Below are 909,060 nucleotides of genomic sequence, written 5' to 3' on the forward strand. Positions count from 1 at the left end.
CGTCGTCCCGCGCGAGGTGACGGTGGTCGCGCAGCGCTGGTCGCCGCGCGCCCACGAGCTGCGCAGCCTGCTGGTCCGCAACGGCGTCCAGCACCAGTTCCACGCCTCCGACACCGACGAGGGCCGCGTGGCGCTCGCTGCGGCCGGCCTGGCGGACGTGACGGCGCCGGTGGTGCTGCTGCACGACGGCCGGGTGCTGGTCGACCCCACGAACAGCCAGCTCGCCGACGCGTACGGGGTGAGCACGACCCTCGGGGACGAGACCGACTTCGACGTCATCGTCGTCGGCGCCGGGCCGGCCGGGCTCGCGGCCGCCGTCTACGCGTCGTCGGAGGGACTGCGCACGCTGGTGGTGGAGCGCGAGTCGATCGGCGGGCAGGCCGGGTCCAGCTCGCTGATCCGCAACTACCTCGGCTTCGCCCGCGGCATCAGCGGCGCCGAGCTGGCCCAGCGCGCCTACCAGCAGGCCTGGGTCTTCGGCACGACGTTCCTGCTGATGCGCGAGCTGGTCGGCCTCACACCCGAGGACGGCTGGCACGTGCTGACGGCGGCCGACGGGCAGCAGGCCCGGGGCCGCGCCGTGGTCCTGGCCACCGGCGTCAGCTACCGGCGCATCGGCCTGCCGGCGCTGGAGGCGTTCGAGGGCGCCGGGGTGTACTACGGCGCGTCGGTGTCGGAGGCGCGGGCCATGCTGGGCCAGCCGGTGTACGTCGTCGGTGGCGGGAACTCGGCCGGGCAGGCCGCCATGCACCTGTCCCGCTATGCCGCGTCGGTGACCCTGCTCGTCCGCGGCGCGTCGCTGGCCGACAGCATGTCCCGGTACCTCGTCGACGCCATCGAGGCGGCCGGCGTGCGGGTGCGGCTGCGCACCGAGGTCGTCGACGGCGGCGGCACCGGCCGGCTGGCGTGGCTGGAGCTGCGCGACCGCGACACCGGCGAGACCCGCACCGAGCCGGCGGCCGGGCTGTTCGTGCTGATCGGCGCCGAGCCGCACACCGCCTGGCTGCCCGAACGCATCGAACGCGACCAGTGGGGCTACCTGCTCACCGGCGCCGACGTCATGGACAGCCACGCCGCGCGGCGCTGGCCGCTGCAGCGCCAGCCGCTGATGCTCGAGACCTGCGTCCCGGGCGTGTTCGCCGTCGGCGACGTCCGCCGCCGGTCGGTGAAGCGGGTTGCGTCCGCCGTCGGGGAGGGGTCGGTGGTGATCCAGCAGGTGCACCAGGTGCTCGCCGCCGCGGACCGCCCGTGACCGGCCCGGCCGAGACCCCGTCGCGCGCCGTCCCACGGCCGTGGGCCGCCGCCCTGCTGGTCGCGCCCGTCGCCGGGCTGGTCGTGCTGCTGGCCCGGCCGGCGTGGGACGTGATGTGGCAGCACCACCGGGCGCACTTCTGGCTGGTGCTCGGCGCCGCCGCGGTCAGCGCGGCGCTGGCGTACGCGACGGGGACGGCGGCGCGGCGGCGCAACGACGCGCGGGTGTTCCTGGTCTCGCTGGCGTTCCTGGCCGCTGCCGGGTTCCTCGGCCTGCACGCGCTGGCGACGCCCGGCGTGCTGCTGGACGGCTCGAACGCCGGGTTCGCGCTGGCGACGCCGGTCGGGCTGCTGGTGGCGGCGGTGTTCGCGGCCGTCTCGGCGACCGAACTGGGCGGCGGCCGGGCGCACGCGGTGATGCGGCGGTCCGCGCTGATCCGCGGCGCCCTGCTGGCGGTGATGGTGCTGTGGGGCGCGGCGTCGGTGGGCGGGCTGGCGCCGCTGGACGACCCCGCGCCGCCGGAACGGGCGTCCGGGCCGCTGGTCTGGCTCGCGGTGGCCGCGCTCGTGCTGTACCTGTTCGCCGTCGTCCGGTACCTGCGGCTGCCCAGCCACCCGGGCTCGGTGACGCTGCTGCTGGCGATGGCGTCCGCGTTCGTGTTGCTGGCGGAGGCGTCGGTGGCGGTGGCGCTCGGCCGGAACTGGCACGCCAGCTGGTGGGAGTGGCACCTGCTGATGCTCGCCGCGTTCGCGCTGGTCGCCGTCAGCGCGCAGCGCCAGTGGTACGAGGAGCGGTTCGCCGGCCTCTACCTCGGCGAGACCGCGCGGGCGACCCGCGAGGTGTCCATCCTCTTCGCGGACCTGCAGGGGTTCACGTCGTTCTCCGAGCGGAACCGCCCCGAGGACGTCACCGAGATGCTCAACGCGTACTTCACCAGCGCCATCCCGCCCGTCGTCGAGCGGCACGGCGGCACCGTCGACCGGCTGGTCGGCGACGCGCTCATGGTGACGTTCAACCGCGACGGCGGCCAGCCCGATCACGCGCGGCGGGCGGCCGCGGCCGGGCTGGCGATCCAGGAGGTGACGGCGGCGGTCGCGGGCGCGCATCCCGGCTGGCCGCGCTTCCGCGTCGGCGTCAACACCGGCGAGGTCGCCGTCGGGATCCTCGGCACCGCCGGGGGCCGCACGTTCACCGTCATCGGAGACGCCGTCAACCTCGCCGCCCGGCTGGAGAGCGCCGCGCCCGTCGGCGGCGTGCTGATCGGCGCCGAGACCGCGCGGCAGCTGGCCGGCGCGCGGACCGAGCGGGTCGAGGGCCTGGAGGTCAAGGGCAAGACCGGCGTCGTCGAGGCGTACCGCCTGCTGGGACTCTGAGCGGCCGGGCTACCCTCGCAGGGTGCGTCGAGATGCCCTGCCCTTCTACCGCGTCATGGCCTACACCACCGGCGTGGTGCTGCTCCTGCTCTGCACAGCGATGTTCGTCCGCTACGGCCCGCCCGGCGACGCCACCATGAGCCGCACGGTCTCGCCGATCCACGGCTGGCTCTACGTCATCTACCTGGTCGCGACCGGCCTGCTGGTGCACCAGCGCGGCTGGAAGGCCAGCTGGGCGGTGCTCATCGGGCTGGCCGGCACGGTGCCGTTCGCGTCGTTCTTCGCCGAGCGGTTCGTGGTCAGGAAGGCGCGTGAGACGGAGCGGGTGCGCTGACGTCGTCGCCGTCCTGCTCCTCCGCGGCCGCGGCCTCGGCCTTGCGGCGGGTGCGGACGCCGTTGCGGACGATGCTCACCCAGAAGATCACCGCCGCCAGCGCGAACACCCACCACTGGGCCCAGTAGGAGAGGTTCTGCCACGGGCTGACGTCGCGGATGGGCGCGACGGCGTCGACGTCGAGCGCGACGGGCGCGGCGGCCGGCTCGGGCGACTCCTCGCGCAGCAGCAGGTACCCGTGCAGGGCGGTGGACTCGCTCACGCCGGCCCGCTGGGCCAGCTGGTCCGGCGCGATGTAGGGAACGCGGCCCTCGTCGACCTGCTGCCCGGTGCGGACGGTCGCGTGGTCGGGCGTCTCGGGCGGCAGCAGGTAGCCGGTGACGGTGACCTCGCCGGACGGGACGGCCACGCCGGCGTCGTCGGGATCGTCGACCCAGCCGCGCAGCACCGGCACCACCATGCCGTCGTCCGTCAGCAGCGGCGTGACAACGAACGAGCCGAGCGTGCCGTCGTGCACCCGGCCGGGGACGAGCTGCTGCTGGGCGGCGACGTACGTGCCGGAGGCGACGGCCTGCCGGTCGGCGGAGTCGCCCAGCTCGGCGCCGGGCGCGGCCAGCTCGGCGACGGCGACCGGCTCGCGGTCGCGCAGTTCGTGCCGTCCGCTGCTGTCCTGGTAGACGTCGGCCTGCCACCAGCCGAGCAGCAGGCAACCCGCGACCGCCGCCACCGCGACGACGTGTAACAGCAGCCAGCGTGGCGTCAGCAGGAACCGGTACACACTCACACCGTAGCCGCCGGGTGGGTGGCCCGGTGCGTGCGGGGGAGCGGCGGTGGGCAAGATCAGACATTTATGTCCGGATGGGCCAATGATCGCCGTCGCCGGTTGGGTAGGCTTCGAACAGTCTCGTTCGGGGGACGGGCAACGTGCACCCTGGTGAACGATCACGATGGAGAGAAGATCGAGATGAGCCGACCGCACCCGCTGAGCGCGATGAAGGAGTGGGAGTGGTCGCAGGCATGGGAGCAGCAGCAGGAGATCGTCGATCGGCTGCACGCCAAGCGCGGCTCGTGGCTGCCCAACGTCGTCGAGAAGCGTCCCTGGGGCGCCGTCCGGTGGACCTCGGGACGGCCCACGCATGCGGCCACGTCCGGTCAGGCGGTCCCCGAGACGTTCGCGGTGCTGCGGCCCGGGCTGAACGACCAGCCGCTGCGTGACCGCGTCGCCGAGGCGCTCGCCCAGCCGGCCCCCATGTTCCAGGTCGTCGGCATCGGGCTGCGCCGCCACCAGCTGATCCCGGCCATCGCCGGCGCGGCGGCCGGGGCGGTGCTGCTGATCGTGCTGGCGCTGCTGCTCGGCCTCGGCGCCGTCGGCGCCATCCTCGGCCTGCTCATCGGCGTCGCCGGCGGCGGCGTGGGCGGCGCGGCGCTCGGCCAGTACCTGTTCGACCGCGAGCGCGACGCCGTCCTCAAGGAGGGCGAGCGCGTCCGCGTCGTCACCGGCCGCTACGCCCCCACCTCCTGGTCCCGCCTCGTCGACGCGACCACCGGCCTCGAGACCGCCGCCACTGCCGCGGCCGACGACCAGACCGGCAACGCGGTGCAGACGGCGCTCTGGGAGGCGGCGGGTCTGCTGCTGCGCTCCTCCGACCACACCGGCGTCGAGGTCCTGGCCGACGGCATGGAGCGGCTGGCCCAAGCCCACCGCGGCATCAGCGGCGGCCGCTGACCGATCGCCCTCGCGCCGACCGACCGCACGCTGGCCGACCGCACGCTGGCCGACCGCACGCTGGCCGACCGCACGCTGGCCGACCGCACGCTGGCCGACCGCACGCTGGCCGACCGCACGCTGACCGGCCGTCGGCGGGATCGACCCGGCCGGCGGATCGGCGCGGGTTCGTGGCGCGACGTAGTCGGTGCCCGCCCGTAGGGTGGGCCCCACCCGGGCCGGGAGGGGTCTACCTACCACCGCGCGACGCCTGCGCAGTGTCGTTGCTGAACCCCGCGTGGCTTTCGGCACCGTGCGGCTGCGGCCCGGCCCGCTCGCCATGATCATCAACCTTTTGTGCTGCTATGACAACGCAGAAGGTTGATGAAACTCGCAGGCGGCCAGTGGACCGGGGCCAGCAGCGAAGCCGGTAGCCGAACCGACCGACGCAGGCCAGAGGTGGCCAGCGGACCGCGACGAGCGGCGGAGCCGGTAGCCGACTCACGAGCGCACCCGGCGGCGGCCAGCGGACCGGGACCCGCAGCGAGCCGGCAGCCGAACCGACGCAAGCCAGAGGCGGCCAGCGGACCGCGACGAGCAGCGGAGCCGGTAGCCGAAACACCGCCCAGCAACGGTGAGAGGCCAGCGGACCCGAACCCGAGCAGAGCTGGAAGCCGGGCCCATTTTCGGCCGGCCCCCTGACGCTGCTTGAACGGGAGCGCGGGTGGCCGGGTCAAGCGGTCCTCCATCGCGCGAAGCGCCCAACCACGAGGTCCGCTTGAGGCGGCCACCCGCGCCCCCGACACTGGAGAGCAGCAGGGGCAGGCCCACGCGGCAACCCCAAAGAACGAGCGCCCCGCCTACCCGGACACCGGCCCGCGGATCTCCAGCACCGACTCGATGGTGTCGGCTTCGGCGGCCGGTTTGTCGGGACGGTGCCGCAGGACGCGGGCGAACCGCAGCGCCACCCCGGCCGGATAGCGGGGCGACGTCTGGACGCCGTCGAAGGCGATCTCGACCAGCAGCTCCGGCCGCACCTGGACCACCCAGCCGTCGGTGGGCCCGGACGCCAGCGCCTGCAGCTCGGCCGTCTGCCACGTCAGCATGGCGTCGGTGAGCCCCTTGAACGTCTTGCCGAGCATGACCCACCCGCCGGCCGGGCCGTACGCGCCGGACGGGTCGCGCGCGCCGAGGTGCAGGTTGGACAGCCACCCCTGCCGCCGCCCGTGACCCCACTCGGCGGCGAGGATCGCGAGGTCGAGGGTGTGCCGCGGCTTCACCTTCAGCCAGCCGGCCCCGCGCCGCCCCGCCTCGTAGGGGACGTCGAGGCCCTTGACGATGACGCCCTCGTGGCCCTGGGCGATGGCGTCGTCGAAGAAGGCCCGCGCCTCGGGGACGGAGGCCGTGACCAGCCGCGGCACCCGAAGCGGCGCGGGCACGACGGAGGACAGCGCGGCCCAGCGCTCGGTGCCGGGCGCGCCGATGAGGTCGGCGCCGTCGACGTGGAGGGCGTCGAAGACGAAGAGGGACAGCGGCACCTTGGCCCGCGCCGCCGCGACGTCGACCCGGCTGCTGACGCGCGAGCCGGTGCGCTGGAACGGCAGCGGCCGGCCGGCCGGGCCTAGCGCGATGGTCTCGCCGTCGAGCACCACGGACCGGACGGGCAGCGCCAGCGCCGCCTCGACCAGCTCGGGCACGTTGGCGGTGATGTCGTCGAGCGTGCGGGTGAACACGGCGACGTCGCTGCCGTCGCGGTGGATCTGCACCCGGACGCCGTCGACCTTCCACTCGACGGCGGCCTCGCCGGTGCGCCCCAGCGCCTCGGTGATGTCGGGCGCGGGGGAGGCCAGCATGGGCCGCAGCGGCGACCCGACCGTCAGCCGGAAGGACGCCAGCCCGTCGGCCCCCGACGCCAGCACGGCGGCCGCGACGGGCACCAGCGCCCCCGCGACGGTGACGGCCCGGCGCACGTCGACGGCCGGTACGGACGAGGCGCGCGCGACGGCCTCGGTCAGGACGCCGTCGAGCGCTCCCTGGCGCAGCTCACCGGAGACCAGCCCGGCCAGCAGCCGCTGCTCGGACGCGGTGGCGCGGGCCATCAGCTCCCGGAACCGCTCGCGCCGCGCTGCGGTGGAGCCCTTCCCCGACAGCTCGGCCAGAGCGCCGAACGAGGCGTCGACCTCCAGCACCGACAGCGACGCCGACGAGGACGGCGGCGGCAGGTCGCGCAGCGACGCGTAGCCGAGGCCGGTGCGCCGCTGCCGCAGCTCTCCGGCGAGGTAGCTGGCGACCACCGCGGCCTCGCCGGGCGCGGCCCGGCGCAGGCAGCCGGCGAGCAGGTCGGTCTTCGCCAGCCGCCCGGAGACCCCGGCGACGGCGGCGGAGGTGTCGGCGACGTCCTTCAGCAGCACGATCCCAGTCTGCCCGCCGGCACTGACAAACGGCGACGCCCCCAGAGCACGCACCAGGCTCTGGGGGCGTCGGTCTCCCGGACGACGGCGTGGTTCAGCTGCTCTGCGCGTCACTGCCCAGGGTCACCGTGGCGGTGTGCTCCTGGCCATCGCGGACGTACGTGAGCTCGATGTCGTCGCCGGGACGGTGCGACCGGACGGCCGCGATCAGGGAGGTCGCGTCGGTGACGACGCGGTCGCCGACGTGGGTGACGACGTCACCCTCCTGCAGCCCGGCCTCGGCACCGGCGCTGCCCTCGTTGACCTGGGCGATCTCGGCGCCGCGGACGTCGCCCCGGGCATCGCCGACGCCCACGCCGATCTGCGCGTGGGTCGGCTGGTCGCCGTTGCGCAGCTCCTCGATGATCGGCTTGGCCTGGTCGATCGGGATGGAGAAGCCCAGGCCGATCGAGCCGTTGCCGCTGCCGGTGGTGAGGATCGCGCTGTTGATGCCGACCACCTGGCCGTCCATGTTCACCAGCGGCCCGCCCGAGTTGCCCGGGTTGATCGGCGCGTCGGTCTGGACGGCGTCGATGACGGAGTTCACGCCGGCCTGCGGCTGGCCCTCGCTGCTGGCCGCCATCGGGCGGTTCAGCGCGGACACGATGCCGGTGGTGACGGTGCCGTCGAGGCCGAGCGGCGAGCCGATCGCCACTACCTGCTGGCCGACGGAGAGGTCGCCGGAGTTGCCGAGCTCGGCCGCCTGCAGGCCGGAGACGTCCCGCGCCTTGATGACGGCGAGGTCGGTGAGCGGGTCGGTCCCCACGACCTCGGCCTCGGCGGTGGTGCCGTCGGAGAACGTCACCTGGACGGTGCCGCCCTCGCCGACGCTCTCGACCACGTGGTTGTTCGTGACGATCTCGCCGTCGGAGGAGATGATGAAGCCGGTGCCACCGGCCTCACCGAACTGGCTCTGCGCGCTGATCGACACCACGCTCGGCAGCACGTCGGCGGCGACGGCCGAGACGCCCGTCAGGTCCGACGCCTGCTGGCTGTTGCCGCTGGTGTTGCTGAGGTCGCTGCGGGTGACGGCGTCGTTGCCGTTGCCGCCGTCGTCGTCGTTGACGTAGGCCGCGACACCGGCTCCGGCCGCGCCACCGATGATCGCGCCGAGCGCGACGCCTGCCAGCACGAGCGGCGCGCGACGGCGCTTCGGCTCGGGCTTGCGGTCGCCGTCGCCGAGCACGGGCTCGTGCGGCGGCGGGGAGCCGGCGGCGCCGGCCTCGGTGGGCTCGGCCGCGGCGGGCTGCTCGCCGGCCGTCGGCGGTGTGCTCCAGCCGCTGCGCGGGAGCTCGGTGGTGGGAGCCTGAGCAGGCGCGGCGCCGGCCGGGGTCCCCGCGGGCGGCGGGGGCACGGGTGCGGTCGGCAGCGTCGTGGTGCTGGCCGAGCCCTGGGGCTCGCCGGAGGTGCGGTTCACGTCGTCCATGTCTCCACCGTGCCCGGCGTCTCTGAGAGCAGGCTGAGAGTCAGTCAAGAGCAGCCGAAGAAGCGGCCGGCAGCCGCATCGTCAGGCGCGCGCCGCCCGACGGGGCCCGTCCGGCCTCGACGCTGCCGCCGTGCCGCTCGGCCGCCGCTTTGACGATGGCCAGCCCCAGCCCGGACCCGGGCAGCCCGCGCGCCTCCGACGACCGGTAGAAGCGGTCGAAGACGCGGGGGAGGTCCTCGTCGGCGATGCCCGGTCCCTCGTCGCAGACGTCGAGGACGCCGTCGTGCAGGGTGACGGTGACGGTGCCGTGCGGCGGGCTGAACTTGGCGGCGTTGTCGAGCAGGTTGGTGGCCGCGCGGCCGAGCTGGGTGGCGTCGCCGGCGACGACCCAGCTCCGCAGGTCGGCGGAGAACGCGACGCCCGGCGCGCGGCGGCGCACCCGGCTGAGCGCGTCGCGGACCACGTCGGCGACGTCGACCTGTTCGTGCGACGCGGCCGGCGCGTCCTCGCGGGACAGCTCGACGAGGTCGCCGACCAGCGTGGACAGCTCGACGGCCTGGGCGCGGGTGTCGGCGATCAGCTGGGCGCGATCGGCGTCGGACAACCCGCCGCTGGCCTCGCTCTGCGCCAGCAGGTCGAGGTTGGTGCGCATGCTGGTCAGGGGGGTGCGCAGCTCGTGCCCGGCGTCGGCGACCAGCCGCGACTGGCGCAGCCGGGCCTCGCTCAGCGCCGCCAGCATGGCGTTGAAGGCGTGCGCGAGGCGGGCGATCTCGTCGCTTCCGGTGACCTCGATCGGCTCGAGCTGTCCCGTGGCGGCGACGTGCTCGGCGGCCTGGGTGAGCTGGCGGACGGGGCGCAGCCCGGCCCGCGCGATGGACAGCCCGGCCCAGGTGGCGAGCACGATGCCGACGCCGCCGGCGATGAACGACACCAGCCGCAGGCGGTCGAGCAGCTGCTCGGTCTGGGCGGTCGGCTGGCCGAGCACCAGCGCGAACCCCGGCTGGCCCGGCACGGCGACGACGCGGTAGCTGTCGCCGGCGAGGTCGGCGGTGCGGACGCTCTCGCGGCTCTCGCCGCGGGCGACCGCGAGCTCCTGGTCGCCCATGGGCGGGGTGGTGTCGACGCCGCGAGCGATGACGGCCGTGCCGTTGGCCTGGAGCAGCGCGATGCGGACGTCGGTGGCCACGATGGCCGCGCCGGGGATGTCGGCCAGCTGCTGAGGGTCGCCGAGCGTGGTCGAGACGGCGCTGCGGGCGCGGTCGAGCAGGTTCTGGTCGACGCTCGACTGCAGCTGCGACGACACCGTCAGGTAGGCCGCCAGCGCCGTCAGCGTGACGGCCAGGCCGACGCCGAGGGCGGCCAGCGCGCCGACCCGGGTGCGCAGCGACAGCCGGGACGCGAACCCGGTGGACTGCGCGTCGGGCGGCGGACCGGACGGCGCGCCGTCGGGCGGACCCGGCGGCACGGACGAGCGCCTGGCCGGCGGCGGGGGTGGGACGGCGTTCGACGGCGACCAGACGCGGCGGGCGGCGTCGCTGGTCACGGCGGATCCTCGCGGGCGACGTAACCGACCCCGCGGACGGTGTGGATGAGCCGCGGCTCGCCCTGTTCCTCGGTCTTGCGGCGCAGGTACCCGACGTACACCTCGAGCGAGTTCGCCGTGGTCGGGAAGTCGTAGCCCCACACCTCCTCGAGGATGCGGTCGCGGGTGAGCACCTGCCGCGGGTGCCGCAGCAGCAGCTCGAGCAGCGAGAACTCGGTGCGGGTGAGCCGGATGGCGCGGCCGCCGCGGGTGACGTCGCGGGTGCCGGGGTCGAGGACGAGGTCGCCCATGCGCAGCTGCGGGCCGGTCGACGGGTCGGCGGCGGGCGCGGCCCGGCGCAGCAGCGCCCGCAGCCGGGCCAGCAGCTCCTCGAGCGCGAACGGCTTGGGCAGGTAGTCGTCGGCGCCGGCGTCGAGCCCGGACACGCGGTCGGAGACCTCGTCGCGAGCCGTGAGCATGAGGATGGGGAGGTCGTTGCCGGCGGCACGCAGCGCGCGGCAGGTGGCGAGGCCGTCGAGGCGCGGCATCATGATGTCGAGGACGACGGCGTCGGGCGGATCGGTGCTGATGGCGCGCAGCGCCTCCTCGCCGTCGCCGGCGAGGTCGATCTGGTAGCCGTTGAACGCCAGCGACCGGCGCAGCGACTCGCGCACGCCGGGATCGTCGTCGACGACAAGTACTCGCATGCCCTCAGTCTGCCCGTCCGACGTGAGAAACGCCTGAGAGCGGCGGAAGAACGACGACGGCGGGCGGCCTCCCGAAGGAGACCGCCCGCCGCCGGTGTGTCAGTGACGGATGGCCCGGGTTCAGCTGAACGCGGGGCCCGCCGCCTCGGCCGCGTCGGACGCGACCGTGGAACGCGCCTCGGCGTCGGCCTTGGCCTGCGCCTTGCGGTCCGCCGCCACGTCGGACGGAACCGCCGCGGTGCGGGAACGCGCCGCCGCGGCAGCCGCCGCGCCGGAGTTGTCCTCGCCGCGGACGCGGTTGTTCTCGGCGACGACGGTGCCCGTGTTGCCCGAGACGTTGAAGTCGCCACGGACCACGTTGTCGGACACGTACACGTCGGCGCTGTTGTCGGTGATGCTGAGGTTGCCGCCGAAGGCGTTGTAGCCGCACCCGGTCAGCGGGGCCGACGCGCCGATCTGGAGGATCTCGCCGCTGCCGCTGAACGAGGCATCGCCGTCGATCTCCGACAGGCACAGGACGCCGCCCTGCTCGGCGCCGGTCACCGAGTAGGTGCCCTCGATGACGGTGTCGTACACGTCGGTCAGGGTGTCGCCGGTGGTCGCGAGGTTCCGGGTGACCCAGCCACTCTCGATGAAGGTCTCACCGTTCGTGGAGGTGACGCTGCGGGCGTGGTCCGAGCCGACCGAGTAGAAGAACCCGGAGTCGGTGGCGGTGACGTTGTTGCCGAGCGTGCTGTTCTCGGTGTACGCGCCGTACGCCGCGCTCAGGACGGTGCTGCCGCTGACCGAGGTGCCGACGACGTCAGCGAAGCCGTTCGCCAGGACGCGGACGTTGCCGTTGACGGTCGCACCGTCGAGCAGCAGGTTCGCGTCGGCACGAACGGTCACGTTGCCGTTGATGACGACGTTGGTCAGCTCGCACGACTTGCCGGCGGCCACGACGAGGTCACCGGGGACGGTGACGTCGGCTGCGACGCCGTCACAGAACGTGGTCAGCGCGGCCTGGGACGGCGCGGCGAACCCGACGGCCATGAGGCCGGCGGCTGCCGCCGTCAGGGCGATCTTGCGGTAGCGCATGTGCGCTCCTCTCTGCGGATGCTGCGGATGATCCGGAGGCTCTGTGCGCAAGGATTCAGTTGTCGAGACCGAGCCGAAGCGACAGACACCCCCTACTCCTGCCGGAGACTTGGTACGACGTGCACTCTTTCCGGGAAATGACGATCATGTCAAGGTTTAGCCCGTATTTCGGGGCACTTGTCGACATGAGTTCGCCTCGCCGACACGAGAGAAACCGGCGTTCATTGCGGCGACATTTGTCCGACGTGTCGCGCGCGGTCGAGGTGGTCCTGAGCCCGGACCAGGACGTCCAGGACCCGGGCGCCGAATTCCAGGCCGTACGGATGCGCCGGGGCGCCGGGCCGGGCGGCAGCCGTCAGCTCGGTGATCGCCGTGCTGAGCGCGTCGACGACGGTGGTGTGCGGGTCGGGGAGCACGGCGTGCCCGGCGCCGCCCCACACGCGCGCGTAGAAGAGACGGGCCGCGGCGGGGAGGTTCTGGGAGACGCTGACGGTGCTGGAGGCGCCGCCGCGGTGGCCGAGCACGAGGTGGAGGGTGCCCAGCGGGTCCTCGTGCGCGGCGACCGTCTCGACCGGCTCCAGGAGGTTCAGCAGGATCGACAGCGCATGCGGCCCGAGGTCCCAGAGCCCGCCGTCGCGCTCCAGCCGCCACGGCGTGGAGAAGGCGCCGTGCTCGCGCTGCACCGAGCCCAGCGTCAGCGCCGTGCCGCCCTCCCACGGGTGCTCGACCGCGGCGGCCTGGCAGGACGCCAGCCAGTCGCGCACCTCGGGCCGGTACAGCTGGGTGAAGAACACTGCGCTGGCCACGCCGGACGCCGCGGCCGCGTCGGTGAGTGCACGGCCGGTGGCGGCGTCGTGCGCGATCGGCTTCTCCAGCAGCAGGTGCTTGCCGGCGGACGCGGCGGCCGTGGCATACCCGGCCTGGACGTCGGGCGGGACGGAGAACTCGACGGCGTCGACGTCGGACAGCAGCTCCTCGAAGGATCCGTACGCCCGCACACCGAACTCGTCGGCCAGCGCGGCCGTGCGGGCCGGGTCGCGGCCCCAGACGCCGGCGAACGTGACGTCCGCCGTCGCCGCGAGCGCGGGCGCGTGGGTCACGCGGGCCCAGTGTCCGGTGCCGACCAGTCCGAAGCGCATGGAAGGGGACACTACCGGCGCGTCGGCACCCGCCCGCGCGGCCGTCCGGCGGCTAGCCTGAACACCGTGGACGAAGCGGCGGTCTATCCCGCGCACTGGGAGGCCGACGTCGTGCTGTCCGACGGCGCGACGGCGCACCTGCGGCCCATCGTGCCAGCCGACGCCGAGCGGCTGGTCGAGTTCTACGCGCGCGTCAGCGACCGCTCCAAGTACTACCGCTTCTTCGCCCCCTACCCGACGCTGACCGGCCGCGACGTCGAGCGGTTCACGAACGTCGACCACCGCGACCGGGTGGCGCTGATCCTGCTCATCGGCGACGCCATGATCGCCGTCGGCCGGTACGAGCGGCTGGACGACACCGACGCCGAGGTGTCGTTCCTGGTCGAGGACGAGCACCAGGGCCGCGGCGTGGGCAGCGTGCTGCTGGAGCACCTCGCCCAGGCCGCCCGCGAGCGCGGCGTGCGCCGGTTCGTCGCCGACATCCTGCCGGCGAACCACAAGATGATCGACGTCTTCGCCGACGCCGGCTACACCGTCGACAACAGCTACGAGGACGGCGTCGTCCACGTGGAGTTCGAGATCGCCCCGACCGGCAGCTCGCTTGAGGTCATGGCGGCGCGCGAGCACCGGGCCGAGGCGCGCTCGATCGAGCGGCTGCTGACGCCGCGGTCGGTCGCGGTCGTCGGCGCCAGCCGCTGGCGCGAGAAGATCGGCCAGACGCTGGTCCGCAACCTCGTGCTGGGCGGCTTCACCGGCCCGGTCTACGCGGTCAACCGCGAGGCGACGGCGATCACCGGCCTGCCGGCCTACAAGAGCGTCCGCGACGTCCCCGGCGAGATCGACCTCGCGCTGGTCGCCGTCCCCGCCGACGCAGTCGCCGAGGTGGTCCTCGACTGCGCCGCGAAGGGCGTGCGCGGGCTGGTCGTGGTGTCGTCCGGGTTCGCCGAGACGGGCGAGCCGGTGGGCCGGTCGCGGCAGGCCGAGCTGGTCCGGCTGGCCCGGGCCCACGGCATGCGCATCGTCGGGCCGAACTGCCTGGGCATCGTCAACACCGACCCCGTGTTCTCGCTGAACGCGTCGCTGGCCACCACGCTGCCGCCGGCCGGGCGCGTCGGGTTCTTCGCCCAGTCCGGCGCGCTGGGCAGCGCCATCCTCGCCGACGGCGCCGCCCGCGGCCTGGGCGTGTCGACGTTCGTGTCGGCCGGCAACCGCGCCGACGTGTCCGGCAACGACCTGCTGCAGTACTGGCGCGACGACCCCGCCACCGAGGTTGTCCTGCTGTACCTCGAATCGCTGGGCAACCCGCGCAAGTTCTCCCGGCTGTCCCGCGCGGTCGCCGAGGTCAAGCCGGTGGTGGCGGTCAAGAGCGGACGGTCCACCCAGGGCGTGCCGCTCGGGCACACCGTCCGGCCGATCGAGGCGCCGGCCGACGCGCTGGACGCGATGTTCCGGCAGTCCGGAGTCGTCCTGGTCGACACCATCCCGGAGATGTTCGACGTCGCGCAGGTGCTGGCGTTCCAGCCGCTGCCCACCGGCCGCACGGTCGCCGTCATGGGCAACTCCGGCGCCCTGTGCCTGCTGGCCGCCGACGCCGCCGTCAGCGCCGGTCTGGACGTCTACGGCGACCCGGTCGGCTTCGGCGCCGGCGCCACTGCCGACGACTACCGCAAGGCGCTGCGCACGTTCGTCGACGAGCCCGCCGTCAGCTCCATCCTCGTCGTCTACGCGCCGGCCGTCGACGGGCCCGGCGGCGAGGACGTCGCCGCGGCGCTGGCCGAGGTCACGGCGGCCGGGAAGCCGGTCGTCACGACGTTCCAGGGCCAGCGCGGCGTCCGCGGCCCGGCCGGGGTGCCGTCGTACCCGTCGCCCGAGGAGGCCGCCCGGGCGCTCGGCCACGCCACCGCGTACGCCGAGTGGCGCCGGCGCAGCCACGGCAAGGTGCCGCGGCTCGAGGGCTGCGACGCCGCGGGCGCGCGCAAGCTGGCCCGCGGCGCGCTGAGCGCGGTCGGCACCGACCCGCAGACCGGCGCCGACCTCCCGCCCGCGCGGCTACGTGAGCTGCTCGCCGCCTACGGCGTCGACCTGCTGCCCATGGTCGACGCGCCGACGCTCGACGCCGCGCTGGGCGCCCTGGACGTCCTGGGCGGCGAGGTGGTGCTGAAGGCGACGTCGCCGCGGCTGCGGCACCGGCCCGACCTCGCCGCCGTCTGGCGCAACATCGACACCGCCGACGAGATGCGCGACGCCTGGGCGACCATGGCGCAGACGCTGGCCGACCCCGTCGAGGCCGGGTTCGTGGTGCAGCCGATGGCGCCGGGCGGGGTGCCGGTGTCGATCCGGGCCTGGGAGGACCCCCTGTTCGGCCCGGTGGTCTCGTTCGGGCTGTCCGGCGTGGCGTCGGAGCTGCTGGGGGACCGGTCGTACCGCATCCCGCCGCTCACCGACCGCGACGCGGCCGAGATGGTGCGGGAGGTGAAGGCGGCCGCCTTGCTCATGGGCTACCACGGCGGCATCATGGCCGACCTGGGTGCGGTCGAGGACCTCGTGCACCGCATGTCGCGGCTGGTCGACGAGGTGCCGGAGGTCGGCTCCGTGGAGCTCGACCCGGTGCTCGCCGGCGAGTCCGGCCTGACGGTCGTCAACGGCTCCGCCCGGGTCGCCGCCCCGGCCGGGCGACAGGACTGGTACACCCGGCGACTGCCGTGAGGCAGCGGCCACGAGCGTGGGAAGATGGAGGAATGGCGGATACAGGGACGCGTGAGGGTCTTCGCCTGGCCATCCAGGAGGCCGGCTATTACCCCGATCTCGTCGCGGACATGCTCGAGACCTCGCTGGCCGGCGAGGCCGTCGACTCCTACGTCGTGCACCACGAGCCGCACTTCGACCGCGACGAGTTGCGCCGGCACGTCAGCGTGCTGGTCCTCACCCCGACGAGGCTGATCGTCGGCCACACCGACGAGTACCCCTCCGACGACACCCACGACGTGCCGTACGCCACCACGTCCACCGAGGCGGTGCCGCTCGACCGCGTCACGTCGGTGGTGGTCAGCCGCACCGTCACCGCGCCCGCCTCCTACCGCACCGGCGCACCGGCGCTCGACGTCGTGCTCACGGTCGGCTGGGGCGCCATGAGCCGCATCGACCTCGAGCCCGCCACCTGCGGCGACCCCGAGTGCGAGGCCGACCACGGCTACACCGGCGCGCTGACGTCCGACGACTTCACGCTGCGGGTCAGCGAGGCCGGCGACGGCAGCGGCCGGGTCCGCGACCTCCTGACGTTCGCCCGCGCGCTGTCCGCCGCCACCATCAGCGTGCGGTGACCGGTGCCGCTGCCGCGTTACGGCGAGGACGCCCTCGCTGACCTCCTGCCGTCCGTGCTGGCCGCCCTCGGCGTACCCGACGAGATCGACGTGCTGGGACTGCCGCCGGCCCGCCGCTACTGCATCCTGCTGGTCGACGCGCTCGGCTGGAACCTGCTGCGCGCCCACCCGGCGCAGGCGCCGTTCCTGACGTCGCTGACCGGCCGGTCCATCACCGCCGGCACGCCCACCACCACGGCCACCAGCCTGGCCAGCCTCGGCACCGGGCTGCCGCCGGGCAAGCACGGCATCGTCGGCTACACCTCGCGGGTGCCGGGCGGCGACGGCATCTTCAACGCGCTCAAGTGGGATCCGCCGCTGGACCCGCTGACGTACCAGCCGTACCCGTCGCTGTTCGACCGCGCCGCGCGGGCCGGGGTGGCGACGACCGTCATCGGGCAGAGCAGCTTCCGCGACACCGGGCTGACCCGCGCCGCCATGGGCGGCCCGTTCCGCTCCGCCAACACCTACGGCCAGCGGGTCGCGGCCGCCGTCGAGGGGTCGTCCGGCGCCACGCCGTCGCTGGTGTACGTCTACGACGGCGACCTCGACTACACCGGCCACCAGCACGGCTGGCGCTCCGCCGCCTGGCGCTACCAGCTGGCCATGGTCGACCGCTTCGCCGAGCAGCTCTACGACGAGCTGCCGCCCGAGACCGTCCTCGTCGTCACCGCCGACCACGGCATGGTCGACGTCGAGCCCGACCGCCGGATCGACGTCGACGACGTGCCTGCGCTGCGCGAGGGCGTGGCGCTGGTGGCCGGCGAGGCCCGGTTCCGGCACGTCTACGCCGCCTCCTCGGGAGTGGCCGACGACGTCGCCGCCGCGTGGCGGTCGGTGCTGGGCGACCGCGCCGCGGTGCTGACCCGCGCCGACGCCATCGCGGCCGGCTGGTTCGGCGCGGTGGAGGCGCGGGTGGCCGAGCGCATCGGCGACGTCGTCGCCAGCGTGCACGGCGACTGCGCGGTCGAGCGGCGCAGTGTGTTCCCCGTCGAGACCCGGCTGCGCGGCCTACACGGCGCGCTGACCGACGACGAGTTGATGGTGCCGTTGCTGGTCGGGGAGGCGTGATCCCGGCGTGGCGGAGCTGACGTTCTTCACCGGGACCATGGACTGCGGCAAGTCGACGCTGGCGCTGCAGACCGACTACAACCACCGCCGCCGCGGGCTGTCCGGGCTGCTGCTGACCTCGCACGACCGCGCCGGCGAGGCGACAGTGTCCAGCCGGCTGGGGTTGTCCGCCGACGCCGTCGAGGTCACTCCGTCGACGCAGCTGTGGGCGCTGGTGGCGGCCCGGCTGACGTCCGGCGCCCGCATCGACTACGTCATCGCCGACGAAGCCCAGTTCTACACGTCCGAGCAGGTCGACGACCTTGGCCGCATGGCCGACGAGCTGGACGTCCCGGTGTATGCGTTCGGCATCCTCACCGACTTCCGCACCCGGCTGTTCCCGGGGTCGGCGCGGCTGGTCGAGCTCGCCGACCGCGTCGAGACCCTGCAGGTCGAGGCGCTGTGCTGGTGCGGGCGGCGGGCGACGCACAACGCCCGCACGGTCGGCGGCATCATGGTGACGGAGGGCGAGCAGGTGGTCGTCGGCGACACCGACGGCGCGGGCGTGGTCGGCTACGAGGTGCTGTGCCGGCACCACCACCGCCGCCGCATGACCGCCGTCAGCGCCCGGGTCGCCGAGACCGGCGCCGAGCCGCTCCCGTTCGCCGCCGGCTGAGGTCGTCACGGACGACGTCCGGTCAGATGCTGACCCAGCTGGTGACGACGGCCGGGCGGGCGTCGTCCTCGAAGCGGCAGCTGACCGAGATGGGGCCGGGCGCGACCGGCGCGGCCCGGAACCGGCCGTCGGCGTCGGTGGTGACGGTGACGACGCCGTCGACGTGGCGCACCTCGACCGTGGCCGGCGCCGGCGCGACGATCTGGCCCATGACGCGGTGTGCGCCGGCCTCGCGGGTGACCTCGAGGACCACGACGGTGTCGCCGGAGGTGAACGTCAGCAGCCGCGGCGCCTCGGTGCCCGAGCGGACGGCGGCGGCCGGCTCGGCGCTGGAGTCGCCGACGAGCTCGGCCAGTTCGGCGTCGGCCGTACGCCACACCAGGCTCGCCTTGGCGATGTCGACCAGCCGCCGCGGCGGCGGGTCGGTGGCCTCGATGATCTCGCGGAGCTGGTCGACCAGGTGGTCGTCGTCAGCCATGGATGCCCCCTTCAGCGCCGGCCCGTGCGCGGGCGGGCGCTGGCCGGGCCGGTGTCGTTCGTCTCGCGGGCGGTCTCGGTGCCGCCGGTGTCGTCGCCGTCGTGGATGATGCGGCGCAGGTGGTCGAGGCAGCGCTGCCGCGTGGGTCCGACGCTGCCGACGGGCATGTCGAGCTCCGCGGCGACGTCGGCGTAGCGCGGGTCGGCAGCGGCGACCGTGAGCCGCAGGAGGTCCTGGCAGCGTGGCCGCAGCCGCTGGAACGCGCGCAGTACCGCGACCTGCTCCTCGCGGGCGAGCAGCGCCTCGACCGGGCCGGGATCTGGGGTAGCGGCATCGTCAGCGCGATCGGCGACGTGGAGGTCGGGCAGCTCGGTGCCGACCTTGCGCAGCAGCCGCAGGCACTCGCGGCGCGCGGTGGTGACCAGCCAGGCCGCCAGCCGCTCCGGTTGGGCCAGCCGGCCGAGGTGCTCGACCAGCCGCAGCCAGGTGCTCTGGAACGCGTCCTCGGCGTCGCCGCCGTGCAGCCGATGGCTGCGGACCACCGCCCACACCAGCGACGCGTGGTCGTCGACCAGGCGGTCCCAGGCGCGTTGATCGCCCCTGGACGCCGCCTCGACCAGCTCACTGACGGACAGTTCGGCCACCGCCCCGAGTATAGATGCAGGTAGATCGCCGTCAGTGACGGGCACGCGCCCCCGGGCGTGGCGAACCACGCCCTGCCCACGTACCCGTCACCCCCCGTTGTGCCGATCATCGCAGCAGCCCCCCGGCTTCACAGACGTTGTACGAGCAGACGTCGTGGACGCCTGCGTCGCCTGGCTGCGAGGATCTCGACGACGCGGTTTCTCGAAAGAGCCCGCCACGGTTCCAAGGGAGCGAGGCCGCCGCGCACGGGCTGGTCGGGTGCGGCCGGACGTCGTGCTGGTGTCATGGCCGCCTCCCCTAGGTGTGCGCGACACGGCCGGAGGTTCCTGGTCCGTGGAACGCCGACTGGTGGCCTAGCTCGGCGTTCACAGATACAGAGCGCGAAGCGGCCGCCCAGATACGTGCGAAGGGGAAATTTCTCGGATTTCTTCGTTTCCGCAGGTCAGGCCTTGGGGGAGCGGGCGGCGTCCCGCCCGCTCCCCGTCCGGTCAGCCCTGCGCCGGCGCCGCCTCAGGCGCTGCCTCGGCGCCCGTCAGGGGCACCTCGACGGCGCCGCCGGGCGCGTTGGACTCGACGACGAGGTCCGCGCTCGTGCGTCCACCGGCGGCCGGCGGCGTGAACCGGACCGCCACGTCGCACGAGGCGCCCGGCGCGACCGGCGCCGCGGTGCACGCCCGCGCGTCGGCCACCGCGAACGCGTCCGCCGTCACCGTCAGCCCGGACACCGTCAGCGGCCGGTCGCCGGTGTTCGTCAGCGTCACCGGACGCACCGCGGCGTCGGCCGCCACGGCGGTGAACACCGGCGCGTCCGCGTCGACCCGGGCACCCGGACCGGCGGCGGCCACCACCCGGACCGTCGTCCGTCCCGTCACCGGCGCCAGCGACTCGTCGCCGGTGTAGGGGCGCATGGAGTCGGCGGTGACCTCCAGCGTCACCTCGCCGGTGCGCAGGCCGGTCAGCTGCCGCGTCACCGGGTCCAGGATCGCCACCTTGCCCTGGTCGCGGGCCCGGCGGACGGCCTGCTCGCCGGAGCCGACGGCCAGGCCGTCGTCGCCGGACCAGCGCACGGACATCGGGTAGGCCAGCGGCACGACCCGGCTGCCCGGCAGCACGCCGGACGGTTGGACGACGTGCCCGCCGACGGTCACCGCGTGGCCCGCCTCGACCGTCTCCGGCGCCTCGACGACGACCTGCTGGGCGAACGCGCGGACGTTGGCGTTGAGCCACTGCTGCGCGCCGGACCCGTCGCGGTCGACGTTCCACTCGACCCAGCCGGTGAAGCCGCCGCGGTCCGGGGTGCCGTACGGCGCCTTGCCCGACGACGGGTGCACGACGTACTGGACGCCCTCCTGCCGCTGGACGTTCGTGATCTGGGCGTGCGAGCCGACCATCGCGGCGCCCTTGTTGCTGCCGGACCGGAAATCGGCCAGCAGCCGTTCGACCAGCTGGACCTCCATGCGGTCGCCGAGCTGGCTGGACTTCGTCTCCGCCGGGTCGTCGACGGGGTGGTGGGCGAAGACCATGACGTTGCTGACGGCGTCGTCCTCGGCGGCGGTCGCCAGCGCCTCCTCGAGCATCGGCAGCTGGTCCCAGTCCGAGCCGCGCAGGCTGCCCAGCGCGCTGTTGAGCAGGATGAACCGGGTGCCCTTGTGGTCGAAGGTCCGGTATGGACGGCCGAACTCGGCCTCCCACGCGTCCAGCGTCGACTGCGTGTTGCCCACGCCGTAGGACTCGTGGTTGCCCGGCACGTAGTAGCAGGGGACGGTGTCGGGGTCGTCGTCCGGCTCGGCGCCGACGGCGACGAGGTCGCAGCCGCCCTCTTCCAACGTCTGGCGGGCCAGCGCGAGGTCCTCGGGCAGGCCGCGGTCGACGATGTCGCCGTTGAGCACGACGAGGTCCGGCTCCTCGGCGCGGATGCGGTGCAGCGCGGCGACGGCGACCTGCGTGAGGTCCGGCGACGCGGCGGTGAACTGGACGTCGGAGAGCGTGGCGAAGGACCAGTCGGCGCCCGGCTGCGGCCGCCCGTCGGCGGACACCAGCGGGTCGGCGCGCAGCGGCTCCTGCGGGGGCAGGTCGATCTGCGACGGGACGTCCGCCTCCAGCCCGCCGATGACGAACCGGCCAGGCACTTGCTGGTCGACGGCGGTGTTGATGCCCTGGAACGAGTTGAACCGGATCGGGAACACCGCCGTCGACGGGATGGTGAACGTCGCGTACTGCCACTCGTCCGACGGCTGCAGGCCGGTGCCGTAGACGCCGATCGAGGTGCCCTCGGCGTCCCAGAAGCCGGCGTAGGTCAGTCCGCTCGGCACGAACACGTCCGACTTGAGCTTGAGCCGGACCCGCAGCGGCTGGCCCGGGATCTCCACCCAGCGGCTCGGGTTGCTGGCGGCGGTGATGCCCTTGTTGCGGGCGGCGCCGAACTCCAGCCGGATGCCGTTGGGGGTCGTCGAGGATGTCCATGCGCACGCCGGCGGTGCCGTTGCGGGTCCAGCGTCCGGTGGCGGCGTGCTCGTCCTGGAAGTCGTAGACCTGGACGGTCTGGACGCCGACCGTCACGGGCAGCCGGATCGTCCGGCCGGCCGCGCTCAGCTCGACGACGGTGCCGCCGGCGGCCAGCGGGGTGACCAGCAGGCCGGCGCCGTCCGCGGTGATGTCGACGACGCTCTCGTCGTAGCTGAGGTCGAGGTCGACCAGCTCGACGGGGGCGGCGAAGCCCTGCGCGTCGCGGCCGGTGACCTCGACCCGCACCGCGTTCTCCGGTCGCGCGTCGCCGATCGAGAGCCGGCTCGTGGACAGCTCCAGCGAGTGCAGTTCGCCGAGGATGTCGATGCTGCGCACGCCCTGGGCTGCGCCTGCGGTCGCATGCACGACGACGCGGCCGCGCCGGTTCGCCGGCACCTCGAGCACCGAGCCGTCGACGGTGCCGCCGCTGCTGCGCCAGCGGACGCTGTTCGGGTCCAGTTCGACCGGGGTGAGGTGGTCGTCGACGGCCTTCGCGGTGAGCGTGCGGTGCAGGCCGGGGAACGCGCGGGCGTCGTCCTCGCCGGGCGTGATGACCAGCTGCTTCGCCGTGCCGCTGCCCGGCGCCACGAACAGGCCGACGCCGTTCGGGTCCGGCCGCTCGGCGCCGTCGGAGGGGCTGTTGCGGACGGTCGCGGCGTCCTCGCCGAGCGGGCGCGCCACCATCGACGTCGAGCCGCCGCCGTCGAGGTTCCAGGCCTGTTCCGCGCCCAGGCGCACCATGAACCGGGCCAGCTCGCGCATCGTCATGCCGTTGACCGGCGACTGCCGCCCGTCGTTCGTCATGAGGATCATCGTGCGGCCGTCGTCCTTGAAGCCGATGACGGTGCGCGGGTGGACGGCGTTGTCGAGCTCGGAGTCCGGGCGGGCGACGCCGTCGCGGACCAACTCGCGGTTGGAGCCGATGACGAAGCGCATCTGCCGGGCGATCTCGTCGCTGAGCTCGTAGCTGAGCGTCACGCCGTCGCCCGGCTGCAGGGTGCGGATCGCGGCCGCGCCGGCCTCCCGTCCGACCAGCACGAAGGCGCCGTCGGGGATGGGGCCTTCGCCTGCCCTGCTGGCGTCGACGGTGACCACCCGCTCGTCCTGGACCAGCACCGACGCGACGTCGGTGGCGCCGCTGACGCCGATGGCGCGGCTGTAGCTGCCCCAGGCGGGCGTGTAGGCGACGATGGCGTTCGCGGGGGAGCCGGACATCGTGTTCGACGCGTTCAGCGAGGTCACCGGGTGCGCGCTGCCCCCGAACGTCGCCGTCGCGTCGAGCGTCATGTCGACCGCGCGGCCGATGCCGTCCCTGCCGACGCCGATGTGCGACCACGTCCCGTGGTCCGACGACTTCAGCAGCTCGCCGTCGCGGACCTCCGCGCCCAGCGGCGCGCCGGAGTTGTTGATGTCGAAGAAGTCGCCGTTGACCCCGGCGACCGCCCCGGCCTCGTTCACCATGACGCTCGTCGCCTGGCGGTCGGTGACGTGCTCGCCGGCCAGCAGGTCGCTGGTGACGGCCGGGTTGGCGAGGTCGGCGGTGAGGATGTGCTGGTCGTACCAGCCGGTCGGGGTGACGGAGGTCAGCTCGCGCAGCGTGATGCCGGGCCCGATCTGCTCGGTCCGGTCCACCAGCTCGATCGCGTCGTCCGTCAGCGGCGGCTCGTCCTGTGCTGTGGCGGGCACGCCGGTGAACCCGCCGACCACGACGGCGGACACCGTCAGAGCGGACAACGACGTCACCCATCGACGTCGTACGTTGGTGCTCGACATTGGCATCGAGTCCTTGGATAGAGGTATAGGCCAATGCCATTGAAGTGGTTCGATGCACCTTGTCCTAGTCATCCCATTTGCGGCGGATGGAATTCTGGATGAACCGGGGTCGTGGGTGCGCCCTGGGTTGTCGCTCGGCAGCGATTGGGGTGGTGGTGTTCCGGGCGCTGGCTCGGCGTCGGTACGGCGACCTGGCCCGGACCCCCGTGATCATGTCCGCTGACGGCATGCCAGCGACCGCCACCGAACATGATCATGAAATCCCCGGCTCGGTTCGCACCGTCGCGGGGGGCTCGTGTCCGGTCGCCGTGGGGGCGGCGCGCTTCGCCGTGGGGGGTGCTGCGGTGGGCGGTGCGGTGCGGTGGGCGGTGCGGTGCGCGGTGGGCGGGGTACGGTCCCCGGTCCCCTCCCGGCCGGGAGGGCTCCCACCCTACGGGCGGGCGGCGTTAACCCGGCGTGAACGGCCGTCCGTCGTTGCCTGTCGCCGGGGCTCGGTCTGGGGTGCGGCTCCCTGGGGCCGGCCCTTCGTCGCGGTGCGGCTCGGGGTCGGCGGCGAGGTCGCCACGGGTCGGCCTCCGGCGCCGTGCGGCTCGGAACCGTCGGCGCGGTCAGGGGCGGGGCTCTGGCGCGGTGCGGCTCGGGGTCGGCGGCGAGGTCGCTACGGGTCGGCCTCCGGCGCCGGTGCGGCTCGGTGCGCGGTGGGCGAGGTTCGGTCCCCGCCCGGCCGGGAGGGCCCCCACCCTACGGGCGGGCGGCGTTAACCCAGCGTGAACGGCCGCCCACAGATGTCCGCCGCCGGGGCTCGGTCTGGGGTACGGCTGCTCACGGCCGGCCCGCCAGCGCGGTGCGGCTCGGGGTGGCCGGCGAGGTCGCTACGGGCCGGGCCTCCGGCGCGGTGCGGCGCGGTGCGCGGTGGGCGGGGTTCGGTCCCCGCCCGGCCGGGAGGGCCCCCACCCTACGGGCGGGCGGCGTTAACCCAGCGTGAACGGCCGCCCACCGACGTGCCCAGCCCGCCGACGGTCCCTGCCCACCGACGGGCCCGACCGCCGACGGTCCCTGCCTACCGAGGGGCGGAGGCGGCGGGGCGGGGGAGCGGTCAGTCGTTCTTGCGGCGCCCGAACATGATCTCGTCCCAGCTGGGGACGCTGGGCCGGCGGGAGCGGGAGGAGCTGGTCTTGCGGGCCGGCGGCGCCGGCTCGTCGGCCGTGGGGGCGAGGTCGGCGGCCTGCTCGTCGTCGGTTTCGACGTGCTGGGCGATGTCGCTGAGCCGCAGCCGCTCGCTCGTGACCGCGTCGTCGGCCTCATCCTCGACGGCCGAGGCGCCCGAGGCGGAGGCGGACGGACCGGCAGCAGCGGGCGGCTCGGCGGGCTCAGGCGTGTGGTCGTGGAACAGGTCGGGCTCGCGACGACGGCGCTCGCGGCCGGTGCGGGTGGTGCGCCGCTGGCGGCGGGCCGCGGCCGGGATCGGCGTGGTGTCGTCGAACTCGTCCTCATCGTCAGCGGAGGCGGACGAGGACGTGGACGACGACGCAGAAGCGTCGCGCACGAGACCGCGCACCGGCCCCACCCCGGCCGGCTTGAGGAACGCCGGCAGGTCGGGGCCCTCGTCGTCTTCGGCGGGCGCCGCGGCGCCGGACGAACCGCCCACGACGGACAGCCGGGCCGGGCCGGCGGGGACCTCGGGCTCGGGGTCGGCGGGCGCCTCGGCCGGCAGCACGCCGGCGATGGAGCGGGCGTTGTGGTCCTCGGGCACGACGGTGCGGCCGGACGGGTCGAACGAGAAGAGGGCGGAGTCCTCCTCCTCGCCGGCCCACGCGAACCGGACCAGCCAGCGGCCGTCCTCGCGCCGCCACGCGTCCCACTCGACGAGGTCGGGGTCGGCGCCGTGCGTCTTGGCGGTCGCCCCCGCGGCGGCCTCCAGTGTCTGCGGCGGGCCGTCGCCGCCCAGCCGGCGCACCGTGGCCTGCCGGGCGCGGCCCGCGATGTGCTCGCGTTCGGCGAGGACGGGGCCGGCGAAGCGCTCGACCTTCTCGCGTGGCATGCCCGCCACGGCGGCGACGGAGTCGACGGACTCGCCCGCCCGGATGCGTGCCTGGATGTCGCGTGGACGTAGCTGGCTTTCGAGCCGGATATCCAACTGTCCCAACCTCGCTCGGTCGCCTCGGATCGCGGCGAGCAGGCGATCGTCCACCCGCAACGCCAGCTGTTCACCGTCGTGGCCGGAGAGGATGAGGTGAGCGCCGTCCTCACTGACCGCGATCAGCCGAAGCTCACGCATCATCCTCACCTCCGATCACGACTGCCATCCATCGTCACCCGCGGCACCGGGTCCGACCAAGCCGCCACGCCGCCACCGGCCGGTCTGACGAGCACTTTTCTACTCGCCCAGCACCTGGTCGAGGTACTCGTTGGCCATGATCCGCTCCGGGTCGACCCGGTCGCGGACCGCCCGGAACGTCCCCATTCGCCGGTAGTGATCGAGAAGATACCCCGAATCGCGGGTATGGAGCTTTCCCCAGTGCGGCCGCCCACCGTACTCGGTCCACAGCTTCTCGACGGCGGAGAACCAGCCGGTGTAGTCCGTCCGGGGGTAGGCGTGCGTCGCGACGTAGACGGTGTCGCGCTCGTAGGCGGGGGAGAGCCACACGTCGTCGGCCGGTGCGAGGCGGACCTCGACCGGGAACGCCACCCGCCACGGCCCGCGCGCCGTCAGGTCGCGCAGCGCCCGCAGCGCCCCGGGCGCCGCCGAGCGGGGCAGCGCGTACTCCATCTCGTGGAACCGGACCCGCCGCGTGCTGGTGAACACCTTCGGCGCGGCGTCGACGAAGCTGCGGGCGCCGATCAGCCGGGCGGCGACGGCGTTGACGGCCGGTGTGGTCTTGGGCGCGGCCCGGGTCACCCGCTGCACCAGCGCCAGTCCGGCGTTCTCGACGACGTCGCCGGACCACCAGGCGGCGACGGGGTTCGGCGGCGCGGCCGGCTCGCCGGTGCGGCGGTTGACGGTGAGCTGGACGGCGTCGGTGAACGGCAGCCAGTAGAGGTCGCAGTGGTCGGCCGCCTCGAGGTCGGCGAACCGCTCGACGACGGCGTCCAGTGTCGTCCGCTCCACCGTCGACCGCAGCGTGAAGGCCGGTTCGACCCGGAACGTGACACTGGTCACGATGCCCAGCGCGCCGAGGCCCAGCCGCGCGGCCTGGAACAGGTCGCCGTCGTCGGTGGCCGACACGCGCCGCACCGTGCCGTCGGGCAGCGCGATCTCCAGCGCCACCACCTGCTCGGACAGCGACGCGCTGGCCCGGCCGCTGCCGTGGGTGCCGGTCGCGATGGCCCCGGACACCGTCTGGACCGCGATGTCGCCCATGTTCGTCAGGCCGTAGCCGCGCTCGGTGAGCAGCGCGTTGAGCTCGTGCAACCGGGTGCCGGCGCCGACGGTCGCCGTGCCCGCCTCCGTGTCGAGGGCGAGCAGGCCGCTGAGGCCGTCGAGCCGGACCTGCACGCCGTCCGTCGCCGCGACGGGGGTGAAGCTGTGGCCCGCGCCGACCGGCTTGACCCGCAGCCCGTCGCGTGCGGCGGCGGTGAGCACGGCGGCGGCCTCGTCGGCGCCGGCCGGCCGCTCGACGCGGACCGGGCGCGCCTGGACGGTACGCGCCCAGTTCTGCCAGACCATGGGCGTTAGGCTCTCATGGTGAGCATCACCGATCCGTACGACGCCCTCCTGGTCGTCTCCTTCGGCGGTCCGGAGGGGCAGGACGACGTCATCCCGTTCCTCGAGAACGTCACGCGCGGCAAGGGCATCCCGCGCGAGCGGCTGGAAGAGGTCGGCGAGCACTACCGCCTGTTCGGCGGGCGCAGCCCGATCAACGACCAGAACCGCGCGCTGATCGCGAACCTCGAGCACGAGCTGGCCGAGCGGCGCATCTCGCTGCCGGTCTACTGGGGCAACCGCAACTGGGACCCCTACCTCGCCGACGAGCTGGCCCGCATGCGCGACGACGGCGTCGAGCGCGTCGCGGCGTTCGTGACCAGCGCGTACGACTCCTACTCCGGCTGCCGGCAGTACCGCGAGGACCTCTGGCGCGCCGTGCAGGAGGTCGGGCCGGGGGCGCCGCGCATCGACCGGCTGCGGCACTCGTTCGACCACCCCGGCTTCGTGACGGCCAACGCCGACGGCGTCGTGGGCGCGCTCGGCGACCTCCCGCGCGACGTCGCCGACCGGGCCCGCATCGTCTACGTGACGCACTCCATCCCCGACGCCATGGCCGAGACGTCCGGGCCGACGGGCGGGGCGTACGTCGCGCAGCACCTGGCCGTCGCGTCCGCCGTCAGCGCGCAGGTGCAGGCCCGCACGGGCGTGGAGCGCCCGCACGACCTCGTCTACTGCTCGCGCAGCGGCCCGCCGTCGATGCCGTGGCTGGAGCCCGACGTCAACGACCACCTGGCCGCGCTGGCGTCCGAGGGCGTCGAGGCGGTCGTGCTGGCGCCCATCGGGTTCCTGTCCGATCACATGGAGGTCGCGTACGACCTCGACACCGAGGCGCTGGCGACGGCGAAGGAGCTGGGCATCGCGGCGGCCCGCGCGGCCACCGCCGGCACCCACCCCGACTTCGTCGACACCGTCATCGACCTCCTGCTCGAGCGGGCCGCCGTCGAGCGCGGCGAGCCCGTCGTCCGGGCCAGCATCGGCCCGCCCGGCCCCGCCGCCGACGTCTGCCCGGCCGGCTGCTGCCCGAACCTGCGCGAGGACCTCCCCGCGCTCTGCGGCGTCGACTCGCCCCCGTACCCGTGACCCCTGTGGAGGAATCCCCGTGACGGCCGACCCCGCCGACCTGCTCGTCCTGGCCGAGAAGACCGCCCGTGAGGCCGGTGACCTCGTCCGCGACAAGCGTGAGGCGGTCGAGCGCATGGCCGTCGCCGGCACCAAGTCGACGCCCACGGACGTCGTCACGGAGTCCGACACCGCAGCGGAGGCGCTGATCCGCTCGCGCCTCTTCGCCGCCCGCCCCGACGACGGCTTCCTCGGCGAGGAGGACGGTTCGGTCGCCGGCTCGACCGGCGTCGAGTGGGTGGTCGACCCGATCGACGGCACCGTCAACTACCTCTACGGGATCCCGCAGTACGCGGTCTCCATCGCCGCCCGCGTCGACGGCGTGGTCCGCGCCGGCGTCGTCCACAACCCCGCCAGCGGCGAGACGTGGACGGCGGTGTCCGGTGGCGGCGCCTTCCTCGACGGCGGCCCGGTGCGCGTCTCGTCCTGCACGTCGCTGTCGCTGGCGCTGGTCGGGACCGGTTTCGGCTACGACGCGGTGCGGCGGGCGCGGCAGGCGGCGGTGCTGCTGGAGGTCGTCCCGGCCGTCCGCGACATCCGCCGGGCCGGCGCCGCCGCGCTCGATCTGTGCGCCGTGGCGACCGGCCGGCTGGACGCCTACTACGAGCGCGGCCTGAACCCGTGGGACCTCGCGGCGGGCGGGCTGATCGCCGCCGAGGCCGGCGCGGTGGTCAGCGGCCTGCGCGGTGCGGAGGCCGGCAACGACCTCGCCCTGGCCGCGACGCCCGGCGTGGCGGCCGAGCTGACGGCGCTCCTGGAGCGGCTCGGCGCCGACCACGACTGATCCGCTCCCATGATCATCAATGATCCAACCACCCATAGGGGGTCGGATCATTGATGATCATCGGGCGGTGCGGCGGCGGGCGGCCCACGCGTCCTTCAGCGACACCTTGGCGCCCATGCGCAGCACGGCCCCCTCGTAGACGCGCGCCGCCAGCACGACGAGGACGGCGATCAGCGCGAGCATGAGCCCCAGCGCCAGCCCGATCTCCCAGCCAGCGGCGTCGCCCCGGGCCATGCGCAGCGGCATGATCAGCGCGCTGAACGGCGGCACGATGCTCAGCACCCCCGCGGCGGCGGCGTCCTGGTTGAGGAACACGTAGAACGCGCCGAAGTACGAGACCATCATCAGCGTGTTCACCGGTGTGGTGACGTTCTGCAGGTCCTCCTGCCGCGAGATGCGGGCCGCGGCCGCCGCCGACAGCGACGCGTAGGCGGCGAAGCCGAGGACGAACCAGCCGAGGGCGGTGAGGACCGGCGTGATCATGGGCCCGCTCAGGCTCACCGCGCCCAGCGCCGCCGCGATGCCCAGCCCCAGCCCGCCGATCAGCGTGAGCTGCAGCAGTCCGAGCAGCCCGATGCCGATGATCTTGCCGGCCAGCAGCGCCCGCGCCGGGATGGTGGCGAGGATCACCTCGACCACCCGGCTGGACTTCTCTTCGACGACGCCCATGGCCACCCACATGGAGTAGGTGATGAGCTGGCCGAACAGCACGATGGTGCCGAAGAACGCGATGCCGCCGCGGGTCTCGCGCTCGTCGGCGTCGGGGTCGAGGGTGACGGTCCGCAGCGTGGCCGACGTGAGCGCGGCGGACACGTCGGCGGGGTCGATGCCGGCCGATTCCAGCGCCCGCGCGCCCTCGACCTGGCTGTACGCGTTCTGGAGGACGGCGCGCAGCGTGTCGTCGAGGGACTGGTCGACGACGACGGAGTCGCCGTCGACGTAGGCGTCGAGGTCGCCGTCGCGGACGGCCTGCTCGGCCTCGGCGGCGTCGGGCACCGACTGGAAGCTCACCTCGATGTCCGCGACGGAGGCCTGGTGCGCGACCGCCTCCTGCAGGCCCGACGGCTCGCCGACCAGCGCGACGTCGTAGCTGCCGGCGCCGAAGTCGGTGAACCGGGGGAGCAGCACGACCACCGCGATGATGCCGAGCGTGATGAGCAGCGAGATGAAGAACGAGCGCTCACGGATGCGCTGCCCGAACTCGCGGCGGGCGACGAGCGTGGCGGCCTCACGGAACGACAGTGGGCGCGACATCAGGCGGCCTCGACCTTCTCGGGGCCGGACGGCGCCTCGGCCGGCTCGGCGACGACGGAGCGGAACAGGTCGGCCAGGGTGGGCCGGACCGGCGTGAACTGGTGGACGGGGCCGAGGGCGCGGGCGGCGTCGAGCAGGGCTTGGTCGTCGCCCGACGGCGCCAGCTCGACGACCACGGTCTGCTCGGCGTCCTCGACGACGCTCAGCCCGGGCACCGCGGCCGTCAGCGCGGCCACCCAGCCGGGCGCGGCGTCGACGGACAGCCGGAACCGGTTCGCGGCCGTGCCGCGCAGCTCGTCGACGGTGCCGTCGGCGACCAGGCGGCCGGCCCGGATGATGCCGACGGCGTCGCACAGCCGCTCGACCAGCTCGAGCTGGTGGCTGGAGAACACCACGGCGGCGCCGGCGTCGACGCGGGCGCGCAGCACCGCGGCCATGGAGTCGACGCCCATCGGGTCGAGGCCGCTGAACGGCTCGTCGAGGACCATGACGGCGGGATCGTGCACCAGCGCGGCGGCCAGCTGCACCCGCTGCTGGTTGCCGAGCGAGAGCGATTCGACGCGATCTGACGCACGTTCGCTCAGAGCGAGCGCCTCGAGCAGGCCGGATGCGGCCCTGTCGGCTGTGATGCCTGCCACACCGTGCAGCCGCGCGAGGTACACGAGATGCTCGTGCACCTGCATCTTGGGGTACAGCCCGCGCTCCTCGGGCATGTAACCGAACTCACGCCTGATGTCCTGGTCGAGGGGGTGCCGTTCCACCGGACCTCGCCGCTGTCGGGTTCGAGGACGCCCAGCACGATGCGCATGGCGGTGGTCTTGCCGGCGCCGTTGGTGCCAACGAAACCGTACATCTGCCCAGGTCGGACCGTGAACGAGAGATCGTCGAGAGCCACGACGTCGCCGTAGCGGCGGGACAGCCGGTCGAGCTCGAGCATGCGGTTCCTCTCGGTGGGACGATCCGTTGACAGCTTCTCGCCTGGAATGGTGACATCCCTCGTCCCGGAGAACGGTGTGATCCGTCGGTCCAGAGGACGACACGAACTCCCACTGTGTGGGGTGCCGTGCCAACGGGGTACCGCATCAGGCAGAATCTCCCGCTCGGAGCGGGCACAACCGCGGGCCGTCGTGCGTTACGGAGGGGCACGGTGTCCAAACCGGCCCGGCCACCGACATCATGACGCGCCCAGTGAGGGGGAATAGATCATGGCAACCGACTACGACGCGCCACGCAAGACCGACGACGATCTGTCCGAGGACTCGCTGGAGGAACTGAAGAACCGGCGCATGGACAAGACGTCGGGCATCGTCGACGTCGACGAGTCCGACCTGAACGAGTCCATGGAACTGCCGGGAGCAGATCTGTCCAACGAGGAGCTGGCGGTCCGGGTGCTGCCGCGGCAGGCTGACGAGTTCACCTGCTCGCAGTGCTTCCTGGTGCACCACCGCAGCCAGCTGGCGAAGGAGAAGGACGGGATGCTCATCTGCCGCGACTGCGCGGCCTGAGCACCTCCGGACCCCTCACCGGCCGGCCGTCTGACGCGCCGCCTCGAGCTCGGCCACGAGCCGCTCGGGGCGGCGCGTCGACACCAGCCAGTAGGGGGTGGGGTCGGCGTCGTCGTCGACCCCGATGCGCACCACCCCCGGCACGTACCCGCGGATCGCCACGTAGGCGCGGCGGTCGAGGCCGGGGCCACGCGCCGCCCGCGCGTCGTCGCCGGTGAGCGCCTCGGCCGTGCCGACGGCCGTCAACGGCAGCCGCGCCCGCCCCACGCGGACGCCGTCGGGCCCGACGGCGACGCAGAGCCGGCCGTACAGCAGCAGCGCGGCGCCGCCGAGCAGCAGCACGGCGGCCGCCGACGGCAGCGACACCCGCGGCCCGAACGGCAGCTCGTAGACGAGCCAGACCGACGCGGCCAGCCCGGCCAGCAGCAGCCACCATCGAGCCGGCACCACCAGGCGTTCGCGGTAAGCAGTCACTCCAGCAGGGTGCCACGGATCGCCGGAGCCGAGCGGGTAGGGTCGTCGATCGTGACCGAACGGCAGCACGGGGCGCCGCGTCCCGCCGACGCGATCGAGCGGCATCCCGGCGCGCCGGCGCCCGGCAGCACCATCGCCTCGCACTACCGCATGTGCGTGGGCTGCGGACCGGACCACCCGACGGGGCTGCACGTCACCGTTGTCGCGGGCGAGGGCCTCACCGTGGCCGGCACGTTCACCGTCACCGACGACCACCAGGGCGCGCCCGGCCTGGCCCACGGCGGCATCCTGTCGCTGGCCTTCGACGAGGTGCTCGGCTCGCTGATCTGGCTGATCGGCAAACCGGCCGTCACCGGCCACCTCGAGACCAGCTACCGCCGCCCGGTCCCGGTCGGCACGACGCTGCACATCGGCGCCGCGGTCGACCGCGCCGAGGGCCGCAAGATCTTCATGTCCGCGACCGGCCGCGAGAACGCGCCCGACGGCCCGGTCAGCGTCACCGCGTCGGCCGTCTTCGTCGTCGTCCCGCCCACCCACTTCACCGACCACGGCCGCCCGGTGGCCGTGTCGGAGCTCTCGGAAGCGGCCGCGAAGGTCGCGGAGGTGAACCCGTGACGGACCCCGTCGACGTCCTCATCACCCGGCTGGACCCGGACGTGCCGCTGCCCGGCTACGCCCATCCCGGCGACGCCGGCGCCGACCTGATCACGACCAGCGACGTCAGCATCGCGCCGGGTGAGCGGGCCATGGTGGGCACGGGCATCGCGATCGCCCTGCCCGCGGGTTACGCTGCATTCGTCCACCCGCGGTCGGGGCTCGCGCACCGGCTCGGCGTCAGCATCGTCAACACACCGGGCACGGTCGATGCGGGCTACCGGGGCGAGATCAAGGTGCTGCTGGTCAACCACGACCTGCGGGAGCCGGCGGTGTTCGCGCGTGGCGACCGCATCGCCCAGCTGGTCGTCCAGCGGGTCGAGCGGGCCCGGTTCCACGAGGTGGAGCGGCTGCCCGGCTCGGCGCGGGGCGACGGCGGGTACGGGTCGACGGGCACGGCAAGCCAGGCCGGCGGCAACGCCGGCGTCCGATAGACGAAGGGGACGGTCAGGGTGTGGGGACGGCGGCGCCGCGACGGCGATGAGGACGAGGCCGCGGTCGAGGAGACCGTGGAGGCCACCTCGACGGCGTCCGGTTCGGACGGGTCCGGCGAGGACGACGAGGCCAAGAGCGACCGCTCCGGCGGCCCGCTCGACGAGTCCGAGGTCGACCTCGACGAGGCGCGCAAGGGCCGCGTCGACCTCGGCGGCCTGCTGGTGAAGGCCGCGCCCGGCATGAAGCTGCAGCTGCAGGTCGACCAGCGCACCGGCAACGCCACCAGCGCCGTCCTCGCCATCGACGACGCCGCGGTGCAGCTGATCGCCGTCGCCGCGCCGCGCAGCTCCGGCATGTGGGGCCAGACGCGGCTGCAGATCAGCCAGGACGCCCAGCGCCGCGGCGGCCGCGCCGAGGAGGCGCCCGGGCCGTTCGGCACCGAGGTCCGGCTGGTCGTGCCGGTGCAGGCGCCCGACGGCAAGCAGGTGCTGCAGCCGTCGCGGGTGTCGGCCATCGACGGCCCGCGCTGGATGCTGCGCGCCACGTTCCTGGGCAAGGCCACCAATGACGCCGCCACGTTCCAGCGCTTCGTCGCGCTGGTGAAGGAGACGGTGGTCGTCCGCGGCCAGTCGCCGATGGCGCCGGGCGACGTCATCGTGCTGAAGCCGCCGGCCGGCACCCGCCCGCCGGCCGACCCGTCCCAGCCGCTCCAGGCCTGAGCTGCTGGTTTGCCTCGGCGGACTACTCTCATAGCTGTGGAAGAGAACACCGGGCGCCGCGGCATCTGGGGCGCCATCACGCGGTGGGTCGCCTCCGACGAGGAGGTCGAGGCCGAGGAGTTGCGCGACGACGCGCGCGAGGCCGGCTGCCAGCCGCTCGCCGACGTCCAGGACCGCACCACGGTGCGGGTCCGCGGCGTGCTGCAGTCGGTCACGCTGCAGCCGCGCCTGGGCACGCCCGCCCTCGAGGCCGATTTGTACGACGGCTCCGGCGCGGTGACACTGGTCTGGCTCGGCCGGCGGCGCATCGCCGGCATCAGCTGCGGACGCCGGCTGGTCGCGACCGGACGGGTGGCCACCCTCGACGGCCGCAGGGTCATGTACAACCCGCGATACGAGCTGCTGCCCGCAGGCATGGAGTGAGATGAGTCAGAGCGATCCCGGCGCCCCCGACCGTGCCGGCCGGCAGGGCTGGGTCCAGGCCCTCACCTCCGACGAGCGGTTCCGCGCCCAGAACGTGCTCGGCCCGGCCGCGCTGCTCGACGCCGGCCTGCCGCTCGCCCTGTTCACCGTCGTGTACACCGCGGCCGGGCGCGACCTCACGCTGTCGCTGTGGGTCGCGCTCGCCTCGGGCGCGCTGCTGGCCGTCGTCCGGCTGCTGCGCAAGGAACAGCTGCAGAACGTCATCGCCGGCTTCCTCGGCGTCGGCCTCGCCGCGTTCATGGCCAACCGGACCGGCCGGGCCGAGGACGTGTTCCTGCCCGGCCTTCTGATCAACGTCGGCTACGGGCTGGCCTACCTGGTCTCGATCGCCGTCCGCTGGCCGCTGCTCGGCGTGTTCGTCGGGCTGGTCACCGGCCAGGGCACGGCCTGGCGCCACGACCCCGCGCTGCTGCGCGCGTACACCCGGGCCAGCCTGCTGTGGGTGGGCATGTTCGCGCTGCGGCTGGCGGTGCAGGTGCCGCTCTACCTGTCCGGCGAGGACCAGATCGGCTGGCTGGCCGGCGCCCGGCTGGTCATGAGCTGGCCGCTGTTCCTGCTGGTCGCCTACCTCTCCTGGCTGATCATCCGGCCCGCGTACCGCGCCCACCAGGAACGGACGGCGGCCGCGAAGCCCGGCCCCGTCGAGGGCTGATATATACTCTCGCCGTAAGATGGATATATCGAAGGGCGGGTCGGCATGACGAAGATGCTCATCGACATCGACGACGATGCGCTCGCCGAGGCAGCCGAGGTTCTGGGCACCACGACGAAGAAGGACACCGTCAACGCTTCGCTGCGGGAAACGACGGCCCGATTGCGCCGCGCCCGGGCGTTCGCCGAGTTGCAGCGCCTGGCCGAGGACGGCGCGGTCGATCTGGATGTGCTCAGGGACAAGCAGAACTACCGTCGATGAGCTCCACCGTCGACTTTCTGGTCGACACCAGCGCCGTCGTCCGATGGATGTCTGGTGAGGCCATCGGAGAATGGCGCGAGGCGGTTGCGAACGGTCAGGTCGGGATGTGCGACCTCACCGAACTCGAGTTCCTCTACTCGGCTCGTTCGCCGGACGAACGGGCACATGTCCTCGCCGTCCTGGAAGCCACGTTTCCCTGGATGCCGATACCCGATCGGATCTACGGGCGCGCTCGTGAGGTGCAGGGGTACCTGACCCACCGCGGGTGGCACCGCAGCGCCGGCACCGTCGACCTCCTCCTGGCCGCGGCCGCCGAGCTGCAGGGCCTGATCCTGCTGCATGAGGACCGTGACTTCGAGACGATCGCCGAGGTCACCGGGCAGCGGACACAACGGCTGCTTCCGCCCGCGAAGCCAGGCCCCGTCGAGGGCTGAACCCCGGCGGCTCAGCCGGCGTGCGGCGAGAGCAGGTCCTCGAGCTGCTTCTCCCGCTCCGGCGCGGCGACGAACAGCAGCTCGTCGCCGGCTTCCAGCGGGAGGTCGGGCAGCGGGCTGTGCACGTGCTTGCCGCGGATGATCGACACCAGGGAGGTGTCGACCGGCCAGGCGACGTCCGCGACCGCCGTGCCGACGATGGGGGAGTCGCCCGGCAGCGTCAGCTCGACCAGGTTCGCCTCGCCCTGCCGGAAGCTGAACAGCCGGACGAGGTCGCCGACGCTGACGGCCTCCTCGACCAGCGCGCTCATGATGCGCGGCGTCGACACCGACACGTCGACGCCCCAGGACTCGTTGAACATCCACTCGTTGCGCGGGTGGTTCACCCGGGCCACCACGCGCGGCACGCCGAACTCCGTCTTGGCCAGCAGCGACACCACGAGGTTGACCTTGTCGTCGCCGGTGGCGGCGATGACGACGTTGCAGCGGTCGAGCGCCGCCTCCTCGAGCATGGACAGCTCGCAGGCGTCGGCCAGCAGCCACTCGGCCTCGGGCACGCTGGCGGCCTTGATGGCCTTGGTGTCCTTGTCGATGAGCAGGACGTCGTGGCCGTTGGCCAGCAGCTCCGACGCGATCGAGCGGCCGACGTTGCCGGCGCCGGCGATGGCGACGCGCATCAGACCTCCACCTCCGGGTCCTTGGCGAGCACCTGCGCGACGTAGGAGACGCGCTCGGTGTTGACGAGGACGTGGACGAGGTCGGCGTCCTGGATGACGGTGGACGCGGTGGGCAGCACGCCCTCGCCGTAGCGGGTGAGGAACGCGATCCGGGCGCCGGTCGCCTCCTCCAGCTTGTCGACCGTGAGGCCGACCCAGCCGTTGCTGAGGTGGAACTCGGCCAGTTGGACGGTGCCGGTGGGGTCGACCCACTCCGTCTGCGCGCCCTCGGGGAAGAGCCGGCGCAGGATCTGGTCGGCCGTCCACCGCACCGTCGCCACCGTGGGGATGCCGAGGCGCTGGTACACCTCGGCCCGGCCGGGGTCGTAGATGCGGGCCACCACGTTGTCGACGCCGAACGTCTCGCGGGCCACCCGGGCGGCGAGGATGTTGGAGTTGTCGCCGCTGCTGACCGCGACGAACGCATGGGCACGCTCGATGCCTGCCTCGATGAGCACGTCGCGGTCGAAACCGACCCCGGCCACCGTCGAGCCCTCGAAGCCCGGCTGCAGCCGCCGGAACGCCTCGGGGTTCTGATCGACGATCGCGACCGTGTGGTCGTGCGATTCGAGGATGTGCGCGACGGTCGAGCCGACCCTGCCGCAGCCCATGATGACGACGTGCATGTGGTCCTCTCACACTCACCGTGCGACGCGGGGGCTCGCCGTGTCGCTGCCGACGTTACACGTCCGCCCCGAAAGGCATACCATTGCCGATCGTGCCGAGCCTCGGCGATCTGTCCAAGCGGCTCCTCATCGGTCGCAAACTTCCCAGCGAGCGCATGGGGCACACGCTGCTACCCAAGCGGCTGGCCCTGCCGGTGTTCGCCAGCGACCCGCTGTCGTCGGTCACGTACGCCACGCAGGAGATCCTGGTCATCCTGACGCTGGGCGGCCTGGCCTATCTGACGTACACCCCGTGGGTCGCCGCGGTCGTCGTGTTGCTGCTGATCACCGTCGTGGCGTCGTACCGCCAGCTGGTGCGCGCGTACCCGAGCGGCGGCGGCGACTTCGAGGTGGCCAACACCAACCTCGGCCCGACCGCCGGACTGGTCGTCGCCAGCGCGCTGCTGATCGACTACATCCTGACGGTCGCGGTGTCGGTGTCCGCGGGCGTCGACAACCTGATCTCGGCCGTCCCGGAGCTGAACGACTACCGGGTGCCCATCGCCATCGGCATCGTCGTGCTGCTCTCGGCGATGAACCTGCGCGGCATCCGCGAGAGCGGCATCGCCTTCGCGATCCCCACCTACCTGTTCATCGTCGGCATGGCCGGGCTGATCGTGTGGGGCCTGGGCCGGACGCTCTTCGGCGACGACCCGGTCGCCGAGTCGGCGCAGTACGACGTCCATGCCGAGATGACCGATCTCGGCGGCATCGCGCTGATGCTGCTGGTGCTGAGAGCGTTCGCGTCCGGTTGTACGGCGCTGACCGGCGTCGAGGCGATCGCCAACGGCGTGCCGGCGTTCCGCAAGCCGAAGGCGAAGAACGCGGCCGCCACGCTGGCCATCATGGGCACGCTGTCGATCACGATGTTCAGCGGCATCACCGCGCTGGCCGTCGTCGCCGACGTCCGCTACGTGGAGAACTCCTGCGACCTGGTCGGCTTCGACTGCACCCAGCCGCAGCCGACCGTCATCTCGCAGCTGGCCGAGGCGGTGTTCGGCGGCGACACCATCCCCTTCTACTACATCCAGGGCGCCGCGGCGCTGATCCTGATCCTGGCCGCGAACACCGCGTTCAACGGGTTCCCGCTGCTCGGCTCGATCCTGGCGCAGCACCGGTACGCGCCGCGCCAGCTGCACACCCGCGGCGACCGCCTGGTGTTCAGCAACGGCATCCTCGTGCTGGCGGTGCTGGCCGGCCTGCTGATCGTCGCGTTCGACGCGTCGGTGACGCGGCTGATCCAGCTCTACATCGTCGGCGTGTTCACGGCGTTCACGTTCGGCCAGACCGGCATGGTGCGGCACTGGAACCGCCTGCTGGCGGCCGGTCCGAGCGGGCCGGAGCGACGGCAGATCCTGCGTTCGCGGGCCATCAACGGCACCGGCGCCGTTCTGACCGGCGTCGTGCTCGTCGTCGTGCTGATCACGAAGTTCACCCACGGCGCCTGGCTGGTCGTCGCGATGATGCCGCTGCTGTTCCTGGTCATGCGGGGCATCCGCCGGCACTACGACACCACCTCGGAGGAGCTCGCGGTCGAGGACTGGCCGTCGGAGTCGCTGCTGCCGTCGCGGGTGCACGCGGTCGTGCTGGTGTCGCGGCTGCACAAGCCGACGGTGCGGGCCATCGCCTACGCGCGGGCGGCCCGGCCGGACATCCTCGAGGCGATCACCGTCGACGTCGACGAGTCGGCCACGGCCGCGCTGCTGGACGAGTGGGACCGCCACGACATCCCGGTGCCGTTGCGGGTGCTCGACTCGCCGTACCGCGAGATCGCCCGGCCGGTGGTGGAGTACGTGCGGGCGATCCGCCGGGCCAGCCCGCGCGACGTCGTCACGGTGTACGTGCCCGAGTACGTGGTCGGGCACTGGTGGGAGCGCATCCTGCACAACCAGAGCGTCTTCTGGCTCAAGGGCCGGTTGCTGTTCACACCGGGCGTCATGGTGACGAGCGTGCCGTGGCAGCTGCGCTCGGCGGCGGCCGCGAAGGCCAGGGTCAAGGCGAAGCAGGCGCCCGGCGACGTCCGGCGGGGTGGTCCGCGCTGAGCGGGCGGACGCGCGCGGCCCGCGGCGAGTCCGTCGTGGGGACGCAGGTCGTGGTCGACGTCGGCGCCGTCGCGCACGGCGGCGTCTGTGTCGCGCGGCACGAGGGCCGGGCGGTCTTCGTCCGGCACGCGCTGCCCGGCGAGCGGGTCCGCGTCCGCGTCACCGAGGGCGGCACCGAGGACCGGTTCTGGCGCGCCGACGCGGTGGCCGTGCTGACGCCGTCGCCGGCCCGGGTCGAGCCGCCGTGCCCGTGGGCCGGACCTGGCAAGTGCGGCGGCTGCGACTGGCAGCACGTGCTGCTGCCGGCCCAGCGCTCGCTGAAGGCGGCCGTCGTCGCCGAGCAGCTGGAGCGGCTGGCCGGCCTGCGCCGCGAGGTCGTCGTCGAGCCCGTCCCCGGTGACGACGACGGTCTGGGCTGGCGCACGCGCGTCACGTACGCCGTCGACGCTGGTGGGCGCGCCGGGCTGCGGGCGCACCGCTCGCACGACGTGGTGCCGATCGACTACTGCCGCATCGCGCACCCCGAGGTCCGCGCGGCCCGGGTCGAGGACGGCGAGTGGCCCGGCGCCGCCTCGGTCGAGGTCGTCGCGGCGAACACGGGGGAGCGGCAGGTGTTGGTCGACGGCGAGGTGGCCGAGGGCCGCCGCTACGTCGTCGAGGAGGCGGCCGGACGGCGCTGGCGGGTCAGCGGCGGCGGGTTCTGGCAGGTGCACCCGGGTGCGGCGAACACGCTGGTCAGCGCCGTGCTGGAGGGCGTCGAGACGCGGCCGGGCGAGACCGTCCTCGACCTCTACTGCGGCGTCGGCCTGTTCGCCGGCGCGCTGGCGCCGCTGGTCGGCTCGTCGGGCACCGTTGTCGGCGTCGAGGGGGCGCGGCAGGCCGTCGCCGACGCGCGGCGCAACCTGCACGACGTCCCCTGGGTGCGGCTGCTGACCGGCCGGGTCGACCGCGTGCTGTCCGGTACCGGGCCGGCCGGGGTGCCGCCCGCCGCCGACGTCGTCGTGCTGGACCCGCCGCGCGAGGGCGCCAAGGCCGCCGTCGTCCGCCAGATCGCCGCCCGCCGGCCGCGGGTGGTCGCCTACGTCGCCTGCGATCCCGCCGCGCTGGCACGCGACCTCGCCACCTTCGCCGCCCACGGCTACCGCCTCACCGGCCTGCGCGCGTTCGACCTGTTCCCGATGACGCACCACGTCGAGTGCGTCGCGATCCTGCACCCCGCAACTGAAGTGGACTAGGCTTGGGGGCGGCGAAAGCGGCGACGACCAGGAGGTGAGGCGGCCATGCGCAGTGAGCCTCCTAGTCATGCGTCGCAGGGCGCCGAGGTCCGGGGCAGCTGATGCCTGACGGCCGGGTGGTCCTGCGTCGCACGACCCCCGTCTCCGTCCGCCTCATCGCCATGGGAGCGACGCCATGCCTCCTCGCCGTCAGCGCGCCCTGCGCGTCATCCGTCCCGCTCTGCGCCGGCAGGGCCGGCACGATTCCGTGACCGATCGCCCCGCCGACCAGCCCGCGGCCGCCGAGCGGCGCTCCAGCATCGTCGACGCCGCGCTGTACCGCGACGGCAAGCGCATCAGCACGCCCAGCTCGCTGGCCGAGACGTACCGCCAGCTGCGCGCCGACTCCGAGGCCATGGCGTGGATCGGGCTGCACAAGCCGAGCGACGCCGAGCTGCTGTCGCTGGCCGACGAGTTCGACCTGCACGAGCTCGCCGTCGAGGACGCCATGGAGGCGCACCAGCGGCCCAAGCTCGAGCGGTACGGCGAGACCCTGTTCGTGGTGCTGCGCGCGGCCCGCTACCTCGACGCCGTCGAAGAGGTCGACTTCGCCGAGCTGCACCTGTTCGTCGGGCCCGGCTTCGTCATCACCGTCCGGCACGGCGCGGCGCCCGACCTCTCCAGCGTCCGGCGCCGCATGGAGGACGACCCCGACCTCCTGCGGCTGGGCCCCGAGGCCGTCCTGTACGCCGTCCTCGACGCCGTCGTCGACGGCTACGTGCCGGTCGTCAACGGCGTCAGCAACGACGTCGACGAGATCGAGGTCCAGGTGTTCGGCCGCGACCCCAAGGTCTCGCGGCGCATCTACGAGCTGTCCCGCGAGGTGCTCGAGTTCCAGCGGGCCACCCGGCCGCTGTCGGGCATGCTGGCCGGGCTCGAGGGCGGCTTCGAGAAGTACGGCACCGACGAAGAGCTGCAGCGCTACCTGCGCGACGTCGCCGACCACGCCACGGAGGTCACCGAGCGGGTCGACGGCTTCCGGCAGGTACTCTCCGACATCCTCGCCGTCAACGCCACGCTGGTCACCCAGCAGCAGAACGAGGAGATGAAGGCGCTCACCGAGGCCAGCTTCACGCAGAACGAGGAGCTCAAGAAGATCTCGTCGTGGGCGGCCATCCTGTTCGCCCCGACCCTGGTCGGGACGATCTACGGCATGAACTTCGACAACATGCCCGAGACGCACTGGTCGTTCGGCTACCCGTTCGCGGTGCTGCTCATGGCGATCGTCTGTGTCAGCCTGTTCGTCATCTTCCGGAAGAAGGACTGGCTCTGAGGCCGCTGGCCCGGCCGTGAAAGGCTGGGCCCATGCAGCTGCGCATCTTCACCGAACCCCAGCAGGGCGCGAGCTACGACGACCTGCTCGCCGTCGCGCAGGCGACCGAGCGGCTCGGCTTCGACGCCTTCTTCCGTTCCGACCACTACCTGAAGATGGGTTCCGTCAGCGGGTTGCCCGGCCCCACCGACGCGTGGACGACGCTGGCCGGGCTGGCCCGCGAGACGTCGCGCATCCGGCTGGGCACGCTGGTCACGTCGGCGACGTTCCGCAACCCCGGCGTGCTGGCCATCCAGGTCGCCCAGGTCGACCAGATGTCCGGCGGACGGGTCGAGCTGGGGCTGGGCGCGGGGTGGTATGCGCGCGAGCACGAGGCCTACGGCATTCCGTTCCCCGAGAAGCGCTTCGGCCTGCTCGAAGAGCAGTTCGACGTCATCACCGGGCTGTGGAACACGCCGTCCGACTCGACGTTCTCGTACGCCGGTCAGCACTACACGGTGAGTGAGTCGCCGGGGCTGCCCAAGCCCACGCAGCGGCACGTCCCGCTGATCGTCGGCGGCAACGGCCCGCGGCGCACGCCCGCGCTGGCGGCGAAGTACGCCGCCGAGTACAACTCGTCGTTCCCGGCGAAGTCCGACATCGCCGAGCGGTTCGCCGTCGTCCGCAAGGCGTGCGAGGACGCCGGCCGCGACCCCGACTCGCTGGTGTACTCGGTGGCGCTGGTGGCCTGCGTCGGTTCCGACGAGGCCTCGTTCGCTCGCCGGGCCGCGGCGATCGGGCGCGAGCCGGCCGAGGTGCGGACCAGCGGGCTGGCGGGGACGCCGCAAGAGGTCGTCGACAGCATCAACGCGATCCGCGAGCTCGGCGGCGGCCGCGTCTACCTGCAGATCCTCGACCTCTCCGACCTCGACCACCTGGAGCTCATCGCGGCCGAGGTCGCGCCGCACGTGTGACTACTCGACGGTCACCGACTTCGCGAGGTTGCGCGGCTTGTCGACGTCGTGGCCGAGGGTCAGCGCGGCGTGGTAGGCGAGCAGCTGGAGCGGGATCGTCAGCAGCAGCGGGTCCAGCTCCGGCTCGCTCTTCGGCACGGTGATGACGTGCGCGGGCTCGACGCCGAGGTCGACGCCGTCGTGCGTCACCACGGTGAGCGGGCCGGAGCGGGCGGTGATCTCCTGCAGTGTGCCGAGGTTGCGGTCCAGCAGCTCGTCGTCCGGCACGATCGCGACGGTCGGCAGCTCCGGGCCGACCAGCGCGAGCGGGCCGTGCTTCAGCTCGGACGTCTGGTAAGCCTCGGCGTGCCGGTAGGAGATCTCCTTCAGCTTCTGTGCGCCCTCGCGGGCCACCGGGAAGCCGCGGGTGCGTCCGACGAAGAACAGGCTGCTGGCCGCGGCGAGCTCCTTGGCGACGGCGGCCAGGTGCTCCTCGTCACCGATGATCGCCTCGATCTGCTCCGGCAGTGCCTGCAGCGCCTGGATGAGGCGGCGCCCGTCCGCCGGTGACACGTCGCGGATGCGGCCCAGGTGCAGGCCGAGCAGCGCGAACCCGACGAGCATGTTCGTCAGCGCCTTCGTCGACGCGACCGCGATCTCCGGGCCCGCGTGCAGGTAGACGCCGCCGTCGCACTCCCGCGCGATGCTCGACCCGACCGCGTTGACCAGGCCGATCACCCGCCCGCCCTTCCGCTTCAGCTCCTGGACGGCGACCAGCGTGTCGTACGTCTCGCCGGACTGGCTGACCGCGACGTAGAGGGTGTCCTTCTCGATCACCGGGTTGCGGTAGCGGAACTCCGAGGCCGGCTCGGCGTCGGCGGGGACGCGGGCGATCTCCTCGATGAACTGCGCGCCGGCCTGCCCGGCGTAGTAGGCCGAGCCGCAGCCGAGGATCTTCACCCGGCGGAACTCGCGCAGCTCGCGCGCGTCCATCTCCAGCCCGCCGAGGCGGACGGTGTGGAAGCGCTCGTCCAGGCGGCCCTTGAGGATGCGGCGGACGGCGTCGGGCTGCTCGGCGATCTCCTTGTGCATGAAGTGCTCGTGGCCGTCGGTGCCGTAGTCGGAGGCGTCCCAGTCGACGGTGACCGCGGTCTTCGTCGTGCGGGCCTCGCGGGTGAACGTCTGGTAGCCATCCGCCCGGAGCGTGGCCAGCTCGCCGTCGTCGAGATGGACGACCTGCTTGGTGTAGCGGACCAGGGCGGCGGTGTCGCTGGCGACGTGCATCTCGCGGTCGCCGAGGCCGAGGATGATCGGGCTGCCGTTGCGGGCGACGACGATGCGGTCCGGGTGCGCCTGGTCGAGGACGGCGATGCCGTAGGTGCCCTCGATCCGGTCGAGGGCGGCGAGGACGGCCTGCTCGAGGGTGGTCTCGCTGCTTCTCGCGATGAGGTGCGCCAGCACCTCGGTGTCGGTGTCCGACGTCAGCTCGACGCCGTCGGCCTGCAGCTCGGCGCGCAGCTGAGCGGCGTTGTCGATGATGCCGTTGTGCACGACCGCGACCCGGCCGTCGGCGCTGAGCTGCGGGTGCGCGTTGCGCTGCGACGGGACGCCGTGCGTGGCCCAGCGCGTGTGGCCGATGCCGGTCTTGCCGCCGAACCGCTTCGGCAGGCCCGCCTCCAGCTCGCGCACCCTGACGGCGTCGCGGTGTAGCCGGATCTCGCTCGGCCCCAGGACCGCGACGCCGGCGGAGTCGTAACCGCGGTACTCCAGCCGCGCCAGGCCGTCGACCAGGATGGGGGCGGCCGGCTTCGCGCCGACGTATCCGACGATTCCGCACATGGCGTGGGTCCTCTCGTTGCTCTCTGTGTTCTAGCGCTGTGGCCGGGTGCGGACCAGGGGTCGGCGTCAGCCTGTGCTGTTCGGCGTCGGCGTCGGCGCCGGCCGCTTGCTGTGGCGTCAGCCGTAGACGATGCGGCGCAGCTGCCGCGTGGACAGGTCGGGCGCGCGGACCGGCCGGTGCGTCAGCTCGGCGCGGATCCGCTCGAAGATCTCCTCGTTCTTCCCGCCGCGCAGTTGCAGCTCCTGGTGCCGGCGTCGCACGTAGTCCTCCACCGGCTCGGCGAAGTACGCCGCGACGTCCGCGACGACCCGCCGCGCCACCCCCGCCGGCAGCCCCGTCGTCCGGATGATCTGCTCGACGAGCTCCGCGGCGGTGTGCGTCACGCGGTCAACCATGCCGTTGGCTGACCGGAAGCGGCAAGAATCTGCCCGGAATCGGGCAAGGATATGGTCCTTACCCGCCCGGCTGCACGAGCCCGGTCTCGTAGGCGATGACGACGGCCTGGGCGCGGTCGCGCAGGTCCAGCTTCATGAGGATGCGCCCGACGTGCGTCTTGACCGTCTGCTCGGCCAGCACCAGCGTCTCGGCGATCTCGCCGTTCGACCGGCCGGCGGCGATGAGCTTGAGCACCTCGGTCTCCCGCGGCGTCAGCGCACGCAGCTGGTCGGGCCGGGGCCGGTTCTGCTGCGGGCGGCGGGCGAAGTCGGCGATCAGTGTCCGCGTCACCGACGGCGCCAGCAGCGCGTCCCCGGCGGCCACGACCCGGACCGCGTGCACCAGGTCGGCCGCCGGCGCGTCCTTCAGCAGGAAGCCGCTGGCGCCGGCCCGCAGCGCCTCGTACACGTAGTCGTCCAGGTCGAACGTCGTGAGCATGACGACGCGCGGGTGCCGGTCGCCGGGCGCTTTGAGGATGCGCCGGGTCGCTTCCAGCCCGTCCAGCACCGGCATCCGCACGTCCATCAGCACCACGTCCGGATGCTTCCTCCACACCGCGTCGACCGCTTCGGCCCCGTTGGCGGCGCTCCCGGCCACCTCGATGTCCTCCTGCGCGGCGAGCAGCGCACCGAAGCCTTCGCGCACCATCGCCTGGTCGTCCACGATCAGCACCCGTATCGTCATCCGGCTCCCTCGTCGTCCATCGTCCCCGCGCCCCGCCCACCGTCGTCGCCCCGTTCAGCGGCCCCGGCCGCTCCCTGCCCGCCGTCGCCTCGCCCGTGATCCTCGTCCGTCCCGGCCGCAGCGTGTCCTTCGCCGGGCGCTGCGCCCTCGTCCGTTCCGGCCGCCACCGGCCGGCCGCCGCGTTGCACGTCCTCGGCCGTTCCCTGCCCGCCGTCGCCGGGCACAGGGGCCTCGCCGGATACGTCGCGGCGCCGGTCGTCCTCCTCGGCGGGGGAAGCCGGCCGACAGGGGAGCACCGCCGTCACGGCGAACCCGCCGTCCGCTGTCGGCCCGGCCGCGAGCGTCCCACCCACGACGGCCGCACGTTCCCGCATGCCGGGCAGTCCGTGCCCGCTCGCCTCCGTCGCCGGATGCGCGGCGGCGACGGCGGGCGCCGTGTTCGAGATGCGCAACTCCACCGACCGCGCCGCGTACGACACCCGCACCGTCACTTCGCTGCCGGGCGCGTGCCGGACCGCGTTGGCCAGCGACTCCTGCACGATCCGGTACGCCGACAGCCCGACCGTCGCGGGCACCTCCGCCGCCGGCGTCCCGGCTGTCGTCAGTTCCGCCGCGACCCCCGACCGCCGCGCGCCGTCGACCAGGTCGCCGAGCTCGGCGAGCCCCGGCTGCGGCGCCAGCGTGACCGTCTCGTCGGTCCCACGGAGCACGCCGAGCAGGCCGCGGATCTCGTCCAGCGCCTGCCGGGCCGACCCGCTGATCGACGCGAACTCCGCGCGCGCGGGCTCGGACAGGCCGTCGATCCGGTACGGGGCGGTCTCGGCCTGGACGACGACCATCGACATGTGGTGGGCGACGACGTCGTGGAGGTCGCGGGCGATGCGGCTGCGTTCCTCCAGGACCGTGCGGCGGGCCTTCTCCAGTTCGCTGAGCTCGGTCTGCCGCTCGAGGTCGCGGCTGGTGCTGCGGCGGGCGCGCACGAGGTCGCCGATGACGGTGACCGCCGTGGCCGCGACGATCATCGTGGCCGCCGTGCCCGCGTTGTCGCCCGTGCCGGTGAGCATCGCGGCGACGGTGATCGCCCACACGCACACCGTCGACCACCGGTCGTATCGCACCGCAACGAAATACAACGCGACGAGCCAGGACCACTGGAAGATCACCGGCCAGGCGCCGTCGTACTCGCCGTCGCTCGGCGGGCCCAGCAGCGGCAGGACGACCCCGAGGACGGTGGCGACGCGCCAGCCCACCAGCGGGTAGCGGTCGATCAGCCCGACCGGCAGCGCGATGGCAGTGCCCGCGACCGGCACCAGCAGCGGATGGATCCGGACCGACGCCTCGATGGTCGCGGTCGCCGCCCAGAACACGACGAACGCGGCCAGCCACGGGACGTAGCGGCGCACCCACGGCGCGATGCCGCTCGGCTCGACGGCCGGGGGCGGACGCCAGTCGAGCACGGCCTGACGGAGTCCGGCGCGCAGCAGCTGCGGCAGCTCACCGGGCGGCACGGAGGACCCGTCCGGCGGCGTCAGGATCGGCCGGAACGTCCGGAGGGCCCGGACTCGCCGGACCACGGCCCCTGCCACGATGCCCGCAAGCCCGATCAGCGCCGCGCCGACCGCCCAGCCCGCACGCAGGTCGTCCGGCACCGAGACGGCGAACAGGAACGCGGTCGCGACCGTCGCCACCCCCGGGACCGCGAGGTCGCCGAGCACGCCCGCCACTCGCGATCGCCACCCCGTTTTGGTGCCGCCGTCGAGCCACCGCGGATCCCTGCCGCCGTCGACGGGCGTCCGTGGCCTCGCGCTGTCGCCGTCAGGGGAGTGCGGTTGCCCGCCGTCGTCGCCGGGCGTCCGCAGCCCCGCGCTGTCGCCGGGTGACGGCTGTTCCGCGCCCCCGTCGGCGCCGGGTGCCTGCGGCCTCGCGCTGGTGCCGTCGTCGCCGGGCGACCGCCGTTCCTCGCCGTCGGCAGGGGAGCGCGACCAGGGCCGCGGCTGGAGCCCGGTCGCGAACAGCAACGCCAGCAGGACGACCCCGTGCACGGTCGGCCACGGCCACGGATCACCGTCGACCACGTCGTACACGCGCGACACCAAGAGCGCCGCGCCGGCCGACAGCAGCCAGCCGAGCGCCGGCAGCGTCGTGATCAGGCCGAGTGGCACCGCAGCGGCCGCCGCGACCAGCGGGGTCGCGCCGACCGGCACGTCCAGCACATCGTCGGCCGTCTGCAGAGTCACGACGAACGCCGCCGCGGCGCAGAGCCACGGCAGCCACGACCGGGCAGTGCGCGGTTCGCCGTTCACGCGAATCACACTAGGGCGGCGGCCGTGCCCGCGCGTCGTACTACGGAGGTGTCCCTCGGGGGATACCAGCGGGGTACGCCGAACCTGGCTCCGCAGCGGGACGATCGGCGCCGGCCGCGTTCCTAGCGTCCGGCGGCATGAGGAATCGCATCGGACTTCTCGTTGCCGCGATACTCGCGTCATTCGCGCTGACGGGCGCCGGGCAGGTGGCGACGCCGTCCGAGCCCGAGAACCAGCCCGCCGCCCACGCCGTCGCCGTCATCACCGGTCGGTCCGGCGGCGACCTCGCGGCGGCGCTCCCGGCGGACTTCGCCGCGGTCATGGGGTACCGGCCGGTCGCGGTGACCGACCCGGATAGCTCGGTGCACCTGACCGACCCGTCCGGCGGCTGCTCCTGGCTCGGCGACACGACGTACGGGTTCGGCCGGGCCTGCCGGTCGCACGACCTCGGGTACGACGTGCTCCGCTACGCGACGTTGCAGGGCGGCGAACTGGGCCCGTGGGCGCGTCATGCGATCGACGACCGGTTCGCCGCGGACCTGCGAGCGCGCTGCTCGTTGGTGGACGGTGGGGCCGGCTGCTCGTCGCTCGCCCGAGCCACGACCAGCGCCGTCGGGTTCAACTCGTGGCGGCAGGGCTACGGCAACCCCGGCGACGAGGCGGTCTGGCCGTACCTGGCGTCCGGCGTCCTCATCCTCGCCGCCGCTGCCGGTCCGTCGATCGTCGGTTGGTTTCGTCCTCGGCGCCCGCGATGAGGCGGCCGACGCGGACGGCCGTCGCGGCGCCGGCGCTCGACGCGGCGTCGGGCATCGGTCCTGGGGCCAGCACCGCCTGGGCCGCCGGCTCCGCCCGGCCCGCCGCGCCGGTCGCCGTCCGGCAGGGTTCCGCCGACCCTGAGACTCGGCCGGGCCGTGATCGGCTGGTCGACGCGGTCCGGGCGGCGAGCCTGGCGGTGGTGGTGCTCGGTCACTGGCTGATGGCGTCGGTGTCCGTGTCGGCGGACAGCCGGGTGGTGCCGGCGAACGCGCTGACCGACCTCACCGCCCTCCGCCCGGCGACGTGGGTGTTGCAGGTGATGCCGTTGTTCTTCATGGCCGGCGGGTTCGCCAACCTGACGGTCTGGCGGCGGACGATTGCCACCGGCGGCGGGCACGGCGTATTCGTGCGGTCGCGGCTGACCCGGCTGTGGCGGCCGGCCCTGACCTTCGTGCCGATAGTTCCGGTGGTCGGTGCGATCGGGTTCGTGGCCGGTCTGCACGCGTCCGACGCCGCGCGACTGGTGGTGCTGCTGGTGCAGCCGCTGTGGTTCCTGGCCGTCTACACGGGGATCATCGTGGTCGCTCCGATCGTGCTGCGCTGTCATGCGGTCGCACCCCGGACGGTGCTCGCCGCGCTGGCGATCGGGGCGGTTCTCGTGGACGTGGCCCGGTTGACGGGCGGCCCGCCGGTCGTCGCGGTCGCCAACCTGGCGCTGGTGTGGGTCTTCGCCCACCAACTCGGCGTCTGGTACGGCGACGGCCGTCTGGCGACGGTGCCACGGCGGCTGTTGTGGGCCGTGCTGGCCGCCGCCGTGCTGGCGCTGGTGCTGCTGACCGGACCCGGGCCATACCCGGTGAGCATGGTCGGTCTGCCCGGCCAGCTGTCGAACATGTCGCCGCCGACCGTGTGCCTCCTGGTCCTGGGCGTCGGCCAGGGCGCGGCGATCCTGCTGGTCCGTCCCCTTCTGCTGCGCATGCTCGGGCGACCGGCGCCGTGGGCCGCCGTGCAGCGGTTCGGGTCGGTGGCGATGACGGTGTACCTGTGGCACCTCCTCGTGCTGGTGCTGGCCTTCGGTGCGTTGCTGGCGGCGGGGGAGTCGCCGCCGGAGCCGGGCAGTGCCGTCTGGTGGCTGACCCGCCCGCTGTGGTTGCTGGCACTGACGGCCGTGTTGGCGGCGGTCGTGGCGCTGGTCGCTCGGCGCGGTCGCCGGAGCAGGGGCCCACTCCAGTGATCGCGGCCGTTGCGGAGGCCGACGGCGCCCGCACCGCCGTCCGTTCGGGGGGACACGAACGGACGGCGGCCAGCCCGATGCGGCAACCGAGGAGGGCGCACGGGCTGCGCCGACATGGGGTGCGGGGCGGCACCACCGTCGGCGGGCTTGGCGGGTGGCGACGTAGCCGGGCAGGGTATGGCGCCCGGCGTGTCGCTGAGGTGAGGTGCGATGGGGTGCGGCTGACGTGAGGTATGCGGAGGGTAGGACCGCGGTCGGCGGGCTTGGTAGATGGCGACGTGGTCGGGGCGGAGTGGGGCGCAGGGGGTGTCGCTGAGGTGAGGTGTGCCGGGGATGCGGCTGATGTGAGGTGTGGGGAGGGTGCGGGTCGCGGCAGGCGGGCTTGGCGGTGGCGGCGTGGTCGGTCGGGGACGGGAGCACGAGCTCGGCCGACGCGGGACGGCGACAACAAGAGGCGCTATCACGAGGCGCCACGACGACCGGTGGGTTTGGCAGCGGCCGCGGCGTGGGGCTGGCAGGGCGTAGATCGTGCCAGCGCCGCGGCCCGTCGATGCACTCGGCTCGGCGCCGAGGGGTAAGGCCGACCGGTACGTCTAACCCGGGTATGGGCGTCGACGACGTCCTCAGGGCAGCGACGACCGGGGCGCCGTCGGGCGGATGTCGGCGGGTCATGGCAGCGGGATCTCGACGGTGAGCGGATTGGGCGCCTGGAACTCGTACTGGGCGTCGGGAGGGAGGCCGACGGTGCCGGTGGGGCGGTAGGCGAGCGTCACTGATCGCACGTCGTCGGGGACGAGGAAGGCCAGGACGTGCGGCGGGGCGGGCGGGTAGGCCGGCGTGGCGATTCCGGCGTCGTGGGTGACGGTCCAGCTGGCAGCGGCGTCGAGGTCGGCCCGCCAGGAGGTGTTGGGCGGCTGGCGGAGGTGATCGTCGACCCGGAGGAGCAGCCAGGCGTGGCCCGGCGGCGCCCAGCCCTCGAACCGGTCGAACGGCGCCAGGTACGCCTTGGTGATGCGGCCGCCGTAGCCGACGTCGAGGCCGCCGCGGGTGAGGTCGCCGGCGCCGGTGCCGAACTCAGCCTCTAGCTGGGCCTCGGTGCGCACGGCGATGGTCCGCGGCGGCCAGGCCGGCACCGACACCGGCACGGCGGTGGGCCGGTCGTACGCGACCCGGGACACCGACGACGTCACCTCGCCGGTGCGGAGGTCGAGCCGCTGGTCGGCACCGTCGGCCGTGGCGATCAGCGCCGGCCGGGCGTCGTCGGCGAGCGCGGCGACCAGGAGGTGCTCCTCGGCCCGGCGATCGCCGCAGGGCAGGTCGTCGCACGGGAACACGAGCGGATCGCCGTTGCCCGGCAGTGTGACCGGCAGCCGCTCGGACCCGGTGTCGAGCCAGAGCGTCGTCGAGGCGTCGCGAGGCGCCCGGTCCGGACCAGTGCCGACGAGGAACGGGTCGGCCGACGGCGCGAGCGCCGGGGGAGCGGCGACCCTGACCCGCCACGCCCGCGCGACGAGATCGGAACGGGCGCCGAGACCCCACCCACCCACCGCGTGCACCGTCACCGTGACGGCGGGCGTGACCAGCCGCAGCGGCGGCGACACCGGTTTCAGCCCGTCGACGCCGCCGCCCGGACGCAACACCGCCGCACCCGGCGTGACCTGGGCCGCGACCGGCGCCGAGCCCGACCCTGACGCCGTCGCCGCACCCGCCTTCACCACCGGCGCACCCGCACCCGCCACCGGGCCCGCGTCGCCGGGGACCGAAGGTGACTCACCCGCGCACCCGGCGACGACCAGGGCGACGACGATCAGCAACATCCATGCCTTCATGCCTTCTATGGGTCAATCGGGAAGGGCGAATGTGACAGCGGGAGCGAAGAAAATTCGCGCGTGATATCTTGAAGTCAAGAGACTTCCGGTTAGGCGAGCCTCAGCGCGCGGGCGATCACCGCCGTGCGCGACGATGAGCGCAGCGAACCATGACGCGAGAGGTTGGGGATCGAACGTGACCAGCAAGGACAGCTTCGGCGCGAAGGGAAAACTGCAGGTCGGTGACGCCTCGTACGAGGTGTACCGGCTGGCTGCCGCGGGTGACGTGGGCCGGCTGCCGTACAGCCTGAAGATCCTGCTGGAGAACCTGCTGCGCACCGAGGACGGCGCCAACATCACCGCCGACCACGTCCGTGCGCTGGTCGACTGGGACGCCGCGGCGCAGCCGAACACGGAGATCCAGTTCACGCCCGCGCGCGTCGTCATGCAGGACTTCACCGGCGTGCCGTGCGTCGTCGACCTCGCCACCATGCGCGAGGCCATGAGCGACCTCGGCGGCGACCCGTCGAAGATCAACCCGCTGGCCCCGGCCGAGCTGGTCATCGACCACTCCGTCATCGCCGACGTGTTCGGCGCGCCCGACGCGTTCGTCCGCAACGTCGAGCTCGAGTACGGCCGCAACAAGGAGCGCTACCAGTTCCTGCGCTGGGGCCAGGGCGCGTTCGACGACTTCAAGGTCGTCCCGCCCGGCACCGGCATCGTCCACCAGGTCAACATCGAGCACCTGGCCCGCACCGTCATGGTGCGCGACGGCGTCGCCTACCCCGACACCTGCGTGGGCACCGACAGCCACACCACCATGGTCAACGGCCTGGGCGTCGTCGGCTGGGGCGTCGGCGGCATCGAGGCCGAGGCGGCCATGCTCGGCCAGCCGGTCAGCATGCTCATCCCGCGCGTCGTCGGCTTCAAGCTCAACGGCAGCCTGCCCGACGGCGCCACCGCCACCGACCTCGTGCTCACCATCACCGAGCAGCTGCGCAAGCACGGCGTGGTCGGCAAGTTCGTCGAGTTCTACGGCCCGGGCGTCGCCGAGGTGCCGCTGGCCAACCGCGCCACCATCGGCAACATGAGCCCCGAGTACGGCTCCACCATCGCGGTCTTCCCCATCGACGACGAGACCATCCGCTACCTGCGCCTCACCGGCCGGACGGACGAGCAGGTCGCGCTGGTCGAGGCGTACGCGAAGGAGCAGGGCCTCTGGCACGACCCCGCGCACGAGCCGACGTACTCCGAGTACCTCGAGCTCGACCTCGGCACCGTCGTCCCGTCCATCGCCGGCCCCAAGCGCCCGCAGGACCGCGTGTCGCTCACCGACGCGAAGACGGCGTTCCGCACCTCGCTGCGCGACTACGTGGCGCACGACGAGGGCCCCCACACCGCGCTGGACGACGCCGTCGAGGACACCTTCCCGGCCAGCGACCCCGTCGCGGTGCACCCGAACGGCGGCGGCGCCGAGGAACCGGCAGCCGTCCTGGCGTCGGCCGCCGCCGGTGCCGAGGGACGAGCGTCCGCGCCGGTCACGATCACGCTCGACGACGGCACCGAGTGCGAGGTCGACCACGGCGCCGTCGTCATCGCGGCCATCACGTCCTGCACGAACACGTCCAACCCGTCCGTCATGATCGGCGCGGCGCTGCTGGCCAAGAAGGCCGTCGAGCGCGGCCTGAACCGCAAGCCGTGGGTCAAGACGACGCTCGCGCCCGGCTCGAAGGTCGTCATGGACTACTACGAGCGCGCCGGCCTGACGCCGTACCTCGAGAAGCTCGGCTTCCACCTGGTCGGATACGGCTGCACGACGTGCATCGGCAACTCCGGCCCGCTGCCCGAGGCGGTGTCGGCCGCCGTCGACCAGAACGACCTCGCCGTCGTCTCCGTCCTGTCGGGCAACCGCAACTTCGAGGGCCGCATCAACCCCGACGTCAAGATGAACTACCTGGCGTCGCCGCCGCTGGTCGTCGCGTATGCGCTGGCCGGCAGCATGGACATCGACATCACCACCGAGCCACTGGGCACCGGCAGCGATGGCGAGCCCGTCTACCTGAGCGACCTGTGGCCGTCGCCGGCCGAGGTCGAGGAGGTCGTCGAGTCGGCCATCGCCAGCGAGATGTTCACCCGCGACTACGCCGACGTCTTCGCCGGCGACCAGCAGTGGCAGTCGCTGCCGACGCCGTCGGGCAACACGTTCGCGTGGTCCGCCGACTCCACCTACGTCCGCAAGCCCCCGTACTTCGACGGCATGGGCGTGTCGCCGTCGCCCGTGGGTGACATCTCGGGCGCGCGGGTGCTGGCCAAGCTGGGCGACTCGGTGACGACCGACCACATCAGCCCGGCGGGCGCCATCAAGGCCGACTCTCCGGCGGGTCAGTACCTCTCCTCGCACGGAGTGCAGCGGCGCGACTTCAACTCGTACGGGTCGCGGCGGGGCAACCACGAGGTCATGATCCGCGGGACGTTCGCCAACATCCGGCTGCGCAACCAGATCGCACCCGGCACGGAGGGTGGCTTCACCAGGGACTTCACGGCGCCGGAGGCGCCCGTGACGACGATCTACGACGCGTCGGTGGCCTACGCGGCCGCCGGTGTGCCGCTGGTCATCCTGGCCGGCAAGGAGTACGGCTCCGGCTCGTCGCGCGACTGGGCGGCGAAGGGGACGGCGCTGCTGGGGGTGCGCGCGGTCATCGCCGAGTCGTACGAGCGCATCCACCGCTCCAACCTCATCGGCATGGGCGTCCTGCCGCTGCAGTTCCCCGAGGGTCAGAACGCCGAGTCGCTGGGGCTGACCGGCGAGGAGACGTTCGAGATCACCGGCGTGACGGCGCTGAACGACGGCTCGACGCCCTCGACGGTGCACGTGCGGGCCGGGGACGTCGAGTTCGACGCGGTGGTGCGCATCGACACGCCGGGGGAGGCCGACTACTACCGCCACGGCGGGATCATGCAGTACGTGCTGCGCAGCCTGCTCTGACGGGGCTTGCCGCCTGGTCGGCTGGCTAGCCTTCCGCTCGATGGGCGCCGCCGGCCGGTCTGTTTCCACAGGCCGGCCGGCGGTGGCGCGTTGTCCACATTTCCGGGATCGGCGGTGGCGGCGACCGGCCGCATCTGTTGATCTTGGTCGCATGCGAACCACACTCGACGACATCAGCCGCCTGCGGGGCGGGAATCACCGGGCCGCCGGTGCGTACCGGAGCGGGCGCCTGCCGCGGGGACGCGCTGCGCCTCTCCCGCGGGGACGCGCCGCGCACTTGCCGCGGGGACGCGCCGCGCCCCTGCCGTGCGGGTCGGACGGGTCAGGCGGCGGGCGGCGGGACGGGGTCGACGCGCTCGACGGTCTCGTCGCGGGAGCGGGCGCCGCGGCCCATGCCGATGATGCCCACCAGGTAGACCAGCAACGCGACGCCGCAGATCCAGACGCCCGACTGCAGGTCGCCGGCCGACACCGACAACGTGTCGTCGTTGGCCGACATCACCAGCCAGAGCGCCAGCGTCGCCGCACCGACCAGCCAGCCGAGAATCAGGACGAACCGCGACAACAGCAGGGCGCCGAGCACGCCCAGCAGACTGACCACCGCGAGCGCCAGCGCCATCGAGTTCCAGTACGAGGACGGCTCACCGACCGAGGAGGTCTGGAACAACCGCTCGAGCGGGATCTCGGTGGCGTCGCGACCGTCGAACCAGTCGAGGTAGCCGCTGGCGGTGACGCCGAGCGCGCCGATCACGGCGACGACGGCCCCGGTGGCACGTTGACGTGTGGTCATGTGGATCGCCTCCTCAATGAGGGTCCAGACGACTCGTCCGCGGCCTCGTGCCGGGCGGCACCGGCCGCACTTCCACTGTGCCACGCGGTTCACAACCGCGCACGTCAGAACGTGAAGTGCGCCTCAGTCGTCGTCAGACCGCGAAGTGCGACCTCAGTCGTCGTCGCCGAACATGGAGAGGGGAGCGTCGACCTCTTCCTTGCGCGGGCCCATGATCACGACGCCGGCCAGGATCGCCAGCAGCCCGATCCCGCACACCCACACACCGGCGCCGACGCCCATGCCGGCGGGCGCGTTGTCCGTGGCGTTGCCGATGGCGCGCATCAGCCCCCAGAGGGCGAGCGTCGCCACCCCGACCATCCAGGCCAGCACGAGGAGGAACCTGAACCGCAGCAGCGCCCCCAGCGCACACAGCGCCCCGACCACCGCCAGCGGCGCCGCCACCGACGCCCAGTAGCCGCTCGCCACGCCCGGGGCTCCGGTCTCGGCGAGGTGCCTGATGGGCAGCTCGTGCGGCGCTCGGCCGCCGTACCAGGCGACGTAGGCGCTGATCGCGCACAGCAGGCCGCCCGCGGCGGCGACGATGGCGCCGGTGGTCCGGCGTCCCAGTCGGCCGACCCGCCCCCACACCCGTTCCTCGTCAGACACAGCGGAAGGGTAGTGGCCCGCACGGCACGCACTCAACAAAGACACCTGAACGTGATCGAGAGGCATTCGCCCTCTAGACTCGGCACTCAGCACCGACGCGACTTGGAGGCAGCACGCGTGGGACTTCTCGACCGCATCAAGGACCCCCGCGACCTGCGGGCACTGTCCGATGACGAGCTCGAGTCGCTGGCCGCGGAGATCCGCGACCGGCTGGTGGCGACCTGCGCTTCGAACGGCGGGCATCTCGGGCCGAACCTCGGCGTGGTCGAGCTGACGATCGCGGCGCACCGGGTGTTCGACTCGCCGCGCGACCCCATCGTGTTCGACACCGGGCACCAGGCCTACGTGCACAAGATGCTCACCGGGCGGCACGACTTCACCCGGCTGAAGCAGTCCGGCGGGCTGTCGGGTTACCCGAGCCGCGCCGAGAGCGAGCACGACTGGGTCGAGAACTCGCACGCCTCCACGGCGCTGTCGTACGCCGACGGCATGGCGAAGGCGTTCTCGGTGCGCGGCGAGCGCGACCGCACCGTCGTCGCGTTCATCGGCGACGGCGCGCTGACCGGCGGCATGGCCTGGGAGGCGCTCAACAACATCGCCGGCGGGCCGCAGACCGGCCCCGACCGCCGCCCGCTCGTCATCGTCGTCAACGACAACGGCCGTTCGTACTCGCCGACGGTCGGCGGGCTCGCCAGGCACCTGACGGGGCTGCGCACCGACCCGCGGTACGAACAGGCGCTCGACGTCGTCAAGCGGACGCTCGGCCGCACCGCGCTGGTCGGCCAGCCGCTCTACGACGCGCTGCACGGGGTCAAGAAGGGCCTGAAAGACCTCCTCGCGCCGCAGGGCATGTTCGAGGACCTCGGCCTCAAGTACATCGGACCCATCGACGGGCACGACCGCGCGCAGGTCGAGCAGGCGCTCACGCAGGCGAAACGGTTCGGCGGGCCGGTGCTGGTGCACTGCCTCACGCAGAAGGGGTTCGGCTACGACCCCGCCGTCCGCGACGAAGCCGACCAGATGCACAGCCCGCGGCCGTTCGACCCCGCCACCGGCGCCCCCGCGGGCAAGCCGGTGCGCGAGTGGACCGACGTGTTCAGCGAGGCGCTCGTGCGGGCCGGCCGGCAGCGGGCCGACGTCGTCGCCGTCACGGCCGCCATGCTCGGGCCGACCGGGCTCGAGCCGTTCGCCCGGGCGTTCCCCGACCGCTGCTTCGACGTCGGCATCGCCGAGCAGCACGCGGCCACGTCGGCGGCAGGCATGGCGGCCATGGGCCTGCACCCGGTCGTCGCCGTCTACGCGACGTTCCTCAACCGCGCGTTCGACCAGGTGCTGATGGACTGTGCGCTGCACAAGGCCGGCGTCACGTTCGTGCTCGACCGCGCCGGTGTCACCGGCAGCGACGGGCCGTCGCACAACGGCATGTGGGACATGTCGATCCTGCAGGTCGTGCCTGGGCTGCGGCTGGCCGCCCCGCGCGACGGCGCGCAACTGGTCGAGCAGTTCACCGAGGCCCTCGACGTCGACGACGCGCCCACGGTGGTGCGGTTCTCGAAGGGCGCCGTCGGGCCCGACGTCCCGGCGCTGGAACGCCTCGGCGGCGTCGACGTACTGGCCAGGGGCGAGACGCGCGACGTGCTGCTGGTGGCCGTCGGGGCCATGGGCAAGGTCGGCGTCGACACCGCGAAGCGGCTGCAGGCTCAGGGCGTCGGCGTCACCGTCGTCGACCCGCGCTGGGTGAAGCCGCTCGACGACGTGATCATCGACCTGGCGCGGCAGCACCGGCTGGTCGTCACCGTCGAGGACAACGGCCGGGTCGGCGGCGTCGGCTCGGTGCTGGCGCAGCAGTTGCGCGACGCCGGCGTCACGGTGCCGGTGCACGACCACGGCCTGCCGCAGCGCTTCCTCGACCACGCCAAGCGTGACGAGATCCTGGCCGCCGCCGGGCTCACCGCGCAGGACCTCGCGCGCGAGGTGTCCGGGCTGGTCGCGGCGCTCGACAGCACGCCGCACGACCGGACGACGACGGTGTGATCGGTGACCACCACCCCTTCCGGGCGCCGCCCGGACCCTGACTGGCTGCGGCCCGAATCCATCATCGCGATGCGGCTGCTCATCATCGGCGTGGCCGTCGCCGCCGCCATGTGGCTTGTCCTGCAGGTGCAGTTCATCGCCACGGCGGTCGTGCTCGGCTTCGCCGAGGTGGCGCTGCTGTGGCCGCTGGCCCGCTGGCTGCGGAGCAAGCGCGTACCCGCCGTGTTCGCGGCGTTGCTGTGTGTGCTCTTGTTCCTGGCGTTCTTCGCCGGGCTGCTGGTGTTCGTCATCACCGAGGTGGTCGATTCCTGGCCGCGGATGGTCGACGCCGTCACCGGGTCGATCAACGAGATCAACGACTGGCTCGAGGGCGGGCCGTTCGGCATGGACACGCAGAGCGTCCAGGACCTCCTGGGCGAACTGCAGTCCCGGCTGGGCGACGTGCTCGGCGACGTCACCAGCGCGGCGGTCGGCGGCCTGTCGCTGGTCGGGAACTTCGCGACCGTCATCCTCATCGCCACGTTCTTCACGATCTTCGCGTTGACCAGCGGCGACAAGCTGTGGAAGCAGTTCGTGGGCACGCTGGCCCCGGGGCACCGCGAGCCGGCCGACGCCGCCTTCCGGGCCTCCATGCGCACGGTCGGAAACTGGTTCTACGCCTCGACGCTGACCGGTCTGGTCGACGGCGTGCTGATCGGGGTCGGGCTGCTGATCCTCGACGTGCCGCTGGCGGTCCCGATCGGCGCGCTGACGTTCATCATGGCCTACATCCCGCTGGTCGGCGCCACGCTGGCGGGCGCGGTCGCGGTGCTGGTCGCGCTGTTCTCCGGCGGCTTCACCACGTCGCTGTGGGCCCTGGCGATCGTGGTCCTCGTGCAGCAGATCGAGGGCAACGTCCTGTCGCCGCTGCTGATGTCCCGGGCGCTGAACTTCCACCCCGTCGTCACCCTCATCCTGACGACGGCCGCGGGGACGGCGTTCGGGTTGATCGGGCTGTTCCTCGCCGTGCCCGCGACGGGCGCCATCGTCGCGGCGGTGCTGGCCTGGCGGCGGATCGTCAGGGCGCGCGAACTCGCCGAGAACGGCGGACCACCCGGCGACAACGGCGATCCACCGCCGGCCGACGCCACCGCGCCGCCGTCCGCCGACCCGCCGTCGCCGCTCGAGTCGCCGTCGCGCTGAGGCCTGGCGCCCGTCGTTCGTCCGGACTGCCGCAGGCGCACCGGTTCGAGGGTGCGTTTCCGGCCTGTTGACATGCGCGCCAATGGTTGGCGCGCATGTCAACACGCCAGATCGAGTCACGACGCGGCCCATGGCGCATGGCAGTGTGGTCCGAGCCGAACGACGACGGCGGCCGTCAGCCGGCTACGGCCGGACGGATGACGCCGGTCGGCCGGCTCATCCCGGATCGCCTGGTGCCGCCGCATCGTGGTCGGTCAGCGGGACGGGCTCCACGCCGCCGCTCACCCGGAACACACCGGGCGAACCCAGAGCGCACGGGTGCGCCGAGTCGACGGGCGACCACGCCACGTCGTTGTCGACCGAGCCGCCGCCGACGCTGACCGAGCTGCCTTCGCGCGCTCGCGGCCGTCCGTCGGCGTCGTACAGGACGGCCCGGCCGTCCTCACCACGCGCGGCCGTCCAGCCGAGTGGCCAGGCCACTGGGATGATGCGGTCGTCGCCGAGCTCGATCGTGACGCAGCCGTAGTCGGCCACGGTCAGCACACCGCTGAGATGGGCCTGCATCGCGATCTCAGGCACCGTGGTCTGGGCCAGCAACTGGACAGGGTGGGCGTCCGTGCCGGCACTGCCCGCCGCCGGTGGATCGCCGGGCAGCCAGGACAGGCCCGCCGCCGCGGAACCGGTGATCGCCAAGGCGAGCACCGGAACCGCCGCGAGCAGCGTCGTCCGCCGCCGTCGCCGGCGCGCGCGACCACCCTCGACGGCGCGGCCGACCACGTCCGGGTCGAACGTCTGCTCCGCCGCCCGGACGTGCAACGCCTCGCGCAGTGCCTGTTCGTCCATACGTCCTCCGCTCAACCCAGTTCCTCGGCCGCCGCCGTCTCGCGCAGCCGGGCCAGGGCGCGCGACGCCTGGCTGCGCACGGTCCGCGGGCTGCACCCGAGGGCGTCGGCGATCTGCTCGTCGGAGAGGTCGCAGTAGTACCGCAGCACGACGCGGCACGCTGCCGGACGCCGAGCCCGGCCAGCGCGTCGGCGAGCGCCGACCGGTCGACGACGGCGGGCTCGCTGTCGTCGACGGCGGCCGGAGCGCCGGGCCAGCGCCGGCCCCGTCGCTCCCGGCTCTGCGACCGTCGCATCGACACGTGCTGATTGACCAGCATCGTCCGCACCTAGGGTGTGTCTCCCGGGTCCGTGGCCTACTGCGCGACGCCCAGGCGGCGCCTCGCTGCGTTCTCGTCAGTCGAGATAGAACCCCGCTATGACTCCCTCCTCGGCCTTGCGAGGCATCCACCTGGACGCCGCTCGCTACGGCCGAGACCCGGGAGACACACCCTGGCCATCCGGACGCTCCAGCCGGCTGATCCGCGACCAGCGGAGATACACCTTGACCAGCGTCTCCTGGACGAGGTCGTCGGCGTCGGCGGGGTGGTCGCAGAGCAGGCCGGCGACGCGGCGCAGACCGGGACCGGCCCGGTGGGCCCACTCCTCGAACGGCGGCGTGCTCACCCGGCCGGCTCCTCTCCCTCTACCTTGTCAACGCCACCCTCAGGGCCGGGCGCTGCAGGCGGATGAGAGAAACCGGCCGGTGACGGCGTCAGGCGCGGGCGACGCTCGCGAGGCCCGGCGGGAGGAAACGCCGCCCGGTGGCGCGCTCGGCCACGCCGCTGCGGTCGAGGTACGGCGTGATGCCGCCCAGGTGGAACGGCCAGCCGGCGCCGAGCAGCATGCACAGGTCGATGTCCTGCGCCTCGGCGACCACGCCTTCGTCGAGCATGATGCGGATCTCCTCGGCGACGGCGGCCAGCGCCCGCTCGCGCACCTCGTCGGCGGTGAGGACGGCCGAACCCTGCTCGAACAGGGCGGCGGTGGCGTCGTCGAGGTAGGGCTTGCCCTGCTCGTTCCACGACCAGATGCCGGGCTTGCCGGCCGCGACCAGGCGGCGCAGGTTCTCGGACACCGGGAAGCGGCCGGGGTAGGCGTCGTGCAGGGTCTCGGCGACGTGCAGAGCGACGGCCGGGCCGACGAGCTGCAGCAGGACGAACGGCGTCATCGGCAGGCCGAGCGGCGCCAGCGCGTTGTCGGCGACCTCCAGCGGCGTCCCCTCGTCGGCGGCGCGGGTGATCTCGCCGATGAACCGCGTCAGCACCCGGTTGACGACGAACGCGGGGGCGTCCTTGACCAGCACGCACGACTTCTTCAGCGTCTTGCCGACGGAGAGCGCGGTCGCCAGCGTGGCGTCGGACGTCGCCCCGGCGCGGACCACCTCGACCAGCGGCAGCACGGCCACCGGGTTGAAGAAGTGGAACCCGACGACGCGCTCTGGGTGGCGCAGGCCCGACGCCATCTCGGTGACCGACAGCGACGACGTGTTCGTGGCCAGCACGCAGTCGGGGGAGACGACGGCCTCGAGGTCGGCGAAGACCTGCTGCTTGACCTTCAGCTCCTCGAACACGGCCTCGATGACGAAGTCGGCGTCGGCGAAGACGCTCTTGTCCGTCGACCCCGTGACCAGCGCGGTCAGCTTGTTCCGCGCGTCGGGCGACAGCCGCCCGCGCGCCGCGAGCTTGTCGATCTCGGCGTGCACCCAGCCGACGCCCTTCTCGACCCGCGCGGCGTCGAGGTCGGTGAGGACGACGGGGACCTCGAGCCGGCGGACGAACAGCAGCGCCAGCTGGCTGGCCATCAGCCCGGCGCCGACGATGCCCACCTTCGTCACCGGCCGGGCCAGCGACTTGTCGGGCGCGCCGGCCGGGCGCTTGGCCCGCCGCTGGGTGAGGTCGAACGCGTAGACGCCGGCGCGCAGGTCGTCGCCCATGATGAGGTCGCCGAGGGCGTCGTCCTCGGCCGCGAAGCCCTCCTCGCGCGTGACCGTACGCGCCGCGGAGATCAGGTCCAGCGCGCGGTACGGCGCCGGCGTGGCGCCGTGCAGCCGTCCGTCGGCGGCCGCCCGCCCACGCTCGACCGCCGCCGACCACGCGGCCTCCGACCGGTCGATCTCCGGCCGCGTCACCTCGACGTCGCCGCGTAGCACCTGCGCCGCCCAGTGCAGCGACCGCTCGATGAAGTCGGCGCCGTCGAACGCGGCGTCGGCGATGCCCAGCGCGGCGACCTGCGGGCCGCGCAGCATGCGGTTCTGGTTGAGCGCGTTCTCGACGATGACGGTGACGGCGTTGTCGGCGCCGACGAGGTTCGGCAGCAGCCACGCGCCGCCCCAGCCCGGCACGAGGCCGAGGAACACCTCGGGCAGCGCGATGCCCTGCGCCGCCTTGGACACCGTGCGGTAGGTGCAGTGCAGTCCGAGCTCCAGGCCGCCACCCAGCGCCATGCCGTTGATCAGCGCGAACGTCGGCACCGGACCGTCGGCGAGCTTGCCGAACACGCGGTGCCCGAGCTGCCCGAGCGCGACCGCCTGGGCGCGCTGCGTCACCAGCGCCATGCCCTTGAGGTCGGCGCCGGCGGCCAGGATGAACGGCTTGCCGGTGACGGCGACGGCGACGACGCCCGGCTCGGCGTACGCGGCGTCGATGGCCTGCTCGAGACCCAGCAGGGTGGCCGGGCCGAGCGTGTTGGGCTTCGTGTGGTCGTGGCCGTTGTCGAGCGTGATCAGCGCGGCCTTGCCTGCGCCCAGCGGCAGGTCGACGAAGCGCAGGTGCGAGGTGGTGACGACTTCGTCGGGGAAGACGGTGGCGAGGTCGGTGGTCATCAGGCCGCGGCCTCCTCGGCGTAGTCGGCGTGGTGCGGGTTCTCCCAGACGACGGTGCCGCCCATGCCGATGCCGATGCACATGGTGGTGACGCCGTAGCGAACCTCGGGGTGCTCCTCGAACTGGCGGGCCAGCTGGTTCATCAGCCGGACGCCGGACGAGGCGAGCGGGTGGCCGACGGCGATGGCGCCGCCGTACTGGTTGACGCGGGGGTCGTCGTCGGCGATGCCGAAGTGGTCGAGGAAGGCCAGCACCTGCACGGCGAACGCCTCGTTGATCTCGAACAGCCCGATGTCGTCGATGCTCAGGCCGGCCCTGGCCAGCGCCTTCTCCGTGGCCGGGACCGGGCCGACGCCCATGACCTCGGGCTCGACGCCGGCGAAGGAGTACGAGACCAGCCGCATCTTCGCCGTCAGCCCGAACTCGGCGGCGGCGTCGTCGCTGACCAGCAGCGCAGCTGTGGCGCCGTCGTTCAGGCCCGCCGCGTTGCCGGCGGTGACCCGTCCGTGCGGGCGGAATGGCGTCTTCAGCCCGGCGAGGTCGTCGACGGTGGTGCCGGGGCGCGGCGGCTCGTCGGCCGTCGCGAGGCCCCAGCCCTGCTCGACGGAGCGGGTGGCGACGGGGACGAGGTCGGGCTGGATGCGGCCGTCGGCGGCCGCCTTGGCGTACTTGGCCTGGCTGGCCGCGGCGAACGCGTCGGCGCGCTCCTTGGTGAGGTGCGGGAAGCGGTCGTGCAGGTTCTCGGCGGTGCTGCCCATGACCAGCGCGGACGGGTCGACCAGCTTCTCGGCGAGGATGCGCGGGTTGGGGTCGACGCCCTCGCCCATGGGGTGGCGGCCCATGTGCTCGACGCCGCCGGCGATGACGACGTCGTAGGCGCCGAACGCGATGCCGCCGGCCGTCGTCGTCACGGCCGTCATGGCGCCGGCGCACATGCGGTCGATGGCGTAGCCGGGCACCGACTTCGGCAGCCCGGCCAGCAGCGCCGCCGTGCGCCCGATGGTCAGGCCCTGGTCGCCGAGCTGGGTGGTCGCGGCGATGGCGACGTCGTCGACGCGCTCGGGCGGCAGGCCCGGGTTGCGGCGCAGCAGCTCGCGGATGCAGTTGATGACGAGATCGTCGGCGCGGGTCTCGTGGTACATGCCCTTGGGTCCGGCCTTGCCGAACGGCGTACGCACGCCGTCGACGAACAGCACGTCGCGAACAGGCCTGGTGGAGCGTGGCACGTGGCCCTCCTCGGATCGGAAGCTACCCACGAGTAACAATACTCGGTGGGTCGATGTTACGCAGTGCCTCGCGGCGTGACAACGGCGACAGGTCGGCCTCGTGCGCGGCGACGAACGCGCGCACCCAGCCGGGGTCGCGTTTGGCGTGCTCGCGCAGTGCCCAGCCGATGCCCTTGCGCAGGAAGAAGTCCTTGACGTGCACGTTGGCCTCGATCGCCTCGGCCAGCAGGTCGACGTCGGTGCCGGCCTTCGAGCCGATCTGGCAGATGACGGCGGTGCGACGGCGCCAGAGGTCGGCGTCGCGGGCCCAGGCTCTGATGGTCGGGGTCGTCCGGTCCGGGTGGGCGCGCAGCACCGGGCCGACGGAGCGGATGGCGAGCTCGTCGACGAGGTCCCACCAGGCGCCGGTGACGACCATGTGGTCGTAGAGGTCGAGCGCGTCCGGCTGCGTCGCATAGGCGGCGTACGGTTTCAGCTGCGCCAGCGTGGTGGCCGCGTAGCGCTCCTCGCGGAACTCCGCGCCGTCCCACAGCTCCAGCACCGTGGCCCGCCAGCTGCCCTCGTCGCGCAGCCGGTGCGCCGCGAACACCGGTTTCAACGCGGCCGTGCGGGCCGGCTTCTTGACGCCGAGCAGCGGCATCGCGGACTTCACGTACGCCCGCATCGGCTCGGCGGCCTCCGGGTCGGCGGCCGCGCGCAACGCCGTCCGCACGGCGTCGACGAGTGCGGTGTCGGTGGCGCTCATGACCGCAACCGTAGGCCGTCACAATTGGCAGTCGTGACGATCATCGGCGCGGACGGCGGCGTGTCGCGGGGGCGAGTGTCGTTAGGCTGAGCCTTCACATGACCGGCTCGTACGATCTCATCGTCATCGGCGCCGGGCCCGCTGGGCTCGCCGCCGCGTGGCGGGCTGCCCAGCGGGGCCTGAAGGTGACGCTGCTCGAGCGGGCCGACCACGTCGGCGGGCTGGCCGCGTCGTTCGAAGTGGGCGGGGTGCGGGTCGACCAAGGGTCGCACCGGCTCGACCCCGGCACGCCGCCGGCCATCCTGCACGACCTGCGCGCCCTGCTCGGCGACGACCTCCAGCAGCGGCGGCGGACGAGCCGCATCCGCGTCGGCGACCAGTGGCTGGCGCTGCCGCTGCGGGCCGACGAGGTCGCGCGGCGGCTGCCGCCGTCGTTCCTGGCCCGGGTCGCGCGCGACTCCGCGGTGTCGAGGTTCCGCCGCGAAGAGGCCGACACCTACGGCGGGCTGGTGCGCAACCGCGTCGGGCCGGCGCTGTACGAGTCCATCTACGGGCCGCTGGCCGAGAAGCAGTGGGGCATGCCGGGCGACCGCATCAGCGCCGAGCAGGCCCGCCGCCAGACCGACCGGCTGGGCACCTGGCGGGTCGCGGCCCGGGCGCTGCGCCGCAGCCGCAAGCGCGGTACGTCCGCGACCGGCGGGGGCTACTACTACCCGCGCACGGGGTTCGGGCAGCTGGTCGAGGCGCTGGCCGACGCCGCGGTCACGGCGGGGGTGGAGATCCGCTGCGAGGCCGAGGTCGACCGCGTCCGCGTCACCGAGGACGAGGTCGAGGTCAGCACCCAGGACGGCGACGTCATCACCGGCGGGCTGGTGTTCTCGACGCTGCCGCTGCCGGTGCTCGCCCGCATCGCCCGCCCGGCGCCGTCGCTGACGTCCATCGAGTCGTCGGCGCGGCTGCGCTACCGCGCCATGCTGCTGGTCTACGTCGTGCACCAGGGCGGCCGGTGGAGCCCGCACGACTCCCACGACATCCCCGACCCGCGCACGCCGGTGTTGCGCATCTCCGAGCCGGCGAACTACCGCAACAACCCCGACGACCCCGTCGACCGGTCGGTGCTGTGCGCCGAGATCCCGTGCTCGATGACCGACGACGTGTGGGGCCTCGACGACGAGTCCCTCGCCGACCTCGTCGACGAGGCGCTGGGGCTGACCGGGCTGCCGAAGCTCAACCGCGTGCACGTCGAGAGCCGCCGCATCGGCCAGTCGTACCCGATCTACCGGGTCGGCTACGAGCAGGACCTCACCGACGTCGACACCTGGGCCCGCATGATCCGCCGCGTCGTCACCCTCGGCCGTCAGGGCCTGTTCGTGCTGGAGAACATCGACCAGGCGCTGCTCCTGGCCTACGGCGCCGTCGACGCCATCCGCGACGACGGTCGCTTCGACCGCTACGCCTGGACGGTGGCGCGCGAACGCTTCGCCCGCTCCGGCTACGTCGACGGGCTCAGCTGAGTCTTTTTATTCGCTGGCGCCGCCCGCGTTCACGGGACACACTGCGACGATGCCGCCTGGCGCTCGCCGGGCCGGGTCGCCGGAAAGGACTGTCGCCATGCGTCTCGAGAACGTCGAACCCCCGAGCGGACTGACGACGGACGGGTTCGTCCTGCGGCCGATCCTCGCCGCCGACGCCGAGCTGGACTACGCCGCCGTCATGGAGAGCCGGGAGTACCTGCGCACCTGGGAGCAGACCAGTTGGCCCGCGGACGACTTCACCGTGGCGGACAACCGGGCGGACCTCGAAGGGCTCGAGCGGCGGCACCAGGCCCGCCAGGCCTACACCTACACCGTCATGAACCCGGCCGGCACGGAATGTCTCGGCTGCGTCTACCTGATGCCGACCGACGCGCGATCGTTCGCCGGGGCGCGCATCACGCCGGTCGGCGACCGGCGGTGGGACGACTACGCCGCCGCGGTCTACTTCTGGGTGCGCAAGTCGCAGCTGGCGGCCGGGACCGACCGGGCGCTGCTCGACGCCCTGCGCAGCTGGCTGGCGCGCGACTGGAGTCTGGGCGGCCATCTCTTCGTCACCAACGAGCAGTTCACCCAGCAGGTCGGCCTGATCGGGCAGACGGATCTTCAGCTGCGGTTCGAGGTCCTGGAGAAGGACAAGCCGGGCAGGTACCTCGCCTACGACTGATGTCGCGTCGCCCCGGTGTCGAGAACGCGCGATCGGCTCCGTCCCAGGATCACACGGGCCACGACAGGCCGCGGACCAGAGGGAGGATCATCATGCGCAAGCTCATCGTCCAGCAGTGGGTGACCGTCGACAACATCGCCGCGGAGGAGGACGGCGGGCTCGGCTTCGTGTCCGTGGAGCCGTTCTCGGAGAAGTCGGACCCCGCGTTCAAGGCGGCCGTGATGGGCTTCATCGACACCGTCGACACCATGATCCTCGGCGCCACCACCTACGCCCAGTCCGTCGGCTACTGGCCGACCGTCGACGACCAGGGCGAATACGGGCAGAAGCTCAACGGCCTCACGAAATATGTCGCCTCGTCGAGGTTGACCGAGGCCCCGTGGGGCGCCTTTCCCGCCGCGACCGTGACGCCGGACCCCGTCGGCACCGTCCGCGAGCTCAAGGAGCAGAGCGGCAAGGACCTCTGGCTGTGGGGGAGCCTGAGCCTCATGCACTCGCTGCTCGACGCCGGGGTGGTCGACGAGGTCCGCATGCTGGTCTGCCCGGTGTCGCGCGGCAAGGGAACGCGCGTCTTCGAGGGCGCGCACGACCTCCAGCTGGTCGAGGCGACCGGGTTCGGCAACGGCCTGGCCCTGGTGCGCTACGCGATCAAGACCACCTGACCCGCGTGGCGCGATGTTGTCGGTGCCCGCCCGTAGGGTGGGCCCCACCCGGGCCGGGAGGGGTCGACCTACCACGGTGCGACGCCCGCGCAGCGGCGTCACTGGACCTCGCCGCTTCCACACGTGGGCGCTGCGCCGCAGTCGGCCATGATCATCAACCTTCTGTGCTGCTCTGACAACGCAGAAGGTTGATGAAACCCGCTGGCGGCCAGCTGGGAGCTGGGCCCATTTTCGGCCGGCCCCCTGACGCTGCTTGAACGCCCCCGACAATCGGAAGCGGCAGGGGGCTGGCCAGCGCGGCAAGCAAAGCCGACGAGAGCCCGGCGAACCGGGAAGCTACACCGACTCGGCAGGCGGCGCCGGTGGCTCCGGCGCAGGCGCAGGAGCGGGCTCCGGCGGCTCCGGGTTCGCGAACGCCTCCGCCACCGCCTCCGCCGTCAACCCGATCTGCCACTCCCGGGCGCCGCGCCCGCGGAACAGCTCGGCCACGGTCTCGGCGGTGAGCGGCGTCGGCGGCGTCCAGGCGGCCCGCCGGAGGGTGTCGGGGGTGAGCAGGTTCTCGACCGGCAGCTGGTTGGCCTCGGCGATCGCCGTGACGCGGGCACGGGCGGCGGCCAGGCGGGCGGCGGCGTCGGGCTGGCGGGCGGCCCAGGCGCGCGGCGGCGGCGGGCCGTCGTACGGGGCGGTCTGCGGGGGCAGCTCCTTGTCGGGCAGGGCACGCGCGTCGGCGACGGCGCCGAACCAGCGGGAGAGCTCGCGCCGCTGCGACCGGCCCCGGTACACCGGCATGGCCGACATGGCCTCGGCGCTGGTCGGCATGGTCAGCGCGGCCTCGACGATGGCGGCGTCGGGGAGCACCCGGCCGGGGGAGAGGTCGCGCTGCCGGGCCAGCTCGTCGCGCGCGTACCAGAGCTGACGGACGACGGCGAGGCGGCGGCGGTCGCGGACGCGGTGCAGCCCGGACGTGCGCCGCCAGGGGTCGGGGCGCGGCTCCTGCTGCGGCGCCGCGGCGATGGCGGCGAACTCCTCGTGCGCCCAGTCGAGCTTGCCGGCCGCGATCAGCCGCTCCTCGAGCGCGTCGCGCAGCTCGATCAGCAGCTCGACGTCGAGGGCGGCGTAGCGCAGCCAGTCCTCGGGCAGCGGCCGGGTGGACCAGTCGGCGGCCGAGTGGCCCTTCTCCAGCGTGTAGCCGAGCACGCTGTCGACCAGCGGGCCGAGCCCGACGCGGGGGAGGCCGAGCAGCCGGCCGGCCAGCTCGGTGTCGAACAGCCGGGCCGGCTTCATGCCCACCTCGGCGAGGCAGGCGAGATCCTGCGACGCGGCGTGCAGCACCCACTCGGCGTCGGCGAGGGCGGCGCCCAGCGCGGACAGGTCGGGGACGGCGATGGGGTCGATCAGCGCGGACCCGGCGCCGTTGCGGCGCAGCTGGATGAGGTAGGCGCGGTGCCCGTAGCGGTAGCCGGACGCGCGCTCGGCGTCGACGGCGACCGGCCCGTCGGCGGCCGCGAACGCCGCGATGGTGGCCTTCGCGGCGTCGGTGTCGGTGACGACGTCCGGAAGGCCGTCGCGCGGCTCCAGCAAGGGAGTCGAGGCGTCGTCCGTCAACGGTCCCGCCTACGACGAGTCGGTGGCATCGCGACGACGCCGGCCGGCAGCGGCACCAGCCCGGCCGCCGTCGTCAACGCGTCGCCCCAGGCCAGGGCGTGTGCGGTGAGGTCGGCCTCGAGCGGTGTCCAGGACGCGCGGATCTCGATCTCGGCGCTGGCCAGCTCGCCGGCCATGCCGCCGAATCCCTCGGACGCGACCCGGGTGACGGTGCCGCTGGCCGCGGTGTACGGCGCGGACCGGCCGGCCAGCGACTCGACGATCCACGTCCAGCCGACGGCGAGCAGCAGCGGGTCGGCGCCCATCTCGGGCTCGAGGCTGGCGCGCAGGTACGTGACCAGGCGGAACTCCCCGTGCCAGGCCTCCTGGCCGGCGGGGTCGTAGAGCAGCACGAGCCGCCCGGTGGCGGTGGCATCCTCGTCGGCTTCGTCGACGAAGACGTCGGCGCTGAGCGCGTGCGTATGCGGCGCCAGCCGCTTCGGGGCCGGGGTCTGCTCGAGGCGGACCTCCCGCCGGAACTGGGCGGACGTCAAGGAACGCACGGCACGCTCGAAGACAGCCGGTACCCCCGGCTGGAGACCCTCGGTGTCCCTTGCCACAATTGGCAGACTAGGCCCGTTTGACGGTCGCGTCAGGCAGGCACGCCCGCCATGCGACGATCAGTGATGTGACCGTGACCTTCGACGACAACGCCACCGCGCCCGCGGATCCGTCCGACAGCCTGTTCCTGCGCGCCTGCCGCGGCGAGCGCACGAGCCGTCCACCTGTGTGGTTCATGCGCCAGGCGGGACGTTCGCTGCCCGAGTACCGGCGGCTGCGCGAGGGCGTGCCGATGCTGGAATCGTGCACGCGGCCCGACATGGTGACCGAGATCACCCTGCAGCCGGTCCGCCGGTACGGCGTCGACGCCGCCATCTTCTACTCCGACATCGTGGTGCCGCTGCGGGCGGTCGGCGTGGACGTCGACGTGAAGCCGGGCATCGGGCCGGTGCTGGGCCACCCGATCCGGTCCCGCGCCGACCTCGACCAGCTGCGCCCGCTCGAGCCCGACGACGTCGCGTTCGTCGACGAGGCGGTGCGCACGCTGGTCGGCGAGCTGGGCGGCACGCCGCTGATCGGCTTCGCGGGCGCGCCGTTCACGCTGGCCTCGTACCTCGTCGAGGGCGGGCCGTCGAAGAACCACGAGGTCACGAAGGCGCTCATGCACAGCGATCCGGAACTGTGGCACGAGCTGCTCAGCCGGGTCGCCGGCATCTCCGCGTCGTTCCTCGACGTCCAGGTGCGTGCCGGGGCGAGCGCCGTCCAGCTGTTCGACTCGTGGGCCGGCGCGCTGTCGGCCGCCGACTACGCCAAGTTCGTCCACCCGCACAGCGCCGAGGTCCTCGACAGCGTCATCGACGTGCCGCGCATCCACTTCGGCGTCGGGACGTCCGAGTTCCTGCCGCTCATGGCGTCGGCCGGCGCGGACGTCGTCGGCGTCGACTGGCGGCTGCCGCTGGACGAGGCCGCCCTGCGGGTGCCGGGCAAGCCGCTGCAGGGCAACCTCGACCCCGCGCTGCTCGGCGCCGACTGGCCGGTCATCGAGCGTGAGGTGCACCGCATCGTGGCCGAGGGCCGGCGGGCGCCGGCGCACATCTTCAACCTCGGCCACGGCGTGCTCCCGACCACCGACCCGGACGTGCTGGCCCGCGTGGTCGAGACGGTTCAGGCGGCCGGCGAGTCCGGCAGCGGCGCCGGCTGACGCTGGCCCCGTCGCCGCTTGGCGATCTGCCAGGCGGGGACGCCGACCAACGCGGCGACGGCGGCGAACGGCAGCACCGCGCCGAGCGCTGTGAGGAACCCGCCGCCGACCGTCACGAACGCGTCCCAGCCGCCGGCCAGCCCGGCGAGGAAGCCGTCATCGTCGTCCTCCTCCTGCGGCGGCTCCTCGCCCTGCTCGTACAGGTGCAGGGTGACGGTGGCCATCGCGGTCAGCCCGGCCAGCTGCTCCTTCCGGCTCAGCAGCGCGTCGAGGTCGGCCTCGCGGGTGGCCAGCTCGGACTCGATGCTGACGACGTCGGCGAGCGCGCTCGCGTCGGCCAGCAGGGCGCGGATGCGGGCGATGCTGGCGCGCTGCGACTCGATCCGCGACGCGACGTCGACGACCTCCTGCGTGACGTCCTCGGTGCCGCGGTCGCGGCTGGTGACCTCGCCGAGGGACTCCAGCTCGGTGACCGCCTGCTGGTGCCCGGTCGACGGGACCTTCAGCGTGAGGACGGCGTCCTGGTCGCCTGAGACCTGCTCGCTGGCGACGAATCCGCCGGCCGTCGTCGCGATGGCCGACGCCCGGTTCGCCGCGGCGAGGACGTCGTCGGTGCCGATGGTGAGGTCGACCGTGTAGATGATCGACCGGCCGTCGACCGCGTTGGCCACGTTGGTGAGGACTCCGCCGTCGCTGCTGGCCTGGTCGCCTTTGCCTCCGTCTTCGCCTTCGCCGGCGGCCTGGTCGCCGTCGCCGGCCGCGTTCTGCTCCGGCGCCTCGGCGGCCGGCGCGGGCTCGTCGGCGGCCGAGGAGCCGCCGCTGTCGCTGTCGTCCGCGCCGCCGCAGCCGGCCAGTGCGAGGGCCGCGAGCAGCGCGACCGCTGTCCCGAACGTCGTCCGTCGTGTCATGACGCCTCCCGAGGTCGGTGTTGCCAGGTTCGACGGGACGGGCCGCGGCCGGGTTGCGGACCGGCTGGTCACGATCGGGGAACGACCTGGTCACGGGCGTGAGATGGGCCCATGCGATGCTGGGGCGCGTGAGCGGAGTGCGCGTGGCGGTCGTCGGTGGCGGGATCAGCGGACTGGCGGCGGCGTGGTTCCTGCGGCAGTCGCTCGGGCCGTCGGCGCAGATCGTGGTGCTGGAGAAGCAGCCGGTCGTGGGCGGGCACCTGCGGGTGTCCGAGGTGGCCGGGCTGCCCGTCGACGAGGGCGCGGAGTCGCTGCTGGCGCGCCGGCCCGAGGCGGTCGAGCTGGCCCGCGACGTCGGCCTCGGCGACGACATCGTGCACCCCGCGGCCGTCGGCGCCGGACTGTGGAGCCGCGGCTCGATCGTCGCGCTGCCGGCCGGGACGGTCATGGGCGTGCCCGCCGACCCCGCGCAACTGGGCGGCGTGCTGACGGCGGCGGAGATGACGTCGGCGATCGTCCGCGACGCCGCGGACCCGCTGAGCGTGGACGGCGACGTCGCGATCGGGCGGCTGGTGCGTTCGCGGTACGGCGACGCGGTGGCCGACCGGCTGGTCGAGCCGCTGCTCGGCGGCGTGTACGCGGGGCGGGCGGACGAGCTGTCGCTGGACGCGACGGTGCCGGCGTTGGGCGCGGCGGTGCGGACGGCGCAGTCGCTGGGCGAGGCGGTGGCTCTGACGGCGCCGCGCCCGGCCGGGCCGGCGCCGGCTGCTGGGCCGGTGTTCGCCGGGCTGACCGGCGGCGTCGGCCGGTTGCCGGGCGCGGTGGCAGCGGCGTCCGGGGCCGAGGTGCGCACCGGCGTGACGGTGCGCTCCATCGAGCGGACGGCGGACGGCTGGCGGCTGGTGACCGGGCCGGTCCCGGAGCCGTCGGTGCTGGACGTCGACGCGGTCGTGGTGGCGACGCCGGCGGTGGCGGCGGCCCGGCTGCTGGCGTCGGCGGCCCCGGCGGCCGCAGCGGAACTGGGCGGCGTCGAGGCGGCCAGCATGGCGATCGCCACGCTCGCGCTGCCGGCGGGCGGGTTCCCGGCGGCGCCGTCGTCCTCGGGCTTCCTGGTGCCGCCGGTGGACGGGCGGACGGTCAAGGCGGTGACGTACTCGTCGGTGAAGTGGCCGTGGCTGGGCGGGCGGGCCGAGGCCGGTGGGCTGGTGCTGCTGCGCGCGTCCCTCGGCCGGCACGGCGAGTCCCGTGACCTGCAGCGCGACGACGACGACCTGGTCGCGGCCGCGCTGGCCGACGTCCGGGCGGCGACGGGCTACGCGGGCGGCGTCGTCGACTCGCGGGTGACCCGGTGGGGCGGGGCGCTGCCCCAGTACGCCGTCGGGCACCTGGACCGCGTCGCGCGCATCAGGGCCGCCGTCGAGCCCGTCCCCGGGCTGGCCGTGTGCGGCGCCGTGTACGACGGCGTCGGCGTCGCGGCCTGCGTCGGGGCCGCCCACGACGCCGCGGGGAGGGTGGCCGCGTACCTGTCGGAGCGGCGTGCCAGGATCGAGACATGAGCGACACCGCGTCCAAGCCGAAGGCCCGCGAGCTGAACCAGGTCATCCGCTACACCATGTGGTCGGTGTTCCGGCTGCGTGCGCCGCTCGGCGCCACGTCGCGGTCCGACCTCGCCGACGAGGTCACGGCGCTGTTCGCCGAGCTCGCCGCCAAGGACGTCGTCATCCGCGGCACCTACGACGTCGCCGGCCTGCGCGCCGACGCCGACCTGCTGATCTGGTGGCACGCGCCGGCCATCGAGGACCTCCAGACGGCGTACCACCGGTTCCGCGGCACCGCGTTCGGCCGCCAGCTCGATCCCGTCTGGTCGCAGGCCGCCATCCACCGCCCGGCCGAGTTCAACAAGAGCCACATCCCCGCCTTCCTCGCCGACGAGGAGCCGCGCGCGTACGTGTCGGTGTACCCGTTCGTGCGCTCGTACGAGTGGTACCTGCTGCCCGACGCCGAGCGCCGCCAGATGCTCGCCGACCACGGCAAGATGGCCCGCGACTACCCCGACGTGCGCGCCAACACCGTCGCGTCGTTCTCCCTCGGCGACTACGAGTGGATCCTCGCCTTCGAGGCCGATGAGCTGCACCGCATCGTCGACCTCATGCGCCACCTGCGCGGCTCGACGGCACGGCGGCACGTCCGCGAAGAGGTCCCGTTCTACACCGGCCGTCGGCTGGCGCTGCCCGACCTCGTGGCGGCGCTGCCCTAACCGCTCACCTCGACGTCGATCGGCCCGCTGTAGAGCGTGAACGCGTCGACGAACTCGAGCTCGACGTAGACCTGGTAGGTGCCGGGCTCGAGCGGTTCGTGCTGCGGCTGGGTCACGTCCCCCGGCGTGCACTGCCGGAGGAACGAGTGCACCGGGTAGGTGACGCTCTGGCCCTGCGCCAGCATGACGCCGTGGAGTGAGGCCTGCTGTGGTCCCGGTTCCGTGACCACCGAGCCGTCGTGCGCGACCAACGTCTCGGGGAACCGGCCCGTGGCGCCGGTGAACGGCTGCTCGCTGACGTTGGTGATGGTGGCGGTGCCGATGGGCTCGTCCCAGTCATCGGGGTCCACCGAGTCGTCGAGTTCGACGGTCATCTGCAGCGGTGAGTCGGGCGCCGGACCCTGTTCCTTGACGATCCAGCCGCAGCCGCGCGTAGTGAACGCCTGCTGCGGACCCGGCGCCGGCGACTTCTCCACGGTGGGCAGGCCGCTGGGCGTCGGCGACGGGTCGCCGGCCACCGGGGGAGTGAGTGGCCCGTCCTGGTCGAGCAGGCCCACCGCGGCCACGGAGGCGGCCGTCGCGGTGAGCACGACCGCGGCGCCGGCGGAGGCGATCCGGGTGCGACGGCGGCGGGCGATGCGGCCGTGGAGCCGGTGAAGGTCCAGCGCACCGGGGCCGGGGGCGTCGGCGGCGAGATCGTCGAGGCGGGAGCGCAGGGTCATCGCAGTTCCTCCGGCGCGTCGGTGAGCAGGGGTTCGAGCCGGGCGCGGGCGTCGCTGAGGTGCCGCTTCACCGCGCCGGGCGTGCAGCCCAGCACGTCGGACACCTGCGCCACCGAGAGGTCCTCGTAGTAGTGCAGCACCACACAGGCTCGCTGCCGCGGCGACAGCGAGGCCAGCGCGGACCGCAGGTCGGCGCCGTTGACGACGGCACCCTCGGGTCCGGCGACGTCGGAGCGGCCGGCGACGAGGTGCCGGACCCGCAGCCACCGGCCCGACCTCCGCCGCCCGTCGACGTGGATGGTGAGGATCGCCCGCCGCACGTACGCCTCGGCCGACTCCAGCGTCAGCCCGCGCGTCGTCCGGCCGAAGGCGCGCAGCAGCGCCTCCTGCACCAGGTCGGCCGCCTCGGCGGCGTCACCGGTCAGCAGGTACGCGTAGCGAAGCAGCGCCTGGCCACGGGTCTCCGCCAGATCGGTGAAGACGTGCTCCCAGCTCGCCACCGGCCACCTCCGCCCTCTCACCCACTAGGACGAACGGCGGGCCGATCCGGTTGGGGTGCCGTGCATCAGCGCAGGTCGATCCCGGCCGGGCCGGCGTAGAGCGCGATCTCGTCGCCGTCGTCGGGGCGCAGGTCCCAGCGGACGTACACCTCGTAACGGCCGGGCGCGAGGGCAACGTCGGCCGCAGCGGAGTCGCACTGCCGCAGCACCGAGTGCAGGTCCGCCGACAGCGACTCGCCGGGCGCCAGGTCGACCCGCACGTTCACGGCCGGCATGGCGCCGGGTTCGGTGACGACGACGCCGCCGCGGGCGATCCAGACCCAGGCCGCCGGTCCGCTCATGCCGGTGATCCGCCGGTCGCCCGTGTTCATGACGGTGAAGGTGCCGAGCGGGCCGCGGTGGTCACGGGCGTAGCCGGCGACCAGACGCACCGTCAGCGCCAGCGGCACGTTGGGCGCCGGGCCGAGCATCATCACCCGGCCGCCGCACTGGCCCGCGCGAAACGCCTGTGCGTCGACACGCGTCATGACGGCGCCGGGCGGTCCATCGGCAGGTGCGGGATGTGGCCGTCGAGGAATTCGGGGCCGGTGACGGTGAAGCCGTAGCGGCCGTAGAAGCCGGTCAGCTGGACCTGGGCGGCCAGCACGCATCGACGCGCGCCGATGCGGTCGAGGGCGGCGTCCATCAGCCGCCCGGCCAGGCCGGCTCCGCGGGCCGACGGCGCCACGACGACCCGGCCGATGCGGGCCGCGCCGTCGGGGTCGTCGAGGATGCGCAGGTAGCCGACCGGCTCGTCGCCGCGGGCCAGCCACAGGTGGACGGCGGACGGCTCGAGGTCGCGGCCGTCCAGCTCGGGGTAGGGGTCGCCCTGCTCGACGACGAACACGTCGGAGCGCAGGCGCAGCAGCCGGTACAGCGTCGTCGCGTCGAGCCGGTCGATGGTGGCGGAGTGCAGGATGAGGTCCACCGGCTCAGTGTGCCGGATCGGCCTCCCGCCGCTGCAGCGAGATGCCGTTGATGCAGTAGCGCAGGTCGGTCGGGGTGGCGAAGCCCTCGCCCTGGAAGACGTGGCCCAGGTGCGAGCCGCAGCGGGCGCAGCGGACCTCGGTGCGGACGGTGCCGAAGCTGCGGTCCTCGATGTACTCGACGCGGTCCTCGGCCAGCGGCGCGTAGAACGACGGCCAGCCGCACTGGGCGTCGAACTTGGTGGCGGACTCGAACAGCTCGGCGCCACAGGCGCGACAGGAATAGACGAACGGCTGGTCGTCGGCGTGCTCGAGCGGGCTGGTGAAGGCGCGCTCGGTGCCGGCCTCGCGCAGGACGTGGTACTCCTCGGGCGTCAGCTCGGCCCGCCACTCGGCGTCGGACTTCTCGATCTCGTAGCTCATATCTGGTGAACCCCCTGGAAGACGGCCGGATTCCCAGGTGTGAGCGTACGCCGCGAGGGAATGATGGAGGTGAACTCCTCACCCCGGAGGCGCGACATGGACGTCGTGTTCCTGATCGGCCGCATCCTCTTCGTCGGGCTCTTCCTGGGCAGTTCGGCCGCCCACCTCACCGACCGCGGCGCGATGGCCGGCTACGCGGAGAGCCGCGGCGTGAAACCGGGGCAGCCGGCGGTGTGGATCACCGGCGCGCAGATCCTGATCGGCGGGCTGTCCGTGCTGCTCGGCGTCTGGATGGACGTCGGCGCGATCCTGCTGGGCCTGTTCACGCTCTCCGCGGCGCTGCTCATGCACCGCTTCTGGCCCGAGAAGGACCCCATGGTGCGCCAGCAGGAGATGACCCAGTTCATGAAGGACATCGCCCTGACCGGCGCGTCGCTGATGCTGCTCTTCCTTGTCTGGGAACTGGGCGACGCGACGCCGCTGACGCTGACCGACCCGCTGTTCGACGTCGACTGACGGGCCTCAGTCGAAGGTCGCGCGGCGCGACGGCTGCACGCGCAGCGGCTCGCCGGGCATCTTGGGGTACTCCGGCGGGTACGGGAGGTCGCCGAGGTCGTGGTCCTTCTCGTCGCGGGCGGCGAGCTCGAGCAGCGGCTCCAGCGAGTACGCCACCTCGGCCACACCGGCGTGGAGGTCGCCGACGGCGGCGAAGCGGGCCGGCATGGTGGTGATGTCGAAGTCCTCGGGCCGGGCGTCGTCGACCTCGTCCCAGGACAGCGGCGCCGACACGGTGGCGCGCGGGCGGGGCCGCACGGAGTAGGCGGAGGCGATGGTGCGGTCGCGGGCCATCTGGTTGAAGTCGATGAAGATGCGCTCGCCCCGCTCCTCCTTCCACCAGTCGACGGTGACGCGGTCGGGCATCCGCCTCGCCAGGGCGCGGCCGAACGCGATGACGGCACGGCGGGCCTGGACGAAGTCCCACTCGGGCCGGACGGGGACGTACAGGTGCATGCCGCGGCCGCCGGACGTCTTTGGGAAGGCGTCCATACCGAGCTCGCGCAGCAGCGCCCGGGCCTCGTGCGCGACGACGACGGCGTCGGCGTAGTCGGTGCCGGGCTGCGGGTCGAGGTCGATGCGCAGCTGGTCGGGGTGGTCGGCGTCGGGGCGGCGGACCGGCCACGGGTGGAACGTCAGCGTGCCGAGGTTCGCCGCCCACACGACGACGGCCAGCTCGGTGGGGCAGACCTCGTCGGCGGTGCGGCCGCTGGGGAACGCGACTGTCGCGGTCTCGACGTAGTCGGGCGCGCCCTTGGGGATGCGCTTCTGGTAGAACGCGTCGCCGCGGTTGTCCTGCCGCGTCGACAGCTTCGCGCCCTCGAAGACGCCGCCGGGCCAGCGCTCGAGCGTGGTCGGCCGCTCGCGCAGCGCGCCCAGGATGCCGTCGCCGACCGCGATGAAGTACTGGACGACGTCGAGCTTGATGAGGCCGCGCTCGGGGAAGTAGACCTTGCTGGGGCTGGACACCCGGACCTTGCGGTCACCGACCTCCAGCTCGATGGCCTCCCTCATGCCGTCCCCGAGGTGGTGCCGTTGTCGGCCGGACGCTCGGCCGGACGTTCGGCCGCGCGCCGGTCGCGTTCGGCCGCGTGCTCGGCCTCGACCTCGGATTCCCAGTCGGGCTCGCCCTTGGCCAGCAGGTGCAGCACCGGCACCTTGAGCCGGCGGCGCGCGCGGGCGGTCCAGTCGACGTGGAACAGCTCGGCGACGACGTGCGGGCGGGTGAGGATGATGATCTCGGCCGCGCCGCACTCCTGCGACAGCGCGCAGAGGCGGTCGAGCGGGTCGGTGGCGGTGACCTCGCCGCCGGCCTGTGCGCCCGCCTTCGCGAACGCCTCCAGCGACTGCGCCAACGAGCGCTTGCTGGCGGCGCGGATCTCCTCGTGCACGCGCTCGAGGTCGGCTTCGTCGACGTACATGGCGGCGGTGCCCATGACCTCGCTGGCGGCGAGCGATCCGATGGTCGACTCGACCCGGCTGGCGGCGTCCTCGACCGGGATCAGGACGTGGTAGCGCACCGGTTCGGGTGTGTCGGCGTGCAACGCCACGATCTGGCGCGCGTCCCAGTCGGCAACGGGCTCTTCGACGAGCACCACGATGTTGTACGACATGGCGACCTCCCAGGGGTCGGCACCGGCGGGGCTGCACACCATACCGGCCTCGGTTCCATTCTCGCGCAAGGGCGGCGGATCAGCCCAGCACGTCCGCGAGGTCGAACTTGACCGGTTCCTCCAGTTGCGCGTAGGTGCACGACGCGGGCTCGCGGTCGGGACGCCAGCGGACGAACTGCGCGGTGTGCCGGAACCGGACGCCCTCCATGTGGTCGTAGCGGACCTCGACGACGCGTTCGGGGCGCAGCGGGACGAACGAGAGGTCCTTGCCGTTGCTCCACCGGCTGTACTCGGCGTTGCGCGGCGTGCGCGTGCCCTCTTCCTGCTTCGTCCACGACCACGGGTGGTCGTCGAACGACGTGACCAGCGGCTGCAGCTCCTCGAACAGCTCTTCGCGCCGCTTCATGGGGAACGCCCCGATGACGCCGACGCTGGCCAGCACGCCGTCGTCGCCGTAGAGGCCGAGCAGCAGCGAGCCGATGCGGTCGGGCCCGCTCTTGTGCACGCGGTAGCCGGCGACGACGCAGTCGGCGGTGCGCTCGTGCTTGATCTTGAACATCACCCGCTTGTCGGGCTCGTAGACGCCGTCCTGCGGCTTGGCGATGACGCCGTCGAGGCCGGCTCCCTCGAACTGGTGGAACCACTGCTCGGCCAGCGACCTGTCGGTGGTGGCGGTGGTGACGTGGATGGGCGCCTGCGCGGCGGCGAACGCCTCGACGAGGGCGGCGCGGCGCTCGCGGAACGGCCGCTGGGTGTAGTCGACGTCGCCGAGGGCGAGGAGGTCGAACGCGACGAACTTGGCGGGGACGGTCTCGGAGAGCATGGTGACGCGGCTGGCGGCGGGGTGGATGCGCTGCTGCAGCATCTCGAAGTCGAGGCGGTCGCCGGCCTCGCCGACCAGCACGATCTCGCCGTCGACGACCGCACGCTCCGGGAAGTTCGCCCTGACGGCCTCGACCAGCTCGGGGAAGTACCGCGTCATCGGCTTCTCGTTGCGGCTGCCGATCTCGACGTCGTCGCCGTCGCGGAAGATGATGGACCGGAAGCCGTCCCACTTGGGCTCGAAGCTGAGATCGCCGTCGGGGATGCCCTTGACGGGCTTGGCCAGCATCGGCGGCACGGGCGGCAGGACCGGGAGTCGCATGGCCCCAGTGTGTACCACCGCACCGACAACGGTCAGGACCGGCGCGCCACCCAGCGCATCAGCAGCGTGCCGCCGTCCTCGAGGATGTGGCCGAGCGACCAGTCGCTGTGCAGCGACGACGGCGCCTCCAGCAGACGGTGCGACCGGCCGCCGACCATCGACGGCGTCAGCGTGTAGCAGAGCTCGTCCAATGCGCCGGCCGCGACGATCGAGGCCAGCAGGTGCGGGCCGCCCTCGCACAGGATGCGGGTCAGGCCGCGCTCGGCCAGCGCCCGCACGGCGGCGGGGACGTCCAGCGACGCCTCGCCCGCCACGACGACGTCGGCGACCCGGCGGAGCGCCGCGAGCCGGTCGGGCGGTGCGGACGCGCAGGTCAGCACGATGGTGCGGTGCTCGGCCGCGGCGAACAGCGGCGCCGACGGGTCGAGGTCGAGACTGCGGCTGGCCACCGCGATGGGCCGGTCGACCGGGCCGTAGTGCTCCGCGCGGACGGTGCCGGCGCCGGCCAGGACGACGTCGGCCAGCCGCCGCAGCAACGCCAGCACGACGCGGTCGGGCGGGCTGGACACCGTCGCCGAGCGCCCGTCGGGCCCCTGCACGGCGCCGTCGAGGCTGGTCACCATGTTCGCCCGGAGCCAGGTGGCGCCGCCGGACAGCGGCGGGTAGGCGTAGGCGGCGTCGAGGCCGGCGGCGCCGCCGGGCGGATAGAGCTGCTGCACGGGAAGAACCTTACGATTGCTGCCATGCCGGACCGCCTCGCCGACCGTCGTCCGGACGTGCCGGCTGGACGGCTCGTCACCGACATGGTGCCACCGCCGCGGTTCCGCCACGTCGGATTCGACGGCTACCGCGCCGACCCCGCCGTCCCCAGCCAGGCCGAGGCGGTCGCGGCGGCGCGGGCGTTCGCCGCGGCCCTGGGCGACGGCGACGGCGGGCGGCGCCGCGGGTGGTTCCGGCGTGCGGAGGCGGCGGCTCCGGGCGCCGGGCTGTACCTCGACGGCGGCTTCGGCGTCGGCAAGACGCACCTGCTGGCGTCGCTGTGGCACGCCGCGCCGGTGCCGCCGGAGCGCAAGCTGTTCGCCACCTTCGTCGAGCTGACCAACCTCGCCGGCGCGCTCGGCTTCGCCGCGACCGTCGAGGCGCTGTCCGCGCACCGCCTGGTCTGCGTCGACGAGTTCGAGTTGGACGATCCCGGCGACACCGTGCTGGTGTCGACGCTGCTCGGCCGGCTGTCCGAGCGCGGCGTCCGGCTGGCCGCGACCAGCAACACGCTGCCCGGCCAGCTCGGCGAGGGCCGGTTCGCGGCGGCCGACTTCCTGCGCGAGATCCAGGCGCTGGCCGCCAGATTCGCCGTCGTCCGGGTCGACGGCGACGACTACCGCCACCGCGGGCTGCCGGCGGCGCCCGAGCCGGTGCCCGACGACCTCGTCGCCGCGAGCGCGACGGGGGAGGGCGTCACCCTCGACGACTTCGACGCGCTGGCCGCGCACCTGGCCACCGTCCACCCGTCCAGGTACGGACCACTGCTCGACGGCGTGCGGCGGGTGCACCTGCGCGGCGTGCGCACCGTCGACGACCAGTCGACGGCGCTGCGGCTGGTGGTGCTGGCCGACCGGCTCTACGACCGCGACCTGCCCGTCGTCGCCGGCGGCGTGCCGCTGGACCGGCTGTTCACGCCGGAGCTGCTGGCCGGCGGCTACCGGAAGAAGTACTTCCGCGCGGTGTCGCGGCTGACGGCGCTGGGCCGCGACGGCGCTGCCACGCTCACGTCGCACCGGCCGCCCTGGCGGTGACGGACGGCGCGGGTGGAGACTGGCGAGGTGCCCAGTCCGTAGCACGACGAGGAGGTCCGGCCCATGCCCAAGGTGCTCATCCTGACCGGTGACGCGGCCGAGGATCTGGAGTTCTTCTACCCCTACCAGCGGCTGCTCGAAGAGGGCTACGAGGTCGACGTCGCGGCGCCGTCGGCGAAGAAGCTGCAGTTCGTCGTGCACGACTTCGTCGACGGGTTCGACACGTACACCGAGAAGCCGGGCCACAGCTGGCCCGCCGACCTCGCCTTCGCCGACGTGAACGTCGACGACTACGTGGCCGTCGTGGTGCCCGGCGGGCGGGCGCCGGAGTACATCCGCAACGACCCCGACGCGCAGCGCATCGTCAAGCACTTCATGGACGGTGGCCTGCCGACGGCCGCCCTGTGCCACGGCCCGCTGCTGCTGGCGGCCGCCCAGACCCTGTCCGGACGCCGCTCGTCGGCCTATCCGGCCCTCGCCGTCGACGTCGAGACCGCGGGCGGCACCTACGTCGACGGCGCCGGCGTGGTCGACAGCAACCTGGTGACCGGGCGCGCCTGGCCCGACCACCCGCAGTGGTTCGGCGCGTTCATGGACCAGCTGCGCAAGGCCGCGCCCGCCTGATCGGGACGCCTGTGGATGACGCGGTGACATATTTATGTCACCGCGTTATCCTTGATCCATGCGAACGACGGTGCGCCTCGACGAGGACCTCATGCGCCAGGTCAAGGAGTACGCCGCCCGCAGCGACCGGACCATCACCTCGATCCTGGAGGACGCCTTGCGCCAGCTGCTCGAACGAGAGCGCCGCGACCTCGGCGGCCTGCGACCCGACATCGTCGAGCTCGTCACCTTCGACGGCGACGGGCTGCGCGTCGGCATCGACCTGGACGACCGCTCCACCTGGGCCGACCTGGCCGAGGCGGAGGACGCCGAGCACTTCCGGGCCATCGACCATGCTGATGCCTGATGTCAACGTCCTGGTCTACGCTCACCGCGGCGAGCTGCCGCAGCATGCGCCGCACCGCGACTGGATGCGGGGTCTGCTGGAGGGGATGGAGAGCTACGCGGTCAGCGACGCCGTCGTCAACGGGTTCCTGCGGCTGGTGACGAACCGGCGCGTCTTCCGGACGCCGACCCCGCTCGACGACGCGCTCCGATTCGCCGACGTCTTCCGCCATCGGCCGCAGGCGATCATCGTGGCGCCGGGGCCGCGGCACTGGCCGATCTTCCAGCGGCTCTGCCACGACACCGGCGCCGCCGGCCGCGACCTCCCCGACGTGCAGCTCGCGGCGGTGGCCATCGAGCACGGCTGCGAGTTCGTCACCGCCGATCGCGGGTTCGCCCGATTCAAGGGCCTGCGGCTGCAGCCGGTTCCGGCCGCCTAGTCCGCCCTCAGGTGAGCATCGGCGGCAGCGGCTCGGCGTGCAGCAGCACCAGCCGCTGGGTGGGCCGGGTGACGGCGACGTAGAGGTCGGTGGCGCCGCGGACCGACTCGGCCAGCAGCTCGGCCGGCTCGACCACCACGACGGTGTCGAACTCGAGGCCCTTGGCCTGGCCGGCCGTCAGCACCGCCACCGGCGCGTCCAGCGCGTCGGCCGTCGACGCGCGCGAGACCGGCACCGGCAGCGCCGTGGCCAGCCCGCCGTGCACGTCGTCGAGCAGCGCCGCCGGCACCAGCACCGCCAGCCGCCCGGAGCCGACCGCGTCGAGCTCGGCCGACACCTCGGTGACCAGCGACTCGACGAGGTCCAGCGACGACCAGACCGGCACCGCGCGTGGCTGTTCGCCGGTCGAGCGCACCGACGCCGGCGGCTCCAGCGCGGGGTCGATGGTGTGCAGCACCCGGGCCGCGAGGTCCATGACCTCGCTCGGCGTGCGGTAGTTGACGCTCAGCGTCTCCTGCCGCCAGCGGCCCGGCACGTGCGGCTCGAGCACGTCGGCCCACGACCGCGCGCCCGCCGCTGCCCCCGTTTGCGCGATGTCGCCGACGACGGTCATCGAGCGGCCCGGCGCCCGGCGCATGACCATGCGCCACGCCATGGGCGACAGCTCCTGCGCCTCGTCGACGATGACGTGCCCGAACGCCCACGTGCGGTCCAGCCCGGCCCGCTCCGCGACGCTGCGCCGGGTCTCGCCGCCCCGGTACCGCTGCGCCACCAGGGACGGGTCGACCGGGATCTCCAGCTCCAGCTCGTCCAGCAGCTCGCGGGCGTACTGGATCTCGGCCTCCTCGCGCTGGCGCGCCAGCCGGGCCGCCTCGTCGGGGTCGTCGACCTCGCCGAGCAGTTCGGCGGCCTCGTCCAGCAGCGGCACGTCCGACGTCGTCCACGGCTCGCCGGGGGACCGCGCCAGCAGCGAACGCTCGGCCGCCGTCAGGTCGGCGCCGGCCGAGGCCAGCAGCGACGGCGTCGCGAACAGCTCGTCCAGCAGCCGCTCGGGCGTCAGCGCCGGCCACAGCTCGTCGAGGACGGCGGCGACGGCGGGCTCGGCGGCGAGGTCGGCGCGGATCTCCGCGAGGTCGTCGTCGTCCAGCGACTCGCCCAGCACCCGGGCCTGCTCGTCGGCGAGGTGGTGCAGCAGCTCGCGGACGAACACGCGGCGGGCGACGTTGTGCGGCTTGCGTGCGCGGCGGGCACGGGTGCGGGCCGCCCGGACCGCCGACGGCGCCAGCGTCAGCTCGACGCGGTCGACCTTCAGCTCGACCGGTCCCGGCAGCAGCCGCTGACGGTCGCGGACGGCGACGGCGATGACGGTGGCCATGCGGGGGTCGCCCTTGACGACGGCGACGTCGGCGGGGTCGTCGCCGCCGGCCTCGACGCCGGGCACCAGTTCGCCGACGGTGGCCAGCACGACGCCGGTCTCGCCCAGCGACGGCAGCACCTGGTCGATGTAGTGCAGGAACGTGCGGTTCGGACCGACCACCAGCACACCGCTGGAGCCCAGGCGGTCGCGGTGGGTGTAGAGCAGGTACGCCGCGCGGTGCAGCGCCGCGACCGTCTTGCCGGTGCCCGGCCCGCCCTGCACGACCAGCACGCCGCCCAGCGGCGACCGGATGATGCGGTCCTGCTCGGCCTGGATGGTCGCGACGATGTCGGACATGCGGCCGGTGCGGTGCTCCGTCAGCGCCGCCAGCAGCGCCGCCTCACCGCGCAGCGTGCCCTGGCCGCCGGCCGGCATGGCCGCGAGGTCGAACACCTCGTCGTCGACGGCGAGCACCCGGCGCAGGCGGGTCTGGATGTGCCGCCGCCGGACCAGCTCGCCCGGGTCGGCGGCCGTGGCCCGGTAGAACGGCTCGGCCGCGGGCGCCCGCCAGTCGACCAGCAGCTGGTCGTAGTCGTCGTCGGTGAGCCCCATGCGGCCGATGTAGCTGGTCTGTCCGTCGCGGAAGTCGAGCCGGCCGAAGCACAGCCCGCGGTCGACCGACCCCAGCCGTTCCAGCCGCTCGACGTCGCGGGCGACGAACGCCTCGCGGTCCCATACCGACGCGTGGGTGCCGCCGTGCTCGCGGTACAGCGTGGCCAGCCGCTCCGTGAGCCGCTTCTTCAGCTCGTCGAGCCGGTCGTACAGATGGGTGATGTACGGCTGTTCCTCGTCGACGGCGTCGTCGTGACCGGCCGCCGGCCGGATGGCCGCGTCGTGCTTCTCGGCGTCGATGTCGTTCCCTTTCCGAAGCCGTCCGGTCCAACCGGACCGAATCGTCAAGTGTAGCGGCCCCCGCCCTGACCCCCTCCGTTACGCTGAATCGATGACTCAGCCGACGTGGTCGTCGCTCCTTCGTCTCCCGTCCGGGCCGGTCGACCTCTCGGCGCTCGACACCCGTGCCACGCCGGGCTTCGACGGCAAGAAGGCCGACGGCCAGGCGGCGCTGCAGGAGCTCGGCCCGGCCATCTCCGACCTGCAGGAGCGGCTGTTCGCGGCCGGCCGCAGCGGCGGTGACCAGCGGCTGCTGCTGGTCCTGCAGGGCATGGACACCTCCGGCAAGGGCGGCACCATGCGCCACGCCGTCGGGCTGATGGACCCGCAGGGCGTCAGCATCCGGGCGTTCAAGGCGCCGACGCCCGACGAGCGGCGCCGCGGCTTCCTCTGGCGCATCCGCCAGGCGCTGCCCGAGGCCGGCCAGGTCGGCGTGTTCGACCGCAGCCACTACGAGGACGTGCTGGCCGCGCGGGTGCGCAAGCTGGTGCGGCCGGCCGTCATCGAGTCGCGCTACGACGCGATCAACGACTTCGAGGGCGAGCTGGCCGCGTCCGGCTGCGTCGTCGTCAAGGTCATGCTGCACATCTCCGCCGGCGAGCAGCGCGACCGGCTGGCCGAGCGGTTGGAGAACCCGGCGAAGTACTGGAAGTACAACCCCGGCGACATCGACGACCGCAAGCTCTGGCCCGACTTCCAGCACGCCTACGAGCTCGCGCTGGAGCGCTGCAACACCGGCGCCGCGCCCTGGCACGTCGTACCCGCGGACCGCAAGTGGTACCGCAACCTCGCGGTGACGAACCTGCTCATCGAGCACCTGCAGGCGCTGGATCTGGGCTGGCCACCGGCCGATTTCGACGTCGACGCCGAGAAGGCGCGGCTCGCGGCGTCCTGACCCGCGTACGCCGGCGGGCGTAGCCGGCGGCGGCCGGAGTACGCAGATCTGCGTACTCGGAGCCGTTCCGGAGCGGACGACCCGCACCCCCGCACGGGCGAATGATCACACCCGAGGTCCGGCGACGTCGCCGGCCCGGAGGGAGCGATCATGCGTAAGGTCTTCCTCGGCTTCGCGGTGCTGGTGCTCGCGGCGGTCGTGGTGCAGTTCTATCTGGCGGCGGTCGGCGCGTTCGACACCGCGCCCAACGACGAGGCGTTCGACGCCCACGCCATCCTCGGCACGGTGATCCTGCTGCTCGCGGTGCTGGCGACGATCACGGCGGCGGTGGCCAAGCTCGGCGGGCGGCTGATCGGCATGACGGCCGGGATCGCCGGCCTCGTGCTGCTGCAGAGCCTGATCCGGGTGCTCGCGGACGCGCTGAACGACTCCGGCGACACGTCGTCGACCGCCGGCACGCTGGTGTTCGGGCTGCACGCCCTGAACGGGCTGGCGATCCTGGGTCTGAGCGCCCGTGTGCTCGCCGAGGCGCGCCGTCCGGCGGCGACCCAGCAGCCGCCCGTCGCGGCGTGAGCACCGGCCAGCTGGTCGTCCTCGATCACGTCGTCGCGGTCCTGACGGCGGCGCTCTGGCTGGCCGCGGGCGCGGTGGCGGCGGCCGGCCGGACGCGGGTGGCGCTGGGGCTGGCGGCGGGCGGCGTGCTGGCCGTCGCCGGACGACTGACGCTGGTGGGGGTGCTGGCCGATCGCGGCTGGTGGTTCGTCCAGGAGAAGGTGCTGGTGGGCGTGCCGCTGCTGGTCGTGACGGTGGCGGCCGCGGCGGTGCTGGCGGGACGGCCGCTGCTGCGCGGCGGCGACCTGCCGCCGGCGGCGGTGACGTCGCTGTTCGCGGTGGGCTACGCGGCGCTGGCCGGGTTCGTCGTGACGTACGTCGGCGGCTATCCGCTGACGTGGAGCGTCGCCCTGCTCGCGCTGGCGGGCGTCGGCGGTGCGGTGCTGGTGACGGCGCAGGCGGTGACGGGGCCAGCGGTGGCGTCGGCGGAGGCTGCGTCGGGGCAGGTCGCGGCGGCGTCGCGGACGTTGTCGGTGCCCGCCCGTAGGGTGGGTGCCCTCCCAGCCGGGCGGGGACCGAACCCGGCGGAACAGCAGGCCGCGGCGGAACAGCAGGCCGCAGCGGAACAGCAGGCAGCGGCGGAACAGCCGGCCGCAGCGGAACAGCAGAGCGCAGCCGAGCAGCCGGCCGCAGCCGAGCAGCCGGCCGCTGGCGGGCCGCTGACCCGGCGCCGGTTCCTCGGCGTCGCGGCCGCCGGAGCCGGAGCGGCCGGAATCGGGCTGGCGTTCGTCCGGGCGCCGTCGGCCGACGCGGGCGGGGGAGCGGCCGCCGTTCACCCGGCCGAGCACGGCACGCCCGTCACCGACCTGCGCGGCCCCACGACGCCGGCCGCCGGTGGCGGCGTCCAGACCTACAGCGTCACGGCGCGACGCTCTGCCGTCGCGCTGACGTCGGGGCGGGAGGTCGACGCGTGGACGTTCGACGGCCGGCTGCCCGGGCCGCCGCTGACCGCCGTGCAGGGCGACCTCGTCGAGGTGACGCTGCGCAACGAGGACATCGACGACGGCGTCACGATCCACTGGCACGGCTACGACGTCGCGTGCGGCGAGGACGGCGCGCCCGGCGCCACGCAGGACGTCGTCGCGGCCGGCGCGGAGTTCGGCTACCGGTTCCGGGCCGACCAGGCCGGCACGTTCTGGTACCACACACACCAGGTGTCGCACATCGGTGTGCGGCGCGGCCTGTTCGGCACGCTGGTCGTCACCCCGCGCGACGCCGCGCCCGACGACGTCGACCTCGTCCTGCCGGTGCACACCTACGACGGCGTGCTGGCCATCGGCGACGACGACGGCGTGCTGGAGCCGGACGCCGCGCCGGGGGCGTCGGTTCGGCTGCGGCTGCTGAACACCGACTCCGAGCCGCACCGGTTCGGGCTGGCCGGGACGGCGTTCCGGCTGGCCGCGGTCGACGGGCGCGACGTGCACGAGCCCGGCGAGGTGTCCGAGCGGGCGCTGCGGCTGCCCGCGGGCGGCCGGTACGACCTCACGTTCACGATGCCGGACGGGCCGGTGGCGCTGACGGTGGACGGCGACGTTCGGCTGCGCCTGGGCGGCGACTCCGACCCGTCGACGGGCGGCTGGCCGGAGCTGGACCCGCTGCACTACGGCGGGCCGGACGACGTCCCGTTCACCCTGGACACCGAGTACGACCGGCACTTCACCATGGTGCTGGACCGCGGCGCGGCGATGGTCGACGGCCGTCCGGCGTTCGCCCAGACGGTGAACGGCCGCGGCCACCCGTCCATCCCGGAGCAGCTGGTGGCCGAGGGCGACCTCGTCCGCTTCACCGTCGTCAACCGCAGCCTCGAGACGCACCCGTGGCACCTGCACGGCCACGGCGTCCTCGTGCTGGCCCGCGACGGCCGCGCGGCGACCGGCAGCCCGCTGTGGGTCGACACCTTCGACGTCCGGCCGGGCGAGGTGTGGGACGTCGCGTTCGAGGCGAACAACCCGGGCGTCTGGATGAACCACTGCCACAACCTGCCGCACGCCGAGCAGGGCATGATGCTGCGGCTGCGCTACGACGGCGTCACCGCGGTGGGGGGCGGCCATGCAGGGCACTGAGGAACGGCTGCGCCGCCGCAGCGACGCGATCATCGGGCGCGAGCTGACCCGGCTGGCCGGCCGGGCTCGCACCCTCGGCCCGCGCGACCTCGCCGTCGTCGAGGAGGCCCTCAACGACCTCGTCGAGCACCTCGTGCTGGCCCGCCTGCGCGCCGTCCCGCACCGCGCCGCCGAGGTCGAGCGGCTCTTCGACGACGGGCTCGGGGCGCGGCCACCGAGCTGAATCGGCCGGCTGCGGGCGGGTCACTCAGCCCGCAACCGGCCGTTCGATCGAAGATACAGGATCTAATCTGTCGTGACTAGGGTGCTCGCGAGCGCTGCGACGTCGCCGACGACGATGACGGCCGGCGGCTGGGCGCCGGCCTCGGCGGCTGCCGCCGCGATGCCGGAGAGCGGCGCCGTCGTCACCCGCTGGCCCGGGCCGAAGCCGTCCTCGACGACGGCCGCGGGGGTGCCGGGGTCCATCCCGTGCGCGACGAGTTGCGCGGCGGTGTCGGCGAGCAGGCTGACGCCCATGAGGAAGACCAGCGTGCCCTCGGTGCCGGCGAGGTGGGCCCAGTCGAGGCCCTCGTGCCCGGAGACGACGGTGAACTGCTTGGCCAGTCCGCGGTGCGTCACGGGGATCCCGGCGGCCGCCGGCACGGCGACCGCGCTGGTGACGCCGGGGACGACCTCGACGGGGACGCCGGCGGCCCGGCAGGCGGCCACCTCCTCGCCGCCGCGGCCGAGCACGAACGGGTCGCCGCCCTTGAGCCGGACGACCTGCCGGCCGGCCTGGGCGTGCTCGACCAGGATGCGGTTGATCTCGTGTTGCGGGACCGGGTGGTGGCCGGGGGTCTTGCCGACGTCGATGACCTCGACGTCGTCGTCCAGCTCGGCCAGCAGCGCGCGCGGCCCCAGCCGATCGACCACGACGACGTCGGCGGCGGCCAGCAGCTGACGGCCACGGGTGGTGATCAGCCCGGTGTGGCCGGGCCCGCCGCCCACGAGGGCGACGCGGCCCCGTCCGTCCGGCCGGGAGCGGCGCAGTGGCAGCTCGCCGGTCTCCAGGGCGGTCTGCACGGCGTTGCGCAGCCGGACGGCGCGCCGGGGGTCGCCGCCCGCCGTCACCGCCACCAGCACGTCGCTGACCCGCGCCACGGCCGGCGTCCACGCGGACGAGCGCGCGGCGTCGTCGGCGCGCACGCACCAGGTGCGCTGGGCGTCGGAGGCCGCGGCGACGGCGTTGTCGACCCGGGGATCGCCGGTCGCGGTGTGCACCAGCCAGGCGCCGTCGAGATCGCCGGCGGCGTAGTCGCGCGGCGACCAGGTGACCCGTCCGGCCGCGACCAGCTCGGCCAGCGGCTCGCACAGGTACGGCGCCACAACGTGCACCTCGGCGCCGGCGTCGACCAGCGGCGTCGCGCGGCGGGCGGCGACCGGGCCGCCGCCGACGACGACGACCCGCCGGCCGGCGACGTCGAGCTGCACCGGGTACATCAGATGTTGATCCCGCACTCGGTCTTCGACGAGCCCGACCAGCGGCCGGCGCGCGCGTCCTCGCCGGGCGCGACCGGGCGGGTGCACGGCTCGCAGCCGATGGACAGGAAGCCCAGCTCGCGCAGCGGGTTGACCAGGATGCTGTGCTGCTCGACGTACGCGTCGACCTGCTCGTCGGTCCAGGTGGCCAGCGGGTTCACCTTGACCTTGCCGCGTTTGGGGTCCCAGGCGACGACCGGCGTGTTGGCGCGGGTCGGCGACTCGGAGCGGCGCACGCCGCCGGCCCAGGCGTCGTACGGCTTGAGCGCGCGGTCCAGCGGCCACACCTTGCGGATGGCGCAGCACAGGTCGGAGTCGATCTCGTACAGCTTCCCGTACTCGGCCTCGTGCTCCGGGACGCGCAGCGGGTGCGTGATCGTCTCGACCTCGACGTCGTACGTCGCCGCGATGGCGTCGCGGGTGCCGATGGTCTCGGCGAAGTGGTAGCCGGTGTCGAGGAACAGCACCTTGATGCCCGGCACCGCCGTCGATGCCACGTGCGACAGCACGCCGTCGGCCATCGAGGCCGTGATGGCGAACCGGTCGCCGAAGGTCTCGTGCGCCCAGCGGACGATCTCGCCGGCCGGCGCGTCCTCCAGGTTCCGGGCCGCGTCCAGCGCGAGCGCCTCGAGGGAGTTCGTCGGGCAGAGGGTCATCCTGCGCTCCTTCTGGTCGAGAGGCCGAGCAGTTTCACCGCGAACACCCGCAGACAGGACCGGCACTCCCACGCGCCGTGCGGCTCCTCCACCGGGTGGAGGTCCTCGTCCGCACAGAACGGGCAGTGCATGATCGCGGCCCTGGTCTCGCTCATTACTGCAGCGCCTCCTCGTCGGCGCGGGCCACCCACTGGGCGAAGCGCTCGCCGTCGGTGCGCTGATCGATGAAGCGCCGGACGACGCGCTCCACGTACTCGGGCAACTCCGCCGTCGTCACCTTCAGGCCGCGCAGCTTCCGGCCGAAGCCGGCGTCCAGGCCGAGGCCGCCGCCGAGGTGCACCTGGAATCCCTCCTCGCCCTTGACGATCTGGCCCTTGAGGCCGATGTCGGCCACCTGGATGCGGGCGCACGAGTTCGGGCAGCCGTTGAGGTGCAGCGAGATCGGCACGTCCAGCTGGTCGGTGAGGTCGGCCAGCCGCTGCTCCAGCTGGGCGATGGTGTCGACGGCGAGCTGCTTCGTCTCGACGATGGCCAGCTTGCAGTACTCGAGGCCGGTGCAGGCCATCGTGCTGCGGCGGAACACGCTCGGCCGCGCCTGCAGCCCGATCGCGTCGAGCGCCGTCACCAGCGACTCGACCTGGTCGCCGTCGACGTCGAGGATGACGAGCTTCTGGTGCGGCGTCGTGCGCAGCCGGCCCGACCCGTGCGCCTCGACGACGTCGGCCAGCTTGCTCAGCATGGTGCCGGACACCCGACCGACCAGCGGCGCGACGCCGACGTAGAACCGGCCGTCCTTCTGCTCGTGGACGCCGACGTGGTCGATCGGCTCGACGTGCGGCGGGGGAGGCGGGCCGTCGATCAGCTTGCGGCCCAGGTACTCGTCGCTCTCCAGGACTTCCCGGAACTTCTCCGGGCCCCAGTCGTCGACGAGGAACTTCAGCCGCGCGCGGTGCCGCAGCCGGCGGTAGCCGTAGTCGCGGAAGATGCCGGTGACGCCGGCCCAGACCTCCGGCGCCTCCTCCAGCGGCACCCACGCGCCGAGCCGGACGGCCAGCTTCGGGTTCGTCGACAGCCCGCCGCCGACCCAGAGGTCCAGGCCGGGGCCGTGTTCGGGGTGGTTCACGCCGACGAACGCGATGTCGTTCGCCTCGTGCACGATGTCGGGCAGCCCGCTCAGCGCCGACTTGAACTTGCGCGGCAGATTCGAGAACTCCGCCGACCCGATGTAGCGGCGCTGGATCTCCTCGACCGCCCACGTCGGGTCCAGCACCTCGGCGGCGCTGATGCCGGCGACGGGGGAGCCCAGGATCACCCGCGGCACGTCACCGCAGGCCTCCGTCGTGCTGAGCCCGACGGCCTCCAGCTTCTCCCAGATCACCGGCACGTCCTCGACCCGGATCCAGTGCAGCTGGATGTTCTGCCGGTCGGTGACGTCGGCGGTGTCGCGCGCATACGTCGTCGAGATCTCGGCGACCGTGCGCAGCTGCTCCAGGCTGAGCGCGCCGCCGTCGATGCGCACCCGCAGCATGAAGTACTCGTCGTCCAGCTCGTGCGGTTCCAGCACCGCCGTCTTCCCGCCGGGGATGCCGGGGCGGCGCTGCGTGTAGAGGCCCCACCAGCGGAACCGTCCGCGCAGGTCCTGCGGGTCGATGCTGGCGAACCCGCGCTTGCTGTAGATGGTCTCGATCCGCTTGCGGACGTTGAGGCCGTCGTCGTCCTTCTTGACCCGCTCGTTCGGGTTCAGCGGCTCCAGGTGGCCGAGGGCCCACTGCCCCTGGCCCTTGGGGCGCTTGGGGGCCGGCGTCTGCGTAGGCGACATGTGCAGTGCAGTCCTCGAGGGGTCGGGGACGCACGGTGCGTTACGGCTCGGGACCGGGTGCCCGGGGTGCCTGCCGGCGCGACCGCGCGCCCGGCTGGTGAATCCGGGGCGGTCAGAACGCCAGACAGAGCATGCTGTCCATGCGGCCGTAGTCGACGTGACGCCGACTCACGAGCAGCAGTGGAATGACGGACAACATGCAGAGCATCGTGCCATGCGCACTTTCCCGCCGCGAACGGCATGTCCATCATTCGGGCAATCTTGTCTTGCATGGCGAGATTCCATAGTGATTGAGTAGGTTTTAATGCGGCGCCTGTAGGGTCGGCGCCGTGTTACGACTCCTGCGCCCCGTCGTCCTGCTCGCCGCTGGTGTCCTGGCGCTGACGGCTTGCTCCGAACAGCTCGACCAGGGTCTCAACGACCTCGCCGCCACCGCCCTCGAGGACGCCGTCGCGCGGCAGCTGTCCGACGCCGGCGTGACGTTGTCGAGCGGCCCTGACTGCTCCACCGACCTGTCCCGCTCCGGCACGTCGCTGTCCGGCGACGCCTCCTGCACCGGCACCGCGTCGGACGGGCGGGCGGTCCGCGCCGACTTCGACGGCACCCTGTCCAGCTCCGGCTGCACCGGCTCCCTCGGCGTCTTCGTCGACGACGAAGCCATCGCCCAGGTCGACGAGATTCCCGACTGCTCGGTGAACGTCCAGTTCTGATCGCCGGCCGGGCGCCCGTTCTCCTCGTCGGGCGCCCGCGCCGCCGTCGTTCGCCGGCCCCGAGTGAAGGCCGGCGGGCGCCGTTGTAACATACATTCATGAACGTATGTAGGTGGCCGGTCGCGTGACGCCGGCGCGGAGGAACGCCGGGGATCGCCTTACACAGGCCGATCGCCGGGCGCGTAGCCGCGACGCGCTGCTGGAGGCGGCCGCGCGGGGGCTGTCGCGCTACGGATACGGGCACCTCTCGCTGGAGCGAGTCGCCCGCGACGCCGGATACACGCGCGGCGCGCTGTATCACCAGTTCAAGGACAAGCAGGATCTCGCGCTCGCCGTCATCGACTGGGGCATCGGAACCTGGGAGCACGAGGTCGGCCGGCTCGTCGAGCAGGAGACCGAGCCCGTCGCGGCGCTCCTGACGCTGGCCCGGGGCCACGCCGTGTACTGCCGTCGCGACATCGCCCGGATGGCGATCGCGTTGCGGCTGGAGTTCAGCGGCCAGGACCATCCGGTCGGGCGTGAGATCGAGCGCGGCTACGAGGCGCTGGTCTGTCTCTGCGAACGGCTCATCGACGAGGGGCGATCGGCCGGCGCGATCGCGCCGACGCCGACGCCGACTCGGACACTGGCGCTGGCGTTCATCGGCGCCCTGGAAGGGACGGTCATCGCGCTGGCCGGCCAGGACCCGCACGACGAGCTGATCGCACCGCGCGCCGTCGCCGGTGTGCTCGGACTCGACCCGGCAACGACCGTACGGAGGACCGCCCCATGAAGCTGCCCGACTCCGCCCACACGTCCCGGCCCTGGCGCATCCACGAGATCGCCCCCGACTTCCGCCTCTACGACGTCTGGGCGCTGCCGACGCCCGGCGGCCCGGACGATTTCGCCCGGCTGGTGCGGCAGTCGGCCACCGGCGACACGTCCGGCAGCCCCTCGCGGGTGGCTCGCGCGCTGTTCGCGATCAGGTGGAAGCTCGGCGAGTGGTTCGGCTGGGACGACCCCGAGGCCGGCGTCGGCGGCCGGGTCGCGACGCTGCGCGACCGGTTGCCGGACGACCTGCGCGATGGCCCGGCCGGCCCCGAGTTCGACCGGCTCCCGTTCAGGTCCGTCTTCCTGACCGCCGACGAGTGGGCCGCCGAGCTCGCCAACCGCACCGTCCACGCCGTGATGCACCTGACCTGGGTCGAAGACGGCGACGGCGGGCACCGCGGCCAGATGGCCGTGCTGGTGAAGCCCAACGGCTGGTTCGGGCGCGCGTACATGGGACTCATCGCGCCGTTCCGCCACCTGTTCGTGTACCCGCCGCTGATGCGCCAGATCGACCACGACTGGCGCACGGCTCCCTAGCACCGAGCAGCGGGGCGCCTACTCGGAGGCGTGGCCGGTCGCCGGCTCCACGGGACGGCTGGAGGCCTGGTGCTGGCAGTCGCACCAGGACCGGCCCTTCTCGTGCGCCGGGCAGTCCTCATGGCGTTGTTCGCCGCATGCTGAGCAGATCATGGCGCCTCCGGGGTCGCTCGACTGACGGGACGACGAACGCAGTGACCGCGACCGGGGCTGACGGAAGGGCGCGGACCGCTGCCGAGACAGCGTGGATCGCCGTGACCGCTGCGGACCTGGGCAGCCTGACGGTCGCGCGGCGTGGAAGGCGGACACCGCGATGCCGGGCCGGCGGCGCAGGTCGTGGTGTCTTCGGGTGGTCCGGTAGACGTCATGGCGCCCCCGGGGTCGCTCGGTCGACGATCGCGGCGGTGTCGAGGCCGGCGGGCAGCGCGCCGTAGACGCCGTGGCGGGCGTCGAGGCGACTGGCGCAGAACGCGTCGGCGACGGCGGGCGGGGCGAACCGCACCAGCAGGCTGGCCTGCAGCAGCACCGCCATCTGCCCGGCCAGCACCCGCGCCTGCCCTGCTGCGCCGGCTCCGTCGACGCCGGCTGCGGCGGTACGGACCCCGACTCCGGCGCCGCCCGCCTCGGCAGCGCTGACACGGCCGTCGCCGACGTCGCCGCCACGACGGCCGCCGTCGGGGTGGGAGGCGCCGGCACGGCCGGCCGGCGCGCGGAGGCCGCCGCGATCGCCGGCCATCAGGGTGGCCGTGACCCCGGCCAGCGCGTCGTCGAGGCGGCGGTCGTGGCCCTTCGCGGCCTCGACCTCCGCGCGCCAGGCGGCGACGGCGTCGGGCTCGCGGGCGAGCACGCGCAGGAGATCGAGTGCCTGAATGTTGCCCGCCCCCTCCCAGATCGAGTTCAGCGGCGCCTCGCGATACAACCGCGGCATCGCGCTCTCTTCGACGTACCCGTTGCCGCCCAGACACTCCAGCGCCTCGGCGACCGCGCCCGGCGTCCGCTTGCACACCCAGTACTTCGCCAGCGGCAGCCCGATGCGCCGCAACGCCCGCTCGTGCGGATCGTCGGCGGCGTCGACGGACGCGGCGAGGCGCATGGCGAGGGCGGTGGCCGCCTCGGACTCGACGGCGAGGTCGGCGAGGACGGCGCGCATCAGCTCGGAGTCGGCGAGCCGGGCGCCGAACGCGGACCGGTGCGCCGCATGCCACGTGGCCTCGGCGACCGAGCGGCGCAGCAGCGCGGCCGACCCGAGCACGCAGTCGAGCCGGGTGGCGGCGACCATCTCGATGATCGTGGCCACGCCGCGGCCTTCGTCGCCCAGCCGCTGCGCCAGCGCTCCGTCGAGCTCGATCTCGGCCGACGCGTTCGCGCGGTTGCCCAGCTTGTCCTTGAGCCGCTGCAGCCGCACCGCGTTGCGGCCGCCGTCGTCGAGGACGCGGGGGAGGACGAAGCACGTCAGCCCTCCCGGCGCCTGCGCGAGCACCAGGAACACGTCGTTCATGGGCGCCGAGCAGAACCACTTGTGGCCGGTGAGGCGGTACCACCCGTCGCCGGCCGGCTCGGCGCGCGTGGTGTTGGCGCGGACGTCGGAGCCACCCTGCTTCTCCGTCATGGCCATGCCGGCCAGCGCGCCGGCCTTCGCCGCGGGCGGACGCAGGCCGGGATCGTACGCCGGCGACGTCAGCAGCGGCTCCCACCCGGCGGCGACGGAGGCGTCGGTGCGCAGCGCCGGGACCGCGGCGTACGTCATGGACACCGGACACAGATGGGCCGCCTCGAGCTGGCTCCACACCAGGAACTTCGCGGCCCTGACGGCGTGCGCGCCCGGCTCGGGCGACGCCCACGGCGCCGCGTGCAGCCCGTGCTCGACGGCGGTGGCCATGAGCCGGTGCCATGAGGGGTGGAAGTCGACCTCGTCGACGCGGTGACCGTAGCGGTCGTGCGTGCGCAGGACCGGCCCGTTCGCGTCCGCCTCGCGAGCCCACCGCTGCGCCTCGGCCGACCCCGCCAGCCGCCCGAGCGCGCGCAGCTCGGCCCGCCCGGCGGCGGGCGCGTGGCGGCCGAACGCCTCGACGAGCGCGGCGTCGGCGCCGAACACGTCGTAGCCGGTGAGCGGCGGCGGCTGATTGGTGACCTCGTGTGTCGCTTCCACGAGATCAACGGTAGACCGGGCGGGCGGTTATTCGCTGGCCGCGAAGGCCCGCCTGTGGATAACGTGACGATCGTCGTCAGGCTGTGGACAACGGAGGAGGTGAGTAGGCATGCACGCGATCAGATCCGTTCGCTCCACTACTCTCCGGCCCGCACGCCGCCGCTGACACCGTCGAGCGTGAGGCCGCACCCGAAGAAGGTCTCACATGTCTGCTTCCCAGCAACGCCTGCTCGACCTGGGCTGGACGCCCGAGGTCGGCCGGGCCTTCCGTCCCTACCGGGGCGCCCACCGGCTGGCCCGGGTCTGCCGCGTCGACCGCGGCGGCGCCCAGCTCGCCGGCGGCATGGGCGCCGTCCGCGCCTCGTTCGGGGGCGACGTGCTGCGCTCGGTCGCCGCCGACCGCATGGCGCTGCCCGCCGTCGGCGACTGGGCCGCGGTCCGCGACTGGCCCGACGACCGGGTCACGCTCGAGGCGGTGCTCCCGCGGCGGACGGCGATCGTGCGCGACAGCGCCGACCGGACGTCACACGGCCAGGTCGTCGCGGCGAACGTGGACGTCGTGGTGATCGTCGAGCACCTCGATCCCGACCCCGACCTCGGCCGCATCGAACGGCTGCTGGTGCTGGCGTGGGGGAGCGGCGCGCAGCCGGTCGTCGTCCTCACCAAGCCCGATCTCGTTCCCGACCCGGACGGCATGCGCGCCGAGGTCGCCGAGGTCGCGCCCGGCGTCGAGATCCTGCTGGTCAGCGGGGTGTCCGGGACGGGGGCGGACGAGCTCGGCGGGCTGCTGCGCAACGGCCGGACGCTGGCGCTGGTCGGACCGTCCGGCGCGGGCAAGTCGACGCTCACCAATGTGCTGGCCGGTGTGTCGCTCATGCCGACGGGCGCCGTCCGAGCCCGCGACGGCCGCGGCCGGCACACCACCACCCGTCGCGAGCTGGTCGTCCTGCCCGGCCGTGGTGTCCTGATCGACACACCGGGTCTGCGCGCCGTCGGTCTGGTCGCCGACGACGCCGCCGTCGCCGGCGCGTTCGCGGACGTCGAGGAGCTGGCGGCGCGCTGCCGGTTCCGCGACTGCGCCCACGTGGCCGAGCCCGGCTGCGCCGTCCTGCTCGCGGTCGAGGACGGGGAGCTGGACGAGGACCGGCTCGCGCGGTGGCGCAAGCTGCGCCGCGAGGCCGAGCTGAACGCGGCCCGCCGGACGCCCGGCCACCGGCGCGCCGTCATCGCCGACCTGGAGGCGAAGCGGCACCGGCGCTGACCCGCGGGCGACGACAACGGGCGGCGGGCGCGCACGGACGACGGCGGCCACGCGGGACACCGTCAACGGGAGCGCGGCGCGCCCGTCAGCGCGGGGCCGGCGCCGTCACCGCGAGCGGGCGTCGTCGCTGGCGACGCGGGCCGCGACGACGCCGCGCCGGGCGCCGATCAGCACGCACACCAGCAGCACGCCCACCCCGGCCAGCACCGGGACCGCCAGCAGCCCTTCCGGGTCGGCCGGCACGACGAACACGGCGAGCGCCGCGACGACCGCCGCCCACCCACCCGCCTCGGTAGCGGGCCGGGCCGCCCGGTGCGCCGCCAGCCAGGCGTCGTCGCTGGCGAGGGTCGCCTGGGTGCGGACGCCGGCCCAGTAGTTGCGCCGCAGCCGGCCGGACGCCGTCGCCCGGGCCATCCATACGATCGCCGCGCCCGACGCCGCCACGATGGCCGCCAGCAGCAGCCGGACCCCCACCAGTTCCATGCCGCCCATTCTCCCGCAGGTGGTTGTCGGCGCCACGACCGTCGGCCAGGATGGCGACGCGGGCACGCACAGCTCGATCGGGGACGCCATGACGCTCGAAGACACCGCACGCCACGTCATCGACACCACGCGGTACATGAGTCTCGGCACCGTCGACCCGGACGGCCGCGCCCGCGTGTCGCCCGTCTACTACGCGCCCGACGGCTACGACGTCGTCTACTGGATGTCGGTGCCCGAGGCGCAGCACTCGCAGAACATCGTGCGCCGGCCCGAGGTGAGCATGGTGATCTACGACTCCACCCAGCCGCTCGGCAGCGACGTCCGCGCCGTCTACCTGAAGGCCACCGCCGGCCGGGTCCCGGACGACGAGCTGGCGGCGTGCGCCCCGGTGGCGTGCCGGGCGCGGTTCCCGGAGCGGACCGAGCCGTTCCCCGTCGAGTGGCTCTACCCGCCCGAGCGGTTGCGGCTGTGGCGGGCGCGGGTGACGGAGCACTCGGTGCACGTGCGGGGGAGCGACCCCGAGTACGGCACGGGGATCGACTCGCGGCGCGTCGTTGCGCTATGAAGTGGTGTCATGGGCTGCTGTGATCCGCGCGGCTGCGACCGCATGTTCACGTCCGGGTTCGCCCGCCACGTCGCCCGGCGCTACCGCAAGCGCGGGCTCGACCGCACGGCGGCGCGCATGGTCGCGTTCCTGCAGCAGCGCGGCATCGAGGGCGCGACGGTGCTCGAGATCGGCGGCGGGGTCGGCGAGATCCAGGTCGAGCTGCTGCGCCGCGGCGCCGCGTCCGCCGTCGGCCTCGAGCTGTCGCCGTCCTACCGCGATGAGGCCGCCCGGCTGCTCGCGGACGCGGGGCTGACGGGGCGCGCGCAGTACCGCGTCCACGACATCGCCGCCGACCCCGCCGGCGCGCCCGCCGCCGACGTCGTCGTGCTGCACCGGGTGGTGTGCTGCTACCCGGACTACGAGCGGCTGCTCGCGGCCGTGGCCGACCACGCGGGCCGGCTGGTGGTGTTCAGCCACCCGCCGCGCAACCTGGCCGGACGGGTCTTCGTCGGGGTGACGAACCTGGTGATGCGGCTGCGGCGGGAGCAGTACCGCGCGTTCGTCCACCCGCCGCGGGCCATGCTCGACGTGCTGCGGGAGCGGGGGCTGCGCCCGGCGTACGCGCACCGCGGGCTCACGTGGCAGGTCGCCGGTCTGGAGCGGAGCGGTCCGGCCTGACCGGCTCGTGGAGCACCCAGTCGCCGGGGTAGGCGTACGGCACGGCCACGACCTGGACGGCGTCCTCGTAGACGACGCGGCCGGGGCTCGTGGTGGTCAGCTCGACCCAGGGGACGGCGTACCGGTCGAGCAGGGCGAGGTACCCGGACACGAACTCGAGCAGCTCGCCGGCCGGGTCCTTGAACCAGGCCCGCGCGCCGGGGTTGAGGTCGCGGTCGTAGCAGTGCGGATCGGCGGCGGACGGGTCCGCGTGCAGGTCGTAGGCCCGGCGGTTCGCGGCCCGCAGCCAGGCGTGGTCGTCGGCGTCGAGCAGGCCGTGCTCGGCCAGGCCGTTGGCGAGGGCGAAGACGCCCGGATACGTTCCGCGCCGGTTCGGAACGGCGCTCTGATAGCGGCGGAACCTCGGCATGCGGCGGCAGCCTACCGATGAGTTCGCCCGCCCCGCCCGGTCAGCACAGCAACGATCCGATGGCCGAGAGAGGACGAGGAATGTCTGACGTGTACCTGACCATGGCGATGTCGCTCGACGGGTTCATCACCGGGCCGGACGACAACGCCGAGAACCCCGCGGGCACCAACGGGATGCGGCTGATGAACTGGCTCGGCGGCGGGGCCGAGCCCGGCGCGGACGGACCCCAGGCGTATCGGCCCAAGCATCCCCACAGCCAGCAGGTGTTCGACGAGAGCATGGCCACCGGCGCCGTGATCGCCGGACGGCGGACCGCGGACTTCGCCGGCTACTGGGGCGGCGACCACCACAACGGGGTGCCGATCTTCGTGCCGACGCACCAGCCGCCGGCCGAGAACCCGTACGAGCGGGTGCATTACGTCACCGACGGCATCGCCTCCTGCGTCGAGCAGGCCAAGCAGGCCGCCGGGGGCAGCGACGTGATGATGCACGGCGCCTACACCGGCCAGGAGGCCCTGAAGGCCGGCGTCCTGGACCGGATCGAGATCCAGCTCCGGCCGGTGCTGCTCGGGCGCGGCCGGCGACTGTTCGACGGGCTCCCGTCCGAGCACACGGACCTCGAACTGGTGCGCACGCTGGAGGACCCAGGCGTCCTGCACCTGCGCTACGCGGTGCGTAGGTAGCTCGCGGGCTACGCGAGGGCGGCGGCGCAGCTCATGGCGTCGCCCGGAGTGGTCTCGCCGTGGGTGCGGGCCAGGTGGGCCTCGCCCCAGGCACGGACGTGCTCGACGACCGGCAGCACCGTCGTGCCGTACGGGGTGAGCCGGTAGATGACCGGCGCCGGCACGGGCCCGGTCTCGACCCGCTCGACCAGCCCGTCGGCCTCGAGCTCGCGCAGCTGCTCGGCCAGCACCTTCGGGGTGATCGGCGCGCCCCGGCGGCGCAGGCCGGCGAAGTGGCACTCGCCGTGGGCCAGCCAGTACAGCAGCGTCAGCTTCCACTTCCCGCCGACGGCGGCGAACGCCGCGGCCATCGGGCAGCCGGGGAGGGGGTTGGGGCGCGCCGGCGAGGGGTTACCTGGAGGTGCCTTCTTGTTCACGGGCATGCTCGGCTCCGATATTCGCAGCATGAACACTCACGGGAAGATCACCATGCCACAGCGGCGGTTCGTGGTCGCGTGCCTGTCGCTGCTCGCGCTCACCGCCGGCGCGGCGTCGGGCGAGGCCGCGCCGACGCCGTCAACGAGCGCCGTCACGGACGGACAGCACGACTTCGACTGGGAGATCGGCACCTGGCGCTCGCACGTGCGGGTCCTCGCCGAGCCGCTCTCGGAGTCCCCGGACGAGTGGCTCGGCTTCGAGGGCACGAGCGTCGTCAGTCCGCTGATGGACGGCCGGTCGAACGTCGTCGAGTTCGACGTGCGGGGGCCGGCCGGGCGGATCGAGGCGCTCAACCTGCGGCTGTACGAGCCCCAGGCCGATCGCTGGAGCCTGACCTTCGTCAACCTGCGCGACGGGCTGCTCGCGCCGGCCGTGTACGGCGGCTTCCACGACGGGGTGGGCGAGTTCTACGGCGACGACCAGCTCGACGGACGCCCGATCGAGGTGCGCTTCCGCATCGTCCGGCAGGGACCGGACAAGGCGAGGTTCGAGCAGGCCTTCTCCGACGACGGCGGGCAGACGTGGGAGACGAACTGGATCGTGGTGGACAAGCGGATCTGACCGGCGACCCTCGAACATGCGAAAGGCCCCACCGCGTGGGTGGGGCCTGATTCGCGTGGTGGGCGATACTGGGATTGAACCAGTGACCTCTTCCGTGTCAGGGAAGCGCTCTCCCGCTGAGCTAATCGCCCGGGATTTCGTACCGAGGTGGAGACGGGATTTGAACCCGTGTAGACGGCTTTGCAGGCCGTTGCCTCGCCTCTCGGCCACTCCACCGTGATGAGGGCCAGAGCCCCGCTCCGAGCGGACGACGGGACTCGAACCCGCGACCCTCACCTTGGCAAGGTGATGCGCTACCAACTGCGCTACGTCCGCACTGCATCGGGCCGGTTTCCCGGAACCGCGGTGCGGGTGAAACATTAGCCCATCGAAGCCGCCGTCGCCAAACGCGGTAGCGTCGCGTGTTGTGGACGAGCCCCCGGGACCCCTGGCCCACCTCGGCGGGAAGCTGGCCACCGGGCTGGCGGAGGTGTCGTCCGACCTGCGGGTCCTCGACGGATCCGGGCGGTGGGCCGTGGTCGTCACGTTCGAGGGCGAGGTCGTGTGCGCCCGGTTCGACCACTGGGAGGACGCGCCGCTGCCGCCGGCCGGACGGCGCTGGAACGGGCCCGCTGCCGCCGCCTGGACGTCGTCGCTGGACCGCGACGGCTACCTCGGCGCCGTCCGCGACGTGCGGGAACGCATCGCGGCCGGGACGGTGTACCAGGTCAACGTGTGCCGGGTGCTCGAGGCGGCGCTGCCGGACGGGACGGACGATCTTCTGCCGCTGGCGAACATCCTGAGCGACCGGCACGACGCGCCGTTCGCGGGCGCCGTCCTGCTGCCGGACCTGCAGGTCGTGACGGCGTCGCCGGAGCTGTTCCTGCGCCGCCGCGGCGACCAGGTGACGTCGTCGCCGATCAAGGGGACCGGACGGACCGCCGCCGACCTCACCGGGAAGGACGGCGCCGAGAACGTCATGATCGTCGACCTCGTCCGCAACGACCTCTCCCGCGTGTGCGTCACCGGCAGCGTCGCCGTCGACGAGCTGCTCAGCGTCGAGAAGCACCCCGGCCTGGTGCACCTGGTGTCGACGGTGCGCGGGCGGCTGCTGCCCGGCGCCGGGTGGGCGGAGCTGTTCGCCGCGACGTTCCCGCCCGGGTCGGTGTCCGGCGCGCCGAAGTCGACGGCGCTGCGGGCGATCGCCGACCTCGAGCCGGCGCCGCGCGGCCCGTACTGCGGCGCCGTCGGCTGGGTCGACGCCGGGACGGGGGAGGGCGAGCTGGCGGTCGGCATCCGGACGTTCTGGGCGCAGGGCGGCGTGCTGCGGTTCGGGACCGGCGCCGGCATCACGTGGGGCTCCGATCCGGACCGGGAATGGGCCGAGACGGAGCTGAAGGCGGAGCGCCTCGTAGGCTTGGCCTCGTGCTGACTTGGGTGAACGGGGAGCTGCTGGACGAGTCCGAGGCGACCGTCAGCGTGTTCGACCACGGCCTCACGGTGGGCGACGGCGTCTTCGAGACGGTGAAGGTCGTCGGCGGCGTGTCGTTCGCGCTGGGCCGCCACCTCGCCCGGCTCGGCCGCTCCGCCGCCGGGCTGGGCCTGCCGGCGCCCGACCCCGTCGAGGTGGTCAAGGCCTGCGAGCAGGTCGCGGCGCAGGCCACCGGCGACGCCGTCCACCGGCTGCGCATCACCTATACCGGTGGCGTCGCGCCGCTCGGCTCGCAGCGCGGCGACGCCGGCCCGACCCTCGTCATCGCGCTCGCGCCGGCCGCGCCGCAGCCCGACGTCGCGACGGTGGCGGTGGTGCCGTGGCCGCGCAACGAGCGGGGTGCCCTGGCCGGCCTCAAGACCACGTCGTACGCCGAGAACGTCATCGCGCTCGACCGCGCCGCGGCCGCCGGGGCCGGCGAGGCGCTGTGCGCCGACACCCGCGGCCGGCTCTGCGAGGGCACCGGCAGCAACGTGTTCGTCGTCGTCGGCGGCCGGTTGCTGACGCCGTCGACGGCCACGGGCTGCCTCGCGGGCGTCACCCGCGACCTCGTCATCGAGTGGTGCGACGCCGCCGAGGCCGACCTCGACCTCGGTGTGCTCGACACCGCCGACGAGATCTTCCTCACGTCGACGACGCGCGACGTGCAGGCCGTGTCGGCCGTCGTCTGGGACGACGGGCGGCGGCGCGAGCTGCCCGCGCCCGGCCCCGTCACCGTACAGGCGGCGGCGACGTTCGCCGCGCGGGCGGGCGCCGACCCCGAGCCGTAGCCGCGCTCAGACGGCGGCGGCGCGCTGCCGCTCGCGGTACGCGGCGACGTGCAGGCGGTTGCCGCAGGTGCGGCTGTCGCAGTAGCGCTTCGAGCGGTTGCGCGAGAGGTCGACCAGGACGCGTCCGCAGTCGGGCGCCGAGCACACCTGCAGCCGCTCCTGCTCGCCCGCGACCACGACGAACGACAGCGCCATGCCCGCGTCGATGAGCAGGTGCTCGGCCGGCGCCGCGCCGGGAGCGAAGTAGTGGGTGTGCCAGTCGTAGCCGTCGTGGTTCGTCAGCCGCGGGCATACGCGCGTGCCGTCGAGCAGCCCGTTCACGAGGTCGGCGGCCTCGGCGGTGTCGACGGCCTCGAAGATCGAGCGCAGCCGCGGCCGCAGCGCGCGGACGGCGCGGAGGTCGGCCTCGGTGATGGTGGGCAGATCGCTGATCTTGTACCCGTCGATGAACGACCGCAACGAACCGACGTCGGGCAGCCCTTCGCTGCCGCCCGCTGCCGGATCTGAGTTCACCAGATCGACGACAACCTCGAGCGAGTGTTCGACGTCGTGGCTGAAGGTCACGTGCCTGCCCTTACCTCGGATACCTGGGTCGCAAGTGCTGACGACCGTAATCCACCGTTGCGCGGGGCACAACAGGCGAGGGACACGTGGTGAGGTCAGGTACGGTCCAGCAGGGAGTCGAGGACGGCGTCGATGCTGAGCAGCCGCCCTTCGATCCCCGTCGGCACCAGCGCCCACGTCTGGACCAGGAAGTCCTCGACCGCCGACGCCGGCGCCTCCAGCACCGCGTCGCCGTCGGGGGAGCGCAGCCGCAACCGCACCGTCGGCGTGCCGTGGGGATCGAGGGCCGGCCAGACGTTGATGTCGCCGCGCCCGCTCGCCTCGTCGAGCCCGGCGCTGAGCAGATCGCGGGCGAACACCCACGGCACCGGCTCGCGCGCCGTGGTGTCGAACACCGCCGTGACCGCCAGCGGGTCGGTGGCGCTGTAGCGCAGCTCCGCCTGGATATACCGCTCGCCGTCACCCTCGTCGAGCAGGCGCAGGGCCAGAGGGTACGAGATGGTCGACGCGCTCATGGCCAGTAGTGTCAGCCCATTCCGGACATCGCGCAACGCGAAACTCAGGCGGTGGTTTCCGTCGCGGCCCGGCGGTGCGGTATGGTTCTGCTCGCGCCCGGGCGATTAGCTCAGCGGGAGAGCGCTTCGTTCACACCGAAGAGGTCACTGGTTCGATCCCAGTATCGCCCACCCAGGTCAGCCCCTATTGTGATCATCACGCCTCAGGCTTTCGCGGGCGTTTGTGTGACATCTGTGTGATGATCTTGGTCGATCGGTGCGACAGGCTTGTCTGAGTCGCCGGGCGGCCGACCCATTGATCAGATCGTTCCAATCCGTTCGCAATGGTCCTGGGTGGGGGGCGGGGCCGGCAGCCGGACGCTTCGACTGCAGCCTCCTGCGCGTACGGCCCGGTGCCGCAAGTTCCACGGCGTCAGCGCTCCGCCCGCGGGCCCTGTGTTCCTGCAGCAGACGATCGAGGACGGCGACAGGTGACGTCGGCCTCATCGCGAGGCGGGCGTCGAGTACGGACAGCCAGCGGTCGGTCAGGGCGCGTATCAGCTCATCGACCATGGTCGCGCTGACGTGGGAATACCTACCGCCGATGCCGGCGCGAACGGTGCGGTCCTCGCCCGCAAACCGTGACGCCCTGTTCGTCGTCAGGAGAGTCAGTGTCTCGTGGCGCAAGTCAGCTCGCCCGCCAGGGAGTGCTGCATCTGCGCGATGCCCGTCGATGCCTGCGCTGGCACGTGTCCGACTGTGAGCGACGACGTCCGGCCACCTACGACATGGGTTGGCGAATACGTGTCCAAGTTCGCCCGGTGGTCGCTGGTTCGTTCGCATTGCAGCAGGTCAGGGGGAGTCCGCTGACTGCCGGCTAACCGCTCTCTCAAGGCGGCTGCGCGGGCTCGACGCGCTCAGCGCGGCCGTGCCCGGCGACGGCAGGCCCTCCGATCACTCACGCTGTACCGCTACCCGTGATCAGGTGAGATCTGTGTGATGATCTTGCTGGTCGACCTGGGTCAGGAGGGGCGAACCTGGCCCAGTCGGGGGCGCTGACCAGGGAAGATGTGAATAGCGCCAGGTGCAGCGCGTCGGGTTTCCTTCTTCACACCGAAGAGGTTCTGGTTCGATCCCGGTATCGACCCCACAGGCCAGTGCGTTGTTGACCTCGTCTAGCTCGGTCCGACCGCTCGGGCGCGGGCCCGTCATCGCAGCACCAGCACGACGACGGCGGTGACGCCGACGACCACGATCACGACGCGCAGCACCAGCGGCGACAGCCGCCGCCCGATCCGCGCGCCGACCAGACCGCCGGTCGCGGCGCCGAGCGCGATCAGCCCGGCCACCGCCCAGTCGACGTCGGCCACCACCATGAACACCAGCCCCGCGACCAGGTTCACCAGCCCGGCCTGCACGTTCTTGACGGCGTTGAGCCGCTGCAGCGAGTCCGACAGTCCCAGCCCCAGCACGGCGAGCAGCAGCACGCCCTGCGCGGCGCCGAAGTAGCCGCCGTAGACCGCGGTCAGCAGCACCAGCAGCCAGATGACCGGCCCGCCGTGCTCACGTCCGGACGGGCGCTGCTTGAGCCGCCGCGCGATCCACGGCTGCGCCGCCACCAGCACACAGGCCAGCACGATCAGCACCGGCACGATCGCCTCGAACGCGCCGGGCGGCAACGCCAGCAGCAGCACCGCGCCGCCGGCGCCACCCACGAGCGCGGCCAGCCCGAACCGGAGCACCCGGTCGCGCTGGCCGCGCAGTTCCCGCCGATAGCCCCAGGCCCCCATGAGCGAGCCCGGGACCAGCCCGACGGTGTTGGACACGTTGGCCACCACGGGCGGGTAGCCCAGCGCCAGCAACGTCGGGAACGTGATCATCGTCCCGGAGCCCACGACGACGTTGATCGCACCCGCGGCGAACCCGGCCGCGACGATCGCGACGACGTCGAGCAGGCTCACCCCGCGCGGACCCAGTCGCCCTCGTGCATGACCGCCACCACCTGGTACTCGGCGTCGAGCACGACGAGGTCGGCGGTGAGCCCGGGCCGCAGCGCGCCGGTGCGGCCGGAGATGCCGAGGAGCCGGGCGGGCGTCGTCGAGGTGGCGCGGACGGCGTCCTGGACGGTGAAGCCGGCGCGGGTGACCGCGAACCGGAAGGCGGCGTCCATGGTCAGTGCGCTGCCTGCGAGCGTGCCGTCGGGGAGCCGGGCAGCGCCGTCGCGGACCGTGACGCCGATGTCACCGCGCGGGTAGTGCCCGTCGCCCCGGCCGGCCGCCTGCATCGCGTCGGTGACCAGCGCGATCCGGTCCGGGCCCGCGCTGATGAGGGTGTGCCGTGCGATGGCCGGATCGAGGTGGATGCCGTCGAGGACGAGTTCCACCGTGACGCGGTCGTCGGCGAGCAGCGGGACGATCGGCCCGGGCTCGCGATGGTGGATCGGCGCCATGCCGTTGAACAGGTGCGTCGCGACGGTCGCGCCGGCCTCGAGAGCGGCGCGCGTGGTGCCGGCGTCCGCGTCGGTGTGCCCGACCGCGGCGATCGCTCCCGCGTCGGCTACCGCGCGGACGGCGTCGAGTCCGTGCTCGAGTTCCGGCGCCAGGGTCACCATGCGGATCGCCCCGCGGCCCGCGCTCAGCAGCCGCGCCACCATCGCGGGCTCGGGGACGCACAGGGCACTGGCCGGGTGCGCACCCTTCCGCCGCGGCGACAGCCAAGGGCCTTCGAGGTGGATGCCGGCGATGACGCCGTCCTCGGCCAGCTCGGCGAGCGCGCGCAGGTCGCGGTCCAGAGCGGCCTCGCCAGCGCTGGACAGGCTGGCCACGATCGACGTGGTCCCGTGCTGGAGGTGGGTGGCGGCGAAGGTCGCGACCTGCGCCGGGTCGGCACCGGTGACGCTCGCGCCGCCGCCGCCGTGTGCGTGCAGGTCGACGAACCCGGGCACGATCCAGCCGCCGCCGACGTCCAGGTCGACGCGGCCTGGCGACGGGAGGGTGCCGAGCGCGGTGATGCGGTTGCCGCCGACCTCGATCCATCCGTCGCTCACGACGCCGTTCGGCGTCACGAGGGACGCTCCGGCGATGATCACGCCGACCCCGCTCAGCGACCGCTGAAGGCGGGCGTCGCGGCGCACAGGCGCCGGGCCAGGGCCAGCGTGTCGGTGATCGCGGTGCCGACGACGATGGCGTGGGCGCCTGCGGCGAAGGCCACCGCCACCGCCTCGGGTGTGGCGTACCGGCCCTCGGCGACGATCGGGGCGTCGATGCCGCTCTCTGCCAGCCGCCGCACGAGGCCGACGTCCGGCGCGTCCGGGTCGGACGGATCGGGGCTGGGCGCGAGGGTGGTCGCCACCAGCGCGGCTCCGGCACCGGCGGCGGCCACACCGCGGCGGAAGTCGCCGACGTCGGCCATCACCGGCACACCGCGCGCGTCAAGGGCGGCGATGAGCTCGGAGACGCGTTCGCCGCCCGGCCGCGGGCGGTCCGAGGCATCGAGTGCGATGAGGTCGGCGCCGGCGTCGAGCAGGGGGAGGGCGTCTGCGAGCGTCGGGGTGATCCTGACGTCGCTCCCGGGCACCTGACGCTTCCGGATGCCGATCACCGGCAGCGTGCAAGCGTTCTTGATGGCCGCGATGTCCGCCGCACCCTCCGCTCGGATGCCGACGGCACCGGCCAACTCGGCGGCGGACGCCATCGCGGCCATCACCGCCGGCTGGCGCAGCGGACTGCCGACCGGCGCCTGGCAGGACACGATCAGTCCGCCTGCCAGCCTCGAGATGACGCTCACTGTTCTTCGACCTCCGAGATCGTCGTGACGGTGATGAGCGTTCCGAACGGCGGCGCCGGCATCGGTGCCGCCAGCCGGCAGGCACCGTCGAGGCTGGAACCGGCCGGGTCGACCCAGGACGCGTCCGGCATCCTGCGCGTCAGCAGGTCCACGAGCCGGGCGGCGAGCACGCCGGTCCGGGTGAGCAGCCGGCCCGTGCCCGCGATCCGCGGGGGTGCGCCGGCTCGGTCCAGGGCGGCGGCGATCGCGATCGCGAGATGTGCGGCCGCCGCACCGACGATGTTCGAACTGGCCTCGTCTCCGGCTGCCGCAGCGTCGAGTACGACCGGGGCGAAGCCCGACACGATCGCCTTGGCGTCCTCGGTCGTCGTGACCTCGTGGGCGAATCGGGCCGGATCGCCGTGTCGTTCGATCATCGCGGCCAGCAGTGCCGCCGAGCCGCGCTCGATCCGTCCGTCATGAGCGCAGAACGCCGCCGCCAGCCCCGCGCGGCCGATCCAGTAGCCGCTGCCGAGGTCGCCGGCCATGGCGCCCCAGCCGTCGACCTTCGCGTACCGGCCCACGCCGTCGCTCGCCACCGTCACGACGCCGGTTCCCGCCGCGCAGACGACGCCCGGCCGGTCGCCGAGCGCTCCGACGTACGACGTCACGCAGTCGTCGGCGAGCACCAGCCGCCGGGCGCCCAGTTCGGTGTGCAACAGCCGAAGGGCGGAATCGGCCGACGGAAGCGATCCATGCAGGCCGGAGAGGCCGAAAGCGACCGTAGACAATGCGCTGATCCGAAGTTCGCGGCAACGATTCAAAAGGAACGCGGCGGCATATCGCAACGGATCTCCGGCATTGGCCGATTTGACGCTCGGGCCGGTTGTCTCGTGGAGGACCCGTCCCTCCGGGCTGGAAATGCGGAGCCGGATTCCCGATCCGCCGAGGTCCAGTCCAGCCGATGGCATCGCGCCTCCTTCCGCCGGTGGTCGTCGCCGTCGCGTCGATGCTAGGCCTGGGCCAGGTGTGGCGTACAGCCGCTAATAATCCGCATTGGCACCTTGCGGGCGAGCTTTTCCGGTCCCAGACTGTGCGGACCGGAAGCCACAACAAAAAGGCGGGTTCAGCGATGGTCGTTGTGCGCCAAATCGATGTCGCTCGGGTGGCCGGGGTCAGTCAGACGACGGTATCGATGGTCTTGAATGAGCGGACCGGCGGCAGTGCCCGGATCTCCGAAGACACCAGAGCGAGAGTTCTCTCGGCGATCAAGAAAACCGGCTATGTGGCCAATCCGATTGCGCAATCATTGGCCGGCCATCGCACCGGCATGTTCGGCGTCTTCGCGTTCGAGCCGATGTTCACAGCGGAGGCGGGCGGCTTCTACACCGACTTCCTCGGCGGCATCGAGGCGGCCGGTGAGGCGGCCCGCAAGGACCTGCTGCTGTTCACCAGCACGGTGCTCGACGAGCCGGACAACCACATCTACCGGCGCAACGAGAACCGGCTCCGGCTCACCGACGGCGCGATCCTCCTGGGCAACGGCGAGCCGAAGATGGAGCTGGCGCGGTTGCACGAGGACGGCTTCCCGTTCGTGTACATCGGCCGCCGCGAGATCCCCAACGGCGAGATCTCCTACGTGTCGGCCGACTACGCCGCGGCCACGGCCGACCTCGTCGAGCGGCTGGTCGCCGTGGGGCACGAGCGACTCTGCTACGTCGGCACCGGCGCCGACGCGTCGGCCAGCATCGATCGTCGCCGCGCGTTCGTCGACACCCTGCGCGACGCCGGTCTGCCGGTCGACCGGCCGGTCCCGGCCGGACACGGCGACTACGCGGCGGTCCGGCAAGCGGTGGAAGCCGGCGCCACCGCCCTGCTCGTGGAGCCGCCAGTGGGCATCGATCAGCTGACCGCGGTGATCGAACGCGCCGGTTATCGGGTGCCCGCCGACGTCAGCGTGGCGCTGCTGGGCGACGTTCACGGACACAGCGTCCGGCCAGACGACTGGTCGGGCTACCGACTGCCCCGATGGGAGATGGGAATGCAGGCAGTGAAACTGCTCGTCCGCCTGATGGAGGAGCCCGGCGGACCGGCGCGACGCGTCGTCGTGCCCTGCCTCCCGCATGACGGCTCCACGGTGGCGCCCGCGTCGCGACCGGGTCGGGGGCGCCGGTGAGCCGCATCGCGGACCACCGCTGCGACGTCCTGGTGGTCGGCGGTGGGGTCGGCGGCGTGGCGGCCGCGCTGGCGGCAGCCCGCCGCGGGGCGACCGTCTCGCTGGTCGAGGAGAACTCGTGGGTCGGTGGCCAGCTCACCAGCCAGGCGGTGCCGCCCGACGAGCATCCGTGGATCGAGCAGTTCGGCTGCACCGCCTCGTACCGCGCATTCCGTACCGCCGTCCGGGACCACTACCGAGCCTTCTACCCGCTGACCGAACGGGCGCTGCGCGACCCGGCGCTGAACATCGGCAATGCGACCGTCAGCCGGATCTGCCACGAGCCGGCGGTGTCGCACCTGGTGCTGCGCGCGATGCTGTCGCCCTGGCAGGCTCGCGGCCTGATCACCGTGGTCACCCTGGCCCGGGTCCGCTCGGTCCAGGTCGACGGCGACGCCGTGGGGCCGATGACCTTCGACGACTTGGCGGATGGCGGCACCTTCACCGTCGACGCGCCGTACGTGCTCGACGCCACCGAGACCGGCGAGCTGCTCGCACTGGCGGGCGTGGAGCACGTGACGGGGGCGGAATCGCACGCGGACACGGGAGAACCGCACGCCCCGGCAGTCGCCGACCCCGCGAACATGCAGGCCGTCTCGTGGTGCTTCGCCGTCGACCATCGCGCCGGCGAGGACCACACGATCGACCGTCCCGCCGAGTACGCGCGGTGGCGGGAGTTCCGGCCGGACTTCTGGCCGGACAAGTACCTGAGCTTCACCTACCCCGAGCCGCGGACCCTGGAGCCACGGACCACCTACCTCGATCCGAACAACGACACCGCGGACGACGTCATCATCGCCGACCAGAGCCGGGTGACGAGCGGGTCGAACCTGTGGGTGTACCGCCGGGCGCTCTGGCGCCACCACCTCGGCCCGGGCGCGGCGGCCAGCGACATCGTCCTGGTGAACTGGCCGATGACGGACTACATCGGCGGTCCGATCTTCGGAGGCACGCCCGAGGAGAACGACCGCCACGCTCAGTCCGCCCGGGAGCTGAGCCAGAGCCTGCTGTACTGGCTGCAGACCGAGGCGCCGCGCCCCGACGGTGGCACCGGATGGCCCGGGCTGCGGCTGCGCGGCGACGTCGTCGGCACGGCCGACGGCCTCGCCATGGCGCCCTACATCCGCGAGTCACGACGGATCCGCGCCCAGTACACCGTCACCGAACAGGACCTGTCGCATGCCGAGCGTGGCGACCACGGCGCCGTCTCCTACAAGGACTCCGTCGGCATCGGCGCCTACCGAATCGACCTGCACCCGAGCACCGGCGGGGACAACTTCATCGACATCGCCTCGTGCCCCTTCCAGATTCCGTTGGGTGCGCTGCTCCCGCTCCGGGTCGCCAACCTGCTGCCGGCCGCGAAGAACATCGGGACGACCCACATCACCAATGGCTGCTACCGGCTGCATCCGGTGGAGTGGAACGTCGGCGAGGCCGCCGGCGCGCTGGCCGCGATGTGCGTCGCACGTGGCGTCGCCCCGCACGCGGTCGGCGAGTCAGCCGCGCTGACAGCGGACCTGCAGGCAGAGCTGGAGCGGCACGGCGTCGAGCTGGCCTGGCCGCAGGTGGGTGCGTACTGATGAGTGCGCACCGAGAGTTCCGCAGCGGTCGCGACCTGCTGGACGGCGTCGTGGTCCCGCTGGTGACGGCGATGTCCGAGCCGGGCCGCCCGGACGCCGGCCTGATGGACCCGCTGCTCGAGCGGCTCGCCGCCGCAGGGGTCGACGCGCTGATGCTGTTCGGCAGCAACGGCGAGGGACCGGTGCTGCCGCTGGACGCGGCCGACGCGTTCGCGACCCGGGTGGTGGCCCGGTGGCGGGCGCTCGCCGGCTCCGACGGCAGGATCACGGCCGCGATCTCCGGCGTCGGCACCGACGATGCGATCGCGCGCGGCCGGGTGCTCGCGAACACAGGGGTGGACGCGGTGGTGGCGTGCCCGCCGTTGTTCTTCGCGCACCGGCCCGGCGAGCTCGTCGCGCACTACGACGCGCTGAAGGTGCTGCGAGTCCCGGTGATCGCCTACAACAACCCCCGCTACACCGGCAACCCGATCACCCCCGAGGTGCTGACCAGGCTGCTGGGGCTGGAGCACGTCGTCGGCGTCAAGGAGTCGTCCGGCGACCTCGCCACGCTGTCGCGGTTCGTGGACGTGGTCGCGGCGCGCGCGGACTTCGGCCTGAGCCAGGGCAACGAGCGCGCCATGGTCGATGGCCTGCTGGCCGGCGCCCACGGCGTCACACCGGGCATCGCCAACTTCGCGCCGTCCGTCGCCGTGGCGACCGTGGCGGCGGTGCGTCTGAGCCGGACCGATCATGCCGCCGACCTGCAGAGCCTCGCTGCCGAGCTCGCCGGGATCCATCGAATCCGCCCCGGCGTGCCGACCACCAAGGCGGTGCTCGACCTCCTCGGCCTGATCCCGCCGCATGCCGCCGCCCCGTTCCTGCCCTGCGACGACGCCGACCGTGCGGCGATCCGCGCCCACCTGTGGGAGCACCGCCGGCACCTGATCGACGGCGACCGGCTCGGCGGCGGCGCGCAGCCGATCGAGTCTGACGGAGCCCGGCCGTGATCGCCGTCATCCGCCGCGTCCTCGTCGCCCTGATCGTGCTGTGGGGCGTGGCCACCGTCGTGTTCTTCATCGTCCGCGCCGCCCCAGGCGATCCCGCGACGGCCGTACTCGGCCCGGATGCCAGCGCCGATCAGGTTGCCGCGCTGCGGGAGTCGATGGGCCTGAACCGTCCGCTCGTGGGTCAGTACGCCGCCTACCTCGGCGACCTGGTCAGCCTCGACCTGGGCGATTCGCACCGGCTGGGCCGGCCGGCGATCGACGCGGTGGCCGAACGGCTGCCCGCGACGGTCGAACTGACCCTCGCCGCGACGCTGATCGCGGTGGCCGCCGGGCTGGTGCTGGGTGCACTGGCCGGACGGCGGGCGGGCAGCATCTGGGACCGGCTGGTGTCGACCGCGACCATCGGCCTGCAGTCCTTCCCGACGTTCTGGGTGGGCATCATGTTCATCCTGCTCTTCGCGCTGACGCTGGGCGTCCTGCCCAGCGCGGGCGCCGGGACACCGGCGCACCTGGTGCTGCCCGCGGTGACACTGGCGCTGCCGTTCACGGCGATCGTCGCCCGGCTGACCCGGAGCAGCATGGCCGACACCCTGACCGAGTCGTACATCCTCACCGCCCGGGCCAAGGGCCTCACCGAGCGCCAGGTGCTCACCGGGCACGTGCTGCGCAACTCCCTGGTGCCGGTCGTCACGATCGTCGCCCTGCAGATGGGGGCGCTCATGGGCGGTGCGGTCGTCGTCGAGAACGTCTTCGCCTGGCCCGGTCTCGGGTCACTGATCGTCGATGCGATCGGTAACCGCGACTACGCCGTCGTGCAGGCGGCCACCCTGGTCATCGCCACCATCGTCGTCGCGCTGAACCTGCTCGTCGACCTCGCCTACCGCGCCATCGACCCGCGGATCCGGACGGGAGACCGCGCATGAACCCGATCCCGGAGACCCTCGAAGCCGCGACTCCAGCGGTCACGGTCCCACCCGTCCGTCCGCGCCGGCCGCGACATCTGCTGGCCCGCGCGTTCGCCGCCGCGCCCTACGTGGTCCTGGGCTGCTACCTGATCGCCGCCGTCGTCGGGCCGCTGCTGATCGACTACGACCCGGTCGACACACCACTGATGGATCGGCTCCTGGCGCCGGGCAGCCGGACCTCGACAGGGGAGCTCGCCGTCCTGGGTACGGACCACCTCGGACGTGACGTACTCGCGCAGGTCGTCTACGGCGCCCGGACCTCGGTGCTGATCGGCGCGGCGACCGTCGTCGTGGCGAGCGTGGTCGGGTGCTGCGTCGGTGTGATCGCCGGCTACCACGGTGGCCTGGTCGACACCGTCCTGGCCCGGATCATGGACATCACCCTGGCCTTCCCGGGCATTCTGCTGGCCATCGTCATCGCCGGCGTGCTGGACGGCGGCGCCGTCGTCGTGGTGGCCGCGCTGGCCGTCTCCAGCTGGATCGGCATCGCCCGGGTGGCGCGCGGCGTCGCGGTCTCCGTCCGATCCCGGCCGTGGACGGACGCGGCCCGGATGCTGGGCATCCGGCCGGCCCGGATGATCGTCCGCCACATCGTCCCCTTCGCCGTCGGCCCGGTGGTGGCGTTGGCCACGGTCGAGTTCGCCCTGGTGGTGCTGGCCGAGGCCGGGCTGAGCTTCCTCGGCGTGGGGCTCCCGGCGTCCGCGGTCTCATGGGGCCAGACCATCGCGAACGGCAAGGAGTATCTCGCGTCGGCGTGGTGGATCTCCGCGTTCGCCGGAGTCGCCCTCGCCGGGCTCGTCGTCAGCGTCGGCCTGATCGGCGACGCCTTCACCCAGCGATACGGACGCGGATTCGGCCGCTGACCGGTACGCCCGGTCCGGCCGCCCGTCCCCACACAAGAGGAGCGTTGAGAATGTCCCAACGAGGAACCCGAACCGCGGCGCTGACGATCGGCGCGCTGCTCGCCCTGACCGGGTGCTCGACCACCACCTCGGGCGACACCGCCGACACCGGCGGGGCGGCCGAGCGCACCATCGAGGTGGCCGGCCAGTACCCGATCGAGGACCTGGACCCGCACGGCGTCCAGGGCGCCTCGGCGGCCACCGGGTTGTCCAGCAAGGCGATCTTCAGCCGGCTGGTGCAGCCGGACCCGGACGGCACCATCGTGGGCGATCTGGCCATCGACTGGACCGTCGACGACGACGCCACCGAGTGGGTGTTCACCCTCCGCGACGACCTCGTCTTCTCCGACGGAACCCCTGTGACCAGCGCCGACGTTGTGGCATCGTTCGAACGACTGGCCGCGGGGGACAGCCCGCTCGCGCCGTCGTTCGCCGACATCGTCGCCACCGCCGACGGCGACGCCACGGTGGTCTTCACCGCACCCGCGCCCGACCCGGCGCTGGCCGGGAAGCTCACCCAGTTCTTCGTGCTTCCGGCGAGCGCCGGCGCCGACCCGGCGGCCTTCTTCGCCGACCCAGTGGGCTCGGGGCCGTTCACCGTCGAGACCTTCGTGCCCGGCGAGGCGCTCGAGCTGGCCCGCAACGAGAACTACTGGGGCGACCACGCGCGGGTGGCGTCAGTGCGGATCAGTGACATCCCCGAGATGGCCGCCCGGCTGACCGCGCTGCGCACCGGCGAGGTGGACCTCACCTGGGGTGTCCCCGACGACCAGCTGGAGCCGCTGATGACGGCGGACGACCTCGTGGTCGAGACGGTGCCGAGCACGCTCGTCTACACGATGTGGTTCAACTCGTCGACGCCCGCGCTGGCCGACGCCGCGGTGCGGCGGGCGCTGTGGAAGGCGGTGGACTTCGAGACGATCATCGCCACCCTCAACCCGGAGACCGGCGAGCCGGCCAAGTCGCCGGTCGCGCCGGTGGTGTTCGGCTACGCGCCGCAGGAGCCGGTCGCCTTCGATCCGGACGCGGCGCGGGACGAGCTGGCGGCGGCCGGGTTCGACTTCGCCGGCCCGCCGCTGCGGCTGCACTTCTCCGGCGCCCAGTTCCGGCCGTTCCTGCAGGCGGTGGTCTCCGACCTGACCGAGGTCGGCGTGCCGGTCGAGCTGCTGGAGAAGGAGCAGGCGGTCTTCACCGAGGACCTACTGGCGCTGAACTGGGACATCAACTTCCAGCAGGTCGGCGCCGCGACGTACGACGCCGCCACCAACCTCGGCCGGCTGTACCCCTGCGCGGCCGGCCGCAACGGCTACTGCAACGAGGAACTGGACGCCGCGCTGCTCGAGGGCAACACCAGCAACGACCCCGAGGTCCGCCAGGACGCCTATCGGCGGGCCACCGAGATCATCTGGTCGGAGGCCGTGGGCATGTACCCGATGCAGGTCAAACTCGCCTACGCGTGGCGGGGCGATCTGGAGGGCGTGACGCCGGATCCGAGCGGCTTCCCGGACTTCTCCACCATCGAGATCGCCGAATGAGCATGGTGCCGAACTCGACCGCACCGCGGGTCGCCGGTGCGTCCGCCGGCCCGGGGCAGTCGTCCCTGGACAACGGTCTGCGGGTGTGTGAGCTGACCGTCGACCTGTGGGTCGACGGCCGGCTCCGGCGGGTCGTCGACGGCATCTCCTTCGCAGTCGCGCCACGCGGCACCCTCGGCATCATCGGCGAGTCCGGCAGTGGCAAGAGCGTCACCGCGCTGGCGCTGCTGGATCTTCTTCCGGAGTCCGCCCAGGTCGGCGGGGAGATCCGGTGGCGCGGCGAGGACCTCGTCGGTGCCTCCGCGGCCCGCCGCCGCCGGATCCGTGGCCAGGAGATCGCCATGGTGTTCCAGGACCCCCTCGCAGCGCTCAACCCGACCCGGCCCGTCGGCCGCCAGATCGGCGAGATCCTGCGGCGCGGCGGCATGCGCCGGGCACAGGTCGGCGAGCGCGTCGTCGAGCTGATGACCATGGCCGGCATCCCCGACCCGACGAGCCGCCGTCGCGCCTACCCGCACCAGCTCTCCGGCGGACTGCGTCAGCGGGTCGTCATCGCGATGGCGCTGGCGGGCGAACCGTCGCTGCTGCTGGCCGACGAGCCGACGACCGCTCTCGACCTCACCGTGCAAGCGCGCATCCTCGAGCTGCTCGGCAGCATCCGGGCCGAGACCGGCCTCGCGATGATCCTGGTGAGTCACGACCTGCGCGTGGTCTCGCACGTGACCGACGAGGTGGCGGTGATGTACGCCGGGCGGCTGGCCGAGTACGGGCCGACCCGGGACGTCCTGCGGCACCCGCGGCATCCGTACACCCGGGCACTGATCCAGAGCGTCCCGGCGGTGCACTCGCGATCGGCGCTGACGCGCCCGCTGCCGGGAACACCGGTGGGCCCGGCGAACAGGCCGGCCGGGTGCGCCTTCCACCCGCGCTGCCCGCTGGCGATCGACCGGTGTGCGGTCGAGCAGCCGGCGTGGAGATCGGTGCCGCCGGGGCGCTGGGTCGCCTGTCACCGGGCCGAGGAGGTCGTCGGGTGACCGGCACGAGACTGCGGGTGGACAACGTCTCGGTGGCGTTCGGCGCGCGGCGACGCCTGGTAGGACGGGCGGACCCGCTGCGTGCCGTCGACGACGTCAGCTTCGACGTCCGCGACGGGGAGATCCTGGGCGTGGTCGGTGAGTCGGGTTCGGGCAAGACCACGGTGGCGCGCTGCATCGCCGGGCTGCAGCGCTACGCCGAGGGGACGATCAGCTTCGACAACGTACCGATCGGGCCGGTGAGCGAGCGGCCGCCGCAGTTGCTGCGCGCCATTCAGATGGTGTTCCAGGATCCGCGCTCGTCGCTGAACCCACGGCGGACCGTCACGCAATGCGTCGGGGAGGCATGGACGTCGTTCCCCCTGCCGGGGTCGGCCGACCGGCCGCAGGCGACGGCCGACCTGCTGGCCGACGTCGGGCTGGACCCCGACGTCGCCGGCCGGTACCCGGCGCAACTGTCCGGCGGCCAGTGCCAGCGGGTCAGCATCGCGCGGGCCCTCGCGGCCCGGCCGTCGATGCTGGTCTGCGACGAGGCGGTCTCGGCCCTGGACGTCTCGGTGCAGGCCCAGATCCTGCGCCTGCTGGTGGACCTACGTGAACGACACGGCCTGTGCATGGTCTTCATCACCCACGATCTCGGCGTCGTGCGCCAGGTCGCCGACCGGGTGGTCGTCATGCAACACGGCGCGATCGTCGAACAGGGCCCGGTGGACGACGTCTTCGCCGCGCCCGAGCAGCCGTACACCCGGGAACTGCTCGGAGCGGCCCTGGATCTGCACAGCTGACTCACCTACAGGAGGTCATTGTGATCATTGCGTCCAGCCGGCGCGCCTTGGCGACGGCGATCGTGTTGCTCATGGCCATCACGGGGGTGTCCGCGGCCGGGTTGCCGGCTCGCGCCGGCGCTGAGCCCGTCCCCAAACTCTTCGAGAGGGTCACCGTCTGGGCGGCCGGCGAGAACGGCATGGAGGCGCACCGCATTCCAGGGATCGCCGTCACCACTCAGGGAACCGTGCTGGCGGTCAGCGAGGCCCGCATCGGCATCGGCGACCGTGCCAGCCACGAGCTGGTCTACAAGCGCAGCCTCGACGGCGGGCGCACCTGGCTGTCGACGGGCATCATCGAGCCGGCCCCGAACGGCGAGTCCTGGCTCAACCCGACCCTCCTCGTGGAGCGCGAGACCGGCCGGATCTTCCTGTTCTACAACATCAGCGACGGCGTCACCTCCGAGGTGTTCTACCGCTCCAGCGACGACGACGGCGTGAGCTGGTCGGACCGGGTGAACGTCACGCCGATGTTCGACGAGCTGCCGTACGGGTGGACCAGCCATTCGCCCGGACCGGGCCACGCGATCCAACTCGCCGATGGGCGGCTGCTGCTCCAGGTGTGGCATCGCAAGAGCGTCGAACTGCCCGTCGGCGAACGCGACTACGGGATCTCCACGATCTACAGCGACGATCAGGGCACGACCTGGCACAACGGCGGCGCCATCGCACCGGATCCGGCCTACCCGATCAACGAGTCGCGGCTGATGGAGCGCTCCGACGGATCGATCGTGGTGATCGGCCGTTTCGCCACCGGGACGCCGTTGAGCCGCATCGTCTCGGTGAGCCATGACCAGGGCATGACGTGGTCGCCGTTCTACCTGCACGGCTCGTTCCGTCCCGCCGTCGCCGCCGACGCCGGGATGGCCCGCCTCTCCGGCGGCCCTGCCAGTGCCGACATCTCGCGCGTCCTGTTCAGTCGATTGGACAACCGGGCCCGGCGAGACCTGACGGTGGCGCTGTCGTACGACGACGGTGACAGCTTCCCGCGCGAGAAGGTGATCCAGGCGGGCAGCGCCGGCTACTCCGACATCGCCGTCCTCGGCGACGGCACGGTCCTGGTGCTGTACGAAGTGATCCCGGAGATCGTCGTGGCCAGGTTCGACGTGGAGTGGCTGACCGGTGGGCAGGATTCGCTCGAAGCCGGACCAGGCCTCACCCGTCACCTGATCGAGGCGGAGGACGCGGACGTCGCCGGATCGGCGCCGGTGTCCGTGGCCGAGGACCCCAACGCCCATGGCGGCCAGCGCGTGGACCTCGCCGCCGGGGGAGCGGGTGACCACCTGGAAGTCACGTTGGACGTCCCCGACGCCGGTGCCTACGACGTGCACCTGCGGATGCCCACCCAGCCCGACCGTGGCACGGTCCAGGTCTCCATCGACGGCGTCGATCTCGGCGACGTCGTGGACGCGGCAACCGAGCGCCGCGGCTACCCGGAGATCACCATTCCTGACGTCAGTCTGTCCGCCGGCCAGCACGTCGTCCGGCTCACCGTGGTGGGCCAGGGCCCGTTGTCGACCGGCTTCGGTGTGGGCCTCGACTACGTCAGCCTGACCAGGTTCGACCCGCCGGCGCCGCGGCCGGCCTGCGAGCAGACGGTGTCGGGGACACACACCGGCCCGCTCACCGTGACCGGCCGCATGCTCTGCCTCGACGGGGCCACGGTCACCGGCCCGGTGACGGTGACGGGCGGCGGCGGCCTCCGGGTCACCGACTCGGTCATCCACGGTCCGGTCCGAGTGACCGGAACCGAGGACGTGAGCGTCTGCGACACCGACCTCACCGGGCCGCTGTCGATCACGGATGCGACCGAGACGGTGATCCTGGGCGGTGTCGCCTGCGCGCCGAACGTCCTGCGTGGCCCGGTCGCGGTGCAGGATTCGGCCGCGCTCGTCCGCATCGTGGGCAACGAGGTCTGGGGGCCACTACGGGTGTCCGGCACCACCGCCCGCACGGCGGCGGTGCTCGCCGCCAACCGGGTTCACGGGCCGCTGGCCTGTTCCGGCAACGCCCCCGCGCCCGGCAACGACGGTCATCCGAACTCCGTGACCGGGCCGAGCCAAGGCCAGTGCGCCGGGCTGTGACCCGCACCTGACGTGTGTGGGCCGGCCGGAGCCCCCCGCCGGCCCACTGGGCCCGGATCTGACCTGAACCCCCATCCACAAGGAGACACGGTCATGGCAGCGAATGGTCGATCGGACACCCCTTCCCCAGCCGGAGAGTCACGTTCGCGCATCACGGTGGCGAGCCGGATGCGCCGGGCCCTCGCAGCGGTGGTCGTGACGGCCTGTGCGGTCGCCGGCACCGTCCCGGGAGGGACACCGGCCACGGCAACCGACACCGGGCCGGCCACGCCCACCTGGGCCGCACCCGAGCTGTTCGAGAAGGTGACGGTGTGGGCAGACGGAGAGTCAGGCACGGAGGCGCACCGCATCCCCGGCATCGTCGTCACCAACGAGGGCACCGTGCTCGCCGTCAGCGAGGCGCGGCACGGAATCACCGACACGGCCGTCCATGAGCTGGTCTTCAAGCGCAGTCTCGACGGCGGCCGGACCTGGCCGTCCGCGGGCACCATCGAGGCCAGCCCGAACCGCGAGTCCTGGGTGAACCCGACGCTCCTCGTGGAGCGGCAGACCGGCCGGATCTTCCTCTTCTACAACCTCAACCACCAGGGCGTCACGGGCGACGTCTTCTACCGCCACAGCGACGACGACGGCCGCACCTGGTCCGAGCGGACCGAGATCACGTCGATGTTCCGGGAGCTGCCACAGGGCTGGACCAACCACTCGCCCGGCCCGGGTCACGGGCTGCAGCTCTCCGACGGCCGGCTGATGCTCCAGGTCTGGCATCGCAGGAGCGTCGAGCTGCCGGCAGCGGAGCGTGGCTACAGCACGTCGGTCATCTACAGCGACGACCTGGGTGCGACCTGGCACCATGGTGGCGCCATCCCGATCGACCCGGCCTATCCGAACGGCGAGACCCGGCTCCTGGAGAGAGCGGACGGCACCCTCGCGCTGTACGCCCGGTATGCGGTCGGCTCGCCGAACCGCCGGATCGTCTCGGTCAGCGACGACCGGGGCATGACCTGGTCCGAGCCGTACCTGCACGGGTCCTTCCCGCCTGCGGCAGGTGCCGACGCCGGGCTGGACCGCCTGTCCGGCGGGCCGGGCAGCGTTGACGTCTCCCGGGTCGTGTTCAGCCGGCCCAGCACGCCCTCGCGCCGTGACCTGACCCTGGCGCTGTCCTACGACGACGGCTACTCGTTCCCGCGGGAGAAGGTCGTCCACGCGGGCCGCGCGGGGTACTCCGACGTCGCGGTCCTCGACGACGGCACCGTTCTGGTGCTGTACGAGGTGGTCCCCGAGATCATCGTCGCCCGGCTCAACGTGGAGTGGCTGACCGACAGCCAGGACACGCTCATCGCCGGGCCGGGGCTGACCCGGCACCTGTTCGAAGCCGAAGACGCCGGCGCCGCAGCGTCCCCTGCGCTGTCCGTCGTCGACGACCGCAACTCCAGCGGCGGGCAACGGCTGGAGTTCGCCGGCACAGAGATCGGTGACCACCTGGACCTGGAGATCGAGGTTCCCGACACGGGCACCTACGATCTGAATCTCCGCCTGCTCCACCAGGCTGACCGGGCCAGCGTCCAGGTCTCGCTCGATGGCCAGGACCTCGGCGACCCGGTCGACGCCGGTGCCGAGAAGCGGATCTACGCAGAGGCGCGCATGGACGACGTCGAGCTCGCCGCCGGCACGCACACGATCCGGCTCTCGGTCACCGGCCAGGGATCTGGGTCCACCGGCCTCGGCGTCGGCCTGGACTATGTGAGCCTGACCCGGTTCGACCCGCCGCCACCACCGCCCGCCTGCGACGAGACGGTGACCGGGCGGCACCATGGGCCGCTCAGGGTCACCGGCGTGCTCTGTCTCGATGGGGCGTCCGTACAGGGCCCGGTCGTGGTGACCGGCGGCGCTCTGCTGGTCACCGACTCCAGGCTCGACGGCCCGATCCGGATCGCGGGCGCCCGGCAGGTGATCCTGTGCGCCTCCGAGATCACCGGGCCGCTGGCCATCCAGGACGTCACCGAGACGGTGGTGCTGGGCGGTGTCGCGTGCGCGCCGAACACTCTGCGTGGGCCGGTCGCCGTAGAGGACTCGAACGCGCTGATCCGGATCGTGGGCAACACGGTGAATGGGCCGGTGGACGTCGCCGGCAACTCCGGGACCACCGCCGCGGTCGTCTCGGCGAACGAGATCACGGGGTCGCTGGCGTGCGCCGGGAACACCCCTTCACCGGTCAACGGTGGGCACCCGAACTCAGTTGCGGGCCCGCGCGGCGGCCAGTGCGCCGAGCTGTGAACCTGCCCCAGATGGCATGAGTACGCGGTGCGTGACCGGAGGCACCGGTCACGCACCGCGCTGCGGGCCCGTGGAGAACGGTGTGACGCGTTCCATTGCTCCACCTGCCACGGATGACAGCGGTGGCCGTCTGCGGAGAGGTTGAGGGCTGATCGCCTACCGGAAGCGCTCTGGTATCACGAGGAGCTGGTCTGGATCCGACCTACGAGGCCCTGGCGCAGCAGCTCCGAGCGGAGCTGCTGCCATGGGATGAGATCCAGAAGAGTGTCCGAGGGCTACTCGCCCACCTGGACTCACCCTGCGAACGACCTTCGACCTGGCTCGGTGACGTCCAATGCTGTTCACGACAACCCTGTGTCGTTCGCCTCATCCGGCTCCGGCACGTGGCGCGCTGGAGCCGGATGAGGGACCTTGCCGTGACCACGGGAGTTCGGCCGCGCAGATGCCTACGACGTGGCTGCCGCCATGAACCGCAACTGGAACGTCACGTCACCCGCCTGCAGTTGGTGCTGCGGCAGGGGGATCGGGCCGCACGACGCGCTGCCGAGACCGTGGTGGGCGTGGTCGAGATTCACGAAGATCTGGTCACGGGGCTTCAGCTCATGGGCGTGCGTGGCCTGATCGAGGTCGCCGCTGGTCCATCGGCGGACGGTGAAGTCGAACACCGGGTCGCCGTCGATCCGCAGGCCGTGGCCGGAGTCGTCGGTCAGTCGCAGCCAGCGGGTATCGGTGCGGTTGCCGTTCTCCTGCGGGAACACGTACGGGGTCTGCATGGCGTCGACGTCGGCGCGGTACCGGCCGATGCCGGCCGCGGCGCGGCTGTCGCGGTAGGCCTCTCCGGGCCCGGCGCCGTACCACTCGACCTGGTCGAGCGTTTCGGGCAGCGCCAGCAGGAGCCCGATCCGGGGGATCGGGACCGGCCATTCGCCGTCGGGGCGGACGGACACCTCGACCGCGACTGTGTCGTCGGCGCCGGTCCATCGGTACGCGACGTCGAATCCGAAGCGGGTGGCCGAGGCGCCCACCTTCGTCCGCACGAGCAGGGAGTCGTCCGCGGGAGCGACGCTGACGATCCGGTGCCGCATCCGGTCCAGGCCGAAGCGGCGCCAGTCGTCCTCGACCCGTTGGGGGGCCCGGCGGCTGGCGCGGTCGTTGTCGGTCGGCGCGCGCCACACGTCGAGCCGCGGTCCGGTGACGTCGTACCCGTGGATTGACGTCATGAGCCCGTCGGCGTCGAACTCGGCGGCACCGACCCGATACCCGGACGTCGTCGGGGTCACCGGAACCGGGGCGCCGCCGACTCGGGCGGGCGCGGATCGCACCTGGACCTGCCCCCACGCGACGCGGTGGCCGGACGGGGCATAGTCGTGGTCCGACGCCAGTGCCGCCTCGACCGTGAGCCAGGCGTCGCCGTCCACGGCGGGTAGCTCGGGCCGGCGGACCTCGATCGAGCGGCCGGCCGGGATCGGTGGCACCGGCAGGGACCCGCTGGCCACCTCGATGCCCTCGTCCTCGAGCCGCCAGGTGAAGGCGAGATGGGCGGTGTCGACGTGGTGGTATCGGTTCCGGATGCCGATCGTTCCCGGCGTCGATCCGGCCGTGATGCGCACCGGTTCGCTCACCTTCGCGAACTCGATCAGGCCGGGCGACGGTGTGCGGTCGGGGAAGACGAGACCGTCGATCACGAAGTTGCCGTCGTGGATCTCCTCGCCGAAGTCGCCGCCGTAGGCGAAGTACTCGTCGCCTGTTTGGGGGCGGGCGCGGATGCCGTGGTCGATCCATTCCCAGATGAAGCCGCCGTGGCATCGGGGGTGGGCGTCGAAGAGCGCGTCGTAGTCGCTGAGGCCGCCCGGGCCGTTGCCCATGGCGTGGCCGTACTCGCACAGGATGAACGGCATGGCGCGTCGCCGCGCGTCGAGCACCGGATCGTCCTCGGCGTCGGGATGGGCCGGTTCCTCCCGTCGGCCGATCGCCGCGAGCGCGTCGTGCGAGGTGTACATGAGGCTGTAGACGTCGACGTAGCGGCCCGCACGGTCGCCCTCGTAGTGGATCGGGCGACTCGGGTCGCGGCGCCGGGTCCACTGCGCCATCCGTTCGAAATTCTGGCCGGTGTTCGCCTCGTTGCCGAGTGACCACATCACGATGCTCGGGTGGTTCTTGTCCCGCTCGACCATGCGTTGCATGCGGTCGAGGTAGGCCGGTTCCCAGGCCGGGTCGTCGCTGGGGTTGCCGACCCAGGCGTTGTCGACGCCGTGGGCCTTGCCGAAGCCGTGGGTCTCGATGTCGCATTCGTCGATGACCCACAGGCCGAGCTCGTCGCACAGGTCGAGGAAGTCCGGGTGCGGCGGGTAGTGGCTGGTCCGCACCGCGTTGAAGTTGTGCCGCTTCATCAGCTCGACGTCGGCGCGTGCGTCCTCGCGGGTCAGCACTCGCCCGGTGTCCGGATGGAACTCGTGGCGGTTGACGCCGCGAAACACGATCCGCACGCCGTTGACGCGGAACTCGCCGTCGACGATCTCGACCCGCCGGAACCCGACCCGGATCGGCACGCGTTCGGTGTCGGTGGCGACGACGCCATCGTAGAGCCGCGGCCGCTCGGCGCTCCACGGCTCGATGTCCGGGAACGCGATCTCCGTACCGGACGGGTGCCCGTCGAGGCCGAGCTCCGGGATGGACACCCGGGCCGGCCGATCGGTCGCGACCAGCAGGCGTCCGGCGCCGGTGGCCGCGTCGTAGTCCGCCTGCACGAACAGGTCGTCCAGGGAACCTTCCGGCCGGGCGACGAGCGTGACCGAGCGGAAGATCCCCGGCAGCCACCACATGTCCTGGTCCTCGACGTAGCTGCCGGCGGACCACTGGTGGACGCGGACCGCGAGGACGTTCCCGGCCGGCCGCAGGATCGGCCCGACGTCGAACTCCGTCGGCAACCGGCTGCCGGTCGACCACCCCAGTTCCTCGCCGTTCAGCCACGCCTTGAAGCAGGACTCCACGCCCTCGAACCGCAGCACGGCAGCGCCGTCGGTCCACGAGTCGGGGAGGTCGAAGACGTGTCGGTAGTCGCCGGTGGGGTTCTCGGTCGGCACGTGCGGGGGATCGACCGGGAACGGGTACCGGACGTTGGTGTAGATCGGGTGGCCGTGACCGTGCATGACCCAGTGGGACGGCACGGGCAGCAGGTCCCAGCCGGCGTCGTCGGCGTCGGGCTTCCAGAATTCCGGTCCGGTGCCCTCGGCCCGGTCGCTCAGGCGGAATCGCCAGTCACCGGCCAGGTCGACGGCCGCGGAGTCGCTGCGGAAGAAGGCCCGGGGCGCGCGGCGGGTCGGTGAACCGGGGCTGACGTCTTCGTAGTACCGGTATGCCACAGAGATGTCCTTTCCAGGGTGGTCGCCGGGCGGGCTCCACCTGCCGGAGGTGGAGCCCGCCCGGCGCTGCAGTGCGCTGGCGACCGCCGATCAGTTGTAGAAGAACTGCGCGCTCGCCTGGGTGTCGACGTCGCTGACCAGCCGGATCCAGTGCGCGCCGAACCCTGGCGGGAAGGCGTGGTGCGCGGACGCGCCAGCCTCGACGGTGAGCGTCGTGTACCTCGAGAACCGTCCGTGGCCGTGGAAGTCGACCTCGAGGGCGATGGTCGCGGTGCGGTCGCCCTGGTTCTCGAGGTGCACCGACTTCTGGTCGAACCCTGTCATCAGGTACGGGTCGGACGGCTGACCGGCCTCGACGGCGGAGAGCCACCAGGGGCCGCCCCAGCCGGACGGCCTGCCGAACTGCCACAGGTCGTCGGTCTTGCCGAACCAGAGCCCCGACTGCGGCTCCGCCGTGGTCGGGTTCAGCCCGTGGCTGGGCGAGGCGTTGTCGCCGCCGAGCACGAGCATCCCGCGCCACGAGCAGAAGTCGGCCAGCGCCGAGAGGTGAGTCGAGATCGGCCGCACGCCCCAGATCCGGCCGCCGTACGCCCACGGCGAGAGCTCGTAGAACATCCCGTGGTGGTCCATGAGCAGGCGCTCGTGCTCGACCTCGCGGATGCGCGGCCACTCGGTCTGCCACTTGTGGTCGAAGCAGTGTGACGCCTTCGGCAGCCGGTAGGTGGTCCAGCTGCCGTCGGCCTCGGTGAACACCTCGAGGATGGCCGATGCCTGGTCCCAGCCGGTGGCGAAGATCGTGCCGCCGAACTCGTGCCGTCCACTGATGGCGGTGAACGGCTTGCGCTGCAGGATGCGCCACTCAGTGCCGTCGAACTCGGCCAAACGGCCCTCGGCCTGCTCGCCGGCCCAGTCGGGCTCGTGGTACTCGTTCGAGCACACCACCAGCCGGCCGAAGCTGGTGTAGCAGTCCTTGTAGTGGATCTCGCCGCGGACGCCGGCGGTGCCGAGCTCGACGTTGAGGTCGGCGACCTGGCGGCACTCGAGGGTGTGCACGTTCAGCTCGAACAGCTCGCCCTCCATGCACAACACGTAGACGAGGTTCTCGGGGTCGGTCAGGTGCCGAGACGTGCCGCATACCCGTAGCGGCTGCAGCTCCGGCACGGTGCGGATCTTGTGCTCGGTGTCGATGACATGCGGACCGATCACCAACTGGTTCGACGGGTAGTGCACGAACCGGTTCGTGTAGGTGCCGTCGACCCCGAGGGTCTCCGGGACGATCTCCATCGACAGGTCCGGGCTGATCCGGCGCAGGCTCACCCCGCGTCCGCTGGCCTCCTGGTGCGAGTTGTAGTTCTGCACGTACAGAGAGCCGGCCCACGGCATCAGCGCGCCGACGCCGATCTCCGAGCGTGGCGGGCCCAGCTCGGCCACCTGCGCGAGGTGCGGGAAGATGCCGGAGACCTGGGTATGGCCGGACGTGCGTGTGGTCACTGCTGCTCCTTCTGGACGATCTGGTCGGCGACGTCGTGCAGTGCTCCCAGCAGTTCGTCGATCTGGTGATCGCCGAACCGGCCGGAGACACCGATCCCGGCGTCGGGCTGGTCACCCAGCCCGACGGCGAGCGTTCGGTTGGGACTTCCGGGAATGGGCGCCAGTGCCCATCCGTCGGCGCGGATGCGTGCCAGGCGGGCGAGCAGGCCGTTGCTGCCGTCGAGGTCCGGAACGACCTCCTCCGGCGGGATCGAGCGCTCGAGCCGCACCGGCGGATCGGCATAGAGGGCGCGGATCTCGTCCTCGGTGCGATGGGCGAGCAGGATCAGGCCGATGCCCGAGGACGCGGCCGGGTAGAGGCGTTCGTGCCCGAGTCCGTGCGAGGCCGGGTGCGACGGGTGCCCGTGGAACAGATAGGCCGTCTTGTCCCGCCACAGCACGCCGAGCGCGACCACATGGCCGAAGGTGTACAGCGACTCCATCGGCCCGATGGCCCGGCGCAGCAGCCCCGAGCCGAACAGGCTCTGTGCCGCCAGCACGTGGATGGCCGGTCCCGGCCGGTATTTCCGGCGCTCGTCCTGCTCGGCCAGGCCGAGCGCGGCGAGCGTCTTGAGCAGGCGATTGACCCTGGTGATCTCGAGTCCGAGCAGGCGCGCCATCTCACGCGATCCGATCGGAGCTTCGCTGGACGCCAAAGTCTGGAGGCAGGCCAGCCCGTCGATCAAGGACTGGTTGGGTTGCGCTGGCAGCATGTTGCTATGTTAGCATCGCCGCGCCGATGGCAAGGAGATCGGTGAAGGACTCGGAACGAGTCACCCCGCGGAAGGGCAGGTGCGATGGCATCGTCGGACGCGAACGTGCTCGAAGGCCGGTGGTACGGGGCCCTGCAGCGATTCAGCGACACGGTGCTGCTCAGTGCCGTGTGGGCGGTCGCTTGCCTGCCGGTGCTCACCGCCGGGCCGGCCACCGCGGCGATGTTCGCAGTCGTGCGCGGCTGGGAGACGGGCCGCGATGTCTCGGCCGTCCCGGCGTTCGCCCGGTACTTCCGGGCGAACCTGCGGCAGGGCCTGGTCAGCGGCCTGGCCGGTGTCGCGGTGGCGGCGTTGCTCTTCGCCGACCTCGTGATCGCCGGTGCGCTGGCCCCGCTGGCCGCGTCCACCCTCGGTGTGGTCGCGGCGGTCGCCGGCGTCCTCGTCGTGGCGACCGCGGTCTACCTCTTCCCGTTGATGGTGACGTACGACCTGCCGCTCGGCCGGCTGGTGCGATCGGCCCTGATGTTCGCCGTCGGTAAGCCGGCGACGACCCTGGCGTGCCTGGCGGTGGTCGCCGCCGGCTGCGCGGCGACCTACGTGTTCCCGTTGACGCCGGTGCTGGCGGGGAGTCTCGTGGCCGCGGTCCTGTACCGCTGGTCCTTGCGTGCGGTCGCCACGACCATGCGGTCCGAGGTGCCGGCCTCGTGAGCGCCCAGGTCACCGCCACCGTCGACCACGGCGCGTCGCAGCACCGGCGCCGCGCGTCGGGCAGTGGGACCCCCACGCGCGGGGAGCGGCTCCGCAGGTCGCGCTTCTGGCGGTATCGGGCGCTCTACCTCATGATGGCGCCGGCGCTCATCTGGTTCGTCGTCTATCGCTATGCCCCGATGGCCGGACTGGTCATCGCGTTCAAGGACTACAACCTCGGCCTGGGGATCATGGACAGCCCTTGGGCGGACCCGTGGTTCAAGTACTTCCGTCAGTTCTACGAGTCGCCGTACTTCGGTCAGCTGCTCACGAACACCGCGCTGATCTCGGTCTACAAGATGTTCTGGGGCACGGTTCCGTCGATCCTCCTGGCGTTGCTCCTCTACGAATGCCGGCTGACGTGGATGCGCCGGTGGGTGCAGACGCTGAGCTACATGCCGCACTTCCTGTCATGGGTGATCATCTTCGGGATCGCGCTGGCGTTCCTGTCGCCGAGCACCGGCCTGGTGAACCGCTGGCTGGACACCGTGGACATCGGCCCGATCGCCTTCCTCACGTCCACAGACTGGTTCCGCTCCGTCCTGGTCGGGACCGACATGTGGAAGGACCTGGGGTGGGGCGCCATCATCTACTTCGCCGCGATGATGGGCATCGACCAGGAGCTCTATGAGGCGGCGCGCGTCGACGGGGCGAGTCGCCTGCGGCAGATCTGGCACATCACCCTGCCCGGCATCCGGTCGGTCATCATCCTGCTGTTCGTTCTCAAGCTCGGGCAGATCCTGGAAGCGGGATTCGAGCACGTCTACGTCTTCTACAACCCCCAGGTGTATCCGGTCGGCGACATCATCGACACCTGGGTCTTCCGGACCGGTCTGGAAGACCTCAACTTCTCCCTGGCCGCGGCCGTGGGCATGTTCAAGTCCGTGATCGGGCTGGGCCTGGTCCTGATCGCCAACCGGCTGGCACGACGATGGGACGGCCAGCTGTGGTGACGTCCAGAGAAGATCGCATTGTCAACGGCGGCGTCAACCTCGCGCTGATCCTGGTCGCGGTGGTCTCGGTCTTCCCGCTGCTGTTCGTGGTGTCCGCGTCGTTGACGCCGTACAGCGAGATCCTCCGCAACGGCGGCTACGTGGTGATCCCGCGCGAGTTCACCCTCGACGCCTACCGGAGCCTGTTCGCCGAGCCGGCGATTCCCCGGGCGCTGGGCGTGACGGCGTTCATCACCGTCGTGGGGACCGCGCTCAACATGGTGCTCACCACGCTCCTGGCCTATCCGCTGTCGATCAAGAACCTGCCGGGTCGCGGCTTCATCTTGTTCGGCGTGTTGTTCACCATGCTGTTCAACGCCGGCATGATCCCGACGTTCCTCGTGGTCCAGGCGACGGGACTGGTCGATTCGATCTGGTCGCTGATCATCCCGAACGCCGTGTGGGTGTTCAACCTCCTGGTGATGAAGGCGTTCTTCGAGCGGCTGCCGCAGGAGTTGTTCGAATCGGCGCGTATTGACGGGGCTGGTGAGTTCCGCATTCTCGTCCGGATCGTGCTTCCCCTCTCGGTGCCGGTAGCTCTGACGCTCACGCTGTTCTACGGCGTCGGTCACTGGAACGAGTTCATGCAGGCGATCCTGTACATCCGCGACGACAGCCTCTACCCGCTGCAGGTCGTGATCCACAACTTGCTCGCGAGGGCGCAGTCCTCGCAGAACCTCGAGGCCGCGGTCCCGACCGTGACGCTGCAGATGGCAGCGATCGTCGTGGCGGCCGCCCCGATGATCGCCGTCTACCCGTTCATTCAGAAGCACTTCCAGAAGGGCGTCACCCTCGGCTCCGTCAAGGGCTGACCCACCGCCGGCACCGACCGTGCCCCACTTCATCGGAGGACTCATGACCAGGGCTGTTCGACGAGTTCCGCTGTTCTTCATCATTGCTGCGGTGCCACTGGCGTCGTGCGGTTCCGGCGACGGCGACGGTTCGGGCGACGGCGGTATCGCCTCGCTGCGCATCAGCGTGCAGGCCGCCGATCCGGTACCGGGTGACGACCCGCTCAAGGCGGCGTTCGACGAGGAGCTCGGGATCGACCTCGACATGGTCACGACCGCCGCCGCGGAGTACTACACCCAGCTCTCCGCGGACTCGGCGGCCGGCAACCTCTCCGACATGTTCCAGATCGACCGGCCGCGACTGGAGCAGCTGGCCGAACAGGGCCTGCTGCTGGACATCTCCGACTACCTGGACGATGAGCTGGCCGCATACACCGACGCCGTCGCGCCCGACCTCCGGGCGCTGGGCAACATCGACGGCACCGACTACGGCATCGTGACGCCGTCGGGCTACAACTACAGCTCCTACTGGATCCGCAAGGACTGGCTGGACAACCTCGGGCTCGAGGTGCCCGAGACCACCGATGACTTCTTCGACGTCGCGGTCGCCTTCGCCCAGGAGGACCCCGACGGCAACGGCCATGACGACACGTACGGCCTCACCGGTGGCAACAGCGGGGGACTGTGGAACCCGCTGTGGGCGGCGTTCGGCTCCGGCGGGATCGGCCCGTCGTACGGTGAGCGCGGCGGCTCCTTCTACCTGGACGGCTCCGAGCTGGTCAATGGGTTCTACGACCCGGACACCGTCGACGCGCTGGAGTACTTCCGCAGCCTGGTGGAGAGTGGCGCGGTCGATCCGGACTTCATGACCCAGGACGACGCCCAGGCGCAGGAACGCGCGATGCAGGGCATGGCCGGCATCATGAACACGACCTGGCCGAACATGACCAAGCCGGAGTTCGTCGACCAGTACAAGACGGTGCAGCCCGACGCCGAATGGATCCAGATCAACCCTCCGTCCGGACCCGGCGGCGAGGGCGCGTACCCGTGGGACAACACGGCCACCCGGATGTACGGCATTCCGCGCACTCTGGAGAACGAGCCGGAGAAGCTGGAGAAGCTGTTCGAGCTGATCGCGTACTCGACCACCGAGGACGGCCGGCGGCTCAGCTCGTTCGGCATCGAAGGTGAGCACTACAACCTCGACGGCGACACCGTGGTGCCGACCGACCTGCTCGACAGCGACGGCGGGTACTTCTGGATCTACCAGTTCACCGGTCGCGATGAAGCCGAGTACATGCAGGTGAAGTTCGCCGACGACATCGACGTGATCGAGTTCGCGGAGAACCAGCCGAAGCTGCAGATCTACAACAGCCTGGTCCTGGCGCCCGAGGGCTACAACCCGGCCGACGCCGGTCGGTTCGCCCAGGAGGGGATCATCGCGTTCATCACCGGACAGCGGCCGCTGGCCGAGTACGACGCCTTCCTCGAAACCCTCTCCGGCCAGTTCGGCCTCCAGCAGTTCGTCGACAGCGGGATCGACCAGCTGACCGAGCTCGGCATCTCCTGAGCCGGTCGCGTCGCACCTACCGGACAGGGCGTGCGTCAGCATGCCCGCACGATGGGAGATCTGCCATGGAACACCAGCCGCTTCTTCCTGCCCTCAGCCGCCGGCGGTTCCTCACGTACTCGGCCGCCGCCGCGACCACGCTCGTCTTCGCGAGGAACCTGCCCGCGGCTCATGCCACGGACGTCGTCGACGTCGTCGTCGACAACCCACAGGCCGAGCTCCTCCCCGCCGGCTCGTGGTCGACCTCGAGCTACGCGAACGGCTTCTACGGGACGAACTACGCGAACACCGCATGGGGCTCGTCGTCGACGGCGGTCGCCCGCTGGACCCCGGAGCTTCCGTCGCCCGGCGAGTACGTCGTCCAGCTGTGGCTGCCCGACGGCGACCGGAACCGCTCCACCGCCGCCGTCTACCGCGTCCACCATGCGGGGCAGGTGACGACGCTCGAGCTGGATCAGACGATCGGTGGTGGCTACTGGCGTGGCTCGACCGGGCCGCTGACGTTCGCCGCCGACGGCTCGGAGTACGTGGAGCTGGTCGTGGCCGACGCCCGGCCGCCGGTGGTGCACGTCAACGCCGACGCGGCCCGGTTCGTGGAACCGTACGTACCCGCCGCGCCGGCCGATGTCGCGGCCACCTGGGTCGTCGGCGGCGGCATCGAGGTCGCATGGGAGGTCGCCGCCGAGGCCGACTACTACGTCGTACGGCGCAGCACCACACCCACCGGGCCGCTCGAGATCGTCGCCGGCCTCGTGCTCGCCGGGTCGTATCTCGACGAGGACACCGACACCGGTGACTTCACCTACACGGTGGCCGCTGCCGGACCCGGCGGCGAAGGCGCGCAGTCGGCGCGGGTGGACGTCCAGCGCCCCGCGCCGCCCGACGAGGCGCCCGGCGACGCGACCGCCACGCCCGGCAATCAGCAGGTCACCCTGACCTGGCAGCCGGTCGACCGGGCGAGTCACTATGTCGTGCGGCGCCACGCTTCGGACGGCACGTCCGTCGTCGTCGCCGACCGGGTCGTGCGCACCACGTTCACGGTCATGCGGCTGGAGAACGGGGCCGACGCCCGCCTCACCGTGGCCGCCGCCAACGCCGGTGGTGAGGGCCCCGCGACGAACCCGCTGGTCGCTCGCCCGGCCGGCCCGCCGCTGCTCACGCCGCACGGGCTCGTGGCGACGGCGGCGGCCGGCGCTGTGCACCTCGCCTGGCATCCGACCGGCGACGCGCAGAGCTACCAGGTGCAGCGGGCGGTCGGGATCGGCCGCCGGGCCCTGGCGTTCACGACGGTCGCCGAGACCACCGAGCCGTCGTATGTCGACCACGACGTGGAGCCCGGATTCGTCCACCACTACGTCGTGCGCGCCGCGGGACCCGACGGTGCGGCGGTGCGCGCGTCGTACCAGGCGTCGGCCGTCCCCGGCACCAGCATCGAGCTCGTCATCGACCACGCCGACGCGGAGTTCACCGGCACGTGGGCCGCCTCCGCGGTCATGCCCGGGTACCGACGACACGACGCGATGGTCGCACAGCCGGGTTCGGACGCCGTGGCGACGTTCACCCCGGGTCCCGGCACGAGCGGCGAGTTCAGCGTCTGGGTGTGGTTCCCCCACGGCGCCGCGGACGCCGCGAGCGACGCCCCCTTCACCGTGGTGCACGCCGGCGGCGAGGACACCTTCACTGTCGACCAGCGCGGCGCCGGATGCCACTGGGTCAGGCTGGGCGACGGGTTGTTCACCATCGACGGGTCGGCGGGGCACCACGTTCGGCTCGCGAGCGCCGCCGGCGGGCACGTCGTCGCCGACGCGGTCCGTCTGTTGCCCGCCGCCGAGACGCCCGCCGCCGGCTACCGCGTCGATTGGACCGATCCCCAGCAGCTCATCGAGGGCCTAGGAGTGGAGATCCTCTACGACTGCCTCCAGCCGGGTGGCCAGCTGGGGTGCACCATCGAGCGGGTCCCGCAGTCGTTGACCGACGCCGAGCGCCAGCGGTGGTACGACGAGATGCTCACTGGGTTCCGGCACATCCGCCTGGCCATGGGGTTGTACCTGCGCGGGACCGACGACGAGGGCCGGCAGACCATCGATGCCTACCCGGGGCAGATCGACGACATCGCCGAGTCGGCACAGCGCTCCGGCGCCACGGTGACCCCGACTTACTGGTCCCCGCCGCCGTACTTCAAGTCCACCGGCAACCTGCTCGGCGGGCAGCTCGTCTCGTACGACCCGTCCTTCCTCGGTGACCTGGCCGACGCGATGTCCGCGGACATCGACACGCTGAAGGCGCGCGGCGTGCCCGTGGGTGCATGGTCGCTGCAGAACGAGCCGCAGAACCGCCCGCCGAACCAGTCCGCCGGCCCGTACTCGATGTGCTACTACGCGCCGTCGGACTACGTCACGACGTTCAACGCCGTCGCCCGGCGAATCCGCTCGGACCACCCGGAGCTGCACATCTTCGGCCCGGACAGCGGCCACAGCCGGACCTGGATCGACGAGATCACCCCGGACGCCGAGGCAGCGAGCCTGATGGAGTCCTGGTCGTGGCACAACGGCGGCCTCGCACACGATCCCGAGGCGCTGATCGAACCCGGGGGCACCTGGCAGAACCTTGGCGACCGGCCCGTGGTCAACACCGAGTACTCCTATTCGGGCGACGACGGGGCGGACTTCGTCAACACGGCGAAGAACATCCTGTTCCACTTCCTCTACTACGGATCGCCGACCTGGTACTGGCTGCACGCGCTCCAGCCGACGAACTCCAACTTCGGCGAGACCCGAGCGCTCGGTGTGTGGCGGCCGGAGACCGACGACTCGGTCGGCGGCGAGTACGGCCACCTCGAGGTCGGCCACTGGGACTACGTCGGGATCAACTGGCACCCCATCGCCGGCTTCGTGAAGCTGATGCCGCACGACGCCGTGCGGTACTCCGTCCTCGGCGACGTCGCCGCCGACCCCGACCACAAGGTCATGGCGTTCGAGGCGCCGGACGGCAGCCGCGGGATCGTCGTCCTCAACGGGGCCACCGAACCGGCGGAGATCTCGATCGACGTGGCAGCGCCAGACCGTCTCGCCGGCCACGGATTCTCGCGCGAGCAGCGCTTCACCGACCTCGGAACGGCGTCGGGGCCCACCCTGACCTGCCAACTCGCGCCGGAGAGTCTCCAGTTCTGGGTGACCGCCCGGCCCGTGTATCGACGGAGGAACTCATGATGCGTCAGCGAGTGATCGCGCTGTTCACGATGTCCGCCCTCCTGGCCGGCGCGCTGTCGACGGCGGCAGCGGCGGAGGACCCGCCCGGCGCCGCGCCCCGCCCCACCGTCGTGGTCGACAACACCGACGCGGCCCTGACCCCGGACGGCGCGTGGAGCCGGTCGTCGTCGCTCCCCGGCTACTACGGCGCCAACTACTCGCACGCGCGGCCCGGCCCGGACGACCCGATCGCGCGGTGGCAACCGCTACTGCCCGGCGCCGGCGACTACGCCATCGCGATATGGCTGCCGCACGGCAACGACCAGCGGTCGCCGGCGGTGACCTACCGGGTCCACCACGCGGGCCAGGTGACCACGTTCGAGGTCGATCAGCAGCAGGCCGGAGGCTACTGGCAGCGGGGACCGAACTCGTTGCCCTTCGACGGCAGCGGCGACGAGTACGTCGAACTGGTGGTGAACGACGCCGCCGCGTCGGGCTCGTCGCAGACCTACGTCATCGCCGACGCCGTGCGCTTCAGCGATCCCGCCGATCCGCCGCAGCCGCCGGGCGTCCCCACCGGCCTGACGGTCACGCAGGAGTACGGGTTCGCGACCGTGGCCTGGGACCCGGTCGAGACGGCGAACGAGTACCAGATCGAACGCACACCCATGGACGGCGACCAGCCGGCCGGCCCGGGCGCGGTCGTCGGCCGATGGCTGCCGGACCGTCACGTCGGCGCCGACGGCGAACCGGTCGGCGTCACGACCTTCGCCGACTCCGGCTTCGTCCTGGGCGAGCGCTATCGCTGGCGGGTGCGCGCCGTCACCGACGGCGTCGCCGGCGAGTGGTCGGAGCCCGTCGACGGTGCGACCGAGGCCATGACGGCGCCGCCGGAACTGCGGACCGGGTTCGAACTCAGCAACGCGTCGTCGTGGACCTCCCACGAGGACGAGCTGGCCGTCCTGGAGTCGATCGCGGCCGCAAGCGACCGGGTGCGCCTGGAGACGATCGGCGAGACCTACGAGGGGCGGCCGATCCACCTCGCCGTCGTCGGCGACGGGGGAGCGGACAAGCCGTCGGTCCTCATCAGCTGTACGGTGCACGGGGCCGAGCGGTCCGGGCGCGAGGCGTGCCTGATCCTGCTCCGCGACCTGGCGTTCTCCGACGATCCATGGGTCACGGCCGTGCTCAGCCGGACGACCGTCCTCATCAACCCGACCGCCAACCCCGACGGCCAAGCCGTCGGGCGCCGGACGAACGCGGCGGACCAGGATCTCAACCGGGACAACCTGCCGCTGCGGCACCCGGAGTCGTTCGCCCTGGCCGAGGTGATCCGCGACCACCGGCCCGACCTCGTCGTCGACGCTCACGAAGCGCCGGCCGGTGCGGACACCGCGCCCATGTGGCCGCGCAGCCTGACCGTCGACGAGCCGCTGTGGCGGCTGAGCCAGGACGACATGACACTCGGCGCGCACTTCACCGCCGGTCACGCGGCCGGCTGGTCGTTGCTTCCCTACGACGGCTGGGGCTACGACAACTGGGAGAACTGGCTGCACAACGTCGCCGGCCTGAAGAACGCCATGGGGCAGTTGCTCGAGACCCCGAGCGGTTCGTCCGTGACCCGGCCGGAGGCGCCGACCAACTCGCCGCCGAATCTGCGCCGGCGGGTCTACACGCAGCTGTGGTCGTTCCGCACCCTTCTCGACTACCACCACGAGAACCTGGACGCGATCAGGGCGGCCATCACCGCCGCTGAGACGGCGCAGGAGGCGAACGACGGACCGGTCTACCTCGATGGCGCCTACGAGCCGCCGTTCCACCCGCCGCGCAACGAGCGGAACACCGTGTCGCTGGACCCGCCGCCGTGTGGCTATCGCCTGACGGACGAGCAGCTCGCCGTCCGCGAGAGCGGCACCCTCATCGGGGAGCGGGCCGGGGAGGCATGGACGTCGCACACCGTCGGCGAGCGTCTCGCCGCCCATGGCGTGGAGGTCGAGGAGATCGGTGGCGGGTTCGCGCAGGTGCTGCTCGGCCAGCGGATGCGGGCCGTCATCCCGTTCCTGCTGGACCCGGAGCTGGACACCGCGGTGCGTCCGGTCGGCACCCCCAACCTCGGGATGGTCGACGCCGTCCGGCTGGACGACCGCCGCGCGACCGTCGTGGTGGGCGATGCCGACACCGGAGTGCCGAACCAGGTCGATCAGGCCGGCTGCTCGATCAACGACCTCATCGCCGACGAGCAGGTCTGGCCGAGCCAGGGCGCCTTCGTCCGCCACGTCGATGACGTTCTTGGCGACCTCGTCGACGACGGGACCATCGACGACCGGCAAGCGGCCGGCATCACCCGTGCCGCCGCCAGGTCCGGCGTCGGTCGCTGACACGTCCTATCGGTGCACACAGAGAGGCACTCATATGCGTCCCACGAGCGTGTCCCGCCGAGGCCTGCTGGCCGGAGGTGCGGCGCTGGCCGCCTCGACGAAGGTCGGTACCGCCGCCGGCGGCCCGTCACCTGCGCAGGCATCGGCACCTGCGGCGGGGAACGAGCTGTCCTGGTACGACGTCTCCACGTGGGGCGTCGAGGGCCGGGCCTGGGCCGACACCGCGTCCTTCTACGACCGGTTCCCGGCTCGGGCGCAGGAGGCCGTGCCGGAGCCGGTCTGGCAGCTCAGTCGTGAGTCGGCGGGCCAGCTCACCCGGTTCAGCACCGACTCGCCCGTCGTGCGGGTCCGCTACACGCTCGGCGACGAGCGCATCACCAGGGCGACGATGGCCGCCACCGGCTCCAGCGGCGTGGACCTGTACGCGCGCGACGACACCGGGCGGGACCGGTGGGTGTCCACGGCCCGCCCGGAGAGTCCGTGGCTGACCGGTCTCACGGTGGACTACGGCCTGGTGTCGGACCTGGCGCCGGGACCGCACGATTACACACTGCACCTCCCGCTGCGCAACCAGGTCCTCCGCCTGGAGCTCGGGGTCGCCGCCGACGCGACGTTCACGCCGGTGGCGCCCCGTACCGACAAGCCGATCGTGTTCTACGGAACGTCGATCATGCACGGCTCCTGCGCGTCCCGGCCGGGCATGGCGATCACCGCACAGGTCGGCCGCCGCCTGGGGGTGCCGACGGTCAACCTCGGATTCGCGGCCGCGGGACGCATGGACGCACCGGTCGTCGAGCTCCTGGCGGAGCTCGACCCCGCCGTGTACGTGATCGACTGCCTGCCCAACATGAATGCGGCGCAGGTGGCCGAGCGCACCGAACCCCTGGTACGCACGTTGCGACAAGCGCGGCCCGAGACGCCGATCGTGCTGGTCGAGGACCGCACCCTCCAGCGGGCCTGGCTGTCGCCGGTGACGCACGACCAGCACGACGTGCGCCGGCAGGCACTGCGCGACGCGTTCCGGCGGCTCCGTCAGGAAGGGGTCGAGCACCTGCGCTACCTCGCGGGCGACGATCTGCTGGGCGACGACGGCGAGGCCACCACCGACGGGTCCCATCCCAGCGACCTCGGGATGGTTCGGTACGCCGACGCCTACGAGCGGGCGCTGCGTCCGTTGGTCCGGGGGACGACATGACCGATCGTCAGACGCGTCCACCGAACCTCCTGATCTTCAACCCGGACCAATGGCGCGGGGACGTTCTCGGCCACGCGGGCAACCCGGCCGCGGTGACGCCGACTCTCGATCGGCTCGCCGCCGAAAACGCCGTCTCCTTCACCAGCGCCTTCGCCCAGAACCCGGTGTGCACGCCGTCCCGGTGCTCGTTCATGACCGGGTGGTACCCGCATGTGCGCGGGCATCGCACCATGCACCACATGCTGCAGCCCGACGAGCCCAACCTGCTCCGCGCGTTGCGCGACGCGGGCTACTTCGTCTGGTGGGGCGGCAAGAACGACCTCGTCCCGGCCCAGAACGGCTTCGACGACTACTGCGACGTCAAACACGTCGTGCCACCGGGCACCCTGCCGATGTTCGGCCCGCGTCCCGACCCGGCGAGCACGCCCGACCTCTACGGCTTCCACGTCGGCCGGCTCGACATCCCCGACGGGCACTCGCACTACCCGGACAGCGACTGGGCGCACGTCCAGGCGGCGATCGACCTGATCACGTCCTGGGATCGGGACCAGCCGTTCTGCATCTACCTGCCGTTGACGTATCCTCACCCGCCCTACGCCGTCGAGGACCCGTGGTTCTCCATGATCGACCGCGCCGCGATCCCGGACCGGCTTCCGGTGCCGGATCGGGCCGGCAAGCCGAGCATCCTCGCCGGCATCCGCGACCGCCAAGGGCTCAGGGCCTGGAGCGACGACCAGTGGACGGAACTGCGGGCTACCTACTACGGCAAGTGCGCGAGGGTCGACCACCAGCTGGGTCTGCTCCTCGACGCGCTGCGCCGCGCCGGCAGCTATGACGACACCGCCGTGTTCGTCTTCCCCGACCACGGCGACTTCACCGGCGACTACGGGCTGGTGGAGAAGACCCAGAACACGTTCGAGGACTGCCTGACCCGCGTACCGCTGGTGATCAAACCGCCGACGTCGACCCCGGTGCGCCCCGGCACCGCCGACGCCCTCGTGGAGCTCGTCGACCTACCGGCGACGATCGAGGACCTGGCCGGATTGACGCCCGGGCACACGCACTTCGGCCGATCACTGGTCCCGCTCCTCACCGGCGCGGCCGACGACCACCGCGACGCGGTGTTCAGCGAAGGCGGCCGGCTCGCCGGCGAGCAGCAGGCGATGGAACTGCAGAGCACCTCGCATGGCGGCCGGCCGGAGGACAGCCGCTATTGGCCACGACTCCAGCTCCAACGTGGCCCCGGGCCCGAACACACCAAGGCCGTCATGTGCCGCACCCGGGACCACAAGTACGTCCGCCGCCTCTACGAGCAGGACGAGCTCTACGACCTCCGCGCCGACCCGGGCGAACTGGTCAACCGCATCGACGATCCCGGCCTCGCCCACGTCCGGGCGGAGCTCGGGGACCGCTTGCTCACCTGGTTCCACGAGACCTGCGACGCCGTTCCACACCGCACCGACCGACGCTGAGCCTCCCGATGATGCACACACTGCGATCCGGCCTTCTTCGCGCGGCGGCTCGACTGCCCGACAGTGAGGCGCGCTGACGCTGGCAGGTCGGGAGTCAGCCTGGCCGACGATGGGAGAATGTGATGCCGCAGTTCATCGTCAGTGACCAATTGCCCACGCCCACCGGGCCCCACAGCCACGTCGTACAGGCCGGCCCGACGGTGTGGACGGCCGGGTTCGGTCCGGCCGGACGGGTTCGTCGCCTGGCGAAGCGGTCACGGCGCCAGCTGGACCGACGCCGAGCTCCGCAAGGTCAAGACAGGTCGAGACCGAGCGCGTCAGGTGCTATGCGCGGTTTCATCGCCGGTTGAGGACACCGCCGCGAATGCGAGGTGCTCGTCGCATGCCCCGATACTCAAGACAGTCGATAGCGCCGATTCGTGCGCGCTACGTCGTCCGATCCGGCTCGATCCGGTTGACTCCGGAGCCAGCGAGCAAGGTCGCCTGGGCTGATCACGAGGGCGACGACTGGTCGCCAGGTGGGGGACGGCCCGCTGCGGTCTGTCGAGGCTTCCAGCCGGGGAGGTCCGGTGACATCGGCGAGCGGTTGGTCATGGGCGGGTTGGTTCGCTGGTGAGCTTCGTGGTGATCATCTCGCGGTGGGTTTCCGGATCGTCGGTGTGCTCGGCTCCGAGCTCGGTGAGCAGGGTGAGGGCGGTCTGCCAGTGTCGCCTGGCCTTGGCTCGATCGCCCAGGATGGCGTGGGCGTCTCCGAGCCCGTCTTCGGCACGGGCGAGGTCGACACGCATCCGCTGATGCTCGGCCAGCAGCTGAGCGTGCGTGTGGTGATCGAGCGCCGATCGGCCGTCGCCGAGGTCGGCGTAGGCGCGGCCCATTCCCTGGTGGGCCTCGTACTGCCAGTTGAGGTCTCCGGTCCGCTGGGCGATCATGAGCACGTCGCGGTAGGCGACCAGGGCGGCCGACGGATCGCCGCCGCGGCGCACGGCGTGGCCCAGGTTGGTCAGGCCGGCGAGCTCGCCGACAGGGATGCCCTCGCGTCGGGACAGCACCACGGCCCGACGGAACTCGTCGATGGCGGCGCTCGGTCGGCCGAGCTGGGCGTCGGCCAGGCCACGGCCGATCAGCGCGCCGGCTTCTCGTCCTCGGTGGCCTAGTCGCCGAGCCAGAGTCAGCGCCTGGTCGAAATGGTGTGCTGCCGACCGGTAGTCGCCGTCACTCAGCAACCGGACGGCGGCGATCTCCGAGTGATATTCCAGCTGTCCCAGGTCGTCTCCGGCCTGCTGCGCGAGCCGCAGCGCTCGCTGGAAATGCTCGTCGGGATCCACGGAACTGGCGCCGTGTCGCACGATTGCGGCGAGTTCGAGATGGGCGTCCACCTGCACGGTTGTCAGTCCCTCGGGCGCCGCCAGCGACAACGCGCGATCGAAGTGATGTGCCGCCTCCGGATAGTCGTGTTGATGTCGCCGCACCCTGCCCAGGTCTCGGTGGGCTCGGGCTGTGGCGGCGCGGTCGCCGAGGTCTTCGGCGGACTGCAAAGCCATCTGGTGCAGGAGTTCGGCCTCGCCGAGCTGGTGACGCGTGATCAGCCGCCGGTGCACGATGCCAGCCAGATCCATGCCGTAGCGGTGCAGCTCGAGCTCGCGGGCGGCCCGGGCGCAGGCCAGGATGTTCGGCAGCTCGGTGTCGAGCCACGCGATCGCTTGTTCGACGGTCCATGCCCCCGAGTCCACCGAGTACCGGGGGATCTGGTCGTCGACTGCGGGTGTACGGGTGCGCGATGTCCATGGCGGCGCTCGCCCAGGCGCGGTAGTGGTCGATCAGCCGAACCAGGGCTTCCGATCGCTCACCCTCGGCCTCGGCGGCCCGCACGAGCCGGGCCGCATGGCTCCGGGTCAGGTCGTGGAAGCTGTACCGCCCGGCCGGCGCCTCGTCGAGCAGGTGCAGATCCTGCAGGCTCTCGAGTGCGGCGCCGGCGACGGCAAGGTCGGTCGCGAACAGCGCCGCGGCTGCGCCCGCGTCGAGGTCCGGGCCGGGGACCAGCCCAAGCATCCGGTACGCGCGCCGGATCGGCTCGTCCAACGCGGCGTAGGACAGGTCGAGGGCTGCGGAGACTCCGAGCGTCTGGTCGTCGGGTCGGTCGAGGACCGCGGCGCGCTGCTCGCGTAACCGACCTACCAGGTCGGTCAGTCGCCAGGACGGCCGGGATCGCAGCCGGGCAGCGGCGATCCGCAGCGCGAGCGGGAGACGACCGCACAGCTCGGCCACCTCCGTCAGTTCCGAGCCGGCTTCGGGTGGCGCACTGAGCTCCGCGGCCCGGGCGAACAACTCGACGGCCGTCGACGGCGGCAGGATGCCCAGCCGGATGGTCGCGCCACGGTCGAGGCCGGCGAGCCCGTGGCGGCTGGTGGTGAGAACCTGGCAGCCCGGGGTCGCCGGCAGCAGCGGCGCGACCTGGCCGGCGTAGGCGACGTTGTCGTAGACGAACAGCAGCCGCCGGTCGGCGACCAGGCTGCGGAACAGGGCGGCGCACTCCTCGACCTCGGCCGGGAGCTGGTCGCCCGGCACGCCGAGCGCCCGCATCATCCGCGCCAGCCCCTCCCTCGGATCGAGTGGGCGGGTCCGGTCGCTGAAGCCATGCAGGTCGAGGTAGAGCTGGCCGTCGGGGAACTCCGGTGAAAGCAGTCGGCCCGCCTGCACCGCGAACGCCGTCTTGCCCACACCGGCCATGCCGTCGACGACGATGACGGACCGGCCCGCCACCACGTGCGTCCGCAGGGCGTCCAGTTCCTCGCGCCGCCCGACGAAGTGCGACGGCGCCGACGGCAGCTGGTGCGGTCGATCGGGCATCGCGGAGGTCACCGTGGCGGCCGACGTCGTGGCGCCCCGCGCGGCCGCCACCAGCGCCGCGGACTCGTCGTCGTCGAGCGCGAGGATGTCGGCGACCAGTCTCAGGGACCGGCCGTGCGGACGGACGGACTCGCCAGACTCCCAGCGGCGCAGGGTCCGTGGATCGAGCCCGGCCCGGCGCCCGAGCTCCTCCTGGGTCAGCATCGCGCGCTCACGCCAAGCGCGCAGGAGCTCCCCGAAGCCCGACGGTCCCGGTCCGGTCACTTCTGCCTCCCCGCCGGAGTCTAGAGGCCGCAGGTCCCCGTGGACATGGACATGCCTTACCACCGTCGCCGTGGGCTGCCGGGACGGAGCGGAAGTGTCCGCCAGATGCCCGGTCGGCGACCTGTCGCCAGTGAGGCGGTCGGCAAAGAGTGGGGTGGGAAGGTCGCGCCCAACGATCGACGCCGACCGTCGCGGGAGGACAGATGAGAATCGACGTACTGATGACTGTGACCCATGACCACCACTGGACGACGAAGTCCCGGCACCGGACCAGTGAGGGCATCGTCGTGTACGACGGCTGCACCTGCGGCCGCTTTCGGGTCCGCCACGAGACCACGCTTCAGGTCGAGAAGACCCTGGCCGTCACGCACGTCACCGCCCCGGTCCGGTCAACGACGTGACACGGCTCGCCGATGAGGCAGTCAGCCGTAGTCCGCTCTCGGTCCGACGTATGCAGGAGAGTTCATGCGCAACACCTCTGATCAGACCCCGTTCACCGCATCCGGCACGAACGCAGCGGCCGAACCGCACGTCCCCGACCACCATCTCCCCACGGTCTCGCCGCTGCCGCTGATGCAGCTCTCGATCGGCTTCTGGTCGTTCAAGACGCTCGCGAGCGCCTACGAGCTGGGCCTCTTCGCCCGTCTGTCCGGAACCGACGGTCACACCGTCGACGAACTCGCCCGGATGCTGGGCGTCGGCCAGCGGCCCGCCGAGCTGCTGGTGACCGCGTGCGCGTCCATCGGTTTGCTCGAGCTCCGGAACGGGCGCTACGTCAACAGCGCGGTGGCCGACGAGTTCCTCGTGCCCGGCAAGGCCTACCACTTCGGGGGCTGGGTGCAGATGCTCGACCGCAGGCTCTACCCGGCTTGGGGAAGGCTGAGTGAGGCGGTGCGAACCAACCGGCCGACGAGCTGGAACCCCGACGAACAGGCGCACCTGTTCGACAGCGAGGACCCTGAGCTGCTGGCCCTGTTCTGGGAGGCGATGCACTCGCTGTCGACGCTCACCGCGCGCGAGCTCGCCGCACACGTCGAGCTGTCCGGCTCCGCCGCCCTGCTTGACGTCGGCGGCGGTTCGGGGGCCTACGACATCGAGCTGTGCCGCCGATACCCCCACCTGCGGGCAACGGTGCTCGATCTGCCGCCGGTCTGCGAGATCGCCGCGGAGAAGATCAAAGCAGCAGGCCACGCGGACCGCATCGCGGTCGCCCCGGGCGACTTCCTCGCCGATCCCGAGCTCCCGGCAGGCCATGACGTCGTGCTGCTGTCCATGATCATGCACGACTGGTCGGACGAACAGGACCTGGCGATCCTGCGCAAGTGCTTTGCGGCCTTGCCTCCCGGCGGGCAGATCGTGATCAGCGAGTTGCTGGTCGACGAGGAGAAGGCCGGACCACCCGCCGCCGCCCTGATGGGCCTGAACATGCTGGTGGAAACGACCGGCGGGCGCAACTACACCGCGGCAGAGTACGAGCAGTGGCTGCGCGCCACCGGGTTCGTGGACGTCCGGACAGTGTCGTTCGAGGCTGCCGGCGCGAACGGTGCGGTCCTCGCCCGTAAACCGTGATGCCCTGTTCGTCGTCAGGAGAGTCAGTGTCTCGTGGCGCAAGTCAGTTCGCCCGCCAGGGAGTGCTGCATCCGCGCGATGCCCGTCGATGCCTGCGCTGGCACGTGTCCGACTGTGAGCGACGACGTCCGGCCACCGACGACATGGGTTGGCGAATACGTGTCCAGGTTCGCCCGGTGGTCGCTGGTTCGTTCGCATTGCAGCAGGTCAGGGGGAGTCCGCTGACTGCCGGCTAACCGCTCTCTCAAGGCGGCTGCGCGGGCTCGACGCGCTCAGCGCGGCCGTGCCCGGCGACGGCAGGCCCTCCGATCACTTGCGCTAGACCTCTACCCAAGATCAGGCGAGACTTGTGTGATGATCTTGCTGGTCGACCTGGGTCAGGAGGGGCGAACCTGGCCCAGACAAGGTGCTGGCCAGGGGAGATGCGAATCGCGCCAGGTGTAGCGCGTCGGGTTTCCTTCTTCACACCAAAGAAGTCGCTGTTCGATGCGATTCATGGACCTGGGCCTACGCCCCGCTGGTCGGCGGTCGCCCGATCGTCGACCAACCTCGCCGGTGACCCGCGGCGCGAACGTGTCCCAAGTCGACCTGCGTGATCAAGAGATGGCGGCCTTGATGCAGGTCAGCGCCAACTGCGCCGGAATTGCAGGGTGGCGTCCCGTGGAGTGGTGGAGTTCGTGGCCCGCTTGAGCGTCGTCGTGTCGACGGTGGTGTTGGGCGGCCATCGTGCGACGGTCAGTGAGACCTAGCGATGGAACTCACGGAAGGACACGACGCACGATGGCCTTGGACCATGCTGCCCTACTTGAGGTGCTCGAGGTGATGCGGGCCGCTGATGTGGATGATCGGGTCCGTACCGCGGCGCAGGGGATGTATCAGGCGTTGATCGATGCCGAGGCGACGGCGGTGATCGGTGCTGGCCCGTGGGAGCGCAGCGCGGAGCGGACCGCGCAGCGCAACGGCTCGCGACCCAGGGTCCTGACCACGACCGCGGGGGATCTGGAGTTGCGGATCCCGAAGCTGCGCACGGGGTCGTTCTTCCCGTCGCTGTTGGAGCGGCGCCGGCGGGTGGACCAGGCCCTGTTCGCGGTGATCATGGAGGCGTATCTGCATGGGGTGTCGACCCGCAAGGTCGATGACCTGGTCAAGGCGCTGGGCGCGGACAGCGGGATCTCCAAGTCGGAGGTGTCGCGGATCTGCGCCGATCTCGACGAAGAAGTGGGTGCGTTCCGGGACCGGTCGCTGGGCGAGACGACCTATCCGTACGTGTTCCTCGACGCGACCTACTGCAAGGCCCGGGTGAACCGCCGCGTGGTGTCCCAGGCGGTGGTCATCGCTACCGGCGTCACCGCCGACGGGCGGCGCGAGGTGCTCGGGTTCGACGTCGGCGACAGCGAGGACGGCGCGTTCTGGACCGCGTTCCTGCGCTCGTTGAAGGCCCGCGGGCTGGGCGGTGTCCAGCTGGTCATCTCCGACGCCCACACCGGCCTCAAGCACGCCATCGCCTCGGTGCTGATCGGCGCGGCCTGGCAGCGCTGCCGGGTGCACTTCCTACGCAACGTGCTCGCCCAGGTCCCCAAGGGCAACGCCGAGATGGTGGCCGCGGCGATCCGCACGATCTTCGCCCAGCCCGACGCCGAGCACGTGCACGAGCAGTTCGACGTCATCGCCACCATGCTCGGCCGGCAACTACCCAAGGTCGAACAGATGCTGCGCGACGCCAAGGACGATCTCCTCGCGTTCACCACGTTCCCGATCAGCCACTGGAAGAAGATCTGGTCCACCAACCCGCTGGAACGGCTGAACAAGGAGGTCAAACGCCGCACCGACGTCGTCGGAGTGTTCCCCAACCCCGCCGCCCTGCTCCGCCTGGCCGGATCGGTCCTCGTGGAGGCCCACGACGAATGGCAAGTCACCGCCGAACGCCGCTACCTCTCCGAAACCTCCATGGCCCTGCTCAACGCGCCGGCAACCAACAAGGAGGTGGCCAAACCCGAACTCATGACGGCATGATCAGCACACTGACCCCGCACAGTGGTCGAAGAACTCCACCACCCAGCGGGACGTCACCAATTGCAGGCCAACCTCTCATGAGGTTACCGGGCGCGCGGTCTGCCTGACGCACCTTCCCTCCACACTGTCATGAGGGAGCGTGGTGGGGTGGTGGCAGGTGCGGGCGATTCGACGAAGCCGGCTGATCTGCGGCTGATCGTCGGCGGAACGTCAGGCAGGAGGCGACCTCCAGGGGCGGCTAGGGCCATACTGAAGCTACTCATAGGCGTCAGCGATCGTCGACGGTCAGCTGCATGCCGTTGTGCCGACCAGCCACTGGGGGAGACGTGCGATTCGCGTTCTACGGCCGATGCTCGACCGAGGACGCCCAGGACCCGGACTCCAGTCGAGGGTGGCAGCTCCGACAAGCCGGCCAGCTGATCGCCGCGGTCGACGGCGAGGTCGTCAAGGAGTACTTCGACGTCGGGCAGTCGCGGTCGCTGCCGTGGAAGCGCCGGCCGCGGGCAACTGAGTTGCTGGTGGATCTCGAGGATCCTGGTCGGGGATGGAGCGAGCTGGTGATCGGCGAGCCGCAGCGGGCGTTCTATGGTCCGCAGTTCTCGCTGACGTTTCCGCTGCTGACGCACTACGGGGTGAACCTGTGGGTGCCGGAGGTTGGCGGACGTGTGGATCCGGGGTCTGAGGCGCACGACATGGTGATGTCGTTGTTCGGTGGGATGTCGAAGGCCGAGCGGATGCGGATCCAGACCCGGGTGAAGTCGTCGATGTTCGCGCTCGCTGAGACCACCGGCCGCCACCTGGGCGGGCGCCCGCCGTACGGCTATCGCCTTGACGATGCGGGGCCGCATCCGAATCCGGCGAAGGCGTCGATGGGGCAGCGCCTGCATCGGCTGGAGCCGTATCCGGTGACGGCGCCGACGGTGGTGGAGATCTTCGAGATGTACGTCGCCGGGTACGGGTTGCGGGCGATCGCGCAGGCGCTCACCGACAAGGGTGCGCCGTCGCCGTCGGAGTACGACCGACGGCGCAACCCGCATCGTGATCCGAGAGGGTGGGGGCATTCGGCGGTGCGCGCGATCCTGAAGAACCCGGTCTACACCGGGGTGCGGATGTGGGGAAAGCAGGAGAAGTTCGAGCGTCTGATCGATCCGAATGACGTCGCGATGGGCTACCAGACTCGGATGCGGTGGCGAGACCGGGATATGTGGGTGGCGCCAGCGAACCGTACGCACGAGCCGATCGTGGATGACGAACTGTTCCTCGCCGCGCAGCACCGTCTACAGGCCAGGGCCAAGCCAGACACCACAAGACCCAGGACGGCCAATCGCCGATACCCGCTGTCTGGGCGATTGTCCTGTGGGCTCTGCGGATTCCGCATGATCGCTGACTACCGACCGCCGAAGAGCGCGAACGCCTCGCCGATGATCCGCTATCGCAGCCGGCTCCGGTCGGATCGGGCGGTTCCTGAAGGACTCGAGGGCCACCCGGGCAACATCTACCTGCATCAGGACCTGGTGATGGCCAGCGTCGACCGATGGTTGTCGACCGAGCTGAACGATCCGGCGTGGATCGCGGCCGCGAGCGGGCCAGACGAGGCAGAGGCAGCGCGAATCGAGGCGCTCCAGGAGAGTCTCACCGCTCTCGAACGCAAGATCGCCAACCTCGTGTCGGCAGTCGAGGGATCGGATGACGCGCCCGAGATCCTGATCTCTCAGCTGTCGGCCCGCTCGCTCGAACGGGACCACCTGAAGAGCGAGATCACCAGGCTCGCCGCACGGCAGACCATGGCGGCTGAAGATGTTCAGGAGCTGATCGACCATGTCGGCGGCCTTGCCTCAGCCCTGGAGCGCGCGACGGACGACGAAAAGGCTGACCTGTATCAAGAGCTTGGCTTGAGCCTGACCTACGAACCCCTGGCACATCAGCTCCGAGCGGAGCTGCTGCCATGGGATGAGATCCAGAAGAGTGTCCGAGGGGGGACTTGAACCCCCACCCCCTTGACGGGGACTAGCACCTCAAGCTAGCGCGTCTGCCTATTCCGCCACCCGGACTTTGCGGCGCCTTCGTGCAGCGCCAGCGGCTGCGTAACCATACCAAACTTGCGGGGTCCTCTGTCCAACCAGGGACCGGACGACGCGCCGAGGGGAGTTGGCGGGATGGGCCGCCCGGCCACGTGATCATGTCTATGCTCGAACCCAACGCCCCGCGCAGGGGACAGGCGGGGCTGCCGACCACGAGGAATCGAGGGGCGGATGGCCGGACCGGCGCGCGAACGAGGGGTGGACGGGCCGGCATCGGCGGCCCTGTTGAAGGCCGGCAGGTTCTTCACCCGCTGGGACGAGTCCGGCGACGGGCGCATGGTGTTCCGCGACGGGGGCCGGCAGGGCGACGTCTTCTATCGGGACCGGTGGAGCCACGACAAGGTGGTCCGGTCGACCCACGGGGTGAACTGCACGGGGTCGTGCTCGTGGAAGGTGTACGTCAAGGACGGCATCATCACGTGGGAGACCCAGCAGACGGACTATCCGTCGGTGGGGCCGGACCGGCCGGAGTACGAGCCGAGAGGCTGCCCGCGGGGCGCCGCCTTCAGCTGGTACACGTACTCGCCGACGCGGGTGCGGTACCCGTACGTGCGTGGCGTCCTGCTCGACCTCTACCGCGAAGCCAAGCAGCGCCTCGGCGACCCCGTCCTGGCCTGGGCGGACATCACCGGCGACGCGGAGAAACGACGAAGCTACCAGCGGGCACGGGGCAAGGGCGGACTGGTGCGAGCCGGCTGGGACGAGGCCATCGAGATCGCCGCCGCGGCGCACGTGCACACGATCAAGGAGTACGGCCCGGACCGGTGCGCCGGCTTCTCGCCCATCCCGGCCATGTCGATGGTCTCGCACGCCGTCGGGACGCGGTTCGTGCAGCTCATCGGCGGCGTCATGACGTCGTTCTACGACTGGTACGCCGACCTCCCGGTGGCCAGCCCGCAGGTCTTCGGTGACCAGACGGACGTGCCGGAGTCGGGGGACTGGTGGGACGCGACGTACCTGATGATGTGGGGCTCGAACGTCCCGGTGACGCGCACGCCCGACGCCCACTGGATGGCGGAGGTCCGCTACCGCGGCACGAAGGTCGTCACGGTCAGCCCCGACTACGCCGACAACACCAAGTTCGCCGACGAGTCGATGCCGGCCCAGGCGGGCACCGACGCGGCGCTGGCGATGGCGATGGGCCACGTCGTGCTGAAGGAGCACTTCGTCGACAAGCGGACGCCGTTCTTCGCCGACTACGTCCGCACCTACACCGACCTCCCGATGCTGATCAGGCTCGAGCCGCACGAGCAGGGCGGCCTCACGCCCGGCAAGTTCCTCACCGCGGCCGACCTCGGGCAGGAGACGGCAGAGGACCAGTGGAAGACGGTCGTCCTCGACGAGGCCACCGGCGCACCGATCGTCCCCAACGGCTCCATCGGCTTCCGGTACGCCGACTCCGGCAAGGGCCGCTGGAACCTCGACCTCGACGGCGTCACGCCGGCCCTCAGCATGGAGGGCGATGAGACGACGGAGAACGTCGAGGTCCTCCTCCCGGCCTTCACGAAACCCGACGGCTCCGGCGACGTGCTGCGGCGCGGCGTACCGGCCCGCCGCGTCGGCGGCCACCTGGTCACGACGGTGCTGGACCTCATGCTCGCCCAGTACGGGGTCGAACGACCGAACCTCCCCGGGCGGTGGCCAGAAGGCTACGACGACGCCGCCACGCCCTACACGCCGGCCTGGCAGGCCGAGATCACCAGCGTGCCGGCGGAGCAGTGCGTCCGCATCGCCCGCGAGTTCGCCGCCAACGCCGAGGAGTCCGGCGGCCGCTCGATGATCATCCTCGGCGCCGGCGTCTGCCAGTGGTTCCACGGCGACGCCACCTACCGGGCGATCCTGTCGCTGCTCATCCTGACGGGGTGCATGGGCCGCAACGGCGGCGGCTGGGCGCACTACGTCGGCCAGGAGAAGTGCCGCCCGATCACCGGCTGGATCTCGCTGGCCAACGCGCTGGACTGGTCGCGCCCGCCGCGCACCATGATCGGGACGGCGTACTGGTACATGCACACGGACCAGTGGCGCAACGACGGCTACTCGACGGCGTCACTGGCGTCGCCGCTCAGCGCGAACGCGGAGGAGAAGCACACCGCCGACGCCATCGCGGAGTCCGCGAAGCTCGGCTGGATGCCGTTCTACCCGCAGTTCGAGACGAACCCGCTGCAGGTGGCCGACGACGCCGCGGCAGCGGTCGAGAAGGGCGCAGCGAAGGACGCGGCCGACTACGTCGCCCGGGCCCTGGACGACGGCAGCCTGAAGCCCGCCATCGCCGACGTCGACGCGCCCAGGAACTGGCCGCGGACGCTGGTGCTGTGGCGCTCGAACCTCATGGGGTCGTCGGCGAAGGGCAACGAGTACTTCCTCAAGCACCTGCTCGGCACCCACTCCAACGTCATGGGCGGCGAGAACCCCCAGGCCCCGCGCCCCAAGGACGTCACATGGCACGACGAGGCCCCCGAGGGCAAGCTCGACCTGCTGGTCTCGGCCGACTTCCGCATGACGTCGACGACGCTGCTGTCCGACATCGTGCTGCCGGCGGCGACGTGGTACGAGAAGCACGACCTCTCGTCGACGGACATGCACCCGTTCGTGCACGCGTTCACCCCGGCCATCGACCCGCCGTGGGAGGCGAAGACCGACTTCGACGCGTTCCACCTGCTGGCCCGCAGGCTGTCCGCCATGGCGAGGACGCACCTGGGCACCCGCCGCGACCTCGTCACCGTCCCGCTGCAGCACGACACCCCCGGTGAGGCGAAATACCCGGGCGGCCGGGCCGACGGCAGTAGGCCGGTGGTCACCGTCGTCGAGCGCGACTACACCGCCATCGCGGACAAGCTGGCCGCCGTCGGCCCGCTGGCCGACACCCTCGGCTTCACCGTCAAGAACGTCACCTACCGCCTCACCGAACAAACGGACAAGCTCGCGAAACAGAACGGCGTCATGCTCGGCGGCGCCGCCGACGGCCGCCCGGCCATCGACACCGACGAGAAGCTGGCCGAGGCGATCCTGACGTACTCCGGGACGACGAACGGCGAGCTGGCCGTGCAGGGCTTCCGCACCCTCGAGGAGCGCGTCGGCAAGCCGCTCGCGGACCTCGCGGAGGGCTCCGAGGAGAAACGCATCACCTTCGCCGACACCCAGACCGCGCCCGTCCCCGTCATCACGTCGCCGGAGTGGTCCGGGTCCGAGACGGGCGGCCGGCGGTACGCGCCGTTCACCGTCAACATCGAGCGGCTGAAGCCGTTCCACACGCTCACCGGCCGCATGCATTTCTACCTCGACCACGACTGGATGCTGGAGTACGGCGAGGCGCTGCCGATCTACCGTCCGCCGCTGGACTTCCACCGGCTCTTCGGCGAGCCCCGGCTGGGCCCCGACGGCGCCAGCCAGATCACCGTCCGCTACCTGACGCCGCACTCGAAGTGGTCGATCCACTCCGAGTACCAGGACAACCTGCTCATGCTGTCGCTGTCGCGCGGCGGCCCGGTGGTGTGGATGAGCCCGGGCGACGCGGAAGCGATCGACGTCCGCGACAACGACTGGGTCGAATGCGTCAACGCCAACGGCGTCTTCGTCGGCCGCGCGATCGTCTCCCACCGCATGCCGCAGGGCGTCGTCTACGTGCACCACGCGCAGGAACGCACCATCGACGTGCCGAAGTCCGAGGCGACCGGGCGGCGCGGCGGCATCCACAACTCGGTGACGCGGCTGCTGGTGAAGCCGACGCACCTGATCGGCGGGTACGCGCAGCTCTCCTACACGTTCAACTACCTCGGCCCGACGGGGAACCAGCGCGACGTGGTCTCGACCATCCGGAAGCGGTCGCAGGAGGTGACGTACTGATGCGGGTCATGGCGCAGCTGGCGATGGTGATGAACCTCGACAAGTGCATCGGCTGCCACACCTGCTCGGTCACCTGCAAGCAGGCGTGGACGAACCGCGCCGGCACCGAGTACGTCTGGTTCAACAACGTCGAGACGCGGCCCGGCCAGGGCTATCCGCGCCGGTACGAGGACCAGGAGCGCTGGCAGGGCGGCTGGACGCTGAACAAGCGCGGCAACCTCGAGCTGCGCACCGGCGGACGGCTGAAGCGGCTGCTCGGCATCTTCGCCAGCCCCGTGCAGCCGGAGCTGGCCGACTACTACGAGCCGTGGACCTACGACTACAAGATGCTCACCGAGGCGCCGCTGGGCGACGACTTCCCGGTGGCGCGGCCGAAGTCGCTGATCACCGGCGAGGACACCAAGGTCACGTGGTCGGCGAACTGGGACGACAACCTCGGTGGCACCAGCGAGCTGGGCCACCTCGACCCGGTGGTCGAGAAGGTGCGGCGCGAGTCGGAGGACAAGATCCGCTTCGAGTTCGAGCGGACGTTCATGTTCTACCTGCCGCGCATCTGCGAGCACTGCCTGAACCCGTCGTGCATGGCGTCGTGCCCGTCCGGCGCCATCTACAAGCGCAGCGAGGACGGCATCGTGCTGGTCGACCAGGACCGCTGCCGCGGCTGGCGGCAGTGCGTCACCGGCTGCCCGTACAAGAAGATCTACTTCAACCACCGCTCCGGCAAGGCGGAGAAGTGCACGTTCTGCTACCCGCGGGTCGAGGTGGGGCTGCCGACGGTGTGCGCGGAGACCTGCGTGGGGCGGCTGCGCTACCTCGGCCTGTTCCTGTACGACGCCGACCGGGTGACGGCGGCCGCGTCGACGCCGGACCCGCAGGACCTCTACGAGGCGCAGCTCGACCTCATGCTGGACCCGTCCGACCCCGAGGTCGTCGCCGCGGCGCGAGCGGGCGGCGTGCCGGACGACTGGATCGATGCCGCGCGGCGCTCGCCGGTGTACGCGCTGGCCAAGACGTACCGCGTCGCTCTGCCGCTGCATCCGGAGTACCGCACGATGCCGATGGTCTGGTACGTGCCGCCGCTGTCGCCGGTGGTCGACCTGCTGTCCGAGCAGGGCCACGACGCCGAGGACCGCGCGACGCTGTTCAGCGCCATCGACGCGCTGCGCATCCCCGTCGAGTACCTGGCCGAGCTGTTCACCGCCGGGAGGACGTCGACGGTGACGGAGGTGCTGCGCAAGCTCGCGGCCATGCGGGCGTACATGCGCGACGTCACGCTCGGCCGCGACCCGGACCCGTCCATCCCGGCGTCGGTCGGCATGACGGAGGAGTCGCTGTACGCGATGTACCGGCTGATGGCGATCGCCAAGTACGACGAGCGGTACGTCATCCCGACGGCGCACGCCGAGCAGGCGCACGACCTCGAGGAGATCGGCTGTGCGCTGGACGTCGACGACGGTCCCGGCATGTACGAGTCCGGCCCGTTCGGCGAGGCCAGCGGGCGGCCCGTGCCGGTCGCCGTCGAGACGTTCCAGGCGCTGAAACAGCGGCAGACCACCGCCAGCCCGCCGGGCGGCGACCTCAGCGGCCGCGTCAACCTGCTGAACTGGGACGGCAGCGGCACGCCGGAGGGCCTGTTCCCGCCGAAGAAGGACGGCGCGCCATGATCCGCCGCCGGGGGCACGCCGCCGGCCACCGCGTCGTCCACCAGGTCGCGTCCTGGTGCCTCGACTACCCCGACGGCGCGCTGGCCGAGCGGCTGCCGCAGCTGGGCGCCGCACTGGCCGAGCAGCCGCCGTCCGACGCCGTCACGCGGCTGTCCGCGCTGGTCGATCACCTGGCCGGGCGGCCGCTGGCCGACCTGCAGCGCGACTACGTCGACGTGTTCGACCTCAGCCGCGAGCGGGCGCTGCACCTGTCGTACTGGACCGACGGCGACACCCGGCGGCGCGGCGAGGTGCTGGCCCGGTTCAAGGCCGCCTACCGGGCCAGCGGCTTCGTCGTCGACCTGCGCGGCGAGCTGCCCGACCACCTGCCGACGGTGCTCGAGTTCGCCGCGGTCGCCGACCCCGCCGCCGGCGTCGCGCTGCTGCAGGAGTACCGCGCGTCGCTGGAGCTGCTGCGGTTCGCGCTGCTCGACCTCGGCACGCCGTACGCCGGCGGGGTCGCCGCGGTCTGCGCGACGCTGCCGGGGGAGTCGCCGCCTGACCGGGCCGCCGTCCACGCCCAGGCCGGGCCGCCGCCCGTCGAGACCGTCGGGCTGGAACTGCTGCCGTACGGGAGCCGGCCGTGAACACCGTGCTGTGGGGCGTGCTGCCGTACCTCATGGTGGTCGTGCTGGTGGCCGGGTCGATCTGGCGGTACCGGTACGACAAGTTCGGCTGGACGACGCGGTCGTCGCAGCTCTACGAGTCGCGGCTGCTGCGCATCGGGTCGCCGCTGTTCCACTTCGGCATCCTCGTCGTGATCATCGGGCACATCGGCGGGCTGGTGATCCCGGAGTCGTGGACCGAGGCCGTGGGCGTCAGCGAGGGGGTCTATCACGTCAACGCGCTGCTGTTCGGCGGTCTCGCCGGGGCGTGCACGCTGGCCGGCATCGCGATCCTGATCTACCGGCGCCGCCGCACCGGGCCGGTGTTCATGGCCACCACCCGCAACGACAAGGCGATGTACGTCGTCCTGGTCGGCGCCATCGCGCTGGGGCTGTGGACGACGCTGGTCAGCGTGGGCGCCGGGCACGAGGCGCACAACTACCGCGAGTCGGTGTCGCCGTGGTTCCGGTCGCTGTTCGTGCTGCAGCCCGACATCGACTCGATGGCCGCGGCGCCCGTGCAGTTCCACCTCCACACGCTGGTCGGGATGCTGCTGTTCGCGATCTGGCCGTTCACCCGGCTGGTGCACGCGTTCACCGCGCCGGTGCACTACCTGTTCCGTCCCTACATCGTCTACCGCAGCCGCGACGCCGGTCCGCGCCGCCGGGGCTGGGACACCGTCGGCAGCGCCGACCGGGACCGTTGAAGGAGACGCGCATGACCACCGACATCCGGGCGGGCCAGACCCGCAACCTGGTGCTGGCGACCGTCGCGTTCGCGGTCAGCTTCTGGGCCTGGAACATGGTCGCGCCGCTCGGGGTGCGCTACACCGGCGAGCTCGGGCTGTCGTCGGGGGAGAAATCGCTGCTGGTGGCGACGCCGGTGCTGGTCGGCTCGGTCGGCCGGATCCTGGTCGGCGCGCTCACCGACCGGCTCGGCGGCCGGCTGATGTTCCCCGTCCTCATGGTGCTGTCGGCGCCGTTCGTCGTGCTCGTGGCGGCGGCCGGCGAGGCGGAGTCGTACGGCCTGCTGCTGCTGTTCGGGTTCTTCCTGGGCATCGCGGGGACGACGTTCGCCGTCGGCATCCCGTTCGTCAACGCCTGGTACGAGACGTCCCGGCGCGGCTTCGCGACCGGCGTGTTCGGTGCCGGGATGGGCGGGACGGCGCTGTCGGCGTTCTTCACGCCGCGGTTCGTGGACTGGTTCGGCTACGTGGCGACGCACGTCATCGTCGCGGTGGCGCTGGTGGCGACGGCGGCGATCTGCTGGACGCTCATGCGCGACTCGCCGGCGTGGGCACCGAACACGGCGCCGGTGCTGCCGAAGCTGTCCGCGGCGGTCAGGCTGCCGGTGACGTGGCAGATGTCGTTCCTGTACGCGGTGGCGTTCGGCGGGTTCGTCGCGTTCTCCACCTACCTGCCGACATACCTCAAGGACATCTACGACTTCGACCTGACGGCGGCCGGCACCCGCACCGCGGGCTTCGCGCTGGCCGCCGTCGTCGCCCGTCCCATCGGCGGTGTGCTGTCCGACCGCATCGGGCCGCGCATGGTCGTCGCGATCTCGCTGGCCGGGACCGCCGTGCTGGCGATCGTCGTCGCGTTCCAGCCGCCGGTCGAGGTGCCGGCCGGCATCGCGTTCGTCCTGCTCGCGTTCTTCCTCGGCCTCGGCACCGGCGGCGTGTTCGCGTGGGTGGCGAAGCTGGCGCCGCCGGAGAAGGTCGGCACGGTGACGGGGGTCGTCGGCGCGGCCGGCGGGCTCGGCGGGTTCTTCCCGCCGCTGGTCATGGGCGCGACGTACGAGGTGCTGCTGGACGGCTACGGCGTCGGGCTGACGCTGCTGGCGATCACCGCCGCGGGAGCACTGGCGTTCACGCTGCTCGGGGTCGGGGCCCGGGCGGCGTCGTCGGCCCGCCGGACGTGACACCGCCGCACTCTTGCACGCACGTTCACGACGGGTTCGGTCGTCGGTCAGGGCACGTTAGGACGTCCGCGCGACGATCCGGAGCACCCCGCCCATCCGCCGAGAGGATCTGATCCATGACGACCCTGCACCGATGCATCGGCGCGCTCGCCTGCACGGGACTGCTCGCGGGCCTGGTGACCGCCGCCCCCGCCGGCGCGCAGCCGGCGCCGTCGCGTGAGAGCACCGGCTTCCTGGACAACGGCGTCACCGCGCATCGCGGGTACTCCAGTGCCTACCCGGAGAACACCATGCGTGCGTTCACCGAGGCGCTCGAGCTGGGGGTGGACTGGATCGAGCTGGATGTCTTCACCACGGCCGACGGCCAGGTCGTTGTGGCGCACGACGCCACCACCGGCCGGTTCGCCGACCGCGACCTGCGCATCGCCGACCACACCTACGCCGAGCTGAGCACCCTCGACGTCGCCTACGGGTTCCGCGCGGCGAACGGCCTCACGAAGAAGGAGGTGCCGCCGGCGCGGATGCCGCTGCTGTCCGAGGCGCTGGAGCTGATCCGGTCCCAGGACCGCACCCGGGTCTCGATCCAGCCGAAGGACGGCTCGACCGCGGCCGCCGTCGCGATGGTGCAGGAGCTCGGCGCTCAGGCGTGGGTGGGCTTCAACGACGGCAACCTCGCCAAGATGAGCTTGGTCAAGGAGCTGGATCCGAGCATCCACGTCTTCTGGGACCTGCCGGCCAGCGGTGACATCGCCGCCGAGATGGCCATCGCCCGCGACCGCGGGTTCGAGTCGCTGATCGTCAACCAGGCCCGCATCAGCCCGGAGCTGATCGCGACCATCGAGGCGGGCGGCTTCGAGTCCGGCGCGTGGACGGTCAACGACACCGAGGTCATGCGGCGGTTCATCGGCTGGGGCATCGACCGCCTCTACACCGACAGCGTCGACCAGGCGCTGCTGCTGTTCGGGCACGACCCGCGCGAGGGCCTCGGCCGGGGGCTGCTCGGCCACTGGGCCTTCGACGAGGGCCGCGGCTCCGTCGCCGACGACGACGGGTCGCCGAACCCACTGCGCAACGGCCGGCTCCGGGCCGACGCCGACCTGACGCCGCCCGGGCACGGCCACCTCAGGGGAGCGGTGGAGCTGGACGGGCACGGCGACCACGTCGACGTGCCGTTCCAGGTGCTCCCGGACCAGGCGCCCGCCTACACCGCGTCGGCCTGGTTCCGGCCCGAGCAGCCCGGCCGGGGCCGCCAGTTCATCCTCGAGACCGCCGGGTCGTGGGCCGTCTCCGTCGAGCTCGCCGACGTCAGCGGGCACCTGAAGTACTCCGTGCAGACCGATGGCACGTCGGTCGTCGCCGAGTCCGGCATCACCCCCGCCGCCGGCCGCTGGCACCACGTGGCGGTCAGCTACGACGCGGCGACCGGCGTCTCGCGGCTCTACCTGGACGGCGCCGAGGTGACGTCGTTCGCCGACCCCAAGGAGACCGGAAGCGGCGCCCTCGCGGACACCACCGGGCTGCACATCGGCACGTACCGCGGCGCCGACGGCCGGTTCTTCTCCGGTGCCATCGACGACGTCGCCGTCTGGAACCGCGTGCTGGACGCCGACGAGCTGGCCACGCTGTGGAACGACGGCGACGGCGCGGCCGTCCCCGGCGACTTCACCGAGCCGCGCCACACGCCCGGCTCGTGGAGCCCGCGCGGCTGACGTGCGACGGCGCCGCTCGGATAGGGGCTGAGCGGCGCCGCCGGCCGGGGGAGGGTCAGCAGTACGGCGGGGCCGAGCCGACGTTCGTCACGTAGCGGGCCGCCACCCACTGGCCGCCGCCGTCACCGGTCAGCTGGTACCAGCGCCGGTTGCCGTCGATGGACTGGGAATCGACCTTGCACACGATGGCCAGCGTCGCGCCGCGCGGGGCCGAGCTGACCTTGGGGTTCGACGTGTGCGGGCCGCTGCGCACCGCCAGCGACGTCGAGGACGACACTCGGCCGGCGTACTCGTGGCCGTCGCCGCAGAACCGCGGCGCGGCGCCGATGTTGGCGATGTAGCGGGCGCTCACCCAGCGGCCGTTCGCCAGCTTGTACCAGAGACTGTTGCCGCTGACCGTCGGGCCGTACACCTTGCACTGGATGGTGATCGTCGCGCCCTTCGCGTACGAACCGACCTTGGGGGAGTATTGCGTGGGAGCGCTGCGCACGTTGATGCCCTCGGTGACGCGGCCCTTGTAGGTGGTCGTCGCCGCGTCCGCGGCCGTGCTGGTCGCGAGCAGGCCGAGCGGGACGATCGTGGCCGTGGCGAGCGCGATCGCCGCCCGCCGGAGCCGTTGCCGGATGATCATGATGGACCTCCTGACTGCCGTCCCGGACGGTGCGACCGGGTATCGGCTCTCACCATCAATCACTCCTCAGCGTGCCCGCCGGTTGCACGGCGCGGGGGAGTTTCCGGCCGAATCGGCCGTCGTATCGGCGCAGGTCAGAGGACGGACCGTTACGTAGTGCGACAAGACGGTCACGCTCGGCTACCATGGATGCAACGGGGGCCGCTCCGCCTCTTGCCCCCCAACTGGCGGAGCGGCCTTCTCGTGCGTCCGGGCCTCGTAGCGTCTGGTAGGGACGGATCGGCGGCGGTGTGACCGTGGTGACCGGCGCCGCACAGGTCGGTCACAGTGAGCTGCCAACGATCGCTGAGCCCGCAGCCGCCCAACGTCGGGAGCATCGTCACGGTCACGGACCCCGCATGGATCGCCTACCCGCCGCCGATCCGGCCCGTGCACGTAAGACGCGCCAGGGTGTCGCCTGGTTCACACGATCGCTTGACTTTTCTTGGCCGATTTCGTACTTTCCTGTGTAGTTAATTAACCGGAGGGGAAAATGACGGTCGACGCCGAGTCGCTCACGGCGACGTTCACCGCTCTGGCCGACCCGACGCGGCGCGCCATCCTGGCCCGGCTGACCCGCGGCGAGGCGACCGTCGGCCAGCTGGCCGAGCCGTTCGACGTCTCGCTGCCGGCCATCTCGAAGCACGTGAAGGTGCTGCAGAAGGCCGGGCTGATCGAGCAGACCCGGCAGGCGCAGTGGCGCTCGTGCCGGCTGCGCCCAGAGCCGCTGCGCGACGTCGTCACGTGGATGGAGCAGTACCGCGCGTTCCTGGGCGACAGCCTCGACCGGCTGGACCAGTACCTCACCGACCTGCAGAAGGGAGAACGGCCATGACCCGACGCGAGCTGGGCGACGCCGCCACCACCGTCGTCGCCGAAGGATCGGACCTGCTGATCGAGCGGGTGTTCGCCGCGCCGCGCGAGCTGGTGTGGACCGCCATGACGACGGCCGAGCACCTCGCCCGCTGGATCGGCCCGCACGGCACCACCACCGAGGTGGTCGAGCTGGACCTGCGTCCCGGCGGCCGCTGGAAGTGGATCAACGGCGAGGTCGCGTTCCTGGGCGAGTACCTCGAGGTCGACCCGCCGAAGCGGCTGGTCCGCACGACGGCGCCGGACGGGGGACCGCCCGGCCCGCCCGCCGTCGAGACCATCACGTTCGACGAGGTCGACGGCGGCACCCGGGTGCACTGGCTGACCACGTTCCCGTCGCCGGACGTGCTCGACTTCGCCGTGTCCACGGGCATGGCCAAGGGCATCGTCGAGCAGTACGAGCGGCTGGCCGGCCTGCTGGCTCAGGGCTGACGACTGCGGCGCAACGCGCGGGGGAGCGCGACGGCCACGGCGACGGTGGCGAGCGTGCCGCCCGCGCCCGCGACGACGAACGTCACGGGCGCCGACGTCGCGTCCAGCAGCAGGCCGCCGCCCACGTAGGACAGGCCGGCGGCCAGCCCGATCGCCCCGTAGAGGTTGCCGAACACCCGCCCGAGCAGCGCGTCCGGCGCCAGCCGCGGCAGCAGCGTGTTGGTGGCGACGTCCATGGCGGCGATGCCGAGGCCGCGCACCGCCTGCAGGGCGAACGCCATCCCGACGGCCCACGCCAGCCCGGTGAGCAGGTTGCCGACGCTGCTGACGGCGAACCCGGCGACCAGCAGCCACGGCAGCGCCGCCCGCGACGACCAGCGCGCCAGCAGTGCGTACCCGGCGAACAGCCCGAGCCCGACGGCGGCCAGCAGCAGCGCGGCCGCGGACGAGCCGGCGTCGAAGGTGTCGCGGGCCAGCACGACCAGCGCGACGTCGTCGATGCCGTTGAACGCGACGACGACGCAGAAGCCGAGGCCGATGATCCGCAGCGCCGGTTCCCGCCAGAGGTACCCGAGGCCGGCGCGGGCGTCGTCGAGCAGCCCGGCCCGCGCACCAGCCGGCCCCGACGGCGGCAGCGCGGGCAGCCGGAGCAGCAGCAGCACCGACAGCAGGAACGTCGCGGCGTCCACCAGCAGCACGCCGCGCACCCCCACCAGCGGGAACAGCGCCGCCGCGACCAGCGGGCCGGCCGCCTCGCCGCCGTTCGTCGCGAGGCCGAGCGCCGAGTTGGCCGCGGCCTGCTCGCGCTGCGGCACCAGCGTGGCCACCGCGGCCCGCGACGCCGGCAGGAACACCTGCCCCGACACCGCCCGCGCCCCGGCCAGCACCAGCAGCAGCGGCAACGGCGGCAGCGCCAGCGCGATCGCGACCAGCAGCCCGGCCTGCACCAGCTCGCAGCCGATCATCACCCGGCGCCGGTCCCACCGGTCCGCGATCGCGCCGGCGAGCGGGCTGAACAGCGCCGGCGCGAGGTCGCCGACGAGCAGCAGCAGCGCCACCGCGAGCGCCTGGCCGGCGGTCTCGGCCACATGCAGCATCAGCGCGACCAGGCTGAGGGAGTCGCCGAGGAAGGAGATGGTCCGCGCCGCGAACAGGGACCGGAACGCGGGGTCGCGGCGCAGCGGGCCGGGCACGACGACAGCATCGGGCATCGGACGACACCGCTCAACCGGATTTGCGGCCGAACCCGGCGGCCGCCGCGACGACCCCGAGCACGGCCAGGACGGCGACGAACCCGAACGCCGCGCGGAACCCGTCCAGCCCGGACCCTGACACCAGCACCGCCGCCACGACGGCGACCCCGGCGGCCCCGCCCAGCTCACGCGCCGTCTCGACCAGCCCGGACGCCAGACCGGCGGCCGGCTGCGACACCCCGGTCAGCGCGCCGATCTGCACCGCCGGCCCGCACAGCCCGAACCCGACGCCGGCCAGCAGGAAGGCGGGCAGCAGGTCGGCCGCGTACCCGGCGTCGGCGGGGACCCGGGCCAGCCACAACGCCCCGACGGCGAGCAGCGTCAGGCCGAGGACCAGCGACGCCCGCACGCCGGCCCGGGTGACCAGCCGCCCGCCGGCCATCGCCACGACGACGATGGTCACCGTCGTGGCCAGCCAGGCCAGCCCCGTCGTCACCGGCGAGTAGCCGAGCACCTGCTGCATCAGCAGCGAGCCGACGAAGATGAAGGCCATCAGCGCGCCGAAGGCCAGGATGCCGGTGACGTTGGCGGCGACCAGCGGCCGGTTGCGCAGCATCGGCAGCGGCAGCAGCGGGTCGGGGCTGCGGCGCTCGATCCGTACGAAGGCCGCCAGCAGCGCCGCGGCGGCCCCGAACAGCGCCAGCGTCGTCCCGGCCAGCCAGCCGTGGCCGGTGGCGTGGTGCAGGGTGTAGGCGAGCAGCAGCAGGGCGGCCGTCGCCGTGGTCGCGCCGGCGACGTCGAACCGGGCGGCGCGCTCCTCGGGGCGGTCGGCCACGAGGAACGCCGCCGTCAGCGCGATGAGCAGCAGACCGACCGGGACGTTCATCAGGAACGCCCAGCGCCAGCCGGGTCCTCCGGTGAGCAGCCCGCTCAGCACCACCCCGGCCGCGCCGGCCGCGCCGTCGACGGAGCCGACCACCGCGAGCGCGCGATGCCGGTCGCGTCCGTCCGGGAACGTGACCGCCAGCAGCGAGAGGGCCGCGGGCACGAGCAGCGCGGCGCCGAGCCCCTGCAGGCCGCGGGCCGCGATCAGCAGGCCGGGACCATGGGCGGCGCCCGCGGCCAGCGACGACGCGGTGAACACGGCGAGTCCGGCGAGGAGGACCCGGCGGCGGCCCAGCCGGTCGGCCAGCCGGCCGCCGAGCAGCAGGAACCCGCCCAGCAGCAGGCCGTAGGCGACGACCACCCACTGCAGGACGGCGTAGCCGGTGCCGAGATCGCGCTGGATGGACGGCAGCGCCACGTTCACGATCGCGGTGTCCAGGCCCACCATCGCCGTGGTGGCGCAGGTGAGTGCCAGCACCAGCCGCGGCCGGGTGGCGGTCGGGGAGAGCGTGGTGGTGTGCGACATCGTCGGTCCTTCGTCAGGGGTGTCGGTCGCCCCACCGACGAAGGAACCGGCCGCGGATCGACATCGGGGCCGAAAAATGTCAGAGCGCGTTCAACCGGCCGGTCAGGTAACGGCGATCGGCCTCCGACGGCGCCAGCCGCAGCGCCTCCTCGTACGCCGACCGCGCCTCGGCGGTGCGGCCGTCGCGGCGCAGCAGGTCGGCCCGGGTGGCGGGCAGCAGGTGGTACCCGTCCAGCCGGCCCGACGCCGCGAGCTCGTCCACCAGCGCGAGGCCGGCCGCGATGCCGTCGGCCATCGCGACCGCCACGGCCCGGTTCAGCTCCACCACCGGCGACGGCGCCAGCCGGGCCAGCTCGGCGTAGAGCGCGGCGATCTGCGCCCAGTCGGTGCCGGCGGCGTCGGGCGCGGTGGCGTGGCAGGCGGCGATGGCGGCCTGCAGCTGGTACGGCCCGCGGCGGCGCAGCGCGATGGCGTCGTCGAGGACGGCGACACCCTCGTCGATCAGCGCGCGGTCCCAACGGGACCGGTCCTGCCGCTCCAGCGGGACGAGCACGCCGTCGTCGACGCGGGTGGCCCGGCGGGCTTCGTGCAGCAGCATGAGCGCGAGCAGGCCGCGCGGCTCGGGCTCGTCCGGCAGCAGCCGGGCCAGCACCCGGGCGAGGTGGATGGCCTCCGCGGCCAGCGCGCGGCGACCGTCGCGCTCGTCGTAGCCCTCGTTGAAGATCAGGTAGAGCACGGCCAGCACCGCCGCGAGCCGTTCCGGCAGCAGCTCGGCCGGTGGGACGCGGTACGGGATGCCGGCGTCGGCGATCTTGCGCTTGGCCCGGACGATGCGCTGCGCCATGGCCGGCTCGGCGGTGAGGAACGCCCGGGCGATCTCGGCGGTGCTCAGCCCGGCCAGCGTCCGCAGTGTCAGCGCGACCCTGGCCTCGAACGGCAGCGCCGGGTGGCAGCAGGTGAAGATCAGCCGCAACCGCTCGTCCGGGATCTCCTCGGCCGGCGACTCGTCCGGCTCGCGCGCCAGCACGGCCAGCTGACGCAGTTTCGCCCGGCCGGTGGCGTCGCGGCGCAGGCGGTCGGTCGCGCGGTGCTTGGCGGTCGTGGTCAGCCAGGCGCCCGGCCGGTCCGGGACGCCGTCGCGCGGCCACGCCGTCAACGCCGCCGCGAACGCCTCCTGCGCGCAGTCCTCGGCGAGGTCCCAGTCGCGGGTCAGGCCGATCAGGGTCGCGACGACCTGCCCCCACTCCTCCCGGTAAGCGGCGTCGACCGCGGCGCGGACGGCGTCGGCCGTCATTCCCAGACCGGGCGGATCTCGACGCCGCCCCACTGGGCGTTGGGATGGCCGGCCGCGATGGCGATGGCCTCGTCGAGGTCGGCGCACTCGATGAGCACGACGCCGCCGACGAAGTCCTTGGTCTCGGCGAACGGCCCGTCGGACACCAGCGTCTCGCCCTTGCGGACCCGCACCGTGGTGGCGGACGCGACCGGCCGCAGCCGCACGCCGAGCCGTTCGGCGTCGCGTCGTCGCAGGTCGGCCTCCCACGCCTGGTGGACGGGGTCGGCGTCCATCTCGGCCATGGACGGCGAGATGGTTTCGTCGTCACAGATCAGCAGCACGTATTTCATGCGCCGAGTCTGGCACCGCCCGGGCCGTGACGTCAGCGTTCGCTGAGCCGGACGACCGGGTACTGGCGGTCGCTCTTCTTCTGGTACTTCGCGAACCGCGGGTTGGCGGCGACGATGCGCTGCCACGCCTCGTCGCGGTCGGCGCCGTCCAGGGTGTGCGGGGTGACCGGGCGCGCCTGCTCACCGGGCAGCTCGACCGCGGCGCGGTCGGGGTGCGCCGTCAGGTTGAGGTACCAGTTCGGGTCGCCGCTGCCGCCGCCCGACGCGACGACCAGCCGGGCGCCGTCGTCGTCGGCGTACCAGGCGACCGGCGTCTCGAACGGCTGGCCGGACCGGCGTCCGGCGGTGTGCAGGATCAGCATGTCCATGCCCATCATCCGGGCGGTGCCCTTCCGGCGGATCTTGCCGACCGTCCTCGCGTTCATCCGCCGCTGGAACCACAGCGACAACCGGCCGGGGGCGCCCTTCTTGCTGGTCTGGTCCGAGGTCTCGTTGTCCATGGTCGGAACGCTAGGAGCGAGCGGCGTCCGGCCGCTTCTCGATTCCTGACCGATCCGGCCGCCAGCGCGCGGCGGCCGCGTCGGCGTAGCGTTGGGTCATGGCGGACATCGACAGCGCCGCGACCACGCCCGGCGAACTGGCCGGGCGGCTCGACGCCGCGGGGTATCTGGCCGACGACGGGCTGGCGACGGCCGCGTTCCTGGCGCTGCGCATGGGCCGGCCGCTGTTCCTCGAGGGCGAGGCCGGTGTCGGCAAGACGTCGCTGGCGCAGGCGCTGGCCCAGGTGCTCGACGCGCCGCTCATCCGGCTGCAGTGCTACGAGGGCGTCGACGCCGCCCAGGCGCTGTACGACTGGGACTTCCCGCGCCAGCTGCTGCACCTGCGCGCCGCCGAGGCGGCCGGCGTCACCGACGTCGACCGCCTCGAGCACGAGCTGTACGACCGCCGTTTCCTGCTGGCCCGGCCGCTGCTGCGGGCGCTGGAGACGACGCCGTCGGTGCTGCTGGTCGACGAGATCGACCGCGCCGACGACGAGTTCGAGGCGTTCCTGCTCGAGGTGCTGTCCGACTTCACCATCTCCATACCCGAGCTCGGCACCGTCCGCGCCGAGACGCCACCGGTCGTCGTCGTCACCAGCAACCGCACCCGCGAGGTGCACGACGCGCTGAAGCGGCGCTGCCTCTACCACTGGCTGGCGCACCCGACGTTCGAGCGCGAGGTCGCGGTCATCCGGCGGCACCTCCCGGACGTCAGCGCGCGGCTGGCCGATGACGTCGCCCGCGCGGTGCAGCGGCTGCGCGCGGCCGGCCTGCTCAAGCCGCCCGGGCTGGCCGAGTCGATCGACTGGGTCACGGCGCTGACGGCGCTCGGCGCCACCGAGCTGTCGGCCGACCTCGCCACCCGCACGCTGGGCGCGGTGCTCAAGTACCAGGAGGACACCGAGCGCATCATGGGCGAGGTCGCGGAGCTGGCCGGCCGGCCATGAGTATCGAGGTCGACGCCGAGGTGGCCGGGTTCGCCCGGCGGCTGGCCGCGGCCGGCGTCGACGTCCCGCCCACGCGGGTGCACGCCATGCTCGAGGCGCTGGACGTGCTCGGCGCCGGTTCGCTGCGGTCGGTGTACTGGGCCGGCCGGGTCACGCTGTGCGCGTCGCCCGAGGACGTCGAGCGGTACGACCGCGTGTTCGCGGCGCACTTCGGCGGCCGCCCGGACCGCCCGCCGCGCCGCGTCACCGTCCCGCCGGTCACCAGGATGATCGCGCTGCCCGACGACCCCGGTTCCGCCGGCGACCGCGACGGCGGCGACCCCGACCAGGAGCGGCAGCGCATCGCCACCGCCAGCCGGGTCGAGGTGCTGCGCCACCGCGACGTGTCGACGCTGAGCCCGGCCGACCGCGCCGAGGTCGACCGCTACGTCAGCACGCTGCTCCCGGCCGCGCCCGACCGCACCACCCGCCGGCTGCGCCCGTCGCCGTCCGGGCCGGTCGACGCCCGCCGCACCGTGCGCAGCATGCTGCGCCACGGCGGCGAGCCGGTCGACCTGCGCCGGCACCGGCACGGACGCCGGCAGCGGCGGCTGGTATTCCTCGTCGACGTCAGCGGGTCCATGGCGCCGTACGCCGAGACGCTGCTGCGCTTCGCCCACGCCGCCTGCCGCGTGCGTCCCGGCACCGAGGTGTTCACCGTCGGCACCCGGCTCACCCGCGTGACCCGTGAGCTGCGGCGACGCGACCCCGCGGCCGCGCTGGCGGCGGCGTCGGCGGCCATCGACGACTGGAGCGGCGGCACCCGGCTGGGCGACGAGCTCAAGGAGTTCCTGGACCGCTGGGGGCAGCGCGGCACCGCCCGCGGCGCCGTCGTCGTCATCGGCAGCGACGGCTGGGAGCGCGGCGACCCGGCGCTGCTGGCCGAGCAGATGGCCCGGCTGGCGCGGCTGGCCCGGCGCATCGTGTGGGTCAACCCGCACCGTGGATATCAAGGATACAGTCCTAGTACGGGTGGCATGCGTGCGGCGCTTCCGCACGTCGACCGGCTCGTCGCCGGCCATTCGCTGGGCGCGATGGAGGAGCTGGCGGGTCTGCTCGGCGGACGCGAACCGGCCCGGAGGGGTGGTGACCGTGCAGGAAGTGCTGCGTGAGCTGGTGACGGCGGTCGGCGACGGCGAGCGGGCCGGGCTGGTCACCGTCGTCAGCACGTTCCAGTCCGCGCCGCGCCAGCCCGGCGCGTCGATGGCCGTCACCGCCTCCGGCGAGGCGGTCGGGAGCGTGTCCGGCGGCTGCATCGAGGGTGCGGTGTACGAGCTGGCGCAGGAGGTCATGGCCGGCCGGCCGCCGGTCCTGCAGCGCTACGGCGTCAGCGACGACGACGCGTTCGCGGTCGGGCTGACCTGCGGCGGCATCATCGACGTGTTCGTCGAGGCGGTCGACCGCTCGACGTTCCCGGTGCTGGCCGACGTCGCCGCCAGCATCGACGGCGCCGAGCCGGTCGCCGTCGCCACCGTCGTCGCCGGGCCGGGCCCCGCCGGCGCGCACCTCGTCGTCTGGACCGACCGCGTCGCGGGGTCGCTGGGCGGGCAGCGCCTCGACGACGCCGTCGCCGACGACGCCCGCGGCATGCTCGACCAGGGCCAGACCGGCATCCGCCGCTACGGCGCCTCGGGCGAGCGCCGGCTCGACGACCTGCAGGTGTTCGTCCAGTCGTTCGCGCCGCGGCCGCGCATGCTGGTGTTCGGCGCCATCGACTTCGCCGCCGCGCTGGTCCGGGTCGGCCGGTTCCTCGGCTACCACGTCACGGTGTGCGACGCGCGGCCGGTGTTCGCGACGCCGCGGCGCTTCCCCGACGCCGACGAGGTCGTGGTCAAATGGCCGCACGACTACCTCGCATCGACCACCGTCGATGCCCGCACCGTCATCTGCGTGCTCACCCACGACCCCAAGTTCGACGTGCCGCTGCTGGCCGCCGCGGTCCGCACCCCGGCCGCGTACATCGGGGTCATGGGGTCGCGGCGCACCCACGACGACCGGCTGGCGCGGCTGCGGGCCGAGGGTCTGTCCGACGACGAGCTGGCCCGGCTGGCCTCGCCGCTGGGCCTCGACCTCGGCGCCCGCACGCCCGAGGAGACGGCCGTGTCGATCGCCGCCGAGATCATCGCGGCGCGCTGGGGCGGCTCCGGCCGGCGGCTGAGCGACACCAGCGGGCCGATCCACCGCGAGCACCTCGCCGCCGATGCCGTCTGACGTCGCCGGGCTGGTCCTCGCCGCCGGCTCGGGCTCCCGGTTCGGCGGGCCGAAGGCGCTGGTCGAGTACGAGGGGTCGCGGCTGGTCGACCGCGCGGTCGCGCTGCTGTCCCGGGGCGGCTGCGCGCCGGTGGCCGTCGTGTCCGGCGCGGTGCCGCTGACCGTGCCGGGCGCGGTCGTCGTGCACAACCCCGACTGGGCCACCGGCATGGGGTCGTCGCTGCGGGCCGGGCTGCGGGCGCTCAGCTGGGCGCCCGTCGAGGCCGTGGTCGTCGCCCTCGTCGACCAGCCGTGGGTCGGCGTCGAGGCCGTGACGCGGCTGCGCGCGGCCTGGGCGGCGGGCGGCGTGTCGGTGGCGGTGGCCACCTACGACGGCCGCCGCGGCAACCCCGTCCTGCTGGCCCGTCCGGTGTGGGCGGAGGTCGCGTCCCTCGCCGAGGGCGACGTCGGCGCCCGCCCGTTCCTGCGCGCCAACCCCGACCTGGTCACCCCCGTCGACTGCACCGGCACCGGCTCGCCCGCCGACGTCGACGTGCCCGCCGACCTCTAGGGCGGGGGAGCGGCGGCCGCCAGCGCGGCCAGCGCCGCCGTGAAGCAGTCCATCGGCGGCTGGACGAGGCCGGCGCCGACCTGGCCGGTGCCGGCGACCCGGCCGGCGATGCCGGTGTTGATCTGCGGCAGCACCCCCGTGCGCGTCACCAGCGTGACGTCGATGCCGGTGGGCGCGCCGCGGAACTCCAGGATCGGGATCGCGTACGCCGGGTTCTCACCGACGGTGATCTCGTACATCAGCCGGCTGGTCGCGAGCGCGTCCGGCACCGACCCGCCGACGAAGCGGACGATGGCGGGTGCGGCGGCCATCGCGAAGCCGCCGAGGCCCATCGTCTCGGTGATCGCGGAGTCGCCGATGTCCGGGTTGGCGTCGTCCGGGCCGTAGGCGCCCAGATACAGCCCGGACGGGGTGTTGGCCGGCGCGGTGAACCAGGTCGACCCGGTGCCGGACACCTGGATGCCGAAGTCGGTGCCGTTGCGGGCCATGGTGGTGACGACGGTGCAGCCGGGGAGGTCCGCGGCGGCCGCCGTCTGCAGCTTCCCGGCCGGCATGACGAGGTTGAGGAAGAAGTGGTCGTTCCCGCCGATGAACGCCGCCACGTCCGCGACGTCCGACGACGGCGCGCCGCTGGAGGCCAGCGCGGGCAGCAGGTCGCGCAGCAGCATGAGCGTCCCGGCGCGGTTGCGGTTGTGCCCCTCGTCGCCCATCTGGACCATCTGCGCGACGATCGCCTTGACGTCCACCGGCCCGTGCCGCCGCACGGCGGCCTGCAGCAGCGGACCCAGGACCGACGACATCCACCGCAGCCGGTCGATGACCTCCGGCCCGTACGCGCCGTAGCGCAGCACCGTCCCGAGGCCCTCGTTCAGCGAGCACCACGCCGTCCGCTCGCCGTCGCGCAGCTCGAACAGCCACATCGACGGCGACACGACCCCGGCCATCGGGCCGACGCCGCCGTGGTCGTGGCACGGCGACCACTCGACGCCGTCGCCGGCGGCCAGCAGGGCCTCGGCCGCGTCCGGTGTCGCCGCCAGGCCCTCGAACAGGGCAGCGCCGATCAGCGCGCCGCGCAGCGGCCCGGACGCCCGCTCCCAGGTGATCGGCGGCCCGGCGTGCAGGAACTGGCCCGGCCGCAGCCCGAGCACCTCGCTGGCCGGGCGGACGTCGACGAGGTCGGCGCCCGCGGCCAGCATGCGCGTCACGGCCGCGGCGTTGGCGTCGGGACGGCGCGGGTCGGCCAGCACGCGGGCGAGATCGTCCTCCGTCCCGGCGACGGGGGGCCGCCAGTCGACCGTCGTCACCGGCACCGCCTGGGCGGTCAACGCGGCCGCGAACAGGTCGACGCCGGCACTGACGACGCGCGGCTCGTCGCGCAGCAGGTCGTTCACGCGGCACCCCCGGAGCACAGCGCGATGGCCGTCCGCGCCGCCGCCGCGTTGGACAGGTGCACCGACGCGCCCGCGTCGCGCAGCGCCCGCGCCTGCTCCTCCAGCCCCTGTGGGTCGTCGGCGGTGCCGACCAGCGCCACGACGACGGCGAGGTCGCGGCCGCGCGCCCCGGCGATGTTGCGGGCGCGGACGATCGCCGGCGCCAGCTCCGCGGCCGGGTCGGGGTGCGCGCCGTGACCCAGCACGACGTCGAGCAGGACGACGCCGCAGGACGGGTCGCGGGCCTCGGCCAGCAGCCGCTCGACCCGCAGCGAGTTGTCGATCATCGGGTGCGGCCGGCCGCGGGTCAGCGTGTCGTCGCCGAAGTCGATGAACGTGTGCCCGCTGGTCGCGAGCTCCGCGTTTACCACCAGCCGCGCCTCCTCGCAGAGCGTGCCGCCGGCGTACAGACCGCGGATCGACGGGTACGGCCCGGTCGCGGGCGCCGTAGACGGCCACGCGCGCGGCGGCCGCCACTGCGCCCCGGCCGTGGTGACGATGGTCTCGGCGACGGCGGTGAGGTCGCGCTGCCCGGGCCCGAGCAGCGCGAGCACGACCGGCTTGCGCAGCTTCTCGGCCCGCTCGCGGACGGCGTCGGCGACCTGCGGCGCGGGCGGCTTGCTGACCACGACCACCACCTCGGTCGCGTCGTCCTCGGCCAGCAGGTCCAGCGCCGCCAGCGTCGACGCGCCGCCCACCTCGGCGGACAGGTCGCGCCCGCCGACGCCGAGGCAGTGGCTGATGCCGACGCCCGCACCGTCGACCAGGCTGAGCAGCTGCTGCGCGCCGGTGCCGGACGCCGCGACGATGCCGACCGGTCCGGGCCGCACGACGTTGGCGAACCCGAAGCCGACGCCGCCGACCACCGCCGTGCCGCAGTCGGGCCCCATGACCAGCAGGCCGCGGTCGTGCGCCTCGCGTTTGAGCCGCACCTCCTGCTCCACCGGCACGTTGTCGGAGAACACGACGACGTGCAGGCCGTGCTGCAGCGCGTCCATCGCGTCGGCGAACGCGTACGGGCCGGGCGTCGAGACGAACGCGATGGTCCCGGCGTCGCGGCGAGCGGCCGAGCCGATGGTGAGCGGGGCCGGCGCGGCGCCGAAGCCGCCCTGATCGGCGGACGGCCGCGCGGTCAGCGCCGCCTCCAGGCGGCCCAGCGCCCGGCCCAGCGCGGCGTCGTCGTCCGCCGTCACGCCGACGACGAGGTCGTTCGGGCTCGCGGCGGGGACGTCGAAGCCCATGCCGCCGAGGAGGTCGAGGTTGAGCTGCGTGGCCATCGCGACGAGCGCGCCGCCGACCCCGTCCTCACCCTGGATCGCCTGGCTGACCTGCATCAACGTGACTGAGTCGTGGTAGGTGCCGGTGCGCACCTCGACGTGGCGGATCACCGCGTGGCCCCCGCGAGCGCCGTCAGCGCGACCCGGACGCCCAGCTGCAGCGCGGCGCCGGACGTGTGCCCGACGGCGAGCAGCCCGCGCTGCGCGGCGCGGACGTCGCCGCGGGCGGAGCCGAGCGCGGCGAGGTAGGCGGTGAGCTGCGGGACGGCCAGCCCGCGGGCGGCGTAGGGGAGGAGCCCGGCCGAGACGGCGGTGGTGCGGTGCAGCGGCCCGGCGGCCTCGACGGCGGCGGCCAGCCGCACGGCGCCTCGGGACTCGACGGCGGCGCCGACCACCAGCGCGCCGGCCAGGACGTCGTCGCCGGCCGGGGTCAGGCCGGGGCCGAGCCCCAGCAGCCCGCCCGCGGCGTCGGCGAGCTCGTCGTCGTCGCCGCACAGCAACGCCAGGCCGAGCCGCCCCGCGGCCGCGACGACGGCGCCGTCCAGCCCGGGATGGTCGTCCTGCGCGGCGGCGCGGCGGCGGGCCAGCGCGACGTCGGCGACGACGGCCGGGTGCACCCGCCACCAGCGGCCCACGGTGACGACCGCGCCGTCGTCGTCACCGATGCGCAGCTCGCCGCCGCCCACCAGCGCGCGTTCGCCGGACCGCAGCCCGGACACCGGCCACGGCGTGACCACCGCGCACGGCAGGCGCACGGCGGCCGGGCCGGTGAGGCACAGCAGCACCGGCCCGGCGCCGTGGTCGACCAGGACGGCGGTCATGGTGCGGGTCGCGGCCACGACCTCCCCGGCGAGCCGTGGACCTCCCACGAGAGCGGCGACGGCGGTGCTGGCGGCGCCCGGCAGGACCTGCCGGGACGCGTCGCCCGGCCACGGCCGGGTGGCCCGGACCCCGGTCGGGACCGTCGGTGCCGGCACTCGCGACCTCCGTTCCGTCCAAGATCACCTGAACTGGGACTGCCACGAACGTAGCCGGGACGACTACCGTCATCGCATGGGCAAACTTGCCAACGATCCGGCCCAGGGTTCGCCGGAGTTGCCAGCCGGCGGCGGCAGGGTGCCGTCCCGGGCCGTGGCCGGGCTGACGGTGCGCAAGGCGATGGAGATCCCCGCGCTGGCCGGTGCGCGGCTGCTTGCGGGCGAGCGCGGCCTCGACCGCGTCGTCCAGCGCGCCAACATCATGGAGGTCCCCGACATCCTGCCGTGGGTGAAGCCGCACGAACTGCTGCTCACCACCGGCTACCCGCTGCGCAACACCCCGCAGGGGCTGCCCGGCCTCGTCACCGAGCTGGACGCGCGCGGGCTGGCCGCGCTCGCCGTCAAGCTGCACCGCTACCTCGACGCGCTGCCCGACGAGATGATCCACGAGGCCGACCGGCTCGGCCTGCCGCTGCTGCTCCTGCCCGACGCCGTCGGGTTCGACGACATCCTCAACCAGGTGCTCACCGGTGTGCTGAACAAGCAGGCGGCGGCGCTGGAGCGGTCGTGGGAGGTGCACCACGCGCTGCTGTCCGTCGTGCTGGAGGGCGGCGGGCTGACCGAGCTGGTCACGAAGACCTCCGCCGTGCTCGGCGTGCCGGTCATGGTGACGACGGCCGACGGCCGGGTGCTGGCCGAGGGCGGCAACGTCGACGACCTCGCGTCCTGGCGGCACACGCCGTGCTTCGACACGTCCGGCCGGTTCCGCACCGAGTACGAGCCCGGCGGCGTCCACTCCCACGTCGACGTGCCAGGCTGGCACGCCGTCGTCCCGATCGTGGCCGGGCGGGTCGACCACGGGCGCATCGTCGCGTTCGCCCGGCATCGCGCCCTCGACGGCGCCGACGTCAATGTGCTGGAACGGGCCGCGACGGTGGCCGCGCTCGCCGTGAACAAGCAGCTCGCCGTCACCGCCGTCGAGAGCAAGTACCGCGGCGACTTCCTCCGCGACGTCCTGTCCGGCCGGGCCGGCGACCGCGAGCGCATCGTGGCGCACTGCGAGTCGCTCGGCTGGGACGTCGGCCGCGACCTCGTCGTCGTCGTGGCCGAGCTGGACCCCGAGGCCGGGCCGGCCGCGTCGTCGGGGCTGCAGCTGCGGCCCGTGCAGGAGCGGTTCACCGTCGCTTGGCAGTCGGTCGTGGGACGGCGCGACCCGCGCGCCGCCGTCGTCGGGTTCGCGCAGGAGGTGGTCGCCCTGCTGCCGGCCGGCCCGGACCCCTCGGCCGCGGTCCGCGACGTCGTCCGCCAGGTCTCCGGCGACGGCGGTGGCGGCCGGCGCTCCTTCTCCACCGGCGTCAGCCGCATCGTCGACGACCCCTCCCGGCTGCCCGTCGGGTACGAGCAGGCCCGCCGCGCTGTCGACGTCGGGCGGCAGATGAACGGCCGCGGCTCGCTCGCCCACTTCGACAGCCTGGGCTCGTTCCGGCTGCTCAGCCAGATCGAGGACCGCGACGAGCTGCGCGGCTTCGTCCGCGAGACCCTGCACGGCCTCGCCGCCGACGACGACCCCGAGATGGAGGACCTGCGCCACACCCTCAAGGTGCTGCTCGACACCAACCTCAACGTCGCCGAGGCCGCCAGGCAGCTGCACTTCCACTACAACACGCTGCGGTACCGCATCTCCAAGCTGGAGCGCATGCTCGGCCCGTTCACCACCGACCCCGAGCTGCGGCTGGACCTCGCGCTGGCGCTGAAGGTGCTGCAGATGCGCGGGCTCAGCTGAGCGTCCCGGGCAGCTCGAACCACGGGTACAGCGTGTCGTCCATGAACCGCGTGACGCCGGCGACCCGGTCGCCGTCCAGGGTGAGGACGACGAGGCCGGCGGGCGCGCCGTCCAGGTAGAGGCCGAACGCCGGCTGGCCGTTCGCCCGCGCCGGCCGCTGCGTGTACCGGCGGCCGGCCCGCCAGCCGGCGCTGGCGCGCAGGAAGCCGGCGATCGCGGCCGCGCCGTCGTACTGGTGCGGCGCCGGCGGCATCGCCAGCCACGCGTCGTCCGTCAGCAGCTCGATGACCGCCGCGACGTCGTCGGCGACGAACGCGCGGGTGAACCGCGCGGTGAGGTCGCGCTCGGCCGCGCCTCCCGCGGGCGGCGGCCGGTGCGCCGTCGTCCGCAGCGTCGAGCGGGCCCGCTGCAGCGTCCCCTTCACCGCCGTCGCCGACGTGTCCAGGAGCTCTGCCGCCTCCGCGAGCGGGAAGCCGAGCACGTCGCACAGCACCAGCGCCGCCGTCTGCCGGGGCGGGAGCTGCTGCAGCGCCTCGACGAAGGCGAGTTCGACCTGCTCGCGGCGCAGCGCCGCCGGCTCCGGGAGCAGCGCGTCGGGGTACGGCTGCACCCACGGGACCTCGTGGTGGCGGGTCGGCTCCGGCGCGTCGAACGGCGGCGTGGGCGCGAGCGGCGGCCGGCGGCCCGCGTCGCGGATGGCGTTGAGGCAGCGGCGGGTCGCGATGCGGTACAGCCAGCCGCGCACCGACGCCCGTCCCTCGAACTCCGGCAGCCCGCGCCACGCCGCCAGCAGGGTCTCCTGCACCGCGTCCTCGGCGTCGGAGAGGCGGCCGAGCAGGCGGTAGCAGTGCACCTGCAGCTCGCGCCGGAACGGGTCGACGAGCTGGGCGAACGCGTCATGGTCGCCGGCTCGTGCGCGGGTCAGGAGCGCCTCGGCCACGGTCCGATCGTCGCACGACCGTTCCGTCGCGGGTGCCGCCGGTGTCTACACATCCGTACGACCCACTCGAGAAGGGAACGATCATGACCCGTGCCGCCCTGGACGTCGCGCTCGCCTACCACCACGCGTGGGCCGGCGGCGACCTGGACGCCGCCATGCGCTACATCGCCGACGACGTCGTCTGCGAGGCCCCGCCCGGCCTGCTGACGGGCGCCGACGCCTACCGAGGGTTCCTGGAGCCGTACGTGTCGCAACTGGTCAGCGCCACGCTGATCGCCGCGTTCGGCGACGACGACACCGCCCTCGTCATGTACGACTCCGTCACCCGGCTGGTCGACCGGGCGCCCGGCGCCGAATGCGTCCGCGTCGAGGGCGGCCGCATCGTCCACGGCTGGTTCATCTTCGACCGCGCGCCGTTCATGGCCGCCCGCGCGGCCGTGGTTGGATCGGGAGATGCCGAAGGCACCGCTTCCTGACGACGTCAGCGCGTTCCTCGCCGGGCCGCACCCGGCCGTCATGGCGACCATCGGGCCGGCCGGCCCGGTCAGCGTCGCCACCTGGTACCTGTGGGAGGGCGGGCGGGTGCTGGTCAACCTCGACGAGTCGCGGAAGCGGCTGGACCACCTGCGGGCCGACCCGCGGGTCAGCCTCACCGTCCTCGCCGACGGCGACTGGTACACCCACGTCAGCGTCCAGGGCCGCGTCGTCGACGTCCACGACGACGCGGACCTGGTCGACATCGACCGGCTGGCCCGCCACTACACCGGCTCGGCGTATAAGCGCCGCGACCGCCGTCGCATCAGCGTGTGGATCGACGTCGACCGCTGGCACGGCTGGGGTCGCCTCGAGAACACCGACGTCGACCACCACCGCCGCTGAGCGGTTGCTCGCCGGGCGGTCAGCGCAGGCCGACGGCGTCGTGGTTCCAGAAGACCTCCGAGTACACGAGGGTTCCGGTCATCCACGGCTCGTATGTGCTGAGCAGCCGCACCTGGAACGCGGCGTCCGGGATGCGCAGCGACGGCTTGCGGAAACCGAGCGGCCCGCCCGGCCGGAACCCGAAGCGCGGGTAGTACCCCGGCGAGCCCTCCAGGAACACCGCCGGCGCCCCCTGCTCGTCGGCGAGGTCGAGGCCGCGGTTGATCAGGCGCGTGCCGACGCCGCCGCGCTGGTGGCTCGGCAGCACCCCGACCGGGCTCAGCACCAGCACGTCCACCAGCCGTTCCGCCGCGTCGAGGACGCTGCGCGTGAACATCACGTGACCGACGACCTCGCCGCGGTCGACCGCGACCAGCGAGAGGCCGCTCGTGGGGGAGAGCAGGTCGCGCAGGCCGCGGGCCAGCCCGGCTACATGCTCGCCGTCGTCGCCGAACGCCTGCCGATGCACCTCATCGACGGCCTCGTGGTCGGCGGGTCGCTCGGCACGCAGCTCCATGGCGGTCACCGTAGCCGCGGCGGCCGGGCGGCCGCCCCGGATTTTCGCCGCCGTCTACCGTCGCTGCTCCATCAGGTCGTCGTAGTACTGGAGGAGCGACCTCGGCAGTGAGTTCCGGCCGATGGTCTCGAGCCGGTCGAAGGTCGCCCTCGGGAGGTCGTGCCGCTCGGTCATCGCGCCGAGCGCGTTCAGCTGCGCCTCCAGGCAGTCCTCGTCCGCCTCCTCGGCTGCGAGGCTGACCAGCACATACGAGACGATCAGCACGTCCGTCCCGTCGAACCCGCCGTGGACGTCGGTGACCACGTCGGCGGCGAGCCGGCGGGCAGGCTTGTCGTGGCTGGTCAGGCCGCGCAGCTGTTCGAGCAGGGCGGCGCTCGGCATGGTCATCGCAGCTCCATGGTGGTCACGTGCCGAACTCGATGAGGTCCTCGACGGCCTGGCGCAACCAGGCGTCGACCGAGACCCGGCGGGAGGGCGTGCACGGGCGGCAGATCGATCATCTCGCGATGAAATCACGCCGTCCTGTCACATTCGGCCTCCGAAAAGTACCCATAGGAAGTGAGCGGCCAGCCGGGCCGCCGGGAGAGGAGCCGACATGGAGGCAGAGACCGGAGTGGCCGAACCGCCGGCCGGGGAGGTGCGCGACGAGCTGCGCGAGGCGTACGACCCCGACGACGACGAGGAGGGCGACGACGAGGAGGCGGACGAAGAACCGGCGGCGGTGTGACGGGGCCGACAGCGCGGCGTGGGTCGATGCGCCCAGGGCCGCTGATACGCTCGCAGGTGGAAACCGACGTCCTTTAAGTCCCGTCCCGTGAGGCGGGGAAGGGGGTCCTGCGACGCATGTCTCGCGACCTGTCCGGCGCGCGTGAAGTGCTCGACGGCGACGATGTCGCTCGGGCGCTGACGCGAATCGCTCACGAGGTGGTCGAGCGCAACAAGGGCGCTGCCGACCTCGTTCTGCTCGGCATCCCCAAACGCGGCGTACCGCTGGCGTACCGGCTGGCCGATCGCATCTCCGCGGTCGAGGGCACCGAGGTCCCGGTGGGGGCGCTCGACGTCACGATGTACCGCGACGATCTGCGGTTGCGGCCGGCTCGGGCGCTCGAACGCACCGACATCCCGCCGGGCGGCGTCGACGACCGCATCGTGGTGCTGGTCGACGACGTGCTGTTCTCGGGGCGGACGATCCGCGCCGCGCTCACGGCGCTGGAGGACATCGGGCGGCCGCGCGCCGTCCGGCTGGTCGTCCTCGTCGACCGCGGGCACCGGCAGCTGCCCATCCGTGCCGACCACGTCGGCAAGAACATCCCGACGTCGCTGGCGGAGAGCGTGAAGGTCCGGCTCGCCGAGTCCGACGGCCACGACGGCGTCGTGCTCGGGAGACCGGCCGGCGACCAGAGCGCGCCGGAGAGTGCTCCGGGTGCCGGGAACGGGTCCGGCGGCGATATGGGCGCGGCGGCCGAGGGGGAGGTGCGGCAGCGATGATCCGCCACCTGTTGTCGGCGGGCGACCTGTCGCTGGAGGACGCGACGCTGGTGCTCGACACCGCCGACGAGATGGCCCGGCTGACCGAGGGGCGCGCGGTGAAGAAGCTGCCGACGCTGCGGGGCCGCACCGTGGTGAACCTGTTCTTCGAGGACTCCACCCGCACCCGCACGTCGTTCGAGCTGGCGGCGAAGCGACTGTCCGCCGACGTCGTGAACTTCTCGGCGAAGGGGTCCAGCTTGTCGAAGGGCGAGAGCCTCAAGGACACTGCGCTGACGCTCGAGGCGATGGGCGCCGACGGTGTCGTCGTGCGGCACTCCGCCAGCGGCGCGCCGTACCGGCTGGCGACGTCGGGCTGGATCAACGCCTGCGTGGTCAACGCCGGCGACGGCACCCACGAGCACCCGACGCAGGCGCTGCTCGACGCGTTCACCATGCGACGCCACCTGGGCGACCTGGCGGGCAAGCAGATCGTCATCGTCGGCGACGTGCTGCACAGCCGGGTCGCGCGCAGCAACGTCCTGCTGCTGGCGACGCTCGGGGCGAAGGTCACGCTGGTGGCCCCGCCGACGCTGCTGCCCAACGGCGTCGAGCACTGGCCGTGCGAGACCAGCCTCCACCTCGACGACGCGCTGGGCGGGGCCGACGCGGTCATGATGCTGCGGGTTCAGAACGAGCGCATGAACGACGCCTTCTTCCCGTCGGCGCGCGAGTACAGCCGCCGCTACGGCCTCGACTCCCGGCGCCAGGCGCTGATGCCGCCCGGCGCGCTGGTGCTGCACCCGGGCCCGATGAACCGCGGCATGGAGATCACGGCCGAGGTCGCCGACAGCGCCCGCTCGGTCATCGTCGAGCAGGTCACGAACGGCGTCTACGTGCGCATGGCGGTCCTGTACCTGATGCTCGCCGGCACGACCACCGAGGAGGCAGCGTGACCACCACGCTCATCACCAACGCACGCGTCCTCGGCGGCGAGCCGCAGGACATCCGCATCGAGGACGGCGTCATCGTCGCGCTCGGCGCGGACGCACGAGCAGAAGCCGGCGCCGGCGGGGGAACGGACGGGGCTCGCGGTGCGGTCGACTCCGGTGGCATCACCGTCGTCGACGCGACGGGGCTGATCGCGCTGCCGGGCCTGGTCGACCTCCACACGCACCTGCGCGAGCCCGGCCGCGAGGACGCCGAGACCGTCGAGACGGGCACGAGGGCGGCGGCCCGCGGCGGGTTCACCGCCGTCCACGCCATGGCCAACACCGACCCCGTCGCCGACACCGCGGGCGTCGTCGAGCAGGTGTGGCGGCTCGGGCGCGAGGCCGGGCACGCCGACGTCCGCCCGGTCGGCGCCGTCACCGTCGGACTGAAGGGCGAGCGGCTGGCCGAGCTCGGCGCCATGGCCGAGTCCGCCGCCGGCGTGCGGGTGTTCTCCGACGACGGCATCTGCGTCCACGACGCCATGCTCATGCGCCGGGCGCTGGAGTACGTGAAGGCGTTCGACGGGGTCATCGCGCAGCATGCGCAGGAGCCGCGGCTGACCGAGGGCGCGCAGATGAACGAGGGCGAGCTGTCCGGCCGGCTGGGCCTGCGCGGCTGGCCGAGCGTCGCCGAGGAGGCCATCGTCGCCCGCGACGTGCTGCTGGCGGCGCACGTCGGCTCGCGGGTGCACATCTGCCACCTGTCGACGAAGGGGTCGGTCGAGATCGTCCGGCTGGCGAAGGAGCGCGGCCTGCCGGTGACGGCCGAGGTGACGCCGCACCACCTGCTGCTGACGGACGAGCTGGTGGCCGGCTACGACCCGCGCTACAAGGTCAACCCGCCGCTGCGCTCCGCCGACGACGTCGCCGCGCTGCGGGAGGCGCTGGCCGACGGCACCATCGACATCGTCGCCACCGACCATGCGCCGCACCCGGTCGAGGCCAAGGACTGCGAGTGGGACGCGGCCGCGTTCGGCATGCTCGGGCTCGAGACGGCTCTGTCGGTCGTGCAGCACACCATGGTCGACACCGGGCTGCTCGACTGGGCCGGCGTCGCCGACCGCATGTCATTCGCCCCGGCCCGCATCGGCCGCTGCGACACCGGCGACCACCCGCACGGCCGGCCCATCGCCGCCGGCGAGCCGGCCAACCTCACCCTCGTCGACCCGACCACCACCACCACGGTCGACCCGTCGGCATCGGCGTCGCTGTCGCGGAACACGCCCTACGAGGGCATGAAGCTGCCGGGCACCGTCGTCGCGACGTTCCTGCGCGGCCGGCCCACGTTCCTGCGCGAAGGCGCCACGCCGTGACCGTGCGAGCGGCATCGATGCGGGTCGAGACGAAGCATCCGGCTGCCTTTGCGATGAGCACCCATGCGCATCGATGCGTATCGGTGCTCATTGCAAAGCGGTCCGAAAGGGGAGAACCATGACGACGAGCGCACCGGCGCTGCTCGTGCTCGAGGACGGCCGGACGTTCCGCGGCCGCTCGTACGGCGCGCCCGGCGAGACGTTCGGCGAGGCCGTCTTCTCGACCGGCATGACCGGCTACCAGGAGACGCTGACCGACCCGTCCTACCACCGCCAGGTGGTGGTGCAGACGGCGCCGCACATCGGCAACACCGGGGTGAACGACGACGACCCCGAGTCCGGCCGCATCTGGGTGGCCGGCTACGTCGTCCGCGACCCCGCCCGCCGCGCGTCGTCGTGGCGCAGCCGGCGCGGCCTCGACGAGGAGCTGGCGGCCCAGGGGGTCGTCGGCATCAGCGGCATCGACACCCGCGCGCTCACCCGCCACCTGCGCGAACGCGGCGCCATGCGGGTCGGCATCTCCACCGTCGAGACCGACCCCGACGCGCTGCGCCGGCGTGTCCTCGACAGCCCGGAGATGCTCGGCGCCGACCTCGCCGCCGAGGTCAGCACCCAAGAGCCGTACGTGGTCAAGGCCGAGGGCGAGCCGAGGTTCACCGTCGTCGCCCTCGACCTCGGCATCAAGACCATGACGCCGCGGCGCATGGCCGAGCGCGGCATCGAGACGCACGTACTCCCGGCGACGGCGACCATCGACGACGTCCTGAGCCGGCAGCCCGACGGGCTGTTCCTGTCCAACGGCCCCGGCGACCCGGCCACGGCCGACCACCCGATGCGCGTCGTCCAGGCGGCGCTCGAGCGCGACCTGCCGTTCTTCGGCATCTGCTTCGGCAACCAGGTGTTCGGCCGCGCGCTCGGCTTCGGCACGTACAAACTCGGCTACGGCCACCGCGGCATCAACCAGCCGGTCCAGGACCGCTCCACCGGCAAGGTCGAGGTGACGGCGCACAACCACGGCTTCGGGGTCGACGCCCCGCGCGACGTCGCCACCGACACACTGTACGGAAAGGCCGAGGTCAGCCACGTCTGCCTCAACGACGACGTCGTCGAGGGCCTGGCGCTGCGCGACGGGGCAGGCCGGCTGAAGGGCTTCTCCGTCCAGTACCACCCCGAGGCCGCGGCCGGCCCGCACGACGCCGCCTACCTGTTCGACCGGTTCACCGAGGTCATGACAACGAAGAAGGAGGCCTGATGCCCAGGCGCACGGACATCGACAGCGTCCTGGTCATCGGCTCGGGCCCGATCGTCATCGGCCAGGCGTGTGAGTTCGACTATTCGGGGACGCAGGCGTGCCGGGTGCTGCGGGCCGAGGGCCTGCGGGTGATCCTGGTGAACAGCAACCCGGCGACGATCATGACCGATCCCGACATCGCCGACGCCACCTACGTCGAGCCGATCACGCCGGAGTTCGTCGAGAAGGTCATCGCGCTGGAGCGTCCCGACGCGCTGCTGGCGACGCTGGGCGGGCAGACGGCGCTGAACACGGCGGTCGCGTTGCACGAGCGTGGCGTGCTCGAGCGGTTCGGGGTCGAGCTGATCGGCGCGTCCATCGACGCCATCGAGCGGGGCGAGAACCGCGAGTCGTTCAAGAAGATCGTCGAGGAGGTCGGTGGCGAGACCGCGCGGTCGGAGATCTGCCACTCGATGGACGACTGCCTGGGCGCGGTCGAGAAGCTGGGCTACCCGGTGGTGGTGCGGCCGTCGTTCACGATGGGCGGCGCCGGTTCGGGCATGGCCTTCGACGAGGACGACCTGCGCCGCATCGCCGGCGCCGGGCTCGACGCGTCGCCGACGACCGAGGTGCTGCTGGAAGAGAGCATCCTCGGCTGGAAGGAGTACGAGCTCGAGGTCATGCGCGACGGCGCGGACAACGTCGTCATCGTCTGCTCCATCGAGAACGTCGACCCGATGGGCGTGCACACCGGCGACTCCGTCACCGTGGCCCCGGCGCTGACGCTGACCGACCGCGAGTACCAGGTCATGCGCGACCAGGCCATCGCGATCATCCGTGCGGTCGGTGTCGACACCGGCGGCTGCAACATCCAGTTCGCGGTCGACCCCGCCGACGGGCGGCTCATCGTCATCGAGATGAACCCGCGGGTGTCGCGCTCGTCCGCGCTGGCCAGCAAGGCGACCGGATTCCCGATCGCGAAGATCGCGGCGAAGGTCGCGCTCGGCTACACGCTGGACGAGATCCCCAACGACATCACCGGCGAGACCCCGGCGTCGTTCGAGCCGACGCTCGACTACGTGGTCGTGAAGGCGCCGCGGTTCGCGTTCGAGAAGTTCCCGGCCGCCGACTCCACGCTGACCACGCACATGAAGAGCGTGGGCGAGGCGATGGCCATCGGCCGCAACTTCACCGAGGCGCTGCAGAAGGCGCTGCGGTCGTTGGAGAAGTCCGACGGCGCGCTCGACTTCGCGACGCCGCCCGGCGACAAGGCCGAGCTGACCGAGAAGGTGAAGCGCCCCTACGACGGGCGGCTGCGCGACGTCCTCGACGCGTTGCGCGCCGGCGCCACCGTCGACGAGCTGTACGAGGCCACCCGCATCGACCCGTGGTTCCTCGATCAGCTGCTGCTGCTCACCGAGGTCGCCGACGAGGTCCGCGTGGCGGCGGAGCTGACGCCTGACCTGCTGCGCGAGGCGAAGCGGCACGGCTTCTCCGACGTCCAGCTGGCGGCGCTGCGCGGCACGCCGGCCGAGGTGGTCCGCGGCGTCCGGCACGCGCTGGGCATCCGGCCGGTGTTCAAGACCGTCGACACCTGCGCCGCGGAGTTCGCGGCGAAGACGCCGTACCACTACTCGTCCTACGACGAGGAGACCGAGGTCGGGCCGCGCGAGCGCGAAGCGGTGATCATCCTGGGGTCCGGGCCGAACCGCATCGGCCAGGGCATCGAGTTCGACTACTCCTGCGTGCACGCGGCCATGGCGCTGCACGACGCTGGCTACGAGACCGTCATGGTCAACTGCAACCCCGAGACGGTGTCGACCGACTACGACACCTCCGACCGCCTCTACTTCGAGCCGCTGACGCTGGAGGACGTCCTCGAGGTCGTGCACGCCGAGCGGCAGGCCGGGCCGGTCGCCGGGGTCATCGTGCAGCTCGGCGGGCAGACCCCGCTGGGTCTGGCGGCGGCGCTGGCCGAGGCCGGCGTCCCCATCGTCGGCACCAGCCCCCAGGCCATCGACCTCGCCGAGGACCGCGGATCGTTCGGCCGGGTGCTCGCCGAGGCGGGGCTGCCCGCGCCGAAGCACGGCACGGCCAGCTCGTTCGACGAAGCGCGCGACATCGCCCACACCATCGGCTACCCGGTGCTGGTGCGCCCGTCGTACGTGCTGGGCGGGCGCGGCATGGAGATCGTCTACGACGACGACACGCTGGCCGACTACATCGGCCGCGCCACCCAGGCCAGCCCGGAGCACCCGGTGCTGGTCGACCGGTTCCTCGACGACGCCGTCGAGATCGACGTCGACGCCCTGTTCGACGGCGACGAGCTCTACCTCGGCGGCGTCATGGAGCACATCGAGGAGGCCGGCATCCACTCCGGCGACTCCGCCTGCGCGCTCCCGCCCATCACGCTGGGCCGCGACGAGCTGGCCCGCATCAAGGCGTCCACCGAGGCCATCGCCCGCGGTGTCGGCGTCCGCGGCCTGCTCAACGTGCAGTACGCGCTGGCCGGCGACGTCCTCTACGTGCTCGAGGCGAACCCGCGGGCGTCGCGGACGGTCCCGTTCGTGTCCAAGGCCACCGGCGTCGCGCTGGCCAAGGCCGCGGCCCGGGTCATGCTCGGCGCCACCATCGCCCAGCTCCGCGACGAGCACCTGCTGCCCGCGACCGGCGACGCCGTCGACCTGCCCGCCGACGCGCCCGCCGCGGTCAAGGAGGCGGTGATGCCGTTCAACCGGTTCCGCACCCCCGACGGCCGCAGCGTCGACACCCTGCTCGGCCCGGAGATGCGCTCCACCGGCGAGGTCATGGGCATCGACGAGCAGTTCGGCACCGCGTTCGCCAAGTCCCAGACCGCGGCGTTCGGCGCGCTGCCCACGTCCGGCACGGTGTTCGTGTCGCTGGCCAACCGCGACAAACGGCACATGATCTTCCCGGTCAAGCGGCTGGCCGACCTCGGCTTCACCATCCTGGCGACCGCCGGCACCGCCGAGGTGCTGCGCCGCAACGGCGTCGAGGCCGAGGTCGTCCGCAAACGCTGGGTCGGCCACGAACCCGACGGCACCCCGACCATCATCGGGCGCATCCTCGCCGGCGACGTCGACCTCATCATCAACACCCCCAGCGGGACGACGACCGGCGGCAGCCCGCGCGCCGACGGCTACGAGATCCGCCGCGCCGCCATCCAGGGCAACATCCCCTGCATCACGACGACACAGGGACTGGCCGCGGCGGTGCAGGGCATCGAGTCGCTGCGGGCCGAGTCGGTGGGTGTCCGGTCGCTGCAGTCCTGGGCCGACCGGTCGTGACGGCGTACGACCAGCTGTTCCGGCGGGTCCTGTCGCGGCTCGACGCCGAGACCGCGCACAAGGGCGCGTTCACGGCGATGCGCGTGGCGGCCCGGGTGCCGGGGCTGGCGGCGTACGGACGGCGCCGGCTCGGCCCGCGCGGGCCGGGTGTCGAGGCGTTCGGGCTGCACTTCCCGGGACCGCTGGGGCTGGCCGCCGGGTTCGACAAGAACGCCGTCGGCATCGACGCCCTGGCCGCGCTCGGCTTCGCGTTCGTCGAGGTGGGGACGGTCACCGGCCGCCCGCAGCCGGGCAACCCGAAGCCGCGGCTGCACCGTCTGGTCGCCGACCGCGCCGTCGTCAACCGCATGGGCTTCAACAACGACGGCGCCGCCGTGGTGGCCGCCCGGCTGGCCCGGCGACGCCGCCGGCGCGGCGCGCTGCCGGTCGTCGTCGGCGTCAACATCGGCAAGTCGAAGGTCGTGCCGGAGGCCGAGGCCGTCGGCGACTACGAGGCCAGCACCCGGCTGCTCGCCCCGTACGCCGACTATCTGGTCGTCAACGTCAGCTCGCCGAACACGCCCGGCCTGCGCGACCTCCAGGCGGTCGAGAAGCTGCGCCCGCTGCTCACCGCCGTCCGGGCGCAGGCCGACGCCGTCACGTCGCGCCGGGTGCCGCTGCTGGTGAAGATCGCGCCCGACCTCGGCGACGATGACGTCCTGGCGGTCGCGAAGCTGGCGCTCGAGCTCGAGCTGGACGGCATCATCGCCACGAACACCACCATCGGCCGCGACGGGCTGCGCTCCACGCCGCTGGCGGTCGAGCGGGCCGGCGCCGGCGGGCTGTCCGGCGCGCCGCTGGCCGACCGGTCGCTGGCGGTGCTGCGGCTGCTGCACGGCGCGGTGGGGGACCGGCTGACGCTGGTCGCGGCCGGCGGCATCGGCTCCGCCGCCGACGCGCACGAGCGGCTGCGGGCCGGCGCCACGCTGGTCCAGGCGTACACCGCGTTCATCTACGGCGGGCCGTTCTGGCCGGCCCGCGTGCAGCGCGAGCTGGCGCGACTGATCGAGGAGGAGCCGTGACGGAGACGTTCGGGCGGCGGCTGCACGCCGCGATGGCCGCCCGCGGCCAGTTCTGCGCGGGCATCGACCCGCACCCCGGCCTGCTCGCCGCCTGGGGTCTCGACGACGACGCCGCCGGGCTGGAGCGGTTCGCCCGCACCGCCGTCGAGGCGCTGGGCAAGACGGTCGCGCTGCTCAAGCCGCAGTCGGCGTTCTTCGAGCGGCACGGCTCGCGCGGCGTCGCCGTGCTGGAACGGGTCATCGCCGACGCGAAGGCGGCCGGCGCGCTGGTGCTGCTGGACGTCAAGCGCGGCGACATCGGCTCGACGATGCAGGCCTACGCCGACGCCTACTGCGACCCCGCGTCGCCGCTGTGCGCCGACGCCGTCACCGTGTCGCCGTACCTGGGCTTCGAGTCGCTGCGCCCGGTGCTCGACACCGCCGCGGCCCACGGCAACGGCGTGTTCGTGCTGGCATTGACGTCGAACCCGGAGGGCCCGGAGGTCCAGCACGCGACGACCGCCGGCGGGCGCACCGTCGCCGGGACGATGCTGGCACACGTCCGTGCCGCCAACGCCGCCGCGCTGGCCGCCGGCGACCCGCTGGGCAGCGTCGGCGTCGTCGTCGGCGCCACCACGGGAGCCACGGGCGAGGACCTCGCCGTCGGCGGGCCGCTGCTGGCGCCGGGCATCGGGGCCCAGGGCGCCACCGTCGCGGACCTCGCGACGGTGTTCGGCGCGGCGCTGCCGCAGGTCGTGCCGGCGGTGTCGAGGGAGGTCCTGGGCGCCGGTCCGGCCCTCGACGCGCTCCGCGCGGCGGCGGTCCGCACCATCGAGGACGTCCGTGACCTGCTGTTTCGTGCCTCCACCCGGGCCTGACCGGCGCAAATCCGCGGACTTCCAGCGCGACACGCGGGGGACCTCGTACCGTGGATTCGTCCGGACAGGTACGGTGGATTACGTTGCTGACCTGGTGGTTCACTCGCTAGGTTCCTGAAACAAGGTTGCCGGAAGCGGTGGCCGGACCCACATCCACACAACGACACAACAGAGGTGACCCGCTCGTGGCGCTCCCTAACCTGACTCCCGAACAGCGCGCGGCCGCTCTCGAGAAGGCTGCCGAAGCTCGCCGGGAGCGTGCGGAGGTCAAGAACCGCCTGAAGAACGCCGGAGCCCGTCTCGGTGACGTGCTCAAGGAAGGCGAGAAGAATGAGGTCATCGGCAAGATGAAGGTTTCCGCCCTCCTCGAGTCGATGCCCGGCGTCGGTAAGGTCCGCGCCAAGCAGATCATGGAGGAGATCGGCATCGCCGAGACCCGTCGCGTGCGCGGCCTGGGTGCCAACCAGTCGGCGGCGCTGATCGAGCGTTTCGGCGGTTGAGCCTGCACACGTCCCATCCGCGGTCGGCCCCGCGGATCATCGTCCTGTCGGGGCCGACGGCGGTCGGAAAGACGACCGTCGTCAAGAAACTGCGCGCCGCCCATCCGGAGCTGTGGATCTCGGTGTCCACGACCACCCGGCCGGCGCGGCCGCGTGAGATCGACGGCGAGCACTACCACTTCGTGGACGACGCCACGTTCGACAAGATGATCGAGCAGGGCGAGTTCCTCGAGTGGGCGGTCGTGCACAAGCGGGCCAAGTACGGCACGCCGCGCGGCCCGATGGAACGTGCGCTGGCCAACGGCGACTCCGTGCTGCTCGAGATCGACCTGCAGGGCGCCCGCCAGGTCAGGGAGACCATCCCCGACGCGCTGTTCGTGTTCCTCGCACCACCGAGCTGGGACGAGCTGGTCCGCCGGCTCGTCGGCCGCGGCACCGAGACCGAGGCCGAGCGCGAGCGCCGGCTGGCCACCGCGCGCGAGGAGCTGGCCGCGGAGGCCGAGTTCGACGTCACGCTCGTGAACACCGACGTCGAGACGGTTTGCGAAGAGTTGGTAGCCTTGATGCGTACACCCCACTTGACAAGCCCGGAGGCATGAACGTGGCCGGAACCCAAGGCGTAGCCGAGGGCATCACCTTCCCACCCATCGACGACCTGCTGGCCAAGACCGACTCCAAGTACGGGCTGGTCATCTACGCGGCCAAGCGGGCGCGGCAGATCAACGCCTACTACTCGCAGCTGGGCGAGGGCCTGCTCGAGTACGTCGGGCCGCTGGTCGAGACGCACGTGCAGGAGAAGCCGCTGTCCATCGCGCTGCGCGAGATCGACGCGGGCCTGCTCACGGCCGAGCACATCGACCCCAACGACATCGACGCCGAGCTGCCGGCCACGCCGCCGGCGCAGGCCGCCGACACGGCCGAGCAGAGCTGACGGCCGGTCGCGGCTGATGGCCGAGATCGTCCTCGGCGTCGGTGGCGGCATCGCCGCCTACAAGGTCGCCGACCTGCTGCGCCGTCTCACCGAGTCCGGTCACGGCGTCACGGTCGTACCCACCAGGTCGGCCCTCCGCTTCGTCGGGGAGCCGACCTGGGCCGCGTTGTCGGGCCGTCCGGTGCGCACCGAGGTGTTCGAGGACGTGCACGAGGTCCCGCACGTGCGCATCGGCCGGCACGCCGACCTCGTCGTGGTCGCTCCGGCCACGGCCGACCTCATGGCGAAGGCCGCGGCCGGGCTGGCCGACGACCTGCTGACGTCGACGCTGCTCACGGCGCGCGGGCCGGTGGTGTTCGTGCCGGCCATGCACACCGAGATGTGGGAGCACCCGGCCACCGTCGCCAACGTCGAGACGCTGCGCCGGCGCGGCGCGCTGGTGGTCGAGCCGGCCGTCGGGCGGCTCACCGGCGCCGACACCGGCAAGGGCCGGCTGCCCGAGCCCGCTGACATCTTCGCGTACGTGTCCGACGTGCTGACGCGCGGCGCCGCGGCCGACGCCGGTCCCGACCTCGCCGGCCGGCACGTCGTGGTCTCCGCCGGCGGCACCCGCGAGCACCTCGACCCGGTCCGGTTCCTCGGCAACCGCTCGTCCGGCCGGCAGGGTTACGCGCTGGCCCGGGCTGCGGCGGCCCGCGGCGCGCGGGTCACGCTGGTGGCGGCGAACGTGGCGCTGCCCGACCCCGCCGGCGTCGACCTCGTGCGGGTCGGCTCGGCGGCGCAGCTGTACGACGCCATGGTCGAGGCCGCGGCCGGCGCCGACGCCGTCGTCATGGCCGCCGCCGTCGCCGACTTCCGGCCGGCCGCCTACGCCGACACCAAGATCAAGAAGACGGCCGACGGCTCGTCGCCGGTCATCGAGCTGGAACGCACCACGGACATCCTGGCGTACCTCGCCGCGCACCGGCCCGACCCGAAGCAGGTCGTCGTCGGGTTCGCCGCCGAGACCGGCGACGCGTCCGGCAGCGTGCTCGACCACGGCCGGGCGAAACTCGCCTCCAAGGGCTGCGACCTGCTGGTGGTGAACGAGGTGGGCGCCGACCGCGGCTTCGAGTCCGAGGACAACGCCGCGGTCGTGCTGGGTGCCGACGGCAGCTCCGTCACCGTCGAGAGCGGCCCGAAGTCGGCCCTCGCGCACGTCGTCTGGGATCTCGTCCGGGCTCGCCTCTGACCGCCGGCTGACATCGCCGCGTCTCAGGATGCGGCCGAAAACTGTCCACTGAGTGGACTCCCGCGCGCGGGCGCGGAGACATTACCCTACAGTTGGGCTGCTCGGACGGTAGTCCGCGTCAAGAGGGGGCTTGCGTTGTCTCTACGTCTGTTCACATCCGAATCCGTCACCGAAGGTCATCCAGACAAGATCTGCGACCAGATCAGTGACGCCGTGCTCGACGCCCTGCTGAAGGACGACCCGAACAGCCGCGTCGCGGTCGAGTCGATGGTCACCACCGGGCTGGTCCACGTGGCCGGCGAGGTGACCACCCAGGGCTACGCCGACATCCCGGGCATCGTGCGCGACACCATCCTGGGTATCGGCTACGACTCGTCGACCAAGGGCTTCGACGGCTACTCGTGCGGCGTGTCGGTCTCCATCGGCTCGCAGTCGCAGGACATCGCGCAGGGTGTGGACTCCGCCTACGAGCATCGCGTCGAGGGCGACCTCGACCCGCTGGACCTGCAGGGGGCGGGCGACCAGGGGCTGATGTTCGGCTACGCGAGCGACGAGACGCCCGAGCTGATGCCGCTGCCGATCATCGTCGCGCACCGGCTGGCGCAGCGGCTGGCCGAGGTGCGCCGCTCCGGCGCCGTGCCGTACCTGCGCCCCGACGGCAAGACCCAGGTCACCATCGAGTACGACGGCGACCGCCCGGTCCGCCTCGACACCGTCGTCGTGTCGACGCAGCACGCCGCCAACATCGACCTCCAGCAGCTGCTGACGCCCGACATCGCGCACCAGGTCGTCAAGCCGGTGCTCGAGACGTTCGAGCTCGACGAGCACGACTTCCGGCTGCTGGTGAACCCGACCGGCCGGTTCGAGATCGGCGGCCCCATGGGCGACGCCGGCCTCACCGGGCGGAAGATCATCATCGACACCTACGGCGGCATGGCCCGCCACGGCGGCGGCGCGTTCAGCGGCAAGGACCCGTCGAAGGTCGACCGCTCCGGCGCCTACGCCATGCGGTGGGTGGCGAAGAACGTCGTCGCGGCCGGGCTGGCCCGCCGGTGCGAGGTGCAGGTCGCGTACGCCATCGGCAAGGCCGAGCCGGTCGGGCTGTTCCTCGAGAGCTTCGGCACCGAGACGGTCCCGGTCGAGCGCATCGAGAAGGCCGTCAGCGAGGTCTTCGACCTGCGCCCGGCGGCCATCATCCGCGACCTCGACCTCAAGCGGCCCATCTACGCCCAGACGGCCGCATACGGGCACTTCGGGCGCGAGCTGCCCGACTTCACCTGGGAGCGCACGGATCGGGTCGATGCCCTGAGGGCCGCCGCCGGCTGATCGTCCGCGCGGCCGAGGCGAAGATCGTCCCCCGAGGCCCAGCGGCGTGCGGAACGGCGTCCGTAGCGTGATGGCATGCGCCGGGGCGCCGCCCCGACCCGGACCGGCCGCTGCTCGACACCACCGCAGCACGCTGGGCTTCGTCACGTCCGCGTTCTCCTCGCCCGACGGCACCTGGCTGGGCGCTCAGGTGGGAGTCGTGGAGAAACTGGACCGCGTCCTCGGGTAGAAACGGTCTGTGAGCGCATCCGAGCCGGCCGAGCCCGATCAGCTGGCGCTGGTCGCCGCGCCCGGCCGGCGCCGGTTCCGCACGCGCGAGCCCGAGCCGCTCGCCGGCGAGCGGCAGGTGGCGTCGGTGCTGGTCGACGTCGGGCTGCCGCACCTCGACCGGCCGTTCGACTACCTCGTGCCCGCCTCGATGGACGACGACGCGGTCGTGGGCGCGCGGGTGTCGGTGCGCTTCGCCGGCACCGACCACGACGGCTTCGTCGTCGCCCGCAAGGACTCCAGCGACCACGACGGCAAGCTGGCCCGGCTCCGCCGCGTCGTGTCGGCCGAGCCGGTGCTGGCGCCCGAGATCGTCGCGCTGGCCCGCGCCGTCGCCGACCGCTACGCCGGCACCGTCTCCGACGTCCTGCGGCTGGCCGTCCCGCCCCGGCACGCCACCGCCGAGAAGGCCGCGTCGCCCGAGCCGCCGGACGCACCGGAGCGGCCCGACCCCGGCGGCTGGGCCGAGCACGTCGACGGCGTCGCGCTGCTCGACGCGCTGGCCGGCGGGGGAGCGCCACGTGCCGTCTGGAACCCCGGCCCGGCGGCCGACTGGCCCGACCTCGTGGCCCGGCTGGTGGCCACGACCCTGTCCGCCGGACGCGGCGCGCTGGTGGTGCTGCCCGACGGCCGCGACCTCGAGCTGGCGTCGGCCGCGCTGACGGCGCTGCTGGGCGCGGGCAGCCACGTCGAGCTGGCCGCCGACGCCGGGCCGTCGACGCGGTACAAGCGCTGGCTGGCGGTGCGCCGCGGGGCCGTGCGGGCCGTCGTCGGAACCCGGTCGGCGGCATTCGCGCCGGTGCACGACCTCGGCCTGGTGGTCGTCTGGGACGACGGCGACGACCTGCACGCCGAGCCGCGGGCACCGTACCCGCACGCGCGCGAGGTGCTGCTGCTGCGCGCCTTCCAGGCCGGCGCGGCCGCCGTCGTCGGGGGATTCGCCCGCACCGCCGAGGCCGAGCAGCTGGTGGCGACCGGCTGGGCGCGGCCGGTGACGCCGTCGCGGCCGGCCGTGCGGGCCGCGGCGCCGCGGGTGCACTCCAGCGGCGACGACCACGAGCAGGCCCGAGACGAAGCCGCCCGCACCGCCCGGCTGCCGTCGCTGGCGTGGCGTACGGCGCGGGCCGGGCTGGGCCGTGGGCCGGTCCTGGTGCAGGTGCCACGGGCCGGGTACCTGCCCGGCGTGGCCTGCGGCCGCTGCCGCACGCCCGCGCGCTGTACGGCCTGCTCCGGGCCGCTGGTGCTGGGCCAGGCCGACCGGCCGCCGCGGTGCGCGTGGTGCGCCACGGAGTACCCGTCGTGGCGCTGCGGCGAGTGCGGGCACGGCGCGCTGCGGGCGACCGTCGTCGGGGTGCGGCGCACGGCGGAGGAGCTGGGCCGGGCGTTCCCGGGCGTCCCGGTGCTGCTGTCGCGCGGCGACGCCGTCCGCTCCTCGGTCGAGGCCGAGCCGGCGCTGGTGGTCGCGACCCCGGGTGCTGAGCCGGTGGCGGCCGGCGGGTACGCGGCGGCGCTGCTGCTGGACGGCACGGCGCTGCTGGCCCGCACCGGCCTGCGGGCCGCCGAGGAGGCGCTGCGGCGCTGGCTGCGGGCCGCCGCGCTCGTCCGTCCCGGCACCATGGGCGGCGAGATCGTCGTCGTCGCCGACCCCGGTGCGCCGGCCGTGCAGGCGCTGGTGCGCTGGGACCCGGCCGGTTTCGCCGGACGCGAGCTGGCCGAGCGGTCCGGCCTGCACCTGCCCCCGGCCGCCCGCGTGGCCGAGCTCACCGGCGCCCCCGCCGACGTCGACGACCTGCTCATGCACCTCGACCTCCCCGACGGCGCCGAGGTCATCGGCCCGGTCCCGGTCGACGACGGCGCGCGGGCGATGATCCGGGCGCCCCGTGCGGCGGGGACGGCGCTGGCGGGGGCGCTGCGGTCGGCGGCCGGCATCCGGTCGGCCCGGCGCACCGGGGGATCGGTCCGCGTCCGCGTCGACCCCGTCGACTTCGGCTAGGCGGAGATCTCCCGGTAGAACGCCACCGCGTCGGCCGGGCGCCCGTCGAACACCAGGCGGCCGTCGTCGAAGACGAGGACGCGGTCCATGGCCAGCACGGCGTCGAGGTCGTGCGTCACCAGCACGACCCGCTGCGGCAGCTCGCTCAGCAGCGTCAGCACCTTCCGGGTGTTGCGCAGGTCCAGCAGGGTCGTCGGCTCGTCGCACACGAGCACCTTCGGCTCGGTCACCAGCACCGAGCAGAGCGCCAGCAGCTGCTTCTGCCCGCCCGACAGCAGGTGCGCCGGGTGGTCGGCGTGCCCGGCCAGCCCGAACGACTCCAGCGCCTCGGCGACCCGCTCGGCCACGGCGGCCGAGGGCAGGTCACGCAGCCCGAACGCGACGTCCTCGGCGACCGTCGGCATCAGGATCTGCGCGTCGGGGTCGGTGAACACGAACCCGACCGACCGCCGCACCTGCGCGCCCGACCGGCCCCGCGTCGACAGCCCGTCCACCGTCACCGACCCCGACGTCGGCAGCACCAGGCCGTTGAGCAGCCGCGCGAACGTCGACTTGCCCGAACCGTTCGCCCCGATGACGCCGACCCGGTGCTCCGTCAGGGTGACGGTGACGTCGCGCAGGACCGTGCGGTCGCCGTACCGGTGCGTGACGGCGTCGACCTCGATCACCGGGACATCACAGCGAGGACGCGGCGAAGGTGTCGCAGGCCGCGATGTCGCCGGTCTCGAAGCCGGTGGTGAACCAGCGCTGCCGCTGCTCGCTGGAACCGTGCGTCCACGACTCGGGCGTGACGGTGCCCTGGAACCGCTCCTGGATGTAGTCGTCGCCGACGGTCTCGGCGGCCGACAGCGCGTCGGCGATGTCCTGGTTCGTCAACTCGGTGATGAGCGGCTGGCCGGACTCGTCGTCGGCCGTGGTGGCGGCGTGCGCCCACATGCCGGCGTAGCAGTCGGCCTGCAGCTCCAGCCGGACGGCGTCGGACGACGGGCCGGACTGGGTGCGCACGCGCTGCATCTGGCCGGTGAGGTTCTGCACGTGGTGACCGTACTCGTGCGCCAGCACGTACGCCTCGGCGAACTGGCCGCTCGGCCCGCCGTAGGTGGTGCGCAGCTGCTCGAAGAAGCCGAGGTCGAGGTAGACCTTCTGGTCGCCGGGGCAGTAGAACGGCCCGACCTGCGACGACGCCGTGCCGCACCGGGTGGTGACGGAGGACGTGAAGAACGTGGTGGTGGCGGGCGTGTACCGCTCGCCGGCCGCCGCGAAGTAGTCGTCCCAGAAGTCCTGCGTCGAGTTCACGTACAGCACGAACCGGCAGTCGGGGTTCTCGTCGATGTCGGCGACCACCTGGCACTCGCGCTCCAGCTCGCCCTCCGAGCCCGGGGCCGCCTCGACCGCGGGGGAGTCCGAGCCGCCGAGGAGGTCGGCCGGGTTGGTGCCGGTCAGCAGCGCGAGCAGGGTCAGGATGACGACGCCGATGCCGCCGCCGGCCGCCGCCGTGCGGCCGGCCGGGCGCCGGCCGCGCTGGTCGGACACCTGGGAAGGATCCAGGCGTGCTCGCCGGTTGAACTTCATGGCCGATTCACCTCCCGCGTAGACTGCACACCATGATGCCCGTGGCGGACTGATCGTGCTGGACCGATCGCCCACCCATTCCGAGGCCACGGAGAGTTCACCCTGACATGATCACCGCTCATCAGCTCGAAGTGCGCGCAGGCGCGCAGATCCTGCTCGAGGACGCCAGCTTCCGCATCGGTCCCGGCGACAAGGTCGGCCTGGTCGGCCGCAACGGCGCCGGCAAGACCACGCTGACCCGCATCCTGGCCGACGAGGGCCAGCCGGCGTCCGGCTCCGTGGTGCGTACCGGCCCCATCGGCTACCTGCCGCAGGATCCCCGCGTCGGCGACCCCGAGGTCATCGCCCGCGACCGCATCCTCAGCGCCCGCGGGCTCGACGTCGTCGTCGCGAGCATGCGCAAGGCCGAGAAGCAGATGGCGTCCAGCGACGCCGCCGAGCACGAGCGCGGCATGCGCCGCTACGCCCGGCTCGAGGCCGAGTTCCTGGCGGCCGGCGGGTACGCCGTCGAGAGCGAGGCGGCCAGCATCGCCGCCAGCCTGGGGCTGCCCGACCGCGTGCTGGCCCAGCCGCTGCGCACGCTCTCCGGCGGCCAGCGGCGCCGGGTCGAGCTGGCCCGCATCCTGTTCTCCGACGCCGAGACGCTGCTCCTGGACGAGCCGACGAACCACCTGGACGCCGACTCCATCGTGTGGCTGCGCGACTTCCTGCGGGCCTACAAGGGCGGCCTGGTGGTCATCAGCCACGACGTCGCGTTGCTCGACAAGACCGTCAACCGCGTCTTCCACCTCGACGCCAACCGCGCCGCCCTCGACGTCTACAACATCGGCTGGACGGCCTACCTGGCCCAGCGCGAGACCGACGAGCGCCGCCGGCACCGCGAGCGGGCCAACGCCGAGAAGAAGGCCGCCGCGCTCAAGGCGCAGGCCGACCGCATGCGCTACAAGGCCACCAAGGCCACCGCGGCGCAGAACATGGACCGCAGGGCGCAGCGGCTGCTGGCCGGCCTCGAGGAGCAGCGCCGCTCCGACAAGGTGGCCAAGCTGCGCTTCCCCGACCCCGCGCCGTGCGGCAAGACGCCGCTCACCGCGTCCGGGCTGTCGAAGTCGTACGGGTCGCTGGAGGTCTTCACCGACGTCGACCTCGCCATCGACCGCGGCAGCCGGGTCGTCATCCTGGGCCTCAACGGCGCCGGCAAGACGACGCTGCTGCGGCTGCTGGCCGGCATCGAGGAGGCCGACACCGGCGGCGTCGAGCCCGGGCACGGGCTGCGGCTGGGCTACTACGCCCAGGAGCACGAGACGCTCGACACCTCGCGCACGGTCCTCGAGAACCTGCGCAGCGCCGCTCCCGACCTCCCGGAGCTGGAGGCGCGGCGGGTCCTCGGCTCGTTCCTGTTCTCCGGCGACGCCGTCGACAAACCGGCCGCCGTGCTGTCCGGCGGCGAGAAGACCCGCCTGGCGCTGGCGTCGCTGGTCGTGTCCAGCGCGAACGTGCTGCTGCTGGACGAGCCGACGAACAACCTCGACCCCGCCTCCCGCGAGGAGGTGCTGGCCGCGCTGCGCTCGTTCGCCGGCGCGATCGTCCTGGTGACGCACGACGAAGGCGCCGTCGAGGCGCTGGGCCCGGAACGGGTCGTGTTGCTCCCCGACGGAGTCGAAGATCTGTGGAACCCTGACTATGCGGAGCTCGTCTCACTCGCATAGGAGAGGCCGATCCCGCCTGCGTTTTTTCGTTCCATCGAGGGACGATCGCGTCTTCGAGTGGCGAAAAAGCGTAATGGAGCGGATCATTGTCCTCTGTCATGCAGGACAACGAAACGGGAGGACGCGTGGCCGAGAAGTTGGTAAAAGGCGCGCGGATCAGTGGGGGGCAGCGTGACAAGCTCGCCTCTGACCTGAAGAAGAAGTACGAAGGTGGTCGGAGCATCCGCGAGCTCGCCACCGAAACCGGGCGTTCCTACGGGTTCGTCCACCGGGTTCTGTCGGAGTCCGGTGTCAACCTACGAGGCCGTGGAGGGGCCACACGAGGCAAGGCGAAGAAGCAGGCCTGACACAGCCCCAGTTGGTCGAGATGCCGGAGGAGGGTGGCCTCCAGCAGCTCGATCACCCCGACTAACGCTTCGTCACCCATCGCGCGGTCCCCGGCGCGCATCGCCCGTACGGGCGAGCGGCGGCGAATCACCGAGTCAGCCCGGCCGGTGAATCGTTCGGCGGATTCTCGAGTCGTCGTACTCGAAACCGTGGGGCCTTCTTGGAGCCGATCGGCGAGTCCGGCATTTCGGACAGCCTAAACGGTCGCACTCCGCACTGTTGATCTTGCTTCGCGCCATTCCCGAGTAATGGGTGTGCTTTCACGCAGAGTGACGTGAAGGCAGTGTCGGTGCCCGTTCGCGTTCTTTGCGCGAGGGGCCATCGGGCGCTTCGCCATGCCCGGAAACGCTCCGCACGCTTCGGCGGCGGGCGGCCGGTACGGACCGGTTCCGTCACCATGCGTGACGAATGCGCCCAAGTCCGCCGCCGCGGCGGCGATCACCGTGCGTGACGATCCGCCGTCATGGCACACGGCAGGCGGCACGCTCAGAGCGAACGGGGGAAGAACCCCCGCGCGCCCGACGTTGTCGGCGCCAGGTCGCATGATGGTGCAGTCGGACGCGAGGGAGGTCGGCGCCGGTGTCGATGGGGATGGGTCACGCCTGGCGCGCCTCCAGGTCGTTCTCCGGCGACCAGTCGGTCACGCACAAACGGCTGGCGCGGGGTACGGTCCGGCGCATCGCCGGCTACGGCCGGCCCTACCGCCGTCAGATCGCCGTCTTCCTCGCCACCACCATCGCCGCCGCGGCGTCCGCGGTCGCCGTGCCGTTGCTGCTGCAGGTCCTCATCGACGACGGCGTCAGCACCGGCGACCGGTCGGTCGTCGTGTGGGCCGCCCTCGCGGTGGCCGGGCTGGCCGTCGTCGACGTCGTCCTGGGGCTGCTCGGCCGGTGGATGTCCGCCCGGGTCGGCGAGGGCCTGATCTTCGACCTGCGCCGCCAGGTCTTCGACCACGTCCAGCGCCAGTCGGTCGCGTTCTTCACCCGCACCCAGACCGGTTCGCTGGTGTCGCGGCTCAACAGCGACGTCATCGGCGCGCAGCAGGCGTTCACCGGCACGCTCTCGCAGATCGTCAGCAACGTCGTCACGCTGGCGCTGGCGCTCGGCGCCATGATCCTGCTGTCGTGGCAGATCACCCTCATCGTGCTGGTCCTGGTGCCGCTGTTCCTGCTGCCGGCCCGCTTCATCGGCCGCCGGCTGGCCGACATCAGCCGCGAGTCCATGCAGCTCAACGCCGCGATGAGCCAGACGATGACCGAGCGGTTCAACGTCTCCGGCGCGCTGCTGGTGAAGATCTTCGGCCGTTACCACGACGAGAACGCCGACTTCGGGCAGGCCGCCGGCCGGGTCCGCGACATCGGCGTCGTCCAGGCGCTCTACGCCCGCTACTTCTTCCTCGGCCTGACCTTCCTCGCCTCGCTGGCCACCGCCGTCGTCTACGGCGTCGGCGGCTGGCTGGCCGTCGGCGGCACGCTGGAGGTCGGCACGCTGGTGGCGCTGGCCGCGCTGCTGACCCGCCTCTACGGTCCGCTCACCGCGCTCTCGAACGTCCAGGTCGACATCATGACGGCGCTGGTCAGCTTCGAGCGGGTGTTCGAGGTGCTCGACCTCCCGCCGATGGTCCGCGACGCGCCCGGCGCCCGGCCGCTGCCCGGCGGCGACGAGCAGCTGTCGGTGCGGTTCGAGGACGTCCATTTCACCTATCCGGGCGACGAGGTGTCGCTGGCCTCGCTCGAGGCGGTGGCCCGGCCGGCCGCCGCGGCGCCCGAGCCGGTGCTCGAGGGCGTCTCGTTCGACGTCGCGCCGGGCGAGATGGTCGCGCTGGTCGGCCCGTCCGGCGCCGGCAAGTCGACGATCACGCACCTGGTGTCGCGGCTCTACGACCCCACCTCCGGCGTCGTCCGGGTCGGCGACCGCGACCTGCGCGACGTCCAGCTCGAATCGCTGCACGAGGCCGTCGGCGTCGTCACCCAGGACGCGCACCTGTTCCACGACACCATCCGCTACAACCTCGCCTACGCCCGGCCCGGCGCCACCGACGACGACCTGTGGGCCGCGCTCGAGGCGGCGCAGATCGCCGGGCTGGTGCGGTCGCTGTCCGAGGGCCTCGACACCGTCGTCGGCGACCGCGGCTACCGGCTGTCCGGCGGTGAGAAACAGCGGCTGGCCATCGCCCGGCTGCTGCTCAAGGCGCCCCGCGTGGTGGTGCTCGACGAAGCCACCGCCCACCTCGACTCCGAGTCCGAGCTGGCGGTACAGCGGGCGCTCGAGACCGCGCTGACCGGGCGCACCTCGCTGGTCATCGCCCACCGCCTGTCCACCATCCGCGGCGCCGACACCATCCTCGTCGTCGACGACGGCCGCATCGTCGAGCGCGGCACGCACGAGCAGCTGCTCGCCGCCGGTGGGACCTACGCCGAGCTCTACCGCACCCAATTCGCCCTGCAGGACGCCGCCCGCCCGGCCTGAGCGGTCACAGGGAGCGGATCGAGCCTCCGTCGACGGCGATCATGGAGCCGGTGAGGTAGGACGCGGCGGGGGAGAGGACGAAGGCGGCGACGCGGCCGAACTCCTCCGGGCGGCCGTAGCGGCGCAGCGGGATGACCTTCGACGCCGCTGCCTTGACCTCCTCGGGGTCGCGGCCGGACATCGTGGCCAGTTCGCGCAGGCGATCGGTCTCGATGCTGCCGGGCAGCAGCCCCACCGCGCGCACGCCGTCGGGCCCGAGCTCGTCGGCCAGCTGCTTGATCACCATGGCCAGGCCCGGCCGCAGCCCGTTCGACGCGGCGAGGCCGGCGATGGGCGACTTCACCGAGCTGGACAGCACGAACGCCAGCGCGCCACCGCCGGACAGCCGGCCCGCGACCACCCGGGCCAGCCGGACGGCGCCGAGGAAGACGCTGTCGAACGCGGCCCTCCACTGGTCGTCGTCGAGGTCGACCACGCGGCCGGCCGGCGGCCCGCCGACGCTGACCAGGGCGCCGTCGAGCCGGCCGAAGCGGTCCAGCGCGAGGTCGGCCAGCCGCTCCGGCGTGCCCGGGTCGGCGTTGTCGGCCGCCACGCCCACGACGGAGCCTGAGCCGAGGTCGTCCACCGCGGCGTCGACCGACTCCTGCGAGCGTGACGTCAGCACCAGCCGAGCGCCGTCGGCGACCAGGGCCTCGGCCCCGGCCCGGCCCAGCCCGCGGGTGCCGCCGGTGACGATGTAGACGCGATCCTTCAGCCCGAGATCCATGGATACCAACCCTACGAGCCGTCAGGCGCGGCCGGTGGCCGGACCCTCGACGTCGGCGAGCAGGAAGGCGGCCGTCACGAGCGGGATGTGGCTGAGTGCCTGCGGGAAGTTGCCGACCATGCGCCCGATGCGCGGGTCGTACTCCTCGGCCAGCAGCCCGAGGTCGTTGCGCAGGCTCAGCAGGTGCTCGAACAGGTCCCGCGCCCGCTCGGGGCGCCCGGTCAGGTGCAACGCCTCGACCAGCCAGAACGAGCAGGCCAGGAACGCGCCCTCGTCGCCCGGCAGGCCGTCGACGTCGTGCTCGGTGCGGTAGCGCAGCACCAGGCCGCTGTCGGTGGACAGCTCCTTCGCGACGGCGTCGACGGTGCCGGCGACGCGGGGGTCGTCGGGCGGCAGGAAGCCGACGATCGGGATCTGCAGCAGCGCGGCGTCGAGGGCCGGGTGGTCGTAGGACTGGGTGAAGGTGTTGCGATCCGGATCGTAACCGTGTGCGACGACGTCCTTCATGATCGTCGCCCGTAGCGCCCGCCACCGGTCCGGGTGCCCGGGCGCGCCGCCGTCCTCCAGAGCGTCGACGGCGCGGTCGGCGGCCACCCAGGCCATGACCTTGGAGTGGACGAAATGCCGGCGCTCGCCGCGGATCTCCCAGATGCCCTCGTCGGGCTGCGACCACGCGCCCTCGAGGTGCTGCAGCAGCTTCTCCTGCAGTGCCCACACGTGCCGCTCCAGCGGCAGCCCGTGCTGACGGGCCCGGGCCAGCGTGTCGATGACCTCGCCGTAGACGTCGATCTGCAGCTGCTCGGCGGCGGCGTTGCCGACCCGCACCGGGCGGGACCCCTCGTAGCCGGCCAGCCAGCCGATCTCGTACTCCGGCAGCCGCCGCTCACCGCTGAGGCCGTACATGATCTGCAGGTCCGACGGGTTGCCGCCGATGGCCCGGATCAGCCAGTCGCGCCAGGCCCGCGCTTCGTCGACGTACCCGCTGCGGATCAGCGCGTCCAGCGTGAACGCGGAGTCGCGCAGCCAGCAGTAGCGGTAGTCCCAGTTGCGCACGCCGCCGAGGTCCTCGGGCAGCGACGTGGTGGGGGCGGCGACGATGCCGCCGGTCGGCTGGTACGTCAGCGCCTTGAGGGTGATCAGCGAGCGCATGACGGCGTCGCGGTACGGGCCGTCGTACCGGCACCGCGCCGCCCACTCCGTCCAGAACCGCTCGGTCTCGTCGAGCGCGCGCAGTGGGTCGACCGGCCGGCTGGGCGGGTGGTGCGACGGCCCCCACGCCAGCACGAAGCTCACCCGCTCGCCCGCGCTCACGGCGAAGTCGGAGTGCGTCGTCAGCGACCGGCCGTACGTGGGGACCTCGGTGTGCAGCGCGACGGAGTCGGGCCCGGCCACGCCGACGATGAGGCCGCCGTCGCGGTGCATCCACGGCACCGAGCGGCCGTAGTCGAAGCGCAGCCGCAGTTCGCTGTGCATCGTCACCCGGCCGGACAGCCCTTCGACGATGCGGACGACGTCGTGCTCGCCGGTGCTCTCGGGCATGAAGTCGATGACCTTGACGCTGCCGTCGGGGGTGTCCCAGACGTGCTCCAGGATCAGCGTGTCGCCGCGGTACCAGCGGCGGTCGGCCGGGCCGGCGCCCATCGGGGCGAGCCGCCAGAAGCCGTTCTTCTCGGTGCCGAGCAGCGACGCGAAGCAGGCGGCGGAGTCGAACCGGGGCAGGCAGAGCCAGTCGATGGTGCCGTCGCGGTCGACCAGGGCGGCGGTGTGGAGGTCGCCGATGATGCCGTGATCCTCGATCAGCCCCGTCATGTCCCCATGTCTACCCGACGGGGCCGGCCCGCGCCGGGGTGTCGGCGCCGGTGTCGCCGGATGCCTCGTCGCGGCCGCGCGCCTCGGCCCGGATCAGCAGGACGAACCCGCCGACGCCGACGACGGCGAACAGGAACCACTGGATCGCGTACGACAGATGCGGCCCGGACTCCGTGGCGGGGGGGTCGATGAGCTGCAGCGACGTCGCCGGCTCGGGGTCCTGGGTGATCAGCTCGCCCCAGGCGCCGTAGAACGGGTAGGGCAGCCCGGCGGCGATCGCCTCGACGTCGACGAAGCGCACCGATCCCGTCGACGGATCGACGTCGTGGCCGGTCTCGCTGTGCCGGACCCGCGCGGTGACGGTGACCTCGCCGCCGGACGGCGTGGGCAGCTCGATCTCGTCGTCGTCGCGGCCGTCGGCGGGCACGAACCCGCGGTCGACCAGCAGCGCGGTGCCGTCGTCGCCGACCAGCGGGGTCAGCGCGTGCACGCCGCGGGTGCCGTCGACGGGGCGCAGCCGCAGCCGCAGCTCGTTGTCGACGTCCCAGCGGCCGGTGACCTGCACGGTGCTCCACTCGTCGCCCTCGGCCAGGGCCTGGCCGGGCGGGACGAGCTCGGCGGCCGGCACCGCGTCGCCGTCGACGTTGGCCTCGATGACGGCGTTGCGGTCCTGCCGCTGCTCGTTGCGGTCGAGCTGCCAGAGCCCGAGGCGGACGCACACCAGCACCAGGAGCACCCCGGCGAGCGTGCGCACCAGCCAGCGCCGCGACGCCAGGAACTTGTACACGGCATCGACGGTACGCCGAGGCCTCACTTCTGGCCCCACCGGGGCATAGGCTGGAACGATGCTGGTCGACCGATATGGACGCGTGGCCACCGACCTCCGGGTGTCGCTGACCGATCGCTGCAACCTGCGGTGCACCTACTGCATGCCCGAGGAGGGGCTGGCCTGGCTGCCGCGCCAGGACATCCTCACCGACGACGAGGTGGTGCGGCTGGTCCGCATCGCCGTCGAGCGGCTGGGGGTGCGCGAGGTGCGGTTCACCGGCGGCGAGCCGCTGCTGCGCCGCGGGCTGGTCGACATCGTCGCCGCGTGCGCCCAGCTGGAGCCGCGTCCGGAGCTGTCGCTGACGACCAACGCCATCGGGCTGGCGAAGATGGCCGGCGCGCTCGCCGACGCCGGGCTCGACCGCGTCAACGGGTCGCTCGACACTCTGCGCGCCGACCGGTTCGAGACGCTGACGCACCGCCGCCGCCTCGAGGACGTCCTGGCCGGGCTGACCGCGGCGCGCGACGCCGGGCTCGACCCCGTCAAGATCAACGCCGTCCTCATGCGCGGCATCAACGACGACGAGGCGCCCGAGCTGCTGGCGTGGGCGCTCGAGCACGGCTACGAGCTGCGCTTCATCGAGCAGATGCCGCTCGACGCCCAGCACGGCTGGGACCGCGCCACCATGGTGACGGCCGAGGAGATCCTGGCGTCGCTGCAGTCGGTGTTCACGTTGACGCCGCTGGGCGACGTCGAGCGCGGCAGCGCGCCGGCCGAGACCTGGCTGGTCGGTGGCGGGCCGGCCCGCGTCGGCGTCATCGCGTCGGTCACCCGCCCGTTCTGCGGCAGCTGCGACCGCACCCGGCTCACCGCCGAGGGACAGGTGCGCAACTGCCTGTTCGCGCGCGAGGAGTCGGACCTGCGCGGCGCCATGCGCTCGGGCGCCGACGACGCCGAACTGGCCCGCCGCTGGGAGATCGCGATGGCCGCCAAGGCGGCCGGTCACGGCATCGATGACCCCGGGTTTCTCCAGCCGTCGCGGCCGATGTCGGCGATCGGCGGCTGAATCCGCCGAAAGGGCGGTGAGCTGCGGTTATCGGCCGTTGATCAGCAGGTGAGCGGCAGTGAAACGGCCGCGAGATGAGGACGACGCCGGGCAGCCACGGGGGAAGCCGCCCGACGTCGCCGGTACGCAACGCACCGACGGGGGAATACGGAACGTGCGCCTGGGGAGTATTGCACGTTCCACAACCACTTCGGAAGGCCCTGTCAATGTTCGATTCGATCTTTGGCTACCGGGGCAGCCGGAAGTTCGAGTCGCGGCGGAGGGACCACTGGTGAGAGGGCACTGTGGCGTGGCTGGCGGGTCGCGTTGGCGATGACGACGGCGATGTACGGCAGCACGACCGCACCCAGGATGAACACGATGCGCAGCCACCCCTGGCTGATCACTGCCAGTGGCAGACATGCGACACGGATGCCCATCATGACGAGGTAGCGGCGCTGCCGGCTGGCGAGGTCGTCGCTGCGCGGCGCCGCGGCCGTCGTGACCGACGGCACAGGGTCGCTTCGTCGCGCGCCGTTTCCGCTCACCCCTCCACGGTAGGCCAGAATCGAGCGATCAGCGCGGCCGGGCCGCCCATTCGGCCCGGCGCCCGGAAAGAGGAGAAGGTCATGAATCGCACGTACCGAGTGACCGAGATCGTGGGGACGTCGACGGACGGCGTGGAGGCCGCGGTGCGCAACGGCATCGGCCGGGCCGCGCAGACCCTGCGCCACCTCGACTGGTTCGAGGTCACCGAGATCCGCGGCCAGATCGTCGACGGCGAGGTGCAGCATTTCCAGGTCGGCATGAAGGTCGGGTTCCGGCTTGAGGACGCCTGACGGTAGCGTCGGCGCGGACGTGTAACCCAGAGTGAGGAGAGCCGGACGTGGGTCGGTCCGTACTGGTGACCGGTGGCAATCGCGGCATAGGCCTCGCCATCGCGCGCTCGTTCGCGCAGGCCGGTGACGACGTCACCATCACCTACCGCAGCGGCGAGCCGCCCGAGGGACTGGCCGGGGTGCGCTGCGACGTCACCGACAGCGACTCGGTCGACGCCGCGTTCACCGAGGTCGAGGCCGCGCAGGGACCGGTGGAGGTGCTGGTGGCCAACGCCGGCATCACCCGCGACACCCTGCTGCTGCGCATGAGCGAGTCCGACTTCACCGACGTCGTCGACACCAACCTCACCGGAGCGTTCCGGGTGGCCAAGCGCGCCGCCAAGGGCATGCTCCGGGCCCGCAAGGGCCGCGTCGTGTTCATCTCCAGCGTCGTGGGCCTGCTCGGCTCGCCCGGCCAGGTCAACTACGCCGCCAGCAAGGCCGGCCTCGTCGGGCTGGCCCGGTCGATGTCGCGCGAGCTGGGCAGCCGCAACATCACCGCCAACGTCGTCGCGCCCGGGTTCGTCGAGTCCGACATGACGGCCGAGCTCACCGAGGCGCGCCGCAAGGAGATCCTCGACAGCGTCCCGCTCGGCCGCTACGCCAGCGCCGACGAGATCGCGCGGGTGGTGCGCTGGGTGGCCAGCGACGACGCGGCGTACGTGACCGGAGCCGTCATCCCGGTGGACGGCGGATTGGGGATGGGGCACTGATGGGCATTCTCGAGGGCAAGCGGATCCTGGTCACCGGGGTCCTGACGGAGGCGTCGTTCGCGTTCCACGTGGCGAAGCTCGCGCAGCAGGAGGGCGCCACCGTCGTCCTGACCGGCTTCGGCCGCATGAGCCTGGTCGAGCGCATCGCCAAGCGGCTGCCGTCGCCGGCGCCGGTCGTCGAGCTGGACGTCACCAGCACCGAGCAGCTCGACTCCCTGGCCGCCCGGGTCGGCGAGCACGTCGACGGCCTCGACGGCGTCGTGCACTCGATCGGGTTCGCGCCGCAGACCGCGCTCGGCGGCAGCTTCCTGGAGACCCCGTTCGAGGACGTCGCCACCGCCGTGCACGCGTCGACGTACTCGCTGAAGTCGCTGACCATGGCCACGCTGCCGCTGATGCCCGGCGGCGGCTCCGTCGTCGGCATGGACTTCGACGCCCAGGTGGCCTGGCCCGGGTACGACTGGATGGGCGTGGCGAAGGCCGGCCTCGAGGCGACGGCGCGCTACCTCGCCAAGTACCTGGGGGAGAAGAACGTGCGGGTCAACCTCATCTCCGCCGGGCCGGTGAAGACGATGGCGGCGCGGTCCATCCCGGGCTTCTCCGACTTCGAGGGCGTCTGGAACGACCGCGCGCCGCTCGGCTGGGACCTCTCCGACCCCGAGCCCGGCGCCCGCGGCGTCGTGGCGCTGCTGTCCGACTGGTTCCCCAAGACGACCGGTGAGGTCATCCACGTCGACGGCGGTGTGCACGCGGTGGGCGCGTGATCCCGGCCGGCCGCGACGGGTCGGTGCGGCTCGGCGGGCTGGTCGCCCGGGACCACTGGTTCGACGCCCCGCTGTCGTATGAGGCGCCCGACGGCGAGCGGATCCGGCTGTACGCGCGGGAGGTCGTGTCGGCGTCGGCGCCGGATCGCGACCTGCCGTGGCTGCTGTTCCTGCAGGGTGGGCCGGGTGGGAAGGCCACGCGCCCGCCCGGCGCGTCGGGATGGGTGGGCCGGGCGGTCCAGGACTTCCGGGTGCTGCTGCTGGACCAGCGCGGCACCGGCCGGTCGACGCCCGCGACGGCGGCGACGCTGGCGGCCCGCGGCGACGCCGCCGCGCAGGCCGAGTACCTGTCGCACTTCCGGGCCGACGCCATCGTCGCCGACGCCGAGGTGATCCGTCGCGCACTCATCGGCGACGACGGCCGCTGGCACGTGCTGGGCCAGTCCTTCGGCGGGTTCTGCTCGCTGACCTACCTGTCGTTCGCGCCGGAGCACCTCGACTCCGTCATGGTCACCGGCGGCCTCGCCCCGCTGACCGCCGGCCCCGACGACGTCTACGCCGCCACCTACCGCACCGTCGAGCGGAAGAACGCGCAGTTCCACGCGGCGTTCCCGCAGGCCCGGGAGCAGCTGGAGGCCGTGGCGGCGTTCGTCCGCGCGAACGACGTCGTGCTGCCGGACGGCTCGCGGCTCACCGTCCCGCGGCTGCAGGCGCTGGGGCTGGCCCTCGGCGCGAAGTCGGCGATTCCGGGACTGGCCTACCTGCTGGAGGAGGCGTTCGCCGCCGACGGCGTGCTGTCCGACACCTTCCTCGCCGGCGCCTGGCAGGCCCTCTCGTTCGCGAGCCAGCCGCTCTACGCCGTCGTGCACGAGGCCTGCTACGCGCACAACGCGGCGACGCGGTGGTCGGCGCGGCGGGTGGGCGCCGAGCTGGCGCAGTTCGCGCCCGACGCGGACCCGCTGCTGCTCACGGGCGAGATGATCTACCCCTGGATGTTCGAGCACGACCCCGCGCTGATCCCGTTGCGCGACACCGCTCAGCTACTGGCGGAGCGGGAGTGGGGACCGCTGTACGACCTGGACCGGCTGGCGGCGAACACCGTCCCGGTCGCGGCCGCGCTCTACGCCGACGACATGTACGTCGACGCCGGCTTCTCCCGCGACACCGCGGCGCGCGTGCGCGGCGTCCGCACCTGGGAGACCAACGCCCACGAGCACGACGGCCTGCGCGAGACCGAGGACGTCGTCGACCGGCTCATCCGGATGAACCGCGGCGAGCTCTGATGGCGCGCCCCCGCTTCACCGTCGTGGCGCGGGGGTACGACCGCGCGCAGGTCGAGGCGCACTGCACCCGCATCGAGGCGACGCTGGCGGGGACGGCGGGCACGCTCGCGATCACCGCGGAGGAGGCGGTGAACCCGACGTTCGGCATCGTGCTGCGCGGCTACGACCACCACGAGGTCGAGGCGTGGGTGCGGGCGCGGGCGGCGCTGCTTGCCGCTGCCGGTGCCGGCGCTTCGCCCGGCCCGTCCGCCGCCGTCCAGCCGCCCGGGCAGGTGCCGGGCGCCCTGTTCCTGGTCGTGCGGATGCGCGAGGGCTACGACATCGGCGAGGTCGACGCGTTCGTCGAGCGGATCCGGGACGGCGCGCGGTCGCTGACCGCCGACGAGGTCAACCAGGTCCAGTTCACGACCGTGCGGCTGCGGGCCGGGTACGACATGCAGGCGGTCGACGAGTACCTGGACGAGGTCGTCGGGTGGCTGAGGACCGCGACGCCGGCTCCAGCCGCCGCCTCCGTCCCCGTCGAGCCGGAGGAGGCGCCGACCACGACCGAGTGGCGCGAGTCGCTGACCGATCGGTACGAGCTGCTGAAGCTCGCCGACCAGCCGGCGGGGGAGCGGTTCCCGGGCGTCCGGCTGCGCGAGGGCTACGACCTCGGCGAGGTCGACGCGTTCGTCGAGCACGTCCGGGCGACGCTGGCCACGACGCTGACCGCCGCGGAGGTGCGGGCGGCCGAGTTCACCACCGTCCGGCTGCGGCTCGGCTACGACATGCGGGCCGTCGACGAGTGGCTGGCCGCCGTGCAGGGCGTCGCCCGGAGCTGAGCCGGGCGGTCAGTGCGTCCGCGCGGTCGTCAGCTCGATCAGCCGCGACAGCGCCTTCCGGCCGTCGTCGGTGACGTCGGCGGCGTCGAGCGCGCCGCGCGCGTCCGCCACCAGGTCGTCGACCAGCGCCTCGACCCGGGCCAGCGCGCCGGTGCCGACCAGGACGTCGCGCAGGGCCGTCACGCCGTCGAGGTCCAGGGCGGGGTCGCCGAGCCGGGCGCCGACGAGCGCCGCCTGCTCCGCCGACGCCCGCTCCAGCGCGTACGCGACGAGCAGCGTCCGCTTGCCCTCACGCAGGTCGTCGCCGGTGGGCTTGCCGGTCTGGGCGGGGTCGCCGAAGACGCCGAGGACGTCGTCGCGAAGCTGGAAGGCCTCGCCGAGGGCCGCGCCGAACCGCCGGTACGACGCCAGCAGCAGCTCCGGCGCCCCGGCCAGCGCACCACCGATGACCAGCGGGTGCTCGACGGAGTAGCGAGCCGACTTGTACCGGATGACGGTGCGGGCGCGGTCGGCCTGGCCGCCCGGCAACGTACCGCCGCTGACCTGCTCGAGCATGTCGAGGTACTGCCCGCCGCCGACCTCGGTGCGCATGCGGTCGAACACCGCCCGCGCGTCCCGCAGCCGGTCGCCGTCGACGTCGGCGTGGTCGAACAGCTCGGCGCTCCACGCCAGCAGCATGTCGCCGAGCAGGATCGCGGCCGCCGTGCCGAACCCGTCGGCATCGCCCTGCCAGCCGGAGTCGCGGTGCAGCGTCGCGAACCGGCGATGGACGGACGGCAGGCCGCGGCGGGTGTCGGACGCGTCGATGAGGTCGTCGTGGACCAGCGCCGACGCCTGGAACAGCTCCAGCGCCGCCCCGATCGTCACCAGCACGTCGTCGGCTGGGTCGCCGCCGGCCGCCCGCCAGCCCCAGTAGGCGAACGTCGGGCGCAGCCGCTTCCCGCCGGACAGGAACGCGGCCGCGGCGTCGACCAGCGGCAACGTCTGCGGACTGGCGGCGGCGAGCACCTCGCGCTGCCCGTCGAGGAACGCGTCGAGGGCCTGCTGGATGCGCGGCCGCAGGAGGCCGACCGGGTCGTCGGGGCCCGCGAGGGGCGCTGGGGTCACCACGCCTGCAAGGCTAGGGGGTGGCTGACGGAGATGGTGGATGCGGGCGGCGTCCAGGGGCCGATCCAGCAAGGCGGAGGAGAAGGTCGATGCGGTGCCATCGAGCGACGACGACAACGCAGCTGGTCGGTTCCTGGGCGTCGATCCGCGCCGCCGAGCTCCGTCAGGCACCCCCTTGGGGGGTGGGGTCGGCGAGGGCCGCTTCGAGGTCGTCGAGGATGGCGTGCGCGCCCCGGTAGGTCGAGCTGCCCCACACGTCGTAGTCGGCGTCGACGACCTGGCCGGCCTGCGCGGCCGGCAGGTTCTGCCACAGCGCCGACGACGTGATGGTCTCGCGCGCGCCGGTGTTCTCGCCGTTGGCCAGCACGAAGACGACGTCGCCGTCGGCCTCGGGGATGAGCTCCAGGCTGATCTCGATGAAGTCGCGGTCCGGGTCGGGCTCCAGCTGTCCGGCCGGGCGGGCGAAGCCGACGTCGTCGAGCACCTGGCCGGGGAAGGACGCCGGCGTCTCCAGTCGCAGCACGTCCGCCGCCTGGACCCGGACCAGCGAGACCTCGACGGCGCCCGGGTCGCCGACGGCGTCGCGGACCTGCTGGACGTGCGCGTCGTACTCGGCGACGACCTCGTCGGCCCGCTCGGGGACGTTCAGGGCCTCGGCCAGCTCGTCGACGTGCGAGCGCCAGCTGCCGGTGCCGTCCCAGGTCAGCGACACCGTCGGGGCGATCTGCGAGAGGTCGTCGTAGGCGTCGGCGAGCGCGGCGATGTCGACGCTGACGATGAGGTCGGGGTCGGCGACGGCCAGTGCCTCGATGTCGGGCTCGTTCGTCGGGCCGACGATCTCGAGGTTTTCGACGGGGAAGTCGTCCGGGAGGAACGTGGCGAGGTCGGCGCCGTCGCCCGTCTCGGCCGCCGCGGCGACCGGCTCGAACCCGAGGTCGACCAGCGCGGACAGCGTCGGGCGCCACAGGACGGCGATGCGCTGCGGGTCGTCGGGCACCTCGGTCTCGCCCTGGGCGTGGACGACGGTGTGCGTCGCCTGGCGGTCGTCGGCGGCGGGATCGTCGTCACCGCCGCCGCACGCGGCGAGCGGAAGCAGGGCGGCCAGGGTCAAGGGAGCGGCGAGGCGGCGCATTCGGGGTCTCCGGGGGTCAGGACGGACGGCGTTCCAGCGCGGCCCGGCGCTTGGCGACCCGGACCTCGTCGTCGACGTAAGGGCAGCCGCCGCAGAACGCCGCGGGCTGCTGCGCGGCGTCGCGCGGGCGCAGCTCGTCGACCACGTACTTGAGGCAGCAGGTGCCCTTGACGCTGCCGGCGGCGACCCCGCCGGTCCACGGCACCCGCAGCAGCCGGGGCCGGCGGCGCACCGGCGCGCCCAGCGCGACCAGCTCGTCGACGACGGCGCGGGTGCGCTGCCAGGTGTCGTCCGGGTCCAGGCCGGCGGCGTTGGCCGCGAGCACGGCGGGACCGCCGAGGCGGTCGGCGACGGAGCTCCACATCGTCCGCACGCTGTACGGGGCCAGCCCGGCGGCCGCGTCGATGACCGGCGCCAGGACGGCGTGCAGGCGACCCGCGACCGCGGCGGCGCTGACGTCGTCGTCGACCTCGCCGCCGGTGAGCGCCAGCCGGTCGAACTGCGCGCCGTCGAAGCGCACCTGGGACGACGGGGACAGCGGCAGGCCGCGGCCGTCGACCAGGTAGCTCGCCAGCAGCGCCGTCGCGACCCGGCCGGTCAGACGGAGCACCAGGTAGGACGCGGCCACGTTGCGGTGGCCGCCGGCGTCGCCGTCGAGGCGGTCCAGCCAGGCGGCGACGACTCCAGGGCCGGACGCGGCGTCGGCGAGCGTCGTCCAGCCTTCGCTGTCGGCCGACGTGACGAACCCGAAGGACGGATGGAGCCGCTCGAGCCGGCGCGCGGCGGCATCGAGCGACTCGGTGGCGGTGACGGCGAACATAGGTATGGCTAACTTAAGTCCTGGCGACGAAGATCGCCAATCGTTCGCACGCTGAGACGATCTGTCCGAAACGCGGACGCGCCGGTAGTCTGAGGCGATGGCATTGGGACTTCCGTCGACGATGCCCGGGGGTGCGCGCACCATCCGGGAGCTGCTGGCCGCCGGCGGGAGATCGTTCTCGTTCGAGTTCTTCGCGCCGAAGTCCGAGGCCGCCGAGGTCTCGTTCTGGCAGACCATGCGCGACCTCGAGCGGCTGCAGCCGACCTTCGTCTCCGTCACGTACGGGGCGGGCGGCACCACCCGCGAGGGCACGGTGCGGCTCACCGAGGGCATCGCCCGCGACACCACGCTCACCGTCGTCGGGCACCTCGCCGCCGTCGGCCACTCGGTGGCCGAGCTGCGCAACGTCATCGGCCAGTACGCCGACGCGGGCGTGCGCAACTTCCTCGCGCTGCGCGGCGACCCGCCCGGCAACCCGCAGGGCGAGTGGGTGCGGCACCCGGAGGGCTTCGCGTACGCCGAGGAGCTGGTGCGGCTCATCCGCACGCACGGCGACTTCTGCGTCGGCGTCGCGGCGTTCCCCGACAAGCACCCGCGCTCGCCCGACCTCGAGACCGACGCCCGCTTCCTGGCCCGCAAGTTCCAGGCCGGCGCCGACTACGCCATCACCCAGATGTTCTTCCACGCCGACGACTACCTGCGGCTGCGCGACCGCGTCGCGGCGGCCGGGGGAGACGCGCCGATCATCCCGGGCATCATGCCGGTGACGAACGTGCGGCAGATCCAGCGCTTCGCCCAGCTCACGGCGGCCGACTTCCCGGAGCCGCTGGCGCGGCGGCTGCTCGCCGTCGAGGACGACCCCGAGGCCGTGCGGGCCATCGGCGTCGAGGTGGCGACCGAGCTGTGCGAGCGGCTGCTCGCCGAGGGTGTCCCGGGCCTGCACTTCATCACGCTGAACAAGTCCACGGCGACGCGCGAGATCTACCAGAACCTCGGCGTCGGCGCCCTGTCCTAGGCGCGCCCGATGTCGTCGGCGACGATCGCCGCCGACTGCGCGACCAGCGCGATGCCCGGGCCCGGGTGCGCGCCCGCGCCGGCGAGGTAGAGGCCGCGGACCCGGGTGACGTTGCCGGGTCGGCGGAAGATCGCGGTGACGCGGCCGGCGGCGGCGCCGTGGACGTAGCCGCCGGCGGCGTCGTACCAGCTGATCGCGGGACCACCGCCGGCGGGGAAGCGGATCTCCGGCGCCCGGGTGGGGTCGGGCCGGACGGCGGTGGTGGGCGCCGCGTCGTCCCGGCGGCGCCGGAACGGGCGGCGGCGGTCGTCGGCGAGGTGGCCCGGAGGCGCCGTCCACACGACCGCGTCCGCGCCCACCGTCGCGCCGCCCGCCAGCGTCACGCCGGTGACCCGCTTGCCGTCGTGCACGGGTGCCTCGGCCGCGGCGTCGTACCGGAACGTCGCGCCCCGCTCGGCGCCGCGTCCGGCCAGCACCTCGATCAGCCGCGCGAGGTCGGCCGTCCACACGCCGAACGTCTGCTCCAGGTACGGCAGCACGGTGAGCGCGGCCGGCGCCGTCGCGGGGTCGGCGCCGTAGCGGGTCGCGTACGACTCCAGCGCGGCCTTCAGGTGTGGCTCGCGCAGTGACGCGGCGACGTCGCGCAGCGTCTGGGTGTGCCGGGGCGCCTTGGCGCCGGCGTGGCCGAGGATCAGCGGCCGCAGCTCGCGCCAGGCGCGGTCCCCGTGCGCGACGACGGCGTCCCACTGCGCGCCCGCCCCGGCGCCGAACGCGTCGTCGAGGGCGCGCCGGGTGCCGGACGGGCTCGCGTTCGGCACTGCGACCTCGGCGCCGTCGGCGAACACCCACCGCGCCGCGGGCTCGGCCGGGACGAGGTCCAGCTCGCGCTCCAGCGGGCGGCCGGTCTTGCGGAACAGGTCGCGCAGGACCGCCGGCAGCGTGAACGGCTGCGGGCCGTACCGGAGCTGGCCGCCGGGCGCCCGGCCGGACTCCACCACCGTCACGGCGTGGCCGAAGTCGGCGAGGGCGAGCGCGGAGCAGAGCCCGGCCAGGCCCGCCCCCACGACGACGACGCGCGCCACGCCTCAGCCGGTGACGTCGACGGGCGCGCCGCCGGTGACCCGGACCAGCTCGTCGAACGTCGTCGGGAAGACGGAGTGCGGGTGGCCGGCCGCGGCCCAGACGCGGTCGTACTTCTGCAGCCAGACGTCGACCAGCGTGCGCACGGGCGCCGGGTGCCCGACCGGCGCGACGCCGCCGATGGGCTGGCCGGTGTGCGTGCGGACGAACTCCGGGGTGGCGCGGCCGACCTTCGTGGCGCCGGCCGCCCTGGCCAATGCCGCGACGTCAGCGCGGTGGGCGCCGCTGGTGAGGACGAGCAGGGGAGCGCCGTCGCAGTCGAAGATCAGCGAGTTGGCGATGGCGCCGATCTCGCAGCCGAGCTGCTCGGCCGCCGCGACCGCCGTGGGTGCGGAGTCGCCGAGCGCGACGATCTCGGGACTCGTGCCCGCCGCCGCCAGAGCCTCGCGGACGCGCTGCACATTCGGGTGGCTGAGAACCTTGTCATTGCTGGTCACAGGGGTCGACCCTACCCTCTCCCGATTCGTTCCCGAGACCTTGTCGGTGGTGGGGTGTACATTTCTCTGTAGGTCGAACAGTCGTTCGAACAAGATGCGGAGGCGGCCATGACTGTGGAGATTCAGGAGTACAGCAGGGTGGCGGGCGGCGGCCACGGCCTGCCGGCCCCGCGCACCCGGCCGCCCATGGGTCATGCGGCGCTCGATCTCATCGAGCACGCGCGCCTGTGCCTCGCCGAGGCCGCGTCCGCCGGTCACGCCGGCGACCGGTTCGCCGCGGCCCACCTCGCCGCGCTGCGGGCGGCGGCCGCCGTGCTGGCGGCGAAGGCCCGGCCGGCCGAGAGCGGGCGGGGGCGCGGGCGGCGCGGGCACGGTCCGCGCAACGTGTGGGAGCTGCTGCCCGGGGTCGCGCCCGAGCTCGCCGAGTGGGCTGCCTTCTTCGGCGCCAACGCCGGCAAGCGGGCCGCCGCCCAGGCCGGTCTGCCCGGCGCGGTCACCCCTCGCGAAGCCGACGACCTCCTCCGCGAGGCCGACTCCTTCCTCGGGCTGGTCTGCGTGCTGCTCGGCCTGCCCTATCAGGAGCCGCTCGACGGCCCGGTGGTCGCGATCGTCCCCGGCGCTGCCTGAGCGCCCTGTGCCGGGTGTCCGGCGTGACGTGCTGGCGGTGACGACTGCCTGTCGCGGTGGTGGCGCGGCGGTGCGGTCGCTGGTGGCGGTGCGGTGGTCGGCGGTGACTGCGTGGCGGGGTTCGGCGGTGGCGGCGCACCGTGACCGATCCGTGGGGCGGCCGATGGTGGTGAGGGCGCGGGGCCGGGTACCGGTGCGAAGCCCACGTATGTGTCGGCCCGGACGCCAGCGAGTCCGAGTCGGCCGCGACCGGCGTCCGGCTCGGCTTGGACGGCTCCGTCGTGGCGTGGTGCGCGGCGGGCGGGTCGGCCGGGCGTGAGCGCTGGGCCGGCGAGCCGGTCGGCGTCCGGCGTGCGGTGGCTTGGCACTCAGCGGCTCGGCTGTCGTCAGCGCCGGCGGCGGCACGACCGTTCGCCACCCCTCACCACTCGCCACCCCTCATGCCACGCCGCGCGCCTTCACGCCTTGCCAGTTCACTCTGCCGCCCGCACGTCCGGGATGCGTCCACGGCCGCTACCCCGGGCGCCGCCGCACCCCCGCGGTCGCTTACCCCGGCGCTGTCGCGCTCGCGGGCACCGCCGCGGCCCCGGCGCCGCCGTACTCTCGCAGTCCGCTCGCACCTCCGGCGCGTGCCGGGAAGTCCTGGGGCGGCCGCCGCGTTATGTGAGTTGTCTTGTCTGTCCGATGTCGGGAGAGCCGCCATGCCGAGCCGCAGTGAGCTGTACGAGCTCGTCGAGGAGCCGTCCGAGCTGGAGTCGCCTGTTCTGGTCTACTGGTTCGACGGTTTCGTGGACGCGGGCCGGGCCGGCGGCGGGCTCGTCGATCATCTGCTCGCGACCCTCGACACCGAGGTGGTGGCGCGGTTCGATGTCGACGCGCTGATCGATTACCGGGCGCGGCGGCCGGAGATGCGCTTCGCCGACGGGGCGTTCCAGGAGTACGACGCGCCGGAGCTGACGCTGCGGCTGGTCCGCGACGACGTCGGCGCGCCGTTCCTGCTGCTGTCGGGGCCCGAGCCGGACGTGCGGTGGGAGGCGTTCGTGGCCGCCGTCACCGATCTGGTGGAACGGCTGGGCGTGAAGCTGTCCATCGGCGTGCACGGCATCCCGAACCCGGTGCCGCACACCCGTCCGCTCAGCGTCCTCACCCACGCCAACCGGCCGGGACTGCTCGACGAGTCCGCGCTGGTCGACGTGGAGTTGCGGGTGCCGGGCAACGTCTCGTCGCTGCTGGAGTACCGGCTCGGCCAGACCGGCCACGACGCCATCGGGCTGGTCGCCCGCGTCCCGCACTACCTCGCCGAGTCCGAGTACCCGCAGTCGTCCCTGACGCTGCTGCGGGCGCTGAGCGCCACCACCGGTCTGCTGCTGCCCTCCGGCGAGCTGGCCGAGGCCGCCCGCCGCACCGACGAGCTGGTCCGCGAGCAGGTCGAGGGCAACGACCAGGTCGCCAAGGTCGTCCACGCGCTCGAGAACCAGTACGACGCGTTCGCCGGCGGCGACGCCCGCGGCAGCCTCATCGCCGAGCAGCGGGCGGTGCCCAGCGCCGACGAGATCGGCGCCGAGCTCGAGCAGTTCCTCGCCGACCTCGACGACCGCGAGGAGAACGGCGACAGGGACGACGAGGAGGACGGCGACCGGTAGCGGGCGAGCCGCCACCGGGCCGGCCGCCCACCGGGGAGCCGCTACTCGCCGCCGTCGGACGGGCGGCGCATGCGGTTGGTGATGTTGTCGAACAGCTTGCCGCCGGCGTCGCCGACCCCGTTGACGATGTCGCGCAGCGAGCTGATCAGCGGGTCGGACGTGCGGCTCCACGACTCCTGGTACGACTTCGCCGCGTTGCGCACCTCCTGGCTGATGGAGGCGTCGCTGTCGTCGGAGCGACGCGGGTAGTCGCCGGCCAGGATGCGGCTGTACTCGCCGGACGCCGCCCAGCGGTCGAGTTCGGCCAGCCGCACGACGGCCTGGGGGTGGGTGCGGCCCATGAGGCTCATCAGCTTGATGACGCCGTCGCGGGCGTCTTCGCCGGCGTCGTACTCGCGGGCCTGCTGCAGGAACGCGTCGATGTCCATCTCTGCCAGCCGCGAGCCACCGGCCATCTTCATCAGCGAGCGCTTCGCGGCGTCGGGGTCCTGCGACGACAGCAGGCCGGCGCGGTCGGCGGACAGCTCGGACTTGCGCTGCCACTCCTCGAGCGCGAACACGATGGCGCGCAGCCCGACGTAGCCGAGCGGGATCCACGCGACCCGCAGCGCCAGCCGCGTCAGCATGAGCAGCAGGGTGCGGTAGACGGCGTGCCCGGACAGGATGTGCCCGACCTCGTGGCCGATGGCGAAGCGCCGCTCCTCGGCGTCGAGGAGGTCGAACAGCCCGGTGGTGACGACGATGAACGGCTTGTCGGTGCCGATGGCCATGGCCCGCGGCTGGGGGTCCTGCACGACGTACAGCTCGGGCCGCGGGACGTCGAGAATGTGGGCGGCGTCGACGACGTCCTGGTAGACGTCGCGGAACTGGGTCTCGCCGACCCGGACCGCGCTGGACAGGTAGTGCAGCCGCAGACTGCGCTCGTTGAACAGGCCGGACATCTTGCGCAGCAGGGTGTCGAACCCCCGCAGCGACCGCATGGCGACCAGCGCGCCGCGGTCGGCCGGGTGCTCGTACGCGCGCGAGCTGAGGTCGGGAAAACGGACGCGGCTGCGGTCGGGCTCAGTCGTCATACCGTCCATCGTAGACCGGGGTATTGACAATGCACATACTCGGTATACATGCTGTCCCTCCACAGTGACCCGCAGCCCGAGGGAGAGCACGTTCGTGGGCGTCACCCGCCGCATCGTCCTGCCGACGATCAAGATCCTGCTGCTGGCCGTCATCGCGGTCGCGGCGGTCCGCCTCGCCTTCGGCGGCGACGACGACTCGGCCGCCGACGACCGTGCGATGCCCTCGCTCGAGATCGTCCAGCCGGAGGTGCCGGCGAGCACCGGCACCGTCGTCAACACCGTCGACGTCGAGGGCACCATCACGGCCGACGCGCCGACGCCGGTCCGCGCGACCGACGGCGGCGAGGTCCGCACCTTCCTGGCCGACCCCGGCGACGTCGTCGAGGAGGGTGACCCGCTGGTCGAGGTCGTCTTCGAGGAGGAGGGCGAGCCCACCACCGAGGTCGACGACGAGGGCAACGAGGTCGAGGTTCCGGGCGAGCCGGTCCGCCGGTTCCGCACCATCGAGGCGCCCACGGCCGGCACGGTCGGCGAGTACGACGTGCTGTCCGGCGAGACGGTCGCGATCGGCGACACCATCGGCAGCATCTCGACGGGCGGCTTCACGGTGTCCGGCTCGCTGACCGCGGAGCAGCAGTACCGCCTGGTCAGCGGCCCGACGTCGGCCGAGGTGCAGGCCCGCGGCGGCCCGGCCCCGTTCGCCTGCACCGACCTGCGCACCGGCCGGTCCGCGGGCGGCGGAGGCGACGGCGGCGGCGAGGGCGGCGGCGACGAGGGCGGCATGGCGCCGCAGGACCCGATGGCGCCGGACCAGGGCGGCGGGGGCTCCAGCACCGCGGTCTCGTGCACGGTCCCGCCCGACGTGACGGTGTTCGACGGGCTGGCCGCGACGATGGTGATCGAGGCCGGCCGGGCCGAGAACGTGCTGGTCGTTCCGGTCACGGCGGTCGAGGGCTCGTTCGAGGCCGGCAACGTGTGGAAGGTCGGCCCGGACGGCGAGCCGGTGGAGACGCCGGTGACGCTGGGCCTCACCGACGGCGAGCTGGTCGAGATCCGCGAGGGCCTGGCCGAGGGCGACTCCGTTCTCGAGTTCGTCCCCGGCGGCACGTCCGAGGACGACGAGCTGCTCCCGCCCGGGATGGTCGGCGAAGCCGGATGACCCTCATCGAACTGGACGGCGTCGGCCGGACGGTGATCCTGCCCGACGGCGACCGCCTGGAGATCCTGCGCGGCGTCACGCTGACCATCGAGGCCGGCGAGCACGTGTCGATCGTCGGCCGGTCCGGGTCGGGGAAGTCGACCCTGCTCAACCTCATGGGCCTGCTCGACACCCCGTCCGACGGCGAGTACCTGCTGGAGGACCGGCCGACCCGCGGACTGTCTCAGCGGCAGCGCGCCCGGCTCCGCGGCGCCGGCTTCGGCTTCGTGTTCCAGCAGTTCAACCTGCTGCCCGGCCGCACGGCGCTGCAGAACGTCGCCGCGCCGCTGCTGTACTCCGGCGGCCGCGACTTCTGGCGCCGGCACCGGCTGGCCGCCGACATGCTGGACCGGGTCGGCCTGGGCGATCGCGGCGACACCATGCCGGAGAAGCTGTCCGGCGGCGAGCAGCAGCGCGTCGCCATCGCGCGCAGCCTGATCCGCTCGCCCCGGGTGATCCTGTGCGACGAACCGACCGGCGCGCTGGACGTGCAGACCGGAACCGAGATCATGGACCTGCTCGACGCCATCGCGGCGGAGTCCGGCGCCACGCTGGTCACCATCACGCACGACACGATGGTCGCCGCGCGGGCGCACCGGCACTACCGTCTCGACGCCGGCGTGCTCGGCCCGCTGGACCCGGCCACGCTGGCGCCGCCCCGTCAGGTGGTCGCGTCGTGACGGGACTGGTCGCGGCGTTCGTCGAGGCGTGGGACGAGGTCCGCATCCACAAGGTCCGCGTCGTCGTGTCGCTGATCGGCGTGCTGATCGCCGTCGCCGCGATGACGGTGATCACCGCCCTGGGCGACATGGCCCGGCAGGCCAACGCCGAGCACTCCGAGCGCACCAGCGGCCGCGCCGCGACGCTGCAGGTCAACGCCTGGGCGATGGACGGGACGGCGCCGCCGGCGGACGCGTTGACCAGCGCCTACGCGGAGGTCGTCGCACGGCACTCGGTGGAGTACTCGTCGCTGATGAGCAGCACCGAGCTGCGGGTCCAGTTCACCGAGGGCGCCGAGCCGGTGTGGGCGACCTACATCGACCGGCCGTACGGCGAGATGCACCGCATCGAGCCCGAACACGGCCGCTGGTTCAGCGCCGCCGACGAGCGCCGGTTCGCCCCCGCCATCGTCGTCAACGAGGCGTTCCACCAGCGGCTCGGCGAGCCCGACCTGCGCACCAACCCGACGGTGGTGCTGGCCGGCGAGCGCCCGGTCCGCGCCACCGTCATCGGGGTGACGCCCAACGCGTACAGCGACGAGATGCCGTCGGCGTACCTGCTCCAAGCGCACCAGCGGCAGTGGGGCATCCAGGGGATGTACGACGGCGCGCCGATGCTGGAGCTGTGGGTGCCGCCGGAGCGCGCCGACGAGTTCACCGAGGTGGTCCGCGCCGACCTCGCCGGCCTGCTCGGCCGGGACCTGCAGATCGACGTCTACCGGCTGGACCCGTCCGACTTCGACCTCATCGACAGCCAGCTGCAGTGGGTCGTCCGCGGCGTCAGCGTCATCGCGCTGGGCATGGGCGCGCTGGGGCTGCTGAACATCGCGATGGTGACGGTCCGGTACCGGGTGCGCGAGATCGGCGTCCGGCGCAGCTTCGGCGCGACCTCCGGCCGGGTGTTCTTCTCGGTGATGATGGAGAGCGTGTTCGCGACGGCGGTCGCCGGGCTCGCCGGGGTGGTGCTGGCGGTCGCGATCGTCAAGAACGTGCCGATCGACGAGCTGATCGGCGGCAGCGTCACCGACGTGCCGGCGTTCCCGGTCCGGGCCGCCGTCGAGGGCCTGGTCGCGGCGACGGTGGTGGGAGCCCTGGCCGGGCTCGTCCCCGCCACCGTCGCCGTCCGGGTGAAGGTGATCGACGCGATCCGGTTCTGAGTCGGCGCCCGTCGCGCTGGCTCCGCCGTGGGGCGGAGGGGTCGGTGGGTGCTGCGCCGGCTCCGCTTCGCGGCGGTGAAGCATGCCGCGCGCGCTCTTGACGCCGGCTCCGCACCCACCGACCCCTCCTCATGCGTGTGCCGCGTGTTCCTGCCCGCGGGTCAGTCGATGGCGATCACCGTCGTGCTGGAGGTGGCGGCGTAGCCGACCAGGCCGAGGTAGGGCACGCCCGGTTCGAGGCCGCTCCAGGCGACCGTGACCTCGGCGGGGTCGCCGGGCCGGGCGGGCAGCGGGTCGGGCGCGACGGTGGCGGTGCCGGTGGCGTCCGCCCCGACGGCGAAGGAGCGCAGCGAGAAGTCGACCGGCCCGCCGTCCGGGCTGGAGAACAGGTGCACCAGGGCGGTGTACGTGCCCGGCTCGGGCGCGGTCAGGTCGACCCGTTCGCTCGCCGCGCCGGTCGCGCCGTTCACCGGCAGCTCGGCGCCGTCGGGACCGTAGAGATAGAGGTCGTAGTCCGCCGACGACGAGGCCGCGACGAGGTCGAACCGGGCCAGCGACGTGCCCTCGGGCACCTCGAACTCCATCACCTGCGACGACGCGTTGCCGGCCGGGTCGGGCGCCTCACCAGGCGTCAGCGAGCCGTCCGTCACCGTGCCCGGCACCAGGCCGCGCAGCGTGAGGTCGACGTCGCCCGTGGTGGACGTGGTCACCGAGTAGGTGGCCGAGCCGTCGGCGGCGGTCGCGGCGACCTCGGCCGGCGCGGCGACGGCGACCGGGCGGGCCACGATCGGGCTGCGCACCGTGGTGCCGGCGCCGCTCCAGGTCAGCGTGCCGTGCGCGTACTCGTCCAGCGCCGCCCGGGTGCGGGTGAGCGTCACCTCGAAGGTCTTGCTCTGCCCGGGCCGGCCGAAGTACAGCTCCGACGGCGTGACCCGCGCGGTGAACCCGGGTACCGAGACCGACGCGCGGTACAGCCCGGGTGTGACGGCGGTGACGGTGCGGGTGACGGTCTGCCGCCCGGCCAGCGCCCCGACCGCGATGGACGGCTGGTTGAGGTCGGACGGGTCGATCGGCTCGACGCCCGCGACGCCGGTGTCCTCGCCGGTGCCCTCCAGGAACGCCAGCCAGTCGGCCGTGCCCGACTCGTACACCAGGCCGGGCTCCAGGAACCGGGCCGGGTCGACGTGCCCGGCGCCGGCGTGGAAGCGGTCGCGGTCGGGCTCGCCGGAGGCGACGACGAGGTCGTGCGCCGTCGTCATCATCGCCGACCTGACGGTGGCGGCCGACCACCCGGGCTGCTCGGCCCGGATCAGCGCGGCCAGCCCCGCGACGTGCGGCGCCGCCATCGACGTGCCGGAGACGAAGTCGAAGTCGTTGCCGGCGTGCGGCCAGGGCGCGACCGCCGCGAGCACGTCGACGCCCGGCGCGGAGATGTCCGGCTTGAGCAGGTCGCCGCCGTTGGCCAGCGCCGGGCCGCGGGACGAGAACCCGGCCAGCACCGGCTTCGGTGTCGGCGGCAGGTCCGTCAGGTCGCCGGGCAGCAGCGCCGCCGTGGCGCCGTCGCCGGCCGCGTACTCCCGGATCGCCGCGGCGTCCTCGGCCCCGACGTGCGTGGTGGGCAGCACGTGGAAGTCGGCGTTCAGCGTCTCGGCCGGGTCGAGGTTGCCCAGCACGACGGCGACGCCGCCGGCCCGCTGGACCTCCGCCGACTTCGCGACCCGGTCGTGGACGCCGCGGTCGCAGATCACGACGGCGCCCGCGGCGGCCGCGGCGTCCAGCGACGACGGCCCGCACAGCGCCGCCTCGTCCGGCTCGACGCCCGCCGCGGCGATGTCGCGCGCGTCGACCAGCGGGGTCTGCTCGGGCAGCCCGGTATCGCTGATCATCGAGCCGCGGAAGCGCCGGCCGTCGCCCAGTTCGACGGAGCCCTCGTAGATCTGGTGGGTACTGGCGGCGACGGTGGTGACCCACGGGCTGTTGTGCGCGACGGTCGACTCGCCCGGCCCGGAGTTCCCGGCCGACGCCGACACGAACACGTTGGCCGACGCCGCGGAGAGGAAGGCCAGCTCCACGGGGTCGATCAGCGTGTCGGTGGCGCCGGAGATGGAGTAGTTGATGACGTCGACGCCGTCGAGGATGGCCTGGTCGATGGCGGCGACGGAGTCGGACGGGTAGCAGCCGCCGGTGTTCTCGTCGTCGTCCTGCCAGCACACCTTGTACGCCGCGACGGACGCCCCCGGCGCCATGCCCGACCCGTCGCCGAACTCGCGGCCGTTCACCGACATCGGCACGCCGTGGTTCCCGGCCGCCGTGCTGGCGGTGTGGCTGCCGTGGCCGTCGCCGTCGCGGGTGGACAGGTGCTCGTTCGGGTCGCGGTGCTCCGGCGGCACGTTCGCGACGAAGCCGTCGTCGTAGTAGCGGGCCGACACGAGCTTGCCGTTGCAGAGGTCCGCGGTCCAGTTCTCGCCGGTCTCGCACTCGCCGGTGAAGGTGTCGCCGTTGGCCTTGAGCACCGCGGTGCCGGTGTCGGACGTCCGGTAGGCGACGCCGGGCTCGCCGGTTGGGCCGTCCGCCAGCTCCGGGCCGGCGAACGACGCGCTCTCGGGCCAGATGCCGGTGTCGATGACGCCGACGACGACGCCGCGCCCGGCCTCGGCGGCCCCGCCGACCTGCGACCACACGCCGTCGTCGCCGGTGAGGCCGAGGAACTCCGGCGAGGCGACGGTGTCGGCGGCGCGCGGGACGTCCGGCACGACGGCGAGCACCCGCGGGTCGGCGGTCAGCTCGGCGGCCTGCTCCGCGCTCAGCTCGGCCGCGAACCCGTTCACCGCGACGGTGTACCGGTAGCGCGGCTCGGCGCCGACCCCGTCCGCGACCTCGCGCTGCCGCTCGTCCAGGTGCTCGCGGTACTCGCGCACCGCGCGGTCGCCGGCCCGCAGCCGTTCGCCGTCGCCGGGCGCCGTCGCGGCGAGACCGCGCACGCCGCCCTCGTACGTGGCCGCGGGCGCTCCCGTCAGCACGACGACGTAGGAGCCGGCGGCGAGGCCGCGCGGCGCGGGCGCGGGCGGCCGGTCCGGCGCGGCGGCGGCGGTCGAGGCGGCGGCCACGGCGACGACGCAGGCGAGCGCGGCGACGAGGCGGGTACGGCGGGGCGGGTGCGCCACGGGCGTCCTCCGGAGTGGTGACATTCGTCATGGGCCGGCCCCGCATCGGTCATCGAGGCCGGTGACATCGCCCACCGGATGTGGCCGCGTGCCCCGGCCACGATGGGGTCATGGCGAACATCGAACCATTCCAGGCGGCCCGAGGAGGGCGACATGGCTGAGGTCATCGAGGTCTCCGGCGTCCGCCGCAGCTACGGCGACTACGAGGCGGTGCGCGGCGTGACGTTCTCCGTCGCGCGCGGCGAGCTGTTCGCGCTGCTCGGCACGAACGGCGCCGGGAAGACGTCCACCCTCGAGGTGGTCGAGGGGCTGGCGCGGCCGGGCGGCGGCGAGGTCCGGGTGCTCGGCCGCGACCCGTACACCGACCGCGCCGAGGTGCGGCCGCGCATCGGCGTCATGCTGCAGCAGGGCGGCTTCCCGGCCGACCTCACCGCGGCGGAGACGGCGCGGATGTGGGCCGGGACACTGACCATGCCGCGTCCGGTCGAAGAAGCGCTGGAGCTGGTCGACCTCGCGCACCGCGCCGACGTCGCCGTCAAGCAGCTCTCCGGCGGCGAGCGGCGCCGGCTCGACCTCGCGCTGGCCGTCCTGGCCCGCCCGGACGTGCTGTTCCTGGACGAGCCGACCACCGGGCTGGACCCGGAGAGCCGGCGCAACACCTGGCAGCTGGTGCGCACGCTGCTCGACGACGGCGTCACGGTGCTGCTCACCACCCACTACCTCGACGAGGCCGAGGAGCTGGCCGACCGGCTGGCGATCATGCACCAGGGCCGCATCGTCCGCACCGGCACGGTCGCCGAGGTGGTCGCGTCGCAGCCGGCGACGGTGTCGTTCGGGCTGCCGCCGTCGGTGTCGCGCGACCAGCTGCCGGAGCTGGCCGGCACGTTCGCCGTCGACGACGGGCGGCGGGTCGAGCTGCACACCGGCACCATGCAGGCGACGCTGACCGGGCTGCTGGTGTGGGCCCGCGACCACGGCGTCGAACTGCACGACCTGGCCGCCCGGCCGGCGTCGCTGGAGCAGGCGTTCCTGGCGGTGGCGTCGTCCGGCCCGGAGCACGAGACCGAACGAACGGAGGTGGCGGCATGAGCGCCGTCATGACGGCCGGGTCGGCGCGCCGGGTGCGCGCGCTGGCGACGGCGGAGGTGCGGCTGCTGGTGCGCAACCGCACGGCGATGTTCACGGCGCTGGCGCTGCCGGTGCTGACGGTGGTGGCGCTCAGCTCGATCGGCTTCGGCGAGGAGACCGACCTGCCGCTCGGCGCCGTCGTCGTGACGATGCTGACCGGGTTCGCACTGCTGTACGTCGTCTACTACAACCTGGTGTCGGCGTACGTGGCCCGGCGCGAGGAGCTGGTGCTCAAGCGGCTGCGGGTCGGTGAGCTGCGTGACGGCGAGATCCTGGCCGGCACCGCGCTGCCGTCGATCGTCGTGGCCGGCGCGCAGATCGTGCTGACCGCCGCCGTCTCGGCTGTGGCGTTCGGCCTGGACGCGCCGCCGAACGTGCCGCTCGCTCTGCTGGCCGTCGCCGGTGGTGTGGTGATGTTCGCGCTGCTCGCCGCCGCGTCCACCGCGTTCACCCGCAACGTCGAGATGGCACAGGTCAGCACGTTGCCGGTGCTGTTCCTCTGCATGGGCAGCCTGATCTTCTCCGGCGTCGTCATGCCGGCCGACTCGGTGCCCGACCGCGTCAGCGAGATCGTCCGGTTCATCCCGCTGACCCCCGTCGTCGACCTCGTCCAGCTCGGGCTCACCGGGCAGACCCGCGACGGCGACACCGTGGGGTTCGGCGCCAGTTGGTCCGAGGCCGTGGCGCCGGCGGCGATCCTCGTGGCCTGGATCGCGATCGGCGTGTGGGCGCTGCGGCGCTGGTTCCGCTGGGAGCCGCGTGGGTGAGACCGGCGGCGTGACAAGCTGATGCCCGTGTCGATGGTGAGCCGGTGGTGGGAGGAGCGCAGCGCGCCGCAGCGCTTCGACCTCTACACCCGCGGCACCCTGTACTCCATGCTGGCGGCCGAGCCGCTGGTGGCACTGCTGATCGCGTCGTCGAGCGAGGACCTCGGCTCGGCCGCGGAGATCGCCGTCTTCGTCGCGCTCGCCGCCGCGCACGCCGGCATCGGGGTCGTCGTCCTGCGGGGCGGGCTGGCCTGGTACCTCGGCCGCGGCGCCTGGCCGTTCCGGTGGACGGTGGCGCTGCTGGCGGTGACGGTGTGCGCGGCGGCCGCGGCGGTGGCGGCGTTCGGCTGGGCGGCGCCGCCGGAGCCCGGGGTCGTCAGCGGCGCCGTCGCCACCCAGTTCGCCGTCATCATGCTGTCCGGGTTCACCGTCGGGGCGCTGGCGCCGCGGCTGGACAGCCCGCGGCTGACCCTGCTCGCGCTGCTGTTCGGCACGGTGATCGCCGGCATCGGGTACGTCAGCGACTGGCCGCGGCCGAGCGCCCTCGGCACCGGGTTCGCCGCCGTGTTCGCCTACCTCGGCGGCTGGTCGGCGTTCCGGGCGTCGGTGTGGATGCTTGGCATCGTGTGGGAGCTGGACCGGTCCCGGCAGGTGCAGGCCGACCTCGCCGTAGCCGAGGAGCGGCTGCGGTTCGCCCGCGACCTGCACGACATCCTGGGCCGCAACCTGTCCGTCATCGCCGTCAAGAGCGAGCTGGCCGCCGCCCTGTCGCGCCGCGGCCGCGACGAGGCGGGCGACGAGATGATGGCGGTCCGCGACATCGCCCAGGAGTCGCTGCGCGAGGTCCGCGAGGTGGTGCGCGGCTACCGCGAGGTCGACCTCACCACCGAGCTGGCCGGCGCCCGCTCCGTCCTGCGCTCGGCCGGCGTCGCCACCCGCGTCGTCGGCGAGGTGTCGGCGCTGCCGCCGGACGTGCAGGCGGTGCTCGGCTGGGTGGCCCGCGAGGGCACCACCAACGTGCTGCGGCACAGCTCCGCGTCGACCTGCGTCATCACCGTCGCGCGGTCCGACGGCGGCGTCACGCTGACCATGGAGAACGACGGCGCCCGCGAGTCGTCCGGCGGGTCCGGATCCGGGTCCGGCCTGTCCGGGCTGGCGGAGCGGCTGTCCGAGCTGGGCGGCTCACTGACGGCCGGCCGGATCGGCGGCGACCGGTTCCGGCTCTCCGCCCAGGTGCCGTCGGAGGTGGCGTCGTGATCCGGGTCCTACTCGCCGACGACGAGAACCTGATCAGGTCCGCGCTGCGAGCGCTGCTGTCGCTGGAGGACGGCATCGAGGTCGTCGCCGAGGCCGCCACCGCCGACGAGGCCCTCGCCATGGCCCGCACCTTCACCCCCGACGTCGCCGTCCTCGACCTGCAGCTGCCCGACCGCGACGGCATCTCCCTGGCCGCCGACCTGCACCGCCTCGTCCCCGGCTGCCGCACGATGATCGTCACCAGCCACGGCCGGCCCGGCTACCTCAAGCGGGCGCTCGCCGGGGGAGTGGGCGGCTTCCTCCCCAAGACGGTGTCGGCGTCGGTGCTGGCCCAGGTCGTCCGGACCGTCCACGACGGCGGCCGCTACGTCGACCCGGAGCTCGCCGCCGAGGCCATCAGCGCCGGCGACAGCCCGCTGACGGCGCGGGAGGCGGACGTGCTGGAGCTGGCGGCCGAGGGCGCGCCGGTCGAGGAGATCGCCCGGCGGGCGGCGCTGACTCCAGGGACCGTGCGGAACTACCTCTCGTCGGCGGCGTCGAAGCTGGGCGCCGCGAACCGGCACGAGGCGGTGCACGTGGCGCGGCGGCACGGGTGGATCTAGTTCTTTTGGTTCTTTGGTTCGTGGGGCTTGTGTTGGTTGGGTTTGTCGCGTTGGCCTGCCCCCTGCTGCTCTCCATTGTCGGGGGCGGTTCAGCAGCGTCAGGGGGCCGGCCGGAAATGGGCCCGGCTCCCACCTCTGCCGGCCTTCTTGTCCGCTGGCCGCTCACTGGCCGTGGGCGGTGTTCCGGCTACCGGCTCCGCTGCTGGTCCCGGCCCGCCGGCCGGTCACTGGCCCGCTTCGGGTGTTGGCGACCGGCTCCGCTGTTGGTCCTGGTCCGCTGGCCGCTCACTGGTCCGCTCGTGTTCGGCTATCGGCTATCGGCTCCGCTCGGCTCGTCGTCCGCTGGCCGCCGTCTGCTCCGCTCGCCCTTGCCGTCGCCGCGTCGCGTGGTGTAGGTAGACCCCTCCCGGCCCGGGTGGGGCCCACCCTACGGGCGGGCACCGACAACGTCGCTGCGCCGCGAACCGCGCCGCCCGCGCGCCGCACGCACCCCCGCCCACCGCACGCCCGCCCACCGCACGCCCACCGCCCGCCTGCCGCACCCCCGCCCGCCGCACCCACGCCCGTCCGCGGCAGGCGCACGGCCGTCAGGCGGCGGCGAGGGGGTCGGTGGGGATCGGCGGCGGGGGAGCGGGCGTCAGCTCGGGATCGTCCACCGCGAAGGTGCGGACGGGGCCGGGAGGGGTGTCGGCGGTCTCGAAGCGGACGGTGACCCGACCTCGCCCGGACCCCCACACCCAGCCGGCGCCGTGCACCGCGTGCACGACGTCCATGCCGGGGGACCAGCCGCGGCGCTCGTGCAGGGCGTCGTCGACCGGCTCGGCCGGAACAGCGGTGGGAACGGCGTCGGCGACGAAGAGGTCGTCCTGGACCCAGTCGGACAGACCCGACACGCCGACGCCGAGGAGGCGGACGCCGCCGGTGGTGTCGAGGTCGGCCAGCAGCTGGGTCGCCACCCACGACAGCATGCGGGCGTCGTCCGTCGGGGCGGGCAGGGTGGAGGAGCGCGACAGCGTGGTGAAGTCGTGCAGCCGCGTCTTCAGCGTGATCGTCCGCCCCGACAGCCCGGCCGTGGCCAGCCGCTGCGCCACCCGATCGGCCAGCCGGACGACGATGGCGGCGAGCAGGGCGGGGTCGGTGAGGTCGCGGTCGAACGTGTCCTCGACGCTGACGGACTTCGACTCGCGGTCGGCGCTGACCGGCCGGTCGTCGCGGGCCAGCGAGAGGCGGTGCAGGGAGCGGCCGTGCGCGTCGCCGAGGAGGTCGACGAGATCGGGCTCGGTGATGCGGGCGAGGTCGCCGACGGTCTTGACGCCGAAACGGGCCAGCCGTGCGGCCGTCGCCGGGCCGACGCCGGGGAGGGCGCGGATGGGCAGCGGGTGCAGCACGTCCAGCTCGGTGCCCGGCTCGATGACCACCAGGCCGTTGGGTTTGGCCTGCTCGGAGGCGATCTTCGCCATCAGCTTGGACGCCGCGACGCCGACGGAGGCGGTCACGCCGGTCTCATCGACGATCGTCGATCGCAGCGACCGCGCCAGCGCCCGCACCTCGTCGGCGGACGGCGGCGCGCCGCCGGGGCCGGCCGCGAGGTCGACGAACGCCTCGTCCAGCGACAGCGGCTCGACCACCGGCGACAGCTTCCGCAGCCGGGCCATGACCACCGCGCTGACCGCCCGGTACACGCCGAACCGGCCGGACAGGTAGGCGGCGTTCGGGCAGCGGGAGCGGGCCTCGCTCATCGACATCGCGGACCGGACGCCGAACACGCGCGCCTCGTAGGACGCGGTCGACACGACCCCGCGCGGCCCCAGCCCGCCGACGATGACCGGTTTGCCGCGCAGCGACGGCTTGTCGCGCTGCTCGACCGAGGCGAAGAATGCGTCCAGGTCGAGATGGAGGACGCGCATGCTCCGATCGTCGCACGCGACCGAGGCCCGCTTCCACGCCGAGGGCGTTGGTGTCCAGCGCTGGCACTCAGTGTCCTTGGGCTGCGGTACGGTTGCGCGGCGACCGGAGTTCACGCCGGAGTGAGAGAAGGTTCCGATGACCGCGATCGTCGTGGGCTACGTCCCCAAGTCCGAGGGCCGGGCGGCACTGCGCCGGGCCGCCGAGGAGGCCCGGCTGCGCGGTGCCCGGCTGATCGTCGTCAACTCCGCCCGGGGCGGGCGCGACTTCGACGACGACGACGCCATCCGCGCCGACGCCGAGCTGGCCACCGTCAGCCAGCAGCTGAAGGACGCCGGCATCGAGGCCGAGGTGCGCCAGCTGGTGCGTGGCATGGACGTGGCCGAGGACCTCATCGCGGTGGCGGAGGAGAACGCCGCCGACTTCATCGTCATCGGCCTGCGCCGCCGCAGTCCGGTCGGCAAGTTGATCTTGGGCAGCAACGCCCAGCGTATCCTGTTGGACGCACCATGCCCTGTCCTCGCCGTCAAGGCCGAGGACGAGGACTGAGAGAGGTTCCCGCGAACGTGACCACGCTCTACCTGGCCGGCGCTCCCGACGCCGACGCGCTCCTGGCGCGCGACCCGTTCTCCCTGCTCACCGGCATGCTCTTGGACCAGCAGGTGCCCATGGAGAAGGCGTTCTCGGGCCCGGCCGTCATCGCCGAGCGCATGGGCACCGACCACCTCGATCCCGCGGCCGTCGCCGCGCACGACCCCGAGGCGTTCGCCGAGATCTTCTCCCGCACGCCGGCCGTGCACCGGTTCCCGGGGTCGATGGCCGGGCGGGTGCAGAAGCTCGCCGCCTACGTCGCCGAGCACTACGGCAACGACGCCGCGAACATCTGGGCCGACGCCGCCACCGGCAAGGAGCTGCTGAAACGCCTCAAGGCGCTGCCCGGGTTCGGCGAGCAGAAGGCCAAGATCATGGTCGCGCTGCTGGGCAAGCAGATCGGCGTCCAGCCCGACGGCTGGCGCGAGGCGGCCGGCGACTACGGCGCCGAGGGCGCCACCCGGTCGGTGGCCGACGTCGTCGACGCCGAGACGCTGCTGCAGGTCCGGGCCACGAAGCGGGAGATCAAGCGTGCGGCGAAGGCCTAGCGACGATGCGACCGGCTGACGCCCAGCGCCTGCTCGGAGCGCTGGCCGGGGTCGACGCACCCGTGGGGTTCGCGGTCTTCGACGACGAGCACCGCTACCTCGCCATCAACGCCGCCCTCGCGGAACGCTCCGGCAAGGGCATCGCCGACCACCTCGGGCGGACGCCGGCCGACGTGCTGCCGCCGGAGCTGGCCGCGCACACCGACGAGATGATCGAGCGGGTCCTGCGCACCGGCGAGTCCGTCGAGGCCGAGGAGCCCGCGGTCTCCGGGCGCACCGACACCTACCACCTGCACTCGTCCTGGTACCTGGTCGACGAGGGCCGCGGCCGCGAGGTCGCCATGTTCGTCGTCGACGACACCTCGCACCAGCGCGCCATCTCGTCGCTGCGCCGCAGCCGGGCCCGCAACGCGCGGCTGCTGGAGGTGTCCGACGTGCTGTCGCGGGCGGTCACGGTCCGCGAGGTCGCCGACGGCGCCGCCGCCCTCGGCCGGCGCAACGTGCAGGCGCTGCGCACCGCCGTCACGCTGATCGGCGGCAACGGCCGCCCGTACCCCGTCACCACCGGGCTCGGCGAGGGCGACGTCGTTCCCGTCTGGCCGCACCAGGCCGTCACGCCCACCGACGAGGTGCTGCGCAGCGGCTGGCCGATGTTCCTCGGCAGCCGCGACCGCGCCCGCGCTGCCGCGCCCGGCGACCCCGTCTTCGGCGAGTTCCTCGACCACACCGACGAACGAGCCTGGGCGGTGCTGCCGCTGGCCGGCGAGGAGGGCTGCGTCGGCGCCGTCCGGTTCTCCTTCGCCACCGAGCAGGAGTTCGACTCCGACCAGTGCCGGTTCCTGCGCGCCGTCGCCCAGCAGTGCTCGCTGGCGTTCGCCCGGGCCCGGCTGTTCGAGCGGGAGCGGACGGCGGCCGCGTCGCTCAGCCAGGGGCTGCTGCCGCGGCGGCTGCCGACGGTGGCCGGCGTCGACCTCGCGGCCCGGTCGCGGACGGACGTGGGCGAGCACTCCGTCGGCGGCGACTGGTACGACGCCCTGGTCATGCCCGACGGCGAGCTGGCCCTGGTGGTCGGCGACGTCATGGGCCACGGCGTCACCGCGGCCAGTGCGATGGGCCAGATGCGGGCGGCGCTGCGGGCGCTGGCGCTCACCGACCCCGACCCCGCGGCCGTGCTCGGCGGCCTCGACCGCCTGGTCGAACGCGACGACGCCGTCGAGATGGTCACCGTCGTGTACGCGCTGGTCGATCCCGTCCACGGGACCGTCCGCGTCGGCGACGCCGGGCACCTGCCGCTGATCCGCATCCCCGAGGTGGGCGCCGTCGAGCTCGTCGACGCCGGCGCCGGCACGACCCCGATCGGCGTCACCGAGCCGCGGTCGACCCAGTCCGTGCGGCTGTGGCCCGGCGACGTGCTGATCGCGTTCACCGACGGGCTGATCGAGAGCCGGCTGCGCTCGCTGGAGGAGGGCTTCGCCCAGCTGCTGCGCTGCCTCGAGGAACAGCGCGGGGCGCCGCTCGAGGAACTGCTCGACGCGGTCGTCCGGCGCATGCAGATCGACGGCGCCGCCGACGATCAGACGATTCTCGCGCTACGGTGGGCCGGGCGGTGAGACATCGGCGTGGACGGCGGCCTTTCGGGATGAAGGGGACCCGTGCCCTGTGCCACAATGATGTGTTGCCACCGCCACCTCGCGTACTGCGCTGCCCCTAACCAAGACTTCGAGAGGTCGTACGTGTCGTCGAGCTCGTCCAGCACCAAGAACGCCCGGATCCTGGAGCTGCCGTCGGTCCAGGCGCTCGTCTCCCAGGGACGAAAGTCGGGCTCGGTCACCGCCGAGGACGTCCGGGTCGCGTGCGGTGCGGCCAACCTGGCGATGAAAGAGAGCCGGTTCGTTGTCGAGCATTTGAAGTCGACCGGTATTACGGTCGTGGTAGCGGCGGCGGACTCACGGAGTCCGCGCAAGCGTGTCGCCGCGGCAACGTCCACCCGTCCGACAGCGGTGGCGACCGCGGCAGCGAAGACGTCCGAGCCGGCGGCCAGGAAAGGCGAGGGATCTGTGAAAACGGCGGTGAAGAAGGCGAAAGCCGACGCCCACGACACGGCCGGTACCGGCCTTGCTGAGGAGCCCGCCGCGGCGGCGCCCAAGGGCCGTGGCCGCAAGAAGGCCGTCAAGACGGCCGACGCGCCGGCCAAGGAGGGCGGCGTCGGACCTGACGGCGAGCCCGACGCGGGCGAGCTGGCCGCCGAGGAAGCCAAGATCGAGGACGAGGGCTTCATCCTCTCCGAGGACGACGACACCGACGAGCCCGAGCAGCAGGTCGCCGTCGCCGGTGCCACCGCCGACCCGGTCAAGGACTACCTCAAGCAGATCGGCAAGGTCCCGCTGCTGAACGCCGGCGAGGAGGTCGAGCTCGCCAAGCGCATCGAAGCCGGCCTGTTCGCCGAGGAGAAGCTCGCCAACGAGGGCGACACCATGCCGGCGAAGCTCCGCAACGAGCTCGAGTGGATCGCCGAGGACGGCCGTCGCGCCAAGAACCACCTGCTCGAGGCCAACCTCCGCCTCGTCGTCTCGCTGGCCAAGCGCTACACCGGCCGCGGCATGCTGTTCCTGGACCTCATCCAGGAGGGCAACCTCGGCCTCATCCGCGCCGTCGAGAAGTTCGACTACACCAAGGGCTTCAAGTTCTCCACCTACGCCACCTGGTGGATCCGGCAGGCCATCACCCGCGCTATGGCCGACCAGGCCCGCACCATCCGCATCCCGGTGCACATGGTCGAGGTCATCAACAAGCTGGCCCGGGTGCAGCGGCAGATGCTGCAGGACCTCGGCCGCGAGCCCACCCCGGAGGAGCTGGCCACCGAGCTGGACATGACCCCCGAGAAGGTGGTCGAGGTCCAGAAGTACGGCCGCGAGCCCATCTCGCTGCACACCCCGCTCGGCGAGGACGGCGACAGCGAGTTCGGCGACCTCATCGAGGACTCCGAGGCCATCGTCCCGGCCGAGGCGGTCTCGTTCACGCTGCTGCAGGAGCAGCTGCACGCGGTCCTCGACACCTTGTCCGAGCGCGAAGCCGGCGTCGTGTCCATGCGCTTCGGTCTCACCGACGGCCAGCCGAAGACCCTCGACGAGATCGGCAAGGTCTACGGGGTCACCCGCGAGCGCATCCGCCAGATCGAGTCGAAGACCATGTCCAAGCTGCGCCACCCGTCCCGGTCCCAGGTCCTCCGCGACTACCTCGACTGACGGCGCCCAGCGCACGCAACGGCCCCGCCCCGGACCACCGGGCGCGGGGCCGTGGTGCGTCAGCGGCCGGCGGGGCGGTAGGTGAGCAGGAGGACGTCTGGGCCGACGGAGCGGGATTCGACCAGGGTGAGGTCGGCCGGGGTGGGGCCTTCGCCGAACAGGCGCTTGCCGCGGCCGAGCAGCACCGGGTGCACCATCAGCCGGTACTCGTCGACGAGGTCGAGGTCGCGCAGGGTGCCGACCAGGGTGGCGCTGCCCGCGACCAGGATGTCGCCGTCGTACCGGGACGTGAGCGCCGCCACCGCGCCGGCCACATCGCCGCTCACCACGGTGGTGTTCTCCCAGGCGGGCGACGTGAGCGTGGTCGAGACGACGACCTTGGGCATCGCGTTCATCGTGACGCCGAACTCACCGGTGGTGTCCTTCATCGCCGGCCAGGCGGCGGCGAACCCTTCGTAGGTGACGCGGCCGAGCAGCTGCACGTCGGCCGCCCGCAGCTCGGCGAGCTTGAACTGCTGGCCCTCGGGGGCGGGGAACCGGAACGTCCACCCGCCGAAGTCGGTGCCCTCGGCACCGCCGGGGTCCTCGATGACGCCGTCGAGGGACACGAACTCGCTGACGACTACCTTGCCCATGACCGTCCTCCCATCCGTGCGGTGATGGGACGACGCTAGAACCGCGCCCCGGCGCGCCGTCAGGTCCGATCCGCGGGCGCGTTCGAGGTCCAATGACACAATCGGCCGATGACGCGCATTCTGGTGCCGTATCACCTCGACGAGCATCGGCCGGGGCTCGAGGTGCCGTACGAGCCGGACGTGACGGTGGTGCGGGAGCTGGGTGAGGGCGACGTGTGGGGGCGGGTCGCCGGGATGTACGGGGAGGTCGCCGAGGTCGTGGCGGCCGAGGTCCGGGCCGGAGAGCCGCCGCTGGTGATGTCGGGCGACTGCATGGTCTCGCAGGCGATCGTGGCCGGCGTCCAGCGCGCGCACGGCGGCCCGCCGTCCGTCGTGTGGTTCGACGGGCACGGTGACGTGCAGACGCTGGAGACGACGACGTCGGGGTATCTGGGCGGGATGCCGCTGCGCATGCTGGCCGGCTACCGGCCGGAGCTGCTCGCCGACCGGCTCGGGCTGGCACCGGTGCCCGAGGACCGCATCGTCCTGGTCGACGGGCGCGACCTCGACCCGCCGGAGCGCGATTACCTGGCCGCGTCGGACATCCGGCAGGTCTTCACCGCCGAGCTCGACGCCGACGCGGTGCCGGACGGGCCCGTGTACCTGCACCTCGACCTCGACGTCATCGACGGGGCCGAGCTGCCGGGCCTGCTGTTCCCGGTCGACGGCGGCCCGTCCGCCGACGAGGTCGGGCAGGCCGTGCGCCGGGTGCTCGACACCGGCCGGGTCGCCGCGGTCGGCCTGGGCTGTACGTGGCACGACGGCGCGGCCGGGCGCGACAACGCCGCACGAGTGCGGGCGGCCCTGCCGTTCCAGCGCCCCACATAGACTGGCGGCATGTCGTCCTCGGGCCAGGTCACACCGCGTCGATCCGTGCCGCCGGCCCTCGCGGCCACCCTGCCGGTCTTCGTCCTCGTGCTGCTCATGTGGGCCGAGGAGATCGTCGACTCGCTGCCGGGCGTCGACCTCGACCAGTACGGCATCCGCCCGCAGGACGCCGAGGGACTGGTGGGCATCGTCACGGCGCCGTTCCTGCACGGCGGCTTCGGCCACCTCATCGCCAACACCGGCGCGTTCCTGGTGCTGGGCTGCCTCATCGCCATGACGACGCAGCGGTTCTGGCCGGTGACCATCGGCGTCGCGCTGGTCGGTGGGTTCGCCACATGGCTGGCGGCGTCGCCGAACAGCGTCCACATCGGCGCCAGCGGGCTGGTCTACGGCTACGCCGCGTTCCTGGTGGCGTGGGGCGTGTTCAGCCGGCGGGCACTAGCCGTGGTCGTCGCGGTCATCGTGGTGCTGATGTACGGCGGCATCGTGGTCGGCGTACTGCCCGGCCAGCCCGGCATCTCGTGGCAGGGCCACCTGTTCGGCGCGCTGGCCGGTGTGCTCATGGCGTGGCTGCTGCGGGGGAGCGCGGCGAAGACTCCCGCGTGAACCGCATGTCCATCCAGTGCCGCCACTCGCCGGACTCGAGGCGCTCCCAGCGCGCCGCCATGCGGTTCGCGCCGACGGTGAGCCGCGCCCGGGTGTCCGGCCCGGCCAGCGTCACCACGCCATCGGCGGAGACGGCCACGGCCATCGTGCCGGTGGCGCCGTCGCTGTCGTAGGACCGCGCGACGTCGCCCTCGAACACCTCCAGTGCCTGGTAGCGCCGCCCGTCGAGGGTGACGTCGACATGGTGCAGCAGGAAGTGCCCGCCGGGCAGCCACTCGTACACGTCGCTGCCCTCGATGCGCACCACGGGTTCGCCGACGGTCTCGCCGCTCGACCGCCAGGCGCCGACCAGCGCGTCCAGTCCCTCCGTCACGAGAACCTCCGCTAGACTATGTAAGCAATGTCTTACACAGCCTAGCACCCGGAGGGACGTGGACGACGCACTGCGGGCGGTCGCCGATCCCACCCGGCGGGCGATCATGGAGCTGGTCCGCGACGGCGAGCGCAGCGCCGGCGACATCGCGACGCGGTTCCCGGCGATGAGCCGGCCGGCGGTGTCGCAGCACCTCAGAGTGCTCGCCGACGCCGGCCTGGTGCACGTGCGCCGCGACGGCAACCGCCGGCTCTACGCGCTGCGCCCCGAGGGCCTGGCCGACGCGGCGGGGTTCATCGAACGCATGTGGTCGGCGCAGCTGCGCCGGCTCAAGGAAGCGGTGGAGAACGAGTGATCGAGCAGAGCATCCGTATCGACGCGCCGCCGGAGCGGGTCTGGGCCTACCTCACCGACCCGGAGTTGCTGGGACGGTGGTGGGGCAGCGCCGAGGCGGACGCGCGCCCCGGCGGCCTGCTGCGCGTCGCGATGGACGGCGGGCCGGACCCGGTGATGCGCGGCGAGTTCGTGGAGCTGACGCCGTACGAGCGGCTGGTGTTCACGTTCGGCTGGGAGCCGGGGCCCGGTGTGCCCGACGTGGCGCCCGGCGGCTCGCGGGTGGAGATCAGGCTCCGCCCGGACGGCGGCGGCACCGTCGTGGAGCTCCGCCACGATGGCCTGCCGGCGACACTGCGCGGCGAGACCACCGACGGCTGGCGGACAGTGCTCGGCCGCCTCGCGAACGAGGCGGCCGCCGGCCTGCGAGAGTGACGGGGTCAGTCGGTTCCAGGTGCCGGCTGGGGCTGGAGGCGGTCGGTCTCGTCGTGCCACTCCACCGCGATGGGGCGGAGCTTGGCCTCGTGCCGGCGGCCGTGGTGACCGCAGAACAGCAGCTCGCCCTCGTTCAGGACGACGCGGATGTACGCCTGGGCGCCGCAGCTGTCGCAGCGGTCGGTGGCCTTGAGAGGGCTGGTAGCGAGAGCCGTAGTAGTCACGTCGCCTGCCTTCCTGATCGTTGGACCACCGAGAGTTCCGGTGGTGTCCGTGCATCCGTACCAACATGTAACCACCCCCAGACGTTCCCGCATCTCGAGCGCGGGGTGGTTCGCTCTGCGCGTAATCGGCGCGGCTGTGACACTGGTCACCTGATCGACTCGTCAACACGTTCGGACGGGGTCCCGCCAGCGCGCCTGCGCGGGTTCGGCCGGTGGCAGGGTCTACGCTGGCAGCGCATGTGCTCACGGCAAGGAGGAACCGACACGTGACCGCCGAGCGCGCCGACGCCCCGACCACCGGTGGCGACTACACCGCCCGCCACCTATCGGTGCTCGAGGGGCTGGAGGCTGTGCGCAAGCGGCCGGGCATGTACATCGGCTCGACCGACTCCCGCGGCCTCATGCACTGCCTCTGGGAGATCATCGACAACGCCGTCGACGAAGCGCTCGGCGGGTTCTGCGACCGCGTCGAGGTCGTCCTGCACGCCGACGGCTCGGCCGCGGTCAGCGACAACGGCCGCGGCATCCCGGTCGACACCCACGCGAAGTCGGGGCTGTCCGGCGTCGAGGTCGTCTACACCAAGCTGCACGCCGGCGGGAAGTTCGGCGGCGGCTCCTACGCGGCCACCGGCGGCCTGCACGGCGTCGGCGCCAGCGTCGTCAACGCGCTGTCGGAACGGGTCGATGTCGAGGTCGACCGCAACGGCCGCACCCACGCCATGTCGTTCCGGCGCGGCGAGCCCGGCGTCTGGGACGGCGACGGCCCGCGGGCGCCGTTCGCGCCGTTCACCGACCACTCCGAGCTGCGCATCACCGGCCGGGTGGCCAAGCGCGTCACCGGCACCCGGGTGCGCTTCTACGCCGACCGTCAGATCTTCCTGGCCGACGCCACCTACTCGTGGGACGACCTCATCTCCCGCGCCCGCCAGACGTCGTACCTGGTGCCGGGGCTGCAGCTGGTGGTCCGCGACGAACGCGGCGACGACGTCGTCGAAGAGACGTTCCGGCACGACGGCGGCATCAGCGAGTTCGTCGAGTTCCTCAGCCCGGGTGCGGCCGTCACCGACGTGCTCCGGCTCACCGGCGAGCAGACCTTCCGCGAGACCGTCCCCGTCCTCGACGACGACGGCCAGCTGGTCAGCAAGGACACCGAGCGCACCTGCGAGGTCGACGTCGCGCTGCGCTGGGACACCGGCTACGACACCGTCGGCCGCTCGTTCGTCAACGTCGTCGCCACGCCGAAGGGCGGCACCCACGTCGCCGGGTTCGAGCAGGGCCTGCTCAAGGCGCTGCGCGACCAGATCAAGGTCAACGCGCGCCGGCTCAAGGCCGGCAACGACAAGATCGAGAAGGACGACGTGCTCGAGGGGCTCACCTCGGTGGTCACCGTCCGCCTCGACGAACCGCAGTTCGAGGGCCAGACGAAGGAGGTGCTCGGCACCGCGGCGGTGCGCTCCATCGTCTCCACCGTCGTCGAGCGCGAGCTGAAGGCGCTGCTGACCTCGACGAAGCGCGGCGACAAGGCGCAGGCCTCGACGCTGCTCGAGAAGGTCGTCGCGGCGGCGAAGGCCCGGGTGGCGGCCCGGCTGCACAAAGAGACCGTCCGGCGCAAGAACGCGCTCGAGACCAGCTCGCTGCCGACCAAGCTGGTCGACTGCCGGTCCAACAGCCTGGAACGCTCCGAGCTGTTCATCGTCGAGGGCGACTCCGCGCTGGGCACCGGCCGGTCGGCCCGCGACGCCGAGTACCAGGCGCTGCTGCCCATTCGCGGCAAGATCCTCAACGTGCAGAAGGCGTCCGTCGCCGACATGCTGAAGAACGCCGAGTGCGCCGCCATCATCCAGGTGCTCGGCGCCGGCAGCGGCCGCTCGTTCGACCTCGACCAGTCGCGCTACGGCCGGGTCATCCTGATGACCGATGCCGACGTCGACGGCGCGCACATCCGCACGCTGCTCATCACGCTCTTCTACCGCTACATGCGCCCGTACGTCGAGGCCGGCCGGCTGTTCGCCGCCATGCCGCCGCTGCACCGCATCGAGCTGGCCAACCCGAAGAAGGGCCAGGAGAAGTACGTCTACACCTACACCGACGCCGACCTCGACCGCACGCTGCGCGAGTTCGCCCGCAAGGGCGTCCGGGTCAAGGAGACCCCGCAGCGCTACAAGGGCCTCGGCGAGATGGACCCCGACCAGCTGGCCGAGACGACGATGGACCCCCGCCACCGCCGGCTGCGGCGCATCAACGCCAAGGACGCCGAGCAGTCCGAGCGGGTGTTCGAGCTGCTGATGGGCAACGACGTCGCGCCGCGCAAGGAGTTCATCATCGCCGGCGCCGCCGAGCTCGACCGCGCCCGCATCGACGCCTGAGCCGTCACCGGCGGCCGCTCCTGCGAGGCTGCCCCGAAGCCGCGCCGAGGCGCTGCCCCTGTGATCGGTAGGAGCCGTCATGGGAGAATGTGGACAGACAGGTGGGACGCCGCACACCTCGGTGCGGGGCCGGTGAGGGCGCCCCGGACGACAGGCAACCGCACCGCACCGCGGCGATCCCTGACCCGGCGGGAACGGAGGCGACGTGCAGCGGCGCACCTCGACGGGCACGCTCGCATCGCATCTCCCTGATCTGCCCCTCGCCGTCCTCGGCTACCTGATCCGGGGAACGATTACCGACCCCGGCGACGGCTGGACGGTCCGCCGATGAGTCGGCTGAGGATCACCTCGCTGCGGAGCCTGGTCAGCACCGGCCAGCAGACCAGGGAATGGATGGCCCGGGCGAGCACGCCCGAGACCCGGGCGGAGATCCGGCGATGGTCGCGATGGGAGACCGCGTCGTTCTGCCTCATGGCCATCGGCGCGATCTGCGCCCTCGCACTGCCGATCATCGGGCTCGGCCTCGCCGTCTGGTACATGATCCATGACGACGCCCCCTGGCTCTGGTGGCTCTTCGGGTCACTCGGCATCACGATGCTGCTCTTGATCGCTGGTGCCGCCCTGGGTTCCCGTGCAAACGACCGGCGCTTGACGGCGCTCTACGCCGACGGGCAGACCTCGATCGGCCGGCTCGACGAGGTCATCACGCACCCGGGCGGCGGGGACGACCAGACGACCTACGTGTTCCTGATCAGCGCACAGCTCCCCGGCGAGGTGATCCTGCATCGAAGGCTCTACTGGGGCGAATGGGACGGGTGGGGCTCGCCGGAGCGCTGGGTTGGCCGGTCGATCCGGTTCCGGCACAACACCCTCGACCCCGACGACCTACAAGACGTGCTCTTCGACGGCTGGCCCAACAGGAAGGGAGCGGCGTGACGATGAGCGATGAGCACCTCGATCACTGGCCGCGTCGGGCGACGACCCCGGAGACGAGGGAACGGATCCGCCGTGGTCCCGGATCGAAGACCGACGTCGGCGGGCCGGGCACGTCCTGGACCGCATCCGTCTCGGCACCGAGCGCGGACCGCTCGAAGCCTGCACCGGGATCGCCGTTCCTGCGCGTGGACTCGACTCATGCTGGCCGCGGGCATCTTGCTCACCATCGTCGGAGACGACCCGTGGTGGACCGGGCTCGTCGCCCTGTGCGTCCTGCTGGCATCGATCATCCCCTGGTGCGTCACCTCGCTCATGCTCGACATCGCGCGATACGCCGACGGGGAAGACACGGTGGGCACCGTCACGAAGGTGGTCGCCGACGAGGACATGGGCCCCGATTCCAATCCCTTCTACGACATCACGGTTTCTGCCGAACTCGCCGGGGGCGAGATCATCCGGCGCACCACGCGCCAGTCCGAGAGAACGGAACCCCGTCCGGGTCAGCGGATCCGCTTCCTCCACACCACCCGTGATCCTGATGACCTGAAGGACATCCTGTTCATCGAGTTCGTCGACGAGGTCGTGCGGCGGCGAGGTGAGGGACAGTCATGAGCGGAGAGCGCGAGAGCACGGATTCTCGGCCCGAACCGGTTCCGGCACCGCACTCGAAAAGGGGGCGATCATGAACAACGGTATGGCACGCGAGCACCGGCGAGACGAGCACGCGGCCGACTACGGCGAGTTGGTCCTCCACGCCGAGAACCCCGTTCGCCGGGTGCGGAATCGGACCGTGCGCTGGGCGCTGCTCGTTGCCCTCGCCCTCGTACTGGCGGGCGTCGTGGTGCTGTATGTCTTCCGTGTCGCGGAACCGGGCGGCGGCGCTCCGCCTTGGTGGGTCTACGCGCTCACGTTCCCGGCCATGGCACTTCTCGGGTGGGGCTTCTGGGAGTTCCTCGGCCTGCTGTCGGCCTGGCGACATGCGGGCTGGTCGGTCGACGTCTACGAGCAGGGCGTCGTGGAATCACGGTTCGGCACAGAGCGACAGGCCATGCCGTTCTCCGGCGGTGTGCTCGACCTGCACCGCGTCCTGTTCACCTCCCCACATCCGGACGCCGGATCCGGCCGACTCACCGCTCCCTGGCGGGGTGAGCTGGCACAGGCGGCCGCCGAGATCCACACCGCAGCGAAACCGGTCCTCGTACGTGAAACACTGGTGCAGCTGCGGGCAGGACACCCGGTCTCCTTCCCCGGCAAGCGGAGCGGAAGGCCGGGAATCACTCTGACCCCGGACCTGCTGAGGCTTCCCGATGGGCAGGAGTACGAGTACTCCTCGATGCGGATGCGCTACTCGATCTCCGACGGAACCGGCGGCAACACCCCCACCAACGATCCCGCCCGGGCGAACACACTGGGCTTCGGCGACGACGGAGGGAACAGCATCCCCGGCTTGTACCGCACCAGCCCCAACCTCGCCGTCGTGTGCGAGGTGCTGCACATCCTCATCGACCCGGACGGACATACGACGTACTACGAGAAGTTCTCCCGCCAGGAGCAGGAGCAGCAATGACGGACCCGCAGGCGGGGACACGGAACCCCGGCGCACAGAGGCGGCCGGCGCTCTCCCGACGGATCTGGGACGCGATCGTTCGCAAGTTCCCCCCACCGCCGATGCCGCGCCCCCGGCCGAGCGAGGAACAGCTCGCCGAGGGCCACCTCACCGTCGGCGTGATCGACTACGCGATTGAGGATGCTCCCGGCGGCGATGTGCAGGGGCCCGACACGCTCCTCATCAGTGCCGAAGTGCCGGGGCATGGAGTCCTCCACCGGAGGGTCCAGTGCCCGCTGTCGATGCCGGGCAGCGGTCGCGGCCTCGCCGGGCAGACCATCGGCTTGCGCCACACCACGTTCGACCCGGACTTCGTGGACGACGTGCTCGTCGTCCGGTGGCCGCCGGGGGTGGACAGAGCCCTGGAACCGTTTCGGTTCGAAGGTCCGGGAGCGCTGCGCGCTCGTGTGTGGAGCTTCCTCGCCGGCTGCAGTTTCGTGGTCATGTGGATCGGGATCGCGCTGACACCGATCCTGCTGTGCGGCATGATCTTCGGCGGCGACATGTTCACCGACCTGCCCACCTGGTTCCACCCCGGCATCGCGCTCGCAGCGAGCGTCGCCGCAGTGCCGCTGGGGTTCGTCATGGTCGCCGTCTGCAACGGACGTATGGCCGCAGCGCTCTCGCACCCGGCACGACAGGACGGGCGGTGACATCGGCCGATACTGAGCCGATCGCGGGGTGGCCAGGAGATCCCGCATCGGCGTGGACGCCGGCGGCCCGGCCGATCGAGCCTCGGAACCGGCTGTTGCGTTCGCGGGAGGACGGATGTTGCTCGTCGCGAGCGTGGCGCTGCGGGTTGCCCACCGGCGGGCGCAGCGCATCGGGAGCGCTCGGTGACGCTCACGTCGCCATCTCCCGTGGCGGGTACCACTCAAGGGCGGGCCCGGGGACGGCTGACCGCCCCCGACCGCGCTGGGAGATTCCTCACCTCGACGAGCGGAATAGCGGCGCCGAGTCGCTGGTGACCGCGAATTCGGTGGTCGGCGCGGGCCGCCACCGGTCCGGAGGGTCGCCTCCGGACCGGTAGGGTAAGGGCGACGAAACGAGCAGCGGGGGAGGTGCGACACATGGTCACCGCCCCCAGAACCGTGCTCCGGGACCTCGTCGCCGCCCTGCTCGCCGCCGGTCTCGTCGTGCTGGCGGCGGCCATGGTCAGCGCGGGCGGCGACACCGTCCGCGGCGTCGGCCCGGCCATCCATCCCGCCGCCGAGATCACCCCCAACTCGCTGCCGCGCGTCGACGGCGACCAGCAGCTGCTCGACGACGCCACCCGGCAGACCGTCGACGACGGCCACGCGCCGACCGGCGACCACGCCGGCCCCGACTCCGCCGTCGTCGTCATCGACGCGGCACCTGCCGCACCCGCGCCCACCACGGCGGACAAGGTCCGCGACACCACCGCGCGGCCCGCCGCGCCGGCCCTCGCCGGCACGGCCGACGGCCGCGCCCCTCCTGAACCCGTCGCCGCCTGACCGTCCCCGTCCGTGCGAATGTGCCCCTGCGAACGCTCCGCAGGCGGCACCATCGAAGGGTTTCCTGTGTCCGACCGTGAGAGCCGCTCATGATGCTGGCCCTGATCGCCGCGCATTTCGTCGCCGCGGCGCTGGCGCCTGCCCTGGTGTCCTGGCTGCGCCGCCGGGCGTTGCTGGTGCTCGCCGCCGTACCCGCCGCCGGTTTCGTCTGGGCCGTCGCGATGACGGGGAAGGTCCGCCACGGCGGGGCCGTCGAGCAGCAGGTGCAGTGGGTGCAGACGCTGGGACTGGAGCTGTCGTTCCGCCTCACCACCCTCACCTGGGTGATGACGCTGCTGGTCACCGGCGTGGGCGCGCTGGTGCTGGCCTACTGCGCCGCCTACTTCCGCCGCGACGACGCCGGCCTGCCGCGGTTCGCGGGGCTGCTGACGGCGTTCGCGGCGGCCATGCTCGGCCTGGTGGTGGCCGACGACCTGCTGGTGCTGTACGTGTTCTGGGAGCTGACGACGGTCCTGTCGTACCTGCTCATCGGGCACAACCCGGAGCGCAAGGCGAACCGGCGCGCGGCCATGCAGGCGCTCATGGTGACGACGTTCGGCGGGCTGGCGATGCTGGTCGGCGTCATCGTCATCGGGCAGGCGGCCGGGACGTACCGCATCTCGGAGGTGCTGGCGAACCCGCCCGGCGGTGACGCCGTCACCGTCGCGGTCGTGCTGGTGCTGATCGGGGCGGTGTCGAAGTCGGCGCTGATCCCGTTCCACTTCTGGCTGCCCGGCGCCATGGCCGCGCCCACCCCCGTCAGCGCGTACCTGCACGCTGCCGCGATGGTGAAGGCCGGCGTGTACCTGGTCGCGCTGTTCGCGCCGGCGTTCGCCGGGCTGATGCCGTGGCGGCCGCTGCTGCTGACCCTCGGCGTGCTGACGATGCTGCTGGGCGGGTTGCGGGCGCTGCGGCAGACCGACCTCAAGCTGCTGCTGGCGTACGGGACGGTGAGCCAGCTCGGCTTCCTGATCGTGCTGGTCGGCGCCGGCACCCGGTCCGCGGCCATGGGCGGCGTCGCGATGCTGGTGGCGCACGCGCTGTTCAAGGCGACGCTGTTCCTGGTGGTCGGCCTGGTCGACCGCGCCACCGGCACCCGCGACCTGCGCGAGCTGTCCGGGCTGGGCCGCCGGCTGCCGCTGCTCATGGTGACGTCGGTGCTGGCGGCCGCGTCGATGGCGGCCATCCCGCCGCTGGCCGGGTTCGTCGCGAAGGAGACCGCGTACGCCGCCGCCCTCGACATCGCCGAGACCGGCGACGGCACCGGCATCGGGACGTTCGCCGGCTGGGCGCTGGTCGCCGGGCTGGCCGTCGGCTCGGCGCTGACCGCGGCCTACAGCATCCGGTTCGTCTGGGGCGCGTTCGCCGTGAAGCCGGGCGTCGCGCCGATCGCGGCGTCCGACTGCCGGTTCCCGGCCATCGGGTTCTCCGCCGCGCCGGTCATCCTCGCCTTCGGCGGGCTGGGGCTGGGCTTCCTCGGCCCGGCCGAGACCGAGCTGCTGGAGCCGTACGCCGCGCTGTTCCCGGAGGGCGCGCACGAGCCGGAGCTGGCGCTGTGGCACGGCGTCAACAAGGCGTTGGTGCTGTCGATCGCGTCGGTGCTGGTGGGCATCGCGCTGTTCCGCTGGCGCGAGCGCGTCGACCGGGTCGAGGCCGCGCTGGCGCCGCGCGCCGACGCCGAGACGTCGTACCGGACCATCATGCGCGGCGTCGACCGCCTCGCCGTCGAGGTCACCGGTGCCACGCAGCGCGGCTCGCTGCCCAGCTACCTCGCCGTCATCTTCCTGGTGGTGGTCGCGGTGCCGGGCGGTGTGCTGGTGGCGCGGCAGCTGTGGGCGGACGGGCCGGGGGTGCGGGCCTGGGACAGCGTCGGGCAGGCGGTCGTCGGCGCGATCATGATCGCCGCGGCGGTGCTGGCGGCGCGGTCGCGGCGCCGGCTGAAGGCGGTCGTGCTGGCCGGCGGCACCGGCTACGGCATGGCGATGCTGTTCATCCTGCACGGCGCGCCCGACCTCGCGCTCACCCAGGTACTGGTCGAGACCGTCACGCTGGTGATCTTCGTGCTGGTGCTGCGCCGGCTGCCGCCGTACTTCTCCGACCGGCCGCTGACGAAGTCGCGCTGGTGGCGGATCGGGCTGGGGGTCGCCGTCGGCGTCGTGATGGCCGGGCTGGCGCTGGCCGCGTCCGGCGCCCGCACGGCCGATCCGGTGTCCGACGGGTTCGCGGAGCCGGCCGTCAGCTACGGCGGGGGCTACAACATCGTCAACGTCACCCTGGTCGACATCCGGGCGTGGGACACGATGGGCGAGATCTCCGTCCTCGTCGTCGCCGCGACCGGCGTGGCCAGCCTGATCTTCCTCATCACCGGCCGCACCGGGCGGTGGCGGCCAGACGACGCGATCGCCAGCGCGCCCACCCCGACGACGCCGCAGGATCGCCGTCCGCACCGCAACCTGTGGCTGCGGGCCGGGCGCACCGTCGCGCCCGAGGGCCGCTCGATCCTGTTCGAGGTGGTCACCCGGCTGGCCTTCCACGTCGTCATCGTGTTCTCCATCTACCTGCTGTTCGTCGGGCACAACTCGCCCGGCGGCGGGTTCGCCGGAGGCCTGGTGGCCGGGCTGGCGCTGATGGTGCGCTACCTCGCCGGCGGCCGGCACGAGCTGGACGAGGCCGCGCCGGTCGACGCCGGCCTGGTGCTGGGCATCGGGCTGTTCATCGCCACCGGCAGCGGGCTGGTGCCGCTGGCCTTCGGCGGCGACGTGCTGCAGAGCGCCATCGTCGACTTCTCGCTGCCGCTGATCGGCGAGGTGCACTTCGTGACGTCGCTGTTCTTCGACATCGGCGTCTACCTCGTCGTCGTCGGGCTGATGCTCGACGTGCTGCGCAGTCTCGGCGGCGGCATCGACGAGCAGGCCGGCGACGACGCCGAGCCCGGTGAGTCCATCGAGTCCGCGGAGGGGGTGCGATGAGCACCAACCTGGTCCTGGTCGCCGTGGTCGGCGTGTTGTTCGCCGCCGGCGTGTATCTACTGCTCGAGCGCAGCCTGACCCGCGTGCTGGTCGGCGTCATCCTCATCGGCAACGGCGTCAACACGCTGTTCCTGGTGGCGTCCGGGCCGGCCGGGCGGGCGCCGATCGTCGGGCTCAACGACGTCGACGGCATGAGCGACCCGCTGCCTCAGGCGCTGGTGCTCACCGCCATCGTCATCACCCTCGGCGTGACGGCGTTCCTGCTGGCCATGGCCTACCGGGCGTGGCAGCTCAACGGCAACGACGAGGTCCAGGACGACGTCGAGGACGCCTCGATCCGCCGCCGTGCCGAGCGCGACGAGGTGTCGTCCAGCTACGACGACAGCGCCGGCGGCACGATGGACGAGGAAGGTGCCGACGATCCGTCCGCCGAGGACGAGCCGGCCGCCGTCGGGCCCGAGGGGGAGCGCCGGTGAACGCGTCCGCACTCGTCCCGCTGCCCGTCGTGCTCCCGCTGTTCGGTGCAGGGCTGGCGCTCGCGCTCGGCCGGTCGGCCCGCGCGCAGCGCGTGGTGAGCGTCGTCGTGCTGGTGCTCATGGCCGGCATCGCATCGGTGCTGCTGGCCCGCGCCGACGCCGACGGCCCGCAGGTCATGCACGTCGGCGGCTGGCCCGCCCCGATCGGCATCTCGCTGGTCGCCGACCGGCTGTCCGCGCTGATGCTGCTGGTGTCGGTGGTCGTGGCGCTGTGCGTCATGTTGTACTCGCTGAGCCAGGGCCTGGTGGAGTACGGACCGGACACACCGCTGTCGATCTACCATCCGACCTTCCTGATCCTGGTCGCGGGCGTGTCCAACGCGTTCCTGTCCGGCGACCTGTTCAACCTGTACGTCGGCTTCGAGATCCTGCTGGCCGCGTCGTACGTGCTGCTCACGCTGGGCGGCACCGCCGACCGGATCCGGGCCGGCAGCACCTACGTCGTGGTGTCGCTGGCGTCGTCGATCGTGTTCCTGACGGCGATCGCGCTGGTCTACGCCGCCACCGGCACCGTCAACCTGGCCCAGCTGGCCGGGCGGCTGGACGAGTTGCCGTCCGGGGTGGCGCTGATGCTGCAGCTGATGCTGCTGACAGCGTTCGCGATCAAGGCGGCGGTGTTCCCGCTGTCGGCGTGGCTGCCGGACAGTTACCCGACCGCGCCGGCCCCGGTCACCGCGGTGTTCGCCGGGTTGCTGACGAAGGTGGGCGTCTACGCGATCATTCGGACGCAGACGCTGCTGTTCCCGGACAGCCCGCTGTCGGACCCGCTGCTGTGGGCCGCGCTGCTGACCATGGTCATCGGCATCCTCGGCGCCGTCGCGCAGGACGACCTCAAGCGAATGCTGTCGTTCACGCTGGTCAGCCACATCGGCTACATGGTCTTCGGGGTGGCCCTGGCCAGCGACGACGGCCTGTCGGGCGCCATCTACTACGTCGTGCACCACATCGTCATCCAGACCAACCTGTTCCTCGTCGCCGGGATGATCGAGCGGCGCGGCGGCAGCACGTCGCTGGAACGGCTCGGCGGGCTGGCGCGGCTGTCGCCGGTGCTGGCGCTGCTGTTCTTCGTGCCGGCGATGAACCTGGCCGGAATCCCGCCGTTCTCCGGGTTCCTCGGCAAGCTCGGGCTCATGCAGGCCGGTGTCGACAACGGCAGCTGGCTGGCGTACGTGCTGGTCGCCGGCAGCGTCGTCACCAGCCTGCTGACGCTGTACGCCATGGCGAAGGCGTGGAACCGGGCGTTCTGGCAGCCGTCGCTGGAGGACGAGGTGGTCTCGGCCGGCCCGACGACCGACCTGCACCGCAAGCCCGTGCGCACCGACCCGCCGCCGGTCTCCGGGAAGGTCGCGGCGGTCGCCGTGCGGGCCGGGATGGCCGGGCCTGCCGCCGTGCTGCTGGCCGTCGGCGTCGCGATGACGGTGTTCGCCGGGCCGCTGTTCGGGCTCACCGACCGCGCCGCCGCCGACCTGCGTGAGCGCACCCCGTACATCGAGGCCGTCCTGCCGGGAGGTGCGCCGTGAGCAACGACGTGTCCGACGACCTGCCCGGCGACGTCCCCTCGCGGCGCACCGGCGTGCAGTGGCCGATGCTGATCGGGCTGACCATCGTCTGGGTGCTGCTCTGGGGCGGCCTGACGGTGACGAACGTGCTGTCAGGGCTGGTCGTCGCCGTCGTCGTCACCCTGGTGTTCCCGCTGCCGCCGATCGTGTTCGGCGGGAAGCTGCGGCCACGCGGCCTGGCCGTGCTGATCGGCTGGTTCGTCGTCGAGCTGTTCGTGGCCAGCGTCGAGGTGGCGGTGCAGGCGCTGCGTCCCGGGAAGCAGCCGCCGAACGCCGTCATCGAGGCCGACCTGCGCAGCCACTCCGACCTCTACCTGACGCTCACCGCCGAGCTGCTCTCGCTCGTCCCCGGCAGCCTGGTGGTCGAGGCGCGCCGGTCGACGTCGACGCTGTTCCTGCACGTTCTCGGCGTGCGCGACGCCGAGGACGTCGAGAAGGCGCGGCGGCGGGCGCTGCGGCAGGAGGAGCGGGTCATGCTGGCGCTGGCGTCCGACGAGGAACTGGCCGCGTACCGGGCCGAAGTGGAGGCGAGCCGATGACCGTCGTGATCTGGGTGTGCGCCGCCATGCTGAGCGTCGCCGCCTTCCTCGTGCTGACGCGCATGGCCGTCGGCCCGACCATGCTCAACCGGGTGGTCGCGATGGACGTGCTGATCGCGATCGTCGTGGCCGGGCTCGGCCTGGAGGCGGCGCTGAACCAGCACGCCACCACGCTGCCGATCCTGGTGGTGCTGTCGCTGGTCGGCTTCGTCGGCTCGGTCAGCGTCGCCCGCTTCGCCGCCCACGACGACAAGGGGGAGGGCTCGTGACCTGGTTCGACGTCGCCTCCGCGGTCTGCCTGCTGGCGGGGTGCGGGCTGTCGCTGGTCGCCGCGATCGGACTCATCCGGTTCCCCGACCTGCTCAGCCGCATGCACGCCGGCACGAAGCCGCAGGTGCTCGGCCTGCTGCTGATCCTCGTCGGGGTCGGGCTGCGGCTGCGCGACTGGAGCGAGGTCGGCATGCTGCTGGCCGTCGCGCTGTTCCAGCTGATGACCGCCCCGGTGGCGGCGCACATGGTCGGCCGGGCCGCCTACCGCCGCGGCGCGGTTCGGCGCGACACCCTGCTCGTGGACGAGTTGACGCCGGCATTGGAGGCGGAGGACCGGGACTGAGGGGCCGGTTCTTCGGCGGGCCGTTCTCGGTTGGCCGGGCGCTCGTTGCGTGGGGTTGCCGCGTGGGCCTGCCCCCCGGGCCCCCGTTCAAGCATCGTCAGGGGGGCCGCCGAAGAATGGGCCCGGCTTCTCGCTCTGCTGGGGTTCGGGTCCGCTGGCGGCTGGCGGCTGGCGGCTGGCGGCTGGCGGGTTGTGGGTGGGGTTCTGGCTACCAGCTTCGCTCGGCTCCCTGGCCGCACTGGGTGTTCATCCACCTTTTGCGTTGTCAGGGCAGCACAGAAGGTTGATGATCATGGGCTGGCCGTGGCGCATGGGTGTGGAAGTGGTGTGGCCCGGCGACGACGCTGTGCGGGGCGTCGCGCCGTGGTAGGTAGACCCCTCCCGGCCCGGATGGGGCCCACCCTACGGGCGGGCACCGACAACGTCGCGCCACGCGAACCGGGCGGCACGGAACCGGCGGGTCAGAGCGGGCGCGAGTAGTAGCGCACCGACTTGCCGCGGCCGATCAGCGCGGCCGAGCCGACCGGGGTGAACCCCATGGAGGTGTGCAGCGCGTCGGAGGCCGGGTTCGGCGGGTCGAGGTTGACCTCGGCGCACAGCAGCGACTGCCCCTCGGCGCGGGCCGCCGCGATGACGTCCTCGTAGAGCGCTCGGGCCAGCCCCTGGCCGCGGGTGGCCGGCGACACCACGACGCGGTCGATGTAGGCGAAGCGTGGGTGGCGGGCCTTGAACCAGTCGAAGTTCTGGCTGGACCGGACGGTGTCCTGGTCGAACGCGATGACCATGGCGCTGAGGTCGTCGGTGACGCGGACCCGCCAGGCCACCTTCAGCAGCTCGCGGAACTCGTCGGCGGTCAGCTCGGACAGCTCGAGCGCGTGATCGTTGTTCAGCCGCAGCAGGGCGGCCTCGTCGGCGGTGGCAGGGGCGCGGAAGGTGTGCGGCACGGTTCGAGCGTAAGGGAAGACGCCGAGGCGCCCACGGGTTGCCCACGGTATGACGATCGACGTGGGACGGGCAGGGGTGTGGGTCGGCGCGCGGAGCTGGCCGGGCGACGCGGGGGAGGTGGCCGAGGCGTTCGCCGAGCTGGAGGCGCTGGGCTACGGCGCGGCCTGGCTGGGCGGCGCCAGGGGCGACCTCGTCCATCCGGCGCAGATCCTCGGCGCCACGACGCGGCTGACGGCGGCCACCGGCATCGTCAACGTGTGGACCGAGCCCGCGGACGAGGTGGCGGCGTCGTTCCACCGGGTCGACGGCGCGCACCCCGACCGGCTGCTGCTGGGCATCGGCGCGGGACACGCGGAGCTCGTCGAGCAGCACGGCCACCAGTACCACCGCCCGTACAGCAAGGTCGTCGAGTACCTCGACCAGCTCGACGCGGCGAGGGTGCCGGCGGAGAAGCGGGCGGTCGCGGCGCTCGGGCCGCGGACGCTGCGGCTGGCGGGCGAGCGCAGCCGCGGCGCGCATCCCTACCTCGTCACCCCCGAGCACACCCGGCTGGCCCGCGACGTCCTCGGCGAGGGGCCGCTGCTGGCGCCGGAGCAGAAGGTGGTGCTGGAGGTGGCTCGGGCAGCCGCCGGCTGGTCGAGGCGCTGGTCGCGTGGGGCGACCCCGAGACCATCGGCCGGCGCGTCGCCGAGCACCACGAGGCTGGCGCCGACCACGTCTGCGTCCAGATCCTGACCGACCGGCCCGGGTTGCCGCGGGCCGAGTGGCGGGCGCTGGCGCCGGTGCTGACCGCGTAGTCAGGGGCGGGGCGTCAGGTAACCGCGCGAGAACGCCGTCGCCACGGCGGCCGCGCGGTCGTTGACGCCGAGTTTGGCGTAGACGTGCAGGAGGTGCGTCTTGACCGTCGCCTCGCTGATGAACAGCTGCTTCGCCGCCTCGCGGTTCGTCGCGCCGCCGGCGATGAGCTCCAGCACCTCCAGCTCCCGCTGCGACAGCGGTTCCGCCGCCGGCCGGCGCAGCCGCCCCATCAGCCGGGACGCCACGGCGGGGGAGAGGACGGCCTGGCCGCGCGCCGCCGCCTCGACCGCGCGGAACAGCTCCTCGCGCGGCGCGTCCTTGAGCAGGTAGCCGGTGGCGCCGGCCTCGATGGCCGGCAGCACATCGCTGTCGGTGTCGTACGTGGTGAGGACGAGGACCTTCGCCTCGACGCCGCGCCGGGCCAGCTCCTCGATCGCGGTGACGCCGTCGGTGCCGGGCATGCGCAGGTCCATGAGGATGACGTCCGGCCGCAGCTTCTCGCCGACGGCGACCGCCTCGGCGCCGTGGGCGGCCTCGCCGACCACCTCGAACCGCGGATCGGCGCTGAACATGCCGCGCAGGCCGTCGCGCACGACGGGGTGGTCGTCGACGATGAGCAGCGAGATCACCGGGCGGCACCGGCCGGGATCGCCGGGACGGACGCGGAGACGGCGGTGCCGCCGCCCGGCTCGGACTCGACGTCGAGCCGGCCGGCCAGGCGCTGCACCCGCTGCCGCATGCCGGCCAGCCCGAACCCGCCGCCCGCGGCGTCGCCGGTGCGGGCCGCGCCGGGCTCGAAGCCGACGCCGTCGTCGCGCACGTCCAGGGTCACGAGGTCCTCCATGTACGACAGGGTCAGCCCGACGCGGCCGGCCCGCGCGTGCTTCGCGACGTTGGCCAGCGCCTCCTGCGCCGCCCGCAGCAGCGTCACCTCGACCTCGGCGTGCATCGGCCGGGCGTCGCCCGTGGTGGTCAGCACCGCGTCGATGCCGTTCACCTCCGACCAGCGCCGCACGACGTCGCCGATGGCGTCGGGCAGCCGGGCGCCGGCCAGCAGCTCGGGCTGCACCGCGTGCACCGTGCGGCGGGCCTCGGTGAGGCTCTCGCGGGCCAGCTCCATCGCGGTCGTGACGTGCCGCCGCGCGGTCGCCGGGTCGGCCAGCGTCTGCTCGGCGGCCTGCAGCTGCGTGACGATGCCGGCCAGCCCCTGCGCCAGCGTGTCGTGGATCTCGCGGGCCATGCGCTGCCGCTCGTCGTGCACCCCGGCCTCGCGCGCCTGCACCAGCAGCTGCGCGTGCAGGCCGGCGTTCTCGGCCAGCGCCGCCTCCAGCTCGGCGTTGGCGCGCCTCAGCTCGTCGCCGTTCCGGTCGGAGGCGTCGGCGAGGTGGAAGAAGATCGACGACAGCACGATCGCGACGACCGCGACCACGGCCCACTGCCCCCACCCGTCCGGCCGGATCGCCTCGATGCCGCCGACGTACGTCACGGCCGTGATCGCCGACGTCGCGGCCACCCCGGCGTAGCGCCAGCGGCCGGTCAGGCACACCGCCGCGTGCACGTAGCCGGTGAACGCGAAGATGCCGTACCAGGGGGCGAGCAGCACCAGGCCGGCCGCCAGCGCCGTCAGGCCCGTGTAGTAGAGCGCCATCAGCGGCCGGCGCCGCCGCCAGCCGGGGTGCAGGGTGACGAACCAGGCGATCCAGGCCGCCGTCGCGAGCGTCAGGCCGAGCACCGCCGGGACTCGCACGTCGAGGTCCCAGACCGGCAGCAGCGACATGACGGTGCTGACGGCCAGCAGAAGGTACGGCGCGGCCTCGAAGAACGCGGTCTCGCGGCGTTCCCAGCGCTCGGCCTGGCTGCTCAACGACTCACTCCCAGCGGAAATACCGCGCGGCCAGCGCACCCGCGACCACCGTCCAGGCGAGCAGGACGGCGACGTGCAGCGGCTGCGGCCAGTGGCCCGCGGCGGCGTCCTGCAATGATTGCACGCCGGCGCCCAGCGGCGTGGCGTCACTGATGCCGCGCAGCACGTCGTTCATGGAGTCGCGCGGGATCCACAGGCCGGCGAAGAACAGCAGCGGGAACATCAGCACGGTGCCGATCGACCCCGCGCTCTTCCCGTTCGGCGCCAGCGACGCCACCAGGAGGCCGACGGCGAACATCGCCAGCGCGCACAGCACGAACGCGACGACGTAGGCGAGCGGCGCCTCCGGCAGGCGGACGTCGAAGCCCAGCCGGGCCACGGCGAGCACGAGCAGCATGGTCGCGACGGACAGCGCCGTCGACATCAGCAGTTGCGCCGCCAGCATCGTCCGCGGCGTCACCGGCGTCGTGCGCATGCGCCGCAGGATGCCCTTCTCGCGGTACGTGGCGAACTGCTGCGGCAGCCCGGTCAGCGCGAACATCGTGATGCCGGTGGCGACGAGGATCGGCGCGTACAGGTCGATCACGCGCAGGCCGCCGAGGTCCGCCTGGTGCTCGCGGAACGCCGGGACGAGGCCGAGGATGACGAACAGGATCGGTGGGAACGCGAGCGCGAAGAACACGCTCATCGGCTCGCGGAAGAACAGTCTGGTCTCGGTGGTGGTGAGCCTGGTCAGGGTGGACATGGTGCTCCTCAGACGTCGATCGGGCGGTCGGTGAGCGCGACGAACGCGTCGTCCAGCGACGCCTGTTCCAGCCGCAGCCCCGCCGCGGTGATCCCCTGGGCGGCGAGCGTCGCCGTCACGGCGAGCAGCAGGTTGCCCGTCCCCGTGACGACGAGCTGCCCGCCGGCCCGCCGGACGTCGTCGACCTCGGGCAGCGCCGTCAGCAGGGCGGGGTCCAGAGCTGCGGACGGCCGGAACCGGACCCGCTGCCGGTCGTCGACCCGCGCCACCAGCCCGGCCGGCGTGTCCAACGCCACCACACCTCCGGCGTCGATGACGGCGATCCGGTCGCAGAGGCGTTCGGCCTCCTCCATGAAGTGCGTGACCATGAGGATCGTCACGCCGCGGTCGCGGATCGCCTCGATCAGCCCCCACGCGTCGCGCCGCGCCTGCGGGTCCAGGCCCGTCGTCAGCTCGTCCAGCACCGCCACCCGCGGGTTCCCGACCAGCGCGAGCGCGATGGACAACCGCTGCTTCTGCCCGCCCGACAGCCGCCGGAACTGGGTGTGCGTCTTGTCCTCGAGCTTCAGTGTGTGGACGAGCTCGCGCCAGTCCGCCGGCCGGCGGTAGAACGAGCTGTACAGCTGCATCGCCTCGCCGACGGTCAGCTTGTCGGGCTGCTCGCTCTCCTGCAGTTGCGCGCCGAGCAGCTCCCGCACCTCCGGGTCGCGCGGATGCAGCCCGGCCACGCTGATGCGGCCCGCGTCGGGGGTGCGCAGCCCCTCGATGCACTCGACGGTCGTCGTCTTCCCGGCCCCGTTGGGACCGAGGATGCCGAAGATCTCACCCTCCTCGACCGCCAAGCTCACCCCGTCGACGGCCGTGTGGTCGCCGTACCGTTTGACCAGGCCTTCTACCTCGATGATCGCCATGTCCACCAGCCTGCCGGTGGGCACGGCGCGGCGAATCGACCGCCGGGCTACAGCGGCGATCCACCGATCGGTTGATGCGGCGTCAGGCGTGCTGGGTGAGGCGCCCGGTGTCGACGTCGTAGAGGAAGCCGCCGACGGGGACGTGCGGCGGGAAGAAGGGCCACGACCGGATGCGCTGCACGTCAGCGCCGAGGGTGGCCTTCTGGTCGGCGATCAGGTGGAAGTCGAGGCTGCGGACGTCGATGCCGGACGACTGCTCGATGGCCGCGGCCACCTCGTCGGCCGTGGCGCTGGCCATCTTGCACCTGGTGTGCGCCACCACCATGATGCGCGTGACGCCCAGCAGGTGGGTCGCCAGCGCGAGGGTGCGCAGGACGTCCGTGGTGACGCGGGCGCCGGCGTTGCGCATGATCTTGGCGTCGCCGGGCTTCAGCCCGAGCATGTCCAGGGGCTCGATGCGGGAGTCCATGCACGTGACGACGGCCAGGCCGCGGGCGGCGACGGGTTCGAGGCCGGCCAGGGCGAACCGGGCCGTGTAGTCGTCGTTGCCGGCCAGGACGTCGGCGAACTCCTCGGTCTGCATCGGGCTCCTCTCACTGCGGGACGGGGACGTCGGCGCGGTACGCGACGGGGGTGCCGGGCGGCTTGCCGCACGACTCCGGGCGCGGCGGCGGCTGCTCCTCGGCCCGGACGGCGACCGTCCAGCTCCGCCCGTCACGGTGCGCGACGACGGCGTGCCAGGCGGCCTCGGCGACCGGCGTCACGGCGGGGACGAGGAGGTCGTCGAGGCCGGTGTCGCCGAGCTGACGGCGGACGGCGGCCTCGGCGGCCTGTCCGGGCCGGGAGAACGTGCTGCGCCCGCGGTACCCGTCGCCGAGGAAGTGGCCGTCGCGGGCGGACTCGACGAGCAGCAGCGCCTGCTTGTCGTCGAGCCGCCCGTACGTGACGCCGTGCGGCAGCAGCACCGCCGTCGGCGCGAAGCGGTGCCCGCCGAGGTGCGTCGTCTCCCAGACCCGGCCGAGCACGTCGTCGCGCAGGCCGGCGACCAGGGCGCGGCCCTTCACCGCGCAGCACAGGTCGCGGCGGCCGTTCGTGCAGACCAGCATCAGCGGCTCGGCCTCCGGCTGGAGACCGTCCAGGCCGGACGGCACACCGGAGCCCAGCGCCGCGAAGTCCAGCGAGAGCAGGACGGACGGGTCGGGCAGCCAGCCGCCGAGCAGGAACGTGGCGCCCGGCGTCGTGCCGGCCAGCCAGACGCGGTGCGCGGCGGGGTAGTGGGTGTCGGGGTGCCGCCGCGGCCGCCGGACCAGCGCGACCCGCCCGCCGTGCGCGCCTGCCGCGGCGTCGAGCCCGGCGCCCAGCTCGGGGTCGAGGTGCGACTGCGTCAGCGCCTTCGCGCCCCACGGCCCGGGCTGCTCGACGACCAGCCACCAGGACGCGACGGGCGCCGTGCCGGCCAGCGGCTCGGCCAGCTCGCGGCCGAGGTCCGAGCAGAGGGTCACGACTCCACGGTACGGGCCCGGTGCCGCAGCAGCAGCACGGCACCCAGCGCGGCCGCCGCGGCGCACACGGCGGCGCCGGTGAACGTCGCCTGCAACTGCTCGACGATGGCGTGCCGGACGGCGTCGTCGTACGGGTCGCAGTTCGTGGGGGAGTCGGGGCACAGGACGGCCGGCGACTCGATGTCGGCCTGGACGGAGTACAGCCGCCGCAGCCCGATCGCGGTCAGCGCGGACAGCCCGGCCAGCATGCCGATCATCCGCGCGACGACGAGCAGCGCGCTGGCCACGCCGTGCGTCTCGCGCGGGGCCGCGGCCAGCAGCGCCGCGTTGACCGGCGCGATGGCCAGCCCGAACCCGAGCCCGGCCGCCACCAGCACCGCGTCGTCCAGCACGCCGTCGAGCGACCCCACGCCCCACGTCGCCATGACGGCCAGCCCGGCCGTGCCCAGCGCCATCCCGGACCCGGCCAGCAGCGCCGGGCCGTGCCGGCGCAGCAGCCAGCCGCCCGCGAGTGCGCCGATCGGCAGCGCCACGAGGAACCGCAGCAGCACCAGCGCCGCGTCCAGCTGGTCGGCGCCGTCGAGGACGGTGCGGGCCAGGATCGGGACGTCGACGACGACGGAGACCAGCGCCGCGCCGACGAACAGGCTCACGACCAGCGCGCCCCACGAGCGCCGGTCGCGGACGGCGGCCGGCGGGACGAGCGGCGCCGCGGCCCGGCGCTGCCGCCAGGCGAACGCCGCGAGCGCCACGGCGGACCCAGCCAGCAGCCACGGCCCGGACGGCGCCATCAGCTCGACCGCGGGGTCGGCGACGGCGAACGTCAGCACGATGCCGCCGAGCGCGACGCCGAGCAGCAGCGCGCCGGGGAGGTCGGCCGCCCGCAGGACGGCGGGGGCGCGGCGCAGCGGCAGCAGCGGCCGGGGCGCCGTCAGCTCCCGCGCCACGAACGCCACGAGCAGCACGAACGCGGCCAGCGCGAGCGGCGTCGTCCAGTCCCGCCCGTCGGAGCGCGGGACCAGCAGCTCGCCCCACCGGACGCTCTGCTCCAGCGACGACGGACGGGTGACGGCGAGGCCGGCGCAGGTCAGCGCGCCCAGCCCGAGCAGCAGGCCCGCGACGTCGAACCGCCCGGCGGGTGCGGCAGGCTCGGAAGGCGCCGACCCGCGGCCGCGCCCGGCCGCCGTCCCCACGAACAGGGCGGCGCCGATGCCGAAGTTCACCCAGAAGATCGCCCGCCAGTCCGCCACCGCGAGGATCGCCGCCCCGAACAGCGGCCCGAGCACCGACCCCAGCTCCTGCACGGCGCCGACCAGCCCGAGCGGCACGCCGCGCCGCTCCGGCGGCCACAGGTCGGCGACCAGCGCCAGCGTCACCGGGACCAGTGCCCCGCCGCCCGCGCCCTGCAGGAACCGCCCGACGACGGCGCCCGCCACGCCGTCGGCCGACGCCGTCAGCAGCGACCCGGCGGTGAACACCAGCAGCGAGCCGGTCAGCACCGGCAACCGGCCGGTGACGTCGGACACCCGCCCGACCAGCGGCAGCACGACCACGTAGCCGAGCAGGAACATCGAGACCAGGGGAGCGGCGCGCTGGAGCTCGTCGGCGTCCAGCCCGACGCCCACCATCATGTCCGGCAGCGCCAGGACGATGACGTACGTGTCGGCGGCGGCCAGCAGGACGCCGACGACTCCGAGAGCGAGTGCGGCGCGGCCGGTCCGGTCAGCTGTCCGGAGCACTGATCTCAGCGGGCTCGTCGTACTTCTCGAGGCGGACGGTGTAGGTCTGCTCGTCGCCGCCGTCGTAGAACGGGCCGGTCAGCGTGGCCTGGCGCAGCTGGCCGGTCTCGGTGTCGAGCGCCCACACGGCCTCGACGTCGGCGGACGGGTCGGCGATGGTGAGCACCTCGCCGACCAGCTCCCCCGGCAGCACGGACTCGACCTGGTCGTAGACGTCGCCGTCGACGCGGACCTGCTCGCCGGCGGTGATCTCGGTGCCGGACGTCAGCAACTGGCTGACCCCGTGGTCGGGGTCGATCAGCAGGCCGGGGTCGCCGAACCCGAGGTCGTCGGCGTTCACTTCCTCGAACCCACTGGTCAGCGGCAGTTGCGCCCACAGTTTGCCGTCGACGGAGACGACCTCGATGGTGGCCGGCAGCGCGCCGGCGCGGATGCGGATCTCGCCCTCGAACGACGATGGCGGCACCGCGACGCCCTCGCCGCCGACGACGACCGTGCCGTCGTCGGGGAGGTCGTCGCCCTCGAGCACGAACGTGACGCTGGACGCCTCGTTGAGGAGGTCGGCGGCGGTCTCGAGCTGGGCCTGCGGGTCGTCGTCCGGCGTGCTCCCGCCGCCGCCGTCGCCGTCGTCGCTGCACGCCGTCAGGGCCAGCGCGGCGACGACGAGCGCGGCGGGCAGCATGCGGCGGGCGGTGTGGCGCATGGCGGCAGTCTGCCAGCCTTTTCGCCCACCGTGACCCACGACACCCGACCTGGACATCGACTGCTCTCCTCCCATTCGGTGCGCGGCCACGATGCGGGGTCGCGGCTGTGATTTCGCTGAGAGTCCGCGCACTTGCGATACGGACCTGTTGCGTATCGATAGAGATGGGTCTACCGTCGAGCCGATAACCGATACGGTACGTCGCCGTATCGAAAGATCGGAAGCAGGGAAGGACCCGCCATCGTGGACCCAGCGACGATCCACAACCGGCGATGGAGCATCCTCGGCGTCCTCGTCGTGAGCCTGCTCGTCGTCGTGCTCGACAACACGGTGCTCAACGTCGCGCTCCGCACCATTCAGGACGATCTCTCGGCCACCCAGAGCGAGCTGGAGTGGGCGATCAACTCCTACACCCTCGTCTTCGCCGGACTGCTGTTCACGTTCGGCCTGCTCGGCGACCGGTTCGGCCGCCGGCGCATGCTCATGCTCGGCCTGCTGCTGTTCGGCATCGCGTCGGCGGTCTCCGCCTACGCGTCGTCGCCGGAGCAGCTGATCGCGGCCCGCGCCTTCATGGGCGTCGGCGCGGCCGCTGTCATGCCGTCCACGCTCGCGATCATCACCCACGTCTTCGAGCCGGAGGAACGCGGCCGGGCCATCGGCATCTGGGTCGCGTCGGTCGGGATCTCCATCGTGCTCGGGCCGGTGCTCGGCGGCGCGCTGCTGGAGCGGTTCTGGTGGGGGTCGGTGTTCCTCATCAACGTGCCGGTGGTGCTGCTCGGGCTGGCGCTGATCGCGTGGCTCGTCCCCGAGTCGCGCAACCCGTCGCCCGGCCGGCTCGACCCCGGCGGCGTGCTGCTGTCCATCGTCGGTCTGACGCTGCTCGTCTACGGCATCATCGAGGGCGGCGAACGGGCCACCGTCACCGACCCGCTGGTCTGGGGGTCGACGCTCGGCGGGCTGGCCGTGCTGGCGCTGTTCGTCTGGTACGAGCGCCGGTCCGACCACCCCGCCCTGGACGTCGCGCTGTTCCGCAACCCGGTGTTCTCGGCCTCGGTGACGACGATCGGGCTGGTCTTCTTCGCCATGCTCGGCACGTTCTTCTTCATGACGTTCTACCTGCAGATCGTCCGCGGGTACACGCCGCTGGAGACCGGCCTGATGTTCCTGCCGTTCGCCATCGCGCAGACGGCGTTCGCGACGTTCTCGTCGACGGCGGTGCAGCGGTGGGGCATCCGGGCCGTGACGGCGACCGGGTTGACGCTCGTCGCGGCCAGCCTGGTCGCGATGGGGTTCATCGACGAGACCACGCCGCTGTGGTACCTGCTCGCCGCGTTCTTCGTCCAGGGCGCCGGCATCGCCAACGTCATGCCGCCCGCCACGACCGCGGTCATGGCCGCCGTGCCGCGCGAGAAGGCCGGCGTCGGCTCCGCCGTGAACAACACGATGCGCCAGGTCGGCGGCGCGCTCGGGGTCGCCATCCTGGGCGCGGTGCTGTCGGCGCGGTACCGGTCCGGTGTGGACGACGCGGTCGGCGTGCTGCCCGCGGGTGTCCGGCACGCGGCCGCGGAGTCGCTCGGCACCACCATGCAGGCGGCCGAGCGGGCCGGCGTCGTCGCGCAGGTCCGCGGCCCGGCGTTCGCGGCCTTCCTCAGCGGCGTGCACTGGGTAGCCTTCTTGGGAGCCGCGGTCGCGGCGCTGAGCGTCCTCGTCGTCACGGTGTTCCTGCCGGGCCGGCCGGGGCGTCCCGCGCCGTCACCGTCGGGGGCTCCGGAGGCGCCGGAGCCGCAGACAGCGAGGACGTGACCTGACATGACGGAGATCGCTCGGGTGGAGCGGCGCAGCGGCCGGCCGCGCAGCGAGGACGCCGACCGGGCGATCATCGACGCGACCCTCGACCTGCTCGCGGAGTCCGGCATCGCCGGCACCACCATCGAGGGGGTCGCCGCCCGGGCCGGCGTCGGCAAGACCACCATCTACCGGCGGTGGAAGGGCCTCGAGAGCCTCATCTGCGACGCCGTCGCGGAGCTCAAGGGCCCGCTGCCGACGCTGCCCGGCACGTCCCTGCGCGACGACCTCCTGGCGCTGGCCGAGGCGGCGGCGCGCGGACGCGAGTCGGCCCGCAACCGCAAGGTGTACGCCTGCTTCGTCGGCGAGATGGCCCGCTACCCGGCGCTGGCCGCCCAGTACCGCGAGTCGGTCATCCGCCCGCGGCGGGCGCTCACGCAGGCCGCCCTGCAGCGCGCCATCGACCGCGGCGAGCTGCGCGACGACCTCGACCTCGACGTCCTGGCCGAGATCGTCACCGCGCCGACGATGCAGTGGATGCTGCACAACCCCGACCGCAGCCCGACCCGCGAACTGCTCGAGCAGCTCCTCGACGGCGTGTTGCGCGGGGTCGCGCGCGGGTAGGCCTACTCCAGTTCCAGCGTCCCCTGCTCGGCTTCGGCGACGGGCTCCTCGGCGGGTGGCGGCGGCTGCTCGTCGTCACCACCCGGGAGGGGTCCGGCGACGGCCGCGATGGGCTGGGCGACCGCGATGCCGGAGCCGTCGCGGCGGCCGGTCGCGGGCGGTAGCTCGATCGGCACGCCGCTGGCGGCCGCGGCCCGCGGCGGCGCCGTGCCCACCCACGAGAGCAGCAGGGTGTCCTCGCCCTTGAGGAACCGGTGGCAGCGCACGCCGCCGGTCGCTCGGCCCTTCGCGGGGTACTCGGAGTACGGGGTGACCTTGACCGCTCCCGGCTGGGTGCCCGGCAGGGCCGTGGAGGAGCCGGAGACGGTGACGACGGCGCCGGCGCGCGAGGCGTCGACCGCGCCGAAGAACGTCACCTTCGCGCCGGACGACAGCTTGATGCCGGCGATGCCGCCGCCCGACCGGCCCTGCGGCCGCACCGCCGACGCGGCGAAGCGGAGCAGTTGCGCGTCGGAGCTGACGAACACGAGGTCTTCGTCGCCGGTGCGCAGCTCGACGGCGCCGACCACGCGGTCGCCGTCGTCGAGGCGGATGACGTCGTAGGCGTCCTTGCCCGGGTGGTCCGGGACGACCCGCTTGACGACGCCGCGCTCCGTGCCCAGCGCCAGGCCGGGGGAGTCGGTAGCGAACGTCGTCAACGCCAGCGCCCGTTCACCGGCGTCGAGCTCGATGAACTCCTTCAGCGCCGCGCCGCCGGCGAGCGTCAGCGCCGCCGTCGGGGGCAGCGACGGCAGGTCGAGCACGGACAGCCGCAGCACCCGCCCGGCCGACGTGACGACGCCGACCTCGCCGCGGGCCGTCGACGCCGCCACGGACACGACGACGTCGTGCTTGGACCGCTTGTCGCCGTAGAGCAGCGGTTCCTCGCCGGCCGTTCGCGCCAGCAGCCCCGACGACGACAGCAGCACCTGGCAGGGGTCGTCGGCGATCTCCAGCGACGTGGCACCGGCCCGGGTGGTGACGGCGCCGGACTCTTCCAGCAGGACGGTGCGCCGCGGCGTGGCGTGCGCGGCGGCGATCTCGGCCAGCTCGTCGGACACCGCCTGGCGCAGCAGGCCCTCGTTCTCGAGCAGCGCCGTCAGCTCGGCGATGGTGCGCCGCAGCTCCTCGCCCTCCTTCTCCAGCTCCAGCCGGTCGTAGCGGGTGAGCCGGCGCAGCGGGGTGTCGAGGATGTAGCGGGCCTGGATGTCGGAGAGGTCGAAGACCGCCATCAACCGCTCGCGTGCGGCCGACGCGTCGTCGGAGGAGCGGATGACCGCGATGACCTCGTCGATGTCGAGCAGCGCGATCATCAGGCCGTCGACGAGGTGCAGCCGGTCGGCCGCCTTGGTGCGGCGGAACTCGCTGCGCCGCCGCACGACGGACAGGCGGTGCGCGATGAAGACCTCGAGCAGCTCCTTGAGGCCCAGCGTGCGCGGCTGGCCGTCGACCAGCGCGACGTTGTTGATGGAGAAGGAGTCCTCCAGCGGGGTGAGGCGGTACAGCTCCGCCAGCACCGCCTCGGGGACGAAGCCGCTCTTCAGCTCGATGACGAGGCGCAGCGCGGTGTTGCGGTCGGTGTAGTCGACGACGTCGGCGACGCCCTGCAGCTTCTTGTTGCGGACCAGCTCGACGATGCGCTCGCGGACCCGCTCCGGGCCGACCATGTACGGCAGCTCGGTGATGACGATGCCCTTGCGGCGGGCGGTGATGTTCTCGATGCGGGCGGTCGCGCGGGTCTTGAACGCGCCCCGGCCGGTCTCGTAGGCCTCGCGGACGCCGTCGAGCCCGATGATGCGCCCGCCGCTGGGGAGGTCGGGCCCGGGCACGAAGCGCATGAGGTCGTCGAGGCTCGCCTCGGGGTTCGTCAGCAGGTGCCGGGTGGCGTCGATGACCTCGCCGAGGTTGTGCGGCGCCATGTTCGTCGCCATGCCGACGGCGATGCCGGTGGCGCCGTTGACCAGCAGGTTCGGGAACGCCGCCGGCAGCACCTCGGGCTGCTCGAACTGCCCGTCGTAGTTCGGCACCATGTCGACGACGTTCTCGTCGAGCGACCGGACCAGCAGCATGGCGGGCTCACTCATGCGGCACTCGGTGTACCGGTACGCGGCCGGGCCGGCGTCGAGCGAGCCGAAGTTCCCGTGCCCGTCGACCAGCGGCACCCGCATGGCCCACGGCTGCGCCATGCGCACCAGGGTGTCGTAGATGGCGCCGTCACCGTGCGGGTGCAGCTTGCCCATCACGTCGCCGACGACGCGGCCGCACTTCACGTGCGGGCGGTCGGGGCGCAGGCCCATCTCGTTCATCTGGAACAGGATCCTGCGCTGCACCGGCTTCAGCCCGTCGCGGGCGTCCGGGATGGCGCGGGAGTAGATGACCGAATAGGCGTACTCGAGGAAGCTGCCCCGCATCTCCTCCGAGACGTCGACGTCGAGGATGACTTCCTCGAAGTCCTCGGGCGGGGGTGTCGTGGTCCGGCGTGCCATGCCGACCATTCTCGCCCCCCGAGGGCCGCGGTTCGTGCAGCGACCCGCAGCTGAGTCGGTCGCGGGCCCTACTCGGCGTCCTGTGCCTCGATCAGGTCGAGGTCGCGGACGCAGAAGCGGTGGTGCTCGAAGGTATCGTTGAGCACCGTGCCGAGGCACTGCCGCACCGAGCGGCCCCGGGCGTACGGCGGCCAGACGTCGTCGTCGGGCACCGGCGCTCGCGCTGCGAGCTGCGCAGGGGTGACGTCGTCGAGCCAGGCCTCGAGCTCGGCGGCCTGTGCCTCACGCACGCCGACGATCTCGTCGAGGGCCGGATCGAGCGAGGGGTCGAGCCCGTGCGCTCCTCGGTAGGGCTCGACGGTCGGCCCGATGCCCATCGGCGTGAACAGCTCGGTCGAGCCCAGGCAGCAGCGGCGGAACCACGAGTCGTGGACGAAGACCAGGTGGCGCAGCGTCTGCGCCGCCGACCACTCGTCGTTCACGCTGCGGCGCTCGATGCCTGGCGTACGGCGGATCCGCTCGATCGTGGTGGCCCAGGCGGCATGGAGCTGACGCGCTGCCTCGCGCAGGTCGGCCGGGTCCTCGGAGCGGATCAGCAGCCGCACCGGATGACGCCGGTCGAGCTCCGCCTGGACATACCCAGTGACCTCGACCCCGTTCACCACGAGGTTGGTGACGAGCCCGTCGATCACGGCGTCCTGCATGACGACGCCGATCAGGCGGGCCCCGGTCAGGTCGCACTCCCGGAACTCCGTCCCGCGCAGATCCTCGTCGACATGACGCGTCATGACGAGAACTCTAGCGACAGCGCGAAGATCGCCGCCACGGCGGGGACGACGACGAGGGCGCCGGCGATGACGGGGTAGCGCTCGAGCAGCGGGACGGCGTGCGGGTAGCGGCGGGCGAGGGCGCGGGCCGAGGCGAGCCGGCCGAGCTTGTGGGTCTCGACGCCGAGGGTGGCCATGAGGCGGCGCATGTCGTCCTCGACCCAGCGGGCGCCGGTCATGCGGGCGACCCGCCGGCCGCTGCGGTCGAGCACGTAGAGGTGGGCCAGGCTGCGGCTGTTCTGGTGGGTGCGGGGGAGCGCCGCGGTGACGATCGACCCGACGGCGTCGCGGGGGACCCGGCGGGTGCGGAGCAGACCGGTGACGGCGAGCTCGGACGGCGTGACGGTGATCGCCGCCCGCCGGAACCACGCCGGCCCGATGCTCGACGCCAGCGCGATGGCGCCCAGCGACACGGCGGCGCCGAACCCGCCGCCGCGCAGCAGCAGCGCCGCCAGCAGCACGATGACCGGCAGCAACGACCACTTGACGGTGCTGAGGTAGCGGCGCAGCGACGGCCGCAGCACGAGCGCGGTTCCGGGCAGGGGTCCGGGCATGGCCACGATCGTACGGTCAGAGCCCGGCGAGGAGGGCGCCCCCGACCACCGCGATGACGGCGAAGCCCGCGACACAGAGCAGGATGACCCCCACGGGGTGCCGCTCGACCCACCCGGCGGCGCCGGGCTGCGCGCGGGCCAGCCGGGCGCCGGTGACCGGGTCGTCCGGCCCGCCGAGGGGCAGCCCGAGGTGCTCGACCAGGCGGTCGAGGTCGGCGGGGTCGTAGAGAGCGCCGTTGATGCGCGCCAGCACCCCGCCCTGCGCGTCGAGGAGGAAGACGGTGCGGGCGGCTGCCCCGGGCCGGAGCAGCGTGGCCAGCACCACCGAGGCGGGCTCCGCGCGGTCGAGCCGGCGGTGGCCGAAGAGCCGGCGCACGGAGATCGCGGCCGGGCCGGCGACGATGCGGGAGCGCCACAGGTGGGCGGCGGCGACGACGATCGTCAGCGCGGCCAGCGCGAGGCCGGTGATCAGCGCGGGCCGGCCACCGGCGAGCGCGCCGGCGACGACGAGGACGGCCGCGATGACGGCGGCGATCGAGAGGAGCTGCCGCCGCGGCCCGGCCGCCGGCCGGAGGACGAGTGGGGTGGACACGGATGCCGACCCTAGGCCACGGCGGCGGCTCAGGCCGTCAGGAGGGCGCCGAGCAGGCCGATGGCGATGACCAGGACGACGATCCCGCACCCCACCGCGAACGAGGACGAGTACGGCCGCCGCTCGGCCAGCGGGACGATGCCGGGGTGCTCGTCGGCGAGGCGGGCGGCGGTCATCGGCCGGTCGTGCTCGATCGCCGGGCGGCCGAGGTGCCGGAGCAGCTGGTCGACGTCGTAGCTCTCGTAGTGGGTGACGGTGATCCGCAGCAGCACGTCCGGCCCCGGACCGCCGATCAGGAACAGCGTCGGGACCACCGGGCCGCGCGGCGGCACCAGCGTCGCCCGGACCACGCTCGTCACCTCGTCCAGCGGCTGCCGCCGGGTGCGGAACAGGCCGGTCACCGCGATCTCCGCCGGCGTCACGACGATCCGCGACCGCCGCAGGTACACGTACCCGGCGGCGAGAGCGACGACGCACAGTGACAGCGCGATCAGCAGCCCGGTGGCGCCGCCGATGGCGGTCACGATGAGGGTGAAGGCCGCGTACACGAAGCTCGCCGTCGCGACGGCCCGGCGCCGCCGCCGCGCCGACGGGCGCAGCTCCCAGAGCATCAGACGGCCAGCGCGGCGACGATCGCCGCGATGATGATCACCAGCACGACGATCCCGCCCGTGATGGCGAACGCGAACCGGTACGGATGCCGCTCGATCCACGGCACGATGCCCGGGTAGTGCTTCGCCACCTGGCCGGCGGTGATCGGCCGGTCGGCGACGACGGTGGGCAGCCGGAGGTGCTCGACGAGGCGGTCGAGGTCGGCCCGCGGGTAGTTGACGCCGTGGATGCGCAGCAGCAGCTGCTCGTCGCGGTCGAGCACGAAGATCGAGTCGTTCACCGGCGCGCGCGGCGCCACCACCAGGGCCCGCACGATCGACGCGGCCCGGGCGCGGTCGGCCCGCTTGTGCGTGACGAACCCGCGCACGGCGATCTCGGACGACGTGACGGTGACCCGCGAGCGCAGCAGGTGCCCGGCGATCGGCACGACCACCAGTGAGGCGACGCCCAGCCCGATCAGCAGCCCGGTGGCGCCCGCGGAGGCGCCGGTGAACACGCACAGCCCGACGAAGATCACGACGGGGATCAGCGCCCAGGGCCGGTGCCGCACGGTCGGCCGCAGGACGAGTTCCGTCATGCCGCACGACCCTAGGACACGGCCTCCGGCGCGCCGATGGTGGCCCGGGCCGGCGGCAGCGTGACGACGAATCGGGCGCCCGGCCCGGCGTCCTCGACGACCACCGTGCCGCCGTGCGACACGACGATCTCGCGGGCGATGGCCAGCCCCAGGCCGGTGCCGCCGGCGTCGCGGTCGCGGGCGGCGTCGAGGCGGGCGAAGCGTTCGAAGATGCGTTCGCGGTCGGCCGGGGCCACGCCGGCGCCGTCGTCGGCCACCGACACCCGCGCCGCGCCGCCGTCACCCGACACCGCGACGGTGACCTGCGACGACGCGTGCCGGACGGCGTTGTCGACCAGGTTGCGCAGCACCCGCGACAGGGAGTCGCGGTGGCCGCGGGTGAAGACGTCGCCGCCGGAGTCGACGCGCACCCGCACCCGGCCGTCGCGCACGCCCTCGGTGACCTCGAGCGCCAACTGGCCGAGGTCGACCAGCTCGTCGCGGCGCAGCGGGCGCGGGTTGTCGAGGTGCGCGAGCACCAGCAGGTCGTCGACCAGCCGGGCCATGCGCTGCACCTCGACCAGCGCCTCGCGGGCGGTGTCGTGCGGGTCGACGGCGTCGGGGTGCGCGAGCGCGACCTCCAGCTCCGTGCGCAGCGCCGCGATGGGGCTGCGCAGCTCGTGGGCGGCGTCGGCGACGAACGCGCGCTGCCGGGCCGCCGCCGCGTCGAGCCGGCGGAGCATGTCGTTGAGGGTGGTGGCGAGCCGGCTCAGCTCGTCGCCGCCGGCGGGGACCGGCAGCCGGTGCCCGCCGCCGGCGCCGGAGATCTCCTCGGCGCCGCCGCGCAGGCGGTCGACCGGGCGCAGCGCGCGCACGATGACCAGCCAGCTCAGCAGGGCCAGGGCGGCCGTGATGGCGAGGCCGCCGCCGAACACGCCGATCTTGGCGAACCGGACGCTGCGCTGCTGTTCCTCCAGCGAGACGGCGACGACGACGGTGCGCGGGTCGCCCGCGGTGTCGGTGGGGATGCCGACGACGCGCAGCGGCTCGGGCTGGCCGAGCCGGGTGCCGTCGAGGTCGATCGCCGCGCCGGACCGGACGGCGGCGAGGTCGTCGCCCGCGACCACCGGGGTGAGGCGGTCGCCGCCCGGGGTGGAGGCGATGACGCGGTCGTCGGCGTCGAGGACCTGCGCGACGGCGACGCCGAAACCGGGCAGCGGGTCGGGCAGCCGGCCGGACTCGACCAGCGTCGCGATGTCGTCGCCCTGCCGCCGGGCGGTCTCGTCCAGCGCGGTGAGCAGCGCGCGGTCGAGCGCGATGAGCAGCAGCACGCCGCTGATGGCCAGGCCGACCGCCGCCATCGCGGTGGCCGCCACGGTGAGCCGGGCCCGCAGGCTCAACCGGCCGAAGACGGCCACGTCAGCCGCCGTCGCCGCTCAGCCGGTAGCCGGCGCCGCGCACCGTCTGCAGCGCGGCCCGGCCGAACGGGGTGTCGATCTTGCGTCGCAGGTAGCCGACGTAGACCTCGACGACGTTCGGGTCGCCGTCGTAGTGGGCGTCCCAGACGTGCTCGAGGATGTCGCGCTTGGAGACGACCTCGTCGGCGCGGCGCATGAGGTATTCGAGCACGCCGAACTCGCGCGGAGTGAGTGTGAGGCCGGTGTCGCCGCGGCGCACCGTCTTGGCGCCGGGGTCGAGCTCGAGGTCGCCGGCTGACAGGACGGCGGGCCGGGCCGGCGCCCCGCGGCGCAGCAGCGCCCGCAGCCGCGCGACCAGCACGACGTAGGAGAACGGCTTGGTGAGGTAGTCGTCGGCGCCGACGTCGAGGCCGTCGGCCTGGTCGTACTCGCCGTCCTTGGCCGACAGCATGAGGATGGGCACCCAGTTGCCCTCGGCCCGCAGCGTCTGGCAGATGCGGTAGCCCGACAGCGACGGCAGCATGATGTCGAGGACGATGACGTCGTAGGCGTGCTCGCGGGCCAGGTGCAGGCCGTCGAGGCCGTCGTGGGCCAGTTCGACCGAGAAGCCCTCGGCCGAGAGCCCGCGCTGCAGCGCGCGGGCCAGCCCGCGCTCGTCCTCGACCACCAGCACCCGCATGCCGTCAAGCATGCCCTGCCCGCCGAGGATGTGGCCGGGGTCTCTCAGGGATCTCACAGCGACGGCGAGGCACAGTGGAGGTCATCGGGGCGAACCCCCGGCCCGGGCACGACCCTGAACGCACCGAGTTCTCCAGGAGCAGACATGCCGAACTCCCTTCTCAGCACCCCGGCGAGGCGGTGGGCGACCGGGGCCACGGTCGCCACCGTGGTCGTCGGCGCGGCCGTGGCCGGCCCGCTGATCGCCGGCGCCGACTCCGACCTGCCCGACCGCACGGCCGCCGAGCTGCTGGTCGACCTCGCGTCGCTCGACGTCGGCCCGTTCGCCGGCACCGTCGTGCAGTCCGCCGACGTCGGCCTGCCGGAGCTGCCGGCCACCGACACCACGTCGCTGCCGACGGCCGCGCTGTCGCTGCTCGACGGGTCGTCCACGGCCCGCATCTGGTACACCGACGGCGACACCTACCGGTTCGCGCTGCAGGACGACCAGAACGAGTCCGACCTCATCCGCGACGGCCAGGACCTCTGGTTCTGGAGCAGCGAGGGCGCCCGCGCGTCCCACCTCGTCGTCCCGGACGACGCCGAGGGCTCCGACGACGGCGGCAACCCGTTCGGCGGCGACAGCCCCTTCGGCGGCGAGGGCATGCCCGAGAACATGCCGGAGAACGTCCCCACGGCGGCCGCGTCGATGGCGCTGGCCATGATCGAGCCGTCCACCCAGATCGACGTCGACGGCACCGCCACCGTGGCCGGCCGCCACGCGTACGAGCTGGTGCTGCGGCCGAAGGACGACCAGTCGCTGATCGGCTCCATCCGGCTGGCCATCGACGGCGAGACGTCCATGCCGCTGCGGGTGCAGATCGTCGCCAAGGACGCCACCGAGCCGTCGTTCGAGGTCGGCTTCACCTCCATCTCCTTCGACGAGCCCGACGCGTCGACGTACGAGTTCGCGCCGCCGCCCGGCACCACCGTCGAGGAGATCCAGCCCGACGACCTCGATGACGCCGCGGCCGAGCACCACGCGGAGCCGGGCGACCTCGACCACTCCGACCTGTCTGTCGTGGGCTCGGGCTGGAGCAGCGTCTTCGTCGTCCGCGACGTCGACCTCGACGCGCTGACGTCGCACCTCGAGGGCGACGCCGCCGCCCTGGCCGCCGACTTCATCGCCCAGCTCCAGGACGTCAGCGGCCCGTACGGCACCGGCCGGGCGCTGACCAGCGACCTGTTCTCCGTCCTCCTGCTCGACGACGGCCGCCTGCTGGCCGGCGCCGTGTCGCTGGACGTGCTCGAAGAGGCCGCCCAGGACCCCGCCGCGCAGTAACGGCAGGTCCACCCGAGGCCGCCGCGGTCCCCGACCCGCGGCGGCCTCGGCATGTCCGGGCCGTCGTCCGGCGGTGTCCGGCCTATCACAGGGCCGGGGTCAGACGTTGCCGATGATCAGGTGATCTCCTCGGCACTTCGTGCCCATGCCCCGGAAACGTGGGCTGCCTAAGTTGCCTCCAACGTGTCCGCACGGGTGACCTGGGTCACCCGCCCCTGTGCGAGGAGGCCCCGTGGCATTGAGCTGGAAGGTGGTCTACGGCGGCAGGACGCCGCCACCGGGGGCGGTGGTGCGGCCGGACGAGCGGCTCTCGTGGGGCCGCACGGTCGGCCTGGGCGCCCAGCACGTCGTCGCGATGTTCGGTGCGACGTTCGTGTTCCCGATCATCATGGGCCTGAACCCGCAGCTGGCCATCATGATGAGCGGCGTCGCGACGATCTGTTTCCTGCTCATCGTCAAGGGCGCGGTGCCGAGCTATCTGGGCACCAGCGCCTCGTTCGTCGGCGGCGTCGTGGCCATCCGCGCGCAGGGCGGCGACTCCGCGGACGTCACCGGCGCGATCCTGGTGGCCGGCGTGGTGCTGGCGCTGTGCGGCGTGCTGATCCACTACCTGGGCGCCGTCGTCCTCTACCGGGTGCTGCCGCCGGTGGTGACGGGCGCCGTCGTCATGCTGATCGGGTTCAACCTGGCGCCGGTGGTCGCGGACGTCTACTGGCCGCAGGACCAGTGGATCGCGCTGATCGTGATGACCGCGGTGATCCTCATGGCGGTCGGGCTGCGCGGGTTCCTCGGCCGCATCGCGATCTTCGTCGGGCTCGTCTTCGGCTACGCGTTGTCGTGGCTGTTCGACCGGATGTTCGGGCAGATCACCTCGCCCGACGGCACCGGCGAGGTCGTGACGCGCGACCGGGTGAACTTCGACGGCGTCCGCGAGGCCGACTGGCTGGGCTTCCCCAAGGAGACGTTCGTCAACTCGCAGGGCGCCGAGGTCGCGGGCTGGCACCTGCCCAGCTTCAGCGTGACGTTCATCCTGCTGGTGCTGCCCGCCGTCATCGCGCTGATCGCCGAGAACGCCGGGCACGTCAAGGCGGTCGCGGAGATGACGGACAAGGACCTCGACCCGGTCATGGGCAAGGCCATCGCCGCCGACGGCGTCGGCACGGTCATCGCGACGTCCGTCGGCGGCTCGCCGACCACGACGTACGCCGAGAACATCGGCGTCATGGCGGCGACCCGGGTGTACTCGACGGCGGCGTACTACGTGGCGGCGCTGGTGGCGATCCTGTTCGGGTTCTCGCCGAAGTTCGGCGCGCTGATCGCGGCGACCCCGGGCGGAGTGCTCGGCGGCATCACCGTCGTGCTGTACGGCATGATCGGCCTGCTCGGCGCCCGCATCTGGATCGAGAACCGGGTCGACTTCGCCAACCCCGTCAACCTGGTGCCGGTGTCGGCGGGCATCATCATCGCCATCGGCGACACGTCGCTGGAGATCACCGACGACTTCGTGCTGTCCGGCATCGCGCTGGGCACCATCGTGACGATCGTCGCGTACCACCTGGCCAGGGCCGTGGCCCCGCCGCACCTGCGCGAGGGCGGCGCCGTCCTCACCGTCGGGCCGCCGGGCGTGCACGAGGTCGACGACGATCCGCCAAGCGAAACGCCGCGGGACGAGAGAGGATGATGCGGTGAAGCCAGCGGGGTTCACCTACCACCGGCCGGCCACCGTCGACGACGCCGTCGCGGTCCTGGCCGAGGTGAGCCCTGCCGGCAAGGTGCTGGCCGGCGGCCAGAGCCTGGTGCCGCTGCTGAACATGCGGCTGGCCGCGCCCGAGCACGTCGTCGACATCAACCGGCTGTCCGAGCTGGCCTACGTGCGCGCCGACGGCGCCGCCGTCACGGTCGGCGCGCTGGCCCGCCACGCCGACGTCGAACGCGACACCGCCGCCCACGCCGTCCTGCCGCTGCTGCGCGAGACGCTGCGCTACGTCGCGCACCCGACCATCCGCAACCGCGGCACGACGGTGGGCAGCATCGCGCACGCCGACCCGGCCGGCGAGCTGACGGCGGTGCTGGCACTGCTCGGCGGGACGGTGACGCTGCGATCCGCGGGCGGCGAGCGCACCGTCGAGGCCGCCGACTTCTTCACCGGACCCATGTCGACCTGCGCCGACGCCGGCGAGCTGGTCACGTCCGTCACGTTCCCGGTGCCGGAGGGCCGCACCGGGGCCGTCTGGACGGAGGTGGCCCGCCGCCACGGCGACTACGCCGTGTGCGGCGCGGGGGTGGAGGTGAGCCTCGACGACGACCTGCGGGTCGCCGGTGCCAGAGCGGCGTACGTCTCGATGGGCCCCGAGCCGGTGGTGCTCGACCTCACCGACGCCGTCGCGGGCTCGATGTACGACGACGCCGGCTGGCCGGCGGCCGGGCGCCTGGCCGCCGGACGGCTGGAGCCCGACGACGACATCCACGCGACGGCCGCCTACCGCACGCACCTGGCCGAGGTGCTGACGACGCGGGCGCTGCGCGACGCCGCCCGGCGCGCGGCGGGGGTGGCCGCATGAGCGCCGCCGAAGAGCTGTACGAGGTGACGCTGCTGGTCAACGGCGTGCCGCGGACGGCGACGGTGCCCGCGCGGCGGCTGCTGTCCGACTTCCTCCGCCACGACCTCGAGCTGACCGGCACCCACGTCGGCTGCGAGCACGGCGTCTGCGGCGCCTGCACGGTGCTCGTCGACGGCCGGCCGATCCGGTCGTGCCTGCAGTTCGCCGTCACCGTCGACGGCGCCGAGGTGACGACGGTCGAGGGCTGCGGGGGAGCGGACGGCGAGCTGGGCCCCGTCCAGCAGGCGTTCCGCGACTGCCACGGCCTGCAGTGCGGCTTCTGCACGCCCGGCTTCGTCACCACGATCACCGCCTACCTGGAGGAGAACCCGGCGCCGACGCAGGACGAGGCGCGCGAGGCGATCGCCGGCAACCTGTGCCGCTGCACCGGCTACCAGAACATCGTCGCGTCGGTGCTGCGCGCCGCCGAGCTGCGGGCGGAGGAGCCATGACGACGAGGTCGTTCGGCGAGCCGATCGCCCGGCTCGAGGACCCGCGGCTGCTCACCGGGCAGGGCCGGTTCCTCGACGACATCGGCCACGGCGCGCTGGCCGCGGCGTTCGTCCGCAGCCCGCACGCGCACGCCCGCATCGTCGACATCGACGTGTCCGACGCGGTCGGGGTCGACGGCCTGGTCGCCGTCTACACGCACGAGGACCTCGACGGCCGGGCCGGCGAGCCGCTGCCGCTGCTGATCCCGCACGAGACGCTGACGCACGGCCGCACCGGCTTCGCGCTGGCGAAGGACGAGGTCAACCACGTGGGCGAGCCGATCGTCATGGTCGTCGCCACCGACCGGTACCTCGCCGAGGACGCCTGCGCCCGCATCCGGGTCGAGTACGACTTCCTGCCGCCGGTCGTCGGCATCGAGGCGGCCCGCGCCGCCGACCTGCTCGTCCACGACGACGTCCCCGGCAACGTCTCCGCGCACATGGTGCAGTCCCGCGGCGACGTCGAGGCCGCGCTGGCCGCCGCGCCGAACGTGCTGGAGCTGGACCTCGACATCGAGCGCAGCGCGTCCACCCCGCTGGAGGGGAAGGGCGTGCACGCGCGCTGGGACGCCGACGACGCCAGCCTGCGCGTCTATACGTCCACCCAGGCGTCGACGTCGGTGCGTGCGGCGCTGGCCGCGCGCCTGGAGCTGCCGCTGGACCGCGTCGAGGTCATCGCGCCCGACGTCGGCGGCGGGTTCGGCGTGAAGATCGTGCACCCGTGGCCGGAGGAGGTGCTGGTGCCGTGGGCGGCGATCCGGCTCGGCCGCGAGGTCAAGTGGAGCGAGGACCGCCGCGAGCACTTCGTCGGCGCCACCCACGAGCGCGGCCAGCTGCAGCACGTCCGGGTCGGCTTCGACGACGACGGCCGGCTGCTCGGCCTCGACGTCACCGTCTGGCACGACAACGGCGCCTACACGCCGTACGGCATCATCGTCCCGATCATCACGACGACGCAGCTGCTCGGGCCGTACAAGCCGGGCGCGTACCGGGCGGAGTTCTTCAGCCTCTACACCAACACCGTGTCCGTGACGCCGTACCGCGGCGCCGGCCGGCCGCAGGGCTGCTTCGCGATGGAGCGCACCATGGACGCCGTCGCCGCCCACCTCGGGCTGGACCGCACGGTGGTGCGCGAGCGCAACTTCATCCGGCCCGACGAGATGCCCTACGACCACGGCCTGATCTTCCAGGACGGCCGGCCGCTGGTCTACGACTCCGGCGACTACCCGGCCACCCTGGAGAAGCTGAAGAAGCTGGTCGGCTGGGAGGAGTTCGCGGCGTTCCGCGACGAGGCGCGGGCGGCCGGCCGGCGGGTCGGCATCGGCATCGCCTGCTACGTCGAGGGCACCGGCGTCGGGCCGTACGAGGGCGGCTGGGTGAAGGTCGAGACCGACGGCTCGGTCGTCGCGGCCACCGGGCTGACCACTCAGGGCCAGGGCCACCGGACGGTGTTCGCGCAGGTCGTGGCGTCGGAGCTGGGCGTGCCGGTCGACCGCGTAGCGGTGACGACCGGTGACACCCGGCGGTTCGGGTACGCCGTCGGCACGTTCGCCTCCCGGGCCGCCGTCATGAGCGGCAACGCGCTGGCCTCGGCGGCGCGGAAGGTGCGCGACAAGGCGCTGCGCATCGCGGGCGAGGCGCTGGAGGCCGATCCACGCGACCTCGAGATCGTCGACGGCGTCGTCCGCGTCATCGGCTCGCCGTCCGGCGCGCCCGGGGCGTCCATCCCGCTCGCGACCGTCGCGGTCCTGGCCAACCCGCTGCGCTACGCGTTCGACCGCGAGGCCGAGCGGGCCACCCAGTTCGGCGGCCCCGTCGACTACTCCAAGCCGCCGGTCGCCGAGGGCGAGTCGCCCGGCCTCGAGGACACCGGGTTCTACTCGCCGCCGCGCTCGACGTTCGCCAACGGCATGCACGCGGCGATCGTCGAGACCGACCCCGACACCGCCGAGATCACCATCCTGCGCTATTGCGTCGTCCACGACTGCGGCACGCTGATCAACCCGCGCATCGTCGAGGGCCAGATCCACGGCGGCGTCGCCCAGGGCGTCGGGGGAGCGCTGTACGAGCGGATGGTCTACGACGACGCCGGCCAGCTGCTGAACGCGTCGTTCATGGACTTCCTGATGCCGTACTCCACCGAGGTCCCGGTCGTCGAGACCGACCACCTGGAGACGCCGTCGCCGCTGAACCCGCTGGGCATCAAGGGCGCGGGCGAGGCCGGCGTGATCCCCGGCTCCGCCGTCCTCGCGTCGGCGATCTCCGACGCCGAGGGGTTCGCGATCACGCGGATGCCGATCTCGCCGTCCGACCTGTTCTCACTCCGTCTCGCTCGGGAGTCTCGATGAAGGTGACCGGAACCGCCGTCCTGCACGCCCCGCGGGCCGACGTGTGGAAGGCGCTCAACGACCCGGCCGTCCTGGTGCGGACCATCCCCGGCTGCCAGCGGCTGGAGCCGGCCGGGCCCGACCAGTACCGCATGACGGTGTCGGCCGGCGTCGGGACGATCAAGGGCAGCTACGCCGGCGACGTGCGGCTGCACTCGCAGCAGGAGCCGGCCTCGTTCGTCATGACGGCGTCAGGTGCGGGCGCGCCGGGGACGGTGAGCGCCGACGTCCACGTCACGCTCGCCGACTCCGGCGACGGCTCGACGCGGTTGGACTACGACGCCGACGCCATCGTCGGCGGCATGATCGGCGGGGTCGGCCAGCGCATGCTGGCCGGGGTCGCGAAGAAGACGGCCGGCGAGTTCTTCGCCGCCGTCGACGACGTGCTGATGGGGGGAGCGCCGGCGGCCGGGGCCGCCGCGGAGCCGCCGGCCGCCGCCGGTGTGTACACGGCGCCGCCGTCGACGGCGCGCCCGAGCGCCGCCCCGGCCGACTTCACCCGCGGCATCCTGGTCGGCGCCGCGGTCGCCCTCGCCGGCGTCGCCCTCGGCGGCTGGCTGTCCGGTCGCTCCCGCCACAGCTGATCCGGCCGAACCCCGGCCACGACGGCGGACCTCAGCTCAGCGATACGCTGAGCCGAGAACGGTGTATCGGCTCCCGAGGTGATGGCATGGCGTGTACGACCGCCGGCGAGGAGCCGGTGCGGCAGACCTCAGAGGTCGTCGGCAACCGTCGCGGACGCGGGTCGCTGGCCGGGGTGGTGGAGTGCGCCGAGGATTGGGACTCCACCGAGACCAACGCCGACATCGCCGGCGAGTTCGAGCGCTGAGGAGGCGAGGAGCATGAGGGCGTTCACCGCCGCCGCGGTCCAGGTGCGGCCGCTGGCCGAGCCGCTGACCGCGCAGAGCGTCAAGGCGAACGTCGAGCACGCGCTCGACTACGTGGAGCGCTGTGCCGGCGACACCGGCGCGGAGCTGATCGTGCTGCCCGAGTCGGTGACCACCGGGTTCACCCCGGCGATGCCGGCCGAAGAGCTGTGGGACCTCGTCACGGAGGTGCCGGGGGCGCTGGCCGAGCCGTTCCAGGAGGCGGCCCGGCGGCTCGGCGTGCACCTGGCGTGGGGGACGTACGAGCGCGGCGCCGAGCGGGGCGTCGTCCACAACTCGGCGGTGCTGGCGGGACCGGACGGCGAGATCGCGGGGGTGTACCGCAAGACGCACCCGTTCTGCACCGAGCTGGCGTCGCGCGGCGGCTGGGTGACGCCGGGCGACGACGTGTGCGTGGTCGAGACGCCGCTCGGGACGATCGGCATGATCATCTGCTTCGACGGCGACTATCCGGAGTTGTCGCGCATCACCGCCGTCCGGGGCGCCGAGGTCATCCTGCGCCCGTCGGCGCTGCTGCGCTCGGCCGACCTGTGGGAGCTGACCAACCGGGCCCGCGCCTACGACAACCACGTGTACGTGGTCGGCGCCAACGCGACGGGGACCGACCCCGCCGGCGTGCTCTACTTCGGCAACTCGATGATCGTCACCCCCATCGCCGAGGTGGTCGCGCGGGCCGCCAGCCACGAGTGCTGGGTGTCGGCCCGGCTGGACCCCGACGCGGCGTTGCGATCGCTCACGCCGGGGTCCAGCGTCGGGCAGGGCTTCGACCACCTGGCCGACCGCAACCTCGAGCTGATCAGGCGGCACACCGACGAGCTGACCCGCCCGGCGGCCAGCCCGTTCAGCCGCGGCTGACCGGCCAGACGATTTCGGTCTCGAGCTTCGACGGGTCGCTGACCTGCGACGGGTCGTTGAGGTACACGTCGTACGGCGCGCCGTTGAAGCCCAGCCCCTGCGCGCCGATCCACGCCTCGACCTCGCGGTAGGCCAGGCCCAGCTCCTCGTACGGTCCGGTGTGCCGGGTGATGGCGGCGAGGCCGCCGGGCGCGCGGTGCAGGCTGAACCCGTCGGGCGCCGCGGTCAGCCCGGCCACCGGCACGCACGCCTCGATCGTCCACGTGTCGTCGGCCAGTTCGAGGTACACCAGCCGCGGCGGGCCGTCGGGCCGTCCGCCCGCCGCCTGGATGGCGGCGTACAGCCGGTGGTAGGCGACGGAGGTGGTCTCGGACAGGGTGTCGAGCGTCGCCGGGTACGTGGTGCCGAGGACCTCGGCGGGCGCGGTGTCGCGGGTGCTGATCTGGTAAGCCATGACGGCTCCCTTCCGGATGAAGGTCTCGACACGGTCGAGCATGTGCCGATGACGGTCGATGCGCTGCTCGAGCACCCGCCGGTAGTCGTCGAGGAGGTCGCGGACGCGGTCCGGGTCGGACTCGGCCAGCACCTCCCGGATCTTCGCCAGCGGCATGTCGAGCGAGCGCAGGGTGGCGATGACCCGAGCCGTCGTCGCCTGCTCCGGCGCGTAGTACCGGTAGCCGGTGTCAGGGTCGACGTACGCGGGGCGCAGCAGGCCGGTGTCGTCGTACACCCGCAGCGCCTTGATGCTCAGCCACGTCAGCCGGGAGAACCGGCCGATCGGCAGCAGCTCGTCCATCGCCACCTCCTCTCACGGAACGGAGCCTGGAGTCTTCCCCCGGGGACGAGTCAAGCACCTCAGCGCAGCTTGGGCACGACCTCCAGCGCGAGCCGCTCGAACCGGTCCACGTCGCCGGGCAGCGGCCAGCCGAGCACGAACTCGGTGAAGCCGGCCGGCGCGTACCGGTCGACCAGCTCCTCGAGCTCGGCCGGGCCGGACAGCGCGTCGGTGCCGGCCCAGAGCAGCACCGACCGGCGGATGGCGGACGGGTCGCGGCCGGCCGCCACGGCGAACTCGTCGACCCGGCGGCTCCAGCCGGCGGCCAGGGCGACGTTCTCGTCGAGGCTCGCGTCGGGGCGGCCGTTGGTGTTCCAGACGTCGGCCCGCTCGGCCGCCACCCGCAACACGGTGGGCGCCTGTCCGCCGACGATCAGCGGCGGGCGCGGCCGCTGCGCCGCGGGCGGGCCGGTCGGGAGGTCGCGGACGGCGTACCAGTCGCCCTCGAACGTGTACGGGCCGCCGCCGGCGCGCAGCACCTCGTCGAGGACGCGGACGTACTCGGGGTAGCGCGCCACCCGCTCCTTCACCGTCCACGGCGTCGTGCCGGTGGCGTGGTGGTCGACCTCCATGATGCCGGCGCCGATGCCCAGCTCCAGCCGCCCGCCGGAGAGCTGGTCGACGGTGAGCGCCTCCTTCGCCAGCACGGCGGGCGCCCGCAGTATCGGGTTGCCGACCAGCGTCCCCACCCGCACCGTGGACGTCGTCAGGGCAGCGGCGGTGGTCATGGTCCAGCCGTCCAGCCAGGGCGGCTCGGTGGCGAAGACGTTGCCGATGTGGTCGGGCAGGAACAGCTGGTCGAAGCCGAGCTGCTCGACCCGGCGGAACCGGTCGAGCAGCGTGGGCGCTTCGGCGTCGGGAAGGACCAGGACGCCGAAGCGGCGAGGGTGCGTCGTCATGCCTCGATCGTCGGGCCGTACTGGCCGATGATCAAGTACTGACTATATTGTCAGGTACCCACCAAAAGGTCAGTCAGGAGGTCAGCCGTGGCCCGCAACCGGCCCTACACCTGCGGTCTCGACGCCGCCATCGACGTCGTCGGCGGCAAGTGGAAGGCGACCGTGCTCTGGATGCTGGAGGACCAGGGGCCGCTGCGCTTCGGCGAGCTGCGCCGCCGCGTCCCGGCGGTCACCGAGAAGATGCTCATCCAGCAGCTGCGCGAGCTCGAGGCCGACGGCCTGGTGCACCGCGAGGCCTACCACCAGGTGCCGCCGAAGGTGGAGTACTCGCTGACCGACTACGGCCGCACCCTCGAGCTGGCGCTGCGGCCGCTGGGGGAGTGGGGGCACCAGAACATGGCTCGCATCGAGGCGACCCACCCCTAGTCGCGCTCGCGGAACGCGCTGACCAGGACGGGCAGCGCGACCAGCAGCGCGACCAGGCGGATCGCGCCGGCCAGCGGGTACGGCGCCCGCAACCCGAACGCATGCGCGACGACGCCGCTGAGCAGGGCGCCGGCGGGGATCAGGCCCCAGCCGACGAGACGGTGGACGCCCATGACGCGGCCGAGCAGGTCCGGCGGCGCCAACCGCTGCCGCAGCCCGATGCTGACCAGGTTCCAGAGCGTGACGCCCAGGCCGGTGGCCGCCAGCAGCGACCCGAGCACGACGGCGCCCGGTGCGAGCCCGATGGCGGCCACGGCGACGGCGTTGACGGCGAGGGCGGCGAGCAGGACGGTCCGGTCGCCGAGCCGGCGCAGCAGCCACGGCCCGGCCACCCCGCCGGCCAGCGAGCCGGCCGCCGCCGTCGCCAGCAGCAGGCCGAACCCGCGCGCCGACACCCCCAGCTCCGACGTCGCCAGCAGCACCAGCGTGGCGTTGCCGAGCTGGAAGCAGAACGTGTTGACGGCGGCCAGCAGGGTCAGCGTCCGCAGCAGCCGGTGCGCCGCCAGCCAGCGCAGCCCGGCCGCGATCTCGGCCCGCAGCGATGACGGAGCGTGCGGCGCGGCCGCGTCCCGTGGCGCCCGCAGGGTCGCCAGCAACGCCGCCGCCACCGTCAGCAGCACCGCGTCGGCGCCGAACGGGAGCCCGGCGGCGACGGCGAACAGCAGGCTGCCCAGCGGCGGACCGGCGAACTGCTGCCCGACGACGGCGATGGTCTGCTGGTAGCCGTTGGCCGACGGCAGCCGGTCCGGCGGAACCAGCGACGGCAGCAGCGCCTGCGCCGCCGTCCCCGTCACCACCTGGCAGGCGCCCAGCCCGAACGCCAGCGCCGCCAGCCCGGCCACGCCCAGCCGGCCGGACGCCACCAGCACGCAGGCCGCCGCCGCGAGCGCCGCCTGCGCCGCGACCCCGCGCGACAGCAGCGCGGCCCTGTCGTGCCGGTCGACCAGCGCGCCGGCGGGCAGCGAGAACAGCAGCCACGGCAGGTAGGTGGCCGCGGCGACGACGGAGACCAGCCGCGGGTCGCGGGTCAGCGTCGCCGCCAGCAGCGGCACGGCGGCGGCGAACACGCCGTCGCCTGCGGTGGTGAGGCTGGTGGCGGCGGCGAAGCGGCGGTAGCGGGACACGACGGCGATCGTCGCGACGGCCGGTCGCGGCCGCGCACCCTGTAGCGCTCAGCTACATACTGGGAGCATGGCGCTGACCGTCGAGCTGGGTGTCGACGAGCTCGCCGACACCCGGTTCGCGGTGTCGGCGCTGTCCGAGACGGTGGCCGCGCTGCAGCAGCTGGCCGGGCACGACCGCCAGGCCGTACACGAGCGCTGGCTGCGCTGGGCCCGCGCCGAGCTCGCGGACGCGCCGCTGGCGCTGCCGCTGACCTGGCCACTGCTGTTCAACGACACACCCGGCTGGCCGGAGTTCCTGGTCCCGGCGCCGGCCGGGCCGGGCGGCGGCATCGACGACGACCTCGCGACGCTGTGCCGCACGCCGCCGGAGAGCGTGCGGGCGAACCTGCGCCGCCGGTTCGGCGACGCACCGGAGTCGCCGGCCGTCGCCGACCTCGCCGCCCGGCCGGAGCAGGGGCTGGCCGAGCTGGCCGCCGAGCTGCGCTCCGCCCACGACCGCCTGATCGCGCCGCACTGGCCGCGCATCCACGCCGTCCTCGAGGCCGACGTCGCGTACCGGGCCCGGCGGCTGGCCCGCGGGGGAGCGGCCGCGCTCTTCGCCGGCCTGCACCCGGACCTGAGCTGGCGCGACGGCCGGCTGCGCCTCGGCGGCGACCGGTGGCGCGAGGACTCCGCCGTCGACCGCGGGCCGGGCGGGCTGGTGCTCATGCCGGTGGCGCTGGGGTCGGCGTACGTGCTGATCAAGCGGCGCACGTCGACCCAGACGACGGTGCGCTACCCGGCCCGCGGCGTCGGCGCGCTGTGGAGCGTGCGGCTCGGCGCGAGGCCGTCCGGCGCCACCGTCCGGCTGCTCGGCCGGGCCCGCGCCGACCTCCTCGACGCGCTGCGCTCGCCCGCGTCGACCACCGACCTCGCCCGCGGCCTCGGCGTCACCCCCAGCGCCGTCGGCCAGCACCTGCGGGTGCTGCGCGAGAACGGGCTGGTCGCGGGCGAGCGGCACGGCCGGTCCGTCCTCTACCGCACGACGGCGCTCGGCGCGGCGCTGGCGGGCTCGCCGTATGCCGATGGGGAGACGGTCGCTGAGGAGGTGCGCTCATGAAGACGCTCCCGCCGCCGACTTCGCCCTGCTGGTCGAGGTGGTCTCCGACGGCGAGGCGGTCGTCTACCAGTACCGCCTGGCCCGGCTGGCCGACGGCCCGGCGACGTACGTCGAGACCCGCGTGACGACGCTCACCACACTCGAGAGCTGACGCTTGGCATCAGTTGCCGACGCCGGGCCCGGCGAGACGCCGGTTGAATCGAGCGCATGCCCCTGATCCGCATCGGCATCGACACCGGCGGCACGTTCACCGACGTCGTCGCCGTCGACGAGGAGACCGGCCGGCAGGCGAGCACGAAGACGCCGTCGACGCCGGCCGACCCCGCCGAGGGGTTCATGGCGGGCGTGCGCAAGATCCTCGGCCTGCTCGACGCCCGCGGCGAGGACGTCGCCGCCGTCGTGCACGGCACCACGGTCGCGACGAACCGGCTGCTGGAGGGGAAGGTCGGCGACCTCGGCTTCGTCACGACCGAGGGGTACGCGCACGTGCTGGAGATCGCCCGGCAGTCGGTGCCGGACGGCTACGGCAACAGCTACTTCTGGGTGAAGCCGCCGCGCATCGTCCCGGCCGACCTCGTCCGCACCGTCGGCGGGCGGCTGGCCTTCGACGGCAGCGAGCTGCGCCCGTTCGACGCCGACGACGCCGTCGCGGCCGCCCGGTTCTTCCGCGACCGCGGCATCACCACCATCGGCGTCTGCTTCCTGCACTCCTACGCCAACCCGGAGCACGAGCTGCGCATGCGCGACGTGCTCGCGCGGGAGCACCCGGACGCCGTCGTGTCCATCTCGGCGGAGGTGCTGCGGGAGTACCGCGAGTACGAGCGCAGCGTGACGACGCTGGTCGACGCCGCGGTGAAGCCGAGCATCGCCCGCTACGTCGGCACCATCGCGGACCGCCTCGCCGAGGTCGCCGCGGACGTCCCGTTCTACGTCATGAAGTCCAACGGCGGCGTGCTGTCGGCCGACGAGGTGGCCCGGCAGCCGATCTCGACGGTGCTGTCCGGACCGGCGGCCGGCGCGCTGGGCGCCGCGGTGGTCGCCGGTGCGGCCGGCTTCGGCAGCGTCCTCACCCTCGACGGGGGCGGCACCTCCACCGACGTCGCGGTCGTCGTCGACGGGCACCCGGCGCTGACGACGGAGGGCAGCGTCGGCGCCTACCCGAGCAAGATCCCGATGATCGACGTCGTCACCGTCGGCGCCGGCGGCGGGTCGGTCGCCTGGCTCAGCCCCGAGGGGACGCTCAAGGTCGGGCCGCGCTCGGCGGGCGCCGACCCCGGCCCGCTCTGCTACGGGGCGGGAGGCACCGAGCCGACGGTCACCGACGCGCACCTGCTGCTCGGCCGCATCCCGCCGCACCTGCTCGGCGGCGAGATCCCGCTGGACGTCGCGGCCGCCAGGGACGGCATCGCGGCGCTGGCCGCGCCGCTCGGGCTGAGCCCCGAACGCTGCGCCGAGGGGATCCTGGAGATCTCCGCGTGGAACCAGGCCAACGCGCTGCGCCAGGTCACCGTCACCCGCGGGCTGGACGTCCGCGACTTCCACCTGGTCAGCTTCGGCGGCTCCGGTTCGCTGCTGGCCTGCCGGCTGGTGGACGTGCTGGGGCTGGCCGGCGTGCTGGTGCCGCCCGACCCCGGCAACCTGTCCGCGTACGGGCTGCTCACCGTCGACGTGCGCAACGACTACGTGCGCACGGCGGTCGCCCGGCACGCCGTGCTCGACCCGGACGCCGTCGGCGCGACCTTCGCCGAGCTCGCCGCGGAGGCGGACGCCGCCTTGAAGCGCGAGGGCTTCGCCGCGGGGGAGCGGCGGTTCCTGCGCACGGCCGACCTGCGCTACTTCGGCCAGGCCTACGAGGTGCGGGTCGACGTGCCGGACGGGCCGGTGACGCCGGCGCTCGCGGACACCGTCGCCGCCGCCTTCCACGCCGCCCACCGGCGGCTCTACGGCTACGACTTCGCCGGCGACGCCCGCCAGGAGGTCGAGTGGGTGAACCTGCGGGTGACGGGGGTGGGGCCGATCGCGCGGCCGGCACTGCGCTCCGCCGGGCCCGGCCGGGGCGCGGCGCCGCGCACCACGCGCCGCGTCGACTTCGGCGCCGGCTGGGTCGACGCCCCGATCCACGACCGCGCGGCGCTGGGCGCCGGCGACACCGTCACCGGGCCGGCCGTCGTCGAGGAGTTCGGCTCCACCGTCCCGGTCCACCCCGGGTTCCGCGCCGTCGTCGACGCGCACGCGAACCTGCTGATCACCCGGGAGTACGTCCCGTGAGCGCCGACCCGATCCTGGTCGAGATCGTCGAGGGCTACCTGACGTCGGTCGAGAAGGAGGTCGAAACCGCCATCGGGCGCACCTCGCGCTCGCCGATGATCCGCGACGCGCACGACTACCGCGCCGGCATCCACGACCGGCGGCTGCGCAAGCTGACCGGCCGCTCGTACTCGGCGCTGGTGCACCCGGTGGTCCGCGACTACCCGATCGAGACCATGCGGCCGGGCGACGTGTTCTTCCACAACGACGTGTACCTCTCCGAGGGCGGCATCGGACACCTGCCGGACCTCTGCGTCACGGCCCCGGTCTTCCATGACGGCGACGTGGTCGCGTTCGTGCAGGCGTTCGGCCACCACGACGACATCGGCGGCACCGTCCCGGGCTCGATGCCGTCGCACGCCACGAGCGTGTTCGAGGAGGGCCTCATGGTCCCGCCGATCAGGCTGTGGGACCAGGGCGTGCCGAACGAGGCGGCGCTGAAGATCATGACCCGCAACTCGCGGATGCCCGAGTCGCTGGCCGCCGACCTCGACGCCGAGTGCGCCGCCTGCCTCATGGGCGCGCGGCGGCTGGCCGAGCTGTTCCAGCGCTACGGCCGGGCCGACGTCGAGGCGTGCTTCGACGCGATCCTGGACAAGACGACCGAGACGTTCCGCCGCGAGATCCTGGCCAAGATCCCGGCCGGCACGTACGTCTGGGAGGACTACGCCGAGCACGACGGCGTCGACGCGCCCCGCCTGCACGCCCAGCGCATCACGCTGACGAAGCTGCACGACCGGCTGGTCATCGACTTCACCGGCACCGGGCCGCAGGCGAAGGGCCCGATCAACCACGCGGCCGACTACGCCGACGGCGCGTTCCTGAAGAAGTGGCTGGCGCCGATCCTGCGCAACCTCGCCGACTCGCCGGAGCGGATGGCCGAACTGGAGGTCAACGAGGGCGTCGTCCCGCTGATCGAGCTGCGCTTCCCGCCGCCCGGCACGCTGCTCACGCCGGTCTTCCCGGCGCCGACGAACGCGCGGACGTTCGTCATCCTGCGGCTGCTCGGCGTGCTGGCCGGCGTGCTGGCGAAGGCGGTGGACGGGCGGATGCCGGCCGACCAGGAGACCATCCGGTACACCGGCGTCTACGGCGACGACCTGGACGGGCGGCCGTACCTCATGCGCGAGGTACTGGGCGGCGGGTCGGGTGGGCGCCACTACGCCGACGGCGAGGACACCATCCACGTCGTGCCCGACTCGCGGAACCTGCCGACCGAGTTCAGCGAGTCGCGGTTCCCGTTCGTCGTCGAGTCGCTGGGACTGGCGTTGGACTCCGGCGGGCCGGGCCGGTACCGCGGCGGACTGGGCTACGAGAAGCGGCTGCGGATGCTGCGCGACGCGCACTTCATGTCCATCGCGGACCGGTCCATCCTGTCCTGCTGGGGGTTGCGGGTGGGCGGGCCGGGCGTCCGTTCTCGGTGACGATCGACCCGGGCGGGCCGGCGGAGCGCGAGGTGGACGCGCTGGCCGACGCCGAGCCGGTGCGGGCCGGCGAGGTGATCCGCATCCGCACGACCGGCGGCGGTGGCTGGGGTGACCCTCTGGAGCGTCCGGTCGACGAGGTGCTGCGCGACGTGCGCTGGCGGAAGGTGTCGGCCGAGGGCGCGCGGGCCGACTACGGGGTCGTCCTGCTGCCCGGATCCGCGGACGACCCGGTGGCCGACGAGGCGGCGACGTCGTCGTTGCGGGCGTCGCTGCGGGCGGCGCGGACCGGCGACGAGCCGTTCTTCGACCGCGGTCCGGGCTACGCCCGGCTGGCCGGCGGGGCCACGTCCGCGGACGTCGATCACCTCTGATCGGTCAATCCGGACAAATCCGGTATTGACGACAGTGCCGTCGATCGCACATGCTCCCTTTTGTGGTGTCCGCGAGACGCTACGACATGGGTATTCATCCGGGGGGCTGAATCTTGTCGTCGACGAGCCACGTCGATCATTTCACGCATGGTCTGACCACGCCCGCGATCGGTTACGCCGTCATGGTGATGGCGGCCGTGATCGGGCTGATGTGCACCGTCCGCGCCCGCGACGCGACCGGGCACGCGAAGAGGAACTGGCTGATCACCGGGGCTGGATCGCTGGCCGCCGGGATCTGGACGCTGCACTTCATCGCAATGCTGGGATTCCGCGTTTCCGGCAGTCCGATCCGCTACAACGTATCGCTCACCTTGATCAGTTTGATCGTCGCGTTCCTCGTCGTCGGCGGGGGCGTGCTGATGGTGGGTTACGGGAAAGATCGAAATCGCGCTCTGATCTTCGGCGGACTGGGCACCGGAATCGGCGTCGCGGCGATGCATTACACCGGAATGGCGTCGGTGCGCATCGACGGAGCCCTCGCGTACCGGGCCGAGCTGGTGGTGGCGTCGCTGGCGATCGCCGTCGCTGCCGCGACCGCCGCGTTGTGGCTGGCGTTCACCGTCCGCTCGCTCTGGGGCGCCCTGGCCGCCGCGCTGGTCATGGGCATCGCGGTGAGCAGCATGCACTACACGGGCATGGCCTCGGTGTCCGCCAAGCTGGCCGCCGACCCGGGCGCGGTCGCCGGTGCGACGGCGGGGGAGTTCGTGGTGCCGCTGACGATCGGCCTGGGCGCGCTGCTGCTGGCCGGGTTCACGGTGATCGCGGTGTCGCCCGTCGAGCTGGGGGAGCCCGACGACGACGATGACGACGAGCCGCCGGCCGAGGAGAACCTGTTCGCGCCGCCCCGCCGTCCGGCGGCGCCGGAACAGCGGCCGGCCGCGGTGCCGCCGGCACCGGTGCGGCGGGCGGAGCATCCGCGGCCGCTGCCGCAGCGGCCGCAGCGGCCGGCGTCCGGCGACGACCCGCCGGTCGTTCAGAGCTGGCTGACCCGGCCGGACTCGAGGTCGTAGACGCCGGCGACGACGGTGGTGCGGCCGGCCGCGACCGCCGCGCGCACGATCGGCGACGCGTCCGACAGGGCCGCCGCCGCGCTGCGGGCCTGCGCCTCGACGCAGTCGGCGAGGTAGGCGGCGTCGTCGGCGGAGGTGGCGACGCCGCGGACGACCGGCTCGATCGCCCGCACCAGCGCCGCGATCGAGCCGTCGGGCGCCGGGCCGCCGCGCACGACGTCGACGGTGGCCTGCACGGCGCCGCACCCGGCGTGCCCGAGCACCACGACCAGCGGCACGGCGACGTGCTCGACGGCGTACTCGACGCTGCCGACGACGGCGTCGTCGAGGACCTCGCCGGCCGAGCGGACGGTGAACAGGTCGCCCAGGCCCTGATCGAACACCAGCTCCGGCGCGACCCGCGAGTCGGCGCAGCTGAGCACGCAGGCGATCGGGTGCTGCCCGTCGACCAGCGACTCGCGGTACGGCTCGTCCTCGTGCGGGTGCCGCGGCGCGCCCGTCGCGAACCGCTCGTTGCCCGCCGCGAGCGCCGCCCAGGCCGCGTCCGCGCTGGTGGGTGCCGGTTCCGGGACGGGTGACGGCGCGGCGGCTGGTGCGTCGCGCCCGGACCCGCAGCCGGCCAGGCCCGTGAGCGTCAGACCGGCGAGACCGAACAGGGCGAGGGCACCGCGCCGGGTCAGCCGGCCGTCGTCGAGCACGGTCGCTCAGCGTAGTCTGTGACGATGTCCGACACGCAGGAGTTCGCCGATGCCGGACCGCTGACCGGCTATGTCGTCGTCGACCTCACCCGGGCGCTGGCCGGGCCGCACGCCGGCATGATGCTCGGCGACCTCGGGGCGCGCGTCATCAAGGTCGAGGCGCCCGGCCACGGCGACGAGTCGCGCACCTGGGGCCCGCCGTTCCTCGGCCCCGACGACCAGCCGGTGTCGTCGTACTTCCTGTCGGCCAACCGCAACAAGGAGTCCGTCACCGCCGACCTCAAGTCGCCGGAGGGCAAGGACCTCCTCGCCCGGCTGGTCGAGCGGGCCGACGTCCTCCTCGAGAACTTCCGCACCGGCGTCCTCGACCGCCTCGGCTTCTCCGTCGAGCGGCTGCACGAGCTCAACCCGCGTCTCGTCGTGCTGTCGATCTCGGGGTTCGGGCCCGACGGTCCCGAGGCGGGCCGGGCCGGCTACGACCAGATCGCGCAGGGCGAGGCCGGCATCATGAGCATCACCGGTGAGCCCGGCCAGCCCACCAAGGTCGGCGTGCCGATCGGTGACCTCCTGGCCGGCATGTACGGCGTGTCCGGCCTGCTCGCGGCGCTGCTCGAGCGCGAGCGGACCGGCCGGGGCCGGGTCGTGCGCACGTCGCTGCTGTCGGCGCTCGTCGGCGTGCACGCGTTCCAGGGCACCCGGTGGACGGTGGCCGGCGAGGTGCCGCAGGCCATCGGCAACCACCACCCGTCCATCGCGCCGTACGGGCTGTTCAACGCCTCCGACGGCGCGCTGCAGGTCGCAGTCGGCAACGATGCGTCGTGGCGCGCCTTCGCCGCCGTCGTCGGCCTCGACCCGGCCGAGCCGCGCTTCGCCACCAATCCGTTGCGGGTGGCGCACCGCGACGAACTGGTCGCCGAGATCGAGAAGGCGTTCGCCGCCCACCCCCGCGACCACTGGCTGGCCCGGCTGGCCGACGCGGGCATCGCCAGCGGCAAGGTCCGCACCATCGACGAGGTGTACGACTGGGAGCAGATCCGCTCGCAGGGCCTGCTCATCGACGTCGAGCACCCGCTGCTGGGCACCGTCCAGCTCCCCGGCCCCGCCCTCCGCTTCGACGACGCGCCCCCGAAGCGCCACACCGCCCCGCCGCTGCTCGGCCAGCACGACGAATCCGTCCGCGCGTGGCTGGACGAGGAGTAGGAGCGCCGCCGGCGTCAGTGCTGAATGAGGCCGCCGACCGGTACGGGATCGACGTGGCCGGTGGGTGGGACGGTCCGGGCCAGCGCCAGCCCGACGTCGACCAGCGACGATCGACGCCGGGTCGCGACCTCGGGGATCGGCGTCCACACCGACTCGGGGACGTCACCGTTCGGCTCGGGCCGCGGCTCGCCGCCGGTGATGCGCACCCGGTAGAAGACGCCGACGTTCTGGTGCTCGATGCCGCCGCAGGCCTCGGCGGCGGGGGTGACCCGCGAGTCCACGCCGAGCAGCCGCTCGACCACGGCGTCGTAGCCGGTCTCCTCGGCGACCTCGCGGATCACGGCGTCGAACGGGTCCTCACCCGGCTCGACGCCGCCGCCCGGGAGCGTCCAGTGCGGCGTGGTGGCCGACGACGGCGCGTGGCGGGCGAGCAGCACACGCCCGTTCTCGAGGCACACCGCGTAGGCGGCCAGTCGGCGGCTCACCGGCCGAGGTCGCGGGAGAGGGCGGCGAGGCGGTCGAGGCGGTCGGCCAGCGGCGGGTGGCTGGCCATCATGCGGTCGAGTAGCCGGGAGAACGCGTCGGTGCCGGTGTCCTTGGTGTCCTTCGGCAGCGCGACGATCGTCATCGAGGCCATCGTCCGCAGCTCGCGCAGGTCCTTCGTCGGGATGGCCGGGCCGTCGGCCTCCAGGGCGGTGAGGGCGGCGGCCAGGGCGGCCGGCTGGCCGGTGAGCTCGGCCGCGCCACGGTCGGCGGCCAGTTCGCGGTAGCGGCCCAGCCGGGCGATGATCCCCGCCGCAGGCAGCGCCAGGATCAGCATCGGCGGCAGCAGCACCAGCCCGAGGCCGAGGAGCAGCAGGAAGGCGGCCGTCCGCGCCAGCACCAGCAGCGGCAGGACGGCCGCCGCCAGCAGGAGCGGCACGTCCGGGCGGGGCGGCGGCATCGGGAAGTCGTCGTCCTCGGTGGCCGGCTTCCACGCCCGCCCGCACCAGCGCGCCGCCCGGCAGAGCGGGACCTCCAGCGCCATGATCGGCGCCAGGACCGCCATCGGGGCCAGCGCCAGCGACGTCGAGAGCGCGAGCGCGACGGTCATGGCGGCGGCGTCGCGGTGGGCGATGTGGGCCAGCTCGTGCGCCAGCACCGCGTCCAGCCGCTCGTCGTCGGAGCGGTCCAGCAGCCCGCGGGTGACGGCGACGGTCGGCTTGCGGCCGGGCAGCCGCAGCGCGATCGCGTTCGGCCAGGCCACGTCGATGACCTTGAGCTTCGGCCGGTCCATCGCCGCCAGCGCGCACAGCCGGTCGACGGCGGCGAGGAGGCGGTGGTCGGCGGCGGGGTCGGGGTCGGCGACGGGTAGCCGGCGCGGCAGCACCGTCCCTCCCTCGATGGCGTAGACGAGGGCGCCGCCGGCCGGCGGGGCGAACAGCGCGAGCCACCACGGCCAGCCGGCCAGCCACTGGACCAGCAGCCCGAGCAGCGTCGCGTACCCGAACGCGAGCAGCAGGACCAGCAGCCAGGTCTCGGCGATGCGGACCGTCAGCCTGGTGTCCGGCGGGAAGCCGGTGCCGGTCATGGGAACCTCCGGGGTCGATCGGGGCCGTGACGGCACATCATGCCGAACCCTCCGGGGCGATTGGGCGAACGTCACCGTCGAGGCGGGGCGGGCGGGTCCGTAGGCTCGGCGCGTGCGGGTGCTGATCGCGCTGGGCGGCAACGCCATGACGGCGGCGGACGGGAGGGCGCGGCCGGGCGACCAGATCGCCGCGGTCACCGTCGCCATGGAGCCGGTCGCCGACCTCGTCGCCGCCGGCTACGACGTCGTGCTGACCCACGGCAACGGGCCGCAGGTGGGCAACCTGCTGGTCAAGAACGAGCTGGCGGCGAGCGTCGTGCCGCCGGTGCCGCTGGACTGGTGCGGCGCGCAGACCCAGGGGACCATCGGGTTCATCGTCATCGACGCGTTGGAGCGGGCGCTGGCCGCGCGCGGCGTGCGCCGCCGGGTGGCGGCCGTCGTCACGCGGACGCTGGTCGACGCCACCGACCCCGGGTTCGCGCGGCCGACCAAGCCGATCGGCCGGTACCTGCCGCGCCACGAGGCGGCGGTGCTGATCGACCACGGCGAGACCTGGGAGGATCGCGGCGAGCGCGGCTGGCGGCGGGTCGTCGCCAGCCCGGAGCCGCTGGAGGTGCTGGACGCGCCGGCCGCGGCCGCGCTGCTGGCCGCGGGGTTCGTCGTCGTGGCCAACGGGGGCGGCGGCATCCCCGTCGTCCGCGAGCCGGACGGCGCGGTGTGCGGCGTCGAGGCGGTCATCGACAAGGACCTGGGCGCCGCGCTGCTCGGCCGGGCGCTCGGCGCGGAGGCGCTGGTCATCGCCACCGACGTCGACGGCGCCGTGCTCGGCTTCGGCACCCCTGACCAGCGCCCGGTCGGCACCGTCGACGTCGCCACGCTGCGCGGCTACGCCGCAAAGGGGCACTTCGCGTCCGGGAGCATGGGGCCGAAGGTCGAGGCGGCCTGCCGATTCGTCGAGCGCGGCGGCAAGCGCGCCGTCATCACCTCGCTGGGCCGCATCGCCGACGCCGTCCGCGACCACGCCGGAACGACCGTACTGCCAGCAGACATCACACGAGAGGTGGCCGGGCATGCCTGAGCCGATCGAGGTCCGCAAAGTGCCGATCACGCACGTCAGCGACGCTTCCGGGCTCGCCGAGCTGATCGACGCCGGGGTCATGGAGGCCGACCGCGTCATCGCCGTCGTCGGGAAGACCGAGGGCAACGGCGGGGTCAACGACTACACGCGGATCATCGCCGACCGCGCCTTCCGCGAGGTGCTGGTCGGCCGCGGCACCCGCACGCCGGAGGAGGTCAAGCAGGTCCCGATCGTGTGGTCCGGCGGCACCGACGGCGTGCTCAGCCCGCACGCGACGGTGTTCGCGACGCTGCCGGCGGATTCCGCGCCGGCGACGGACGAGCCGCGGCTGAGCGTGGGGTTCGCGATGAGCGAGCCGATCCTGCCCGAGGAGATCGGCCGCCGCGGCATGATCGAGAAGGTCGCCGCCGCCGTCCGCGTCGGCATGCAGCGGGCCGGCATCACCGACCCCGCCGACGTCCACTACGTGCAGACGAAGACGCCGCTGCTGACCATCCACACCATCCGCGACGCGAAGGCCCGCGGCAAGGACGTGTGGACGGAGAACACGCACGAGTCGATGGACCTCTCCAACGGCTGCACCGGCCTCGGTGTGGCGGTCGCGCTCGGCGAGATCGCCATGCCCGGCGACGACGCCGTCCTGCACGACCGCTCGCTGTACTCGTCCGTCGCGTCCTGCTCCTCCGGCGTCGAGCTGGACCAGGCGCAGGTCGTCGTGGTGGGCAACGTGCGCGGGGTGGGCGGGCGGTACCGCATCGGGCACTCCGTCATGCGCGACGCCATCGACGCCGACGGCATCTGGGACGCCGTCCGCGACGCCGGGCTGAAGCTGCCGGACCGCCCGCACCCCGACGACCTCGACAGCCGGCTGGTCAACGTGTTCCTCAAGTGCGAGGTCAGCCAGGACGGCGTGGTGCGCGGGCGCCGCAACGCCATGCTGGACGACTCCGACGTGCACTGGCACCGCCAGATCAAGGCCGCCGTCGGCGGTGTCACGGCGTCGGTGACGGGCGACCCCGCCGCGTTCGTCTCGGTCTCCGCCGCCCACCAGGGCCCGGACGGCGGCGGCCCGGTCGCCGCGATCGTCGACCTCGGGTAGCCAGGGTGTGGCTCCCGGGTCCGTGGCCTACTGCGCGACGCCCAGGCGGCGCCTCGCTGCGTTCTCGTCAGTCGTCATAGAACCCCGCTATGACTCCTTCCTCGGCCTTGCGAGGCATCCACCTGGACGCCGCTCGCTACGGCCGAGACCCGGGAGCCACACCCTGCCGGTAGGCTCGGCGACCATGCGTGTGCTGTTCGCCGGAACCCCCGAGGTCGCCGTCCCGTCGCTGCGGGCGGTGCTGGGGTCGCGGCACGAGGTCGTGGCCGTGCTGACCCGGCCCGACGCGCCGGCGGGGCGGGGTCGGCGGCTGACGCCGTCGCCGGTGGCGGAGGTGGCCGCGGAGGCCGGCGTCGAGGTGCTGAAGCCGGTGAGGCCGCGCGACCCCGAGTTCCTCGACCGGCTGGGCGAGCTGGCGCCCGACTGCGCGCCGATCGTCGCGTACGGCGGGCTCATCCCGCCCGCGGCGCTGGAGGTGCCCAAGCACGGCTGGGTGAACCTGCACTTCTCGCTGCTGCCGGCGTGGCGGGGCGCGGCGCCGGTGCAGCACGCGGTGCTGGCCGGCGACGACATCACCGGCGCGTGCACGTTCCAGCTCGAGGAGGGCCTCGACACCGGCCCGGTGTATGGGCTGGTCACCGAGGAGATCCGGCCGACGGACACCAGCGGCGACCTGCTGCACCGGCTCTCGTTGTCCGGCGCCGACCTGCTGGCGCGCACGCTCGACGGCATCGAGGACGGCTCGCTGCGCCCGCAGCCGCAGCCGTCCGACGGGGTGTCGCTGGCGCCGAAGCTCACCGTCGACGACGCGCGGGTCGACTGGACGACACCGGCCCTGCGGGTCGACCGCGTGGTGCGCGGCTGCACCCCGGCGCCCGGCGCGTGGACGACGTTCCGGGGCGAGCGGCTGAAGCTGCGCCCCGTCCAGCTCGAGCGCGGCCGCGACGGCCTGGCGCCAGGCGAGGTCGTGGTCGAGAAGTCCGGCGTGCGCGTCGGCACCGGCAGCCACGCCGTGGTGCTGGGTGAGGTGCAGCCGCAGGGCAAGAAGGCGATGCCGGCGGCCGACTGGGCCCGCGGCGTCCGCCCTGAGCCGGGGGAGCGGCTCGGCGCGTGAAGGGCGACTCTCCCCGCGAGGCCGCGTTCGAGGTCCTGCGCGCCGTCGCCGCCGACGACGCCTACGCGAACCTCGCCATGCCCGCGGCGCTGCGCCGGCACGAGCTGCGCGGCCGCGACGCCGCGCTGGCGACGGAGCTGGGATACGGCGCGCTGCGCGGCCGGGGCAGCTACGACGCCGTCATCGCGGCCTGCGTGACGCGGCCGATCGAGGACCTCGACCCGCCGCTGCTCGACGCGCTGCGGCTCGGCGCCCACCAGCTGCTGGCCACCCGGGTCCCGCCGCACGCGGCGGTGTCGACCACGGTGAACCTGGTCCGGCGGCACGTCAACGAGGGCGCGGCGCGCCTGGCCAACGCGGTGCTGCGGCGCATCGGCGAGCGCGACCTCGACGGCTGGGCGGCCGAGCTGGCCCCGGCGCGCGACGCCGACCTCACCGGCTACCTGGCCTTCCGGCACGCCCACCCGGTGTGGATCGTCCGGGCCCTGCACGACGCCCTGGGCGGCGACGACGCGGAGCTGGAGGCGGCGCTGCGGGCCGACAACGAGCCGGCCGGCGTGACGCTGGCGGCGCGGCCCGGGCGCGGCACCGTCGAGGAACTGGTCGAGGCCGGCGCGCGGCCCACCCGCTGGTCGCCCTACGGCGCCGTCGTCGAGTCCGGGTCGCCGGCCCGGCTGGCCGCCGTCCGCGAGGGCCGCGCCGGTGTGCAGGACGAGGGCAGCCAGCTGGTCGCGCTCGCGCTGGCCGCCGCGCCCGTCGAGCCGCCGGACGAGCGCTGGCTGGACCTGTGCGCGGGGCCCGGCGGGAAGGCCGCCCTGCTGGCCGGGCTGCTGACGCGGACCGGTGGCCGGCTGCTCGCCGTCGAGCAGCACGAGCACCGCGCCCGGCTGGTCGCGCAGGCGCTGGCCGGCGACCTCGGCGAGCACGAGGTGCTGGTCGCCGACGCCACCCAGCCGAACTGGCCCGAGGCCGACTTCGACCGCGTCCTGCTCGACGCGCCGTGCACCGGGCTGGGCGCGCTGCGGCGCCGGCCCGAGGCGCGCTGGCGGCGCCGTCCCGCCGACGTCGCCGGGCTGCGCCGGCTGCAGGCGGCCCTGCTGCGATCGGCGCTGTGGTCGGTGCGCCCCGGCGGGCTGGTCGCGTACGTCACCTGCTCGCCGCACCTGGCCGAGACGGTCACGGTGGTCGACGACGTCGTGGCCGGCCGGTCCGACGTCGAGCGGGTCGACGCGCGGCCCTACCTCCCCGGCGTCCCCGATCTCGGCGACGGCCCCGATGTCCAGCTGTGGCCGCACCGGCACGGCACCGACGCGATGTACCTGGCGCTGCTGCGCCGGACGGAGTGACATGACCTACCGCTACGACCTCGCCGGCGACGACGACGCGGCGGCCATCGCGGCCGTGCACACGCTGAGCTGGCGCTCGGCCTACCGCGGGCACGTGCCCGACGCGTTCCTCGACGGTGACCTCGCCGGCGGCCACCTCGCCGGCTGGACGCAGCGCTTCGCCGACCGCACCGGCACCCTGACGGTGGTCGCGCGCGATGCCGGCGGCGACGTCGTCGGGTTCGCGCACACCATGCTCGACCACGACCCCGAGCTCGGCAGCCTCGTCGACAACCTGCACGTCCGGCCGGACCTCAAGCGCCACGGCATCGGGCGGCGCCTGCTGGCCGAGACCGCCGCCCGGCTCCAGGACGCAGGCGCGCCGGACCGGCTGTACCTGGACGTCATCGAGGCGAACGAGCCGGCCCGGAACTTCTACGTCGCCGTGGGCGGCAAGGAGGCCGGCCGCGGCACCGAGAGCTTCGGCGAGCACGAGGTGCCGGTCCTGGTGTTCGCCTGGACGTCGCTGGACGCGCTCGCGGAGCCGGCCCGGTGACCGCGCCGCGCGACGAGCCGCTGCGCTGGCCGGTCACGGCGTCGGCGCACCGGTTCGAGGGCCGGGTCATCGCGGTGCGCAGCGACACCGTCCGCTCGCCGGTCGACGGCAGCGAGTTCGTCCGCGACGTCGTCGTGCACCCGGGCGCGGTCGCCGTCGTCGCCGTCGACGAGGACGGCCGCGTGCTGGTCGTCCGGCAGTACCGGCACCCCGTCGGGCTGCGGCCGGTGGAGCTGCCGGCCGGGCTGCGCGACGTCGACGGTGAGCCGCCGCACGAGGCCGCCGCCCGCGAGCTGTACGAGGAGGGGCACGTCCGGGCCGCCGACTGGCGGGTGCTGATCGACCTGCTCACCTCGCCCGGCATGACGGACGAGGCGATCCGGGTGTTCCTCGCCCGCGACGTCGAGGCGCTGCCCGACGGCGACCGGTTCGACGGCGTCGCCGAGGAGGCCGACCTCGGTGTCGCGTGGGTGCCACTGGACGAGCTCGTGGCGGCCGCGCTGGCCGGTGACGTGCAGAACGCGACGCTGGTCGCGGGCGTGCTGGCCGCGAAGGCCGCGCGCGACGGCGCCGGCTACGACGCGCTGCGCGAGGTCGGCGCGCCCTGGCCCTCGGGTGACAAGGACGGGGACAGCTCCGCCGGGTAGTCCAGCCCGAGCCGGTCCAGCTCGGCCCGCGCCAGCGCCTGGACGGCGGCGGTGTCACCCGCGCGCCACCCGGCCACCAGCCCGCCGCCGATGCGCGGCAGCCGCACCGTCGCCAGCGCCCGCGCCGACAGCAGGTCGTCGCGGTCGGGGAAGGCCAGGACGGCCCGGGCGTCGGACGCGGCGCGGTACCAGAGCACCCGCGGGCGCACCCACACGTACGCCGCCGCGGCCAGCGCCAGCACGATCACCACCAGCCCGATCACGTCGCCGGCCCGTTCGATCGAGGCCGCCGTGCTGGCGCCGGACGCGCTCATCCGGCCCGCGGCGTCGGCCGCCCGCCGCAGCGACTCGGACAGCGCGTCTCCGGCCAGCGGGACCCGGGCGATGGAGTCGGCGGTGTCGGCCAGCGCGTCGGCCAGCGCCCCGGCGGTGGTCTCGAGGAACGTGGCCGGGCGGGTCCGGGACCGGATCGAGTGCCGGACGGCCAGCCCGGCGGCGATCATCCCGGCACACCACAACGGGCCGAGCACGTCGGCGAGGAGCTGTCGTCTCCGCCGCTGCGGGCGGTCGGCGTAGAAGCGCATGGGAGAGGTCTACCGCAGCGGCGGAAGGACGGGGCCCGAGCCCGGAAATCCTCGCGCCAGGCGCAGGCCCGAGCGAAAATGTGGGGGTGTTCACTTGTCATGACGTGACGGGGACGGCGGCGGGAACGTCGATCTAGACTCGCCCCCGCGGTCCACACGGGGCGGCGTCCCGACAGCGTCGTCGGGAGTACGAGAGGGTGGAGCCCAGTGCTGGTCGGCATCCCAACCGAGGTCAAGAACAACGAGTACCGGGTGGCCATCACGCCGGCCGGCGTGCACGAGTTCGTCCGCAACGGCCACGACGTGCTGGTGCAGGCCGGCGCCGGGCTCGGCTCGTCGGTCCGCGACGAGGAGTACGTCGCGGCCGGTGCCCGCATCGCGCCCGACGCCGACGCGGTCTGGGCGGCGGCCGACCTGGTGCTGAAGGTCAAGGAGCCGGTCGCGGACGAGTACCACCGCATGCGCCGCGACCAGGTGCTGTTCACCTACCTGCACCTCGCGGCGTCGCTGGAGTGCACGCAGGCGCTGCTCGACTCCGGCATCACGGCGGTCGCCTACGAGACGGTCGAGACGGCCGACGGGCACCTGCCGCTGCTGGCGCCGATGAGCGAGGTCGCCGGCCGCATGGCGACGCAGGTCGGCGCGCACGTGCTGGAGCGGGCGCAAGGCGGGCGCGGGGTGCTGATCGGCGGCGTGCCGGGGGTGAAGTCGGCGAAGGTGGTCGTCATCGGCGCCGGCATGGCCGGCATGAACGCCGCCGTCATCGCCATGGGCATGCAGGCCGACGTCTGGGTGCTCGACAAGAACGTCGCCCGGCTGCGCGACGTCGAGGAGCTCTACGGCGGCAAGGCGCAGACCATCGCGTCGAACCTGTACGAGATCGAGACCGCGGTCGTCGACGCCGACCTCGTCATCGGCGCCGTGCTGGTGCCGGGCGCGAAGGCGCCGACGCTGGTCTCCGACGACCTGGTGTCGCGCATGCGGCCCGGCAGCGTGCTCGTCGACATCGCCATCGACCAGGGCGGCTGCTTCGAGAGCTCGCGGCCCACCACACACGACGACCCGACCTTCCGGGTGCACGAGTCGATCTTCTACTGTGTCGCGAACATGCCCGGCGCGGTGCCGCACACCTCGACGTACGCGCTGACGAACGTCACGCTGCCGTACGCCGTCGAACTGGCCAACCGGGGCTGGCGCGACGCCGCGCGAGCCGACGCGGTGCTGGCGAAGGGCGTGAACGTGCACGACGGCGCTATCGTCTACGAGCCGGTCGCCGAGGCGCACGGCCTGCCGTCCGTCCCGCTGGAGAAGGTCCTGCACTAGGCCGCCTCCGGTACCCGAGGAGCCGCCACCGATGGACACCGCCGAGTCCGCGCTGGAACGCGCCGTCCGCGGCTACCTCGACCACCTCGCCGTCGAGCGCGGGCTGGCTGCCAACACACTCGCCTCCTACCGCCGCGACCTGCGGCGTTACACCGAGTTTCTGCGCGACCGCGGCCGCGACGCGCCGGAGAAGGTCGAGGAGGAGGACGTCACCGCGTTCCTGCGCAGCCTGCGCGAGGGCTCGGAGTCCCGGGTCGCGCTGAGTGCGACCTCGGCGGCGCGCACCGTCGTCGCCGTCCGCGGGCTGCACCGGTTCCTGCACCGTGAAGGGCTGTCCGACGGTGACCCGGCCGGCGGCGTCCGCCCGCCGACGCCGCCGCGGCGGCTGCCCAAGGCGATCCCGCTGGCCCAGGTCGAACGGCTGCTGGAGGCGGCCTCGGCCGGCGAGGGGCCGCGGGTGCTGCGCGACCGCGCGCTGCTCGAGGTGCTCTACGGCTGCGGCGCGCGCATCTCCGAGGCGGTCGGCCTCGACCGCGACGACCTCGACGCGGAGTCCGGCACGGTGCTGCTGCGCGGCAAGGGCGGCAAGGACCGCGTCGTCCCGCTGGGCAGCTACGCCTGGGAGGCCGTCGACGCCTACCTGGTGCGGGCCCGCCCGGCGCTGGTCGGGACCGGGCGGGGGACACCGGCGCTGTTCCTCAACGCCCGCGGCGGGCGGCTGTCGCGCCAGAGCGCGTGGACGGTGCTGCGCACGGCGGCCGCGCGGGCCGGGCTGTCCACCACGGTCACCCCGCACACCTTGCGGCACTCGTTCGCGACGCACCTGCTGGAGGGCGGCGCGGACGTCAGGGTGGTGCAGGAACTGCTCGGGCACGCCTCGGTCACGACCACCCAGGTGTACACGCTGGTGACCGTCGACCAGTTGCGTGAGGTCTATGTGGCCGCCCACCCGCGCGCCCGCAGCTCGGTCGCGCCCGCGCGAGGTAGGCTCCCGTCCCAGGACGAAGCGTAGAAGGCCACTCAAACGACCATCGAGGAGCTCTGAACGACGTGGCACCCTCGAAGCCGGACGCCGCGGGCGTGCTGCCGTTCGACACCGAGCCTGAGCTCGATCTCGGACCCACGCGCCGTCCCCCGGTCGACTTCCCGAAGCCCAAGCGGCTGGACCACCACGGCCCGGCGCGCATCGTCGCCATGTGCAACCAGAAGGGCGGCGTCGGCAAGACCACCACCACCATCAACCTGGGCGCCGCGCTGGCCGACTACGGCCGCCGGGTGCTGCTGGTCGACTTCGACCCCCAGGGCGCGCTGTCGGTCGGTCTCGGCCTCGACGCGCACGACCTCGAGCTGTCGATCTACAACGTCCTGATGGACCCGTCGCTGCGGGCCGCCGACATCGTGCAGAAGACGCCGATCGACGGCATGGACCTCCTGCCCGCCAACATCGACCTCTCCGCGGCCGAGATCCAGCTGGTTACCGAGGTCGGCCGCGAGCAGGCGCTCGGCCGCATCCTCAAGCCGCTGGCCGGCGAGTATGACCTCATGCTGATCGACTGCCAGCCGTCGCTCGGGCTGCTGACGGTCAACGCGCTCACCGCCGCCGACGGCGTCGTGGTGCCGCTCGAGTGCGAGTACTTCGCGCTGCGCGGGGTGGCGCTGCTGCAGGAGACGATCGAGAAGGTGCGCGACCGCCTCAACCCCGACCTGGAGATCGAGGGCCTGCTGGCCACCATGTACGACTCCCGCACGGTGCACGGCCGTGAGGTGCTGTCGCGGCTGGTCGAGGCGTTCGGCGACAAGGTCTTCCACACCGTCATCGGCCGCACCGTCCGGTTTCCCGAGACCACCGTCGCCGGGCTGCCCATCACCAGCTTCGCACCGTCCTCGCGCGGCGCCTCGGCCTACCGTCAGCTGGCCCGCGAGGTCCTGGCCCGCTGGGAGCCGGCCCGCCCGTGACGGACGCCACCACCCTGCTGATCGAGCCGGAGCAGGACGAGAACTCGACGTTCGAGGTGCACCTCGAGAACTTCGAGGGCCCCTTCGACCTGCTGCTCACGCTCATCGCCAAGCACAAGCTCGACGTCACCGAGGTGGCGTTGTCCCAGGTCACCGACGAGTTCATCGCCCACATCAAGGCGTCCGACTGGGACCTCGACGAGACCAGCGAGTTCCTGGTCGTCGCGGCGACGCTGCTCGACCTCAAGGCGGCCCGGCTGCTGCCCAGCGGCGAGGTCGAGGACGAGGACGACCTCGCGCTGCTCGAGGCGCGGGACCTGCTGTTCGCCCGGCTGCTGCAGTACAAGGCGTACAAGGAGGTCGCGAGCGTGCTGGCGGCCCGCTTCGCCGACGAGGCGCTGCGCTTCCCGCGCGCCGTCGGACTGGAGGAGCGGTACTCGGCGCTGCTGCCCGAGGTGGTCGTCGGGCTGGGCCCGGAGGAGCTGGCCATGCTGGCGGCCAAGGTGCTCACGCCGAAGCCGCCGCCGCTGGTCGGGCTGGCGCACCTGCACCAGCCGCGGGTCAGCGTCCGCGAGCAGGCGCTGGTCGTCGTCGACCGGTTGCGCCGGTCCCGGGTGCTGACGTTCCGCACGCTGGCCGCCGACTGCCCGACGACGCTGCACGTCGTGGCCCGGTTCCTGTCGCTGCTGGAGCTGTACCGCGAGAAGGCGGTGGCGTTCGAGCAGGTCGTCGCGCTCGGCGAGCTGACGGTGCGCTGGACCGGTGACGACGACGAGGATGTGCCCGTGAGCGCGGAATTCGATGAGGAGGGGACCGTTGACGCAGCCGACGCCGAGTGACGCCGAGCCCGGCCTGCGCGCGTCGGTCGAGGCGATCCTGCTGGTCGTCGACGAGCCGATCGACGTCGTGACGCTGGCGCAGGTGCTGGAGCGGTCGCGGGGCGAGATCAGCGACGTGCTGGAGATCCTGCGCGACGAGTATGCCCGGCCGGGCCGCGGCTTCGAGCTGCGCGAGGTCGGCGGCGGCTGGCGGTTCTACACGCACGCCTCCTGCGCGCCCGTCGTCGAGCGGTTCGTCCTCGACGGCCAGCAGGCCAAGCTGACCCAGGCGGCGCTCGAGACGCTGGCCGTCGTCGCGTACCGGCAGCCGGTCAGCCGGGCCCGGGTGTCGGCCGTCCGCGGCGTCAACTGCGACGGCGTCATGCGCACGCTCATCGCCCGCGGGCTGGTCGCCGACGCCGGGGTCGACTCCGAGTCCGGCGCGTACCTGTACAGCACCACGCCCTACTTCCTGGAGCGCCTCGGCATGGCCTCGATCGACGAGTTGCCGCCGCTGGCGCCGTACCTGCCCGACGCCGATAGCATTGAGGAACGTGACACCGAGAATGCCTGACGCCTCTGACAACGACGCGCAGGGTGTACGGCTGCAGAAGGTGCTCGCGGCGGCCGGGGTGGGCAGCCGCCGGGCCAGCGAGGCGCTCATCGCGGCCGGCCGGGTCGAGGTCGACGGCAGGGTCGTGCGCACGCTCGGCACCCGGGTCGACCCCGCCACCGCCGTCATCAAGGTCGACGGCTCGCGCATCACCACCGCCGAGGCCGGGCAGGTCTACCTCGCGCTCAACAAGCCGGCCGGCGTCGTCAGCTCGATGAGCGACCCCGAGGGCCGGCCCGACCTCGGCGGCTACGTCCGCGGCCGGCGCGAGCGGCTGTTCCACGTCGGACGGCTCGACGCCGACACCGAGGGCCTCATCCTGCTCACCAACGACGGCGAGCTGGCGCACCGGCTGGCGCACCCGTCGTACGAGGTGCTCAAGACCTACGTCGCCGAGGTGCCCGGTCCCGTCGCGCCCGCCCTCGGCCGCGAGCTGCGGGCCGGCATCGAGTTGGAGGACGGCCCGGTGCGGGTCGACTCCTTCCGCGTCGTCGGCCGCGTCGGCACCCGCGTCATGGTCGAGGTCGTGCTGCACGAGGGGCGCAAGCACATCGTGCGCCGCCTGCTCGAGGCCGTCGGGCATCCGGTGAAGCGGCTGGTCCGCACCCACGTCGGGCCGGTCGCGATGGGCGACCTGCGTCCCGGCAACACCCGGGTACTGACCACGGCGGAGATCGCCGCGCTGTACCACGAGGTCGGCCTGTGACCGTCCGCGCGATACGAGGAGCCACCCAGCTCGACGCCGACGACGCCGAGCACCTGCTGGAGCGGACCGCCGAGCTGATGACCACGGTGCTCGACCGCAACGAGCTCACCCCCGACGACGTCATCAGCATCTTCCTCACCGCCACGCCGGACCTGCGCTCGGCGTTCCCGGCCGTGGCGGTGCGGCAGCTGGGCATCACCGACGTGCCGATGATGTGCGCGCAGGAGATCGGCGTCGCCGGCGCGCTGCCGCGGGTGGTGCGGCTGATGGCGCACGTCGAGACCACGAAGCCGCGCTCGGCCATGCGGCACGTGTACCTGCACGGCACCACGGTGCTGCGCGACGACCTCGCGGACCGGTGATGGACCCGTTCGGAGGCCGGAGCGTCCTCGTCGTCGGCACCGGGCTGGTCGGGACGTCGCTCGGCCTGGCGCTGACGCGGGCCGGGGTGGACGTGCGGCTGGCCGACGCGAAGCCGGAGTTCCTGGCCGAGGCGGTCCGTCTCGGCGCAGGGCGCCCGGAGGCCGGCGACGAGACGTCCGCCGCGTTCGCCGTCGTCGCGGTCCCGCCGGAAGCCGTCGCCTCCGTCGTCGGCGAGGTGCTGGCGGGCGGGCGGGCCGAGTACGCCACCGACGTCGCCAGCGTGAAGGTGCTGCCGACGACGCAGGTGCGCGAGCGGGTCGCCGACCCGGGCCGCTACGTCGGCAGCCACCCGATGGCCGGCCGCGAGATCAGCGGTCCGAGCGGCGCGCTGGCCGACCTGTTCGAGGGCCGCCCGTGGGTGATCTGCCCCGACGACGGCACCCACCAGCAGGCCGTCACCCGCGCCCTGGCGGTGGCCCGGCTGGCCGGCGCCGTCCCGATGACCATGACCGCGGCCGAGCACGACGCCGCCGTCGCGCTGGTGTCGCACGCGCCACACCTCGTGGCCGCGCTGATGGCCGGCCGGCTGGCCGGCGCGCCCGGGCACGAGGTGCGCCTGGCGGGTCCCGGTGTCACCGACGTCACCCGCGTCGCGAGCGGCGACCCGGAGCTGTGGACGGAGATCCTGACGGCGAACGCGGCGGCCGTGCGCCCCGTGCTGGAGGCGCTGCGCACCGACCTCGACCGCCTCATGACGGCGCTGGAGGCCCCGGTGACCGGCCAGCCCGTGCTGCGCGAGCTGCTGCGCGGCGGCGTCGACGGCCGGTCCCGGCTGCCCGGCAAGCACGGCGCCGAGCACACCGAGTTCGCCACCGTCATCGTCGCCGTCGACGACAAGCCCGGCCAGCTGGCCCGGCTGTTCGCCGACGCGGGCGCGGCCGGCGTCAACGTCGAGGACGTCCGCATCGAGCACGCCGCCGGGCAGCCGCTCGGCCTGGTCGAACTGGACGTCCGCCCCGGCGCCGAGGACGAGCTGGCGGCGTCGTTGCGCGAACGCGGCTGGACCATCCGCGGGTGATGACGACGGCCGGTAATCTTCTGGGCGTGTCCGATACCCCCGCTGACGTCTCCGCCCACGACCTCGTCGTCGCCATCGACGGCCCGTCCGGTTCCGGGAAGTCGACGGTGGCCCGCCGGGTCGCGGCCGCGCTCGGCCTGCGCTACCTCGACACCGGCGCCATGTACCGGGCGGTCACCTGGTGGGCGCTGGAGCAGGACGTCGACCTCGCCGACGTCGAGCGGGTGGCGCAGCTGGCCCGCGAGCTGCCGCTGGAACAGGGGCTGGACCCCGCCGACCCGACGGTCGCGGTCGGCGGCACCGACATCGCCGCGGCCATCCGCACCAGCCGCATCTCCGCCGCCGTCAGCGCCGTCGCCACCAACCTCGGCGTCCGCGCGGAGCTGGTGGCCCGGCAGCAGGCCGTCGCGCGGGCCGGCGGCGTCGTCGTCGAGGGCCGCGACATCACCACCGTGGTCGCGCCCGACGCGCCCGTGCGGGTCCTGCTGACTGCCGACGAGCAGGTCCGGCTGTCGCGGCGGGCGCTCGAGGTGCACGGCAGCGCCGACGCGTCCGCCGTCGACGCCACCCGCGACCAGGTGGTCCGCCGCGACGCCGACGACGCCACCGTCGCCAGCTTCCACGAGGCCGCCGACGGCGTCGACGTCGTCGACTCGTCGCTGCTGTCGCTGGACGAGACCGTCGCCGCGGTCCTGAAGTTGGTGGAGGCCCGCACGGGGGTGCGGACGTGAGCGACTCCGGTCTGCCGACCTACCGGGGCTCGGTCTTCGGCAAGGGGGCCGCCTGGACGCTGGCCCGGCTGCTCTACCGCGTCACCATCACCGGCGCCGAGCACGTCCCGCGCACCGGCCCGGTCATCCTGGCGCCCAACCACACCGGGTTCCTCGACGCGCCGCTGCTCATGGGCACCTGCCCGCGCCCGGTGCACACGCTGGCCAAGAAAGAGCTGTTCAAGGGCCCGCTGGGCTGGCTGCTGCACGGCGTCGGGCAGATCCCGCTGGATCGCGACGACCCCAGCCGCGCCATGATCAAGTCCGGCATCGGGGTGCTCGACGCCGGTCGTGTCCTCGTCGTGTTCCCCGAGGGCACCCGCGGCGCCGGCGACTTCGCGGCGCTGCGCACCGGGCTGGCGTGGTTCGCGCTGCGCTCCGGCGCCCCCGTCATCCCGGTCGTCTTTGCCGGAACCGCCGGTCGAGGACGTACATTGGGTGGGATGCCCGGCCTGCGTTCCCGGGTCGAGGTCGTCTTCGGTCGTCCGGTCACGCTGCCGGCGGGCGGCGGGCGCACGCGCTCGGCCCTCGACGCGGCGACCGAACAGCTGCGCGAAGCCCTGGTGGCCCATCGCGAGGCCGTGGCGTCCCGAACCGAGGAGCACACGTGAGCGAGCAGTACCCGGCGGAGGCGCTCGACGCCGAGGCCTCCGACGAGGTCTACACGCCGGTCGTCGCCGTCGTCGGCCGGCCGAATGTCGGCAAGTCGACGCTGGTCAACCGCATTCTCGGCCGCCGCGAGGCGGTCGTCGAGGACGTCCCCGGCGTCACCCGCGACCGCGTCGCCTACGACGCAGCGTGGGCCGGGCGGTCGTTCACGCTGCTCGACACCGGCGGCTGGGACCCCGAGGCCAAGGGCATGGCGGCGCGCATCACGGCGCAGGCCGAGGTCGGCATGGCCGCCGCCGACGTCGTCATGTTCGTCGTCGACTCCACTGTCGGCGCCACCGACACCGACGAGGCGGTCGCGAAGCTGCTGCGGCGCTCCGGCAAGCCGGTGCTGCTGGTGGCCAACAAGGTCGACGGCTCCAGCGGCGAGGCCGACGCCACCGTCCTGTGGAATCTCGCGCTGGGCGAGCCGTACCCCGTCTCGGCGCTGCACGGCCGGGGGAGCGGCGACCTCCTCGACGCCGTCGTGGCCGCGCTGCCCGACGCGCCGCCCGAGTCGTTCGACGCCCTCGAGGCCGGACCCCGCCGGGTCGCGCTGGTCGGCAAGCCCAACGTCGGCAAGTCCAGCCTGCTGAACAAGCTGGCCGGCGAGGACCGCGTGGTCGTCGACTCCGTCGCCGGCACCACCGTCGACCCCATCGACGAGCTGATCGAGCTGGGCGAGCGCGAGTGGCGGTTCATCGACACCGCCGGCATCCGCCGCCGGGTGCACGAGGCGTCCGGCGCGGAGTACTTCGCGTCGCTGCGCACGGCGTCGGCGCTGGAGCGCGCCGAGGTCGCCGTCGTCCTCGTCGACGCCAGCGAGCCGATGGCCGAGCAGGACCTCCGCATCATCTCGATGGTCGTCGACGCCGGCCGCGCCCTCGTCCTGGCGTTCAACAAGTGGGACCTCCTCGACGACGAGCGGCGCGACACGCTGGAACGCGAGATCGACCGCCAGCTCGACCGCGTCACGTGGGCGCCGCGCATCAACGTCTCCGCCCGCACCGGCTGGCACGTCGACCGTCTCGTCCGGGCGCTCGACACCTCGCTGGACGGCTGGGAGCAGCGCATCCCGACCGGCAAGCTCAACGCGTTCCTCGGCCAGCTGGTGGCGGCGCACCCGCACCCGGTGCGTGGCGGCAAGCAGCCGCGCATCATGTTCGCGACCCAGGCCGACACCCGTCCGCCCCGGTTCGTGCTGTTCACCACCGGGTTCCTCGAGCCGTCGTACCGCCGGTTCGTGGAGCGGCGGCTGCGCGAGGAGTTCGGGTTCGAGGGCACCCCGATCGACATCGCGATGAAGATCCGAGAGAAGCGCTCCCGGTCATGATGCCGCGGCCGGACACCATCACCCCCATGATGGCCACGCTGGCGCCCGCCCTGCCGCCCGACGACGGCGGCTGGGGCTTCGAGGTCAAGTGGGACGGTGTCCGGACCATCGCGTACGTCACCGACGACGGTGTGCGGCTGTCCAGCCGTACCCTGCGCGACGTCACGCGCGTCTATCCCGACGTGCACGGCGTCGCCTCGGCCTTGACCGGCCGCCGGGTCATCCTCGACGGTGAGGTCGTCGCGTTCGACGACACCGGGCGGCCGTCGTTCGAGAAGCTGCAGTCCCGGATGAACGTCGAGGTCTCCGGCCTGTCCGACCCGCTCGTCACCGGAGCGCCGGCCGTCTACGTCCTGTTCGACCTGCTGTGGCTGGACGACCGGTCGCTGATGGACGCGCCCTACTCGGAGCGGCGCGGGCTGCTGGACGAGCTGCTGCCGTCCGGCGGGCCGGGCTGGACCGTCCCCGCCTACGTCCCCGGCGACGGCGCCGCCATGCTGGCCGCCACGAAGGCGCAGCGGCTGGAGGGCGTCATCGCGAAGCGGCTGGCCAGCCGCTACCTGCCCGGCAAACGTGGGCGCGACTGGCTCAAGGTGAAGAACGTCTCGCGCCAGGAGGTCGTCATCGGCGGCTGGCTGCCCGGTGAGGGCGGGTTGACCGGCACCGTTGGCGCGCTGGCCGTCGGCGTCTACTCGCCCGACGGCGCCTTCCGGTACGCCGGGCGGGTCGGGACGGGGTTCACGCTGGCGGAGCGGCGGCGGCTGGCGTCGCTGCTCGCGCACCTGGCCGCCGAGGCGTCGCCGTTCGTGGGCGCCCAGCCCGACAAACCCGGCTGCGTGTTCGTCCGGCCGGAGCTGGTGTGCGACGTGGCGTTCGCCGAGTGGACGGCCATCGGCACGCTGCGCCATCCGGCCTACAAGGGCCTGCGCCACGACAAGCCCCCGCGCGACGTCGTCCGGGAAGTCGCCGGCTGATCATGGCCGGGGAGCTGTCGCTCGCGCAGGCGCGGAGGATCGCGCTGCGGGCGCAGCTCCTGGACCGGCCCCCGCCGGCCGCGTCCGCGTCGCCGGTGACGGCCGTGCGGGTGCGGTCGGTGCTGCGGGCGCTCGGCGCGGTGCAGCTGGACGCCGTCAACGTGCTGGTCCGGTCGCACTACCTGACGTTGTACTCGCGGCTGGGCCCGTACGACCCGGCGCTGCTCGACGACGTCGTGTACCGGCGGCGGCACGGGTTCGAGTACTGGGGGCATGCGGCGTCGCTGTTGCCGGTCGAGCTGTATCCGGCGCTGCGGTGGCGGATGCGGCGGAGAGACGAACAGGCGTCCTGGCAGCGGTTCCGCGAGCGGGTGGAGCGGGAACGGCCCGGCTACCTGGCCGCGCTGACGGCCGAGGTCGGCGCCCGCGGGCCGCTCGCCTACACCGATCTCGCCGACAGAGCGCAGCGCGACCGCACCGACCTCGGCGAGTACGCGGACTCCACACTGCTCTGGTACCGCTGGTCCGACGGGAAGTCCGCGCTGGAGGGGCTCTTCGACGCCGGCGCGCTGGCCGCGTCGGGGCGGCGCGGGTTCGAGCGGCTCTACGACCTGCCGTCGCGCGTGTTGCCCGCGGCCGTGCTGGCCGCACCGGACCTGTCGCCGGAGGACGGGCAGCGCGAGCTGGTCCGGTGGGCGATGGCCGGGCTGGGCGTCGCGACCGCCCGGGACGTCGCCGACTACTTCCGCACGCCCGGCGTCGACACGCGGGCGCGGCTGCGCGAGCTGGTCGCGTCGGGGGAGCTGGCGCCGGTGCGCGTGGAGGGCTGGGCGGAGCCAACCTGGCTGGCGCCCGTCCCGGTCCCGCGGTCGGTCGAGGCACGGGCGCTGCTGTCGCCGTTCGACTCGCTGCTGTGGGAGCGCGCCCGGGTGCGGCGGCTGTTCGGGTTCCGGCACAGCTTTGAGCTGTACGTCAAGCCCGAGAAGCGCGAGTTCGGGTACTTCGTGCTGCCGTTCCTGCTGGGCGACCGGTTGGTCGCGCGGGTGGATGTCAAGGCGGACCGGTCGCGCGGTGTGCTGCTGGTGCCGGGAGCGTTCGCCGAGGACGGCGTCGACGTCGCTGGGGTCGTCGCGGCGCTGGCCGGGGAGCTGCGCCGGCTGGCCGCCTGGCTCGGGCTGAACGCCGTCGAGGTGGGGAGGCGCGGGTCCCTGGCCGCGCGATTGGGGCGTGCGCTCGATTAAGCTCGCGCGGCCGGGACCCGCAGTCTGACGTCGCGCCGGTCGGCCTCGGGCGCGGCGAAGGCCAGCAGGCGGGTCGCCTCGGCCTCCAGCTCGGCCTCCTGCGCGGCGGTGACCGGCCGCAGAAGGTCGGCGGTGAGCACGGCGCCGTCGTCGTCGGTGGCGAGGGTCCAGAAGCCGCTCACCACGCCGTCGACCAGGATGGCCGCCTCCCACCCGACCCGGGCCGCCGCGTCCGGACCGACCAGGCGGCTCCGGTCGGCGTAGGCGAGCACGACGTTGTCGGCCAGGGCGAGCAGCCGGACCGGCGCCGGCGTGTCCGGGTCGGGCCGCGGCGCGTCAGGGAGGTCGAACAGGTCCTCGCCCTGCGGGCCGCTGAACGTCACCAGCTCCGGGCGCATCGCCTCGACGACCTCGCGCAGCCGCGTCAGCCCGCTCCACGCCTGGACGTCCTTGACGGTGGCCGGGCCGAACGCGGCGAGGTAGCGGCGGATGAGCGTGGTCGGCGGCACGCCGGGGGAGAGCGGCCGGCCGAGCCAGCTGGCCGCCAGCGCGATGTGCGCCGGGCCGTGCCGGTGCCACAGCCCGTCCGGCGGCGGGTGCACGACCGGCAGCAGCCCCTGCACCGACCGCGCCAGCGCCGTCGAGTTGTGCTCGGGCCAGCGGGCGGCCAGCGCCCGGCTCAGCCGCGGCCGGGTGAGCCGCCCGTCGTCGAGCAGCTGCTCGGCCACCTTCGCCAGCTCCGCCGCGTCGACGCCGTCGAGGGCCTTGCCCCAGGCGCCGCGCTGCCAGCGTTCCAGCATCGGCTGGAGCATGGGACGCAGCCACAGATAGTCGTCGGTGGCGACGAGGTGCAGCGTGCCGCGGAACAGCGTGGCCCGGACGACGCTGCGGTCGAGCTGCAGCGCGGTCAGCTGCCCGACGCTGAAGCCGTCGACGCGGTCCCACAGCATGACGTACGGAGGGTCCGGGTCCTGGCCCTGCAGCCCCACCAGATCGCGGACGACGTCCAGCGCCCCTCGGCCGGTGCGCCCGAGCAGGTGCTGCCGCGCGAGCGTCGCCCGGTTCAGCCGCCGCCCGTCGAGTCGCTGGTGCATGTCAGCACCGTAGGCCCGAATGAGGTCATCCGGTGTCGGCGACGGTGTCCCACCTCCAACCGTGACATCGCTCCGGCCGGCGGGTGTAGCGGTGGCCGGTGGGGCTGCGCCACCGCGTGCTGCCGTCCGAGCCCCGGACGACGGTCCAGTTCCCCTGGTGTTTGAGCAGATGGTGCGTGGTACACAGTGCGTGCAGGTTGCCCGGCGACGTGACGCCGCCGGACGCGAAGGGCACCACGTGGTCGAGGTCGGTGGTGTGCGCCGGCTGGTGGCACCCGGGCGCCCGGCACGTGCGGTCGCGGGCCACGACGAAGTCGGCGAGCGCCCGGGTGGGACGGTACCGGGTGCGCCCGTGCTCGAGCAGCTGCCCGGTGCCGGGTTCGGTACGCAGCCAGGTCCAGACCCCGGCGGCCGCGAGCTCCCGGGCGGTCGTGGCGGGGATGGTCCCGTAGCCGTCGAGCTCGCCGGGTTCGTCGCTGAAGCCGGCGAGGGTGGAGAAGGGGATCGTCACGTGCACCGCGATGGGTCGCTGGCGTGGTCTCGCTTCGCCGGGGGCCGGGTGGGTGGGCGCACGCTCGCCACGGCCGGCCGTCGTGGACCGCCCGGCCGTCGTGAGCGGACCGGCCGTCGTGAGCGGGCCGGCCGTCGTGAGCAGGCCGGCAGCCGTCGGCCTGGCCGGTGCTGGAGCGTGGCCGGCCTGGTCTGGAGTGGCTGTGCAGCGGTCGGCGGCCGTTGGCCTGCTCGGCCCGGGTGTGGCTGGTCGCCTCGGGCGTGGCTGTGGACCGTTCGGCAGCGGTGGGCCCGTCCGGTGCCGTGGGGTTGGCGCAGGCGGCGAGCGCGGCCCAGCCGAGGTCGGCGAGTGCGTCGGCGCGGCGTTGGTCGGCGGTGCGGGCCGGTGCGCCGGCGGCGGTGTCGGCGCGATGGGCGTCGGCGGCCGCGGCCTTGAGTGCGGTGTGCAGCGCGGTGGCGTCCTCGGCGGGCAGGAGCGCCTCGAGGAATGCCATGCCGTCGGTAGCAGGCGTGACGGCGACGTAGCGGGTGTCGCGGGCGAGGCGGTGCCGCTCGGCCATCTCGACGGGGGCGAGCTCGTGCAGGACCCGTTTCACCAGTTTGCGCAGTGCGACGGCGTCCATCGTGGCGGCGTGGGGGAGCACGGCCGCCTCGACCCGGGCGCGTATGGCAGGGTCCTGGCCGCCGAGCTCGTCGGTGATCACGCGGGCTCGGCGCAGATCGATCAGCCCCGCGGCCAGCGCCTCGTGGGTGTGCGGGAAGTCCTCGACCAGCTGCAGGGAGTGCCCGACCTCGTTCTCGGCCTGCCGGGTCGTGAGGTGGCAGCGTCCGGCGATCTCGACCGCGGTGTTGGTGACCGGGTTGACCGAGCGGTAGCCGGTCGGGCGGGGACGCAGCTCGGCCCGGGTCGCGAGTTCGGCGAGAACGGTCGCGTGGCCGGCGGCGACCCAGGCGGACAGCTGCGCCCACGCGGCCGCGGCCTCGACGAGGTCGTAGGCGTCGGCCGTGCCGGGGTCGAACGCGGCCAGCGCGGCCGCCAGCGCCGGGCCCACCGCGCCGCCCGGGGCAGGGCCCACCGGGGCCGGGCACGTCGCGCCGCCTGGGGCTGGGCCCACCGGGGCCGGGCTCACCGTGCCGCCCGGGGCTGGGCCCACCGGGGCCGGGCTCACCGTGCCGCCCGGGGCTGGGCCCACCGGGGCCGGGCTCACCGTGCCGCCCGGGGCTGGGCCCACCGGGGCCGGGCTCACCGTGCCGCCCGGGGCTGGGCCCACCGGGGCCGGGCTCACCGTGCCGCCCGGGGCTGGGCCCACCGGGACCGGGCCCACCGTGCCGCCCTGGGCAGGGCCGGCTGCGCCGCCCGCCACCGGACCCGCCACAGCGCCCGTCGCAAGCACTGTCACGGCACCCGCCATGGCTCCCGCCACCGGGTCGGCTCCCGGCGACGGCTGTGGCAGCAGCGTTTCTTCGAACATGTAAATGATCTTACCGCCACCAGCCACCAAGATCAACTCGCGGAAAACCAGTTGCCTCCGCCGACCGGCAGGTGATCGACTGGCCGCACCAACGAGCGAGAAGGGAGAGCGGCATGCGCCGAGCTTTCGGGTTCACCCCAGCGACTCCATTCGTCCGAGCAAGGGACTCGAAGCTCACGTGCGTACGCTCAACCTGGGCATCCTCGCGCACATCGACGCCGGAAAGACCAGTCTGACCGAGCGGCTGCTGTATGCGGCCGGGGTCATCGACGAGGTCGGCAGTGTCGACGCGGGGAGCACACAGACCGACTCGCTCGCGCTGGAACGTCAGCGCGGCATCACCATCAGGTCCGCGGTCGTCGCGTTCACCGTCGGCGACACCGCGGTCAACCTCATCGACACGCCCGGCCACCCCGACTTCATCGCCGAGGTCGAGCGGGTGCTCAGCGTGCTTGACGGCGCCGTGCTGGTCGTGTCGGCGGTCGAGGGGGTGCAGGCGCAGACGCGAGTGCTCATGCGCACGCTGCGCCGCCTCCGCCTCCCGACGCTGATCTTCGTCAACAAGCTCGACCGCGCCGGCGCCGACCTGGACGCCGTCATCGGGCAGCTCGCGGCCAAGCTGACGCCGCGCATCGTCCCGCTCGGCGACGCTGCCCGGCAGGGCGCGAAGGACGCGACCTTCCGGACGTTCACCGAGGCCGACGACGGGTTCGGCGCACGGCTGGCCGAGACGCTGGCCGACGGCGACGACGCGCTGCTCGCGGACTATGTCGAGCGTCCGGCGGGCGTCACGCACCGGCGGCTGCTGCGTTCGCTGGCGCGGCAGTCGCGGTCGGCGCGGGTGCATCCGGTGTTCGCGGGCTCCGCCATCACGGGTGTGGGCATCGACGAGCTGACGGCGGGCATCGTGCGGCTGCTGCCGTCCACGCCGGTGTCGGACGACGGCGCGGGCGGCCCGCCGGAGGGCAGCGTGTTCAAGGTCGAGCGTGGCCCGGCCGGTGAGAAGATCGCCTACGTCCGCATGGCGGCCGGCACGCTGCGCACCCGCGACCGGCTGGCGGCCGGCAAGGCCACCGCCATCAGGGTCTTCGACGACGGCGGCGCGCGGCCGGTCACGGAGGTGTCGGCCGGGCGCATCGCCAAGGTCTGGGGCCTGAACGGCGTGCGCGTCGGCGACCACCTCGGCGCGGCGCACGGTGACGACGCGGCGCAGCCGCACTTCGCGCCGCCGACGCTCGAGACCGTCGTCGTGCCGCGGCGGGCCCGCGACCGTGGTGCCCTGCACGCGGCGCTGGCCCAGCTGGCCGAGCAGGACCCGCTGATCGACCTGCGCCAGGACGACCTGCGGCGGGAGGTGTCGGTGTCGCTCTACGGCGAGGTGCAGAAGGAGGTCGTCCAGGCGACCCTCGAGGCCGAGTACGGCATCGGCGTCGACTTCCGTGAATCCACCACCATCCACGTCGAGCGGGTCACCGGCAGCGGCGAGGCGGTCGAGCTGATCCAGCAGGACGGCAACCCGTTCCTCGCCGGCGTCGGGCTGCGGGTCGACCCGGCGCCGGACCGGGACGGGGTGACGTTCGGCATCGAGATCGAGTTGGGATCTCTGCCGCCGGCGTTCCTGCGGGCGATCGACGAGACCGTCCACGAGACGCTGCGGCAGGGCCTGCACGGCTGGGACGTGCCCGACTGCCGGGTGACGCTGGTCCGGTCGCAGTACTGGCCGCGGCAGAGCCACTCGCACGCCACGTTCGACAAGAGCATGTCGAGCACCGCGGGCGACTTCCGGCTGCTGACGCCGCTCGTGCTGATGACGGCGCTGGCGCGGGCGGGGACGCGGGTCCAGGAGCCCGTGCACCGGTTCGAGCTGGAGCTGCCGGCCGACTGCCTCGGCCAGGTGCTGCCCGCGCTGGCCCGGCTGCGGGCGGTGCCCGGCGCGCCGTCACCGACGGCGTCCGGCTACCTGCTGGCGGGCGACCTCCCGGCGGCGCACACGCACGAGCTGCAGCAGCAGTTGCCGTCGCTGACCCGAGGCGAGGGCGTCCTGGAGACCCGGTTCGACCGCTACCAGCCGGTGCCCGGCCCGCCGCCGGAGCGCCCCCGCACCGACCACGACCCGCTGCACCGCCACGAGTACCTGCTGCACGTCGTCCGCCGGGTGTGACGCGCTCACCCGGCGGACGGGATCGTCTCCAGGTCGCCGAGCAGCAGCTCGCGGTCCTCGTCGGTGCTGATGTCGGCGCTGGCCAGCCGGGCCTGCTCGACGTGGCGCCGGGCCTCGTCGTGGTCGCCGGCGACGGCGTACGCGCGGCCCAGCGCCTCGTAGGCGAAGGCGAGGTCCCAGTCGCCGATGCCGTGCTCCTGGCAGGTCGACAGCACCAGGCGGGCGTGGAACAGCGCCGGCTCGGCCCGCCCGACGACGCAGTAGACCCGCGAGCACAGCCAGTGGCTACGGGCGACGTTGTTCGGCGTGCCGGCCTGGAGCCAGTGGTAGGCCGACGCGTGCGCCTGGTGGATCATCAGGACGTCGTCGGCGGGGGACCGGTCCTCCAGCTCCATCAGCCGCCACGTGTCGTTGAACAGGTCGGCGCCGAGCCGGCGGTGCAGCTCGGGCTCAGCGACGGGCGCCGCGGGTGTGCTCATGGTCCACTCCTCGTCGGTCAGCGCGTGGTCGATCGTGTGCAGGATGCCGCGCAATCGGGTCACCCGCGCGTCGATGCGGCGGCGGTGCTCGGCCAGCGCGGACCGGAACGCCTCGCGGTCGCCGACCAGCTCCAACAGCCGGCGGACGTCCTCCAGCGGCAGCTCCAGCGCGCGCAGCCGGCGCACCAGCCGCACCTGCTCGACCTGCGCCGGCCGGTACCACCGGTAGCCGGTGACGGGGTCGACCTCCGCTGGCCGGAGCACCCCGAGGCGGTCGTAGTGCCGCAGCGTCTTCGGGGTGACCCCGGCCAGCCGGGCCACCTGGCCGACGGTCAGCCGCGCGTCCTCCACGTATCGCACGCTAGGCCTTGCCCCAGGGACAACGTCAACGATGTCTGCGACACTCGTGCCCATGGTCGGGCAGACCTACCGTGAACGGCCGCCGCGGCGACGGCTGGCCGGACTCGTCGCGACCACCTGGGTGCAGCGCGTCGCGCCGGGCTCGCCGGCCTACGTGCAGCGCGACATCCCGTCCGGCGCCGTCGAGCTGGTGTGCCGGGTGGGCGGGACGCCCCAATTGTCCGGACCGCTCACCGGGCCGCGGGCCGACCTGATCCCGCCCGGCACGACCGTCGTCGGCCTGCGGTTCCGGCCGGGCGCCGCCGCGGCCGTGCTCGGGCTGCCGGCGTCGGAGCTCACCGACCTCCGGGTCGGCGCCGCCGACGTGTGGGGGACGGCGGCAACGGCGGCCGGCGAGCGGCTGGCCGCGGCGACCACCGGCGACGCGGCGGTGGCGGTGCTGGAGGAGTTGGTGACGGCGGCCGCCGGGCGTGCCGGCGTCACCGGGCCGGACCCCCTGATCGCCGAGGCGGTGCGCCGGCTCATGCCCTGGCACGCCGCGGAGGCGGGCGTCGTCGGCACGGCGCTGCACGTCTCCGAGCGGGCGTTCCGGCGGCGCTGCCTCGCCGACGTCGGCGTCGGGCCGAAGACGTTGCAGCGGATGCTGCGCTTCCAGGGTTTCCTGGCCCGGACGCAGGCCGCGCTCGCCGACGGGCGTGACCCCGCGGGCGACGGCCTGGCCCGGCTCGCCGCGGACGCCGGCTACGCCGACCAGGCGCACCTGACCCGCGAGTGCGTCCGCCTCACCGGGGCGACGCCACGGACGTTCCTCCGCGACACCCAGGAGGCCTGCGGCTGCGGTCACGACCACGCGGCGTCGTACACCCCGCTGCTGACTGGCCGTTTCGTTCAAGAGCGGCGGGTGCTGCGGGCCTAGCGTCGCCGTCATGACCACCACCGCGGGACCCGAACCCCGTCCGCTGGCCGTCGTCGGCTGCCGTTCCGCCGCGGACGTCGCCGGCGCCATCGACCTCGCCCGGCGGCACGGCGTCCCGGCGGTCCCGCGCAGCGGCGGGCACTGTTTCGCCGGCCGTTCGTGGACGTCGGGCGTGGTCATCGACGTGCGTCCGATGCGGACGGTGACGGCCGCCGGCGACCGCGTCACCGTCGGCGCCGGGGTCCGGCTGGGCGAGCTCTACGCCGAACTGGCCCGTCACGGGATGACATTGCCCGCCGGCTGCGGCCCGACGGTCGGCATCGCCGGCCTCACCCTGGGGGGCGGCTTCGGCATCCTCGGGCGGCGGTACGGGCTGACCGCGGACCGGCTGACGGCGGCCCGGGTCGTGCTGGCCGACGGGCGGGTCGTCGACTGCGACGAGGAGCGTCACGCCGACCTGTTCTGGGCGCTGCGCGGCGCGGGCGGCGGCCAGTTCGGCGTCGTGACGGAGCTGACGTTCCGGGCCGTGCCGGAGCCCGAGGTGACCGCGTTCCACCTCGCCTGGCCCGTCGCCGAGGCGGCCGCGGTGCTCGCCGCGTGGCAGGAGTGGTCGCCGGACGGACCGGACGAGCTGGCCGCGAGCCTGCTGCTGGTGGGCGGCCCGGATCCCGGCCGGCCGCCGGTCGCGAACGTGTTCGGGACGCTCCTCGGCGGCGAGCCGGAGACGGCCGCACTGCTGGCCCGGTTCATCGCCCGCGTCGGCACGCCGCCCGCGACCCAGGCCGTCGCGACCCGTCCGTACGCCGCCACCAAACAGCACCTGGCCGAGCTCGGCGCGCGGATGGCGGGGCCTGCGACGGAGCACCGTCCGCTCAGCCGCTCGGAGTACGTCGCCCGGTCCCTCCCGGAGGAGGCGGTCGCGGCGCTGGTGGACGGCCTGGCGCGGGACCGGGTCGCGGGCGAGACGCGCGAGCTCGACGTCAGCCCGTGGGGCGGCGCCTACACCAGGGTGCCCGTGGACGCGACCGCCTTCGCCCACCGCGAGGCGCGGTTCCTGGTCAAGCACGCCGTCACCGGCCCCGATCCGGCCGGCTGGCTGGACCGGTCCTGGGCGGCGGCGCATCCGTGGGGGACCGGCGGCGTCTACCCGAACTTCCCCGACCCGCGGCTGGACGATCCGCTGGGGGCCTACCACGGGCCGAACCTCGCCCGGCTCCGGCAGGTCAAGGCCGCGTACGACCCCGGCGGCTTTTTCGACTTCCCGCAATCGATCCGCGCCTGACCCGACCCCGAGAGAGGAGCTGACGATGCGTGACCTGACCGACGAGGCCCGCCGCCTGCTGAGCGGCGGGCACCCCGCGCACCTCGCGACGCTGATGCCGGACGGCTCGCCGCACTCCGTCCCGGTGTGGGTCGGCCTGGACGGCGACCGCGCCTGGGAGATCATCGACCGGATGGCGGACGCCTACGTCGGCATGCCGTACGCCCCGCGCACCGACCGCGTCGTCTACGCGATCGAGCCGGAGCACGTCCGCGTGGTGGTGATCGGATGAGCGTCTTCGCAGCCCTGTCCGTCTCCGTCGACGGCTACGTCACCGGCCCGGACCCGAGCCCGGAGCAGGCGCTCGGCCGCACCACGTACGACCACTCCGGCGGCTTCGGCGGCGGCAGCCCGCACCCGAGCGCCCCGCTGGTCGTGCTGACCCACCGGCCGGTCCCGGAGGCGTCCGCGGCGCAGACCGTCGCGGGCAGCATCGAGGAGGCGGTCGCCCGGGCGAGAGAGCTCGCGGGCGATCTCGACGTCGGGCTGATGGGCACCGGCGTGACGGCGGCGGCGCTGGCCGCGGGGCTGCTGGACGAGGTGACGCTGCACCAGGTGCCCGTCCTGCTGGGCGGCGGCACGCCGTTCTTCCACGCGCTGCCCGAGTCGCGGCCGCTGGAGCGGGTGAGCGTGGTCGAGGCGCCAGGCGTCACGCACCTGACCTTCCGGGTGGTCCGCTGACGGGCGTGACAGGCTGGGTCCGTGCAGGTGGGCATTCTCGGGCCGGTCCGGCTGAGCGACGGCGACACGGTCATCGCGGTGGGCGGGGCGCGGTTGCGGGCGCTGCTGACCCGGCTGGCGCTCGACCCGGGCGCCGTCGTCGGCGTGCGGGCGCTGGTCGACGCGGTGTGGCCGGACGATCCGCCGGGCGATCCCGTCAACGCGGTGCAGACGCTGGTGTCGCGGCTGCGCCGGCTGCTGCCGGACGGGACGCGGGTGCGGCAGCTGGCCGGCGGCTACCAGCTGGACCTGACGGCCGACGACGTCGACGCGGCGCGGTTCGAGCGGCTGGCGCGGACCGGACGCGACCGCCTGCGGGCGGGCGATCCCGCCGACGCGACGACGGCGCTGCGCGAGGCGCTCGGGCTGTGGCGCGGCCGCCCGCTCGCCGACCTCGACGGCGCGGCGGTGGCCGGCCCGGTCGTCGCGCGGCTGGACGAGCTGCGGCTGGCCGCGGCGGAGGACCTGGCCGAGGCCGAGCTGGCCGCAGGAGGCAGCCCCGCCGACGTGGCTGTGCGGCTGCGGGCGCTGATCGCCGAGCAGCCGCTGCGCGAACGGCTCCGGGCGCTGCACGTGCGGGCGCTCGTCGCGGCGGGACGGCGGGCCGAGGCGCTCGAGGCGTTCGAGGACGCCCGCACGCTGCTGGCCGATCGGCTCGGCGCCGACCCCGGCCCGGAGCTGCGCGCCGCCCACCTCGAGGCGTTGCGCGACGATGAGCCGGCGCCGGGCCGAAGCGCGCTGCCGGTCCCGCTGACCTCACTGATCGGCCGCGACGACGACCTCGCCGGAGTGACGAAGGCGCTCGGCCGGGCCCGGCTGGTGACGCTGACCGGGCCGGGCGGCGCGGGCAAGACCCGGCTGGCGGTCGCGGCCGCGGCGACGCTGCCCACGCCGGTCCGGCTGGTCGAGCTGGCCGCGGTCACCGACCAGGACGACCTGGCGACGGCGGCCGCCGACGCGCTGCTGGCGCACGCCGCGCCGGGCACCGTCGAGCCGCCCGAGCGCACCGCCCTCGACCGCCTGGTCGAGACGCTCGGCGGCGGCGAGACACTGCTGCTGCTGGACAACTGCGAGCACGTCGTCGGCGCGGCGGCCGGGCTGGCCGGCGAGTTGCTGGCGCGCTGCCCGCGGCTGCGGGTGCTGACGACCAGCCGCGAGCCGCTGCGGCTGCCCGGCGAGGCGCTGTACGAGGTGCGCCCGCTGGCCGAGGCCGACGCCATCCGGCTGTTCACCGAGCGGGCCCGCGACGTCCGGCCCGGCGCCGACCTCGACCCGGAGCTCGTCGCGGAGGTCTGCCGCCGCCTCGACGGGCTGCCGCTCGCGATCGAGCTGGCGGCGGCCCGGCTGCGGTCGCTGCCGCTGGCCGAGCTGACGCACCGGCTCGGCGACCGTTTCGGCGTGCTCACCCGCGGCGCCCGCACCGCCGAGCAGCGCCACCGCACGCTGCGCGACCTCGTCGCGTGGAGCTGGGAGCTGCTGACCGAGCCGGAGCGGGCGCTGCTGGAGCGCCTCGGCGTCGTCCCCATCGTGACGCCGGCGACGGCGGCCGCGCAGGCCGGGCCGGACGCGCCGGAGCTGCTCGCCGCGCTGGTCGACAAGTCGCTGCTGCAGCTCGCCGACGACGGCCCGGAGCCGCGCTACCGCATGCTGGAGACGATCCGCGCGTTCGCTCTGGCCCGGCTGACGGCGTCCGGCGGCCGGCCCGCCGCGGAGGCCGCGCTGGTCGCGTCGGTGCTGGAGCTGGCCGAGTGGGCCGAGCCGGGGCTGCGGACGGCGGACCAGCCGCGCCGGCTGGCGCTGCTGCGCGCCGAGTGGGAGAACCTGCGCGCGGCGGTGCAGCTGGCCGTCGCCACCGACCCGGCCGCCGCGGTCCGCCTGGGCGCCGCGCTGGCGCCGTACTGGACCGTGTCGTCGGACCACACGAGCACCACCCACCGGCTGCGCCGGCTGCTCGACCTCGACGGACCGGCCGACCCGGAGCGCCGCGCCGTCGTCGTCGCGTACTACGTGTTCAACGCGCTGCTCGGCGGGCACAACCCGGAGGCGCTGGCGATCGTCGGCCGGTTGCGCGGCTGGGCCGCCGCGGTGCCGCCGGCCGGGCACCCCGTCCTCGCGCTGCTCGACCCGCTGCTGGCGCTGCTGGCCGACGAGACCGACGCCGGCGTGGCCGCGGCCGACCGGCTGCTGCCCGGCGCCGGCGACTGGACCCGCGGCGGGCTGCTGCTGGTCCGCTCGATGCTCGGCGGGACCAGCGGCGACATGCCGAGCGCGATCGCCGACCTCGACGGGGCGGCGGCGGCGTTCTGTGCCGCCGGCGACCTCTGGGGCGAGTCGACGGCGCTCACGTTCCTGGCGCTGATGCGGACGATGTTCGCCGACGCGACCGCGTCGGACGCGCTGGAGCGGGCCATCGCGCTGCGCCGGCGGCTCGACCCGGCCGACGAGGTGATCGAGCAGCGCGCCTGGCTGGCCCAGCTGCACGCCTGGACCGGTGCGCCGGACTGGGCCCGGGCCGAGCTGCTCGGCCTGGCCGGGCTGGCCGCGGCGTCGTCGGTGCACTGCGTCGTGCTGGTGCGGGTGCTGCTCGGCGACCTCGACCGGCTCGACGGCGACCTCGGCGGCGCCGGCCGCTGGTACGGCGAGGCGGCGGCGCACGTCGAGGAGTCGGGCGAGCCGATGTTCGTCGCGATCCTCGGCACCTCCGCCGCGCACCTCGCGGTGGCCGCGGGCGACGGCGACGGCGCCGTCCGCGAGCTGACGACGGCCAGCGCGGCGGCCGCGCACATCAAGGACCTGCCGCTGGTGGCGGCGGTCGGCGTTGCGGCGGCCGCCCTTCGGCAGGGGGCCGGAGCGCCGGACGAGGCGGCCGAGGCGCTGGGCGCCGCGCACGCGCTGCGCGGCGCCGCCGACGGCCTCAACCCCGACGTCCTGCGGCTCACCGCCCGGCTGCGCGACGAGCTGGGCGACGACCGGTTCACGACGGCCTACGAGCGCGGCCGGGCGCTGTCCGGCCCGGACGCCGCCGCGCTGATCACCGGGCTGGGCGACACACCCTAGGCGCGGCGCCGGTAGGCCCGCACCGCCAGCGGGACGAACACCACCAGGAACCCGGCCGACCACGCCAGCGTCGCCAGCACCGCGTCGCGCACCGGCCCGCCCAGCAGCAGCCCGCCGGCCGCGTCCATCGCCTGGCTGACGGGGTTGATGTCGGCCCACGCCTGCAGCCAGCCCGGCAGGGTGTCGGCCGGCGCCACCATGTCGGTGCCGAACGCCAGCGGGAAGATGCCGAGGAATGCCACCGACGTCACCAGCGTCTCCTCCTTCACCACCACGCCGATCAGCACGTTCACCCAGCTCAGCGCGAAGCCGAAGAGGATCGCCAACCCGGCGGCCGCGAGTGTCGCCGCCGGCCCCTCCGTCGGCCGGAAGCCCAGGGCGAGGCCGAGCGCGAACAGCGTCGCCACCGCCACGACGTACCGGACGACGTCGCCGAGGACCGCGCCCAGCAGCGGCGCCGACCGCGGGATCGGCAGGCTCCGGAACCGGTCGAACACGCCCTTCTTGATGTCCAGGTTGATGCTCAGCCCGGTGGAGGTGAGGCCGGCCAGGATCGCCGTCATCACCAGCACGCCGGGGAACACGTACTGCAGGTAGTCGTGGGTCGACCCGGCGACGGCCCCGCCGAACAGGTAGACGAACAGCAGCAGGAAGACCACCGGGAGGAAGACGGCGTCGAGGAACACGCCGGGGTTGCGGCGGGCCTTCGTCAGGCCCCGTCCGGCCAGGACGACGGCGTGCCGGGCGAGCGTCGTCATGCCGCCACCTCCGTCCGGCCGGTGAGCGCGAAGAACACCTCGTCGAGGCTGGGCAGCCGCAGCGCCAGCTCGGTGACGGCGATCCCGGCGGCGGCCAGCGCGGGCACCACCTCGGCCAGCACGTCGTCACCGTCGACCGCGGCGGTGAGCAGCCCGCCCGAGAGGTCCGGGACGCGCCCGGCCACCCGCTCCAGCAGCGCGGCGGCGTCCGGCACCCGGGCGGGGTCGGCCGGGCGGACGGCCAGCGTCTGGCCGCCGACGATCCGCTTCAGCTCGGTCGGGGTGCCGTGCGCGATCACCGCCCCGTGGTCGAGGACGGAGATCTCGTCGGCCAGCGCGTCGGCCTCCTCCAGGTACTGCGTGGTCAGCAGCACGGTGCCGCCGTCGGCCGTCATCGACCGGATCATCCGCCACACGTCCTCGCGCTTGCCCGGGTCCAGGCCGGTGGTCGGCTCGTCGAGGAACACCACGCGCGGCCTGGCGACCATGCTGGCGGCGAGGTCGAGGCGCCGGCGCATCCCGCCCGAGTACGTCGACACCCGCCGCCCGCCGGCCTCGGTCAGCTCGAACCGAGCCAGCAGCTCGTCCGCCCGCTGCCGGGCCGCGGCCCGCCGCAGGTCGAGCAGCCGGCCGAACAGCACCAGGTTCTCCCGGCCGGTGAGCTCCTCGTCGACCGAGGCGTACTGGCCGGTCAGCCCGATGCGGCGGCGGACGGCGTCGCCGTCGCGGGTCACGTCCAGCCCGTCGACGAAGGCCCGCCCGGCGTCCGGCCGCACCAGCGTGGCGAGGATCCGCACCGCCGTGGTCTTGCCGGCGCCGTTCGGGCCGAGCACGCCCAGCACGGTCCCGGGCGCGGCGCCGAGGTCGACGCCGGCCAGCGCCGTGGTGTCGCCGAAGCGTTTGACCAGTCCTTCTGTCCGGATCGCATACGTCATGGCGGCAGCGTGCCGACGGCCGCTGGCAGATCGCGCACAAACCACTGTCGGGGCGGGTCGAGCAAGCGCTTACCCTTGGGGGCATGACGACTGAGCGGGTCAGCGCCATGCTGGTCATGTCCGACACCGCGTACCGCGACCTGTTCGACGACGAGTTGCGGGCGCGGCTGGAGAAGCTGGCAGAACTGGTGCGTCCCGGGCCGGTGGCGACGTTCGCCGACCCCGCCGTGCGGTCGGCGCTCGGGCAGGTCGACGTGCTGGTCACGTCGTGGGGCTGCCCGCCGCTCGACGAGGACGTGCTGGCCGACGCGCCCCGGCTGCGGGCCGCGTTCCACGCCGCGGGCTCGGTGAAGCACCACGTCACCGACGCCTGCTGGGAGCGCGGGCTGGTGGTCACCACGGCGGCCGCCGCCAACGCCGTCCCGGTGGCCGAGTACACGCTGGCCGCCGTCCTGGCCGCGGGGAAGCGGGTGCCGCGCTTCGCCGCCGGGTTCCGGGCCCGCCCCGGCGAGCTGGGCTGGCGCGACGACATCGCCGGCGCGTCGAACTACCGGCGGGTCGTCGGCGTCGTCGGGTTCTCCCGCATCGGGCGCCGGGTGGCCGAGCTGCTCCGCCCGTTCGAGCTGACGGTGCTGGTGGCCGACCCGTACGCCGACCCGGCCGAGGTGGCCGCCGCGGGCGCTCAGGTGGTCGAGCTGGACGACCTGCTGGCCCGCGCCGACGTCGTCACGCTGCACGCGCCGTCGCTGCCGGAGACCCGCCACCTCATCGACGCGCGTCGATGTGCGCTGATGAAGGACGGCGCGACGCTGATCAACACCGCCCGCGGCGCGCTGGTCGACCACGCCGCGCTGACCGCCGAGTGCGAGCGCGGCCGGCTCGACGCCGTGCTCGACGTCACCGATCCGGAGCCGCTGTCGCCCGACTCGCCGCTGTACCGGCTGCCCAACGTCGTGCTGACCCCACACATCGCGGGCGCCCTGGGCACCGAGTGCCGCCGGCTGACGGCGCTGGCGCTGGACGAGCTGGAGCGCTTCGCCGCCGGCCTCCCGCTGGAGCACGAGGTGCGCCGCGCCGACCTGGTGGTGCAGGCGTGAGCGTCCGGACCGGACTGGTGTCCATCACGTTCCGCCAGCTCGGCGTCGACGACGTGCTCGGCGTCATGGGGCGGGCCGGGCTGACGGCGGTCGAGTGGGGCGGCGACGTGCACGTCCCCGTGGGCGACGTCGCGGCGGCGGAGCTCACGGCGGCGGCCAGCGCCGATCACGGCGTCCAGGTGGTCGCCTACGGCTCGTACTACCGGGCCGGCGACCACGACCCGGTGGAGTTCGACGACGTGCTGCGCTCGGCGGTCGCGCTGGGTGCGCCGCGCATCCGGGTCTGGGCCGGGACGCTCGGCTCGGCCGGTGCGACGGCGGAGCACCGCGGCCGCGTCGCCGCCGACCTGCGCCGCATCGCCGGCCTGGCCGGGCGCGAGGGCGTCGAGATCGCCGTCGAGCACCACCCGAACACGCTCACCGACACGCTGGAGTCCGCGCTCGACCTCTACGCCGCGGCCGGCCACCCGGCGCTGCGGCCGTACTGGCAGCCGCGGCGCGGCCAGCACCCGGACGACGCGCTGCGCGAGGCGACGGCGCTGCTGCCGGGCCTGGTGACGGTGCACGTGTTCACCTGGACGGCCGACGGCGACCGGCTGCCGCTGGCCGACGGCGCGGCACTGTGGACGCCGGTGCTGGGCACGCTGGCCGGCCGCGACGACGCCGAACGGTACGCGCTGCTCGAGTTCGTCCGCGGCGACGACCCCGAGGCGCTGGTCCGCGACGCCGTCACGCTGCGGGAGTGGCTCGGGTCCTGACGACGGCGGCGGTCTCGGGGCCCAGCTCGGCCACCGCGCCGTCGAGCGCCACCGGGCCGGTGGCCAGCAGCAGCTCGCCGGCCGGGCCGGACAGCGGCACCCGCCGCGGCTCGCCGGCGAGGTTGACCGCCACCCGCAGCGTGCCCCGGTGCAGCACGAACCAGCCGGCCGCCTCGTCGAACCCGGACGCGACGGCGGTGAGGTCGCCGTCGCGCAGCTCCGGCTCGGCCGCCCGCAGCGCGATCAGCCGCCGGTAGAGCTCCAGCATCCGCGCGTGCTCCGGACGCTCCGGCTCGGTCCAGTCCAGCCGGGCGGTGCGGAACGCGGCCGGGTCCTGCGGGTCGAGCATCGCCGACGTGTCCCAGCCGTGCCGCTCGAACTCGGCCAGCCGGCCCGGCCCGATGGCGGCCGCCAGCACGGGGTCGGGGTGCGACGTGAAGTACGGCCAGCGGGTGGACGCCGCCCACTCCTCGCCCATCCAGAGCATCGGGGTGAACGGCAGCGTCAGCAGCAGCACGGCGCCGATGCGCTGCCGCCCGGGCGTCGTCAGCTCGGTCAGGCGCTCGCCCGCGGCGCGGTTGCCGACCTGGTCGTGGTTCTGCAGGCAGACGACGAAGCGGTGGCCGGGCGTGCGGGCGCGGTCGATCGGCCGGCCGTGCGGGCGGCCGCGGAAGGACGAGAACCGGCCGTCGTGCAGGAACGCGTCGCGTACGACCTTGGCCAGCACCGTCAGCGAGCCGAAGTCGGCGTAGTAGCCCTGCCGCTCGCCGGTGAGCAGCGCGTGCAGCGCGTGGTGGACGTCGTCGTCCCACTGGCCGTCGAGACCGTACCCGCCGTCGGCGCGCGGCTCGATCAGGATCGGGTCGTTGAGGTCGGACTCCGCGATCAGCGGCAGCGGCCGGCCCAGCTCGCCGGAGAGCCGCTCGACCGCCGCCGACAGCTCGGCCAGCAGGTGCGGGTGCCCGCGCCCGGCCAGCGGGTCGACCAGCGCGTGGACGGCGTCGAGCCGCAGGCCGTCGAGGTGGTAGTCGCGCAGCCACATGAGCGCGTTGTCGATGACGTAGCGGCGCACCGTCGGCTCGCCGAGGTTGACGACGTCGCCCCAGGCGGTGCCGGCGCCGTCGGTGAGGTACGGGCCGAACCGGGGCAGGTGGTTGCCGCTGGGGCCGACGTGGTTGTAGACGACGTCCAGCAGCACGGCCAGGCCGTGGGCGTGGCAGGCGTCGACGAACCGCTTGAAGCCGTCCGGCCCGCCCAGCGGCTGGTGCACGGCGAACCAGCCGACGCCGTCGTAGCCCCAGTTCCACTCGCCGGCCAGCGCGTTGACGGGCAGCACCTCGACGTGCGTGACGCCGAGGCGGATCAGGTGGTCGAGCCGGCCGATGGCGCCGTCGAAGGTGCCCTCCGGGCTGAACGTGCCGATGTGCAGCTCGTACAGGACGGCGCCGGCCAGCGGGCGGCCGGTCCAGGCGGTGTCGGTCCACTCGAACGCGGCGTGGTCGTACACCCGGGCCCGGCCCTCGACGCCGTGCGGCAGCCAGGCGGCGCGTGGGTCGGGCAGCACATCGGGGGAGTCGTCCAGCTGCCAGCCGTAGTCGGTGCCCGGAGGCGCCGGCGCGTGCGCCGTCCACCACCCGCCCGGCGCTCGCACCGCCCGGGCCGAGCGGCGCCCCGCCCGCAGCTGCACGCGGCGGGCGGCCGGGGCCCAGACCAGGAACGTCGTCATGCGGGTGGGGCGAGCAGCGCGACGGGATAGGTGGCGAGCAGCGTCGCGAGCGGCACCGTCCCACCGTACGGCCGCCCGGTCAGGACGTCGACCAGATTGCCCGGCAGCGACACGACGGTGTCCGCCCACCCACCCCGCCGCTCCAGTCGCACCGGCAGCCGCGTCGCCACCGTCACCGCGCCGCCCCGGTCGAAGGCCACCGCGTGCTCCGCGGCCGGCCCGTGCACCGGGACCCGCCGGTACGCCGTGAACAGCGACGGCCGGTCGCGGCGCAACCGCAGCGCCCGCGACACCACCCACAGTTTGGCGGCGCCGGTCGCGTCGACCGGGGGAGGAGTGGTGAGCTCCGCCAGCAGCGCCCGCAGCCGCGGCCAGTCGACCGGGCGGCGGTTGTCGGGGTCGACCAGGGAGTCGTCCCACCCCTCGGTGCCCTGGTAGACGTCGGGCACGCCGGGCATGGTGAGCTGCACCAGCTTCTGGCTCAGCGCGTTGGACCAGCCGTACGGACGGATGAGGGCGACGAACGCCTCGACCGCCGCCCGCAGCTCCGGCCGCTCGGCCAGCGCGTCGAGCGCGGCCAGGGCCGCGGCCTCGGCGTCGGCGTCGGGGTCGGCCCAGGTGGTGACGGTACCGGCCTCGCGCAGCGCCTTAGTGGCGTAGGCGTGCAGGCGGTCGCGGTGGTCCAGGCCGATGCCGGCGACCGTCTGCCACAGCAGGTAGCCGCCGGCGGCGTCGGGCAGCGGCGCCTCGCGCGCCAGCAGCCGCACCAGCGCGGCCCACTCGTCCGGGACCTCGGCGAGCACCGCGAGCCGGGCCCGCACGTCCTCGCCGCGCTTGGTGTCGTGGGTGGACAGGGTCGTCATCGAGTGCGGCGCGGTGCGCAGCCGGCGTTCCTGGACGGCGTGGAAGTCGGCGAGGCCCAGCCCGAACCGGGCGGGGTCGCCGCCGACCTCGTTGAGCGCGACGAACCGGGTGTACCGGTAGGCGGCGGTGTCCTCGACGCCCTTGGCCATGACGGCGCCCGTGGTCTGCTGGAACCGCACGCAGAGCTCGTCGGCGGGGTCGCGCAGCCGCGGCTCCAGCGCGTCGAACGCCACGGCCAGCCGCGGGTGCCGCCGCCGCGCCATCGTGAGCGCGGCGTCCAGGTGGTCGGCACCCGACGACGGCAGGTACGACCGATACACCGGGAACGCCACGGCCAGGAACGTCAGCGCCGCGAACGCGTCGGGAACGGACGGCGCCAGCCGGGCCAGCCGGTGGAACTCCGAGCGCAGGACGGTACTGGCCACCGCCCGCTTCCCGATCTCCGCGTGCGTGCGCCAGTCGTGCTCGTCGCCGGTCAGCTCGCGATAGAGGCGGTCGAGCGCCGGTTCGCCCGCGGGGTCGACGAACAGCGGGCCCACCTCGGCCAGCGCGTCGTAGCCGGTCGTGCCGTCGACCGGCCACCCGGCCGGCAGCGCCTCGCCCGGCTCCAGGATCTTCTCCGCCAGGATCCACGCGCCGGGCGCCTGCTCGCGCAGCCGGCGCAGGTAGCCGCCGGGGTCGGCCAGCCCGTCCGGGTGGTCGACGCGCAACCCGGCGACGCCGTCGTCGGTGACCCAGCGCAGGACGCGCTCGTGCGTGGCCGCCGCCACCTCGGGGTCCTCGACCCGGACCCCGGCCAGCGAGGACACCGCGAAGAACCGCCGGTAGGCCAGCTCGGTGTCGCCGCGTCGCGCGTCGGCCAGCTCGTAGTGCTGGCGGGCGTGCACGTCGGCGGCGGTGTCGCCGGGCCGTGGCCCGCTGCCCGGCGCCAGCGGGTAGCGCACCCCGGCGGCCAGCAGCGCGTCGCCGTCGAGCTCGACCGCGTCGGCGCCGTCGAGGACCGGCAGCAGCAACCGCCCGGCCGGCCAGTCGACGTCGAACCAGGACGCGTACGCCGACGCCGGGCCGTGCCGCAGGAGGTCGTGCCAGGCCGGGTTCTGCTCGGGGTCGGCGACGCCCTGGTGGTTGGGGACGAGGTCCACGACTATGCGTAGCCCGTGCTCCCGGGCCGCCGCCACCAAGGCGCGCCAGCCCGCCTCGCCGCCGCGGTCGTCGTCCATGCGGGTGACGTCGACGACGTCGTAGCCGTGCGCCGACCCGGCCGTGGCGCGCAGCAGCGGCGACAGGTAGAGCGCCCCGGCGCCGAGGTCGCGCAGGTACGGCGTCAGCTCGGCGGCCGCCGCCAGCGGGAACGCGGCGCTCAGCTGCAGCCGATAGGTCGACGACGGCGGGGTCACGGCGCGGCGTCCCGTGGCGTCATCAGCACCAGCAGCGACCGCGCCTGGACGGTGACGACGGACCCGGCCGCGCGCGGCCCGCCGCGGTCGCCGGCGTCGTCGTCGGCGGTGTCGAGGACGGTGTCCCAGGCGGCGCCGAACTCGGGGCCGGGCAGGGTGAACTCCAGCGGCTCGTGATGGGCGTTGAAGCAGAGCAGGAAGGAGTCGTCGACGACCCGCTGCCCGCGCGCGTCGACCTCGGCGATGCCGTTGCCGTTGAGGAACACCGCGATGGCCCGGCCGAACCCGGCGTCCCAGTCGGCCTCCGTCATGGGGCTGGCGTCGGGGCGCAGCCAGTCGATGTCGGGCAGCCCCTCGACGCCCGGACGGCGCACCGGCAGGCCGTTGAAGAACCGGCGCCGCCGGAACACCGGGTGCGCCGCCCGCAGCGCCGTGACGCGGCGGGTGAACTGCCGCAGCGCGTGGTCGGCGTCGTCCCAGTCGACCCACGACAGCTCGTTGTCCTGGCAGAACGCGTTGTTGTTGCCGTCCTGCGTGCGGCCCAGCTCGTCGCCGTGCGAGATCATCGGCACGCCCTGCGACAGCAGCAGTGTCGCGAGGAAGTTGCGCTGCTGGCGGGCCCGCACCGCGTTGACCTCGGGGTCGTCGGTGCGGCCCTCGACGCCGCAGTTCCACGACCGGTTGTGGCTCTCGCCGTCGGCGTTGTCCTCGAGGTTGGCCTCGTTGTGCTTCTCATTGTAGGAGACGAGGTCGCGCAGCGTGAAGCCGTCGTGGGCGGTGACGAAGTTGATCGACGCGACCGGCCGCCGGGTGGACTGCTCGTAGAGGTCGGCCGACCCGGTGATGCGCGACGCGAACTCGCCCAGCGTGGCCGGCTCGCCGCGCCAGAGGTCGCGGACGGTGTCGCGGTACTTGCCGTTCCACTCCGTCCACTGCGGCGGGAAGTTGCCCACCTGGTAGCCGCCCGGGCCGAGGTCCCACGGCTCGGCGATCAGCTTCACCTGGCTGACCGTCGGGTCCTGCTGCACGAGGTCGAAGAACGCCGACAGCCGGTCGACGTCGTAGAACTCGCGGGCCAGGGTGGCGGCGAGGTCGAAGCGGAAGCCGTCGACGTGCATCTCGGTGACCCAGTACCGCAGGGAGTCCATGATCAGCTGCAGGGAGTGCGGGTTGCCGACGTTCAGCGAGTTCCCGGTGCCGGTGTAGTCGAGGTAGTAGCGCTTGTCGTCGTCGACCAGCCGGTAGTAGGCGGCGTTGTCGATGCCGCGGAACGACAGCGTGGGGCCGAGGTGGTTGCCCTCGGCCGTGTGGTTGTAGACGACGTCGAGGATGACCTCGATGCCGGCCTCGTGCAGCGCCCGCACCATGGCCTTGAACTCGCCGATCTGCGCGCCCGGCGTGGTGGCCGAGCTGTACTTCGGGTCGGGCGCGAAGAACCCGATGGAGTTGTAGCCCCAGTAGTTCGACAGCCCTTTCTCCAACAAGGTGGAGTCGTGGGCGAAGTGGTGCACCGGCATCAGCTCGAGCGCGGTGACGCCGAGCGACGTCAGGTGGTCGAGGACGACGGGATGCGCGATGGCCGCGTAGGTGCCGCGGATCTCCTCGGGGATGTCCGGGTGGGTCTTCGTCAGGCCTTTGACGTGCGCCTCGTAGATGACGGTCTCGGCGTACTCGCGGCGCGGCGGGCGGTCGGTGCCCCAGTCGAAGAACGGGTTGATGACCACCGCCTTCGGCATGTGCGGCGCGGAGTCGTCGTCGTTGCGGCTGTCGGGGTCGCCGAACTGGTAGCCGAACAGCGCCTGGTGCCACTCGAACGTGCCGTCGACGGCCTTCGCGTACGGGTCGAGCAGCAGCTTCGCCGGGTTGCAGCGGTGGCCGGCCTTGGGGTCGTGCGGGCCGTGGACGCGGTAGCCGTAGCGCTGGCCGGGCTCGACGCCGGGCAGGAAGGTGTGCCACACGAAGCCGTCGACCTCGGTCAGCGGCAGCCGCGTCTCGGCGCCGTCGCCGTCGAACAGGCACAGCTCCACGCCGTCGGCGACCTCGCTGAACAGCGCGAAGTTGGTGCCTGAGCCGTCGTACGTGGCGCCGAGCGGGTACGCCGCCCCCGGCCACTGCGGCATCGGCTCGGCAGAGGTCATCGGGCGGCCTTTCGTCGCGGTTCGGTGTGGTGCTCGCTGCGCCGCGAGTCAGGACTCCATGGTCGCTGGTCGGGCCGTCCGAATCCACTCGATCGGCCCGCCCGGCCGAACCGGGTCCGGGCGCGCCGCATACGGTGGTGCTGATGCGCATCCGACCCCGACGGCCCGGCGACGTCCCGGAACTGGCGGCCGTTCTGGCCCGCGACCACGAGGTCACCGGCTACCCGTACCTGCTGCCGGACGACCCGGCGGGGTGGATCGAGGAGCCGGACCGCCTCGCCGCGTTCGTCGCCGCCGACGACGCGGACCGCCCGGCCGGGCACGTCAGCGTCGGCGCCGCCGCGACCACCGACCACGGCGCGGGCACCGTCCTGCAGGAGGCCTGGAGCAAGGCGCACGGACGACCGGTCGACGGCTGCGCCGTGGTGGGACGGCTGTTCGTCGCGGCGGACCGGCAGCGGCACGGCGCCGGTGCGGCGCTCCTCGACACCGCCGTCGGGTGGATGCGCGAGCGCGACCTCGCGCCCTGCCTCGACGTACTGCCGATCGGGCCCGCGGCGTCCGTCGTGGGCTGGTACGAGACGCGCGGCTGGGAGGTGGTGGGCGAGGCCAGCCCGGTCTGGCGACGGCCCGGCTGGCCGCCGTTGCTGGCGCTGATCCTGCCGGGCCAAACGTGAAGAACCACACAGAGTGACCGAATTCTGGCGTTTGACTATCGAAGATCACCCTCTGTAGGCGATCATGGTGCGTCGTACGCCACCCGGGGGCGGGGGATGCGGAGGTAGACACATGGACGATGCTGCGCACGATCGGCCCGGTTCGGCCGGCGAGCACGCACTGCAGGAGTCACACGGCAGCCGGGAACGGGCTGACCGCTTCTACCGCGAACAGGTCGCCGACCACCTGAACGGCCACATGCGCGAGTTCGTCGGCCGCATGGAGATGGTGTTCGTCGGGTCGGCCGACGGCGGCGGCGAGTGCGACGTGACCTTCCGGGCCGGTCCGCCGGGCTTCGTCCGGGTGCTCGACCCGCGGACGCTGGCCTGGCCGGAGTACCGCGGCAACGGCGTCATGGCCAGTGCCGGCAACATCGTCGAGAACGGCCACGTCGGCCTGCTCTTCATGGACTTCGTGCGCGACCTCGTCGGCCTGCACGTCAACGGCGGGGCGCAGCTGCTGTCGCCGTCGGAGTTCGCCGAGTGGCACCCGGACGAGCCGATCGACGCCGACGTGCCCGGCCGGCGGCCCGAGCGGTGGGTGACGGTGCACGTCGAGGAGGCCTACATCCACTGCTCCAAGCACGTGCCGCGGCTGATGCCGGTGCCGCGGAACCGGCAATGGGGCACCGACGACCGCAAGGCCAAGGGCGGCGACGCGTTCGGGGTGGCGGCGTCGCGCGGGCTCGGCGCGCACGCCAGGCGGGCGCTCAGGCAGGGCGCGCCACGGTTGTCGTGACGGGCACGACGGCGGCGGCGTGGCCGGCGCCGCGACCCTCGGCACGGGCGACGACTCGGCCCGCCACGACACGGACCGCGGCCTCGGTGTCGTCGGAGGGCTCGGCGATGCCGGCGGCCGCGGCCACGGCGTCGGCCGCGGGGCCCAGCAGCAGCCGCACCGGCGGGCGGGCCGGCCCGGGGACCGCCCGGCGCAGCGTGCCGTCGAGCCGGGCGAGGACCAGCCGGGCGAGCGGCGCCAGCTCGTCCGGCTCGCCCGTCACCAGCGCCACGGTGACACCGGCGCCGGCGGGCGCGGACCGCACCGACTCCTCGGCGGCCTCGAGCCGGCGCAGGCCCAGCAGGTGCACGACGCCGTCGCCCGGCGCTGGACCGTCCGGCCACGGCTCGTCGACCAGCCGGGCGGGGGAGACGTGCCGCAGGTAGGCGCGCGGCCAGCCGCGGTCGGCCGGCAGCGCCGTCAGCAGCTCGCAGGCGGCCACGACATCGAACTGGTCGACGAAGCCGGGCGCGGCGGTGGCCAGGTGGTCGGCGCCCGCCAGCAGGGTCAACGCCGACGCCGCGACGCGCACGGCCCGCCCGCGCAGCCCGAGCCGCTCCAGCGCGAGCCCCAGCACCAGCGCCTCCAGCTCCAGCAGCTGTGCGTACGCGGCGCGCGCGGGCTCGTCGTCGAGCACGTCGGCGGGCAGGCCGGCGCCGAGGCGGGCCCGGACGATGGCCGCGAGCGCCTCGCGCGGCGTGGTGCCCCCGGCGGCGTCGCCGCGGGCCGCCCGCGCGGCCCGCTCGGCGTCGGCGGCCAGCACCGACAGGTACAGCGCCCGCTTGCCGGCGAAGTTCGCGTAGACGGCGCCGCGGGTGAGCCCGGCGCGGGCGGCGATGCCGTCGATGGTCGCGTCGCGGTAGCCGCGGCCGGCGAACTCGGCGCGGGCCGCGGCCAACACGCCGGACCGGGTGCGCTCCTGGGTCTGCGCGCGGGTGAGCCGTACCATCAGCGCCTCCCGTTGTCTTCGCTCGCGATCCAGGATACCGTCACCATCCAGATGGTCCGAACATCTGAAATGTGGGTCTGAATTCGATGACGTGCACCTTCTGCGGCAAGAGCCAGAAGCAGGTGAAGACTCTGATCGCGGGGCCCGCCCGCGTCTGCATCTGCGACGAGTGCGTCGAGGTCTGCAACGAGCTGATCGAGGAGGACCCCGCGTTCGACGACGCGGGCGAGCCGGTCGACCCGCCGAAGCCGCGCGAGATCCACGAGTTCCTCGACCAGTACGTCATCGGCCAGGACGCGGCCAAGAAGGCGCTCGCGGTGGCCGTCTACAACCACTACAAGCGGGTCCGGGCGCCGTCGTCGGACGTCACGGTCGCGAAGTCGAACGTCCTGCTCATCGGCCCGACGGGGTGCGGCAAGACCCACCTCGCGCAGACGCTGGCGCGGCTGCTGAACGTGCCGTTCGCCATCGCCGACGCCACCGCGCTGACGGAGGCCGGCTACGTCGGCGAGGACGTCGAGAACATCCTGCTGAAGCTGATCCAGGCCGCCGACTACGACGTGTCCCGCGCCGAGACCGGCATCGTCTACATCGACGAGGTCGACAAGATCGCCCGCAAGAGCGAGAACGCGTCGATCACCCGCGACGTGTCCGGCGAGGGTGTGCAGCAGGCGCTGCTGAAGATCCTCGAGGGGACGACGGCCAGCGTCCCGCCGCAGGGCGGCCGGAAGCATCCCGGCCAGGAGTTCATCCAGATCGACACCACGAACGTGCTGTTCATCGTCGCCGGAGCGTTCGCCGGGCTGGACGAGGCGATCCGGACGCGCACCGGGCGGCGCGGGCTCGGCTTCGGCGCCGACCTGACGCGTCCGGCGCCGGACGACGACCCGCTCGGCGACGTGATGCCGGAGGACCTGCTGCGCTTCGGGCTGATCCCGGAGTTCGTCGGCCGGCTCCCGGTCATCACGACCGTCAGCCCGCTGGACCGCGCGGCGCTGATCCGCATCCTGTCCGAGCCGCGCAACGCGCTGCTCAAGCAGTACATCCGGCTGTTCGAGCTGGACCACGTCGAGCTCGAGTTCACCGACGACGCGATCGAGGCGATCGCCGACCTCGCGCTGCTGCGCGGCACCGGCGCACGGGGCCTGCGCGCGATCCTCGAAGAGGTGCTGCTGCAGGTCATGTACGAGGTGCCGTCGCGCGACGACGTCGCCCGCGTGGTCGTCACCCGCGAGGTGGTCGACGCGAACGTGCTGCCGACGCTGCTGCCCCGGGGCCGCGCGGCGGGGCGCCGGCAGCGGCGGGAGCAGTCGGCCTGAACCGCACGGTGTCGCCGGGGCGCAGCTGGGCGGCCGGCGACAGGTCGGCGGCCGCGACGACGCCGATCACCGGGTAGCCGCCGGTCACCGGGTGGTCGGCGAGGAACAGCACCGGGCGCCCGTCCGGCGGCACCTGCAGCGCCCCGGTCACCATGCCCTCGGGCGGCAGCTCCGCGGCCGCGCCGGCCGCGCGCCGCAGCGGCGGCCCGGCCAGCCGCAGCCCGACGCGGTCGCTGTCCGCCGTCACCTCGTACGCGGTCGCGAACAGCGTCCGCAGCGCCGACGGCGCGAACCGGTCCGCCCGCGGGCCCGGCAGCACCCGCAGCGTGACGTCGTCCGGCGGCGGCGGCACGGGCGCGACGTCGACGGAGGGATGGCCGTCGTGGTCGCCGGCCAGCGGCAGCAGGTCGCCGGAGCGCAGCGGCGGCGGGCCGATGCCGGCCAGCGAATCCCACGACCGCGACCCCAGCACCGGCGGCACGCCCAGCCCGCCGCGCACCGCCAGGTACGAGCGCAGCCCGCGGGCCGGCCGCCCGACCCGCAGCAGCTCGCCGGCCCGGACGGCGAACGGGGCGTTGAACGCCGCCGCCCGGTCACCGGCCCGCACGTCCGCCGGCGCGCCGGTGAGCGCGACCGTCGCCGTCCGCCGGAACCGCACCACCAGCCCGCCCAGCACGAACTCGATCGCGGCGGCCCGCTCGGCGTTCGCGACCAGCCGGTTCGCCAGCCGGAAGCTGTCCTCGTCCGCCGCGCCGGACCGCCCGACGCCGAGGGCGCCGAGGCCCGGCCGGCCGAGGTCCTCGACGAGCGCCAGCAGACCCGGCTCGACGATCTCGAGCGCGGGGCCGGCGTCGCTCATGCGAATGCGGCGATCGCGACGCCGTGCTCCGTCAGCACCTCGCGGACCCGGCGCAGGATGGCGACGGCGCCGGGGGTGTCGCCGTGCACGCACAGCGACCGGGCGTCGACGGCGACCGGCTCGCCCTCGATGCTGGTGACCTGCCCGGTGGTGACGATCTGCAGGCACCGCGCGGCGACCTCGTCCGGGTCGGTGACGAGCGCGCCCGGCCGCCGCCGCGACACCAGGCGGCCGTCGGCGTGGTAGGCGCGGTCGCCGAACGCCTCGGCCGCCGTGGGCAGCCCGTGCACGGCCGCGATGCGCAGCACCTCCGAGCCGGGCAGCCCGAGCATCGTCAGCCCCGGGTCGTAGGAGCGGGCGGCATCGACGACGGCGGCGGCCTGCTCGGCGTCGCGGACGATCACGTTGTAGAGGGCGCCGTGCGGCTTGACGTAGCGGACCCGGGTCCCGGTGACGCGGGCGATGCCGTCCAGCGCGGCCAGCTGGTAGAGGACGTCGTCGGCGAGCTGGGTGGCCGGCATGGCGATCTCGCGGCGGCCGAACCCGGCGAGGTCGCGGTAGCCGACGTGCGCGCCGACGGTGATGCCGCGGGCGGCCGCGATCTCGCAGACGCCGCGCATGATCGTCGGGTCGCCGCCGTGGAACCCGCAGGCCACGTTGGCGCTGCTCACCACCGCCAGCAGGCCGGCGTCGTCACCCATGGGCCAGGCGCCGAAGCCCTCGCCGAGGTCGCAGTTGAGGTCGATCGGCGTCGTCACGCGCGACCCTCCGTGAACCGCACCCGGGCGCCAGGCAGCAGCGCCGCCGGCGGCGTGCGGCCGAGGTCCCACAGGACCGCGTCGGTGTGTCCGAGCAGGTGCCAGCCGCCGGGCCCGGACCGCGGGTAGACGCCGGTGTAACGGTCTGCGATGGCGACCGAGCCGGCCGGGACCCGCGTGCGCGGCGTCTCGCGGCGGGGGAGCACCAGCCGCGGGTCCAGCCCCGTGAGGTAGGCGAAGCCGGGCGCGAACCCGGTGAACGCGACGGTGTACGTGCCGCCCGCGTGGCGGCGCACCACCTCGGCGGCGGACAGCCCGGCCGCCGCGGCGACGGCGTCGACGTCCGGGCCGTCGTAGCGCACCGGGATCTCGACCAGCGGCGGCTCGTCGGTGGCCGGGCGCTCGTCGGGCAGGTGCGCGAGCTCGTCGGTGAGCCGCTCGGCCGACGTCACGCCGGGATCGAACATGATCAGCAGCGTCTCTGCCGCCGGCACGACGTCGACCAGCCCGGGCGGCTCGTGGTCGCGCAGCGCCGCGTTCAGCGCGAGGACGTCCTCGAGGTCGTCCAACTCGACCAGGACGGCGTGGTCGCCGCAGGGGAGTACGTGCAACTCGCTGGTGCGCATGGCCTCGCCCCTCCACACGGCGTCCTCACGGGCCATTGAAGGGACGGTGTGCCGATCATGTCAAGGCGCTGCCCGCCCGGCGCTCCAGCAGGACGCAGTCGTGCCAGACGCCGTCGCGCTGCCCGAACTTCTCGCGGACGCCGACGGTGCGGTAGCCGGCCTGGTGGTGCAGCGACAGTCCGGCCCGGTTGGCGCTGAAGACCGACGTCTGCAGCGTCCAGATGCCGGCCCGGTCAGCCGCCGTGACCTGCTGGAACAGCAGCGCCTTGCCGACACCGCGGCCGCGGTGCGCGCGGTCGACGTACACCGCCGTCTCGCCCACCCCGCGCAGCGGCTCGCGCGGCGACGCGTGCGCGATGGTCGTCCAGCCGACGACCACGCCGTCGGCCTCGGCGACCCAGCGGTGACCGGGCAGCCAGCGGGCGGACAGCCGGGTGCTCGGCGGCACCGTGGTGTCGAACGACGCGAGGCCGGTGTCGAGGCCGTCCTGGTAGATGCGACGCACGTTCGGCCAGTCATCCAGCCGCAGCTCCCGCACGACGATGCCCGCGGGCACGTCCTCGGGGTGCCGCGGCCGGGTGGCCCGCGCTCCCATGACGACGTCGGCCATGTGCGGCAGCCCGATGATGCACGCCTCGTTGACGGTGACGCGGGTGAACGGGCCCTGGCGGCCGACGTGGACGAAGCCGAGCTCGGCCAGCCGGCGGACGTGGTGCGAGCAGGTGGACTGGCTGATGCCCAGCCGCTGCGTCAGCTCGCCGACCGTCTGGCCGGCGGGCGCCGTCGCGACGGCGTGCAGCAGCCGGACCCGGGTCGGATCGGCCAGGCAGGCGAAGGATTCGGCGAAGCGGACGACGTCATCGGTGGGAAGCAGATCGGGGTGCTCGAGCGTGCCGGCGGTCATGGCAGGGAGCCTATTGAGCCCGATCGCCGCCCGCGTGATGTTCGCGTATCGCTGAGGTTTCCCCGGACGGAACTCGGACGGAACTCGCTCAGAACGCCGCGCCGTCCGGCCGCCACTCGGTGACCTCGACCTCGCCGCCGTCGACGATGTCGAGGTTGGTGTGCGGCCCGTAGCCCTCGACGACCCAGGAGGTCAGCGGCAGCTCGGTGGCCGGCGCGCCCGGCGCCGCGGCCAGCACGACCTCGTACGTGAGGTCCGGGTTGTCCGCCGTCGGCATGGCGTTCCACTCGACCACCGCCATCGCCCGGGCGCCCGGCGGGATCACCACCCGCGCGGGGTCGGCCGCCGGGACGGCGGTGACGGTCAGCGGCAGCTCGGCGAGGGTGCGGAAGGTGAGGTCCGGGTGGCCCTGGACGGCGCACGGCGCCGGGCCGGTGTTCGTCGCGCCCAGGAACAGGTACCGCGAGCCGAGCGCGGCGTCGCTGCCGATGATCTCGAGGCGCAGGCCGGCCGGGTCGCACTCCGGCGCCGACGTGTCGGCCGGCCAATCGGAGCTCGCGGTGTACGGCGGCCGCGGCGGCACGTCGGCGACGGCGAGCTCGGCCGAGTCGTCGAGCGTGCGGACCACGTCGACCCCGGCGCCCTGCACCGCCGCGACGTCGGCCACCTTCGCCAGGTCGGACGCGTCGCCCACCCGGACGTCCGCGGTCTCGCCGTCGAACACCGCCCGCACCACCCCCGGCGTGCCGGCGAACAGGTACGCGTCGCCGACGGGGCCGCCGACCGCGTCGCGCGACTCCGGCAGCGGGAACGCGCGGACGGTGATCTCCGCGCCCGTCGGCGTCACGGGATGCAGCCACACCTCCAGCTCCGGCGCGTCCGCGGGCCGGCCGGCGAGCAGGGTGTCGACGGTCTCGGCCGCCCAGCCGGCGCCGAGGGCGGTGTCGTGGACGAGGTGCAGGCGCAGTTTCGAGCCGTCGGGTTCGGCGGTCACGTCGTCGACGCCGGGGAGCGCGCGGGCGGCCGCGACGACCGGATCCGCATTGCCGGTCGAGGCCGCGTCCTGCCCGCAGCCGGCGAGGACGAGCGCGACGACGGCGGCCAGTAGGGTACGGAACGGCACGGACCGACCCTAACGTCCACGAAGGAGGCGCCGGTGCCGGGCACGCTCGTCCTCGGGCCATTGCTGCGGCACGTCGACCGCACCTCCGCCCTGATCTGGGTCGAGACCGCGCGCCCCGCCACCGTCCGGGTCCTCGACGCGACCGCCCGCACGTTCACCGTCCACGGCCACCACTACGCGCTGGTCGCCGTCGACGGCCTGGAACCCGGCACGTCCACGCCGTACGCCGTCGAGGTCGACGGCGAGCACGCCTGGCCCGAGCCCGGGTCGCCGTTCCCGCCGCCGGTCATCCGCACCCGCGGCGACGGCGGCGTGCGGCTCACCTTCGGGTCCTGCCGCATGAGCGTCCCGCACGACGCGAAGCATGACCGCGTCTACGGAACCGACGCGCTGCGGGCCCTCGCGCTGACGCTGGCCGCGGCGGACGAATCGGCCCGGCCGGACGCGCTCGTGCTGCTCGGCGACCAGGTGTACGCCGACGAGACGTCCGACGAGATGCGCGAGATCATCGCCGGGCGCCGCGACGTCGCCGAGCCGCCCGGCACCGAGGTCGCCGACTTCGAGGAGTACGCGCATCTCTACCGGCTGGCCTGGACCGACCCGGCGGTGCGCTGGCTGCTGTCGACCGTCCCGGCCGCGATGATCTTCGACGACCACGACATCCGCGACGACTGGAACACCTCGCAGCCGTGGCGGGCGACGATGGCCGGGCAGGCGTGGTGGCGGCGCCGGATCACCGGCGGCCTCGCCGCGTACTGGCTGTACCAGCACGTGGGCAACCTGTCGCCGTCCGAGCGGGCCGCGGACCCCGTGCTGGCCGCCGTCCTCGCCGCCGGCGGCGACGCCGGTGCGGTGCTCGACGAGTTCGCCTGGCAGGCCGACCAGGACCCGGCGTCGTACCGGTGGAGCTTCACCCGCGACGTCGGCCCGGCCCGGCTGGTGATGATCGACACCCGCTGCGGGCGCGTCCTGGATCCGGGGAAGCGCACGATCGTCGACGACGCCGAGTGGGACTGGATCGCCGGCCAGGTCCGCGACACTGAGCATGTCGAGCACCTGTTCCTCGGCACGTCGCTGCCGTACCTGCTGCCGCGCGGCCTGCACGACCTCGAGGCCTGGAACGAGGCGACGGCGGGCGGCGCGTGGGGCGGCCGGTTCGCGAGGGCGGCCGAGTCGCTGCGGCAGGCGATCGACCTCGAGCACTGGGCGGCGTTCGGCCGCTCGTTCGACGCGATGGCCGCGCTGGTCACGGAGGTGGCGACGGCGCCGGACGGGCGGCGGCCGCAGACCGTCTCGTTCCTCTCCGGCGACGTGCACTACTCGTACGCGGCGCGGCTGGCCTACCCGGGCCGCACGGACCGTACCAGCCGGGTGTACCAGCTGGTCTGCTCGCCAGTGCGCAACCCGCTGAGCCGGACCCTGCGCTACCTCAACGGCGCCGCCGCGTTCGCCGTCGCCCGGGTCGCCGGGACCGCGCTGGCCCGGCTGGCGCGCGTGCCGAAGCCGTCCGTGCGCTGGTCGATCGACGCCGGGCCGCGGTTCGACAACGCGCTGGCCACCCTGGAGGTGACCGACGGGTCCGTCCGGGTGCGCTGGGAGACCGGGCGGGTCGACGGCGACACCGCGACGATGTCGGAGGTGCTGTCGGTGACGCTCTGACGTCACGCCGGGACGGTGACGCTCAGCGCGTGCTGCCGCACCGTCCACGTCCGCGCCCCGGCCAGCTCGGACAGCTCGCCGTCGGCGTTGAGCGGCACCGGACCGCCCTCGACCGTCACCGTATGCCCGCGCGCCTCGACGACGTCGTGCCGCTCCGGGTGCCGGCCGCGGACCAGCGCCGCCGCGAACGCCAGCCGGGCCCGCCACCTGGTCGAGAACGACACGACCACGTCGACCCGGCCGTCGTCCGGCTCGGCCGACGGCGTCACCGGGGCGCCGCCGCCGATGGTGACGCCGTTGCCGAGCGCGACCATCAGCGCGCGCCGGTCGCCGCCCGCCACCACGTCGCCGTCGACGGTGACGCGCAGCCGCCAGCCGCGCGCCGACGCCCCGGCGACCGCGCTGCCCACCGGGTAGGCCAGCCGGCCCAGCCGCGGCTTCAGCGGGACGGCGCGCCGCCCGGCCTCCGCGCCCACCCCGAGGTGCACCGCGTTCACCACCACCCCGCCCGCGTCGTCCGTCAGCACGTCGAGGTCGCGCTGCCGTCCGTCCAGCACCACCTGCGCCGCCCGGGCCGGGTCCAGCGGCAGCCCGAGCGTGCGCGCGAGGTCGTTGCCGGTGCCCAGCGGGACCAGCCCGAACGCGAACGGCGGCCGGTCCAGCAGCCCCGCCGCCAGCGCCGTCGCGGCCAGCAGGTGCACCGACCCGTCGCCGCCCAGCACCACCGGACGGTGTCCGGGGTGGCGCGCCAGCACGGCCGGCAGCGCGTCCGGGTCCAGGTCGGCGATCTCGACGTCGCCGCCCGCCCGCAGCACGCCCAGCGCCGTCTCCACCGCGTCGTCGCGTGCGGAGCCGGCGCGGGTGTTCGTGATGACCAGCAGCTTCGGCACCCGCCGATGGTGCCAGGTCCGGATGAGAATCTTGTGAGCGGCGTCGTCACGCAGCGACAATGCATCGATGGAGCACGGGGACCAGGGACCGCTCGATCTCGGCGTGGTGGGCGAGACGCCGGACGAGCCGGACGACGAGCCGCGCGGCGGACCCAGCGGCCGGCGGGTCTGGACGGCTGTCGCGGCGGCCTTCGTCGTCGGCGCCGGGCTGGGGCTGTTCGTCGCCGACGCCCGGGACGACGCGGCCTCCTACTCCGACGTCCGGCTGGCCAGTGGCGCGCTGCAGGCGCTACCGGACCGCGCGAACGAGGAGTCGCCCGGCCGGATCGAGCTGAGCCTGCTCAACCTCGGCGAGCACGAGGTCGAGATCCTCGGGATGGAGCTGCCGGGCATGTCGGTCCGGGCGGACGAGGAGCGAGCCGAGCCGATCACCGCGTCGCCCGGCGAGTGGGTGACCGCGAGTCAGGGCGGCCTGATCGCCGACTGCGCCGGCGCCGATCCCGGCGACGACGCGCCGGTGCGGGTTCACGTCCGCGACGCCGGCGGGACCGAGCGGCTGGTCGACGTGGGCGCGCTGCCCGACTTCGGCGGCGCCCTGGAGGTGTGGGGGCACCTCTGCCGCGGTCCCGAGCTGGTCTTCCCCCTGATGGACGCGGTGGTGCAGGTGAACGACGACGGCAGCGTCACGACGACGCTGCGGGTGTCGAACGACGGGTCCGAGCCGCTGGAGGTCAGCCGGTTCCAGACCTTGGCGCCAGGGCTGGTCGCCACCGGCCCGGAACCCCCGTTCGAGGTGCCGCCGGATGAGTCGCTCGACGTGCCGGTGACCTGGACCGTCGGCGACTGCCGGCAGGCGCTGACGTGGGAGGCGCCGGAGATCGAGTACTCGACCGGCAGCGGAGCCACGAGCGCCCCCGGCTGGTATCCGCTGACCGGCGCCGCTCAGGCCGAGCTGGTGCTCATGGTCGACCGGGTCTGCGGGGACGAGCGGTGAGCGAGCCGCTCGACCTCGGCGTGGTGGGTGGTGGCCGGGACCGCGAACCGCCGGACGACGAGCCCGGCGCGGAGAGCACGGCCCGCGGCCGCACCCCCCGCTGGCGCCGGTGGGCCGCCGTCGCCGCGGCGTTCGCGATCGGCGGGGTGGCCGGGCTGGTCGTTGCGCAGGCACGCGACGACGCGGGCGGGTACGCGGGGGTGGAGCTGTACGGCGGGCCGGCGCAGCCGGTCTTCACCGGGCAGCGCACACGCGGCGAGCTGAGCGTCCACCTGCTCAACGCCGGCGACCACGCGGTCGAGATCCTCGGCGTCGAGATCGACGGGACGCCGGCCACCGAGACCGCCGAGCCGGTGCCGGCCGACCCGGGCGCCTGGGTGACGTTCGTGCAGCGCGGCCTGCAGGTCGACTGCGCCGGGCCGCTCCCGACCAGTCTGACGGTGCGCGCCCGCACGGCGTCGGGCGACGAGCGGCTGGTCGAGCTGGCGCCGCCGGACGAGTACGAGGGCCTGCGCGGCTTCTGGTACCTCGAGTGCCAGGGACCGTTCCAGAACGGACTGCAGTTGCGCGACAGCACGGTCCTCAGCAACGGTGACGGCGCCGTCGTGCTGCGGCTGGAGCTGGCCAACACCGGCCTGGACGACCTCCGCCTCGGCGCCGTCGCGAGCCGGGCGCCCGGCTTCGGCCTGACCACCGAGTCCGAGGGACTGGTGGTCCCGGCGGGCCAGAGCGCCTTCCTCGCCACCACGTGGACGGTGACCGACTGCGGCCCGGCGCTGGGCGCGTCCGGCGGGTCGGTCGCGGTCCGGATCCTGCACGGCGACGCCGAGACCGAGCAGATCATCGTGCTGCCGGACGCCGGGTTCACCGCGCTGGCGCGGTTGTCGGGGCAGGCCTGTCCGGCCACAATCCAGGAATGACGGTGGGGGACGGGCGCGACGACAGCTTCGACCTCGGTGTCGTCGGCCGCGGCGGCGACGGGGGGATCGGCGGCGAGCCCGGCGACGACGGCCCCAGCGGCGCGGACGAGCCGGGCCGGCGCCGCTGGCGGCGCTGGGCCGTACCCGCGGTCGCCCTCGTCGCCGGTGCCCTGATCGGCACCGTCGTCGCCGACGCCCGGCACGACGCTGCCGAGCTGGCCCGCGTCGGCATCGTCAGCGGCCCGTCGACGTGGACGCCGGAGGCCGGCGGCGACGGGTCGGTCGCGCTCGACCTGCAACTGGTGAACATCGGCTCCCGGCCGGTCGAGATCGTCGGCGTCGAGGCGGACGGCTTCGGCGTCGAACCGGGCACGGACCCGATCGACGCGGTCGAGGCGGCGGCCGGCGTCTGGGTCGTCGTGCGCCAGCCGGGCCTGCTGGCCGACTGCACCGCCGCGGCGCCGACGTCTCTGCGGGTCCGGGTCCGCGACTCCGGCGGCGACGAGCACACCGTGACCGCCGACCAGCACGTCGACTACGGCGGCATCGGCATGCTCTGGACCGAGCAGTGCGAGTTCGGCGGCGGGTACGTCCAGTTCGCCGGCCCGGCGGCCATGACCGTCGCCGACACCAGCGTCACGATGACGCTGCCGCTGCTCAACTACTCCGGCCGGTCGGTGCGCGTCACCCGCATGGTGCCCATGGCGCCCGGCATGGCCGCGCTGCCGCCCGAGCTCCCCATCCCGCTGGACGGTCAGGGCACCGCACAGGTGGAGGTGACCTGGTCCGTCGAGGACTGCGTGGCCGCGCTGAGCATGAGCGGCGACGCCGGGCTGATCGAGTACAGCGTCGCCTACGGCTCCATGGAAGTGCCCGAGTCGTATCCGCTGGACGGACCCACCATGGTCGAGCTGGTCCGGCTGGCGAACCGGGTGTGCGGCTGACGGTCGCGGGCGTACGTCGGCGGACGTACCGCGCGGATCAGCGGCTGAGCGGACGAGCGCGACCACGCCGCGCCGCCAGTCTCGTCGGCATGAGCATCGACGTCCCGTACCTGAGCCGCCCGCAGGGCCCGCTGGACGAGCTCGCGCAGCTGCGCCGCACGGTGGGCGACGCCGCCGTCGCCGGGCTCGGCACCCACACCCCGTTCGCGCTGAAGCACCGGCGGGCCCGCCACCTCGTCGAGCAGCTGGGCTTCCGCACGATCGCCTGGGAGGAGAGCTGGGGCAGTGGCGTCGTCCTCGACCGGTACGTCCGCGGCGACGGCAGCAGCGCCCGCGACGCCGCCGGGCAGGCGCGGCCCGCGCTGCGCGTCCAGGCGATGCTGGACCTTCTGCGGTGGATGCGCGAGTTCAACCGCGGCCGCCCCGGCTGGGACCAGGTCCGCTTCGTCGGCGCCGACGTGCTCGAGCCGCGCGTCCTGCAGCACGTCGAGCTGCACCAGTTCGTCGCCCACGCCGCGCGGGAGCTGCTGCCGCGGGCGCACGAGCTGCTGCTGAGGCTGGCGCTGCGCGGCACGCCGCAGGAGCACGCGGCCTGGTACCGGCGCCTCACCGAGGACGAGCGCCGTCCGCTGGTCGCCGCGGCCCGCGAGCTGTACGACCTGGTCGGCGACGTCGCCGGGCGCCGAACCGCCCGGCGCGGCCGTCCGGTCGTGGACGCCGACGACGCCGTCCTGCACGCGCTCGCGCTGCTCGGCTTCCACGAGACCGGCTCCGGCGACCTGCGCGACCGGTACGTCGCCGGCATCGTCGCCAGCTGGCAGCGGCGAACCGGGCACCGCGTGGTCTACAGCGGCACGTGGGTCGCCTAGGGGTGTCTCTCGGGTCTCGGCCGTAGCGAGCGGCGTCCAGGTGGATGCCTCGCAAGGCCGAGGAAGGAGTCATAGCGGTGCCTATGGCGACTGACGAGAACGCCGCGAGGCGCCGCCTGGGCGCCGCGCAGTAGGCCACGGACCCGGGAGACACCCCTAGGGCAGGATCGAGTCGACGTAGCCGCCGTCCACCCGGACGGCGGCTCCCGTCGTCGCCGACGCCTGCGCCGAGCTGAGGTAGACGACGAGGTTGGCGATCTCGTCCGGCTCGATGAGGCGTTGCAACAGCGACTGCGGCCGGTGCCGGCGCATGAACTCGCGCTGCGCCTCGTCCCACGGCAGGTCGCGGTCGACCAGCTGGTAGACGAAGTCCTCGACGCCGCCGGTGTGCGTCGGCCCGGCGATGACGCTGTTGACGGTGACGCCGCTGCCGGCCGCCTCCTTGGCGAACCCGCGCGACACCGCCAGCAGCGCCGTCTTCGTCATGCCGTAGTGGATCATCTCGGCCGGGATGACGACGGCGGAGTCGCTGGCGATGTACTGCACCCGGCCCCAGCCGCGGGCCCGCATGCCGGGCAGGTAGGCGCGGGTCAGCCGCACCGCGGCCAGCACGTTCACCTCGAAGTAGCGCCGCCACTCGGCGTCGGTGATCTCCAGCGCCGGCGTCGCCTCGAAGATGCCGAGGTTGTTGACCAGGACGTCCACGGCGGGCAGCGCCTCGAGCGCGGCGGCCGCGCCGTCGTCGGTGGTGACGTCGGCGGGGACGGCGACCAGGTCGGCGCCGTCGGCCTCGGCCCGCAACCGGTCGATGGCGGCGTCGACGCTGCCGGCGCTGCGCCCGTTGACGCCCACCCGGGCGCCGGATCGGGCCAGGCCGGCCGCGATGGCCCAGCCGATGCCCTGGGTGGAACCGGTCACGAGGGCGGTGCGTCCGCTCAGATCCAGCCGCATCCCTCGATCCTGCCTCAGCTCCGGCGCCGCCGCCGCGAGATCGCGACACCCACCAGGCTGATGGCGCCACCGATGAAGCCGAACACCGTCGGGACCTCGCTCAGCAGCGCCCACGACATCAGCACCGACACGGTGGGGACGATGTACGTCGTGGCGCTGAGCCGGCCGGCGTCCATCCGCTTGAGCGCGTACGACCACGTGGTGAACCCGATCGCGGTCGGGAACAGGCCCAGGTAGACGGCGGCCAGGATCGCGCCCGTCGACGCGCCGGCCAGCTCCGACACCAGCTGCGGCGTCCACGGCAGCAGCACGGCCGTGCCGACGAGGCAGGCCAGCCAGGTGGTGGTCAGACCGTCGGTGACCCGCAGCACGACCTTCTGGATCAGCGCCCCGGCCGTGTAGAGCACCGCCGCCAGCAGGCACAGCGCGATGCCGAGCCAGTCGCGGTCGCCGGTGGAGCCGAGCGAGAGGACGGCGACGCCGCTCAGGGCGACCAGCGAGCCGGCGATCAGCGCCCGCGGGAAGCCCTCGCCGAGGAACAGCCCGGCGCCGAACGCGATCAGCAGCGGCGCGACGTTCACCAGCAGCGCCGCCGTGCCGGCGTCGACGTGCTGCTCGCCGGCGTTGAGCGCGACGGTGTAGATGGCCAGCCAGAGCACGCCGCAGGCCGCGATCAGCCCGTACGTCCGCCGCGACAGCGGCTGCGGGATGACCCGCCGGCCGCGCGTCGCGACCACGATCGTCGTCAGCGCCACCGACGCGACCGCCAGCCGGATCAGCGCGAGCGGCGCGGCGGACAGCGTGTGCCCGACGTCGCGGATCGCGACGAACGCCGACGACCAGAGCACGACCGTGACGGCGGCGGCGATGGCGGCCTTGCGGTTCTCGGTGAGGCGGGGCGGTGCGGCGGCGGGCGCCGGGAGGGTCTGCGTCACCCTGACATGGTGCGGTCCGTCGATTCGACAGCACAAGCACGTATTGCTGTCGTATCGTTAAGCTTGGCTGTACGATAGGCGCATGTTGGACGTGCCCCGCCTCCGCCTGCTGCGCGCCGTCGTCGCCACCGGCTCCGTCCGGGCCGCCGCCGACACGCTCGGCTACACCCCGTCCGCCGTCAGCCAGCAGCTGGCCGCGCTGCAGCGCGAGACCGGGCTGCGGCTGTTCGACCGCGCCGGCCGCGGCATCGAGCCGACCGCCGCCGGGCGCACCCTGGCCACCGAGGCCGAGCCGCTGTTCGAGGCGCTCACCAGGCTCGACGGGCTGGTCGGCGACCTGCGGGCGGGCCGGGTCGGCAGCCTGTCGATCGGCTACTTCGCCTCCGCCGGCGCGGCCTGGCTGCCGCCCGTCGTCGCCGCGCTGCACGAGGAGTTCCCGGAGCTGCGGCTGGACCTGCGGATGACGGAGGTCAAGCTGCCCGACAGCCCCGAGCCCGACGTCGACATCTTCGTCGAGCGGCCCGACTGGGAGCCGCCGCTGGGCACCGACGTCCGCCACCTCGTCGACGACCCGTTCGTCGCGGTCGTGCGTGCCGACGACCCGCTGGCCGCGCGAGGCGAGGTGCCGCTCGCGGAGCTGGGCGCCCGGCGCTGGATCGACAACGACCTCAACGACGGCGCCTGCCGCCGGGTGCTGCTGCGGGCCTGCGCCGAGGCCGGGTTCTCGCCTGAGTTCGCCGTCGAGACGCACGACTACCACACGGCCATCCCGTTCGTCGCGACCGGCATCGGGCTCACCGTCGTCCCCAGGCTGGGCATCCGCGACCTCCCGGCCGGGGTCACGACGGTGCGCATCGTCGCGCCCACCCCCGTCCGGCGCATCCACGTCTCCGTCCGCAAGTCCGCCGCCCAGCACCCCGCCGCGCAACGCGCCGTCGACCTCCTCACCGAGGCGGTCGACGGCGCCGCTGCGCGTCGTCACTGATCGGGCAGTCCCGCGAAGAACGCCCGCAGGTCCTCGACCAGCACGTCCGGCCGCTCCAGCGACGCGTAGTGCCCGCCGTCGGGGAACTCGGTGTAGCGGACGATGTTGTCGTTGTCGCGGTCGGCGAACGCCCGGATCGTGCGGAAGTCGTCGGCGAAGACCGCGACCCCCGTCGGCGCGTGGTTGACCGCCGGCTCGGCGCCCGAGTGGGCCTCCTCGAAGTGGTACCGCCCGGCCGTCGCCGACGTGTTGGTGAACCAGTACAGCGACACCTCGGTGAGGATCTGGTCGCGGGTCACCAGGCTGGTCCCGTTGCCGAAGGAGTTGAACAGCTCGTTCCAGGCCAGCTGGCCGACGGGGGAGTCCGACACCCCGACCGCCACCGTCTGGGGCCGCGAGGCGTTGATCGCGTTGTAGCCGCCGACGGACTGGAACCACTCCAGGTGCTTCAGTCCGGCGTGGTCGGCGGGGGACAGGTTCGCGAACTCGGCCGGGTCGCCGGACGGGAACGAGAACAGTTGCAGCACGTGCAGGCCGAGGAACCCGGGCGGGTTCAGCAGGCCCAGCTCGCGCGACACCATGGCGCCGCCGTCGCTGCCGTGCGAGCCGTAACGCTCGTAGCCGAGCCGGCGCATCAGCGTGTCGTAGGTGCGGGCGACCCGGGCCATCGTCCAGCCGCGGTCCTCGACCGGCGTGCTGAAGCCGAAGCCCGGCATCGACGGGACGACGACGGAGAACGCGTCCTCGGCTCGGCCGCCGTGCGCGACCGGGTCGGTCAGCGGGCCGATCATGTCGAGGAAGTCCACGAACGAGCCGGGGTAGGAGTGCGCGAGCAGCAGCGGCGTCGCGTCCGCCTCGGCCGACGGCACGTAGATGAAGTGGATCGTCTGGCCGTCGATCTCGGTGAGGTAGTGCGGGAAGGCGTTCATCCGCGCCTCCTCGGCCCGCCAGTCGAACCCGTCGCGCCAGTGCTCGACCATCTCGCTCAGGTAGTGGTTCGGCGTGCCGTAGTCCCAGTCGTCGCCGGGGACGGGGCGGGGCAGCCGGGTGCGGACCAGACGGTCGTGGAGGTCGTCGAGGTCGGCCTGGCCGATCTCGACGCGGAACGGGCGGATCGGTGCGGTGGTGTTCGTCATGACAGTCACGCTACGGTCCTATTAGGCAAGGTATCTTCCTAGTATGACCGGGACTTCCGCACGGATGTTGGCGCTGCTCTCGCTGATGCAGTCGCGGCCCGCCTGGACCGGCGCCGAGCTGGCCGAACGCCTCGGCGTCAGCGCGCGGACCATCCGCTACGACGTCGACCGGCTGCGCGACCTGGGCTACCCGGTCGACGCCGCGCGCGGCCCGGCGGGGCACTACCGGCTCGGCGTGGGCGCCCGGCTGCCGCCGCTCCTGCTGGACGACGACGAGGCGGTCGCGGTCGCGATCGGGCTGCGGGCCGGCCGCGGCGTCGCCGGCATCGAGGACAGCAGCGCGCGGGCGCTGGCCAAGCTCGAGCAGGTGCTGCCGCACCGGCTGCGCCGTCAGGTCGCCGCCGTCAACGACGCGCTGTCGCAGGGCCCGGAGAACACCGGCAGCAACGTCGACGACCCCGTCGTCGACGCGTCCGTGCTGACGGCGCTCGCGGCGGCGATCCGCGACCACGAGCTCGTCCGGTTCGGCTACCGCGGCCGCTCCGACACCGCCCCGCCCCTCGCCGTCGAGCCGTACCGCCTGGTCAGCTGGCAGCGGCACTGGTACCTGGTCGGCCGCGACCCGGCCTCGGGCTGGCACCCCTACCGCGTCGACTGGATGTCGCTGCGCATGCGCACCGGCCTGCGGTTCGCGCCGGCCACCCTGCCGGGCGGCGACTACACCGCGTTCGTCCTGCGCGAGGTCGCGTCGGCCGGCTGGTCCGTGCACGCCCGCATCACCGTCTTCGCGCCGGCGGCCGAGGTGCTGGCCCGCATCAACCCGACCGTCGGCGTGGTGGAGTCGGTGGACGAGTCCACCTGCGTGCTGGTGACCGGCGCCGACTCCCTCGAGATCATCGCCGTCTACATCGGCATGCTCGGCCTCGACTTCCAGGTGACGTCGCCGCCCGAGTTGGTCGAGCACCTCCGGGTGCTGGGGGAGCGCTACCGCCGGGCGGTGCAGCCGTAGTCGTAGGCGCTCAACATTCTGGGGCCGCCGACGGTCATGACACCGTGAGGACGATGCATGACGACTTCGCCGAGTGGTACCGCGCCCTGTGGCCGCGGGTGTTGCGAGTCGTCACCATTGCCGTCGGTCACCACCCAGGTGGCAGCCCGGACACCACGCTGGACATCGCCGAGTCGGTCGCTCCAATCTCCGCCGACGACGAACGGCTGACCGCGAGCTGGCACGGCGACGGGGCGCCGGAGCGCTGATCTTGCTCTCCTGATCCTGATGCCGGTCCCATTGCGGTGGGATTCGGAAGTGAGCCGAGGACCCCGGGGGTATACCCGGACCTCGGCTTCGCGCTTACTAGGTGAGTCCGATGCGATGCTCGGTTCCGGGATTCCAGCCACACCTCGTCGACACCGGCCGCGGCCAGCTCGAACAGCAACGTCTCAGCGCACTGGCGGCGAGCCCGCTCCTGCCGGCGTGGGTTGACGGGCGCGCCGACGACCACGACCGGCAGCACAGCCAGGGCGGCAACGGCTTCGGCCGCCGTCTGCCGCTCGGCCGGGAGCCGGTCGCGCCAGTGGAGCGCCGGCCGGGGCGTGGTTCGAGCGCCCGGACGGCGACTGCGGCGTCCGGGCGCGTTCCGCGAGCGGTTCGTGACACCCCGTGAGAGGCTGTGGACGGCCCATCGAGCGACCGCAGGGGAGGACGGCAGTGCCCAGACGTGTGGTGCGGCTGCGTGACGAGGTGCTGTCCGCCGACGGCGAGACGCTGCGGGCGGGGGTGGCGGCCATTCAGGCCGAGCTCGACGTCGCGCCGGAGTTCCCGCCCGAGGTCGAGCAGGCGGCGCAGCGGGCCGCGAAAAGCCCCCGGCTCCCCGACCTCGACCGCACCGACCTGCCGTTCGTCACCATCGACCCGGCGACGGCGATGGACCTCGACCAGGCGCTGCACCTCGAGCGCAACGGCGACGGCTTCACCGTCCACTACGCCATCGCCGACGTCGGCGCGTTCGTCAGCCCCGGCGACCCGCTGGACGAAGAGGCGCACAAGCGCGGCGAGACGCTCTACGGCGCCGACTCCAAGGTGCCGCTGTACCCGAAGGCGCTGTCCGAGGACGCCGCGTCGCTGCTGGCCGACCAGGTGCGCCCGGCGCTGCTGTGGACCATCGAGCTGGACGGCGACGGCGGTACGGTCGCGGCCCGGGTCGAGCGGGCCCGGGTGCGCAGCCGGGCCAAGCTCTCGTACGAGGCCGTGCAGCACCAGCTCGACCAGGGCACCGCCGACCCGGTCTTCACGCTGCTGAAGGAGGTCGGCGAGCGCCGCCTGCAGAAGGAGGCCGAGCGGGGCGGCGTCTCCCTCCCGCTGCCCGAGCAGGAGGTGCGCGTCGATGGCGACCACTGGTCGCTGGCGTTCCGGCAGCAGCACCCGGTCGAGCAGTGGAACGCCCAGATCTCGCTGCTGACGGGCATGACGGCGGCCACGTTCATGGTGACGGCGAAGACGGGGCTGCTCCGCACCCTCGCCCCCGCCGACCCGCGCGACGTCAAGCGGCTGCGGCGCACGGCGCGGGCGCTGCGCATCGACTGGCCCGAGAACCAGAGCTATCCGGACTTCATCCGCTCGCTCGACCCCGCCACGTCCAGCCACGCCGCCATGCTGGTCGCGTGCACCCGGTTGCTGCGCGGCTCCGGCTACGTCGGGTTCGCCGGCGAGTTGCCCGAGCACACCGGCCACTCCGCCATCGCCGCCGACTACGCGCACGTGACGGCGCCGCTGCGGCGGCTGGTCGACCGGTACGCGGGCGAGATCTGCGTCGCCCTGAGCGCGGGCGACGCCGTGCCGGGTTGGGTCGTCGACCGCCTCGGCGAGCTGCCGAAGACCATGCAGGGCTCCACCCGCCGGGCCAACCAGTACGAGCGCGCCGTCCTCGACCTCGTCGAGGCGGCCGTCCTGCAGGGGTACGTCGGCGAGAGTTTCGACGGCGTCGTCGTCGAGGTCGACGACCGCGACCAGCGCAAGGGTGACGTCACGATCCGCGAGCCCGCGGTCGAGGCGCCGATCAGCGACGGCGGCGACCTGCCGCTCGGCACCGACGTCCGCGCCCGGCTGGCCGCCGCCGACCCACGGACCCGGACGATCCGCTTCGAACTGGCCTGACCGGGTACACGACCGGACACATCGTCGTCCGGAAGGGAACCCGACCATGCCCGTCGTCGGCTGGCACGCGTCGCACGAGCAGATCCCGCCGAGCCGGCTGCTGGCCGACGTCCGGCACGCGGAGCAGGCCGGGTTCCAAGCCGTGTGGTCGTCGGACCACTTCGCGCCGTGGGGCAGGCGGCAGGGGGAGTCCGGGTTCTCCTTCGCCTGGCTCGGCGCGGCGATGGCCACGACGACGCTGCCGTTCGGGGTGGTCTGCGCACCCGGCCAGCGATACCACCCGGCCGTCGCCGCACAGGCGATCGCCACCCTCGCGGAGATGTTCCCCGGCCGGTTCGCCGTGGCGCTCGGCAGCGGCGAGAACCTCAACGAGCACGTCACCGGCGATCCGTGGCCGGACAAGCCCATCCGCGACGCCCGCCTGCGCGAATGCGCCGACGTCATCCGGGCCCTGCTCGACGGCGACGAGGTCACCCACCGCGGTCTGGTGACGGTGGACCGCGCGCGGCTCTGGACCCGCCCCGCGACCCCGCCGCCGCTCTACGCGACCGCCGTCACGCCGCGGACCGCCGGCTGGGCCGCGGGGTGGGCCGACGGCCTCGTCACCGTCGGTCAGCCGGTGGCGATATTGCGGGAGGTGGTCGACGGTTTCACCCGCAACGGCGGGGCCGGCAAGCCGCTCGCCGTCCAGATCCACGTCTGCTGGGCGCCCGACGAAGCCGAAGCGCTGCGCGTCGCCCACGAGCAGTGGGCGACCAACCTGTTCTCGCCGCCGTTGTGCTGGGACCTGGCGACGACGGAGGAGTTCGAGGAGGCCGCGAAGCACGTCCGCCCCGACGACGTCCGGCACAGCGTCCTCGTCTCCGCCGACCTCGGCCGGCTCACCGACTACCTGCACACGCTCGGCGGACTCGGCTTCGGCGCCGTCTACGTGCACCACGTCGGGCAGGAGCAACGCGGGTTCATCGACGCCTTCGGCGAGCACGTCCTGCCGGCCATGACGGCGGTGCGCGCGTGAGCCGGCGCCGCCGCAGCGCCGGCGACCTCTGGTGGAAGAACGCCGTCATCTACTGCCTGGACGTGCAGACCTTCCTGGACACCGACGGCGACGGCTGCGGCGACCTCGCCGGCCTCACCGAGCGCGTCGACTACCTCGAGGGTCTCGGCGTGACCTGCCTGTGGCTGATGCCGTTCTACCCGTCGCCGGAGCGCGACGACGGCTACGACATCGTCGACTTCTACGCCGTCGACGAGCGGCTCGGCTCGCTCGGCACGTTCGTCGAGATGGTGCGGACGGCGCAGGACCGCGGCATCCGGGTCATCGTCGACCTCGTCGTCAACCACACCTCGCACAACCACCCGTGGTTCCGGTCGGCGCGGAAGGGACGCGACGCCCCGTTCCACGACTTCTACGTGTGGAGTGACGAGAAGCCCGACGACCAGCCGAAGGATGTCGTCTTCCCCGGCGAGGAGCGGTCGACGTGGGCGTGGGACGACCAAGCCGGCCAGTGGTTCTACCACCGCTTCTACTCCGAGCAGCCGGACCTCAACACCGCCGACCCGGCCGTCCGCGACGAGATCGCCCTCGTCGCGGGGTTCTGGCTGGCGCTCGGCCTGGCGGGCTTCCGCGTCGACGCGGTCCCGTTCCTCGTCGAGGAGCCCGATCGCGCCGCGGCCGCCACGCAGGAGCCGCACGAGTTGCTGCGCGACCTGCGCGCGTACCTGACCCGCCGCCGCGGCGACGCCGTCCTGCTGGGAGAAGTCAACCTGCCGCCGGACCAGGCGGTCACGTACTACGGCGAGACCGGGGACGAGCTCACGATGGAGTTCGCCTTCACCGTCAACCAGGCGATGTACCTGGCGTTGGTGCGCGAGGACGCCGCGCCGCTGGTCAAGGCGCTGCGGTCGCTGCCGGAGATCCCGCGCGAGTGCCAGTGGGTGAACTTCGTCCGCAGCCACGACGAGCTCACCCTGGACCAGCTGACCGAGGACGAGCGCGGCGAGGTCTTCGCCGCCCTCGGACCCGACCCCGGGATGCAGCTGTACGGCCGTGGCATCAGGCGGCGGCTGCCGAGCATGCTCGCTGACGACGAGTCCCGGGTCCGGATGGTCTACTCGCTGATGTTCTCGCTGCCCGGCACGCCGGCGCTGTTCTACGGCGAGGAGATCGGCATGGTCGAGAACCTCGACATCCCCGGCCGGCTGAGCGTGCGCACGCCGATGCAATGGTCGGGGGAGCGGCACGCCGGCTTCTCACCGGCGCCGGAGGGCGCGCGGCTGTGCCGCCCGCTGCCGGACGACCTCACCGCGACCGTCGAGGACCAGCGCCGCGACCCCGGCTCGCTGCTCAACTGGATGGAGCGGCTGATCCGCCGGCGCAAGGAGTGCCCTGAGCTCGGCTGGGGCCGGCTCGAGGTGGTCGAGTCCACCGCTCAGGTGCTGGCGCACCGCTGCGACTGGCAGGGCCGCACGCTCGTCGCGGTGCACAACCTCGGCGGCACGACGGCGTCCGTGCGGCTTCCGCGCGAGGACGGCTGGGAGCGGCTGGTCGACCTGCTGGGCACCGACGACCGGGAGCCAGGCGACGACCTCGAGCTGGCGCCGTACGGCCACCGCTGGTACCGCGCCGCCTGAGGCAGTCCGCGTCCACGTTGTGTCGCGTTGACCACGCCTGTCATGCGACAGCTGTTGGATGACATCGCACTGGGCCGCCACTAGCGTCCGAGCATCCCGTCCGCTGAGGAAGGATCGCTCATGCGCCGAACCCGGATCAGAACCGGCGCGGCACTCGCCGCCGCCGGCGTCTGTACCGCCGCCCTGCTCACCGCCGCGAACGGCGCGGCCGGCGCCGCACCCGCGCCGGCCCCCGCCCCCGCGCCCGCCGAGCCGACGTTCGTCGACGGGCTGGCGCAGCCGGTGTTCACCGGACCGTTCATCCAGCACGAGCTGTGGGTCGAGACGGAGTTCGACACCGACGGCGACGGCGAGCTGGACCGCATGCACGTCGACGTCACCCGGCCGGCCGAGACCGACGGGGCCGGCCTCGAGGTGCCGGTCGTGTACGAGTCCAGCCCGTACTACTCGGGCACGGCGAGCACGAACACCAAGTTCTTCTGGAACGTCAACGTCGAGCTGGGCGCCCAGCCGCCGCTGCGCACGTCACCGGACGCCCTTCCGGACGCGGCCCGCGCGCCGGGCGGCACCAGCCCGCGCATCTCGTCCAGCCTGATCAACACCTGGGTGCCGCGCGGCTTCGCCGTCGTCCACTCCGAGTCGCCGGGCAGCGGCCTGTCCGACGGCTGCCCGACGGTCGGCGGGCCGAACGAGTCCCTGGCGCCGAAGGCGGTCGTCGACTGGCTCAACGGACGGGCCCGCGGCTTCACCAGCGCCGACGGTGACGAGGAGGTGACGGCGTACTGGTCGACCGGCCGGGTCGGCATGACCGGCACCTCGTACAACGGGACGCTGCCGCTGGCCGCCGCGACCACCGGCGTCGAGGGCCTCGAGGTGATCATCCCGGTCGCGCCGAACACGTCGTACTACCACTACTACCGGTCGAACGGGCTGGTGCGGAGCCCGGGCGGCTGGCTCGGCGAGGACGTCGACTACCTCTTCGACTACATCAACAGCGGCGACCTGGAGAAGCGGCAGTACTGCCGCGACACCGTCCGCAGCGTCATGCAGGCCGAGCACGACCGCGCCACCGGCGACTACAACGACTTCTGGGCCGGCCGCGACTACCTGAACCAGCTCGACGACGTGCGCGCGGCGGTGCTGATGGCGCACGCGTTCAACGACTGGAACGTCGTGCCCGAGCACAGCGTCCGCATCTCCGAGGCGCTGGAGGCGAAGGGCGTCACCGTCCACGAGTACTTCCACCAGGGCGGACACGGCGGCAACCCGCCGCTGGACATGATGAACCGCTGGTTCTCGCAGTACCTCTACGGCCAGGACAACGCCATCGAGGACGACACGAACACCGCGTTCATCGTCCGCAACGAGCTCGGCGGCAGCACCGTGACCCCGTACGCCGACTACCCGAACCCGGCGGCCTCCACCGCGACGCTGAACCTGCAGGCCGGCGGCGCGACGGCGGGCGGGTTCACCTCGCTGGCGCTGGCCGACGACGCCACCGAGACGCTGGTCGACGCCGGGACGAACGCCTGCAACGCGGGCGCGCTGGCCACGGCTCCGTCGAACAACCGGCTGCTCTACGTGACGCCGACGCTGACGGAGAACGTCCACCTGTCCGGCACGACGGAGGTGACGGTGCGCATGGCGGCCTCGAAGGCGCGGGCCAACCTGACCGTCGCGCTGGTGAAGCTGCCGTGGACCGGCGACTCCGCCTGCGCGTCGAGCACCCAGCGCTCCACCACGAGCGTCATCACCCGCGGCTGGGCCGACCCGCTGAACCGCGACTCGCTCACCGAGGAGACTCCGCTCACGCCCGGGCAGTTCGTCGACGTGACCGTGCCGCTGCAGCCGGACGACCAGGTGATCCCGGCCGGCTCGCAGATCGGGCTGATGATCTGGTCGACCGATTCGGAGTTCACGCTGCGCCCGCAGCCGGGCACCGAGCTGACCGTCGACCTCGCCGGCACGACGGTCGAGCTGCCGGTCGTCGGCGGCCCGCTGGCGCTGCCGATCTGCGGTGACCAGGACACCCGCGCGACCGTCGTCATCGACGGCGTCGACACCGGCGTCGCGAACCACGCGCTCGCCGGCACCTGCACCGTCAACGACCACGTCCTCGACGACCAGGACTGGCCGAACCACGGCGCGTTCGTCCGGCACACGACCGAGCTGGCCGACCAGCTGGTCGCGGCCGGCCTGATCAGCGGCCGGGAGCGGGGCGCGCTGGTCCGCGCGGCCGCCCAGGCCGACGTCTGACGCAACGGACGGCGGGCCGCCCCGGGTCTCGGGGCGGCCCGCCTCTGTGCGTCCGTGCGTCACCGGTTGACGGTGATCTCCGGGCTGGTGATCTGCTGGTTCACGCTCTCCAGGTACACGACCTGCGTGCTCAGCTTCTTCGCCGACGACGGGAACGTCACCGGCAGCTCGAGGACGCGACCCAGCTCGTCCGCCGTCGCCTCGCCCACCAGCACGTCCTGGCCGCGCTCGATGTTGCGGACGTAGACGTTCACCGTCTCGCCCGGGTCGTAGCCCCAGGCCGAGACGTTGACCGTCCCCTTGAAGTCGACGGTCGTCGTGTCGGTGGCGACCTGCTCGCCGACGGTGTTCTCCGGCGTGCGGATCTCCTGGACGGTGCGCTCGCCGGCGTCGTTCTTGCGGATGGTGACGCCGTCGTGGTGCTCGCCGTTGGCGTAGCGCGCCTCGTAAGTGATGCTGTCGGCGGTGACGTCGATCATCTGGTAGAGCTGCATGTCCTGGCCGACGGACATCTGGTCGGCGCCGTTGTCGACCCAGTTGCTGTCGACGGCGTCGTACATCTTGCCGCCCGACACGGAGGTGGCGTAGACGGTGCTGTCATGGACGGTCACCGACCGGCGCGAGGCGGTGGTGCTGCCGCGGCCGTAGGTGTGGTCGTGGCCCTGCAGGACGAGGTCCACGCCGTACTGCTCGAACAGCGGGCCCCACTGGTTGCGGACGACCGGGTTGTTGCGGCCGGACGCGACCGAGTAGACCGGGTGGTGGAACGTCACGACGGTCCACTTGTTCGGGTTGCCGGCCAGCTGCTGCTCCAGCCACGCGGTCTGCGCGGCCATGATCGGCGCCTGGCTCTGGACGTTGGTGTTCAGGCCGATGAAGCGGACGCCCTGGTAGTCCACCGAGTAGACGGTGTTGCGCATGGCGGCGTTGGTGGCGTCGTCACCGAAGTCCGGGCCGTTCGCCGGGTACGGGAACGTCGGCTGCCAGAACGTCGACAGCCGGCCGCCGCTGTACTCGTGGTTGCCGGTGACCGAGATGTTGTTGATCTGGCTGTTGATGAAGCCGTCGGCGGCGTGCCACTGGCCCCACTCGAGCTCGCTGTTGGCCGTGTTCACGAGGTCGCCGGCGTTGACGATGACCTTCGCCTCCGGGCGGTCGGCGAAGGCCTGCCGGAACACCCGCGGGCCGGCGGAGTCGATGTAGTTCTGCATGTCCCCGTAGTAGATGAACGAGAACGGCTCGAACCCGTCGGCGGCCGTGGTGAAGTCGATCCACTCGCTCCAGTTGACGCCGTCGCCGACCCGGTAGGTGTAGCGGGTCTCCGGCTCCAGGTCGGTGAACTCCACCTCGTGGTAGACCGAGGCGTAGCCCAGGCTGGTGTTGACCGGGTTGGTCGAACCGGCCATGACGGTGCGCACGGCGCCGTCCGCGGGCTTCACGTCGCCGAGGGCGATCGGCGCCTTCAGGATCTGCGCCTGCGCGTACTCGCCGCCCGTTTCCGAGCGCCAGGTCACCTTCTGCGAGGTGGCCGGGGTCGCCGTCGGGACCAGGATGACCCGGTCCGGCAGCGCCGACGGCTCGTACACCTCGGCGTCGGGCACCTTGACCGGGGGCTCGCTGTCCGCACCGACTGCGGCCGGAACGGCGATCAGGCCGCCACCCAGCAGCGCGGCGCCGACGGCGGCGCCTGCCGCACGGCGCGAGCCGAACGGCCCGCGCTTCCTCACGTCACTCACGTTGAGTCTCCTCCCAGGACACTCTCGGGACCGCCGGCAGGGTCGCGCGACGGTCTCCCCGATTCATCCCAGGTCAGTCGGAAAGGGTGAGAACGGACAGGTCACGGCTGGTTGACCCGGTGATGAACAACTGAAAACGGCTCTCTTGTTGCGACCGGGTCGCACCCGGTGACGGCAGATGGCCACGGCCGCGCGGCCCGGCGGGCACCCGTCCGTCACGTGGCGTTCATCCGGGGATGCCTACGCTTCGGCCGTGCCCGCCCGCCGCCCGCTCGCCGTGCTCGTCCTGCTCGCCCTGGCCGCCTGCGGCGGTCCGGCCCACAAGGACGACACCTTCGTCGACGCCGGTGTCACGGGCCTGTTGGACATCGAGCTGACCGAGTGCTTCTCCGACCCCGAGTACTCGCAGCTCGCCGGCGAGGACGTCGTGCTCTACCTGCCGTGCGACGAGGGCGCCGACAACCAGTCGTTCATGTTCGTCCAGGCCCCCGACGGACCCTGGGACCGCGCCGCCGTCGCCGAACTGGGCTGGGACGAGTGCGGCCGCGGGTTCGAGCAGCAGTGGACCAGCCAGGACGAGTCCGGCCTCGACTACTACCCGATCCTCCCCACCCCCGAGACCTGGGCCGACGGCGACCGCGCGGTGATGTGCGCGGTTTACGACCCGGACGGCCAGCTCGAGGACTCGGTCCTGCCCCGCGCCGACAGCGTCAGTGAGGGCGGTGCTCAATAGGCTGCGCATCGATCTCCCCGGGCCCGGTGGGGGTTCAAGTCCCCCCTCGGACACACTCCGGATGATCCTCCGCGCATGGTCCGGCTGCCCGTGACAGGTGCGGCTCCTCCCGGGCCGCTGCTCAGTGGGTGACCGGAGCGCGGTGCCTTCGTCGTGAGCTCGCTGGCGGCGTTCGGGCGGCAGCACCGACAGCTGGTCGGGCGCGATGCCTGAGCACAACGCCACTCCGCCCAGAATTGGCCTGCGTGGCGCGCGCTCGCCGACGTGCGCACTGCTGTCAACTGCTAACCGATGTGTAGGAGCGAATCCGGTCAAGCCTGCTCACCGACCACGTTGCGCAACGTCCAGATCGGACGCTAGGCTGTCCATTGTGGACACGAGTGTGTCCGATGAGGCCGAGGAGCCGTGTATGACGACTTACGCGTTCTGGAACAACAAGGGTGGCACCGGCAAGACCAGCCTGTGCTTCCAGGCCATCTGCTTCTATGCCGACAGTCACCCCAGCGAGCGCGTGCTCGCGATCGACGTGTGCCCACAGGCGAACCTGTCCGAGTTGTTCCTTGGCGGCCTCGCGAACGAGGGCAGCACCCGCCTACTCGCCCGCCAGGGCGAGACCGTCCGGGCCACCATCGGCGGCTACTTTCAGCTGCGCCTGCCCGCCCCCTACTCGCCGCCATCGGTCAACGCGCAGGACTTCATCACGGCGCCCTCAGCGTTCAACCCTGACATCCCCACGAACGTCGATCTGATCTGCGGCGATCCGCTGCTCGAGTTGCAGTCCAACGCGATCTCGACCCTGGCGAACAACCAGATCCCCGGCACCAACGCGTGGGTAGCGGTCGTGGATTGGCTACGCGATCTTCTCGCCGACATCCGGGACGACTACGACACGATCTTCATTGACTGCAACCCGAGCTTCTCGATCTACACCCAGATTGCATTGTCTGCGGTCGACCGTCTGGTGCTGCCCGTCATGGCGGACGACTCCTCCCGCCGCGCGATCCAGAACGCCTTCTCACTCGTTTACGGCCTGAAGCTGCCGTCGGACATCTATCAGTCTTATGCATTCGCAACGCGGCTCATGGAGGAGAAGCGGGAGCTGCCCAAGGTCCATCTGATCGCGAAGAACCGGATCACGCAGTACATGGGTTCTGCGTCGGCCTATGCCGCCGTGCTCCGCTCGATCGACGATGATGTCACCAAGCTGATCGGCAGCAACCCGGACATCTTCACGTTCAGCGATGTCGCGCAAGGTGTCGTGAACGTCCGAGACTTCCAGACGACGGGCGTCGTAGCCTTTGCCCAAGGCACACCGCTCTACGCGCTCAGGTCAGGCAAACGCACCGTGCTCGGGCATCGCGTGACCGTCCACGAGGACTACCGCCTGAACATGGTGGACGCGATGAGCAGCCTCACGTCGAAGCTCTGACGTCAATCTGCCGCGAAGGACGCAGTGCGCCGCGCCGAGAGCCACAGCTGCTCGCCAAGTGAGCAGTTCGGCTCTGCTAAGGATGGGCCGGCCAACCGAGTGTGTCAGCGATGGGAATGGGCGGCGCCCTCGGGCACCCGATACAGCGGCTTACAGCCGGGCCGCCGCTGCCCTCCCGTGGGGTGCGTCCCGGGTTGGTAGACGTCGAGATCGCCGGGGCCGCGACATTCGTGATGCCGATGAAGTGCGCTCGGCTGTCTCGCGGTGCGGCGCACGTCGCGGCGGCGACACACACGCTGCGCAATGGGTGAGGGATCCGGGCGGTCCTGGCTACCCGGATCCCTCATCCATCGCACCCCGGAACGTTCGACGGCCCAGCCCAGGAAGCTCCTCACGCCGGCCAGCACAGACCGTGTTCGTCGGCACGGTGCCGCGCACCGCGTCCGCGCAGGTCGTTGTCGGCACGATGTCGGCTCGATGGGTACCGCATGCGACCTTCGCAGCGGCACCACCGACGTCGGCTGACACGAGGTCCGCCACCCTGCCTCGTCCAAGGGACACTACTCCAGAGCGTCGCCCAGATGCCGTGACGACCGCCGAACCGCACTTCGGCGAGAACAGCGGTGGCCTGATGGATGAAGGAGTGGCACGACGCCGCGCATTTGAACGGGCTTGTCGGTGGTGCCTCCTAGAGTGGCTCGCATGACCGACGAGACGTTGACGCCGCAGCCGTTCGCTCCGCGGGCCACCGCCGCTGAGCTCGACGATCTGCGCGCCCGGCTGCGGGCCACGCGCTGGCCCGACGCCCCCGAGGACGCCGGCTGGTCGCTCGGCACCGACGTCGGTTACCTGCGCGAGCTGGTCGCGTACTGGGCCGACGAGTTCGACTGGCCGGCGCAGGAGGCGGCGCTGGCCGAGCTGCCGCGGTTCCGGGTGTCCGTCGGCGGGCTGGGCATCCACTACGTGCACGCCCGCGCCGTCGCGCCGTCCGGGCCGGTGCTGCCGCTGGTGCTCACGCACGGCTGGCCCGACTCCTTCTGGCGTTACACGAAGGTCGTCTCGCTGCTCACCGATCCCGCCGCCCACGGCGCCGACCCCGCCGACGCGTTCGACGTCGTGGTGCCCGACGTGCCGGGGTTCGGCTACTCCGACCGCCCGGCCGTCCCGCTCGACTCCATCGCCGTCGCCGGACTGTGGGCGCGGCTGATGAGCGCGGCCGGCTACGAACGCTTCGGCGCGGCGGGCGGCGATATCGGCAGCCACGTCACCCGCTACCTCGCGCTCGACCACCCCGATCGTGTCGTCGCGGTGCATCGCACCGACGCTGGCCTGCCGGTGTTCACCGGCGACCCGGCCGACCTCACGCCGTCCGAGCGCGACTGGATGCGCGGCGCCGCCGCCTGGGGCGCCTCGGAGGGCGCCTACGCGGTCGTGCAGCGTACGAAGCCGCAGACGGCGGCCGCCGGGCTCATGGACTCGCCGGCCGGCCTCGCCGCCTGGATCGTCGAGAAGCTGCGTGCCTGGAGCGACTGCGACGGCGACATCGAGCGGCGGTTCACGAAGGACGAGATCCTCACCAACCTCACCATCTACTGGCTCACCGGCACCATCGGCTCGTCGATGCGCATGTACGCCGCCAACGCCGCCATCGCGCCGGCGCAACTGACCCGCCGCATCGAGGTCCCGTCCGGCTTCTCCATCTTCCAGGGCGACGTCGTCCGGCCGCCGCGGGCCTGGCTCGACCGCACCGCCAACGTCGTCCGGGCCACCGAGCCGCCCCGCGGCGGTCACTTCGCGCCGTTCGAGGAGCCGGAGCTGTACGCCCAGGAGCTCCGCGAGTTCTTCCGCCCGTACCGGGAGGTGGTGGGTTCTGGAGGGTGAGCGACCCACCGAGCCGCCGACTCGGTGACACAGCACAGGTGCGCCGGCCTGAGGGCCGGCGCCGCCGGTCCGGCGGGGCCGGGTGACGCGTGGCAGTCGCCCGCGCGATGGCAGTGACCTCCGCTGCCGTGCATGTCATGCGCCCACGCCGGGTACGGGCCGGCCATGGCACGGTCGATCTGGAGTGGCTTCCTCAGCTTCGGGCTGGTCTCGATCCCGGTGCGCCTGTACTCCGCGACGCAGGAGCACGAGGTCGACTTCCACCAGTTCGAACGTGGCACGGCTGACCGCATCCGGTACAAGCGGGTCAACGAGCGCACCGGCGACGAGGTCGAGTACGACGACATCGTCAAGGGCCACGACGTCGGCGGCGGCGACTACGTCATCGTCGAGCGTGAGGAGCTGGACGAGATCGCGCCGGGGCGGTCGCGGTCGCTGGACATCGACCAGTTCGTCGAGCTGGCCGAGATCGACCCGATCCACTTCCAGAAGAGCTACTACCTCGGTCCCAGCGACGACGAGACCGCCGGGTCGTACGCGCTGCTGCGCACGGCGCTGGACCGCACCGATCGGGCCGCCGTGGGCACGTTCGTCATGCGCGGCAAGGAGTACCTCGCCTGCGTCCGCGTGTCGGGCCCGGTCCTGGTGCTCGAGACGATGTTCTTCGCCGACGAGATCCGCGACCCGGTGGCGGAGCTCGGCGACCTGCCGAAGGCGGTGTCGAAGGGCAAGCAGCTCGACATGGCCGTCGACCTCGTCGAGGCGATGACGGAGGACTGGAAGCCCGAGCGGTTCCACGACACGTACACCGAGCGGGTGGAGGAGTTGGTCGACGCCAAGCGCGAGGGCAAGGAGGTCGTCGCCGAGCGGGCGCCGGCCGCGACCGGTGCGACGGACCTGCTCACGGCGCTGCAGGAGAGCGTCGCCGCGGCCAAGAAGAAGCGGCCGGCGAAGAAGTCGGCGAGCAAGCCGACCGTGGCGAAGAAGTCGGCGAGCAAGCCGACCGCGGCGAAGAAGGCAGCGAGCAAGCCGACCGCGGCGAAGAAGGCAGCCGGCAAGCGGGCCGGGACGAAGAAGGCGGCGGCGAAGAAGACGGCGGGCAAGCGAACCGCGGCGAAGAAGCGCGCCGCTTGATGTCGATGGCCCGGCCCTGACTCCGACCTACGAGCATGACCACGACACAGAAGCTCCGCGTCCACACGTACTCGGTGTCCGTCGACGGCTACGCAGCCGGCCCGGGGCAGAGCCCCCGCGACCCGCTCGGCGTCGGAGGTGAACGGCTGCACGACTGGGTGGTCGGCACCCGGACGTTCCACGGCATGACCGGCGAGCCGGGCGGCAGCACCGGCGTCGACGACGAGTTCGCCCAGCACCTGTGGCGCAACGTCGGCGCCTCGATCATGGGCCGCAACATGTTCGGCCCGGTCCGCGGGCCGTGGCCGGACGACGCCTGGACGGGGTGGTGGGGGCCGAACCCGCCGTACCACCACCCGGTGTTCGTCCTGACCCACCACCCGCGCGCATCCGTCCGGATGGAGGGCGGCACCACGTTCCACTTCGTCACCGACGGCATCGAGGCGGCCCGGGAGCGGGCGCTCGACGCGGCGGACGGGCGGGACGTGATCGTGGCGGGCGGCGCGGCGACGATCCGGCAGTACCTGCGGGCCGGGCTGATCGACGAGCTGTAGATCGCCATCTCGCCGGTGCTGCTGGGCGGCGGCGAGCGGCTGTTCGACGACGGCGTGGGCGTGCCGGGCTACACGTGCACCGGCTTCACCGCCGGCGAGAACGCCGTGCACGCGCGGTTCGAGCGGGCCTGACCAACATCTATGCTGGCGGCGTGCTCGAACTGCGCGCCGACTGCGCCCGCTGCGCCGGGCTGTGCTGCGTCGGTCCCGCGCTGACCCGCTCGGCCGACTTCGCCATCGACAAGCCGGCGGGGGAGCCGTGCCCCAACCTGAGCGACGACTTCCGCTGCGGCATCCACACCGAACTGCGGCCGCGCGGATTCCCCGGCTGCACGGTGTACGACTGCTTCGGCGCTGGTCAGCAGGTCGTGCAGGTGACGTTCGGCGGCGCGACGTGGCGGTCGTCGGCGGCGGCGCGGGCGGACCAGTTGGCCGCGTTCGCCGTCATGCGGCCGCTGCACGAGCTGCTCTGGCACCTCCACGCGGCCCGCGGCATCGCGGCGGCGGCGCGGCTGCACCCGGCGCTGGACGAGCAGGCGGCCCGGGTCGAACGGCTCACCGCCGCACCCGCCGCCGACCTCGCCGCGGTCGACGTCGCCGCCCTGCGCGCCGACGCGGACGTGCTCCTGCGCGAGGCGTCGCGGCTGGCCCGGGCCGGCACACCGGGCCGTGACCTGCGCGGCGCCGACCTCATGGGACGGAAGCTGCGCGGCGCGGACCTCACCGGCGCGGACCTGCGCGGCGCCTACCTCATCGGCGCCGACCTGCGCGGAGCGACGCTCGACCGGGCGGACGTGATCGGCGCCGACCTCCGCGCGGCCGACCTGCGCGGCGCCGATCTGTCGGGCGCGCTGTTCCTCACCCAGCCTCAGGCGTCCGCCGCCGCGGGCGACGGCGCGACCCGGCTGCCGTCCGGCCTGGACCGGCCGCCGCACTGGACGGCCTGAGCCGGCCGCACCTGTCTGCGACGCCGCGATCCGGGTGCCGCCCGGGAGGAGGACGGCACCCGGACCGGCCCGCCGGTGGATCGGTCCCTTCAACTGCGACGGGCTGCGCCGGAGCCCGGTTCCAGCCAGCCGCGCCCGCGGCCACGACGACCGCCGCCGTCACGGCGAGCGGCACGAGCTCCGGGCGGCGCCGCAAGGTCAGGGCGGCGGCGTCCGGCTCAGCCGGTCCTGCAGGAACTCCTGCTCGGCGGCGTTGTCACTGAGGGCCAGCGCCGCTCGGTAGGCCGCAGCCGCCTCGGCGTGCCGGCCCAGACGGGTCAGCAGGTCGGCCTTGGTGGCGGGCAGATACCGGTACCCGGCCAGTCGGCCGCCGGACTCCAGCGCCTCCACCTCGGCGAGCGCCGCCTCCGGACCGTCCACCATCGACACCGCGACGGCGCGGTTGAGGGCGACGACGGGCGAGGGCCAGCGGCGCAGCAGCTCGTCGTACAGGGTGAGAATCTGCGGCCAGTCGGTGTCGGCGTAGCTGGGCGCCTGCGCGTGCAGCGCCGCGATCGCCGCCTGCAGCGCGAACCGTCCCGGCGGGCCGGCCCGGAGGGCGCCGACGACGAGGCGGTCGGCCTCGGCGATCAGGTCGCGGTCCCACGCGGACCGGTCCTGCTCCTCGAGCCGCAGCAGCCGCCCGTCGGCGTCGGTGCGGGTGGCGCGGCGGGCCTGGTGCACGAGCAGCAGCGCCAGCAGCCCGTCGGTCTCCGGCTCGGACGGCAGCAGCGAGGGCAGCATGCGGGCGAGGTCGAGGGCCCGGCCGGTCAGCTCGTCGCGGACGAGGTCGGCGCCGGAGTGCGCGGTGTGCCCGGTGGCGTAGAGCAGGTGGATCACCGTCAGGACGGCGTCGACGCGCGATGGCAGGTCGCGCGTGGCCGGGACGGCGTACGGGATGCGGGCCGCGGCGATCTTCTTCTTCGCGCGGGTGATGCGCGCGGCCATCGTCGGTTCGGCGACGAGGAAGGCGTGCGCGATGTCGGGGGTGCTGACGCCGCAGACCAGCCGCAGCGTCAGCGCGACCTGCGCCTCCTCCGACAGTGCCGGGTGGCAGCAGGTGAAGATCAGCCGCAGCCGGTCGTCCGGAATCGACACGGCGTCGTCGGCCAGCGCGGCGGCCTCGACCCCCGGGACGTCGTCGACGTCCATCAGCAGCAGCGGCAGCTTCGCCCGCAGCGTCCGCTGCCGCCGCAGGTTGTTCAGCGCGGTCCGCCGCGCGACCGTCGTCAGCCAGGCGCCGGGCCGGGCCGGGACGCCGTCGCGGCCCCACCGGATCAGTGCCTGCACGTAGGCGTCCTGGACGGCCTCCTCGGCGGCGTCGAGGTCGCGCGTGACGCGCACCGTCGCGGCGAGCACGAAGGCCCACTCGCGGCGGTGCGCGTCGGCGACCGCGGACTCGACGGTCAGGACGTCAGCCCGGAGAAGTCGAGCCCGACCAGCGGCCGCACCTCGACGCCGCCGCTGACGATCGGCGTCATGCGGGCCAGTTCGATGGCGTGGTCGAGGTCGCGCGCCTCGATGACGAAGACACCGGCCAGCGCCTCCTTGGTCTCGATGAACGGGCCGTCGGTGACGAGGTCGCCGCGGATGGTCGTGGCGGTGGCGCTGGGCTCGAGCGCGATGCCGCCCAGCTCCTTGCCGCCCTTCTCGCGGATGCGGCCGGGCAGCGCGCCGTGCGCCTCGACGACCTCCGGCGGCAACTCCGCCGCCTGGCCGCCCTCGGCCTCGCGCTCGAAGATGAGGATCGCGTACTGGGTCATGGGGATCTTCCTTCCGATGAGTGCTGACACCTCCCCGACACGCGGCCGGCGGGCGAATCGACAGCCCGGACGGAGAAATCTACTCAGTGGTGTTCGGAGACGAGGACGGCGAAGGTGCCGGGCTCGAGCGCGCGGAACACGTGCGGGAGGTCGCCGGGGTAGCTGACGTAGTCGCCGGGGGCCAGCTCGACCGGGTCGTCGGTGAGCCCGGCCAGCGCCCGGCCGGCGCTCAGCACGACGTGCTCGACGACGCCGGGCATGTGCGGGTCGGACACGCGCGGCTCGCCCGGCTGCGCGGTGACGAGGTAGAGGTCGCGGCGGGCGTTCGGCGGGCCGGCCGACAGGACGGTGGCGACGTAGTCGGCCCGCTCGGACGCGACGCCCGGGCCCTCGCCCTTGCGGATGACCTGCACCCGCGGCCGCGGCGGCTCGACCAGCTGGGCGAACGGGACGTCCAGTGCCACGCCGAGCGCCCACAGCGTCTCGACGCTGGGGTTGCCGGCGCCGGACTCGAGCTGCGACAGCGTCGATTTCGCGATGCCGGCGCGCCGGGCCAGCTCGCCCAGCGACATGCCGGTGCGGCGCCGTTCCCGTTGCAGGGATGCGGCGATGACGGCGAGCGGTGCGCCGGGCTGACTCATTGCGTTCGCTCCATCGGTCGATCGTTCGCCTTGACGAACGGACGGTCATCGTTCAGTGTAGTGGTCATGCGTTCGATGTACCGAACACTACGCGCCGACCGGGCGCTGGCGCGGGACATCGCCCTCGTGTGTGTCGCCGACGCGGTGGTGGGCCTGTCGTTCGGCGCCATCACCGTCGGCGAGGGGTTGCCGGTGTGGCTGCCCATGCTGCTGTCGGTCGTGGTGTTCGCCGGGGCGGCGCAGTTCATGTTCGTCGGGCTGGTCGCGTCGGGCGGCAACCCGGTCGCCGCGGTGCTGGCCGGGCTGCTGGTGAACGTCCGGCACGTCGTGTTCGGCTTCACCGTCGGCGACGTGGTCGGCCGCGGCTGGCAGCGGGCCGCCGGCAGCCACGTCATGGTGGACGAGTCGGTCGCGTTCGCGCTGGCCCAGCCCGCCGGCGAGCGGCGGCGGGCGGCCTACTGGGGCTGCGGCGTCGCCCTGTTCGCCTGCTGGAACGTCGGGGTGGTGGCCGGAGCGTCGATCGGGACGGTGGTCAGCGACCCGGCCGCGCTCGGGCTGGACGCCGCGTTCCCGGCGGTGCTGCTGGCGCTGGTGCTGCCGGCGCTGCGGGACCGCACGACGGCGCTGGCGGCCGGCACCGGGGTGGCGATCGCGCTGGCCACCGCGCCGTTCCTGCAGGCCGGGCTGCCGGTGCTGCTGGCGCTGGCCGGTGTCGTCGTGGCGCTGGCGCGGCCGCGGCGGAGCGAGGAGGTGGCGGCATGACGATGTCGACGACGGCGCTGGTCGCGGCGGTGGTGGTGCTGGGCGTGGGGACGTTCGCGTTCCGCTACGCCGGGCCGGCGCTGCGCGACCGGGTGACGCTGCCGCCGCGCGCGGAGCAGCTGCTGGCGACGTCGGCGATCGTGCTGCTGGCGGCGCTGGTCGCGACGGCGGCCATGCTGGACGGCCGCGAGTTCGACAGCGTCGCCCGGCCGGCCGGTGTGCTGGTCGGGGCTGTGCTGGCCTGGCGGCGGGCGCCGTTCGTGGTGGTCGTCGTGGCCGCCGCGGGGACGGCCGCCGTGCTACGGCTGCTCGGCGTCCCCTGAGCCGGACGCGGGAGCGTCGGCCCAGGCCTGGCGGCGCACCTCGTAGCAGGCGACGGCGGCCGCGGCGGCCACGTTGAGCGAGCCGACCCGGCCGGTCTGCGGCACGTAGCCGACCGCGTCGCACAGGCTCAGGCAGGTCGCGGACAGCCCGCGGTCCTCGTTGCCCAGCACGACGCAGACGTCGCGGCGCAGGTCCAGCGCGGCCATCGGCTCCGCCTCGTCGGCCAACTCGAGGCCGACCACGAGGTAGCCGTCGTCGCGGGCCGCCCGGATCGCCGTCGTGATCTCCTCGTACGTCGTCCACGACAGGTACCGGCCGGTGCCCAGCGCCGTCTTCTGCGCCTTGGGGGAGCCCGGCGAGGCGGTGCGGCCGACGACGTACAGCTCGCTGACGCTGAGCGCGGCCGCCGTCCGCATGATCGACCCCACGTTGAACGGCGACTGCACGTCCTCGAGCAGCAACGACAGCCGGAAGGAGTCCTTCCGCCGCCACGACCGGTGCAGTCGCTTCAGTTCCGTTCCGCCGAGCTGTCGCACTACTGCTCCGATCGCAGGGGTTGGACCTCGAGCACCCGGTAGCCGATGCGCGACACCAGCCGCCGGGTCGGGAAACCGGCCGCGGCCAGCCACTTCGCCAGCGAGTCGGCGCCGAGGTTGCGCTGCACGACCAGGTACGCGGCGCCGCCGGGCAGCAGCAGCGGCAGCCAGCGCAGCAGGAGGTCGTGCAGGGCCGACTTGCCGACCCGGATCGGCGGGTTGGAGTAGATGGCCGCGAACCGCACGTCCTCAGGCACGTCGTCGGGCAGCGCCGCCCGCACCCCGCCCAGCCCGGTCGCGGCGGCGTTCTCGCGCACCAGCTCCAGCGCCCGCTCGTTGACGTCGACCGCCCAGACCCGGCGGCGCTTGAGCCGGTGCGCCATGGTCAGCGCGATGGGTCCGTAGCCGGCGCCGAGGTCGAGGAGGTCGCCGCGGACCGGCGGCAGCGGCGCGTTCTCCAGCAGCACCCGAGTGCCGGGGTCGAGCTGCCGGAACGAGAACACGCCGGTGTCGGTGAGCAGCCGCAGCCGCACGTCCGGCAGCACGACGTCGATGGTCCGCCTCGAGCTGGCCACGCCGGGCTCACTCGCGTAGTAGTGCTCGGGCGGTTCGGGCAAGGGTCGGCCTCCATCGATCGGACGGGATGGCACTCAGGGTAGGTCACGGGAGGACGTACCGGCGCGTCCACTCGCCGCCGTCGCGGTCGAACCGGACCCGGGTGGCCACACCGGCGTCGCCGGGAATCCACCACGCCTCGACGCGGTCCGGGCGCAGCGCATACGCCAGCCACGACGGCGGCGGCTCGGCGGGGTCGCGGCGCAGTTGCCGGTCGAACGCCGCGCGCACCTCGTCCGGGCCGGTGAGGGCGCGCCCGCCGAGCTCCTCGTACACCCAGGCGAGCGCGCGCAGGTTCGGCGACCGCTGCGCGTACAGCACGCGCGCCTCGTCCGGCGGCAGCTCGGTGACGGGCCCGTGGAGGGTCACCTGCCGCACCAGCGCCGGCCAGTGGAAGACGGCGGCCGCGCGCGGGTTCGCGGCGAGGTCGGCCGCCTTCACCGACGGGCGGGAGCTGGTGAAGCACACCGACGCGTCGTCCACGGCGACGGCGAGCACCGTCCGCGCGTGCGGCACCCCGTCCGCCGACGCCGTCGCCAGGGTGAAGGCGCGCGGGTCGCCCGCGCCTGCCGCCTCGGCCATCCAGTCCGCGAGCAGCGCCAGCGGGTGCCCGGAAACTCCGTTGAGCGCGGGGTCGTCGTTTGCCATCATCGGCCCATGATCTCGACTCCCGGTGTCCGCTCGCTGCCCCTCGTCGCCCGTGTCGCGGTGACGAAGCAGCAGCCGCGGCCGGGCTGGAGGCGCTGCCCGCTCGCGCCATGACCACGGCCGTCGTCGCGGGGTTGCTGGCCGGCTACGGCATCGCGATCCCGGTCGGCGCCGTGGGCGCCTACCTGGTGGCCCTGACGGCGCGCACCTCGCTGACGGTGGGCGCGGGCGCGGCGCTGGGCGTCGCGGCCGTCGACGGCGGCTACGCGATCGCCGCGGTGCTCGGCGGGGCGGCGCTGGCCGGCGCCGTCGAGCCGTACGCCGTCCCGTTGCGCTGGACCTCGGCCGCCGTCCTGCTGGTCATGGCCGTTGCGGGGGCCGTCGCCGCGGTTCGGCGGCACCGGGCCGCACCCGGCGCCGCGGACCCCGACGACGGCCGCGCCGACCGCGTCACGCCGGTCGCCGCGTTCCTGCGCTTCGCCGGCATCACCGTGATCAACCCGATGACCGTCGTCTACTTCGCCGCGCTGGTCATCGGCAGCGGCGCGCAGCTGGCCGGTGGCGCCGAGGCGGTGGTGTTCGTCGCCGCCGCGTTCGCCGCGTCGGCCAGCTGGCAACTGCTGCTGGCCTGCGGGGGAGCGCTGCTCGGACGGTACGTGACGGGCCCGCGCGGCCGGCTGGCGACGGCGTTCGTGTCCAGCGCCGTGATCCTGGTGCTGGCCGTGCGCATGGTCGTCACGGGCGGCGAGTAACCTCGCGTCGGTGAGGGACGCCGGGCACGCGACGCTCGTGACGGACCGGCTGCTGCTGCGGCGGCCGCAGCCCGGCGACGTCGACGTCATCTTCGACATCTACCGCGACCCGCGGGCCAGTGAGCACAACCCGTCGAACCTGCTCCGCGACCGCGGCGGCGCGGAGAACCTGTACCAGAGCTGGGACGAGCACTGGCGCAGCGAGGGGTTCGGCTACTGGACGGTGCTGCCGCACGGCGCCGACCGGCCGGTCGGGTTCTGCGGGCTCAAGTACATGTGGTTCCACGACGACCAGGTGACGAACCTGTTCTACGGCTTCGACCCGGCGTGGTGGGGGCGCGGGCTGGCCGCCGAGGCCGCCCGCGCCGCCGTCGGGTGGGCCGCGAAGCACCTGCCCGGCGTGGCCGTCGTCGCCCGGATCCGGCCGGACAACCACGCGTCGCAGCGGGTGGCCGTCCGGGCCGGGCTGAACCGGGCCGAGCACCTCGACGGGCTCGGCTTCGACGGCCTGGAGTGGGTCTACGTCACGACGTAGCCCGCGACCGCCCCAGCGGCTCGCGCACCAGGATCTCGTCGACGTAGCAGTACTGCCAGTCCGCGCCCGGCTCCAGCGACTGGATGACGGGGTGGTGCTCGTCGAAGTAGTGCGCCCGCGAGTGCCGTGCGGGTGAGTCGTCGCAGCAGGCCACCAGGCCACACTTCATGCACAGCCGCAGCTGCACCCAGGTGCCGCCATCGTCGACGCACTGCTGGCAGACGTCGACGTCGGTCTCGGTGACCTCCATCTGGTCCTGGTGGATGCAGGACGTGCTCATGGTCTCGGCGCGGACGTACTGCCAGCGCGAGCGCAGCAGCCGGTCCGGCACGAACCGGGTGAAGTGCTTCGACTGCGCCGCCAGCAGGGGCGCGGCGATGGCCAGCACCAGCACGTACAGCGCGACGAACGGGCCCATGCGCTCGTCCAGCCCGGCCGCGATGGCCAGCGTCGCCAGGATCAGCGAGAACTCGCCGCGGCCCAGCACCGTCAGCCCGATGTTCGTGGCCGCGCGCTGGTTGAACCCGAACAGCCGGGCCGTGACCACGCCGGCCGTCATGTTCGTCGCCAGCGTGACGACGGCGGCGATGGCCACCGGCAGCGCGACGGCGCCGAGGTCGTCGACGTCGATGGTCAGCCCGAACGAGACGAAGAAGATCGCCGCGAACACGTCGCGCAGCGGCAGCACCACCTGCTCCACCCGCTCCTTCAACGTCGTCCGCGACACCACCAGGCCGATCATCAGCGCGCCGATCGCCTCGGACACGCCCACCTCGAGCGCGATGCCGGCGACCAGCACGACCAGCCCGACCATGAGGATCGCCAGCAGCTCGTCCTCGCGGCTGTCGAGGACCAGCGAGATGGCGCGCGCACCCCACCTGGCCAGCGCGAACAACAGCACCAGGAACCCGAAGCTGACCAGCAGGTCGACGACGAAGTCGGCGGTCGAGCCGGAGTCGTTGAGCACCGGCGACAGCAGCGCCAGGTAGAGCGCGAGGAACATGTCCTCGATGACGATGATGCCGAGGATGATCGGCGTCTCGGCGTTCGTCAGCCGGCGCAGCTCGATCAGCAGCTTCGTCGCGATGGCCGACGACGAGATGCCCAGCGCGCCGGCGATCACCAGCGCCTCGGACGTCCCCCAGCCGAGCGCGAAGCCCAGCGCCATGCCGGCGCTGACGTTGAGCCCGATGTAGACGCCGGCCGCGATGAACAGCCGCTTCCCGCTGCCCAGCACCTGCTCGGCCGGGAACTCGACGCCCAGGTGGAACAGCAGCAGCACGAGACCGAGGGACGCCAGCAGGGCGAGGTCCTCGGGGTGCTCGACCAGCACCGGACCCGGCGTGCCCGGGCCGAGCAGGATGCCGACCAGCATGTAGCAGGGCACCGTCGGGAACCCGTAGCGCCGGCCGAGCCGGGCCAGCAGCCCGGCGAGCAGGACGATGCCGCCCAGCCCGATGAGGTCCGCGTGCACCGGGCCTAACCCTCGAAGAACGTGCCGGTGAGCACGGCGCCGAGCTTCAGCGCCTGTTCCCGGGTCAGCTCGAGGACGGCGGTCGGCTCGTCACCCTTGTCGGCGAAGACGTAGAGGTCACGGATGTTGCCCTGCCGCACGACGACGGACACCCGCTGCGTCGCGCTGCCGAGGTCGATGTCGTAGCGCTTGCCGATGCCCGGCAGCTCCTGCATGTGCACGCCCTGGCCCATGATGCGTCCCTTCTCCGCGGCGAACAGTGACTGAGTTTAGGGTCGGGCGAGCCTGCGGAACGAGGGCTCGGGGGGCTCGACGCGTTCGCCGTCAGAGAGTTGGGCCCGCAGCCGGGCCGCGCCGCCGGGCAGGAACGGCTCCAATTCCGCCGCGACGACCCGGCAGGCGTGCACCAGCGTGGCCAGGACGGCGTCCGCGCCGGGCCGGCGTTCCCACGGACGCTCCGCCTCGATCGTCCGGTTCGCGAGGTCGACGACGGCGACCAGCGCGGCCGTCGCGGCGCGCAGGTCGAAGCCGTCCAGCGCCCGGTCGACGGCGACCGGCAGCGCGCCGGCGGCGTCGGTGAGGGCGCCCGGCGCGGGCGGGCCGACGGCCCCGCCGGTGCGGCGCTGGACCAGCGTGAGCGTCCGCTGCACCAGGTTGCCCAGCCCGTTGGCCAGCTCGAGGTCGTGCCGGGCGACCAGCCGGTCCTCGGTGAAGTCGGTGTCGCCGGTGCGCGGCACCTCGCGGACGAACCACCAGCGCAGCGCGTCGGTGCCGTACCGCGCGACCAGGGCCGACGGGTCGGCGGTGGCGCCGCCGCTCTTGGCCAGCTTGACGCCGTCCGCCGTCAGATAGTCGTGCACGAGGATCGCGGTCGGCAGTGGCAGCCCCGCGGAGAGCAACTGGGCCAGCCAGTAGACCGCGTGGAAGCGCACGATGCCCTTGCCGATGACGTGCACCCGCTCGGCCGACCCGGCCCACCAGTCGCGGTACGCCCTGTCGTCGGCGCCGCCGTAGCCGAGCGCCGTCACGTAGTTCGCCAGCGCCTCCCACCAGACGTAGACGACCTGGCCCGGGTCGCCGGGGACCGGGATGCCCCAGCCGCCGGCCCGCTCGGCCGGGCGCGACACGCTGACGTCGCGCAGGCCGGCGCGGACGAACGCGAGCACCTCGGCGCGCTTGGCGGCCGGCACCACGCGGACGGCGCCGGACTCCAGCACGCGCAGCAGCTCGTCCTGGTACCGGGACAGCCGGAAGAACCAGTTCTCCTCGCTGACCTCCTCGGGCGCCACCCCGTGCTCCGGGCAGACGCCGCCGGCCAGCTCGTCGGCGGTGTAGAACTGCTCGCAGCCCGCGCAGTACCGGCCGGTGTAGGTGCGCCGGTAGAAGTCGCCGCGGGCCGCGCAGCGCTCCCAGAGCCGGCGCACCCCCGGCGGATGCCGCGGGTCGGTGCTGGTCCGGATGACGTCGTCGACCGACAGCGCCAGGGCCTGGCCTAGCGCGACGAAGCCGGCCGCGTTGGCGTCGACGAACCGCCGGGTCGGCACGCCCGCCGCTCGCGCGGCGACGACGTTCTTCAGCGCGTTGTCGTCGGTGCCGGTGAGGAACCGCACCGGCTGCCCGCGTCGTCGCCGGTGCCGGGCGAGCACGTCGGCCTGGACCAGCTCCAGCGCGTGGCCGAGGTGCGGCGCGCCGTTGACGTACGGGATGGACGTGGTGACGTAGTAGCGGCTGGTGGTCATGGCGATCTCCTCCGCCCTGCGCGGCGGAGGAGTGCTGACGTGACGAAGCCCCCGCTGAGCAGGGGCTTCGTGGTGTGGTGTCAGCGCACGCCGGTGAGCCCCGCGGAGGGGCGCATGGTCGGCAGGGTGCGCTGGGTCATGCCGCCGATGGTACGCGTGACCAGCGCGGAGGCCCAGCGACTAGTCATGACAATCAGGTGATGACGCGTGTCAAGGAAGGTATGTCCATCTTTGAACGGCATTCTGTGTGTCTTGAAATAGCTATTCGTGCGACACGCAAGCAAAGATTTGTTGTTTCTCCTTGCGCAACCACAATCGCTGCCTAGACTCACAGTCAAGAACACGGGGTCGTCCGGACAAGAGCTTGGCCCTGCGGTTCGCCACCGAACGTCTCATCCAAAGGAGCACGATCATGGACGCACTCTCCGGCCTCGTCGACAGCATCGTCGCGCTGGTCAACCAGCTTCTGGGGACCGTGACCGGCCTGCTCGGCTGAGAAACGGGGCACGTAAGCCCTTCTCCATCCGGTGGGCGCTTGGCGGCTCCCCACCAAACCGTCCGCGTATGCCTCTGGAATTCTCCAGGCATACGCGGACGGTCTTTTTATGCGGAAACCATCCGGCGCGATGTCCGGATTGAGTCTTTTGCAGCTCCTGGGGCGGCGCGCTATTCCGGGGCGATCTCGCGCGGCATGAGGTCGTGCGGCAGCGACGTCCGCGCGGCCCGGAGGAACGCGAACGGCGTGCGCAGGCCGAGGTTGGCCACCCGCGACGTGTAGATGTCGGCGTACTTCTCGACCTGGCGGGCGAACAGGCTCTTGTCGTTGCCGGCCCGCATCATCGGGCCCCAGGTGGGGTTGCCGAGCTCGGCGGCGGCACGGGCCAGCGGCACGATGCGCTCGTCCAAGGTCCGCAGCGCCTCGCGCAGCGACTCGACCGCCTCGCGCGAGCCCTCGCGCGAGCCTCCGTGCGGGCCGGGCGCGGACGGGTCGCCGGGGCGCAGCAGCGCCATGCGGGTCTGCGCCAGCCGGTCCTCCAGGACCGCCTTCTCGACCATGAGCCGCCGCAGCTCGGCCTCGTCGGCGGCGAACGCCTGCGCCGCCTCGATCTCGGCCTCCAGCTCGCGCATGATCAGCGCGGTGCGCCAGCGCAGCGCGGACTTGGTGACGTGGACGTCGCCGAAGAGGTGGTCGCCGACGTAGAGGATCTCGGCGCCGGTGAGGCCGAGGCTCTGCTCGACCTGCCGCGCGCAGCCGCCGTGGTAGACCTCGCCGGTCTTCAGCGGCCCCCAGTGCGGCTGCAGCAGCCCACGCTCGGCGTCGACGACCCGGAACACCGGCTCGACCTCGGAGAAGAACCGCGGCTTCGCGGCCGCCACGACGACGAAGTCGAACAGGTCGCGCCACGACCCGGACGGCACGTGCCGGTCGAACGCGTAGCTCATCATCGCCTTGGTGTACGACCAGTCGCTGTTCGTGATCAGCAGCAGCCGCTTCCCGGCCAGTCGCTGGTCGATCAGCGTCTGCGCGGTGGACGGGTCGACGTCGCAGAAGCGGTCCGGGTCGGCGACGATCTCGGCCTTCAGCGCGCCGGTGGTGTGCGACTCGTCCAGCGCCGCCGACACGATGCGGTACAGCTCGTCGTAGCCGAGCGGGCCGGGGATGGTGCCGTCGTCGAGGCGGTCGACGAACTGGGCGTAGAGCGCCGACTCCGAGATCGTGAACAGCGTGTTCATGAACCGGAAGCGCGGGTTGTTGAGATCGACGGTGACGCCGTTGTAGGTGGTGCGCAGCTCGTCGAAGGACAGCTGCCGGGTGCCGTGCTGGGCCTGGATGACGTAGCCGAACCGGGTGGCCTTGACGAGGTTGCCGAGGTCGAGGTCGATGACCAGCCCCTGCAGGTACCGGTCGGGCTCGAACGCCAGCCCGGCGACGGGGTAATCGCCGGCCGCGAGCACTCGGGTGGCGTGCTCGAACGCCGTGCGCTCCCACGCGTCGGTGCGGTAGTGGATGAGCGTGTAGTCCATGTCGTAGCCGATGGCCTGCACGGAGCGCAGGTTCAGCGTGCGGTTGGCGTAGACACCGCGTTCCAGCCCGTCCGGAGGCGTCATGCCCCCGAGCCTAGGGTGTGCCGGGCCGTCCCGTGACCGGAAGGCCCGCCGCGGCCCACGCGTGGAAGCCGCCGGCCAGGTCCGTCGCGTTGACCAGCCCGAGGTCGCGCAGTGAGGCGGCGGCGAGGCTGGACGCGTACCCCTCGTTGCAGAACACGATGACGGTGCGCCGCGGGTCGTCGGCCAGCTCGAGGCGGTGCGGGCTGGTCGGGTCCAGCCGCCACTCCAGCACGTTGCGCTCGACGACCAGCGCGCCCGGGATGGCGCCGAACCGCTCGCGGTCCGCGGCCGGGCGGGTGTCGACCAGCAGCGCCCGCTCGTAGGTGACGGCGTGCGCGGCCTGCTCCGGGGTGAGGCGGACGATGCGCGCGCGGGCCGCGTCCAGCAGCGCTTCGACGCGCGGGCTCATCGGGCCGGCTCCGGCTCGTCGGTGAGGACGGTCCGCACCCGCCGCAGCGCGCCGGCGCCGTCGACCTCGTAGTAGCCCATCGCGGTGAGCGGCGGCGAGTAGGCGTGCACCGTCACCGCCGGCTCGGGCTCGGTGTTGACGACGTCGTGCACGTGGCCGACCGGGAACCCGACGCCCCGGCCGTCGCGCAGCCGGCGCTCGCGCAGCCCCGACGACCCGGTCCAGAACCGCTCGGTGACGATGCCCGACACGACGCTCAGCGCGCCGAGCGACCCGGCGTGGTCGTGCAGCTCGGTGGACTGCTCCTGCGTCCAGCTGATCAGCCAGACGTCGGTGTACGGGTCGCTGGACAGCCGCACCGACCAGCGGTCGTCGGCGTCGAAGCGGACGGGGTGCCGCCCGGCCCGCACCTCGGCGGCGACGGTGCGGGTCAGGTCGACGAGGTCGCGCAGGTGGACGGGGGTGGGTGCGATGGTCATGGCTGGACTCCGGTGGGCGTGCGGACGAGGGTGGGGGACCGGAGGTCAGCAACAGCAGCGCATGCGGACGATAATCCCCAGCGATCTGCTAGGAATCAAGCGCCGTCCACATGGCGGACTACTTGATCGCGCCCATCGACAGGCCGCGGACGAGCTGCTTCTGCGCCACCCAGCCGGCCAGCACCACCGGCAGCGAGGCCAGCGTCGCCGCGGCGGCCAGCTGCGCCCAGTAGAGGCCCTCGCTGGTCATGAAGCCGACGAGGAACAGCGGCACCGTCGCGGCCTGCGACGCGGTGAGGTTGACGGAGAAGAAGAACTCGTTCCACGAGAAGATCACGCAGATCAGCGCCGTCGCCGCCAGTCCGGGCGCCACCATGGGCAGCATGACGCGCAGCAGCGTCTGCCGCAGCGACGCGCCGTCCATCGCGGCCGCCTCGAGCACCTCGGCCGGGATCTCCTGCAGGAACGAGCGCATCATCCACACCGCGATCGGCAGGTTCATCGCCGTGTAGAGCACGACCAGCGTCCACACGTTGTCCAGCGCGCCGATGCGCCCGGCGATGACGTAGATCGGCACGATCACCGCCACGACCGGCAGCATCTTCGTCGAGATGAAGAAGAACAGCACGTCCTGCGTCTTCCTCACCGGCCGGATCGCCAGCGCGTACGCCGCCGGCACCGCCAGCAGCAGCACGAGCAGCGTCGACACCGTCGTCGCGAACAGCGAGTTGAGGAAGTACGGCCAGGCGCCGGCGTCGAACAGCGCGCGGAACTGCTCCAGCGTCGGGGTGAAGAAGAGGCTCGGCGGGTCGGTGTACGCGTCGGCCTCGTGCTTGAACGCGGTGATCACCATCCAGAGCACCGGGAAGAAGAAGACGATCCCGATGATCCAGGTCAGGGCGGTGAGCAGGCCGGCGGACCGGCGGCGCGGCGGGGCCCCAGGTCCGCTGGCGGTGGCGGTGGCGGTGGTCATCGGTCCTCCTGCGCGAACGAGCGGAACAGCAGCCGCAGCGCGAGCGTCGCGACGACGATGGTGCCGATGACGACGACCACGCCCATGGCCGCGGCCTGGCCGACGTCGAAGCCGAGGAACGCCCGCTGGTAGATGTAGAAGGGCAGGTTGGCGCTGGCGGTGCCGGGCCCGCCCTGCGTCATGATGTAGATCTGGTCGAACGTGTTGACCACGTAGATCGCGCCCAGCAGCACGCCCAGCTCGATGTAGCGGCGCAGGTGCGGCAGCGTGATCGAGCGGAACGTCCGGGCCGCGCCCGCGCCGTCGACCTGCGCGGCCTCCAGCACGTCGCGGCCCTGGCTCTGCAGCCCGGCCAGCACCAGCAGCGCCATGAACGGCGTCCACTGCCACACCAGGGCGGCGATGACGGAGACGAGCGGCGCGGAGCTGGTCCAGTCGTAGTCGTCCGCGCCGAACGGCGACAGCACGAAGTTCACGATGCCGAACAGCGGGTCCAGCATCGTCGTCTTCCACACCAGCGCGCCGGCCACCGGCATGATGAGGAACGGCGTGATGATCAAGGTCCGCACGACCGACCGGCCGACGAACTTGCGGTCCAGCAGCAGCGCCAGCCCGACGCCCAGCAGCATCGAGACGATCACGCAGCCGCCGGTGATGACGATGGTGTTGAGGGCGGCCTGGCGGAACACCCGGTCGGCGAAGACGTCGACGTAGTTGGACAGCCCGACGAACCGCTCGGAGCCCGGCCGGACCAGGTTCCACGAGTTCAGCGAGTACCAGAGCGTGACGAGGAACGGGATCTGCGTCACGACGATGGCGAAGACCAGCGCGGGCAGCAGGGGCGCGCGCCGCCGCCAGCCCTCGCGGCGCGCGGAGTGGACGGGCGCGCGTGCCGGGGCGGCCGGTCGCGGCGGGACGGCGGTGGTGGCGACGTCGGTGCTCACGAGTCCTCCTCCTGGTATGACTCGCCGACGGTCTCGGCGTAGCGCTGCGCCTGGTCCAGCGCCTCGTCGACGCTGATCTGGCCGGCGATGGCGGCGGAGATCTGCTGGCCGACCCGGGTGCCGAGGTCCTGGAACTCCGGGATGGCGAGGAACTGGATGCCGTCGTAGGGGACCGGCGCGGTCATCGTGTGGTCCTGGTCGGCCACCTCCATCGACGACAGCGTCGGCTCGGCGAACGCGGCCGCCACCTCGGCGTACTGGGGGATCTCGTAGGTCGAGGTGCGGCTGCCGGGCGGCACCCGCTCCCAGCCCAGCTCCTCGGCGACGAGGTGCGGGTAGTCCTTGTCGGTCATCCAGGCGATGAAGTCCCACGCCTCGTCCGGGTGGTCCGACGACGACGGGATGCCCAGCGACCACGTGTACAGCCAGCCGCTGGCGTCGGTCTCGACGACCGGCGCCGGCGCGTAGCCGTTGCGGCCGGCGGTGACGGAGTCCTCGGGGCTCTCGACGACGTTGACCATCGACGTCGCGTCGTACCACATGGCCGCCTGGCCCTGGCCGTAGCGCGTCGCGCAGTCGGCGAAACCGCTGGTGGCGGCGCCGGCCTGGCCGTGCTCGCGGACGAGGTCGACGTAGAACCCGACCGCCTCGCGGACCTCGGGGGAGTCCAGCCGCGCGTTCCAGTCCTCGTCGAACCACTGGCCGCCGAACGTGTTGATGACGGTGTTCAGCGGCGCCAGGTTCTCGCCCCAGCCGGCCAGTCCGCGCAGGCAGATGCCGTTCATCCCGGGGTTGGCCTGCTCGATGGCGGCGGCCAGCTCGCGCACCTCGGGCCAGGTCGGCCGTTCCGGCATGGTCAGCCCGGCCGCGTCGAACAGGTCCTGCCGGTACACCAGGAACGACGACTCGCCGTAGAACGGGACGGAGTACATGTCGCCCTGGTAGGACAGCGACTCGCGCACCGGGGCGATGAAGTCGTGGGTGTCGTAGTCGTCGGTCGCGTCGGCGTAGGGCTGGAGGTCGACCAGCCAGCCGTTCTCGGCCCACATGGCGGTCTCGTAGTTGCTGACCATGATGACGTCGAACTCGCCGCCGCCGGTGGCCACGGACGCGGTGATCTTCGCCCGCGACTCGTTCTCCGGCAGCGAGACGAAGTCGACGTCGACGCCGGGGTGGGCGGCCCGGAAGTCGTCGGCCAGCGCGATGGCGTCGGTCATCTGCGGGTTCGACACCACCGCGACGACGATGGTCGTGCCGTCGCCTGACCCGGACGTCAGCGCCCCGGCGCCGGCACAGGCGCTCAGCACCGCCAGGGAGCCGCCCGCGGCCGCCAGCCGCAGCGCCCGCCGGCTCATGCCGCGCCGCCCGGCGTCACCTGGGCCTTGATCGTCGCGCCGGAGCGCACGAGGTCGAGGAGCGCGGGGAACTCGTCCAGCCCGGCGGTGTGCGAGACCAGCGGTTCCGTGCGCACCTGCCCGGACGCGACCAGCTCGACCGCGTCGCCGAAGCTGTGCAGCACCGCCATCGACCCGACGACGGTGATCTCGTCGTTGTAGATGCGGAACGGCGACAGCGCGAGCCGTGCCTCGGCCGTCGCGACGCCGAACACCTGCAGCCGGCCGCCGCGGTCGAGCGCGCCGAACGCCGCCTCCAGTGCGGGCACCGCGCCGGTGACGTCGACGGCGGCGTCGAAGCGCTGGGTCGGCAGCTCCGGCACCGAGGTCGCGACCTCGGCCGCGCCCAGCTCCGTCGCCAGCGGCAGCTTGCCCGCCGCGAGGTCGACGACGCTGACCCGGGCGCCGGCCGCCACCAGCAGCTGCGTCATGATCAGGCCCATCGTGCCGGCGCCGAGCACGAGCACCCGCTCGCCGGGCTCCGCGCCGAGCCGGCGCAGCCCGTGCACCGCGCACGAGACGGGCTCGATCAGCGCGCCCTGCGCGACGGTCAGCCCGTCCGGCAGCCGGTAGCAGGACGCCGCCGGGACCTTGACGTACTCGGCGAACGCGCCGTCGACGGTGTCGCCGACGGCGCCCCAGTTCTCGCACAGGTTGCCGCGGCCGCGGCGGCACTGGCGGCAGTACCCGCAGAACAGCGACGGGTCGACGGCGACGCGGTCGCCCACGGCGACGCCGGTCGCGACGCCGGGGCCGACCTCGGCCACGACGCCGGCGAACTCGTGCCCCGGGACCAGGGGGTACGGGCTGGGCGGGAACTCGCCCGCCGCGATGTGCAGGTCGGTGCCGCACAGCCCGCAGGCGCCGACCGCGACGACGACGTCGCCGGGTCCGGGGACCGGGTCGGGCACGTCGCGGACGGTGATCTCGCCAGGCTTCTCGATGACGACGGCACGCATGCAGCCTCCTTGCGCTCGCTCATATGAGCGAATTAGCCGCTCATATGTGTACAATGAAGGTTGTATCGCGGTCACATGGAACGGTCAAGGGGGTTGTCATGCCACGCAGGGGCAGGCCACCGGCCGGCGGCGGCTCGGCCACCAGCCCGTCCGACCTCGTGCTCGCGGGCGCCGTGGCCCGCCGGCACTACGTCGACGGCCGGTCGAAGGTGGAGATCGCCGACGAGTTCGGGCTGTCCCGGTTCCAGGTCGCGCGCATCCTCACCGAGGCGCGGGCGCGCGGCTGGGTCCGGGTCGAGATCACCCTGCCCGGCCACCTCGACGATGAGCTGTCCATGGCGCTGCGCGACGCCACCGGCGTGCGCGACGCCGTGGTCGTCGAGGCGCCGGCGCAGCCCGAGACCGCCACCCGCGACGAGCTGGCCGCCGTGGTCGCCGAGCTGGTCGCCGACACCGTCCGCCCTGGTCAGGTGTTGGGGCTGACCTGGAGCCGCACCATCGAGGCGATGTCGCGGCGGCTGCACCGGCTGGCGCCGTGCACGGTCGTCCAGCTGGCCGGGTCGATGTCGGTCGAGGGCTCGTCGGCCGGCACCGTCGAGGTGGTGCGGTCGGTGGCGGCCGCGGCCGGCGGCGAGGCGCTGCCCATCTACGCGCCCCTGGTGGTCGACGACGCCGCGACGGCGGCCGGGCTGCGCCGGCAGCGCGAGATCGCCCGCGCGCTGGACCGGGCGAAGGCGCTCGACGTCGCCGTCGTGTCGGTCGGCAGCTGGGGGCCCGGCCTGTCGACGGTGTGGGACGCCGTCACCGCGGCCGAGCGGGCCGAGGCGCTGGAACGCGGCGCCGTCGGCGAGTCCGGCGCGCGGCTGTTCGACGCCGCCGGACGCGACGTCACCGGCGGCTTCGACGAACGCGTCGTCGGCGTGCCGCTGCAGGCGCTGCGCGACACCCCGGTCGTCATCGCCACCGCGTACGGCGCGCGGCGGGCCGAGGCCGCGCTCGCGGCGGTCCGCGGCGGCTTCGTCACGACGCTCGTCACCGACGCCGCACTGGCCCGCCGGCTGCTCGAGCTCGCCGCCCCGTCATCGTCGTGACGCCTGGTGTTCGCCCGGCGGGTCTAGGGTGTGTCGCCATGCGCACCTCGATCCGTGCCGTCGCGGTGACGGCGGCCCTGACCACGGCCGCGGCGGTGCTGGCCGCGGCACCGGCGAACGCCGACCGGCCCGGCGCCGCCGAGCTCCGCGTCGCCACCTACAACCTGAGCCTGAACCGCGCCGCCGAGGGTGAGCTGGAGGACGACCTGTCCACCGGCGCCGACCCCCAGGCACGCGCCGTCGCCGAGGTCATCCAGCGGACCCGGCCCGACATCGTCCTGCTGAACGAGTTCGACTACGTCGAGGGCGGAGTCGCGGCCGACCTCTTCCGCGCCAACTACCTGGAGACCGGCCAGGGCGGCGCCGACCCGATCGAGTACCCGTACGCCTACGTCGCGCCGTCCAACACCGGCGTCCCGAGCGGCTTCGACCTCAACAACGACGGCACGGTCGGCGGCGGCGACGACGCCTTCGGGTTCGGGCTGTTCCCCGGCCAGTACGGCATGGCCGTGCTGTCGAGGTACCCGATCCTCGAGGAGGACGTCCGCACGTTCCAGGACTTCCTCTGGAAGGACCTGCCGGGCTCGCTGCTGCCGACGGACTTCTACTCGCCGGAGGAGCAGGCGGTGCTCCGGCTGTCCAGCAAGTCGCACTGGGACGTGCCGGTGCGGGTGGGCGGCCGCACGGTGCACGTGCTGGTCTCGCACCCGACGCCGCCGACGTTCGACGGCCCCGAGGATCGCAACGGCCGGCGCAACCACGACGAGATCCGCTTCTGGGCCGAGTACGTCGGCCCGGGCCGGGCCACCTGGATCTACGACGACGAGGGCCGGCGCGGCGGGCTGAAACCGGGCTCGGCGTTCGTCATCATGGGCGACCAGAACAGCGACCCCGTCGACGGCGACTCCGTGCCCGGCGCCATCCAGCAGCTGCTGGACCACCCCCGCGTCGTCGACCCGCTGCCCACGTCGGCCGGCGCCCCCGAAGCGGCCGTCCTGCAAGGCGGCGCCAACGCGACGCACGGCGGCGACCCGCGCTACGACACCGCCGACTTCGCCGACACCGCGCCGGGCAACCTGCGCGCCGACTACGTCCTGCCGTCGCGGCAGCTCCGGCCGGTCGACGCGGGCGTGTTCTGGCCGGTCCGCTCCGACCCGCTGTCCCGGCTGACCGGCGAGTTCCCGTTCCCGACCAGCGACCACCGCCTCGTCTGGGTGGACGTCCGGGTCCCGGGGGGTCGCTAGATGTGGTTCCGCGTGAGGTTGTGAACGCGGTCGGCGGGTGTGCGTCCTGCGATGCCGGCGTTGGCGAAGAACTCCCGGGCGCCTTCCCAGAACCCGGCGGCGGTCTGTTTGCGTTCGTCGTCGAGGTGTTCGGAGTCGACAGGCGGGAGTAGGAATCGACCGCGTGGCCCGATACCGCCTCGCCCACTTGGCCGCGGTCTACGTCAGCCGCTCACAACGTCCGTGGGAACTACAGCTAGACCTGCTGGAGCCAGAGCAGCAGCCACACCACGGCCAGCACGACGGCGCCCAGCGCCGCCGGCCGCACCCACCACGTCGTCGGCTCGTCCCGATCCTGCTGGACGAGCCGGCGGCGCAGCCGTTCCACCGCGACCAGCAGCCCACCGGCCGCGAGGCCGATCGGCACGGCGACGGCGGCGTGCACCAGCCAGGCGCCGGACCGCGACGGTCCGCCCCAGGCGTCGTCGTAGGGGCCGGGGTCGACCAGCCCGTAGAACGGGCCACGCGCGATCACGAGCACGATCATGGCGATGAGCAGCAACTGGACCAGCCGGAGGCCGCCGCGCAGGGGTGCGGTCGTCATGGCCCGGACGCTACGGGCGGGGCCGCCGCGCGTCGTCATACCGCAGAGCCATCGTCGGACCCGTACCACAGAGGTACGGGCGGGTGCACATTGTCAGGCTGTTGTCAGGGTGCTGTAGCTGTTGCGCGGCGCCCGGACACGACATCGTTGTTCCCGCGGGGGGAGGAGTGCCGGATCCCGTAGCAGATGTGGGTGGACATGGCCAGGCGCCGGCGCCGCACAGCTTGGCCGGCAGCGCGTCTAGCGGGGGGCAAGACCGCTGCCGGCCGGGCACCTTCCCCGGTGATCACCATGGTGTGTCGAGCGTGCTGAGGGCGTCCGGCGGATAGCCGTCGGCCACGGCGTGCAGGGGCGTGGCCTGACCCGCGCCCCAGGCGTGCGCGAACGCCCGCTCGCCGAGCGCGGCGCGGACCGCCGTGGTGGTGCCCTCGGTGTCGGGACGCTCGCACAGCGGCACCGGCGTCCCGATGGTGTCGCGGACCGCCGACGCGGCGCCGAGCAGGAACGCGGCGTACGCGGTGTTCTGGTGCTCCTGCGCGACCGACGCCAGCGCCTCCAGGACGCTCGCCGACCGCCACTTGTCGCCCAGCTCCTGGTGCTCGGCCAGGCTCTCGTCGAGCAGGTGGATGGCCCGTTCGAGCCGGCCCTGACGGCGGGCCACCACCCCCAGCTGGTTGAGCGACCAGCCCACGCCCTCGCGGTAACCCAGCCGCTGCGCGCGGCCGAGGCTCTGGTGCAGCAGCCGCTCGGCGCCGTCGAGGTCGCCGTCGTACAGGGCGACGACGCCCAAGTTGAGCTGCGACCACGTGATGCCCTCGCCGTCGCCGGCCTGCTGGAAGTAGCCGAGCGCCGACGCCGAGTAGTCGCGGGCGCCGTCGAGGTCCATGCGCAGCCACGACACGAAACCGAGATAGTGCCGGGCCCACGCGATGCCGGCCTTGTCGCCCAGTTGCTGGTAGAGGTGCAGGCTCTCGAGGTGCAGCTCGTGGGCGGCGTCGTAGTCGGCGCGCTCGCGGGCGATGCTGCCCAGGTGCCGCAGCGTGAGCGCGGCGCCCGCGGGGTCGTCGAGGCGGCGGTAGCGGCCCAGCGCCTCCTCCAGCCGTTCGGCGGCGACGTCGTACTCGCACTGCAGGAACGCCAGGTAGCCGGCGCCGCGGGCGGCCCCGGCCAGCGCGGCCGGCGCGACGGCGGGCGCACCGGCCGCGGCGGGGCCGGGCACGCGGGCGATGCGCAGCGCCGACTCCAGCCAGTCGCGGCCCTCGGAGTAGTGGCCGCGCAGGTAGAAGTAGCGCCACAGGGCGGCCGCCAGCCGCATCGACTCGCCGCCCAGCTCGCGGCTGATGGCCCGGCCGAGCGCCACCCGCAGGTTGTCGAGCTCGACGTCGAGGTGGTCCAGCGTGGCGGCCTGCTGGTCGGTGCCGAGGGTCCGTTCGGCCCGTTCGGCAAGTTCGACGAAGTAACGCAGGTGCCGCTGTTCGATGACCGTGCGCCGGCCGCCGTCGTCGAGGCGCCGGTCGGCGTACTGGCGGATGACGGAGAACATCGAGTAGCGCGCCTCGGCGGCGTCGCGGTCGACGAGGATCAGCGACTTGTCGATCAGCCGCCCGGTGAGGTCGAGCACCCGCTCGTGGCAGGCGTCGGTCTGCTCGGCGCAGAACACCGCGACCGCGGCCGGCATCGTCCAGCCGCCGGAGAACGTCGACACCGCCTCGAAGAACTCCCGCTCCTCGGCGCTGAGCAGCTGGTAGCTCCAGTCCAGCGCGGCGTCGATGGTCTGCTGGCGAAGCGGCGCGGTGCGGCTGCCGCCGGAGAGGATGCGCGACGACGTGTCCAGCTCGTCCGCGATCTGTTCGATGGTCAGGACGTTGACCCGGGCGGCCGCCAGCTCCAGCGCCAGCGGGATGCCCTGCACGCTGCGGCACACCCGGCTGACCTGCCGCAGCCGGTCGTCGCGCGGGTGGACGCCGTGCGCGGCGGCGCGGGCGAGGAACATGCGGACGGCGTCGGCCTCGCGGATCTCGTCGACGGGCGCCCGCGACGGCGGCACCGCCAGCGGCTGCACCTGCCGGACCACCTCGCCGGGGGCGCGCAGCAGCTCGCGGCTGGTGGCGACGACCGTCAGCCGCGGACAGCGCTGCAGCAGGACGGTGCACAGCCAGGCGCAGGTCTCGATGACGTGCTCGCAGTTGTCCAGGACGATCAGCAGCTGGCGCGAGCCGATGTGCTCGGCCAGCGCGTCGACCTCGGCGGCGTCGGAGGCGGGGCGCAGCCCGACCGCGGCCGCGACGGCGTCGATGACCTCCGGGCCGTCCGGGCGGGCCGCCAGCGGCACCCAGCACGCGCCGCCCTCGAACTGGCCGCGCACCTCGTTGGCGACGGCGACCGCGAGGCGGGTCTTGCCGACGCCGCCCAGGCCGGTCAGCGTGACCAGGCGGACGCCGCCGTGACCGAGCAGCGACGTCAGCTCGGCCAGCTCCGCCGCCCGGCCGATGAGGGTGTCGGGCGGCAGCGGCGGCCCCTGGACCTGCGGCGCGTGGAGCGCCGGGGACCGGCGCAGCGACTCGGTGAAGTCGGCGAAGGCGGTCTCGGACAGGTTCAGCGCGGTGGCCAGCAGGCGCACCGTCAGCGGCCGGGGCGCGCGCCGGCGGCCGCGCTCCAGCGCGGCGACGGCGTCGGAACTGAGACCGGCCTTCTCCGCAAGCTCCTCCTGCGACAGACCGGCCGCCAGCCGATGCCGCCGGAGCAGACTCGCGAAGTCGTCGATCTCGTTGCTGGCCGACACGCCTTGTTTACCTCCGAGATGACCCGGTAGCTGTGAAATCGTACCGGCTGATCTTGGGGTGTCGGACCTCGGCGAGCAAGTGATTCCGCTCAGAACCTCCAGACCTCCGCGACGGCGACGAACGCACTGGACGACGGACGGTCGGGAGTGCCGGACCGGACCACCTCGCCGGGGAGGCGTCGTCCGCGCACCTCGATGGACCCGGCGGCGCTCGGACCGGTCACCAGACTGAGGCTGTGCACCCGGCCACCGAGGTCGAACTCGTCGGTCGCAAACGCCCGCCGGTCCTGGACGCCGGAGATACGCACGGCGACGTCGCCGCCCCGCGCGTGGGTGCCGCGGGCGAGATCGTTGGCGACGTGCACGGCGCGCCGCTCGATCCGCGGCTCCGGCCACGGCAGCCCCTCGGCCTCGGGGAAGAACCGGGTGAACGCGCGCTCCAGCCAGGAGCCGAGCGCCGGGTGGTCGGTCAGCACCCGCACCCGGCCGTCGTGCCAGAGCACGATCGCCGCACCGGCGCCGTGCGTGGACCAGTCGACCGTCCAGACCGAGGCGTAGGCGGTGACGGTGTCGCCGTCGAACAGCTGGACGCCGGGGTTGGCGCCGACGAGGACGACCTTGCGCTGCGCCGGGTCGGTGGCGGCTGCGGCGGCCGCACCGGCGGCGTCGGCGGCGTCGGCGATCGAGGGGAGGGCGAGGCCGGCGGTGAGGCCGGCCGCGGTGGCGGCGCCGGCCTGGAGTGCGCGGCGGCGGGACAACAGGGGTCGCGTCATGGGCCCAGCCGACCCGGGCGGGCGGCGATGCCGCCATGAATTCGAGTAGGTTCGAATCGTGGCGGTCCGGATCCCGATGACGGCCGAGGCGCTGGGCCGGTCCCGGTTCGGCATCTCGCCGTGCGCCGAGGTCGTCGGCAGCCTGCGCGCGCTGCACCGTCCGTCGCCCGGCTCGCCGCACCTGATGCGCTGGCGGGCGCGCGCCCTCGACGCCGTACCGGCCGAGCCGCTGAGCCTGCTCGCCGCGCTGACCGGCAGCACCGTCTACGTCCTCGACCTGCTCACGCCGCCGCCGGACGCCGCGGTGACGAGCATCGACGACGAGGCGGCGGCCATCGCGGCGACGCCGCCGGAGCTGACCGAGTACCAGCTGGACATCGCGTTCCGCGGCCGCGCCGTCCCGGTGGAGGTGGCCGCCAGCGTCGGCGGGCCGGCCCGGCTGGAGGAACTGCGCCAGCCGATGCCGGCGGTCGTCGCCGAGGCGCTGGCCGGGGGAGCGGCGGCGTTCACGGCCCGGGTGGCCGGCGCCTTGCGCACGTACTTCGAGCGGGTGCTGGCGCCCGACTGGCCGCGGGTGCTGGACGTGCTCACCGCCGACGTCGCCTATCGCGGCGACCGGATGGCCCAGCACGGCGCGCTGACCCTGCTCGACGACTTCCACCCGTCGGTGCGCTGGGACGACGGCGCGATCGTGGTGCGCAAGCCGTTCGACCTGGTGGTCGACTGGCCGCACGACGGCCTGCTGCTGGTCCCGAGCACCGGGATCGGTGACGGCGTGCTGCTCAACGCGGAGCGGCCGACGGCGCCGTCGATCCTGTACCCGGCCCGCGGGCTGCACGCGCTGTGGCCGGCGTCGGCGGCGGCGCCGGGCGACCTCGGCGAGCTGATCGGGCACACCCGGGCCACCCTGCTGGCCGCGCTGGACGTCCCGCGGACCACCGCCGAGCTGGGCCGCCGCGAGGCGCTGTCGGCGGCGACGGTGTCGTACCACCTCGGCATCCTGCACCGCACCGGCCTGGTCGCGCGCCGCCGGACCGGGCGGCGTGTCGTCTACGCGCGCACCGAGCTCGCGGCGGCGTTGCTGGGGTAGTTTGGCGCGCGTGCTGAGGCGGCTGCGGCGGACGGCGACGATGCTCGCGGCAGCCGCGCCGCTGCTCGGCCTGGCGCCGCCGGCCGCCGCCGAGGTGGGGCCGGACGACTGCGTGGTCGAGGTCCCCGACGGCGGCGAGTGCGGCGTCCTGACCGTGCCCGAGTACCGGGCCGAGCCGGGCGGGCGCACCATCGAGCTGCCGTACGTGCGGGTCCGGTCCGAGCACCCCACGGCGCCGCCGCTGGTGTTCATGAACGGCGGGCCCGGGTCCGGATCGGTGCAGCTGGCCGGGTACTTCGCCTACGGGCTGGGGCTTCGCGAGACCCGCGACGTCGTCGTGCTGGAGCAGCGCGGCGGCGCCCGCGCCACGCCGTCGCTGGAATGCCCGGGCGCGGCCGCCGCGATGGCCGACGCGTTCACCAGCACCGACGACCCGTACGACGAGTTCGAGCCGGCCGCCATCGCGATGCGCGACTGCCTGGACGCGTTCGAGGCCGCCGGCGGCGACGTGCGCGGCTACACCGTCGCCGAGACCGCCCGGGACCTGCGCGACCTGCGCCTGGCGCTCGGCTACGACAGCTGGGCCGCCTACGGATTGTCGTGGTCGACCCAGGTGATGGCCGAGCTGGCCCGGGTCGACCCGGCCGGCGTCGACGCCGTCGTGCTCGACTCGTTCAGCGCGCCCGACCGCGACTTCGCCGCCACCGCGTACGAGGGCCTGGAACTGTCGCTGGACCGGCTCGGCGAGCGCTCCGGCGGCGACTTCCCGGACCCGTACGCCGACCTCCTCGCCGCGGCCGACCGGCTGGACGCCGACCCGGTCGAGGTCGAGGGGCACAACCCGGTCACCGCGCAGCCGCGGACGTTCCGGCTGACCGGCGACGACCTCGTCACGTTCGTCCACGCCGCCCTGTACGACGTCGAGCTGCTGCCGGTGGTCCCGTACCTGCTGGACCGCCTCGCCGGCGGCCACACCGGCGCGCTGAGCACGCTGGTCGACGTCGGGGTCGAGGAGCTGACCGGCCACACACTCGGGCAGTACTGGGCCATGCAGTGCCAGGACGAGGTCGCCTACCGCCGCGCGGGGGCCGGGCGGGCGTCGCCGCTGATCGAGTGGCTGGTCGCCGACGAAGTGGTCTGCGCGGAGCTCGGGCTGGCTTCGCCGCCGCTGCCGCCCGCGCCGGTGGCGTTCACCCAGCCGGCGCTGGTGCTGGCCGGCGCCGAGGACCCGGTGACGCCCGCGCCCGCCGCCGACGAGGCGTCGGCCGGACTGGCGGACCGCCGGTTCCTCGAGTTCGCCGGCGTCGGCCACGCCGTGCTGCTCAACAGCGCGTGCGGCCGCGAGACGATCGTCGCCTGGCTGGCCGACCCCGGCCGCGACGTCGCGGACCTGTGCGACCGCGCGACGCCCGCGTACGCCGTCGTCGGCGCCGGCGACCTGCACCCGACGACGCGCGTCGCCCAGGCCGGGCTGGCCGCGGGCGACGGCGACTGGCTCGCGGTGGCGCTCCCGGCGGCGTTCGCGCTGCTCTGCGCGGGCTGGCTGGCCGCCTGGCTGGCCCCGGTCGTCATGGGACGCGGCCGCGGGCGGGGCGCCCTGGTCGCCGGGGTGGCGCCGCTCGCCGGGACGGTGTTCCTGCTCGCCGCCGGTGGGGTGCTCTGGTCGGCCGCGAGCACGCTGCCCACCCGGCTGGTGGTGGGCGTGCCACCCGCGCTCCCGTGGCTGGGCCTGCTGCTGCTGGCCGGACCGGTGGGCGTCGCGCTCGGCCTGCGCCGGGCCTCGGTCCGCGGCCGGGTGCTGCTGGGGGCCGCCGGGCTGCTCTGGCTGGCGTTCGCCGCCTGGTTCGTCGTGATCGTGCTGCTGCCGAGCTGACCCGCCCGGGCCGGGCCGATAGGGTGCTGCCGCCGGGCGCACACCGAAGCACGAGGAACCCCACCGATGAGCTCTGCCGCCCTGGCCACCCGTCTCGCCCTCGCCCTCGCCGTGCTGGCCTCCTGTTCGTCCGCTTCCGAACCCGGCTCCGACGCCACCCCCGCCGGCGACGCAGAAGCCGCGTCCGTCCTCGAGGACCTCACCGCCGACGAGTTCTGCGCCCTGCTGCCCGCCGAGTCGATCGAGCAGGCGCTGGGCGTCGTCGTCGAGGGCAGCGAGGGCACCGAGCGGGGCCGGGCGCCGGTCATGCGCACGCCGTACTTCCTGTCGCGCGAGTGCGACTACAGCTCTGGCCTGCCCGCTCTCAACACCCGCCTGGCCACCGAGTGGGACGAGGACGACACCGACGCCGACGTGCTGGACCGGGCCTTCACCGACATCGTCAACGAGACCGTCGGCGACTACGAGGACGTCCCCGGCCTCGGCGTCGTCGCGGGGTTCGGCCCCAACCCGATGCTCGCCACCGCCGACGTCGCCACCGGCGGCCTCGAGGTCGTCCTCCGCGCCGGCGACTACGAGCGGCTGCTGCTGAGCGTGTACACCACCGGCCGGGCCACGCTGGACCAGCTGCGCCCGCTGGCCGAGGAGCTGATCGCCGGCCTCGGCTACTAGTCCAGGCCGTTGCGGGCGACGACGTCGCGGTACCAGTGCGCGGAGTCCTTCCAGGTGCGCTCCAGCGTCTCGTAGTCGACCCGGATGAGGCCGAACCGGCGGTCGTAGCCGAAGGCCCACTCGAAGTTGTCCAGCAGCGACCACGCGAAGTAGCCGCGTACGTCGGCGCCCTGGTCGATGGCCTGGCCGGTGGCCTCGAGGTGGCGGGCGATGTAGTCGACGCGTAGGGGGTCGTGCACGGCGCCGCCGGGGGAGACGGTGTCGGGGAACGCGGCGCCGTTCTCGGTGATCATCATCGGCAGGCCGGGGTGCTCGCGGTGGATCCGCAGCAGCAGCTCGGTGAGGCCGCCGGGGTCGATGTTCCAGCCCATGGCGGTGTACGGGCCCTCGGGACGGACGAACTCGACGTCGTCGGCGCCGACCCACGGCGAGCCGAGCGCGTCGCCGTGGCCGTCCGCCTCGGAGCGCGGCTCGACGCCGTCCCAGCGGCGCACCAGGCCGGTCGAGTAGTAGTTGACGCCGAGGACGTCGAGCGGCTGGCGCGCGATCTCGGTGTCGCCGGGCCGCACGAACGACCAGTCGGTGACGTGCGCGGTGTCGGCCAGCAGGTCGTCGGGGTAGGCGCCGGACAGCATGGGGCCGGTGAACGCGCGGTTGGCCAGCGCGTCGACCCGCCGAGCGGCGTCGCGGTCGTCGTCGGAGGACGGGTCGACCGGGCGGATGACGTGCAGGTTCAGCGTCACCGAGCCGCGCGCCGACGGCAGCACCGAGCGGACCGCCTGCAGGCCCAGCCCGTGTGCGAGGTTGAGGTGGTGGACGGCGGACAGCGCGGCGGCGCCGTCGGTCCGGCCGGGGGCGTGCGCGCCGGACCCGTAGCCGAGGTAGGCGCTGCACCACGGCTCGTTCAACGTCGTCCACAGGTCGACGCGGTCGCCCAGTTCGCGGGCGACGAGCTCGGCGTAGTCGGCGAACCGGTACGCGGTGTCGCGGGCGGTCCAGCCGCCGGCGTCCTCGAGGTCCTGGGGGAGATCCCAGTGGTACAGCGTCAGCACCGGCTTGACGCCGCGCTCGAGCAGGCCGTCGGCGAGGCGCGAGTAGAAGTCGAGGCCCTCGCGGTTGGCCGGGCCGCGCCCGCCGGGCTGCACCCGCGGCCACGCCGTCGAGAACCGGTACGCGTGCAGGCCCAGGTCGGCGATGTGGCCGAGGTCCTCCTGCCAGCGGTGATAGTGGTCGTCGGCGATGTCGCCGGTGTCGCCGTTCAGCGTCTTGCCGGGCGTGTGCGAGTACGTGTCCCAGATGGACGGCCCGCGGCCGCCCTCCTTGACCGCGCCCTCGATCTGGTAGGAGGCCGTCGCCGACCCCCAGAGGAAGCCGTCGGGGAAGCGGCGGCCGGTGCCGGTGCTCATGGGTGGCGACTCCTCGGGTGACGTGGCCGGAACAGCACAGACCTTATCTAAGCTGCGGGCATGAACGGGTCCCGGGAAGCATGGACGCGGGTCTGGCGCGGCGACGCGTTGCTCGCCGCGGTCACGGGCGTGTTCGTGGTGCTCACGACGGTGATCGGCGAGGGCGATCCGGTCGGTCTGCGCCCGGTGCCGCCGCTGGGCTGGCTGCTCATGATCGTGGCGTGCGGCGCGCTGGCGTTCCGTCGCCGTCACCCCATCGGGGTCGGGATCGTGACGCTGGTCGCGTCCGGCGTCTACTACCCGGCGGTGAACCCGGACGGCGCGATCCTCGTCACGCTGGTCATCGCACTGTTCACGCTGGCGACCCTGGGCCGGCCGGTCGTCGCGAGCGTGCTCAGCGGGCTGGCGGTGGTGGGGTCCGCGTTCGGCGAGTACGGCACGGAGGCGTCGCCGCTGGGTCCGCCCGGCATGTTCCTGCTGGTCGGCTGGCTGGTCGCCGCCGTGGCGATCGGGGCGGTCATGCGCGGCACGCGACGCGAGCGGGAAGAGGCGCTGCGCCGGCGGGCGACGGAGGAACGGCTGCGCATCGCGCGCGAGCTGCACGACGTCCTCGGGCACAACATCTCGCTGATCAACGTCCAGGCCGGCGCCGCGCTGCACGCGCTGTCCCGCGACGGCGACGACGGCCCGGCCGCCGAGGCGCTGACCGCGATCAAGGAGACCAGCCGCGAGGCGCTGCGCGAGCTGCGCGGCACGCTCGGCGTGCTGCGCCAGGTCGACGAAGCGGCCCCGACGGAGCCGGCGCCCGGCCTGTGGCGGCTGCCGGAGCTGGCCGAGCGCAGCCGGGCCGCCGGGCTCGCCGTCGACGTCAGCACAGACGGCGAGCCGGTCGGCCTGCGCCCGGCGGTCGACCTCGCGGCGTTCCGCATCGTGCAGGAGGCGCTCACCAACGCGACCCGGCACGCCGGTGCGGGCAGGGTGGCGGTCCGCATCGGCTACGGGCGCGATGATGTGACGGTGGACGTGAGCGACGACGGGCGTGGCGCCGGCACCCGCGCCGACGACGGCAGCGGCATCGACGGCATGCGGTCGCGGGCCGCGGCCCTGGGCGGCACCCTCGACGCCGCCGACCGGCCCGAGGGCGGCTTCCGGGTCACCGCGCGGCTGCCGTACGGGGGCCCGGCATGACGACGGTGTTGCTGGCCGACGACCAGCGACTCGTCCGGGCGGGGTTCCGGTCCATCCTCGACGGCGAGCCCGACCTCGACGTCGTGGGCGAGGCGGCCGACGGCGCCGAGGCGCTGACGCTGGTGCGCGAGCTGCGCCCGGACGTCGTGCTGATGGACGTGCGGATGCCCGAGCTGGACGGCCTCGAGGCGACCAGCCGCATCGTCGCCGACCCCGCGCTGGCCGGGGTGCGCGTCGTCATCCTCACCACGTTCGACCTCGACGACTACGTGTATGGCGCGCTGCGGGCCGGGGCCAGCGGCTTCCTCGTCAAGGACACCGAGCCGATGGAGCTGATCCACGCCGTCCGCGTCGTGGCCCGCGGCGACGCCCTGATCGCGCCGTCGATCACCCGCCGGCTGATCTCCGAGATCGCGGGCCGGGCCGCGAAGCCGGTGCCGAACAGCCGCCTGAACGCGCTGACCGAGCGCGAGCGCGAGGTGCTCGAGCTGGTCGCGGCGGGCTTGTCCAACGACGAGATCGCCGAGCGCCTCGTGCTCAGTCCGGCCACCGCGAAGACGCACGTCAGCCGCATCCTCACCAAGCTCGACTCCCGCGACCGCGCCCAGCTGGTCGTGCTCGCCTACGAGGCCGGGCTGGTGACGCCCGGCTGGCTGGGCTGACGCCCCCGCCGCAGCCGCGCCACCAGCAGGTGGACGGCGGCGACCGCGGGCGCGGCGAACAGGGTGCGTCCCAGCCCGGCCGGCGGCAGCCACTGGCGGACGACGAAGTCCAGGCTGGGATCGATCAAGGCGGCGCCGGAACCGATGTGGATCGTGGCGACCTGGGTCACCACGGCCGTGGTGTAGGCCACCCAGACGGTGAGCAGCGTCGTCGCCGGGTTCGCGAGCAGGGGCCGGGCGCGGACCAGGAAGTGTGCGAGCGCGAAGCCCACGACGAACACCTGGAACGCGTACAGCCGCAGGAACCACCGCGCTTGCGGATCCGCGATGGACGCGCCCGCGGGCGTCGGCTCAGTGCCGACCGTCGCCGCGAGTCGCCCGGCGCAGTAGTCCGCACCCTCGCGGCCGGCGCACCAGAGCCGGCCGGCCGGCTCGGCAGCGCCAGCGCCAGGACCACCGGCCGGGTCCAGTCGCCCGCCGTCGCGCTCGCCAGTCGCCACGACGTGGCCAGCAGCAGGGTCAGGAAGAGCACCGCCCACAGCAGCTCGGCCAGGTACGCCGGCCGCCCGGACCGATCGCTGTACAGCAGTGTCGGCGAGATCGTCAGGAAGCGGAGGCGGCCGGCCGCGAACTGCGCCGAGCCCGTCCGGTCGGCCCAGTCGATTTGCGCGGGCAGCGCCGCCACCACCAGCAGCAACGACATGCCGATCAGCGCCGCGCGGATCGGGTGGCCGCGCACCAGCCCGCGGCGCATCAGGGCGCTGCTCGGGATGCGGTCGGTCATCGGCTCGCTGCCGTCACGCGGAACGGCTGTCCGTCGTCGTCGAGCACGTCGGTGTGGACCCGCTCGCCGTCCCACCAGGTGATCGCGGCCTGCCACTCGGTGTCGTACCCGGCCGTGCGGCCGATGAGTGTGAACGAGTGGTAGTCCAGCGCGTCGACGGTGCGGGGGAGCGTGATCTGCTCGCCCAGCCGGTCGGCCTCGTCCCGGGCCGCCTGCTGCTGGTCCCTCTGCCGCAGGTAGGTGACCGGAACCTCGGCGCCGAGCGGCAGCGTGTCGAGGTCGACGACGATGAAGTCCGGCGGGCACTGCTCGACCAGCACGCCGACGGTGGCGCCGGTCAGCGCCGTCCACACGGCGGCGACCACCGCCACGACAACTTCCGGCGTACGTGATCACCCCTAGAGCACAACCCGGGATGTACGTCGGGTGCCCGCTCCAGCCGGACGCGCCGGGCCGTGCCGTCACCCCATCCTCGTCAGTGTCGGAGAACCCCGCGGGGACGAGGAAGGGACGAACATGAGGCTGGAACGGCTCGCCGCCTGGTCACAGCGGCACCACTGGCTGGCCATCGGGCTGTGGCTGGTCGTGCTGGCCGGCGTCACGGTGCTGTCGCAGGCCGTCGGCGACGACTACCACGACGACCACGGGCTGCCGGGCACCGAGTCGCAGCAGCTGACCGACGCGCTGGAGGACGCCGCGCCCGCGCGGTCCGGCGACACCGTCCAGGTGGTGCTGCAGGACGGCGACGGCGTCGAGGCGCGGCGCGACCGGGTCGACGCGATGCTCGGCGAGCTGAGCGAGCTGCCGCACGTCGTCGACGTCGCCGGGCCGTTCGACGCGCCGGGGGCGATCTCGGCGGACGGGACCATCGCGTACGCGACGGTGACGCTGGACGGCAGCGCCACGGACGTGCCCGCCGACGCCGTCCGGGACATCATCGAGACCGCGCAGACGGCCGACGGCGACGGGCTGCGGGTGGAGCTGGGCGGCGACGCCGTCCGCGGCGCCGAGGAGTCCGGCGGGGGCGCCGCCGAGGGCGCCGGCATGCTGGCCGCGCTGGTGATCCTCGTGTTCATGTTCGGCTCGTTCCTGGCCGCGACGCTGCCGCTGATCACCGCCGTGTTCGCGGTGGGCTCCACGCTCGGCGTCATCGTGTTGCTGTCCAACGTCGTGACGATCGCGACGTACACCGCGCCGCTGATGATGCTGGTCGGGATCGGCGTCGGCATCGACTACGCGCTGCTGGTGTTCGCCCGCTACCGCTCCGAGCTGCTGGCCGGATCCGACCGCCAGCGGGCCGCCCGGACCGCGCTGGACACCGCCGGGCGCTCGGTCGTCTTCGCCGGCTGCACCGTCATCATCGCGCTGCTCGGCCTGTTCGCGCTCGGCCTCGGATCGCTGCAGGGCGTGGCGCTGGCCGTCGCGCTCACCGTCCTCGTCACCATGCTCGCCTCGCTGACGCTGCTGCCGTCGCTGCTCACCGTGTTCGGCAAGCGGATCGAGAAGCGCATCCTCGCGCACGCCCAGCGCTCCAAGCGCCAGCCCGGCGCCCGGTGGCGGCGGCTGGCCGACGCGGTCCGGCGGCGGCCGCTGCCCCCGCTGGTCGCCGCGGTCGCGATCCTGCTGGCGTTGTCCGCGCCCGCGCCGGGCATGCGGCTCGGCTTCGCCGACGCCGGCAACGAGGACGCGTCGGCGACCAGCCGGCAGGCCTACGACCTGCTCGCCGAGGGCTTCGGCCCGGGCTTCAACGGGCCGCTGATCGTGCTCGCCGAGGGCGCATCCGACGGCGGCGCCGCGCTGGCGTCCACCCTGGAGCAGGCCGACGGCGTCGCCGGCGTGGTGCCGCCGCAGCCGCTGCCCGGCACCGACCTGGCGCTGGTCGTCGCGTTCCCTGAGACCGCGCCGCAGGACGCCGGGACCGCGGACCTCGTGCACCGGCTGCGCGACGACGTGCTCCCGCCGCTGGCGTCCGACACCGGCGCGACCTACCTGGTCGGCGGCTCGACGGCGGCCGCGGAGGACTTCGCCGCCGCCGTCACCGACCGGCTGCCGCTGTTCGTCGCCGTCGTCGTCGGGCTGTCCGCGCTGCTGCTGATGGCCGTGTTCCGGTCGATCTGGGTGCCGGTCAAGGCCGCGATCCTCAACCTGCTGAGCATCGGCGCGTCACTGGGCGTCGTCACGCTGGTCTTCGGCGAGGGGCTGTTCGGCGTGCCGGCCGGCCCGGTCGAGGCGTTCGTCCCGGTGATGATCTTCGCCATCGTGTTCGGCCTGTCCATGGACTACGAGGTGTTCCTGGTGTCGCGGATGCACGAGGAGTGGCGCCGCTCCGGCAACGCCGTCCGCGCCGTCCGCGAGGGGCTGGCCGCGACCGGCGGCGTCATCACGGCCGCGGCGGCGATCATGGTCGTGGTGTTCGGCGCGTTCCTGCTCAGCCCGGACCGCATGCTGCAGCAGTTCGGCCTCGGCCTCGCCGTGGCCGTGTTCCTCGACGCCGTCGTCATCCGCTGCCTCATCGTCCCGGCCGTCATGAGCCTGCTGGGGGAGCGGGCGTGGTGGCTGCCGCAGTGGCTGGACCGGATCCTGCCGCACATCGCGCTGGAGCGGCCCGAGCCGCCGCGCGATGACGCCGACGCCGTCACCGCCGGGCGGGCCGGGTAGCCGATGGACGTGCTGGAGCTGGCGCGCCTGCAGTTCGCGCTGACCGCGGGCGCCCACTTCCTCTTCGTCTCGCTGACGCTCGGCCTCGCCACCGTCATCGCCGTCATGCAGACCCGGGCCACCGTGGGGCGCAGCGAGATCCACGCCCGCATGACCCGGTTCTGGGGCCGGCTCTACGTGACGAACTACGCGATGGGCATCCTCACCGGGCTGGTCATGGAGTTCCAGCTCGGCTTGAGCTGGAGCGGCCTGACGCACTTCGCCGGCAACGTCGTGGGCGCGTCGCTGGCGATGGAGACGCTGGTCGCGTTCTTCGTCGAATCGACCTTCCTCGGGCTGTGGATCTTCGGCTGGGACAAGCTGAACCGGTGGGCGCACCTCGCCGCGATCTGGGTGGTGACGCTGACGGCGTACGCGTCGGCGTACTGGGTGCTGGTGGCGAACGGGTTCATGCAGCACCCGGTCGGGGCGGAGCCGGGACCGGACGGGCTGCGGCTCACCGACGCCGCGGCCGTGCTGACGAACCCGAGCACGCTGCAGGCGTTCTGGCACGTGCTGGCCGGAGCGCTGGTCACGGCCGGGTTCTTCCTCGCCGGGGTGAGCGCGTGGCACCTGCTGCGGCGCACGCCGGAGCAGGAGTTCTTCGGCCGGTCGCTGCGCATCGGGGTGTTCGTCGCGTCGCCGGCGCTGTTCCTGTCCGCGGCGACCGGCGGGCGGCAGCTGCAGCTGATCGAGGAGATCCAGCCGCACAAGTGGGAGGCGTTCTCCGGCGGCTCCGGGCTGGCGCGGATCGGCGCCCTGCTCATGTTGATGGCGTTCGCGGCGATGTTCTTCTTCTCCTTCCTCAACGTGGCGCTGGCGCTGTCGCGGCGGGTGATCGTCACCGCGCGGGCGTGGCACGTCGCGCTGATCGCGGCGCTCCCGCTGCCGTACGTCGCGATGCTCTCCGGCTGGGTGTTCCGCGAGGTCGGCCGCCAGCCGTGGGTCGTCGACGGGCTGCTGACCACGCGCGACGCGCTGTCGGACGTGTCGCCGGCGGCGATCCGGTTCTCCTTCGTCACGTTCGTGGGGGTGTTCGCGCTGCTCATCGCCGTCAACGGGTGGCTGCTGGCGCGGCAGGCGCGGCGCGGCCCGGCGCCGTTCTCGTCCTCGGCGTCGTCGCCGGCGGCGCCGGAGGTGCTGGTATGACGGAGACGCTGGCCGCGGTGCTGCTCGGGTTCTTCGCCGCCGGCTACCTCGTGCTCGGCGGCGCGGACATCGGCGTCGGCATGATGCTGCCGTTCCTCGGCCGGGGCGCGGGGGAGCGGCGGCGGGTCGTCGCGGCCATCGTGCCGTTCTTCCTGGCCCACGAGGTGTGGCTGGTCGCGACCGCCGGGCTGTTGATCGGGGCGTTCCCGGGGCTGGAGGCGCGGCTGTTCCCGGGCCTGTTCCCGCTGATCGTCGCGCTGGTCGCCGGCTGGATCGTCCGCGACGTCGGGCTGTGGGCGCGGACCCAGGTGGCGCACGTCGCCTGCGACGTCGCGGTGACGGCCGGCTCGTGGGCGGTGGCCGGCGCCTGGGGCTGGATCCTGGCCGGGCTGCTGACCGGCGTGACCGACGCGGTCGCGGGCGGCGCCGGGGTGACGCTGATCGCCGTCGCCGTCGTCGCGCTGTTCGCCGTGCACGGGCTCGCGTTCGCGCGGCTGCGGCTCACCGGCCGGCCGCTGGAACGGGCCCGCGCCCTCACCGGTGGGGCGGGGGACCGGGCGACGTTCGCGGTGACGGCTGTCCTGCTGGCCGTGCTGGTCGTGGCGGCCGGCGCCCGGATCGGCCTGTCCGGGTCGGCCGCCGACGACGCGACGCTGCGGCTGCTGGTCCCGGCCGTGGTCGTCGCGCTGCCGCTGCTGCTGATCGGCCAGGTCGCGACGTGGCGGGTGTTCCGCCACCGCGTCGGCGCGGGTCAGCCGGGCGAGAGCTGATCGGCGGGGACGCGCAGCCGGACCATCTCGCCGTCGACCCGGTGGACGTCGCCCGCCGCGGCGTAGAGGTCCCTGGCGAGGATCCGGCCGACCCGCAGGTAGCCGGTGCGGCGCAGCAGTGCTGCCTCCTCCTCCGGCAGGTCCGGGCCGCTCAGCACGGCCCGCGCCGCGACGTCGAGGAGGTCGCCGCCGTCCGCATCAGATCGCTGACCGGCGTCGGTGACCGCCTCCGGGTCACCGAGCCGGACTTCCTCGACGGTGCCCAGCTCCTCGCCGAGGGCGTCGACCACCGTCATCCCTTCGCGCACGTCGCCGAGCAGGCCGGCCGCGTCGTTCTCATCCGTCATACCGCGGCCCGTACCCCATCGGCGCGTGCGCACTCGGCGTGGTCAGGCCGGGCGGCGGACCTCGGCGTGGAAGCAGCCGAACTCGACGGCGCGGACGTGCACCACCTCGACCGCCGGGTCGGCGAACAGGTCGTCCAGCGCGGCCGCCGCGACCTCCTCGGCGTGCCCCGCCGCTGGCGCGACCAACCGGCCGCCGACGATGTGGCCGCGCTTGTCGTAGCCGCGGAACACCCGCCGCGACGACGCGACGTCGGCCGGGAAGCCGTCGTGCCGCGGGCCGGCGCACTCGCGCGCGTGCAGGAACACCGGGCCCGTCTCGTCGTAGGCGCCCGGGTCGGCGCCGCGCTCCTCGGCCCACCGGCGCAGCGGCGCGTACGTCACCAGCACCAGCGCGTCGCCGGGGACGCTGCGGGTCAGGCAGCAGCGCAGCGGCGCGCCGCCCTCGTCGTCGATGAACGGCTCGCGGGTCAGCCCGGCGTCGTCGCGCTCGCGCAGCCGGGCCGCCACGCCGGCGTCGATCGGGCGGTAGTCGTACCTGCTCATGTCCCCAGCGTCGCCGCCGCGGGCCGGGCGCGCTGGCGGGAAACGGACGCGGCGTGCGCGTGCCTACGATGAGGTGGTGGCCGACCTCCCGCTCCCGCTGACGACCGACCGCCTGACCCTGCGCGGCTACGTCGAGACCGACCTCGACGAGCTGCACCGCTTGCACGCCCACCCCGACGTCGCCCGGTACATGCTCTGGGAACCGTGGCCGCGCGGCTACGCCATCGAGCGGCTCGGCCGGCGGGTGCAGCAGTCCGCGCCCGTGAACGACGACGACGCGCTCGACCTCGCGGTGCTGCGCACCGCCGACGACACCTACCTCGGCGAGGTGCACCTGCACGTCGTCAGCCGGGAACGCGGGTGCGCCGAGCTCGGCTTCGCGTTCCACCCCGAGCACCACGGCCACGGCTATGCGGCCGAGGCCGCCGGGCGGATGCTGCGGCTGGCGTTCGACACCCTCGGCTTCCGCCGCGTCATCGGCCGCTGCGACGCCGACAACACGGCGTCGGCCGGCCTGATGGAACGGCTCGGCATGCGCCGCGAGGCGCACCTCATCGAGAACGAGCTGGTCAAGGGCGTGTGGGCGAGCGAATACGACTACGCCATGCTGGCCCGCGAGTGGGCGGAGCGGTCGGCCTAGACCAACCCGGCGTCGTGCACGAGCAGCGCGATCTGCACGCGGTTGTTGAGGCCGAGCTTCGTCAGCACCCGCGACACGTGCGCCTTCACCGTCGCGACGCTCATGAACAGCTCGGCGCTGATCTCGGCGTTGGAGCGGCCGTGGGCGATGGCGATCGCGACCTCGAGCTCCCGCTCGGACAGCTCGGCCAGCTGGGTCTCGGCGCGCTGCGTGCGGCTGCCGGCGTCGCCGTCGGACACGTGCGCGATGAGCTGGCGGGTGACCGACGGCGACAGGATGGGCTCGCCGGCCGCGGCGCGGCGCACCGCCGCGACGATGTCGCCCGGCGGCGTGTCCTTCAACAGGAACCCGGTGGCGCCGGCCCGCAGCGCACGCAGCACGTGGTCGTCGGTGTCGAACGTGGTGAGGATGACGATCTCCGGCGGGTCGGCGCGCCGGCGCAGCGCCTCGGTGGCGGCCAGCCCGTCGACCCGCGGCATGCGGATGTCCATCAGCACGACGTCGGGGCGGGCCGACTCGACCATGGCCGGCACGTCGGCGCCGTCGGCCGCCTCGCCGACGATCTCGAGGTCGGGCACGCCGGCCAGCATCATCGACAGGCCGGCCCGCACGAGGGCGTCGTCGTCGACGATGAGGATGCGGGTGACGGCGGGAGCGGCCTCGGACGTCATGCGGGCCACGGTAGCCACGCGTGCACCCGGAAGTCGCCGTCACGCGTGATTCCGTGCTCGAGCGAGCCGCCGGCCAGCTCGACCCGTTCGGCCAGGCCGATCAGCCCGGTGCCGGTGCCGGGGATCTCGGCCGCCGCGCCCGGCCCGCCGGTCCCGACCGGCATGCGGTTGCGCACCTCGACCGCCAGCCCGCCGCCCGGCCCGCCGGTCAGAGCGACGTAGACACCGGTGCCGCGGGCGTGCTTGCGGACGTTCGTCAGCGCCTCCTGCACGACGCGGTAGGCGCAGCGGGCCACGACCGCGGGCGGCTCGGCGCCGTCGCCCGCGACCTCGTCGACGACGGTGACCCGCATGCCGGCCTGCCGCGACTCGTCGATCAGCGCCGGCAGCTCGCCCAGCGTGGGCTGCGGCCGGTCGGGGTCGTCGTCGGACGACGGCGCCCGCAGCACGCCGATGATCTCGCGGAGGTCCTGCAGCGCCTGGTGCGCGCTGGCGCGGATGACGCCGGCCGCCGTGGCGATGTCCTCGCGTGGCGCGTCGGGGCGGTACTCCAGCGCCCCGGCGTGCACGCTGAGCAGCGAGATGCGATGCGCGAGCACGTCGTGCATCTCGCGCGCGATGCGCTCGCGCTCGAGATGCTGGGCCCGCTCGACCCGCAGCGCCGCCTCGGCCTCGGCCTGGTAGGCCCGCTCGCGCAGCGACAGCACCAGTTGCCGGCGCGAGCGCACCAGCATGCCCCACAGCGTGACGGCGATGACGAGGAAGACGGTGAGCAGCGCCGCCCACCGGTAGTCGAGGTCGGGGTCGGGATAGATGCGGTTGAACACGAACCCGGCACAGACGTGCAGCCCGGCGATGACCGCGGCGACCGCCCAGCGGCGGTGCACGGCCACCGTGAACACCATGATGACGCCCGCGCCCGCGGCCGACGCGGAGCCGACGGCCAGCAGCGCCGCCGCGACGGCCAGCTGTACCGGCCAGCGCCGCCGCCACCACAGCGCGACGCAGGCCGCCGCGCCGACGACGAGGTCGAGCAGCTGCACCAGCTCGGGCGGGTCGTTCTGCATGGCGGTGTCGTAGGCGGACAGCCCCACGAGGACCGCGATGACGAAGCACAGGGTGTCGACGATCCAGTCGCGCACCGACCGGCGCACCCGGCCGCGCCGGGCCGGGTCGGCGGTGTCGGGGTCGACCCGCAGCACGCCCGGCAGCAGCGCCGGCAGCTCCGGGCTGCTGGCGGCCGGCCTGGGCGCATGGGTCGTCATGAGACACCACGCTACGAGCCGAGCGGCCCGGACGGGTAGCGACCAAGGTCGATCGCGGCCTAGACCTTGGTAGGGCGGCGGCAGCCTTCGGGCCGACGCGCGTGGCCGGGTGGCGCGGCCAGAGTGGATGCCATGATCACTGTCGAGCATCTGACGAAGCGGTACGGCGCCTTCACCGCCGTGAACGACGTGTCGTTCACCTGCGTCCCCGGCACCGTCACCGGCTTCCTGGGCCCGAACGGCGCCGGGAAGTCCACCACCATGCGCATGATCGCCGGCCTCACCCCGCCGTCGTCGGGAGCCGCCACCGTCAACGGCGTCGCGTTCCGCGACCTCCCGAACCCGGGCCGCCACATCGGCGTCCTGCTCGACGCGTCCGCCCAGCACTCCGGCCGCACCGGCCGCGAGATCCTGTCGCTGTCCGCCCAGCTGCTCGGCGTCGGCCAGAAGCGGGTCGACGCCATGCTCGAGTTGGTCGGGCTGCACGGCGCGGCCGAGAAGCGCCGCGTCGGCAACTACTCGCTCGGCATGCGGCAGCGGCTCGGCCTCGCGCACGCCCTGCTCGGCGACCCGACGGTGCTCATGCTCGACGAGCCCGCCAACGGCCTCGACCCCGAAGGCATCTTCTGGATGCGCGGCGTCCTGCGCGACTTCGCCGACCGCGGCGGCACCGTCATGCTCTCGTCCCACCTGCTGCGCGAGGTCGAGGCCGTCGCCGACCACCTGGTGGTCATCGGAGGCGGCAAGATCGTCGCCGACGGCGCCAAGAGCGAGCTGCTGCACGCCGGCGGCCTCTACGTCCGCGGGCTCGACCCCGAGCCGCTGGAGAAGGCGCTCACCGCGGCCGGCCTGTCCGTCCAGCCCACCCGCGACGGCGGCTTCAGCGTCGCCGCCGACGCCGAGGCCGTGGGGCGGGCCGCGCTCGCCGCCGGCGTCGTCCTGCTGGAGCTGCGCCCCGCCGACTCCGGCGGTCTGGAGGAGATGTTCCTCCGTCTCACCTCGAACCACGCCGACGACTCCGCGAAGGATGCCGCCTGATGTCCGCGCTCACCACCCCACCGGCGGCCGGCACGCACCGGCCGGTCCGCACCACGCGTCCGTCGCTCGCCCGGCTCACCGCCGTCGAGCTGCGCAAGGCCACCGACACCCGGGCCGGGTTCTGGCTGCTCGCCATCATCGCGCTGGCCGCGCTCGGCATGGTCCTCGTCCAGATGTTCACCGGCAGCGCCGAGGACCGCACGTTCTCCGAGTTCTTCGGCGGGGCCCAGCTGCCGGTCGGCGTCCTGCTCCCGGTCGTCGGCATCCTGGCCGTCACCGGCGAGTGGTCGCAGCGCACCACGCTGAGCACGTTCGCGCTGGAGCCGCGGCGCGAGCGGGTCATCGCGGCCAAGGTGTCGGCGGCCGTCCTCATGGCCGTCGCCGTCGTCGTCGCGAGCCTCGCCTGGGCCGCGCTGGCCAACGTCGTCGCGCCGCTGGTCACCGACGCCGACGGCGGCTGGAGCTTCGGCGCCGAGGGCCTCGGCCGGGTGGTGCTGTTCCAGGTCATCAACGTGCTGGTCGGCACCGCGTTCGGCCTGGCGCTGCTGAGCACGCCGCTGGCCATCGTCCTCTACTTCGTGCTGCCCACCCTGTGGAGCATCCTCGGGGCACCATCTCCGCGCTGAAGACCCCGGCCGAGTGGCTCGACCTCAGCAGCACCACCGTGCCGTTGATCGACGGCGACCTCACCGGCGAGGCGTGGGCCCAGCTGGGCACGTCGCTGGCACTGTGGCTGGTGGTCCCGCTGACCTTCGGCCTCTGGCGGGTCCTGCGGTCGGAGATCAAGTAGGCAGCCGGAGGAGCGCCTCATGAACGCGACGACGAACGGCCCGGGCGGCGAGACGGTGGTCGGCCGCCCGGGCTGGGAGGCGGTGCTGGTCTGGGTCGGGTTCCCGGTGCTGGGCGCGCTGGTGGGGTTCGGCGTCGGGCCGCTGGCCGACTGGGCCATCGACACCTCGTGGATCCCCGACTTCGGGCCCATCAGGTTCATCGCCGAGCTGCCGCAGCCCGGCGGCACCATCGCGACCGTCGCCGCCGGCGTGGTGCTCGGCGTCGTGCTGGCGCTGACGGCCGAGGGTGAGGTGCTGCGCGTCGGCGTCGGGCCGTCCGCCGTCACGCTCACCCGCGACGGCAACACCCGCACCATCGCCCGGGGCGACGTCAGCGCCGTCTTCACCGACCGCAAGGAGCTGGTGCTGGTCTCGCGCAGCGGGCTGGAACTGGCCCGGGAGAAGTCCGACCTCGCGGCCGACCGGCTGGGCGCCGCGTTCACCGCGCAGGGCTACCCGTGGCGCCCCGAGGGCGACCCGCACCGCGACCAGTACCGCCGCTGGGTGCCCGACGAGCCCGAGCTGCCGGCCGGCGCCAACGCCGTCCTCAAGGCCCGGGCGGCGGCGCTGGAGAAGGGCGAGCACGGCGACCTCGCGGAGCTGCGCGACGAGCTGAGCAAGCTCGGCGTCGTGGTGCGCGACCAGGACAAGCGGCAGTACTGGCGGCGTGCCAGGATAGGCGGATGACGAACCTCGCCGAGCCGCAGAGCACCGCCGACGCCGAGGTCGTCGACCTCTGCCGCGACCTGCTGCGCATCGACACCTCGAACTTCGGCGACAGCAGCGGCCCGGGCGAGCGCAAGGCCGCCGAGTACGTGGCCGGCAAGCTCGCCGAGGTGGGCCTCGACCCCATCGTGTTCGAGTCCGAGCCCGGCCGCACCACCGTCGTCGCGCGGGTCGAGGGCGCCGACCCGGCCCGGTCCGACGCGCTGCTCATGCACGGCCACCTCGACGTCGTGCCGGCTGACGCCGCCGACTGGACGCACGACCCGTTCTCCGGCGAGATCGCCGACGGCTGCCTGTGGGGCCGCGGCGCCGTCGACATGAAAGACATGGACGCCATGATCCTGGCGGTCGTGCGCGACCGCCTGCGCACCGGCCGCCGTCCGGCCCGGCCGCTCGTCCTCGCGTTCCTCGCCGACGAAGAGGCCGGCGGCGGGCTCGGCGCCCACTGGGCCGTCGACCACAAGCCCGAGCTGTTCGAGGGCGCCACCGAGGCCATCAGCGAGGTCGGCGGCTTCAGCCTGCACGTCAACGACGACGTCCGGCTCTACCTGGTCGAGACCGCCGAGAAGGGCATCGACTGGATGAAGCTGACCGTCACCGGGCGGGCCGGCCACGGCTCCATGGTCAGCACGAACAACGCCGTCACCGAGCTCGCCGAGGCCGTCGCGCGGGTCGGCCGGTACCAGTGGCCGGTGCGGCTCACGCCCACCGTGCGCTCGTTCCTCGAGGAGGCCGGCGACGCGTTCGGCCTCGAGTTCGACCCCGACGACCCCGAGCGGCTGCTCGGCCAGCTCGGCAACCTCGGCCGCATCATCGGCGCCACGCTGCGCAACAGCACCAACCCGACCATGCTCAAGGCCGGCTACAAGCACAACGTCATCCCCGGCCGCGCCGAGGCCTACATCGACGGCCGGTTCCTGCCCGGCCAGGAGGCCGAGTTCGCCGCCACCCTCGACGAGTTGCTCGGCCCGAACGTCCAGCGCGAGTCGCTGGTCCACGACATCGCCGTCGAGACCTCCTTCGACGGCCCCCTGGTCGACGCCATGAGCGCGGCGCTGCTGGCCGAGGACCCCGGTGCCCGCACGGTGCCCTACTGCATGTCCGGCGGCACCGACGCCAAGTCGTTCAGCCTGCTCGGCATCCGCAACTTCGGCTTCTCGCCGCTCATGCTCCCGCCCGACCTCGACTTCGCCGGCATGTTCCACGGCGTCGACGAACGCGTCCCGGCCGACGGCCTGCGCTTCGGCGCCCGCGTCCTCGACCGTTTCCTCGACCTCGCGTGACATCGAGTCACCTCTCCCTGGAATACCTCTCCGTGATGTAGCCTGCGGCGGACATTTCGGACGCACACTCTCGTGCATTCTTCTGGGGGCACCTTTTGAGGTTCATCGGGCGGACCACGGTCCGCGCCTTGGCCGGAGCCGGCCTGATCGGGGCGACCGCCCTCGGTCTGGCCGCTCCCGCAGCCGCTGACGAGCTGACGCTCGACTTCATCGTCGACGTCCAGGAGATCTCCGGCTACGCGGGCGGCACGGTCGAGGCCTACACCTATCTCGAGAACGACCGCGGGCTCGACATCGACGGCTGGAGCGCCGACTTCACCGTGCCGGACGGCGCGACGATCACCGGGATCGTCGGCGGCGAGTTCGCCGACGGCGCCGAGCGGCCCGACGAGGGCTGCGCTCTGGTGACGCCGCAGCGGGCCGAGTGCCACACGAACGCCACGCTGGGCCACACCGGCAACGTCGAAACGCTCTTCGAGGTCGCGCTCCCCGCCGGCGTCTCGGGCGTCATCGGCGCCGCGACGTACACCGTCACGCCCGACGAGGGCGAGGCGCGGACCGCCGAGGCCGACGTCACGGTCCTGGAGGCGCTCGAGCCCGACCTCGTCGCGACGCTCGGGCCGGGCTTCGAGATCGCCGCGCCGCCCGGTGCGGCGTTCGACCAGATCCTCGAGGTCACCAGCCTCGGTGGCGACATGGTCGGCGGCTCGATCGATCTCTCCCTGGTCGGGGGCGTCACCCTGACGGGCATCACCGGGCTCGACCTGGTCGACGGCGCCACCCGCCCGGACGAGGGCTGCGTCGTCGTCGACGCGCAGGTGCTGTGCCACACGGACGCGACGCTCGCCCAGGGCGTCACCACCGAGGTCACGTTCCACCTGCGGATGCCGGAGACCGCGGAGCGCTCGAAGCTCGGCGACGCGACGGTCACCGTCACGGGCGACAACGGCGGCAAGGCCTCCGACACCCAGGCGGTGTACCTCGACGCCGACCCGCGCGTGCTCGACGTGACCGCGACACCGTCGGTGGCGGGCGCGGCCGGCGACGTGGTGGAGATCGTGGTCGACGCGGCCAACGGCGGCCCGCTCGGCGTGGCCTCCCGCATCGTCGACCTGGTGGTTCCCGACGGCGCCACCATCGTCGGCGTCGAGGGGTACGAGCTCGTGGACGAGAGCACCTGGCCGGACGAGGGCTGTGCCCTGCTCTCGCCGCAGCGGGTCGAGTGCGCGCGCACCAGCCCGCCGTTGCTCACGGGCGAGGCCGAGCAGTGGACGGTCCAGGTCCGGCTGGACGACGACGCCACGCCCGGCGAGCTGGGAGTCGCGCAGCTGACCTACCGGGGCGGCGACGAGTTCTACGAGGCCGAGACGGTCGTCACGGTGACGGACGGCGCGGGCGGCGGCACGGCGTCGGGCGGTGACGGCGAGGAGCTGCCGGACACCGGCGCCGGCAGCACGGCGGCCGTGATGCTGGCGGCGGCTCTGCTGCTGGCCGGCGGCGCCGCGATGACGCTGCGGACGCGGCGGGCCTGACGGTGTCCGCGCGACGCTCCGGCCCGTGGGGTCAGAGCGTCGCGCGGACCCGCATGATCTTGCGGCGCAGCACGATCTTGCGCGTGCCGTCGGGGTGGAGGCGCAGCCGAGCGAGTTCCCAGTGGCCGTGTTCCGCCTGCTCGGTGAGCAGCCGGCGGGCCGCGTTGCGGGAGGTGGTGCGGGGGAGGGAGATGTGCCGGAACTCGTACTCGGCGGCCGGGACTCGGGAATTGAGGCTTCTCGCCACCGACCATTCCATTTACGTATCTTGCCACGGCCGGACCGGGTACGGTCGTCGACTGTGACCATGCCGCCGCACGACGCCGAGCGCCTGCAGGCCGCGCTCGACGACCTCACCGATGCTCTGGAAGCCCACCTCAACGCCTGCCTGGCCCGCACCGGTGAATCGGACCCGGTGGTCCAGGCCGCCTACAACAAGCTGCGGATCGCCGCCGACCGCTACGACGACCTCCTCTACGACGCCACCGAGGAGGTCACTCCGTGGGAGTTCCCGGAAGAGCCGCCGAGCATCGAGTTCGAGGATCTCGAGTCCGAGCCGGGCGTGGTCGGCGTGCTGGTCCGCCGCGACTACGAGATCGACGACGGCGACCGGCTGATCGGCGCGGGGCGTGAGGCGTACGGCGAGCTGTACCCGCAGGACCCCGAGGAGTCCGCCGTGGCCGACGTGTCGCACCCGGGCCGCGCGCTCTACCAGATGCTGCATGCCTACGGCGTCGACGGCCTGGACGAGCGGGCCGAGGAGGCCGGGCTGCTGCCGCGCGGCGGCACGGTGTGGGTGCAGGCGCTGGGCGAGGCGGACGAGCAGACCCTCACCAGCGACCCGTTCGGCGTCGCCGACGAGGACCTCCTCGTCTACCGTGTCGACGAGATCATCCACACAGATGACTGAGCTGCGATGACGCGGCAGTGACACCGATCTGAAGCCGGTGGGGCGCTCAATGGCGGGGTAGTACACGGTCGCGGACCGGAGTACTGAGGAACCGGCCGTCCGGGGGAGCCGCGCCGAGTGGGGGCGCTCGCCGGCTCCTCGGGCGGCCGCCGGCACGAGGACTGCCCATGACGAACCCGTCCGACGCCCCGGTGCGGCTGTCCGAGCCGGCCGGCCGCTGGGTGCTGCTGGTGACGGCGGCCGGCTCCGGGCTGGTGCTGCTGGAGTCGACGGTGGTGACGATCGCGCTGCCGTCGCTCGGCGCGGACCTCGGCGCCTCGATGGCACAGCTGCAGTGGACCGTCAACGCGTTCACGCTGACGCTGTCGGCGCTCATCCTGGTGGGCGGCAGCCTGGGCGACCGGTTCGGACGGCGCCGCGCCTACCTGGTGGGCGTGGCCTGGTTCGGCGCCGCGTCGCTGCTGTGCGGGCTGGCGCCGACGGCGGACGTGCTGATCGTGGCGCGCGGGTTGCAGGGCGTCGGCGGGGCGCTGATCGTCCCCGGGTCGCTCGCGCTGGTGCAGAACGCCTTCCACCCGGACGACCGCAACCGGGCGATCGGCTGGTGGGCCGGGACGAGCGGCGTGGCCGGCGCGGCGGGCCCGCTGGTCGGCGGCGCCCTCGTCGACGCCGCGGGGTGGCGGTGGGTGTTCTTCGTGAACGTGCCGCTGGCGGTGCTGCTCGCGGTGCTGCTGGTGACCCGCGTGCCGGAGAGCCGCGTCCCGGGCCGGCCGCCGCGCTTCGACGTCGCGGGCGGGGTGCTCGCGGTGACGGCGCTGGCCGGGCTGACGTACGCGCTGACGCAGACGGCGGCGGGCGGGCCGGCGCTGGTGATCGGGCTGGCCGCGTCGGCCGTGTTCGCCGCGTTCCTGCTGGTCGAGCGGCGTAGCCCGGCGCCGATGCTGCCGCTGAGCCTGTTCGCGTCGCGTCAGTTCAGCGCCGCGAACCTGGCCAGCTTCCTGGTGTATGGCGCGCTGGCCGGCGCGTTCTTCCTGCTGCCGATCCAGCTGCAGGTGACCGCCGGGTTCTCGGCGTGGACGGCGGGCCTGGCGCTGCTGCCGCTGCCGGTGCTGACACTGCTGCTGTCACCGTACGGCGGCGAGCTGACCACCCGCCTCGGCGCCCGGACGCCGCTGCTGGCCGGCTCGCTGGTCTGCGCCGCCGCGCTGGTGCTGTCGACCCGGATCGAGGCCGGCGCCGGCTACCTGGCCGACGTGCTGCCCGTCATCGTCCTGGTCGGCATCGGGGTGCCGCTGATCACCCCGCCGGTCACGTCCGCCGTGCTCAGCGCCGTCCCGGACCGCAGCGCGGGTGTCGCCAGCGCCGTCAACAACGGCGTGGCCCGGGTGGCCGGCCTGCTCGTCGTCGCGGCGCTGCCGCTGCTGGCCGGGCTGCCGGCCGACGCGACGGAGAACCCGGACGGGCTGGACCAGGGCTACGGCGCCGGCATGCTGATCTGCGCCGGCCTGTTCCTCGCCGGCGGGGTGGCCGGCTGGCTCGGGCTGCCCCGCCGGGCGGCGCGGCCGGTGCAGCCGCTGGCCCGCCGGCACGCCTCCGTGACCTGCCCGCATCTGGAAGCCGATCAGGCCTCGGGATAGCCCAGCTCCAGCGCCGACACCTCGTCCAGCGCGGCCCGGATCTCGGCCGGCAGCTCGAGGTCGTCGGACCCGAGGACGTCGCGCAGCTGTCCGGCCGTGCGCGCCCCGACGATGGCCGCGGCCACGCCGGGCCGGTCGCGCACCCACGTCAGCGCGACCTCCAGCGGCAGCGCGTCGAGGCCGTCGGCGGCGGTGCAGACGGCGTCGACGATCTTGGCCGAGCGGGCGTCGAGGTACTTGTCGACGAACGGCGCGAAGTGCGTGGTGGCGGCGCGGGAGTCGGCCGGGGTGCCGCTGCGGTACTTGCCGGTCAGCACGCCGCGGCCCAGCGGCGACCACGCCAGCACGCCGAGCCCGAGCCGCGCCGCCGCCGGCAGCACCTCGCGCTCGATGCCGCGCTCCAGCAGCGAGTACTCGACCTGCGTCGACACCAGCGGCGCCTGGGAGCCGGCGACGGCGCGCTGATGGACGGCGGCGGCCGCGGTCTGCCAGCCGGCGTAGTTGGACACACCGGCGTAGCGGGCTCGCCCGGACGTGACGGCGTGCTCCAGCGCGCCCAGCGTCTCCTCCATCGGCGCGGCGTCGCTCCACGCGGCGACCTGCCAGAGGTCGACGTAGTCGAGGTCGAGGCGGTCGAGGGAGTCGTCCAGCTGGTCGAGCAGCGCCCGCCGCGACACGTCCACGCGCCCCGGGCCGCCCGGCCGCCCGCCGCCGGCCTTCGTCGCGATCAGCAGGTTCGCCCGCGACACCGCGCTGTCGAGCAGCGCGCCGATGAGCTTCTCGCTCTCGCCGTTGCCGTACGCCGCCGCGGTGTCGACCAGCGTGCCGCCGGCGTCGGCGAACGCCTTCAGCTGCTCCCGCGCGTCGTGCTGGTCGGTGTCGCGTCCCCACGTCATGGTGCCGAGCCCCAGCCGCGAGACGGACAGCCCGCTTCCCCCGAGTCGTCGCTGTTCCACGCCGTGAGGCTACCGGGTGCGGCGTCGGCTCGGGCCGCGCCGCACCGACGGGTAGAGTCGCCCGAAGTGTCTCGCGGGAGGTGACGGATGCGGCTCGGGCTGAACCTGGGCTACTGGGGCGGCGGCGACAACGCGCAGAACCTGGCACTGGCCAGGGCGGCCGACGAGCTCGGCTACGCCGTGGTGTGGGCGGCCGAGGCGTACGGGTCCGACGCGCCGACGGTGCTCGCCTGGGTGGCCGCGCAGACCGAGCGCATCGACGTCGGCAGCGCCGTCATGCAGATCCCGGCCCGCACCCCGGCCACGACGGCGATGACGGCGGCCACGCTCGACAGCCTGTCCGGCGGGCGGTTCCGGCTCGGCCTCGGCGTCTCCGGCCCGCAGGTCTCCGAGGGCTGGCACGGCGTCCGCTTCGACCACCCGCTGGCCCGCACCCGCGAGTACGTCGAGATCGTGCGGCTCGCGCTGTCGCGGCAGCGGCTGGCCCACGACGGCGAGCACTGGCGGCTGCCGCTCCCGGACGGGCCGGGCAAGGCGCTGCAGCTGACGGTGCACCCCGTCCGGCCGTCGATCCCCGTGTACCTGGCCTCGATCGGGCCGCGGAACCTGGAACTGACCGGCGAGATCGCCGACGGCTGGCTGGGCGTCTTCTATGCGCCCGAGCACGCCGGCGAGTCGCTGGAGCTCATCCGGGCCGGGCGGTCGGCGGCGGGGCGGACGATGGACGGCTTCGACGTCGTGCCGACCGTCCCGGTGTCCGTCGGCGACGACCTGGAGGCGTGCGCCGCGCCGGTGCGCGCCTACTCGGCGCTGTACCTCGGCGGCATGGGCAGCCGGACGCAGAACTTCTACAATGCCCTGGCCGTGCGCATGGGCTTCGGCGACGCCGCGCGCACCGTCCAGGACCTGTTCCTCGACCGCTTGCACCGCGAGGCCGCGGCCGCCGTCCCGCTGGAGTTCGTCGACCGGACGGCGCTGATCGGCCCGCCCGAGCGCATCCGCGACCGCCTGCACGCGTACGCCGAGTCGGGCGTCACCACGCTGTCCGTCGCGGCGCACGCCGGCCCGCTGGAGGCGCGCCTGGCCGCGCTGCGCACCGTCGCCGAGGCGCTCGACGCCGCCGGCCTGGCATCCTGACCACCAGAGGGAGTCGACGCAACACATGGAGTGGTTCCAGGCCGTCGTGCTGGGCGTGCTACAGGGGCTGACCGAGTTCCTGCCCATCTCGTCCAGCGCGCACCTGCGCATCTATCCGGAGCTGTTCGGCTGGGAGGACCCCGGCGCAGCGTTCACCGCCGTCACGCAGATCGGCACCGAGACCGCCGTCATCCTCTACTTCGCCCGCGACATCGGCCGCATCGTCAGCGCGTGGTTCCGGTCGCTCGCGGGCGGGCGCGAGGCGTCGCGGGGCCGCCGCCGGCGCGCGTCGTACGACCCGCAGGACGCCCGGCTGGGCTGGTTCGTGATCATCGGGACCATCCCGATCGGCGCGCTCGGCTACCTGCTGCAGGACGTCATCCGCGACGACTTCCGCTCGCTCTGGATCATCGCGACGACGCTGGTCGTGCTCGGCGTGATCCTCGGCATCGCCGACCGCGTCGGCCGCAAGGAACGCACCATCGCCGACCTCACCTACAAGGACGCCGTCCTCATCGGCTTCGCCCAGGCGATGGCCCTGGTCCCGGGCGTGTCCCGGTCCGGCGCGTCGATCAGCATGGGGCTGTTCCTCGGCCTCGACCGCGCGGCGGCGGCCCGGTTCGCGTTCCTGCTGGCCATCCCGGCGGTGCTCGGCTCGGGCATCTTCGAGTGGCCGGGCGCGATGGAGGAGGGGTCGGTCTACGGCGCCGGCCCGACGATCCTCGCCACCATCGTGGCGTTCGCCGTCGGCTTCGCCGTCATCGCCTGGCTGATGTCGTGGCTGGAGAGGCGGTCCTTCGCGCCGTTCATCATCTACCGCGTCGCGCTGGGGCTGTTCACGTTCGCGATGCTGGCCACCGGGACGTGGAGCTCGTAGGCGCGGCGCTTTCGGTCCCCGGGGTGGTGGTGTGCGGCGGGGTGACACGAGCGCCAACGGTTGGCGCTGACGTCACCGCGCCGGAACAGTACTCGCGGCAGGCGCCGGGCCGGATGCGCGCCGTGCGCGCCGGCGCCGGGCCGATCGGCCCGGGCCCGCCGCACCGCGCCTCGCCCTCGTCCGCCGTCCTGACGCCCTCCGCCGCCCCTGGGGTGGTGGTGTGCGGCGAGTGACACGAGCGCCAACGGTTGGCGCTGACGTCACCGCGCCGGAACAGTACTCCCGGCAGGCGCCGGACCGGCCGGGTCAGGACGTGCCGCCGGGCAGCGGGGCGCTGGCCACCCAGGGCCAAGGGTCGGTGTGCTGGCCGTCGAGGCGGACCTCGAAGTGCAGATGCGGCCCGGTGGAGTAGCCGGTGGAGCCGATGTTGCCGATGTACTGGCCCTTCTCGACCCGCTGGCCGGGCACCACCATGAGGTCGGACTGGTGCGCGTACATGGTGGTGAGCCGCTGGCCGTTCACGATGCCGTGGTCGAGGATCACCATGTTGCCGTAGGCGTTGTTCCACTGCGCCTCGATGACGGTGCCGGCGTCGGCGGCGTAGATGCGGCCGTCGCCGCGGCCGAAGTCGAGGCCGGTGTGCATTTTCACGTAGCCGAGGATGGGGTGCAGCCGCTGGCCGTACTCCGACGTCGTCGGCCCGGTGGCCGGCCGCGTGAAGGTGCCGGTGCCGTAGCCGGGACCGTAGTTGGCCGCCGCCAGCAGCTCGCCGACCTCGGTGGACTGCTGCAGCAGCTCCATGTAGCGCTGGTAGTCCTCGAGCCGGGCGTCGGCCGCCGCCTGCACGGCGCCCTCGACCAGCGTCTGCGTGCTGTCGACGACCTGGCGGGCCGCGAGCGCCTCCGCCTCGGCCGTCTCCAGCGCGGCGAGCGACTGGCTGGCCTGGCCGGCCACGGTCTCGAGCTGCAGCCGCTGGCCCTCGAGGCGGGCGTGCGCGTTGGAGAGCTCGGCCTGCGTGTTCGCCATCTCGCCGAGCGCGCCGTCGGCGGTGCGCAGGAGCGTGCGCATGCCCATGTAGCGCGACGCGAGGTCGTCGGGCGTCTCGGCGCCGAGGACGACGCCCATGGCGGCGAGGTTGTTGCCCTGGTACGCCTCGCGGGCGATGGTGCCGATGGTGTTGCGGGTGGCCGCCGCGCGGGCGTCGAGGTCGTCGATCTCGCGCTGGGTGCGGGCCACCGACTCGGTGGCGATCTTCAGTTGCTGCTGGGCGTGGACGTCGTTGGCGCGGGCGTCGTCGGCGGCCGCGGAGGCTGAGGCGAACACCTCCTGCGCGGAGCTGAGGTCGGTCATCACCTGGGCGAGCAGCCGCTGCGCCTCGGCGACGGCGACCGTCTGGGCGCCCTCCAGCCCCTGCGCGTACGCGGACTCGGGATCGCCCGGCGTGGGCGGGGCCTCGACCGGCGGCGGCGCGACGGTGCCCGGCGGCAGCTCGTCGGGCGGGACGTCTTCGGGCGCGCCGTCGGTGGGCGGGTGCACCGGCGGCTGGGTGGCCGGGGGAGGCGCGACGGGCGTGGCGGCGGCGGGCGCCGTGGCGGCGGCCAGCGCGAGACCCGCGGTGGCCGCGATGGCCGCCACGTGGCGACGTCTGAGGAACCGCATCCGCGTCGTGTCCCCTCCCGTGCCACGGCGCGTGTGGCCCGGATGGGCCGAACGGTCCCGGCGACGAAGACATGTGTCTGAAGACTTGATAACCCATTTCGGTGACGCGCGCGACCCCCTGGGCAGATGTTCATGTGATCGGTACTCCTCGTAGGCTTCCCACATGCCCACAGTCGTCCTGATACGCCACGGCCGCACCACCGCCAACGTCGCGGGCGTGCTGGCCGGGCGCACACCGGGTGTGGGCCTCGACGACGCCGGCCGCGAGGGCGCGGCGGCGCTCGCGGCGCGGCTCGAGGCGGTGCGCCCGGCGGTGGTCGTCAGCAGCCCGCTGGAGCGGTGCGTGCAGACGGCGACGGCCATCGCCGGCGGCCGCGACGTCGTCACCGACGACGGCCTGACGGAGTGCCACTACGGCGACTGGACCGGCCGCTCGCTCACCGACCTGCGCCGCGAGAAGCTGTGGAAGGTGGTCCAGGAGCACCCGTCCGGCGTGGTCTTCCCCGGCGGCGAGTCGCTGCGCGGCATGCAGCAGCGCGCCGTCGACGCCGTCCGCCGCCGCGACGCCGAGCTGGGCGCCGAGCACGGGCCCGGCGCGGTGTGGTTCGCCGTCTCCCACGCCGACGTCATCAAGGCGGTGCTGGCCGACGCGCTGGGCACGCACCTCGACCACTTCCAGCGGCTGGTCGTCGACCCCTGCTCGGTGTCAGTGGTCTCGTTCACCGAGCGGCGGCCGTTCGTGCTGCGCGTCAACGACACCGGCGGCGACCTCGGCTTCCTCCGGTCGCCGGCCCGGCGGCGCCGGCGCGCCACCCGCGTCGACGCCGCCGTCGGCGGGGGAGCGGGCGACGCGAGATAGGCTTTCCGGGTGGCCGTGCAGGTGTACCGATTCGACCAACCCGAACGCTTCATCGCCGGAACCGTCGGGCGTCCCGGCGAGCGTTCGTTCTTCCTCCAGGCCCGCGACGCCACCAAGCTGATCAGCGTCCTGCTCGAGAAGGAGCAGGTGTCGGTGCTCGCCGAGCGGGTCGACGACATGCTCGACGAGATCCTGCGCCGGGCCGGCGGCATGACGACCGTCCCCGCCGTCGCGCCGGCCGAGCTCGACGATCTCGAGCCGCTCGAGCAGCCGATCGTCGAGGAGTTCCGCGTCGGCGCCATGACGCTGCGCTGGGATACCGACGACGAGCAGATCGTCATGGCCGCGTACGCCGCCGTCGACGACGACACCGAGCCGCCGGACGACCCCGACGAGTCCGACCGCGACGTCATGGTCGTGCGGCTGACCGGCCCGGCCGCCCGGGCGTTCGTCAAGCGGGCGCAGGCCGTCGTCGCCGCCGGGCGCCCGCCGTGCCCGCTGTGCAGCCTGCCACTCGACCCCGCCGGGCACGTGTGCCCCCGGCAGAACGGCTACCGGCGGCGGGACTGACCGCGTGGACCTGCTGAGCCTGCTCCGTGAGGGCGAGCTGACCGTCGAGGGCAGGCTCGTCGTCGCGTCCAACCTCACCCTGCTCGGGCGCGTCACCCACGGTGACGCGTCGGTGCGGTGCGTGTACAAGCCGGTCAGCGGCGAGCAGCCGCTGTGGGACTTCCCCGACGGCACGCTGGCCGCGCGCGAGGCGGCCGCGTACGAGCTGTCCGCGGCGGCCGGCTGGCACGTGGTGCCGCCGACGGTGCTGCGCCCGGACGGGCCGTTCGGCGCCGGCATGTGCCAGGCATGGATGGACCAGGGCGAGGCCGAGCTGGGGGCGGGCCGGGTCGACGTCGTTCCCGCGTCGGCGCCGCCGGCCGGCGGGTGGCTGCCGATCCTCGAGGCGGTCGACGGCGACGGCACGCCCGTCCTGCTGGTGCACGCCGACGACCCCGGGCTGCGCCGGCTGGCCGTCTTCGACGCCGTCGTCAACAACGCCGACCGCAAGGGCGGGCACGTCCTGGCCGGCGACCGCTCCGTCGCGCCGTCGGTCGCCGAGGTCGTCGGCGTCGACCACGGCGTCTGCTTCAACGTCGACCCGAAGCTGCGCACGGTCCTGTGGGGCTGGGCCGGGTCCGCGCTCACCGGCGCCGAGCGGTCCGAGCTCGAGCGGCTGCGGGCGCTGGCCGGCGGTGCGCTGGGCGCCACGCTGGGCGAGCTGCTGACGGACGAGGAGGTCGCGGCGACGGCCGACCGCATCGACGCGTTGCTCGCCCGCGGGACGTTGCCCAGTCCCGAGGGGCGGATGCCGGTGCCGTGGCCGGTCTTCTGAACATCTAGGCTGAGCAGATCATGCGAGCCTGGCCTGCCCCCCACGTGCCCGCCCTGCCCGGGCGCGGCCTGCCCGTCCGTCTGTACGACACCGCGACGGGAATCGTGCGGCCGCCGCAACCGGGGCCGGTGGCCACCATGTACGTCTGCGGCATCACCCCCTACGACGCCACGCACCTGGGGCACGCCGCCACGTACCTCGCGTTCGACCTGCTCAACCGGGTCTGGCGCGACGCCGGCCACGACGTCCGCTACGTCCAGAACATCACCGACGTCGACGACCCGCTGCTCGAGCGGGCCGACGAGACCGGCCAGGACTGGCGCGAGCTGGCCGACACCGAGACCCGGCTGTTCACCGAGGACATGGCCTGGCTGCGGGTGCTGCCGCCGTCGTCGTACGTCGGCGCCGTCGAGTCCATCCCGCTGATCATCCGGCTGATCAAGCGCATGGAGCCGTCGGTGTACGAGCTCGACGGCGACCTCTACTTCTCGGTGCGCACCGACCCCGCGTTCGGCGCGGTGTCGCGGCTGCCGGAGGCCGACATGCGCGCGCTGTTCGCCGAGCGCGGCGGCGACCCCGACCGTCCCGGCAAGAAGGACCCGCTCGACCCGCTGGTGTGGCTGAAGGCGCGGCCGGGCGAGCCGTCGTGGGACAGCCCGTTCGGCCCCGGGCGGCCCGGCTGGCACGTCGAGTGCGCGGCCATCGCCATGGAGTACCTCGGCGTCCCGTTCGACGTCCAGGGCGGCGGCAGCGACCTCGTCTTCCCGCACCACGAGATGTCCGCGTCGCACTCCCAGGTCGTCGCCGGCGCGTTCGCGTCGCACTACGCGCACGCCGGCATGGTCGGCCTCGACGGCGAGAAGATGTCGAAGTCGCTGGGCAACCTGGTGTTCGTCCACCGGCTGCGCGCCGACGGCGTCGAGCCGGCCGCCGTGCGGCTGGCGCTGCTGTCCGGCCACTACCGCGCCGACCGCGAGTGGTCGGCGTCCGTGCTGACGCAGGCCCAGGAGCGGCTGGCCCGCTGGCGCACGGCGGTGGCCGCCGGCGTCGGCGCGCCCGCCGAGCCGGTGCTGGCCGCCGTCCGCGAGCGCCTCGCCGACGACCTCGACGCGCCCGGCGCGCTGGCCGCCGTCGACCGGTGGACGACGACGCCCGGCACCGATCCCGCCGCGCCCGCCGTCGTCGCCGCCGCCACCGACGCCCTCCTCGGCGTCTCCCTCTGAGCCGGTGCTGATCCGCCCCGTCCGCGGCACCGACGCGGCCGCCGTCGCCGGACTGCTGGACCAACTCGGCTACCCGCAGGACGGCACCGCCGCCACGGCCGACCGGCTGCGGTCGTGGACGCGCGACCCGTCCAGCGCCGCCTACGTGGCCGACGACGGCGGCGAGGTGCTGGGCGTCGTCGCGGTGCACGTCTGCCCGTTCTTCGAGCGCGACGGCGCGTGGGCCCGCATCACCGCGCTCGTCGTGGCCGGCGACGCCCGCGGCCGCGGCGTGGGCGCGCGGCTGGTGGCCGAGGCGGAGTCGTTCGCGGCCGACCACGGCTGCGTCCGCATGGAGGTCACCAGCTCGGACCGCCGCACGGAGGCGCACGCGTTCTACCGCGGCCGCGGCTACGCCGACCAGGCCGGCGCGTCGTCGCGGTTCCTGCGCGACCTGCCGTAGCTCAGCTGTCGCGGCGGCGGAGGTAGCGCTCGAACTCGCGGGCGATGTGCTCGCCGGACGCCTCGGGGAGGTCGACGGTGTCGCGGGCCTCCTCCAGGCGGCGGACGTACTCGGCGACGTCGGAGTCTTCCTCGGCCAGTTCGTCGACGCCGTGCTGCCAGGCCTCGGCCTGCTCGGCGAGGTCGCCCATGGGGATCGGCAGGCCGAGGAGGTCCTCGACCCGCTGCAGCAGCACCATGGTGGCCTTCGGGCACGGCGACTGGGCGACGTAGTGGGGGACCGCCGCCCACAGCGACACGGCGTCGAGCCCGGCCCGCGCGGCGGCGTCCTGGAACACGCCGACGATGCCCGTGGGGCCCTCGTAGCGGGACTGCTCGAGCCCGAGCGACTCGGCCTGGCCGGAATCGGTGGCCGAGACGGTGACGGGCACCGGCCGGGTGTGCGGGACGTCGGCCAGCAGCGCGCCGAGCGTGACGACCTGCTCGCAGCCGAGGTCGGTGGCGACGGACAGCAGCTCGGCGCAGAACGCCCGCCACCGCATGTTCGGCTCGATGCCGCGCAGCAGCACGATGTCGCGGCCGTGCTCCTCGATGCTCACCACCGACAGCCGGGTGGTGGGCCACTCGATGCTGCGCTTGCCGTCGTCGTCGACGCTGACCATCGGGCGGTTGACCTGGAAGTCGTAGTACTCGTCGGGGTCGAGCGACGCCACCGCGCCGGCGTTCCAGACCTGCTCGAGGTGCTCGATCCCGGCCGTCGCGGCCTCTCCGGCGTCGTTCCACCCCTCGAATGCGGCGATCAGGACAGGATTGCGCAGCTGCCGCGCTCCGTCGTTCTCCATCGCGCTCGTCTCCCTGCCTGGAAGGGTCACAACCCCGTCGTCCTTCCGACCAACACTACGGCTCCCGGGCGCGAAAGGCGCGCGGAGTCTCGTCCCAGAATCAGAGACGAATCGTCCGCATGCCGGACGATTCCTTGTGAGCAGGTCGGACGGCTCTAGTCTGGCGGGATGCGGGGGAGTCTGAGGGAAGCTCTGTCCCGGCGCGTCGTGGTGGCCGACGGCGCCATGGGGACCATGTTGCAGGCGGCCGACCTGACGCTGGACGACTTCGAGGGCCATGAGGGCTGCAACGAGATCCTCAACGTCACCCGGCCCGACGTCGTCCGCGGCGTCCACGACGCCTACTTCGCCGTCGGCGTCGACGCGGTCGAGACGAACACGTTCGGCGCCAACTGGGCGAACCTGGGGGAGTACGGGATCTCCGGGCGGATCCACGAGCTGGCCGAGGCCGGCGCCCGGCTGGCCCGTGAGGTCGCCGACGACTGGTCGACGGCCGACCGCCCGCGCTGGGTGCTGGGCAGCGTCGGCCCGGGCACCAAGCTGCCGTCGCTCGGGCACGTCGACTTCGCCACGCTCCGCGACGCCTACCGCACGCAGGTCGAGGGCATGCTGGCCGGTGGCGTCGACGCGGTGCTCGTCGAGACGGCGCAGGACCTGCTGCAGGCGAAGGCCGCGATCATCGGCGCCCGCCGGGCCATGGCGGCGGCCGGCGCCGAGCACGTCGCCCTGATGGTCAACGTCACCGTCGAGACCACCGGCACCATGCTGCTGGGCTCGGAGATCGGGGCCGCCCTGACGGCGCTCGCCCCGCTCGGCGTCGACCACATCGGCCTCAACTGCGCCACCGGCCCGGCCGAGATGAGCGAGCACCTGCGCCACCTCGCCCGCTACGCGAACACCGGCCTGGCCTGCATGCCCAACGCCGGCCTGCCGGAGCTGACGGCCGACGGCGCGCACTACCCGCTGACGCCGCAGCAGCTGGCCGACGCACACGACCTGTTCACCGCCGAGTACGGCCTCGCGCTGGTCGGCGGCTGTTGCGGCACGACGCCGGAGCACCTGCGCCAGGTGGTCGAGCGGGTCGGCGGCCGCGAGCTCACGCCGCGCACCCCCAGCGACGAGGCCGGCGCCGCCAGCCTCTACCAGCACGTCCCGTTCCGCCAGGACACCTCCTACCTCGCCATCGGCGAGCGCACCAACGCCAACGGCTCCAAGGCGTTCCGCGAGGCGATGCTGGCCGGCCGCCTGGACGACTGCGTCGAGATCGCCCGCGCGCAGACCCGCGACGGCTCGCACCTGCTGGACCTCTGCGTCGACTACGTCGGGCGCGACGGCACGGCCGACATGCGCCAGCTGGCCGCCCGGCTGGCCACCGCCAGCACGCTGCCGCTGGTGCTCGACTCCACCGAGCCGGCCGTCATCGAGGCCGGCCTCGAGTGCCTGGGCGGGCGCAGCGTCGTCAACTCGGTCAACTACGAGGACGGCGACGGCCCCACGTCGCGCATCCGCAAGCTGATGCCGATCGTCCAGGAGCACGGCGCCGCGGTCGTCGCGCTGACCATCGACGAGGAGGGCCAGGCCCGGACGGCGGACTGGAAGGTCCGCGTCGCCGAGCGGCTGATCGGCCAGCTCACCGGCGAGTGGGGCATGCGCGTCGAGGACATCGTCGTCGACACCCTCACGTTCCCGATCGCCACCGGCCAGGAGGAGACCCGCCGCGACGGCGTCGAGACCATCGAGGCGATCCGCGAGCTGAAGCGGCGCCACCCGGCGGTGCAGACGACGCTCGGCGTCTCGAACGTCTCGTTCGGCCTCAACCCGGCCGCGCGCGCCGTGCTGAACTCCGTCTTCCTCGCCGAGTGCGTCAGCGCCGGTCTCGACTCCGCCATCGTCCACTCCGCCCGCATCCTGCCGGTGTCGCGCATCCCGGAGGAGCAGTACCAGGTCGCGCTCGACCTCGTGTACGACCGCCGCACGCCCGAGTACGACCCGCTCACCCGGTTCCTGGAGCTGTTCGAGGGCGTCACGTCCGCCACGGAGGACCGCGCGGCCGCGCTGGCCGGGCTGCCGCTGTTCGAGCGGCTGGAGCGGCGCATCGTCGACGGCGAGCGCAAGGGCCTGGAGGACGACCTCGACGAAGCGCTCGAGCAGAAGCCGGCGCTCGACATCGTCAACGAGACGCTGCTCAGCGGCATGCGCACCGTCGGCGAGCTGTTCGGCAGCGGCCAGATGCAGCTGCCGTTCGTGCTGCAGAGCGCCGAGGTCATGAAGGCCGCCGTGGCGCATCTCGAGCCGCACATGGAACGGGTCGAGGGCGAGAACGGCACCAAGGGCACCATCGTGCTGGCGACGGTGAAGGGCGACGTCCACGACATCGGCAAGAACCTCGTCGACATCATCCTGTCGAACAACGGCTACTCGGTCGTGAACCTCGGCATCAAGCAGCCGATCAACGCGATCCTCGACGCCGCCGAGGAGCACGACGCCGACGTCATCGGCATGTCCGGCCTGCTGGTGAAGAGCACGGTCGTGATGAAGGAGAACCTCGAGGAGATCAACCAGCGCGGGCTGTCGGCGCGCTGGCCGGTCATCCTCGGCGGCGCGGCGCTGACGCGGGCGTTCGTCGAGGACGACCTCGCCGAGCTGTACGCGGGAGAGGTCCGCTACGCCCGCGACGCGTTCGAGGGGCTGCGGCTGATGGACGCGGTCGCCAGCGTCCGCACCGACCCGGACAAGCAGCTGGCCGACGTCCTGCCCGCGCTGCGCAAGCGCCGGGTCGCCCGCACCGCCGTCGTACGCGACGAGGACGACGGCGACGACGTCCGCTCCGACGTCGCCACCGACAACGCCGTGCCCGTGCCGCCGTTCTGGGGCACCCGGGTGGTGCGCGGCCTGCACCTCGCCGACTACGCCGCCTACCTCGACGAGCGGGCCACGTTCATGGGCCAGTGGGGGCTCAAGGGCGCCCGCGGCGGCGCGTCGTACGAGGAGCTGGTCGAGACCGAGGGCCGGCCGCGGCTGCGCATGTGGCTGGACCGCCTGCACACCGAGAGCATCCTGGAGGCGGCCGTCGTGTACGGCTACTTCCCGGCCGTCTCCGAGGGCCGCGACCTCGTCGTCCTCGATCCCGAGGACCACCGCAAGGAGCTGGAGCGGTTCTCGTTCCCGCGCCAGCGCCGCGACCGCCGCCTCTGCCTGGCCGACTTCTTCCGGCCCCGCGAGTCCGGCGACGTCGACGTCGTCGCGTTCCAGCTGGTGACCATGGGCTCAGGCGTGGCCGAGGCGACGGCGAAGCTGTTCGCCGGCAACTCCTACCGCGACTACCTCGAACTGCACGGGCTGTCGGTGCAGCTCACCGAGGGGCTGGCGGAGTACTGGCACGCTCGGGTCCGCGGCGAGCTGGGCTTCGGCGCCGAGGACGACGCCGAGCTGGGCGGCATCCTCAAACAGGAGTACCGCGGCTCGCGCTACTCCTTCGGCTACCCGGCCTGCCCCGACCTCGGCGACCGCGTCAAGCTGGTCAGGCTGCTGCGGCCCGAGCGGATCGGGGTGAACCTCTCCGAGGAGCTGCAGCTGCACCCCGAGCAGTCGACCGACGCGCTGGTCGTGCACCACCCCGAGGCGAAGTACTTCAACGCGACCTGACGGCCGGCGCCGTCAGTGCGGCATGCCGTTGTCCTCGGGCCGGCCGGTCTGCTCGGTGACGGCGAACCGCACCGAGCCCTCGGGGTCGACCGAGGCGTCGAGCGCCTTGTCGTCGAGCATGGCGGCCGCGCCCTCGTCGAGGAACAGCAGCGCGCCGGCGTCGTCGAGGATCTGGTCGCCCAGCTCCGGCGACGGCCGCAGCTCGAGGTCGAGGCCGCCGTCGGGATTGGCCGCGATGCGCATGCCGGTCCCGGTGGGCATGTCGTCGCGAGCCTCGATGTTGCGGATGACCGCGGCGGCGTTCTGGGTGAGTGTGAGCATGACGATGAACCTCCGGTGGGGCGCGTGCTCGGCGCCCGGTCTTCGGTGCTTCGTGCCCCGCCCACGTTTCCCGCCCTGCCGCCGCCAGTCAAGCGAAGCGCGCGGATCGGGGCATGGGACCATGGAGTACGTGACTTCGCCTCTGCCTGCCACCGTCCTGTGGGACATGGACGGCACCATCGTCGACACCGAACCGCTGTGGATGAGCGCCGAGGAGGCGCTGGTGCGCCGTCACGGCGGCGCCTGGACCCACGCCGACAGCCTGGCCCTGGTCGGCAGCGACCTGCTGGAAGCGGCCGCCTACATCCGCGACGCCGGCACCATCCCGATGACGCCGGCGCAGATCGTCGAGCACATGCTCGGCGAGGTGCTGGCCGGCGTCCGCCAGGGCGTCACCTGGCAGCCGGGCGTGTTCGAGCTGCTCACCGAACTGCGGACGCTCGGCGTGCCGCAGGCCCTGGTGACCATGTCGTACCGGAGCCTGGCCGAGGCGGTCGTCTCCCAGCTGCCCGGCGGGCTGTTCGGCTCGGTCGTCACCGGCGACGAGGTCACCAACGGCAAGCCGCACCCCGAGCCGTACCTGACGGCGGCGCGCGAGCTCGGCGTCGACCCCGCCGGGTGCGTCGTCGTCGAGGACTCGCCGCGCGGCGCGGCCGCCGGGCTGGCGGCCGGAGCGATGGTGCTGTCGGTGCCGAACGCCGTCGCGGCGGTGCCCGAGCCGGGCCTCGTCGTCATCGACTCCCTCGACGGCGTGCGGGCCGCTGACCTGCTCGCCTTGTTCGAGGAGACGAGGCTTGATCCGGTGTAATGTCACACTGCGATTTCGCATGGTTTATTTCGAAGGAATGTTGCGAAATCGCGATGTCTTCCTGACAACTCAGTGACTGTCCATCACACCCACACGAAGTACTGTCACAGGCCAACCGGTCGGGAACACCGCCCGGCAGTCGAGCTGTGTGAGGTGTGACATGCGTGGCATGAGCCTGAACCGCAGGCTGGCCGCGGGAGCCGTGGCCGGTACCCTGGCCCTGGGACTCACGGCCTGTGGCGGAGACGATGACGACGGCTCCGCCGAGGGTGGCGACGGTGGCGGCACGCTCGTGTTCGCCGGTTCGGCCGGTCCCGTGATCATGGACGGCTCGCTGGTCAGCGACGGCGAGTCCACCCGGGTGATCAACCAGGTCTTCGAGGGCCTGGTCCGCAGCGAAGAGGGCGGCACCGAGATCGAGCCGGCGCTGGCCGAGTCGTGGGAAGCCAGCGAGGACGGCCTGACCTGGACGTTCACGCTGCGTGAGGGCGTGACGTTCCACGACGGCGAGGCGCTGGACGCCGAGGCCGTCTGCTTCAACTTCGAGCGCTGGTACAACTTCACCGGCGTCCTGCAGAGCCCCGCGGTCTCCTACTACTGGGGTACCGTGATGGGCGGGTTCGCCGTCAACGAGGACCCCGCCATGGGCGAGAGCCTCTACACCGGCTGCGAGGCCACCGACGAGCGCACGGCGGTCATCACGCTGTCGCGTCCGTCGTCGGCGTTCCTGTCCGCCCTGGCCATGCCGGCGTTCACCATCGCCAGCCCGGCCGCGCTGCAGGAGTTCGAGGCCGACGCCGTCAGCGGCACCGGCGAGGCGCCGTCGTTCGACGGGACCTTCGGCTACGAGCACCCGATCGGCACCGGCCCGTTCCAGTTCGAGTCCTGGGAGCGCGGCTCCGAGGTGCGGCTGACCAAGTACGACGACTACTGGGACGAGCCCGCACAGGTCGACGAGCTCATCTTCACCGTCATCCCCGACGGCCCGGCCCGCCGGCAGGCGCTGGAGAACGGCGAGATCGACGGCTACGACCTCGTCGACCCGGCCGACGTCGACCTGCTCGAGAGCGGCGGCTTCCAGATCCTGCGCCGCCCGGCGTTCAACGTCGCCTACCTCGGGTTCCAGCAGAACGTCCCGCCGTTCGACAACCTGCAGATCCGGCAGGCCATCGCGCACGCGATCGACTTCGACAACATCATCCAGACCAACTACCCCGAGGGTGCGGTCCGGGCGACGCAGTTCATGCCGCCCGAGCTGTTCGGCTGGGCCGACGACGTCACGACGTACGAGTACGACCCGGACAAGGCGCGCGAGCTGATCGCACAGTCCGGCGTGACAGACCTGACGCTGCCGTTCTGGTACCCGACCGACGTCACCCGGCCGTACATGCCGAACCCCCAGGCCAACTGGGAGCTGATGGCGGCGGACCTCGAGGCGGTCGGCTTCACCATCGAGCCGAACACGGCCCCGTGGAACCCGGACTACCTCGACGCCACCCAGACCGGTGGCACGCCGATGTTCCTGCTCGGCTGGAACGGCGACTTCGGTGACCCGGACAACTTCATCGGCACGTTCTTCCAGGACGTCAACCCGCAGTTCGGCAGCTTCGACAACCCGGAGATCTTCGCCAAGCTCGACGAGGCCGAGCAGGAGACCGACCAGGACGCCCGCGCCGCGCTGTACCAGGAGGCCAACCGGATGATCATGGACTTCGTGCCGGGCATCCCGTACGTCCACAGCGAGCCGGCCATCGCCTTCCGCGAGGGCGTCGACGGCTTCGTGCCCGACCCGTTGTCGAACGAGAGCTTCGCGACGGTCACGGTCGACTGACCAGATGCTCAAGTTCGTCGTCCGGCGGCTCCTGCTGCTCGTCCCGATTCTGCTCGGGCTGTCGTTGCTGTTGTTCGTGTGGTTGCGCGCGCTCCCGGGAGGGCCGGCCCAGGCCCTCCTGGGGGAGCGCGCGACCGCCGAGTCCGTCGCCCGCATCGAGGAGCTCTACGGGCTCAACGAGCCCTGGTACGTCCAGTACTGGAAGTTCGTCTCCGCGGCGGTGCGGCTCGACTTCGGCAACAGCGCCAACACCAACCGGCCGGTGACCGAGGAGATGATGCGGACCTTCCCGGCCACCTTCGAACTGGCGACGGCCGCGCTGATCTTCGCGGTCGGCGTGGGCATCCCACTGGGCTACTTCGCGGCGAGGAAGTACGGCAGCTGGCTGGACAACCTGTCGGTGTCGGGCTCGCTGCTGGGCGTCGCCGTGCCGGTGTTCTTCCTGGCCTACATCCTCAAGTACGTGTTCAGCGTCAAGCTGGGCTGGTTCCCGACCCAGGGCCGGGACGACCCGCGCATCGACGCGGACCATCCCACCGGCCTGTACGTGCTCGACGGCATCATCACCGGCAATCTCGAGGCCAGCTGGGACGCGATCATGCACCTGGTGCTGCCGGCCATCGCGCTGGGCGCCATCCCGCTGGCCATCATCGTCCGCATCACCCGGGCCAGCGTGCTCGACGTCGTGCACGAGGACTACGTGCGCACGGCCGAGGCGAAGGGCCTGCACGAGCGGACGATCACCCGACGGCACGTGCTGCGCAACGCGCTGCTGCCGGTGGTGACCGTCATCGGGCTGTCGGCGGGGCTGCTGTTCTCCGGTGCCATCCTGACCGAGACGGTGTTCGCCTTCGACGGCGTCGGCCGGTTCATCTACGAGGCGATCACCGTGCGCGACTACGCCGTCCTCCAGGGGTTCATCCTGGTGATCGCGGCGATGTACGTCATCGTGAACCTGCTCGTCGACGTGTCGTACGGACTGATCGACCCACGAGTGCGGGTGAGGTGAGCGCATGAGTCTGTCCGAGATCGAGGCGACCACCGAGTCCGAGCAGGTCGAGCCGGCCGGCGGCAACCTCCGGAAGGAGGCGTGGAAGCGGCTGCGCCGCGACCCCGTCGCCCTCGTCGGGTTCGGCCTGATCGGGTTCTTCATCCTGGTCGCGCTCCTGGCGCCGCTGATCGCGCCGTACGCGCCGGACGCCCAGCCGGGCCGCGGAATGATCACGCCGACGAACATCCCCGGCCCGTCCGCGGACCACTGGTTCGGGCTGGACGCGTCGGGCCGCGACGAGTTCAGCCGCGTCGTCTACGGCGCCCGGCAGTCGCTGCTGGTCGGCGTGGTGGCGACGTTGTTCGGCATGATCGGCGGCCTGATCCTGGGCACCCTCGCCGGCGCCCTCGGCGGCAAGGTCGACGCCGTCGTCATGCGCATCGTCGACATCATGCTGTCCATCCCCGGCCTGCTGATGGCGATCGCGATCGCCGCGCTGCTGGGCGCCAGCTTCTGGTCGGTGATGATCGCCATCGCCATCATCAACATCCCGGTCTTCGCCCGGCTGCTGCGCGGGCAGATGCTCGCCCAACGCGGCTCCGACTACGTGCTGGCGGCGGTGTCGATCGGGGTGCGGCGGCGGCCGATCGTGTTCGGGCACATCCTGCCCAACTCGATCTCGCCGGTCATCGTCCAGGCGACGCTGACGCTGGCGACGGCGATCATCGAGGCCGCCGGGCTGTCGTTCCTGGGCCTGGGCAGCGCCGACCCGCGCGTCCCGGAGTGGGGCCGCATGCTCGCCGACACCCAGCGCTACCTGGCCTCCGCGCCGCACCTGGCGTTCTTCCCCGGCATCGCGATCGTCATCGCCGCACTGGGCTTCACCATGCTCGGCGAGCGGCTGCGCGAGGCCATCGACCCGAAGTACCGGCGGTGAGTGTGACCAGTTCCGAACCCCTGCTCGACGTCCGCGACCTGTCGGTCACCTTCACCCGCAAGGGCGGGCCGACGGTGCGGGCGGTCGACGGCGTCTCGTTCACCGTCCGGCCGGGCGAGACCGTCAGCCTGGTGGGCGAGTCGGGCAGCGGCAAGTCGGTGACGTCGCTGGCGGTCATGGGGCTGCTGCCGCGCCGCGGCGTCCGCGTCGGCGGCCAGGTGCTGTTCGACGGCGACGACCTGCTGACGCTGCCGCGCGACCGCATGCGCGACATCCGCGGCCGCGACGTCGCCATGGTGTTCCAGGACCCGATGTCGTCGCTCAACCCGGTCGTGCCGATCGGCGTGCAGGTCACCGAGGTGCTGGAACGGCACCAGGACCTGAGCGGAGAGAAGGCGCGCTCGGCGGCCGCGGACCTGCTGGCCCGCGTCGGCATCCCGGACCCGGACCGCCGGCTGAAGGAGTACCCGCACCAGCTCTCCGGCGGCATGCGCCAGCGTGCCCTGATCGCGATGGCGCTGGCCTGCCAGCCGCGGCTGCTGATCGCCGACGAGCCCACCACGGCGCTCGACGTCACCATCCAGGCGCAGATCATCGAGCTGCTCAAGGAGCTGGTGCAGGACACCGGCGCCGCGCTGGTGCTGATCACGCACGACCTCGGCATCGTCGCCGGGCTGTGCGACACCGTCCACGTCATGTACTCCGGCCGGGTGGTCGAGTCGGCGGGACGGCGCGAGCTGTTCGCCCAGCCGCGGCACCCCTACACCGGCGGACTGCTCGGGTCGGTGCCCCGGCTCGACGCGCCGCGCGGCTCCCCGCTGCACCCGATCCCGGGCTCGCCGACAGACGTGCTGCGCTGGGACCGCGGCTGCGCGTTCGCGCCGCGCTGCCAGAACCGCGTCGACGCCTGCATCGGCGGGCCGCCGCCGCTGGAGGCGTACGCCGGCCGGTCGCTGCGCTGCCTGAACCCGCTCACCGAGTCCGAGGAGGTGTCCGCATGAGCGATGACGCACTGCTGTCCGTCCGCGGGCTCGAGGTCCACTTCCCGATCAGGTCCGGCATCATCGTCGAGCGGCAGATCGGCTCGGTCAAGGCCGTCGACGGCGTCGACCTCGACATCCCGCGCGGCGCGACCGTCGGCCTGGTGGGGGAGTCCGGCTGCGGCAAGTCCACGCTCGGCCGGGCCATCCTGCGGCTGGTCGAGCCGACCGCCGGCACCGTCACGTTCGACGGCACCGACCTGCGGACGCTGGCCGGCGAGTCGCTGCGCCGCATGCGCCGTCAGCTGCAGATGGTCTTCCAGGACCCGATGGCCAGCCTCGACCCGCGGCAGAACGTCCAGTCGGTGCTGAGCGAGCCGCTGCGCGCCCACGGCATCGGCGGCGACCACCGCGCCCGGGTGCGCGAGCTGCTGAACGTCGTCGGGCTGCCGGCGTCGGCGGCGAACCGGTACCCGCACGAGTTCTCCGGCGGCCAGCGCCAGCGCATCGGCATCGCCCGGGCGATCGCGCTGGAGCCGCAGCTGATCGTCGCCGACGAGCCGGTGTCCGCGCTGGACGTGTCGATCCAGGCGCAGGTGGTGAACCTGCTGGAGGAGCTGCAGGACCGCCTCGGCCTCACCTACCTCGTCATCGCGCACGACCTCGCCGTCGTCCGGCACATCGCCGACGTCGTCGCCGTCATGTACCTGGGCGGGCTGGTCGAGCAGGCGCCGTCGGACGACCTGTACGCCACGCCGCTGCACCCGTACACGAAGGCGCTGATGTCGGCGGTGCCGATCCCGGACCCCGAGGTCGAGGACACCCGGCAGCGCATCTTGCTCCAGGGCGACCTGCCGTCGCCGTCCAACCCTCCGGCCGGCTGCCGGTTCCACACCCGCTGCCCGTTCCGCCAGCCCACCCGCTGCGCCGACGAGCGGCCGGCGCTGCGGACGATCGCCGGGCATCCGGAGGCGCACACGGTGGCCTGCCACTGGGCCGAGGACATCGAGGCCGGGCGCATCCGGCCCGCCGCCAGCGCCGTCGTCGAGCCCGACCCGGAGCACGCGCCGGACCCCGCGGCCTGACGTTCGTTCCCCTTTGCAATGAGCACCTTGACGCATCACCGGGCAGTGATGCGTCAAGGTGCTCATTGCAAAGGCGGCGGGGACGGACCGGCGGATCGGCCATGGCCTTCGATCGCATCTCCGTGGATCCGGCTGTGCGCGAAGGTCGCCACCGGATTTCGTCGCCGTCGTCGTACCGCAGCTCGATGTGCTCGACCCGCACCTGAAGGCCGGCGCGATCGCGGCCTTCACGCCGAAGGGGATCAGGGTCCGGCAACTGCCACTGCGCTGAGACGAGTGCGGGCCGCCACCCGCGCGCGGGTGGCGGCCCTCGGTCTCGCCGGTGGAGCTACTCGGTGGTGATGGCGCGCAGCACGTCGAGCTTGGCGGCGCGGCGGGCCGGCCAGACGGCGGCCAGGACGCCGACGATGGCGGCGAGCACGACGAACACGACGAGTTGACCGCCCGGGATGGAGAGCACCTCGAGCCCGTCGTCGGCGATGGCGCGTTGCAGCGACACCCCGAACAGCAGGCCGAGGGCGACACCCAGGACGGCGCCGAGGACGGCGATGGCGATGGACTCGAGCCGGATGGTGCGCCGCAGCTGGCGCCGGCTCAGGCCGACCGCCCGCAGCAGCCCGACCTCGCGGGTGCGCTCCATGACCGACAGCGCCAGCGTGTTGACGATGCCGAGGACGGCGATCAGCACCGCCAGCCCGAGCAGCGCGTACACCAGGAACAGCAGCTGGTTGACCTGGTCGCGCGACTGCTGCTTGTACTCCTCCTGGTCCTGGACGGTGACCGTCGGGACGTCCGCGGTGGCCGCGTCGAGGCTCTCGTGGACGCCGGCGAGGTCGGCGCCGTCGTCGGCGATGACGTACAGCATGGAGTCGAGCGCCGGCACTGCGCCGTCGGCCAGCGTCTGATGGCTGACCACCAGGCCGCCGGCCAGCAGCGGCGACTGCGCGTAGATGCCGGCCAGCTCGATCTCTTCGTCGGAGCCGGGCAGCTGCAGCCGGACGGTGTCTCCGACGGACAGCCCCTTCGACTCGGCCTGGTCCTCGCCGATGAGGAACTGGCCGGGGCCGAGCTCGTCGGTGCCGGCGACCATCTCGAGGTCGGCCGCCCGGCTGTACGCGACGGGGTCGAACGACTGGAGGAACGTCTGGTCGCCGTCGACGAGGCCGCCGGACATCCGCACCGACACCACCTCGTCGACGCCGTCGACCTGGGCGACCTGCTCGGCGATGCCGGGCGAGAACGGCTGCCCGACCGCGTTGGAGACGACGAACTGGGCGCGGACGCCGTCGTCGAGGGCCTTGTCGACCGTCGCGTTGGCCGACGCGCCGACGATGGAGATGGCCGTGACCAGCGCCATGCCGATCATCAGCGCCGACGACGTGGCCGCCGTGCGGCGCGGGTTGCGCAGGGCGTTCTCGCGGGCCAGCCGGCCGACGGTGCCGAACGCCGACGGGTACCAGCCGGCCACCACCCGCAGCACCGGCGTCGCCAGCACCGGCGCCAGCAGCGCCACGCCGATGAACACCGCGAAGATGCCGGCGCCGACCATGAGCGCCGCGTCGTCGACGTCGGCGAACAGACCCGTGGCCATGGCCGCCGCGCCGAGCAGCGTCAGCGCGCCGCCGACCCACAGGTGCACCTTCCGCGACGACTCGGTGGACACGACGTCGTCGCGCATGGCCGCGATGGGCGGGACCTTCGACGCCCGCCGAGCCGGGACGTACGCGGCCACCATGGTGACCACGATGCCGACGACGTAGGAGATGACGACGGTGCGCGGCTGCAGCACCAGCCCGCCGGCCAGCTCCAGCCCGAACGCCCCGAACACCGTCTTGAGCAGCTGCGCGACGCCGAGGCCGAGCAGCAGCCCGAGTGTCGAGCCGACGACGCCGACGACGAACGCCTCGAGCAGCACCGACCTCGTGACCTGACGCCGGCCGGCGCCGAGCGCGCGGTACAGCGCCATCTCCTGCGAGCGCTGCGCCACCAGGATGGAGAACGTGTTGAGGATGAGGAACACACCCACGAACAGCGCGATGGCGGCGAACACCAGCAGGAAGGTGTTGAAGAAACCGAGCCCCTCCTCGATGGCCGACGCGGTCTCGTCGTCGACATCGGCGCCGGTGAGCGCCTCGAAGTCGCCCGGCAGGATGGCGCTGATCTCGTCGCGGACCTCCTCGGGACTGGTGCCGTCGGCGGCCGTGACCGAGATGCGGCTGTAGGCGTCCTCGCCGTCGAGGAACAGCTGCTGGGCATAGCCGGTCTCGAACACCGACAGGCTGGCGCCGGCCAGGCTGCCGGACTCGCCGAACCGGACGACGCCGACCAGCTCGGCCGTCACCCTCGGGTCGTCGCCGGTGCCGACGAACTGGACGTCGTCGCCGATCTGGTAGCCGGAGTTCTCGAACGTGCGGTCGTCGAGCGCGACCTCGCCGGGGCCGGCGGGCAGCTCGCCGTCGACCAGGTCGAGCACCGGGTCGCCCTCGGCGTTGGGGCCGTCGTGCCAGTTGACGGCGATGCCGGGCGCGCCCTGGGTGGTCATGAGGTCGCCGTCGGAGTCGAGGACGAAGAAGCTCTGGTTCTCGATCTCGCCGTCGGCCCGCTCGACCCCGGGCAGGTCGGCGACGTCGTCGACCAGCCCCGACGGAATGGTCGTGGTGGTGCCGGTGGCGAAGCCGGTGAACAGGTCGGCCTCGCCGGGGAGGTCGGGCCGCACGACGACGTCGGAGGACAGGCCGCCGAAGATGTCGTCGAAGGTGCGGTCGATGGTGTCGGTGAACACGTACGACCCGGCCACGAACGCCACGCCCAGCACGATGGCGAACGCGCTCATGGCCAGCCGCAGCTTGCGCGCGGCCAGGCTCTTGAGGGTCGCGCGGATCATGCCTGCTGTCCCACGGCGTCGAAGCCCTTCATGCGCTCGAGCACCTTCTCGGCCGTCGGGTCGGCCATCTCGTCGACGATCTGGCCGTCGGCGAGGAACAGGACGCGGTCGGAGTAGGCGGCGGCGTTGGGGTCGTGGGTGACCATGACGATGGTCTGGCCGAACTCGCGGACCGAACGGCGCAGGAACGACAGCACCTCGGTGCCGGACCGGGAGTCGAGGTTGCCGGTGGGCTCGTCGGCGAAGATGATCTCGGGCTTGCTGACCAGCGCCCGAGCGCAGGCCACGCGCTGCTGCTGCCCGCCGGAGAGCTGGTTCGGCTTGTGCCCGAGCCGGTCGGCCAGGCCGACCGTCGCGATGACGTTGTCGAACCACTCCTTGTCGACGGAGCTGCCGGCGATGTCGAGCGGCAGCGTGATGTTCTCCTTGGCCGTCAGCGTCGGGATCAGGTTGAAGGCCTGGAACACGAAGCCGATCTTGTCGCGGCGGAGCTTGGTCAGCTCCTTGTCGTTCAGCCCGCTCAGCTCGGTGTCGCCGATGTACACCTCACCCGACGTCGACGAGTCCAGCGCGGCCATGCAGTGCATGAGCGTGGACTTGCCGGAGCCGGACGGGCCCATGATGGCGGTGAACCGGCCGGCGGTGAACTCCACCGTCACACCGCCCAGCGCCACCACCCGGGTGTCGTCCTTGCCATAGATCTTCGTCAGGTCAACGGCGCGGGCCGCCGTGCGCGGCGAGCTGGGTTCCGTCGTCACCGGTGCGCTCCTCGTCAGCTGGTTCGTGGATCGTGTTCCACGCTAGGGGCCCGGACGGCCGCGATGATCGGCGAACGGCACGGTTCCGCGGCTCCGCCGTGAGGAGTAGGGGACGTGCCGGCGCCGTCCTGCGGGCGTACGACCGGCCCCTCGGACCGGCCGCTACAGGGCGCCGGGCTGGACGAGGCCGCTCTCGTAGGCGTAGACGGCGGCCTGGACGCGGTCGCGCAGGCTCAGCTTCGTCAGCACGTTGCCGACGTGGGTCTTCACCGTGGTCTCGGACACCACCAGCTCGGCGGCGATCTCGGCGTTGGAGTAGCCGCGCGCCACCAGCGTGAGCACCTCGCGCTCGCGGTCGGTGAGGTGCGCGAGGTTCGCCGGCGTGGGGGAGTCGGTGGCCGGGAAGCGGCTGGCGAACATGTCGAGCAGCCGCCGCGTGATGCTCGGCGCCACGACGGCGTCACCGCGCGACACTGTGCGGATGGCCGTCACGAGGTCCTCGGCCGGCACGTCCTTGAGCAGGAAGCCGCTGGCCCCGGCCCGCAGCGCCTCGACGACGTACTCGTCGAGGTCGAAGGTGGTGAGGACGAGCACGCGCGGGGTGGTCTCGCGGGCGGCGCCGGTGATCTGGCGGGTCGCCTGCACGCCGTCGACGCGCGGCATGCGGATGTCCATGAGGACGACGTCGGGCTGCAGCGCCCGCGCGTCGGCCACCGCCTGCTCGCCATCGCCCGACTCGCCGACGACGGCGATGTCGGACTCGGCCTCGAGGATCATGCGGAAACCGGTGCGCAGCAGCGGCTGGTCGTCCACCAGCAGCACCCGGATGGGCTGGGCCGTCATCGTGACATCGCTCCGTTACTGTCGTACGGGATCTTCGCCCGCACCTCGTAGCCGCCGCCGCGGCGTGGGCCGGCCGCGAGGGTTCCACCATAGAGGGCCACCCGTTCGCGCATGCCCAGCAGGCCGTGCCCGGGCCGGCGCCCGTCGAGCGACGCCGCCACGCCGCGGCCGTCGTCGCTGACCTCGACGTGCACCTCGGCCGGCAGGTAGCGCACGAGGACGGCGGCGGTGGACGGGCCGGCGTGCTTGATGGTGTTCGTCAACGCCTCCTGGATGACGCGGAACGCGGCGAGGTCGACGCCCACCGGCACGGCCCGCGGCTCGCCGTCGACCGTGACGTCGACCGGCAGCCCGGCGTCGCGCACCTGCTCGACCAGCAGGTCGAGGTCGCCGAGGCCCGGCTGCGGCGCCAGCGTGGCCGGACGGGCGCCGCGGTCGTCGCCGTCGGGGGTGCGCAGGACGCCGACGACGCGGCGCATCTCGGCCAGCGCGGACCGGCCGATCTCCTCGATGGCCTCCAGCGCGACCGCCGCGCGGTCGACGTCGCGGTGCAGCGAGCGGCGGGCGCCGGCCGCCTGCACCGTCATGACCGACACGTGGTGCGCGACGACGTCGTGCAGCTCGCGGGCGATGCGCGAGCGCTCCTCGGTGATGGCGGCCCGCACCTCGACGTCGTTGGCCCGTTCGAGCCGGCGGGCACGGTCCTCCAGCTCGGCGGTGTAGAGGCGGCGGTTGCGCATGGCCCGGCCGAGGCCCCAGACGCCCAGGATGACCAGCACGCTGATGGTCACGCCCGCCCCGGTGTCCATGGTCTGGTGCTCGGCGTGGCGGTCGGCGCTGACCAGCGTGTAGCCGACGGAGACCGCGCTCTGCACCACGAGGACCAGCACCGACGCGCCCAGCCCGGCGTAGTTGGCGGCGCTGTAGACGGCGATCAGGAGCACGAGTGCCGCGGTGGGCATGGCGTAGTCGACGGCGAGGAACGGCAGCGTGGCGACGGCCGTCCCCAGCCCGACGACGACCGGGTGCTGCCGCCGGACGATCAGCGGCACGGTGATGACCAGCACCAACGCGACCCCCAGCGCGTCGGCCTCGGCGTACTCGATGCCGTTGGGGTCGGTGTACACGAACAGCGCGACGACGCCCGTGACGGCCAGGACGAACGTGATGGACGCGTCCAGCAGCCACGGCTCGATGCGGGGGAAGAACTTGGCGCGCGCCGTCGTCACACGATCAACGGTAGGCCGCCCGCCCCCGTCCCCGGCTCGTCCTCGACGGCGAGCTCTGGCCTCCACCGGCAGGATGACCCCGCATGCCGTCACGGCCGGCTCAGGGCGACGCCGGCGGCACCAGGCCCAGCTCGGCGAGGACGAACCCCAGCCACTCCGCCGCGTCGCGCCGGCGCTCGGCGGCGCTGGAGGTGAGGCCGTGGCCGGCGTTCTCCCGCACCCGCAGCAGCACGGCGCCCGGCCCCTGTTGTGCCTCCTGCAGCCGGGCCGCGAACTTGCGCGCGTGCCAGGCGGGACAGCGCGGGTCGCGGTCGCCGGCGGCGAGGTAGACGGCGGGGTAGGCGCCGGGGCGGATCAGGTGGTACGGCGACAGCGCGGCGACGTGCTCCTCGGCGTCGCCGTCCGGCCAGTCCAGCTCGGTGACGTACGTCCCGTACGGCGTCTTCAGATCGGTGACGAGGTCCAGCGCGGGCACCAGCGGCACGGCCGCGCGCCAGACGTCCGGACGGGTGACGGCGGCGGCGCCGGCCAGCCAGCCGCCGTGCGAGCGGCCGACGACGGCGAGGCGGGACGGGTCGGCGCGGCCGGTGGCGACGAGGTCGGCGGCCACCGCGTGGAGGTCGTCGAGCACCGTCTGCTTGCGCCCCCGCCGGCCGCCCTCCCACCACTCCCGCCCCAGTTCGCCGCCACCACGCGTGTGCGCCCACACGTGCAGCCCGCCGGACGCCGCGACCGCCGCCGCGTCGTCCGACCACTCCGGCGTCAGCGCGCGGTAGAAGCCGCCGTACGCCGTGATCAGCGTTGGCCGCGGCCGCTGACCGCGCTCGTCCGGCCGGTAGAGGACGGTGTACGGGATCGGCGTGCCGTCGGCCCCCACCGCCTGCCGCTCCTCGACCACCGCGCCGGGGAGGCCGGTGGTCGCGTCCGCCAGCAGCCGCGGGACCTCGTCGCCCGGCCGCCAGCCGGACACCGTCCACGACCGGCTCGGCGACGACGCGGGCAGCAGCAGCTCCGGCGCGCCGGCCGGCCGGGCCAGCGCGTGCAGCGCCGCCACGCCCGTGCGCACCGACACCCGCGGCGGCAGCGGCAGCACCCGGCCGCCGGCGCCGTCCAGCTCGCGCACCCGCGACCAGCGCCCGTCGACCAGCTCGACGGTGTACAGCGCCGCCCGCGTGCGCAGCAGTGCGACGATGACGCCGTCGCCCTCGGGCAGCAGGTCGCGCCAGCCGGCCGGATCGCCGGGATCGTCCGCGTCGAACCGGATCGCGACGACCCGCCCGCGTGGCGCGCCGACGTCGGTCCACGCCACGTACTCGTCGCCGACCGGGTAGCCCGCGACCAGCGGCCCGTCGACGCCGGGCACGGAGGTCAGGAACGGTCGCCAGCCGCCGCCGGGGTCGGCCCGGTCCTGGACGGCCACCGGCAGCGGCGTCAGCAGCCCGTGCGCCGCCACCGCCCACCGGCCGTCGCCGGCCTGCACCAGCGTGTAGTCGGGCGACGGCCGCGGGATCGGCTCCGCGTGCTCGGTCCGCGTCCGCAGGTCGTAGCGGAAGATCGCCTGCTCGAACCGGTCCACCGGCCCGGTCATGCCGAGGTAGTGGAACCCGGACGAGTCCGGCAGCCAGCTCACGCCGCCCAGCAGCGCGTCGAACAGCAGCCGGTCCGGGCCGTGGCCGAGCGGCTCGCCGGAGCCGGTGTCGAGCAGCCGGATCGCGTTCTCCTCGCCGCCGCCCTGCCCGATGCCGACCGCCAGCACCGTCCCGTCCGGCGACGGCGCCAGCCACGCGGCCCGCTCGCCGGCCGGCAGCCGGGCCACCGTCTCGCCCGGGCCGAGCGGCTCGGTGCTCGCGACCAGGGCGGCGCCCTCGGCCCGGAACCAGCGGCCGGCGGCCGGGACCGGCAGCACCGGCGGCGGGCCGCCGTCGAGCCGGCCGAGCAGCCCGGCCAGCGCGTCCAGGTGCGGCCAGGCGCCGACGGTCTCGGCGGCGGCCGCCGCCTGCGCGCGCTGCCACGCGAGCACGTCGGCGTCGTCGGCCTCCAGCCAGCGGAACGGGTCGGTGGTCGTGGTCCCCATGCGCGTGATCCTCGGTCCTCGGCCGCTTCAGGCCCGGATCGTGCAGGATATGGATGCCGGCGTACTTCTGAGGGACGGAAATGGACACGCTCGACGACGATGATCTCGCGCTGCTGCACGCCGTCCAGCTGGCCCCGCGGGCGCCGTGGCAGCGGCTCGGGCCGGTCCTCGGCGCCGACCCGGTGACGGTGGCGCGGCGCTGGGCGCGGCTGTCCGGATCGGGCGCGGCCTGGTTCGCGCTGCACCCGTCGCTTGACGGCCTCACGTTCGCGTTCGTCGAGGTCACCTGCGGCGGGCGGTCCGAGGAGGTCGTCGCGGCGCTGGTGCGCGACCCGCGGGTGGTGACGCTGGAGCACGGCACCGGCGACCGGGACCTGCTGCTGACCGTGCTGGTGCCGGAGCTGACCGACCTCGCCGAGTTCCTGCTGACCGGGCTGCCCGCGATGCCAGGCGTGCGGGCGGTGCGGACGACGGTCGGGATCCGCTCGTTCCTGTCCGGCAGCCGGTGGCGGCTGCGGGCGCTGTCGCCGTCGCAGCAGGTACGGCTGGCGGCGCTCGGTGGTTCCGGCGCCAGTGCCGGGGCCGACGGCCACGACGGGCCGGCGCGAGGAACGGCCCGAGGCCCGGCCCGGGGGAGCGCCGAGTACCGCGCGCTGCTCCGGCTGCTGTCGGCAGACGCTCGGCTGGGCGCGACCGAGCTGGCCGAGCGCCTCGGCGTCAGCCGCGTGACCGCCCGGCGCCGCCTGGCCGCCGCGTTCTCCGGCGACCTCGTCGTCCGCTGCGACGTGGCCCAGCCGCTCACCGGCTGGTCGGTCACCGCCATGCTGTGGGCCCAGGTCCCGCCCGATCACGTCGACGACGTCGCCCGGCGGCTGGCCGGCCTGCCGGAGGCCCGGGCGGCGGAGTCGGTGACCGGCGGCGCGGCCAACCTGCTGCTCGGCGTGTGGCTGCGCACGCTCGCCGACCTCCAGCGGCTGGAGGCGGCCCTGGCGCAGCGGGTGCCGGAGCTGCGGGTGCTGGACCGGTCGATCGCGCTGCGGACGGCCAAGCGGATGGGCCGCCTGCTGGACGCGTCGGGCCGGGCCGTCGGCCTCGTGCCGGTCGACCCCTGGGCCACCCCGGGCGACTGACGGTGCGGCGACGCCCCGGCTTCAGGCGTCGACCTTCAGGCGTCGACGGGGGAGGTGCGGGGCGAGGGGGCCTCGTCGTCGTCGGGCGATGACGCGACGGTCTCGGGGAGCGGCGGCGGGGTGCCGCCGTACGCCGGGCACAGCGCCTGATGCGAGCACCAGTCGCACAGCCGGCTGGGGCTGGCCCGCCAGTCGCCGGACTGGGTGGCCCGCTCGATGGCCGCCCACAGCGCCGCCAGCTTGCGTTCCGTGGCCCGCAGGTCGGCTTCGTCGGGCTCGTAGCGCAGCAGCTCGCCGCTGCCGAGGTAGATGAGCTGCAGCAGCCGTGGCACCCGGCCGTGCAGCCGCCACAGCACCAGCGCGTAGAACCGCATCTGGAACATGGCCCGCTGCTCGAACCCGGCCCGCGGCGCCTTGCCGGTCTTGTAGTCGACGACGCGGAGGTCGCCGGTGGCCTCGGCGCGGTCGAGGCGGTCGACGTAGCCGCGCAGGCGCAGGCCGGAGTCGAGCGTGGTCTCGACGTACAGCTCGCGCTCCACCGGCTCGAGGCGGGTGGGGTCCTCCAGCGTGAAGTACCGCTCGACGAGGGCCTCGGCGCTGGCCAGCCACTCGGCGAGCGCCGACCCGTCGGAGTCGTCGGCGAACAGCTCGGCCACCGCGGGCTCGGCCTCGAGCAGCGCGTCCCACACCGGCCGGACCAGTTCGGTGGCGCGGCCGGGCGTGCGCTCGCCGGACGGGAGCTCGTACAGCCGTTCCAGCACGCTGTGCACGACGGTGCCGCGGGTGGCCTCGGAACTCGGCGGCTCGGGCAGCCGGTCGATGGTGCGGAACCGGTAGAGCAGCGGGCAGGTCATGAAGTCGGCGGCGCGCGACGGCGACAGGCTGGGCACGCGCTCGGCCCCGGGGTCGTCCCCGGGGGCGGTGTGCGTGCGCATCGTCATGTTCGTGACTGTAGATCACCCCTCCGACAGAGCCGGGCCGCACACGCCGCCGTGTCCGCCACGTAGCCTTGGAGAATGGCAACCGGTCGTGGTCGGCAGCTGAGCCTCGGGCGCATCGCAGGCATCCCCGTGTACATCAGCCCGACGTGGTTCCTGGTGGCCGCCATCATCACGTTCTGGGGCCGCGACGTCGTGCTCCGCGAGCTGCCCGAGCTGACCGGCGGCGAGGCCTACGCGCTCGCGTTCCTGTTCGCCGTGCTGCTGTACCTCTCCGTGTTCGTGCACGAGCTGGGGCATGCCCTGACGGCACGCCGGCTGGGGCTTCCGGTGCGCGGCGTCACGCTGCACTTCCTCGGCGGCCACACCGAGATCGAGCGCGACGCGCCCACGCCCGGCCGCGACCTCGTCGTCTCCGCCGCCGGCCCGCTGCTGTCGCTGGCGCTCGGCGGGCTCGGCCTGCTCGCCTACCAGAGCATCGACGACGGCGTGCCCGGCTTCCTGGTCTGGATGCTGGCGATCGCCAACCTGCTGGTCGGCGTGTTCAACGTGCTGCCGGGCCTGCCGCTCGACGGCGGCCACATGCTGCGGGCGGCGGTCTGGAAGATCAGCGGCGACGAACACCGCGGCACGGTCGTGGCCGCGCGCTCCGGCCAGGTGCTGGCCGGTCTCGTGCTGGTCCTCCCGTTCGCGCTGAACGGCGCCCGCCCGCCGATCTCCGTCATCATCTGGGCGGGACTGGTCGCGGCGCTGCTGTGGAGCGGCGCCACGCAGGCGCTGGCGGTCGGGCGCATGCGGGCCCGGCTGCCGCGGCTCGACACCCGCACGCTCGCCCGCCGCGCCGCGCCGGTCGCGCCCGACCTCCCGGTGTCCGAGGCCATGCGGCAGGCCCGCGAGGCGAACGTCACGTCGCTGGTCATCGTCGACAGCGCCGGGCGGCCCACGGGCATCGTCAGCGAGAGCTCGGTGGCGGCCATCCCGGAGCAGCGCCGCCCGTGGGTGACCATCGGGCAGCAGTCGCGGTCGCTGCAGGAGGGCCTCGTCCTGCCGCTCGACGTGCGCGGCGACGACCTGCTGAAGGCCATGCGCGAGCTGCCGGCCACGGAGTACCTGGTGGTCGACGCCGAGGGCCGGGTGTACGGCGTGCTGGTGACGTCCGACGTCGACCACGCGCTGGCCGCCCGCTGAGTCACGCTGTCGGAACCGGCCGCTAGCCTCGACCGCATGTCCGCGACCGAATCGTCTCGCCGCACCGGGTCCTTCCGGGTCGGCGACCACGTGCAGCTCACCGATCCCAAGGGCCGGCACCACACCATCACCCTCCAGGACGGCAAGGAGTTCCACACCCACAAGGGATCGTTCCAGCACGACCAGCTGATCGGCCAGCCCGAGGGCTCCGTCGTCGTCTCCACCGGCGGCACGGCCTATCTCGCGCTGCGGCCGCTGCTGTCCGACTACGTGCTGTCCATGCCGCGCGGCGCGGCGGTCGTGTACCCGAAGGACGCGGGCCAGATCGTGGCCATGGCCGACGTCTTCCCGGGCGCCCGCGTGGTCGAGGCCGGGGTGGGCTCCGGCGCGCTGACGATGTCGCTGCTGCGGGCGGTCGGCGAGCACGGCGCGGTGCACTCCTACGAGCGGCGGGCCGACTTCGCGAAGATCGCCGCCGAGAACGTCGAGCGGTTCTTCGGCGCCGAGCACCCGGCCTGGCGGCTCACCGTCGGCGACCTCGTCGAGTCCCTCGACGACACCGAGGCCGACCGCGTCGTGCTCGACATGCTGGCGCCCTGGGAGTGCGTCGACGCCGCGGCGGGCGTGCTCGTGCCGGGCGGCGTGCTGTGCTGCTACGTCGCCACCACCACCCAGCTGTCGCGTACGGTCGAGACCATCCGCGAGAGCCAGCGGTTCACCGAGCCGGTGTCCTGGGAGTCCATGGTGCGCACGTGGCACGTCGAGGGCCTGGCGGTACGCCCCGACCACCGGATGATCGGCCACACCGGCTTCCTCGTCACCGCCCGCCGCATGGCCCCCGGGGTCACCCCGCCGCCCCGCCGGCGGCGTCCCGCACCCGGCAATGACGCCGGAACCACCACGCCGGCGAGCTAGTTGAGGTAAAGAGAAATCCACGCCCGACGGCACCGGAAGTCAACATCTGGTCACTACCTGATCTCCTGCGTGGCGTTCGGGCCGGGCGACTGTAAGGTCTGGCTATAGACGACCCCCTTCCGAGGAGGTGCGAGATGGCGTCGTACGACGATGGTTTCGATCAAGGCCGTCGCGGGTCCGGGCGCGAGCCGTCCGACATGGCCGGCGAGGTGGCTTTCCTCGAGGCACGACTGGCGTCCGTGAACGCCCAGAACGAGCGGCTCGCGGCCACGCTGCGCGAGGCCCGCGACCAGATCGTGGCGCTCAAGGAGGAGATCGACCGGCTGGCGCAGCCTCCGTCCGGTTTCGGCACGTTCCTGTCCAGGTACGACGACGGCACGGTCGACGTCTTCACCGGTGGCCGCAAGCTCCGGGTCGCCGTCAGCCCCGACGTCGAACTGGCCGAGCTGCGGCCCGGCCAGGAGGTCATGCTCAACGAGGCCCTCAACGTCGTCCGGGCGCTCGAGTACGAGCGCGTCGGCGAGGTCGTCATGCTCAAGGAGCTGCTCGCCGACGGCGAGCGCGCGCTGGTCATCGGGCACACCGACGAGGAGAAGGTCGTCCGCATCGCCTCGCCGCTGCAGGACTCCGGCCTGCGGGTCGGCGACTCCCTGCTGCTCGAGCCGCGCGCCGGGTTCGTCTACGAACGCATCCCGAAGTCCGAGGTCGAGGAGCTCATCCTCGAAGAGGTCCCCGACATCGATTACTCCGACATCGGCGGCCTGTCCCGGCAGATCGACCAGATCCGCGACGCCGTCGAGCTGCCGTTCCTGCACGCGGAGCTGTTCCGCGAGCACGAGCTGCGCCCGCCGAAGGGCGTGCTGCTGTACGGCCCGCCCGGATGCGGCAAGACGCTCATCGCGAAGGCCGTCGCGAACTCCCTGGCCAAGCAGATCGCGAAGCTCAAGGGGATGTCCGAGCACAAGTCGTACTTCCTCAACATCAAGGGCCCGGAGCTGCTGAACAAGTACGTCGGCGAGACCGAGCGGCACATCCGCCTGGTCTTCCAGCGGGCCCGCGAGAAGGCCAGCGAGGGCACGCCGGTCATCGTGTTCTTCGACGAGATGGACTCCCTGTTCCGCACCCGCGGCTCGGGCGTCTCGTCCGACGTCGAGAACACCATCGTCCCGCAGCTGCTGAGCGAGATCGACGGCGTCGAGAGCCTCGAGAACGTCATCGTCATCGGCGCCTCGAACCGCGAGGACATGATCGACCCCGCCATCCTCCGGCCCGGCCGGCTGGACGTGAAGATCAAGATCGAGCGGCCCGACGCCGAGGCGGCCCGCGACATCTTCAGCAAGTACCTCACGACCACCCTGCCGCTGCACCCCGACGACCTCGGCGAGCACGGCGGCGACCGCGCGGCCACCACGGCGGCGATGATCCAGCGGTCGGTCGAGAAGATGTACTCCGAGACCGACGACAACCGCTTCCTCGAGGTCACCTACGCCAACGGCGACAAGGAGGTCCTGTACTTCCGCGACTTCAACTCCGGCGCGATGATCCAGAACATCGTCGACCGCGCGAAGAAGATGGCGATCAAGGACCTCCTCGACACCGGCGCGAAGGGCCTGCGGGTGCAGCACCTGCTCACGGCCTGCTTCGACGAGTTCAAGGAGAACGAGGACCTCCCGAACACCACGAACCCCGACGACTGGGCCCGCATCTCCGGCAAGAAGGGCGAGCGCATCGTCTACATCCGCACGCTCATCTCGGGCAAGCAGGGCACCGAGGCCGGCCGGTCCATCGACACCGTGGCCAACACCGGCCAGTACCTCTGACACTGCGACATTGAACACTGCGACACTGAACAGCGTGTCCGGCGGAGGCGCCGTCCTGCTCGACGCAGGGCGGCGCCTCCGCCGTTCCTGGCCGGCGCTGGTCGCGCTGGCGGCGGCCGGGCTGGTGGCCCGCGAGTACTCGCTCGACGCGGCGGTGTGGGCGGGCCGGCACTCGGCGGTGCTGGGGCTGCTCGTGCTGGCGCTGGTGCCGCTCGGCTCGATGCTGGTCACCGTCGCGATGCTGCTGGTCATGCGGCCGTCGACGGTGCCGGCCGGCCGGCGGGTGCGCACGGTGTTCGCGGTGCTGGGCAGCCTCATCGTCCCGTTCCTCGTCGTCTACGAGCACTACGGCTCGTTCGCCGAGGACCAGCGCGAGTACTACAACCAGGCCGCCCATGACGCCGCGGAGCTGGCCGCCACCACCGGCGAGGTCACCGACCGCGTCCCGGCCGGCGCGTCGGCGGCGGTGCTGGGGACGGCGCTCGGCGCGCTGGCACTGCGGTCGCTGGCCGGGCGGCTGTCGCGGGGACGGCCGCAGACGTCGGGCCGGCGGACGGCGCTGCAGGTGCTGGCCGGCTACTGCGACGTCGTCTGGATCGTGCTCGGCGTCTTCGTCGTCGCGCTCGCGAACCGGCGGGTGCGCGACTGGTGGTCCGGCCGGGCCGTGACGGACCGCGTCCAGACGTGGTGGGCGGAGCTGACCGACCGGTTCGAGCTGCTCGACCGGCTGGCGGCCGGCCTGGTCCCGACGACGGACCTGCTGGTGGCGGGCGTGTTCACCGGTCTGGTGGTGCCCATCTCCTGGCTGGCGTTCGGGACCATCGTGTACGGCACGCAACCGGCCGAGGCGGTGGCGCCGGCGGCCGGGCGCATGGCGGCCCGCCTGAGCGCCCGGGTCGGCGAGCAGAACGTCGCCCGGGCCTGGCGCCTGGGCCTCGACGGCGAGCGGCGGTTCGGGCCGCTGGCGGCCGGGCTGGCGATGATCTGGCGGTCCGGGTGGGCGTCGGCGCTGCTGTTCTGCGTGGCCTACGTCGTCGTCGGCCTGACCGGGCACCTCGTGTGGGGCATCGCCCGGCTGGTCGTGGGGCCGGCGCCGGTGGCCGACTGGACGGCGCTGGCCGGGCCGCTGGAGGCGGTGTCGACGATCTTCGTGCAGGTGCTGTCGGCGGCGCTGCTGGCGGCCGCCGCCGACGCGCTGGTCGGCCGGCTGCCGGCCGCCGCCGTCACGGAACCGGAAGCGACCAGTACTCCGGCAGCAGTCCCAGTGCGCTGACCCGCACGAGGCCTGGCTCGGCGTCGTCGGGCAGCAGGAAGTACACGACGCCACCGGCCTCCGGCCCGCCGCAGTCCACGCCGATCGACTCGTCGTCGTACGACGGGAGGTAGCGCGACCCGGCCGTGTAGCGGTTCCCGTCGCCGTCCTGCAGCTGGACCGTGCAGTTCAGCGGCTCGTCGCCGCCCTCGGAGGCCAGCTCCGCGCGCCAAGCGGTGTAGCCGTCGGGCGGCGGCTCGCCGGGCACGTCGCCGGCCCGGCCGAACTCGGCCAGCCGCAGCGACACGTCGCCCACGACCGCCCGGCCGTCGCCGCCGGGGGAGACGGGGACGTGCTCGCCGCGCGGCCACCACAGGTCGCGGGCCGTTTCCGAGGCGGGCCACGCGAGGGCGGCCAGCGCGACCACCATGACGGGGAGCGCGACCCGGTTGCGCCGCCACCACGCCCGGCTCATCCGGCGGCCTCCGCGAGGTCGCGCGAGCGCGGCTCCAGCGGCTCGTCGCCCGCCTCTTCGACCCGCAGCGCCACCTCGGTCTCGGCCCGCGGCACCGCCCGGCCGGGCGCGTCGGGGCTGATCACCAGCGTGAGCCGGCCCAGCGCGTCGGACGGCAGCTCGAAGACGACCTCGCCCCGCTCGGGGACCCGCGGGTCGAACGGGTTGCCGATCATCGGGTTGTCGGCGCGGTTGGACGACGCGAACTCGCGGCCGCGGCGGTCGCGCAGCGCCATGCCGGAGATGGCGGCCGGCTCGTCCAGTGCCGCCGCGGTGACGTCGACGGCGATCCACACGCCGTCGCTCTGCTTCTCGTCCAGCCCGTCGGACAGCACGGTCGCCGCGCGGGCGCCGTGCACCGTCACCTCGACCGGTTCGACGACGGCTCGGTCGCCGGCCGCGGCCTCGTCGACGAACGGCCCGGTCCGCGGCCACCAGGTGTCCGCCCGGTCGCCGACGACGCCCACGGCGAGCACGACCGCGATCATCGCGGCCAACCCGGCCGGCGACGGCCGCCGGGCCCGCCGGTGCCGCGCCATCACGACTCCTCCTCGACCAGCGCGTCGCCGGCGGCGTCGTCGCGGGGGAGCGTGGCGTGCGCCGCCACGCCGTCGGGCCGCCACACCCGCCCGGCGTCGATGGTGCTGTCGGACAGCCGCGACCGCAGGTACGAGACCTCCAGGTCGTCGCCGGGGTCGGACACGTCGGCGACCGGCCAGAGCAGCGCGACCCGGGCCGGCAGGCCGGGCTGCAGCCCCGGCGAGAGGGTCGCGTCGGCGAGCAGGAGGACGCGGTCCGGCTCGCCCTCCACCCGCAGCTCCGGCGGCAGCCCCAGCGAGCGCTGCGGGAACGTGATGGTGGCGTCGGTGCGGGCGATGACGTCGGCCTCGACGACCAGCCAGGCGTCCGCCTCGGCGTACTCCAGCCCGTTGGTCGCGATGTCGTCGCGGATGGTCCACGACCGCGCCGCCAGCCGCACCGGCCCGATGTCGACGGCGGCGCCGGCCTCGACCCGCTCGAGCTCGGGCGCGGGCGCTGCCTGGAGCCCCCCGGTGACCGCTGTGACCAGCACGGCGGCCGCCAGGGCCAGCCAGGCGGCGCGGCGCGGCCAGGTGCCGGCGAGGGCCGACGCGACGGCGCGGGCGGACGGGGACATCGCGGGGATCATACGAGACCTGCGCCGCGTAATGTTCGAGGCATGACCTCCTCGCAGCGCTCCATCGGCTGGGGCGTCGTCGCCACCGGCGCCATCGCTCACAACGTCGCCGGCGACCTGCGGCAGCTCGAGGACAGCCGGCTGGCCGCGGTCAGCTCCCGCCGGCTCGACCGCGCCGAGGCGTTCGCCCGCGACCTCGGCGTCGACCGCGCCTACGACGACGTCCGCGCGCTGGTCGACGACCCCGCCGTCGACGTCGTCTACGTCGCCACCCCGCACGCCCAGCACGCGCCGGTCGTCGAGCTGGCCCTCGAGGCCGGCAAGGCGGTGCTGTGCGAGAAGGCGTTCACGACGTCGCTGGCCGACACCACCCGGCTGGCCGAGCTGGCGCACGAGCGCGGCGTGTTCTGCATGGAGGCCATGTGGACGCGGTTCAACCCGCTCATCACGCGGCTGCGGCAGCTGGTCGCCGACGGCGCCATCGGCGACGTCCGCGCGGTGTCGGCCGACCTCGGGTTCGTCGCGCCGGCCGCCCGCACCGACCGGCTGTGGGACCCCGCGCTGGGCGGCGGCGTCCTGCTCGACGTCGGCATCTACCCGGTCGCGTTCGCGCAGATGCTGCTCGGCGCGCCGTCCGCGCTCACCGTCACCGGCACGCTGAACGAGCAGGGCGTCGACAACGAGGCCGGGCTGCTGCTCACCTGGCCCGAGGGCGTCCGGGCCCACCTGGACGTGTCGCTGATCTCGCCGATCCCCGGGTCCGCGCTGGTCATGGGCACCACGGGACGCATCGAGGTGCCGCCGCGGTTCCACGCGGCCACGGTCATGCGGCTGGTGCACGCGCCCGCGCGCGGCGTCGAAGAGATCCAGACGTTCGAGTGGGAGAAGGAGGGCCGCGGCTACGTGCCGATGCTGCGCGCGGTCGCCCAGGCGGTGCGCGAGGGCCGCACCGAGTGCCCGGAGATGCCGCTGGCGCACACCGTCGAGATCGCCGCCATCCTGGAGCGGGCCCTCGACGGGCTGGGCGTCCGCTATCCGGAGCCGGCGCCGGTCGTGTCGCTGCGCTGAGCCATGCGCGTCGAGCCGTTGACCGAGGCGCTGTGGCCGGCGTTCGAGGAGCTCCTGGCCGGCAGCGGGGGAGCGGCGGCGCGCTGCTGGTGCATGGCGTGGCGCCTCGGCCCGTCGTACCGGCGCCGGCCCGTGGCGCGAAACCGCGACGACTTCCGCGCCGTCGTCGCGGCCGGCCCGCCGCCCGGGCTGCTGGCCCTCGGCGACGACGACCTCGCCGTCGGCTGGTGCCAGGTGACGCCGCGCTCCGCCGTCCCCGCGCTGGAGCGGCCCTGGCGGCTGCGCGCCGTCGACGACGTCCCTGTGTGGGCGATCACCTGCTTCTACGTCCGCAAGGGGCAGCGCCGGCAGGGCGTCGCGTCGGCGCTCGTGTCGGCCGCGGTGGAGCTGGCCCGGGCGGCCGGCGCGCCCGCCGTCGAGGCGTATCCGCTGGACGGCGCGGTCTCGCCCAGCTCCACCAGCACGGGTTACGTCTCCACGTTCCTCCGGGCGGGGTTCGTCGAGGTGGCGCGGCGGTCGCCGGAGCGGCCGATCCTGCGGCTGCTGCCGTAGGCTCGTGACATGAGTGCCCGTCGCATCATGGGAATCGAGACCGAGTACGGCATCTCGGTGCCCAGCAATCCCGCGGCCAACTCCATGCTGGCGTCGTCGCAGGTGGTCAACGGCTATGCGGCGCAGCGTGCGCACGCGCGGCGGGCGAGGTGGGACTTCGAGGAGGAGAACCCGCTGCGCGACGCCCGCGGGTTCGAGCTGTCCCGCGGCGGCGCCGACCCCAGCCAGCTCACCGACGAGGAGATCGGGCTGGCCAACCTCATCCTCACCAACGGCGCCCGGCTCTACGTCGACCACGCCCACCCCGAGTACTCCTCGCCCGAGGTCACCTCGCCGCGCGACGCCGTCGTCTGGGACAAGGCCGGCGAGGCCATCATGGGCGTCGCGGCCACGTGGGCCGGCCGGCTGCCCGGCGCGCAGCCCATCCAGTTGTACAAGAACAACACCGACAACAAAGGCGCCTCGTACGGCTGCCACGAGAACTACCTGATGAACCGGTCGACGCCGTTCGCCGACATCGTCCGCCACCTCATCCCGTTTTTCGTGTCGCGCCAGGTCGTGTGCGGGGCGGGTCGCGTCGGCATCGGCCAGGACGGCAGCGGGCACGGCTTCCAGATCTCCCAGCGCGCCGACTACTTCGAGGTCGAGGTCGGGCTCGAGACCACCCTCAAGCGGCCGATCATCAACACCCGCGACGAGCCGCACGCCGACCCCGAGCGCTACCGCCGCCTGCACGTCATCCTCGGCGACGCGAACCTCTCCGAGATCTCCACCTACCTCAAGCTCGGCACCACGGCGCTCGTCCTCGCCATGATCGAGGACGGCTTCCTCGGCGGCGACCTCGCGGTGTCGCGGCCGGTCGGCGCGCTGCACGAGATCTCGCACGACCCCACGCTCAGGCACCTGGTCGAGCTGTCTGACGGCCGCAAGATCACCGCCGTCCAGCTCCAGACCGAGTACGCCGAGCTGGCCCGCAAGTACGTCGAGGACCGCTACGGCGCCGACGTCGACCCCGTCACCGCCGACGTGCTGACCCGCTGGGAGACCACCCTGCAGGCGCTGGCCACCGATCCCATGTCGCTGTCCGACCAGCTCGACTGGGTGGCCAAGCTGGCGCTGCTGCAGTCCTACCGCGACCGCGACGGCATGGACTGGACGCACCCGAAGCTGCACCTCATCGACCTCCAGTACGCCGACATCCGGCCCGAGCGCGGGCTGTACCGGCGGCTGGTCGCGAAGGGCCGCATGCAGCGCCTCATCACCGACCAGGAGATCGACGACGCGGTGCACCTGCCGCCCGAGGACACCCGCGCCTATTTCCGCGGCCGCTGCCTCGACAAGTACGCCGACTCCATCGCGGCGGCCTCGTGGGACTCCGTGATCTTCGACCTCCCCGGACGCGAGGCGCTGCAGCGGGTGCCCACGCTCGACCCCAGCCGCGGCACCAAGGCCCACGTCGGCGACCTCCTGGACCAGTGCGACACGGCGGGCGACCTGGTCAGCGCACTGACCCAGCGCTGAGTTCCCGGTCCCCGTCGCCCGTCATGACCGGCTATCAGGGGACGGGGGAGCCTGGGCACGCCCTGGGGTGTCCATCCGCCGAGTTGATCATGGAGACATCGGGGTCACCAGCGGGCGGGGATGCCGACTTCGATAGCCAGAACCACGCCGACAGCCCGAAACGATGGCCGAAACGTGACTCCTGCTATCGAAGTCCGGCGTGCGGGACCGGCCCGTCGTCGTCGGGGCAGGTCATGCCGGGAACGCCCGCCCGGAGGCGGTTGCGCTGTCGGCGTAAGCGGAAAATCTCTGCCCCGATCCGGCGTCCCGGGGCGGCAAGATGTCACCACTCCTGGATAGGGTCGTTCTCAAGGCGACCAGGTGGAGGTTGGCGATGGCGCGTGAGACGACCGGCGGTCACAAGCAGACCCGGAAGAACGAGGACGTCGAGGACACCGAGGCGACCGAGTCGAGCGAAGAGCTCAAGGAGCGGCAGGACAAGATCGACGACGACGTCGACTCCATCCTCGACGAGATCGACGAGGTGCTGGAGGAGAACGCCGAGGACTTCGTCCGGTCGTTCGTGCAGAAGGGTGGAGAGTAAGTGGTTGATGTCTCGCGTCTCGGCAGCCTGCCGGCGGAGTTCCTGACGCCGGGCACGTCGTCGTTCACCGAGTTCCTGCGGCAGTACTCGCCCGAGTTGCTGCCGGGGAACCGGGTGCCGGCGGGCGCCGACCTCGGTGGTCTGGCTCCGCACGCCACCACGCTGGTGGCCACCACGTTCGTGGGCGGGGTGGTCATGGCGGGCGACCGGCGGGCCACCATGGGCAACATGATCGCCCAGCGCGACATCCAGAAGGTCTTCCAGGCCGACGAGTACTCCGCGGTCGGCATGGCCGGCTCGGCCGGGCTGGGCCTCGAGCTCATCCGATTGTTCCAGCTCGAGCTGGAACACTACGAGAAGATCGAGGGCACGGTGCTGTCCCTCGAGGGCAAGGCCAACCGGCTGTCGCACATGATCCGCGGCAACCTCGGCATGGCCATGCAGGGCCTGGCGGTGGTGCCGCTGTTCGCCGGCTACGACCTCGGCACCGGCGGCGGGCGCATCTTCTCCTACGACGTCACCGGCGGGCGCTACGAGGAGCACCAGTTCTTCTCGGTCGGCTCGGGCTCGGTGTTCGCCCGCGGCGCGCTGAAGAAGCTGTACCGCGCCGACCTCACGGCCGACGATGCCATCGCGGTCACGGTCCAGGCGTTGTACGACGCCGCCGACGACGACTCCGCCACCGGCGGGCCCGACCTCCAGCGCAAGATCTTCCCCATCGTGGCGGTGGTCGACGAGACCGGCTACCGGCAGCGCGACGAGCAGGCGGTCGCGCAGATCGTCGAAGAGGTCGTGGCCGGCCGCGACATCCGCCCCGACGGCCCCGTCGCGCCGCTGCGCTGACAGCCGCACCACCCCAGCTCACCAGCACGCCAGCCCGCACGAGAGGACCATCGGTGTCGATGCAGTTCGGATACGTCTCGCCCGAGCAGATCATGAAGGACCGGGCCGACTACGCCCGCAAGGGCATCGCCCGCGGCCGGTCGGTCATCGTCGTCCAGTACGCGGGCGGCATCCTGTTCGCGGCCGAGAGCCCGTCGCCGTCGCTGCACAAGATCAGTGAGATCTACGACCGCATCGCGTTCGCCGCGGTCGGGAAGTACAACGAGTTCGAGAACCTGCGCCAGGCCGGGGTGCGCATGGCCGACCTCCGCGGCTTCTCCTACGACCGCGTCGACGTGTCGGGGCGGGCACTGGCGAACGTGTACGCGCAGACGCTGGGGACCATCTTCACCCAGGACCCCAAGCCGTACGAGGTCGAGCTGGTGGTGGCCGAGGTGGGCCTCACCATCGACACCGACCAGATCTACCGCATCACCTACGACGGCTCGGTGGCCGCCGACAGCGGCTACTCCGTCATGGGCGGCGCGGCCGAGCAGGTCGGCCGGTACGTGGGCGAGCACTTCACCGAGGGCGCGTCGCTCGAGGGCTCGCTGCGCCTCGCCGTCGACGCGCTGGGCCGCGACACCGACGAGCCGCGGCAGCTGGCACCGTCGTCGCTGGAGGTCGCCGTGCTCGACCGCGAGCGGCCGCGGCGCACGTTCCGGCGGCTCACCGGCCCGGTCCTGGACTCGTTGCTCGACCGTGGCGGTTCCGAGACCTCGCCAGAGGCCGGTTCCGAGGGCTCGGGCGACTAGGCTCGACTCATGGATCGCCGCATCTTCGGTCTCGAGAACGAGTACGGCGTCACGTGCACGTTCCGCGGGCAGCGGCGCCTGTCGCCCGACGAGGTCGCCCGCTACCTGTTCCGGCGGGTCGTCACGTGGGGCCGCAGCAGCAACGTCTTCCTGTCCAACGGTGCGCGGCTGTACCTCGACGTCGGCAGCCATCCCGAGTACGCCACGCCCGAGTGCGACAGCATCACCGACCTCGTCACGCACGACAAGGCCGGCGAGCGGGTGCTCGAAGGGCTGCTGGTCGACGCCGAGAAGCGGCTGGCCGAAGAGGGCATCGCCGGCGACGTCTACCTGTTCAAGAACAACACCGACTCCGCCGGCAACTCCTACGGCTGCCACGAGAACTACCTGGTCGGACGGCACGGCGAGTTCTCCCGGCTGGCCGACATCCTCATCCCGTTCCTGGTCACCCGGCAGATCATCTGCGGCGCCGGCAAGGTGCTGCAGACGCCGCGGGGCGCGGTGTTCGCGGTCAGCCAGCGGGCCGAGCACATCTGGGAGGGCGTGTCGAGCGCCACCACCCGCAGCCGGCCCATCATCAACACCCGCGACGAGCCGCACGCCGACGCCGAGCGGTACCGCCGGCTGCACGTCATCGTCGGCGACTCCAACATGAACGAGTGCACCACGCTGCTGAAGGTCGGCGCCACCGACCTCGTGCTGCGCATGATCGAGGCCGGCGTGGGGCTGCGCGACATGACGCTGGAGAACCCCATCCGGGCCATCCGCGAGATCAGCCACGACCTCACCGGACGCCGCAAGGTCCGGCTGGCCGGCGGCCGCGAGGCGTCCGCGCTGGAGATCCAGGAAGAGTACTTCACCAAGGCCCGCGACTTCGTCGAGCGTCGTGAGCTGGCCACCCCGGCCGTGCAGCGGGTGCTGGAGCTGTGGGAGCGCACCATCAAGGCCATCGACTCCGCCGACCTCGCGTTGGTCGAGGGCGAGATCGACTGGGTCACGAAGTACCGGCTGATCGAGCGCTACCGCGCCAAGCACAACATGACGCTGACGCACCCGCGGGTGGCCCAGCTCGACCTCGCCTACCACGACATCCACCGCGGCCGCGGCCTGTACTACCTGCTGGAGAAGCGCGGCCAGGTGCAGCGGGTGGCCCGCGACGTCGAGATCTTCGAGGCCAAGTCGGTGCCGCCGCAGACCACCCGGGCCAAACTGCGCGGCGAGTTCATCAAGCGGGCGCAGGAGCGCCGCCGCGACTTCACCGTCGACTGGGTGCATCTGAAGCTCAACGACCAGGCCCAACGTACGGTGTTGTGCAAGGACCCGTTCCGGTCCGTCGACGAGCGGGTCGCCCGCCTCATCGAGGGAATGTGAGCGTAAGCTGCCTGCCGCAGCCCGTTCAGGTAGTTCTCAGGTGCAGCGCTTAGGGTTGCTGTTTGGTCGGAACACCAACAGCCCGCGATTGAGATGAAGGACTAGTTCACCGTGCGCAGACGACATGCTCTGGCCGCTCTGATCGTGTCATCCGCCCTCGCGCTCTCCGCCTGCGGGAGCGACGACGGCGGTGACGGCGACTCCACGGCCACGACCGACCTGGGCGTCGAGGTCACCGGCGCGCAGGGCGAGAAGCCGACGCTCACCATCCCCGACGAGGACCCGCCCGAGGACCTGCAGATCGAGGTCCTCGACGAGGGCGACGGCGACGAGGTCGGCGAGAACGACGTCGTCGTGGCCAACTACCTCGGCCAGACGTGGGCGCCGCGCCCGCCTGCGTCCGAGATGCCGCCGGCGGAGGAGCCGCCCGCCGAGGACCCCGCGGCCACCGAGCCGCCCGCCGAGGGCGACGTCGGCGGCGCCGCCACGCCCGAGGACGGCGCCAGCGCCGACCCCTCCGACGACGCGGCCTCCGGCGACGCCGAGCCGTACGTCTTCGACAACTCCTACGACCGCGGCAGCGCGGCCAGCTTCTCGCTGAACCAGGTCATCCCGGGGTGGAAGGACGGTCTGGCCGGCCAGACCGTGGGCTCGCGCGTGCTGCTGTCGATCCCGCCCGACCAGGGCTACGGCGGCCAGGAGGGCCACGACCTGCAGAACGACACCCTGGTGTTCGTGGTCGAGATCGTCGACTCCATCGACCCGGCGGCGCAGGCCTCCGGTGAGCCCGTCGCCGACCTGCCCGCGGGCCTGCCGGCCGTCGCCGACGGCGCCGACGGCGCCGCGCCGACCATCGACTTCGCCGGCGCCACGCCGCCGGAGGCGTCCGACTCCACGCTGGTCGTCGCCGGCGACGGCGAGCCCGTGGGCGCGAACCTGGTGGTCAACATGGTCCAGGCGTCCTACCCCGACGGCGCCGACGTCATCACGACGTGGGACGAGGGCCAGGCGCCGCTGACGCTGGCCGCCGAGCAGCTGGCCGGCATCCCCGGCCTCGCCGAGGCGCTGACCGGCGCGAACATCGGCAGCCGGGTGGTCAGCCGCATCTCCGCCACGGACAACGCCGCCCAGGACGGCACCGCGGGCACGCCGCTGGTGCTGGTCATCGACGTCATCGGGAGCTACTGATGGGACTCGACCGGCCCGAGATCGACTTCGTCGGCGGCGACGCCCCGGCCGACCTCCAGATCAGCGACCTCACTGTCGGAGACGGCGCCGAGGCCGCGCCCGGCGCGACCGTCCTCGTCCACTACGTGGGCGTGGAGTTCGAGACCGGCGAGGAGTTCGACGCCTCGTGGAACCGCGGCGCGCCGATCGAGTTCCCGCTGCGCGGCCTGATCAAGGGCTGGCAGGACGGCATCCCGGGCATGCGCGTGGGCGGCCGCCGTCAGCTGGTCGTCCCGCCCGACCAGGCCTACGGCCCGGCCGGCGGCGGTCACCGGCTGTCCGGCAAGACGCTGGTCTTCGTCATCGACCTGCTCGACGTCAAGTAGCGACAGCACCGCGGACTCCCGTCACCCGGCCGGGTGACGGGAGTCCGCGCGTGTCAGCCGTCGTGCTCGAGCAGGGCCCCGGCGTGCTTGCCGGCGGCGGCCGCGGCGAGGAAGTAGGCGGTGTCCTCGTCGAGGCCGCGGCCCATCGTGGACAACCCGACGGGCGCGGCCGCCAGGGCCTCCTCCAGCCCGTCGACGGGCACGGAGACGAGGTTGTGCCGGTTGCCCAGCCGGGCCGCCTGGGTGCGCACCTTCTCGCCGAACTCGCCGGGCAGATCCGGGACGACGATGTCGGCGGGCGCGAGCGCGACCTTGCCGTACGCCGTCAGGCTGTGGTGCGACACGCCGTGGTGCCGGGCCCGTGGGTCGGCCGAGCTGACCCGCAGCGACCCCACCGGCCGCCCGCCCAGCACCACCGTCGCGTTGACCGCCTCGCCGCAGGCGACGCCGGAGAAGCCCCAGCGGGTGCCGGTGCCCAGATTGCCCGGTCCCTGCGTCACGACGGCGATGTCGGCCTCCAGGACGTGCTTGGCGGCCAGCAGCGCGGTGTGCAGCGTCACGGCCTCCAGATCGCCGCCGAAGGCCTGTCCGGCCGTGATCGTGCCGGCCAGCCAGCCGGCCTCGCGCAGCGCCGCCGCCGTCTTGCTGAACCACAGCGGCAGCGCGCCGCCGTCGGTCATGACGTACGCCACGCGGATGTCGGCGGGGAACCGCGCGGACGTCGTCAGGCCGGCCAGGATCGCCGGCAGCGCCGAGTGCAGGTCGGCCGTGACGACCGGCAGCCCCTCGAGGTCGTCGGCCTCGCGCAGCACCTCGTGCCACTCGGAGTCCTGCTCGTCGACGCCCAGCACGGTGGCCTGCAGTGGTGTGTACCGGGCCTTGACCAGATGCCCGGGCCCCGGCTCGGGGTCGGGCGGCAGTTGGTTCGGTACGGCGACGACGAGCGCGTAGCCGCCGGTGCCCAGGCCCATGGCCTGCGCCGTGGTGTTGAGCACGACGATCTCGCCCGGCCGCGGCCGGCCGACCAGGTGGTCGTAGGCCAGGGCGCGCACCTGCTCGCCGCCGACCTCGACACGCAGTTGCGTGGCACCGGGCCAGGAGGCGTCTACTGTTTTGACAACACCGTTTCGCCAGCGAATCACGCGTTGAGACTAGCTATTGGCTAGTCTCGCGCTGGCAAGGGATTGGGGGTAGGCGTGTCGCAGGCGGCCAAGAGCGAGCGGCTGATGAACCTCGTCATCTGTTTGCTCGTCGCGCGCGGGTACGTGCCGAAGAGCCGGATTCGCGAGGTCGTCGGGGGGTACGGCGATCAGAACGACGACGCTTTCGAACGCATGTTCGAGCGCGACAAGGAGGAGCTGCGCGAGGTCGGCATCCCGATCGAGACCGGCTCGTTCGACCCCATGGGCGACGAAGAGGCCGGCTACCGCATCCTGCGGGACGAGTTCGAGCTGCCGGAGATCCGCCTCGAGCCCGACGAAGCCGCGGTCGTCGGCCTGGCCGCCCGGGTCTGGCAGCACACGTACCTCGCCGAGGCGTCCAGCACGGCTGTGCTGAAGCTCCAGGCGGTCGGTGTCGAGGCCGACACCCGGTCGCTGGGCGCCGTCGAGCCGCGGGTCGGGGGAGAGGAGCCGGCGTTCTGGCCACTCTGGGAGGCCGTGCGCGATCGCCGTCCGGTCGCCTTCCACCACCGCAAGAGCTCGACGTCCGAGCCGCTGCTGCGGCACCTGCAGCCGTGGAGCGTGCTGTCCTGGCACGGCCGCTGGTACGTCGTCGGCTTCGACACCGTCCGCGAGGCGGCCCGCATGTTCCGCATGTCGCGCATCGTCGGCGACGTGCGCACCGACGGCCCGGCCGGCGGCTACGAGGTCCCGGCGCCCGAGACCGTCCGCGAGGCGGCCGCCAGCCTCGCCCCGCCCGAGCGCTCGCCCGTCCTGCACGCCACGGTCCGCGTCCGGCACGGCAGCGGGCACGGACTGCGCCGGCGCGCTACGTTCGTGGCGACCGACGCGACCACCGGATGGGACGAGGTGACGGTGCCCTACACGAGCAACCAGGCGCTGGCCGAAGAGCTGGTCAGCCACGGCGCCGACGTCGTCGCGCTGACGCCGGTGGAACTGCGCGACGCCGTCGTCGAGCGGCTGCGCGCCATCCTGGCGGTGCCGGCGTGACACCGGCGAAGAAGACGCCGGCGAAGCGGACCACCCGCAAGCGGACGCCCGCCAAGAGCGCTGCGCCCACCCGCCGCGCCGACAGCGCGCAGGCGCAGGTCACGCGGCTGCTGTCGATGCTGCCATACCTGCGCTCGCACCCCAGCGCGAAGGTCTCCGAGGTGGCCGCGCTGTTCGGGGTGAGCGAGCGGCAGGTCATCCGCGACCTCCAGGTGCTCTGGTTCTCCGGCCTGCCCGGCCTGCAGATGGGCGACTACATCGAGGTCGACATGGAGGCGGTCGAGGGCGAGGGCATCATCAGCGTCTCGAACGCCGACTACCTCGCCCGGCCGCTGCGGCTGCGCACCGACGAGGCGGTCGCGCTGATCGTCGCGCTGCGCACGCTGGCGTCGGTGCCCGGCTCGTTCGAGCGCGGCGCCGTCGAGCGGGCCATCACGAAGCTCGAGAACGCCGCCGGCGAGGCCGCCCAGCAGGCCGCGTCCGTGCAGGTGCAGGTCGACGGCGACGCCGTCGCCGACGTCGCCGCCACCGTGCGCGGAGCGCTCGACGCCAAGAACCGCCTGCACCTGTCCTACTGGGTGCCCGCCCGCGACGAGGCCACCGAGCGCGACGTCGACCCCATGCGGCTGGTCGTGGTCGACGGCCGGCTCTATCTCGAGGGCTGGTGCCACCGTGCCGAGTCGGTGCGGCTGTTCCGGCTCGACCGCGTCCTCGACGTCAAGGAGCTCGACGTCGCGGCCGAGGTCCCCAGCGAGGCGCGCCCCCGCGACCTCGACGGCGGCCTGTTCCAGCCGTCGCCCGATGACGAGTTGGTGACGTTCGAGCTGACGCCGGCCGGCCGGTGGGTGGCCGACTACTACCCGTACGAGTCCGCCGAGGAGCTGCCCGGCGACGCGCTGCGGCTGCGGCTGCGCGCCCGCGACCGCGCCTGGGTGCGACGGCTGGCGCTGCGGCTGGGCAGCACCGGCCGGGTCGTCGCGCCGGCCGACCTGTCCGCCGAGGTCACCGCGGCCGCCCGCGACGCGCTGGCCGGGTACGGCGGGTAGGGTCGGGGCATGTCCGCACTCGCCGCTTGGCTGTTCGTCGCGCTGGCCGTCGCGCTGGTGCTGGCCATCGTGCTCGTCGTACGGGCCGGTTGGGTGCTCCTGCGCAAGCTCGGCACGCTCGGCCGCGAGATGAACGCTCTGCAAGACGACCTTGACGAAACCGTAGGATCGAGGTTGAAGTAGTCCCCGGCACGCGTCCGGCATGCCAGGCCCGTCCGGTATGGCGGGTACCATCGACGGGACGTCCCCATCAGGAAGAGGTCGACCATGGGTAGCATCGGCACCTGGCAACTGGTCATCGTCTTGGCCATCGTGCTGCTCCTCTTCGGGGCCAAGCGGCTGCCGCAGGCGGCGCGCGGGCTCGGGCAGTCGCTGAAGATCTTCAAGTCCGAGACCGAGGGCCTGATCAACAAGGACGACAAGGACGTCACCGGCGAGGGCGCCCCGCAGGCGCAGCAGCCGGCGCCGCGCGCCGTCGAGCAGCAGGCCGCCCCGCAGCAGCCGGCCCAGCAGCAGGCCGACGAGCCGCGCCGCGACGCCTGACCCGCGTCGCTGATCCGACGTGGCGACCGTGATCGGCCGTCGGGGTAAGGGCTCCAAGCCGGAGCGCGACCCCGAGGGCCGCATGACCCTCACCGAACACCTGCGCGAGCTGCGCAACCGCCTCATGTGGTCCGCGCTCGCGGTGGTGGCGTTCGGCATCCTCGGGTTCGTCTTCCGCGAGCGCATCTTCGACTTCCTCGTCGATCCGTTCATCGACGCGGCACGCGAGACCGGCCGGAAGGCCGACCTCAACTTCCGCGAGATGCTCGACCCTCTGACGGTGCCGCTGCGCATCGCCATGCTCACCGGCATCGTGTTCGGCGCGCCGGTCTGGATCTACCAGCTGTGGGCGTTCATCACCCCGGCGCTGTACCGCAACGAGAAGAAGTGGGCGCTGGCCGTCGTCGGCGCGGCGGTGCCGATGTTCGGCCTCGGCGTCGTGCTGGCGATGTGGCTGATGCCGCGCGCGATGATCTTCATGCAGAACTTCGCGCCGGGCGACACCTCGATGCTGGTCGACTTCAACAGCTACCTGAGCTTCGCAATCCGGCTCGTGCTGGTCTTCGGCATCGGCTTCCTGCTGCCCATCTTCGTGGTGCTGCTCAACGCCGTCGGCGTGCTGCGGCACGAGACGCTCGGCACCGCCCGTCGCTGGGTCATCGTCGGCATCTTCGCCTTCGGCGCCGTCGCGACACCCACCGGCGACCCGCTGTCGCTGATGGTGCTGGCCGTCCCGATGTGGCTGCTGTTCGAGGTCGCGGTGCTGGTCTGCCGCGTCATGGACAAGCGTCGCGACCGTCAGCCCGCGAACGCGCTGGCCGACGACGAGGCCACGCCTGACGACGTCCTGGACCAACTGGGCCGCATCGACGACGATGACGACCGCCGCCGATGAGCTCGCCCTCCTGATCAACCCGTCGGCCGGCCGTGGGCGTGGCGCCCGGGCCGGCCGGCGTGCGGCGCACCGGCTGGCCGAGGCCGGGCTGACGGTGCGCACGCTGGCCGGGCGCGACGTGCGTGAGGCGGCCGACCTCGCCCGCGAGAGCGTCGAGGACGGCGTCCGCGCGCTGGTCGTGGTGGGCGGCGACGGCATGGTGCACCTCGGCCTGCAGGCCGTCGCCGGCTCCGGCACCCCGTTCGGCGTGATTCCGGCCGGCACCGGCAACGACTTCGCGCGGGCGCTCGGGCTGCCGCTGCGCGACCCCGACGCCGCCGCCGGCATCGTCGCCGTCGGTGCGCTGCGCGAGGTCGACCTCGGCCGCACCGACGGCCAGTGGTTCGCCGGCGTCGTCGCGGCCGGCTTCGACGCGAAGGTGAACGACCGCGTCAACCGCATGCGCTGGCCGAAGGGGCCGCGCCGCTACGACCTCGCCACCTTCGCCGAACTGGGCGTCTTCGCGCCCATCCCGTACCACCTGGAGCTCGACGGCGAGGTGCTCGACCTCGACGCCATGCTGATCGCCGTCGGCAACATCGCGTCCTACGGCGGCGGCCTGCGCATCACCCCCGGCGCGGAGCTCGACGACGGCCTGTTCGACGTCGTCGTGGTGGCGCCGGTGAGCCGGGCGACGCTGGTCAGGGCGTTCCGCCGGGTCAAGCGCGGCACCCACACGGTGTACCCGTTCGTCACCGTGCACCGAGCCCGGCGGGTCAAGCTCGACGCGCCCGGCATCACCGCCTACGTCGACGGCGAACGGCTCGGCCCGCTGCCCCGGACGTTCGACGTCGTCCCGCGCGCCCAGCAGGTGTACGCCCCGGCGGCCGGGTTACCGTAGCCCCATGAGTTCGCCGGCGGAACGCTACGCGGCAGCATATGAGCGGCAACGCGATCCGTCCCCGCAGTTACGGGCCTTCCAGGCCGGGTACGGGTTCGAGCTCGACGACTTCCAGCTGCGTGCCTGCCGCAGCGTCGAGGCCGGCCGCGGGGTGCTGGTGGCGGCGCCGACCGGCGCCGGCAAGACGCTGGTCGGCGAGTTCGCCGTGCACCTGGCCCTCGAGGAGGGCCGCAAGTGCTTCTACACCACGCCGATCAAGGCGCTGTCGAACCAGAAATACCACGAACTTGGAGAGCGCCACGGCGAGGACAAGGTCGGCCTGCTGACCGGCGACAACACCGTCAACGGTGAGGCGCCCGTGGTCGTCATGACCACCGAGGTGCTGCGGAACATGCTCTACGCCGGCTCGGCGACGCTGAACGGGCTGAGCTACGTCGTCATGGACGAGGTGCACTACCTCGCCGACCGCTTCCGCGGAGCGGTCTGGGAAGAGGTGATCATCAACCTGCCCGAGTCGGTGAGCGTCATCTCGCTGTCGGCGACCGTCTCCAATGCCGAGGAGTTCGGCGACTGGCTGACCACCGTCCGCGGCGACACCGACGTCGTCGTCGAGGAGAAGCGGCCGGTGCCGCTGTGGCAGCACGTCATGGTCGGGTCGCGGCTGTACGACCTGTTCGGGCAGGGCGAGGCCGACGGCGAGGGCCGCCGGGTGGTCAGTCCGGAGCTGGTCCGGGCCGGCCGCGACGACTTCCGCGGCTCCCGGCCCGGCGGGCGTGCGGGCCGCGGCGGGCGACCGCCACGCCGTCCGCGCGGCACGTACACGCCGGGCCGGGTCGAGGTGCTCGAGAAGCTCGACGCCGCCGGGCTGCTGCCGGCCATCGTGTTCGTGTTCAGCCGGGCCGGCTGCGAGGCGGCCGTGCAGCAGTGCCTGAGCGCCGGTGTGCGGCTGACCTCGCCGGACGAGCGGGTCGAGATCAGGGAGCTGATCGAGGAGCGCACCTCCGGCATCCCCGAGGGCGACCTCCACGTCCTCGGCTACCACGAGTGGGCCGAGGGCCTGGAACGCGGCATCGCGGCGCACCACGCGGGCATGCTGCCGACGTTCAAGGAGGTGGTCGAGGAGCTGTTCGTCCGCGGGCTGATCCGCGCCGTCTTCGCCACCGAGACGCTCGCGCTGGGCATCAACATGCCGGCCCGCACCGTCGTGCTGGAGCGGCTGGTCAAGTGGAACGGCGAGACCCACGCCGACGTCACGCCGGGGGAGTACACCCAGCTCACCGGCCGGGCCGGGCGGCGCGGCATCGACATCGAGGGGCACGCTGTCGTGCTGTGGCAGCCCGGGTTCGACCCCACGGCGGTCGCCGGGCTGGCCTCGACGCGGACGTTCCCGCTGCGCTCGTCCTTCCGGCCGTCCTACAACATGGCCATCAACCTGGTCGGATCGGTCGGACGCACGCCCGCGCGGGAGATCCTGGAGTCGTCGTTCGCGCAGTTCCAGGCCGACCGCGCCGTCGTCGGGCTGGCCCGCCAGCTGCGCCGCGCCGAGGAGGCGCTCGAGGGCTATCACGAGGCCATGACCTGCGACAAGGGCGACTTCCAGGAGTACGCCCAGCTGCGGCAGGCGATCAAGGACCGCGAGACCCAGCTGGCCCGCGAGGGCACCGCGCAGCGCCGGGCGGCGTCCGCGGCGGCGCTGGAGAAGCTGCGCCCGGGCGACGTCATCCGGGTCCCGACCGGCAAGTTCGCCGGCCTCGCCGTCGTCCTCGACCCCGGCATGCCCGAACGCGGCCCGCACGGCGGCGACGGCCCGCGCCCGACCGTCCTCACCGAGGGCCGGCAGGTGCGCCGGCTGTCGCTGATCGACTTCCCGAGCGCGGTCGAGCCGCTGGCGAAGCTGCGCATCCCGCGCTCGTTCAACCCGCGGGTGCCGGCGTCGCGGCGCGACCTCGCCGCGTCGCTGCGGGCCAAGGCGCCCGACGACGGTGGCCGGCAGCACCACGGGCGGCGCCGCAGCCGGTCCGCGGCGGCCGACGACGAGGAACTGGCCCGGCTGCGGCGGCAGCTGCGCGACCACCCGTGCCACCGCTGCCCGGACCGCGACGAGCACGCCCGCTGGGCCGAGCGCTGGCTGCGCCTGCGCCGCGAGGCCGACCAGCTGCAGCGCCGGGTCGAGTCCCGCACCAACACCGTCGCCCGCCAGTTCGACCGCGTCTGCCGCGTCCTGGAGGACCTCGACTACCTGTCCGGCGACGAGGTGACGCCGTCGGGGCGGCGGCTGGCCCGGCTCTACGGCGAGCTGGACCTGCTGGCCGCCGAGTGCATCCGGCGCGACGTGTGGGCCGGCCTGGACCCGGCCGAGCTGGCCGCCGCCGTCGCCGCGCTGACCTACGAGTCGCGCCAGCCCGACGACGCCGTCCCGCCGCGGCTGCCACCGGGGCGCGTCCGCGACGTGCTGGCCGAGATGGTGCGGCTGTGGGGCGACCTCGACCACGTCGAGTCCACCCACCGGCTGGACTTCCTGCGCGAGCCCGACCTCGGCTTCACCCACGCCGCCTGGCGGTGGGCCAGCGGCCATCCCCTGGACTCGGTGCTGCGCGACGCCGAGCTGGCCGCCGGCGACTTCGTCCGGGCCGTCCGTCAGCTGCTCGACCTCCTCGACCAGGTCGCCGACGCCGCGTCGGGCACCCCGCTGCGCGAGACCGCGCGGCTGGCGGCGGGTGCGCTGCGGCGCGGCGTGGTGGCGTATGCGACGCTGACGGCCTGACTGGGAGGTCCGATGCGGCTGCTGGTGCTGGGCGGGTCCGGGTTCGTCGGCCGCGCCGTCGTCCTCGACGCGGTGGGGCGCGGCTGGGAGGTGACGACGTTCAACCGCGGCCGGCGCGGCGGGTCCGTCGCCGGGGCCGAGGTGCTGCACGGCGACCGCCTGACGCCGTCCTCGCTGGACGTGCTGCGCGGGCGCGAGTGGGACGCCGTCGTCGACACCTGGTCGGGCGCGCCGCGCGCCGTTCGCGACAGCGCGGCGCTGCTGTCGGGGCAGGTGGGGACGTACGCGTACGTGTCCAGCCGGTCGGTGTACGCGCCGCCGGTGCCGCCCGGCGCCGACGAGTCCGCGCCGGTGCTGGCATCGTCGCCGTCCGCCGAGGACGGCGAGTACGGCGAGCAGAAGGCCGGCGGCGAGCTGGCCGCGCTGGGCGCGTTCGGCGAACGCGCCCTGATCGCCCGCGCCGGGCTGATCCTCGGCCCGTACGAGGACGTCGGCCGGCTGCCGTGGTGGCTGACCCGGGCCGCGCGCGGCGGGCCGATGCTGGCGCCCGGGCCGCGGGAGCTGCCCATTCAGTACATCGACGGCCGCGACCTCGCCGCCTGGCTGCTGTCGTCGGCCGCCGCCGGCACCGGTGGCGTGTTCAACGCCGTCAGCCGGCCCGGCCACGCGACCATGGGGTCGCTGCTGGACGCCGTCGTGGCCGCCACGGGCGGGTTGGCGACGCTGCGCTGGGTCGACCCCGGGCCGATTCTCGCCGCCGGCGTGCAGCCGTGGACCGACCTGCCGGTCTGGATCCCGCCGGGGCACGAGTACGAGAGCTTCGGCCTGCACTCCGCCGACGTCTCCCGGGCGCTGGCGGCGGGGCTGGCGCCACGGCCGGTCGAGGAGACCGTCGCCGACACGTGGGCCTGGCTGGAGTCGATCGGCGGCACCGCGCCGCAGCGGTCCGACCGGCCGGCGGTCGGCCTCGACCCGGAGGTCGAGGCCGCCCTGCTGGCGTCGTCCTAGCTCACCACTCGGTGACCAGCGGCGGGCCCGGCTGGTGCCGCCGCCAGGCGTCGGCGAGGCGGGTGAGGCGGCCGGGCGCGGCGACCCCGCAGACGGCGGCGATGCGGCCGCCGGTGAGGTCGAACGTCACCGCGCCGACGACCTGGTCGCCGAGCACGAAGAGGATGGCGGGGGAGGCGTTGACGAGCGCGTAGTGGACGGCGGGCGTGCCCCCGGCGAACCGCCGCTTCGCCGGCGTGGGCGCGAAGCCGGCCCGGGCGATGGCGGCGATGCGTTGCGGGGTGTCGTAGCGCAGCAGCGTCGCGGTCAGGCCGGCGCCGTCGGAGACCGCGGTCGCGTCGTCGGTGAGCAGCGCCACCAGGGGTTCGGTGCGGCCCGAGGCGGCGGCGGTGAAGAACTCCTCGACGATCCTGCGGGCGGCCGCCGGGTCGACGTCAGCGCCGCGGGGCCGCGACGCGGTGACGCGGCGCCGGGCCCGGTGCAGGTGCTGCTGGCTGGCGGACTCGCTGATGTCGAGGATCTCGGCGATCTCGGCGTGGCCGTAGGAGAACGCCTCGCGCAGGAGGTAGACGGCCCGTTCGACGGGTGACAGCCGCTCCATCAGCGTCAGCACCGCCAGCGACACCGATTCGCGCTGCTCGTAGGTGCCGGCTGGGCCGAGCATCGGGTCGCCCTCCAGCAGCGGCTCGGGCAGCCACGCGCCGGCCGTGCGTTCGCGGCGGGCCTGCGCCGAGCGGAGCCGGTCGAGACACAGGTTGGTGACGACCTTGGTCAGCCACGCCTCCGGGACCTGGATGCGCTGCCGGTCGGCGGCCTGCCAGTGCAGGAACGCATCCTGGACGGTGTCCTCGGCGTCGGCGGCGGACCCCAGCATCCGGTACGCCAGCGAGGCCAGCCGGTGACGGCTGGCCTCGAACCGACCGGCGTCGAAGCGATCGGCGGCGGTGCTGTCCACGCGGACCACCCTAGGGTTGCCCCGCCGTCGTCCGGGCGGATTCGGCCGTGACGGCGGCCAGACGGCGTCGGCGCCTGGGCCGGCCGAAGGCCGACGGGTGCATGGTGCCCTGCAGCGCGCCCCATTGGACGCCGGATTTGATCCGCACGGCCTTCCGGCCGCGCACGAACCGCCGCCTGGCCTGCGCCGAACCGTCGATGAGCTGCAGTATGCCGTCGCGGCGTCCGAGGCTGATGGCGTTGTACCAGTACACCAGCTTGACGTTCGCGATCTTGCGGCCGGTCAGGCGTCCTACCATCGCCTCGATGGCCTGCCGGCCGGTGAAGCCGGCCGAACCGCAGTTCATCGGCAGCTGCCGGCCGTTCTCGCCGATGGTGTAGACGCTGTCGCCGACGGCGTAGACGTCCGGGTGCGAGACCGACCGCATGGTGCGGTCGACGACGATCTGACCGTTGTCGGTGACCTCCAGCCCGCTCGCGGCGGCGATGGGGCTGACCGCGAACCCGGCCGTCCACACCGTCGCGTCGGAGGCCAGGACGGTGCCGTCGGCGCACCGCACCCGGGTGGCCTCGACGGCGTCGACGCCGGTGTGCTCCAGCACGGTGACGCCCAGCCGGTCGCAGGCCCGGCGCAGATGCTCGCGGGCGCCGGGGGCGAGCCGGACGGCCAGCTCGCCGCGGGCGAGCAGCGACACCGACAGGCCGGGCCGGGCCTCGGCGATCTCGGTGGCGGTCTCGATGCCGGTCAGCCCGTCCCCGACGACCAGCACCCGCCCGCCGCCGCGGCCGTCGAGGCCGTCCAGGTGCTCGCGCAGGCGCAGCGCCGAGGGCCGGGTGGCGACATCGAAGGCGTGCTCGGCGACCCCGGTGACGACGTGGCCGGCGACGTGGCTGCCGAGCGCGTAGACGAGCGTGTCGTAGCCGACCTCGCCACCGCCGTCGCGGTCGGCCACCGCGACGACCCGGCGCTCGGGGTCGACGGCGGTGACCCTGGCGAGGCGCAGCCGAATCTGCGTGCCGCCGAAGACCTCGGTGAGCGGCGGGGCAGCGACCTCCCGGCCGGCCGCCAGCTGGTTCAGCCGCTGCCGCTGGACGAACTCCGCCGCCGCGTTGACCACGGTGATCTCGGTGTCCTCCGGGGACAGCCGGCGGGCCAGGTTCCCGGCCACGTAGGCCCCGGCATAGCCCGCGCCGAGGACGACGATGCGGTGCTTCATGCGATGCTCCTGTCGGTTCGTTCCGCCTTCGTGAGTTGAGCGGGACAGCGCCGCGATTCCTGACAGGTGCAGCGTGTGGCCTGCGTCACACCGTCGTGCCGCTGGTGGCGTCCTTCGGGCCGCGCAGGACGATGTAGGCGAGCAGCGCGCCCATGACGGCGAAGCCCGCCCACATGGACTGCTGCCATCCGTCCACGTAGGACTGCTGAGCGGCGTGGACGAGATCCGGCGCCTGTGTGCCCGCGGCCTCGAGAGCGTTGGCGATGCCCTCCCGCGCGGTGTCCGCGGTCTCCTGGGAGACGCCGTCCAGCTGGTCGTCCATGGCGTTGCGGTAGCCCGCCGACAGGATCGCGCCCAGCAGGGCGACGCCGAGCGCGGTGCCGAACTCGCGGGTGACGTCGTTGAGGGCCGAGGCGACGCCTTGTTTCTCCTTCGGCAGCGAGCGGGTGATGGCTTCGGTCGACGGCACCATGGCCAGGCCCAGCCCGACGCCCATGACGACGACGCCGGGCAGGATCGACAGATAACCGCCGTCGACGGAGACGAACAGCGCCATGAGTGCCAGGCTGGCGCCGGTCAGCGCGATCCCCGCGATCATGGTCGCCCGGTGGCCGGTCCGCGCGGCCAGCCTGGGCGCCAGGGCGGCGGACATCATCATCGAGACGGCCACGGGCAGCAGCGCCGCCGCGGACAGCAGTCCCGACCAGCCGGCCACGGCCTGGAGGAACGGGAAGAGCACCACGGAGACACCGCCCTGGACGGCGAAGACCACGGCCAGCGTGACCGAGCCACCGGCCAGGCCGCGATCCCGGAACAGGCGCACGTCCAGCAGCGAGGCGTTCCGGCGGCGCAGCTCCCAGGCCACGAAACCGGCCGTGGCGACGAGGCCGGCGGTGAGGGCGATCAGCGTCGCGGGCGCCGTCCAGCCGCGGTGCGGACCCTCCTGCAGGACGAAGATGAGCGCTGCCACGGCGGCGACGGACACCAGCGCGCCGGCGGTGTCGAAGGGGTGGGCGGAGCGCTCGTGCGAGTTGGGCACCGACGTCAGCGTCATGGCCATGGCCACGACCACCAGGGCGACCGGCAGGGCGAACATCCAGCGCCAGTCGGCGACGTCGACGAGCAGGGCGGAGAGGAACATGCCCAGGATGCCGCCGCCTCCGGCGACGCCGGTCCACACGCCGATCGCCTTCCCTCGCTGCTCCTCGGGGAAGGTGGAGGTGATGACGGCCAGGGTGATGGGCATGATCGTCGCGGCACCGACCCCGCTGACCACGCGCGCGGCGATCATCACCTCGGCGGTCGGGGCCAGCCCCGCCACGATGCTCGCGACGCCGAAGACGGCCAGCCCGGCGATCAGCATGGGCTTACGGCCCAGCCGGTCGCCGATCGCGCCGAGCGGCAGCAGCAGCGCGGCCAGGGCGAGGGTGTAGATGTTGACGATCCACAGGACCGTGTTCTGCGAGGTGTCGAAGTCGACGGCCAGGTGCGTCTGGGCGACGTTCAGCCCGGCCACCGAGGCGATGACGGCCATCAGCGCCATCGAGACGGCGATCAGGATCGTGCGCAGCTGACGCGCGTCCGGCGCGCCCCGGCCGGCCCCGTCAGCGGGTGCCGCCTGTGCGTAGTTCGTGCTCATGTGAGTTGAGCGGAACGACGCCCCGGTTGCTGACGGGTCCGGCCTATGGCATGGCTCACACGAGGGCTCAGACCACGGTGGGCCCGAGGTCGTGCTCGGCCTTGCCGTGCGCTTCGACGGCGAGGTCCTGCCACTGCGCCCAGGTCGCGAGCCGGTCGGCGTAGACCTTCTGCACGATCTGGTAGCCCTGAGGGCCGAAGAACACCCGCAACGGCGGGTTGTCCGAATCGACGAGCGTCAGCAGCGCCTGGGCCGCAGCGGCCGGGTCGCCGCCGGGGGACTTGTCGACGAACGCGGCGATGCGCTCGCGGGCGCCGTCGTAGATCGGGTTGCGGACGGCCTGGTCGCCGTCGGTGAGCGGGTCGGGCTTCTCACCGCCGCGCCGGGTGGCGAAGCCGCCGGGGGCGACCACCGTCACCTTGACGCCGAACTCGCCGACCTCCTGCGACAGCGAGTCGAGCAAGCCCTCGAGGGCCCACTTCGACGCGTGGTACCCGCCGCCCAGCGGCGCCGAGAACAGGCCCGCCATCGACGACAGCTGGACGATGTGCCCGCTGCCCTGCTCGCGCAGGTATGGCACCACGGCCTGCACGACCCGCACCGCGCCGAACAGGTTGGTGTCCAGCACGTCGCGCAGCTGCTGCTCGGACAGCTCCTCGACGGCACCGACCAGGGCATAGCCCGCGTTGCTGACGACGACATCGAGACGGCCGAAGTGCTCGTGCGCCCGCTGCACACTCCGGAACACGCCGGCCCGGTCGGTCACATCCATCTCGAGCGGGAGCACCGCGTCGCCATGGGTGGCGACGAGGTCGTCCAGGGTCGCGATGTTCCGGGCCGTCGCCGCCACCTGGTCGCCGCGCGACAGCGCCGCCTCGACGAACTCGCGGCCGAGGCCGCGGGACGAACCGGTGACGAACCACACCTTGCTCATGGTCACTCCGCATCTCTCCGGGGTTGGCTCTCGAATCCCCAGACGAGACGGACCGGCGCGGCTGTGACATCGCCGGCGTTCGTCAGCTCTGGCCGAAGTGGACCCGGGTGACGGTGTCGTCGGCGCCGAAGTCGACGACCAGCAGCTCGAAGTCGATCATCGTCGGCTGGGTCGAGTACTCCCAGCGGGCGGCGTCGGCCGCGCCGCCCTCGCCGAGCAGCTCGGCGGTCTCGGCCCGAGTGGCGTCGTCGAGCAGGCCGCAGTCGACGACGACGTCGGCCAGCTCACCCTTGCGGGCACCCTCGTCGTCGTCGGCGGGGTCGAGGCCGGCCCACTCGGCGGGGTCGAAGTCGCAGCTCGCCGCGTCGTCGCCGTCGTCGTCACAGCCGGCGGCGAGGACGGCGACGACCAGCGCGGCCGCGACGAGACCGGTGCGCATCGGCGGCTACGCCGGAGCCGGCCCGAACGCGTTGAGCACCCGGTTCAGCGAGGAGTCGAGGCCCCACCGGTTCGCCAGCTCGACCAGCGCCTCCGGGTCGGCCGGCGCCGACGGCAGAGTGTCGTCGTACGCGGGCAGCGGGACGTCGTGGCGCACCTTGACGACCTCGGGGGCGACGGCCAGGTAGTCGTGGGCGTCGGCGAGCTTGCGCCGCAGCGTCGGCGACAGCTCCGCCGCGGGGTCGTCGAGCGCCGCCAGCAGGCCGTCGATGGTGCCGAACCGGGTGATCAGCGTGGCGGCGGTCTTGTCGCCGACGCCGGACACGCCGGGCAGGCCATCGCTGGGGTCGCCGCGCAGCGTCGCGAAGTCGGCGTACGAGCGGCCCGGGATGCCGTACTTCGCCGCCACCACCGACTCGTCGACCACCTCGTGCCGGCCGACCCCGCGGGCGGTGTACAGGATGCGCACGCCCCGTTCGTCGTCGACCAGCTGGAACAGGTCGCGGTCGCCGGTGACGACGTCGACCGGGCCCTTGTCGCCGGACGCGAGCGTGCCGATGACGTCGTCGGCCTCGAAGCCCGGCACCCCGAAGTGCGCGATGCCCAGCGCCGTCAGCACGTCGCCGATGATCGGCAGCTGCGCCTCCAGCGCCGCGGGCACCTCCTCGATGTTGCGCGCGGCGTTGGCCAGCCGGTGCGCCTTGTACGACGGCAGCAGCGCCACCCGGAACGCCGGGCGCCAGTCGGCGTCGAGGCAGGCCACCAGCCGAGCCGGCCGGCGATCGGTGGTGAGCCGGGCGATGAAGTCGAGCAGCCCGCGCACGGCGTTGACCGGCGTGCCGTCGGGCGCCTTGATCGACTCGGGCACGCCGAAGAAGGCGCGGAAGTACAGCGAGGCGGTGTCGAGGAGCATCAGGCGGTTCTCGGTCCCGGGCATGGCCGTCAGCCTACTGAGGCGGGCGGCCGCACGGTCGTTGACAGGCCCTGACGGCGGTCCTACGTTGCAGGAAGACGCCGGGGGGCACGATGGCGCAGACAGCGGGGTTGGAACGGCTCGGGCGCGCGTGCGCCCGGCACGCCTGGCTGGTCATCGGGGTGTGGCTGGTGGTGCTGGTCGCCGCGGTCGGGGCCGACCGGGTGTGGGGCGGCACGTTCAGCGACGACTTCACCCTGCCGGGCACCGAATCCGGCGCTGGCAGCGACCTGCTGGTCGGCCACGGGATCACGGCCAGCTCGTACTCGGCGCGGCTGGTGTTCCGGGACGACGACGGGCTGTCGGCGCAGCAGGACGCCGTCGACGAGGTCGTGACGGACGTCGCGGCCGTCGACCACGTCCTGGCGGTGTCCGACCTGGTCCCGGCGCAGGACGGCACCGTCGGCTACGTCACCGTCCAGTTCGACGGCAACCCCGGCGCGTTCGGGTCGGCGTTCGTCGACGACATGGACACCGCGACCGACCCCGCGCGCGACGCCGGCGTCGACGTCGACTACACCGGTGCGCTGGGGCAGGCCGCCGAACCGGCGCCGAACGACAGGCTCTCGGAGAGCATCGGGATCGCCGTGGCGATCGTCGTGCTGCTGGCGGCGTTCGGCAGCGTGCTGGCGGCGCTGCTGCCGATCGTGTCGTCGGTCATCGGGGTGCTGACGGCGCTCAGCCTGCTCGGGCTGCTGGCCGCCGCCGTCGACTTCGGGACGGCGTCGCCGACGCTGGCCGCGATGCTGGGGCTGGGCGTCGGCATCGACTACGCGCTGTTCCTGACCACGCGGCACCGGCAGCAGCTGATGAACGGCGCCGACCCGGTCACCGCGGCCGGGCGGACGGTCGCCACCAGCGGCCGGTCGGTCCTGATCGCCGCGTGCACCGTCGTCATCGCGCTGTCCGGGCTGTGGGCCACCCGCATCGACTTCATCGGCAAGCTGGGGCTGGCCGCCGGGTGCGGGGTCGTCGTGGCCGGGGTGGCCGCCGTGACGCTGGTGCCCGCGCTGCTCGGCGCGGCCGGGCGGCTGATCGACCGGTTCCGGGTCCGGACGCCGGTCGCGGAGGAGTCCGGCGACGGGTCCGCGTCCGGGTGGTTGCGGTACGCGCTGGCCCTGGACCGGCACCCGTGGCGCTACCTGCTGGCCGGCGTCGCGGTCGTCGCGGTGCTGGCGATACCGACGCTCTCGCTCTACCTCGGCCACGTCGACGACGGCGCGTCGGCACGCGGCAGCACCACCCGGGAGGCCTACGACGCCATCACCGACGGCTTCGGCCAGGGCGTGAACGGCCAGTTCACCGTCGCCATCGAGCCCGGCGACGGCGACGACGGCGCGACCATCGCGTCGGACCTGCAGGACGCCATCGCCGGCACGTCCGGCGTGGCCGCCGTCACCGACTTCACCCCCAGCCAGGACGGCGAGCTCTACGTGGCGACGGTGACGCCGTCGACCCGGCCGCAGGACGAGGCCACCGACGACCTACTGCACACGCTGCGCGACGACACGATCGCGCCGCTGCTGGCCGGGTCGAACACGGTGTCGTACGTGACCGGGATGACCGCGGCCCAGCTGGACTTCCGTGACCTGGTGGCCGAGCGGCTGCCGGTGATCATCGCGATCGTCGTCAGCGCCGCGTTCATCGTGCTGCTGCTGTCGTTCCGCAGCCCGGTGCTCGCGCTCAAGGCCGCCATCCTCAATCTGCTCTCGATCGCCGCCGCCTACGGCGTGGTCGTCGCCGTCTTCCAGTGGGGCTGGGGGTCGTCGCTGCTAGGCGTGGACCAGCAGGTGCCGATCGAGTCGTACGTCCCGATGATCATGTTCGCGATCGTGTTCGGGCTGTCGATGGACTACGAGGTGTTCCTGCTCTCGCGGGTCCGCGAGGCGTGGCTGGCGACGGGGGAGAACCACGGCAGCGTCACGACCGGGCTGGCGGTGACGGCGCGGGTCATCTCGTCGGCGGCGCTGATCATGATGAGCGTCTTCTTCGCGTTCGTCGTCTCCGACAGCGTCGTGATCAAGATGCTCGCGGTGGGGCTGGGGTTCAGCGTGCTGATCGACGCGACGGTGATCCGGCTGCTGGTGGTGCCGACGGCCATGTTCCTGCTCGGCGACCGGTGCTGGTGGCTGCCGCGCTGGCTGGACCGCGCGCTGCCGCACCTCGAGCCCGAGCCGGAGCCGGAGCCCGGCCAGGACCTCAGCCGCTCGGGCCGCTGACCAGCGTGCCGGTGGCGTACATGCGGTGCGACGAGCCGAACCGCGGCCAGCAGGTGGTGAGCGTGATGCGCCGCTCGGTCGGCTCGGTGTCGCGCGGCTCGCCCGGCACGGGGTCGACCACCCACACGTCGGAGATGTCGATCTTGTTGCCGTTGCTGTCGCCGTCGGGCGCGTCGTCGAGCTCGTAGACGTAAGTGCCGTCGGCCATCTCGATCTCGATGGTGTCGCCGACGCGCAGGTCGGGAAAGCCGGCGAACGGGGAGAGGTGGCCGGAGCGGTGCGCGGCGATGCCGACGTTGCCCACCTCGCCGGGGTTGGCGGTGTCCGGGTAGTGGCCGGGGCCACGGGCGAGGTCGTCGGGCTGCACGCCCTGGACGACGGTGAACTCCCAGTCGTCGCCGAAGCGGGGGATGCGCAGGATGCCGTAGGCGTCGCCGTCGGCCAGCTCGTCCGGGTCGGGCGCCGGGGTGGTGTCGTCGAGCTGGCCCCACTGCACGCTCAGCTCGTCCTCGAGGTCGTCCTGCGCCTGCGCGGTCTGGATGCCGGTGCCCCAGATGATGTAGACGACGAAGAGCAGCACCAGCACGCCCGCGGTGAGCAGGAGCTCGCCGATGCCGCCGACGACGACGGCCCAGGCGCTGCGGCGCGGGCGGGTGCGGACCCGCTGCGCGTGTCGTGGCATACCACGACCCTAATGGCGCGGCGGCTAGAGTCGAAGACGTGTTGATCGCCGAAGACCTCCTGCTGCTCGCCTACGACGACGAAACGGGCAAGTCGGTCATCGACGGCACCCGCCTGGAGTACGGGCTGGCCGGTGCGCTGCTGCTGGAGCTGTCCGTCCTGGGCAAGGTGTCCGTCGCCGGGCCGGGTGAGGCGGTGAAGCGCGACCGGCTGGTCGTCCGCGACGCCACCCCGGCCGGCGACGACGTCCTCGACCACGCGCTGGTCGAGCTGGCCGACGACGAGGGCAAGAAGCCGAAGAACGTGCTCGGTTCGCTGCGCAAGGGCCTGCGCGGCCGCTTGCTCGACCGCCTCGCCGGCCGCGGGCTGCTGCGCCAGCAGTCCGGCACGGTGCTGGGCATCTTCCCGACGACGCGCTGGCCGGCCGCCGACGCGTCGCACGAGGCCGCCGTCCGGCAGCGGCTGCAGGACGTGCTGGTCACCGGCCTGGCGCCGGATCCTCGCACGGCGGCGCTGGTGTCGCTGCTGCTCGCCGTCGACGGCCTGCGCAAGGTCGTGCCGTCGGAGGACCGCCGCGCGGTGAAGCGGCGGGCGCAGGAGATCGCCGAGGGCGACTGGGCCGCCGACGCCGTCAAGAAGGCGGTCCAGGAGGTGCAGGCCGCCGTCACCGGCGCCATCCTCGCCTCGACCGCAGCCGGTGCGGCCGGCGGCAGCTGACCGCCTAGAGTGCGTCGAGTGACCGCTGACCTCGACGACCGCCTCGTCCGCGCCCGGGCCGCCGCTGCCGCCGCCGGGCTCGACGCCCTGCTGATCACGCCCGGCGCCGGGCTGCGCTACCTCACCGGCTACGACGCCAAGCCGCTCGAACGGCTCACCTGCCTGGTGCTGCCGGTCGAGGGGACGGCGACGCTGCTGGTGCCCGCGCTGGAGCGGCCGGCGGCGCTAGCGTCCGGCACCGGCGCGCTGGCGCTGGACGTCCGCCCCTGGCAGGAGACCGACGACGCCGTCGCGCTGGCCGCCGCGCTGCTGCCGGGCGCGCGCCGGGTCGGGCTGGACGACCAGATGTGGGCCGAGAAGGCGCTGCGGTTCCGCGCCGCGATGCCCGCCGCCGAGCAGGTCGCCGCCGGCGCCGTCCTGTCGTCGCTGCGGTCGCGCAAGTCCGCGGACGAGGTCGCCCTGCTGCGCGAGGCGGCCGCCGCCATCGACCGCGTCCACGCCCGCATGGGGGAATGGTTGCGGGCCGGGCGCACCGAGGCCGAGGTCGGCCGCGACATCGCCGCCGCGATCCTCGCCGAGGGGCACGAGTCCGTCGACTTCGTCATCGTCGCCTCCGGGCCCAACGGCGCCAGCCCGCACCACGAGACCAGCGACCGCGTCATCGCCGCGGGCGACCCCGTCGTCGTCGACATCGGCGGCACGACGGCGGCCGGGTACTGCTCCGACTCCACCCGCACGTACGCCGTCGGCCGGCCCGCGGACGAGTTCCGCACGGCGTACGACGCGCTGCGGACCGCGCAGGAGGCCGCCGTCGCGCACGTACGGCCCGGCGTCACGGCCGAGTCGGTCGACGCGGCGGCGAGGGACGTGCTGGTGGCGGCCGGGCTGGGGGAGTACTTCATCCACCGCACCGGCCACGGCATCGGGCTGGAGACGCACGAGGACCCGTACATCGTCGCCGGCAACACCACGCCGCTGGAGCCGGGCATGGCGTTCTCCGTCGAGCCGGGGTTCTACCTGGCCGGGCGGTACGGCGCGCGCATCGAGGACATCGTCGTCACGACCGACGACGGTGTCGAGGCTTTGAACCGGCGGCCACGAACCCTCATGATCATGGATACGTGACCTTGCGGACATAACGCCGACATCGCCGCGCGCGAGGGTGGTCCGCGGACCCCGTCCCGACCACCCCGAGGAGCGACATGGCGCCCACCCCACCGTCCGACGCCGAGCTCGACGTCATGATCCGGGCCCGGCTCGCCGCGGTCGGCATCGACCTCGACCAGCTGCCGCCCGGCACGGATCCCGACCCGGAGACCGGGGCGCCCGGCCAGGCCGCCGTCCTGGCGTCGCTGCGCTCGTTCGCGCGCAGGTCGCTGGCCGAGCTCAGCGCCTGGGTGCCGCCGGCGCCGTCGGGCACGCCCGCCGACCAGGCCGTCGAGCTGTCGCAGCAGGCCGCGCCGATGCTGTACCCGTCCATCAGCACCGCCTGGCGGGACGCATGAGCGCCGGCCCGCAGGACGTCCACGTCGATCGCCGCTCGTTCGTCGCCCGCATGGCCGTGCTGTCGGCCGGCGCGGCCGTCGCCGGCACCGTCGGGCTGCCCCGGGTGGCCTACGGCGGGCCCGCCGCCACGACGGGGCGCACCGGGCCGCATCCGGACGCGTACACGCCGCCGCGCCCGGAGGCCCTCGCCGACCCGGCCGAGCTGACCGTCGCGGAGGCGGCCTACCTGCTGCGGGCCGGGACGCTGCGGCCGGAGACGCTGCTGGAGGCGTACCTCGACCGCATCGCCGCGTTCGACGGCACATACCAGGCGTTCAACCTGGTGCTGGGGGAGCAGGCGGCCGCCGCGGTGCGGGCGCTGCGGCGCGGGCACTACCACGGGCCGCTGCACGGCATCCCGCTGGCGATCAAGGACAACTACTACACGTCCGGCGCGCTGACCACCGCGAACTCGTTCGTCTTCGCCGATTTCGTCCCGCCGTTCGACGCGACCGCCGTCGCGCGGCTGCGGTCGGCCGGCGGCATCGTGCTCGGCAAGACACAGATGGGCCCGCTGGCGACCACCCGCGCGACCACGCCGTCCGGCGTCGTGACGACGGTGAACGCCTGGACCCCGGACGACCCGTCGACCAACCCGGGCGGCTCGTCGACGGGGACGGCGACCGCCGTGGCGGCGCGGCTGGCGACGTCGGGCATCGGGACGCAGACCGGCGGCTCGATCACGGCGCCGTCGAACGCCCAGAACCTCACCGGCCTCAAGCCGACGATGGGCCGGGCGTCGCTGTACGGGATCGTGCCGCTGACGTATTCCCGCGACCACCCCGGCCCGCTGGCCCGCGACGCCAAGGACGCGGCGATCATGCTGGCCGCGATGGCCGGCCCGGACGCCGCCGACCCCCGCACGCAGGGGCTGCCGCCGGTGCCGGACCTCGTCGCCGCGGCCACACCGGTCTACCGCGGGAAGCGGCTGACACTGCGCTGGCCGACCCGCATCGGCGTCGTCCCCGGCTACACGTCCGGGTCGAGCCCGGCGGCGGCGGCGCGCCGGGAGTTCCTGTCGACCCTGGCCGGCGTTCCGGGGGTCTCCGTGGTGGACGTGACCCTGCCGGACGAGTGGGACCTGCTGACCGGCCGCTTCAACGACGTCCGGCTGCCGGAGCGGTCCGAGCCGTTCGTGCCGTACCTGCGCCAGGACCTGCGGCTGTTCGGGGTGTCGCTGACCAGCTGGCTGCAGGGCGCGCTGATGGGCGCCGACGAGTACGTGACCGGCCAGCGGGCCAAACTGGTGCTGCTGACGCGGGTGCTCGACTCGCTGTTCGCCCAGTGCGACGTCGTGGTGCAGACGTCGCCGGTGCCGTTCGACATCGTCGGGCTGCCGGAGCTGGCGTTGCCGATCGGCTTCTCCGGCGGCCTGCCGATCGGCGCCATCCTCGGCGGCCTCCCGTACGCCGAGGACCGCCTGCTCGCCGTGGCCGCGGCCTACCAGTCGCTGACCGACTGGCACTGGCGGCGCCCGGCCGACCCGGTGGGCGCGGCCAGTGCCCGTGGTCCGGCCGCTGCCGCCCGTCCCCGGCTGACGGCCGACGAGGCGGCCGAGCAGTCGCAGTGACCGGCGGGCGCCTGGCCCTCAGCCGGCCTCTGCGCGTCGGGGGGTGACATCAGTGCCAACCTTGGCGCTGGTGTCACCCGCCGCAGCAACACCGCCCGCTCCAGCCCGATCACCGTCCGGGCCAGCGTCGACTTGCCCGACCCCGACTCGCCGACCAGCCCGAGCGTCTCGCCGCGTCGCAGGTCGAAGGAGACACCGGCGACGGCCTGCACGTGGCGCCGGCACGCTGCGGGCACGGGCGCGCGCTCTGGCACGCTGTCGTTGCTGCGGCACGCCGCCGTCGCTCAGTCGCGGCGCCGACGACTTGGCGGGCCGCGCCGCCGCCCTCGGCCGGCCTCTGCCCGGCGGGGGTGACATCAGCGCCAACCCTTGGCACTGGTGTCACCCCCGCGGCAACACTGCCCGCTCCGGTACGGCGTCGGCGCGGGTCAGCGCGCTCAGCCGGCCGGCGGGATGTTCTGCGTGAACCGGAAGACGTTCTCCGGGTCCCAGGTGCGCTTGACCTCCTGCAGCCGCTGCCAGGCGCCGTCGGAGAAGGCGGACCGCACGATCTCGGGCGTCGAGCCGGAGGGGAGGAAGTTCAGCACGCCGACCGGCCGCGTGTGCGCCGCCAGCGCGCCGAACCCGTCGTCGAGGCGCTGCTGGACTGCGGCGCGCTGCTCCGGCGTGGCGGCCAGCGCGTTGGCCGCCGCGATGTACGGGGTGTCGCGGTGGGAGAGCGGGCCGTCCTGCTCCTTCGCCGCGGCACCGCCGAGGTGGCGGATGTCGACGCCCGGGACCGGCGAGCCCGGCGCCACCAGCTCGAGCAGCCCGTCGATGGCGGCGTCGGTCAGCCCGGCCACGCCGGTGCTGCGCCCGGCCGTGGGCATGGGGTCGGTGGGCTCGCTGCCGGACAGCGCCGCCTCGAGGTACGTCTGCGTGCGGAAACCGCCCATGAGAGGGTCGCCGAGCGCCGCACGCAGCGGCTCGAGCGCCGACCCGTCGTCGCCGGCGATGGTGGCCCGGAGGGCGGCGACGTGCTGGCCGCGCAGCGGCTCGGGCACCGCCGGGATGGGCGGGAACGTCATGACCATGACGGCGGAGGTGACGTCGTCGGAGACCTGGCCGGTCCAGTCGGCCCACGCCCGCAGCACCTCGGCGGCCCGCGCGCCCGGGTAGAGCAGCGAGCCGTTGTGCACCGCCGGCAGGTCGTAGAGCTGCACCTCCAGCGACGTGACGACGCCGAAGTTGCCGCCGCCGCCCTTGAGCGCCCAGAGCAGGTCGGGGTTCTCGTCGTGGCTGGCCCGCACCAGCGAGCCGTCGGCCGTGACGACGTCGGCGCCGACCACGGTGTCGGCGGCGAAGCCGAACCGGCGCATGAGCAGGCCGATGCCGCCGCCCAGGGTGTAGCCGACGGCGCCGACGGTGGGCGCGGTGCCGGACAGCCCGGCCAGCTGGTGCGGCGCGGCCGCCTCGAGGACGCCCCGCCAGCGGGCGCCGGCGTCGATGCGGGCCACCTTGCGCTCGGCGTCGACGTCGACCCCGGTGAGCCGGGTGACGTTGAGCACCACGCCGTCGTCGTTGGGCCGCACCGCGCCGTGGCCGGAGGACTGCACCGAGAACGATACGCCGTTCTCGCGCGCCAGCCTGACCGCGGCCTGCACGTCGGCGGCGGTCTCGGCCACCACGACGACCGCGGGATGCTGGTCGATGGCCAGGTTCCACGGCTGCCGCACGTCGTCGTAGCCGTCGTCGCCGGGCGCGTAGGCGCGGCCGGTGAGGGTCGAGCGGAAACCGTCGAGGTCGATCATGTGACTCTCCATCCAGTGCGTGAGCTCGGTGCCCGGGACCAGTCTGCCGGTCGGGTCCGACAACGGGACGGATGAAGCCGCGGGGATGTGACAACTAGCTGGTCAGAGCCGTCACGGCGGCATCGACGTCGGCCTCCGTCGAGTACAGGTGGAACGACACCCGCAGCCGCCCGTCGCGCACCGCCGCCCGCACCCCGGCCGCCGCCAGCCGCCGCGCGGCGCCGGGCACGTCCACCGACACGATCGCGGAGTCGCCCGGCGGCAGTCCCAGCCCGGCCCGGAACCGGTTCGCCAGCCCGACGTCCCAGTCGTGGACGGCCTCGATGGTGACCGCCTCCAGCAGGTCCAGCGCCGGCGCCGCGCCGACCCACGAGAACCAGGCCGGCGACAGGTCCAGCCGCCGCGCGTCGGACGCCAGCCGCAGCGGCGGCCCGTAGTACGACCCGTGCGGATCGTCGCCCGCCCACCATCCCGACTGCGACGGCACCACCCGCGACCGCAACTCCGGCGTCGTCACCAGGAACGCCGTACCCCGCGGCGACAGCTGCCACTTGTAGCCGCCGGCCACGAGGGCGTCGAATCGACCCGCGTCGATCGGCAGCCACCCCACCGCCTGGGTCGCGTCGGCGACGGTGACCGCGCCGGCCGCCCGCGCCGCCGCCAGCACGCCGTCGACGTCCGCGATCACCCCGGTCGCCGACTGCACGACGCTGAACGCCACGACGTCGACGCCCGGCCGCACCGCCCCCGCCAGGCCCGCCGCCGGCACCGTCCGCACCTCGACGCCGCGGTGAGCCTGCGCCAGCCAGGGGAACAGCAGCGACGTGAAGTCCTCCTCGGGCGCCAGCACGACCGTCCCGTCGGGCACCGACGCCGCCAGCAGCCCGACCAGCTGCGACACCTGCGCGCCCGTCGTGACGTCGGCCTCGGCCACCCCGACCAGCCGCGCGAACGCCGCCCGCGCCCGCCCCGTCGACTCGCCCCAGCCCTCCCACGACACCCGCCCGCGCCGCCACTCGTCCAGTGCCGACTGCAGCGCGTCCCACGCCGTCGACGGTGGCAGCCCGTAGCTCGCGGTGTTCAGCCAGCCAGGCTCGGGGTCGAACAGGGAGCGCGCCGCGGCAAGGTCCATGCCGACATCGTGCCAGCGTGGCGCGGACGGGGTGCGGTCCGGGCGGCCAGTAGAGTGCACACGTGGAGGACATCGACAGGAAGATCGTGGCGTTGTTGATGCGGGACGGCCGGATGAGCTACACCGATCTCGGCAAGTCCACCGGCCTGTCCACGTCGGCCGTGCACCAGCGGGTCCGCCGGCTCGAGGAGCGCGGCGTCATCCGCGGCTACTCCGCCGTCGTCGACCACGAGGCGGTCGGGCTGCCGCTGACGGCGTTCATCTCCATCAAGCCGATCGATCCCAGCCAGCCCGACGACTCGCCCGACCGGCTGGCGGGCGTGCCCGAGATCGAGGCCTGCTACTCCGTCGCCGGCGACGAGAGCTACATCCTCAAGGTCCGGGTCGGCCGCCCTGCCGATCTCGAGGACCTGCTGGCCCGCATCCGCTCGTCGGCGAACGTGACCACCCGCACCACCATCGTGCTGTCGACGCCGTACGAGAACCGCCCGATGACGGCCTGAGTCAGGCCTGGCGCCGGCTCGGCAGCAGGTTGCGGACGGCGAGCAGCAGGTAGCCGGCCGTCACCAGGCCCACCAGCAGCGCGACCAGGTGCAGGACGGGCGACCCCGTGGCCGCCAGGCCGCCGGTGAGCCCGCCGCCGCCCACGGTGCCGCCGGTGATCGAATTGCCGTTGTACATGGTTGTCCCCCGAGATGTCGTGATGTGCGGATGGGTCAGGAGCGGGCCGGTACCGGCTGCGCTCCCACGTGGTGCCACGTCGCCTGCCGGCGCCGCAGCACGTCCAGTGCGGACCTGATGAGCACGGCCTGCAGGAACAGGTCGTAGGCCCACTCGATCACCAGCGGCGCGGCCAGCAGCCGGGCACGGACGCCGGCGTGCCAGACGGTGACGACGCGCTCGGCGACGAACACCAGCCCGATGGCCGTCCAGAGCGGGTGGAACCCGAACCGGCCGGTGGCGACGAGATACGCGGTGAAGGCAAGATACAGCCACATGGCCAGGACGCCGAACGCCATGCCGGCCTGCTGCAGCGCGTACGGCAGCGTCACGCGGGTCAGTCCGTAGGCGCGCAGGTTCTCCAGCGCGCCACGCTGCCAGCGCAGCCGCTGCCGCCACAGGTCGCGCCAGCTCGGCATGACCTCGGTGACGACAACGCAGTCGCGCGGCGAGACGCAGCGCAGGCCCATGGTCTTGATGGCCAGCGTGATCTCGTTGTCCTCGGTCAGCGCGGCGGTGTCGTAGACCTGCCCGCGCCGGCTCTGCAGCCGCCGCAGCACGTCCACGCGATGCAGGGTGGCGGTGCCGGTCAGCACGAGCGCGTCGCCGCCGCGGCGGCCGATCTGGCGCTGGTAGCGGGCGTACTCGCTGCGCTGCAGATCGCCGAGGAGCCCGGCGCCCGGTTCGCCGAGGAAGATCCCTCCGACCGCGCCGACGCCGTCGTCGGCCTGCAGCGTCTCGGCGGCGACCTCCACGAACCGCGGCGTCAGAGTCGAGTCGGCGTCCATGACCAGCACGAGGTCGGTAGGACGCAGCCGGGCCAGCAGCTCAGCGAGCACCTGATTGAGCGCGCCGGCCTTCTTGTGCGTGTTGCCAGCGGTCTCGACGACCTCGACGCGGCGATGGGCGCGCGCGACCTCGACCGTCGCGTCGGTGCAGTTGTCCGCCACGACGACGACGTGGTCGGGCCGGCGGGACTGAGCCCGCAGTGAATCGAGAGCCGCACCGATGCGGTGCTCTTCGTTGTGCGCTGGAATGAGCACGGTGATCCGGACATCCGGCACACCGGCATAACGCAGGCCATTGCCCACGACGATGAATCCCCCCGATAATGCGGGCCGGATGCCATGCGAAAATGCACGGCATCCGGCCCGATTGCCCCCCTTACCGCCAGCAGCAAAAGCGCTCGGCGGCCGATGTTGCTCTTCGAGATTAGCCCGGGTGGGCGGGACGCGCATCTCGAAACGCCGTGCGGTCATCACGTCGTGCCTGGTGACAGCGGTCGATCGTCACCGGGAGTGACCTCCGGCGCTCAACTTCCAGGTAATCCGGTCACCATGGGTGACGGCAATGGAGAAAATGTGTCCGGCGTCTCACCGACGGAAGAGAAAAGCGTCAGCTGAAGGCGCTCTGGCCCGTCAACGCCTGACCGATGACGAGCTGATGCACCTCGCTGGTGCCCTCGTACGTCAGCACCGACTCCAGGTTGTTGGCGTGGCGCAGTACCGGGTATTCCAGTGTGATGCCGTTGGCGCCGAGAATGGTGCGGCACTCGCGGGCGATCGCCAGCGCTTCCCGGACGTTGTTGAGCTTGCCCAGGCTGACCTGTTCCGGCCGCAGCAGACCATCGTCCTTCAGCCGGCCGAGGTGCAGCGCGAGCAGGTAGCCCTTCTGCAGCTCCAGCGCCATGTCGGCGAGCTTGGCCTGGGTGAGCTGGAACGCGGCGAGCGGGCGGTCGAACACCTCGCGCGTCTGCGCGTACGAGATGGCCGCCGCCAGGCAGTCGCGGGCCGCGCCCAGCGCGCCGAACACGATGCCGAAGCGGGCCTCGTTCAGGCACGACAGCGGCCCGCGCAGGCTCGACACCTCCGGCAGGACGGCGTCGGCCGGCAGCCGGACGCCCTCGAGCACGAGCTCGCTGGTCACCGACGCACGCAGCGACAGCTTCTTGCCGATCTTGGGCGCCGAGAACCCGGGCGTCCCCGCCGGGACGAGGAAGCCGCGCACCTTGTCGTCGTCGGTGCAGCGGGCCCAGACGACGGCGACGTCGGCGACCGAGCCGTTGGTGATCCACATCTTGGTGCCGTCGAGGACCCAGTGATCGCCGTCGCGGCGGGCCCGGGTGCGCATGCCGGCCGGGTTGGAGCCGAAGTCGGGCTCCGTCAGGCCGAAGCAGCCGATCAGCTCGCCGGCCGCCATGCCCGGCAGCCAGCGCTGCTTCTGCTCCTCGGACCCGAACTTCCAGATCGCGAACATCGCCAGCGACCCCTGCACCGACACCAGCGACCGGACGCCGGAGTCGCCGGCCTCCAGCTCCATGCAGGCGAGGCCGTACGAGACGGCGTTCGTGCCGGCGCAACCGTACCCGGTGAGGTGCATGCCGAGCAGCCCGAGCTTCCCGGCCTCCAGCGCCAGGTCGCGGGCGGCGTCCGAGGACAACCCGGACTCGTACCAGTCGCCGATCGACGGGCGGACGCGGTCATCGACGAAGTGGGCGACGGCGTCGCGCAGGTCGCGCTCCTCCTCGCTGAGCAGGTGATCGACGCTCAGCAGCTCCAGGGGCGAGGTCATGTCACTCCTTCTCGGCCAGCTCGACGGCGGCCGTCTCGATGTGCTGCTCGCCGAGCAGCACGTGGCTCGCGGCACTGCCCAGCGGCACGAAACTGTCGTGGCTGGCGACCCGGGCGATGCGGCCGTCGTAGCCGGACTCCACCAGCGCGGTGACGACACCCTCGCCGACGCCGCCGGAGTGCCGGGTCTCGTCGGCCACCAGCACCTTGCCGGTGAGGTTGGCCTCACGGACGATGTCCTCGACCGGCAGCGGCGCCAGCCAGCGCAGGTCCAGCACCTGGGCGGCGATGTCGCGCTCGGCCAGCCGCTTCGCGACCCGCAGGCTCATCGGCACGCCGTTGCCGAACGTGACGATGGTGAGGTCGGCCCCGGCGCCGTGCACGCGGGCCCGGCCGATCGGCGCGTGCTCGCCGGAGTCGGCCGCGAGCCACTCGCCGTCGCCGTCCTCGTGCAGGTCACGGGTGTGGTAGAGCGCGATCGGCTCGAGGAACGCCGACACCGTGCCGTCGACGGCGGCCGCGGCCAGGCAGCTGCGCAGCATGGCCGCCGCGTCGTCGCCGCGGGACGGGCAGGCGACCACCAGGCCGGGGATGTCGCGCAGCACCGCCACGCCGTTGTCGTTGTGGAAGTGCCCGCCGAAGCCGCGCTGGTAGGCGAGCCCGGCGATGCGGACGACCAGCGGGTTGCGGTACTGCCCGGTGGAGAAGAACGCCAGCGACGCCGCCTCGCCGCGCAGCTGGTCCTCGGCGTTGTGCAGGTAGGCGAGGTACTGGATCTCCGGGACGGGGACCAGCCCGGCCAGCCCGGCGCCCAGCCCGAGGCCGAGGATCGACTGCTCGTCCAGCAGCGTGTCGAAGACCCGCGCGCGGCCGTGCTTGCGGGCCAGGCCGCGGGTGACGCCGTACACGCCGCCCTTGCGCCCGACGTCCTCGCCGAACACGACGACGCGGCGGTCGCGCTCGAGGGCGGCCGACAGCGTCGCGTTGATCGACTCGGCCAGCGTGGCCGGCTGCTCCGCGCGGGCCTCGTCGTACAGGGCGGCGGCGGCCCGGGCGACGGCGTCGGGCGTGCGCGGGGCGAGCGGCGCGACGATCTCCGTCGCCGAACCGAGTGTGCGGGCGCCGATCAACTCGTCGGCGGCGGCGTCGACCTCGGCGCGCAGCTCGCGGTACCGGGCGATGAGCTCGTCCGGGGTCGCGGCGCCGGACCCGACCAGCGCGCGGGCGGTGCCGAGGATCGGGTCGCGGGCGTGGTCGGCGGCGATCTCGGCCGGCGTGCGGTAGCCGATCTCGGCGTCGCTGCCGGCGTGGCCGAGGTAGCGGACGGTGCGCAGGTGCAGGAACGCGGGCTTGCGCTGCTCGCGGACGTAGCCGGCCGCCCGCCGGGCCGCCGTCAGCGCCGTCCTGGTGTCGGCGCCGTCGGCCTGGACGTAGGTGAGTCCGGGCCGCGACCCGTAGGACGTCTCGATCCAGCCGGCCGGGGTCGGGACGGAGATGCCGATGCCGTTGTCCTCGCAGACGAACAGGATCGGCACCGGCAGCCCGCTGTACGCGGTGTTCAGGGCGGTGTTGACGGCACCGGCGGCGGTCGAGTGGTTCGCCGACGCGTCGCCGAACGAGCACACCACGACCGCGTCGTCCGGCCAGGCGGCTTCCACGCCGAGCCGGTGCGCGCGGTGCAGCGCGACCGCCAGCCCGACGGCGCGCGGCAGGTGCGAGGCGATGGTCGAGGTCTGCGGGATGATCGACAGCGCGGCGTGGCCGAACACCTTGTGCCGGCCGCCCGCGATCGGCTCGTCGGCTGCGCCCATGAGGCTCTGCAGCACGTCGCGGACCGGCGTGCTGCCGGGCACCTGGGCTGCCCGGGCGGCATAGAAGCCGCCCGAGCGGTAGTGCAGCAGCGCCGGGTCGCTCGGCCGCAGCGCCGTCGCGACCACGGCGTTCGACTCGTGACCGGCCGACCCGATGGTGTAGAAGCCGCGCCCGGCCGCCCGCAGCTCCCGCGCGACGACGTCCAGGTGCCGGCTGGTCACCTGGGCGTCGAAGATGCCGTGCAGGACGCCTTCGTCCTCGTCGCTCGCCGGCGCCGTGGCGGGCAGCGCCTCGATCGCCGTGAACAGCGCCTGCTCGAGCGCGGCCGGGGTGCTCACGACTCGTCGAGCCGGAAGCCGAGGTCGGCGTCGAGGTCGGCGACGTCCATCTGCGCCTTCTGCAGCCGCCCGGAGTAGTCCCAGTTCACCGACTGCCAGCGGGTGAACTGGTCGAGCACCCAGATGCCGGACTGCCGCGACCCGTTGCCCGACTTGCCGTTGCCGCCGAACGGCAGGTGCGCCTCGGCGCCGGACGTCGAGTTGTTGATGCTGACCATGCCGGCGGAGATGCCGCGCCGGTACGCGAACGCGTCGGCCGGGTCGGTCGTGTAGATGCTGCTCGACAGGCCGTAGCCGGGTGCGTTGGCGAGGTCGATGGCCTCGTCCAGCGTGCTGTAGGACGTGACGCCGACGATGGGGCCGAACGTCTCCTGGTCGAACAGCTCGTCGCCGGGACGCACGCCGTCGACCACCACCGGGTGGTAGAAGAGGCCCTTCGCGGGGTCGCCGACGAAGCCGGCGCGCGGGTTGGCGCTGGTGATGCGGCCGACCGGGCCGTGCACGGTGTGCTGGGGCTGCACCCAGCCGAGGAACTTCTCGTACCGCTCGGCGAACTTCGCGTCGAGCAGCGGGCCCATCAGGACGTCCTGGCTCGGGTCGCCGACGGCGGCCGCGTCGACCGCCGCGGTGAACCGGCGCAGGAACTCGTCGTGCAGCGACTCGTGCACGATGACCGTCCCCAGCGACGTGCAGCGCTGGCCGGCCGTGCCGAAGCCGCTGAACAGCGCGCCCTCGACGGCGAGGTCGAGGTCGGCGCTCGGCGCGACGACCAGGGGGTTCTTGCCGCCCAGCTCGAGGCAGGCCGTCTGCAGGTGCCGGCCGGTGAGCGCGCCGATCTCGCGTCCGACCTCGGACGAGCCGGTGAAGCCGACCTTGTCGACGTAGCCGAGCTCCAGCGACTCCTGCAGGCCGGCGTAGGTCTCGGCGCCGTCGGCGTGCACGATGTTGAACACGCCGTCGGGCAGCCCGCCGCCCTTGACGAACAGGTCGTGGAAGGCGTTGGAGACGACCGCGGAGTACTCGGCCGGCTTCCAGACGATGGTGTTGCCGGTGAGCAGCGCCGGGACGATGTACCAGGACGGCACCGCGACCGGGAAGTTGCCGGCGGTGATGACGGCGACCGTGCCGACCGGGTTGCGGAACGTGAACAGCTGCTTGTCGGGCATCTCGCTGGGGACCGTCTGGCCGTACAGCCGGCGGCCCTCGCCGAGGAAGAAGTCGCAGGTGTCGACGATCTCGCGGACCTCGCCGAGCGCCTCGGCGTACGGTTTGCCGATCTCGCGGGTGACCAGCCGGGCCAGGCTCTCGGCGTTCTCCTCGACGACGCGGCCGATGTGGGCGATGGCCCGGCCGCGGACCGGCGCCGGGACGTCGGCCCACGCCCGCTGGGCGTTGCGGGCGACGACGGCGGCGGCGGTGAAGATGCGCCCCGGTGCGAGGCTCACCTCGCCGACGACCTCGTCGAGGTCCGCGGGGTTGAGGCTGGCGACAGTACGGTCGCCGGGGACGGCCTGGCCGTCGACGACCGAGGTGACAGTGCGGGTCATCGGTGGTTCTGCTCCTCGGTTCAGACGTTGGCGGACTGACGGGCGACGACGCGGCCGAACGCCGCGACGGCGAGGTCGATCTCATCATCGGTCACCGACAGGGCGGGACGGAAGCGGATCGCCCGCTCGCCGCACGGCAGCGCGAGCACCTGCTCGTTCTCACGCAGGTCCGCGACGACCGCGTTCCGCGTGGCCGCGTCGGGCAGGTCGGCGGCGACCATGAGGCCGCGGCCGCGCACGTTGCCGACCGTGCCGCCGGTTTCGGCGGCGACCGCGCGCAGGCCGGCGAGGAACCGCTCGCCCTTCGGGCCGGCCGCCTCGATCAGCCCGTCCTGCTCGATCAGCTCCAGCAGCCGGCGCGACCGGACCATGTCGGCCAGCCCGCCGCCCCACGTCGAGTTGATGCGGCCCGACACCTCGAACACGTTGTCGGCGACCTCGTCCACGCGCCCGCCGGCCATGATGCCGCCGACCTGCACCTTCTTCGAGAACGCGACGATGTCGGGCTGCAGGCCGAGCTGCTGGTAGGCCCACGCCGTGCCCGTCGTGCCGGTGCCCGTCTGCACCTCGTCGACGATGAACAGCGCGTCGTGCTCGTGCACCAGTGCCTGCATGGCCTGCAGGAACTCCGGACGCATGTGGTTGTCGCCGCCCTCGCCCTGAATCGGCTCGCAGATGAACGCGGCGATGTCGTGCGGGTGCTGCTCGAAGGCGCGCTTGGCCTGGTCGAGGGCGTGCTGCTCGGCGGCCTCGACCTCGGCCAGGTGCTCCTCGAGCGGGAACGTGATGGCCGGGACGTCGATGCGCGGCCAGTCGAACTGGGGGAACCGGGCGGTCTTGTTCGGCTCGGTGTTCGTCAGCGACATGGTGTAGCCGCTGCGGCCGTGGAAGGCCTTCGTCAGGTGCATGATCTTCGTGCCCAGCGCGGCGTCGCGGCCGTGGGCCTCGTTGTGCCGGCTCTTCCAGTCGAACGCGACCTTCAGCGCGTTCTCGACGGCGAGCGCGCCGCCCTCGACGAAGAACAGGTGCGGCAGCCGCAGGTCGCCGAGGACGCGCGCGAACGTCTCGGTGAACTCGGCGAGGTGCACCGAGTAGACGTCGGAGTTGGCCGGCTTGTTCGCCGCCACGCGCGCCAGCAGCTCCATGAACGCCGGATCGTCGACCAGCCCGGGCGGGTTGCAGCCCAGCGGCGCGGACGCGAAGAACGTGTACATGTCGAGGTACCGCTTCCCGTCCCGCGCGTCGACCAGCCAACTGCCCTGGCTGGCGTCGGTGTCGAGGACGAGCTTGAAGCCGTCTGTGAGCAGGTGCCTGCCCAGAACCTCGTGGACCTCGCCGGCGGTGATGGTGAGCTGTTCGGCCACGATCGGTGAACCTCCTCGAACCCGGTACGGTGACAGAAGACGTCCCTCGTGAGGCTCGCCTTGACGTAATTCTTGCGTTGATTCGCAGTTAGGGCAAGAAGACATCCCGCTGAAGGAGGACGGTGTCGAGCCAGCGGCCGTGCTTGTGCCCGACCGCGGTCAGACGGCCGGCCTCGGCGAAGCCGAGCGCCCGGTGCAGGGCGAGCGACGGGCTCGGGTTGGGGCTCGCGGCCGCACCCTCGTCGGTGCCGCCGGTCGTGCCGCCGGTCGTGCCGCCGGTCGTGCCGCCGGTCGTGCCGCCGGCCGCGCCGTCGGTCGCGTCCCCGTGGATGCGTCGGTCCGTGCTGGCGCCGGCGGCTTCGTCGGCGGCTCGGCCCGCGCCCTCGCCGATGCCTCTGTCTGCGCCCTCGTCGACGACGACGGCGATCAGCCGGCGCACCCCGGCCGTAGCGCAGGCCTCCAGGAGTGCCGTCATCAGCGCCCGGCCGAGGCCGCGTCCCGTGTGTGCGGGGGAGAGGTAGACGGTGTTCTCGGCGGTGTGCCGGTAGGCGGGCTTGGGTCGCCACGGTGCGGCGTAGGCATAGCCCACGACCGTTCCGCCCGCGTCGGCGACGAGGAACGGCAGGCCGCGGGCTTCGAGGTCGGCCAGCTTGTCCGCCCAGTCGGCAACCGTCGGCGGCGTCTCCTCGAACGTGACGACGCTGGTGCACACGTAGTGGGCGAAGATCGCCGCGACGGCGGGCAGGTCGGCGGTGCGGGCGGGGCGGACGGTCGCGCCTGCAGATTCGCTATAGAGAACCACACCTCATTATAGTGAACGCATGGATCTCGTCGCGCTCGGCCGCCGCATCACCGATGCCCGCTTGCAACGGTCGTTGCCGATGACCGCGCTGGCCGAGCGGGCCGGCGTCAGCGCCAGCATGCTGTGGTCGGTCGAGCGCGGCCGCAAGGCGCCGACGGTCGTCGTGCTGGACCGGATCGCCCGGGCGCTCGGCACGCCGATGTCCGCGCTCCTCGACCCTGACGACGTCCCGCGGGTGATCGTCCGCCGCGCCGCCGACCACGACGTCGCCGTCGCCCCGGACGGCTGGCGGCGCACGATCCTGACGCCGGTCGTGCCGGGGGTGAACTTCGAGTGGGTGCGGACCGAACTGCCGCCCGGTTCCGCACCCGGCGAGTACCCGGCCTACGCGGCGGGGTCGCACGAGTACGTGGTCGTCGAGTCCGGCCGCCTCCACCTCACCCTCGGCGACGACGAGCACGACCTCACCGCCGGCGACTCGATCTACTTCGCCGCCGACGTGCCGCACACCTACGCCAACCCAGGGGACGAGCCGTGCTCGTACCACGTGGCCGCGCTGATCATGCGACCTCGCCACTGACCGCACGGCCCCGCCGCTGGCTCCTCGCCGTCGTCGATCGTGCACCCGCCGCTGACCAAGCCGACATCGTTAGTGGCCCAGCGGCGGAGCGACCGATCGGCCGCGGCGTCCTGGCGGCAAGTGGGCTCAGCGGACTGGGCGCCTGCGCCGCTCGACAGGCTCAGCCTGCTCCGGAGGGTAGCTCAGCCCGCTCGTCAGCCTCGGCCCGGCCGCCAGCTTCGGCCCGGCGGGTAGCTCGGCCCGGCGGGTAGCTCGGCCCGCTCGTCAGCCTCGGCCCGCTCGTCAGCCTCGGCCCGCTCGTCAGCCTCGGCCCGGCGGGTAGCTCGGCCCGGCGGGTAGCTCGGCCCGCTCGTCAGCCTCGGCCGGACCGCCAGTTCGGGCCGACCGCAGCGTGGGCCGAGGGGTTTGCCGGCCGTCCCATCGATCGATTGACGCGCCTGTGCCTGCGCTCGTGCTCAGGTGCGGCAAACTCCGAGTGACGGGGAAGACAGAGCGCTGACGGGTAACCCGCCGCCCGCAGGGGAGCGGCGGCGATAGCTCTGGAAGCACGTGAGTTCTCATTCGACGGGCATCACCCGCACTTCCGCCGCAGCCGCAATAGTGACCGGATCGGCGGCCGGGGCCGCAGCCGCCGCCGCGGCCCCGGAGGCAGCCGCGCCCGCATTCGGATTGGCAGCCGTCGCCCCGGCTGATGCGGGATCGGCAGCCGCGGGCATTGACGATCCAGCTGCGGCCGCCGCCGCTGGATCAGCGGCCGGAACCTCGGGCGCAGGAGCAGGCCCCGACTGGTCCGACCGGGCGAACGCCAGCAGCGCCCGTCCCTCCGCCTCGACCTCGGCCGTCTCGGCAACGGTGAGCGGCCGGTACGGCGTGACGGCGAGCACTCCGTCCTCGATCCGCCACCAGCCGGCGACCTCGCCGTCGACGAGGAGGGCGTGCGGCACCACGCCGTTGCGGCGGTTCATGCGCTTGCGCGACACGTCGTCGATGATGCGGGTGCGGTCGGCGTGGGAGCGGAGCACGTTGTCGAAGTCGGGCAGGAACCGGACCGGCGCCGGGGTGTCGGCCGGCGGGCGGGGCGCGTCGGGGAGGTCGAACAGCTCGCGGCCGGCTTCGTCGCGGAACACTCGCAGCGACGGGCGCAGCGGCTCGACGACCTCGCGCAACCGGGTCAGCCCGCACCACGTCTGCACGTCGGCGACCGAGGCCGGGCCGAAGGAGCCGAGGTAGCGGAGCACGAACTCGGCCGGCGACGGGGCGGGGTCGAGCGGGCGGCCGAGCCAGCGCTCGATGGTCGTCAGGCGGGTCTGGCCGCTCTGCCCCCAGACCGCACGGGGCGGCACCTGCACCAACGCCAGCAGGCCGCGCGCCGCGTGGGCGAGGTGCGTCGCCTCGACGGACGGCCAGGACGGGGCGAGCAGAGCGCCGAGCTCGGCCATGGTGCGCGGCTCGGCGTCGAGAAGCGCCCGGGCGGCCGTGGCGACGGGGGCGAGGTCGACGCCGGCGAGGGCGCGGGCGTGCAGGGAATTGGTGCGCAGGTCGGCGTCGTACAGCGGCTGCACCCACGGCCGCAGCGCCAGGGCGTCGGACGCGGAGAGGAGGTGAATGGTGCCGCGCTGCGCCGCGATGCGCACCACCGACCGGTCGAGCAGCAGGCCGGCGAGCGCGGACGGCCGGAACCCGCGCAGCCGCGACCACAGCTGGTAGTACGGCGAGAACGGCTGCTGCGCCTGCAGGCCGCCGAGATGCTCGACCACCGAGAGCACGGGACGATCGGCGCGCGCGAGCAGCAGCTGCCGGGCCAGGGTGGCGCGGCCCAGCTGGCGGCGGGTCAGGACGTCGGACATGGGGCTAGCCTCTCGCGACCCACCGACAAGGTCGCGCGGGGAGGCAGGGAGAATCGGCGAGGTGACGACGACGCTCTACCGCAACGGCCGCATCCACAGCCCCGCCGACCCGTTCGCCACTGCGATGCTGGTGGTGGACGACACCGTCGCCTGGGTGGGCGCCGAGGGCGCCGCGCGCACCCACGTCGACGCGGCCGACGAGGTCGTCGATCTGGAGGACGCGCTGGTGGCGCCCGCGTTCGTCGACGCGCACGTGCACCTGACGGAGACCGGCCTGGCCCGTGACGGGCTCGACCTGACGGGCATCGCGGGGCGGACGGCCCTCCTGGACCTGGTGGCCCAGCGGGCGAAGGAGCGCCCGGGGGAGGCGATCCTCGGCTTCGGCTGGGAGGAGGACGGCTGGCCCGACGGCGGCGCGCCCACCCCCGGCGAGCTCGACCGCGCGAGCAGCGACACACCCGTCTACCTCGCCCGCCGCGACGTCCACACGGCCGCGGTCTCCGGCACGCTGCTGGCAGCCGACCGCTCCATCGCCCGCGCCGACGGCTACGACGACGGCCTGGTCCGCCGCGACGCCCATCACCGGGCCCGCCAGGCCGCCCGGTCCGCCGTCCCCGCGGGGCGGATGGCGGAGCTGCGCGAGCAGGCGCTGCGCCACGCCGCGTCGCTGGGCATCGGCGCCGTCCACGAGATCGGCGCACCGCACATCAGCGACCCCGCCGACTTCACCGCCGTCCTCGCTCTCGGCGCCACACCCGGCCTGCCGGACGTCATCGGCTACTGGGGCGCGACGGCGGTCGGCGAGGCGCAGGCGCTCGGCGCGGCGGGCGCGGCCGGCGACCTCAACCTGGACGGCTCCATCGGCTCGCGCAGCGCCAGGCTCTCGGCGCCCTACGCCGACGCGCCGGGGGAGCGCGGCCGCGCCTACCTCGACCTGCCGGCCGCCACGGAGCACGTCGTCGCCTGTACCCGGGCCGGCATCCAGGCCGGGTTCCACTGCATCGGCGACGAAGCGGTCCGGACCGCCGTCGAGGCCATCGCGGCCGCCGCGGAGGTGTGCGGCCTGGCCGCCGTCGTCGGATCGCGGCACCGGCTGGAGCACGTCGAGATGATCGACGACCTGCTGATCGCCGAGCTGGCCCGCCTCGGCGTCGCCGCCAGCGTGCAGCCCGCGTTCGACGCGCTCTGGGGCGGCCCCGACGGCCTGTACGTCGAGCGGCTCGGCCCCGACCGCGGCGTCGCGCTGAACCCGTTCGCCGCCATGGCCCGGGCCGGCGTCCTGCTCGCGTTCGGTTCCGACTCGCCGGTGACGCCGCTGGCCGGCTGGGAGACCGTGCGCGCGGCGTCGCAGCACCGGACGCCCTCGCAGCGCATCAGCGCCCGCGCGGCGTTCTCGGCCGCGACGAGGGGCGGCTGGCGGGCCGCGCGGGTCGAGGACGCCGGTGTGCTGGCGCCCGGCATGCTCGCGTCATTCGCCGTCTGGGAGGTCCCGTACGAGCTGGTCGTCCAGGCGCCGGACGAGCGGGTCGCGGCGTGGTCGACGGACCCGCGGGCCGGCGTGCCGGGGCTGCCGGACCTCTCGCCGGACGCGCCGCTGCCGCGCTGCCTGCGCACGGTCGTCCGCGGCCGGACGGCATACACCTGGGCGTGATCGCCCGCTGATCCCCGTCACCGTCCGTACGCTGAGACGTGAATCGGTGACAGGAGGATCCATGCAGATCGACAACGAGTTCACCGTGGGCGTTCCCGTCGAGCGCGCCTGGGAGGTCCTCACCGACCTCGAGGGCATCGCGCCGTGCATGCCGGGCGCCCAGCTGACCGGTCGCGACGGCGACGTGTACAAGGGCAAGGTACGGATCAAGGTCGGACCGGTCGTGTCCGAGTACGCCGGCACCGCCACGTTCGTCGAGAAGGACGACGCCGCCCACCGCGCCGTCATCAGCGCCTCCGGCCGCGACTCCCGCGGCGCCGGCAACGCCTCCGCCCAGATCGTCGCCCAGCTCCGTCCGGACGGCGCGTCGACGGTCGTCAGCGTCGACACGGACCTACGCATCAGCGGGAAGATCGCCCAGCTGGGCCGCGGCATGATCAAGGAGGTGTCGACGAAACTGCTCGGGCAGTTCGTCGAGTGCCTGGAGGGGAAGCTGGGCGCCGCGACGGAGTCCCCGGCGGCCGAGCCGGCGGGCGGGCCCATCGCCGAGCCGGCAGCCGAGCCCGTCGAGCCAGTCGAGCCCCTGGCCGCGTCGACGCCTCCGGAATCGATGACGGAGCCGGCCGGCGAGCCGGTCACGGAACCGGCGGAGGAGCCTGCGACGCAGCCGGAGCCGCGGCCCGGCCCGCGAGCGGCGGAACCGGAGCCGTTGGACATCATGGACGTCGCCGGCGGCTCGATCGCACGGCGGGCGGTGCCGCTGGTGCTCGTCCTCATCGTGCTGGTCGGTCTGGTGCTCTACTGGGCCAGCCGCTGACCGGGTCCATGCGCCGGTTGATCGTCCGTAGTGTGGTATGTCCGTCTCGATCTTGACGACACGCCGTGAGAACGCAAGGTTTCTCGATCGACTTCAGCGTATCCAGTTGCCCGTGACCAGCGGCGGAAGGACGTTTACGCAGGTCGACCGGTAGCTTGACACCCGGCCGATGCATCCAGCAAAGTCACGAGAGTCCACCAGCGGACGAAACCGTTCGGACCGGCGGTCCGGGCGGGCGTCGCGAGAAGGGTCGAGGGGCGGTTCCTGCCACGCAGGGGCCGGGCATCCTTCGTGAGCCAGGCCCTTGCTCGCACGACCCGTCTGTACGCCGCTCGCAACGGCACGGGGTGAGACGAGGTCGGGCCCGGCCCGCCCAGTAGACAACGGTCCGCGAGCCGCATCCAGCGGCGTCCGCGGCCCGGTCCGAAGGGTGGAGCCGGGCTGCGTCCTCCGTCACAAGACGCTGGGCCAGCACCACCCCGGGCACTTCGGGCCCGGGGCGCACGTTGTACCGTCACGCGATCGGCAGCACACTTGACGGGGCCGGTCCGTAATCGGGCGCGGCCCCACCGCCAGCCGCTGGACGTCGGACGGAGCAGGACAACGTGACTCACCTGTGGCGACACGCAGGAGCCGCGCTCCTCGGCGTGTCCCTGATCGCCGCGTTCCCGCCGTACGACCTCTGGTTCGTGGCCGTCCTCGTCCCGGGTGCGTTCGCGCTGCTCGTGCGCGACCAGCCGCTGAAGCGCGTCGCCGTGCTGGGCTACCTGTTCGGCGCCGGGTTCTTCCTGCCGCTGCTCGACTGGACGGGCATGGAGGTCGGGCCGATCCCGTGGCTCATCCTGGCCCTGTTCGAGGCGGCGTTCTTCATCCCGCTGGCGCTCGGCCTGACGCTGGTGCAGCGGCTGCCCGCCTGGCCGCTGTGGACCGCGGCGGTGTGGGTCGCCGACGAAGCCATCCGCGGGCGGCTCCCGTACGGCGGCTTCACGTGGGGCAAGCTGGCGTTCTCACAGGCCGACAGCCCGATGCTCGGGCTGGCCTCGTGGGGCGGCTCGCCCGGGCTGTCGTTCGCGGTCGCGCTGGCCGGCGGGCTGCTCGCCTGGGTCGTCGTCGAGCGACGGCTCTGGCTGCGCGCCGCGGCCGCCGCGGGCGCCGTCGCCATCGTCGTCGCGCCGCTGCTCATCCAGCCGATGACGCCCGACGGCGACACCGTCACCGTCGCGATCGTGCAGGGCAACGTGCCGGCCGAGGGGCTGGCCTACAACGACGAGAAGCGCGCCATCACCCGCAACCACGTCGAGGCGACCGAGCGGCTCGCCGACGACATCGACGCCGGCCGGGTCGAGCGTCCCGACGTCGTGCTGTGGCCGGAGAACTCCTCCGACATCAGCCCGTTCCACGACGCCGACACCTACCGCGCCATCGACGGCGCCGTGCGCGCCGTGGGCGTGCCCACGCTGATCAGCGCCATCGTCCCGACCGACGACGGCCGCAACGTCCGCAACACTTCCATCCTGTGGGACCCCGAGACCGGCCCGGGCGACACCTACGTCAAGCGGCACCCGATGCCGTTCGGCGAGTACATCCCCATGCGGTCCATCGCCGAGCGCATCACAGACGCCGTCAACCAGCAGCCGCGCGACCACCTGCCCGGCGACACCGTCGGCATCTTCCAGGTCGGCGACGCCACCATCGGCAACGTCATCTGCTTCGAGGTCGCCTTCGACGGCATCGTCCGCGACGCCGTCATCGACGGCGGCCAGTTCCTCTCCGTCCAGACCAACAACGCCACCTTCGGGCGCACCGAGATGACGGAGCAGCAGCTGGCGCAGTCGCGGGTGCGGGCGTTCGAGCACGGCCGCACGGTGCTGGTGTCGGCGCTGGCCGGCGTCAGCGCCGTCGTGGCGCCGGACGGGTCGGTCCTGGACCGCGCGGAGCTGTTCACCCAGGACGTCATCGTCACCGAGGTCCCGCTGGCCGACGGCCTCACGCCGGCCACCCGCGTCGGCGCCTGGCCCGAGTGGATCATCACCGCGCTCGGTGTGGGCGCCGCCGGGCTCGTCATCGTGAACGCCCGCCGCGCACGGCGTGCCGGCGCCTCCGTCGCCGACGAGCCGCGGCCGCCCGTCGAGGCAGGAGTGCCGTGACGACCGTCCTGGTGGTCATCCCGACCTACAACGAGGCCCTGACCATCGGCAAGACCGTCGAGCGCACCCGCGCGGCCGTCCCCGGCGCCCACGTCCTCGTCGTCGACGACGCCTCGCCCGACGGCACCGGCGCCCTCGCCGACGAACTCGCCGAGCTCGACGACCACGTCCACGTCCTGCACCGCGGCGGCAAGCAGGGCCTCGGCGCCGCGTACGTCGCCGGCTTCGGGTGGGGGCTCGCGCGCGACTACGACGTCCTCGTCGAGATGGACGCCGACGGCTCGCACCAGCCCGAGGAGCTGCCGCTGCTGCTGCACGCCGTCGAGAACGCCGACCTCGTGCTCGGGTCGCGCTACGTGCCCGGCGGGCGCACCGTCAACTGGCCGTACAAGCGGCAGGCCATCTCGCGCATCGGCAACACCTACACCCGCCTGGCGCTCGGGACCGGGCTGCGCGACGCGACCGGCGGCTACCGCGCGTACCGGGCGTCCGCCCTGCGCGAACTGGACATCGACAGCGTGGCGTCGCAAGGTTATTGCTTCCAGGTCGACATGGCGTGGCGGGCCATCCGGGCCGGGTTCCGGGTCATCGAGGTCCCCATCACGTTCGTCGAGCGGGAGCAAGGAGAGTCGAAGATGGACGGCAGGATCGTGCGCGAGGCGTTGTTACGGGTCACTCAGTGGGGCGCGGTGCACCGTGCCCGGCAGCTGCGTGACCTCGTCGGAGGGAGCCGGCGGTGAGACGTTTCGGCCCGTTCGCCCTCGGCGTGATCGAGCTGATCGCGCTGGTCATGGTGGCCAACTGGGTCGGATTCGGCTGGGCGCTGCTCATCCTCCTCGGCACCAGCATCCTCGGCGTCGCGCTGCTGCGCATCGAGGGCCTGCGTGCCTGGCAGGAACTGCGCGCCGCCGCCGCCGACGGCCGCTTCCCGCAGGACGAGCCCGAATCCGTCGAGGCGTCGTCGGCGCGCATGGCCGACACCGGCGCCCGCATCCTCTCCGGCGTCCTGCTCACGTTCCCCGGATTCGTCACCGACCTCATCGGCCTCGTGCTGCTGGTCCCGCCCATCCGACGCGGCGTCGGCCGGCGGCTGGCGGCCTCGGCGTTCCGCACGTTCCCCGGGCGACGCGGACCGGGGATGGGCGGGTTGGGGCGGCCTGGGGTTCCGGACGGTTCCGGCGGTCCGGGCGGTCCCGGCGTCCAGCACGGCGTCGTCATCGAGGGCGAGGTCGTCGACACCGACCGGCCGAACGACCAGCGCTGAGCGCGTCGCGGGTGCGCCGTCAGCCGCGTTCCACCCTCCGGGCAAGCGCGTCGCATCACACCCCGGACACAGAACCGCACCCGGCCCCCGGAACCAACGGGGGACGGGTGCGGGCTCAGTGACTCGGGGCGGGAGACCGTCAGGCGGTCTTCTTGCGGCGTGCGCCTCGGTCGGCGAGGTGCGCCGCGCCGGGGATGAGGCCGGAGCGCAGCAGTTCGAGCCGCTCGTCGAGCAGCGCCTCGAGGTCCTCGATGGAACGGCGCTCCAGGAGCATGTCCCAGTGGGTGCGGGCAGGCTTGGCCGGCGCCTCTTCGGGCCGGTCAGTGGCGACGCGCAGCGACTCGCAACCGCAGCGGGGGCAGTCCCACAGGGCGGGCACCTCGGCCTCGGTCGAGAAGGTCATCTCGAAGCGGTGGCCGGCGGTGCAGCTGTAGGCGACCGTCTGGCGCTCGGCGAACTCGACGCCGCGCTCGTCCTCGTAGCTCGTCGCGCCGAGGCGGGAGCCGCGCAGGGTGGAACGCTCGGACATGTGTGAAACCCTTCCGGGGCGGTTGGCCCCTGGGACGAGACGTCGGTTCTCTACCTCGCCGTCGTGGTCATGTCGTACCCGATCACAACGACATGATGACAACGGACGGCCGGAGAGTAATGTTCCGGGTTTCCTGTGATAGTGCAATCTGGGCGACGTGATGTTCCTCACCGGTAACGTTCGACCGATCGGGGTACCTGGTTGCCGGCCGCCACGATGCCGGCCCGCAGGTCCACCCGTGACAGCAGCGCCAGCCCGGCGATGAAGAACGTCACGAGCACCAGCACCGACCACCGGTACGAGTCCGTCAACTGGAACGCCAGGCCGAACGCCAGAGTTCCGAACCAGCTCGTGCCGCGCTCAGCCGCCTGGTAGAGGCTGAAGTACTCCGCCTCCTTGCCCTTCGGGACCAGCAGGCTGAACAGCGACCGCGACAGCGCCTGGCTGCCGCCGAGCACGAATCCGATGGCCACGGCCAGGATCAGGAACGGCACCACCTGCTCGACGGGCAGGAAGAACGCGCCCCCGACGACGACGGTCCACAGCACCAGGCTGGACATGACGACGTTCTTCGCGCCGAACCGGTTGGCCAGCCGGCCCAGCGCGAGCGCGCCGCCGAACGCGACGAACTGGACGATGAGGATCGCGACGATCAGGACGTCCTCGCCGAGCCCCAGTTCCCGGTTGCCGTAGATCGACGACGCGGAGATCACCGTCTGCACGCCGTCGTTGTAGAGCATGTACGCGACGAGGAACAGCAGCGTCTGCGGGTAGCCGCGCGCGTGCCGCAGCGTCTCGCGCAGCTGGCCGAACGCCTGCCGCGTCGCGCTCCCGCCGACCCTGACGACGCCCGTGGGCGGCCGGTCGCGGATGCCGCGGTACGGGATGATCGTCCACAACGCCCACCACAGGCCCGCCGACAGCAGACTGATCCGGACGGTGTCGGACCGGCTCAAACCGAACGGCTCCAACGTCACCAGCGCGAGATTCAGCGCCAGCAGCAGGCCGCCGCCGAGGTACCCGAACGCCCAGCCGCGCGACGAGACACGGTCGCGGTCGTCCTCGTGCGCGATCTGGACCAGGATCGCGTCGTACACCACCATCGACGACCCCAGGCAGATCGCCGCGATGACCAGCAGGAACGCGCCCACCTGCCAGTTCGCCCCGGCGACGAAGACCATCGAGGCAGCCGCCGCCGACCCCGTCCACGCGAACCCGGCCATCAGGTGCCGCTTCTTCGCGGTGCGGTCGGCGATCGCGCCGACGACCGGCAGCAGCAGCGCGGACAGGATCGTCGCGAACGTGACGGTGTACGCGGCCACCGACCCGGCCGCGATCGGGATGCCGAGCACCGACAGGTCGCCACGGCAGGGATCGTCGGTGGTGCCGGCCTCGCCGCACGCCGCCGTCTCGGCCACCGCCGTCAGGTACGGACCGAACAGGACGGTCGCCGTCGTGGTGACGAAGGCCGAGTTCGCCCAGTCGTAGAAGTACCATGCTCGGTGCTCCCTGGCCCGCTCGACAGGGTCGGCCAGCGGGCCGGACGGGGCGAGTGCACGGGTCACGCGCGGACGGTATCGGGTGCGGGGCGGTCGTGGCCAGACGACACGATGTCCCGGCAGTGAACGAGTGATGAGGAGACGACGACGGTGACGGTGCGGGAGATCCGCCTCTACGGCGACCCGGTGTTGCGGACGGTGACCGATGCGGTGACGGAGTTCGGCGAGGCGAGCCGTGCGCTGGCCCAGGACCTGCTGGACACCCTCGACCTGCCCGGGCGGGCAGGCGTGGCGGCGCCGCAGATCGGGGTGCCGCTGCGGGCGTTCTCGTACGACCTCGAGGGCCAGCGCGGCGTCGTGTTCAACCCGGTGCTGGTCGGGACGGAGGGGGAGCAGTCCGGCGAGGAGGGCTGCCTGTCCGTGCCCGGCCTGTGGTTCCCGACGCCGCGGGCCGCCTGGGCCGCCGTCGAGGGCGTCGACGCCGACGGCGAGGCGGTGCGGGTCGAGGGCGAGGGCGAGCTGGCCCGCTGCCTGCAGCACGAGACCGACCACCTCGACGGCATCGTCTACATCCACCGCCTCGAGCCGTCGACGCGGCGCGGCGCGATGCGCGAGATCCGCCGCAGCGCCTGGTTCAGCGCCTGAACCTCCCATGACCGGCGACGAGGACGACCTGCGGCCGGACATCGCGGCGGCCCGCCTGCTGATGCGCCTGACCTCCGGCGGCGGCCGCGAGCTGCGGCGGCTGGAGTGGGTGCTGCACGACGACGAGACCGTGGAGCGTCTCGCCACCGGCATCCACGGCCGCGGCGTCGGGCTGCTCGCGCTGACCGAGCGGCTGCGCGAGCGCATCGCAACGTCGGCGGCCGCGGACGGCGCGGGGATCATCGAGCAGATCCGCCGGCTCGGCGCGCTGCACGAGACCGGGATCCTCACCGACGAGGAGTTCGCCACCAAGAAGGCCGAGCTCCTGCGGCGGCTCTGATCAGGCCGGCTTCCATTGGTTGCGCGACTCCAGGACGTCTCGAAGCAGGTCCGCGCGGTCGGTGATCAGCCCGTCGACGCCGAGGTCGAGCAGCCGCCGCATCTCGGCCGGCTCGTTCACCGTCCACACGTGCACCGGCCGGCCCGCGGCGTGCGCGGCCGCCACCGTCGCCGGCGTCACCACGGCCCGTCCGCGGAACGTCGCCGGGACCTGCAGGCAGTCGACGCCGCGGAGGAGGGTGCCGGCGAACCCGCGCAGGCCGGGCGTCGACGCGGCGGCGACGAACGCCGCGATCAGGCTCTGCCCGGCCGACGACGCGACGGGGGCGGCGAGGCGGCGCAGCACGGCCCGGCGGCGGGCGTCGGAGAAGGAGGCGACACAGACGCGGTCGTGGGCGCGCGTGCGGTCGAGGACCCGGGCCAGCGGCGCCACGGCGCCGGGCGCCTTCACGTCGATGTTGACCCGCAGCGACGGCCAGCTGCCCAGCACGTCCTCCAGCGCCGGCACCGGTTCGACGCCGCCGATCAGTGCGCGGCGCACCTCCGACCAGGGGAGCTCGGCGACGGCGCCGGTGCGGTCGGTGACCCGGTCCAGCGTCGCGTCGTGCAGCGCGACCACCACTCCGTCGGCCGTCGCGTGGACGTCGGTCTCGATGTAGTCGTAGTCCAATTCCACCGCCGCCGCGAAGGCCGCCATGCTGTTCTCGAGGCCGTTGAGGGAGAATCCGCGGTGGGCCAGCGCCAGCGGGCCGGGACGGTCGAGGTACGGATGGATGCCGGCCACGAGGCCAGGCTAACCGCCGGGGGAGACGACGTGAGCGACGACATCGACCTGCGCGACGCGGTGCTGCGGTGGCAGGCGGGCTGGGTGACGGCGCGCGACTACCGCAGCGATGTCGACGGCGACGTCGTCACCGTCCGCATCGGGCTGCCCGAGCGCATCACCGACACGATCCTGCTGACGGACGACCCCGAGCGGTATGCCGAGGCGGCCGCCGGGATCGGCGAGCCGAGCCGCTGGCTCGTCGCCCCGACCACCGACCGCGCGCGGACGGAGTCGGCCGCGGCCGCCGCCGGGCTCACCGTCCACGCCCCCGAGTGGCTGATGTCGCGCCCGCTCGACGACCACCCCGCCGGCGACGCCCCCGACGGGTACGAGCTCTGGCTGAGCGGACGCCGTCCGGTCCTGGTCGCCGAGGTCGTGGCGGCGGGCGGCGATCCCCGCGCGCTGGCGGCGAAGGGCCACCTCGCCCTGAGCGGCGAGGGCAACGCCGACGCCGTCGCGGACCGCATCTTCACCGTCCCCGCACACCGGCGGCGCGGGCTCGGCGCCGTCGTCATGGGGGCGCTGACGGCGGCGGCGCGCGAGAGCGGCGCGCGGACCGGCCTGCTGGTGGCGTCGGCGGAAGGGCGCAAGCTCTACGAGCGGCTCGGCTGGACGGTCGAGGCGGAGATGACGGTCGCGCACTGGTCCGGCCACGCGTCGCCCGGGCCGACCGGCGACCCGTTAGAGTGATGCCGTCGCGACTGGCGCAGCGGCCCGGGTGACCGGGCACGGGTGGAACCGACCACCGGGGAGCGGACGGCCGTGGCACCGCGCGCCTGGGTGCCCGGGAGACACCGACATCGAGAGGACGTGGCTCTCGCCATGACCACGAACGCCCGCCCCGCGCTGCAGTCCGCCGACCCCGAGGTGGCCGCGCTCATCACGGCCGAGGAAGAGCGGCAGCGCCAGACGCTGAAGCTGATCCCGTCCGAGAACTACGTGTCCACCGCGGTCCTCGAGGCCACCGGCACCGTGCTCACCAACAAGTACTCCGAGGGGTACGCCGGCCGCCGCTACTACGAGGGCCAGCAGGTCATCGACCAGCTCGAGACCCTCGCCGTCGACCGCGCGAAGGCCCTGTTCGGCGCCGACCACGCCAACGTCCAGCCGTACTCCGGCTCGCCCGCCAACCTCGCCGTCTACCTCGCCACGGCGCAGGCCGGCGACACCATCATGGGCATGTCGCTGCCCATGGGCGGGCACCTGACGCACGGCTGGAAGGTCTCGGCCACGGGCACCTGGTTCCGGCCGGTCCAGTACGACGTGCGCCGCGACACCGGCCGCATCGACCTCGACCAGGTGCGTGAGCTGGCGCTGGCCGAGCGGCCGAAGCTGATCTTCTGCGGTGGCACCGCCATTCCGCGCACCATCGACTTCGCCGGCTTCGCGGCCATCGCCCAGGAGGTCGGCGCCGTCCTGGCCGCCGACATCGCCCACATCGCCGGCCTCGTCGTCGGCGGCGCGCACCCGACCCCCGTCGGCCACGCCGACATCGTCACCACGACGACGCACAAGACGCTGCGCGGCCCGCGCGGCGCGATGATCCTCACCACCGAGGAGTACGCCAAGCCCGTCGACAAGGCCGTCTTCCCCGGCCTGCAGGGCGGCCCGCACAACCACACGACAGCCGGCATCGCGGTGGCGCTCGGCGAGGCGGCGCAGCCGGAGTTCAAGGACTACGCCCACCAGGTCGTCGCCAACGCCGTCACCCTCGCCGACGAGCTGCTGGCCCGCGGCTTCGACCTTGTCTCCGGCGGCACGGACAACCATCTGATCCTCATCGACCTCACCTCCAAGGGCGTGGCCGGCAAGCCCGCCGCCAAGGCGCTCGACCTCGCCGGCCTGGAGACCAACTACAACACCGTCCCGTACGACCCCCGCAAGCCGTTCGACCCGTCCGGCCTGCGCATCGGCACCCCCGCCCTGACCAGCCGCGGCATGGGGGAGGCGGAGATGCGCGAGGTCGGCCGCTGGCTCGACGAGGTCGTCACCGCGGCGGCCGGCTCCGACGCCGACGCCCTGGACGGCGTGGTGGCGCGGGTCCGCGGCGAGGTCACCGAGCTGACCGGCCGCTTCCCGACCCCCGGCCTGGACGGCTGAGCCTCCTCCGGCCGGGCCTGCTCCCGCTGGTCTCTTCCGGCTGGTCTCTTCCGGCTCGTCTTGGACGCTCGGGCGGCCGCTCCTTCGCGGGGCGGCCGCCCGTTTCCATGCGCCGCCGCCGCACCACCAGCCGCCGCACCACCAGCCGCCGCACCACCAGCCGCCGCACCACCAGCCGCCGCACCACCAGCCGCCGCACCACCAGCCGCCGACTCAGCGCTGAGCCGCCGACCGCACCAACGCCAACTCCGGGCCACCGTCCAGCCGGAACCCGACCCCACGCGTCGCCCGGATCGTCACCGACGCGCCGGCCGCCCGTAGTTTGCCGCGTAATCGCTTGATCACCGACTGCACCGCCGCCGGCCCTGCGAAGTACGTGCCGCCCCAGGCGCGCTCGTGCAGCTGCTCGTACGTCCACACCTGCCCTGGCCGCCCGGCGAGGCAGCTCAGCACCTTGAACTCGTACGGCGTCAGCGGGAGGCCGTTCCCGCGCCACGTCGCCTCGTGCCGGGTGACGTCGAGGGTCAGCGAGCCGACCCGGACCACGTCGTCGCCGGTCGGGGGCGAGCCGGCGAGGTGAGCCGGAACGGTGACCTCGGGTCCGGCTCCGGCGAGGCGGCGCAGGAAGGTGCCCGCCACGCCGGCGTCGGGCGCGAGCACGAGGATGCCGGTGCCCTCGAACTGCCCGGCGATGCGGGCCCGCTCGTCCGGGGAACTGGTGATGCACACGACGACCGGTGCCGGTTCAGTGCGCATGGCTGCCGTCCGCGGTGACGGGCTCGTGGTCGTGGTGGTGCCGGAACATGTCGGGATCGATGGGCATCGATGCCGTCCACAGCGTGTCGAACAGCAGGCTGAGCGCCCCGCACAGCTCGCGGCTGCGCACGATCAGCGCGACGACCCCGCCGACGCCAGGTGCGAACAGCGGCATCAGCACGGTGTGACCGTCGAACACCGCGAACTTCATCGGCAGGTCGCCGTGGAAGACGCGGGCCTCCTCGCCGGCCTCGATCCACGCACCGATGTTGTCGGCGACGGACGGATGTCGCATGAGCCCGTGGTCGTAGACGGCCCGCGCCCGGACGCCGCGGGAGAGCGCGTCGAGCTCGGGCTGGTTGCTGCCGCCGAGCTGGACCGGCCGGCGCACCACGATGTCGATGGACTGCTGCGACGACGCGTGCAGCCGGTCGAACCGGTCGCCGACCAGTTTCGGCGTGCGCAGGATCTCGACCAGCTCGCCGTCGCCGCCCGCGTTGGCCTCGAACCTGCGCATGAGGTCGGGCAGCGCCGACTCGACGTGCCGTTCTCGCTCGCGTTGCTCCTCCCGCCCGCGTTCGAGCAGGCCGCCGAACGCGACGTCGGGCGCGGCCGGCTGGAACCGGCTGCTGTACCCGGCGCCGGCGTCGACCAGCCCCTTGTCGACCAGCGAGCGCAGGATGAGGTACACGCTGCTGCGCGACGTGCCGGTGAGGTCGGCAATGGTGCCTGCGGCCAGCGGTGACTGTTCGAGCAGGCACAGGTAGATGCGAGCCTCGGTCTTGGTGAGGCCCAGCTCCTCTAGGAGCGATTCGGTGTTCACACGCGCCTCCGGGGGTGTCGGGCGTGCCGGGATTGCGCCAATGGTTACCCCGCGTGACCCATCGCGTCAAACACGTTGTACAAGTTGTGGACGACATTCTCCGATTGCCCGCGAACTGCCCCGATCGTGACCCCGAAAGCGCCCCTTTCCGTTCGTAAGGTCGGTTCCAACAACGGGCGTCGTAGGAGGTCAGAGCGATGAGCAAGCAGGTGCGGCTCGGAATGAGCGTGGCGGGTGCGCTGGCGCTCGCGGCCGCGTTCCTCCCTGCCCCGGCGGCGACGGCGGCAGCTGCGAGCCCGGCGCCACGCGCGGTCGCGGCCGCACCGGCCGACGACGAGCCCGCGACCATCGAGCCGCGGTTGCGCCGCCAGCTGGACGCCGCCGACACCGCCGAGCTGTGGGTCCGGTTCGACGACGCGGCCGACCTCACCGAGGCGGCCGCCGTCACCGGCTGGGCCGAGCGTGGCGCCGCGGTCGCGCAGGCGCTGCGGCAGACCGCCGAGAGCAGCCAGGCCGACGTCCGTGCCCGGCTCGACGCGGAAGGGGTGGAGTACGAGGCGTTCTGGGCCACGAACGCCATCCGCATCCCCGACGGCACCGCGAGCCTGGCCGCCGAGCTGGCCGCGCAGCCCGAGGTCGACTCCCTGCACCCGGCCCGCGCCTACGAGCTGCCCGACCCCGCCACCACGCCTGCGGCGCAGGCGCGCGCCACCGCGGCCGCCGTCGAGTGGGGCATCGCGAACATCAACGCCGACGACGTCTGGGACCAGTACGGCGCCACCGGCCAGGGCATCACCGTCGCCAGCATCGACTCCGGCGTGCAGTACGACCACCCGTCCCTGGTGGGGCAGTACCGAGGCGCCCAGCCCGACGGCAGCTTCGACCACGCCTACAACTGGTTCGACGCGCGGGGGGTGTGCGACGGCGCGCCGTGCGACGACCACGGGCACGGCACCCACACCATGGGCACGATGGCAGGCGACGACACGGGCGGCAGCGCCATCGGGGTCGCGCCGGGAGCACGCTGGATCGCCACCAACGGCTGCTGCACCGACGAAGCGCTCATCGCGTCCGGCCAGTGGCTGCTGGAGCCGACCGACCCGCACGGCGAACACCCCGACGCCGGCCGCCGGCCGCACGTCGTCAACAACTCGTGGGGCAGCGAACTCCCGTCCACCGACCCGTTCATGGAAGACATCAGCCGCGCCTGGGCGGCGTCGGGCATCTTCGCCGTCTGGGCCAACGGCAACCTCGGCCCGCGCTGCCTGACGTCCAGCTCGCCGGGCAGCCGCACCGTCAACTACTCAGTCGGCGCCTACGACGTCACCGACGCCATCGCCGGGTTCTCCGGCCGCGGCACCGGCCAGGACGGCGAGATCAAGCCGAACCTGTCCGCGCCCGGTGTCGACGTCCGGTCCGCGTGGCCGGGCGACGGCTACGTCGACGCCGACGGCACGTCCATGGCGGCGCCGCACGTCGCCGGGGCCATCGCGCTGGCGTGGTCGGCGGCGCCCGCGCTCGTCGGCGACGTCGAGACCACCATCGACCTCCTCGACGGCACCGCCCGCGACACCCCGGCCGACGAGTGCGGCGGCTCCGACGCCGACAACAACGTGTTCGGCGAGGGCCGCCTCGACGCCCTCGCGCTGCTCGATTCCGCCCCCGTCGGTGAGACCGGAACGCTGGTCACGACGGTCACCGACGCCGGCACCGGAGACGCCGTGCCGGGCGCGCTCATCACCGTCACCGGGCCAGTCGAACGGGAACGGACCACCGGCGACGACGGCGCCTACACGGTTCCGCTGCGGGTCGGCGACTACGAGGTCACGGCGTCGTCGTTCGGCTACGTGCCGCGCACGGAGTCGGTGCACGTCGCCGAGAACGAGACCGCCACCCTCGACCTCGCGCTGGACCGGCAAGACACCGTCACGGTCAGCGGCCGCGTCACCGACGGCTCCGGGCAGGGCTGGCCGCTGTACGCGCGGGTCACGGTCGACGGCATGCCCGGCGGCACCGTCTACACCTCGCCCGACGACGGCCGCTATGCCATCGAGGTCCCGGTGGGCGCGTCCTACACGCTGTCCGTCACGTCCGAGTACCCCGGCTATCAGCCGGCCACCAGCACCGTGACCGCCGCCGACGACGTCACCGCCGACGTCGCCCTGGCCCGGGTGGCCGACCGGTGCACCACCCCCGGCTACGCGTACGCCTACACCGGCGGCGGCGCCGACTTCGACCACGGCCTGCCCGACGGCTGGACCGTCACCGACGGCAACGGTTCTGGCGAGGTGTGGGCCTTCGACGACCCCTACGACAAGGGCAACCTCACCGGCGGCAGCGAAGCGTCGGCCAGCGTGCAGAGCCCTGGCCTGGGCCTCTACATCGACACCACGCTGACGACGCCGGTGTACGACCTCAGCGACGACCCCGCGCCGGCCATCGGGTTCCGGCAGGCGCTGATCCAGCTCGGCGACATCGCCGACGTCGACGTCAGCATCGACGGCGGCGCCAGCTGGCAGACGGTGCTGCAGCAGACCCGCGTCGACGAACGCGACGGCGCCGAGAAGGTCGTCCCGATCCCGCAGGCCGCCGGTCAGGCCGCCGTCCAGGTGCGGTTCCACTACCACAACGCCCGCTACAGCTCGTACTCCTGGCAGCTCGACGACGTCTATGTGGGCAGCCGCGAGTGCGTCCCGGTCGACGGCGGCCTCGTCGTCGGCGCCGTCACCGACGCGAACACCGGCGCACCGCTGACCGGAGCTCAGGTCGCTGACGCCGCGGCGCCGCTCGACCCGGTCCGGTCGGTCGCGACCAGCGGCGACCCGGCACTGGCCGATGGCTTCTACGCGCTGTTCGCCGCCGGTGCGTCGCCGCGGCTCACGGCGGGTCTGGGCCGGTACGCCGACGGCGAGGCGGTCGTCGACATCGCCGCCGGGGGAGTGACCCGGCATGACATCGCGCTGGCGGCCGGACGGCTGGAGGTGTCCGGGGGCATCGAGACCTCCCTCGAGCTGGGCGGCGCGGACGACCACACCGTCACGCTGACCAACACCGGCACCGCGCCGGTCGCCGTCCAGCTCACCGAGCGGCAGGGCGACACCACCATCCTGCGGCCCGACGGCAGCACCGCCGGCCGGGCCGAGATCGCCGCCGCGCCGGGCGCGCCGATCCTGCGGGTCGAGGGCGAGGCGTCACCGCTCGGCTACGACCCGGCCACCGACGGCCAGGCCGACCGGTCGCCGGCCGCTGTCCCGTCCTCCGGCGACGGGCCGTGGACCGACCTCGCGGCTTACCCGATCCCCGTTCTCGACAACGCGGTCGGCGAGCTCAACGGCCGGCTGTTCTCGGTCGGCGGCATCGGTGGCAGCGGCGTCCTCGACTGGGTGAGCGCCGGCTGGTCGTACGACCCCGCCACGCTGCGCTGGGAACCCATCGCCGACCTGCCGGAGGCGCGTGAAGCGCCCATGGGCGCGGTCATCGGCGACCTGTTCTACGTCACCGGCGGACGGTGGAGCGACCAACGACCCAAGAGCGACACCTGGGCCTACGACCCGCACACCGACCAGTGGACCGTCCGGGCCAACGCGCCGATGCCGGTCTACGGCGCGGGGCGGGCCGTGCTCGACGACCAGCTGTACGTCGTCGGCGGCTGCGACAACAACTGCGGACGCGACTCCGTCTACCGCTACGACCCGTCGACCGACACGTGGGCGACGCTGGCGCCGTACCCGATCACGACGTCGCGGCAGGCCTGCGCCGGCATCGACGGCCGGGTCTACTGCACCGGCGGCATCCAGCGCGACAGAAGCATCAGCGACCACACCTACGCCTACGATCCCGCCACCGACACCTGGACGCGGGTCGCCGACCTGCCGGCGGCGCGCTGGGGGATGGCCTACACCGGCGCGTCCGACGAGCTGATCGTGGCCGGCGGCTACGACGGCAGCGCCATCACGAACGAGAGCTGGGCCTACGACCCCGAGACCGACGCATGGCTCGACCTGCCGGCGCCGGCGCACGTGCTGTACCGCAGTGGCAGCACGTGCGGCCTCAACCGCGTCGGCGGCAGCGACCGCACCGGTTTCTTCCCGGTCACCACGGTCGACCAGCTCCCCACCTACGGCGACTGCCGTCCGGCCGACGTGCCCTGGCTGACGGTCGACGGCGGCGCCGCGACGTTGGCGCCGGGCGAGTCGACGCAGGTCACCCTCCGCGTCGCCGCCGACGTCGCGCAGCCGGGGACGTACTCGGGCGGGGTCTGGATCCGCGAGGACACGCCGTACGCGGTCGCCCCGGTCGACGTCTCCCTGACGGTCGACGTACCTCGCCGCTGGGGCGCCGTCGTCGGCACCGTTACCGCACCTGCCTGCGGCGACGACGGGGCGGCGGACGGTGACTCGGCGGCGGACGGCGACGCTGCACCGGTCCCGGGAGCCGGCGTGCTCGTGGACGGCCGCAGCACCGACGTCACGCTCCGCACCGACCGCGACGGCCGGTTCCTGCGCTGGATCGACCGCGCCGAGATGCCGCTGACCCTCACCACCACGGCCGACGGCTACGCGACCGACATCCGCCGGGTCCGGCCGCCCACCTCGGGACCGTCGGTGGTGGACATCGAGCTCGCCTGCGAACCGTAGCCCGCCGGGCCCGTCAGTGCGCCGACCCACCACTGACGGGCCCACCGCACCGACGCCCGCTGTGCAGACGCCCACCTCACCGAGCCGCCCCGCCTCACCAACGCCCGCTGCGCTGATGCCCGCCCGCTGACGTCCACCTCTCCGACCCGACTCGCGTCACCGACGCCCCTCACTGACTCAGGCCAGTTGGCAGTCGGTGACGCGGGTCGGTGGCGCGGGTCGGGTCGTGGCGGCGCGTCGGCGAGCCAGCCGGAACGCCACTCCGATGGTCCCGCAGCGCCCCGATGCCGGACCCCGACGGACTCTTTCCGGGCAAGAAACTCTACAGTTGCCAGATCGGAAACTCAGGGGCTAGAGTTTCCACCATGGAAACCAACGAGCACGCGTCCCAGCCGACGCCGGAGCAGGCGCGCGCCGCACTGGCCGACGCCGACGAGGTGAGGACGTCGGTGGCGGCGTTGTCGGCCACGCCGTGGCCGGTGTGGTTCGTCGTGGCGATCACGGCGATGTTCGTCGTGCTGCCGATCGCCCTCGGGGGCATGCTGGCCGAGCCCGACTGGCTGATGCCGCGGTGGGCGTGGCTGGTCACGATGCTCGCCACCGAGGTGGTGTTCGTGGCGCTCTTCGCCGTCGCGGCCAGGAACTGGCGGGCCAAGACCGGAGTGGCGCTGCGGCTGGACGTCCTGCCGAAGTGGGCCACCGTCACGGCGGCAGCCGGCCTGCCGCTGGTGGTCGTCGGCGCCGCGTACGCGTTCCGCGACACCAGGCAGCCGCTCTGGCTGTTCGGCGCCGTCGCGGTGGGGGTCGCCCTGTCCGTCGGCTTCCATCTCTGGTTCGTGCGCCTGCACGGGAAGGCGTCGTGAGCACCAACGCCGCCGACCCGCTGAGTGGCTTCAACGCCACGATCCACGCGCCCAACCGGCTGCGCATCTGCGCTCTTCTCGATGTCGCCGGCGAGGCCGAGTTCGGCGTGGTGCAGGAGCAACTGGGCGTGTCGGCGTCGGTGCTGAGCAAGCACGTCACGGTCCTCATGGAGGCCGGCTACGTCGAGCAGCGCAAGGCGGTCCGCGACACCAGGCAGCGGGTCTGGCTGGCGCTGACCCGGCAGGGACGCGCGGCGTTCCGGGCGCACCAGGCGGCCCTACGCGCGATCGTCGGCCCGTAGCGACGCGCGGAGATTCGGGCGCCACGCGTGGCCTTGTCCGCCCCGTGGCCCCGCGCGCCAACGGTGAGCAGAGGGGCCCATTCGCGTGGCGCACGCCGCCCGGCGTGGCGCACGATACGAGCCGGCGTCGCGCACGAACGGCCGTGAGCCGCGGGGGCCACTCGCACAGCGCACCGCACGGTGTGGCGCCGCTGCGGCCCTGCACGCGACCTGGCGTGGCACACCAGCGCCGCCCGGCCGGGGTGCGCGGCGAGTTGGGAACCCGCGCGGCCGGCGTGCGTCGAGCACGAGGCCGTCGGCCAGCGCGAGCGCTCGACCAGCGCGAACGCTCGGCCCGGGCAAACGCTCGGCCGGGGTGAACGCTCGGCCAGCGTGAACGCCCCGCCGCGGCGTCAGCCGAAGGGCGCCGCGTGCAGGCGCTCGGCCTCGGCGGCGTCGAGGGAGCGGGCGGCGAGCCAGGCAGCACCGGCCGCGGCGTCAGCCGAACAGCGCCGCGTGCAGGCGCTCGGCCCCGGCGGCGTCGAGGGAGCGGGCGGCGAGCCAAGCGGCACCGGCGGCACCGTCCAGCGCGACCCCGACGGCGGCCGAGGGCCAGGTGGCGGCGAGGCCGGAGCGGACCAGCCGGGCCAAGGGCGTGTCGGTGGTCAGCAGCGATCCGGCCAGCACGATCGGCGTCGCGTCGCCGGCCGTGCGGACCATCGAGGTCTGGTCGAGCAGGGTCGCGGCGGCCGCGGCGATGAGACGGTCGGCCTCGGGGTCGACGCCGGCGTGGGCGGTCACCAGTGGCGCCAGCGCGGCCAGGGCGACCGGCGGCTTGGCGTGCACCGCCAGGACGAGATCGGACACGACCTGCCGCGACGCCGGGTCGAAGTCCGTCGCACCGGTCAGGGTCTGCAGGACGGCCAGTCCCAGCGGGCCGGGCCGGGTGTGCCGGTCCAGCGCGGCCAACGCCACCTGCACCGCCGACCGCCCGAGGAAGAACCCGGACCCGAGGTCGCCGAGCAGCCAGCCGTGCGCGTCGATGATCTGCGCCGGCCGCCGGTCCGTGAACCGGGCTGCCAGCGACCCCGTCCCGGACAGCACCAGGGTCCCGTCCGGCGACGGCGTCCCCGCGACGAAGGCGGCCACGGCGTCGGCAACCACCTCGTAGGGGCAGGTCAGGCCGGCCGCGGCCCATCGCGAGGCCAGGGCAGAGGCAACCTCGGGCCGGTTCAGATTGTTGTCACCCGCCGACGCGATGACCGCCGCCCGGACGGATGCCGGGGACACCGTCGCCAGGGCCGCCGAGACGGCCGCCGACACGGCGTCCAGCGCCTTGTCCCGCGCGTGCGACGTGAGGTTGGCGCCGTCGGCACGGCCGGTCCCGAGCCGGCGCCCGGCACGGTCGATGACGACCGCCCGGGTGGACGTGCCGCCGATGTCCAGGCCGAGTGCGAGCGGCCCGCCGCTGGCCTCCGTCATCGCCACAAGAATCCTTTCCGCCCGGTCTCGCCCAGGCTGCAGCTGGGTCACGCTTCCGAAAACTCTCGCCAAACCCTTGACATCCGGCCATGGGTAGAAAGAATTCTCACCACTACGGCTCTGAGGGTCGCAGACGAAACTGACTACCACGCCGGGAGGTCGTGTGGCGGAAGGGACACTACCCACCGCGGAAGTGCCCGAGGCCGGGTCGCCCGCCGATTCCGTGCTGATGCGGATCCGGGCCGCACTGCCCGACCTGCCCGCCGCGTTGCAGCGGGTGGGTGAGCAGGTCCTGTCCGCGCCCGCCGTCGTCGCGAGGGCGACGATCCTGGAGACGGCCGAGCGGAGTGGGACGTCGGCGGCGACGGTGACGCGGTTCTGCCGCGCGCTGGGCCTGCCCGGCTACGCCGACCTGCGGCTGGCGATGGCCGAGGAGACCGGCCGCTCGTCCGCCGTCGCCGGCTGGGAGGTCGACATCGGGCGGGAGATCCTGCCGACGGACTCCCTCCAGGAGATGCTCGACCTCATCACCACCGCCGACCTGCGGGCGATCCAGGAGACCGCCGCCCAGCTGGACCTCACCGAGGTCGAGAAGGCCGCCGACGCCATCGCGGACGCCGGCCGCGTCGAGGTGTACGGCATCGGCGGCAGCGCGCTGGTCGCGGGCGAGATGCAGCTCTGCCTGCACCGCATCGGCATCCCGACGTGGTCGTGGAGCGACGTCCACGTCGGCCTGACCAGCGCCGCCCTGCTGGGCCCGAGCGACGTCGCCATCGCGGTGTCGCACTCGGGCGCCACCTACGAGACGGTCGAGATGCTGTCGGCGGCGGGCAGCCGCGGCGCCACCACCGTCGCGCTGACGAGCTACCGCAACTCCGCGCTCGCCGAGGTCGCCGACATCGTGCTGACGACGGCCATCCACGAGACGACGTTCCGGCCCGACGCCCTGGCGGCCCGGCACCCGCAGCTGATCGTGCTCGACCTGATCTACGTGGCGGTCGCGCAGCGGCGGTACGAGACGACGGGCGTCGCCCTGAACCTGACCGCACAGGCGGTCAGCGCGCACCGCGCGGTCAGCCCCGAGACGGCCCGAGCACTGAAGAAGGAGCAGCGGTGAACGACGTCAGCGCGGCCGCCTACCTGGCCCGGCTCAACGAGATCGTCGACAACGTCTCGACGACGCAGCTCGACGGGGTGCACCGCGCGGCGGACATCGTCGCCGCGGCGGTGCGCGCCGGCGGAGTGGTGCAGGCGTTCGGCACCGGGCATTCGCAGGCGACGGCGATGGAGATCGCGGGGCGCGCCGGAGGGCTCATCCCCACCAACCGGATCGCGCTGTCCGATCTGGTGATGTACGGCGGTGAGGCGCCCGAGAAGATCCTCGACCCGCGCACCGAACGCGACCCGTCGCTGGCCCAGCGGCTCTACGACCTGGCCCCGATCGAGGCACAGGATGTGTTCGTCATCGCCTCGAACTCGGGCATCAACGGTAGCATCGTCGGGATGGCGCAGGTCGCCCGTGAGAACGGGCACCCCGTCATCGCCATCGCATCCCTGGAACACGGCGCGCACGTGGAGTCGCGGCACCCGTCGGGGCGGAAGCTCACCGACCTCGCCGACGTCGTCCTCGACAACGGCGGGCCGTTCGGCGACGCCGTACTGCCGCTGCCGGGAGGCGGCGCCGTCTGCGCCGTCTCGTCCATCACTGCGGCACTCCTCGCGCAGTTGCTCACGGCGGAGGTGGTCCGCCGGCTCCTCGAGGCCGGCGACACCCCGCCCGTCTATCTCTCCGCCAACGTCCCAGGAGGAGACGTCCACAACGACGGCCTGCTGCAGCGGTACTCGGGCCGGATTCGTCGTGGTGGCTGAGGGATCGCCGGACCCACACACCATCAAGTCCAGGAGAGGTTTCACGATGTCCAGCAGCATCGAACGCACCCCTGCGGCGGCCGGAACGGACCGCCGGACCTTCCTGCAACGCGTCGCACTCACCGGCGTGGCCCTCGGGCCGGGCGCCGCCTTCCTCGCCTCCTGCGCGACGGGCGGCGGCGACGACGATGACGACAACGCGTCGCAGGCCCCGACGGGCGACGTGTCCGAGGACAACCCGCTCGGCATCCCGACCGACCAGCCCCTGCAGATCTACATCTTCGACGGCGGCTTCGGCGACGCCTACGCCACCGAGCTGCACGAGCCGATGTTCAGCGAGCGCTGGCCCGACGTCACCATCGAGCACAACGCCGCCGTCGACATCGGCGCCGAACTGCAGCCGCGCTTCGTCGCCGGCGACCCGCCGGACTTCGTCAACAACTCCGGCGACGGCCAGATGGACACCGCGACGCTGGTCTCCGACGGCCTGCTGTACGACCTCACGCCGCTGTTCGACGCGCCCAGCTGGGACGACCCGAACGTGACGGTGCGCGACAGCCTGCTGCCCGGCACCATCGAGGCCGGCACGTTCAACGGCACCCCGTACGTCCTGAACTACGCGTTCACGGTGTTCGGCACCTGGTTCAACAAGACGCTCATGGACGAGAACGGCTGGCCGGTGCCGACGACGTGGCAGGAGATGATGGACGTCTGCGCCGACATCGCCGCCACCGGCATCGCGCCGTGGGTGTACCAGGGCGTCACGGCGCCGCGGTACATGAACTGGCCGCTGCTGTCGATGGCCGCCAAGCTGGCCGGTCCGGAGATCCTCATCGCCATCGACAACCTCGAAGAGGGCGCCTGGGGCCACGAGGCGGTCAAGGAGTCGGCCGCCGCCATCCGCCAGCTGGCCGAGAACAGCTACTTCCTCCCCGGCGTCGAGGGCATGGAGTTCCGCGACGCGCAGGGCCTGTGGGCGCGCGGCCAGGCGGTGTTCTGCCCGTCGGGCTCCTGGCTGGAGAACGAGGAGGCCGACGCCATCGCCGAGAACCCGACGTTCGAGCTGGCGATGATGCCCGACCCGCTGCTCTCGCCCGATTCCGTCATGCCGCTCGAGACCGTCCGGGCCACCGCCGGCGAGCCATACATCATCCCCGCCGACGCGAAGAACCCGCTGGGCGCGATGGAGTACATGCGCGTCATGCTGTCGATGGAGGGCGCCCGCGGCTTCAGCGAGCGGGTCACCAGCCTCACGTCGGTGGCGGGGGCGTCGGACGGCGTGCAGATCGACGCGCCCGGGCTGGCGTCGGCGCAGGCCGCGCTGCAGGCCGCCGGCGACAACGTCGTCAACTGGTTCTACCCGAGCTGGTACCCGACGATGGAGAACCCCGGCATCGACCAGAACACGGCCGCGCTGCTGCGGGCCGAGATCACCGTCGACCAGTGGGTGGAGCAGAACGAGGCGGTCACGGCGTCGATCCGCGACGACGACTCCATCGTCAAGCAGACTCGCGAGTCGTAGGAGCACGGGCATGCGGCACGGCAAGTATCCCTTCATCCTGGCCTTCCTGCTGCCACCGGTCGGGATCTACGCGATCTACATGCTGTCGCCGTATCTCCAGGCCATCTACATCTCGATGACCGACTGGAGCGGCTTCACCTCGACCCAGACGTTCATCGGGTTCGACAACTACGTGGAGATGTGGCACGACGACCAGCTGCGGACAGCGTTGCGCAACAACCTGATCCTGGTGCTCGTCGTGCCCGTCCTCACCCTGCTGCTCGGCCTGTTCTTCGCGTCGATGCTCAACGTCGGCGGCCGCCGGCGCGGGGGAGCGGTGACGGGCGTGCGCGGCGCGTCGATCTACAAGGTCGTGTACTTCTTCCCGCAGGTGCTCTCCGTCGCGATCATCGGCATCGTCTTCAAGTACGTATTCGCGCCGGAGAACGCCGGCGGCATCCTCAACCGGGTGCTCGGCGCCGTCGGGCTGGACGGGCTGCAACGGCTCTGGCTGGCCGAGCCGAACTACCTGATCTGGATCGTCGTGCTCGTCATGACGTGGTCGTTCGTCGGCTTCTACGTGGTGCTGTTCTCGGCGGCGATGCAGTCGATCCCGCGCGACATCTACGAGGCGGCGCTGCTCGACGGCTCCAGCCGGCTCACCACGTTCCGCAAGATCACCGTCCCGCTGGTGTGGGACACCGTGCAGGTGGGCTGGGTGTACATGGCGATCCAGGCGATGGACGGGTTCGCGACGGTGCACATCATGCTCGGCATCAACGGCGGCGTGCAGGGCGCCGGCGACGTCCTCGGCATCGCGATGTACCGCGAGGCGTTCGCCGAGTCCGACTTCGGCTACGCCGCCGCGATCGGCGTCCTCATGCTCGTACTGACCATGCTCGTCGCCGTGGTCTTCATGCGCGGCCTGCGACGGGAGAAGGTGGAGCTGGCATGACGACGACAGAGGCGCCGCCGCGCGTGTCCGATGGCAGCGGTGGCGGAGGGGGCGGCCGCGGCCGGATGCCCGGCGTCGGCGTGGGGGAGAAGGCGGTCGGCCTGCTCAACGGCGGGTTCCTGCTGTTCTGGGGGCTCATCACGGCACTGCCGCTGCTGTGGGCGATCATGTCCGCGTTCAAGACCAACGGCGAGTTCCGCGTCGACCCGCTCGGCCTGCCGTCCGGCTTCCAGTGGGACAACTTCTCGCGGGCGTGGTCGGCGGCCAACATCGGCCAGTACTTCGTCAACAGCGTCATCGTCGTCGCGATGTCGCTGACGCTGACCATGCTGTTCGGCGCGATGGGCGCGTATGTCCTGGCCAGGTACGACTTCCCGGGCAACCGGTTCGTCTACTACCTGTTCGTCGGCGGGCTGATCCTGCCGGTCTTCCTCGCGCTCGTCCCGATGTTCTTCGTGGTCCGGAACCTCGGCAACCTGCCGGTGGTGGGGCAGTTCCTCGGGCTGAACAGCTATCTGAGCCTGGCGCTGGTGTACACCGCGTTCTCGATGCCGTTCACGGTGTTCTTCCTCACGGCGTTCTTCCGGACGCTGCCGACGTCGATCGCCGAGGCCGGGATCGTCGACGGCTGCTCACACTTCACGCTGTTCTGGAAGGTCATGCTGCCGATGGCCCGGCCCGGCATGATCAGCCTCGCCCTGTTCAACTTCCTCGGCCACTGGAACCAGTACGTGTTGCCGCTGGTCATCATGCAGGACCCGGACAAGAAGGTGCTGGCGCAGGGGCTGGGCACGCTGGCCACGAGTACCGGCTTCCGGGCCGACTGGTCGGCGCTGTTCGCCGGCCTGGTGATCGCGCTGCTGCCTGTGCTGATCGTCTACATCGTCTTCCAGAAGCAGGTGCAGGCCGGGCTGACCGCCGGGGTGCTCAAATGAGTTGACCTCAACCATTGTTGAGGTACTTGACTTGTCCGCATGACGTTCGAAGCACGTACCGAAACCGATCACGGCCCGCCGCTGGCCGGCGCGAAGGAATGGACCGCGCTGGCCGTCCTCAGCCTACCGGCGATGCTCGTGATCATGGACCTGACGGTGCTGCACCTGGCCGTGCCGCACCTGAGCGCCGACCTCGCGCCGTCGTCGTCGCAACTGCTCTGGATCACCGACATCTACGGCTTCCTGATCGCCGGCTTCCTCATCACGATGGGGTCGCTGGGCGACCGGATCGGACGGCGGAAGCTGCTGCTCATCGGCGCCGCCGCGTTCGGCGTGGCATCCGTCCTGTCCGCCTACGCGACCAGCCCCGAGATGCTGATCGGCGCCCGGGCCCTCATGGGGATCGCGGGCGCGACGCTGATGCCGTCGACGCTGTCTCTGATCCGCAACATGTTCCTCGACGACCGCCAGCGCACCACCGCGATCTCGCTGTGGATGATGAGCTTCATGGTCGGCGGCTCCATCGGACCGCTGGTCGGCGGCGCGCTGCTGGAGGTGTTCTGGTGGGGCTCGGTGTTCCTCGTCGGCGTGCCGGTCATGGTGCTGCTGCTGGTGGCCGGCCCGTTCCTGCTGCCCGAGTACCGCGACCCGCGCGCCGGACGGCTCGACCTGTTGAGCGCCGTGCTGCTGCTGGCCGCCGTCCTGCCGGTGATCTACGGCATCAAGAAACTCGCGTCGGACGGGTTCGGCTGGCTGCTGGTCGCCGCGATCGCCGCCGGGCTGGTGTTCGCCGTCCTGTTCGTGCGGCGGCAGCGCTCGCTCGACGACCCGCTGATCGACATCGAGCTGTTCCGGAACCGCGCGTTCGGCGTGACGCTCGGCGTCATGACGACCGCGACGTTCGCGATGATGGGCCTGAACCTGTTCGTCATGCAGTACCTCCAGCTCGTGCACGGGCTGTCGCCGCTGCGTGCGGGCCTGTGGGTGCTGCCGATGACCGGCGCGATGATGATCGGCATGATGGCCGCGCCGCTGCTCGTGCGCTACGTCCGGCCCGGGTACGTCATCAGCGGCGGCCTGCTGGTCAGTTCCGCCGGCATCGCGCTGATGACGCAGATCGACGGCTCGTCCGGGTTCGGCGTGCTCATCGCCGGGACGTGCGTCATGGCGGCCGGGTTCACGCCGCAGGCGGCGCTCGGCACCGACCTCGTCATCCGGGCCGCGCCGCCGGAGAAGGCGGGCGCCGCGTCGGCCGCGTCGGAGACGAGCAACGAGCTCGGCGGCGCCCTCGGCCTCGCGATCCTCGGCAGTGTCGGTACCGCCGTCTACCGTTCGGGTATGAGCGATTCCGTGCCCTCCGAGCTGCCCGGCGACGCCGCCGCTGCGGCGGGCGACACCCTGGCCGGCGCCACCGCCGTCGCGGCCACGCTGCCCGACGCCGTCGGTGGCCCGCTGCTCGACGCCGCGCGTGCCGCGTTCACCGACGGGCTGCAGGCCACCGCGGTGGTCAGCGCCCTGGCCGTCCTGGCCGGCGCGGTGCTGGCGGCGGTGCTGCTGCGGCGGGTCGGTGTCGACGCCGGTTCCGGCGGGGACGCCGCGTCCGGGGACGCCGCGCGCGGGGACGCGCCGCCGTCCGCCGTCGATCCCGCCACGGAGGTGCCGGTCCGATGAGCATGGAGGTCACCGCGTGGAACGCGCTCTACAACGCGATGCACGCGCAGCAGGACACCCGCCCGTTCTCGCGCGCCACACTGCGCCGCATCTTCGCGTTCGCCCAGCCGCACCGGCGCTACCTGGTGGCGTTCACCGCGCTGAGCATCGTGACGGCGGTCCTCGCGGTGGCCACGCCGGTGCTCGCCGGCCGCGTCGTCGACGCCATCATGGAGGGGTCGTCGCAGGGCTACGTCATCGGGCTGGCGGTCGTCATCGCGGTCATCGCCGTCGCCGAGGCGGGCGTCGGCCTGGTGCAACGCTGGCTGTCGGCCAGCATCGGTGAGGGGCTCATCCTCGACCTGCGCCAGGCGGTGTTCGACCACGTGCAGAAGATGCCGGTCGCGTTCTTCACCCGCACCCGCACCGGCGCCCTCGTCAGCCGGCTCAACAACGACGTCATCGGCGCGCAGCGGGCGTTCAGCGACCTGCTCTCCGGCGTCGTCAGCAACGTCGTCATGCTGGTGCTGGCGCTCGTCGTCATGCTGGGCATCTCGTGGCAGATCACGCTGCTCGCCCTGGCGCTGCTGCCGGTGTTCGTGCTGCCGGCGCGGCGCATGGGCGGCAAGCTGGCCCGGCTCGAACGCGAGGCGGCCAACCACAACGCCGTCATGGGCACGCAGATGACGGAACGGTTCTCCGCTCCCGGCGCCACGCTGGTGAAGCTGTTCAGCCGGCCCGAACGCGAGTCGGCCGAGTTCTCCGTCCGGGCCCGGCGGGTGCGCGACATCGGGCTGCGCACCGCCATGGTGCAGTGGATCTTCGTCACGGCGTTGACGCTGGTCGGCGCACTGGCGCTGGCCCTGGTGTACGGCCTGGGCGGGTTCTACGCGCTGCGCGACCAACTCGACGCCGGCGCCGTCGTGTCCATGGCGCTGCTGCTGACCCGCCTGTACGCGCCGCTCACGGCGCTGGCCAGCGCGCGGGTCGAGGTCATGAGCGCGCTGGTCAGCTTCGCCCGGGTGTTCGAGGTGCTCGACCTCAAACCGCTCATCGTCGAGAAGCCCGACGCCCGTTCGGTGCCCGCCGGCCCGGTCGCCGTCGAGTTCGACGACGTCCACTTCAGCTACCCCGCGGCGTCCGACGTGTCGCTGGCCTCGCTGGAAGAGGTCGCCATGCTCGACACCCGCGGCGGCGACGAAGTCCTGCACGGCGTCTCGTTCACGGCGGCGCCGGGCGAGATGGTCGCGCTGGTCGGGTCGTCCGGCGCCGGGAAGTCGACCATCGCACAGCTGCTCCCGCGCCTGTACGACGTCGACTCCGGCGCCATCCGCCTCAACGGCGTCGACGTCCGCGACCTCACCACGGCGTCGGTGCGCGAGACACTGGGCATGGTCACGCAGGACGGCCACCTGTTCCACGAGTCGATCCGCGAGAACCTGCTCATCGCGCGGCCGTCCGCGTCCGACGACGAGCTGTGGGACGTGCTGCGGCGGTCCAGGTTGGAGGCCCTGGTGGCGTCGCTGCCCGACGGCCTCGACACCGTCGTGGGGGAGCGGGGCTACCGGCTGTCCGGCGGCGAGCGGCAGCGGCTGACGATCGCGCGGCTACTGCTGGCCCGGCCACGGGTGGTCATCCTCGACGAAGCGACGGCGCACCTCGACTCCACCTCCGAGGCGGCGGTGCAGGAGGCGCTCGGCGAGGCGCTCGAAGGGCGCACGGCCGTCGTCATCGCCCACCGGCTGTCGACGGTGCGGTCGGCCGACCAGATCCTCGTCATCGAGGCCGGTCGCGTGGTCGAGCGGGGGACGCATCCGGAGCTGCTCTCGGCCAGTGGCCGGTATGCGCAGCTCTACCGCACCCAGTTCGACCAGCCCGCCGCCGACCACGCGGCCGCCGACGCCACGGCGGACAACGTGCTCGCGGGCGCTGGACCGGCCGACGCTGGCCCAGCCGGTGCCGGGCTGGCCGGGGCTGGGCTGGCCGGGGCTGAGCTGGCCGACGCTGGGCTCGCCGAGGCTGAGCTGGCTGGTGACGGCGCCGGGCTTGCCGAGGCTGAGCCAACCGACGCTGTGCGGGCCGGGGCCGGGCCAGCCGACGCGGGGCTCGCCGGGCCTGGGCTCGCCGAGGCTGAGCTGGCTGGTGACGGCGCCGGGCTTGCCGAGGCTGAGCCAACCGACGCTGTGCGGGCCGGGGCCGGGCCAGCCGACGCGGGGCTCGCCGGGCCTGGGCTCGCCGAGGCTGAGCTGGCTGGTGACGGCGCCGGGCTTGCCGAGGCTGAGCCAACCGACGCTGTGCGGGCCGGGGCCGGGCCAGCCCACGCGGGGCTCGCCGGGCCTGGGCTCGCCGAGGCTGGACTGGCCGAGGCTGAGCGGGCTGGTGCCGGCGCCGGGCTTGCCGGGGCTGAGCCGGCGCGGGACAGTGGCTCGTCCGCCGACCGGCCGGTGGCAGACGACCGCCGCGCCGGCGCCGCGCAGCCCGGCGGCGGCGCGCCGCCTGCCGGCACCGGCGAGGCTCAGACCGATGCCGGCGAGGAGGTGGCGCCGCGCTGACCCGCCGATCCGGCCGGGGCGCCGGCCACCCACGACACGAACGCCTCGACGCCGTCGATCACGGCCTCGTGCCGCACCGAGCGGAACAGGTCGAAGGAGTGTTGCGCGCCCGGCAGCTCGGCGTACACGACGGGGCTTGGCGACGCTGCCCGTAGGTGCGCGACGAACTCGCGAGCGGCGCTCACCGAGACCAGCGTGTCGCGGTCGCCGTGCGCCACGAACACCGGCGGTGCCGCGTCGGCGGCGTACCCCAGCGGCGACGACACGGGCAGGTCGTCCGGGCCCATGCCGTAGTAGTGGCCGTAGTAGCCGTACAGGCAGATCGCCGCCAGCGGACGGTGCGCCGCCGCGGGCTGGTCCGGCACCGTCGCCTGCGAGCGGTCCGTCGCCGCGGGACGGGCGGCGGTCGCGGCGGGTTCGTCCGGCACCGGCGTCACGGGACGGCGGGCCGTCGCGGCGGGCTGGCCCGGCGCCGTGGGGCGTTCCGGCGCGGCCGCAACGGGCCCATGCGTCGGCGCCTGGGCGTGGTCCGGCACTGGCGACAGCGCCGTCACGGCGGCCAGGTGGGCGCCCGCGGAGCTGCCGGCGAGGATGACGCGGTCCGGGTCGCCGCCGTACTCGGCGATGTGGGCGCGGACCCAGGCCAGCACACGCTGGAGGTCGGCGAGGTGGCCGGCGAAGTCGGTGTGCGGGCGGAGCCGGTAGTTCGCGCTGACGCACACGTGGCCGCGAGCGGCCAGCCGGTACAGCAGCAGCCGGCCCTCGCGGTTCTTGTGGCCGCTGAAGTAGCCGCCGCCGTGCAGGTAGACGATGACGGGCGCGGGCTCGCCGGTCCGCGGGGCGCGGGGCCGGTAGACGTCGAGGCGGTGACGTCGGCCGGCGTCGCCGTAGGCGAGGTTCCGGGTGCGCCTGACGTCGCGGCGATGCACCCACAGCGGCCTGAACAGGATCGATGCCCACGGCGTCCGTCGGCCGACCCGCTCGGCCGCGGCGTCGCCCAGGGCCGCGGCGACGGCCGAGCGGACGGTCCGCGGCGCACCCATCGACTGCCGCGCGACGACGAGCAGGCCGGGCGCCGTCAGTGCCGCGACGCCGACGACCGCCCACGCGCCCGCCGACTCGACGTCGCCCTGCCCGAACACCAGCGCCGTCGACCCGGCGAGGAGGGTCAGGGCCAGGAACGGCAGCTCGTTGACCACCAGCCCGAGCACGAAGCTCACCGTCCCGACGACGGGGTGCCGGCGCGGCGCCGGTGCGAGCGCGGCCAGCGTGCCGAGGGCGAGGAGGAGGGTCGAGAACAGGTATCCGTAGGGCATGCCGCCACGCTAGGAACCGCGCGCCCGCCGCACCCATGACGGAAGTCACCACCCGGCCGTGAACCTCGCCGGCAGCCGAGCGGACGCCGGGTGAGCCCCGCGGGGCGCTGGCCGGCCTGGAACGCTGGCCAGCGCCACACCGAGCGGGCCCGCGAGGCCGGGGGAGGCCGGACGCGCCGGCGAAGCCGGGCGCGCCGGGTGGTCAGCCGCGGAGCTCGCGGGCGAGGTCGGCGACGCGGGCGGACCAGGTGGGGTCGTCGGCCGCAGGGCCGGTGACGGTGAGGACGAGGCGGGCGCCGTGGCCGGTGCCGTCGCCCAGTTCCCAGCGCACCCGGGCGCCGCCCGGCGTGGTGTAGGCGAGCGCCTTCGGCTCGTCGCGCTCGACGACACCGGCGGACGGGGCATCGGCGGACAGGTCGCCGCCGGACAAGTCGCCGGCGAGGCGCTCGACGACCGGCCAGGCGACCTCGGCCGGCGCCGTGAGCTGCCGCTCGAACCGCACCCGCGGCTCACCGTCGACGGTCGAGGCGACGCCGGCGCCGAGACCGAACCGGTCGACGAACGCGTCGTGCTCGGCGGCGGACGGCGACGCGGCGGTGACGGGCTCGCCGGCCAGCACCTGGCCCAGCCCGGCGAAGCACGACGCCCACCCGGACGCGAAGCTGGCCGCGCCGTAGTGGTCGTCGAACACGTGGGTGAACTCCAGCAGGCAGCCGTCGCCGTCGTCGCGCAGGGAGAACCGCAGCAGCTCGCCGCCCCAGGTGAACGCCAGCAGCCGGCCCGGCGACACCTCCACCACCTGGCCGTCGACCGCCGGGCCGCTGCCGTCGCCCCAGTCGAAGCGGACGTCGGCGCCGGCTTCGAGGGCGAACTCGAGGCGGGCGGGGAACCACTGGCTCAGGTGGCCGGGCTCGGTGAGGGCACGCCATACCTGCGCCCGCGGATGGCGGAACCGGCGCTCCATGCGCAGCACGCTGCGGTCGCCGTCGGTGTGCAGGGACTCGGTCACGATGACTCCTCGTAGAGATGTTCCAGGTCAGCGGCGCGCTGCCAGACGTCCCAGTCGATGGGACGGGCGTCGAGGGTGGCCGCCAGCAGCTCCAGCCCGGCGTGCCAGCCGGTCGCGATGGCCGCGCCGGAACCGTCGTCGTCGACGGTGTTGACGAAGACGAGTAGGCAGCCGTCGCCGTCGGGGACGAGCTCCCAGCGCAGGGTCTCGGTGCCCCACGTGTACTCCAGCAGCCGCGGCCGGTCGACGGCGACGACGCGGCCGGCGACGGGGTCGGCGGGCATGCCGAAGCGGGTGCGCTGTTCGTCGGTGGGGTGGAACCAGATGGTCGCGCCGGGGGTGAGATCGAGCTCGACGACGGCGGGGAAGCGCCAGCCGCGCAGCTCGGCAGGGTCGGTGAGGGCCCGCCACACCTTGGCCGGCGGGTGTGCGAACCGGCGCTCGAACCGGATCTCGACCCGCCCGCCACCGACCCGGCGCACGGTGCCCGGGGCGGTCACTCGTCGTCCATGGTGTCGAGGTGGCGGTCGAGGGCGTCGAAGCGCTCGGCCCACATCCAGCGGTACGGCGTGAGCCACGCGTCGATCTCGGCGAGCGGTTCGGGCCGCAGCTCGTACCAGCGCCGCTGCGCCTCGGGGCGGACGGTGACCAGCCCGGCCTCGCGCAGCACCCGCAGGTGCTTCGACGTGCCGGGCTGGGACAGGCCGACGGCGGCGGTCAGCTCGCCGGCCAGCCGGGGGCGCTCGCGGAGGAGGTCCAGGATGCGCCGCCGGGCCGGGTCGGCGAGGACGCCGAACGGTTCAGTCGCCATGTCATCGACGTTAGCCGTTCAGTTATATAACCGCAAGAGGATATACAGTCTCAGCGGAGCTGCCCCCGGATCGCGCCGGGCTGGAACGAGGCGTTGTGCACGTTGACGTAGAAGTCGCCGGGCGCGGCCAGCAGGGCGGCCAGCTCGCTCTCGGTGAGCGTCTCGGTCGTGTTCTGGTCGTCGGGGACCGCGGTGATGCAGCCGTGGCTGACGGGGTCGGGCGTCTCGAGGCCGATGACGATCGGGCCGGGGTCGGTCGGCGGGGCGATGTGGATGTGCGCCGCCGTCGCCGGTTCGATGCGGACCGCGACGAGCGTGTAGCAGAGCGTGTCGCCCCGGACGACGGCGGCGAAGGCGCCGCGACCGTCGGGGTCGCCGGGTCCGGGCCGCTCGGCGGCTCCGGTCAGCACGGTGTGCAGGGTGGTGACGTCACCACCGCCGGACGATGCGGGGACGGCGCCCGCGACGAGTGCGGCTCCGGCTGCGGTGACCAGGGCCGCGGAACGGAGGAGCCAGGTGCGCATGATGCTCTCCTTCGGGACCGAGTGTGGCGGAGGTCGCCTGTGTGGACCTCCCGTGGTTCTACGGCGCCGGCTGCCGGAGGGATTCCGCCCGGCGCGTAAATTCTCGGCGGGCATCGTCCGTTCGGTCAGTCCACGCCATACCGAACGGACGAAATTTGCGTTCCAATGCCGTCACAGCGGGCTCGACCTGGGGAAACGCGGCGTGGCGCGGCTCGTTCGCGTTGCGGCCGCGGGATAGTCGGTAGATCATCGACGAGGCAGGGTTTTCCTCCACCGGCCGGCATCGGCCGGGGAGTCCAGGGCGAGTTCAGAGACCGACGGAATCGCTGTCAGGGACGGGCGGCGAGGAGCAGGAGGATCACGATGTTGCGCCGGGACACGGAGTACGTGTTGACCTGGAACGCACAGAACCACAGCTGGCTGGTGCGGCCGATCGAACGTGACGGGAACCAGATCATGCAGATCGGCGGCGGCACCCAGATGGGCGATCCCGCCTGGGCCATGTCCGGCTGGGACGACTAGAACCGCGACGCCCGCGGCCTTCCGTCGTCCGGCGCACTCCGACGCCCCACCACGAGCCCGGCAGTACGCGACGCGGTGCCGGCTGCCCTCCGCCATGAGCGTGGGGCAGCCGGCACCGTGGCATGTGCGGCCTGTGGCCGGTCAGTCCTCCGGCAGCGGCGTCTCGCCGGCGCCCTCCGGCAGCGTGACCGCGCCGACGCCGGACTCGTCGTCCAGTTCGTCGGACGCGACCTGCAGGTCGGGGTCGGTGACGAACGCGAAGCCCTGGCCCAGCGACACGTCCATCTCGGCCAGCGGAATCGTGCTGTTGTTGCCGAAGAGATCGCTCACCGCGATGCCGACGAGGGAGCCGTCGGCCCGCTCGTAGACGATGCTGAACAGCAGGTGCATCTCCGGATTCGCGGCGCCGACCAGTGCGGTCTCGTCGGTACCGGGGATCGGCTGCTCGGTGCACCGGTCGGTGTCGATCTCGCAGCCGATGTTGACGGCGAAGTCCTGGCGCGCGAACTCGTACTCGTCGGCGTAGCCCGGCCCGGTGACCGCCACCTGCACGAGACCCATGCCGTCGTCGCCCTCGACCAGCCACTCGAGCTTGGTGCCGACGTTCGTCCCGCCGCCGGTGATGCCGCTGGTCGTGGCGGGCAGGTGCTCGTGCGCAGGATCGAGGTGCTCGACGGCGGTGGCGAGCAGCAGCTGCCGCGTGGCCGGGAACCCGAAGTCGTCGCCGGGCGGTGTGTCGGCCGCGGTCGGCGTGCTGGTGGGCGCCTCCGTCGGCGTCGCGGTGGTGTCGCCCGACGGGTCGGCGGGGGCCGACGACGGTGCGTCGCCGGCGCCGCGGCCGGCCACCGGGACCTCCTCGGCCCCGAACGGCTCGCCGCCGGGCAGCGCGAACGCCACCCCGGCCGCGACCGCGACCACCCCAACGACCCCGCCGGTCAGCGTGGCCGCACGCCGCCGGCGCAGGTGCCGCCGTCCTCGCGCGAGGTCGTCCGTCGCGGTGGAGGCCATCGGCGGCTCGCCGGCGAACCCCATGCGCCGGAACCGTTCGCGCAGCTGGTCGTCCTCGTTCATCTCGATCGCCTCTCGGTCGTCGTCACGTCGTCGGTCGACAGGGAGGCGCGCAGGCCGGCCATCGCCCGTGCGGTCTGGCTCTTCACCGTGCCCGTGGTGCAGCCGAGGTCGTCGGCGGTCTCCTCCACGCTCAGCCCGCACCAGTAGCGCAGCACCACGGTGGCGCGTTGCCGCTGCGGCAGGGCCTTGAGCGCACCGACGAGCGCGTCGCTGTCCTCCAGCGAGAGCGTCTCCGGCGCGGCGGCGTCGATGCCGTCGAGCCCGATGCGCTCGCGGCGCCAGGGCCGCCGCTTCTCGTCCAGGTGCGCCCGCACGATGATGCGGCGGACGTAGGCGTCCTCGGCGCCGTCGGTGTGGATGCGGGGCCAGGCCGCGTACAGCTTGAGCAACGCGGTCTGCACCAGATCCTCGGCGGCGTGCCAGTCTCCGCACACGAGGTAGGCGACGCGGCGCAGGTACCCGCGCCGCGCATCGACGTAGGCCACGAACTCGTCAGCTCGCGCATGCCGTCTGCTCACTCCACCAACTCCTCGTGCGCTCATCCTGTCTCACCCACTAGACGGAGCGCACGGACGCCGGGTTGTCGCGGACCCGAAGAAAGATCCGGGGGCTAGCCCCACCCCAGGCCGGTACCTGGCACCAGTGAGCTGCCGGGCCGGGCCGACCAGCATGGTTGACGACCTGTTGATCACTGCTCGGAGGGCCGCCCGGTGTCTCACACCAGCTCCCGCTACTCCCGTCCACCCGTGACCGTACGGATCGCCCGCTGGAGCGCGACCCACCCCGGCCGCGCCATCGGCGGCTGGTTCGCGTTCGTCGTGCTGTGCCTGGCCGCCATGAGCGTCGCCGGCATCCAGCAGGCCAGCCAGCTCGACCTCGGCATCGGCGAGGCCGGCCGGGCCGACCGCATGCTCGACGAGGGCGGCCTCGAGGCGCCCATCACCGAGAACGTGCTGATCACCCCGGCCGGCGGCGACGCCGACGCCGCGGCCGCGGAGATCGCGGAGCGGATGGCCGCGCTGCCCGAGGTCGAGGCCGTCGGCGACCCGGTCACCGCGCCCGACGGCGACGCCGTCACCGTCCCCATCGCGATGACCGCTGACGAGGAGCAGGCCGAGGACGACGTCCAGGCGCTGCGCGACGTCACCGCCGGCGTGCAGGAGCAGTACCCGGACCTGCGGGTCGAGCAGGCCGGCGAGGCGTCGGTGATGAAGGACTTCTTCGGCCTGCTCGAGGAGGACCTCGGCACCATCGCCATGCTCAGCCTGCCGGTGACGCTGCTGGTGCTGCTGGTCGCGTTCGGCGCGATCCTGGCCGCCGGGGTGCCGGTGCTGCTGGCGATCTCGTCGGTCGGATCGGCGATCGGGCTGTACGCGCTGGCGTCGTACGCGGTGCCCGACGGCGGCACCGTCACGCACCTGGTGCTGCTCATCGGCATGGCGGTCGGCGTCGACTACTCGCTGTTCTACCTGCGCCGCGAGCGTGAGGAGCGGGCCCGCGGACGGGACACGCTGCAGGCCGTGGAGATCGCGGCCGCCACGTCCGGCCACTCCGTCGTGGTGTCCGGGCTGGCCGTCGCGGTCTCGATGGCCGGGCTCTACCTCGCCGCCGACGTCAACTTCGCCTCGATGGCCACCGGCGCCATCCTCGTCGTCGCGATCGCCGTCATCGGGTCGCTGACGGTCCTGCCCGCGCTGCTGGCCAAGCTCGGCCACCGCATCGACCGCCCGCGCGTCCCGGTGCTCTGGCGGCTGACGAACCAGCAGCGGCCGCCGCGGTTCTGGCCGGCCGTGCTGCGTCCCGCCCTGCGACACCCCGTCGCGACGCTGGTCGTCTCGGTGCTGGCGCTGCTCGCGCTGGCCGCGCCCGCCCTGAACCTCAAACTGGCCAACCCCGACGAGGCCGCGTTCCCGCGCAGCCTGCCGGTCATGCAGACCTACGACCGCCTGGTCGAGTCGTTCCCGAGCACCGGCGTCGCGCACGAGGTCGTCGTCGAGGCGCCCGCGGACCGGTCCGGTGACGTCCGCGCCGCGCTGGAGGAGCTGGCCGGCCGTACCGCCGCCGACGAGAACTTCGCGCACGACCAGGAGCCGGTCGTCGCGCAGTCCGAGGACGGGCGGTTCAGCTCGCTGCGGGTCGGCGTGCCGTTCGGGCCCGACTCGGACGACGCCGCGCGCTCGCTGGACGTGCTGCGCGACGACCTCATCCCGGCGACTGTCGGCGGGGTGCCCGGCGCCGAGACGGCGGTGACGGGCGACGTCGCCGGCAGTGTCGACTACAACGACAACCTGGCCTCGAAGCTGCCGTGGATCATCGGGTTCGTCCTGGTGCTGGCGTTCGTCATGATGACGGTGACGTTCCGCTCCGTCGTCGTCGGCCTCACCACGGTGTTCGTGAACCTGCTGTCGACGGTGGCCGCGTTCGGCGTGCTGGCGCTGGTGTTCCAGTACTCGTGGGCCGAAGGGCTGCTGGACTTCACCTCCACCGGCACCGTCGTCGTGTGGATCCCGCTGTTCCTGTTCGTGATCCTGTTCGGGCTGTCGATGGACTACCACGTGTTCGTCGTCAGCCGCATCCGCGAGGCGGCCGACCGGGGGCTGCCGATCCGCGCCGCCGTCCGCGAGGGCATCACCACCTCCGCCGGCACCGTCACCAGCGCCGCGCTCGTCATGGTGGCCGTCTTCGGGCTGTTCGCCGCGATGCGGGTGCTGGAGATGAAGCAGATGGGGGTCGGCCTGGCGGTCGCGGTGCTGATCGACGCGGTCGTGATCCGCGCGGTCGTGCTGCCGTCCGTGATGGCGCTGCTCGGGAACGCGAACTGGTGGGCGCCGCGGTGGCTGCGCCGGTCCCGTCCGTCCGCGGGCGCCGACGCCGAGCGCGAGCTCACCCGGGTCGGCTGATGTTGTGGCTGACGGCGGTCCCGGGTAGCCGCGGCGGCGGGGTTCGCGTGAGGATGGCCGGCATGGCTGACGATCTCACGACGCTGCGGGCCCGGTACGACGCCGTCGTGGTGGGCGGCGGGCACAACGGGCTCACCGCCGCCGCCTACCTCGCCCGCGCCGGCCGCAGCGTGCTGGTGCTGGAACGCCTCGGCCACGTCGGGGGAGCGGCCGTCTCGGAGCGGCCGTTCCCCGGCGTCGACGCCCGGCTGTCGCGGTATTCGTACCTGGTGTCTCTGCTGCCGCGGCAGATCGTCGACGAGCTGGCGCTGCCGATCACGCTGCGGCGGCGCCGGTACTCGTCCTACACGCCGGTCGGCGACGGCGGGCTGCTGGTCGACACCGGGTCGCGGGAGGCGACGCGGGCGTCGTTCCCCTCGGCCGCCGACCACGACGCGTGGGAGCGGTTCTACGCGATGACCGGCGAGGTGGCCCGCCGGGTCGCGCCGACGCTGACGGCGCCGCTGCTGTCGCGCGACGAGTTCCGCGCGCTGGTGGGGCCGGAGGCGTGGACGGCGCTGTTCGAGCGGCCGATCGGCGGGCTCGTGCGCTCGTCGTTCGAGGACGACGTCGTCCGCGGGGTGGTGTCGACCGACGCGCTGATCGGCACCTTCGCCGCCGTCGACGAGCCGTCGCTGCGGCAGAACCGGTGCTTCCTGTACCACGTCATCGGCAACGGGACCGGCGACTGGGACGTCCCGGTCGGCGGCATGGGCGCGGTCAGCGGGGCGCTGCGCGACGCGGCGGTGGCGGCGGGCGCCGTCATCGTCACCCGGGCGACGGTGACGGCGATCGACGCCGACGGCGGCGAGGTGGTGTTCGAGACCGCCGACGGGGTGGCGCGCTCGGTCGGTGCGGGGCACGTGCTGGCCGGCTGCGCGCCGTCGACGCTGGCCGGGCTGCTGGGGTCGCCCGGCTCGCCGGGGGAGGCGCCGGAGGGCGCGCAGCTGAAGCTCAACCTGCTGCTCACGCGGCTGCCGCGGCTGCGGTCCGACGTCGACCCGGCGGCGGCGTTCAGCGGGACGTTCCACGTCAACGAGTCGCTGACCCAGTTGGAGACGGCGTACGCGCAGGCCGCGGCCGGGTCGGTGCCGGAGCTGCCGCCGTGCGAGATCTACTGCCACTCGCTGACCGACCCGTCCATCCTCGGGCCGTCGCTGCGCGAGGCGGGCGCGCACACGATCACGCTGTTCGGGCTGCACCTGCCGGCGCGGCTGTTCCGGTCCGACCCCGAAGGCGCCCGCGCGGCGGCCGTCAAGGCGACGCTGGCCTCGCTGAACTCCGTCCTGGCCGAGCCGATCGAGGACTGCCTCGCCCTCGACGCCGACGGCCGCCCCTGCCTCGACGCGCGCACGCCGGTCGACCTCGAGGCGTCGGTCGGCCTGCCCGGCGGGCACATCTTCCACCGCGACCTCACCTGGCCGTTCGCCGAGTCCCCGGCCGACGTGGGCCGCTGGGGCGTCGAGACGGAACACCCGCGGGTGCTGCTGTGCGGGGCCGGCGCCCGGCGCGGCGGGGGAGTGAGCGGCATCCCCGGCCGCGCCGCGGCGATGGCGGTGCTCGCGGTTTGAGATCGCGCGGCCTGTGCACGGGCTGCTCATGTTGATCGAGCACCAAGGCAGACGACCTGAGATCGATCCCACCGCCTACGTCGCGCCGACCGCGGTCATCTGCGGAGACGTGACGATCGGGCCGCGGACGCATGTCTCGTACGGCGCGGTGATCGAGTCGCACGGCTCACCGGTGCGCATCGGCGCGCAGTGCGCCGTTCGTGAGAACCTCAACATCCGCAGCACCGCCCGCGACGCGGTCGAGATCGGCGACCACGTCCTGATCGGGCCGCACGCGTCGCTCAAGGGCTGCACCATCGAGGACGAGTGCTTCCTGGCGACGGGCGTGCGGATCTATCAGGGCGCGCGCATCGGCACGCGCACGGAGGTCCGCATCGACGGCATCGTGCATGTCGGCAGCGTGCTGCCGCCGCATTCGCTCGTCCCGATCAAGTGGGTGGCCGTCGGCGACCCGGCCCAGCTCTTCCCGCCCGACGAGCACGAGGAGATCGACGCGGTCCTGGCCCGGATGGACTTCGCCCAGCACGTGTACGGCATGGAGCGGCAGCCCGTCGACGGCGTCGACATGGACATGAAGGAGCTCACCCGGCGCGAGACGACCGGACTCGCCGATCATCGCGATGACCGGGAACTGCGCGACTAGCCCGAAGCACGCCGTCGTGAACGGGGTGCGCCTCGCCTACGACGACCTGGGCGCCGGGCCGGCCGTCCTCTTCGTCCACGGCTTCCTGCTCGACCGCACGATGTGGCGCGATCAGGTCGTCGCACTCGACGGCTGGCGCCGCATCGCCCCCGACCTCCGCGGCATGGGCCTGAGCGAGGCCCCCGACCGCGGCTACGGCATGAGGGTCTACGCGGACGACCTCGCGGCCCTGCTCGACGCTCTCGGCATCGAGCGGACGGTGCTCTGCGGGCTGAGCATGGGCGGCTACGTCGCGCTGGAGTTCCTGCGCAGGCATCGTGAGCGGGTCGCGGCGCTGGTCGTCATGGACGCGCGAGCGGAGGCCGACACGGCGGAGCGGAAGGCCGGCCGGAACGACCTGATCAGCCGGGTGCGAGCCGGCGGTGTCAGAGCCCTGCCGGACCACCTCGCGGCGCAGTTCCTGGCGTCGGGCGCACCCGAGGAGGCCCGAACGCGGCTGGAGGAGATGCTGTACCGCCCGCCGGCAGCGGGCATCGTCGGCGCGCTGGAGGCGATGCGCGACCGGGCCGACCGGACGTCCGGCCTGCGCTCGGCGGCGGGGTTGCCGACGCTGTTGCTCATCGGCGGTGGCGACGCGCGCACGCCGCGGGCGTCGATGCAGGCCATGGCCGATCTCGTTCCGGGCGCCACGCTCGAGATCATCTCGGGAGCAGGTCACGTCCCGCCGCTCGAGCGTCCCGACGAGGTGACGCGGCGGCTGCGTCGCTTTCTGGCCGGGCTGCGGCCTCGGCCCGCCGCATCGCGTCGCGGTAGATCGGGCCCTCCCGCACCGGAAGCGCGTTGATCAGCCCGCGCAGCCCCAGCACCGTCAGCGACGCCGCGACGTCCGTCGTCGGCAGGCCCGGCAGCCGGTAGAGCCGCCGCGCCCAGCGGGGGAGCAGCGCGACCGCCATCGCCGCCAGCCCGAGCCAGGCCGGCCGCCCGGCGACGGCGTAGCGGGCCGGCATCGGCGGGAGCGTGAGGAACCGGGCGGCGTCGCGGGCCTCGGCCGTGAGCGCCAGTTCCGGCCGGATCGACCGGTAGAACTCGGCGACCTCGGCGGCGCTGGCCGGGACGGTGCCGGGATCGAGGCCGACCAGCGCGGCGGCACGGGTCTGCTCCGCGTAGTAGCGGTCGACGTCGGCGTCGGACAGGCCGATGCGGGCCCGTCGCGCCGTCGACACGAACGACTCGACCTCGGTGACGTGCACCCAGCGCAGCAGCTGCGGGTCGTCGACGCGGAACTCCTCGCCGGTGCGGGGATCGTGCGCCCGAAGGCGGTCGTGGATGCGCCGCACCCGGCGCCCGGCCCGCTCGGCCTGGTCGGTGGTGCCGTAGACGACGGTGCCGACGTATTCGGCAGTGCGCATGAGCCGTGGCCAGCAGTTGCGCCGGATGTCGGAGTTCTGCACGACCCCGGCGACGGCGCGCGGGTGCAGCGCCTGCAGGTACAGCGCGCGGACGCCGGCCAGCCACAGCACCGGCTCGCGGTGCACCCGCCAGCTCACGCTGCCGGGACCGAACAGGCCGAGGTCGTCAGTCACGGCGGAACTCCGCGCGCCACCAGTGCTCCAGTCGTTCGACCGCGACCGGCGTGAGCCCGTCCTGCCCGAACGCGTCGATCTCGGCGCGGGTGAGCGGCCACGGCGGGCCGTCCACGGGCGGGACGTCGGCCACCATCGTGACGACCAGCAGCGTGCCGCCGGGCGCGACGAACCCGGCCACCGACGCCATAGCCGGCGGGTGGAACGGCGGCGGCATCGACTGCACCGTCATGATCTCGACGACCAGGCCGAACGTGTGCCGGAACTCCGGCGGCGGCGCCAGCAGGTCGGCCGTCCGGTAGTCGACCGGCGAACCGGGGAACCGTCCGCGTACGGCCGTCAGGGCGCTGGGGGAGACGTCGAACGCGGTGGTCGTGGCGCCCCGGGCGGCCAGGAACTCGGCGTCGAACCCCGGCCCGAACCCGACGACGAGCGCGCTGCCCGCCAGGTCGCGGCCCTCGGCCCAGTCGACCAGCAGCGGGTGCGGCGCACCGCGGTCCCACGGCACGACGGCGGCACCGTCGGCCGCGGCGGCGTAGAGGCGCTCGAACCAGCCGGTGGGGTCGTCGGCCGCGAGCGACACCGCCGCCAGCCGCCGCGCGGCCTCGTCCGGGTCCTCGATGGTCATCGGTTCCAGCCTAGGCGGCCGGTCCGCGCCTGACCACGGCGCGCCTCGCCGGTTCCGCCGCGACCTGCGTCTCGCGGTGGTGACGAGGACGCCAACGGTTGGCGCTGGTGTCACCCCGCGCGGACAGGGCCGGCAGGTCCGGGGGGACGGGCGCCGGCTGTGAGGCAGTGGACGAGGTCGAGCCGCAGGTGTCGCCGGCCAGGTGGGCTGCCGGTGGGCACGGCCGATCGCGACCAGCCCGCAGGCCGGCCCGGCGCGGTAGGAGGGTGTCGTCGCGGTGGTGACGAGGACGCCAACGGTTGGCGCTGACGTCACCCCGCGCGAATCGGGCCGGCCGCTCCCAGGGGACGGGCGCCGGCGGGGAGTCGGCGATGCGGGTGATGATCGGTGTCAGCGGAGCAGCGGGCCGGAGAGTTGTCGACGCGGTGGGTGACGAGGACGCCAACGGTTGACGCTGGTGTCACCCCGCGCGAACGCGGCCGGCCGCTCCCGAGGGTCGGGCGTCGACCGGGGGCGAGCGTTGGCCACGCGGGTGGTGATCGGTGTCAGCGGGCGACCGCGTGGCGGACGAGGTCGAGGAGGCGGCTCTGCTGCTCCGGCGAGCCGGACGTGAGCGCCGCCCCGCGGACGAGGGCCAGCAGGTCGTCGGCGGTGACGTCCGGGCGGACGGCGCGGGCCCGCTGCGCGGCCGTGAGCAGCCCGGACACCGTCGCCCGCACGGACAGGTACCAGTCGCCGTCGGCGGCGAGGGCGAGGTCGCGGGTGTGCGCCAGCTGCGTCGCCACCGCCCGCAGCCAGGCGTGCAGCGCGTCGGCCGGGGACTCCTGCTCGCGCAGCAGCTCCGCGTAGTCACGCAGCGCCGCCAACTCGTCGGCGAAGACGGCGGCCAGCAGCGCCCGGCGGGTGGGGAAGTGGCGGTACAGGGTCGCGTTGCCGACCCCGGCCCGCCGCGCGACGTCGTCGAGCGGGGCGTCCGTGCCGGCCTCGGCGAACACCTTCGCCGCCGCCGTCACCAGCGCCTCTCGGTTGCGCCGTCCGTCCGCCCGCATCGGCACCCTTCTCGTCGATGTGGGGAGCTCCCCGTGCTTCCGGAGAACTCCCCACATATGCTTTCAGACCCGATCGAGCCTACCCCGTGGCATCGATGACAAACGGCCGATGTCATCGATGCCAGACGGGCGATGCCGGTCAGGAATCGAGAAGCGCCCCTGACCAGGCCCGGCCTAGCGTGAACGGCATGGAACTGACCATTCAGGCGAGCTTCCTGCCGCACGACGACCCGGAGGCCGCGCTGGCGTTCTACCGCGACCTCCTCGGCTTAGAGGTGCGCAACGACGTCGGCTACGAGGGGATGCGCTGGATCACCGTCGGCCCGGTCGGCCAGCCCGCCACGTCGATCGTTCTCGAACCGCCGGCCGCCGATCCCGGCGTGACGTCGGAGGAGCGCCGTACCATCACGGAGATGATGGCGAAGGGCAGCTATGCCGGCATCCTGATGTCCACCCACGACCTCGACGGCGTCTTCGACCGTCTGCAGGCCGGCGGCGCGGAGATCGTCCAGGAGCCCATGCAGCAGCAGTACGGCGTCCGCGACTGCGCCGTCCGCGACCCTGCCGGCAACCTCATCCGCATCAGCGAGCTGCGCTGAGCTCACGCAGCACGGACGGACACACAGATGGAGACACGATGACCGAGGCCTCCGCGCCGCACCAGGCCGACAGCCACGACCTCATCCGCGTGCAGGGCGCGCGGGAGAACAACCTGCGCGACGTCAGCGTCGAGCTGCCGAAGCGCCGCCTGACGGTGTTCACCGGCGTGTCCGGCTCGGGCAAGAGCTCACTGGTGTTCGAGACCATCGCGGCCGAGTCGCAACGGATGATCAACGAGACGTACAGCGCGTTCCTGCAGGGCTTCATGCCGTCGCTGAACCGCCCCGACGTCGACCTGCTGGAGGGCCTGACGACGGCGATCATCGTCGACCAGGAGCGCCTGGGCGCGAACCCGCGCTCGACCGTCGGCACCGTCACCGACGCCAACGCCATGCTGCGCATCCTGTTCAGCCGGCTGGGCGAGCCGCAGATCGGGCCGCCGCCGGCGTTCTCGTTCAACGTGCCCGCCCGCAAGGCCAGCGGCGTCATGACGAAGGAGTCGGGGGAGAAGACCGTCGTCCGCGACGCCGTCTACCACGGCGGCATGTGCGCGCGCTGCGAGGGCCGGGGGAGCGTCTCCGACATCGACCTCACGCAGCTCTACGACGACAGCAAGTCGCTCAGCGAGGGCCCGTTCACCATCCCCGGCTACAACGCCGACGGCTGGAACGTCCGCATCTTCGCCGCGTCCGGCTACTTCGACCCCGACAAGCCCATCGCGAAGTACACCGCCGAGGAGCTCGACGACCTCCTCTACCGCAAGCCCACGAAGATCAAGTTCGAGAACATGAACCTGACCTACGAAGGGCTGATCCCGCGCATCCAGAAGTCGTTCCTGTCCAAGGACGTCGACAGCCTGCAGCCGCACATCCGCGCGTTCGTCGAGCGGGTCGCCACGTTCACCGCGTGTCCCGACTGCGGCGGCACCCGGCTCAACCAGCCGGCGCTGTCGTCGCGGGTCAAGGGCATCAACATCGCCGAGGCCTGCTCCATGCAGATCACCGACCTCGCCGAGTGGATCCGCGGGCTCGACGAACCGTCCGTCGCGCCGCTGCTCACGGCGCTGGGGCAGAACCTCGACTCCTTCGTCGAGCTGGGGCTGGGCTACCTGAGCCTCGAACGGCCGTCCGGCACGCTGTCCGGGGGAGAGGCGCAGCGCATCAAGATGCTGCGCCACCTCGGCTCGTCGCTGACCGACGTCACGTACGTGTTCGACGAGCCCACCGTCGGGCTGCACCCGCACGACATCCAGCGGATGAACGACCTGCTGCTGCGGCTGCGCGACAAGGGCAACACGGTGCTCGTGGTCGAGCACAAGCCCGAGACCATCGCCATCGCCGACCACATCGTCGACCTCGGCCCGGGCGCCGGCTCCGGCGGCGGCCACGTGGTGTTCGAGGGCACGGTCGACGCGCTGCGCGGCAGCGACACCGTCACCGGGCGGCACCTCGACGACCGAGCCGCGCTGAAGCCGTCCGTCCGCACGCCGTCGGGCACGCTGGAGGTCCGCGGCGCGTCGGCGCACAACCTGCAGGACGTCGACGTCGACATCCCGCTCGGCGTGCTGGTCGTCGTCACCGGTGTCGCGGGGTCGGGCAAGAGCTCGCTGATCCACGGCTCGGTGTCGACCCGCGACGGCGTCGTCGCCGTCGACCAGAGCGCCATCAAGGGCTCGCGGCGCAGCAACCCGGCCACGTACACCGGGCTGCTCGACCCCATCCGCAAGGCGTTCGCCAAGGCCAACGGCGTGAAGCCGGCGCTGTTCAGCGCCAACTCCGAGGGCGCCTGCCCGGCCTGCAACGGCGCCGGCGTCATCTACACCGAGCTGGGCTTCATGGAGACCGTCGCCACGCCGTGCGACGACTGCGGCGGCAAGCGGTTCCAGGCGGCGGTGCTCGACTACCGGCTGGGCGAGCTGAACATCGCCGAGGTGCTGGACCTCCCGGTCGGCGAGGCGCGGGCGTTCTTCTCCGACGGCGCCGCCAGGACTCCGGCGGCAGCCGCCATCCTGGGCCGTCTCGACGACGTCGGTCTTGGTTATGTCAAGCTGGGCCAGCCGCTGACCACGTTGTCCGGAGGGGAGCGGCAGCGGCTCAAGCTGGCCACCCAGATGGCCGAGAAGAAGGGCGACGTCTACGTCCTCGACGAGCCGACCAGCGGCCTGCACCTCGCCGACGTCGAGCAGCTGCTCGGCCTGCTGGACCGGCTGGTCGACTCCGGCAAGTCGGTCATCGTCATCGAGCACCACCAGGCGGTCATGGCGCACGGCGACTGGATCATCGACCTCGGGCCCGGCGCCGGCCACGACGGCGGCCAGGTCGTGTTCGAGGGCACGCCGGCCGATCTCGTCGCGGCGCGGTCCACACTCACCGGCCAGCACCTCGCCGACTACGTCGCCGGCTGATCTCGTCAGGAATCGAGAAGCGGCCCGTCCGGCACCGGCCGTAGCGTGGTGACATACCACCCGGAAGGCAAGGAGAACATCATGTCGCTGCAGGTGAGCGTGGTCATGCTCGGTGTCGAGGACATCGACCGCGCCAAGAAGTTCTACGCCGACGGCATGGGCGGCGAGCTCGAGCAGGACCACCCCGGCTTCGCCCTCGTCCGCCTGGGCGGCGGGACGAAGCTGGCGCTGTACCGCTGGGAGGCAGTGGCGGGCGACGCCGGCGTCGCGTCGGAGGGCTCCGGGTTCCGCCGCTTCGCGCTGCACTACATCGCCGACTCACGCGAGGAGGTCGACGCTGTCATCGAGGCCGCCGTGGCCGCCGGCGCCACGGCGCTCAAGCCGGCCAAGGCCGCCGAGTGGGGCGGCTACTCCGGCACGTTCAGCGACCCGGACGGTCACCTCTGGAAGGCCGCGACCAACGCGTGAACCCCGGGCGGGACGTCCCGCCCAGCACGGCCCCCACGGCGGGCCGCCCGCAACCGGGCGGCCCGCCGTTCTGTAGGCTGGCCCATTTGCTACAGCAAACGAGCGCAGGAAACGAGAAGGGACACCTTTTGCGGTTCGGACGGACTCGACAGACCATGGCCGCCACGGCTTCCGTGCTGGGACTCGGGCTGACGCTCGCCGCCTGCGGGGACGACGGCGGCTCCGGCGACGACACGATCACCATCGGCGTCATCTCGTCGTGGACGGACTACCTGTCGATGGGCTACCTCTGGAAGGACATCTTCGAGGACGAGGGCTACACCGTCGAGATCCAGGAGCTGGCCGACAACGGGCCGCTCTACACCGGCCTCGCCGACGGCGACATCGACCTCATGCCGTCGTCGTGGCCGGAGGTCACCCACGCGCAGTACATGGACGAGTTCGGCGACGACATCGAAGATCTCGCCACCTACTACGACGGCGCGGTGCTGACGTTCGCCGTGCCGGAGTACACCGACATCGACTCGATCGACCAGCTCGTCGGCAACGCCGAGCGCTTCGGCGGGCGCATCGTCGGCATCGAGTCGGGCGCCGGGCTCACCGAGATCACGCAGAACGCCGTCATGCCGCAGTACGGTCTCGACGCCGAGTACGAGCTGATCACGTCGTCGACCGTGGCGATGCTGGCGGAGCTGTCCAATGCCATCGAGGCACAGGAGGACATCGTCGTCACGCTGTGGCGGCCGTTCTGGGCGAACAACGCGTTCCCGGTCAAGGACCTGGAGGACCCGCAGGGCGCCCTCGGTGAGCCCGAGAGCCTGCACGTGCTCAGCAGCAAGGACTTCAAGGAGGAGCACGCCGACCTCGCCGAGATGATCGGCAACGCCCGCCTCGACGACGAACAGTACGGCTCGCTGGAGAATCTCGTCGTCAACGAGTACGGCGAGGGCCAGGAGGCCGAGGCCGTCGCCGAGTGGCTGGAGCTGAATCCCGACTGGGTCGAGACGCTGCAGGGCTGACGTCGTCGCCGTGCGGGCCGGGGTGTTCCGGCCCGCACGGGACCGCTGGTCCAGGCGTTATCACGTAACGCCGATAATGCACATTATGTCAAGTAGTAGTGAGGAGCGCCCGGGAGGGGCCGTGGCGCGACCCTCCCCTCGGCTGGATCTACTCGAACGGGATCGCCTCGATGCGCTCCATGTTGTCCTCACCCCAGACGCCCAGCGGCGCCATGGCGTCGTGAGTGACCGGCCGAACTCCGTGAGCGAGTACTCGACCTTCGGCGGCACCTGCTGGTGTCCGGAGCTCCTTCAGTTGCAGGATGAGCATGCGCTCGCTGATGCCTCCGACCGTCCGGCGCAGCTCGCCGAAGCGCAGCGGGGCCGCTGGCCGGCCGCACGCTGGTCACCCTCAACAGCGGGACGCCCGCGGCCGCACGCCGGTTCGCCGCCTGGGCGAGCGACCTCGGCACCGGGTATCTCGACGGCGCGAGGCCACCCTGCGGGCGCTCGGCGGCGACACCGTCCTGCTGGGCCACGAGCCCGACCTCGCGAAGTTCTACGAATCCGCCGTCGGCGCCGCGCTGCTCCCCGCGCGGTCGGCTTCTTCGCCGGAGCGGCGGCCGGTCGCACGCGTGGCATCGCCGCCGGCGCCGACTGGGACGTCGAGTTCGCCCGCGGACGCGAAGGTCGACCACGCCTGGCTCCAGCCCCTGCACGATCTGGTCCGGAAGGCGGCGGCCGCCGGTCACGGCGACGACAGCATCGCCGCCCTGACCGAGGTGCTGGGCGTCCCCTAGACGGACGTCAGCCGAGCAGGTGCGCGACGGCGTCGTCGGTGCGGCCGGCGCCGTAGACGCGCAGCAGCTCGGCGATCTCCGGATGGTCCGGCGCGACGTGCTCGGCGGCGGCCAGGTAGTCGGGCGCCGACGCGACCCGGCGGAACAGGCGCTGGATCTGCTCGGCGGTCTCGTGCGCCGACGCGCGGCGCGCGGTGGCGCCGGTGAGCAACTCCCCCGGGCCGCCGGCCGCCTCGATGCGGGCGATCGCGTCGGCGACCGGCAGCCGCCCGGCGGCGACGGCGTCGGTGACCTCGACCATGACCCGCAGCCGCTCGACCGCCGACGGATTGCCGATCTTGATGCGCTGCCCGCTGACCAGTTGCGACAGCATCGGCGCGGAGATGCCCAGCAGCGCCGCGACCCTCCCCTGCGTCAGGCCGAGCGTGCCACGGCACCGGTCGACGACGGTGCCCAGCGGTTCGCCGTAGATCTCGCGCTGCGCCGTGCGGCTGGCGTCGACGTCGGCCACGTGCCCTCCCACAATTTGCACCCGTAAAGCTGCAACCATGTTGACACGCGCGTCGTTCACGGTCCAGACTCGTCCCACGTTTGCAAGTGCAAATCAGTTTCGGGAGTCGCCATGATCCGTCTCGCCGCCACCCTCACGGCCGCCGTCGCCGTCGTCGCCGTCATGGCGGCCCCGGCAGCTGCCGAGGAGCCGGTCGATCCGGGCAGCCGGATGATGCTGGTGCTCGACTCGTCCGGGTCGATGGCCGAGGCGACACCGTCCGGCGGCACCCGCATCGACGCGGCGAAGGACGCGTTGCGGCAGGTCATCGCCGGGTTGCCGGACGACCAGGAGGTCGGGCTGCGGGTCTACGGCGCCGAGGTGTTCTCGCAGAACGACCCCGGCGCGTGCACCGACTCCCAGCTCATCGCGCAGCCTGAGACCGGCAACCGCGACGCCCTCACCGCCGCCCTCGACGACTACGAGCCCTACGGCGAGACCCCGATCGGCTACGCGCTGCAGGAGGCCGGCAAGGACCTCGGCACCGAGCGACCGCGCACCATAGTCCTGGTCTCCGACGGCGAGCCCACCTGCGCGCCGGACCCGTGCGAGGTGGCCACCCAGCTGGCCGGCGACGGCGTCGACGTGCGCATCGACGTCGTCGGCCTCGACGTCGACGAAGTGGCCAGGGACAAACTGCGCTGCATCGCCGACAACGGCCGCGGCACCTACTACGACGCCAAGGACGCCGACGACCTCGTCCGCTCGCTCGACACCTCCACCACGCGCGCGTCGCGGCCGTTCGACCTCACCGGCACCCCCATCCAAGGCACCGCCTCCCCCGCCGACGCGCCCACCGTCACGACCGGCCAGTACCTCGACACCGTCCCGCTCAACGACGGCCTCTGGTACCGCATCGAGCGCACCGTCCCCAACAGCACCATCCACGTCGGCGTCGCGCACTACTCGGCCGACCTCGGCAACGCCGGCAACTGGATGAGTGTGGACCTGTACGCCGACCCGGAGGCGATGTACTGCGGCCATTCCATGACGTTCCCGCTCGGGAACCTCGGCTACACCGCGGCGATGACGTGGGCCGGCGAACCGGAGGACGCCTGCAACACCGCCGACGTGATCTACGTACACGTCGGCGAGGTGCAGAACATCCGCAAGGACCTCGCCGGCCAGCCGGTCGAGATCGCCGTCTACGAGGAGCCGCCGCTGGCCGACCCGTCCGGCCGCGACCTCGCCGCCGCGCCCGGCGAGCCCGCCTGGACGCCGCTGGAGGCCGCGGACCCGGTCACCGACGTCGTGCCCGGCACCTCCATCTCCAACGCGCCGGTCGTGTCCGACGGCACCTACGCCTTCGACATCAACAGCGGAGAGACCCAGGTCGTCGCGATCCCGCTCGACTGGGGGCAGAACGTCCAGGCGCAGCTCGACGGCATCGTGCCCGAGGCGACGTCGCTGGGGACCGGGCCCACCATCCAGATCTCCGGGCCGGTGCGGCAGGAGAACGAGGTCGACTTCTACGGCTCCCAGCCCGAGGACTGGAGCGAGCAACTGTGGGGCACGGTCCGCGGCGGCGCGGCGTTCCGCGTCGGGGCCCAGACCCTCACCGTCGGCTACCTGAACCGCCTCGCGCCCACCGCCGATCCGCGGGGCGCCAGTGTCCCCGGCCTGCGCTACGTCCAGGTCTCGTACTTCGACGCCGGCGACCCGATGCGGTACACGCTGACGCTGAAGACCAACGGCACCGCCGGCGAGGGCGCACCCGAGTACGCCGAGGTCGACGGCCTCACTCCCCCGGTCGCCGATTCCGCGCTGGTGAACGGCGACGAGCAGGCGGCCGACGACCCGACCGGCGACCCGACGAGCGATCCCACGTCCGGCGACCAGAACGCCGAGGACCAGGACAACGAGAACCAGTCCCTGGCCGACGGCGACGGCCCGCCGTGGCTGTCCATCGGGCTCGCCGTGGCCGGAGCCCTCGCCCTGGCCGGCGCCGCCTGGCTGATCCGCCGCAACCGAGCCCCGTCCGGGAGTACCTCATGAGACGTCCTGTCGCCGCGACCGCAGCGGCCGCCGCCCTCGCGGTCGTCGTCAACGTTGCCGTGGGCGTCGCCGCCGGTGCCGCGCCGGCGCGGGCGCAGTCCGAGGAGCCGATCGATCCGGGCAGCCGCATGGTGCTGGTGCTCGACTCGTCCGGGTCGATGGCCGAGGCCACCGCCGACGGCAGCACGCGCATCGATGCGGCGAAGGATGCGTTGCGGCAGGTCATCGCCGGGTTGCCGGACGACCAGGAGGTCGGGCTGCGGGTCTACGGCGCCGAGGTGTTCTCGCAGAACGACCCCGGCGCCTGCACCGACTCGCAGTTGATCGTCCAGCCCGCGACGGGCAATCGCGACCAGCTCACCAGCGCCCTCGACGGCTACGAACCCTACGGCGAGACGCCCATCGGCTACGCGTTACAGGAGGCCGGCAAGGACATCGGCACCGAAGGGCCGCGCACCATCGTCCTGGTGTCCGACGGTGAACCGACGTGCGCGCCCGATCCCTGCGAGGTCGCCACCCAGCTGTCCGGCGACGGCATCGACGTGCGCATCGACGTGGTGGGGCTCGACGTCACCGGCGAGGCGCGCGAACAGCTGCGATGCGTCGCCGAGAACGGCAACGGCACGTACTACGACGCCAAGGACGCCGACGACCTCGTCCGCTCCCTCGACGTCTCCACGACGCGGGCATCCCGGCCGTTCGACCTCACCGGCACACCCATCCAAGGCACCGCCCTCCCCGCCGATGCCCCGACGATCACCACCGGTCAGTACCTCGACACGTTCCCGCTGGAGGGCGGGCTCTGGTATCGCGTCGAACGGACCGCGCCGAACAGCACCATCCACGTGGGCATCACCCATCGGAGCATCGCCTTCGGCGCCATGGGTGACTGGGTCAGCGTGAGCACCCACTACGCCGGCGACGATCCAGGCTCGCTCGGCCTGTGTGCCGAGGGCTCGTCGTTCCCGCTGGGCACGCTCGGCTACACCTCGACGACGAGCTGGGTCGAGAACGCGGACAACCCCTGCAACACCGCCGATGTCGTCTACGTCGAGGTCGCGCCACAGAAGGGCGACCTGTCCGCCGAACCGGTCGAGATCGTCGTCTACGAGGAGCCGCCGCTGGCCGACCCGACCGGCGGCGACCTCTTCCCGCGGCCGCCGGAGCCGGCCTGGACCCCGATCGAGCCGGGTGAGCCGGTGACCGACGTCGTGCCCGGCACGTCCATCTCCAACGCCCCGGTGGTGTCCGACGGCACCTACGCCTTCGACATCAACCTGGGCGAGACCCAGGTCGTCGCCATCCCGCTCGACTGGGGCCAGAACCTGCAGGCGCAGTTCGACAGTCCGCTGCCGACCGGCGAGGGCCTTGCGACGCACGGGCCCACCGTCCAGATCTCCGGCCCGATCCGGGACAGCGCCATGGTGGATTTCCTCGCCAGAGAGCCGGAGAACTGGACGGGCGGGGTGTGGGGTGCGTTCCCCGAAGGCACGACGTCCTACGCCATCGGCGCCCAGACCCAGACCGTCGGCTACCTCAACCGCAACTCTGGCGGCGGCGCGAGCCTCCCCGGTCTGCGCTATGTCCAGGTCTCGTTCGACACGTCCGGTGACCCGCTGCCGTACACGCTGACGTTGAAGACGAACGGCACGGCCGGCGAGGGGGCGCCGGAGTACGCCGGCGTCGACGGCCTCACTCCCCCGGCGACCGACGCGGCGCTGGTCAGCGGGGCGGGCGGCGACGACGAGGACGGCGCCACTCCCGGTGCCGACCCGACGCCGGGCGACGACGCCACCGAGGAGCAGGCGCTCACCGGCGACGGCGGCGGATCGGAGCTCCCCTGGACGTCGATCGGGCTGGGCGCCGCCGGGGTGCTGGCGCTGGCCGGCGCGGGCTGGCTGGTGCGCCGGAGCCGGACTACGTCAACGCCGTGACGACGGCCGCGACCACCAGGCCGGCTCCGACCACGGCGAGCGCCACCGCCGGCCACGGCCATCGCCGGGACGTACGGGCGACCGCCGGGCTCGCGTCGCCGTCGGGCACCGGCTGGACCACCGTCGCGGCGGGAGCGGGGCCGGGCGCCAGGTGGGCGTCAGCGGGCGGCGGCGCGGTCGGCGTCGGCCCGCCCGGACCCCAGCCGGCCGGCCAGGGCGGCAGCTGCTCGAACACCTCCACGGGCTCGGCGGACGGCGGGGGCGGCGGGATCGGGACCGACCGCAGCGCGTCGAGCGCCTCCGCGGCCGATCCGAACCGCCCGGCCGGATCCGTCGCCACCAGCCGCGCGATCACCCCCGCCAGCGGGCCCGGCGGCGCCGTCACCTCCGACGTCGCATCCGGACGCCGGCCGGTCAGCAGTTCCGTCAGCACGACGCCGGCGGCGTAGAGGTCCTGCCGCGGATCCGGGTCGGCGCCGCGCCGGGCCTCCGGCGCCGAGTACCCGGGCGTGTGCACGACCTCCGCCGCGTTGGTCAGCCGCGGCTCGTCGGTCCGGGCGGCGATGCCGAAGTCGGACAGCCGCAGCAGCGGCGCACCGACCCCGGTCGGCTCGAGCAGCAGGTTGGACGGCTTGACGTCGCGGTGGACGAGGCCCGCCGCGTGCACCGCGGCCAGCCCGGCCAGCAGCTGGCCGCCCAGCGTCGCCGTCCACCAGTCCCCCAGCGCGCCGTGGTCGGCCAGCAGCACCGCGACCGACCCGCCGGCGACGATGGGCATGACGAACAGGACGCGGCCGTCGTCGGCCCACCAGCTGGACGGGGTGAGGACGTGCGGGTGGTCGACGCGGGTGGAGGACTCGCGGACGAAGCGCAGCAGCGCCGCGCCGTCGGACTGGCGCTGCAACTTCGCCGCCCGGAAGACGCGTTCGCGCAGGTCCCAGACCCGCCACACGTCGCCCATGCCGCCACGTCCGAGCACGTCGACCAGCTCGTAGCGGCCCGCGAACACCTCACCCATGGGTCAGCTCTGCCGCTCCTCCACGCGCCCGTCCGACCACAGCGTGTGGAAGACGCCGTCGCGGTCGACGCGGTGGTAGGTGTGGGCGCCGAAGAAGTCGCGCTGGCCCTGGGTGAGCGCCGCCGGCAGCCGCGGCGCCCGCAGCGCGTCGTAGTAGGCCAGCGCGGTCGCGAAGCCGGGCGCCGGGATGCCGAGCCGCGTCGCCGCGGCCACCACCGTGCGCCACGCGTCCTGCGCCGCGCCCACCTCGGCCGCGAACCCCTCGTCGGCGAGCAGGCTGGGCAGCGCCGGATCCTTCGCGTACGCCGCGGTGATGCGGTCGAGGAAGGCGGCCCGGATGATGCAGCCGCCGCGCCAGATGCCGGCGATGGCGCCGAGGTCGAGTGCCCACGAGTACTCCGCGCCGGCCGCCTGCAGCTGGTGGAAGCCCTGCGTGTACGACACCAGCTTCGACGCGTACAGCGCCTGCTCGACCTGCTCGGCGAACGCTTCCGCCTCGCCGGCGGGCAGCGGCGACGGCGTCGGGCCGGCCAGCCCGCGGCCCACGGCGCGCTGGCCGGCGTGGCCGGACAGCGACCGCGCGAACACCGCCTCGGCGATGCCGCTGACCGGGACGCCGAGGTCGAGCGCGATCTGCACCGTCCACCGGCCGGTGCCCTTCTGCTCGGCCTGGTCGAGGACGACGTCGACGAACGGCTTCCCGGTGGCGGCGTCGACGTGCGCCAGCACCTCGGCGGTGATCTCGATGAGGTAGGAGTCGAGGCGGCCGGCGTTCCAGCCGCGGAACACCTCGGCGATGCGGGCCGGCTCGTAACCGGCGCCCTGCCGGAGCAGGTCGTACGCCTCGGCGATGAGCTGCATGTCGGCGTACTCGATGCCGTTGTGCACCATCTTGACGAAGTGACCGGCGCCGTCGGCGCCGATGTGCGTGCAGCACGGCGATCCGTCGGCGGCCTTGGCCGAGATGGTCTCGAGCATGGGCCCGAGCGACGCGTACGACTCGGCCGAGCCTCCGGGCATGATGCTCGGCCCGTTCAGCGCGCCCTCCTCGCCACCGGAGATGCCGGTGCCGACGAAGTGCAGCCCGCGCTCGCGCAGCGCCGCCTCGCGCCGCCGGGTGTCGGCGAAGTGCGCGTTGCCGCCGTCGATGATCATGTCGCCGGGCTCGAGCAGCGGCGCGAACTCGTCGATGACCGCGTCGGTCGGCGCGCCCGCCTTGACCATGACGACCAGCCGGCGCGGACGCTCCAGCGCGGCGACGAACTCCTCGGCGGTCTCGGCCGGCACGAACGTGCCTTCGTCGCCGAACTGCTCGACCAGCTCGCGGGTGCGGCTCGCGGTGCGGTTGTGCAGCGCCACGGTGTACCCGTTGCGGGCGAAGTTCCGCGCCAGGTTGCGGCCCATGACCGCGAGCCCGGTGACGCCGATCTGTGCCGTTCCTGCCATCAGTGCCTGCTCCTGTCGCGCCTGCCTGCTGTCTGACGGCGGGCCGCCGTCGGCACCAGTATGCCGAGCCGCCCGCGGCCGGTCAGAACGCGACCGGATCGCGGATCAGCGGGCAGGTCATGCAGTGGCCGCCGCCGCGGCCGCGGCCCAGCTCCGCGCCGACGATCGTCAGCACCTCGATACCGGCCTTCTCCAGCGCCGCGTTGGTCTGGGTGTTGCGGTCGTAGGTGAACACGACGCCCGGCTCGACGGCGACGGCGTTGTTGCCGCTGTCCCACTGCTGGCGCTCCGACGCGTACACGTCGCCGCCGGTCTCGACGACCCGCAGCCGGTCCAGTCCGAGCGCCGCCGCGACGACGTCGACCAGCCGGGCGTCGCCCTCGTCGGTGACGTCGACACCGGGCGGCCGGTCGCTCGGGCGCAGCGTGAACACGTGCAACGCGTCGACGATGCGCGGGAAGACGGTGACGACGTCGCGGTCGGCGAAGGTGAAGACGGTGTCGAGGTGCATCGCCGCGCGCAGCTTGGGCATGCCCGCGACGATGACGCGCTCGGCGGCGCCCTGCGCGAAGAGGGCGGCCGCGACCTGGGTGATCGCGTGCCGCGAGGTGCGCTCGCTCATGCCCATGAGCACGGTGCCGTTGCCGATCGGCATGATGTCGCCGCCCTCGAACGTCGCCCGGCCCCAGTCGCGCTCCGGGTCGCCCCACCAGAGCGTCGAACCCGCGTAACCGGGGTGGAACGTGTAGATCGCCTTGTAGAGCAGCGTCTCGTCGTGCCGGGCCGGCCAGTACAGCGGGTTCATCGTCAGCCCGCCGTAGAGCCAGCAGGTGGTGTCGCGGGTGTAGAGCGTGTTCGGCAGCGGCGGCATCAGGTAGTCGCGGGCGCCGACGGACTCGCGCGCCAGCGCGCCGTAGCCGGAGACCTGGCCGTCCGGCAGGTCGCCCACCGCCAGCCCGCCGATGAGGAACTCGGCCAGCGCGGCCGGCTCCAGCGACTCCAGGAAGACGCGGGTGGCGTCGACGAAGCCGAGCCCGACCTGGCCGGCCGTCACCTTGCGGTCCAGGAGCCACGACCGCGCCCGCTCGTCCGCCATGGTCTGCGCCAGCAGGTCGTGCAGCTCGACCACCTCGACGCCGCGGCCGCGCAGCTGGTCGACGAAGTCCTGGTGGTCGCGCTGGGCCGACTCCACCCACAGGACGTCGTCGAAGAGCAGGTCGTCGGAGGTGGTCGGCGTCAGACGCCGGTGCGCGAGGCCGGGGCGGCAGACCAGCACCTTGCGCAACCGCCCCACCTCAGAGTGGACGCCGTGGGCGGTGCTGTCGGTCATGGCGGAGTCCTTTCGTGCGGGGTCGGGTCAGAGGGTGATCCAGCCCTGGGCCAGGGCGACCACGCCGACGACCGCCCCGGCGAGCGAGACGGCCAGGATGACCAGCTCGCCGGGCGTGAACGGCGCCCGGCCCTGCTCGCGGCGCGCCAGCACGAACAGCACGGTGGCCGGCGCGTAGACGATGAACGAGACGAGCAGGTACTTCAGCCCGGCGGCATACAGGAGGAACGCCGTGTACAGGGTGGCGACGGCGCCGATGACGATCTCCCGCCGCACTCCCCCGGGCCAGCCGTCGTCGCGGCCGAGCGCCAGCTTCAGCGCGTAGCCCGCCGCGAGCAGGAACGGGATCAGCGTCAGCGCGCTGGTGAGGTTCAGCGCGAAGTTGAACGCGTTCTCGGAGAACGCCGTCACGATCAGCACCGCCTGGACCAGCACGGTCGTCAGCAGCAGCGCCGGGCCGGGCACGTCGGCGCCGGACTTGCGGCCCAGGAACCGGGGCATGTCGTGGTCGGCGGCGGCGACGAACAGCACCTCGGCCGCCATCAGCGTCCACGCGAGGTACGCGCCGAGGACGGACACGATCAGCCCGACGCTGACGAACACCTCGCCCCACTGCCCCACCGCCGCCTCGAGCACGCCGGCCATCGACGGCTGCCGCAGCTCGGCCAGTTCGTCGCTGGGCAGGATGCCGTACGACACGATGGTGACCGAGGCGAAGATGCTCAGCACCATCGCGAAGCCCAGCAGCGTCGCGCGGCCGACGTCCTGGCGCCGGCGGGCGTGCCGCGAGTACACGCTGGCGCCCTCGACGCCGAGGAAGACGAACACCGTCACCAGCATCGTGCCCCTGACCTGCTCGTACAGCGAGCCCAGGCCACCGCCGCTCCAGTTGTCGGCGAACACCTGCGGGTCGAGGTAGAACACGGCGAGAATGACGAAGACGATGATCGGGATGACCTTCGCCACGGTGACGATGCGGTTGATCGCCGTGGCCTCCTGCACGCCACGCCTGATCAGCAGGTAGAACGTCCACAGGCCGACGCTGCTGAGCACGATGGCCAGCGCGGTGTCGCCGTCGCCGAGCGCCGGTGCGATGGCGCCCACCGTCGACATGATGAGCACCCAGTAGGTCACGTTGCCGACGCAGGCGCTGGCCCAGTACCCGAAGGCGGAGAAGAAGCCGAGGTACTCGCCGAAGCCGGCCTTCGCGTACGCGTACACCCCGGCGTCGAGGTCGGGCCGCCGGACGGCGAGCGTCTGGAAGACGAACGCCAGCATGAGCATGCCGCTGCCGGCGACCACCCAGGCGACCAGCGCGCCGGCCACCCCGGTCTCGCTGCCGAAGCGCTGCGGCAGCGAGAAGACGCCGGCGCCCACCATCGAGCCGACCACCATGGCCGTGAGGGTCGCCAGCGTCACCTTCTGTGCGGACTGTGCCACCGATGTCTCGGCCATCTCGGCCCCCGCCGAAGATCGCGCAATAGCGTCCTTGGTGAGGCTAACGCATCCGCATCGGGCGGATCGGGACTTCCGCGCGATTGGCCCCCGGGTGACACCGGGACTGTCACCCGGGTGACATGCGGCGCTCGATGTAGCGGTCGATGCCCTCGAGAACCAGGTCGAGGCCGAACGTGAAGTCGTCGCCGAGCCATTCGTCGTCGGGGTCGGCGAAGCCGTCGAAGGACTCGTCGGCGACGATGCGGGCCAGCACCGGATGGTCGGCGGGGTTGACGAACGACGTCAGCATGCGGCCGTAGGCCTGGTCCCACGCCGCCTGTGGCGTGCCGGTGCGCTGCTCGACGTCGGCCAGCGTGGTGGCCAGCTGGGCGTGCCCGCGGACGTAGCCGCTGAGCACGACCAGGATGCCGAGCATCTCTCCCCCGCTGAGCCCGGTCTCGTCGAGCGCGGCGAGCGCCTGCTCCATGCGCTTGATCTGGTTGGGGCCCATCGGCGGCGCGTTCATCGGGACGTCCAGGGCCCAGCGCCGGCGCCGGTAGATCTCGGCGGTGTCGGTGGCCCACCAGCGCAGCTTGTCGCGCCAGCCGGTCAGCTCGGGCGGGACGTCCGGCACCACGGACGCGTGCTCGACCATGAGCTCGAGCAGGTCGGTCTTGCTGGGCACGTACCGGTACAGCGACATCGTCGTGTATCCGAGCTCGTCGGCCACCCGCCGCATGGAGACCGCCGCCACCCCTTCGGCGTCGGCGATGGCGATGGCGGTCTCGACGATCTGCCGCAGCGACAGCGCGGGCTTGGGCCCGCGGGACGGCGGCGCCTGGACGTCCCACAGCAGCTCGAGCGTGCGGTTCGGATCGGCCTGACGCTGGTCGGTGGCCATGCTCCCCCTTCGGCGGTGGCGTGCGCTTGACGCCCATCCTAGAACTGTGTACAACATAAACCAACCGCTATACGCCATAAACAGTTTGACGGGAGGGTGGCAGTGACCACGAACGACGCGGCGATCGCCGCACAGGGGCTGCGCAAGCGGTACGGCAAGGCCTACGCACTGGACGGGCTGGACCTGACGGTCGAGCGCGGAGTCGTGCACGGGCTGCTCGGCCCCAACGGCGCCGGCAAGACCACCGCCGTCCGCATCCTGTCGACGCTGCTGCGCTTCGACGAGGGCAGCGCCCGGGTCGCGGGGCACGACGTCGTCGCCGAGCCCGACGAGGTGCGCCGCCGCATCGGCCTGACCGGCCAGTACGCCGCGGTCGACGAGACGCTGTCCGGGCGGCAGAACCTGGTGATGTTCGGCCGGCTCTACCACCTGAGCCCGCGGCAGGCGAAGCGGCGGGCCGACGAGCTGCTCGAGCAGTTCGCGCTCACCGACGCCGCCGACCGGTCCGGCCGGACGTACTCCGGCGGCATGCGGCGCCGGCTCGACCTCGCGGCCAGCCTGATCCTGGCGCCCGAGGTGCTGTTCCTCGACGAGCCCACCACCGGCCTCGACCCGCGCAGCCGCAACGACGTCTGGGACGCCGTCCGCACCCTGGTCGCCGGCGGCACGACGGTGCTGCTGACGACCCAGTATCTGGAGGAGGCCGACCAGCTGGCCGGGCGCATCTCCGTCATCGACACCGGCCGCGTCGTCGCCGAGGGCACCGCCGACGAACTGAAGGCGCGCATCGGCGGCGACCGCATCGAGGTCGTCGTCCGCGACGCCGCCCAGCTGGCCGACGCGACCGCCGTCGTCGCCCGCATCGGCACCGCCGAGCCCGAGGCCGACGCCGACACCCGGCGGGTCAGCGCCCCGGTGGCCGACCGCATGGCCGCGCTCACCGACGCCGTCCGCGAGCTCCAGGCCGCCGGCGTCGTCGCCGAGGACATCGGCCTGCGCCGTCCGACCCTCGACGAAGCCTTCCTGCACCTCACCGGCCACCAGGCCACCGCGCACGAGGAGACCGCCGCATGAGCATCACGCTGCAGCAACCGCCCACCCTGGTCGCTCCCCCGCCGGCCCGCACCCCGCTGGCCCGGCTGCGCTGGGCGCTGGCCGACGGCTGGGTGATGACGAAGCGCAACCTGTCGCACGTCGTCCGGGCGCCCGAAGAGGTCGTCATCTACTTCACCCTGCCGATCATGTTCGTGCTGGTCTTCGGGTACGTGTTCGGCAGTGGCATGGCGCTGCCCGGCGGCGGCGACTACCGCGAGTTCCTGCTGCCCGGCGTGTTCGCGATGACCATGCTGTACGGGCTCGGCGCCACCGCCACGGGCATCGCCTTCGACGTCGACCGTGGCGTCGTCGACCGGTTCCGGTCCATGCCGATGGCCCGCTCGGCGCTGGTCGTCGGACGCAGCGGCGCCGACCTCGTCCGCGCCCTGCTGGAGATGGCGACGCTGGTGGTGTGCGGGCTGCTGGTCGGCTGGCAGTGGCGGGGCGGCCTCGGCGACGCGCTGGCCGCCGTCGGGCTGATCCTGCTGCTGCGATTCGCGATCACCTGGATCGGCATCTACCTCGGCCTCGTCGTGCCGAACCCGGACACCGTCGGCGTCATCGTCTTCCCGGCCGCGTTCCCCCTGACGGCGCTGTCCAACGTGTTCGTCGCGCCGCAGCTGATGCCGGGCTGGCTGGGCGCGGTGTCGGAGTGGAACCCGCTGTCCTCGACGGTGGCCGCGGCGCGCGAGCTGTTCGGCAACCCCGGCTTCGGCGGCGACTCGTGGGCCGCCCAGCACAGCCTGCTGCTGGCCGTCGCCTGGCCGCTGCTGATCCTCGCGATCTTCATGCCGCTGTCCATCCGGCGCTACCAGAAACTCAGCCGCTGACCGGTTGCCGTCGGCGCCCGGTGGGAGGAGTCTGGAGGGAAGACCGTCCGGCTCCACTCGAGGAGGTCGAGAACCGTGCGCGCACACGACGGCGACCATCTGGTGGTCGAGGGAACGAAGGTCGGGTCCGGGCGTCGCGAGGGCGAGGTGCTCGAAACCCACGGGCCCGACGGCGGCCCGCCGTTCCTGGTCCGCTGGTCAGACGGTGCGCAGTGCCTGGTCTACCCGGGCACCGACGCCCACGTCGTGCCGGAGCCGCCGGCCGCCGACTGACCACACCCGGCCTCCTGGCCACCCGTCCGCGGTGGTCGTGGACGTGCTCGCCCATGACCACGCGGGTCATATGCGCCACAAGTGACTCGTCATTACCGGCGTCGCATTGCTCCCGGTTAGTCTGCTGTTCCACGACCCCGCCCGGAGCCGCCATTCATGCCAGGACGCCACGCCTCGCACCGACCGGCCGCGCCCTCGCCCTGGCCGCGCCGGCTCGGACTGTCCGTCATGGCGGTCGCGCTGATCGGGGCGGCCGGGCTCGGCGTCGTGTCCATCCTGGACCGTGGTGACGGCGAGTGCGGCGCGACGCTGCCGGTCACCGTCGCCGCCGACCCGACTCTCGCGCCGGTGCTCACCGAGCTCGCCGGCACCTACACGGGCACCGAGCCGCGGCAGGGTGACCGCTGCGTCGAGATCGACGTCGCGGCCAGCACCGCCGCGGCGGCGGTGCCCACGTTCGGCGGCGAGGAGGCGCCGGACCTGTGGATCCCCAAGACCCGCGCGTTCGGCCCGGCCGTCGACGAAGGCCTGATCGAGCCGCTGGCGAACGTCGCGCTGTCGCCGCTGGTCGTGGCGATGCCGCAGGAGGCGGCCGCGGCCATCGCCGGTGATACCGCGCAGATCTCGTGGGCCGCGCTCGTGCAGGGCGAGGGCGCCGCCGTCATCGCCGACCCCGCCGCCACCGACGAAGGGCTGGCCAGCCTGGTCGCCGTCCGCACCGTGCTGGGCGACCAGATCGAGCGCGACCAGCTGGTCGAGGTCATGACGCGGGTCTCGCAGGCCGCCGTGCCCACCGTCGACGACGCGCTCGCCGCCACGGCCGAGGCGCCGGCCGCCGTCACCGCGACCGAGCAGTCCGTCGTCGCGTACAACCGCGACCCGTCCGGCCCGCGCCTCACCGCGCTCTACCCCGCCGAGGGCACCTTCGGGTTCGACTACCCGGCGTTCGCCGTCACCGGCGCCGAGGACGACTCCGACGCCCGCGCGGCCGCCGCCGCGTTCGTCGAGCACCTCGAGACGGACGAGGCACAGGAGACGCTGCGCCGGGCCGGCTTCCGCAGCCCCGACGGCACCGCGGCCGCCGACGCGGGCATCGTCGACGGCATCCGCGCGGAGCTGCCCGAGCTGCTGCCGGCGCCCGACCCGGAGCTGATCGCCGAGCTGTCCCGGCAGTGGGCGGCGCTCGCGCTGGACATGCGGATGCTCGCCGTCATCGACGTGTCCGGGTCGATGAACGAGCAGGTGAACGGCGGCGCCACCCGCATCGAGCTGACCCGCGACGCCGCGCTGGAGGCGCTGCAGCTGTTCCCGCCCGACGCCTCCGTCGGGCTGTGGGCGTTCTCGATCGAGCAGGACCCGCCGAACGACTACATCGAGCTGGTCGACGTCGGGCCGATGAACGAGCGGCTGCTCAACGGCAGCACCCGGCAGGAGGCACTGGTCATCGCGTCGGAGTCGCTGCCGTCGCGGGCCGAGGGCGGCACCGGGCTCTACGACACCGCGCTGGCCGCGTTCCAGTCGATGCGCGGCAGCTACCAGGCCGGCATGGTGAACTCGGTGGTGCTGCTCACCGACGGCCGCAACGAGGACGACCCCGACGGCATCGACCTCGAGACGCTGCTCACTACGCTCACCGCCCAGTTCGACCCGGCCGAGCCGGTGCCGATCATCACCATCGGCATGGGCCCCGAGGCCGACATGGAGGCGCTGCAGCAGATCTCCGCCGCCACCGGCACGACGGCCTACCACGCCGAGGATCCCAGCGACATCCAGAGCGTGTTCATCCAGGCCATGATCGAACGCCAGTGCCGCCCCAACTGCTGACCGCGTGGCGCGCCTGTCCGGTTCCGGCCGCGGCGAACCCTATGATCTTGGGTCGACGAGCGCCCGAGGGAGGTGGCAGCCGTGAACAACCTGTCGTGGCCGGCCACCATCATCCTCGGCATCGTCCTTGGGCTCATCGCGGGCGCCGCCGAGAACGCCGGCGTCGGGCGGGACGAGCCGTCGGCGAGCCCGTCGGCGGCGCCGTCCGCCGCACCCGACTCCGGCGGGTCGGGCGGCTCAGGCGGGTCGGGCGGCTCAGGCGGGTCCGGTGGCGGTGAGACGAACCCCGACACCGGCGGTGCCGCCGAGGAGTACACCGTCACCCTCACCTTCGACGACGGCCCGCACCCGGTGTACACCCAGCAGGTGCTGGAGCTGCTCGAGGAGCACGACGCCATCGCCGTCTTCTGCATGGTCGGCCAACGCGCCCGCGAGCACCCCGAGGTCGTCCGCCAGGTCGTCGACGCCGGTCACGCGCTGTGCAACCACACCGACAGCCACGACGAGCAGCTGTCCGGGCGCACCCGCGAGCAGATCGAGCAGCAGATCGGCGAGACCGACGAGGCCCTCGACGACGCCGTCGGCGGCGACACCGAGGTGCGCTGGTTCCGCCAGCCGGGCACGTACGTGCAGCCGCAGGTCAGGCCCGTGCTCGACGACGAGAAGCTGCAGCCGCTGGACTGGACCGTCGACCCGCGCGACTGGTCGCGGCCCGGCTCGGCGGCGATCGTGCAGGACGTGCTCGGGCAGGTCGAGCCCGGTTCGGTCATACTGCTGCACGACGGCGGCGGCGACCGGTCGCAGACGGTCGCGGCCCTCGATCAGATCCTGACCGGCCTCGACGCCGCCGGCTACCGCTACGTCCTGCCTGGAGACCCATGACCCGCCCCGTCGCCGTCGTCGACATCGACGGCGTCCTCGCCGACGTCCAGCACCGGCTGCACCACCTGAAGCGGCGGCCGAAGGACTGGGCCGGCTTCTTCGGCGCCATGGGCGACGACACGCCGTATGCCGAGGGCATCGAGCTGGTGACGCTGCTGGCGCACGAGCACGAGGTGGTCTACCTCAGCGGCCGGCCCGAGCGCACCCGCGCCGTGACCCGGTCGTGGCTGGCCGCCAACGGCGCACCGGCCGGCACCATCATGCTCCGCCCCGACGACGACCGCCGCCCGGCCCGCCAGTTCAAGATCGGTGTGCTGCGGCGGCTGGCGACGCACCGCGAGGTCGCCATGCTGGTCGACGACGATCCCGCCGTCTGCTCCGCCGCCCGGGCCGCCGGGTTCACCGTCTACGAGGCCGAGTGGGGCCGCTCCGACCCGACGCTGTTCGGCGCCCAGGAGACCGACGGCCGCACCTAGGGTGTGTCTCCCAAGTCCATGGCCTACTGCTCGACGCCCAGGCGGCGCTCACTACGGCCGAGACTTGGGAGATACACCCTAGAGGACCAGCAGCGACTTGCCGATGGTGGTGCGGGCCCGCAGCGCCGCGTGCGCGTCGGCGGCGCGCTCCAGCGGATGGGTCGCGGCGATGACGGGGCGCAGCCGGCCGGCGGCGGCGAGCGCCAGCACCTCGGCGAGCAGCTCGCGGACGGCTGCCCGGTCCAGCCGCGTGGCCAGCGCGTTCGTCACCTCGATACTCCGCTTCGCGGCCCGCTCGGGGTCGATCTCGGTGAACCCGCCGCCGGCGGTGCCGTAGGTGACGAACCGGCCGCCACGCGTGACCGTCTCGAAGGCCGCCGCGCCGAGCCCGCCGGGCCCGCCACCGGCCCCGTCGAACGCGACGTCGACGCCGTCGCCGCCGGTGGCCGCGCGGACCCGGTGCTGCCAGCCGTCCTCGCCGTAGTCGACGGTCAGCTCGGCGCCCAGGTCGCGGGCGAGCGCCAGCTTGCGCTCCCCGCGAGCGGCGGCGACCACCCGGGCGCCGGCCGCCGTGGCGAGCTGGACCAGCAGCGATCCCGCTCCCCCGGCGGCGGCCGCGATCAGCACGGTGTCGCCGGCGGTGACGGGCGCGTGGCGGAGCAGGTCGAGCGCCGTCACGCCGTCGTGCAGCAGCGCGGCCGCGTCGGTCCAGCCGACGCCGCCGGGCAGCTCGACCAGCTCGTCGAGGCCGGCGGCCATCCGGGCCGCGTAGCCGCCGGAGCCGCGGGCCAGCACCCGGCGGCCCACCCAGCCGTCGTCCACGTCCGGGCCGGTGGCGACGACGGTGCCCGCTCCCCCGCCGCCGGGCACGTACGGCGGCCGCAGCGGGAAGTGCTCGCCGCCCCAGCCGCCGCGCAGCAGCGTGTCCAGGTAGATCACGTCGGCGGCCGCCAGCGCGACGACGACCTGCCCCGGCCCGGCGACGGGGTCCGGGACCTCGCGGGCGACCAGGACCTCCGGTCCGCCGAACTCACGTACCTCGATGGCTCGCATGCCGGCAGTCTGCGACCTCAACCACTGTTGAGGTCAAGCCAGCAGCAGCGCCGCCAGCGCGCCCAGCAGCATCGGCGGGCCGAACGGCAGGCTCGTCCGCCGGCCCGCCCGCCCCACCGCCAGCAGCGCGATCCCGATCAGCCCGCCGGCCACGAACGCCAGGAACACCCCGCCGGCGACCGTCGACCAGCCCACCCAGCCCAGCAGCAGCCCCAGCGACGCCGACAGCTTCACGTCGCCGAGGCCGAGGTCGGCCGGGCGGAGCAGCGCCAGCAGCAGATAGAAGGCCAGGCACGCGGCGGCCGCCGCCCACGCGCGTCCGTAGGCGCTCCAGTCGCCGGTGAGGGCGGCGGCGACCGTCAGCCACGCGCCGGCCGCGCCGAACGCCGTCAGGGTGAGCCAGTCGGGCAGCAGCTGGGTGCGCAGGTCCACGTACGCCAGGGCGACGCCGAGCAGCCCCACGACGAGGTAGGCCGGCAGGTCCTCGGGCGCGTTCGCGGCGCCGTCGCGGGCGATGGTCAGCAGCGCCCACACCGCCGCCGCCACCACCGCCAGCCAGGCCGCCAGCCGGGGCGCGGCGGCCAGCTCCCGGTACGGCACCGGCGTCGGCGGCCGGCCGCCCTCGATCAGCTCCGGCGAGACGGGCTGGGCCGCGTCGCCGGCCGGCCTCCCGGCGTCGGCGGCGGGGACGGTGACCGGCGGGCGGTCCGGGATGCGGGCGATCAGCCGCGGCAGCAACGCGCCGGCGAGCAGGCCGGCCGCCGCCAGGACGAGCGCGAGGGTCACGCGCGGGCGCCGATCGCCGCGAGCGCCGCCGACCGCAGCACGTCGACCGGCACGTCGGCGCCGGTCATCAGGTGCACCTGGCCGACCGCCTGGTGGACGAGCAGGTCCAGGCCGCTGGCCACCACGCCGCCGGCCGCCTGCCACGCCGCCGCCACCGGCGTCGGCCACGGGTCGTACACGACGTCGAACAGCACCCGGCCGGCCCCACCAGTCGCGCCGAGGGCGGCCGCGACCAGGTCGGGCGCGAGCTCGTCCAGCGCGCCGGACGGCGCCGTCGTCACCGTGGCGCCGGCGCCGGCACAGGCGGGCAGGACGGCCCAGGGCGCGGGCTCGGCCGGGTGGCCCAGCGCGGCCGCCACGGCCAGCGCCGCCTCCGCCCGGGCCGCCGACCGGACGTGCACGTGCACCGGACCGCTCTCCAGGAACGCCAACGCCGCCAGCACGCTCGCCGCCGTCGCGCCGCCGCCCCACAGGCACACGGGAGCGGCCGCGGCAGCCGCCCCGGCGTCGGACCCGGCGGCCGCCCCGGCCTCGCGCAGCGTCGCCACGATGCCCGGCACGTCGGTGTTGTCGGCGTCCCAGCCGCCGTCGTCTCGACGGACCAGGGTGTTCGCCGCCCCGACCGTGGCCGCGACATCGGAGGCCGACGTCGCGAGGTCGAGGCCCACCCGCTTGAGCGGCATGGTCAAGGAAAGACCCCGCCAGCCCGCTCCGAGCGAAGCCACGAACCCGGCGAGGTCACCCTCGCCGACCTCGTGCGCGGTGTACTCCCAGTCCAGCCCGAGGTGCCGGTACGCGGCGCGGTGGATCACCGGCGACAACGAGTGCGCGATCGGCGACCCGAGCACCGCGCAACGCGTCAGCACAGGTCGCTCGCGTCGCAGTACTCCTCCAGCCGCGCCCTGTTCGCCTCGTGGTCCGCAGCGGTGACGGCGAAGGCGGTCTCGCCGGTCTCGAGGTTGACGGCGACGAAGTAGCAGCTGCCGTCGCTGGACGGGTTGAGCGCGGCCGCCAGCGCGGCGTCGCCGGGCGAGGCGATCGGGCCGGGCGGCAGGCCGGACACGAGGTACGTGTTGTACGGCGACTCGCTCTGCCGCTGCTCCGGCGACGTGTACACGGTCGAGTAGTCGTCGAAGGCGTAGTGGACGGTGGAGTCCATCTGCAGCCGCTCCTCCACCACGCCGTTGGCCGCGCAGGCTCCGGCGAGGCGGTTGTAGACGACCTCGGCGACCTTGGGCATGTCCTCCTCGCGGCGCACCTCGCGCTGCACGATGCTGGCGACGGTGACGATCTCGCGCGGCGTGTAGCCGAGCGCGTCGGCGCGGTTGACGAGGTCGACGTCGGTGGCGGTCTGCTCGAAGCGGGCCACCATCGAGGCGACCAGCGACTCGGGCGTCACCTCGCCGCCGAGGTCGTACGACGCCGGGAAGAGGAACCCTTCGGCCTCGCCCTCGGCGTACTCGGGCAGCGTCGCGGCGTCGACGGCGGCCTGCAGCTCCTCGGCGGTGAACCCGGACGCCTCGGCCAGCCGGTCGACGGTCTGGCGGACGCGCAGGCCCTCGGGCAGCGAGACCCGTTCGCCGCCCTGCCCCGCGACCAGTGCGGCGACGGCGTCGGCGGCGGTCATCTCGCTGCGCAGCACGTAGTTGCCGGGCTGGATGCCACGGGACTCGGGGTTGTCGTCGGCGGCGGCGATGAAGGCGTCCTGGCTGGCGACGACGCCGGCGTCGACGAGCGTGGCGCCCATGGCCCGCAGCGTCGCGCCCTCCTGGATCGTGACCGGAACCTCGCCGGTGCCCGGGCCCGGGAAGTCCTCGGCCTCGCCGAACAGGCCGTCGACGCTGTTGAGCACCGCGTTGCCGCCGTAGTAGACGCCGCCCAGGACCGCGCCGATGACGGCCAGCGAGGCCAGCACCGCCACGAACGAACCGAACCGGCTGCGTTTGCGCCTGCGGCGGCGCTGCCGCCGGGGGCGGACGATCTCCTCCTCCGACGTGAACAGGTCACTCATCCGATACCGTCAGCACCTCTCCAGGCGGCCCGCCGGTCGCACGTTCGGCGTCCAGCGCATCTTGCAGGATCACCATCGCCGCGGCCTGGTCGACCGCGGGACGTCCAGCACGCGCCGAGACACCGCTGGCTCGCATCCCACGCGCGGCGACGGTCGTGCTCAGTCGTTCGTCGACCAGTCGCACCGGGCATGGTGCCACATATCGGGCCAAATCGGCACCAAAGGCCCGGGCGTGCGCGGCCGCCGCGTGTTCCTTCCCATCGAGACTACGCGGTAATCCGAGCACGATCTCGATCGCCTCGTACTCGTGCACCAGATCGCGGAGCCGCCGCAGGTCACCCTTCCCGCGGCGGACCGTCTCGACCGGCGTGGCGATCAGCCCGCCGGGGTCGCACGAGGCGACCCCGATGCGGACCGTTCCGACATCGACCCCCAGTCTGACGCCGCGCCGCACTATCGCGTCACGGCTTGGCCGATGGCGTGCTCGACCTGCGTCAACGCCTCACCGACCTTGCTCGCGTCGGTGCCGCCGCCCTGCGCGACGTCGTCCTTGCCGCCACCCCCGCCGCCGAGGGCCTGGGCCGCCACCCGCACCAGCCCGCCGGCCTTGACGCCCCACTCGCGTCCGGGCTCGTTGACGGCGACGACGACGCTGGGCCGCCCACTGTCGCCGACACCGGCCACCGCGACCACCGCGGGCCGCTCGGCGCCGAGCCGGCCGCGGACGTCCAGCGCCAGCGAGCGCAGGTCGTCGGCGGCCGTGCCGTCGGGCGCTGCGTGCGTCACGAGCGACACGCCGTAGACGTCGCGGGCGGACGCGGCCAGCTCGGCCGCGCGGGCGCCCAGCTGCGACGAGCGGGCCTTCGCCAGCTCCTTCTCGGCGTCGCGGACCTGCGCGACGAGCCGCTCGACCCGCTCGGGCAGCTGGTCGGGCTGCACCTTGAGGAGGTCGGCCAGCTGGCTGACCAGCGTGCGCTCCTTCGCCAGGTGCCGGAAGCCCTCGATGCCGACGAACGCCTCGACCCGGCGCGAGCCCGCGCCGACCGAGCTCTCGCCGGTCAGCGTGATCAGCCCGACCTGCGACGAGTGCGCGACGTGCGTGCCGCCGCACAGCTCGCGCGACCACGCGCCGCCCATCTCGACGACGCGCACCTCTTCGTCGTACGTCTCGCCGAACAGCGCCAGCGCGCCGAGCTCGCGGGCCCGCTCGAGCGGCATGTACGTGGCCGAGACGGAGTGGTCGCGGCGGACCGCGAGGTTGGCGACCTCCTCGACCTCGCTGCGGGTCTGCGCGCCCAGCGCCTGCCCCCACGCGAAGTCGAGCCGCAGGTAGCCGGGCTTGTTGTACGACCCGCTCTGCAGCGCCTGCGGGCCGAGCACCTGGCGCAGCGCGGCGTGGACGATGTGCGTGCCGGAGTGCGCCTGGCAGGCGCCGACACGCCACTCGTGGTCGACCTTCGCGTGGACGTCCTGGCCGCTGATGACCTCGCCCTTGAGCACCTTCACCCGGTGCACGACGAGGCCCTTGACCGGCCGCTGGACGTCGAGCACCTCGAGCTCGAAGCCGTCGCCGGTGATGACGCCGGCGTCGCTGTCCTGGCCGCCGGACTCGGCGTAGAACGGGGTCTGCTCGAGCACGACCTCGAGCGTCTCGCCCTCGCTGGCGCCCGGCACGGCGACGCCGTCCATCAGCAGGCCGCGGACCTTGCTGTCGGTCTCGAGCTCCTGGTAGCCGGTGAACGGCGTCGGGCCGGCGTCGCGCAGCTCGCGGTACGCGCTGGTGTCGGCCCCGCCGGTCTTCTTCGCCTTGGCGTCGGCCCGGGCCCGCTCGCGCTGCTCGGTCATCAACCGGCGGAAGTGCGCCTCGTCGACCTTCAGGCCCTGTTCCGACGCCATCTCGAGGGTGAGGTCGATCGGGAAGCCGTAGGTGTCGTGCAGCTTGAACGCGGTGTCGCCGGGCAGCGCGAACTCGCCGGCCCGCTTGGTCTCGTCGGCGGCGAGGTCGAAGATCTGCGTGCCGGTCTGCAGCGTGCGCCGGAACGCCTCCTCCTCGGCGTAGGCGACGGAGGAGATGCGGTCGAAGTCGGCCTCGAGCTCCGGGTAGGCCGCCTTCATGCAGTCCTTCGCGACCGGCAGCAGCTCAGGGATGCTGGTGCCGTCGACGCCGAGCAGCCGCATGGCCCGCACCGACCGGCGCAGCAGCCGGCGCAGCACGTAGCCGCGGCCCTCGTTCGACGGCGTGACGCCGTCGCCGATGAGCATGAGCGAGCTGCGGACGTGGTCGGCGACGACCCGCATGCGGACGTCGTCGTCGTGGTCGGCGCCGTAGCGCTTGCCGGAGAGGTCCGCCGCGCGCTGCAGCGTCGGGCGGACCTGGTCGATCTCGTACATGTTGTCGACGCCCTGCAGGAGGTACGCGACGCGCTCGAGGCCCATGCCGGTGTCGATGTTCTTCGACGGGAGGTCGCCGACGACGGTGAAGTCGTCCTTCGCCTTCACGTCGGTGATCTGCTCCTGCATGAAGACCAGGTTCCAGATCTCCAGGAAGCGATCCTCGTCGACCACCGGGCCGCCGTCGGGGCCGTGCTCCGAGCCGCGGTCGACGTAGATCTCGCTGCACGGGCCCCCCGGGCCGGGCTGGCCGGTGTGCCAGTAGTTGTCGAGCAGGCCGCGGCGCTGGATGCGCTCGTCGGGCAGGCCCGCGACCTTCTTCCACAGCTCGGCGGCTTCGTCGTCGTCGTGGTAGACGGTGACCCAGATGCGGTCCTCGGCGAAGCCGTAGCCGCCGTCGTCGCGGGACTTCGTGATGAGGTCCCAGGCGTACCCGATGGCGCCTTCCTTGAAGTAGTCGCCGAACGAGAAGTTGCCGTTCATCTGGAAGAACGTGCCGTGCCGGGTGGTCTTGCCGACCTCGTCGATGTCGCCGGTGCGGATGCACTTCTGCACGCTGGTGGCGCGCTGCCACGGCGGCGTCTGCTGCCCGGTGAGGTACGGGATGAACGGCACCATGCCCGCCACCGTGAACAGCAGCGACGGGTCGGGCGAGATCAGCGAGGCGCTGGGGACGACGGCGTGCCCGTTCTGCTCGAAGTGGTCGAGGAACCGGCGCCGGATCTCGGCGGTCTCCATGGTCAGAACGTGCCTCTCGAGTGCGGGTGGAACAGGTCGTCGACGGCGTCGGGGTCGGCGACGCCCTGCGTGCCGGTGCCGTCGGGCGCGATGCCCAGCGCGTAGCGCAGCTCGGCGTCGCGCTCGGCCATGCCGGCGCGGACCTCGTCGGTGAACTCGCGGACGGCGTCGCCGAGGGTGCGCAGCCCGCCGGCGACGCGGTCGGCCGCGCCCTCGGGCGTGAGGCTCTCGGCCGCCTTGGTGAGCCGGCGGACCACGAGCACCCCGGCGGTGGCGCCGAGCGCGATCCAGAACAGCTTGCCCATCACCGGCTCCCGAACCGCCGGCGGCGGCCGGTGCCGGCGGCCGCGCCGTCGCGGCGGGCGGCGATGGCCCGGCGCACGCCGTACGTGAACGCGGCCGTGCGCACCAGCGGGCCGCCCAGCGTGGCCGCGAACAGCGACGACATGGCGGCGACGTTGGTGGTGACCGTCTGCGCGTTCGACGTGATGGCGTCGATGCGCTGAAGCTGCGCGTTCGTGGAGGCGAGCAGCTCGTTGGTCTCGTCGACCGTGGTGGCCGTCTTCGCGACGTGCTCCTGGCGCAGGTCGCGCACGACGAGGGTGAACTCGTCGACGGTGCGGCCCAGCTTGAGTATCGGCACGGCGAGAAAACCGACCAGCGCCACCAGAGCAGCGGCGGCCAGCAACCCGGCGACTTCGCCTACGGACATGGGTGGAGCTGCCTCTCTTCGGATGGTCGTCTCAAGCGTCTGACCCTACCGCGCCGGACCACCCGGTGCGGTCACGACCGGGAGACGGCCGCGGGGCGGGCCGCGGGTGCTCGCCCGAGCGTCGGCAGCATGTCCATGTCCTCCAGGGTAGGCGACCTCAGTGCAGCCCGGCCAACGCTTTGTCCAGCGCCTTCGCCCGCGCCTGCGGCGTGCGGGTCTTCATCAGCGCGAGCAGGATCGCGTACCGGCCGGTCTTCGTCAGCGCGTCGAACGCGGCCGCTTTGGCCGGGTCCGCCGCCAGGGCAGCGGCGAGGTCGTCCGGGACGGTGGCGGTGGCCTGCGACGCGTACGCCGCCGCCCACCGTCCGTCCGCCTTGGCCGCCTCGACCTCGGCCAGCCCGCCGGGACGCATCCGGCCGGCCGCCGTCAGCTCCTCGACCAGCGCGACGTTGACCGCGGACCACGGGCTGCCCTTGCGCCGCGGCGAGTAGCGCTGCAGGAAGTGCTGGTCGTCGCCGCGGCGGCGGACGCTGTCGATCCAGCCGTGGCACAGCGCCACCTCGAGCGCCGCCCGGATCGTCAGGCCGGGCGCGCCCTTGCGCGCGATGCGCAGGACGACGCCGTCGCTGGTGTCGTGGTGCGCGGCCAGCCAGGCGTCCCAGCCGGCCGCGTCCACGAACGTGAGCGCGTCGCTCACGCGCCCGCCCCGTCCGCCATGGCCTTCCAGTGCGGGTTGTACATGAGGCCGAGCAGGTTGCCGAACGGGTCGGCGACGGTGGCGTTGGCGAAGCCCTCGGACCGGTCCGTGCGCGGCTGGTAGACCGTGGCGCCCAGGTCGACCAGCCTGGAGAGCGTGCCGTCGAGGTCGTCGACGTGCCAGTTCATCACCGCGCCGCCTGGGGTCTGCGGTGTGGTCGGGTCGGCCGGCGACCGCCACGCGCGATTGATGACGCCGAACTCGTCCTGGTGGTCGCCGATGCGCCACTCGTAGTAGCCGACCATCCCCGACGCCGGGTCGACGGCCTCGAAGTACGGCTCCACGCCGAGCACCTCGGTGTACCACTCGCGGGCCGCCGCCATGTCGTCGGCGTAGAAGTTCAGGGTGCAGAAGCCGCGCAGTTCGATGCTCATCGATCTTCTCCGTCGTTCTCGTCCGGTTGGTGAGAACGACGTTACGGCGGGTTGTGGAACGTACGGTTCCTCAATCCGTGCCAGACTCGGATTCATGTTGGAGACGTCGGTACGGCTGCTGCGGCTGTTGTCGTTGCTGCAGGTCAGGCGGGAGTGGTCGGGTTCTGAGCTGGCGACGCGGCTGGAGGTGACCACGCGCACCGTCCGCAACGACATCGAGCGGCTGCGCATCATGGGCTACGAGGTCGAGTCGTTCACCGGCCCGGCCGGCGGCTACCGCCTCGGCGCCGGGTCGTCGCTGCCGCCGCTGCTGCTGGACGACGACGAGGCGGTCGCGGTGGCGCTGGGGCTGCGGGCGGCCGCCGCCGGCTCGATCACCGGCATCGAGGAGACGTCGCTGCGGGCGCTGGCCAAGCTGGAGCGCACCCTGCCGTCGCGGCTGCGGCACCGCGTCGACGCCCTGCGTTCCGCGACGGCCTCCGCCGCCGGCGTCGGCTCTCCCGTCGACGCGGACGTGCTGACGGCGGTCGCGGCGGCGGTACACGGGCACGAGCAGCTGCGGTTCGACTACTCGGGCCACGACGGAGCCTCGTCCGTGCGGCGGACCGAGCCGCACCAGCTCGTCTACACCGGCCGCCGCTGGTACCTGCTCGCCTGGGACCTCGACCGCGACGACTGGCGCACCTTCCGCGCCGACCGCGTGCGGCCGCGCGTTCCGACCGGGCCGCGCTTCACGCCGCGCCCGCCACCGGGCGGCGACGCGGTGGCGCACGTCCTTCACGGCGTGGGGTCGCGGGCGTACCGCGAGCAGGCCCGCGTGCGGCTGGACGCGCCCATCGAGGTGGTTCGCGACAAGATCACCGCCATGGGCGGCCTCGTCACCGAACTGCCCGACGGCAGCTGCCTCCTCCAGACCGGCGGCGACTCCTGGCACGACCTCGCCGGCTATCTCGGCAGCCTCGGCGTGCCGTTCGAGGTGCTGGACCCGCCGGAACTGCGCGACCACCTGCGGTCACTGGCCGAGCGCTACCTCGCCGCCGCGGGTTGATCTGCTGCCTTCTGGCGCCTGCGCCCGGGCTCGTCTCCCCCGGCCGGTCGCCGCGGCCGAGCCCACCTCCGCCCACCATGTCCCGGGCCGCGCGCGCCGCCGGCTGACCGTGCGCCCTCCCCCGGCGGCGTCGTCGCCTGCTCGTTCTCCCGTCCATGTCACAGGCGGCGGGGCTGTCTTGTCTCGGGTGGCGAAGGCAGCAGTCGCGTCGGGAGGGTGATGGGCATGCGGGTGTTCTCCAACGCCAGGGCCGGGCGGGAGCCGGCATGAGCAGGGCCGAGGAGTTCGAGGAGCTGCGGCCGCTGCTGTTCTCGATCGCCTACCGGATCACCGGCAGCGTGGCCGAGGCCGAGGACGCGGTGCAGGAGACCTGGCTGCGCTGGGAGACCGCGTCCGCCCACCCCGCGTCGGCCAAGGCGTTCCTGTCGGCCGTGGTCACCCGGCTGTCGATCAACGTGCTGCGCTCGGCCCGCGTGCGGCGCGAGGTGTACGTCGGGCCGTGGTTCCCCGAGCCGCTGCTGGCCGACCCCTACGCCGACCCCGAGCGCTCGGCCGAGCTGGCCGACTCGGTGTCGATGGCGGCGCTGTTGCTGCTGGAGCGCCTGTCCCCACTGGAACGCGCGGTGTTCGTGCTGCGGGAGGTGTTCGGGTTCGGCTTCGGCGAGATCGCCTCGACGGTCGGGCGCTCCGAGGCGGCGTGCCGTCAGCTGGTGGTGCGGGCGCGTCGGCACATGAAGGAGGGCCGGCCCCGGTTCGAGGCCGACCGGCGCGAGCGCGAGGCCCTGGCGGTGCGGTTCTTCGCCGCCTTCACCGACGGGGACGTCGATCGGCTGCGGGAGCTGCTCGCCGCCGACGTGCGGCTGGTCGCGGACAGCGGCGGCAAGGGCCCGCGCTGGGCCGGCGGCTTCTTCGGCGCCGACCGCGTGGCCCGGCTGCTGGCCGCGCTGCTCCCGCCGTTCGTCCGCATCGGCGGCGTCGTGGAACCGCGCCAGGTCAACGGCCAGCCGGGCGCGATCTTCCGCGACCGCGACGGCAACGTCATCAACACCTGGACGCTCGACGTCCTCGACGGGCGGATCCAGGCGATCCGCACGGTCAGCAACCCCGACAAGCTCGGGCACGTGGGCCCCGTCGGCGACGGCTGGGCCGTCCTGCGCGAGACGCAGCAGGCCCGGCGAGCGCGCTGACCGCACTGACAGCACTGACCGCGCCAGCCGCGAGCCGCGCCGCGGCCCGTCGCCGACGGCGTCATCACCGGAAAGGACAGCTCATGCGCATCACCGTCGTCGGAGCCAACGGCCCCACCGGCCGCCTGCTCACCGGCCAGGCACTCGCCGCCGGGCACCAGGTCGCGGCGGTCACCCGGCGGCCGGACGCGTTCCCGCTGCATCATGACCGGCTCGAGGTGGTCGGCGCCGACGTGCTCGACCCCGAGGCCGTCGACGCGGCCGTCGCGGATCGGGACGCGGTGCTGTCGGTGCTCGGCGTGCCCGCCGGCAAGGAACCGATCAGCACCTACTCGCGCGGGACCGCCAACCTCGTCGCCGCGATGACACGGCATCGAGTGCGTCGCCTGGCCGTGGTCAGTTCGGTGGGCGTCGACCCGCACCGCTACTCCGACGGCGGGTTCCTGTTCAACCGGGTGCTCCTCCCCTACGTGACGCGGGTGGTGGCCAGGACGCAGTACGACGACATGCGGCGGATGGAGGCGCTGGTGCGCGACAGCGGCCTGGACTGGACGATCGTGCGCCCGAGTGGGCTCTACCACCTGCCGTCGGTCACCGACTACACCGTGGTCGAGGGGCACGCCGACGGCAGGTTCACCGCCCGCGTGGACCTCGCCGCCAGCCTGCTGGCCCTCCTGGACGACGACCGCCACTTCCGCCGCACCGTCAGCGTCATCACCACCGCCGACAACCCCACGCTGCTCCAGTGGATCCGCCGCGAGGCGCTCGCCAAGAACTGAGCGGACCCGCCCTCACCCGGCTTGGACGCCGCCATGAGGACGGCGGGCGCGGCGTCCCGCGCGGCGTCAGCAGCGCAGGGTCAGGGTGGCGACGCAGCCGACGCCTCCGCCGGCGGAGGTGAGGGTGACGTCGCCGCCGTGCGCGAGGGCGATCTGACGGGCGATCGGCAGGCCGAGGCCGGTGCCCGGGCCGTCGCGGCCGTGCCAGAACGGCTCGAAGACGTGCGGGAGGTCGGCCTCGGGGATGCCGGGACCGTGGTCGGTGACGACGACGGCCAGCTCGGGGCCGCGCCGCTCGGCCGCGACCGAGACCACCGAGCCGGACGGGGCGTGGCGGACGGCGTTGTCGACGAGGTTGGCGACCGCCCGGCGCACCGTGGCGTCGTCGACCGCGCCGACCAACGTCTGCGGCGCCGTGACCACCACCGACACCCCGCGCTGCGCCGCCAGCACGCGGGCGTCGTCGGCGACGGCGCGGGCCAGGGCGGCGACGTCGGCCGGGTGGCGGTCGACCGTGCGGGCCCGGCCCCGGGCGTCGACCAGCAGCTCGTCGACGACCGCGCGCAGCCGGGTGGCGGCCCGCCCGGAGCGCTCGAGCCCCTCGCGGTACACCTCGAGCGTCGGCCGCGGATGCGCGAGCAGCACCTCGGCGTTGGTGGCCAGCACCGACAACGGGATGCGCAGTTCGTGGCTGGTCTCCTCGATCAGCCGCCGCTGGGCGTCGGCCGCGTGCTGGAGCCGCTCGTACATGTGCTCGTAGCGCCGCACCGCCCGCCCGGCCCACCACCACGACAGCCACGCCGCGGCCGGGGCGAGCGCCAGCGCCGTGGCGGTGGTCCACGGTGGCCACGTGATGGACGAGTCGGTGGTGATCACGACGCCGTTGACCACCTCGGTGGAGGTGTCGTACTCGGTGGCGATGGTGACGGCGAACAGCAGCAGCACCGGCATGTAGATGGCGAGGAACCCGGCCGCCGCCAGCCGCGCCCGCAGCGACCACCACGGCCGGCTGACGACGCCCTCGCCGGCGCGCCGCCGCCACGGCCGGCTCACGACGCCGCCCGCAGGACGTAGCCGACGCCGGTGACGGTGTCGATGAGGGGTGGGTCGCCGAGCTTGCGCCGCAGCCGGCTGAGGATGACCCGCACCGACGTGGTGAACGGGTCGGCGTTGACGTCCCAGACGTGCTCGAGCAGCTGCTCGGCGGACAACACCTCGCCGGGATGGTGCATGAAGTAGCGCAGCAGCGAGAACTCACGCGACGTGAGCCGCAGGTCGGCGTCGCCGCGCCAGGCCCGGTGCGCCGCGAGGTCGAGGCCGAGATCGCCGCACCGCAGCATGGCGCCGGTGTCGTCGGAGCGGCGGCCCAGCGCCCGGACCCGCGCCACCAGCTCGGCGAAGTGGAACGGCTTGACGAGGTAGTCGTCGGCGCCGCCGTCGAGCCCGGCGACGCGGTCGGCGACGGCGTCGCGGGCGGTCAGCACCAGCGTGCGCCGCGGCCGCCGCAGGACGGGGTCGGCGCCGAGGCGGCGCAGCAGCTCGAGCCCGTCGCCGTCGGGCAGGCCGAGGTCGAGGCAGACGACGTCGTAGCCGGTGGTGGTCAGCAACTCCTCCGCCGCGGCCGCGGTGCCGGCGTGGTCGACGGCGTACGACTCGTTGCGCAGCCCCAGCGCCACGACGTCGGCGAGGTCGGTGTCGTCCTCGACCAGCAGGATGCGCATGGTCAGCCTCGCCTCGCCGTGACGTCGCCCACCGTGACGGTGTCGTCGCCGAAGGTCATGGTGATGTCGGGGCCCGCGCCCGCCGGGTCGGACGGCCGGAACCCGCGGCCGTCGGGGGCCAACGAGACCGACGGCGGATCGGCGCCGACCTCGACGCCCTCGACCCCGCCATCGTCGTTCAGCGCGTACCAGGCCAGCAGTGGTGCTCCCCCGGTGTCGAGCGTGACGTACGTGCGCAACTCGCCGTCGGCGAGGACGGTGCCGGCCGGCTCGAACCCGCCGACGGGACCGAAGTCGTCGGAGAGCGCGGCGAGCTCTTCGCGGCCGGCTTCGGTGCGGCCGGCCAGCAGCGCCTCGACCGCGCGCTCGTGCTCGCGGACCGCGTCGGGGTCGGCCGGCGGGAACAGCGCTCGGACGGCGTCGGCCCCGCGCGCGGCGATGCGCAGGCCGTCGTCGTCGCTCACCAGGAACGCACCTCCAGTGTCGAGCCGGTAGTCGCCGACGATAGCCGCGGCGACGCCTGGATCGACGGCGCCGCCCGGGACGTCGGGCGCCGGGACGGGCTCGCCCGCCGCCAGCGCCGGGCCGATGGCCTCGACCAGCTCCTCGGCGGTGACCTCGGGGCCGTTGGACGCGACCGCCAGCACCCTCTCGCCGTTGGGGATCCAGACCACCATGGCCTCGTGGCCGACGTCGCCGCCGCCGCCGGCCGAGGCCAGGAACGGCACGCCGAACGCCGACGCGTCGTGGGCCACCCAGCCCGGCGTCTCGGACGCGCCGTCGCCGAGGTCGACCTGCGGCGTGGCGATGGTCCGCGCCGCCTCGGCCGACACGACGCCTCCGGTGAACAGCGACCACGTCCAGGCGGCGAGGTCGGGCATGGTCATGGCCAGCGCGCCGTTGCCGTCGAGCGCCCAGTGCGGTCCGGCGAAGTCGCCGGCCGCGCCGGTGCTGCCGTCGTCGAGGTACCCGACGGCGCGGTCGCCGCGCGCCGCCGGCGAGCCGTCCCAGAACCCCGCCGACGGGAGGCCGCGCAGGATGCGGGTGGCCGCGTGCTCGCGGTAGCTCCCGGTGACCTCCTCGACGACCAGCGCCAGCAGCGTGTAGCCGGCGTTGGTGTACAGATAGTCGGTGCCGGGCGGGAAGGCCGGCCGCATGGCGGCGATGGCCGCCAGCGCGTCGTCGCGGCTCAGCGGCTGGTGGTCGGCGCCCGGCGAGCCGTTCAGCCCGCTGGTGTGCACCAGCAGCTGCCGCAGCGTGGCGTCGGCGGCCGGGCCGCGCAGCTCCGGCAGGTGGTCGCCCACGCGGTCGTCGAGCGTCAGCCGGCCGTCGTCGGCGAGGTCGAGGACGGCGGCCGCGGTGAACGCCTTGGTGACCGACCCGATGGCGAACACGGTGGCGGCGGTGTTGGGGCGGCCGGCCGCGCGGTCGGCGCTGCCGTAGCCGGCCTCGCACACCGGCTCGCCGGCCGCGGTGATGGAGACCGCGCCGCTGAACCCGGCCTCGGCCCACGCGTCGAGCGCGGCGTCGAGCTGCGGGTCGCACCCCGACGGCGGCGACGACCCGGCCGACGACCCGGCGGGCGACTCGGCGTCGGACGTGCAGGCGGCGAGGAGCACCGCGGCGGCCACGGTGACACCCATGAGCGATCTGGTCATGTGGCGACCGTAGGAACCCGGCCGCGAACAGGATGTGAACGGAAAGCCGTCAGGACTCCAGGAAGTCCCGGATGGCGGCGACCACCACGGGCAGGTCGGCGGCGTCCGGGAGGTGGTAGGCGCCGTCCAGCGGGACCAGTTGCGCGTGCGGGAGCGCGGTGGCCAGCTGGCGGGCGCCGGCGAAGGGCACCACGCGGTCGCCGGTGTAGTGCAGGACCAGCGAGGGCGCGCTGACCTCGGACAGCAGCGAGGAGACGTCGATGTCGTAGACGGCGTCCAGGTAGCCGGCCGCCACCTCGCGAGGTGCCGAGTCGCGCAGGACCTGGGCGAGGTGGAAGGCGGCGGCGTCGGAGGCGCCCGGGCGGTACAGGTCGGCCATCAGGCGGGACCCGAGGCCCCAGTGGGTGCGGACCAGGTCGACCAGCGTGCGGTTGAGATCGGTGTGGGTGAACGCGGACGGTCCGCTGGCGTAGGTGCCGAGGAAGATCAGGCGGTCGACCAGATCCGGGTGGCGGGCGGCGCAGGCGATGGCCACCGGGCCCGCCTGGGACATGGCCAGCAGGCTCGCCCGGCCGCCGGTCCGGCGAATCACGGCGGCCAGTTCGGTGATGCTGCCCTCCAGCCCGTAGTCGCCGGGGACGCCGGCGCGGGACAGGCCCGTGCCGTACCGGTCGTACAGGGTCAGGCTGGTGTGCCCGGCCAGGCGCTGCAGGAGGGAGGAGCGCGGGTCGCGGCCGGAGGCGATCACCTCGATGCTGGAGACCCAGGCGGGCAGCGCGATCAGGGGCGGGCCGGCGCCGATCCGGGCGTACGCGATGGTGCGGTCGCCGGCGGAGGTGTAGCTGGCCCGTAGGCCGGCGAGCGGTGGCGGCTGCGCGACAGCGCCGGGCACCTCATGGCGGAGGATCTCCCGCTCCAGCCGCTGTAGCGGTTCGGACGGCTCCAGGCCGAGCTCGTCTGCCAGCTCCCGCTTGTAGGTCTGATAGCTCTGCAGGGCGTCGGCGTGGCGGCCGAGGTCGTACAACGCGCGCATCAGCAGCGCGCGGCCGCGTTCCCGCAGCGGGTGCTCGGCCACAAACGGCTCGAGGGACGGGAGCGTCTCGGCCGGCCGGTCGCATTCCAGCAACGCGGCGGCTCTCGCCTCGACCGCCGTCAGCCGCGCCTCGGTCAGCCGGATCGCCGCCAGCCTGGCCACGTCGGTGTCGGCGAACTCGGCGAAGGCCGGGCCGCGCCACAGCCCGAGCGCGTCGTCGAGCAGGCCGACGGCCGCGGCCGGCGCCGCCTGCCGCGCGTGGTCCAGCAGGCTCTCGAACCGGACGGCGTCGATCTCCGCCTGGTCCGGGCGCAGTGCGTAGCCGGGAGGACGGGTGGCCAGCACGTCCGGGCCGAGCATCCGGCGCAGCCTCGAGACCAGGCTGTGCAGCGCGCCCGCCGGATCGTCGGGTTGCGCGTCGCCCCACAGCAGCTCGGCCAGCCGGTCGGCCGAGACGACCTCACCGGCACGAGCCAGCAGCGCGGCCAGCAGGGCGCGCTGACGGTGGCTGAGCGGAAGCGGCTCGTCCGCGTCGATCGCCTCGACCGACCCGAGCACCCAGAACTTCATGCGGCGCGTCCCTGGCAGCTGGCTGTGATGCGCCGATGTTCCCATGCGGCGACCGTCGCTAGCGAGTGGCCGTGCCCGCGATCTGGGGGTTGATCGGCAGGAACGCCGACCGCATGCGGTAGCGCTGGACGTCGACGGAGCTGAAGCCGGCGGCGCGGATCGTGTGCTCGGTGTCGCGACGGACGTCGCAGCCCTCGAAGCACCAGCGCCACGGCCGGACGGTCAGCCGTTGCAGCCGCCCGTAGCCGCCGCCGGCCCGGACGTGCTCGACGAACAGCAGCCGCCCACCCGGCCGCAGCACCCGCCATGCCTCCTCGACGGCCGCGACCGGATCGGGCACCGTGCACAGCACCAGGGTGCTCACTACGGCGTCCACGCCGGCGTCGGGCAACGCCATCCGTTCGGCGGTCGCGGTGCGCAGCTCCAGCTCGATGCGGTGGCGGCGGGCGGCGGCCCGGAGCGGGCCGTGCATGTGGACGTTCGGCTCGATGGCCACGAGCCGGGTGCCGGGCCGGTAGTAGCGGAAATTGGCGCCGGTGCCGGGGCCGATCTCGACGATCTGTTCGGGCAGGTCCGCGAACAGGGCCCGCTTCCGCTCGCCGAGGAGCAGGTGGGCGTAGCGGTCGGCGGCGCACAGCGTGGCGGCGTTCAGACGGCCCCGGATCGGGTTGCTGACGCGGTGTCTCACCCTCGCCTCACTCATGCCGCCGCTCCCGCGGTCCCGATACCGGCGGCGAACTCCCCGATCAGGGCGTTCACCTCGCCGGGCCGGGTCACCTGCGGGCAGTGGCCCGCGCCCGGCAGCGGGGTGACGACGGCGTCCAGCGCCGCGGCGAGCGCGGCCGACCATGCGGGCGGCACCACGGCGTCCCGGTCGCCGTGGAGCACGAGGACCGGGCAGGTGATCCGCCCCGCCAAGGCGCGCAGCCCGGCGGCCTGGCCGGAGGCGGACCGGCCGGCGCGTGCGGTGATGCCGGCCGCGAGCACCTCGGGCGTGGTGTCCAGCGCCATCCTGACGCCGTCCGCCCGGGTCTCGGCCGTGGCCTCCTCACCCAGAGCCGTGTCGACGAACCACCGTGCGAAGCCGGGGTAGTCACGCCGCCAGGCCTGCCGGTTGTAGCGGGCCCACCCGTCATCGCCCGCCGGCTCCTCGTCGAAGGTCGCGATGGCCCGTGCCAGCGGCGCGTCGTGGTCACCGGTGAGATCGACCGTTGCGGAGATCAGCACCAGCCCCGCCACGCGGTCCGGATGGAGCGCGGCGACCAGGTAGGCGACCAGCCCGCCGAGGGAGTTGCCGACGAGCACGGCCCGGCCGGCTCCGGCCGCGTCCAGCACCGCGAGCGCGTCGGCCACGAGTTCCCCGACCTGATAGCGCTCCGGTTCGAGCGGCCGGTCCGACCGGCCGCTGCCCCTGGCGTCGAAGGACAGGCAGCGAAATCGGTCGCCCAGCCCGTCGCGCTGGGCCGCCCACAGCCCGCTGCCAGTGATCATCCAGGCCGGCAGCAGGAGCAACGTGGGCGCGCCCTCCCCCACCTGCTCGTACGCGATCCCCACCCCGTCGCGGTCCACCCGGCCCCGCTCTCGTCGCAGCATCATGCGACCACGGTCCCCGGCCCGCCTGTCGCGCGACTGTCATCCGGCTGGCCGCCGGCTGCCGTAGGCTGGCTGACCGTGACGCGCATCGGACTGGTCGGGACCGAGAGCAGCCACGTCGACCACTTCCTCCGCCTGCTCAACGCCGAGCGGCGTCACGGCGACGCCCGGGTGGTGGCGCTGTCGGGCGGCGACTCCGAGCGCAACCGCGCTCTCGCGGCGGCGGGGGACGTCGAGACGGTCGTCGACGGCCCGGGCGACCTCGCCGGCCTCGTCGACGCGGTGCTGATCTGCTCGCGCGACGGCCGGGCGCACCGGGCCGAGGCGGTGCCGCTGATCGAGGCCGGGCTGCCGGTGTTCGTCGACAAGCCGCTGGCGGCGTCGGAGGCCGACGCGAGAGCGATCGTCGACGCGGCCCGGACGCACGGCGTGCCGCTCTACGAGGGCTCGGCGCTGCGGTTCGTCCCGGCGCTCGCCGGTCTGCGGGGCGGGCGGCCGCTCGCCGTCCACGTCAGTGGCCCCGCCGACCCCGCCGGGCCGTACGGCGGCCTCTACTACTACGGCGTCCACCTCGCCGAGGCCGCGGCCGAGCTGCTCGGCGAGCAGGGCGACGCCGGCGGCGTCGACGTGCGCACCGGCGACGGCGTCGTCACGGCGCTCACCACCATCGGCGCCACCCACGTCACGCTGACCTTCGTCGCCGACACGGCAGCGCCGTTCCACGCCACCATCGTGCGCGCCGACGGCAGCACGGCCCGCGAGCTGGCGCTGCCGTCCGACTACCTGGCCCCGGTGCTGGACCGCTTCATGACCGTCGCCGAGAAGGGCGCGCCCCCGTCGGACGACGAGGCGGCGGCCATGGTGGCGCCGGTGGCGCTGCTCGACGCCGTGACGGCGCAACTGCCCTGAGCGGCCCTCACGAGCCGCGGACGATGCGGCGCAGCTTGGCGTAGCGCTCGGCGTAGTCGCGCTCGGCGCCGCGGGTGCCCGGCTGGTAGTACTGCTTGTCGGCGACGGCGTCGGGCGCGTACTGCTGCTCGACGACGCCGCGGGGGTCGTCGTGGGCGTAGGCGTAGGCCGTGCCGTGGCCGAGCTTCTTCGACCCGGCGTAGTGGGAGTCGCGCAGGTGCGGCGGGACCGGCCCGGCCAGCCCGGCGCGGACGTCGGCGACGGCGGCGCCGATGGCGGTGACCACGCTGTTCGACTTCGGCGCCAGCGCCAGCGCGATGACCACCTGGGCCAGCGTGATCTGTGCCTCCGGCCAGCCGATCAGCTGGACGGCCTGGGCGCCGGCGACGGCGGTCTGCAGCGCCGTGGGGTCGGCCATGCCGATGTCCTCGCTGGCCAGGATGACCAGCCGGCGGGCCAGGAACTTCGGGTCCTCGCCGGCCTCGGCCATGCGGGCGAGGTAGTGCAGGCCGGCGTCGACGTCGCTGCCGCGGATGGCCTTGATCATGGCGCTGGTGACGTCGTAGTGCTGGTCGCCGTCGCGGTCGTAGCGGACGGCGGCGCGGTCGACCGCCTTCTCGGCGACGTCGAGGGTGATGACTCCGTCGACGGCTCCCCCGGCGGCCGCCTCGAGGTACGTCAGGGCGCGGCGGGCGTCGCCGCCGGCGAGGCGGAGCAGGTGGTCGTGGGCGTCGTCGTCGATGGTGACGGCGCCGTCGAGCCCGCGCTCCTCGGCCAGCGCCCGGCGCATGACCTCGCGGATGGCGTCGTCGTCGAGCGGCTCCAGCGTGAGCAGCAGCGACCGCGACAGCAGCGGGCTGATCAGCGCGAAGTAGGGGTTCTCGGTGGTCGCCGCGACCAGCGACACCCACCGGTTCTCGACCCCCGGCAGCAGGGCGTCCTGCTGCGTCTTGGAGAAGCGGTGCACCTCGTCGACGAACAGGACGGTGCCGGCGCCGGTGCGCACGAGCTCCTTGCGGGCGGTGTCGATGACGGCGCGGACGTCCTTCACCCCGGCCGTGACGGCGGACAGCTCGACGAACCGGCGCTGGGTGGCCCGGCTGACGACGTAGGCCAGGGTGGTCTTGCCGGTGCCGGGCGGCCCCCAGAGCACCAGCGCCATGGGCTGGTCGTCCTCGACCAGCCGGCGCAGCGGCGTGCCCGGCCCGAGCAGGTGCTGCTGCCCGACGATCTCGTCGAGCGTGCGCGGGCGCATGCGCACCGCCAGCGGCTTGCCGGCGATGTCGTCGTCGGCGCCGGACAGCGACCCCACGGGCACCGACGGCGCGGCGCCGCCGAACAGACCTTCCTGCTCCATGTCGTCGAGCCTAGCCACGGACCTGGTCGCGGCACTGCCGCACGACCCGGACCACTTCGTCGCGCTCGGTGTCGTCGAGCTCGGCCGGGCGGTGCGGGTCGACGGCGAACTCGGCCGGGATGATGCCCTCGTCGGCGGCCAGCCACAGCATGCGCTGGACGTAGCCCTCGTACGGCGGCCGGAACGTCACCCGGGCCACCTCGTCGACGATCGCGGACACCTCCAGGAACCGGGCCGCGGCGTCGCGCGCCGACGTGTGCACGGCCGCCGCGAACGTGTCGACCGCGGCGACGGTGATCTGCACCGCGGCCGCCGCCAGCCCGACCAGCGCGCCCTCGGCGCCCCACATCAGCGACGCGCCGAACATGCGGTCCTCGCCGCTGAGCACCAGCAGGCCGCGGGACCGGGCGGCGGCGATGGTCTCCTGGCAGGCGATGGCGTCGTGCAGCCGGGCCGGCTTGAACGCGCAGACCTCGGGGAGGTCCAGCACCCGGCCCAGCGTCTCGAGCGGGTGCGGCCGGGTGTAGAGGTCGAACGCCACCAGCGGCAGCCCGGACGCGTCGGCCACCGCCCGGTGGTGGGCGACGACGGCGTCCGGCTCGGTCTCGTCGGGCGGGAACACCAGCAGCGCGTCGGCACCGGCCGGGCCGGCCGCCGCCGCCCACTCGAGGTCGTGCTCGCGCCCCTCGGCGCTGCCGCCGACGCCGGCCAGCACCGGAACGCCCTGGGTGGCGGCGCGGCGGACCAGCTCGGCCTTGGTGGCGACGGTCAGGTGGTCGCCACGCCCGGTGTGCGCGGCGACGGCCAGCCCACCGGCGCCGCCGCGCACCAACTGCCCGAAGTACGCCTCGCAGACCTCCGGGTCGGTGCTGCCGTCGGCCCGCATCGGCGTCGCCGCCGCGGCCACCAGGGACCACCGCAGCCGTCCGGTCAGCTCAGCAGCACCTCGCGTGTTGGCCACCGATGCAGACTACCCATTGTCCAATGGCCCGCGGTCACGGCCGTCCGCCCAAGGGGGTGTCTGACGGAGCTCGCTGGCGCGGATCGACGCCCAGACGCCGACCAGCGGCGTTGTCGTCGTCGGCCGATGGCTCCGCATCGACCTTCTCCGCCGCCTTGCTGGACCGACGACTGGACGCCGCCCGCATCCACCATCTCCGTCAGACACCCCCTAGCACTGGCCGCGCACGGGCCCGGTGACGTCGTTCGGCTCGTCCAGCACCGGCGCCGGGTCGTTGCCCGAGCAGGACAGCCCGCCCGTGACGCGGTTCCCGGCGAACCGGACGCCGCCAATGTTGCCGGCCAGCGAGACCGAGCCGGACACCACGGAGTCCCGGATCGACACCACGCCGGTGCTGCCGGTCACCGTGACCGACCCGGACACCGTCGCACCGGACAGCACCACGCCGCCGGCGCGGTCGGCGCGCAGCGGGCCGGACACCGCCGAGTCGGTGACGGTCAGCATGGCGTCCGGGCTCACCGTCACCGCCCCCGACACCGTCGCACCGGAGAGGCAGGTCGTGCCGGAGCCCACCCGCAGCGGGCCCGCGTGCGGCCCGTCGACGGTGACGTCGCACAGCGGCGCCGCGGCCTGGAACGACGTCGACAGCACGCCCCGGGTGGAGAGCCGGCGCCCCTCGACGGTCAGCTCGCCGGCCCGGTCCAGCGGCACGGTGAACGTCAGCGAGGCGGTGCCGGTGTCGTCGGCGCGGACGGTGCCCAGCGGCTTGGCGTCCGGGCGCAGCCACAGCTCCAGCTCCTCGCCCGGCCCGAGCCCGGAGAACGTGACGGTCTGCGGCCGGCCTGCGGGCACCGACCCGGCCGCCAAGGCCGCCGTCGCCGCCGGACGGGCGCTCGGGGTGTACTCCCAGTACTTCAGGTCCCGGGCGATGAACACGTTGCCGTTGTTGTGCAGGAACCCGTAGGAGGCCGGCTGGAACACCCGGGCGCGGTCCAGCGTCACGGGGTCGATGGTGAACATCTTCGCCTGCGAGACCACGTAGAGCTCGTCGACGTACGGGTCGTACCAGAGCCGCGATCCGACGTGCGCGTACGCGATGGTGTCCCACGGATACGGCTCGTAGGTGCGGCGTGCCTCGACCTCCTGCGTCTCGACGTCCATGCGGAAGACCGTCACCGGCGTCTGGCTCCACAGCTTGCCGTTCTCGTCGAACGCGAGCTCGCCGATGGCGCCCTCGCCGGGGATCGGCGCGACCTCCCAGAGCGTGCGCCGCTGCTCGATGTCGTAGGCGAACACCACGGCGTCCTTCTCGGTGGGCCGCGGCCCGCCGACGCCGCCGTAGACCGACGTCGCGCCGTACAGGACGCCGTCGCGGTAGGTCAGGGCCACGACGCTGTGACCGGGCACGACGTCGGTGAACCAGGACTCGCCGGTCCGGGTGTTCAGCAGCGTCAGGCCGCCGCCGGGCGAGCCGTTCTTCGCCACCGTGCCGATGGCGAGGACGTCGCCGGCCGAGGCCAGCGCGAACGGCCGGGACTGGCCGTGCTCCTCGTACAGCCGCAGCACCGGCTTCGGGTTGACGCCCGGCTCGGCCGGCTGGTCCGGGTCGTAGCGGAGGATCTCACCCCCCGGGTAGGTGCCGACGTAGAGCGCGCCGTCGTGGGTGACCATCCCCTCGGCCTGGCTGATCTCGGTGGCGAACTGCTCCTTCGCGCCGGTCCCCGGGTCGTAGCTCGCCATGCCGCCGGCCAGGAAGGTGCCGACGTAGAGCCGACCGTCCGGCCCCTCGGCGATGGAGCGGACCGGGCCCGACGCCGCGACGGCGTCGGCCGTGCGCGTCTCCGACCGGCCGGTCTGCGGCGAGTAGACGAAGTAGCGGCCCACGTGGTTCACGCCGACGAGGGTGTCGCCGGGCCAGTCCGGGTCGCCGAGGTCCAGGAAGTCGAAGCCGCGGACGTCGCCGACGCCGGTCAGCGAGGTGGCCGCATACGTCCGGTCGACGAGGTCGTAGGTGTGCAGCGTGGAGTCGCGGACGAAGTAGACGGTGCGCCCGTCGGCCGCCACCGGCGACACGCTCAGCCCGTGGACGTCCGGGACCTCCTGGACCCACGCGCCGGCGTCGAGGTCGTAGACGTGCAGCGGCGCGGGCGAGCCGGACAGGCTGAACCGGGCGAACAGCAGCCGCCCGCGCACGTCGAGGTCGTACACCCCGGCCGCCGGGTCGGCGCCAGGCGGCAGCCCCAGGTCGCGACGCTCACCCGTGACCGCGTCGATCTCGACGACGCTGGTGGTGGCGTGCGTGCCGGCGTACACCTTGCCCTGGGAGGCGGCGATGCCGCGCACGATCAGCGGGTCGGCGCCGGGCGCGAGCGAGCCGAGGTCCGTCGTGGCGCCGGTGGCGGGGTCGTACCGGAACACGTTCGCCCGCGACTGGCCGGTGCCGCCGTAGACGACGCCGTTCTCGTCGTGCGTGACGGACCAGACGAACGTCTCCCCCGGCACCGCCACGCCGAGGTCCTCGACGGCCGCGGCGCCCGGCCGGTACCGGTAGAACCGGCCGCCGCCGTAGGTGCCGACGTAGACGTCGCCGTTCGGGGTGAGGTCCACCGCCCACGAGCCGGACGATCCGGGCAGCGGGAACTCGTGCACCCGGCTGCCGTCGCGGGCGTCGACGACGCTGAGCACCGCCGGGCTGCCCGACGACACGAGGTACAGCCACGGCTCGCCGTTCGGGCCCGTCCCGGCGGCGGACCCGGGCGCGGTGACGGCGTTCAGCGGCATCGCGCCGAGGTCCTTGAAGGACGGGTACTCGGCGGCGTCGGCCGTCACGGCCAGCGTCGACGCCGTGACCAGCACGGCGCTCAGCCAGGTGAGCAGTCGTCGCATCAGTCCTCCCGGCACTGGCCGGCCACCGGCCCGGTGACGTCGAGGTTCCGGACGACCGGCGCGGGGTCGTTGCCGAAGCAGCTGACGGGCCCGGTGACGGCGGTGTCCACCAGCCAGACGGCGCCGACGCTGCCGGTCACCGAGACCGGGCCGGTCACCGTCACGCCGTCGAGGATCACGCCGCCGGCGCCGACGGCGCGCACCGGGCCGAGCACGGAGGAGTCCTCCGCGACCAGCACCGCACCGGGGCTGACCTGCACCGGCCCGACGACGTCGGCGCCGGACAGGCAGGTGGTCCCGGCGGTGACCGTGACCGGGCCGGTGTGCGGGCCGGTCACCGTGACGTCGCAGGGCGGCTGCGGCCGCAGGGCGAAGTTCCACCGGTACAGCGCCGCACCCCGGGCGTAGTAGAGGTTGCCCTCTTCGTCGGCGGCCAGCGAGCCGACGCCGGACGACGCGAGCTCGGTCGTCGCCCACGTCGACGGGTCGACCCGCCAGAGGCTGCCGGAGCTGGTGACGTAGAGGTAGCCGTCGTCGCGGAAGTACAGCTGCCGGTCGTGGCCGTACATGCTGGTGCTGCGCGGGAACAGCCGCTCGGAGCGGGTGACGGCGCGCGCGCCGGGGTCGTAGGTGAACAGCGTCCCGTCCGAGACGCCCCACAGCGTGCCGTCGTCGTCGAAGGTGAGCCCGTTCACCGCGCGGCCGCCCGGCACCGGGACGATCCGGTCCAGGACGTCGCCGGTGGCGGGGTCGGCGACGAACAGCTCCGCCTCGGTGGCCACCGGGTCGATGCCGTAGCCGCCGTTGATCGACGTGCCGCCGTAGAGCAGCCCGTCGCGCTCGGCCAGCGACACCACGCTCTGGTCGGGCACCACGTTCCGGTGCGTGACGACCTCGCCGGTGGCCGGGTCCCAGAGGCTCAGCGCGCCGCCGAGCCGGCCCGACTTCGGCACGCTGCCCACCGCCATGAGGTCGCCGACGCGGGCGAACGCCTGCGGCCGGTCCTGCTCGTCCGCGATCGTCACGGGCGGGCCCGGGTTGGTGCCGTTGCTCCACGGCCGGGTGGTGTCGAAGTCCAGCAGGCCCGCGCCGGGGTACCGGCCGAACACGAGGTGGTCGCCGTACGTGCCGAACCCCTCGATCTGGCCGGCGCCGGCCAGCAGCGTCGTCGCGCCGGTGTCCGGGTCGAACCGGGCCATCCCCGGCGGGGACAGGAACGCGCCGACGTACACGCCGCCGTCCGGTCCGGAGCCGAGCGTGGTGATGGTGTTCGGCGCGCCCTGCAAGTCGGCCTCGCCGATGTACCTGGTCTTCCTCGTCTGCGGGTTCCAGGCGTAGATGCGCCCGTAGTAGTAGGTCATGACCAGCGACAGGCCCGGGAAGTCGGGGTCGGCGAGGTCGACCCAGGCCCAACTGCCGGGGAACGCGTTGGGTCCCCAGCCGACCGGCGCGTAGGTGTGGGTGTCGAGGTCGTAGGCGACGATGCCCTGCGACGCGATACGGAAGTAGACATAGCGCCCCGACGGGTCCGGCGCCGAGATGGCGCGGCCGGAGATGCCCGGGACGGTGTTCACGAACTCGCCACTGCCGGTGTCGTAGACCAGCAGGTCGTTCGACGGCTGCACCCGCAGCAGCAGGTAGCCGCGGGCCAGCGTCATGTCGTACACCACCTCGTGGGTGTCGTACTGCGGCGGCAGCGTGACCTGCGTGAACGCACCCGAGGCGCGGTCGAAGCGGGTCAGCCGCGCGCGCGGCTGGGTGCCGACCCAGACGCCGTCCTCGTCCGCCTCGAGCGCGCGGGCGTAGGTCTCGCCCGGCACCGCCTGGCCGTGGTCGGTGAACGCGCCGGTGGCCGGGTCGAACGAGAACAGTTTCCCGCCCGGGTAGGTGCCGCCGAAGACGACGCCGTCGGGCGCGGCGTCGAGGCGCCAGATCCCCTCGCCGGGGAACGGCACGCCCAGTTCCGTCACCGCGTCGTCGCCCGGCGTCCAGGAATACAGCTGACCCTCGGTCATGCCGAAGTAGACGGTGCCGTCGGCGGCGCTGAACGTGCTGGCCCAGCTGTTGACGCCGGCCGGCAGCCGCTCGGCGAACACCACCTCGCCGCTGCGCACGTCGGTCGCCTGGAACATGCCGGGCGTCTCCTCGTTGCCCGCGGTGACCCAGTACGCCTGTGGCCGGCCCTCGGCGTCGACGCCCTGGGACTGCTCCTGCGACAGCACTCGGCCCTCGATCGGGTAGCCGAGGGACTCCTCGGCTCCGGCGACGGCGGCGCGCGGCGCGGCCGGGGTGGTGGTGCCGGCGTCCGCCGCCGGCACGGTCAGCGACAGCACCAGTGCGGCGGCGACGGCCACCAGCGACGGTCGATACAGCCTCGTCAAGGCTCCTCCTCGCGAACGTAGCATTTCGGCCTGGCCCGTTAGGCGGTCATCCTGGCAGCCGCCCACGGGCGGCGGCAAGAGGGTGGGTAATTTCGGTCTTGCCCGATATCCGCCGTGCCGATAGCCTCCGGTGGCAGATCCCCCGTCCCGCCGTCTCGGAGGTCCCGCGATGAGAGCGTTCCTGCCCGGATCGGCCGTCCTCGTGCTCGCCCTCGCCGCGGCGACATCGGCACCGCCCGCCGTCGCCCAGGACGAGCCCGCCGACGCGCCACCACCCGGCGAGGTCACCTCGCTCGGCACACCGCTGCAGGACGTGCTGCTGATCGGCGGCACGCTCGGCGCCGGCCCCGACGGCGCGCCGGTGCTGTGGAGCGCGTCGTCCGGCGCACCCGCGCACCTGAACGCCGTCGACCCCGCCACCGGCGAGGCCGTGGGCCGGTTCGACCTCACCGGAGCCGGCGGCTCCTGGGCGGTCGACGCCGGCGCCGACGGCTCGGTGTACGTCGGCACCTACGGTGCGGCCGGCTTGTACCGCTGGACGGCGGCGGGCGGCGTCGAGGCGCTGGGCAACCCGATCGCCGGTGAGACGTTCGTCTGGGACGTCTCCGTCGCCGACGACGGCCAGGTGTACGGCGGCACGTCGCCGGGCGGGAAGCTGTTCGGCTACGACCCCGCCACCGGCGCGTTCCGCGACTACGGCCGGCTCTCCCCCGCGCACGCCTACGTGCGCAGCGTCGCCGTGCACGGCGACACCGTCTTCGCCGGCACCGAGAACCCGGCGGCCGTGTTCGCCGTCGACCGCGCGACCGGCGCCAGCACGGCGCTGCCGGTGCCCGACGGCCTGGACGTCTCGGCCGCGTGGGCGTACGACGTCGACGTCGTGGGCGACTACCTCTACGTCCGCTACGGCACCGCGTCGCCGAGCCCGCTCTACGTCTGGGACATCGCCGCCGGCCGGTGGGTCGACAGCATCGCGTCGGCGCACGGGCTGGAGCCGTCGCCGCCGGACGAGCAGGGCCGCGTGTACCTGATCGTGGCCGGCGAGCTGGTCCGCTACGACCCCCGCGACGGCAGCACGGTGAGCACCGGCGTGCCGTTCACCGGCCGGGTCGCGAACACCCGCGGCATCGGCTGGGCCGAACTGGGGCTGCCCGACTACCCCGGCCGCAGCATCGTCGGGCTGCTCTGGCGCGGCATGATGTTCCGCTACAACCCCACCACCGGCGCGAGCTCGTTCGTCCAGACCACCATCGAGGGCGAGCCGATCGACATCACCGCGCTCAGCGAGGGCCCGGACGGGCGCGTCTACGCGGGCGGCTTCCTCAACGGCGGCTTCGCGGCCGTCGACCCCGATACCGGCGCCCGCGAGGAGTTCCACACCTTCTCCCAGAGCGAGGCGATGACGACGCACGCCGGCCGGCTCTACGTCGGCGCCTACCCGGACGCCCGCGTCTACTCCTACGACCCGGCGCTGCCGTGGCACAGCCCGGAGTACTCGCCGTCGCCGGACCCCGGCGTCGCCGACAACCCGGCCCGGCTGTTCGACTTCAAGAGCGACAAGCAGATCCGCCCGCGCGCACTGACGTCGGCCGGCGACCACCTCGCCGTCGGCACCATGCCCGACCTCGGCGAGCTGGGTGGCGTGTTCGCTCTGTACGACGCGGCCGGCGGCGAGCTGGTGCACGCCGAGCGGAACCTGATCGAGGACGAGAGCATCGTCGCGCTGGCCTACCGCGACGGCGTCGTCTACGGCGCCACCAGCATCTACGGCGGCCAGAGCGCCACGCCGCCGACGCAGCCCGAGGCCACCGTGTTCGCGTGGTCGGTGGCCGAGCGGCGGCTGCTGTGGGAACTGAACCCGGCGCAGGGCAAGCCCACCATCGGCGCGCTGGCCTTCGACGGCACCGGCCGGCTGTGGGGCCTGGCCGGCACCAGCCTGTTCGCCATCGACGTCGACGCCGGGTCCGTTGTCGAGCGGGTGAGCTTCGGGTCCAGCGGCAGCAGCTCCGGCGACCTCGTGCTCAACCCGGCCGACGGCCTGCTCTACGCCTCGCCGGCCGGCAACCGGCTGGTCCGCGTCGACCCCGTGACTCTGGCCGTCGAGACGCTGCGGACCGGGACGGCGACGCACCTGGCCGCGCACAGTAGCGGCGATGTGTACCTCTCCTCCGGCCACGAGCTGCTGCGGTTCACGCCCCGCTGCACGACGACGGTCACCGGCACCCACCGCGGCGACCTGACCGCGTCGACCGGCACCCTGTGCCTGGACGACGCGACGGTGCTCGGCTCGATCACCGTGACCGGCGGCGCCGGCCTGCGCATCGGCGGCGGATCCGTGTTCGGGTCGGTCACCGCCGACGGCGCCTCGCCGGTGGTCATCGACGGCGCGACGGTGCGCGGCGCGGTCTCGCTGGTGAACGGCCCGGCGCCGGCCGCCGTCATCTCCGGGTCGACGATCTTCGGGTCGCTGGCCTGCTCGGGCAACGCCGAGGCGCCGACGGACGACGGCGTGCCGAACCGGATCCGTGGTGCCCGCTCCGGGCAATGTGCGACGCTGTGACCCCTGGCTCGGGCGGGAGGAGCGGCGGTATGCACGTCCTGGTCATCGGCGGCGCCGGCATGGTCGGCAGCAACGTGGTGCCGCACCTCGCGCGGTGGCACACCGTCCGCGTGCTCGACCCCCGGACGGTGGCCGCCGCGGGCGTCGAGTCGGTCACCGGCGACGCCCGCTCCCCCGCCGACGTCGCGGCCGCGCTCGAGGGGATCGACGGCGTCGTGCACATGGCCGCCGCGGTGCCCCGGGTGGACGGCTACGACGCCGACGCGAACCGGCTGGCGTTCGAGGTCAACGTCGCGTCGCTGCACCTGGCGATGTCGCTGGCCTCGGCCGCCGGTGCGCGCTCGTTCGTGCACATCAGCACCATGTCGGTGTTCGGCGACTACGCCGCGCGGCGCATCGACCCGGCCGCCGTGCCCGACTCCGACGAGGTGTACGGGCTGACGAAGCGGCTGGGCGAGCAGGTCGTGGCGGCGCTGTCGCCGGCGCTGGGGCTGCCGGCCTGCTCGCTGCGGCTGATCTACCCGACGCCCGACGCCGACTGGCCGCAGTGGCGCTCGCCCGAGGGACACCCGCCGCGGCCGATGTCGATGCGCGACGGCACGCCCATCCCGGCGCTGGCCGCGGCCGACCTCGCCACCGCCGTCGACCGCGCCCTGGCCTGGACCGGCCCCTACCGCCCGTTCAGCATCACCGCCGACGTCGCCGGCCGGTCCATCGTCCCCGACGACACCCAGGAGGCGCTGGGCTGGCGGCCGGTGCGGGTGCCCTGACCACAGGCCGGGCGGGGCGTCAGGCACGGCGCGGCCTTGGCACGCCTGCGTGTTCCACAAACGGGGCGAAACGGGCGCGACAGGTGCGCCCCAGCGTGCCAAGCGGTGCAGCCCGGCGTGCCAGACGTCGCTCAACGGCGCCGTCTACGGCGCCTGGGAGCTGATCGACCTCGGCCGGCTGGCCCCGCTCGACGCGCCCGGCCTGCTACTGACCACGCTCCTCGACGGCATCGGCCGCTGACCGGCCGGCGTCCAGGCCGAACACCTCGGCCGCGTTGCGCCACATCACCAGCTCCTCCTCGGCGGCGTTGAGCCCCGCCGCGCGGATGGCGCCCAGCGTGACGGCCGGGTGGATGAGCGTGGCGTCGCTGCCGAACATCAGCCGCCGCGGCCCGATGCGGTCCAGCACCCAGCGGATGCGCCCCGGCGCGGGCGTCGACCAGCACGGCTCGAACCAGATGCGGTCCGTGCGCTCCGCCGCCGCCGGCGTCAGCCGCCAGTCCGGGCCGCCGAGGTGCGCGGCCACGACGCGGGCGCCGTCGACCCGGGCGACGACGTCGGCGAGCCCGACGATCTCGTCGCCCCACGTGTGCACGAGGGCCGGGAGGTCGTGCTCGGCCAGCAGCCGCAGCGCGTCGGCCATCGCCGGCGAGCCGCCGGGAGACTGGGCGTACTGGGTGTGGATCTTCGCGCCCGCGAAGAGCCCGGTCGGCAGCAGCTGCGCGAGCTGCGCGGCCGCCACGTCCAGCTCGCGCGGGTCGACGACCAGCAGGCCGCGCAGCCGCGGGTGCTCACGCAGGACGGGCAGCAGCGCCGGGTTGCCGGTCAGCGGGTCGTACACCACCGCCTCGACCGCCGACACCAGCTGCAGGTCGATGCCGCAGTCGTCCATCACCCGCAGGTTGACCGCCGCGTCGCCGACGTCGGTGCTGAAGAACCACGGGCCCCAGTGGCCGTGCACGTCGATGATCACGCCGCCTCCAGCAGCCGCGTCAGGGTGCCGCCGGTCACCAGCTCGCGCTGCGGCGGTGTCAGGCCGCTGGCCGCCAGCCGGTCGACGACGGCGGCCGCCTCGAACCAGCCGGGGCGGCTGCCGAACACCAGCCGCTCGGCGCCGGCCTCGTCGGCCAGCAGCTCCCAGGCGTCGACGTCGCCGAGCAGCCGGGTCGACGCGTGGAAGCCGGGTTCGTCGCGGGCCAGCAGCACGAAGTCGCCCAGGTGGTAGAAGTGCGCGTCGACGAAGACGGCGGACACGCCCAGCCCGGCCAGCGCCGGCCCGACGACCCTGACGTCGCCCTCGGCCAGCAGCACGAGCCCGGCCGCGGCGGCCGCCCGGGCCACCGCGCGCAGGCCGGGCGCCGACGCCGGGACGTGCTGCCGGTCCGGCGCCAGCCGCACCGCCCGCACGCCCAGCTCCGCCGCCCGCTCCACCTCGGCCAGCGCCGTCAGCGGGTCGCGCAGATCGACCCCGAACGCCGCCTGCCAGCCGTGCGCCGCCGCGGCCGCACGGGCCTCGTCGTTGCCGCTCGGCGCGTCGAACAGCAGCGCGCGCAGCGACGTCACCAGCCCGCCGCCGATGCCCAGCGGCGGCAGCGACGCCGCCAGCTCCGGCCCGGTAAGGCGGTCGCCGGTGACGATGTCGCGCCCGATCAGCAGGTCGCCGTCGAGGATCACGAGGCCGCCACCGCCGTGTGCACCTTGGTGACGGCGGCGACGATGTCGTCGACGTCGGCCGGGGTGAAGTTCTCGTTCCACGGCACCACGACGAGGCGCCGGTAGACGAGGTCCTCGGCCACCGGGCACAGGCCGTCGCCGTAGTCGCGGCCGGCCAGCGGGTAGCCGGACGAGCCGTAGGTCAGCGGCTTGCGCAGCACCGGCTCGGTGTAGAGCGGGCGGGCGAGGTAGCCGGCCAGCGACGGCACGCCCTCGGCCGTCAGCGCCGCCGCGTAGCGCTGCAGCCCGGCCTCGTCCAGGCCGTCGACCAGCAGCGGGTAGTACCAGTACACGTGGTCGCCGTCGTCGGGCGCGAGCACCAGTCCCGGCAGATCGGCCACCCGGCTCGCGAACGCCGTCGCGCCGGCCCGGCGGCGCTCGACGACGGCGGGCAGCTTGCGCAGCTGCTCGCGGGCGACCGCGCCGACCAGCTCCGTCATCCGGTAGTTCAACGCATACGACAGGTAGGCCCGCTCCCCCGTCTCGCGCGGCCAGCCCTTGTCGGCGAACCGGCGCAGCCGCAGCGCGAGGTCCGGGTCGTCGGTGGTGACCAGGCCGCCGTCGCCCGCGGTGATGTGCTTGTACTGCTGCAGGCTGAAGCAGCCCAGCTGGCCCACGGTGCCGGTCAGCGGGCCGCCGGGACGCACGGGCGCGAGGTAGGCCTGCGCGCAGTCCTCGATCAGCATGATGCCGGCGCGGTCGGTCAGCTCGCGCAGCCGCGCCACCGGGGCCGGCTTGCCGAACAGGTGGACGGCGATGACGGCACGGGTGCGCGGCCCGATCAGCGCGGCGACGGCGTCGGGGTCGAGGTTGCCGGTGAGCGGGTCGACGTCGGCGAAGACCGGGACGGCGTTCTGCGCGATGATCGGCGCGACCGAGCCCATGTCGGAGATGGGCGGCACGATGATCTCGTCGCCGGGCTCGGGGTCGACGGCGGCCACCGCCAGGTGCACCGCCGCGGTGCCGCTGCTGCAGGCCACCGCGTAGCGGGTGCCGATGAGCGCGGCGAACTCCTCGGTCAGCGCGTTCACCTCGGTGCCCCAGACGCTGGCCAGCATGCCGCTGCGCAGCACCCGCAGGACCGCGGCCTCCTCCTCCGGGCCGATGGTGCGCCCGCTCGCCTCCAGGGCCGACGGCAACGGCCGTCCGGTGCGCACCGGCGTGCCGCCGTCGATGGCCAGCGTTCCCACAGCCTCGCCTGCTTCCTGTCGAGTAACGTTCATCGTATCGGTCTGGCCCGAAAACTGGACCAGGTGGCTACAGTTGTCGCATGGACACCTCGATCGGCGTGGTCGGCCCACACGACCTGGTCGACAGCGTCGCGACGGTCTGTGAGGAACAGGCCGGGGTGCGGGTGCACCGGTTCGACTACGACCACGAGACCCAGGCCTCCGCCATGGTGACGACGCACGCGTCCGGCGTCGATGCCTGGCTGTTCACCGGCATCGTGCCGTACACCCTCGCGCACGACGCGCTGACCCGCCCGGCCGCGTTCGTCGACTACAGCGGGTCGACCCTGCTCGAGGCCGTGGTGCGGCTGCTGCGCGAGGGGCACGACGTCACCCGGCTCTCCGTCGACACCCTCGACCCCGCGCAGGTGCACGGCACGCTGCGCGACGCCGGCGTGCCGGTGGCCGAGGTGCGCACGCTGCCGTACCGGCCCGGCGCCACGGCCGCCGACTTCGCCGCCTTCCACCGGCGTCACGCCGCCCGTCACCAGGGCGCCGTCGCGGTCACGTGCCTGGCGTCGGTGCACGACCAGCTCGCCAGTGAGCTGCCGGTGTTCCGGCTGGCGCCGTCGCGGCAATCGGTCCGCGGCGCGCTGCGCCAGCTGCTGCTCTCGGCGACCAGCCAGATCCAGGAGGACGCGCAGGTCGCGCTCGGACTGGTCGAGGTCTCCCCCGCGTCCGAGCTCGACGACCTCGCCCGCGAGGTGGGGCTGCTGGGCGGCTCGCTGTCGCAGTACTCCGAGACGCTGTCGCTGATCGTCACCACCCGCGGGCCGCTGCACGACGCCTCGCGCGGGTTCACCGCGCTGCCGCTGCTGCACCGCCTCGGCCAGCGGCACGACGTCGTGCGCATCGGCTTCGGCATCGGGCACAGCGGCGCCGAGGCCGAGCGGCTGGCCCGCCGGGCGCTGGCCCGGGCCCGCAGCCACGGCGACGTCGCCGCCGTCGTGTCGTCGCGCAACGACGTCGACATCCTCCTCGAGACGGTCGCGCCGGCCGAGGCGCCGAAGCCCGACCAGAGCCGGGCGGTCGTCGCCAGCCGGGTCGGGCTGTCCGTCGGCACGCTCGACCGCCTCCGCGAGATCACCACGGCCACCGCCGACCGCCCGCTCACCACGCGCGACGTCGCCGACGGACTCGGCGTGCAACTGCGGACGGCACGCCGGATCCTGCAGCGGCTGGAGCTCGCGGGGTGTGCGGAGCGGTCGGGCAGCCTCGAGTCGGGCACCATCGGGCGGCCCCTGACGCTGTACCGCATCACACTGTGACCTCTGGTGGGCAGCTCACGCTCCGAGCCAGCGGTCCAGACGTTCGGTGATGAAGGTGTCGTCGCGCAGGTGGGGGTAGGCGGCCCAGATGCGGTCGATCTCGTCGAGTTGGCCGGGTGAGAGCACCTCGGTCTCGTCGAGGCACCACAGGCCGGTCAGCAGGCCCTGGCGGCGCAGCACCTCGTGGATGCCGGGCACGCAGCCGTGGAAGCCGTGCGCGGCGTCGAAGATCGCGGCGTTGGCGTCGGTGAGGACGGGGTTCAACGCGAGCAGCTCGCGCAGCGCGGCCTCGTCGCCGGCCTTGGCGCGCCCGGCCGCGGCCAGCGTCGCGACCGCGCCGCGCACCCACACCGCCCACTGCCCGAGCAGCCCGCCGACCACCTCGATGCGCTGCCCGCCGACGTCGTAGCCGGTGAGCAGGTCCATCACGATGTGATCGTCGTTGCCGGTGTAGACGGCGATGTCACCGGCCCGCCCGGACGCGGCCAGCCCGTGCACCACCTCCAGCGTGGCGTAACGGTCGAACGGCGCCACCTTCACCCCCGCCACCGTCGGCTGCTCGGCCAGCCGCCGCCAGAAGTCCCGCCCGAGCGGGCGCCCGCCGACCGCGGGCTGCAGGTAGAAACCGATGACCGGGATGACCTCGCCGACCGCGCGGGCGCGGTCGAGCAGCTCGTCCTCCGACGCCGCACCCGTGCCGTACGGGGTCAGCAGCGCGAGGTCGTAGCCCAGCGAGACCGCGAGCTCGGCCTCGGCGACCGCCTGCTCCGTCGGGCCGACGATGCCGGTGATGAGCACCGGCGCCTGCTCGGGGTACTCGGCGGCGGTCTCGGCGGCCAGCTCCAGCACCGGCGCGAGCAGCCCGCGGACCGGCTCGTGCACCGCGAACTGGGTGGTGTGCACCGCCACCGCCAGACCGGTGGCGCCGGCCTCGACGTAGTACCGCGACAGCGCCCGCTGCCGGCGCTCGTCGAGCTTGCGGTCCTCGTCCAGCGCCAGCGGGTGCGCCGGGATCACCCCGCCGGCCAGGAACCGGTCCACAGCCGTGGCCATCTCAGAACTTCCCGTCGCGTCGCTGGAACTTGGTCGGCTTGCCCAGCGTCGGCAGACCCTCACGCACCCAGTGCGCGCTCGCCTCGACCAGCTCAGCCACCGTGACATCCGGGTAGCCGAACAGGGCGTGGCAGCGCTGCGCGTTGCTCAGCAGCGCCGTCGCCGCCTCCTCACCGGTGAACTCCACCGGCTTGCCCAACGCGGCCGCGAGGTCGCCGGCCAGCCGGCGCACCCCCAGCGTCTCCGGACCGGTCAGGTTCAACAGCAGCGGCGGGGTGGCGGCGTGCAGCAGCGCCCGCAACGTCACCTCGTTCGCGTAGCCCTGCCACACCAGGTTCAGGCTGCCCATCGTGACGTCCACCGGCTCGCCCGCGTCGATGGTCTGGGCCAGGTCGATGAGCACCCCGTAGCGCATCTCGACCGCGTAGTTGAGCCGGATGATCGCCATCGGGGTGTCGTCGCGCTGCGACGCGGCCTGCAGGACCCGCTCACGGCCCAGGCACGACATCGCGTACTCCCCGACCGGGCCCGGCTCGGTGTCCTCGGTCGCGCCGCCGCTGCCCACACCGGTCAGCGGGTACACGTTGCCGGTCGACAACGCGCTGATCCGGCTACCCGCGTAGCGGCGGGCCACCCGCCCGGGCAGGTACACGTTGGTCTCCCACGTGCCGGCCTGGTTGCCCTCGGTGCCGAACTTCGCCCCCACCAGATACACCACGTTCGCCGCATCGGGCAGCCCGGCCAGCGCCTCGTCATCGGCGATGTCCGCCGCCACGACCTGCGCGCCGGTCGCCTCCATCGCCTCCCGCGCACCGGCGCCGCCGTACCGCGACACCGCGAACACCCGCGCCCCGGTACCGGCCGCCTCGATACCCCGCACCGCCAACCGCACCAGGCTCACACCCAGCTTGCCGCTCGCACCGAGCACCACCACATCACCGTCGAGCCGGCGCAAATCCGCCACCAGCTCCGGCCGCGGCCGAGAAAGTCGCTCATCGAGCTCGTCGATGCTCCGCACCCGCACCCTCCATCATCCGTACTTACGGTCTAGACCGTATTTGTCGGAACGTGAGGATGTCAAGGCGGGTTCTTGTGCGGATACGGGCGGTTATTCGGCGGCCAGACCGGCCCCGAAGACGATGGCGAATCCCACGGCGAAGCCCGCCGCGGAATGGTCGAAGATCAGGGCCAACAACAGGCCCAATCCGAACGCGACCATGAACCTCTTAGCCAGCTTCTGACCCATCGCCACTCCCTGCAGTGGTGGGGACAACGCTGGCTCCATGATCGACCCGACCGCCCGGGAACGCGCAAGCGAAAGTCTCACATTGAGGGACGGCGCCCGGAACTTCGTCCGGGTGTGTCGCGGTACGTCACCGCTGCGGCGCTTGACGCATGCCGTTATGGGAATATGATGACGCCATGGCACGAGCGGCGACGACGTCCGACGTCTTCAACGCGATCGCCGAGCCGCGGCGCCGGGACATCCTGGTGCTGCTGCGGGCGGGCGAGCGGCCGGTGACCGAGGTGGCCCGGGAGCTGGGCATGACCCAGCCGGGAGCGTCGAAACACCTGCGGGTGCTCCGCGAGGTCGGGCTGGTGCGCGACCGCAGGGCGGGCAAGCAGCGCCTGTACGGGCTCGACGCCCGCGGGCTCCGGCCGGTCCACGAGTGGACCGGCGGGTTCGAGCGGTTCTGGAACGAGAGCTTCGACCGGCTGGACGCCTACGTGCAGGACCTGAAGCAGGCCAAGGAAAAGGAGCAGCGATGAGCGCGACGGCCGACCGCGAGATCGTCATCTCACGGGTCATCGACGCCCCACGCGAGCTGGTGTTCGAGGCGTTCACCGAGGTCCGGCACCTGTCGCGGTGGTGGGGCCCGGCAGGCTTCAGCACCACCACGCGGGCGTTCGAGTTCCGCGTCGGCGGCGAGTGGCGGTTCGTGATGCACGGGCCGGACGGCACCGACTACGCCGAGTGGATCTCCTGGACCGCGATCACCCCGCCGGAACGGATCGAGTTCCTCCACGGCGAGTCCCGCGACGACCCGGACGCCTTCGTGTCGGTGCTGACGTTCGAGCCCGACGGCGCGGCCACCCGCATCGAGATGCACACGGTGTTCCCCACCCGGGAGCAGCGCGACGAGGCGGTCGAGAAGTACCACGCGATCGAGGGCGGCCGGCAGACGCTGAGCAACCTGGCCGCCTACGTCACCGAGCACCTTCGGACGGGAGCCGAGCACTGATGGCCGGGACGGTGTTCTTCAGCGTCTCGATGTCGCTGGACGGGTTCATCGCACCCCAGAGCCTCGACGACCTGATGGGGCGGCAGTGGGTGGAGCTGCAGCGGTGGGCCTTCCCGCTGCGGTTCTTCCGCGAGAACCTGAAGCTCGGCGAGGGCGGCGAGGAGGGGCGCGACAACGACCTCGCGCGAGAGACCTTCGAACGCACCGGCGCGAGCGTCATGGGCAAGCGCATGTTCGACGCCGGCGAGCGGATGTGGCCCGAGGAGGCGCCGTTCCACACGCCGGTCTTCGTCGTGACGCACCAGAAGCGCGGCCCCTGGGAGCGGCCGGGCGGCACGACATTCCACTTCGTCAACGACGGCATCGAGGCCGCGCTCGACCAGGCGCGCGAGGCCGCCGGCGACCGCGACGTCCGCATCGCCGGCGGCGGCGCGACGATCCTGCAGTACCTGAACGCCGGCCTGATCGACGAATTCTCGATCGCGCTCGCACCCGTGCTGTTCGGATCCGGGGTGCGCCTGTTCGAGGGCGTCGACGCCGCCCGCGTCGCCCTGGAGCCGATCCGCGCCGAGCCCTCACCGAGGGTGACCCACCTGACCTACGCCGTCCGTCAGCGGTAGGGCCGCCGCGGTCACCCTCGCGGGAAGGCCCGATCGTCGCCGAACACCCGCTCCGCCGCGGCGACGACGTGGTCGGCGCCGTCCGGGCCGGCCATCAGCTGCGGCTGACGCAGCCAGAACACCGTCGCGGCCGCGCCCTCGGCTCCGGGAGCCGGCAGCGCCCGGACCAGGCCCCGCAGCGGCTCCAGCCCGCCCAGCGGCGGGTAACCGGCGTCGACGGGCACGCCCTCGGCCTCGAGGGCGCGGCTCACCCAGTCGCGGTCCACGCCCGGCGCCGCCCGCAGCATCAGCAGGTGCCGGGAGTCGGCCGTCGTGCCGGCGGGCTGCGGCACGACCGCCACCGGGCGCTCCGCCGCGGCCAGGCCGTCGACGACCCGCCGGGCGAACGCGTCGCGCGCGGCCACCTCGTCGTCCAGGCGCTCCAGCCACGGCAGCAGCAGCGCCGCCTGCAGCTCCGTCATGCGCAGGTTCCAGCCGACGTCGGCGTGGTGGTACCAGGCGCCGTCGCGGACCCGGCCGACGTTGCACGCCGACCACACGCGCGCGGCGAGGTCGTCATCGTTGGTGACGATCAGCCCGCCCTCGCCGGCCGTCATCGCCTTGCTGGACTGAAAGCTGAACGTGCCCGCCGTGCCGTGCGACCCGACCGGCCGGCCGCGGTAGGACGCGCCGTGCGCCTGGGCGCTGTCCTCGACGACCGCCAGCCCGTGTTCGGCGGCCAGCGCGAGCAGCTCGTCCAGCGGCGCCGGGCTGCCGGCCAGGTGGACGGGCATGACAGCGCGGGTCCGCTCGGTCAGCGCGGGCCGGACGGTGGCGGCCGTCAGGTGCAGGTGGCCGGGGTCGACGTCGGCGACCACCGGCACCGCGCCGAGCAGCAGCACCGCCGTCGCGCAGGCGACGAACGTGTACGCCGGCACGACCACCTCGTCGCCGGGCCGGACGCCGGCCGCGCGCAGCGCCACGAACAGCGCCAGCGTGCCGTTCGTCAGCACGATGCCGTGCTTCGCGCCGTGCCGCCCGGCGAACTCGGCGGCCAGCAGCTCGCACAGCGGGCCCGACGTCGCGCCCCAGTGACCGCTGTCGACCACCTCGGCCAGCAGCTTGCGCTGCTCGTCCGACGCGGGCGGCGGCCAGGCCGGCCAGGGTGCGGTGCGGACGGGCGCGCCGCCGTCGATCGCGAGTGTCGTCATGGCGTCTCCTGCAGTGCGGTGGGAAGGCGGCGGCCGAGCAGCCGGACGGCGTTGCCGCCCAGGACCAGCGTGCGGTCGGCGTCGGAGAGCCGGGCGTGCCGGACCCGGCCCAGGCCCGGCCGCGGGTCGAGGAAGCACGCGTCGGTGCCGAACAGCACCCGGTCGGCGCCGGCGATCGCGACCATGCGCTCCAGCCAGCGGGTGGTGAGCCGGGAGCCGCAGATCTCCAGGTACAGGTTCGGCTCGGCGGCGGCCAGCCGGGCGGCGCGCTCGTAGCCGTCCGGCCACAGCCCGGCGTGCCCGACGAGCAGCGCGACGCCCGGGTGGCGGCGGGCCAGCTCGGCGAGGTCGCCGGGGTCGGAGTACGGCGAGCGGGTCTGCCCGTGCGACAGCACCGGGACGCCGGCCACGGCGGCCAGCTCGAGCAGCGGCTCGTACCGCGGGTCCGTCGCGGCGCACAGGTGGGTGTCCGGGTGCAGCTTCAGCCCCCAGACGCCGGGCCGGTCCAGCTGGTCGCGCAGCAGCGCGGCCGCCTCCGGCTCGTGCGGGTCGGCGACCAGCCAGACGCCGAGGCTGTCCGGGTGCCGGTCGGCCTCCGCGAGCGCCAGCTCGTTGCCGGCGACGGCGTCCCGGCCGACGGCCAGCAGGTGCGACACGCCGACCGCGTCGATGCCGATCGCCGCGTTGGTGTCCAGCAGCCAGGCCGGGTCCGGCTCGGGCACGAAGAAGTCGGCCCACGCGCCGACGTGGCCGTGCATGTCGATGACGGGGCTCATGGCCGCTCCCCCGCCACCAGCGCGTCGAACGAACCGGCGGCGATCAGCTCGACATCGGCGGCGGGCAGCCGCAGGTGCTCCAGCTGGAACCGCGGGCCGGCGTCGTCCCACACCGGCGCGCCGGTGCCGAACACCAGCCGGTACGCACCGGCGCGGCGGGCCAGCCACTCGACCGCGCCGGCCGCGACCAGCGTCCCGGTCTCGACGAAGGCGCCCGGGTGGGCGTCCAGCAGCTCCGCCAGCTCGCGCAGCGACCGGTAGCCGGGCGAGAGCACCAGCACCCGCAGCCCCGGCACCGCCGTCAGCAGGGCGCGGACGCGGTCCAGGCCGGTCTCGCCGGCGTCCAGCGCCAGCGGGATGCCGGCCGCGGCCAGCTCGTGCCACCAGCCCATGGCCACCGGCCCGGTCAGCGCGAACCGGTGCCGCACCGGGCACGTCCGCACCATCGCAGGCGCGGACGCGACCACGACGCCCGGGTCGCCCGGCCAGCCGGCGCCGGGCACCGCGGGCAGGACCACCGGGACGGTGACCAGCCGCTCGTGCCGGGCCTCGGCCGGCTGCTCCACGGCGGGGTCGCCGTACAGCCCGCCGCTCGGCGTGACGGCGGCGCCGTCGATGCCGAGGTGGTCCAGCTCCGCGAGCAGCCCCGTGACGTCCGCCGACGGCACGTGGTCGCCGGGGATCGGGCCGAGCACCCGGTGGGCGTCGAAGATCCGCACTCAGCCCTTCAATCCCGTGGTCGCGATGCTGTTCACCAGGTACCGCTGCAGGACGCCGAAGATGACCAGGCACGGGATGACGCTGATGGCCGCCGACGCCATGATGCGCGCCCGCGTCACCGTCTCGGCGTTCAGCGTCGACAGCCCGACCGTCAGGGTGCGCATCTCGTCGGTCTGCGCGATCACCAGCGGCCACAGGAAGTCGTTCCAATGCCAGAGGAACACGAAGATCCCCAGGGTGGCCAGGACCGGCTTGGTGAGCGGCAGCACCAGCCGCCAGAACACCGTCCACTCCCCCGCGCCGTCGATCTTCGCCGCGTCGAACAGGTCGTCGGGCAGGTCCTTGATGAACTGCCGCATCAGGAAGACCGCCTGCGAGTTCGCCAGCGTCGGGACGATCAGCCCCCAGAACGTGTTGACCCCGTCCAGCTTCGACACCAGCACGAACATCGGGATCAGCGTGGCCTGCGCCGGCACCATCAGCGTCGCCAGGAACGACCACATCAGCGCGTTGCTGCCCGGGAACCGCTTGCGGGCGAACGCGTAGCCCGCCATCGCCGCGGTCAGCAGGATCACGATGACCGAGACGATCGAGAAGACGAACGAGTTCAGCGTCCAGCGCAGGAACGACGACGCCGACAGCACCGCGGACAGGTTGTCCAGCGTCACCTCGTCCGGCATCCGCTGCGGGATGGTCTGCGCGCCCTCGGGCGTGATCGCCAGCACGAACACCGCGATGAACGGCACCACCGTGAAGACCGACGCCAGGATCAGCAGCACGGTCAGCCAGGCGTTGGCCGGGGACCGGCGGCGGCGCTTCCTCGTGGGCGGCGGCGTCGTCGCCGTCGCGGGCGGTGCGGTGAGGGTGGTCACGTGTTCTCCCGGTCCAGGACGTAGCGCTGCACCAGCGAGATCGCGAGGACCACGAGGAACAGCATGACGCCGATGGTGGCGGCGTAGCCGAAGTCGAAGAACTTGAAGCCCTGGTCGTACAGCATGTACACCAAGCCGTAGGACGCGCGGGCCGGGCCGCCGCCGGTCATGACGTAGATGGTGTCGAACACCTGGAACGCCACGATCGTCTCGATGACCACCACGAAGAAGAGCACCGGCTTCAGCAGCGGCAGCGTGATGCGCCGGAACTTCGCGCCCGGGCCGGCACCGTCGAGCGTCGCCGCCTCCATGACGTCCTCGGGGATGTTCTTCAGCCCGGCCAGCAGGATGAGCATCGAGTAGCCGAAGCTCTTCCACACCGACACCACGGCCAGCGACCCCAGCACCATCGCCTGGTTGCCGGTGAGGAACGGCACCGGCCCGAGGCCGACCTTCTCCAGCGCGCCGTTGAGCAGCCCGTCGGAGTCGTAGATCCAGATCCAGATGATGCCGGCCATGACGAACGAGGTGACGTACGGCAGGAACAGCAGCCCGCGGAACAGCCCGCGGCCGCGGATCACGTGGTGCAGCATCGTGGCCGTGCCCAGCGACACCACCAGCGTCAGCGGCACGTACATCAGCGCGTACATCAGGGTGACGCGCAGGCTGTCGAAGAACAGATCGTCCTCGATCAACCGGCGGTAGTTCTCCGCGCCGATGAACGAGAAGTCCCCGCTCAGCCGGTAGTCGGTGAAGCTCATCCCGACCGCGCCGAGGCTCGGCACGAACCGGAAGATCACGAACAGCACGAGCATCGGCAGGACGAAGATCACGCCCCAGCCGGGGTCGCGGACGCGCTGCCGCCACGTCGGGCGAGGCGGGGCCGTGCGTTGCAACGTCATTCGGTTCTCCTCGCCCGTCGGGCGGCCGCCGGGATGGCGGCCGCCCTGGTCACGGCGGTTTCGGCCGGGGCGTCAGCCGCCACGGGCGATCAGGTCGCGCGCCTCCGAGGCGGCGTCGGCCAGTGCGTCCTCGGGCGACTTCGAGCCCTGCAGGGCGGCCTGCAGCTGCGCCGACAGCACCGCCATGACCTGACGGGAGGTCGGCTCCACCTCGCCCGGGCGAGCGTACTGCAGCGCGTCGCTGAGCGTCGCCAGCGCCTCGTCGCCGGTGGGCGCCTCGACGTCGGTGCGGGCCGGGAACGTGCCCGCCTCGGCGTTCAGCGCCGCGTTGACGTCCGGGCTCGCGATGAACGAGGCCACTTCGTACGCCGCGTCCTCGTCGTCGTTGATGCTGGTCAGCGCCAGGACGCCGGGGATGCCGAAGCTCACCTGCTCTTCACCGGTCAGCGGCGGGCCGACCACCACGTTCTCGGCGCCGAGGCTGGTGCGCATGATCTCGATGTCGGGCATGGTGATGGCGTACGTCATGGCCGTCGTGCCCGTGGTCAGCGGTCCGCCGTCGACGAGGTTCGTCTTCGTGGCCGCGTCGGCCGGGAGGCCGCCGGCCTCCTGGAGGTCGAGGAGGAACTGCAGCGCCTCCAGGCCCTCGGGCCCGTCGAAGGCGACGTCGGAGCCGTCCTCGGTGAAGATGGTGCCGCCGGCCTGCCACAGCAGCGGGTAGAAGGTGAGGTTCAGCGTCGTCTCCGGGGAGCCGGAGTAGTCGAGCACGGAGACCCCGTTCGCCGCCAGCGCGGGCGCCGCCGCCAGGACGTCGTCCCACGTGGCCGGCGGCTCGGTGATGCCGGCCGCCTGGAAGGCGGCCATGTTGTACGCCGTCGTCGTGCTGGTGTGGTAGATCGGCACGCCGTACAGCTCGTCCTCGAACGTGACGACGTCCAGCGCGCTCGGCAGGTAGGCGTCGCGGTCGTCCTCGACGGCGCCGTCGAGCGGCTTCAGCCCGCCGCTGACCTGGTACTGCAGGGTCTGGTCGGGCGTCAGCAGGACGAGGTCCGGACCCTGGCCGGACGCGATCGCGGTCGCGATCTTCTCGTCCCTGCCCTCCCACGGCTGCTGCTCGATGGTCAGGTCGATGTCCTCGTGCTCGGCCTCGAAGTCGGCCTCGACCTGCTCCCAGAACGCGATGCTGGCGTCCTGGTCCGGGATCACCGGGTACATCCACACCGTGATCTCGGACGAGCCACCGCCACCACCGGCCGTGTCGTCATCAGACCCGCCGCACGCGGCCACGGTCAGCGCGGCTGCCGCCGCGACTGCCACACTTCGAACTCGCACCGGAATCCTCCTCGCCCAGGAGCCGGCGAATACCGGCCTGGGCCGAAACTACAGCTGCCGATGTCAGCCGTCAAGGCACCTCGGCCGACACTCATGAGGTCGAGATTCGATCGATATGCAACGCCCGGTAATAACGGCCTTGACCGAATATATCCACCTCGCTACGCTGCGGCCATTTCCGCCCAAGGAGGCCGCATGCGCCCACGCCTGCTCGTCCTGTTCGCGCTCGTGCTCTCACTGCTGGCGCCGTTGCCGGCGGCCGCGTCCACACCGGCCCCGGCCGCCGACCCACCCTGGACCGCCGAGCCGATCGGGCCGGCCAGCGTGGCGACGCCCACGGGCTCGGGCGGGTTCATCGGTGGCGTCCTGTGGTTCTCGACCCGCCAGGCCAACCCGCCGGCGCTCGTCGGGCTCGACCCCGCCACCGGCAGTGCCGTCAGCCAGATCCCGCTGCCGGACGGCCTGGGCGCCTGGGTCAGCGCGCCGTCCGGCACGGACGTCTACGTCGGCACGTACACGCCGGCGAAGCTGTTCCGCGTCGACACCGTCAGCGGCGAGGCCGAGGAGATCCTCACGGCCGGCGGCTCCGGCGCGGTCGTCTACGCGCTCGCGGTGGCGCCGGACGGCATGGTGTACGCCGGGACCTACGAGTCCTCCGGCGGACGCATCTTCGCCTACGACCCGGCCAGCGGAGTCGTCACCGACCTCGGCGTCACCGTGCCCGGGCAGGACTACGTCCGCGCCCTGGCGGTTGACGACGCCCACGTCTACGCCGGCATCGGCTCGGCCGCGTCGCTCGTGCGCATCGACCGCGCCACCCACGAGGTCACCGACCTCACTCCCCCGGAGCTCGCCGGCGCCACCTTCGTCTCGTCGTTGGCGTTGCACGACGGTGCGCTGCTGGGCGGCGTGTCGCCGCGCGGCCAGCTGCTCGTCGTCGACACCGCCGACCCGTCCCGCTACGAGCTGGTCCAAGCGCCGGCCGAGACGTTCGTCGTGGCGGTGAGCGGCGGCGAGCCGGGCCGGGCGTACTTCGCGGCCCGGCCGTCGGGGACCCTGTACGGCTACGACCTGTGGTCGGGCGCCGCGCAGGCACTCGCGGTGCCGGCCCCGGAGAAGGCGGCCAGCGGCCTGACGTTCCACGACGGCCGGGTCTGGGGCCTGGTCGACGGGCTCGCCTACAGCTACGACCCGGCCGGCGGCGCCGTCACCGGCCTGCCACTGGACGCCGCCGGCGTCACGCCGAGCCCCGAGGGGCCGATGGCGCTGGCCGCCGACGACGAGCACGTCTACGTGTCGGGCTCCGGCGGCGTCCAGATCCACGACATCGCCCGCGGCACCAGCAGCCGGGTCTTCGTCCCCGGCGAGGCCAAGTCGGTCTGGCCGGCGGACGACACGGTCTACCTGTCGATCTACACCCGGGCGCTGATCTACGAGCTGCCCTCCGCGGCCGGACCGGTGCGGCCACTGGCGGAGATCGGCCACGAGCAGACCCGGCCGCGCGACTCCTTCCTCGACGACGGCACCGGCCGGCTCTACGTCGGCACCGAACCCGACTACGGCCGCTACGGCGGCGCGCTGGCGGTCTACGACACGGGCAGCGGCGAGTTGGACGTCTACCGCGACATCGTCGAGGACCAGACGATCTCCGCGGTCACCGCCGAGGGCGACACCGTCTACCTCGGCAGCGACATCAAGACCGGCCTCGGCACGACGCCCATCGCGACCCGGGCCGAGGTGGCCGCCGTCGACGCCCGGTCCGGCGCCGTGCGGTGGTCGACGGCGGCGCCGGGCGGCGCGACCGTCGTCGGCGATCTTCGCCTCCTCGGCGACGACCTGGTCGGCCTCACGTCGGCCGGGCTGCTGTTCGGACTCGACCCAGCCACCGGCACACTGCGCTGGCAGCACGCGCTGGGCGTCCGGGCGTCGATCCTGACGCCGACGGCCACCGGGGTCTACACGACCGACGGGACGTCCATCCTGCGGCTGACCTGGCCCGAGCCGGGTGCCCCGGTGGTCTCGACCGTCTACACCGGCCTTGCCGGCGAGTGGTACGGCCCGCCGTCGGTGACCGCGACGCCGGACGGCACGGCGCTGTTCGCCGTGCAGGGCCGGACCCTCGTGCGCCTCGACGTGCCCGGCGAGCTGTTCGCGCCGGTGGCCGTGTCCGGGTCGTCGTCGTGGGTGGGGCATCCGGACCGGTCGTCGGTGTGGCAGGCGTTCGTCACCGTCACCGTGGCGGACGCCGCCGGGGCGCCGCTGGCCGGCGCCTTCGTGTCGGCGACGTGGCGGGGCGGCCGCGCCACCGGCTGTGTCACCGGCGACGACGGCGGTTGCGTCCTGCGCCGCACGGTGGCCGACGCCGCCGCGGCCACCGTCGACGTCACCGGCGTCGCGCACGCGTCGCTGCCCCAGGGCGCCGTCGAGGTGTCCGAGACCGCCACCGTCACCGCTCCGGAGAGGACCTCCCGATGACCGAGCTCAGCCGACGCACCTTCCTCTCCGCGGCCGCCGCGGCCGGCGCCCTCCCCGTTCTGCCGGGCGTCGTGGGAACGGCCGCCGCCGCGGGCGCGCCGGAGCCGGAGCTGTTCGGGCCCGCCGCCGTGACGGCGGCCATCGTGGGCATGGCGGTCGACGGTGACACCGGCTACATCGTCACCCGCGGCCAGACCCCGCCCAAGGTGGTCACCGTCGACCTCGCGAGCCGGACCGTCACCCGGATCGACCGCCTCCAGCGCGGCGACGGCGGCTGGGCGTGCACGGTGTCCGGTGGGCAGGTCTACGTCGGCACCTACCCGACCCCCGACCTGTACCGCTACGACCCCGCCACCGGCGAGGTCGAGCTCCTCGGCACCATCGGGCCGTCCGGCGGCTTCGTCTGGTGCCTGACCACGGCGCCGGACGGCACGGTGTACGCGGGCACGTCGCCGCGGTGCGAGCTCTGGGAGTACCGGCCCGACACCGGGGTGCTGCGCAACCTCGGCCGCGTGGCGACGGACACCCAGTTCGCCCGTGTCGTCGCCGCCGACGACACGCAGGTGTATGTGGGCACGACGCCGCTGCGCCACGTCATCGCCGTCGACCGCGCCACCGGGGCGAAGCGCGACATCTACCCGGCGGAGCTGGAGCGGGCCGGGTCGGTCGACCCGATCATCGCGACCGGCGGCCGCGTGCTCGTCTCGGCCGGTGGTCAGGTGCTCGACCTCGCGCCCGACGGCTCCGACTACACGGTGCTCGCCCCGCCCGAGCCGTCGACCATGATCGACGCGCTGACGCTGACGCCGTCGGGCGACCTGCTGGGCGTCGCGCGCCGCACCGGCTCGCTGTACCGGCGGGCGGGCGACGCGCTGGAGCTGGTCGACACCGTCAACCCCGGCGACGAGACCCGCGGCCTGTGGCAGCGCGAGGAGTCGGTGCTGGTGGGCGCCGGTGGCAGCGGGGTGCTGTGGTTCCACGACCTCGCCACCGGCGACACCGAGACGTTCGACCTCACCGACGAGGCGGACGTGGCCGGGCCGGACCTCGTCCAGTACCTCAGCTACGACCGCGACGCCGTGTACGTGGGCGGGCACTTCTACGTCACCGTGCACCGGCCGTGGGCCGGCGTCGAGCCGCGCCGGATCCGGGTGAACGGCGAGATCAAGGCGCTGCTGCCGCACGAGGGCCGGGTGCTGGGCGCGATCTATCCGAGCGGCGAGCTGATCAGCATCGACCCGGCGACCGACACCGTCACGTCGCTGGGCGCGCTCGGCCATGACCAGCAGCGTCCGTGGGAGCTGGCCCTGGACGCCGAGCGCGGCCTGCTGCTCGTCGCGTCGATGCCGGGGACCGGCCGGCTCAACGGTGCGCTGACCGTGCTGGACCTCGCGACCGGCGGGATGGAGGCGTACGTCGGCGTGCTGCCGGACCAGGGCCTGACGTCCGTCACCCTGCACGACGGCATCGCGTACCTGGCCGGCGACACCTGGGGCGGCGGTGGCGCCACACCGACGCAGCCGGCCGCTGAAGTGGCCGCGTTCGACCTGGAGTCCCGGACGGTGCTGTGGCGGACCGCGCCGCTGGCTGGTCACGCCAGCCTCCAGCACGTCGAGGTGCACGACGGGTTCCTGTACGGCGTGTACAAGCGGCTGAGCGGCACGTGGTTCGCGATGGACCTCGCCACCCGCAGCGTGGTGCGTCAGGGCAAGGTCAGCGGCTACGGCGAGATCGTCGTGCACAACGACCAGGTGTTCGCGGCCACCAACTTCGGCGACTACCTCTACCGGCTGCGCCCCGATCACGACGCGGAGCAGCTGGCCGGGCCGCTCGTCGCCAGCTGGTTCACCGTTCCTCAGCTGGAGTTCGAGCGGGGCTGGAAGGCCTGGGGCGTCGCCGGTCGTCAGCTGGCGCGGTTCGACCTGCATCCGCGGCATCGGCGGTGAGCTCACCGGCCAGCGCCAGCCACGTCGTCGTCGGGATCGTCCCGGCGACGACCGGCGGGTCGATGCCCGTCGACGTCAGTAGCCGGTGGGCGCGCTTCTTCGGCACATGCGCACCGAGGACCTCGCGTACCGGCCGCCGCGGCGCGCGGTAGGCGTCCTGCAGGAGTTTGCGGGCCAGCCGGGCCTGCGGCCGCGACACGTCCGCGCGGCGGCGGATCACCAGGTGCGCGGAGTCGACCGACGGCGCCGGCCGGAAGCTGCCCGGCCGGACCCGTGCGGCGATGCTCAGCTCGAACCGGGCCTGCCACCACGCGACCTCGAGGTCGCGCGGGCGGGCGTCCGTCATGCGCTTGGCGAACCCCCACTCGACCAGCAGGTCCGCGGCCTCGACGGACGTCGCCTCCGGATCCAGCAGGCGGCGCAGCAGCGCCGTCGAGATGGCGTACGGGATGTTCGCGACCACGGCGTACGGGCGCCGCGGCAGCATGACGCTGCGCGCGTCGGCCTCGACCACGCGCACCTCGCCGATGCCGGCGAAGCGCCGCTCCAGCTTCGCCACGAACCGCGGGTCCCGTTCGACGGCGATGACGCGGGCGCCGGTGGCCGCCAGCGGTGCGGTCAGCGCGCCGAGCCCGGCGCCCAGCTCCATCACCAGGTCGCCCGGTCCCGCGCCGGACGAGCGCACCATGCGCGCGCTCACCGCCGGGTCGCGGAGCAGGTGGATGCCGGCATGGTTCGGCTCGCCGGCGCCGTTGCCGTTGCGGCGCTCGCTGCGCGCCCTGGGTGCGCCGCCGGTGCGGCGTTCATCCCTCTCGCCGCCGGTGGAGCGGCCGGAGCGGCTGGGACGGTTCTGGCGGTTCGGGCGCTGGTGGGTGCGGGAATGCCGTGGCATGGGTCATCACGACCAATCGGGATCACGGGAGTCGGGGGACGTCGAAAAGCCGCGCCGTGCGCCTCGGGTGTGGTCACCGAGGGGACGGACGCGGCTGCGGCGTGCTCCCGTGATGCCGGCCCGGACCCCTTCAGCCGGGGTCAGCCGGTGGTACGCGAAGCTACGCCGTGACGTGCCGGCGGATGCGCCAGAACGCCACAGCGCGGTTGTCTGTCATCCCCATACTCCTCAGCGTATCGGCCGGCCTCAGCCGGACACCAGCGAATTCGGCGTGACGGTGATCTCGAACGGCGTCGCGAGAAACCGCCCGGCCTCAGCCGGACACCAGCAAGCTCGGCGTGACGGTGATCTCGAACGGCGTCGTGAGCGTGACGCTCTCGTCGCCGGTGGCCCGCCCTACCTCGACGTACGCACCGTCCTTCAGGTCGTACGCCACGATCGACGGCTCGACCGGGTCGACGATCCAGTAGGACGCCACCCCGTGCTCGGCGTAGGTCGCGTACTTGAGCGCCTGGTCGGTGCGCCGCGTGCTCCGGGACAGCACCTCGACGGCGAGACTCGGCGGCGCCGTGATGGGTCCCTCTCGGTCGTGTTCCCGGCGGATCACGAAGACGTCGGGCTGGAACGACGTCCGGCCGTCCGGCTGCCAGTCGCGAGGCGCGATGTAGAGCTTCAGGTCAGCGGGTGTCGCGGGCCGCAGCAGCAGCGCGAGCCCGAGGACCGCGTCCTGGTGCGGTCCCAGCGGTGCGGGCGTCACCAGCAGTGTCCCGTCGACCAGTTCGTAGCGCAGGCCGTCGTCGGGGAAGTGCTCGAGCTCCGCCACGGTCCATCCGTCAACCGCACGTGGCCGCTCCATCATGGTGGTCATGGTGCCCCCTTCCGGGCTTTGTCGCCACCGAGCCTTCCCGGCCGAGCCCTGCCCCGCAATCGCCGATTCGCGGATTGTGGACAACTAGCCGAGCAACAGCTCGTTGTGGACAACCTCGGCGCGTTCGCCCTGCCAGCGGCGCCGCGCCCACCGGTCGTGCGTCACCACGACGACGGCCAGGCCGGCGCCGTCGACGGCGGCTTCGAGCTCCTCGACCAGCCCCAGTGACAGGTGGTTCGTCGGCTCGTCGAGGAGCAGCACCTGCGGCCGCGTCACCAGCAGCCGGGCCAGCGCGAGCCGCCGCTGCTGCCCGACCGACAGCGCACCGACCGGCGTCGCCAGCGCCGGGCCGGGCAGCAGCCCGAGGCCGGCCAGCTCGGCCTGGTACTCGTCCGCCGGCCCGGGGCGCCCGGCCGCGAACGCCTGCACCGCCGTCAGTGACGGGTCGGCGAAGCTGCCGGTCTGCGGCAGCCAGCCGATCCGCAGCCGGCGCGACCGCAGCACGTCGCCCGTCTCGGGCTCGAGCGCCCCGGCCAGCACCGACAGCAGCGACGACTTGCCGGAGCCGTTGCGACCGGTGATCATCAGCCGGGTGTCGCGGGTGACGTCCATCGCGCGGGCGGTGATGCGGCCGGGCACCTTCACGTCGCGCACGGCGATCAGCACGCCGTCGGGCACGTCGGCGCCGAGCGCGCCGTCGAAGGTCAGCAGCCGCGGCGGCTTCGGGATGCGCAGCTCCTCGAGCCGGCGCAGCCGGTTCTCGGCGTCGCGCACCCGCCGCGACACCGCCGCGTCGACCTTCTGGCTGAGGAAGTGCGCGACGAACTTGTCGTTGTCGCGGCGGCCGCGGCCCTCGTGCCCGATGCGGCGGGCGTCCTGCTTGACGACGGCGCGCGCGGCGTCGACGTCGTCGGACCAGGTGGCGAACGCCTGCTCCCACCGGGCCCGGGCGGCGGCCTTGCCGGCCAGGTAGTCGGTGTACGTGCCGGTGTAGCGGGCCGGCCCGACGTGCGGGACGCCGTCGCGGTCGACCGTCAGCGCCGGGTCGAGGTCGAGGATGGACGTCGCGACGCCGTCGAGGAACGCGCGGTCGTGCGAGACGATGACGACGGCGCCGCGGTGCGCCCGCAGCGCCTCCTCGAGGAACTCGATCGCGTCGTCGTCGAGATGGTTCGTCGGCTCGTCCAGCAGCAGCACGTCGGGCGCCCGGACCAGTGCGAGCGCCAGCGCCAGCCGCGACCGCTGCCCGCCGGACAGGGTGTCGACCGGCCGCTCCCCCGCCACGTCGGCCAGGCCGAGGCCGGCCAGCGCCCTGGCCGCCCGGGCGTCGGCGGACCAGCCGTCGCGGTGCTCGAACTCGGCCAGCAGGTCGCCGTACTCGTCCAGCACCGACTGGTCGCCCTCGGCGAGCCGCGCCTCGGCGGCGCGCATGCGCTGCTCGAGGACACGGAACTCCGCCAGCGCGGCGTCGACGGCGCCGTCGACGGTGCTGCCGGCCGGCAGGTCGGGCTCCTGGGTGAGGTAGCCGAGGCTGCCGTGCCGTTCGACGGTGCCGGAGTCGGGCCGCTCCACCCCCGCGGACAGCCGCAGCAGCGTCGACTTGCCGGCCCCGTTCTCGCCGACGATCCCGAGCCGCTCGCCCGCGGTGGCGTCGTAGCCGACACCGTCGAGCACCCGGCGACCGGCGTAGGAGATGGAAAGGGCGCGAACAGAGAGGAGAGACACGTGACGACCTCGACGAGGTTGCTGGGAGCCCGCCGGGTGGACACACCTCGGGCGCGGGCGAGAGTCACGCGTCAGATCACATCGGGATCGATGATGCCACCCCGGGCCTGACGCGGGCAAGCCGGTTTCCCGCGGAGTGTGTCGGTGCCGGGTCGTAGCGTGGCGGCATGAGGAAGATCGGGAACATCGTGTTCGACTGCGCCGACCCGCGCCGGCTCGCCCACTTCTGGTCCGACGTGCTCGGGTACCCGCGACTGGAGTACCCCGAGGAGATGCGCCGGGAGTTGCTGACCGCCGGGCTCACCGACCACGACCTGCTGGGCCGGGCGATCGCCGAGGATCCCGCCGGTGAAGGTCCGCGGCTCTATTTCCAGCGCGTCCCCGAGCCGAAACGGGTGAAGAACCGCGTCCACCTCGACCTCAACGCCACGCCGGGCCGTCGCGCGGAGCCCGGTGAGGTCGACGCCGAGGTGCAGCGGGTCGTCTCACTCGGCGCCTCGGTGGTCGGCAAGAGCGACGTCATGTGGGGCCCGTACCGCGAGTACCACTACGTGCTCGCCGATCCCGAGGGCAACGAGTTCTGCGTCCAGTAGGGCCTCAGTCGACGGGCTCGTCCAGCCAAGCGCCGCCGAGCATGACGGTGCGCCCGCCGAACTCGTGGAAGCCGTTCCATACCTGGACGCGGTCGGGCCGCAGATACAGGTACCGGAAGCCGGGGATCTGCCGCGGATCGTGCGAGACCAGCGCGTACCGATCGGCGACGGACGACTCGACGTCCGCCACCTCGACGATCGACACGTCGCCGTCGATGGTCACGACGTCGTCGGTGTCGCCGAGGGCCAGCCTGGCTCGCGGGTGGGCGCGGAGGTTGGCCATCGTCCGGCTGCGCTCGAAGGTCGCCATCACGACCTGCTCGCCGTCCAGGACGAAGCTCACCGGGATCAGGTGCGCGCCGTGACCGTCACGCCCGGTCGCGAGCCAGAGCCGAAAGTGAGTGGACAGCCGGTGCCGGGCGACGTCGCGGCGTTCGGCGAGCGGTCGCGGGGCGAGGGTGGGTGGCGCCGTCATCGTGGGTGTCCTTCCCTTCATGTCGAGTGCTGCTACCCCTGAGACGAACGGGCATGGGCCGGATCCGACAGCGCGCTCTGGACATTACGGTCTGGACCGGAATATCATCACGCCGCATGATCCCCCGCCGACGCTTCCTCCAGGCAGCCGCCGCCACGGGCGCGGCCGTCACCCTCCCCACCGTCTCCTCCCTCCCCGCCTCGGCCGCCACGCGGCCCGCCGAGGGCACCGTCACCGACCTCGGCCCGGCCAGCGTGGCCAGCCCACTGGGCAACGGCGAGTTCGTGGGCGACGTCCTGTACATGGGCTCGCGCGGCCTGGCCCCCAACGTCGTCGGCGCCTGGGACCTGGGCACCGACACGATCACCGAGCACGTCGAGATCCCGACCGGCATCGGCATCTGGGCGATGTGCAAGGTCGGCACCGACGTCTACGTCGGCACGCACTCGCGCTCCGACCTCTACAAGATCGACACGGTCACCGGCGAGCTGAGCAAGCTCGCCGAGTACCCCGACCACTTCATCTGGACCATGGCCGCCTCCCCCGACGGCAAGATCTACATGGGGATGTCGGAGCCGGGGCGCGTGGTCGAGTACGACCCGGCCACCGGCGTCAGCCGCGACCTCGGCCAGCCGGCGCCCGGCGAGGCGTACGTGCGCAGCATCCAGGCCGACGACACCTACGTGTACGCGGGCATCGGGTCCAACGCCCACCTCATCGCCATCCACCGGCAGACGGGCGAGAAGCGTGAGCTGCTGCCCGCCGAGCTGCTGGACCGCGACTGGGTGTCCAGCATGCACATCAGCGACACCCACATCGCCGGCGGGCTCAACTCCACTGCCGAGCTCGTCGTCATGGACAAGGCGAACCCCGGCAACCACCGGATCGTCAAGGCCAGCGCCGCGGGCGAGAAGTACACCGTCGCCGTCCTCATCCACGACGGCTGGGTCTACTTCGCCGGCCGTCCGTCGGGGACGATCTACCGCGTCCCGGTGGACGGCGGGGACGTGGAGGTCCTGGGCGTGCCGTTCCCGGAGGCGCAGACGGTGCGCCTGCTGGAGCACGGCGGGCGGATCTACGGCCTGCAGGACCCCGGCATCTTCGTCTACGACCCGGCCACGGGCGCGATGGACTACGTCAGCCACGTCCAGCGCGGCTTCCGCGCCGCCGCCGAGGCGCCGATGTCGGTGCACTCCGACGGCAGGGTCGTCTACGTCGGCGGCAAGAGCGGCGCCGACCTGCACGACCTCGCCTCGGGCGAGGTCACCCGGCTGCCCATCCCGGGCGAGCCCAAGACCGCCATCACCGTCGACGGCACCACCTACCTCGGCATCTACACCCAGGCGGCGCTCTACTCGCACCGCGCCGGCGACGCCGAGGCCACGCTGCTGTTCCGCACCGGGCACCACCAGGACCGGCCCAAGGATCTGGCCTACGACCGCACCACCGGCCTGATCGCGATGTCGACCCAGCCCGAGCCCGGCCACCCCGACGGCGCCCTCAACCTGTACGACCCCACGACCGGCGCGCTGGACACCTACCGCCCGGTCGTCGAGCGGCAGACGGTGTTCTCGCTGACCGCGGTCGCCGGAACGCTCTTCCTGGGCACCAGCACGCAGGAGGGCCTCGGCTCGCCGCCGGTCACGCCCACGGCCAAGCTGGCCGCCTTCGACCTGCGCTCCAGGACGGTGACGTGGGAGCTGGAGGTGCTCCCGGGCATCGGCGCCATCATGGACCTGGCGCACACCCCGCGGGCCGTGTACGGCATCACCAACACCGGCGTGCTGTTCGAGTACAGCCTGGTGGAGCGGGCGATCACGCGGACGCTGAAGGTCAGCGAGCGCGGCGGCGACCTGCTGATCAGCGGGTTCACCGCCTACACCAGCGACGTGAACGCCGTCTACCGCGTCGACCTCGTCCCCTTCACGGCGAGGAAGATCGTCGACGGCCTCGCGAGCGACTGGTTCGGCGGCGGTTCCCGGCTCAACATCGCGCCCAACGGCCGCGCTCTCTACGCGTTGAAGGAGCGCAACCTCGTCAGCATCGCGATCCACCCGCGCCTCGGCTGAGGCGCGGGCGGACCCGCGGCCGCGTCAGCTCTCGGGCTGCTCCGCGACGGCGTCGATACCGGCCTCCTTGCGCTGCTGGGCGGTGATCGGCGCCGGCGCGGCCGTCAGCGGGTCGTAGCCGCCGCCGGTCTTCGGGAACGCGATGACCTCGCGGATGGAGTCGGAGCCGGCCAGCAGCGCGGTGATGCGGTCCCAGCCGAACGCGATGCCGCCGTGCGGCGGGGCGCCGTACTTGAACGCGTCGAGCAGGAAGCCGAACTTCTCCTGCGCCTCGTCCGGGCTCAGGCCCATGACCTGGAAGACCCGCTCCTGCACGTCGTGGCGGTGGATACGGATCGACCCGCCGCCGATCTCGTTGCCGTTGCAGACGATGTCGTAGGCGTAGGCGAGCGCGCTGCCGGGGTCGGTGTCGAAGGTGTCGAGCGACTCGGGCTTCGGCGACGTGAACGCGTGGTGGACGGCGGTCCAGGCGCCGGACCCGACGGCGACGTCGTCGGTCTCGTCGACCGGCTCGAACAGCGGGGAGTCGACCACCCAGGTGAACGCCCACGCGTTCTCGTCGACGAGCCCCGCGCGCCGGCCGATCTCGAGCCGGGCCGCGCCGAGCAGCGCCTGCGACGCACGCCGGGAGCCGGCGGCGAAGAACACCGCGTCGCCTGGCACCGCGCGTACCAGCTTCGGCAGGCCCGCCTTCTCGTCCTCGGAGAGGTTCTTCGCGACCGGGCCGGACAGCTCGCCGTCGGCCCCGACCAGCACGTACGCCAGGCCGCGGGCGCCGCGCGCCTTGGCCCAGTCCTGCCAGCCGTCGAGCTCCTTGCGGCTCTGCGACGCGCCGCCCGGGTGCACGACGGCGCCGACGTAGGGCGCCTGGAAGACGCGGAACGAGGTGTTCGCGAAGTGCTCGGTGACCTCGGTCAGCTCCTGCCCGAAGCGCAGGTCGGGCTTGTCGGAGCCGAAGCGGTCCATGGCGTCGCGGTAGGTCATGCGCGGGATCGGCGTGCTGATCTCGTGGCCGACCAGCGCCCACAGCGCCGTCAGCACCCGCTCGGCCAGCGCGATGACGTCGTCCTGCTCGACGAAGCTCATCTCGATGTCGAGCTGGGTGAACTCGGGCTGGCGGTCGGCGCGGAAGTCTTCGTCGCGGTAGCAGCGGGCGATCTGGAAGTAGCGCTCCAGTCCGGCCACCATGAGCAGCTGCTTGAACAGCTGCGGCGACTGCGGCAGCGCGTACCACGACCCCGGCCGCAGCCGGGCCGGCACCAGGAAGTCGCGCGCCCCCTCGGGCGTCGAGCGGGTCAGCGTCGGCGTCTCGACCTCGACGAAGTCCTCGGCCAGCAGGACGTCGCGGGCGGCCCTGTTCACGGCGCTGCGCAGCCGGATGGCGGCGGCCGGGCCGGACCGGCGCAGGTCGAGGTAGCGGTACTTCAGCCGCACCTCCTCACCGACGTCGACGTGGTCGTCGATCTGGAACGGCAGCGGCTCGGCCTCGCTGAGCACCCGGACGTCGTCGGCGACGACCTCGATCTCGCCGGTGGGCAGATTGGGGTTCTCGTTGCCGTCCGGACGGCGCCCGACCTGACCCGTGACCTGCACGCAGAACTCGTTGCGCAGCCCGTGCGCCACCGCCTCGTCGCGGACCACCACCTGCGCCACCCCGGACGCGTCGCGCAGATCCAGGAACGCCACTCCCCCGTGATCGCGGCGGCGGGCCACCCAGCCGGTGAGGGTGACGGTCTGGCCGGCGTGGCCGGCGCGCAGGGTGCCGGCCTCGTGGGTGCGGAGCACGGATGGTCCTCTCGGATCGTTGCAGGGCGATTGTTGCGCCCTAGCGCCATGAGTTGCAATCAGCAGCGATCCTACGTAACGCGCCGTGCGGACGGCGAGGCGATTCCCCCGCTCAGAACAGCGCCTCCTGCCCGGGCTCGGCCGGCGCCGGCTCAGGCGTGAGCCGCGGGCCCCAGCGTTTGCCGTGCAGCGGCCGCCGCCGGTCGTCGAGCGTGCCGTCGGCCGGTTCGTCGGCCGGTTCGTCGTCGGCGCGCAGGCGGTGGCGGCGCAGGTGCGGCTCGACCCGGGCGCGCAGCCAGTCGCGGTAGCGCTGGTGGGAGTACGAGCCGCCGTGGTACAGCCGCTGGTAGAGCGGTAGGAGGTCGGGGCGGGTAGCCTCCAGCCAGCCCAGATACCACTCCCGCGCGCCCGGCCGTAGGTGCAGTGGGATGTGGCTGATGCCGGTGGCGCCGGCGTCGGCGACGGCCGCGACCAGCGCGGACAGCTGCTTCTCGGAGTCGGTCAGCCCGGGCAGGATCGGCGCCAGCAGGACGGTGCACGGCAGGCCGGCCGCGCGGACGGCCCGGATGAGGTCGAGCCGCGCCTTCGGCGTCGGCGTCCCCGGCTCGACGGAGCGGTGCAGGGTCTCGTCGAGCAGCGCCAGCGACACCCCGATGCCGACCGGGACGTCCTCGGCGGCGCGCCGCAGCAGCGGGAGGTCGCGGCGCAGCAGCGTGCCCTTCGTCAGGATGCTGAACGGCGTGCCGGACCCGGCCAGCGCCTCGATGATGCCGGGCATCAGCCGGTAGCGACCCTCGGCGCGCTGGTACGGATCGGTGTTGGTGCCCATGGCGACGTGCTCGCGCGCCCACGTGCGCCGGGAGACCTCGCGCCGCAGCACGTCGGCGACGTTGACCTTGACGATGACCTGACGGTCGAAGTCGTCGCCGGCGTCGAGGTCGAGGTAGGTGTGGGTGTTGCGGGCGAAGCAGTTGTGGCTGACGACGCCGTGCGCGATGAAGTCGCCGGTGCCGGTGGTGAGGTCGAACATCGGCAGCTCGACGTCCATGGCCCGCACGTAGCTGACCGCCAGCGCGTCGCCGGGCCGGACCGCCGCGCCGACGACGCTGCGGCGCAGGCCCATCAGGTGGTCGCGCGTCGTCAGGTGTGGCCGCTCCGGCTCGTCGTCGCCGCCCGGTGCGACGTGCTTCCACCCGTCGGCCGTCAGGAACCGGTGGTCGCCGCTCGCGACGATGGACGTGCCGCCGTCGAGCTCGACCCGGAACGCCGGCTTCGACGTGCGCCAGTGGTCGAGCACCTGGGTGCGCACCAGCCGGCGGCTCCGCCCCTCGAGGCGGGTGCCGAGCACGTGGTCGCCCGGCCGGACCCGGGCCAGCGGAATGGTGGAGCCGTCGGCCATGCTGATGGGCGCGTAGCCGGACAGGCAGTAGGTGCACGCGTGGCTGCAGCCGCGGTACGGGTTGACCGTCCACCGGAACGGCACGTGCGACGCCGCCGGCACCTTGTTCAGCGCGGACTTCGACGTGATCTCGTGGAACGTGATGCCCTCGAACTCGGGCGTGCGCACGCTGCGGACCAGCCCGGCGATGCGCTGCAGCCCCGGCAGCGCGCCACCGTCGGCCACCGCGAGCTCCTGACCGTCCCAACGCACACATCCATTCGAACACACGTTCGGACGGGTGGCAAGTTCAGGTCGCGGCCCCCAGCAGCGGCAGGCACGGCGCCAGCCCTTCGATCGTCGCGTCGACCCTCCGGTGCTCGTCCCACGCCTGGCGCGTCAGGAGGAACCGCTGCTCGGGGGCGAGCTTCCCCCTGGAGATGCCGCGGCTGGTGCCGTTCTCGGCGTACCCGAGCTTGCGCGACACCCGCAGCGACGCGTGGTTGTCGAGGTAGCCGACCGACACCGCCTCGTCGGCGCCCAGCCCGGCGAAGGCCAGGTGCAGCATGGCCGCGCGCATCTCGGTGCCGATGCCCTGCCCGTGGTGACGCAGGCCGAGCCACGACTCGGACTGCACCTGCCGCCGGACGGCGAAATCGTCGGCCTCGATCTCCTGGACGCCGACGGGACGTCCGTCCACGAAGACGACCAGGTTCAGCGCCCAGCCGTCGGGCTTCAGCTCTGCCAGCGTCGACCAGTGCCGCTGGATGACGCGGCGGGCGCGGTCGGCGGGCGGCAGCTCGGACCACGGGTTGCCGAACGGCATGAGGTCGGGCCCGTGGATGCCGTCCATGGACAGGTCGGCGAGCTCGGCCAGCTCCTCGGGTGCGGGCAGCCGCAGCTCCAGCCTCGGGGTGCGCACCCGGAGGCCGAAGATCGGGAAGTGATCGATCAGCATCGCTCACAGTGTGGTCGGCGGGCCCGGGGTGGCGCCACGCATTATTCGCCGGGGTCGGCTTGGTTGGTCTGCCGTTGGCCGGGCGCTCGTTGGCTGGGCTGCCGCGTTGGCCTGCCCCCTGCTGCTCTCGATTGTCGGGGGCGCGGGAGGCCGCCTCAAGCGGACCTCTGCTTGGGCGCTTCGCGCGACGGCGGACCGCTTGACCCGGCCGCCCGCGCCCCCGTGAAAGCAGCGTCAGGGGGCCGGCCGAAAGTTGGGCCCGGCTCCCCTGCCCGCTCGTCTCGGGGTTCGCTGGCCGCTCACCGGCCGTGGGTGGCGTTCTGGCTACCGGCTCCGCTGCTGGTCCTGGTCCGCTGGCCGCTCACGGCTGCTTCGGGTGTGGCCACCGGGTCCGCTGTGGTTCCGGTTCGCTGGCCGGTGCCGCGCCATGATCATCCAGGTTCTGGGGTGTGATCACGCCGCACACCCTGGACGATCATGGCGCGAGAGCCCGGGCACGTTGCTGAGCGGCAGACCGAACACCCACGCCAGCACGGGGCGTGGAAACAGCGCCGATCCGACGACGGGCACGAGCGTCGCGTCGCGCCGTGGAGGTAGACCCCTCCCGGCCCGGGTGGGGCCCACCCTACGGGCGGGCACCGACAACGTCGCTGCGCCGCGAACTGCCGCGACCGCCCAGCGACCGCCCCGCCCCGCCCCGCGCCAGCGGCGGCGTGCCGTCACACCAGCCGTTTGAGGTGGGTGACCAGCCCGTTCACCGAGACCGCCTGCTGGTCGCCGGTGGTGAGGTCCTTGACCTGGGCCACGCCCTCGGCGAGGTCGCGCTCCCCCACGACGACGGCGTACTTGGCGCCGCTGCGGTCCGCCGCCTTCATGGCGCCCTTGAGACCGCGGCCGCCGGTGGCGAGGTCGGCCGCGACGCCTTCGCGGCGCAGGGAGGTCACCAGGGCGAACGCCCACGCCGCGGCGTCGTCGCCGAGAGGTACGGCGAAGACGTCGACGGCGGCGGAGCCGGGCAGCGGCAACCCCTCGGCCTCCATGGCCAGCAGCGTGCGGTCGGCGCCGAGCGCCCAGCCGACGCCGGGGAGGGAGGGGCCGCCGAGCTGCTCGGACAGGCCGTCGTAGCGTCCGCCGCCGCCGACGGCGGACTGCGAGCCGAGGCCGTCGTGGACGAACTCGAACAGGGTGCGGGTGTAGTAGTCGAGGCCGCGCACCAGCCGCGGGTCGTCCTCGAACTCGACGCCGGCCGAGGTGAGCAGGGCGCGGACGGTGTCGTGATAGGCGCGGTCGGCCGGCGACAGGAAGTCGGTGATGAGTGGTGCCGACGCCAGCGCCTTCTGGATCTCCGGCCGCTTGTCGTCGAGCACCCGCAGCGGGTTCACCTCCACCCGCCGCGCGGTCTCCTCGTCGAGGTCGAGGCCGCGCAGATACTCCTGCAGCGCCGCCCGGTAGGCCGGCCGGGACTCGTGCGAGCCGAGCGTGTTCAGCAGCACCCGCACGCCGGTGAGCCCGAGCGCGCGGTAGGCGTCGACGGCGAGGACGACCAGCTCGGCGTCGCTGGCGGCGTCCTCGGTGCCCAGGATCTCGGCGCCGACCTGCGAGAAGTGCCGGAACCGGCCCTTCTGCGGCCGCTCGTAGCGGTAGTACGACCCCGAGTACCAGAGCTTCACCGGCAGCGCGCCGCGGTGCAGGTTGTTCTCGAGGACGGCGCGCAGCACCGGCGCCGTCCCCTCCGGCCGCAGCGTGACGTCGTCGCCGCCGCGGGTGGTGAAGGAGTACATCTCCTTGGTGACGATGTCGGTCGACTCGCCGACGCCGCGGGCGAACAGGGTGGTGTCCTCGAAGGTGGGCGTCTCGACGTAGCCGTAGCCGGCCGTGCGCAGCGGGGCGGCCAGGGCGTCGCGGACGGCGAGCATGGCCTCGCCGCGCGGCGGCACGAGGTCGAAGGTGCCCCTCGGGGCACGGAAGGCAGGTGCGTTCACGTCTCTACAGTCCTCGCAGGTACGGGTTGGATGCGCGTTCCCGGTCGAGGGTCGACGCCGGGCCGTGGCCGGGCCGGACGGTGGTGAGCCCGGGCAGCTCGTCGTCCGACGCCAGCCGGGTCAGCGTGGCGCGCATGAGCGCGTCGTCGCCGCCGGGCAGGTCGGTGCGGCCCACCGTGCCCGCGAACAGGACGTCCCCGGTGAGGACGACGCCGTCGGCGGGCGCGTAGTAGAGCGTCGACCCCTCGGTATGGCCGGGGGCGTGGATCGCGCGCAGCCCGACGCCGGCGAGGTGCAGCTCGGTCTCGGCGCCGTCGAACGTGCGGACGTCGGACGGCGGCGTCCACGCGGCGCCGAACTGGGCGAACTGCGCCGACAGCTGCGGCCCGAGCGAGCCGAGCGGGTCGGCCAGCCGGTACGCGTCGCGCTCGTGCAGGTGGACGGGGAGGCCGGGCAGCTCGGTCAGCCCGTGCGTGTGGTCGAGGTGGCCGTGGGTGACGAGGACGGCGACCGGCGTCAGTTCGTGCTCGGCGAGCACCTTCGCCAGCTGCTCGCCGACACCGATGCCGGGGTCGACGACGACGCACTCGCGGCCGGCCGCGGCCGCCACGACGTAGCAGTTGGTGCCCAGCACGGGGGCGACGACGGTGAGCAGGAGCACCCACGAAGGTTACCGGCGGGCCACTCATCGCCGCGAACTCGTTACCTGATTCCCGTCGTGTACTGCCTAGACTGTCTCCGCGTACCACAGACGCGAAGGGGGGTCGCCACGGCCTTCCCGGACGTATCGCGACAATGCGGGAGGATGGCCGGTGGCCCAGAGCGCCAAACAGCGGCGACGTGAGCTCGCGCGCAAGCACCTCGAACGCCAGGAGGCCCGGCGGGCCGCCGAGGCGGCGCGCCGGCGGAAGATCGGCCTCGTGGTGGGTGCCGTCATCGTGGTGGTGGCGCTGGTCATGGGGACGTTGCTGGTGTCCGGCGCGCTCGGCGGCGACGACGATCCCGTCGCGGCCGGCTCCGAGACCTCGCCGTCCGCCGAGGCCCCCGCGGGCCCCTGCACGTACACCGCCTCCGGCGAGTCGGCCGTTCCGAACCTCGGCACGCCCCCGGCCGTCGACCCCGCCGCGCTCACGACGCCGCTGCCGACCACCGCGACGCTGACGATCAACGGGGCGCCGGTCACCGTCACCCTCGACGCCGGCGCGCCGTGCACCGTCAACTCGCTGAGCTTCCTGGCCGCCGCCGGCTACTACAACGCCACCACCTGCCACCGCCTCACCACGTCGGACTCCCTCAAGGTGCTGCAGTGCGGCGACCCGACCGGCACCGGCTCCGGCGGCCCCGGGTACCAGTACGCCAACGAGAACACCGACGGCGCCACCTACCCCGCCGGTACGGTGGCGATGGCCAACAGCGGGCCCGACACCAACGGCAGCCAGTTCTTCCTGGTGTACGGCGACTCCCAGCTGCCGCCCGACTACACCGTCTTCGGCCAGATCACCACCGGTCTGGACGTGATCACCGGTATCGCCGACGCTGGAACTGACAACGGATCGGACGATGGCGCGCCCATCACCCCGGTCACCCTCGATTCCGTCACCACCGCCTGACCCGGATGAGGACACCGTGACGAACACGACTGGTAGCCCCGAGCACGACGACGCGGCAACGCCTGCCGCGGAGGTCGAGCCCACGGCACCCGAGTCCCCGAGCGCCGCCGAGCCGGCGCCGACGCCCGAAGCCGCCGCGGCCGAGGAGCCGTCGGAGGCATCGCCGGAGGTGCCGTCCGAACCGGCATCGGAGCCGGCATCGGCGGAGGCAGCGGCCGAGGCCGGCGCAGAGTCCCACGCCGAGGCCGAGGACGCGCCCGCCGAGCCGGCGCCCGTGCCGACCCCCGCCGACGTGGCGCCGGCGCCCACGCCGGCCGAGGTGGCGCCGGCTCCCGCCGCGCCCGTGCCCGCGGCAGCGTCCGCCGAGCGCGAGCCCGAGCCCGCAGCAGCGTCGCCCGAGCCCGCTGACGCGGCGCCCGCACCCGCCGGGCCGGCCGCGCCCACCGTCGCGTCCAACGAGTGGGGCCGGGTCGACGAGACCGGCGAGGTGTTCGTCCGCACCGCCGAGGGCGAGCGCAGCATCGGGTCGTGGCAGGTCGGCAAGCCCGAGGAGGCGCTGGCCTTCTTCGTGCGCAAGTACGAGGACCTCGCCGTGCAGGTCGACCTCCTGGAGACCCGCCTCGAGTCCGGCGCCGCCGCGCCCGACGACACCGCGCAGGGCGTCTCGAAGGTGCGCGCGCAGCTGGCCGAGGCGCACGCTATCGGCGACCTCGCCGCGCTGGGCGCGCGGCTCGACGCGCTCGACGCCCGCATCGCCGAGCGCCGGGCCGAGCGCCGCGCCGCCCGGGCGAAGGCGCTGGACGAGGCGCGCGGGCGCAAGGAGCAGATCGCGTCGCAGGCCGAGGCCATCGCCGAGGGCAACGACTGGCGCAACGGCGCCGACACCCTGCGCGGTCTGCTCGAGGAGTGGAAGGGCCTCCCCCGCCTCGACCGCGGCACCGACGACGAGCTGTGGCGCCGGTTCTCGTCGGCCCGCACCCACTACACCCGCCGGCGCAAGGCGCACTTCTCCGAGCTGGCCGAGCGCCGCGACGAGGCGCGCGTCATCAAGGAGCGCATCCTGGCCGAGGCCGAGGAGATCTGCACGTCGACGGACTGGGGCCCGACGTCGCGCCGCTACCGCGAGCTGATGTCGCAGTGGAAGGCCGCCGGCCCGGCGCCGCGCGGCGTCGAGGACAGCCTGTGGAAGAGGTTCCGCGCGGCCCAGGACACCTTCTTCGGCGCCCGCACCGCGCACCAGTCCCAGCGCGACGACGAGCAGCAGGCCAACCTCGTCGTCAAGGAGGGCATCCTCACCGAGGCCGAGGCGCTGCTGCCGGTCACCGACTGGAAGGCGGCCCGCCAGCAGCTGCGCGTCCTGCAGGAGCGCTGGGAGGACGCCGGTCACGTCCCGCGCGACTCCATGCGCTCGGTCGAGGGCCGCATGCGCCGGGTCGAGGACGCCATCCGCGAGGCCGAGCAGAACGAGTGGCAGCGGTCGAACCCCGAGGCGCGGGCCCGGGCGCAGGCCACCGTCACCCAGTTGGAGGCGTCCATCGCCGACCTGGAGACGAAGGCCGCCAAGGCGCGCGAGGCCGGCAACGACCGCAAGCTGCGTGAGGCCGAGGAGGCCATCGCCGCGCGCAAGTCGTGGCTCGAGCAGGCGCAGCAGGCGCTCGAGGAGTTCACCAGCTGACGACGGGCAGGGCCCGGCGCCCTCAGTGGGTGGGCGCCGGGATGCCGCTGGTGAGCCGGTAGGCGTCGAAGACGCCCTCGACACCGCGGACCGCCTTGAGGACGTGCCCCAGGTGCTTGGGGTCGGCCATCTCGAAGGTGAACCGGCTGGTGGCGATGCGGTCGGTGTTGGTGGAGACCGTGGCCGACAGGATGTTCACGTGCTGGTCGGACAGCACCCGGGTGACGTCGGACAGCAGCCGGGCGCGGTCGAGCGCCTCGACCTGGATGGCCACCAGGAACATGCTGTTGGCCGTCGGCGCCCACTCGACCTCGACCATGCGCCCGTGCTGGCGGCGCAGGCCGTCGACGTTGACGCAGTCTTCCCGGTGCACCGACACGCCGGAGCCGCGGGTGACGAAGCCGACGATGGTGTCGCCGGGTACCGGCGTGCAACAGCGGGCCAGCTTGACCCACACGTCGGAGACGCCCTTGACGACGACGCCGGGGTCGCCGCCGCTGCGCCGCCGGGGACGGTCGGGCGTGGCCGCCTCGGCGACGTCCTCGGTGGTGCCCTCCTCGCCGCCGAGGATCTGCACCAGCTTCTGCACGATGCTCTGCGCCGAGACGTTGCCCTCGCCGACCGCCGCGTACAGCGCGGAGATGTCGGGGTAGCGCAGGTCGTCGGCGACGGCCTTGAGCGACTCCTGGCTCATCATGCGCTGCAGCGGGAGGTCCTGCTTGCGCATGGCCCGCGCGATGGCGTCCTTGCCGTGCTCGATGGCCTCTTCGCGGCGCTCCTTGGAGAACCACTGCTTGATCTTGTTGCGGGCCCGGGCGCTGGTGACGAACGTCAGCCAGTCGCGGCTCGGGCCGGCGCCCTGCGCCTTGGAGGTGAACACCTCGACGACGTCGCCGTTGTCGAGGTTGGACTCGAGCGGCACCAGCCGGCCGTTGACCCGCGCGCCGATGGTGCGGTGGCCGATGTCGGTGTGGACGGCGTAGGCGAAGTCGACCGGTGTGGCCGCGGCCGGCAGCGCGACGACGTCGCCCTTCGGGGTGAAGACGAAGACCTCGTTGGACTCCATCTCGAACCGCAGCGACTCGAGGAACTCCCCCGGGTCCTCGGTCTCCTTCTGCCAGTCGAGCAGCTGGCGCAGCCAGGCCATGTCGTTGCCGGCGTTGTCGCCCGCGACGGCGTGCTTGTCGGTCTCGCGCCCGGCGTTGGAGTCTTCCTTGTACTTCCAGTGCGCGGCGATGCCGTACTCGGCCCGGCGGTGCATGGCGTGGGTGCGGATCTGCAGCTCGACCGGCTTGCCGCCCGGCCCGATGACCGTGGTGTGCAGCGACTGGTACATGTTGAACTTCGGCATGGCGATGAAGTCCTTGAACCGGCCGGGCACCGGGTTCCAGCGCGCGTGCACGATGCCCAGGACGGCGTAACAGTCGCGCACCGACTCGACCAGCACGCGGATGCCGACGAGGTCGTAGATGTCGGCGAAGTCGCGGCCGCGGACGATCATCTTCTGGTAGATCGAGTAGTAGTGCTTGGGCCGCCCGTAGACGTTGGCCTTGATCTTCGACACCCGGAGGTCGCCCTGCACCTGGTCGATGACCGAGGCCAGGTAGTCGTCGCGCGACGGCGCCCGCTCGGCCACCAGCCGCACGATCTCGTCGTACACCTTGGGGTGCAGGGTGGCGAAGGAGAGGTCCTCGAGCTCCCACTTGATGGTGTTCATGCCCAGCCGGTGCGCCAGCGGGGCGTAGATCTCGAGCGTCTCGTGCGCCTTGCGCCGCGCCGACTCCTTCGGCACGTACCGCCAGGTGCGGGCGTTGTGCAGGCGGTCGGCCAGCTTGATCACCAGGACGCGGATGTCCTTGGCCATGGCGATGACCATCTTGCGGACGGTCTCGGCCTGCGCGGCCTGCCCGTACTTGACCTTGTCGAGCTTGGTGACGCCGTCGACGAGCATGGCGATCTCTTCGCCGAACTCACCGCGCAGCTGGTCGAGGCCGTAGTCGGTGTCTTCGACGGTGTCGTGCAGCAGCGCCGCGGCCAGCGTGGGCGGCGTCATGCCCAGCTCGGCGAGGATGGTGGTGACCGCGAGCGGGTGCGTGATGTACGGGTCGCCGCTCTTGCGCTTCTGCCCGCTGTGGGCGCGCGCGGCGGTGCGGTAGGCGCGCTCGATGATCTCGAGGTCGGCCTTCGGGTGGTTGGCCCGGATGATCCGGAACAGCGGTTCCAGAGCGGGGTCGGACTGCTGTCGTTGCGCGGTCAGGCGGGCGAGCCTCGCCCGCACCCTGACCGGGGTCAGCGCGCCGCTGGGAACTGTCTGCTCGGCCACAGGCCCCCTCTCGTCCCGTGTGAAGGACACAACACAGTTTAGGGGGTCGCTGTTCCCGGCGGGTAACGCAGCGCCAACCCGCCGGGAAGCTGTCTCATTTCAGGCGACGGGCAGCGGCTGGACTTTCCACCGGGAAGCTGTCTCGAAATCAGACGACGAGCAGCGACTGGACGTTGACGTCGGGCAGCTTGGCCCGGCCGTCGAGGAAACCCAGTTCCATGAGGATGCCGACGCCCACGACGTCGGCGCCGGCGCCGCGGACGAGGTCGACGGTGGCGCGCACCGTACCGCCTGTGGCCAGCACGTCGTCGACGATGAGGACCCGCTCGCCGGGCTGGAACGCGTCGACGTGGACCTCGATGGTGGCCTCGCCGTACTCCAGCGCGTAGCTGGCCGACGTCGTCTGCCACGGCAGCTTGCCCTGCTTGCGGATGGGCACGAAGCCGGCGCCGAGCCGGTGCGCCACCGGCGCGCCGAGGATGAACCCGCGCGCCTCGATGCCCACGACGACGTCGACCTCGCCACCGCCGACCGCGCCGAGCAGCTCGATGGTCGTGTCGAGGGCGGCGGGGTCGCGCAGCAGTGGCGTGATGTCCTTGAACACCACGCCCGGCTCCGGCCAGTCCGGGACGTCCCGGATGCGGGAGAGCAGCAGGTCGCGGTCGGAGTCGGCGATCGCCGGCGGCTTGGTCACGAGGTCAGAGGGTATCGCGTGGACGCGCGGCGCACACCGCCCGGCTCAGCGGACGTCGTCGCCGTTCGTGCGGTCCTCGGCCTTCGCCTGCGCGGGCTCGTGCTTCGGCGCCTCGTCGGCGTCGGCCGCGGTGTCGGGCACGATGTCGTCGTGCACCGGCGCGACCGGCTCCTGCGGCTGGACGACGTTGGCGATGGCGCGGCGCACGTAGCGGCTGTGCACGCCGGGCGCGACCTCGAGCACCACCTCGTCGTCGTCGACCTCGACGACCGTGGCCAACAGGCCGGCCGTCGTCATGACCTTGGTACCCGCCTGGACCGACTGCTGCAGCTCCACCATCTGGCGCCGCTGCTTCTGCTGCGGCCGGATGAGCAGGAAGTAGAAGACAGCGATCAGCAGGATCGGGAGCAGCAGTGCTTCCATGTGTGGACAAGTATCCTTTCCACGGCGCCCCAGCTGCGGAGGCCGTGCGGCGGCCGGCGGTCCTGATGACCGCCGAAAGTACGAGTCTACCCGCGACCCGCGCGAAGGTTACGCACCGTCGGCGGCCGAGAACAGGTCGGGCTCGTCGAACCCGCGTCCGAACGCCGTCTGCGCGGGCACCGCGAGCCCGAGATGCCTCCACGCGGCCGGTGTGGCGACCCGCCCCCGCGGGGTGCGGGCGAGCAGCCCGGCCCGGACGAGGAACGGCTCGGCCACCTCCTCGACGGTCTCGCGCTCCTCGCCGACGGCGACGGCCAGCGTGCCGAGGCCGACCGGTCCCCCGCCGAAGCTCTTGCACAGCGCCGTCAGGACCGCGCGGTCGAGACGGTCGAGGCCCAGTTCGTCGACGGCGAACACCTTCAGCGCCGCGCGGGCGACGTCACCGCTGATGACGCCGTTGCCGCGGACCTCGGCGAAGTCGCGCACCCGGCGCAGCAGCCGGTTGGCGATGCGCGGCGTGCCGCGGGACCGGCCGGCGATCTCGCCGGTGCCGTCGCCCTTCAGCTCGACCTCGAGCAGCCCGGCCGAGCGGCGCAGCACCAGCTCGAGCTCGGCCGGCTCGTACAGCTCGAGGTGCCCGGTGAACCCGAACCGGTCGCGCAGCGGCCCCGGCAGCAGCCCGGTGCGCGTGGTGGCGCCGACCAGCGTGAAGTGCGGCAGCTCGAGCGGGATGGCCGTGGCGCCGGGCCCCTTGCCGACGACGACGTCGACGCGGAAGTCCTCCATGGCGGTGTACAGCATCTCCTCCGCGGGGCGGGCCATGCGGTGGATCTCGTCGAAGAACAGCACGTCGCCCTCGTTCACCGAGGACAGGATGGCCGCGAGGTCGCCGGCGTGCTGGATGGCCGGACCGCTGGTGATGCGCAGCGGCACCTCCATCTCGGCGGCGACGATCATCGCCAGCGTGGTCTTGCCGAGGCCGGGCGGGCCGGACAGCAGGATGTGGTCGGCGCTGCGCCCGCGTGCCCGGGCGGCGTCGAGGACCAGCGACAACTGCTCGCGCAGCCGCTCCTGCCCGACGAACTCGGCCAGCGTGCGCGGCCGCAGCGCCGCCTCGACGGTCCGCTCCTCGTGGTCGGCGTCGCCGCCCACCAGCCGGTGCACGTGGTCGTCGGGGAAGCTCATGTTCTCGCCAGCGTACGCAACGCCTTGCGCAGCAACGCCGAGACGTCGAGGTCGCCGGCGTCGCCGTTGAGGTCGGTGGCGACGGTGTCGACGGCGCGGTCGGCCTCGCGGGCGGACCAGCCGAGGCCGAGCAGCGCCTCGTGCACCTGGACCTGCCAGCCGTCGCCGCCGGGAGCCGGTGCGGACGGGACGGCGGCCAGCGACGGGCCGGAGCCGGGCACGCCGAGCTTGTCCTTGAGCTCGATGACGATGCGCTGGGCGCCCTTCTTGCCGATGCCGGGCACCTTCGTCAGTGCGACGAGGTCCTCGGTGGCGACGGCGCGGCGCAGGTCGTCGGGCGAGTGCACCGACAGCATGGCCTGCGCGAGCCGCGGCCCGACACCGCTGGCGGTCTGCAGCAGCTCGAACACCGTCTTCTCGTCCTCGTCGGCGAAGCCGTACAGCGTCAGCGACTCCTCGCGGACGACGAGGCTGGCGGCCAGCTGGGCGACCTCCCCGAGCCGCAGCGCCGACGTGGTGGCCGGCGTGCAGTGCAGCGCCAGCCCGATGCCGCCGACGTCGACGACGGCCTCCGTCGGGCGGACCACCGTGACCTGGCCACGGACGTAAGCGATCACCGTCGTCCCCTCCCCGCCGCGGCGACCGCGGCCTGCAGCCGGTTCTGCGCGGACCCGCGCCACACCTGGCAGATCGCCAGCGCCAGCGCGTCGCTGGCGTCGGCCGGCTTGGGCGCGGCGTCGAGCCGCAACAGCCGCGTGACCATGAACGCGACCTGCGCCTTGTCGGCCTGGCCGCTGCCGCTGACCGCGGCCTTCACCTCGCTGGGCGTGTGCGTGACGACGGGGATGCCGTGGCGCGCCGCGACCAGCGTCGCGACGCCGCTGGCCTGCGCCGTCCCCATGACGGTGCGGACGTTGTGCTGGCTGAACACCCGCTCGACGGCGACGGTGTCGGGCCGGTGCGCGGCCACCCACTGCTCGATGGCGGTCTCGATGGCCAGCAGCCGGTGCCCCAGCTCGGCGTCGGCGGGCGTGCGGACGACGTCGACGGCGACCAGGCGCAGCGGCCGCCCAGGCGAGCCCTCGACGACGCCGAGACCGCACCGCGTCAGCCCCGGATCGACCCCCAACACCCGCATGCAGCACCCTTCACCGAACACCAGTTCGGTGCCGACCCTACCGGCGGGTGTGACGCCGACGCCGCAGGCGCGCCGTCAGCCGACCGCGGCCATGACGTCGTCGGAGACGTCGAAGTTGGCCCACACGTTCTGCACGTCGTCGCTGTCTTCGAGGGCGTCGATGAGCCGGAAGATCTTCCGGGCGCCGTCCTCGTCGAGCGGGACGTTGACCGACGGGATGAACGACGACTCGGCGGAGTCGTAGTCGAGGCCGGCCTGCTGGATGGCGGTGCGGACGGCGACGAGGTCGCTCGCCTCGCTGCGGATCTCGAACGCCTCGCCGAGGTCCTCGACCTCTTCCGCGCCGGCGTCGAGCACGACCTCGAGGAGGTCGTCCTCGCTGACCGTGCGGCCGCCCTCCTGCGCCGACGGCACGACGACGACGCCCTTGCGGTCGAACATGTACGACACCGAGCCGGGGTCGGCCATGGAGCCGCCGTTGCGGGTCATGGCGACCCGGACCTCGGAGGCCGCGCGGTTGCGGTTGTCGGTGAGGCACTCGATGAGCACCGCGACGCCGTTGGGGCCGTAGCCCTCGTACATGATGGTCTGGTACTCGGCCCCGCCGCCCTCGGCGCCGGAGCCGCGCTTGACGGCGCGGTCGATGTTGTCGTTGGGGACCGACGACTTCTTCGCCTTCTGGATGGCGTCGTAGAGCGTCGGGTTCCCTGCCGGGTCGCCGCCGCCCGTACGGGCCGCCACCTCGACGTTCTTGATCAGCTTGGCGAAGAGCTTGCCCCGCTTCGCGTCGACCAGGGCCTTCTTGTGCTTGGTGGTCGCCCACTTGGAGTGGCCGGACATAAGGGGTCAAGCCTCCTTCACGATGTCGAGGAAGAGCGAGTGCACACGCGCGTCCGCGGTCAGTTCCGGGTGGAAGGACGTGGCCAGGAGCCGTCCCTGCCGGACCGCGACGATATTACCCGGGGTGGCGTCGTCGGCCGAGGCGACGCGGGCGAGGATCTCGACCCCGTCGCCGACTTTCTCGACCCACGGCGCCCGGATGAACACCGCGTGCAGCGGCTCGGCGCCGAGCGCCGGGAAGTCGAGGTCGGCCTCGAAGGAGTCGACCTGGCGCCCGAACGCGTTGCGGCGCACCGTGATGTCCATGCCGCCGACGGTCTCCTGCCCGGCGACGCCGCCCTCGATGCGGTCGGCGAGCAGGATCATGCCGGCGCACGACCCGTAGGCGGGCAGGCCGGCCGCGATGCGCCTGCGCAGCGGTTCGAGCAGCCCGAACGTCCTGGCCAGCCGCCACATGGTGGTGGACTCGCCGCCGGGCAGCACGATGGCGTCGACGGCGGCGAGCTCGGCCGGCGTGCGTACCGGCGTGCTCGCGGCGCCGGCGTCGGCCAGCATGCGCTGATGCTCGCGGACGTCGCCCTGCAGGGCGAGGACGCCCACGGTCGGCTGGGTCACGGTGCGCCTTTCGTTCGGGTCCGACCGTCGATTTTACCGCCCGCCGGGTCAGTCGACCTCATGTCGCACGCCGTCCCAGCCGTCCTCGAGCAGGCCGCGGACGATCGACGGCAGCGTCGGCGGGTACAGCGGCTCGCCCACCGCTTCGAGCTCGTCGGCCGTGCACCAGCGCAGTTCCGTCACCGACGCCCGCTCGACATCGGTCCACCCGGACCCGTCGACGTCGGTGGCGCCGGTCAGCCGGGCGTAGAAGAGCACCTCGTCCTGGCGGTACGGCCGCCCCATGAAGCTGAAGAACGCGGTGCGGGCCGCGACCGGGCCGGACAGTTCGTCCGGCCGGACCCGCAGCCCGCTCTCCTCGAACAGTTCGCGCACGGCGCCGGCGCGCTCGTCCTCGCCCGGCTCCAGCCCGCCGCCCGGGGTGATCCACCAGACGTTGGACGGGTCGGCCGGGTCGAAGCCGCGCATCAGCAGCACCCGCCCGGCCTCGTCGAGGACGATCACCCTGGCGGCGTGCCGGACCTCGGGCTCGGGCTGCGCCGTCACCGTCGCGGGGTCACCAGCCGCGCTCGGCCAGCCGGTGCGGCTCGGGCACGTCGGCGACGTTGATGCCGACCATGGCCTCGCCGAGGCCGCGCGACACCTTGGCCAGTGTGTCGGGGTCGTTGTAGAACGTGGTGGCCTTGACGATGGCCTCGGCCCGGCGGGCGGGGTCGCCGGACTTGAAGATGCCCGACCCCACGAACACGCCTTCGGCGCCGAGCTGCATCATCATGGCGGCGTCGGCCGGGGTGGCGATGCCGCCGGCGGTGAACAGCACCACCGGGAGCTTGCCGGCCTGCGCGACCTCCTTGACGAGGTCGTACGGCGCCTGCAGCTCCTTGGCGGCCACGTAGAGCTCGTCCTCGGGCAGCGACGCCAGCCGGGTGATCTGGTCGCGCAGCTGGCGCATGTGCGTCGTCGCGTTCGAGACGTCGCCGGTGCCGGCCTCGCCCTTGGAGCGGATCATGGCCGCGCCTTCGGCGATGCGGCGCAGCGCCTCGCCCAGGTTCGTCGCGCCGCACACGAACGGCACGGTGAACTTCCACTTGTCGATGTGGTGCTCGTAGTCGGCCGGGGTGAGCACCTCGGACTCGTCGATGTAGTCGACCCCCAGGCTCTGCAGCACCTGCGCCTCGACGAAGTGCCCGATGCGGGCCTTCGCCATGACCGGGATCGACACCGCGTCGATGATGCCGTCGATGAGGTCGGGGTCGCTCATGCGCGCCACCCCACCCTGAGCGCGGATGTCGGCGGGCACCCGCTCGAGCGCCATGACGGCGACGGCGCCGGCGTCTTCGGCGATGCGGGCCTGCTCGGGCGTGACCACGTCCATGATCACGCCACCCTTGAGCATCTCGGCCATGCCACGCTTCACCCGCGCGGTACCGACGGTGGACTGCGTCTCTTCGGACACTGCTGCTCGTACCCCATGAGTCGACGGAGTGGTGGACAGCACCATGGTACGTCCTCGGAGGTGACACCCTCGCGCCCGATTCCGGCCAGTGGACCCCCGCCAGGTTCGCGCGACGTTGTCGGTGCCCGCCCGTAGGGTGGGCCCCACCCGGGCCGGGAGGGGTCGACCTACCACCGGATCCGTGAGCTGGAACACCACCTACGGCCAGTGAGCGGCCGGCGACCAACGAGTCCAGCGGAGCCGGTAGCCAAAACCCGAGCCGACCCGACGGCGGCCAGCGGGCAAGAGCCGAGCGAAGCCGGTAGCCGAAACCCCACCCACGGCCAGTGCGCGGCCAGCGGACCCCACCCCCCACAGAGGTAGGAGCCGGGCCCATCTTCCGGCCGGCCCCCTGACGCTGCTAATCCGGGGGGCCCGGGCTGCGCCGGGTCAATCAACGAGGGCCCGGCCGACTACTCGGAAGCCAACCCCCGCGGCACCGTGTCATCCAGCTCGACGGTCTCCGGCATGGGCGCGTAGCCGGCCAGCCGGAGCCACCGCACGAACGCCTTCCGCCGCAGCCTCACCGCACCCCGCACCAGCTCGTTGTGGAACCGCCGTGCGTGCGCCGCCCGCCGGCAGGCCATCGCCAGTTCCTCCAGCGCTGCTTCGGCGGCCGGGTCGGAACGCAGCGGCTCGAGGTCCGCGGGGTCGTCCAGCACGGCTGTCAGCACCGCGGTGAGGTCGCTCTCGGCCTGGTACCGCTCCGTGCCCTCGGCGGCGGTCCGGGCCCGCGAGGCCGCGTCGGCCAGAGCGACCGACGAGGCGGGGTCGAGCAGCCCGGCCGTCGCGAGGTCGAGCACCGACCCGGACCGCCGCAGCAATTCGGCGTCGAGCACGGCCCGCGACGCCTCCAGGCGCGCGTGCCGCCGGTCCAGCCGGCCGGCCGTCCAGGACAGGTAGACGCCCAGGGCGGCGAGGACGGCGATGGTGACGAACAGCCATTCCCAGTTCACGGCAGCCCCGGCAGCTTGAAGGTGTGCCCGCCGGACCCGACGGCGACAGCCATCTCGTAGACGGCCAGCACCTCGTCGGCGACCCGGGACCAGTCGTAGCGGCGCACGCCCAGCGACGCGGCCGCGCGGTAGCGGGCCCGCCGCGCGGGGTCGCCGAGCAGCGCGATGGCCTCGTCGGCCAGCGCGGACGAGTCGCCGACGGGCATCAGCGCGCCCAGGCGGCCGCCGTCCAGCACGGCCTGGAACGCCTCGAGGTCGCTGGACAGCACCGGCGCTCCGGCCGCCATGGCCTCGGCCAGGACGATGCCGAACGACTCGCCGCCGATGTGCGGCGCGACGTAGATGTCGCTGCTGGCCAGCATCGCCGCCTTGTCGTCGTCGCTGACGCCGCCCAGGAACTCGACGGCGTCGCGGTAGCGCGGGTCGATGCCGCGGCGGATGTCCTCGATCTCGCCCCGCCCGGCCACCAGCAGCCGCGTCTTCGGGAACGCGTCGTGGATGGCCGGCCACGCCTTGAGCAGCACCTGCAGGCCCTTGCGCGGCTCGTCCAGCCGCCCGAGGAACGACAGCGTCCCCTCCTCCGACCGCCACTCCTCGCGCGCGGGGACGGCGAACCGGTCGACGAACAGGCCGTTCGGGATGAGGACGGCGTCGACGCCCAGGTGCTGGACGACGGTGCGGCGGGCCTCCTCGGAGACGGCGATGTGGGCGGTGAACTTCTCGAACGCCGACTTCAGGATGCCCTGCGCCGCGCTCATCGCCCGCGACCGCCGCATGGCCGAGTGCGACGTCGCGACGATCGGCACCTCGGCCCACAGCGTCGTGATCAGGCCCAGCGACAGCGACGCCGGCTCGTGCACGTGCACGACGTCGAAGTCGCCGTCGACCAGCCAGCGGCGCACCCGCGCGGCGATGCGCGGCCCGAACGCGACCCGTGCCACCGACCCGTTGTACGGGATCGCCAACGGCCGCCCGACGGTGGTGACGTACGGCGGCAGGTCGTCGTCGTCATCGCCGGGCGCCAGGACGGAGACCTTGTGCCCGCGGGAGGTCAGTTCCTCGGTGAAGTCGCGGATGTGCACCTGGACGCCGCCCGGGACGTCCCACGAGTACGGGCAGGCGATGCCGACCTTCACGGCGCCACCTGCTGGGGCCGCCGCCGCGGGTCGTTGATGTCGAGGTCGGCCAGGAACAGCCGCTGGGTCATGTGCCAGTCCTCCGGGTTGGCCCGGATGCCGACCTCGAAGGCGTCGGCGATCCGCTGCGTCATGGTGACCAGCCGCTCGCCGCGCTCCTCCGGTGGGTCGATCGGCTCGTGGAACCGGATGACCAGGCGGTGCTCCGGCTCGTGGCCCTCGTACGACAGCGTGACGGGGATCAGCGCGGCCCCGGTGCGCAGGGCCAGCATGGCGCTGCCGGCCGGCATGCGGGTCGGCTCGCCGAACAGGGTGACGGGGATGCCGCGGCGCGACAGGTCCCGCTCGGCCGGCAGGCACACCAGCCCGCCGCGGTTCAGGTGCTCGGACAGCGCGCTCATGACGCCGTCGCCGCCCAGCGGGTGCACCGTCATGCCCAGCGCCTCGCGGTAGGTGACGAACCGCTCGTACAGCGCCTCCGGGCGCAGCCGCTCGGCCACCGTCGCCAGCGGGGCGCCGGTGAGGCAGGCCCACGCGCCGGCCCAGTCCCAGTTGCCCATGTGCGGCAGCGGGACGACGACGCCGCGGCCGGCGGCCAGGGCGTCGCGCAGCCGGTACTCGTCGACGACGCGCACGCGGTCGAGGATGCGCTCGTGGCTCCATTCGGACATGCGGAACGCGTCGCACCAGTACCGCATGTACGAGCGGGCGCCCAGGCGGGTCAGCTCGCGCAGTTCGTCGGGGTCGTACTTGCTCACGCGGGCGAGGTTCAGCTCCAGCCGCCGCACCGAGGGGCTGCGGCGGCGCCAGAAGAAGTCGGCGATGGTCCGGAACGAGCGGTACGCGGCCCGTTCCGGCATGTGCTGCACCGCCTTCCAGCCGGTGCTGTAGAGCCACAGCTGGCGACGGTCGCCGAACGTACTCACTCCAGGGCCGCCTGCCGCCGCACGGTGTCGACGCGGTGCCACACGGTCCACGCGCTGGCCGCCGTCAGCGCCCACAGCAGCACCTCGAGCACCACGACGGGGAGGTCGAGCAGGCCGACCAGCCCGGTGACGACGAGGATGGCGACCAGCCGGTCGGCCCGCTCGGCGATGCCGCCGCCGGCGGTGTAGCCGAGGCTCTCGGCCCGCGCCTTCGCGTAGGAGACGACGGCGCCCAGCGTGAGGCAGGCGATCAGCAGCCCCACCATGCGCAGGTTGTCGCCGTCGCCGGCGAACCACATCGCGAGACCGCCGAAGATCGCGGCGTCGCCGAAGCGGTCCAGCGTGGAGTCGAGGAACGCCCCCCACTTGCTGGTACGGCCCTGTAGCCGCGCCATGATGCCGTCGATGTTGTCGAAGAACACGAACGCCGTGATGAACAGCGTTCCCCAGAGGAACTCGCCCTGCGGGTAGAAGATCAGCGCACCGGCGACCACGCCGAGGGTGCCGATGACCGTCACCGCATCCGGGCCCAGCCCCAGTCGCAGCATCCCGCGCGCCGCAGGGGTCAGGATGCGGGTCGAATAGACCCGGGTGTACTTGTCGAGCATCGCCCGTCCGTTCGACTCCAGTCCGAAACCGGCCCGCTGGTTGAGCGGCACCCGGCGCCGCCATGCTACTGGCGATATGCCGATCACCCTTGCGCATCCACGCCTCCGGCAGCAAAGTGGCCATCACCACACCAACAAACCGCGGCGGCGCAACGAGGCGCTGGAACCGCCGGGCCGCGCGTCGCCTGCGAGGCAGGAGGCTGGCGCATGGCGACACGGCACCAGACGGGAGAACAGTCCGACGCCGGAGGCGTACCTCCGGCCGACGGGGTCGACGTCCGCAACGTCGCCCTCGTCGGCCCGACCTCCTCCGGCAAGACCACGCTGGTCGAGGCCCTCCTCGTCGCGTCCGGGACGATCCACCGGGCCGGGCGGGTCGAGGACGGCACCACCGTGAGCGACCACGACGAGAGCGAGATCCGCCAGCAACGGTCGGTCGGTCTCGCGATCGCCCCGCTGCTGTACGAGCAGACGAAGATCAACCTGCTGGACACCCCCGGGTACGCCGATTTCGTCGGCGACCTGCGGGCCGGGCTGCGCGGCGCCGACTGCGCCCTGTTCGTCGTCTCGACCGCGGAACCCATCGACGGCACGACGCGGCTGCTCTGGGCCGAGTGCGAGGCGGTCCGCATGCCGCGCGCCGTCGTCCTCACCAAGCTCGACCACCCCCGCTCCGACTACGCCGGCACGCTGGCCGCCATCCGCGACGGCTTCGGCGACAAGGTGCTGCCCCTCTACCTGCCCAGCGGGACCGACGCGCTGGTCGGCCTGCTCAGCGAGCGGGTCTTCACCTACGACGGGGGCCGCCGCGCCGAGCGCGCCCCGTCCGACGACGAGGCCGTGCTGCTGGAGGAGGCCCGCGGCGAGCTGATCGAGGGCATCATCGAGGAGTCCGAGGACGAGACGCTGATGGAGCGCTACCTCGGCGGCGAGCACATCGAGCTGAAGGTGCTGGTCGACGACCTCGAACGGGCGGTCGCGCGGGCGTCGTTCCACCCGGTCATCCCGGTGTGCGCCGCGTCCGGCCTGGGCACGCAGGAGCTGCTGGAGGTCATCGCGGGTGGCTTCCCCTCCCCCGCCGAGCACCCGTTGCCCGAGGTCACGACGGTGACCGGCACCCCGCGCGACGGCATCAGCGCCGACCCGGCCGGCCCGCTGCTGGCCGAGGTGGTCAAGACCACGTCCGACCCGTACGTCGGCCGCGTCAGCCTGGTCCGGGTGTTCTCCGGCACGCTGCGCCCCGACCAGACGGTGCACGTCTCCGGCCATTTCCTCGCCGATCGCGGCCACGAGGAGCACGACGAGGACGAGCGCATCGGCGCGCTGTCCTGTCCGCTCGGCAAGACCCAGCGGCCGGTCGCCGAGGCGCACGCCGGCGACATCGTCGCGATCGCCAAGCTGTCCGGCGCCGAGACCGGCGACACGCTCTCGGCGAAGGACGACCCGCTGCTCATGCGGCCGTGGACGATGCCCGAGCCGCTGCTGCCGTTCGCGATCGTCCCGTCCGCCAAGGCCGACGAGGACAAGCTGGTGCTGGGCCTCTCCCGGCTGGTCGCGGAGGACCCGACGCTGCGGGTGGAGAACAACGGCGAGACGCACCAGCTGGTGCTGTGGACGATGGGCGAGGCGCACGCCGACCTCGTCCTCGACCGGCTGCGGACCCGCCACGGCGTCCACGTCGACACCGTCGCGCTGCGGGTGCCGCTGCGCGAGACGCTGGCCGGCAAGGCGAACGGCCGCGGCCGCCACGTCAAGCAGTCCGGCGGGCACGGCCAGTACGCCGTCTGCGAGATCGAGGTCGAGCCGCTCCCCGAGGGCGGCGGCTTCGAGTTCGTCGACAAGGTCGTCGGCGGCTCCGTCCCGCGCCAGTTCATCCCCTCCGTCGAGAAGGGCGTGCGGGCGCAGATGGAGCGCGGCACCGTCGCCGGCTACCCGATGGTCGACATCAAGGTCACCCTGTACGACGGCAAGGCGCACAGCGTCGACTCGTCCGACATGGCCTTCCAGACCGCGGGCGGCCTGGCGCTGCGCGAGGCGGCGTCGGCGGCCGGGGTGAGCCTGCTGGAGCCGGTCGACGAGATCGCCGTCATGATCCCGGACGACTACGTGGGCGCCGTCATGGGCGACCTCGCCGGACGACGCGGCCGGGTGCTCGGCACCGACACGGTGGGCTCCGGGCGGACGGTGGTGCGTGCCGACGTGCCGCAGACGGAGATCGTCCGCTACGCCATCGACCTGCGCGCCATGAGCCACGGCACCGGCACGTTCACCAGGCGCTACGCCCGCTACGAGCCGATGCCGCACAACCTCGCCGCCAAGGTGACGGCGGACGGACCCTAGGACCTGGACTCGGCCGGCCCCGCCGGCCGACGGGAGTACTGTTCCGGCGCGGTGACCTCAGCGCCAACTGTTGGCACGGGTGTCACCCCGCCGCCCGCCACCACCCGGGAGCCTGCATCTGACCCGCCCCGCCGAGGGCATGCCCATCATCTGGGACTGGCCAGAGGACTCACGCCATCAGGTCGCCGTCGCCCGGCGGACGAAGTCGGCGAGATCGGCGCTCTGGCGCAGCCGGCTGGGCTCGTGGACGTACATCATGTGGCCGGCCTCGTAGTAGCGGCGCTCGATGTTGTCCTGCAGCCCGGCCGGGATGTTCAGGTGCGCGAGGTCGTCCTCGGCGCAGGAGAACGGCGTGGCGCCGTCGTAGTAGCCGAAGGCGACGTGGACGCGCAGGTGCGGGTTCTGCCGCATGGCGCGGGAGAGGCGGTCGAGCACGGACACCGACGCGTTCTCGAACTCCTTGTAGCTCCACTTGCCGATGACGTCGCGGCCGAACACGTGGAACGGGGAGGTGTCCTCGATGCCGAGCTCGGCGCGGGCGTAGTGCTGGTACGCCGTCGCGTACGGGCCGAGGATGGCGTCCATGGACGGGTCGGCGTCCATGCCGTCGGCGATGCCGTCGCCGGCCGGGCCGGTGAACCGGGAGTCGAGGCGGCCGACGCTCAGGCCGTCGGCGCGGCGCAGCTCGGTGAAGTAGCGCCAGTGCTCCAGGCGCAGGTCGGCCCGGGACACGTAGTCCTCGCTGACGCCGGTGAGGCGGGCGAGCGTGGCGACGGCGTCAGCGCGCTCCTCGGCGCTGAGCCGGGACCCGCGCGCCAGCACGTAGAGGTAGTCGCGGGCCGCGTACCGCTCGGCCTCGGCGACGACGTCGCGCAGCTCACGGCCCGGGTGCTTGCCGTGGTAGTGGGCGGTCGCGGCGTAGAACGGCAGGAACCGCGCGTGGGCGTGGTCGTTGCCCTCCTTGAAGTCGTGCACGCCGAAGTTGAGGACGCAGGAGATCAGCATGAGCCCGTTGAGGTACATGCCGGTGCTCTGCAGGTGCTGGGCCAGCGCCGACGCGCGGGTGGTGCCGTACGACTCCCCCGCCAGCAGCTTGGGCGAGAGCCAGCGCCCCTCGGCGGTGACCCACTGGCGGATGATCTCGCCGACGGACTCGAGGTCGGCGGTGAAGCCGTGGAAGTCGCCCGCCTTCTCGCCGTCGACGACGCGGGAGCGGCCCGTGGAGACGGGGTCGATGAAGACGAGGTCGCTGACGGTGAGCAGCGACTCGGGGTTGTCGGCCAGCCCGTACGGCGGCGGTGCGAGGTCGCCGACGTCGCCCATGACGACGCGGCGCGGCCCCAGCACGCCGAGGTGCAGCCACACGCTGGCCGAGCCTGGTCCGCCGTTGAACGCGAAGGTGACCGGCCGGGTGCCGGGGTCGGCGTCGTCGAGGGTGTACGCCGTCAGGCCGACCTGGGCGCGCGGCCGCCGGCCCTTCCACACGTCGTCCTCGACCTTGTCCTCCCACAGCACCACCCGGCCGGCCTTGGCCGTGTAGTGCAGCGGGCCGTCCGGGGTGTCGAGGACGTGCTGGCTGGTGACCAGCTCGTCCTCGAGGTGCTCGGCGACGTTGTCGGCTGCGGGCTTGGGTGCGGCATCGCTCACAGCCGCCGACCCTATCGGCGGGGGTCGACGAACGGCGCGTGCAGGTGGGCGGTGGCGAGCACCGCGTTCCTGCGCTCGGCCCGCCGCAGCAGCGATCGCCGGGTCGTGCGGGCCAGCTCCTGGTCGTCCTCCAGCGCGTACGCGACACCGGGGTCGGCCAGTTGCACAGCGTGGACGAGCACGTCGCCGGTGATGATCACCTCCTCGCCCGGGCCGTCGACCAGCACGGACTGATGCCCGACGGTGTGTCCCGGGGTCGGCACGGCCAGCACGCGCTCGCCGCGGCGGGTGCCGGCCGGCAGTCGCGCCGGCCCGCGCACCTGGTGCAACTGGCCGGTGCGCAACAGTGGTTCGACGACGTAGCCCCAGACGACGCTCTCGGGGTCGCCGGCGAGGTGGTCGACCTCGTCGCGTTGGACGACGTACCTGGCGTCGGCGAACATCGGGGTCCCGTCCGGCCCGACGGCCCAGCCGACGTGGTCCTCGTGCAGGTGGGTCATCACCACCAGGTCGACGTCGCCGGCGGCGATGCCCGCCTCGGCGAGCGCCTGGGGCAGCCGGCCCGGCACCGGCGCCCAGCCCGACGCCGGGCTGCCGGCCGGGCCCACGCCGCTGTCCACGAGCATGACCCGGCCCGACGGGCGCCGGACCGCGTAACAGTGGAAGTCGAGGTGCCACCGGCCGTCGGCGCCGAACGCCTCCGGGTCGATCGCCCGCGCCGCCGCCCAGTCGGCCTCGGTGGCGTCGGGGAACATCTGCGTCCAGGCGGCGGGGAACGGCCCGGACGCGTCGAGCAGGGCGATCACCTCCAGCTCGCCCACCCGGCGGCGGGCCGCGGACGTGACCCGCCGGCCACCACCCGGTCCGGCGCTCGCCGTCACCTGTGCCGCGGCGCCCAGCCCGGCGCCGAGCGCGGCGACCACGAACGGGCGCCTGCCGATGCCGCGGTGCGCGGCCGGCCGGCCGGATGCGGTGGGGTCGGGCATGATGCCTCCCTGGTCTGTGGGGTGGTGGCGGTGCCGTGACAGAGTCGACCAGGCGGCCGATGGCCTGGCCAATGATTCGACGATCATCGAAAGCCGAGGTGCCCGCACGTGCTCGGGATCGCGCTGGACTCGCCCCGCCTGGCCCTGACCAGGTTCGCGCTGCCGAAGCTGGCCGAGCTGCTGAACGCCGTCGAGGTCCTCGTCCACCCGGGGCGGGCGCCGTACGCGCGGCACTGGGTGGCCGACACGGCGCGCCGGGTCGACCGCGACCGCGTCGGCGTCCTGCTCGCGCTGGCCGAGGAGGCCACCTGGTACGTCCCGGACTTCCTCGCGCCTGTTCCGGCCGCGTACGAGTCCAGCATCGAGGACGAGCTGCACGCCGTGGCGACGACGCCGGCCGCGCGCGTCCGGCGGGAGCTCGCACTCGCCTTCCGGCCGGACCCGCCGGACCAGCCCGACGCGTTCGCGCAGCTCGGCGGCGTCATCGGCGACCCGCGCCGCGCTCTCCCCGCGCCCGTCGCCGCCATCGTGGAGCGGCAGGGCGCGGACGAGCTGTGCCGGTGTCTCGCCGATCAGCTGGAGTGGTTCTGGCGCGCCGCGTTGGCGCCGCTGTGGCCGTCGGTGCGTGCGGTCAACGACGCGGACGTGCGTGAGCACGCGTTCGAGGCGGCCGGGCGGGGCCTCGGTTCCGTCGTGGAGCTGCTGGACCCGCGGCTGACCTGGGACGGCGCGCGGGTGGGGCTCCCGCGGCCGTACGACCTGACGTTCGACCCGCCCGGCGGCGTGGTGCTGGCGCCGTCGGCCTTCCTGCCCCACCCGGCGGTCTGGCACGGCTGGAGCGGCACCGCCATGCTCGGGTACCCGGCGCTGCGCCGGGGACGGGTGTGGACGGGCTCGGACGCGCCGGCGCCGGCGGCGCGGCTGTTCGGCGACGGCTGGGCCCGGCTGCTGTCCGACCTCGGCGTCGCCCGGACCACCAGCGAGCTCGCCGCCCGTCAGCGGCTGGCGCCGTCGACGGTCTCGTACCACCTGGCCAGGCTGCACCGCACCGGCCTGGTGCGGCGGCGCCGTCAGGGCCGGCGGGTGCTCTACGAACGGACCGAGCGGGCCACGGAGACCATGAGGGCGCTCGGCCTCACGGACGACTGAGCGGCCGTTACCCGGGCCAGACGGACGCCAGCAGCGCGCGGGTGTCGGCCAGCAGCTGCGGCATGATCTTGGTGTTGTCGAGGACGGTCATGAAGTTGGCGTCGCCGCTCCACCGCGGCACCACGTGCTGGTGCAGGTGCGCCGCGAGCGAGCCGCCGGCCACGCCGCCGAGGTTGAGGCCGACGTTGAAGCCGTGCGGGGCCGACGCCGCCTTGACCGCGCGGACGGCGTCCTGCGTCATCGACGTCAGCTCCCGCGACTCGTCGTCGGTGAGCGTCTCGAACTCGCCGGTGTGGCGGTACGGGACGACCATGAGGTGGCCCGGGTTGTACGGGTGCAGGTTCAGCACCGCGTACGCCGTGCGCCCGCGGTGCAGGATCAGCCCGTCCTCGTCGGACTTGCGCGGTATGGCGCACAGCGGGCAGCCGTCGTCGTCGTTGCCGTTGCCGGGCTCGCCGGTGATGTACGCCATGCGGTACGGCGTCCACAGCCGTTCCAGGCGGTCGGCCTCGGGCACCGGTCAGACCTGTACGCGGCGGCGGACGGCGTCGACGATCTCGGCGACCGCGTCGTCGACCGGCACGCCGTTCTTCTGGCTGCCGTCGCGGTAGCGGAACGAGACCGCGTCCTTCGCGACGTCGTCGTCGCCCGCGATGAGCATGAACGGGATCTTCTGCTTCTGCGCGTTGCGGATCTTCTTCTGCATGCGGTCGTCGGAGTCGTCGACCTCGACCCGGATGCCCTGTTCCGCGAGCTTCGCCGCGACCGTCGCGAGGTACGGGACGTGCTCGTCGGCGATGGGGATGCCGACCGCCTGCACCGGCGCCAGCCATGGCGGGAACGCGCCGGCGTAGTGCTCGACCAGCACGCCGATGAACCGCTCGATGGAGCCGAACTTCGCCGAGTGGATCATGACCGGCTGCTGCCGGGTGCCGTCGGCGGCCTGGTACTCGAGCTCGAACCGGGCCGGCTGGTTGAAGTCGAGCTGGATGGTCGACATCTGCCAGCTGCGGCCGATGGCGTCGCGGATCTGCACCGAGATCTTCGGGCCGTAGTAGGCGGCGCCGCCCGGGTCGGGGACCAGTTCGAGGCCGGACGCGGCGCCGACCTCCTCGAGCGTGCGGGTGGCGACCTCCCACTGCTCGTCGGTGCCGATGAACTTGTCGGACTCGGGGTCGCGGGTCGACAGCTCGAGGTAGTAGTCGTCCAGCCCGAAGTCCTTCAGCAGACCGAGCACGAAGGTCAGCAGGTGCCTGATCTCGTCGGCGGCCTGCTCCTGGGTGACGTAGGAGTGGGAGTCGTCCTGCGTCATGCCGCGCACGCGGGTGAGGCCGTGCACCACGCCGGACTTCTCGTACCGGTACACCGAGCCGAACTCGAACAGCCGCAGCGGCAGCTCGCGGTACGACCGCCCGCGGGAGCGGAAGATCAGGTTGTGCATGGGGCAGTTCATCGCCTTGAGGTAGTACGAGCTGCCCTCGAGCTCCATGGGCGGGAACATGCCGTCGGCGTAGTAGGGCAGGTGCCCGGAGGTCTCGAACAGGCCCTGCTTGGTGATGTGCGGCGTGCCGACGTACTGGAAGCCCTCCTCCAGGTGCCGGCGGCGGACGTAGTCCTCCATCTCGCGCTTGATGACGCCGCCCTTGGGGTGGAACACCGGCAGGCCGGAGCCGAGCTCGTCGGGGAAGCTGTAGAGGTCGAGTTCGCGGCCCAGCTTGCGATGGTCGCGCCGCTCGGCCTCGGCGAGGCGCTCGAGGTAGGCCTTGAGCGCGTCGCGGCTCTCCCAGGCGGTGCCGTAGATGCGCTGCAGCTGCGGGTTCTTCTCGCTCCCCCGCCAGTAGGCGGCGGCGACCCGCATGAGCTTGAACGCCGGGATGTTCCGCGTGGTCGGCAAGTGCGGGCCGCGGCAGAGGTCCTTCCAGGCCAGCTCGCCGTCGGGCCTGACGTTGTCGTAGATGGTCAGCTCGGCGCCGCCGACCTCGGCGGACGCGCCCTCGGCGGCCTGCTCGGCGCCGCCGCCCTTGAGGCCGATCAGCTCGAGCTTGTACGGCTCTTGGGCGAGTTCGGCGCGCGCGTCGTCGTCGCTGACCGGGCGGCGGACGAACGACTGCCGCTCCTTGACGATCTGCTGCATCTTCTTCTCGATGCTCTTGAGGTCGTCGGGGGTGAACGGCTCGGCGACGTCGAAGTCGTAGTAGAAGCCGTTCTCGACCGGCGGGCCGATGCCCAGCTTGGCCTCGGGGTACAGCTCCTGCACCGCCTGCGCCATGACGTGCGCCGTCGAGTGGCGCAGGATGTCGCGGCCGTCGCGGGAGGTGATCTCGACCGGCTCGACGGCGTCGCCGTCGGCCAGCACCCGGGCGAGGTCGACGAGCGTGCCGCCGACGCGCGCGGCGACCACCGTGGCGTCGTCGGCGAACAGCTCGGCCGCCGTCGTGCCCGCATCGACCTGTCGCTCGCTTCCGGCGACGGCAATACGGATCTGTTCGGACACGACGTGCTCCTCGGTGTGGGGTGGTTCTGGCCGGGTCGATGGTAGCGGTTAGAGGCGGGCGGTGATCGCGCGCGCCAGGCGTTGCGGCGCGCCCGGCGACGTGGCCAGGAAGAGGCTGGGCTCGGTCAGTTCCACTTCGAGGATGACGGGCGCGCCGTCGGGACCCGGAATGGTGTCGACGCGGGCGTACAGCAGGGTGTCGCTGCCCGGGATGGCGTCGAGGGTGCGGCGGGCGAGGTCGCGCTCGGCGGCGGTGGGCTCGCGCGGCTCGATCTGCTCGCTCCACAGCGGCTTGCCGTCGCGGAGGTCGGGCCCGTCGAGCAGGGCGCCCTTGCGGATGGCGTGGCTGAACACGCCGCCGAGGTGCAGCATGGCGGTCTCGCCCGCGGTGTCGACGGCGGTGAGGTACGGCTGCAGCATGACCGTCGACCCGCGGGCCAGCAGCTTCTCGACCTGGGCCCGCGCGAGCGCCCGCTGCGCCGCGTCGGCGAGGTCGTAGCGGCCGGTGTCGGCCGAGCCCGCGCTGACCGACGGCTTCACGACGTACTCGCCCGCGTCCGGGAGCTCCGCGGCGTCGCCCGGCGTCAGCCAGGTGGTGGGGACGACCGGCAGCCCGGCGGCGGCCAGCTCGCGCAGGTACACCTTGTCGGTGTTCCACTCGACCACCTTGGCCGGGTTCAGCAGCCGCGGGACGGAGTGCGCCCAGGCCAGGAACTGCTCGCGGCGGCGCGCGTAGTCCCACGGGTTGCGCAGCACGACGAGGTCGAAGCCGGCCCAGTCGACGGCGGGGTCGTCCCACACCGGCGTCTCGACGTCGACGCCGAGAGCGCGCAGCGGCTCGACCGCCAGCTGGTCGTCGGTGTCGAGCTCGGGCAGTTCGGCGCAGGTGACCAGGGCGACGCGGGGCATGGGCGCTCCTTCCGGTGTCTTCGCAGGCGACAGCCCCGACGATACCTGTCGATACTGACACGGCTCATTCGCCGGCGGTGGCGCCGTTCGCGCCGGCACCTCCCAGTGCGGCGCGGGCGGCGGCCACGGCGTCCTCCTCGGCCCGCTCCCCCAGTGGCCCGCCGGTGACGCCGTCCACCAGATAGAAGACGTCGATCGCCTCGGAGCCCAATGTGCCGACGACCGCGGACCGGATGTCGACGGCCGCGCCGCTGAGCGCCGTCGCGAGCCGGTGCAGCAGCCCGGGCTCGTCGTGTGCGCGCACCTCCAGCACCGTCGCGTCCGCCGACACGTCGCGCAGCAGCTCCACCCGGGGCCGGGCGTGCTGGATGACCCGGCCGCGCCACTCGGCCGCGCGGGCCGCCAGCCGAGCCGTCAGGTCCAGGTGACCGGCCAGCGCCCGGGCGACGTCCTCGCGCAACCGCACCCCGTCCGGCCCTTCACCGCGCCGCGCCACCACCCGCCACACCTGCACGACGGCGTCGCCGGCGGTGTGGGCGCGCGCCGACCGGACGTCGAGCCGGTGCAGCGCCAGCACGCCCGCGACCACGCCCAGCACCCCCGGCCCGTTCCCCGCGACGACGGTGACCGTCGCCAGCCCCGCCCCGTCCTCGTCCGGCGGCGCGACCTCGACCGCCAGCCCGGCGCCTTGCTCGGCCTCGACCACGGGCCCGGCGCCGTCACCGTCCGCCGATGACGCCCCACCGTCGGCCCCGTCTCCGTTCGCCGACGCCGGACGTTCGTCCGCGCGCGCCGAGGTAGGGATGACCCGCCCCTCTAGGGAGGGTGCCCACCCTACGGGCGGGCACCGACACACTCCCGCCGATGACCCTGCCACCGACGCCGCCCCGGCCAACGCCGCGGCCGCCACCACCGACCCCGCCGAAGCGTCGACGGCCAGGGCGCGCCGCGTCCGCTCGACGAGGTCGCCGACCAGGCGGGAGCGCAGCGGCGTCCACGCGACCGGCCCCGCCGCGGTGGCGTCCGCCTCCGTCAGGCAGGCGAGCAGCTCCAGGAACTCCCGCGTCTGAACCGCCTCGACCACCGTCGCGAGCGTCGCGGGGTCGTCCGGGTCGCGGCGGGTGGCGGTCTCCGGCAGCAGCAGGTGGTGGCGGACCAGGCGGCCCAGCGTCGCGGCATCGGATTCCGAGAGCCCGATCCGTCGTCCGAGCGCGACGGCGATCGGCTGGCCCGCGACCGAGTGGTCGCCGGGCACCCCCTTGCCGAGATCATGGACGACCGCCGCGAGCAGCAGCAGGTCCGGCCGCGCCACCCGGCGGGTCAGCCGCGACGCGACGACAGCGGTCTCGACCAGGTGACGGTCGACGGTGTGGCGGTGGACGGGGGTGCGGGTGGCCCGGTACCGGATCCGCTCCCACTCCGGGAACCACCGCACGACCAGCCCGGACGCCTCCAGCGCGTCCCACACCGGCACCGTCCCCGGCCCGGCGCCCAGCAGGCTGACCAGCGCGTCCAGCGCCGCCGGCGGCCACGGCGCGGGCAGCGGCGGGCACTCGGCGACCAGCCGGGCCAGCGTCCGCGGGCCCGGCACGAGACCCGCCTGGGCCGCCGCGGCCGCGGCTCGCAACGGCAGGACGGCGTCGCGGGCGGGGTCGGCGCCACGGGCCAGCACGGCCTCGCCGTCGTACTCGTCGACGCCGTCGGCGAGGGGGCGGCGGACGAGGGGCCGGCGCCGTCCGCGGCGGCGCAGCCCGGCCAGCGTCCGCTCGACGTCGCGCCAGGTGACGTCGGAGGCGTAGGCGATGCTGCGGCCGGCCTCGGCCACGCGGCGCAACAGCAGGTCCGCGTCCGGAAGGCCGAGCCGCGCGGCCACGTCGTCCTGGTTCTCGAACAGCAGCCGGTCCTGACGCCGCCCGGTGGTGCGGTGCAGCGCGTCGCGCACCGTCAGCAGCCACTGCCGGGCGAGGTCGACGCCGGCGGTGCGGGGGCGGTCGGCGATCCACGACGCTGTGACGGCCCGCAGCGCCAGCGTGTCGCGCAACCCGCCGTAGGCCTGGACGAGGTCCGGCTCCAGCAGGTGCGCCAGCTCGCCCACGCCGGCGGCCCGCGAGCGGCACATCGCGGCCAGCTCCGGCAGCCGGACGGCGGCCTGCTTGCGCCAGCCGTCGCGGACCCCGGCCCGCAGCTCGTCCGTCAGCGTCTCGTCGCCGGCCACGTGCCGGGCGTCGATCAGCCCGAGCGCCGCCTTCAGATCCGACCCGGCGACGGACAGCGCCTCGCCGGGCGTGCGCACCGAGTGGTCCAGCGCCAGCCCGGCGTCCCATACCGGGTAGAAGACGGCGTCGGCGACGGCGGCCGGGTCGCCGCGGCCGGTGACCAGCAGCAGCACGTCGAGGTCGCTGCCGGGCAGCAGCTCGCGCCGCCCGTACCCGCCGACGGCGACCAGCGCGTACCCCTGCCGCGCGGCGGCCGGGACGTCCGCGAACAGCCGGGCCAGCCAGCCGTCGGCCAGCTCGGACAGCGTCGCGGCCCGCTGCGCCGCGCCGAGACGATCGTCGTCGACGATCGCCCGGCGCAGCGCGACGAACCGGTCGGTGGTGGCGCTCAGAGCGCGTCCGGCCCGGTCTCCCCGGTGCGGACGCGGATGACCGCCTCGGCCGGCGTGACCCAGATCTTGCCGTCGCCGATCTTGCCGGTCCGGGCCGCTTCGGCGACCACCCCCAGCACCTGGTCGACGTCGAAGTCGTCGACCAGCACCTCCAGCCGCACCTTCGGGACGAGGTCGACGGTGTACTCCGCGCCCCGGTAGACCTCGGTGTGGCCCTTCTGCCGGCCGTAGCCGCTGGCCTCGGTGACGGTCATGCCGTTGACGCCGAACGCCTCCAGCGCCTTGCGGACCTCGTCCAGCTTGAACGGCTTGATGACGGCGGTGACGAGCTTCATGCGGTCACGCTCCCTGCGTGGAGTCGACGCGGGCGGCTGCGGGCGCCGGCGCGCCGCGGGTGGGTCCGGCCGACGTCGAGGTGAGCTCGTAGCCGGTCTCGAGGTGGCTGTTCAGGTCGATGCCGTCGACCTCCTCCTCCTCGCTGACGCGGAACCCCACCGTCCGGTCGATGAGCTTCCCCAGCCCGTAGGCGACGACGAAGGAGAACACGATGACGACCGCGGCCGCGACCGCCTGCCGCCACAGCAGGTCGACCCCGCCACCGTAGAACAGGCCCTCGGGACCGCCGGTGAAGTCGGCCGACGCCAGCAGTCCGATCATCAGCGTGCCGACGACGCCGCCCACCAGGTGCACCGCGACCACGTCGAGCGAGTCGTCGTACCCGAACCGGTACTTCAGCCCGACGCACAGCGCGCACACCGCGCCCGCGACGACGCCGATGACGATCGCGCCGACGGGGCTGACGAACGCGCAGGCCGGCGTGATGGCGACGAGCCCGGCGATCGCGCCGGACGCCGCACCGAGCGTCGTCGAGTGCTTCTGCTTGACGACGTCGACCAGCAGCCAGCCCAGCACCGCGGCCGCCGTCGCCACCAGCGTGTTCACGAACGCCGCCGACGCCAGCCCGTTGGCGCCCAGCGCCGAGCCCGCGTTGAAGCCGAACCAGCCGAACCACAGCAGCCCCGCGCCGAGCAGCACGAACGGCAGGTTGTGCGGCCGCATCGGCTGCTTCGGCCAGCCCACTCGCCTGCCGAGCACCAGCGCCAGCGCGAGGCCCGCGGCGCCGGCGTTGATGTGCACGACGGTGCCGCCGGCGAAGTCGAGCGCACCCAGCTCGAAGATCCAGCCGCCGCCCCACACCCAGTTCGCGACCGGCAGGTAGACCAGCGTCAGCCACACCGGGACGAAGATGGCCCAGCCGCGGAACGACGCCCGCTCGGCGACGGCCCCGCTGATCAGCGCGACGGTGATGATCGCGAACACGGCCTGGAAGCCCACGAACGCGAACTCCGGGATGGGCACGGACCACATGCTGTCCAGGCCCACGCCGTCCAGGCCGAACTTCCCCAGCCCGCCGATCAGGCCGCCGTTGCTGCCGTCGAAGGCGAGGGAGTAGCCCCACAGCACCCAGATCACCGGCACGATCGCCAGGCAGAGGAAGCTCATCATGAGCATGTTGAGGACCGCCTTGGCGCGCACCATGCCGCCGTAGAAGAAGGCCAGTCCAGGGGTCATGAGCAGAACGAGAGCCGCGCTCGTGAGCACCCACGCGGTGTCGCCCGCGCTGAGTTCGGGCATCGTTGGCTCCTAGCCGAGTCGGAACGCCGGACCCGTTCACAGGCCGGCCACGTCCCTGTGATCGTGGCGATCCGTCGTTACTCGGGCGTGCGGCGACCATTACGGCCACGTGACATGCGCCACTCGTGCGTTACGAGTACGTGAACGCGGTGCGACCGGCTCAGCCGAGCGGCGCGGTGGAGCTGCGTTCGACCAGCGTGGTGGCGAGCTCGAAGTGGTGGGTCTCGGGGCGCTGGCCCCGGGCCAGCCCGAGCAGGGTCCGCAGCGCCACCCGGCCCATCTCGCGCATCGGCTGGCGCACGGTGGTGAGCTGGGGCGACGTCCAGGCGGCGGCGTAGGTGTCGTCGAAGCCGACGATGCTGAGGTCGTCCGGCAGGCGCAGGCCGCGGCGGCGGGCCTCTTCCATGACGCCGAGGGCGGAGCCGTCGCAGCCGGCGACGATCGCCGTGGGCGGCGAGGGGAGGTCGAGCAGCCGGGCGGCCATGGCCTGCCCGTCCTCGTGGCTGAACCCCACCTGCAGCACCAGGTCGTCGTCGGCCGAGGCGGGGAGGCCGGCGCTGGACAGGGCGGCCAGGTGGCCGTGCAGCCGCTGCTGCGCCGGCCGCGACGCGGGCAGGCCGCCGGCGAAGCCGATGCGCCGGTGGCCGAGCCCGAGCAGGTGCTCGGTGGCCTGCAGGCCGCCGGACCAGTTGGTGGCGCTGACGCTGACCAACTGGTCGGTGGTGCTGGGGTCGATCGAGACGGGGTCGACGGCGACGAGGCCGAGGCCGGCGTCGGCGCAGGCGCGGACCTCGGACGGGCTGACCTCAGTAGTGACGACGATCAGCCCGAGGTGCCCCTTCGCCGACAGCCCGCGGAACCACTCGGGCGTCAGCGCGCCCGACCCGGCCAGGTGCGTGACGACGACGTCGACGCCCTGCTCGAGGCCGGCCGACACGACGCCGGACAGCACCTGCGCCGAGTACAGGTTGACGAACGCGTCGAACAGGACGGTGACCGTCGGCGTGGTGTCGTGCACCCGCCGGCCGGTGCTGGGAACGTAGCCCAGCGCCCCGATCGCCTCCTGCACCCGGGCCCGCGTCGCCGCCGCGACGTCGCCGCGCCCATTGAGCACCTTCGACACCGTCGCCTTGGACACCCCGGCGGTCTGCGCGACGGTGTCCAGGGTCGGCCGCTCTCCTCGCATGCGCCCGAAACTATTTCGACCGCGACCGGTTGTCAAGCACCCATTGACGACAATCACGCGGCTCACTACCCTCTCGGTCAACCGAAACATCGTCGCAACTGTTTCGGAACCCATCGCTCCACGAGGACAGGATGGCGCCATGAGGCACACCAGACTCCGGGCCGTGACGGCAGCGACGGTCGCCGCCGCCACGGCGCTCACACTCGCGGCCTGCGGGGGCGCGAGCCCCGGCGACTCCACCGACGCCGGCACCGGCGGCACGGGCGGCGCCGGCGACGCTCAGAACGGCGAGGGCGGCGCGGCCAGCGCCTGGATCCTCACCGGCGGCGGCTGGCCCGTCACGGCCGCCTCGTTCGAACGCTGGAACGGCGAGCACGACGACCAGCCGATCGCGGTCGAGGAGTTCGAGAACGACGCGTACAAGGAGAAGATCCGCACGTCCGTCGGCTCCGGCGAGGCGCCGACGCTGATCATGAACTGGACCGGCGGCACACTCGCCGACTACGTCGCGAACGACCAGGTCGTCGACATCGGCGCGCAGACTGCCGAGCTGACCAGCCGGGTCATGCCGTCCGTCGCGCAGAACGGCGTCGTCGACGGCACCACGTACGCGGTCCCGATGAACGACGTCCAGCCGGTCGTCCTGTACTACAACGAGGACCTGTTCGAGCAGGCCGGCATCGAGGTGCCGACGACCTGGCAGGAGACGCTGGACGCGGTCGCCACCTTCCAGGACCAGGGCATCATCCCGTTCTCGCTGGCCGGGCAGAGCGTCTGGCCGGAGCTGATGTGGATCCAGTACCTCACCGACCGCATCGGCGGACCCGAGGTCTTCCAGGCCGTTCTCGACGGCGAGCCGGACGCGTGGTCCGACCCGGCCATCGCCGAGGCGCTGACGAAGATCCAGGAACTGGTCGACGCCGGTGGGTTCGGCGACGCGTTCGCCTCGGCCGCCGCCGACCAGAGCGCCGACGCGGCGCTGGTGCACACCGGCCGCGCCGCCATGCTGCTGCAGGGCAGCTGGGTCTACGCGACCTTCCACACCGACAACCCGGAGTTCGCGACGTCGGCGCTCGGTTTCACCACGTTCCCGGAGATCGAGGGCGGCAGCGGCGATCCGGCGAACATCGTCGGCAACCCGGCCAACTTCTGGTCCGTCTCGGCGTCGGCGAGCGAGGAGGCGCAGCAGACCGCGCTCGACTACATCGGCCAGTTCGTCTACGACGACGACCAGCTCACCGCCATGCTCGACGCCGGGAGCGTACCGCCGGTCGCGGGCCTGGAGGACCAGATCGCGCAGAGCGACGACGCCGAGTACCTGGGCTTCGCCTACGGCCTGGTGCAGGACGCACCGCACTTCCAGCTCTCCTGGGACCAGGCGCTCCCCTCGGACCAGGCGCAGGAGCTGCTGACGAACCTCAGCCAGATCTTCCTCGGCGAGATCACCCCGCAGCAGTTCGTCGACGCGATGAACGCCACGCTCTGAGATGCGGACGCTCGACAGGTCCGGTGCGGTCACTTCGCGGCCCGTCACGGCCGCGCGGAAGGGCCGCACCGGGCCACCGTTCTGGCTGGCCGTGCCCGCCCTGGCGTTCTTCGCGCTGTTCGCGCTGCTCCCTCTCGGCGGCGTCGCCGTCCTCTCGTTCATGGAGTGGGACGGCCTGGGCACGCCGCGCTGGGCCGGCACGGAGATCTGGCTGGACACCCTCGCCGACCCCGCGACCCGCGCCGCGCTCTGGCGCACCGTCGTGTTCGTCGTCGTGTCGTTCCTGTTCCAGGCGCCGGTCGCGCTGCTGCTCGGCGTCTTCACGGCCGGCCGGCAGCGCTACCGGGCGGCCTTCGCCGTCGTGTACTTCCTGCCGCTGCTGTTCTCGTCGGCGGCCATCGGCATCACGTTCCGGTCGCTGCTGGACCCCAACTTCGGGCTGTCCCGGGCGTTCTCCCCCGGCACGCTGACGACGAACTGGCTGGGCGACCCGGACCTCGCCCTCTACGCGGTGATCTTCGTGGTCGGGTGGTGCTTCGTGCCGTTCCACGCCCTGCTCTACCAGGCCGGGGTGCGGCAGATCCCGGCGACGCTGTACGAGGCGGCGACGCTGGACGGCGCCGGGCGGTGGCAGCAGTTCCGGTACGTGACGCTGCCGCAGCTGCGCTACACCATCGTGACGTCGTCGACGCTGATGCTGGTCGGCTCGCTGACGTACTTCGACCTGGTGTTCGTGCTGACCGGCGGCGGCCCGGGCGAGGCGACCCGGATCCTGCCGCTGGAGATGTACCTGACCGGGTTCCGCAGCTACCGGATGGGCCCGGCCAGCGTCATCGCCGTGCTGCTGGTCGCGATCGGGCTGGCGTTGTCGCTGCTGCTCAGCCGCATCTCGGGCGCCGGGCGCATGCAGAGCCAGCAGGCCGGCGCCGCATGAGCCGGCGGATCCGCGAGACCCCGAACGTGCTCGGGGCGCTCGGCGGCCTGGTGTGGGTCGTCGTGACGATCGTGCCGGTCTACTACCTGGTGCTCACCAGCCTGCGCCGGCAGCAGGACTACTACGTCGAGAACCCGCTGCTGCCGCCCGCGGACCCGACGCTGGACGCGTACCGGCTGGTGCTGGAGAACGACTTCCTGCGCTACCTGGGCAACAGCGTCGTCGTCACGGTCGCGGCGGTGGCGGTGATCCTGACGGTGTCGCTGATGGCGTCGTACTACGTGGTGCGCGCCGGGACGCCGCTGTCGCGCGGCACGCTGCGGCTGGCGCTGCTGGGCCTGGCGATCCCGGTGCAGGCCACGATCATCCCGGTGTACTACCTGATCGTCCGGCTCGGGCTGTACGACAGCCTGGTCGCGCTGATCCTGCCGGCCATCGCGTTCGCCGTCCCGATCAGCGTGCTGATCATCGTGAACTTCGTCCGCGACATCCCGGCCGAGCTGTTCGAGTCGATGCGCGCCGACGGCGCCGGGCACGGGCGAATCCTGCTGGCGCTGGTGCTGCCGCTGAGCAGGCCGGCGCTGCTGACCGTCGGCATCTACCAGGCGCTGCAGGTGTGGAACGGGTTCCTGTTCCCGCTGATCCTGACGCAGAGCTCGTCGGTGCGGGTGCTGCCGCTGTCGCTCTGGGCCTACCAGGGCCAGTTCGCCGTCAACGTGCCCGCCGTCCTGGCCGCGGTCACGCTGTCCGCGCTCCCCGTCCTGGCCGCGTTCGTCGTCGGCCGCCGCCAGTTGGTGTCCGGCCTGACCGCCGGCTTCGGTAAGTGAGGAATCGATGACCGCTGACACCTGGGCCGGTCCCTGGCACGACACCCGGCTCCCGCTCACCGAGCGGGTCGACGCCCTGCTGGCCGCGATGACCCCGGAGGAGAAGGCCGGCCAGCTGGGCAGCTACTGGCACCGCCCGGACGACGAGCCCGGCGGCGACGTCGCGCCGATGGAGGGCGACATGACCGGGCCGGCGGCGTTCGAGGCGGCGATCGAGCACGGCCTCGGCCACCTGACCCGGGTGTTCGGGACGGCGCCGGTCCCGGTCGCGGACGGCGTCGCCGACCTGCGCGCCCGGCAGGCGGCCGTGGTGCGGGCGTCCCGGTTCGGCGTCCCGGCGATCGCGCACGAGGAGTGCCTGACCGGCTTCACCGCCTACGGCGCCACGATCTACCCGACGCCGCTGGCATGGGGCGCCGCGTTCGACCCCGAGCTGGTCGAGGAGGTGGCCGCCGCAATCGGCCGCGACCTGCGCGCGGTCGGCGTCGACCAAGGGCTGGCGCCGGTGCTCGACGTCGTCCGCGACTACCGGTGGGGCCGGGTCGAGGAGTCGATCGGCGAGGACCCCTACCTGGTGGCGACGGTGGCGACGGCGTACGTGCGCGGCCTGCAGTCCACCGGGCTGGTGGCGACGCTGAAGCACTTCGCCGGCTACTCGGCGTCGCGGGCGGCGCGCAACCACGGCCCCGTCGGGGTGGGGGCCCGGGAGCTGGCCGAACTGCTGCTGCCGCCGTTCGAACTGGCGATCCGCGAGGGCGGCGCCGGCTCGGTGATGCCGTCGTACGCGGCCGTCGACGGCGTGCCCCCCACCGCCAGCCGCGCGCTGCTGACGACGCTGCTGCGCGACGAGTGGGGGTTCGGCGGCACCGTCGTGTCGGACTACTGGGCGGTCCCGTTCCTGCGCCGCACCCAGCGCATCGCGGCCGACGACGACGGCGCGGGCGCGCTCGCGCTGGCCGCCGGGGTGGACGTCGAGCTGCCCGAGACCGTCGGCTTCGCCCGGCTGGCTCCCGGCCCCGCGCTGGACGAGGCCGCCCGCCGGGTGCTGCTGCAGAAGGGCCGGCTCGGCCTGCTCGACCCGGGCTGGGCGCCGCGCGGCGACCACGACGCCGACCTCGACTCCCCCGCGAACCGCGCGCTGGCCCGGCGGCTGGCCGAGCGGTCGGTGGTGCTGCTGGCCAACGACGGGACGCTCCCGCTGCGCGCCGCGGGCCGCGGGCCGGGCCGGGTCGCCGTCATCGGCACGACCGCGGTGCAGCCACGCACGTTCCTCGGCTGCTACTCGTTCCCGAACCACGTGCTGGCCAGGTACGACGGCGACGGCCTCGGCGTCGCGGTGCCGACCCTGCTCGAGGCGCTGCGGACGGAGCTCTCCGACGCCGAGGTGCCGCACGCGGCCGGGGCGGCGATCACCGGCGACGACCGGTCCGGGTTCGCGGCCGCGGTGGCGCTCGCGGCGCAGTCCGACGTCGCGATCGTCGCGGTCGGCGACCTCGCCGGGATGTTCGGCAGCGGCACGTCCGGCGAGGGCTGCGACGCGCCGGACCTCGCGCTGCCGGGTGTCCAGGCCGAGCTCGTCACGGCCGTCCTGGACACCGGGACACCGGTCGTGCTGGTGGTGGTGTCCGGGCGGCCGTACGCGCTCGGCGCCCTCGCGCCCCGCTGCGCGGCCGTCGTCCAGGCGTTCTTCCCGGGCGAGGAGGGCGGGGCCGCGATCGCCGGCGTGCTGTCCGGGCGGGTCGAGCCGAGCGGGCGGCTCCCGGTCGCCGTGCCGCGGACGGCGTCGGGCGCGCTGCCGACGTACCGGGCGGCGCCACTGGCCCAGCGCAGCGACGGCATCTCCAGCCTCGACCCGGCGCCGCTGTACCCGTTCGGGCACGGCCTGTCCTACACCACCGTCGAGTACCGGGACCTGACGCTCAGCACGGCGTCGATGCCCGCCGACGGGCAGGTGGATGTCACGGTGACGGTGCGCAACGCCGGCCGCCGCCCCGCCACCGAGGTCGTCCAGCTCTACCTCACCGACCACGTCGCGCAGACCGTACGACCGGTGCGCGAGCTGATCGGCTACCGGCGGGTGCCGCTCGGCGTGGGCGAGGCGCGTCGCGTCACGTTCACCGTGCACGCCGACCGCACCTCGTTCCCCGGCCTGGACCTGCGCCGCGTCGTCGAGCCCGGCACGTTCACGCTGGCCGCGGGCCCGTCCAGCGAGATGCTGCCGGTGGCCGCCGAGCTGGAGATCACCGGTGACGCGCCGCGGGTGCTGGCCGGCCCGCGCGTCATGACGACCCCGGCCCGGGTGGACTGACCGGGCCGAGTCCGAGGATGCGGCGGAGCAGGTCGGGGTTGCCCGGCCAGGCCTCGAACAGCGCCTCCCCCGGCACGGTGCGGGCGGCGTAGCGCAGCACCAGCGCGACCACCACAACGTCGTCGAGGGGGCCGATGACCGGGAGGAACTCCGGGATGAGGTCGATCGGCGAGAGCACCCAGAGCATCGCGACCAGCACCGCGACCCTGGCCCGCCGCGGCACCCGGGGGTCGCGGCGCAGCCGGCGCGCCGTCGTGACGCAGTCGGGCAGGAAGCCGGCGAGGTCCCTGGCCAGGCCGGGAGGCAACCGCCACGCCAGCAGCACGAGCACCAGCCAGGTGAGCACCAGCGCACCGGCGGCGACCAGGGCCGCCTGCGGCCAGCCGGGCATCGCCACCTCCGCGTGAGGACTTGCATCCGGTACCCGGGTACGGGTTTACCGTCGAGGCATGGACCTCGACGCCTCGTTCCTTCCCTCATCGTGCACCCTGCCCACGGCCGACCGCCCGCTGCGGCTGGCCGAGTTCGCCGACCTGTTCGCCCGCTCCGCGAGCGGCCCGGTGCGGGTCTCGCCGTCCCGCCTGCGGCTCACCCTGGACGACGACCCCACCCTGCTCGCGACCGCCCGTGACCTCGCCGGACGCGAGTCGGCCTGCTGCTCGTTCTTCACCTTCGACTTCGGCGACGGCGGCGCGCTGACGGTCGACGTGCCGCCGGCGCAGGCGATGGTGCTGGACGGCCTGGAGCGGCTGGCCCGATGACGCTGCGCAGCGGCGACCTGGCCGCGGCGGCCGGCGTCAACCCGCAGACGTTGCGCTACTACGAGCGCCGCGGGCTGCTCGCGGCGCCGGAGCGCACCCTCGGCGGCCACCGCACGTACCCGGACGGCGCCGTCACCACCGTCCGCGTCATCAAGGCGGCGCAGCGGCTCGGCTTCACGCTGGACGAGATCGCCGAACTGGCCGACACCGGCCGCGGCCATGCCCGTTCCGACGCCGACCTGCGCGAGCGCGCCACGGCGAAGATCGCCGAGATCGAGGGCCGCATCGCCGACCTCGTCGCCATCCGCGACACGCTGAAAGCCGCCGTCGACGCCGGCTGCCACGACCTGCGCGACTGCGCCGGCAGCCCGGACTGCCCGATCCCGTTCACCGGCCTGGCCCACGACGTCTGACCCGCTTTGCAATGAGCACCTCTACGCATCACCTGGTGCCGATGCGTAGAGGTGCTCATTGCAAGGGCGCCGCCCCGGGCGCGGCGCCGCCCCGGGCGCGGCGCCGCCCCGGACCCCGCGCTGCCCCGGACGCCGCGCCGCCCGAGGCGCACGCACGGCTGGGTCAGTGCTCCCAGTCCCAGCTGCGGTTCATGTCACGGTCGCGCATGGCTCCTCCTCTCCTCGGCTCGACGGACGGCCGGGCCGGGGTGGTCCCGGCCGCGTAGCAGCGCCGCCCAGATCAGCACCGCGCCCAGCGAACCGGCGGCCGCGCACGCGGCGACGGCCACCGACGGCGGCAGCAGTTCGGCCAGCCCGCCGGCCAGCAGGACGCCGGTGCCCTGCGCCGACTGCAGGCCGGCCGACGCGAAGCCGATGGCGCGCCCGCGCACCTCGTCGGCCAGCTCCTCGGTGAACGCCACCTGCGCCAGCACCATGTAGGTCGCGAGCAGCCCGGACAGCGCCCACAGCGCCACCGTCACCGGCAGCGGCGGTCCGGCGACCGTCGCCACCAGCGGCAGCCCGGTCGCGACGGCCAGCGGCACCGTCAGACGGTCCCGCCACGCCCGCCGCACCCGGGTCACCAGGGCGGCGCCGACCACCGAGCCCACGACGTCGGCCGCCATCAGCGCTCCGACGGCGGCGGCGCCGGCGCCGATCTGCTCCGCGTACGGCGCCGCGAGCGCCTCCGGCGCCAGGAAGAGGCCGAACAGCCAGATCAGCGACACCAGCCCGAGCAGCCGCCGGTCACCGACCACCAGACGCACGCCGGCCAGCGCGAACCCGGACGGCCGCCGCGCGGGGTCCCCGCCGGGCCGGTGCGGCCGCAGCCCCCACCGCAGCAGCACCGCCGACAGCAGGAACGTGACGGCGTTGGCGGCCAGCGCGACGTGCGGCCCGCCGGCCCACACCACCACCAGGCCGCCGACGGTGAAACCGGCGATCTGGGCCAGCCCGTCGGTCGCCGTCATGATGCCCATCCCGACGGCGAACCGGTCGCCGGTCAGCACGGCCGGCAGGGTCGCGGTCCGGCCGGCGGCGAACAGCGGCTGCAGGCACGTCATCGCCACCACGAGCGCCGCGAGCAGCGGCAGCGGCATCCCGGGGATCGCCATCAGCCCGGCGAACGCCGCCCGCGCGACGTCGACGGCGACCATCACCGTCCGGCGCGGGTACCGGTCCGCCAACCCGGCCAGCAACGGCGCCGTGAACAGCGGCGGCAGCAGCGTGAGCGCGTAGATCAGCGCCGTCAGCCCGGCAGATGCGGTCCTCTCGTACACCAGCAGCGCCAGCGCCACCCGGGCCAGCTGGTCGCCGACGCGCGACTGGGTCTGGGCCAGCCAGAGCACGCGGAACTCGGCGACGCCGAACACCTCGCGCCAGCCGGCCATCGGTCCCTCCGCGCCGGCACCGCACCGGCTCGGGACCGACGGTAGGAGCGGGCTGCTTCAGTCCGTCTTCACCGTGTCTTCACGGCAGGCCGACGGCGGTGTCCTGCGGCACCGGCGCGAGCAGCGGGCCGATCCGGCGGCCGCGGACGATCTCCGGGCGGATCCGCAGCCCGTGCTCGTCGGCCGTGGCCCGCCCGATCGTGACGACGCACCAGCCGGTGCGGCCGGTCTCGTCGTACCCGTCGGCCTGGAACGCGACCACGCCGAGGCGGTCGACCGGCGGCAGCGCCGTGGCCGGGCCCAGCCCGACGATCACGTCGTCGCCGTCGAGGTGGAAGCGGACCGGCTCGATGGCCGGCAGCGCGCCCTCGGTGAAGACCAGACGGCCGATCGGGGCGCCGGCGAGCAGCGCGTAACAGGTGCGCCGGTCCAGCGGGTCCGGTCCGGCCGGGGTCGAGGGAGGCACGCGCCCCACATTTGTCCGTGCCGGCCCGCGCCGGAAGGGACGAAGGTCCCATGACGACCCCTGCTGGCTGGGGTAGCGTCGTGATCGTGAGCACCGACCGTGTCGTCCGCGTCTTCCTGCTCGACGACCACGAGGTGGTCCGGCGCGGGGTGTCCGCCCTGCTCGAGACCGAGCCCGACATCGAGGTCGTCGGCGAGGCCGGCACCGCCGAACAGGCCATGGCCCGCATCCCCGCCCTCGAACCCGACGTCGCCATCCTCGACGTCCGCCTCCCCGACGGCGACGGCGTCACCGTCTGCCGCGAGATGCGCTCGCGCCTCCCCCACCTGCAGTGCCTCATGTTCACCTCGTTCGCCGACGACGACGCCCTGTTCGACGCCGTCATGGCCGGCGCCGCCGGGTACGTCCTCAAGCAGGTGCACGGCACCGACCTCATCGGGGCGGTCCGCGCGCTGGCCGAGGGCAAGTCGCTGCTCGACCCCGAGAGCACCGCCCGCATGCTGGCCCGCCTGCGCGACCGTGCCACCCGCGCCGACCCGCTGGCCGCGCTCACCGACCAGGAGCGGCGCATCCTCGACCTCATCGGCGAGGGCCTCACCAACCGCCAGATCGGCGAGCGCATGTTCCTCGCCGAGAAGACCATCAAGAACTACGTCTCCAACCTGCTGGCCAAGCTCGACATGAACCGCCGCACCCAGGCCGCGGCGCTGTCGGCGCAGCTCAAGGCCGAGGCGAAAGACCATCCGAGCAGCTGACGCCGCCGCTAGGGTCGTCGCATGAGCTCCGATCCGACGACCATGCCGGCCGACGTGGAGCGCGGGCTCTCGACGGCGGAGGTGGCGGCGCGCATCGCCGCCGGCCGCACCAACGACGTCCCCGCGCGGGCCAGCCGGGGCACCTGGGAGATCATCCGCGGCAACGTCTTCACCCGCATCAACGCGATCCTCCTGGTCCTGTTCCTCATCGTGCTCGGCACCGGCTCGCTGCTCGACGGCCTGTTCGGCGGCATGATCGTCGCGAACAGCGTCGTGGGCATGATCCAGGAGCTGCGGGCCAAGCGCACCCTCGACCGTCTGACCATCGTCGGGCAGGCCCGCCCGCGGGTGCGCCGCGACGGCGCCGCCGTCGAGCTGGCCCCGAACGAGGTGGTCGCCGACGACGTCATCGAGATGGGCGCCGGCGACCAGGTCGTCGTCGACGGCGAGGTCGTGGCGGCCGACGCGCTCGAGGTCGACGAGTCGCTGCTGACCGGCGAGTCCGACCCGGTCGTCAAGCACACCGGCGATCCGGTGATGTCGGGCAGCTTCGTGGTGGCCGGCAACGGCGCCTACCGCGCCACGAAGGTGGGCCGCGAGGCGTACGCTGCCCGGCTGTCCGAGGAGGCCAGCCGGTTCACGCTGGTCAACTCCGACCTGCGCAACGGCGTCAACACCATCCTGCGGTTCATCACCTACCTGCTGATCCCGGCCGGCGCGCTGTCCATCTACAACCAGCTCTCCGGCGACCAGGACCTCCCCGACGCGCTGCGCGGCATGGTCGCGGCGCTGGTGCCGATGGTGCCCGAGGGCCTGGTGCTCATGCTGTCCATCGCGTTCGCGGTCGGCGTGGTCCGGCTGGGCCGGCGGCAGTGCCTGGTCAACGAGCTGCCGGCGATCGAAGGGCTGGCCCGGGTCGACGTCGTGTGCGCCGACAAGACCGGCACGCTGACGGAGAACGCCATGCGGCTGGCCGAGATCCGCGACCTCGACGGCGACCCCGGCGGCACCCGCACGGCGCTGGGCGCGCTGGCCGCCGCCGACCCCCGTCCCAACGCCAGCCTGCAGGCCATCGCCGAGGCGCACCCCGACGACCCCGGCTGGCGGGTCACCGGGGTGGCGCCGTTCTCGTCGGCGCGCAAGTGGAGCGGCGCCGGCTTCGACGGCCACGGCGACTGGGTGCTCGGCGCGCCCGACGTGCTGCTGCCGGCCGGCGACGCCGTCCGCGACGACGCCGAGCGGACCGCCGCGCAGGGACTACGGGTGCTGCTGCTCGGTCGCTCCGACCGGCCGGTCGACGACGGCGGCGCGCCCGGCGCCGTCACCCCGGCGGCGCTGCTGGTGCTGGACCAGAAGGTCCGTCCCGACGCCAAGGACACACTGGCCTACTTCGCCGAGCAGAACGTCACCGTCAAGGTGATCTCCGGCGACAACGCGGCCTCCGTGGGCGCCGTCGCCGGGTCGCTCGGGCTGCCCGGCGCCACGCACACCGTCGACGCCCGCACGCTGCCCGAAGAACGCGACGCGCTCGCCGACGTGCTCGACGACAACGCCGTCTTCGGCCGCGTCTCCCCCGACCAGAAGCGGGCCATGGTCGGTGCACTGCAGTCGCGCGGGCACACCGTCGCGATGACCGGCGACGGCGTCAACGACGTGCTCGCGCTCAAGGACGCCGACATCGGCGTCGCGATGGGCGCCGGCAGCCCGGCCACCCGGTCGGTCGCGCAGATCGTGCTGCTCGACAACAAGTTCGCCACGCTGCCGCACGTCGTGGCCGAGGGCCGCCGCGTCATCGGCAACATCGAGCGGGTCGCCACGCTGTTCCTCACCAAGACGGTGTACTCCGTGCTGCTGGCGTTCATGGTGGGCGTGCCCGGGCTGGTCGGGTTCGACCCGCTGCCGTACCCGTTCTTCCCGCGCCACGTCACCATCACCGGCTGGTTCACCATCGGCCTGCCCGCGTTCGTGCTGTCGCTGGCGCCGAACGCCGAGCGGGCCCGGCCGGGCTTCGTCGCCCGGGTCATGCGCACGTCGGTGCCGGCCGGCATCGTCATCGGGGTGGCCTGTTTCGTCGCGTACCTGCTCACCTACCAGGGCGCCGACGCCACCGAGGCCGAGCGCACGCAGTCGACCACCACGGCGCTGATCACGCTGACGATCATCGCGCTCTGGGTGCTGGCCATCGTCGCCCGGCCGTACGCGCCGTGGAAGATCGCGCTGGTCGTCGTCATGGCGGCGTCGTCGGCGCTGATGTTCGTGCTGCCGTTCACCCAGGACCTATTCCTGCTCGACCCCAGCAACACCGGGTACACCGTCATCGGGCTGATCTGCGCGGCCGCCGGCGTCGTGCTGGTCGAGCTGGTGTGGGCGTGGAACGGGCGGCGGGGTCAGGCCGACGCCGACGGCTGAGCGCCGCCGGCCGGGACGTCCCAGCACACCACGGTGCCGCCGTCGGGGGCGGGCCCGGCGGTGAACGTCCCGCCCAGACGGGCGGCCCGCTCGGCCAGGTTGGCCAGTCCGCTGCGGTGCGGCACCTCCGGCAGCCCGACGCCGTTGTCGGTGACGGTGACCCGGACGCGGCCGCCGGACAGCTCGACGACGGCGCCGGCGCGGCTCGCCTTGGCGTGGCGGACGATGTTCGACAGCGACTCCTGCAGCACCGGCACCAGCTGCTCGGCGATCTCGTCGGAGACGGCGTTGTCGAGCTCGCCGATCAGCTGCAGGCCGGGCGCGAACCCGAGCTGCTCCCCCGCCGACTGGACGACGGCGACCAGCCGGCCGCGCAGGGTGTCGGTGACGTCGTCCTTGGACGACTGCAGGGCGAAGATGGTCGAGCGGATCTGCCGGATCGTGGCGTCGAGGTCGTCGACGGTGCGCTCCACCCGCGCAGCGACATCGGGACGGTCGATCAGCCGGGCCGCCGCGGTGAGGCTCATCGCGCTGGCGAACAGCCGCTGGACGACGACGTCGTGCAGGTCGCGGGCGATGCGCTCGCGGTCGTCGACCAGCCCGTGCCGTTCGGCGTCCTTGCGCGCGTCGGCCAGTTCCAGCCCGACGGCGGCCTGGCTGGCGAAGGCCTGCAGCATGCGCACCGCCGGTCCGGCGAACGGGTGCTCGCCGCGCTGCCGCGCCAGCACCAGCACGCCGCGGACCTGCGGCTCGGCGCCCAGCGGCACCAGCACCGCGGGGCCGGCCGGCAATCGGTCCAGCAGCGGGGCCGGCTCGACGCCGCGGCGGATCTCGGCGACGACGCGCGGCTCGCCGGAACGCAGCACCGCCTCGGACAGCGTCCCCTCGGCGGAGAACCGCAGCCCGTTCAGCGCGTCGGCGCCGTCGCCGTCGGCCGTCAGCACCCGCATCAGCCCGGCGGCGTCGTCGTCGGGCGCGATGACCGCCGCGGTGTGCGACGACGACATCGTCCGCGCGTGCGACGCGATCAGCCTCAGCGCGTCGTCGACCGAGCTGCCCGACAGCAGCGCCTGGGTGACCTCGGCGGACGCGTCGAGCCAGGTCTCGCGGCGGCGGCTGGCGTCGTAGAGACGGGCGTTCTCGATGGCGATGCCCGCGGCCGTGGCCAGCGCCGTCACGATGGTCTCGTCCTGCTCGTCGAAGTCGCGGCCGCCGTTCTTCTCCGTCAGGTACAGGTTGCCGAACACGGCGTCGCGGACCCGGATGGGCACGCCGAGGAAGCTGTGCATCGGCGGGTGCCCCTCCGGGAACCCGTACGATTCCGGGTGCCCGGAGATCTCGTCCAGCCGCAGCGAGCGCGGCTCCTTGATCAGCAGGCCGAGCAGGCCGCGGCCGTGCGGCCAGTGCGCGATGTGGGCGATCTCGTCCTCGGACAGGCCGACCGGGATGAACTGCGCCAGCTGGCCGTCGTCGCCGATGACGCCGAGCGCGCCGTAGCGGCAGTCGACGAGGTCGGTCGCGACCTCGACGATGCGCCGCAGGACGCTCTCGAGGTCCAGCTCGCGTCCGATCGACACGACCGCTTCGAGCAGCGAGTGCACACCGTCGCGCGCCGCGACGACCGCCTGGAGCCGCGCCTGCACCTCGGTCATCAGCCGATCGAGCGGCACCTTCGGGAGCAGTTGCTCGGACTCGTACACTCTCTCGACCCCCTACCGCCCGCGCCAAGTTTCCCATCGAGCAGCGGCGATGTCGAGGATGCCCAGGCCGAGGGTCCCGGCGTGGCGAGGACCTTGGTCCCATCGGAGTCCGACCTTCGCCCGGTCGCGCTCGCCGTCGCTGTGCGGTGCACTGGTGTGGGGCGGATCACATTAGCCGCACCCGCGGGGGATGGCTCGGGGCCGGTATCGGGGGTTGCCGGCCCCGAGTCAACATCCGGTGCTGTCGGTGCCGGCTGCCAGACTGGCCCGGTGCTGGAATTCACCTTCGACGCCGGCCTGTGGGCGTACGGCGGCGAGATGTCGTGGGTGTTCGTCACCGTGCCGCCTGACGTCTCGGCCGAGATCCGCGCCGTACCCCGCCCGCCCCGGCCCGGCTTCGGGTCCGTGAAGGTCGGCGTGCGGCTCGGCGGCTCCTCCTGGTCCACGTCGATCTTCCCCGACTCCACCAGCGGCTGCTACGTGCTGCCGGTGAAGAAGGTGGTCCGTACCGCCGAGGGCGTCGACGACGGCGACGCCGTCACCGTCGAGCTGACCGTCCGCGACTAGGACCGCCCGGGCGTCAGGCGGTCCAGACGGCGATCAGCCCGACCTGCACGGCGAGCACCACGACGATGGCCAGCCACTGCCGTCCGACCGGCCAGTGCCGGGCGACCGTCGCCACCAGGAGCACGGCGCCGCCCACACCGCCGATGACGCCGGTGACGGCCGGACCGGCCGAGCCCGACAGCAGCCCGCCCACCGCGACCAGCAGCGCCAGCGTCGCCGTCCCGATGATCAGGGAGTCGCGCACGAACCCCTCGGCCAGCGAGGCGAGCGCGGCGGGGATGGCGCCGCGGCGGCGCGGCGGCGTCCGGGACGGCTCGGGGACTTCCTCGGCGGGCTGGTCACCGGACATATCGGTCACTCTACGGAGTGTCCGGCGGGATCACCCCCGGTGGGTGATGCCGCTGCCGCCGCCGCGCCGCAAAAGTGGACAACCGGGGACCTCCCCGCGTCAGCTCGCAGGAGGAGTCATGACCGATTTCCGCACCTCGCCGACCGAGACGCCCAGGTCGGAGCCGTCCGGCTGGGCGACCGGCGGCGTCATCTTCGCGGCCACGATGATGGTCCTCATCGGCGTCTTCCAGGCGCTCGAGGGCCTGGCGGCGATCATCGACGACGAGTTCTTCGTCGTCCTGCCCAATTACACGTTCGACCTCGACACCACCGCGTGGGGCTGGGTACACCTGATCCTCGGCATCGTCATCGCCCTGGCCGGGTTCTTCCTGTTCACCGGCAGTGCCGTGGCCGGCGGGGTGGCGATCGGGCTCGCCGGACTGAGCGCGATCGCCAACTTCTTCTTCATCCCGTACTACCCGTTCTGGTCGCTGCTGATCATCGCGATCGACATCTTCGTGATCTGGGCGATCGCGAGGTCCGGCGTCCTCAGCTCCCGTTAGCGCTCAGCGCAGCAGGACCGGCCGGTAGCAGCCGAACTCGGCCTGCCAGCCCTCGACCTCGGTGTCGCCGGAGACGACGAGATCGCGGCCGCCGGGCAGCACGCCGTCGTCGACGATGCTGCTCAGGCCGGTCCAGGCGGCGGGGTCGTCGTGGCCGTGGATCTCGGACTGGACCGGCCAGTCCGGCACCCCGGCGAGCGCGGTCGTGGCGGCATCCGCCGCGGCCGCGTCGCCGGCGTCGGTGGCGCGGATCCACGCGCCGATCCAGGCGCACCGGGCCTCGGCTTCGACGGTGTACGCCAGCGCGTGCCGGGTGGTCACGCCGCCGGACGGGGTGACCCGCAGGCCGTCCGGCAGCGCGGCCCCGCCGAGCATCGCGTCGGCCGTCGCGACGATGTCCTCGGACCGGATGATGTCGCCGGGCAGCGCGGACAGCCAGGTCCCGGCGTCCACCTGCGTCACCGCGTCGAGCAGGTCCGCGAACTCGGCGTCGTCCATCGGCGAGCGCCAGGTCATCAGCTCCACGAAGGCGTCGTCCTGCTGCCAGACGGCGGCCCGGTCGCCGTCGCCGTACGAGAACACGGTCGCCCGGTGGCCGGCGACGACCGCCTCGGTGACGGCGTCGGCCGCGCCCTCGCGGCTGGCGATCGCGGCCGGCACGTCGGCCGACGTGCTCCACGACAGGTGCACCTCGCCGGCGCCGTCGGTGAACCACATGGTCCCGTCGCCGGGATCGAGCTCGTCGGCGCTCCCGACGCGCCAGTCGGGCGCGTCGATGAGCAGCCGCGGCGTCTGGTCGGCCAGCGCGATCGCCTCGCTCGCCCACACCACCGGGTCGTCGCCCTGCGTGCTGACCAGGGCGGTGACGCCGACGGCGGCGGCCGCGGCGACGGCGCCCAGCGTGGCCAGGCGGCGGACCCGGCGGGGCCGGCGAGCCGGCGTCCGTGCGGGCGCGCGGCCGGCCGGGAGCACCGGCTCCGGCACGGCCAGGATCCGCGTCATCAGGTCCGCCTCGGCGGCGCTGCCGGTCAGCGTGACGATCTCCTCGTCGCTGTGCTGCGCGGCCCGGCGGACCAGCGCGGTCATGGGGTCGGTCACGATTCCTCCTGGTCGTCGTGGGGGTGCGGCGCGGTCCAGCCGAGCGCCTCGAGCTCGGCGCGCAGCCGCCCGCGGGCCCGTTGCAGCCGGCTGCGCAGCGTCGACGGCGGCACCGCCAGCACCGCGGCCGCCTCGGCCGGCGCCAGGCCCTCCCAGCTGGTCAGCTCGATGACCTCGCGGTCGGCCGGCTCGAGCCGTCGCAGCGCGGCCCGGACGAGCTCGGCCTGCGGGTCGTCGCCCGGCCGGCCGGTGCGGGCCTGGGTGGCGAGGTGGTCGCGCAGCCGTGCGGCCAGCGCGTCGCGGCGGCGGTCGCCGCGGTGGTGGTTGGCGAGGACCCGCCGGGCGACGCCGTACAGCCAGAGCCTGGCTTCGTCACCGGCCGGGACGTCGTCGATGCGCCGCCAGGCGACCACGAACGTCTCGGCGATGACGTCGGCCGCGTCGGCGGCGACCTCCACCCGGCGCAGCGCGTACGCGAGCACCGTCGAGGAATGGGCGGTGAACAGGGCCTCGAACCGCTGGCGGCGCGAGGTCAGGTGATAGTCGGCCGGGTCGGGCGCTCGGGTGGTGGCCGGCACGGTCTCCCTCTCTACGCGGAACGTTGACGTAGAGGGATGTCCGGTGCGGCCCGCGGCGTCCCAGCCGGGGCGCGGCTCACACGTCCGCGACGCAGCGGAAGCCGATGTTCCCGGCCGAGCTGTCGGGGGTGTTGGAGCTGCGCGCGTCGACGCGGTAGCGGAAGCAGTAGCTCTCGTGGCACAGGTAGGAGCCGCCGCGCATCGCCTTGGCGCCGGCCCGGGCGGGGTCGCTCTGGTCGAACCAGTTCGCGCACCACTCCCACACGTTGCCCGTCATGTTGTGCAGGCCGTAGCCGTTGGGCGCGAACGCGTCGGCGGGCGCGGTGCCGACGTAGCCGTCGGCCGCGGTGTTCTTGGCCGGGAAGGTGCCCTGCCAGACGTTCATGCGGTGCTCGCCGCCGGGCTCGCGCTCCTGGCCCCATGGGTACCGGTTCTGCACGAGGCCGCCGCGGGCCGCGTACTCCCACTGCTCTTCGGTGGGCAGCCGCTTGCCCGCCCAGCGGGCGTAGGCGCGGGCGTCGCGCCAGGTGACGTGCACGACGGGGTGGTCGAGGCGGTCGTCGAGCTTCGACGCCGGGCCCTCCGGGTGCCGCCAGTCGGCGCCGTACACCTCACGCCACCACGGCGCCGCCGCCACACCGCGGGTCGGCGGGTGGTCGTCGGGCAGCAGGCCGGCGAAGACGAACGACGTGCCGAACCGCTCGGCCAGCGTGATCCAGCCGGTGGCCTCGACGAACTCCGCGAACTGCGCGTTCGTCACCGTGGTGACGTCGACCCGGAACGGGGCCACCGTGACCTCGCGCACCGGGCCCTCGCCGTCGGCCGGGTAGCCGTCGCCGGCGTCGGTGCCCATGAGGAACGTGCCGCCGGGCAGCGTCGCCATGGCGCCGCCGGCGGGCCGCGCGGCCGCTGGCGGCGCCGTCACAGACGGCACCGCCAGCAGTTGATGCGTCTCGCGACCGGCCGCGCAACACGGCGCCGGGTCACTCGGCGAAGGCATCGCGGAGTTTCTCCTCCTGCTCCGTCGTCAGGTTGGACTGGACCAGCTCCGGCTTCATGCCGGACTCCTCGAACGCCTGCAGGACCTTGTCCTGCACGGCGCCGCTGGTGAGGACGAACAGTGCGGACGTCCCAGGTGTGACCTTATCGCGGGTCTGCCGGATGAAGTCGTCGTCGATGCCGACGTCGCTCAGCGACCCGCCGATCGCGCCCGCGGCCGCGCCGACCGCGGCGCCCAGCAGCGGCACGAAGAACAGCAGGCCGAACAGCAGCCCCCAGAACGCGCCGCCGAGCGCGCCGATCCTGGTCATGCTGGACAGCTGCCGGGTCTTCGGCTTCTTCTTGTCCCGCTCCCACGACACCGTGGCGGCGTCGTGGACCTGGATCAGCTCCTGCTTCTGCAACGACTCCAGCAGCGTGACCGCGCGGTCGGCGGCGCTGGGGTCCTCGAACTTCCAGACGGTGAATGTGGCCATGGTGCGGTTCTCCTCACTCTGTACGGGATCTAGTCGCGGGCCAAGGCGGCCTGCAGCTGCCGCTCGAGGTCCAGGTAACGGTCGTCGGCCACGTTGACCTCGACCTTCACGATGCGGCCGCCGCTGAAGGCGAACCGCGGCGGGTACTGCCGGGTCACGGCGTCGCCGCCGTCGTAGCCGACGCACAGGCCCTCGCCGCAGAGCGAGAAGTGCCCGGTCTGGGTGCGCAGCGCGCCCTCCGCCACCTGGGCCTCGTCGACGTAGAGCCGCGCGGTGCCGTGCGACTCGCCGTGCTCCCCCGTCTTCTCCTTGGCGAACTCGACGCCGACGACGTGCCGGCCGCCGGACAGCGGCCCGGACACCAGCTCCTGCTCGGGCGCGAGGCCGAGGAAGTTGTAGACGTAGTGCAGCCGGCCGTCCTGGACGAACAGGGAGTGGCCGCCGAACCGGGAGCCCTGCGCCATGATCACGCCCTGCGCCGACGGCGACAGCTCCACCTCGGCGAGGATCTTGTACGACACGCCGTGGACGTTCGCGGCCGCGTGCTCGGCGATCCCGGCCGTGCCCGGGTAGTACGTGTACGTCCCGCTGGGCGGCACCGGCATCTGGAACTCGTACTTGAGGTAGTCGAGCACCCCGAGGTCGTTGAGCGGGAGCACGTCGTACTTGCCGGCCTCCTCGAACCACAGGTCGACCAGCTCGCGCAGCCGCTCCGGCTGCTCGGCGGCGAGGTCGTGCGCCTCGGCGCGGTCGGCGTCGGTGTGGAACAGCTGCCACCGGTCCTGGTCGAAGTGCCCGATGCCGGCCGGCACCGGGCCGTGCACCGCGACGGCCTTCCAGCCGTCGTGCCAGATCCCCCGGGTGCCGAGCATCTCGTAGTACTGCGTGCGCCGGTTCGTCGGCACCTCGCCGTCGTCGAAGCTGTAGCGCATCGACTCCCCCGGCAGCGGGGTCTGCTCGTAGCCGAGCACCGTCCCGGGCATCTCGACGCCGCAGCAGTCGAGGATCGTCGGCACGATGTCGATGGCGTGGTGGTACTGGTCGCGCACCTCGCCACGCGCCTTGATGCCCTTCGGCCACGAGATCACCAGCGGGTCGCAGACGCCGCCCTGGTACGAGTACCGCTTGAACATGCGGTACGGCGTCGAGAACGCCATCGCCCAGCCGGTCGGATAGTGGTTGTAGGTGTCCGGGCTGCCCAGCCGGTCGATCATCGGCAGGTTGTCCTCGACGCTGTCGGGCCAGCCGTTGAAGAACTTGTTCTCGTTCACCGAGCCGTTCGGGCTGCCCTCCCCCGACGCGCCGTTGTCGGCGCAGTAGAAGACCAGCGTGTTGTCCAGCTGCCCGGACTCCTCCAGGTACTCGATCAGCCGGCCGACCTCGTGATCGGTGTACTCGGAGAAGCCGGCATACACCTCGGCCATCCGCGCGAACAGCCGCTTCTCGTCCGCGCTGAGCGAGTCCCACGGGCGGACGGCGTCGCCCGGGCTGGTGGTGCCCTCCGGCATCGGGTTCATCGGGCTCAGCTCGGTGTTCTCGGGCAGGATCCCGCGCGCCTTCATCCGCGGCAGCACCCACTCGCGGTAGGCCTCGTAGCCGTCGTCGAAGGCGCCCCGGTACTTGTCGATCCACTCCTGCGGCGCGTGGTGCGGAGCGTGGTTGGCGCCCGGGCAGAAGAACAGGTACCAGGGCTTGTCCGGCTCGGTCTGCTTGCTGTCGCGGACGAACGAGATCGCCTTGTCCGTCAGGTCCCTGGACAAGTGATAGCCGTCCTCGGGAAGGTACGGCTGGTCGGTGTAGTGGTTGTCCTCGGCGAGATCCGGGTACCACTGGTTGGTCTCGCCGCCGATGAAGCCGTAGAACCGGTCGAAGCCGCGGCGGATCGGCCAGTTGCGCCGCGACGAGCCCATCGAGAACTCGTCCACCGGGACGTTGTGGTTCTTGCCGACCCAGAACGTGTTCCAGCCGGCGTCGCTGAGCACCTGCGCGACGAACGCGTTCTCCATCGGGATGTGCGTGTGGTTACCGGGGAACCCGGTGGCCGTCTCCGCAATGGTGGCGAATGCGTTCTGGTGGTGGTTGCGGCCGGTCAGCAGGCACGAGCGGGTCGGTCCGCACAGCGCCGTCGTGTGCCACTGGCTGTAAGTGAGGCCGTCGGCGGCGAGGCGGTCCAGCGTCGGCATCGAGATCCGCCCGCCATACGGCGACCACGCCGCCTGCCCGGTGTCGTCGTAGAGGATGACCAGGACGTTCGGCGCGTCCGCCGGCGCCCGGCGAGCTACGAACGGCTCCCAGTCGGGCACGGAGTCACGGATGTCCAGGTTGATGACGCCGTTGAACCGCTTGGGCATGGGATCCCCCTCGTCGGTGTCGGGGTCGGTCGCCTCATCGTCGGGCGGCGCCGTCGCCGGTGACCTCACCTTCTCCGGGTGAGGTCGCCGCGACCGCGGCGTCGACGGTCGGATACAGCCGGTCGACCACCCGCGCGGCGCCGGCCCGCCGCAGCACGTCGCGCACCTGGCCGACGTCGCCGACGGCGAGCAGCCGGACGCCGCGGGCGGCCAGCTCCGTCTCGGTGTCGCGGAGCATCCCGGCCGCGGTGACGTCGACGGACGGCACGGTGGCGGCGTCGAGCACCAGCGCGCGGACGCCGTCGGCGGCGGCCAGCTCCAGCAGCCGGTCCTGGACGGCGTCGGCGTTGGCGAAGTAGAGCGGGCTCTCCACCCGGACCACGACGACGCCGTCAACCGGGGAGCTCCCCGAATCCCGGGCGATGTCGACCCACTGTCCGGTTCCGCCCGCGACCCGGCCGAGCACCGCGACGTGCGGGTGCGCCGTCCGCGCCAGCAGCAGCACGACCGACAGGACGACGCCGATGAGCAGGCCGGGCAGGGTGTCGAAGAACAGGACGCCGAGCATGGCGCCGACGGCGCAGATGAAGTCGGCCCGGGCGGCGCGGCCGTAGATCGAGGCCAGCGCCGCGGTGTTGACCTCGTACAGCCGCCGCAGCCCGCCGACGTCGACCAGCTCGATCACCGCCGCGATGACGACGGCGGCCAGCGCCGGCTCCGGCAGCTCGGCGAACAGCGGCGTCAGGATCAGCAGCGTCAGCACGGTCAGCGCGGCGACCGTCCAGCCGGACACCTGTGACCGCGCCCCCGCGCCGCCGTTGACCGCCGTCTTCGACAGGCTGCCGTTGACCACCATGCCGTTGAAGAGGCCGGAGCCGAGGTTGGCCGCGCCCAGCCCGGCCAGCTCGCGGTTCGCGTCGATCCGGTAGCCGTCGCGGCGGGCGTAGGTCTTCGCCGCGCCGAGCCCCTCGGCGAAGCCGACCAGCATGACGCCGGCCGCGCCGGACAGCAGCAACGGGATGTCCGACGCCGCGTCGAGATCGGGCACGCTCGGCGCCGGCAGCCCCGCGTCGATGTGCCCGACGACGGAGACGCCGCGGTCCTCCAGGTCGAGCAGGACCGCCAGCACGATCCCGAGCACCACCGCCGCCAGCGACCCCGGCACCAGCGGGGCCGTCCGGCGCAGGACCAGGACCAGCGCGAGGCAGGCCAGCCCGACCAGCGCCGACCAGCCATTGGTCTCACCGAGCGCGGCGACGACGGCCCACAGCTTCTGGAAGAAGTTGCCCTCGCCGCCCTCGATGCCGAACAGCTTCGGCAGCTGCCCCACGATGATCACCAGCGCCATGCCGACGATGAAGCCCTTCAGCACCGGCTCGGAGACGAAGTTGGCGAGGAACCCCAGCCGCAGCAGCCCGGCCAGCACCGCCACCGTGCCGACCGCGATCGCCAGGCCGGCCGTATAAGCGGGGAACTCCCCGGATCCGTTCGACACGATCCCGCCGACCACCCCCGCCGACAACGCGGCCGTCGCCGACATCGGCCCGACCACCAGGTGCCGCGAGCTGCCCAGCAGCGGGTAGAGCAGCAGCGCCGGGATCGCCGCGTACAGCCCGATCACCGGCGAGACGCCCGCGATCGACGCGTATGCCAGGGACTCCGGGATCAGCACCGCCCACACCGTCAGCCCGGCCACCAGGTCGCGGCGCAGCCACGATCGCCGGTAGCCGCGCAGCGACCCCAACAACCACGCCGGCATGCCGCCCATCGTCGGCCGGCACCGGCGGCCGGGTCCTCACCCCGTCCGGGTGACGCCGCCCGCGCCCGCCATCACCGCTCGCTGCGCCCGGCCCCACCGCCCCTCCCAGGCCACTGGCCGTGCCACCACACCACGGCCCCACCGCCGCTACCCGCCGCGACGCCGCCGTCACGCCACCGCACCCAGGGCTGCCCTCGCACCGGACCTGGCCACCACTCCCGCCGCCCACGCCCGGCATCACCCGCGCCGCTCCGCCGCCGCTTGCAGGCAACTCGCCGCGCCACCACCGCCCGCCACCCACGGCCTCGCACCGCACCGGGCTGCCACGCCCGGCATCACCCGCGCCGCTGCACGCCACCGCCCGCCACGCGTCACTACCCGCTGCGCCGCCACCGTCACCGCCACCCACGGCCTCGCACCGCACCGGGCTGCCACGCCCGCCGCCCACGCCCGCCGCCCACGCCCGGCATCACCCGCGCCCGCCGCCCACGCCCGGCATCACCCGCGCCTCGCCCCGCCGCCGCTACACGCCACGGGTCACCACCCGCCGCGCTGCCACCCACGGCCGCGCGCTGGACCGGGGCGCCACGCCCGCCGCCCACGCCCGGCATCGCCAGCCCCGCGCCACGCCACCCCGCGCCACCCCGCGCCACCCCGCTCCACGCCACCCCGCCGCTCCACGCCACCCCGCTCCACGCCACCCCGCCGCTCCACGCCACCACGCGCCACGCCACCCCGCCGCTCCACGCCACCCCGCTCCACGCCACCCCGCCGCTCCACGCCACCACGCTCCACGCCCCCCCGCCGCTCCACGCCACCACGCGCCACGCCGCCCGCTCCGTCCCGCCCCGTCCCGCCACCGCCGCGCCGCTCCCCGTCTCCCCCTCTCCTTCCTTCCCGGGCGCCGGACCTTCACCCCGTTCGGGTGACGCCCCACCTCACCGCCCGCCGCCACCATGAACGCGACGCGAACGGGTGGAGGCGGCATGGGCGAGGCGATCGGTGCGGTCCTGCCGCTCGGCGTGGGCGTAGCGCTCAGCCCGTTGCCGATCGTCGCCGTCGTGCTGATGCTGGGCAGTGAGCGCGGCCGGGTGACCGGGCCGGCGTTCCTGGTCGGCTGGCTGCTCGGACTGGCGGTCGCCGGCACCGTCGTGCTGCTGGTCGCGGCGGCCGCCGGACCGGCCGACGACGGCGAGCCGGCGACGTGGGTGGGCTGGCTGAAGCTGGTCCTCGGCATCCTCGTCCTGCTCCTGGCCGTGCGCACCTGGACGCAGCGGCCCTGCGACGACGCCGAGCCGGACCTGCCCGGCTGGATGACGGCGCTGGACTCGTGGTCCGCGGGCAAGTCGCTGGGGCTGGGCGCGCTGCTGTCCGCCGTCAACCCGAAGAACCTCATGCTCACGGTCGCGGCCGCCGCGGCGATCGCGCAGACCGGCATCGACGCCGGCGAGCAGGCCGTCGCGCTGGCGGTGTTCGTGCTGATCGGGGCGCTCGGGCCGGGGCTGCCGGTGCTGCTCGCGTTCGCGCTCGGCGAGCGCGCGGACCGGATGCTGGCCGACCTCAAGACCTGGCTGGCCCGGCACAACGCGGCCGTCATGACGGTCGTGTTGCTGGTGATCGGCGCGAAACTGATCGGCGACGGCATCGCCGGGCTGTCCGGGTGAACCGCTCCGACGTCGTCGCGGGCGTCGTGGCCGGCGCCGTCGTCATCCCGCAGGCCATGGGGTACGCGGGCGTCGCCGGGCTGCCGGTGCAGGTCGGGCTGTACACGTGCATCGTGCCGATGGCGGCGTACGCGCTGCTCGGCGGCGCCCGCCGGCTCAGCATGAGCACGACGTCGACGATCGTGGCGCTGGCCGGGCTGGCGCTGGCCGCCGCGGGCACGCCGGACGACCCGGACGAGGCGATGGCCGCCGTCAGCACGCTGACACTCCTCACCGGCCTGGCGCTGCTGCTGTTCTGGCTGCTCCGGGTCGGCTGGGTGGTCGACTCGATCTCCGACACCGTCGTCAGCGGCCTGAAGATCGGCGTCGGGCTGACCATCATCGTCGACCAGCTGCCGCACCTGCTCGGCATCGACGCCGGGCCGGACGGGTTCCTGCGCGGCGTCGGCCACGCGGTGACCCACCTCGGCGACGCCAACCGCGCCACCGTCGTCCTCTCGACGCTGACGCTGGCCGGGCTGTGGGCAGTGCACCGGTGGGCGCCCCGGGTGCCCGGCCCGCTGCTCGCCGTCGCGGGCGGCATCGCGGCGACGGCGTGGGCCGGCCTGACCGACCGGGGCGTCGAGCTGATCCCGCCGGTGCCCAGCGGGCTACCCGTCCCGGCCCTCCCGCCGCTGGCCGACGCGTGGACGATGCTGCCGTACGCGCTGGCCATCGCGCTGATGGCGTTCATGGAGACGACCGCCGTCGGCCGCAGCACCCGGGAGCCGCAGGACCCGCCGATCGTCACCGGCCGCGAGCTGCTGGCGAACGGGACGGCCGCGATCGCCGGGTCGTTCGTCGCGACGGCGCCGCCGGCCGGCGGGTTCTCGCAGACGATGGTCAACGTCGAGGCGGGAGCGCGCACCCAGCTCAGCTCGCTGGTGACGGCCGTGGTCGCGGTGGCGACGGCGCTGTTCCTGGCGCCGGTGCTCAGCGACCTGCCGGAGGCAACGCTGGCCGCTGTCGTCGTGGTCGCGGTGACCGGCCTGCTGGACGTCAGCGAGTTGCGCCGGATCGGCCGCATCGACCGCGCCGAACTGGTCGTCGCGCTGATCACGGGCGGGATCGCGCTGGTGACGAACCTGCTGGTGGGTGTCGTCGCGGGCGTGTTCTGCACCTACTACCTGGTGCTGCGCCGGCTGAACCACCCGGTGCTGACCGAGCGGCAGCCGGTGCCCGGGCTGCTGGTGGTCCGGATCGAGGGCGCGCTGTACACGATGAACGTGCGCACCGTGCAGGCCGAGCTGCTGCGCCGGGCGGCGGAGGACCCGCGGCCGCGGGTGTTGCTGCTGGACCTCGGCGCGACGCTGGACACGTCGGTCACCGTGCTGGACGCGTTCGTGGCGGCCGAGCAGCAGCTGGCGAAGAACGGGGTCGAGCTCTGGGTGGCCCGGGTTCCCGATGCGGCGCTGGCGAAGGCGCGGCGGACGGCGGCCTGGCCGGCCTGGCGCGACGGCGGCCGGGTGCACCCGACGGTGCGGGCCGCCGTCGACGCCTACGAGGGTCTGGCCGCCGAGGGCCCGGACGGCGCCGCCTGACCCGTCGCCAGCTCGAGCGCCGCCAGCAGCACGCCCGCGACCAGCAGGATCCCCAGCACCACGGCCGCGTTCGGGTAGTTCCAGAACACGAACACCAGCACCGCGACAGACAGGACGGCGATCTGGACCGGCCGCTTGTGCCGGCGCAGCCAGACGGCGGCCGCCGACTCGCGCCAGCCCCACCCGGTGCCGACGTCGCCCAGCCGCGCCACGCCCCGCCGCACCGCGACCGCCTGCGGCGACGGTCCCGTCAGCCACGCGACCAGCGCCACGGCCAGCCCGGCCGCGAGCACCATCCGCAGCGTCGTCCGCAGCAGCGACACCACCTGGTCGAACAGCGCGCCCGCCGCGGCGTCGTCCACCTCCGGCGGGAGCGCGCCCAGGTACACCGGACGGGCGATCGTCAGCGCCGCGCCGAGCACCAGCATCGCCGCCGCGAGCCCGATCCCGGCGCCGATCAGCGCGCGCCGCCGGCCGCGGGCCACCAGCACACCGGCCGCGATGAACGCGAGCGCGATGACCGGCAGCCACGTGCCCAGGCGGTCGATCAGCCGGAACCCGGCCTGCGCCTTCTCGACCTCGTCGGACTGGAACAGCGTCAGCGTCATGTCCGTCGACGGAATGGCCGACGCCCGCGAGAACCCCGCGTCGACCAGCCGCTGCTTCGCGTCCTCGATGACCGGCGCCAGCTGGATGCTGACGGTGTTGCCCTCGACCTGGACGGCGCCGCTCTCGTTCCCGGTGAGCGCCGTGACCAGGGCCTGGTGGGCGGCCCGGTTGGCCTGCGTCCACGCGTCGGCGAACCGATCGCTGGCGACGACCGTGCCGACCTGGTCGCGCACCCACCCCTGCACGGCGCCGTCGATCGGCCCGGCCAGATCGTTCAGCGTCGACGTCAGCCGCGGCCGGGCCCCCTGCGACGCCAGCAGGTCCGACGCCTCCTGCACCACCCCCGGCACGTCGATCTCCTCCATGAGCCGGTTGGTGACGCGGTTGGTGACGGCCCGCTCGATGTCCGGGTCCCGCGCCAGCGGGCCGACGGTCTCGACGTAGCGGTCGGTGTCGGTGACGACGGAGTCGACCCACACGGCGGCGGTCGCGGGGATCGCCAGCACGCAGCCGATGAGGATCAGGACGGGTGCGAGCCAGGCGCGCCACCGCCCGCCGGGCGTGGTCGCTCCGGCGGGCTGGGCCGGCAAGGCGGGTCCCACCGGCGCCCCGCCGGCCACGGTGCCCGCGCCTGCGGTGGCCGTGCGCAACTGTGCCACCTCGGCGCGCAGCCGCTCGAGCTCCGCCCGCTCCTCGGCGCCGAGCCCGCCCTCCCCTGTGCCGGAGGGCTCCGCGCCGGACGGTGTCGCCGCGGGTGTTCCGCCGGTCGCCGCGGTCGCGGCCTCCTCGCCCTGCGGCGTGCGACCGGCCCGCCTCCGACGTGCCCGGCGCGCGGCGGCCGAGGACGGGGTCGAGGAGAGGGTCACGGCGTCCTCGGCGGTGTAGGCATCGGTGCCACCGTCATCGGCGGTCGGACGGTCCGCGCCCTGGCCGCTGCTGCCCGTGTCGCCGCCGCCCATGTCGCCGCCGCCCGTGTCCCTGCCGCCCGTGTCCCTGCCGCCCGTGTCCCTGGTGCCGAGGGCATCGGCCGCCGGACGGTCACCGGCCGCCTGGGCGCCGTCGCCAGCCGCCCCGCTTTCGGACGCCGCTGCGCCGGTGGTCGCGCTGTCGTCGGACGAGTCCCGGGCGCCCGCGCCCGAGCCGCCGGCCCCCGTGCTGCTCGACGCCGGTTGGCCTGGGGTCGCGGCGGTGTCGCCACCGGCCCCCGTGCCCTCAGACGTCGGTGGGCCGGTGCGCTGGTCGTCGTCGGGATCGCCGGTGGGCGGGGTCCGCGGCTGGTCGGACATGGCGGGCGCCCGTCAGTCCGCGCCGCCCCGGGCCGCGACCAGCCGACGGCCGGTCCGGGCGGTCCGGCTCCGCGGGCCGCGCTGGGCGGGCACCACCAGCGCGCTCGCCGCAGCCGGTTCCGGCTCCGCCACCGTCGCCGGCTCCGATGCCGCCGGCTCCGCCAGCCCAGCCGACCCGGCGAACCCGGCCGCCCCGGCCGACCCAGCCGGCCGGCCCGGCAGCGCCTCGCTATCTCCCCCGGCACCCGGCGCCGGCCGCCGGGCGGTGGCGTGCGTCACCACGTTCCGAATCACTTGCGGAGTCCCGTCCAGGACCGCGGCGCTGGTCACAGCACCCAGCAATCCGGGCCGGTCGAATCGTCCGGTCATGAGTTCCCCCTCAACACGTCGTCGGCCGCTTCCGACGGAATCAAGACGTGCAGCGCGACCTGGCCGCCGGAATCGCGGACGGCTTCGGAGACGCGGCGCACCCAAGTGTTCTCGTAGGCGATGAGCACCGCCGAATGTCCCGGCGGCAGCGCGTCGGCGACGACGGCGATGTCCTCGTCGTTCACCAGTTCGCCCTCGGCGATCTCCACCCCGCCGAAGCCGAACGCGTCGGCGCCCTCGGCGAACTCGACGACCCGGAGGTCGCCGTTCGCCTCGCGCGCCGCGAATACGATGTCCAAGAGCGTGACGTCCCCCATGTCGACGACGCCGCGCAGCGCCTCGACGGCGAGCGGGTCGACCCGCTCGCCGGGGAAGGTCAGGATCAATACTTCAACCGGCCTGAACCTCATCGCAGCCCTCGTCTGCGCGTGGCCATACTCCACCCCGTTCCCCCGCCCACCCATACCCTGCCCAGCCGTGATCGTTTCCACCTCACCCGCCCGGGGTGAGGCCCCTACAACAGCCCCAACTCCCTCGCTCGGTCGACGGCCTGACGGCGGCTGCCGACGTCGAACTTGCGGTAGATCGCCTTGAGATGGGTCTTGACGGTGTTGACGCTCAGCACGTGCGCCCCGGCGATCTCCTCCAGCGACAGCAGCGACGGCAGGTCGCGCAGCAGCTCCAGCTCGCGCGCCGTCAGCGCCTCGCCGGACACCGTCGCCCGCTGGGTGTCGCCGTCGTCGTCGCCGAACAGGCCGACGGCGGTGCGGACGAACTCCTCGTACCGGCCGAACCTCCCCTCTCCGTGGATGAGCAGCGCCCGGACCTTCCCGGACGCCGCGACGAACTCCCGGAACATCCGCCGCGGTTCGGCGAGGTCCAGAGCGTGCAGCAGCGCGTCGTGCGCGCGGGCCGGCTCGTCCAGCTCGGCGGCGAAGTGCGCCGACAGCAGCCAGCCGGTGATCTCGTTGCTGACGAGGTGACACGGCACCGTCCCGGCCAGAACGGGCTGCAACGCCGCCCGGGCCGCCGCCTTGCGCCCGTCCTGCGCATGCGCCAGCGCCCGCAGCACCAGCAGGTCGCCGGTGTCGTCGAGCAGCCGCTCGGCCCGCGTCAGCACCTCGGCGACCGCCGCCCGGTCCCCCGCCGCCAGCGCCAGCTGCAGCTCGGTGAGGCAGAAGTAGCCGGCGCCCACCGGTGGCAGCGCGGTGTCGTCGTACGGCCAGGCGCGGCGCAGCAGCCGGACCGCCTCGTGCCGGTTCGGCGTCTCGGCCGCGGCCAGGCAGGCCCGCAGCAGCCGGGCGGACAGCTCGATCTCGGGCTCGACGTCGGCGTCGATGGCGCCGGCGAGGGACAGGTAGCGACGGGTCTCGTCGTGGTCCAGCCGCTGGAACGCCACCCCGGCGGCGAGCAGGTAGACCGGCGTCATGCGCCCGGTGGCCGACCAGCCGCGCCGCCCGGCGAAGTCGATCGCCTCGGTGGTCCGCCGGGTGGTGGTCTCGGCGTCGCCCCGCGCGGCGGCGCCGACCGCGAGGTAGGAGAGGCACTCCAGTGCCAGCGCGTCGCGGCCGTCGCGGCGGGCCATGCGCAGCGCCTCGCGCAGGTCTTCCTCGGCCGCGTCGTACTCGCGGCACCAGATCCGGAGGACTCCCCGGTTGACCGCGGCGAGCAGCAGCAGATCCGGTTCGCCGGGCACCTGCTCCTCGCTCTGCCCGAGCAGCTGGGCCAGTTCCGGGCCGCGGTCGCCGCGCAGCCGCGCCTCGTACATGAGCGCGGTGGTGTGCAGCAGCCGCAGCCGCGCCGACCGGTGCTGGGACGGGTCGCGCCCGACGAGGTCGATGTGGCGGCGGGCCACCGGGAGCGCGCCGTCGTGCAGCGCCGCCAGCGCCGCGATCAGCGCCGTCGCCGGTTCGGTGACGAGGTCGTCGGGCAGCTGCCGCACCGTCGCCGACACCCGGGCGGCCTCGCCGGACAGCAGCAGCCGCAGCCCGTACCGGTCGACGAGATCGGCGGCGCGCGGCCAGTCGCCGCCCTCGGCGGCGTGGTCCATCGCCGGTCCGGGCAGCCCGTGGTCGAGGAACCACCGCGACGCCTCGACGTGGTGCTGGCGCTGCGCCACGACGTCGCGCCGGTTGCCCTCGGCCAGCAGGAAGCTGCGCAGCAGGCCGTGCACCCGGTAGGTCGTCGGCGCCCGGCCGACGCGCGCCACCAGCGCGTTGTCGCGGGCCAGCCGGGCCAGGACGGCGCCGGCGTCGGCCCGGCCGGACAGCCGGCTGGCGAGGTCGGCGGTGAGCGTCTCGGCCACCGCCGTAGCCAGCAGCAGGTCGACGGTCTCGTCGGAGAGCGCGTCGAGCACCTCCGCGACGAGGTAGTCGGCCAGCGGGCGCTCGTCGCCGGCGAACCCGGCGATGTACTTGGTGACGTCGTCCTGCGACGCCAGCGACAGCGCGGCCAGGCTGAGCCCGGCCGCCCAGCCCTCGGTCCGCTCCAGCAGCAGCGCGAGGTCGGGCTCGTCCAGCTCGAGGTGCCGGCGGCGCAGCAGCAGTCCGGCCTCGTCGCGGTCGAACGCGAGGTCGGCGGCGCGCACCTCCGTCGCCTGGCCGTCCAGGACCATGCGGGCCACCGGCAGCGGCGGGTCGAACCGGCTGCCCAGCATCAGCCGCAGCCCGGCTGGACGGTAGCGGATCAGCCCGGCGAGGCAGGCCAGCCCGCGCGGCGACGCGATGACGTGGACGTCGTCCAGCAGCACCCACAGCGGCTGCCGCAGCGCGTCGACGGCCTCGGCGAACGCCGTCAGGAAGCCCCGGTTGCCGGCGTCGCCGGGCGGAGTCAGCGCCGCCAGCCGGACCTCGGCAGCGGCGTCGACGCCGCGGACGGCCCGTCCGCAGGCGCGCAGCAGCCCGGACCACAGCACGTAGGGGTCGTCGTCGTGCTCGTCGAGGGCCAGCCAGGCGACCGGGACGCCGGCCGAGCGCTGCCGCTGCCACCATTGGGCCAGCAGCATGGTCTTGCCCGCACCGGCCGGTGCGGAGACCAGCGCGAGGACGCGTCCCTCCGCCTCCGCAACCCCCAGGCCGCGAAGCAGTCGGGTACGGGACACCACGCTGGCCGGCATCCGAGGAGCCCTCAGCTTCTGTTCCAGGATCCTCGCACGCCCCGCGTGAGGGGCAGCTACGACCACGATCATCACAGTAGCGGCGAATTGTCGATCTCGACCCCCGTTCGGGCCGGTCACCTCGGTTCGGTTTCGCCGCGGCCCGCACCACTCACCCCGTGCGGGTGAGCCGTACCGGCCCTCGTCCGGGCGATGGTGGGGTGTGTCCCGCTCCATAGCCTGGGGGCGCATCCACATGCGCTACGAGTTCCTCGTCACCGGCCGCGTCTCCGACACCGTCCGGGCGGCGTTCCCCGAGTTCGACGTCGCCGACGGCCCGGCCGGCGGCACGTCGATCTACGGTCCCGTCCGCGACCGGGCCGCGCTGCGGGGCGTTCTCGCCCGGCTGGACGCCCTGGGGCTGACGGTCGTGGAGATGCGCAAGCTGCCCGACTGAGCCCGAGGAGGCATGCCGTATGACCAGCGATCCGACCAGCCGGTCCGGACCACCTGTCGTCGACGCCAGACGTCTTTGGGCGGGTGGCGTCGCCACCGCCGTCATCGGCGCGCTCATCGCGGTCGTCGGGATCGTCCTGATCCGCGGCGTGTTCGACATCCCGATCCTGGCGCCGGAGGGCGAGGGCACCTGGGGCGACGCGAGCACCGGCTGGTACGCCGGCGGCGCGGCGCTGGCCGCGCTGGTCGCGACCGCGCTGGTGCATGTGCTGCTGCTGACGACGCCACAGCCGCTGCGGTTCTTCGCGTGGGTGGTGGGTCTCGCGACGGTGATCGGCGTGGTGGCGCCGTTCACGTCCGGCGCCGACCTCGACGCCGAGGTCGCGACCGCCGGGCTGAACCTGGTGCTCGGCATCGCGATCGGCACGCTGGTCTCGTCGGTGGCGCGCAGCGCGAGCCGCCCCGCGCCGCGTCGCCGTCCGGGACCACCGCCGGCTGACGGGACCTGGCCGGCCGCGCCCTGATCTCCGGTCGGTCAGGTGATCGCGCGCGCGTCGCCTCACCCGCCACGGGTGAGGCGGACGGCGCCGCGGCGGCGAAGGCTGGGCCGCATGGACACCGTGGACGTGGGGCCGGTCGACATCCTGATGCTGCGATTCCCGGGCAACCAGTTCAAGGGCGAGATCGTGCCGGCGATGCGCGACCTCGTCGTCGAGGGACTGGTGCGGATCGTCGACCTGATGTTCGTGTATCGCGACGCCGACGGAACCGTCGGCTCGATCGAGCTGGCCGGGCTCGGTCCGGACCTCCAACCCGCCTTCGCTGACCTGGACGGTCAGCTCGGCGGCGGACTGCTGGACGCCGAGGACGTGGCGGAGGTCGCGGAGGGTCTGCCGCCGGGCAACTCCGTCGCCGTCCTCGTCGTCGAGAACACCTGGGCGATTCCGTTCGTGAACGCGGTCCGCGCGGCCGGCGGCGAGGTCGCCGACCAGGCCCGCGTCCCCGCCGAGACCGCCGACCGCGCGCTGCGCGGGCTCGACATCGGCTGAGGGGGCGGACGCGATGGGACTGCTGCGCGGAATGGCCCGGACCGCGGTCGTGGCGGGCACGGCGACCGCGGTGTCGAACCGCGTGTCGCGCCGCCAGGCCGAACGCTGGCAGCAACAGGACTACGAGCAGCAGGCGCAGTACGAGCAGCAGGCTCGGGCCGCCTATGCTGCCCAGCCGCCGCCCGCACCGGCGCCCGCCGCGCCGGCCGCGCCCGCCGAGGACTCGCTGGCCGACCAGCTCTCCCGGCTCGCCGACCTCAAGGCGCAGGGCGTGCTCAGTGACGAGGAGTTCGCCGCGGCCAAGGCCCGGTTGCTGGGCGGGTGAGCCCGATGCGGCGGCCGATCCTCGGGCTGGTGGCGGTCGCGCTGCTGGCCGGCTGTAGTAGCGAGGACTCGGCGGAGACGCAGTGGGCCGACGGCGTCTGCTCGGCGTGGAACGAGCTGTCCAGCGACCTCCGCGGCGTCACCGACGGCCTGAACGTCGACTCGCTGTCGCCGGAGGCGCTGGACCAGCTCAGCAGCGAGATCACCGAGCGCGTCGACGCCGTGCAGGCCAGTGCCGAGAACCTCGCCGAGGCCATCGCCGACACGCCGGAGGGCGCCGATCAGGCCGTGGAGAGCGCCCAGCAGGAGCTCGGCGACGAGGCCGGCGACGTGCGCGCCGGGCTGGACGCCACCGGCCAGGCGGTCCAGAGCCTGTCCGGCGCGACCACCGGCCAGGACATCACCAGCGCCCTGTCCGACGCGCAGGCAGCGCTCACCCAGACCGGGCAGGCGCTCGGCACGCTCGGCGACACCGTCGCCGGCTACGTGTCGGCGGCGGACGACACGCTCCGGCAGGCCTTCGACGACGCGCAGTCCTGCCAGCAGACCCATACGGGAGGAACCTCATCATGAGCGACAGCAACGTCGAGGTCTTCGTGGCCGCCTTCGGCACCGAGGACGAGGCCGGCCAGGCCCTGAAGGACTTCCGCGCCATGGCCCGCGAGGGCTCGATCGACCTCATCGACGCCGCCGTCGTGGTGCGCCGCGCCGACGGCAAGGTGACGTTCCAGGAGACCACCGACCCCAGCGGCAGGACGTGGGCCAAGCGCGGCGCCGTCGCCGGCGGTCTCGTCGGCCTGATCTTCCCGCCCGGGCTGCTGGTGTCGGCGGCGGTCGGCGCGGCCGGCGGCGGCATCTGGGGCAAGGTGCGCGACAAGGGCTTCCAGGACAACGACCTGCGCTCCATCGGCGACAGCCTCGAGCCCGGCACGTCCGCCATCATCGCCGTCGCCGAGGACCGGATGATCGAGCGGCTGCAGGCCGGGCTGGAGGGCTACCGCAACATCGCGCGGCACGCCGTCAGCGCCGAGGCCGCGGCCGCCGTCATCGCCGCTCCGGAGGAGGACTCATCCTCCTGACGAGAGCTGCTCGGAGAAGTACGTCAGCGCCGTGCGGGTCTTCGTCTGCTGCACGCCGCCGACGTCGATGCCACGTTCGCCGAGGAAGGCCCGCGACTCAGCGGCGACATTCAGCGCCTCGCCGGGCAGGCACTTGGTGGACAGTTCGAGGATGCGGCCGCCGTCGGGGTAGAACCACAGCTCGGCGACCAGCCGGCGGCCGTACTCGCCGGGCGAGAACTTGAGCTTCATGATCGGGATCGGCCCGAGCGCGCGCAACTCGTCCAGCTCCAGCCCTTCGGGCGCGTGCGCGGCGAACAGGTCGCGCTGCTGCTTCGTGAACAGCTTGCGGATCGGCCGCCACCCGGCCAGGACGTCCCGGACGTGCGCGTTGTCGACCGGCGCCTTGAGCCGCCCGGACGCCACGAACGAGCCACCCGGCATCGCGTCGACCTCCACCCCGAAGTCAGGCGACCGCCGCAGCGACGGCGAGAGCCGTTTCGGCTCCACCGGGCGAAGCTTCACCACCGCGTCGCCCGGCCGGCGCTGCACCCGCCGGGCCCGGACCACGACGCCGGCGCGGTCCAGCGCGAGATCCGGTGTGTCGAAGAACACGACCTGCCGGATCTGCGCGTCCAGCGGGTCCATGCCCAGCGCCGCGACCGCGGAGCGCTGGTCCACGTCCGGCACACTCAGTTTCAGCTCGACGGAATCGGCCTCCTTGAACAGCGCGAGCAGCTCCCCCAGCCGCTTGCTGGACATGATCGGCAGCGCCACCTCGGTCATCCGGACCACCCCCTGGTGGATCGTCGCGCCGCCCGGCCCGGCCGTGCCCCACCCGATCCGGGTGATGTCGTCTTGACCTCAAGCCTGGTTGAGGTAGCAGGCTGGCGGCATGACCACAGAGATCGAGGCCGTGGCCGCCGAGGCCGAGCTGGACGCCATCCGCCGCGTCATCGACGTCGTCGAGCACGCGCAGAACAACGAGTTGCCCGACGAGTTCCTGGCGCTGTTCCGCGCCGACGCCATCTGGACCACCGGCGGCGGGAAGCGGCTCTACGGGCTGGACGAGATCGCCGCGTTCACCCGGCAGGTGCTGCCCGGCGGCATGACCGGCATGTCGGTGCGGTTCGAGCTGGAGCACGTGCTGTTCATCCGCCCCGACGTCGCGGCCGTGAAGCTGCGCCAGGTCTACACGACACCCGACGGGCTGGACGTCGGGTCGCCGCTGTGGGTCATGGCCAAGGAGGACGGCCGCTGGCTGCTCACCGCGTGCCAGAACATCGGCGTCCCCGACGACGAGGACGTCGCGCCCGGGCGGCCGGTGTTCGGAGCCGCGTAGGCTCGCCCGCGTGCGAATCGCGGTGACGGGGGCGAGCGGGCGGCTGGGTGGCCAGGTGGCGGCGTTGCTGGCGCCGGACCACGACGTGGTGGCGCTGGTGCGCCGGCCCGCCGGGTACGACCCGCCGCCGGGGGTCACCGTCGCCGCCGCGGACTATGCGGACCCCGCGTCGTTGCGCACCGCGCTGACCGGCGCCGACACGCTGGTGTTCGTGTCCAGCGACGGCCACGCGGCCACCGTCATGCTCCATCACGCGAACGTCGTGCGGGCGGCGGCCGGCGCCGAGGTCGGGCACGTCGTCGCGCTGAGCGGGCTCGACGCCGACGCCGGGTCGCCGTTCTGCTACGCCGTCACCAACGGGCACACCGAGGAGCTGCTGGCGGCCGCCGGCTGCGGCTACTCGCTGGCCCGCGCCTCGGTGTTCGCCGAGTTCTTCGCCGCGCTGGTCCGCGGCGCCCGGCACGGCGACGAGGTTCGACTCCCGGCCGGCGACGCCCGGGTGTCGTTGGTCGCACGCGCCGACGTCGGGCGGGCGCTGGCCGCGCTGGCGGTGCGCCCGCCGTCGAACACGCACCACGACCTCACCGGTCCGGCCGCGCTGCACGTCGCCGACGTCGTCGCGGCGTACGCGCCCGGCGCCCGCTACGCCGACGTCACGCCGGGCGAGTACGTCGCCGCGCTGCTGGAGGGCGGCGAGACGTCGTGGTGGGCGCACGCCTACGCGACGATGCTGGAGTCGATCCGCCTGGGCCGCTGGGCCGCCGTCACCGGCGACGTCGCCACGCTCACGGGCCGGCCGCCCGCCAAGGTGCTTTAGCAGCAGTCGCAGTCCGGGCCGCAGCCGTCGGTCTCGGGGTCGCGCAGCAGCGCTCCGGCCGACGTCGCGCAGGCGTCGCCGCGCCACGCCTCGAGCCCTTCACGGACCGCGAACCCGGCGATGACCAGCGCGGCCAGCGGGTCGGCCCACCACCAGCCGAGCGCGGAGTTCAGCACCAGCCCGGCCAGCAGCACCGCCGACAGGTAGCTGCAGATCAGCGTCTGCTTGGAGTCGGCGACGACGGCGGCCGAGCCCAGCTCGCGCCCGGTGCGCCGCTCGGCGAACGACAGCGCCGGCATGACCGCCAGGCTCACCGCCGCGAGGACGATGCCGACGGCGCTGTGCTCCGGCTCCTCTGCGCCGGCCAGCGCCTGGACCGCCTCGAACGTCACGTACGCCGCCAGCGCGAAGAACGAGAACGCGACGACGCGCAGCGCCGTCCGCTCGCGCGCCTCGTGGTCGCGGCCGGCGAACTGCCAGGCGATGGCGGCGGCCGACACCACCTCGACGACGGAGTCGAGGCCGAACCCGATCAGCGCGGCCGAGGACGCCGCCGTGCCGGCCGAGATCGCGATGACCGCCTCGACCACGTTGTAGCCGATGGTCGTCGCGACGATCAGCCGCACCCGCCGGCGCAGCACGTCGCGCCGGGTGTTCACCCGCATGTGCACCCCTCCGGACCGCAGCAGGTGGGGTCGACGACGAGGACCAGCTCCAGCAGCTCGCCCAGCGCCCGCCCCAGGTGCGCGTCGGCCAGCCGGTACCGCGTGCGCCGTCCCTCGGGCTCGCCGAACACCAGGCCGCAGCCGCGCAGGCAGCTGAGCTGGTTGGACATCACCTGCTTGGACACGCCCAGCCCGGCCGCCAGGTCGGACGGGAACGCCGGCGCCTCGCGCAGCGCCAGCAGGATCCGTGCCCTCGTGCCGTCGGACAGCGCGTACCCGAGCCGCGCCAGCGCGTCGGTGTGTTCCGCCGTCACCGTCATGCGACGGACAGTACAGCAATCGCTGTACTCAGGGAACCCGCGTCGTGAGCTGGATGAGCTCGGGGCCGCAGCAGCCGTCCGATCCGCCGCAGACGCCGGTCTCGGGCAGCACCAGCTCGACGTTCTCGGCCGCGGCGCGGTCGCCGGCGAACGCGGCGGCGATGCTGCGGACCTGCTCGTAGCCGGTGAGCGCGAGGAACGTCGGTGCGCGGCCGTAGCTCTTCATGCCGGCCAGGTAGACGCCGGGCTCCGGGTGGGCCAGTTCGCCGACGCCGTGCGGCGGCACCGTGCCGCACGAGTGCACGTTCGGGTCGATCAGCGGCGCCAGCCGGACCGGCGCCTGCAGCGCGGGGTCGAGCTCCAGCCGCAGCTCCGACAGCCAGTCGAGGTCCGGCCGGAGCCCGGTCAGCGCGACGACGTGGTCGACGGCGCCGACGGTGCGGCCGTCCTCGGCGACCAGCGTCAGGCGGCCGTCCGGGCCGGTCTCGACCGCGGCCGTGCGGAACCCCGTCACCACCCGGACGGCGCCCGCCTCGACCGCCGCGCGGGCCCGCTTGCCGAGCCGTCCGCGGGCCGGCAGCTCATCGGCGTCTCCCCCGCCGAAGGTGTCACCGATGCCACCGCGGCGCAGGATCCACGTCACCGATGCGTCACCGTTCCGGCTGGTCAGGGCTACGAGGGCGGTCAGGGCAGAATGTCCGCTCCCGGCGACGACGACGTGCCCGGCCGGCGCGGCGGACGGGATGCGGTAGCCGATGCGGCCCGCCGCCGCGGCCGCGGGCTCGCCCAGCGCGAGCAGCCCGTCGCCGCCCAGCGGCCCGGGCCGGCCCCAGGTGCCGGTGGCGTCGACGAGGCCGCGGGCGCGCACCCGCTCCTCGCGCCCGCCGGAGTGCCGGACGTGGACGGCGAGCGGCTCGCCGTCGCGGCCGTCGTCGACCACGCGGTCGCGGCCTCGGCGGGCGGCGCCGACGACCTCGGCGCCGGTGTGGACGCGCTCGCCGAGCGCCCGCGCCAGCGGGACCAGATAGTCGCGGGCCCACTCGGCACCGGTCGGGTAGGCGTCGGCGGGTGGCTCGGTCCAGCCGGTGCGTTGCAGCAGCCGCCGGGCGGCCGGCGCCACCAGCTCCCGCCACGCCGAGAACAGCCGCACGTGCCCCCACTCGGCGACCGCCGCACCCGCCGTCGCGCCCCGCTCGTACACGACGACGTCGAGGCCGCGCTCGGCCAGCTCCGCCGCGGCCGCCAGGCCCACCGGGCCGCCGCCGGCCACCACCACCGGATCCGTCATCACTCGCTCACCTTCATCGAAGACCGTCGATGGAATGATGCACCTTTCATCGATATTTGTCGATAGAATGCCGCGCATGACGACCCTCCCGGCCGACGCCGCCGGCGACTACGCCGAGTGCTTCGCGGCCCTCGCCGACCCCACCCGGGTCCGGCTGCTGCACGCCGTCGCCACGTCGAACGGCGGGCTGGCCGTCGGCGATCTGGCCGAGCGGCTGGGCATCAGCCAGTCGACCTGTTCGCACCACGTCCGCAAGCTCGCGTCGGCCCGGTTCGTGCACGTGTCGAAGGTGGGCACCAGCACGCGCGTCACCGTCAACGAGGCGTGCTGCACCGGCCTGCCGCACATGGCCGACGTCGTCATGGGCGTCGCCGGCGCCGTCCGCCCCTGCTGCCCCGACGACGTGCCCGGCGTCACCGTCCGCGCGCTGACCGACGCCGACTGGCCGGACGTGCGGCGCATCTACCGCGAGGGCATCGACACCGGCATCGCCACCTTCGAGACCACGGTGCCGGCGAGCGCCCGGCTGGCGGCGAAGTGGCTACCCGGGCACCGCTGGGTCGCCGAGATCGACGGCGCCGTCGCCGGCTGGACCGCCGTCACCCCTGCCTCAGGCCGCGACTGCTACCGCGGCGTCGGCGAGACCTCCGTCTACGTGGCGTCGGAGCACCGCGGCCGCGGCGTCGGGAAGGCGCTGCTGCGCCGCCAGGTCACGGCGGCCGACGCGGACGGGCTGTGGACGCTGCAGACGTCGGTGTTCACCGAGAACCGCGCCAGCCTGTCGCTGCACCACCAGGCCGGCTACCGCACCGTCGGGGTCCGCGAACGCATCGCCCGCCGCGACGGCGTCTGGCACGACACCGTACTCCTCGAACGCCGGGCGTCAGTCAGCTCCACGGCCGGCGAGGTGCTGCTCGCCGCGAACGTCGCCCGCTGAGTGCGGGACCTCGGCCGCGCCGGCTTCGGCGTCCCGCCGCGCTGCGACTCGCTCTTGTCGAGCGACCGGCGGCTTGCCGAGGGGTTCGGGCCCCTCCCGGCCGGGAGGGCACCCACCCTACGGGCGGGCCGGGTTAACCAGGCGTGAACCACACCGCCCGCATCACGACGACCGGCCGCAATGCCCGCGCCGGCCGCCCCCACGATGGCACCCGACGTCGACGGAGGCGGCGTAACGCCGGGCGGCGAGCGCACGGCAGCGATGCCCGCGCCGGCCAAGCGCCTGATGACACCCGGCGCCCACGCCCGCGCCGGCCATGACTCCCGATGATGCGCCCGCGGCTTGCCGGGGGGGTTCGGGCCCCTCCCGGCCGGGAGGGCACCCACCCTACGGGCGGGCCGCGTGAACCAGGCGTGAACCGCCGCCCCCACGATGACGACCGGCCGCGATGCCCGCGCCGCGCACCCGGCCGATCACGACCGGCCGCGATGCCCGCGCCGCGCACCCGGCCGATGACGACCGGCCGCGATGCCCGCACCGGCGACCCGGCCGCTGACGCGCTGCGACTCTTGTCGAGCGACCGGCCGCTTGCCCCGGGGGTTCGGGCCCCTCCCGGCCGGGAGGGCACCCACCCTACGGGCGGGCCGCGTGAACCAGGCGTGAACCGTCGCCGTCAGACGAAGCCGGTCGGCAGACGGGGCGTGTAGGGGGCCTCCAGCGCGGCCACCTCGTCGGAGGTGAGCTCGAGCCCGAGCGCCGCCACGGCGTCGGGCAGGTGGTGCGGTTTCGTCGACCCGACGATGGGCGCGCTGACGACCGGGTTGCGCAGCACCCACGCCAGCGCCACCTGCGCCATCGGCACGCCGCGCGCCTCGGCGACCCGCTGGACGGCGTCGGCGATCGGCTGGTCGGCGGTGTAGCGCTCGCGCAGCAGCTCGTCGGTGTCGCCGCGGACGGTGCGCTCGCTCCACGGCCGGGCCAACCGGCCCCGGGCCAGCGGGCTCCACGGGATGCTGCCGACGTCCTGGTCGGCGAGCAGGTCGAACAGCTCGCGCTCGTCCTCGCGCTGCATGAGGTTGTACTGGTTCTGCATGGACACGAACCGGGTCCAGCCGCCGAGGTCGGCGGTGTACTGCAGCTTCGCGAACTGCCACGCCCACATCGACGACGCTCCGAGGTAGCGCGCCTTGCCCGCCTTGACGACGTCGTGCAGGGCCTCCACGGTCTCGTCAGCCGGTGTGTCGGGGTCGAGTCGATGGATCTGGTAGAGGTCGACATAGTCGGTGTCGAGCCGCCGGAGCGACGCGTCGATCTGCTCCATGATCGCCTTGCGCGACAGCCCCGACCCGCCCGGGCCGTCGTGCATGGGGAAGAACACCTTCGTGGCCAGCACGACGTCCTCGCGGCGGGTGTAGCGCCGCACGGCCCGGCCGACGATCTCCTCGGACGACCCGAAGCCGTACACGTTCGCGGTGTCCCAGAACGTGATGCCCAGCTCGACGGCCTGCCGGAAGATCGGCTCGGCCGCGTCGTCGTCGAGGGCCCAGTCGCCGTAACCGCGCGCCGGGTCGCCGAAGCTCATGCAGCCGAGCCCGATGCGGCTCACCCGCAGCCCTGAACCGCCCAGCCGGGTGTACTCCATGGTCCGCTCCCAGTGTTGACGACGGCGCCGGGACCATCCTCTCTCACCGCGGGGCTGTCAGGCGTCCAGTGAGGTCGGGGCGCCGAGCTCGACCCGGCGGACCCGGCGGCGGACGTCGGGAGGCGCGGCCGCGAGGGCCGCCTCGAGGCCGGCCGGGCCGTCGGCGAAATGGGACCAGCCCTCGTAGTGGACTGGGACCGCCACCCGCGGCCGCAGCGTCCCGATCAATGAGACCGCGTCGTCGCCGGTCATGGTGTAGCGCAGCGGGCCGGTGACACCGAACCGGACGCCGCCGACGTGGACCAGGGCGACGTCGACGTCGAGGGCGGACGCCGCCGCGCGCAGCGGGCCGTACAGGACGGTGTCGCCCGTCACCCACAGCGCGACGGACGACGCGGAGCCGACCCGCACCGCGAAGCCCACCACGTCGCCGACGACCGGACGCGACAGCGGCGGGCCGTGCCGGGCCGGCGTCGCCGTGACGGACAGGTCGGGCCGCGCGCCCTGGCCCGCCAGCACCGTCGACGCACCGGGCGCGAGGCCGCGCGCGGAGCCGCCCAGCCGGCGCGCCCCGGACACCGTCGTCACCACGGTCCCCGCCGACGGCAGCAGCGCCCGCCCGGCTCGGTCGAGGTTGTCGGCGTGGTGGTCGTGCGTCAGCAGGACGGCGTCGACGGGCCCCACGTCCGAGGCCGCCACCGCGGGACCGGTCAGCTTCGCCGTCGACGAGCGCCGGCCGAAGGCGTACCGGCCCCCGGCCGGATCGAAGGTCGGGTCGGTGAGCAGCCGCCAGCCGTCCACCTCGACGAGGACGGTGGGGCCGCCGACATGGGTGACGATCACCGCGCGTGCTCCACCGCCCAGGCCAGGACGTCGTCGGCGATCTGCTCCCAGCCCTTCTGGGCGGGCAGCAGGTGCGCGTAGCCCTCGTACTCGCGGATCTCGGTGACGGTGTCGGACTTGTAGTGCTTCTGGTTCGACTGCTGGATCGCGGGCGGCATGATGTGGTCCTCGCCGCCGGAGACGAACAGCAGCGGCGCGCGGGCGTCGTTCTTGTAGTCGACCCAGGTCTCCTGCGGGCCGGGCTGGAAGTTGGCCAGCACGCTCCCCCACAGGATCCCGCCGTTGGCCGGGATGTGGTACCGCTCGTACAGCGCGTTCGACTCCTCCTCGGTGAAGGTGTTCGTGAACGCGTACCGCCACTGCTCCGCCGTCAGCCCGACGGCCTTGTGCCGGTTCGCCGGGCTCCTCAGCACCGGGAAAGTCGACTTGACCTGCGAGAACGGGACGACGCGGACGCCCTCGGTCGGCGCGGAGTTCAGCGCGACGCCGGCCGCCCCGAAGCCGTGGTCGAGCAGGATCTGGGTGAACGCGCCGCCCGCGGAGTGGCCGATGATGATCGGCGGGCGGTCCAGCTCGCGGAGGGTCCCCTCGATCTTCTCGATGATCGCGGGGACGGTGACGTCGACGATGATCTGCGGGTTCTCGCGCAGGGCCTCGACCTCGACCTCGAAGCCCGGGTAGCCGGGCGCGACGACCCGGTAGCCCTTCGCTTCGTAGTGCGTGATCCAGTGTTCCCAGCTCCGGGGCGTCACCCAGAAGCCGTGCACGAGCACGATGGTGTCCGGTTCCATCTGCCGATCATCGTGGGCAACGCGCTGGCCAGGCACTACGCTGAGCGTCAGAGTTCCCACGATTCGGGCCACGGGGGGGTGGACGTTGGGTCGGCACCGCGTCGCCATGATCGTGCTCGGCGGGACGTTCGTCCTCGACCTCGCCGTCGCCGTCCAGGCGTTCGGGCTGCGGCCGTCGGTGTTCTCGAAGCTGCGCGACGAGCCCGAGCCCCCGTACGAGATCGGCGTCTGCGGCCTCGCGCCCACCCCGACGTCCCTCGGCTTCACCATCGGCGACCTCAAGCCGGTCGACTGGATCATCGGCGCCGACACCGTCGTCGTCCCCGGGCTGGAGGCGCCCTGGGCGCCGCAGGATCCCGTCGTCCTCGAGGCCGTCGCACGGGCCGCCGACGACGGCGCGCGCCTGGTGTCGCTGTGCGCCGGCGCCTTCGTGCTCGGCCAGGCCGGCGTGCTGGGCGGGCGCCGCGTCACGACGCACTGGGCGCTGGCCGACGAGTTCCGCGCGGCGTTCCCGGAGGCCGACCTCGTCGAGCACGCCCTGTACGTCGACGACGGGCAGGTCCTGTCGTCGGGCGGCATGCTCGCGTCGGCCGACCTGTGCCTGTATGTCCTGAGCCAGGACCACGGCCAGTCCTACGCGAACGACGTCTCCCGCGTGCTCGTCAGCCCGCCGCACCGCAGCGGCGGGCAGGCCCAGTACGCCCGGCCCGGTCCCCGCCCGTCCGGGCCGCTCGCGCCGGTCCTCGACTGGCTGGACGCGCACCTCACCGAGCCGCTGACCCTCGCCGGCGTCGCGTCGCAAGCGCACATGAGCCCGCGCACGCTCGAGCGGCGGTTCCGCGACGAGACCGGCGACAGCCTGGCCGCCTGGATCGCCCGGCGCCGGGTCGAGCGGGCCCGCGCCCTGCTGGAGGACTCGCGGCTGACGGTGACGCAGGTCGCGCACGCCGCCGGGTTCGGGTCGACGGAGGCGATGCGACGGCACTTCCACTCCTACACCGGCACCACGCCGCGCTCGTACCGCGAGACGTTCCGCGGCGCGGCGCCGGTTCGCTAGCGTGTCACTTCCAGTAGTAGAAGTAGTAGCCCTGCGCCGAGTGGTAGCACGGCCCGGTGCCCGGCATGGTGTACGTGCCGGCCGCTCGCGTCAGAGCCAGCGAGATGGAGCACGCGAACTCATTCGCCTGGAAGCCGGAGTGGCGCCACGCCATCGCGGTGACGGGTCCCGGCGACGGCGACGGCTCGGCGCGCGTGGTGGCGACGGCGGGTCCGCCGCCCGCCAGAGCTGCCGCGCCCAGCGCGGCCGCCGCGAGCAGGCTGGTGGTGATCTTCCTGAGCATCGTTCCTCCTGTGTCCGCTGTCGCGGCCGACGCTACGGAGCAACGCGTTCACAACGTCTTCAGATCTGCTTCTCCGCGGCCCGTGCGGGCGTAGCCTGCCGGTGTGGACGACGAAGATCGCATCGCCCTTTTCCTTGACTACGAGAACCTCGCCATCGGCGCCCGCGAGGACCTCGGCGGACTGGCCTTCGACGTGCGGCCCATCGCCGACGCGCTGGCCGAGCGCGGCCGGGTGGTCGTGCGGCGGGCGTACGCCGACTGGTCCTACTTCGACGAGGACCGCCGCATGCTGACCCGCTCGCACGTCGAGCTGATCGAGATGCCGCAGCGCATGGGCGCCTCCCGCAAGAACGCCGCCGACATCAAGCTGTCCGTCGACGCGATCGAGCTGGCGTTCGTCCGCGACTACGTGTCGACGTTCGTCGTGGGCACCGGCGACAGCGACTTCACGCCGCTGGTGTACAAGCTGCGCGAGCTGAACAAGCGGGTCATCGGTGTCGGCATCCGGGGCTCGACGTCGGGGCTGCTGCCGCCCGCGTGCGACGAGTTCCTCTACTACGACGATCTCGAGGGGGTCGAACCGGCGCCAGCGGCGACGCCGTCGGAGGACGAGTCGCCCGCCGCCAAGGACCGCGACCTCGACGACCTCGCCGGCGTCGTCGCGCAGAGCGTGGCGGGGCTGCAGCGCACCGGCGGCCAGGTGACGGCGTCGACGCTGAAGCGCACGCTGCTGCGCAAGGACCCCACGTTCAACGAGGCCGACCACGGTTTCCGCGCCTTCGGCGAGCTGCTGCGCCACCTCGCCGAACGGCACGTCGTCGAGCTGGCCGACGGTCCGACCAAGGGCGACCCGGAGGTGCTGCTGCCGGCGCTGGACGGCCAGCAGGAGGCGTTCGACCTGCTGCGTTCCGTCGTCCTGGACCTCACGGCGAAGCACGGCCGGGCCGCCCTGTCCGGCCTGAAGGACCAGCTGCGCCGGGCCCGGCCCGGCTTCAGCGAGCAGGCGCTCGGGTTCCGCAGCTTCCTCCAGTTCGTCCGGGCCGCCGCCACCACCGGCACCATCGAACTGCGCTGGGACGCCGGCGCCGACGACTACCTGATCACCGTGCCCTAGGGAGTAGCGGCCTGTCATCCTTGGTTGACAACCGAGAGGCCGTCAACCTAAGTTGACGGCATGACCTCGCGCGTGGACGGCGACGCCCGGCTCGGACTGCGACTGGCCGACGAGCTCGGCTCGCGCCACCCGGTCGCGGCGGCCGCCGTCGTCACCCCGTCCGCCGTCCGCACGGCCGCCAACGGCGCTGACCTGAGCTCCGACTTCGAGCTCGCCTCGGTATCGAAGGCGCTGACCGGCCTGCTCTACGCCGACGCCGTCGGCCGCGGCGAGGTCCGGCCGGGGACCACGCTCGGCGAGCTGCTCCCGCTCGGCGGCGCGCCCGTCGCCCGGGCCCGGCTGGACGCGCTCAGCACGCACCGCGCCGGGCTGCCACGGCTGCCGCCGGCCGCGCAGCCGTGGCGGCGCACGCTGCGGTTGTGGCGGCACGGCACGAATCCGTACACCGAGACGCTGGACGAGCTGTTCGAGCAGGCCCGCGGCGTCCGCGTCCGCCGCGAGCCGGCCCGGCCGCGCTATTCCAACCTCGGCTTCGAGCTGCTCGGGCACGGCCTCGCCGCCGCAGCGGGCACGACGTACGCGGCCCTGCTCGAGCGGCGGCTGGCCGGGCCGCTGGAGCTGACCAGCCTCTACGCGCCATCCGACGCGACGCGGCTGCGGCCGTCGGCCCTGGCCGGACGCAGCCGCAGGGGCGCCCCACGCGAGCCGTGGGCCAACGCGGCGCTCGGACCGGCCGGCGGCGTCCGCGCGTCGATCACCGACCTCGCCGGGCTGATCGAGGCGCTGCTGGACGGGACGGCGCCCGGCGTGGCCGCGCTGGAGCCGGTCGCGGCGTTCGCCGGCGGCACCCGTATCGGCGCCGGCTGGGTCACCACCACGCTGCGCGGCCGGGAGGTCACCTGGCACAACGGCGGGTCCGGCGGGTTCCGGTCGTGGATCGGCCTCGACCGCGCCGCCGACACCGGCGTCGCCGTCCTCTCCGCCACCGCGGCCTCCGTCGACGGCGTCGGGTTCCGGCTGCTCGCGTCGCCCTGACCCCCACGGAATATATGGTTGCAGCAGGCAACCAATCAGGTAGTCTGACGGAGCACGTCGCCGCCGCCGTGCCCACACCCACCCGCGCCCGGTACGGCAGGAGCCCGCATGACCGACGCTGTCGCCACCCTCGCCGCAGAGCGCCCCGCGGCCCGCCGTACCGCGACCCCGGGGCTCACGCTGCTGGCGCTCGGCGCGGCCGGTCTGGTGGTGTCGCTCCAGCAGACGCTCGTGCTGCCGCTGCTCCCCCGGCTGCAGCAGACGTTCGACACGTCCGTCACCGCGGTCTCGTGGGTGTTCACGGCGACGCTGCTGGCAGGAGCGGTCGCGACGCCGCTGCTGTCGCGGTTCGGCGACATGTACGGCAAGAAGCGGATGATCACCGTCACCATGGGCCTGCTGGTGGCCGGCTCGGTGGTGTGCGCGCTGTCCGACTCCCTCGGCGTGCTGATCGCCGGCCGCGCGCTGCAGGGCGCGGCCGCGGCGGTCATCCCGCTGGCCATCGGCATCATCCGCGACACCTTCCCGCGCGAGCGGGTGATGTCCGCCATCGGCATCGTCAGCGCCACCATGGGCGTCGGCGGCAGCGCGGGCATGCTGGTCACCGGCGTCATCGCCGACCGGACGACCAGCCACCACCCGGTGTTCTGGATCTCCGCCGGCATGGCCGGGCTGGCCATGCTGCTGGTGGTGCGGTTCACGGTCGAGGCGGGCGAGCGGCGCGGCGGCCGGCCCGACGTCGCCGGCGCGCTGCTGCTGGCCGGCTGGCTGGTCGGGCTGCTGCTGGGGATCAGCCAGGGCAACTCGTGGGGCTGGACGGACGACCGCACGCTCGGCCTGTTCGCCGCCGCCGTCGTGCTGTGTGCGGCATGGGTGCTGGTCGAGCGGCGGGTGCGCGAGCCACTGGTGCACCTGCGGCTGCTGACGGGGCCGAAGTCGCTGTCGGCGAACCTCGCGTCGGTGCTGCTCGGCTTCGCCATGTTCGCGGCGTTCACGCTGGTGTCGAACCTCATCCAGACGCCGTCCGACGTCGCCGGGTACGGCCTGAGCGGCTCGGTGCTCGACGTGGGGCTGTACATGCTGCCGAGCACCGTCACCATGCTGGTCTTCTCGGTGCTGGCCGGACGGTTCGAGGCCCGGCTCGGCCCGGCGTTCACGCTGGCCGTCGGCGCGACGTTCGCGGCGCTCAGCTACGTGTGGCTGGCGGTCAACCACGACACCCCGCTCGACGTCATGATCTTCAGCGGCATCCAGGGCATCGGCTTCGGCATCGCGTACGCGGCGCTGGGCACCCTCGCCGTCGAGCACGTCCCGATGCACCAGAGCGGCATCGCCAGCGGCATCAACTCGCTGGTCCGCACGGCCGGCGGCAGCGTGGCCAGCGCGGCGACGGCGGCCATCCTGACCGGCTCGCTGATCGCGGGCACGTCCATCCCGAAGGTCGACGGCTACGTCGTCTCGTTCGTCATCGCCAGCATCGCCGCCGCGCTGACCGCCACCATCGCCACCGTCCACGGGGTCCGGCACCGCCGCCCGGCGCCGGCGCCGCTCCCCCGCTGACCGCTCTCAGTCGTCCGCCAGCGCCTCCTCCGCCGCGGCGGGCACCAGCGGGGCCGACGACGCCCGTCCGTACGCGGGACCGCGCAGCGCCCGCCCCGGCCGGGCGCCGGTCATCGCGCCGTCGCGCAGCACCGCGGCGCCGGAGACGAATACGTCGGTGACGCCTTCTGCCAGCTGCCGCGGCCGCTCGAAGTCGGCCGGCGCCAGGCTGTTCTCCAGCGAGAACACGACGACGTCGGCCACAGCGCCGTCGCGCAGCACGCCGCGGTCGGACAGCCCGAGCCGCTGCGCCGGGAACGACGACATCTTGCGCACCGCCTCGGGCAGCGACAGCAGCTGCTCCTCACGGACGAAGTCGGCCAGCACGCGGGTGAAACAGCCGTACGCCCGCGGGCTCGGCGCCAGCCCGATGAAGACGGAGTCGCTGGCGATCATGCCCAGCGGGTGGCAGACGAACTTCCACAGCGTCATCGCGTGCGGGCTGGGCCGGGTGAACGTCGCTCCGGGGTTCGCGGCGACGAGGTCGCAGACGGCCCGGCCGAGCGACACGCCCAGCGTGCTGACCACCTCGGACAGGTACCAGCCCTCGAAGCGGTCGTGCTCAGGGCTGGTGAGGTATCCCAGCCGCAGGTCCGAGAACGGCGCGCTGGCGACGTACTGCCGGGCGGCGCCGCTGGACTCGACCTCGGCGGCGATGCGGTCGCGCGTCGCGCCGCCGGCCAGCCGCTCGCGCAGCCGGTCCGGCCCGCCCTCCTGCGCCCATAGGGGCAGCAGCCGGCTCAGCCGCGTGCCGCCCCACTCGTAGGTGTAGGTGTCGAACGTGACGTCGAGGCCGGCGTCGCGCTCGTCCTGCAGCAGGTCCAGCATCCGCTGCGCGCCGCCGGTGTAGGTCGCCCGGGCGGACCGGGAGAAGTGCGTGACCTGCAGCGGCGCACCGGATCGGCGGGCGATGTCGACGGCCTCGCGGAACGGGTCGAGGTAGGTGTCGCCGAGGCCGTAGCGGACGTGCGTGTGGTACATCCCGCCCAGCTCGGCCGCCTCGGCGGCCAGCGCGATCAGCTCGTCCGTCGTCGCGTGCGCCCCCGGCGGGTAGTCCAGGCCGGTGGACAGGCCGAACGCGCCGTCGTACATGGCGTCGCGGACCTGGCCGCGCATGCGGTCCAGCGCCGCGCCGTCCGCGACGCCGGGCTCCCAGCCGAGCGCGTTGACCCGCAGCGCCGTGTTGCCGACCAGCGTCGCCACGTTCACCGCGAGCCGGCGGTCGTACGCGTCCAGCTGGTCCGCGATCGAGCGCCAGCCCAGCGGCTCCGCGGGCAGCCCGGCGATGCCGGCGTTCTGCTCGGCGAACCCGTGCAGGTCGGCCGGCCGGTCGAACGGTGCGTACGACAGGCCGTCGACGCCGATGACCTCGGTGGTGACGCCCTGGCGGACCTTCATCTCCAGGTCCGGGTCGCCGAGCAGGACGAGGTCGGAGTGGCTGTGCAGGTCGATGAAGCCGGGAGCGACGATCAGCCCGGTCGCGTCGATCCGCTCCAGCGCCGGCACGTCCGCCGTGGCGCCGCGCAGCAGCGTCACCCGTCCGTCCCTGATCCCGACGGCGGCCGAGAAGGGCGGGTTGCCGGTGCCGTCGACGACGGTGCCGTGCTCGATCAGCACGTCGAACGGGGCGTTCACCGGGTGCCCCCGAGGTCCAGCACGAACCGGGGCTCGGAGCGCTCCAGCTCGTCGATCCGCAGCCGCGGCCCCAGCCCGGGCACGTCGTCGACCCGCCAGACGCCGTCGGTCACCTGCGGCGGATTCTCCACGTAGCGCTCCCAGTACGGCGCCTGCTCCGGCGTGATCATCGACTCGCTGAGCAGGAAGTTCGGCAGGGTCGCGGAGAGTTGCCAGGTGGCGGCGCTCTGCAGCGGCCCGAACGGGTTGTGGAACGCGACCGAGATTCCGTGCGCCTCGGCGAGGGTGGCGATCTTCTTCGCCGGCGTCAGGCCGCCGCAGATGCCGACGTCGGGCTGCGCGACGGCGACCGCGTGCTGCTCGATGAACGGCGCGCTGGCCAGGTGGTTGCCCCAGCGCTCGCCGGCCGCGATCGGCGTGCTGACCCGGCTGGACACCTCGCGCAGCCAGTCCGGGCGCTCGTACGGCACCGGCTCCTCGATGAAGGTGAGGTCGTACGGCGCCAGCGCCTCGGCCAGCCTGATCGCGTTCGGCACGTTGAGTCGGCCGTGGCAGTCGACCATGAGGTGGACCTCCGGCCCGGCTGCCTCGCGGGCGGCGGCGAAGTACTCGGCGATGTGACCGAAGATCCACGGCGGAAGCAGCTCGGTCTCCGTCTGGCGCGGCGGGACCAACTGGACCCGTTCGTGCCGGACGCTGGTGACCTTCTCGTAGAACCCGGGCAGCGTCGTCTTGATCGCGGTGAACCCGGCGGCGACCCGCGCGCGGACCGTCTCGGCCAGCGCCTCGGGCGACTCGCCGGCGCGGGCGTGCGTGTAGACGCGCACCTCGTCACGGAACGCGCCGCCGAGCAGCCGGTGCACGGGCACGCCGAGCGCCCGCGCGTTCAGGTCCCACAGCGCCATGTCGATGGCGCTGATGCCGATGGTGAGCAGCGTGCCGCCGAGGAACGCGTCGCGGTACATGCGCTCGCCGAGCTGCTCGATACGGGTCGGATCCTGGCCGCGCAACTCGTCCCCGAGCTCCTCGATGAGCGCCACGATCGACCGTGTCCGCCGCCGCATGGCGACCTCGGCCTCCCCGACCGCGCCGTCGTCGGTCTCCACCTGGACGTACACGGCGTTGTAGAAGCCGAAATCCACCGGCCACGATCGAATTCGATCTATCTTCATGGCACCTCCTTCCTAGAACCTAGGACTTAGGTGTTTACTTAGCAAGTGCTGAACTATGCTGCTGCCCCGGCCAACCCCGGTAACGGCTGAAAGGATGTGACGCGACGGTGGCGCGATCAGGCACAGAGACGGACGAGCCCGCGACCACGACGCCCGACGACGACCGCCTCACCCGGCGGCTGTCCGACCACGGACGACGCGTGCCCCTGGGTGTCCAGGTGGCCGAACGGATCCGCGCGGACATCTCCAAGGGCGGGCTGCAACCCGGCGACGAACTGCCGTCCGAGGCCGAGTACGGCGAGCGATTCGAGGTCAGCCAGCGCGTGGTCCGCGACGCGCTGCGCACGCTGAACAACGAGGGCATCATCTCCACGCGGCAGGGCAAGCGGGCCGTCGTCGGCAGCCTGCGCCCCGACGCCATGGGCAACTACATCCGCTTCCTCGTCGACACCGACCCGGGCGCCATCGACGAGCTGATGGACTTCCGCGCCCTGCTCGAGGGGCACGCCGCGCGGCTGGCCGCCGAGCAGGCCACCGACGACGACATCGCGCAGATGAAGTCGGCGCTGGCCCGGGTGCTGGAGGCCGGCGACGACCTCGAGGCGCGCGTGCCCGCCGACCTGCGGCTGCACGAGCTGATCTCGCGGTCGTGCGGCAACCGGCTGGTCGACAGCATGCTCGGCGTGCTGGCCGACACGCTGGCCGAGGAGCGGCGGCGCGGCGCCCAGATCACCCGCGAGAAGGGCGTCGGGCACGACGAGACCAACCACCAGCACGTCGCCCTGATCGAGGCGATCGCCGCCCACGACGGCGACGCGGCCCAGCGCAGCGCCGTCGAGATCGTCCAGCGGGCGCGCCGCTACTGGTCCTCGGCCGCGCGCCCATGACCACCCCGCCGGCCGGGGTGGCTGGGGCCGGCCGGGTGGCCCGGGTGGCCCGGGTGGCCCGGCGCTGGGCGACCGGCGCCGACGTCCGCCAGGTCGCCGAGTTCGCCGGGCCCGGCGGCGCGCCGTGCGTGCTCGTGCTGACCGGCGCGACGCTGCAGGCGTGGCGGTGGGACGGCACGCTGCTGTGGACCGACGGCATGTCGGCGGTGACACGGGTGCTGCACGTGCGCGACGACACCGCGCTGGTGCTGTCCGGCGAGCGGCTGTTGCGCCGGCTGTCGCTGCACACCGGCGACGTGACCTGGCGTGGTGAGGCGCCTGATGGGACGAACCTGTCCGGCGCGGGGTCGTCCAAGCTGGCGCTCGTCGGCGGCCGTCTGCTCTGGTTCACCGCGCCGACCTACGCGACCGCCGTCACCTGCCGCGAGCTGCTGCCCGGCGGCGACGTCCGGACGGTGTGGGTGCGCGAGTTCGCCGGCCACTACGACGCGGGGTTCGGGCCGGTGCTGGTTGTGGCGGACGTGCTCGGCACGGGCGAGCCGCAGCTGCTGCTGTCGACCCGCACCGGTTCCGGCTACGGGACCGGCGACGCGGACGTCAGCACGGAACGGCTGGTGCTCGGGCGCGAGGACGGGCGGCTGCTGCAGCTGGTGCTGTCGTTGTCCGACGGCTCGACGCTGACGGAGGTCGCGTACCGGCCCGACCCCGGCGACTACCCGTGCGCCCGTCCCTACGGCCTGCTGACGACGGCGGCGGCGCCCGGCGGGCGGATCGTCGTGCTGGTGAGCTGCCAGGTCGAGGAGTACTACTCGGTGACGCGGGTGCGCGACGGCGAGCTGACGCGGGCCTGGGGGCGGTTCGTCGAGAAGGACTGGCCGCACGACGCGCAGGAGCTGCGGCCGCAGGTCTCGTCCGTCGTCGAGTGGCCCGGCGCCGACCCGTGGCTGGTCACCGGCCACCACGACGGCACCACGTGGACCACCGTGGTCGACGACGCGGTGACCGGCGAGCGGGTCGCAGCGCTGCCCGGTCACTACTTCTGGGGCGTCACGGGGTCGGTGGCGGTCGTGTCGCCGGCGGTCTCGCGGACCCTCACCGGCGCCGAGCCGACGCTGGCCGTGCGTCTGCCCTCTCTCACCGTTGAAGCGTCGTTCACCGGTCATCCCGTGATCACTGGTGAGGACGAGCTCGGTGCCGGCTTGTCCTTCCACGCCGAGCGGCGCTCGCTCGTGGCGCTGGGCGACGGCGTGCTGATGCGCGAGCCGTCCGGGTCCGCGGCGTGGTGGTCGCCGGAGTCCGGCGCGTCGGCGGCGCTGGGCGTCGATGACGTGGCCGGGGCGTTCCCGGGCACGTCCGGCGCTGCGGTGCTGGTGTCGTCCTCCGGTGCGCTGCACCGTGTTCTCGCCGATGGATCGGCCGCGGGTGCGGTACGGCCGGCCGGGCGGCGGGCGTCCGCGCTCCCCGTCGACTCCGAGGCGGGTCCGGTGGTGCTGCTGGACGGTCCGCGCGACAGCCGCGCCGTCCTCCCCGACGGCACGGAACTGCCGTTGCCCGGGCGGGTAGCCGCGGCCGGGCGGACGCCGTCGGGCGAGGTCGTCGTCGCCTGCCTGGAGGACACGGCGGTGCGGTGCTGGCGGCTGGAGCCGTCGGGCTGGTCGCCGGCCGGCGTGGTGGCGGTGGGCGGCCGCCCGAGCCACGCGCTGCTGCTCGACGACGCGTCGCTGCTGCTGGTGGCCTCGCGGACAGGAGTGCACACCGCCGACGTGGGCGTGTACCGGCTCGACGGGACGGCGCTGTGGCACGACGCCGCGCAGGGCCCGCACCCGAACCTGCCGGCCGTCGCGCGCACGCCGTCGGGCCGGTGGCTCGCCGCGTATGACGACCACGGCCAGTTCACGGCGCGCGACGCCCACACCGGCGAGGTGCTGACCAAGGACGACTGGACCGCCGCCTACACGATGCCGCTGCGGCTGGACTCCGTGCCCGGCTGGCTGCGCGTCGGCGGCATCCACGGCATCGATCTCCTCGACGATGCCGGCGGGGTCCGCTGGCGGCACGGCGCGCCACTCTGGACGTACTTCCCCGGTGAGGCCGCGCTGGCCGGTCCGGTGCTCGGCTGCGTGACCCGGTCCGGCCGGCTCGACGCCTTCGAAGCCGCCTCGGGCCGGCCGCTCTGGAGCCTCGACCTCGGCCCCGTGGCGTCTCGGCCTCCCCTGGTCGCTGTCGACGCGGCGCTCGGCGGCGGGTTCGTCGCGGGGACCGCTGCCGGCGCGCTGGTGGCGGTGGACGCCTCGTCGGGCTCGCGCCGCGAGCTGCTGCCCGACCTCGGCGCCGCCGTCGAGACGTTGGTCGTGAGCGGGGCGGGGTTGCTGGCGGGGACCGCTGATGGGGTCGTGCACGAGGTCGAGTTCGCCTGAGTTCGCCTGGGGTCACAAGTTGACCGCCCCCCTGGCGCCCATTCTTAGCCGTGCGCACGCGCCTCGAGCGGACCCTGTTGGCGCTTCGCGCGACGGGTGACCGCTTGACCCGCGCACTCCCGGCCTGAGAACGGGCACCGATCAGGGGGACGGGGACGGACCGGGCACGCCCCGGCCCATGCTGCCGTCACCAGGTCCACCGTGGCACGCCACCATCAACAGCCGGCACGCCGATCCAGTAGCCGCCGAAGCCGCACGCCGGCGTCTCCCCAAGCACGCCCACCCGCCGCCGACGCCAGGACCGGGGAGCGGGCGCCCGTGCCGGCGTCGGGCCCCGGCACCGGGCACCGGCACCGGCACCGGCCAGCGTCGGGCGTCGGCATCGGCCGGCATCGGGCGTCGAGCGTCGACGGGGCAGCGAGGCTGGGACCGCGGCCGGCAACCGCGCGCGTCTCCCCCGGTGAAACGGGGATGGACGGGGCAATTCCGGTCATGATAGGACCTAGGTCATGTAACTAAGGTCCTAGGTCTGTGGTAAGGAGCCCGCCATGCCACATCGTCGCCTGTTACGGAACCTCATCGCCGCCGCCACCACGACCGGCATCGTCGCCGCGAGCGTGGGCGTCAGCGCGGCCCCAGCGCTCGCCGTCGCCCCTGAGGACGGCACCGTGATCCAGCTGGCCGACGGCAGCTACCTGCCGATCGTCCCGGTCACCGGGCACTCCCCCGTCGAGGCCGTCGGCTACCGGGTCAGCGGCGGCCAGTTGCGCGCCTACGACCAGGACGGCGTCCAGCTGTGGGCCCGTTCGACCACCGGCACCCAGCTGTCCGGCGGCTACGACTTAGACGCCGACGGGTGGCCGGACGTGGCCGTCACGATCTCGGCGACCACCGGCTCCACCTGCGGCGTCAGTCCGCTCACCACCACGACGCTGCACTTCTACCAGGGTGCGACCGGCACCCAGCACACCCCGCTCAGCCCCATGAACGACATCTGCTGGTCGTTCCCCGGCACCACGCCGTACCCGACGCACCAGTGGTCGGAGCTGGCGCCGCTCTGGGGCGACGAGACCAGCACGCTGTTCACGTCGCCGTACTACGCGACGACGTCGTGGTACCTCGGCTTCGCCGGCGGCTCCTTCAACACCGCCGGCGCGCTCTACTACCCGTCGACGTCGTCGTACGACAGCACGTACACCAACGCGCAGCCGAACACGTACCCCACCGGCACCGACTACATCCAGTACTCCCACGTCGCGAACGGCCTCATCACGTCGGTCGCCGGGCAGAACCGCGCGGTGTTCTGGACCAGCGGCCGCGTCGTGCAGTACGCGATCGGCGCGCTCGGCAGCGGCCAGCTGATCGCCGACCGGCCGTACCTGACCGGCGGCCGCACCGACATCGCCGGACGCAACTACGGCCTGGTCGCCGTCGACCCGGGCAGCCCGAACTCCGTCGTGCTGCTGTCCGGGACGAGCAACTACTCGCTCTACCAGGACGCGATCAGCGGCACCCAGAGCTACGACATCTGGGGCGGCATCGAACGGCACGTCTCGATCTACGACGCCGCCGCCAACACCGTCCAGGACCGCTTCTTCAGCTACGCCCACGACAACAACGACGGCGACCGCTACCAGAACCGCGTCAGCTACCCGGCGCACCCGTTCGTCCGGCGCTCCGGCGCCTCGCGGCTGGCGTACAACGTGTTCCGCGACGGCCGCTGGCGCCTGCACGTCAGCCAGCCCGGCTCGACGACCTCGCTGTACGAGCTGGACGACGTGTTCCTGTGGGACATCGTCGACGTCGACGGGGACGGGACGCAGGAGTGGCTGATCAGCCCGACCCGCAACCCCGGCGAGCCGCTCGGCCCGGCGTACTACTTCCCGAAGTGGCAGACCAGCGCCTACCACTGGAACGAGTCGGCGCTGACGCTGACCAGCATCGCCACCTTCGCCGACGCCCTCCCGGCGCTGCAGAAGACGTTCGCCACCGCGAACACGACGAGCAGCGACGGCTCGCTGGCGCCGGCGCACGTCGTCGCCGACGGCGGCGTGCGGGAACTGCTCGTCCGCACCAGCTCCGGCACCGTGGAGCGCCGCACGCTCTGACCCCACCCCCGCAACGATCGGAGACCGGCATGCCCTCTGTACGTCGCCGAACGTTCCTCGCCGGCGCGGCGGCCGCCGCCGGCGCCGCCGCCATCCCCGGCCTCACCAGCACCGCGGCAGCGGTGACCGGGCCGGGACGGATCACCCCCGGCCAGTGGCCGCTCCCCCGCGCCGACGCCCGCAACACCGGCCACCAGCCGCTTCCCGGCGGCCTGCGCCGCCAGCCGAAGGTCGTGGCCAGTGCTTACCTGGGCGGCTCGACGCCCTGGGTGATGGCGGCCGACCTCGACGGCGACGGGTCGACGTCGCTGCTGTTCCTGACCGCCGGGTCGGTCGTCGCGACCGGCCCGCGGCTGGAGCCGCGCTGGTCCGCGCCGGGCCTCTCCCCCGCCGACATCGCCGGCGTCTACGACCTGGCCGGCGACGGCGGCCGCCAAGTGGTCGTCATCGGCACGACGACGGTGACGGTGCTCGACGCCGCCACGGGTGCCAACCTGTGGACGCGCGACTTCGGCGCCGTCGTCGCGTTCGACTGGATGAGCATCGGCCCGCTCGCCGACGGCGTCGCCGGCGAGCAGATCGTCGTCTGGCCGTACCTGAGCCCCGTCGGCATCGCCGTCGCGTTCGACCGCGGCGTCACCGAGGGCTACGAGCTGTGGCGCACCGCGCCCGACTACGTCGAGTGGGCGTACGCACCCGAGCTGGTCATCGGCGACGTCGACGGCGACGGGCGGAACGAGCTGGTGATCGCCGGGTACGGGCAGATCCTCGCCTACGACGGCCGCACCGGCGCACTGCTCGACACCGGGTCCGGCTGGCGCGGCCGCGTCGACTGGATCTCCGGCCCGGACGTCAACGGCCGCAACTACGGCCAGGTGCAGCTGATCGAGCTGGACGGCGACGGGCGGCTGGAGCTGGTCGAGGTCTGCGACGGCGTCACGCTGCACGTCGCCGCCGTCGACAGCGACACCGACGGGCTGCGGCTGCTCTGGGACGAGTTCGTCGAGTTCCCCGAGAGCGGCAAGTCGCTGCGCACCACCGTCAACGGGGTCGGCGATCTCGACGGCGACGGCCGGGTCGAGATCGCGGTGTCGGTGTTCAACCACACCGGCGACGGACGCTGGCACGTGCTGGTCGTCGACGCGATCGAGGGGTTCGGCACGGTCAAGGCCGACCTCGCCGACCGGTACCTCTGGGGCGTCCAGGACCTCGACGGCGGCGGCGCGAGCCAGCTGCTGGTCAGCGTCGCGACGGACCAGACGCCGCCCGCGGTCGCCGACCTCGAGGTGTACGCACTGGACGGCGGCGGGACGTGGGCGCCGGTGTGGTCGCTCGCCGACGCGCAGTACGTCCTGGACCCGCACACGCCGGTCCCGGCAACGTTGAGCCCGCACTCGCGCACGGCCCGCTCCGAGATCCTGCGGGCCGGACCACTGGCCTCGTTCGTCGTCCGGGCCGGTGGCGAGCTGCGCGGATTCACCTACGCCGGCGGTGCCGTCACGCAGACGTGGACGCGGGCCGACGACGGCGGCGTGCTGCACCGCGCCGGCGACCTCGACGGCAGCGGCACGGCGACGGTGCTGTACCAGCGTCCGTCCGGCGAGCTGGTCGCCGAGGACGCCGCCGGCGCCGTCCTCGGCAGCACCCGGCTCGGCGCGCTCGTCTGCGACCCGGTCGTCGCCGACCTCGACGGGCGCGGCCGCAGCAGCGTCGTCGTCAGCGCCTTCGACCGCATCCGGGTGCTGGACCTGCGCGGCACGACGTTCCGGGAGCGGTGGAGCGTGCCCGGCCGCGGCGAGTACGTGTACCTCGGCGCGCTGCAGTCGGCCACCGCGGCGGACCTCGACGGCGACGGACGCGCCGAGGTGGTGTTCGTCGACGCGGACGGGCCGCGGTCGCGACTGCGGGTGCTCGACGGCGCCGGGCGCGAGGTGTGGAGCCACGTGTTCGCCGACCTGCCCGCGCCCACGTTCGCCGGCCCGAACGGCGTCTACCTGTGGACGTTCGGCGACTTCACCGGCGACGGCCACCTCGACGTCTACGTCGGCGCGAACAAGGCCGGTTACAACACCGAGGTGTCGCGGATCCTCGACGGTCGCGACGGCGCGCTGCTGGCCGCCCGCGACAACGACGGGCCGGGGCACGCGGGCGGCCAGTTCGGCCCGTGGGTCGGCCCGCCGGCGGCCGCGGACACCGACGGCGACGGCGTCGACAACGCGTTCTTCCTGGCCGCCGACCTGCTGTACGACGTCAACGGGACCGACTTCGCCGACCCGGGCATCGTGCAGGGCCACGTCGGGCTCTACCACACGCCGATCCTGGTGGACGTCGACGGCGACGGCGCGCTGGAGGTCGTGCTGGCGGCCGGGTTCGACTACCTGGACGTCGTGACGTTCGCGTCGGCGCCGGCCGGGAGCACGCTCTGGCGGGTCGACACCGTGCCGGGCGCGCACCTGGGTCGCCAGCCCGGCATCGCCGACGTCGACGGCGACGGGCGCATGGAGCTGGGCGTGCTGCTGAACGACGGCTCGTTCGAGTGCCGTGACGCCGCGACCGGCGCACTGCGCTGGACGTTCGACGTCGGGGCCGCCGGCAGCGCCGTCACCACCCTCGACGTCGACCGCGACGGCCGTCCCGAGTTCGTCGTCGGCACCGTCGACGGCCGGGTCGTCTGTCTGACCGCCGACGGCGACGACCCCCGGGTGAAGTGGACGGTCGAGCTCGGCCACAAGCTCGGCGACGTCATCGCCGCCGACGTCGACGGCGACGGGCGCAGCGAACTGCTCGTCACGGCCGACGACGGCTACCTCTACGTCATCGCCTGACCGAGCGGCCCCCTACCCGCCCGGGCACAGGCGGGTAGAGGGCCGGGGGGTGGTTCAGCGCCCTTTGCAATGAGCACCCATACGCATCGCTTTCGCGGTGATGCGTATGGGTGCTCATTGCAAAGCGGGGCGCAGGGGGTCGGGGGGTCAGGCGGGCAGCGAGCCGGCCTCGAGGAGGGACTGGACGCGGGCGGCCGGCAGCACGTCGGCCGCCTGTACCAGGGGCGGCGGGCCGCCGGCAGCGGCGTCGAGGAAGGCGCGGTCCTGGGCGACGACGGCGGCGAACTGCTCTGTCGCGACGTCGCCGCCGTCGTAGACGACGGCGCCGTTCTCCCGCAGCACGGCACCGTCGACCTGGAAGGTGCGCTCCGGCGCGATCACCAGCACGTCACTGACCGCCTCGCGGCTGTGGTACGACACCGCGACCGACGCCAGCCGGCCGTCCTCGGTGGCCAGCGCGGCGGCGACGTCCATCGGCGAGCCGCTGCCCGGCCACGGCGGCGCGGCGGTCCCGGCGACCGTGACGGGGGCCGGCGGGCGCAGGTGCCACAGCGCGGCGTCGATGATGTGCCCGCCATGGTGCCAGAGCGCGCTGTCGGTCCAGTCGCGCACCTTCCCGGTCCAGCCGACGTCGCTCTGCCGCAGCATCAGCTGGCGCACCACCACCAGCGTCGGCAGCGTGCCGGTCTCGTCCAGCCGGCCGGCGAGCCGCCGGTGCGGCTCCCAGTACCGCAGCGTGTACCCGACGGCGGCGACCTTGCCGGCCCGCTGCGCCGCCGCCTCGACCGCGGCCGACTCGTCCAGCGACAACCCGGCCGGGATCTCGCACAGCACGTGCCGCCCCGCCTCCAGCACCCGGACGGACTGCGACGCGTGCAGGTGGCTGGGCGTCGCGACGATCACGGCCTCGACGTCGTCGTCGGCCAGCAGGTCGTCCAGCGAGCCGTAGGTGCGCGGCACGCCGTGCGCCGAGGCGAACGCGGCCAGCTCGTCAGGCTTCGGCCCGGCGGCGGCGACCGGCGTGACGCCGAGACGGGCCAGCGCCTGCGCGTGCACGTCGCCGATGGCGCCCGGCCCGACGATGGCGACCCCGGCCGGCATCAGCGCACCCCTTCGGTGGCGGCGGACAGCCCGAACACCCGCGCGGCGGTGCCGCCGAGCACGTCGGCCGCCTGCGCGCCGGACAGCCCCCAGTGGGTCAGCGCCAGCGTCACCGCGTCGGAGTACTCGCCCGGCGCCAGCCCGGCCCGGTTCCAGTCGCCGCTCCACATCGTCCGCTCCGAGCCGAAGGCCTCGAGGCACCGGTCCAGGTACGGCCGCGCGTCGGGGTACGGGTACGGGGTGCCGGCGTTGGCGAAGAACCCCGACCACATGACGGTGACGTTCGGCAGCGCCGCCAGCGCCAGCAGCCGGTCGAACGCGTCGACGTCCGGCGAGCCGGGCTGGTAGCGGAACCAGCCCAGGTGCTCCAGCCGGACGTGCAGCCGCGGCCGGTCCGCGACCAGAGCGGCGAACGCGTCGGAGACGACGTCGGGGAACGGGCCGGTGACGCTCGCGACCGCGCCGGCCGAGGCGAGCACGTCGAACACCTCCGCGCCGCTGCCGTCCGGCAGCCCGGACGGCGCCACCCGCAGGCCGGCGAACCCCGCGGCCAGCACCGCGTCGGCGTCGGACGCCCGGTCGACGATCGCGACGCCGGCGAACCGCGCCGGATCGGACCGCAGGACGTCGAGCAGGTAGCGGTTGTCGCTGTTGCCGAGGTTCTGGACGAGCACGGCGGCGCCGATGCCGGACTCCGCCATGGCGACCCGGTAGTCCGAGATCGGTGGGTACTTCCCCCCGCCGACGTGGACGTGCGCGTCGACGATCACGGCGCCTCCACCGTCGCGCACGCGGCGCGGAAGTCCTCGGCCGTCGACGTGTAGCCGACGTTGCACTCGATGTGCCGGATCGCGACGAAGTTCGCCCAGCCGCCCTCGCGCGTCTCCGGCCACTCGAACGTCGACACGCAGTCGCGCAGCACGACGACGCGGTAGTTGCGGTACAGCGCGTCGACCACCGTGGTGCCGAGGCACACCCGGCTGTCGAACCCGACGACGATCAGGTTGCGCACGCCGCGGTTGCGCAGCGCGCTGTCCAGCTCGGTCTCGTGGAACCCGCTGTAGTACTGCTTGCGGATCAGCACGTCGTCGTCGTCAGGCGCGATCACCTTCGAGTGCTCCAGGATCGGCGTCGGCGCCTGCCAGTCCCTCAGCACGTCGACGCCGGTGACCCGCAGCGACATGTTGCGCCACTCGTTGCCCTCGTCGATGCCGGGCGACAGGTAGTTGGTGAGGTAGACGGTGGGCAGCCCGATGGCGCGGGCGGCGTCCTTCACCGGCCGGATCCGGTTGCGGACCATGTCCTTGGTCTCCGGGTCGACCAGGTAGATGCCGTCCAGCCCGTCGGCCGGCTCGTCGTCGAAGCCGGCGCCGTACACATCGACGATGAGCAGCGCGGTGTCGTCCAGGCCGAGTTCCAGCTCCTCCTCCGCGTGGCCGAGCGGTGCGGCGATGGTCGGCTTCAGCCGGTAGTAGCGACCGGACAGGCGCAGGGCGGTCATGGTCGGTCGTCCTCCTCGAGGGTGGATTGGTGCCGGACGGCGTGCCGGTACAGCGCCTGGGTGCCCAGGTCGCCGCCGCCGGCCTCGGACAGCCAGCGGTACCGCTCGCGCGCCGAGCGGCCGGCCGCGAGGTCCAGCCCCTGCTCGTCGCCCGCGGCCAGCGCCAGCGTGAGGTCCTTGATCATGTGGTCGACCTTGAAACCGGGCGCGAGGTCGCCGCCGGCCAGCCGCGGCCACATGAAGGCGAGCAGCGGGCTGGCGCCGAAGCCGCGGCCGACGACCTCGGCGACGATGGCGGGGTCCAGGCCCAGCGCGCCGGACAGCGCCCACGCGTCGGCGATGCCACCGGCGATGCCGCCGATCAGCAGCTGGTTGACCAGCTTCAGACTCTGCCCGCTGCCCGGACCGCCGATCAGCACCGGCGTTCCCAGCAGCTCGAACGCGGGCCGTGCGAGCGCGAACGCGTCCGGCGTGCCGCCGGCCATGATCGTCAGCGTGCCGGCGGCCGCGCCCGGCGGGCCGCCGGAGACCGGCGCGTCCAAAGCGGTCACGCCACGCTCGGCGGCGGCCGCGGCGAGCCGCCGGGCCAGCTGCGGCGGGCTGGTGGACATGTCCGCGACGACGGCGGGCGGCGTGCCCGCGGCCAGCAGCCCCGACGGGCCCAGGACGGCGTCCTCGACGCTGGCCGCGTCCGGCAGGAACGTGATGGCGAGGTCCGCGCCGTCGCCGGCCGCGGCCGCGGAGTCCGCCCACGCGGCGCCGGCGGCGAGCACGGAATCCGCGCTCTCCTTGCGCCGCGAGTGGACGGTGACCTCGTGGCCGGCCTCGGCCAGCCGGTGCGCCACGGGCCGGCCCATCAGGCCGATCCCGACGACTGCGATCCTCACCCGACCTCCTCCGACACCGCTGACGGGACGTCCGCCACCGGGTCCTCCGTGTGCGTCGCGAAGTGGCACGCGACCGCCGACCCGCCCGCCGCCGCCCGCAGCGCGGGCCGCTCGGTCAGGCACCGCTCCGGCCGGCCCAGCCGCTGGAACAGCGGGCAGTGCGACGCGTAGTGGCAGCCGACGGCCATCGCGGGCGCGGCGTCGGCGCCGGGCCCGCCCGCACCCGGCTCGCCCAGGCCCGGCGCCGCGCCGGGCGCCTCCGCCTGGCTCACCTCGGCGCGGTCGCGGTCGCCCAGGCCGGGCACCGCCGCGATCAGCCGCCGCGAGTACGGGTGCAGCGGGTGCTCCAGCAGCCGCTCCCGCGGCGCGACCTCGACCAGCCGGCCCTGGTAGAGCACCGCGATGCGCTCGCACAGGAAGTACACCGCCCGCAGGTCGTGGCTGATGAACAGCAGCGACAGCCCCAGCTCGCGGCGCAGCCGGGCGAACAGGTTGAGCACCTGCGCCTGCACGGACACGTCCAGCGCGGAGACCGGCTCGTCGGCGACGATCAGCCGCGGGCCGAGGCTCAGCGCGCGGGCGATGCCGATGCGCTGGCGCTGCCCGCCGCTGAACTGGTGCGGGTAGCGGTCCAGCATCGACGCGCGCAGGCCGACGCGCTCCATCAGCTCGCCGAGGGCGGCGTCGCGGCCGCCCGGCGCCGGCAGCCGGTGGATCTCGTACGGGTCGGACAGGATGTCGCGGATCTTCCGCCGCGGGTTGAACGCGTGCTGGGTGTTCTGGAAGATCATCTGGACGGTGCGGCGGTAGGCCAGCAGGTCCCGCCCGCCCAGGCCGCCGACGTCGCTACCGTCGACCAGCACCCGGCCGGACGTCGGCGTGATCAGCTTCGCCACGACCCGGCCCAGCGTGGTCTTGCCGGACCCGCTCTCGCCGACCAGCGCCAGCGACTCGCCGGCGCCGATGGTGAGCGACACGTCGTCGACGGCGAGGTGGCCGCGGCGGCCCGGCAGCAGCGCGCGGCGGGCGCCGAACTCGTGCGACACCCGGTCGATGGACAGCAGCGGCTCGGTCATCGGCGCACCCCTTCCAGCGGACTGTGCCCCAGAGGGAAGTGGCACGCGGCATGGACGGTGAGTCCGTCGGCGCTGCCGGGCCACGCCGACGTGCACTCGTCCGGCTCGCCCAGCTCGGTGAAGCGGCGGCAGCGGGCCTGGAAGCGGCAGCCCTCGGGCCAGGCCGCCGGGTCGGGCGGCATGCCCGACACCGTCTCCAGCTGCTCCGGCGGGACGCCGCCCAGCGGCGGGACGCTGCCGAGCAGGGCGGCGGTGTACGGGTGCCGCGGGGACGTGAGCACCTCGTCGGCGCCGCCCTGCTCGACGACCTGTCCGGCGTACATGACGACGACGCGGTCGCAGATCTCCCGGACGGTGCTGATGTCGTGCGTGACGAACACGATCGCGGTGCCCAGCTCGTCGCGCAGCTGCACCAGCAGCCGCAGGATCTCGGCCTGGATCGACACGTCCAGCGCGGTGGTCGGCTCGTCCGCCAGCAGCAGCTGCGGCTCGTTCTGCAGCCCCAGCGCGATCGCCGAGCGCTGCTGCATGCCGCCGCTGAGCTCGTGCGGGTACGCCGCCAGCGCCTGCTCCGGGCGGGCCAGCCGGGCCCGCCGCAGCGCGTCCAGGGCCCGGCCGCGGCGCTGCTGCGCGTTCAGCTCCGGGTGGTGGGTGCGCAGGCTGAGCCGCAGCTGCTTGCCGACCCGCGCGACGGGGTTCAGCGCGGCGCCGGCGTCGGACGGGATCAGCGCCACCTGGCGCCCGCGCAGCGACCGCAGCACCGACGGGTCGGCGCCGCGCAGGTCGCGGCCGGCGAACGTGATGGCGCCGTTCACCACCCGGCCGCCGGCCGGCAGCAGGCCGAGCAGCGCGAGCAGCGTCAGGCTCTTGCCGCAGCCCGACTCGCCCACGATGCCGACGATCTCCCGCTCGCCGACCTCGAACCCGACGCCGTCGACCGGCCGGGACGTCGCCGCCCCGTGGCCGAACTCGACGGCGAGGTCGCGCACGCTGAGCAACGGCTGGCCGGTCATGTGCTGGCTCCCTGCGGGTCGAGCCGGTCGCGCAGCACGTCGGCCATGATGTTGATGCCGAGGACGACCAGCAGGATCGGGACGCCGGCGATGACGCCGATCCACGGATGGCTGAGGACGAACCCGCGCGACTGCGCGAGCAGCGAGCCCCAGGACGGGTCCGGCGGCTGCACGCCCAGCCCGAGGAAGCCGAGCCCGGCCTCGTCGAGCACGGCGAAGCCGAGCAGCACCGTCGTCTGGACGATGAGCAGCGGCAGCAGCGCCGGCACGATCTCCTTGCGGATGATCCGCCACCGCCCGGCGCCGATCACCCGGGCCGCGTCGGTGTAGGCGAGGTCGCGGACGCCGACGACGGCGCTGCGCACCAGCCGGGCGTAGAACGGCCAGAACGCCAGCCCGAGCGCCAGCAGCGTCGTGCTGAACGACGGCCCGAACAGGCCGACGATGCCGATGGCGACCAGCAGCGTCGGGATGGCGAAGAACAGGTCGACGACCCGCATGACGGCGAGGTCGACCCAGCCGCCGAGATACCCGGTGAGCAGGCCCAGCGGGACCGCGATGGCCGACGCGAGCGCGACGGCGCCGAGCGCGATCAGCATGGTCATCCGGCCGCCGACAGCCATGCGGGTGAACAGGTCGCGGCCGAGGTCGTCGGTGCCGAGCCAGTGCTGCGCCGACGGCCCGGCCAGTCGAGCGTCGAGGTCGGTGGCGTTCGGGTCGTATCCGGAGATCAGCGGCCCGACCAGCATGAACAGCGCCAGGATGCCGAGCAGCCCGCCGCCGACGAACACCTTCCAGCTCCGCTTCACGCGGGGGCCGTCGGTGGTCGCGGCCACCACCGCCACGGCGCTCATGTGAGCCTCACTCTCGGGTCCATCAGGCCCTGCAGGACCTCGGCGATGACGTTGACGACGATGAAGATCACGCCGTAGATCAGCATCAGCGCCTGGATCATCGGGTAGTCGCGCTCGCTGACGCCGGCCGCGACCAGCCGGCCCATGCCGGGCCAGTTGAACAGCTCCTCGACGATGATCGAGCCGGCCAGCAGGAACCCGACGGTCAGCGCGACCGCGACGATCAGCGACGGGATGGAGATGCGCAGCACGACGGTGCGCGCCACCGTCCGCTCCGGCAGCCCCTGTGCCCGGGCGTACGCGACGCTCGGTTCGCCGCCGGTCTCGACGACGGCGGTGCGGGTCAGCCGGGCCAGGTACGGCGCGATCGCCAGCCCCAGGGTCAGAGCCGGCAGCACCAGCAGCCGCAGGTTCTGCCCCGGATCGACGTCGAAGGGCACGTAGCCCTGGCTGGGCAGCCAGCCCAGCTGCAGCGCGAGCAGCAGCATGAGCAGCGTGCCCAGCCAGAAGCCGGGCGTCGCCAGCCCGACCAGCGTGGCGCCGGTGATGACGTTGTCGGCCCGGCTGCCGCGCCGGAACCCGGCGTAGAGGCCGGCCGGGATCGCGATCAGCAGTCCGACCAGCAGCCCGCCGAGCGCCAGCTCCAGCGTCGCCGGGATGCGGTCGATCAGGATGTCCGACACCGGCATCCGGGACCGGTACGACAGCCCGAAGTCTCCGGTCACCACGTTGCCCAGCCAGCTCGTGTACTGCTGATACCAGGGTTCGTTCAGGCCGAGCTGGTCGCGCAGCCGCGCGACCAGCTCCGGATCACTGTTGACCCCCAGCATCGCGGTCACCGGGTCGCCCGGGATGACCCGGACGTAGGCGAAGGCCAGGATGCTCAGCCCGAACAGCAGCGGGACCGCGAGCAAGAGCCGACGCGCGATGTACTGGACCACCTGCACCTCCCCCTAGCTGGTCAGCGCCGACATCACTCGGTGAGCGTGGCGTCGACCAGCGTGTACGAGTCGGCGTCGACGCCGGGCTTGTAGTTCTGCACCCGTTGCGTCATGCCGACCTGTGGCCACTGGTATCCCACCACGAGCATCGGCAGCTCGTCGGCCTGCCACTGCTCGAGCTCCTTGATGATCTCGATGGACGCGGCCTCGTCGACCTGCTGCGCCTCGGTGATCTTCGCGTCGATCTCGGGGTCGTTCAGGTGCGTGGTGAGCGCGGTGAGCGAGCCGCCGGAGGCGAACCAGTTCGTGTAGAGGTCCATCGAGTCGGCCGCGCCGGCGCCGCCGTGGTACATGGTGAACAGGCCGTTGCCGACGTCGCCCCAGTAGGCGGCGGGGTCGTACTTGCGCGGCGTCACCTCGATGCCCACCTCCTGCAGGTTCTGCTGCAGGATCTGCACGTGGCACTCGGCCGCGGGCCAGTTGCCCTCGTACGGGACCTCGAACGCCAGCGGGGTGCCGTCGTCGACGCCGTCGACGCCGTCCGCCACCCGGGTGCCGCCGCCGTCGGGCTCGACCCAGCCGGCCTCGTCCAGCAGGTTCGCGGCCTCGTCGAGGGCGTCCTCGCGGCTGTCGGCCTTGTACGTGTCGATCTCCTCGTACGCCGCGTCCCAGGGCCGCAGGATGTTGCCGTAGGTGAGGCCGCCGGTGCCGAACCAGCAGGCCTCCTGCTTGCCCTCGCGGTCGACGGCCCAGGCGACGGCCTGGCGCACCTGCTTGTTGTCGAACGGGGCCTTGGTCCGGTCCCAGCCCCAGAACAGCGGGGACAGCTGGTCGGACTGGATGACCTGGATGGTGCCCTCGGACTTCAGCCGCTCGGCGTCGGAGTAAGCGACGCTGGCGACGTCGGCCGAGCCGGACTCCAGCGCGGCCGCGTTGGCCGTCGGGTCGTTGTTGAACGAGACCTGGATGGTCGCGATGCCCGGCGGGCGGAAGTAGTGCTCGTTGGCCGTGAACGTCATCTGGCTCTTGGGTGTGTACTCCGACAGCGTCCAGGGACCGGAGGTGACCGTCGGCATGGTGAAGTAGTCCGGGTCGGCGGTGACCGCCGCCTCGGACAGGATCGCCGCGTTGGCCGGGCGTCCGACCAGCGCGGGGAACGTGCTCATCGGGCCCGCGAGGGTGAACTGCACGGTCGTGTCGTCGACGGCCTCGACGGAGGTCAGCGTGCCCAGCTGGCCGGACAGCGCCTCGCCCTCCTTCGCCCGCTCGAACGAGAACACCACGTCGGACGCGGTGATCGGCGAGCCGTCGCTGAACGCGATCCCGTCGCGCAGGGTGAACGTGTAGACGGTGCCGTCGTCGGAGATCTCCCACGACTCGGCGAGGGCGCCGACGATCTCGCCGTCGCCGTCTCGCTCGGTGAGGGTCTCGTAGATCATCGCCATCGGGACGCGGGAGGCGTCGGCGAACGCGGTGGCCGGGTCGAAGCCCTGAGTGGGCTCCACCCCGAGCATCCGCAGCGGGCCGGCCGACTGGCCGTTGCCGCTGCTGTCGCCGCCCGCCGCCGGCTCGCTGCTCGAGCCGCCTCCGCAGCCGGCCAGCACGACCGCGGTGACGAGCCCCGCAGCCAGGATTCGGAACTGACGCTTCGACATCACGCACTCCTTCAGGTGGTCGATCCGCCGGAGGGGATGGACGGGACCCTAGGTTCCCCGTCAAAGTGTAGTCAAGTCTCTTGACATAGGTCCTATGTAAGGATTGGGTTACGACATGAGCGACGGCTTCTCCCTGTCCGGGGTGTTCCCCGCGAGCCTGACGATGTTCGACGAGGCCGGCCGGCTGGACCAGCCGGCCACGCACCGCCACCTGGCGTCGCTGGTCGACGCGGGTGCGCACGGTCTGGTGGTGGCCGGGACCAGCGGCGAGTTCGTCGCCATGGCCCCCGACGAGAAGGTGCGGCTGGTGGCGACGGCGGTCGCCGCGGCGGACGGGCGAGTGCCGGTCGTGGCCGGCACCGGTACCGCGTCGACCGCCGAGTCCGTCGAGCTGACCCGGGCGGCGGCCGCCGAAGGCGCCGCCGCCGTGCTGGTGATCCTCCCCTACTACATGCGCCCGCACCGCGAGGAGGTGCTGGCGCACGTCCGTGCCGTCGGCGCGGCCAGCCCGGTGCCGGTGCTGCTCTACAACAACCCGGCCAACAGCGGCACCACCGAGCTGGACGCCGTCGACGTCGGCATGCTCTACCGCGAGGGCGTCATCCACGGCGTCAAGAGCACCTTCCCCACCGTCCACCAGGTTCCCGAGGTCATCGACGAGACCGGGCCGGACTTCGCCGTCTTCTACGGCGGGTTCATGGCGCCGTTGTCCGGGCTGGCCGAGGGCGCGCACGGGTGGATCAGCGGCGTGCTGAACGTCGCGCTGGCCGAGGCGCTGGCGCTGTATGACGCGGTGCGCTCCGGTGACCTGGCGGCGGCGCGGCGATGGGCCGCGGCGATCCGCCAGTACCGCTACCTCTACACCCGGCGCCCGCTCGGCCAGGTCGGCGACCTCGCGCTGTACCGGACCATGCTGGAGCTGCGCGGCGAGCACGGCGGGCACTGCCGGCTGCCGCTGCTGCCGCTGACGCCGGAGCAGCGGGCCACGCTCGAGCGGATCATGACGGAGAACCCTGCGCTGCGCGGTACCGCGGTCAGCGGGGCTCCGTCTCGATGACGAGATCAGGACTCTGGCGGCCTCGCCGCCTGCCACCGGCGCCCGAACGCAGCCGAGTCCGGCCGGCGCCGTCCACCCGGAGACTCGTCGGCACCGCGATCGTCGGCGCCGTCATGCTCAACCTCGACATCGCCTCCGTCAGCGTCGTGCTGCCGACGTTCCAGGCCGAGTTCGGCACGACCGTCGCCACCGCGGCCTGGACGATGACCGCCTACACGCTCGCGCTCGCCGCGGTCATCCCGTTCACCGGCTGGGCGACGGACCGGTTCGGCGCTCGGCGGCTGTACCTCGTCGCGCTGACGTTGTTCGGGTCCGGCGCGCTGCTGTGCGGCGTGGCCTGGGACATCGGGGCGCTGATCAGCGCTCGGACGCTGCAGGGGCTCGGCGGCGGCCTGCTGGTGCCGCTGGCCATGACGATCACCACCCACGCAGCCGGTCCGGGCCGCGTCGGCCGTGTCACGGCGGTCCTGTTCGCGACCGCGGCCACCGGGGCGATCGCCGGGCCGATCCTGGCCGGCTGGCTGCTCGGCATCGCGTCCTGGCACTGGGTCTTCCTCGCCGAGTTGCCGCTCGTCGCCGCCGCGTTCGCGGCCGCGCACCGGGTGCTGCCGCGGGACCGTCCGCAGCGCCCGGCCGGCTTCGACTTCACCGGGATGGCGCTGCTCTCCCCCGGCCTGGCGGCGCTGCTGTTCGCCGTGTCGTCCGCGCCCGGGCAGCGCTCGCCCGTCACGGCCGCGGTGCTGGCGCCGGCCGCGGCCGGGGTGCTGCTGGTCGTGGCGTTCGTCGTGCACGCGCTGCGGGCCGGCCATCCCCTGATCGACCTGCGGATGTTCCGCAACCGGGAGCTGACCGTCGCCGCCGTGACCATGGCGATGTTCTTCGTCGCGTTCACCGGCACCGGGCTGCTGCTGCCCGGGTACTTCGTCATGGTCCGCGGCGAGAGCGCTCTGGCCGCGGGGCTGCTGATGGCGCCGCAGAGCGTCGCCGGCATCGTCACGATGATCCTGTGCGGCCGGTACGCCGACCGCGTGGGCCCGCGGCGGCTGGTGATCGCCGGCCTGACGCTGGTCGTACTGGGCCTCACCACGCTCGCCCAGGTGCGGGCCGACACCTCGTACCTGCTGCTGGCCGGGTCGCTGGCCGTCGTCGGGCTCGGCCTGGGGATGACGACGCTGCCGCTGACGGCCGCGGCGCTGGCCAGCCTGCGCCCTGCCGAGGTGGCCCGCGGCTCGACCCTCATCACCATCGTCCAGCAGACCGGCGCGGCCGTCGCGACCGCCGTCATGTCGGTGCTGCTGACCAGCCGCCTGCTGGACGTGTCCGCCGCCGACCGGCCGGCGATGGCGCGGGCGTTCGCCTCGACCTACGCGGTGGCCGTCGCCCTGGTGGTGCTGTCGATCGTCCCGGCGCTGTTCCTGCCCCGCACCCGCAGGTCAGTACTGGGCACGCCGGGCGGCGCAGCGCGGGCAGCCGGGACCGTCGCAGACGCCGGCCAGCGGGTCGCGCCGGAACACGTCCGCCGCGGCCGCCAGGGTCTGCGCCGCCGGGTACGCCCGCCACCGGCTCGCGCCCACGGCGCCGGTCCGCTCCAGGTGGGCCAGCGCCGGCGCCAGCCGTTCGAACCCGCGCGAGCAGCCGCCGTGGCGCGTGGTCACGACGCCGTCGACGCCGGCCACCCTGGCCCAGCGGACCACCGGCGTCATGCCGATGTCCTCCTCGGCGGCGTGCAGCAGGGTCATCGCGTCCAGGCCGACCCCGGCCAGCAGCACGATGCCGTCGCGGGCGGCCAGCTCGCGCAGCGGCGCGAACACGTCCTCGGCGCTCTGCCCGCCGACCAGTGCGTCCGCCAGCGGCCCGGCGGCGGCGAACGACGACAGCGCGTTCGCGCCGCGGGCCCGGCCCGGCCGCGCGAGCACCGCCCGCGAGACGGCGCCCATGCTCCGGTCGACGGCGTTCCCGGCCGGGTCGTACCCGATGGCGGGCTGCGCGGCCGGGATCATGCCGTCGTCCTCGCTGTTGAACGGCAGCGGGACGTGCCCGGCCGGCGGCGGCGCCGCGAACTGCGGGCTCTGGGTGGGCACCAGCACCGTGCCGCCGTCGGCCAGCAGCCCGTCGACGACGGCGTCCGCTCCCCCGCTCACCCGGCCGAACGACGACAGCGACGAGTGCAGGCCGACCGGCCGCCCCGCCAGCCCGAGCCGCTGCGCCGCGGCGCGCACGTCCGCCGCCGTCACCGCTGCGATCATCACGTCACCTCGAAGCCAGGTCATCTGTCGGAGGTCACATGTTAGTGGGGTACGTCAGCGACGAGAACGACGTCGCCATCGCCGACGTCGCCGTCGAGCTGACCGGCCCGGACGGCGTGCCGGTGAGCTGCCGGTCCAGCGCCAGCGGCCGGATCGACGCCGACGTCGCGCCCGGCCGGTACGACGTCGTGCTGGCCCGCGACGGCTACGGCCCGAAGCGGACGACGGCCGTCGCCGGGGCCGGGCCGGTGCGGTTCCGGCTGCTCGGCGAGCGCACCTACGGGTTCCTCTGGCCGAAGGAGGTGACGTCCGGGAGCACCGCCGAGATCCGGGTCTCCTGCCCGCGGCCGTACCGGCTGTCGCTCTGGCGCTACGGCGCCGGCCGCGAGCACGTCGCGCCGCTGGGCGTCGGCGAGCACGAGCCGGGCGCCACGGCCGTCCCGCTGCCCGACGGCGACGTCGCCGGGTCCGGCGTCGACTGGTCGCCGGGCGAGTTCCCCGGCCAGCGGGTGGTCGCGCCGGAGCGCGGCGGGCTGTACTTCGTGCACGTCGACGACGACCGCGGCGGGTTCCACGGGCTGCCCTGGATCGTGTCGCCGTCAGCGCCGACGGCGCCCGTGGCGGTGCTGGCCAGCGACCTGACCTGGACTGCGTACAACTCGTTCGGCGGGCGCAGCAACTACCTGAACCCGGCCGGGCTGCCGCCGGCGCCCGCGGTGTCGCGGCGCCAGGACCTCGCGTTCTACGCCGAACCGGAGCGCGGCGAGTGGGAGGACGAGCACTACCCGCCGCTGTCGCTGCGCCGTCCCGACCCGGACCAGTCCATCCCGCTCGGCGAGGACGTGGACGGGCCGACGACCACCCGGCCGGGCGCGCACCTGGCCGCCGCCGACTGGCGGCTGCTGGCCTGGCTGGAGCGGCAGGGCTACGGCTACGACCTGTACGCGGAGTCGCGGCTGGACCGCGGCGAGGTGCCGCTGGACGCGTACCGGGTGCTGGTGCTCGGCTGCCACCCGGAGTACTGGACGTACGGCATGTTCCGGCAGGTGCGCGACTGGGTGCACGCGGGCGGCCGGCTGCTGCACCTCGGCGGCAACGGGCTCAACTGCGAGGTCGAGCTGCTCGGCGACGACCGCCTGCTGGTGCACAACGGCGACACCCGGAAGCTCGGGCCCGGCGACGGGCCGGACTGGAGCCGGTTCACCGCGCGCCGCGAGCCCGAGGCCGCGCTGCTCGGCGTCGGCTACGACCAGCGCGGCCTGCTGACGGCGGCGCCGTACGAGGTGGTGTCGCCCTCGCATTGGGCATTCGAAGGAACCGGGGTGGCGGCGGGCTCGCTGTTCGGTGAGCGGTCCCTGAACGGGCGGATCCTCGGCGGCGCGTCCGGGCACGAGACGGACAAGCTCTCGCCGCATTCCCCGCCCGGCACGACGCTGCTGGCCCGCGGCGTCAACGCCGGCGGCGGTGGCGCGCATTTGGTGCACGTGCCGGCGCTCGGCCGCGGCGAGGTCGTGTCCACCGGCTCGATCGCGTACGTCATGTCGTTGCTGGCCGACGACGTCGTGTCGGCGCTGACGCGCAATGTGCTGGACCGCTTCCTGGCGGAGTGGTGAGCTTCCGGGCCCGGGCACTGGCCGGGATGCTGACCGACGCGCGGGTGTGGGCGGGGCGGCCGGTCGACGCCGACTGGATCGCGCCGGTGGCCGACGACCCGGTGTACGAGAACCTGTACGACCGGTTCTGGGCGGTCACGTCCGACGCCGCCGTGCTCGAGCACCTCGCCCTGACGGCGCACCTGGACGGCTCGGCGTGGGTGACGGACGCGGCCGCAGCCCGGCTGGTGGGCACGGCCCGGCGGTGGCGGCGGGAGGCGGAGCTGGCGCCGGACTACGGGACCGCCTACGCGACGACGCGCATCGTCAAGGCGCTGGCCACCGGGTACGACCTGCTGCGCGACGCGCTGCCGGGCCCGGCCGCCGACGAGGTGACCGAGGTGCTGGCGGACTGCCTGCGGCCGCTGGCGGCGGGCTGGTTCGCGCGGCCGCCGGTCCGCGGCCCGGTCGGCGCCGGCGCCGACCGGCACTCGCCGCACCACTCGAGCGTCGAGTGGTCCGCGTTCGGGATCGGCGCGCTGGCTCTGGTGGATCGGCAGCCCGAGGCAGCGAGCTGGGTGGCCGACGCCGAGCGGCAGTTCCGCGATCACCTGCTGCCCGGCGCTCTGGCGGCGGACGGCAGCGCGCCGGAGGGCATGGAGTTCTGGGCGTCGACGGTGCTCAGCCAGGTGCAGTTCCTCGACCGGCTGCGCGACGCGACCGGGCGCGACCTGCTGACGGCGCACGCCCGCACGCTGGACCCCACGCCCGGGCTGGCGATCTACCTGCCGTCGCGGCCGGCGACGGCGGACGGGCACCCGTACTACGGGCCGAGCACCGGCCTGTGTGCGGTGCTGTCGGCGCTGGCCCGGGAGCGCTCGGACCCGGCGCTGGCCGCCGTCGCCGCCCGGGAGGCCGCGCCGGGACGACTGGAGGTCTGGCCGGCCCGGACGCCGCGCCGCGGCGAGCAGCTCCGGATGGCCTGGAGCGGGTACGCGGCGCTCTGGCACCCCGGCGCCACCGGCGACGCGCCCGAACCGGCCCCGCTGAGCTGGCACTCTCCCGCGCTCGGCGAGGCGCACGTGCGCACCGGCTGGGATCCGGACGCCGTCGCCGTCACCGTCCGCCGCGGCAAGGTCACCGTCTGGACCGGCGGCGAGTGCGCGTTCGCCGACCTCACGCCGGAGACCGTCGTCGACGTCGAGGAGTCGCGGCGCACCGGCTCCGGCGTCTACCGCACCGAGCCGGAAGGGCTGGAACCCGCGGAACTGCGGGTGGCCGAGGCCGGCGACGCGGCGGTCGTCACCGGCGCCGACGCGTCCGGCCGGCCGCTGCTGCGGCTCACGCTGGACCGGCGCCGCCGCGCCGTCACCGTCGTCCGGCTCGACGGCGTGCCGCGGCGCTGGTGGTGGGGCGCTCCCTCCAGGCCCGCCGTCACCGTCGGGACCGTCACCGGCGTGACACCCGGCGGCCACCGCCCGGACCTGCGGGCCGGCTACGGCCTGCTGGACGTCGTCGAGACCGACCCGCGCGCCTACCCCCTCGCGGCCGTGGAACCCGACGCGGGGCGCATCGACGTGGCGCTGCGACTGGGCAAGAACCGGCCTGGCGCATCCGGGCGGGACCGGCAGGATCGGACCGACGACGCCCGGCGACTGGAGGACCCCGCATGAAGATCACCTCGGTGACGGCCATCCCGATCCGCGCACAGCGGATCACCCCGATGGTGGCGACGCAGGGCGCCATCGACGTCTCGGAGTTCGGCGTCGTGCGGGTCGAGACCGACGAAGGGCTGACCGGCTGGGGCGAGATCGCGATGTCGTGGGGCCGGGTCGGCCGCGGCCTGTGCCAGGACGTCGAGCTGATCCTCGGTCCCGCGGTCACCGGCCTGGACCCGTGCGACCTGCCGCGCTGCGCCGCCGCCATGCAGGCGCGGCTGCCGCTGCCGATGGACGGCGGGCACGCGGCCCGGGCCGCCGTCGAGATGGCGCTGCTGGACGTCGCCGGCAAGGCGTTCGAGCTGCCCGCGTACCAGCTGCTGGGCGGGCGCGCCCGCGACGCCGTCCCGGTGGCCTGGCCGATCCCGTGGGGCTCCGTCGAGGCCACCGTCGCCGCCGCCGAGGAGGCGGTCGCCGCCGGCTTCCCGACCGTCAAGCTCAAGATCGGCCGGCCCGGCCGCAGCGACGACACCGTGGTCGCGGCCGTGCGGGCCGCCGTCGGCGACGAGATCGCGATCAAGGTCGACGCGAACATGGCCTACAGCAGCGCCACCCAGGCGCTGGCCGCGCTGCGGCCGCTGGAGCGGCACGGGCTGCAGCTGATCGAGCAGCCGCTCCCGCCGCGCGACCTCGACGAGCTGGCCCGGCTGCGGGACCGGCTGGAGACGCCGCTGCTGCTGGACGAGTCCTGCTGGGAGCTGCGCGACATCGGCGAGATCGTCCGCCGCGGAGCCGCCGACGTGCTCAACGTGTACGTGACGGAGATGGGCGGGCCGCTGCAGGCGGTGAAGGCGTTCGCCGCCGCCGAGGCCGCCGGGCTGACCGGCCTGCTGGGCAGCCAGTGCGAACTGGGCCTCGCGACCGCCGCCTGCGCGCACGCCGGCGTCGCCGTCGCGAATCTGGCCTACGAGTCCGACGTGGTCGGGCCGCTGCGCTACGTCCGCGACATCGTCGCCGAGCCTCCGGTCATCGCCGGTGGCGTGCTGGTGCCGCCGGACCGCCCGGGCCTCGGGGTCGACGTCGACCCCGAGGCCGTCGAGGCGATGCGCTGTTGACGCGGTCAGTCCTTGTAGCGGACGAACAGCAGCGGGTGGAACGCAGGGTCGCCGCTGGTCTGGCCGGCCATCAGCATGCCGACGGTGGGCCGCCGGCTGTCGAATCCGGGCGGGACCCGGCTGCCCTGGCGCGCGCTGAGCAGGTTCGGCCACAGCGCGCCGACGACGCCGGGAATCGTGTGCCGCTCGATCGACCAGTCGACGCCGTCGGTGCTGGTGGCGACGACGAGCGCGGCGCCCTCGCTGGAGAACACGCTGATCTTCCCGTCCGGGCCGACCAGGATCTGCGAGTGGTTGTCCATCGGCCCGACCGCGACCGGGTCGCCGTCCAGGCCACGCTGGTAGTAGAGCGTGCCGACGCCGCCGTCGCGCCGGTAGAAGACGGTGTGGACGTCACCGTCCGGCCCGACGGTGAGGTCGGACGCGTCGACCCAGTTGCCGTCGCCGTCCGGTGCCGGGTTGCTCGTGAGCACCTCCTGGTGGCCGAAGGTCCGGCCGCCGTCGCCGGACGAGAACAGCAGCGCCGCGTCCAGGTAGGCGGAGTTCGGCGTGCCGAGCACGTACTGGCTGAAGCTCAGCGACACCTCGCCCGGCGCCGTCCCCGGCTGCACCCGCGGGTAGAGCCACGCGCGGCCGGCCGGCGGACTGCCGACCTTACTCGTGTGCACGTCCTCGCCGGTGACGGTGTCGAACACGTTGATCCACAGGTCCCAGCCGTCGACGGCGTACGCCGAGTACAGGTACCGGCCGGTCGGGTCGACCGCCATGCCCTGGTAGTACCGCTCGCTGCCGGCGGTGCGGATCGTGTGGTCGGTGAAGTCCGCGAAGTCCACCGAGCCGTCCGGGTTGCGATCGGTGAACTCCAGCCGCACCGGGTACACGGCGCCCACGTCGGCGCCCGGCGCCGGCTCGACGCCCGGGTAGCACTCGGCGCCGGTGTAGCAGGCCACCTGCAGGTGCAGGTCGCCCTCGCCGTCGACGAGCAGGCCGACCGGCTGGTAGACGTGCCCCGGCAGCCGCAGGACGGGCGTCCAGAGGGTGCCGTTGCGCGACCTCCATACCTGCGCCGACCACGGGTACTGCGCGCCGTCGCCGTCCAGCGTCGCGGCGTAGTAGAAGTGGCCGTCGTAGACCACCTTCGGGATCTGCGCGCCCCACGTCGGCACGACGTTCGTCACGGCCAGGTCGTCGGAGACGACGGACGCGCGGACGACGGCGGGCGGATCGGGGTCGGCGGCCGCGGATCCGCCGGCCCCGGCGAGGACGGCGGCCACGGCGGCCACCGTGGCGGCGGCGAGCAGGCGGGAACGGTGCGTGGGCATGGCGGCTCCCTGGTGTCGTTGGTGCCCCCGACGCTAGGGATCCGCCGCCGCCTCGGCAGGACGCCTGCTTGCCCTGCCGACCCCGATCTTGCCCGGTCAGCCCGCCCCGCCGACACCGTCGCACCAGACACCGACCCCGCCGCGCACCCGACCCGGGTGGGTGCGATCCCGCGTGGTGACACCCGCGCCAACTGTTGGCCGCTGTGCCACCACGCCCGGCAAGAGGTCTCCCGGCAGGAGGTAGCGCGGTCAGGGACGGAGGTCGTCGAACGCCCCGTCGCGGAGGACGTCGGCGACGATCTCGATGGTCTGGTCGACGTCGGCCTCGGTGTGGGCGGCGGACAGGAACCACAGGCCGCGCGGCACGATGTTGACGCCGCGGCGCAGCAGCCCGGCGTGCAGCCGGGCCATGCCCGCGCGGTCGGTCGCGGCGAAGTCGCGGTAGTCGCGAACGGCGCCGGCGCTGGTCAGGTAGGTCTGGAAGACCGGGCCCGGCCCGTCGACGAGCATCGGGACGCCCGCGCCGGCGGCGGCGGAGCGGATGCCGTCCATCAGCCGGCCGCCCAGCGTGCGCAGCCGCGGGTACAGCTCGTCGCCGTCGCGCCGCAGCCGGCCCAGCGTCGCGACGGTCGCGGCCATGCCGATCGGGTTGCTGTTGAAGGTGCCGGCGTGCCCGACGGTGCCCGCCGTGATCTGGTCCATCACCTCGGCGCGCCCGGCGATCGCGGCCACCGGCAGCCCGCCGGCGATCGCCTTGCCGTACACCGCGAGGTCCGGCACCACGCCGAACCACTCCTGCGCGCCGCCGCGGGCCAGCCGGAACCCGGTGATGACCTCGTCGAACACCAGCAGCGCTCCGGCGGCGGAGGTCTGCTCGCGCACCGCCTCGAGGAAGCCCGGCACCGGCGCGATGCAGCCGGTGTTGCACAGCAGCGGCTCCATGACGACCGCCGCGATCTCGTCGCGGTGCGCGGCCAGCAGCGCGGTGAACGCGTCGAGGTCGTTCCAGGGCGCGAGGACGAGGTCGGCGGCGGCGCTGGCCTGCTGGCCCCCGCTCGCGGCCACGGCGACCGGCGCCTCCCGCGGGCCGGCCGCGTCGACCGGCGGGTGCAGGCTCCACAGCGCGGCGTCCAGCCAGCCGTGGTAGTGCCCCTCGAACTTGAGGATCTTCTGCCGGCCGGTGAGGCCGCGGGCCAGCCGCCACGCGCCGATGACCGCCTCGGAGCCTACGGTGTTGAACCGCACCAGGTCCGCGCCCGGCACCATCGCCTGGACCAGCTCGGCCGCTTCGATCTCCAGCGGGTGCTGGCCGGCGTACGCCTGGCCGCGGGCGACCTGCCGGGTGACGGCCTCGACCACCTCGGGCGCGCTGTGGCCCAGGATCATCGGCCCCTGGCCGAGCACGTAGTCGACGTAGTCGTTGCCGTCGACGTCGGTGAGATGCGCGCCAAGAGCATGGTCGACGTAGACCGGCTCGGGCAGGCCACGCCGGGCGTCGCTGGACACGCCGGCGGGCAGCACGCGGCTCGCGCGGGCGGCCAGCTCGGCGCCGCGCCGCAGCGGCGTGCGGGTGCCTGCGGCGACGGTCGGGTTCGTCATCGATCCTCCTCGATCTGCGGTCGTCCGACCGTAGAGTCCCTCGTCACAGGCGTGTCAACCGCACACCGCCGTCACGGCGCAACAGGACAACTACGGGACCCTGACGACACGAACCGCGCTTGCTGGCGCCGTCGCGAGGCCCCTAGCGTGACGGCTCCGCCGCACAACCAACGGGAGGACGACGCATCGTGGACCAGCTCGGCATGGGCATCGTGGGGACGGGCATCATGGCCCGCCAGCACGCCGCCGTGCTCGCCGCCTACCACCGCAGCCGCGTGGCCGGGTGGAGCAGTCGCGACCCCTCGGCCGTCACCGGCCTGGACGAGTTCGGCCCGGCGCCGGTGCACGGCGACCTGGCCGAGTTGCTCGCCGACGACGCCGTCGGCGCCGTCCTCGTCGCCACCCCCGACCACGCGCACGCCGCGGCCGCGCTCGCCGCCATCGAGGCCGGCAAGCCCGTGCTGGTCGAGAAGCCGCTGGCCACCACGGCCGCCGACGCCCGCCGCATCCGGGACGCGGCGCGATCGGCCGGGGTCACCGCGATGACGCTCTACAACCACCGCTGGGTGCCGGCCTACTGGCAGGCGCACGAGCGGGCGGCCGGCGGCGCGCTGGGCACGCCGGTGCTGGCCTACGCCCGGAAGAACGACACGATCTACGTGCCGACGCAGATGCTGGACTGGGCCGACCAGACCTCGCCGTCGCTCTTCCTCTCCGGGCACGATCTCGACCTCATCCTGTGGTGCTTCGACGACCACGTGGTCGAGGTCTACGCGACCGCGGTGCACGGCGTGCTCCGCGACCGGGGCATCGACACCCCCGACGCCGTCCAGGCCCAGCTGCGCCTGGCCGGCGGCGCCGTCGTCACCGTCGAGGCCTGCTGGATCTACCCCGACACGTTCCCCACCATGACCGACTCGTTCCTCGAGCTGATCTTCAGCGACGCGGTGATCCACCTGGACCGCAAGCACGAGCAGATCGAGATCGCCACCCACGAGTCGTTCGCCTATCCGCGCAACCAGCTCGCGGGCCGGGTCGGCGGCAAGCCGTCCGGCTCGATCGCCGGCGCCGTCGAACACTTCGTCGACGCCGTGCTGGACGGCACCCCGCCGATCGTGTCGATCGACAGCTCGGTGCACGTCACCGAGGTCCTCGCCGCCATCGACCGGTCCTGGCGCTCCGGCCGGCCGGTCGACCTCACCGTGGAGTCCAACTCATGAAGACACGTTCGCTCCTCCGCGCCACCGCCGTGGCGACCGCCGTCATGCTGAGCCTGACGGCGTGCATCACCGGCTCCGACGACGGCGACGAGCCCGAGACCGAGAGCACCGGCGGCGGTGAGTCCGGCGGCGACGCCGCGGCCGAGATCACCGGCCCGCTCGAGGTCGTCAGCTTCTACCCCGAGGGCTCGCCCGACTTCGAACGGCTCAGCGGCCTGGCCGAGGAGTTCGAGACGCGGCACCCCGGCGTCGACGTCACGCTCACCTTCGGCGGCGGCCAGGACGTGCCGCAGATCGAGGCCCGCTGGCGCGCCGGCGACCCGCCGGACGTCAACTACGGCTTCCTCGACGCGTCCGCGCCCGACGGCGGCCCGTGGGTGTCGGCCGGCCAGGTGCTGCCGCTCGCCGACGCCATGGCGCAGCCGCTGGAGGGCTACGACGGCACCTGGGAGGAGGCGATCCTGCCCGGCGTGCTGCCGCTGCTCAGCGTCGACGACACCATCTACAGCGCGCCCGAGTCGGTGACCACGCTGCAGTTCTTCTACAACGCCGCGCTCTTCGCCGAGCACGGCATCGAGCCGCCGCAGACCTTCGAGGACCTCGTCGCCGCGGCCGACACGCTGAAGGCGGCCGGCGTCGCGCCGTTCACCGTCACCGGCACGTTCCTGCCGTACCTGCAGATGTACTGGGACTACCTGGCGCTGCGCCACATCGGGCTGGAGGGCCTGCAGCAGGCCATCGCCGGCGAGGTGGAGCTGGCGTCGCTGCCCGGCGCCGCCGAGGCCGCCGCTGACCTGGAGCGGCTGACGTCCAGCGGGTACTTCCTCGACGGCTTCCGCGGCGTCGACTTCACCTCGGCGCAGATGTCGTTCTTCCAGGGCGACGCGGCGATGATCCTCATGGGCTCGTGGCTGATCGGCGAGATGGCCGCCGCCATCCCCGAGGGCTTCGAGGTCGGCACGTTCGCGTTCCCGACGGTCGACGGCGGCAGCGGCGACCAGGACGGCCTGTTCGGCGGCACCAACGGGCAGATCGTCGCGAAGGACGGCGAGAACCCCGACGCCGCCGTGGCGTGGCTCCAGTTCGTCGCCGAGCCGGAGAACCAGACCGCCTACGTCCAGAACACCGGCGGCATCTCCGCCTACACCGGCATCGCCGCGCCGGAGGGCTTCGAGGACGTCACCGCCATGCTGGAGGAGGGCGCCGCGTTCGCCCCGTCCTACATGGGCATCCTCGCGCAGAGCCAGGAGGTCCAGAACGCCTACCAGCAGCCGATCGCGCAGCTGTTCTTCGGCGAGATCGACGGCGCCACCATGCTCAGCCAGATGTCCGACGGTCTGCGGTCGGCCGCGGGCTGACCGCCGCCCGTACCCGCGGAGAGGAGAAACGGTGCCACGCAGCCGGCCCAACCTGCTCGAGCGACAACGCCGCCGACTCGTGGTGCCGTTCCTCCTGCCCGCCCTGGTGCTGTACGCGCTGTTCATGCTCTACCCGGCGTTCACGACGTTCTACGTCGCGCTGACCGAGTGGGACGGCGTGAACGCACCGGAGTGGGTCGGCGCGGCCAACTTCACCCGGCTCACCGAGGACTCGCTGTTCAGCAGCACGATCACGCACACGATCGTGTTCACGGTGCTCGGCGCGCTGGTGCTGTTCCCCGGCGCGATGTTCTTCGGCTACGTGACGCAGCGGATGCGGCTGGGCCGGGTGTACCGGTTCCTCATCCTGGCGCCGGTCGCGCTGTCCGTCACCACCGCGGCGCTGCTGTGGAAGTTCCTGGTCGACCCGAACTTCGGCGCGGTGCAGAGCGTGCTGCGCGCCGTCGGGCTGGACTCGCTCGCGTCGGTGGAACTGCTCGGACGGCCGTCGACGGCCATGCTCATGGTGGTGCTGGCGACGGTCTGGCACGGCATCGGGCTGTGGATGATGTTCTTCGCGGCCGCCGCCGAGCGGGTACCGGCCGAGCTCAAGGAGGCCGCGACGCTCGACGGCGCCAGCTCGTTCCAGGTGTTCCGGCACGTCGTCTGGCCGCTCATGTGGGAGGTCACCCGGACGCTGCTGATCCTCTGGATGATCCAGGGCCTGCAGACGTTCGCGTTCATCATCGCGATGACGAACGGCGGCCCGCTGCGCGCCACCGAGGTGATCGGCACCTACCTCTACAAGGTCGCGTTCGCGTCGTCCGAGTTCGGCTACGCCGCGGCCATCGCCGTCGTGCTGTTCGCGGCGATCCTCGTCCTCACGCTGCTCTCCCAGCGGCTCACCCGGCGCGAAAGCGAGCAGTACTGATGACGACCCCGACCGCCACCCCGCCGGCCGCCGTCGCCGCCGCTCCCCCGCCGGCGCCGTCGTCGCAGCGACGCCGGCCACCGGTCCGGCCCGGCCGCCTGCTCAGCCATCTCGCGCTCGTGTCGTACTGCCTGACCTCGGTCAGCGCGTTCGTCTGGTGCGTCATGGTGTCGCTGAAGACGAACCCGGAGTTCTTCTCCAGCAGCCCGTGGTCGCTGCCGCGGGACCCGCAGTTCGGCAACTACGCCGAGGCGTGGAACGGCGCGCAGATCAGCCGGTTCTTCCTCAACAGCCTCTACGTGACGGTCACCAGCGTCGGCGTCAGCCTGCTGTTCGCGGTGATGGCGGCGTACGTGCTGGCCAGGGTCGACTTCCCGGGCCGGTCGGTGGTGCGGCTGGTGTTCCTCAGCGGCCTGATGATGCCGGCCTTCCTGGTGATCGTGCCGCTGTACTTCCTGCTCCGGAACCTCGGGCTGCTCGGTTCGCTGCACGGGCTGGTGCTGGTGTACATCGCCACCCAGATCCCGTTCAGCATCTACCTGCTGAGCAGCTTCTTCCAGTCGCTGCCGAAGGAGCTGGAGGAGGCCGCGTGCATGGACGGCGCCTCGCCGACCCGCACGTTCTTCTCCGTCGTGCTGCCGCAGGTGTCGCCGGCGGTCGCCAGCGTGGCGCTGCTGAACACGCTGACGATCTGGAACGAGTTCTTCTTCGCCCTGGTGTTCCTCACCGACCCGCAGCAGCAGACGATCCCCGTCGGCCTGCTCGGCCTGTCGGTGAACGCGCAGTACAGCGCGAACTGGGTGCAGCTGTTCGCGGGCCTGGTGATCACCATGATCCCGATGCTCGTGCTCTTCGCCTTCGCGCAGGAACGCATCGCGCGGGGCGTCAGTGTCGGCGCGTTGAAGGGCTGAGATGACCGACGTACGGCTGAGTGTCAGCGAGGAGATCGGCGTCGCCCGGTCCGGCGAGGTGGTGGTGTGCGGCGTGCCGGTGTCCTCTGACGGCCCGCTGGCGGTGCTGGTGGACGGCGCTGTGGTGCCGCACCAGTCGCTGTGGCGGCGGGGCGGGTGGGTGGGCCTGGCGTTCCCGGTGTCCGTCGGCGCGCGGGCGTCGGCGGAGGTGGTCGTGCGGCCGGCGGGTGAAGCTGGTCCCCCGCCGGCCGTGACGTCCGCCGCCGGGGTGTCCGGGCTGTCGCTGACGACGGGCGTGGTCACGGCGGAGCTCGGGCTGTCCCCGTTCACCGTCGCGGTTCCCGCCCTCGGGGTGCCCGCGGCGTCCGTGGTCCTGGTCGACGGCGACGGCGTCCGGCACGCCGCAGTGGTGCCGGCCGGCGGCGTCACCGTCACGCAGGCCGGGCCGCTGCTCGCGGAGGTCACGCTGAACGGGCGGTACGGGTCCTCGTGGGGGTTCACCGCCCGGCTGACGGCGCGGGCCGGCGCCGCCGCGGTGGACGTCGCCGTCGGGCTGGTCAACGACGACGACGCGGCCGAGAGCGAGGTCGCCGAGTGGTCCGTCGAACTGGACACCGGGCCGGTGGCGACCGCCGTCACCGGCGTCTTCAGCGCCGCCCACCGCGGCCTGCCGCCGTACGCCGTCCAGCACCGAGGCGAGGGCCATCCGCGCGGCATCTTCGCGACGTCGCAGGTGGTGGGCGGGTCCTCGTGGGAGGACGTGAGCGACCCGGACTACGCGACCCGCTGGGAGTGGGCCGAGCTGCACGGCCGTCAGGCGGTGAACTGGCTGGTCGCCTCGCGAGTGGGCGGCGACGATGTCACCGTCGCCGTCCACCGGTTCGCCGAGAACCACCCGAGCGACCTCGCGGTGTCACCGTCCGGCGTCACCGTCCAGTTCTGGCCGTCCGACGCGGGCGCGCTGCGGCTCACACAGGGCGCGGCGAAGACCCGCCGGCTGCGGCTGACCGGCGGCGACGACCGGCGGGCCGGCCCGGTGCTGGACTCGCCGCTGGTGCCGTCGCTCTCCGGTCCGCCGGTGCCCGGCTACCTGCCGTACCTGCCGGAGCGGTACCCGAACCTGGAGTCGCACATCCGCGAGGAGCTGTCCGGCTGGTACCAGTCCGGGCAGTCGCTGGGCTTCCACGACTTCGGCGACAGCGTGCAGGGCATCACGTCCGGCCCGCGCACCGGGTACAGCGCGAACAACGAGCACGACGCGCTGCTGGCGCTCTCGTTGCACTACCTGCGCTCCGGCGAGCGGGCGTACTACGACTCCGCCGAGGCCTACGCCGACCACCTGTGCGACGTCGACCTCATCCACCACAGCGCCCACCCGCACGAGGTCGGCGGGCTGCGCGCGCACGGGCGGGCGCACGTGCACTACGTGTCGGCGCGCACGGCGGCCGGGCCGGTGCGGACGTCGATCGACACCGGGCACCTGTGGACCGAGGGGCTGGTGCTGTTCGGGTCGCTGTCCGGCTCGTCGGTGTACCTCGACGCCGCGCGGCGGGTGGCCGACTGCATCGTCGGGCTGGTCGACCTCGGCTGGACCCGGCCGGAGCCGGGGCCGCGCAACAGCGGCTGGCCGCTGATGGCGCTGTGCGCGGTGGCCTCGGCGACCGGTTCGGCCGAGTATGTCGACGCCGCGGAGCGGACGGCGAAGGCGGCGGTGGCCGCGCAGCACCCGGACGGGCGCTGGCTGATGCGGCTCGGCCTGGCCGACGACTACTGCGCCTGGCAGAACGCCGTCCTGCTGATCGGGCTGGCCCGGCTGCAGGCGCTGTCGCCGTCGGCCGAGGTCGCAGCGGCATTCTCTGCCGGGGCGCGGGCGCTGCTGACCCTGGGCCGCAACCGCGACGGCAGCTTCGTCTACCTGTCCCGGTTCGACTACCGGTGGGCGAACCGGTCGGCGCTGATCCGCGAAGCGCTGGCGCTGGCCTTCGACGCCACCGGCGACGACGCGTACCTGCGGGCCGGGCTGGCCGGCGGGTCGCGCTGGTACCGGCCGCGGTCGGTCGCGCCGGCGTTGAGCAACGACGTCGCCGAGTGGCGCGGCCACCTGCCGTTCCTGCTGCGGGCGCACGAGGCGGGGCTGCTCACCGACCTGCCGGACGCCGGATGAGCGGCGCCGTGCGGATCGACGCCAACGTCGTCCTCGGGCCCTGGCCGTCCGACGCGTCCGCCTCGTGGTCCGTGGCCGACGTGTCGCGGCACCTGGACCGCTTCGGCCTGTCCCACGCCGTCGTGCGGTCGGCGGAGGCCGTCACGTACGACGCGGCGTCCGGGAACGCGTCGCTGCTGGCGGCGGTGGCTGGTGATCCGCGGCTGCTGCCGGCGTTCGTGCTCGGGCCGCTGGACGCGGGCGAGCACGGCCCGCTGCCCCTTGGTGTCCGCGCGGTGTGGCTGCTGCCGGCGCGGCACGGGTGGAGTCTCACGGGACCGGAGGCCGGCTCGCTGCAAGACGTGCTGCGGCGGGCCGGTCTCCCCGTGTTCCTCGACCTCGAGGAGACCGACTGGGCCGGCATCGACGCATGGTGCGCCGCGCTGCCGTCCGTCGACGTCGTCGTCTGCGGGATCGGGTACCGGACGCTGCGGCAGGCGCTCCCCGTCCTCGACCGCCACCCCCACCTGCACGTCGACCTCTCCTACCTCGCCGCGCTGGACGGGCTGGAGCTGCTGGCCGCCCGCTACGGCGCGTCACGGCTGCTGTTCGGCACCGGCGCACCGGTCCGCGACGAGGCGGCGCCGTCGTTCCTGCTGTCGCGCTCCGGATTGTCCGACGACGACCGGGCGCTCGTGGCGGGCGGGACCGCGGCCCGGCTGCTCGGCCTCGCCGAACCTCCGGTCGTTCCCGCGGCCCCGGCGCAGGCCGCCACCTCTGCGCAGCCCGCCGCCGTCCACGCCAGCTCTGCGCAGCCCGCCGCCGTCACCGCGACCTCTGCGCAGCCCGCTGCCGCCACTCCCGCCACCCCAGCGCCGTCCGCTGCCGCCGCTCCCGCCACCCCAGCGCAGCCCGCTGCCGCCGTTCACGCCACCTCTGCGCCGTCCGCTGCCGCCGTTCCCGCCACCCCAGCGCCGTCTGCCGCCGCCGTTCACGCCACGTTCTCACGGCCCGCCCGTAGGGTGGGAGCCCTCCCGGCCGGGCGGGGTCCGGCTACGGTCGCGAACGCGATAAACGCCGCCGATCGCCCGGCCGACGCCGACCCGGACAGCCACACCGACCCGGACAGCCACACCGACCCGGACAGCCACACCGACCCGCACGGCCACACCGACCCGGGCGGCCGCGCCGAGCTGCCGGACATCGTCGACGCGCATGCTCATCTGGGCCGCTGGCCGTCGTCGTGGCTGCCGCACCCCGACGCGGACTCGTTGCTGGCCGCGTACGACCGCACCGGCACCCGGCACGCCGTCATCTCGCACCTGAGCGCCATCTGGGGCGGCGACGCGCCCGCCGGGAACGCCGCCGCGCTGGCCGCCGCGGCCGAGTACCCGGACCGGCTCTCCGTATGGTTGGTCGCGAACCCGAACCGGCCGCACGACGCCGAACTGCTGACCGAGCAGCTGCGCTCGCCGCTCGTGCGCGGGTTCAAGGTGCACCCCGACACCCACGACTGCCCGATCGACGACGCCCGGTACGACTGGGTGTGGCGCCTGGCGCTGAACGCGTCGGTCCCGGTGCTGGCGCACGGGTTCGCCGGGACGACGCACAGCGACCCGCTGCTGTTCGGCCACGTCGCCGCGCGGCACCCCGAGCTGCCGCTGATCGTCGGCCATTCCGGCGCCACCGTCGACGGCTTCCGCCGCACCATCGACGTCGGGCTGCGGCACCCGTCCATCCTGGCCGAGACCTGCGGCTCCTGGATGACCGGCCGGTGGCTGCGCCGCCTCGTCGCGGCCCTGGGCGGCGGCCGGGTGCTGCACGGCACCGACGCGTGCCTCATCGATCCCCGGTACGGCGTCGGGCGGGTGCTCGGCGCCGGTCTCGACCCGGCCGATCTGGCCCTCGTGCTCGGCGGCAACGCCCGCCGGGTGCTCGGGCTGCCTTCTCCGTCACTGCTTGGAGGTCACTGATGTTCCTCTGCCGTATCCGCACCGACGCCGGCGTCGTCCCCGCCGTCCGCCTCGACGACGAGACACTGCTCGACCTGACGCCCGTCGCCGGCGCGGCCGGGGACGACCTGGTCGTGCTGGCCGCGATGCCCGGGCTGGCGGACGCCGTGGCGTCGCTCGCGGGGTCCGGCGTGCGGATCCCGGTGGCGTCGGCGCGGTTCGAGGTGCCGGTCGCCCGCCCGCAGAAGATCGTCTGCGTCGCTCTCAACTACGTCGCGCACGCCGAGGAAGGCGCGCAGGCCGTCCCGACCGAGCCGGTGATCTTCTTCAAGCCGCCGTCGTCGCTGCTGCCGCACGGTGAGACCGTCCGCTGCCCGGAACGGTCGTCGCGGCTGGACTTCGAGGTCGAGCTGGCGGTCGTCATCGGCACCCGCGCCCGCGACGTCGCGGTCTCCGGCTGGCGTGACGTCGTCGCCGGCTACACCGTCCTCAACGACATGACGGCGCGCGACCTCCAGCTGGTCGCGATCGAGAAGAACCAGCCGTGGGACCACAGCAAGGGCTTCGATACGTTCGCGCCGTGCGGCCCGTACCTCGTCACGGCCGACGAGATCGCCGACCCCGGGAACCTCGACCTGTCGTTGACGACCGACGGCGTCCTACGCCAGTCGTCGAACACCCGGCACATGGTGTTCGGCGTGCCGGAGCTGATCTCCGTCATCTCGGCCGGGATCACCCTCGAGCCGGGCGACATCATCGCCACCGGCACCCCGTCCGGCATCGGCCGGGTCGACGACGGCGGCACCATGGTCGCCACCGTCGAGGGTGTCGGCTCGCTGGTCAACCCGGTCGCGTACGACCGCGCCGCCGTCGCCGCCCCCGCCTGATGCCCGTCACGGTCGCCTGCGCCCAGGTCGCTCCGGTCCTGGGCGCGGTCTCCGTCAACCTGGACGCGATGGCGGCGCAGGCCCGCTCCGCCGCCGCGGCCGGAGCGTCGCTGGTGGTCTTCCCCGAGTGCGCCGTCACCGGGTACCCGTTCTCCCGCACCGACGCCGCCGCCGTCGCCTCGCCCGCCGACGGCCCGGTGGCGGAGCGGCTGGGCGCCCTCGCCGCCTCCCTGGGCGTCCACCTCGCCGCCGGCGTCATCGAGTCCTCGGGCGCCGACCTCTACGACGCGCTGTCCCTGTTCGGCCCCGACGGCGCGCGGCTGGCGACGTACCGGAAGGCGCACCTGTTCAGCACCGAACGGACGGTCTACGCGCCCGGCTCGGCGCCGGTCGTCGTGCCGACGGCGCTGGGTGCCCTCGGCCTGACGGTCTGCTACGACCTGATCTTCCCCGAGTACGTCCGCGCCCTCGTCGACGCCGGCGCGTCGATGATCGTCAACGCGACCAACTGGATCACCGACCCGTGGCAGACCGGCATGGGCTGGGACGGGCCGATGGTGCGGTCGCTGGCGCGGGTGCGGGCCCTGGAGAACGGCGTGCCGGTGGTGATGTCGTGCCTGGCCGGCTCGGGTGGCGGGTTCACCAGCATCGGCCACTCCACCATCGCCGGCCCCTCCGGCCGCGTCCTCGCCTCCCTCGACGCCGCCGAAGGCCTCGCCCTCGCCGAGCTGCCCGCCGACGACGACGCCGACGCCCGCCGCTGGTCCGCCCTGGCGACCTACCGCGCCGACCGCCGCCCCGACCTCTACGGCTGACTGTCTTTACATTCGAGTTCCTCACTGCTGATCTTGTGGGTGGCACACTGCCACCGTGGCTGGCTGGGGCAGGCACGTCTCCAGAGTCGCCCCAGCGGCAGACCCAGGGGGACGACGATGCACGATCACCACGGCCATAGGCCTGGCCACTCCGCCCTCGAGGGCTGAGACGTGAATGGTCACGACCAAGAACGCAGCCCGTCCGGGCCTCCTTCGAGCGCGGCTCGACTTCGCCGTATCGTCTCGAACGCCTTCGGACGGTCCTGGTGGCAGGGCGTGAGCGCGATCATGGCGATCGCCGCAGTGGTTCTGACGGTCGTCCAACTCAGCGGCGATGGCGCAGAGCCGACCGGCGACCGTTCCACGACTGCTGACAATTCCGGCGCCGTCGGCGACTGTTCCGCAGTAGGCCAGGACAACACGATCACATGTGTGGAGGAGGCACCCACGCCACCCAGCTACGCCGACCTCGAGGCCGTCCCGAGTTTCCCTTCCGACTATGTGGTCTTCGGTGACCTCGACGCTTTGCCGCCGCCACCCGAAGTCCGTGAGGAAGAACTGTTCTCCAGGTGCGAAGAATGGGAAGGCTGGCTGGAAGACGTCGCCGCCGTTCGTGCCTCGCCCGACTTCGACATCACGGTCGCTGCAGGGGCTGAGGACCTCGTGATCATCTCCGACATTCGCCCGGTCATCGTGCGCAAGCAGCCAGCGCCGGAGCACTCATCAGTGGTCCGCTGCACCTATGGTGGAGGACTTTCTCCGGGTTACGAGGTCCACCTCGACCTGGCCTCGGCATCGAGTTCTCTCGTGGATCTCGAACGCGACAGTTCGGCGGCCATGCCACCCGCCACCCTCTCCCTGGCCGACGCCGGCGCGTTCGGGGTGTCTGCGAAGGTCGCTTCCGCGGAAGGCTATGTCTACGAAGGGTACTTTCAGGTGTTCTGCTCGGTAAATGGCATAGACGAGATCTTCACGTATGGCAGCCCTCAGGAGCCGATCGCGTGGCTGGGCGGCGCGAATCTCCTGCCGCCAGAACTGGTCTACGGGTGGAACCACGTCACGCACGCCTGGGCTCGCGGGCTGGATCCCGCCTTCGTCGAGTAGGCCCGGACCGCCGAAGCGGTCCGGGCCCTCGTCGTCGGTCAGGTCACGGAGTCCAGCGCATGACCTTGGTCCCGCTCCCCCAGTACACCCGCCCCTCGTCGTCGAAGGCGATGGTGCGGTAGTAGCCGCCGCCCACCTCGGCGAGGGTGGTGACGGCGTCAGTGGCGGGGTCGATGCGGAACAACGCCCCGCCGGTGCCGTACACCAGCCCGTCCGGGCCGGTGGCCAGCGCGTTCGCCGACCCCAGCGGGAACGCGCCGAGCCGGGTCACCTCACGGGACGACGGGTCGAAACGGAACCACTGGCCGTCGAGCGTCGAGCCGTAGACCTGGCCGTTGCCGGCCACCGCCAGCGAGGCGATCCACGTCGAGCCTGGCACCGGCACCACCGCATGCGTCACCGTCGAGGACGCCTCGTCGAACACGAGCAGCTGGGCGTCGCCGGAGGCCGTGACGCCGTCGCCGTGGGTGGTGGAGCCGACGTAGATCTCGCCGGAGCCGGCGGCCAGCGCGAACAGGTTCTGGTCACCGGCCAGCCCCCGCCACGACGACACCGAGTGCGTCGCCGGGTCGATCCGCGACAGCGCCCCGCCCAGCTGGCCGTACGCCGCCCCGGAGGCGAGGAACACGTCGCCGGACGAGCCCTGGACCATGTCCCACGGCCGGTACTGCTCGTCGCCGACGGGGCCGAGGTCGAGCGGGTTCGACGCGGACGGGTCGACGCCTGGGGCCCAGGGCCGCGCGGGGTCGTAGACGGTGACGACGTTGTGGGTGTACGAGCCCATGTACAGCTCGTCGTCCGTCGCCGCCAGCGACAGGATCTCCCCGCTCCGTCCGGCCGCGACCCCGCCGAGCACAGTCGTCGCGCCGGAGTCGGGGTCGATCCGGAACAGCGCGTTCGTCTCGTACGTGCCGCCGTAGATCGCGCCCTCCGGCCCGGTCCGCAGCGCCGTCACGTTGCTGCCGGAACCGGCGAAGGACAGCTGCGACGTCACGACCTCGCCGGTCTCCGGGTTGTACCGGCCGAACAGCCCCTTCGACCCGACGCCGACCAGCCACTGCGACCCGTCGTCGAGAACGGCCCGCGACACCTGACCGGACACCCACGACGCGTCGGTCTGCCACTCGCAGCCGCCGGTGCGGAAGTCGTAGCGGACGATGCCGTACGCGGAATCCGGGCAGGATCCGACGGCGTACGCCTCGTGTCCCGAGATGGGCACGATGCCGGTCCCGGTCAGCCCCGGCACCTCGCCGGCGAACACGGTCCGCGTGCCGCGCAGCTCGAACCGCAGCACCCGCTGGTCCGGCACGACCAGCTGCACCAGCAGGTTGGTGCCGACGACGGCCGCGTTGTAGGCGAAGGAGTAGCCCGCGTACTCGGGCGGCAGGATCGACGTCGCGACGCCGGTGCGGGTGTCGACGATGTTGGCCGACGCAGGGGTGCCGCCGCCGACGAAGACGCGACGGCCGTCCAGGGGCACGATCGCCTTCGCGTAGAGCCGGTCCTGCTGGACCGTGCCGAGGTCGGTCAGCTCCGACGACGACTGGTCGTACGAGAACAGCTTCCCCGACGGGTACGTGCCGAGGTAGGTCTTGCCGCCGCGGCCGGCGCCGACCCCGAAGAAGAACGTGTGCCCGATGTCCGTCTCGTCGGTGGTGGCGACGATCCCCAGCTGCTCGGTCGCCGGGTCGTAGCGCCACAGGTGCGCCCGCCCGTCGCCGTGCTGGGTGGCGAGGTACACGCGCCCGTCCGAGCCGAGTGACGTGTGGTAGCCGCCCCACGAGTCGGGCATCGGCAGCTCCTCGACCAGTTCGCCGGTCTCGACGTCGATGGCGAAGAACGTGACGCCGGGCGAGCTGGCCGCGTAGGTGCTGCCGTACAGGGTGGGACGGCCGTCGCGGTCGGCGCCGACGACGCTGTCCAGGATGAGGAAGTTCGAGATCGGCATGCCGAGGTCCTCGACGGTGCCGGTCGTGGCGGGTGCGGCGGGGGCCGCGGCGCCCGCGGTGGCCGTCGTCATCAGGACGGCGGCGAGCACAGCGGTGATCCATCTGAGCATCCGGGTCTCCTCTGCTAGGTGGCCCGCACGCTAGAGGTGCCGGCGCGCTTCGCCCAGGCGCGTGTTTGCGCACTCCAGAGGGCAAGAATGCGTCCTGTGCCGGCCGGTCGCGGTGCCTATCGTGGCCGCAATGATCCGCATCATCACCGACCGGAAGGCGGCCGAGGCGGCCCGGCGCGACGGCCGCGACGTGTGGTCGGCGCCGGCCGCCGTGGAGGCGCTGGCCGTACTCGGCGTCCCGGCCACCGTCCACGACGTCGCCGACGGACCACTGCCGGCCACGACCGCGCCCGTCCTCGTCGTCGACCATCCCGGCGATGCCGCGGCCGCCCTGCTGGCGTGGACGGCGGACGGCGGCGGGCTGGTGGTCTGCGGACACGACGCGGGCTGGACCGGCATTGCGGCGTTCCCGGCGCCCGACAACGCCCTCGCCGAGGTCGGTGGGCAGCGGCTGCGCGCCTTCGGCGGCTGGGCCCTCGGCGAGACCGGCGAGGTGGTCGCCCGCTGGGCCGACGGCCGCCCGGCGATCGTCACGGTGCCGCACGGACGCGGCACCATCGCCGTCGTCGGGCCGGACCTGTGGCACACGCTGGTGCGGATCGCCCAGGGCCACCCGGTGCACGCCGACGGCGTCGCGCCCGCGGACGGCTCGGCGCCGGTCGACGACGGCTGGCTGAAGACCGACGACGGCATCGCGCTCTCGTGGACCGAGGACCGCGCCGTCCCCGACCCGGACGCCCCCTACGAGCACGTCCACCCGCCGGCGCGCAGCCTGCCGTACTTCGCCACCGCGCAGGCCGACCGCTGGCGCGAGGTCCTCCTCGGCCTGCTCCTCGACAGCGGCGAGGTGCTCCCTCTGGTCGCGCCGTGGCCGGACGGCGCGCCCGCCGCCGCGCACGTCAGCCACGACTCCGACGCCAACGACGACCCGTCCGCCCGCGCCGCGCTGGACGCGTTCGCCGCGGCGGACGTGCCGGTGACCTGGTGCTTCCTGTACCCGGGCGGCTACTCGCAGGCCGTGTACGACGAGGTGGTGGCGGCCGGGCACGAGCCGGGGCTGCACTACAACGCGATGCTCGACACCCCGGACTGCACGTGGGGCTTCGACCGGCTGCGCGACCAGCTGGCCTGGGCGACGTACCAGGTGCGCGGCGCGGCGATCGTCACGAACAAGAACCACTTCACCCGCTGGGAGGGGTGGGACGAGTTCTACCTGTGGTGCGAGCGGCTGGGCCTGCGGGTCGACCAGAGCCACGGGCCGAGCGTCCAGGGCGCCGTCGGCTTCCCGTTCGGCACCTGCCACCCGCACCACCCGATCACCGGCGCCGCGCACGGCAACCGGCCGATCGACGTGCTCGACCTCCCGCTGCAGACCCAGGACCTCTGGCTCACCTGCACGGACGAGGTGCGGGACGGGTTCGTGGACGAGGCGCTGCGCCGGCACGGCGTGGTGCACCTGCTGTTCCACGGCCAGCACCTGCAGCACCACGCCGAGGTCCGCGCGTCCTTCGCCGCGACGGTCGCCCGGCTGCGCGCCGCCGGGGTCAGGTTCTACACCAGCGTCGCGCTGGCCGACTGGTCGGAGCGACGGCGCGCGCTGCGGGTCCACCTGACCGGCCTCACCGTCACCGTCGAGGGCGACGTCGAGGGCGTCGCGCTGCTGCTCCCGCCGCACCTCGTCCCGGCCGGCGCCGAGCGGCACGAGCGGGTGCAGCGCTACGGCCGCGCCTTCACCCAGGTGCACCTCGACGGCCACAGCCTGCGGCTGGTCGCGGCATGAGCCGGCTCGCCGTCGACGGCGGGACGCCGGTGCGCACGCGCCCGTTCCCCACCGTCCTCGACCCGGCCGGCCGGACGTTCGGCGCCGAGGAGCGCGCCGCCGTGCTCGAGGTGCTGGACGGCGCCGTGCTCAACTCCTCCGCCGGCGGGCCGTGGCTGCCCGACCTGGAGGCGACGATGGCACGGCTGCACGGTGGCGGGCACGCCGTCGCCAGCTCGTCCGGGACGGCGGCGCTGCACCTGGCGGTCGCGGGCATCGATCCGGAGCCGGGCGACGAGATCGTCACGACTCCCCTGACCGACTTCGGCACCATCGCCGCGATCCTCGCCCAGAACGCCGTGCCCGTCTTCGCCGACGTCGACCCGCTGACCGGCAACCTCGACCCGGCGTCGGTCGAGGCCTGCCTGTCGCCGCGCACCCGCGCCATCCTGGTCGTGCACCTGTTCGGGGCGGCCGCGCAGGTCGCCGAACTGCGTGCCCTGGCCGACCGCGCCGGCGTCGCGCTGATCGAGGACTGCGCGCAGGCCTACCTCGCCCGGCCCGCCCCGGACGCCCCGCCGGTCGGGACGTACGGCGCCGCCGGCTGCTTCAGCCTGCAGCAGTACAAACACGTGACCGCGGGCGACGGCGGGCTCTGCCTCACCGGCGACGCCGCGCTGGCCGAGCGGATGCGGCTGTTCGCCGACAAGGCGTGGCCGCGCGACCAGGGCCGGTTCCACCAGTTCCTGGCGCTGAACTACCGGATGACCAACCTCACCGCCGCGGTCGCCGCCGTCCAGTTGCGCCGGCTGCCCGGTGTGGTGGAGCGGCGGCGCCGCCTGGCGGCCCGGCTGCTCGCCGCCGTTCGCGACGTGCCCGGCGTGCACCTGCCCGAGCGCGCCGACCTGCACGCGTGGTGGGTGCTGCCGCTCGTGGTCGACGGCGGCAACCGGCGCTGGGCGGACGCGCTGACGGCGGAGGGCGTACCCGCGCACGCGGGCTGGCTGCGGTCGCCGGTCTACCTGTACCCGGCGCTGGCCGAGCGGCGCACGTACGGGACCTCCGCGTTCCCGCTGACCAGCCCGCCGGCCCGGCGCGACTGGACCTACCGGCGCGGGCTCTGCCCGGTCACCGAGCGGCTGATCGACGACACCCTCGTGGTGCTGCCCTGGAACGAGAACTACACCGACGCCGACGTCGACGACATCGCCGCCGCCCTCGTGAAGGTGGCGGCGGCGTTGTCGTGAGCAGCGGCTACGTCGGTGTGTAGATGAGGAAGTCGAGCCGGGAGAAGGCCGACGATCCGGCCGGGCGGGCCGACAGCAGCATCCGCACGCCGGTGCCGGCGTCCGGGACCCACGAGCCGGTCTCCTTGCGCTCCAGGTTCGGCGAGTACACCTGCGCCGCCCCGCTGACGGGGAACGTCTCCGTCGTCCAGCTGGTGCCGGTGGTCGAGCGCAGCACGTGCAGCGACGACGAGCCGGCCGCCGGCGTGCCGAGCACGAACCGCTCACCGCTCGCGGCGACGGCCAGCTGGGCGTGGTTCTCGTAGGTGCCGAGATCGACCGGCGAGCCGGGCAGCGTCACCGAGCCGGCGTTGCCCTTCCAGTAGTAGAGGTGCGACGCCCCGGAGATCATCTTGTAGAAGAGGACGTGTGGCTGGTTCGACGAGTCGACGACGAGGTCGACGGCGTCGGTCCAGTTGTTCACCCCGTCCGGTGACGGGCTGGACGAGACCATGTAGCGCTGCCCGGACGGGAACGAGGCGCCGCCGTCGGTCGACCGCCACAGCTGCACCCCGTGGATCGTGGCGCTGCTGCCGGTGTTGAGCACGGTCTGGTTGAACAGCAGCCACACCTCGCCGCTGGACGTGCCCGGCCGGACCCGTGGATAGAGGTACGCCTCGTTCACCCCGGGGTTGGCCACCAGCGTCGTCGTCTCGGTGTTCGTCCAGGTGTCGAACCTGCTGACGTTCAGGCTCCAGTCGGCCTTGCTGTAGGCGTGGTAGATGTAGCGGCGGTCGTTGTCGATGGCCATGCCGCCGTAGTACCGCTCCGCGCCGGCCGAGCGCACCGACTGGTCGCTCCACGCGCCGAAGTCGAACGAGCCGTCACCGAGCCGCGACGAGAACTGCAGCCGCACCAGGTACACCCGCTCCATCGACGCGCCACTGGCCGCCGCGACGCCCGGGTAGCACGGCCCGCCGGTGTAGCACGGCACGGTCAGCCAGAGCCGGTTGCCGGAGTCCAGCAGCAGCGACGGCGGCTGGTACACCCACTGGTTCAGCGTCACCGCGACCGTCCAGTTGACGCCGTCGGGCGACTTCCAGATCCGCGCGATCCACGGGTACGACGTGCCCGAGCCGTCCAGCGTCGTGGTGTAATACCAGCCGTTGGAGTCGCGGACGATCTTCGGCAGTTGCGGGCTGTGCATCGGGGTCACGTTGGTGGCACCGATGGTGGACGAGATCGTCGAGACGGTCGTGGACGACGCCGCGGCGGGCGCGATCGGGCCGGCCAGCGCGGTGGCGACGACGGCGAGCGCGGCGAGCGCCGCGGACAGCAGCCTCCTCACGTCACTCACCGCCCAGCCGGATCGGCCCGACGATGACCCGCACCGACGCCGACGTGCTCGGCTGGTGCGCGAGGTCGCCGCCGTACACCGCGACCAGCGTGTGCCGGCCCGGCCCGCCCACGTCGGACGCCCGGACGGTGACGGTGGCGGCGCCGTCGCGCAGCTCCCCCGCCGCGACGGCCGCGCCCGGCGACCCGTCGGGACCCGCCAGGTGCAGCGTCACCGTCCCCTGCGGCGAGCCGGGCGGGCTGCCGACCTCGACGGTCACCACGGCCGGGCCGCCGGGCGACGCCGGCCGCAGCCCCGTCGACGCCGTGGTGGAGCTCGGCGCCGGCGCGATGTCGGGCAGCGTGCGCAGCAACACGCCGCCGCTGCCCCAGTACGCGCGGTCCGACCCGTCGAACGCGAGCGTCCGGTAGTAGCCGCTGCCCGGCGTCGCCACCGTCTCGACGGTGTCGGTGCCGGCCGGGATGCGCACGATCGCACCGCCGGTGTGGCCGTACAGGTCGCCGCCGGGACCGTCGATCAGGCCGAGCAGCGTGCCGCCCGGGAACGCGCCCAGCACCGTCACGACGCCGGTCGACGGGTCCATCCGGAACCAGGTCCCGTCCGCCGACCCGTACAGCGTGCCGTCGGCGGCGGTCTCCAGCGTGAGGATGCGCGTGGCGCCAGGCACCGGCACAACTGAGGCGAGGACCGTCCCGTCGTCCGGGTCGACCGTCAGCACCTGCGCGGAACCACCGGCGTCGGTGTCGTCGCCGTAGCGGGTGGTGCCGGCGTAGAGGACGTCGTCACCGGCCGCCACGGCGAAGAAGTGCTGGTCGCCGGCCAGGCCGCGGAACGACTCGACCTCGTACGTCACCGGGTCGATCGCGGTCAGCGCGCCGCGCAGCGCGCCGTACGCTCCCGACGACGCGACCCAGACGCGGCCGTCCGGCCCGACCTCCATGTCCCACGGCCGGTACTGGCTCTCGCCGACCGGGCCGAGATCGCGCGGGTTCGACGTCGCTGACGTGCCGGGGTTCCACGGCTGGGACGGGTCGAAGACGGTGACCACGTTGTTGATGTACGAGCCGATGAAGATCTTGTCACCGGCGGTCACCATCGACAGGATCTCGCCGGTACGTCCGGGCGCGACGTTGCCGTACACGGTGGTGTCGCCGGTGTCCGGGTCGTAGCCGAACAGCGCGTTCGTCTCGTACGTGCCGCCGTAGACCGACCCGTCCGGGCCGGACACCAGCGCGGTGATGTTCGTCGGGTTGCCCGGCAGCGTCAGCTGGTGCGTCCACACCTCGCCGGTCGCCGGGTTCCACCGGCCGAGCATGCCGTTGCTGCCGACGCTGGTGAACCACTGCTGGCCGCCGATCGTCACCGGCCATATCCGCGCCGCGGACACGAACGTCGGCGCCGTCCCGGTGGGAGTGGTGGCGAGCGTGTCACCGTCGACGGCGACGATGCCGCCGGCGCCGGTCGCGTAGAAGTCGTTCGGGTCGGCGCCACCCTGCGGGGCGAAGCCCATGCCGGTGATGCCCGGCACCTCGGCGTCGAACGTCATCGTCGCCGCGTCGAACCGGACGATGCGCGAGTCCGGCGTCACCAGCTGCACGTACACCCAGTCGCCGATGCGCACGGCGTTGTAGGCGAACGAGTAGTGCTGGTACGCCGCCGGCAGCACCTCGGTGGCCGCGCCGGTCGCGATGTCGACGACCAGCACGCTGGCCTCGGTGCCCTGGGCGACCACCAGCCGGTTCGCGTCCAGCACCGCGAGCCCCTTGGGGTACGTGCGGGTGGAGACGACGAGGCGGACAGCGTCCGTGACGGGGTCGTACTCGTAGACGCCGGCGCCGGAGTGCACGCCGCAGTAGACCTTGCCGGTGTACGGCGACACCGTGATGCCGAAGCACATGATGCCGGTCGGCATCGTCGCCACCAGGTCGATCGTGTCGGTGACCGGGTCGTACTCCCAAATCTGCGACGCGCTGGACGAGTTCAGCGGGCCGAGGTAGACGTGCCCGTCCGGTGCGGCGGCGACGTGGTAGCCGCCCCACGCGCCGGGCATCGGCAGCTCGGTGCGGACGGCGCCGGTCTCGGGGTCGACGCCGAAGAACGTCACGCCGTCGCTGGGCGCGTTGTACGTGCTGCCGTAGAGGGTCGGGTCGCCGTTGACGTCGTCGGCGAGGACGGTGTCGAGGACGAGGTAGGTGGAGATGGGGATGCCGAGGTTCTCGACCACGCCGGGCGCGGCCGCGGGTGCGGCCGGGGCCGCCGGCGCGGCCGGGGTCGCGGGCGCGGCCGCCGCGGGCGCGGCCGCCGCGGGCGCCAGCAGCGCGGTCGCGGCGACCGCGGCCAGCGCGGCGAGACGTCGTGGGAATCGTGTACGCAGGACGGGCATGAGTGCTCCTGACGGCCGGGGGACGATTCGGGTGAAGCCAGGACGCTTGCCGTGAACCTAGGCGGACGGCAGGCGCGGCGACAGCCGCATAGTTGCCCGGCGGACCGGAGACTTGCCCGGTCGGCGGGGCCCTCGGCCGGCCTTTGCAATGAGCACCTCTACGTATCGATGCGTAGAGGTGCTCATTGCAAAGGCGCTACGCGAGGGACCCGGCCGGCGGCCGCGTCACCCGGCGCGGAAGAACCGCTTCCAGTTCTCGTGCACGATCTGGTCCTGCACGTCCACCGGCAGCGTCGGCAGCGGCGTCCCGGCGACCACGTCGTTGACCCGGCGCAGCCCCTCCAGCGTCTGGTCCACCGTCGCACTCGGGAAGTCCGACGCGAACAGCAGCTTGCCCGTCACGCCGTACTCGAACGCCGTCGTCATCGCGTGCCAGAACCGGTACGGCCGGTAGTGCAGCGCGGAGATGTCGGCCCACACGTTGGGGGCCTTCCGCATCAGCGCGACGACGTCCTCCTCCCAGGGGTGGCCGAGGTGGGCGATGATCACCCGCAGCGACGGGAACCGCATGACCAGCCGTTCCAGCAGCAGCGGCTGGGCGAACTCCAGCCGGGCCGTCGTCGGGAACGTGGTGCCCTGGTGGACGATCACCGGCAGGTCGTGCCGCGCGCAGTACTCGAACACGCCCCACAGCGAGGTGTCGCGCGGATCCCAGTGCTGGCACGTCGGCCCGACCTTGAGGCCGCGCAGTCCGAGGTCCTCGACGCAGCGGACCAGCTCGTCCACCGCCCCGGGCGAGCCTGGGTTCACCGACGCCCAGCCCTCGAGCCGGTCCGGATGCTCGCGGACGTAGCCGGCGATGACGTCGTTGGGCACGTCGAACCCGGTCGGCTTGGCCGCCATCCCGAACACGACGACGCGCTCGGCCTGCTGCGCCGCCGCCCAGTGCTCGTCCGGCGTGGAGTCGTAACAGTGCAGGTCGAGGTGGGCGGCGTTGGTGAGGCCGCCGCTGCGCTCGAGCTTGACCAGCTTCGCCGCCAGCGCCTCGCCGGCGGTGCGGTCGCTGATGTGGTCCGGGTACCACATCACGTGCGTGTGGACGTCGACGATCCCCATCAGCCGACCGCCCGCAGCACGGGCGTCGCGACCTGGCGGCGGTACTCGCTCGGCGTCACGTGGAAGGTCCGCTTGAACAGCTCGCGGAACCGCTTCGGCGCCTGGTAGCCGACCTGCTCGGCGACCAGCTCGACCGGCAGGTCGGTCTCGGCCAGCAGCCGCCGCCCGTGCCGCATGCGCACCGCCGTCAGGTACTTGAGGAACGTGGTGCCGAGCTCGCGCTGGAACAGGTGGCTGATGTAGTACGGGCTGACGAACACCGCCTCGCTGACGGTGACCAGCCGCAGGTCGTCGGCATAGTGGTCCTGGATGTACCGCTCGACGACGGCCAGGACGTGCCGGGCCGGCGACGGCGCCGTGTGCGACGCGACGATCCGCGGCAGCAGCTGCTCCAGCCACAGCACCAGGTAGGAGCGGTCGTGGATGTCGTACATCTCGACCACCTCGTTGAGCGGCAGCCGCGAACAGGCCGCGATCCAGTCGGTCGAGCCGTCCGACAGCCGCCGCTGACCGGCCACCTCCAGCGCGTACAGCACCTCGGCGGCCAGCCACTCGCGCAGCACGTCGGGAGTGACGCCGTCGACGGCGCTGACCCGCTCGATCCAGGACCGCAGCGTCGCCACCGCGCCGGTCGCGTCGCCGCGACGGATGCAGCGGGCCAGCCGCTCCTCGACGCGGTCCGGCACCGGCACCGGGGCGGCGCCACCGGCGTGGGCGGCCCGCACCTCGGCGAGGTCGTAGACGGCGTCGCCGCCGCTGACCAGCTTGTGGTCCAGCGCCGACACCGCCTCCGCGGTCGCCGCCTCGACCCGCGCCGACCCGGTGTGCGGCCGGCTGATGCCGACCGTCACGGCCACCCCGCAGGCGGCCTGGACGCGGTCGCGCACCAGCGCGGCGAACCGCCGCCCCGTGGCGCGCAGCTCGGTCGGGTCGGCGCCGTGGAAGGTCACCATCCAGGCGTCCGGCGGCACGGCGACGACGGCGCCGTGGCGCTCCGGCGCGTAGCCGGCGGCGCAACGCTCGACGGCGGCAGCGGCGGCCGCGAGCATGCCCTCCGCCCACTCGTCGCCGCGGGACAGGCGGCTCACCTCGAAGTCGTCGACGTCGGCCAGGACCACGAGCACGTGGCCCTCGTCACCGGCCTGGTCGGGCACGGTGATCGCCTGGCCGAGGACGGTCGAGTGGTGTCGCATGGCTCCTCCAGTGATCGGCTCGGCCCGCTGCCGGCCACCCCTTGACCGACGCGGAACGGGCTGTTCAGTAGCCGCTGATGTCTGATATACCAGAGCCGTCCCTTCGTGGAAAGGCCAACCGTGGATCTGCAGACCTTGCGCACCTCGCTGCGCGGCGTCCTCGCCTTCGCCCCGACGTCGATGCACGACGACGGCGCCCTCGACCTCGACAGCCAGCGCAGTCACGTGGCCTTCCTCGCCGGCAGCGGCGTCGGGGCGGTCGTGGTCGGCGGCGGCGTCGGCGAGTTCTACGCGCTGGACGAGCCCGAGTACGCGGCGCTGGTGCGCGAGAGCGTCGACGCCGCCGGCGGCCGGGTCCCGGTGCTGGCCGGCGTCGGGCACGCCACCGCCATCGCCTCCCGGCTGGCCCGCGTCGCGGCCGACGCCGGCGCCGACGGGCTCATGGTCAACCCGCTGTACTTCGTCACGCCGGACCGCGACGGCATGGTCCGCCACTACCGCGAGATCGGCGCCGCGTCCGGCCTGGGCTTGATCGTGTTCAGCACCACCGGCGCGGTCTACGACGACGCCGACCTCGAACGGCTGGCCGAGGTCGAGGCCGCGGTCGCGGTGAAGGACGAGGCCGGCGACCAGGAGCTGTTCGCCCGCTGCGTCCGCACCCTCGGCGACCGGTACGTGTGGATCAACGGCATGGCCGAGCTGCCCGCCGTCGACTACGCCCGCATGGGCGCGGTCGCGATGACCTCCGGCATGGTCAACCTCGACCCGGATGTCGCGCTGGACGTGTGGTCGGCGGCCCTGGCCGGCGACGCCGAGCGGCACGCGACGCTGCTGCGCGAGCGGATCGCCCCGATCGCGGCCCTGCGCGCGGCCCGCCCGGGCTACCACATCACCGTCATCAAGGAGGCCATGCACCTGCTCGGGCGGGGCGGGCCGGCGGTGCGGCTGCCGCTGCTGCCGCTGCGCCCGGAGGACCGCGCCGCGCTGGCCGAGCACCTGGACCGCTGCGGCTACCGCCGCCCGGAGCCCGTCGCGTGACGACGGACGCCCACGTCGCCGCCGGCGAGCACCCCAGCCTGCCGACGCTAGGCGTCGACGACCTGTTGCGGGCGCTTGACGGCGGCGCCGACCGGGCCGTGCTCGGCCCGGTCGGGCGCTGGCTCGCCGTCGACAACGAGGACGGCAACCGCACACTGGCGGCCTGGTGCGACGCGCACCCGGACCGGCTGGCGCACTGGGCCACCGTCAACCCCTGGTACGGCGGGCGCGCGGTGGCCGAGCTGCGCCGGGCGTTCGCCGCCGGGGCGCGCGGGCTGAAGCTGGCGCCGTCGGTGCAGGGGTTCGGGCTGCTGTCGCCGCTGCTGGAGCCGGTGCTCGACGTCGCCGAGGAGCACGGCCGGCCGGTCTACGTCGTCACCGGGGTGCCGGTGGCGAGCGAGCCGCTGCAACTGGCCGAGCTGGCGCTGCGCCGTCCCGGCGTCACGTTCGTCATGGGCCGGTCCGGGCGCACCGACTTCTCCCTCGACCTGCTGCCCGCGCTGACCACCGCGCCGAACCTGGTGGCCGAGACGGCGTACAACGGCGCGTCGCTGATCGCCGGGCTGGTCGCCGCTCTCGGCGCCGGCCGGGTGCTGTTCAGCAGCGACGCGCCGTTCAACGACCTCGCGCTGGAGCTGGAGCGGGTCGGCCGGGCCGGGCTGGCCGACGCCGACCGCGCCGCGGTGCTCGGCGGCACCGCCGCGACGCTGCTGGGGGTGGCCGCGTGAACTTCGTCGATCTGCACACCCACCTGCCGTCGGCGGCCGCGCCGGAGTGGGCGTCGTGGCGGCAGCCGGACGTGCTGGCCGCCATGGACCGCCTGGGCATCACCCGGGCCGCCGTCATGACGCTGGACGGGCTCGGCTACGACGCGGTGGCCGGCAACGACGTGGTGGCGCGGGCCTGCGCCGGGTCGGACGGGCGGCTGCTGCCGCTGGGCACCGTCGACCCGCGCCGGCCGGACGCCGCCGACGAGCTGCGCCGCTGCGCCGACCGCGGCTTCCACGCCATCAAGCTGCACCCGTGGATGCAGGGGTTCTCGCCGCTGGAGGCGTACATGGACCCGGTGGCGGAGGCGGCGATCGAGCGCGGCCTGCCGTTCGTCGTCCACGACGGCACGCCCCCGTACGCGTCGCCGCTGCAGATCGCCCGGCTGGCCGCCCGGTTCCCGGAGCTGACGGTGGTGCTGGCGCACGGCGGCCTGTTCGACCTGTGGGAGGACGCCGTCGCCGCGGCGCTGCGGTACCCGAACGTGCACATCACGATGTGCGGGACGGCGCCGCTGGCGGTGTTCCGCGAGATCGCCCGGCGGGTGCCGGCGGCGAAGCTGACGCTGGGCACCGACAGCGGTTTCGGCGACCCGGACCTGCCACGGCACCGGCTCTCCGTACATCGTGCCATCCTGGCGGAGCTGCCGGACGACGACGCCGCCGCGCTGGCACACCGCAACGCCGAACGACTCCTGGGGCTGACGTGAGCGAAGAATCCCTGCCGGTGGTCCAGGTGGGCTGCGGCGACATCGCGACGACGGGGCACCTGCCGGCGCTGCACCGCTCCCCCGCCGTCACGCTGACCGGCGTCGTCGACGTCGTCCCCGAGCACCGCGACGCCGCCGCCGCGGCCTACGGCGTCCCCGGCTGGGCCGACTTCGGCCCGGCCGTCGCGGCGGGCGCGAAGGCCGCCGTCATCGCCGTCCCGCCGCACGTCGCGCCCGGCCTGACGCTGGCCGCCGTCGACGCCGGGCTGGACGTGCTGTGCGAGAAGCCGATGGCCGTCGACCTCGCGTCGGCGCAGCGGGTCCACGACGCCGCGCGGGCGGCCGGGCGGATCGTCCAGATCGGCTTCAAGAACCGGTTCTCGCCGCTGGTCCGGGCCGCGCGGCGGTGGCTCGACGACGGCCTCATCGGGTCGCCGGTCGTGTACACGCTGGGCGGCTTCGACGAGCGCTACGACGCCGCCGACACCGTGCACACCGGGCGCATCCAGGAGTTCCTCGAGCACGGGCCGTCGTACCTGCACGAGGGCGCGCACTTGGCCGACTACGTCGCCTACCTGACCGGCGCGTCGCCGGTGCGGGTGCGCGCCGCCGGGCTGCGGTCGCGTGCCTCGTTCCGGGGCGAGAACTTCGCGTCCACGCTGGTCGATTACGACAACGGCGACGTCGCCCGCATGGAGGTGGGCTGGTTCTTCCCCACCTCGCCGAAGGGCGAGTTCCGCATCCTCGGGCCGCGCGGCGTCGCGCTGATCGACCGGCCCGAGCAGGTGGCCACGCTGACCACCCGCGAGGACGGCACGCTGCGCACCGAGGAGGTGCGGTTCGAGCGGCCGTGGAACGACGAGTGCTTCGACCGGCAGCTGGCCCATTTCGTCGAGTGCGTGCGCACCCGGGCCGAGCCGGAGACGTCGACGGCGGCCGGGCTCGCGTCGCTGCGCATCGGGGCGGCCGTGACGGAGTCGCTGCGCGAGGGGACGGTGGTGACATGGTGACCGAGGACCGGCCGACGATCCAGGAAGCGCCGCTGATCCGCGACCAGGTGTACAAAGTGCTGCTGACCAAGCTGATCAATGGCGACCTCGAGCCCGGTGACCGCATCACCGAGCGGGTCACGGCGCAGGAGCTGGGCATCAGCACCACGCCGGTGAAGGAGGCGCTGCGCCGGCTCGAGAACGAGGGGTTCGTACGCACCATGCCGCGGCGCGGCATCGTCGTCGGCGAGAACGCGCTGACCTCGTTCGAGCAGGTCATCACCGTGCGGGCGTGGCTGGAAGGGCTCGGCGCCCGGCTGTGCGCGGCCCGGGTGGCCGACGGCGGCCTGCCCGGCGTCGCCGCCCTGACCGAGCCGCTGGAGCTGATGAAGGACCCGATCCTGCGCCCGGTGCCGGAGATCATCGAGATCAACGCCAGCTTCCATGACGCGATCCGCGACCTCTCCGGCAACCGCGTCATCGTCCAGTTCCTCGGCACGCTGCTCGGCGTCGACGCGGCCGTGCGCGAGCGGGCGCTGTCCGACCCCGACGAGCTGCAACGCGGCAACGCCGAGCACATCGACGTCGGCGACGCGATCCTCGACGGCGACCCGGACCGCGCCGAGGCGCTGATGCGCAGCCACGTGCTGCGCTCCGGCGACCACACGCTGCACGCCAGGCCGTCATGACGGCGCTGCTGGCCGAGCTGACCCGCGCCGCGGTCGCGCGGCGGGCGCCGGACGCCGTCGCCGTCGTGCCGGTCGGGGCGTGCGAGCAGCACGGGCCGCACCTGCCGCTGGGCACCGACCTCATGGTGGCCGAGCACCTGGCCGCCGCGGCCGCGGACCGGCTGACCGGGGTGGTGGACGTCCTCGTCGCGCCGGGCGTCGCGGTCGGGTACTCGCCGCACCACGTGCCGATCGGCGCGACGCTGACCACCGGGGTGGGCACGCTGCTGGCCCAGCTGCGCGACGCCTGCGCCGGTCTGGCCGCGGCCGGGTTCGGCCGGATCTTCCTGCTCAACGGGCACGGCGGCAACGCCGAGCTGATCGTCGTCGCCGCCCGCGAGGCCGGTCAGGAGCTGCGGGTGGTCGTCGGCGCCGGGTCGTACTGGGTCATGGCGTGGGACGAGCTGGTCGCGGCCGGCGCGCAGGACCGCGGCCGGCTGCCCGGCCACGCCGGCGCGTTCGAGACGTCGCTGGTGCTGGCGCTGCGCCCTGACCTCGTCGACGCCCCGCCGCACCGGCCGGGCGCCCCGTTCGCGCGCAACCCGGCCGGCTACTGGGGCCGCTACCACGTGGAGCGGCCGGACGCGATGGCGGCGGGCGACGGGTACTCCGACGACCCCTCGGCCGCCACCGCTGACGACGGCCGCCGCTACCTCGACGCCGCCACCGGCGCCGTCGCCGCGGCCCTGCGCGAGTTCGCCGCCTGACAGGACAAGTCTGGGCCTGTCGCCGCGGCGCCCGCGTTCCGTAGCCTCGACCGGACCGGACACCGCCCGATGGAGGACGCCGTGCAGGAGCACCCCGACTACCGCACGCTGGAGGAACGGCTCGCCGAGTGGCGCACCGAGATCCTCACCCGCATGGACCGCGAGGACGAGCTGTCCGTGCTGCCGTCGTACCCGCGGGTGAACCTGGCGCGTGAGGCCGGTGTGACGGTGCGGGTCGAGAGCTGCCTCGGCACCGTCAACCCGCTGTCCGCGGACGCCGTCTACTACGACGTCACGGCGCCCGCACCGGACGGGGCCGTCCCGTTCGCGTCGGAGGATCCGGACCACCCGACGCTGGCCGAGCTGCGCCGCCGGTTCCCGCTGGCCGAGGTCGCCGGCGAGGGCACGTCGGTCGAGAAGGCGGTGCGGCTGCGCGACTGGATCAAGTCGCTGTTCCCGCACCACATCCCGTACCGGATGCCGGAGTGGAACGCTCTGCTGATCCTGGACCGCGGCTCCCGTGGCGTCGAGCACTTCATCTGCGTCCACTACTCGGTGGCGCTGGTGCAGTGCTGCCTCGCGCTGGGCATCCCGGCCCGGATGATCAACCTGCACCGCGGCATCTCCGACAGCTACCGCGTCGGCGACGAGGCGATCGCCGACCCGCCGGTCGACGAGCACGTCGTGGCCGAGATCTTCTCGTCCGAGCAGGGCGGCTGGGCGATGATGGACACCGACTTCGACGTCCACTACGAGCGCGACGGCCAGGCGCTGTCGGCGTGGGAGATCCACCGGGCGTTCGCCGACGACGAGCTGGCCAAGATCGAGCCCCGGCGCGGTCCGCACTCGCTGTCGTTCAACGCCTACGGCGAGCGGCTGCCCGACGAGGACGAGTTCTTCGCCACGAAGCTGCCCGCGTACTACCGGCACGTCACCGTGCTCATGCGTAACGACTTCCTCAGCGACACCGACGGCCCGGTCACCATGGCGCACCCCGTCGACGAGACCGCGACGCCGATCCTGTGGCACCGCGGCTCGGACAACCGGCTGCAGCCGCACCTCATGGGCCCGGTCGTCGTCGCGCAGCCGTGGACCGACCTCACGCCCGTCCTCACCGACGGCAACCGGCGCACCGGCTGGGCGTCGGCCGACCTGGCCTACCCGCACACCGTCGAGGTCGCGCTGGCCGGGCCGCGCCTGCTCGGGCGGGCCGTCCTGCACTGGCCGGAGTACCGGCTGCGCTACCACAGCAGCGCGGTCTACCGGCTGGAGACCCGCGACGGCGACGACGGCGCCTGGGAGCCCTGGATCGACGTCACCGACGGCGCCGAGACGCCGTACTCGGTGCACGACGCCCCCGCCCGCCGCGCGACCCACGTCCGGCTGACGCAGCCGGCCGGCGGCGGTTCGGCGGACTTCCCGGACCGGCTCTGGCTGACCCAGCTCGAGCTGTACGCGCCGACGGCTTGACCCTCACGTCGCGTCAGGCCCCAGCATCGGGGGCATGACCGACCACTTCAACGCCTTCGAGATCAGCCCGGTCCCGGAACCGGCCGCCGACGCCGTCGCGCCGGCGGTCTTCCGGGGCATCTACGGCATGCCGATGTTCGTCACCGTCCCCACGGCCGACCTGGCGGCCTCGGTGGACTTCTGGACCCGCGGGCTCGGCTTCGTCGACCTCTTCACCGTCCCCGGCCAGGTCACCCACCTGCGCCGGTGGGCGTTCCAGGACGTCCTGCTGGTGCCCGGCGCGCCGGCCGCGGAGGTGCCGGCGGCCACCGTGAGCTTCTCCTGCGTCCTGAGCCAGCTCGACGGCATCGCGCGGGACTGCGCGGCCGTCCTGCCCGGGAGCGCGGGTGAGCCGGCGCCGACGCCATGGAACACGATGGACCTGCACGTCGTCACGTCGGAGCGCACCCACGTCGTCATGACCGCGGCCCGGCCGTGGGACCCCTCGTCGGCGGAGGCGGAGTACCTGAGGGCCGGCGGCATCGAGCATCCGTCAGCGTGACGGCGCCGCCTGCCAGACTGGACGGCGTGACCGGCGCGGCCCCCGACCACGACGACGGCCTCACCGTCGCCGCCACGGCGGCGCTGACCGGCGTCACCGTGCGCACCCTGCACCACTGGGACGCTGTCGGGCTGGTCTCGCCGTCCGGCCGCACGGGCCGCGGCTACCGGCTGTACTCCGCGGCCGCCGTCGCCCGCATCCATCGTGTGCTGATGTATCGCGAGCTCGGCCTCCCGCTCGAGCGCATCGCCGCGCTCCTGGACGGGCCGGCGTCCGATCCCGCCGCGCCGTTGCGGGAGCAGCGCGAGCAGCTGCTCGCCCGCATCGACCGGCTGCGCGGCATGGTCGGCGCCGTCGACCGGCTGATCGAGGCCACCGAGGCCGGCATCCTGCTCTCCGCCGAGCAGCAGGTCGAGCTGTTCGGCGTCGACTGGCGACCGGAACGGGTGGCGCTGGCCCGCGACCGGTGGGGCCAGACCCCGCAGTGGCGGCAGTTCGCCGAACGCTCCGCCGCCCGCACCGGCGACGACTGGCGCGAGCTCGCCGACGGCGTCACGGCCCTGTACGAGGACCTCGCCGCCGCCCAGCGCGCGGGCGTCGCCCCGGGCAGCGCGGCCGCCGGCGAGCTGGCGGAGCGGCACCGGGCGAGCATCGGCGCCTACTTCGACTGCACCCACGCCATGCACGTGTGCCTGGTCCGCCAGCAGGCCGGCGACCCCGAGTTCGTCGCCTACTACGACCGGTTCGGCCCCGGCCTGGCCGCCTGGCTGCGCGACGTCGTCGACGCCAACGCCGCCGCCCACGGCGTCGACCCCGCCACCGCCACGTGGACCTAGCCGATCGAGGGTTTCTGCACCTGGTTCTGGCGCTTCTCCAGCAAAGCCTCGAGAAGCACTTCAATGAGACGATGGAAGCATGAAGTTCGTGCTGGAAGTCGACCTCGACGACATCGGCGACACCGCCAAGGAACTGGGCCGCATCCTGCGCTACTGGGGCGGCAACCTGCACCACTACGACCTCGTGCCCGGCGACGGCTCGGTCGTCTACGACTCCGCCTACCGCGAGACCGGCCGTTGGAGCATCACCCCCGGCTGAGCCCGCCTCGGAGCCTAGATGAGTGAGTCCGATTGATCGTTAGTGGTCGTAGGCGATCAGGGATCGTTTGGTGAGCGCGCCGGTGTGCCAGTTGTGCCAGATCGCGGTGGCGAGGGCGAGGAGCCGTGCGGCGATGCGGACGTAGAGGCCGGGCAGGGTGCGCGCGCCGTGGGCTTCGAGGGTGAGTTGACCTTTGAGCGAGTCGAAGACGGCTTCGATCCACTGCCGGACCCGGGCCAGCTTGCCCAGTCTGGTCGGCTCATCCCTGCGGTCGGGACGGATCAGGTGCGCGCCCAGGCTGGTGACGAAGGTCTGGAAGTCGCGGCCGGAGAACGCTGGCGCAGTAGCCGTAGCCGGCGTGCCCGGCCAGGCCCGAACGCTTCACCGTCTCCCGCGACGCCGCGCACGGCAGCACGGTGGAGTCCAGCAGCCGCAGGTCGTCGTGCCACGACGGCGTGTCCCGGGCGAGTTCGGTGATGACCGCGGCATGCAGCCCTCCGAACGACCGAAGACGTTTGCCGTATCCGGATTGGCCGGGCAGGTAGGGGAACAACCCACCCAACCGGGCGCGCGCGAACCGGATCCAGCGGCGTTCGCTCGCCACACCGAGCAACTGCTGCGCCACCGCCAGCGTGATCAGCTCGCCGTCGGACAGCCCTGGCTTCCGCCCGGGCCGGTGATCACGCGACCACCCCAACGCCGGGAAGACACGATCCTCGACATGGACATAGAGTGCGGTCAGGAGGGCGTCAAGATCATTGCTCACACACTGATCCTCGACGCCCTCCACCCATGTCTATCGGCAGCGACACACCCACAAGATCAATAGGACTCACTCATCTAGGACTCGTCGCCGCCGAGAACGGACCAGCCGCGGACGGCGACGTGCAGGTTGAGGCGGATGTCGGGGTCGCCGAGGTCGAAGCCGGTGAGGTCGCGGATGCGCTGCAGCCGGTAGCGCAGCGTGCTGCGGTGGATGATCAGCGCGGCCGCGGTCTCGTCGTAGTTGCCGCCGCGGTCGAGGTAGGTGCGCAGCGTCCGGGTCAGCTCACTGTGGTTCTCGGCGTCGTAGCGCAGCAACGCGCCCAGCCACTCGTCGACGTAGCGTTCGAGGTCGCCACTGCCGGCGCCGGTGCCGAGGATGCGGTAGAGGCCCAGTTCGTCGTCGACGGTGACGCCGTCGCGCTGGCGGCCGCCGGCCCGCACGGCGTAGGCCCGCTGCGCGTCGCGCCACGACTGCGCGAGACCGGCCGGGCCGTCTGCCGGCCGCCCCACCCCGACGGCCACCTCGGCGGCGCCGAGGCGGTGCGAGATCGCCGCGTGCAGCCGCTCCCAGGTCGCTGCGGCGGCGGCCCGCGGCGGGTCCGGTGTCAGCAGCACGACGTGGTCGGCGCGGCGTCCGAGCAGGCCGGGCAGCCCGAGCCCGGCGACGGCGTGCTCGACGGCCGCCGTCAGGGCGTCGCCGGCCGGCGCCACCGGTGAGCCGACGACGACGGCGCGGTGCGGCGGGCCGAGGTCGTACCCGACCGACTCGGCCCGGGCCGTCGCGCTGGCCTCGTCGACGCCGTCGAGCAGGTCCTCGACGAGGTCGCGCCGCTGCTTCCCCTCCACCTCGGCCACCGCCTGGACGTGCGCCAGCTCGCCGGAGAGCACCAGCGCGGCGTGCGTCAGCGCGAACTGGTCCCGTTCGCCGGCCATGCGGCCCGGGTCGACCAGCGCGATCGTGCCCAGCACTTCGTGCCGCGGCTGCGCCGCCGCGACCAGGCGGTCGCCGTCGCGGACCGGCAGCGGGCCGCGCAGCTCCGGCGCGCCGGTCCCGGCCGCGGGCGCGTCGAGCAGGCCGGACCACGCGCGGGGGTGCCCGGAGGAGTCCTCGATGACCACCGGCAGGCCGGTGATCGCGTGCAGCGCCTCGGCGATGGCGCGGATGCGGTCCTCGGCGGGCTCGGCCGCGGCGCGAGCCAGCGTCTCCTGGACGGCCACCTGTTCGCGCAGCTGCGCCTCGGCCCGGTGGAGGTCGCCGGTGGTCCTGCGCAGCCGGCGGCGCAACGCGTCCTGGCCGAGCGCGACGGCGGTGTAGCGGGCCAGGCTGGCGAGCAGGAAGCGCTCGTCGGTGCTCGGCGGCCGGTCGCCGCCGACGACGAGGTGGCCCTGCGGGCCGTTCGCGGCGTGCATGGCGTACGCCCACGCCCAGCCGTAGCCCTCGGCGGCGACCCGCCCGCCGGCCGCGCGCAAGCCGCCGATCCCGGCGGCGGCCGCCTCGCCCGCCTTGCGCGGGACGGCGACCACCTCGCAGGCGGTCCAGGACCGGACGGCGCCGCGGGCCAGCTCGACGATCTGTGCCGCCGGGCGGCCGTCGGCCATCAACAACGACAGCGCCAGCAGCTCACGCAGCCGCGCTGGTCCACGCCGCGCCGCCGGTGGTCCCACGACAGGCGGCCGCGGCGCCCCACCCCGAGCGCTGCCGCTGTGCGACATCATCCCAGTCTGCCCCGTCACGCGTCACATGTCAGTCGGTTCGGCGGGGACACGCCGGGCAGACTGGTCCGCCCACCCCTCTCGACCTGCCAGGACGGTCCGTGCGGGGTCCTCTCGTCCCGTCAGGCCGAAGCCGTTTCCGCTGGTCGATGACATCGTCGACAACAGGACCAGCCGATTTTCAGGTATGAGGCGACGGGGGCGGAGCCGATGACCACGGACCAAGCCATGACCACGGGGCCCAAGACGGCCTGTGCCCTGCTCACCAGCAGCGGCACCTTGCATGACTTCCTGACCGGCCTGGCCGGCAGCATCGCGCACGAACTGGGCGGCGGGGTGGCCTGCTCGGTGACGGTGCGGCGCGGGCCACGCGTGCCGGTGACGTCGGGCAGCAGCGACGCCGTCGCCGCGGCCCTGGAGGAGACGCAGTACATCACCCAGGAGGGGCCGACGCTGCAGGCCGTCCAGACCGGCGAACCGGTGCGGGTCGAGTACCTGCCGGTCGACGTGCGCTGGCCGGAGCTGACCCTGCGCGGGACCGCCGACGGCGTGGCGACGGTGTTCGCGGTGCCGGTCGCCGGCGATCTCGCGCCGCTGGGCGCCGTCACCGTCTACGCGCGGCGGGCGGAGGCGCTGGACGCCGCGGCCCGGGCGCGGACGGCGGAGCTGGCCGGTCAGCACGCCGTCGCCCTGCACATCGCGCTGCGGATGTTCGAGTACGCGGCGCACGCCGAGCACCTGCGCGTCGCGCTGACCTCGCGCTACGTCATCGACCAGGCGCTCGGGGTGCTGATGAGCCGGCACAGCTGCAACGCCCGCACGGCGTTCGAGGTGCTGCGGCGCCGCTCGCAGCGCGACAACGTCAAGCTGCGCAAGATCGCCGCCGACATCATCGTCTCGACGACGGGTGAGCCGCCGCTCCCGCCGGGGGCCATCCCACCGTAAGATCGCGGGCGATGATCCTCGCCCACGCCAGTGACCCGCACGTCGGCAGCGTGCACGACACCGCGCTCGCCGCGGCGTTCGCGGCGCTGCCCGCCGCGCTCGGCTCGGTCCGTCCCGCGCCCGGCCTGCTGCTGCTCACCGGAGACCTCACCGACCACGGCGACGCCGTCGAGTACCGGCGGCTGGGCGCGCTGCTCGAGCCGCTCGGGGTGCGCTGCCTTGTGGTGGCCGGCAACCACGACGACCCCGCCGTGCTGCGCGCCGAGCTGCCGCAGCTGCTGGGCGCCCCCGCCGACGCCGCCGGATCGCCGGCCGCCTGGACCGAGACCGCCGACGGCGTCCTGCTGGTCGGTCTGGACAGCTCGTCCGGCACCCTCGGCGAGGTCCAGCTGGCCTGGCTCGACGGCGTGCTGGCCGCGGCCACCGGGCCGGCGCTGGTCGTGCTGCACCACCCGCCGTTCCCCACCGGGCTGGCCCAGCTCGACACCGAGTGGCCGCTCACCGACGCCGCCGCGCTGCGCGCCGTCGTGGCCCGGCACCCGTCCGTGGCGGCCGTCCTGTGCGGGCACGACCATCGGCACATCGCGACGCGGCTCGACGGCGCCGTGCCGATGGTGTCGGCGCCGGCGCTGTCGTGGCGGCCGCACCTCGACCTGCGCGCGGACGTCGCGCTGACCCCGTCCGCCGAGCCCGCCGCCCTCCTCGTCCACGTCGTCGACGAGCTGGGGCTGCGCACCCACCACCTCGCGCTGGGCGGCTGATCAGCTGCCCGACGGCAGCGCCTCGGGCTCGGCCTCCAGCACCTCGCGCGCCCGCGCGTTCGACTCCCGGGCCGCCGCGGAGACCACCGGCCACCGCAGGTCCAGTCCCTGGATGGTCTCGAGCAGCACCGCCGCGACCAGCGCCTGGGTGACGCTCTTCTGGTCGGCCGGCACCACGTACCAGGGCGCCCACGCCGTCGAGGTGACGGACAGCGCGGCCTCGTAGGCGGCCTGGTAGTCCGCCCACAGCGCCCGCTCGGCGACGTCGGCGGCGTTGAACTTCCACTGCTTGTCCGGGTTGTCCAGGCGGGCCATGAACCGCCGGTGCTGCTCGTCCTTGGAGACGTGCAGGAAGAACTTGACGATTCGGGTGCCGTTGCGGTCCAGGTGCCGCTCGAAGGCGTTGATGTCCTCGTAGCGCGCGGCCCAGAAGGCCGGCCCGCGGTCGCCGTCGGGCAGCTTCTGCGCGTCCAGCCACTCCGGGTGCACACGCAGCGCGATGACCTCCTCGTAGTGCGACCGGTTGAAGATGCCGATCCGGCCGCGCTCGGGCACGGCCTTCGCGATGCGCCAGAGGTAGGTGTGGTCCAGCTCCTCCGCGGACGGCTTGCGGAAGCCGACGACGTCCACGCCTTGCGGGTTGACGCCGGACATGACGTGCTCGATCGCCGAGTCCTTGCCGGCGGCGTCCATCGCCTGGAAGACGACGAGCAGGGCGTACCGGTCGCTGGCCCAGAGCAGCTCCTGCGCGTCGGACAGCGCGGCCACGCCCTCCCTCAGCAGCTCCCGCGCGGTCTCGTCGAGCTCCGGCGCCGCCAGCGCCCCCAGCTCGCCGCCGTCCGACCAGCGGGTGTCTCGCCCGGCCAGGCCCGCCGGCAGGCCCGGCCGCACGCGTAACCCGTCGACGATCCGGCTGCGTCTGTCCATGTCCTCACCTCTTCACGACGAGCTTCTCGATCTCCGCCAGCACCAGGTAGCCCAGCGGCGCCAGCAGGCAGATGCCCCACTGCGCCGAGGTCAGCTCGACGGTGTCGAAGATCCGCTGCAGGGCCCCGATCGCGGTGACGACGAACGTCAGCGCCCCGGCGACGAGCATCAGCCGGACGAACCGGCCGTTCGCGAGCGTGTCGCGGGTGAAGATCGTCCGCAGCGGGTCGCGCCACTCCAGCGCCGCCACGATGTGCAGCAGCGACGTCGCGACCAGGCCCATGGTCGTCGCGACCGCGAGGTCGTACTGGTTCTCCCCCACCGCGACGACCACGAGGGCGCCGATCGCGATCAGCAGGCCGTCCAGCGCCAGCCGGACGCCCAGCGCCGGGCGGATCACCGGCTCGTCCGGTGGCCGCGGCCGGCGGTCCATCAGCCCCGGCGTCGGCTGGTCGAACCCGAGCCCGACCGCCAGCAGCACGTCGATGGCGAAGTTGATCCACAGGATCTGCAGCGGCAGCAGCGGCGTGCCGTTCGCGATGGTGAAGATGCCGGCGCCGAGGAAGGTCAGGATGAACCCGGCCAGCATGATCATCTGGACGCGGACGTACTTCATCAGGTTGTCGTAGAGCCCGCGGCCGCCCTCGACGGCGGCGACGATCGTCGCGAAGTTGTCGTCGGTGAGGATCATCTCCGCCGCGTCCTTGGTCACCTCCGTCCCGGTGATGCCCATCGCGACGCCGATGTCGGCCCGGGTGAGCGCCGGCGCGTCGTTGACGCCGTCGCCGGTCATCGCGACGACGTTGCCCTGGTCCTTCAGCACGGCGACCAGCCGCACCTTGTCCTCCGGCGCGACTCTGGCGACGACGCCGATGCCGTCGACCTCGCGATGCAGCTGCTCGTCGGAGAGCGCGGCGAACTCGGCGCCGGTGAGCGCCCGGCCCTCGATGCCCAGCTGGCCGGCGATCGCCGCCGCCGTCGTCGCGTGGTCGCCGGTGATCATGCGCACGCGGATGCCGGCTCGGCGGCACTCGGCGATCGCGTCCCTGGCCTCCTTGCGCGGCGGGTCGACGATGCCGACGAGCGCGAGGAACTCCAGGTCGGCCACCACGCCGAGCAGGTCCGACGTCTCGTCGAAGTCGATCCGCTCCAGGTCGCGCCGCGCCACGGCCAGCACGCGCATGCCCTCGCCGGCCAGCCGGTCGTTCTCGGCCAGCACCTTGGCCGTGCCGTCCGCACCCTCGGCCAGCGGCCGCGACGTCCCGTCGGCGGCCAGGTACCGCGACGACCGCGCCAGCAGCACGTCCGGCGCGCCCTTCACCAGGCACCGGACCACCCGGCGGCCGTCCTCGTGCAGCTCGTGGAAGGTCGCCATCAGCTTGTACTCGGCGTCGAACGGCACCTCGGCCAGCCGCGGGATCGTGCGCCGGGTCTCGTCGACGTCCAGCCCGCCCTTCTCGGCCAGCACCACCAGCGCGCCCTCCGTCGGGTCGCCGATGCACGCGCCGTCGCGGATCACCGCGTCGTTGGCCAGTGCCATCGGCAGCAGGAACGGCTCCAGCGACCCGTCGCCGGACCCGGCGACGCGCATGATCCGGCCCTGCGTGGAGTACCCCTCGCCGTCGACGTCGAACCGGCGGCCCGCCACGACCAGCGCCCGCGCCGTCATCTGGTTCAGCGTCAGCGTGCCGGTCTTGTCCGAGCAGATCGCCGACGTCGACCCGAGCGTCTCGACCGACCGCAGCCGCTTCACGATGGCGCCCTTGTCCGCCAGTTGCTGCGTCCCCATCGACAGCAGCATCGTGACGACGGCCGGCAGCCCGGTCGGGATCGCGGCGATGGCGAGGCTGATGCCGACCAGGAACAGCGAGTCGAAGTCCTCGCCGCGGGCCAGCCCGAGCAGGACGATCGCGATCAGCGCGCCGGCCGCCATGATCGTGATGAGGACGGTCAGCTGGTCCAGCTGCTTGGTGAGCGGCGTCTTCTCCTGCTCGACGCCGCTGAGCATGCCGGAGATGTGCCCGACCTCGGTGGCCATGCCGGTGGCGGTGACGACCATCTCGCCGCGGCCGCGGGTGACCTGGGAGTTCATGTACGCCATGTCGACGCGGTCGCCCAGCGCCACGTCGACGCCGTCGACGGGGTCGACCGTCTTCAGCACCGGGGTGCTCTCCCCCGTCAGCCCCGCCTCCTCGATCTCCAGCGTCGCCGCCACCAGGATGCGGCCGTCGGCGGGCACCTTGTCGCCCGCCTCGAAGCTCACGACGTCGCCCGGCACCAGGTCCTCGGCCGGCACCTCGCTCACCTGGCCGTCGCGGCGCACGTGCGCCGTCATGATCAGCATCTTGCTCAGCGCGGCGACGCTCTCGGCGGCCTTGCCCTCCTGGTGCAGCCCCATCACCGCGTTGATCACCGTGAGCGCCAGCACCACCAGCCCGGTCGAGACGTCCTGCAGGGCGACGATGCTCACGGCCGCGGCGCCGACCAGCACCAGCTGCATGAGGTCGCGGTACTGACGCAGGAACGCCTTCCAGCCCGGCTCCTTCGCCGCCTGGGCCAGCCGGTTCGGGCCGTGCTTCGCCCGCCGCGCGGTGACGTCCGCCGTCGTCAGCCCGGCGCCGCGGTCCACGCCCAGGCGGCGGCAGGCGTCGATCGCGGACAGCCGGTACCACTCGGTGCGGTCCTCGGCCGGCGTGGCCTCGGTGACGGTGCTCATCGGGCGAAGATGCCGGAGCGGACGATGGCCCAGATCGAGAACACGCACAGCGCGATGACGATCAGCGACCAGACCGGGTAGTGCGGCAGGAAGAGGAAGTTCGAGATCGCCGACAGCGCGGCCAGCGCCATCGCCACCCCGGCCGCGACCCGGCTACCGCCGAACAGTGCGAACCCCGCGAGCATGAGCAGCAACGCCAGGATCAGGTGGATCCAGGCCCACGCCCCCACGCTGATGTCGTACGCGTACGCCGGCACGTCGGCGTAGAAATTCTCGTCGATGAGCGCGGTCAGCCCCTCCAGCGCCTGGAACACGCCCAGCAGGACCATCATCGTCGCGGCGAACATCACCCCGGTCTCGGCCCACGAGTCGGCGCGCGTGCTCCGCGTCTCGAACATACTGGTCATGACGTCCTCCCCCCGAGTCGGACGGGCTCATGGTCCACCCGCGGCGGGCGCGGGACCTCACCCGTGCGGGGTGAGCCCCACGGTCTAGCGTGGGCGCCGTGACGGTGCACGAGCTGACCCGGGCCGAGGCCCGGCGCATCGCCGTCCGCGCCCAGCTCCTCGACGCCCACCGGCCGGACGACCTGGACGATGTCGTGCGGGGACTGACGGCGCTCGTCCACGACCCGACGGCGGCCGTGGCGCCGGCCGCCGACCTCGTCGTGTGGAGCCGGCTGGGCGCGGTGCACGACCCGGCGGAACTGGCCACGGCGCTGGCGGAGCAGCGGCTGGTCGAGCTGCGCGGCGTCATCCGCCCGCTCGCGGACGTCGCCCTGTACCGCGCCGAGATGGCCGCCTGGGACCGGCCCGAGCCCGGCGAGCCGGCCTGGCGGGAGCGGCAGCGCGGCTGGGTCCGCGACAACGACGGGTTCCGCCTCGACCTCCTCGAGCGGCTGCGCGCCGACGGGCCGCTGCGCTCGCGCGACCTCCCGGACACCTCGGTGCGGCCGTGGCGGTCGTCCGGCTGGACGAACAGCCGCAACGTGCGGCAGATGCTGGCGTTCCTGGTGCAGCGCGGCGAGGTGGCCCTGCACGGCCGCGAGAACGGCGACCCGCTCTGGGACCTCGCCGAACGCGTCTACCCCGACGACGTCGTCCCGGCGGCGCGGGCGCTGCGGCTGCGCGACGAGCGGCGGCTGCGCTCCCTCGGGCTGGTCCGGCCGGCGGCGCTGGAGTCGCCGGGCGAACCGGCCGGCGAACCCGCCGTCGTCGACGGCGTCCGTGGCGCCTGGCGGGTCGATCCCGCCCAGCTCGACAGGCCGTTCGCCGGACGGACGGCGCTGCTGTCGCCGTTCGATCGCCTCGTCTACGACCGCAGGCGCATGGCCGAGCTGTTCGAGTTCGACTACCAGCTCGAGATGTTCAAGCCGGTCGCGCGGCGGCGGTGGGGCTACTTCGCCCTGCCCGTCCTGCACGGCGACCAGCTGGTCGGCAAGGTCGACGCGACGGCGGACCGCCGGGCCGGCGCCCTGCGGGTCGACGCCGTCCACGAGGACGTCCCCTTCACCCCCGCCATGGCCGCCGCCGTCGATCACGAGATCGACGACCTCGCGCGCTGGCTCCGGCTGGTCCTCGTCCGCCGGGACCGGGCCTAGAGGTCGAGCAGGCCGGGCTGGGCGGGGACCGCCTCGGCCAGCAGCCCGGCGTGGTTGTTGCGGACGTTGCCGACCTCGGGCCCGACCGGCCGGGCCGTCAACGCCGCTCCGGCCCGGGCGGCCGCCGAGCGGGCGAGGTCGAGCAGCGCGGCCGCCTCCTCGTTGCGCCGGTCCAGCCAGTCAGGGATCTCCTCCGCCGTCAACAGCACCGGCATGCGGTCGTGGATGTGCGCCAGCCCCGGCACCGGCGTCGTGGTGAGGACGCTGGCCGACAGCACCCAGCGGTCCGGGTGGTCGTCGGGTACGGACGGGTCGCGCCACCACTCGAACACGCCGGCCATCGCGAGCGGCCCGTCGTCGCCGTGGATGAAGTAGGGCTGCTTCGCGCGGCCGGGCCCCCGCCGCCACTCGTAGTAGCCGCGGGCCGGGAGGACGCATCTCCGCCTGGCGATGGGGCCGCGGAAGGCCGGCTTCTGCGCGACGGTCTCGATGCGCGCGTTGATCATCGGCGGGCCGCCGGCGGGGTCCTTGGCCCACGACGGGATCAGCCCCCAGCGCGCCGCGTGCAGCTGCCGGGTGCGCTCCGGCGGCTCGTCGGTGCGTTCCAGCACGACGGGGACGCGGTCGGTGGGCGCGACGTTGTACGACGCCATCAGCTCGAGCACCGCGCCCGACGCGATGGCGTCGAACTCGGCCGCGAGATCGTCGGCCGACGCGTCAGCTACGTACCGTCCGCACACGCCCCGATTCTCTCCCACCGTTCCCACCGCACCAGCAGCGGCACCGCGATGAAGATGGACGAGTAGGTGCCGGCGAGGATGCCGCCGAACAGCGCCAGCGCGAGGTCCTCCAGCGTCTGCGCCCCGACGGTGATGGCGAGGTCTTGCAGCAGCGCGGCGAACGCGGCCAGCGCTACGACCGCCTTGCGGGTGACGTCGTGGCCCCAGCTCGGCCGGATGACGTCGGTGGTGACGTCGTCGTCGCACGCGACGGTGTCAGCGGCGGCCGCGGGATCGGTCCCGGGCTGGCGATCGTGGCCCAGCACGTGCGCTGGCACGGCGGCGCCGTCACCGTCGTCGACCGCCCCGGCGGCGGCGCCCACTTCGCCGTCGGCCTCCCCGTCGCCCGCTCGTCGTCCGTGGGCTGGCGACGGTGAGCTGGTGACGCCGCCGTGGCGCCGTGGTAGATAGACCCCTCCCGGCCCGGGTGGGGCCCACCCTACGGGCGGGCACCGACAACGTCGCGTCGCTCGCCAACGTCGCTCCGCCCGGCCACACCCGGCCCGGCCACACCCGGCCCGGCAACACCCGGCCCGGCCACACCCCGCCGGACATGCGCCCACGCACCACACGCACGGCGCAACGCGGCGGGCCGAGGCCGGGCTGAGGTCGTTTCGGCACCCGTCAGGGCGCGGTGGTGCCTTCCTCGGCCGAGACCAGTTCGGCGATGGCGCCGAAGAACGCCGCGATCCCCGGCAGGTTGGCGCCCTTCGCCCGCGAGGCGGCGAAGTCCTCCGCCGACCGCCACGTCACGATGTCGAGCCACTCGTCGTCGGGCAGCCGCACCAGCACGGCGTCGATGAAGCCGTCGCGGTCGGCGCGGAAGTCGGCCAGCATTCCCGGCCGGGCCGCGAGCAGCGCATTGACGTTCTCGGGCAGCACTCGGAACCGGGTCAGCTCCACGGTCTCGGCAGTCACGCTCATCAGCCTAGTGAGATCGCCGTCCACGAGACCGGCGGGAGCTCCAGCCGCAGGGTCCCGCCGTCCAGCACCGCCGACGGCGTCGGGCGCAGGCCGACGCGCGTCGGGTGGTCGAGGGTGTTGCGGGCGTGGACGTCGTCGTCCCAGAGGGTGAGGGCTTCGAGGACCCTCGACGCGCCGAGGCCGCGGACGTCGACCGACACCGTCGCGGGCGAGTCGACCGAGCGGTTCACGAGGAACACCGCCGCCGACCCCGCGGCGGCGTCGTGCGTCGCGACCGCGTCCACCACCGGCACCTCCCCCAGAGCCGCCGTCGAGTACACGGGCGACGTCACATCGACAGCGAGCGTGACGCCGCGGGCCAGACGCGAGGTCGTCGCGAACGGGAAGAACGTGGTCTGGCGCCAGCTCGGGCCGCCCGGCTCGGTCATGATCGGCGCGATGACGTTGACCAGCTGCGCCAGGCTGGCCGCCGTCACCCGGTCGGCGTGGCGCAGCAGCGACATCAGCAGCCCGCCCACCACGACGGCGTCGGCGACGGTGTAGGAGTCCTCCAGGATCCGCGGCGCCACCGGCCACACCTGCGGGTCGGTCACCTTGTCCTCGTCGTGGTAGCGGTCGACGTACCAGACGTTCCACTCGTCGAAGGAGATGTCGACGCGGCGCCGGCCCGGGCGCAGCGCACGGACGTGGTCGATGGTGGCGACGACGGACTCGATGAAGCGGTCCATGTCGACCGGCGACGCGAGGAAGCCGGGCAGGTCACCGGGGGTCTCGTGGTAGTAGGCGTGGCAGGAGAGGTAGTCGATCTCGTCGTACGTGTGCTCCAGCACCGTCCGCTCCCACGCCCCGAACGTCGGCATCTGCCGGTTCGAGCTGCCGCACGCGATCAACTTCACGCCGGGGTCGAGCTGGCGCATCGCGCGGGCGGTCTGTGCGGCCAGCTTGCCGTAGTCGTCGGCGCTGCGGTGGCCCAGCTGCCACGGCCCGTCCATCTCGTTGCCCAGGCACCAGAGCACGACGCCATGGGGGTCGGGCGTGCCGTTGGCGACGCGCAGATCGGCGAGCGTCGATCCGGACCGGACGTTCGCGTACTCCAGCAGGTCCAGCGCCTCCTGCACACCACGTGTCCCGAGGTTGACGGCGAGCATCAGCTCGGTGCCGGCCTTCGCCGACCAGCGAGCGAACTCATCCAGCCCGATCTCGTTCGTCTCCAGCGAGTGCCAGGCCAGGTCCAGCCGCCGTGGACGCGCAGAACGCGGCCCGACGCCGTCCTCCCAGCGGTAGCCGGAGACGAAGTTGCCGCCCGGATAGCGGACGGTCGACACCCCCAGCTCCCGGACCAGCTCGATGACGTCCTTGCGGAACCCGTCCTCGTCGGCCGTCGCGTGGTCCGGCTCGTAGATGCCGTCGTACACCGCGCGGCCCAGGTGCTCGACGAACGAGCCGAACAGGCGCCGGTCGATGGGCCCGACGACGAACGACGGATCGACGGTCAGCGATGCGTGCGGCACTCAGCTCTCCTTGGTTGTGTTGCGGGGATCGTGGGCGTGCGTACGGAACCGGTCGACGAGCGGGGTGGGGACGCGGTGCAGGACACCGTCGCGCTCGGACAGCTCCCAGAGGCCCATCGTCAGCCGGTGCGACTCGCGCGGGGCGGTGGAGTGCCGGTACGTCCACTCGTACATGTCGAACACCGGCCACCAGGTGTAGGCGACGACGGGGACGCCGCCGGCGCGCAGCCGGCGCACAGCCTCGACGGACGCGTCCAGCCAGGCGGCCCGCTCGGCGACGCTCGCCGTCACACAGGTCTCGGTCAGCGCGACGGCGACGCCGTACCGCTCCCAGGCGGAGCGGAGCAGCTCCTCCAGGCCGAGAACGCCGTCGTCGCGGGTCGGGCGGGGGTCGCGGAAGCCGCCGCCGCGCGGGTCGGCCGCCGACACGATCTCGGTGGAGTGCCGCGGGTAGTAGTTGACGCCCATGACGTCGGGTTGGACGGCGTGCTCGGCGAACCAGGCGAGCTCCGAGTCGTCGAAGCCGTCGACCGCCCGGCCGGTCACCAGGTCCTCGACCAGGTGCACCTGCGCCCGTAGCCGCGAGATCAGCGCCGCGTCGTCGCCGTCGTAGCGCATACCGGCGTCGACGTGCACGAACACGCCGCGCTCCCCCAGCACGTCGCGCATCGCCCGCTGCGCCAGCACGAACCCGCGGGCCACCTGGCGCACCATCGTCCGCAAGCCTGACGGACCGGACAGGTACGGCGGCCAGTACGCGTACTCGCCCGAGAACAGCGCGTGGATCATCGGCTCGTTCACCGGCGTGTAGTCGGTGACGCGGTCCGCGTACCGCTCGGCCACCCGGAACGAGTACTCCGCCACGTGCGACGGGTAGTCCGGGTGGGCGAACTGGCCCTCCAGCCAGAGCGGCGTGCCGTAGTGCAGCAGGTCGACGACCGGCCGCAGCCCCAGTTCGGCGAACCGGTCCATGACGCGGTCCAGCCACGACCAGTCCCACGCGCCCGTGTCCGGGTTGACCCGGTACCACGGCACGCCCCAGCGCAGCAGCGTCGCGCCCGCGTCAGCGGCCAGCCCGAGGTCGGACCACCAGAACTCGTAGTGCTGGGTCAGTTCGTACTCGTCGATGGGCCGCTCCCCCGGCCGCTGCTGCGGCACGAAGGTGTCCTCGACGCCCAGGGCGAAGTGCAGCGCCCCGTCCGTGTGCCAGGAGCCGGTCATTTGATCCCCGTCGTCGCGATGCTCTCGATGAACCGCCGCTGCACCAGCAGGAACGCGATCACCAGCGGCAGGATCGCCACCAGCGCGCCGGCCATCATGACGCCGTACGGGACGATGCCGCCCGGCCCGGTCAGCAGCGTCAGCCCGGACGTGATCGTGCCCATCTCGCGCTCGGTCGTGAAGATCAGCGGCCACAGCAGGTCGTTCCAGTTGTTGACGAAGGTGAAGATCGCCAGCGTCAGCAGCGCCGGGACGGCGTTCGGTAGCACGACGCTGCGGAAGATCCGCAGCTCAGACGCACCGTCGATGCGGGCGGCGTTGTCGAGGTCGCGCGGCAGCGCCAGGAAGAACTGCCGCAGGAAGAAGATGCCGAACGCGTCGGCGGCTCGCGGCGCGATCAGCCCGGCGTACGTGTTCACCCAGCCGAGGTCGCTGACCAGCTGGTACACCGGCACCAGCGTGGCCTGGAACGGGATCATCAGGGTGGCGATGATCGCGATCAGCAGCGTCCGGCGCCCGGTGAAGTCGATCCGCGCCAGCGCGTATGCCGCGAGCGAGTCGAAGACCAGCGCGAACGCCGTCACGCCGCCGGCGAACACGAAGCTGTTCAGCACCAGCCGCGCGAACGGCAGCTCGTCGACGATGCGGCGCAGGTTGTCCAGCGTCCAGTCCTGCGGCAGCAGGGTGGGTGGGTACGCGTTCACCTCGGACACCGGCTTGAACGCCGTCAGCACGATGATGGCCAGCGGCAGCAGCACGGCGGCGGTGACGGCGAGCATGGCCACCGTGCCGAGGAGCGTGCTCGGCCGCAGACGGGCGATCACTGGGCGTCCTTCTCTCGGCGGCCGAAGAAGACGAACTGGACGACGCTGAGCAGCAGCGTCGCGATCAGCAGCACGTACGACAGCGCCGACGCGAAGCCGAGCTCGAGCTTGCGGAAGCCGGACTCGTAGATCTCCATGACGATGGTCTGGGTGTTGCCGTACGGCCCGCCGCCGGTCATGACGTAGATCTGGTCGAACGCCTGCAGCGCCGCGATCATCGCGAACACCAGCACGAACGCCATGGTGTTCGACAGCAGCGGCAGCGTCACGTTGGTGAAGCGACGCCACACGCCCGCGCCGTCGACCTTGGCCGCCTCGTACAGCGAGCCGGGGATGTCCTGCAGCCCGGCGAGGAAGATCACCAGGTAGAAGCCGAAGTTCTTCCACACCGCGACCAGTGCCACCGCCGGCATGGCCAGCTGCGGGTCCTCCAGGACGTTGCCCAGCTGCAGGCCCAGGCCGCTCAGCCAGTGGTTGAGCAGCCCGACCTGCGGGTCGATCAGGTAGGTCCACGCGTACGCGGCGACCGCCAGCGACACCACGAACGGGAGGAACAGCGCGGTGCGGAACAAGCCGCGGAACGGCAGCGCCGGGCTGTTCAGCACCAGCGCCAGGACCAGCGCGGCGACGACCGCCGTCGGCGTGAACAGCACCGTGTACCAGAGCGTGTTCGTGACGGCGTTCAGCAGGTCGGGGTCGGTGAACACCTGGACGTAGTTGTCGAAGCCGACCCACTCGGCCTCGCCGAAGCCGCTGGCGTCGGTGAACGACGTGCGCAGCGCCGACACCATCGGCCAGCCGACGAAGACGGCGAGGATGAGCAGGGCCGGGCCGAGGAAGGCCAGCGCGGTCGCGGTGCGCCGGCCGCCGCGCCGGGCCCCGGGCGCCACCCGCCGCCCGCCGAGTGGCGCGGGCGGCCGGTAGCGCCGTCGTGGTGCGGTGATCGACACGAGACCTACCCGACGGCCGATTCGATCTCGGCCTGCGCCTCGGACAGCAGCGTCGCGACATCCTCGCCGGCCATCGCCCGCTGGGTCAGCTCGTCGACGGCGGCGAGCACGTCGACGCTGTTGACCACGCCGGGCAGCAGCGGCCGGCCGAACTCGGCCTGCTCGGTGAGCGCGGCCACCACCGGGTTCTCGGCGACGGCGTCGGCGGGGACGTCGGTACGCAGCGGCGGCCAGCCGGAGCCGAGCGACCACGTCACCGCGTTGTCCTGGTCGAGGAAGAAGCTGAAGAACCGCTCCGCCGCCTCGACGGCGTCGTCGCCGGCCTGCTCGGTGATGGCCATGGAGACGCCGATGGCGGACGCCGCCTGCGCCTCCGGCCCGGCCGGGACCGGCGCGATGCCGTAGTCGATGCCGTTCTCCTCCGAGATCGACGCCATCCACGGACCGCCGAGGTACATCGCGGCCTTGCCGCTGCTGAACAGGCCGTCGCCGGCGATGCCGTCGACGCCCGTCGGCGAGATCTTGTCGACCGCGATGGCCTGGTACCAGTACTCCAGCGTCGCGCGGTTCTCCGGCGAGTCGATGACGACCTCGGTGCCGCCGTCGACGATGTCGCCGCCGCCACCGTAGAAGAGGCTGGGCCAGACACCGTTGGCGACCGTCGCGTGGTCCGGGATCGCGGCGCCGTACTGCTCGGGCGTGCCGTCGCCGTTCTGGTCGACGGTGAGCGCCTTGGCGGTCTCGACCCAGTCGTCCCAGGTGGCCGGCGGCTCGGTGATGCCGGCGGCGGCGAACAACCCCTTGTTGTAGAACATCGCCAGCGGGACGAACCCGGTCGGCACGCCGTAGCGGGTGCCTTCGACGGTGACCATGTCGACGGCGCCGGCGTTCAGCTCGGCGGTGTTGCTCTCGGGGTCGTCGTAGAAGTCGTCCAGCTCGACGAACGCGCCGCGGTCGGCGTACACCGGCAGCCGCTCGGCCGGCATCGCCACGATGTCCGGGCCGTTGCCGGCCGACAGCGCCGGCAGCAGCGTGTCGTCGATGACGTCCCACGGGTTGATCTCGGTGCTGATCACGATCTCGTCCTGCGAAGCGTTGAAGTCGTCCACGAGCTGCTCGAGCACGTCGCCGTCGGCCTCGGTGTACCCGTGCCAGAAGGTGAGCTCGATGGGGCCGCCGGCGGAGTCGCCGCTCGAGTCGTCGTCGCTACCACAGGCCGTCAGCCCGACGGCGAGCGCGAGGACGAGGCCCAAAGGAAGAACACGGGTGAGGCGGTTGCGTGTCATGGCCTTCTCCACGGTGAGACGATGCTGATCATCTAAATGATCTTGGCCTTACAACGTTGTAAGAGTCAGCATGGGGAACGCGCCAGGAGATGTCAAGCCGACTCAGCCCGGCTGGGTGGACTCGCGCTCGACGATGCGGTAGCCCGAACGGAGCTCCCGGCGCGGCTCGCCGGATCCCTTCTCGATGCGGTCGAGCAGCACCTCGACGGCGAGCCGGGCGATCTCGCGCCGGCCGGGGTCGACGGTGCTGAGGCTGGGCAGCGAGTACTTGCCCTCGTCGACGTCGTCGAAGCCGATGATGGCGACGTCGGCCGGCACCCGGATGCCCTGCTCCTGCATGACCCGCAGCGCGCCCAGCGCCAGCTCGTCGTTGAGCGCGAACACCGCGTCGAACTCGACGCCGCGCTCGAGCAGCGCCCGCATGGCCTCGGCGCCGTTGATGCGGTGCCACGGCCCGGCGTCGACGACCAGCGCGTCGTCGTAGGCGACGCCGCGCACGTCGAGCGCGGCCCGGTAGCCGCGCAGCCGCAGCCCGGCCGACCCGATGACCTCGCCCTCGTGCGCGCCGATGACGGCGATGCGCCGCCGGCCGAGGCCGAGCAGGTGGTCGGTGGCGGCGCGCGCGGCGTCGACGTTCTCCATGGTGACGTGGTCGACCGGGCCGTCGAAGATGCGCTCGCCCAGCAGCACCAGCGGGAAGTCGACGGCGAGCAGCCCGCCGTCGTCGTTGCCCAGGCCGAGCGGGCTGAACAGCAGGCCGTCGGTGAGCTGGCGCCGCGACCCGGACAGCACGTCCAGCTCGCGGCGGCGGTCGCCGCCGGTCTGCTCGATGACGACGACGACGTCGCGCTGCTCGGCCGCGGTGATGACCTCGTCGGCGAGCTGGGCGAAGTACGCGAGGCTCAGCTCCGGCACGGCCAGCCCGATGGCGCCGGTACGGCCCGACCGCAGGCTGCGCGCCTGGCGGTTCGGCCGATACCCCAGCTCGTCGATGGCCGCCTGCACCTTGGCGCGGGTGGTGTCGGAGACGTACGGATGGTCGTTGACGACGTTCGACACGGTCTTGAACGACACACCCGCCAGCCGGGCGACATCACGCAGCGTCGCTGTCATGGACCCACGGTAGCCGTTGACACCAGCGCTGACCCAACTCTAAGGTGCTGATCAACACCGGTGTTACAACGTTGTACGGCCACCTGACCTTACAACGTTGCATGACTGTGCCCGCATCCGTCAGAGGAGAGTCATGACCACCGTACGCAGTCCACGCCGCCGTGCGCTGGCGGCCGTCGCCGCCGTCGCCGCCATAGCCGCGGCCGCCCTCGCCGCCGCGCCCGATCCCGCCGCCACCGCCGTCACCACCGGCAACGGCGCCCTCGTCTACTCACCCGCCGCCGGCACCTCGTTCGACCCGGAGGGCAACCGCCCGGTCGGCACCACCTACCCCAAAGTCATCACGCTCAAGCACAACGGCAGCGCCAACGGCACCCAGCTGGTGACGTTCGACCAGCTGGTGTTGGTCGGCGGCGTGCAGGTGTACCCGATCCACCGCAGCACCGACGGCGGCATCAGCTGGAGCAAGATCGCCGACGTCGCGCCCAGTGCCACCTTCCCCACCCTCACCCGCACCGCCCAGCCGTTCCTGTACGAGCTGCCGCAGCAGGTCGGCTCGCTGCCGGCCGGGACCGTCCTGCTGGCCGGGATGATCATGCCGGCCGACCGGTCGAGCAGCCGGCTCGTCGTGTACCAGAGCCAGGACCGCGGCGTCACGTGGTCCTACCTCAGCACCATCGATACCGGCGGGCCGGCCGTCTACGACCCGAGCCCGACGTCGACCACCACCACCGTCTGGGAGCCGGCGCTGGCCGTCGACGGTCAGGGCGGGCTGGTCGCCTACTTCTCCGACGAGCGGCAGAAGCCGAACGGCGTGCTGCAGGCGGTGTCGTACCGGCGCTCCACCGACGGCGGGCTGACCTGGGGCCCGTTGGTCAACGTCTCCGCGCCGGCCGGTACGAATGACCGGCCGGGCATGATCACCGTGACGAAGCTGCCCGACGGCCGCTACCTGGCGACGTTCGAGGTGGTGAACCGCCCGAGTCTGAGCCAGAACACCGCGCCCGTCTACTACAAGATCTCCCCCGACGGCCTGAACTGGAGCCCGGAGTCGAGCATCGGCACGCCGGTGCGACTGGCCGACGGCCGCGGCATCGGGTCGTCGCCGTTCGTGAAGTGGGTGCCCGGCGGCGGGCCGAACGGCATGGTGATCGTGTCGTCGAAGTGGTCGCTGGACGGCAGCGGGAACATCAACACCGGCCAGCACTTCTACGTCAACTACAACCTCGGCGAGGGGCCCTGGGAGCGGCTGCCGTACGCCGTCACGTACGACTCCACCGACACCCAGGGCGGCGCGTTCAGCGGCTTCGCCCAGGGCTTCGACACCACCGTCGACGGGCGCACGCTCGTGCACGCGACCAACGTCGAGAACCCGTCGACCACCTACAACGACGTCCGCGTCGGCACCATCCCGCTGGACGCCCAGCAGTACGAGGCCGAGCGGGCCGTGCGCACCGACGCGTCCCTGGTCACCCACCACGACGCGTCGAACGGACAGAAGGTCGGCAACATCAACAACGCGGGCAGCTCGGTGGCGTTCACCGTGCGGGCGCCGGCCGCGGGGTCGTACCGGCTGAACGTCCGCTACGCCAACGGGATGGGCACGACCAGCACCCACTCCGTCAGCGTCAACGGCGGCGCGGCGACCACCATCTCCTACCCGCCGACGGTCGACTGGGGCCGCTACCTGTGGGCCCAGCACACGGTGAACCTCAACGCCGGCGTCAACACCGTCACGTTCACCAAGGCGACGTCGTTCGCCGAGCTGGACGTGCTGCACGTGTACCGCACGTCGGCGCCGCTGGACCCGCAGTTCCGCGTCGTCAACCGGACCAGCGGGAAGTTCCTGGAGATCCTCTCCGCGCTCACCACCGACGGCGCCGGCGCCGGCCAGTGGGGCGACACGAACCACGCCACCCAGGTGTGGAACCTGCGGACGGTCACGGGCGGCGTCCAGCTGGCCAACGTCAACAGCGGGAAGCTGCTGGAGATCCCCGGCGCCGCCACCGGTGACGGCGTCCAGGCCGTGCAATGGGCCCCGACCGGCCACGCCACCCAGACCTGGGTGCCGACGCTGCTGACCGGCGGCTGGTGGCGGCTGGCCAACGCGAACAGCGGCAAGAGCCTCGAAATCGCCGGCGGATCCACCGCCGACGGCACCGTCGCCCAGCAGTGGACCACGAGCTCCTGCCAGTGCCAGCAGTGGCGGCTGAAGCGGGAGGGCATCCAGTAACGACGCCGGGTTCCGCCCGCCGGCCCTCGCACCGGCGGGCGGAATCCGCGATGACGGCGCATGCTGATCGAACACGACGGCGCGCGTCCGGTCGTCGCGGCGTCGGCGTACGTCGCGCCGAACGCGGTCCTGTCGGGCGACGTCCGGGTCGGTGCGAACAGCCGCATCCTCTTCGGCGCGGTGCTGACGGCCGACGGCGGGCCGGTCCGCGTCGGCGCCGGCTGCGTCGTCATGAGAACGCGGTGCTGCGCGGACGACCGGTCTTCCCGCTGTCGCTCGGCGACTACGTCCTCGCCGGGCCGCACGCACATCTCAACGGCGCGACCATCGAGGACCCTGTTCGGCGTCCCGCACGACATCGTCATCGAACGACTCGTCACCGCCGGCGCGGGAGGACGAACAGCGCCGCCAGCAGGCCCAGGACGGCGAAGGAGGCGGCGGCGCCGAAGGCGGCCCGCAGGCCGTCGACGGTCCCGTGCCGGCCGGCCGCGACGGCGACCGACGTGACGATCGCGATGCCCAGCGCGCTGCCGATGGTGAAGAGGGTGTCGACGAGCCCGGCGGCCAGCCCCGACTCCTCCTCGGGCACGCCGGTGAGTGCGGCGATCTGCGCCGCGACGAAGCAGGCGCCCATGCCCGGGCCGAAGACCAGCAACCCCGCGAGCACGTCGGCGGCGAACGAGCCGCCGGCCGAGACCGGTACCAGCAGCAGCGCCCCGCCCAGCACCAGCAGCATCCCGCCGATCGCGATCGGCCGCACGCCGAGCCGCGTCACCAGCGCCTGCCCGGCGAACGCACCGGCGATCGACATGCCGGTCATGACGGCGCTCATCAGGCCGAACTGCAGGGCCGAGTAGCCGAGCACCTGCTGGGCGTGGATCGTCAGCGGGAACAGCATGCCGTCGACGGCCAGGCCGACCGCGAGCATCAGCAGGTTGCCGCCGACCAGCGTGCGGTTGCGGAAGATCCGCAACGGCACCAGTGGCGCCGCGGCGCGCGCCTCCACGACCACGAACAGCGCCAGGACCGCGGCCGCGGCGGCGAACAGCCCGAGCGACCCCCCCGCTGAGCCAGCCGCGCTCGGGCGCCTTGATCACCGCGTATGCCAGCAGCAGCGGACCGGCCGTGATCGTCGCCGCGCCGGCGAGGTCGAACCGGCGCTCGCCGGAACGGTCCCGGCTCTCCCGGATCACCACCGGGCACAGCGCCAGGATGACCAGCCCGATCGGCACATTGATGAAGAACACCCACTCCCACCCGAGCAGCGACGTGATGACGCCGCCGATCAGCAGCCCGGCCGTCGCGCCGAACCCGCCGAGGCCGCCCCACACGCCGAGCGCGCGGTTGCGCTCGGCGCCGTCCGGGAAGGTGGCGACGACGATCGACAGCGCGGTCGGCGCCATGATCGCGGCCGACACACCCTGCACGGCCCGGGCCGCGACCAGCACCTCACCGGACCACGCGAGGCCGCAGAACAGCGACGACGCGACGAAGAGCACCAGCCCCGCCATGAACACCCGGCGCCGCCCGAACAGGTCGGCCATCCGGCCGGAGAACAGCATCAGCCCGGCGAAGGTGAGCGCGTAGGCGGTCAGCACCCACTGCACGCCCGCAAGGGTGAAGCCCAGCTCCCGCCGCATCGACGGAATGGCCGTCAGGACGATCGTCGCGTCCAGGATGACCATGAAGAAGGCCAGGCCGAGCAGGCCGAGCGCCTGCCAGCGATGCGGATCGGCGACTGCCGCCACGGGCGGCGTCCGGGTGTCCATCGAATCCTCCTCGCTCGCTCTAGTTAGAAATTACAACCGACCGGATGCTAATAACAACCCTCTGAGTGCAATTCGCTACTCGACTGCTAGGCTGGAAGGCGTGTCGACCAAGCGCTCCTACGCCGACGGCTGCGCGGCCGCGCACGCCCTCGATCTCGTCGGCGAGCGGTGGGCGCTGCTCGTGGTGCGCGAGCTGCTGCTCGGCCCGAAACGCTTCTCCGGCCTGCGACGAGGGCTGCCCGGCGCGGCGCCCAACGTCGTCGCGCAACGGCTGCGCGACCTCGAGGCCGCCGGCGTGGTGCGCCGCCGCACGCTGCCGCCGCCGGTCGCGTCGCAGGTCTACGAGCTGACGACGTGGGGACTCGAGCTCGAGCCGGTGGTGCGCGCGCTCGGCCGCTGGGGCAGCCGGTCCCCCGGCATGGACCACGACGCCCCGCTCAGCGTCGACGCCCTGGTGCTGGCCATGCGCACGCTCTTCGCCCCCGCCCGCGCGGCCGGCCTCGACGCCACGTACGCGCTGCGCGTCGACGACGACGCCTTCACCGCCACGGTTGGCGGGGGCGAGTTCCGCATCGTGCGCGGCGCCGGGCCGGCCGACGTCGCCGTCACCGCCGCCGGCACCGTCCTCAACGAGGTCATCTGGGGCGGCCAGGACCTCGGCGCCGCCGTCGACGACGGGCTCGTGCGGCTCGACCCCGACACCGAGACCGCCCGCCGGTTCTTCGACCTGTTCCCGCTGCCCGAGCCGGCCGCGCCCGCCGGCTCCGGCCGGTAACCTCGACGCCGTGCCCGAACCAGTCGTCTTCGTCCGGCTGCTGGGCCAAGTCGAGCTGCTGCGGGGCACGCTGCCGGTGCCGCTGGCCCGCCGTCCGGCCGCGCTGCTCGCCGCGCTCGCGCTGCGGCTGGGCACGCCGGTGTCGTACGCCGCGATCACCGAGCTGCTGTGGTCGCCGGACGAGCTCCCGGCCAGCCCGCGGCGGGCCATCCAGACGTACGCGTCGCGGTTGCGCGACGCGCTGGGGCGCGACGCGGTCGTCGCGCACGGCGACGGCCTGCGCCTGGACCTCGACCCCGACCAGGTCGACCTCCACCGCTTCCGCCGGCTCGCCGCGGCGGCCACCGACCCGGCGACCCTGACCGAGGCGCTGGAGCTGTGGACCGCGGACCCGCTGTCCGGGCTCGCGGTCGGCCAGCTGACCGTCGTCGAAGGGCCGGCCCTGCTCGACGAGGTGCTCAGCGTGGCCGAGCGGCGCGACGAGCTGCGGCTGCGGGCCGGCGACCTCGACGACGTGTTCGTGGCGTCGCTGCGGCGGCTGACGTCGGAGCATCCGTGGCGCGAGCGGTCCTGGTGCCACCTGATGCTGGCGCTGTACCGCACCGGCCAGCAGGGCGAGGCGCTGGCGACGTTCGCCCGCCTGGTCACGGTGCTGCGCGACGACCTCGGCATCGACCCCGGCGCCGAGGCCACCCAGCTGCACCAGCGGATGCTGGCCGGCGACCCCGACCTCCTCGACGCCGCACCGGCGGCGCCCGTCACGGCGGCGGCCGAGCCGCCGGCCCAGCTGCCGGCCGGGTCGCCGGCGTTCGTGGGCCGCCCGCACGAGCTGGCGGCGCTGGCCCGGCTGCTGGAGCGCCCGGCCGACCGCGTCCGCGTCGCCGTCGTGTCCGGTCCGGCCGGCGTCGGCAAGACGGCCACGACGGTCGAGGCGGCGCACCGGGCCCGGTCCCGGTTCCCCGACGGCCAGCTCTTCGCCGAGGGCACCCGCGGCGGCGCCGAGGTCCCGGCGCGCGACCTCCTCGGGGCGTTCCTGCGCGACCTCGGCGTCGCGGCCGACGACCTCCCGTCCGCGCAGGCCGGCCGCGCGGCGCTGTTCCGCTCGATGTGCGCGCGCCGCCGGCTGCTCCTCGTCATCGACGACGCGCACTCGGTCGAGCAGGTCACCGCCCTGCTGCCGGGCGCCGGCGAGTGCGCCGTGCTCGTCACGACGCGCCGGCGGCTGGCCGTCCCGGCGAACGTGTCGGTCGACCTCGACGCCATCTCGGCCACGGAGTCGCACGAGCTGCTGGCGACGCTGATCGGCGCCGACCGGCTGACCGCGGAGCCCGCGGCCGCCGCCGCCATCGTCGAGGCGTGCGCCGGCTCGCCGCTGGCGCTGCTGATCGTCGGCGGACGGCTCGCCACCCGGCCGGCCTGGCCGCTGGCGCACCTGCGCGACCGCCTCACCGGGCCCGGCCGCCTGGCCGAACTGCAGCTCGACGGCCGCTCCGTCGAGGCCGCCCTCGACGCCACCACCGGCACCCTCGCCGCCCCGGCCGCCGCCCGGTTCCGCGCCCTGGGCGCGCTGCCGGCCGACCTCGTCGACGTCGAGACCGCCGCGGCGCTGTGGGAGACCGGCCGGGCCGAGGCCCGCGAGTTGCTGGAACAGCTCTGCGACCTCCGGCTGCTGGAGCCGGCCGCCCCCGAGTGCTACGCCTGGCACGGCCTCATCGGCAGCTACCTGCGCGACCAGCCCGGGCGGCGCGACCCCACCGGCCTGCGGCGGGCGCTGCGCCAGGCCATCGCGTCGGTCGCGCACGCCAACGAGCGGCTGCGCCCGGGCGACCGGCCGCTCCACCCCGTCATCGCCGGTGTCGACGCCGACGGCGTGGTGTTCGCCGGACACGACGACGTCCATGCCTGGGTGCACCCGCGCGGCGCGCTGCTGGTCGGTCTGGCCCGCGACGCCCTGACGTCGGGCCACGCCGACAGCGCGGTCGAGGCAGCGGCCCTGGCCACCAGCCTCGACCTGCTGATCTACGAGTGCTGCGGATCGTCCGACGGCACCGAGGACCTGCTGCGCGCCGTCACCGTCACGCCGCTGCCGCCGGTCGCCGACCGTTTCGTCGGCAGTGCCTGGCACAACCTCGCCTCCGGCCTGTCCGACCAGGGCCGGCTGGCGGAGGCCGAGGACGCCGCGGCACAGGCCATCGCGTTCTGGCGGCGGACCGGCGACCGGTACGGCGAGGCCGCCCTGTTGAACAACCTCGCCGGACTGCGCGGCCGGTACGGCGACGACATCGCCGCGCTCGAGTACATGCGCCAGTGCATGGAGGTCGCCGACGCGCTGCCGCTCTCGCTCCGTGCCCGCTGCCAGGCCACCTACGCCGAGCGCCTCGCCAGCCACGGCGACGTCGCCGCGGCGCGGGCCGCGCTGGACGAGGCACGCCAGCTGGACACACCGGAGCCGGGGTCGTACCCCGCCTACCACCTGCTGTCGGCCGAGGTCCGGGTGCACCTCGCCGCGGACCGGCCGGCCGAGGCGGTCGGCACTGCCGAACGCGCCGTCGCGACCGCCCAGGCCATGCGCTCGCCCCGGCTGGTCGCCCGCGCGACCCTCACGCTGGCACGGGCCCGGCGGCTGGCCGGCCGCGAGAGCCTCGACACCGCGGCCGAGGCCTTGCAGGGCCTCGCCGCGCTGAACCCGACCGACCTGCAGGCGACCGGCGAGGCGCTGGCCGAACTCGCGCACGCGCACCGCGCCCGCGGCGACCTCGTCAGCGCCGACGCCTGCGCCGCGGAGGCGGCCCGCCTCGTCGACGTCGGCGGGCTGCGCGGCACCCCGTGGGCCACGACGCTGCTCGGCGGCCTCAGCCCGGTCGGCCCGGCCGGCTGATCCGCGCGAAGACCACCACGGGCGCCGCCGAGGTCGGCCATCATGACTCGGGAGGGCTGGTAGCCGCACCGGAGGTGGCCCATGTCGAACGAGACGCTCTGGATGCTGACCGCGGTCTTCGGCGCCGCGCTGCTGGCGCCGTTCACCGCCGACCGGCTCGCCCGCTTCGCCGCCGTGCCTCCCGTCGTCATCGAGATCGGGCTCGGCATCCTCATCGGGCCGGCCGTGCTGGGCTGGGTCCGCGACACCGACGTCGTCAGCGCGCTGTCCGACCTGGGTCTGGCCTTCCTCATGTTCCTGGCCGGCTACGAGATCGACTTCCGGCGCATCCGCGGCGGGCCGTTGCGCGCCGCAGCCTGGGGCTGGGCCGCCTCGCTCGTGCTCGGCATCGGCCTGGGCTTCCTCGTCGCGGGCACCGACGCCCGCCTCGTCGTCGGGCTGGCGCTGACCACGACCGCCCTGGGCACGCTGCTGCCGATGCTGCGCGACCACGGGCTGGCGGACACCACCCTCGGGACGCGGTTCCTGGCCATCGGGGCGGCCGGCGAGTTCCTGCCCATCCTCGCGATCGCGTTCGCCCTCAGCGGCGAACGACCGGCGCACACGACGATCGTCCTCGCGGTCTTCGGGCTGGTGGCGGTGGGCGCGGCGGTCATGGCCCGGCAGCCTCGCCATCCGCGGCTCGCCCGCATGGTCACGAGCACACTCGGCACCAGCGCGCAGGTCGGGCTGCGGCTGTGCGTGTTCGTGGTCGTCGCGATGTTCGCCATCGCCGCGGGCCTGGGCCTCGACCCGGTGCTCGGCGCGTTCGCGGCGGGCATCGTCGTCCACCTGTTCCTCGACGCCGGCGACCCGCACGAGTCCGAGCAGGTGCTGTCGCGCCTGGAGGGCATCGGCTTCGGATTCTTCATCCCGATCTTCTTCGTCATGAGCGGCGTCCGCTTCGACGTCGACGCGCTGCTGGCCGAGCCGTCGACGCTGCTCCTGCTGCCGGTGTTCCTGCTGTTCTTCCTGCTGGTGCGCGGCGGGCCGACGGTGCTCCTGCAGCGTGACGCGCTCGGCGTCCGGCCGGCGGTGTCGCTCGGCCTGCTGGCCTCGACGGCGCTGCCGCTGGTGGTCGTGATCACCGGCATCGCGCAGGACGAGGGCGTGCTCGGCGCCGGCACCGCCAGCGCGCTCGTCGGCAGCGGCATGCTCTCGGTGCTGATCTTCCCGACCCTCGCGCTGCGCCTTCAGGCCGGCGCGGGGACGGCGGCCAGCCGCAGTCCGAGGACGGACTCGGCCTCGCGCAGCGACTCGTCTTCGAGGTAGCGGTAGAGGTACGGCACGCTCTCCAGCAGCGTGATCCCGAACCGCTCGGCGATCGCGTCGACCATGGCCGTGCCGGTGTGCAGTTCGCGGTGCTCGGCGCGCCAGCGCGGGAGCGAGCCGGGCGCGTCGTAGAAGCGGTCCGCGATGGCGGTGCCGGCGCGCTCGTGCGCGAACTCGTCGACCAGCAGCCGGCCGCCCGGCGCCAGCAGCCCGGCGGCCGCCACGACGGCGCGAGCGAGATCGTGCACATGGTGCAGCGACAGCACGAACAGCACCGCGTCGTACGGGTCGCCGCGGAAATCGCAGACGTCGGCGGTGAGCACGCCGGGCCGGGCCAGCGTGGGGTCGATGTCGATGGCCGTGACGTCGTAGCCGCGTCCGCGCAGTTCGTCGGCCAGGCGCCCGTCGCCGCACCCGGCGTCGAGGACGCGGGCGGGCGCGGGCGGCAGGTGGGTGGCGAGGAAGTCCATGCTCCCACCGTGCGGCCGCGCGGCCATGAGCACCACTGCGGGTCCGACAGGTCGGGTATACGCTCAGCGCATGCTGGACACGTGGTCGCTGCGGGTGCTGGCCGAGGTCGCCGAGCACGGCTCGTTCTCCGCCGCGGCCGACGCCCTGACGATGACCCAGCCGGCCGTCTCACGGCAGATCGCCGCGCTGGAGCGGCGGGCCGGTGTCCGGTTGTTCCACCGCCGCCCGCGGGGCGTCGTCCCGACGGCGGCCGGCGAGCTGGCCATCGGCGAGGCGCGCGAGATCCTCGGCCGGCTGGCCGCGCTGGAGGCCCGGCTGCGCGCGTACGCGCAGCTGCGCGGCGGGCACGTCCGGCTGTCGGCGTTCCCGAGCGCGAACACCGCGTTCGTCCCGGCGGCGATCCGCCGGTTCAGCGAGGCGCACCCCGGCGTCGAGGTCGGGCTGATCCGCGGCGGCCCCGGCGACGTCCGCTCCGGCGCCGTCGACGTCGCGCTGGTCACCGACTGGGACGAGGCCCGCGACGGCGTCGAGCTGGTGCCGCTGCTGGACGAGGAGCACCGGGTGGCGCTGCCGGCCGGGCACCGGCTCGCCGGGCGCCCCACCGTCGCCCTGCGCGACCTGCGCGGCGAGACCTGGATCGAGGGCGGCCACCCCGATTGCCTCGGCCCGCTCACGGCGCTGACGCGCGCCCTCGGCGGGCCGCCGCGCGTCGGCTTCGTCTGCGACGACTGGACCGGCAAGCAGGCGCTGGTCGCGGCCGGCATGGGCGTCACCGTCATCTCGACGCTGGCCGCCGCGGCCATCCGCCCCGACGTCGTCCTGCGGCCCACCGCCCCCGCCCTGCCGCGCCGCCGCCTGCTGGCCGCCGTCGCGCCGCGCGACCGGCGCACCCCGGCGGCGGCCGCCATGCTGACGGTGCTGACGTCACTCGCCGCCGGCTACCGGAGCTGAGACGCGAGGGCGCAGCGGAACGGGTCCGGGACGCGTCCGACGGCGTTGAGGTAACCGACGATCACGCGGTAGGCGCCGATGAACGTCGTCTCGGTGTAGTGGATGTCATGTGCGGCGCAGTGTGCCCGGACGAGCGTGCGTGCGCGGCGGAGGTTGGGGCGGGGCATGTTCGGGAAGAGGTGGTGTTCGATCTGGTGGTTCAGCCCGCCCATCGCAAACGTGGTGAATCCGCCGCCGGCGATGTTGCGCGACATCAGGACCTGGCGGCGCAGGAAGTCGATCTTCTGGTCGGCCGGCACGATGGGCATGCCGAGGTGATTGGTCGCGAAGGTGCCGCCGAGCAGGAGACCGAACAGGGCCATCTGGACGCCGAAGAACGCGGCGGCCTTGCCCGGCGGCAGGATCAGCAGCAGCACGGTGACGTAGCCACCGAGGCGGCCGGCGACGAACGCGACCTCCCACCACCGGTGCTTGAGCGGCTGCCGGCCCACGAGTCGCTGGATGCTCGCCACATGCAGGGCGAGTCCCACGAACATGACGAGCGGGAAGAAGTAGCCCTGCCACCGAGTCAGCCGCGCCACCGGCCCGCGCCGCTTCTGGGCGATGGCGGGGGTGAACGCGAAGGCGCTGGGCCCGATGTCGGGGTCCGAGCCCTCCTTGTTCGGGTTGGCGTGGTGGCGGCTGTGCTTGCTCATCCACCAGCCGTGGCTGAGCCCGGCGAACAATCCCGAGAGCACCCGGGACATCCAGTCGTTCCAGTGGTGCGACTTGAAGATCTGCCGGTGCGCGCTGTCGTGGCCCAGGAAGCTGATCTGCGAGAGCACGACACCCAGTCCCGCGGCGAGGAGCAATTGGAACCAGGAGTCGCCGAGGAACGCGAACGCGACCCAGAGTCCGGCGAAGGCCGTGACGGTTCCGATGATCATCGTCCAGTAGTAGGCGTAGCGGCGGCGGAGCAGTCCGGCGGCCCGTACCTGGTGCGCCAGCTCGGTGTACGTGCTCACGTACCGCACGCGGCGCGGCGCCGCGGTCACGCCTGTACCCCTGCGGGGTGGATGTCATCCTGGTCACCGGTCGCCATGACCAGCGGCCGCTGCGGCTGCGCGGGCGGTGCGGCGATCAGGTCTTCGAGCTGCCGGACGGTGGTCGCGGGCGGGATCGGCTTCGGCTGGGCGAGGACGCTCAGCAGCGCGTCCACCGACTGCTCGACGGTGAACCTCGTGCCGGCGTCCCGGCGGGCGGCCCCGGAGAGCGGCCCGGCCGCCACGGCCGCCCGGATGCCCCAGGCGAGCGCCTCGGCGTCGTCGGGCTCGACCAGGATCACGCCGCCGCAGTCGGTCTCGGGCAGGCCGCCGTCGTCGGAGGCGACGACCCGGCAGCCGGCGTGCTGGGCCTCGATCGAGACGATGCCGAAGGTCTCGTGCCAGTACTGGCTGTTGGACGGCATCACGACGATGTCGTGCTCGGCCATCAGCGCCGCCATTCCGGCCGGTGTCTTGCGGGTGGGCACGACCGAGATCCGCGGGTGCGCTTGGAGCAGTCGCTCGATGATCTTGCCCTGCGGCTTGTCGGCGCCGGCGGTCGTCGCCATGAAGACGAGATCGAGGTCCTGGTCGATGATGTCGATGTGCAGGGTCGACAGCAGGGTGTAGATGCCCTTCTCCGGGCTCAGCCGGCCGGCGTAGAGCACCCGGGTGGACCCGCCGGGACCGGCAGGGCGGGGCTGCGCGGCGAAGGCCGGCTCCGCGAACGGGTACACGACGCTGATGGTCGCGACGTCGACGTCGAGGAAGCGTGCCCACAGGTCGGCCGCATAGCGGCTGGTGGCGATCAAGGTGCGGTCCCTGGCGCCATCGGCGGCGAACGCCCACTCCCGCTCCCGGATCGGCGGCGGGTTGTGCAGGATCAGGAACGACGGCGTCCGGGTCGCCACGGGGTACGGCTCGTTGACGAAGACGACGGTGCCGTCGAGCTCACCGACGGCGGTCAGCGTCGGCAGCGACAAGAACGGGATGCCGGTGAAATCGTCGCGGCCGTCCGCGGTACCCAGGCCGACGGTCACGACCTGTGCCGGTACGCCGCGCCGATTCAGCTCGCGGACCTGGCCGACGGTGTAGTTCTCGGAGCCGCCGGTGCCGGCCGGTAGCGGGTTGCCTGGGGACCAGATGAAGGAGATCAACGTGTGCACCACCCATGGGGTCGGTCTGTGCCGGGCTCGAACAGGACGCGGTCGGCGACGACCGCGGCTGCGAGCCCGGAGGCGACGACGGGTAGCGGCGGTGGACCCGTGCGAAGCCGACCGTGCGTGAGGGGAGAACCACGTCAACGCTGAAACACCCGACGACCGGGCAGCGGCGCATCCCGCAACGTTCGAAGGACTAACGATCACAGCTGTTCGCAGCATACCACGTGCGAACCCGTGACCAGCACAAACGACAAGTGAACGACGCCGGCGGGGCCGCCGCGGCATCGCGGCGGCCCCGTACCGGCGGGCTACTCCTCGAACGGCGCGAAGTACGGGTACAGCGGTGCGTCCGGGCCCCACGTCCCAGGCCGGCCGCGGGTGTCGGCCGTGGTGAAGACGGCCGGCTGCGACGCGGTGACGCCGCCGCCCGGACTGTGCGCGGTGACGATCCACGCGTACGTACTGCCCGGTGTCAGCCCGGCCCACTGCACCGACGCGGTCGAACCGGACGGCACCGTCACCTCACCGATCGGCTCCGACGGCGTGTACAGCGCGATCGCGTCGGTCTGGAACGTCGTGGTGCGGGTCTGCAGGTCGACCGGCAGCACCATGTTGTCCTCGGTGCCGTTGTACCGGCCGTCCTGGTCGTACTCCGTGGCGCCGAACTCCGCCAGCAGCGGCGAGTACGTGTCGACGATCAGCTCGGACCGTTCGACGTCGAACTGCAGCAGCCGGAAGAAGCTGGCGCCGAACTGGAGCTGGTCGTCCGGCTGGTAGCCGCCGATCTCGGTGAGCCCGAGCCGGTCCGCGGAGACCGTGTAGAACTGGTAGTCCGCGAGCAGCTCGACCACGCCGTGCCCGATCTCGCCCACCGGCGGGCGGACGTTCGTCCCGACGCCGTGCCGGTGACCGGCCAGCACCAGGAACACGTTCGGGTTCGGCGCGACGACCCGGTTGTAGAGCACCGCGCCGTCGGGCGCGGCGAGTGCGGCGTCGCGGCCGTCGGGCAGCGTCGACGGCATCACGTAGTCGTGGGTGAGCAGGATGCCGTTGCGGTCCGGGAACCGCTGGAAGACGGAGTTGGCCCAGTCGACCTCCTCCTTGGTGACGCCGTACGAGAGGCCGACGACGACGAAGTCCAGGCCACCGGCCGTGAACAGGTCGTAGTGGTTCTGGTTGTCGCCCTCGCGCCAGGGGCCGCCGTACTCCGCCTGCTCCCACTGGTCGTCGGCGGCGGCGTAGCGGTCCGGCCCGTAGTACTGGTTGTACAGCGACTCCGGGCCGGTCTCGCGGCCGCCCTGGTTGTCGTGGTTGCCGGCGACGACGCCGTTCGGGATGCCGGCGCCGTCGAGCACGCCCTGCTGTTCCGACGAGAACTCGAACTCGCCGATGACCTGCTGGCGCATCGGCTCGTCCAGCGGCGGCCGGGTGTTGTTCTCGATGATGTCGCCGGTGTGCGCCGCGTAGGCGACCTTGCGCTCCTCGGCGTTCTCGACCACCCAGTCGACGATGCCCTGGTACGCCGACGCCCACACGGCCCGCTCCTCCGGCGTCTCCTGCTCGACGGCGCCCTCGGACAGGTACTGGGTGTCGGTGAAGTGGACGATGGAGAAGTCGTAGCTGTCCGGGTCGGCGAAGCCGTCCGGGTCGCCGTCGACGATGTCGTCGGCGAACGGGTCCTCTCCGGTGACCAGCACGTTCACCCGGTTGCGGTCGACGTACTCCGCCGTCACCGTCGCGGACAGCACGGTGTTGCCCTCGGCAGCGCCGCGGGCGCTGGTCAGCGCGTCCCACGTCTGAGTGCGGGGGGTTCCACGCGTGCAGCGTCACCAGCCGCTGCGGGTCGACGACGCCCTCCCAGCGCAGGAACGGCGCGTCGACGTTCTTCCGGACCCGCAGGTCGAACCGCTGGTAGCTGAGGTCGCGGCTGGCCGGCGCGGCGACCGTGCGGCCGTCCAGCGGCGCGAGGTCCTTCGTCGGGACCGGCCGCTCCCCCGGCACCCGCGGCGTCGTCGGCATCGTTGTCGTGCTGCCCTGCCAGGCGGTGGTCGCGGTGGCCACCTCGGCCTGCGCGAACGACGCCGTCACATCGCCGCCGCCGGGCGTGGCCACCTCGCCGGACAGCGTGACCTCCGAGCCGATGCCGGTGCTGCCGGACGCCGGTGCGAGCGCGGCCGGGACGTCCGGGATGCCGGCGCTGGTGAAGACGATCTCGCGGACCGCCGTGTTGCCGAGGACGTCGGTGCCGGTGACGGCGAGCGTGTGCTCGCCCGGCGCGAGGCCCGGGCCGATCGGGGCGCCGAGCGCGACGGCGGCGCCGTCCAGCGTGACGTCCGGTCCGGTCTGCACGCCCGAGGCGTCGGCCAGCTGGACGTCCAGCACCTCGGCGGACGTGATCGTCTCGCCCGCGGCCGGAGTGCTCGCCGTCACCTCGGGCGCGGTGTTGTCGGTGACCAGCAGCCGGGTCGCGACCTCGCCCGTGGTGGACGACGCGGCGACGGTGTGCTCGCCGTCGGCCAGCGCGGTGGTGTCGAGGTCGGCGCGCAGGCCGCGGGCCGGCGCGTCGATGAGGAAGTTCAGGTCGACCTCGCGCAGCGGGTTCACGGTGGAGCCGCAGTCGCCGTCGCCCATGCCGTAGCCGGGCAGCGGGCGTTGCGGCGTCGCCGTGCCCTCCGCGGGGGTGAGCGCGACGTTGCTGACGGCGAAGTCGTCGCGGTTGTTGCCGCAGCCGGTCGCGAACGTGCCGGTGACGAGGTCGATGGTGTTCCAGCCCGGCTGCAGCCACTCGTTCGGGATGGTGACGTCGACGCGCTGGCTGACGTAGTCGCCGCCGAGCTCCACCTTCATGCCGTTGACCAGCAGGTAGTTGTGGTAGCGCGCCTCGATCGAGTTCGTGCCGACGTCGAAGCTGACGCTGGCGAGCCCGGACCCGAGGGTCTCACGGACCGCCGCGCCGGGCGCGTCGACGACGTAGCGCAGCTCGACCTCGCGCAGCGCCGTCGTGCTGCTGCCGCAGTTCCCGTCGCCCATCGCGTAGGACGGCTCGATGCCCTGCCCGGCCGCGGTGCCGTCCGGGACGACCAGCTCGAGGTTCGCGACGGCGAAGTCGTCGCGGTTGACGCCGCAGGCCGCCTGCACGCCGCCGGTGACGAAGGTGATGACGTTCTCGCCGGGGACGAGGAACTGGTTCGGCACCGCGACGTCGACGCGCTGGCTGACGTAGTCGCCGCCCAGCTCGATCCGCTTGCCGTTGACCAGCAGGTGGTTGTGGTAGCGCGCCTCGATCGAGTTGCTGCCGACATCGAAACCGAACGTCGACACACCCGTGCCGAGCGTGGGCCGGGTGACCGGCTCGGCGCCGTCGACGGTGAGCGCCGGCACCGCTCCGGGCGTGCCGGCCGGGAACGACGCGAACACCGGCTGGGTGCCGGCGGCGAGGGTGCCGTCGGCCGGCGCGACGTGCGGGGCGCCGGTCGGCGCGTTGTTCACCGTGACGGTGTGCGTGGTGGCCGCGCCGGACGCGGTCCGGGCGACGATCTCGTGCGGCCCGTTCGCCAGCGTCGTCGTGTCGACCTCGGCGGCGAGCCCGGTGGTGCGCTGCGGGTCGCCGTCGACGACGAACGTCAGCTCGGCGCTGAGCAGCAGCGACGTGTTCGAGCCGCAGCTGCCGTCGCCGAAGGCGTAGCTGTACTCGTTGGCGTCGCCGCCGGCCGGCCCGCCGAGGAGGTCGAGGGTGAAGTCGGAGAGCACGAAGTCGTCGTGGTTGACGCCGCAGCTCGTCGTGATGGTGCCGGCGAACACCTCGACCGTGTTCGTCCCGGCCACCAGGTGCTCGTTCGGGATCTCCAGGCTGACCCGCTCGTCGACGGCGTCGCCGAGGTCGATCCGGTGCGCACCGTTGACCAGCACGTAGTTGCGGTAGCGGGCCTCGGTCGAGTTGCTGCCGACGTCGAAGCTCAGCGTCGACACGCCCAGCGTCGAGGTGCCCTGGATCGGCGTGCCGTCGATGACCAGCGCGGTGACGTCGTCGTCGGCCGTGACCGGCTCGGACGCGACCGTGACCGCGCCCTCCAGGTACGCGCCGTCGGCCGGGGTCAGCGTCGGCGGCTCGGCCGGGGCGTCCCGTTTGGCCTCCTCGGCCGCGGCCTCCTCCGGCGCCGTCACCGCGTACGAGGCGGGCCAGGTGGCGCCGGCGAGGACGGCGGCCAGCGCGGCCGCGGCCAGGCCGGCCCGTCTCTTCCGTCGGCCGGGACGTGGGGGCAGCGTCATCGACGAGACCTCTCTCTGGGGATGGGAGCGCCCTGAATCGTCCCGATCGCCGGGAACCTCCGCCGATCCGCTCGACGAAAGGGTGGTGACCGTTTCGTGAACGCTTGGCCGCCGCCCGCCTCATGACAAGCTGTCCGTCGTGGACGGCGACCCGAAGACCGAGCGGCGGCCCCGCGGCCTGGGCGGGCCGGCGTTGTTCACCGGCGTGCTCGCCCTGGTCTTCGCGTTCGTGCCGTTCGTCGGCGAGTTCGTCGCCGCGCCGGCCGCCGTCATCGCGATCGTGCTGGGCTTGATCGGGTGGGACCGTGCCGAGAAGGGCCTCGCCGACGACGGCGCCCGCGCGCTCACCGGCGGGGTGCTCGGCCTCGTCGCCGCCCTCGTCGTGCTGTTCGTCTACCTCGCCACCATGGGCCCGTCCTAGCCCTCTGCGCGGCCCGCCACACGCCTGCCCGCCGCGTGCATGTTAGGTTAGCCTTTCCTCATTGTGAGTCCGGAGGTGGACATGCGCTGCCCGACGCCGGCCGAGCGGGCCCGGACGCTGCTGCGCGGGCGGCTGCCCGGCCTGCTGTTCCTCGACGACGTCACGGTGCCGCTGCCCGTGCGGCACGGCACCGACCGCGCCGGGCGGCCGCTGCTGCTGGTCCCGGCGGACGGCGGGCTGCGCGCGGCGCTGCGCTCACGCGGGCCGGCCGCGCCAGGCGGCGTGCTGCGGGTCGACGACGTGCCGCCGTCGGCCGACGCGCCCAGCCTCGGCCAGGCCCGGGCCAGCGGCCGGCTGCACCCCGTCGATCCAGGCGCGAGCACCGCGGCGGCGCTGGAGTTCGCCGCGTCCAACCCGCTGCCCAGCCTGCTCGGCGTCGGCACCGACGCCGTCCTCTACCGGCTGGAGGTCACCGGGGTCCATCTGCTCACCGACGGGGGCGGCGGCCCGCTCGACCTCGCCGCGTACGCCGCCGCCGTCCCGGACCCGCTGCACGAGGCCGAGCGCGACCTGCTGCTCGACCTCGCCGACCATCACCGCGACGAGCTGGAGCCGTGGTTCCGCGCCGCGCTGGCGTCGGCCGGCATCGACGCCGACCGGCCGCGGGCGGCCCGGCTGGACCGGTACGGGTTCACCGTCGACACCGGGCGGCCGCGGCGGAGATGGGTGCGGCTCGACTTCGCCCGGCCGCTGGACACCGTCGAGGAGCTGGCCGAGCTGCTGCACCCGGTGCTGTTCCACCCGCACGTCAGCTGACGGAGACCACCCCGTCGTCGACCCGGACGACGTCGGCGTGCCGGGCGATGGTCTCGGGCCGGTGCGCCACCAGGATCAGCGTCCGCCCGGCCCGGACCCGGTCGACGGCGGTCTCGATGCCGGCCGCGACCGCGGGGTCGAGGTCGGCGGTGGCCTCGTCGAGGATCAGCACCGCCGGGTCCACCAGCGCGGCCCGGACGATGCCGACCAGCTGCTGCTCCCCCGCCGACAGCGCCGACCCGTACGGCCCGACGACGGTGTCCAGCCCGGCCGGCAGCCCGGCCAGCCACGCGGTGAGCCCGAGCCGGTCGACGGCGTCCAGCAGCTCGTCGCGGGTCGGCTCGTGCGGCACCAGCGCGAGGTTGTCGGCGAGCGTGCCGCTGACCAGGTGCACCTGCTGCGGGACGAGGACGACGCGCCGCCGGACCTCCGCCTCGGTCGCCGTCGCGAGGTCGACCCCGCCGAACGTCACCGTCCCCGCGTCCGGCCGGTACAGCCCGCTGGCCAGCTTCACCAGCGTGCTCTTGCCCGACCCCGTCGGGCCGGCGACCACCACGTGCGCGCCGTGCGGGAACGTGACGTCCACGCCGGCCAGCACGTCGGTCCCGGCGCGGTAGGCGTAGTGGACGCCGCGCACCGTCAGGTCGCCGGACTTGGGGAGCGCGGCGCCCTCGGACGGTGAGCGGTCCGCCGTCCGGTCCAGCAGGTCGAGCAGCCGGGCCAGGCTGACGGCGGTCGCCTGCAATTCGCCGAAGACCTGCGACAGCCGCAGCACGCCCTCGAACAGGTTCGCCGTGGCCAGCACGAACACCGCGACCGTGCCGATCGTGACCCGGTCCTGCCCCGCCAGCCACGCGCCGGCCACCAGCAGCACCGCCACCGAGAGGCCCTCGAGGAAGCCGATCAGCCGCAGCCGCAGCTCGACGTCGACGGTGTGGTCCTCGGCGGCGCGCAGCTCGGCGTTCTGGGCGGCGAAGCGGCGCCGCCGCTCCGGCATGCCGCCGGTGAGGTGCAGCGTCTCGCGTCCCGCCAGCGTCTCGGTGAACGTCGCGGCGATGCCCGCCCGCCCCGCCGCGACCCGTCCGTACGCGGTCGTCGCGTCGCGCCGGAACCAGCGGATCGCCAGCCACGTCGCCGGCAGCGTCACCGCCAGGGTGATCAGCGTCAGCAGCGGCGAGTACGACACCAGCACGGCCAGCGTCAGCAGCAACGACAGCGACAGGTTCACGACGTCGGGCAACTGCTGGCGGACGAAGTCGGTGACGGTGGCGACCTCGCCGGTCGTGCGTTGCAGCAGGTCGCCGACCCGGTGCGACTCGATGAACCGCAGCGGCGCCGTCGCGATGCGGGCCACCGCGGTGTCGCGCAGGTCGCGCACGACCCGCTCGCCGGTGCGGGTCAGCAGCACCTCGGACGTCCGCAGCAGGAAGATCCGCGCCACGACCACCACCGCCAGGGTGGCGACGGCGGCGAACAGCCCGCTTCTGGAGCGCTGGACCAGCTCGTCGATCGCCCGGCCGATGATCGGAGCCATCGACACCAGCGCGCCGGCGCTGAGCACGCTGACCGCCAGTGCGAGCAGGGCCTCGCGCCGGTACGGCCGGGCCACGGCGGCGAAGCGCCGGTACACGCCGCGGGTGGACGGCGCCTCCTCGAGGACGGGTGCCTCAGCCATCGATGCTCCCCGCGGTCGCCGGGACGCGGAGGTCGACGACGCGGTCGGCGCGGTCACGCAGCTGGGTCCGGTGCGACACGGCGACGATCGCGGTGCCGGGCAGTTCGGCCCGCAGCCGGTCCAGGATCGCCCGCTCCGTGCCGACGTCGATCGCCGAGGTGACGTCGTCGAGCAGCAGCACGCGCGGCCGGCCGAGCAGGGCGCGGGCCAGCGCCAACCGCTGCACCTGACCTCCAGACAGCGTCGTCCCCCGTTCCCCGACGGCGGTCTCGTACCCGGCCGGGAGCGCCCGGACGAACCCGTCGGCGCCGGCGATCCGCCCGGCCCACGCCACCTCGTCGTCGCTCGCGTCGCGGCCGAGCCTGATGTTGTCCGCGACGGTGCCCGTGAGCACCAGCGGCCGCTGCGGCACGTAGCCGATGCGGGACCACCACTCGGTGCGCTCGGCCCCGGCGACGTCGACGCCGCCGTACCGGATGCTCCCCGCCGCCGGCTCGTCCAGCCGCGCGACCACCCGCAACAGCGACGACTTGCCGCTGCCCACCGGGCCACGCAGCACCACCAGCTCACCCGGCGCCGCGGTCAGGCGCAGCGGCGGGGTCGGCTCGCCACCACCCCCGGTCCGCGCCGCCAGGTCGTCGAGCAGCAGTTCGCCCCGCTCCGGCAGCACCGCCGGTCCGCCCGGCACCGGTGCCGCCGCATCGTCCGTCGTCGGCGGAGTGTGTCGGTGCCCGCCCGTAGGGTGGGCACCCTCCCTAGAGGGGCGGGTCATACCTACCTCCGCCGAGCCGCTCGCGTCCAGCCCGGACGCCGCACCCAGGCCACCCAACGCAGCCGGGCCGCCCGTGCCGAGCACCTCGGCGATCCGCGTGCCCGACACCTCGGCCTCGCGGCGGTTCGAGACCAGCAGCACCAGGAAGCTCAACGCGATGGTCAGCATGGTCATCCACGAGGTGTAGGCGATCAGCCCGCCGATGCTCAGCCCACCGTCCAGCACCGCCAGCCCGCCCGTCAACAACCCCGCCGCGATCGCCAGCCGCGGCACGGACGGCGGCACCGACGCCCACCAAGCGGCCAGCCGGGCCAGCGCCAGCGTGTGCACCGTGACCTCCCCGCTGGCCGCGGCGTGCCGCCGGACCAGCCGGCCGGTGCCGCCCAGCCCGCGCACGGCTCCCGCGGCGGACAGCAACTCCTCCACGGCGCCCGACCGGCGCGAGTGCGCCCCGGCCAGCCGCTCGGCCGCGGCGGCGTATCGCGGCGGGAAGATCAGCTGCGTGACGACGACCAGGGGCGCCATCACAGCCGTGACGATCAGCAGCCGCGGGTGCAGCGTCGCCACCGCCGGCACCACGACGACGATCGTGCTCAGGGCCAGCGTCCAGTAGGTGAGCTTGTCGACCCAGTCGGCCACGGCCAGCACGTCGCGCTCGGCCCGCGAGGCGAGGTCACCGCGGTCGAAGCGGGCGGTCACCGCGCCGTCCGCGTCACCCGCCCGCGCCAGCAGCCGCTCGCGCAGATCCTGCGCCGTCGCGTTGGCCGCGTGCCGGGTCAGCCGCTCGCCCAGCGCGCCGCCGGCCAGCACGACCAGCGCCAGCCCGGCGACGGCCAGGGCCCAGCCGGCGGTGCGGCCCGGCGCGCCGGCCTCCAGCCCGTCGTCGACGGCGCGCTGCACGAGCGCGGGCGTGGCCAGGTAGCCGAGCTGCCCGGCCAGGGCGCAGAGCAGGCCGGTGACGAGCGCGCGCCGGCGCCGGCGGAACACCTCCCGCAGCAGCCGGCGGCCAGGGGCGCGGGTCTGTTCCGCCGTCACAGAAGAGGTCCTCTCGGAGGGGGCCGCGAAATCACTCACAGGTTAGGGTCGGCTAACCTGGTGGTGGTCCAACCCAGCGGTCACCTCACATCAGGCCGCGGACGTCGACGGTCGGGAGGTGCGGTGTTCGCGCGCGCGTTCGGTGGCGGGCTCGACGGCGCCGAGGAGTTCTGGCTGACCCGGTTCGAGCTGCCCCGGCTGAGCGGCTTCACCGTCCACGAGCACGCCGAGCACCAGCTGTCCTGGGTGGCGCACGGCCAGCTGGTGGTGGAGGCGGGCGGGACGTGGCTGCTGCCGCCGTCGCAGGCGGTGTGGATCCCGGCCGGCACCCCGCACGCGCTGCGCGCGACCCGCCCGACCCAGCTGTACTGCCTCTACCTGTGGCCGGCCGACTGCCCCATCGCGTGGACGGGCACCACCGTCGTCGCCGCCGACCCGATGCTGCGCCAGGTCATGCTGTACCTCGCCCGGCCCGACCTCCCCGACGACGCCGCGCAGCGGGCCCGCGCGCTGCTGGCAGACCTGCTGCGCCCCGATCTGCCGCAGCAGCCGCGGGAGGTCCCGATGCCGGCCGGCGGGCCCGCCCGCCAGCTCGCCGTCGCCCTGGTCCGCGCCCCCGGCGATCCGCGCGGCCTGCACGAGTGGGCCGCCGCCCTGCACGTCAGCGAGAAGACGCTGCGCCGATCGTTCGTGGCCGAGACCGGCATGACGTTCACCGACTGGCGCACCCAGGTGCGAATGCGGGCGGCGCTACCGCTGCTGGCCGACCGGCTGCCCGTCGCGGCCGTCGCGGCACGGGTGGGCTATCGCAGCGTGAACGGGTTCATCAACGCGTTCCGCCGCCACTTCGGCCGGACGCCGGGCAGCTACGCGGCGCTGCTCGGCGCGTGATGCTCGTGCGCCAGGCCCATCCGCTCGGCCCGGCGCATCAGGTCGAGGCGCTCGTCCAGCCAGCCGTCGATCGCCGTCTGGATGCGCAGCAACTCACCCGGGTCATCGCAGCGGCGGCGGTAATCGGCCAGCCAGCGCAGCGTCTCGTCGACATAGCGGAGCTTCGCCGCAATCGGCCACGTCATCGGCTCCCCCCTCACCCTCTCTGGTGCCAGGTTCCCCGTTCCGCGCGGAACACGCCTCCTCCGCGACGGGTGAGATCGAGACCCGGGAGACACACCCTAGATGAGTGAGTCGTATTGATCTTGCGGGTGGGTCGCTGCCGGTACGGCGAGGACGCGGTCAGGCGGCACGTCCTGGACCCGGCCGGCCCGTCGCCCGGCGGGAGTACTGTTCCGGCGCGGTGACCTCAGCGCCAACTGTTGGCACGGGTGTCACCCCGCCACACACCACCACCCCTGGGCGCCCGCAGCTGATCTGCCCCGATCCGCCCCGACCCGGCCTCCCCACCCTCGCCGCCGCGATCTGGCACAACTCGCGCACCGGCGCCCCAACCAAACGGCTCCATCACCGCCTACGACCACTAGCGATCAATAGGACTCAGTCATCTAGAGGCCGAGCGCCTCCAGCCGGGCGATGTACTCGTCCTCCTGCTCCTCCTCGTCGGCGTCGGTCTCCCACGGGGCGAGCAGCCACGCCTGGGTGGCGTCGTCGAGGGCGGCCAGCCGGCGGTTGTACTCGTCGCCGTTGTCGGTCCAGTAGCCGACCACCTTGTACGCCGACGGCGGCAGCTTCAGCTCGTGCCGCAGGTAGCGGCGGGCGTCGCGCAGCACGGCGGTCTCGCCGGCCACCCACACGTAGCCGGGACCGGCCGGCAGGTCGGCCGCGCGCAGCGCGCCGGACAAGCGGCTGGCGCCGTGCCCGTTGCCGCCGTACAGCCACGCGACCTCGACGGCGTCCGGCAGCTCGACCCGGTGCGCCGGCGTCGGCACCTCCAGCACGGCGCGGGTCCGCACCCCCGCCGGCGTGGCCTCCAGCAGCCGGGCCGCGGCCGGCAGCCCCGCGGCGTCGGCCAGCAGCAGCTGCCAGCTCAGGTCCGCGGGCGGGTCGTACATGCCGGTCGGCGTGTTGACGGTGACGACGTCGCCCGGCGCGGCCGCGCGCGCCCACGTGGCCGCGACCCCGCCGTCGTGCACGACGAAGTCGATCACCAGCTCGCCGCGGGCGCGGCGGAACTCCCGCACGGTGTACGTGCGCATCGGCGACGGCTCGGCGCCGTCCGGGTAGGACCACCGGCCCCGCTCGTCGACGACCGGCAGCACCGGCTCGGCGCCCGGCGGCGGGAAGAAGATCCGCAGGTACTCGTCGCCCACGCCGGTGCTGGCGAACCCGGCCAGGCCCGCGCCGCCGAACACCACCCGCACCATGCCGGCGCAGAGCGGCCGCGCCTCGACCACCTCCGCACGGAAGAACCGCATCGATGCTCCTCGAACCAGGCGGCAAGGGAGGACAGCCTAACCTGCTACCGATTCGTACGCGATGCCCGCACCGAGGCACACGTCCTCCTGCCAGCGAGGCGCCACCAGCTGCAGGCCCACCGGCAGACCGGTGCCCGGCGCGCGTCCGCACGGCAGCGTCAGCGCCGGGTGCCCCGACACGTTGAACACCGACGTGTTGCGCGCCACCACCGTGGCCAGCACGCGGTCGCGCCCGCCCAGCCGGACCGCGTCCACACCCTCCGGCGGGGCGACGATCGCCGACGTCGCGCAGGCCAGCACGTCGACGGACGCGAACAGCGCGTCGACCGCGTCGGCGAGGACGGTCCGGCAGCGCAGCGCGTGCAGGTAGTCGACGGCGGACAGCGAACGGCCGCCGGTGAGCAGCTGCGTGAACACCGCGCCGTAGCCGTCGAGGTCGTCGCCGGCATCGTGCAGGGACGCCGTCTCCGCCGCGACCAGGATGCGCTTGATCGCGTCGGGGTCGATCTGCTCGATCACCGGCAGCTCGACCGGCACCAGCGTCGCGCCCAGCCCGGCCAGCACCTTCGCCGCGGCGTCGAACAGGACGAGCACGTCGTCCTCGCCCACCCGGAACCAGCCGCCCAGCACACCGACCCGCAGGCCGGCCAGCGGCGCCCCGTCAACCGCCGGCCACCGCGGCCTGGACGCCGCCGCGGGGACCCCCGTCATCGCCGTCAGCGCGGCCCCGGCCAGCGCGACGCTCCCGGCGAGCGGGCCGGTGTGGTCCATCGTCCAGGTCAGCGGCGGGGTGCCGGCCCGCGGGACGCGGCCGAGCGTCGGCTTCAGCCCCACGGCGCCGCACCAGGCGGCCGGCACCCTGATCGAGCCGCCGGTGTCGGTGCCGACGGCCAGCGGCAGCAGCCCGGCGCCGACGGCCGCGGCCGGGCCGGACGACGACCCGCCGGAGCGGCGGCCCGGGTCCCACGGGTTGCGGGTGCGGCTGTTCGGCCCGGAGGCGAACTCGTACGTCGCCAGCTTGGCCACCAGGACGGCGCCGGCGGCGCGCAGGTTCCGCACGACCTGGGCGGTCGTCGCCGGCCGGAACCCGGCGTAGCGGGCCGAGCCGAACGTCGTCGGCGACCCCTCGACCTGCACGACGTCCTTGACGCCGAACGGCACGCCCTCCAGCGGGCGGGCCGCTCCGGCCGCGAGACGCCGCGCCGACTCCTCCGCCGCGACCAGCGCCTCGTCAGCCAGCAGCACCTCGACGGCGCCCAGCTCGCGGCCGCGCCCGCCGAGGTCGTCGAGGACCCGGCGGACCCCGCCCACCGGGTCCGGGTCCGGCTGCACCGGCGCCGACGGCACCAGCGGCGGCGGCGCGGCCCCGACGACGTCGCCGAACGGCACGACCGGGTCGGGAAACAGCGGCAGGCGGTAGTGGCGCAGCGCGGCGACGTCGGACCGGACGTCCGGATGCGACGGCGCGCTCACACCTCCAGCCGCCACTGCTCGGGCGCCGCGATCCACTCGCCGGACCCGGCGTCGGCGATGATGTACATGTACTCCCCCGGGTTGACCCGCGAGAAGCCCGGCCGGGTCTGCAGGATCGCCGACTTCTCGTACGGCGCTCTGATCTCCTGCAGCGTGTCGCCGGTGTGCGCGTCGACGATCCGCGACAGCAGCGTGCCGCCGTCGACCACCGCCGACAGCCCTTCGATGCCCACCGACGGGTAGCAGAGGCCGCCGTGGTCGGCCCGGATGAGCACCCGCTCGCGCATCAGCAGCTGCTTCTCCGGCAGCTCCGGCACGCCGTCGATGATGCCCAGGCCCTTGAGGAAGTTGTCGATGCGGGTCTGGGTCAGTGCGGCGAAGCCCTCGGGCATGACGTTGCCGCCCTGCTCGGCGACGATCGAGAGCTTGCCCAGCGACTTCACGTACTGGTCGATGGTGCCGGCGAACGGGTCGACGTCGTGGACGAAGACGAAGTCGGTGCCCATCAGGCGGGTGAAGTCGAAGATCCGCTTCTGCTCCGGCGTCCTGTCCGAGTTCACCAGCGTGTAGTTGATCGAGGTGTCGCCGGCGCAGTGGTAGTCGATCATCGCGTCGATGTGCGGGATGATCTCCTCGCTGATGACGGCCGCCATCTTCTGGGTGACCCAGCCCTGCCGGGTGCCGGGGAACACCCGGTTCATGTTGTTCATGTCGGTGTTCCAGCCCTGGCCGGTGGCCCGGGTGCCGCTCTCGAACGCGACCGGGTTGGCCACCGGCACCCCGATGACGGAACCGGCCAGCTGCTCCGGGTCCAGCCGGGCCAGCGCGGTGTTGACGGCCTCGGCGCCGAAGATCGCGTCGCCATGCACGTTGGCGATCAGCAGCAGGCTGGCGCCGGGCGACCGGCCGCGCACCACCTGCCCGCTGATCGCCAGCTCCTCGCCGGAGCTGCGCCGGGCGACCGGCAGCCGGAAGCGGGACCGGGAGCCGGGTGCGACGGCGGCGATCTCGTCGGAGTGGGTCAGCGTGGTCATCGGGTCTCCCCTTCGGTGTCGGGCGCGTAGCGCCGCTCGAGATGGGACAGGTAGGCCTCGGTGCCGAGGTCGGCGCCGGTGGCGCGCGGCACCAGCTCGGCGAGGGTGAACGTGCGGCCGGGCGCGTGCACGTGGCGGCGCAGCCAGCCGAGCATCGGCGCGAAGTCGCCCGCCTCGGCGCCGGCCTCGAGGTCGACGCCGTCGCGGCGCATCGCCGCGGCCAGCTGGGCCGACACCAGGTTGCCGATGACGTAGCTGGTGAACAGCCCCATCCACCGGTGGCACCAGTGGGGGTCCTGCAGGGCGCCGTCGCGGTCGGACGCGGGCGCGGTTCCGAAGTACTCGGCGCTGCGCGCGTTCCACAGCTCCGGCACGTCGTCGACGTCGAGCGTGCCGGACAGCAGCGACGTCTCGATCTCCCAGCGCAGCAGGATGTGCAGGTTGAAGGTCAGCTCGTCGGTGGCGATGCGGATGACGCTGGTCGGGCGGGCCACGAGCGCCTCGTGCAGCGACTCCGGCGTCACCGCGCCGGGGTGGTCGCCCAGGTACGGCGCCAGCACGCCGTGCGCGAACCGGGCGAACTGCGGCGTGCGCCCGACGATGTTCTCCCAGAACTTCGCCTGCGACTCGTGCAGCCACGGCATGACGCCGCGCGCCGCCGACGTCCCCCACAGCTCCGGCGCGATGCCCTGCTCGTACAGGGCGTGCCCGATCTCGTGGACGGCGCTGGTGAGGATCTCGTCGAACGGGACGTCGTCGCGCAGCGTGAAGCGGACGTCGTTGGCGCCGGACGGGCTGGTGAACGGGTGCGGCGACACCGCGAGGCCACCGCGGTTCCAGTCGTAGCCGATGCGCTCGGTGAGGTCGCGGACGAACGCGAACGCCGTCTGCCGGTCGAGGTCGGGGAAGGCGACCCGCGGCCGGCCGGCGTAGTGCTCCTGCCGGAAGGCGTTCAGCCGCAGGACCGGCTCGCGCAGGCCGGCCAGCAGCTCGTCGGTGGCCGCGTAGGACAGGCCCGGCTCGTACGCGGACAGCAGCGCGTCCATCGGGTGGTCGGTGTAGCCGACGGCGTCGGCCAGCCGCAGGTTGAGGTCCACCAGCCGCCGCAGCCACGGCGCGAAGTCGGCCCACCGGCCGGCGGCGCGGGCGTCGCGCCAGGCCGGGAACGCCTCGGCCGCGACCACCTGGAAGTCGGACATCACCTCGACCGGCCGGGTCCGGGCCGCGTCGTGGTCGCGTCGCGCCGTCCGCGCGACGGCCCAGGCGGCGAAGTCGTCGTGCGGGTCCGGTCCGTGCCGCTCGACCGCCGCGACCAGCTCGTCCAGTCGCGGGTCGGCGATGCGGTCGCGCATGCGCCGCTCCATCAGCCCGATCTGGCGGGCGCGGTCGGCGGTCGCGCCGTCCGGGAGCACGGTCTGCTGGTCGTAGCGGAGGTGGTCGAAGATCCGGCGGTAGTCCTCGGTCTCGGCGAGGTACTCGCGCAGGTCGGCGATGGGGGGTGCCACGTGCAGGACCTCCTGGGGTCGGGGTCAGGCGGGACGGTGCCCGGCGGCCGGCTCGTCGGCGCCGGCGACGCGCTGGCGGAAGTACTCGAGGACCTGGTCGCCCGTCTGGCAGAGGAACGCGCTGACCAGGGCGGCCACGGCCTCGGCGTTGCCGTTGCGCACGGCGGTGGTGGCCTGGCGGTAGAAGATGTTGTTGAGCGTGACGTGCTCGGGGTCGTCGCGCAGCCCGTGCGGCACCGAGGAGATGCGGGCGCGCAGCTGGCGGACGACCTCCAGCGCGGTGCGGTTGCCCGACGCGTCGTAGAGGATCTCCCGCCACCGCCACGCCGTCTGGAACATCAGCTCCCACTCGCCGCTGGCCGACAGCTCCAGGACCTGCGCGAGCAGCTCCTCCATGCGCTCGACGTCGGCCGGGCCGAGCCGCGGGACGGCCGCGCGGGCCATGTCCGCCTCGATCAGCGCGCGCAGCCCGTACACCTCCCGGACCGTCTGCCGCGACATGCCGCTGGAGACCGCGCCGACGTTCGGCACGTGCCGGACCAGTCCGCGGCCGGCCAGGATGCGCAGCGCCTCGCGGACCGGCGCCCGGCTGACCTCCAGCTCCTTGGCGATCGCCAGCTCGCGGATGCGGGCGCCCTCGGGGAACCGGCCGTCGATGATGGCCCGCTCGATCCAGTCGGCCACCGTCTCGGGCAGGGTCGATGACTCCGTCAGGGCGTCGGTCGTGACCATCTCGTTCCCGTCTCGCGTGGAAATGATTGTCGACAATAAGACCGACATGCCGCCGACGCAAGGCCCGCCACCCCGAGCTACCGGCCGGTCGCCGATCCGCGCACCGGGTTCGTAAAGTCTGCGTGACGTCATTGACAGCCCGCACCGTGTTTCCTAAGCTCACCGCAATCGCACCGGCCGCCGGCCGCACTCGATCGCCGTCCGGCCCCGCGCGACGCCGCCCCCTCGGACCGAGGGTCAGCCCTCGCGTTCACAAGCCTCCTCGCCCCGACGAGAGGCCACATTGGACCACTGTAGTGTCGACAATCTCTCCTGATGTGGAGGTCAGGCACATGGCACCCGAACTCAGTCGACGGTCGCTGCTGACCATCGCCGGCGGACTCGGCGCCGGCTACCTGCTCGCCGGGTGCGGCAGCGACGACGAACCGTCGGCCACCGGGGCGTCCGGTGGCGGCGGCGAGCTCGTCGTCCGCACCTGGAGCGGCGTCTGGGAGGGCGCCGTCAACGCGATGGCGTCCGGCTTCGAGTCCGCGAGCGGCATCTCGCTGCTCAACGACCCGGGCAGCGACACGCTGACGCTGCTGGAGCAGCGGCCGGGCGAGCACGACGTCGCCTGGCTGATCGGCACCGACTCCACCCGCGGCATGACCGACGGCACGCTCGAGCCGATCGACACCAGCCGGATCGAGCGGTTCGCCCAGATCAACTCGCGGCTCTCCGACGGCATCACGCACGACGGCGAGCTGTCCGGCGTCCCGATCAGCTACACCGCCACCGGCATCATCTACAACCGCGACCGCCTCGGGTTCGAGATCACCAGCTGGGAGGACCTCTGGCGCGAGGAACTGCGCGGCCAGCTGTGCATCCAGAACGCGCCGTCGATCGGCGGCCTGTTCCTCGTCTTCACCGGCGCCCGCGTCTTCGGCTCCGGAGCGGACGACTACGAGGCCGGCTGGAAGGCGATCGAGGAGCTGGCGCCGAACGTCCAGTTCCTCTTCAACACCAGCAGCGACGGCGTCAGCAAGCTCGCCTCGGGCAGCGTGCTGGCCTGCGTCACCATCGCCGACCAGGGCGTGCCGCTGCGCGAGCAGGGCATCGAGACGGTGATCCCGGAGGAGGGCACCACCTACAGCATCCAGAGCCTCACCGTCCCGGCCGAGTCGACGAACAAGGACGCCGCCTACGAGTTCATCAACTTCATGCTCGACCCGGACAACCAGGTCGAGTGGTCCCGCAACGGCAAGGCGGCGCCGTCGACCACCGACGTCACGCTCCCCGACGACCTCGCCTCCGAGCTGATGGAGACGCCGGCCGTCGCCGAGAGCCTCTGGCCGATCGACTGGTACGAGTTCGGCCAGCAGATCCCCGACTGGACCACGCGCTGGCAGAGGATCTTCGGCTCGTGACGAAGGCACGCTCCCCCGAGGACGAGGCCACGCTGGGACGGCGCGGCAGCTGGCTGCTGGGCGGCCCGATGCTGGTGTTCGTGGTGGCCATGTTCGGCTACCCGGCGTACCTGGTGCTGCGCACCAGCGTGGCCAGCGGCGACGGGCTGGACTCCGGCGGGTTCAGCCTCACCCACTACGTCACGTTCTTCTCCGACTCGCTGTACCTCGACGCGCTGCTGAACACGTTCGTCATCGCGGTGGTCTCGACGGCGATCACCGCGGTGCTCGGGCTGCTGTACGCCTACGAGATCACCCGGCGGCCGGGGCTGCGCACGGTGCTGCTCCTGCTGCTGGTGCTGCCGCTGCTGGTGAACGGCGTGGTGCGGATCTACGGACTGCAGCTGGGGATGATCTCGCTGGACCGCGTGCTGCTCGACCTCGGGCTGCGCGACACCCCGCTCGGGCTGCAGTACTCCTTCGCCGGCATCATCGTCGCGCTGGTCATGTTCCAGTTCCCGTTCATGGCGCTGGCGATCTACGCGGGGCTGTCGCGGCTGGACGTCTCGCTGGTCGAGGCCGCGCAGACGCTGGGCGCGCCGCGACGGGCGGTGCTGCTGCGGGTGGTGCTGCCGCTGGCGGTGCCCGGGCTGGTCGCGGGCAGCGTGCTGACGTTCGCCGCCGCGGCCGGCACGTTCATCGTCCCGGCGATGATGGGCGGCGGGCGGGTCAACACCATCCCGCAGATGATCTACACGTCGGTCAGCCAGACGTCGCAGTGGGCCACGGCCTCGGCGTTCGCCGTCGTGCTGGTCGCCATCCTCGCCGTCTCCATCCTCTACAGCCTGCGCCGCGGCCTGCGCTCGACGGCGGGAACGAGGTGAGCGCGATGGGACGCGAGCGCGTCCGCTACCCGGCCTTCGCCATCTGCTTCACGCTGCTGCTCCTGCTGCCGCTCGTGGTGGTCGTCGCCACGGCGGTCAACCCGGGCGCGTACATCAAGTTCCCGCCCGACGGGTTCACGCTCGACTGGTTCAGCACCGCGATCGAGACGCCGCGGTTCCAGTCGTCGCTGCTGCTCAGCCTCCGCATCGCGGTCATCGCGTCGCTGGTCGGTCTGGCGCTGACGATCCCGACGGCGGTCGCGATCACCCGCGGCCGGCGGCGGCTGCGGCCCTGGGTCAGCACCGCGACGGTGCTGCCGCTGATCACGCCGGACATGCTGCTGGCGCTCGGCCTGCTGATCATGCTGGTGCAGATCGGGATGGCCAGCAGCCTGGTCGGGCTGGTGCTCGGTCACGTCCTCATCGGCATGCCGCTGGCGGTGCAGGTGCTGGTGGCCGCGCTCAGCGGCGTCGACGAGAACGTCGAGCAGGCGGCGCAGACCCTGGGCGCCTCGCGGGCCACCGCGTTCATCCGGGTGACGCTGCCGGCGATCCTGCCGGCCATCGGGTCGGCGGCGGTGTTCCTGTTCATCTTCTCCTTCGACAACGTCTCCATCTCGCTGTTCCTGTCCGCACCGGGCCAGACGACGCTGCCGATCACGATGTTCCAGTACCTGGAGTACAACTCCGATCCGACCGTCTCGGCGATGTCGACGATCCTCATCGTCCTGTCACTGGTCGTCGCCGTGGTCCTGTCGCGGCTGGGTGGCCTCTCCCACCTCGCCGGCTCGCCCACCAGGAGATCGTCATGACGTTCACCCACCAGTCCGGCACCATCCCCGCGACCACGGACGCGTCCGCGCCCTACCTGCGGCTGCGGGCGGTGACCAAGCAGTACCCCACCGGCGGCGGCGTCGCCGGCGTCGACCTCACCGTCGCCAAGGGCGACATGCTGGTGCTGCTCGGCCCGTCCGGCTGCGGCAAGACGACGCTGCTGCGCACGCTGGCCGGGCTGCTGCAGCCCGACTCCGGCGCCATCGAGCTGGACGGCCACGACCTCGTCTCGGTGCCGACGTTCCGGCGCAACATCTCGATGGTGTTCCAGACGTGGGCGCTGTTCCCGACCATGACCGTGCGCGACAACGTCGCGTTCGGGCTGAAGATGCGCCGGGTCGGCAAGCAGGACCGCGCCGATCGGGTGGCCCGCGCGCTGGAGCTGGTCGGGCTGACGGAGTTCGCCGACCGGCTGCCGCGGCAGCTCTCCGGCGGGCAGCAGCAGCGGGTCGCCGTGGCCCGCGCGATCGTCGTCGAGCCGCGCCTGATCCTCATGGACGAGCCGCTGTCCAGCCTCGACCACCGCATCCGCGTGCAGCTACGAGCCCAGCTCAAGGACCTGCAGCGCGGCCTCGGCCTGACCGGCGTCTACGTCACGCACGACCACACCGAGGCGCTGGCGCTGGGCGACCGGATCGCCGTCATGGACGCCGGGCGCATCGTCGAGCTGGGCGCGCCGGTCGACGTGTTCGCCCGGCCCACCCGCCGCTACACCGCCGAGTTCCTCGGCCTCGCCAACGTCGTCGACGTCAGCGCCGACGGCGGCGGATACCGCACGGCGGCCGGCGCCCGGATCCCCGACGACGTCACCGCCGGCCGGTCCGACGTCGTCGCCGTCGCGCTGCGCCCCGACTGCGTGCGGCTCAGCCAGACCGACGACGGCGGCACGCCCGGCGTCGTCCGGGTGGTCGAGTACCAGCCCGGCGGCGTCCTGCACGACGTCGAGCTGACCGGCGGCGCCCGGCTGCAGGCGCTGACGCCGGTCGGGCTCAGCTACTCGATCGACACCCCGGTCCTCGTGACCCCCGAATGGAGCAAGGCCGTACCCCTGGCCGACTGAGCGAAGGAGCGTTCGTTGCGGATCGACTTCCACACCCACATCTGGAACACCCAGCTCGACGAGGTGGACACATTCGTCCAGAACATCACCGCGCTCGGGATCGACAAGGCCGTGGTGCTGCCCATCGCGCCGTACATGTCCAACCAGGCGGTCGCCGACCTCGTCACCAAGGCCGACGGCGCGATCGTCGGGTTCGCCTCCGTCGTGCCGTTCGCCGAGACCACCGGCATCCCGCGGGAGGACCCGGTCGAGACGCTGGCGCACGCCGTCAACGTGCTGGGGCTCAAGGGCCTCAAGCTGCACCCGCTGATCCAGGGGTTCGCGCTGAACGACCCCGGCCTGGTGCCGGTGGTCTCCGCCGCCGGCGACCTCGGCATCCCCGTCATCTTCCACACCGGGCCGTCGAACGGGCGTGCCGGGCGGCTGGAGAACGGGCGGGTGGAGCTGCTCGACGACCTCGCCATCATGTGCCCGAACACGGTGCTGGTCGCCGGGCACGCCAACCCGATGAGCGACGCCCTCTACCTCGCCCGCAAGCACCCGAACGTCTACCTGGAGACGTCGATCTCGTGGGCGCGGTGGGGCGCGCTGATCCCCGGCCTGGTGAAGCAGGTGGTCACCGAGGCCGGCCCGGACAAGATCCTCTACGGCAGCGACTTCTCCCTCGACCGCGACCAGCGCGTCGTCGACACCGACGCCGTCTTCACGTCGTCCGGCCTGTCCGCCGGCGACCTCGAGCTGGTCTTCGGCGGCAACGCCGCCCGGCTGCTGGGGCTGTCGTGACCGCCGCGACGCTGGCCGGGCCGGCCCAGCTGCTCGACATCGCGCCCGGCACCCGGCGGCTGTTCCATCTCCCCGTCGCCCGGCGCGCCTCGGGCGAGGACCTGCGCATCGCCGTCCACGTCGCGCGCGGCGCGGCCGGCGACGGGCCGGTCCTCGGCCTGGTGGGCGCGGTCCACGGCGACGCGATCTTCGGCTCGCACATCATCCGGCTGGCGATGGAGCGGCTCGACCTCGCCGGGCTGGCCGGCACCGTCGTCGCCGTCCCCGTCGCCAACCCGGTCGCGTTCGAGTCCGGCACCCGGACCACCGGGCAGGGCTGGAACACCGACATGAACAACCTCAACCGGGTCTTCCCCGGCGCCGCCGACGGCTGGGTGACGCAGCAGCTGGCGGCCGCGCTGTCGGAGAACGTGCTCGGCCAGCTGGACGCGCTGATCGACTACCACTGCGGCGCGAACACGTCCATCAACTACACGCTGGTCAGCGGCGACTCCACGCCGGAGCAGAAGCGGGCGTTCGACTTCAACCGGCTGATGGGCTGCGACTTCATCTACGTGCACGACGTCAACCCGTACTCCGGCACCATCACCGGCTACGCCGCCGAGCAGGGCGTGCTGTGCGTCGTCGCCGAGCAGGGCGGCAACGTGCTGCCCGACGGGTTCGACGAGCTGGCGCTGACCCGCGTCGACAACTACCTCAAGGCGCTGGGCATGATCGAAGGCGAGCCGGTGCTGCCGGACCGCCAGCTGGTCATGCGCGGCGGGCGGACGCTGCAGCGGGTGGTCCACGGCGGCCTGTTCTACCCGGCGGTCGGCATCGAGGCGCTGTCGGCGGCCGTGCCGGGCGGCACCGTCCTCGGCCGCGTCGTCGACCCGCACTCGTTCGAGGTGCTGCAGACCATCACGGCGCCGTACGAGTCGTCCGCGCTGTTCCAGATGCGGCCGTCGTTCGGCCAGGTGAACCCGGGCGACTACGCCTACATCATCGGCGACGCCACCCAGGCCGTCGAGCTGCCCCGCCTCACCGACTGGCGGTTCCCGCCGCCGTCGTGAGCAGGTGGCAGCGGGCGAACCCGTCGCCGGCCGGGTGCGGCGCCGGCTCGGTCTCGTCGCAGACCGGGCCGATCCGCACCGGGCACCGGGTGTGGAACGAGCACCCCGGCGGCGGGTCCTCCGGCCGTGGCGGGTCGCCCTGCAGGACGATCCGGGAGCGCCGCTCCGCCAGCCGGACCGACGGCGCCGCCGACTCCAGCGCCTGCGTGTACGGGTGCCGCGGCGCCGCGAACACCGTCTCCGTCGGCCCGGCCTCCATCACCTGGCCGAGGTACAGCACGGCCACCTGCGAGCAGAAGAACCGCACCACGCCGAGGTCGTGCGAGATGAACAGGAACGCGGTGCCGAGCTCCTCGCGCAGGTCGGTGAGCAGGTTGAGGATCTGCGCCTGCACCGAGACGTCCAGCGCCGACACCGGCTCGTCGGCGACGATCAGCCGCGGCCCGGCGGCGATGGCCCGGGCGATGCCGACCCGCTGGCACTGCCCGCCGGAGAGCTGGTGCGGGTACAGCTCGGCCACCCGCGACGGCAGCCCGACGCGGTCCAGCAGCCGCGCGACCTCGGCCCGTCCGGCCGGCAGCCCATGGGTGCGCAGCGGCTCGGCGACGGTGCGGTGGATCGGCAGCCGCGGGTTCAGCGACGCCCGCGGGTCCTGGAAGATCATCTGCACGTCCCGCGACAGCGCCCGGCGGCGCCGCTCGGACGCGTCGGCCATCTCAGCGCCCAGCAGCCGCAGCGACCCGGCGGTCGGCCGGAGCAGCCCGGCGACGATGCGGGCCAACGTCGACTTGCCGCTGCCGCTCTCGCCGACCAGCCCGACCGACGCGCCCTCGCCGACGCTGAGGTCGACGCCGCGCAGGGCCTGCACCTCGCCGCCCCCGCCGCGCAGCCGGAACGTCCGGGTCAGCCCGGACGCCGCCAGCACCGGCGGGTCCTCCACCGGGCTGCCCTGGGCCACCGCCGCCGACTCCGTCATCGTGCCTCCTCCACCAGTCCGGTGCGCAGTGACGGCAGCTCGCCGGCCCGCAGGCAGGCGACGCCGTCGACCAGGCGCGGGTCGGTCGTGCGGCAGGCGTCGACGGCGTACGCGCAGCGCGGCGCGAACCGGCAGCCGGCCGGCATCGCGTCGATGCCCGGCACGCTGCCCGGCACCGTGGCCAGCCGGTCGGCGCCCTGCCCCATCGTCGCCAGGCACTCGACCAGCGCCCGGGTGTACGGGTGCCCGGGCGCGGCCAGCACCCGCTCGACCGTCCCGGTCTCGACCACCCGGCCGGCGTACATGACGTAGACCCGCTGGCAGAACTCCGCGACCAGCCCGAGGTCGTGCGAGATGAACAGCATGGCCATGCCCTCGTCGCGGACGAGGTCGCGCAGCAGGTCCATGATCTGCGCCTGGACGGTGGTGTCCAGCGCCGTCGTCGGCTCGTCGGCCACCAGCAGCCGCGGCTCGCAGGACAGCGCCATCGCGATCAGCACCCGCTGCCGCATGCCGCCGGACAGCTCGAACGGGTAGGACCGCGCGACCCGGTCCGGCGCCGGGATGCCGACCCGGGCCAGCAGCTCCAGCACCCGGGCCCGCCGCGCCCGCCGGTCCAGCGCGGTGTGCGCCCTCAGCACGTCGCCCAGCTGGTTCCCGACCGGCAGCACGGGGTTCAGCGCGGTGAGCGGGTCCTGGAAGATCATCGCGACGTCCCGCCCGCGCAGCGGCCGCAGTCCGGCTCCGTCGGCGAGGTCATGCGACGTGCCGCCGAGCGTGACGGTGCCGCGGGCGGTCAGCCCGGGCGCCAGCAGGCCCAGCAGCGAGTACGCCGTCACCGACTTGCCGCACCCGCTCTCACCCACCAGCGCGACCGCCTCCCCCTGCGCGACGGTGACGTCGACGCCGTCGACGGCGCGCAGCGCGGGGTCGGAGCGCAGGGAGACGACGAGGTCGTCGAGGGCCAGCAGCGGCGCGTTCATCGGGACCTCCGCGGGTCGGCGGCGTCGCGCAGCCCGTCGCCGGCGAACAGCAGCGCCATCAGCAGCACCGCGATCACCACGCCGGGCGCGACCGCGAGCGCCGGTGCCTCCAGGGTGTAGTTCGCGCCCTCGGCCAGCATGTTGCCCAGCGACGCCGACGGCGGCTGCACGCCGAGGCCGACGAAGCTCAGCCCGGCCTCGCCGACGATGGCGAACGCGAAGATCAGCGTGAGCTGCACCGTCGTCGCGCCGAGCACGTTGGGCAGCACGTGCCGCAGCACGATGCGCCACGGCCGCACGCCGGTGACGCGGGCGCTCTCGACGTACTCCTCCTGCCGCACCTGCAGGACGACGCTGCGCACCACCCGCGCGAGGTACGCCGCGTAGCCGGCCACCAGCGCGATGATCGTGCTCTGCATCCCGGCGCCCATCGCGGCGATCAGCCCGAGCGCCAGCACCAGCGACGGCAGCGCCAGCCCGACGTCGATGACCCGGGCGACGACGACGTCCAGGGCGCCGCGCGCGTACCCGGCCAGCAGGCCGACCGGCAGCCCGATCAGCGCGACGCCGGCCGTCGTCGCCAGCCCGATGAACAGCGACGAGCGCAGCGCGTAGAACAGCCGGCTGAGCTGGTCGCGGCCGAAGTCGTCGGTGCCCAGCAGGTGGCCGCCACCGGGTGGCTGCAGCGTGTTGCGCAGGTCCTGCGCGTTCGGCTCGTACGGCGCCAGCAGCGGCGCCGCGACGGCGGCCAGCACGAGCAGCGCGACGATCGCCCACGCGATCCGCTGCCCGGTGCTGCTGAGCAGTCGGCGGAGGAACGACGGACGCGGCGCGGCCACCGCCTCGGCGGCGGGCGGCGCGACGGTGTCAGGCGCGGCCACGCGATCGCCTCACTCTCGGGTCGACGACGGCGTACACGACGTCCATCAGCAGGTTGACCGCCACGAAGATCACGACGATGACGAGGATGCAGGCCTGCACCACCGGGTAGTCGCGCGACAGCACGCCCTGCACCACCAGCCGGCCCATACCGGGCAGCGCGAACGCGTTCTCGACCAGCAGCGCGCCGCTCATCAGTGCGCCGGCCTGGATGCCGAGGATGGTCAGCGTCGGCAGGAACGCGTTGCGAAGCGCGTACCGCCCGTACACCCGCCACTCCGGGATGCCGAACGCCCGAGCGGTGCGCACGTAGTCCGAGCCGAGCGTCTCGACCAGCCCGGCCCGGTTGGTCTCGAACACCAGCGCCGCGAACCCGGCGCCGAGCGCGACCGCGGGCAGGATCATGTGCACCAGGTGGTCGGTCAGGCTCTCCGACACCGGCACGTAGCCGAAGATCGGCAGGTATCCCTGGAACAGGATGATCAGCAGCAGCGCCAGCCAGAAGCTGGGCACCGCGATGCCGGTCGAGCCGACCAGCCGGGCGGCCCGGTCGGCGACGGCGCCCTGCCAGCGGGCCGCCACGACGCTGAGCGGTATGGCCAGCGCGACGGCCAGCAGGAACGAGTAGGCCGACAGCTGCGCCGTCACCACCAGCCGGTCGTCCAGCAGGTCGGACACCCGCTCGCCGAGCACCAGCGAGGTGCCGAAGTCGCCGCGGAACGCCGCGCTGATCCAGTCCCAGTACTGCACCGGCAGCGGGTCGTCCAGGCCAAGCTCGCGCCGGGTCAGCTCGATCTGCTCCTCGGTGACGTTGCCGCCCGGCCCGGCCAGGATCCGGGCCGGGTCGCCGGGGATCAGCCGCATCAGCAGGAAGACCGCCGAGGTCGCGCCTACGGCGACCACCAGGGCCTGCAACAGGCTCAGCGCGATCCGCCCGGCCGTGCGGGCCGGGCGGCGCGCCGTCAGCTGGACAGCCAACACCCCTCCGTCGCGTGGGTGCCGCCGGCGTAGAACGTGAGGCCCTTGACGTTCGGGCCGGCCGCGATGATCTCCTTCGGCCACACGGTGAACGCGGCGTGCGCGTTCTCGGCGACGTTGCGGGCGATGTCGTGGTACATCTCGGCCCGGATGCCGGGGTCGCCCTCGGCGCGGGCCTGATCCAGCAGCGAGTCGAGCTCCGGGTCGGCGAGGCCGAACACGTTGAGGTCGCCGCTGGAGTGCGCCAGCGGGTAGAGCACCTCGTCCGGGTCGACGGTGCGGGTGGTCTGCCCGCTGTTGAACATGGTGAAGTCCTTGGCCGTGTAGATGAGGTCGGCCCACGACCCGAAGTCCTGCTTCTCCAGCTTGATGTCCAGCCCGATCTCCTGCAGCTGGGCGGTCATCGCGTCGGCCTCGGAGCCCCACGGCGCCTGCGTGAACGAGTCGAACCGCACGGTCGCGCCGGTGTCGAAGCCGGACTGCTGCAGCCACCGGCGTGCCTCGTCCGGCGCGTAGCTCTGCGCGACGACGTCGGACAGGTCCTGGTAGGCGTCGCCGATGGCCGGCGAGAACGGGCCGCTGGCCGGCTCGGCGTAGCCGTTGTAGACGCCCTGCGCGATGCCCTCGCGGTCGAGCGCGGCGGAGAACGCGCGCCGCACGTCCGGGTTGTCGAACGGCGCCCGGGCCTGGTTGAAGGTCAGGTAGTTGAACGTGTTGCCGACGAACTCGTGGATGACGACGCTGGGGTCGCGGGTGACCTGCCCGACCTGCGCGGGCACGACGCCGATGAGATCGAACTCGCCGTTGAGGAAGGCCTGGATCTGGGTGCTGGTGGTCGGGATGATCGTGAACGTGATGGCGTCGAGGTGGTTGGTCCCGGCCCAGTAGCCGTCGAACCGCTCGAGCCCGATCCGGTCGCCCGGCCGGTACTCGCTGAACCGGTACGGCCCGGTGCCGACGGAGGCCTTGAACGGGTCGCTCTGCGCGTACTGCTCGACCGCCGTGGGCGACATCATCATCACCCGGCCGCGGCGCAGCGACCCGAGGAACGCGGCGGCCGGCTGGGCCAGCCGGAACTCCACCTGGTGGCTGCCGAGCACCGTCACCGACTCCAGGAACGGCGGCAGGTTCACCGCGTCGGACCCGGGCGCCATCAGCCGGTCGAAGTTGGCCTTGACGGCCGCGGCGTCGAACGGGGTGCCGTCGTGGAACTCGGCGTCGGTGCGCAGGTCGAACACGTAGCGGGTGGGCTCGGGCTGCTCCCACGAGAGCGCCAGCTGCGGCACCACCTCGCCGTCGACCACCTCGACCAGCCCGTTGTACGCGAGCGTCGAGATGCCCGCGGTGCCGACGGAGCCGGCCGCCCGGGTGCCCATGTCGAATGCGGGCGCGATCGGCTCTTGCGTCAGCGGGATGCGCAGCTCGCCGCCGCGCTGCGGGGTGCCCTCGTCGGACGGCGCGCCCGCGCCCGCCGGACGTGATCCGCCGCCCCGGCCGCCGCACCCGGTCAGCGCGAGCGCGCCGGCGGCGGCCCCCGCGACCAGGACCTGCCGTCTCGTGAGGATGTGCTCGGCCATCGGCCCTCCCATACGTGCACTCGACCCTTGCTCGGATGGGTTAGGTGTAATACCTTACGCCTAACATGTCAATGGTTGCGGACCGGACTACGGTAGAGGTCCCGATCACGATCAACGACTTCGGCAGAGGCGGTTCATGGCCACCGAGACCCCGCGGTTCGACGAACTGCCGCGCACGAAACTGCGCGACGCCGCGACCGACCAGATCAAGGCGCAGATCATCGCCGGCACGCTGAAGCCGGGCGAGCTCTACTCGATCAGCACCATCTCCGACCAGCTGCGGGTGTCGGCGACGCCGGTCCGCGAGGCGGTGCTCGACCTCGCCAAGGACGGCCTGGTCGAGATGGTCCGCAACCGCGGGTTCCGGGTCCGCGTCCTCGGCGACAAGGACCTCGACGACATCGTCGAGCTCCGGCTGGCGCTCGAGGTCCCGGCGATGGAGCGGCTGGCGTCGCGGCGTCCGGCTCCCGACGTCGAGCCGCTGCGGCCGCTGGCCCGCGACCTCGTCCGGCTGGCCGAGGAGGGCGACATGGTCGGCTTCGTCGCCGTCGACCGGCAGTTCCACCTCGCGGTCACGGCGCTGCTGGGCAACGACCGCTACGTCGCGATGGTGGCGCTGCTGCGCGACCAGATGCGGCTGCTGGGCCTGTCCGGGCTGGAGGGCGACCGCCAGCTGGTCGCGTCGGCGCGCGAGCACGAGCAGCTGCTCGACCTCATCGCGGCCGGCGACGCCGACGGCACCCGGACGTTGATGACCCAGCACCTGCAGCACGCCCGCGGACTCTGGGCCGGCCGGCCCGAGGAGCCGGCCGATGACTGACCCCGCCGGCCCGGCCCACCTCGACCCCGCCGCCGTCCGCGCTGCCCTGACCATGGGCCAGGCGGTCGAGGCGCTCGGCCCGGCGCTGGCCGCGGTGGTGCGCGGCGAGCTGGACCAGCCGCCGCGGCTGGTGCTCGACGGCGGCCGGGTGCTGGTCATGGCCGCCACCCACGGCGGCACCGGCGACACCGTCGTCAAGACGGTCAGCGTCAGCCTCGACCACGGCGGCCGGGCGCCGGCCATCGCCGGCACCGTCCTGTGGGTCGACGGCGGCACCGGCCGGGCCGCGTTCACCGCCGACGGCGCCGAGATCACCGCGCTGCGCACCGGCGCCGTGGCCGGCCTCGCGACGTCGCTGCTGGCCGCGCCCGACGCCCGCCGGCTGACGGTGCTGGGCTCGGGCCGGCAGGCGGCCGCGCAGGTCGACGCGATGCTCGCGATCCGCCCGATCGACGACGTCACGGTGTGCAGCCGCACTCCCGCGAACGCCGCCGCGTTCGCCGACGCGCTGCGCCGCCGCGCCCCGGGGCTCACCGTCCGCACCGAGGGCGACGCCGACGCCGCGGTGGCCGCCGCCGACGTCGTCTGCTGCGCCACGTCGGCCCGCGAGCCGCTGTTCCGCACGTCGTCGCTGCCCGGGCGGGTGCACGTCAACGCCGTCGGCTCGTTCCGCTCGGACATGAGCGAACTGCCGCCGGACCTGCTCACCACCGCGTCCGCCGTGGTCGTCGACGACGTCGCCGGCTGCCTGGACGAGTCCGGCGAGGTGGCCGCCGCGCTGCGGGCCGGCCTCGACCTCGCGGCGCTGCGCCCGCTCGGCGAGCTGGCCGCCGCGCCGTCCCACCCCGCGCCCTCCGGCCGCACCGTCTTCAAGTCGGTCGGCTGTGCCGCCCTCGACTGGGCCGTCGCCGCCCGGCTGGCCGCCCGCGTCACCGCACCGCTGTCCTGACCCCCGCTCCCGTCCGGAGGTGTGCATGCCCGCGCGAGATCTGCACGACTCCGCCGTCGTGATCGACGGCACCTGTCCCGGCTACTACTGGATGCAGAACGTCGACGACTGGCGCAAGGGCGGCGCCACCTGCTGCGTCGTCACCGCCGTCGCGTTCGAGGACGTCCGCCAGGCCGCCACCGCGATCGCCGGGCTGTTCCGGTTCGTCCGTGAGCGGCCCGACGACCTCGTGCTGGCCACCACCGCCGGCGAGATCCGCGCCGCCAAGGCGGCCGGGAAGCTGGCCGTCGTCCTGCAGTTCCAGGGCACCGCCGCGCTCGGCTACGAGCTCGACCTCGTCGAGTACTACTGGCGCCTCGGCGTCCGGGTCGTGCAGCTCACCTACAACCAGCGGGGGCCGGTCGGCGACGGCTGCGAAGAGCCGTCCGACGCCGGGCTGAGCGGGTTCGGCCGCCGCGTCGTCGGCGAGCTGAACCGGCTCGGCATGCTGGTCGACGTGTCGCACACCGGCGAGCGGACCAGCCTCGACGCGGTCGCGGCGTCGTCGGCGCCGGTCGTGGCGTCGCACTCGAACCCGGCCGCGCTGCACGCCAGCGCCCGCAACGTCTCCGACGAGCTGATCCGGGCGCTGGCCGGCACGGGCGGGCTGGTCGGCATCAACGGGTTCTCGGCGTTCCTCGGCGGCGACCGGCCCGGCCTGGACCGCTTCGTCGACCACATCACGCACGTGGCGGACCTCGTCGGGATCGAGCACGTCGCGCTCGGCCTCGACTACACCGTCCGCGACGCGCCGCGCGAGCTGTACGACCACTACGTCCGCGACGGCATCTGGTCGGCGGCCACCTATCCCCCGCCGCCGTGGTCGTTCCCCGACGGGCTGGACACCGCCGCGGAGTTCCCGAACCTCACCGACCGGCTACTCGAGCGCGGCTTCGGCGAGGCGGAGGTGCGGGCGGTGCTCGGCGAGAACTGGCTGCGCGTGTTCGACGCGGTCTGGAGTTCCGGAACCACACAGGAGGCACGATGAACCCCGTCATGGACGACATCGCCGCGGCCCTGCGGCGGGCCGGCACCGACGCCGCGCTGCACGTGCGGCCGGTCGACGGCCCGGGCGAGGTGGCGCTGAACCCCGACGCCGTCAGCGTCGCCGCGTCCACCTACAAGATCGCCGTGCTGCTGGAGCTGGCCTGCCAGGCCGCCGAGGGCACATTGTCACTGACGGCGCGGCAGCGGGTGCCCGCCGGGCGGCGCAGCCTCGGCCCGACCGGCATCTCGGCCATGCTCGACGACGTCGACCTCTCGCTGCGCGACCTCGCGCTGCTGATGATGCAGATCAGTGACAACACCGCCACCGACGTCGTGCAGGAGGTCGTCGGCACCGACCGCATCGCCGCGCGGCTGAAGGGGCTCGGGCTGGCGAACACGTCGTTCCCGCACGACTGCGCGAAACTGGTCGGGGACGTCCTCGACGAGTTCGGCGGCTACCCGCACGAGATGGACCGCCCGCGGCTGCGCGCCGCCGTCGCCGCCAGCCCGTCCATCGCCGGCACCGTCGGCAACACCACCACCCCGCGCGACATGACGACGCTGGTCAGCGCGATCTGGCGGGACGAGGCCGGCCCGGCCGCGGCGTGCGAGGAGGTGCGCCGCATCATGGCGCAGCAGTACGCGCCGCACCGGCTGTCCACCGCCTACCGCGACGGCCCGGCCATCGCCGGCAAGACCGGCACCTTCCACGGCGGCATCCGCAACGAGGTCGGCGTCGTCGACTTCGGTGGCGGCGACCGGTACGCCGTCGCCGTCTACCTGCGCCAGCACGAGTACGACCTGCGCGACGGCGCCGCCGACGCCGTCATCGGCGAGGTCGCCCGGCTGGCCGTCGACCACCTGCGGGCGGGTGCCGCATGAGCGTGCTGCGACTCTCCGACGTGTCCTGGGCCGCGATGCGGGCCGCCCTCGACGCCGGGCGGCGGACCGCGCTGTTCGCCGTCGGCTCGACCGAGCAGCACGGCCCGCACCTGCCGCTGCGCACCGACGCGCTGCTCGGCGACGCGCTGGTGACGCGGCTCGCGCCGCGGCTGGGCGAGGTCGTCGTCGGCCCGACGGTGCCGTTCGGCGTCGCCACCCACCACATGGCCTTCCCCGGCACGATCACGCTGGACACCGAGACGTTCCAGGCGGTCGTCCTGCAGTACGTGCGCAGCCTCGCCAGCCACGGCTTCGAGACCGTGCTGGTGGTGCCGAGCCACGGCGGCAACTTCGGGCCGCTCGCGCAACTGCTGGAGTCGACCGGCGGGGAGGTCGGGGGCGCGCGGTTCGTGCCGTACACCGACCTCGCCGCGTTCGTCGCCGTCCTCGAGCGGGTCGGCCGCGACGACGGCATCCCGCCCGAGGTCAGCGGATCGCACGCGGGCGAGGCGGAGACGTCGATCGTGCTGGCCGAGCGGCCCGACCTCGTCGACATGAGTGCCGCCGTCCGCGGCTTCGACGGCGTCTTCGACGACGAGGTCGCCCAGCGGATCTTCACCGGCGGCACCGCGGCGCTGTCCGAGAACGGCGTCCTCGGCGACGCCCGCCCGGCCGACGCGGCCCGCGGCGCCCGCTACCTCGAGGCGCTGACGGACCTGCTGGCCGGGTACTTCGCCCCGGTGCTGGAGGGCCGGCCGTGAAGACGTCCTACGACCACATCGTCATCGGCGCCGGGGCGCTGGGCTCGGCCGCGGCGTACCGGCTGGCGGCGGCCGGGCACACCGACGTGCTGGTGCTGGAGCAGTACGAGCTGGGGCACACCCGCGGCGCGTCGGAGGACCACTCGCGGATCATCCGGCACACCTACCACTCGCCCGTCTACACGGCGCTCACCCCGGCCGCGTACGCCGCGTGGGACGAGGTCGAGGACGAGACCGGCCTCCAGCTCGTGTTCAAGGTCGGCGGGCTCGACCTCGCGGTCGCCGGGACGCCGGGCGCGCGCGAGCTCGACACCTACCGGGCCTCGCTCGCGCCGCTCGCCGCCCAGGGCGTCACCTGGGAGGACCTCGACGCCGCCGAGATCCGGTCGCGGTGGCCCCAGTGGCGCATCGGCGACGACGTCGTCGGGCTGTTCCAGGCCGACGGCGGCATCCTCGACGTCCGCCGGGCCACCGCCGCGCACATCGCGCTGGCCCGCGCCCGCGGCGTCGAGTTCGCCCCCGGCACCGCGGTGCTCGGCCTGTCGTCGTCGTCCACCCACGTCACCGTCTCGACCAGCCGCGGCGAGCTGACCGCGGGGTCGGTCGTGCTGTGCGCGGCGTCGTGGACCCCCACGCTGCTGCCGAGCCTCGGCGTCGACTGGCCGATCACGCTCAGCCAGGAGCAGGTCAGCTACTTCGCGACGCCGCACCTGCGCGACTTCGCCCCGGACCGGTTCCCGATGTGGATCTGGCACGGCGAGTCGTTCTTCTACGGCTTCCCCGTCTACGGCGAGGTCGCGGTGAAGGCGGCGCGCGACATGGCCGGCCGGTTCGTCACCCAGGAGACGCGTTCGGAGCTGCCGGACCCCGACGAGACCGAGCGCGTCGCGGCGTTCCTGCGCGACCGGCTGCCCGGCGCCGCGGGCCCGGAACTGGTCAGCAAGACCTGCGTCTACGACATGCCGCCGGACCGCGAGTTCGTCCTCGACCACGTGCCCGGCCACCCCCGCGTCGTCGCCGCCGTCGGCGCCGGGCACGCCGCCAAGTTCGCCTCGCTGCTCGGCGAGATCCTCGCGTCGCTGGCCACGACGGGCACCAGCCGGCACCCGATCGACGCGTTCCGGGCCGACCGGCCGGCCCTCGCCGACCCCGCCTTCGTCCCGTCGTTCCGGCTGTCGTCATGACCGGCCGGTACGCGGAGCTGCTGCGCTGGGCCCACGACGGCGAGGTGTTCGGCGCGGCGTTCCTGCGGGCGCTGGCCGGCGGTTCCGCCCACACGGAGCACCGTGCGGAGCTGACGGCGCTGCTGGACCTGGAGGAACGCACACTGGCCCTGCTGGCGCCCGTCGTCGCCGCCTCGTTGGGCCCGGTCGACGACGCCGCGGCACTCTCCCGGGCGGCGGCGTACGCGGCCCGGGTCGCGGCGGCGCCCTGGGACGCCTTCCTCACCGACCTCGCCGACGGCGCCGTGCGGGCCCTGCCGCGCTTCGCCGAGCTGGTCGCGGCCGCGCCGGCGGACCAGCGCGTCCGGTTCGAGCGGCTGGCCGAGCACGAGCGGGTGGTCGGCGAGTTCGCCCGCCTCTCCCTCGCCGGCGACACCCCCTCCGCCCTCGCCGTCGTCGAGGCACACCTGCGCTGAGTCGGCCCGCGACGGCTCATGGTGGGCGGTTCGCTGGCGCCCTGGCACCAGCGAACCGCCCACCATCGCTCCGGCCCTGCGTCAGCCGCGACGGGCCCGGCGCAGCTCGTGAGCGACGGCCCAGGCGTCGGACAGCGGGCCGAGGTGGCCGAGCTTGTCGGGGTTGACGACGGAGCGGATGGCCTGGATGCGGCCGTCCAGCACGTCCAGCGACATGGTGGCGATCAGCGCGCCGTCGCGGTCCTCGACGACGGCGCCGGGCTGGCCGTTCAGCGTGCGCGGCCGCAGCCTCGCGCCGACGGTGTCGAGCAGCGGGAGGATCGACGTGACCAGGCGGGCGACGTTGTCGGCGCCGTACACGCCCTTCGCCAGCGCGGGCGCCTTGCCACCGCCGTCGCCGACCATCTGGACGTCGGCCGCGAGCAGCTCGCGCAGGCCGTCGACGTCACCGTCGCGGACCGCGTCGAAAAACCGGGCCGCCAGCTCGTCGCGCTCCTGCTGGTCGGCCGCGAACCGGGGCCGCCCCTCGTCCATGTGCCGGCGGGCCCGGACGGCGAGCTGGCGGCAGGCCGTCTCGGACCGGTCGACGGCCGCCGCGATCTCCGGGAAGCCGAAGCCGAACACGTCGCGCAGCACGAACACCGCCCGCTCCAGCGGGCTGAGCCGCTCGAGCAGCAGCAGCGCCGCCATCGACACGGAGTCGGCCAGCTCGGCGGAGCGGGCCGGGTCCTCGTACGGGTCGGTGGCCAGCGGCTCGGGCAGCCACGGCCCGACGTACTCCTCGCGCCGCACCCGGGCCGAGCGCAGCACGTCGATCGACACCCGGGTGACGACGGCGGACAGGTACGCCTTGACCGACTTGGGCTGGGTGGTGGACGTCTGGTAGCGCAGCCACGTCTCCTGGACGGCGTCCTCGGCCTCGCTGACGCTGCCCAGCAGCCGGTACGCGATGGAGAACAGCAGCGGCCGCAGGTCCTCGAACTCCTCGGCCGGGGTCATGCCGCCTCCTCCTTGAAGCCGGCGCGCCAGGTGGGGTACCGCAGCTGCCAGCCGAGTTCCCGCTTGGCCTTCGCGTTGGAGAACGGCCGCGCCTGGGTCATGGCCGCCACGCCCATCTCGCCGGCGACCGGCCGGACCAGCCACGCCGGGACCCGCAGCGGCCGCTTCGCCCCCACGCACGCGGCGAGGTACGGCAGCCACTCGCGGACGGGGGCGGGCTCGTCGTCGACGATGTTGTACACGCCGGTCGCGCGTTGCTCCACAGCCAGCACGGTAGCGCTCGCCGCGTCGTCGATGTGCACCAAGGAGAAATAGCCCGCGCCGCCGCCGATGACCGGCATCCGCCGTTTGCGGACCAGCTCGATCTGGTCCTCGATGCCGCCGCCGGGGCCGTAGAAGACGCCGTAGCGCAGCGCCGCGCCCCCGGCCTTCACGACCACGTCCTCGACGTAGCGCAGCGGCCGGGCGATGACCCGCAGTTTCGCCGGCAGCTGCTCCGGCGGCAGTGGCTCGTCCTCGGTGATCGGGCCGGCGTCGCGCTGCGCCGGCCAGGTGGCCAGGCTCTGCGCGACGACGTGCGTGACGCCGGTCGCCGCGGCGGCGGCGAGCAGGTGGTCGGTGCCGTCGGTGCGCAGCCGGTTGGTGACGGCGCCGAACTTCTCCGGATGCCGGTAGTCGGGCTTGCCGATGTAGTCGGGCGCCAGCGCGGTCATCTGGTGCACGATCGTGTCGGGCCGGGCGTGCGCCACCGCCTCGCCGACCGAGGCCGCGTCCAGCCCGTCCATCAGCACGCCCTCGGCGCCCAGCCGCTCCAGCAGGGCCAGCCGCTCCGGGCTCGTCGTCGTCGCCGTCACGTGGTGGCCCCGGGCCACCAGTTGCGGCACCAGGCGCCGCCCGATGGCTCCGGTCCCGCCCGCCACGAACACCCGCATCACGTCACGCTCCTCGTCCGGTCGTCACTCCCGTTCCCGAGACGAGACAGCGCGGCGTGCCGTGACATGGGCGACGGCGGCGGCCGCCAGCGGGAGCGCGACCAGCAGCAACACCGGCCAGTCGCCGGTGCGGGCGTACGGTGTCGGGCCGGTGCGCAGCGGCACCTCCTGCTCGAGCAGCTCCTGCGTGCCCAGACCGCTGAGCCGCGTCACCGACCCGTCGGGCAGCACGACGGCGGAGTAGCCGGTCGGCGCGGCCTGCAGGACGGTGCGGCCGAACTCGCGGGCGCGCAGCCGCGACGCCGCCACCTCGATGGCCGGCACCTCCTCGCCGACGTACGACGAGGCGTTGGTGGGCGCGAGCACCAGCTCGCCGCCGTCGCGGACCCCGTCGGCGACGCGGCCGGCGAAGAACACCTCGTAGGAGATGACGATGGCCAGCGGCCGGCCGGCCGCCTGGACGACGGCGTCGGTCGTGCCGACGATCGCGTCGCGCGGGACGAACCGGGTGTCGTCGCTGAGCCGCTCGAACAGGCCGCGCAGCGGGATGTACTCGCCGAACGGGACGCGGTGGCGCTTCTCGTACCGGTCGACGATGCGGCCGTCCGGGCCCCAGACGACCGAGGCGTTGCGGAAGCCGTCGCCCTCGCGTTCGGTGAGGCCGACGACCAGCGTGGTGCGCAGCCGCCGGGCCTGCTCGGCGAACGCCTCGTCCAGCGCGGTGCCGGCGGCCGGGCCGTCGACGTCGGCGACGTTCTCGGGCAGCAGGACGACGTCCGGCTCGCCCCGGACCTGCTCCAGCGCGTCGAGGTGGCGGTTGGTGGCGTCCATCGAGTCGACGAAGATCGCCCGCAGGCCGCGCGGCCCGCCGCCCTGCACGATCACCGCGTCCAGGCTGCCCGCGTCCTGCGTGCCGGCGGCGCCACCGAGCGCGATCGGCAGCCCGGCGGCGACGACGGCGGTCGCGGCGGCCACGACGCGGGTGCGGTTCGGACCCGCGACGACCGCGGCCAGCGCCCCGCCGGTGAGCGCCGCGAGCGCCGTCACGAACAGCGCGCCGCCCAGCGGCGCGACCGCCAGGAACGGGCTGTCGGCCAGGCTCAGCCCGAACGCCGGCAGCGGGAAACCGCCGAACGGGAAGCGGTACTGCGCGGCCTCGAGCGCCACCAGCGCGGCCGGGGCGACCAGCCACCAGCCCGGCCATCGTCTGGCCGAGCGGCCCGGCGACACCGCCGCGACCAGCGCCAGCAGCACCGTCTCGAGCACCGCCACGGCGACGTAGCCCGCCGCGTTGAAGTCGATCAGCCAGCGCAGCGCGACGACGTAGTGCACCGCGCCGCACAGCGCGCCCAGCCAGAGCCGGTCGCGGGGTGAGTGCCCCGCCAGCGCCAGCACGAACCCGGCCACGCCCAGCGGGAACAGCGGCCACCAGTCGCGCGGCGGCAGCGCCAGCCACCACAGCAGCGCGACGGCCACCATCAGCCCGGCGCTGACCGCGCGCCGCTGGGTCACCGCGGCGGCCCGTCGGCGACGCGCTCGATCAGAGCATCGGTCGTCGCGTACGGATCGATGCCGTGCGGGCCCGGAGCCGGCACTCGCGCGGCATCGCAGGTCGGGCAGTCGGTCACCGTGCCATCCTGCCACCGGCGCGGACGGCGGGCCGGCCGCCACCCCCGGCGCAACGCCGAGGTCAGCCGTACGTGACGCCGTAGCGCAGGTGGGTGACCTGCCGGCCCTGCACCACCTGCAGCAGCTCCAGCGACGTCCGGTCGTTGCGCAGGTGCTCGAGGTAGCGCACGCCGTCGCGCAGGAGGATCGGGACGAGGTCGACCCGGATCTCGTCGAGGGCGCCGAGGTCGATGCACTGCTGCGCGATGTTCGGACCCGCGACGCCGATGTCCTTGTCGCCGGCGAGGGCGCGGGCGCCGTCCAGGGCCTCCTCGACGCTGCCGACGAACGTGAACGGCGCGTCGGGAACGGGCGGCCAGTTCTCCGGCGGCGGCCGGTGCGTCACCACGAACGTCGGCGAGTCGTTCGGCGGCCGGCCACCCCAGCCGTGGGCGTGGTCGAAGATCCGCCGTCCGGCGATGAAGACGCCCTCGGTCTCGTTCTGGCGCCAGTAGGCGGCGCTCGCCTCGGACATCCGGAACACGATCGGGTAACCGGCCGGACGCACCTCGACGTCGCCGCTGGTGTACCAGTCGAACAGGGCGCCGACGGAGTCGTCGGGGTACGCGACGAAGCCGTCGAGCGACATGGTGAAGCTGGAGAAGACGACGCCCATCAGTGCCTCCTGGTCGGGTCCGCGCCCGTCGCCGGATCAGACCACGCCGGGCCGCGGAACTCATCGCCGCGACAGAGCTCAGCCCGGCCGGCGCTCCTGGCGCAGCACCGCCTCGTAGCGGTCGCCGCGGTAGACCGCCTCGGTGTAGTGGACGACGCGGCCGGCGTCGTCGCGGGCGACGGTGTGGACGCGCAGGGCCGGCTCGCCGGCGGCCAGCTCCAGCAGCCGGCTGTGCAGTTCGTCGAGCAGGACGGCGACGATGCGCTGCTCCGTCACCCACAACTGCACGCCCCACTCGCGCTCGAGCACCTCGTACAGGGACGCGTCGGTGAGGTCGACCTCCTCGAGGCCGGCGAACCGGGCGGCCGGCAGGTGCGCCCGCTCGACCGCCATCGGCACGTCGTCGCCCGTGCGGACCCGCTCGATCTGCACCGTCGCGGCGTCGTCGGCGATCTCCAGCTGCTGGGCCACCGACCGGCTGGCCCGCCCCCGCGCACTGGTGAGCATCCGCGACCCCGGCCGCATGCCGCGGTGGCGCATCTCCTCGGTGAACGACGTCACCGACGCCGACTGGCTGACGCTGACCCGGCGGTCGGCGACGAATGTGCCGCTGCCCTGCACCCGGTACGTCAGGCCCTCGCCGCTCATGCGCTCGAGCTCGCCGCGGACGGTCTGCCGGGCGACGCCGAAGCGGCTGGCCAGCACCCGCTCCGACGGCAGCAGCGAGCCCGGTTCGAGCGTGCTGACCAGCTCTTCCAGCAGCCGGCGCAGCTCGCGGCCCTTCGTGGCCCGGCCCGGGAGGTTCTCGGGCAGCAGGCCGGCGACCGGCTCGGAGCGGGCGCGGCTCATGGCCGGCCGCCACCGGTGGTCTGATGATCCGCGAGGAGATGCATGGCGGCACCCAATCTAGCGGCGGCTCGGTGTCCGGGGCAGCACCGGTATCAGCCGACCCAGTCGAAGATCACACCCATGGTCGTGCCCCGCTCGGTGGTCACCAGCCGGTAGGCCGCCGCGCAGTCCTCGGGCGCGAAGTGGTGCGTGTTCAGCCCGTCGGCGCGGATCCGGCCGGTGGTGATCAGCCCGAAGAACGAGCGGTAGGTCTCGGCCTCGACGTCCAGCCGCAGCGGGCCGTGCGCGCCGCGGATCCGCAGGCCGCGGGTGATGACGTCCTTGGTGAGGTGCTGCTCCGACGGCGCGCCCGGGTCGCCGAGCAGCACGACCGTCCCGTGGTCGCGGACCAGCCCCAGCGCCTTCGGCAGCATGTCCGGCCGCCCGGTGGTGTCGATGACGACGCGCGGCGCCTCGCCGAAGCCGGCCGCGACGATCTCGTCGGCCCGCTCCCCCGGGTCGCCCTCGACGACCGCCGTGGCGCCGCCGCGCAGCGCGAGCTCGAGCCGCTGCGGCGCGATGTCGGCGACGATGACGGTCTCGGCGCCGGCGGCGACGGCCCAGCGCACCGACATCTGGCCGATCGGCCCGGCGCCGATCACCAGCACGCCGTCGCGCAGCCGGTGCTCGGCCGCCTCGGCGCCGACGTAGGCCACCTGCGCGAGCGTGGCCCATGGTGCGAGGTCGGAGGCGATCGCGTCGGGCACCGGGAAGCACTCGGCCGCGTCGACGACGGCGTGCGAGGCGTGCGAGATGCGGGCCATGATCCGGTCGCCCGGCACCAGGCCGGTGACGTCCGCGCCGGTCTCCTCGACCACCGCGGTGGCCGTGTAGCCGGGCAGGAACGGGTACTGCACGTAGTCGTCCCAGTGCGAGCCCGGCTCGAACGTGCCCTTCAGCGCGGTGGTCTCGGTACCGGTGCTGATCAGCGAGTACTCCGAGCGCAGGCGCACCTGCCCCGCCTCGACGCCCGGGAGGTCGAACGGCTCCAGCTCGACCTTGCCCGGACCGGGGAACACGACGCGCTGGCCGCGGCTCGAACGGTGGTGAGGGGACATCGGCACTGCCTCTCATGCAGGTCGGGTGAGCGGATCGGATGGCCGGAACCGTACCACAAAGTGGCCTAGTCCACTTTTCTCCCACATCTTGACACCATCCCCGGGCTCTGCGATTTTGGTGAGTGGACTAGGCCACCTTACGTGTGGACTGGGCCACTCGGCTACCGCCCATCCGCGGCCTTCAGCAGCCACGCTGGTCCCTGGTGGACCGCGCCCATATCCAGACGGAGGCGTCATGACTCGCACGGCGACGCGCTCGACCCGCTCGACCCGTACCCGGCTGTTCCGCTGTCTCGTCCCGCTGCTCGCCGTCGCCCTCGCCGGTGCCTGCGCCGGGAAGAGCCCGTCGGACGACGGCGGCGGCGACGATGCCGGCGGCAGCGGCGGCAACGAGCTCTCGGCCGACTTCCCGGCGGCGGCCGACGGCGACATCTCGTCGTTCACCGTCGGGATCGCCGCCGGCCAGGGCCGCTACGACCCGCTGCTGGCGACCACCAGCGTCATCGTCATCAACTCGTACGACTGCCTGCTCACCTGGAACGACAAGGGCGAGCTGGTGCCCGGCCTGGCGGAGTCCTGGGAGCAGACCTCGGACACCACCTACGTCTACCGGCTGCGCGAGGGCCTGACGTTCTGGGACGGCTCGCCGGTCACCGTCGACGACGTGATCTTCTCGCTGAAGCGCAACGTCGACCCGGCCGTCGCCAGCCCGTACGGCGTCTACTACACGGCCTTCCAGGACGTCACCGCGACCGGCCCGAACGAGATCACCGTCACGCTCAGCCGCCCCGACCCGTACTGGCGCTACGCCAGCGCCATCGCGACGACGGTCATCCAGCAGGAGTTCGCCGTCGAGAACGCCGCGAACCTGGGCACCCCGGGCGTCATCCCGATCGGCACCGGGCCGTACCGGCCCAGCGAGTACTCCCCCGCCACCGGCGCGACGCTGGTCCGCAACGAGCACTACTGGGGCGAGCAGCCGGCCATCGAGGAGCTGGTGTTCTCCGTCGTCCCCGACCCCGAGTCGCGCCGGCTGGCGCTGGAGTCCGGCGCCATCGACGCCACCTGGGACGTCCCGCTGGAGCAGGCCCGGCTGTGGGACCAGATCCCGAACGTGCGCATCGGCTACGGCCCCGGCGGCAACACCAAGATCTTCAGCTTCGACGTCACCGCGCCGCCGTTCGACGACGTCCACCTGCGCCGTGCCATCGCCTACGCGATCGACCGCGAGGGCATCGCGAACTCGGTGTTCAACGGGCACGCCGAGCCGGCCCGCGGAGTGGTGCCGCCGGAGATCTTCGAGATCTTCTTCGACGAGCAGCAGCTCGCCGACTGGTACGACTCGGTGCCGGCCTACGAGTTCGACCTGGACAAGGCCAAGGAAGAGCTGGCGCAGTCGGCGTACCCCGACGGCGGCCTGACCATCGAGCTGCCGTTCCAGGCGTCGCAGACCGTCGACCAGGACATCCTCGCGACCGTCCAGCAGAACCTGCGTGAGCTGAACATCGAGCTGATCTACCAGAGCATGCCCGACACCCAGTACTTCGCCGAGCTGTACCGGCACGAGGACCTGGGGATGCAGCTGTTCTACTTCGGCCCGACCTACCCGGACCCGTTCACGTACACCTTCTACCTGATGGCCGAGAGCCAGGCCGTGCCGAACGCGTTCAACTTCGCCAACTTCCACAGCGACGCGTCGGAGGAGCTGATGGCGATCCAGGAGACCGACCCCGACCTGCAGGCCCGGGTCGAGGCGGGCGCGGAGCTGGTGCGCATGGCGGCGGACGACGCGGCCTACGTCGGCATCACGTTCCTGCCGTTCCCGGTGGCGCTGAACCGCGAGTACACCATCGACGGCGACTTCAGCATCTGGACGTTCGCGAACTGGGCGTCCCGCATCCGGATCGCGGAGTCCTGATCTTGAGTATCGCCTGGTACATCCTGCGACGGCTCGGCGTCGGCCTGCTGCTGCTGGTCATCGCGTCGTTCTTCGTGTTCTGCCTGCTCTACATCAGTCCCGGCTCCCCCGAGCAGGTGCTGCTCGGGGGCCGGCCGTCGACCCCGGAGATCATCGGCACCATCCGGGAGAAGTACCACCTCGACGACCCGTTCCTCGTGCAGTACGGCCAGTGGCTGCTGGACGCGGTCCGGCTGAACTTCGGCGAGTCGATCGTCACCGACCAGTCGGTGACGACCGTGCTCGCCGACCGGGCCGGCCCGACGCTGGCGCTGGCGGTGGCCGGCCTGGTGCTGACGATCGTCGTCGCCGTGCCGGCCGGCATGTACGCCGCGGCCAAGCGCAACACCGGCGGCGACCGGCTGGTCAGCATGCTCACGCTGCTGGGCAGCAGCGCACCGACGTTCGCCGTCGGCGTCCTGCTGCTGTACGTGTTCGGCGTCTCGCTGGAGTGGTTCCCGGTGTTCGGCAACGGCACCGGGTTCACCGGCCGGTTGCACCACCTGGTGCTGCCGGCCATCGCGCTGGCGGTCACCCAGATCGCCTACGTGACCCGGCAGACCCGCGCCGCCGCCCTGCGCGTCTACGACCAGGACTACGTCACGTTCGCGCGGTCGCGCGGGCTGGGCCGGTCGCTGATCTGGCGCCGGTACGCGCTGCTGAACAGCAGCCTGCCGATCGTGACGGCGACCGGCCTGCTGCTCGCGTACACGCTCGGCGGCGCCGTCCTGGTGGAGGTGACGTTCTCCCGCGAGGGTGTCGGCTCGCTCATGCTGCAGGCGGTGCAGAGCAAGGACATCCCGGTGGTGCAGGGACTGGTGGCGTTCGCCGCGATCACCGTGACGCTGGTCAACCTCGGCGTCGACCTCGTCAACCTGGCCATCGACCCGCGGCTGCGCAAGGAGGTCACCGGATGAGCGCCATCGCCGGACAGGACGCCATCGGCGGCACCACGACACAGCGCCGGCGCCGGCGGATGCCGGTCAGCGTGCTGCTGGCCGCGATCTTCGCCGTGCTGGTGGTCGGCCTGGCGATCGTCGGGCCGCTGCTGGCGCCGCACGACCCCGCCGCGCAGAACCTGCAGACCGGCGTCATCGGGCCGACGGCCGACCACCTGCTCGGCACCGACCACCTCGGCCGCGACATCCTCTCCCGGGTCATGGCCGGCGCCCGCGACGCCGTCATCGGCCCGGCCATCATCGCCATCTCGGCCACGGTGATCAGCCTCGTCTTCGGCATCATCGCCGGCTACCGCGGCGGCGTCGTCGAGGCGGTCGTGCTGCGCGTCGGCGACCTCATGTACGCGGTGCCGGCGATCCTCGTGTCGATCGTCGTGATCGGCGTGCTCGGCGGCGGCTACTACCTCGCCGTCGCGGTGCTCGTGCTGCTCTCGGTCCCGGCCGACACCCGCGTGGTGCGGGCGGCGGTGCTGTCCGAGCGGCACCTCCCCTACATCGAGGCCGGTCAGACGCTGGGGCTGTCGCGCTGGCGGATCATGACGGTGCACATCCTGCCCAACGTCATGCCGACGGCGGTGGCGATCGCGCTGCTGGAGTTCGTCTACGGCCTGATCACGCTGTCGTCGCTGTCCTTCCTGGGCCTCGGCGCCGAGGCCGGCTCGCCGGAGTGGGGCCGCATGCTGGCCGACAACCGGACGCTGCTGGCCGAGAACCCGAACGCGGCACTCGCGCCCGCCCTGCTGATCATGGCCACCGCTGCCGCGGTGATGCTGCTCGGCGACTGGATCTACGACCGCGTCAGCGAGGAGTCGACGACACGTGACTGACCCCACGACGACCGCGCCGGCCCCCGGCGACCAGCTGTCCGGCCCGCCGCTGCTGGCCGTCCAGGACCTCGTCATCACCCGCTGGCCCGGCGGCCCGCCGCTGGTCACCGGCCTGGACCTGGAACTGCGCCGGGGTGAGACGATCGCCCTGGTCGGCGAGTCCGGCGCGGGCAAGTCGCTGTCCGCCCGGGCCGCGATCAAGCTCGTCCCGACCGGCCTGCACGTCAGCGGCGAGGTGCGCTTCCAGGGCGAGGATCTCAACCGCATGGACGACGAGGCGGTGCGGGCCGTCCGCGGCGGCGGGGTGGCGATGCTGCTGCAGGACCCGTTCACCATCCTCAACCCGCTGATCCGCACCCGCACCCACCTGATCGAGACGCTGCGCTCGTCCGGACGGCGGCTCGGCGCCGCCGAGGCCGACGACGAGGTGGCCCGGCGGCTGGCCGAGGTCGGCATCACCGACGCCTCGGTCGGCGACCGGTACCCGTTCGAGCTGTCCGGCGGCATGCGCCAGCGGGTCGCACTGGCCTGCGCGTTGGCCAAGGACCCGGCGCTGCTGATCGCCGACGAGCCCACCACCGCGCTGGACGCCACCACGCAGCGCGACGTGCTGCGGCTGCTGCGCTCGGTGCAACAGGCCCGCGGCATGGGCGTGCTGATGATCACCCACGACCTGCGGGTGGCGTTCTCCATCAGCGACCGCGTGTACGTCATGTACGCCGGCGGCGTCGTGGAGCAGGCCCGGCCGGGCGACTTCCTGGCCGCCCCCGCCCACCCCTACACCGTCGGCCTGATCCGGGCCGAGCCGCCCACCGGCTACCGCCGCGACCAGCTCGACGGCATCCCCGGCCAGGTGCCCGCGCCGGAGACCGTCGTCGACCAGTGCGCGTTCGCCGACCGCTGCTCCTGGGCGACGCCGGAGTGCACGACCGCCCGGCCGCCGCTGCTCGCCGTCACCGACGTGCACGCGAGCGCGTGCCGGCGACGCGAGGAGATCGCCGGCGAGCTGCTGGCGGAGCTGCACGCCGCCTGGGAACCGGCCGCCGTGCCGGAGCCCGCCGCCGGCGAGACCGTCCTGCGGGTCACCGGCCTGCGCAAGAGCTACCAGCGGGACCGCTCGGCGTGGGCCGTCGACGGCATCGACTTCGCCCTCGGCGGCGGTCGCAACCTCGGCATCGTCGGCGAGTCGGGGTCGGGCAAGACGACGCTGGCGCGCTGCCTGCTCGGCCTCGAGGAGCCGACCGAGGGCTCCATCGAGCTGTTCGGCACCGACGTCAGCCGGTACGGGTCGCTCGGCAAGGAGCAGCTGCGCCGGGTGCGCGGACAGCTGCAGTGCGTCTTCCAGGACCCGTACTCCTCGCTCAACCGGTCGCACTCGGTCGGGTTCATCCTGCGCGAGGCGCTGAGCCGCCGGTCCGCCGAGGCCGGGCCGGCGCCGTCGGCCGAGGAGCTGCTGGAACGGGTCGGCCTGGCGGCGCGGTACGCGAGCCGCAAGCCGGTCGCGCTCTCCGGCGGCCAGCGGCAGCGCGTCGCCATCGCGCGGGCGCTGGCCATCGCACCGAAGGTGCTGCTCTGCGACGAGCCCGTCGCGGCGCTCGACGTCTCCGTCCAAGGACAGGTGTTGCAGGTGTTGCGTGAGGTCAGCGAGTCGGGGACCCAGTTGTTGTTCATCACCCACGACCTCGCGGTGGTGCGGCAGATGACCGACGACCTCGTGGTGCTCGAACGCGGGAAGATCGTCGAGTCCGGCCGCACGGACGTCGTGCTGGACCAGCCGTCGCACCCGTACACGGCCCGCCTCGTCGGCGCCGTGCCGACCGGCGACGCGCAGTGGCTGTCGTGACCGCCGTGCGGTGGGCCGTCCTCGGGACCGCCCAGATCGCGGCCGGCGAGTTCCTGCCCAGCCTGCTCGCCGACGGCGGCGGCCGGGCCGAGGTGGTCGCCTCCCGGGACGAGCGGCGGGCCGCGGAGTTCGCGGCACGGCACGGCGTCGCCCGGCACGTCGGCGGCTACCAGCAGGCGGTCGAGGACCCCGGCGTCGACGCGGTCTACGTCGCGCTGCCGAACGCCCTGCACGCCGAGTGGACGACGGCGGCGCTGCGGGCCGGCAAGGCGGTACTGTGCGAGAAGCCGTTCGCCACCGACCTGCCGCAGGCCCGTGCCGTCGCCGCCGAGGCGCAGCGCTGCGCCGCGCCGGCCTGGGAGGCGTTCGCGTTCCTGTTCCACCCGCAGACCCGCCGGGTGCTCGAGCTCGTCCGGACCGGCGCCATCGGGGCGGTCCGGGAGGTGCACGGGGCCTACCACTCGGAGCTGGACACCACCGGAACCATCCGCGGCGACGCCGCGCTCGGCGGCGGCGCGTTGTTCGACCTCGGCGTCTATCCGCTGCGGCTGAGCCGGCTGCTGCTCGGCGACGAGTTCACCGTCGTCGGCGCGGACCAGCGGCTGGCGCCGTCGGGCGTCGACCTCGCCACCTCGGCGGTCGTCGATTTCGCGTCCGGCGCGCGGCTGCACTTCGAGACCAGCTACACGCAGGAGTACGCGCCGGCGGCCCGGATCGTCGGTGACCTGGGCGAGCTGCGCATCGCCGCTCCCTACGCCACCGGCCCCGAGGACACCCTCGAGCTCGATCTGGTCGGCGAGGGCACCCGGGTCGAGCACTGGGGCAGCGACCGGCCGCTGTTCACCGACCAGGTCGCCCACATCCACGCGGCGCTGTCAGGCACCGTCGCGGCGCGGCACCGGCTCGGCGAGGACGCCGCCGGCACGCTCGCGCTCGTCGACGCGATCCGGGCCGCCGCACCCGAGACGAAGGGACGTCCATGACCACTGCGAACACCCGGCTCGACGAGGCGGAGATCCACCGGCTGGCGCTGGGCTGCATCCTGGCCAGCTGGACCGGGCCGGTGCCGCCGGCCCGCATCGAGCGACTGCTCGCCGACGGACTCGGCGGCGTCGTGCTGTTCGAGAACAACATCACCGGCGACGACGCGGCGACCCGCGCGCTGACCGACCGGCTGCGCGCCGCCGCCGGCCGGCCGATCGTCGTCGCCGCCGACGAGGAGGGCGGCGACGTCGTCCGGCTGCCCTGGACCGAGGGCTCCGGCCCCGGCCAGGCCGCGCTCGGCCACCTCGACGACGTCGAGACCACCGAGCAGGTGTACGCGAGCCTCGGCGAGCGGCTGGCGCGGTGCGGGCTGACGGCCGACCTCGGCCCGGTCGCCGACGTCAACACCAACCCGGACAACCCGGTGGTCGGGCTGCGCTCGTTCGGCTCGGACAGCGCGCTGGTCGCGCGGCACGTCGAGGCCGCGGTCCGCGGGTTGCAGCGGGCCGGCGTCGCCGCCGTCGTGAAGCACTTCCCCGGGCACGGCAACACCGGCATGGACTCCCACCACGACCTGCCGGTGATCGACTCCGACCTGGACCACCTGGAGCGGGAGGAGCTGCCCCCGTTCCGGGCCGGGATCGAGGCCGGGACCCGCGCGGTGATGACCGGGCACCTGTTCGTGCCGTCCGTCGACCCGGACCGCTTCGCCACCATCAGCCCCGCGCTGGCCCGGACGCTGCTGCGGGAGCGGCTCGGGTTCACCGGCACCGTCGTCAGCGACGCCATGGAGATGGGCCCGCTGGCCGGCGGCCTCGGCATCGTCGAGGGCACGGTCCAGGCGCTGATCGCCGGCACCGACGCGATCGAGCTCGGCTTCGACGAGCACGTCGAAGTGCTGGCGGCGCTGCCGGGCGCCGTCCACGCCGCCGTCGCCGAGGGCCGGCTCGACCTCGAGCGGCTGCGCGACGCCGCCGCACGCACGGCCGCGCTGGCCGTCGTCGTCCCGGACGGGTCCGGGGCGGGCGACCACCCGCTGGCGACGTCGGCCGCCGCGCGCAGCCTCGAGCTGCACGGCGACGTCGCGACCGAGGGCAAGCTGCTGGTCGTCGAGTGCCACAGCCCGAACAGCATCCCGACCGGCGACCTCGACTGGTCGCTGGCCGAGCCGCTGCGTGCGCGCGGCGCGGAGGTCGCGCTGCTGCGGGTGACCGACGACGCCACCGCCGCGGCCGCCGTCGACGAGCTGCGCACGTCGGGCCTGTTCGCCGTCGTCGTGACCCGGGACCCGCAGCGCTACCCGTGGCAGCGGGAGGTGCTGCGGGCGGCGGCCGAGCGCACCCGCGTCGTCACCGTCGACACCGGCTGGCCGAGCCCCGCACATCCCCCGGCGTCGATCCGCACCCGCGGCATCGGCCGCGGGCTGCTGGCGGCGGCCGCGGAGCTGCTCGTCGGCTGAGCCACGCGCGTGGCCGCGCCTGGGACGGCGCGGCCACCCGTCGATGCCGGCCGGGTCTAGGATGGCGCGGCGTGGGGCTGACCTTCTCCGCTGTCGCCGGCGAACTCCCGCTGGTGCAGCGGGTGTGGACGGCGAGCTGTCACGCCGCCACCGGGTTCGCCTCGGCGGTCAAGGCCGCGTCCCTGATCTCGTTCGTGCGGCACGATGGCCGGACGACGGTGCACGTGCACGGCCCGGAGACGGCAGGCACCTCGCTGACGTGCGAGGAGGGTTCGGAGTACTTCGGCGTCGAACTGCGCCTCGGCGCGTATCTGCCGCTCCACCCGCCGTCCGGCCTGACCGATCACCGCGACGCGCTGTTGCCGGTCCTGCCGCGCGACCGGATCCTGCTGGACCACCGCGAGTGGGAGCTGCCGACCGCCCAGAACGTCGACGTCTTCGTCAGCCGGCTGATCCGTGCGGGGTTGCTGCTCTTCGACCCGCTCGTCGACGACATCCGGCACGGGGAACGACCGCGCGGGATGTCGGAGCGCAGCGCGCAGCTCCGGTTCCGCCGGGCCACCGGCCTCTCGCACCGCAAGGTCGTCAGCATCGAGCAGGCACGCCACGCCGCACAGCTGCTCATGGCGGGCAGATCGATCACCGACGTCGTCACCGCCTGCGGCTACTACGATCATCCGCACCTCACCCGGGCGATGCGGTGGGCGACCGGCCACACCCCGAGCGAGCTGAGGTCCGGCATCTCCTTCCTGGCGTTGTGACGCGGCTTCGGTTCGGTACAAGACGCACCCGTCAGCCGGATGATTCACTCCGGGGATGCGCAAACTGATCGAATACGATCACCTCTCGATCGACGGGCGGATGGCGGGCGACGCCTGGTGGGCCGGGCAGTCCGAGGTCGTCCCCAACGACCGGCACTTCGCCTATCAGCTCCGGTTGCTGTCCTCGGCGGTCGGCCTCGTGCTGGGCCGGGTGACCTACGAGGGCTTCGTCCAGACCTGGCCGACCATGACCGGCGACGTCGCCGACACGATCAACTCGCTGCCCAAGTACGTCGCCTCCACCACCCTGACCGAGACCACCTGGAACGCCGAGGTGCTGCCCGGCGACCCGGTCGAGGCCGTCGCCCGGCTCAAGGAGGCCGGCGACGGCACCCTGGTGAAGTACGGGAACGGCCCGTTCAGCCGGGCGCTGGTCGAGGCGGGCCTGCTCGACGAACTGCACCTGAGCATCTCCCCGTTCGTCGCCGGGTCCGGTGAGTCGCTGCTGTCCGGCCTGCGCACCACCGCCATGGACCTGACGTCGGTCACCGACCTCGGCAACGGCACCGTCGTACTGGCCTACGCCACGCGCCGCTAGCGGGAAGGGATCGACATGACGCAGGCCACATACGCCTCGGTGAACGGCATCGACCTCTACTACGAGGTCCTCGGCGCCGAGCGGCCCGGTCCGCCGCTGATCATGCTGCACGGCGGCATGCTCACGTTCCACCTGAGCTTCGACGCGTTGCTGCCGGCGCTGACCGCCGAGCGCAGGGTGATCGGCGTCGAGCTGCAGGGACACGGGCACACGGCCCTCGGCGACCGGCCGTTCTCCATCCGGCAGTGCGCCGAGGACGTGATCGCGCTGCTCGACCGGCTCGGCATCGAGCGGGCCGACTTCCTCGGCTACAGCCTGGGCGGGCTGGTCTCGACCGACGTCGCCGTCGTCGCGCCGGAACGGGTCGGCCGGCTCGTGGTGGCCGCCGCGCACTTCGGGGCGACCCGGTCCGAGGCCTACTATCCGGAGATCACCGCGCTGGACCTGGAGTCGCCGCGGATGCCGACCGAGGCAGAAGGGGCGGCCATGATCCGCGCCTTCGAGGAGGTGGCGCCGCGCACCGAGGACTTCTTCGCGTCCGTGGGAGTGGTCCAGTCGGTGGTGCACGACTTCGAGGGGTGGACCGGCGACGTGCTGGCCCGGCTCACCATGCCGGTGCTGATCATCGTCGGCGACACCGACTTCGTCCGCCTCGAGCACGCCGTCGAGATGAAGCGGCGGGTGCCGGACGCGCGGCTGGCGATCCTGCCGGGGACGACGCACATGCAGGTCATCCGGCCCGACCTGGTGCTGCCGATGGTGACCGCGTTCCTGCGGCGGTGACGATGCGCCGTCAGGGCCGCAGCTGCGCCTGGCGGTAGTCGCGCGGCGACATGCCCTTGAGCTCGCGGAAGCGGCGGTTGAAGTTCGACAGGTTCACGTAGCCGCTGCTCGCCGCGATCTCGATGATCGGCGCGTTGGTGTTGGTCAGCAGCCGGCAGGCGGTCTCGACCCGCAACTGGTTCAGGTACTCCGTCAGCGTTCGGCCCATCGCGCGCCGGAAGAACCGGCTGAACGACGTCGGCGCCATGTGCACCAGGCCGGCCACCTCGGTCAGCTCGACGTGCCGCGTGTGCACCTGCTCGAGGTGCCGGCACACCTTGTCGACCCGCTCGCGGACCGCGGGGTCGGGCGCGGAGATGTAGCCGGGGCCGGTGATCGGCACCCCGCCCGGCGCGACCGCGAGCAGGTGCAGCGCCTCCAGCAGCCGGGCCGTCTGCAGCGCCGCCGGCTGGTCCATCAGCGTCGTCAGGATGTCGCGCACCGGCGGCGGCGCCGGGCTGAAGACGATGCCGTGGACGGACGCGTCCAGCAGCGCGGCGATCTGGTCGAACTGCGGCAGCGCGAAGAAGTCCGCGCCGAGGAAGTCGGCGGGGAACTGCGCGCAGGCGGCCTCGGCCGGATGGTCCGGGTCCTGTGCCGAGGTGAACGTGTGCGGCAGGTCCGGCCCCAGCACCAGGAGATCGCCCATCCGCAACGGCTCGACGGTGGTACCCACATAGCGGGTGCCGCGCCCCTGGGTGATCAACGCCAGCTCGTACGCCTGGTGGTAGTGCCAGCTGAAGTCGAATGACTCTTCATGCAGGACAAACGTGCTGAACGTGGTCCCATACGGGATTCCGGGACGTTCGTGACGCGGGTTCACAGCCCGACTGTAGCGCCGCCCCGCCGATCTTGACGGGGCAACTGAGTACCGGTTTTGGGCAAGCGGCAGGTGGCTGGCGTCAGCCGCCGGCTGCGAGACTCGGAGGCACTTCCCGTCCGTGACCGACGTCACTCAGAGGAGTTGAGGGCCCATGAGCAGCACCGCGTTCGGCCGGCTCCTGGACGCTACTCCGGCAACCCGAGGAGGTGCGCATGCGCGGTGAACCGGCCCACGTCATCGTCGGCGCCGGCCTGGTCGGCGCGCGGGCGGCCCAGGCATTGCGCGCGCAGGGCTGCGACGAGCGGATCGTGCTGATCGGCGACGACAACGCGGGCACGTCCGGACGGCCCGCGCTGGCGGCCGGCGCCCAGCTCGGCCTGAACGGCCGGGCGGCGGTCCGGCGGCGCGACGGGCGCTGGTTCGCCGACGGCGACATCGAGGTGCTGCTCGGCCGGCGCGTGACGGCGCTGGACCGGGTCGCCCGCTCGGTGCTGCTGGACGACGGCGACCGCGTCGACTACACGAAGCTGCTGCTCGCCACCGGCGCGGCGCCGCGACGGCTCGCGGTGCCGGGCACCGACCTCGACGGCGTGCACCACGTGCGCTGGGTCGAGGACTCCGGCCGGCTGGCGTCGGTGCTGCGGGCCGGCGGCCGGATCGTCGTGGTCGGCGGCGGGTGGGCCGGGCTGGAGACGGCGGCCGCGGCCCGCGAGCACGGCTGCGACGTCACCGTCCTCGAGTCGCGGCCGGTGCTGCTGCAGGACGAGGTCGGGCCGGAGCTGGGCGCGTTCTTCGCCGGGTTGCACCTCAGCCACGGCGTCGACCTGCGGCTGAGCCGGTCGGCGGTCGCGTTCGGCGGCGACGGCCGGGTCACGTCCGTGCGCACCGACGACGGCGCCGAGCTGCCGGCCGACGCGGTGGTCGTCGCCCTCGGCGTGTCGCCGCGGGTGGAGCTGGCCGAACGGGCCGGCCTCAGCTGCCGCGACGGCATCCTCGTCGACGAGTCGCTGCGCACCGCCGACCCGCACGTCTTCGCCGCCGGCGACGCCGCGCGACCGGCGAGTCCCTTCTACGGCGCGCCGCTGCGGATCGAGCACTGGGCGAACGCCATGCACAGCGCGCCGGTCGCGGCGGCGGCGATGCTCGGCCGGGCGACGGCCTACGACCGGCTGCCGTCGCGGTTCACCGACCAGTACGGCGTCGGCGTCCAGTTCACCGGCCGCGTCGACTGCTACGACCAGCTCGTGCTGCACGGCGACGTCGCCGGGCCGGAGTTCCAGGCGTTCTGGCTGATCGGGCGTCGCGTGGTGGCCGCCATGCAGGTCAACCTCTGGGACGACGGCCTCGCCCCGGCGGCGGAGCTGATCCGCTCGCGCCGTCCCGTCGACCCCGAGCGGCCGGCGGACGCGCTGCGGCACGACCTCAGCGACCAGCCGATGTCCGCCGTCCATCAGGACACCCTGGTGTGACCCCCGGCCGGGTCTCTAGCTCCTGGCCGGCCGGGGAAAAACCGTTGGCCGGCCGGTTTCCGGCGGCGGTAGGGTCCCGGCATGACGCTGCTGCGGGGCGCGCTGGTCACGCTGCGCCCGGCCGGGCCCGCCGACGTCGAGCGGCTGGTGGCCATCCGGTCGACGCCCGAGGTCCACCACCGCTGGGGCGGCGACGACCTGCCCGCCGAGGTCGCCGCCGACCTCACCGACGACGACCTGCACCTGTACGTCATCGAGGTCGACGTCCCAGAGGGCGGCAGCGCGGCGGCCGGCAGCGCGGCGGCCGGCAGCGCGGCGGCCGGCAGCGCGGCGGCCGGCGGCGAGGTGGTCGGCGCCGTGCAGTGGTCGTCCGAGGAGGACCCGCAGTACCGGCACGCCGGCATCGACATCTACGTCGACCCTGCGCACCACGGCCGCGGCATCGGCACCGACGCCGTGCGCACCCTCGCCCGCCACCTGCTCCGCGACCACGGCTACCACCGCCTCACCATCGACCCGGCGGCCGACAACGCCGTGGCCATCGCCTGCTACGCGAAGGTCGGCTTCCGGCCGGTGGGCGTGATGCGCCAGTACGAGCGCGGCCCGGACGGCACCTGGCACGACGGCCTGCTCATGGACCTCCTCGCCCCCGAATTCGTCGACCAGCCCTGACCCCGCCGCCACCAGCACAGACCCCACGTCGCCGACCGGCCCGCCACACCACCGCCACCAGCACGCACCCCGCGACGCCGACCAGCCCTCAACCCGCGTCACACCACCGCCACCAGCACGTGCCGCACACCGCCGACCAGCCCTGGCCCCGCCACGTCACACGGCCGCGACCAGCGCATACCGCTCGTCGTCGACGGCGCGGCCCCACAGCTCCGGCTCGCCGGTGAGGTCCTCGACCCGCAGCTCGGCGACCAGCGGCCGCACCGCGTCGACGAGGTCGGCCGCGCGGATGCCGCCGTCCCAGAGCAGCGGCTCGGCACCGTCGACGTACGGGGCAACCGGGCCCGCAGCCGCCCACCGGCCCTCGACGAGGACGAGCGTGCCGCCCGGGCGCAGCCGGCCGGTCCAGTCGCGCAGCGCCGCGACCGGGTCGGGCAGCGTCCACACGACATGCCGGGCCAGCACGACGTCGAACGACCGGTCCCCCAGCGGCGGACGGCCCGCGTCGCCGGTCAGGAACCGGCCCGGCAGACCGGCCGCGGCGAGCTTCGCCTCGGCGAGCCGCACCATGGCCGGCGCGAGGTCGACCCCCGTGACCCGATGCCCGAGCTCCGCCAGCAGCAGCGACAGCGACCCCGTGCCGCACCCGGCGTCGAGCACGTCGAGCGCGTCCGGCGTGGACGGCGCCCAGGAGGCCAGCCGGCGCGCCCACGCCGCGCGTGTCGCCGGGTCGCGCAGCCCGTGGTCGGCCTCGGCGTCGAACTCGGCGGCGGCCGTGTTCCAGAACGTCTGGATGGGCGAGGTGTCGTGCGGCATGGACGGCTCCCGGTTCGCGTGGCTGGTCGACCCATCGTCGCCGCCACCACCGACAAGGTCGGCCGGTTGACACGTCCGCCACCTGAGGCCACTATTCAACCAATCGGCTTATCAACCATTTGGTTGAGTATCGGAGGACGGATGGACGACGACGGCCTGAGCCTGGTCTTCGGCGCGCTCGCCGACCCGACCCGGCGCGCCATCCTCGCCCGGCTGGCCGAGGGGCCGGCGCCCGTCACCGAGCTCGGCCGGCCGTTCGACATCAGCGCCCAGGCCGTCTCCAAGCACCTCAAGGTGCTGGAGCGGGCCGGGCTGATCAGCCGCACCCGGCAGGGCCAGTGGCGTCCCTGCCGGCTGGAGGCCGCGCCGCTGGAGCGCGCGAGCGGCTGGATCGAGCAGTACCGCGCGGTCTGGGAGGACTCCCTGGGCCGCCTCGAGCACGAGATCGACCGGATCCGAGGGAGGCAGGACGATGCCACGCACGACTGAGGTGCTCTTCGAGCCCGAACGCCAGGACATCATCGTCACCAGGGGTTTCGCCGCGTCGCCCGGCGCCGTCTTCGCCGCGATGACCGACCCGGCGCTGATCCCGCGCTGGTGGGGCTCGCGCCGGTTCGACACCACCGTCGAGGAGATGGACGTGCGCCGCGGCGGCAGTTGGCGGTTCGTCACCCGGCATCGCGAGGGCACCTCGACGCCGTACACCTTCCGCGGCGTCTACCACGACGTCGTCCCCGGCGCCCTGATCGTGTCGACGCTGCAGTTCGAGATGGGCGGGCCGGGACACCTGCAGCTCGTCACCGACACCTTCGAGCCCGACGGCGAAGGCGGCACCCGCTACGTCAACGTCGCCCTGTTCCAGTCGGTGGCCGACCGCGACGGCTGGATCCCGACCGGCATGGAGACCGGCATCCGCGAGTCGCACGACCTGCTGGACGAGCTGATCGGGGCGCCGCGCTGATGGACCTCACCGTGACCCGTGCGTACGACGCCCCGCCGCCGCGGGTGTGGGCCGCGCTGACCGAGTCCGCCCTGGTGATGCGCTGGTGGGGTCCGGACGGCTTCACCGCGCCGGTCGCGCGCATGGACGTCCGCCCGGGCGGCGTCTCGCTGGTGGCCATGCGCTCGCCCGACGGCGCCGAGCTGTACAACACGTGGACGTACGGGCTGGTCGAGCGGCCGCACCGGCTCGAGTATGTCTTGCGCTTCTGCGACGCGTCCGGCCGGCCGGTGCCGCCGTCGTCGCTCGGGCTGCCCGCCGACATCCCCACCGGCGGCGTGCCGCACGAGCTGACGCTGACCCCGTCGGCCGGCGGGACGGAGCTGACGGTCACCGAGCGCGGCTACGGGACGGCCGGCACTGTGCGGCTGTCGCGGCTCGGGCTGGAGCAGACGCTTAACAAGCTGGCCGCCGTGCTCTGACCGGCGGGCGTCAGGGCCGACGGTCGGCCCTGCGCAACAGGCGGCGCCGGCCCCGTCCAGGCGCGGCGGCGGAGACCTTGCTCCACTGCAGCCGGCCGGTCACCCGGACGACGGCGCGCGGCGGGGTATCGTTCCGGGCCGGTTCGAAACGTACCTTCGAGCCGTGCTCGTCCAGGTCGGTGGCCTCGACCCGGATGTCGTCCGGGACGATCAGCCGGAGCCGGCTGTGCGTGAGGTCGGCGTCGACCCGCAGCAGCGGCCCAGGCAGGTCCGCCTCGGTCAGGTCGAGCACCAGCGACGAGTGCACCAGCGTGACGACGAGGTGGGCCGGCACCTCCCACCGGCCGGAGCGCTGCATGCGGGCGTGCGTGCCGGTGATCGTGACGGGCTCGCCGGCGCGCCGCGTCGCCGGGACGGGCTCGGCCGCGGCCAGGACGGCGTCGGCGCCGGGGAGGTGCACCAGCGCCGCCGCGAGGTCACCGCGGGTGCGTGCGCCCAGGACCGCGCCGAGCCGCTCGTCGATCTCGTCGAGCCCGATGCGGCCGTCGCCGAGGGCCGTGCGGACGAACTCGGCGGCCCGCTCCCGGTCCGCGTCGGACACCCGTTCCAGCGCCCGCGACTCCGCACCATCCTCACGTCGTCCCACGTCGTCGCCCATGACGCAGAACTCTACGCAGCCGGCCGGGCGCGGACCTCCGGCGGCTCAGGCGGGGAATGGCGCCCCGACCAGCGCCTCGGACACCTCCCACAACCGCCGGGCGTCGGCCGCGTCGCGCAACGGCGACCACAACTCCTGCCGGGCGGGCGCGCCGCCGAGGCCGCCGCGTCCCCGCGGGCCGTAGAACTCTCTCCCCCGCGTGCCGGGGCCGGTCGCAGCCAGCAGCGCCGGCACCGCCGCGCTCTCGACGGTGCCGGTCAGGCCGAGTCGCGACAACACCCGGATCAGCCGGACCGACGTGGTGTCGCGCCGCCGCCCCATGCCGGGCTGCGCGGCGAGCAGATTCGTCGGCGAGACCCCGGGATGGGCCAGGTTGCTGCTGATGCCCCAGCCCGCGGCCGCGCTGCGCCGGTCCAGCTCGCGAGCGAACAGGCCGACGGCGATCTTCGACTGGGCGTAGGCCCTGCGCGCGTCGTAACCGCGCTCCCAGCCGAGGTCGTTCCAGTTGATCGCGCCGCTGCGGGCGGCGACGCTGGTCTGGTGCGTGACCCGTGCCCGGCCCTGCCGCAGCAACGGCAGCAATCCCAGCGTCAGCGCGAAGTGCCCGATGTGGTTGGTGCCGAACTGCAGCTCGAACCCGTCCGCCGTGACCTGCCGGCTGGGTGGCGTCATGACACCGGCATTATTGATCAACATGTTGATCGGGCGGCCCTCCCCGACGAGATGGTCAACTATTGCCGCCACCGAGTCCAGTGTTGACAGGTCGAGGGGCCGGGTGCTGACCTTCGCGCCCGGCACCTGGTCGCGGAGGCGACCGACGGCCCGCTCCCCCTTCGCCGCGTCGCGCACCGGCATGATCACCTCCGCGCCGGCGCCGGCGAGCCGCGTCGCGATGACCAGGCCGATGCCGTCGCTCGCGCCGGTGACGACGGCGAGCCTGCCGGTCTGGTCGGGGATCGCGAGGTCGATGGTGCGGGCCATGAGTGGGTCTCCTTCGTCGGGCGGCCCACGTCGGGCGGCCGCTGTGGGCCGGCCGCTGTGGGGCGTTCCCGTCGTGGGCGTGCGCCTCGTGGGTGTCCCCTTCATGCTGCGAGCCCGCCGCGATCGCAGCCACGGCCTGACGATCCGTGGTTACCGCGTCGCGCGGACGGTAGAAAGGGCGCATGCTGATCGATCGCGCCGGGCTGGCGGCGTTCCTCCGCAACCGCCGCGAGGCGCTGCAGCCCGAGGACGTCGGCCTCCCGCGGGGTCGGCGCCGCCGCACCAGCGGGCTGCGGCGCGAAGAGGTGGCGGCCCTCTGCCATCTGTCGGCTGACTACTACGCCCGGCTCGAACGCGAGCGCGGCCCGCACCCGTCCGAGCAGCTGATCGCCTCCATCGCGCAGGGCCTGCACCTCTCGCTCGACGAGCGCGACCACCTGTTCCGGCTCGCCGGGCACCAGCCGCCGGTCCGCGGGCCGGCCAGCGAGCACATCAGTCCCGGCCTGTTGCGCACCCTCGACCGCCTGGCCGACACTCCCGCAGAGATCATCACCGAGCTGGCCGAGACCCTGCGCCAGACGCCCCTCGGCGTCGCGCTCACCGGCGACGCCACCCGGTACACCGGGCCGGCCCGCAGCCTCGGCTACCGCTGGTTCACCGATCCCGCCGCCCGCGACCTGTACGCCACCGGCGACCACGAGCAGCTCTCGCGGGCGTTCGCCTCCGGCTTGCGCGGCATCGTGACGCTGCGCGGCCCTGAGTCCAGGGCGGCGCAGCTCGCTGAGCGGTTGCTCGCCCGCAGCGACGAGTTCCGGGCGCTCTGGGACGAGCACGAGATCGGCGTGCGCCCGAGCGAGGTCAAGCGCTTCGTCCACCCCGAGGTCGGCCTGCTGGAGCTGACCTGCCAGACCCTGCTCGACCCGGACCAGTCGCACCGCCTGCTCGTCTACACCGCCGTCCCGGGGAGCGAGAGCTACGACAAGCTCCGGCTGCTCTCCGTCGTCGGCACCATGACGCTGCCCGCTCAGGGCGACCCGCCGTAACGGGCGACGAGCACGAGGGCGCGGTCGCGCAACCCGGTGCGCTCAGGGCGACCCGCTGTAACGGCCCGCGGCCAGCATGAGGTCGCGGTCGCGCAAGGCGGCCCACTGCAACGGGCCGCGAACGCGACGGCGAGATCGCGTATCGCTGTGCGCTCAGGGCGACGCGCCGTAGCCACCGGCGATGATCAGCTCGGTCACCGGGACGCCGGAGGCGTTGAACGCCTCGATGATGGCCGGCGGTGGCCAGCGCGACGGCACGATCGCGTATCGCTGTGCGCTCAGGGCGACCCGCCGTAACGGGCGACGAGCACGAGGGCGCGGTCGCGCAACCCGGTGCACTCAGGGCGACGCGCCGTAGCCGGCGGTGGCCAGCGCGAGGGCACGGTCGCGCAGCGCGAGGGCACGGTCGCGCAGCGCGAGGGCACGATCGCGCATCGCTGTGCGCTCAGGACGACCCGCCGTAACGGGCAGCGAGAGCGTGGGCGCGGTGGCGCAGCGCGGTGCGCAGGGATGGCGGCGCGAGCGCCTCGGCGTCCGTCGCGAGCTGCCACAGCGCCCACTCGGCGTGCCGCGCGTCCTGGAACGTCACCTCCATCCGCAGCCAGCCGCTGGCGTCGGCGTCCTCGGCCGGGACGGCCTCCTCCGCCGGGACGGTCTCCTCGGCCAGGACGGCCAGCGCGGTCGCCACCAGCTCTTCTCGCCGCGACGGCCGCACCCGCAGCTGGACGACGACCTGGTCGGGGCCGGCGCGGAAGCGGGTGCCGCGGTCGCGCCAGATCCGGTCGAGGTCGACGTGGGCCGGGCGCTCGGCCGGTTCGGGCAGCTCCTCGGCCGCCAGCACGCGCGACAACCGGTAGGTGCGGTCCTCCCCCGACCTCGTGGCCAGCAGATACCCCCGGTCGCGGACGGTGACCAGCCCGATCGGGTCCACCGTCCGCCAGGACGGCGGCCGGCCCGCCGCCGCGTAGTGCAGGCGCAGCTTGTGCCCGGCGAACACCGCGCGCCGGACCACGGCGGCCACGTCGCCGGGCACCTCCTCGACGGCGGTCCGGCGGGCCAGCAGGTCGGTCTCCGGCTCGATCAGCATCCGCCGGGCCGCGTCGCTCGCCGTCGCCTGAGACCCCTCCGGCAGTGCGTCGACCACCTTGCGCATGGCCGACGCCAGCGCCGAGCCGAGCCCGAACACCTGCTCGCCCCGCCCCAGCCCGGCGACCAGCAGCGCAAGTGCCTCGTCGTGGTTGAGGCCGGTGAGCTCGGTCCGGAACCCTGGCAGCAACGCGAAGCCGCCGTGCCGGCCACGTTCGGCGTACACCGGCACCCCGGCCGCCGACAGCGCCTCGATGTCGCGCAGGACGGTGCGCGTGGACACCTCGAGCTCGCGGGCCAGCGTGGCCGCGGACAGCCGGCCACGCTGGCGCAGCAGCAGCACCAGCGACACCAACCGGTCGGCGCGCACACGGACGTTCTACCAAATCACGACACCGGCTGTCGTGGTTCGGCGCCCGGCCAGCAGAATGGAGCTCTCGTCCACCTTGGAGTCCCGATGACGCACCGGCCGGTCGCCCTCGGCGCCACCTGCGACCTGCACGAGACCTCGGACGACGGCCGCACCGTGAGCTTCGCGGTGAGCGAGTTCGTCGAGCTCGAGGGAGCGCGGCGGGTCGTGCTCCGCGGCGGCCTCGGGTTCACGGCCGGCTGGAACTCCCCGTCCCCGATCTGGTCGTCGTGGACGGAGGAATCGCTCACGCAGGACGTCTTGAACGTCGTGCTTCCCGACGAGGACGACACCGGCGAGGACCACCCCTGGGAGTGGCTCGCCGAGCTGGCCCGCGGCCGCGGCGTCGTGGTCACCGCTGACCAGCTGCGGCGTCTTCCGTACGAGGTCGAGCTCACCGGCCGCGTCCGGCGCCTGATCTCGGCCGGCCGCGACCAGCGCTAGCGTCCGGGGACGAACTCCTGCGCCTTGGTCTTCACACCCTGGACGAGGACGCGCCAGGCGTTGGGGTCGCCCTTGAGCAGGGCCTCCGTCGTCTCCTTCAGCTGCTCGAAGGTCGCGTGCGGCGGGATCGGCGGCACCTCAGGGTCGCACCGCACGTCCAGCACGACCGGGCCGTCCGCCGCCAGCGCCCGGTCCCACGCGTCACCCAGCTCGTCCGGGTCGTCGACGGCGATCCCGCCGAGGCCGAACACGCGCGCGGCCGCCGCGTAGTCGACGTCGGGCAGGGTCTGCGACTCCTCGAACTTCGGCGCGCCGCCCAGCGCCCGCAGCTCCCACGTCACCTGGTTGAGATCGTTGTTGTGGAACACGCACACCACGAGCCGCCGGTCGTACCAGCGGTCCTGGTACCGGGCGACGGTGATCAGCTCGGCCAGCCCGTTCATCTGCATCGCGCCGTCGCCGACGAGCGCGACGACCGGGCGGTCGGGGTGGGCGAACTTGGCGCCGACGGCGTACGGCACGCCCGCGCCCATCGTCGCCAGCGTGCCCGACAACGAGCCGCGCATCGACCCGTGCATCCGCAGCAGCCGCGCGTACCAGTTCGTCGACGACCCGGAGTCGGCGGTGACGATGGCGTCGTCGGGGATGCGCAGCGACAGCTCGTGCACCACCCGCATCGGGTTGACGGGGTGGGCGGCGACCATCGCCTGCCGCTCGACCGTCGCCCACCAGTCCGCCACGCTCTCCTCGACCCGCGCGCGCCACGACCGGTCCGGCGCCGGACGCAGCAACGGCAGCAGCGCCCGCAGGGTCGCGCCGGCGTCGCCGGCGAGGTTGACCTCCGTCGGGTACCGCATCCCGAGCATCGAACCGTCCAGGTCGATCTGCACCGCGCGGGCCTGGCCGAACGGGGGCAGGAACTGGCTGTACGGGAAGCTGGACCCGACGATCACCAAGGTGTCGCAGTCGCGCATCAGTTCGTAGCTGGCCCGGGTGCCGAGCAGCCCGATCGACCCCGTCACGTACGGCAGGTCGTCGGAGAGCACGTCCTTGCCGAGCAGCGCCTTCGCCACCCCGGCGCCGGTCGCCTCGGCCAGCTGCATCACCTCGCCGGCCGCGCCCCGGGCCCCCTGGCCGACCAGGATCGCGACCCGCTCCCCCGCGTTGACGACGGCGGCCGCGGCCTCCAGCTGCTCCTGCGCCGGCAGGACGACCGACGACGGCGCGTCCGGCGGCCCGGACGGCACCTGCCGGAACACGTGCTCCGGCGCGCTGTAGTCGAGCTCCTGGACGTCCGCCGGGACGATCACGGCGGTCGGCGCCCGCCGTGCCACGGCCGTGCGCATGGCCCGGTCGACGGCGTTCGGCAGCTGCTCCGGCACGTTCACCTCGGTCAGGTAGTCGCTCGCGACGTCCTTGAACAACGTCTGCAGATCGATCTCCTGCTGATAGTGCCCGCCCATCGCCGCGCGCGCCGTCTGCCCGACGATCGCGACCACCGGCACGTGGTCCAGCTTGGCGTCGTACAGGCCGTTGAGCAGGTGAATCGCCCCGGGCCCGGACGTCGCGACGCAGACGCCGGGCCGGCCGCTGAACTTCGCGTACCCGACCGCCTCGAACGCCGCCATCTCCTCGTGCCGCGACTGCACGAACCTCGGCTCGTCGCCCGCCGCCTCGAACGCCGCGACGATCCCGTTGATGCCGTCGCCCGGGTAGCCGAAGACCTGTTCGACCCCCCACTCCCGCAGCCGCTCCAGCAGCCGGGCCGCAACTGTCTGTGCCATGTGTCCTCCCTACCCTGCCGGCCCGGCCACATGGTGAGGCCGGCCAGAGTGCTCCGGCCGGCCCCACACCGGGTTACCCGATACGGCGCCGGCCAAACGGCGCGCCGTGACGTCAGCCGTCGCGCGGGACGTCGCCGCGCCAGGCGCCGGAGGCCAGGCCGCGCGCCTCGATGAACTCCTTGAAGTTCGCCATGTCGCGCTCGGCGGCCATCGCGACCAGGCCGGTCTTCTCGCCGGCCTTCTCCGCCAGGCCCTCGGGCTCCATCTCCAGCTGCAGCGTCACCCGCGTGTTCTCGGCGTCCAGCTTGTGAAACGTCACGACGCCGGCTTGGTCGACGCCGCCGGTGGAGCGCCACGCGATGCGCTCGTCGGGGTGCTGCTCGGTGATCTCGGCGTCGAACTCTCGCTGCACGCCGGCGATCCGCACCGTCCAGTGCAGGTGCCGGTCGTCGAGCTGCCTGACCGTCTCGACGCCGTCCATGAACTTCGGGAACTCCTCGAACTGGGTCCACTGGTTGTAGGCGGTCGTGATCGGGCAGTGCACGTCGACCGACTTCGTGGCCGTGGTCATCGGTGCTCCTCTCGGGTCGTCGTTCCTCGGTCCCTCGGCCCGTACCCCGGGCCCGCGGCCGGGTAACGACGCGTGCGAACGGCCCGAACCGGGTACGGACGGTCTGCGCGGAAGGGGGTGGCGGTGCGGCTGCGACGATGGGATCCGGCCGGGCCCGCGATCCTGCGGCGCCGCCGCGGCCGGGGTTTCGGCTACGTCGACGCCGGCGGCGAGCGGCTGCGCGACGCGGAGACGCTGGCCCGCATCCGGGCCCTTGTCATCCCGCCGGCCTGGACCGACGTCCGCATCTGCCCGTGGCCGCACGGCCACCTGCAGGCCGTCGGCACCGACGACGCCGGCCGGCGGCAGTACCTGTACCACGACGCCTGGCGCGAGCAGCGCGACCGGGAGAAGTTCGCCCGCGTCCGCGAGTTCGGCCGGGCCCTGCCGAAGGCGCGCGCCCACATCACCGCCGACCTCGCCACCCGCGGCCTGAACCGGCGCCGGGTCCTCGCCGCCGCGGCCCGGCTGCTCGACATCGGGTTCTTCCGCATCGGCGGTGAGGCCTACGCACAGGAGAACGGCTCGCACGGCCTGGCGACGGTGCTCCGCTCGCACGTCAGCGTGGCCCGCGGCGGGCCGGTCGTGTTCGAGTACCCGGCGAAGTCCGGGCAGGAACGGGTTCAGGCGGTCGCCGACGACGAGGTCGTCGCGGTCGTGCGGGCCCTCATGCGCCGCCGCGAACCGGAACAGACGCTGCTCGCGTACTACGAGGGCCGGGCCTGGCACGAGGTCCGCTCGTCCGACATCAACGACTACCTGCACGAGCTCTGCGGCGACGACTCCAGCGCCAAGGACTTCCGCACCTGGCACGGCACCGTGCTGGCCGCGGTCGCCCTGGCCACGGCGTCCGACGACCCCGCCTCGCTGAGCCGGACCGCCCGCCGCCGCGTCGAGACCCGGGCGATCCGGGAGGTCGCCGAGTACCTCGGCAACACCCCGGCGGTCGCCCGCTCCGCCTACATCGACCCCGCCGTGGTCGAGGCGTTCGAGCAGGGCGTCACTATCGCGCCCACCCTGCGGCGCCTCGGCGCGGGCGACGCGACGGCCGGCGTGCCGGCCGACGAGAAGGACCGCGAGCGCGTCGAGCGCGCCGTCCTCGCCCTGCTCGACGAGACCGGCTGACCGCTCACCCCAGCTCCAGGATGAGGTCACCCGCCTCGACCCGCCGGACGGCGCTGACGGCGAGCCGGCGCACGGTGCCGGCCTGGCCCGCGGTGATGGCCGCCTCCATCTTCATCGCCTCGATGGTGGCGACGGTGCCGCCGGCCTCGACGGCGTCGCCCTCGGCGACGGTGAGGGTGACGACGCCGGCGAACGGGGCCGCGACGTGGCGCGGGTTCGCCGGGTCGGCCTTCTCGGCGGGCGTGTGGTCCGAGACGATCGAGCGGTCGCGGATCTGCAGCGGCCGGAGCTGGCCGTTGAGCGTCGCCATGACGGTGCGCACGCCGCGCTCGTCGGCCTCGCCGATGGCCTGCAGCTCGATCAGCAGCCGCACCCCGGGCTCGAGGTCGACGGGGTACTCCTGGTTGGCGCGCAGGCCGTAGAAGAACTCGCGGGTCGACAGCACGCTGGTGTCGCCGTAGGCCTCGCGGTGCGCCTGCTGCTCGCCGGCCGGCCCGGGGAACAGCAGCCGGTTCAGGGTCTCGCGCCGGTCGGTGGCCAGCCCGGCGCGGTCGTCGTCGGACAGGTCGGCGGCGACGGGGGTGTACGGGCGGCCGGCCAGCGCCTTGGTACGGAACGGCTCGGGCCAGCCGCCGGGCGGGTCGCCGAGCTCGCCGTGCAGGAACCGGATGACGGAGTCGGGGATGTCGTACGCGTCGGGCGAGGCGGCGAAGTCCTCGGGCGACACCCCGGCGCCGACGAGGTGCAGCGCGAGGTCGCCGACCACCTTCGACGACGGCGTCACCTTGACCAGGCGGCCGAGGATGCGGTCGGCGGCGGCGTACAGGTCCTCGATCTCCTCGAACCGGTCGCCCAGCCCGAGCGCGACCGCCTGGGTGCGCAGGTTGGACAGCTGACCGCCGGGGATCTCGTGGCGGTAGACGCGGCCCGTGGGCGCGCCCAGCCCGGACTCGAACGGCGCGTACAGTGTGCGGACGCCCTGCCAGTACGGCTCGAGGTCGCCGACGGCGCGCAGGTCGAGCTCCGTCGGACGGTCGGAGGCCTCGGCGGCGGCGACGATGGCCGACAGCGAGGGCTGCGACGTCGTGCCGGCCATGGACGCGACGGCGCCGTCGACGGCGTCGACCCCGGCCTCGGCGGCGGCGAGGTACGTGGCCAGCTGACCGCCGGCGGTGTCGTGGGTGTGCAGGTGCACCGGCAGCTCGAACTCGCGGCGCAGGGCCGTGACCAGCCGCGCGGCGGCGGGCGGGCGCAGCAGCCCGGCCATGTCCTTGATCGCCAGCACGTGCGCGCCCGCGGCGACGATCTGCTCGGCCAGCCGCAGGTAGTAGTCGAGCGTGTACTGCGTCTCGCCGGGGTCGCTGAGGTCGGCCGTGTAGCACATCGCGACCTCGGCGACCGCCGTCCCGGTCTCGCGGACCGCGTCGATGGCCGGGCGCATCGGCTCGACGTTGTTGAGCGCGTCGAAGATGCGGAAGATGTCCACCCCGGTGGCGGCGGCCTCCTGCACGAACGCCGTCGTGACGTCGACGGGGTACGGCGTGTAGCCGACGGTGTTGCGGCCGCGCAGCAGCATCTGCAGGCAGATGTTCGGCACCGCCCGGCGCAGCGCCGCCAGCCGCTCCCACGGGTCCTCGGCGAGGAACCGCAGCGCGACGTCGTAGGTGGCGCCGCCCCAGCACTCCAGCGAGAGCAGCTCGGGCACCGTGTGCGCGACCACCGGCGCGGCCGCGACGAGGTCCTTCGTGCGGACCCGGGTGGCCAGCAGCGACTGGTGTGCGTCGCGGAACGTGGTGTCGGTGACCTGCAGCGACGGCGACGAGCGCAGCCAGGCGGCGAAGCCGTCCGGCCCCAGCTCGTCGAGCCGCTGCTTGGAGCCGGCCGGCGGCGGCCCGGCCGGCACCGGCGGCAGCTTCAGCGCGGGCTCGGCGGCGAGCGGCGGCTCGCCGTGCGGCCGGTTCACGGTGACGTCGGCGAGGTAGCTGAGCAGCCGGGTGCCGCGGTCGGCCGAGACCCGGCCGGCCAGCAGGTGCGGGTGCTCGTCGATGAACGACGTCGTGACCCCGCCGGCCCGGAAGTCGGGATCGTCGAGCACGGCCTGCAGGAACGGGATGTTGGTGCGGACGCCGCGGATGCGGAACTCGGCTAGCGCCCGGCGGGCCCGGGCCGCGGCGGCGTCGAAGTCGCGGCCCCGGCAGGTCAGCTTCACCAGCATCGAGTCGAAGTGCGGGCTGATCTCGCTGCCGGCGTGGGTGGTGCCGCCGTCGAGCCGGATCCCCGAGCCGCCCGGCGAGCGGTACGCGCTGATGGTGCCGGTGTCGGGCTGGAAGCCGTCGGACGGGTCCTCCGTCGTGATGCGGCACTGCAGCGCCGCGCCACGCACCGTGATGGTGTCCTGGGCGAGTCCGAGCTCGGCCAGCCGCTCCCCCGCGGCGATGCGGAACTGCGCCTGCACGAGGTCGACGTCGGTGACCTCCTCCGTCACCGTGTGCTCGACCTGGATGCGCGGGTTCATCTCGATGAACACGTGCCGGCCCGCGGGGTCGAGCAGGAACTCGACGGTCCCGGCGTTGCGGTAGCCGATGTGCCGGGCGAACCGTACGGCGTCGGCGCAGATGCGGTCGCGCACGGCGGGGTCGAGGTTCGGCGCGGGCGCCAGCTCGACCACCTTCTGGTGCCGCCGCTGCACCGAGCAGTCGCGCTCGAACAGGTGGATGACGTCGCCCAGACCGTCGGCGAGGATCTGCACCTCGATGTGCCGCGGGCTCACCACGGCCTGCTCGAGGAAGAGCGTGGGGTCGCCGAAGGCCGCCTCGGCCTCGCGGGCCGCGGTGTCGAGCGCCTCGGGCAGCTGCGCGGCGTCGTTCACCTGGCGCATGCCCCGGCCGCCGCCGCCCGCGACCGCCTTGACGAACACCGGGAAGCCGATCTCGTCGGCGGCCGCCAGCAGCTCCTCGCGATCCGGCGACGGCGCTGACGACCGCAGCACCGGGACGCCCGCCTCGCGGGCCGCCGCCACGGCGTGCGCCTTGTTGCCCGTCAGCCGGAGCAGCTCGGCCGGCGGGCCGATGAACGTGATGCCCGCGTCGGCGCACGCCTGCGCCAGGCCGGCGTTCTCGGAGAGGAACCCGTAGCCCGGGTACACCGCGTCGGCGCCGGACTCCGTCGCCGCCCGCACGATCTCGCTCACCGACAGGTACGCCCTGACCGGGTGCCCCGGCTCGCCGATCTCGTACGCCTCGTCGGCCTTCAGCCGGTGCAGCGAGTTGCGGTCCTCGTGCGGGAACACCGCGACGGTGCGAACGCCCAGCTCGTACGCGGCACGGAACGCACGGATCGCGATCTCGCCGCGATTGGCCACGAGTACCTTGCGGATCATGCCCACCCCTTGTCGTCGGTTGGCGGCACTGTATCGAGACCACCTAGCGGCACAGCGATCCCGGGGTACGCCCGAACGCGGTGGTGAAGGCACTGGCGGACGAGTAGCCGCAGGCGACGGCCACGTAGGTGACGGTGTCGCCGCAGGCGAACATGAGGACGGCGCGGTGCAGCCGGAGCCGGTGGCGCCAGACGGCGAAGCGCGCAGCACCGGCAGCATCGTCGGCGGCTCCGGCGCCGGCCGGACCTGGTCGACGAGGACGCGCAGCAGCCGGCGGGCGGCCGGGGTGGTGGCCGGCCCGTTGCGGGAGCAGGCGATCATCAGCTCGCGGAACAGCGGCGACACCGGCACCAGCGACGGGACGTGCTCGACCGGCGGCACGACCGCCGCGGGGACGCCGACCAGGCGCACGGCGGTGGCGCCGTGCACCTGCCAGTGATGGACCGTCGCGCCGGGCACCCAGGCGGCGCGCACCGACGGCGTGTACCAGGTGCCGTCGGCGACGATCACCTCCAGCACGCCGGAGCTGGCGCTGATGAGCTGGTGGTCGTCGTGACGATGCGGCGTGACCTCGTCGCCGGGCGCGAGGTGGCGGGACGGTCGACTTCCACCAGGGCGCGATGGCCGCCCTCGTGCCGTACCTCGTCCTGGAACGCGGGTACACCCATGCCGCCGCCGCGGGCGTCGTGCTGGCCTTCTCGCTGTCGTCCTCGATCGTGCAGCCGCCGTTCGGGGCGCTCGGCGATCGGTGGCGGATGCGGTGGCTGATCCCCGGCGTGCTCGGCCTGCGGGCCAGCCCGCGTGTCGGTGGCGATCACGTGCCACAGCACCGTGGCACCGGTACCACGGCCGCGGCCGCCGCGCTGGTCGTCTTCTACCTCGGCGGCGCGTTCGGCACGGCCATCGGCGGCCAGTTCGCGCGCCGGTGGCCGCGCACGACGATCCTGCGCTGGGCCTACCTGGCGGCGGTCCCGGTGGTCGGCGGCATGCTGCTGGTCCCCGGCCCGGCCGTGTTCGTGCTCGTCGCGCTGGCGTCGCTCGTGCTCTACGTGCCGTTCTCGCTGCACGTCAGCCTCGGGCAGGACTACCTGCCGCGGCACGCCGGCACCGCCGCCGGCGTCACGCTGGGGCTCGCCGTCTCGGCCGGCGGGCTGGCCACGCCGGGCATCGGCGCCCTGGCCGACACCGTCGGCCTCGCCCACGCCCTGCTCCCGCTGGCCGCGCTGCCCGCGCTCGCCTACCTCGTCCTGACGGACCGCTCGCCGCGTCAGGTGGTCGCGGTGGCGTCCGCCGCCCAGGAGGCGAGCAGTTGGAGCCGTTCGGCGGACGGGGAGCCGGGCTCGGCGGTGTAGACCAGGAGCACCAGGCCCGGCTCGGCGGTGATGGCCAGCTCCTCGTAGGCGAGGACGAGCTCGCCGACGACCGGATGACGGAACCGCTTGGTGCCGGCGCCGTGGGTCCGGACGTCGTGGCCGGCCCAGAGGCGGCGGAAGGTCTCGCTGCGGGTGGAGAGCTCGCCGACGAGGTCCTGGAGCCCGCGGTCGTGCGGGTCGCGGCCGGCCTCCGCGCGCATGATGCCCACGCACATCTCGGCGAACAGCTCCCAGTCCGGGTAGAAGTCGCGGGCGGCGGGGTCGAGGAACTGGAACCGCGCGAGGTTGGGCGTGCGTCCCCCGTCGCCGATGACCGGTGAGTAGAACGCGCGGCCGAGCGCGTTGGCGGCGAGCAGGTTCTGGTGCGGATCGCGGACGAACGCCACGCCGTCCTTGATCGCGTCGAGCGTCCACCGCAGGCTCGAGCGCGACGCCGCCTTGGCCGGCGCGCGGCGGCGGGCCCGCCCCGACGTGGGCACGCCGTCGGCGGCGCGGGCGAGGTCGAACAGGTGGGCGCGTTCGGTCTCGTCGAGCTGCAGCGCCCGGGCGAGCGCCTCGAGCACCCCGGACGACGCACCGGCGATCTGGCCGCGTTCCAGCCGTGCGTAGTACTCGACGCTGAGTCCGGCGACCGCCGCGACCTCGCTGCGGCGCAGCCCGGGCACGCGGCGGCGGCCCGTGGCCGGGAGGCCGGCCTGGTCGGGGGTGAGACGCGCGCGACGGGTGGTGAGAAACTCGCGCACCTCCTGCCGGTTGTCCACACACCGAGCCTAGGGCGGTTCGGGGCCGGACGGGGCCGCGAAGGGTGTCCTGCCAGTACACCCATCAGCAGTGACTTCCTGCCCGGCCGGCGATCGGGTGGACTCGGTGCCATGCGTCAAGTCGTCATGTACGGACCCGGGGACGTCCGGGTCGAAGAACGCGCCGACCCCACGATCCTGGAGCCGACCGATGCGATCGTCCGGCTGAGCGCCACCTGTGTCTGCGGCAGCGACCTATGGCCCTACCGCGGCGCCGAGCCGGTCGACCACCAGGTGATGGGACACGAGTACGCCGGTGTCGTCGAGGAGGTCGGCGCCGAGGTGCGCACCGTCGCGCCGGGCGACTTCGTCGTCGGCTCGTTCTGGGCCTCCGACAACACCTGCGAGATCTGCCGGGCCGGGTACCAGGCGTACTGCGTGCACCGGGTCCTGATGGGCACCATCGGCACCCAGGCCGAGCTGGCCCGTGTCCCGCTCGCCGACGGCACTCTGGTCGCCACCCCGGGCCGGCCCGACCCGGACCTCGTGCCCTCGCTGCTGGCCGCCTCCGACGTCCTGGGCACCGGCTGGTTCGCCGCCGTCGCGGCCGAGGCGGGCCCGGGCAGGACGGTCGCGGTCGTCGGCGACGGCGCGGTCGGGCTGCTCGCGATCCTGGCCGCCCGGCAGCTCGGCGCCGAACGGATCATCGCGTTCAGCCGGCACGCCGATCGCCAGGCCCTGGCCCGCGAGTTCGGCGCCACGGACATCGTCGAGGAGCGCGGTGACGCCGGCGTCGCGGAGGTGAAGGCCCGCACCGGCGGGCTCGGCGCCCACTCCGTCATCGAGGCCGTCGGCACCCAGGAAGCCATGATGCAGGCCATCCACGCCACCCGCCCCGGCGGCCACGTCGGCTTCGTCGGCGTCTCCCACGACGTCGCCATCCCCGGCGACGACCTGTTCATGGCGGGGGTGCACCTGCACGGCGGCCCGGCGCCGGTCCGCCAGTACCTGCCGCACCTGATCAAGCTCATCTGGGACCGCGAGATCGACCCCGGCAAGGTCTTCGACCTCACCCTGCCGCTGGACCGCGCGGCCGAGGGCTACCGTGCCATGGACCAGCGCACCGCCACCAAGGTCCTGCTCACCCCGTGACGGGTTCGGCCCGGGTCAGCTCCTGGCGCGGTAGAGGTGCGACGCGAGCGGCGCGAGGACCGCGGTCAGCGCCGCGGCGGTGGCCAGCACGACCACGAGGTCACTCGTGGCCAGGCTGCCGTTCATCAGCCCGCGGGTGGCGCTGACCAGGTGCGACACCGGATTGACGGCGACGAACACCTCGAGCGGCCGGGGCAGCGTCTCGGGCTCGACGAACACGTTGGTGAGGAACGTCAGCGGGAAGATGGTCATGAACCCGGCGTTGGTGACGGCGTTGGGCGAGCGCAGCACCGGCCCGAGCGTGATGTACACCCACGACAGGCCGAACGCGAACACGACGACGAGCGCCAGCGCGGCCAGCACGCCGCCGGCGCCGTTGTCCGGCCGGTACCCCAGCGCCAGCCCCAGCCCCACGATGACCGTCGCCGCCGCCAGGTACCGGACGGTGTCGCCGGCCAGCGCACCGACCAGCGGCGCGGGCTTCCAGATCGGCAGCGTGCGGAACCGGTCGACCGCGCCCCTGGTGAGGTCGGTGTTCAGCGCGACACCTGAGTACATGGTCGTGAACAGCACCGACATGGCCAAGATGCCGGGCAGGACGAAGTGCAGGTACTCCCCCGTCGACCCCGCGATGGACCCGCCGAACAGGTAGGTGAACATCAGCACGAACAGCACCGGGGTGACGGTGACGTCGAGCAGTTGCTCGGGCACGTGCCTGATCTTGAGGATGCCGCGCCAGGCGAACGCGAGCACGGCGGCCGGTGCCGGCGCGCGCCCGTGCCCGGGCCGCTCGGTCAGCACGTCGCGCAACGCCTCGCGATCCGGTAGGGCCGGTGTGGTGGCGGTGGTGCCGCTCATGCCGCGTCCTCCTTCGCCGGGTCCGGCGCGTGGCCGGTGAGCGCGAGGAACACCTCGTCCAGGCTGGGCCGTCCCAGCGAGAAGTCCGCGACCGCGATGCCCTCCCGCGTCAGCTCCGCGACCGCGAGCGCGGCGCGTCCGGCGTCGTGGCAGGCCGCGGTGGCCACGGCGGGATCGGCGGCGGCGCTCGCCGCCCCGAGGTGGTCGGACAGCGCGCTCACCGCGGCCGCCCGCTGCGACGGGTCGTCGAGGCGCACCTGCAGGACGCCGGTTCCGACCGACGACTTCAGCTGCGCGGCCGTCCCCTCGGCGATGACCGTGCCGTGGTCGATGACCGCGATGCGGTCGGCGAGCTCGTCGGCCTCGTCCAGGTACTGCGTACACAGCAGGACGGTGGCGCCCTCGGCGACCAGCGCACGGACGATCTCCCAGACCTGCCCGCGCGAGCGCGGGTCCAGCCCCGTCGTCGGCTCGTCGAGGAACAGCAACGACGGCGTCACGACGATGCTCGAGGCGATGTCGAGCCGCCGGCGCATGCCGCCGGAATAGTGTTTGACCAGGCGGTCCGCCGCGTGGTCGAGCCCGAACGCCGCGAGCAGCTGTTCGGCGCGGGCCCGGGCCCGCCGCCGCAGGCCGAGCAGCCGGCCCAGCAGGACGAGGTTCTCGTGGCCGGTGAGGTCCTCGTCGACCGACGCCAGCTGGCCGGTGAGGCTGATCAGGCCGCGGACGGCGTCGGCCTCGGCGACCACGTCGTGCCCCAGCACCCTGGCCGTGCCGCCGTCGGGGCGCAGCAGAGTGGTGAGCATCTTGATCGTGGTGCTCTTCCCGGCCCCGTTCGGGCCGAGCACCCCGAACACCGAGCCCACCGGCACCGAGAGATCGACGCCGTCGACCACCCGGTGGCCGTCGAACTGCTTCGTCAGGCCGCTGGCCTCGATGGCCGGCGACGTCGTGGTCGTCATGGCGCTCCTTCCGGTGCGGTGTCAGGGGTGAGCAGGCGGCGCAGCGGGCCGGCCAGACCGGCGGCGCCGAGCCCGGGCTCCAGACCGCGGTGCAGCATCAGCCCGTCGACCGTCGCCGCGAGCAGGGTCGCCGCGGCCGACGCCTCGTCCGCGCCGTGGCCGTGCCGGCGCAACCACCCGGCCACCTCGGCGCGGAAGTCGTCGACCACCGCGGCCAGCTCCACCCGCAGGGCCGGCAGCCGGGACGCCGCCAGGTACGTCTCACTGACCGTCCTCGACGCCGGGTCGTCGTCGGCGTAGCCGTCGAGCCCGGCGAGCAGCCACTCCACCGCCGCCGGCACGTCGGGCTGCTCGGCCAGTCCCGCCGCGAAGCCGGCGAGCAACTGCCGGGCGAACCCGGTCGACGCCGCGACCAGCAGCTCCGTCACCGACCCGAAGTGGTAGTGCACCAGGGCCTGGTTCACCCCGGCCCGCTCGGCCACCATGCGCGTCGTCACCGCACCCCAGCCGGCCTCCCCGATCAGCGGCACCGCCGCATCGAGCAGGCGCTGCCGGGTCGCCTGGCCACGTCCGGTCTCCCTCACCGTCGCCTCCATCGATATTGGGCGAACACTTTAGGCATATGCCCAAGATAGCAGACATGGCGTCGTCGACCGGCTCGCCGGCCACGTCCTGACGCGCGGCATGGGATCATGGGAGCTCCCTGCCGCCGTCGACCGGGAGGCCGAGGCCCATGGCCCGCGAGAGGCTCGACACCACGCCGCTGTCGCATCGCATCACGTGGTCGCGGTGGCGCCGGTTCCGGGCCGACGCCCTCGCCGGGCGGCACGGCGCCGACCTCGCCGAACCCCGCTGGTGGAGGCGGTCCGCGTTCGCGCTGCTGACGACCCTGCTCGTCGTCGGCACGCCCGTGCTACCGGTGGCCGTGCTCGTCACCGAGGGTGCCACGGCCCTGGGGCTGACCATGGCGGCGCTGTGGACCGCGAGCATGGCGGCGGTCGTCGTCATCACCTGGTGGACGCGGCACGACTCCTGGGGCCCGCGCGCCCGCACCCGGCTCCGACTGACCGAGTTCGCCCAGGCCAACGACCTGCGCTACCAGCCGACCGCCGGCGGTCCCCGCCCGAAGGCGCACGTCTTCGGCTCCGCCGGCACCCGGCGCAGCCACCTCGACCGCTTCGAGGCGCCCGGGCCGCGGGGCTTCGTCGTCGCGAACTACCAGGAGCTCCTCGACGACGGCGCCTCCGAGTCCGACAGCTTCGAGGCCGGCTACGTGGTGTTCACCCTGCGCGAGTCCTACCCGCACACCCTGGTGACGACCCGGGCCGGGCACCGGCCCCGTCGGCTCCGCGACGTCGATCCGGTCGACGGCCCGCACGGCACCCGGGTGTGGAGCACCGGGCCCGACTACCCCCTGCTGCGACGGCTGCTGCTCGACACCGGCATCGTCGGCCACGCGCACGGGTTCGGCCGCTCGGCCGAGGTCGAGATCGTCGGCGACGAGCTGTTCCTGCTGACCGGAGGCTTCCTGCGGCTGCGCTCGCCGCGCGTGTGGCGGCGCATCGACGCCACCGCCGAGGCGCTCGCGCCGTTCCTCGCCCTGCCCGACGGCGGCGAGCGGCCCAGCGGCCCGGTCGCCCTCGCCGAGCGGTAGGCGCTCAGCCCAGCGGACCCGCGTACTGCCGTGGCCCGGGGTCGCGCAGCGGGCCGAGGGTCGACCCGAGCCAGCCGGCCGGGGTGAACGACGCGTAGAGCCGCGGCAGCGCCTCGCGCAGCGCGCGCTCGTACTCACGAGGGTCGTCGCGGACGAACACCAGCGCGTTCGGGTCCTGATCGGTCAGCTCGAACGTGTAGAGGCCGCTCGGGTGCGAGGCGGCCCGGCAGGGGGCGAGCTCGTTGCGCACCACGACGTCGCCGGGTGCGGCGCCGGCCGCGGCGACGATCTCGTACGTGCCGTCGCGGTGCCGCACGAGCGCCGAGCCGGACACCTCGATCCAGGCGGCGGTCTCCCACACCGCGTGCCGCCGGCCGTAGACCCGCTCGGCGACCTCGGCCGGCGGGTCCTCGTCGAGCGCGCGCAGGAAGTCGATCCTCGTCGACACGCCCAGCCCGTAGAGCAGGTAGCGCTTCACCGCCGGGTGCAGGCCGTCGATCCAGCGCAGGTCGTCGAACCACCACAGCGTGTTGTGCGTGCCGTAGGAGAAGCAGTCGACCTCGGTGGCGCACGGGTACAGCGCGAGCGGCAGGCCGGCGTCGACCAGGCGGATGACGGCCAGCGGGTCGAGGTAGACGTTCCACTCCAGGTAGTCCAGCGACGTCGAGCCCGCGCTGAGGTGGACGCGGGCGACCTTCTCACGGAACAGCGCCGGGTCGCGGTTGAAGGCGACGGCGATCGGGCGCGCCGATCCGAACGACATGACGTGGACCGGCGTGTCCGACGCGCGGAGCGTGTCCAGCAGCAGCTCCGGCCCGGTCTGCTGGAACGGCGGCACGTCGGTCATCCGGTCGTCGACGGTGCGCATGCGGGCGAACGGCGAGATCCCGTAGGGCACCTGCCGGCCGAACAGGGCGTTCAGTTGCGTGACGGGGATGACGCCCGGTTCCCGCGGCCCCGGGTAGCCCGGCACGCCCTCGCTGACCGACTCGCGCTTCTCGATCGACACGTCCAGGACGATCGCCCGCAGGTCGACGCGGTCGAGCCCGAACGGCAGCAGCAGGTCGAAGTTGTCACCCGGGTCCTCGGGCGGCTGGTAGAGGTCGGTGACGACGATCACGGGGGTCGGCATGGCCTGACTCTACTCGAATAGATACCGTGCTCCTATACTCGTCGCACGACGAAAGGCGCAGGTTCAGATGAACGACTCTTCCGGCCACACGCAGCGCCGACGCGCACCCACGCGGACCGACGTCGCCCGGCTGGCCGGGGTGAGCACGGCCGTCGTCAGCTACGTCACCAACGACGGCCCGCGCCCGGTGGCCGCCGCCACCCGCGAGAAGGTGCTGGCGGCCATGCGCGAGCTCGACTACCGCCCCAACGCGGTGGCCCGGGCGTTGCGCCTGCAGCGCGCCCAGGCCGTCGGCCTCGTGGTCCCCGATGTCAGCAACACCTACTTCGGAGCGCTGGCGCGCGAGCTGTCGAACCAGGCGTTCACCGCCGGCTACGCCCTGCTGCTCGGCGACTCCGACGACGATCCCGACCGCGAGCGCGCGCAGATCGAGTCGCTGGTCAGCCACCAGATCGACGGCCTGATCATCGTCAGCCTCGCCCCCGACTCGGTCGCCGACGTCAACGGCACGCCGACGGTGTACCTCAACCAGCGCAGCCAGCCCGGCCAGATGTCGGTCATCGTCGACAACGAGGGCGGCGCCCGGCTCGCCGTGTCGCACCTGGTCGAGCACGGGCGGCGGCGCATCGCGCACCTGGGCGGCCGCGAGGGCGCGCCCGGCGCCGACGAGCGGCGGGCCGGCTGGGCGGCCGCGCTAGCGGCGGCCGGGCTGGCCGCCGACCCCGCCCTGGTCCAGCCGGCGGAGTACAGCCGCGTCGCCGGTCACGAGGCGGCGATCGAGTTGCTGACCCGCGCGCCCCGGCCCGACGCCGTGTTCGTCGCGTCCGACGTCCAGGCGCTCGGCCTGCTCGCCGCGGCGCGCGAGCTCGGCATCTCGGTCCCGCACGATCTCGCCGTCGTGTCGTTCGACGGCACCGACGACGCCGTGTTCAGCGACCCGCCGCTCACCGCCGTCGAGCAGCCCGTCCCCGCCATCGCGGAGGCCGCTCTCCAGGCGGTGCTGGGGCAGGCGACGCCCGCCGCGGGCGGCCTCGTCCCCGTCCACCTCGTGGTGCGCGCCTCCTGCGGGTGCCCGCCGGGTCACTGACGGCCGCGGCGCCACCGGGTGAGCTCCTCCGACGTCGGGTAGGAGCCCTGCGCCCCGGGCCGCGTCGCCACGTACGCGCCGGCGTCGACGGCCCGCGCCGCCGCGTCGGCCGGGTCCAGGTCCGCCGCCAGCCCGGCCACCAGGGCGCCCATGAACGCGTCGCCGCACCCGGTGGTGTCCACCGCGTCGACCCGCGGCGCGACGAGCTCGACCGTCCGCCCGCTCGCCGCCTCGTGCAGCAGCGCACCCCGCGCGCCCAGCGTCACCAGGACGTCGCAGCCCTCGGTGTCGCCGGCCAGCATCGCCGACTCGTGTTCGTTCACCACGAGCAGCACGCCGGGACCGAGCAGACCGCCGGGCAGCGGCCGCATCGGCGACGGGTTGAGGACGAAGCGCGCGCCGAGCTCCCTGGCCCGGGCCGCGGCCGCGACCACGGCGTCGTCGGGGACCTCGAAGCCGGTGACGACGAACCGCGCCGCCCGCACCGCCGACGTCACCGCGGCGGCGTCGAGGCACAGGTTCGCCCCGCCGTTGACGACGATCAGGTTCTCGGCGTCCGCGTCGACGAGCACGACGGCCTCGCCGGTCGGCGCGTCGGCCCGCACGACCCCCGTGACGTCGACCCCCGCCGCGGCGACGGACGCCAGCAGGTCGTCGCCGCCCCCATCCCGGCCCACGGCGCCCACGAGCGCGACGTCGGCGCCGAGCAGCGCCGCGGCGACGGCCTGGTTCGCGCCCTTCCCGCCCGGCGACGTCGAACTGCTCCGCGCGTGGATCGTGTGCCCCGCCGCGGGCAGGCGATCGACCCGGAACGTGCGGTCCACGTTGAGCGAGCCCACCACGACGACCCGCGCGGTCATCCCTTGAGCCCCGTCGTCGACAGCGACTCCGTGTACTGCTTCTGGAAGAACAGCAGCAGCACCATCGGGATGATCGTCAGCACGAACGAGCCGGCGAAGATCTGCCCGAGGTCGACGGTGAACAACGTGCTGAGGTTGGCCAGGGCGATCGGCGCGAGCTGGCGCTCCGGCGAGGTCCCGATCAGCAGCGGCCACAGGTAGGCCTGCCACTGCGACAGGAAGAGCATCATGCCGGCGCCGATGAGCGCGGGCTTCGACAACGGCAGGACGATGCGCCACAGCGTCGCGATGCGGCCGAGCCCGTCGACCTCGGCGGCCTCGAGCAGTTCGGCCGGGATGCCCAGGAAGAACTGCCGCAGGACGAAGATCGCGAAGCCGTTGGCCAGCGCGGGCAGCACCAGGCCCGCGTAGGAGTCGCTCAGGTGCCAGTCCTGGAACAGGCTCGACAGCGGGATCGCGATGGCGTCGAACGGGATCATCGCCACCAGCACGATGAAGGTGAACACCACGCCGCGCCCCGGGAAGTCGATCGTGGCGAGGGCGTACGCCGCGGGCACCGCGATGGCCAGGCCGAACGCGATGGTGAGGCCGGCCACCAGGAAGCTGTTGAACAGGCCGGTGAGGAACGGCCCGGACAACAGCCCGGAGTAGTTCGTGAGGTCGCCGCCCACCGGCACGAACGCCAGCCACGACAGCGGCGCCATGTTGTCGACGTAGCTGTTGCCGGGCCGGGTGGACGAGACGAACACCCACCACACCGGGAGGAAGACCGCGAGGGCGGCGAGCACCGCCGCGGCCGTGAGGACGACGGTCCCGCCGCGCGAGCGCCTCATGACTTCTCCTCCCTGAGCAGCCGGAACTGGACGGCCACGATGACGGCGAGCAGCAGCATGAGGATGACGACCTCCGCCTGGCCGACGCCGACGTCGCCGAGCAGGTAGGTCCGGTTGTAGATGTCGAACATGATCAGGTTCGTCGACCCGTTCGGGCCGCCCTTCGTCAGGATCTGGATGGGCGCGAACAGCAGGAACGACCCCACCGTGCACGCGATCAGCACGAACGCCATGGGCCGCTTGAGCAGCGGGAGCGTGATCGAGAACAGCCGGCGCCACCACCCGGCGCCGTCGAGCGCCGCCGCCTCGTACAGCGAGTCGGGGATGTCCTTCAGCCCGGCGATCACGAAGATCATCCAGTACCCGAGGGCGCCCCAGGTGACCATGATGCCGATGGAGAACGCCGCCTGGCTCGCCGACGTCAGGAACGGCTGGGGCGGCAGCCCCACGAGCTCCAACAGGGCGTTGACGAGACCGTCCGGCTGCAGCGCGGTGCTCCAGATGAGCGCCACCACCGCACCCGGGACCGCCGCGGGCACGAAGATCATCGAGCGCCACAGGCCCACGAGCGGCAGCCGCTGCGCGGTGAGCAGGGCGAGCGCCGTCGACAGCACCACGATCGCCGGGTTGAGGACCAGGTTGAAGACGAGCGTCACCACCAGCACGGAGTGGAACCCGGGGTCCGTGAGCAGGTGGGTGTAGTTCGACAGGCCGTCGAACTCCGAGGCGCCGGTCGACAGCGAGACGTGGCGGAAGCTCTGGCTCACCGCGCTGATCATCGGCACGACGCGCATCAGCACCAGGGCGATGAGCGCCGGACTGAGCAGGGCGAAGGCCACCAGCGTGGTCCGCACGGACCGGCGCCGCCGGACGGAACCGGCCGGCCGCGGACTCCCCCGCCGGACGGCGCGCCCCGTGGAGCGCGCCGTCCGCCGCGTCGCCGTCGCCGGCCGCGTCACCGCAAGCGCTCGATCTGGGCGGAGATCTCCTCGTCGGCCTGTGCGGCCCGCTCGGCGGGATCGGAGCCGTTGCGGATGTCGGAGAACAGCTGACCGGCGCCCGGCTCGAACACGCTGTAGCCGACCACGGCCGGGCGGTGCACGGCGTTGTTCTCGAGCTGGTACTGCAGGATCGCACCGAAGCCGGCCGTCGCCGCGCCCGCCGACGCCTCGACCCCGTCGACGTAGGCCGCGAACGCCTCCTTGTTGGTGGGCGTGATGCCGGCCACCTCGGCCGCCTGGGCGTTGCCGGCCGGGTCGATGGTCAGGTAGCGCAGGAACTCCTTGGCGGCGTCGAGCTGCTCCGACTTGGACGAGATGCCCACCGCCCACGAGTCGGTCGATGTCGCCGGCTCCCCGCCCTCGAAGTAGGGCGCCGGCGCGACGCCGTAGTTGATCCCGCCCGCGTTGGCCACGCTCACGCCCCACGGTCCGGAGATGATGAACGCGCCCTTGCCCTCCTGGAACAGCGCGCCGTTCTTGTCGTTGGTGATGCCGCGCGGCGACAGCCCGTCCTCGAACAGGCCGTGGTACCAGGTCAGCGCGCGCTGCCAGCCGTCACCGGAGAAGTCCACGACGCCGTCGGCGTCGATGCCGTCGCCGCCGCCCGCGGAGACGCCCATCATCTGCAGCTGGTAGTAGGTGTCCCACTGGTCGAACAGCAGCGGGTACTCTGCCGCGCCGGCGCTCTGCACCGTCCGCGCCGCCTCGGTCAGCTGCTCGTACGTCCACGGCGCCGCCGGGTCGCCGGACGGCGGCTCGACACCGGCCGCGGCGAGGATGTCGGCGTTGTAGTAGAGGAACTGCGACGTGGTCCAGGGCGCGAGCGCGAGCAGCTTCCCGTCCACCTCGCGCGCGGTGACCATGCTCTCGCTCACGGCCGCGGCGACGGCGTCGTCGCGCAGGTCGCTGAGGTCGGCGAGGTAGCCCCGGTTGTTCCAGTCGAGGACGGCGCCGCCGGCGTCGACGACCATGAGGTCGATGCCGTCGCCGCCGGCCCCCATGCGCTGGTTGATGGTGCTCGTGTACTGCGCGTAGGGGATGTTGAGCTGCTTGACGGTGATGTCCGGGTGCTGCTCCTCGAACCCCTCGATCACAGCGGCCCAGGTCTCGGCCGGGTCGGCGTTCGCGAAGGTCAGCGTGACCTCCCCGTCGCCGCCGCCACCCGAGCCGTCCGTCGACGACCCGCCGCAGCCGGCGAGCACCAGCAGACCGGCGCCGACCGCTGCGGCGACCGGGAGGATCCGGGACGTTCCCATGGCGTTTCTCCTCTTCGAGCGATGCTGGGGTGGATGTCAGGAGGTGGTGGCGGCGGGCCGCGCCGCGGCGAGGATCCGGCGCACGATCTCCTCGCTCACGCGCGGCACGTCCAGGTCGACGACGATCTCGTGCGGCCCGGCCGGGTCGGGGGCGAACCGGGTCGTGCCCGCGGCGTCGCCCTCGGTCTCGACGGTGATGGTGCCGCGCTCGGTCGTGAAGAGCTCGGGGCGCGCCAGGGTGAGCACGGCGATGGGGTCGTGCGGCACGTTGGAGTCCCGTTCCGTGAACGCCCAGAACCGGCGCATCTCCGCGCCGATCAGCGCACCGAACGGCCCGCGCGCCGCGATGGCGTCGAGCTCGGCCCGTCCGAGCCTGATGCGCTGGGTCTGGTCGAGGCCGACGGCCAGGAGGTCCACGCCGGACCCGAACACCTCGGCGGCCGCGGTCACGTCGCAGCGGATGTTGTGCTCGACGACGCCGTCACGGTACTCGCCGCCCATCATGACGACGCGCTTCGTCACCCTGTCGGGCCGGCGCAGTGCCACGGCGACGTTCGTGACCGGGCCGATGGCCACGACGGTCTCCGTGGCCGCGAGCTCCTCGGTGGCGGCTCTGTCGGCCGCGTAGCGCTGTGCGGCGAGGTCGGCGATGGTGGAGCCCTCGTGCCCCGGCCACCACACCGGCCGCCCGGACAGCGTCGCGGACTCGCCCGCGGCGATCGGCGGCGCCGCCCGTCCCGTCGTGGCGAACGCCTTCGCGACGATCCGGGCGCGCAGGTCCACGTCGCCGTACACCGTCGTCACGGCGGAGACGGCCAGCTCGGGCGAGCCCAGGACCATCGCGAGGGCCAGCAGGTCGTCGACGTCCGTGCCGATGTCGGTGTCGAGGGCGAAGGTGGAGCGCACCGCCGAGCTGTCGTAGGTCATGGGTTCCTGTCTGTCTGTCACGCGTCGCCGGGTTCACGAGCGGTCGTCCGAAGCCTGTCGTCGACGCATGCTATTCGAGTAGACTCGCCGCCGCAAGCATCGATCTACTCGAATAGCGCATCACGAGTAGATGCGCTGTGACGACGGAGGACGGAGGCCATCGATGGCACCTTTCCGCACGATCAGGCGATTCGGCGTGCTGGCGGCCGCGCTGGGCGTGGGCGCCCTGCTCGCGCCGCTGGGCACGGCGGCGGCGCAGGACGACGCGGCCCCGCGGCCGGCCCGCGACGGGGTCACGTGGGACCCCGCGTCGCTGGCCCCGGTGTACGCGCCGGAGCCCGGGTTCTACTCCTACGCGCCGTCAGTCGTGCGCGACGGAGACACCGAGTGGATCTGGTCGTGTCACAACGACCAGTCCCGGGTGATCGAGGACCACATCTACCTCACCAAGCGCGTCGACGGCGTCGTGACGGAGACGAGGTCGGTGCTGCACGCCTCGCCCGCTCCGGCCTGGGACAGCTTCCACACCTGCGACCCCAGCGTCGTGGCCGGCCGGTTCCACTACGGCGGCACCCGCTACTCGTACGCGATGTTCTACCTGGGCAACGACGTCGACGCCAGCGCGCACAACCAGGTCGGCGTCGCCTTCGCGACGGACCCGGACGGGCCGTGGGTCAAGTACCCCGACCCGATCGTGACGTCGGACCGCGTCGACCAGTGGGGCGCCGGCCAGCCGACCGCCGTGTCCCTCGCCGGCGACTCCGGGCGGGTGCTGCTCGCCTACACCCGCGGCGACACGTCCACCCGCGCCTACGCCGGCGTCGTCGACCTCACGCACGTGGAGCGGCTGCGGGTCGGCCCGCCCGTCCTGCTGCCGACGGACGGGCTCACCGGCGCCGACGGCGCGCCCGACTACCTCAACGGGTTCGACCTCGCCCTCGACCGCACCGGCCGGGACGTCGTGGTCGTCCGCGAACAGCACCCCTACCCCGTCGACAACCCGTGGTGGATCGGCCCGTCGGTACAGGTGGCGCGGCTGAACCTGGCGGACCTCCTGGCCGGGACCGGCACGTGGCAGCCGCTGGGCGACATCGACCACGACCTCACCGGGTTCACCCGCAACCACAACGCCGGCCTGGTGCGCACTTGGCACGGCCGGCTCGCCGACGCCCGCGGCGTCGAGGTCGTCTTCACCAGCTCCTGCTCGAGCCTGCCCACCATCGACGACCCCGACTGGAGCCAGGCCACCTGCGACTCGCTGTACTCCTACGACCTGTGGTCGATCACCGGGCGGTTCACCCGGTCGAGGTGATCCGGGCCCCCATGGTCGCGGCGCACAGTGAGTGCACCGAGACCATGGGGGTCGCCGATGTCCGAGGCCAGGGACGAGGACGACGCGAACGGCGATGGGCGCGCCGGCGTCCGTGAGCTGGTGGCCGTCGTCGTGCTCTCCGTCACGGCGGTCCTCACCGCGTGGAGCGGCTTCGAGGCGAGCAAATGGGGCGGCGCAATGTCCATCGCCTTCTCCCAGGCGTCGGGCGCGCGAATCGAGGCGTCGCGCTTCTCGGCGGAGGCCGACGCGGCCCGAGGCTTCGACCTCGACATCTTCTCCGTGTACGTGCAGGCCGTCGCCGAGGGCGACGACACGCTGGCCGACTTCGTCGAGACGCGGTTCACCGACCACTTCGCGGTGGCCTTCGACGCCTGGATCGCGATGCGGCCGCTGGAGAATCCGGACGCGCCCAAGGGCCCGTTCGCGCTGCCCGAGTACCAGCCGCCGGGCGCGGCCGAGGCGGAGGCGTCCGACGCACGTGCCGACGCGCTGTTCGCGAAGGCCCTCGAGAACAACCAGCGCGGCGACGACTACACGCTGCTGACCGTCCTGTTCGCCCTCGTACTCTTCTTCACCGCGGTGTCGCAGCGCCTCCGGTCGGCGACCCTGACCTGGGTCGTCCTCGGCGGCGCGATGACGTTGCTGCTCGTGGGCGTGGGCTTCCTGATCGCCTTTCCGAAGATCATCTGAAGACGGTCGTCCAGTCGTCGCGGACGCTGACCACCGTCCACCCGCCCCGCTCGGCCCGCTCGAGCAGTTCCTCGGCGCCGTCGGTGTAGGCGAACTCGCGTTCCTCGTCGTCGTGCAGGACGACCAGCCGGAGGGCGGGCAGCGACGGCCCGCCGGTGAACTCCAGCATCGGGATGTCGCCGTTGGCGTTGCCGGCCGACAGGATGGGCCGGCGGCCGACCCGGCTCCAGATCCGCACCGCCTTGACCGGCCCGTCGTCGAACACGTCGGGCCGCGCCCGGTACACGACGGACGCGCCGCGCTCGTCCTCCTGGTATTCGAGCGCGTTGGAGCTGCCGATCACCCGTTCGGCGGGGATGCCGTACACCTCGTCGCTGATCGCGCGGATGAAGTCCCGGTCGCCGCCCGAGGCGATGTAGACGGTGAAGTCGTGTGCCTCGAGGTAGCGCAGCAGCTCGACCATCGGCGGGTACGCGCACTGGCCGAACCCGCGGCCCAGCGTGGGGTGCGATCCGTGCCGCAAGTACTCCCCCGACGCCGCCAGGTAGTCCTCCGCGGACATCCCGGCGAACGCGCGGAGGAATCCGCCCATCAGCACCGTCAGGTCGGCGTCGTCGCCGCGATAGTGCTGGGTGATGGCGCCGCCCAGCCAGTCGTAGTCGTGCATGTAGGCCGCCTTCCACGGCTGCCGCTCCCGCAGGTCCGGGGCCTGCTCGGCCATGGCCGCCAGGCGCTGGAGGATGAAACCGATCTCGATCTGCATCGGCTTCTCGGTCCACAGCGTGCCGTCGTTGTCGACCACCGCGACCCGCTCGGCGGGGTCGACATAGTCGGCACCGCCCTCGGTCGTGACCCGGCGGACGAAGTCGGTGATCGCCGAGCGGGCACGCCCGTCGCGCCACGAACCGAGCTCGGCGTCCATGCGTCCCTCCGCTCGTCAGGACTCGAGGATGCCGGAGCTCGCGATGATCCAGATCACGACGATGTCGAGCGCGATGATCAGCAGCGCCCAGAACGGGTAGTTCGGGACGAAGGCGAAGGTGGCGATGGCGCTCATGCCGGCCAGCGCCATGGCGACGCCGCCGGCGATGGCGCTGCCCGTGAAGAGGAACAGCCCCGACACCACCAGGATCGCCCCGATGATCAGGTGCCCCCAGCCCCACGCCGTGACGTCGAGGTCGTACGTGTAGCCGGCGCGCGCGGAGAACACGTCGTCGTCGAGGATCGCCGCCAGGCCCTGCAGCGCCTGGAGCGCGCCGACCAGCATCAGCAGTATCGCCGCCGGCGCCGCCTTGCTGCGCGCCGTCGCCGCCACCGCCCGCGGCTCGTCGGTGTCTGATCGGATGTCGGCCATGCACGCTCCCGCGGTCGTCTCCTTCGAGGATCGGCGCCGGGACCGGCCGGCGCCTCACCCCGGCCGGGTGAAGGCGCGACACCTCAGCCGCGTCCAGCCCGGCGCCGGATCAGCCGTTTGAGCAGCGGGACCAGCATGGCCGCGGCGATCAACGTCAGGCTCACGACCGAGGCGTACCGATCGACGAGAAGGACGACGTCGACCGCCTGCTGGCCGAGCCCGTAGCCCAGGCCCGCGACCAGGCCGGTCATCGCCAGCGCGCCGGCGAGGTCGAGGATCAGGAACGTCACCAGGCGCATCCCGGCCATGCCCGCCATCGCGTACACGACCGGGGTCGGGACACCGGGCAGCACGGCGAGCACGACCGCGACACGCAGGGCCCACGGCCGCAGCTCCGTGGCGCGGCCGGCGAACCGCAGGGCGCGCTCGCTGGTCGTGAACATCCTGACGATGCCCAGGCCCCACTGCCGCCCGGTCCACCACGTCAGCCAGTCGAGCTTCACCATGCCCGCGGCGCCGGCCAGCACGACCAGCCAGAGCGGAGCCTCGCCGACCCGGGCGAACGCGGCGGCGGCGCCGATGGCCGTGAGGTCGCCGGTGAGGAACGCCAGCATGACCGGATGCGAGGCGAGCAGGAACGGCTTCAGCGGCCGCAGCACCAACCCGAGCGCCACCACGGCGAGGATCGCGCCCATCAGGGCCAGGTCCACGCGGGTGGCGCGGCCCTGCCACGGCACGAACCGGCGCCACGGGCTGATCGCCGGTGGCGCGGCATCGGCAGCGGCCAGGCCGCTGGACGTCCGGTCGACGATGCTCATGCTCCAAGGCTGGGCGCCTCGCCGCGCAAACAGCAGGTGCGCCTGTCACGAGTCGGTCGTGCACATCGCAGGGCCGGAAGGTGCGCGTCATGGATACCTGGCCCGTGACGTGCATCGACGGACGATCCCTCCTGCCGCGTCTGATAAAATTGCGACATGCATCTGTACTTCCTGTGACGGCTGAGTGGGCCGGCCGCGCTCGTTGAGTCATTCCGAGCCTGCGGCGGCTGCTTCGTTCTGGCCCCTTCTCCGGTCGCCGTCATCTGCGTACCCGTGTGCCTGTTTCCTGGCTGTGGTGCGCCCGTTCGAAGGATGCGAATGCGCACCCACCGTCTTCCCGCGCGCCATCGCGCGCAGCTCATGGCCGCCGATGTCTCCGTGACACGAGGCGCCACCCCCGTTCTGAACCACGTCGACCTCACGCTGACCCCGTCATCGCGGGTCGCGATCGTCGGCGAGAACGGGAGAGGAAAGTCGACCCTGCTCCAGGTGCTGGCGGGAACGCTCGACCCCGACGCTGGAACCGTCCAGCGCGTCGGCACGATCGGTGTCGCCGAGCAGGAGATGGACACCGCCGACGAACGCACCGTCGGGCAAGCCGTCGCCGACGCGATCGCCGACGCGCTCGCGGCGTTGGCGAGGCTCGACGCCGCCGGCCACGCACTCACCGAGGACACCGAGTCCGCGGCCGCGGAGTACGCGGCCGCACTGGAACTCGTCGACGTGCTCGACGCGTGGGATGCCGAGCGCCGGGTGCGGATCGCACTCGACGCGCTCGACGCGGAGACCGAGATGACGAGACCGCTCGCCGAGCTCTCCGTGGGACAGCGCTATCGCGTGCGCCTGGCGTGCCTGCTGGGCGCCGACGACGACTTCCTGCTGCTCGACGAGCCGACGAATCATCTCGATCGCGGCGGGCTCGAGTTCCTGACCGCCCGACTCCGGTCACGCGACGGTGGTGTGGTGGTCGTCAGTCACGACCGAGCTCTCCTGTCGGACATCGCGGAGACCATCGTCGATCTCGACGCGTCACCCGACGGCCGTCCGCGCGTCTACGGGAACGGCTACTCGGGCTACCGGGAGGGACGACTGGCCGAACGGGAACGCTGGGAACAGGAGTACGAGCGGCAGCAGGCCGAACGCGCTCGGCTGCAGGACAGCCTGGCCGACGCGCAGAACCGGCTCGTCTCGGGGTGGCGGCCGGAGAAGGGCGCGAACAAGCACGGGCGCGCCACCCGCGCCGGCGGCATCGCCCAGACCGTTCACCGGCGTCGGGAGGCGCTCGACGCGCACGCCGTCACCGTTCCCGAACCGCCACTGGAGTTCCGGTTCCCCGAGCTTCGCGCTCGGGCCGGCGCGACGTTGCTGAGCGTCGAGGACGTCGGCGTCGCCGGGCGGCTGCGCGGGCCGGTGTCGTTCTCACTGTCCCGGCGCGGCCGGCTGGTCGTGACCGGTCCGAACGGCGCCGGCAAGTCCACCCTGCTCAGAGTCGCCGCCGCCGAGCTGGCACCGGATACGGGCTCGGTGCGCAGGCCCGGCGGCACCCGTCTGGGCTTCCTGCGTCAGGAGAGCGATCTGCCGCCCGATCGGCGGGCCGGCGAGGTGTACGACACGCACGTCGACGCGCTCGTCGCCTCCGGCGCCGTGCCGTCGCCGGAGGCGATCGGCCTGTCGCAACTCGGTCTGCTGAAGCCGCGAGAGTCGGGCCGGCGGGTGGGCGAGCTCTCGGTGGGCCAGCAACGCCGCCTCGACCTGGCGCTCGTGCTCGCCATGCGCCCCCACGTGCTGCTCCTGGACGAGCCGACCAACCATCTGTCCATCGCGCTCGTGGACGAACTCACCGAAGCGCTGGGCGACACCCAGGCGGCCGTCGTCGTGTCCTCTCACGACCGGCAGCTCCTTCGCGACGTGGCCGGGTGGCCGAGCATCGACCTGTCCGCGCCGGCCGGCATCGGGGCGCCGGCCTGAGGTCGGGTGCGGCGGGTCAGGAACCCGGCGCCGTCCAGTCGCCGTAGAGCTCGACGTAGGCCCGGCCGGTGCTGCGCCGGCCGGCGTGGGTGCCGGTCACGGCGCAGGCGGCCTCGTAGAGACCGCGCGGCTGGCCGGGGTAGTACACGTCGAGTTCCTGCTCGGTGACGAGCGAGCGGACGTCGAGGCGGGTGTCGCGGCCGGGGACCTCGACGCGCCAGCGGGTGGGGTAGGTCTGGCCGGTCAGCGGGCTGGTCCAGAAGTCGCGGGCGTGCTCGGCGAGCGGGACGATCGACGCGACCGTGTGGTGACCGCCGGGGTCGACGATGGTGGCATAGGCCTGGTCGTCGCCGTCCTGGACCAGGTTCCACACGTTGAGGCGGTCGCCGTCGTCGAGGTGGACCGCCATCCAGCTCCAGCGCTGGATGTTGGCCCAGTGCCAGGTGCCCCACTGCCGGTCGAGCCAGGACGTGCCGCGCACCCGGTGCGGATGGCCGTCGATGGTGAGGGTGCCGCGCGTGGCCAGTGACGGCAGCGAGTAGTAGTAGCTGAAACCGTCGGCGAACGGGATCAGGCCGGTGCCGCCGGGGTACAGCACCGGGCCGGCGTGGCGCAGCGTCAGGTCGATCCGCGCGTCCGGGAGGCTCGCGGTGAGGCGCATGTCGTCCATGGGTCCGGCCAGCGTGGCGGCGGGCGTGCGGAGGTCGAGCCCGTCGGTGGAGAACGTCACCTCGCCGGGCTCGAAGCGTTCGACCAGCCCGCGGTGCGTCGCGGCGGACACGTCGGTGATCGCCGCGTGCACCTCCGGCCCCGCGCTGGAGCGGTTGATCGTGACCTCGTAGCCGTACCAGAGCCGCCCGGCCCGGACGTGGCCGACGACGTACCACCATTCGTAGACGACCTCGGGGTCGGAGGCCTGGTCGTCCGGCAGCCGCACGTAGCGGGGGAAGGTCTGTGCCGCAGGCCGATCCGGCGCGGCGGCGGCCCGTGCCGGCGTCAGCGGGCCGAGGACGGGCGCCGCGGTGGCGGCCAGGCCGAGCGCGAGGACGGTTCGTCTGCTGGTGGTCATGGGGTCTGCCTTTCCGACGGCGGATGGGCGGGGGTACGGGTCCGGAGCAGGACGATGCCGTACCAGGCGATCCAGACGACCCAGAGCAGCCATCCGGCCAGCCCGAGCAGGTCGACCGCGCCAGGGTCGTCGAACACCAGCGGGAGCAGGAGGGCCGCGCTGAGCTGGAGCGCTCCGGCGATGAACCCGAGGAGGGCGTGCGCGGAGCGGATGAGCCCGGAACGACGTCCCGCGACCGACAGGCCGAGCATCGCTGTGGCGAGGAAGGTGCCGTTGAACGCGAACAGCGCCTCGTTCAACCTCCACAGGGCCTTGGTGGCCGACGCGTCCGAGGCGGTGCCGGTCAGCGCGAGCCTGGTGGCGGTGAAGACCGTGAAGGTGGCGTTCTGCAGCACCAGACCGGACAGGCCGACCAGCGACCATGCCTCGCCGCGGGCCCGCTCGGACGGCCACACGGCCGCGACGACGGCGGCGCCGAACAGGACGGCCAGCAGCCACGCGGCGACGGCGAGGGTTCCGCTGAGCCCGATGAGGCCGGCGTGGGAGCCGAAGTAGTCGGCGACTTCGTCGAGCGGGTCGCCGATGACCGGCAGGTGGGTCGGCGCCAGCGCCAGGTTGGTGCCGCCCAGGAGGGAGGCGAAGCCGATCGCGGCCCAGCCGCCGATACGGGAGAAGGTCATGGCACGCGCTCCTTCGCGGGCTGAGTGGTGACGGTGTCCGGCGACGATTCCAGGTTGAGCCGGGGCAGCCGGCGGGCCAGGGCGGGCGGCATCCACCAGGCCCAGCGGCCCATGAGCTGCATCGCCGCGGGGACCACCAGGCACCGGATGATGACGGCGTCGACGAAGATCGCGACCGCCATGCCGAACCCGATCTGTTGCAGCAGCCGTTGCGGGCTGAGCATGAACGCGCCGAAGATCAGGATCATGATCAGCCCGGCCGCCGTGATGACGGCGCCGGTGTGCGCCAGGCCCTCCCGCACCGCGGCCGCGTCGCTGCCGGTGCGCTCGCGTTCCTCGTGGATGCGGGAGACGAGGAACACCTCGTAGTCCATCGAGAGCCCGAACACGATCGCGAACACCAGGATCGGGAGGTAGGCCTCGATCGGAGCCGGTTCGATGCCGAACAGTCCCTCCTGGAACACCAGCGTCATCGCGCCGAGCGCGGCGCCGATGCTGAGCAGGTTCAGCACGGCGGCCTTGATCGGGATCAGGACCGACCGGAACACGGCCATCAGGATCAGCAGCGACAGCCCGACGACGATCGCGATGAAGTACGGCATCCGGTCCGCGACCTTCCCGGCGTAGTCCTGCGTCGCCGCGGTCGCGCCGCCGACGAGGAAGTCGGCTCCGGTCCGCTCCGACAGCGCCGGCAGGACGTCCCCGCGCAGGGCGCTGACGAGGCCGGCGGTCCGCTCGTCCTGCGGCGACGACTCCGGGATGGCCAGGAGGGTGGCGACCCGGCCGTCCTCACTGAGCTCCGGTGGTGTCGTGGCCGCGACGCCCTCCGTGCCGGCGAGGGTGTCCGCCGCCGCCTCGGCCGGACGTTCGGCACCGCCGTCACCGCCGTCCACGACGACGAGCAGCGGGCCGTTCACCCCGGGCCCGAAGCCCTCGGCGAGCAGGTCGTAGGCCTGCCGGCTCGTGGTGTCCGGCGGGTCGTTGCCGGCGTCGGCGAAGCCCAGACGCAGGTTCAGCGCCGGGACGGCGAGGGCGCCGAGCACGACGACGGCCAGCACGATCGCCGCGACGGGACGCCGCTGGACGGCGGTGGCGAGGCGGCGCCACCTCGCGCCCTCCGTCCGGCCCGGGTGCCTCGCCGCCCGTTTCGCCGCACGAGCGGTGAACTGGCGGGCGAAGCGCCGCCCGAACAGCGCGAGCAGGGCGGGCAGCAGCGTCAGCGACGCGATCATGGTCGCGAGCACCGTCAGCGCGAGCGCCAGGGCCGACCCCTGCACCGAGCCCAGCCCGAGCGTCACCAGCCCCAGCAGCGCCACGATCACCGTCGTTCCGGCGAAGAAGACCGTCCGCCCGGCGGAGTCGATGGCCGTCGTCGCGGCCGCTCCCGGCGCACTGCCGCGGAGCAGCTCGGTGCGGTAGCGCGCGAAGATCAGCAGGGCGTAGTCGATGCCGACGCCCAGCCCCACCAGCACCATGAGGTACTGGGTGTAGGACGTGATCGCGAACAGGTGCGACGCCACGACGATGACGCCGACGGTCGAGCCGACCGCGAACAGCGCGGTGACGATCGGCAGGCCGGCCGCGATGACCGTGCCGAACATCAGCACCAGGATCACCAGCGCGGCCAGGATCCCGACCGCCTCGGCGGCGCCGGTCTCCCCCTCCGCCAGCAGCCGGGCCGCCGCGCCGCCCACCTCGACCTCGAGGCCGGACATCTCGGCGGACTGCGCGGTGTCGACGATGCGCCGCACGTCGTCGAGCGGCAGGTCGTCGGACGCGACGTCGAGCGTGGCCGTCGCGTAGCCGATGGTGCCGTCGGGTGCGACCGTGGCCGGGCTCACGTAGGGGCTCTCCAGGCCGCTGACGTGCGGCAGGGCCGCGACCTCGGCGAGCGCCCGCTCGACCTCGTCCCGGACGGAGGGATCGTCGAGCCCGGCGTCGGCGTGGAAGACGATCTGCAGCGTGTCGCCGGCCCGGCCGAACCCGTGCTCGTCCAGCAGGTCGGCCGCGTGCTGCGATTCCGTGCCCGGCAGCGAGACGTCGTTGCGGTAGTCGTCGCCGGTGACCGACGCGGCCACCCAGATGCCGGCCAGCACCAGCGCCCACGCGCCGATCGCCGCGAGGCTGTGCCGCTGGGCGAACCGCGCGATCCGGACGAACACCCCGGCGCGGGCCGGCTCGCGTACGGCGCTATCGGCGGCCATGGACGCTCCTCCGGAGCCCCCGGCGGGCGAGGTGGATGGAAGGGTGGTGCGCGCGGCACCGGAATACTGTCATACACCTACTCTATTCATTAGAGCGTACGTAAAGTCAATAGGAGACGGCATGCCCGACGGACCCACGAAGCGCCGCTACGACTCGCACCGACGAGATGCGCAGGCGCTGCGGACCCGCGCCGAGATCGCGCAGGCGGCGCGCCGGCTCTTCCTCGCGCAGGGCTGGGCCGCCACCACCGTCCGCGACGTCGCCCGCGAGGCCGGCGTCTCCGCGCCGACGGTCTATGCCACCTACCAGAGCAAGACCGGCCTGGCCCGCGCGCTCGCCGACGCCGCCGACCTCTCGGCCGACCCGGCGCGGATGATCGACGAGCTGGAGGACCTCGCCGCCGACCCCGCCGGCCAGCTCGGTGCCATGGCCGCGTACGACCGCCGCCTCTACGAACGTGCCGGCGACGTCATCAGGCTGATCCGCGACGCCGGCCGCGGCGAACCCGACCTCGCCGCCCTGTACACCAACGGCCGCAAGGCCGCCGACCACAACCGGCGGCAGGTGTTCGAGTCGTGGCCGCCGGGATCGCTGCGCGACGGACTGGACCTCGGCACCGCGATCGACATCTACGCCGCCCTCTGCAACATCGACGCCTACACCACCCTCACCGACGAGCGTCGCTGGACGCCCGGCCGGATCGAGCAGTGGTGGCGCGAAGCACTTCCCCGCGAACTGCTCGCGCCAGGCCGCCGCCGGCCGTGACCAGGCGGGCCCGACGGCTCGCTCAGGCCGGGGCGGGCAGGTCGATCGAAGCGAGCTTGGCCGGGTCGATGACGAGGTGGATGCCGGTGATCCGGCCCGCGGCGACGGTGAAGGCCATCACGGAGAGCGGGGTTCCGTCGGCGCGCCAGGACATGTGACCGGGACTGCCGTTGACCAGCACGGGCCGATGACGAGCCGCCGCACCGGAGAACCCGCGGGCGCCGGCGACGACCTCGGTGGCGCCGAGGGTGACGACCACGCCGTCGGGGGTGTCGACGGCCAGCTTCACGTTCGGGTCCAGGACCCGCAGGAGCGCTTCGAAGTCGCCGCCGACGGCGGCGGCGCGGAACGCCTGGACGACCTCTCGGTGCTCGCGCCTCCGACCCACCGGCCGCTCCGTGGCGTGCACCTTCCGGCGGGCGCGACTGGCGATCGTCTTGGCCGTGTCGGCGGATTTGCCCAGGATCTGGCCGATGTCGTGGAACGGGACCGCGAACATGTCGTGCAGGACGAACGCCAGCCGCTCGTTCGGGGTGAGCGAGTCGAGCACGACGAGCAGGGCGAGGCCGACCGAGTCGGCCAGCGCCATCTGCTCGTCCGGCGCGGGATCGTCGTCGGGCGTCACCACGAGGTCCGCGAACTCGTGCCCGTAGGCGGTCTCGGGGTGGGCCCGGCGCGATCTCAGCAGGTCCAGGCTGATGCGGCCGACCACGGTGGTCAGCCACCCCGCCAGGTTGGCGATGGTCGCGTCGTCCTGGCGGACCAGGCGCATCCAGGCTTCCTGGACCACGTCCTCTGCGTCGGCGTGCGATCCCAGCACGCGGTACGCGACGGCGCGCAGCCGGTCGCGCTGGGCTTCGAACGCCTCGGCCAGCGGACCGGACGGGTGCTCGGTCACGGCTTGCGCTGCTGCCGCAGCGAGATCCGGTTCCCGTCCGGGTCGACCGCCTCGACGCGGACCCCGAACGGATAGTCCACGGGTTCGGGCTCGACGAAGGCGACGCCGCGCCGGCGCAGGATCTCGAACTCCTTGCGCAGGTCGTCGGTCTCGAGGATCACCGGACCGGGCGCGACCGCCTGCCCCATCCCCCGCGGCTGTCCCGCGGCCGCCGCGTGCGACCACAGGATGATCTGCACCGGGCTGCCGGGAACGCCGACGGTGAGGAACCGTCCGTCGGGCCCCGGGAAGTCGACGCGCTTCTCCAGCCCGAGCCCCTCGGTGTAGAACTCCAGCGCGCGGTCCTGATCGGTGACGTAGACCGTCGCGTACATGAGGTTCGCCAGCATCCCGTTCTCGATTCACTCGTCGTCGTGACGACCATGTGCGTTCCGTCGTCACCCCCATGACGAGCGCGGGCGGGAGAAGGTAACAGCCCCGGCGAGCGGCGGGGTGGCGGAGCAGGTCGCTCCGGCACCCCGCCGTCGTTCGCGACGCTCAGCCCTCGTCGCGAACGCTCACGTGGACGGTGGCCAGCACCGGCGCCGCGCCCGGTGTGCCGACGGACAGCGTGCCGGTGTACTCCCCCGGCGTCTCGAAGACCCGCCCGGACACCGCGGTGAAGGCGTCGTTGATCCACATCCCCGGGATGCTCGCCTCCCGGGCGGTGCTCACCTCGGCCGTGCCGGTGACGCCGTCGCTCCAGGTCACGGTGGCATCGAGACTCTGCGACGCCACACCCGGCGCCGTCACGGTCCAGGTCACCTCCGCCGGCCGGCCGGCCTGCGCGGTGGCGGGCGCACCGAGCGCGTCCACGCGCCAGTCGACGTCGGCGGACGGGAAGAAGTTCGTGCCCTGGACGGTGAGCCGGCCGCCGAGCTCACCCAGCCGGCGGGTGAAGTCGGCGTAGCGGCGCTGGTCCTGCGGCGTCCAGCCGACCTCGGCCGTGGCGGCGACCCGGGGGTAGGCGTAGTACTGGGCCTGGTCGATGCGGCGGATGAACTCGCCCCAGAGCGCGGACTCCACCCCCAGCACGCTGGACTCGGCGATGCCCGGGATGAACGTGCCGGGGTCCCAGTTGTAGTGGCGGTCCAGGCCGCACACGCCGCCGCAGGCCCAGGTGCCGCCCTGCGGCTGCCGCGGGTCCTGCTTCTGCGGCACGTAGGTGTGCGCGGCGGGCGAGAGCACGACCTCGGCGCCGCGGGCGTTCACCGCATTCGCGACGGCGGCGCGGTTGCCGTTCCAGAACTGCACGACGGCGTCGTCCTGCGGCAGCGCGGTGCCCGCGTACTCGTTCCAGCCGACGACGGTCTTGCCGAGCTCGGCGGTGGCGGCGGTGAAGGCGTCGACCATGGTGACGTAGTCGGCGTGGCTGGTCACGTGCGCCTCGTCGCCGCCGATGTGCAGGTACGGGCCGGGGGTCAGCGCGGCGATCTCGGCGAGGACGTGCTCGACGAACTCGTAGGTGACGGCGCTGTGCGCGTCGAGCGACGAGTAGCCGACCGCTCCGGTGCCGTTGTGCGGCACCGTGGTCTGCCCGGGCTGCAGCTGCGGCTTGGCGCCCGGCGTGTTGAGCTGCGGGATCGAGTGCAGCGCCGAGTTGGTGTGCCCCGGCAGGTCGACCTCCGGGATGACCGTCATGCCGTTGCGCGCCGCGTACCGAACGATCTCCGTGTAGTCGGCCTTGGTGTAGTAGCCGGTGCTGCCCAGCTCGGTGCCGCGCTCGGTCATGGCGGTCGCGCCGCCGACCTCCGTCAGCAGGCCGTAGTCGATGCCCGACGGGTTGTCCGCGGGCTGGTCGATCGCGATGCGCCAGCCCTGGTCGTCGGTCAGGTGCAGGTGCAGCCGGTTGATCTTGAACTGGGCGGCGGTGTCGATGTACTCCTTGACCTCGTGGACCGGGTAGAAACTGCGCGCGACGTCGAGCATGACGCCGCGGTGCGCGAAGCGCGGATAGTCGGCGATCGACACCGCGGGCACGGTCCAGTCCGTCGCGACGACGGTGTCCGACTCGATCCACTGCGGGAACAGCTGGCGCAGCGTCTGCACGCCGTTCAGCGCGCCGTTCGGGGTGTCGGCCGCGATCAGCGTTCGGACGGGGGTGACCTCCAGCGTGTAGCCCTCGTCGGCGTGCCCGGCCGGGGCGTTGCCGGGCCGGACGTCGACGACGATCGGCGCCGGGCCGCTGCCGCGCTGCCGGTCCGGCACGGCCTCCGGCGCGGTCGGCGTCACCGGGAGCGCGAGGCCGGTCGCCGGGCGCAGCGCCTGCGCGAGCGACGTCGCCGGCGCGAGCGCACCGTCACCGACCGCCATGATCCGGGCACCTCTGGCCAGCTGGAACGGGTCGGTGTCGGCATGTTCCTCGACGGAGACGGGCAGCGGCACCAGCCCCAGCACCGGTTCCGGCGGCGCCGGCGGGGCGTCCCAGACCTGGAACTCCGAGATGGAGTAGCCCCAGGTCGACCAGCGCTGCCGTCCCTGCATCCGGACGAACGACACCGGGCCCGCCGACCTCACCTCGATCACGTCGGTGCGCGGGCAGGTGTCGCGCTGCAGCGCCTCGACGTCGGTCCACGTGACGCCGTCGCCGGAGGTCTGCAGGACGAAGTCGCGGGCGCACGCGTTGGGCCACTCGAGCACCACGTGGTCGACGGCGGACGGCTCGGCCAGCTCGACCTGGACCCAGTGGTCGTCCTGGTACTTCGACGACCACCGCGTGCTCGGGTCGTCGTCGTTGACGTGTGCGGCGGCGAAGTCGGCGCGGTCCAGCTCGACGCTCGACGCCGTGGCGGTGCCGGCCAGCGCGAGGTTCACCGGCGCCGCCGCGGCCGGTGAGCTGCCGGTCGTCCGCGCAACGTCGACGGCCTCCGCGTCGACGGCCGGTGCGGCCACCGCGGGCGCGGCCACGGCGACGGCCGCGAGGCCGGCCACCGCCAGCGCGGCCAGCGAGGGGCGCTTCGGCCGGGTGACGGCACGAGCAGGTCTCTCGAACATGACGGCTCCGTTCGCGACATCCGCCCGGTGCCGGCCAGGCGAGGTGGGTGACGACTGACTCCGCCCGAGTGTCGTGGCCCAGCCCGATTACGTCAATAGTCCAATCAAAAATAGCGAGGTCATGACTCCCCGACGGCGTCGAGCTCGCCCACAGCCGCGTACTCGTCCAACGCGACGAGGGCGGCGCCGACCGCGGCGGCCCCCTGACTGATCCTGGCGGTCCCCAGCTCGAGCCGCCGGTCGCGGATGGACAGCTTCTGCCGGTCGAGGGCGGTGCGCACCGGCCCGAGCAGGTGCTCGCCGAGCTCGGCGAGCTCGCCGCCGATGACCACCCGGTGCGGGTCGAGCAGCGTGACGACGGTGCCGAGGGCGCGGCCGAGCAGTTCGGCGCTCCACCCGACCACCTCCGCGACCGCGGGGTCGGCATCGTCCATCGCCGCCACCAGGCTGGGCACGTCGACCACCCGCGCCGCGACCGTGTGCGCACGCCCCACCACGGCATCGATCGACAGGTAGCCCTCGAGGCAGCCCCGGCCGCCGCACCAGCAGGGCGGGCCGCTCGGCTCGACGCCGACGTGGCCGATCTCGCCGGCCACACCGGAGGCGCCGCGGCCGAGCGTGCCACCGACGACGAGCCCGCCGCCGACGCCGTGCGAGAGAACGACGTAGAACAGGTCGGGGCAGGGCGGGACCTCGACCGCCCGGGTCTCGGCCACGGCCGCGAGCCTGATGTTGTTGTCCCAGGTCACCGGCGCGTCGATGACGGCGCGCAACCGATCGACCAACGACGCCGCCACCAGGTCGGCGGCCGGGTCGCCGCCCGGCAGCAGCGGGTCGGGATGGTGGCCCCACAGCCCCAGGCCGCCGGCCGTCACGCCGTCGAGGACCAGCTCGCGGTCGCGCGCCACGGCGCCGAGCAGCGCGAGCGCGGCGTCGGCGCGGTCGGCCAGCTCTCCGCGCGGGTCGACCGGCTCGGTGACGTGCGCCATGACCGTGCGGCCGATGTCGACGACCGCGACGCTGACGTGCCCGCGCCCCAGTTCCAGCCCGACGGCCGACGCCGCGCGCGGGTTGAGCCGCAGCAGCGTCGCCGGCCGCCCACGCCCGGCGGCCGGACGCTGGACGTCGTCGACGACGACCCGGCGGCGCACCAGGTCGGCGACGATGGCCGACATCGTGGTCCGGGACAGGCCGGTGGCCAGCTCGAGGTCGCGGCGCGAGCACGGGCCGCGCTCGACCAGCATCGTCAGGACCCGGAGCTCGTGCTGGCGCCGCAGGTTGCGCAGCACGCCGTCGTTGCTCACTCCAACCCCTTCCGTCGTGGTCCGATTCTGCCTGGCGCGATCATCCCGGACCGGCAACCGGGCCGAGAACACAACATTTATGTCAAGAGTATTGACGAGATTACGCCGCGTTCCTACGCTGCCGCAATGACCACCGCCACGAACGCCACGGCGACCACGCCACGCAGCACCGCCCGGCCGGGCCGCCGGCGCCTCCCGCCCGGGCCGGTGCTCAACCTCGTCGCGATCGCCGGCGGCATCGGCGTGTGGTGGCTGATCGCCGCGCTGGGCGTCCAGGGTCTGCCGGGACCCGCCGAGGTCGCCCAGCGCGGTCAGCAACTCATCGCCGACGGCACCCTCGTCGAGGACATCCTGGCCAGCCTGCGCCGGGTGCTCAGCGGCTTCGCCCTCGGCACGCTGCTCGCGGTGCCCGCGGGCTTCCTCATGGGGTGGTACCCGGTCTGCCGCGGGCTGCTGGAGCCGTACGTGCAGTTCTTCCGGACCATCCCGCCGCTGGCGATCATCCCGCTGGCCATCGTGCTCATGGGCATCGGCGAGTCGCCGAAGATCCTGGTGATCTTCCTGGCGGCGTTCCTCTCCTGCGTCATCTCGACGTTCCAGGGCGTGGTGAACGTCGACAAGACCCTCATCAACGCCGCACGGGTCCTGGGTGCGTCCAACTACGCCGTCTTCACCCGGGTCGTGATCCCCGCGTCGTCGCCGTTCATCCTCGTCGGCATGCGCATCGGCCTGGGCGCGGCCTGGGCCACCGTCGTCGCCGCCGAGCTGATCGCCGCGCAGCAGGGGCTGGGCTTCCGGATGCAGCAGGCGCAGATCTTCTACGACCTGCCGACGATCTTCGTCGGCCTCATCACCATCGGCGTGCTCGGGCTGGTCATGGACCGCCTGCTGCTGCTCGCCGAGGCCCGCCTGACCGGATGGCAGGAGACCCGATGACCACCCACGACGCCATGATCCGCTTCGACCGCGTCGAGCAGCGCTTCCGCCTCGGCGACGAGGACTTCGTCGCCCTCGGCGGGGTGGACCTCGACGTGGCCGACGGCGAGTTCGTCACCCTCGTCGGGCCGTCCGGCTGCGGCAAGAGCACCATGCTCAACGTCGCCGCCGGCCTGCTCGAACCGACCTCGGGCCGGGTGACCGTCGACGGACGTCCGGTCACCGGCCCGAGTCCACGCACCGGGATGATCTTCCAGCAGTACGCGCTCTTCCCCTGGCTGACGGTGCGCAAGAACGTCGAGTTCGGCCTGCGCCTCGCCGGAGTGAAGCCGGCCCGGCGGCGGGAGGTCGCCGACCACTACCTCGACCTCGTCGGGCTGTCCGCGTTCGCCGACGCGCTGCCGAAGACGCTCTCCGGCGGCATGAAGCAGCGCTGCGCGATCGCCCGCGCCTACGCCGTCGACCCGGAGATCCTGCTGATGGACGAGCCGTTCGGCGCCCTCGACGCGCTCACCCGGGTGCACCTGCAGGACCAGCTCATGACGACCTGGCTGCGCGAGCGCCGGACGGTGCTGTTCGTGACCCACGACGTCGACGAGGCCGTGTACCTGGCCTCCCGCGTCGTCGTCATGGCCGCCCGGCCGGGCCGCATCCACGAGGTCGTCGACGTCGACCTGCCCTACCCCCGCACGGAGCAGTTGCGCCTCTCCCCCGAGTTCGCCGCCCTGCGCGCCCGGGTCTGGGAGGCCGTGTACCACCAGCCGTCGCAGCTCGCGACGCCCTGACCGCACTCCGCACCGAGGAGACACCATGCGCACCACACTCAGGCTGACCCTGTCCGCGTCCGCCGCCCTGCTCGTCCTCGCCGCCTGCGGTGACGGCGACGACGGCGCCAGCACCGATGGCGGCGGGACCCGACAGGTCGACGTCGGCTACATCGCCGACTACAACGGCGCGGCGCTGTTCGCCGTCGCCGACGAGCAGGGGCTCTGGGAGGCGGCCGGGCTGGAGCCGAAGTACCAGGTCTTCACCAACGGCCCGCTGTCGATCCAGGCACTCGGCGCCGGCGACGTCGACATCGCCTACATCGGGTCCGGCGCCGCGTGGCTGCCGGCGCAGGGCAAGGCCGAGGTGTGGGCGGTCAACTCCGCGAGCAAGGCCGACCGGGTGATCGCGCAGCCGGGCATCACCAGCCTCGAGGACCTGAAGGGCCGCAAGGTCGGCGTGCCGGCCGGCACCTCGGGCGACCTGCTGCTCGGCCTGGCCCTCGCCGACGCCGGGCTCTCCCGCGACGACATCGAGATCGTCCCGATGGACCCGAGCACGGTCGTGTCCGCGTTCAGCGCCGGCCAGATCGACGCGGCGGGCATCTGGTACCCGCTCGTCGACACCATCAAGGAGTCGGTGCCGGACCTGGAAGAGCTGGCGGACAACGAGCAGTTCATGCCGGAGCGCACCTTCCCGTCCTCGATCGTGGCGCGGACCGGGCTGGCCGAGGACGACCCGGACCTGGCCGCCGACGTCGTCTCGGTGATCAAGCAGGCCAACGATTACCGGTACGCCAACCCCGAGGAGACCATCGCGACGACCGCCGAGTTCCTCGACGTGGACGAGGCGCAGATCGCGCCGCAGCACGACGCCGCGCTGCTGTTCACGTCCGAGGAGCTCGAGGGGTGGAGCGCCGACGGCACCGTCGCCGGCTGGTTCGACGGGCTGCAGGAACTGTTCGTCGAGGTCGGCACCGTCACCGAGGTGACCGACTCGACCGACTTCTACCTCGCCGACACCTACGTCGACGCGCCGAACAGCTGAGGACACCGTGACCCCACCGAACATCCTGTTCCTGATGACCGACCAGCACCGGGTCGACACCCTCGGCTGCTACGGCAACCCGGTCGTCGAGACGCCGGTGCTGGACGAGCTCGCCCGCACCGGCACGGTGCTCGAGCGCTGCTACACGCCGACCGCCATCTGCACACCGGCCCGGGCCAGCCTGCTGACCGGCCTGCACCCGTTCGAGCACGGCCTGCTCAGCAATTACGAGTGGAACTCGGGTCACCGTGAGGAGCTGCCCGACGGCCTGCCGACGGTGGCGAACACGTTGCGCGGCCACGGCTACCGCCTCGGCCACGCCGGCAAGTGGCACGTCGGGCGGCATCGCGGGCCGGAGCACTACGGCTACGAGGGCCGGCACCTGCCAGGGGCGCTGAACCCGTACGACGACGCGGGCTACACCGCATGGCTGGAGGAGCACGGCCACCCGCCGTTCCGCGCCTACGACGCGATCTACTCCCGCCTGCCCGACGGCAGCCAGGGCCATCTCATCGCCGCTCGGCTCGACCAGCCGGCGGAGGCCACCTTCGAGGCCTACCTCGCGGACCAGACCATCGCCATGCTCCGCGACTTCGCCCGGACCCGCGCGAGCGGCCGCCCGTTCGCGCTGTCGTGCCACTTCTTCGGGCCGCACCTGCCCTACCTGCTCCCGGCGGAGTGGTTCGACCGGTACGACCCGGACAGCGTGACGCTGCCGCCGTCGATGGCCGAGACGTTCGCCGGCAAGCCGGAGGTGCAGCGGCAGTACAGCGCCTACTGGGGCAGCGACGGCTTCGACGAGAAGCAATGGCGCACGCTCACCGCGGCCTACTGGGGCTACGTCGCGCTGATCGACCACCAGATCGGCCGGATCCTGTCCGTGCTCGACGAGCTCGGCCTGGCCGACCAGACCGCGGTCATGTTCACCGCCGACCACGGCGAGTTCACCGGGGCGCACCGGCTCAACGACAAGGGGCCGGCGATGTACGAGGACATCTACCGGATCCCCGGCATCCTCCGGCTGCCCGGCGGCGCCCCGCCGGTCCGGCGCCACGAGTTCTGCACACTGCTCGACTTCACCGCCACCATGCTCGACCTGGCCGGCGCGCCCGCGGAGCACTGCCGCGGCCGCAGCCTCGTCCCGCTCGCCCGGGGTGAGCAGATGCCCGACTGGCGCCAGGAGGTGCTCTGCGAGTTCCACGGCCACCATTTCCCCTACGCCCAGCGCATGCTGCGCGACGATCGCCACAAGCTGGTCGTCAACCCCGAGGGCGTCGACGAGCTCTACGACCTGGAGCTCGACCCGCACGAGCTGCGCAACGTCATCGACGTCCCCGCCTATGCCGGCGCGGCCCGCTCGATGCGCCGGCGCCTCTACGCCGAACTCGTCCGCCGCGGCGACCGGTTCTCCCAGTGGCTGGCGTTCATGGGCGACATCCCCGACGAGGACCGGGTCCGCCCGGAGACCGCCGTCGAACAGCACGTCGTCTGACCCGGCGTCGCGGCGTGACCCGAGCCCGGGTCACGCCGCGACCTGAGATCTCGCTGTCGTGGCACCGAGAAGTGGCGGCCCCCTACCGGCCGACGGCGCCGCGGGCGGCCGCGCGGATCAGCGCGCCGTACTCGCGGTCGTCGATCACGCCTTCGGCCAGCAGCTGGTCGGCCACCGACCCGACGTGCCTGACGAACGCGCCGTGGTCGTCCCACACGCGCTCGTCGGCGATGCGGTCGTCGATCGAGCAGCCGCCGCCGGTCGCGCGGTTCGGCACCCCGCTGTCGACGCCGCCGATGACCACGGTCTCCCGGCCGTCCGTCTCCGGGCAGCTGACCTCGACCGCGACGGTCGCGGTGCGGGTCTGGGTCCGGTCCGCGACGGTGAGCGTCACCGCGAACGTGCCGCCCACGTCGAAGAGGTGGGACCCGGTGACCTCGTGCCCGGCCGCCACCTCGGTCACCACGCCGGACGACGCACCCGTGCCGTCGCCCCAGTCGATGCTCGCGGTCAGCGACGCGCCGGGGTTTCCCCACCCGCCGGTGACCCCGGCGAGCACGTCGCCGAACTCCTCGCCGACCGCGGCGGTGACCCCGGTCGCCGGCGTCACCTCGAGGTTCAGCTCGGGGTCGCGGTAGTCCTCGAGCTCGGTGAAGATGCCGTAGAGCGTCCCGGCGGGAACGTCGTACGCGAGCGTCATGAACACACCGGGCTCGATCTCGACGCTGGACGGGTTGGCCTGGTCGCCGTGCCCGGAGTCGTAGATCGGGATCTGGTGGTGCCCGCTCCAGTCGCCGCCGGCGTCCGGGACGAGCACCCCGCCCGTCGGCCGGTTCGCCACCCCGGCGATCCCGTAGGTGACCAGCACGCTCCCGTCGTCGAGCAGCAGCTGGTCGTGCGACGACGCCGGGATGTCGGTCGGTTCGGCCGGGGTCCAGGTGTACCCGTTGTCGAACGACCGGGACACGTACAGCACCTGCGGGTTCGAGGTGGCCCGCAGGCCCGCCACGATCTCGCCGCTGGGCAGCACGGTCAGGTTGGGCTCCTGGAAGTGGATGCCATCGTCCACCGCGATGGTGACGTCGTTGTCGCCGTCCCAGGTCAGGCCGCCGTCGGTGCTGCGCACCACGGTGGCCCGCTGAGGCGGGGCGGAGGACGCCGAGCTCAGCAGGATCCAGTAGGCGTTGCCGGTGCCACCGGTGGCCGTGTCGCCCTGGATGCCGAACGTGAACCCGTTCGCGAACCGCTCCGGCGAGAACGCGAAGCTCAGGTGCTTCTCGTCGGACGCCGGGTGAGCGCACGTCAGCGAGGTGATCTGGGTGCTGCTGTCGTCGAGGAGCCGGACGGCACGGTTGTCCGTCCCGGCGTCGCCGAACGGCGCGCCGGCCACCTCGACGTCGCCCCTGATCGTGCACTCGGCCGGGGGCTCGCCGAGCGGCTCGTCGTCGAACGTGCGCACGTCGAGCTCGGCCGCCGGTGGCGCCTCCGCCCCGACCGCGAGGTCGTCGACGTAGAACTCCATACCGGTCGGCGCCGTGCCGGCCGACGCGAACGTGACGTTGGTGAGGTTCACCGTGTCGTCGCGGCGGACGTCTGTGCTGAACGTCTCGTCGCCGACCGTGATCTCCAGGCTGGTGGCCGTCGCGTCCACCGACACCGGCCGGAAGCGGCCCGGCGCGCCGAAGTCCTCGACCCGGCCGAGCGTGCGCCACCCGCCCCCGTCATAGACGCGCACGTCGACGTGCTGGCCGGCCGAGCCCGGCGTGACGCCGTAGAGCGGGGCCAGCAGGTCGCCATTGGCGAGCTCGACGATCGGGCCGTGGCTCGCCGACCATCCGTCCGCCGAGGCGCAGCCCTCCGCCGGGGGCGGCTGCGCACAGCTCATCCGCGTGTCGATCCAGATCGGGTCGCTCCAGCTCTGGCCACCGTCCTCGGAGCGCACCACGTGGGTGCCCAACTGCCGGGAGCCCGCCGGGTCCTCCCAGCTGGTGACGAAGTATTCGAGCAGGATCGTGCCGTCGGAGAGCTGGGTCAGCTTCGGGTCGCGGTTGTCGAACCGGCCGGCCACGGCCGTGCGCGGTTCCGACCAGGTCTCGCCGTTGTCGTCGCTCTCGGTCACCCGGATCAGACCCTGGGGATCGACGTGCCCGATGCCCGAGTAGTAGGCGGCGAGCAACCGGCCGTCGTCCAGCCGGATCACGGACGGGAACCGCGGCGCCATGCCTTCGGGCTCGACCGCGACGACACTGCGCCGCTCGACCGCCACCGAGAGGGTCGAACGCCCGGACGTCCCAGCCGAGCCGGAGACGTCGACCACGACACTGTGCGGCCCGGTCTCCGAGTACGGATGGGAGCCGACGACGTCGAACCGGCCGGCCTCCTCGGACGCCTCGACGGTCGCGGGCCGCGGCCCGGCGCCCCAGTCGACCGTCGCCTCGAACGTCTCGCCGGACGCACCGCCGATCGGGCGGAAGCTCACCAGCCGGAACTCGGGCGAGGTCTCCCCTTCGCTCACCGGGTTCACCCAGGACGCGATGTCGACGAACTGCAGCCCGACGGGGTCCTCGGCGAGCTCGGTCCCCACGGCCAGGTCGTCGACATAGAACTCCATGCCCACCGCGGACTGACCTGCCGAGGAGAACACGACGTCGCCGAGGTTCACGGTGTCGTCGCGGCGCAGGTCCGTGATGAACGTCTCGCCGGCGGCGGTGATCTCCGCGGCGTCCGCGGTGGCCGCCACCGTCACCTCGGTGAACTCACCCGGCGTGCTCAGCCCGTCGACCCTGCCGAGCTGGTTCCAGGCGGCGCCGTCGTACACCATGACGGTCGCGTCGTCGGTGCCGGCGATCGGGCTGACGCCGAACCACCACGCGTTCCCGGTGCCGCCCACGGCGGTGTCGCCACGGATGCCGAACAGCAGCGGCCCGCCATGCCGCTGCGGGTTGAACCCGAAGCTGAGGTACCGCTCGTCGGACTCCGGGTGGTCGCACACCATCGTGGTCGTCGCCGAGCTGGTGTCGTCGATCAGGCGGACGGCCCGGTTGCCGGCGCCGGCGGCACCGAAGGGCGCCTCGCTGACCGCGACGTCACCGGTCGTCGCGCAGCCGCCGGGTGGCTCGCCGAGCGCTTCGGCGTCGAACGTCCGCACGTCGATCGCCGCGGCCGCAGCCACCTCTTCGGCCGCGGGCGCGGTCGCCGCGACAGCCAGGGAGACGGTCACCGCCGCCGTGAGGACGGCCGAGCGGCGCGGCCATGATCGCCTGTGGATCGGGCTGGACATGAGCACCTCCATGCAGGGGACGGTGCTCAGAGCAGACATAAAAGATCATTCCATGTCAATGCCCGCATACCGCCGGCGAGACCGCGGCCGCTGCTGCGATCCGCGGTGCTGGGTACGTCCGCCGTGAGGACGACGATCGGAGGACTCATGACGAGCAGGTTCGCCCAGTGGACGCTCGACGTCCGGGACGTGGACTCGATGGCGCGGTTCTGGTCCCAGGCGCTGGGCTACCGGATCGAGCCCGACGACGACGGCGAGGGCGCGCATCTGCGCCCGCCCGGCGATGCTCCGGCCGGCGCGCTCTCGGTCTGGCTGCAACCCAGCGCCGGCCCGAAGAGCGAGAAGAACCGCAACCACCCGGACCTCGTCGCCACGGCGGAGACGGCGGACGCGGAGGTGCGGCGGCTCCTCCAGCTCGGCGCTTCCCACGCCGACGTCGGGCAGACCGGCCGCGAGGGGTTCACCGTCCTCGCCGACCCGGAAGGCAACGAGTTCTGCGTCCTGCACCGTCCGCCGTCCTGATCGGCGGGCGCCCCGGCATGGGCGTCAGCCACCCGGGTACCGGACCGGCATCGGCATCAGTCATCCACGAGAGGCAGCACGATGAGAGCGGCGACCTGGCAGGGCACCCGAGACGTCCGGGTCGAGGAGGTCCCCGACCCACGCATCGACGCACCCACCGATGCGATCGTGCGGGTCACGACGACCGCGATCTGCGGCTCCGACCTGCATCTGTACGAGCCGATGGCGCCGTTCATGGAGGCCGGCGACGTCCTGGGCCACGAGCCGATGGGCATCGTCGAGGAGACCGGGAGCGAGGTGACGAACCTCGCGCCGGGCGACCGCGTCGTCGTGCCGTTCCAGATCTGCTGCGGCCACTGCTACATGTGCCGGCAGGGCCTGCACACCCAGTGCGAGACCACCCAGGTGCGCGAGCACGGCATGGGCGCCGCGCTGTACGGCTACACGAAGTTGTACGGCCAGGTGCCGGGCGGGCAGGCGGAGTACCTGCGGGTGCGCCAGGCGCAGTACGCGCCGATCGCGCTCCCGCCGGACGGCCCCGACGAACGGTTCCTCTACCTGTCCGACGTGCTCCCCACCGCCTGGCAGGCCGTGGAGTACGCCGCGGTCCCGCGCGACGGCACGCTGCTCGTCCTCGGGCTCGGGCCGATCGGCGACATGTCCAGCCGGATCGCCCTGCACCGGGGCCACCGGGTCATCGCCTCCGACCCGGTCCCGGAACGGCGGGCCAGGGTGGCCGAGCGCGGCGCGATCGTCCTCGATCCCGCCGCCGAGGACGACCTCGCCGGCACCGTCCGCGACCTCACGGACGGCCGGGGCGCGGACTCCGTGATCGACGCCGTCGGCATGGAGGCGCACGGTTCGCCCGTCGCCCAGTTCGCGCAGAAGCTCGCCGGGCTGCTGCCCGATGCCCTCGCCGAGCCGATGATGCAGAAGGCCGGCGTTGACCGGCTGGCCGCACTGTACACCGCGATCGACGCGGTCCGCCGCGGCGGGACGATCTCGCTGATCGGCGTCTACGGCGGCATGACCGACCCGCTGCCGATGCTGACGCTGTTCGACAAGCAGGTCCAGCTGCGGATGGGCCAGGCCAACGTGCGGCGCTGGAGCGACGACATCATGCCCCTGCTCACCGGCGACGCCGACCCCCTGGGCGTCGACCACTTCCACACCCACCGGCTCCCCCTCGATGACGCGCCGGCGGCATACGACATGTTCCAGAAGAAGGCCGACGGCAGCGTCAAGATCCTCCTCACCCCCTGACGCGCTACCAGGGATCGGATATCGGCCCACGAAGCGCGACCGCCGATGTCAGCCGCTGGACGTTAGGCGTGCGACGGCGCGGGTAGCGAAGGGTCATGAGTCGTGATCACGACCGCGTCGCCGCCCTGCTGAAGCGGCACGGCACGACGTACGCGGAGCAGGCCGGCATCACGCTGGCCGACAAGCCGTCGCCGCTCTACCGCCTGCTGGTCCTCTCGCTGTTGCTGTCGGCCCGCATCAGTTCCGACATCGCCGTTGCCGCCGCACGTGAGCTCTCGAGGGCCGGCTTCCGGACGGCCGAGCGCATGGCCGAGGCGACCTGGCAGCAGCGCGTGGACGCACTGGGCCGCGGGCACTACCGGCGTTACGACGAACGCACCTCGACCATGATCGGCGACGGCGCACAGCTGCTGCTCGACGACTACGCCGGCGACCTCCGCCGCCTGCATCGTGACGCCGGCAGCACCTCCCGGTTGGAGAAGCTGCTCCGGAGACACCCCGGAATCGGACCGACCGGTGCCGCCATCTTCTGCCGGGAGGTCCAGGGCACCTGGACCGACGTGGCGCCATACGCCGACAAGCGGGTCGTCGACGGGGCCCGGAAGCTCGGCCTGCCGACGTCCGTCCGACGGCTGACCGCCCTCGTGGACCCGTCCGATCTGCCCCGGCTCACGGCGGCGTGCGTACGCGCGTCACTGGATAAGGACATCGTCGACGACCTGACCTGACGGACGGGTCACGCGGGGCGGGCCAGTGCGTTGACGGCGGCGCCGAAGAGGCGGGGCAGTGCGGTCGCGGCCGGCACGATCGCGCGTCGCCCGGCCGTGGTCGAGGTGGCGCCGACCAGGGCGCGCGTCAGGAGCTCGTAGCGCCAGGTCAGCCGCCGCCAGCTGGTCTCGTACCCGGCCGGCGCGCCGGCGACGATCGCGGCGACGGCGGCGCGGGCCTGCGCCATCCCCAGCGCGACGCCCTCGCCGGTGAGGGCGTCGACGTAGCCGGCGGCGTCGCCGACCAGCAGGACGCGTCCGGCGACCCGCCGCCGCGACCGCTGCCGCAGCGGACCGGCGCCGAGCACCGTCGTCACGGGCCGGCCGGCGACCCGCTCGAGCAGGGCCGGAAACGCGCCGAGGTGCTGGTCGAACGGTCCCCGCTCCCGGGTGAGCACCGCGATCCCGACCAGCCCGGGCCCGACCGGCGTCACGTAGGCCTCCGCCGCCGGCGACCAGTGCACCTCCACGTAGTCGGTCCAGGGCTCCAGCCGCACGTGCAGCCGCAGCCCGAACCGGCGGGCCGTGGCGACCGGGGCGTCCAGGCCGAGTCGTCGCCGGATCGGCGAGTGCAGCCCGTCGGCGGCCACGAGGTACCGCGCGCGGACCCCGTCGACGTCGACGCCGCCGGCGTCCTGGCCGACGACGTGGACGGCTGACGACAGGACGGGCACGCCCGCGGCACGGACCGCGTGGCGCAGCGCGTCGTGCAGGACCGTCCGCCGGACGCCGCGGCCGGGGCCGGCGCGGAAGTCGGCGACCACCGAGCGGCGGCCCGACACGTAGCGGATGCCGCGCAGCACCTGCCCCTCCGGCTCGACGCCGAGGTCGCCGAGCGCGACGACGGCGCCGGGCATGAGCCCCTCGCCGCACGCCTTGTCGATCGGCCCGGTCCGCGGCTCGAACACGACGGCGTCCAGGCCCGCGCGGGCCGCGTGCAGCGCCGTCGTCAGCCCGGCCGGACCGCCGCCGGCGACGGCGAGGTCGATCACGGCGCGGCCCCCTCGCGGCCCAGGGCCGTGAGCGCCGCGTTCTCCACCGACAGCCGGACGGCGAGCAGCGCGGCGTTGAGCGCGGTGAACACGACCGCCGTGATCCAGGCCGAATGCACCAGCGGCAGCGCGAACCCCTCGACCACGACCGCGACGTAGTTCGGATGACGCAGCACCCGGTACGGCCCGCCATCCACGCGGTCGAGGCCGGGAACGACGATGACCCGGGTGTTCCACTGCCGCCCGAGCGTCGCGATGCACCACCAGCGCAACGCCTGCGCCGCCACGACGAGAGCGAGCATCGTCCAGCCGAGGGCCGGCACGAAGTCGGGCCGGCGGATCCACACCTCCGCGACGGCGCCGGCCAGCAGCGCCGTGTGCAGGACCACCATGACCGGGAAGTGCCGCTGCCCGTACTCCACGCCGCCCCGGGCGAAGCTCCAGGCCGCGTTGCGCCTCGACACCACCAGCTCGGCCAGACGTTCCAGGCCGACCAGACCGACCAGCACGGTGAACAGGATCTCGGACATGATCACGCCCTCAGCAGGACGAGTTCGAGGCAGAAACCCGGGCCCATGGCCAGCATGATCCCGTACGACCCCGGCCGCGGCGGGCGCAGCTCGAGCGTGTCGGACAGAACGTGCAGCACCGACGCCGACGACAGGTTGCCGATGCGGTCCAGCGAGTCCCACGTCACCGCCAGCGCGTCGCGATCGACGCCGAGCGCCTCCTGCATCGCCTCCAGCACCTTCGGCCCGCCCGGATGGCACACCCACCACTCGACGTCCTCGCGGCCCAGCCCCTGCCCGGACAGGAACCGGCCGACGTCCTCGCCGACGCGGTGGCGCACCAGGTCGGGGACGTCCGCGCTCAGCACGATGCGCAGGCCGGACGATCCGACGTCCCAGCCCATGACCCGTTCGGTGTCCTCGTAGAGCCGGCTGCGGCTGGCCAGCACGGCGGGACGGACGCGGCCCGGCGGCGCGATGGTCGCGGCCGCCCGCTCCTCGCCGGCCGCGACGACCGCGGCGGCGCCGTCGCCGAACAGGCCGCTGGCCACGAGGTTCGGGATCGACGTGTCACCGCGCTGGACCGTCAGCGAGCACAGCTCCACCGACAGCAGGACGGCGACCTCGCCGGGGTGGCCGAGCAGGTAGTCGTGCATCCGCGCCACACCCGCGGCGCCGGCCACGCAGCCCAGGCCGACGATCGGCACCCGTTTCACATCGGGGCGCAGGCCGATGCGCCCGGCGATCCGGGCGTCCAGCGACGGCACCGCGATGCCGGTGATCGTCGTCGAGACGATCAGGTCGACGTCGGACGGCGTCAGCCCGGCGGCGTCCAGCGCGTCGGTGATCGCCCGTGAGCCCAGGTCGACGGCGGCCGTCACGAACGCGTCGTTGGCGGCGCCGAAGTCGCCGAGGCTCGCATAGCGCTCCTTCGGCAGCGCGAGATGGCGGGTGCTCACGCCGGCGTTGGCGTGAAATCGCTCCAGCAGAGCCAGGTCGTGGCGGCGGGCCGGCGCCAGCATGGCCGCGACCTGCGCCGTCAGGTCGGCCTGCGCGTACTTGTGGTCGGGTAGGACCCCGCGAACCGACAGGATGCGCGTCATTGTCAAGTAATACTCCAATCCGGCGTGCCTAAACTTCGGACGTGGCGGTGGCGACGGCGGCGGCGGGCCTGGTGCGTGCCTGCCATCCCGAGCCGACGGCCGCGGTCACGGCGTTGAGCGGGCTGCTGGCGCTGCGGCTGGGACACGATCCCGGCACGCTGACGCTCGTGGTGGCGGCCGTGTTCACCGGGCAGCTCACGGTCGGGTGGTCCAACGACCTCGTCGACGCCGGCCGCGACCGCTCCGTCGGCCGCACGGACAAGCCGCTGGCCACCGGCCGGGTCTCGGCGCGGACGGTCGCCGTCGCGCTGACGGTCGCGGCGGTCGCCTGCGTGGCGCTGTCGCTGGCCCTGGGCCCGGCCGCCGGGCTGGTCCACCTGGGCCTGGTGGGGTGCGGTGTGGGGTACAACGTGCTGCTGAAGCGGACGGCGCTGTCGTGGCTGCCGTACGCGGTCGCCTTCGGGCTGCTCCCCGCGGTGGTGAGCCTGGCCCTCGACCCGCCGCAGTGGCCGCCGTGGTGGATGATCGTCGCCGGTGCCCTGCTGGGGGTGGGCGCGCATCTGGTCAACGTGCTGCCCGACCTCGCCGACGACGCCGCGACCGGTGTGCGCGGGCTGCCGCACCGCATCGGCGCCGCGCGGACGCGGGTCGTCGCCGTCGTCGTGCTGGTCGCGGCGTCGCTGCTGGTGGTGCTGGGGCCGGGCCGGCCGCCGGCCTGGGCGTGGGCCGGCCTGGCTCTGGTCGTGGTCCTCGCCGCGACGGCGCTGCGCGGGCGCGGCTCGGCGCCGTTCCGCGCGGCGATGGCCATCGCGCTCGTCGACGTGGTGCTGCTGGTGCTGCGCAGCTGAACGTCGCGCGGCTGGGTAGTGCTCCGCTCATGGAGGAGCCCTGGGATCTCGTCGTCGTGGGCGCCGGGCCGGCCGGAGCGGCGGCGGCGCTCGGCGGGTTGGCGGCCGCACCCGGTCTGCGGGTGCTGATACTGGACCGCGCGAGCTTCCCCCGCGACAAGGCCTGCGGCGACGGCATCTCGCCGGACGCGACGACCGTGCTGGCCGACCTCGGCCTTGCCGGCCTGCTGGACGACTGGGCGCCGGTGCGGCGGCTGGAGCTCGCGCGCGGCTCGCACCGGGTGTCGCGGCCCATGCACCGGCCCGTCCGGGTGGTGCCGCGTCTCGTTCTGGACGACCGGCTGCTCGGCGCCGCCGTCGGCGCCGGAGCGCGCTTCGAGCGGCACCGCGTCCGCACCGTCGTGCCGCGCGGCGACGTCGTGGTGGTCGACGACGAACTGGCGGCGCGCGTGGTGGTCGGCGCGGACGGCGCGTACTCGGTCATCCGCCGTGCCGCCGGTGCCCCCGCGGTCCGGCGCCGAGCCATCGCCCTGCGCGGGTACGTCCCGACGACGCCGCGCTGGGCCGGCCGCCAGATCATCGCGTTCGACCCGGACGACACGCAGGCCTACGCCTGGTGCTTCGACCGCGGCGACGGCCTGGCCAACGTCGGCTACGGCGCGTTCGGCCGCGACGGCCTGACCCGCACCGCGCTGCTGCGGCGGCTGGGCGAGCTGCTGCCCGGCGCGGACGACGGCGCCGACTGGCGCGGCCATCACCTGCCGCTGTCGTCCTGGCGCTGGACCCAGCCCGGCGGCCGTCTCCTGCTGGCCGGTGACGCGGCCGGCCTGATCAACCCCATGACGGGCGAAGGCATCCACTACGCGGTGACGACGGGTGCGTCCGCCGGACGCGCGGCCGCGGCGGCCCTCCTCGCGGGGCGGCCGGACACCGCGGGCGCGCGGCACCGTGCGGCCGTGCGCCGCCTGCTCGGGCGGCATCTGCGGCACACCGCCGCGGCGGCGCGGCTGGCCAGGGCGCCGGCGGTGCTGACCGCCGGCCTGTCCGCGGCCGCACGCGACCAGCACGTGTTCGACGACCTGGTCGACCTCGGGCTCGGCGAGGGACGGCTGACACCGCGGGTGATCTCCGGCCTCGCCCGCGCGCTCGTCCACTGATCCCCCGCCATGCGTCTCCGCGCCGTCGCCGGGTACGAGCGCGACTCGGCTTCACGCCAGGATCTTCAAGGTCTTCCTCGCCGCCCGATCGCGTCGCCCGCCGGGCGGCGCGTGGTCCGGATCGATCAACGGGTGGCGAGCAGGCCGGCGATCGCCAGGACGGCCAGGCCGCACAGCAGCCCGACGACGACCGCCACCATCAGCGTGCTGCCCGACCACTTCCCGCGGCGCCCACCAGGATGATCAAAGGCCGACGGGCCCTCTCGCGGCCGCGGTCGTTGCGCCGGGTCCTCGTAGCCGTTTCCGTGCTCCTCGTGATGGCTCATGGTGCATCCGATACCCGGGCGGGCGACGTCGCATCCCCGTCAGGCCTGGCTGCCCACGCCGTCGCTGCTCGGCGCGTGCCGCTCACGCTCCGGCAGCCGGTGCGAGCCGGGCGGCGAGGAGCCGTTTCCCCTGCTCGCCGGCCTTCAGGTCGTTGTCGCGGATCTTCCGGAACCACTCCGCGAGCTCACCGTCACCGGCTTGCTCGGCGTCGGAGATGTAGGTCTCCATCTGCCACGCGAACTCGAGTGACGCCTGGAGAACGGTGATGAGGTTGTAGTGCTCGTCCCGCACGGGCCGGGGCGGTTCGTTCGTCATGATGGCTACTCCCCACGTCGAGCTGACGCAGGGACCCTTACCCCGTCCTCGCCGGCTCATGGCGACGTCGGCGCAGCACGCAGCGGTGTGCGGCGTGGTCAGGACCAGCGGCGGCGGCAGGGTCGTGCCGAGCGGTAGGGTGCGGGCTTGAACCGGTCGGCGTGCAGCAACGCATCGACCGGTTCGCCACGTCACAGGTGATGTCCGCCCAGTCCGTCGCGGCCGCTAGCCGCGGACCCAGCTCATCCCACCCACACCGGCCAGCCGGTCGTAGCCGCTGGTGACAATCCGACGTGCGCGACGCTGTTGCCGGCTCACGTCGGGTGCTTTTGCAGCGCCTGCGGGAAACGCAGGACGGCGGTGGCGCCGCCGTCGGGAACGCCGAGGCCGCGCTCGCCGACCCAGGCCGCCCGGCCGCGCGCCGGGACCATCGTGGTCGTGGCGTCGGCGGTGGCTCGAGCGGCCGCCACTTCGGTGGCGCCGGCCGCGACGTCCAGTTCGACACATTCTGAGACGGTCGCCAGTACGATCAAGCGTTGTGAGCGACGCCACGGTGAGCCTGATCGTGCTGGCGGTGGTGGTCGTGGTGTTCGTGTGGAACCGCCTCCCGGTCGAGATCGTGGCGCTGGGGACCGCGCTCACGCTGTATGCCGTCGGCCTGCTGGAGATCGACGAGGCGCTGGCCGGTTTCGGCGACCCGGTGGTGATCTTCCTCGCGTCGCTGTTCGTCGTGAGCGCGGGGCTGGACTCGTCGGGTGTGACGACCTGGGCCAGCAGCCGGCTGATGGAGCGGGTCGGCACCGGCCGGCGGCGCCTGCTGTTGCTCGCCATGGCCATGAGCGCGCTGCTCACGGCGTTCATCACGCTGAACGGCGCGGTGGCCGCGCTGCTGCCCATGGTGGTGGCGATGGCGGTGCGGTCCGGGCAGTCGCCGTCCCAACTGGCCATGCCGCTGGCGTTCGCCGGCAGCGCGGGGTCGCTGCTGATCCTCACCGGCACACCGGTCAACGTCATCGTCTCCGACGCGTCGGCCGACGCCGGGGCGGGCGCGTTCGGGTTCTTCGAGTTCGCGCTCGTCGGCGTCCCGCTGGTCGCCGGCACCGTCGTCATCGCCCTGTACCTCGGGCCGCGCGTGCTGCCCGCCACCGTCCCGCGGCACGCGCCACCGGACCTCGGCGACCACGCCCGGCTGCTCATCGAGCAGTACGCCGTCGACGGCAACCTGTACCGCCTGCGGGTCCGGGAACACTCCCCGCTCGTCGGAACCGGCGCGGACGACGCCGTGCCGCTGGACGCCGGCGTGACCCTCGTCGGCGTGCGGCACCGGGGCCGTGCGCCCCGCCCGGAGGACGGCGTTCTCGCGGCCGACGACGTGCTGGTCGTGCGCGGTGACGCGGGCCCGGTCAACGAGTTCATGGCCCGCCACCACCTCGCCGCGCTCGGCGGCTCCGGCGACGGCCTGCTGACCCATGAGGTCGGCGTCGCCGAGATCGTCATCCCGCCGAGATCGCGGCTGATCGGCGAGGTCGTCGTCCCCGGCATGCGACGCAGCACCGGACTGGTGGTGCTGGCGGTCCACCGGCTCGGACGGGACCGCGGGCGCGAGCCGACCACGCTCGAGGTCGGTGACACGCTGCTGGTCGAGGGCACCTGGGACGCACTGGACCAGAACATCCACGGCCAGGACGCCCTCGTCGTCGACTCGCCGGACCTGCTGCGCCGGCAGGCGCCCGGCCTCGGCCCGCGCGGCCGGCTGGCGCTGGCGGTGCTGGCCGGCATGGTGCTGCTGCTCGCGCTCGGCGTCGTCCCGGCGGTGGTGGCCGGGCTGCTGGGCGCGCTGGCGATGGTGCTGCTGCGGGTCGTGCGCATCGAGCAGGCCTACCGGTCGATCTCCTGGACCACGGTCGTGCTCATCGGCGGGCTCATCCCGCTCTCGACGGCGATCCAGGACAGCGGCGCCGCCGAGCAGATCGCCGACGTCCTCATCGGCATCGTCGGTGACGGCTCACCGCACCTGCTGCTGCTCGGCATCTTCGTGCTCATCGGGCTGCTGGGCCAGATCGTCAGCAACACCGCCACCGCGCTCATCGTCGTTCCGGTCGCGCTGGCCGCGGCCGCCGAGACCGGCGTGGCCGTGCAACCCGTCCTCATGCTGGTCACGGTGGCGGCGGCGGCCAGCTTCCTCACCCCGATCGCCACCCCGGGCAACATGATGGTGATGGGCCCCGGCGGCTATCGCTTCGGCGACTACTGGAAACTCGGACTACCCATCATGGGCTGGTTCCTCCTCGTCGGGGTCTTCCTCGTCCCGGTCATCTGGCGTTTCTGATTCATTCGCCGGAAATTGCAGACAGTTGCGACTGCATCCACTAGCGTCACGCACAGTGATCATTGTGTGATGGTCGCCACAGGGGGTGGTGGGCGGTGGAGTCCGGCATCAACCAGAAGTCCCGCACCGAGAGCGCCGATCGCGTCAGCCAGCTGATGCCGGCGCTCGTCGACGATCTGAAACGGCTGGCCCGCATTCCGTCGATCGCCTCACCCGGGTTTCCGCCCGAGCCGCTGTTCGAGGCACACGACGTCGTCGCCGACCAGCTGCGCGCGGCCGGCGTCACCGATGTCGGCTCGCTGACGATCGAGGGCAAGACGGCGCCGGTGGTCGTCGCGGAGGTGCCCGCTCCACCGGGCCGGCCCACGGTGCTGCTCTACACGCACTACGACGTCGTGCCGGCGGGCGACGAGGCGCTGTGGGACACGCCGCCGTTCGAGCCGGTCGAGCGCGACGGCGCCCTCTACGGCCGGGGCGTAGCGGATTCCAAGGCCAACGTGATGGCCGTCATCGGCGCGCTGCGCGCCTACGACGGCCGTCCGCCGGTGGGCGTCAAGGTCGTCATCGAGGGCCAGGAGGAGGTCGGCAGCCCGTTCGACGTGTACCCGCCGAGCGCACCCGAGCTGTTCCGGGCCGACGCGATGGTCGTCGCCGACGTCGGCAGCGTGCGCCCGGGCGTGCCGACGCTCACCGTCGCGCTGCGCGGGTCCGCGCAGGTGGACGTCGAGATCCGGACGATGGCCGGCGACAAGCACAGCGGCCAGTACGGCGGCGCGGCGCCCGACGCCCGCACCGCCCTGCTCCGGCTGCTCGCCTCGTTGCACGACGACGCCGGCGACGTGGCGGTGCCGGGGTTGCGGCGCACGGAGTGGACCGGCACCACCTACAGCGACGAGGAGTTCCGGGAGCTGGCCGAGATCGAGCCGGAGGTGCCGATGATGGGCACCGGCGGGCTGGGCGAGCGCATCTGGTCCGGGCCGGCGATCACCGTGGTGGCGTTCGACGCGCCGACCACCTCGGCGCCGATCAACGCGGTGGCCGGGCACGCCCGCGCGACGCTGAACCTGCGGGTGCATCCGCAGCAGCGCGCCGCGGAGGCGCAGGCCGCGCTGGTCGAGCACCTGCGCCGGCAGCGCCCGTTCGGCATCGTGCCCGAGGTGGTGCCGGGTGAGGCCGGCGACGGCTACGCCGCGTCGCTGGACGGCCCGGCCTTCGACGCCGCCACGAGCGCGCTCGGGGCGGCGTGGGAGGGCACGACCGAGATCATGGCCGGCGGCGGGTCGATCCCCCTGGTCATGGCCCTGCACGAGGCCGTCCCGACGGCGGAGATGCTGCTGTTCGGCGCGACCGACAGTTACGCGAACATCCACGCGCCGAACGAACGCGTCCTGCTCGACGAGTTCCACCGGGCCACGCTGGCCCTGACGCTGTTCCTGGCCGAGTACGCCCAGCGGTGGGAGGGCGCCCGGTGAGCACCGCGCAGGACGCCGCCCCCGTCGAACCCGAGGACGGCGCGCCGCAGCAGGAGGAGACGAAGAAGTCCCGCGGCTTCCCGACCGCCGTCACCGTCCTGGCCATCGTCACGTTCCTGGTGTGGGTGCTGGCACTGCTGATCCCGGCCGGGACCTACGAGCACGACGAGTACGGCGCGCCCGTGGCCGGCACCTACCAGGAGGTCGACTCGCCGCTGTCGTTCGGCGACCGGGTCCGCGAGCTGATCCTGTCGCCGGTCAACGGCTTCTACGGGCTGCAGGACCTCGTGTCTGGATTCGTCAGCACCGAGAACGCGGGCGTGCTGTTCGGGTCGATCGGCGTGGTCGTGTTCATCCTGTCGATGGGCTCGTTCATGGGCGTGGTCTTCGCCACCCGCAGCCTCGAGGTGGGGGTCGGCAGTCTGGCCGCCCGGCTGCGCGACCGCGGCTGGCTGCTCATCGTCGCCATCATGTCGTTGTTCTCGCTGCTGGCCGGCACGATGGGCTTCTCG

836 protein-coding genes, 5 tRNA genes and 14 pseudogenes (2 of these 855 only partly in view) are annotated in these 909,060 nt (G+C 73.4%); 452 read left to right on the forward strand and 403 right to left on the reverse strand.

Going from position 1 to position 909,060, the window contains the following annotated elements; translation table 11 throughout:
* The 3 genes in view from BLU82_RS10165 to BLU82_RS10175 are tightly spaced (at most 22 nt apart) and all read left to right on the forward strand, a layout consistent with a single transcriptional unit that may run on beyond the window.
* A protein-coding gene (locus BLU82_RS10165; protein WP_092619302.1) for an FAD-dependent oxidoreductase crosses the window boundary here: on the forward strand, positions 1-1,252 show its 3' portion. Its footprint begins 458 nt before the window's first position; the window shows 1,252 of its 1,710 coding nt (coding positions 459-1,710); its start codon lies off the left edge, out of view; it ends in the stop codon at positions 1,250-1,252.
* On the forward strand, positions 1,249-2,625 hold the full coding sequence (locus BLU82_RS10170; RefSeq protein ID WP_092619305.1) for an adenylate/guanylate cyclase domain-containing protein: 1,377 nt from the start codon (positions 1,249-1,251) through the stop codon (positions 2,623-2,625). Before BLU82_RS10165 ends, BLU82_RS10170 begins: the two co-directional genes overlap by 4 nt.
* Before the next feature lie 22 nt (positions 2,626-2,647).
* Positions 2,648-2,959 carry a DUF3817 domain-containing protein gene (locus BLU82_RS10175; protein ID WP_197682848.1) on the forward strand — a complete coding sequence of 104 codons (312 nt, stop codon included), beginning with the start codon at positions 2,648-2,650 and terminating at the stop codon, positions 2,957-2,959.
* On the opposite strand, the gene BLU82_RS10180 is transcribed toward BLU82_RS10175, so the two are convergent.
* A complete protein-coding gene (locus BLU82_RS10180; protein WP_157740785.1) occupies positions 2,925-3,737 on the reverse strand; it encodes an SURF1 family protein in 813 nt (270 codons plus the stop codon). The genes BLU82_RS10175 and BLU82_RS10180 overlap by 35 nt on opposite strands.
* A 186-nt stretch (positions 3,738-3,923) precedes the next feature.
* Between BLU82_RS10180 and BLU82_RS10185 the strand changes: the two genes are divergently transcribed.
* Positions 3,924-4,685 carry a hypothetical protein gene (locus BLU82_RS10185; RefSeq protein WP_157740787.1) on the forward strand — a complete coding sequence of 254 codons (762 nt, stop codon included), beginning with the start codon at positions 3,924-3,926 and terminating at the stop codon, positions 4,683-4,685.
* An 839-nt stretch (positions 4,686-5,524) separates the two neighbouring features.
* On the opposite strand, the gene BLU82_RS10190 is transcribed toward BLU82_RS10185, so the two are convergent.
* The 6 genes from BLU82_RS10190 to BLU82_RS10215 all read right to left on the reverse strand — a co-directional run bounded on the left by BLU82_RS10190 (position 5,525) and on the right by BLU82_RS10215 (position 12,985).
* Positions 5,525-7,075: an ATP-dependent DNA ligase gene (locus BLU82_RS10190; protein ID WP_092619317.1), complete on the reverse strand. Its 1,551-nt coding sequence runs from the start codon at positions 7,073-7,075 to the stop codon at positions 5,525-5,527.
* A 94-nt stretch (positions 7,076-7,169) separates the two neighbouring features.
* Positions 7,170-8,540 (reverse strand): S1C family serine protease, encoded by a 1,371-nt coding sequence (locus BLU82_RS10195; protein WP_092619320.1) that lies wholly within the window; start codon positions 8,538-8,540, stop codon positions 7,170-7,172.
* Between the two features lie 40 nt (positions 8,541-8,580).
* Positions 8,581-10,083, reverse strand: a complete 1,503-nt coding sequence (locus tag BLU82_RS10200) for a HAMP domain-containing sensor histidine kinase (RefSeq protein ID WP_231947752.1) — start codon at positions 10,081-10,083, stop codon at positions 8,581-8,583.
* Positions 10,080-10,769, reverse strand: coding sequence for a response regulator transcription factor (locus tag BLU82_RS10205; RefSeq protein WP_092619324.1), 690 nt, complete (start codon positions 10,767-10,769; stop codon positions 10,080-10,082). The genes BLU82_RS10200 and BLU82_RS10205 overlap by 4 nt, the downstream gene beginning before the upstream one ends.
* A 120-nt stretch (positions 10,770-10,889) precedes the next feature.
* Positions 10,890-11,846: a hypothetical protein gene (locus BLU82_RS10210; protein WP_092619327.1), complete on the reverse strand. Its 957-nt coding sequence runs from the start codon at positions 11,844-11,846 to the stop codon at positions 10,890-10,892.
* A gap of 221 nt (positions 11,847-12,067) precedes the next feature.
* Positions 12,068-12,985, reverse strand: coding sequence for a Gfo/Idh/MocA family protein (locus BLU82_RS10215; protein WP_092619330.1), 918 nt, complete (start codon positions 12,983-12,985; stop codon positions 12,068-12,070).
* A 66-nt stretch (positions 12,986-13,051) separates the two neighbouring features.
* Between BLU82_RS10215 and BLU82_RS10220 the strand changes: the two genes are divergently transcribed.
* Genes BLU82_RS10220 through BLU82_RS10235 form a run of 4 tightly spaced genes read left to right on the forward strand, consistent with a single transcriptional unit; the run spans position 13,052 to position 18,070 of the window.
* Entirely contained in the window at positions 13,052-15,691 is a 2,640-nt protein-coding gene (locus tag BLU82_RS10220) for a bifunctional GNAT family N-acetyltransferase/acetate--CoA ligase family protein (RefSeq protein ID WP_092619333.1), read from the forward strand.
* A 32-nt stretch (positions 15,692-15,723) separates the two neighbouring features.
* Positions 15,724-16,305, forward strand: coding sequence for a DUF5998 family protein (locus tag BLU82_RS10225; protein ID WP_092619336.1), 582 nt, complete (start codon positions 15,724-15,726; stop codon positions 16,303-16,305).
* A gap of 3 nt (positions 16,306-16,308) precedes the next feature.
* Entirely contained in the window at positions 16,309-17,415 is a 1,107-nt protein-coding gene (locus BLU82_RS10230) for an alkaline phosphatase family protein (protein WP_092619339.1), read from the forward strand.
* Positions 17,416-17,422: 7 nt separating this feature from the next.
* The gene (locus BLU82_RS10235) at positions 17,423-18,070 is read left to right on the forward strand and encodes a thymidine kinase (protein WP_092619342.1); all 648 of its coding nucleotides are present in this window, start codon (positions 17,423-17,425) and stop codon (positions 18,068-18,070) included.
* Positions 18,071-18,092: 22 nt separating this feature from the next.
* Here the strand turns inward: BLU82_RS10235 and BLU82_RS10240 are convergent, their stop codons facing one another.
* The 6 genes and pseudogenes from BLU82_RS10240 to BLU82_RS10265 form a co-directional block, all read right to left on the reverse strand.
* Positions 18,093-18,548 carry a carboxypeptidase-like regulatory domain-containing protein gene (locus BLU82_RS10240; RefSeq protein ID WP_092619345.1) on the reverse strand — a complete coding sequence of 152 codons (456 nt, stop codon included), beginning with the start codon at positions 18,546-18,548 and terminating at the stop codon, positions 18,093-18,095.
* Between the two features lie 11 nt (positions 18,549-18,559).
* Positions 18,560-19,192 carry an RNA polymerase sigma factor gene (locus BLU82_RS10245; RefSeq protein WP_197682849.1) on the reverse strand — a complete coding sequence of 211 codons (633 nt, stop codon included), beginning with the start codon at positions 19,190-19,192 and terminating at the stop codon, positions 18,560-18,562.
* A gap of 489 nt (positions 19,193-19,681) precedes the next feature.
* Positions 19,682-21,562 carry a metallophosphoesterase gene (locus BLU82_RS10250; RefSeq protein ID WP_157740789.1) on the reverse strand — a complete coding sequence of 627 codons (1,881 nt, stop codon included), beginning with the start codon at positions 21,560-21,562 and terminating at the stop codon, positions 19,682-19,684.
* Between the two features lie 784 nt (positions 21,563-22,346).
* Positions 22,347-23,543, reverse strand: a pseudogene (locus tag BLU82_RS36290) (phosphodiester glycosidase family protein); the annotation flags it as partial.
* A gap of 1,024 nt (positions 23,544-24,567) precedes the next feature.
* Entirely contained in the window at positions 24,568-25,752 is a 1,185-nt protein-coding gene (sepH, locus tag BLU82_RS10260) for a septation protein SepH (protein WP_092619351.1), read from the reverse strand.
* Positions 25,753-25,848: 96 nt separating this feature from the next.
* Positions 25,849-27,138 carry a D-arabinono-1,4-lactone oxidase gene (locus BLU82_RS10265; RefSeq protein ID WP_092619354.1) on the reverse strand — a complete coding sequence of 430 codons (1,290 nt, stop codon included), beginning with the start codon at positions 27,136-27,138 and terminating at the stop codon, positions 25,849-25,851.
* Positions 27,139-27,153: 15 nt separating this feature from the next.
* Here BLU82_RS10265 and BLU82_RS10270 point away from each other — a divergent pair, with 15 nt between their 5' ends.
* Both BLU82_RS10270 and BLU82_RS10275 read left to right on the forward strand, forming a co-directional pair.
* On the forward strand, positions 27,154-28,257 hold the full coding sequence (locus tag BLU82_RS10270; RefSeq protein ID WP_092619357.1) for a ferrochelatase: 1,104 nt from the start codon (positions 27,154-27,156) through the stop codon (positions 28,255-28,257).
* 19 nt (positions 28,258-28,276) lie between these two features.
* Positions 28,277-29,080: an inositol monophosphatase family protein gene (locus tag BLU82_RS10275; protein WP_231947754.1), complete on the forward strand. Its 804-nt coding sequence runs from the start codon at positions 28,277-28,279 to the stop codon at positions 29,078-29,080.
* Between the two features lie 57 nt (positions 29,081-29,137).
* Here the strand turns inward: BLU82_RS10275 and BLU82_RS10280 are convergent, their stop codons facing one another.
* Entirely contained in the window at positions 29,138-30,334 is a 1,197-nt protein-coding gene (locus BLU82_RS10280) for an ABC transporter permease (RefSeq protein WP_092619363.1), read from the reverse strand.
* A pseudogene (locus BLU82_RS36295) lies at positions 30,334-31,271 on the reverse strand (ABC transporter ATP-binding protein). The gene BLU82_RS10280 and the pseudogene BLU82_RS36295 overlap by 1 nt, the downstream one beginning before the upstream one ends.
* Positions 31,272-31,539: 268 nt before the next feature.
* Between BLU82_RS36295 and BLU82_RS10290 the strand changes: the two are divergent.
* Entirely contained in the window at positions 31,540-31,839 is a 300-nt protein-coding gene (locus BLU82_RS10290; RefSeq protein ID WP_053202804.1) for a DUF4193 domain-containing protein, read from the forward strand.
* Positions 31,840-31,854: 15 nt separating this feature from the next.
* Here the strand turns inward: BLU82_RS10290 and BLU82_RS10295 are convergent, their stop codons facing one another.
* Entirely contained in the window at positions 31,855-32,313 is a 459-nt protein-coding gene (locus tag BLU82_RS10295; protein ID WP_197682851.1) for a DUF3093 domain-containing protein, read from the reverse strand.
* Between the two features lie 51 nt (positions 32,314-32,364).
* On the opposite strand from BLU82_RS10295, the gene BLU82_RS10300 reads away from it, so the two are divergent.
* From BLU82_RS10300 to BLU82_RS10330, 7 genes are read left to right on the forward strand one after another with little or no spacing between them, the layout of a single operon-like run.
* Positions 32,365-32,928 (forward strand): PaaI family thioesterase, encoded by a 564-nt coding sequence (locus BLU82_RS10300; protein ID WP_231947755.1) that lies wholly within the window; start codon positions 32,365-32,367, stop codon positions 32,926-32,928.
* The gene (gene dut, locus BLU82_RS10305; RefSeq protein ID WP_092619369.1) at positions 32,925-33,401 is read left to right on the forward strand and encodes a dUTP diphosphatase; all 477 of its coding nucleotides are present in this window, start codon (positions 32,925-32,927) and stop codon (positions 33,399-33,401) included. The genes BLU82_RS10300 and dut overlap by 4 nt, the downstream gene beginning before the upstream one ends.
* 18 nt (positions 33,402-33,419) lie before the next feature.
* Positions 33,420-34,121, forward strand: a complete 702-nt coding sequence (locus BLU82_RS10310; RefSeq protein WP_092619372.1) for a DUF3710 domain-containing protein — start codon at positions 33,420-33,422, stop codon at positions 34,119-34,121.
* Between the two features lie 30 nt (positions 34,122-34,151).
* Positions 34,152-34,544, forward strand: coding sequence for an OB-fold nucleic acid binding domain-containing protein (locus BLU82_RS10315; RefSeq protein ID WP_370246313.1), 393 nt, complete (start codon positions 34,152-34,154; stop codon positions 34,542-34,544).
* A 1-nt stretch (position 34,545) separates the two neighbouring features.
* Complete coding sequence (locus BLU82_RS10320) at positions 34,546-35,256, forward strand: DUF3159 domain-containing protein (RefSeq protein WP_092619375.1); 711 nt, start codon at positions 34,546-34,548, stop codon at positions 35,254-35,256.
* A 45-nt stretch (positions 35,257-35,301) separates the two neighbouring features.
* The gene (locus tag BLU82_RS10325) at positions 35,302-35,517 is read left to right on the forward strand and encodes a type II toxin-antitoxin system VapB family antitoxin (protein WP_092619378.1); all 216 of its coding nucleotides are present in this window, start codon (positions 35,302-35,304) and stop codon (positions 35,515-35,517) included.
* Positions 35,514-35,951 carry a PIN domain nuclease gene (locus tag BLU82_RS10330; RefSeq protein ID WP_092619381.1) on the forward strand — a complete coding sequence of 146 codons (438 nt, stop codon included), beginning with the start codon at positions 35,514-35,516 and terminating at the stop codon, positions 35,949-35,951. Before BLU82_RS10325 ends, BLU82_RS10330 begins: the two co-directional genes overlap by 4 nt.
* Positions 35,952-35,962: 11 nt before the next feature.
* Here BLU82_RS10330 and BLU82_RS10335 read toward each other — a convergent pair whose 3' ends face one another.
* Positions 35,963-36,628, reverse strand: coding sequence for a TrkA family potassium uptake protein (locus BLU82_RS10335; protein ID WP_069114736.1), 666 nt, complete (start codon positions 36,626-36,628; stop codon positions 35,963-35,965).
* On the reverse strand, positions 36,628-37,293 hold the full coding sequence (locus BLU82_RS10340) for a TrkA family potassium uptake protein (protein WP_092619384.1): 666 nt from the start codon (positions 37,291-37,293) through the stop codon (positions 36,628-36,630). Before BLU82_RS10340 ends, BLU82_RS10335 begins: the two co-directional genes overlap by 1 nt.
* Before the next feature lie 155 nt (positions 37,294-37,448).
* On the opposite strand from BLU82_RS10340, the gene BLU82_RS34695 reads away from it, so the two are divergent.
* The 4 genes from BLU82_RS34695 to BLU82_RS10355 all read left to right on the forward strand — a co-directional run bounded on the left by BLU82_RS34695 (position 37,449) and on the right by BLU82_RS10355 (position 42,874).
* Positions 37,449-39,374 (forward strand): APC family permease, encoded by a 1,926-nt coding sequence (locus BLU82_RS34695; protein WP_172885568.1) that lies wholly within the window; start codon positions 37,449-37,451, stop codon positions 39,372-39,374.
* Between the two features lie 35 nt (positions 39,375-39,409).
* A complete protein-coding gene (locus BLU82_RS34700) occupies positions 39,410-40,609 on the forward strand; it encodes a class I SAM-dependent RNA methyltransferase (protein ID WP_231947756.1) in 1,200 nt (399 codons plus the stop codon).
* Positions 40,610-40,784: 175 nt separating this feature from the next.
* A complete protein-coding gene (locus tag BLU82_RS10350; RefSeq protein ID WP_092619387.1) occupies positions 40,785-41,921 on the forward strand; it encodes a magnesium and cobalt transport protein CorA in 1,137 nt (378 codons plus the stop codon).
* A 32-nt stretch (positions 41,922-41,953) separates the two neighbouring features.
* Entirely contained in the window at positions 41,954-42,874 is a 921-nt protein-coding gene (locus tag BLU82_RS10355; RefSeq protein ID WP_092619390.1) for an LLM class F420-dependent oxidoreductase, read from the forward strand.
* On the opposite strand, the gene glmS is transcribed toward BLU82_RS10355, so the two are convergent.
* From glmS to BLU82_RS10375, 4 genes are all read right to left on the reverse strand, one after another.
* Positions 42,875-44,692, reverse strand: a complete 1,818-nt coding sequence (gene glmS / locus BLU82_RS10360) for a glutamine--fructose-6-phosphate transaminase (isomerizing) (protein ID WP_092619393.1) — start codon at positions 44,690-44,692, stop codon at positions 42,875-42,877. It abuts the gene before it with no gap.
* A 117-nt stretch (positions 44,693-44,809) separates the two neighbouring features.
* Positions 44,810-45,088, reverse strand: coding sequence for a hypothetical protein (locus BLU82_RS10365; RefSeq protein ID WP_092619396.1), 279 nt, complete (start codon positions 45,086-45,088; stop codon positions 44,810-44,812).
* 58 nt (positions 45,089-45,146) lie between these two features.
* Positions 45,147-45,812: a response regulator transcription factor gene (locus BLU82_RS36150; protein ID WP_069114732.1), complete on the reverse strand. Its 666-nt coding sequence runs from the start codon at positions 45,810-45,812 to the stop codon at positions 45,147-45,149.
* On the reverse strand, positions 45,809-48,115 hold the full coding sequence (locus BLU82_RS10375; protein ID WP_157740791.1) for a sensor histidine kinase: 2,307 nt from the start codon (positions 48,113-48,115) through the stop codon (positions 45,809-45,811). Before BLU82_RS10375 ends, BLU82_RS36150 begins: the two co-directional genes overlap by 4 nt.
* 137 nt (positions 48,116-48,252) lie before the next feature.
* Between BLU82_RS10375 and BLU82_RS10380 the strand changes: the two genes are divergently transcribed.
* Entirely contained in the window at positions 48,253-48,870 is a 618-nt protein-coding gene (locus BLU82_RS10380) for a hypothetical protein (protein WP_157740793.1), read from the forward strand.
* Entirely contained in the window at positions 48,867-50,105 is a 1,239-nt protein-coding gene (locus tag BLU82_RS10385) for an acyltransferase (protein ID WP_092619406.1), read from the forward strand. The genes BLU82_RS10380 and BLU82_RS10385 overlap by 4 nt, the downstream gene beginning before the upstream one ends.
* 668 nt (positions 50,106-50,773) lie before the next feature.
* Here BLU82_RS10385 and BLU82_RS10390 read toward each other — a convergent pair.
* Positions 50,774-51,934, reverse strand: a complete 1,161-nt coding sequence (locus BLU82_RS10390; protein WP_157740795.1) for a hypothetical protein — start codon at positions 51,932-51,934, stop codon at positions 50,774-50,776.
* A 133-nt stretch (positions 51,935-52,067) separates the two neighbouring features.
* Between BLU82_RS10390 and BLU82_RS10395 the strand changes: the two genes are divergently transcribed.
* A complete protein-coding gene (locus BLU82_RS10395; RefSeq protein WP_092619412.1) occupies positions 52,068-54,899 on the forward strand; it encodes an aconitate hydratase in 2,832 nt (943 codons plus the stop codon).
* A 322-nt stretch (positions 54,900-55,221) separates the two neighbouring features.
* On the opposite strand, the gene BLU82_RS10400 is transcribed toward BLU82_RS10395, so the two are convergent.
* A complete protein-coding gene (locus BLU82_RS10400; RefSeq protein ID WP_092619415.1) occupies positions 55,222-55,689 on the reverse strand; it encodes a hypothetical protein in 468 nt (155 codons plus the stop codon).
* A 153-nt stretch (positions 55,690-55,842) separates the two neighbouring features.
* Positions 55,843-56,337, reverse strand: a complete 495-nt coding sequence (locus BLU82_RS10405; protein ID WP_157740797.1) for a hypothetical protein — start codon at positions 56,335-56,337, stop codon at positions 55,843-55,845.
* A gap of 117 nt (positions 56,338-56,454) precedes the next feature.
* On the opposite strand from BLU82_RS10405, the gene dxs reads away from it, so the two are divergent.
* Entirely contained in the window at positions 56,455-58,371 is a 1,917-nt protein-coding gene (gene dxs / locus BLU82_RS10410; protein ID WP_092619421.1) for a 1-deoxy-D-xylulose-5-phosphate synthase, read from the forward strand.
* Between the two features lie 3 nt (positions 58,372-58,374).
* Entirely contained in the window at positions 58,375-59,553 is a 1,179-nt protein-coding gene (locus BLU82_RS10415; protein ID WP_092619424.1) for an AI-2E family transporter, read from the forward strand.
* A gap of 216 nt (positions 59,554-59,769) precedes the next feature.
* On the opposite strand, the gene BLU82_RS10420 is transcribed toward BLU82_RS10415, so the two are convergent.
* From BLU82_RS10420 to BLU82_RS10445, 6 genes are all read right to left on the reverse strand, one after another.
* A complete protein-coding gene (locus BLU82_RS10420) occupies positions 59,770-60,396 on the reverse strand; it encodes a hypothetical protein (RefSeq protein ID WP_092619427.1) in 627 nt (208 codons plus the stop codon).
* An 11-nt stretch (positions 60,397-60,407) separates the two neighbouring features.
* On the reverse strand, positions 60,408-60,545 hold the full coding sequence (locus BLU82_RS35075; protein WP_197682853.1) for a sigma factor-like helix-turn-helix DNA-binding protein: 138 nt from the start codon (positions 60,543-60,545) through the stop codon (positions 60,408-60,410).
* A gap of 315 nt (positions 60,546-60,860) precedes the next feature.
* On the reverse strand, positions 60,861-61,061 hold the full coding sequence (locus BLU82_RS10430) for a sigma factor (RefSeq protein ID WP_092619430.1): 201 nt from the start codon (positions 61,059-61,061) through the stop codon (positions 60,861-60,863).
* Between the two features lie 88 nt (positions 61,062-61,149).
* Positions 61,150-63,258, reverse strand: a complete 2,109-nt coding sequence (locus BLU82_RS10435; RefSeq protein ID WP_092619433.1) for a 3-hydroxyacyl-CoA dehydrogenase NAD-binding domain-containing protein — start codon at positions 63,256-63,258, stop codon at positions 61,150-61,152.
* Complete coding sequence (locus BLU82_RS10440; RefSeq protein ID WP_092619436.1) at positions 63,258-64,484, reverse strand: acetyl-CoA C-acyltransferase; 1,227 nt, start codon at positions 64,482-64,484, stop codon at positions 63,258-63,260. The genes BLU82_RS10435 and BLU82_RS10440 overlap by 1 nt, the downstream gene beginning before the upstream one ends.
* Before the next feature lie 22 nt (positions 64,485-64,506).
* On the reverse strand, positions 64,507-65,229 hold the full coding sequence (locus BLU82_RS10445; protein WP_092619439.1) for a DNA alkylation repair protein: 723 nt from the start codon (positions 65,227-65,229) through the stop codon (positions 64,507-64,509).
* A 98-nt stretch (positions 65,230-65,327) separates the two neighbouring features.
* On the opposite strand from BLU82_RS10445, the gene BLU82_RS10450 reads away from it, so the two are divergent.
* The 3 genes from BLU82_RS10450 (at position 65,328) to BLU82_RS10460 (ending at position 68,090) form a co-directional block, all read left to right on the forward strand.
* Positions 65,328-66,743 (forward strand): NAD(P)/FAD-dependent oxidoreductase, encoded by a 1,416-nt coding sequence (locus BLU82_RS10450; protein ID WP_092619442.1) that lies wholly within the window; start codon positions 65,328-65,330, stop codon positions 66,741-66,743.
* A 97-nt stretch (positions 66,744-66,840) separates the two neighbouring features.
* Entirely contained in the window at positions 66,841-67,428 is a 588-nt protein-coding gene (locus BLU82_RS10455) for a hypothetical protein (RefSeq protein WP_092619445.1), read from the forward strand.
* Between the two features lie 92 nt (positions 67,429-67,520).
* Positions 67,521-68,090, forward strand: a complete 570-nt coding sequence (locus tag BLU82_RS10460) for a dihydrofolate reductase family protein (protein ID WP_092619448.1) — start codon at positions 67,521-67,523, stop codon at positions 68,088-68,090.
* Positions 68,091-68,426: 336 nt separating this feature from the next.
* Here BLU82_RS10460 and BLU82_RS10465 read toward each other — a convergent pair whose 3' ends face one another.
* Both BLU82_RS10465 and BLU82_RS10470 read right to left on the reverse strand, forming a co-directional pair.
* Positions 68,427-69,695, reverse strand: a complete 1,269-nt coding sequence (locus BLU82_RS10465; protein ID WP_197682854.1) for an HRDC domain-containing protein — start codon at positions 69,693-69,695, stop codon at positions 68,427-68,429.
* On the reverse strand, positions 69,692-70,294 hold the full coding sequence (locus tag BLU82_RS10470) for a DUF3000 domain-containing protein (RefSeq protein ID WP_092619453.1): 603 nt from the start codon (positions 70,292-70,294) through the stop codon (positions 69,692-69,694). The genes BLU82_RS10465 and BLU82_RS10470 overlap by 4 nt, the downstream gene beginning before the upstream one ends.
* A gap of 59 nt (positions 70,295-70,353) precedes the next feature.
* Here BLU82_RS10470 and hemE point away from each other — a divergent pair, with 59 nt between their 5' ends.
* Positions 70,354-71,436, forward strand: coding sequence for a uroporphyrinogen decarboxylase (gene hemE, locus BLU82_RS10475; RefSeq protein ID WP_370246314.1), 1,083 nt, complete (start codon positions 70,354-70,356; stop codon positions 71,434-71,436).
* On the opposite strand, the gene BLU82_RS10480 is transcribed toward hemE, so the two are convergent.
* Positions 71,400-72,344 carry a DUF4349 domain-containing protein gene (locus BLU82_RS10480; RefSeq protein ID WP_092619459.1) on the reverse strand — a complete coding sequence of 315 codons (945 nt, stop codon included), beginning with the start codon at positions 72,342-72,344 and terminating at the stop codon, positions 71,400-71,402. The two genes, hemE and BLU82_RS10480, sit on opposite strands and share 37 nt — an antisense overlap.
* A 128-nt stretch (positions 72,345-72,472) precedes the next feature.
* On the opposite strand from BLU82_RS10480, the gene hemG reads away from it, so the two are divergent.
* Entirely contained in the window at positions 72,473-73,900 is a 1,428-nt protein-coding gene (hemG, locus tag BLU82_RS10485; RefSeq protein WP_197682856.1) for a protoporphyrinogen oxidase, read from the forward strand.
* Positions 73,897-74,601 carry a hydrogen peroxide-dependent heme synthase gene (hemQ, locus tag BLU82_RS10490; RefSeq protein WP_092619465.1) on the forward strand — a complete coding sequence of 235 codons (705 nt, stop codon included), beginning with the start codon at positions 73,897-73,899 and terminating at the stop codon, positions 74,599-74,601. The genes hemG and hemQ overlap by 4 nt, the downstream gene beginning before the upstream one ends.
* On the opposite strand, the gene BLU82_RS10495 is transcribed toward hemQ, so the two are convergent.
* The 5 genes from BLU82_RS10495 to msrB all read right to left on the reverse strand — a co-directional run bounded on the left by BLU82_RS10495 (position 74,598) and on the right by msrB (position 77,211).
* Positions 74,598-75,323, reverse strand: a complete 726-nt coding sequence (locus tag BLU82_RS10495; protein ID WP_092619468.1) for a hypothetical protein — start codon at positions 75,321-75,323, stop codon at positions 74,598-74,600. The two genes, hemQ and BLU82_RS10495, sit on opposite strands and share 4 nt — an antisense overlap.
* On the reverse strand, positions 75,320-75,823 hold the full coding sequence (locus tag BLU82_RS10500; protein WP_092619471.1) for a SigE family RNA polymerase sigma factor: 504 nt from the start codon (positions 75,821-75,823) through the stop codon (positions 75,320-75,322). The genes BLU82_RS10495 and BLU82_RS10500 overlap by 4 nt, the downstream gene beginning before the upstream one ends.
* Positions 75,824-75,888: 65 nt before the next feature.
* Entirely contained in the window at positions 75,889-76,350 is a 462-nt protein-coding gene (locus BLU82_RS10505; RefSeq protein ID WP_092619474.1) for a hypothetical protein, read from the reverse strand.
* Positions 76,347-76,790, reverse strand: a complete 444-nt coding sequence (locus BLU82_RS10510) for a GNAT family N-acetyltransferase (RefSeq protein ID WP_092619477.1) — start codon at positions 76,788-76,790, stop codon at positions 76,347-76,349. The genes BLU82_RS10505 and BLU82_RS10510 overlap by 4 nt, the downstream gene beginning before the upstream one ends.
* 4 nt (positions 76,791-76,794) lie before the next feature.
* The gene (msrB, locus tag BLU82_RS10515; protein WP_092619480.1) at positions 76,795-77,211 is read right to left on the reverse strand and encodes a peptide-methionine (R)-S-oxide reductase MsrB; all 417 of its coding nucleotides are present in this window, start codon (positions 77,209-77,211) and stop codon (positions 76,795-76,797) included.
* A gap of 96 nt (positions 77,212-77,307) precedes the next feature.
* On the opposite strand from msrB, the gene BLU82_RS10520 reads away from it, so the two are divergent.
* Positions 77,308-77,727 carry a DoxX family protein gene (locus tag BLU82_RS10520; protein WP_092619483.1) on the forward strand — a complete coding sequence of 140 codons (420 nt, stop codon included), beginning with the start codon at positions 77,308-77,310 and terminating at the stop codon, positions 77,725-77,727.
* Positions 77,728-77,733: 6 nt separating this feature from the next.
* Here the strand turns inward: BLU82_RS10520 and ligD (BLU82_RS10525) are convergent, their stop codons facing one another.
* The 4 genes from ligD (BLU82_RS10525) to BLU82_RS10540 all read right to left on the reverse strand — a co-directional run bounded on the left by ligD (BLU82_RS10525) (position 77,734) and on the right by BLU82_RS10540 (position 81,242).
* Complete coding sequence (gene ligD, locus BLU82_RS10525; protein ID WP_092619486.1) at positions 77,734-78,780, reverse strand: non-homologous end-joining DNA ligase; 1,047 nt, start codon at positions 78,778-78,780, stop codon at positions 77,734-77,736.
* Positions 78,777-79,379, reverse strand: a complete 603-nt coding sequence (locus BLU82_RS10530) for a hypothetical protein (protein ID WP_197682857.1) — start codon at positions 79,377-79,379, stop codon at positions 78,777-78,779. Before BLU82_RS10530 ends, ligD (BLU82_RS10525) begins: the two co-directional genes overlap by 4 nt.
* Positions 79,380-79,458: 79 nt before the next feature.
* Positions 79,459-80,523, reverse strand: coding sequence for an ATP-dependent DNA ligase (locus tag BLU82_RS10535; RefSeq protein ID WP_092619489.1), 1,065 nt, complete (start codon positions 80,521-80,523; stop codon positions 79,459-79,461).
* Between the two features lie 32 nt (positions 80,524-80,555).
* A complete protein-coding gene (locus tag BLU82_RS10540; RefSeq protein WP_197682858.1) occupies positions 80,556-81,242 on the reverse strand; it encodes a pyrimidine reductase family protein in 687 nt (228 codons plus the stop codon).
* A 24-nt stretch (positions 81,243-81,266) separates the two neighbouring features.
* On the opposite strand from BLU82_RS10540, the gene zapE reads away from it, so the two are divergent.
* The 4 genes from zapE (at position 81,267) to BLU82_RS10560 (ending at position 83,704) form a co-directional block, all read left to right on the forward strand.
* Entirely contained in the window at positions 81,267-82,316 is a 1,050-nt protein-coding gene (gene zapE, locus BLU82_RS10545; RefSeq protein ID WP_092619492.1) for a cell division protein ZapE, read from the forward strand.
* Between the two features lie 63 nt (positions 82,317-82,379).
* Positions 82,380-82,940, forward strand: coding sequence for a DJ-1/PfpI family protein (locus BLU82_RS10550; protein ID WP_092619495.1), 561 nt, complete (start codon positions 82,380-82,382; stop codon positions 82,938-82,940).
* Between the two features lie 58 nt (positions 82,941-82,998).
* Positions 82,999-83,286, forward strand: a complete 288-nt coding sequence (locus tag BLU82_RS10555; RefSeq protein ID WP_092625678.1) for a CopG family ribbon-helix-helix protein — start codon at positions 82,999-83,001, stop codon at positions 83,284-83,286.
* Positions 83,279-83,704 carry a type II toxin-antitoxin system VapC family toxin gene (locus tag BLU82_RS10560; RefSeq protein ID WP_197682859.1) on the forward strand — a complete coding sequence of 142 codons (426 nt, stop codon included), beginning with the start codon at positions 83,279-83,281 and terminating at the stop codon, positions 83,702-83,704. The genes BLU82_RS10555 and BLU82_RS10560 overlap by 8 nt, the downstream gene beginning before the upstream one ends.
* 7 nt (positions 83,705-83,711) lie before the next feature.
* Here the strand turns inward: BLU82_RS10560 and BLU82_RS10565 are convergent, their stop codons facing one another.
* Complete coding sequence (locus tag BLU82_RS10565) at positions 83,712-85,946, reverse strand: AAA family ATPase (RefSeq protein WP_092625680.1); 2,235 nt, start codon at positions 85,944-85,946, stop codon at positions 83,712-83,714.
* A gap of 118 nt (positions 85,947-86,064) precedes the next feature.
* Here BLU82_RS10565 and BLU82_RS10570 point away from each other — a divergent pair, with 118 nt between their 5' ends.
* The 4 genes from BLU82_RS10570 to BLU82_RS10585 all read left to right on the forward strand — a co-directional run bounded on the left by BLU82_RS10570 (position 86,065) and on the right by BLU82_RS10585 (position 89,805).
* Positions 86,065-86,907: a PPK2 family polyphosphate kinase gene (locus tag BLU82_RS10570; protein WP_092619501.1), complete on the forward strand. Its 843-nt coding sequence runs from the start codon at positions 86,065-86,067 to the stop codon at positions 86,905-86,907.
* Positions 86,908-87,057: 150 nt separating this feature from the next.
* A complete protein-coding gene (locus BLU82_RS10575; RefSeq protein ID WP_092619504.1) occupies positions 87,058-87,480 on the forward strand; it encodes a DUF6220 domain-containing protein in 423 nt (140 codons plus the stop codon).
* Entirely contained in the window at positions 87,477-89,582 is a 2,106-nt protein-coding gene (locus tag BLU82_RS10580; RefSeq protein WP_197682860.1) for a multicopper oxidase family protein, read from the forward strand. The genes BLU82_RS10575 and BLU82_RS10580 overlap by 4 nt, the downstream gene beginning before the upstream one ends.
* Positions 89,569-89,805, forward strand: a complete 237-nt coding sequence (locus BLU82_RS10585; protein ID WP_092619507.1) for a hypothetical protein — start codon at positions 89,569-89,571, stop codon at positions 89,803-89,805. The genes BLU82_RS10580 and BLU82_RS10585 overlap by 14 nt, the downstream gene beginning before the upstream one ends.
* A gap of 62 nt (positions 89,806-89,867) precedes the next feature.
* Here BLU82_RS10585 and cobA read toward each other — a convergent pair whose 3' ends face one another.
* Genes cobA through BLU82_RS10600 form a run of 4 tightly spaced genes read right to left on the reverse strand, consistent with a single transcriptional unit; the run spans position 89,868 to position 93,575 of the window.
* Positions 89,868-91,061, reverse strand: coding sequence for a uroporphyrinogen-III C-methyltransferase (gene cobA / locus BLU82_RS10590; RefSeq protein WP_092619510.1), 1,194 nt, complete (start codon positions 91,059-91,061; stop codon positions 89,868-89,870).
* A complete protein-coding gene (locus BLU82_RS10595; protein ID WP_092619513.1) occupies positions 91,061-91,756 on the reverse strand; it encodes a phosphoadenylyl-sulfate reductase in 696 nt (231 codons plus the stop codon). The genes cobA and BLU82_RS10595 overlap by 1 nt, the downstream gene beginning before the upstream one ends.
* The gene (locus BLU82_RS34705; RefSeq protein ID WP_172885570.1) at positions 91,753-91,911 is read right to left on the reverse strand and encodes a hypothetical protein; all 159 of its coding nucleotides are present in this window, start codon (positions 91,909-91,911) and stop codon (positions 91,753-91,755) included. The genes BLU82_RS10595 and BLU82_RS34705 overlap by 4 nt, the downstream gene beginning before the upstream one ends.
* Positions 91,911-93,575 carry a nitrite/sulfite reductase gene (locus BLU82_RS10600; protein WP_092619516.1) on the reverse strand — a complete coding sequence of 555 codons (1,665 nt, stop codon included), beginning with the start codon at positions 93,573-93,575 and terminating at the stop codon, positions 91,911-91,913. Before BLU82_RS10600 ends, BLU82_RS34705 begins: the two co-directional genes overlap by 1 nt.
* A gap of 329 nt (positions 93,576-93,904) precedes the next feature.
* Here BLU82_RS10600 and BLU82_RS10605 point away from each other — a divergent pair, with 329 nt between their 5' ends.
* From BLU82_RS10605 to BLU82_RS10615, 3 genes are all read left to right on the forward strand, one after another.
* Complete coding sequence (locus BLU82_RS10605; protein WP_092619519.1) at positions 93,905-94,285, forward strand: hypothetical protein; 381 nt, start codon at positions 93,905-93,907, stop codon at positions 94,283-94,285.
* A 112-nt stretch (positions 94,286-94,397) separates the two neighbouring features.
* Positions 94,398-95,057, forward strand: coding sequence for a TetR/AcrR family transcriptional regulator (locus BLU82_RS10610; RefSeq protein ID WP_172885571.1), 660 nt, complete (start codon positions 94,398-94,400; stop codon positions 95,055-95,057).
* Complete coding sequence (locus BLU82_RS10615; RefSeq protein ID WP_092619523.1) at positions 95,054-95,632, forward strand: DUF2867 domain-containing protein; 579 nt, start codon at positions 95,054-95,056, stop codon at positions 95,630-95,632. Before BLU82_RS10610 ends, BLU82_RS10615 begins: the two co-directional genes overlap by 4 nt.
* Positions 95,633-95,996: 364 nt before the next feature.
* Here BLU82_RS10615 and BLU82_RS10620 read toward each other — a convergent pair whose 3' ends face one another.
* Entirely contained in the window at positions 95,997-97,781 is a 1,785-nt protein-coding gene (locus tag BLU82_RS10620) for an acyl-CoA dehydrogenase family protein (protein WP_092619526.1), read from the reverse strand.
* A 205-nt stretch (positions 97,782-97,986) separates the two neighbouring features.
* Between BLU82_RS10620 and rsgA the strand changes: the two genes are divergently transcribed.
* Positions 97,987-99,042 carry a ribosome small subunit-dependent GTPase A gene (gene rsgA / locus BLU82_RS10625; RefSeq protein ID WP_172885572.1) on the forward strand — a complete coding sequence of 352 codons (1,056 nt, stop codon included), beginning with the start codon at positions 97,987-97,989 and terminating at the stop codon, positions 99,040-99,042.
* A 105-nt stretch (positions 99,043-99,147) separates the two neighbouring features.
* Here the strand turns inward: rsgA and BLU82_RS10630 are convergent, their stop codons facing one another.
* Complete coding sequence (locus BLU82_RS10630; RefSeq protein ID WP_157740799.1) at positions 99,148-99,525, reverse strand: SdpI family protein; 378 nt, start codon at positions 99,523-99,525, stop codon at positions 99,148-99,150.
* Positions 99,526-99,613: 88 nt separating this feature from the next.
* Between BLU82_RS10630 and BLU82_RS10635 the strand changes: the two genes are divergently transcribed.
* Both BLU82_RS10635 and BLU82_RS10640 read left to right on the forward strand, forming a co-directional pair.
* The gene (locus BLU82_RS10635; protein WP_092625689.1) at positions 99,614-100,090 is read left to right on the forward strand and encodes a pyridoxamine 5'-phosphate oxidase family protein; all 477 of its coding nucleotides are present in this window, start codon (positions 99,614-99,616) and stop codon (positions 100,088-100,090) included.
* A 9-nt stretch (positions 100,091-100,099) separates the two neighbouring features.
* Positions 100,100-100,750 (forward strand): bifunctional 2-polyprenyl-6-hydroxyphenol methylase/3-demethylubiquinol 3-O-methyltransferase UbiG, encoded by a 651-nt coding sequence (locus BLU82_RS10640; protein ID WP_092619529.1) that lies wholly within the window; start codon positions 100,100-100,102, stop codon positions 100,748-100,750.
* On the opposite strand, the gene BLU82_RS10645 is transcribed toward BLU82_RS10640, so the two are convergent.
* A complete protein-coding gene (locus BLU82_RS10645; protein ID WP_092619532.1) occupies positions 100,707-101,159 on the reverse strand; it encodes a hypothetical protein in 453 nt (150 codons plus the stop codon). The two genes, BLU82_RS10640 and BLU82_RS10645, sit on opposite strands and share 44 nt — an antisense overlap.
* An 80-nt stretch (positions 101,160-101,239) precedes the next feature.
* On the opposite strand from BLU82_RS10645, the gene BLU82_RS10650 reads away from it, so the two are divergent.
* Positions 101,240-101,842: a dihydrofolate reductase family protein gene (locus BLU82_RS10650; protein ID WP_092619535.1), complete on the forward strand. Its 603-nt coding sequence runs from the start codon at positions 101,240-101,242 to the stop codon at positions 101,840-101,842.
* An 8-nt stretch (positions 101,843-101,850) separates the two neighbouring features.
* Here BLU82_RS10650 and BLU82_RS10655 read toward each other — a convergent pair whose 3' ends face one another.
* On the reverse strand, positions 101,851-102,192 hold the full coding sequence (locus tag BLU82_RS10655; RefSeq protein WP_092619538.1) for a helix-turn-helix domain-containing protein: 342 nt from the start codon (positions 102,190-102,192) through the stop codon (positions 101,851-101,853).
* Positions 102,193-102,250: 58 nt separating this feature from the next.
* Between BLU82_RS10655 and BLU82_RS10660 the strand changes: the two genes are divergently transcribed.
* Positions 102,251-102,880 (forward strand): hypothetical protein, encoded by a 630-nt coding sequence (locus tag BLU82_RS10660; protein ID WP_197682861.1) that lies wholly within the window; start codon positions 102,251-102,253, stop codon positions 102,878-102,880.
* Between the two features lie 56 nt (positions 102,881-102,936).
* Here the strand turns inward: BLU82_RS10660 and BLU82_RS10665 are convergent.
* The 3 genes from BLU82_RS10665 to BLU82_RS10675 all read right to left on the reverse strand — a co-directional run bounded on the left by BLU82_RS10665 (position 102,937) and on the right by BLU82_RS10675 (position 103,195).
* Positions 102,937-103,011, reverse strand: a tRNA-Val gene (locus BLU82_RS10665).
* Positions 103,012-103,025: 14 nt separating this feature from the next.
* Positions 103,026-103,096: transfer RNA gene (locus BLU82_RS10670), tRNA-Cys, on the reverse strand.
* A gap of 26 nt (positions 103,097-103,122) precedes the next feature.
* Positions 103,123-103,195: transfer RNA gene (locus tag BLU82_RS10675), tRNA-Gly, on the reverse strand.
* A gap of 91 nt (positions 103,196-103,286) precedes the next feature.
* On the opposite strand from BLU82_RS10675, the gene BLU82_RS10680 reads away from it, so the two are divergent.
* Both BLU82_RS10680 and BLU82_RS10685 read left to right on the forward strand, forming a co-directional pair.
* Positions 103,287-104,291, forward strand: a complete 1,005-nt coding sequence (locus tag BLU82_RS10680; protein ID WP_092619541.1) for a chorismate-binding protein — start codon at positions 103,287-103,289, stop codon at positions 104,289-104,291.
* On the forward strand, positions 104,285-105,121 hold the full coding sequence (locus BLU82_RS10685; RefSeq protein ID WP_092619544.1) for an aminotransferase class IV: 837 nt from the start codon (positions 104,285-104,287) through the stop codon (positions 105,119-105,121). Before BLU82_RS10680 ends, BLU82_RS10685 begins: the two co-directional genes overlap by 7 nt.
* Before the next feature lie 6 nt (positions 105,122-105,127).
* Here the strand turns inward: BLU82_RS10685 and BLU82_RS10690 are convergent, their stop codons facing one another.
* Together BLU82_RS10690 and BLU82_RS10695 are read right to left on the reverse strand one after the other, a co-directional pair.
* Positions 105,128-105,685 carry a CGNR zinc finger domain-containing protein gene (locus tag BLU82_RS10690; RefSeq protein WP_092619547.1) on the reverse strand — a complete coding sequence of 186 codons (558 nt, stop codon included), beginning with the start codon at positions 105,683-105,685 and terminating at the stop codon, positions 105,128-105,130.
* Between the two features lie 95 nt (positions 105,686-105,780).
* Positions 105,781-106,200, reverse strand: a complete 420-nt coding sequence (locus tag BLU82_RS10695; protein WP_092619551.1) for an SsgA family sporulation/cell division regulator — start codon at positions 106,198-106,200, stop codon at positions 105,781-105,783.
* Positions 106,201-106,299: 99 nt separating this feature from the next.
* Between BLU82_RS10695 and BLU82_RS10700 the strand changes: the two genes are divergently transcribed.
* Positions 106,300-106,371, forward strand: a tRNA-Val gene (locus BLU82_RS10700).
* A 1,016-nt stretch (positions 106,372-107,387) separates the two neighbouring features.
* On the opposite strand, the gene BLU82_RS10705 is transcribed toward BLU82_RS10700, so the two are convergent.
* From BLU82_RS10705 to BLU82_RS10720, 4 genes are read right to left on the reverse strand one after another with little or no spacing between them, the layout of a single operon-like run.
* Positions 107,388-108,140, reverse strand: coding sequence for a sulfite exporter TauE/SafE family protein (locus BLU82_RS10705; protein ID WP_092619554.1), 753 nt, complete (start codon positions 108,138-108,140; stop codon positions 107,388-107,390).
* Positions 108,137-109,312 carry an N-acetylglucosamine-6-phosphate deacetylase gene (nagA, locus tag BLU82_RS10710; RefSeq protein WP_370246291.1) on the reverse strand — a complete coding sequence of 392 codons (1,176 nt, stop codon included), beginning with the start codon at positions 109,310-109,312 and terminating at the stop codon, positions 108,137-108,139. Before nagA ends, BLU82_RS10705 begins: the two co-directional genes overlap by 4 nt.
* Positions 109,279-109,965, reverse strand: coding sequence for an N-acetylmannosamine-6-phosphate 2-epimerase (locus BLU82_RS10715; RefSeq protein ID WP_092619557.1), 687 nt, complete (start codon positions 109,963-109,965; stop codon positions 109,279-109,281). The genes nagA and BLU82_RS10715 overlap by 34 nt, the downstream gene beginning before the upstream one ends.
* Positions 109,962-110,915 (reverse strand): N-acetylglucosamine kinase, encoded by a 954-nt coding sequence (locus tag BLU82_RS10720; RefSeq protein ID WP_092619560.1) that lies wholly within the window; start codon positions 110,913-110,915, stop codon positions 109,962-109,964. Before BLU82_RS10720 ends, BLU82_RS10715 begins: the two co-directional genes overlap by 4 nt.
* On the opposite strand from BLU82_RS10720, the gene BLU82_RS10725 reads away from it, so the two are divergent.
* The 10 genes from BLU82_RS10725 to BLU82_RS10770 all read left to right on the forward strand — a co-directional run bounded on the left by BLU82_RS10725 (position 110,909) and on the right by BLU82_RS10770 (position 124,346).
* Positions 110,909-112,120 carry a LacI family DNA-binding transcriptional regulator gene (locus tag BLU82_RS10725; RefSeq protein WP_092619563.1) on the forward strand — a complete coding sequence of 404 codons (1,212 nt, stop codon included), beginning with the start codon at positions 110,909-110,911 and terminating at the stop codon, positions 112,118-112,120. The two genes, BLU82_RS10720 and BLU82_RS10725, sit on opposite strands and share 7 nt — an antisense overlap.
* Positions 112,117-113,739, forward strand: a complete 1,623-nt coding sequence (locus tag BLU82_RS10730) for an FAD-dependent oxidoreductase (RefSeq protein ID WP_197682863.1) — start codon at positions 112,117-112,119, stop codon at positions 113,737-113,739. Before BLU82_RS10725 ends, BLU82_RS10730 begins: the two co-directional genes overlap by 4 nt.
* On the forward strand, positions 113,739-114,728 hold the full coding sequence (locus tag BLU82_RS10735) for a dihydrodipicolinate synthase family protein (RefSeq protein ID WP_092619566.1): 990 nt from the start codon (positions 113,739-113,741) through the stop codon (positions 114,726-114,728). Before BLU82_RS10730 ends, BLU82_RS10735 begins: the two co-directional genes overlap by 1 nt.
* On the forward strand, positions 114,725-115,651 hold the full coding sequence (locus tag BLU82_RS10740; protein ID WP_092619569.1) for an ABC transporter permease: 927 nt from the start codon (positions 114,725-114,727) through the stop codon (positions 115,649-115,651). The genes BLU82_RS10735 and BLU82_RS10740 overlap by 4 nt, the downstream gene beginning before the upstream one ends.
* Positions 115,648-116,556: an ABC transporter permease gene (locus BLU82_RS10745; RefSeq protein WP_092619573.1), complete on the forward strand. Its 909-nt coding sequence runs from the start codon at positions 115,648-115,650 to the stop codon at positions 116,554-116,556. Before BLU82_RS10740 ends, BLU82_RS10745 begins: the two co-directional genes overlap by 4 nt.
* A gap of 50 nt (positions 116,557-116,606) precedes the next feature.
* Positions 116,607-118,130: an ABC transporter substrate-binding protein gene (locus BLU82_RS10750; RefSeq protein WP_092619576.1), complete on the forward strand. Its 1,524-nt coding sequence runs from the start codon at positions 116,607-116,609 to the stop codon at positions 118,128-118,130.
* On the forward strand, positions 118,127-119,164 hold the full coding sequence (locus BLU82_RS10755) for an ABC transporter ATP-binding protein (protein ID WP_197682864.1): 1,038 nt from the start codon (positions 118,127-118,129) through the stop codon (positions 119,162-119,164). The genes BLU82_RS10750 and BLU82_RS10755 overlap by 4 nt, the downstream gene beginning before the upstream one ends.
* Positions 119,161-119,949, forward strand: a complete 789-nt coding sequence (locus BLU82_RS10760; protein ID WP_092619582.1) for an ABC transporter ATP-binding protein — start codon at positions 119,161-119,163, stop codon at positions 119,947-119,949. The genes BLU82_RS10755 and BLU82_RS10760 overlap by 4 nt, the downstream gene beginning before the upstream one ends.
* 71 nt (positions 119,950-120,020) lie before the next feature.
* Positions 120,021-122,072 carry an exo-alpha-sialidase gene (locus BLU82_RS10765; protein WP_157740801.1) on the forward strand — a complete coding sequence of 684 codons (2,052 nt, stop codon included), beginning with the start codon at positions 120,021-120,023 and terminating at the stop codon, positions 122,070-122,072.
* Between the two features lie 168 nt (positions 122,073-122,240).
* Positions 122,241-124,346, forward strand: a complete 2,106-nt coding sequence (locus BLU82_RS10770) for an exo-alpha-sialidase (protein ID WP_157740803.1) — start codon at positions 122,241-122,243, stop codon at positions 124,344-124,346.
* A 446-nt stretch (positions 124,347-124,792) separates the two neighbouring features.
* On the opposite strand, the gene BLU82_RS10775 is transcribed toward BLU82_RS10770, so the two are convergent.
* The 3 genes from BLU82_RS10775 to BLU82_RS10785 all read right to left on the reverse strand — a co-directional run bounded on the left by BLU82_RS10775 (position 124,793) and on the right by BLU82_RS10785 (position 129,951).
* Entirely contained in the window at positions 124,793-127,708 is a 2,916-nt protein-coding gene (locus BLU82_RS10775; protein WP_092619591.1) for a glycoside hydrolase family 2 TIM barrel-domain containing protein, read from the reverse strand.
* A gap of 90 nt (positions 127,709-127,798) precedes the next feature.
* Positions 127,799-129,199: a hypothetical protein gene (locus BLU82_RS10780; RefSeq protein WP_092619594.1), complete on the reverse strand. Its 1,401-nt coding sequence runs from the start codon at positions 129,197-129,199 to the stop codon at positions 127,799-127,801.
* Entirely contained in the window at positions 129,196-129,951 is a 756-nt protein-coding gene (locus BLU82_RS10785) for an IclR family transcriptional regulator (RefSeq protein WP_092619597.1), read from the reverse strand. Before BLU82_RS10785 ends, BLU82_RS10780 begins: the two co-directional genes overlap by 4 nt.
* An 84-nt stretch (positions 129,952-130,035) precedes the next feature.
* Between BLU82_RS10785 and BLU82_RS10790 the strand changes: the two genes are divergently transcribed.
* The 8 genes from BLU82_RS10790 (at position 130,036) to BLU82_RS10820 (ending at position 142,284) form a co-directional block, all read left to right on the forward strand.
* Entirely contained in the window at positions 130,036-130,659 is a 624-nt protein-coding gene (locus BLU82_RS10790; RefSeq protein WP_092619600.1) for a YesL family protein, read from the forward strand.
* Between the two features lie 131 nt (positions 130,660-130,790).
* A complete protein-coding gene (locus BLU82_RS10795) occupies positions 130,791-131,651 on the forward strand; it encodes a sugar ABC transporter permease (protein WP_092625696.1) in 861 nt (286 codons plus the stop codon).
* Positions 131,645-132,502, forward strand: coding sequence for an ABC transporter permease subunit (locus BLU82_RS10800; protein WP_172885573.1), 858 nt, complete (start codon positions 131,645-131,647; stop codon positions 132,500-132,502). The genes BLU82_RS10795 and BLU82_RS10800 overlap by 7 nt, the downstream gene beginning before the upstream one ends.
* A 91-nt stretch (positions 132,503-132,593) precedes the next feature.
* A complete protein-coding gene (locus BLU82_RS10805) occupies positions 132,594-134,051 on the forward strand; it encodes an extracellular solute-binding protein (protein WP_157740805.1) in 1,458 nt (485 codons plus the stop codon).
* A 65-nt stretch (positions 134,052-134,116) separates the two neighbouring features.
* Positions 134,117-137,260, forward strand: coding sequence for a hypothetical protein (locus BLU82_RS34095; RefSeq protein WP_157740807.1), 3,144 nt, complete (start codon positions 134,117-134,119; stop codon positions 137,258-137,260).
* Positions 137,257-139,617, forward strand: a complete 2,361-nt coding sequence (locus BLU82_RS10810; RefSeq protein ID WP_157740809.1) for a M14 family zinc carboxypeptidase — start codon at positions 137,257-137,259, stop codon at positions 139,615-139,617. Before BLU82_RS34095 ends, BLU82_RS10810 begins: the two co-directional genes overlap by 4 nt.
* 34 nt (positions 139,618-139,651) lie before the next feature.
* Positions 139,652-140,812, forward strand: coding sequence for an SGNH/GDSL hydrolase family protein (locus tag BLU82_RS10815; protein WP_172885574.1), 1,161 nt, complete (start codon positions 139,652-139,654; stop codon positions 140,810-140,812).
* Positions 140,809-142,284: a sulfatase-like hydrolase/transferase gene (locus BLU82_RS10820; RefSeq protein ID WP_092619612.1), complete on the forward strand. Its 1,476-nt coding sequence runs from the start codon at positions 140,809-140,811 to the stop codon at positions 142,282-142,284. The genes BLU82_RS10815 and BLU82_RS10820 overlap by 4 nt, the downstream gene beginning before the upstream one ends.
* A gap of 590 nt (positions 142,285-142,874) precedes the next feature.
* On the opposite strand, the gene BLU82_RS35630 is transcribed toward BLU82_RS10820, so the two are convergent.
* Positions 142,875-144,014: a tetratricopeptide repeat protein gene (locus BLU82_RS35630; RefSeq protein ID WP_231947759.1), complete on the reverse strand. Its 1,140-nt coding sequence runs from the start codon at positions 144,012-144,014 to the stop codon at positions 142,875-142,877.
* A gap of 169 nt (positions 144,015-144,183) precedes the next feature.
* On the opposite strand from BLU82_RS35630, the gene BLU82_RS35635 reads away from it, so the two are divergent.
* Positions 144,184-144,450 (forward strand): hypothetical protein, encoded by a 267-nt coding sequence (locus BLU82_RS35635; protein ID WP_231947760.1) that lies wholly within the window; start codon positions 144,184-144,186, stop codon positions 144,448-144,450.
* 45 nt (positions 144,451-144,495) lie between these two features.
* On the opposite strand, the pseudogene BLU82_RS36300 reads toward BLU82_RS35635, so the two are convergent.
* A pseudogene (locus BLU82_RS36300) lies at positions 144,496-145,458 on the reverse strand (helix-turn-helix domain-containing protein); the annotation flags it as partial.
* A gap of 158 nt (positions 145,459-145,616) precedes the next feature.
* On the opposite strand from BLU82_RS36300, the gene BLU82_RS10835 reads away from it, so the two are divergent.
* The 4 genes from BLU82_RS10835 to BLU82_RS10850 all read left to right on the forward strand — a co-directional run bounded on the left by BLU82_RS10835 (position 145,617) and on the right by BLU82_RS10850 (position 150,962).
* Positions 145,617-145,796, forward strand: coding sequence for a hypothetical protein (locus tag BLU82_RS10835; protein WP_157740811.1), 180 nt, complete (start codon positions 145,617-145,619; stop codon positions 145,794-145,796).
* Positions 145,797-145,968: 172 nt separating this feature from the next.
* Positions 145,969-146,964 carry a methyltransferase gene (locus BLU82_RS10840; RefSeq protein WP_092625698.1) on the forward strand — a complete coding sequence of 332 codons (996 nt, stop codon included), beginning with the start codon at positions 145,969-145,971 and terminating at the stop codon, positions 146,962-146,964.
* A 780-nt stretch (positions 146,965-147,744) separates the two neighbouring features.
* Complete coding sequence (locus BLU82_RS10845; RefSeq protein ID WP_092619626.1) at positions 147,745-148,977, forward strand: IS256 family transposase; 1,233 nt, start codon at positions 147,745-147,747, stop codon at positions 148,975-148,977.
* Between the two features lie 326 nt (positions 148,978-149,303).
* The gene (locus BLU82_RS10850; protein ID WP_197682868.1) at positions 149,304-150,962 is read left to right on the forward strand and encodes a recombinase family protein; all 1,659 of its coding nucleotides are present in this window, start codon (positions 149,304-149,306) and stop codon (positions 150,960-150,962) included.
* Here the strand turns inward: BLU82_RS10850 and BLU82_RS10855 are convergent.
* Positions 150,944-151,028: transfer RNA gene (locus tag BLU82_RS10855), tRNA-Leu, on the reverse strand. The two genes, BLU82_RS10850 and BLU82_RS10855, sit on opposite strands and share 19 nt — an antisense overlap.
* A gap of 201 nt (positions 151,029-151,229) precedes the next feature.
* Here BLU82_RS10855 and BLU82_RS10860 point away from each other — a divergent pair.
* From BLU82_RS10860 to BLU82_RS10885, 6 genes are all read left to right on the forward strand, one after another.
* Positions 151,230-154,901, forward strand: coding sequence for a nitrate reductase subunit alpha (locus tag BLU82_RS10860; protein ID WP_092619632.1), 3,672 nt, complete (start codon positions 151,230-151,232; stop codon positions 154,899-154,901).
* Complete coding sequence (gene narH, locus BLU82_RS10865; RefSeq protein WP_092619635.1) at positions 154,901-156,565, forward strand: nitrate reductase subunit beta; 1,665 nt, start codon at positions 154,901-154,903, stop codon at positions 156,563-156,565. The genes BLU82_RS10860 and narH overlap by 1 nt, the downstream gene beginning before the upstream one ends.
* Positions 156,562-157,191 (forward strand): nitrate reductase molybdenum cofactor assembly chaperone, encoded by a 630-nt coding sequence (gene narJ / locus BLU82_RS10870; RefSeq protein ID WP_092619638.1) that lies wholly within the window; start codon positions 156,562-156,564, stop codon positions 157,189-157,191. The genes narH and narJ overlap by 4 nt, the downstream gene beginning before the upstream one ends.
* Positions 157,188-157,916, forward strand: a complete 729-nt coding sequence (gene narI / locus BLU82_RS10875; RefSeq protein WP_092619641.1) for a respiratory nitrate reductase subunit gamma — start codon at positions 157,188-157,190, stop codon at positions 157,914-157,916. The genes narJ and narI overlap by 4 nt, the downstream gene beginning before the upstream one ends.
* A gap of 11 nt (positions 157,917-157,927) precedes the next feature.
* Positions 157,928-159,133 carry an MFS transporter gene (locus BLU82_RS10880; protein WP_092619643.1) on the forward strand — a complete coding sequence of 402 codons (1,206 nt, stop codon included), beginning with the start codon at positions 157,928-157,930 and terminating at the stop codon, positions 159,131-159,133.
* Between the two features lie 116 nt (positions 159,134-159,249).
* Positions 159,250-160,842 (forward strand): glycerophosphodiester phosphodiesterase family protein, encoded by a 1,593-nt coding sequence (locus tag BLU82_RS10885; RefSeq protein ID WP_092619646.1) that lies wholly within the window; start codon positions 159,250-159,252, stop codon positions 160,840-160,842.
* Between the two features lie 55 nt (positions 160,843-160,897).
* Here BLU82_RS10885 and BLU82_RS10890 read toward each other — a convergent pair whose 3' ends face one another.
* Complete coding sequence (locus tag BLU82_RS10890) at positions 160,898-161,473, reverse strand: SH3 domain-containing protein (RefSeq protein ID WP_092619649.1); 576 nt, start codon at positions 161,471-161,473, stop codon at positions 160,898-160,900.
* 532 nt (positions 161,474-162,005) lie between these two features.
* Here BLU82_RS10890 and BLU82_RS10895 point away from each other — a divergent pair.
* Both BLU82_RS10895 and BLU82_RS10900 read left to right on the forward strand, forming a co-directional pair.
* Positions 162,006-162,347 (forward strand): helix-turn-helix transcriptional regulator, encoded by a 342-nt coding sequence (locus tag BLU82_RS10895; RefSeq protein WP_092619651.1) that lies wholly within the window; start codon positions 162,006-162,008, stop codon positions 162,345-162,347.
* Entirely contained in the window at positions 162,344-162,817 is a 474-nt protein-coding gene (locus BLU82_RS10900) for an SRPBCC domain-containing protein (protein ID WP_092619654.1), read from the forward strand. The genes BLU82_RS10895 and BLU82_RS10900 overlap by 4 nt, the downstream gene beginning before the upstream one ends.
* On the opposite strand, the gene BLU82_RS10905 is transcribed toward BLU82_RS10900, so the two are convergent.
* The 5 genes from BLU82_RS10905 to BLU82_RS10925 all read right to left on the reverse strand — a co-directional run bounded on the left by BLU82_RS10905 (position 162,808) and on the right by BLU82_RS10925 (position 167,547).
* Positions 162,808-164,028 carry an MFS transporter gene (locus tag BLU82_RS10905; RefSeq protein WP_092619657.1) on the reverse strand — a complete coding sequence of 407 codons (1,221 nt, stop codon included), beginning with the start codon at positions 164,026-164,028 and terminating at the stop codon, positions 162,808-162,810. The genes BLU82_RS10900 and BLU82_RS10905 overlap by 10 nt on opposite strands.
* Positions 164,029-164,041: 13 nt before the next feature.
* Positions 164,042-165,421, reverse strand: coding sequence for an MFS transporter (locus tag BLU82_RS10910; RefSeq protein WP_197682869.1), 1,380 nt, complete (start codon positions 165,419-165,421; stop codon positions 164,042-164,044).
* Positions 165,422-165,500: 79 nt separating this feature from the next.
* Complete coding sequence (locus BLU82_RS10915; RefSeq protein WP_092619660.1) at positions 165,501-166,715, reverse strand: RNA polymerase sigma factor; 1,215 nt, start codon at positions 166,713-166,715, stop codon at positions 165,501-165,503.
* The gene (locus tag BLU82_RS10920; protein ID WP_092619663.1) at positions 166,712-167,047 is read right to left on the reverse strand and encodes a YciI family protein; all 336 of its coding nucleotides are present in this window, start codon (positions 167,045-167,047) and stop codon (positions 166,712-166,714) included. The genes BLU82_RS10915 and BLU82_RS10920 overlap by 4 nt, the downstream gene beginning before the upstream one ends.
* A 32-nt stretch (positions 167,048-167,079) precedes the next feature.
* Positions 167,080-167,547, reverse strand: a complete 468-nt coding sequence (locus BLU82_RS10925) for a nitroreductase family deazaflavin-dependent oxidoreductase (RefSeq protein WP_197682870.1) — start codon at positions 167,545-167,547, stop codon at positions 167,080-167,082.
* 98 nt (positions 167,548-167,645) lie between these two features.
* Here BLU82_RS10925 and BLU82_RS10930 point away from each other — a divergent pair, with 98 nt between their 5' ends.
* Genes BLU82_RS10930 through BLU82_RS10945 form a run of 4 tightly spaced genes read left to right on the forward strand, consistent with a single transcriptional unit; the run spans position 167,646 to position 171,333 of the window.
* Positions 167,646-168,533 carry a MoxR family ATPase gene (locus tag BLU82_RS10930; protein ID WP_092619666.1) on the forward strand — a complete coding sequence of 296 codons (888 nt, stop codon included), beginning with the start codon at positions 167,646-167,648 and terminating at the stop codon, positions 168,531-168,533.
* Positions 168,530-169,684, forward strand: coding sequence for a VWA domain-containing protein (locus BLU82_RS10935; RefSeq protein ID WP_092619670.1), 1,155 nt, complete (start codon positions 168,530-168,532; stop codon positions 169,682-169,684). The genes BLU82_RS10930 and BLU82_RS10935 overlap by 4 nt, the downstream gene beginning before the upstream one ends.
* The gene (locus tag BLU82_RS10940) at positions 169,665-170,783 is read left to right on the forward strand and encodes an XdhC/CoxI family protein (protein ID WP_092625701.1); all 1,119 of its coding nucleotides are present in this window, start codon (positions 169,665-169,667) and stop codon (positions 170,781-170,783) included. Before BLU82_RS10935 ends, BLU82_RS10940 begins: the two co-directional genes overlap by 20 nt.
* Entirely contained in the window at positions 170,773-171,333 is a 561-nt protein-coding gene (locus BLU82_RS10945) for an NTP transferase domain-containing protein (protein WP_092619672.1), read from the forward strand. The genes BLU82_RS10940 and BLU82_RS10945 overlap by 11 nt, the downstream gene beginning before the upstream one ends.
* On the opposite strand, the gene BLU82_RS10950 is transcribed toward BLU82_RS10945, so the two are convergent.
* From BLU82_RS10950 to BLU82_RS10960, 3 genes are read right to left on the reverse strand one after another with little or no spacing between them, the layout of a single operon-like run.
* The gene (locus BLU82_RS10950) at positions 171,330-172,724 is read right to left on the reverse strand and encodes a DUF1116 domain-containing protein (RefSeq protein ID WP_092619675.1); all 1,395 of its coding nucleotides are present in this window, start codon (positions 172,722-172,724) and stop codon (positions 171,330-171,332) included. The two genes, BLU82_RS10945 and BLU82_RS10950, sit on opposite strands and share 4 nt — an antisense overlap.
* Entirely contained in the window at positions 172,721-174,151 is a 1,431-nt protein-coding gene (locus tag BLU82_RS10955; protein WP_197682871.1) for a hypothetical protein, read from the reverse strand. Before BLU82_RS10955 ends, BLU82_RS10950 begins: the two co-directional genes overlap by 4 nt.
* The gene (locus BLU82_RS10960; RefSeq protein WP_092619680.1) at positions 174,148-175,017 is read right to left on the reverse strand and encodes a DUF2877 domain-containing protein; all 870 of its coding nucleotides are present in this window, start codon (positions 175,015-175,017) and stop codon (positions 174,148-174,150) included. The genes BLU82_RS10955 and BLU82_RS10960 overlap by 4 nt, the downstream gene beginning before the upstream one ends.
* 76 nt (positions 175,018-175,093) lie before the next feature.
* On the opposite strand from BLU82_RS10960, the gene BLU82_RS10965 reads away from it, so the two are divergent.
* Positions 175,094-176,800, forward strand: coding sequence for a PucR family transcriptional regulator (locus BLU82_RS10965; RefSeq protein ID WP_092619683.1), 1,707 nt, complete (start codon positions 175,094-175,096; stop codon positions 176,798-176,800).
* Here BLU82_RS10965 and BLU82_RS10970 read toward each other — a convergent pair.
* Positions 176,793-177,740 carry an RNA polymerase subunit sigma-70 gene (locus tag BLU82_RS10970; protein WP_092619686.1) on the reverse strand — a complete coding sequence of 316 codons (948 nt, stop codon included), beginning with the start codon at positions 177,738-177,740 and terminating at the stop codon, positions 176,793-176,795. The genes BLU82_RS10965 and BLU82_RS10970 overlap by 8 nt on opposite strands.
* An 83-nt stretch (positions 177,741-177,823) precedes the next feature.
* Between BLU82_RS10970 and BLU82_RS10975 the strand changes: the two genes are divergently transcribed.
* Together BLU82_RS10975 and BLU82_RS10980 are read left to right on the forward strand one after the other, a co-directional pair.
* Complete coding sequence (locus tag BLU82_RS10975) at positions 177,824-178,216, forward strand: nuclear transport factor 2 family protein (RefSeq protein ID WP_092619689.1); 393 nt, start codon at positions 177,824-177,826, stop codon at positions 178,214-178,216.
* Positions 178,194-178,619: a PPOX class F420-dependent oxidoreductase gene (locus BLU82_RS10980; RefSeq protein ID WP_092619692.1), complete on the forward strand. Its 426-nt coding sequence runs from the start codon at positions 178,194-178,196 to the stop codon at positions 178,617-178,619. Before BLU82_RS10975 ends, BLU82_RS10980 begins: the two co-directional genes overlap by 23 nt.
* A 19-nt stretch (positions 178,620-178,638) precedes the next feature.
* Here BLU82_RS10980 and BLU82_RS10985 read toward each other — a convergent pair whose 3' ends face one another.
* Entirely contained in the window at positions 178,639-179,175 is a 537-nt protein-coding gene (locus tag BLU82_RS10985) for a GNAT family N-acetyltransferase (protein ID WP_092619695.1), read from the reverse strand.
* Positions 179,176-179,229: 54 nt separating this feature from the next.
* Positions 179,230-179,562: a hypothetical protein gene (locus tag BLU82_RS10990; protein WP_092619698.1), complete on the reverse strand. Its 333-nt coding sequence runs from the start codon at positions 179,560-179,562 to the stop codon at positions 179,230-179,232.
* 208 nt (positions 179,563-179,770) lie between these two features.
* Between BLU82_RS10990 and BLU82_RS35965 the strand changes: the two genes are divergently transcribed.
* From BLU82_RS35965 to BLU82_RS11055, 14 genes are all read left to right on the forward strand, one after another.
* Positions 179,771-179,902 (forward strand): hypothetical protein, encoded by a 132-nt coding sequence (locus BLU82_RS35965; RefSeq protein WP_255367108.1) that lies wholly within the window; start codon positions 179,771-179,773, stop codon positions 179,900-179,902.
* A gap of 116 nt (positions 179,903-180,018) precedes the next feature.
* Entirely contained in the window at positions 180,019-180,663 is a 645-nt protein-coding gene (pyrR, locus tag BLU82_RS10995; RefSeq protein ID WP_092619701.1) for a bifunctional pyr operon transcriptional regulator/uracil phosphoribosyltransferase PyrR, read from the forward strand.
* Positions 180,660-181,598 carry an aspartate carbamoyltransferase catalytic subunit gene (locus BLU82_RS11000; RefSeq protein WP_092619704.1) on the forward strand — a complete coding sequence of 313 codons (939 nt, stop codon included), beginning with the start codon at positions 180,660-180,662 and terminating at the stop codon, positions 181,596-181,598. The genes pyrR and BLU82_RS11000 overlap by 4 nt, the downstream gene beginning before the upstream one ends.
* On the forward strand, positions 181,595-182,947 hold the full coding sequence (locus BLU82_RS11005; RefSeq protein ID WP_092619707.1) for a dihydroorotase: 1,353 nt from the start codon (positions 181,595-181,597) through the stop codon (positions 182,945-182,947). The genes BLU82_RS11000 and BLU82_RS11005 overlap by 4 nt, the downstream gene beginning before the upstream one ends.
* Positions 182,948-183,065: 118 nt before the next feature.
* Positions 183,066-184,199: a glutamine-hydrolyzing carbamoyl-phosphate synthase small subunit gene (gene carA, locus BLU82_RS11010; RefSeq protein WP_092619710.1), complete on the forward strand. Its 1,134-nt coding sequence runs from the start codon at positions 183,066-183,068 to the stop codon at positions 184,197-184,199.
* Positions 184,199-187,486: a carbamoyl-phosphate synthase large subunit gene (gene carB / locus BLU82_RS11015; RefSeq protein ID WP_092619713.1), complete on the forward strand. Its 3,288-nt coding sequence runs from the start codon at positions 184,199-184,201 to the stop codon at positions 187,484-187,486. The genes carA and carB overlap by 1 nt, the downstream gene beginning before the upstream one ends.
* The gene (locus BLU82_RS11020; RefSeq protein ID WP_172885576.1) at positions 187,483-188,547 is read left to right on the forward strand and encodes a quinone-dependent dihydroorotate dehydrogenase; all 1,065 of its coding nucleotides are present in this window, start codon (positions 187,483-187,485) and stop codon (positions 188,545-188,547) included. The genes carB and BLU82_RS11020 overlap by 4 nt, the downstream gene beginning before the upstream one ends.
* A 32-nt stretch (positions 188,548-188,579) precedes the next feature.
* A complete protein-coding gene (pyrF, locus tag BLU82_RS11025) occupies positions 188,580-189,404 on the forward strand; it encodes an orotidine-5'-phosphate decarboxylase (protein WP_370246315.1) in 825 nt (274 codons plus the stop codon).
* Positions 189,405-189,589: 185 nt separating this feature from the next.
* On the forward strand, positions 189,590-189,904 hold the full coding sequence (gene mihF / locus BLU82_RS11030; protein ID WP_026875881.1) for an integration host factor, actinobacterial type: 315 nt from the start codon (positions 189,590-189,592) through the stop codon (positions 189,902-189,904).
* The gene (gene gmk / locus BLU82_RS11035; protein WP_092619719.1) at positions 189,901-190,503 is read left to right on the forward strand and encodes a guanylate kinase; all 603 of its coding nucleotides are present in this window, start codon (positions 189,901-189,903) and stop codon (positions 190,501-190,503) included. The genes mihF and gmk overlap by 4 nt, the downstream gene beginning before the upstream one ends.
* A 2-nt stretch (positions 190,504-190,505) precedes the next feature.
* A complete protein-coding gene (gene rpoZ / locus BLU82_RS11040; RefSeq protein WP_069115186.1) occupies positions 190,506-190,835 on the forward strand; it encodes a DNA-directed RNA polymerase subunit omega in 330 nt (109 codons plus the stop codon).
* Positions 190,836-190,851: 16 nt separating this feature from the next.
* Positions 190,852-192,066, forward strand: coding sequence for a bifunctional phosphopantothenoylcysteine decarboxylase/phosphopantothenate--cysteine ligase CoaBC (gene coaBC, locus BLU82_RS11045; RefSeq protein WP_092619722.1), 1,215 nt, complete (start codon positions 190,852-190,854; stop codon positions 192,064-192,066).
* A gap of 135 nt (positions 192,067-192,201) precedes the next feature.
* Entirely contained in the window at positions 192,202-193,392 is a 1,191-nt protein-coding gene (metK, locus tag BLU82_RS11050; RefSeq protein WP_092619725.1) for a methionine adenosyltransferase, read from the forward strand.
* A gap of 238 nt (positions 193,393-193,630) precedes the next feature.
* Positions 193,631-195,652, forward strand: a complete 2,022-nt coding sequence (locus tag BLU82_RS11055) for a primosomal protein N' (protein WP_092619728.1) — start codon at positions 193,631-193,633, stop codon at positions 195,650-195,652.
* Here BLU82_RS11055 and BLU82_RS11060 read toward each other — a convergent pair.
* Both BLU82_RS11060 and BLU82_RS11065 read right to left on the reverse strand, forming a co-directional pair.
* A complete protein-coding gene (locus tag BLU82_RS11060) occupies positions 195,649-196,320 on the reverse strand; it encodes an energy-coupling factor ABC transporter ATP-binding protein (protein WP_092619731.1) in 672 nt (223 codons plus the stop codon). The two genes, BLU82_RS11055 and BLU82_RS11060, sit on opposite strands and share 4 nt — an antisense overlap.
* 7 nt (positions 196,321-196,327) lie before the next feature.
* A complete protein-coding gene (locus BLU82_RS11065) occupies positions 196,328-197,224 on the reverse strand; it encodes a neutral zinc metallopeptidase (protein ID WP_092619734.1) in 897 nt (298 codons plus the stop codon).
* Between the two features lie 107 nt (positions 197,225-197,331).
* Here BLU82_RS11065 and BLU82_RS11070 point away from each other — a divergent pair, with 107 nt between their 5' ends.
* The 3 genes from BLU82_RS11070 to BLU82_RS11080 all read left to right on the forward strand — a co-directional run bounded on the left by BLU82_RS11070 (position 197,332) and on the right by BLU82_RS11080 (position 201,786).
* Positions 197,332-198,930 carry an ABC-F family ATP-binding cassette domain-containing protein gene (locus BLU82_RS11070; protein ID WP_092619737.1) on the forward strand — a complete coding sequence of 533 codons (1,599 nt, stop codon included), beginning with the start codon at positions 197,332-197,334 and terminating at the stop codon, positions 198,928-198,930.
* A 125-nt stretch (positions 198,931-199,055) separates the two neighbouring features.
* Positions 199,056-199,277, forward strand: a complete 222-nt coding sequence (locus tag BLU82_RS11075) for a helix-turn-helix domain-containing protein (protein WP_074946318.1) — start codon at positions 199,056-199,058, stop codon at positions 199,275-199,277.
* A 625-nt stretch (positions 199,278-199,902) separates the two neighbouring features.
* Entirely contained in the window at positions 199,903-201,786 is a 1,884-nt protein-coding gene (locus BLU82_RS11080; protein ID WP_231947823.1) for an ABC transporter ATP-binding protein, read from the forward strand.
* 4 nt (positions 201,787-201,790) lie between these two features.
* Here the strand turns inward: BLU82_RS11080 and BLU82_RS11085 are convergent, their stop codons facing one another.
* Genes BLU82_RS11085 through BLU82_RS11095 form a run of 3 tightly spaced genes read right to left on the reverse strand, consistent with a single transcriptional unit; the run spans position 201,791 to position 205,148 of the window.
* The gene (locus BLU82_RS11085; RefSeq protein WP_092619743.1) at positions 201,791-202,552 is read right to left on the reverse strand and encodes an SDR family oxidoreductase; all 762 of its coding nucleotides are present in this window, start codon (positions 202,550-202,552) and stop codon (positions 201,791-201,793) included.
* A 21-nt stretch (positions 202,553-202,573) separates the two neighbouring features.
* Entirely contained in the window at positions 202,574-204,361 is a 1,788-nt protein-coding gene (locus BLU82_RS11090; RefSeq protein WP_092619746.1) for a glycoside hydrolase family 15 protein, read from the reverse strand.
* Between the two features lie 10 nt (positions 204,362-204,371).
* Positions 204,372-205,148, reverse strand: a complete 777-nt coding sequence (locus BLU82_RS11095) for an SURF1 family protein (RefSeq protein ID WP_157740813.1) — start codon at positions 205,146-205,148, stop codon at positions 204,372-204,374.
* Positions 205,149-205,206: 58 nt separating this feature from the next.
* Here BLU82_RS11095 and moaA point away from each other — a divergent pair, with 58 nt between their 5' ends.
* Complete coding sequence (moaA, locus tag BLU82_RS11100) at positions 205,207-206,196, forward strand: GTP 3',8-cyclase MoaA (protein WP_092619751.1); 990 nt, start codon at positions 205,207-205,209, stop codon at positions 206,194-206,196.
* A gap of 203 nt (positions 206,197-206,399) precedes the next feature.
* Here moaA and BLU82_RS11105 read toward each other — a convergent pair whose 3' ends face one another.
* Positions 206,400-206,723, reverse strand: a complete 324-nt coding sequence (locus BLU82_RS11105; RefSeq protein ID WP_069114995.1) for a DUF3099 domain-containing protein — start codon at positions 206,721-206,723, stop codon at positions 206,400-206,402.
* 81 nt (positions 206,724-206,804) lie between these two features.
* Here BLU82_RS11105 and BLU82_RS11110 point away from each other — a divergent pair, with 81 nt between their 5' ends.
* Genes BLU82_RS11110 through BLU82_RS11130 form a run of 5 tightly spaced genes read left to right on the forward strand, consistent with a single transcriptional unit; the run spans position 206,805 to position 210,634 of the window.
* On the forward strand, positions 206,805-207,014 hold the full coding sequence (locus BLU82_RS11110) for a dodecin (RefSeq protein ID WP_069114994.1): 210 nt from the start codon (positions 206,805-206,807) through the stop codon (positions 207,012-207,014).
* Between the two features lie 47 nt (positions 207,015-207,061).
* Positions 207,062-207,766: a beta-ketoacyl-ACP reductase gene (locus tag BLU82_RS11115; protein ID WP_092619754.1), complete on the forward strand. Its 705-nt coding sequence runs from the start codon at positions 207,062-207,064 to the stop codon at positions 207,764-207,766.
* Positions 207,766-208,530 carry an enoyl-ACP reductase FabI gene (fabI, locus tag BLU82_RS11120; protein WP_172885577.1) on the forward strand — a complete coding sequence of 255 codons (765 nt, stop codon included), beginning with the start codon at positions 207,766-207,768 and terminating at the stop codon, positions 208,528-208,530. The genes BLU82_RS11115 and fabI overlap by 1 nt, the downstream gene beginning before the upstream one ends.
* Complete coding sequence (locus BLU82_RS11125) at positions 208,527-209,813, forward strand: alpha/beta fold hydrolase (protein WP_197682872.1); 1,287 nt, start codon at positions 208,527-208,529, stop codon at positions 209,811-209,813. Before fabI ends, BLU82_RS11125 begins: the two co-directional genes overlap by 4 nt.
* Positions 209,813-210,634, forward strand: coding sequence for a DivIVA domain-containing protein (locus tag BLU82_RS11130; protein ID WP_092619760.1), 822 nt, complete (start codon positions 209,813-209,815; stop codon positions 210,632-210,634). Before BLU82_RS11125 ends, BLU82_RS11130 begins: the two co-directional genes overlap by 1 nt.
* Positions 210,635-210,643: 9 nt before the next feature.
* On the opposite strand, the gene BLU82_RS11135 is transcribed toward BLU82_RS11130, so the two are convergent.
* The 3 genes from BLU82_RS11135 to BLU82_RS11145 all read right to left on the reverse strand — a co-directional run bounded on the left by BLU82_RS11135 (position 210,644) and on the right by BLU82_RS11145 (position 213,693).
* Positions 210,644-211,744: a polyprenyl synthetase family protein gene (locus BLU82_RS11135; RefSeq protein ID WP_197682873.1), complete on the reverse strand. Its 1,101-nt coding sequence runs from the start codon at positions 211,742-211,744 to the stop codon at positions 210,644-210,646.
* A 160-nt stretch (positions 211,745-211,904) separates the two neighbouring features.
* Positions 211,905-212,873 carry an iron-siderophore ABC transporter substrate-binding protein gene (locus tag BLU82_RS11140; RefSeq protein WP_092619763.1) on the reverse strand — a complete coding sequence of 323 codons (969 nt, stop codon included), beginning with the start codon at positions 212,871-212,873 and terminating at the stop codon, positions 211,905-211,907.
* 16 nt (positions 212,874-212,889) lie between these two features.
* The gene (locus BLU82_RS11145) at positions 212,890-213,693 is read right to left on the reverse strand and encodes a hypothetical protein (protein WP_092619766.1); all 804 of its coding nucleotides are present in this window, start codon (positions 213,691-213,693) and stop codon (positions 212,890-212,892) included.
* Between the two features lie 97 nt (positions 213,694-213,790).
* Here BLU82_RS11145 and metF point away from each other — a divergent pair, with 97 nt between their 5' ends.
* Positions 213,791-214,708, forward strand: a complete 918-nt coding sequence (gene metF, locus BLU82_RS11150; protein WP_092619769.1) for a methylenetetrahydrofolate reductase [NAD(P)H] — start codon at positions 213,791-213,793, stop codon at positions 214,706-214,708.
* Here the strand turns inward: metF and BLU82_RS11155 are convergent.
* The gene (locus BLU82_RS11155; protein ID WP_092619772.1) at positions 214,705-215,790 is read right to left on the reverse strand and encodes an NAD(P)/FAD-dependent oxidoreductase; all 1,086 of its coding nucleotides are present in this window, start codon (positions 215,788-215,790) and stop codon (positions 214,705-214,707) included. The two genes, metF and BLU82_RS11155, sit on opposite strands and share 4 nt — an antisense overlap.
* A 3-nt stretch (positions 215,791-215,793) precedes the next feature.
* Positions 215,794-216,285: a YbaK/EbsC family protein gene (locus BLU82_RS11160; RefSeq protein ID WP_197682874.1), complete on the reverse strand. Its 492-nt coding sequence runs from the start codon at positions 216,283-216,285 to the stop codon at positions 215,794-215,796.
* Positions 216,286-216,471: 186 nt separating this feature from the next.
* Here BLU82_RS11160 and BLU82_RS11165 point away from each other — a divergent pair, with 186 nt between their 5' ends.
* Both BLU82_RS11165 and BLU82_RS11170 read left to right on the forward strand, forming a co-directional pair.
* Complete coding sequence (locus BLU82_RS11165; RefSeq protein WP_069115181.1) at positions 216,472-216,912, forward strand: SAV_6107 family HEPN domain-containing protein; 441 nt, start codon at positions 216,472-216,474, stop codon at positions 216,910-216,912.
* 701 nt (positions 216,913-217,613) lie between these two features.
* Entirely contained in the window at positions 217,614-218,555 is a 942-nt protein-coding gene (locus tag BLU82_RS11170) for a proteasome assembly chaperone family protein (protein WP_092619777.1), read from the forward strand.
* Positions 218,556-218,596: 41 nt separating this feature from the next.
* Here BLU82_RS11170 and BLU82_RS11175 read toward each other — a convergent pair whose 3' ends face one another.
* Positions 218,597-219,628: a M48 family metallopeptidase gene (locus BLU82_RS11175; protein ID WP_092619780.1), complete on the reverse strand. Its 1,032-nt coding sequence runs from the start codon at positions 219,626-219,628 to the stop codon at positions 218,597-218,599.
* A 94-nt stretch (positions 219,629-219,722) separates the two neighbouring features.
* On the opposite strand from BLU82_RS11175, the gene BLU82_RS11180 reads away from it, so the two are divergent.
* Genes BLU82_RS11180 through BLU82_RS11190 form a run of 3 tightly spaced genes read left to right on the forward strand, consistent with a single transcriptional unit; the run spans position 219,723 to position 222,702 of the window.
* A complete protein-coding gene (locus tag BLU82_RS11180; RefSeq protein WP_092619783.1) occupies positions 219,723-220,787 on the forward strand; it encodes a hypothetical protein in 1,065 nt (354 codons plus the stop codon).
* Positions 220,784-221,506 (forward strand): ABC transporter ATP-binding protein, encoded by a 723-nt coding sequence (locus BLU82_RS11185; protein WP_092619787.1) that lies wholly within the window; start codon positions 220,784-220,786, stop codon positions 221,504-221,506. The genes BLU82_RS11180 and BLU82_RS11185 overlap by 4 nt, the downstream gene beginning before the upstream one ends.
* Complete coding sequence (locus BLU82_RS11190; RefSeq protein ID WP_092619790.1) at positions 221,503-222,702, forward strand: ABC transporter permease; 1,200 nt, start codon at positions 221,503-221,505, stop codon at positions 222,700-222,702. The genes BLU82_RS11185 and BLU82_RS11190 overlap by 4 nt, the downstream gene beginning before the upstream one ends.
* A 161-nt stretch (positions 222,703-222,863) precedes the next feature.
* Here BLU82_RS11190 and BLU82_RS36155 read toward each other — a convergent pair whose 3' ends face one another.
* Complete coding sequence (locus tag BLU82_RS36155) at positions 222,864-225,866, reverse strand: S8 family serine peptidase (RefSeq protein ID WP_092619793.1); 3,003 nt, start codon at positions 225,864-225,866, stop codon at positions 222,864-222,866.
* Between the two features lie 153 nt (positions 225,867-226,019).
* Here BLU82_RS36155 and BLU82_RS11200 point away from each other — a divergent pair, with 153 nt between their 5' ends.
* The 4 genes from BLU82_RS11200 to BLU82_RS11215 are packed head-to-tail and all read left to right on the forward strand — an operon-like array spanning position 226,020 to position 229,620.
* Positions 226,020-226,955, forward strand: coding sequence for an ABC transporter ATP-binding protein (locus BLU82_RS11200; protein ID WP_092619796.1), 936 nt, complete (start codon positions 226,020-226,022; stop codon positions 226,953-226,955).
* Positions 226,952-227,761, forward strand: coding sequence for an ABC transporter permease (locus BLU82_RS11205; protein WP_197682876.1), 810 nt, complete (start codon positions 226,952-226,954; stop codon positions 227,759-227,761). The genes BLU82_RS11200 and BLU82_RS11205 overlap by 4 nt, the downstream gene beginning before the upstream one ends.
* Positions 227,762-227,794: 33 nt before the next feature.
* Positions 227,795-229,018 (forward strand): sensor histidine kinase, encoded by a 1,224-nt coding sequence (locus BLU82_RS11210; protein ID WP_231947825.1) that lies wholly within the window; start codon positions 227,795-227,797, stop codon positions 229,016-229,018.
* Positions 229,015-229,620: a response regulator transcription factor gene (locus BLU82_RS11215; RefSeq protein WP_092619803.1), complete on the forward strand. Its 606-nt coding sequence runs from the start codon at positions 229,015-229,017 to the stop codon at positions 229,618-229,620. The genes BLU82_RS11210 and BLU82_RS11215 overlap by 4 nt, the downstream gene beginning before the upstream one ends.
* A gap of 587 nt (positions 229,621-230,207) precedes the next feature.
* On the opposite strand, the gene BLU82_RS11220 is transcribed toward BLU82_RS11215, so the two are convergent.
* The gene (locus tag BLU82_RS11220) at positions 230,208-231,527 is read right to left on the reverse strand and encodes a DNA polymerase IV (protein WP_092619806.1); all 1,320 of its coding nucleotides are present in this window, start codon (positions 231,525-231,527) and stop codon (positions 230,208-230,210) included.
* A gap of 136 nt (positions 231,528-231,663) precedes the next feature.
* Between BLU82_RS11220 and BLU82_RS11225 the strand changes: the two genes are divergently transcribed.
* The 4 genes from BLU82_RS11225 to BLU82_RS35655 all read left to right on the forward strand — a co-directional run bounded on the left by BLU82_RS11225 (position 231,664) and on the right by BLU82_RS35655 (position 235,909).
* The gene (locus tag BLU82_RS11225) at positions 231,664-232,074 is read left to right on the forward strand and encodes a universal stress protein (RefSeq protein ID WP_053202355.1); all 411 of its coding nucleotides are present in this window, start codon (positions 231,664-231,666) and stop codon (positions 232,072-232,074) included.
* 17 nt (positions 232,075-232,091) lie between these two features.
* On the forward strand, positions 232,092-232,664 hold the full coding sequence (locus BLU82_RS11230; protein ID WP_231947763.1) for an HhH-GPD-type base excision DNA repair protein: 573 nt from the start codon (positions 232,092-232,094) through the stop codon (positions 232,662-232,664).
* Positions 232,665-232,669: 5 nt separating this feature from the next.
* Positions 232,670-234,274, forward strand: a complete 1,605-nt coding sequence (locus BLU82_RS11235; RefSeq protein WP_092619812.1) for a SpoIIE family protein phosphatase — start codon at positions 232,670-232,672, stop codon at positions 234,272-234,274.
* Positions 234,275-234,397: 123 nt separating this feature from the next.
* Entirely contained in the window at positions 234,398-235,909 is a 1,512-nt protein-coding gene (locus tag BLU82_RS35655; RefSeq protein ID WP_092619815.1) for an RNA polymerase sigma factor, read from the forward strand.
* Positions 235,910-235,968: 59 nt separating this feature from the next.
* On the opposite strand, the gene BLU82_RS11245 is transcribed toward BLU82_RS35655, so the two are convergent.
* Positions 235,969-236,544: a dihydrofolate reductase family protein gene (locus tag BLU82_RS11245; protein WP_092619818.1), complete on the reverse strand. Its 576-nt coding sequence runs from the start codon at positions 236,542-236,544 to the stop codon at positions 235,969-235,971.
* Positions 236,545-236,652: 108 nt separating this feature from the next.
* Between BLU82_RS11245 and BLU82_RS11250 the strand changes: the two genes are divergently transcribed.
* Both BLU82_RS11250 and BLU82_RS11255 read left to right on the forward strand, forming a co-directional pair.
* Entirely contained in the window at positions 236,653-237,411 is a 759-nt protein-coding gene (locus tag BLU82_RS11250) for an arginase family protein (protein ID WP_092619821.1), read from the forward strand.
* A gap of 9 nt (positions 237,412-237,420) precedes the next feature.
* The gene (locus BLU82_RS11255; RefSeq protein WP_092619824.1) at positions 237,421-238,017 is read left to right on the forward strand and encodes a rhomboid family intramembrane serine protease; all 597 of its coding nucleotides are present in this window, start codon (positions 237,421-237,423) and stop codon (positions 238,015-238,017) included.
* Here the strand turns inward: BLU82_RS11255 and BLU82_RS11260 are convergent.
* Complete coding sequence (locus tag BLU82_RS11260; RefSeq protein WP_092619827.1) at positions 237,971-238,390, reverse strand: hypothetical protein; 420 nt, start codon at positions 238,388-238,390, stop codon at positions 237,971-237,973. The two genes, BLU82_RS11255 and BLU82_RS11260, sit on opposite strands and share 47 nt — an antisense overlap.
* 58 nt (positions 238,391-238,448) lie before the next feature.
* On the opposite strand from BLU82_RS11260, the gene BLU82_RS11265 reads away from it, so the two are divergent.
* Both BLU82_RS11265 and BLU82_RS11270 read left to right on the forward strand, forming a co-directional pair.
* Positions 238,449-238,745, forward strand: a complete 297-nt coding sequence (locus BLU82_RS11265; protein WP_092619830.1) for a metalloregulator ArsR/SmtB family transcription factor — start codon at positions 238,449-238,451, stop codon at positions 238,743-238,745.
* Positions 238,742-239,158 (forward strand): SRPBCC domain-containing protein, encoded by a 417-nt coding sequence (locus tag BLU82_RS11270; protein WP_157740817.1) that lies wholly within the window; start codon positions 238,742-238,744, stop codon positions 239,156-239,158. The genes BLU82_RS11265 and BLU82_RS11270 overlap by 4 nt, the downstream gene beginning before the upstream one ends.
* A gap of 5 nt (positions 239,159-239,163) precedes the next feature.
* Here the strand turns inward: BLU82_RS11270 and BLU82_RS11275 are convergent, their stop codons facing one another.
* Complete coding sequence (locus tag BLU82_RS11275; RefSeq protein ID WP_197682877.1) at positions 239,164-239,382, reverse strand: hypothetical protein; 219 nt, start codon at positions 239,380-239,382, stop codon at positions 239,164-239,166.
* Positions 239,383-239,648: 266 nt separating this feature from the next.
* Here BLU82_RS11275 and BLU82_RS11280 point away from each other — a divergent pair, with 266 nt between their 5' ends.
* The 13 genes from BLU82_RS11280 (at position 239,649) to mnhG (ending at position 252,020) form a co-directional block, all read left to right on the forward strand.
* The gene (locus tag BLU82_RS11280; protein WP_092619836.1) at positions 239,649-241,748 is read left to right on the forward strand and encodes a type IIA DNA topoisomerase subunit B; all 2,100 of its coding nucleotides are present in this window, start codon (positions 239,649-239,651) and stop codon (positions 241,746-241,748) included.
* 205 nt (positions 241,749-241,953) lie between these two features.
* A complete protein-coding gene (locus BLU82_RS35970) occupies positions 241,954-242,079 on the forward strand; it encodes a hypothetical protein (RefSeq protein ID WP_255367109.1) in 126 nt (41 codons plus the stop codon).
* The gene (locus tag BLU82_RS11285) at positions 242,076-242,684 is read left to right on the forward strand and encodes a hypothetical protein (RefSeq protein ID WP_092619839.1); all 609 of its coding nucleotides are present in this window, start codon (positions 242,076-242,078) and stop codon (positions 242,682-242,684) included. The genes BLU82_RS35970 and BLU82_RS11285 overlap by 4 nt, the downstream gene beginning before the upstream one ends.
* A gap of 198 nt (positions 242,685-242,882) precedes the next feature.
* A complete protein-coding gene (locus tag BLU82_RS11290; RefSeq protein ID WP_157740819.1) occupies positions 242,883-243,296 on the forward strand; it encodes a hypothetical protein in 414 nt (137 codons plus the stop codon).
* 178 nt (positions 243,297-243,474) lie between these two features.
* Complete coding sequence (locus BLU82_RS11295; protein ID WP_157740821.1) at positions 243,475-244,251, forward strand: hypothetical protein; 777 nt, start codon at positions 243,475-243,477, stop codon at positions 244,249-244,251.
* The gene (locus BLU82_RS11300) at positions 244,248-244,943 is read left to right on the forward strand and encodes a hypothetical protein (protein ID WP_197682878.1); all 696 of its coding nucleotides are present in this window, start codon (positions 244,248-244,250) and stop codon (positions 244,941-244,943) included. Before BLU82_RS11295 ends, BLU82_RS11300 begins: the two co-directional genes overlap by 4 nt.
* 417 nt (positions 244,944-245,360) lie before the next feature.
* Complete coding sequence (locus tag BLU82_RS11305; RefSeq protein WP_092619848.1) at positions 245,361-245,765, forward strand: hypothetical protein; 405 nt, start codon at positions 245,361-245,363, stop codon at positions 245,763-245,765.
* A 92-nt stretch (positions 245,766-245,857) separates the two neighbouring features.
* Positions 245,858-248,773 (forward strand): Na+/H+ antiporter subunit A, encoded by a 2,916-nt coding sequence (locus BLU82_RS11310; RefSeq protein WP_092625708.1) that lies wholly within the window; start codon positions 245,858-245,860, stop codon positions 248,771-248,773.
* Positions 248,770-249,249, forward strand: a complete 480-nt coding sequence (locus tag BLU82_RS11315) for a Na(+)/H(+) antiporter subunit C (protein ID WP_092619851.1) — start codon at positions 248,770-248,772, stop codon at positions 249,247-249,249. Before BLU82_RS11310 ends, BLU82_RS11315 begins: the two co-directional genes overlap by 4 nt.
* Complete coding sequence (locus BLU82_RS11320) at positions 249,246-250,829, forward strand: Na+/H+ antiporter subunit D (RefSeq protein WP_092619854.1); 1,584 nt, start codon at positions 249,246-249,248, stop codon at positions 250,827-250,829. The genes BLU82_RS11315 and BLU82_RS11320 overlap by 4 nt, the downstream gene beginning before the upstream one ends.
* Positions 250,826-251,407, forward strand: a complete 582-nt coding sequence (locus BLU82_RS11325; protein WP_197682879.1) for a Na+/H+ antiporter subunit E — start codon at positions 250,826-250,828, stop codon at positions 251,405-251,407. The genes BLU82_RS11320 and BLU82_RS11325 overlap by 4 nt, the downstream gene beginning before the upstream one ends.
* Positions 251,404-251,676 carry a monovalent cation/H+ antiporter complex subunit F gene (locus tag BLU82_RS11330; RefSeq protein ID WP_092619857.1) on the forward strand — a complete coding sequence of 91 codons (273 nt, stop codon included), beginning with the start codon at positions 251,404-251,406 and terminating at the stop codon, positions 251,674-251,676. Before BLU82_RS11325 ends, BLU82_RS11330 begins: the two co-directional genes overlap by 4 nt.
* Positions 251,673-252,020 (forward strand): monovalent cation/H(+) antiporter subunit G, encoded by a 348-nt coding sequence (gene mnhG, locus BLU82_RS11335; RefSeq protein WP_092619860.1) that lies wholly within the window; start codon positions 251,673-251,675, stop codon positions 252,018-252,020. Before BLU82_RS11330 ends, mnhG begins: the two co-directional genes overlap by 4 nt.
* 461 nt (positions 252,021-252,481) lie before the next feature.
* Here the strand turns inward: mnhG and BLU82_RS11340 are convergent, their stop codons facing one another.
* Positions 252,482-252,964: a GNAT family N-acetyltransferase gene (locus tag BLU82_RS11340; protein WP_172885579.1), complete on the reverse strand. Its 483-nt coding sequence runs from the start codon at positions 252,962-252,964 to the stop codon at positions 252,482-252,484.
* Positions 252,965-253,013: 49 nt separating this feature from the next.
* Between BLU82_RS11340 and BLU82_RS11345 the strand changes: the two are divergent.
* A pseudogene (locus tag BLU82_RS11345) lies at positions 253,014-253,762 on the forward strand (TIGR03620 family F420-dependent LLM class oxidoreductase).
* Here the strand turns inward: BLU82_RS11345 and BLU82_RS11350 are convergent.
* The 8 genes from BLU82_RS11350 to BLU82_RS11385 all read right to left on the reverse strand — a co-directional run bounded on the left by BLU82_RS11350 (position 253,763) and on the right by BLU82_RS11385 (position 261,227).
* Complete coding sequence (locus BLU82_RS11350) at positions 253,763-254,392, reverse strand: response regulator transcription factor (RefSeq protein ID WP_092619863.1); 630 nt, start codon at positions 254,390-254,392, stop codon at positions 253,763-253,765.
* Positions 254,389-255,627 carry a sensor histidine kinase gene (locus BLU82_RS11355; protein ID WP_197682880.1) on the reverse strand — a complete coding sequence of 413 codons (1,239 nt, stop codon included), beginning with the start codon at positions 255,625-255,627 and terminating at the stop codon, positions 254,389-254,391. Before BLU82_RS11355 ends, BLU82_RS11350 begins: the two co-directional genes overlap by 4 nt.
* Before the next feature lie 4 nt (positions 255,628-255,631).
* Positions 255,632-256,372 carry an ABC transporter permease gene (locus BLU82_RS11360; RefSeq protein WP_092619866.1) on the reverse strand — a complete coding sequence of 247 codons (741 nt, stop codon included), beginning with the start codon at positions 256,370-256,372 and terminating at the stop codon, positions 255,632-255,634.
* A gap of 8 nt (positions 256,373-256,380) precedes the next feature.
* Complete coding sequence (locus tag BLU82_RS11365) at positions 256,381-257,283, reverse strand: ABC transporter ATP-binding protein (protein ID WP_092625712.1); 903 nt, start codon at positions 257,281-257,283, stop codon at positions 256,381-256,383.
* An 82-nt stretch (positions 257,284-257,365) separates the two neighbouring features.
* Positions 257,366-257,866, reverse strand: coding sequence for a carbonic anhydrase (locus BLU82_RS11370; RefSeq protein WP_092619869.1), 501 nt, complete (start codon positions 257,864-257,866; stop codon positions 257,366-257,368).
* A 10-nt stretch (positions 257,867-257,876) separates the two neighbouring features.
* Positions 257,877-258,785, reverse strand: coding sequence for a sucrase ferredoxin (locus tag BLU82_RS11375; protein WP_092619872.1), 909 nt, complete (start codon positions 258,783-258,785; stop codon positions 257,877-257,879).
* Positions 258,782-260,524 carry an MFS transporter gene (locus BLU82_RS11380; protein ID WP_197682881.1) on the reverse strand — a complete coding sequence of 581 codons (1,743 nt, stop codon included), beginning with the start codon at positions 260,522-260,524 and terminating at the stop codon, positions 258,782-258,784. The genes BLU82_RS11375 and BLU82_RS11380 overlap by 4 nt, the downstream gene beginning before the upstream one ends.
* A complete protein-coding gene (locus tag BLU82_RS11385; RefSeq protein ID WP_157740823.1) occupies positions 260,508-261,227 on the reverse strand; it encodes an LppX_LprAFG lipoprotein in 720 nt (239 codons plus the stop codon). Before BLU82_RS11385 ends, BLU82_RS11380 begins: the two co-directional genes overlap by 17 nt.
* A 243-nt stretch (positions 261,228-261,470) precedes the next feature.
* On the opposite strand from BLU82_RS11385, the gene BLU82_RS11390 reads away from it, so the two are divergent.
* Together BLU82_RS11390 and BLU82_RS11395 are read left to right on the forward strand one after the other, a co-directional pair.
* Complete coding sequence (locus BLU82_RS11390) at positions 261,471-263,030, forward strand: MFS transporter (RefSeq protein WP_092619879.1); 1,560 nt, start codon at positions 261,471-261,473, stop codon at positions 263,028-263,030.
* Positions 263,031-263,036: 6 nt separating this feature from the next.
* The gene (locus BLU82_RS11395; RefSeq protein ID WP_092619882.1) at positions 263,037-263,636 is read left to right on the forward strand and encodes a TetR/AcrR family transcriptional regulator; all 600 of its coding nucleotides are present in this window, start codon (positions 263,037-263,039) and stop codon (positions 263,634-263,636) included.
* 2 nt (positions 263,637-263,638) lie between these two features.
* On the opposite strand, the gene BLU82_RS11400 is transcribed toward BLU82_RS11395, so the two are convergent.
* From BLU82_RS11400 to BLU82_RS11435, 8 genes are all read right to left on the reverse strand, one after another.
* Positions 263,639-266,161 carry a DNA topoisomerase (ATP-hydrolyzing) subunit A gene (locus BLU82_RS11400; protein ID WP_092625713.1) on the reverse strand — a complete coding sequence of 841 codons (2,523 nt, stop codon included), beginning with the start codon at positions 266,159-266,161 and terminating at the stop codon, positions 263,639-263,641.
* Positions 266,162-266,229: 68 nt separating this feature from the next.
* Positions 266,230-266,949 (reverse strand): DinB family protein, encoded by a 720-nt coding sequence (locus BLU82_RS11405; protein ID WP_092619885.1) that lies wholly within the window; start codon positions 266,947-266,949, stop codon positions 266,230-266,232.
* Complete coding sequence (locus BLU82_RS11410; protein ID WP_092619888.1) at positions 266,946-267,542, reverse strand: hypothetical protein; 597 nt, start codon at positions 267,540-267,542, stop codon at positions 266,946-266,948. Before BLU82_RS11410 ends, BLU82_RS11405 begins: the two co-directional genes overlap by 4 nt.
* A 16-nt stretch (positions 267,543-267,558) precedes the next feature.
* Positions 267,559-268,134: a hypothetical protein gene (locus BLU82_RS11415; protein ID WP_092619891.1), complete on the reverse strand. Its 576-nt coding sequence runs from the start codon at positions 268,132-268,134 to the stop codon at positions 267,559-267,561.
* Between the two features lie 29 nt (positions 268,135-268,163).
* Positions 268,164-268,745 (reverse strand): hypothetical protein, encoded by a 582-nt coding sequence (locus BLU82_RS11420; protein WP_092619895.1) that lies wholly within the window; start codon positions 268,743-268,745, stop codon positions 268,164-268,166.
* Positions 268,745-269,323 (reverse strand): hypothetical protein, encoded by a 579-nt coding sequence (locus BLU82_RS11425; RefSeq protein ID WP_092619898.1) that lies wholly within the window; start codon positions 269,321-269,323, stop codon positions 268,745-268,747. The genes BLU82_RS11420 and BLU82_RS11425 overlap by 1 nt, the downstream gene beginning before the upstream one ends.
* Positions 269,324-269,334: 11 nt before the next feature.
* Positions 269,335-270,720 (reverse strand): cell wall metabolism sensor histidine kinase WalK, encoded by a 1,386-nt coding sequence (locus tag BLU82_RS11430; protein WP_197682882.1) that lies wholly within the window; start codon positions 270,718-270,720, stop codon positions 269,335-269,337.
* Between the two features lies 1 nt (position 270,721).
* Entirely contained in the window at positions 270,722-271,399 is a 678-nt protein-coding gene (locus tag BLU82_RS11435; RefSeq protein WP_092619901.1) for a response regulator transcription factor, read from the reverse strand.
* A gap of 144 nt (positions 271,400-271,543) precedes the next feature.
* Here BLU82_RS11435 and BLU82_RS11440 point away from each other — a divergent pair, with 144 nt between their 5' ends.
* The 8 genes from BLU82_RS11440 (at position 271,544) to BLU82_RS11470 (ending at position 279,939) form a co-directional block, all read left to right on the forward strand.
* A complete protein-coding gene (locus tag BLU82_RS11440) occupies positions 271,544-272,719 on the forward strand; it encodes a sigma-E factor regulatory protein RseB domain-containing protein (protein ID WP_092619904.1) in 1,176 nt (391 codons plus the stop codon).
* Between the two features lie 232 nt (positions 272,720-272,951).
* Positions 272,952-274,400 (forward strand): uracil-xanthine permease family protein, encoded by a 1,449-nt coding sequence (locus BLU82_RS11445; protein ID WP_092619907.1) that lies wholly within the window; start codon positions 272,952-272,954, stop codon positions 274,398-274,400.
* Between the two features lie 4 nt (positions 274,401-274,404).
* A complete protein-coding gene (locus BLU82_RS11450) occupies positions 274,405-275,280 on the forward strand; it encodes a xanthine dehydrogenase family protein subunit M (protein WP_092619910.1) in 876 nt (291 codons plus the stop codon).
* The gene (locus BLU82_RS11455; RefSeq protein ID WP_092619913.1) at positions 275,277-275,771 is read left to right on the forward strand and encodes a (2Fe-2S)-binding protein; all 495 of its coding nucleotides are present in this window, start codon (positions 275,277-275,279) and stop codon (positions 275,769-275,771) included. Before BLU82_RS11450 ends, BLU82_RS11455 begins: the two co-directional genes overlap by 4 nt.
* Positions 275,768-278,158, forward strand: coding sequence for an aerobic carbon-monoxide dehydrogenase large subunit (cutA, locus tag BLU82_RS11460; protein WP_092619916.1), 2,391 nt, complete (start codon positions 275,768-275,770; stop codon positions 278,156-278,158). Before BLU82_RS11455 ends, cutA begins: the two co-directional genes overlap by 4 nt.
* The gene (locus BLU82_RS11465) at positions 278,155-278,781 is read left to right on the forward strand and encodes a carbon monoxide dehydrogenase subunit G (RefSeq protein ID WP_092619919.1); all 627 of its coding nucleotides are present in this window, start codon (positions 278,155-278,157) and stop codon (positions 278,779-278,781) included. Before cutA ends, BLU82_RS11465 begins: the two co-directional genes overlap by 4 nt.
* Before the next feature lie 86 nt (positions 278,782-278,867).
* Positions 278,868-279,026, forward strand: a complete 159-nt coding sequence (locus BLU82_RS34100; RefSeq protein WP_157740825.1) for a hypothetical protein — start codon at positions 278,868-278,870, stop codon at positions 279,024-279,026.
* Positions 279,027-279,039: 13 nt separating this feature from the next.
* The gene (locus BLU82_RS11470) at positions 279,040-279,939 is read left to right on the forward strand and encodes a carbon-nitrogen hydrolase family protein (RefSeq protein WP_092619922.1); all 900 of its coding nucleotides are present in this window, start codon (positions 279,040-279,042) and stop codon (positions 279,937-279,939) included.
* Here the strand turns inward: BLU82_RS11470 and BLU82_RS11475 are convergent.
* On the reverse strand, positions 279,926-280,735 hold the full coding sequence (locus tag BLU82_RS11475) for a MerR family transcriptional regulator (RefSeq protein ID WP_092619925.1): 810 nt from the start codon (positions 280,733-280,735) through the stop codon (positions 279,926-279,928). The two genes, BLU82_RS11470 and BLU82_RS11475, sit on opposite strands and share 14 nt — an antisense overlap.
* A gap of 59 nt (positions 280,736-280,794) precedes the next feature.
* Positions 280,795-281,673 (reverse strand): LLM class flavin-dependent oxidoreductase, encoded by an 879-nt coding sequence (locus BLU82_RS11480; RefSeq protein ID WP_092619928.1) that lies wholly within the window; start codon positions 281,671-281,673, stop codon positions 280,795-280,797.
* Between the two features lie 87 nt (positions 281,674-281,760).
* On the opposite strand from BLU82_RS11480, the gene BLU82_RS11485 reads away from it, so the two are divergent.
* Complete coding sequence (locus BLU82_RS11485; protein WP_092619931.1) at positions 281,761-282,099, forward strand: helix-turn-helix domain-containing protein; 339 nt, start codon at positions 281,761-281,763, stop codon at positions 282,097-282,099.
* On the opposite strand, the gene BLU82_RS11490 is transcribed toward BLU82_RS11485, so the two are convergent.
* Complete coding sequence (locus tag BLU82_RS11490) at positions 282,096-283,283, reverse strand: MFS transporter (protein WP_172885580.1); 1,188 nt, start codon at positions 283,281-283,283, stop codon at positions 282,096-282,098. The genes BLU82_RS11485 and BLU82_RS11490 overlap by 4 nt on opposite strands.
* Positions 283,284-283,350: 67 nt before the next feature.
* Between BLU82_RS11490 and BLU82_RS11495 the strand changes: the two genes are divergently transcribed.
* From BLU82_RS11495 to BLU82_RS11510, 5 genes and pseudogenes are all read left to right on the forward strand, one after another.
* Complete coding sequence (locus tag BLU82_RS11495) at positions 283,351-284,382, forward strand: DUF5937 family protein (RefSeq protein WP_172885581.1); 1,032 nt, start codon at positions 283,351-283,353, stop codon at positions 284,380-284,382.
* Positions 284,348-284,533 carry a hypothetical protein gene (locus tag BLU82_RS34105; protein WP_157740827.1) on the forward strand — a complete coding sequence of 62 codons (186 nt, stop codon included), beginning with the start codon at positions 284,348-284,350 and terminating at the stop codon, positions 284,531-284,533. The genes BLU82_RS11495 and BLU82_RS34105 overlap by 35 nt, the downstream gene beginning before the upstream one ends.
* Before the next feature lie 56 nt (positions 284,534-284,589).
* The gene (locus tag BLU82_RS11500; RefSeq protein ID WP_092619937.1) at positions 284,590-286,650 is read left to right on the forward strand and encodes a hydantoinase/oxoprolinase family protein; all 2,061 of its coding nucleotides are present in this window, start codon (positions 284,590-284,592) and stop codon (positions 286,648-286,650) included.
* Positions 286,647-288,487: pseudogene (locus BLU82_RS11505) on the forward strand (hydantoinase B/oxoprolinase family protein). The gene BLU82_RS11500 and the pseudogene BLU82_RS11505 overlap by 4 nt, the downstream one beginning before the upstream one ends.
* Positions 288,488-288,675: 188 nt before the next feature.
* A complete protein-coding gene (locus tag BLU82_RS11510; protein ID WP_172885582.1) occupies positions 288,676-289,557 on the forward strand; it encodes an MHYT domain-containing protein in 882 nt (293 codons plus the stop codon).
* Here BLU82_RS11510 and BLU82_RS11515 read toward each other — a convergent pair.
* Positions 289,521-290,255 (reverse strand): carbonic anhydrase, encoded by a 735-nt coding sequence (locus BLU82_RS11515; protein ID WP_197682884.1) that lies wholly within the window; start codon positions 290,253-290,255, stop codon positions 289,521-289,523. The genes BLU82_RS11510 and BLU82_RS11515 overlap by 37 nt on opposite strands.
* Positions 290,256-290,279: 24 nt before the next feature.
* On the opposite strand from BLU82_RS11515, the gene BLU82_RS11520 reads away from it, so the two are divergent.
* Positions 290,280-291,455 (forward strand): CaiB/BaiF CoA-transferase family protein, encoded by a 1,176-nt coding sequence (locus tag BLU82_RS11520; RefSeq protein WP_092619943.1) that lies wholly within the window; start codon positions 290,280-290,282, stop codon positions 291,453-291,455.
* A gap of 14 nt (positions 291,456-291,469) precedes the next feature.
* On the opposite strand, the gene BLU82_RS11525 is transcribed toward BLU82_RS11520, so the two are convergent.
* Positions 291,470-291,940, reverse strand: a complete 471-nt coding sequence (locus BLU82_RS11525; protein WP_092619946.1) for an NUDIX hydrolase — start codon at positions 291,938-291,940, stop codon at positions 291,470-291,472.
* Positions 291,937-293,025: a M48 family metalloprotease gene (locus BLU82_RS11530; protein WP_172885583.1), complete on the reverse strand. Its 1,089-nt coding sequence runs from the start codon at positions 293,023-293,025 to the stop codon at positions 291,937-291,939. Before BLU82_RS11530 ends, BLU82_RS11525 begins: the two co-directional genes overlap by 4 nt.
* A 112-nt stretch (positions 293,026-293,137) precedes the next feature.
* Between BLU82_RS11530 and BLU82_RS11535 the strand changes: the two genes are divergently transcribed.
* The 6 genes from BLU82_RS11535 (at position 293,138) to BLU82_RS11560 (ending at position 298,844) form a co-directional block, all read left to right on the forward strand.
* The gene (locus tag BLU82_RS11535; RefSeq protein ID WP_092625717.1) at positions 293,138-294,103 is read left to right on the forward strand and encodes a carbamate kinase; all 966 of its coding nucleotides are present in this window, start codon (positions 293,138-293,140) and stop codon (positions 294,101-294,103) included.
* On the forward strand, positions 294,096-295,202 hold the full coding sequence (locus BLU82_RS11540) for a ring-opening amidohydrolase (protein ID WP_092619952.1): 1,107 nt from the start codon (positions 294,096-294,098) through the stop codon (positions 295,200-295,202). The genes BLU82_RS11535 and BLU82_RS11540 overlap by 8 nt, the downstream gene beginning before the upstream one ends.
* A 184-nt stretch (positions 295,203-295,386) precedes the next feature.
* Positions 295,387-296,316 carry a methionyl-tRNA formyltransferase gene (gene fmt / locus BLU82_RS11545; RefSeq protein ID WP_092619955.1) on the forward strand — a complete coding sequence of 310 codons (930 nt, stop codon included), beginning with the start codon at positions 295,387-295,389 and terminating at the stop codon, positions 296,314-296,316.
* Positions 296,313-297,662 carry an RsmB/NOP family class I SAM-dependent RNA methyltransferase gene (locus BLU82_RS11550; protein WP_231947767.1) on the forward strand — a complete coding sequence of 450 codons (1,350 nt, stop codon included), beginning with the start codon at positions 296,313-296,315 and terminating at the stop codon, positions 297,660-297,662. Before fmt ends, BLU82_RS11550 begins: the two co-directional genes overlap by 4 nt.
* Position 297,663: 1 nt before the next feature.
* Positions 297,664-298,197, forward strand: a complete 534-nt coding sequence (locus BLU82_RS11555; RefSeq protein ID WP_157740831.1) for an N-acetyltransferase — start codon at positions 297,664-297,666, stop codon at positions 298,195-298,197.
* A complete protein-coding gene (locus tag BLU82_RS11560; RefSeq protein WP_092619961.1) occupies positions 298,194-298,844 on the forward strand; it encodes an NUDIX hydrolase in 651 nt (216 codons plus the stop codon). Before BLU82_RS11555 ends, BLU82_RS11560 begins: the two co-directional genes overlap by 4 nt.
* Here BLU82_RS11560 and BLU82_RS11565 read toward each other — a convergent pair.
* A complete protein-coding gene (locus tag BLU82_RS11565; protein ID WP_157740833.1) occupies positions 298,772-299,428 on the reverse strand; it encodes a hypothetical protein in 657 nt (218 codons plus the stop codon). The genes BLU82_RS11560 and BLU82_RS11565 overlap by 73 nt on opposite strands.
* A gap of 207 nt (positions 299,429-299,635) precedes the next feature.
* On the opposite strand from BLU82_RS11565, the gene ald reads away from it, so the two are divergent.
* The 13 genes from ald to BLU82_RS34715 are packed head-to-tail and all read left to right on the forward strand — an operon-like array spanning position 299,636 to position 311,251.
* Positions 299,636-300,751 (forward strand): alanine dehydrogenase, encoded by a 1,116-nt coding sequence (gene ald, locus BLU82_RS11570; RefSeq protein ID WP_092619967.1) that lies wholly within the window; start codon positions 299,636-299,638, stop codon positions 300,749-300,751.
* Between the two features lie 31 nt (positions 300,752-300,782).
* Positions 300,783-301,763 carry a site-specific tyrosine recombinase XerD gene (gene xerD / locus BLU82_RS11575; RefSeq protein ID WP_092619970.1) on the forward strand — a complete coding sequence of 327 codons (981 nt, stop codon included), beginning with the start codon at positions 300,783-300,785 and terminating at the stop codon, positions 301,761-301,763.
* A 29-nt stretch (positions 301,764-301,792) separates the two neighbouring features.
* Positions 301,793-302,707: a ParA family protein gene (locus BLU82_RS11580; RefSeq protein ID WP_370246316.1), complete on the forward strand. Its 915-nt coding sequence runs from the start codon at positions 301,793-301,795 to the stop codon at positions 302,705-302,707.
* Complete coding sequence (locus tag BLU82_RS11585; RefSeq protein WP_197682885.1) at positions 302,704-303,546, forward strand: ScpA family protein; 843 nt, start codon at positions 302,704-302,706, stop codon at positions 303,544-303,546. The genes BLU82_RS11580 and BLU82_RS11585 overlap by 4 nt, the downstream gene beginning before the upstream one ends.
* Positions 303,524-304,099 carry an SMC-Scp complex subunit ScpB gene (gene scpB / locus BLU82_RS11590; RefSeq protein ID WP_231947768.1) on the forward strand — a complete coding sequence of 192 codons (576 nt, stop codon included), beginning with the start codon at positions 303,524-303,526 and terminating at the stop codon, positions 304,097-304,099. Before BLU82_RS11585 ends, scpB begins: the two co-directional genes overlap by 23 nt.
* Positions 304,092-304,844: a pseudouridine synthase gene (locus BLU82_RS11595; RefSeq protein ID WP_092619979.1), complete on the forward strand. Its 753-nt coding sequence runs from the start codon at positions 304,092-304,094 to the stop codon at positions 304,842-304,844. The genes scpB and BLU82_RS11595 overlap by 8 nt, the downstream gene beginning before the upstream one ends.
* The gene (gene aroH, locus BLU82_RS11600) at positions 304,841-305,206 is read left to right on the forward strand and encodes a chorismate mutase (protein WP_092619982.1); all 366 of its coding nucleotides are present in this window, start codon (positions 304,841-304,843) and stop codon (positions 305,204-305,206) included. The genes BLU82_RS11595 and aroH overlap by 4 nt, the downstream gene beginning before the upstream one ends.
* The gene (locus BLU82_RS11605; RefSeq protein WP_092619985.1) at positions 305,206-306,285 is read left to right on the forward strand and encodes a prephenate dehydrogenase; all 1,080 of its coding nucleotides are present in this window, start codon (positions 305,206-305,208) and stop codon (positions 306,283-306,285) included. The genes aroH and BLU82_RS11605 overlap by 1 nt, the downstream gene beginning before the upstream one ends.
* Positions 306,286-306,311: 26 nt before the next feature.
* Positions 306,312-307,016 carry a (d)CMP kinase gene (gene cmk / locus BLU82_RS11610; RefSeq protein WP_231947769.1) on the forward strand — a complete coding sequence of 235 codons (705 nt, stop codon included), beginning with the start codon at positions 306,312-306,314 and terminating at the stop codon, positions 307,014-307,016.
* Positions 307,013-307,666, forward strand: coding sequence for a 1-acyl-sn-glycerol-3-phosphate acyltransferase (locus tag BLU82_RS11615; protein WP_092619991.1), 654 nt, complete (start codon positions 307,013-307,015; stop codon positions 307,664-307,666). The genes cmk and BLU82_RS11615 overlap by 4 nt, the downstream gene beginning before the upstream one ends.
* Positions 307,663-309,036, forward strand: coding sequence for a ribosome biogenesis GTPase Der (gene der, locus BLU82_RS11620; protein WP_092619994.1), 1,374 nt, complete (start codon positions 307,663-307,665; stop codon positions 309,034-309,036). Before BLU82_RS11615 ends, der begins: the two co-directional genes overlap by 4 nt.
* A 26-nt stretch (positions 309,037-309,062) precedes the next feature.
* Positions 309,063-310,010, forward strand: coding sequence for a non-homologous end-joining DNA ligase (ligD, locus tag BLU82_RS11625; RefSeq protein ID WP_197682886.1), 948 nt, complete (start codon positions 309,063-309,065; stop codon positions 310,008-310,010).
* A gap of 2 nt (positions 310,011-310,012) precedes the next feature.
* Positions 310,013-311,251, forward strand: a complete 1,239-nt coding sequence (locus BLU82_RS34715) for a winged helix-turn-helix domain-containing protein (protein ID WP_172885584.1) — start codon at positions 310,013-310,015, stop codon at positions 311,249-311,251.
* Here the strand turns inward: BLU82_RS34715 and BLU82_RS11630 are convergent.
* The 3 genes and pseudogenes from BLU82_RS11630 to BLU82_RS36310 form a co-directional block, all read right to left on the reverse strand.
* Positions 311,248-312,345 carry a winged helix DNA-binding domain-containing protein gene (locus tag BLU82_RS11630; RefSeq protein WP_172885585.1) on the reverse strand — a complete coding sequence of 366 codons (1,098 nt, stop codon included), beginning with the start codon at positions 312,343-312,345 and terminating at the stop codon, positions 311,248-311,250. The two genes, BLU82_RS34715 and BLU82_RS11630, sit on opposite strands and share 4 nt — an antisense overlap.
* Before the next feature lie 25 nt (positions 312,346-312,370).
* Positions 312,371-313,267: a DUF222 domain-containing protein gene (locus tag BLU82_RS36305; protein ID WP_370246317.1), complete on the reverse strand. Its 897-nt coding sequence runs from the start codon at positions 313,265-313,267 to the stop codon at positions 312,371-312,373.
* Positions 313,152-314,327, reverse strand: a pseudogene (locus tag BLU82_RS36310) (DUF222 domain-containing protein); the annotation flags it as partial. The gene BLU82_RS36305 and the pseudogene BLU82_RS36310, both read right to left, overlap by 116 nt.
* A gap of 178 nt (positions 314,328-314,505) precedes the next feature.
* On the opposite strand from BLU82_RS36310, the gene BLU82_RS11645 reads away from it, so the two are divergent.
* Positions 314,506-316,488 (forward strand): translation factor GTPase family protein, encoded by a 1,983-nt coding sequence (locus BLU82_RS11645; RefSeq protein ID WP_092620003.1) that lies wholly within the window; start codon positions 314,506-314,508, stop codon positions 316,486-316,488.
* A 5-nt stretch (positions 316,489-316,493) separates the two neighbouring features.
* On the opposite strand, the gene BLU82_RS11650 is transcribed toward BLU82_RS11645, so the two are convergent.
* Positions 316,494-317,318 carry a helix-turn-helix domain-containing protein gene (locus BLU82_RS11650; protein ID WP_172885586.1) on the reverse strand — a complete coding sequence of 275 codons (825 nt, stop codon included), beginning with the start codon at positions 317,316-317,318 and terminating at the stop codon, positions 316,494-316,496.
* A 40-nt stretch (positions 317,319-317,358) separates the two neighbouring features.
* Here BLU82_RS11650 and BLU82_RS11655 point away from each other — a divergent pair, with 40 nt between their 5' ends.
* Genes BLU82_RS11655 through BLU82_RS11675 form a run of 5 tightly spaced genes read left to right on the forward strand, consistent with a single transcriptional unit; the run spans position 317,359 to position 323,341 of the window.
* Positions 317,359-318,243 (forward strand): DUF6597 domain-containing transcriptional factor, encoded by an 885-nt coding sequence (locus tag BLU82_RS11655; protein ID WP_197682887.1) that lies wholly within the window; start codon positions 317,359-317,361, stop codon positions 318,241-318,243.
* A gap of 10 nt (positions 318,244-318,253) precedes the next feature.
* Positions 318,254-319,525, forward strand: coding sequence for an FAD-binding oxidoreductase (locus BLU82_RS11660; RefSeq protein ID WP_092620013.1), 1,272 nt, complete (start codon positions 318,254-318,256; stop codon positions 319,523-319,525).
* Between the two features lie 25 nt (positions 319,526-319,550).
* The gene (locus BLU82_RS11665) at positions 319,551-319,796 is read left to right on the forward strand and encodes a pyridoxamine 5'-phosphate oxidase family protein (RefSeq protein WP_092620016.1); all 246 of its coding nucleotides are present in this window, start codon (positions 319,551-319,553) and stop codon (positions 319,794-319,796) included.
* Complete coding sequence (locus tag BLU82_RS11670) at positions 319,793-320,245, forward strand: dihydrofolate reductase family protein (RefSeq protein WP_092620019.1); 453 nt, start codon at positions 319,793-319,795, stop codon at positions 320,243-320,245. Before BLU82_RS11665 ends, BLU82_RS11670 begins: the two co-directional genes overlap by 4 nt.
* A 21-nt stretch (positions 320,246-320,266) precedes the next feature.
* On the forward strand, positions 320,267-323,341 hold the full coding sequence (locus BLU82_RS11675) for a BTAD domain-containing putative transcriptional regulator (RefSeq protein ID WP_092620022.1): 3,075 nt from the start codon (positions 320,267-320,269) through the stop codon (positions 323,339-323,341).
* Here the strand turns inward: BLU82_RS11675 and BLU82_RS11680 are convergent.
* Together BLU82_RS11680 and BLU82_RS11685 are read right to left on the reverse strand one after the other, a co-directional pair.
* Entirely contained in the window at positions 323,338-324,099 is a 762-nt protein-coding gene (locus BLU82_RS11680; protein WP_092620025.1) for an ABC transporter permease, read from the reverse strand. The genes BLU82_RS11675 and BLU82_RS11680 overlap by 4 nt on opposite strands.
* Positions 324,096-325,034 carry an ATP-binding cassette domain-containing protein gene (locus BLU82_RS11685; protein WP_092620028.1) on the reverse strand — a complete coding sequence of 313 codons (939 nt, stop codon included), beginning with the start codon at positions 325,032-325,034 and terminating at the stop codon, positions 324,096-324,098. The genes BLU82_RS11680 and BLU82_RS11685 overlap by 4 nt, the downstream gene beginning before the upstream one ends.
* Before the next feature lie 83 nt (positions 325,035-325,117).
* Here BLU82_RS11685 and BLU82_RS11690 point away from each other — a divergent pair, with 83 nt between their 5' ends.
* The gene (locus tag BLU82_RS11690) at positions 325,118-326,131 is read left to right on the forward strand and encodes a hydroxyacid dehydrogenase (RefSeq protein WP_197682888.1); all 1,014 of its coding nucleotides are present in this window, start codon (positions 325,118-325,120) and stop codon (positions 326,129-326,131) included.
* Positions 326,128-326,889, forward strand: a complete 762-nt coding sequence (locus BLU82_RS11695; RefSeq protein ID WP_197682889.1) for a sugar phosphate isomerase/epimerase — start codon at positions 326,128-326,130, stop codon at positions 326,887-326,889. Before BLU82_RS11690 ends, BLU82_RS11695 begins: the two co-directional genes overlap by 4 nt.
* Here the strand turns inward: BLU82_RS11695 and treZ are convergent.
* From treZ to glgX, 3 genes are read right to left on the reverse strand one after another with little or no spacing between them, the layout of a single operon-like run.
* Positions 326,861-328,615 carry a malto-oligosyltrehalose trehalohydrolase gene (gene treZ / locus BLU82_RS11700; protein WP_092620034.1) on the reverse strand — a complete coding sequence of 585 codons (1,755 nt, stop codon included), beginning with the start codon at positions 328,613-328,615 and terminating at the stop codon, positions 326,861-326,863. The genes BLU82_RS11695 and treZ overlap by 29 nt on opposite strands.
* A complete protein-coding gene (treY, locus tag BLU82_RS11705; RefSeq protein ID WP_092620037.1) occupies positions 328,612-330,876 on the reverse strand; it encodes a malto-oligosyltrehalose synthase in 2,265 nt (754 codons plus the stop codon). The genes treZ and treY overlap by 4 nt, the downstream gene beginning before the upstream one ends.
* Positions 330,873-333,014, reverse strand: a complete 2,142-nt coding sequence (glgX, locus tag BLU82_RS11710) for a glycogen debranching protein GlgX (RefSeq protein WP_092620040.1) — start codon at positions 333,012-333,014, stop codon at positions 330,873-330,875. Before glgX ends, treY begins: the two co-directional genes overlap by 4 nt.
* Positions 333,015-333,157: 143 nt before the next feature.
* Between glgX and BLU82_RS11715 the strand changes: the two genes are divergently transcribed.
* Positions 333,158-333,691 (forward strand): GNAT family N-acetyltransferase, encoded by a 534-nt coding sequence (locus BLU82_RS11715; protein ID WP_157740837.1) that lies wholly within the window; start codon positions 333,158-333,160, stop codon positions 333,689-333,691.
* A 112-nt stretch (positions 333,692-333,803) separates the two neighbouring features.
* Positions 333,804-334,469, forward strand: a complete 666-nt coding sequence (locus BLU82_RS11720; RefSeq protein WP_092620046.1) for a pyridoxamine 5'-phosphate oxidase family protein — start codon at positions 333,804-333,806, stop codon at positions 334,467-334,469.
* Here the strand turns inward: BLU82_RS11720 and BLU82_RS11725 are convergent.
* Complete coding sequence (locus BLU82_RS11725; RefSeq protein WP_092620049.1) at positions 334,441-335,457, reverse strand: TetR/AcrR family transcriptional regulator; 1,017 nt, start codon at positions 335,455-335,457, stop codon at positions 334,441-334,443. The two genes, BLU82_RS11720 and BLU82_RS11725, sit on opposite strands and share 29 nt — an antisense overlap.
* Positions 335,458-335,543: 86 nt before the next feature.
* On the opposite strand from BLU82_RS11725, the gene clpX reads away from it, so the two are divergent.
* Entirely contained in the window at positions 335,544-336,776 is a 1,233-nt protein-coding gene (gene clpX / locus BLU82_RS11730; RefSeq protein ID WP_092620051.1) for an ATP-dependent Clp protease ATP-binding subunit ClpX, read from the forward strand.
* On the opposite strand, the gene BLU82_RS11735 is transcribed toward clpX, so the two are convergent.
* From BLU82_RS11735 to BLU82_RS11755, 5 genes are all read right to left on the reverse strand, one after another.
* A complete protein-coding gene (locus tag BLU82_RS11735; protein WP_092620054.1) occupies positions 336,682-337,635 on the reverse strand; it encodes a biotin-dependent carboxyltransferase family protein in 954 nt (317 codons plus the stop codon). The two genes, clpX and BLU82_RS11735, sit on opposite strands and share 95 nt — an antisense overlap.
* Positions 337,632-338,393 carry a LamB/YcsF family protein gene (locus tag BLU82_RS11740; protein ID WP_092620057.1) on the reverse strand — a complete coding sequence of 254 codons (762 nt, stop codon included), beginning with the start codon at positions 338,391-338,393 and terminating at the stop codon, positions 337,632-337,634. The genes BLU82_RS11735 and BLU82_RS11740 overlap by 4 nt, the downstream gene beginning before the upstream one ends.
* Positions 338,390-339,055: an allophanate hydrolase subunit 1 gene (locus BLU82_RS11745; protein ID WP_197682890.1), complete on the reverse strand. Its 666-nt coding sequence runs from the start codon at positions 339,053-339,055 to the stop codon at positions 338,390-338,392. Before BLU82_RS11745 ends, BLU82_RS11740 begins: the two co-directional genes overlap by 4 nt.
* Before the next feature lie 19 nt (positions 339,056-339,074).
* Entirely contained in the window at positions 339,075-339,923 is an 849-nt protein-coding gene (locus BLU82_RS11750; RefSeq protein ID WP_092620060.1) for a GNAT family N-acetyltransferase, read from the reverse strand.
* 88 nt (positions 339,924-340,011) lie between these two features.
* Positions 340,012-341,046 carry a DUF4232 domain-containing protein gene (locus tag BLU82_RS11755; protein WP_092620063.1) on the reverse strand — a complete coding sequence of 345 codons (1,035 nt, stop codon included), beginning with the start codon at positions 341,044-341,046 and terminating at the stop codon, positions 340,012-340,014.
* Positions 341,047-341,079: 33 nt separating this feature from the next.
* Here BLU82_RS11755 and BLU82_RS11760 point away from each other — a divergent pair, with 33 nt between their 5' ends.
* A complete protein-coding gene (locus tag BLU82_RS11760; protein WP_092620066.1) occupies positions 341,080-342,705 on the forward strand; it encodes an alkaline phosphatase D family protein in 1,626 nt (541 codons plus the stop codon).
* A gap of 2 nt (positions 342,706-342,707) precedes the next feature.
* Here the strand turns inward: BLU82_RS11760 and BLU82_RS11765 are convergent, their stop codons facing one another.
* Positions 342,708-343,595 (reverse strand): diacylglycerol kinase family protein, encoded by an 888-nt coding sequence (locus BLU82_RS11765; RefSeq protein WP_092625721.1) that lies wholly within the window; start codon positions 343,593-343,595, stop codon positions 342,708-342,710.
* A 67-nt stretch (positions 343,596-343,662) separates the two neighbouring features.
* On the opposite strand from BLU82_RS11765, the gene BLU82_RS11770 reads away from it, so the two are divergent.
* The 4 genes from BLU82_RS11770 (at position 343,663) to BLU82_RS11785 (ending at position 347,322) form a co-directional block, all read left to right on the forward strand.
* The gene (locus BLU82_RS11770; RefSeq protein WP_092620069.1) at positions 343,663-344,589 is read left to right on the forward strand and encodes a hypothetical protein; all 927 of its coding nucleotides are present in this window, start codon (positions 343,663-343,665) and stop codon (positions 344,587-344,589) included.
* Positions 344,586-345,509, forward strand: a complete 924-nt coding sequence (locus BLU82_RS11775) for a hypothetical protein (protein ID WP_092620072.1) — start codon at positions 344,586-344,588, stop codon at positions 345,507-345,509. Before BLU82_RS11770 ends, BLU82_RS11775 begins: the two co-directional genes overlap by 4 nt.
* Positions 345,506-346,453 (forward strand): hypothetical protein, encoded by a 948-nt coding sequence (locus BLU82_RS11780; RefSeq protein WP_157740839.1) that lies wholly within the window; start codon positions 345,506-345,508, stop codon positions 346,451-346,453. Before BLU82_RS11775 ends, BLU82_RS11780 begins: the two co-directional genes overlap by 4 nt.
* Before the next feature lie 89 nt (positions 346,454-346,542).
* Positions 346,543-347,322 carry an erythromycin esterase family protein gene (locus BLU82_RS11785; protein ID WP_092620078.1) on the forward strand — a complete coding sequence of 260 codons (780 nt, stop codon included), beginning with the start codon at positions 346,543-346,545 and terminating at the stop codon, positions 347,320-347,322.
* A gap of 156 nt (positions 347,323-347,478) precedes the next feature.
* Here BLU82_RS11785 and BLU82_RS11790 read toward each other — a convergent pair whose 3' ends face one another.
* A complete protein-coding gene (locus BLU82_RS11790; RefSeq protein WP_092620081.1) occupies positions 347,479-348,273 on the reverse strand; it encodes an SDR family NAD(P)-dependent oxidoreductase in 795 nt (264 codons plus the stop codon).
* 14 nt (positions 348,274-348,287) lie between these two features.
* A complete protein-coding gene (locus BLU82_RS11795; RefSeq protein ID WP_092620084.1) occupies positions 348,288-349,208 on the reverse strand; it encodes a DMT family transporter in 921 nt (306 codons plus the stop codon).
* Positions 349,209-349,290: 82 nt separating this feature from the next.
* On the opposite strand from BLU82_RS11795, the gene BLU82_RS11800 reads away from it, so the two are divergent.
* Positions 349,291-350,193 carry a LysR family transcriptional regulator gene (locus tag BLU82_RS11800; RefSeq protein WP_092620088.1) on the forward strand — a complete coding sequence of 301 codons (903 nt, stop codon included), beginning with the start codon at positions 349,291-349,293 and terminating at the stop codon, positions 350,191-350,193.
* Here the strand turns inward: BLU82_RS11800 and BLU82_RS11805 are convergent.
* Entirely contained in the window at positions 350,187-351,329 is a 1,143-nt protein-coding gene (locus BLU82_RS11805; RefSeq protein ID WP_092620091.1) for an epoxide hydrolase family protein, read from the reverse strand. The genes BLU82_RS11800 and BLU82_RS11805 overlap by 7 nt on opposite strands.
* A gap of 43 nt (positions 351,330-351,372) precedes the next feature.
* Between BLU82_RS11805 and BLU82_RS11810 the strand changes: the two genes are divergently transcribed.
* From BLU82_RS11810 to BLU82_RS11835, 6 genes are all read left to right on the forward strand, one after another.
* Positions 351,373-352,338, forward strand: a complete 966-nt coding sequence (locus BLU82_RS11810; RefSeq protein ID WP_092620094.1) for a YafY family protein — start codon at positions 351,373-351,375, stop codon at positions 352,336-352,338.
* 53 nt (positions 352,339-352,391) lie between these two features.
* Positions 352,392-352,586, forward strand: coding sequence for a hypothetical protein (locus BLU82_RS11815; protein WP_092620097.1), 195 nt, complete (start codon positions 352,392-352,394; stop codon positions 352,584-352,586).
* 451 nt (positions 352,587-353,037) lie between these two features.
* A complete protein-coding gene (locus tag BLU82_RS11820) occupies positions 353,038-354,483 on the forward strand; it encodes an RNB domain-containing ribonuclease (protein ID WP_197682891.1) in 1,446 nt (481 codons plus the stop codon).
* A gap of 46 nt (positions 354,484-354,529) precedes the next feature.
* Positions 354,530-355,501, forward strand: a complete 972-nt coding sequence (locus tag BLU82_RS11825) for a TIGR03885 family FMN-dependent LLM class oxidoreductase (RefSeq protein WP_092620102.1) — start codon at positions 354,530-354,532, stop codon at positions 355,499-355,501.
* Positions 355,498-357,117: an alpha-amylase family protein gene (locus BLU82_RS11830; RefSeq protein ID WP_092620105.1), complete on the forward strand. Its 1,620-nt coding sequence runs from the start codon at positions 355,498-355,500 to the stop codon at positions 357,115-357,117. Before BLU82_RS11825 ends, BLU82_RS11830 begins: the two co-directional genes overlap by 4 nt.
* 120 nt (positions 357,118-357,237) lie before the next feature.
* Positions 357,238-359,373, forward strand: coding sequence for a Xaa-Pro dipeptidyl-peptidase (locus tag BLU82_RS11835; protein ID WP_092620108.1), 2,136 nt, complete (start codon positions 357,238-357,240; stop codon positions 359,371-359,373).
* A gap of 59 nt (positions 359,374-359,432) precedes the next feature.
* Here BLU82_RS11835 and BLU82_RS11840 read toward each other — a convergent pair whose 3' ends face one another.
* Positions 359,433-361,109: a metallophosphoesterase family protein gene (locus BLU82_RS11840; RefSeq protein WP_092620111.1), complete on the reverse strand. Its 1,677-nt coding sequence runs from the start codon at positions 361,107-361,109 to the stop codon at positions 359,433-359,435.
* 253 nt (positions 361,110-361,362) lie between these two features.
* On the opposite strand from BLU82_RS11840, the gene BLU82_RS11845 reads away from it, so the two are divergent.
* From BLU82_RS11845 to BLU82_RS11870, 6 genes and pseudogenes are all read left to right on the forward strand, one after another.
* The gene (locus BLU82_RS11845) at positions 361,363-361,842 is read left to right on the forward strand and encodes a hypothetical protein (RefSeq protein ID WP_092620114.1); all 480 of its coding nucleotides are present in this window, start codon (positions 361,363-361,365) and stop codon (positions 361,840-361,842) included.
* A gap of 409 nt (positions 361,843-362,251) precedes the next feature.
* A complete protein-coding gene (locus BLU82_RS11850; protein WP_092625722.1) occupies positions 362,252-363,271 on the forward strand; it encodes a ParA family protein in 1,020 nt (339 codons plus the stop codon).
* Between the two features lie 702 nt (positions 363,272-363,973).
* Positions 363,974-365,152: an epoxide hydrolase family protein gene (locus BLU82_RS11855; RefSeq protein ID WP_092620117.1), complete on the forward strand. Its 1,179-nt coding sequence runs from the start codon at positions 363,974-363,976 to the stop codon at positions 365,150-365,152.
* Positions 365,153-365,317: 165 nt separating this feature from the next.
* On the forward strand, positions 365,318-366,286 hold the full coding sequence (locus BLU82_RS11860) for a Ku protein (RefSeq protein ID WP_092620120.1): 969 nt from the start codon (positions 365,318-365,320) through the stop codon (positions 366,284-366,286).
* Positions 366,287-366,321: 35 nt separating this feature from the next.
* A pseudogene (locus BLU82_RS11865) lies at positions 366,322-366,972 on the forward strand (dihydrofolate reductase family protein).
* Positions 366,973-366,992: 20 nt separating this feature from the next.
* Complete coding sequence (locus BLU82_RS11870; protein ID WP_231947770.1) at positions 366,993-367,787, forward strand: pentapeptide repeat-containing protein; 795 nt, start codon at positions 366,993-366,995, stop codon at positions 367,785-367,787.
* Positions 367,788-367,985: 198 nt separating this feature from the next.
* Here BLU82_RS11870 and BLU82_RS11875 read toward each other — a convergent pair whose 3' ends face one another.
* The 3 genes from BLU82_RS11875 to BLU82_RS11885 form a co-directional block, all read right to left on the reverse strand.
* Positions 367,986-369,185 carry an RNA polymerase sigma factor gene (locus tag BLU82_RS11875; RefSeq protein WP_092620123.1) on the reverse strand — a complete coding sequence of 400 codons (1,200 nt, stop codon included), beginning with the start codon at positions 369,183-369,185 and terminating at the stop codon, positions 367,986-367,988.
* A gap of 47 nt (positions 369,186-369,232) precedes the next feature.
* A complete protein-coding gene (locus BLU82_RS11880; protein ID WP_092620127.1) occupies positions 369,233-369,589 on the reverse strand; it encodes a YciI family protein in 357 nt (118 codons plus the stop codon).
* Between the two features lie 83 nt (positions 369,590-369,672).
* A complete protein-coding gene (locus tag BLU82_RS11885; protein ID WP_092620130.1) occupies positions 369,673-370,230 on the reverse strand; it encodes a helix-turn-helix domain-containing protein in 558 nt (185 codons plus the stop codon).
* A gap of 66 nt (positions 370,231-370,296) precedes the next feature.
* Between BLU82_RS11885 and BLU82_RS11890 the strand changes: the two genes are divergently transcribed.
* Positions 370,297-370,992, forward strand: coding sequence for an AzlC family ABC transporter permease (locus BLU82_RS11890; RefSeq protein WP_092625726.1), 696 nt, complete (start codon positions 370,297-370,299; stop codon positions 370,990-370,992).
* Between the two features lie 2 nt (positions 370,993-370,994).
* The gene (locus BLU82_RS11895) at positions 370,995-371,315 is read left to right on the forward strand and encodes an AzlD domain-containing protein (RefSeq protein ID WP_092620133.1); all 321 of its coding nucleotides are present in this window, start codon (positions 370,995-370,997) and stop codon (positions 371,313-371,315) included.
* Here BLU82_RS11895 and BLU82_RS11900 read toward each other — a convergent pair.
* The 3 genes from BLU82_RS11900 to BLU82_RS11910 are packed head-to-tail and all read right to left on the reverse strand — an operon-like array spanning position 371,292 to position 373,118.
* Positions 371,292-371,852 (reverse strand): TrmH family RNA methyltransferase, encoded by a 561-nt coding sequence (locus BLU82_RS11900; protein ID WP_092620136.1) that lies wholly within the window; start codon positions 371,850-371,852, stop codon positions 371,292-371,294. The genes BLU82_RS11895 and BLU82_RS11900 overlap by 24 nt on opposite strands.
* Entirely contained in the window at positions 371,852-372,469 is a 618-nt protein-coding gene (locus BLU82_RS11905; RefSeq protein WP_092620139.1) for a class I SAM-dependent methyltransferase, read from the reverse strand. Before BLU82_RS11905 ends, BLU82_RS11900 begins: the two co-directional genes overlap by 1 nt.
* 43 nt (positions 372,470-372,512) lie before the next feature.
* Positions 372,513-373,118 (reverse strand): pyridoxal 5'-phosphate synthase, encoded by a 606-nt coding sequence (locus BLU82_RS11910; protein WP_092620142.1) that lies wholly within the window; start codon positions 373,116-373,118, stop codon positions 372,513-372,515.
* Positions 373,119-373,225: 107 nt separating this feature from the next.
* Here BLU82_RS11910 and BLU82_RS11915 point away from each other — a divergent pair, with 107 nt between their 5' ends.
* Complete coding sequence (locus tag BLU82_RS11915) at positions 373,226-373,867, forward strand: LysE family transporter (RefSeq protein ID WP_092620145.1); 642 nt, start codon at positions 373,226-373,228, stop codon at positions 373,865-373,867.
* A 10-nt stretch (positions 373,868-373,877) separates the two neighbouring features.
* The gene (locus tag BLU82_RS11920) at positions 373,878-374,402 is read left to right on the forward strand and encodes a GNAT family N-acetyltransferase (protein WP_092620148.1); all 525 of its coding nucleotides are present in this window, start codon (positions 373,878-373,880) and stop codon (positions 374,400-374,402) included.
* On the opposite strand, the gene BLU82_RS11925 is transcribed toward BLU82_RS11920, so the two are convergent.
* The 3 genes from BLU82_RS11925 to metG are packed head-to-tail and all read right to left on the reverse strand — an operon-like array spanning position 374,392 to position 377,615.
* On the reverse strand, positions 374,392-375,876 hold the full coding sequence (locus tag BLU82_RS11925; protein WP_092620151.1) for a cation:proton antiporter: 1,485 nt from the start codon (positions 375,874-375,876) through the stop codon (positions 374,392-374,394). The genes BLU82_RS11920 and BLU82_RS11925 overlap by 11 nt on opposite strands.
* A gap of 5 nt (positions 375,877-375,881) precedes the next feature.
* The gene (locus BLU82_RS11930) at positions 375,882-376,109 is read right to left on the reverse strand and encodes a potassium transporter TrkA (RefSeq protein ID WP_092620154.1); all 228 of its coding nucleotides are present in this window, start codon (positions 376,107-376,109) and stop codon (positions 375,882-375,884) included.
* 36 nt (positions 376,110-376,145) lie between these two features.
* A complete protein-coding gene (gene metG / locus BLU82_RS11935; RefSeq protein ID WP_092620157.1) occupies positions 376,146-377,615 on the reverse strand; it encodes a methionine--tRNA ligase in 1,470 nt (489 codons plus the stop codon).
* A gap of 364 nt (positions 377,616-377,979) precedes the next feature.
* On the opposite strand from metG, the gene BLU82_RS35975 reads away from it, so the two are divergent.
* A complete protein-coding gene (locus BLU82_RS35975) occupies positions 377,980-378,111 on the forward strand; it encodes a hypothetical protein (RefSeq protein WP_255367110.1) in 132 nt (43 codons plus the stop codon).
* A 170-nt stretch (positions 378,112-378,281) separates the two neighbouring features.
* On the opposite strand, the gene BLU82_RS11940 is transcribed toward BLU82_RS35975, so the two are convergent.
* The 7 genes from BLU82_RS11940 to BLU82_RS11970 form a co-directional block, all read right to left on the reverse strand.
* Complete coding sequence (locus BLU82_RS11940) at positions 378,282-379,724, reverse strand: HAD-IG family 5'-nucleotidase (protein ID WP_092620160.1); 1,443 nt, start codon at positions 379,722-379,724, stop codon at positions 378,282-378,284.
* A gap of 10 nt (positions 379,725-379,734) precedes the next feature.
* Positions 379,735-380,133 carry a rhodanese-like domain-containing protein gene (locus BLU82_RS11945; RefSeq protein WP_092620163.1) on the reverse strand — a complete coding sequence of 133 codons (399 nt, stop codon included), beginning with the start codon at positions 380,131-380,133 and terminating at the stop codon, positions 379,735-379,737.
* Positions 380,130-380,612: a cysteine dioxygenase family protein gene (locus tag BLU82_RS11950; protein ID WP_092620166.1), complete on the reverse strand. Its 483-nt coding sequence runs from the start codon at positions 380,610-380,612 to the stop codon at positions 380,130-380,132. Before BLU82_RS11950 ends, BLU82_RS11945 begins: the two co-directional genes overlap by 4 nt.
* Before the next feature lie 118 nt (positions 380,613-380,730).
* Positions 380,731-381,585 carry a carbohydrate ABC transporter permease gene (locus BLU82_RS11955; protein WP_092620169.1) on the reverse strand — a complete coding sequence of 285 codons (855 nt, stop codon included), beginning with the start codon at positions 381,583-381,585 and terminating at the stop codon, positions 380,731-380,733.
* Entirely contained in the window at positions 381,582-382,424 is an 843-nt protein-coding gene (locus BLU82_RS11960) for a carbohydrate ABC transporter permease (RefSeq protein ID WP_092625728.1), read from the reverse strand. Before BLU82_RS11960 ends, BLU82_RS11955 begins: the two co-directional genes overlap by 4 nt.
* A gap of 101 nt (positions 382,425-382,525) precedes the next feature.
* Positions 382,526-383,884: a sugar ABC transporter substrate-binding protein gene (locus tag BLU82_RS11965; protein ID WP_092620172.1), complete on the reverse strand. Its 1,359-nt coding sequence runs from the start codon at positions 383,882-383,884 to the stop codon at positions 382,526-382,528.
* Complete coding sequence (locus BLU82_RS11970; protein WP_092620175.1) at positions 383,881-384,882, reverse strand: zinc-dependent alcohol dehydrogenase family protein; 1,002 nt, start codon at positions 384,880-384,882, stop codon at positions 383,881-383,883. Before BLU82_RS11970 ends, BLU82_RS11965 begins: the two co-directional genes overlap by 4 nt.
* A 98-nt stretch (positions 384,883-384,980) precedes the next feature.
* Between BLU82_RS11970 and BLU82_RS11975 the strand changes: the two genes are divergently transcribed.
* Together BLU82_RS11975 and BLU82_RS11980 are read left to right on the forward strand one after the other, a co-directional pair.
* A complete protein-coding gene (locus BLU82_RS11975; RefSeq protein ID WP_092620178.1) occupies positions 384,981-385,973 on the forward strand; it encodes a sugar-binding transcriptional regulator in 993 nt (330 codons plus the stop codon).
* A gap of 38 nt (positions 385,974-386,011) precedes the next feature.
* Positions 386,012-387,217, forward strand: a complete 1,206-nt coding sequence (locus BLU82_RS11980; protein WP_092620181.1) for an endonuclease/exonuclease/phosphatase family protein — start codon at positions 386,012-386,014, stop codon at positions 387,215-387,217.
* Between the two features lie 50 nt (positions 387,218-387,267).
* Here BLU82_RS11980 and BLU82_RS36315 read toward each other — a convergent pair.
* The 4 genes and pseudogenes from BLU82_RS36315 to BLU82_RS11995 all read right to left on the reverse strand — a co-directional run.
* A pseudogene (locus BLU82_RS36315) lies at positions 387,268-387,386 on the reverse strand (IS481 family transposase); the annotation flags it as partial.
* Positions 387,387-387,452: 66 nt separating this feature from the next.
* Positions 387,453-387,800, reverse strand: a complete 348-nt coding sequence (locus BLU82_RS11985) for a hypothetical protein (RefSeq protein WP_092620184.1) — start codon at positions 387,798-387,800, stop codon at positions 387,453-387,455.
* Positions 387,801-388,086: 286 nt separating this feature from the next.
* Positions 388,087-390,582, reverse strand: a complete 2,496-nt coding sequence (locus BLU82_RS11990) for a tetratricopeptide repeat protein (RefSeq protein WP_092620187.1) — start codon at positions 390,580-390,582, stop codon at positions 388,087-388,089.
* An 89-nt stretch (positions 390,583-390,671) separates the two neighbouring features.
* Entirely contained in the window at positions 390,672-391,355 is a 684-nt protein-coding gene (locus tag BLU82_RS11995) for a twin-arginine translocation signal domain-containing protein (RefSeq protein WP_157740841.1), read from the reverse strand.
* Between the two features lie 58 nt (positions 391,356-391,413).
* On the opposite strand from BLU82_RS11995, the gene BLU82_RS12000 reads away from it, so the two are divergent.
* From BLU82_RS12000 to BLU82_RS12010, 3 genes are all read left to right on the forward strand, one after another.
* Positions 391,414-392,445, forward strand: coding sequence for a helix-turn-helix transcriptional regulator (locus BLU82_RS12000; protein ID WP_092620190.1), 1,032 nt, complete (start codon positions 391,414-391,416; stop codon positions 392,443-392,445).
* Between the two features lie 10 nt (positions 392,446-392,455).
* Complete coding sequence (locus BLU82_RS12005; protein ID WP_157740843.1) at positions 392,456-394,318, forward strand: alpha/beta hydrolase; 1,863 nt, start codon at positions 392,456-392,458, stop codon at positions 394,316-394,318.
* Between the two features lie 66 nt (positions 394,319-394,384).
* Positions 394,385-394,990, forward strand: a complete 606-nt coding sequence (locus BLU82_RS12010) for a hypothetical protein (protein ID WP_092620196.1) — start codon at positions 394,385-394,387, stop codon at positions 394,988-394,990.
* On the opposite strand, the gene BLU82_RS12015 is transcribed toward BLU82_RS12010, so the two are convergent.
* Entirely contained in the window at positions 394,987-396,396 is a 1,410-nt protein-coding gene (locus tag BLU82_RS12015) for a GH1 family beta-glucosidase (RefSeq protein WP_092620199.1), read from the reverse strand. The genes BLU82_RS12010 and BLU82_RS12015 overlap by 4 nt on opposite strands.
* Positions 396,397-396,456: 60 nt before the next feature.
* On the opposite strand from BLU82_RS12015, the gene BLU82_RS12020 reads away from it, so the two are divergent.
* Together BLU82_RS12020 and BLU82_RS12025 are read left to right on the forward strand one after the other, a co-directional pair.
* Entirely contained in the window at positions 396,457-397,584 is a 1,128-nt protein-coding gene (locus BLU82_RS12020; RefSeq protein ID WP_092620202.1) for a sensor histidine kinase, read from the forward strand.
* Positions 397,581-398,246 (forward strand): response regulator transcription factor, encoded by a 666-nt coding sequence (locus BLU82_RS12025; RefSeq protein ID WP_092620205.1) that lies wholly within the window; start codon positions 397,581-397,583, stop codon positions 398,244-398,246. The genes BLU82_RS12020 and BLU82_RS12025 overlap by 4 nt, the downstream gene beginning before the upstream one ends.
* Here the strand turns inward: BLU82_RS12025 and BLU82_RS12030 are convergent.
* Positions 398,207-398,746, reverse strand: coding sequence for a hypothetical protein (locus BLU82_RS12030; RefSeq protein WP_092620208.1), 540 nt, complete (start codon positions 398,744-398,746; stop codon positions 398,207-398,209). The genes BLU82_RS12025 and BLU82_RS12030 overlap by 40 nt on opposite strands.
* A gap of 280 nt (positions 398,747-399,026) precedes the next feature.
* Positions 399,027-399,401: a hypothetical protein gene (locus tag BLU82_RS12035; protein WP_092620211.1), complete on the reverse strand. Its 375-nt coding sequence runs from the start codon at positions 399,399-399,401 to the stop codon at positions 399,027-399,029.
* 145 nt (positions 399,402-399,546) lie between these two features.
* Here BLU82_RS12035 and BLU82_RS12040 point away from each other — a divergent pair, with 145 nt between their 5' ends.
* The 3 genes from BLU82_RS12040 to BLU82_RS12050 are packed head-to-tail and all read left to right on the forward strand — an operon-like array spanning position 399,547 to position 403,646.
* Positions 399,547-401,688 carry an MMPL family transporter gene (locus BLU82_RS12040; RefSeq protein WP_172885587.1) on the forward strand — a complete coding sequence of 714 codons (2,142 nt, stop codon included), beginning with the start codon at positions 399,547-399,549 and terminating at the stop codon, positions 401,686-401,688.
* Between the two features lie 3 nt (positions 401,689-401,691).
* A complete protein-coding gene (locus BLU82_RS12045; protein WP_092620214.1) occupies positions 401,692-402,876 on the forward strand; it encodes a cytochrome ubiquinol oxidase subunit I in 1,185 nt (394 codons plus the stop codon).
* A complete protein-coding gene (locus tag BLU82_RS12050) occupies positions 402,873-403,646 on the forward strand; it encodes a cytochrome d ubiquinol oxidase subunit II (RefSeq protein ID WP_092620217.1) in 774 nt (257 codons plus the stop codon). The genes BLU82_RS12045 and BLU82_RS12050 overlap by 4 nt, the downstream gene beginning before the upstream one ends.
* On the opposite strand, the gene BLU82_RS12055 is transcribed toward BLU82_RS12050, so the two are convergent.
* On the reverse strand, positions 403,628-403,993 hold the full coding sequence (locus BLU82_RS12055) for a hypothetical protein (protein ID WP_092620220.1): 366 nt from the start codon (positions 403,991-403,993) through the stop codon (positions 403,628-403,630). The two genes, BLU82_RS12050 and BLU82_RS12055, sit on opposite strands and share 19 nt — an antisense overlap.
* A 42-nt stretch (positions 403,994-404,035) precedes the next feature.
* Positions 404,036-404,536 (reverse strand): DUF1203 domain-containing protein, encoded by a 501-nt coding sequence (locus BLU82_RS12060; protein ID WP_092620224.1) that lies wholly within the window; start codon positions 404,534-404,536, stop codon positions 404,036-404,038.
* Between the two features lie 76 nt (positions 404,537-404,612).
* On the opposite strand from BLU82_RS12060, the gene BLU82_RS12065 reads away from it, so the two are divergent.
* A complete protein-coding gene (locus BLU82_RS12065) occupies positions 404,613-405,176 on the forward strand; it encodes a GNAT family N-acetyltransferase (protein ID WP_197682894.1) in 564 nt (187 codons plus the stop codon).
* Here the strand turns inward: BLU82_RS12065 and BLU82_RS12070 are convergent.
* Both BLU82_RS12070 and BLU82_RS12075 read right to left on the reverse strand, forming a co-directional pair.
* Entirely contained in the window at positions 405,173-405,847 is a 675-nt protein-coding gene (locus BLU82_RS12070) for a response regulator transcription factor (protein WP_092625734.1), read from the reverse strand. The two genes, BLU82_RS12065 and BLU82_RS12070, sit on opposite strands and share 4 nt — an antisense overlap.
* Positions 405,844-407,112 carry a sensor histidine kinase gene (locus tag BLU82_RS12075; RefSeq protein ID WP_092620230.1) on the reverse strand — a complete coding sequence of 423 codons (1,269 nt, stop codon included), beginning with the start codon at positions 407,110-407,112 and terminating at the stop codon, positions 405,844-405,846. Before BLU82_RS12075 ends, BLU82_RS12070 begins: the two co-directional genes overlap by 4 nt.
* Before the next feature lie 132 nt (positions 407,113-407,244).
* Between BLU82_RS12075 and BLU82_RS12080 the strand changes: the two genes are divergently transcribed.
* The 6 genes from BLU82_RS12080 (at position 407,245) to BLU82_RS12100 (ending at position 412,521) form a co-directional block, all read left to right on the forward strand.
* Positions 407,245-408,150 (forward strand): ABC transporter ATP-binding protein, encoded by a 906-nt coding sequence (locus BLU82_RS12080; protein WP_092620233.1) that lies wholly within the window; start codon positions 407,245-407,247, stop codon positions 408,148-408,150.
* Positions 408,150-408,776, forward strand: a complete 627-nt coding sequence (locus BLU82_RS12085; protein ID WP_197682895.1) for a hypothetical protein — start codon at positions 408,150-408,152, stop codon at positions 408,774-408,776. Before BLU82_RS12080 ends, BLU82_RS12085 begins: the two co-directional genes overlap by 1 nt.
* On the forward strand, positions 408,743-408,940 hold the full coding sequence (locus BLU82_RS35085; protein ID WP_197682896.1) for a hypothetical protein: 198 nt from the start codon (positions 408,743-408,745) through the stop codon (positions 408,938-408,940). The genes BLU82_RS12085 and BLU82_RS35085 overlap by 34 nt, the downstream gene beginning before the upstream one ends.
* Positions 408,941-408,959: 19 nt before the next feature.
* On the forward strand, positions 408,960-409,667 hold the full coding sequence (locus BLU82_RS12090; RefSeq protein WP_092620236.1) for a hypothetical protein: 708 nt from the start codon (positions 408,960-408,962) through the stop codon (positions 409,665-409,667).
* Positions 409,664-410,989, forward strand: coding sequence for a M20/M25/M40 family metallo-hydrolase (locus BLU82_RS12095; protein ID WP_092620239.1), 1,326 nt, complete (start codon positions 409,664-409,666; stop codon positions 410,987-410,989). Before BLU82_RS12090 ends, BLU82_RS12095 begins: the two co-directional genes overlap by 4 nt.
* 128 nt (positions 410,990-411,117) lie before the next feature.
* Positions 411,118-412,521: an LPXTG cell wall anchor domain-containing protein gene (locus BLU82_RS12100; protein WP_092620242.1), complete on the forward strand. Its 1,404-nt coding sequence runs from the start codon at positions 411,118-411,120 to the stop codon at positions 412,519-412,521.
* 31 nt (positions 412,522-412,552) lie between these two features.
* Here BLU82_RS12100 and BLU82_RS12105 read toward each other — a convergent pair whose 3' ends face one another.
* Entirely contained in the window at positions 412,553-412,768 is a 216-nt protein-coding gene (locus BLU82_RS12105; RefSeq protein WP_231947773.1) for a DUF5703 family protein, read from the reverse strand.
* A 60-nt stretch (positions 412,769-412,828) separates the two neighbouring features.
* Here BLU82_RS12105 and BLU82_RS12110 point away from each other — a divergent pair, with 60 nt between their 5' ends.
* Positions 412,829-413,431, forward strand: coding sequence for a hypothetical protein (locus tag BLU82_RS12110; RefSeq protein WP_092620245.1), 603 nt, complete (start codon positions 412,829-412,831; stop codon positions 413,429-413,431).
* A gap of 167 nt (positions 413,432-413,598) precedes the next feature.
* Positions 413,599-415,068, forward strand: a complete 1,470-nt coding sequence (locus BLU82_RS12115) for an MFS transporter (RefSeq protein WP_092620248.1) — start codon at positions 413,599-413,601, stop codon at positions 415,066-415,068.
* Here BLU82_RS12115 and BLU82_RS12120 read toward each other — a convergent pair.
* Positions 415,053-416,024: an aldo/keto reductase gene (locus BLU82_RS12120; protein WP_092620251.1), complete on the reverse strand. Its 972-nt coding sequence runs from the start codon at positions 416,022-416,024 to the stop codon at positions 415,053-415,055. The two genes, BLU82_RS12115 and BLU82_RS12120, sit on opposite strands and share 16 nt — an antisense overlap.
* Before the next feature lie 87 nt (positions 416,025-416,111).
* Here BLU82_RS12120 and BLU82_RS12125 point away from each other — a divergent pair, with 87 nt between their 5' ends.
* Both BLU82_RS12125 and BLU82_RS12130 read left to right on the forward strand, forming a co-directional pair.
* Positions 416,112-417,161, forward strand: a complete 1,050-nt coding sequence (locus BLU82_RS12125; protein WP_092620254.1) for an LLM class F420-dependent oxidoreductase — start codon at positions 416,112-416,114, stop codon at positions 417,159-417,161.
* A gap of 25 nt (positions 417,162-417,186) precedes the next feature.
* Positions 417,187-418,038, forward strand: coding sequence for an undecaprenyl-diphosphate phosphatase (locus BLU82_RS12130; RefSeq protein ID WP_092620257.1), 852 nt, complete (start codon positions 417,187-417,189; stop codon positions 418,036-418,038).
* Positions 418,039-418,344: 306 nt separating this feature from the next.
* On the opposite strand, the gene BLU82_RS12135 is transcribed toward BLU82_RS12130, so the two are convergent.
* Positions 418,345-419,673 (reverse strand): peptidoglycan DD-metalloendopeptidase family protein, encoded by a 1,329-nt coding sequence (locus BLU82_RS12135; protein ID WP_092620260.1) that lies wholly within the window; start codon positions 419,671-419,673, stop codon positions 418,345-418,347.
* Between the two features lie 187 nt (positions 419,674-419,860).
* On the opposite strand from BLU82_RS12135, the gene BLU82_RS12140 reads away from it, so the two are divergent.
* Genes BLU82_RS12140 through BLU82_RS12160 form a run of 5 tightly spaced genes read left to right on the forward strand, consistent with a single transcriptional unit; the run spans position 419,861 to position 423,605 of the window.
* The gene (locus BLU82_RS12140) at positions 419,861-420,556 is read left to right on the forward strand and encodes an MSMEG_4193 family putative phosphomutase (protein WP_092620263.1); all 696 of its coding nucleotides are present in this window, start codon (positions 419,861-419,863) and stop codon (positions 420,554-420,556) included.
* Between the two features lie 9 nt (positions 420,557-420,565).
* Positions 420,566-421,126, forward strand: a complete 561-nt coding sequence (locus BLU82_RS12145) for a DUF3090 domain-containing protein (protein ID WP_092620266.1) — start codon at positions 420,566-420,568, stop codon at positions 421,124-421,126.
* Between the two features lie 4 nt (positions 421,127-421,130).
* A complete protein-coding gene (locus tag BLU82_RS12150; protein ID WP_092620269.1) occupies positions 421,131-421,940 on the forward strand; it encodes an SCO1664 family protein in 810 nt (269 codons plus the stop codon).
* A 20-nt stretch (positions 421,941-421,960) separates the two neighbouring features.
* Positions 421,961-423,163, forward strand: a complete 1,203-nt coding sequence (gene mshC, locus BLU82_RS12155) for a cysteine--1-D-myo-inosityl 2-amino-2-deoxy-alpha-D-glucopyranoside ligase (protein ID WP_092620272.1) — start codon at positions 421,961-421,963, stop codon at positions 423,161-423,163.
* Between the two features lie 4 nt (positions 423,164-423,167).
* Positions 423,168-423,605, forward strand: a complete 438-nt coding sequence (locus tag BLU82_RS12160; RefSeq protein WP_092620275.1) for a GNAT family N-acetyltransferase — start codon at positions 423,168-423,170, stop codon at positions 423,603-423,605.
* A gap of 1 nt (position 423,606) precedes the next feature.
* Here BLU82_RS12160 and BLU82_RS12165 read toward each other — a convergent pair whose 3' ends face one another.
* Positions 423,607-424,446, reverse strand: a complete 840-nt coding sequence (locus tag BLU82_RS12165; protein ID WP_092620278.1) for a PAC2 family protein — start codon at positions 424,444-424,446, stop codon at positions 423,607-423,609.
* Between the two features lie 168 nt (positions 424,447-424,614).
* Between BLU82_RS12165 and metH the strand changes: the two genes are divergently transcribed.
* Positions 424,615-428,091, forward strand: a complete 3,477-nt coding sequence (gene metH, locus BLU82_RS12170; protein ID WP_092620281.1) for a methionine synthase — start codon at positions 424,615-424,617, stop codon at positions 428,089-428,091.
* A 12-nt stretch (positions 428,092-428,103) separates the two neighbouring features.
* On the opposite strand, the gene BLU82_RS12175 is transcribed toward metH, so the two are convergent.
* Positions 428,104-428,412 (reverse strand): hypothetical protein, encoded by a 309-nt coding sequence (locus BLU82_RS12175; RefSeq protein ID WP_092620284.1) that lies wholly within the window; start codon positions 428,410-428,412, stop codon positions 428,104-428,106.
* Between the two features lie 130 nt (positions 428,413-428,542).
* Between BLU82_RS12175 and BLU82_RS12180 the strand changes: the two genes are divergently transcribed.
* The 6 genes from BLU82_RS12180 to BLU82_RS12205 all read left to right on the forward strand — a co-directional run bounded on the left by BLU82_RS12180 (position 428,543) and on the right by BLU82_RS12205 (position 435,044).
* Complete coding sequence (locus BLU82_RS12180; protein WP_197682897.1) at positions 428,543-429,220, forward strand: HAD family phosphatase; 678 nt, start codon at positions 428,543-428,545, stop codon at positions 429,218-429,220.
* Positions 429,221-429,389: 169 nt separating this feature from the next.
* The gene (locus tag BLU82_RS12185; protein ID WP_092620290.1) at positions 429,390-431,051 is read left to right on the forward strand and encodes an ABC transporter substrate-binding protein; all 1,662 of its coding nucleotides are present in this window, start codon (positions 429,390-429,392) and stop codon (positions 431,049-431,051) included.
* A 4-nt stretch (positions 431,052-431,055) separates the two neighbouring features.
* Positions 431,056-432,060: an ABC transporter permease gene (locus BLU82_RS12190; protein ID WP_092620293.1), complete on the forward strand. Its 1,005-nt coding sequence runs from the start codon at positions 431,056-431,058 to the stop codon at positions 432,058-432,060.
* Between the two features lie 4 nt (positions 432,061-432,064).
* A complete protein-coding gene (locus BLU82_RS12195) occupies positions 432,065-432,979 on the forward strand; it encodes an ABC transporter permease (protein WP_092620296.1) in 915 nt (304 codons plus the stop codon).
* Between the two features lie 2 nt (positions 432,980-432,981).
* Entirely contained in the window at positions 432,982-433,980 is a 999-nt protein-coding gene (locus tag BLU82_RS12200) for an ABC transporter ATP-binding protein (RefSeq protein ID WP_370246318.1), read from the forward strand.
* A complete protein-coding gene (locus BLU82_RS12205; protein WP_092620299.1) occupies positions 433,977-435,044 on the forward strand; it encodes an ABC transporter ATP-binding protein in 1,068 nt (355 codons plus the stop codon). Before BLU82_RS12200 ends, BLU82_RS12205 begins: the two co-directional genes overlap by 4 nt.
* 328 nt (positions 435,045-435,372) lie before the next feature.
* Here the strand turns inward: BLU82_RS12205 and BLU82_RS12210 are convergent, their stop codons facing one another.
* The 5 genes from BLU82_RS12210 to BLU82_RS12230 form a co-directional block, all read right to left on the reverse strand.
* On the reverse strand, positions 435,373-437,928 hold the full coding sequence (locus tag BLU82_RS12210; RefSeq protein ID WP_092620302.1) for an ABC transporter permease: 2,556 nt from the start codon (positions 437,926-437,928) through the stop codon (positions 435,373-435,375).
* On the reverse strand, positions 437,925-438,686 hold the full coding sequence (locus BLU82_RS12215) for an ABC transporter ATP-binding protein (protein ID WP_231947775.1): 762 nt from the start codon (positions 438,684-438,686) through the stop codon (positions 437,925-437,927). Before BLU82_RS12215 ends, BLU82_RS12210 begins: the two co-directional genes overlap by 4 nt.
* Before the next feature lie 162 nt (positions 438,687-438,848).
* On the reverse strand, positions 438,849-439,529 hold the full coding sequence (locus tag BLU82_RS12220) for a response regulator transcription factor (protein WP_053202205.1): 681 nt from the start codon (positions 439,527-439,529) through the stop codon (positions 438,849-438,851).
* Positions 439,526-440,758, reverse strand: a complete 1,233-nt coding sequence (locus tag BLU82_RS12225) for a sensor histidine kinase (protein ID WP_197682898.1) — start codon at positions 440,756-440,758, stop codon at positions 439,526-439,528. Before BLU82_RS12225 ends, BLU82_RS12220 begins: the two co-directional genes overlap by 4 nt.
* Before the next feature lie 100 nt (positions 440,759-440,858).
* Positions 440,859-442,832 carry a prolyl oligopeptidase family serine peptidase gene (locus tag BLU82_RS12230; protein WP_092620308.1) on the reverse strand — a complete coding sequence of 658 codons (1,974 nt, stop codon included), beginning with the start codon at positions 442,830-442,832 and terminating at the stop codon, positions 440,859-440,861.
* 80 nt (positions 442,833-442,912) lie between these two features.
* Between BLU82_RS12230 and BLU82_RS12235 the strand changes: the two genes are divergently transcribed.
* Positions 442,913-443,962 carry an Lrp/AsnC family transcriptional regulator gene (locus BLU82_RS12235; RefSeq protein WP_092620311.1) on the forward strand — a complete coding sequence of 350 codons (1,050 nt, stop codon included), beginning with the start codon at positions 442,913-442,915 and terminating at the stop codon, positions 443,960-443,962.
* Between the two features lie 35 nt (positions 443,963-443,997).
* On the opposite strand, the gene BLU82_RS12240 is transcribed toward BLU82_RS12235, so the two are convergent.
* Positions 443,998-444,897: a PD-(D/E)XK nuclease family protein gene (locus BLU82_RS12240; RefSeq protein ID WP_092625740.1), complete on the reverse strand. Its 900-nt coding sequence runs from the start codon at positions 444,895-444,897 to the stop codon at positions 443,998-444,000.
* Positions 444,898-444,978: 81 nt separating this feature from the next.
* Here BLU82_RS12240 and BLU82_RS12245 point away from each other — a divergent pair, with 81 nt between their 5' ends.
* The 4 genes from BLU82_RS12245 to BLU82_RS12260 all read left to right on the forward strand — a co-directional run bounded on the left by BLU82_RS12245 (position 444,979) and on the right by BLU82_RS12260 (position 450,096).
* Positions 444,979-446,088, forward strand: a complete 1,110-nt coding sequence (locus BLU82_RS12245; RefSeq protein ID WP_092620314.1) for a site-2 protease family protein — start codon at positions 444,979-444,981, stop codon at positions 446,086-446,088.
* Between the two features lie 36 nt (positions 446,089-446,124).
* Positions 446,125-447,003, forward strand: coding sequence for a tRNA (adenine-N1)-methyltransferase (locus BLU82_RS12250; protein ID WP_092620317.1), 879 nt, complete (start codon positions 446,125-446,127; stop codon positions 447,001-447,003).
* Positions 447,004-447,137: 134 nt separating this feature from the next.
* Positions 447,138-448,823: a proteasome ATPase gene (gene arc, locus BLU82_RS12255; protein WP_092620320.1), complete on the forward strand. Its 1,686-nt coding sequence runs from the start codon at positions 447,138-447,140 to the stop codon at positions 448,821-448,823.
* A 34-nt stretch (positions 448,824-448,857) separates the two neighbouring features.
* Positions 448,858-450,096: a hypothetical protein gene (locus tag BLU82_RS12260; protein ID WP_092620323.1), complete on the forward strand. Its 1,239-nt coding sequence runs from the start codon at positions 448,858-448,860 to the stop codon at positions 450,094-450,096.
* Here the strand turns inward: BLU82_RS12260 and BLU82_RS12265 are convergent.
* From BLU82_RS12265 to BLU82_RS12275, 3 genes are read right to left on the reverse strand one after another with little or no spacing between them, the layout of a single operon-like run.
* Positions 450,047-450,550: a hypothetical protein gene (locus BLU82_RS12265; RefSeq protein WP_092620326.1), complete on the reverse strand. Its 504-nt coding sequence runs from the start codon at positions 450,548-450,550 to the stop codon at positions 450,047-450,049. The genes BLU82_RS12260 and BLU82_RS12265 overlap by 50 nt on opposite strands.
* Positions 450,547-451,128 (reverse strand): hypothetical protein, encoded by a 582-nt coding sequence (locus tag BLU82_RS12270; RefSeq protein WP_092620329.1) that lies wholly within the window; start codon positions 451,126-451,128, stop codon positions 450,547-450,549. The genes BLU82_RS12265 and BLU82_RS12270 overlap by 4 nt, the downstream gene beginning before the upstream one ends.
* Positions 451,128-451,745, reverse strand: coding sequence for a hypothetical protein (locus BLU82_RS12275; RefSeq protein ID WP_157740845.1), 618 nt, complete (start codon positions 451,743-451,745; stop codon positions 451,128-451,130). Before BLU82_RS12275 ends, BLU82_RS12270 begins: the two co-directional genes overlap by 1 nt.
* 42 nt (positions 451,746-451,787) lie before the next feature.
* On the opposite strand from BLU82_RS12275, the gene BLU82_RS12280 reads away from it, so the two are divergent.
* From BLU82_RS12280 to BLU82_RS12320, 9 genes are all read left to right on the forward strand, one after another.
* The gene (locus tag BLU82_RS12280) at positions 451,788-452,813 is read left to right on the forward strand and encodes a Gfo/Idh/MocA family protein (RefSeq protein ID WP_092620335.1); all 1,026 of its coding nucleotides are present in this window, start codon (positions 451,788-451,790) and stop codon (positions 452,811-452,813) included.
* 3 nt (positions 452,814-452,816) lie between these two features.
* A complete protein-coding gene (locus BLU82_RS12285; RefSeq protein WP_197682900.1) occupies positions 452,817-453,365 on the forward strand; it encodes a GNAT family N-acetyltransferase in 549 nt (182 codons plus the stop codon).
* 9 nt (positions 453,366-453,374) lie between these two features.
* Positions 453,375-454,886, forward strand: a complete 1,512-nt coding sequence (gene dop / locus BLU82_RS12290) for a depupylase/deamidase Dop (RefSeq protein WP_092620337.1) — start codon at positions 453,375-453,377, stop codon at positions 454,884-454,886.
* Between the two features lie 373 nt (positions 454,887-455,259).
* Positions 455,260-455,469: a ubiquitin-like protein Pup gene (locus tag BLU82_RS12295; RefSeq protein WP_069113364.1), complete on the forward strand. Its 210-nt coding sequence runs from the start codon at positions 455,260-455,262 to the stop codon at positions 455,467-455,469.
* The gene (prcB, locus tag BLU82_RS12300; RefSeq protein WP_092620340.1) at positions 455,470-456,312 is read left to right on the forward strand and encodes a proteasome subunit beta; all 843 of its coding nucleotides are present in this window, start codon (positions 455,470-455,472) and stop codon (positions 456,310-456,312) included.
* Positions 456,313-456,365: 53 nt separating this feature from the next.
* Positions 456,366-457,106: a proteasome subunit alpha gene (gene prcA / locus BLU82_RS12305; protein WP_092620343.1), complete on the forward strand. Its 741-nt coding sequence runs from the start codon at positions 456,366-456,368 to the stop codon at positions 457,104-457,106.
* A 9-nt stretch (positions 457,107-457,115) separates the two neighbouring features.
* Entirely contained in the window at positions 457,116-458,477 is a 1,362-nt protein-coding gene (pafA, locus tag BLU82_RS12310) for a Pup--protein ligase (protein WP_069113361.1), read from the forward strand.
* Positions 458,478-458,588: 111 nt separating this feature from the next.
* On the forward strand, positions 458,589-459,665 hold the full coding sequence (locus BLU82_RS35090) for an FKBP-type peptidyl-prolyl cis-trans isomerase (protein WP_231947776.1): 1,077 nt from the start codon (positions 458,589-458,591) through the stop codon (positions 459,663-459,665).
* Positions 459,665-460,030, forward strand: a complete 366-nt coding sequence (locus BLU82_RS12320; RefSeq protein ID WP_092620346.1) for an FKBP-type peptidyl-prolyl cis-trans isomerase — start codon at positions 459,665-459,667, stop codon at positions 460,028-460,030. The genes BLU82_RS35090 and BLU82_RS12320 overlap by 1 nt, the downstream gene beginning before the upstream one ends.
* Positions 460,031-460,083: 53 nt before the next feature.
* Here BLU82_RS12320 and BLU82_RS12325 read toward each other — a convergent pair whose 3' ends face one another.
* The gene (locus BLU82_RS12325) at positions 460,084-461,172 is read right to left on the reverse strand and encodes a DUF3866 family protein (protein WP_092620349.1); all 1,089 of its coding nucleotides are present in this window, start codon (positions 461,170-461,172) and stop codon (positions 460,084-460,086) included.
* Positions 461,173-461,226: 54 nt separating this feature from the next.
* On the opposite strand from BLU82_RS12325, the gene BLU82_RS12330 reads away from it, so the two are divergent.
* The 8 genes from BLU82_RS12330 to BLU82_RS12360 all read left to right on the forward strand — a co-directional run bounded on the left by BLU82_RS12330 (position 461,227) and on the right by BLU82_RS12360 (position 469,337).
* The gene (locus BLU82_RS12330; RefSeq protein WP_197682903.1) at positions 461,227-462,201 is read left to right on the forward strand and encodes a YafY family protein; all 975 of its coding nucleotides are present in this window, start codon (positions 461,227-461,229) and stop codon (positions 462,199-462,201) included.
* On the forward strand, positions 462,198-463,247 hold the full coding sequence (locus BLU82_RS12335) for a YafY family protein (RefSeq protein ID WP_197682904.1): 1,050 nt from the start codon (positions 462,198-462,200) through the stop codon (positions 463,245-463,247). The genes BLU82_RS12330 and BLU82_RS12335 overlap by 4 nt, the downstream gene beginning before the upstream one ends.
* Before the next feature lie 9 nt (positions 463,248-463,256).
* Positions 463,257-463,430, forward strand: a complete 174-nt coding sequence (locus BLU82_RS34125; protein ID WP_157740847.1) for a hypothetical protein — start codon at positions 463,257-463,259, stop codon at positions 463,428-463,430.
* An 84-nt stretch (positions 463,431-463,514) separates the two neighbouring features.
* Positions 463,515-463,790, forward strand: a complete 276-nt coding sequence (gene tatA, locus BLU82_RS12340; protein WP_092620352.1) for a Sec-independent protein translocase subunit TatA — start codon at positions 463,515-463,517, stop codon at positions 463,788-463,790.
* Positions 463,791-463,818: 28 nt separating this feature from the next.
* Positions 463,819-464,685 carry a twin-arginine translocase subunit TatC gene (gene tatC, locus BLU82_RS12345; RefSeq protein ID WP_157740849.1) on the forward strand — a complete coding sequence of 289 codons (867 nt, stop codon included), beginning with the start codon at positions 463,819-463,821 and terminating at the stop codon, positions 464,683-464,685.
* On the forward strand, positions 464,666-465,565 hold the full coding sequence (locus tag BLU82_RS12350; protein ID WP_092620358.1) for a diacylglycerol kinase: 900 nt from the start codon (positions 464,666-464,668) through the stop codon (positions 465,563-465,565). Before tatC ends, BLU82_RS12350 begins: the two co-directional genes overlap by 20 nt.
* Positions 465,566-465,569: 4 nt before the next feature.
* Positions 465,570-468,329, forward strand: coding sequence for an RNA helicase (locus BLU82_RS12355; protein ID WP_092620361.1), 2,760 nt, complete (start codon positions 465,570-465,572; stop codon positions 468,327-468,329).
* A 12-nt stretch (positions 468,330-468,341) separates the two neighbouring features.
* The gene (locus BLU82_RS12360) at positions 468,342-469,337 is read left to right on the forward strand and encodes an NAD-dependent epimerase/dehydratase family protein (protein WP_092620364.1); all 996 of its coding nucleotides are present in this window, start codon (positions 468,342-468,344) and stop codon (positions 469,335-469,337) included.
* 1 nt (position 469,338) lies between these two features.
* Here the strand turns inward: BLU82_RS12360 and BLU82_RS12365 are convergent, their stop codons facing one another.
* The 6 genes from BLU82_RS12365 to BLU82_RS12390 form a co-directional block, all read right to left on the reverse strand.
* Positions 469,339-470,292, reverse strand: a complete 954-nt coding sequence (locus BLU82_RS12365) for a sigma-70 family RNA polymerase sigma factor (protein WP_172885588.1) — start codon at positions 470,290-470,292, stop codon at positions 469,339-469,341.
* 10 nt (positions 470,293-470,302) lie between these two features.
* Positions 470,303-471,508 carry an NAD(P)/FAD-dependent oxidoreductase gene (locus tag BLU82_RS12370; protein WP_092620370.1) on the reverse strand — a complete coding sequence of 402 codons (1,206 nt, stop codon included), beginning with the start codon at positions 471,506-471,508 and terminating at the stop codon, positions 470,303-470,305.
* 85 nt (positions 471,509-471,593) lie between these two features.
* Entirely contained in the window at positions 471,594-473,147 is a 1,554-nt protein-coding gene (locus BLU82_RS12375; protein ID WP_092620373.1) for an MFS transporter, read from the reverse strand.
* A 67-nt stretch (positions 473,148-473,214) separates the two neighbouring features.
* The gene (locus BLU82_RS12380; RefSeq protein ID WP_092620376.1) at positions 473,215-474,081 is read right to left on the reverse strand and encodes an SDR family NAD(P)-dependent oxidoreductase; all 867 of its coding nucleotides are present in this window, start codon (positions 474,079-474,081) and stop codon (positions 473,215-473,217) included.
* An 82-nt stretch (positions 474,082-474,163) separates the two neighbouring features.
* Positions 474,164-474,520 carry a hypothetical protein gene (locus BLU82_RS12385; protein ID WP_092620379.1) on the reverse strand — a complete coding sequence of 119 codons (357 nt, stop codon included), beginning with the start codon at positions 474,518-474,520 and terminating at the stop codon, positions 474,164-474,166.
* A 6-nt stretch (positions 474,521-474,526) separates the two neighbouring features.
* A complete protein-coding gene (locus BLU82_RS12390) occupies positions 474,527-475,456 on the reverse strand; it encodes a 5'-3' exonuclease (protein WP_231947777.1) in 930 nt (309 codons plus the stop codon).
* 89 nt (positions 475,457-475,545) lie between these two features.
* Here BLU82_RS12390 and BLU82_RS12395 point away from each other — a divergent pair, with 89 nt between their 5' ends.
* A complete protein-coding gene (locus tag BLU82_RS12395; RefSeq protein ID WP_092620382.1) occupies positions 475,546-477,711 on the forward strand; it encodes an MMPL family transporter in 2,166 nt (721 codons plus the stop codon).
* Here BLU82_RS12395 and BLU82_RS12400 read toward each other — a convergent pair.
* A complete protein-coding gene (locus BLU82_RS12400) occupies positions 477,692-478,393 on the reverse strand; it encodes a class E sortase (protein WP_092620385.1) in 702 nt (233 codons plus the stop codon). The two genes, BLU82_RS12395 and BLU82_RS12400, sit on opposite strands and share 20 nt — an antisense overlap.
* A 38-nt stretch (positions 478,394-478,431) precedes the next feature.
* Here BLU82_RS12400 and BLU82_RS12405 point away from each other — a divergent pair, with 38 nt between their 5' ends.
* The 4 genes from BLU82_RS12405 to BLU82_RS35665 all read left to right on the forward strand — a co-directional run bounded on the left by BLU82_RS12405 (position 478,432) and on the right by BLU82_RS35665 (position 482,224).
* Positions 478,432-479,109: a GPP34 family phosphoprotein gene (locus tag BLU82_RS12405; RefSeq protein ID WP_092620388.1), complete on the forward strand. Its 678-nt coding sequence runs from the start codon at positions 478,432-478,434 to the stop codon at positions 479,107-479,109.
* Between the two features lie 18 nt (positions 479,110-479,127).
* A complete protein-coding gene (locus tag BLU82_RS12410; RefSeq protein ID WP_092620391.1) occupies positions 479,128-480,234 on the forward strand; it encodes a Xaa-Pro peptidase family protein in 1,107 nt (368 codons plus the stop codon).
* A 77-nt stretch (positions 480,235-480,311) separates the two neighbouring features.
* Positions 480,312-480,614: a hypothetical protein gene (locus BLU82_RS12415; protein ID WP_092620394.1), complete on the forward strand. Its 303-nt coding sequence runs from the start codon at positions 480,312-480,314 to the stop codon at positions 480,612-480,614.
* Positions 480,611-482,224 carry an amidase gene (locus BLU82_RS35665; protein WP_092620397.1) on the forward strand — a complete coding sequence of 538 codons (1,614 nt, stop codon included), beginning with the start codon at positions 480,611-480,613 and terminating at the stop codon, positions 482,222-482,224. The genes BLU82_RS12415 and BLU82_RS35665 overlap by 4 nt, the downstream gene beginning before the upstream one ends.
* A 107-nt stretch (positions 482,225-482,331) precedes the next feature.
* Here the strand turns inward: BLU82_RS35665 and BLU82_RS35670 are convergent.
* From BLU82_RS35670 to BLU82_RS12435, 3 genes and pseudogenes are all read right to left on the reverse strand, one after another.
* A pseudogene (locus BLU82_RS35670) lies at positions 482,332-482,478 on the reverse strand (ATP-binding cassette domain-containing protein); the annotation flags it as partial.
* Between the two features lie 183 nt (positions 482,479-482,661).
* Complete coding sequence (locus BLU82_RS12430; RefSeq protein WP_157740851.1) at positions 482,662-484,014, reverse strand: FAD-binding oxidoreductase; 1,353 nt, start codon at positions 484,012-484,014, stop codon at positions 482,662-482,664.
* Between the two features lie 94 nt (positions 484,015-484,108).
* Positions 484,109-485,146, reverse strand: coding sequence for an aminotransferase class V-fold PLP-dependent enzyme (locus BLU82_RS12435; RefSeq protein WP_092620403.1), 1,038 nt, complete (start codon positions 485,144-485,146; stop codon positions 484,109-484,111).
* A 62-nt stretch (positions 485,147-485,208) separates the two neighbouring features.
* On the opposite strand from BLU82_RS12435, the gene BLU82_RS12440 reads away from it, so the two are divergent.
* Positions 485,209-485,649 carry an Lrp/AsnC family transcriptional regulator gene (locus BLU82_RS12440; RefSeq protein WP_092620406.1) on the forward strand — a complete coding sequence of 147 codons (441 nt, stop codon included), beginning with the start codon at positions 485,209-485,211 and terminating at the stop codon, positions 485,647-485,649.
* Between the two features lies 1 nt (position 485,650).
* On the opposite strand, the gene BLU82_RS34130 is transcribed toward BLU82_RS12440, so the two are convergent.
* The 7 genes from BLU82_RS34130 to BLU82_RS35100 form a co-directional block, all read right to left on the reverse strand.
* On the reverse strand, positions 485,651-485,827 hold the full coding sequence (locus BLU82_RS34130; RefSeq protein ID WP_157740853.1) for a hypothetical protein: 177 nt from the start codon (positions 485,825-485,827) through the stop codon (positions 485,651-485,653).
* 35 nt (positions 485,828-485,862) lie between these two features.
* Positions 485,863-486,957, reverse strand: coding sequence for a glycosyltransferase family 2 protein (locus BLU82_RS12445; RefSeq protein ID WP_370246293.1), 1,095 nt, complete (start codon positions 486,955-486,957; stop codon positions 485,863-485,865).
* Positions 486,958-487,261: 304 nt separating this feature from the next.
* Positions 487,262-488,437: an acyl-CoA dehydrogenase family protein gene (locus tag BLU82_RS12450; protein ID WP_092620412.1), complete on the reverse strand. Its 1,176-nt coding sequence runs from the start codon at positions 488,435-488,437 to the stop codon at positions 487,262-487,264.
* 1 nt (position 488,438) lies between these two features.
* Positions 488,439-490,586 carry a thiamine pyrophosphate-dependent enzyme gene (locus tag BLU82_RS12455; protein ID WP_092620415.1) on the reverse strand — a complete coding sequence of 716 codons (2,148 nt, stop codon included), beginning with the start codon at positions 490,584-490,586 and terminating at the stop codon, positions 488,439-488,441.
* Positions 490,583-492,133 carry an aldehyde dehydrogenase family protein gene (locus BLU82_RS12460; protein ID WP_092620418.1) on the reverse strand — a complete coding sequence of 517 codons (1,551 nt, stop codon included), beginning with the start codon at positions 492,131-492,133 and terminating at the stop codon, positions 490,583-490,585. The genes BLU82_RS12455 and BLU82_RS12460 overlap by 4 nt, the downstream gene beginning before the upstream one ends.
* 20 nt (positions 492,134-492,153) lie before the next feature.
* On the reverse strand, positions 492,154-493,602 hold the full coding sequence (lat, locus tag BLU82_RS12465) for an L-lysine 6-transaminase (RefSeq protein WP_092620421.1): 1,449 nt from the start codon (positions 493,600-493,602) through the stop codon (positions 492,154-492,156).
* Positions 493,586-494,299: a GNAT family N-acetyltransferase gene (locus tag BLU82_RS35100; protein WP_197682907.1), complete on the reverse strand. Its 714-nt coding sequence runs from the start codon at positions 494,297-494,299 to the stop codon at positions 493,586-493,588. The genes lat and BLU82_RS35100 overlap by 17 nt, the downstream gene beginning before the upstream one ends.
* A 19-nt stretch (positions 494,300-494,318) precedes the next feature.
* Between BLU82_RS35100 and BLU82_RS12485 the strand changes: the two genes are divergently transcribed.
* A complete protein-coding gene (locus tag BLU82_RS12485) occupies positions 494,319-494,879 on the forward strand; it encodes a helix-turn-helix domain-containing protein (protein WP_092620424.1) in 561 nt (186 codons plus the stop codon).
* A gap of 557 nt (positions 494,880-495,436) precedes the next feature.
* Here BLU82_RS12485 and BLU82_RS12490 read toward each other — a convergent pair.
* Positions 495,437-496,726, reverse strand: coding sequence for a winged helix DNA-binding domain-containing protein (locus BLU82_RS12490; protein ID WP_092620427.1), 1,290 nt, complete (start codon positions 496,724-496,726; stop codon positions 495,437-495,439).
* On the opposite strand from BLU82_RS12490, the gene BLU82_RS12495 reads away from it, so the two are divergent.
* From BLU82_RS12495 to BLU82_RS12515, 5 genes are all read left to right on the forward strand, one after another.
* Entirely contained in the window at positions 496,725-498,377 is a 1,653-nt protein-coding gene (locus BLU82_RS12495) for an amidohydrolase family protein (RefSeq protein WP_092620430.1), read from the forward strand. The genes BLU82_RS12490 and BLU82_RS12495 overlap by 2 nt on opposite strands.
* A gap of 61 nt (positions 498,378-498,438) precedes the next feature.
* Positions 498,439-499,194, forward strand: coding sequence for an SRPBCC family protein (locus tag BLU82_RS12500; RefSeq protein ID WP_092620433.1), 756 nt, complete (start codon positions 498,439-498,441; stop codon positions 499,192-499,194).
* Between the two features lie 647 nt (positions 499,195-499,841).
* Positions 499,842-501,341 (forward strand): apolipoprotein N-acyltransferase, encoded by a 1,500-nt coding sequence (lnt, locus tag BLU82_RS12505; RefSeq protein WP_092620435.1) that lies wholly within the window; start codon positions 499,842-499,844, stop codon positions 501,339-501,341.
* Entirely contained in the window at positions 501,338-502,081 is a 744-nt protein-coding gene (locus BLU82_RS12510) for a polyprenol monophosphomannose synthase (RefSeq protein ID WP_231947780.1), read from the forward strand. Before lnt (BLU82_RS12505) ends, BLU82_RS12510 begins: the two co-directional genes overlap by 4 nt.
* The gene (locus BLU82_RS12515) at positions 502,078-502,605 is read left to right on the forward strand and encodes an FxsA family protein (protein WP_092620438.1); all 528 of its coding nucleotides are present in this window, start codon (positions 502,078-502,080) and stop codon (positions 502,603-502,605) included. The genes BLU82_RS12510 and BLU82_RS12515 overlap by 4 nt, the downstream gene beginning before the upstream one ends.
* Positions 502,606-502,744: 139 nt before the next feature.
* Here BLU82_RS12515 and BLU82_RS12520 read toward each other — a convergent pair whose 3' ends face one another.
* Together BLU82_RS12520 and BLU82_RS12525 are read right to left on the reverse strand one after the other, a co-directional pair.
* On the reverse strand, positions 502,745-503,134 hold the full coding sequence (locus BLU82_RS12520) for an RNA polymerase-binding protein RbpA (protein ID WP_092620441.1): 390 nt from the start codon (positions 503,132-503,134) through the stop codon (positions 502,745-502,747).
* Between the two features lie 167 nt (positions 503,135-503,301).
* Positions 503,302-504,699 carry an MFS transporter gene (locus BLU82_RS12525; RefSeq protein ID WP_092620444.1) on the reverse strand — a complete coding sequence of 466 codons (1,398 nt, stop codon included), beginning with the start codon at positions 504,697-504,699 and terminating at the stop codon, positions 503,302-503,304.
* Between the two features lie 84 nt (positions 504,700-504,783).
* Between BLU82_RS12525 and BLU82_RS12530 the strand changes: the two genes are divergently transcribed.
* On the forward strand, positions 504,784-505,278 hold the full coding sequence (locus BLU82_RS12530; protein WP_092620447.1) for a peptide deformylase: 495 nt from the start codon (positions 504,784-504,786) through the stop codon (positions 505,276-505,278).
* A gap of 7 nt (positions 505,279-505,285) precedes the next feature.
* On the forward strand, positions 505,286-505,618 hold the full coding sequence (locus BLU82_RS12535; protein WP_092620450.1) for an SHOCT domain-containing protein: 333 nt from the start codon (positions 505,286-505,288) through the stop codon (positions 505,616-505,618).
* On the opposite strand, the gene BLU82_RS12540 is transcribed toward BLU82_RS12535, so the two are convergent.
* Positions 505,619-506,401 carry a glycerophosphodiester phosphodiesterase family protein gene (locus tag BLU82_RS12540; RefSeq protein ID WP_092620453.1) on the reverse strand — a complete coding sequence of 261 codons (783 nt, stop codon included), beginning with the start codon at positions 506,399-506,401 and terminating at the stop codon, positions 505,619-505,621.
* Between the two features lie 30 nt (positions 506,402-506,431).
* Between BLU82_RS12540 and BLU82_RS12545 the strand changes: the two genes are divergently transcribed.
* Positions 506,432-507,133, forward strand: coding sequence for a GNAT family N-acetyltransferase (locus BLU82_RS12545; protein WP_092620456.1), 702 nt, complete (start codon positions 506,432-506,434; stop codon positions 507,131-507,133).
* Between the two features lie 132 nt (positions 507,134-507,265).
* The gene (glyA, locus tag BLU82_RS12550; RefSeq protein ID WP_092620459.1) at positions 507,266-508,543 is read left to right on the forward strand and encodes a serine hydroxymethyltransferase; all 1,278 of its coding nucleotides are present in this window, start codon (positions 507,266-507,268) and stop codon (positions 508,541-508,543) included.
* 213 nt (positions 508,544-508,756) lie between these two features.
* Here the strand turns inward: glyA and BLU82_RS12555 are convergent, their stop codons facing one another.
* Both BLU82_RS12555 and BLU82_RS12560 read right to left on the reverse strand, forming a co-directional pair.
* Positions 508,757-509,299: a winged helix-turn-helix domain-containing protein gene (locus BLU82_RS12555; protein WP_092620462.1), complete on the reverse strand. Its 543-nt coding sequence runs from the start codon at positions 509,297-509,299 to the stop codon at positions 508,757-508,759.
* Positions 509,289-510,122: a TrmB family transcriptional regulator gene (locus tag BLU82_RS12560; RefSeq protein WP_157740857.1), complete on the reverse strand. Its 834-nt coding sequence runs from the start codon at positions 510,120-510,122 to the stop codon at positions 509,289-509,291. Before BLU82_RS12560 ends, BLU82_RS12555 begins: the two co-directional genes overlap by 11 nt.
* A gap of 197 nt (positions 510,123-510,319) precedes the next feature.
* On the opposite strand from BLU82_RS12560, the gene BLU82_RS12565 reads away from it, so the two are divergent.
* From BLU82_RS12565 to BLU82_RS12575, 3 genes are all read left to right on the forward strand, one after another.
* Complete coding sequence (locus BLU82_RS12565) at positions 510,320-514,759, forward strand: S8 family serine peptidase (RefSeq protein ID WP_092620468.1); 4,440 nt, start codon at positions 510,320-510,322, stop codon at positions 514,757-514,759.
* Between the two features lie 365 nt (positions 514,760-515,124).
* Positions 515,125-515,622, forward strand: coding sequence for a hypothetical protein (locus BLU82_RS12570; RefSeq protein WP_092620471.1), 498 nt, complete (start codon positions 515,125-515,127; stop codon positions 515,620-515,622).
* On the forward strand, positions 515,619-515,924 hold the full coding sequence (locus BLU82_RS12575; RefSeq protein WP_092620475.1) for a transcriptional regulator: 306 nt from the start codon (positions 515,619-515,621) through the stop codon (positions 515,922-515,924). The genes BLU82_RS12570 and BLU82_RS12575 overlap by 4 nt, the downstream gene beginning before the upstream one ends.
* Positions 515,925-516,401: 477 nt before the next feature.
* Here the strand turns inward: BLU82_RS12575 and BLU82_RS12580 are convergent, their stop codons facing one another.
* A complete protein-coding gene (locus tag BLU82_RS12580) occupies positions 516,402-517,385 on the reverse strand; it encodes an N-acetylglucosamine kinase (protein ID WP_092620478.1) in 984 nt (327 codons plus the stop codon).
* Between the two features lie 229 nt (positions 517,386-517,614).
* Between BLU82_RS12580 and BLU82_RS12585 the strand changes: the two genes are divergently transcribed.
* The 7 genes from BLU82_RS12585 to BLU82_RS12615 are packed head-to-tail and all read left to right on the forward strand — an operon-like array spanning position 517,615 to position 526,847.
* Complete coding sequence (locus tag BLU82_RS12585; protein ID WP_083289001.1) at positions 517,615-518,502, forward strand: MurR/RpiR family transcriptional regulator; 888 nt, start codon at positions 517,615-517,617, stop codon at positions 518,500-518,502.
* Positions 518,499-519,254: a sugar isomerase domain-containing protein gene (locus BLU82_RS12590; RefSeq protein ID WP_092620481.1), complete on the forward strand. Its 756-nt coding sequence runs from the start codon at positions 518,499-518,501 to the stop codon at positions 519,252-519,254. The genes BLU82_RS12585 and BLU82_RS12590 overlap by 4 nt, the downstream gene beginning before the upstream one ends.
* A gap of 46 nt (positions 519,255-519,300) precedes the next feature.
* Entirely contained in the window at positions 519,301-520,776 is a 1,476-nt protein-coding gene (ngcE, locus tag BLU82_RS12595; RefSeq protein ID WP_092620485.1) for an N-acetylglucosamine/diacetylchitobiose ABC transporter substrate-binding protein, read from the forward strand.
* A gap of 10 nt (positions 520,777-520,786) precedes the next feature.
* Positions 520,787-521,710, forward strand: coding sequence for a carbohydrate ABC transporter permease (locus BLU82_RS12600; protein WP_092620488.1), 924 nt, complete (start codon positions 520,787-520,789; stop codon positions 521,708-521,710).
* The gene (locus BLU82_RS12605) at positions 521,707-522,645 is read left to right on the forward strand and encodes a carbohydrate ABC transporter permease (protein WP_092620491.1); all 939 of its coding nucleotides are present in this window, start codon (positions 521,707-521,709) and stop codon (positions 522,643-522,645) included. Before BLU82_RS12600 ends, BLU82_RS12605 begins: the two co-directional genes overlap by 4 nt.
* Before the next feature lie 39 nt (positions 522,646-522,684).
* Positions 522,685-524,316: an MFS transporter gene (locus BLU82_RS12610; protein ID WP_092620494.1), complete on the forward strand. Its 1,632-nt coding sequence runs from the start codon at positions 522,685-522,687 to the stop codon at positions 524,314-524,316.
* Positions 524,313-526,847, forward strand: coding sequence for an ABC transporter ATP-binding protein (locus BLU82_RS12615; protein WP_231947781.1), 2,535 nt, complete (start codon positions 524,313-524,315; stop codon positions 526,845-526,847). The genes BLU82_RS12610 and BLU82_RS12615 overlap by 4 nt, the downstream gene beginning before the upstream one ends.
* On the opposite strand, the gene BLU82_RS12620 is transcribed toward BLU82_RS12615, so the two are convergent.
* The 5 genes from BLU82_RS12620 to BLU82_RS12640 form a co-directional block, all read right to left on the reverse strand.
* On the reverse strand, positions 526,811-528,163 hold the full coding sequence (locus BLU82_RS12620; RefSeq protein ID WP_092620497.1) for an alpha/beta hydrolase: 1,353 nt from the start codon (positions 528,161-528,163) through the stop codon (positions 526,811-526,813). The genes BLU82_RS12615 and BLU82_RS12620 overlap by 37 nt on opposite strands.
* Before the next feature lie 202 nt (positions 528,164-528,365).
* Positions 528,366-529,172 carry an SRPBCC family protein gene (locus BLU82_RS12625; RefSeq protein WP_092620500.1) on the reverse strand — a complete coding sequence of 269 codons (807 nt, stop codon included), beginning with the start codon at positions 529,170-529,172 and terminating at the stop codon, positions 528,366-528,368.
* Positions 529,169-529,672, reverse strand: coding sequence for an SRPBCC family protein (locus BLU82_RS12630; RefSeq protein WP_092620503.1), 504 nt, complete (start codon positions 529,670-529,672; stop codon positions 529,169-529,171). Before BLU82_RS12630 ends, BLU82_RS12625 begins: the two co-directional genes overlap by 4 nt.
* Positions 529,669-529,983 (reverse strand): helix-turn-helix transcriptional regulator, encoded by a 315-nt coding sequence (locus BLU82_RS12635; RefSeq protein WP_092620506.1) that lies wholly within the window; start codon positions 529,981-529,983, stop codon positions 529,669-529,671. The genes BLU82_RS12630 and BLU82_RS12635 overlap by 4 nt, the downstream gene beginning before the upstream one ends.
* A gap of 50 nt (positions 529,984-530,033) precedes the next feature.
* Positions 530,034-530,507 carry a CHRD domain-containing protein gene (locus tag BLU82_RS12640; RefSeq protein WP_157740859.1) on the reverse strand — a complete coding sequence of 158 codons (474 nt, stop codon included), beginning with the start codon at positions 530,505-530,507 and terminating at the stop codon, positions 530,034-530,036.
* Between the two features lie 363 nt (positions 530,508-530,870).
* Between BLU82_RS12640 and BLU82_RS34135 the strand changes: the two genes are divergently transcribed.
* Positions 530,871-531,029, forward strand: a complete 159-nt coding sequence (locus BLU82_RS34135) for a hypothetical protein (RefSeq protein ID WP_157574251.1) — start codon at positions 530,871-530,873, stop codon at positions 531,027-531,029.
* A 141-nt stretch (positions 531,030-531,170) separates the two neighbouring features.
* Here the strand turns inward: BLU82_RS34135 and BLU82_RS12645 are convergent, their stop codons facing one another.
* Both BLU82_RS12645 and BLU82_RS12650 read right to left on the reverse strand, forming a co-directional pair.
* Complete coding sequence (locus BLU82_RS12645; protein ID WP_092620512.1) at positions 531,171-532,100, reverse strand: hypothetical protein; 930 nt, start codon at positions 532,098-532,100, stop codon at positions 531,171-531,173.
* On the reverse strand, positions 532,097-532,618 hold the full coding sequence (locus BLU82_RS12650) for a SigE family RNA polymerase sigma factor (RefSeq protein WP_231947782.1): 522 nt from the start codon (positions 532,616-532,618) through the stop codon (positions 532,097-532,099). Before BLU82_RS12650 ends, BLU82_RS12645 begins: the two co-directional genes overlap by 4 nt.
* A 228-nt stretch (positions 532,619-532,846) precedes the next feature.
* Between BLU82_RS12650 and BLU82_RS12655 the strand changes: the two genes are divergently transcribed.
* The 4 genes and pseudogenes from BLU82_RS12655 to BLU82_RS35685 form a co-directional block, all read left to right on the forward strand.
* Complete coding sequence (locus BLU82_RS12655) at positions 532,847-535,000, forward strand: MMPL family transporter (RefSeq protein WP_197682909.1); 2,154 nt, start codon at positions 532,847-532,849, stop codon at positions 534,998-535,000.
* A 62-nt stretch (positions 535,001-535,062) separates the two neighbouring features.
* On the forward strand, positions 535,063-536,610 hold the full coding sequence (locus tag BLU82_RS35980; protein ID WP_092620518.1) for an NAD(P)/FAD-dependent oxidoreductase: 1,548 nt from the start codon (positions 535,063-535,065) through the stop codon (positions 536,608-536,610).
* A gap of 109 nt (positions 536,611-536,719) precedes the next feature.
* On the forward strand, positions 536,720-537,253 hold the full coding sequence (locus BLU82_RS12665; RefSeq protein WP_197682910.1) for a hypothetical protein: 534 nt from the start codon (positions 536,720-536,722) through the stop codon (positions 537,251-537,253).
* Between the two features lie 100 nt (positions 537,254-537,353).
* Positions 537,354-537,974: pseudogene (locus tag BLU82_RS35685) on the forward strand (alpha/beta fold hydrolase); the annotation flags it as partial.
* Here BLU82_RS35685 and BLU82_RS12675 read toward each other — a convergent pair.
* The 3 genes from BLU82_RS12675 to BLU82_RS12685 form a co-directional block, all read right to left on the reverse strand.
* The gene (locus tag BLU82_RS12675) at positions 537,952-538,836 is read right to left on the reverse strand and encodes an oxygenase MpaB family protein (protein ID WP_092620524.1); all 885 of its coding nucleotides are present in this window, start codon (positions 538,834-538,836) and stop codon (positions 537,952-537,954) included. The pseudogene BLU82_RS35685 and the gene BLU82_RS12675 overlap by 23 nt on opposite strands.
* On the reverse strand, positions 538,829-539,464 hold the full coding sequence (locus BLU82_RS12680) for a bifunctional 2-polyprenyl-6-hydroxyphenol methylase/3-demethylubiquinol 3-O-methyltransferase UbiG (RefSeq protein ID WP_092620527.1): 636 nt from the start codon (positions 539,462-539,464) through the stop codon (positions 538,829-538,831). Before BLU82_RS12680 ends, BLU82_RS12675 begins: the two co-directional genes overlap by 8 nt.
* A 545-nt stretch (positions 539,465-540,009) precedes the next feature.
* Positions 540,010-540,513 carry a TetR/AcrR family transcriptional regulator gene (locus BLU82_RS12685; RefSeq protein WP_197682911.1) on the reverse strand — a complete coding sequence of 168 codons (504 nt, stop codon included), beginning with the start codon at positions 540,511-540,513 and terminating at the stop codon, positions 540,010-540,012.
* 188 nt (positions 540,514-540,701) lie between these two features.
* Between BLU82_RS12685 and BLU82_RS12690 the strand changes: the two genes are divergently transcribed.
* From BLU82_RS12690 to BLU82_RS12705, 4 genes are all read left to right on the forward strand, one after another.
* Complete coding sequence (locus BLU82_RS12690) at positions 540,702-541,112, forward strand: VOC family protein (protein WP_092625757.1); 411 nt, start codon at positions 540,702-540,704, stop codon at positions 541,110-541,112.
* Between the two features lie 38 nt (positions 541,113-541,150).
* Positions 541,151-543,517, forward strand: coding sequence for an excinuclease ABC subunit UvrA (locus tag BLU82_RS12695; protein ID WP_092620533.1), 2,367 nt, complete (start codon positions 541,151-541,153; stop codon positions 543,515-543,517).
* A gap of 81 nt (positions 543,518-543,598) precedes the next feature.
* Positions 543,599-543,985 carry a VOC family protein gene (locus tag BLU82_RS12700; RefSeq protein ID WP_092620536.1) on the forward strand — a complete coding sequence of 129 codons (387 nt, stop codon included), beginning with the start codon at positions 543,599-543,601 and terminating at the stop codon, positions 543,983-543,985.
* A gap of 155 nt (positions 543,986-544,140) precedes the next feature.
* Positions 544,141-545,004: a glycine betaine ABC transporter substrate-binding protein gene (locus BLU82_RS12705; RefSeq protein ID WP_092620539.1), complete on the forward strand. Its 864-nt coding sequence runs from the start codon at positions 544,141-544,143 to the stop codon at positions 545,002-545,004.
* A 148-nt stretch (positions 545,005-545,152) separates the two neighbouring features.
* Here BLU82_RS12705 and BLU82_RS36320 read toward each other — a convergent pair.
* Positions 545,153-545,362: pseudogene (locus BLU82_RS36320) on the reverse strand (winged helix-turn-helix transcriptional regulator).
* Here BLU82_RS36320 and BLU82_RS12715 point away from each other — a divergent pair.
* The gene (locus BLU82_RS12715) at positions 545,307-545,783 is read left to right on the forward strand and encodes a hypothetical protein (RefSeq protein ID WP_157740863.1); all 477 of its coding nucleotides are present in this window, start codon (positions 545,307-545,309) and stop codon (positions 545,781-545,783) included. The pseudogene BLU82_RS36320 and the gene BLU82_RS12715 sit on opposite strands and share 56 nt — an antisense overlap.
* Before the next feature lie 7 nt (positions 545,784-545,790).
* On the opposite strand, the gene BLU82_RS12720 is transcribed toward BLU82_RS12715, so the two are convergent.
* On the reverse strand, positions 545,791-546,294 hold the full coding sequence (locus BLU82_RS12720; protein ID WP_231947783.1) for a DNA-binding protein: 504 nt from the start codon (positions 546,292-546,294) through the stop codon (positions 545,791-545,793).
* Positions 546,295-546,405: 111 nt separating this feature from the next.
* Between BLU82_RS12720 and BLU82_RS12725 the strand changes: the two genes are divergently transcribed.
* Positions 546,406-548,328, forward strand: coding sequence for a VWA domain-containing protein (locus BLU82_RS12725; RefSeq protein ID WP_092620545.1), 1,923 nt, complete (start codon positions 546,406-546,408; stop codon positions 548,326-548,328).
* Complete coding sequence (locus BLU82_RS12730) at positions 548,325-550,262, forward strand: VWA domain-containing protein (protein WP_157740865.1); 1,938 nt, start codon at positions 548,325-548,327, stop codon at positions 550,260-550,262. Before BLU82_RS12725 ends, BLU82_RS12730 begins: the two co-directional genes overlap by 4 nt.
* Here the strand turns inward: BLU82_RS12730 and BLU82_RS12735 are convergent.
* From BLU82_RS12735 to BLU82_RS12755, 5 genes are all read right to left on the reverse strand, one after another.
* Entirely contained in the window at positions 550,246-551,280 is a 1,035-nt protein-coding gene (locus BLU82_RS12735; RefSeq protein ID WP_092620551.1) for a serine/threonine-protein kinase, read from the reverse strand. The genes BLU82_RS12730 and BLU82_RS12735 overlap by 17 nt on opposite strands.
* Before the next feature lie 3 nt (positions 551,281-551,283).
* Complete coding sequence (gene gndA / locus BLU82_RS12740) at positions 551,284-552,726, reverse strand: NADP-dependent phosphogluconate dehydrogenase (RefSeq protein ID WP_092620554.1); 1,443 nt, start codon at positions 552,724-552,726, stop codon at positions 551,284-551,286.
* A gap of 82 nt (positions 552,727-552,808) precedes the next feature.
* Positions 552,809-554,056: an arginine deiminase gene (locus tag BLU82_RS12745; RefSeq protein ID WP_092620557.1), complete on the reverse strand. Its 1,248-nt coding sequence runs from the start codon at positions 554,054-554,056 to the stop codon at positions 552,809-552,811.
* A 27-nt stretch (positions 554,057-554,083) separates the two neighbouring features.
* Complete coding sequence (locus BLU82_RS12750) at positions 554,084-555,511, reverse strand: basic amino acid/polyamine antiporter (protein WP_092620560.1); 1,428 nt, start codon at positions 555,509-555,511, stop codon at positions 554,084-554,086.
* A gap of 109 nt (positions 555,512-555,620) precedes the next feature.
* A complete protein-coding gene (locus BLU82_RS12755; protein ID WP_172885589.1) occupies positions 555,621-556,394 on the reverse strand; it encodes a TetR/AcrR family transcriptional regulator in 774 nt (257 codons plus the stop codon).
* Between the two features lie 102 nt (positions 556,395-556,496).
* Here BLU82_RS12755 and BLU82_RS12760 point away from each other — a divergent pair, with 102 nt between their 5' ends.
* The 6 genes from BLU82_RS12760 to BLU82_RS12785 all read left to right on the forward strand — a co-directional run bounded on the left by BLU82_RS12760 (position 556,497) and on the right by BLU82_RS12785 (position 561,774).
* Positions 556,497-557,468 carry an ATP-binding cassette domain-containing protein gene (locus tag BLU82_RS12760; RefSeq protein WP_092620566.1) on the forward strand — a complete coding sequence of 324 codons (972 nt, stop codon included), beginning with the start codon at positions 556,497-556,499 and terminating at the stop codon, positions 557,466-557,468.
* Positions 557,465-558,319, forward strand: coding sequence for an ABC transporter permease (locus tag BLU82_RS12765; protein WP_197682912.1), 855 nt, complete (start codon positions 557,465-557,467; stop codon positions 558,317-558,319). The genes BLU82_RS12760 and BLU82_RS12765 overlap by 4 nt, the downstream gene beginning before the upstream one ends.
* Before the next feature lie 75 nt (positions 558,320-558,394).
* Complete coding sequence (locus BLU82_RS12770) at positions 558,395-558,592, forward strand: DUF1918 domain-containing protein (RefSeq protein WP_092620569.1); 198 nt, start codon at positions 558,395-558,397, stop codon at positions 558,590-558,592.
* Between the two features lie 228 nt (positions 558,593-558,820).
* Positions 558,821-560,416 (forward strand): substrate-binding domain-containing protein, encoded by a 1,596-nt coding sequence (locus BLU82_RS12775; RefSeq protein ID WP_172885590.1) that lies wholly within the window; start codon positions 558,821-558,823, stop codon positions 560,414-560,416.
* A gap of 81 nt (positions 560,417-560,497) precedes the next feature.
* Positions 560,498-561,298, forward strand: a complete 801-nt coding sequence (locus BLU82_RS12780) for a polysaccharide deacetylase family protein (protein ID WP_157740867.1) — start codon at positions 560,498-560,500, stop codon at positions 561,296-561,298.
* Positions 561,295-561,774 (forward strand): hypothetical protein, encoded by a 480-nt coding sequence (locus BLU82_RS12785; RefSeq protein ID WP_092620578.1) that lies wholly within the window; start codon positions 561,295-561,297, stop codon positions 561,772-561,774. Before BLU82_RS12780 ends, BLU82_RS12785 begins: the two co-directional genes overlap by 4 nt.
* 78 nt (positions 561,775-561,852) lie before the next feature.
* Here BLU82_RS12785 and BLU82_RS12790 read toward each other — a convergent pair whose 3' ends face one another.
* The 10 genes from BLU82_RS12790 to BLU82_RS12835 all read right to left on the reverse strand — a co-directional run bounded on the left by BLU82_RS12790 (position 561,853) and on the right by BLU82_RS12835 (position 570,596).
* Positions 561,853-562,827: a zinc-binding dehydrogenase gene (locus tag BLU82_RS12790; RefSeq protein WP_092620581.1), complete on the reverse strand. Its 975-nt coding sequence runs from the start codon at positions 562,825-562,827 to the stop codon at positions 561,853-561,855.
* Between the two features lie 33 nt (positions 562,828-562,860).
* The gene (locus BLU82_RS12795) at positions 562,861-563,613 is read right to left on the reverse strand and encodes an A24 family peptidase (protein WP_092620584.1); all 753 of its coding nucleotides are present in this window, start codon (positions 563,611-563,613) and stop codon (positions 562,861-562,863) included.
* Positions 563,610-564,479: a shikimate dehydrogenase gene (locus BLU82_RS12800; protein ID WP_092620586.1), complete on the reverse strand. Its 870-nt coding sequence runs from the start codon at positions 564,477-564,479 to the stop codon at positions 563,610-563,612. The genes BLU82_RS12795 and BLU82_RS12800 overlap by 4 nt, the downstream gene beginning before the upstream one ends.
* On the reverse strand, positions 564,473-565,624 hold the full coding sequence (gene mltG / locus BLU82_RS12805; RefSeq protein ID WP_092620589.1) for an endolytic transglycosylase MltG: 1,152 nt from the start codon (positions 565,622-565,624) through the stop codon (positions 564,473-564,475). The genes BLU82_RS12800 and mltG overlap by 7 nt, the downstream gene beginning before the upstream one ends.
* Positions 565,617-566,078, reverse strand: coding sequence for a Holliday junction resolvase RuvX (gene ruvX / locus BLU82_RS12810; RefSeq protein ID WP_092620592.1), 462 nt, complete (start codon positions 566,076-566,078; stop codon positions 565,617-565,619). Before ruvX ends, mltG begins: the two co-directional genes overlap by 8 nt.
* Positions 566,078-568,753, reverse strand: a complete 2,676-nt coding sequence (alaS, locus tag BLU82_RS12815; RefSeq protein WP_092620595.1) for an alanine--tRNA ligase — start codon at positions 568,751-568,753, stop codon at positions 566,078-566,080. Before alaS ends, ruvX begins: the two co-directional genes overlap by 1 nt.
* A 2-nt stretch (positions 568,754-568,755) precedes the next feature.
* The gene (locus BLU82_RS12820; protein ID WP_069111934.1) at positions 568,756-569,058 is read right to left on the reverse strand and encodes a DUF6167 family protein; all 303 of its coding nucleotides are present in this window, start codon (positions 569,056-569,058) and stop codon (positions 568,756-568,758) included.
* Entirely contained in the window at positions 569,058-569,465 is a 408-nt protein-coding gene (locus BLU82_RS12825; RefSeq protein ID WP_092620598.1) for a DUF948 domain-containing protein, read from the reverse strand. The genes BLU82_RS12820 and BLU82_RS12825 overlap by 1 nt, the downstream gene beginning before the upstream one ends.
* A 157-nt stretch (positions 569,466-569,622) precedes the next feature.
* Entirely contained in the window at positions 569,623-570,162 is a 540-nt protein-coding gene (locus tag BLU82_RS12830) for a YdeI family protein (protein ID WP_092620601.1), read from the reverse strand.
* A complete protein-coding gene (locus BLU82_RS12835) occupies positions 570,159-570,596 on the reverse strand; it encodes a VOC family protein (RefSeq protein ID WP_092620604.1) in 438 nt (145 codons plus the stop codon). Before BLU82_RS12835 ends, BLU82_RS12830 begins: the two co-directional genes overlap by 4 nt.
* A gap of 94 nt (positions 570,597-570,690) precedes the next feature.
* On the opposite strand from BLU82_RS12835, the gene BLU82_RS12840 reads away from it, so the two are divergent.
* The 3 genes from BLU82_RS12840 to BLU82_RS12850 all read left to right on the forward strand — a co-directional run bounded on the left by BLU82_RS12840 (position 570,691) and on the right by BLU82_RS12850 (position 573,610).
* Complete coding sequence (locus BLU82_RS12840; RefSeq protein WP_092620607.1) at positions 570,691-571,644, forward strand: YafY family protein; 954 nt, start codon at positions 570,691-570,693, stop codon at positions 571,642-571,644.
* Between the two features lie 266 nt (positions 571,645-571,910).
* A complete protein-coding gene (locus BLU82_RS12845; protein ID WP_092620610.1) occupies positions 571,911-572,831 on the forward strand; it encodes an RNA polymerase sigma-70 factor in 921 nt (306 codons plus the stop codon).
* Positions 572,832-572,914: 83 nt separating this feature from the next.
* On the forward strand, positions 572,915-573,610 hold the full coding sequence (locus tag BLU82_RS12850) for an NAD(P)-dependent oxidoreductase (RefSeq protein WP_092620613.1): 696 nt from the start codon (positions 572,915-572,917) through the stop codon (positions 573,608-573,610).
* A gap of 66 nt (positions 573,611-573,676) precedes the next feature.
* Here the strand turns inward: BLU82_RS12850 and BLU82_RS12855 are convergent, their stop codons facing one another.
* The 6 genes from BLU82_RS12855 to BLU82_RS12880 are packed head-to-tail and all read right to left on the reverse strand — an operon-like array spanning position 573,677 to position 580,188.
* Positions 573,677-574,663 carry a sensor histidine kinase KdpD gene (locus tag BLU82_RS12855; RefSeq protein WP_092620616.1) on the reverse strand — a complete coding sequence of 329 codons (987 nt, stop codon included), beginning with the start codon at positions 574,661-574,663 and terminating at the stop codon, positions 573,677-573,679.
* Entirely contained in the window at positions 574,660-575,331 is a 672-nt protein-coding gene (locus BLU82_RS12860; RefSeq protein ID WP_092620619.1) for a response regulator transcription factor, read from the reverse strand. The genes BLU82_RS12855 and BLU82_RS12860 overlap by 4 nt, the downstream gene beginning before the upstream one ends.
* Before the next feature lie 2 nt (positions 575,332-575,333).
* Positions 575,334-576,989 carry a serine hydrolase gene (locus BLU82_RS12865; protein ID WP_092620622.1) on the reverse strand — a complete coding sequence of 552 codons (1,656 nt, stop codon included), beginning with the start codon at positions 576,987-576,989 and terminating at the stop codon, positions 575,334-575,336.
* A gap of 49 nt (positions 576,990-577,038) precedes the next feature.
* On the reverse strand, positions 577,039-578,592 hold the full coding sequence (locus BLU82_RS12870) for an alpha/beta fold hydrolase (RefSeq protein WP_172885591.1): 1,554 nt from the start codon (positions 578,590-578,592) through the stop codon (positions 577,039-577,041).
* A 58-nt stretch (positions 578,593-578,650) separates the two neighbouring features.
* Positions 578,651-579,295: a class I SAM-dependent methyltransferase gene (locus BLU82_RS12875; RefSeq protein WP_092620628.1), complete on the reverse strand. Its 645-nt coding sequence runs from the start codon at positions 579,293-579,295 to the stop codon at positions 578,651-578,653.
* Positions 579,292-580,188, reverse strand: coding sequence for an alpha/beta fold hydrolase (locus BLU82_RS12880; protein ID WP_092625763.1), 897 nt, complete (start codon positions 580,186-580,188; stop codon positions 579,292-579,294). Before BLU82_RS12880 ends, BLU82_RS12875 begins: the two co-directional genes overlap by 4 nt.
* A 75-nt stretch (positions 580,189-580,263) precedes the next feature.
* On the opposite strand from BLU82_RS12880, the gene BLU82_RS34140 reads away from it, so the two are divergent.
* Positions 580,264-581,094 carry a Gfo/Idh/MocA family protein gene (locus BLU82_RS34140; protein WP_157740869.1) on the forward strand — a complete coding sequence of 277 codons (831 nt, stop codon included), beginning with the start codon at positions 580,264-580,266 and terminating at the stop codon, positions 581,092-581,094.
* 7 nt (positions 581,095-581,101) lie between these two features.
* Here the strand turns inward: BLU82_RS34140 and BLU82_RS12890 are convergent, their stop codons facing one another.
* The 4 genes from BLU82_RS12890 to BLU82_RS12905 form a co-directional block, all read right to left on the reverse strand.
* Positions 581,102-582,349 carry a replication-associated recombination protein A gene (locus BLU82_RS12890; protein WP_370246319.1) on the reverse strand — a complete coding sequence of 416 codons (1,248 nt, stop codon included), beginning with the start codon at positions 582,347-582,349 and terminating at the stop codon, positions 581,102-581,104.
* Between the two features lie 112 nt (positions 582,350-582,461).
* The gene (locus BLU82_RS12895) at positions 582,462-583,412 is read right to left on the reverse strand and encodes a dihydrodipicolinate synthase family protein (protein WP_157740871.1); all 951 of its coding nucleotides are present in this window, start codon (positions 583,410-583,412) and stop codon (positions 582,462-582,464) included.
* Between the two features lie 210 nt (positions 583,413-583,622).
* The gene (locus BLU82_RS12900; RefSeq protein ID WP_092620640.1) at positions 583,623-586,298 is read right to left on the reverse strand and encodes a hypothetical protein; all 2,676 of its coding nucleotides are present in this window, start codon (positions 586,296-586,298) and stop codon (positions 583,623-583,625) included.
* Positions 586,298-588,679, reverse strand: coding sequence for a hypothetical protein (locus BLU82_RS12905; protein WP_157740873.1), 2,382 nt, complete (start codon positions 588,677-588,679; stop codon positions 586,298-586,300). Before BLU82_RS12905 ends, BLU82_RS12900 begins: the two co-directional genes overlap by 1 nt.
* Positions 588,680-588,848: 169 nt before the next feature.
* Between BLU82_RS12905 and BLU82_RS12910 the strand changes: the two genes are divergently transcribed.
* The 3 genes from BLU82_RS12910 to BLU82_RS35105 are packed head-to-tail and all read left to right on the forward strand — an operon-like array spanning position 588,849 to position 592,250.
* Complete coding sequence (locus tag BLU82_RS12910) at positions 588,849-591,239, forward strand: PQQ-binding-like beta-propeller repeat protein (RefSeq protein ID WP_092620646.1); 2,391 nt, start codon at positions 588,849-588,851, stop codon at positions 591,237-591,239.
* Positions 591,240-591,268: 29 nt separating this feature from the next.
* A complete protein-coding gene (locus BLU82_RS12915; protein ID WP_157740875.1) occupies positions 591,269-592,009 on the forward strand; it encodes an NAD(P)-dependent oxidoreductase in 741 nt (246 codons plus the stop codon).
* Positions 592,010-592,058: 49 nt separating this feature from the next.
* Positions 592,059-592,250 (forward strand): hypothetical protein, encoded by a 192-nt coding sequence (locus tag BLU82_RS35105; RefSeq protein ID WP_092620652.1) that lies wholly within the window; start codon positions 592,059-592,061, stop codon positions 592,248-592,250.
* Here BLU82_RS35105 and BLU82_RS12925 read toward each other — a convergent pair.
* Genes BLU82_RS12925 through BLU82_RS12935 form a run of 3 tightly spaced genes read right to left on the reverse strand, consistent with a single transcriptional unit; the run spans position 592,215 to position 594,912 of the window.
* The gene (locus BLU82_RS12925; RefSeq protein ID WP_092620655.1) at positions 592,215-592,982 is read right to left on the reverse strand and encodes an amidohydrolase family protein; all 768 of its coding nucleotides are present in this window, start codon (positions 592,980-592,982) and stop codon (positions 592,215-592,217) included. The genes BLU82_RS35105 and BLU82_RS12925 overlap by 36 nt on opposite strands.
* Positions 592,979-593,683, reverse strand: a complete 705-nt coding sequence (locus BLU82_RS12930; RefSeq protein WP_092620658.1) for a hypothetical protein — start codon at positions 593,681-593,683, stop codon at positions 592,979-592,981. Before BLU82_RS12930 ends, BLU82_RS12925 begins: the two co-directional genes overlap by 4 nt.
* A complete protein-coding gene (locus BLU82_RS12935) occupies positions 593,680-594,912 on the reverse strand; it encodes a DegT/DnrJ/EryC1/StrS aminotransferase family protein (protein ID WP_197682913.1) in 1,233 nt (410 codons plus the stop codon). Before BLU82_RS12935 ends, BLU82_RS12930 begins: the two co-directional genes overlap by 4 nt.
* Positions 594,913-594,992: 80 nt before the next feature.
* Between BLU82_RS12935 and BLU82_RS12940 the strand changes: the two genes are divergently transcribed.
* Complete coding sequence (locus BLU82_RS12940) at positions 594,993-596,219, forward strand: hypothetical protein (protein ID WP_092620664.1); 1,227 nt, start codon at positions 594,993-594,995, stop codon at positions 596,217-596,219.
* 15 nt (positions 596,220-596,234) lie between these two features.
* Here BLU82_RS12940 and BLU82_RS12945 read toward each other — a convergent pair whose 3' ends face one another.
* The 3 genes from BLU82_RS12945 to BLU82_RS34150 all read right to left on the reverse strand — a co-directional run bounded on the left by BLU82_RS12945 (position 596,235) and on the right by BLU82_RS34150 (position 598,518).
* Positions 596,235-597,272, reverse strand: coding sequence for a dihydrodipicolinate synthase family protein (locus BLU82_RS12945; RefSeq protein ID WP_092620667.1), 1,038 nt, complete (start codon positions 597,270-597,272; stop codon positions 596,235-596,237).
* Position 597,273: 1 nt separating this feature from the next.
* Positions 597,274-598,290, reverse strand: a complete 1,017-nt coding sequence (locus BLU82_RS12950) for an NAD(P)-dependent oxidoreductase (protein ID WP_092625765.1) — start codon at positions 598,288-598,290, stop codon at positions 597,274-597,276.
* Positions 598,291-598,380: 90 nt separating this feature from the next.
* Positions 598,381-598,518, reverse strand: coding sequence for a hypothetical protein (locus tag BLU82_RS34150; protein WP_157740878.1), 138 nt, complete (start codon positions 598,516-598,518; stop codon positions 598,381-598,383).
* A 176-nt stretch (positions 598,519-598,694) separates the two neighbouring features.
* On the opposite strand from BLU82_RS34150, the gene BLU82_RS12955 reads away from it, so the two are divergent.
* The 3 genes from BLU82_RS12955 to BLU82_RS12965 are packed head-to-tail and all read left to right on the forward strand — an operon-like array spanning position 598,695 to position 600,135.
* Positions 598,695-599,042, forward strand: a complete 348-nt coding sequence (locus tag BLU82_RS12955; protein WP_092620670.1) for a helix-turn-helix transcriptional regulator — start codon at positions 598,695-598,697, stop codon at positions 599,040-599,042.
* Positions 599,039-599,515: an SRPBCC family protein gene (locus tag BLU82_RS12960; protein ID WP_092620673.1), complete on the forward strand. Its 477-nt coding sequence runs from the start codon at positions 599,039-599,041 to the stop codon at positions 599,513-599,515. The genes BLU82_RS12955 and BLU82_RS12960 overlap by 4 nt, the downstream gene beginning before the upstream one ends.
* Positions 599,515-600,135 (forward strand): dihydrofolate reductase family protein, encoded by a 621-nt coding sequence (locus BLU82_RS12965; RefSeq protein ID WP_092620676.1) that lies wholly within the window; start codon positions 599,515-599,517, stop codon positions 600,133-600,135. Before BLU82_RS12960 ends, BLU82_RS12965 begins: the two co-directional genes overlap by 1 nt.
* Before the next feature lie 11 nt (positions 600,136-600,146).
* Here the strand turns inward: BLU82_RS12965 and BLU82_RS12970 are convergent, their stop codons facing one another.
* The 6 genes from BLU82_RS12970 to BLU82_RS12995 all read right to left on the reverse strand — a co-directional run bounded on the left by BLU82_RS12970 (position 600,147) and on the right by BLU82_RS12995 (position 605,927).
* On the reverse strand, positions 600,147-601,325 hold the full coding sequence (locus BLU82_RS12970) for a DegT/DnrJ/EryC1/StrS aminotransferase family protein (protein ID WP_092620678.1): 1,179 nt from the start codon (positions 601,323-601,325) through the stop codon (positions 600,147-600,149).
* Positions 601,322-602,101 (reverse strand): amidohydrolase family protein, encoded by a 780-nt coding sequence (locus BLU82_RS12975; protein ID WP_092620681.1) that lies wholly within the window; start codon positions 602,099-602,101, stop codon positions 601,322-601,324. Before BLU82_RS12975 ends, BLU82_RS12970 begins: the two co-directional genes overlap by 4 nt.
* Complete coding sequence (locus BLU82_RS12980) at positions 602,098-602,820, reverse strand: hypothetical protein (protein WP_092620684.1); 723 nt, start codon at positions 602,818-602,820, stop codon at positions 602,098-602,100. Before BLU82_RS12980 ends, BLU82_RS12975 begins: the two co-directional genes overlap by 4 nt.
* Positions 602,821-603,693, reverse strand: coding sequence for a carbohydrate ABC transporter permease (locus BLU82_RS12985; protein WP_197682914.1), 873 nt, complete (start codon positions 603,691-603,693; stop codon positions 602,821-602,823).
* On the reverse strand, positions 603,690-604,595 hold the full coding sequence (locus BLU82_RS12990) for a carbohydrate ABC transporter permease (protein ID WP_092620687.1): 906 nt from the start codon (positions 604,593-604,595) through the stop codon (positions 603,690-603,692). The genes BLU82_RS12985 and BLU82_RS12990 overlap by 4 nt, the downstream gene beginning before the upstream one ends.
* Positions 604,596-604,667: 72 nt before the next feature.
* Complete coding sequence (locus BLU82_RS12995; protein WP_092620690.1) at positions 604,668-605,927, reverse strand: sugar ABC transporter substrate-binding protein; 1,260 nt, start codon at positions 605,925-605,927, stop codon at positions 604,668-604,670.
* Between the two features lie 195 nt (positions 605,928-606,122).
* Between BLU82_RS12995 and BLU82_RS13000 the strand changes: the two genes are divergently transcribed.
* Both BLU82_RS13000 and BLU82_RS13005 read left to right on the forward strand, forming a co-directional pair.
* Complete coding sequence (locus BLU82_RS13000; RefSeq protein WP_157740880.1) at positions 606,123-608,402, forward strand: PQQ-binding-like beta-propeller repeat protein; 2,280 nt, start codon at positions 606,123-606,125, stop codon at positions 608,400-608,402.
* Complete coding sequence (locus tag BLU82_RS13005; protein ID WP_092620696.1) at positions 608,399-610,348, forward strand: twin-arginine translocation signal domain-containing protein; 1,950 nt, start codon at positions 608,399-608,401, stop codon at positions 610,346-610,348. Before BLU82_RS13000 ends, BLU82_RS13005 begins: the two co-directional genes overlap by 4 nt.
* Here BLU82_RS13005 and BLU82_RS13010 read toward each other — a convergent pair.
* The 3 genes from BLU82_RS13010 to BLU82_RS13020 form a co-directional block, all read right to left on the reverse strand.
* The gene (locus BLU82_RS13010; protein WP_092620699.1) at positions 610,248-611,240 is read right to left on the reverse strand and encodes an rRNA adenine dimethyltransferase family protein; all 993 of its coding nucleotides are present in this window, start codon (positions 611,238-611,240) and stop codon (positions 610,248-610,250) included. The genes BLU82_RS13005 and BLU82_RS13010 overlap by 101 nt on opposite strands.
* 313 nt (positions 611,241-611,553) lie before the next feature.
* Positions 611,554-612,063: a Uma2 family endonuclease gene (locus tag BLU82_RS13015; RefSeq protein ID WP_157740882.1), complete on the reverse strand. Its 510-nt coding sequence runs from the start codon at positions 612,061-612,063 to the stop codon at positions 611,554-611,556.
* A 129-nt stretch (positions 612,064-612,192) separates the two neighbouring features.
* Complete coding sequence (locus BLU82_RS13020) at positions 612,193-613,833, reverse strand: ABC-F family ATP-binding cassette domain-containing protein (RefSeq protein WP_092620799.1); 1,641 nt, start codon at positions 613,831-613,833, stop codon at positions 612,193-612,195.
* 167 nt (positions 613,834-614,000) lie between these two features.
* On the opposite strand from BLU82_RS13020, the gene BLU82_RS13025 reads away from it, so the two are divergent.
* The gene (locus BLU82_RS13025; protein WP_092620802.1) at positions 614,001-614,426 is read left to right on the forward strand and encodes a VOC family protein; all 426 of its coding nucleotides are present in this window, start codon (positions 614,001-614,003) and stop codon (positions 614,424-614,426) included.
* A 4-nt stretch (positions 614,427-614,430) separates the two neighbouring features.
* On the opposite strand, the gene BLU82_RS13030 is transcribed toward BLU82_RS13025, so the two are convergent.
* On the reverse strand, positions 614,431-614,901 hold the full coding sequence (locus BLU82_RS13030) for a pyridoxamine 5'-phosphate oxidase family protein (protein ID WP_092620805.1): 471 nt from the start codon (positions 614,899-614,901) through the stop codon (positions 614,431-614,433).
* 116 nt (positions 614,902-615,017) lie between these two features.
* Here BLU82_RS13030 and BLU82_RS13035 point away from each other — a divergent pair, with 116 nt between their 5' ends.
* Complete coding sequence (locus BLU82_RS13035; RefSeq protein ID WP_092620808.1) at positions 615,018-616,970, forward strand: twin-arginine translocation signal domain-containing protein; 1,953 nt, start codon at positions 615,018-615,020, stop codon at positions 616,968-616,970.
* A 24-nt stretch (positions 616,971-616,994) separates the two neighbouring features.
* On the opposite strand, the gene aspS is transcribed toward BLU82_RS13035, so the two are convergent.
* The 5 genes from aspS to BLU82_RS13060 all read right to left on the reverse strand — a co-directional run bounded on the left by aspS (position 616,995) and on the right by BLU82_RS13060 (position 623,734).
* Positions 616,995-618,755, reverse strand: a complete 1,761-nt coding sequence (aspS, locus tag BLU82_RS13040; RefSeq protein ID WP_092620811.1) for an aspartate--tRNA ligase — start codon at positions 618,753-618,755, stop codon at positions 616,995-616,997.
* Positions 618,756-618,867: 112 nt separating this feature from the next.
* Positions 618,868-620,379, reverse strand: a complete 1,512-nt coding sequence (locus tag BLU82_RS13045) for an Rv2578c family radical SAM protein (RefSeq protein WP_092620814.1) — start codon at positions 620,377-620,379, stop codon at positions 618,868-618,870.
* Between the two features lie 64 nt (positions 620,380-620,443).
* Complete coding sequence (locus BLU82_RS13050; RefSeq protein WP_092620817.1) at positions 620,444-621,091, reverse strand: GNAT family N-acetyltransferase; 648 nt, start codon at positions 621,089-621,091, stop codon at positions 620,444-620,446.
* 719 nt (positions 621,092-621,810) lie between these two features.
* Positions 621,811-623,073, reverse strand: a complete 1,263-nt coding sequence (gene hisS, locus BLU82_RS13055; RefSeq protein WP_092620820.1) for a histidine--tRNA ligase — start codon at positions 623,071-623,073, stop codon at positions 621,811-621,813.
* A 4-nt stretch (positions 623,074-623,077) separates the two neighbouring features.
* Positions 623,078-623,734, reverse strand: coding sequence for an MBL fold metallo-hydrolase (locus BLU82_RS13060; RefSeq protein WP_092620823.1), 657 nt, complete (start codon positions 623,732-623,734; stop codon positions 623,078-623,080).
* Between the two features lie 151 nt (positions 623,735-623,885).
* On the opposite strand from BLU82_RS13060, the gene BLU82_RS13065 reads away from it, so the two are divergent.
* Positions 623,886-624,683 carry a peptidylprolyl isomerase gene (locus BLU82_RS13065; RefSeq protein WP_092620826.1) on the forward strand — a complete coding sequence of 266 codons (798 nt, stop codon included), beginning with the start codon at positions 623,886-623,888 and terminating at the stop codon, positions 624,681-624,683.
* 16 nt (positions 624,684-624,699) lie between these two features.
* Positions 624,700-626,358: a DUF349 domain-containing protein gene (locus BLU82_RS13070; RefSeq protein WP_231947785.1), complete on the forward strand. Its 1,659-nt coding sequence runs from the start codon at positions 624,700-624,702 to the stop codon at positions 626,356-626,358.
* 22 nt (positions 626,359-626,380) lie between these two features.
* On the opposite strand, the gene BLU82_RS13075 is transcribed toward BLU82_RS13070, so the two are convergent.
* The 14 genes from BLU82_RS13075 to pgsA all read right to left on the reverse strand — a co-directional run bounded on the left by BLU82_RS13075 (position 626,381) and on the right by pgsA (position 638,697).
* Positions 626,381-628,681, reverse strand: a complete 2,301-nt coding sequence (locus tag BLU82_RS13075; RefSeq protein ID WP_304440731.1) for a bifunctional (p)ppGpp synthetase/guanosine-3',5'-bis(diphosphate) 3'-pyrophosphohydrolase — start codon at positions 628,679-628,681, stop codon at positions 626,381-626,383.
* A gap of 148 nt (positions 628,682-628,829) precedes the next feature.
* Positions 628,830-629,375, reverse strand: coding sequence for an adenine phosphoribosyltransferase (locus tag BLU82_RS13080; protein ID WP_197682915.1), 546 nt, complete (start codon positions 629,373-629,375; stop codon positions 628,830-628,832).
* Between the two features lie 45 nt (positions 629,376-629,420).
* Complete coding sequence (gene yajC, locus BLU82_RS13085) at positions 629,421-629,798, reverse strand: preprotein translocase subunit YajC (RefSeq protein ID WP_092620835.1); 378 nt, start codon at positions 629,796-629,798, stop codon at positions 629,421-629,423.
* 108 nt (positions 629,799-629,906) lie between these two features.
* Complete coding sequence (gene ruvB / locus BLU82_RS13090) at positions 629,907-630,983, reverse strand: Holliday junction branch migration DNA helicase RuvB (RefSeq protein ID WP_092620838.1); 1,077 nt, start codon at positions 630,981-630,983, stop codon at positions 629,907-629,909.
* Complete coding sequence (ruvA, locus tag BLU82_RS13095) at positions 630,980-631,600, reverse strand: Holliday junction branch migration protein RuvA (protein ID WP_092620841.1); 621 nt, start codon at positions 631,598-631,600, stop codon at positions 630,980-630,982. The genes ruvB and ruvA overlap by 4 nt, the downstream gene beginning before the upstream one ends.
* Positions 631,597-632,121 (reverse strand): crossover junction endodeoxyribonuclease RuvC, encoded by a 525-nt coding sequence (gene ruvC, locus BLU82_RS13100; RefSeq protein WP_092620844.1) that lies wholly within the window; start codon positions 632,119-632,121, stop codon positions 631,597-631,599. Before ruvC ends, ruvA begins: the two co-directional genes overlap by 4 nt.
* A 75-nt stretch (positions 632,122-632,196) precedes the next feature.
* Positions 632,197-632,961, reverse strand: a complete 765-nt coding sequence (locus BLU82_RS13105; RefSeq protein WP_092620847.1) for a YebC/PmpR family DNA-binding transcriptional regulator — start codon at positions 632,959-632,961, stop codon at positions 632,197-632,199.
* 6 nt (positions 632,962-632,967) lie between these two features.
* Positions 632,968-633,516, reverse strand: a complete 549-nt coding sequence (gene pdxT / locus BLU82_RS13110) for a pyridoxal 5'-phosphate synthase glutaminase subunit PdxT (protein ID WP_231947828.1) — start codon at positions 633,514-633,516, stop codon at positions 632,968-632,970.
* 108 nt (positions 633,517-633,624) lie between these two features.
* A complete protein-coding gene (locus tag BLU82_RS13115) occupies positions 633,625-634,122 on the reverse strand; it encodes an NUDIX hydrolase (RefSeq protein WP_092620853.1) in 498 nt (165 codons plus the stop codon).
* Positions 634,123-634,132: 10 nt separating this feature from the next.
* Complete coding sequence (pdxS, locus tag BLU82_RS13120; protein ID WP_092620856.1) at positions 634,133-635,077, reverse strand: pyridoxal 5'-phosphate synthase lyase subunit PdxS; 945 nt, start codon at positions 635,075-635,077, stop codon at positions 634,133-634,135.
* A gap of 407 nt (positions 635,078-635,484) precedes the next feature.
* Positions 635,485-636,027, reverse strand: coding sequence for an NUDIX hydrolase (locus BLU82_RS13125; RefSeq protein ID WP_197682916.1), 543 nt, complete (start codon positions 636,025-636,027; stop codon positions 635,485-635,487).
* Positions 636,024-637,163: a glycosyltransferase family 4 protein gene (locus tag BLU82_RS13130; RefSeq protein WP_092620859.1), complete on the reverse strand. Its 1,140-nt coding sequence runs from the start codon at positions 637,161-637,163 to the stop codon at positions 636,024-636,026. The genes BLU82_RS13125 and BLU82_RS13130 overlap by 4 nt, the downstream gene beginning before the upstream one ends.
* A complete protein-coding gene (locus BLU82_RS13135; RefSeq protein ID WP_092620862.1) occupies positions 637,160-638,089 on the reverse strand; it encodes a phosphatidylinositol mannoside acyltransferase in 930 nt (309 codons plus the stop codon). The genes BLU82_RS13130 and BLU82_RS13135 overlap by 4 nt, the downstream gene beginning before the upstream one ends.
* Positions 638,086-638,697: a phosphatidylinositol phosphate synthase gene (gene pgsA / locus BLU82_RS13140; RefSeq protein ID WP_092625773.1), complete on the reverse strand. Its 612-nt coding sequence runs from the start codon at positions 638,695-638,697 to the stop codon at positions 638,086-638,088. Before pgsA ends, BLU82_RS13135 begins: the two co-directional genes overlap by 4 nt.
* 207 nt (positions 638,698-638,904) lie before the next feature.
* Between pgsA and BLU82_RS13145 the strand changes: the two genes are divergently transcribed.
* Complete coding sequence (locus BLU82_RS13145; protein ID WP_092620865.1) at positions 638,905-641,037, forward strand: elongation factor G-like protein EF-G2; 2,133 nt, start codon at positions 638,905-638,907, stop codon at positions 641,035-641,037.
* Positions 641,038-641,214: 177 nt separating this feature from the next.
* On the opposite strand, the gene BLU82_RS13150 is transcribed toward BLU82_RS13145, so the two are convergent.
* A complete protein-coding gene (locus tag BLU82_RS13150; RefSeq protein WP_092620868.1) occupies positions 641,215-642,684 on the reverse strand; it encodes a S10 family peptidase in 1,470 nt (489 codons plus the stop codon).
* A gap of 11 nt (positions 642,685-642,695) precedes the next feature.
* Complete coding sequence (locus BLU82_RS13155) at positions 642,696-643,670, reverse strand: MBL fold metallo-hydrolase (protein ID WP_092620871.1); 975 nt, start codon at positions 643,668-643,670, stop codon at positions 642,696-642,698.
* Between the two features lie 108 nt (positions 643,671-643,778).
* Here BLU82_RS13155 and BLU82_RS13160 point away from each other — a divergent pair, with 108 nt between their 5' ends.
* A complete protein-coding gene (locus BLU82_RS13160) occupies positions 643,779-644,819 on the forward strand; it encodes an ArsR family transcriptional regulator (protein ID WP_092620874.1) in 1,041 nt (346 codons plus the stop codon).
* A 7-nt stretch (positions 644,820-644,826) separates the two neighbouring features.
* Here the strand turns inward: BLU82_RS13160 and BLU82_RS13165 are convergent, their stop codons facing one another.
* From BLU82_RS13165 to BLU82_RS13195, 7 genes are all read right to left on the reverse strand, one after another.
* A complete protein-coding gene (locus tag BLU82_RS13165; protein ID WP_092625775.1) occupies positions 644,827-645,291 on the reverse strand; it encodes an HIT domain-containing protein in 465 nt (154 codons plus the stop codon).
* A gap of 48 nt (positions 645,292-645,339) precedes the next feature.
* Entirely contained in the window at positions 645,340-647,313 is a 1,974-nt protein-coding gene (thrS, locus tag BLU82_RS13170) for a threonine--tRNA ligase (protein WP_092620877.1), read from the reverse strand.
* A 48-nt stretch (positions 647,314-647,361) separates the two neighbouring features.
* Complete coding sequence (locus BLU82_RS13175; protein ID WP_092620879.1) at positions 647,362-648,222, reverse strand: RimK family alpha-L-glutamate ligase; 861 nt, start codon at positions 648,220-648,222, stop codon at positions 647,362-647,364.
* 64 nt (positions 648,223-648,286) lie between these two features.
* Positions 648,287-650,893: a [protein-PII] uridylyltransferase gene (locus BLU82_RS35110; protein ID WP_370246320.1), complete on the reverse strand. Its 2,607-nt coding sequence runs from the start codon at positions 650,891-650,893 to the stop codon at positions 648,287-648,289.
* Positions 650,827-651,165: a P-II family nitrogen regulator gene (locus BLU82_RS13185; protein WP_053202047.1), complete on the reverse strand. Its 339-nt coding sequence runs from the start codon at positions 651,163-651,165 to the stop codon at positions 650,827-650,829. Before BLU82_RS13185 ends, BLU82_RS35110 begins: the two co-directional genes overlap by 67 nt.
* Before the next feature lie 4 nt (positions 651,166-651,169).
* On the reverse strand, positions 651,170-652,465 hold the full coding sequence (locus tag BLU82_RS13190; RefSeq protein WP_092620882.1) for an ammonium transporter: 1,296 nt from the start codon (positions 652,463-652,465) through the stop codon (positions 651,170-651,172).
* A 160-nt stretch (positions 652,466-652,625) separates the two neighbouring features.
* Complete coding sequence (locus BLU82_RS13195) at positions 652,626-653,651, reverse strand: LacI family DNA-binding transcriptional regulator (RefSeq protein WP_092620884.1); 1,026 nt, start codon at positions 653,649-653,651, stop codon at positions 652,626-652,628.
* A 139-nt stretch (positions 653,652-653,790) separates the two neighbouring features.
* On the opposite strand from BLU82_RS13195, the gene BLU82_RS13200 reads away from it, so the two are divergent.
* From BLU82_RS13200 to BLU82_RS13215, 4 genes are read left to right on the forward strand one after another with little or no spacing between them, the layout of a single operon-like run.
* The gene (locus BLU82_RS13200) at positions 653,791-655,137 is read left to right on the forward strand and encodes an extracellular solute-binding protein (protein WP_092620887.1); all 1,347 of its coding nucleotides are present in this window, start codon (positions 653,791-653,793) and stop codon (positions 655,135-655,137) included.
* Position 655,138: 1 nt separating this feature from the next.
* Complete coding sequence (locus tag BLU82_RS13205) at positions 655,139-656,071, forward strand: carbohydrate ABC transporter permease (protein ID WP_092620890.1); 933 nt, start codon at positions 655,139-655,141, stop codon at positions 656,069-656,071.
* On the forward strand, positions 656,068-656,898 hold the full coding sequence (locus BLU82_RS13210; RefSeq protein ID WP_092620893.1) for a carbohydrate ABC transporter permease: 831 nt from the start codon (positions 656,068-656,070) through the stop codon (positions 656,896-656,898). Before BLU82_RS13205 ends, BLU82_RS13210 begins: the two co-directional genes overlap by 4 nt.
* A 7-nt stretch (positions 656,899-656,905) precedes the next feature.
* Positions 656,906-659,206, forward strand: a complete 2,301-nt coding sequence (locus tag BLU82_RS13215; protein ID WP_092620896.1) for a glycoside hydrolase family 3 N-terminal domain-containing protein — start codon at positions 656,906-656,908, stop codon at positions 659,204-659,206.
* Here BLU82_RS13215 and BLU82_RS36325 read toward each other — a convergent pair.
* The gene (locus tag BLU82_RS36325) at positions 659,178-659,597 is read right to left on the reverse strand and encodes a YkvA family protein (protein ID WP_092620899.1); all 420 of its coding nucleotides are present in this window, start codon (positions 659,595-659,597) and stop codon (positions 659,178-659,180) included. The genes BLU82_RS13215 and BLU82_RS36325 overlap by 29 nt on opposite strands.
* A gap of 58 nt (positions 659,598-659,655) precedes the next feature.
* On the opposite strand from BLU82_RS36325, the gene BLU82_RS13225 reads away from it, so the two are divergent.
* Both BLU82_RS13225 and BLU82_RS13230 read left to right on the forward strand, forming a co-directional pair.
* On the forward strand, positions 659,656-659,967 hold the full coding sequence (locus BLU82_RS13225) for a hypothetical protein (RefSeq protein WP_092620902.1): 312 nt from the start codon (positions 659,656-659,658) through the stop codon (positions 659,965-659,967).
* Positions 659,964-660,380: a MerR family DNA-binding protein gene (locus BLU82_RS13230; RefSeq protein ID WP_092620907.1), complete on the forward strand. Its 417-nt coding sequence runs from the start codon at positions 659,964-659,966 to the stop codon at positions 660,378-660,380. Before BLU82_RS13225 ends, BLU82_RS13230 begins: the two co-directional genes overlap by 4 nt.
* 194 nt (positions 660,381-660,574) lie before the next feature.
* Here the strand turns inward: BLU82_RS13230 and BLU82_RS13235 are convergent, their stop codons facing one another.
* Both BLU82_RS13235 and BLU82_RS13240 read right to left on the reverse strand, forming a co-directional pair.
* Positions 660,575-661,810, reverse strand: coding sequence for an MFS transporter (locus BLU82_RS13235; protein WP_092620910.1), 1,236 nt, complete (start codon positions 661,808-661,810; stop codon positions 660,575-660,577).
* Between the two features lie 79 nt (positions 661,811-661,889).
* Entirely contained in the window at positions 661,890-662,276 is a 387-nt protein-coding gene (locus BLU82_RS13240) for a pyridoxamine 5'-phosphate oxidase family protein (protein ID WP_197682920.1), read from the reverse strand.
* Positions 662,277-662,362: 86 nt separating this feature from the next.
* On the opposite strand from BLU82_RS13240, the gene BLU82_RS13245 reads away from it, so the two are divergent.
* Complete coding sequence (locus tag BLU82_RS13245) at positions 662,363-663,031, forward strand: response regulator transcription factor (protein WP_231947787.1); 669 nt, start codon at positions 662,363-662,365, stop codon at positions 663,029-663,031.
* A gap of 21 nt (positions 663,032-663,052) precedes the next feature.
* Positions 663,053-665,440 carry an HAD-IC family P-type ATPase gene (locus BLU82_RS13250; RefSeq protein WP_092620916.1) on the forward strand — a complete coding sequence of 796 codons (2,388 nt, stop codon included), beginning with the start codon at positions 663,053-663,055 and terminating at the stop codon, positions 665,438-665,440.
* Here the strand turns inward: BLU82_RS13250 and BLU82_RS13255 are convergent.
* A complete protein-coding gene (locus BLU82_RS13255; protein WP_197682921.1) occupies positions 665,419-667,140 on the reverse strand; it encodes a GAF domain-containing sensor histidine kinase in 1,722 nt (573 codons plus the stop codon). The genes BLU82_RS13250 and BLU82_RS13255 overlap by 22 nt on opposite strands.
* Before the next feature lie 270 nt (positions 667,141-667,410).
* Here BLU82_RS13255 and BLU82_RS13260 point away from each other — a divergent pair, with 270 nt between their 5' ends.
* A complete protein-coding gene (locus BLU82_RS13260) occupies positions 667,411-667,707 on the forward strand; it encodes a DUF1905 domain-containing protein (protein ID WP_231947788.1) in 297 nt (98 codons plus the stop codon).
* Positions 667,708-667,720: 13 nt separating this feature from the next.
* Here BLU82_RS13260 and BLU82_RS13265 read toward each other — a convergent pair whose 3' ends face one another.
* Positions 667,721-668,056: a hypothetical protein gene (locus BLU82_RS13265; protein ID WP_092620919.1), complete on the reverse strand. Its 336-nt coding sequence runs from the start codon at positions 668,054-668,056 to the stop codon at positions 667,721-667,723.
* Between the two features lie 118 nt (positions 668,057-668,174).
* On the opposite strand from BLU82_RS13265, the gene BLU82_RS13270 reads away from it, so the two are divergent.
* Positions 668,175-668,600 carry a hypothetical protein gene (locus tag BLU82_RS13270; RefSeq protein WP_197682922.1) on the forward strand — a complete coding sequence of 142 codons (426 nt, stop codon included), beginning with the start codon at positions 668,175-668,177 and terminating at the stop codon, positions 668,598-668,600.
* A gap of 3 nt (positions 668,601-668,603) precedes the next feature.
* Here the strand turns inward: BLU82_RS13270 and BLU82_RS13275 are convergent, their stop codons facing one another.
* The 6 genes from BLU82_RS13275 to BLU82_RS13300 all read right to left on the reverse strand — a co-directional run bounded on the left by BLU82_RS13275 (position 668,604) and on the right by BLU82_RS13300 (position 675,861).
* The gene (locus tag BLU82_RS13275) at positions 668,604-669,698 is read right to left on the reverse strand and encodes a hypothetical protein (RefSeq protein WP_092620922.1); all 1,095 of its coding nucleotides are present in this window, start codon (positions 669,696-669,698) and stop codon (positions 668,604-668,606) included.
* Complete coding sequence (locus tag BLU82_RS13280; protein WP_197682923.1) at positions 669,695-670,276, reverse strand: RNA polymerase sigma factor; 582 nt, start codon at positions 670,274-670,276, stop codon at positions 669,695-669,697. The genes BLU82_RS13275 and BLU82_RS13280 overlap by 4 nt, the downstream gene beginning before the upstream one ends.
* A gap of 76 nt (positions 670,277-670,352) precedes the next feature.
* Complete coding sequence (locus BLU82_RS13285) at positions 670,353-671,276, reverse strand: formylglycine-generating enzyme family protein (protein ID WP_092620925.1); 924 nt, start codon at positions 671,274-671,276, stop codon at positions 670,353-670,355.
* Entirely contained in the window at positions 671,260-671,751 is a 492-nt protein-coding gene (locus BLU82_RS13290) for a DUF1269 domain-containing protein (RefSeq protein WP_092620928.1), read from the reverse strand. The genes BLU82_RS13285 and BLU82_RS13290 overlap by 17 nt, the downstream gene beginning before the upstream one ends.
* A gap of 29 nt (positions 671,752-671,780) precedes the next feature.
* A complete protein-coding gene (locus tag BLU82_RS13295; RefSeq protein ID WP_092625787.1) occupies positions 671,781-674,102 on the reverse strand; it encodes an arylsulfatase in 2,322 nt (773 codons plus the stop codon).
* A 34-nt stretch (positions 674,103-674,136) separates the two neighbouring features.
* Positions 674,137-675,861 (reverse strand): SulP family inorganic anion transporter, encoded by a 1,725-nt coding sequence (locus tag BLU82_RS13300; RefSeq protein ID WP_172885594.1) that lies wholly within the window; start codon positions 675,859-675,861, stop codon positions 674,137-674,139.
* Between the two features lie 986 nt (positions 675,862-676,847).
* Here BLU82_RS13300 and BLU82_RS13305 point away from each other — a divergent pair.
* Both BLU82_RS13305 and BLU82_RS13310 read left to right on the forward strand, forming a co-directional pair.
* Entirely contained in the window at positions 676,848-677,525 is a 678-nt protein-coding gene (locus tag BLU82_RS13305) for a GAP family protein (protein ID WP_092620934.1), read from the forward strand.
* A complete protein-coding gene (locus tag BLU82_RS13310; protein ID WP_172885595.1) occupies positions 677,522-679,105 on the forward strand; it encodes a SulP family inorganic anion transporter in 1,584 nt (527 codons plus the stop codon). The genes BLU82_RS13305 and BLU82_RS13310 overlap by 4 nt, the downstream gene beginning before the upstream one ends.
* Here BLU82_RS13310 and BLU82_RS13315 read toward each other — a convergent pair.
* The 4 genes from BLU82_RS13315 to BLU82_RS13330 all read right to left on the reverse strand — a co-directional run bounded on the left by BLU82_RS13315 (position 679,063) and on the right by BLU82_RS13330 (position 684,469).
* Entirely contained in the window at positions 679,063-680,673 is a 1,611-nt protein-coding gene (locus BLU82_RS13315; protein ID WP_157740884.1) for a hypothetical protein, read from the reverse strand. The two genes, BLU82_RS13310 and BLU82_RS13315, sit on opposite strands and share 43 nt — an antisense overlap.
* 339 nt (positions 680,674-681,012) lie before the next feature.
* Positions 681,013-681,282, reverse strand: coding sequence for a hypothetical protein (locus BLU82_RS13320; RefSeq protein WP_157740886.1), 270 nt, complete (start codon positions 681,280-681,282; stop codon positions 681,013-681,015).
* A gap of 83 nt (positions 681,283-681,365) precedes the next feature.
* The gene (locus BLU82_RS13325; RefSeq protein ID WP_157740888.1) at positions 681,366-681,779 is read right to left on the reverse strand and encodes a DUF6325 family protein; all 414 of its coding nucleotides are present in this window, start codon (positions 681,777-681,779) and stop codon (positions 681,366-681,368) included.
* A gap of 104 nt (positions 681,780-681,883) precedes the next feature.
* Positions 681,884-684,469, reverse strand: a complete 2,586-nt coding sequence (locus BLU82_RS13330; RefSeq protein ID WP_157740890.1) for a LuxR C-terminal-related transcriptional regulator — start codon at positions 684,467-684,469, stop codon at positions 681,884-681,886.
* A gap of 250 nt (positions 684,470-684,719) precedes the next feature.
* Here BLU82_RS13330 and BLU82_RS13335 point away from each other — a divergent pair, with 250 nt between their 5' ends.
* The 6 genes from BLU82_RS13335 (at position 684,720) to BLU82_RS13360 (ending at position 687,371) form a co-directional block, all read left to right on the forward strand.
* Positions 684,720-684,920, forward strand: coding sequence for a hypothetical protein (locus BLU82_RS13335; protein ID WP_069111851.1), 201 nt, complete (start codon positions 684,720-684,722; stop codon positions 684,918-684,920).
* 19 nt (positions 684,921-684,939) lie between these two features.
* The gene (locus tag BLU82_RS13340) at positions 684,940-685,443 is read left to right on the forward strand and encodes a DUF6069 family protein (protein ID WP_092620952.1); all 504 of its coding nucleotides are present in this window, start codon (positions 684,940-684,942) and stop codon (positions 685,441-685,443) included.
* An 87-nt stretch (positions 685,444-685,530) separates the two neighbouring features.
* A complete protein-coding gene (locus tag BLU82_RS13345) occupies positions 685,531-685,968 on the forward strand; it encodes a DUF6325 family protein (RefSeq protein ID WP_197682925.1) in 438 nt (145 codons plus the stop codon).
* Between the two features lie 13 nt (positions 685,969-685,981).
* Positions 685,982-686,293 (forward strand): SHOCT domain-containing protein, encoded by a 312-nt coding sequence (locus BLU82_RS13350; protein WP_092620955.1) that lies wholly within the window; start codon positions 685,982-685,984, stop codon positions 686,291-686,293.
* A 5-nt stretch (positions 686,294-686,298) separates the two neighbouring features.
* Complete coding sequence (locus BLU82_RS13355; protein ID WP_157740892.1) at positions 686,299-686,865, forward strand: membrane lipoprotein lipid attachment site-containing protein; 567 nt, start codon at positions 686,299-686,301, stop codon at positions 686,863-686,865.
* The gene (locus BLU82_RS13360) at positions 686,862-687,371 is read left to right on the forward strand and encodes a DUF1269 domain-containing protein (protein WP_092620961.1); all 510 of its coding nucleotides are present in this window, start codon (positions 686,862-686,864) and stop codon (positions 687,369-687,371) included. Before BLU82_RS13355 ends, BLU82_RS13360 begins: the two co-directional genes overlap by 4 nt.
* Here the strand turns inward: BLU82_RS13360 and BLU82_RS13365 are convergent.
* A complete protein-coding gene (locus BLU82_RS13365; RefSeq protein ID WP_157740894.1) occupies positions 687,360-688,136 on the reverse strand; it encodes an adenylate cyclase in 777 nt (258 codons plus the stop codon). The genes BLU82_RS13360 and BLU82_RS13365 overlap by 12 nt on opposite strands.
* Before the next feature lie 109 nt (positions 688,137-688,245).
* Here BLU82_RS13365 and BLU82_RS13370 point away from each other — a divergent pair, with 109 nt between their 5' ends.
* Both BLU82_RS13370 and BLU82_RS13375 read left to right on the forward strand, forming a co-directional pair.
* Positions 688,246-688,692 (forward strand): SgcJ/EcaC family oxidoreductase, encoded by a 447-nt coding sequence (locus BLU82_RS13370; protein WP_092620967.1) that lies wholly within the window; start codon positions 688,246-688,248, stop codon positions 688,690-688,692.
* A gap of 10 nt (positions 688,693-688,702) precedes the next feature.
* Entirely contained in the window at positions 688,703-689,509 is an 807-nt protein-coding gene (locus tag BLU82_RS13375; protein WP_092620970.1) for an NAD(P)H-binding protein, read from the forward strand.
* Here the strand turns inward: BLU82_RS13375 and BLU82_RS13380 are convergent.
* Genes BLU82_RS13380 through BLU82_RS13390 form a run of 3 tightly spaced genes read right to left on the reverse strand, consistent with a single transcriptional unit; the run spans position 689,506 to position 691,782 of the window.
* On the reverse strand, positions 689,506-690,174 hold the full coding sequence (locus tag BLU82_RS13380) for a cation diffusion facilitator family transporter (RefSeq protein WP_092620973.1): 669 nt from the start codon (positions 690,172-690,174) through the stop codon (positions 689,506-689,508). The two genes, BLU82_RS13375 and BLU82_RS13380, sit on opposite strands and share 4 nt — an antisense overlap.
* A complete protein-coding gene (locus BLU82_RS13385; protein ID WP_092620976.1) occupies positions 690,165-690,494 on the reverse strand; it encodes a helix-turn-helix transcriptional regulator in 330 nt (109 codons plus the stop codon). The genes BLU82_RS13380 and BLU82_RS13385 overlap by 10 nt, the downstream gene beginning before the upstream one ends.
* 28 nt (positions 690,495-690,522) lie before the next feature.
* Complete coding sequence (locus tag BLU82_RS13390) at positions 690,523-691,782, reverse strand: FAD-dependent oxidoreductase (RefSeq protein ID WP_092620979.1); 1,260 nt, start codon at positions 691,780-691,782, stop codon at positions 690,523-690,525.
* Between the two features lie 76 nt (positions 691,783-691,858).
* On the opposite strand from BLU82_RS13390, the gene BLU82_RS13395 reads away from it, so the two are divergent.
* Positions 691,859-692,719 carry a metalloregulator ArsR/SmtB family transcription factor gene (locus tag BLU82_RS13395; RefSeq protein WP_197682926.1) on the forward strand — a complete coding sequence of 287 codons (861 nt, stop codon included), beginning with the start codon at positions 691,859-691,861 and terminating at the stop codon, positions 692,717-692,719.
* A gap of 673 nt (positions 692,720-693,392) precedes the next feature.
* On the opposite strand, the gene BLU82_RS13400 is transcribed toward BLU82_RS13395, so the two are convergent.
* From BLU82_RS13400 to BLU82_RS13410, 3 genes are read right to left on the reverse strand one after another with little or no spacing between them, the layout of a single operon-like run.
* A complete protein-coding gene (locus tag BLU82_RS13400; RefSeq protein ID WP_092620985.1) occupies positions 693,393-694,361 on the reverse strand; it encodes an aldo/keto reductase in 969 nt (322 codons plus the stop codon).
* Between the two features lie 57 nt (positions 694,362-694,418).
* Complete coding sequence (locus BLU82_RS13405; protein WP_092620988.1) at positions 694,419-695,204, reverse strand: MBL fold metallo-hydrolase; 786 nt, start codon at positions 695,202-695,204, stop codon at positions 694,419-694,421.
* The gene (locus BLU82_RS13410; protein WP_092620991.1) at positions 695,201-695,995 is read right to left on the reverse strand and encodes an alpha/beta hydrolase; all 795 of its coding nucleotides are present in this window, start codon (positions 695,993-695,995) and stop codon (positions 695,201-695,203) included. The genes BLU82_RS13405 and BLU82_RS13410 overlap by 4 nt, the downstream gene beginning before the upstream one ends.
* Before the next feature lie 106 nt (positions 695,996-696,101).
* On the opposite strand from BLU82_RS13410, the gene BLU82_RS13415 reads away from it, so the two are divergent.
* On the forward strand, positions 696,102-697,052 hold the full coding sequence (locus BLU82_RS13415; RefSeq protein WP_172885597.1) for a GlxA family transcriptional regulator: 951 nt from the start codon (positions 696,102-696,104) through the stop codon (positions 697,050-697,052).
* 4 nt (positions 697,053-697,056) lie between these two features.
* On the opposite strand, the gene BLU82_RS13420 is transcribed toward BLU82_RS13415, so the two are convergent.
* A complete protein-coding gene (locus BLU82_RS13420; protein WP_092620997.1) occupies positions 697,057-697,335 on the reverse strand; it encodes a hypothetical protein in 279 nt (92 codons plus the stop codon).
* Between the two features lie 103 nt (positions 697,336-697,438).
* Between BLU82_RS13420 and BLU82_RS13425 the strand changes: the two genes are divergently transcribed.
* The 3 genes from BLU82_RS13425 to BLU82_RS13435 all read left to right on the forward strand — a co-directional run bounded on the left by BLU82_RS13425 (position 697,439) and on the right by BLU82_RS13435 (position 701,044).
* Positions 697,439-698,449, forward strand: coding sequence for a PIN domain-containing protein (locus BLU82_RS13425; RefSeq protein WP_092621000.1), 1,011 nt, complete (start codon positions 697,439-697,441; stop codon positions 698,447-698,449).
* Positions 698,450-698,509: 60 nt separating this feature from the next.
* Positions 698,510-699,484 (forward strand): serine hydrolase, encoded by a 975-nt coding sequence (locus BLU82_RS13430; RefSeq protein ID WP_092621003.1) that lies wholly within the window; start codon positions 698,510-698,512, stop codon positions 699,482-699,484.
* Between the two features lie 108 nt (positions 699,485-699,592).
* Entirely contained in the window at positions 699,593-701,044 is a 1,452-nt protein-coding gene (locus BLU82_RS13435; RefSeq protein WP_092621006.1) for an MFS transporter, read from the forward strand.
* A gap of 6 nt (positions 701,045-701,050) precedes the next feature.
* Here BLU82_RS13435 and BLU82_RS13440 read toward each other — a convergent pair whose 3' ends face one another.
* Positions 701,051-702,718 carry an amidohydrolase family protein gene (locus BLU82_RS13440; protein WP_172885598.1) on the reverse strand — a complete coding sequence of 556 codons (1,668 nt, stop codon included), beginning with the start codon at positions 702,716-702,718 and terminating at the stop codon, positions 701,051-701,053.
* Entirely contained in the window at positions 702,715-703,890 is a 1,176-nt protein-coding gene (locus BLU82_RS13445; RefSeq protein WP_092621012.1) for a mandelate racemase/muconate lactonizing enzyme family protein, read from the reverse strand. Before BLU82_RS13445 ends, BLU82_RS13440 begins: the two co-directional genes overlap by 4 nt.
* Positions 703,891-704,090: 200 nt before the next feature.
* Here BLU82_RS13445 and BLU82_RS13450 point away from each other — a divergent pair, with 200 nt between their 5' ends.
* The 4 genes from BLU82_RS13450 (at position 704,091) to BLU82_RS13465 (ending at position 712,127) form a co-directional block, all read left to right on the forward strand.
* Positions 704,091-704,777, forward strand: coding sequence for a FadR/GntR family transcriptional regulator (locus BLU82_RS13450; RefSeq protein WP_157740896.1), 687 nt, complete (start codon positions 704,091-704,093; stop codon positions 704,775-704,777).
* Positions 704,774-707,194: a PQQ-binding-like beta-propeller repeat protein gene (locus tag BLU82_RS13455; RefSeq protein ID WP_157740898.1), complete on the forward strand. Its 2,421-nt coding sequence runs from the start codon at positions 704,774-704,776 to the stop codon at positions 707,192-707,194. Before BLU82_RS13450 ends, BLU82_RS13455 begins: the two co-directional genes overlap by 4 nt.
* 548 nt (positions 707,195-707,742) lie before the next feature.
* A complete protein-coding gene (locus BLU82_RS13460; RefSeq protein WP_092621021.1) occupies positions 707,743-709,302 on the forward strand; it encodes a hypothetical protein in 1,560 nt (519 codons plus the stop codon).
* Positions 709,303-709,331: 29 nt separating this feature from the next.
* Positions 709,332-712,127, forward strand: coding sequence for an FG-GAP-like repeat-containing protein (locus BLU82_RS13465; protein WP_092621024.1), 2,796 nt, complete (start codon positions 709,332-709,334; stop codon positions 712,125-712,127).
* Positions 712,128-712,274: 147 nt separating this feature from the next.
* On the opposite strand, the gene BLU82_RS13470 is transcribed toward BLU82_RS13465, so the two are convergent.
* Genes BLU82_RS13470 through BLU82_RS13510 form a run of 9 tightly spaced genes read right to left on the reverse strand, consistent with a single transcriptional unit; the run spans position 712,275 to position 721,155 of the window.
* Positions 712,275-713,228, reverse strand: a complete 954-nt coding sequence (locus BLU82_RS13470; RefSeq protein WP_092621027.1) for a Gfo/Idh/MocA family protein — start codon at positions 713,226-713,228, stop codon at positions 712,275-712,277.
* Positions 713,228-713,998 (reverse strand): amidohydrolase, encoded by a 771-nt coding sequence (locus BLU82_RS13475; RefSeq protein WP_157740900.1) that lies wholly within the window; start codon positions 713,996-713,998, stop codon positions 713,228-713,230. The genes BLU82_RS13470 and BLU82_RS13475 overlap by 1 nt, the downstream gene beginning before the upstream one ends.
* The gene (locus tag BLU82_RS13480) at positions 713,995-714,729 is read right to left on the reverse strand and encodes an isochorismatase family cysteine hydrolase (RefSeq protein ID WP_092621033.1); all 735 of its coding nucleotides are present in this window, start codon (positions 714,727-714,729) and stop codon (positions 713,995-713,997) included. Before BLU82_RS13480 ends, BLU82_RS13475 begins: the two co-directional genes overlap by 4 nt.
* Complete coding sequence (locus BLU82_RS13485; protein ID WP_092621037.1) at positions 714,726-715,616, reverse strand: NAD(P)-dependent oxidoreductase; 891 nt, start codon at positions 715,614-715,616, stop codon at positions 714,726-714,728. Before BLU82_RS13485 ends, BLU82_RS13480 begins: the two co-directional genes overlap by 4 nt.
* Entirely contained in the window at positions 715,613-716,692 is a 1,080-nt protein-coding gene (locus BLU82_RS13490; RefSeq protein WP_092621040.1) for an oligopeptide/dipeptide ABC transporter ATP-binding protein, read from the reverse strand. The genes BLU82_RS13485 and BLU82_RS13490 overlap by 4 nt, the downstream gene beginning before the upstream one ends.
* Complete coding sequence (locus tag BLU82_RS13495; protein WP_092621043.1) at positions 716,689-717,705, reverse strand: ABC transporter ATP-binding protein; 1,017 nt, start codon at positions 717,703-717,705, stop codon at positions 716,689-716,691. The genes BLU82_RS13490 and BLU82_RS13495 overlap by 4 nt, the downstream gene beginning before the upstream one ends.
* The gene (locus BLU82_RS13500; protein WP_092621046.1) at positions 717,702-718,559 is read right to left on the reverse strand and encodes an ABC transporter permease; all 858 of its coding nucleotides are present in this window, start codon (positions 718,557-718,559) and stop codon (positions 717,702-717,704) included. The genes BLU82_RS13495 and BLU82_RS13500 overlap by 4 nt, the downstream gene beginning before the upstream one ends.
* The gene (locus tag BLU82_RS13505) at positions 718,556-719,500 is read right to left on the reverse strand and encodes an ABC transporter permease (protein WP_157740902.1); all 945 of its coding nucleotides are present in this window, start codon (positions 719,498-719,500) and stop codon (positions 718,556-718,558) included. Before BLU82_RS13505 ends, BLU82_RS13500 begins: the two co-directional genes overlap by 4 nt.
* Positions 719,501-719,532: 32 nt before the next feature.
* On the reverse strand, positions 719,533-721,155 hold the full coding sequence (locus tag BLU82_RS13510) for an ABC transporter substrate-binding protein (protein ID WP_092621052.1): 1,623 nt from the start codon (positions 721,153-721,155) through the stop codon (positions 719,533-719,535).
* Between the two features lie 115 nt (positions 721,156-721,270).
* On the opposite strand from BLU82_RS13510, the gene BLU82_RS13515 reads away from it, so the two are divergent.
* Together BLU82_RS13515 and BLU82_RS36330 are read left to right on the forward strand one after the other, a co-directional pair.
* Positions 721,271-722,212 (forward strand): dihydrodipicolinate synthase family protein, encoded by a 942-nt coding sequence (locus tag BLU82_RS13515; RefSeq protein ID WP_092621055.1) that lies wholly within the window; start codon positions 721,271-721,273, stop codon positions 722,210-722,212.
* A pseudogene (locus BLU82_RS36330) lies at positions 722,209-723,507 on the forward strand (DHA2 family efflux MFS transporter permease subunit); the annotation flags it as partial. The gene BLU82_RS13515 and the pseudogene BLU82_RS36330, both read left to right, overlap by 4 nt.
* Before the next feature lie 138 nt (positions 723,508-723,645).
* Here BLU82_RS36330 and BLU82_RS36335 read toward each other — a convergent pair.
* Positions 723,646-724,482, reverse strand: a complete 837-nt coding sequence (locus BLU82_RS36335) for an AAC(3) family N-acetyltransferase (RefSeq protein ID WP_092625791.1) — start codon at positions 724,480-724,482, stop codon at positions 723,646-723,648.
* 14 nt (positions 724,483-724,496) lie between these two features.
* Here BLU82_RS36335 and BLU82_RS13530 point away from each other — a divergent pair, with 14 nt between their 5' ends.
* Genes BLU82_RS13530 through BLU82_RS13540 form a run of 3 tightly spaced genes read left to right on the forward strand, consistent with a single transcriptional unit; the run spans position 724,497 to position 728,823 of the window.
* The gene (locus tag BLU82_RS13530; protein ID WP_092621058.1) at positions 724,497-726,071 is read left to right on the forward strand and encodes a N,N-dimethylformamidase beta subunit family domain-containing protein; all 1,575 of its coding nucleotides are present in this window, start codon (positions 724,497-724,499) and stop codon (positions 726,069-726,071) included.
* On the forward strand, positions 726,068-727,723 hold the full coding sequence (locus tag BLU82_RS13535) for a hypothetical protein (protein ID WP_157740904.1): 1,656 nt from the start codon (positions 726,068-726,070) through the stop codon (positions 727,721-727,723). Before BLU82_RS13530 ends, BLU82_RS13535 begins: the two co-directional genes overlap by 4 nt.
* Entirely contained in the window at positions 727,720-728,823 is a 1,104-nt protein-coding gene (locus BLU82_RS13540; RefSeq protein ID WP_172885599.1) for a mandelate racemase/muconate lactonizing enzyme family protein, read from the forward strand. Before BLU82_RS13535 ends, BLU82_RS13540 begins: the two co-directional genes overlap by 4 nt.
* Positions 728,824-728,828: 5 nt before the next feature.
* Here BLU82_RS13540 and BLU82_RS13545 read toward each other — a convergent pair whose 3' ends face one another.
* Positions 728,829-730,145 carry a hypothetical protein gene (locus BLU82_RS13545; protein WP_092621064.1) on the reverse strand — a complete coding sequence of 439 codons (1,317 nt, stop codon included), beginning with the start codon at positions 730,143-730,145 and terminating at the stop codon, positions 728,829-728,831.
* A 249-nt stretch (positions 730,146-730,394) separates the two neighbouring features.
* A complete protein-coding gene (locus tag BLU82_RS13550; RefSeq protein ID WP_092621067.1) occupies positions 730,395-731,744 on the reverse strand; it encodes an aspartate aminotransferase family protein in 1,350 nt (449 codons plus the stop codon).
* A gap of 188 nt (positions 731,745-731,932) precedes the next feature.
* On the opposite strand from BLU82_RS13550, the gene BLU82_RS13555 reads away from it, so the two are divergent.
* The 9 genes from BLU82_RS13555 to BLU82_RS13595 all read left to right on the forward strand — a co-directional run bounded on the left by BLU82_RS13555 (position 731,933) and on the right by BLU82_RS13595 (position 743,065).
* On the forward strand, positions 731,933-732,964 hold the full coding sequence (locus BLU82_RS13555) for a Gfo/Idh/MocA family protein (protein ID WP_092621070.1): 1,032 nt from the start codon (positions 731,933-731,935) through the stop codon (positions 732,962-732,964).
* A complete protein-coding gene (locus BLU82_RS13560; RefSeq protein ID WP_092621073.1) occupies positions 732,961-734,322 on the forward strand; it encodes an ABC transporter substrate-binding protein in 1,362 nt (453 codons plus the stop codon). Before BLU82_RS13555 ends, BLU82_RS13560 begins: the two co-directional genes overlap by 4 nt.
* Before the next feature lie 31 nt (positions 734,323-734,353).
* Positions 734,354-735,253 (forward strand): carbohydrate ABC transporter permease, encoded by a 900-nt coding sequence (locus BLU82_RS13565; protein WP_157740906.1) that lies wholly within the window; start codon positions 734,354-734,356, stop codon positions 735,251-735,253.
* Entirely contained in the window at positions 735,253-736,164 is a 912-nt protein-coding gene (locus BLU82_RS13570; RefSeq protein WP_092621079.1) for a carbohydrate ABC transporter permease, read from the forward strand. Before BLU82_RS13565 ends, BLU82_RS13570 begins: the two co-directional genes overlap by 1 nt.
* Position 736,165: 1 nt before the next feature.
* Positions 736,166-738,328, forward strand: coding sequence for a hypothetical protein (locus BLU82_RS13575; RefSeq protein WP_092621082.1), 2,163 nt, complete (start codon positions 736,166-736,168; stop codon positions 738,326-738,328).
* 8 nt (positions 738,329-738,336) lie between these two features.
* Entirely contained in the window at positions 738,337-740,280 is a 1,944-nt protein-coding gene (locus BLU82_RS13580) for an amidohydrolase family protein (protein ID WP_172885600.1), read from the forward strand.
* On the forward strand, positions 740,280-741,146 hold the full coding sequence (locus BLU82_RS13585) for a fumarylacetoacetate hydrolase family protein (protein ID WP_197682928.1): 867 nt from the start codon (positions 740,280-740,282) through the stop codon (positions 741,144-741,146). Before BLU82_RS13580 ends, BLU82_RS13585 begins: the two co-directional genes overlap by 1 nt.
* A complete protein-coding gene (locus tag BLU82_RS13590; RefSeq protein WP_092621088.1) occupies positions 741,146-741,961 on the forward strand; it encodes a carbon-nitrogen hydrolase family protein in 816 nt (271 codons plus the stop codon). The genes BLU82_RS13585 and BLU82_RS13590 overlap by 1 nt, the downstream gene beginning before the upstream one ends.
* A gap of 276 nt (positions 741,962-742,237) precedes the next feature.
* Positions 742,238-743,065, forward strand: coding sequence for a hypothetical protein (locus BLU82_RS13595; RefSeq protein ID WP_092621090.1), 828 nt, complete (start codon positions 742,238-742,240; stop codon positions 743,063-743,065).
* A gap of 43 nt (positions 743,066-743,108) precedes the next feature.
* Here the strand turns inward: BLU82_RS13595 and BLU82_RS13600 are convergent, their stop codons facing one another.
* Complete coding sequence (locus BLU82_RS13600; protein WP_092621093.1) at positions 743,109-745,124, reverse strand: hypothetical protein; 2,016 nt, start codon at positions 745,122-745,124, stop codon at positions 743,109-743,111.
* A gap of 130 nt (positions 745,125-745,254) precedes the next feature.
* On the opposite strand from BLU82_RS13600, the gene BLU82_RS13605 reads away from it, so the two are divergent.
* Positions 745,255-746,904, forward strand: coding sequence for a hypothetical protein (locus BLU82_RS13605; protein WP_092621096.1), 1,650 nt, complete (start codon positions 745,255-745,257; stop codon positions 746,902-746,904).
* Positions 746,901-748,130, forward strand: a complete 1,230-nt coding sequence (locus tag BLU82_RS13610) for a DegT/DnrJ/EryC1/StrS aminotransferase family protein (RefSeq protein ID WP_092621099.1) — start codon at positions 746,901-746,903, stop codon at positions 748,128-748,130. Before BLU82_RS13605 ends, BLU82_RS13610 begins: the two co-directional genes overlap by 4 nt.
* 7 nt (positions 748,131-748,137) lie before the next feature.
* Here the strand turns inward: BLU82_RS13610 and BLU82_RS13615 are convergent, their stop codons facing one another.
* The 4 genes from BLU82_RS13615 to BLU82_RS13630 form a co-directional block, all read right to left on the reverse strand.
* Complete coding sequence (locus tag BLU82_RS13615; protein WP_092621102.1) at positions 748,138-749,457, reverse strand: hypothetical protein; 1,320 nt, start codon at positions 749,455-749,457, stop codon at positions 748,138-748,140.
* A 1-nt stretch (position 749,458) separates the two neighbouring features.
* Positions 749,459-751,849 (reverse strand): Ig-like domain repeat protein, encoded by a 2,391-nt coding sequence (locus BLU82_RS13620; RefSeq protein WP_157740908.1) that lies wholly within the window; start codon positions 751,847-751,849, stop codon positions 749,459-749,461.
* A 225-nt stretch (positions 751,850-752,074) separates the two neighbouring features.
* Positions 752,075-752,965: an amidohydrolase family protein gene (locus tag BLU82_RS13625; protein ID WP_092621108.1), complete on the reverse strand. Its 891-nt coding sequence runs from the start codon at positions 752,963-752,965 to the stop codon at positions 752,075-752,077.
* Positions 752,965-754,158: an AraC family transcriptional regulator gene (locus BLU82_RS13630; RefSeq protein ID WP_092621111.1), complete on the reverse strand. Its 1,194-nt coding sequence runs from the start codon at positions 754,156-754,158 to the stop codon at positions 752,965-752,967. The genes BLU82_RS13625 and BLU82_RS13630 overlap by 1 nt, the downstream gene beginning before the upstream one ends.
* Positions 754,159-754,278: 120 nt before the next feature.
* Here BLU82_RS13630 and BLU82_RS13635 point away from each other — a divergent pair, with 120 nt between their 5' ends.
* The 10 genes from BLU82_RS13635 to BLU82_RS13680 all read left to right on the forward strand — a co-directional run bounded on the left by BLU82_RS13635 (position 754,279) and on the right by BLU82_RS13680 (position 762,203).
* Positions 754,279-755,196, forward strand: a complete 918-nt coding sequence (locus BLU82_RS13635) for a dihydrodipicolinate synthase family protein (protein ID WP_092621114.1) — start codon at positions 754,279-754,281, stop codon at positions 755,194-755,196.
* A complete protein-coding gene (locus BLU82_RS13640; RefSeq protein ID WP_157740910.1) occupies positions 755,193-755,924 on the forward strand; it encodes an amidohydrolase family protein in 732 nt (243 codons plus the stop codon). The genes BLU82_RS13635 and BLU82_RS13640 overlap by 4 nt, the downstream gene beginning before the upstream one ends.
* Positions 755,921-756,673, forward strand: a complete 753-nt coding sequence (locus BLU82_RS13645; RefSeq protein ID WP_092621120.1) for an amidohydrolase family protein — start codon at positions 755,921-755,923, stop codon at positions 756,671-756,673. The genes BLU82_RS13640 and BLU82_RS13645 overlap by 4 nt, the downstream gene beginning before the upstream one ends.
* Positions 756,670-757,683 carry a Gfo/Idh/MocA family protein gene (locus BLU82_RS13650; RefSeq protein ID WP_092621123.1) on the forward strand — a complete coding sequence of 338 codons (1,014 nt, stop codon included), beginning with the start codon at positions 756,670-756,672 and terminating at the stop codon, positions 757,681-757,683. The genes BLU82_RS13645 and BLU82_RS13650 overlap by 4 nt, the downstream gene beginning before the upstream one ends.
* The gene (locus tag BLU82_RS13655) at positions 757,677-758,351 is read left to right on the forward strand and encodes a GntR family transcriptional regulator (protein ID WP_092621126.1); all 675 of its coding nucleotides are present in this window, start codon (positions 757,677-757,679) and stop codon (positions 758,349-758,351) included. The genes BLU82_RS13650 and BLU82_RS13655 overlap by 7 nt, the downstream gene beginning before the upstream one ends.
* Positions 758,348-759,097: a creatininase family protein gene (locus BLU82_RS13660; RefSeq protein ID WP_092621130.1), complete on the forward strand. Its 750-nt coding sequence runs from the start codon at positions 758,348-758,350 to the stop codon at positions 759,095-759,097. The genes BLU82_RS13655 and BLU82_RS13660 overlap by 4 nt, the downstream gene beginning before the upstream one ends.
* A gap of 81 nt (positions 759,098-759,178) precedes the next feature.
* Positions 759,179-760,567, forward strand: a complete 1,389-nt coding sequence (locus tag BLU82_RS13665) for a transglutaminase domain-containing protein (protein ID WP_157740912.1) — start codon at positions 759,179-759,181, stop codon at positions 760,565-760,567.
* Positions 760,568-760,601: 34 nt separating this feature from the next.
* A complete protein-coding gene (locus BLU82_RS13670) occupies positions 760,602-761,108 on the forward strand; it encodes a hypothetical protein (RefSeq protein ID WP_197682929.1) in 507 nt (168 codons plus the stop codon).
* Between the two features lie 26 nt (positions 761,109-761,134).
* The gene (locus BLU82_RS13675) at positions 761,135-761,944 is read left to right on the forward strand and encodes a MerR family transcriptional regulator (RefSeq protein WP_197682930.1); all 810 of its coding nucleotides are present in this window, start codon (positions 761,135-761,137) and stop codon (positions 761,942-761,944) included.
* 79 nt (positions 761,945-762,023) lie between these two features.
* The gene (locus BLU82_RS13680; protein WP_092621139.1) at positions 762,024-762,203 is read left to right on the forward strand and encodes a hypothetical protein; all 180 of its coding nucleotides are present in this window, start codon (positions 762,024-762,026) and stop codon (positions 762,201-762,203) included.
* Positions 762,204-762,242: 39 nt separating this feature from the next.
* Here BLU82_RS13680 and BLU82_RS13685 read toward each other — a convergent pair.
* A pseudogene (locus BLU82_RS13685) lies at positions 762,243-762,969 on the reverse strand (IS982 family transposase).
* Positions 762,970-763,043: 74 nt separating this feature from the next.
* Positions 763,044-764,702, reverse strand: coding sequence for a CdaR family transcriptional regulator (locus BLU82_RS13690; RefSeq protein WP_157740914.1), 1,659 nt, complete (start codon positions 764,700-764,702; stop codon positions 763,044-763,046).
* A 207-nt stretch (positions 764,703-764,909) separates the two neighbouring features.
* Here BLU82_RS13690 and BLU82_RS13695 point away from each other — a divergent pair, with 207 nt between their 5' ends.
* Together BLU82_RS13695 and BLU82_RS13700 are read left to right on the forward strand one after the other, a co-directional pair.
* Complete coding sequence (locus BLU82_RS13695; protein ID WP_172885601.1) at positions 764,910-765,626, forward strand: GAF and ANTAR domain-containing protein; 717 nt, start codon at positions 764,910-764,912, stop codon at positions 765,624-765,626.
* Positions 765,627-765,637: 11 nt separating this feature from the next.
* A complete protein-coding gene (locus BLU82_RS13700; RefSeq protein ID WP_092621148.1) occupies positions 765,638-766,387 on the forward strand; it encodes a metallophosphoesterase in 750 nt (249 codons plus the stop codon).
* Here BLU82_RS13700 and BLU82_RS13705 read toward each other — a convergent pair whose 3' ends face one another.
* The 3 genes from BLU82_RS13705 to BLU82_RS13715 are packed head-to-tail and all read right to left on the reverse strand — an operon-like array spanning position 766,388 to position 770,437.
* A complete protein-coding gene (locus BLU82_RS13705) occupies positions 766,388-767,314 on the reverse strand; it encodes a PPK2 family polyphosphate kinase (RefSeq protein ID WP_092621151.1) in 927 nt (308 codons plus the stop codon). It abuts the gene before it with no gap.
* Between the two features lie 4 nt (positions 767,315-767,318).
* Positions 767,319-770,030, reverse strand: a complete 2,712-nt coding sequence (locus BLU82_RS13710) for a cation-transporting P-type ATPase (protein ID WP_092621154.1) — start codon at positions 770,028-770,030, stop codon at positions 767,319-767,321.
* Positions 770,027-770,437, reverse strand: a complete 411-nt coding sequence (locus BLU82_RS13715) for a hypothetical protein (protein ID WP_157740916.1) — start codon at positions 770,435-770,437, stop codon at positions 770,027-770,029. Before BLU82_RS13715 ends, BLU82_RS13710 begins: the two co-directional genes overlap by 4 nt.
* A 98-nt stretch (positions 770,438-770,535) precedes the next feature.
* Between BLU82_RS13715 and BLU82_RS13720 the strand changes: the two genes are divergently transcribed.
* Positions 770,536-771,630 (forward strand): DNA glycosylase AlkZ-like family protein, encoded by a 1,095-nt coding sequence (locus BLU82_RS13720; protein WP_092625797.1) that lies wholly within the window; start codon positions 770,536-770,538, stop codon positions 771,628-771,630.
* Here the strand turns inward: BLU82_RS13720 and BLU82_RS13725 are convergent.
* From BLU82_RS13725 to BLU82_RS13765, 9 genes are all read right to left on the reverse strand, one after another.
* A complete protein-coding gene (locus BLU82_RS13725) occupies positions 771,627-772,370 on the reverse strand; it encodes an SOS response-associated peptidase (protein ID WP_197682931.1) in 744 nt (247 codons plus the stop codon). The genes BLU82_RS13720 and BLU82_RS13725 overlap by 4 nt on opposite strands.
* Positions 772,352-772,687, reverse strand: coding sequence for a hypothetical protein (locus BLU82_RS13730; RefSeq protein WP_092625799.1), 336 nt, complete (start codon positions 772,685-772,687; stop codon positions 772,352-772,354). The genes BLU82_RS13725 and BLU82_RS13730 overlap by 19 nt, the downstream gene beginning before the upstream one ends.
* Before the next feature lie 346 nt (positions 772,688-773,033).
* Complete coding sequence (locus BLU82_RS13735) at positions 773,034-773,327, reverse strand: antibiotic biosynthesis monooxygenase (protein ID WP_157740918.1); 294 nt, start codon at positions 773,325-773,327, stop codon at positions 773,034-773,036.
* Positions 773,328-773,332: 5 nt separating this feature from the next.
* Complete coding sequence (locus BLU82_RS13740; RefSeq protein WP_092621165.1) at positions 773,333-774,844, reverse strand: alpha-N-arabinofuranosidase; 1,512 nt, start codon at positions 774,842-774,844, stop codon at positions 773,333-773,335.
* Positions 774,845-776,065: a family 1 glycosylhydrolase gene (locus BLU82_RS13745; protein WP_092621168.1), complete on the reverse strand. Its 1,221-nt coding sequence runs from the start codon at positions 776,063-776,065 to the stop codon at positions 774,845-774,847.
* Entirely contained in the window at positions 776,062-776,844 is a 783-nt protein-coding gene (locus BLU82_RS13750; RefSeq protein WP_092625801.1) for a carbohydrate ABC transporter permease, read from the reverse strand. Before BLU82_RS13750 ends, BLU82_RS13745 begins: the two co-directional genes overlap by 4 nt.
* Before the next feature lie 41 nt (positions 776,845-776,885).
* Entirely contained in the window at positions 776,886-777,839 is a 954-nt protein-coding gene (locus BLU82_RS13755) for a carbohydrate ABC transporter permease (protein WP_092621171.1), read from the reverse strand.
* 5 nt (positions 777,840-777,844) lie between these two features.
* Positions 777,845-779,125 (reverse strand): ABC transporter substrate-binding protein, encoded by a 1,281-nt coding sequence (locus BLU82_RS13760; RefSeq protein ID WP_092625803.1) that lies wholly within the window; start codon positions 779,123-779,125, stop codon positions 777,845-777,847.
* A gap of 102 nt (positions 779,126-779,227) precedes the next feature.
* Positions 779,228-780,238, reverse strand: coding sequence for a LacI family DNA-binding transcriptional regulator (locus BLU82_RS13765; protein WP_092621174.1), 1,011 nt, complete (start codon positions 780,236-780,238; stop codon positions 779,228-779,230).
* Between the two features lie 133 nt (positions 780,239-780,371).
* Here BLU82_RS13765 and BLU82_RS13770 point away from each other — a divergent pair, with 133 nt between their 5' ends.
* Positions 780,372-782,471, forward strand: coding sequence for an RICIN domain-containing protein (locus tag BLU82_RS13770; protein WP_092621177.1), 2,100 nt, complete (start codon positions 780,372-780,374; stop codon positions 782,469-782,471).
* 376 nt (positions 782,472-782,847) lie between these two features.
* On the opposite strand, the gene BLU82_RS13775 is transcribed toward BLU82_RS13770, so the two are convergent.
* Both BLU82_RS13775 and BLU82_RS36340 read right to left on the reverse strand, forming a co-directional pair.
* Positions 782,848-783,483, reverse strand: a complete 636-nt coding sequence (locus tag BLU82_RS13775) for an MFS transporter (protein ID WP_172885602.1) — start codon at positions 783,481-783,483, stop codon at positions 782,848-782,850.
* A gap of 205 nt (positions 783,484-783,688) precedes the next feature.
* A pseudogene (locus BLU82_RS36340) lies at positions 783,689-784,240 on the reverse strand (MFS transporter); the annotation flags it as partial.
* Positions 784,241-784,340: 100 nt separating this feature from the next.
* Between BLU82_RS36340 and BLU82_RS13785 the strand changes: the two are divergent.
* The 3 genes from BLU82_RS13785 to BLU82_RS13795 all read left to right on the forward strand — a co-directional run bounded on the left by BLU82_RS13785 (position 784,341) and on the right by BLU82_RS13795 (position 789,204).
* On the forward strand, positions 784,341-785,015 hold the full coding sequence (locus BLU82_RS13785; protein WP_092621183.1) for a helix-turn-helix domain-containing protein: 675 nt from the start codon (positions 784,341-784,343) through the stop codon (positions 785,013-785,015).
* A gap of 10 nt (positions 785,016-785,025) precedes the next feature.
* Entirely contained in the window at positions 785,026-787,893 is a 2,868-nt protein-coding gene (locus BLU82_RS13790) for a BTAD domain-containing putative transcriptional regulator (RefSeq protein WP_092621186.1), read from the forward strand.
* A gap of 81 nt (positions 787,894-787,974) precedes the next feature.
* On the forward strand, positions 787,975-789,204 hold the full coding sequence (locus tag BLU82_RS13795; protein ID WP_092621189.1) for a cation:proton antiporter: 1,230 nt from the start codon (positions 787,975-787,977) through the stop codon (positions 789,202-789,204).
* On the opposite strand, the gene BLU82_RS13800 is transcribed toward BLU82_RS13795, so the two are convergent.
* Positions 789,126-789,674 (reverse strand): bifunctional 2-polyprenyl-6-hydroxyphenol methylase/3-demethylubiquinol 3-O-methyltransferase UbiG, encoded by a 549-nt coding sequence (locus BLU82_RS13800; RefSeq protein WP_157740922.1) that lies wholly within the window; start codon positions 789,672-789,674, stop codon positions 789,126-789,128. The two genes, BLU82_RS13795 and BLU82_RS13800, sit on opposite strands and share 79 nt — an antisense overlap.
* A 70-nt stretch (positions 789,675-789,744) precedes the next feature.
* On the opposite strand from BLU82_RS13800, the gene BLU82_RS13805 reads away from it, so the two are divergent.
* Positions 789,745-790,626: a LysR family transcriptional regulator gene (locus tag BLU82_RS13805; protein ID WP_172885603.1), complete on the forward strand. Its 882-nt coding sequence runs from the start codon at positions 789,745-789,747 to the stop codon at positions 790,624-790,626.
* Here BLU82_RS13805 and BLU82_RS13810 read toward each other — a convergent pair.
* The 3 genes from BLU82_RS13810 to BLU82_RS13820 all read right to left on the reverse strand — a co-directional run bounded on the left by BLU82_RS13810 (position 790,614) and on the right by BLU82_RS13820 (position 794,559).
* Positions 790,614-791,630, reverse strand: a complete 1,017-nt coding sequence (locus BLU82_RS13810; protein WP_197682933.1) for an acyl-CoA desaturase — start codon at positions 791,628-791,630, stop codon at positions 790,614-790,616. The genes BLU82_RS13805 and BLU82_RS13810 overlap by 13 nt on opposite strands.
* Before the next feature lie 26 nt (positions 791,631-791,656).
* Positions 791,657-792,805: a glycosyltransferase family 4 protein gene (locus BLU82_RS13815; protein ID WP_157740924.1), complete on the reverse strand. Its 1,149-nt coding sequence runs from the start codon at positions 792,803-792,805 to the stop codon at positions 791,657-791,659.
* 314 nt (positions 792,806-793,119) lie between these two features.
* Complete coding sequence (locus tag BLU82_RS13820; protein ID WP_092621198.1) at positions 793,120-794,559, reverse strand: metallophosphoesterase; 1,440 nt, start codon at positions 794,557-794,559, stop codon at positions 793,120-793,122.
* 754 nt (positions 794,560-795,313) lie between these two features.
* Between BLU82_RS13820 and BLU82_RS34160 the strand changes: the two genes are divergently transcribed.
* From BLU82_RS34160 to BLU82_RS13850, 3 genes are all read left to right on the forward strand, one after another.
* A complete protein-coding gene (locus BLU82_RS34160; protein WP_157740926.1) occupies positions 795,314-797,116 on the forward strand; it encodes a hypothetical protein in 1,803 nt (600 codons plus the stop codon).
* A 103-nt stretch (positions 797,117-797,219) separates the two neighbouring features.
* Positions 797,220-797,501 (forward strand): hypothetical protein, encoded by a 282-nt coding sequence (locus tag BLU82_RS13845; protein WP_092621215.1) that lies wholly within the window; start codon positions 797,220-797,222, stop codon positions 797,499-797,501.
* 81 nt (positions 797,502-797,582) lie between these two features.
* Positions 797,583-798,317 (forward strand): DUF2470 domain-containing protein, encoded by a 735-nt coding sequence (locus BLU82_RS13850; RefSeq protein WP_172885604.1) that lies wholly within the window; start codon positions 797,583-797,585, stop codon positions 798,315-798,317.
* Here BLU82_RS13850 and BLU82_RS13855 read toward each other — a convergent pair.
* Both BLU82_RS13855 and BLU82_RS13860 read right to left on the reverse strand, forming a co-directional pair.
* A complete protein-coding gene (locus BLU82_RS13855; RefSeq protein WP_092621221.1) occupies positions 798,310-799,992 on the reverse strand; it encodes an ABC transporter ATP-binding protein in 1,683 nt (560 codons plus the stop codon). The two genes, BLU82_RS13850 and BLU82_RS13855, sit on opposite strands and share 8 nt — an antisense overlap.
* Positions 799,985-801,799: an ABC transporter ATP-binding protein gene (locus BLU82_RS13860; protein ID WP_172885605.1), complete on the reverse strand. Its 1,815-nt coding sequence runs from the start codon at positions 801,797-801,799 to the stop codon at positions 799,985-799,987. Before BLU82_RS13860 ends, BLU82_RS13855 begins: the two co-directional genes overlap by 8 nt.
* A 123-nt stretch (positions 801,800-801,922) precedes the next feature.
* Here BLU82_RS13860 and BLU82_RS34165 point away from each other — a divergent pair, with 123 nt between their 5' ends.
* Positions 801,923-802,690, forward strand: coding sequence for a helix-turn-helix domain-containing protein (locus BLU82_RS34165; protein ID WP_172885606.1), 768 nt, complete (start codon positions 801,923-801,925; stop codon positions 802,688-802,690).
* Here BLU82_RS34165 and BLU82_RS13870 read toward each other — a convergent pair.
* From BLU82_RS13870 to BLU82_RS13895, 6 genes are all read right to left on the reverse strand, one after another.
* Positions 802,666-802,875: a hypothetical protein gene (locus BLU82_RS13870; protein ID WP_092621227.1), complete on the reverse strand. Its 210-nt coding sequence runs from the start codon at positions 802,873-802,875 to the stop codon at positions 802,666-802,668. The two genes, BLU82_RS34165 and BLU82_RS13870, sit on opposite strands and share 25 nt — an antisense overlap.
* Before the next feature lie 423 nt (positions 802,876-803,298).
* Positions 803,299-804,168, reverse strand: a complete 870-nt coding sequence (locus BLU82_RS13875; RefSeq protein ID WP_092621230.1) for a siderophore-interacting protein — start codon at positions 804,166-804,168, stop codon at positions 803,299-803,301.
* A gap of 36 nt (positions 804,169-804,204) precedes the next feature.
* The gene (locus tag BLU82_RS13880; RefSeq protein ID WP_157740931.1) at positions 804,205-805,641 is read right to left on the reverse strand and encodes an amidase; all 1,437 of its coding nucleotides are present in this window, start codon (positions 805,639-805,641) and stop codon (positions 804,205-804,207) included.
* The gene (locus BLU82_RS13885; RefSeq protein ID WP_092621236.1) at positions 805,638-806,675 is read right to left on the reverse strand and encodes a succinylglutamate desuccinylase/aspartoacylase family protein; all 1,038 of its coding nucleotides are present in this window, start codon (positions 806,673-806,675) and stop codon (positions 805,638-805,640) included. Before BLU82_RS13885 ends, BLU82_RS13880 begins: the two co-directional genes overlap by 4 nt.
* Positions 806,672-808,180, reverse strand: a complete 1,509-nt coding sequence (locus tag BLU82_RS13890) for a hypothetical protein (protein ID WP_157740933.1) — start codon at positions 808,178-808,180, stop codon at positions 806,672-806,674. The genes BLU82_RS13885 and BLU82_RS13890 overlap by 4 nt, the downstream gene beginning before the upstream one ends.
* A 24-nt stretch (positions 808,181-808,204) precedes the next feature.
* A complete protein-coding gene (locus tag BLU82_RS13895; RefSeq protein WP_172885607.1) occupies positions 808,205-808,912 on the reverse strand; it encodes a GntR family transcriptional regulator in 708 nt (235 codons plus the stop codon).
* Positions 808,913-809,244: 332 nt separating this feature from the next.
* On the opposite strand from BLU82_RS13895, the gene BLU82_RS13900 reads away from it, so the two are divergent.
* The 6 genes from BLU82_RS13900 to BLU82_RS13925 are packed head-to-tail and all read left to right on the forward strand — an operon-like array spanning position 809,245 to position 814,910.
* A complete protein-coding gene (locus BLU82_RS13900; protein ID WP_092621245.1) occupies positions 809,245-810,318 on the forward strand; it encodes a PotD/PotF family extracellular solute-binding protein in 1,074 nt (357 codons plus the stop codon).
* Positions 810,315-811,181 (forward strand): ABC transporter permease, encoded by an 867-nt coding sequence (locus BLU82_RS13905; RefSeq protein ID WP_092621248.1) that lies wholly within the window; start codon positions 810,315-810,317, stop codon positions 811,179-811,181. The genes BLU82_RS13900 and BLU82_RS13905 overlap by 4 nt, the downstream gene beginning before the upstream one ends.
* A gap of 5 nt (positions 811,182-811,186) precedes the next feature.
* Positions 811,187-811,993: an ABC transporter permease gene (locus BLU82_RS13910; RefSeq protein ID WP_092621251.1), complete on the forward strand. Its 807-nt coding sequence runs from the start codon at positions 811,187-811,189 to the stop codon at positions 811,991-811,993.
* Complete coding sequence (locus tag BLU82_RS13915) at positions 811,990-813,075, forward strand: ABC transporter ATP-binding protein (RefSeq protein WP_197682934.1); 1,086 nt, start codon at positions 811,990-811,992, stop codon at positions 813,073-813,075. Before BLU82_RS13910 ends, BLU82_RS13915 begins: the two co-directional genes overlap by 4 nt.
* Positions 813,076-813,090: 15 nt before the next feature.
* Positions 813,091-813,858 carry an amidohydrolase family protein gene (locus tag BLU82_RS13920; RefSeq protein ID WP_092621254.1) on the forward strand — a complete coding sequence of 256 codons (768 nt, stop codon included), beginning with the start codon at positions 813,091-813,093 and terminating at the stop codon, positions 813,856-813,858.
* Entirely contained in the window at positions 813,855-814,910 is a 1,056-nt protein-coding gene (locus BLU82_RS13925) for a succinylglutamate desuccinylase/aspartoacylase family protein (protein ID WP_092621257.1), read from the forward strand. The genes BLU82_RS13920 and BLU82_RS13925 overlap by 4 nt, the downstream gene beginning before the upstream one ends.
* Here BLU82_RS13925 and BLU82_RS13930 read toward each other — a convergent pair.
* The 5 genes from BLU82_RS13930 to BLU82_RS13950 are packed head-to-tail and all read right to left on the reverse strand — an operon-like array spanning position 814,879 to position 820,303.
* Complete coding sequence (locus BLU82_RS13930; protein ID WP_092621260.1) at positions 814,879-815,886, reverse strand: ABC transporter ATP-binding protein; 1,008 nt, start codon at positions 815,884-815,886, stop codon at positions 814,879-814,881. The genes BLU82_RS13925 and BLU82_RS13930 overlap by 32 nt on opposite strands.
* A complete protein-coding gene (locus BLU82_RS13935) occupies positions 815,883-816,869 on the reverse strand; it encodes an ABC transporter ATP-binding protein (protein WP_092621263.1) in 987 nt (328 codons plus the stop codon). Before BLU82_RS13935 ends, BLU82_RS13930 begins: the two co-directional genes overlap by 4 nt.
* The gene (locus tag BLU82_RS13940; RefSeq protein WP_092621266.1) at positions 816,866-817,750 is read right to left on the reverse strand and encodes an ABC transporter permease; all 885 of its coding nucleotides are present in this window, start codon (positions 817,748-817,750) and stop codon (positions 816,866-816,868) included. Before BLU82_RS13940 ends, BLU82_RS13935 begins: the two co-directional genes overlap by 4 nt.
* Positions 817,737-818,726, reverse strand: coding sequence for an ABC transporter permease (locus BLU82_RS13945; RefSeq protein ID WP_157740935.1), 990 nt, complete (start codon positions 818,724-818,726; stop codon positions 817,737-817,739). The genes BLU82_RS13940 and BLU82_RS13945 overlap by 14 nt, the downstream gene beginning before the upstream one ends.
* Positions 818,711-820,303 (reverse strand): ABC transporter substrate-binding protein, encoded by a 1,593-nt coding sequence (locus BLU82_RS13950; RefSeq protein ID WP_157740937.1) that lies wholly within the window; start codon positions 820,301-820,303, stop codon positions 818,711-818,713. The genes BLU82_RS13945 and BLU82_RS13950 overlap by 16 nt, the downstream gene beginning before the upstream one ends.
* Positions 820,304-820,439: 136 nt before the next feature.
* On the opposite strand from BLU82_RS13950, the gene BLU82_RS13955 reads away from it, so the two are divergent.
* From BLU82_RS13955 to BLU82_RS13985, 7 genes are read left to right on the forward strand one after another with little or no spacing between them, the layout of a single operon-like run.
* Positions 820,440-821,123 (forward strand): GntR family transcriptional regulator, encoded by a 684-nt coding sequence (locus BLU82_RS13955; RefSeq protein WP_092621274.1) that lies wholly within the window; start codon positions 820,440-820,442, stop codon positions 821,121-821,123.
* Positions 821,116-822,072, forward strand: coding sequence for an ornithine cyclodeaminase family protein (locus BLU82_RS13960; RefSeq protein ID WP_092621277.1), 957 nt, complete (start codon positions 821,116-821,118; stop codon positions 822,070-822,072). Before BLU82_RS13955 ends, BLU82_RS13960 begins: the two co-directional genes overlap by 8 nt.
* 25 nt (positions 822,073-822,097) lie before the next feature.
* Complete coding sequence (locus tag BLU82_RS13965; protein ID WP_092621280.1) at positions 822,098-823,099, forward strand: dipeptidase; 1,002 nt, start codon at positions 822,098-822,100, stop codon at positions 823,097-823,099.
* On the forward strand, positions 823,096-823,980 hold the full coding sequence (locus tag BLU82_RS13970) for a serine hydrolase (RefSeq protein WP_092621283.1): 885 nt from the start codon (positions 823,096-823,098) through the stop codon (positions 823,978-823,980). Before BLU82_RS13965 ends, BLU82_RS13970 begins: the two co-directional genes overlap by 4 nt.
* Complete coding sequence (locus BLU82_RS13975; protein WP_092621286.1) at positions 823,977-824,741, forward strand: creatininase family protein; 765 nt, start codon at positions 823,977-823,979, stop codon at positions 824,739-824,741. Before BLU82_RS13970 ends, BLU82_RS13975 begins: the two co-directional genes overlap by 4 nt.
* On the forward strand, positions 824,738-825,925 hold the full coding sequence (gene solA / locus BLU82_RS13980) for an N-methyl-L-tryptophan oxidase (protein WP_092621288.1): 1,188 nt from the start codon (positions 824,738-824,740) through the stop codon (positions 825,923-825,925). Before BLU82_RS13975 ends, solA begins: the two co-directional genes overlap by 4 nt.
* The gene (locus tag BLU82_RS13985) at positions 825,922-826,380 is read left to right on the forward strand and encodes a hypothetical protein (RefSeq protein WP_092621291.1); all 459 of its coding nucleotides are present in this window, start codon (positions 825,922-825,924) and stop codon (positions 826,378-826,380) included. Before solA ends, BLU82_RS13985 begins: the two co-directional genes overlap by 4 nt.
* Before the next feature lie 81 nt (positions 826,381-826,461).
* Here the strand turns inward: BLU82_RS13985 and BLU82_RS13990 are convergent, their stop codons facing one another.
* The 6 genes from BLU82_RS13990 to BLU82_RS14015 all read right to left on the reverse strand — a co-directional run bounded on the left by BLU82_RS13990 (position 826,462) and on the right by BLU82_RS14015 (position 832,541).
* The gene (locus tag BLU82_RS13990) at positions 826,462-827,379 is read right to left on the reverse strand and encodes an RNA polymerase sigma-70 factor (RefSeq protein ID WP_092621294.1); all 918 of its coding nucleotides are present in this window, start codon (positions 827,377-827,379) and stop codon (positions 826,462-826,464) included.
* Complete coding sequence (locus BLU82_RS13995) at positions 827,376-828,311, reverse strand: NAD(P)-dependent oxidoreductase (RefSeq protein ID WP_092625809.1); 936 nt, start codon at positions 828,309-828,311, stop codon at positions 827,376-827,378. Before BLU82_RS13995 ends, BLU82_RS13990 begins: the two co-directional genes overlap by 4 nt.
* Before the next feature lie 24 nt (positions 828,312-828,335).
* Positions 828,336-829,823 (reverse strand): apolipoprotein N-acyltransferase, encoded by a 1,488-nt coding sequence (gene lnt / locus BLU82_RS14000; RefSeq protein ID WP_197682936.1) that lies wholly within the window; start codon positions 829,821-829,823, stop codon positions 828,336-828,338.
* Between the two features lie 178 nt (positions 829,824-830,001).
* Entirely contained in the window at positions 830,002-830,595 is a 594-nt protein-coding gene (locus BLU82_RS14005) for a dihydrofolate reductase family protein (RefSeq protein WP_092621297.1), read from the reverse strand.
* A 78-nt stretch (positions 830,596-830,673) separates the two neighbouring features.
* Entirely contained in the window at positions 830,674-831,444 is a 771-nt protein-coding gene (locus BLU82_RS14010) for a GntR family transcriptional regulator (protein WP_092621300.1), read from the reverse strand.
* A 92-nt stretch (positions 831,445-831,536) separates the two neighbouring features.
* Entirely contained in the window at positions 831,537-832,541 is a 1,005-nt protein-coding gene (locus tag BLU82_RS14015; protein ID WP_157740939.1) for a zinc-binding dehydrogenase, read from the reverse strand.
* A gap of 235 nt (positions 832,542-832,776) precedes the next feature.
* On the opposite strand from BLU82_RS14015, the gene BLU82_RS14020 reads away from it, so the two are divergent.
* From BLU82_RS14020 to BLU82_RS14060, 9 genes are all read left to right on the forward strand, one after another.
* Positions 832,777-834,459 (forward strand): ABC transporter substrate-binding protein, encoded by a 1,683-nt coding sequence (locus BLU82_RS14020; RefSeq protein ID WP_092621306.1) that lies wholly within the window; start codon positions 832,777-832,779, stop codon positions 834,457-834,459.
* 2 nt (positions 834,460-834,461) lie between these two features.
* A complete protein-coding gene (locus BLU82_RS14025) occupies positions 834,462-835,415 on the forward strand; it encodes an ABC transporter permease (RefSeq protein ID WP_092621309.1) in 954 nt (317 codons plus the stop codon).
* The gene (locus tag BLU82_RS14030) at positions 835,412-836,284 is read left to right on the forward strand and encodes an ABC transporter permease (RefSeq protein WP_092621312.1); all 873 of its coding nucleotides are present in this window, start codon (positions 835,412-835,414) and stop codon (positions 836,282-836,284) included. Before BLU82_RS14025 ends, BLU82_RS14030 begins: the two co-directional genes overlap by 4 nt.
* Complete coding sequence (locus BLU82_RS14035; protein WP_197682937.1) at positions 836,277-838,127, forward strand: ABC transporter ATP-binding protein; 1,851 nt, start codon at positions 836,277-836,279, stop codon at positions 838,125-838,127. The genes BLU82_RS14030 and BLU82_RS14035 overlap by 8 nt, the downstream gene beginning before the upstream one ends.
* Positions 838,124-839,110 (forward strand): Gfo/Idh/MocA family protein, encoded by a 987-nt coding sequence (locus BLU82_RS14040; protein ID WP_157740941.1) that lies wholly within the window; start codon positions 838,124-838,126, stop codon positions 839,108-839,110. Before BLU82_RS14035 ends, BLU82_RS14040 begins: the two co-directional genes overlap by 4 nt.
* The gene (locus BLU82_RS14045) at positions 839,107-840,570 is read left to right on the forward strand and encodes a glycoside hydrolase family 3 N-terminal domain-containing protein (RefSeq protein ID WP_092621318.1); all 1,464 of its coding nucleotides are present in this window, start codon (positions 839,107-839,109) and stop codon (positions 840,568-840,570) included. Before BLU82_RS14040 ends, BLU82_RS14045 begins: the two co-directional genes overlap by 4 nt.
* A 71-nt stretch (positions 840,571-840,641) precedes the next feature.
* Positions 840,642-841,331: a helix-turn-helix domain-containing protein gene (locus BLU82_RS14050; protein ID WP_092621321.1), complete on the forward strand. Its 690-nt coding sequence runs from the start codon at positions 840,642-840,644 to the stop codon at positions 841,329-841,331.
* Between the two features lie 55 nt (positions 841,332-841,386).
* On the forward strand, positions 841,387-841,929 hold the full coding sequence (locus tag BLU82_RS14055; RefSeq protein WP_092621324.1) for a dihydrofolate reductase family protein: 543 nt from the start codon (positions 841,387-841,389) through the stop codon (positions 841,927-841,929).
* A gap of 15 nt (positions 841,930-841,944) precedes the next feature.
* Positions 841,945-842,712, forward strand: coding sequence for an alpha/beta fold hydrolase (locus BLU82_RS14060; protein ID WP_197682938.1), 768 nt, complete (start codon positions 841,945-841,947; stop codon positions 842,710-842,712).
* Positions 842,713-842,722: 10 nt separating this feature from the next.
* Here the strand turns inward: BLU82_RS14060 and BLU82_RS14065 are convergent, their stop codons facing one another.
* Positions 842,723-843,574 carry an AraC family transcriptional regulator gene (locus tag BLU82_RS14065; protein WP_172885608.1) on the reverse strand — a complete coding sequence of 284 codons (852 nt, stop codon included), beginning with the start codon at positions 843,572-843,574 and terminating at the stop codon, positions 842,723-842,725.
* Between the two features lie 212 nt (positions 843,575-843,786).
* Here BLU82_RS14065 and BLU82_RS14070 point away from each other — a divergent pair, with 212 nt between their 5' ends.
* Positions 843,787-845,043 (forward strand): NAD(P)/FAD-dependent oxidoreductase, encoded by a 1,257-nt coding sequence (locus BLU82_RS14070; protein WP_092621331.1) that lies wholly within the window; start codon positions 843,787-843,789, stop codon positions 845,041-845,043.
* 81 nt (positions 845,044-845,124) lie between these two features.
* Positions 845,125-845,715 (forward strand): GNAT family N-acetyltransferase, encoded by a 591-nt coding sequence (locus BLU82_RS14075; RefSeq protein ID WP_092621334.1) that lies wholly within the window; start codon positions 845,125-845,127, stop codon positions 845,713-845,715.
* Positions 845,716-845,871: 156 nt separating this feature from the next.
* Here BLU82_RS14075 and BLU82_RS14080 read toward each other — a convergent pair whose 3' ends face one another.
* The gene (locus BLU82_RS14080) at positions 845,872-846,531 is read right to left on the reverse strand and encodes a class I SAM-dependent methyltransferase (protein ID WP_092621337.1); all 660 of its coding nucleotides are present in this window, start codon (positions 846,529-846,531) and stop codon (positions 845,872-845,874) included.
* 141 nt (positions 846,532-846,672) lie between these two features.
* Here BLU82_RS14080 and BLU82_RS14085 point away from each other — a divergent pair, with 141 nt between their 5' ends.
* The 3 genes from BLU82_RS14085 to BLU82_RS14095 are packed head-to-tail and all read left to right on the forward strand — an operon-like array spanning position 846,673 to position 847,953.
* Positions 846,673-847,020 carry a helix-turn-helix transcriptional regulator gene (locus BLU82_RS14085; RefSeq protein WP_092621340.1) on the forward strand — a complete coding sequence of 116 codons (348 nt, stop codon included), beginning with the start codon at positions 846,673-846,675 and terminating at the stop codon, positions 847,018-847,020.
* Complete coding sequence (locus tag BLU82_RS14090; RefSeq protein ID WP_092621343.1) at positions 847,004-847,492, forward strand: SRPBCC domain-containing protein; 489 nt, start codon at positions 847,004-847,006, stop codon at positions 847,490-847,492. The genes BLU82_RS14085 and BLU82_RS14090 overlap by 17 nt, the downstream gene beginning before the upstream one ends.
* 11 nt (positions 847,493-847,503) lie before the next feature.
* Complete coding sequence (locus BLU82_RS14095) at positions 847,504-847,953, forward strand: SRPBCC domain-containing protein (protein ID WP_157740943.1); 450 nt, start codon at positions 847,504-847,506, stop codon at positions 847,951-847,953.
* Between the two features lie 10 nt (positions 847,954-847,963).
* On the opposite strand, the gene BLU82_RS14100 is transcribed toward BLU82_RS14095, so the two are convergent.
* A complete protein-coding gene (locus BLU82_RS14100; protein WP_092621349.1) occupies positions 847,964-848,611 on the reverse strand; it encodes a DUF1707 domain-containing protein in 648 nt (215 codons plus the stop codon).
* 45 nt (positions 848,612-848,656) lie between these two features.
* Complete coding sequence (locus BLU82_RS14105) at positions 848,657-849,592, reverse strand: SDR family oxidoreductase (RefSeq protein WP_092621352.1); 936 nt, start codon at positions 849,590-849,592, stop codon at positions 848,657-848,659.
* Positions 849,593-849,774: 182 nt separating this feature from the next.
* Here BLU82_RS14105 and BLU82_RS14110 point away from each other — a divergent pair, with 182 nt between their 5' ends.
* Complete coding sequence (locus BLU82_RS14110) at positions 849,775-850,635, forward strand: helix-turn-helix transcriptional regulator (RefSeq protein ID WP_172885609.1); 861 nt, start codon at positions 849,775-849,777, stop codon at positions 850,633-850,635.
* A 445-nt stretch (positions 850,636-851,080) separates the two neighbouring features.
* On the opposite strand, the gene BLU82_RS14115 is transcribed toward BLU82_RS14110, so the two are convergent.
* A complete protein-coding gene (locus BLU82_RS14115) occupies positions 851,081-852,091 on the reverse strand; it encodes a YafY family protein (RefSeq protein WP_092621355.1) in 1,011 nt (336 codons plus the stop codon).
* Between the two features lie 87 nt (positions 852,092-852,178).
* On the opposite strand from BLU82_RS14115, the gene BLU82_RS14120 reads away from it, so the two are divergent.
* Positions 852,179-852,574 (forward strand): hypothetical protein, encoded by a 396-nt coding sequence (locus tag BLU82_RS14120; RefSeq protein ID WP_092621358.1) that lies wholly within the window; start codon positions 852,179-852,181, stop codon positions 852,572-852,574.
* On the opposite strand, the gene BLU82_RS14125 is transcribed toward BLU82_RS14120, so the two are convergent.
* Positions 852,571-854,358, reverse strand: coding sequence for a thiamine pyrophosphate-requiring protein (locus BLU82_RS14125; protein ID WP_092621361.1), 1,788 nt, complete (start codon positions 854,356-854,358; stop codon positions 852,571-852,573). The two genes, BLU82_RS14120 and BLU82_RS14125, sit on opposite strands and share 4 nt — an antisense overlap.
* A 112-nt stretch (positions 854,359-854,470) precedes the next feature.
* Positions 854,471-854,929: an SRPBCC family protein gene (locus BLU82_RS14130; protein WP_092621364.1), complete on the reverse strand. Its 459-nt coding sequence runs from the start codon at positions 854,927-854,929 to the stop codon at positions 854,471-854,473.
* A gap of 123 nt (positions 854,930-855,052) precedes the next feature.
* Here BLU82_RS14130 and BLU82_RS14135 point away from each other — a divergent pair, with 123 nt between their 5' ends.
* Entirely contained in the window at positions 855,053-856,093 is a 1,041-nt protein-coding gene (locus tag BLU82_RS14135; RefSeq protein ID WP_092625819.1) for a DNA topoisomerase IB, read from the forward strand.
* A gap of 4 nt (positions 856,094-856,097) precedes the next feature.
* Here the strand turns inward: BLU82_RS14135 and BLU82_RS14140 are convergent, their stop codons facing one another.
* On the reverse strand, positions 856,098-859,472 hold the full coding sequence (locus BLU82_RS14140; RefSeq protein WP_092625821.1) for a pyruvate carboxylase: 3,375 nt from the start codon (positions 859,470-859,472) through the stop codon (positions 856,098-856,100).
* 166 nt (positions 859,473-859,638) lie between these two features.
* Here BLU82_RS14140 and BLU82_RS34170 point away from each other — a divergent pair, with 166 nt between their 5' ends.
* Together BLU82_RS34170 and BLU82_RS14150 are read left to right on the forward strand one after the other, a co-directional pair.
* Positions 859,639-859,911: a hypothetical protein gene (locus BLU82_RS34170; protein WP_157740945.1), complete on the forward strand. Its 273-nt coding sequence runs from the start codon at positions 859,639-859,641 to the stop codon at positions 859,909-859,911.
* A 181-nt stretch (positions 859,912-860,092) separates the two neighbouring features.
* Positions 860,093-860,824, forward strand: coding sequence for a hypothetical protein (locus BLU82_RS14150; RefSeq protein ID WP_197682939.1), 732 nt, complete (start codon positions 860,093-860,095; stop codon positions 860,822-860,824).
* On the opposite strand, the gene BLU82_RS14155 is transcribed toward BLU82_RS14150, so the two are convergent.
* Positions 860,740-861,606: a helix-turn-helix transcriptional regulator gene (locus tag BLU82_RS14155; RefSeq protein ID WP_092621367.1), complete on the reverse strand. Its 867-nt coding sequence runs from the start codon at positions 861,604-861,606 to the stop codon at positions 860,740-860,742. The genes BLU82_RS14150 and BLU82_RS14155 overlap by 85 nt on opposite strands.
* A 111-nt stretch (positions 861,607-861,717) precedes the next feature.
* On the opposite strand from BLU82_RS14155, the gene BLU82_RS14160 reads away from it, so the two are divergent.
* Positions 861,718-862,737 carry a zinc-dependent alcohol dehydrogenase family protein gene (locus tag BLU82_RS14160; protein ID WP_092621370.1) on the forward strand — a complete coding sequence of 340 codons (1,020 nt, stop codon included), beginning with the start codon at positions 861,718-861,720 and terminating at the stop codon, positions 862,735-862,737.
* A gap of 15 nt (positions 862,738-862,752) precedes the next feature.
* Here the strand turns inward: BLU82_RS14160 and BLU82_RS14165 are convergent, their stop codons facing one another.
* The 3 genes from BLU82_RS14165 to BLU82_RS14175 are packed head-to-tail and all read right to left on the reverse strand — an operon-like array spanning position 862,753 to position 865,141.
* On the reverse strand, positions 862,753-863,595 hold the full coding sequence (locus BLU82_RS14165; RefSeq protein WP_092621373.1) for an ABC transporter permease: 843 nt from the start codon (positions 863,593-863,595) through the stop codon (positions 862,753-862,755).
* Complete coding sequence (locus BLU82_RS14170) at positions 863,592-864,557, reverse strand: ATP-binding cassette domain-containing protein (protein ID WP_092621376.1); 966 nt, start codon at positions 864,555-864,557, stop codon at positions 863,592-863,594. The genes BLU82_RS14165 and BLU82_RS14170 overlap by 4 nt, the downstream gene beginning before the upstream one ends.
* Positions 864,554-865,141: a TetR/AcrR family transcriptional regulator gene (locus tag BLU82_RS14175; RefSeq protein ID WP_197682940.1), complete on the reverse strand. Its 588-nt coding sequence runs from the start codon at positions 865,139-865,141 to the stop codon at positions 864,554-864,556. Before BLU82_RS14175 ends, BLU82_RS14170 begins: the two co-directional genes overlap by 4 nt.
* A 149-nt stretch (positions 865,142-865,290) precedes the next feature.
* On the opposite strand from BLU82_RS14175, the gene BLU82_RS14180 reads away from it, so the two are divergent.
* Positions 865,291-866,211, forward strand: a complete 921-nt coding sequence (locus BLU82_RS14180; protein WP_092621382.1) for a hypothetical protein — start codon at positions 865,291-865,293, stop codon at positions 866,209-866,211.
* 4 nt (positions 866,212-866,215) lie between these two features.
* On the opposite strand, the gene BLU82_RS14185 is transcribed toward BLU82_RS14180, so the two are convergent.
* A complete protein-coding gene (locus BLU82_RS14185; RefSeq protein WP_092621385.1) occupies positions 866,216-867,343 on the reverse strand; it encodes a hypothetical protein in 1,128 nt (375 codons plus the stop codon).
* 67 nt (positions 867,344-867,410) lie between these two features.
* Between BLU82_RS14185 and BLU82_RS14190 the strand changes: the two genes are divergently transcribed.
* Complete coding sequence (locus BLU82_RS14190; protein WP_092621388.1) at positions 867,411-868,430, forward strand: LacI family DNA-binding transcriptional regulator; 1,020 nt, start codon at positions 867,411-867,413, stop codon at positions 868,428-868,430.
* Here the strand turns inward: BLU82_RS14190 and BLU82_RS14195 are convergent.
* From BLU82_RS14195 to BLU82_RS14215, 5 genes are all read right to left on the reverse strand, one after another.
* On the reverse strand, positions 868,424-869,290 hold the full coding sequence (locus BLU82_RS14195) for a ribokinase (protein ID WP_092621391.1): 867 nt from the start codon (positions 869,288-869,290) through the stop codon (positions 868,424-868,426). The two genes, BLU82_RS14190 and BLU82_RS14195, sit on opposite strands and share 7 nt — an antisense overlap.
* Entirely contained in the window at positions 869,287-870,123 is an 837-nt protein-coding gene (locus tag BLU82_RS14200) for a carbohydrate ABC transporter permease (RefSeq protein ID WP_092621394.1), read from the reverse strand. The genes BLU82_RS14195 and BLU82_RS14200 overlap by 4 nt, the downstream gene beginning before the upstream one ends.
* Complete coding sequence (locus tag BLU82_RS14205) at positions 870,120-870,977, reverse strand: carbohydrate ABC transporter permease (protein WP_197682941.1); 858 nt, start codon at positions 870,975-870,977, stop codon at positions 870,120-870,122. The genes BLU82_RS14200 and BLU82_RS14205 overlap by 4 nt, the downstream gene beginning before the upstream one ends.
* 101 nt (positions 870,978-871,078) lie before the next feature.
* Positions 871,079-872,380 (reverse strand): ABC transporter substrate-binding protein, encoded by a 1,302-nt coding sequence (locus BLU82_RS14210; protein WP_092621397.1) that lies wholly within the window; start codon positions 872,378-872,380, stop codon positions 871,079-871,081.
* A 36-nt stretch (positions 872,381-872,416) separates the two neighbouring features.
* Positions 872,417-873,307 (reverse strand): nucleoside hydrolase, encoded by an 891-nt coding sequence (locus BLU82_RS14215; RefSeq protein WP_092621400.1) that lies wholly within the window; start codon positions 873,305-873,307, stop codon positions 872,417-872,419.
* 163 nt (positions 873,308-873,470) lie between these two features.
* Between BLU82_RS14215 and BLU82_RS14220 the strand changes: the two genes are divergently transcribed.
* A complete protein-coding gene (locus tag BLU82_RS14220) occupies positions 873,471-874,619 on the forward strand; it encodes a hypothetical protein (protein WP_157740947.1) in 1,149 nt (382 codons plus the stop codon).
* Positions 874,620-874,676: 57 nt separating this feature from the next.
* Positions 874,677-875,330 (forward strand): hypothetical protein, encoded by a 654-nt coding sequence (locus tag BLU82_RS14225; RefSeq protein ID WP_092621406.1) that lies wholly within the window; start codon positions 874,677-874,679, stop codon positions 875,328-875,330.
* Here BLU82_RS14225 and BLU82_RS14230 read toward each other — a convergent pair.
* The 3 genes from BLU82_RS14230 to BLU82_RS14240 form a co-directional block, all read right to left on the reverse strand.
* Positions 875,323-876,252 carry an HAD family phosphatase gene (locus BLU82_RS14230; protein ID WP_092621409.1) on the reverse strand — a complete coding sequence of 310 codons (930 nt, stop codon included), beginning with the start codon at positions 876,250-876,252 and terminating at the stop codon, positions 875,323-875,325. The two genes, BLU82_RS14225 and BLU82_RS14230, sit on opposite strands and share 8 nt — an antisense overlap.
* A 15-nt stretch (positions 876,253-876,267) precedes the next feature.
* Complete coding sequence (locus BLU82_RS14235; protein ID WP_092621412.1) at positions 876,268-876,684, reverse strand: hypothetical protein; 417 nt, start codon at positions 876,682-876,684, stop codon at positions 876,268-876,270.
* An 83-nt stretch (positions 876,685-876,767) separates the two neighbouring features.
* Complete coding sequence (locus tag BLU82_RS14240) at positions 876,768-877,502, reverse strand: DedA family protein (RefSeq protein WP_092621415.1); 735 nt, start codon at positions 877,500-877,502, stop codon at positions 876,768-876,770.
* Between the two features lie 312 nt (positions 877,503-877,814).
* Here BLU82_RS14240 and BLU82_RS14245 point away from each other — a divergent pair, with 312 nt between their 5' ends.
* Positions 877,815-879,470 carry an ABC-F family ATP-binding cassette domain-containing protein gene (locus BLU82_RS14245; RefSeq protein WP_092621418.1) on the forward strand — a complete coding sequence of 552 codons (1,656 nt, stop codon included), beginning with the start codon at positions 877,815-877,817 and terminating at the stop codon, positions 879,468-879,470.
* Positions 879,471-879,486: 16 nt separating this feature from the next.
* On the opposite strand, the gene BLU82_RS14250 is transcribed toward BLU82_RS14245, so the two are convergent.
* Genes BLU82_RS14250 through BLU82_RS14260 form a run of 3 tightly spaced genes read right to left on the reverse strand, consistent with a single transcriptional unit; the run spans position 879,487 to position 883,423 of the window.
* Positions 879,487-880,539 (reverse strand): lipocalin-like domain-containing protein, encoded by a 1,053-nt coding sequence (locus BLU82_RS14250; RefSeq protein ID WP_172885610.1) that lies wholly within the window; start codon positions 880,537-880,539, stop codon positions 879,487-879,489.
* Positions 880,536-881,219, reverse strand: a complete 684-nt coding sequence (locus tag BLU82_RS14255; protein WP_197682943.1) for a hypothetical protein — start codon at positions 881,217-881,219, stop codon at positions 880,536-880,538. The genes BLU82_RS14250 and BLU82_RS14255 overlap by 4 nt, the downstream gene beginning before the upstream one ends.
* Entirely contained in the window at positions 881,216-883,423 is a 2,208-nt protein-coding gene (locus BLU82_RS14260; RefSeq protein ID WP_172885611.1) for an MMPL family transporter, read from the reverse strand. Before BLU82_RS14260 ends, BLU82_RS14255 begins: the two co-directional genes overlap by 4 nt.
* 121 nt (positions 883,424-883,544) lie before the next feature.
* Between BLU82_RS14260 and BLU82_RS14265 the strand changes: the two genes are divergently transcribed.
* Positions 883,545-884,189 carry a TetR/AcrR family transcriptional regulator gene (locus BLU82_RS14265; protein WP_092621424.1) on the forward strand — a complete coding sequence of 215 codons (645 nt, stop codon included), beginning with the start codon at positions 883,545-883,547 and terminating at the stop codon, positions 884,187-884,189.
* 22 nt (positions 884,190-884,211) lie between these two features.
* Here BLU82_RS14265 and BLU82_RS14270 read toward each other — a convergent pair whose 3' ends face one another.
* The 4 genes from BLU82_RS14270 to BLU82_RS14285 all read right to left on the reverse strand — a co-directional run bounded on the left by BLU82_RS14270 (position 884,212) and on the right by BLU82_RS14285 (position 889,424).
* The gene (locus tag BLU82_RS14270; protein WP_092621427.1) at positions 884,212-885,087 is read right to left on the reverse strand and encodes a sigma-70 family RNA polymerase sigma factor; all 876 of its coding nucleotides are present in this window, start codon (positions 885,085-885,087) and stop codon (positions 884,212-884,214) included.
* Entirely contained in the window at positions 885,084-885,476 is a 393-nt protein-coding gene (locus BLU82_RS14275; RefSeq protein ID WP_092621430.1) for a VOC family protein, read from the reverse strand. Before BLU82_RS14275 ends, BLU82_RS14270 begins: the two co-directional genes overlap by 4 nt.
* Before the next feature lie 148 nt (positions 885,477-885,624).
* Positions 885,625-888,120: a family 20 glycosylhydrolase gene (locus tag BLU82_RS14280; RefSeq protein ID WP_092621433.1), complete on the reverse strand. Its 2,496-nt coding sequence runs from the start codon at positions 888,118-888,120 to the stop codon at positions 885,625-885,627.
* Between the two features lie 119 nt (positions 888,121-888,239).
* Positions 888,240-889,424: an ROK family protein gene (locus BLU82_RS14285; RefSeq protein ID WP_092621436.1), complete on the reverse strand. Its 1,185-nt coding sequence runs from the start codon at positions 889,422-889,424 to the stop codon at positions 888,240-888,242.
* A 126-nt stretch (positions 889,425-889,550) separates the two neighbouring features.
* Between BLU82_RS14285 and BLU82_RS14290 the strand changes: the two genes are divergently transcribed.
* Genes BLU82_RS14290 through BLU82_RS14305 form a run of 4 tightly spaced genes read left to right on the forward strand, consistent with a single transcriptional unit; the run spans position 889,551 to position 893,664 of the window.
* Positions 889,551-890,360: an ABC transporter permease gene (locus BLU82_RS14290; protein ID WP_092621439.1), complete on the forward strand. Its 810-nt coding sequence runs from the start codon at positions 889,551-889,553 to the stop codon at positions 890,358-890,360.
* Positions 890,361-890,374: 14 nt separating this feature from the next.
* Positions 890,375-891,145, forward strand: a complete 771-nt coding sequence (locus tag BLU82_RS14295) for an ABC transporter ATP-binding protein (protein ID WP_092625829.1) — start codon at positions 890,375-890,377, stop codon at positions 891,143-891,145.
* Between the two features lie 25 nt (positions 891,146-891,170).
* The gene (locus tag BLU82_RS14300; protein WP_092621442.1) at positions 891,171-892,172 is read left to right on the forward strand and encodes an aliphatic sulfonate ABC transporter substrate-binding protein; all 1,002 of its coding nucleotides are present in this window, start codon (positions 891,171-891,173) and stop codon (positions 892,170-892,172) included.
* Positions 892,173-892,179: 7 nt separating this feature from the next.
* A complete protein-coding gene (locus BLU82_RS14305; RefSeq protein ID WP_092621445.1) occupies positions 892,180-893,664 on the forward strand; it encodes a sulfatase-like hydrolase/transferase in 1,485 nt (494 codons plus the stop codon).
* 82 nt (positions 893,665-893,746) lie between these two features.
* Here the strand turns inward: BLU82_RS14305 and BLU82_RS14310 are convergent, their stop codons facing one another.
* Entirely contained in the window at positions 893,747-896,944 is a 3,198-nt protein-coding gene (locus BLU82_RS14310) for a sialidase family protein (protein ID WP_172885612.1), read from the reverse strand.
* A 147-nt stretch (positions 896,945-897,091) separates the two neighbouring features.
* Here BLU82_RS14310 and BLU82_RS14315 point away from each other — a divergent pair, with 147 nt between their 5' ends.
* From BLU82_RS14315 to BLU82_RS14325, 3 genes are all read left to right on the forward strand, one after another.
* Positions 897,092-897,466 (forward strand): VOC family protein, encoded by a 375-nt coding sequence (locus tag BLU82_RS14315; RefSeq protein WP_092621462.1) that lies wholly within the window; start codon positions 897,092-897,094, stop codon positions 897,464-897,466.
* Positions 897,467-897,547: 81 nt separating this feature from the next.
* Complete coding sequence (locus BLU82_RS14320) at positions 897,548-898,729, forward strand: alcohol dehydrogenase catalytic domain-containing protein (protein WP_092621465.1); 1,182 nt, start codon at positions 897,548-897,550, stop codon at positions 898,727-898,729.
* Between the two features lie 95 nt (positions 898,730-898,824).
* On the forward strand, positions 898,825-899,457 hold the full coding sequence (locus tag BLU82_RS14325) for an endonuclease (protein WP_092621468.1): 633 nt from the start codon (positions 898,825-898,827) through the stop codon (positions 899,455-899,457).
* 8 nt (positions 899,458-899,465) lie between these two features.
* Here BLU82_RS14325 and BLU82_RS14330 read toward each other — a convergent pair whose 3' ends face one another.
* The 3 genes from BLU82_RS14330 to BLU82_RS14340 are packed head-to-tail and all read right to left on the reverse strand — an operon-like array spanning position 899,466 to position 902,100.
* Positions 899,466-900,488: an NAD(P)/FAD-dependent oxidoreductase gene (locus tag BLU82_RS14330; protein WP_092621472.1), complete on the reverse strand. Its 1,023-nt coding sequence runs from the start codon at positions 900,486-900,488 to the stop codon at positions 899,466-899,468.
* The gene (locus BLU82_RS14335) at positions 900,485-901,018 is read right to left on the reverse strand and encodes an isoprenylcysteine carboxyl methyltransferase family protein (RefSeq protein ID WP_172885613.1); all 534 of its coding nucleotides are present in this window, start codon (positions 901,016-901,018) and stop codon (positions 900,485-900,487) included. Before BLU82_RS14335 ends, BLU82_RS14330 begins: the two co-directional genes overlap by 4 nt.
* Positions 901,019-901,020: 2 nt before the next feature.
* A complete protein-coding gene (locus BLU82_RS14340; RefSeq protein WP_092621475.1) occupies positions 901,021-902,100 on the reverse strand; it encodes a type III polyketide synthase in 1,080 nt (359 codons plus the stop codon).
* A 41-nt stretch (positions 902,101-902,141) separates the two neighbouring features.
* Here BLU82_RS14340 and BLU82_RS14345 point away from each other — a divergent pair, with 41 nt between their 5' ends.
* Both BLU82_RS14345 and BLU82_RS14350 read left to right on the forward strand, forming a co-directional pair.
* Positions 902,142-902,948 (forward strand): UbiA family prenyltransferase, encoded by an 807-nt coding sequence (locus BLU82_RS14345; RefSeq protein WP_092621478.1) that lies wholly within the window; start codon positions 902,142-902,144, stop codon positions 902,946-902,948.
* Positions 902,949-902,977: 29 nt separating this feature from the next.
* Positions 902,978-904,105, forward strand: a complete 1,128-nt coding sequence (locus tag BLU82_RS14350) for an NAD(P)/FAD-dependent oxidoreductase (RefSeq protein ID WP_092621481.1) — start codon at positions 902,978-902,980, stop codon at positions 904,103-904,105.
* Positions 904,106-904,230: 125 nt separating this feature from the next.
* Here the strand turns inward: BLU82_RS14350 and BLU82_RS14355 are convergent, their stop codons facing one another.
* From BLU82_RS14355 to BLU82_RS35120, 3 genes are all read right to left on the reverse strand, one after another.
* A complete protein-coding gene (locus tag BLU82_RS14355; RefSeq protein ID WP_092621484.1) occupies positions 904,231-904,431 on the reverse strand; it encodes a hypothetical protein in 201 nt (66 codons plus the stop codon).
* An 82-nt stretch (positions 904,432-904,513) separates the two neighbouring features.
* Positions 904,514-904,747 carry a hypothetical protein gene (locus BLU82_RS14360; RefSeq protein ID WP_092621487.1) on the reverse strand — a complete coding sequence of 78 codons (234 nt, stop codon included), beginning with the start codon at positions 904,745-904,747 and terminating at the stop codon, positions 904,514-904,516.
* Positions 904,748-905,061: 314 nt separating this feature from the next.
* On the reverse strand, positions 905,062-905,280 hold the full coding sequence (locus BLU82_RS35120) for a DAK2 domain-containing protein (protein WP_197682946.1): 219 nt from the start codon (positions 905,278-905,280) through the stop codon (positions 905,062-905,064).
* A gap of 5 nt (positions 905,281-905,285) precedes the next feature.
* Here BLU82_RS35120 and BLU82_RS14370 point away from each other — a divergent pair, with 5 nt between their 5' ends.
* The 3 genes from BLU82_RS14370 to BLU82_RS14380 form a co-directional block, all read left to right on the forward strand.
* On the forward strand, positions 905,286-907,076 hold the full coding sequence (locus tag BLU82_RS14370; protein ID WP_092621490.1) for an SLC13 family permease: 1,791 nt from the start codon (positions 905,286-905,288) through the stop codon (positions 907,074-907,076).
* 95 nt (positions 907,077-907,171) lie between these two features.
* Complete coding sequence (locus BLU82_RS14375; RefSeq protein WP_197682947.1) at positions 907,172-908,548, forward strand: M20/M25/M40 family metallo-hydrolase; 1,377 nt, start codon at positions 907,172-907,174, stop codon at positions 908,546-908,548.
* Positions 908,545-909,060, forward strand: partial view of a YfcC family protein gene (locus tag BLU82_RS14380; protein ID WP_092621493.1) — the 5' end (the start) only. The gene runs 1,068 nt beyond the window's last position; 516 of the gene's 1,584 nt are visible here — the first part of the coding sequence; the start codon lies at positions 908,545-908,547; its stop codon lies off the right edge, out of view. Before BLU82_RS14375 ends, BLU82_RS14380 begins: the two co-directional genes overlap by 4 nt.

Source organism: Jiangella sp. DSM 45060, assembly GCF_900105175.1.
In the GTDB taxonomy this organism is placed as follows: domain Bacteria; phylum Actinomycetota; class Actinomycetes; order Jiangellales; family Jiangellaceae; genus Jiangella.

What these genes read in the sequence shown, in the direction of transcription:
- BLU82_RS11975 (WP_092620178.1), top strand. Translation starts at nt 384,981, where the DNA reads ATGCCACGCAGGGGCAGGCCACCGGCCGGCGGCGGCTCGGCCACCAGC.
- BLU82_RS13975 (WP_092621286.1), top strand. Translation starts at nt 823,977, where the DNA reads ATGAGCGTGCTGCGACTCTCCGACGTGTCCTGGGCCGCGATGCGGGCC.
- BLU82_RS13490 (WP_092621040.1), bottom strand. Translation starts at nt 716,692, where the DNA reads ATGACCGAGCCGCTGCTGTCCATCGACCGGGTGTCGCACGAGTTCGGC.
- BLU82_RS12040 (WP_172885587.1), top strand. Translation starts at nt 399,547, where the DNA reads ATGAGGCTGGAACGGCTCGCCGCCTGGTCACAGCGGCACCACTGGCTG.
- BLU82_RS13950 (WP_157740937.1), bottom strand. Translation starts at nt 820,303, where the DNA reads ATGGCCGAGCACATCCTCACGAGACGGCAGGTCCTGGTCGCGGGGGCC.
- BLU82_RS13315 (WP_157740884.1), bottom strand. Translation starts at nt 680,673, where the DNA reads ATGGGCGGCGGCGACACGGGCAGCAGCGGCCAGGGCGCGGACCGTCCG.
- BLU82_RS10860 (WP_092619632.1), top strand. Translation starts at nt 151,230, where the DNA reads ATGGCCGGACCGGCGCGCGAACGAGGGGTGGACGGGCCGGCATCGGCG.
- BLU82_RS12565 (WP_092620468.1), top strand. Translation starts at nt 510,320, where the DNA reads ATGAGCAAGCAGGTGCGGCTCGGAATGAGCGTGGCGGGTGCGCTGGCG.
- alaS (WP_092620595.1), bottom strand. Translation starts at nt 568,753, where the DNA reads ATGGAGACCGCCGAGATCCGGCGCCGGTTCCTCGACCACTTCGAGCAG.
- BLU82_RS12870 (WP_172885591.1), bottom strand. Translation starts at nt 578,592, where the DNA reads ATGAAGTTCTGGGTGCTCGGGTCGGTCGAGGCGATCGACGCGGACGAG.
- BLU82_RS12865 (WP_092620622.1), bottom strand. Translation starts at nt 576,989, where the DNA reads ATGACCAGATCGCTCATGGGTGTCACCGTGGCCGCCGCGGTGCTCCTC.
- BLU82_RS13155 (WP_092620871.1), bottom strand. Translation starts at nt 643,670, where the DNA reads ATGCCCGACCCCACCGCATCCGGCCGGCCGGCCGCGCACCGCGGCATC.
- BLU82_RS11915 (WP_092620145.1), top strand. Translation starts at nt 373,226, where the DNA reads ATGACCACGGCCGTCGTCGCGGGGTTGCTGGCCGGCTACGGCATCGCG.
- BLU82_RS13960 (WP_092621277.1), top strand. Translation starts at nt 821,116, where the DNA reads ATGACTGACCCCGCCGGCCCGGCCCACCTCGACCCCGCCGCCGTCCGC.
- BLU82_RS12355 (WP_092620361.1), top strand. Translation starts at nt 465,570, where the DNA reads ATGAGTTCGCCGGCGGAACGCTACGCGGCAGCATATGAGCGGCAACGC.
- BLU82_RS10635 (WP_092625689.1), top strand. Translation starts at nt 99,614, where the DNA reads ATGACGCTCGAAGACACCGCACGCCACGTCATCGACACCACGCGGTAC.
- BLU82_RS13605 (WP_092621096.1), top strand. Translation starts at nt 745,255, where the DNA reads ATGATCCGCATCATCACCGACCGGAAGGCGGCCGAGGCGGCCCGGCGC.
- BLU82_RS10280 (WP_092619363.1), bottom strand. Translation starts at nt 30,334, where the DNA reads ATGTCGCGCCCACTGTCGTTCCGTGAGGCCGCCACGCTCGTCGCCCGC.
- BLU82_RS13660 (WP_092621130.1), top strand. Translation starts at nt 758,348, where the DNA reads ATGACGGCGCTGCTGGCCGAGCTGACCCGCGCCGCGGTCGCGCGGCGG.
- BLU82_RS12890 (WP_370246319.1), bottom strand. Translation starts at nt 582,349, where the DNA reads ATGCGCCCGCGCACGCTCGACGAGATCGTCGGGCAGCAGCACCTGCTC.
- BLU82_RS10435 (WP_092619433.1), bottom strand. Translation starts at nt 63,258, where the DNA reads ATGACCACCGACCTCGCCACCGTCTTCCCCGACGAAGTCGTCACCACC.
- BLU82_RS13225 (WP_092620902.1), top strand. Translation starts at nt 659,656, where the DNA reads ATGGACCTCGACGCCTCGTTCCTTCCCTCATCGTGCACCCTGCCCACG.
- mshC (WP_092620272.1), top strand. Translation starts at nt 421,961, where the DNA reads ATGCGAGCCTGGCCTGCCCCCCACGTGCCCGCCCTGCCCGGGCGCGGC.
- BLU82_RS11250 (WP_092619821.1), top strand. Translation starts at nt 236,653, where the DNA reads ATGACGCGCATTCTGGTGCCGTATCACCTCGACGAGCATCGGCCGGGG.
- BLU82_RS12730 (WP_157740865.1), top strand. Translation starts at nt 548,325, where the DNA reads ATGAGACGTCCTGTCGCCGCGACCGCAGCGGCCGCCGCCCTCGCGGTC.
- BLU82_RS10270 (WP_092619357.1), top strand. Translation starts at nt 27,154, where the DNA reads ATGGTGAGCATCACCGATCCGTACGACGCCCTCCTGGTCGTCTCCTTC.
- BLU82_RS13360 (WP_092620961.1), top strand. Translation starts at nt 686,862, where the DNA reads ATGAGCGACAGCAACGTCGAGGTCTTCGTGGCCGCCTTCGGCACCGAG.
- BLU82_RS13270 (WP_197682922.1), top strand. Translation starts at nt 668,175, where the DNA reads ATGACCGATTTCCGCACCTCGCCGACCGAGACGCCCAGGTCGGAGCCG.
- BLU82_RS12270 (WP_092620329.1), bottom strand. Translation starts at nt 451,128, where the DNA reads ATGGCGCGGCACCGGCGGGCCCGGCGGCCGTCGCCGGCCGGGTTGGCC.
- BLU82_RS11605 (WP_092619985.1), top strand. Translation starts at nt 305,206, where the DNA reads ATGGACCCGTTCGGAGGCCGGAGCGTCCTCGTCGTCGGCACCGGGCTG.
- BLU82_RS10645 (WP_092619532.1), bottom strand. Translation starts at nt 101,159, where the DNA reads ATGCCGAGGTTCCGCCGCTATCAGAGCGCCGTTCCGAACCGGCGCGGA.
- BLU82_RS13175 (WP_092620879.1), bottom strand. Translation starts at nt 648,222, where the DNA reads ATGCCCCGCGTCGCCCTGGTCACCTGCGCCGAACTGCCCGAGCTCGAC.
- BLU82_RS12195 (WP_092620296.1), top strand. Translation starts at nt 432,065, where the DNA reads ATGAGTCTGTCCGAGATCGAGGCGACCACCGAGTCCGAGCAGGTCGAG.
- BLU82_RS12645 (WP_092620512.1), bottom strand. Translation starts at nt 532,100, where the DNA reads ATGAACGAGGACGACCAGCTGCGCGAACGGTTCCGGCGCATGGGGTTC.
- BLU82_RS13600 (WP_092621093.1), bottom strand. Translation starts at nt 745,124, where the DNA reads ATGCTCAGATGGATCACCGCTGTGCTCGCCGCCGTCCTGATGACGACG.
- BLU82_RS12495 (WP_092620430.1), top strand. Translation starts at nt 496,725, where the DNA reads ATGGGGCTAGCCTCTCGCGACCCACCGACAAGGTCGCGCGGGGAGGCA.
- BLU82_RS13855 (WP_092621221.1), bottom strand. Translation starts at nt 799,992, where the DNA reads ATGGCTGAGGCACCCGTCCTCGAGGAGGCGCCGTCCACCCGCGGCGTG.
- BLU82_RS10755 (WP_197682864.1), top strand. Translation starts at nt 118,127, where the DNA reads ATGAGCATGGTGCCGAACTCGACCGCACCGCGGGTCGCCGGTGCGTCC.
- BLU82_RS11790 (WP_092620081.1), bottom strand. Translation starts at nt 348,273, where the DNA reads ATGCGGCTGGATCTGAGCGGACGCACCGCCCTCGTGACCGGTTCCACC.
- BLU82_RS13105 (WP_092620847.1), bottom strand. Translation starts at nt 632,961, where the DNA reads ATGTCCGGCCACTCCAAGTGGGCGACCACCAAGCACAAGAAGGCCCTG.
- BLU82_RS12500 (WP_092620433.1), top strand. Translation starts at nt 498,439, where the DNA reads ATGCAGATCGACAACGAGTTCACCGTGGGCGTTCCCGTCGAGCGCGCC.
- cobA (WP_092619510.1), bottom strand. Translation starts at nt 91,061, where the DNA reads ATGTACCCGGTGCAGCTCGACGTCGCCGGCCGGCGGGTCGTCGTCGTC.
- BLU82_RS12025 (WP_092620205.1), top strand. Translation starts at nt 397,581, where the DNA reads ATGACGACGGTGTTGCTGGCCGACGACCAGCGACTCGTCCGGGCGGGG.
- BLU82_RS13935 (WP_092621263.1), bottom strand. Translation starts at nt 816,869, where the DNA reads ATGAACGCGCCGCTGCTGGCCCTCGACGACCTCGTCGTCTCCCTGCGC.
- BLU82_RS10240 (WP_092619345.1), bottom strand. Translation starts at nt 18,548, where the DNA reads ATGGCTGACGACGACCACCTGGTCGACCAGCTCCGCGAGATCATCGAG.
- BLU82_RS12940 (WP_092620664.1), top strand. Translation starts at nt 594,993, where the DNA reads ATGGACACCTCGATCGGCGTGGTCGGCCCACACGACCTGGTCGACAGC.
- BLU82_RS10810 (WP_157740809.1), top strand. Translation starts at nt 137,257, where the DNA reads ATGATGCGTCAGCGAGTGATCGCGCTGTTCACGATGTCCGCCCTCCTG.
- BLU82_RS34095 (WP_157740807.1), top strand. Translation starts at nt 134,117, where the DNA reads ATGGAACACCAGCCGCTTCTTCCTGCCCTCAGCCGCCGGCGGTTCCTC.
- BLU82_RS11305 (WP_092619848.1), top strand. Translation starts at nt 245,361, where the DNA reads ATGGTCACCGCCCCCAGAACCGTGCTCCGGGACCTCGTCGCCGCCCTG.
- BLU82_RS12790 (WP_092620581.1), bottom strand. Translation starts at nt 562,827, where the DNA reads ATGCGAGCCATCGAGGTACGTGAGTTCGGCGGACCGGAGGTCCTGGTC.
- BLU82_RS13930 (WP_092621260.1), bottom strand. Translation starts at nt 815,886, where the DNA reads ATGACGGAGTCGGCGGCGGTGGCCCAGGGCAGCCCGGTGGAGGACCCG.
- BLU82_RS11670 (WP_092620019.1), top strand. Translation starts at nt 319,793, where the DNA reads ATGAGCGTCTTCGCAGCCCTGTCCGTCTCCGTCGACGGCTACGTCACC.
- rsgA (WP_172885572.1), top strand. Translation starts at nt 97,987, where the DNA reads ATGTCTGCTTCCCAGCAACGCCTGCTCGACCTGGGCTGGACGCCCGAG.
- BLU82_RS14255 (WP_197682943.1), bottom strand. Translation starts at nt 881,219, where the DNA reads ATGACCTTCTCCCGTATCGGCGGCTGGGCCGCGATCGGCTTCGCCTCC.
- BLU82_RS10595 (WP_092619513.1), bottom strand. Translation starts at nt 91,756, where the DNA reads ATGACCCTCTGCCCGACGAACTCCCTCGAGGCGCTCGCGCTGGACGCG.
- BLU82_RS10720 (WP_092619560.1), bottom strand. Translation starts at nt 110,915, where the DNA reads ATGCCATCGGCTGGACTGGACCTCGGCGGATCGGGAATCCGGCTCCGC.
- BLU82_RS13480 (WP_092621033.1), bottom strand. Translation starts at nt 714,729, where the DNA reads ATGACCGCCCTGCGCCTGTCCGGTCGCTACTACCGGCTGAAGCCGACC.
- BLU82_RS12095 (WP_092620239.1), top strand. Translation starts at nt 409,664, where the DNA reads ATGACGAACCTCGCCGAGCCGCAGAGCACCGCCGACGCCGAGGTCGTC.
- BLU82_RS14275 (WP_092621430.1), bottom strand. Translation starts at nt 885,476, where the DNA reads ATGCTGGCGAACCTCATGTACGCGACGGTCTACGTCACCGATCAGGAC.
- BLU82_RS12430 (WP_157740851.1), bottom strand. Translation starts at nt 484,014, where the DNA reads ATGATCGACCTCGACGGTTTCCGCTCGACCCTCACCGGCCGCGCCTAC.
- BLU82_RS12220 (WP_053202205.1), bottom strand. Translation starts at nt 439,529, where the DNA reads ATGACGGCCCAGCCCATCCGGGTGCTGCTGGTGGACGACCAGCCGCTG.
- pyrF (WP_370246315.1), top strand. Translation starts at nt 188,580, where the DNA reads ATGGCCGCCCGCGGCCAGTTCTGCGCGGGCATCGACCCGCACCCCGGC.
- BLU82_RS10400 (WP_092619415.1), bottom strand. Translation starts at nt 55,689, where the DNA reads ATGACCACACGTCAACGTGCCACCGGGGCCGTCGTCGCCGTGATCGGC.
- BLU82_RS14010 (WP_092621300.1), bottom strand. Translation starts at nt 831,444, where the DNA reads ATGAGCCGCGCCCGCTCCGAGCCGGTCGCCGGCCTGCTGCCCGAGAAC.
- BLU82_RS10725 (WP_092619563.1), top strand. Translation starts at nt 110,909, where the DNA reads ATGGCATCGCGCCTCCTTCCGCCGGTGGTCGTCGCCGTCGCGTCGATG.
- BLU82_RS13655 (WP_092621126.1), top strand. Translation starts at nt 757,677, where the DNA reads ATGGTGACCGAGGACCGGCCGACGATCCAGGAAGCGCCGCTGATCCGC.
- BLU82_RS11720 (WP_092620046.1), top strand. Translation starts at nt 333,804, where the DNA reads ATGGACGATGCTGCGCACGATCGGCCCGGTTCGGCCGGCGAGCACGCA.
- BLU82_RS14190 (WP_092621388.1), top strand. Translation starts at nt 867,411, where the DNA reads ATGAACGACTCTTCCGGCCACACGCAGCGCCGACGCGCACCCACGCGG.
- BLU82_RS13760 (WP_092625803.1), bottom strand. Translation starts at nt 779,125, where the DNA reads ATGACACGCAACCGCCTCACCCGTGTTCTTCCTTTGGGCCTCGTCCTC.
- BLU82_RS12915 (WP_157740875.1), top strand. Translation starts at nt 591,269, where the DNA reads ATGCACGTCCTGGTCATCGGCGGCGCCGGCATGGTCGGCAGCAACGTG.
- BLU82_RS12090 (WP_092620236.1), top strand. Translation starts at nt 408,960, where the DNA reads ATGAACGCGACGACGAACGGCCCGGGCGGCGAGACGGTGGTCGGCCGC.
- BLU82_RS12050 (WP_092620217.1), top strand. Translation starts at nt 402,873, where the DNA reads ATGACGGAGACGCTGGCCGCGGTGCTGCTCGGGTTCTTCGCCGCCGGC.
- BLU82_RS14250 (WP_172885610.1), bottom strand. Translation starts at nt 880,539, where the DNA reads ATGACCACCAGCAGACGAACCGTCCTCGCGCTCGGCCTGGCCGCCACC.
- BLU82_RS10265 (WP_092619354.1), bottom strand. Translation starts at nt 27,138, where the DNA reads ATGGTCTGGCAGAACTGGGCGCGTACCGTCCAGGCGCGCCCGGTCCGC.
- BLU82_RS11885 (WP_092620130.1), bottom strand. Translation starts at nt 370,230, where the DNA reads ATGAGTCAGCCCGGCGCACCGCTCGCCGTCATCGCCGCATCCCTGCAA.
- BLU82_RS10555 (WP_092625678.1), top strand. Translation starts at nt 82,999, where the DNA reads ATGCGAACGACGGTGCGCCTCGACGAGGACCTCATGCGCCAGGTCAAG.
- BLU82_RS14220 (WP_157740947.1), top strand. Translation starts at nt 873,471, where the DNA reads ATGGCACCTTTCCGCACGATCAGGCGATTCGGCGTGCTGGCGGCCGCG.
- BLU82_RS10945 (WP_092619672.1), top strand. Translation starts at nt 170,773, where the DNA reads ATGCCGTCTGACGTCGCCGGGCTGGTCCTCGCCGCCGGCTCGGGCTCC.
- BLU82_RS13965 (WP_092621280.1), top strand. Translation starts at nt 822,098, where the DNA reads ATGCCCGCGCGAGATCTGCACGACTCCGCCGTCGTGATCGACGGCACC.
- BLU82_RS10355 (WP_092619390.1), top strand. Translation starts at nt 41,954, where the DNA reads ATGCAGCTGCGCATCTTCACCGAACCCCAGCAGGGCGCGAGCTACGAC.
- BLU82_RS13705 (WP_092621151.1), bottom strand. Translation starts at nt 767,314, where the DNA reads ATGGACAGACGCAGCCGGATCGTCGACGGGTTACGCGTGCGGCCGGGC.
- BLU82_RS13800 (WP_157740922.1), bottom strand. Translation starts at nt 789,674, where the DNA reads ATGGACTTCCTCGCCACCCACCTGCCGCCCGCGCCCGCCCGCGTCCTC.
- BLU82_RS11330 (WP_092619857.1), top strand. Translation starts at nt 251,404, where the DNA reads ATGACCGTCGTGATCTGGGTGTGCGCCGCCATGCTGAGCGTCGCCGCC.
- BLU82_RS12400 (WP_092620385.1), bottom strand. Translation starts at nt 478,393, where the DNA reads ATGCCACGACACGCGCAGCGGGTCCGCACCCGCCCGCGCCGCAGCGCC.
- BLU82_RS11065 (WP_092619734.1), bottom strand. Translation starts at nt 197,224, where the DNA reads ATGAAGTTCAACCGGCGAGCACGCCTGGATCCTTCCCAGGTGTCCGAC.
- BLU82_RS11895 (WP_092620133.1), top strand. Translation starts at nt 370,995, where the DNA reads ATGTCGACGACGGCGCTGGTCGCGGCGGTGGTGGTGCTGGGCGTGGGG.
- BLU82_RS12725 (WP_092620545.1), top strand. Translation starts at nt 546,406, where the DNA reads ATGATCCGTCTCGCCGCCACCCTCACGGCCGCCGTCGCCGTCGTCGCC.
- cutA (WP_092619916.1), top strand. Translation starts at nt 275,768, where the DNA reads ATGACGACGAGGTCGTTCGGCGAGCCGATCGCCCGGCTCGAGGACCCG.
- BLU82_RS34100 (WP_157740825.1), top strand. Translation starts at nt 278,868, where the DNA reads ATGGCGTGTACGACCGCCGGCGAGGAGCCGGTGCGGCAGACCTCAGAG.
- BLU82_RS13200 (WP_092620887.1), top strand. Translation starts at nt 653,791, where the DNA reads ATGAGGCACACCAGACTCCGGGCCGTGACGGCAGCGACGGTCGCCGCC.
- BLU82_RS14015 (WP_157740939.1), bottom strand. Translation starts at nt 832,541, where the DNA reads ATGTCCCCTCACCACCGTTCGAGCCGCGGCCAGCGCGTCGTGTTCCCC.
- BLU82_RS12250 (WP_092620317.1), top strand. Translation starts at nt 446,125, where the DNA reads ATGTCCGCGACCGAATCGTCTCGCCGCACCGGGTCCTTCCGGGTCGGC.
- BLU82_RS12875 (WP_092620628.1), bottom strand. Translation starts at nt 579,295, where the DNA reads ATGAGTGAGGCGAGGGTGAGACACCGCGTCAGCAACCCGATCCGGGGC.
- pdxT (WP_231947828.1), bottom strand. Translation starts at nt 633,516, where the DNA reads ATGCTGGCCGACGCCGGCGCCGCGAGCACGCCGGTACGCACGCCGGCC.
- BLU82_RS10290 (WP_053202804.1), top strand. Translation starts at nt 31,540, where the DNA reads ATGGCAACCGACTACGACGCGCCACGCAAGACCGACGACGATCTGTCC.
- BLU82_RS13990 (WP_092621294.1), bottom strand. Translation starts at nt 827,379, where the DNA reads ATGACCCCGGCCGAGGAGTTCGAGGACCTGCGGCCGCTGCTGTTCTCC.
- BLU82_RS10380 (WP_157740793.1), top strand. Translation starts at nt 48,253, where the DNA reads ATGAGGAATCGCATCGGACTTCTCGTTGCCGCGATACTCGCGTCATTC.
- BLU82_RS12695 (WP_092620533.1), top strand. Translation starts at nt 541,151, where the DNA reads ATGACCGAGGCCTCCGCGCCGCACCAGGCCGACAGCCACGACCTCATC.
- BLU82_RS13585 (WP_197682928.1), top strand. Translation starts at nt 740,280, where the DNA reads ATGTTCCTCTGCCGTATCCGCACCGACGCCGGCGTCGTCCCCGCCGTC.
- treZ (WP_092620034.1), bottom strand. Translation starts at nt 328,615, where the DNA reads ATGACGACGTTCCTGGTCTGGGCCCCGGCCGCCCGCCGCGTGCAGCTG.
- BLU82_RS13625 (WP_092621108.1), bottom strand. Translation starts at nt 752,965, where the DNA reads ATGGGGATCGTCGACGTCCACACGCACGTGATGTGGTACCCGGACCAC.
- BLU82_RS13465 (WP_092621024.1), top strand. Translation starts at nt 709,332, where the DNA reads ATGCCCTCTGTACGTCGCCGAACGTTCCTCGCCGGCGCGGCGGCCGCC.
- BLU82_RS13300 (WP_172885594.1), bottom strand. Translation starts at nt 675,861, where the DNA reads ATGCCGGCGTGGTTGTTGGGGTCGCTGCGCGGCTACCGGCGATCGTGG.
- BLU82_RS14045 (WP_092621318.1), top strand. Translation starts at nt 839,107, where the DNA reads ATGACCACTGCGAACACCCGGCTCGACGAGGCGGAGATCCACCGGCTG.
- BLU82_RS12910 (WP_092620646.1), top strand. Translation starts at nt 588,849, where the DNA reads ATGAGAGCGTTCCTGCCCGGATCGGCCGTCCTCGTGCTCGCCCTCGCC.
- BLU82_RS14300 (WP_092621442.1), top strand. Translation starts at nt 891,171, where the DNA reads ATGCGCACCACACTCAGGCTGACCCTGTCCGCGTCCGCCGCCCTGCTC.
- BLU82_RS11480 (WP_092619928.1), bottom strand. Translation starts at nt 281,673, where the DNA reads ATGACGACGCACCCTCGCCGCTTCGGCGTCCTGGTCCTTCCCGACGCC.
- BLU82_RS13995 (WP_092625809.1), bottom strand. Translation starts at nt 828,311, where the DNA reads ATGCGGGTGTTCGTGGCGGGCGGGACCGGAGCCATCGGGCGGCGCCTG.
- BLU82_RS12585 (WP_083289001.1), top strand. Translation starts at nt 517,615, where the DNA reads ATGCGGATCCGGGCCGCACTGCCCGACCTGCCCGCCGCGTTGCAGCGG.
- BLU82_RS12125 (WP_092620254.1), top strand. Translation starts at nt 416,112, where the DNA reads ATGCGGCTCGGGCTGAACCTGGGCTACTGGGGCGGCGGCGACAACGCG.
- BLU82_RS13290 (WP_092620928.1), bottom strand. Translation starts at nt 671,751, where the DNA reads ATGGCCACATTCACCGTCTGGAAGTTCGAGGACCCCAGCGCCGCCGAC.
- BLU82_RS11685 (WP_092620028.1), bottom strand. Translation starts at nt 325,034, where the DNA reads ATGACGTATGCGATCCGGACAGAAGGACTGGTCAAACGCTTCGGCGAC.
- BLU82_RS12820 (WP_069111934.1), bottom strand. Translation starts at nt 569,058, where the DNA reads ATGGGCAAGCTGTTCTGGATCGCGCTCGGCGCCACCGCCGGGGTGCTC.
- BLU82_RS13745 (WP_092621168.1), bottom strand. Translation starts at nt 776,065, where the DNA reads ATGACCGGCTCCTGGCACACGGACGGGGCGCTGCACTTCGCCCTGGGC.
- BLU82_RS12115 (WP_092620248.1), top strand. Translation starts at nt 413,599, where the DNA reads ATGACGAACCCGTCCGACGCCCCGGTGCGGCTGTCCGAGCCGGCCGGC.
- BLU82_RS11140 (WP_092619763.1), bottom strand. Translation starts at nt 212,873, where the DNA reads ATGCGCCGCCTCGCCGCTCCCTTGACCCTGGCCGCCCTGCTTCCGCTC.
- BLU82_RS14350 (WP_092621481.1), top strand. Translation starts at nt 902,978, where the DNA reads ATGGAGGAGCCCTGGGATCTCGTCGTCGTGGGCGCCGGGCCGGCCGGA.
- BLU82_RS14235 (WP_092621412.1), bottom strand. Translation starts at nt 876,684, where the DNA reads ATGGCCGACATCCGATCAGACACCGACGAGCCGCGGGCGGTGGCGGCG.
- BLU82_RS12450 (WP_092620412.1), bottom strand. Translation starts at nt 488,437, where the DNA reads ATGACCTCGCCCCTGGAGCTGCTGAGCGTCGATCACCTGCTCAGCGAG.
- BLU82_RS10215 (WP_092619330.1), bottom strand. Translation starts at nt 12,985, where the DNA reads ATGCGCTTCGGACTGGTCGGCACCGGACACTGGGCCCGCGTGACCCAC.
- BLU82_RS14240 (WP_092621415.1), bottom strand. Translation starts at nt 877,502, where the DNA reads ATGAGCATCGTCGACCGGACGTCCAGCGGCCTGGCCGCTGCCGATGCC.
- BLU82_RS12070 (WP_092625734.1), bottom strand. Translation starts at nt 405,847, where the DNA reads ATGACGTCCGAGGCCGCTCCCGCCGTCACCCGCATCCTCATCGTCGAC.
- BLU82_RS11815 (WP_092620097.1), top strand. Translation starts at nt 352,392, where the DNA reads ATGCATGACGACTTCGCCGAGTGGTACCGCGCCCTGTGGCCGCGGGTG.
- BLU82_RS11930 (WP_092620154.1), bottom strand. Translation starts at nt 376,109, where the DNA reads ATGGGCCAGGGCGTGCACATGCAGGAGCTGCCGGGCATCGGCAAGCGC.
- BLU82_RS13710 (WP_092621154.1), bottom strand. Translation starts at nt 770,030, where the DNA reads ATGAGCACCGTCACCGAGGCCACGCCGGCCGAGGACCGCACCGAGTGG.
- metF (WP_092619769.1), top strand. Translation starts at nt 213,791, where the DNA reads ATGGCATTGGGACTTCCGTCGACGATGCCCGGGGGTGCGCGCACCATC.
- BLU82_RS12110 (WP_092620245.1), top strand. Translation starts at nt 412,829, where the DNA reads ATGCCGCCGCACGACGCCGAGCGCCTGCAGGCCGCGCTCGACGACCTC.
- pdxS (WP_092620856.1), bottom strand. Translation starts at nt 635,077, where the DNA reads ATGGTGCTGTCCACCACTCCGTCGACTCATGGGGTACGAGCAGCAGTG.
- BLU82_RS13630 (WP_092621111.1), bottom strand. Translation starts at nt 754,158, where the DNA reads ATGCGACACCACTCGACCGTCCTCGGCCAGGCGATCACCGTGCCCGAC.
- BLU82_RS10335 (WP_069114736.1), bottom strand. Translation starts at nt 36,628, where the DNA reads ATGCGCGTCGCCATCGCCGGCGCCGGCAACGTCGGCCGCTCGATCGCG.
- BLU82_RS13185 (WP_053202047.1), bottom strand. Translation starts at nt 651,165, where the DNA reads ATGAAGCTCGTCACCGCCGTCATCAAGCCGTTCAAGCTGGACGAGGTC.
- BLU82_RS10650 (WP_092619535.1), top strand. Translation starts at nt 101,240, where the DNA reads ATGTCTGACGTGTACCTGACCATGGCGATGTCGCTCGACGGGTTCATC.
- BLU82_RS14230 (WP_092621409.1), bottom strand. Translation starts at nt 876,252, where the DNA reads ATGGACGCCGAGCTCGGTTCGTGGCGCGACGGGCGTGCCCGCTCGGCG.
- BLU82_RS13955 (WP_092621274.1), top strand. Translation starts at nt 820,440, where the DNA reads ATGGCCACCGAGACCCCGCGGTTCGACGAACTGCCGCGCACGAAACTG.
- BLU82_RS14340 (WP_092621475.1), bottom strand. Translation starts at nt 902,100, where the DNA reads ATGACGCGCATCCTGTCGGTTCGCGGGGTCCTACCCGACCACAAGTAC.
- BLU82_RS14260 (WP_172885611.1), bottom strand. Translation starts at nt 883,423, where the DNA reads ATGGCCGCCGATAGCGCCGTACGCGAGCCGGCCCGCGCCGGGGTGTTC.
- BLU82_RS11285 (WP_092619839.1), top strand. Translation starts at nt 242,076, where the DNA reads ATGAGTCGGCTGAGGATCACCTCGCTGCGGAGCCTGGTCAGCACCGGC.
- BLU82_RS13385 (WP_092620976.1), bottom strand. Translation starts at nt 690,494, where the DNA reads ATGACGGTGACGGCGGAACACACCGACGCGCTGGCGCGGCTCGGGTAC.
- BLU82_RS12605 (WP_092620491.1), top strand. Translation starts at nt 521,707, where the DNA reads ATGACGACGACAGAGGCGCCGCCGCGCGTGTCCGATGGCAGCGGTGGC.
- fmt (WP_092619955.1), top strand. Translation starts at nt 295,387, where the DNA reads ATGCGTGTGCTGTTCGCCGGAACCCCCGAGGTCGCCGTCCCGTCGCTG.
- glmS (WP_092619393.1), bottom strand. Translation starts at nt 44,692, where the DNA reads ATGTGCGGAATCGTCGGATACGTCGGCGCGAAGCCGGCCGCCCCCATC.
- BLU82_RS13985 (WP_092621291.1), top strand. Translation starts at nt 825,922, where the DNA reads ATGACCGGCCGGTACGCGGAGCTGCTGCGCTGGGCCCACGACGGCGAG.
- BLU82_RS10325 (WP_092619378.1), top strand. Translation starts at nt 35,302, where the DNA reads ATGACGAAGATGCTCATCGACATCGACGACGATGCGCTCGCCGAGGCA.
- BLU82_RS12380 (WP_092620376.1), bottom strand. Translation starts at nt 474,081, where the DNA reads ATGAGCAAGGTGTGGTTCGTCACCGGTTCGTCCCGCGGCCTCGGCCGC.
- BLU82_RS12745 (WP_092620557.1), bottom strand. Translation starts at nt 554,056, where the DNA reads ATGACCGACAGCACCGCCCACGGCGTCCACTCTGAGGTGGGGCGGTTG.
- BLU82_RS11425 (WP_092619898.1), bottom strand. Translation starts at nt 269,323, where the DNA reads ATGACGGAACTCGTCCTGCGGCCGACCGTGCGGCACCGGCCCTGGGCG.
- glyA (WP_092620459.1), top strand. Translation starts at nt 507,266, where the DNA reads ATGACCACGAACGCCCGCCCCGCGCTGCAGTCCGCCGACCCCGAGGTG.
- BLU82_RS12085 (WP_197682895.1), top strand. Translation starts at nt 408,150, where the DNA reads ATGTCCGCGCTCACCACCCCACCGGCGGCCGGCACGCACCGGCCGGTC.
- ligD (WP_092619486.1), bottom strand. Translation starts at nt 78,780, where the DNA reads ATGAGGGAGGCCATCGAGCTGGAGGTCGGTGACCGCAAGGTCCGGGTG.
- BLU82_RS12390 (WP_231947777.1), bottom strand. Translation starts at nt 475,456, where the DNA reads ATGCCCGGGACCGAGAACCGCCTGATGCTCCTCGACACCGCCTCGCTG.
- BLU82_RS12080 (WP_092620233.1), top strand. Translation starts at nt 407,245, where the DNA reads ATGATCACTGTCGAGCATCTGACGAAGCGGTACGGCGCCTTCACCGCC.
- BLU82_RS11245 (WP_092619818.1), bottom strand. Translation starts at nt 236,544, where the DNA reads ATGGGCAAGGTAGTCGTCAGCGAGTTCGTGTCCCTCGACGGCGTCATC.
- mltG (WP_092620589.1), bottom strand. Translation starts at nt 565,624, where the DNA reads ATGAGTGACCTGTTCACGTCGGAGGAGGAGATCGTCCGCCCCCGGCGG.
- BLU82_RS12735 (WP_092620551.1), bottom strand. Translation starts at nt 551,280, where the DNA reads ATGGGTGAGGTGTTCGCGGGCCGCTACGAGCTGGTCGACGTGCTCGGA.
- BLU82_RS10655 (WP_092619538.1), bottom strand. Translation starts at nt 102,192, where the DNA reads ATGGCCGCGGCGTTCGCCGCCGTCGGCGGGAAGTGGAAGCTGACGCTG.
- BLU82_RS12360 (WP_092620364.1), top strand. Translation starts at nt 468,342, where the DNA reads ATGCGGCTGCTGGTGCTGGGCGGGTCCGGGTTCGTCGGCCGCGCCGTC.
- BLU82_RS12765 (WP_197682912.1), top strand. Translation starts at nt 557,465, where the DNA reads ATGAGCATCACGCTGCAGCAACCGCCCACCCTGGTCGCTCCCCCGCCG.
- BLU82_RS12285 (WP_197682900.1), top strand. Translation starts at nt 452,817, where the DNA reads ATGCGCGTCGAGCCGTTGACCGAGGCGCTGTGGCCGGCGTTCGAGGAG.
- BLU82_RS11940 (WP_092620160.1), bottom strand. Translation starts at nt 379,724, where the DNA reads ATGACGCCTCCGGACGGGCTGGAACGCGGTGTCTACGCCAACCGCACG.
- BLU82_RS13000 (WP_157740880.1), top strand. Translation starts at nt 606,123, where the DNA reads ATGCGCCCACGCCTGCTCGTCCTGTTCGCGCTCGTGCTCTCACTGCTG.
- BLU82_RS34705 (WP_172885570.1), bottom strand. Translation starts at nt 91,911, where the DNA reads ATGAGCGAGACCAGGGCCGCGATCATGCACTGCCCGTTCTGTGCGGAC.
- BLU82_RS34150 (WP_157740878.1), bottom strand. Translation starts at nt 598,518, where the DNA reads ATGGGTCAGAAGCTGGCTAAGAGGTTCATGGTCGCGTTCGGATTGGGC.
- BLU82_RS12685 (WP_197682911.1), bottom strand. Translation starts at nt 540,513, where the DNA reads ATGCGGGCGGACGGACGGCGCAACCGAGAGGCGCTGGTGACGGCGGCG.
- BLU82_RS10385 (WP_092619406.1), top strand. Translation starts at nt 48,867, where the DNA reads ATGAGGCGGCCGACGCGGACGGCCGTCGCGGCGCCGGCGCTCGACGCG.
- BLU82_RS14005 (WP_092621297.1), bottom strand. Translation starts at nt 830,595, where the DNA reads ATGGGCGTCGTCTTCTCCAGCTTCACCATGTCGCTCGACGGCTTCGTC.
- BLU82_RS11205 (WP_197682876.1), top strand. Translation starts at nt 226,952, where the DNA reads ATGAGCGCCGTCATGACGGCCGGGTCGGCGCGCCGGGTGCGCGCGCTG.
- BLU82_RS12245 (WP_092620314.1), top strand. Translation starts at nt 444,979, where the DNA reads ATGGCAACCGGTCGTGGTCGGCAGCTGAGCCTCGGGCGCATCGCAGGC.
- BLU82_RS13495 (WP_092621043.1), bottom strand. Translation starts at nt 717,705, where the DNA reads ATGACCGGCCAGCCGTTGCTCAGCGTGCGCGACCTCGCCGTCGAGTTC.
- BLU82_RS13340 (WP_092620952.1), top strand. Translation starts at nt 684,940, where the DNA reads ATGACCAGCGATCCGACCAGCCGGTCCGGACCACCTGTCGTCGACGCC.
- BLU82_RS11410 (WP_092619888.1), bottom strand. Translation starts at nt 267,542, where the DNA reads ATGCCCGGACCCCTGCCCGGAACCGCGCTCGTGCTGCGGCCGTCGCTG.
- BLU82_RS13035 (WP_092620808.1), top strand. Translation starts at nt 615,018, where the DNA reads ATGATCCCCCGCCGACGCTTCCTCCAGGCAGCCGCCGCCACGGGCGCG.
- BLU82_RS14170 (WP_092621376.1), bottom strand. Translation starts at nt 864,557, where the DNA reads ATGACGACCACGACGTCGCCGGCCATCGAGGCCAGCGGCCTGACGAAG.
- BLU82_RS12535 (WP_092620450.1), top strand. Translation starts at nt 505,286, where the DNA reads ATGACCGGCGACGAGGACGACCTGCGGCCGGACATCGCGGCGGCCCGC.
- BLU82_RS10630 (WP_157740799.1), bottom strand. Translation starts at nt 99,525, where the DNA reads ATGGAACTGGTGGGGGTCCGGCTGCTGCTGGCGGCCATCGTGGCGGCG.
- BLU82_RS10340 (WP_092619384.1), bottom strand. Translation starts at nt 37,293, where the DNA reads ATGCACGTCGTCATCATGGGCTGCGGCAGGGTCGGCTCGACCGTCGCG.
- BLU82_RS12370 (WP_092620370.1), bottom strand. Translation starts at nt 471,508, where the DNA reads ATGAAGCACCGCATCGTCGTCCTCGGCGCGGGCTATGCCGGGGCCTAC.
- BLU82_RS13500 (WP_092621046.1), bottom strand. Translation starts at nt 718,559, where the DNA reads ATGAGCGCCGTGGCGGTGGTGGCCGCGACCACCGACGGCCCCCGCGTG.
- BLU82_RS13470 (WP_092621027.1), bottom strand. Translation starts at nt 713,228, where the DNA reads ATGCCGGCCGGGGTCGCCATCGTCGGGCCGGGCGCCATCGGCGACGTG.
- BLU82_RS11175 (WP_092619780.1), bottom strand. Translation starts at nt 219,628, where the DNA reads ATGACGACTGAGCCCGACCGCAGCCGCGTCCGTTTTCCCGACCTCAGC.
- BLU82_RS14215 (WP_092621400.1), bottom strand. Translation starts at nt 873,307, where the DNA reads ATGACCTACGACAGCTCGGCGGTGCGCTCCACCTTCGCCCTCGACACC.
- BLU82_RS12045 (WP_092620214.1), top strand. Translation starts at nt 401,692, where the DNA reads ATGGACGTGCTGGAGCTGGCGCGCCTGCAGTTCGCGCTGACCGCGGGC.
- BLU82_RS11780 (WP_157740839.1), top strand. Translation starts at nt 345,506, where the DNA reads ATGACGGTGGGGGACGGGCGCGACGACAGCTTCGACCTCGGTGTCGTC.
- BLU82_RS13365 (WP_157740894.1), bottom strand. Translation starts at nt 688,136, where the DNA reads ATGACCGAGGTGGCGCTGCCGATCATGTCCAGCAAGCGGCTGGGGGAG.
- BLU82_RS13805 (WP_172885603.1), top strand. Translation starts at nt 789,745, where the DNA reads ATGCTGGACACGTGGTCGCTGCGGGTGCTGGCCGAGGTCGCCGAGCAC.
- BLU82_RS12845 (WP_092620610.1), top strand. Translation starts at nt 571,911, where the DNA reads ATGAGCAGGGCCGAGGAGTTCGAGGAGCTGCGGCCGCTGCTGTTCTCG.
- BLU82_RS10420 (WP_092619427.1), bottom strand. Translation starts at nt 60,396, where the DNA reads ATGGACGAACAGGCACTGCGCGAGGCGTTGCACGTCCGGGCGGCGGAG.
- BLU82_RS13700 (WP_092621148.1), top strand. Translation starts at nt 765,638, where the DNA reads ATGATCCTCGCCCACGCCAGTGACCCGCACGTCGGCAGCGTGCACGAC.
- BLU82_RS11965 (WP_092620172.1), bottom strand. Translation starts at nt 383,884, where the DNA reads ATGAGCCGGCGGGCGCTGCGGCTGGCGGCCGCGGGCGGCTCCCTGGCG.
- BLU82_RS13895 (WP_172885607.1), bottom strand. Translation starts at nt 808,912, where the DNA reads ATGGTCACGACCGACGCCCTGACGGAGTCATCGACCCTGCCCGAGACG.
- BLU82_RS12635 (WP_092620506.1), bottom strand. Translation starts at nt 529,983, where the DNA reads ATGGCGACTGAACCGTTCGGCGTCCTCGCCGACCCGGCCCGGCGGCGC.
- BLU82_RS13970 (WP_092621283.1), top strand. Translation starts at nt 823,096, where the DNA reads ATGAACCCCGTCATGGACGACATCGCCGCGGCCCTGCGGCGGGCCGGC.
- BLU82_RS11785 (WP_092620078.1), top strand. Translation starts at nt 346,543, where the DNA reads ATGAGCATCGACGTCCCGTACCTGAGCCGCCCGCAGGGCCCGCTGGAC.
- BLU82_RS13765 (WP_092621174.1), bottom strand. Translation starts at nt 780,238, where the DNA reads ATGACAGCGACGCTGCGTGATGTCGCCCGGCTGGCGGGTGTGTCGTTC.
- BLU82_RS11985 (WP_092620184.1), bottom strand. Translation starts at nt 387,800, where the DNA reads ATGACGACCGCACCCCTGCGCGGCGGCCTCCGGCTGGTCCAGTTGCTG.
- BLU82_RS13770 (WP_092621177.1), top strand. Translation starts at nt 780,372, where the DNA reads ATGACCACCGTACGCAGTCCACGCCGCCGTGCGCTGGCGGCCGTCGCC.
- BLU82_RS11855 (WP_092620117.1), top strand. Translation starts at nt 363,974, where the DNA reads ATGACCGACGAGACGTTGACGCCGCAGCCGTTCGCTCCGCGGGCCACC.
- BLU82_RS12275 (WP_157740845.1), bottom strand. Translation starts at nt 451,745, where the DNA reads ATGTCCCCGTCCGCCCGCGCCGTCGCGTCGGCCCTCGCCGGCACCTGG.
- BLU82_RS35965 (WP_255367108.1), top strand. Translation starts at nt 179,771, where the DNA reads ATGGAGGCAGAGACCGGAGTGGCCGAACCGCCGGCCGGGGAGGTGCGC.
- BLU82_RS13010 (WP_092620699.1), bottom strand. Translation starts at nt 611,240, where the DNA reads ATGCCACGGCATTCCCGCACCCACCAGCGCCCGAACCGCCAGAACCGT.
- BLU82_RS12615 (WP_231947781.1), top strand. Translation starts at nt 524,313, where the DNA reads ATGAGCATGGAGGTCACCGCGTGGAACGCGCTCTACAACGCGATGCAC.
- BLU82_RS13005 (WP_092620696.1), top strand. Translation starts at nt 608,399, where the DNA reads ATGACCGAGCTCAGCCGACGCACCTTCCTCTCCGCGGCCGCCGCGGCC.
- BLU82_RS13400 (WP_092620985.1), bottom strand. Translation starts at nt 694,361, where the DNA reads ATGGAGTACACCCGGCTGGGCGGTTCAGGGCTGCGGGTGAGCCGCATC.
- BLU82_RS11210 (WP_231947825.1), top strand. Translation starts at nt 227,795, where the DNA reads ATGGTGAGCCGGTGGTGGGAGGAGCGCAGCGCGCCGCAGCGCTTCGAC.
- BLU82_RS12385 (WP_092620379.1), bottom strand. Translation starts at nt 474,520, where the DNA reads ATGCGCACCGGTCTCGTCGCGGCCGCGCTGGTCGTCGCCGTCCTCGCC.
- BLU82_RS34105 (WP_157740827.1), top strand. Translation starts at nt 284,348, where the DNA reads ATGGGGAGACGGTCGCTGAGGAGGTGCGCTCATGAAGACGCTCCCGCC.
- BLU82_RS13420 (WP_092620997.1), bottom strand. Translation starts at nt 697,335, where the DNA reads ATGCTCAGGAAGATCACCACCAGCCTGCTCGCGGCGGCCGCGCTGGGC.
- BLU82_RS13145 (WP_092620865.1), top strand. Translation starts at nt 638,905, where the DNA reads ATGGCGACACGGCACCAGACGGGAGAACAGTCCGACGCCGGAGGCGTA.
- BLU82_RS13345 (WP_197682925.1), top strand. Translation starts at nt 685,531, where the DNA reads ATGGACACCGTGGACGTGGGGCCGGTCGACATCCTGATGCTGCGATTC.
- BLU82_RS11000 (WP_092619704.1), top strand. Translation starts at nt 180,660, where the DNA reads ATGATCCGCCACCTGTTGTCGGCGGGCGACCTGTCGCTGGAGGACGCG.
- BLU82_RS12375 (WP_092620373.1), bottom strand. Translation starts at nt 473,147, where the DNA reads ATGAGCACGAACTACGCACAGGCGGCACCCGCTGACGGGGCCGGCCGG.
- BLU82_RS11745 (WP_197682890.1), bottom strand. Translation starts at nt 339,055, where the DNA reads ATGGCCCGTGAGGACGCCGTGTGGAGGGGCGAGGCCATGCGCACCAGC.
- BLU82_RS12485 (WP_092620424.1), top strand. Translation starts at nt 494,319, where the DNA reads ATGGATCTCGTCGCGCTCGGCCGCCGCATCACCGATGCCCGCTTGCAA.
- BLU82_RS12610 (WP_092620494.1), top strand. Translation starts at nt 522,685, where the DNA reads ATGACGTTCGAAGCACGTACCGAAACCGATCACGGCCCGCCGCTGGCC.
- BLU82_RS14165 (WP_092621373.1), bottom strand. Translation starts at nt 863,595, where the DNA reads ATGAGCGGCACCACCGCCACCACACCGGCCCTACCGGATCGCGAGGCG.
- BLU82_RS13355 (WP_157740892.1), top strand. Translation starts at nt 686,299, where the DNA reads ATGCGGCGGCCGATCCTCGGGCTGGTGGCGGTCGCGCTGCTGGCCGGC.
- BLU82_RS11315 (WP_092619851.1), top strand. Translation starts at nt 248,770, where the DNA reads ATGAGCACCAACCTGGTCCTGGTCGCCGTGGTCGGCGTGTTGTTCGCC.
- BLU82_RS13190 (WP_092620882.1), bottom strand. Translation starts at nt 652,465, where the DNA reads ATGCCCGAACTCAGCGCGGGCGACACCGCGTGGGTGCTCACGAGCGCG.
- BLU82_RS13370 (WP_092620967.1), top strand. Translation starts at nt 688,246, where the DNA reads ATGACCACAGAGATCGAGGCCGTGGCCGCCGAGGCCGAGCTGGACGCC.
- BLU82_RS12965 (WP_092620676.1), top strand. Translation starts at nt 599,515, where the DNA reads ATGGCCGGGACGGTGTTCTTCAGCGTCTCGATGTCGCTGGACGGGTTC.
- BLU82_RS12190 (WP_092620293.1), top strand. Translation starts at nt 431,056, where the DNA reads ATGCTCAAGTTCGTCGTCCGGCGGCTCCTGCTGCTCGTCCCGATTCTG.
- BLU82_RS11165 (WP_069115181.1), top strand. Translation starts at nt 216,472, where the DNA reads ATGGGTCATGCGGCGCTCGATCTCATCGAGCACGCGCGCCTGTGCCTC.
- xerD (WP_092619970.1), top strand. Translation starts at nt 300,783, where the DNA reads ATGGACACCGCCGAGTCCGCGCTGGAACGCGCCGTCCGCGGCTACCTC.
- BLU82_RS11420 (WP_092619895.1), bottom strand. Translation starts at nt 268,745, where the DNA reads ATGCTCTGGGAGCTGCGCCCGTCGGCGCGGCGGCGGCGCCGGGCCGTC.
- BLU82_RS14245 (WP_092621418.1), top strand. Translation starts at nt 877,815, where the DNA reads ATGCGAATGCGCACCCACCGTCTTCCCGCGCGCCATCGCGCGCAGCTC.
- BLU82_RS10785 (WP_092619597.1), bottom strand. Translation starts at nt 129,951, where the DNA reads ATGCTGCCAGCGCAACCCAACCAGTCCTTGATCGACGGGCTGGCCTGC.
- BLU82_RS14295 (WP_092625829.1), top strand. Translation starts at nt 890,375, where the DNA reads ATGATCCGCTTCGACCGCGTCGAGCAGCGCTTCCGCCTCGGCGACGAG.
- BLU82_RS10320 (WP_092619375.1), top strand. Translation starts at nt 34,546, where the DNA reads ATGAGTCAGAGCGATCCCGGCGCCCCCGACCGTGCCGGCCGGCAGGGC.
- BLU82_RS34135 (WP_157574251.1), top strand. Translation starts at nt 530,871, where the DNA reads ATGTTGCGCCGGGACACGGAGTACGTGTTGACCTGGAACGCACAGAAC.
- BLU82_RS12350 (WP_092620358.1), top strand. Translation starts at nt 464,666, where the DNA reads ATGACGACCGCCGCCGATGAGCTCGCCCTCCTGATCAACCCGTCGGCC.
- BLU82_RS10735 (WP_092619566.1), top strand. Translation starts at nt 113,739, where the DNA reads ATGAGTGCGCACCGAGAGTTCCGCAGCGGTCGCGACCTGCTGGACGGC.
- BLU82_RS13050 (WP_092620817.1), bottom strand. Translation starts at nt 621,091, where the DNA reads ATGCTGATCGATCACTTCCCGATCTTCGGCCTCCGGGTGCGCACCCCG.
- BLU82_RS12600 (WP_092620488.1), top strand. Translation starts at nt 520,787, where the DNA reads ATGCGGCACGGCAAGTATCCCTTCATCCTGGCCTTCCTGCTGCCACCG.
- BLU82_RS11080 (WP_231947823.1), top strand. Translation starts at nt 199,903, where the DNA reads ATGGGGATGGGTCACGCCTGGCGCGCCTCCAGGTCGTTCTCCGGCGAC.
- BLU82_RS11725 (WP_092620049.1), bottom strand. Translation starts at nt 335,457, where the DNA reads ATGGTACGGCTCACCCGCGCGCAGACCCAGGAGCGCACCCGGTCCGGC.
- BLU82_RS13235 (WP_092620910.1), bottom strand. Translation starts at nt 661,810, where the DNA reads ATGGCCGGCTGGCGCGAGGTGTTCGGCGTCGCCGAGTTCCGCGTGCTC.
- dop (WP_092620337.1), top strand. Translation starts at nt 453,375, where the DNA reads ATGAGTGCCCGTCGCATCATGGGAATCGAGACCGAGTACGGCATCTCG.
- BLU82_RS14080 (WP_092621337.1), bottom strand. Translation starts at nt 846,531, where the DNA reads ATGCCGCACGACACCTCGCCCATCCAGACGTTCTGGAACACGGCCGCC.
- BLU82_RS13285 (WP_092620925.1), bottom strand. Translation starts at nt 671,276, where the DNA reads ATGCCTTCGCCGAGTGACCCGGCGCCGTGTTGCGCGGCCGGTCGCGAG.
- BLU82_RS12835 (WP_092620604.1), bottom strand. Translation starts at nt 570,596, where the DNA reads ATGAGCATCGAACTGCGCGGCTTCTGCACCCTGAACTTCTACGCCGAC.
- BLU82_RS12235 (WP_092620311.1), top strand. Translation starts at nt 442,913, where the DNA reads ATGGACACGCTCGACGACGATGATCTCGCGCTGCTGCACGCCGTCCAG.
- BLU82_RS12690 (WP_092625757.1), top strand. Translation starts at nt 540,702, where the DNA reads ATGGAACTGACCATTCAGGCGAGCTTCCTGCCGCACGACGACCCGGAG.
- BLU82_RS13455 (WP_157740898.1), top strand. Translation starts at nt 704,774, where the DNA reads ATGACCACCCCGCCGGCCGGGGTGGCTGGGGCCGGCCGGGTGGCCCGG.
- BLU82_RS12280 (WP_092620335.1), top strand. Translation starts at nt 451,788, where the DNA reads ATGACCTCCTCGCAGCGCTCCATCGGCTGGGGCGTCGTCGCCACCGGC.
- BLU82_RS10695 (WP_092619551.1), bottom strand. Translation starts at nt 106,200, where the DNA reads ATGAGCGCGTCGACCATCTCGTACCCTCTGGCCCTGCGCCTGCTCGAC.
- BLU82_RS13210 (WP_092620893.1), top strand. Translation starts at nt 656,068, where the DNA reads ATGAGCCGGCGGATCCGCGAGACCCCGAACGTGCTCGGGGCGCTCGGC.
- BLU82_RS12955 (WP_092620670.1), top strand. Translation starts at nt 598,695, where the DNA reads ATGGCACGAGCGGCGACGACGTCCGACGTCTTCAACGCGATCGCCGAG.
- BLU82_RS13380 (WP_092620973.1), bottom strand. Translation starts at nt 690,174, where the DNA reads ATGCGGGTGAACACCCGGCGCGACGTGCTGCGCCGGCGGGTGCGGCTG.
- BLU82_RS10530 (WP_197682857.1), bottom strand. Translation starts at nt 79,379, where the DNA reads ATGTCGTACAACATCGTGGTGCTCGTCGAAGAGCCCGTTGCCGACTGG.
- BLU82_RS35980 (WP_092620518.1), top strand. Translation starts at nt 535,063, where the DNA reads ATGGCTGACGATCTCACGACGCTGCGGGCCCGGTACGACGCCGTCGTG.
- BLU82_RS12785 (WP_092620578.1), top strand. Translation starts at nt 561,295, where the DNA reads ATGACCCGCCCCGTCGCCGTCGTCGACATCGACGGCGTCCTCGCCGAC.
- BLU82_RS13910 (WP_092621251.1), top strand. Translation starts at nt 811,187, where the DNA reads ATGGGACGCGAGCGCGTCCGCTACCCGGCCTTCGCCATCTGCTTCACG.
- BLU82_RS10935 (WP_092619670.1), top strand. Translation starts at nt 168,530, where the DNA reads ATGAGTATCGAGGTCGACGCCGAGGTGGCCGGGTTCGCCCGGCGGCTG.
- BLU82_RS11800 (WP_092620088.1), top strand. Translation starts at nt 349,291, where the DNA reads ATGTTGGACGTGCCCCGCCTCCGCCTGCTGCGCGCCGTCGTCGCCACC.
- BLU82_RS11770 (WP_092620069.1), top strand. Translation starts at nt 343,663, where the DNA reads ATGGAGCACGGGGACCAGGGACCGCTCGATCTCGGCGTGGTGGGCGAG.
- tatA (WP_092620352.1), top strand. Translation starts at nt 463,515, where the DNA reads ATGGGTAGCATCGGCACCTGGCAACTGGTCATCGTCTTGGCCATCGTG.
- BLU82_RS12230 (WP_092620308.1), bottom strand. Translation starts at nt 442,832, where the DNA reads ATGGGGACCACGACCACCGACCCGTTCCGCTGGCTGGAGGCCGACGAC.
- BLU82_RS11630 (WP_172885585.1), bottom strand. Translation starts at nt 312,345, where the DNA reads ATGCACCAGCGACTCGACGGGCGGCGGCTGAACCGGGCGACGCTCGCG.
- BLU82_RS10900 (WP_092619654.1), top strand. Translation starts at nt 162,344, where the DNA reads ATGACCCGACGCGAGCTGGGCGACGCCGCCACCACCGTCGTCGCCGAA.
- BLU82_RS13250 (WP_092620916.1), top strand. Translation starts at nt 663,053, where the DNA reads ATGAGCTCCGATCCGACGACCATGCCGGCCGACGTGGAGCGCGGGCTC.
- fabI (WP_172885577.1), top strand. Translation starts at nt 207,766, where the DNA reads ATGGGCATTCTCGAGGGCAAGCGGATCCTGGTCACCGGGGTCCTGACG.
- BLU82_RS13575 (WP_092621082.1), top strand. Translation starts at nt 736,166, where the DNA reads ATGACCGACGTACGGCTGAGTGTCAGCGAGGAGATCGGCGTCGCCCGG.
- BLU82_RS10395 (WP_092619412.1), top strand. Translation starts at nt 52,068, where the DNA reads ATGAGCGCAGCGAACCATGACGCGAGAGGTTGGGGATCGAACGTGACC.
- BLU82_RS14070 (WP_092621331.1), top strand. Translation starts at nt 843,787, where the DNA reads ATGCGCGGTGAACCGGCCCACGTCATCGTCGGCGCCGGCCTGGTCGGC.
- BLU82_RS12010 (WP_092620196.1), top strand. Translation starts at nt 394,385, where the DNA reads ATGAGCTCTGCCGCCCTGGCCACCCGTCTCGCCCTCGCCCTCGCCGTG.
- msrB (WP_092619480.1), bottom strand. Translation starts at nt 77,211, where the DNA reads ATGAGCTACGAGATCGAGAAGTCCGACGCCGAGTGGCGGGCCGAGCTG.
- BLU82_RS10890 (WP_092619649.1), bottom strand. Translation starts at nt 161,473, where the DNA reads ATGATCATCCGGCAACGGCTCCGGCGGGCGGCGATCGCGCTCGCCACG.
- BLU82_RS11145 (WP_092619766.1), bottom strand. Translation starts at nt 213,693, where the DNA reads ATGTTCGCCGTCACCGCCACCGAGTCGCTCGATGCCGCCGCGCGCCGG.
- BLU82_RS12880 (WP_092625763.1), bottom strand. Translation starts at nt 580,188, where the DNA reads ATGATGCTGCGACGAGAGCGGGGCCGGGTGGACCGCGACGGGGTGGGG.
- BLU82_RS12175 (WP_092620284.1), bottom strand. Translation starts at nt 428,412, where the DNA reads ATGCTCACACTCACCCAGAACGCCGCCGCGGTCATCCGCAACATCGAG.
- BLU82_RS12825 (WP_092620598.1), bottom strand. Translation starts at nt 569,465, where the DNA reads ATGTCCGTAGGCGAAGTCGCCGGGTTGCTGGCCGCCGCTGCTCTGGTG.
- BLU82_RS12295 (WP_069113364.1), top strand. Translation starts at nt 455,260, where the DNA reads ATGGCGCGTGAGACGACCGGCGGTCACAAGCAGACCCGGAAGAACGAG.
- BLU82_RS13030 (WP_092620805.1), bottom strand. Translation starts at nt 614,901, where the DNA reads ATGACGGCGCCACCCACCCTCGCCCCGCGACCGCTCGCCGAACGCCGC.
- BLU82_RS11850 (WP_092625722.1), top strand. Translation starts at nt 362,252, where the DNA reads ATGACGACTTACGCGTTCTGGAACAACAAGGGTGGCACCGGCAAGACC.
- pyrR (WP_092619701.1), top strand. Translation starts at nt 180,019, where the DNA reads ATGTCTCGCGACCTGTCCGGCGCGCGTGAAGTGCTCGACGGCGACGAT.
- BLU82_RS14030 (WP_092621312.1), top strand. Translation starts at nt 835,412, where the DNA reads ATGAGCGCCATCGCCGGACAGGACGCCATCGGCGGCACCACGACACAG.
- BLU82_RS14090 (WP_092621343.1), top strand. Translation starts at nt 847,004, where the DNA reads ATGCCACGCACGACTGAGGTGCTCTTCGAGCCCGAACGCCAGGACATC.
- clpX (WP_092620051.1), top strand. Translation starts at nt 335,544, where the DNA reads ATGACGTGCACCTTCTGCGGCAAGAGCCAGAAGCAGGTGAAGACTCTG.
- BLU82_RS12165 (WP_092620278.1), bottom strand. Translation starts at nt 424,446, where the DNA reads ATGGAGAACGACGGAGCGCGGCAGCTGCGCAATCCTGTCCTGATCGCC.
- BLU82_RS13870 (WP_092621227.1), bottom strand. Translation starts at nt 802,875, where the DNA reads ATGACGTGGCCGATTGCGGCGAAGCTCCGCTATGTCGACGAGACGCTG.
- metG (WP_092620157.1), bottom strand. Translation starts at nt 377,615, where the DNA reads ATGACCACCAGCCGCTACTACGTCACCACGTCCATCCCGTACGTCAAC.
- BLU82_RS14140 (WP_092625821.1), bottom strand. Translation starts at nt 859,472, where the DNA reads ATGATCCGCAAGGTACTCGTGGCCAATCGCGGCGAGATCGCGATCCGT.
- BLU82_RS12960 (WP_092620673.1), top strand. Translation starts at nt 599,039, where the DNA reads ATGAGCGCGACGGCCGACCGCGAGATCGTCATCTCACGGGTCATCGAC.
- BLU82_RS10585 (WP_092619507.1), top strand. Translation starts at nt 89,569, where the DNA reads ATGCAGGGCACTGAGGAACGGCTGCGCCGCCGCAGCGACGCGATCATC.
- BLU82_RS11290 (WP_157740819.1), top strand. Translation starts at nt 242,883, where the DNA reads ATGCTGGCCGCGGGCATCTTGCTCACCATCGTCGGAGACGACCCGTGG.
- BLU82_RS11475 (WP_092619925.1), bottom strand. Translation starts at nt 280,735, where the DNA reads ATGGACGAGCTGCTGCCGATCGGCCGGTTCTCCCGGCTGACGTGGCTG.
- BLU82_RS13435 (WP_092621006.1), top strand. Translation starts at nt 699,593, where the DNA reads ATGACCGACGCTGTCGCCACCCTCGCCGCAGAGCGCCCCGCGGCCCGC.
- BLU82_RS11405 (WP_092619885.1), bottom strand. Translation starts at nt 266,949, where the DNA reads ATGACGCGTCATGTCGACGAGGATCTGCGCGGGACGGAGTTCCGGGAG.
- BLU82_RS10820 (WP_092619612.1), top strand. Translation starts at nt 140,809, where the DNA reads ATGACCGATCGTCAGACGCGTCCACCGAACCTCCTGATCTTCAACCCG.
- BLU82_RS14180 (WP_092621382.1), top strand. Translation starts at nt 865,291, where the DNA reads ATGGCCCGCGAGAGGCTCGACACCACGCCGCTGTCGCATCGCATCACG.
- BLU82_RS13335 (WP_069111851.1), top strand. Translation starts at nt 684,720, where the DNA reads ATGCGCTACGAGTTCCTCGTCACCGGCCGCGTCTCCGACACCGTCCGG.
- BLU82_RS12130 (WP_092620257.1), top strand. Translation starts at nt 417,187, where the DNA reads ATGGAGTGGTTCCAGGCCGTCGTGCTGGGCGTGCTACAGGGGCTGACC.
- BLU82_RS13915 (WP_197682934.1), top strand. Translation starts at nt 811,990, where the DNA reads ATGACGTTCACCCACCAGTCCGGCACCATCCCCGCGACCACGGACGCG.
- BLU82_RS11185 (WP_092619787.1), top strand. Translation starts at nt 220,784, where the DNA reads ATGACCCTCATCGAACTGGACGGCGTCGGCCGGACGGTGATCCTGCCC.
- BLU82_RS10930 (WP_092619666.1), top strand. Translation starts at nt 167,646, where the DNA reads ATGGCGGACATCGACAGCGCCGCGACCACGCCCGGCGAACTGGCCGGG.
- BLU82_RS10445 (WP_092619439.1), bottom strand. Translation starts at nt 65,229, where the DNA reads ATGAGCGCCACCGACACCGCACTCGTCGACGCCGTGCGGACGGCGTTG.
- BLU82_RS11395 (WP_092619882.1), top strand. Translation starts at nt 263,037, where the DNA reads ATGACGGAGATCGCTCGGGTGGAGCGGCGCAGCGGCCGGCCGCGCAGC.
- BLU82_RS11860 (WP_092620120.1), top strand. Translation starts at nt 365,318, where the DNA reads ATGGCACGGTCGATCTGGAGTGGCTTCCTCAGCTTCGGGCTGGTCTCG.
- BLU82_RS12970 (WP_092620678.1), bottom strand. Translation starts at nt 601,325, where the DNA reads ATGACGACACTCGCGATCGACGGCGGCGCGCCCGTCCGCACCGCACCC.
- sepH (WP_092619351.1), bottom strand. Translation starts at nt 25,752, where the DNA reads ATGATGCGTGAGCTTCGGCTGATCGCGGTCAGTGAGGACGGCGCTCAC.
- BLU82_RS11085 (WP_092619743.1), bottom strand. Translation starts at nt 202,552, where the DNA reads ATGGATCTCGGGCTGAAGGATCGCGTCTACATCGTCACCGGCGGCACC.
- BLU82_RS13515 (WP_092621055.1), top strand. Translation starts at nt 721,271, where the DNA reads ATGAGCGACGGCTTCTCCCTGTCCGGGGTGTTCCCCGCGAGCCTGACG.
- BLU82_RS12755 (WP_172885589.1), bottom strand. Translation starts at nt 556,394, where the DNA reads ATGGCCACCGACCAGCGTCAGGCCGATCCGAACCGCACGCTCGAGCTG.
- BLU82_RS10920 (WP_092619663.1), bottom strand. Translation starts at nt 167,047, where the DNA reads ATGAAATACGTGCTGCTGATCTGTGACGACGAAACCATCTCGCCGTCC.
- BLU82_RS10905 (WP_092619657.1), bottom strand. Translation starts at nt 164,028, where the DNA reads ATGCCCGATGCTGTCGTCGTGCCCGGCCCGCTGCGCCGCGACCCCGCG.
- BLU82_RS11810 (WP_092620094.1), top strand. Translation starts at nt 351,373, where the DNA reads ATGACCGGGACTTCCGCACGGATGTTGGCGCTGCTCTCGCTGATGCAG.
- BLU82_RS11170 (WP_092619777.1), top strand. Translation starts at nt 217,614, where the DNA reads ATGCCGAGCCGCAGTGAGCTGTACGAGCTCGTCGAGGAGCCGTCCGAG.
- BLU82_RS34695 (WP_172885568.1), top strand. Translation starts at nt 37,449, where the DNA reads ATGGGGCACACGCTGCTACCCAAGCGGCTGGCCCTGCCGGTGTTCGCC.
- BLU82_RS14160 (WP_092621370.1), top strand. Translation starts at nt 861,718, where the DNA reads ATGCGTCAAGTCGTCATGTACGGACCCGGGGACGTCCGGGTCGAAGAA.
- BLU82_RS11500 (WP_092619937.1), top strand. Translation starts at nt 284,590, where the DNA reads ATGCCCCTGATCCGCATCGGCATCGACACCGGCGGCACGTTCACCGAC.
- BLU82_RS11890 (WP_092625726.1), top strand. Translation starts at nt 370,297, where the DNA reads ATGCGTTCGATGTACCGAACACTACGCGCCGACCGGGCGCTGGCGCGG.
- BLU82_RS12490 (WP_092620427.1), bottom strand. Translation starts at nt 496,726, where the DNA reads ATGTCCGACGTCCTGACCCGCCGCCAGCTGGGCCGCGCCACCCTGGCC.
- BLU82_RS12265 (WP_092620326.1), bottom strand. Translation starts at nt 450,550, where the DNA reads ATGAGCCGGGCGTGGTGGCGGCGCAACCGGGTCGCGCTCCCCGTCATG.
- BLU82_RS13900 (WP_092621245.1), top strand. Translation starts at nt 809,245, where the DNA reads ATGGCACCCGAACTCAGTCGACGGTCGCTGCTGACCATCGCCGGCGGA.
- lat (WP_092620421.1), bottom strand. Translation starts at nt 493,602, where the DNA reads ATGTCTTCTTGCCCTAACTGCGAATCAACGCAAGAATTACGTCAAGGC.
- BLU82_RS11455 (WP_092619913.1), top strand. Translation starts at nt 275,277, where the DNA reads ATGAGCGCCGCCGAAGAGCTGTACGAGGTGACGCTGCTGGTCAACGGC.
- BLU82_RS12680 (WP_092620527.1), bottom strand. Translation starts at nt 539,464, where the DNA reads ATGACCATCGAGGACCCGGACGAGGCCGCGCGGCGGCTGGCGGCGGTG.
- BLU82_RS11880 (WP_092620127.1), bottom strand. Translation starts at nt 369,589, where the DNA reads ATGACCCAGTACGCGATCCTCATCTTCGAGCGCGAGGCCGAGGGCGGC.
- BLU82_RS11470 (WP_092619922.1), top strand. Translation starts at nt 279,040, where the DNA reads ATGAGGGCGTTCACCGCCGCCGCGGTCCAGGTGCGGCCGCTGGCCGAG.
- BLU82_RS11735 (WP_092620054.1), bottom strand. Translation starts at nt 337,635, where the DNA reads ATGAGCGACGCCGGCCCCGCGCTCGAGATCGTCGAGCCGGGTCTGCTG.
- BLU82_RS14130 (WP_092621364.1), bottom strand. Translation starts at nt 854,929, where the DNA reads ATGACCACGGCCACGAAGTCGGTCGACGTGCACTGCCCGATCACGACC.
- BLU82_RS11750 (WP_092620060.1), bottom strand. Translation starts at nt 339,923, where the DNA reads ATGACCGCCGGCACGCTCGAGCACCCCGATCTGCTTCCCACCGATGAC.
- BLU82_RS13215 (WP_092620896.1), top strand. Translation starts at nt 656,906, where the DNA reads ATGACCGCTGACACCTGGGCCGGTCCCTGGCACGACACCCGGCTCCCG.
- BLU82_RS10795 (WP_092625696.1), top strand. Translation starts at nt 130,791, where the DNA reads ATGATGGCGCCGGCGCTCATCTGGTTCGTCGTCTATCGCTATGCCCCG.
- BLU82_RS12320 (WP_092620346.1), top strand. Translation starts at nt 459,665, where the DNA reads ATGGGACTCGACCGGCCCGAGATCGACTTCGTCGGCGGCGACGCCCCG.
- BLU82_RS10845 (WP_092619626.1), top strand. Translation starts at nt 147,745, where the DNA reads ATGGCCTTGGACCATGCTGCCCTACTTGAGGTGCTCGAGGTGATGCGG.
- BLU82_RS14280 (WP_092621433.1), bottom strand. Translation starts at nt 888,120, where the DNA reads ATGTTCGAGAGACCTGCTCGTGCCGTCACCCGGCCGAAGCGCCCCTCG.
- BLU82_RS11370 (WP_092619869.1), bottom strand. Translation starts at nt 257,866, where the DNA reads ATGCAGACCGAGGAGTTCGCCGACGTCCTGGCCGGCAACGACGACTAC.
- BLU82_RS14110 (WP_172885609.1), top strand. Translation starts at nt 849,775, where the DNA reads ATGCTGATCGATCGCGCCGGGCTGGCGGCGTTCCTCCGCAACCGCCGC.
- BLU82_RS13195 (WP_092620884.1), bottom strand. Translation starts at nt 653,651, where the DNA reads ATGCGAGGAGAGCGGCCGACCCTGGACACCGTCGCGCAGACCGCCGGG.
- BLU82_RS13445 (WP_092621012.1), bottom strand. Translation starts at nt 703,890, where the DNA reads ATGAAGATAGATCGAATTCGATCGTGGCCGGTGGATTTCGGCTTCTAC.
- BLU82_RS10980 (WP_092619692.1), top strand. Translation starts at nt 178,194, where the DNA reads ATGCCGAAGGCACCGCTTCCTGACGACGTCAGCGCGTTCCTCGCCGGG.
- BLU82_RS13670 (WP_197682929.1), top strand. Translation starts at nt 760,602, where the DNA reads ATGACCGACCACTTCAACGCCTTCGAGATCAGCCCGGTCCCGGAACCG.
- BLU82_RS14150 (WP_197682939.1), top strand. Translation starts at nt 860,093, where the DNA reads ATGGCCGCCCTCGTGCCGTACCTCGTCCTGGAACGCGGGTACACCCAT.
- BLU82_RS12570 (WP_092620471.1), top strand. Translation starts at nt 515,125, where the DNA reads ATGGAAACCAACGAGCACGCGTCCCAGCCGACGCCGGAGCAGGCGCGC.
- carA (WP_092619710.1), top strand. Translation starts at nt 183,066, where the DNA reads ATGACGACGAGCGCACCGGCGCTGCTCGTGCTCGAGGACGGCCGGACG.
- glgX (WP_092620040.1), bottom strand. Translation starts at nt 333,014, where the DNA reads ATGACCTCTGCCGAGCCGATGCCGCAGTGGCCGGGGGCGGCGTACCCG.
- BLU82_RS13325 (WP_157740888.1), bottom strand. Translation starts at nt 681,779, where the DNA reads ATGAGGTTCAGGCCGGTTGAAGTATTGATCCTGACCTTCCCCGGCGAG.
- BLU82_RS10885 (WP_092619646.1), top strand. Translation starts at nt 159,250, where the DNA reads ATGACGACCCTGCACCGATGCATCGGCGCGCTCGCCTGCACGGGACTG.
- BLU82_RS10925 (WP_197682870.1), bottom strand. Translation starts at nt 167,547, where the DNA reads ATGGACAACGAGACCTCGGACCAGACCAGCAAGAAGGGCGCCCCCGGC.
- BLU82_RS12700 (WP_092620536.1), top strand. Translation starts at nt 543,599, where the DNA reads ATGTCGCTGCAGGTGAGCGTGGTCATGCTCGGTGTCGAGGACATCGAC.
- coaBC (WP_092619722.1), top strand. Translation starts at nt 190,852, where the DNA reads ATGGCCGAGATCGTCCTCGGCGTCGGTGGCGGCATCGCCGCCTACAAG.
- BLU82_RS13460 (WP_092621021.1), top strand. Translation starts at nt 707,743, where the DNA reads ATGCCACATCGTCGCCTGTTACGGAACCTCATCGCCGCCGCCACCACG.
- BLU82_RS12185 (WP_092620290.1), top strand. Translation starts at nt 429,390, where the DNA reads ATGAGCCTGAACCGCAGGCTGGCCGCGGGAGCCGTGGCCGGTACCCTG.
- BLU82_RS14075 (WP_092621334.1), top strand. Translation starts at nt 845,125, where the DNA reads ATGACGCTGCTGCGGGGCGCGCTGGTCACGCTGCGCCCGGCCGGGCCC.
- BLU82_RS12060 (WP_092620224.1), bottom strand. Translation starts at nt 404,536, where the DNA reads ATGAGCAGGTACGACTACCGCCCGATCGACGCCGGCGTGGCGGCCCGG.
- arc (WP_092620320.1), top strand. Translation starts at nt 447,138, where the DNA reads ATGGCGTCGTACGACGATGGTTTCGATCAAGGCCGTCGCGGGTCCGGG.
- BLU82_RS12900 (WP_092620640.1), bottom strand. Translation starts at nt 586,298, where the DNA reads ATGCGACGACTGCTCACCTGGCTGAGCGCCGTGCTGGTCACGGCGTCG.
- BLU82_RS10615 (WP_092619523.1), top strand. Translation starts at nt 95,054, where the DNA reads ATGAAGCTGCCCGACTCCGCCCACACGTCCCGGCCCTGGCGCATCCAC.
- BLU82_RS10520 (WP_092619483.1), top strand. Translation starts at nt 77,308, where the DNA reads ATGGACGTCGTGTTCCTGATCGGCCGCATCCTCTTCGTCGGGCTCTTC.
- BLU82_RS10750 (WP_092619576.1), top strand. Translation starts at nt 116,607, where the DNA reads ATGTCCCAACGAGGAACCCGAACCGCGGCGCTGACGATCGGCGCGCTG.
- BLU82_RS13715 (WP_157740916.1), bottom strand. Translation starts at nt 770,437, where the DNA reads ATGACCAGTATGTTCGAGACGCGGAGCACGCGCGCCGACTCGTGGGCC.
- BLU82_RS12140 (WP_092620263.1), top strand. Translation starts at nt 419,861, where the DNA reads ATGCCCACAGTCGTCCTGATACGCCACGGCCGCACCACCGCCAACGTC.
- BLU82_RS14085 (WP_092621340.1), top strand. Translation starts at nt 846,673, where the DNA reads ATGGACGACGACGGCCTGAGCCTGGTCTTCGGCGCGCTCGCCGACCCG.
- BLU82_RS13230 (WP_092620907.1), top strand. Translation starts at nt 659,964, where the DNA reads ATGACGCTGCGCAGCGGCGACCTGGCCGCGGCGGCCGGCGTCAACCCG.
- BLU82_RS10195 (WP_092619320.1), bottom strand. Translation starts at nt 8,540, where the DNA reads ATGGACGACGTGAACCGCACCTCCGGCGAGCCCCAGGGCTCGGCCAGC.
- BLU82_RS13610 (WP_092621099.1), top strand. Translation starts at nt 746,901, where the DNA reads ATGAGCCGGCTCGCCGTCGACGGCGGGACGCCGGTGCGCACGCGCCCG.
- BLU82_RS10575 (WP_092619504.1), top strand. Translation starts at nt 87,058, where the DNA reads ATGCGTAAGGTCTTCCTCGGCTTCGCGGTGCTGGTGCTCGCGGCGGTC.
- BLU82_RS14200 (WP_092621394.1), bottom strand. Translation starts at nt 870,123, where the DNA reads ATGAGGCGCTCGCGCGGCGGGACCGTCGTCCTCACGGCCGCGGCGGTG.
- BLU82_RS12990 (WP_092620687.1), bottom strand. Translation starts at nt 604,595, where the DNA reads ATGACGTTGCAACGCACGGCCCCGCCTCGCCCGACGTGGCGGCAGCGC.
- BLU82_RS14320 (WP_092621465.1), top strand. Translation starts at nt 897,548, where the DNA reads ATGAGAGCGGCGACCTGGCAGGGCACCCGAGACGTCCGGGTCGAGGAG.
- BLU82_RS34130 (WP_157740853.1), bottom strand. Translation starts at nt 485,827, where the DNA reads ATGTACAACGGCAATTCGATCACCGGCGGCACCGTGGGCGGCGGCGGG.
- BLU82_RS11995 (WP_157740841.1), bottom strand. Translation starts at nt 391,355, where the DNA reads ATGACGCGACCCCTGTTGTCCCGCCGCCGCGCACTCCAGGCCGGCGCC.
- BLU82_RS14315 (WP_092621462.1), top strand. Translation starts at nt 897,092, where the DNA reads ATGACGAGCAGGTTCGCCCAGTGGACGCTCGACGTCCGGGACGTGGAC.
- BLU82_RS11510 (WP_172885582.1), top strand. Translation starts at nt 288,676, where the DNA reads ATGGCGGCCGTGATCGGGCTGATGTGCACCGTCCGCGCCCGCGACGCG.
- BLU82_RS14325 (WP_092621468.1), top strand. Translation starts at nt 898,825, where the DNA reads ATGAGTCGTGATCACGACCGCGTCGCCGCCCTGCTGAAGCGGCACGGC.
- BLU82_RS10985 (WP_092619695.1), bottom strand. Translation starts at nt 179,175, where the DNA reads ATGGAGCTGCGTGCCGAGCGACCCGCCGACCACGAGGCCGTCGATGAG.
- BLU82_RS10790 (WP_092619600.1), top strand. Translation starts at nt 130,036, where the DNA reads ATGGCATCGTCGGACGCGAACGTGCTCGAAGGCCGGTGGTACGGGGCC.
- BLU82_RS10480 (WP_092619459.1), bottom strand. Translation starts at nt 72,344, where the DNA reads ATGACACGACGGACGACGTTCGGGACAGCGGTCGCGCTGCTCGCGGCC.
- BLU82_RS13350 (WP_092620955.1), top strand. Translation starts at nt 685,982, where the DNA reads ATGGGACTGCTGCGCGGAATGGCCCGGACCGCGGTCGTGGCGGGCACG.
- BLU82_RS13540 (WP_172885599.1), top strand. Translation starts at nt 727,720, where the DNA reads ATGAAGATCACCTCGGTGACGGCCATCCCGATCCGCGCACAGCGGATC.
- BLU82_RS10570 (WP_092619501.1), top strand. Translation starts at nt 86,065, where the DNA reads ATGACTCAGCCGACGTGGTCGTCGCTCCTTCGTCTCCCGTCCGGGCCG.
- BLU82_RS10365 (WP_092619396.1), bottom strand. Translation starts at nt 45,088, where the DNA reads ATGGTTGACCGCGTGACGCACACCGCCGCGGAGCTCGTCGAGCAGATC.
- BLU82_RS12620 (WP_092620497.1), bottom strand. Translation starts at nt 528,163, where the DNA reads ATGCCCTACGGATACCTGTTCTCGACCCTCCTCCTCGCCCTCGGCACG.
- BLU82_RS14290 (WP_092621439.1), top strand. Translation starts at nt 889,551, where the DNA reads ATGACCACCGCCACGAACGCCACGGCGACCACGCCACGCAGCACCGCC.
- BLU82_RS13750 (WP_092625801.1), bottom strand. Translation starts at nt 776,844, where the DNA reads ATGCTCGCCGTCACCGCCGCCGTGCTGCTGCCGCTGGCCATCATCGTG.
- BLU82_RS10765 (WP_157740801.1), top strand. Translation starts at nt 120,021, where the DNA reads ATGGCCATCACGGGGGTGTCCGCGGCCGGGTTGCCGGCTCGCGCCGGC.
- BLU82_RS11805 (WP_092620091.1), bottom strand. Translation starts at nt 351,329, where the DNA reads ATGACGAACACCACCGCACCGATCCGCCCGTTCCGCGTCGAGATCGGC.
- metH (WP_092620281.1), top strand. Translation starts at nt 424,615, where the DNA reads ATGCGGGGGAGTCTGAGGGAAGCTCTGTCCCGGCGCGTCGTGGTGGCC.
- BLU82_RS14055 (WP_092621324.1), top strand. Translation starts at nt 841,387, where the DNA reads ATGCGCAAACTGATCGAATACGATCACCTCTCGATCGACGGGCGGATG.
- BLU82_RS14355 (WP_092621484.1), bottom strand. Translation starts at nt 904,431, where the DNA reads ATGAGCCATCACGAGGAGCACGGAAACGGCTACGAGGACCCGGCGCAA.
- pgsA (WP_092625773.1), bottom strand. Translation starts at nt 638,697, where the DNA reads ATGCTCGACAAGTACACCCGGGTCTATTCGACCCGCATCCTGACCCCT.
- BLU82_RS34125 (WP_157740847.1), top strand. Translation starts at nt 463,257, where the DNA reads ATGTCCGCACTCGCCGCTTGGCTGTTCGTCGCGCTGGCCGTCGCGCTG.
- BLU82_RS11300 (WP_197682878.1), top strand. Translation starts at nt 244,248, where the DNA reads ATGACGGACCCGCAGGCGGGGACACGGAACCCCGGCGCACAGAGGCGG.
- BLU82_RS11520 (WP_092619943.1), top strand. Translation starts at nt 290,280, where the DNA reads ATGTCCGACACGCAGGAGTTCGCCGATGCCGGACCGCTGACCGGCTAT.
- BLU82_RS10210 (WP_092619327.1), bottom strand. Translation starts at nt 11,846, where the DNA reads ATGCGCTACCGCAAGATCGCCCTGACGGCGGCAGCCGCCGGCCTCATG.
- BLU82_RS10880 (WP_092619643.1), top strand. Translation starts at nt 157,928, where the DNA reads ATGACCACCGACATCCGGGCGGGCCAGACCCGCAACCTGGTGCTGGCG.
- BLU82_RS11595 (WP_092619979.1), top strand. Translation starts at nt 304,092, where the DNA reads ATGCCTGACGCCTCTGACAACGACGCGCAGGGTGTACGGCTGCAGAAG.
- BLU82_RS10505 (WP_092619474.1), bottom strand. Translation starts at nt 76,350, where the DNA reads ATGACGCGTGTCGACGCACAGGCGTTTCGCGCGGGCCAGTGCGGCGGC.
- BLU82_RS34715 (WP_172885584.1), top strand. Translation starts at nt 310,013, where the DNA reads ATGGCCGGGGAGCTGTCGCTCGCGCAGGCGCGGAGGATCGCGCTGCGG.
- BLU82_RS13795 (WP_092621189.1), top strand. Translation starts at nt 787,975, where the DNA reads ATGTCGAACGAGACGCTCTGGATGCTGACCGCGGTCTTCGGCGCCGCG.
- BLU82_RS13390 (WP_092620979.1), bottom strand. Translation starts at nt 691,782, where the DNA reads ATGACGGATCCGGTGGTGGTGGCCGGCGGCGGCCCGGTGGGCCTGGCG.
- BLU82_RS12460 (WP_092620418.1), bottom strand. Translation starts at nt 492,133, where the DNA reads ATGACCCGCACTGTCACCTCGGTCGTCGACGGCCAGGCCGTCCCCGGC.
- narH (WP_092619635.1), top strand. Translation starts at nt 154,901, where the DNA reads ATGCGGGTCATGGCGCAGCTGGCGATGGTGATGAACCTCGACAAGTGC.
- BLU82_RS14105 (WP_092621352.1), bottom strand. Translation starts at nt 849,592, where the DNA reads ATGGCCCGCACCATCGACCTCGCGATCCCCGACCAGACCGGCAGGCTC.
- BLU82_RS11680 (WP_092620025.1), bottom strand. Translation starts at nt 324,099, where the DNA reads ATGACGACGCTCGCCCGGCACGCCGTCGTCCTGGCCGGACGGGGCCTG.
- BLU82_RS12840 (WP_092620607.1), top strand. Translation starts at nt 570,691, where the DNA reads ATGTTGGAGACGTCGGTACGGCTGCTGCGGCTGTTGTCGTTGCTGCAG.
- BLU82_RS12750 (WP_092620560.1), bottom strand. Translation starts at nt 555,511, where the DNA reads ATGGCCGAGACATCGGTGGCACAGTCCGCACAGAAGGTGACGCTGGCG.
- BLU82_RS13620 (WP_157740908.1), bottom strand. Translation starts at nt 751,849, where the DNA reads ATGCCCGTCCTGCGTACACGATTCCCACGACGTCTCGCCGCGCTGGCC.
- BLU82_RS13560 (WP_092621073.1), top strand. Translation starts at nt 732,961, where the DNA reads ATGAAGACACGTTCGCTCCTCCGCGCCACCGCCGTGGCGACCGCCGTC.
- BLU82_RS10990 (WP_092619698.1), bottom strand. Translation starts at nt 179,562, where the DNA reads ATGACCATGCCGAGCGCCGCCCTGCTCGAACAGCTGCGCGGCCTGACC.
- BLU82_RS10495 (WP_092619468.1), bottom strand. Translation starts at nt 75,323, where the DNA reads ATGACCCTGCGCTCCCGCCTCGACGATCTCGCCGCCGACGCCCCCGGC.
- BLU82_RS14185 (WP_092621385.1), bottom strand. Translation starts at nt 867,343, where the DNA reads ATGCCGACCCCCGTGATCGTCGTCACCGACCTCTACCAGCCGCCCGAG.
- BLU82_RS11360 (WP_092619866.1), bottom strand. Translation starts at nt 256,372, where the DNA reads ATGTCCACCCTGACCAGGCTCACCACCACCGAGACCAGACTGTTCTTC.
- BLU82_RS14100 (WP_092621349.1), bottom strand. Translation starts at nt 848,611, where the DNA reads ATGGGCGACGACGTGGGACGACGTGAGGATGGTGCGGAGTCGCGGGCG.
- ligD (WP_197682886.1), top strand. Translation starts at nt 309,063, where the DNA reads ATGATGGCCACGCTGGCGCCCGCCCTGCCGCCCGACGACGGCGGCTGG.
- BLU82_RS13265 (WP_092620919.1), bottom strand. Translation starts at nt 668,056, where the DNA reads ATGTCCGGTGACCAGCCCGCCGAGGAAGTCCCCGAGCCGTCCCGGACG.
- BLU82_RS36335 (WP_092625791.1), bottom strand. Translation starts at nt 724,482, where the DNA reads ATGACCTGGCTTCGAGGTGACGTGATGATCGCAGCGGTGACGGCGGCG.
- BLU82_RS36150 (WP_069114732.1), bottom strand. Translation starts at nt 45,812, where the DNA reads ATGACGATACGGGTGCTGATCGTGGACGACCAGGCGATGGTGCGCGAA.
- moaA (WP_092619751.1), top strand. Translation starts at nt 205,207, where the DNA reads ATGCTGGTCGACCGATATGGACGCGTGGCCACCGACCTCCGGGTGTCG.
- BLU82_RS11365 (WP_092625712.1), bottom strand. Translation starts at nt 257,283, where the DNA reads ATGGCGATCATCGAGGTAGAAGGCCTGGTCAAACGGTACGGCGACCAC.
- BLU82_RS11950 (WP_092620166.1), bottom strand. Translation starts at nt 380,612, where the DNA reads ATGACCATCGCACCCACCCCCGTCCACCTGCGCGACCTCGTCGACCTG.
- BLU82_RS11130 (WP_092619760.1), top strand. Translation starts at nt 209,813, where the DNA reads ATGGCGCGCCCCCGCTTCACCGTCGTGGCGCGGGGGTACGACCGCGCG.
- BLU82_RS10350 (WP_092619387.1), top strand. Translation starts at nt 40,785, where the DNA reads ATGCCTCCTCGCCGTCAGCGCGCCCTGCGCGTCATCCGTCCCGCTCTG.
- ruvB (WP_092620838.1), bottom strand. Translation starts at nt 630,983, where the DNA reads ATGAGCTTCCCCGACGACCACGTGCACCGGCTGGTGGGCGGCGACGCC.
- BLU82_RS11665 (WP_092620016.1), top strand. Translation starts at nt 319,551, where the DNA reads ATGCGTGACCTGACCGACGAGGCCCGCCGCCTGCTGAGCGGCGGGCAC.
- BLU82_RS12205 (WP_092620299.1), top strand. Translation starts at nt 433,977, where the DNA reads ATGAGCGATGACGCACTGCTGTCCGTCCGCGGGCTCGAGGTCCACTTC.
- BLU82_RS12555 (WP_092620462.1), bottom strand. Translation starts at nt 509,299, where the DNA reads ATGCGCACTGAACCGGCACCGGTCGTCGTGTGCATCACCAGTTCCCCG.
- BLU82_RS12415 (WP_092620394.1), top strand. Translation starts at nt 480,312, where the DNA reads ATGGCGCCCACCCCACCGTCCGACGCCGAGCTCGACGTCATGATCCGG.
- BLU82_RS12715 (WP_157740863.1), top strand. Translation starts at nt 545,307, where the DNA reads ATGAGCATGCGCTCGCTGATGCCTCCGACCGTCCGGCGCAGCTCGCCG.
- BLU82_RS12775 (WP_172885590.1), top strand. Translation starts at nt 558,821, where the DNA reads ATGGCGGTCGCGCTGATCGGGGCGGCCGGGCTCGGCGTCGTGTCCATC.
- BLU82_RS13545 (WP_092621064.1), bottom strand. Translation starts at nt 730,145, where the DNA reads ATGCCCACGCACCGTTCCCGCCTGCTCGCCGCCGCCACGGTGGCCGCC.
- BLU82_RS11825 (WP_092620102.1), top strand. Translation starts at nt 354,530, where the DNA reads ATGCCCGTCGTCGGCTGGCACGCGTCGCACGAGCAGATCCCGCCGAGC.
- BLU82_RS13295 (WP_092625787.1), bottom strand. Translation starts at nt 674,102, where the DNA reads ATGCCCAAGCGGTTCAACGGCGTCATCAACCTGGACATCCGTGACTCC.
- BLU82_RS11110 (WP_069114994.1), top strand. Translation starts at nt 206,805, where the DNA reads ATGAATCGCACGTACCGAGTGACCGAGATCGTGGGGACGTCGACGGAC.
- BLU82_RS13695 (WP_172885601.1), top strand. Translation starts at nt 764,910, where the DNA reads ATGACCACGGGGCCCAAGACGGCCTGTGCCCTGCTCACCAGCAGCGGC.
- BLU82_RS13680 (WP_092621139.1), top strand. Translation starts at nt 762,024, where the DNA reads ATGAAGTTCGTGCTGGAAGTCGACCTCGACGACATCGGCGACACCGCC.
- BLU82_RS13550 (WP_092621067.1), bottom strand. Translation starts at nt 731,744, where the DNA reads ATGACGAACCCGACCGTCGCCGCAGGCACCCGCACGCCGCTGCGGCGC.
- BLU82_RS11945 (WP_092620163.1), bottom strand. Translation starts at nt 380,133, where the DNA reads ATGAGCCCGCGCGTCGAAGCGCTGCTGGACGCGGCCCGCGCGCGCATC.
- BLU82_RS11465 (WP_092619919.1), top strand. Translation starts at nt 278,155, where the DNA reads ATGAAGGTGACCGGAACCGCCGTCCTGCACGCCCCGCGGGCCGACGTG.
- ngcE (WP_092620485.1), top strand. Translation starts at nt 519,301, where the DNA reads ATGTCCAGCAGCATCGAACGCACCCCTGCGGCGGCCGGAACGGACCGC.
- BLU82_RS11980 (WP_092620181.1), top strand. Translation starts at nt 386,012, where the DNA reads ATGCGCACCTCGATCCGTGCCGTCGCGGTGACGGCGGCCCTGACCACG.
- BLU82_RS13885 (WP_092621236.1), bottom strand. Translation starts at nt 806,675, where the DNA reads ATGACCACGCTGACCCACTCCGACGAGATCGCCGCCGTCGCACCCGGC.
- BLU82_RS11540 (WP_092619952.1), top strand. Translation starts at nt 294,096, where the DNA reads ATGCCTGAGCCGATCGAGGTCCGCAAAGTGCCGATCACGCACGTCAGC.
- BLU82_RS11225 (WP_053202355.1), top strand. Translation starts at nt 231,664, where the DNA reads ATGACCGCGATCGTCGTGGGCTACGTCCCCAAGTCCGAGGGCCGGGCG.
- BLU82_RS10975 (WP_092619689.1), top strand. Translation starts at nt 177,824, where the DNA reads ATGACCCGTGCCGCCCTGGACGTCGCGCTCGCCTACCACCACGCGTGG.
- BLU82_RS13205 (WP_092620890.1), top strand. Translation starts at nt 655,139, where the DNA reads ATGCGGACGCTCGACAGGTCCGGTGCGGTCACTTCGCGGCCCGTCACG.
- BLU82_RS13395 (WP_197682926.1), top strand. Translation starts at nt 691,859, where the DNA reads ATGACGACCCTCCCGGCCGACGCCGCCGGCGACTACGCCGAGTGCTTC.
- BLU82_RS11835 (WP_092620108.1), top strand. Translation starts at nt 357,238, where the DNA reads ATGCGCCGAACCCGGATCAGAACCGGCGCGGCACTCGCCGCCGCCGGC.
- BLU82_RS14310 (WP_172885612.1), bottom strand. Translation starts at nt 896,944, where the DNA reads ATGTCCAGCCCGATCCACAGGCGATCATGGCCGCGCCGCTCGGCCGTC.
- BLU82_RS11220 (WP_092619806.1), bottom strand. Translation starts at nt 231,527, where the DNA reads ATGCGCGTCCTCCATCTCGACCTGGACGCATTCTTCGCCTCGGTCGAG.
- BLU82_RS10560 (WP_197682859.1), top strand. Translation starts at nt 83,279, where the DNA reads ATGCCTGATGTCAACGTCCTGGTCTACGCTCACCGCGGCGAGCTGCCG.
- BLU82_RS10640 (WP_092619529.1), top strand. Translation starts at nt 100,100, where the DNA reads ATGGGCTGCTGTGATCCGCGCGGCTGCGACCGCATGTTCACGTCCGGG.
- BLU82_RS14265 (WP_092621424.1), top strand. Translation starts at nt 883,545, where the DNA reads ATGCCCGACGGACCCACGAAGCGCCGCTACGACTCGCACCGACGAGAT.
- BLU82_RS14060 (WP_197682938.1), top strand. Translation starts at nt 841,945, where the DNA reads ATGACGCAGGCCACATACGCCTCGGTGAACGGCATCGACCTCTACTAC.
- BLU82_RS10815 (WP_172885574.1), top strand. Translation starts at nt 139,652, where the DNA reads ATGCGTCCCACGAGCGTGTCCCGCCGAGGCCTGCTGGCCGGAGGTGCG.
- yajC (WP_092620835.1), bottom strand. Translation starts at nt 629,798, where the DNA reads ATGGAAGCACTGCTGCTCCCGATCCTGCTGATCGCTGTCTTCTACTTC.
- BLU82_RS14120 (WP_092621358.1), top strand. Translation starts at nt 852,179, where the DNA reads ATGACGCACCGGCCGGTCGCCCTCGGCGCCACCTGCGACCTGCACGAG.
- BLU82_RS11200 (WP_092619796.1), top strand. Translation starts at nt 226,020, where the DNA reads ATGGCTGAGGTCATCGAGGTCTCCGGCGTCCGCCGCAGCTACGGCGAC.
- BLU82_RS13590 (WP_092621088.1), top strand. Translation starts at nt 741,146, where the DNA reads ATGCCCGTCACGGTCGCCTGCGCCCAGGTCGCTCCGGTCCTGGGCGCG.
- BLU82_RS12945 (WP_092620667.1), bottom strand. Translation starts at nt 597,272, where the DNA reads ATGGCCACGGCTGTGGACCGGTTCCTGGCCGGCGGGGTGATCCCGGCG.
- BLU82_RS12020 (WP_092620202.1), top strand. Translation starts at nt 396,457, where the DNA reads ATGAACGGGTCCCGGGAAGCATGGACGCGGGTCTGGCGCGGCGACGCG.
- BLU82_RS11910 (WP_092620142.1), bottom strand. Translation starts at nt 373,118, where the DNA reads ATGATGGCAAACGACGACCCCGCGCTCAACGGAGTTTCCGGGCACCCG.
- BLU82_RS11530 (WP_172885583.1), bottom strand. Translation starts at nt 293,025, where the DNA reads ATGACCGGCACCGGCTTCCCGCCGGACACCAGGCTGACGGTCCGCATC.
- BLU82_RS11690 (WP_197682888.1), top strand. Translation starts at nt 325,118, where the DNA reads ATGACGACTGAGCGGGTCAGCGCCATGCTGGTCATGTCCGACACCGCG.
- BLU82_RS11495 (WP_172885581.1), top strand. Translation starts at nt 283,351, where the DNA reads ATGGCGCTGACCGTCGAGCTGGGTGTCGACGAGCTCGCCGACACCCGG.
- BLU82_RS14125 (WP_092621361.1), bottom strand. Translation starts at nt 854,358, where the DNA reads ATGGCACAGACAGTTGCGGCCCGGCTGCTGGAGCGGCTGCGGGAGTGG.
- BLU82_RS11400 (WP_092625713.1), bottom strand. Translation starts at nt 266,161, where the DNA reads ATGGCACGCCGGACCACGACACCCCCGCCCGAGGACTTCGAGGAAGTC.
- BLU82_RS13430 (WP_092621003.1), top strand. Translation starts at nt 698,510, where the DNA reads ATGACCTCGCGCGTGGACGGCGACGCCCGGCTCGGACTGCGACTGGCC.
- BLU82_RS11955 (WP_092620169.1), bottom strand. Translation starts at nt 381,585, where the DNA reads ATGACCACCGCCACCGCCACCGCCAGCGGACCTGGGGCCCCGCCGCGC.
- BLU82_RS10330 (WP_092619381.1), top strand. Translation starts at nt 35,514, where the DNA reads ATGAGCTCCACCGTCGACTTTCTGGTCGACACCAGCGCCGTCGTCCGA.
- BLU82_RS36325 (WP_092620899.1), bottom strand. Translation starts at nt 659,597, where the DNA reads ATGCCCGGCTGGCCGCAGGCGGCCCTGGTCGCCGCCGGTGCGCTGGTG.
- BLU82_RS11235 (WP_092619812.1), top strand. Translation starts at nt 232,670, where the DNA reads ATGCGACCGGCTGACGCCCAGCGCCTGCTCGGAGCGCTGGCCGGGGTC.
- BLU82_RS12240 (WP_092625740.1), bottom strand. Translation starts at nt 444,897, where the DNA reads ATGCGCACGCACACCGCCCCCGGGGACGACCCCGGGGCCGAGCGCGTG.
- BLU82_RS12395 (WP_092620382.1), top strand. Translation starts at nt 475,546, where the DNA reads ATGGCGCAGACAGCGGGGTTGGAACGGCTCGGGCGCGCGTGCGCCCGG.
- BLU82_RS11565 (WP_157740833.1), bottom strand. Translation starts at nt 299,428, where the DNA reads ATGCGCTTCTACGCCGACCGCCCGCAGCGGCGGAGACGACAGCTCCTC.
- BLU82_RS13025 (WP_092620802.1), top strand. Translation starts at nt 614,001, where the DNA reads ATGAGGAAGATCGGGAACATCGTGTTCGACTGCGCCGACCCGCGCCGG.
- BLU82_RS11255 (WP_092619824.1), top strand. Translation starts at nt 237,421, where the DNA reads ATGTCGTCCTCGGGCCAGGTCACACCGCGTCGATCCGTGCCGCCGGCC.
- BLU82_RS10455 (WP_092619445.1), top strand. Translation starts at nt 66,841, where the DNA reads ATGCGTCTCGAGAACGTCGAACCCCCGAGCGGACTGACGACGGACGGG.
- hemQ (WP_092619465.1), top strand. Translation starts at nt 73,897, where the DNA reads ATGAGCGACACCGCGTCCAAGCCGAAGGCCCGCGAGCTGAACCAGGTC.
- BLU82_RS13305 (WP_092620934.1), top strand. Translation starts at nt 676,848, where the DNA reads ATGGGCGAGGCGATCGGTGCGGTCCTGCCGCTCGGCGTGGGCGTAGCG.
- BLU82_RS12705 (WP_092620539.1), top strand. Translation starts at nt 544,141, where the DNA reads ATGGCCGCCACGGCTTCCGTGCTGGGACTCGGGCTGACGCTCGCCGCC.
- BLU82_RS10965 (WP_092619683.1), top strand. Translation starts at nt 175,094, where the DNA reads ATGGGCAAACTTGCCAACGATCCGGCCCAGGGTTCGCCGGAGTTGCCA.
- BLU82_RS10835 (WP_157740811.1), top strand. Translation starts at nt 145,617, where the DNA reads ATGACTGTGACCCATGACCACCACTGGACGACGAAGTCCCGGCACCGG.
- BLU82_RS13165 (WP_092625775.1), bottom strand. Translation starts at nt 645,291, where the DNA reads ATGGCGTACATCACCGGCGAGCCCGGCAACGGCAACGACGACGACGGC.
- BLU82_RS10745 (WP_092619573.1), top strand. Translation starts at nt 115,648, where the DNA reads ATGAACCCGATCCCGGAGACCCTCGAAGCCGCGACTCCAGCGGTCACG.
- BLU82_RS10390 (WP_157740795.1), bottom strand. Translation starts at nt 51,934, where the DNA reads ATGAAGGCATGGATGTTGCTGATCGTCGTCGCCCTGGTCGTCGCCGGG.
- BLU82_RS11385 (WP_157740823.1), bottom strand. Translation starts at nt 261,227, where the DNA reads ATGCGCCACACCGCCCGCCGCATGCTGCCCGCCGCGCTCGTCGTCGCC.
- BLU82_RS12580 (WP_092620478.1), bottom strand. Translation starts at nt 517,385, where the DNA reads ATGACGGAGGCCAGCGGCGGGCCGCTCGCACTCGGCCTGGACATCGGC.
- BLU82_RS10600 (WP_092619516.1), bottom strand. Translation starts at nt 93,575, where the DNA reads ATGTCGCCTACGCAGACGCCGGCCCCCAAGCGCCCCAAGGGCCAGGGG.
- BLU82_RS11070 (WP_092619737.1), top strand. Translation starts at nt 197,332, where the DNA reads ATGATCACCGCTCATCAGCTCGAAGTGCGCGCAGGCGCGCAGATCCTG.
- BLU82_RS12210 (WP_092620302.1), bottom strand. Translation starts at nt 437,928, where the DNA reads ATGATCCGCGCGACCCTCAAGAGCCTGGCCGCGCGCAAGCTGCGGCTG.
- BLU82_RS14335 (WP_172885613.1), bottom strand. Translation starts at nt 901,018, where the DNA reads ATGTCCGAGATCCTGTTCACCGTGCTGGTCGGTCTGGTCGGCCTGGAA.
- BLU82_RS11555 (WP_157740831.1), top strand. Translation starts at nt 297,664, where the DNA reads ATGACCTACCGCTACGACCTCGCCGGCGACGACGACGCGGCGGCCATC.
- BLU82_RS11970 (WP_092620175.1), bottom strand. Translation starts at nt 384,882, where the DNA reads ATGCGTGCCGTCGTCATCGAGAAGCCTGGCGAGATCACCGTCCGCGAC.
- BLU82_RS10550 (WP_092619495.1), top strand. Translation starts at nt 82,380, where the DNA reads ATGCCCAAGGTGCTCATCCTGACCGGTGACGCGGCCGAGGATCTGGAG.
- BLU82_RS14020 (WP_092621306.1), top strand. Translation starts at nt 832,777, where the DNA reads ATGACTCGCACGGCGACGCGCTCGACCCGCTCGACCCGTACCCGGCTG.
- BLU82_RS10185 (WP_157740787.1), top strand. Translation starts at nt 3,924, where the DNA reads ATGAGCCGACCGCACCCGCTGAGCGCGATGAAGGAGTGGGAGTGGTCG.
- BLU82_RS11655 (WP_197682887.1), top strand. Translation starts at nt 317,359, where the DNA reads ATGTCTGCGACACTCGTGCCCATGGTCGGGCAGACCTACCGTGAACGG.
- BLU82_RS10535 (WP_092619489.1), bottom strand. Translation starts at nt 80,523, where the DNA reads ATGCGACTCCCGGTCCTGCCGCCCGTGCCGCCGATGCTGGCCAAGCCC.
- BLU82_RS14210 (WP_092621397.1), bottom strand. Translation starts at nt 872,380, where the DNA reads ATGGGAACGTCCCGGATCCTCCCGGTCGCCGCAGCGGTCGGCGCCGGT.
- BLU82_RS10910 (WP_197682869.1), bottom strand. Translation starts at nt 165,421, where the DNA reads ATGTCGCACACCACCACGCTCTCCCCGACCGCCACCCGGCCGCGGCTG.
- BLU82_RS13415 (WP_172885597.1), top strand. Translation starts at nt 696,102, where the DNA reads ATGATCGTGCTCGGCGGGACGTTCGTCCTCGACCTCGCCGTCGCCGTC.
- BLU82_RS14360 (WP_092621487.1), bottom strand. Translation starts at nt 904,747, where the DNA reads ATGACGAACGAACCGCCCCGGCCCGTGCGGGACGAGCACTACAACCTC.
- zapE (WP_092619492.1), top strand. Translation starts at nt 81,267, where the DNA reads ATGCCGGACCGCCTCGCCGACCGTCGTCCGGACGTGCCGGCTGGACGG.
- BLU82_RS12975 (WP_092620681.1), bottom strand. Translation starts at nt 602,101, where the DNA reads ATGAGCCCCGTCATCGACATGCACGGCCACGTCGGCGCGTGGGCCGAC.
- narJ (WP_092619638.1), top strand. Translation starts at nt 156,562, where the DNA reads ATGATCCGCCGCCGGGGGCACGCCGCCGGCCACCGCGTCGTCCACCAG.
- BLU82_RS14225 (WP_092621406.1), top strand. Translation starts at nt 874,677, where the DNA reads ATGTCCGAGGCCAGGGACGAGGACGACGCGAACGGCGATGGGCGCGCC.
- BLU82_RS10915 (WP_092619660.1), bottom strand. Translation starts at nt 166,715, where the DNA reads ATGACGGCCGACGCCGTCCGCGCCGCGGTCGACGCCGCTTACCGGGAG.
- BLU82_RS35665 (WP_092620397.1), top strand. Translation starts at nt 480,611, where the DNA reads ATGAGCGCCGGCCCGCAGGACGTCCACGTCGATCGCCGCTCGTTCGTC.
- BLU82_RS13570 (WP_092621079.1), top strand. Translation starts at nt 735,253, where the DNA reads ATGACGACCCCGACCGCCACCCCGCCGGCCGCCGTCGCCGCCGCTCCC.
- BLU82_RS11435 (WP_092619901.1), bottom strand. Translation starts at nt 271,399, where the DNA reads ATGCGGGTGCTGGTGGTCGAGGACGAGCGCGGGCTGGCCCGCGCGCTG.
- gndA (WP_092620554.1), bottom strand. Translation starts at nt 552,726, where the DNA reads ATGGCAGGAACGGCACAGATCGGCGTCACCGGGCTCGCGGTCATGGGC.
- BLU82_RS10225 (WP_092619336.1), top strand. Translation starts at nt 15,724, where the DNA reads ATGGCGGATACAGGGACGCGTGAGGGTCTTCGCCTGGCCATCCAGGAG.
- BLU82_RS12055 (WP_092620220.1), bottom strand. Translation starts at nt 403,993, where the DNA reads ATGACGGATGAGAACGACGCGGCCGGCCTGCTCGGCGACGTGCGCGAA.
- BLU82_RS10460 (WP_092619448.1), top strand. Translation starts at nt 67,521, where the DNA reads ATGCGCAAGCTCATCGTCCAGCAGTGGGTGACCGTCGACAACATCGCC.
- BLU82_RS11440 (WP_092619904.1), top strand. Translation starts at nt 271,544, where the DNA reads ATGCCGAACTCCCTTCTCAGCACCCCGGCGAGGCGGTGGGCGACCGGG.
- BLU82_RS13530 (WP_092621058.1), top strand. Translation starts at nt 724,497, where the DNA reads ATGTTAGTGGGGTACGTCAGCGACGAGAACGACGTCGCCATCGCCGAC.
- BLU82_RS10450 (WP_092619442.1), top strand. Translation starts at nt 65,328, where the DNA reads ATGACCGGCTCGTACGATCTCATCGTCATCGGCGCCGGGCCCGCTGGG.
- BLU82_RS10895 (WP_092619651.1), top strand. Translation starts at nt 162,006, where the DNA reads ATGACGGTCGACGCCGAGTCGCTCACGGCGACGTTCACCGCTCTGGCC.
- BLU82_RS12860 (WP_092620619.1), bottom strand. Translation starts at nt 575,331, where the DNA reads ATGCGCATCCTGCTGGTCGAGGACGACACCGACCTCGCCGACGTCGTG.
- BLU82_RS10770 (WP_157740803.1), top strand. Translation starts at nt 122,241, where the DNA reads ATGCGCCGGGCCCTCGCAGCGGTGGTCGTGACGGCCTGTGCGGTCGCC.
- BLU82_RS12015 (WP_092620199.1), bottom strand. Translation starts at nt 396,396, where the DNA reads ATGAGCACCGGCACCGGCCGCCGCTTCCCCGACGGCTTCCTCTGGGGG.
- BLU82_RS10840 (WP_092625698.1), top strand. Translation starts at nt 145,969, where the DNA reads ATGCAGCTCTCGATCGGCTTCTGGTCGTTCAAGACGCTCGCGAGCGCC.
- BLU82_RS13410 (WP_092620991.1), bottom strand. Translation starts at nt 695,995, where the DNA reads ATGGAACCGGACACCATCGTGCTCGTGCACGGCTTCTGGGTGACGCCC.
- BLU82_RS11660 (WP_092620013.1), top strand. Translation starts at nt 318,254, where the DNA reads ATGACCACCACCGCGGGACCCGAACCCCGTCCGCTGGCCGTCGTCGGC.
- BLU82_RS12520 (WP_092620441.1), bottom strand. Translation starts at nt 503,134, where the DNA reads ATGTCCGAGCGTTCCACCCTGCGCGGCTCCCGCCTCGGCGCGACGAGC.
- carB (WP_092619713.1), top strand. Translation starts at nt 184,199, where the DNA reads ATGCCCAGGCGCACGGACATCGACAGCGTCCTGGTCATCGGCTCGGGC.
- BLU82_RS14195 (WP_092621391.1), bottom strand. Translation starts at nt 869,290, where the DNA reads ATGACCGCGCGGGTCGTCGTGGTGGGCTCGCTCAACGTGGACCGCACG.
- BLU82_RS10205 (WP_092619324.1), bottom strand. Translation starts at nt 10,769, where the DNA reads ATGCGAGTACTTGTCGTCGACGACGATCCCGGCGTGCGCGAGTCGCTG.
- ruvC (WP_092620844.1), bottom strand. Translation starts at nt 632,121, where the DNA reads ATGCGGGTGTTGGGGGTCGATCCGGGGCTGACGCGGTGCGGTCTCGGC.
- BLU82_RS11715 (WP_157740837.1), top strand. Translation starts at nt 333,158, where the DNA reads ATGCGCATCCGACCCCGACGGCCCGGCGACGTCCCGGAACTGGCGGCC.
- BLU82_RS12435 (WP_092620403.1), bottom strand. Translation starts at nt 485,146, where the DNA reads ATGGACCTTGCCGCGGCGCGCTCCCTGTTCGACCCCGAGCCTGGCTGG.
- BLU82_RS13510 (WP_092621052.1), bottom strand. Translation starts at nt 721,155, where the DNA reads ATGTCGAAGCGTCAGTTCCGAATCCTGGCTGCGGGGCTCGTCACCGCG.
- BLU82_RS12640 (WP_157740859.1), bottom strand. Translation starts at nt 530,507, where the DNA reads ATGCGCACCTGGCTCCTCCGTTCCGCGGCCCTGGTCACCGCAGCCGGA.
- BLU82_RS12075 (WP_092620230.1), bottom strand. Translation starts at nt 407,112, where the DNA reads ATGACGACCCATGCGCCCAGGCCGGCCGCCAGCAGCCCGGAGCTGCCG.
- BLU82_RS13875 (WP_092621230.1), bottom strand. Translation starts at nt 804,168, where the DNA reads ATGCGGTTCTTCCGTGCGGAGGTGGTCGAGGCGCGGCCGCTCTGCGCC.
- BLU82_RS12850 (WP_092620613.1), top strand. Translation starts at nt 572,915, where the DNA reads ATGCGCATCACCGTCGTCGGAGCCAACGGCCCCACCGGCCGCCTGCTC.
- BLU82_RS13850 (WP_172885604.1), top strand. Translation starts at nt 797,583, where the DNA reads ATGCGCTGCCCGACGCCGGCCGAGCGGGCCCGGACGCTGCTGCGCGGG.
- pafA (WP_069113361.1), top strand. Translation starts at nt 457,116, where the DNA reads ATGGATCGCCGCATCTTCGGTCTCGAGAACGAGTACGGCGTCACGTGC.
- BLU82_RS11090 (WP_092619746.1), bottom strand. Translation starts at nt 204,361, where the DNA reads ATGACGGGGCTGATCGAGGATCACGGCATCATCGGCGACCTCCACACC.
- BLU82_RS11310 (WP_092625708.1), top strand. Translation starts at nt 245,858, where the DNA reads ATGCTGGCCCTGATCGCCGCGCATTTCGTCGCCGCGGCGCTGGCGCCT.